This is a genomic window from Pseudomonas sp. CYM-20-01, assembly GCF_023169845.1.
In the GTDB taxonomy this organism is placed as follows: Bacteria; Pseudomonadota; Gammaproteobacteria; order Pseudomonadales; family Pseudomonadaceae; genus Aquipseudomonas; species Aquipseudomonas azotoformans.
The window spans coordinates 860787-1783532 of record NZ_AP025169.1 but is presented as its reverse complement, the minus strand read 5'-3'; the positions used below and the strand labels follow the sequence as shown (position 1 = coordinate 1783532).

The following is a 922746-nucleotide window of genomic DNA, read 5'->3' as shown; positions in this document are numbered from 1 at the left end:
TTCACGGAAGATTGTTACCGATGAGCAGCTAGTGCATCGATTACTGAGGTTTTCTGGCATAATCGCGCCCCCTTACGACCGGGTCAGAAAACCTTCATGATCGATTTATTCAGCGGACTGGATGCTTGGGTTCTCGTGAGCCTGTTGCTCGCCCTGGCCTTTGTCCTCGCCTTCGAGTTCATCAATGGCTTTCATGACACCGCTAACGCGGTGGCCACAGTCATCTATACCAAAGCCATGCCGCCACACCTGGCCGTGTTCTTCTCCGGGGTGTTCAACTTCCTCGGCGTGTTGCTCGGCGGTGTGGGTGTCGCCTACGCCATCGTGCACTTGCTGCCGGTGGAGTTGCTGATCAATGTGAACACCGGCCATGGCCTGGCGATGGTCTTTTCCTTATTGGCAGCGGCGATCACCTGGAACCTGGGCACCTGGTACTTCGGTATCCCGGCCTCCAGCTCCCACACCCTGATCGGTTCGATCCTCGGTGTCGGCCTGGCCAACGCCCTGATCAACGACATTCCCCTGGCTGACGGTGTGAACTGGCAGAAAGCGGTGGATATCGGCGCTTCCCTGGTGTTCTCGCCGATGGCCGGTTTCCTCGTCGCAGCCCTGGTGCTGATCGGCCTGAAGTGGTGGCGTCCGCTGTCCAAGATGCACAAGACCCCGGACCAGCGCCGCAAGCTCGACGACAAGAAACACCCGCCGTTCTGGAACCGCCTGGTGCTGGTGATTTCCGCCATGGCCGTGAGTTTCGTGCACGGCTCCAACGATGGCCAGAAAGGTATCGGCCTGATCATGCTGGTGCTGATCGGTATCGTACCGGCGCAATTCGTGCTCGACCTGGGCAGCACCACCTACCAGATCGAACGGACCCGCGACGCCACCGTGCATTTGAGCCAGTTCTACCAGCGTAACAACGCCACGCTCGGCGAGTTCCTGGCCCTGGGCAAAAGCGTGCAGAACGACCTGCCTGGCAAGTTCCAGTGCAACCCGCAGCAGACCGAGCCGACCATCAACGCGCTGGTCGACACGCTCAAAGGCGTGTCCGACTATCACGCGTTGACGGCTGACCAGCGTATTGAAGTGCGCCGCTATCTGCTCTGCCTGGACGACACCGCGAAAAAGGTCGGCAAGCTGCCAGGCCTGGATGCCCGTGAGAAATCCGACCTCGACAAACTGCGCAAAGACCTGACCGCCACCACCGAATACGCCCCATTCTGGGTCATCCTCGCTGTCGCACTGGCCTTGGGCCTGGGCACCATGGTGGGCTGGAAGCGTGTAGTACTGACCATCGGCGAGAAGATCGGCAAGCAGGGCATGACCTATGCCCAGGGCATGTCGGCACAGATCACCACCGCGACCATGATTGGCTTTGCCAACATCTTCGCGCTGCCGGTGTCGACTACTCACGTGCTGTCGTCGGGCGTGGCCGGCACCATGGTCGCCAACAAAAGCGGCCTGCAGGGCGGCACCGTGAAGACCATCCTGATGGCCTGGGTACTGACCCTGCCAGCAACCGTGGCGCTGTCGGCCGGGTTGTTCTGGTTGGCTTCCAAGGCGCTAGGCAGCTGATAAGCCGCCGGCGATAAAAAAGGTGCGATCCGCGAGGGTCGCACCTTTTTTTATGCCGATCACTATTGCGTTAATTCAGGCGCAAAAAAAAGGGCGACCGAAGTCGCCCAAAATGCCTTGCGTGCTCATGTAACCTGGAAAAACTATGGTTTTTTCCGCTTGTTCGCGTCTTTCCAGATAAAAATTCCAAACCCTACAAAAAACATCACCATGAGGCTTACGGTCAGCACTCCGGCGAACACCACATTATCGATAAACATGACCGGCCTCCTGCACTTGCCCTGTTGCGATAGGGCTAAGTTAATGGAGAAGGCGGATTGGAAAATTGACGGGGATCAATGTCGCCCGCGACGGGGCGTAAAGAAGGGCAATAACTGACCTGCATCAATGGATGCAGGCTGTTTCAACGCTTTTTGGGTTTGTTCTTCGGTTTTTTCTTCACTTTGCCGAGTGGCATTGCCTGTTCAAATGCCTGGCGGACTTCATTCAGGCGTTTGTCATTGAGGTCATGCACGCGCTTGGCGCGCTCGGCATTCAGGTCGATCAGCTTGTCGTCTTCACTCATGGCTTGGCTTACGTCGTGGAGGGAATGGTCCAATAATGCGGCCTCCCCCGCTCAACGGCAAATCAGCGGGCGACAAAAGGCAGGTCATCGCACAAAATCGCTATTTTTCCGAACCAGGAGAGGCACCCAGGTGGCACTGCACAAGGACCTTCCGCCGCTGCTGGCGCTGCGCGCCTTCGAAGCCGTGGCGCGGCACTTGAGTTTTATCAAGGCCGCCAGCGAGTTGTCAGTGACCCAGAGCGCGCTGAGCCATCAGGTGCAAAAGCTTGAGCAGCACCTGGGCAAACCCTTGTTTATCCGACGCACCCGAGCGATCGATCTGACCACCGACGGCCAACAGTACTACGACGAAATCCGCCCAGCCCTCGACGCCATCGCCGCCGCCACCCGTGCCCAACGCGTCACGCCCAGTGCCACCGTGCTGCGCATCGGCTTGCTGGCCTCCTTTGCGACCTTGTGGCTGGCGCCCCGCCTGGCCGGCTTCCTCAATCGCTACCCACATATTCAGGTGGAGCTGTTGCCGGCCATTCAACTGGCGGACGTGGCAGGCGCCGAGGTCGACCTGGCCATCCGTTATGGCAAGGGCGATTGGCCCGATGTGCAGGCCACGCGACTGATGCCGGAAGTCCTCTCGCCGGTGTGCAGCCCGACGTTCAAGGCAGCGCAAGACAGCCCGTTGCTGATGGCCACTTCGCACCGCCCCTTTGAATGGACCGACTGGTCCGAGCACTATCAGGTCGACCTCGGCCAGCACCCCCGCGTGATGCTGCACGACTACAACATTGTGGTCGAAGCCGCCGTGGCCGGCCAGGGCATCGCCATGGGCCGTCATCGCCTGATCGAGCGCAGGCTGCAGGACGGCAGCCTGGTGGAGGCCTTCGATTGGCCGCCCTATCACAGCGACATCGGCTACTGGCTGATCGCACCTCAAGGCACCCCTAGCGAAGCCGCCGCATGTTTCAGCCAGTGGCTGAAGGAAACCTGCACTGACGCGTGAGTTTTTTCGATACGTCGTGTGAGATCTATCCGTTTGTCGCCCTTCAATACAGCCAACATGCTGAAGCCTCCCGACCCAAGAGGATTCATCATGAGCGACTCCCTCCGCCAACGCGTGCAAGCCCTGGGCCTCACGCTGCCCACCCCCAGCCAGCCGATTGCCAATTACATCAACCACGTGGTCAGCCAGAATCACCTGTTCGTCTCCGGGCAAATCCCGCTGGTGGAGGGTAAACCCGCCTATGTGGGCCGGTTGGGCGAGTCCCTCAGCGATGCAGAAGGTGCACAAGCGGCGGAACTCGCTGCGCTGGGCCTGCTGGGGCAGTTGAGCAATGCCCTCGGCGATGACCTGTCGCGCCTGGTGCGTACCGTGCGCCTGGGTGTATTCATCGCCAGCAGCGGCGACTTCACGCAACAGAGCATGGTGGCCAACGGTGCCTCCAACCTGCTGGTCAACGCCCTTGGCGAAAAAGGCCGGCATGTGCGCACCGCCGTCGGCGTGTCCAGCCTGCCGGCCGGTGTGGCCGTGGAGGTTGATGCGATTTTCGAGCTGCACCCATGAGCCCGCTTGAAGTCCAGCACCTGCGGGATGACACGCCTGGCTGCCAGTCCGGCATCGTGCATTTCAACCACGCCGGTGCTTCCCTGCCCAGCCAGGCAACCCTTGATGCAATCATCGAGCAACTGCAACGGGAAGCTCGCGACGGCCCGATGGAAGCCGGCGAACATGGCGCCGTGCTGGTGGAAAGAGCCCGCCGCGCCGCCGCGCAACTGCTCAACGCCCCCACCTCGTCCATCGCATTTGCCAGCAGTGGCTCGACCGCCTGGAGCCTGGCGTTCCAGGCCCTGGGCCCCTGGCAACCCGGCGACCGCATTCTGGTAGGCCGTCACGAATGGGGCGGCAACCTGGCCAGCATGGAACGGGCGGTGCAAGCGGGTGCCCGCGTGGAGGTCATCCCCTGCGATGCAAGCGGCGCAGTCTGCCCGGTGGCGTTGGAGTCAATGCTCGATGCCAAGGTAAAGCTGATCGACCTCACCTGGCTCCCGGCCAACGGCGGCCTGATCAACCCCGCCCAGGCCATCGGTGAATTGGCCAGGCGTCACGCCATCCCCTACTTTATCGACGCCGGCCAGGCCGTCGGCCAGGTGCCGGTAGACGTACAAGCATTGCAGTGCGATGTGCTCAAGTCCGCCGGAAGAAAGCATCTGCGCGGTCCACGCGGGACGGCGCTGTTGTATGTGCGGCCGGATTTCCTCGGGCGCCTGAACCCGGCCCAGCGCGACGTGTTTTCGGCGCCCTGGACGGGCCAGGGTTTCGACCTGCGCAATGACGCACGGCGCTTTGAAACCAGCGAAGCATCCTTCGCCTTGCTGGCCGGGCTGGGCAATGCGCTGCAGGAGATGAATCGGCTGGGCATCGAGCGCGCGTGGGAGAGGGTTTCGCAGACCAGCGCGCGAATCCGCGAAGCGTTGCGTGGGATTGCGGGCATTACCCTGCATGACCTGGGTACTCGCCAATCCGGCCTTATCGCCTTCAACCTGGCCGGCTGGGATGCCTTTGAACTCAAGCGGCGCCTGGGTTTGAAGCGCATCAATATCGGCGCCAACGGCGCGGCCTACACTCCGCTGGATATGCAGGCGCGCGGCCTGGAGAGCGTGGCGCGGATCTCGGTGAGCCCGCTCAACAACGAGCATGATATCGAGTTGCTGATAGCGGCCCTGCGCGAGTTGCGCGACTAAACCTCGACGTCCACCCAAAGGCCCTGGCGCGGCGCATCTTCGATCAGCGGTGCCACGGGCACCGTGTTGTCGGCATTCAACAAATCGCCCGGAATGGCCAGGTGCTGCTCCGGGTCTTCATCGGCTTCACGCCGGCGTCTCTGTTGTTCCTGCTGGCGGCGCTGTTCTTCGCGCAGCAAAAAGGTCGACGTCTCGGCATCGCCCTTTTTCAGGTCGATGGTGCTCTCGTTGGAGCCCGGCTGGACCGGCACCACGGGCGGGATGTCCGGCTTCTGGCGCACCGGATCGAGTTGCGACGTGACCGGCACAACGCTGACGGGCAGCATGGGTGGCAGCATAGTGATTATTCTCCTGATCAACAGGCTGTCGGCGGGTTGCAGGGTGACTTGAGCACAGGCTCGCCAACCTGTGACCCAGTCGACACTCCCAAGTGCCCGCCACCCGTCGATTCGGCTTCCGGCCCCCCATGCAAACGGAGTAGTTTTTGTCAGAGTCCTTGGGCGTGGGGGCTTGTTCCGTTAAGATAGTCGGCTTTTTCACGGCGGGAGTCAGGCAGCATGGCGCAGCAGTATCAACCGGGGCAACGCTGGATTAGTGACAGCGAAGCAGAGCTGGGGTTAGGCACCGTTCTGGCACAGGACGGGCGCTTGTTGACCGTGCTCTATCCGGCCACTGGCGACACTCGTCAGTATGCGCTACGGAATGCGCCCCTCACCCGCGTGAGGTTCTCGCCGGGTGACAGCATCACCCATTTCGAAGGTTGGAAAATGACCGTGCAGGAAGTCGACGACGTCGATGGCCTGCTGGTGTACCACGGCCTCAATGGGCAAAACGAGCAGGTCACCCTGCCAGAAACCCAACTCTCCAACTTCATCCAGTTCCGCTTGGCCAGCGACCGTCTGTTCGCCGGGCAGATCGACCCGCTGGCCTGGTTCTCGCTGCGCTATCACACCCTGGAACACACCAGCCGCCAATTGCAGTCCTCGTTGTGGGGCCTGGGTGGCGTGCGTGCGCAACCTATTGCACACCAACTGCACATCGCCCGAGAAGTCGCCGACCGTATCGCGCCACGGGTCTTGCTGGCCGACGAAGTGGGCCTGGGTAAAACCATCGAAGCCGGCCTGGTGATCCATCGCCAACTGTTGTCGGGCCGCGCCAACCGCGTGTTGATCCTGGTTCCGGAAAACCTGCAGCACCAATGGCTGGTGGAAATGCGCCGTCGCTTCAACCTGCAGGTGGCGCTGTTCGACGAAGAACGTTTTATCGAAAGCGATGCCACCAACCCGTTCGAAGACACCCAGTTGGCCCTGGTGGCCCTAGAGTGGCTGGTGGACGACGAGAAGGCCCAGGACGCGCTGTTTGCCGCCGGTTGGGACCTGCTGGTGGTCGACGAAGCCCACCACCTGGTGTGGCATGAAGACAAGGCCAGCCCGGAATACGCGCTGGTCGAGCAACTGGCCGAAGTGATTCCCGGCGTGCTGCTGCTCACCGCCACCCCCGAACAACTGGGCCAGGACAGCCACTTCGCGCGCCTGCGCCTGCTGGACCCGAACCGTTTCCATGACCTCGCCGCCTTCCGCGCCGAGAGCGAGAACTATCGCCCGGTAGCCGAAGCCGTGCAGGAGCTGCTGGACAAGGGCCGCCTGTCCCCTGCCGCACACAAGACCATCCAGGGTTTCCTCGGCGACGAAGGTGAAGCCCTGCTCACCGCCGTCAACGATGGCGACACCGAAGCCAGTGCACGCTTGGTGCGCGAGCTGCTTGACCGCCACGGCACCGGCCGCGTGCTGTTCCGCAACACCCGCGCTGCGGTGCAAGGCTTCCCCGAGCGCAAGCTGCACGCCTACCCGCTGCCGAATCCGGACGAGTACCTGGAACTGCCGCTGGGCGAACATGCCGAGCTGTACCCGGAAGTCAGCTTCCAGTCGCAGCCGGATGTCGAAGAAGAAAACCGCTGGTGGCGCTTCGACCCACGGGTCGAATGGCTGATCGACCAGCTGAAGATGCTCAAGCGCACCAAGGTCCTGGTGATCTGCGCCCACGCCGAAACCGCCATGGACCTGGAAGACGCCCTGCGCGTGCGCTCCGGCATTCCGGCCACGGTGTTCCACGAGGGTATGAACATCCTCGAGCGTGACCGCGCCGCCGCCTACTTCGCCGATGAAGAGTTCGGCGCCCAGGTATTGATCTGCTCGGAAATCGGCAGTGAAGGCCGCAACTTCCAGTTCTCCCACCACCTGGTACTGTTCGACCTGCCGTCCCACCCCGACCTGCTGGAACAGCGCATCGGCCGTCTGGACCGGATCGGCCAGAAACACGTGATCGAACTGCACGTGCCGTATCTGGAAACCAGCCCGCAAGAGCGCCTGTTCCAGTGGTACCACGAGGCGCTGAACGCGTTCCTCAACACCTGCCCGACCGGCAACGCCTTGCAGCATCAGTTCGGCCCGCGCCTGCTGCCGCTGCTGGAAAACGCCGACGACGGCGAGTGGCAAGCCCTGATCGACGAGGCCCGTGCCGAGCGCGAGCGCCTGGAAGAGGAACTGCACACCGGTCGCGACCGCCTGCTGGAGCTCAATTCCGGCGGCGCGGGTGAAGGCGATGCGTTGGTCGAAGACATCCTTGAGCAAGACGACCAATTTGCCCTGCCGATCTATATGGAAACCCTGTTCGACGCGTTCGGCATCGACAGCGAAGACCATTCGGAAAACGCGCTGATCCTCAAGCCCAGCGAAAAAATGCTCGACGCCAGCTTCCCCCTGGGCGACGACGAAGGCGTGACCATCACCTACGACCGCAACCAGGCGCTGTCCCGTGAAGACATGCAATTCATCACCTGGGAACACCCGATGGTGCAGGGCGGTATGGACCTGGTGCTGTCCGGTTCCATGGGCAACACCGCGGTGGCGCTGATCAAGAACAAGGCGCTCAAGCCGGGCACCGTGTTGCTGGAACTGCTCTACGTCAGCGAAGTGGTTGCCCCGCGCTCCCTGCAACTGGGTCGCTACCTGCCACCGGCCGCCCTGCGCTGCCTGCTGGATGCCAACGGCAATGACCTGTCCGGCCGCGTGTCGTTCGAAACCCTCAACGACCAGCTGGAAAGCGTGCCACGCGCCAGCGCCAACAAGTTCGTGCAGGCCCAGCGCGATCAACTCACGCCACGGATCAACGCCGGTGAAGAGAAGATCACCCCGCGCCACGCCGAGCGTGTGGCCGAGGCCAAGCGTCGCCTGGCGGCGGACACCGACGAAGAACTGGCGCGCCTGACTGCGTTGCAAGCGGTCAACCCAACCGTGCGTGACAGTGAGTTGGTGGCCCTGCGCAATCAGCGCGAGCAAGGCTTGGCCATGCTCGACAAAGCGGCGCTGCGCTTGGAAGCGATCCGGGTGTTGGTGGCGGGTTGATCACTGCCCTGCCCTGTTAAATGAAAAGGCCCGCGCAATGCGGGCCTTTTTTATTGGCCTTGTCTCGTCCTAAATAAGGTTTACACCTTCTGACGTCTTATCGGGAAGGTGCAATGAATACGGGCGCAAAACGCAGTCAACGAGATTACACGCTGACTTTTAAATTGTCGGTTGTCGACCAAGTCGAAAAAGGCGAGTTGAGTTATAAAGAAGCTCAACGGCGTTATGGGATTCAGGGTCGTTCGACGGTGTTGGTGTGGTTACGCAAGCATGGTCGGCAGGACTGGAGCCAAGGCGCCTCCATTCGGACCCAGAGGAGCCGACCGATGGACAAACCTACCTTGCCGTTGACTCCCGAGCAAAGAATCAAAGAGCTCGAGGAACAACTGGCACTGGCCAACCAGAAGGCCAAATTCTTTGAAGACGTGGTCGATGTTCTGAAGAACGATTACGGTGTATCCGTTGTAAAAAAGCGGTCCGGCAAGTCGTTGCGCAAACCCAGACCCTGAGTGTCAGCAGGGCTTGCCAGTTTATGAGGATCAGTCGCCAAGCCTATTACAAGCGTGACCGGGTCCATCGTGCCCGAGCCGATCAAGATCAGAAACTTCTCCAGTTTGTGCAGGAAGTTCGTGTGCGCCAACCGTGCATTGGCACCCGCAAATTGCACTCGATGATGCAAGCGAAGCATGACAAGCCAGAATTGCATGTCGGACGAGATCGTTTGTTTGGGGTTTTACGAGAGCACCGGCAGTTGGTGCGCAGGAGACGGGCCTATCACAAGACGACCGATAGCCATCATCGCTTTCGCTGCCATCCCAATTTGCTAAAGCCTGGCCCGCAACAAGTCGTAGCTACTGGCCCGGAACAGGTCTGGGTGGCGGATATCACCTACCTATCTACAGGGCGCGATGAACCGGCCTACCTAAGTTTGGTGACGGATGCCTTCTCGAGGAAAATAGTTGGTTATCACGTGCATGGCAGTCTACATGCCGATTCGGTAGCCCAAGCCTTACGCATGGCGTTGAAGGCACGTCGAACGGGCCAGAAACTGGTTCATCACTCGGATCGCGGCGTGCAGTACTGCTCAGTGCTCTATCAAAAAATCCATGCCAAGCATGGCATCACATGCTCGATGACTGATGGCTACGATTGCTACCAAAACGCCTTGGCAGAACGGGTCAACGGAATCTTGAAGGCGGAACTCTTGCTTCACCGGCCGACAGACTTGGTTCAAGCGGAGCAAATGGTGCGGGAGGCGATCTTGATCTACAACCAGGAGCGCCCGCACTTGTCCTTAAAATACAAAACGCCCGATGCAGTGCATCGGGCGTTGGGGTGAAACAGGTGTAAACCTATTTCAGGACTAGACACCTTCGAGGCCCCATCGGGGGCAAGCCCCCTCCCACAATTGATCGGTGATCGATATGACAACCCAGTCAAATGTGGGAGGGGGCTTGCCCCCGATGGCGTCACCTCAATATCAAGCGGTCACCGCCGAAGCCGGCACCTCAACCGCCCCCAGCCCATCCTTCATCCGCTTGGCATCGCGCACAAAACTGCGCGATGCCTGGAACAGGAACAGCATGGTCAAAAACAACGCCACCGGAATCAGGTACATGGCGTCGTGCAATCCCACGGCCTTGTAAGCCTCGGTCATCTGCTCTGCCCCCGCCGCGTACATCGCCGAATGGGCAAAGTGGTCGGACAAGCCACCCACCACGATCGGCCCCATGCCACCGCCCAGCAAGTACAGGCCGGCGAAGAACAGCGCCATCGCCGTGGCCCGCAGGCGCGGCTCGACCACGTCCTGGATCGCTGTATACACGCAGGTGTAGAAGTTATAAGCGAACAACCAGCCCACACTGAACAGCGCCACAAACACACCAATCTCGATGCGCCCGGCGTGTAACGCCCACGCGGTGGTCACGGTAGAGATGATCAGGCTGAACGCCGCAAACAATAGGCGGCCATTGGCGACCCGCTGATGGATTTTGTCAGCAATCCAGCCGCCCAGGGTCAGGCCCACCAGGCCGGTCAGGCCGACAATCACACCCGTAGCAACCGCAGCATCCTGCAATGGCATCAGGAAGTAACGCTGCAACATCGGCACCAGGAATGAGTTGCAGGCATAGGTGGCGAAGTTGAAGCACAACCCGGCCAGCACCAGCCACAGGAAGGTCGGTACCGCCAGCACACGGCGGATCGGGCGGTCGACGCGTTCCTGGGATACTTGTACGGTCTCTGCCGCGCCGCGCTTGGGTTCCTTGATATAGAACATGAACACCGCCAGGATCAGCCCCGGCACCGCAGCGATAAAGAACGGCGCACGCCAGCTGTCGAATGCCTTGACCATCCAGCCAATGGTGAAGAACGCCAGCAACAGCCCCAACGGAAGGCCCAGCATGAAGATCCCCATGGCCCGCGCGCGGCGGTGTGCCGGGAACAGGTCGCCAATCAGCGAGTTGGCGGCCGGCGCATAGCTGGCTTCGCCAATGCCGATGCCCATGCGCACCAGTAGAAACGTCCAGAAGCTGCCGACCAGACCATTGACCGCCGTCAGCCCGCTCCAGGCGAACAGGCCCCAACCCATCAGTTTGCTGCGCGAGCCGGTGTCGGCCAGGCGCCCGAGCGGCAGCCCGGCAATGGCGTAGACGATGGTGAAGGCGGTGCCGATGATGCCGAGCTGAAAGTCGCTCAGGTGCCATTCCATGCGGATTGGCTCGATGATGATCGCCGGGATGGTGCGGTCGAAGAAGTTGAACAGGTTGGCGAGGAACAGCAGGAACAGAATGCGCCAGGCATTCGCCGCTTGGGTCGAGTTCTGCATGGGTCCGTCTCTTTTATTGTTATGAGAGCTGCGATGCCCGATGCATCCTGCCCGGTACCTGCAACATAGTCAGGCAGGGCCCGGTTGTCTGTAATGATTCGTAAAGCTGATAGGGCATGATTTCGCCCGGCAACACGGGACTTTCCCCACAAAAATATAAGTGCGCGCCCCCCTTCCCAATGGCCATGGCACGGATAGAATGGCGAGCCTTCCGTAGCATCCCCAACCTACTTTTCTTATCGATGACGCCCATGTCCGAAGCCAGTCCGTGTCTGAATTGCGGTGCCTGCTGTTCACACTTTCGTGTGTCCTTCTTCTGGGGTGAGTGCGCCTCGTCGGGGGGCACGGTGCCCGATGACCTGGTGGTGCAGATCAACCCGACCCGCGTGGCCATGATCGGCACCGACCAGAAACCCGCGCGCTGCTGCAGCCTGGAGGGTGAAGTGGGCGAAGGCACCCGCTGCACGATCTACGAACAGCGCTCCAGCGTGTGCCGTGAGTTCGAGTCCTCGTGGTACGACGGCGTGCACAACGCCGATTGCGATGCAGCCCGCGCCGCCTTTGGCCTGGCACCGCTGGAAGCACCTATCGAATTGGACCTGCCCATCAGCGCTTAGCATCAAACGCTATGGACGGCATGCCAAAATCGTAGCGAAGCAAAGTGCCATTATTCCTTGCGAATTTTCCTACGCTTCTATACTCGACCTCATAGGTCATCGCCTCAGGCAGTGACGTGACTCTATGACGGGACATGCTATGGAATGGCTAGGTCTGCATTTTTTTACCGAGCTTCCAGAGAGCGGGCACTTATTACTCAATTGCAGTCATAACCCCTTTTTGGTGCTGCTCGCCTATCTGGTCGCTTGCGCGGCGGGCTTCGGCACGCTGGATATGGCCGAACGTGTCGGCCATGTCGAGGACCCTACCGCCAGACGCCACTGGCGCTGGCTCGGCGCCGGTTGCCTGGCAGGCGGGATCTGGTCCACTCACTTCATCAGCATGCTGGCGTTCCAGGCCCCCATCGCAATCCACTACGAATTGTTGATGACGTTTGCTTCGCTGCTGATTGCATTGGTCGCCTCGTTGTTCGCCATGCAGACCCTCAGTCATTCCAACCTGCGTTTCCACCAGTACCTGCTGGCGTCGGTGTGGATGGGCATTGGCATCGCCCTGATGCACTACGTCGGTATGTCAGCCATGCGCTCGCAGGCCAAAGTCTATTTCGAGTCTGGACTGTTCATGGCCTCGGTGGGTATCGCTATCGGCGCCAGCCTGGCTGCGCTGTTGCTGTCGAGCTACCTGCGTACCGGCGCCGGTGTGTTCCATCAACTGCTCAAGTATGCCGCCAGCCTGGTACTCGGCGCCGGGATCCTGAGCATGCACTTTACCGGCATGGCGGCCATGCAACTCATCGTTCCCAACGGGGCCGACCTTTCGTTGCCACTGGATAACAACCCCATTCAACTGGGCTTGTCGGTGGCCGTCATCACCCTGCTGGTGATCGGCAGCAGCATCAGCGCCGCCCTGGCCGACAAAAAACTGCAGCACAAGGAACGCGACCTGCGGCGGGTCAACGCCCTGCTCAGCGAACTCGACCAGGCCCGCGCGTCGCTGCAACAGGTGGCCCATTACGACGCCCTCACCAGCCTGCTCAATCGTCGCGGTTTCAATCAGATCTTTGCCGAGAAGCTCGCCGAAAAAACCGCGTCAAACGGCATGATGGCGGTGATCTTCCTCGATATCGACCACTTCAAACGCATCAATGACAGCCTCGGGCATGACGCCGGCGACCAGCTGCTCACCGTGCTGGCCGGGCATATCAAGGGCTCAGTGCGCAGCCATGCGGATGTGGTGGCGCGCTTTGGCGGCGATGAGTTCTGCATCCTGATCAGCATCCACCACCGCGACGAGGCGCGGCACCTGGCCCAGCGCATCATGCAGCAGATGAAAGAACCCATCGAGCTGGCCGGCCGGCGCATGGTGATGACCACCAGTATTGGCATCAGCCTGTTCCCCGATGACGGCCTGACCTGCGAAGAGCTGCTGAAAACTGCCGACCTGGCGCTGTACCAGTCCAAGGACGCCGGGCGTAACAACTTGAACTTCTTCAGCTCCAACCTGAAGACCCGTGCCTTCCTCGAACTGCAATTGGAGGAAGAACTGCGCAGCGCACTGCGCACCCGCAACCAACTGGTGTTGTTCTACCAACCGATCTTTGACATGAAATTGGGCAAGGTCACACGGTTGGAAGCCTTGGTGCGCTGGCAGCATCCCCAGCACGGGTTGCTGGCGCCGGACCGGTTTATCGGCATCGCCGAAAGCAACGGGCTGATTGCCGAACTGGACCACTGGGTACTGCGCCAGGCGTGTCATGACCTGAGCCTGCTGTCTGACCGGGGCTACACCGACCTGACCATGGCGGTGAACTGCTCGGCGCTGAACCTGGCCCGTGACGAGCTGGCGGACGAAATCGAAGACGCCTTGCGCTTCAGCGGGATCGGCGCGAACCGCCTGGAACTGGAAGTCACCGAAAATGCGCTGATGGGCAACATCAGCAGCACCCTGGCGTTGCTGCGGCAAATCCGCGCGCTGGGCGTGTCGCTGGCCATCGATGACTTTGGCACCGGCTACTCCTCCCTCGCCTACCTCAAGCGGCTGCCACTCAACACGTTGAAGATTGATCGCTCGTTTATCCAGGATATTCCCAAGTCCACCGCCGATATCGAGATCGTCCAGGCGATTATCGGCATGGCCCATACCCTGCACTTGGAAGTCGTGACCGAAGGCGTGGAAACCCAGGCCCAGTTCGAGCTGCTGCTCAAGCATGGCTGCGACTTCGTCCAGGGCTACCTGCTGAGCCCGGCCGTGCCGGCCAGTGACATTATGGGCGTGATGCAGGGCATCAGCCTGCGTAACCCGCTGTACCCGCACAGCACGCAGGGCGCCAAGGACAGCAGCGCACCCAAAGAGCATTCCCCAGGCCGCGGCGGCTCCACGTCCATCGTCAGGCCAATTCGCTGACGCCCAATCTTTGGCATTTCGCCATCATTTGCCTAAAGAACCCCGACGAACGGCCGATTCATCAGAGTCCGGCCGTGTTTTCCCTGAAATCATCGGGGTAAAACCCAATCGTCCAGGACAAGGACGCACTGTAAAGTCGCGAACACCCATTCCGTGATGGCCCCTTGATTCTCTTCAGCCATCCGCCCAGGCACATGGCGCACAATGACTTCTAAAAATAACTCTGCCACCGTGGTATCCGACGTGTTGCTCCCAGCTCCTGCGGACACACCCTCAGGTTCAAAGTCATTGAGCACCGCCCGCCCGCTGGCCACCCAGCAATACCTGTACTTCACCGAGACCAATACCGACCGCATCCTCGACAATCTCGACGGCCTGCGCGACATGGTGTTCCCGCGACCGCCCCACCTGGAAGGCGACAGCGATCCGCGCAACGAACAGGAATTCCCCTCGGTGTGCCTGATCGGCCTGGGCCGCTGCGGTTCGAACATCGCGCTGGACGTGGCGGAACTGGTGTACAACGCGCGCAAGTTCTACCTGAACGAATTCAGCAACGAAGACAAGTCACAAGACAAGGGCTACAGCCCGGCCCAGTGGCTGCGCAACAACCTGCGCCTGGGCAGCGGCAAGGCCAGCAAACCGGTGTTCCTGGTGGAGCCGCTGGTGATGCTGGGCGACTTGGACAAGGACATCGCCGGGCGTATCCGCTTCTCGCGCAAAGGCGAGAAAAGCGGCTTCCTGCGCGACTACAGCAAGATGAAAATCATGGACCTGTCGGAGGTCCATGCCGGCGGCGCCGGCAATGCGCCGATCCTCGGCCAGTACCTGGCCAAGATCATCCTGAACAAAGACACCCAGCGCTTTTCCAGCCCCGACTGGAAGATGATCCACTCGTACCTGATCGACTCCTGCGGCATCAAGGCCAACCAGTCGCGCCTGTACTTCTCGATCTTCAGCGCCGGCGGCGGCACAGGTTCAGGCATGGCTTCGGAATTCGGCCTGGCCCAGCAACACTCGTACATGAACAAGACCTTCGACACCAAGCCCGCCGATGAGCACGACAGCAAGAGCGGCCACGCCTTTGTGTTCGAGCCGATCTTCACCAGCGGCATCTGCGTGCTGCCGAACATTTCCGATCACCGCAGCGAAATGTCCGAGGCGCTGCACATCAACGCCGGGCGACTGCTGTGCAAATACCTGTCGGAAGAATGGGATTTTTCGTACAACTTCGCCAATGAAGACAGCAGCGAAGCCAGCGTGAAGGGGCGAATCCGGCCGTGGAACGCGATGATGCTGATCTCCAACGACATCATGCGTTATGCCGAAGAAAGCGATGACGGCAATATCCAGAACATTGACGTCAATGCCATGGAAAAACACGCCAACCAGTACATTTCCCAGCAGATCTTCAACATCCTCACCGCCCAGGCCGTGACCACCGACTACGACCAGAACTATTTCCGGCGCGCCGGCATCGACATCGGCGAAACCATTCGCCTGGATGCCAACGACCTGTTCATGAGCCTGGCCGGCCCGGTGGCGATTGCCTACGCAGAGTCCGTGGTCCCGGAAACCCCGGCGCCGTCAAATGACAAATTCAAGGTGTTCGAGAAAGAGCCGCAGCGCCTGAACATCGACGACCTGTTCTTCCGCTCCATCGACCTGCCGCACTTCAACAAGGTCACCCAGGCCATCGAAGGCATCAGCCTGTTGCCAATCGAATCCAAGCGCTACAAGGCGTCCCTGGAACAGTACAAGAACTCTGGCTACGACGCCGCCGCGCTGCATGACCTGCACTTCTTCAAGAACTGCTCGTCGGTGGTCTCGATTGTGTCGCTGCCCAAGGACTACAAGCTGTCCTACATGGACTTGAACCGGCTCAAGACCCACCTCAACAGCCTGTTCCCCAACACCACGCTCAAGCGCTACGCCCTGGTGATCGGCGCCTCGGCCAACCTGTCGCTGACCACCCTGATCGCCAAGAGCCCGTGCCTGTCGGATGACTTCCTCACGTTGATCGTGGCCTTCATCAAACGCTGCTTTGCGCGCAACCCGTATCGCTTCGATGACACGCTGGACAACTCGATCCTGGACTTCATCATCCACGAGGACTTCGACGAAGACCGTATCGACGAGTTGCTCAACGAGTTCGAGAACCCGGCGAAGATCCTCGACACCAACTGGTACGCGATCAAGCCGATGTATGAGAAGAAGTACCGCGAGTTGATCAACGACAAGGAGAAGTTCGTGTCGATCAATGACATTCGCCTGTCACGGGATTGCGTGAAGAAGGCGATCAAGTACTTGCGTGAGATCTACCGCCACCGGATTGGCAAGACCAAGGTGATCTCGCTGAACAACCACACTGGCAAAACCGCCTGACTGCCTGCAGGAGCCGGATCACCGGCTCCTGCAGGGGGATGCGAACATATCGGGAAACAATTTTACGGCGCTTGTGCCACGGGTATAACTGTTCCCGTGACGTTTACGTCACCCTCACCTGTGACCTTTCTCTACGGCAAGGTGCCATCACGGTGCCGGCGGTTACTCCGCTACACACTTCTGACAGCCTGAATTGCGCACCTTTTTAGTGCACTCATTCTTTACGCCGCCCTTTCCTGGATCAGTATCCAAGGCGAAACCACCACCGCCCACAAACTTGGATCACGCTCAACCAGGTCCAATGCCCGCGTCGCAGACACTTCGCCAAGGCTCCCCGCAGCCAGCCAAGCGGCGACTTTGTCGCGGTTATCCTCGGCCATGCCTTCGGCTGCTTCGATCAAATCCAGACCCGCATCGACCCACAATAGGGCACCCTTGGCAAAGAACGGCTCAAGCTCCTTCCAGGAAATTTCGGCAGTTTCACCGAGCAGCTTGGCATAGAGGGTGCTAGGTTCTTGCGTCATGGGAGTTCACCTGAATAAAAAATCGGCGCAATCATAACGTCGAGCGTCAGGCAGAAAAACCCAGTTGCAAATGCGTCATCGATTGAAAGTGTCAGGAAAGCCAAGGATTGCCCGAAACTCTGGCATCACCCCGCCGCAATTCTGTCTTTTTCTTTCATTTAAGCGACATACCCGGGTTTTGCCCCCAGCAGCCAGCTTTTCAAGCGATCAACCGGCGCTCTACACTGTACCGGTACAGTTGCCAGGGCACTGCCGGGGGGATATCCGAGATATCTGATCCGGTTCTGCAGCTCACAAGGCCGCTAGAACTATAAAAAATACAACAGTAAGAGTGGAGCACTATGAATAAGGCTACTAAGCAGATTTCCAAACTGTTTGCCGCTATGGTCCTGGCTGGGGTTGCCGGCCATTCGTTCGCAGCCGACACCATCAAGATCGGTATCGCAGGTCCTAAAACCGGTCCTGTGACGCAATACGGCGACATGCAATTCATGGGTGCCAAGCAAGCCATCGCCGACATCAACGCCAAGGGCGGCGTCGACGGCAAAATGCTTGAAGCCAAGGAGTACGACGACGCTTGCGATCCTAAACAAGCCGTTGCCGTGGCCAACAAAGTGGTCAACGACGGCGTCAAGTTCGTGGTCGGCCACCTCTGCTCCAGCTCCACTCAGCCAGCCTCCGACATCTATGAAGACGAAGGCGTGATCATGATCACCCCGGCTGCCACCAGCCCGGAAATCACTTCCCGTGGTTACAAACTGGTCTTCCGCACCATCGGCCTGGACAGCGCCCAAGGCCCTGCGGCCGGTAACTACATCGCCGATCACGTGAAGCCAAAAGTCGTTGCAGTCATTCACGACAAACAGCAGTACGGTGAAGGCATCGCCACCGCCGTCAAACAGACTCTCGAGAAGAAAGGCGTGAAAGTTGCCCTCTTCGAAGGCATCAACGCTGGCGACAAAGACTTCGGTTCGCTCATCCAGAAGCTCAAGCAAGCCAACGTCGACTTCGTCTACTACGGCGGCTACCACCCTGAGCTGGGCCTGATCCTGCGCCAAGCCAAGGAAAAAGGCGTGAACGCCAAGTTCATGGGCCCAGAAGGTGTCGGCAACGACTCCATCTCGCAAATCGCCCAGGACGCTTCCGAAGGCCTGCTGGTTACCCTGCCGAAATCGTTCGACACCGATCCAGCCAACAAGGCGATCGTTGAAGAGTTCACCAAGAACAAGCAGGACCCAACCGGTCCGTTCGTGTTCCCGTCCTACTCGGCTGTTGAAGTCATCGCCGGCGGTATCGCTGCCGCGAAGTCCGAAGACACCGCCAAAGTGGCTGCTGCCATCCACGCAGGCACCTTCAAGACCCCAACCGGCGACCTGAGCTTCGACGCCAAGGGCGACCTGAAGGACTTCAAGTTCGTGGTCTACGAATGGCACTTCGGTAAACCAAAAACCGAAGTTTCCCCTCAGTAAGCCAGGCATTACTGGTCCAGCAAGCCCACTGTGAAAGCAGTGGGCTTTGTTTTACGAGGTTTATGGGCCTGACACCCGCGATCCGGGCGCTGGCTCACCTGAAAATCTTAAAACCGTCACCAGCGGTTCGCTGGCAAACGCTTTGTGCAAATGTGCTCACAGAACACAGTGCAGGGCCGGAACATGACTCCACCAGTGAAATGCGTATCGGGTTTTTAGGAGCGCTGTAATGCCTGAGATCTATCATTTTTTCCAAACGCTGGTTAACGGCATGACCGTTGGCAGCACCTATGCCTTGATAGCCATTGGCTACACAATGGTTTACGGCATCATTGGAATGATTAACTTCGCCCATGGCGAGGTGTACATGATTGGCTCCTACGTGGCCTTCATCGCCCTTGCCGGGCTGGCCATGCTGGGTATCCACTCCCTGCCGCTGTTGATGACCGCTGCGTTCCTTGCATCGATCGTCGTGACCAGTGCCTATGGCTACAGTATCGAGCGGGTTGCCTACCGTCCCTTGCGTGGCAGCAACCGTTTGATCCCGCTGATTTCCGCCATCGGCATGTCGATTTTCCTGCAGAACACTGTACTGCTGTCCCAGGACTCCAAGGACAAGTCCATTCCCAACCTGATTCCGGGGAGCTTCTCCTTCGGCCCAGGTGGCGCACAAGAAGTGCTGATTTCTTACATGCAGGTCCTGGTCTTCGTCGTCACCCTGGTGGCGATGCTGGGCCTGACCCTGTTCATCTCCCGCTCCCGTCTGGGGCGCGCCTGTCGGGCCTGCGCCGAAGACATCAAGATGGCCAACCTGTTGGGCATCAACACCAACAACATCATCGCCCTGACCTTCGTGATCGGTGCTGCGCTGGCCGCCGTCGCGGCGGTGCTGCTGAGCATGCAGTACGGCGTGATCAACCCCAACGCCGGTTTCCTGGTAGGCCTCAAGGCTTTCACCGCGGCGGTATTGGGCGGCATCGGCAGTATCCCGGGCGCGATGCTCGGTGGCCTGGTGCTGGGGGTGGCTGAAGCCTTTGGCGCCGATATCTTCGGTGACCAATACAAGGACGTCGTGGCGTTCGGCCTGTTGGTTCTGGTGCTGTTGTTCCGTCCGACCGGCATCCTGGGCCGTCCGGAGGTTGAGAAAGTATGAGCAGATATCTTAAATCGGCGTTTTTCAGCGCCTTGCTGGTATGGGCCGTGGCCTTCCCGGTACTCGGCCTCAAGCTGAGCATTGTCGGCATCAACCTTGAAGTGCATGGCACAGGTCCCGTGACCCTGACCGTCATCGCCCTGTGTTCGGTGCTGATGTTCCTGCGCGTGTTGTTCAGCGATCAGTTCAATGCCTTGCTCAAGAGCAACCGTGGTCCGTTGGTATCGCCCAAGGTCAGCCAATTCCTGACCCTGCCGCGCACCCAGCGCTACATCATCATTGCCCTGATCATCGCCGCGTTGATCTGGCCGTTCTTCGGCTCGCGCGGTGCGGTCGACATCGCCACCCTGATCCTGATCTACGTGTTGCTGGGTCTGGGCCTGAACATCGTGGTGGGCCTGGCCGGCCTGCTCGACCTGGGTTACGTGGGCTTCTATGCCGTGGGTGCCTACACCTATGCGCTGCTCTCGCATTACCTGGGCTGGAGCTTCTGGGTCTGCCTGCCACTGGCTGGCATGGCGGCGGCGACGTTCGGCTTCCTGCTGGGCTTTCCGGTGCTGCGCCTGCGCGGCGACTACCTGGCGATCGTGACCCTGGGCTTCGGTGAAATCATCCGCCTGTTCCTGCGTAACCTCACCGATATCACCGGTGGCCCCAACGGCATCAGCAGCATCCCCAAGCCGACGTTCTTCGGGCTGTCGTTCGACCGTTCCGCCGCTGAAGGCATGCAGACGTTCCACGAGTACTTCGGGATCGACTACAACCCGGTGAGCAAAGTGGTGTTCCTGTACCTGGTGGCGCTGCTGCTGGCATTGGCCGCGCTGTTCGTGATCAACCGCCTGCTGCGCATGCCCATCGGCCGTGCGTGGGAAGCGCTGCGCGAAGATGAGATCGCCTGCCGCGCACTGGGCCTGAACCCGACCATCATCAAGCTCTCCGCCTTTACCCTGGGCGCTGCGTTCGCCGGTTTCGCCGGCAGCTTCTTCGCCGCGCGCCAAGGCCTGGTGACCCCGGAGTCGTTCACCTTTATCGAGTCGGCGATCATCCTCGCCATCGTGGTACTGGGGGGCATGGGCTCGCAACTGGGCGTGATCCTGGCGGCGATCGTGATGATCCTGCTGCCGGAAATGATGCGTGAGTTCAGCGAATACCGCATGTTGATGTTCGGCGCCATGATGGTGCTGATGATGATCTGGCGTCCTCAAGGTTTGCTCCCGATGCAACGCCCACACATGGAGCTGCGCAAATGAGCCGCGAGATCCTGAAAGTCGAAAACTTGAGCATGCGCTTCGGCGGGTTGCTGGCGGTCAACGGCGTGGCCCTGACCGTGAAAGAGAAACAAGTAGTCGCGCTGATCGGCCCCAACGGGGCCGGCAAGACTACGGTGTTCAACTGCCTCACCGGCTTCTACAAGCCGAGCGGTGGCAGCATCCTGCTGGACGGCCAGCCGATCCAGGGCCTGGCCGGTCACGAGATCGCCCGCAAGGGCGTGGTGCGGACCTTCCAGAACGTGCGCTTGTTCAAGGACATGACGGCGGTCGAGAACCTGTTGATCGCCCAGCACCGTCACCTGAACACCAACTTCTTTGCGGGACTGTTCAAGACCCCTTCGTTCCGCAAGAGCGAGCGCGAGGCCATGGAATACGCCGAGTACTGGCTGGACAAGGTCAACCTCACCGAGTTTGCCAACCGCCCTGCTGGCACCCTGGCCTACGGTCAGCAACGTCGCCTGGAAATCGCCCGCTGCATGATGACCCGCCCGCGGATCCTGATGCTCGACGAACCGGCCGCCGGCCTGAACCCCAAGGAAACCGAAGACCTCAAGGCGCTGATCAGCGTGTTGCGTGAAGAAAACAACGCCACGGTGCTGTTGATCGAACACGACATGAAGCTGGTCATGAGCATTTCCGACCACATCGTAGTGATCAACCAGGGCACGCCGCTGGCCGACGGGACACCGGAGCAGATCCGCGACAATCCTGAAGTGATCAAAGCCTATTTGGGGGAAGCGTAAAATGCTGCAATTCGAAAACGTTTCCACTTTCTACGGCAAGATCCAGGCCCTGCACAGCGTCAACGTGGAAGTGCGCCAAGGTGAGATCGTTACGCTGATCGGTGCCAACGGTGCCGGCAAATCGACCCTGCTGATGACCTTGTGCGGGTCGCCCCAGGCCCATAGCGGCAGCATCCGCTACATGGGTGAAGAGCTGGTGGGGCAGCAGTCGTCCCACATCATGCGTAAAAGCATTGCGGTAGTGCCGGAAGGCCGCCGCGTGTTCTCGCGCCTGACGGTCGAAGAAAACCTCGCCATGGGCGGCTTCTTCACCGACAAGGGCGACTACCAGGAGCAGATGGACAAGGTGTTGCACCTGTTCCCTCGGCTCAAGGAACGCTTCAGCCAGCGCGGCGGCACTATGTCCGGCGGCGAGCAGCAAATGCTCGCCATCGGCCGGGCGCTGATGAGCAAGCCCAAGCTGTTGCTGCTGGACGAACCTTCCCTGGGCCTGGCGCCGATCATCATCCAGCAGATCTTCGACATCATCGAACAACTGCGCAAGGACGGTGTGACAGTGTTCCTGGTGGAGCAGAACGCCAACCAGGCCTTGAAGATTGCTGACCGCGCCTATGTGCTGGAAAACGGCCGGGTGGTGATGCAGGGCACGGGCGAGCAGTTGCTGACCGATCCGAAGGTGCGTGAGGCGTACCTCGGCGGCTAGGCGAACCGGCTCTGAAATGTGGGAGGGGCTTGCCCCTCCCATATTTGTTTCGCGTCGCCTGAAATTATTTTTGATCGACTTGTAACGGATTCCACCCTGCCGTCTCTAGTGGTACAAGCAGGCACTCAAGCCCGCCAACTCAACCCACTGCTGGAGATACACCATGACTACCAAACTGTCTGCCGCTACCCTCGTCCTGGCCCTCGGTTCTGCCCTGAGCCTGTCCACTCTGACCACCACCGCCCACGCTGCCGACGACATGCAGAAATGCTTCGGCGTCGCTGAAGCGGGCAAGAACGATTGCGCCGCGGGCGCCGGCACTTCCTGCGCCGGGACCTCGAAAGTCAAAGACCAGGCCAACGCCTGGAAACTGGTCCCTGCCGGCACCTGCCTCAAAACCCCAAGCTCCACCTCGCCGACCGGTTTCGGCCAGGAAGCGGCCTTCACCGCTAAATCCTGATCCCTCGCAAAACCTGAGTACTGATGATGACTCTTTCATCCCTGCAAGCCGTCTCCCAGGCTCAGGCGCCCGGCCTTCCCGGTCGGGCCGGACTGGGGCTCAAGCATGAGCACTTCGTTGAAGTGCTTGAGACCTCACCCGATATCGGTTTTTTTGAAGTGCACGCCGAAAACTACATGGTGGCCGGCGGCCCTTTTCATCATTACCTGGGGTTGATCCGCGCGCAGTACCCGCTGTCCTTGCACGGTGTGGGCTTGTCCATCGGTGGCGAAGCCCCGCCGGACCGTGACCACCTGGCACGGTTGGCGGCACTGATCGAGCGCTACCAACCTCACTCCTTTTCCGAACACCTGGCCTGGTCCAGCCACGGCCCGGTGTTCCTTAACGACCTACTGCCCCTGGCCTACGACCACGCCACCCTGCAACGGGTATGCGAACACGTCGACCAGGTGCAAAGCACACTCAGGCGGCCGATGCTGCTGGAAAACCCGTCGACCTACCTGCAATTCCAGTGCTCCACCCTGGACGAAACCGACTTCATCAGCGAAATCATCCGCCGTACCGGCTGTGGCTTGCTGCTGGACGTGAATAACGTCTACGTGTCGTGCATCAATCATCAACGTGATCCGCAGTCCTACATCGATGCCTTGCCGTTGCACGCGGTGGCAGAGATTCATCTGGCGGGGTTTGCCGAAGACACCGACAGCCTTGGCGACCGCTTGCTGATCGATGACCACGGCGCCCCTGTCGATAACGCCGTGTGGCAACTCTACGAGTCGGTACTGGCGCGCATCGGTCCAGTGGCAACGCTGATCGAGCGGGATAACCACCTGCCCGCGTTCAGCGTGCTGCAAGCCGAGGCCCGGCAAGCTGACAGGTATCTTTCACAGGTGACCCCATGAGCCGGCAAGACGCCTTCACCGCGGCCTTGTTGGCACCGGACCTGCCTTGCCCCGACGGCCTGTTCAGCAGCAATGGCGCCGAGCCAGCCAGCCGCTTCGCGGTGTACCGCAACAATGTGCACAGCTCATTGGTCAACGCGTTGGCTGCGGCTTATCCCGTGACGTTGCAGTTGGTGGGCGATGCGTTTTTCCGCGCGATGGCCGGCCTTTATGCACAGGCGCACCCGCCCACCAGCCCATTGATGAGCGGGTACGGTAGCGCGTTCGCCTGCTTCATCGAGGGGTTCGAACCGGCAGCCAGCGTGCCTTATCTCGCCGACATGGCCCGGCTGGAGCGCTTGCGGGTACAGGCCTACCACGCGGCAGACAGCCAACCCCTGGATCAACAGACCGTATTACAGGCACTGCAAAGTCAAACGGACCTGGGTGGGCTGCGCCTGCAATGGCACCCCTCCCTGGCCACGCTGGACTCAGCCTATGCAGTAGTAGCGCTGTGGGCGGCACACCAGACCGAGGGGAGCCTGGAAAACCTGGATCCCTGGCAGCCACAGAGTGCCCTGGTGTTGCGCCAGGGTCTGGAGGTCAAGGTATTCGCAGTCACCCCTGATGCTGTCGCGTTCATCAACAACCTGGCCCGGGGCGCGACCTTGGAAAACGCCGTGGAGCACGCGCTTGAGGCCGGCGCCGAGTTTGACCTGCACCAATGCCTGGCGCTGCTGATCAGCCACAACGCCATTACTCATTTGCATCCAGAACAAAAGGTATCGCCATGAACACTCGCCCTTCGGGCCTGATCAATCAGGTCATCGCGCTTTTCGAGCAAATTCCCTACAGCCTGATCGCCTTTCTCGCACGCTTTTCGATTGCCGCGGTGTTCTGGAAATCCGGACAAACCAAAGTCGAAGGCTTTGCCATAGACCTGGTCAACGGCACCTTCCAATTCGGTGAACCGCGCCTGGCCGCCTCGACGCTACCGCTGTTTCGCAGCGAATACCATGTGCCGTTGCTATCGCCGGAAGTCGCAGCGCACTTGGCTGCGTTTGCCGAGCACTTTTTCCCGGTGCTGATCCTTGTCGGGTTCGCCACGCGCTTCTCGGCCCTGGCCCTGGTCGGCATGACCCTGACCATTCAATTGTTTGTCTACCCGGACGCCTACCCAACCCATGGCACCTGGCTCGCGTTATTGCTGTTGCTGGTCGCCAAGGGCCCGGGTCGCTTGTCGATCGATCACCTGATCGCTCGCCGCTACCGTTAAAGGCGGTCCAGGGCTTCGCCGCTGCGCTTGAACCAATCCACCAGGTAGTCGGCCAACACCTGGGTGCGACGCGGCAAGCCGCCCTGATACGGATGCACCAGGTACATCGGCATGCTGCGCGTCTGATAATCGCGCAGGAGCCAACGCAGTCGGCCATCTGCCAATTCCGCCGGCAGCACGTAGGACGGCAACCGTGCAATACCCGCCCCCACCAGCGCGGCTTTTTTGAGCAGGTTGTAGTGGTTGGAGGCAAACGTGCCGCTGACTCGTACCCGCAGTAACTCGTGCTGTTGGTGGTACAACCACTCTTCACGGCCGCTGTAGTGGCTGTTGAGCAGGCAAGCATGACTGGCCAGGTCGGCTGGCGTCGCCGGTTCGCCGTGTTGCTCAAGATAAGCCGGGCTGGCGCAGGTCATCTCACGCCAGGCCAGCAACGGCTTGACCACCAGGCGCTCGTTCTCAATGGAGCCGGAGCGCACCCCCAGGTCGAACCCATCTCGCGCCAGGTCTCGATAGTTGTTATTAAGCTCCAGCTCGATCTGCACCTGCGGGTATTGCTTGGAAAACTCCAGCAGCAGCCCATCAAAAAAGGTTTCCCCCAAGGACACCGGCACCGTCATACGCACCGGCCCGGCAAGGTCGTCCTTGAGCCGGGCCAATGCCTGACGGGCGCGATCCACCTGTACCACCAGGGCCTGGGCCTGGGGCAACAAGGCCGCACCGGCTGCGGTCAGGCTGAGCTTGCGCGTGGTGCGGTGCAGCAACACCACAGAGAACCGCGCTTCCAGCTGGCTGATACGCTTGGACAATTGCCCTTTGCTACAGCCCAGTTGCTCGGCGGCGACGGTAAAACTGCCGGCTTCGATCAACACGGCGAAGGCCGCCAAGTCATCCATCTCGCTCATGGATTGTTTCCAAAAGAAAACCAAAGGTTGCCTATTAGTGCGTTTATCCAAGCAAAAAGCCACTCTAGACTGAACCTTCACTTACCCCTAGAGGAACAGCACCATGAAAATCCTATTGATTGGCGCCAGCGGCACCGTCGGCTCGGCGGTCAAGGCGGAACTGGCTCAGCGTCACGAGGTGATCAGCATCGGCCGCAGCAGCGGTGACTTCCAGGTGGATATCAGCGACAGCGCGTCGATCCGCAAGCTGTTCGAGCAGACCGGCAAGTTCGATGCCCTGGTCTGTGCGGCGGGCAGCGTAAACTTCGTGGCATTGGGCGAAATGAGCGAGAGCGATTTCGAGTTGGGCTTGCGTGACAAGCTGATGGGCCAGGTCAATCTGCTGCTGATCGGCCGTGAGTACGCCAACGATGGTGCTTCGTTCACCTTCACCAGCGGCATCCTCAACCGCGACCCGATCCGCACCGGCGCCTCGGCCGCACTGGTCAATGGTGCATTGGATGCGTTCGTCAAAGCCGCTGCCATCGAGCTGCCACGGGGCCTGCGCGTCAACGCCGTCAGCCCGACGGTTCTGGTGGAGGCCATGGGCAGCTACGCGCCGTATTTCCGTGGCTACAAACCGGCTGCTGGAGCCGACGTGGCATTGGCCTACGCCAAAAGTGTGGAGGGATTACAGACCGGTCAGACGTTTATCGTGGGTTGATTCCCGGCCGCTAATGGCGCCCCCAAGGCACCCACTTGATGAACAAGTCTTGAGGGACGCCCATTCGGACGTAAAACCCATCCAGAACACTTCTGACGACAGATGGTGTTGCACTCATCGCAAGGCCGTCGACGTAAATGCTCAATCGTTGGTTGATCGTCAACAACGAGATCGCCTTCAGACGCGCCCTCGCCTGCGGACTCAACTCTACATCGACCCAGACAACGCCCGGGTTGCTCGCCAGGTCTTGCTTGAGGTCAACGGTGATTGCCGCAAAATCGGTGGCGGACGAAAACTCCACCCGCGCCGGCTCGCCAGCCAGCGCAGAACTCGCTACCAGCAAAAAACCACAGAGACACCGTCGAAAGCCCATCGCCTTTCTCCTATCGAAAAAATGACGCTCTCATACATGCCTCGACCCGCCTGTACGAATATTCCTGATCCGACCGCAGGCAGACCTGCGTCAAACTATGTCATGGGCTTGTGATGCAGCGCCGGCCTGCGTAACGTGGCGGCACTTGTCTGGAGACCCGATAATGCGTGCCGCCAATACCCTATTCCTGTTTGCCCTGCTTCCGCTGTTCGCTGCCTGCCAGATGTTCGAGAGTGATCCTGCCAAGCCGTCGCTCGCCGGGCTGACCCGCATGCAGGGTGAACTCACTGCGGTCGGCGGCAAACTGCTGTTCCAGCCGTGCAACGACAAACGCAACTATGTGGTCAATGACACCGGTGGCACCAGCATCCTGCAGGAAGCGGCCTCCCTGGCCGGCCAGCAAGGCGCATTGTTTGCCGACCTGCGCGGCAAGTTCTCCGGGGTTGCCAGCGGCACCGAGGGCAGCGTCGACCTGCAACAACTCTACCGCGTCGAACGCTCCACCTCGGCCTGCGGCGACCCGGACTTCAAGCGCATGATCCTGCGCGCCAACGGCCACAAGCCGACCTGGGTGATGAACGTCACCGCCAAGGGCCTGGTGCTGGATCGCGAAGGCCAGCCGCCACTGGCCGTGCCTTATGTGGAAGAGCAAATCGGTGACGGCCGCTTCAACCTGATGACCGAGGCCAACAATCAGCACGTGGAATTGTGGGTAGCGCCGCAGCGTTGTGTCGACCCGGTCAGTGGCAGTTTGCAGCACATGACCGCCGAGTTGCGCGTCAATGGCCAGGTACAGCGCGGTTGCGCATCGTTCGGCGGCTCGCGCGACGACTGACGCGACGCCATGCTGTTTTAACATGACGGGAAACGGTCATTGGAGCTTATAATCGCCGGTTTGCAAAACAGCCGGCCTCTCTGCCCGCCGCCTACCGGATCCCGTCATGTTACGAATCACCGAACTCAAGCTGCCCATCGACCATCCCGAAGAAGACCTGCGGCCTGCCATCGTGCAGCGCCTGGGCATCGCCAGTGATGACCTGCTCGATTTCACCCTGTTCAAACGCAGCTACGATGCGCGCAAGAAGTCGTCGGAGCTGTGCTTCATCTACACCATCGACTTGAACGTAGAGGGCGAAGCCGCCCTGCTGCTCAAGTTTGCCGATGACCGCAACGTCAACCCGGCGCCGGATGTCAGCTACAAGGTCGTAGGCCATGCACCGCAAGGCCTGACCGAACGCCCGATCGTCGTCGGCTTTGGCCCGTGCGGGATCTTCGCCGGGCTGTTGCTGGCCCAGATGGGCTTCAAGCCGATCATCCTCGAGCGTGGCAAGGAAGTGCGCCAGCGCACCAAGGACACCTGGGGCCTGTGGCGCAAAAGCGTGCTCAACCCCGAGTCCAACGTGCAGTTCGGTGAAGGCGGCGCCGGGACCTTTTCCGACGGCAAGCTGTACAGCCAGATCAAGGACCCGAAATTCCACGGCCGCAAAGTGCTGCACGAGTTCGTCAAGGCCGGTGCGCCGGAAGAAATCCTCTACGTCAGCAAACCGCATATCGGTACGTTCCGCCTGACCGGCGTGGTGGAAAACATGCGCGAGCAGATCATCGCCCTGGGCGGTGAGGTGCGCTTCGAGCAACGAGTGACCGATGTGCTGATCGAAGACGGCCAGTTGAACGGTGTCGTCATCGATGGCGGCGAGCAGATCCTCTCCAAACACGTGATCCTGGCCCTGGGGCACAGTGCCCGCGATACGTTCCGCATGCTCCACTCCCGTGGCGTGTACATGGAAGCCAAACCGTTCTCGGTAGGGTTCCGTATCGAACACCCGCAATCACTGATCGACGCCGCGCGCCTGGGCAAATACGCCGGCCACCCGAAACTCGGTGCCGCCGACTACAAGCTGGTGCACCATGCCAAGAACGGCCGCTCGGTCTACAGCTTCTGCATGTGCCCAGGCGGCACCGTGGTGGCGGCGACTTCCGAGCCGAACCGCGTGGTCACCAACGGCATGAGCCAATACTCGCGCAACGAGCGCAACGCCAACTCCGGCATCGTGGTCGGCATCACCCCAGAGGTGGATTACCCAGGCGGCCCGTTGGCGGGTATCGAGTTGCAGGAACGCCTGGAGTCCCACGCCTATATCCTCGGCGGCAGCAACTACGAAGCCCCGGCACAGTTGGTGGGCGATTTCATCGCCGGCAAGCCTTCCACCGTGATGGGTAGCGTGGAGCCTTCCTACAAACCAGGCGTGTCTCTTGGCGATTTGGCCCTGGCCTTGCCGGACTTCGCCATCGAAGCGATCCGTGAAGCGTTGCCAGCGTTCGAGAAGCAGATCAAGGGCTACTCGTTGCACGACGCGGTGTTGACGGGCATCGAGACGCGCACCTCATCACCGTTGCGGATCACCCGGAACGAATCGATGCAGAGTTTGAACGTGAAAGGACTGTTCCCCGCCGGTGAAGGTGCTGGTTATGCCGGTGGGATTCTGTCGGCGGGCGTGGATGGGATTCGGATTGCCGAGGCGTTGGCTCGGGATATGTTGGGCCTGGAAGCCTGACACATTGCCTTGCCGGCGATGGCGTCTTCAAGATCGCCATCGCCGGCAAGCCGGGCTCCTACAAGGTTAAATGTTTGCGCGCAGGATGCTGTCCGGCAACGGCTCGCCCTGTTCGACACTGGCTGCAACAGCCGCAATCAAACCGTCCAACGCATAGCCCTGCCCCGCCAGCCAGGCCTGGTCGTAATAGGTTGTGGCATACCGCTCATCTCCATCACACAAAATCGCCACGATCGATCCCGACTCTCCTGCCGCCTTCATCTGCTGCGCCGCCACCAGGGCGCCAATCAGGTTAGTCCCGCTGGAACCACCAACCCGTCGTCCCAGCCGTTCAGCCAGGTAATGCATGGCCGCCAACGACAGCGCGTCCGGCACCTTGACCATCGCATCGATGACCTTGGGCAAAAACGACGCCTCGACCCGTGGTCGGCCAATGCCTTCAATCCGCGAACCACAGTCCAGACGCAAGCTGGCATCACCACTCTGGTAGAAATCAAAGAACACCGAACGCTCGGCATCGGCACACAACACGCGGGTGCAATGCTGGCGATAGCGCACATAACGACCGAGGGTGGCGGTGGTGCCGCCGGTGCCAGGGCTGGAGATCAGCCAACTCGGCTCCGGATGCTGCTCGAAACGCATCTGCTGGAAGATCGACTCGGCGATGTTGTTGTTCGCCCGCCAGTCAGTGGCGCGTTCGGCGTAGGTGAACTGGTCCATGAAATGACCACCGCTTTCTCGCGCCAGGCGTTCTGATTCGGCGTAGATCTGCGTCGGATCCTGTACCAGGTGGCTCTTGCCGCCGTAGAAGGCAATCTGTGCGATTTTTTCCTGGGACGTGGTAGCCGGCATTACCGCAATAAACGGCAAACCCAGCAGTCGGGCAAAGTAGGCCTCGGAAATCGCCGTCGAGCCGCTGGACGCTTCGATCACCGGCGCGCCAGGTTTGAGCCAGCCATTACACAATGCGTACAGGAACAACGAGCGGGCCAGCCGATGCTTCAGGCTGCCGGTGGGATGGCTGGACTCGTCCTTGAAGTACAACTCGATGCCTGGCAAGCCTGGTAGCGGCAAGGGAATCAGGTGCGTGTCGGCGCTGCGCTGGAAGTCTGCTTCAATGATACGAATGGCTTCGCGGGCCCAGGGACGGTGGTCGCTCATGGAGAGTTTCTCTGAAGGTGTCAGCCCTGATTTTAGGGGGTTTCCTACAGACCACACAGATACAGTACCGACGCAATCGGACACACAATTGCTAGGCTTAGCCGCAACATCACCCCAGCCAGCCTCTTATAACAAATAAGAATATAACTTTTGTTTTAACAACTAACGGTACGGGTTAGGGTACCCACCTATTGAACCTGGATTGGAGAGCATCCCTTGCCTCTGCGTAGCACTTTCACCCGTTTCTTCCAGCTGGAAGCCGCCAGCGGTCTGTTGTTGATCGCGGCTGCGGCCTTGGCGCTGATCATCAACAATTCACCTTTGTCGCACCTGTACAGCGCGTTTCTCGATGTACCGGTGGTGGCGCAGATCGGCGCGCTGAAAATTGCCAAGCCCGCCCTGCTGTGGATCAACGATGGCCTGATGGCCCTGTTCTTCCTGCTGATCGGCCTGGAGGTCAAGCGCGAGCTGCTCGACGGCCACCTGTCCAAGCCCTCGCAAGTGGTACTGCCCGGCGCAGCCGCCATCGGCGGCATGGTGGTGCCGGCGCTGATCTACTGGGCGATCAACAAGGACTACCCTGCGGCGCTTTCCGGCTGGGCGATTCCCATGGCCACCGACATTGCCTTCGCCCTCGGCGTGCTGGCCCTGCTGGGCAAGCGCGTGCCGGTGTCGCTGAAGCTGTTCCTGATGACCCTGGCGATCATTGACGACCTCGGTGCAATCATCGTGATTGCCGTGTTCTATTCCGCCGATTTGTCCGGTGCCGCCCTGGCGGGTGCGGGCGCCTGCCTGATTGCGTTGATCGCGATGAACCGCCTGGGCGTGATCAAGCTCGGGCCGTACCTGATCGTCGGGCTGATCCTGTGGGTATGCGTGCTCAAGAGCGGCGTACACGCGACGCTGGCCGGTGTGACATTGGCGTTCTGCATCCCGATGCGCACCAAAAACGCCGAGCCCTCGCCGCTGCTCACGCTGGAGCATGCCCTGCACCCGTGGGTGGCTTACGGCATCCTGCCGTTGTTCGCTTTTGCCAACGCTGGCGTGTCCCTGACCGGCGTGAGCCTGGAAAGCTTCACCCACCACGTGCCCATGGGTATCGCCGCGGGCCTGCTGATCGGCAAGACCATCGGTGTGTTCGGCCTTACCTGGCTGGCCATCAAGACTGGCCTGGCCGCCCTGCCCAGCGGGGCGAACTGGGGCCAGGTGTTTGGCGTGGCGATCCTGTGCGGTATCGGCTTTACCATGAGCCTGTTCGTTGGCTCGCTGGCATTCGTACCGGGGGCCAGTGAGTTTGCCGGGGAAGACCGGATGGGGATTTTGACCGGGTCGATATTGGCGGCGTGTATTGGGTATGCGGTGACGGCAATGGCGAGTCGTAAAAAGGCCGCACCTCAGGTTTGAATTTGACAGCCTCGAAAACCAAAAACCCCAACCAGTCACCCGGTTGGGGTTTTGTATTTCTACACCCGACGTTTAGCGAGTAACGCGGCTGGTACCGTCAACGGTCATGATGCGTACGCGGTCGCCGATGCGGAAGATTTCATTTTCCTGCACAGCCTGCACGTAGGCACGCATGCTGCCGTCGTCTTCGCGGACAGTGATTTCCACACCCTGGGTGCGGGTCAGGCCTTCTTCGGTGGCAGAGCCCAGCAGGCCGCCGGCGACGGCGCCGATCACGGCGGTCACGATGCTGCCACGGCCACCGCCGATGGCACTGCCGCCAACACCGCCGATGACTGCACCTGCAGCGCCGCCGATTGGGGTCTTGGTGCCTTCGATTTTCACCGGACGCAGGGATTCGATGGTACCCATGCGCACGGTCTGGACACGACGCGCCTCGTCACGGGAGTACGAGTCGCCGGTCAGACTCGAGGCGCAGCCACCCAGCAGCAAAGACAGGGTGGTAAAGCAGGCAACCAGTAAAACAGACTTACGCATAGCATCAACTCCAAAGGACAGGTGGTCATTAAACGCTGCAGCTTGACGCCTGTCACGGCAAGCACCGCAGAAAATTGCTTTCATTCAGCCTTAGTACAGACTGCCCACACCAGAAAAACAGACGAACGGTAGCGCTGTTCTCTCAACCGGGATCTTCATGGATTACTTCATCATTGTAGTCACAACCCTTGCGGGACTGTATTTCCATGGCTGGTTGTACCTGCGCATCAGACGTTGGATAGACCGTGACCTGGCCCTGTCGCTGGCAGGTAATGACCTGCACAAGTGCACCTTCATGCTGCAACAGCTGGAAAAGGCTCGCAGCTTGAAAATCAAACGGTCCGACTTGCCTCACTGGCTGAAGACCGCGGCGCAGCAGTACACGCCCGACGCCTCTTCAATAGAGACGTCGGGGTGACAGGCATCATTCAAGCGGAGTGACGAAAGGTGCAGCTCAGGGTGCCAGGCGTTCGCGGGTCCAGTCGGCCCCTTGCAGGCGATAGTTCAGGCGGTCATGCAAGCGGCTGGCACGGCCCTGCCAGAACTCGATGCGTTCGGGTAACAGGCGATAGCCACCCCAGTGCTCCGGGCAGTCAGGCTGGGTATCGCTGAAACGCTGCTCGGTAGCCTTGAGCAGGTCCTGCAGCTCTTCCCGGTCACGGATGACCTGGCTTTGCGGAGACGCCCATGCCCCCAGGCGGCTGCCCAAGGGACGAACCTGGTAATAAGCATCCGACTCTTCAGGCGTGACCTTCACCACCCGACCCTCAATGCGCACTTGGCGCTCCAGGGTCGGCCAGAAAAACGTCATGGCTGCAAACGGCCGCGCCGCAAGCTGTTGGCCCTTGGCGCTCTGATAATTGGTGAAGAAGGTAAAGCCCTGCGCATCCAGGCCCTTGAGCAACAGGATGCGGCAGTGCGGGCGACCGTCCTGGTCGGCCGTGGCCAAGGTCATGGCATTGGCCTCCACCGGTGGCTGCTCGGTTTTCACCGCGTCGGCAAACCACTGGTGGAACAAGGCAAACGGCTCGCTCGGGGCCTGGGCCTCGCTCAAGCCATCCCGTGTGTAGTCACGGCGCATATCGGCCAGTGCCTGGGTCATGCAGCTTTATCCTTCTGGTTCAGCGGATCAGTTTTTCGCCTGGTCGTTTGCCGGTGCAGCGGCCTTGGCTTTGGCGGGTGCCGCTTTTTTCGCCGCTGGCTTGGCCGGGGCTTTCTTGGCCGCTGGCTTGGCAGCCGCTTTCTTGGCGGTCGAAGCTTTCTTGGCCGGGGCCTTGGCGGCTGGAGCCGGGGCTGGAACGTCCTGCACCGCAACCATTTCGGCGACAGGCGGGGTTTTACCCGACTGATACTTGCTCAGCAGCGCCAGCATGGTGGTGCGCTGGGTGAACATGATTTCCATGCGACGGTTCAGGGCGCGGCCCTGGCTGCTGTCGTTGGCCGCACGTGGCATCAGGTCGCCCATGCCGCGCAGCATCAGACGGTCTTGCTTCAAGCCGCTGAGGCTGAAGATCGAGGCGATGGACTGTGCACGCTCCTTGGTCAGCGCCTGGCTGGCCGGGGCGGTGCCGGTGGCATCGACGTGGCCCAGTACCAGCACGGCAGTCTTCGGATCGGCTTCAACCGCCTTGGCAACCCGGGTGAACGGACCGAGGGTGACCGGCAGCAGCATGGCCGGGCGTTTCGGGTTGTAGGAACCATCAACCGGGGCAATCACCACAAGGACGTTATCGCGACGCTCGAGTTGCAGGTTGCTGTCCTTGATGGCCGCGCGCAGACGCGGCTCATAGTCGTCCAGCCAGGCTTGGGTGATTTTCGGGTCGGGCATCGGCACGTTGGTCACGTCGACCTTGGCCAATGGTTTGGGTTTGCTTTCGAACGGCCACCACCAATGGGTTTCGGTGTCGGTCTTGGCAACCGCTGGTGCAGGTTCTGCGGCCTTGAGGTCGGCTTTCAGGTCGGCCTTGGCATCGGCAGCCTTTTCGTCGGCGGTCTTGGAAGAGAATGGCCACCAGCTGGAACCGGTGTCAGCCTTGGCGGCTGGAGCCGGGGTTGGCGCAGCAGCCGCAGCGGCTACCGGTGCGGCAGGCTTGGCGCCGGCAGCCGGCTTGGCGTCCGGTTTAGCCTCCGGCTTGGCATCGGCTTGGGTCACTGCGTCCTTGGTCGTGGCCTTATCGGATCCAAATGACCACCAATGCCCGCCCTCGGCATCATTTTGTGGAGTTTGTGCGCAACCGGTAATAGTGAGGCATAGCGCAAGAGCCAAGGACTTGTTCGATAACATGAGATATCCACAAAATGAGAAAAAACCAGGGATCTAAATGATCCGTTAAACAGACGCTTGTAGATGAATAAAGTTACGACTATTCCTACAGCGTCTTCTTATAGTTGCCTTTGTAACAAAAAAACGTGAAACAGCAAGGGGTTTACAGACAACCGGCCAATATTCTGACCAACTTCTGTGCCCGCGGGTCCATAAGTACATAAGGTCCGAGTGTATTAGTCACGAAACCGAACGCTACATCATGTTCAGGATCGGCAAACCCCACCGAACCGCCAGCGCCCGGATGCCCGAACGCACGTGGGCCAAGGCCGAAGGTGGCATTGGCCAACTGCGGCTGATCCAACATGCAGCCGAGGCCGAAACGGGTTTGTGTCAATAATGTTTTATCCGGGCCGATGCTGTGCTCGCGGGTCAATTGTTCGAGCATGTCGGCCTCCAGCAAACTACCGTCCAACAATCCACTATAAAAACCCGCCAGGCTGCGCGCATTGCCGTGACCATTTGCCGCCGGCTGCTGCATACGGCGCCATTCGGGTTTATTAGTGCTGGTCAGAATAGACGGTGGATTGGCAAATGCACGGGTGGTCATGGCCGTCGGTTCGCGCATCATTACTTGCAGTAAACGTTGCGCGGCTTCATCGCCCATATTGCCTTTGCTGCGCGCTATATGGGCCACGCGATAAAACTCTTCGTCCGCCAGGCCCACATGGAAGTCCAAGCCCAATGGCCGTGCGACCCGCGCCACGATGGACTCTCCCGGCCCGCGACCATCGGCACGCCGCAGCAATTCACCGACCAGCCAGCCGTAGGTGATCGCCTCGTAGCCATGGCCCTGGCCCGGCGTCCACCAAGGGGCTTCTGCCGCCAGGGTATCGACCATCAATTGCCAGTCGTACAGGGCTTCGGTGGGTAGCATCTCGCGGATCGCCGGCAACCCGGCCTGGTGGCACAGCAACTGGCGCAGGGTGATGGCTTCTTTCCCAGCGGCGGCGAATTCCGGCCAGTCATTGGCGACCGGCGCATCCAGTTGCAATTTGCCTTCGGCCACCAATTGCAGGGCTGTGACGGCGGTGAAGGTCTTGGTACAGGAGAACAGGTTGACGATGGTGTCGCTGTGCCAGGCCTCGGCGCCGTCCTTGTCGGCGGTGCCGGCCCACAGGTCGACGACCGTTTCGCCGCCGATCTGGATGCAGAGCCCGGCACCACGCTCCTGCGGGTCATCGAACAACGCGGCGAACGCTTCCCGTACCGCTTCGAACTGGAGTTCGTAATGACCCTGGATCTGCACCTGAGCGCCCTCGGAAAACATCGAAAAAAGTGGCCGACATTGTTCCAGCCCTGGTGGGTTTTGTGAACCCGTCAGCGCTCAATCAATGACCATTCCCGGAGTGCCCGCCTGCATGCCCGGCGCCCTGCCCCGGGCCTTTGCCTTCATGCCCGGCCCTGCCACCTTCGCTTTCACGCACGGCGCCTGCCGCTTTGGCCTTTTGCGCCTCCTTGCCCAGTTGGTCGACGGCTGCCAGGTTGCTTTTGCGCACGCTGTCGACAAAACCCTGGAACGGTACGTCGGTAATCCCGACCAGGCCAAAGTGGCCATTCTCACCGTCCAGCAGACGCCCGGTCACCGGCTGGTCCAGGTACTGGAACCAGTGCACGCCGACAATCGACGGCTCGGCCATGGCCTGCTTGAGGAAGTTGGCATACGCCGCGCCGCGATCTTCTTCCCTGGCCAACTGCGTCACGCCGCCCCAGAACGGCCCACGGTCGGCCGAGCCGAAGTTGAATTCGGTGATCAGCACCGGCTTGTCCAACGCCCGCAACGCGGCGAAGTCGTAACCGTCCTGGGGTTTGAGGGTATACATATTGAAACTCAACACATCGCAATATTGCGCACAGGAGGCCACGGCTTCCGGCGTGCTGACCGCATAACGGCCGCCCAGCAGCAGTTGATGGGGCGCATGCCATTTCAACGAGTCGGAAATGGTCTTGAAGTAGGCATCGGCGAAGGTCTTCTGGAAGTATTTGAAGTCCGCCTCGATTTCCGGGTGCTCGGGATTCGGCATCGGCGGTTCGAAGCCCGGGTCCTCCATCAGCTCCCAGCCCTTCAACTCGATGCCCCAGGCTTTCGACAAACCTTCTTCGTTGCGGTACTTGTCGCGCAGTTGCTTGAGGAACGCGCGCTTGGCCGGCACGTCGGTGGTCATGCGCAGCGTGCCGTACGCCAAGGCGTAGCGGGATTTCGGATCATCGCCGGGGCCGGCCCAGGCCAGCTCGTTGTCGGCAAAAAAGCCGATCAACCACGGGTCATCGCGGTGGTCACGGGCGGCAATCGCCACGGCGCGCTCGGTGGCCATGGCGAAGCGCGGGTCGAACGGGTCGGGCATGCCGCCCCACCAGTCAGTGCCGGTGCTGATGCTGGCGTAATCGCCGACGATCGACAGCGGCAAAGTGTAGGGAACCCGGTCAGCGGTGGCCAGACTCTCGTCGCTCCAATTGCCGACGGTGTTGAAACCCCAGGCCTGCAAGCGATCGAGGGTGTGAGTGACCCAGCGTTTCTGGTCGAAGCCATCACCGCCATAGGTGCGCTGCAAGTTGGCGCCGTAAAAGTCATACCAACGCCCGGCACCAAAGCCACGGCCTTCCCCCGCGCCGTTACCGCTGCGGTTGTCGCCGCTGCCGTAGTACTTATCGAACGGTTCGCCGCCCTTGGGCAGCGCGGCGAACATCCACTCACGGCCGGCCACATAGGTCTGGCTGTTGTCCGGGGCCACGGTATTGACGCCCAGGGAGTAGAACGGATGCCCTTCCGGCGTCACCAGGTACCAGCGCCCATCGCGCTTCTCGGTACGGAAAAACCCGCTGGCATCGAATGCCGGGCCTTTGTTCCAGCCGCCGTATTGATCCAAAGCGGATTTATCCCGCGTGGCCAGCCAGCCCTGGAGCTGCTGTTGCTCCTTGGCGGCGGCGGCCTTGAGTTGTTCGTCACTGCTGACCTTTTCCGGCCACCGCGCACGGGTGGATTGACCATAGGCGTCCACCAGCTCGCTGTAGGCCGCCTTCAGCACCGGCTCGCTGTCCTGCACGCCAAAGCGCTCCAGCAGGATGCTTTGGGCGGCATTGGGCTTGAGCATCGACACCGTCACCGACACCACCTGGCTGCGGTCGATTTCGCCTGCACTGCTGGCCAGCAGCACACGCTGGCCGTCCACAGTGATCGGCATCGGTGGGCCGGCCTTCATGCCCTGGCTCAGCGGCGAGTTGGCCTGCAGAGGAACCAGCAAGGTCTGGGCCGGGCCGGCCGGCAGGTCGATGCGGCTGACCAGGGTCTTGCCATCCGCGCTCTGCACCTTGACGTAGAGGGTCAATGCCCAGTCCATCGCACTCTGGATACGCAGGCTCATGGCACCCGACTGGGACCAGTCCCAGGTGCCGGTCTGCGGGCTCAGCACCAGGCTCGGTTCGGCGGCCGGGTTGAATGTGATGCGGCGCAGCACTTCGCCCTCAGGGGTTTGTTCGGCGTTGTATTGCGGCAGGCTGGCGTCCAGGGTCGCCACCTTGACCACATCGGCAGGCCGGACGAAGTTGAACAAAGTCTGTTGCCCAGCGGGCGCGGCCATCAAGGGCGCGGCAAACAGCAGGGCAAAAACGGCGGGCAGCGTGCGAATCATACGAACAAGGTTCTCCCAGACGGCCGATGAATGGCCTGATGAAATACAGTGAGATAGACCACGAAGTGGGCGAAAACGCCCACAGTGGCTTAAGAAATTTCGCGCCTGAACGGCGGCAAGGCATTCAGGATGGCCTTGCCATAACGCTGGGTGACCAAACGGCGGTCGAGCAAGGTGATGGTGCCCCGGTCCTCTTCGGTACGCAGCAAGCGACCGCAAGCCTGGACCAACTTCAAGGAAGCATCCGGCACCGAGATCTCCATGAACGGGTTACCGCCCCGCGCCTCGATCCACTCGGCCAGGGCCGCCTCGACCGGATCGTCCGGCACCGAGAACGGGATCTTGGCGATCACCACGTGTTCGCAGTAGGCACCCGGCAAGTCCACGCCTTCGGCGAAGCTGGCCAGGCCGAACAGCACGCTGGAGTCGCCGCCGTCTACACGCGCCTTGTGTTTGTTCAGGGTCTCCTGCTTGGACAGGTTGCCCTGAATGAACACTTGCTTGCGCCAGTCACGGTCGAGGCCATCGAACACGTCCTGCATCTGTTTGCGTGACGAGAACAGCACCAGCGTTCCGCGCGAACCTTCGACCAACTCCGGCAGGTCACGGATGATGGCGGCGGTGTGCGCCGCTGCGTCCCGTGGGTCGGCCTTGAGGTCCGGCACCCGCAGCACGCCCGCATCGGCGTGATGGAACGGGCTTGGCACCACGGCGGTGACAGCCTTTTTCGGCAGGCCGGCGCGCATGCGGAAGCGGTCGAAGGTGCCCAGGGCGGTCAGCGTGGCGGAGGTCACCAGGCAGCCATAGGCCACGTTCCACAGGTTGCGGCGCAGCATTTCGGCGGCCAGGATCGGGCTGGCGTTGACCTCGATATCGAACAGCGCACCGCTTTCCGACAGGGTCAGCCAGCGCGCCATGGGCGGGTTGTCTTCCGGGTCTTCGACGGTGAAGGCGGTCCACAGCTCCCAGTTGCCCTGGGAACGGGACAGCAGGCTGCCGAACAGCGGGTACCACTCCTCGGCCTGGTTGCTGGCGATGCCGATGTTGACCTCGCCGTCCATGCCTTCCTTGAGCAAATCCGTGAGACGGGTGAACAGGTCAGTCAGGCGTGAAAAGCCCTTCTTCAGCTCGATGCCCATTTCGCGCATATGCTCGGGGATCAGGCCGCCGACAAAACGATGGCGGGGACGCTCACGCCCCTCCACATCCTCACCGGGCTTGAAGTCGGCGACCTGCTCGCAGGCACTGAACATGAATTGCTGCTGGGTCTTGATCTCCCGCGCCAGCTCCGGCACCTGTTCGATCAGCTTGCCCAGGTCGCCCGGCAGCGGGTGCTGGGCCAGCAATTTGGTGAGGTTCTTCGCGGTGGTTTCGAGCCAGTCGGCGGTGGAGCGCAGGCGCGTGTAATGGGCGAAATGGCCGATGGCCTTGTCGGGCAGATGGTGGCCTTCGTCAAACACATAAAGGGTGTCGCGCGGGTCCGGCAACACCGCACCGCCGCCCAGGGCCAGGTCGGCCAGCACCATGTCGTGGTTGGTGACGATCACATCGACCTTGCCCATGCCTTCGCGGGCCTTGTAGAAGGCGCACTGGCCGAAGTTGGGGCAATGACGGTTGGTGCATTGGCTGTGGTCGGTGGTCAGGCGTGCCCAGTCGGAATCTTCGAGGGCGGTGGGCCAGCTGTCGCGGTCACCGTCCCATTTATTGCCGGCCAGTTTCTCAATCATGCTGGTAAACAGCTTCTGGCTGGCCTCATCGACTTCGATCTTGAAGCCTTCTTCTTCGAACAGCTGGGCAGTGGCAGTTTGCGCGTGACCTTCCTGCAACAGCACATCGAGCTTGGACAGGCACATGTAGCGGCCACGCCCCTTGGCCAGGGCGAAGGTGAAGTTCAGGCCGCTGTTGCGCATCAGGTCGGGCAGGTCTTTGTAGACGATCTGCTCCTGCAGGGCGACAGTGGCGGTGGCAATCACCAGGCGCTTGCCGGCGGCCTTGGCGGTCGGGATCGCGGCCAGGCTGTAGGCCACGGTCTTGCCGGTACCGGTACCGGCCTCGACGGCCACGACCGCGGGCTCACCCTCGCGGCGACCTTCGTCGTCGGTGTCGATATCCCCGAGGACCTTGGCCACTTCGGCGATCATCAGGCGTTGGCCGTAGCGCGGTTTCAAGCTCTTGGCTTCGAGAAAACGCGAATAGGCACCCTGGATCGTGGTTTTGAGTTCAGTGCTGATCATGGATAGTCGGGCGCAAAAAACGCTGGATAAATTTTCAGTGGTTCGGATCGGCGGCTATCATACCCCGCTAATGAATCCCGCGCAGAACGGAGTACCACAATGACCGCGTTTAGCCTCGCTTACACCCTGCATGTATTGGCCGCCCTGATATGGGTCGGCGGTATGTTTTTCGCCTGGATGATCCTGCGCCCCGCCGCTGTGGCGGCACTTGAAGGCCCTGCCCGGCTCAAGCTGTGGGTAAATGTGTTTCAACGTTTTTTCGTGTGGGTGTGGATCGCCGTGGCGGTTTTGCCGATCAGCGGCATTGGTCTGCTGCACTTGCGCTTCAACGGGTTTGAGACGGCACCGCGTTATGTGCAGGTGATGATGGGCCTGTATCTGGTGATGACGGCGTTGTTTATCCGCATCCAGGCGCTGAAGTTGCCGGAACTGCGCAAGGCAGTGGCGGCTGAGGATTGGCCGGCGGGCGCAGCAGCGCTGGGGCAGATTCGCCGGTTGGTGGGGATCAACTTGATTGTAGGGTTGGTGGTGGTGGCGATTGCTTCGGCTCGGCCGATGTTCTGAGGCGATAGATATATCGCCATCGGGGGCAAGCCCCCTCCCACAGTTGGAATGCATTCCAATTGTGGGAGGGGGCTTGCCCCCGATGGCGTCAGAGCAAGCAATTCAAAGCCGCTGGATGGTCACAGTCCCCGCAGGCCCTGCCGGCCCCGGCTGCCCTTCCAAGCCTGGACGGCCTTTCTCGCCGCCATCGGCGCGATACACCAGGCAGCCTTTGGACTGGCCGCCCTTGCCAGGCTTGCCCGCCGTACCGGCCAACCCACCGGGACCGCCGTCGACCCAAACCTTGATATGGTCAGCCGGGAAATCCTGCGGCAACTCGACCCGTACCTGCGCGCCCGACGCCCCCGGCAAGCCATCGCCGCCGTTATCACCATTGGCGCCACGACCGGCCGAGCCCCAGGTGCAACCCGGATCCACGCCATTGGCACCGTCCAGCCCGGCATAACCTTGGGCACCGGCGCCGCCACGGGCATCCACCGAGAGTTCTTCTGCCGCCAGGGAATTGATGCGCAGGGTCAGGTCACGCCCGGCCTTGGCTGGTTTTTCGTGGGTGCCGGGAGCGCCGCGGGAGGTGATCTGGCTGCCGTGATCCAACTGCGCATGATGCACCTGCAATTGCAGCGCGGTGTTGCCGGGAACAATGGCGATACGGGCGTCGCGGCCCAGGCGCAACTCATCCACGCTGACCTGGCTGATGTTGGCGGGGATCAGCAAGGTGCCGTAGTCCGCCACCTCCAGGCGCTCCAATTGCAACACGCTGGTGCTGTTGGGCAGGCGCATCAACGAGTTGGGTTCAACACTGACGCTCTGGGCCAGGGCAACGGGGCTGACCAACAGGGCCAACAGAAAAACCTTACGCATCATGGAGCTCCCCTGAATTTTTTCAAAAAATATTTCTAGTTTTTCTTTGGACGCACAGTAACGACTTCCGCAGGCGCTTTGCCAGTGAAGGATCAAAAAAGTTAATAAAGGGGAGGATCGGCAGTATTGCCCCTGTGGGATTCCACAGGGGCAAGGGCCGTCAGCGGTTGATCTGGATTTCCGTACGACGGTTCAAGGCACGGCCTTCAGCGGTTTTGTTGTCGGCTACCGGATGGCTCTCGCCTGCACCGGTCACCGATACAAAGCTGCTGCGCGGCACACCGGACTTGATCAGGTACTCGACCACCGAATGCGCGCGTCTTTCCGAGAGTTTCTGGTTGTAGGCGTCTTTACCGACGCTGTCGGTGTGACCGCTGACCCGTAGTTGAGCGCCTGGGGCTTCCTGTTTCAGGCGGGTAGCGACGGTGTCCAGCTTGGCGGTATCCGCCGCCGTCAACATGGCTGAGTCGAACTGGAAGTGCACGTCACGGATCACAATGGTTTCTTCCTTGACCACCACCACTTCCTCAACCACAGCCGGCGGCGGCGCGGGTGGGCAGCCATTGGCATCCACCTGCACGCCTTTTGGCGTGCCTGGGCATTTGTCACGGCTGTCCGGCACACCGTCGCCGTCCTCGTCACCGTCGCCATGCACCCAGCAATAGGCGCCGGCCATACCGCCGACCAACAACGCGCCGTAGCCCGCATAGGCCGAGCTTTCAGTGGCACCGATCGCCGCACCGGTCACACCGCCAACGGCGGCACAGGTGGGCCAATCGGTTTTTTGCAAACCTGCGCAACCTGTCAATACTCCGGTTAGCAGAACCAAGGGTAGAGCTGTCCGCATGATGCTCATTGAGTTTCTCCTGAGGGGATCGGCGGGGGCCGATGAGTGGAGTAAAGACGGCTCTTTTCATCTGCGCCACTACGCCGCGCCCCCGTATTCATTGAGGATCATCGCCCTCGTAGGACTTTTCGCCACCGCCCGCTCTAGGCCCGCACGCTCAGCCGCGCTAGTCTCTACGGTCCTGATGTGAGGATCTCTGATGACCGCCGGTATTTCTGACCGTACACCCCAGCAGGCCCTGGCCGCCTTGCTCGACTTGCACCAGCCCAAACGCCTGTTGCTGTTGGGCGCCAGCCAGTTCCCGGCGCTGGAAGCTTTTCAAGCAGCACACCCCGGCACCCAGGTTGCTCTTGCCCCACCCGGCCCACTGCCGGCGGAGCTGGCGGCGCAGCGTTTTGACCTGGCGCTGGTGGTGGACTGCCTGGAGCACCTGTCAAAACCGCAAGGCCTGACCCTGCTGGGCGGCATCCGCAACCTCAACGCCAGCCGTATTGCGGTGCTGGTGGACCTTGGGGCCTGCGACTGGAAGGCCACCGACTTCTTCTCCCTGGCCCTGCAGGCCGGCGAGCGTTTCCAGCGCGACGAGCAGGTGCTGACGCTGTTTACCTACGATCTGCTTGACTATAAACAAGTGCCGGACTGGCTCAACGCCCGCTTCTGGGCGAACCCGGAAAACTTCGGAAAGTATTGGTGGTAACCCGATGAGTACATCCATTTGCCCCTGCGGCAGTGGCAACCTGCTGGATGCCTGCTGCGGCCATTATCACGCCGGGCACCCGGCGCCCTGCGCAACCGCGTTGATGCGCTCGCGCTACAGCGCCTACGTACTCGGCCTGGTGGACTATCTGGTTGCCACCACGCTGCCCGCGCAACAGCCCGGCCTGGACCGTGCCGCCATTGCGGCCTGGAGTGCCCAGAGCACCTGGCTCGGCCTTGAAGTAGAAAGCTCCGAGGTGTTCGGCGGCCAGCCGGAACACGCGTTCGTGACCTTCACCGCGCGCTGGCATGACAGCACCGGTGAACATAGCCACCGCGAGCAGTCCTCTTTCGTACAGAATGACGGGCGCTGGTACTTCATCGACCCGACCGTGGAAGTGAAGGCCGGACGCAACGATGCCTGCCTGTGCGGCAGTGGGCAAAAATTCAAGAAGTGTTGTTCCAGCTATCTCTAACCACCACAGGACTCACGCCATGCTCCGAATCTACAGCTTGATGCTGGCGTTAACCCTTGGCCTGACCGGCTGCGCGTCGTGGTTCGAAGACGACGCGCCGCCGCCCCACGTCTCCCTGGTAAAGGTCGAAGTGGTACGGGCCAAGCTGCTGGAGCAGAAATTCAAGCTGTACTTTCGCGTGGACAACCGCGACGACGCCGACCTGACCGTGCGGGGCCTGATCTACAAGGTGACGCTGGATGACTTTGTGCTCACCGAGGGCGAGTCCAACGAATGGCTCACGGTGCCGCCACGCGGCCATGCCTTTTTCAAGGTGTCGGTGCGCACCAACCTCTGGCCGCAGATCCGCGATGTGGTGCAGATGCTGAAAAAACCCGACCGCCCCGTGCCCTATCGCCTCGAAGGCGAGCTGAAAACCGGATTATTCATCGGTTATGACGTGCAGGTGAACCACAATGGCGAGATAATCCCCGGCGATTTTATTCCGGAGCGACATCGATGACTCAGCAACCCCATGTCCATGGTCCTGACTGCAACCACGATCACGATCACCATGATCACGACCACGGCCATGTCCACGGCCCGAACTGCGGCCACGCTCACCAGGAGCCGGTGCGCAATGCCCTGAAGGACGTGGGTCGCAACGATCCTTGCCCGTGCGGCAGCGAGAAGAAATTCAAGAAGTGCCACGGGGCGTAAAGCCACGCTGAAGATTTAAATGTGGGAGGGGGCTTGCCCCCGATAGCGGTATACCAGTCTCCTATTCAGCGCCTGACAGCCAGCAATCGGGGGCAAGTCGAATCGTCGCACCGCCCCTCCCACATTCAGTTGCGTTCCACATTCAGGATTTGCGTTGAAACACCAGTTCCACCTCAAGGCCTCCGCCTTCCCGATTGCGCAATTCCAATCGCCCGCCATGCGCCTTGGCGATGCTGCGGGCAATGCTCAATCCCAAGCCATACCCGCCGGTCTCGGCATTACGCGAACCTTCCACCCGATAGAACGGTTCCATTACTTGCTCCAACTGTTCCTGGGGAATCCCCGGCCCTCGATCGCAGATGACGATCTTCAAGCTGTCCGCCTTGTCCTCGACCCGCACCACCACATCACGGCCATACCGCACGGCGTTCTCCATCAGGTTCTGCACGCAACGTTTAAGGCTGCGGGCATACCCGGGCAATGGCTGCTTCGCCCGGCCCTCAATCACCACCTGTTCGCCAACGTCCTGTAGGTCCGCCTGCAGGCTTTGCAGCAAGGCGTTGATATCGATGTTCTGTCGCGTCTCGTTGATTTCGCCGCTGCTCACAAAATCCAACGTGCTGGAGACCATGTGCTCCATTTCTTCCAGGTCGCTGCGAAAACGCTCTTTGGTGCGAGTGTCCTCAAGCATCTCGGTGCGCAGACGCAGCCGTGTGATCGGTGACCTCAAGTCGTGGGAAATGGCCGCAAGAAATCGCGTGCGCTCGGCAATATTGGCGATCAGCCGCTGCTGCATGGCATTGAACGCCTGGGCGGCGCGGCGCACTTCGGTGGGGCCGTCCACCGACAATGGCGGACGCTGGATGTCCCGGCCCAGCGCTTCGGCCGCCTTGGCCAGCGCATTGAGCGGGCGGATGGCCAGGCGCACCGCCACCAGAGCGATCAGCACCAGCACCAACACCCGCAGCAAATAAATGCGCATGACGTAATCGAACAAAAGGTCCAACGGTGAGGTGCTGGTCCAGCCCTGTTCCTCACTGGCATCCACCTGCAACCAACGACCGTCGGGCAGGCGCAGGTCGATCAAAAATTGCCCCACCACCGGCTTGGAGCCGAGCAGGGTCGACAGCCCGGCGGTCTGCCCATCGCCATCGACCAAAGCCAAGCGCAACAGGATCAGGCTCTGGGCATAACCGGTTTTTTCCGACAGCACCTTCTTGATCAGCCGTTCGGTCGGGCGGTCGCTGTCGTGCAGGGTGCTCGGGGTGTTGCTGGCCTGATCACTGAGGCTCAGGCGGAAGTTCGGCGTGTCGAGCAGTTTGATCAGCACATCTGCCTGCTGCGGATCGCTGTGCACCAGGCGCACCACGTCCGCCAGGCGCGTGGCGATCAACCGCGCGGGAATTTCCAGCACCTGCCCGTGGCGCCGGTCGTACCAGATGCTGCTGGTCAGGGCCTGCGCCGCAAGCATGCCGCTGACCAGGATCAGCACCAACCGCCCGAACAGCGAACGCGGCAGCAGTCTCACGATTGCAGCACCACGTCATCGGCAGTGAGCATGTAGCCCTCGTTGCGCACGGTCTTGATCAACCCTGCCGGCAGTTGCGAGCGCAGGCGGCTGACACACACATCGATGGAGCGGTCGAACGGCGTGCTGTCCTTGTCGAACACGTGGTTGAGCAGAAAATCGCGGCTCAACGGGCGGTTGGGGTGCTGCAACAGCAGGCGCAGCACGCGGTAATCCGAGTTGCCCAGGCTGACCACCACGCCCTCCGGCGACAGCAATTGCCGCGCCCGTGTGTCGAGCTGCCAGCCGGCAAAACGAATGCTCGGCGCTTCATCCAGGCGCGCGCGGTCGGGAAAACTCTGCACCCGGCGCAGCACCACCTTGATCCGTACCAGCAGCTCGCGCGGGTCGAAGGGTTTGGGCAGGTAGTCGTCGGCGCCGATTTCCAGGCCGACGATACGGTCGATCAACGAGCCCTTGGCGGTGAGCATCACCACCGGTGTGTTGGAGTTCACCCGCAGTTCGCGGCACAGGCTCAGGCCGTCTTCGCCGGGCAGCATCAGGTCGAGCACGATCAGATCGATGACATTCAGCGCCAGGCGGCGGCGCATTTCCTTGCCATCGGCGGCGGTGGACACCTGGAAGCCGGCGTCGCTCAGGTAGTCGCAGAGCAGTTGGCGGATTTGCGGGTCGTCATCAACGATCAGCAGGTGGTCTTGCTTGGCCATGGGCAGTCAATCCGAAAAACGATGAAACGCAGCAAATAGCCGAAAGTTCAGCCAGCAGCGCAGGCAAATGTAATGGAATGTTGTAGGAAACCCTAATCACGCATCAGCGATACAAACCCGGGGTATGGCAGGCGGAATCGCTCTTTAGACTACCGAACCTAAATGAGAGTAATTGTAATTTAGACTCGGACGTTACCATGTCATTGCCCCTATCCTTGCCCACGCCTCACCGCCACACGCTGCACACCACCCTGGCCCCGATGTTCGGTTTGCTGGCGGCCGGCGGCGTCGCACCGGTTGCCCTGGCTGACGCCCCAACCGCCACGTCCGGCGATTCGGTGTTGAACCTGCCGGAAATCCAGGTCGACGGCGAAGCCACTTCCACCTTCAAGGTGGACCGCGTCACCTCGGCCAAAATCAGCCAGCCGCTGCTGGACGCACCGCAAAGCGTAACCATCGTGCCGCAACAGGTGCTCAAGGAGCAGAACGCACAGACCTTGCAGGAAGTGTTGCGCAATGTCCCCGGCATTACCTTTATGTCCGGCGAGGGCAACCTGGGCTGGGGCGATCTGTTTTCGATCCGTGGGTTTTCTTCCGAGCAGAGCCTGACCGTCGACGGTGTGCGCGATGCCGGCATGTCCACGCGCACCGACACCTTCAACCTGCAACAGGCCGAAGTGTTCAAGGGCACCGGCTCCATCGAGTCCGGAGTCTCGGCCGTGGGTGGCAGCGTCAACCTGGTCAGCAAGGAAGCGCACCTGGGCGATGCCAACAAAGTCTCGGCCGGGATCGGCACCGATAGCTATCGCCGCCTCACTGCCGACCTGAATAAACAGCTGAATGACACCACTGCCGTGCGTATCAACCTGATGAAGCACTACAACCAGGTGGCCGAGCGCGACGATGTGGACTACGACCGCTGGGGCATCGCTACTTCGTTCGGCTTCGGCCTGGGCACCGACACGCGGTTGTTCATCGACACCTTCTACCAGAAAGACACCAACACCCCGGACGGCGGTGTACCGATCCAGCGCGGTACCAACGGCGACCGCATGCCGGGCGTGAAACGCTCCAACTGGTACGGCGACTCCCGCCTCTATACCCAAGAGAACAAAACCACCTCGCTCACGGCGCGCTTCGAGCATGACTTCGCCTGGAACGACGCCAACCTGCGCAACCAGACGCGCTGGGAACGCAGCGACAACTTCGCCGTGCTCTCGCCGGCGCGCTTCTTCGCCGCCAACGCCAACGGCCAGAAGACCTGCACCGGCACCCGCTGTGCGACCTTGGGTTACACCGGCGTAGGCCCGATCAGCCAAGTGCCCGGCAGTACGGTGAATGCCTACACCGACTACGTGAACAACAGCAACACCGGCTACGGCATCCTGCGCGGCAGCGACTTTGGTTTGTCCAAGCGCTACACCATCCTGGACAACCAGACCGACTTCAATTTCAACCTCACCACCGGCAGCCTGCAGCACGCGGTGGTCAGCGGCCTGGAGTTCTATCACGAGACCTACGGCGGCCTGAAACGCAACGCCGAAGTGCCGGCCGGCAACATGCTGTTTGACATGCACGACCCCAGCCACAGCTTCGCCAGCACCTACGTGACCAAAGGCGAAGGCGACCCGCGCTCGGTGATCGACAACGCCGGTCTCTACCTGGGCGACACCATCACCCTCAACGAGCAGTGGCAAGTGCTCGGCTCGCTGCGCTACGACAACTGGCGTGCCGAAACCCGCCAACGCGGCCAGGCGACGATCAGCAGCACCGATGGTGCGGTCAGCGGTCGGGTCGGCGCGGTGTTCAAGCCGTTGCCCAACGGCAGTATCTACGTGTCTTACAGCGAGGCCGCGCAACCGTCGGCGCTGGGCGCGTCCACCAACAACCAGATCTACGGCGCGGCCAGCACCAGCAATTACAGCCCGGCCAAATCCAAGACCTATGAACTGGGCACCAAGTGGGACATTGCCCACGACAGGCTCAACGTCACGGCGGCGATCTTCCGCACCGAACTGGACAACGCCTGGGAATACCAGGACGGCGAATCCGCCCCGGTACGCGCCCTGCCCGCCAAACGCGTCGACGGCATCGAGCTGGGCCTGCAAGGCAATATCACCCCGCGCTGGACCGCCTACAGCGGTTTCTCGGCCCTCAAGAGCACCCAGACCAAAGGCATCAACAAAGGCGCCGAAGCCAAGAACGTCCCGGACCTGACCGCCAACCTGTGGACCACCTACGCCGTCACCGACGCCCTGAGCCTCAGCTACGGCGAGCAATACGTGGGCCGGCGCCGCTACACCGACAACAAGTACGTCGGCGGTTTGAACAACAACAGCAGCTACGCCAACGGCCCGTCCGGGGTCTACGCGATCTACACCCGCGACCACGAAAAAGCCCCTGGCTACTGGGTGAGCAACCTGGCCGCGCAATACAAGGTGAACAAGGACACCACGGTCAACCTCAACCTCAACAACGTGTTCAACACGTTCTATTACAGCCAGGTCGGCGCGTCCCTCGATGGCTTCCAGCTCTACGGCATTCCGGGCGCCGGGCGCACCCTCACCGCCAGCGTCGACTACGAGTTCTGAACCGTGCTGATCGAGATCCCTGCCTCACAACCCTTTGCGGCGCTGGAGCAATACCTGATGCGCCGCCTTCACCTGGAGTCCCTGCCATGCTGAAACCCCGTAATGTGTTCAAGCTGGGCGTACTGTTCGCCGCGTTGGTTCTTGGCCATGCCGAGACCGCTGCCGCCCATGAAGTCACCGATGTGCTGGGCCGCAAGGTCGAGGTGGCGGACAACGTCAAGCGCGTGGTTCTCGGTGAAGGCCGCTTGATTTCGGCGTTTGCCCTGCTGGACCGCGATGCGCCGTTCCAGCGCATCGTCGGTTGGCAGAACGATTTGAAGCTGCTCGACCAGCACACCTATAACGCCTACGTGGCGAAATTTCCGACGGTCAAAGACATCCCCCTGATCGGCCAGGCGTCGGAACAAAGCGTCAGCGCCGAGGAAATCCTCTCGCTCAAACCCGACCTGGCAGTGTTCAGCATTTCCGGCCACGGCCCGACCGAACACAGCCCGGTCGCCGATGTGCTGGCCAAGGCGGGCATCCCGGTGCTGTTCGTCGACTTTCGCATCAACCCGGTGCAAGGCACCCACACCAGCATGAACGCGCTGGGCCAGGCGCTGGGGCGCGCAGCCCAGGCCAAGGCTTTCCTGGACTTCTATGACCAGCACCTCAAGGTTATCACCGACGCGGTCGCCACCTTGCCGGCCGGCTCGCGTCCGAGCGTGTTCCTCGAACTGCTGGCCGGCGCCTGGCAAGCGCCGGGGCACACCACGGGCAAGAGCGGCATGGGGGAAGTGATCAAGCTGGTGGGCGGGCGCAACATCGCCGCCGATGTGGTGCCGGGGGCACTGGGGGATATCAGCGTGGAGTACGCCTTGAAAGCCGATCCGGATGTGTATGTCGCCACCGGCAACCACAAACCGGGACTGGTCCTGGGTGCCGGCGTGAGCCATGACGAGGCGCGTGAAGCCTTCGACCGCGTATTGGCGCGCCCCGAGTTCGCCAACCTGCGTGCCATCCGCGCAGGCAACGCCCACGGCCTGTGGCATGACTTCTACAACTCGCCGTACAACCTGCTGGCGATTGAATCGTTGGCCAAGTGGGTGCATCCGCAACAGTTCGCCAAGCTGGACCCGCAGGCGACCATGGAGCAGATCAACCAGCAGTTCCTGGGGATGCCGTTGCAGGGTGCCTATTGGGTCGACACGCCTAAATGACCACGCAAACTCTCGACCTCGCCTCAGCCACCCACGGCTATCGCCGCCTGCTCGCGCGGCGTGCCTGGCTATTGGCGCTGCTCGGCACGGCGCTGGTGTGCGCCCTGCTGGTGGACCTGGCCAGCGGCCCGTCCGGCATGGGCCTGCTGGCCTTGCTTGACGGGATTGTGCACCCGTCCCACCTCAGCGCCACCGACCAGGTGATCATCTGGAACGTGCGCCTGCCCTACGCGTTGATGGCGATACTGGTGGGCTGTGCGTTGTCGCTGGCCGGCGCCGAGATGCAGGCGATCTTGAACAACCCACTGGCCAGCCCGTTTACCTTGGGCGTGTCGTCGGCGGCGGCACTGGGGGCATCCCTGGTGATTGTGTTCCCGGTGACGACCCTGTGGGTGTCGGCCAACACGGCGATCTCCCTCTCGGCGTTCATCTTCGCCGCCGCCTCGGTATTTTTGCTGCAAGCCATGTCGCGCCTACGGGGCGCCGGTGTGGAGAGCCTGGTGCTGTTCGGCATCGCCCTGGTGTTCAGTTGCAACGCGGTGGTGGCTTTGTTGCAACTGGTGGCCACCGAAGATGTGCTGCAACAACTGGTGTTCTGGACCCTGGGCAGCGTGACCCGGGCCAACTGGGACAAGCTCGGCATCCTGGCGCTGGTGGTCGCGGTGGTGCTGCCGTTTTCCTTCGCCGCCGCACCGCGCCTGACCTTGCTGCGCATGGGCGAAGACCGCGCGCAAAGCTTCGGCGTGGACGTGAAACGCTTGCGCTTTTTCTCGTTGTTGCGCATCAGCCTGTTGTCGGCCACCGCGGTGGCCTTCGTCGGCACCATCGGCTTTATCGGCCTGGTGGGTCCGCATATCGCGCGGATCCTGGTGGGCGAAGACCAGCGCTTCCTGCTGCCGGCCAGCGCCCTGACCGGCGCGCTGTTGCTGGCGCTGTCGTCGATTGCCAGCAAGCTGATCATGCCGGGTGTGATCGTGCCGGTGGGCATCGTCACCGCGTTGGTGGGCGTGCCGATTTTCGTGGTGCTGGTGTTCAAGCGCGGGAGGCAGTTATGAGCGAAGGGTTAAGCGTACACAACGCCAATGTGAGTTATGGCCGCAGGCAGATCGTGCATGACCTGAGCCTGCCGACCTTGCCCCACGGCAGCCTGACCGCCCTGATCGGCCCCAACGGCGCCGGCAAGTCCACCTTGCTGCGCGCCGTGGCCGGGCTGGAAAAGATGCAAGGCGTCGTAAGCCTGGGTGAACTCGACCTGTCGGCCATGTCCGTGGCCGAGCGCGCCCGGCGCGTGACCTACATGCCGCAGAACCTGCCACCGGGCCTGAGCCTCAGCGTGATGGAAAGTGTAATTGCCGCGCTGCGCGTGGCCAGTGTGGACGGCATTCCATTGTCCAACGACGCCTGCCTGCGCGAAGCCTTTGCAGCGTTGCAACGCATTGGCATCGCGCACCTGGCCGATCAGTGGTTAAGCACGCTGTCGGGCGGTCAACGCCAACTGGTCAGCCTCGCGCAGCTGATTGCACGGCGCCCCCAAGTGATGCTGCTGGACGAACCCACCAGCGCCCTCGACCTCAACTACCAATTGAAAGTCATGGAGTGCGTACGCGACCTGGTGCGCGAACACAACCTGATCGCCGTGGTGGTATTGCACGACATCAACCTTGCCGCACGTTTTGCCGACCATATTGCCGTGCTGCGCCAGGGTCGCTTGTATGCCAGCGGCGCGGCAAACGACGTGCTCAACCCGCTGTTGTTTGCCGAGGTGTATCGCGTGCGGGCGCGCATCGAACGTTGTTCTGAGCAGTCGTTGCAGGTGTTGGTGGATGGCGCTTTCTGATTGGCTTCTAAGGGTATGCATAAATGTTTCATTGAATTTTCGCACGCCCAACATTACCTATACCTACAGGCATCCGCTCAAGCATCACCACTTTTGGAGAGCTTCATGATCGACCTGTATTACTGGACCACCCCCAACGGCCACAAAATATCGTTGTTCCTGGAAGAAGCCGGCCTGCCCTACAAGGTGCACCCGATCAACATTGGCCAGGGCGAACAGTTCAAGCCTGACTTCCTGAAGATCGCTCCCAACAACCGCATCCCGGCCATCGTCGACCAGAACCCGACCGACGGCGGCGCACCGATTTCCCTGTTTGAGTCCGGTGCGATCCTGTTGTACCTCGCGGAAAAAACCGGTCAGTTCATTGCAAACGACCTGCGTGGCCGCCAGGAAGTGCTGCAATGGCTGTTCTGGCAGATGGGCGGCTTGGGCCCGATGGCGGGGCAGAATCATCACTTCAGCCAATTCGCACCGGAGAAAATCCCCTACGCGATCAAACGCTATGTGGATGAAACCGCACGCCTTTACGGGGTGCTCGACCGGCGCCTGGCGGACCGTGCGTTCGTGGCCGGTGAGGACTACAGCATTGCCGACATGGCGATCTACCCGTGGATTGTTTCCCACAAATGGCAGAGCCAGCGCCTGGAAGATTTCCCACACCTGCAGCGCTGGTTCAACAGCATCAAAGAACGGCCGGCGACGGTTCGGGCGTATGAGCTGGTGCAGAAAGTGAACCCGCCCAAGTCTTGATACGCAATTCCTGAAAATAAGGCATGGCTCCCGCTTGCGTCGTTTCGCCGCGCTCACTAACGTAGCGCCTTTACTGACGCTACCCCCCGCAGGAGCTTTGCCATGGCCTCGCCAGCCCTCTCACATTTTCTTCCCCGGTTCGGCGTTGCCGCGGCAATGGCCAGTGCGTTAAGCCTGGCCGGTTGCCAGCTCCAGAGCACCCAGGACACCCTGCCGCCGGTTGCCGGCGTACAGCCGATCAAAGGCCTCGCGCAGAACGTATCGGTACGCCGCAATGCCCAGGGCATGCCGTTGATCGAAAGCAACACCTTCCACGACGCGCTGTTCAGCCTCGGTTATGTGCACGCCAGTGATCGCATCACCCAGATGGTCACCCTGCGCCTGCTGGCCCAGGGCCGGCTGGCGGAAATGTCCGGGCCCGAAGTGCTGGATGTCGACCGCTTCATGCGCGCGGTCAACCTGAAGAAAAGCGCCGGCGAGCTGTACAACGCCTCCAGCCCGCGCCTCAAGCGCTTCTTTGAAGTGTATGCGCGCGGCGTCAACGCCTACCTGTTCCGCTACCGCGACAAGCTGCCGCCGGACCTGGCCCAGACCGGCTACAAGCCCGAGTACTGGAAGCCGGAAGATTCGGCGCTGCTGTTCTGCCTGCTGAATTTCAGCGAATCGGCCAACCTGCATGAAGAGATTTCGTCGCTGGTGCTGGCGCAGAAGGTCGGCGTCGACAAACTCGCCTGGCTCACCCCCAGCGCGCCGGATGAAGCGATCCCACTGGCCGAGGCCGAAAAACTCAAGGGTGTGAACCTGGGTCAGATCACCGGCCTGGCCGGGCTGGACGCGGTCAGCCAGCAACTGAGCAGCCTCAACGCCCTGGCAGTCACCACCTCAAGCAACTGGGCCATCGCCCCGCAGCGCAGCCGCAGCGGTAAAAGCCTGCTGGCAGGCGACCTCGCCGCCCAGCCGCAGGCACCGTCGCCGTGGAGCTACGTACAGATCCGTGCACCGAAATACCAGGCCGCCGGCGCTTCGATTGCCGGCCTGCCGACACTGTTGTCCGGCTTCAACGGCAAAGTCGCGTGGAGCATGAGCACGGTCAAGGGCGACACCCAGGACCTGTTCCTGGAGAAGGTCAAGCGCCAGGGCAGCGCGCTGTACTACGAGAACAACGGCAAATGGCTGCCGGCAGGCGTGCGTAACGAAACCTTCTTCATCAAGGGCCAACGCTCGATCCGCGAGGTGGTGTACGAAACCCGTCATGGCGCCCTGCTCAATAGCAGTCAGGCGTTGACCACCGGTCTGGGCCTGGCCCTGCAAACCGCTGACTTCAAGGACGACAAGAGCCTGGATGCGTTCTTCGACCTGTCCCGCGCACAAACCATCGGCAAAGCCTCGGATGCGACCCGGGAAATCCGCGCCATCGCCCTTAACATGATCTTCGCCGACGCCGGCAGCATTGGCTGGCAAGTCACCGGCCGCTTCCCTAACCGCCGCGAAGGCGAAGGCTTGCTGCCGTCGCCGGGCTGGGACACGCGGTTTGACTGGGATGGCTACGCCGACGCGATGCTGCATCCCTATGACCAGGATCCGGCCCAAGGCTGGATCGGCACCGCCAACCAGCGCACCGCGCCGCGTGGCTATGGCATGCAACTGTCCAACTCCTGGGACGCCCCGGAGCGCAGCGAGCGCCTGGCGCAACTGGCCAATGCCGGCAAGCATGACAGCCGCAGCATGATCGCCATGCAGTACGACCAAACCACCACCTTCGCCGCCAAGCTCAAGAGCATGTTCCAGGCGCCGGGCATGGCCCAGCCGCTGAAACAGGCGATTGACGCACTGCCTGCGGCGGAACAGGCCAAGGCCCGTGAGGCGCTGGGGCGCCTGATGGCGTTCGATGGTCGCCTGGTGTCCACCTCTGCCGATGCGGCGCTCTACGAACTGTTCCTGCAGGAGAGCACCAGACAGATCTTCCTCGACGAGCTGGGGCCGGAAAACAGCGCCAGCTGGAAAGCCTTTGTCAGCAACGCCAGCCTGTCCTATGCCGCCCAGGCCGATCACTTGCTGGGCCGCGAAGACAGCCCGTTCTGGGATGACGTGCGTACGCCGCAGAAAGAAGACAAACCGGCGATCCTCGCCCGCAGCCTGGCCGCCGCGATCAGCGCCGGCGACAGTCAGCTGGGCGCCGACCACAAGGCCTGGCAGTGGGGCAAGCTGCACACCACCACCTGGAAAAACGCCAATGGCCAGGTGATTCGTGGCCCGCTGGCCTCCGGTGGCGACCACAACACCTTGAACCCGGCGCCCTACAGCTGGGGCCAGGACTTCACCACCACCCAGGTGCCGGCGCTGCGCCTGATTGTCGATTTCGGCCAGGTGGAGCCGATGATGGGTCAGGGCGGCATCGGCCAATCCGGCAACCCGGCCAGCCCGAACTATGCCAATGGCATCGACCCGTCGCTCAAGGCGCAATACCTGAGCTTCCCGATGCAACCGCAGAACTTCGAGAAGGTGTACGGGAAGGCCCGGTTGACCCTGACACCCGGTAAATAACCCGGCTTTTCATGAAAAACCTGGATCTAATGTGGGAGGGGGCTTGCCCCCGATAGCGGTGTATCAGCCAGCCAAGGTGCAACTGACCCACCGCAATCGGGGGCAAGTCGAATCGTCGCACCGCCCCTCCCACATTTGGACTGCATGCACTCCGATAGAACTTCTCAGCTCAGCCCCGCCTCATAAGTAACAAGCCCACCTCCCCCGGTCACCCCATGGACCTTGTCATCGCCCGCCCCGAAGGCCTCTACTGCCCCGCCGGAGATTTCTACATCGACCCCTGGCGCCCGGTGGAGCGCTCGGTCATCACCCACGCCCACGGCGACCACGCCCGCACTGGCAACCAGCACTACCTGGCGGCAGCCCCCGGCGAAGGCATCCTGCGCTCCAGGCTGGGCCAGGACATCAACCTGCAAACCCTGGCCTACGGCGAGCCACTGGTGCACCACGGTGTCACCCTGAGCTTTCACCCGGCCGGGCATGTGCTTGGCTCGGCTCAGGTGCGCCTGGAGTACCAGGGCGAGGTCTGGGTCGCGTCCGGCGACTACAAGGTCGAGCCCGATGGCACCTGCGCGCCGTTCGAACCGGTGCGTTGCCACACCTTTATCACCGAATCCACCTTCGGCCTGCCGATCTACCGCTGGCAGCCCCAGGCGCTGATCTTCGCCGGGATCAACGACTGGTGGCAGGCGAACATCGCCGTCGGCAAAGCCAGCGTGTTGTTCTGTTACTCGTTCGGCAAGGCCCAGCGCATCCTGCATGGCATCGACGCCAGCATCGGCCCGATCCTCAGCCATGGCGCGGTCGAACCGTTGAACCGGGTGTACCGCGAGGCCGGCATCCATATCCCTGAAACCCTCTACGCCGGCGACTTCAACAAGACCGACCCGTTGCTACGCCAAGCGCTGATCATCGCCCCGCCCTCCGCTGGCGGTAGCAGTTGGATCAAGCGCTTCGGCGACTATAGCGACGCCTTCGCCAGTGGCTGGATGCGCCTGCGCGGCACCCGCCGCCGGCGCGGGGTGGACCGGGGCTTTGTGCTCTCGGACCACGCCGATTGGCCCGGACTGTTGTGGGCCATCGAGCAGACCGGCGCCGAGCGGGTGATGGTCACCCACGGTTCTGTCGGCGTATTGGTGCGCCATCTGCGGGAAAAAGGCCTGGATGCGCAGGGCTTCACCACCGAATACGGCGATGACGAAGAAGAGGCCGACGCATGAAGGCCTTTGCCGAGCTGTACGCCAATCTCGACGCCACCACCTCCAGCAACGCCAAGCTGGCCGCGTTGCAAGCCTACTTCCGGGGGGCCGCGCCAGAAGATGCCGCCTGGGCCGTGTATTTCCTGTCCGGCGGACGGCCACGGCAATTGGTGCCGACCCGCCTGTTGCGGGACATGGCCACCGCAGCGTCCGGCATCGAGCCGTGGCTGTTCGAGGAAAGCTATCAGTCGGTGGGTGACCTGGCGGAGACCGTTTCCCTGCTGCTACCGGAATCTGCCTACACCTCGGAGGATGGCCTGGCCGTGTGGCTGGAGGAAAAACTCCTGCCGTTGCGCGGCTTGCCTCCCCTGGAATTGGCTGAGCGCCTGCCGGCGTTGTGGGCGCAACTCGATCAACCGAGCCTGATGGTGTGCATCAAGTTGATCACCGGCAGTTTTCGCGTGGGCGTATCCAAGTTGTTGGTCACCCGTGCCCTCGCCGCCATGGCCGACCTCGACAGCAAGCGTGTGGCGCAGCGGTTAGTGGGCTACACCGACCTGTCCAATCGTCCAACCGCTGAGGGCTACCTCAAGCTGATCGCCGCCGAATCGTCCGACGAGCATGCACAACGGGGCGGCCAGCCTTATCCGTTTTTTCTGGCTCATGGCTTGGCGCAACCGGTGGAGCAATTCGAAGTGCTGCTCGGTTCTCCCGCCGACTGGCAGGTGGAATGGAAGTGGGACGGCATCCGCGCACAACTGGTCAAGCGCGATGGGCGCCTGTGGATATGGTCCCGTGGCGAAGAGCTGGTGACCGAGCGTTTTCCCGAACTTCACAGCCTGGTGAGTGGGTTACCGGACGGCACGGTGATCGACGGTGAGATCGTGGTGTGGAAGGACGCGGTGCAACCCTTCGCCCTGTTGCAGCAACGGATTGGCCGCAAGACGTTGAGCAAGAAAGTGCTGGAGGATGCGCCGGTCGCGGTCCTCGCCTACGACCTGCTGGAACATCGGGGCGACGACTGGCGCAACCACACCCAGGCCGAGCGCCGCGCCCAGCTTGAGCAGGTGGTCACCCAGTGCAACCAACCAGTATTGCTCGCCTCACCGTTGCTGACCGCAACCACCTGGGAAGCGCTGGCTGAACAGCGTGAAGCCTCGCGCAGCCTGGGCGTGGAAGGCATGATGCTCAAGGCCCGCGATGGCCTCTACGGCGTGGGCCGTACCAAGGACATGGGCGTGTGGTGGAAGTGGAAGGTCGACCCGTTCAGCGTCGACGCGGTGTTGATCTACGCCCAGCGAGGCCACGGCCGCCGCGCCAGCCTCTACAGCGACTACACCTTTGCGGTGTGGGACGGCCCGGCCGGCAGCGAACGCACGCTGGTGCCGTTTGCCAAGGCCTACTCCGGCCTGACCGACGAAGAAATGCGTAAGGTCGACGCGATTGTGCGCAAGACCACCGTGGAAAAATTCGGCCCGGTGAGCAGTGTGACACCGAGCATGGTGTTCGAGCTGGGATTCGAGGGTATTGCCTTGTCCAAGCGGCACAAGAGCGGAATTGCCGTGCGGTTTCCGCGGATGTTGCGCTGGCGGCAGGACAAGGCGGTGGATGAGGCCGACAGCCTTGCCACCCTGCAAGACCTGCTTACCTGACACCTCCCACATTTAAATTTCTTTATGACCCGAAATGGTGCGCTCATTTTTCAGCGCCCATTTTCGGGCATCTCCTACACTCAGATCTCCCTCATCCCACCTTTTAAAACGCTCATTCGGAACTACATTCGGAACTATGGTGCAGAAATTGCTACTTGTGATCCGTCTGACACCGTTCAGTAACAGTCCTAAACGCGCCACAAGCGCTTATCTTGGTTTCCAGGGATTACATAATGAAAAAAGCATTGCTGACCCTTTCTGCACTGGCTCTGTGCATGGCCGCGGGTGTAGCCACGGCCAAGGAATACAAGGAACTGCGTTTTGGTGTCGATCCGTCCTACGCGCCATTCGAATCCAAGGCCGCCGACGGCAGCCTGGTGGGCTTCGATATCGACTTGGGCAATGCGATCTGCGCCGAGCTGAAAGTAAAGTGCAAGTGGGTAGAAAGTGATTTCGACGGCATGATTCCGGGCCTCAAGGCCAACAAGTTCGACGGCGTGATTTCGTCCATGACCGTGACCCCGGTGCGTGAAAAGGCCATCGACTTCTCCAGCGAACTGTTCTCCGGCCCGACCTCGCTGGTGTTCAAGAAAGGCGCGGGCTACTCGACGCCGGAGTCCCTCAAGGGCAAATCCGTGGGCTACGAGCAGGGCACCATCCAGGAAGCCTACGCCAAGGCCGTGCTGGATAAAGCCGGTGTGACCACCAAGGCCTACGCCAACCAGGACCAGGTGTACGCCGACCTGACCTCCGGCCGTCTCGACGCCTCCGTGCAGGACATGCTGCAAGCCGAACTGGGCTTCCTGAAGTCGCCGGCCGGTGCCGACTACGAAGTGAGCAAGGCCATCGACGATCCATTGCTGCCGTCGAAAACCGCCGTCGGTATCAAAAAAGGTAACACTGAACTGAAGGCGCTTTTGGATAAAGGTATCAAAGCGTTACACGATGATGGCACCTACGCCACCATCCAGAAGAAACACTTTGGCGATCTGAACCTGTACAGCGGCAAATAATGCCTGGAGCGCCCTTCCCCTGGAGGGGCGCTTTTTTATCGCCATAGGTCCTGATTTATGTTCGAAGAACTGTTGCAAACCCTCGGGTTGAGCGCGCTCAGCCTGAAGGGTTTCGGCCCGCTGTTGCTGCAAGGCACCTGGATGACCATCAAGTTGTCGGTGCTGTCCCTGGCCGTCAGCGTGTTGCTGGGCCTGCTCGGCGCCAGCGCCAAACTTTCCAGCCTGCCCTTCCTGCGCATCCCCGCCCAGCTCTACACCACGCTGATTCGCGGTGTGCCCGACCTGGTGCTGATGCTGCTGATTTTCTACAGCCTGCAAACCTGGCTCACCGGCCTGACTGACTTTATGGAATGGGAATACATCGAGATCGACCCGTTCAGCGCTGGGGTGATCACCCTGGGTTTTATCTACGGGGCGTATTTCACCGAGACTTTTCGCGGCGCGATCCTCGCGGTGCCCCGTGGCCAACTGGAAGCCGCTACGGCCTATGGGCTCAAGCGTAGCCAGCGGTTTCGCTACGTGACCTTCCCGCAAATGATGCGCTTTGCCCTGCCGGGCATCGGCAATAACTGGATGGTGATGCTCAAGGCCACGGCCCTGGTGTCGATCATCGGCCTGGCCGACCTGGTCAAGGCCGCTCAGGATGCCGGCAAGAGCACTTATCAGCTGTTTTACTTCCTGGTCATCGCCGCGTTGATCTACCTGTTGATCACCAGCGCGTCCAACTTCGTTTTGCGCCGCCTTGAACGTCGCTACTCCGCCGGCGCCCGGGAGGCCATACGATGATCGAACTCTTGCAGGAATACTGGCGCCCCTTCCTTTATAGCGACGGCCAGCACATCACCGGCCTGGCCATGACGATGTGGCTGCTCAGCGCCGCCCTGGTCATCGGCTTCCTGGTGTCGATCCCGCTGTCCATTGCCCGCGTGTCGCGCAAGCGCCTGGTGCGCTGGCCGGTGCAGTTCTACACCTATCTGTTCCGGGGCACGCCGCTCTATATCCAGTTGCTGATCTGCTACACCGGTATCTACAGCCTCGCCGCCGTACGCGAACAACCGTTGCTGGATGCGTTCTTTCGCGACGCGATGAACTGCACCATCCTGGCCTTCGCCCTCAACACCTGTGCCTACACCACGGAGATTTTCGCCGGGGCGATCCGCAGCATGGCCCACGGCGAAGTCGAGGCGGCCAAGGCCTACGGCTTGAGCGGCTGGAAGCTCTACGCCTACGTGATCATGCCGTCGGCGCTGCGCCGCTCGCTGCCCTACTACAGTAATGAAGTGATCCTGATGCTGCACTCGACCACGGTGGCTTTCACCGCAACGATCCCCGACATCCTCAAAGTGGCGCGGGATGCCAACTCGGCCACCTTCATGACCTTTCAATCATTCGGTATCGCTGCGCTGATCTACCTGACCGTGACCTTTGCCCTGGTCGGTCTGTTTCGTCTGGCGGAGCGCCGTTGGCTGGCCTTTCTCGGGCCGAGCCACTAAGGAGCCTTCATGCGGCATCACGTCCATGAACTGATCGCGCCGGTGCCCGGCACGGCGCGGCAGATTCACAGTTTTCATTTCGGCCCGGAACAGGCCGAAGGCAAGATCTACATCCAGTCGTCGCTGCATGCCGACGAACTGCCCGGCATGCTGGTGGCCTGGCACCTCAAGGTGCAGCTGGCGAAGTTGGCGGCGGCCGGGCGCCTGCGCAGCGAGATCGTGCTGGTGCCCATCGCCAACCCGGTGGGCCTGGAACAGGTGTTGATGGATATCCCGCTGGGCCGCTACGAATTGGAAAGCGGGCAGAACTTCAATCGCCTGTTTGTCGACCTCAGTGACGCGGTGGGCGACCAGGTCGAGGCGTTGCTCGGGGACGATCCGCAGCGCAATGTCGAACTGATCCGCTCCGCTTTGTCGCGCGCCCTCGCCGCGCAAAGCGCCGACACCCAACTGCAGTCCCAGCGCGCGGTCCTGCAACGTCTGGCCTGCGACGCCGATATGGTGCTGGACCTGCATTGCGACTTCGAAGCCGTGGCGCACCTGTACACCACGCCCGAGGCCTGGCCGCAGGTGGAACCGTTGGCGCGGTATATCGGGTCGGAAGCGAATTTGCTCGCGACCGACTCCGGCGGGCAATCCTTCGATGAGTGCTTCACCCTGGTGTGGTGGCAGTTGCAGCAACGCTTCGGCGAGCGCTTCCCGATCCCCATGGGCAGCTTTTCGGTGACCGTCGAGCTGCGCGGCCAAGGTGACGTCAACCATGGCCTGGCGGCGCTCGACTGCCAGGCGATCATCGATTACCTGATTCACTTCGGCGCGATTGCCGGCGACGTCGCACCACTGCCGGACCTGCCCTACCCCGCCACGCCGCTGGCCGGCGTTGAACCGGTGGCGACGCCGGTGGGCGGCCTGCTGGTGTTCCGCGCCCTGCCCGGCGAATACCTGGAAGCCGGGCAACTGATCGCCGAAATCATCGACCCCATTACCGACCGCGTAACGCCCGTGCACTGCCAGAAGGCCGGCCTGCTTTACGCCCGTTCGCTGCGCCGCATGGCCACTGCCGGGATGGTCATCGGCCATGTCGCAGGCACCGAGGCCTATCGCAGCGGCTATCTACTTTCGCCTTGAGGATGCACGCCCCATGTACAAATTGACCGTTGAAGGCCTGCATAAAAGCTATGGCGACAATGAGGTGCTCAAAGGTGTTTCGCTCAAGGCCAGGACCGGCGACGTGATCAGCCTGATCGGCGCCAGCGGCTCGGGCAAAAGCACCTTCTTGCGCTGCATCAACTTCCTCGAAACCCCCAACGACGGCGCCATGACCCTCGATGGCCAGCCGATCCGCATGGTCAGCGACCGCCACGGCATGCGCGTGGCCGATGACGCCGAACTGCAGCGCTTGCGCACGCGCCTGGCCATGGTCTTCCAGCACTTCAACCTGTGGAGCCACATGAGCGTGCTGGAAAACATCACCATGGCCCCGCGCCGGGTGCTGGGTTGCAGCAAGAAGGACGCCGAAGACCGTGCGCGTCGCTACCTCGACAAGGTCGGCCTGCCGGCCCGCGTGGCCGATCAATACCCGGCGTTCCTGTCCGGCGGCCAGCAGCAACGCGTCGCCATCGCCCGCGCCCTGGCGATGGAACCGGAGGTGATGCTGTTCGACGAGCCCACCTCGGCCCTTGACCCGGAGCTGGTGGGCGAAGTGTTGAAGGTGATCCAGGGCCTGGCCGAGGAAGGCCGCACCATGATCATGGTGACCCACGAGATGAGCTTTGCACGCAAGGTGTCGAGCCAGGTGCTGTTCCTGCATCAGGGCCTGGTGGAGGAACAAGGCGCGCCTGAGGACGTGCTGGGCAATCCGAAGAGCGAGCGCTTGCAGCAGTTCCTGAGTGGCAATTTGAAGTAAACCTTTGGGCGCGCTGGAAGGTCTGTGGAATAGACCTTCCAGAGTTGCGCCGCCCCATGGCAAAACCCATCGACTTCGCCAAACAGTGGTTTGCCGCCAAAGGCTGGAAGCCGTTCGCTTTTCAGAAAGAGGTATGGGCGGCAGTCAAGGGCGGTCAGTCGGGATTGCTGCATGCCAGCACCGGCGCCGGCAAGACCTACGCGCTATGGTTCGCGGCGCTCAATCGCTTCGCCATCACTCGCCCGCCCGTGACGGGTAAACGCAAACCGCCCGCTGAACCGCTGACGGTGCTGTGGATCACGCCCATGCGGGCCCTGGCGGCCGATACCGCACGCGCCCTCGAAGCACCGCTGGAAGCCCTGCAGATTCCCTGGAGCGTCGGCCTGCGCACCGGTGACACCAGCAGCAGCGAGCGCGCCCGCCAGACACGGCGCCAGCCCACCGCCCTGGTGACCACCCCGGAAAGCCTGACCCTGATGCTGGCCCGCGCCGACAGCGAAGTGAGCCTGGCACACGTGCGCATGGTGATCGTCGATGAATGGCATGAATTGATCGGCAACAAACGCGGCGTGCAGTTGCAACTGGCGCTGGCGCGGCTGCGGCGCTGGCATCCGGGTTTGATGGTGTGGGGCATTTCAGCGACCCTGGGTAATCAATCCCACGCCTTGGAGGTGTTGGTCCCACAAGGCGACGGGATCAATGTACAGGGGCAAACGGCCAAAGAGCTGAAGGTCGACACCTTGCTGCCGCCGCTTGCCGAGCGCTTTCCCTGGGCCGGGCATATCGGCTTGAAGATGTTGCCCCAGGTGGTGGCCGAGGTCGAAAGCAGCAGCAGTTGCCTGGTGTTTACCAATACCCGGGCGCAGTCGGAAATCTGGTACCAGGCGTTGCTGGACGCCCGGCCCGACTGGGCTGGGGTGATTGCCCTGCATCACGGTTCATTGTCCAGAGAGACCCGCGACTGGGTGGAACGGGCGTTGAAGGACGGCCAACTCAAGGCCGTGGTGTGCACCTCCAGCCTGGACCTGGGGGTGGACTTCCTGCCGGTGGAACGGGTGTTGCAGATTGGCTCGGCCAAAGGTGTTGCACGCCTGATGCAACGCGCCGGGCGCTCGGGGCATGCGCCGGGGCGGCCCTCGCGGGTGACGCTGGTGCCGACCCACAGCCTGGAACTGGTGGAAGCGGCGGCGGCCCAGGATGCAATTGCCCAGCGACGCATCGAAGCGCGGGAATCGCCGCACAAACCGCTGGATGTACTCGTACAACATTTGGTGAGCATGGCGCTGGGCGGCGGGTTCACGCCGGATGCGTTGCTGGCGGAAGTACGCGGGGCCTGGGCGTACCGCGACCTCACGGACGCAGACTGGGCGTGGGCGCTGGGGTTTGTGCGCCATGGCGGTCTGTCGCTGACCGCCTATCCGGACTACCGCCGCGTGGAGCCGGACGAACAGGGCATCTGGCGCGTCCCCGATGCCCGCCTGGCGCGCCGTCATCGCATGAGCGTGGGCACCATCGTCAGTGACGCGAGCATCCACTTGAAGTACTGGAGCAAGGGCGGTGGCGGCAAGAACCTGGGCAGTGTCGAGGAAGGTTTTATCGCGCGGCTCAAGCCCGGCGATGGTTTCCTGTTTGCCGGGCGCCTGCTGGAGCTGGTGCGTGTGGAAAACATGACCGCCTACGTGCGCCGCAGCAGCGCCAAAAAAGCCGCCGTGCCGCGCTGGAATGGCGGGCGCATGCCGCTTTCCAACGAGCTGGCCCAGGCGGTGGTGGAGCGTTTTGATGCGGCGGCGCACGGGCACTTTAAAGGCCCGGAGATGCGCGCGGTGCAACCCCTCTTGCAGACGCAGTTGCGCTGGTCCGGCCTGCCGACGCGCGAGCATCTGCTGGCAGAAGCGCTGAAATCCCGGGAAGGCTGGCACCTGTTTCTCTATCCCTTCGCCGGGCGCCAGGTGCACCTGGGGCTGGCGAGTCTGTTGGCGTGGCGGGTGAGCCAGGGGCAGGCAGTGACCTTTTCGATTGCCGTGAATGACTACGGGCTGGAGTTATTGAGCGCCACGCCTGTGGATTGGCCCGGATTATTGAATGAGGCGCTGCTGAGCCCTGAAAACCTGTTGGAAGACGTGGCGGCCAGCCTGAACGCCGGGGAACTGGCCCTGCGCCGCTTTCGCGAGATAGCACGCATTGCCGGGCTGGTGTTCGCCGGCTATCCCGGCGCACCGAAAAGTACGCGGCAGGTGCAGGCGTCCAGCGGTTTGTTCTTCGAGGTGTTCAAGCAATATGACCCACAGAACCGATTACTGACCCAAGCCGGGGAAGAAGTCCTGCGCGATGAATTGGATATTCGTCGCTTGGAAGCGACGTTGCGTCATCTGTCGGCGCTGAAACTGGACCTGCACCTGATCGAACGGCCGACTCCCCTGGCTTTTCCGCTGCTGGTCGAGCGGATGCGCGAAAGCATGAGTTCGGAAAAACTCTCGGAGCGCATTGCACGAATGGTCAAGGACCTGGAAAAGGTCGCGGATAACGGGAAGCGCTGATGGTCTGTTCGATAACGCTGGAAGGTGAGCAATTGTGGTTGCTGGCAGACAAGGCGATCTACTGGCCTGCGCGCGGGTGCCTGTTGATTGCCGATGCGCACTTTGGCAAGGCCTCGGCGTACCGCAGCCTGGGGCAGCCGGTGCCGCAAGGGACCACCACTGCCAACCTTGAGCGGCTGGACCGGCTGCTCGCTACCCATGGGTGCGCGCAGGTGATCTTTCTTGGCGACTTCCTGCATGGCCCCGGCTCCCACGCCAGCGGCACACTGGGCGCGTTGCGGGCTTGGCGCGAGCGTCATCCCTCGTTGCCCCTGACCCTGGTGCGCGGCAATCACGATAAACGCGCCGGTGACCCACCGCCCGACCTGAAGATTGAAGTGGTGCCGGAACCGCTGCTGATGGGCCCCTTTGCCTTGCAGCACGAACCGGATGCCCACCCCAGCCACCACGTGCTGGCGGGGCATGTGCATCCGGTGTATCGCTTGCGTGGCAAGGGCCGGCAAAGCCTGCGGCTGCCGTGCTTTCAGATCGGGACGCGGGTCAGCTTGTTGCCGGCGTTTGGCGCGTTTACCGGTGGATTTGCGGTGGAGCAGGCCGATGACCACCGACTCTTTGTGGTCGGCGATCAGGAGGTGTGGCCTGTGGGCTAGGTATCAGGCAACGGGTGCGGGTGGTGGCTCGTCCGGCAGGGTCGGCTCACCGGGTTCGGCGGGTTGGGGGTAGTCCGGCTCAGGTTGGCCGGGGATGCCGCCCCCGTATGCGGGGTCGGCCATCAAGGACCAGGCCAGAACGCCAATCTGGTTGGGTTCAAGCCGGGCAAGTTCTGCGCTGATTCGCGGGTCGAGCTTCATAAGGTACTCCTCAAGCGTGGCCCGGCGCGTTTTACACGCGCCGAGGCAGTACACCTAGATAGAGTCACTTTCCGCAGACTAATTCCCTTTGCGTGTAAGACCTTTCGATCAGGCGCGTGGGAGAGTGACGCCGCGCTGGCCCTGGTACTTGCCGGCACGGTCTTTGTAGGACACTTCACAGGCCTCGTCGGACTGCAGGAACAGCATCTGCGCCACACCTTCGTTGGCATAGATCTTCGCCGGCAAGGTGGTGGTGTTGGAGAACTCGAGGGTCACGTGGCCTTCCCACTCCGGCTCAAGCGGCGTCACGTTGACGATGATGCCGCAACGCGCGTAGGTGCTTTTACCCAGGCAGATGGTCAGCACGTCACGCGGGATACGGAAGAACTCCACGGTGCGCGCCAGGGCGAAGGAGTTGGGCGGGATGATGCATACGTCGCTCTTGACGTCGACGAAGCTCTTTTCGTCGAAGTTCTTCGGATCGACGATCGCCGAGTTGATGTTGGTGAACACCTTGAACTCATCGGCGCAGCGCACATCGTAGCCGTAGCTGGAAACGCCGTAGGAAATCACCGGGGCATCGCCTTGGCCACGGATCTGGCGCTCGACGAACGGTTCGATCATGCCGTGTTCTTGCGCCATGCGGCGAATCCACTTGTCCGATTTGATGCTCATGGCGGGTGTCCTGAATAGCGAGGTGGAAAAATTCTGTGGGGCATCTTACCGGGGCCGGCGTTGGGGTTCAAAGGCCACGCGGCTTTTCTTGATGAACGCGCCTGCTGCTATAAGCCACAGCCAGCGGGGCCGGGACCCATATTGCCGTGCAAGGTGACCGCAAATACCACCGCCAGTCACGAAAATGGAGAAACCTTCGGAAATACCATTGGCACGTTCCGGAAAAAGGGTTAAGGTGGCGCCACTGTGCTGCTTGTGTCACTGAGAATCTCTACACGATATGTTGAATTTCGATCCAACCATCTCCAAGAATTTTTCCTGCTCTTTGCACTCAGTCTCGGCCAGGGCTTTTCCTGAGTCGCAGTTAACTTTGTCCAAGGAGATACACCATGTCTAATCGCCAAACTGGTACCGTTAAGTGGTTCAACGATGAAAAAGGCTTCGGCTTCATCACTCCACAATCCGGTGACGACCTGTTCGTTCACTTCAAAGCTATCCAATCCGACGGCTTCAAAAGCCTGAAAGAAGGCCAACAGGTTTCTTTCATCGCTACCCGCGGTCAGAAAGGCATGCAAGCTGAAGAAGTTCAAGTTATCTAACTTGTACTGACTTAGTCGAAAAGACCCCGCCCTTAAAAGCGGGGTTTTTTTATGCCTGGGATTTGGCCCTATCTGCAAATAAGATACGGCATAAACCAATGTGGGAGGGGGCTTGCCCCCGATTGCAGTGTGTCAGTCAATACAGATTTGACTGAACCATCGCTATCGGGGGCAAGCCCCCTCCCACATTCAAGCATTCAAGCCAATTCGTTATTGAAACAACGACTCACTCGACAAGCCATTCTTCTCCAGGATCTCACGCAAGCGCTTGAGCCCTTCTACCTGGATCTGCCGCACCCGCTCACGGGTCAGGCCGATCTCCAGGCCTACGTCTTCCAGGGTGCTGCTCTCATGGCCGCGCAGGCCGAAGCGGCGAATCACCACCTCGCGCTGCTTGTCCGTGAGTTCCGACAGCCACTGGTCAATGCTTTGGGACAGATCATCATCCTGCAACAGCTCGCAAGGATCCGTAGGACGATCATCGGTCAGGGTGTCCAGCAGGGTTTTATCCGAATCCGGACCCAGCGAGACGTCGACCGAAGACACACGCTCGTTAAGGCCCAGCATGCGCTTGACCTCCCCTACCGGTTTTTCCAGCAGGTTGGCGATTTCTTCGGGCGAAGGTTCATGATCGAGTTTTTGGGTAAGCTCACGCGCTGCCCGCAGGTAGACGTTGAGCTCCTTGACCACATGGATCGGCAACCGGATCGTACGGGTCTGATTCATGATCGCCCGTTCGATGGTCTGGCGAATCCACCAGGTGGCATAGGTCGAAAAGCGGAAGCCCCGCTCAGGGTCGAACTTCTCCACCGCCCGGATCAGGCCCAGGTTGCCTTCCTCGATCAAGTCCAACAGGGACAGCCCACGATTGACATAGCGTCGGGCGATTTTCACCACCAGGCGCAGGTTGCTTTCAATCATGCGTTTGCGCCCAGCCGGATCGCCCTTCTGCGACAAGCGCGCAAAATGGACTTCTTCTTCGGGAGTCAACAGAGGGGAAAAGCCGATTTCATTGAGGTACAGCTGGGTCGCATCGAGCGCCCGAGTGTAGTCAATGTACTTGTGTTGCTTTAACGCGGTGGAGTTCTTGGATTTGGTGCGAACTGAAGGTACAGCAGGTCCCTCATTCGACATCGATTCCGTAGCGATACCGGTCTCCATCAGGAGAACCTCATCGTCGATGTCAAACTCCGGCGCTTCTTTACTGAGAGCCATTGTTATAGTCCTTTGGTGAGTTCGACCTCAAGCTCAAGCGGCGCCTTTATCCTTGGCAACGCTGGAGCCTGTTCCTTCTACGTGAGGGAACAGGCTGTGCAACACATCAACGACGGGGTAGGAATTGCAGCGGATCTACAGGCTTCCCTTGACGGCGAATCTCAAAGTGCAGTTTCACCCGGTCTGTACCAGTTGACCCCATTTCGGCAATTGTCTGTCCGACTTTGACCTGCTGCCCCTCCCGAACCAACAGCCTGCGGTTGTGACCGTAAGCACTGACGTAGGTGTCGCTGTGTTTGATGATGACCAGCTCGCCGTAGCCCCGTAAACCACTCCCGGCGTACACCACTGTCCCATCAGACGCAGCTAAAACAGGCTGTCCCAAATCTCCGGCGATATCAATGCCTTTATTCAAACTACCGTTTGAAGAGAATTTTCCAATTAACACTCCGTTTGAGGGCCATCCCCAGCCGGTCGGCGCAGGCCCGGCAGGTGGCAACGGCGCGGGTGCCGGCTTGCTTGCAGGGGTAGGTGCGGCGGTGCCTGCAGGGCGGGTAATGATGGTGGTTTTGCTGGAGGACGACGGCGAAGATCCAGTGTTTGTCACAACTGTCGTAGGCGCAGAACCGGTACGGCCGTCGAAGCGAATCGTCTGACCGGGATGTATCGTGTAGGGCACAGGAATATTGTTACGGGCTGCGAGCGCCTTGTAGTCCCAGCCATAGCGGAAGGCGATCGAGAACATCGTATCGCCCTTGCGCACCACGTATTGCCCGGTGGTCACCGTCGGCTTTTGCGGCACGGCATTATTACGGTCCACCACCCGTGCGCCGCTGCTTGGCGAGCTGGAGCAGCCGACCAGCACGGAACTGAAGACGAGGCCAAGCACCAGTCGATGAAAGCTTGTTTTACTCATACGCTGCGCAAGACCTGTGAGACTCACCCGCCGCTCCCTTTGTGGTGGCTGAACATGAATGCCTGTATCAGGCTTGAAATATGACGCAAGTATAACTGGGCATTGGAGTTTTACCGTCACACGCCGGAAACGAAACATTCATCGCGTTTAATTCCGACTCCCGATCATGTTGACTCGATAGACCCCGCCGTAAGACACATCCCCGCCAACAGAATTCACTGCCCGCGAACAAATGATCAGGCCAGCGGCCCATTGAGCAACGGCACAAAACGCACGGCCCCCAGCACATGCCGGGAAAAGCCTTCATCCTCACGGATAATGAGCATCAATTGTTGCACTTCGCCGGAGCCTACCGGGATCACCAGGCGTCCGCCGGGGGCAAGTTGATCGAGCAACGCTTGCGGAACATCGGTGGCCACGGCGGTCACGATGATGCCGTTGTAAGGCGCCAGCGCCGGCCAGCCTTCCCAGCCGTCCCCCCAGCGGAACACCACGTTGCGCAGGTTCAACTCCACCAGGCGCTCCTTGGCCCGGTCTTGCAGCACCTTGATGCGCTCGACCGAGAACACCCGCTCCACCAGTTGCGCCAGCACGGCAGTCTGGTAGCCGGAGCCGGTGCCGATTTCCAGCACCTTGTCCAACGGCCCCGCCGCCAGCAGCAGCTCGCTCATGCGCGCCACCATGTACGGTTGGGAGATGGTCTGGTTGTGGCCGATGGGCAGCGCCGTATCTTCATAGGCCCGGTGGGCCAGGGCTTCATCGACAAACAGGTGGCGAGGCGTACGCCTGATCACTTCCAGCACCTGGGCGTTGGACAAACCTTCTTCGTACAGGCGCTGGATCAGGCGTTCACGGGTACGCTGGGACGTCATCCCGATGCCCCGGCGCAGCAAGTCGTCTTGTTCACGGCCCATCAGCGCAGCCCCTCCAGCCAGCCATCGAGACCACTGAAGGCATCACTGAAGGTGCGATCAAATTGCAATGGGGTAATCGACACATAGCCTTGCATCACCGCATGAAAGTCCGTGTCTTCACCACCATCTTCAGCATCACCTGCCGCTGCGATCCAATAGCCTTCCTTGCCACGCGGGTCGACCACCTTCAACGGCGCCGCCGCACGGGCGCGATGGCCCAGGCGCGTCAGCTTGATGCCGCGAATATGATCGAGGGGCAGGTTGGGAATATTGACGTTGAGCACCGTACGCGGTGGCAGGTCCAGAGAGCCATGGGCCTCCACCAGCTTGCGCGCGAAATGCGCGGCGGTTGCCAGGTTATCCAGTTGCCGCGAGGCAAACGAAAAGGCGAACCCGGTACGGCCCAGGAAGCGCCCCTCAAGGGCTGCCGCCACGGTCCCGGAATACAGCACATCATCCCCCAGGTTTGCACCGAGGTTGATGCCCGACACCACCAGGTCCGGCGCCTGGTCCAGCAGGCTGTTGATTGCCAGGTGGACACAGTCGGTAGGCGTGCCGTTCACACTGATAAAGCCATTGGCCAAGACTTGCGGGTGCAGCGGACGGTCGAGCGTCAGCGAACTGCTGGCGCCACTCTTGTCCTGGTCAGGGGCAACCACCACGCACTCGGCATAATCCTGCAGCGCAGCATAGAGCGCGGCAAGACCGGGTGCGGTGGCACCGTCATCGTTTGATATCAGAATACGCATGGGTTGTCCGTCTGCCCCACCGGCACCAGATCAACAAGCTCGCGCACCAACACAGTGGCGAAGCATCCGGCCGGCAGGACGAATTCCAATTGCAGAATGTCCAGCGAGGGATAATGCCACGTCAAACCGCCAATGGGCAGTCGAAGAATGCGACGTTCCTGGCTCATGCCGGCATTCACCAGCCAATCACGCAAGTCGGCTTCACCAGCGGCAACCGCCTGTTCCAGCTCGAAGGTTGCACCACTGGCCGGCGAGTCGCCCTCGCCCCACTGCGGCCCGGTCGGGTGCAGGTCCAGAATGGCCAGGCGCGGGTCGCTGCATTCCGCTTCGCCAGCCGGGAAAAAACTGCGGCTGTCGGTAAACGCCAGCAGGTCGCCGACCTGGGCACGTTGCCACGAACCATCGGACACGCGCGCGGCCAGCACTTTGTTGAACAAAAAGCTGCGGGCGGTGGACAGCAACCGCGAACGCACATTGCGCTGCTCCGGCAAGGCTTTGCGGGCGGCCCACTCGCGAGCGTCCACGACATTGCCGCCATTGTGGCCAAAGCGCTGGGCACCGAAATAGTTGGGAATGCCGTGTTGGGCAATCTGTTGCAAGCGCGCATCGATGGCGGCGGTATCACCGGCCAACTGCGTCAGGCGCAAAGTGAACCCATTGGCCGAATGCGCACCGCGCTGCAGCTTGCGCTTGTGGCGGCCGGTCTTGAGAATCTTGAGCGTGTCATTCTCCGCCGCGCTCATGTCCGGGTCGGCCTTGCCCGGCAGTTGCACGCTGAACCATTGGCGGGTCAACGCCTGGCGATCCTTGAGCCCGGCATAGCTGACGGTGCGCAACGGCACCCCGGCCGCCTTGGCGATACGCCGCGCAGCTTCCTCGGTATTGAGGCCGCGTTTTTCCACCCACAACCACAGGTGTTCGCCTTCACCGGTCAGCGGAATGTCCAGCACCTCGTCGACCTGGAAGTCTTCGGCCGTCGCCTTCAGTACCGCGCTGCCCAAGGCCTCGCCATAGGCTCGCGGGCCCAGCAGTTGCAGGTCATTCATGCGCGCAGCAACAAGGCAACGGAGTGCACGGCAATGCCCTCTTCACGGCCGGTGAACCCGAGCTTTTCAGTGGTGGTGGCTTTCACGTTGACTTGATCCAATTCAATTTGCAGGTCGGCGGCAATCAGCGCGCGCATCGACTCGATATGCGGGGCCATCTTCGGCGCCTGGGCCACGATGGTGTTGTCAACGTTGCCGACCTTCCAGCCCTTGGCATGGACCAGGCCAACCACATGGCGCAACAAGACACGGCTGTCCGCGCCCTTGAAAGTCGGGTCGGTGTCTGGAAAGTGCTTGCCGATATCGCCCAATGCCGCTGCGCCAAGCAACGCATCGCTCAAGGCATGCAACACGACGTCGCCGTCGGAATGAGCCAGCAAACCATGGTGGTGTGCAATACGCACGCCGCCCAGGGTGATGAAATCGCCTTCGGCGAAACGGTGCACATCGTAGCCGTGGCCAATACGCATAAAAAAACGCCCCGATTTAATTCAGGGCGTGATTCTACCTACTTTTGCCTCACATTAACCGAGCAAAGCACGGCCATGGTGTCGCAAATGGTCTTCGATGAAGCTGGCGATAAAGAAGTAGCTGTGGTCGTAGCCGGGTTGCAGGCGCAGTTCCAGCGGATGGTTGGCTGCCTTGGCCGCTTGTTGCAGGGCTTCAGGCTTGAGTTGCACGGCGAGGAAATCGTCGCGGTCGCCCTGGTCCACCAGCAGTGGCAGCTTTTCCGAGGCTTCGCCGATCAGTACACAGGTGTCCCACTCGCGCCACTTGGAACGCTCTTCACCCAAGTAGCGGGAGAAGGCTTTCTGGCCCCATGGGCAATCCATCGGGTTGTTGATCGGCGAAAACGCCGACACCGACAGGTAACGTCCAGGGTTACGCAAGGCACACACCAGCGCACCGTGGCCGCCCATGGAGTGGCCGCTGATGCCGCGCTTATCCGACGCCGGGAAATGCCCTTCGATCAACGCCGGCAATTCCTGCACGACGTAGTCATACATCCGATAGTGCTTGGCCCAGGGTTCCTGGGTGGCATTCAAATAGAAGCCGGCGCCGAGACCGAAATCCCACGCGTTGTCCGGGTCGCCCGGCACACCCGGACCACGCGGGCTGGTGTCCGGCGCCACAATGATCAACCCCAGCTCGGCAGCCATGCGCTGGGCGCCGGCCTTCTGCATGAAGTTCTCATCGGTGCAGGTGAGACCCGACAGCCAGTACAACACCGGCAATTTGCCGCCCTGCTCCGCTTGCGGCGGCAGGTAAACGGCGAAGGTCATGTCGCAACCGAGCACATCGGAATGATGCTTGTAGCGTTTATGCCAGCCGCCGAAGCTCTTCTGGCACGACAGGTTTTCCAGACTCATGGCGAACCTCAGAAGTGGATGACGGTACGAATGCTCTTGCCTTCATGCATCAGGTCAAACGCTTTGTTGATGTCTTCCAGGCCCATGGTGTGGGTGATGAAGGTGTCCAGCGGGATCTCGCCGGTCTGGGCCATTTCCACGTAGCTTGGCAGTTCGGAGCGGCCACGTACGCCACCGAAGGCCGAACCGCGCCAGACGCGACCGGTCACCAACTGGAACGGGCGGGTAGCGATTTCCTGGCCGGCACCGGCCACGCCGATGATCACCGACTCGCCCCAGCCCTTGTGGCAGCACTCGAGGGCGGCGCGCATCAGTTGCACGTTGCCGATGCATTCGAAGGAGAAGTCCACGCCGCCGTCGGTGAGGTCGACGATCACGTCCTGGATCGGACGATCGTAGTCTTTCGGGTTGATGCAATCGGTCGCACCCAGCTGCTTGGCGATTTCGAACTTGGCCGGGTTGATGTCGATGGCAATGATGCGACCTGCCTTGGCTTTAACCGCACCAATCACTGCCGACAGGCCGATACCGCCGAGGCCGAAGATCGCTACGGTATCGCCTGGCTTGACCTTGGCGGTGTTGATCACAGCACCGATGCCGGTGGTAACGCCGCAACCGAGCAAGCAGACTTTTTCAAGTGGGGCTTCTTTAGGAATCTTGGCCACGGAAATTTCCGGCAGCACGGTGTACTCGGAGAAGGTCGAGGTGCCCATGTAGTGGAAAATCGGTTGGCCTTTGTAGGAGAAACGCGTGGTGCCGTCCGGCATCAGGCCTTTGCCTTGGGTGGAACGGATGGCCTGGCACAAGTTGGTCTTGCCCGACAGGCAGAACTTGCACTTGCCGCATTCCGGGGTGTACAGCGGGATGACGTGATCGCCCACGGCTACCGACGTCACGCCCTCACCGATCGCCTCAACCACCGCACCGCCTTCATGGCCGAGGATCGACGGGAAGATGCCTTCCGGGTCGGCGCCCGACAGGGTGTAGGCGTCGGTATGGCACACGCCGGACGCGACCACGCGCAACAGCACTTCACCCGCCTTGGGCATGGCGACATCCACTTCGACGATCTCAAGGGGCTTCTTGGCTTCGAAGGCTACGGCGGCGCGGGACTTGATCATCCGGGTTTCTCCATCGGGGTTAAAAACTGAGGCGACGAGTGTAAAACATGGCTGGCTGATGAATAATCCAGGCAAAAGCAAAACTTTATTGCTGCATGGGGATAATCGACATGCTTGAGAACCGCTGGGAAGGTATCGATGAGTTTGTCGCGGTGGCCGAATGCAGCCAGTTCACGGCGGCGGCGGAACGGCTGGGGGTGTCGTCTTCCCATATCAGCCGGCAGGTGGCGCGCCTGGAAGAACGCCTGCAAACCCGGTTGCTGTACCGCAGTACGCGCAAGGTGACCCTGACCGAGGCCGGCCAGACCTTCTTGCAACACTGCCAACGCCTGCAGGACGGGCGTGAGGAAGCGCTGCGTGCGGTGGGCGATCTCACCAGCGAGCCCAAGGGCATGTTGCGCATGACCTGTGCCGTGGCATATGGCGAGCGCTTTATCGTGCCGCTGGTGACACGGTTCATGGGGCTGTATCCGCAGTTGCGTGTGGATATCGAACTGAGCAACCGCCAACTGGACCTGGTGCATGAAGGCCTCGACCTGGCGATCCGCCTGGGGCGCTTGCAGGATTCGCGCATGGTCGCCAGCCGCCTCGCACCTCGACGCATGTACCTGTGTGCGTCGCCGTCCTACCTCGCTCGGTATGGTCGGCCACATAGCTTGTCGGAATTGAGCCGGCATAACTGCCTGATCGGCAGCTCGGATATCTGGCAACTGGCCCAGGACGGGCGGGAGTTTTCCCAGCGCGTGCAGGGAAATTGGCGCTGCAACAGTGGGCAAGCGGTGTTGGATGCGGCGCTACAGGGCGTCGGGTTGTGCCAGTTGCCAGACTATTACGTGCTGGAGCATCTGCACAGTGGCGCGTTGGTATCGTTGCTGGAGGCGCATCAGCCGCCGAATACGGCGGTGTGGGCGTTGTATCCGCAGCAAAGGCATTTGTCGCCGAAGGTCAGGAAATTGGTGGATTTCTTGAAGGAGGGGTTGGCTGAGAGGCCGGAGTACAGCAGTTGACTGTTGGTTGTTTGGAGGGGCCTCATCGGGGACAAGCCCCTCCCACACTTGGAATGCATTTCAATGTGGGAGGGGGCTTGCCCCCGATGGGGTCGACACGGTATCGCGGATTACCTGCGGTTAGCCCACCGCAACCGCAGCCACTCCAAATCTTCCGGCCGGGTCACTTTGATATTGTCCGAGCGCCCTTCGATCAGGCGCGGCGCCTGGCCGGACCATTCCATCGCCGAGGCTTCATCGGTAATCACCGCATCCGCCACCAGGCTGTCGGCCAAGGCACGATGCAAAGCCCCCAAGCGGAACATCTGCGGCGTATAAGCCTGCCAGATCAAGCTGCGATCAACGGTCTCGACCACGCGGCCATGCTTGTCGACGCGCTTGAGAGTGTCGCGGGCCGGCACGGCCAACAGACCACCCACAGGATCGTTCAACAGTTCGCTTAATAACTTGTCGAGATCATCACGACTCAGGTTCGGCCGTGCCGCATCGTGCACCAACACCCAATCGTCATCGCTGGCGCCCAGGGCATTGAGTTGCAGCAGCGCATTGAGCACAGACCCCGAACGCTCGTCGCCGCCATCCGCACGCACGATGCGTGGGTCGTTGGCGCAAGGCAGGTTGGGCCAGTAAGGATCATCGACAGCAAGGCTGACCACCAACCCTTTAAGGTCTGGATGGTCAAGAAAACAGCCAAGACTGTGTTCGAGAATAGTGCGCCCGCCCAGTTGCAGATATTGCTTGGGACGGTCCGCGGCCATACGGGCACCGACGCCCGCGGCAGGAATCACGGCCCAGAAGGCCGGCAAACGGTTACTCATTGGGCCAACTGGTAGAGGGTTTCGCCCTCCTTGACCATGCCCAATTCATGACGAGCCCGTTCTTCCACGGTCTCCGTACCTTTTTTCAGCTCTAGCACTTCGGCATCGAGGACGCGGTTACGCTCCAGCAGGCGTTCGTTTTCGGCGTGCTGGTCGGCAATTTGCTGGGTCAGGTCTTTTACCTGCGCAAAGCTGCCATTACCCACCCATAGGCGGTACTGCAGGCCAGCCAGCAACAAGAGCAAGACGAGGAACAACCAATTGGGACTGCGCATCGAATATCGGGTATCCAGTGAAAAAAGACCGCCATGCAAAACTTTTGCAGCAACTGATAGCACGAAGCCTGGAAAAACCAGGCTTGTGCTTGATAGCCATCAGATTAGCGCCGAAATCCACACTGTCGTGAGTTTTCCGACGCAATCCGCCGACTTTTTACCATGTTTCACCATCAACTAGCGATCAGCCGCGAAACTCGCCGCGACCGTTGTACTTGGCCTTGCCAGCCAGTTGCTCTTCGATACGCAGCAATTGGTTGTACTTGGAAACACGGTCGGAACGGCACAGGGAACCGGTCTTGATCTGGCCGGCCGAGGTGCCCACGGCCAGGTCGGCAATGGTCGAGTCTTCGGTTTCGCCGGAGCGGTGCGAGATCACGGCGGTGTAGCCCGCAGCCTTGGCCATCTGGATGGCTTCCAGGGTTTCGGTCAGGGTGCCGATCTGGTTGAACTTGATCAGGATCGAGTTGGCGATCTTTTTATCGATGCCTTCTTTCAGGATCTTGGTGTTGGTCACGAACAGGTCGTCGCCCACCAGTTGGATCTTCTCGCCGATCTTGTCGGTGAGGATTTTCCAACCGTCCCAGTCGGACTCGTCCAGGCCGTCTTCGATCGAGATGATCGGGTAGCGCTGGGTCAGGCCCTTCAGGTATTCAGCGAAACCTTCGGAGTTGAACACCTGGCCTTCGCCGGACAGGTTGTACTTACCGTCCTCGTAGAACTCGCTGGCCGCGCAGTCCAGGGCGAGGGTAACGTCGGTGCCCAGCTTGTAGCCAGCATTGGCCACGGCTTCGGAGATCACTTTCAGTGCATCTTCGTTGGACGCCAGGTTCGGTGCAAAACCGCCTTCGTCACCCACCGCAGTGCTCAGGCCACGGGCCTTCAGCACAGCCTTGAGGTGATGGAAAATCTCGGTGCCCATGCGCAAGCCTTCGGAGAAGGACTTGGCGCCGACCGGCTGTACCATGAATTCCTGGATGTCGACGTTGTTATCGGCGTGCTCGCCACCGTTGATGATATTCATCATCGGCACCGGCATCGAGTAGACACCCGGGGTGCCGTTCAGGTTGGCAATGTGCGCGTACAGCGGCAGGTCCTGGTCCTGTGCGGCGGCCTTGGCAGCGGCCAGGGACACGGCGAGGATGGCGTTGGCGCCCAGGCTGCCTTTGTTTTCGGTGCCGTCGAGCTTGATCATCGCGTGGTCCAGGGCTTTCTGGTCCAGCGGGTCCTTGCCCAGCAACAGGTCACGGATCGGGCCGTTGATGTTGGCAACAGCTTTCAGTACACCCTTGCCCAGGTAACGGCTCTTGTCGCCATCACGCAGTTCCAGCGCTTCGCGCGAACCGGTAGAAGCACCGGACGGCGCGCAGGCGCTGCCGATGATGCCGTTATCGAGAAGCACGTCGGCTTCGACGGTGGGGTTGCCACGGGAGTCGAGAACTTCACGACCTTTGATGTCGACGATTTTTGCCATTGTTGTAAACACTCCAAAGTTGACGAAAACGACGCAGCTGAAGGGAATCTTTTGACCGACCGCAAGGGTGGAACAACGGGGCAGGCTTGCAGGCGACAAGGCCCAGGCCCGCAGGCCTGAGCGTAAAGCGTGGGAAAGTCTACCGGAGAAACGACGCTTACGCGGTCTCTACCGTCGGAAAACTCTTGACCAGTTCATCCAACTGCTTGAGCTGGGCCAGGAACGGCTCCAGCTTGTCCAGGCGCAGCGCGCACGGGCCGTCGCATTTGGCGTTGTCCGGGTCCGGGTGGGCTTCCAGGAACAGGCCGGCCAGGGACTGGCTGATGCCTGCCTTGGCCAGGTCCAGCACCTGGGCACGGCGCCCGCCCGCGGAATCGGCGCGACCACCGGGCATTTGCAGCGCGTGGGTCACGTCGAAGAACACCGGGTATTCGAACTGTTTCATGATGCCGAAACCAAGCATGTCCACCACGAGGTTGTTGTAGCCGAAGCTCGAACCCCGCTCGCAGAGGATCAACTGGTCGTTACCCGCTTCCACGCACTTGTTCAGGATGTGTTTCATCTCCTGGGGTGCGAGAAACTGGGCTTTCTTGATATTGATCACGGCGCCGGTCTTGGCCATCGCGACGACCAGGTCGGTCTGGCGCGACAGGAAGGCCGGCAACTGGATGATGTCGCACACCTCGGCGACCACGGCAGCCTGTTCAGGCTCGTGGACGTCGGTGATGATCGGCACGCCGAAGGCTTGCTTGATGTCCTGGAAGATCCGCATGCCTTCTTCAAGGCCCGGGCCGCGATAGGAGGTCACGGACGAACGGTTGGCCTTGTCGAAGCTGGCCTTGAACACGTAAGGGATACCCAGTTTCTGGGTGACCTTGACGTACTCTTCACAGACCTGCATCGCCATGTCGCGGCTTTCCAGCACGTTCATGCCGCCGAACAGCACCATGGGCTTGTCGTTGGCAATCTCGATGTCGCCTACGCGAATGATCTTCTGGGCCATCAGGGTTACGCCTTCTTCTGGTGTTGCGTCAGGGCTGCCTTGACGAAACCGCTGAACAACGGGTGACCGTCGCGCGGCGTCGAGGTGAACTCAGGGTGGAACTGGCACGCGACGAACCACGGATGATCCGGTGCCTCGACCACTTCAACCAGCGCGCCATCACCGGAGCGACCGGAGATTTTCAGGCCGGCCTCTTTAATCTGCGGCAGCAGGTTGTTGTTCACTTCGTAGCGGTGACGGTGACGCTCGACGATCACGTCCTTGCCGTAGCAATCGTGAACCAGCGAGCCGGCTTCCAGCAGGCAATCCTGCGCGCCAAGGCGCATGGTGCCGCCCAGGTCGGAGGCTTCGGTACGGGTCTCGACCGCGCCGGTGGCATCTTCCCACTCGGTGATCAGGCCCACGACCGGGTGACCGCTCTTGCTGTCGAACTCGGTGGAGTTGGCGTCTTTCCAGCCCAGCACGTTACGGGCGAACTCGATAACGGCCACTTGCATGCCTAGGCAGATACCCAGGTACGGCACCTTGTTTTCACGGGCGTACTGCACGGCAGTGATCTTGCCTTCCACGCCACGCAGGCCGAAACCGCCTGGCACGAGGATCGCGTCCACACCTTCGAGCAGGGCGGTGCCCTGGTTCTCAATGTCTTCGGAGTCGATGTAGCGCAGGTTGACCTTGGTACGGTTGCTGATACCGGCGTGGCTCATCGCTTCGATCAGCGACTTGTACGCGTCCAGCAATTCCATGTACTTGCCGACCATGGCGATGGTGACTTCGTGCTCAGGGTTGAGCTTGGCGTCGACCACGGCTTCCCACTCGGACAGGTCTGCGCCGTTGCATTGCAGTCCGAAGCGCTCGACCACAAAGTCATCCAGGCCTTGCGAATGCAGGATGCCCGGGATCTTGTAGATGGTGTCGGCGTCTTCCAGCGCGATCACCGCACGTTCTTCAACGTTGGTGAATTGCGCGATCTTGCGACGCGAGGAAATGTCGATCGGGTGATCGGAGCGGCACACCAGCACGTCCGGCTGCAGGCCGATGGAACGCAGTTCCTTGACCGAGTGCTGGGTAGGCTTGGTTTTGGTCTCGCCGGCGGTGGCGATGTACGGGACCAGGGTCAGGTGCATCAGCATCGCGCGCTTGGCGCCGACTTCGAAACGCAGCTGGCGGATGGCTTCGAGGAACGGTTGGGATTCGATGTCACCCACGGTGCCGCCGATCTCGACCATCGCCACGTCGGCATCGCCAGCACCCTTGATGATGCGGCGCTTGATTTCGTCGGTGATGTGCGGGATCACCTGGATGGTTGCACCCAGGTAGTCACCACGGCGCTCCTTGCGCAGCACGTGCTCGTAGACACGGCCGGTGGTGAAGTTGTTGTTCTGGGTCATGGTCGTGCGGATGAACCGCTCGTAGTGGCCCAGGTCCAGGTCAGTCTCGGCGCCGTCGTGGGTGACGAACACTTCACCGTGCTGGAACGGGCTCATGGTGCCCGGGTCAACGTTGATGTAGGGGTCAAGCTTGAGCATGGTGACCTTAAGTCCCCGCGCCTCCAGGATGGCCGCCAATGAAGCGGAGGCAATGCCTTTCCCCAATGAAGAAACAACACCGCCCGTGACGAATATGTAGCGCGTCATGAAAAACCCTAGAAGTCTGCGTTAAAGCGGTCCGAGCCGCCGGGGAAAGCGAAGGAAGGCCGAAGCCCCCGATCACCTGCATTAATCACAGTGCACCTTTCAAAAAAACCGCCGCGTGGTGACAGACCAGCAATGAAACACCGGTACGTTGATCGCTACACATTTTTTGGAATCGCCCAGCAAAGACTGCTTGGTAATCGGCAACTGCTGCGATTCAGTCGAATCCACAGAAGTTGTATCAAGAAGGGAGCGTAGTCTACCGGAAAGGCGCTATCAGCTCAAACCTTGATCGCAGGTCTGTGGCATCCAATGTAATTGCCAGTCATCACTTGCCGACGGCCACAGTCCCGCAAGGCTGGGCGCGCCCAGCAACTGCGGGCCTTGATACAGCAGCGGCAATCTGCCACGGAGGAAGCCCGGCAGGCCACTTTCGTTAAGCAGGCGCTTCAAGTCACGCCGGCCGCGACCGGGTACTTCGATGATTTCGCCGCCCTGGCGGTAGCGGATCTCCAGCGGCCCTTCGGGCACCTTGCCGGTGAACGTCAACTGGCCATTGCCGGGTAACTCTAGTGGGTTTTGCGGATCGGGCCAGCTCAGCGATGCGTCAGAAAATTCCGAGCATGCGATAGGCAGCCACCAGATGCGTTCGCCGCTACGGTGCAACTCGCCGTCGGCCAGGCGCCACAGGGGCTGTGCATCGACCTTGGCATCGCGCAGGGAATGCCAACCTGCCCAGTGGTCGCTGTCGGGCAGGCGCGTCAGCGGCGTCAGCCAATTACGTAGGGCGTTGCGCTGACGGGCATCGGAAAGCTCGCGCAGCGGTGCAAGGGCCAAGGACGGTAGAGGCAGCCAGGGAAAGGGGGACGGTTGGTCGGCGGCCTGCAGGTCCATCTGCGCCAGCTCATCGAGCAGGCCCTGGGCTTCACTCAGGTGTTCGGCGGTGCGCGCCAGGCTTGAGACGGCCTGGGGCCAACGCTCCATCAGTGCAGGAAGCACGCGGTGGCGCAGGTAATTGCGGGAGAACCGCGAATCTGCGTTGGAAGGGTCTTCGATCCATTGGAGCTGATGCGTGTGGGCGTAGGCTTCCAACTCCGCCCTGGAGACATTCAACAGCGGCCGCACCAAGTCGCCACCAGCCAATCGACGCTGCACGGGCATCGCTGCCAGCCCACGCACCCCAGCCCCACGCAGCAGTCGAAACAACAGGGTTTCAGCCTGATCATCGCGGTGCTGGCCCGTCAGCACTACCTGCCCTGCCCCGGCCACCTCGGTAAAAGCCTGGTAACGCGCGTCACGGGCGGCACGCTCAAGACTGGCGCCGGGCCGCACCTGCACACGCATAACGCGCAAAGGCACGCCCAGGCTGTCACAGATCGACTGGCAATGAGCGGGCCACGCGTCGGCGGCAGCCTGCAGGCCATGGTGGACATGGACAGCGCTGAGGGGGGGCAGGGTCTCGGTTTTGGCCAGGTTGGCCAGGAGGTGCAGCAGGACGGTGGAATCAAGGCCGCCGGAGAACGCAATGTGCCAGGCCGGGGCGCTGCGCCAGGGGGCCAGGGTTTGCAAGAGTCTGGCGGGCAGAGCCGGTTTCATAGCAAGTTACCGCCTCTGATCTGTAATACGCCCACCAAGCATACACAAAGCAAATGTGGGAGGGGGCAAGCCCCCTCCCACATTTGGGTATTGCGTGGGTCTTAGAGGCCGTAGCTCATCAGACGCTCGTAACGACGGGCCAGCAGCGCTTCGTTATCCAGCTTCTTGAGCATCGCCAGTTGCGAGCCCAGTTCGGTGCGGATGGTCGCAGCGGCGGCAGCCGGGTCACGGTGGGCGCCGCCCAATGGCTCGGCGATCACTTTATCCACGATACCCAGGCCTTTGAGGCGATCAGCGGTAATGCCCATGGCTTCGGCAGCGTCCGGTGCCTTTTCGGCGGTTTTCCACAGGATCGAGGCGCAACCTTCCGGCGAGATCACCGCGTAGGTCGAGTATTGCAGCATGTTCAACTGGTCACAGACACCAATGGCCAGCGCACCACCGGAGCCACCCTCACCAATGACGGTGGCGATGATCGGGGTTTTCAGGCGGGCCATGACGCGCAGGTTCCAGGCGATAGCCTCGCTCTGGTTGCGCTCTTCGGCGTCGATCCCCGGATAAGCGCCCGGGGTGTCGATGAAGGTCAGGATCGGCATCTTGAAGCGCTCAGCCATTTCCATCAGGCGGCACGCCTTGCGGTAGCCCTCTGGACGCGGCATGCCGAAGTTGCGACGGACTTTCTCGCGCACTTCACGGCCTTTCTGGTGACCGATCACCATCACCGGCTGGTCGTCCAGGCGGGCGATACCGCCGACGATGGCGGCGTCGTCGGAGAAATGGCGGTCGCCATGCAGCTCGTCGAACTCGGTGAAAATGTGCTGAATGTAGTCCAGGGTGTAAGGACGGCGCGGGTGGCGAGCCAGGCGCGCGATCTGCCAGCTGGTCAGCTTGCCGAAGATGTCTTCGGTGAGCGTTTTGCTCTTGTCTTGCAGGCGGGAGATTTCATCGCCGATATTCAGCGAATTGTCATTGCCGACCAGGCGCAGCTCTTCGATCTTGGCTTGCAGGTCAGCGATCGGCTGTTCGAAATCAAGAAAATTCGGGTTCATAAGCGTCCGTCTTGGGTCGACGGCCAGGGCGTGCCTGGCCAGCCGGTTGTCTATTCGCGCCCTACCTTAAGGGAGAGGCGCGTTTAGGTCGAGATTAAATGTTTAGCCGAGGTCAGACATATCTGACCGTCAACGGTATTGGAGGAAGACGTTGTCTCGCCCGAACTGGTCACGCAAAGCTTGAATCAAGCCATCCGCAGGATCAATTCGCCAGGTCTCGCCAAACTGCAACATGGCCTTGGCGTCATTGCCGGTGTACTCCATGGTCACCGGGCATGCACCACGGTGGCGTTTGAGCAGGTCGCCCAACCAGCGTAGCTGATCGCCCTTGAGCGCTTCGGTTTTCACCTTCAAACGCAGGCTTTCGGCCAGATTGGTGCGCGCATCTTCCATGCTCATCACCCGCTTGATCCGCAGGCGCAAGCCACCGGAGAAGTCATCGTTGCTGACCTCCCCCTCCACGACCACCATGGCATCGGTCTGCAACAACGACTGGGCGGAGTGGAACGCGTCGGCAAACAGCGACGCTTCGATACGGCCCGAGCGGTCGTCGAGGGTGATAAAACCCATCTTGTCGCCCTTCTTGTTCTTCATCACCCGCAGGGCGATGATCATGCCGGCAACGGTCTGGGTGTCCCGCGCCGGTTTCAGGTCGATGATGCGCTGACGGGCGAAGCGGCGGATTTCACCTTCGTATTCGTCAATCGGATGGCCGGTCAGGTACAGGCCCAGGGTGTCTTTCTCACCCTTCAGGCGTTCCTTGAGGGTCAGTTCCTTGGCCTTGCGGTGGTTACCGTACACATCTGCATCTTCTTCGACGAACAACCCGCCAAACAAGTCGGCATGGCCGCTGTCATGGGTGCGGGCAGTCTGTTCGGCCGCCTTGATCGCTTCTTCCATGGCGGTGAGCAGCACCGCGCGGTTACGGTCGATGTTCGCCTGATAAGCCTTGGGCTCATCATGGAAATACGGGCCGAGACGGTCGAGCGCGCCGCTGCGGATCAGGCCATCGAGGGTTCGTTTGTTGATGCGCTTGAGGTCAACCCGTGCGCAGAAGTCGAACAAGTCTTTGAACGGACCGTCCTGGCGCGCTTCGGTGATGGCTTCCACCGGCCCCTCGCCGACGCCCTTGATCGCGCCCAGGCCATAAATGATGCGGCCTTCGTCGTTCACCGTGAACTTGAACTCCGAAGCGTTCACGTCCGGCGCATCGAGGCGCAGCTTCATGGTGCGCACTTCCTCGATCAAGGTCACGACCTTGTCGGTGTTGTGCATATCCGCCGAAAGTACCGCCGCCATGAACGGCGCCGGGTAGTGGGCTTTCAGCCAGGCGGTCTGGTACGACACCAGGCCGTAGGCGGCGGAGTGGGATTTGTTGAAGCCGTAACCGGCGAATTTCTCCACCAGGTCGAAGATGTTACCCGCGAGGTCGGCGTCGATATTGTTGGTCGCGCAACCTTCAATGAAACCGCCGCGCTGCTTGGCCATTTCCTCGGGTTTTTTCTTACCCATGGCTCGACGCAGCATGTCCGCGCCACCCAGGGTGTAACCGGCCATCACCTGGGCAATCTGCATCACCTGTTCCTGATACAGGATGATGCCGTAGGTCGGTGCCAATACCGGCTTGAGGCCTTCGTACTGGTAGTCCGAGTGCGGGTAGGCCAGCTCGGCGCGCCCGTGTTTACGGTTGATAAAGTCGTCCACCATGCCCGATTGCAGCGGGCCCGGACGGAACAGGGCCACCAGTGCGATCAAGTCTTCCAGGCAGTCGGGCTTGAGCTTTTTGATCAGCTCTTTCATGCCGCGCGATTCAAGCTGGAACACCGCCGTGGTTTCGGCTTTTTGCAGCAGGGTGTAGGTCGGCTTGTCGTCCAGCGGGATGAAAGCGATGTCCAGAGGTTCTTCGCCCACCTTGGCGCGGTCGCGGTTGATGGTCTTGAGCGCCCAGTCGATGATGGTCAGGGTCCGCAGGCCGAGGAAGTCGAACTTCACCAGGCCGGCCGCCTCCACGTCATCTTTGTCGAACTGGGTGACCAGGCCGTCGCCCTCTTCATCGCAATAGATCGGCGAAAAGTCAGTCAACTTGGTCGGCGCGATGACCACGCCACCCGCGTGCTTACCGACGTTACGCACCACGCCTTCAAGCTTGCGGGCCATCTCCCAGATCTCGGCCGCTTCTTCATCGACCTTGATGAAGTCGCGCAGGATTTCTTCCTGCTCATAGGCCTTTTCCAGGGTCATGCCGACTTCGAACGGGATCATCTTCGACAGGCGATCCGCCAGGCCGTAGGACTTGCCCTGCACCCGAGCCACGTCGCGGATTACCGCTTTCGCCGCCATGGAACCGAAGGTGATGATCTGGCTGACCGCGTTGCGGCCGTATTTCTCGGCCACGTATTCGATCACGCGGTCACGGCCATCCATGCAGAAGTCGACGTCGAAGTCGGGCATGGAAACCCGTTCCGGGTTCAGGAAACGTTCGAACAGCAGGTCATATTCCAACGGATCAAGGTCGGTGATCTTTTGCACATAGGCCACCAGCGAACCGGCACCTGACCCACGGCCCGGACCAACCGGCACGCCGTTGTTCTTGGCCCACTGGATAAAGTCCATCACGATCAGGAAGTAACCGGGGAACCCCATCTGGATGATGATATCCAGCTCGAAATTCAGCCGGTCCACATAGACCTGGCGCTTGGCCTCGTAATCTTCGGTGGTGTCCTTGGGCAGCAGAACGCTAAGGCGCTCTTCCAGCCCGTCGAAGGACACCTTGCGGAAATATTCATCGATGGTCATGCCATCCGGAATCGGGAAGTTGGGCAGGAAGTGCTTGCCCAGCTTCACTTCGATATTGCAGCGCTTGGCGATCTCGACGGAGTTTTCCAGGGCCTCGGGCAGGTCGCTGAACAGCTCGGCCATTTCATCGGCGCTTTTGAGGTACTGCTCTTCGCTGTAGTTTTTCGAACGACGCGGGTCATCCAGGGCCCGGCCTTCACCGATGCACACGCGGGTTTCGTGGGCTTCGAAGTCTTCCTTCTTGATGAAGCGCACATCGTTAGTCGCCACCAGCGGCGCGCCCAGCTTGTCGGCCAGGGCCACGGCGGCGTGCAGGTGCTCTTCATCGTTGGGCCGGTTGGTACGCTGGACTTCCAGGTAGAAACGGTCGGGGAAGACCTGCATCCATTCCTTGGCCAGTACTTCGGCTTCTTGGGGGTTGCCCCCCAGCAGCGCGATACCGATCTCACCCTCTTTGGCGGCCGACAGCATGATCAGGCCTTCGCTGGCCTCGGCGACCCATTCGCGCTCGATGATGATCGAACCATTGCGCTGGCCATCGATGAAACCACGGGAGATCAGTTCGGTAAGGTTGCGATAACCCACGCCGTTCATCGCCAGCAGGCTGATACGGCTCAGGGGGTTATCCGGGTCTTTGTTGGACAGCCACAGGTCAGCGCCGCAGATCGGCTTGATACCGGCGCCCATGGCGTTCTTGTAGAACTTGACCAAGGAACACATGTTGTTCTGATCGGTGACCGCGACCGCAGGCATGTTCATGCCCACCAGGGTTTTGACCAGCGGTTTGATCCGTACCAGGCCGTCGACCAGGGAGTATTCAGTGTGCAGGCGTAGGTGAACGAATGAAGCCGGCATAGTGATCCTGTCTAGAAACGTGGAGACAACAAGGCCCGGATTGTACCGGGCCTTGGCAAAAACATCAGCCTCGCGACTACACCTCGCTGAGACTCTCCCGCGCCTCGTAAGCCTGACGCACCGGGGCGAACGAGCGGCGGTGGATCGGTGTAGGGCCAAGACGTGCCAGGGCTTCCAGATGAACGGGCGTCGGGTAGCCTTTATGACCGCCGATGCCATAGCCCGGGTAGATCAATTCGAAAGCCGCCATTTCACGATCACGACTGACCTTTGCCAGGATGGAGGCCGCCGCAATCGCCGGCACCTTGCTATCACCCTTCACCACCGCCTCCGATGGCATGGCCAGTCTGGGGCAGCGGTTGCCATCGATCATCGCCAGCTTGGGCGTGATGTGCAGGCCCTCCACTGCACGCTGCATGGCGAGCATGGTGGCGTGGAGGATGTTCAATTCATCGATTTCTTCAACTTCGGCCCGGGCGATGTGCCAACTCAGGGCTTTCTCGCAAATCTCGTCGTAGAGCTTTTCGCGCCGCGCTTCGGTGAGTTTTTTCGAGTCGTTGAGGCCGAGGATCGGACGGTTTGGATCGAGGATCACTGCCGCCGTGACCACGGCGCCACACAAGGGCCCGCGCCCGACTTCGTCAACACCGGCCACCAGTTCGTGGGCTTCGGCAACCAGGCTGAAATCCAGGCCCATTTGCGCACTCATATCGCCTCCTGTTTCTGGCCGATCAACGTCAATACAGCGTCTGCCGCCTGGTTCGAGGCATCACGGCGCAGTATGCGATGGATAGCGTCGAAACCACGGGTCTGTTCTTCGCCGCCGTCGATCAAGGGGAGCAGGGTTTGCGCGAGCGCCTCTGGCGTTGCATCGTCCTGCAACAACTCCGGCACCAACAGGCGCTGGGCCAGCAGATTGGGCAGGGAGATGTAAGGACTTTTGACCATGCGCTTGAGAATCCAGAACGTCAGCGGCGCCAGGCGGTAGGCCACCACCATCGGGCGCTTGTACAGCAGGGCCTCCAGCGTGGCCGTCCCCGAGGCGATCAGCACCGCATCACAGGCCGCCAGGGCCAGGTGCGATTGACCATCGAGCAGAGTCAACGGCAGGTTGCGCCCTTCCAGCAATGTCTCGATCTGCGCACGACGTTGCGGGCTGGCGCAGGGCAACACGAAACGTACGCCTGGCTTCAGGGCCTGCAGACGCTCGGCAGCGTCGAAAAACACCGAGGCCAGGCGACCGACTTCGCCGCCACGGCTGCCCGGCATCAACGCAACCAAGGAGCCGTCGGGCAAGCCCAACTCGGCACGCGCGGCCGCGCGATCCGCCTGCAAGGGAATAGTGTCGGCCAGGGTGTGCCCGACAAACCGCACCGGCACGCCCTTTTCTTCATAGAACCGCGCTTCGAACGGCAGCAACGTCAGCATCAGGTCGCAGCCTTCGCGGATCTTGAGCACACGCTTCTGCCGCCACGCCCAGACGGACGGGCTGACATAGTGCACCGTCTTGATGCCGGCCTGGCGCAACTTGAGTTCGATATTGAGGGTGAAGTCCGGCGCGTCGATTCCGATAAAGACGTCAGGCTTTTCTTCGATCAGGGTCTGGATCAGCAACTTGCGGCGGGCCAGCAGCTCGCGCAGGCGACCCAGCACCTCGACCAACCCCATGACCGACAAACGCTCCATGGGGAAGTAGGACGTAAGCCCCTCAGCCTGCATCAGCGGGCCACCAACACCGATGAACTCCACCGCAGGATGCTGGGCTTTGAGGGCCCGCATAAGACCGGCGCCCAGAATGTCGCCGGAAGCTTCCCCGGCCACCAGCGCGATACGCAGATTAGCCATGATCAGCGGGTGATGCCGCGAGTCGACGCCTGGATCGAGTCACGGAACACCGCGACTTCCGGGAACAACGCTGCCGGCTCGGTCAGTTGGGTCAACGCCTGTTCCACCGTGAGCCCCTGGCGGTAAACCACCTTGTAGGCGCGGCGCAGGGCGTGGATGGCTTCTTCGCTGAAACCCCGACGGCGCATGCCTTCGAAGTTCATGCTGCGGGCTTCGGCGGGGTTGCCGAATACCGTGACGAATGCCGGAACATCCTTGCCAATGGCGGTGCCCATGCCGGAGAAGCTATGAGCACCGATATGGCAGTACTGATGAACCAGGGTGAACCCGGACAGGATTGCCCAATCGTCAACATGCACATGGCCGGCCAACGCGGTGTTGTTGACCAGGATGCAGTGGTTGCCGATCACGCTGTCGTGACCGATATGAGCGTAGGCCATGACCAGGTTGTGGTCGCCCAGGGTGGTTTCAGCCCGATCCTGCACGGTACCACGATGAATGGTCACGCCTTCACGGATGATGTTGTGATCACCGATTACCAGGCGGGTCTCTTCACCCTTGTACTTCATGTCCGGGGTGTCTTCGCCTACCGAGGAGAACTGGTAGATGCGATTGTGTTTGCCAATGCGGGTCGGACCTTTGAGGATCACGTGCGGCCCGATGACAGTCCCCTCGCCGATTTCCACACCTGCGCCGATGATCGACCAAGGGCCGACCTCAACGTCGGCGGCCAGAACGGCCGACGGATCGATGATTGCGCGAGGGTCAATCAAACTCATAGTTTGCGTTCCGCACAGATGATCTCGGCAGAGCACACCGGCTTGCCATCCACCGAGGCCTGGCATTCGAACTTCCAGATCTGGCGCTTGCAGCTGATGAACTTGGCTTCCAGGATCAACTGGTCACCCGGAGTAACCGGGTTGCGGAAACGCAACTTGTCGGAGCCCACGAAATAGTAAAGCGTGCCATCGGCAGGCTTGAGGTCGAGCATTTTGAAACCAAGGATACCGGCAGCCTGGGCCATCGCCTCGATGATCAACACACCCGGCATGATCGGATGCGCAGGAAAGTGACCATTGAAGAACGGTTCGTTGATGCTGACATTCTTGTAGGCACGAATGCGCTTTTCCTCGACATTGAGGTCCACTACGCGATCCACCAGCAGGAACGGGTAACGGTGAGGCAGGTATTCGCGAATCTCGTTGATGTCCATCATTTCGGGGGGAAGCCTGTAATAAAGATTGGGGGCGGGCGAACTAAAAGCACGCCCCGCTAGCAAATCAAGGAGGCAGTCTAGCGGCTGTGCACACTTGATATGGAAATGGTATCAGCCTTCTGATGAAGCATTACCGCCAGGGGTCACGTCCCCAACACGCTTTTCCAGCTGTTTGAGACGTCGAGCCATGTCGTCGAGCTGCCTCAACCGTGCTGCACTCTTGCGCCATTCAGCTGCGGGCTGCATGGCGGTACCGGAAGAATAGGCCCCAGGCTCGGTAATAGAGTGGGTGACCATGGTCATGCCGGTGATGAAAACGTTGTCGCAAATATCGATGTGCCCCACCAGCCCGACGCCACCGGCGAGCATGCAATGCTTGCCGATCCGGGTGCTGCCGGAGATGCCCACACAGGCTGCCATGGCGGTGTGATCGCCAATCTGTACGTTGTGGGCGATCTGGATCTGGTTGTCGAGCTTCACGCCGTTGCCGATCACGGTGTCGGCCAGGGCCCCGCGATCGACAGCCGTGTTCACACCAATTTCCACGTCGTCGCCGATCAATACGCCGCCGACCTGGGCAATCTTGTTCCAGATACCCTTGGAATTGGCAAAGCCAAAGCCTTCACCGCCTATCACGGCACCCGACTGGATGACCACACGCTCACCAATACGCACGTCGTGGTACAGGGTTACACGGGGTGCCAGCCAACCGCCTGCGCCGATTTCGCAGCGCGCACCGATAAAGCAATGAGCACCTATGGTCACATCCGCCGCAATGCGCGCACCGCTCTCGATCACCGCAAAGGCACCGATGCTGGCTGCGGCGTCAACCTGGGCATCATCGGCGATCACCGCAGATGGGTGAATACCGCTGGCGGCCTTGGGTTTCGGATCGAACAGGTGCGACACCCGCGCATACGCCAGGTACGGGTCGGCCACCACCAGCGCATCCCCGACAAACCCTTCGGCATCGGCGGCCTTCAGCAAAACGGCTGCGGCTTGGCTGTCGACCAGGTATTTACGGTATTGGGGGTTTGCGAGGAAGCTCAACTGAGCTGGGCCAGCCTCCTGCAAGGTGGCTAGCCCAGTGATTTCCTTCTCCGGGGAGCCACGCAAGGTGGCCCCCAGGAACTCGGCCAACTCGCCGAGCTTGATAGTCGCGGTCATGGCTTACTTCAGCTGGTTCATGCGCTCGATCACCTGACGGGTGATGTCGTATTGAGGCTTGACGTCGATCACAGCGCCACGCTCGAACACCAGGTCAAAGGCACCCTTCTTGATGACCTCTTCCACAGCGCTGTCGAGTTTCGGCTTCAGCTGCTTCAGCATTTCACGGTCAGCTACAGCCTTGGCTTCGTTCAGCTCCTTGGACTGGAACTGGTAGTCACGGGCCTTTTGCTTGAATTCAAGCTCCAGACGCTCGCGCTCGCCTTGCTGCATCTTGTCACCACCGGCTACCAGACGATCCTGGATGCCCTTGGCGCTGCTTTCCAGGGTCTTGAGCTTGGTCAGTTGCGGACCGAATTTTTTCTCGGCATCCACGGCGTATTTCTTGGCCGCATCGGATTCCAGCAGGGCCATCTGATAGTTCAGGACGGCAATTTTCATTTCGGCGAAGGCCGGGGTGGTTACCAGCACGGTTGCCAGCAGCACCAATTGAGTCAACTTACGCACGATGTACTCCTACAGAATCCGTTGTCGTTATCTTGGGTCAGACGCTTAGAACGTCTGGCCGAGGGAGAATTGGAAAATCTGGGTTTCAGCGTTATCCGGTTTCTTGATCGGCATGGCCAGAGCAAAGCTCAATGGGCCAAGCGCAGTCACCCAGGTCACACCCACACCCACGGAGCTTGCCAGGTTACTCAGGCTCACGTCGTTACACTGAGTGTTGGACTTCACGCCGCTCGGGTTACGGATCTGCTCGCATTTGGAGTCGAACACGTTACCCACGTCCCAGAATACCGAAGTACGCAGGGAGCGCTGATCTTTCACGAACGGCAGCGGGAACAGGATTTCCGCACCACCCTGGATCAGGACGTTACCACCGAACGGCAGTGGGTCGTTGTCGGAGTCCGCTACGGTGCCCTGGTTACCGGTTACACCAACACCACGGCTCGGAGTACCACGCGGGCCCAGGGTGCTGTCCTTGAAACCACGTACGGAGTTGAAGCCACCCGCATAGTAGTTCTCGTAGAACGGTAGACCATTGGTGGAACCATAACCATCGCCATAACCCAGCTCAGTGTGCAGGCGCATGGTGTAGTTGTCGCTCAACGGCTGGAACAGCTGGCCGCGGTAGTCGAGCTTGAAGAACGACAGGTCGCTGCCCGGCGTGGTGGTTTCCAGGGTCAGGCTCTGGGAATGACCACGGGTCGCCAGTACACCTTTGTTCAGGGTCGACTCGGACCAGCCGGCGGACGCCTTGAAGTTCAGGAACTTGTCACCTTCACGACGGGTGAAGTCGAAGATTTCGTCCACGGTGTAGACACCGGTCTTGATCTCATCCTGCTGCGCGGTCAAGCCGAACGTCAGACGCGAGGTCTCGCTGATCGGGTAACCCACGTTCACGCCAGCACCAAGGCTGTCGATTGCATAGCTGGCTACGTCAACGTCGAGGTCTTTGTAGTCAGTGGTGCGATAGAAGGCGTTGTAGCCCAGGCTCACACCGTCAGCAGTCCAGTAGGGGTCGGTATAACCGAAGTTATATCGGCTCTGGTATTCGCTTCGGGTCAGGCCGATGGAAACTCGGTTACCAGTACCCAGGAAGTTGTTCTGGGTGATCGAACCGCCGAGGATCAGGCCGGCGCTCTGTGCGAAACCGACGCTGGCGGTGATGGAACCCGATGCTTGTTCTTCCACGGCGTAGTTCACGTCAACCTGGTCATCCACACCCGGTACGGCCGGGGTTTCGACGTTGACTTCCTTGAAGAAGCCGAGGCGCTCAAGACGGGTCTTGGACTGGTCGATCAGGTAAGTCGAGGCCCAGCCGCCTTCCATCTGACGCATTTCACGACGCAGCACTTCGTCCGCAGACTTGGTGTTGCCACGGAAGTTGATACGGTTCACGTAGGCACGCTTGCCTGGATCGACCACGAAGGTGATGTCCACGGTGTGGTCATCATCATGGGGCGTCGGCACACCGTTGACGTTGGCGAAGGTGTAGCCTTCGTTGCCCAGGCGACGGGTGATCAGTTCGGACGTGGTGGTCATCAGCTTGCGCGAGAACACCTGGTCTTTCTGCACCAGCAACAGCGCCTTGACCTGGTCTTCAGGCACTTTCAGGTCGCCGCTCAGCTTGACGTCGCGAACCTTGTACTTCTCGCCTTCGTTGACGTTGACGGTGATGTAGACGTGCTTCTTGTCCGGGGTGATGGACACCTGGGTCGAAGCGATATCCATATTGATATAGCCACGGTCCAGGTAGTAGGAACGCAGACGCTCCAGGTCACCGGACAGTTTTTCACGGGCGTACTTGTCATCGTTCTTGAAGAACGACAGCCAGTTGGTGGTCTTGAGTTCGAACAGGTCGATCAGGTCGTCATCAGAGAACTTGGTATTGCCTACCACGTTGATGTGCTGGATCGCCGCCACAGTGCCTTCGTTGATGTTGACCTTGAGGCCGACACGGTTGCGCGGCTGCGGCACCACTTCCGTTTCCACGGTCGCGGAGTAGCGGCCCTGGGCAACGTACTGGCGTTGCAGCTCGTTACGCACACCTTCGAGGGTGGCGCGTTGGAAGATCTCGCCTTCGGCCAGGCCGGATTGCTTCAGACCCTTCATCAAGTCTTCAGTCGAGATCGCCTTGTTGCCTTCGATCTCGATACTGGCGACGGAAGGTCGCTCGACCACAGTGATGACCAGGACGTTGCCTTCGCGACCCAGTTGGATGTCTTGAAAGAAACCGGTTTTGAACAGCGCACGAGTGGATTCCACCAGGCGACGGTCATCAGCCTGTTCCCCAACGTTCAACGGCAAGGCACCAAAGACGCTACCCGCGGAAACCCGCTGGAGGCCGTTGACGCGAATATCGGAGATGGTGAAGGACTCGGCGTGAACTTCGGCGATCATCAATACGGTGAGAACCGCAGTTAGCAGCAGACGTTTCATGAAGTCCTTTCTTATTCCAACTGGCAATAAACAAACTGCCGCAAAATGCGGCAGATTCGCAATTCAGCGAAGCGTTACAGTCGACCCAGATCGTTGACCAGGGCTAACAACATCACCCCGACCACCAAACTGATACCGATCTGTATCCCCCAACCCTGCACCCGATCCGACAAGGGGCGACCACGCACCCACTCGACCAGATAAAACAACAGATGCCCCCCATCCAATACTGGAATGGGCAGCAAATTCAGAACCCCCAGGCTAATACTCAGATAAGCCAGGAAATTCAGGAAATCCGCGACACCCGACTGGGCAGAAGCGCCCGCCACTTTAGCAATGGTTATCGGTCCACTCAAGTTTTTTACCGAGAGCTCGCCGAACAACATTTTCTTGAGGGATTCGAGCGTCAGTACACTCATGGTCCAGGTGCGTTTCGCACCCTCGCCAATTGCCGCCAACGGCCCGAAACTCACCTCACGTACCATCGATGGCGGCCAATCGACACCTTTGACTCCGGCGCCCAGGTAACCCCCGGCCGCCTTGGCTTCCCCGCGAACCGACAAGGTCACAGGGACGTCGATTTGAGCACCGTCGCGTTCAACTTTCAGCACAATTTTGGTATCAGGGCGTACACGAACCAGATCGACCACCTGTTGCCAGTCACCCAGTGGCTGACCATCGAGAGCCAGCAGGCGATCGCCGGTTTTCAGGCCCGCAGCCTGGGCCGGACCTTTCGGATCCAGCTCGGCAAGCACCGGCGGCAAGGCCGGACGCCATGGACGTATGCCCAGGGATTTGATCGGATCAGGCTCATCAGCGCCCTTGAGCCAGTGGTCGAGAGCCAGCTCACGCGGGCTCTCGGCCGTGGAGTCCTGCTCGCGCACCACTACATTCACGGTGCCGCTTTCACCCAGGCGACGCACCAACTGCAAATTGACTGCACCCCAACCTGTGGTGGGTTCGCCATCAATGGAAACAATTTCTTGTCCAGCAACCAGCCCTGCCTTGGCGGCAATGCTGTCCGCCTCAACTGCACCGATCACCGGCCGCACCTGCTGGCTGCCCAGCATGGCCAATACCCAGAAGAACACCATCGCCAACAGGAAGTTGGCGATCGGACCTGCAGCAACAATGGCGATACGCTGACGAACGGTCTTGCGATTGAAGGATTGATCCAACTGGTCTGCCGGCACCTCGCCTTCACGCTCATCGAGCATCTTGACGTAGCCACCCAATGGGATGGCCGCGATCACGAACTCCGTGCCACGGCGGTCGTGCCAGCGCAACAGCGGCATGCCGAAGCCGACGGAAAAGCGCAATACCTTGACGCCGCAACGACGTGCCACCCAGAAGTGACCGAATTCGTGGAAGGTAACCAGCACACCCAGAGCAACCAGGGTGCCGACAATCATGTAAAGCGCACTCATCTAATTTCTCCGCATTCCAATCCAGTGCCTGAAGGCTCGAACCCGCCCACAGACTAACGCGCGTTGCAGCTCAACCATTGCTCTGCCAGGGCGCGAGCCTTGGTATCGGCTTCGAATACCGCCGCCAGGTCATTCACCGCCACGACAGGCTCAAGCGCCAGGACGTCCTCGATGATACTCGCGATCTGCGGAAAGCGGATGCGCCGTTCGAGAAACGCCGCCACAGCCACTTCGTTGGCCGCATTCAGCATTGCCGGCGCACTGTTACCCGCTTCGGCCGCTTGCCGGGCCAGGCGCAGGCAAGGAAAGCGCTGCTCATCCGGCGCCTCGAAGTCCAGGCGGGCCACTGCAAACAGATCCAGCGGGGCGACACCGGAATCAATCCGCTCCGGCCAGGCCAAGGCATTGGCGATCGGCGTGCGCATATCGGGGTTGCCCAACTGGGCCAGGACCGAACCGTCTACATAGTCGACCAGGGAATGGATCACACTTTGCGGGTGAATCACCACTTCGACCTGATCCGGCCGTGCATCGAACAACCAGCACGCCTCGATCAGCTCCAGGCCCTTGTTCATCATGCTCGCCGAATCCACCGAGATCTTACGCCCCATGGACCAGTTCGGATGAGCGCACGCCTGGTCGGGCGAAACATGCTCAAGCTCGGCCAGAGGAGTTTGCCGGAACGGACCACCGGAGGCGGTCAGCAGGATCCGACGCACGCCAACCTGGCTCAAGCCACGCGCATAGTCGCCGGGCATGCATTGGAAGATCGCGTTGTGCTCGCTGTCGAGCGGCAGCAGCACGGCGCCGCTTTTGCGCACCGCCTGCATGAAGAGCGCGCCAGACATGACCAGCGCTTCTTTGTTGGCCAGCAGGATCTTCTTGCCGGCATCTACAGCGGCGAGGGTTGGACGCAGGCCGGCGGCACCGACGATAGCGGCGACCACGGTATCCACCTCGGCGTCAGCCGAGACCTGACACAACCCCTCCTCGCCCACCAACACTCGAGTCGCCAGCCCAGCAGCCCGCAGATCATCCTGCAAGCCACGCGCCGCTCCTGCCTCAGGCACTACGACGAAGCGCGGTGCGTGGCGCACGCACAAGGCCAACAGCTCGCTCAGGCGGCTAAACCCAGTAAGGGCAAAGACCTGATAGCGATCAGGATGACGCGCAATTACATCCAGGGTGCTCAGCCCAACCGAGCCGGTTGCACCCAGCACGGTCACTTGTTGAAGGCGGCTCACGAAGCAGTCATCCATAGCAGCACTGCGAAGATCGGGATGGCCGCCGTCAGGCTGTCGATACGATCCAATACACCACCGTGACCGGGCAGCAGGTTACTGCTGTCCTTGATACCCGCCTGACGCTTGAACATGCTTTCAGTGAGGTCGCCCACCACCGAAACAAGCACGACAATGGCCGTGGCCAGCAGCGCCAGGAAGATTTCCTTCGCCGCCCAACCGCGCACCACACCGACGACCAGCGCGATCATCAGCGTCAACGCCAAACCACCATAGACACCTTCCCAGCTCTTGCCCGGACTGACCGCCGGCGCCAACTTGCGCTTGCCGAAAGCCCGACCGGAGAAGTAGGCACCAATATCAGCCCCCCACACCAGCACCATGACTGCCAGGATCAACCAGTTACCCATTGGATAACGCTTGATCTCCACCAGCCCTTGCCAAGCCGGCAGCAGGATCAGCAAGCCAATCACCAGCTTGCAGGCAACACTGGTCCATTGACCGCTGGTGCGCGGATAGGTCAGTACCAGGAACGTCGCCAGCGCCCACCACAACACTGCCGCCCCCAACACCCAGGGCGCGAGGTCCGGCAGGATGTACAAGAGAAACGCCAAGGCAGCCACGACAGCGGCATACACCACGCGTGGGAGCTGCGCACTGAACCCCGCCAGGCGCGCCCATTCCCAGGCACCCAGGGTGACAACCAGGCCGATAAACAGCGCAAAGCCGGAGCCGTCGAGCAGGAAAAACCCGCACAGGGCAATCGGCAACAGGATCAGTGCCGTGATGATTCGTTGTTTAAGCATTTAAACCCGGGCTCCAGCTTCGATCTGCTCGCTCGTTTTACCGAAGCGACGCTGACGGGAAGCGAAATCGGCCAGTGCATTACGCATGGCATCGTGTTTGAAGTCCGGCCAGAACAGGTCGGAGAAGTACAGCTCGGTATAGGCCAGCTGCCACAGCAGGAAATTACTGATGCGGTGCTCACCACCGGTGCGGATGCACAGGTCCGGCAACGGCAGGTCACCGGTCACCAGGCAGGTTTGCAACAGTTCAGGCGTGATGTCGTCTGGGCGCAGATGGCCGGCCTGCACTTCACGAGCCAGCCGCTGCGCTGCCTGGGCGATATCCCACTGGCCGCCGTAGTTGGCTGCGATCTGTAGCACAAAACGGTTGGCGCCAGCCGTGATCGCCTCAGCCTCACGCATGGCAGCTTGAAGTTCCGGGTGGAAACGCGAGCGGTCGCCAATGATGCGCAAGCTGATGTTGTTGTCGTTAAGGCGCTTGGCCTCACGACGCAGGGCCTTGAAGAACAGATCCATCAAGGCACTGACTTCTTCGGCGGGCCGCTGCCAGTTCTCACTGGAGAACGCAAACAGGGTCAACACTTCGACCTTGGCCTCGGCACACACCTCGATCACAGCCCTTACCGCATCGACACCCGCTTTATGCCCGGCGACACCCGGCATAAAGCGCTTCTTCGCCCAGCGATTATTCCCATCCATGATGATCGCGACATGGCGCGGCACCACGGAGGGCACAGTCTGCTTGGTCTTTTCCATGAAGGCGTCCTGACCCCTTATACGGCCATCAGGTCCTTTTCTTTTTCTTCCGTGGCCTTGGTGATCTGGGCCTCGGCATCCTTGGTCAACTTGTCGATATCGGCGGTGGCACGACGCTCTTCGTCTTCACTGATTTCCTTGTCCTTGACCAGCTTCTTCAGGTCACCCAAGGCATCGCGACGGATATTACGTACAGCAACACGCGCGTCTTCTGCAGCGCTGCGAGCCTGCTTGGTGAAGCCCTTGCGGGTCTCTTCAGTCAAGGCCGGCATGGAGATCAGCAGCAACTCACCCAGGTTGGTCGGGTTGAGGTTCAAACCGGCGCTCTGGATGGCCTTGTCGACAGCACCCAGCATGTTGCGCTCAAAGGCTACGACTTGCAGGGTGCGCGAGTCTTTAACGGTAATGTTGGCAACGCTGCTGATAGGCGTATCAGAGCCGTAGTAAGGCACCATCACGCTGCCCAGGATGCTCGGGTGCGCCTTGCCGGTACGAATCTGGCCGAATGCATGGCTCAGAGACTCCAGGGATTTCTGCATACGCGCTTGGGCGTCTTTCTTGATTTCGTTGATCATTGTTGGCCTTCCTCGATCAGAGTCCCTTCTGCGCCGCCGTGTACGATATTCAGCAGGGCGCCGGGCTTGTTCATGTTAAATACGCGCAGTGGCATCTTGTGGTCGCGGCACAGGCAAATAGCCGTCAGGTCCATCACGCCCAGCTTGCGATCCAGCACTTCATCGTAGGTCAGATGATCGAACTTCTCGGCATGCGGGTCTTTGAACGGGTCTGCGGTGTACACGCCATCCACCTTGGTCGCCTTGAGCACCACGTCCGCATCGATCTCGATGGCGCGCAGGCAGGCTGCCGAATCGGTGGTAAAGAACGGGTTACCCGTGCCGGCCGCGAAGATCACCACTTCCTTGGAGTTCAGGTGGCGCATGGCTTTGCGGCGATCATAGTGATCGGTCACGCCGACCATGGAAATAGCCGACATCACGATAGCCGAGATATTGGCACGCTCCAGGGCGTCGCGCATGGCCAGGGCGTTCATCACAGTGGCCAGCATGCCCATGTGGTCGCCGGTGACCCGATCCATGCCTGCAGCACTCAGTGCCGCGCCGCGGAACAGGTTGCCACCACCGATCACCAGGCCAACCTGCACGCCGATGCCGACCAACTGGCCGACTTCCAGCGCCATGCGGTCAAGCACCTTGGGATCGATCCCGAACTCTTCCGAGCCCATCAGGGCCTCGCCGCTAAGCTTGAGTAGAATGCGTTTATAGCGAGCCTGATAACCACTGCCCTGCTGAGCCATTGCGAATCTCTCCTGCGGCGTATTTTAAAAATTCTTGGCGAGCCGTTTACGGCTTGCGTTCACTCTAGCTGGACGCTGTCACAGCGCCATCGGAACACGGCTTTGTAAGCCAGTTCCGAAAGGAAGCCAATTAAAATCAGCCTTCCCATTTGAAAAGAGGCTGCGCGCGTGAGCGGGCAGCCTCTTTCGGGCGACAGTTGAAAACTGTCTTATTGCTTGGCGGCAGCCAGCTGGGCAGCAACTTCTTCAGCGAAGTTGTCGACCGGCTTCTCGATGCCTTCACCTACTTTGTAGTAGGTGAAGGAAACGATTTCAGCACCGGCTTTCTTGGCCAGTTCGCCAACCTTGATTTCAGGGTTCTTGACGAACGCCTGCTCAACCAGGCTCGCTTCAGCCAGGAACTTGCTGATACGGCCTTTGATCATGTTTTCAACGATGTTCTCTGGCTTGCCGGCGATCTTGTCGGCGTTCAGGCTCAGGAACACAGCTTTTTCACGCTCGATCGCTTCGGCAGACACTTCCGAAGGCAGCAGGAACTCAGGGTTGCTGGCAGCAACGTGCATAGCGATGTCTTTGGCCAGCTCAACGTCGCCGCCTTTCAGAACAACAGCTACACCGATCTTGTTGCCGTGCAGGTAACCACCAACCACATCACCTTCAACGCGAGTCAGGCGACGGATGTTGACGTTTTCGCCAACCTTGCCAACCAGAACCAGGCGATCAGCTTCTTGGGCTTCGATCAGAGGCTCAACGGTAGTCAGCTTCTCATCGAATGCTTTCTTGACGCTGGCAGCAACGAATGCCTTGAAGTCATCTTGCAGGGCCAGGAAGTCGGTCTGCGAGTTCACTTCCAGCAGAACGGCGGCTTTACCGTCTTCAACCAGAGCGATAGCGCCTTCAGCAGCGACGTTGCCAGCTTTCTTGGCGGCCTTGATGGCGCCGGAGGCACGCATGTCGTCGATGGCTTTTTCGATGTCGCCGCCGGCCTTGGTCAAGGCCTTTTTGCAATCCATCATGCCTTCGCCGGTACGCTCACGCAGTTCTTTAACCAACGCTGCAGTAATCTCTGCCATTTCAAAATCCTCTTGGATAGGTTTTCAACCATTCCACCCGATCAAACGGGCGATCAATTCTTCCCGAATCTCCCTTGTAGGCCGCTGCACGTTACAGATGATGTAGCTGCGCTGCCGACAAATGGTTTTCGAGGTGGCAAAAAGGGGGCCAAGCCCCCTTTTTGCTTACTGAGTCAACGCCAGGGCGCTAATTACTCAGCGGCAGCTACCGGAGCTTCTTCAACGAACTGCTCGGTACCGCCAGCAACGTGGTTGCGACCACGGATCACAGCGTCAGCCATCGAACCCATGTACAGCTGGATAGCGCGGATTGCGTCATCGTTGCCTGGGATGATGTAGTCAACGCCTTCCGGGCTGCTGTTGGTATCGACTACGCCGATAACAGGGATGCCCAGCTTGTTGGCTTCGGTGATCGCGATGCGCTCGTGATCAACGTCGATAACGAACAGTGCGTCAGGCAGACCGCCCATGTCCTTGATACCACCCAGGGAACGATCGAGCTTTTCCAGGTCACGGGAGCGCATCAGCGCTTCTTTCTTGGTCAGCTTGGCGAAAGTACCGTCTTCGGCTTGCACTTCAAGGTCACGCAGACGCTTGATGGAAGCACGGATGGTTTTGAAGTTGGTCAGCATGCCGCCCAACCAGCGGTGATCGACGTACGGCGAACCGCAACGTGCTGCTTCTTCAGCAACGATCTTGCCAGCGGAACGCTTGGTGCCGACGAACAGAATCTTGTTTTTGCCCTGGGCCAGGCGCTCTACGAAAGTCAGCGCTTCGTTGAACATTGGCAGGGTTTTTTCAAGGTTGATGATGTGGATCTTGTTACGCGCGCCGAAAATGTACTTACCCATTTTCGGGTTCCAGTAACGGGTCTGGTGACCGAAGTGCACACCGGCCTTCAGCATATCGCGCATGTTGACTTGGGACATGATAGTTCCTTAATAAGTCGGGTTTGGCCTCCACGTATCCCAATGACCAACCAGCGGCATCAAGGCCTCCGGCACCCAGGTCATCGTGTCGACACGTGTGTGGATTTAAGCTTTGCGGGGTATCCCCGGAAAGCGGCGCATTTTATACCACAGCATCGGCAAAAACGGAACACGCAATCACATTTGCCGTAGCGCGCCTTCGTGTAACCCCTTGAATAGAGCCGACATAGCCCTACCTTATAGACAGAAGCGATCATCAGAGGCTCATGATTTGACGCCATGGTCTGTTAGAATCGCGTTTTCTGTGGCTTGTGCGAATTCTGCAACCTTTTGTCGCACGCCCGTAAACCGTATTGATTTCAGCGCGTCGCGCTAGAGAGAGCCTGTATGACCGTTAGCTTGAAAACCGCCGAAGACATCGCTGGCATGCGCATCGCCGGCAAACTGGCTGCCGACGTGCTGGAAATGATTGCCGAACACGTCAAGCCCGGCGTCACCACCGAGACCCTCAACCAGATCTGCCACGACTATATCGTCAACGTGCAGGGCGCCATCCCTGCGCCGCTGAACTACAAGGGCTTCCCCAAGTCGATCTGCACCTCGGTCAACCACGTGGTCTGCCACGGCATTCCCGGCGACAAGCCGTTGAAGGATGGCGACACCTTGAACATCGATGTCACCGTGATCAAAGACCGCTACTTTGGCGATACCAGCCGTATGTTCCACGTCGGTAACGTACCGGTCTGGGCCGAGCGCCTGTCCCAGGTCACCCAGGAATGCATGTACAAGGCCATCGAGATCGTCAAGCCCGGCTGCCGCCTGGGCGACATCGGCGAAGTGATCCAGAAGCACGCTGAAAAGAACGGCTTCTCGGTGGTACGTGAATTCTGCGGCCACGGTATCGGCACCGTCTTCCACGAAGAGCCGCAGATCCTGCACTACGGCCGTGCCGGCACCGGTATGGAACTGAAGGCAGGCATGACCTTCACCATCGAACCAATGATCAACCAGGGCAAGGCCGACACCAAGGTGCTGGGCGACGGCTGGACCGCCATCACCAAGGACCGCAAGCTCTCGGCCCAGTGGGAACACACCTTGCTGGTCACCGAAACCGGCTACGAGATCTTTACCCTGCGCGCTGACGACACGATCCCACGCGTTTCGGCCTAAAGGTTGCTTTGGTTTTCCCCCACTGTGTTGTGACTGACTGAATAGATAGAAAGGAAAGCCGATCGATGCCCCAGGTGGATCCCGAACTCTTCGACCGTGGCCAGTTCCAGGCCGAACTGGCCCTGAAGGCGAGCCCCATCGCCGCGTTCAAGAAGGCTATCCGCCAGGCCCGCGAGGTACTCGACGCGCGCTTTCGCAGTGGTCGGGACATCCGCCGGCTGATCGAGGACCGGGCCTGGTTTGTCGATAACATTCTGCAAAAGGCCTGGGAACAGTTCAGTTGGAGCGAAGACGCAGACATCGCCCTGGTGGCTGTCGGCGGCTACGGGCGCGGCGAGCTGCATCCCTACTCCGACATCGACCTGCTGATCCTGCTGGACAGCGCCGACCATGAGATCTTTCGCGATTCCATCGAGCGTTTTCTGACGCTGTTGTGGGACATCGGACTGGAAGTCGGCCAAAGCGTGCGCTCGGTGGACGAATGCGCCGAAGAGGCGCGCGCCGACCTCACCGTGATCACCAACCTGATGGAAAGCCGCACCATCGCCGGCCCCGAGCGCCTGCGCCAGCGCATGCTCGAAGTCACCAGCACCGCACACATGTGGCCGAGCAAGGACTTCTTCCTGGCCAAGCGCGCCGAGCAAAAGGCCCGGCACCACAAGTACAACGACACCGAATACAACCTGGAACCCAACGTCAAAGGCTCGCCGGGCGGGCTGCGGGATATCCAGACGATTCTGTGGGTTGCGCGTCGCCAGTACGGCACCCTGAACCTGCGCGCCCTGGCCGGCGAAGGCTTCCTGGTAGAAAGCGAAAACGCCCTGCTGGCTTCATCCCAGGAATTCCTCTGGAAGGTGCGCTACGCCCTGCACATGCTGGCCGGGCGTTCCGAAGACCGCCTGCTGTTCGACCACCAGCGCTCCATCGCCACCCTGCTGGGTTTTGAAGGCGAAGACGCGAAGACCAGCATCGAAAGCTTCATGCAGCAGTATTACCGTGTGGTCATGAGTATTGCCCAGCTCAGCGACCTGATCATCCAGCATTTCGAAGAAGTGATCCTGGCCCCTGAAGACGAAGCGCCGCCACAACCGATCAATGCGCGCTTCCAACTGCACGACGGCTATATCGAGGCGCGCAACGACAACGTGTTCCGTCGCACGCCGTTCGCCATGCTGGAAATCTTCGTGCTGATGGCCCAACAGCCGGAAATCAAAGGCGTGCGCGCCGACACCATTCGCCTCCTGCGGGAAAACCGGCACCTGATCGACGACGACTTCCGCAACGATATCCGCAACACCAGCCTGTTCATCGAGCTGTTCAAGTGCAAGATCGGCATCCACCGCAACCTGCGCCGCATGAACCGTTACGGCATCCTCGGGCGCTACCTGCCGGAGTTCGGTTTTATCGTCGGGCAGATGCAGCACGACTTGTTCCACATCTATACCGTTGACGCCCACACCCTGAACCTGATCAAGCACTTGCGTAAGTTGCAATACACCCAGGTGTCGGAGAAATTCCCGCTGGCCAGCAAGTTAATGGCCAAGCTGCCCAAGCCCGAGCTGATCTACCTGGCCGGCCTGTACCACGACATCGGCAAGGGCCGGCACGGCGACCACTCCGAGGTCGGTGCGGTTGATGCCGAAGCCTTCTGCCAGCGCCACCAGTTGCCACTGTGGGACAGCCGCCTGATCGTCTGGCTGGTGCAGAACCACCTGGTGATGTCGACGACCGCCCAGCGCAAGGACTTGTCCGACCCGCAGGTGATCCACGACTTCGCACAGATCGTCTGTGATGAAACCCGTCTCGACTACCTGTACGTGCTGACCGTCTCGGATATCAACGCGACCAACCCGACGCTGTGGAACTCGTGGCGCGCCAGCCTGCTGCGCCAGCTGTACACCGAGACCAAGCGTGCCCTGCGCCGTGGCCTGGAAAACCCGGTGGACCGCGAAGAGCAGATTCGGCGCACACAGAGCGCAGCCCTGGATATCCTGGTGCGCGGCGGCAACGACCCGGACGATGTCGAGCAACTGTGGTCGCAACTGGGCGACGATTACTTCCTGCGTCACACCGCCGGTGATGTGGCCTGGCATACCGACGCGATCCTGCAGCAACCGGCCGATGGCGGCCCGTTGGTGCTGATCAAGGAAACCACCCAACGCGAATTCGAAGGCGGCACGCAGATCTTCATCTACGCGCCGGACCAGCACGACTTCTTCGCCGTAACCGTGGCCGCCATGGACCAGCTCAACCTGAACATCCATGACGCCCGGGTGATCACCTCCAGCAGCCAGTTCACCCTCGACACCTATATCGTGCTCGACACCGATGGCGACTCGATTGGCGACAACCCGGCGCGCGTGAAGAAGATCCGCGAAGGCCTGACCGAGGCCCTGCGCAACCCTGACGACTACCCGACCATCATCCAGCGCCGGGTACCGCGCCAGCTCAAGCATTTTGCATTTGCGCCCCAGGTCACCATTTCCAACGACGCCCAACGGCCGGTGACGGTACTGGAACTCAGCGCTCCGGATCGCCCAGGCCTGCTGGCACGCATCGGCGGGATCTTCCTGGAGTTCGACCTGTCGCTGCAGAACGCCAAGATTGCGACCCTCGGCGAGCGCGTCGAAGACGTGTTCTTCATCACCGATGCCGACAATCAGCCGCTGTCCGACCCTGAGCTGTGCCTGCGGTTGCAGGAAGCCATCGTCCAGCAACTGAGCGTGACCCAAGAGCCTGGCGTGGAACTGACACGCCTGACCATCTAAAAAACAGGACCCGTGTGGGAGGGGGCTTGCCCCCGATAGCGGTGGATCAGATAAAAATGCGTTGGCTGTCACACTGCAATCGGGGGCAAGCCCCCTCCCACATTTAAATGGCTTCGCCCAGCAGACCGCATGCTTTCAACCGAATTGAACGAGATTTCCATGAACAACGCCCTGAACCAGCTACAGCCCTACCCGTTCGAGAAACTGCGCGCCCTGCTCGGCAGCGTCCCGCCAAACCCGGACAAGCGCCCGATTGCGCTGTCCATCGGCGAACCCAAGCACAAATCCCCGGAATTCGTGGCCAAGGCCCTGGCCGATAATCTCGACCAGATGGCGGTCTACCCGACCACCCTGGGCATCCCGGCGCTGCGTGAGGCCATCGGCGCCTGGTGCGAACGCCGTTTCAACGTACCCAAGGGCTGGCTCGACCCGGCGCGCAATATCCTGCCGGTCAATGGCACCCGTGAAGCGCTGTTCGCCTTCACCCAGACCGTGGTCAACCGTGGCGACGACGCGCTGGTGGTGAGCCCGAACCCGTTCTACCAGATCTACGAAGGCGCCGCGTTCCTGGCCGGGGCCAAGCCGCACTACCTGCCATGCCTGGACGCCAATGGCTTCAACCCGGACTTCGACGCCGTGACCCCGGACATCTGGAAGCGTTGCCAGATCCTGTTCCTGTGCTCCCCCGGCAACCCGACCGGCGCGCTGATCCCGGTCGAAACGCTGAAAAAACTCATCGCCCTGGCCGACGAATATGACTTCGTCATCGCCGCCGACGAGTGCTACAGCGAGCTGTACTTCGACGAACAAACCCCGCCGCCGGGCCTGCTGAGCGCCTGCGTCGAACTGGGGCGTCAGGACTTCAAGCGTTGTGTGGTGTTCCACAGCCTGTCCAAGCGCTCCAACCTTCCGGGCCTGCGCTCAGGCTTTGTGGCCGGCGACGCTGACATCCTCAAGGCGTTCCTGCTGTACCGCACCTACCACGGCTGCGCGATGCCGGTGCAGACCCAGTTGGCAAGCATTGCCGCCTGGCAGGATGAAGCCCACGTGCAAGCCAACCGTGACCTGTACCGCGAGAAGTTCGATGCGGTGCTGGCGATTCTCAAGCCAGTGCTGGATGTGCAGAGCCCGGACGGCGGCTTCTACCTGTGGCCGAATGTGAATGGCGATGATGCCGCGTTCTGCCGCGACTTGTTCGTGGAAGAACATGTAACCGTGGTGCCGGGCTCGTTTCTGTCGCGGGAAGTGGATGGCGTCAATCCAGGCGCCGGACGCGTGCGAATGGCGTTGGTCGCGCCATTGGCGGAATGTGTCGAGGCGGCTGAGCGCGTTCGAGCTTTCATCCTGCGACACAAGTAACTTACCTCAGGCTCGTACTGTGCAATACAGTACGAGCGCTCCAAACGCACCAAGGACTTCTCCGATCGCTTCAATTGACTCTTGCTTCACCTGGGTGAATAAATTAGTACAGCGCCAGTGGAACTTTCCCGTCAACCACGCCACTTACTAAACACCTAATGCATACATATAAATCTCAAAGCCTAAATTAAAAGAACCTGCCCGAGGCCTGACATGTCCATTAACACCCACTACACACAGCCCCCACTACCGAATTATTATCCCTCCCAGCAGGCCAACAGCGACCGTACAACCAGCGCCCCAGTACACAACAGAAATAAACGAGGTAGCGCCTCAACAAAAAAACTCTGGCCACAAAACTCTGTCATCAAAATCGGGCTAGTGGGCATGAGTAAGGACCAAGAAAAACTAGTCAAAGACTCTATCAACAAATGGCAACCCTACGTAAATCTTAAGTTTGAATTCACTGCCAAGCCGGAAGAGGCAACTGTAAGAGTCCAGATGGACTCTACCCTACCTAAGGGCGAAGGTTGGGCTTGGATCGGCACAGATTCAACAAAATACCCCGATAATACAGCCCATGTAACAATCAGCTCAAATGGCAGCAGCGAGGAAATAGAAAGTGCAACACTTCACGAATGGGGACATGTATTAGGATTGGAACATGAACACGAGCGTGCTCATATAATACAAAAGCCTCACCCCGACAAAGAAGGACTAACACTCAATCTCGATGGATCACTCATATCTGGCCCACTCGATGAAAACTCTGTCATGTATTACAAATTTACTTACAACGAGAAAGGCGAAAAAGAATTCGCAGTACAAGAAATTTCAGAGGAGGACAAAAAATTCGTCAGTACCCTCTATCCACCCACGCGTAAATTTCGACCCTTTCTATCCCAAACAAGTGAAACCCTCAAAAAAGAAACTGCTAAATAAAACACCCTCTTAATAGAGACTCACAATATCATCCTGCATCGCCGAAATCATTTCAGCTGGCCCAGATTCGCCTCACTCATATCCAGATCCGCCAACACCTCCCTCAACACGTCATCACCAATCTGGTGATGACGACTCAGGCTGTACAACTCCAGGCGCTGTGCCCGCAGCGCCTTGAGCCGCAGTTTGCGCTCAAGCAGGTCCATCTGCTGCGCCAGCGCCTGGGCCTCGGCCGAGTCGTTGAACACCTCCAATTGATGGCGATATTCCGACATCAGCCGTGCCTTGAGCTCAGTGGCAAGTGCCGCCTGGGCGGCGTCCTGGCTTTCGGGCTCAGCGGGTTCTTCTGCTTCCAGCGCATGGATCGCAGCCACAGCCGTTTTTTTCCAGGCCTCGCGGACCTCTTTGTGACGTTTCTCGTCCGGGCTCTTTTCAATGCCGCGTAACAACAACGGCAAGGCGATACAGGCGGCGATCAGCGACAGGAGGATCACGCCTGCCGCGATGAAGATCAGCAGGTCGCGCTCGGGAAAGTCCCGGCCCGGCGCCAGCAGCAAAGGCACCGACATGACACCGGCCAACGTCACCGCACCGCGCACACCACCGACGGTCAACAACCAGCAGGAACGGGCGGTCGGCACCAGCGTCAGCTCGCTTTTCCCACGAATTCGGCGTAACAGGCCTGACAGCCGCCAGATGCTCTGCACCCAGATAAAACGCAGCACCACCAACACCAGGAAGATCGCGATCACATCCAGGCAGCGATAAAACAGGGTCGGCCATAGCGTTGTCTCGTGGCTGACCACGGCCTTGATGATGTCCGGCAGTTGCAGGCCCAGCAGCAGGAAGATCAGGCCGTTGAAGGCAAACTCCAGCAGCGACCAGACGCTGCGATTGAGCAAGCGCGTACTGGTCTGGCGCGGTAGCAAGTCGAGCCAGCTTTGCATCATGCCCGCGGCGACCGCCGACAAGATGCCCGAGGCGCCCAGGCGCTCCGCCAGCACGTAGGCGGCAAATGGCAGCAACAACATGAACACCACGTGGGTTGCCGGGTCATCCCAGCCACGTGCGATCATCCAGGCGCGCAGTCGGCCGACCAGCCAGCTCAGGGCTACGCCAACAGCCAAGCCACCGACCGCGACCAACACAAAGGTCAGGCTGGCATCCGCAAGGGAAAACACCCCGGTCAACGCCGCCGCCAAGGCAAACTTGAACGTCACCAGGCCCGACGCATCGTTCATCAGGGCCTCGCCCTGCAGCATATGCATCAAGGGCGTAGGCAGACGGTTCTGGGAAATCGCCGACACCGCCACGGCATCCGTCGGCGACAAAACGGCTGCCAAGGCGAAGGCCACCGGCAGCGGGATCGTAGGCAATATCCAGTGAATGAAATAACCAGCACCGACCACCGTGAACAACACCAACCCCACCGCCAACGTCAGGATCGGCCCACGCAACCGCCACAACTCACGCTTGGGCATGCGCCAGCCATCCGAAAACAGCAGCGGCGGCAGGAACAGAAACAGGAACAACTCCGGGTCCAACGCCACATGCAGCCCGAGCGTCGGCCAGGCCAGCAAGGCACCGGCGGCGATCTGCACCAGGGGCAACGGCAGAGGAATGACACGCCCAACCAGACGCGAAACGCTGACCAGCATCAGCAGGATAAGAACGGTGTAGGCGGTTTGCATAAAGCGGGTTTCCCGGACAATCGACTTGCAACGACACACATGAGGCAACAACTGGCCGTTGAAGTGCCATATTACCCGGCTATGTTAACCGCCTATGCTGCCGACCGGCCTTTGCACATAAGTCGCACGCCAGCATGACGAGGGGCACGGTCCCGCTGGTCGTGGCATAATCCGTGACCTTTAATTTCTACTTGGTCCAAAGGGGGGCAATTCCTTGACCGCTTCAAGCAAAACGTTGCACCTTTTCGGCATCAAAGCCTGCGACACCATGAAAAAAGCGCGCACCTGGCTCGATGAGCACGGCGTGGGCTATGAGTTCCACGACTACAAAACGGCCGGTATCGACCGCGAACACTTGACCCAATGGTGCAACGAGCACGGTTGGCAGGTGGTTTTGAACCGTGCGGGCACCACCTTTCGCAAACTCGAAGACGAACGCAAAGCCGATCTCGATCAGTCGAAAGCCATTGAATTGATGCTCGCACAACCTTCGATGATCAAGCGCCCGGTGCTTGATCTCGGTGACAGAACCCTGATTGGCTTCAAGCCAGATAGTTATTCGGCGGCCCTCAAGTAGGCCAGCCCTTTCCATTTTTGTAGAGGTAACAGCATGTCCAATTCCCTGTTCAGCCTGGGCTTCGGCGTCGGCACTCAGAACCGCCAAGGTGCTTGGCTGGAAGTGTTTTACGCGCAACCGCTGCTCAACCCATCGGCTGAAATCGTCGCGGCCATCGCGCCGATCCTCGGTTACACCGAAGGCAACCAGGCCATCACCTTCACCATCAGCCAAGCGCTGCAACTGGCCGATGCCCTCAAGAATGTCGACGCCACCCAAGCCGCGCTGCTCAACCGCCTGGCTGAAAGCCACACCCCGCTGGTTGCCACCCTGCTGGCCGAAGACGCCGCACTGACCTCCACGCCTGAGGCCTACCTCAAGCTGCACCTGTTGTCCCACCGCCTGGTCAAGCCCCACGGCCTGAGCCTGGCCGGTGTGTTCCCGCAGTTGCCGAACGTGGCCTGGACCAGCCAGGGCGCGATCGACATCAACGAACTGGCCGAACGCCAGCTCGAAGCGCGCCTGCGTGGCGAGCTGCTGGAAGTGTTCTCGGTGGACAAGTTCCCGAAAATGACCGACTACGTAGTGCCGAGCGGCGTGCGTATCGCTGATGCCGCGCGTCTGCGCCTGGGTGCTTATGTGGGCGAAGGCACCACCGTGATGCACGAAGGTTTCGTCAACTTCAACGCCGGTACCGAAGGCCCGGGCATGATCGAAGGCCGTGTATCGGCCGGCGTGTTCGTCGGCAAGGGCTCGGACCTGGGTGGCGGCTGCTCCACCATGGGCACCCTGTCGGGTGGCGGCAATATTGTGATCAAGGTCGGCGAAGGCTGCCTGATCGGCGCCAACGCCGGTATCGGTATCCCGTTGGGCGACCGCAACACCGTGGAGTCCGGCCTGTACGTCACCGCCGGCACCAAGGTCGCGCTGCTGGACGAGAAAAACCAACTGGTCAAAGTGGTCAAGGCTCGCGAACTGGCTGGCCAGCCGGACCTGTTGTTCCGTCGCAACTCCGAGACCGGTGCCGTGGAGTGCAAAACCCACAAATCGGCCATCGAACTGAACGAAGCGCTGCACGCTCACAACTAAGCAGCCACTCGATGCCACTAGCGGGCCCCGACCCTGGGGCTCGCTTATACGAGTCTTGAACACCATGCTAGTGCCCTCCCCCTGGCGCGCCGATTTCCCGGCCATCGCCACCCTGCAACGGCAAGACCAGACGTACCTGGACAACGCCGCCACCACACAAAAGCCCCAGGCCCTGTTGGATGCGATCAGCCATTACTACGCCAATGGCGCAGCCAATGTGCACCGTGCCCAGCACTTGCCCGGCGCCCATGCGACCCAGGCGTTCGAAGACAGCCGCAGCAAGGTCGCGCAGTGGTTGAATGCAGGCGACAGTGGGCAGATCGTGTTCACCCACGGCGCGACCTCTGCGCTGAACCTCTTGGCCTACGGCCTTGAGCACTTATTCAATGCGGGCGACGAGATTGTCGTCAGCGCCCTGGAACACCACGCCAACCTGCTGCCCTGGCAGCAACTGGCCAAACGCCGCGCCGCCACGCTGGTGGTGCTGCCGTTGAATGATGACGGCGTGATCGACCTGCAAGCCGCCGCCGCGCTGATCGGCCCGCGCACACGCCTGCTGGCGGTGAGCCAGTTATCCAACGTGCTCGGCGCCTGGCAGCCTCTGGAAGCGCTGATCACTGCGGCCAAGGCCCACGGCGCACTGACCGTGGTCGATGGCGCCCAAGGCATCGTCCACGGCCGCCACGACGTGCAGGCCCTGGGTTGCGACTTCTATGTGTTTTCCAGCCACAAGCTCTATGGCCCGGATGGCGTCGGCGTGCTGTTTGGCCGCAACGCAGCCCTGCACCACTTGCGACACTGGCAGTTTGGCGGCGAGATGGTGCAACAGGCCGACTACCACAGCGCCAGTTTCCGCCCGGCGCCGCTGGGTTTCGAAGCAGGCACCCCGCCGATTGCCAGTGTGATCGGCCTGGGTGCCAGCCTGGATTACCTGAATTCGCTGGACCAACAAGCGGTCGTCGCCCATGAAGCGGCGCTGCATGACTACCTGTTGCGTGGGCTCAAAGCGCGCAATGGCGTGCACATACTGGGCGCGCCGCAGGTGGCGTTGGTCAGCTTCGTTGTCGATGGCGTGCATAACGCTGATCTTGCGCACTTGCTCACCGAGCAAGGCATTGCCGTACGCGCAGGACACCATTGCGCAATGCCGCTGCTCAAGGCAATGGAGTTGTCAGGGGCGATCCGTGTGTCTCTGGCGCTGTACAACGATTCGGATGATCTGGAACGCTTCTTTGAAGCGCTGGACCAGGCGCTGGATATGCTGCGATGAGCCTGCCAATGGAGGCGGTTGCTGCGCTGGAAGCCTTTCAATCCGTCGGCAGTTGGGAACAACGCGCGCGGATGCTGATGCAGTGGGGCGAGCGGCTGCCTGCCCTGGCCGTCGAGGACAAAGTCGACGCCAACCTGGTACAGGGCTGTGAAAGCCTGGTGTGGTTGGTGGGGCGTTTGCAGGACGGCCACTGGCAGTTCGCCGCCAGCAGCGATGCGCGGATGATTCGTGGGTTGGTGGCGCTGCTGCTGACGCGGGTCAATGGGCTTTCTGCTGCCGAGCTGCTGGCCGTGGACTTGCCCGACTGGTTCAATCAATTGGGGCTTTCCCGTCAACTGTCACCGTCGCGCAGCAATGGCCTGAATGCGGTCCTGCAACGCATGCGCGAAATCAGCCATACACAAAGCTAAATGTGGGAGGGGGCTTGCCCCCGATTGCAGGGTGTCAGTCACTGAACAAGTTGGCTGATCCACCGCTATCGGGGGCAAGCCCCCTCCCACATTTGAATTGTGTAGGGTTCCGAGATTTAAGTGGGCTTGACTCGCTCCGACGGCCTGCGCACCCCGGCCACAATCTTGTCCACCGCCTTGGTCGCCGCCACCATGCCGAACGTGGCGGTCACCATCATCACCGCGCCAAACCCACCCGCGCAGTCCAGCTTCACGCCATCCCCGACAAAACTTTTCTGCAAACAAATGCTGCCATCCGGCTTGGGGTAACGCAGTTGCTCGGTGGAAAACACGCACGGCACGCTGTAATGGCGGGTCACGGTACGCGAGAAACCGTAGTCACGGCGCAGGGTCGAGCGCACTTTCGACGCCAACGGGTCGTTGAAGGTGCGGTTCAAGTCGCACACCTGGATCAATGTCGGGTCGATCTGCCCGCCGGCGCCGCCGGTGGTGATGATCTGGATCTTGCGGCGTTTGCACCAGGCGATCAGCGCAGCTTTGGCGTTAACCGCGTCGATGCAGTCGATCACGCAATCGATGTTGGGGGTGATGTATTCGGCCATGGTGTCGCGGGTCACGAAGTCGGCCACCGCATGCACCGTGCAGTCCGGGTTGATGCCGCGCAGGCGCTCGGCCATCACCTCGACCTTGGGTTTGCCTACGGTGCTGTCCAGGGCATGCAGCTGGCGGTTGCTGTTGCTGACGCAGACGTCATCCAGGTCAAACAGCGAAATCTCGCCCACCCCGCAACGGGCCACGGCTTCCGCCGCCCACGAGCCCACACCGCCGACGCCGACGATCGCCACATGGGCCGCTTTCAAGCGTTCCAGGCCTTCAATGCCATACAAGCGGGCGACGCCTGCAAACCGCGGATCTTCTGTACTCATGACCATTACCCCAAAAACCGGCGCGCATTATAGGGCTACGCAGCGACAAGTTCGAAGCCTCAAGCTACAAGTTAAGAACTAAGATGGCCTTTCGCTGACTAATGTCCGGTTTTTCTCTGCTTGCTGTACGGTCAGGGAAGCGCCGGTGTAGGATGCGCGCCGTTCGGCGCAGGCCGACACCTCTTTTCGTTCCACACCTTTTGGAACCCGAAATAGCCATGGCATCGCGTAAATTTGGACTCAACCTGGTGATCGTGCTGGCAATCGCCGCGCTGTTCACCGGCTTCTGGGCGCTGATCAACCGCCCCGTCACCACCCCCAACTGGCCTGAACAGATCTCCGGTTTTTCCTACTCGCCGTTCCAACAAGGCCAGTTCCCACAGAAAGACCAGTACCCAACCGACGACCAGATGCGTCAAGACCTTGCAATCATGAGCAAGCTGACGGACAACATCCGCACCTACTCGGTCGACGGCACCCTGGGGGACATCCCCAAGCTGGCGGAAGAGTTCGGCCTGCGCGTGACGCTGGGGATCTGGATCAGCCCGGACCTGGAACGCAACGAGCGGGAAATCCAGCGCGCCATCGAAATCGCCAACAGCTCGCGCAGTGTGGTGCGGGTAGTGGTGGGTAACGAAGCGCTGTTCCGGGAAGAAATCACCCCTGAGGCGCTGATTGTGCTGCTGGACCGGGTGCGCGCCGCTGTGAAAGTACCGGTGACGACCTCCGAACAGTGGCACATCTGGGAAAAGAACCCGCAACTGGCCAAGCACGTCGACCTGATTGCTGCGCACATCCTGCCATTCTGGGAATACATCCCGATGGACAAGGCCGGCCAATACGTACTCGACCGTGCCCGTGACCTGAAGAAACTGTTCCCGAAAAAGCCGCTGCTGCTGTCGGAAGTGGGCTGGCCGAGTAACGGACGCATGCGCGGGGGTAACGAAACCTCCCCGGCCGACCAGGCGATTTACCTGCGCACGCTGGTGAACAAGCTGAACCGCCAGGGCTACAACTACTTCGTGATCGAGGCCTTCGATCAGCCGTGGAAAGTCAGCGACGAAGGCTCGGCGGGCGCCTACTGGGGCGTGTACAACGCCGCACGCCAGCAGAAATTCAACTTTGAAGGCCCCGTGGTCGCGATCCCGCAGTGGCGCGTGCTGGCCATCGGTTCGGTGGTGCTCGCGCTGTTGTCGCTGACCCTGCTGATGATCGACGGCTCGGCCCTGCGCCAGCGCGGCCGCACCTTCCTGACCTTTATCGCATTCCTGTGCGGTTCGGTGCTGGTGTGGATCGGCTACGACTACAGCCAGCAATACAGCACCTGGTTCAGTGTCACCGTGGGCATTCTCCTGGCCCTCGGTGCCCTGGGCGTGTTTATCGTGTTGCTGACCGAAGCCCATGAACTGGCGGAAGCGGTCTGGACCCACAAGCGCCGGCGCGAATTCCTGCCAGTGGTGGGGGATTCGGACTACCGCCCGAAAGTGTCGATCCATGTGCCGTGCTACAACGAGCCGCCGGAGATGGTCAAACAGACCCTCGACGCCCTGGCCGCCCTTGATTACCCGGACTACGAAGTCCTGATCATCGACAACAACACCAAGGACCCGGCCGTGTGGGAGCCGGTGCGCGATTACTGCGAAACCCTGGGACCGCGCTTCAAGTTCTTCCATGTCGCGCCCCTGGCCGGTTTCAAGGGTGGCGCACTGAACTACCTGATCCCGCACACCGCCAAGGATGCCGAAGTGATCGCGGTGATCGACTCCGATTACTGCGTCTCGCCGAATTGGCTCAAGCACATGGTGCCGCACTTCGCCGACCCGAAAATCGCCGTGGTGCAGTCGCCGCAGGACTACCGCGACCAGAACGAAAGCACCTTCAAGAAGCTCTGCTACGCGGAATACAAAGGCTTCTTCCACATCGGCATGGTCACCCGCAACGACCGTGACGCGATCATCCAGCATGGCACCATGACCATGACCCGTCGCTCGGTGCTCGAAGAACTGGGCTGGGCCGACTGGTGCATCTGCGAAGACGCCGAACTGGGCCTGCGGGTGTTCGAGAAAGGCCTGTCGGCGGCGTATTACCACGACAGCTACGGCAAGGGCTTGATGCCGGATACCTTTATCGACTTCAAGAAACAGCGTTTCCGCTGGGCCTACGGCGCGATCCAGATCATCAAGCGCCACACTGCGAGCCTGTTGCGCGGCAAGGACACCGAGCTGACCCGTGGCCAGCGCTACCACTTCCTGGCGGGCTGGCTGCCGTGGGTGGCGGACGGCATGAACATCTTCTTTACCGTGGGTGCGCTGTTGTGGTCGGCGGCAATGATCATCGTGCCAACGCGGGTCGATCCGCCGCTGCTGATTTTTGCGATCCCGCCGTTGGCGCTGTTCGTGTTCAAGGTGGGCAAGATCATTTTCCTCTACCGGCGTGCGGTGGGCGTGAACTTGAAGGACGCATTCTGCGCGGCCCTGGCCGGTCTGGCGTTGTCCCACACCATCGCCAAGGCGGTGCTGTATGGCTTCTTCACCACCAGCATCCCGTTCTTCCGTACACCGAAAAACGCCGATAACCACGGCTTCTGGGTGGCGATTTCCGAAGCCCGCGAAGAGATGTTCATCATGCTGCTGTTGTGGGGCGCGGCGCTGGGGATCTACCTGGTGCAGGGCCTGCCGAGCAATGACATCCGCTTCTGGGTGGTGATGTTGCTGGTGCAGTCGCTGCCGTATGTGGCGGCGCTGGTCATGGCGTTCCTGTCTTCGCTGCCGAAACCGGCGGCGGCAGCGGAACCCGCACCGGCTGCGTAAAAACTCGCGCAATGCACTAAACGGCGGCCTCTGGCCGCCGTTTTGCTATAAGATAACGGCCGTTTTATGAGTCTTGGCCCAGGCCAATGCTTTGTGTGGGAGGGGGCAAGTCGAATCGTCGCACCGCCCCTCCCACACTGAATCTGCGCCCCTTACGTCCTGCGCCCATCACATGCTTCCGGAGTTCCCCATGACGGCCCATGCCGACCTTTCGCCGACCCTTCAACTTGCCATCGACCTGATCCGTCGCCCCTCGGTGACGCCGATCGACGCCGATTGCCAGAAGCTGATGATGCAGCGCCTGGGCGACGCCGGTTTTGCGCTCGAGCCGATGCGCATCGAAGACGTGGACAACTTCTGGGCCACCCATGGCAAGCACGATGGCCCGGTACTGTGCTTTGCCGGCCACACCGACGTGGTACCGACCGGCCCGGTGCAGGCGTGGCAGAACGACCCGTTCGACGCGTTGATCGATGAACACGGCATGCTTTGCGGCCGTGGTGCGGCAGACATGAAAGGCAGCCTGGCGGCCATGCTGGTGGCGTCGGAGCGTTTTGTCGCCGACTACCCGGACCACAAGGGTTCGGTGGCTTTCCTGATCACCAGCGATGAAGAAGGCCCGGCGCACCACGGCACCAAGGCTGTGATCGAACGCCTGGCTGCACGCAAGGAACGCCTGGACTGGTGCATCGTCGGCGAACCGTCGAGCACCACGTTGGTGGGCGACGTGGTCAAGAACGGCCGTCGCGGCTCCCTCGGCGCCACCCTGACCGTACGCGGCGTGCAAGGCCACGTAGCCTATCCGCACCTGGCGAAAAACCCGATCCACCTGGCAGCACCGGCCCTGGCCGAACTGGCCGCCGAGCATTGGGATGACGGCAACACCTTCTTCCCGCCGACCAGCTTCCAGATCTCCAACCTCAATTCCGGCACCGGCGCGACCAACGTGATCCCCGGTGACCTGACGGCGGTGTTCAACTTCCGTTTCTCCACCGAGTCCACCGTCGAAGGTCTACAGCAGCGCGTAGCACAGATTCTCGACAAGCACGGCCTGGACTGGCACGTGGAGTGGGCGCTGTCGGGCCTGCCGTTCCTCACCGAACCGGGTGCGCTGCTGGATGCGGTATCCGCCAGCATCAAGGCGATCACCGGGCGTGAGACCCAGGCGTCCACCAGCGGCGGCACCTCCGATGGACGGTTCATCGCCACCCTCGGCACCCAAGTGGTTGAGCTGGGCCCGGTCAACGCGACGATCCACCAGGTCAACGAGCGCATCCTCGCCAGCGACCTCGATGTGCTGACCGAAATCTACTACCAGACCCTGATCAAGTTGCTCGCCTGATGCTCGCCTGCCCCCTTTGCAACGCCCCGCTCAACGCGGTGGACAATGGCGTGGCGTGCCCGGCCGGGCATCGTTTCGACCGCGCGCGCCAGGGTTACCTGAACCTGCTGCCGGTGCAGCACAAGAACAGCCGCGACCCGGGCGATAACCTGGCCATGGTGGAAGCGCGCCGCGACTTCCTCAACGCCGGGCACTACGCCCCGGTGGCCAAGCGCCTGGCCGAACTCGCCGCTGAGCGCGCACCGCAGCGCTGGGTCGATATCGGCTGTGGCGAGGGCTACTACACCGCACAGATCGCTGAAGCCCTGCCCCACGCCGACGGCTACGCACTGGATATCTCCAAGGAAGCGGTCAAGCGTGCGTGCAAGCGCAACCCGGCGCTGACCTGGTTGATCGCCAGCATGGCCCGCGTGCCATTGGCGTCAGGTAGCTGCCAATTTCTCGCCAGCGTGTTCAGCCCACTGGACTGGGAAGAGGCCAAGCGCCTGCTCAGCCCCGGTGGCGGCCTGATGAAGGTCGGCCCGACCAGCGGCCACCTGATGGAATTGCGCGAGCGCCTGTACGACGAAGTGCGTGAATACACCGACGACAAACACCTGGCCCTGGTGCCGGACGGCATGAGCCTGGCACACAGCGAAACATTGGAATTCACGCTGAGCCTGGCCGCCCCCCAGGACCGCGCCAACCTGCTGGCGATGACGCCCCATGGCTGGCGTGCAAGCGCCGAGCGCCGGGCACACGTGATCGAGGCGGCCGAGCCGCTGGTGGTCACTGTGTCGATGCGCTACGACTATTTCGTGCTTCAATAACTGACTGTCCAGTATCCGCGAATGGATTTTCGAATCCCGCAACGAGGAACATCCATGCGCCAACCCGATATCGAGATTTACCTGAAGGACGCCGACGTCGACCACAAGGCCATTGCCGCCTGGCTGGGCGCCGCCATTGGCCCGTGCACCGACTGGGTCCAGAAAGGCCAGACCTACAAATGCAAGGCCGGCAACGTGCCGGTCACCTGGCTGCCCAAAGCCGTCGGCAAATGGAACAGCCTGTACCTGGAAAGTGACCAGACGCCGTGGGACGACGACATTGCCTGCGCCCGTGCTGCGTTTGCTGCACTGAACGTGGAAGTGCGTTGTGCACCGGGGACCTGGGTCGAGGAAGAAGGCGAAGAAAGCGCCGATACCTGGATTCGCATCAGCGTGGACGGTGAAGAGCAGATCACCTGGAAAACCGCCTGATCCTGAAAGCATGAGGGAAGGGCTTGTGTGGTGAGCGCGCTTGCTGTGGTGAGCGGGCTTGCCCCGCGTTGGGCTGCGAAGCGGCCCCAATAAGAACGCCGCGTTGTGTCAGGCACTCCTCGGCGTAGGGTTTTAGGGCCGCTTCGCAGCCCAACGCGGGGCAAGCCTGCTCACCACAGTTCAAGCCCGCTCACCACAACAGGGGTTCAGCGCGCGTTAAAGCCCCACCACATCCTCCGCCTGCAACCCCTTCTCGCCGGTCACCACGGCGTATTCCACCTGCTGGCCCTCGGCCAGGGAGCGGTGGCCTTCGCCGCGAATGGCACGGTAATGCACAAACACATCCTTGCCGTCTTCGCGTTGAATGAAGCCATAGCCCTTTGCATCGTTGAACCACTTCACATTGCCGGTTTCGCGCGTTGCCATCCGTTTTGCTCCCACATGCTTTTTATTGTTGAGTCAGTCGCATTGAACTGCCGAGTATATGACAGGCTCAAAAAGCTTCAACTCAAGTTTATTTAGCCGCTTTTTTGCCGATTTTCGGCGAATACGGCACACTACTCGCCCGAGCGCCTGCTCGGTTTTTTCCACTTGAAGCAGCACGCCTATGACCCGCTCCCCGTTCCGCCGTCTAGTGTTTGGCACCTTGCGTCGACTGTTGTACCTCTGGGTTCGCTCGGAGACGATCAACCAGTCGTCCCTAACCCTTAACCTGGACCGCAGCCGGCCGGTGTTCTACGTCCTGCAATCGCCCTCCCTCACCGAATTGGCCGTGGTCGATGCCGAGTGCACCAAGGCCGGCCTGCCGCGCCCGGTGCTGCCGGTTTCGGTCGGCCCGCTGATGGAACCGGCGGCATTCTTCTACCTCACCCCGGAACCGGACTGGCTCGGTCGCCAGGACAAGCGCGGCGCACCGCCCACGCTGACCCGCTTGGTCGATACCCTCAGCGAACACGCCGAAGAGAATGCACAAATCATTCCGGTCAGCGTGTTCTGGGGCCAGTCCCCCGAGAGCGAGTCCAGCCCGTGGAAGCTGTTGTTCGCCGACAGCTGGGCGGTCACCGGGCGTCTACGCCGCCTGTTGAGCATCCTGATCCTGGGTCGCAAAACCCGCGTGCAATTCTCTGCGCCTATCAACCTGCGTGAATTGATCGAGCACAATAAAGGGCACGAACGCACGGTGCGCATGGCCCAGCGCATCCTGCGTGTGCACTTTCGTAACCTGAAGACGGCGGTGATCGGTCCCGATCTGTCCCACCGGCGCAATCTGGTGAAGGGCCTGGTCAACATGCCGCTGGTGCGCCAGGCCATCATTGAGGAGGCCGAACGGGAAAAGATCAGCCCGGAAAAAGCCAAGGCCCAGGCCTTGCGCTACGGCAACGAAATCGCCTCGGACTACACCTACACCGCGATCCGCTTTCTCGAAGTGGTGCTGAGCTGGTTCTGGAACAAGATCTACGACGGCATCAAGGTCAATAACATCGAAGGTGTGCAGAAGGTTGCCCAGGGCTACGAGGTGATCTACGTGCCTTGCCATCGCAGCCATATCGATTACCTGCTGCTGTCCTATTTGCTGTTCAAGAATGGCCTGACCCCACCGCACATCGCCGCCGGGATCAACCTGAACATGCCGGTAATCGGCAGCCTGCTGCGCCGTGGCGGTGCGTTTTTCATGCGCCGCACCTTCAAGGGCAATCCGCTGTACACCTCGGTGTTCAACGAATACCTGCACACCCTGTTCACCAAAGGCTTCCCGGTGGAGTACTTCGTCGAAGGCGGGCGCTCGCGCACCGGGCGCATGTTGCAGCCGAAGACCGGGATGCTGGCGATCACCCTGCGCAGCTTCCTGCGCTCCTCGCGCATGCCGATCGTGTTCGTGCCGGTGTACATCGGCTATGAGCGCGTGCTCGAAGGCCGTACCTATCTAGGCGAACTGCGTGGCGCGAGCAAGAAGAAAGAGTCGATCTTCGATATTTTCAAGGTGGTCGGCGCGCTCAAACAGCGCTTCGGCCAGGTCGCGGTCAACTTTGGCGAGCCGATCAAGCTGGCCGAATTCCTCGACAGCGAGCAACCGGACTGGCGCTCCCAGGAACTGGGGCCGAACTACAAGCCAGCCTGGCTCAACGAAACCACCAACCGCCTCGGCGAACAGGTGGCGCGCCATCTGAACGAAGCCGCCGCCGTGAACCCGGTGAACCTGGTCGCCCTCGCGCTGCTGTCCACCACGCGCCTGGCCCTGGACGAGCAAGCCATGGCGCGCCAGTTGGACCTGTACCTGGCGCTGTTACGCCGTGTGCCCTACTCGCCCCACACCACCCTGCCCGAAGGCGATGGCCTGGCGCTGATCAAGCACGTCAAGGACATGGACCTGCTGTCGGAGCAGAGTGATGCCCTGGGCAAGATTCTGTACCTGGACGAGCAGAATGCCGTCCTGATGACCTACTACCGTAACAACGTGCTGCACATCTTCGCCCTGCCGGCGCTGCTGGCGAGTTTCTTCCAGAGCAGCTCGCGGATGAGCCGCGAGCAGATCCTGCGCTACACCCACGCGCTGTACCCGTACCTGCAATCGGAGCTGTTTATCCGCTGGTCGCTGGAAGAACTCGACAGCGTGATCGACCAGTGGCTGGAAGCCTTTGTCGAACAAGGCCTGCTGCGTTTCGAAAACAACGTGTACCTGCGCCCGGCGCCGAGTTCGCGGCACTTTGTGTTGCTGACGCTGCTGTCCAAGAGCATCGCCCAGACCCTGCAACGCTTCTACATGGCGATTTCGCTGCTGCTCAACAGCGGCCAGAACAGCATCAGCGCCGAAGAGCTGGAAGACCTGTGCACGATCATGGCCCAGCGCCTGTCGATCCTGCATGGCCTCAACGCCCCGGAATTCTTCGACAAGAGCCTTTTCCGACATTTCATCCAGACCTTACTGGAGCAAGATGTGCTGCGCCGCGATGAAGCCGGCAAGCTGAGCTATCACGACCTGCTCGGCGAACTGGCAGAAGGCGCGGCCAAGCGCGTGTTGCCGGCGGAGATTCGCCTGTCGATCCGCCAGGTGGCATTGCATCGTGTGGATGGCGCGGCCGAAATACCCATCGAACCTGAAGAAAACCGCTAGATTTGAAAAGGCGCCGGTTGGATGCCGGCGCCCTTGAAAAGGAGCGACACCATGAAAAAGATCATCCTCCTGGGCCTTACCGCCCTGCTCGGAGCCTGCCAGTCCATGAGCCCCACCCCCAAGGCCAGCCTCGATGGCGAAGTGTTCTACCTGCAACGCATCGCCCTGCCGCCAACCGCGACCTTGAGTGTCAGCCTGCAAGACGTTTCCCTGGCAGATGCACCGGCTGTGACCCTCGCCGAGCAGAAAGGCCCGGTCAAAGGCCAGGTGCCGCTGCCGTTTCACCTGAGCTACGACCCGGCCCAGGTCAAACCCGGCCACAGCTACTCGGTGAGCGCTCGCATCGAAGTGGATGGCAAGCTACTGTTTATCACCACCGAGCGGCACGCTGTGCAGCTCAATGGCCAGGATCCTCAACCACTGCGTCTGCGCGTTGACGCGGTGGCCCACTGAATTCGATAAAAAGGAAGCGTCCATGCTCCGTAACTCCCTTCGCCTGACTGCCCTGTGTGCCGGCCTGCTGCTCGGTGCCAACGCCATGGCCCTGGACCTCAGCAGCCTGTCCCAGGGCGACGCCAGCGGCGGCCTCAAGGACGCCCTGACCCAAGGCGCGCAGATCGCCGTGAAGCAACTGGGTGTACCCGGTGGTTTCAGCAACAACCCGGAAGTGAAGATCGGCCTGCCAGGCAAGCTGGGTAAAGTCGCCGACAAGCTGAAGATGTTCGGCATGGGTGACCAGGTCACGCAGTTGGAAACCAGCATGAACAAGGCTGCTGAAACCGCCGTGACCCAGGCCCAGCCGATTCTGGTCAACGCCGTGAAGAACATGAGCGTGACCGACGCCAAAGGCATCCTCAGCGGCGGCCAGGACTCCGCCACCCAATACCTGAACAAAAGCAGCCGTGAACAGATCCGCGCCAAGTTCCTGCCCATCGTCAAGGCCGCTACCGACAAGGTCGGCGTAGCCCAGCAGTACAATGCCCTGGCCGGCAAGGCTGCGGCTTTCGGTGCGGTGGACGCCAAGAGCGCCAACGTCGAGAACTACGTGACCGAGCAGGCACTGGACGGTTTGTTCAAGATGATTGCCAAGCAGGAAGAAACCATTCGCGAGAACCCGGCGGCGGCGGCTACCAGTTTGGCGAAGAAGGTGTTTGGGGCGCTGTAATACCCGTAATGCCCACGGTTCAAGAAGACGTGGGCATTCGTTAAATTAACGAGAAGTCTTCAACCAGTTTTTTTGTATTTCTGCTTGATCACGCATTGAAAAAACCCATTCACGACCCTGCTTCTTCTTGACGAAGATGTTCAATTCAACAAGACCGTTCAGGACGGCTGACGCCGTGTTGTAGGAACAGCCCAGATTTTCCTTCACATTGACCGCAGTGAACTGCTTCGCGGTGCCACTCTTGGCGACCTGAAATACAGTCTTCTGTTTCTCGTTCAACTCTTTGTATAGCCCTGACTCCCAGAGCCATTGCTCGAACGACTCAGCCTCCTTAACACTTTCTTCGTAAGACGTCTTGAAGCTATCAACCGCCCGCTGGACCACAGAGCACTGGTAGTCAATAAAGTAAGTCAGATCCAGTTCATCTGTCTCGGTATAGAGGTAAGACGTACCGTACTGAACGGCGGCATTCTTAAGCAGAACACTGATGGAGATATACCTGAATGCCGCGTAATCGCTTTTAAACATAAACCAATAAAACAACGCACGCGCCACGCGACCATTGCCATCCCGAAAAGGGTGCTCGTAACCCAGCGCAAAATGCAGAGAAATACCTTTGATCAACGGATGGAGGTAGCGGCTTGTCGTAGCGTCGTCGTGGCACGTGTTGATCCAGTCAGCTAATCGCCCCAATCTTTTGGCGATGCCTTCTGCAGGAGGGGGCGTATGGACCACATTGCTATCACCATCTTGGACAACTACGTCATCATTTAGACGAAAGCTGCCGGGAGAATATTTGTCATCGTCAATGCCTTGAACACCCACCTCATGCATTTCAGCGATCAGTTCGGCACTGAGAGGAGCGTTTCTCTTATCCCAAGCGAAACGCATCATCCGGTAATTACCAATGATCATTTTTTCATCGGGTGTTCTGGGTAGCCGCTCTCTTTTCAACATATCTTTTGCTACGAGCGTCGTGGTTGCTGCCCCTTCCAGCTGACTGCTGCTGATGGCTTCATCTTCAATCAAATCATTGAGCAGATACTTGATGTGAGCGGCCTTCCCAATCTTGCTGCTCATGTACTCAAGTGCTGCAGTTGAGGCGTACCTGTCGACCGTGGATACCACGCGCTGTGCGGTCGGTGTCAGTAAAAACTTGCACCAGGCCTCAGGCGTACCGACGGGCAATATTTGCTGGTACAGACGAGAGCGCTCGTATTTTACGATGCCCCAGCATATCGCCTGATCCAAATGCTTTGGGAAGCGGTGACGTAGTTGATCAAAGTGTAAGTAACGCCCCTGGCTATCGGTTGGCTGAGTCAGCTTCATATAGTCAGAAAGATGCTGAAGATGGGGTTCCTGGCCAATTAAAACGAAAACCCCTTCCGGCACCCTCGGTGGCAACTTGATCATCAAAATCTCAATTTTTCGATTTCTGAGACTTGAGTACAGCAGAAAACTGCAACTATCTCAATAAACATCAAATCTGAGACGCGCGCTCCCTCAATTCACCATCGATTCCGCCAACCGCCCCACCATCAGCGTGGCAAAGCAGCCAATCGCAATAGAGGTCGCACGGTTGATCTTCAATGGCGTGAGCCAGGCCTTTTGAATTCCTTCAAAGCGGCTGCCCAGCATGATCCACCCCGCCCCCACTGGAATCACCACCAGCACCAGCGTGGCCATGAACCCGGCATAGCCGGGTAGCGTGGCAAAGGTGCCGAACGGTGCAATGAATGACACGATCAGCAATCCCTTGGGATTCATCACCGTCAGCCAGAAGAAGTACAGCCCGGAGAAACGGTCGGAACCGGGGTGGATGACACTGTTCTTACGCTGCCAAAGCTTGTAGGAGACATAGAGCAAGTAGCAGGCTGCCGCCAATTGCGTTGCCTTCAGCGCCCATGGCGAGTACGCCGACAGATACAGCAATGCCACGCCCCATACCGAAACTTGCAGCAGGTACGCCAGGCACTCGACAAATGCCAGCCTCCACGAAGCCCGCAAGCCACACAACACACCTGCACGAAATAACAGGGTGTTGGTAGGGCCTGGGGCAAGCAACAACAACATCAGGGCTGAAACGGTGGCCAGCATGATTACGCGACGTCCTTCCTCACTCGGAACCACGCAGCATACAGGGCCGGCAAGAACAGCAGGGTCAACGCAGTCGCCACAATCAACCCGCCCATGATCGCCACGGCCATTGGCCCGAAGAACACACTGCGCGACAGCGGGATCATCGCCAATACCGCCGCGAGGGCGGTCAGCACAATCGGGCGGAAGCGTCGGACGGTGGCTTCGATGATCGCTTGCCACGGTGCCAGCCCCGCCTTGATGTCCTGCTCGATCTGGTCCACCAGGATCACCGAATTACGCATGATCATCCCCGACAGGGCGATGGTCCCGAGCATGGCGACGAAACCGAAGGGCTGGCGGAATACCAGCAGGAACAAGGTCACCCCGATCAAGCCCAGCGGTGCCGTCAGAAACACCATCGCGGTCCGCGAGAAACTGCGCAACTGCAGCATCAACAAGGTCAGCACGACCACGATAAACAGCGGCACCCCGGCTTTCACCGAGTTCTGTCCACGGGCGGAATCCTCCACGGTCCCGCCCACGTCGAGCAGGTAGCCATCCGGCAGTTCGGCACGCACGCCTTCCAGGGTCGGCAGGATCTGCTGGACCAATGTCGCGGGCTGTTCCTTGCCATAGATATCGGCGCGTACGGTCACCGTAGGCAGGCGGTTGCGGTGCCAGATGATGCCTTCTTCGAAGCCATATTCGAGGGTGGCGATCTGCGACAGCGCGACGCTTTTGCCGTTGTCCGTCGGCACAGCCAGGCTCGGCAGCAACGAGAGTTCGGTGCGTTCGTGAACGGTGCCGCGCAGCAGGATTTCGATCAACTCGTTGTCCTCGCGGTATTGGCTGACGCTGGAGCCGGTCAATGAACTCTGCAGGAATTTCGACAGGTTGGCCGTACTCACGCCAAGGGCACGGGCGCGGTCCTGGTCGATATTGAGGTAGACGATCTTGCTCGGTTCTTCCCAATCCAGGTGCACGTTGACCACGTGAGGGTTTTCACGAACCTTGGCCGCCACTCTACGGGCGAGCGCGCGGACCTCTTCGATATGTTCGCCGGTCACACGGAACTGTACCGGGTAACCCACGGGCGGGCCGTTTTCCAGGCGGGTAACCCGTGAACGCAGGTCGGGGAATTGTTCGTTGAGGGTTTCGATCAGCCAGGTGCGCAGGCTTTCGCGCTCTTCGATGGTTTTGGCCAGCACCACGAACTGGGCAAAACTGGCGGCCGGCAGTTGTTGATCCAGCGGCAGGTAGAAACGCGGCGATCCAGTACCGACATAGGCCACGTAGTTGTCGATGCCGGCGTGATCCTTGAGCAGCGTTTCCAACCGTTTGACCTGGTCAGCGGTGTTGCTCAGCGAGGCGCCTTCGGCCAGCTTCAGGTCGACCATCAATTCCAGGCGACCGGAGGCCGGGAAGAACTGCTGTGGCACAAAACGGAACAGGGCGACCGAGCCGATAAACAGCAACAGGGTCAGGACGATCACGGTTTTGCGGCGACGCACGCACCACTCCACCAAACGTCTTACGCGCTGGTAGAAAGGTGTGCCGTAGGGATCAGGACCATCGGTGCCATGTTTGGCTGCGTGAATTTTCGCCAGGTCCGGCAGGAGCTTTTCCCCCAGGTAAGGCACAAACACCACGGCGGCCACCCACGAAGCGAGCAACGCAATGGTCACCACCTGGAAAATCGAACGGGTGTACTCGCCAGTACTCGACTGCGCGGTGGCAATCGGCAGGAAGCCGGCGGCGGTGATCAGCGTACCGGTGAGCATCGGGAACGCGGTGCTGGTCCAGGCAAAGCTGGCGGCCTTGAGCCGGTCATAGCCCTGCTCCATTTTGATCGCCATCATCTCCACGGCGATGATCGCGTCGTCCACCAGCAGGCCCAACGCCAACACCAGTGCGCCCAGGGAAATCTTGTGCAGGCCGATGCCGAGGTAATACATGGTGGCAAACGTCATCGCCAGCACCAGCGGAATCGCCAGGGCCACCACCATGCCAGTGCGCACGCCGAGAGAGAAGAAACTCACCAGCAACACGATGGCCAGCGCCTCGGTCAGTACCTGCACAAATTCGCCGACGCTGGTTTTCACCGCCGCCGGTTGGTCCGACACCTTGCGCAACTCCATACCCGCAGGGAGGTTCTTCTGCAAGCGTGCGAATTCACCTTCCAGGGCTTTGCCCAACACCAGGATGTCACCGCCGTCGCGCATCGCCACGGCCAGGCCAATCGCGTCTGCGCCCATGTAACGCATGCGTGGTGCCGGAGGGTCGTTGAAACCCCGGTGGATGTCGGCCACATCGCCGATGCGGAAGGTGCGGTCACCCACGCGAATCGGGAAATTGCGGATCTCTTCCACGCTCTTGAAGTTGCCCGATACACGCAGTTGCACACGTTCACTCGGGGTTTCGAAGAAGCCCGCAGTGGAGACCGCGTTCTGCTCCTGCAACGCCTGTTGCACCGCCGCCAAAGGCAAGCCGAGGGTGGCCAGCTTGAGGTTGGACAGCTCGATCCAGATCTTTTCGTCCTGCAGGCCGAGCAGCTCGACCTTGCCCACATCCGCGACGCGCTGCAGTTGAATCTGGATGCGGTCGGCGTAGTCCTTGAGCACGGCGTAGTCGAAACCGTCGCCGGTCAGGGCGTAGATATTACCGAAGGTGGTGCCGAATTCGTCATTGAAAAACGGCCCCTGAATGTCCGGCGGCAAGGTCTGGCGGATGTCGCTGATCTTCTTGCGCACCTGGTACCACAGTTCGGGAATCTGCACAGAGTGCATGGAGTCGCGAGCAATGAAGGTGACAGTGGACTCACCTGGGCGAGAAAAAGAGACGATGCGTTCGTACTCGCCGGTCTCCATGAGTTTTTTCTCGATGCGTTCGGTGACCTGCCGCGAGACTTCCTGCGCCGTTGCGCCAGGCCAGTTGGTCTTGATGACCATGGCCTTGAAGGTGAACGGCGGGTCTTCACTTTGCCCCAGCTTGGAGTAGGACAAGGTGCCGACCACTGCCAGCAGGATCATCAGGAACAGTACGATCTGGCGATTGCGCAACGCCCATTCGGAAAGATTGAAACCCATCGGGGACTACTCCTTGGCCGCCAGATTCACCACACGGTTGGAGCGGTCCACCGGGCGCACTTGCTGGCCCTCGTGAAGCACGTGCACACCCGCAGCGATCACCCAATCCGTCGGGGCCAGGCCTTCCAGGACCGGGACGGTTTTTTCACCGAAGGCACCAATGCGCACCGGCGTGCGTTTGAGCGTGTTGTCGGGCTGCACGCGCCACACGTAGGACGCACCGTTCTCCGCACTGAGGGCAGACAGCGGCACTGACAACGGAACATCGCCGTCGACCTGTATGAATACGCGTGCGCTCTGGCCCAGTTCAGCCGGGACCTTGCCGCTGGTGAATGCCACGCGAGCCGCAAACGTGCGCGACTTGGGATCGGCCGCCGGTGACAGCTCGCGAATACGCCCGGTAAAACGCTGATCCGGCTGGCTCCACAGCTCTACCGACACCGGCTGGCCGATCTTGAACCGGCCAAAACCTTGTTCCGGCAGGCTGATCAGCACTTCGCGCTCGCCATCGGTAGCCAGGGTGAACACGGTTTGCCCGGCGGACACCACTTGGCCGACCTCCACCGCACGCTTGGCCACCACTCCGTCCTGGGGCGCACGCAATACGGCATAGCCGGCCTGGTTGCTGGCCACATCGAACTCGGCCTTGATCTGCTTGAGGCGTGCTTCACCGGATCGGTAGAGGTTTTCGGAATTATCGTACTGGGAACGGCTGACCATCTGACGGTCCATCAGGGTCTTGTAGCGGTCGCGCTCGGTCCGCACCAGGCTCAGGTTGGCCTCGGCGGCGGCAACCTGGGCGCGGGTCGCTTCCAGCTGCAGGCGCACGTCCTGAGGGTCCAGCTCCGCCAGCGGCTGGTTGGCCTTGACCCGTTCGCCCTCCTCCACCAAACGCTTGCTGACTTTGCCACCGATGCGAAAAGCCAGGTCCGGTTCATAGCGGGCGCGCACTTCGCCGGGGTAGCTGTCCATCGACTGCGAAGAAGGCTGAGGCTGCACCACCATGGCTGGGCGGATGGTAATCTGGGCCGCTTCTTCATGGCCGCAGGCGGTCAACAGCACGACCAAACTGACAGGCAAAGCAAAGGGCAGGAAGGTGCTGCGCATGCTGTAGGACCTTTCGCAAGTAGAGCTAGGAATAATTATACTGGCGGGTATGGTATTAATACCAAACTCGCCAGTCCAGTATTAAAGGTGAAAATGTCCGACAATCCTCTGAACACCAATAGCCCCGGGCGCCCCAAGGACATGGCAAAACGCCAGGCAATCCTCGAAGCAGCGAAAATCCTGTTTTTGAGCAATGGCTACGCCAGTACCAGCATGGACGCGGTGGCACTGGAAGCTGGCGTGTCGAAACTGACCGTCTATAGCCACTTCAACGATAAAGAGACCTTGTTCACCGCCGCGGTGGTGGCCAAGTGCGAAGAACAACTGCCGGTGATGTACTTCGAGTTGCCCGAGGGCATACCCGTACAAACTGTGCTGTTGAATATCGCGCGGGGGTTCCATCGGCTGATCAACAGTGAAGAGTCGGTCAACCTGCATCGCTTGATGATGACCACCGGCAACCAGGACGTGAAACTCTCGCAGATCTTCTTCGAGGCCGGCCCCATGCGCATGCTGCAAGGTATGGAGCGACTGCTTGGCAAGATCGACCAGAGTGGTGCGCTGAGCATCGACAAACCCTTTACGGCGGCCGAGCATTTCTTCTGCCTGCTCAAGGGCACGGCGAATTTCTGCTTGCTGTATGGCTGCGGCGGGCAACTGAGTGAAGAAGCCGCCGAAGCCCATGTGCAAGAGGTGGTGGGGTTGTTTATGCGGGCCTACAGGCCGTAACCCATTGTCTGTGGCAAGCACGCTCGCCACAGGGCATTTTCAATCTTAGGGTTTGAGCGCTTTCTTCGGATAAATGTCATAGCGACTGGATTTGCCATCCAGCGCATGGCTCGGCTTTGGCCCGTCAATGCACGGTGCCTTGCGCGGGCGCTTGACCACTACGCGGTGGCTAGCCAGGGCCAGGGCGGCAGCCAGCAGCGCCGGCGCATCGGGATCATCCCCCACCAACGGCCGGAACAGGCGCATTTCCTTCTTCACCAGGGCAGTTTTCTCACGGTGCGGGAACATCGGGTCGAGGTAGATCACCTGGGGCGGCTCGCCCTCCCACTGGCGCATCACGTCGATGGAGTTGCCCTTGAGCAGCTTCATGCGCGCCACAATCGGTGCCACTTCAAAATCATCCGCGCCGCGCGCCAGGCCATCTTCGAGCAAGGCGCCGATCAGCGGCTGACGCTCGATCAAGCTCATGTCACAACCCAGGCTGGCCAGCACGAAGGCGTCCTTGCCCAGGCCAGCCGTAGCGTCGAGCACCCGTGGGCGCACGCCTTGGGCGATGCCCACGGCCTTGGCGATCATCTGCCCGCTACCGCCACCATAGAGGCGCCGATGCGCCGCGCCGCCTTCGACAAAATCCACGCGCACCGGCCCTGGCGCGTCAGCCCCGAGCTGTTGCAATTGCAGGCCATGCTCCCCCACTTGCAGGGAAAAGTCCGCATCTGCCTGCTGCAAAGGCAAGCCAAGCCGCTGCGCCCATTGCTCGGCGCGGGCCTGGAAAACCTCGCCCAAGGCCTCGACCTGGATGCGGCTGGTCGCTGGTTGTTCGCTCATCAATCGCTACGCTCAAAAATATTAAGGATCGGCAAACAGCGGCCGATAAAAACAACAGTCAGGTATTTTGCCAGAGCTGAGCGTCGACCGAGAAAAATGTCAGACATTCTTCCCCTAACCATCGGTGTACTGCCGACCCACAACCACTACGGCCTGCGCAATACTCAAGCGCTGGCCGGGGTGAGTCATGTGTGGCAGGACTTCTTCGCCAGGGCCTTGGTCGAGCAGCTTGGCGAGACGCCCGACGCGCTCGCCGTGCAGGCGCCAGCACCGGCGGACCCAGCGGTAGAACCCAGCGCCGGCGCCGACCTGTTGTCGCAGATCCTCACCCAGCGTGAGTGCGATGTGAAAGACACCGAGATTGCTCCACCGGAGCCGCTGTTCCTGCCGATTGCCGAGTTCGAAACCGAGCTGTTGCCACCCGCCGCCACACCGTTCCCGGAAGAAGAAATCGTCGCCCAGCAACGCCAGCAGAATTTCGAAAGCGGCTGGGTCCGCCCCATCGTGTTAACGGCCGGCCAGCCGCTGCCGGAGCCGGGTCCAGCCCCTGAGCCGCGCCCTCTGCACCTGCCCATCGCCGAATTCGAACTGGACCTGCTGCCACCCGCCGCCACGCCGTATCCAACCGAAGAACTGGTCGCGCAACAAAAAGCCCTGGACTTCGACTACTACTGGGCTCGCCCACTGGTCACCCAGAACCTGCGCTTGGCCGCCTGAGCCTCAGCGACACACCCACCAACGCCCCATATCCAGATGGAAATGGTTGCGGTGCGCGGCGTTGTGGTCAGGGCTGAGCACTACATTGAAATCATCACAGGCGCTATCGCGAACCTGACGCAGAAACCGTGCCTTATCGCCCTCCCCAGGCCAGTCCTTGAGCACGCTGATACTGCGCCCATCCGCCAGGCGAAAACCGGCAATGTCCAGCGCGTTGGCTGACGCATGCTGGCTGAGTCGCCCTTCGGCACGGTTATAGATATTGCGACAGGCAAAGCTGCCCAGGTGATCGACCCGCGTCACTGCCTGGCCGAATACCGCCTGGGCCGCCGGTTGCAAGCTGTGCCGCTCAAACAGGGCGAACGCCACCGCCAGTGGGCAACTGGCGAGAAAGCTACTGCTCAGCCCAACCGCAGAACCCTGTACGCGCAAGGTATTGCGCAAGGGGCAAGCGCCATCTGCCGGCGAGTCCGCCTGATGACTGACGCGCAGGCCCGAGGTTTGCAGCACCCGGTCGCACAGTGCCGGGTCACCCTGTAGACGGCCCAGCTTGTAGCGAGTCAAGAAGTTGGGGTTGGCGCGTACGTCCAGCGGTGCCCACGGGTTCCAATCGGCCGGTAGTGGCACCCATCCACGCCAGACACCCACGGCAACGGCACCCGCCAGGATCAGCAGCAGGCCCAGCACTTTGAAAAAACGCACCGCTTAGCCCTTGAAGAATTGGTTGGCCTGGCTGAACGGCATCTTGCGCTCGGTGAAGGTAAACGTGCCCAACTCATACACCTCCTGCGCGGCGCGGTAGAACTCGCCGTAGGCCGCCAACGCCAGCGCCGAGCCGACGCTGATCCGCCGCACGCCCATCTCGCTCAACTGCGCGACACTCAGGTTCAAGCCACCGGACATCAACACATTCACCGGTTTGGGCGCCACCGCCTTGACCACCGCCAGCACTTCCTCGGCACTGCGCAGGGCCGGGGCATACAGTACGTCGGCCCCGGCTTCGGCGTAGGCTTGCAGGCGGCGGATGGTGTCGGGCAAATCCAGGCGGCCATGCAGGAGGTTTTCCGCACGGGCCGTCAGGGTGAAGGGAAATGGCAGACTGCGGGCGGCGGCGACGGCGGCTTCCACGCGCTCGACGGACAGGTCAAAGGGATAGATCGGGTCGGCGGCAATGCCCGTGGCGTCCTCGATGGAGCCGCCGACAATGCCGACTTGCGCAGCACGCAGGATGGTCTGGGCACAGCCTTCAGGTGTGTCGCTGAAGCCGTTTTCCAGGTCGGCAGCCACCGGCAACGCGGTAGCCTTGGCGATCATGCCGGCATTGACCAACGTGTCGTCCAGGGACAACGCGCCTTCCGCATCCGGGCGCCCAAGGCTGAACGCGTAACCCGCACTGGTGGTGGCCAGTGCTTCGAAACCCAGGCTGGCCAGCATCACCGCGGAGCCTACGTCCCACGGGTTAGGCATCACGAACGCACGGTCGCGCTCATGCAAGGCCTTGAAGGTTTCGGCGCGAAGGGTTTGGGCATCCATGTCGGGCTCCTGGCGGAAAAAGGAACCCTAGAGTAACCCCAGTTGCTCCACGGCGGGAGCGCGATCCAACACCTGCAAGGGCGGCAGGCCTGGCAGGCGTGCCATCAGTTGATCGTGGAAACGCAGGGCCAGTTGCGCGGCGAGGCGGTTATCCGAGGTGTGCAGGAACACGTAGGGGGTGCGCCCTTCTTCGACCCAGCCAGCGACTTTTTCCACCCATGGCTTCAGGAACGGATCGTTGGCCTCCAGTTCGGGATGGCCGATAAAGCGCACCTGGGGAAACTGCGTCAGCGCCGCCGGACGGGGTGGCACCTTGGGCTTTTTAGATTGGGCGTGCAGCACGGCGGCCGAGGTGGACGTGCAACTGAACAGCGCGCGCGGATCCAGGCAGATGCGCTCCACGCCGCGGTCACGCAACAAACGGTTAAGCATGCGCTCGGCGTCCCCCTTGGCGAAAAATTCCAGGTGGCGCACTTCCACCGCCATCGGCCGCTCCAGGCCATCGATGAAACCCGCCAACTCCCCCAGGCGCTGCGGGGTGAACGACGCGGGCAGTTGCAACCACAGTGGCGATACCCGCTCACCCAACGGACTCATCAGGCCCACGAAGCTTTCCGCTGCCGGTAGCTGCTCGGTCAGGTTACCGCTGTGGCTGATGTCACCGGGAAATTTGGCCGTGAAGCGGAAGTCGTCGGGCATGATTTCGGCCCAGCGCTGCACGGTGGCGGCTGAGGGGCGGGCATAAAACGTGGTGTTGCCTTCGACGGCGTTGAAGACCTGGGAATAGAGCGCGAGGTAGTCGCTGGAACGGGCATCGGCGGGATACAGGTATTCACGCCAGGCGTTTTCACTCCAGGACGGGCAACCGAGGTAGTAAGGCAGACGCATCAGATGTGGATGTCGAGGCCCAGCACTTCCATATCCCATTCGACAAAGCCGGCGGTGGTCAGGTAGCTGGCCAGGGCGGTAGCGACGCTTTTGCTCATGGAGCGCGGGAAGACCATGTCTTGCTGACGAGCGGGAAGACCGCTGATACGCGCTTGGGCGCTGGCCTGTGCATCGGCTTGGACTTCGATGAAGTCCGGCGAGTCCTCGACGGAGTCGTCCACCGTGACGTTCGCCTTACGCGGCTTGCGCTTGATTGGGTAAGACTGTGAGGAAAAGCCATCAATACGCATGGGCGCGAACTCGCTATCAGTAATGGCATTTTAGTGGCGCAATCCGTAGCGCGCAAATGCTCTGGTGATAACTAGAACACATAATTTGAAAAAGGTTTAAAACCAGGGGCAAATTCTGACGATTGGTGAATTTAGCCCCAAATTGCCATCATTTTTGGCGTCAAATAATCCCGCGCTCTGCCTTGGTCTGCGCCACTTTATCGCGCAGATAGACTGGCGCCGCCTGGTCCGCCGGGATGGCCTCGCCACGCTCGAACGCAAAACGTGCCAATGTCAGCAAGTCCTCGGCGTGAGGCAACATCGTCGCGTCCTGGCCCACCAGCGGCACAGCGATGCGCTCGCCATACCCCCAGCCGGTGCCAGCACCAAACCAATCGCCGCTGGCGTCGGCAGGCAATTGCGATGACTCCGGCGGCTGCACGGCTTCCACACCGACCAGACGCATCTCGCCCGCCGTTTCGCGGTAGCAACCCCAATACACTTCATCCATGCGCGCATCGATAGCGGCCGCCACCTGCCGGACGCCATGTTCACGCAAGGCGCGCTGGGCCAGCACGGCCAGGTTGGACACCGGCAACACCGGACGCTCCAGCGCAAACGCCAGGCCCTGCACCACGCCGATGGCGATACGTACCCCCGTGAATGCACCCGGGCCGCGGCCGAAGGCGATGGCATCGACCGCAGCCAGCGTGGTGCCGGCGTCTTCCAACAGTTGCTTGATCATCGGCAACAGCTTCTGCGCATGCAGGCGCGGGATCACCTCGTAGTGGCTCGTTACCTTGCCATCGTGCAGCAAGGCAACGGAGCAAGCTTCAGTCGCGGTGTCCAGGGCCAGCAGGGTGCTCATCGGTGTAGGTGTCCAAGTCGAAAAAAAGTGCGCCAGTATAAACAACAACGGCCCGCAAGCGGGCCGTTATCCGTGAAGCCGGTCGCGGGATCAGCTCAGTGCTTGCAGCACTTTGGCGGTGATCGCTTCAACCGAGCCGACGCCAGGAATGTGGCTGTACTTCGGCTTGCCCTGGGCGGCGGACAGCTTCTGATAGAAGTCCACCAGCGGCTTGGTCTGGGAGTGGTAGACCGACAGGCGATGACGCACGGTTTCTTCGGTGTCGTCCTTGCGCTGCACCAGGTCTTCACCGGTGACGTCGTCCTTGCCTTCAACCTTCGGCGGGTTGTAGACGGTGTGGTACACGCGGCCCGAGGCTTCGTGGACGCGACGACCGGCAATACGCTGGACGATTTCTTCGTCTTCAACCGCGATTTCGACCACGGCATCCAGCTCGACGCCCGCCTTCACCAGGGCTTCAGCCTGGGGAATGGTGCGCGGGAAGCCGTCGAACAGGAAACCGTTCTTGCAGTCTTCCTGGCTGATGCGTTCCTTGACCAGGTTGATGATCAAGTCATCGGAAACCAGGCCACCGCTGTCCATCACGCTCTTGGCGATCAGGCCCAGCTCGGTGCCGGCCTTGACGGCCGCACGCAGCATGTCGCCGGTGGAGATTTGTGGAATGCCGAATTTTTCAGTGATGAACTTTGCCTGAGTACCTTTACCGGCCCCGGGAGCTCCCAGCAGAATGACGCGCATTGATGTGCTCCTCAATTTTTTATAGAGATGACGCTCGGATTCGCCGCGGCGGGCCAATCGCGTAAAAATAGAATTCGGGCCGCCCAAACGGCCAAAGGCTGATCAAGATACACAGCAGGCCTTAAGCACACAAGCCGCCAAAAGTCGCAGGAACCCGTGCTGCCTATACGTCATAGGTAGGGTGCGCCTGGGTGCAACCTGGCCGCACAATCGGCGGCCGCCCGTTTCAGGGCGGCCGCCGTGGTTTATCTGCAAGCCGTTGAGAACACGCAAAAAACCTTAGCCGGTGTTACGCAAACCGGCGGCAATACCGGCCACGGAGACCAGCAGCGCCTGTTCCAGAGGGCTGTCCTGTGCCGCTTCCTGCTGGCGCGAGCGCGCCAGCAACTCGGCCTGCAACAGGTGCAGCGGGTCGAGGTAGGTATTGCGCAGGCGGATGAACTCCAGGGTGTCCGGGCTATGGGCCAGCAGCTGCGACTGGCCAGTCAGGCCAAGCACCACCTTGCAGGCCTGCGACAATAGGTCGCGCAAATGCGCACCCAGTGGCAACAGGTCCGGCTGCACCAGACGCTCGTCATACAGGCGGGCGATATCGGCATCGGCCTTGGCCAGCACCATTTCCAGCATGTCGATGCGGGTGCGGAAGAACGGCCACTGCTCACGCATCTGCCCCAGCAAGTCGCCTTCGCCACGTTCCAGGGCCTTGCTCAGCGCCGCTTCCCAACCCAGCCAGGCGGGCAGCATGAGGCGGGTCTGGGTCCAGCCGAAGATCCACGGAATCGCACGCAGGCTTTCAATCCCGCCCGCTCGGCGCTTGGCCGGGCGGCTGCCCAACGGCAAGCGGCCCAATTCCTGCTCCGGCGTGGATTGGCGGAAATACTCAACGAACTGCGGATTCTCGCGCACCACGGCGCGATAAGCGCTGACCCCGTCTGCCGCCAATTCGTCCATCAAATGGCGCCAGGCCGGTTCAGGCGGCGGCGGTGGCAACAGGGTCGCCTCCAACACAGCGGCCAGGTAAAGGTTGAGGTTCTGCTCGGCAATATCCGGCAGGCCGAACTTGAAGCGGATCATCTCGCCCTGTTCGGTGGTACGGAAGCGTCCCGCCACCGACCCCGGTGGCTGCGACAGGATCGCCGCGTGGGCCGGGCCGCCGCCACGGCCAACGGTGCCACCACGGCCGTGGAACAACAGCAGTTCCACTTGCTGTTCACGGCAGATATCCACCAGGCGTTCCTGCGCCCGGTACTGCGCCCAGGCAGCGGCGGTGGTGCCGGCGTCCTTGGCCGAGTCCGAGTAGCCGATCATCACTTCCTGCGGGCCTTGCAGCCGCGCGCGGTAACCCGGCAGCAGCAACAGTTGCTCGATCACCGGGCCTGCGTTATCCAGGTCGGCCAGGGTTTCAAACAGCGGCACCACACGCATCGGCCGTTGCACGCCCGACTCTTTAAGCAGCAGTTGCACTGCCAGCACATCCGACGCAGCGCCGGCCATGGAGATGACATACGAGCCCAACGACGCAGCGGGGGCGGCGGCGACTTCCTTGCAGGTGTTAAGCACTTCGGCGGTATCCGCCGACGGTTTGAAATAACCCGGCAGTAACGGTCGACGGTTGGCCAGCTCCTTCATCAGGAAGCTGATGCGCATCTCTTCGTTCCAGTCTTCGTAACGACCCAGACCGAGATAATCGGTGATTTCGGTCATGGCCGCGCAATGGCGGCTGGAATCCTGGCGCACATCCAACCGCACCAGGAACAGGCCGAAAGTCACCGCCCGCCGCAGGCAGTCGAGCAACGGCCCATCAGCGATCACGCCCATGCCGCATTCGTGCAGCGACTGGTAGCACAACTCCAGCGGTTCGAGCAGATCGCGGTTGTTCTGCAACACCTCGGCAGGTGCCGGCGTGCTACTGCTCAACGCCGTATGCGCCCATTGGCGCGTGGCACGCAGGCGTTCACGCAATTGCTTGAGCAAGGCGCGATAGGGTTCGACGCTATCGCCGACCTTGGCCTGCAACGCCGGGCTGGCGCGCTGCATCGACAGCTCGGAGGCCAGGTGATCGATATCGCGCAGGTACAGATCGGCAGCCATCCAGCGCGCCAGCAGCAAGACTTCGCGGGTGACCGGTGCAGTGACATTCGGGTTGCCGTCACGGTCGCCGCCCATCCACGACGCAAAGCGGATCGGCGCCGCCTCCAGCGGCAAGCGCAGGCCGGTGGCAGCGTGCAGGGCCTGGTCGGCCTTGCGCAGGTAATTGGGAATCGCGTGCCACAGCGAATGCTCGATGACCGCAAAGCCCCACTTGGCTTCGTCTACCGGCGTGGGCCGGGTGCGGCGGATTTCTTCGGTGTGCCAGGCCTCGGCGATCAAGCGTTGCAGGCGTTGGCGGATCTGCTCGCGCTCGGCCGTGGTGAGGTCGCGATGATCCTGCAGCGCCAGTTGGGCGGCGATGGCGTCGTACTTCTGGATCAGGGTGCGGCGCGCCACTTCGGTGGGGTGGGCGGTGAGGACCAGCTCAATCTCCAGGCGCCCCAATTGCCGGGCCAGGGATTCGTTGCTGTGGCCTTCGGCTTGCAGCCGCGCCAGCAACTCAGGCAAAACACGGGACTCGAAGGGTGCCGGTTGCGACTCATCGCGTCGATGAATCAGCTGATACTGTTCGGCAATGTTGGCCAGGTTAAGGAACTGGTTGAAAGCACGGGCCACCGGCAGCAGTTCATCTTCCTGCAACTGGTTGAGGCTGGTGCTCAGTTCATCGCCTGCGCCACGGCGGTCGGCCTTGGCGCCCTTGCGGATCTGCTCGATCTTGTCGAGGAAATCGTCGCCATACTGCTCTCGAATGGTGTTGCCCAACAGTTCACCCAGCAGGTGAACATCCTCACGCAAGCGTGCATCGATATCACTCATCAGCCAATCTCCAGCCAGAAATCCGGGACGCGCAGGTTTGCCAGAGTGCCGCCAGCGCTCATTTATGACAAGACTTTAAACCTTGTGAGTTGCAGCTAGTCTCAACACTAAGTCGCCGCGTTTATCCACGCGGACGGCGGGTCACTCATCACCGCCTGCTATCGCGAGCTTTATTGAGGTTGCCATGAAAATCCGAGAACTGGCCCAGCACTGGGAAGAGAATGCCAAGGGTCGCCTGACCAAGACCGAGTACGCCATCCATCTGGATGTGGAAGCTGCGGCACGCCTGGCAGCGATCGCCGAGATGTACCCCAAGCGCAGCACCGAAGAACTGCTCGGCGAACTGATCGGCGCCGCACTGGAAGAGCTGGAAGCCAGCTTTCCATACATCAAGGGGCAGCAGGTGATCGCCACCGATGAAGAGGGCGACCCGCTCTATGAAGATGTCGGCCCTACTCCGCGCTTTCTGACGCTGTCGCGTCGCTATCTGCATGACTTATCAGCGAGTGGCGACAAACCGAAACACTGAAACCCTAGCGCAAACCCCCTGTATTCCGGGCTCTTTAGGAGCCCGGCGTACCGCTGCGCAACGCAGAAGTTCCAAGTTTTTTCGCTGACCAAACAGTCAGATATTTTTTTAGGCAAATCGCCATCTTCTCTGAACTTTTGAAAAAAGCCTCCGGTCACAGCCAGTAAGCCATCACTTGGAACGGCCGTTTTAAAGGGCAATTTGTGCGTGAGTACCAAGCCCCCAGCCGCAGACCAGTGACATGGATTTTGATGTTTTTCAGGAGTTATCCAATGGAGTTGAAGACGATGAAGACCAGCACTGCCAAATCCTCGTTTAACCACCTGCGCGGGCTCAAATTGGCCGCGCTGGCAATCGGCACCAGCTTCGTTCTGGCGGGCTGCGCCGGCAACCCTCCGACCGAGCAGTACGCCGTGACCCAATCTGCGGTGAACAGCGCTGTCAGCGCCGGCGGCACCGAGTACGCAGCGGTAGAAATGAAGTCGGCTCAGGACAAGCTCAAGCAAGCCGAGATTGCCATGCACGACAAGAACTACGACGAAGCCCGTCGCCTGGCCGAACAAGCCGAGTGGGACGCTCGTGTCGCTGAGCGTAAATCCCAGGCCGCTAAGGCCGAACAGGCTGTGAAGGACTCCCAGAAAGCTGTTCAGGAGCTGCGTCAGGAAGGCATGCGCCCGGCTGCTATCCAGCAGAAATAAGCCGCCCCTGATTGCATTGCACCCGATATCGAATTGAAAGGACGACACGACTATGCGTAAACAATTGATGATCCCTGCCCTGCTGGCGATGAGCGTTGCCCTGGCGGCCTGCTCCACCCCGCCTAACGCGAACCTGGAAAACGCACGGACCAACTTCTCGTCCCTGCAGACCAACCCGCAGGCCACCAAGCTCGCGGCGCTGGAAACCAAAGACGCCAGCGATTGGCTGGACAAGGCTGACAAGGCATACCGCGACAAGGAAGATCAGAAGAAGGTCGACCAACTGGCCTACCTGACCAACCAGCGCGTTGAAGTAGCCAAAGACACCATCGTGCTGCGCGAATCCGAAGCCAAGCTGAAAAACGCCGGTGACGAACGCGCCCGCGCCCTGCTCGACGCCCGTGATGCGCAGATCAAGCAACTGCAGGACAGCTTGAACGCCAAGCAGACTGATCGCGGCACCCTGGTGACCTTCGGTGACGTGCTGTTTGCCACCAACAAGTCCGACCTGAAATCCAGCGGCCTGGTGAACATCACCAAGCTGGCGCAGTTCCTGCGCGATAACCCGGACCGTAAGGTGATCGTCGAAGGCTACACCGACAGCACCGGTTCCGATTCGTACAACCAGAGCCTGTCCGAGCGTCGTGCAGCCTCCGTACAACGTGCACTGGCACAACAGGGCGTGGATATCTCGCGCATCGTGACCCAGGGCTATGGCAAGGAATACCCGGTTGCCGATAACGGTAGCGTATCTGGTCGTGCCATGAACCGTCGCGTCGAAGTAACCATCTCCAATGACAACCAGCCGGTCAAGCCACGGTCGTCCGTCGCTAACTGATTGTTTGGATAGAAAAAACCCACCAGAAACGGTGGGTTTTTTTACACTTAGAATTTGATTGGACACTTGTCGCTCTCGAAACCTGCATAGCCTGGTTTCTCTTGGCACTGCTCCCCCTGCTCCTTTTGCGCGGTATCGTCGACGCCTCCACGGAGCGCTTCAACGAGCTCCTGCATCCTGGACATCTCCAACCACCTGTCTATCGCACTTATCTCACCCAACTTGACCATGACACTCCCCTGGCTGGCGGTTCGCAAATCTCACCATGAACGCTGACACGCCAATGAGTGGTCTGTTACGCAAAACGGTTCCAGATATTTCAGGCGCGGTACATCCGGCTTACTGCTGGAGTTGTGGTGTTTCCTGCCCCATGCATCGCACGGCCTGCTTCTTGTTATTCACCAGCACACCGCTCAGGCCTTTCTGCTCAGTGTCGAACATCACCAGTACACCATCCACGCATTGCGCCACTTGGGCGGCTGGCGTCAGGGAGATCTTGTAGTCCTCGCCGGGCACGGTCTTGAGCATGGTGAAGTCGCTGAGCAACAACGCATCTTCCGGCTTGGCGAAGTGCAGGTAGCCGTAGTACCACAGGCAACCGACAGTACCGATGATGGTGCCGATACCGGTGAGGATCAGCGGGATCATGTTGCGTTCTTCGCTCATTGCGGGCTCTCTGATGAGTCAACGTTAGGAATCGGGTAATTCGGGATTTCGCCCAGGCGGCGCAGTCCATTGAAGTGCTGAGGGTCATCCAGGTAACGCAGCATCACGGTTTGCCAGGTCTTGTCGGCAAAGGTCTGCACATGGCCGCCTCGGGTCAGCTGTAACACCCTGGGTGGCGGTGCGGCCTGGTACAGGCGGATCCCGTTGGTCACCGGCACGATCGGGTCATCCAGGCTGTGGAACAGCAGCTTGGGTACACCTGTCAGCTGGGGCATGGCATGGATGGCACTGTCGGCGTCCGGGACCAGCCAGGACAACGGCACCTGAAACGGCCATGTTAACCAGGAGGTGCTCAGGGCGAATTGTCCTACGTCACGATAACTGGCGGGCACGCCGTCCAGCACCAGCGCCTTGAGCCGCGATTGGCGCTCCGGGTGGGCGGCCAGGTAGTGCACCGCCAATGCGCCGCCCAGGCTCTGACCCAGCACTATCAACGGCTGGCCCTGGGTTTCGGGCGCCTTGTCGATCCATTGGAACGCCGCGTCCACATCCTGATAGATCGCCGGTAATGACGGCTTCCCCTCCGACAAGCCATAACCGCGATAGTCCACCAACAGCACTTGGTAGCCCTGCTCGGGCAACCACCAGCTGCCGCCCAGATGCCAGGCCAGGTTGCCGCCGTTGCCATGCAGGTGCAGCACCGTCCCCTTGAGTGGCACGCCGGGTTTGGCCGGTAGCCACCAGGCGTTGAGCTTTACACCGTCGGCAGTGGTGAGGGTGACGTCACGGTATTGAAGATGAGCTTTTTCCGGCGTGAACGGCAGGCCGGGCTCGGGGTAGAACAGCAGGGAACTGCAGCCGTTCAATGTGAGTAGCAGGCACAGAATGCCGAGGATTCTCATCCGTTGAAGCCTCGCGAATAGCACGGTTTAAAGGATATTGGAGTAATCCGCCTCGATCCGATCCAGGCTCAGGTGGTTGAGGAAGTTGGAGAAGCACATCCAGGCCGCCAGCGCGTTCATGTCGCGGAATTGCTCTGGCAGGTACTTGGGCGGCACCACCAGGCCTTCATCGACCAGTTGGCGCAGGGTGCGCATGTCTTCTAGGGTGGTCTTGCCGCAGAACAGCAGCGGCACTTGTTCCAGCTTGCCTTTGCGCACGGCCAGCTGGATGTAGTTGTAGACCATGATAAAGCCTTTGAGGTAGGACAGGTCCTTGGTGAACGGCAGACCGGTCGGCACCGAACCACGGAAAACACGACTGGCGTTGCCGTAGCTTTCAGCCATCTCGAAGCCTTGCTCGCGAAAGAACTCGAACACCTGCAGGAAGTCGGCGCCCTCTTCCACCATATGAATGGCACGGGTGCGGTTGGTCAGCTTGCGCAGGCGACTCGGGTAGGAGGCGAAGGTGATGATCTCCATCAAAATCGCCAGGCCTTCCTGGGTCACGGTGGACGAGGGCGGCCCCTTGGACAGGAAGGTGCAGATCGGCTGGTTCTGGCCATTGAGGGTAGTGCCCACATGCACCAGGCCTTCATGCACTTCCAGGGCGCGCACGTCGCGGTCGTTGAACATCGCGTCGGCGCGGATCTTGATGTAGTCGGCGCCCGCTGCGGCGTCAGCGACAATACCGTCGGACTCGAACACGCGGATGGTCTCTTCGGCCTCGCCAAATACCTTGTTCAGGCGGGTTTGCAGCAGGGCGACGGCATCCTTGGCGGTGAGGGTCTTGGCCTCGTCCTTCAAGTCGCCTCGGCCGTCTATATTGTTCAGATAATCGGACAGCATCAGCCCCAGGTCAGCCAGGGTCGGATCGCCGGCGTGAAACGCATCGGAGGCAGCGCCGTACAATTCTTGGGAGATCAGGCCGAAATCCTCGGTACCACGCGCTTCGAGCATGCGCACCACCATGCGGTACTCCTTGCACATGCGGCGCATGATCTGCCCCACCGGGCTGAACTGGCCGAGGCGACGGGTGATGTCGCGCTCGATGTTCTGGAACTCCAGCTTCACCGCGCTGGAGTCGAACGACAGCGGTCGATTGAGGTAATAGTCACGGCTCACCGCCGGCATTTCCTTGCCCTTGGCCTTGAGGAATCCCTGGCGAATATTCTCGTCCCACTTCACGGCGTCGAGGACGCGAATCGGTGTTTGCGCCAGCACAATGCGATCAGACAAGGTGCGTATCGTCTGCTGGTAATCGTCCACCCGGTGCTTCCTCTTTAAACGTTATTGGCCCGCGCGCTGGTAGCGCACGGCTTCCACGAATACATCGGCATTGGCCGGGTCATCCAGGTACGCAAACACTTGGTCCAAGGGGCTGTCGACCAGCACCCCGGCGCCCTCGACCGTGTCCACGGTGCTGCCGTGCAACGCCTGTTGGTCTATCGCTTGGTGGATCTGCTCAAGGTCGAGGGTGTAGACCACCAATTCGTGCTTTTCGTTGATCTCAAACCCCGCCAGGATGAAATGCCCACCGAGCTTGGCCGGCAGCGGCGCCGACAAATACCAGCGGCTGCCATGGCGCGAAACGGTAAACCGGTATTCGTCACGCTGGCCGGGCTTGGCTGTAGGGTAGCTCACGGCTTTATAGCGGTGTTCACCGACGGCGCTGATATGCAGGTTGAGCGGCTCGCCCCAGGCGTTTTTGCTCGCCCACTGGCCCAGCAGGGCTGGCGGCGCGGCGTCATGGGCCGGCAGCGGGTCCTTGAAGGTCACCAGGCAACCGCTGAGCAGCAGGAACGACAAGGCGATTGCAACCACACGCCAGGCTTTCATTGGACATCCCCCGGTGTCAGACCGAGGCCAACACCAAATGCATATAGCGCTTGAGGATCTCAAGCATCTCTTCACCGGTCAGAGGCTCTGCACTGCCCAGCAGGCCCTGATATTCCATCCGACTGATTATCGCCGTCAACACTTTGGCATCCTGTTGCGGCTCGCGGGAGCCCAATACCTGGAAAAACTGCCCGGTGCCCTGCAACAGAATCTGTTGATGGGAACGCACCAACTCCGCCAGGCGCGGGTTGAGCAAGGCTTCCTGACGAAATGCCTGCTCAGCCATCAAGTGTTCACGGCGGTTGGTCAATTGGCGCAAGACGTAATCAGCGGTCAGCCGTGCAATATCATCGGCCAACTGTGAGCGTGATTCGGGGCTGCCATCCCCATAGGCGACCATTTCGCGCAGCAAGCCTTCGTTACGCACCCACAGCTTGCCCATGAACGCGGCGCTGCGTTCGACGTATTGGGCGAAGGTATCGGTGAGCAGATCATCGATGTCCTTGAAGTAATAGGTGGTAGCCGACAGGGGCACGCCCGCCTCCGCTGCCACCGCTCGATGGCGCACGGCGCGCACGCCGTCACGCACGACGATGCGCATGGCCGCATCGAGAATGTCCTGCCTGCGTTGCTCGCTGCCCCGACGACTGGCCTTGCGGCCCTGGTACTGGACGCTTTCAGCCACGGCAGCGGCAATGCCGGCGGCGCCTTCTTGAGCGGTTACGCGGTTCACGACAGATTTCCTTATTAGGTGACGCAGAGCGTCACGGTATGCGTTACCACGCCGAGCGTGGGAACGATCTCCTGGCGCTGTTTGCTTGACGCTTATTAACGCCACATAAAAAAGCCGCCTTATAAAAGGCGGCTTCGGATTTCGCTACGGTTACGCTTGTGGCCGCATGTGCGGGAACAAGATCACGTCGCGGATCGATGGCGAGTTGGTCAACAGCATCACCAAGCGGTCGATGCCGATCCCTTCACCGGCGGTCGGCGGCATGCCGTACTCCAGGGCGCGGACGAAGTCGGCGTCGTAGTGCATGGCCTCGTCGTCGCCAGCGTCCTTGTCGGCCACCTGGGCCATGAAGCGCTCGGCCTGGTCTTCCGCGTCGTTCAACTCGGAGTAGGCGTTGGCGATTTCACGGCCGCCGATGAACAGCTCGAAACGGTCAGTGACGTTCGGGTTGTCGTCGTTGCGACGGGCCAGCGGCGACACTTCGAACGGGTACTGGGTAATGAAGTGCGGCTGTTCCAGCTTGTGCTCCACCAACTCTTCGAAAATCATCACCTGCAATTTGCCCAGGCCTTCGAAGCCCAGCACCTTGGCGCCGGCTTTCTTGGCGATGGCACGGGCCTTGTCGATGTCGTTCAGGTCGTCGGCAGTCAGCTCAGGGTTGTACTTGAGGATCGAATCGAACACCGACAGGCGCACGAACGGCTCGCCGAAGTGGAACACCTTGTCGCCGTACGGCACGTCGGTGCTGCCCAGGACCAGCTGCGCCAGTTCGCGGAACAGTTCTTCGGTCAGGTCCATGTTGTCTTCGTAGTCGGCGTAGGCCTGGTAGAACTCCAACATGGTGAATTCAGGGTTGTGACGGGTCGAAACGCCTTCGTTACGGAAGTTGCGGTTGATCTCGAAGACTTTTTCGAAGCCGCCAACCACCAGGCGCTTGAGGTACAGCTCGGGCGCGATACGCAGGAACATTTCCATGTCCAGGGCGTTGTGGTGGGTTTCGAACGGCTTGGCAGCGGCACCGCCAGGAATGGTCTGCAGCATCGGCGTTTCGACTTCGAGGAAGTCGCGCTTCATCAGGAAGCTGCGGATGTGTGCGATCACTTGCGAACGCACGCGGAAGGTCTGGCGCACCTCTTCGTTGACGATCAGGTCAACGTAGCGCTGGCGGTAGCGCTGTTCGGTGTCGGTCAGGCCGTGGTGCTTGTCCGGCAGTGGGCGCAGCGACTTGGTCAGCAGGCGTACGCTGGTCATTTCCACGTACAGGTCGCCCTTGCCTGAACGGGCCAGGGTGCCTTCGGCGGCGATGATGTCGCCCATGTCCCAGGTTTTCACCGAGGCCAGGGTTTCTTCCGACAAGGTCTTGCGGTTGACGTAGACCTGGATACGCCCGGTCATGTCCTGGATCACCATGAACGAGCCACGGTTGAGCATGATGCGACCTGCCACCTTGACCGGGATCGCAGCCTCTGCCAGCTCTTCCTTGGTCTTGTCCGCGTACTGCTTCTGCAAGGCATCGCAGTAGTTTTCGCGGCGGAAGTCGTTGGGGAAGGCATTGCCCTTGGCGCGCTCGGCAGCAAGCTTTTCCTTGCGCAGGGCGATCAGGGAGTTTTCTTCCTGTTGCAGGGCTTGCGGGTCGAGTTGTTGGTCGCTCATGTCTTTTGAAATTCCATCACAGATACGTTTTCCCCAGCCTTCGGCTGGGGATCGCGGGCAAGCCCGCTCCTACAAGGTTCTTTAGAGGCCCGATTTCAGGCTGGCTTCCAGGTATTCGTCGATATCGCCGTCGAGCACCTTGTCACAGTCGCTGCGTTCGATGTTAGTGCGCAGATCCTTGATCCGCGACGCATCGAGCACATAAGAGCGGATCTGGTGACCCCAGCCGATATCCGACTTGGTGTCTTCCAGCGCCTGGGAAGCGGCGTTGCGCTTCTGCATTTCCTGCTCATACAACTTGGCCCGCAGCATTTTCATGGCGGTGTCCTTGTTGGCGTGCTGGGAACGTTCGTTCTGGCAGCTGACCACGGTGTTGGTCGGTACGTGGGTAATACGTACGGCCGAGTCGGTGGTGTTTACGTGCTGGCCACCGGCACCGGAGGAGCGGTAGGTGTCGATGCGCAGGTCGGCCGGGTTGATCTCGATTTCCACCTTGTCGTCGATCTCTGGCGAGACGAAAACAGCGGAGAACGAGGTGTGGCGACGGTTGCCGGAGTCGAACGGGCTCTTGCGCACCAGGCGGTGCACGCCGATTTCGGTACGCAGCCAGCCAAAGGCGTACTCACCCTTGATGTGCACGGTCGCGCCCTTGATCCCGGCGACTTCACCGGCGGACAGTTCCATGATCGTCGCTTCGAAACCGCGCTTGTCCGCCCAACGCAGGTACATGCGCAGCAGGATGTTGGCCCAGTCCTGTGCCTCGGTGCCACCGGAACCGGCCTGGATGTCCAGGTAGGCGTTGTTCGGGTCCATTTCATGGCTGAACATGCGGCGGAATTCGAGCTTGGCGAGGTTTTCCTCGAGACGGGCCAGCTCGGCGACGACATCGCCCACTGCGCCTTCGTCGTTTTCTTCGACGGCCATGTCCAGCAGGTCACGGCAATCGGCCAGACCGGTGTTCAGCTCGTCTAAGGTATCGACGATCTGCGCCAGCGCAGCGCGCTCGCGGCCCAGTTCCTGGGCGTATTCAGGTTTGTTCCAGACAGCAGGATCTTCAAGCTCGCGATTGACTTCGGTCAGACGCTCATGCTTTTGATCGTAGTCAAAGATACCCCCGAATAGTTTCGGAGCGCTCGGACAGGTCCTTGATGGTGTTAAGGATCGGGTTGATTTCCATGGCGGGCAGCACTCGTTGGCGAACTTTTGAAAGCCGGCGAGTATAACGGCAAATGGGGGGGAGCGGCAGTCCGCTGGGCGAAAAGGCAGGATTTGTACACAACCCAAGACCCATCAAGATCCCAATGTGGGAGGGGGCTTGCCCCCGATGGCAGCCTGTCAGTCAATGATGTTGTGACTGACCCACAGCTATCGGGGGCAAGCCCCCCTCCCACATTGAATGGGGTAAGACTTCAGGTCACTCGATACCGACCTGATTGCGCCCATTATGCTTGGCCGTATACAACCCCTTGTCCGCCGCCACAATCACCTGCCGACAATCCGTCCCCTGCTGCGGCGTCATCGTGGACAGACCAATGCTAATCGTAAGGCTGGCCCCTTCGGTCGGCGCAATGTGCGGAATCTTCAACGCAGCAACCGCCATGCGCAGCTTCTCAGCCACCAACCGCGCCCCACCCGGCGAGGTATTAGGCAGCACCAGGGCAAACTCCTCACCGCCATAGCGCGCCGGCAAATCCGATGGCCGACTGCTGGCCTCACGGATGGTCGCCGCAACCTTGCGCAACGCCTCGTCACCTTCAACATGCCCAAAACTATCGTTGTAGGTCTTGAAGAAATCCACATCAATCATCAACAACGACAACTGAGTCTGGTCACGCATGGCACGCCGCCATTCCAGCTCCAGGTATTCATCAAAGTGACGACGGTTGGACAACCCGGTCAGGCCATCGGAGTTCATCAGCCGTTGCAGCACCAGGTTGGTGTCCAACAGTTGTTGTTGGCTGACCCGCAACGCACGATAGGCGGCATCCCGTTGCAACAAGGTCATGTACGAGCGCGAGTGATAGCGAATGCGCGCCACCAGCTCGATGTTATCCGGCAGCTTGACCAGGTAATCATTGGCCCCCGCCGAAAACGCCGCACTCTTGATCAGCGGGTCTTCCTTGGTCGAAAGCACGATGATCGGGATGTTCTGCGTGGCCGGGTGGTTGCGGTATTCGCGCACCAGGGTCAGGCCGTCGAGGCCGGGCATAACCAGGTCTTGCAGGATAACGGTCGGCTTGATGCGGATCGCCTGGGCAATCGCCTGGTGCGGATCGGCGCAGAAGTGGAAGTCGATGTTTTCTTCATGGGCCAAGCCACGCCGCACGGCTTCGCCGATCATGGCCTGGTCGTCGACCAGCAACACCATGGCGGCATTTTCGTCGGTCTTGATGTCGTCGATCTGTAAATCATTCATGTGCAGTCACCTGAATTACTACCTGCAAGCCAGCACCGCGAGAGGCCTTGTTCATCTGGCAAAGACCTCCAGCAATCGGGGCGCAATCCTGTCCAGTGGGCGAATTTCAACAGCAGCATCAATCGCCGCCGCCGCTTTGGGCATGCCGTACACCGCCGAGCTGTGCTGATCCTGGGCGATGGTCAAATAACCTTGTTCACGCAGCAATTTGAGGCCCTGGGCCCCGTCGCGCCCCATGCCAGTCAGCAGTACGCCAACGGCATCGCCATTCCAGTGGCTGGCCACGCTTTCGAAAAACACGTCGATCGACGGCCGGTAAATCTCGTTCACCGGCTCTGCGGTATAGGCTAGCGTGCCATTCTTCAGTAAACGAATGTGGTGGTTGGTGCCGGCCAGCAGGACCACGCCGCTTTGCGGCGGCTCGCCTTCACGGGCCAGGCGTACCGGCAGGCCGGAGGCACTGCTCAGCCATTCGGCCATGCCAGCGGCGAACACCTGGTCCACATGCTGCACCAGCACGATGGCGGCGGGAAAGTCCCGGGGCAAGCCCTTGAGCAGGATTTCCAGGGCAGCCGGGCCACCCGCCGAAGACCCGATGGCCACCAGGCTCTGGCGCTTGCCGGTCATGCGCGGCGCGACGGTTTCGGCGCGTACACGGCTGCCACGCTGGCCGATCAGCCAGCCGATATTGAGGATCTTGCGCAGCAGCGGCGCCGCTGCATCCTTGGGGTTGCCCACGCCTAGGGTCGGCGTGTCCACCACGTCCAGGGCGCCATGACCCATGGCTTCGAACACCCGACTGACGTTGGCCTGGCGGTCGACGGTCACGATGACGATGGCGCACGGGGTCTCGGCCATGATCTGGCGGGTAGCCTCCACGCCATCCATCACCGGCATGATCAGGTCCATCAGGATCAGGTCCGGGGTCAGTTCTGCACAGCGTTGCACCGCTTCAAGACCATTGCTGGCCACCCACACCACTTCGTGCGCGGGCTCGAAACTCAAGGCGCGGCGCAAGGCCTCTACCGCCAGGGGCATGTCATTGACGATCGCAATCCTCATGCCCGCGCGCCTCCGATCAGTTCCACTACGGCGTCCAGCAGGGCGTCATCGTGGAAACTGGCTTTGGCTAAATAATAGTCGGCGCCGGCGTCCAGTCCACGACGTCGGTCTTCTTCGCGATCCTTGTACGACACCACCATCACCGGCAACGATTGCAGGCGACTGTCACGGCGCAAGAGTGTGACCAATTCAATACCGTCCATACGAGGCATATCAATATCAGTGATCAACAGGTCAAAGTCTTCGGAGCGCAAGGCGTTCCAGCCGTCCATGCCATCGACCGCCACGGCCACTTCATAACCACGATTCAGCAGCAATTTGCGTTGCAGTTCGCGCACGGTCAGCGAGTCATCCACCACCAGCACCCGCTTGCGCGGTGCCTCGGTGGTTTGCTGGCTGCGCCGGGCAATGCGTTCCAATCGGCCGGTGTTGAGCAACTTGTCCACCGAACGCAGCATATCTTCGACGTCGACGATCAACACCACCGAGCCGTCGTCCAGCAAGGCACCGGCAGAAATATCCTGGACCTTGCCCAGGCGATCATCCAGCGGCAGCACCACCAGCGTACGCTCGCCGATAAAGCGCTCCACGGCAATCCCGTACACCGCATCACGCTCGCGGATCACCACCACTTTCAGGGTGTCCGACTGACTCTGTCCCGCCGGGCGTTGCAACAACTGGCTGGCGGCGACCAGCCCGACATGCCGGCCCTCGTGCCAGAAATGCTGGCGACCCTCCAGTTGCACGATGTCGTCGGGCGCCAGGTCGCACATGCGTTCGATATGGGCCAGCGGGAACGCGTAGGCTTCTTCGCCGACTTCCACCACCAGGCTGCGCACCACCGACAGGGTCAGCGGCACTTCCAGGTGGAAACGGCTGCCCTGCCCCGCCGTCTGCTCCAGCACCACCGCACCGCGCAGTTGGCGAACCATATGCTGCACCGCATCCAGGCCGACGCCGCGCCCGGACACTTCGGTGACCTTGTCGCGCAGGCTGAACCCCGGCAGGAACAGGAATGTCAGCAGCTCTTCTTCACTCAGGCGCAGGGCGGTTTCCAGCGGCGACAGGTGCCGGTCGACGATGGTACCGCGCAGGCGCTCCAGGTCGACGCCATTGCCGTCATCGCTCAATTCCAGCACCAGCAACCCGGCTTGATGGGAGGCACGCAGGCAGATCACGCCTTCTGCCGGCTTGCCCGCCAACAGGCGTTGCTCAGGCATTTCGATGCCGTGGTCGACAGCGTTGCGCAATAAATGAGTGAGCGGTGCTTCAAGCTTTTCCAGCACGTCGCGGTCGACCTGGGTCTTTTCGCCTTCGATCTCCAGGCGCACTTGCTTACCGAGGCTGCGACCGAGGTCGCGCACCATGCGCACTTGCCCGGCCAGCACATCGGCAAATGGGCGCATGCGACAGGCCAGCGCGGTGTCATACAGCACTTGCGCACGCTGGCCGGCCTGCCAGCCGAACTCGTCCAGCTCGGCGGTTTTTTCCGCCAGCAGGGCCTGGGCTTCGCTGAGCAGGCGGCGGGTGTCGGCCAGGGCTTCCTGGGCTTCGAGGGGCAGATGTTGAGTCTTGAGTTGCCCGTCCAGGGTATCCAGCGCGCGCACGCTCTGGCTCTGAATGCGCTTGAGGCGTTGCAGGCTGGCCAGATACGGTTTGAGCCGCTGGGTTTCCACCAGGGATTTGCTCGACAGGTCCAGCAGGCTGTTCAAGCGCTCGGCGGTCACCCGCAGTACGCGCTCGCCGCCTTCGGTCATGCGTTTGTTCTGGCGTGGCGGCTCGGCGACCATCGGCAGCGCAAGCTCGGGTTCGGGCTCCGGCAGCGGCGCTTCGACGATAGGTGCCGGTTCTGGCGCAGGCGCCGCTTTGACAGGCGCCTGGGACGGGTCGAGCAAACGCTCCATCAACGCCACATAGGCTTCGATATCCGCCGGCCCCACATCATTGCCCGGCGTGGCGATGCGCATCAGCAGGTCGGTGCCTTGCAACAGCGCATCAATATGTTCGGGTTGCAAATACAGGCGGCTTTCCTGGGCACTGACCAGGCAATCCTCCATGACGTGGGACACACTGACCCCGGCGTCCACTCCAACAATGCGCGCCGCGCCTTTGAGCGAGTGCGCCGCGCGCATGCACGCTTCGAGCTGGTCGGCCTGGGTCGGGTTGCGTTCCAGGGCCAGCAGGCCCGCGCTCAATACCTGGGTCTGGGCGTCGGCTTCCAGGCTGAACAGTTCCAGCAGCGAGGCATCGCGCATCTGGTCGGGGGTCATGTGAGGCTCCGGGTCACGGCAGACAACAATTGCGCCTCGTCCAGCCAACGCAAGCTGCGGCCTTTCCACTGCAACACGCCTTGGGTGTAGCGCGCACTGGCCTGGGTGCCCGAGACCGAGGCGGCCTTCAAGGTGCGCTCATCGATGGCATGGATGCCATCGACTTCATCCACCGGCACCACCACCGGGCCATCCTGCGCGGCGATGATCAACATGCGCGGCATGATGCGCCCACCGCTGGCGCCGTTACTGGTGGCATCCAGGCCCAGCAGTTCCACCAGCGACAGGCACGCCACCAGCGCACCACGGACATTGGCCACGCCGAGCAAGGCGCGGGAACGTTGGTGCGGCAGCGAGTGAATCGGTTGCAGCGGCGCGACTTCCACCAGGCAGCGGGTGGCGATGCCCAGCCATTCCTCACCGAGGCGGAACATCAGCAGGGAGCGGGTGACCACGTCTTCGCCCAGTTCCACGACGGCATGCGGGCGATGCGCGTCCTGCTGCAAGGCGTAGCGGTCCAGCAAACGTGTGGCCGCTGCCGAGTACACCGAGCAGTTACGGCAGTGAATATGGTCCGCCAGCAGCGGGCAGGACTTGTCGCCGTGGATGCCGATGCGGTTCCAGCAATCGTCGATGGCCTGGGTGTCGGCCAAGGTCAGGTCCAGCCCTGCGGTATCGAGCGCGTCGGTGTTACTCATCGTTTGGACTCACTGTCAGCTCGCTCACTGCGCGCGGCCCGCGCCTGCAAGCGGCGCGCCCCCGCACTGTCGCCCTGGGATTCGAGCAACGCGGCCAGGTGCATCAAAGCCTGCGGGTGCTGGGGTTCCAGGTACAAGGCTTTTCGATAATAACCCTGGGCTTCCAGGGCACTGCCGGCCACGTCGCTGAGCAACCCCAGCCAGTAGAACACCTGGGCGGCCGGCGGATGGTTACTCAAATACTGTTCGCATGCAGCACGGGCGTCAGCGCTTTTGCCTTCGTTGGCCAGGGTGGCGATGCGGCTCAGCAAGTCGCCCGCATCGGTGTGCGGTGCCTTGATCGGCACTACCTGGGCACTGCCACCGCTGAACGGCCTCGGCTTGACCGGGATCGGTGCGGCACTGCGCTGTGGCACCGGTGCAGGCACGGGCACAAACACCGGTTCGGGCTTGACCGGCTCGGCATGCCGACTGAACGCAAACGACTGCGGCACACCAATCGAACGCATGCCATGGCGCCCCAACAGGCTGCCCTCGGCCGGACCGATAAACAGCACGCCGTCCACATGGGTCAGGCCCTTGAGCACGTCGAACACTTGTTTCTGGGTCGGCTGGTCGAAATAGATCAGCAAGTTGCGGCAGAACACGAAATCGTAGCTCGCCTCATTGGCCAGCAGTGTCGGGTCGAGCAGGTTGCCGACTTGCAGGCGCACCTGTTCGCGCACGCGCTCGGCAATGTGATAACCGTCGCTGTGTTCGGTGAAATGGCGGTCACGGAAGGCGATATCGCCGCCGCGAAAGGAGTTTTTGCCATACACCCCACGCCGCGCGCGCTCCACCGACAACGGGCTGACATCCAGGCCCTGCACCTTGAACTGATGCGGCGCCAACCCGGCATCCAGCAAGGCCATGGCGATCGAATAAGGTTCTTCACCGGTGGAGCACGGCAGGCTGAGGATGCGCAGTGCGCGCATCTGCTTGATCTCGGCCAAGCGCGCCTTGGCCAGGCGGGCCAGGGTCACAAAGGATTCTGGATAACGGAAAAACCAGGTTTCCGGGACGATCACTGCTTCGATCAGCGCTTGCTGTTCATCCTCGGAGCTTTGCAGGTGCTGCCAATATTCGCCGGGGGTCTGCGCGTTGGCCGCCTGAGTGCGTTGGCGCACCGCCCGCTCGATAATGGCTTCGCCGACCGAGGCAACGTCCAGGCCGATGCGCTCTTTCAGGAAGGCAAAGAAACGCGGGTCGTGGCTCATAGGCTCAACTCGGGGCAAAACAGCACGGCGCGCACGTCGTCGGTCAGCAGGTCATTCACGCCGATCCATTGCATCAGGCCCAGCGCATCTTCGCGCACCGGCCCCAGGTACGGCGCCTGGCGGTTGTCCAGGCCATAGGGCTGGAACTGCGCCGGGTCGCAGCGCAGGGTGTCGGTGGCCTGTTCGAGGATCAACCCCAGCCAACGCGGCTCGCGCCAGGGCTCGGGCTGGTAATTGACCAGCACCAGCCGTGTGCTGGTACGCGCCTGGGCGGCGGTGCCGAAGGTCAGGGCGCTGAGGTCGATCACCGGCACCAGCGCGCCGCGATGGGCAAAGATGCCCGCCACCCACAGCGGTGCATGGGCAATCGGTTTCAATGGCAGGCGCGGCAATACTTCGGCCACTTCCGTGGCCTTGAGGGCATAACGTTCATTGCCGATGTGGAACACCAGGAACAACGCCTTTTTCGCTGCCGGGACGGCGCCGCGTTTAGCCGCGAGGTCGCTCATCAGACTTTGAAACGCGACACGCCGCTGCGCAGACCGACCGCCACCTGGCTCAGCTCATCGATAGCAAAGCTGGCCTGGCGCAGGGACTCGACGGTCTGGCTGCTGGCATCGCCCAGTTGCACCAGGGCGTGGTTGATCTGCTCGGCACCGGTGGCCTGGGCCTGCATGCCTTCATTGACCATCAACACCCGCGGCGCCAGCGCCTGTACCTGGTGGATGATCTGCGACAGTTGCTCGCCCACTTGCTGCACTTCAAACATGCCACGGCGCACTTCTTCGGAGAACTTGTCCATGCCCATCACACCCGCCGACACTGCCGACTGAATCTCGCGCACCATCTGTTCGATGTCGTAGGTGGCCACGGCGGTCTGGTCGGCGAGGCGGCGCACTTCGGTGGCGACCACGGCAAAACCGCGGCCGTATTCACCGGCCTTCTCGGCTTCGATGGCGGCATTCAGCGACAGCAGGTTGGTCTGGTCGGCAACCTTGACGATGGTCACCACCACCTGGTTGATGTTGCCGGCCTTCTCATTGAGGATCGCCAGCTTGGCGTTGACCAGGTCGGCGGCGCCCATCACCGAGTGCATGGTTTCTTCCATGCGCGCCAGGCCTTGCTGGCCGGAACCGGCGGCAACCGAGGCCTGGTCGGCGGCGGTGGACACTTCGGTCATGGTGCGCACCAGGTCCTTGGAGGTGGCCGCGATCTCGCGGGAGGTGGCGCCGATCTCGGTGGTGGTGGCGGCCGTTTCGGTGGCGGTGGCCTGTTGCTGCTTGGAGGTGGCGGCAATCTCGGTCACCGAGGTGGTCACCTGCACCGACGAGCGCTGGGCCTGGGACACCAGGGCCGTGAGCTCGGTCATCATGTCGTTGAAGCCGGTTTCGACCGCGCCGAACTCGTCCTTGCGCTCCAGGTTCAAGCGTTTGCTCAGGTCGCCGTCGCGCATGGTTTCGAGGATATCGACGATGCGCTGCATCGGCGCCATGATCGCGCGCATCAGCAGCAGGCCGCACAGGCCGGCGGCGAGGATGGCCAGGGCCAGCGACACAAACATGCTGATTTTCGCGGCGGATACTGCATCATCGATCGCGTTGGTCGCACGGTCGGCGACGTTCTTGTTCTCGGTGATGATGTCGTTGAGCTTCATGCGGCCTGCGACCCAGCTGGGCGTCATCTGCGTATCGAACAGCTTGCGCGCCCCAGCCAAATCGTTGTTCTGCAGGCGCTCTACGACGGCAGCCAGCGCCTTGTTGTAAGCCTGGTGCTGGGCTTCGAATTTATCGAACTCGGCCTGGTCGTCGCCGCCACTGATGGTCGCCTGGTAGTTGGCCATCTGCTGCAGGATGCGGCTTTCATAGGACTTGAAGTCGGCCTTGTCGGTATCGGTCAGGCCCTTGTCTTCACGCAGGCCGATCAACTCCAGGGTTTGCAGGTAGCTGTCGACCCACGCGCTGCGGATCATGGAACTGAGGTAGACCCCGGGCACCGCGTCGTCGCGCACCGCGACTTCACTGGTTTCGATCTTCAGCAACCGTGAATAGGAGACCACAACCATTAACAGCATGATGGCGATAATGACCGCAAAACTTGCCAGGATGCGTTGGCGCAAGGTCCAGTTCTTCACAGTAATTCCTCGGAGGGCCATTCAAATGGAGGGGAGTATAGCTGAGCAGAAGGCCTCATTAATCAACGGGTTTTGATGAAGCGTCCACAGAATGCAAATGTGCGAGGGGGCTTGCCCCCCGATGGCGGTGTGCCAGCCAACTGTAAATAGACTGAAACACCACTATCGGGGGGCAAGCCCCCTCGCACATTTTGATCGCTGCACGCCCCGTCTTTACGCGTTCAGCCGCACCTGTTTTTCCAGTTCCAGCTTCAAGCCGGGCTCAAGCTTCAGTTGGCGGGCCAGCTCGTCAAGGTAGGCCTTTTCCATGAAGTTCTCCTCATCCACCAGCATCACGCTGGCGATATACATCTCGGCCGCCATTTCCGGGGTGCCGGCAGCTCGCGCCACGTCGGCCGGGTCCAGGGGTTTGTTGAGTTCGGCGTGCAGCCAGCTTTGCAGCTCGCGATCGTTGTCCAGCTTGGTGAATTCGCCTTCGATCAGCGCACGCTCGCGCTCGTCCACATGGCCATCGGCCTTGGCCGCCGCGACCAGCGCCTTGAGGATGCCCTGGCTGTGTTGCTCGACCTGGGCCGGCGGTAGGCGGTCGATGGTCTGTGGCTCGCCCTGGGGGGCGCTGGCCTGATTGGCCTGCCAGTTGCCGTAGGCCTTGTAGGCGATGACGCCCAAGGCTGCCAAACCGCCGTAGGTCAGCGCCTTGCCGCCGAATTTGCGCGCCTTCTTGTTGCCCAGCAGCAGGCCCATGGCCCCCGCCGCCAAGGCGCCGCCTCCGGCGCCCCCGAGCAGGCTGCCCAGGCCGCCACCGCCGAGCAGACCGCCCAGCGCACCTTTGTCGTCCTGTTTACGCTGGCCGCCAGCCTTGTTTTGCAGCATGTCCTGGCCAGACTTGAGCAACTGATCGAGCAATCCACGGGTATTCATTCGCAGCCTCCAGACACTTGGGTTCATAGGACCAATAGGCCCCCAGCGTAAAACTAAGTGCCAAAAAGCCCTGATCTAGAGTGCTTCCAGATGTAACGCGGTCGCCCTTCGCTTAAATCGATATACACTCGGGTAAATCTATAAAAACACCCCACTGGTAACTCCAGCATGATGACCTTGCGTCAAATCCGGCACTTTATTGCCGTGGCCGAGACCGGCTCGATCTCCGCTGCCGCACAGACGGCGTTTATCTCCCAGTCGACGCTGACCCTGGCGATCCAGCAACTGGAGCAGGAAATCGGCGTCAACCTGTTCAACCGTCACGCCAAGGGCATGACCCTCACCCACCAGGGCCATCAGTTCCTGCGCCAGGCGCACCTGATCCTCGCCACCGTCGACAACGCCAAGCGCAGCCTGCAACAGAGCACCGATCAGGTCGCCGGGCAGTTGATCATCGGCGTGACCAGCCTGGTGGCGGGTTACTACCTCGCGGACTTGCTCACCCGTTTCCAGCGTGCCTATCCCAACGTGGAAATCCGCGTGATGGAGGATGAACGCCCGTACATCGAGCACTTGCTGGTCAGCGGTGAAATCGACGTGGGCGTACTGATCCTCTCCAACCTCGAAGACCGCCACGCCCTGCAGACCGAAGTGCTCACCCACTCCCCTCACCGGCTTTGGCTGCCGGCACAGCATCCGTTGCTGGAGCACGACAGCATCAACCTGGCCGACGTGGCGCGCGAGCCGTTGATCCAGCTGAACGTTGACGAAATGGGCCAAAACGCCCAACGCCTGTGGACCAGCGCGGGGCTGCAACCGCGCGTCACCCTGCGCACCGCCTCCACCGAAGCGGTGCGCAGCCTGGTGGCAGCAGGCCTGGGCGTGTCGATCCAACCGGACATGACCTACCGCCCGTGGTCGCTGGAGGGCGACATTATCGAAGCGCGGCCGATTGCCGACCTCAGCCAGACCCTCGACGTGGGCCTGGCCTGGCGCCGTGGCACGGCGCGTCCGGCGCTGGTGGACCCGTTCCTGACGGTCGCCCGCGAACAGCCGCACCCACGCAAGCCATCTATTTAATCGAATGCTGCATTCAGTATTTAGTATTTGTTGACCTCGCGCCTGGCCTCTACTCTCAGCTAATCCATAAGAGAAGGCCGGGCGCCTTGTAAGAGAACGCCCATGGCCACACAAGAAAAGAGATCGCGAAAAATGTCCGGCGCGCCCACCCCGCTGCTTACTGCGTTGCTGATCGACGGCGAACTGGTCCAGGGCCAGGGTTTTGCCGAGCCGATCCTCAACCCGGCCACGGGTGAAGTGCTCACCCAGATCGCCGAAGCCAGCACCGAGCAGGTGGAAACCGCGATCCTCGCCGCCCACCGCGCCTTTGCCGGCTGGTCGCGCACCACGCCGCAGCAACGCTCGAACATCCTGCTGGGCATTGCCGACGCCATCGAAAGACAAGCCGATTACCTGGCCCGCCTGGAATCGCTGAACTGCGGCAAACCGTTGCACCTGGCGCGTCAGGATGATTTGAGCGCCACCGTCGATGTGTTCCGCTTTTTCGCTGGCGCCGTGCGTTGCCAGACCGGGCAACTCAGCGGTGAATACCTGCCGGGCTACACCAGCATGGTGCGCCGCGATCCGATTGGCGTGGTGGCCTCGATTGCGCCGTGGAACTACCCGCTGATGATGGCCGCGTGGAAAATCGCCCCAGCCCTCGCCGCCGGCAATACGTTGGTGTTCAAGCCGTCGGAACACACGCCGCTGTCGATCCTCGCCCTCGCCCCGGCGCTCAACGAGTTGTTGCCACGCGGTGTGATCAACATTTTGTGTGGCGGCGGTGAAGGCGTTGGCAGCCATCTGGTCAGCCACCCCAAAGTGCGCATGGTCTCGCTGACCGGCGATATCGTCACCGGGCAGAAGATTCTGCAGGCCGCCTCCAAGACCTTGAAACGCACGCACTTGGAACTGGGCGGCAAGGCGCCGGTGATCGTGTGCAACGACGCCGACCTGCAAGCCGTGGTCGAGGGTGTGCGCGCCTACGGTTACTACAACGCCGGCCAGGACTGCACCGCCGCGTGCCGCATCTACGCCCAGGCCGGTATCCACGACAAACTGGTCGCTGAGCTTGGCGCCGCCGTGAGCAGCCTGCGCTTTGCCGGCAAGCGCGACGCCGACAACGAACTCGGCCCGCTGATCAGCACACGCCAGCGCGACCGCGTGGCCAGCTTTGTCGAACGCGCCCTCGGCCAGCCGCATATCGAACGCATCACCGGCGCCGCCGTGCATTCCGGCGCGGGCTTCTATTACCAGCCGACGCTGCTGGCCGGCTGCAAACAGAACGATGAAATCGTGCAGCGCGAAGTGTTTGGCCCGGTCGTCACGGTGACGCGCTTCGACGAACTGGAACAGGCGGTGGACTGGGCCAACGACTCCGAATACGGCCTGGCCTCGTCGGTGTGGACCCAGAACCTGGACAAGGCCATGCAAGTGGCCTCGCGCCTGCAATACGGCTGCACCTGGATCAACAGTCATTTCATGCTGGTCAGCGAAATGCCCCACGGCGGCTTGAAGCGCTCGGGATATGGCAAGGATCTGTCCAGCGATTCGCTGCAGGACTACAGCGTGGTGCGGCACATCATGGCGCGCCACGGCCAGCATCTTTAAAACAACAACTAAGCTCATGCGTTACCGGTTCAAAAACTGCCCCGACCATAATTAAAGAAGAGGGAACCCCCATGTCCGCGCACAAGACCGCACTGCTCAGTGCCCTGACCACCGCGCTGCTGGCCAGCGCCAGCCTCCAGGCCGCCGAACCGCTCAAGGCGGTGGGTGCCGGTGAAGGCCAACTGGATATCGTCGCCTGGCCTGGCTATATCGAACGCGGCGAAAGCGACAAGGCCTACGACTGGGTCAGCGGTTTCGAGAAGGAAACCGGCTGCAAGGTCAACGTGAAAACCGCCGCCACCTCTGACGAAATGGTCAGCCTGATGGCCAAGGGTGGCTATGACCTGGTGACCGCGTCGGGCGATGCCTCGCTGCGGCTGATCGTCGGCAAGCGCGTGCAGCCGATCAATACCGCGCTGATCCCCAACTGGAAGAACATCGACCCCCGCCTGAAAGACGCGCCATGGTACGTGGTTGGCCAGCAAACCTACGGCACGCCGTACCAGTGGGGCCCGAACGTATTGATGTACAACACCAACGTATTCAAGACCGCACCCACCAGCTGGAATGTGCTGTTCGACGCGCAGAACCTGCCGGACGGTAAGCCGAACAAAGGCCGCGTGCAGGCGTACGACGGCCCGATCTACATCGCCGACGCGGCGCTGTACCTCAAGTCGACCAAGCCGGAATTGGCCATCCAGAACCCGTACGAACTGACCGAAACCCAGTACAAGGCCGTGCTCGAATTACTGCGCGCCCAGCAACCGCTGATCCACCGCTACTGGCACGACACCACCGTGCAAATGAGTGACTTCAAAAACGAAGGCGTGGTGGCCTCCAGCGCCTGGCCGTATCAGGTCAACGGCCTGCAGAACGAGAAGCAGCCAATTGCCTCGACCATTCCGAAGGAAGGCGCCACCGGCTGGGCCGACACCACCATGTTGCACGCCGAAGCCAAACACCCGAACTGTGCCTACAAATGGATGGACTGGTCGCTGCAACCGAAGGTCCAGGGTGACGTGGCCGCATGGTTCGGTTCGCTGCCAGCCGTGCCTGCGGCGTGCAAGGAAAGCGAACTGCTCGGCGCCGAAGGCTGCAAGACCAACGGGTTCGATCAGTTCGACAAGATCGCCTTCTGGAAAACCCCGCAGGCGGAAGGCGGCAAGTTCGTGCCGTACAGCCGCTGGACCCAGGATTACATTGCGATCATGGGCGGCCGCTAAGGTCTCCAAGACAACATAGGTCTCCTGTGGGAGGGGGCTTGCCCCCTCCCACATTGACCGCATTCACAGATGTTTTGTTTTTTCAGAAGTCCAGGCCGGGCCGCTGCGACGACCCGCGCCTTTTCGGAGCACCGCACCATGACGCTTGCAGTCCAATTCACCCATGTTTCCCGTCAGTTCGGCGAAGTGAAAGCCGTTGACCGGGTTTCCATCGATATCCAGGACGGCGAGTTCTTTTCCATGCTCGGCCCTTCCGGCTCGGGCAAGACCACTTGCCTGCGCCTGATCGCCGGGTTCGAGCAACCGAGCGCAGGCTCGATCCGTATCCATGGCGAAGAAGCCGCCGGCTTGCCGCCGTACCAGCGCGATGTGAACACCGTGTTCCAGGATTACGCGCTGTTCCCCCATATGAATGTGCGCGACAACGTCGCCTACGGCCTCAAGGTCAAGGGCGTGGGCAAGACCGAGCGCCTCAACCGTGCCGAAGAAGCCCTGGCCATGGTCGCCCTCGGCGGCTACGGCGAGCGCAAGCCGGTGCAGCTCTCCGGTGGCCAACGCCAACGGGTGGCCCTGGCCCGCGCCTTGGTCAACCGCCCGCGTGTGTTGCTGCTGGATGAACCGCTGGGCGCCCTCGACCTCAAGCTGCGCGAGCAGATGCAAAGCGAGCTGAAAAAGCTGCAACGCCAGTTGGGCATCACCTTTATCTTCGTGACCCACGACCAGACCGAAGCGCTGTCGATGTCCGACCGCGTGGCCGTATTCAACAAAGGTCGCATCGAGCAGGTCGACACCCCGCGCAACCTCTACATGAAACCCGCCACCGCGTTCGTCGCCGAGTTCGTCGGCACCTCCAACGTGATTCGCGGCGAGTTGGCCCAGCGCCTCAGCGGCAGCGTGCAGCCGTTTTCGATCCGTCCGGAACACGTGCGGTTTGCCGAGGGCCCGCTGGGCGCCGGCGAAGTGGAAATCAGCGGTTTGCTCCACGATATCCAGTACCAGGGCAGCGCCACCCGCTATGAGCTGAAACTGGAAAACGGCCAGGCGTTGAACATCAGCCAGGCCAACAACCAGTGGCTGGACATCAGCAGCGGCCATCAGGTCGGCCAGTCCATCACCGCCCGTTGGGCGCGCGAAGCCATGACCCCGCTGACCGACAGCGCAGGCGAGGTGTGACATGAGCCTGGCTATTTCCCACCCGCCGATGCGCAGGTTTTCCAACCTGCTGTACCGCAAGCCCAACCTGTACTTGGCCATGCTGCTGATACCGCCGCTGATCTGGTTCGGCGCGATCTACCTGGGTTCGTTGCTGACCCTGCTGTGGCAGGGTTTCTACACCTTCGATGACTTCACCATGGCGGTCACGCCGGACCTGACCCTGGCCAACTTCGCCGCGCTGTTCCAGCCGTCAAACTTCGACATCATCGTGCGCACCTTGAGCATGGCGATCGTGGTGTCGATCGCCAGCGCCATCGTGGCCTTCCCCATCGCCTACTACATGGCACGCTACACCACGGGCAAGACCAAGGCGTTCTTCTACATCGCGGTGATGATGCCGATGTGGGCCAGTTATATCGTCAAGGCTTATGCCTGGACCTTGCTGTTGGCCAAGGGCGGCGTGGCGCAGTGGTTCGTGCAGCACCTGGGCCTGGAGCCGGTGTTGCAGTTCGTGCTGGGCATCCCCGGCGTGGGCGGCAGTACCTTGAGCACCTCGCACCTGGGGCGCTTCATGGTGTTCGTCTACATCTGGCTGCCGTTCATGATCCTGCCGATCCAGGCGTCCCTGGAACGCTTGCCGCCCTCGCTGCTGCAAGCCTCGGCCGACCTCGGCGCCAAACCGCGCCAGACCTTCATGCAGGTGATTTTGCCGCTGTCGGTGCCAGGGATTGCCGCCGGTTCCATCTTCACCTTCTCGCTGACCCTGGGCGATTTCATCGTGCCGCAACTGGTCGGCCCGCCCGGCTACTTCGTCGGCGGTATGGTCTACGCCCAGCAAGGCGCCATCGGCAACATGCCCATGGCTGCAGCGTTCACCCTGGTGCCCATCGTGCTGATCGCGGTTTACCTGTCCATCGTCAAACGCCTGGGGGCCTTCGATGCACTCTGAAAAATCCTCACTAGGCCTGAAGATCGCCGCCTGGGGCGGGTTGGTGTTTCTGCACTTCCCGATCCTGATCATCTTCCTCTACGCCTTCAACACCGAAGAAGCCGCGTTCAGCTTTCCGCCCCAGGGCTTCACCCTGAAGTGGTTCAGCGTGGCGTTTGCGCGGCCGGACGTACTGGAGGCGATCAAGCTGTCGCTGCAGATCGCCGCCATCGCCACGCTGATCGCCATGGTGCTCGGTACACTGGCCTCGGCGGCGCTGTATCGCCGCGAGTTCTTCGGCAAGCAAGGCGTGTCGCTGATGTTGATCCTGCCGATTGCGCTGCCGGGGATCATCACCGGTATCGCACTGTTGGCGACGTTCAAGACGCTGGGCATCGAACCGGGGATGTTCACCATCATCGTCGGCCACGCGACGTTCTGCGTGGTGATCGTCTATAACAACGTCATCGCCCGCTTGCGTCGTACCTCCCACAGCCTGATCGAGGCTTCGATGGACCTGGGCGCCGACGGCTGGCAGACCTTCCGCTACATCATCATGCCCAACCTGGGCTCGGCGCTGCTGGCTGGCGGCATGCTCGCCTTTGCGCTGTCGTTCGACGAAATCATCGTCACCACCTTCACCGCCGGCCACGAACGCACCTTGCCGCTGTGGCTGCTCAACCAACTGAGCCGCCCACGCGACGTGCCGGTGACCAATGTGGTGGCGATGCTGGTGATGCTGGTGACGATGTTCCCGATTCTCGGTGCCTATTACCTGACCCGCGGCGGTGAAAGCGTGGCCGGGAGTGGCGGCAAATAACGATGCTATTGAAGGAACACGGTTCAAATGTGGGAGGGGGCTTGCCCCCGATGGCAGTGGGTCAGTTGTAGAGGGTGTGACTGGAAGATTGCTATCGGGGGCAAGCCCCCTCCCACATTTAGAGCCAGTTTATTCAAGGAAATAACGATAGTTGGTGGAGAGCTGAACCATGCAAACCAAATTACTGATCAACGGCCAACTGGTCGAAGGCGAAGGCCCGGCGCAGGCTGTATTCAACCCGGCGCTCGGTCGCGTACTGGTAGAAATCAAGGAAGCCAGCGAAGCCCAGGTCGACGCCGCCGTACGCGCCGCCGATGCGGCCTTCGAAGGCTGGTCGCAAACCGCACCCAAGGATCGTTCGCTGCTGCTGCTGAAACTGGCGGACGTGATCGAGGCCCACGGCGAAGAACTGGCCAAGCTGGAATCGGACAACTGCGGCAAGCCCTACAGCGCCGCGCTCAACGATGAAATCCCGGCGATTGCCGACGTGTTCCGTTTCTTTGCCGGCGCCAGCCGCTGCATGAGCGGTTCGGCCGGCGGTGAATACCTGCCCGGCCACACCTCGATGATCCGCCGCGACCCGGTGGGCGTGATCGCGTCCATCGCGCCGTGGAACTACCCGCTGATGATGGTCGCCTGGAAAATCGCCCCGGCCCTCGCCGCCGGGAATACCGTGGTGCTCAAGCCGTCGGAGCAAACCCCGCTGACGGCCTTGCGCATGGTCGAACTGGCCGCTGATATTTTCCCGGCCGGTGTGCTCAACCTGGTATTTGGCCGTGGGCCAACCGTGGGCAGCCCACTGGTGACGCACCCTAAAGTGCGCATGGTGTCGCTGACCGGCTCCATCGCCACCGGCGCGAACATCATCTCCAGCACCGCCGACAGCGTGAAGCGCATGCACATGGAGTTGGGCGGCAAGGCGCCGGTGATCATCTTCAACGATGCGGATATCGACGCCGCCGTGGAAGGCATTCGCACCTTCGGCTTCTATAACGCTGGGCAGGATTGCACCGCGGCGTGCCGTATTTATGCACAGGCCGATATCTACGATGCGTTTGTCGAGAAACTCGGCGTGGCGGTCGCCAGTATCAAGTATGGATTGCAGGATGACCCGGCCACCGAGTTGGGACCATTGATCACCGCGCAGCATCGCGACCGTGTCGCCGGGTTTGTCGAGCGGGCCGTGGCACAACCGCATATTCGCCTGGTGACCGGCGGCAAGGCCGTGGAAGGCAATGGCTTCTTCTTTGAACCCACCGTACTGGCCGACGCGCAACAAGACGACGAGATCGTGCGCCGCGAAGTCTTCGGGCCGGTGGTATCAGTGACCAAGTTCAACGATGAAGCTCAGGTGCTGGGCTGGGCCAACGATTCGGACTACGGGCTGGCCTCGTCCGTGTGGACCGCCGATGTAGGACGCGCCCATCGCTTGGCCGCACGTCTGCAGTACGGCTGCACCTGGGTGAACACCCACTTCATGCTGGTCAGCGAAATGCCTCACGGCGGTCAGAAACTGTCCGGCTATGGCAAGGACATGTCCATGTACGGGCTGGAGGACTACACCACCGTGCGGCATGTGATGTTCAAGCACTGACGATTCAACCCGGCATCCTTCCTGGATGCCGGGAACCTATAACAATAATGTTCAGGATCCCCCATGGATATCACCCGCCGCGACTTCCTCAACGGCGTCGCTGTCACCATCGCCGCCGGCATGACCCCACTGCAAATCCTGCAAGCCGCCCCCGACGGTCGTTACTACCCTCCTGCCCTGACCGGCCTGCGCGGCAGCCACGCCGGTTCGTTCGAAGTGGCGCACCAGATGGGCTGGGAAAAGAAGGTGTTCGACACCGACAAGCTGCCGATCACCGAGCACTATGACCTGGTGGTCGTGGGTGGCGGCCTGAGTGGGCTGTCGGCGGCGTGGTTCTACCGCGAGAAGCACCCCAAGGCGAAGATCCTTATCCTGGAAAACCACGACGACTTCGGCGGCCACGCCAAGCGCAATGAATTCCAGGCCGGTGGCCGCATGATCATCGGCTACGGTGGCAGCGAGGCGTTCCAGTCGCCCAACCACCTGTACAGCAAGGAAGTGAACGGGCTGTTGAAAAAGCTCGGCGTGAACATCAAGCGCTTCGAAACCGCCTTCGACCGCCAGTTCTACCCTGGCCTCGGGCTGTCGCGCGGGGTGTTTTTCGACAAGGAAAACTTCGGCGAAGACAAGCTGGTGACCGGCGACCCGACGCCAATGGTCGCCGACGACATCGCCCCCGACCAACTCAACGCACGAGCCCTCCGCGATTTCATCAATGACTTCCCGTTGCCGGCGGCAGACCGTCAGGCCTTGATCGAGTTGCACACCGCGCCCAAAGACTACCTGCCAGGTAAGACCGCCAAAGAAAAGGCCGACTATTTGGCAGCCACCAGCTACCGCGATTTCCTGCTGAAGAACGTAGGCCTGTCGGAAGGCGCAGTGAAGTACTTCCAGAGCCGCACCAATGACTTCATGGCGCTGAGCATTGATGCCGTGGCGTCGGCCGATGCCTACAACGTGGGTTTCCCAGGTTTTGCCGGGATGAATCTGGCGCCGATCAGCGAAGAAGCCGCTGCTGAAATGGAAGAGCCCTACATCTATCACTTCCCGGACGGCAATGCATCGGTGGCGCGCTTGCTGGTACGCAGCCTGATCCCGGGCGTGGCACCAGGGCACACCATGGACGATATCGTGCTGGCGGCGTTCGACTACGCCAAGCTCGACCAGCCCAAGGCCGCCGTACGCCTGCGACTGAACAGCACGGCGGTCAGCGTGCGTAATGTCGGCGACGGCGTGCATATCGGCTACAGCCGTGGAGGACAACTCGCACAAGTGCGTGGCAAACGCTGCATCCTGGCCTGCTACAACATGATGATTCCGTATCTGTTGAAAGATTTGCCGGCACCGCAAGCTCACGCCCTGAGCCAGAACGTGAAGTACCCGCTGGTGTACACCAAGGTGGTGATCCGCAATTGGCAGTCGTTCCAGAAGCTCGGCGTGCACGAGATTTACGCGGCGACCCAGCCCTACAGCCGGATCAAACTGGACTACCCGGTAAGCATGGGCGGCTATGACCACCCGCGCGACCCGACGCAGCCGATCGGCTTGCACATGGTCTACGTGCCCACCAGCCCCAACAGCGGCATGAACGCCCGCGACCAGGCCCGCGCCGGGCGTGGCAAGTTGTATGGCCAGACCTTCGAACAGTTGGAAACGCAGTTGCGTGACCAGCTGCAACGCATGCTTGGCCCGGGTGGTTTCAACCATCAGACCGATATTCTGGCGATCACTGTCAACCGCTGGTCACACGGTTATGCGAGCTTCTCCAACAGCTTGTTCGATGATGCCGATGAAACCGAAGCGTGGATGAAGCTGGCGAAAAAGCCGCTGGGGCATGTGAGCATCGCCAACTCGGACGCGGCGTGGAGTGCGTATGCCCATGCGGCGATTGATGAGGCGTTCAGAGCAGTGGGTGAAGTCGCCTGAAATGCAGCCTAAATGTGGGAGGGGGCTTGCCCCCGATTGAGTTGGACCTGCGCAGTATTCAGTGACTGGCATACCGCTATCGGGGGCAAGCCCCCTCCCACATTTGGATCTTCATATTTCGTAAGTAGTGTTTTGGCCACAGAATTGGAAATGTCTTGTCGCATATGCAATGCCATCGTGCCGCTATCAATCAATTTTCCTACGTCATCGAACCGCTTAAGCTATCCGGCGTCTGTTTAATGTCCGTTGCGTTTGGTCGAAGGCATGTCCGAACCGTAATTTCTGATCCGCTACGCGCCAGGAACGGCGCGGGATTTGCTCACGACAGGTTGTCTCTATGCACCGCAGGAATTTGCTCAAAGCGTCCATGGCCATTGCGGCTTACACCGGTTTGTCGGCCAGCGGCCTGCTCGCCGCCCAGGCCTGGGCCGGGAACCGTGCTGCCGATGGCAAGGCCGTGGCGTTCGACTTCGACACGCTCAAGGCCCAGGCCAAACAACTCGCCGGGACCGCTTACAAGGACACCAAACAGGTGCTGCCGCCCACGCTGGCGACCATGACCCCGCAGAATTTCAACGCCATCGGCTACGACGGCAACCATTCGCTGTGGAAGGAATTGAACGGCCAACTGGACGTGCAGTTCTTCCACGTCGGCATGGGCTTCAAGACGCCGGTGCGCATGCACAGCGTCGACCCCAAGACCCGCGAAGCCCGTGAGGTGCATTTCCGTCCTTCGCTGTTCAACTACGAAAAAACCACGGTCGACACCAAACAGCTGACCGGCGACCTGGGCTTCTCCGGCTTCAAGCTATTCAAGGCACCGGAGCTGGACCGCCATGACGTGCTGTCATTCCTCGGTGCCAGCTACTTCCGTGCGGTGGATTCCACCGGCCAGTACGGCCTTTCCGCCCGTGGCCTGGCCATCGACACCTACGCGAAAAAACGCGAGGAGTTCCCCGACTTCACGCAGTTCTGGTTCGAAACCCCGGACAAGAACGCAACCCGCTTCGTGGTCTACGCCCTGCTCGACTCGCCCAGCGCCACCGGCGCGTACCGCTTTGATATCGACTGCCAGGCCAACCAGGTGGTGATGGCCATCGACGCGCATATCAATGCGCGTACCACCATCGAACAACTGGGCATCGCGCCAATGACCAGCATGTTCAGTTGCGGCACCCACGAGCGCCGCATGTGCGACACCATCCACCCGCAGATCCACGACTCAGACCGCCTGGCCATGTGGCGCGGCAACGGCGAGTGGATCTGCCGCCCGCTGAACAATCCGGCCAAGCTGCAATTCAACGCGTTTGCCGATAAAGACCCGAAAGGCTTCGGCCTGGTGCAGACCGACCATGAGTTCGCCAGTTACCAGGACACCGTGGACTGGTACAGCAAGCGCCCGAGCCTGTGGGTCGAACCGACCACCGCCTGGGGCGAAGGCTCGATCGACCTGCTGGAAATCCCTACCACCGGCGAGACGCTCGATAACATCGTGGCCTTCTGGACTCCGAAAAAACCCGTGGCCGCCGGCGATTCACTCAACTATGGCTACAAGTTGTACTGGAGCGCGCTGCCGCCGGTGAGCACGCCGTTGGCGCAAGTCGATGCAACCCGCTCGGGCATGGGTGGCTTCACCGAAGGCTGGGCACCGGGTGAGCACTACCCGCAAGTCTGGGCGCGCCGCTTTGCCGTGGACTTCAAGGGCGGCGGCCTGGATCGCCTGCCGCCAGGCACCGGCATCGAGCCGGTGGTGACCTGTTCCCATGGCCAGGTGAAGGACTTCAGCGTGCTGGTACTGGATAACATCAAGGGCTACCGCATCCTGTTCGACTGGTACCCGACCAGCGACAGCGTGGAGCCGGTGGAACTGCGCCTGTTCATTCGCACCCAGGACCGCACCTTGAGCGAAACCTGGCTGTACCAGTACTTCCCGCCGGCACCGGACCAGCGCAAGTACACCTGATGCACCGCGTTCCCACGCTTGCGTGGGAACGCCCCCTCCTCGTTTCAGAACCGCGACACACTCTTCATCGCCCCAATCAAATAACGCATCGCCACCTGATCGTTCTCGGTCAGTGCGCGGTACTGCGCCAGCAACTCCTCTTCATCCGAGCTCAACCTTCGCCCGCGCAAAGACACCCTGCGGGTCAGAAAAGACGCTACCGCACCCGCTACACCATAGGACTTGGCCATGGACTGCTTCTCCTGATATCCATCAAATACTCCTGGTGCCCATTACCCTTCTCCCTAAAGCGCAACGTCTGTGTGGGAAAACCGACTGACTTCCTGGGCCAGAAATCAGGCTTACCCTAAGCGTAGAAACGATCTCGCCGAGCGTGCGATTTTTTTAGAGTAATCACTTAAATAATTACATCGGTAACAAATACCTACAGCGTGATCCCACGCTATGAACGCAAAAAAACCCACCGGGTGAGGGTGGGTTTCGGCGGAGCGTGTCAGGGCTCAATCTCTCAAATCTGATTCATGAATGGGCTGGTCACGATGGGTTGCGCGCTGGTACTGCGCCGGCCAGATTGCCTTGCGCCCACCCAGGTCATCATCGGCGTGCAACGGCCAGTACGGGTCGCGCAACAGCTCACGGGCAAGGAAGATGATATCCGCCTGGCACGTGCGCAGGATGTGCTCGGCCTGGGCCGGCTCGGTGATCATGCCCACGGTGCCGGTGGCGATGCCCGACTCCTTGCGCACGCGCTCGGCGAAGCGGGTCTGGTAGCCAGGACCGGTGGGGATCTCGGCGTTGGCGGCGGTGCCACCAGACGAAACGTCGATCAGGTCCACTCCCAGGTCTTTCAGGCGACGTGCCAACTCCACGGTTTCATCCGGGTTCCAGCCGTCTTCCACCCAGTCGGTGGCCGATACCCGCACAAACAGCGGCAGCTCCTGGGGCCAGACCTCACGCACTGCCTTGGTCACTTGCAGCACCAGGCGGATGCGGTTTTCAAACGAGCCACCGTACTGGTCCTGGCGTTGGTTGCTGATCGGAGACAGGAATTGATGCAGTAGATAGCCATGGGCCGCGTGGATTTCCACCACTTCGAAACCGGCGGTCAATGCGCGCTTGGCTGCGGCGACAAAATCGGCAATCACTTGCTGGATCTGCCCTTCGTCCAACTGCTTGGGTTGGGTGTGCTGGGGGTCGAAGGCAATCGGTGACGGTCCCACGGGTACCCAGCCGCCATCCTCGGGCTTGACGCTGCCATGCTTGCCAATCCACGGCCGGTGGGTGCTGGCCTTGCGCCCGGCGTGGGCCAGTTGAATGCCGGCCACTGCGCCCTGGGCCGCAATGAAACGCGTGATGCGTTGCAGCGGTTCGATCTGGGCATCGTTCCACAGGCCAAGGTCCTGGGCGGTGATGCGGCCATCGGCGGTCACGGCGGTGGCTTCGGTGAAAATCAGCCCGGCGCCACCGACGGCACGGCTGCCCAGGTGCACCAGGTGCCAGTCATTGGCCAGGCCGTCGTCGCTTGAGTATTGGCACATCGGTGAAACCGCGATGCGGTTGAGCAGGGTCAATTGACGGAGGGTATAGGGTTCGAGCAGCTGACTCATGGCGCACCTCTTCTGGGTTCTGTGGGCACTATTCAAACGGTGCTTAGAGCCTAGTCGACAACGCTGGATTGCACAGGGTTCAGAAGGAAAAGCGGGAGCCGATTGCCGGCTCCCGTGTGACTGCCGCTTACATTTCGACCTGGGTGCCCAGCTCGATCACGCGGTTGACCGGCAGCTTGAAGAAGCGCAGGTTGCCGTTGGCGTTCTTCAACATGAAGGCGAACAACCCTTCGCGCCAACGGGCCATGCCCTTGATGCGCGAGGCGATCACCGTTTCGCGGCTGAGGAAGTAGGTGGTACGCATCGGGCTGAAATCCAGGTCATCGAGGTGACACAACTTCAGCGCTTCGGGCACGTCCGGCTCATCGGTAAAACCAAAGTGCAGGATAACGCGGAAGAAGCCTTCGCCGTAGGAGTCCACCTCGAAGCGCCGTGCAGCCGGTACGCGGGGAATATCCTCGTAGACCACCGTCAGCAGCACCACTTGCTCATGCAACACCTGGTTATGCAGCAAGTTGTGCAACAGCGCGTGGGGCACGGCGTCCGGGCGCGCGGTGAGGAACACGGCGGTACCCTGCACGCGATGGGGCGGCTGCACGCGGATACTGCCGATAAAGATCGGCAACGGCAGGCCGCCTTCGTCGAGGCGCTCCACCAGCAGTTGTTTGCCGCGCTTCCAGGTGGTCATCAGCACGAACAGCACAATCCCCGCCAGCACCGGGAAAGCGCCGCCCTGGATGATCTTCGGCACGTTGGCGGCAAAATACAGCCCGTCGACCAACAGGCAGCAGACCAGGACCGGCACGGCCAGGATCGGTGGCCATTTCCACAGCAGCAGCATCACCGCCGACACCAGGATAGTGGTCATCAGCATAGTGCCGGTCACCGCCACGCCGTAGGCCGATGCCAGTGCGTTGGAGGATTCGAAGCCGAGCACCAGCAGGATCACACCGACCATCAGCGACCAGTTCACCGCACCGATGTAGATCTGGCCCTGTTCGGCGCTGGAGGTGTGTTGGATATGCATACGCGGGATGTAACCCAGCTGGATCGCCTGGCGCGTCAACGAGAACGCACCGGAAATCACCGCCTGGGACGCGATCACCGTGGCCAGGGTGGACAACACCACCAGCGGGATCAGCGCCCAGCTCGGGGCCAGCAGGTAGAACGGGTTGCGCGCGGCTTCCGGATCACCCAGCAGCATGGCGCCCTGACCGAAATAATTGAGCACCAACGCCGGCAGCACCAGCATGAACCACGCCCGGGCAATAGGTTTGCGCCCGAAGTGGCCCATGTCGGCATACAGCGCTTCGGCGCCGGTCAGTGCCAGCACCACCGCGCCGAGGATGGCTACGCCAATGCCGGGGTGAGCCTCGAAGAAGCGTATGGCCCACATCGGGTTCATGGCACTGAGTACTTCAGGGTGCAGGGTGATGCCATACACTCCCAATCCGCCGAGCACCAGAAACCAGGTCACCATCACCGGCCCGAACAGCTTGCCGATATGATCGGTGCCGTGCTTCTGGATCAGGAACAGCGCCACCAGCACCACCAGGGCGATGGGCACGACCCATTTCTCCAGGCCATCGAACGCCAGTTCCAGGCCCTCCACCGCGGACAATACGGAAATCGCCGGGGTGATCATGCTGTCGCCATAGAACAGCGCCGCGCCACACAGGCCGCACACCACGAGGAAACTGCGCAGCTTCTTGCGCTCCCCCGCCGCCCGCCGTGCCAGAGCCGTAAGGGCCATGATGCCGCCCTCGCCCTGGTTATCGGCGCGCAGCACGAACAGCATGTATTTGATCGAGACCACCCAGATCAGCGACCAGAAGATCAGCGCCAGGATCCCCAGCACGCCATCATGGTTGACCTGAACCCCATAACCGCCGTTGAACACCTCTTTGAGGGTGTACAGCGGGCTGGTCCCGATATCGCCGTAAACCACCCCGACCGCTGCCACCAGCATGCCAATCGGCTTGGCGTTTGACTGCTCGGCACCTGCTGCCTGACTACTCGCGTGACCCATCAACCACTCCTGCCCTTTGACCTGCGGTCTTTTATTAACAACGCGTCTAAGCTGACCCTAGCATGCGCCGTTTTACTTCTCGTAACAGACGTTTTGTTGACCTTAGGGTTTTACCTACGCACAACGGCGCGAAGCATAGCGCAGCACTCGTCGCATTTCGCTGTTCAAGTGATTTGGGTGGGGTTTTGTGCAACCGCTCATAGAGGGCAAGGCACTTTGGAGCCTTTTTGCCTGCATTGATCACATCTACGCTCAACCGTATATTCGGCCCGCCTCCGCAGTGCCGCATCGACGGCGTAATCGAGAGCTCCTTGGCCGGCCCACCTGAGCAATAAATCTTGCCTCTGCTTGTTGGCGCGCCCATTCGATACAGAAACTCAATCATCACCCTGTATCTTTTAAGGTACAGTCCTCATGTACGAAGTGAAACACGTACTCTCAGTCAACGGCGTGGATATATACCAAGCCTGGCTAGACACCGTGCAGGACACACGTTCAAAAGCAAGAATCACCACCAGAGTAGATCGAGCGTCCCTCGGTCACTTTGGCGCTAACGAACCTGTGGGTGAAGGGGTCTTTGAGATGAAGCTAGACTTCAGGCCTGGTTTTCGCGTGTATTACGCAATCCAGGATCGGAAAATTATTTTCCTGTTGGGCGGTGGCTCAAAGGCCAGGCAGCAGAACGACATCGATCAGGCCAAAGCTCTCTGGAAATCTTACAAGGTGCAGCAAAAATGACCATTCGTACGCGCTCTCACGAAGACAGCGTTCTTGAAATGCTCCGCGACGACGAAGCGTTTGCGCTCGAGTATCTATCTGTCGCGCTTGAGGAAATCGATGAAGCGGGTGGTGAGGACGCCTTCCTCGTTGCTATCCGTCGAGTGGCGGAAGCTCGTGGCGGAATGCTCAGTTTGTCGCAGAACACGGGGCTCAATAGAGCCAATCTCTACCGATCCATCGCCGTCGGCGGCGACCCTAAGCTCTCCACCCTCCTGAAAGTACTTCAGGCTTTAGGTGTAGGCATGTCTAAAGTTGTAGCGCACCGTACAGAGCAGGACCTCCGAGCCTAAAGGTAGAGTAAGGACCGCTTGAATGGCCCAAAACAGCACTCGTCGCATTTCCCTGCATAAAGCTGGTCAAGTGCGCTGCCCATCGCTAGAATTGCGCACTTTTTGATCAGAGGCGCACCAAGCGCCCGTCCGCAGCCCTGTCGTGCCCGACGGGCGGCGTCATTCAATACCGAGGTTAGACATGTCCACCACCATCGCAAAAGCCAACCCCAAGGTTGGCTTTGTTTCCCTGGGTTGCCCGAAGGCTCTGGTCGACTCCGAGCGCATCCTCACGCAACTGCGTATGGAAGGCTACGACGTTGTGTCCACCTACCAGGACGCTGACGTGGTGGTGGTCAACACCTGCGGCTTCATCGACTCGGCCAAGGCTGAGTCCCTGGAAGTGATCGGCGAGGCCATCAAGGAAAACGGCAAGGTCATCGTGACCGGCTGCATGGGTGTGGAAGAAGGCAATATCCGCAACGTGCACCCGAGCGTGCTGGCGGTGACCGGCCCGCAGCAGTACGAGCAGGTGGTCAACGCCGTGCACGAGGTGGTGCCACCGCGCCAGGACCACAACCCGCTGATCGACCTGGTGCCGCCGCAAGGCATCAAGCTGACCCCGCGCCACTACGCGTACCTGAAGATTTCCGAAGGCTGCAACCACAGCTGCAGCTTCTGCATCATCCCGTCGATGCGCGGCAAGTTGGTCAGCCGTCCGGTCGGTGACGTACTCGACGAAGCCCAACGCCTGGTCAAGTCCGGCGTCAAAGAGCTGCTGGTGATCTCCCAGGACACCAGCGCCTACGGCGTCGACGTGAAATACCGCACCGGTTTCTGGAACGGCGCACCGGTGAAAACCCGCATGACCGAACTCTGCGAAGCCTTGAGCAGCCTGGGTGTGTGGGTGCGTCTGCACTATGTCTACCCGTACCCGCACGTGGACGAGCTGATCCCGCTGATGGCCGCAGGCAAGATCCTGCCGTACCTGGACATCCCGTTCCAGCACGCCAGCCCGAAAGTGCTCAAGGCCATGAAACGCCCGGCCTTCGAAGACAAGACCCTGGCGCGCATCAAGAATTGGCGCGAGATCTGCCCGGAGCTGATCATCCGCTCGACCTTCATCGTCGGCTTCCCCGGCGAAACCGAAGAAGATTTCCAGTACCTGCTGGACTGGCTGACCGAAGCCCAACTGGACCGCGTCGGCTGCTTCCAGTATTCGCCGGTGGAAGGCGCCCCCGCCAACCTGCTGGACCTGGCCGTGGTGCCAGACGACGTCAAGCAGGACCGTTGGGAGCGTTTCATGGCGCACCAACAGGCCATCAGCTCGGCGCGCCTGCAACTGCGTATCGGCAAGGAGATCGAAGTGCTGATCGACGAAGTCGACGAGCAAGGCGCCGTTGGCCGCTGCTTCTTCGATGCGCCGGAGATCGACGGTAACGTGTTCATCGACGATGCCAGCGGTTTGAAACCAGGCGACAAGGTCTGGTGCACCGTGACCGATGCCGATGAATACGACCTGTGGGCTGAAAAGCGCGACTGATCGGCGTAAAAAATTCAAAAAGCCCTGCTTCTGGACAAGATGCGGGGCTTTTTTAGGTCTATCGTTTTGCCCATCAGCGCCGAACATCGGCAAGGGGCAGCGGGCATGCGTCAGCATTCGGTTATCCACACACCTAAAACCAGCGACTACCCCGAGTTGGCGCGGATCTGGGAGGCCTCGGTACGCGCCACCCATGACTTTCTGCCAGACACTTACATCGAGTTGTTGAAAAACCTGGTGCTGTCCCGCTACCTGGATGCCGTGATGCTGATCTGCACCAAGGACGCCCGCCAATGCATCACTGGGTTTGCCGGGGTAGCGGCCGGCAAGGTCGAGATGCTGTTTATCGACCCACAGCACCGGGGTGGTGGCCTTGGCCGGCAATTGCTGCGGTATGCAATCGAGCACTTGAACGCCGAAGCGCTGGACGTCAACGAACAGAACCACCAGGCGCTGGGCTTCTACTTCAAACAAGGCTTTGAGGTGATCGGACGCACGGAGCATGATGGGCTCGGCCAGCCTTATCCGTTACTGCATATGCGTTTGCGCCAGATACAACAACATACCCGCCAAGGCTAAATGAAATGGAGCCGGGATTAACCGCGCCCACACAGGTACAATAGCCGCCCCCTTTTGTTACGGCCCTTGTCATGACTGACCCCATACGCCTCTCCAAACGCCTTATCGAACTGGTCGGTTGCTCCCGTCGGGAGGCTGAGCTGTTCATCGAAGGCGGCTGGGTCTCGGTGGACGGTGAAGTGATCGACGAACCGCAGTTCAAGGTCACCACCCAGAAAGTCGAACTCGACCCGGAGGCCAAGGCCACCGCGCCCGAACCGGTGACCATCCTGCTGCACGCCCCGGCCGGCGTGGATGCCGAAACGGCCATGGCGTCGATCAGCGCCGAAACACTCTCGGAAGAACATCGCTTCGGCAAGCGCCCGCTCAAGGGGCACTTCCTGCGCCTGACCGCCAGCGCCGACCTGCAAGCCAAGGCCAGCGGCCTGCTGGTGTTCACCCAGGACTGGAAGATCCTGCGCAAGTTGACCGCCGATGCGGCCAAGATCGAGCAGGAATACGTGGTGGAGGTCGAAGGCGATATGGTTGCCCACGGCCTCAACCGCCTGAACCACGGCCTGACCTACAAAGGCAAAGAGCTGCCTGCGGTCAAAGCCAGCTGGCAGAACGAAAACCGCCTGCGTTTTGCGATGAAAAACCCGCAGCCAGGCGTGATCGCGCTGTTCTGTGAAGCGGTTGGCCTCAAAGTCATCGCCATTCGCCGTATACGCATCGGTGGCGTGTCCATCGGCAAAGTGCCGGTCGGCCAGTGGCGTTACCTGAGCGGCAAAGAGAAGTTCTAAGCCGCCGCCCTTTTCCGACACCGCCTGACTGGCGGTGTCCTCAGTTGAATACCAGGATTGCCCACCATGATTCACAACGACGTACTGCGCAGCGTGCGCTACATGCTCGACATCAGCGACAACAAGATGGTCGAGATCATCAAGCTCGGCGGCATGGACGTGACCAAGGACGACCTGCTCACCTACCTCAAGAAGGACGAGGAAGAAGGCTTCGTGTTCTGCCCGGACGACGTCATGGCGCATTTCCTCGATGGCCTGGTGATCTTCAAGCGCGGCAAGGACGAAAGCCGTCCGCCGCAGCCGATCGAAACGCCGGTGACCAACAACATCATCCTCAAGAAACTGCGCGTGGCCTTCGAGCTGAAGGAAGACGACATGCACGCCATCCTCAAGGCCGCCGAGTTCCCGGTGTCCAAGCCGGAGCTGAGCGCGCTGTTTCGCAAGTTCGGCCACACCAACTACCGTCCGTGCGGCGACCAGTTGCTGCGTAATTTCCTCAAGGGCCTGACCCTGCGGGTTCGTGCGTAAGCCATGAGTTACCAGGTCTCACCCGTCGGTTTCGTACGCTCCTGCTTCAAGGAGAAGTTCGCCATCCCGCGCCAACCGCAGTTGGCGCCGGCCGCCCGTGGCGTGCTGGAGCTGGTGGCGCCGTTCGATGGAGGTGAAGCGGTGCAAGGCCTGGAGCAGGTCAGCCATGTGTGGTTGCTGTTCCTGTTTCACCAGGCACTGGAAGACAAGCCGCGCCTGAAAGTGCGCCCGCCGCGCCTGGGCGGCAATACATCCATGGGCGTGTTTGCCACCCGTGCGACCCATCGCCCCAACGGAATCGGCCAGTCAGTAGTCAAGCTGGACAAGGTGGAACCGGGGCGCCTGTGGGTCTCGGGGATAGACTTGCTGGATGGCACGCCTATCCTGGATATCAAGCCGTATGTGCCGTATGCCGACATTGTCGACACAGCCACCAACAGCATCGCCAGCACAGCGCCGCAGCTGATCCCCGTGCAGTGGCTGAAGACTGCGCTGCAACAGGCACAAGAGCATGCTCAGCGCCTTGGCGAGCCGCTGGTTGAACTGATTGATCAGTGCCTGGCGCAGGATCCACGGCCGGCGTATCAGGTGCCGGGGCCGGAGCGGGAATACGGGGCGCAGTTCTGGGATGTGGATGTGCGTTGGCACTATCCAGAGGCGGGGGTGATTTGTGTGTTGGAAGTGCTACCGGCTGGATAAACCGAAAACCCAATGTGGGAGGGGACTTGCCCCCGATAGCGGTGTGTCAGCTACAGATGTATCAACTGACACGCACTCATCGGGGGCAAGCCCCCTCCCACATTTGGATGTTCTGTGTGGCCCAGTCAGCATATTGCCTGACTTTCTTACTTCTCGACGAATGCGCGCTCGATCAGGTAATCACCCGGCTCACGCATACGTGGCGAAACCTTCAGGCCGAAGCTGTTCAGCACTTCGCTGGTTTCATCCAACATGCTTGGGCTGCCGCACAGCATGGCGCGGTCGTCTTCAGGATTGATCGGCGGCAGGCCGATGTCGCTGAACAGCTTGCCGCTGCGCATCAGGTCGGTCAGGCGACCTTCGTTTTCGAACGGCTCGCGGGTCACGGTCGGGTAGTAGATCAGCTTGTCACGCAGGGCCTCGCCGAAAAATTCGTTCTGCGGCAGGTGCTCGGTGATGAATTCACGGTAGGCGACTTCGTTGACGTAACGCACGCCGTGGCACAGGATCACCTTTTCGAAACGCTCGTAGGTTTCCGGGTCCTGGATCACACTCATGAACGGAGCAAGGCCAGTACCGGTGCTGAGCAGGTAAAGGTGTTTGCCCGGCTTCAAATCGTCAAGCACCAGGGTGCCTGTCGGCTTTTTGCTGATGATGATCTCGTCGCCTTCCTTCAAGTGCTGCAATTGGGAAGTCAGCGGGCCATCGGGCACCTTGATGCTGAAGAACTCCAGATGCTCTTCCCAGTTCGGGCTGGCAATGGAGTAAGCGCGCATGAGCGGGCGGCCGTTGGGTTGTTGCAGGCCGATCATCACGAACTGACCGTTCTCGAAGCGCAGGCCCGGATCGCGGGTGCACTTGAAGCTGAACAGAGTGTCGTTCCAGTGATGAACACTGAGGACACGCTCGTGGTTCATGTTGCTCATGTACGGGGGACTCCTGGAAATGGGTCTGCGCCAAATGTAGTTGCGCAATTGCACAGCATTCTAATGGCGGCGACAATATCTGTTAACTGGATTATTAAGATAAGGGTTATCGGTTATATCGATATGCGATTTACTCTCCGTCAACTGCAAGTCTTCGTCGCCGTCGCCCAGCAGGAAAGCGTCTCCCGCGCTGCTGGCCTTCTGGCCTTATCTCAATCCGCCGCCAGCACCTCGATCACCGAGCTGGAGCGTCAATCCAGCTGCCAATTGTTCGACCGCGCGGGCAAACGCCTGAGCCTCAACGCGCTCGGTCATCAACTGTTGCCCCAGGCGGTAGCGCTGCTGGACCAGGCCAAGGAGATCGAAGACCTGCTCAACGGCAAGTCCGGCTTCGGCTCCCTGGCGGTCGGCGCCACACTGACCATCGGCAACTACCTGGCCACCCTGCTGATCGGCAGCTTCATGCAACAGCACCCCGAGAGCCAGGTGAAACTGCATGTGCAGAACACTGCACATATCGTGCACCAGGTTGCGCATTACGAAATTGACCTGGGTCTAATCGAAGGCGACTGCAGCCACCCGGATATCGAGGTGCAGACCTGGGTGGAAGATGAACTGGTGGTGTTTTGCGCGCCGCAGCATCATCTGGCCAAGCGTGGCGTGGCGAGCATGGATGAGTTGACCCACGAGGCCTGGATCCTGCGGGAGCAAGGCTCGGGCACGCGCCTGACCTTCGACCAAGCCATGCGCCATCACCGTAGCGCGCTGAATATCCGCCTGGAGCTGGAACACACCGAGGCGATCAAGCGTGCGGTGGAATCGGGACTGGGGATTGGCTGCATTTCGCGACTGGCGCTGCGCGACGCGTTCCGCCGCGGCAGCCTGGTGCCGGTGGAAACCCCGGACCTGGACCTGGCTCGGCAGTTCTACTTCATCTGGCATAAACAGAAGTACCAGACCTCGGCGATGCGCGAATTCCTCGAACTGTGCCGCGCCTTCACCGCCGGGGTGCAGCGCAGCGACGAGATCGTGTTGCCAAGTATTGCCTGAGGCTTAGATCAGGATCACGGCCCACACCAGGGTGATCATGGTCAGCGCCACGAATTGCGCGGCGCTGCCCATGTCCTTGGCGTTTTTCGACAGCGGGTGGCGGTCGAGGGAGATGCGGTCGATCGCAGCCTCTACCGCTGAGTTGAGCAACTCGACGATCAACGCCAGTAAACATACGGCGATAAGCAACGCGCGCTCGACCCGGCTGACATTCAGAAAGAAGCTCACCGGGATCAGGATCACGTTGAGCAACACCAACTGGCGGAAGGCCGCCTCGCCGGTAAACGCCGCGCGCAGACCATCCAGGGAATATCCCCCAGCATTGAAGATACGTTTGATACCGGTTTGACCCTTGAAAGGCGACATAGATGTAGGCAACTGAACCAAAGAAGTGGGAAAACTAGATCACGCAAAGTCAAAAAAGCGTGAATCGGAAACACGTTAGTGCTGCGAAATTGACTCAAGTTGTTGCAAGAGCAGCGCCGCCTGGGTGCGTGTGCGTACGCCCAGCTTGCGGAAGATCGCCGTCACATGGGCTTTGATCGTCGCTTCCGACACACTCAGCTCATAGGCTATCTGCTTGTTCAACAGGCCTTCGCAGACCATGGTGAGCACCCGGAACTGCTGGGGCGTCAGGCTGGCAAGGCCATCACGGGCAGCCTTGGCTTCGTCGGACACGTTGATTTCTTCAAAAGCCTGCGGCGGCCAGGACACGTCGCCATCCAGCACAGTGCGCACGGCTTTCTGGATATCTTCCATCGCACTGGACTTGGGAATGAAACCACTGGCGCCGAACTCCTTGGAGCGCACCACCACGTCGGCCTCTTCCTGGGCCGAGACCATCACCACGGGGATCTGCGGGTATTGACCGCGCAACAGCACCAGCCCGGAGAAACCGTAGGCGCCCGGCATGTTCAGGTCGAGCAGCACCAGGTCCCAGTCGGATTTTTCGGTGAGGCGGGCTTCCAATTCAGCAATGCTGGCCACTTCAACCAGGCGCACGTCCGGGCCAAGGCCAAGGGTCACGGCCTGATGCAACGCACTGCGAAACAGCGGGTGGTCATCGGCTATCAGGATTTCGTATGTGGCCATTGTTTAAATGATCCTGTTTTTAGGGGGGCCCTGATCGGCGCCCAGCATGCCCAGCGTAGCCTGGAGGGTCAAGCACTACGCCCGTGGGCATTTTAGCGGGTTGCGGGTGCGTGGTGCCATCATGCAAACGTCGTCTGGTTACGCCGTCGGAATATAGGGCGCAAGGCGCGTATGCACAGTGTCCGTCGGATCCAGCGGCATCTGGAACTTGGCGGCCAGGTAATGGGTGCTGAAGACATCCAGGTAGGCGTCCAGGACTTCACTGGCGACTGGATCATCGGCCAGTTCCAGACACAGGGCGGCGACTTCAGCGGTGCAGAAGTGGTCATCACGCTTTGAACGGCGCAGTTTGTAGCGTGACAGCTGTTCCGGCGCCAGGCTGAGCACCGGCAAATGTTCCAGGTAGGGGCTTTTGCGGAACATCTTGCGCGCTTCACTCCAAGTGCCATCCAGCAGGATGAACAGCGGGCGCTTGCCCTCCTCCACCTTGACTTCACTGACGACGCGCTCGGGCACGACGAATTCGCCGGGGAACACGATATAGGGTTGCCACTGCGGATCAGCCAGCAAGGTGAGCAGTTCGGGATCGACTTCGGTGCGCGACCATGCAAACGCCGTGGTGTCGTCGATAACATCTGCAATCAGCCAACCAGTGTTGCTGGGCTTCATCGGCTCAACGTCATGCATCAGCAGGCACATGGCGGAGCGCGCTTCGACCTTGGGTCGCCAGGCGCATAGGCAGTATTCGGGGATGACACGGCAGCCGGGGCAGCGCTCGGCGCGCGAGCCACGATTGAGGAACGGCCGCACGGCACGGGCCAGGCGCTGGGTGCGCAGGCGGGAAACGGCGTGGCTCATCGGCTATGCCGTTGGGACGGGTAAATCGACACGGTGAAAACTCGTGGAAGGCGGAAGTGGCCGCAGTTTACCAGCGATACGCCTGGCTGTAGTGGCAAGGGCTCACCTATAATTGCGCGCCACTGAACGCACAGCGCAGTGGCTGGTCTATGCACCAGTAACCGAATCAGGAGAGTTTCATGCTGCGTTCCATGCTGCGTTTTGTCGCCCCATCCGTCGCCCTCGCGCTGGTATTGCCCGTGTGCGCCCAGGCGGCCTCGCTGCTGGAGGCCCAAATGAACCGGAAGCTGCAAAGCGTCGCGGCCGAAAGTAATAAGGACCTGCCCCGGGAAATCGACGAAAAGACCCTGGAAGTGGCCTACACCGTGGAAGGCATGCAACTGATCGATCACCTGAGCGTCCTGCCTGACCGCGCCGAACAGATGCGCGCCAACCCCAAGGCGGTGTATTTCCAGCTGGGCCAGAGCGTGTGCCTGAACAAGGGCTACCGCGAGCTGATGGCCAAGGGCGCAGTGATGCGCTACGAAATCACCGAGAACAAGACCAACCGTCCTGTGGCCTCGGTGAAGTTCATCGAAGCGGATTGCCCGGCACCGGCTGCGGCAAAAAAGAAAAAGTAACAGCGTGACCTTCGCGCGCTGCCGCCCGGTGGCGCGCACTCCCCCGCTTCAACTTCCTTCCAACAGCTAAACTCCCTGATGAGTGACCAATAAGCGGTTGCCAGCCAAGGGTTTTGCGGCCCATGATCAAGTCATCCCGACCATTCATTCACAGCAGTTTTCATGCTGTTCTGTAACATTTTCAGGGCAAAAGAAGGTTGCCCCCTGCGGCAAGCAACGACACATGCAGTGTCGTAGCCTCCGGCGAACGGCTCGTCGGCCACCCGGGCCCTGCAATAAGGAGAAGTTGAATGCCTTACGAACCGAATGACCGCCTGCTTCGGCACTTTGAAGAAAACGGTGCTGACCTTACGCAGCAGGTCGACGCCCAACTCCAGCTGATCGCTCCCAACAGCCCGAATATTCCCCTGTATCGCGACATGATCCTCACCGTGCTGCGCATGGCCCAGGACGACCGCAATCGCTGGAACGCCAAGATCACCCTGCAAGCCATCCGTGAACTGGACAATGCCTTCCGCGTGCTCGAACAGTTCAAGGGCCGCCGCAAAGTAACGGTATTCGGCTCAGCGCGCACTCCGGTGGAAAGCCCGCTGTACGCCCTGGCCCGCGAAGTCGGCGCTGCACTGGCACGTTCTGATTTGATGGTGATCACCGGCGGTGGCGGCGGCATCATGGCGGCCGCCCACGAAGGCGCGGGCCTGGAACACAGCCTGGGGTTCAATATCACCCTGCCGTTTGAACAGCACGCCAACCCGACCATTGATGGCACCGAGAACCTGCTGTCCTTCCACTTCTTCTTTACCCGCAAGCTGTTCTTCGTCAAGGAAGCCGATGCGCTGGTACTGTGCCCAGGCGGTTTCGGCACCCTGGATGAAGCACTGGAAGTACTGACCCTGATCCAGACAGGCAAGAGCCCATTGGTGCCGGTGGTGTTACTGGACGCGCCAGGCGGCGGGTTCTGGCAAGGCGCCCTGGATTTTATCCGCAACCAGCTTGAAGCCAATCGCTACATCCTGCCTACCGATCTCAAGCTGATACGCCTGGTGTACAGCGCCGAAGAGGCGGTGGAAGAGATCAACCAGTTTTATGCTAACTTCCACTCCACCCGCTGGTTGAAGCGTGAGTTTGTGGTGCGCATGCATCACCCGCTCAGCGATGGGGCATTGGCCCATTTGCAGACTGAATTTTCCAGCCTGCGGTTGAGCGGAGAGTTTCAACAGCTCGCGTACACCGGCGAGGAACATGATGAGCCACGGTTCAGCCATTTGACGCGGCTGGTGTTCAACTTCAATGGTCGCGATCAGGGCCGGCTACGGGAGTTGGTGGATTACATCAACCTGCCGGAGAACTGGGCGCAGGCTCAGGGGAAGGCGCAGCAGCGGGTAGCGCCGGAGCCGGCGTGATTTTTTGAGGGCAAAAAAAAAGACCCACTATTTTCATAGTGGGTCTTTTTGGTGGTGTTTCGGGTGCAGCGGAGGGGAGGGGTTTGGGGCTGCTGCGCAGCCCAACGCGGGGCAAGCCCGCTCACCACAACAAGCCCAGTCACCACAGCAAATCCGTTCGCCATAGAAAGTCTGTTCGCCAATGCGGCCAGCACAGCAAGGTGTTTAGTCGTCCATATCCCGACCGCTCAATAAGCGGCTGATCATCTCCATCGAAAACCCGCGATAGCTCAGGAAACGCCCCTGTTTCGCACGCTCCTTGGCATCAATGGGAAGATGGCCAGAAAACTTGCGTCGCCAGGTGTCTTCCAACTGCGCCTGCCAACTGATGCCGCACTCACGTAATGCAAGGTCGATATCAGCTCGTTGCAGGCCACGCTGGCTCAGTTCTTCACGAATGCGTGCCGGGCCGTAACCAGAACGCGCCCGGTAGGAGACAAAACTTTCAAGGTAACGGGATTCGGAAAGCAGCCCCTCTTCCGTCAAGCGGTCGAGGGCGGTTTCGATCATCTCGGACTCCGCACCGCGCTGACGCAGTTTACGCGTCAGCTCGACTCGACCATGCTCGCGGCGAGCGAGCAGGTCCATTGCGGTGCGCCGAACGGCGACGAGTGTATCCAGTACAACAGTCATCGTTTGCTTCAGATGTCAGTGTCAGCTTCTTCCACTTCTTCAACCGGCTCGCGGTTGGCGGCAGCTTTCACGTCTGGCGCTGCAGTCAGCAACTTGTCGCGAATCTGCTTTTCAAGCGTGGCGGCGATGTCCGGGTTATCCGCCAGGAACTTGGCCGAGTTGGCCTTGCCTTGGCCGATCTTGCTGCCGTTGTAGGCATACCAGGCACCGGATTTCTCGACGAAACCGTGCAGCACGCCCAGGTCGATCATCTCGCCATTCAGGTAGATACCCTTGCCGTAGAGAATCTGGAACTCGGCCTGACGGAAAGGCGGGGCCACTTTGTTCTTCACGACTTTGACGCGGGTTTCGCTACCAACAACCTCGTCACCTTCTTTCACCGCGCCGGTACGGCGGATATCCAGACGGACCGAAGCGTAGAACTTCAGCGCATTACCACCGGTGGTGGTTTCCGGGCTGCCGAACATCACGCCGATCTTCATGCGGATCTGGTTGATGAAGATCACCAGGCAGTTGGCGTTCTTGATGTTACCGGTGATTTTACGCAGCGCCTGGGACATCAGACGGGCTTGCAGGCCCACGTGCATGTCACCCATCTCGCCTTCGATTTCAGCCTTGGGGACCAGGGCTGCCACGGAGTCGACCACGATCACGTCGATGGCGTTGGAGCGCACCAGCATGTCGGTGATTTCCAGGGCCTGCTCACCGGTGTCCGGCTGGGAGACCAGCAGGTCGTCGACGTTGACGCCCAGCTTGCCGGCGTATTCAGGGTCCAGGGCGTGCTCGGCATCGACGAACGCGCAGGTGGCGCCCATTTTCTGCGCCTGGGCAATCACCGACAGGGTCAGGGTGGTTTTACCGGAAGATTCAGGACCGTAGATTTCAACGATACGGCCTTTTGGCAGGCCGCCAATGCCGAGTGCGATGTCCAGACCCAGAGAGCCAGTGGAAATAGCCGGGATCGCCTGACGGTCGTGATCGCCCATACGCATTACGGCACCCTTGCCGAATTGACGTTCGATCTGACCCAGGGCCGCAGCCAAGGCTTTCTTCTTGTTGTCGTCCATTAAAGTCCTCACGTAATCAATAAGGCCTGGTCGGCCAACACCTGTATAAGTAGACAGTATTGTTCCACAAAGATCAGGGATCGCCTACCCCTGATTTTCTATTTCTGCTGCAGCTCGTCGCAACAAGCCCTCTAGCGCGGCCTTTACCGTTTGTCGGCGGACCTCCTCGCGGTTGCCAGTGAAGTGCTCAAGCTCGACCGTGACCTCTTCCCCCACGCCAAACCCCAGCCATACGGTGCCCACCGGTTTATCCGGCGAACCGCCGTCCGGTCCCGCCACGCCGCTGACCGCCACGGCAAACCGCGCCAGGCTTTTTTCCTGGGCGCCACGGACCATTGCCTCGACTACTTCCTGGCTGACCGCCCCGACTTTTGCAAACAAGGCTTCCGGCACGTTCAATTGCCGGGTCTTCTGCCGATTGGAATAGGTGACATAACCCGCCTCGAACCAGGCCGAGCTCCCCGGAATCCGTGTGATGGCCTCCGCGATACCGCCGCCGGTGCACGACTCGGCCGTGGTGACGTGGGCGTTGAGCACCTGCAGGCGGCGACCCAGTTCGGCAGCCAGTTGAGTGATTTCCTTCACGGTCGTCTCCAGTCGTGGGCGGGGGTTCGCCTACCCTACAGGAGACAATCTCACACGCAAGTGACGGACTGTCTCAAGACACTAACGGGCGACGGCGCGCACATACGCCTGGCAGGCACGCAAGGCAATCAGGGCGCTGTCGCCGTCGTCGGTGATGCGGATAATTCGCTGAGCATGCGCTGGGTCAAGTCGGGCTCGCGGGGCTGCATGAACCACGCTGCCGGCGGCGGTGGCGGCCGGCATGGGGCAGCCACTGGAAGCGTCGAGAAGGACTGACAGCCGCACATCAGCAGTGGCAATGCGGTCACGCAAAGCTGCTTGAGTACGTTGGGCATCGCTCAACTCCCGGGCATGTTGTTGGTCGCTGGCGCTGAGCTGTTGCTCAAGGGCCAGCCGTCTGTCTTGTTCGGCCTGCTGTAGATGCAGGGCTTTCTGGGTCTGTGCGGCCGACAAGCGTTCAATCTGTGCCCCGTACCGCCACGCCTGCACCTGCCAGACAACGACCACCAGCACGCATACGCCAATCGCAACTAAGAAACGCATAACACCGCCTTCGCCCGCGCCCACAGCTGCAAACGATCCTCCAGGCCATTGAGCCCGCCGTTGATGCGCCGGGTGATGGTGGTGAACTGGTCCTTGTCAGCGAGTTCATTCAAGCCATTGCTTTGCCAGAACCAGGCAGCGGATTCACAAGCCCATTGCGGTTGCTCCAGTAATTCGGGTTGTCGCAGCAAGCGATCATCGCCGAACAGCGCCTGGCTGCACGCCAGGTAGTTGCGGCGACCGGTGATCTGGATCAGCCCCCGGCCCCGGTACTTCTGGCCGTCGCCGTCCGCTTCAGGGGTGTTGCCCAGGCGTGCGGCCAGGGTGCCGGTGTCGTACTTGCTCAGGTATTGATCGCTGCCCAGTTCGCGCACGTAGCGCAGTTGCCCGGACTCGTGGCCGATTTGGGCGAGGAAGGCGGCGATGCGTTGTGGCGTGTTGATTTGACGGTGGAGCATGGCGCAGTTCAGCGCAGAAATGAAAACTCCCGCCTTGATGCGGGAGCTCGGTAGGATTTTCACGAGTTGTTGCTCAGACAGAACCATGTTGCCTCCACATCAGAAACCTCAAATAAAGCATGAGGGGTGTCAATGGCGCGGTTTATTCTGCGAGGGACAAACCGCTCGCGCTGATCGTGCAGCGATAGCTGTCTTTGCGCTTGCCACTGGCCGTCACGGTATTGATCGACCAGCGCCCCTGCATGAAGCCTGGCCATGACTCATCCAGCAGCAACAAGCCTTCAGCGGCGAATGCGGGGTTTCCAGGGCAAATCACCTCGATCTTCAGCCCTTCACGTCTCACACGGCGCATCTCGCCTTCAGCAGCGGAACGGGCTTCGGCTTCGTTCTGGTAACGCTGCGTAACCTCTTTAAACGGCTCGATACCCACCTGCACCACGTTTTTCTTACCGGCCGCCGCATCCCACCAGGACGCTTTTGCGCCGTCATATTTGGCGCGACTGCCCTCGGACATCTTGGCGCTGATAAAAGCACGCTCACCCGGGCGATTGTCACGCGTCAGCGACAGCCGCACATCCGGCAGGGTCTTGCCCGACAAGGACGTGAGCTGGCCTTTACGGCCCAGCACATAAAACTCATCGACCGGCTTGGCCACGGCATCAAAACGTCTGGCCAAGCGTGTCAGCAACGCCATGTCACTTTCGTTGGTCTGGTCAATGTGCGGAATCTGCTTGCCTTCAAGGTCAGGCGCCACCCGTGGTGAATAACCGTAGCGCGCCGTCAATTGACGGAACAATGCGCCCAGGGTGATCGGCCCGTGACTGGCGGTGCGACGTTGCTTGAACCCGTCCATGTCAAACGGTGCTGCCGTGGCCTCCAATGCCAGGCGCATGGGAAACAGTGACGGTGTGCGCTTGGTGATCTTGAACGTCCCCTTGTCCACCAGGCCGGTTTCCAGATACCCCACGCGCAGACCGATTTTCCCACCCAAGTCGGGCAGGCCATCAAGGCCCTCGATATCGAGGGTTAACTTGAGATGGTCTGAGACAAGACCGGCCGTATCACTATGCTCCCACTCCAACAAGCGTTCGTTGAGCAGCGCGGCATTGGCCCCGTAGATTTCCACCACTGGTGTATATCCAAGTGTCATGGTCGCTCCTTAGTCCCAGGCCGAAACGGGCTGCTTCGCAATGGGCTGCCTGTCCAGTTCCGGCACAATCACACTGACACCTGCCGGCAGTACTGCGCCCTGCTCGGCCAACCCTGGGTTCAACCGCCACAGCACTTCCTCGGCAGCATCGTCACAGCGGCCAAGCTCGCGGTACAGCAACAGGTTCACCGAATCACCAGCAATACTTCGCACCCTACGCATTGACGAACTCCTCCAATACCAGCGACCAATTGATAACCATGGCGGTGCCATCGTCGATCACATTGGATTGTTTTTCGCTCACCGATTTGATCGTCCACAACCCCCAGCTGAGGCCTACGCCATCGACCAGCGGCAATGGCGCACGCAGGGCTTGCAACGTACGCAGCTCATCCAGGCGCGCCATGCCGGTTGCCCGTGCGGCCTTACCGCCGAAGGTCAGCGTTTCAAGCTCTGGGCCGACCTGGCTGGACTTGGGTTTGCCGGCAATAATCGGCAGGCCGACCCATCCACCTGTGCTGGCGCGGTCCAGGGTGTCGTAGGCGAATCCACGAGACAGCCCGAAAATAAACGTGCCCAATGCCATCTGTTGCCGCATCACACCCCTCCAATATCGGTCAGTGCCGAATCACGTCGCGACCCCAGCAGGTCGCTCATCGACAGCGGCGAAAATTGCGCTTCGATCTGTTGCACCACCAACTCCGCCAGCTGTTGATAGCTGGCCTGCTCCGTTGCATTGATGGTGATCTGCGGGGCAAACGTGACTTGACGGTTGTCGGCCTGGGCATTGTCCAGGTGCTTGCTGACGTCGGCGGGCGCGGGCAGGCGGTCGTTTGAACCGAACAGCTTGTCACCGAGCCAACTACCGGCCTCACTGCCAAGCAAACCACCTATCGCACCGCCGACCGCTGTACCGACACCAGGGAAAATCATCGTGCCGATGGCCGCACCGGCAGAGGCCCCGGCCCAGGCGCCACCGGCGGCACTGAGCCCGGAGCCGACGGCTTTGGCATCGCCGTTGCGCACCCCCTCGACCACATCCATGGCGGTGTCGACATACCGCATCGGGCCGAGGCGACGGGCGCCGACCGACTCCAGCCGGGTCATGGTGCCGGCCAACCGCGAAGTCGGGGCATGAGGCAAATTGGGCGACGGCGCAGCGTGCAACGCAGGCGGTATGGGCTGAAACGGTGCGCGTGGGTTACCCGGAAAGTCACCGGGCCTGCCGACTGCGCCACGCTCCAACGCCTCGGTCAACCCGAGAGGTTTGCCTGTTCCGCCGGTAAGTCCTGGATGACTCCCGAAGGCAGCCCCCCCAGGAAAAGCACCCTGCAGCGAGCCTCCTGCCTGAAACCCGAGCCGCGAGCCGGGCAACATCGCCCTACCCAACCGATCGGATGCATCACGCAACCAATTACCGAGCATGCCGCTTTTTTTACCCGAGCCCTTGCCCTGGGCTTTACCGGAAGTGCTTTGTCCACGCTCACGCTCGTAGCCCGGCGGCAGAATAATGCTGGGACGCGGGGAGCCGCTCTGCGACTCGCCAGGGCAGCAACAACCTTTACCCTTGTCCTTTCCTTTATCGTAACCGCCGTCCTTGAACAACTTGCCAACCCCGGGCAACTTGCCCAGTGTCATATCCACCAAATTGCCCGTCACCCGCTCTTTAATCGTCTCGCCCACGCCCGAAAAGAATTCGGAAACCACCGGTGAAACGACCGACGACATCACCGTTTCAGCGGTCTTGAGCGATTCAGCGGCGACCGGTGAATCGCTGGCCCAATTGTTGACGGTGTCCAACACGCCGGTTTTGGCCCGCAGCCATGTGGCTTCTCCCAAGACCGGTACAGGTTCAAGCGTCTTGGTCAACCGCTCCGTGCTTTTGCTCGACTCTTCGCGCAAGCCCGTTATTGATTTTTCCGGGGGGAGTTTCGATCCAAACGCAAAGCTGGCATTCGCCTGCTGAAAAGCCGCGACCGGGTCGAGGCGCTCCATGTTGCGCACCGTCAAGGCTTCGCGGGTCAGGCGCCGATCATCCACCTTGCTCGACTTGAACTCCATGGCGCTGCTCGGCTCAGTCCGCCTGTCAGTTCTGGACGGGTTAACGTCTACGGCTTCAAGCCGCGATACAGAGGCGCGCAGTCCATCCACGCTGCTGCGCAGTAACCCCAGGGACAATGACAGACCACCGAGCTGCACGCTTGCGTTAGTCAGCGCCACGCTCATCGGGTGTATCGGTGCCGCCTCGCCAAGGCGTTCAGGTGCCAAGGCGTCTGAGTTGACAATGGTAGCGTCCTTGCCGACGACCGCTTGGCCATCCTTGGCCGTGGCATACGCCAGCGAATACTTGTCTTGCATCCCGCTTACTCCTGTTTGACGCCAAGGCGAGTGATCGCGATGTCGTAGCGGCGCAATGCTTTTCCGGCGTCCCAGTTGAGGATCTCGATCTCATTGACTGAGTAAATCAGCGGCACCACATCGAGGATCACTTCGATGTCGCGCTCCGAAAGAAGTCCGCCGGTTGATTTAAAAAATCGTCGATACGCTCCTGCAGCTCGGTCCAGTCAGGCACGGTCAGGCCGGCCAGGTCAGGAATCATCAGGCCGGCGCAGTGAGCGGTGATGAACTCGGCGCGTTCTTTGTTGGTGGCGAGTTTTTTCATCACTTTGGTAGCGCGTAGCGCGGGCATTTCCAGGGGCAGCTCGGTCAGGGTTCGCCCGGCTGCATCGAGAGGCAGCAACAGTTGGACGGGCTGGTCGTAGGTTGATTCCGCCTGTTCACCGAGGAAGAACGACGCAGGAAGAGTCGACATCTCGTGTACGTACTGGGAAATGCTCACGTAGTCCGGGCGCTTGAGTTGGTCGAGTTCTTTTTCCGACAGGCCAGTGGCGAGTTTCGCCAGTTCGAAGAACTGGTCGTCCTCGTCATCACCGGCCCGGGCCAGCGCGTCTTTTTGCGCGGCGTAGAACAGCGGTTTGAGTTGCACCTGCTCGATCATCGCGCCGGTGTCGGCGGTGATCGGGGACAGCAGGACATGCAGCGGTGGCATCCAGGCCATGGGACAGCTCCTTGGTAAAGTATGAGGGCGAGCACGCTCGCCCCCGGGGCATTACGGCATCAGCACGGCACGGCGCGCATCACCGAGGATGTCGACGCCGTTGAGCATGAACTTCTGGGTACGTACGTCGATGTCGATGACCGGAATACCGTTTTCCAAGCGGTTGTAAGTGCGGCAGGACAGCTCCAGGGTGGTGAGTGCCTTATCGCCCATTTTCAGCTTCGCTTCCTCCAGGGATTTGAGCTTGCCGCCGACCGTGTGGTAGGTGAAATAGGTCTTGCCGTCCTGATCCTGGCCGGCTTCGCGCACGTTCAGCAGGATGTCGTCACCCAGGCGCACACCCAGGGCCAGCATGATTTCCGGGCCGGCGCCTTGCAGGATCAACTTGGCATTGAGCACCTTGCCGCTCTTGGCCATTTCCTCGGCAATAAAGCGCCCGCCGGACATGGGTTCCATGTCGAACTCGATCTTCGGTGGAGTGAACTCCTCTACCGTCGCGGACAACGGCAGGCCTTGAAGGGTGGCCGCGATGGCCTGTCTGACTCGGTTGGTAAACATTAGAGAACGTCCTCCAGGAACTGCTCGATGATTTCATCGCGGGCATTGAGTTGATAAATCATGTGTTCATTCGGCGCGTAGCGGCCGTAGTCGATGACGATGAACCAGGTGCCATTCTTGTACTTCTCGACACTGTTGAGTTCCGGGTGCAGGTACACGCTGCCGCCGGGGATGGTTTCGTCGGCGACCAGGGTTTGCAGCCAGTCGTTGATGCGCTTGACCTCCTGGTCCATGAAGGACTTGGTGAGGTTCTTGGCCATGGCTTTCTGGCCGGCCTTGACCAGCTTGCGGCTGATCGCATCTTCCAGGCCGACGTAGCTGATGAACTTGCCGGTGATGGAGCGGTTACCCAGCAGCGAGAAGCCGCCCAGGATGGTGCGGGCGTAGTAGCTCACGCCGTAGCGGTTGAGCAGGTCGCCTTCGGTCGAAGTGTCGAGGATGTTGTACTCAACCACGCGGGAAACGTCCTCGGCGAACGTCACCTGATTGCCCGGGCTTTCCCATTGCTTGACCTTGGCCAGCGCCGCGATAGCCAGGGACGATGGCGCGAGGAACACGTTCTTCTTCGCCGCCTTGGAGTACACCGACGGCATGTTATGCACCAGCAGGCAACGGTCGAAGCCCAGGTCGGCACCGCCCAGTTCGCCGCTGTAGGTCACCTGGTCGGCGACGCTGGCGTCCTTGCCATCCAGCACCACACGGGCCTTGATGCGCTTACCGAAGGCGGCGAACTCACCGGCCACGGCCTTGGTGCCGGTGAAGCCTGGGGCGCCGATGATGGTGAGGTCTTCCGGCACGCTGGCCAGGGCAGCCAGGCCCAACTTGCGGCCGGTGACGGGTTCGTTGCCGCCAATCACATTGTTGATCGTGTCAGCCGGGGTGGCGCCCTCCTCCACGATCACCACATAGACCGGCACCTTCACCACTTTGAGGATCTGGTACACGGCGTGGAACAGCGTGCCCGACTCAGTACCGGTAGGGTCCAGCAGCGCCTGGGTGGTGAAGCTGTTGATGCGAAACGGCGCGTTCTTCGGGATCGATGCATGCGCCTTCGGCGCCGTGCCGACGAGGCCGATCACGTTGTCACCAAGGCCACCCATGGCCTCGGGGGATTCGGTGGCATTCACGGTGATGCCGTTGTGCTCGAAGTTCAGAACCTCAGCCATGGTTAGTCAGCCTTCTTGGGGGTGGAATTGAGGACGCTGGTCAGTTCCAGGCGGCCGGCGGTGCGCAGGGCGGATGCTTCGACGTCCAGCAGTTCCAGTTCCTCGCCGACGGTGGACCAATGGCCGGCTCCGGTGGGGAAAGGGATGAGGACGGTGTAGGTTTGGCGATTAGCCATGGTTGGAATTCTCCGGGTGGAAAACGCCAAAGCCCCTGCGGGAGGGGCTTTGGAGGGGCGAAAAAAAACCGCTTTCGCGGTGGGTTATTTCAGGAACGCCGGCAGTACGGGCCATGTCAGTTGCGAGGGGTCACCGGCTTGTTCGGGGATATCACGCAGCGCCTTTCGATAGGCGACTATCTCAACGCGTTGCGCATCGGTGGCTGGATAATCCAGCAATTGAGTGAAGTCGGTGTTGCGCAGCAATTGGTCACGGCGGGCACGAATGGCAGCCCATTCCACTCCGGGCATCGGCGAGGCCAGCGGCGAAACATTGTTTTCAGCATTGGGCATATCAGACATGTAGCCTCCTTAATTAAATACAACAGTGTCGGCCAACGACAACCTGGACTGAAGATCGCCCAGCGCGAATAGACGACCATTACCCACACGCATCGTGTCGATACGAACCGTTGTGTAATAAACCGATGGAAAAAGAATCCGCAAAACAATATTGCCGTTTGCATCCACATAAACAGAGGGGGACATATTGCCAAACGTCGATACGTTATGGAGCGACCGATTGGGCTTATAGCAATAGCCCACCAGCGTCTCATCCACTATTTTCGCGGTACCGTAGCTATAGCCCTTAATATTGAACCAGAACATTTGCGAATCAACGTTAATATTGAGTGGCACCTTGAAATGCATATAAACGTTATTCATGCCACCGAGGTCAGTTGAAGCAAAATCTCCTACCGACAGGGCGCCAATAGAGGCACCGAGACCATCAATACCACCACAGGTGTATACATGCCCCTGAAGAATGTTGCTGCGAATGGTGCCTATCCCGTCGGGTTTTCCCTGAACGTCCTTAAGATTGCGCCACTCATTGAACTGCGCCAATGCGCCGGCCATCGTGGCATTGATACTTCCGATCTTCCCATTGACCGCAGTGGTCAAGTTATTCGCGGCTGTCACCAGCGACGTGATAGTTGTTTCTATACTCACAATCAATCCTCCTTGATTTTTATGCCCTAACGGCCCGACTCCAACTGCATCACACGAAACAACAACTCGGTATTGCGAGTCATATTATCGATGTTCGCCGTTGCAAGGACCGCAATATCCTCACCCAATAAAATATTGAGATTGTCACTCCCCACTACAATCGTCACGCTGTCCGCCGGTAACGGCGATATATCCAGCGTGAACTTTTGCAACACCCGCGCCGCTGCCGCTTTATACGTCAACAACTTCCCTGCCACGGAATACACCGCTAGCAAAGTCCCGCTGGCGAGATAAAAACCGAACTCGCCAATTTCATATTCGGCCTCGCCATCAAACAGCGCGGCCATCCTGAGTTGGCGGTCGCCCAAGTCCTCGTAATCCACAATAGCGACCCGTTGACGCTCGTCACGCAAGGCCACCTCCGTACCATCCGGGTTGTAGCGGCCAGTGCCGGCGCCGATGTGGGTGATTTCGCCTTTCAGGCCCTGGTTCTTTGCCTGAAGCACTTCATCCAAACCTTTGGAGGTGAAGCGCACCAGGCGCGTAATGTCATCTGTCATGGCTGCGCCCTGAGGTCGTAGTCGTTAATGGTGTAGTGCCGGGCCAGCCCGACACTGGTTAGCCGGGCGGCAAGCCCGAGTTCCGGTAGCGCGCCTTCAAGCTGCAACTCGCCATCGCTCACCGGGGTGTGGGCTGCGCTGTTGAAGGAGACGGCACCCTGGAGCTTCACTTCGGGCAGTGCGCCAGGTGGGTTGTCCTCGCCGACGCTCAACCCAGGGTCAGCGGCAGCACAGAGGCGTAAACCCTGGGAGGTTTCATGCACGATGGTGATTGTCGCCAGGTCCCGCTCACTCTGCGCTGCATTGATTCGACGGATCAGTCGGTTATGGTCACCGCTGGACCAGCTTCGCCCGATGATCGCCTGCACATCAAAGGTGTAGGGCACACCCAGTGGCCGCTGCTGATACCAGGCGCTGATGTGGGGGATGAACCCCAGCGATTCCACTGCGTAGCTCAACGCCTTGGGCGTACCCGCCTGACGCTGGATCTGCCATGACAAGGCCACAGTGAGGCGCTTTTCGGTCTCGCTGGCATCTGCGTTCCATTCATTGACGCCTCGGTCGGCAGCCAGATAGGGCAGGAATTCGGCGGGCGTTTGCAGCGCATTCATCAACGCCGGGAACGGCGGTACGACCCGTTCGAGCAATGTCCCAAACCCCAGGTCCAGCGCCTTTTCCAACGGTGAACTGTTGGCCGGTAACAGGCTCGCTTTGGGTTCATCCATCATAGCGTGCGCACCTCCACTTCAACCCCCGTGCAATACGGGGCCTGGAATGCCGTGCTGATGATCGGCTCCAGCGGTTCGAGGATCTGCAGTTGCACCGCGCCAGCGCTGTGGATGGCGTAGTCGATCCAGCTTGGGTCGACGCGGCCTTCCAGGCGATGACAGGAATCGGCGTAGGTTTGCAGCAGTTTTTGTGCAGCGACCTGGGTCAATCCCGAATCCGGGCCGGCGTTGATCTTGGCGATCACGCGGATTTTGTAGCGCTGGATCTGTGCTCCCTGGACGGTAACCAGATCGGTTTCCGGTCTTACATCGGGCCGTGCGAAATGTCGCCGCACGCCGTCAAGCAAATCAGCGGACGCAGTGCCATCACCTTCCCTGGAAAGCACGGTGACCATCACCTCGCCGGGGGCGGTGCGTCGAGCGTTGCCGTCCTTGACCTGCGCCGCATAACCGTCCGGATCAAAGGTGTAGCTGACGCTCACAACGCCCGGCGTGGCGCTTTGCACCTTGACTGACGGCCGCTCGCCCAGGGTGAACACCTCACGCCGGTACTGCATGCGCGAACCCGCCGCCGGGGCGTGGGGCGCCAGGTAGTAACGCAGGCGGGCGTCGTCGTCGCTTTCCAGAATCGGTGGCACCGGCGGGAAAGCAGCCGGGTCGCCGGGGTCGAGGACCTGGCGCTCCAGGCCCATATCGGCCAGGCGTGCATCCAGGTTGCTGCCGGTAGCCCACCACGCCAGCATCTGCTTGATGCGGGCGTTGTACTTGCGCTCGTGGGTTTGCAGGCGCACGCAAAATGCTTCCAGGGCCAGGGTCAGCAGTTCGCTTTCATTGTCGAGGCTGACCTTGAGTTTGGCTGCGCTTTGCGGTGCGCGGGTGGCGACGTAATCGACGACGAAGGCCTTGAACTCGGCCAACAACGGTTCGAACTCATCGACCGCGATGATGGCCGGTTCCGCCAGTTGGTTCTGGCCAGGGATCAACATGCTCATGTCACGACCTCGAAGGATTGCTGGCGGTTTTTCCAGGTACCGGCAAAACGCAACAACAGACCGGCGCCCTGGCGGGTGGCGACGATGACCTGGGGCTGAAAGTCGGCGATGCCGTTCTGGGTGTTATAGAAGGCCTGGGCAGCGTGGCTTTGGGCGAGAATCAGCAGGTCGTCACCGAGGTTCTGCCCGAGCAGTTGCGGGATCAACGAGCCGTACAGCGGGCGTTTCTGGCGAGTACCCACGGGGGTGGTCAGCGCTCGGGTGGCGCGCTGCACGAATTGCAGCCAGTCGTCGACGGCTGCCCCGGTGTTCCTATCGATTCCGATCATGGCAAATCCTTATGCACTGCTGATCACACGGCCCTGGTGGTCCACCACCGGGCCGCTCAAATGAACGCCGGCGGCATCCAGCAACACGCCGCTGGCGCCGAGTTGCAGGGTGATGCCCTGGGCGTCAAGGGTCAGGCTGGCGGCACCTACGTTCACGACAATCTGCTCGCGGGAGCCGCTAACCGTGGTGGGGCCGTTGACCCAATTGAAGGTGTGGCTGGCGTCGTCGTAGTCACTTTGAGTGCCGTCCTGATAGCGACGCCGCGTCAACGAAGCGACGTCGGACACGGGCGGAAAGAGACTGCTGTTGAGGCCGAACAAGGCCACAGACTGCGCGCCCCCTTCCCCGCCGCCGTAATTGAGCAGCAGGCATTGTTCGCCCACCGAGGGGATACGGGTTTCGGTCTGCGCCCCGGCGCTGGGGTTGAAAAACTTGATCGCCGGACTGAGTAAGTCCCCGTGGCTGATCGTGCAGGTATTGCTGGCGGCGTCGACCTCCTGGCACACGCCGATTCGGCAGAAGCTTTCTGCGCGTCGATAGAGATCTTCAAGCTGGGCTTCCATTTCGGCCAGGCGCTCGACGATCGGACCCAGTTGCATGCGTAGCAATGCATCGAACATGGGCTACTCCTGCAACGGGCGGTATTGATCGGGATCGTCGATGTTCGTGACTTCCCAGGTGCAGGCAAACAGCGGCTTGCCCGTAGGATCTTCGAGCAGCGATGGCCCGAGATAGAGGTTTTGGGTGAAGGAAACAGTCCAAGTGTCATAGTCCGTTTCCGCACTGGTGAGCACGGAAGGTGCCGCGACAATCGCAGTGGGCAGGTCGCATTGTTCGGGCGGCAGGCCCCAGCGGTTATCCAGGGCCAGGTCCATCAGTTGGCTGGCCAGGTCGCAGGCATCAAACGGTGCCGAGCCGCCGGCGACCATGACCTTGAGTGAAACCGACAAGGCGTGCGCCTTGCGTCCTGCAAGCGAGCGAATGCCAGGGCCGTTGCGATCCACGCTGATCAAAATGCCCGTTTTATCGCCCGCTCCAGAAAAGTCATGATGATTACCAACCCGAAGCTGTGGGAACGCACTCTTCAGCGCATCCCCAATCGCCACGGGCAGTTGGGAAGGTTTTTCGAGAGGTGTCATCTGCTTGCATCCTTGCAGCGGTTACTGCTGATCCGGGCGAGAGGTCGGGGCCTGGTTGACCCCGATGCGCTTGGCTGCCCAGCGTTCATAAAGGCCGATGGCCACGTCCGCGCCGGCCATGGCGGTGAGGCAACCAATGGCGCCGGCGGTCCAGATCGACATGCCGGCGGCGTAACACAGCATCAAGGCCGAGACCCCGCAGACCATGCACGCCCCGGACCGCAACGCCAGGCGCCGTACCAGCGACCAACCGCGGGCGCCCTCCTTGTCGGCGCGCCACATTTCTCCGGAGACCCCGCCGATCAGGGCCAGTACGATCACCAGCCAGATAGGCATTTCCGCTAACGCTTGCTGCTCGTTTGTCATGTCACGCCTCCTGGCTGAGCACTACCGGCGCGGGGCCGGCTCTTGGGTAAATCCATTTTGTAGGTAGGCATTCCAAAAAGCCCGGTTGCCCGGGCTTTTCAGTAATGCGGTCCATATTCGATCTTTCGGCGCTACTGGCGCGGTACGGATCTTTCCTCGATGTTTTTCCGACCACGATCCCTGTCTGCCGGATAACTGCTTCTGGTGCTTTACGCTGCACACCCGGGTCAGTTGCCAACCCTCTGAACCGTTATGAGGCCGGTTCATCGCTGCCTGTTCTTGAAGCGGTAAAACTAAAGAGCGTCGGCATCCTTGCCGGTGTTGCCTGGCCTCCCTGCCATCGCTCAGATGGCGTCCTTGCCGGTGTTGCGTGCCTTCCTTGTCTTTCCTGGCAGCATCCTTGCCGCCTCCACCAAGCCTTGTTTGGCTGGCTTGGATGAAGAATAAGTATGTATGCATATACAGTCAATGCATAAATGCATTTATTTTTACCGCATAAATGCACACATGCATTTTTAGCCTCGTGGGCCGAGGGTTTGGCGATTTTCTGCAGACGAAAAAAAGCCCGCTCGTTGGCGGGCTTTGTCTTACGCAAGAAGGTTAACGGGCGTACATGCCCCACCAGAACACATGACCCAGGATGCTGATCTGCTCATCCTGGATATCCTGGAAGCTATAGTCCTCATCCGGGTGCTCGTCGCGGTTGAAACTGCGCAGGCGAATCCCGGAAGGCAGGCGATAGAGCTGTTTCACGCGCAATTGGCCGTTGTGATTGATGGCATACAAGTCACCATCGACGATATCGCCAATGCCGCTTTTGCCCGCGTTCACCCCGACCGTCGCACCGTCGCGCAGCACCGGCAACATGCTGTTGCCGCGCACGGTCACGCACTTGGCCTGGTCGAACTGCACACCGTTATGCCGCAGGCTGCGCTTGCCGAACCGCAGGCTGGCCTTCTCGCTTTCCTCGATGACGAATCTTCCTGATCCAGCAGCCAATTCAACCTCGCGCAGAAAAGGGATCGACACCTCGTCATCATTAACGGGCGTGTCGTCGTCCCACAGGCTTATGTCCTTGAGTTCCGAATGCATCGGGTCACGCACGTCATCGCGCAAAGCGCCCATGGCCGCGCGCCCGCGCAGGTAATCGGTGCTGACGCGGAAGTACTCGGCGATACGGGAAATGTGCTTGTCCGACGGATCAACGATCTTGCCGCTGAGGATCCGAGAGAGTGTGGATTGAGGCACGCCAGTACGCCGGTGAAGCTCCGTGGGGGAGATCCGGTCGCGGTCCAGCAGTTCTCTTAATACGATAGAAACGTTGCGTTTTTGCATAACGGGGATAGTGACGGGAGTTTTTTGGCTTGGCAAATGCTAATTTGCATTTTTTGTGCATACTACCACGCACTATGACCACCAAAATCTGCGCCCACGCATCCCGCGCCGAGTACGCCCGGCGTATGAACCGCGTACTCAACTACATCGATGCCCACCTGGACACCCCCTTGGAGGGTGCCCGGTTGGCCGATATCGCCAACTTTTCGCGCTTCCATTTTCATCGGATTTTCGCGGCGTGGATGGGCGAGACCTTGGGCAGCTACGTCCGGCGGCGGCGACTGGAGAAGGCAGCGTTCCGCCTGTCCTGCGGCAGCCATGAAAGCGTGCTTGAAACGGCATTGGCCAGCGGTTTCAATTCGGGCGAAGCATTCGCACGGGCCTTCAAACTCCAGTTTGGCTGCACGCCATCCGAGTGGCGCGCCAACACACCACAGCGGCTGGCAGCGCAGGCGGCTGCCATCGGGCCGCGGCCGGGTCCGCAGGAGAGCAATCCCGATCAGGTCTTCGGCAATGCCCATCAGGCACATGAGCGTACGTTCGACGACGCTGGGTTCTCTTCTCCTTCAGTGAAAGAGCCCACCATGGACGTACGCATTATTGATTTACCCAAGGTACGCGTTGCCTACCAACGCCTGATCGGCCCCTACGGCCCCGCAATCGGCTACTTCTGGCGCGGGACCATGGCGCCGTGGATGCACTCCAACGGCCTCGGCGGTGAACGGTGTTACGGCATAGGGTATGACGATCCTTCGATCACGCCTCCAACTAAGTGCCGCTATGACGCCTGCGTTGAAGTGCCAGCCTCTTTTGTGACCAGCGCCCAAGCAGATATCCAGACCCTGCCGGGCGGCCGCTATGCCGTAGCGAGCTTCAAAGGGAAAACAGACAAAATAGCCGATGCCTGGATGTGGCTGACGCGTGAATGGATGCCCTCCAGCGGTCTGCAATGCGATGACCGGCCATGTTTCGAGACGTTTTTTGCGGCGACCGCAACCGATTCTGACACCGGTGAGTTCATCTGTGACATCTGCATCCCCGTGCGGGCGCTGTAATACAAAGGCATGGCAGATACAGGCGGCGCGCTTATTTGCAGTTGAGTAAATGCGCCGCCCCCTTTTGCGTTTTACCTATCCGTTTGCGACCTGCGAAGCGCCGACCTTGCGTGTTAACCTTGCGCCCATTGCAAAATCGCAGGGCGGAATGCCCCACATTTGCCCCACTCCTTTCAACGAATTTGCCTACGACCCAATGAGTAAAACCACTTCAGACCTGTCCTCCCACACCCCAATGATGCAGCAGTACTGGCGCCTCAAGAACCAGCACCCTGATCAGTTGATGTTCTACCGCATGGGCGACTTCTACGAGATCTTCTACGAAGACGCGAAGAAGGCCGCCAAGCTGCTGGACATCACCCTGACCGCGCGCGGGCAGTCGGCGGGGCAGTCGATTCCGATGTGTGGGATTCCTTACCATTCGTTGGAAGGTTACCTCGTCAAGCTGGTGAAGCTGGGCGAGTCGGTGGTGATCTGTGAGCAGATCGGCGACCCGGCAACCAGCAAGGGGCCGGTAGAACGCCAGGTGGTGCGTATTATTACGCCGGGGACGGTGAGTGATGAGGCGCTGCTGGATGAGCGTCGCGATAACCTGATTGCTGCGGTGTTGGGCGATGAGCGTCTGTTTGGCCTGTCGGTGCTGGATATCACCAGCGGCAACTTCAGCGTGCTGGAGATCAAGGGCTGGGAGAACCTGCTGGCAGAACTGGAGCGCATCAATCCGGTGGAGCTGTTGATCCCGGATGATTGGCCGAAGGATCTGCCGGCAGAAAAACGTCGTGGGGCCAAGCGCCGTGCGCCGTGGGATTTCGAGCGTGATTCGGCGCTGAAAAGTCTGTGCCAGCAGTTCTCGGTGCAGGACCTTAAAGGCTTCGGGTGCGAAACCCTGACCCTGGCCATCGGCGCCGCCGGTTGCCTGCTTGGCTACGCCAAGGAAACCCAGCGCACCGCCCTGCCGCACTTGCGCAGCCTGCGTCATGAGCGTCTGGACGATACCGTGGTGCTCGATGGCGCCAGCCGTCGCAACCTGGAGCTGGATACCAACCTGGCCGGTGGTCGCGATAACACCCTGCAATCGGTGGTCGATCGTTGCCAGACGGCTATGGGCAGCCGCCTGCTGACCCGCTGGTTGAACCGTCCGCTGCGGGACCTGACAGTATTGCAAGCGCGCCAGACTTCCATTACCTGCCTGCTGGACGGCTATCGCTTTGAAAAGCTGCAGCCACAGCTGAAGGAAATCGGCGATATCGAGCGTATCCTGGCGCGGATCGGCCTGCGTAACGCACGGCCCCGCGACCTGGCACGCCTGCGCGATGCCCTTGGCGCCCTGCCGCAACTGCAAGTGGCGATGACCGAGCTGGATACGCCGCACCTGCAACAACTCGCCGTCACAGCCGGGACCTACCCGGAACTGGCGGCCTTGCTGGAAAAAGCGATCATCGACAACCCGCCGGCGATCATCCGTGACGGCGGCGTACTCAAGACCGGTTACGATAGCGAACTGGATGAACTGCAGTCCCTGAGCGAAAACGCCGGGCAGTTCCTGATCGACCTGGAAGCCCGCGAAAAAGCCCGCACCGGCCTGGCCAACCTGAAAGTCGGCTACAACCGTGTGCATGGCTACTTTATTGAGTTGCCCAGCAAGCAGGCCGAATCGGCGCCGATCGACTATCAACGTCGCCAGACCCTCAAAGGTGCCGAACGGTTCATCACCCCGGAGCTCAAAGAATTCGAAGACAAGGCGCTGTCGGCCAAGAGCCGCGCCCTGGCTCGAGAGAAGATGCTCTATGAGAACTTGCTGGAAGACTTGATCAGCCAATTGGCGCCGCTGCAAGACACTGCCGCCGCGCTGGCCGAACTGGATGTGCTGAGTAACCTGGCCGAACGTGCGCTGAACCTTGACCTGAACTGCCCGCGTTTTGTCAGCGAGCCATGCATGCGCATCGTGCAAGGTCGTCACCCGGTTGTAGAACAGGTGCTGACCACGCCGTTCGTTGCCAACGACCTGTCGCTGGACGACGATACCCGCATGTTGGTCATCACCGGTCCGAACATGGGCGGTAAATCCACCTACATGCGGCAGACCGCTTTGATCGTGCTGCTGGCGCATATCGGCAGCTTTGTGCCGGCGGCCAGTTGCGAACTGTCCCTGGTGGACCGCATTTTCACCCGGATCGGCTCCAGCGATGACCTGGCCGGTGGGCGCTCGACCTTTATGGTGGAGATGAGCGAGACCGCCAACATCCTGCACAATGCCACCGAACGCAGCCTGGTGCTGATGGACGAAGTAGGTCGCGGCACCAGCACCTTCGACGGCTTGTCCCTGGCCTGGGCGGCAGCCGAACGCCTGGCGCACCTGCGTGCCTACACGCTGTTTGCCACGCACTATTTCGAGCTGACGGTGTTGCCGGAAAGCGAGCCGCTGGTAGCCAACGTGCACCTGAACGCCACCGAGCACAACGAGCGTATCGTGTTCCTGCACCACGTGCTGCCAGGGCCCGCCAGCCAGAGCTACGGCCTGGCCGTGGCGCAACTGGCGGGGGTTCCGAACGATGTGATCACCCGCGCTCGCGAGCACCTCCGCCGCCTGGAAACCACGGCCCTGCCGCATGAGACGGTGGTCGCCAGCCCAGCCAAAGCCGCCAGCAAACCGGCTGCGCCGCACCAGAGCGACATGTTTGCCAGCCTGCCCCATCCGGTGCTGGATGAATTGGCTAAGCTTGACTTGGATGGCTTGACGCCGCGAAAAGCGCTCGAAATGTTATATGCACTGCAAGTTCGGATATAACGCAGACGCTTGCAAGCTGGTAGACTCTCGCGCGGTTTGGGATGCTGGAGGCTTTTAGCCTGGCCTGCAGACTATCGCTCCCGAACCTCGCGAGCCCTGCCACAAAGGGTTTCGCTGCCGCCGCCTGAGGAGAATATTAGAAATGACCTTCGTCGTTACCGACAACTGCATCAAGTGCAAGTACACCGACTGCGTCGAAGTGTGTCCGGTGGACTGCTTCTACGAAGGCCCGAACTTCCTGGTTATCCACCCGGATGAGTGCATCGATTGCGCCCTGTGTGAACCTGAATGCCCGGCCGTCGCTATTTTCTCCGAGGATGAAGTCCCGGCGGAGATGCAGGAATTCATTCAGTTGAACGTCGAGCTGGCGGAAATCTGGCCAAACATCACTGAACGCAAAGACCCGATGCCGGACGCAGCGGAGTGGGATGGCAAAAAAGGTAAGATTGCAGACCTCGAACGCTGATAGCGTCGCCCCCCTCCAAAAGGCCCCTTGCGGGCCTTTTTGCGTTTCTGGACGACCGGTTTCACTTTCCTGCAGGCAAAAAAAAGGGGCGGTATGACCCGCCCACATTTTTTCCCTAGTCCCTGTATTCCTTTTCATCATCCTGATGAATCGCATCCTGCGACGTTCCTTCAACCATCGTTCCTTGAAGGCTGTGCCAATCCGTGGACACAGGGCTGATCTTAAAGAGTTCCAAAGGAAGTTCAACGGGATCCAACCCATGAACTGACATGCAATCGCCCTGAACACGGAATAATTAATTGTTAAATTTCAATTGGTTAGAAAAAACTCTCGAAGAAAACGGACGTCCATGGAAGGAAAAAACCCCAAACACTTACGAAAAAGTAAGCAAATGCTTACACGACCAGCTGTGCAATTGCGAAACAAACGCACCTTGACCGTCTTCCAGGCATGAAAAAGCCCCGACAACGTCGAGGCTTTTTCCCTTCAAACGCCTCAGTCGTCGCTGACGGTGATGGTCGGCATGGCAGGCGTGGCGGCTTCCTGCAGGACGATCCGCGCACCGACATGACGCGCCAGCTCCTGATAGATCATGGCGATCTGGCTGTCCGGTTCAGCCACAACGGTAGGCTTGCCACCATCCGCCTGCTCGCGGATGAGCATCGACAGCGGCAAGGAGGCCAACAGTTCCACGCCGTACTGAGTGGCCAGCTTCTCGCCGCCGCCTTCGCCGAACAGATGCTCGGCATGGCCACAGTTGGAGCAGATGTGAACCGCCATGTTCTCCACCACACCCAGCACCGGGATGTTGACCTTGCGGAACATTTCCACACCTTTCTTGGCGTCGAGCAAGGCCAGGTCCTGAGGCGTAGTGACAATCACCGAGCCGGCCACCGGGACTTTCTGCGCCAGGGTCAGCTGGATGTCACCGGTGCCTGGCGGCATATCGATCACCAGGTAGTCCAGGTCGCCCCAGGCGGTCTGGGTGACCAGTTGCAGCAAAGCGCCTGAGACCATCGGGCCGCGCCAGACCATGGGCGTGTTGTCATCGGTGAGGAAGGCCATGGACATCACTTCCACGCCCAGGGACTCGATCGGCACGAACCACTTCTGGTCCTTGACCTTCGGCCGTGTGCCTTCGGCGATGCCGAACATCACGCCCTGGCTCGGCCCATAGATATCCGCATCAAGAATCCCCACGCGCGCGCCTTCGCGAGCCAGGGCCAGGGCCAGGTTGGCCGCCGTGGTGGATTTACCCACGCCGCCCTTGCCGGACGCCACAGCCACTACGTTCTTGACGTTGGCCAGGCCAGGGATCTGTGCCTGGGCCTTGTGCGCGGCGATCACGCATCGGATGTCGACCTTGGCCGACCGCACGCCGTCGAGACCTTCAATGGCCATTTGCAGCATCTGTGCCCAACCGCTCTTGAACAGACCGGCTGCATAACCCAGCTCCAATTGGACCGACACCTGGTCGCCCTGGACGTCGATGGCGCGTACACAGCCGGCACTGACCGGGTCCTGGTTCAAATAAGGGTCGGTGTACTGGCGAAGCACGGCTTCCACCGCTGCGCGATTGACGGCGCTCATGGGCTACTCCCGAAAAAGACTGAATGAAACAGGTGGCTATCCTAACCGTTCCAGCGGCCTTACGGCATGCTTTCGCAGGATGGGAAGATTCTGAAACAGCGGCACGGGGTGAAATATATTTCCCGGCGCTTTATAGTGGCCGACCTCCGTTTCATCAAGTAGCCGAGCCCCATGTCCGAGCCACGCAAGATCCTCGTCACCAGCGCCCTGCCCTATGCCAATGGTTCCATCCATCTTGGCCATATGCTTGAGTACATCCAGACCGATATGTGGGTGCGCTTCCAGAAGCATCGCGGCAACCAATGCATTTATGTCTGCGCGGACGACGCCCACGGTTCGGCCATCATGCTGCGCGCCGAAAAGGAAGGCATCACCCCGGAACAACTGATCGCCAATGTGCAGGCTGAACACAGCGCCGACTTTGCCGAGTTCCTGGTGGATTTCGACAATTTCCACTCGACCCACTCCGAAGAAAACCGCGAACTGTCGAGCCAGATCTACCTGCGGCTCAAGGAAGCCGGGCACATCGACCAGCGTTCGGTGACCCAGTATTTCGACCCGGAAAAGAAAATGTTCCTGGCCGACCGTTTCATCAAGGGCACCTGCCCGAAATGCGGCACCGAAGACCAGTACGGCGACAACTGCGAAAAGTGCGGCGCAACCTATGCACCCACTGACCTGAAGGATCCGAAGTCGGCAATCTCCGGCGCCACCCCGGTGCTCAAGGATTCCCAGCACTTCTTCTTCAAGCTTCCGGATTTCCAGCAGATGCTGCAAACCTGGACCCGCAGCGGCACCCTGCAGGATGCCGTGGCCAACAAACTCTCCGAGTGGCTCGACAGCGGCCTGCAGCAATGGGACATCTCCCGCGATGCGCCGTACTTCGGCTTCGAGATCCCGGGCGAGCCGGGCAAATACTTCTATGTATGGCTGGATGCGCCGATCGGTTACATGGCCAGCTTCAAGAACCTCTGCGACCGCACGCCGGAGCTGGACTTCGACGCGTTCTGGAGCAAGGACTCCAGCGCAGAGCTGTACCACTTCATCGGCAAGGACATCGTCAACTTCCACGCCCTGTTCTGGCCGGCGATGCTCGAAGGTTCGGGCTACCGCAAGCCAACCGGCATTGCCGTGCACGGCTACCTGACGGTCAACGGCCAGAAAATGTCCAAGTCCCGTGGCACCTTTATCAAGGCGCGCACCTACCTGGACCACCTGTCACCGGAATACCTGCGCTACTACTACGCGTCCAAGCTGGGCCGTGGCGTCGATGACCTGGACCTGAACCTGGAAGACTTCGTACAGAAGGTCAACTCGGACCTGGTCGGTAAAGTCGTCAACATCGCCAGCCGTTGCGCCGGGTTTATCCACAAGGGCAATGCCGGCGTACTGGTAGCCGAGAACGCTGCGCCGGAACTGACCGCCGCCTTCCTGGCCGCCGCGCCGAGCATTGCCGACGCCTATGAAGCCCGCGACTTCGCCCGTGCCATGCGCGAGATCATGGGCCTTGCCGACCGCGCCAACGCCTGGATCGCCGACAAGGCACCATGGTCGCTGAACAAACAGGAAGGCAAGCAGGCAGAAGTCCAGGCGATCTGCGCAACGGGCGTCAACCTGTTCCGCCAGTTGGTGATCTTCCTCAAACCCGTGCTGCCACTGCTGGCCGCCGACGCCGAGGCGTTCCTCAACGTGGCGCCGCTGACCTGGAATGATCACGCCAGCCTGCTCAGCAATCATCAGTTGAACGAGTTCAAGCCGCTGATGACCCGTATCGACCCGGTGAAAGTCCAGGCCATGACCGACGCTTCGAAAGAAGACCTGGTCGCCAGCCAGACCGACACTGGCGAATCGACGCCGGCTGGTAATGGCGAACTGGCCAAGGATCCGATTTCCGCAGAAATCGACTTCGACGCGTTTGCTGCGGTGGACCTGCGTGTCGCGCTGATCGTCAAGGCCGAAGCCGTGGAGGGTGCCGACAAGTTGCTGCGCCTGACACTGGACCTCGGCGGTGAGCAACGCAACGTGTTCTCCGGGATCAAGAGCGCTTACCCGGACCCATCCAAACTCGATGGCCGCCTGACCATGATGATCGCCAACCTCAAGCCTCGGAAAATGAAGTTCGGCGTGTCTGAAGGCATGGTGATGGCGGCCGGCCCTGGTGGCGAAGAGATCTACCTGCTCAGCCCTGACAGTGGTGCCAAGCCGGGTCAACGTATCAAGTAAGCCACCTTGTAGTGAGCGGGCTTGCTGTGGTGAAGGAGCTTGTTGTGGTGAGCGGGCTTGCCCCGCTCACCACAAGAGAGCCCCAGCCTCCTATTAAACCCGGTTTGCTATGCCCATGATCACAGCATGAACCTCATTCAACGCATCGACGCACTCCTGCCGCAGACCCAATGCGGCAAGTGCGGGCACCCGGGTTGCAAGCCTTACGCCGCGGGTATCGCGCGTGGCGAGGCGATCAACAAGTGCCCGCCCGGCGGAGAGGAAACCATCGCCGGCCTTGCGCTGTTGCTGCAGGTACCGGTGCTGGATCTGGACACCAGTCGCGGGGAAGCGCCCGCCCAGGTTGCCTACATCCGCGAGGCCGAGTGCATCGGCTGCACCAAGTGCATCCAGGCATGCCCAGTGGACGCAATTGTCGGCGCCGCCAAGCTTATGCACACCGTCATCATGGATGAGTGCACCGGCTGCGACCTGTGCGTTGCGCCCTGCCCTGTCGATTGCATTGAGATGCGCCCAGCGACCCGTGTGCTGCCCATGGTGGGCGGACTGGTGATCAATGACCGTCAACACCATGAACGCGGTCTGAAACGCGACAGGGCGCGGCGACGCTTTGAGCAGCGCAATGCACGCCTGCAACGCGAAGAAGCAGATAGACTCGCCGAACGCCAGGCTCGGGCCAAGCGTTCCACGTCGGTTTTGCAGGTGCAGGCCGATGTTGCCGAGGATGCGGCGACCAAAAAAGCCAAAATCGCTGTCGCGATGAGCCGCGCCCAACTGCACAAATCCTTGAAGGCGTTTGGTCATCCACCGACCTTTGAACAGCAGTCGCAGTTGATCATCCTGCAACAGCAGTTCGAAGCGGCGGAACAAGCGCTGGCTGCCTTGGAGGTGGGGATCGTACCGAAAGCAGCGACGTCATTCAGCAACACTGCTGATCTGAAACGGGCCAAAATCCAGCTGGCGATGCGTCGAGCGGAACTGAAGAAAGCCCAGGACCTGAACGTCGAACCGCAGCAACTGGCCGAGGCGCAACTGAAGCTGGACGATGCGCAGCGCCATATGGATGCCCTCAGCAACACCTGACCCGCAAACCTGCGGTGTGTGTTGATACAATCCCGCTGACCGTCTGCAAGGAACCCGCTACCCGATGAACGCCGCAAAACGCCTGGAAATATTTCGCAGGCTTCACGAAGACAATCCGGAACCCAAGACCGAACTGGCCTACACCTCGCCGTTCGAGTTGCTGATTGCGGTGATCCTGTCGGCCCAATCCACCGACGTCGGCGTCAATAAGGCCACGGCCAAGCTGTATCCCGTGGCGAACACACCAGAGGCGATCTATGCCCTGGGTGTGGAAGGACTGTCTGAGTACATCAAGACCATCGGCCTCTATAACAGCAAAGCCAAAAACGTTATCGAGACCTGCCGCCTGCTGGTGGAACTGCATGGTAGTGAAGTGCCACAAACCCGTGAAGCCTTGGAAGCCCTGCCAGGGGTGGGTCGTAAAACTGCCAATGTGGTGCTCAACACCGCGTTCCGGCAACTGACGATGGCGGTGGACACCCATATCTTCCGGGTCAGCAACAGAACCGGCATTGCCCGTGGAAAGAACGTAGTTGAGGTCGAAAAGCAGTTGATGAAGTTTGTACCCAAGCCCTATCTGCTGGATTCTCACCACTGGCTGATCCTTCATGGGCGCTACGTTTGCCAGGCCCGCAGGCCGCGCTGCGGCAGCTGTCGTATCGAAGACCTGTGCGAATACAAGGACAAGACATCCGACGATTGAGGGATCATTGGTTTTCTTGATCAGGCGATTGAAAAAATCTTTTTTACCCGATCATGGATTATCGTTATAAGGAGCGCCAACGGCAGTCTTAGCCCGGAGTGAACCTTATGAGCACTGGCAAAGAACAACTGGAAGTGGAAGACGACCTCGTTGAATCGGATGATGATGTGGCAGAGGCACCCGTCGTTGAGGTAGCCAAGACCAATTTGAGCAAACGCCGCACCATCGACAATCTTCTGGAAGAACGACGCTTGCAAAAACAGCTGGCCGATTACGACTTCGATCTGTGATCGAACGATCGACGGCCGGAAGCCTCCCTTACGGAGGCTTTTTTCTGCCGGTTACCCAGATAATGCGCGCTGCGGTGCCCTCCTCTATACCAAGCCGTTACGCTGGGCCAGTTCGATCAGGTCCACAAGGGAGCGGGCGTTGAGCTTGAGCAGCAAACGTGTCTTGTAGGTGCTGACGGTCTTGTTGCTGAGGAACATACCGTCGGCAATCTCCTTGTTGGTCCGGCCCCGGGCCAACTGCTGCAATACCATCATTTCCCGACCCGACAGACGCTCGACCATATCGGCCTCGCTGGCATTGCCCATGGTGGAGCGTACCGAGTTGAGCGCCTGGTTGGGGAAGTAGCTGTAGCCCGACAGCACCGCCTTGATCGCACTCAGCAACTCGGTCAGGTCCTGTTGCTTGCACACGTAGCCGGCAGCCCCCGCTTGCATGCAACGCATGGAAAAATGGCCAGGGGCCTGGGACGTCAGCACCAGCACCTTGAAGGGCACGGATTGCTTGGTAGAAGACAGCCGGCAAATAACTTCCAGGCCGTCAAGTTTGGGAATCCCAATATCCAGTATGACAATGTCCGGCATATGCTCCCGTGCAAGTTGCAATGCATCGACACCGTTATCGGTCTCGGCAACGACCTCATAACCATGACGCTCCATTAGCATACGCACAGCAAGACGAATGACGGGATGATCATCCACGATCAGCACTTTATTCATGAGAAAGTCCAATTTCGCTGTTCGAATTATTTAGAGCAAGCACAATAGCCTAGTCGTTTCCTGGTTGGCATAGCGTTCCCCCCCGAGCAACAGCAAGCAGAGACCCACCCCACAGCGATAAAGGAATTGCCCTACAAAAAAACGCCAACTCAGATGTATCCAGTTTTATAGATCCTTTCAGACCTTTCCGGGGACTTACATATTTTGAGTGAAATATCCATGGAGTATCAGGGGTTGGGTAAACGTGCCGCACACCACTCTCAGGAAATGCCCCTTGCCTATGTCCTACGCGCAGGAATCCGGGCAAGAAGTGTCCGACTGTTTTAGTTCCATTTAACATATTCTCTTACATCCTTAATTCCTACAGAGTATTCCGTGCTTTATACGTCCGCCTCACTTTCATGAGTGAATCTTCTGTAAGACCAGTTCCTAAGCAGGTGTAAAAAAATCATTCGCCCTACAAACTTTCAACAACAGCACCATCGAAGGCGCATTTGAAAATGCGTCGACTGAAGAACATCAACAAATGTTTAACCATTTATAAACATTGCAACTCCACAAAAAATCCATAGGCAAAAAAAATGGCCCCTGAATAAGGGGCCATTCTTAAAAGCGGCTAAGACTTAGAACAACGAGCGACCTTTGTTGGCCGCAATTCGCATGCGCAGTGCGTTCAACTTGATAAAGCCTGCTGCGTCCGCCTGGTTGTAGGCGCCGCCATCTTCTTCGAAGGTAGCGATGTTGGCGTCGAACAGCGACTCATCGGACTTGCGACCGGTAACGATCACGTTGCCCTTGTACAGCTTCAGGCGCACAACGCCGTTCACGTGCACCTGGGAAGCATCGATCATCTGTTGCAGCATCAGACGCTCAGGGCTCCACCAGTAGCCGGTGTAGATCAGGCTGGCGTACTTGGGCATCAGCTCGTCTTTGAGGTGAGCCACTTCGCGGTCCAGGGTAATGGATTCGATGGCCCGGTGGGCGCGCAGCATGATGGTGCCGCCAGGGGTTTCGTAGCAACCACGGGACTTCATGCCCACGTAGCGGTTCTCGACGATGTCGAGACGGCCGATACCGTGTTCGCCACCGATACGGTTCAAGGTTGCCAGCACAGTGGCCGGGGTCATTTCGACGCCGTCCAGCGCGACAATGTCGCCATTGCGGTAGGTCAGTTCCAAGTATTGCGGCTTGTCTGGAGCGTTCTCCGGGGAGACGGTCCATTTCCACATGTCTTCTTCGTGCTCGGTCCAGGTGTCTTCCAGCACGCCGCCTTCATAGGAGATGTGCAGCAGGTTGGCATCCATCGAGTACGGGGACTTCTTCTTGCCGTGACGCTCGATCGGGATCGCGTGCTTTTCAGCGTAATCCATCAGTTTTTCACGGGACAGCAGGTCCCATTCACGCCAAGGGGCGATCACTTTCACGCCTGGCTTGAGTGCATAGGCACCCAGTTCGAATCGCACCTGGTCGTTGCCCTTGCCGGTAGCACCATGGGAAATGGCGTCGGCGCCGGTTTCGTTGGCGATTTCGATCAGACGCTTGGCGATCAGCGGACGTGCGATGGAGGTACCCAGCAGGTACTCGCCTTCGTAGACGGTGTTGGCGCGAAACATCGGGAAGACGAAATCGCGGACGAACTCTTCGCGCAGGTCGTCAATGTAGATCTCTTTCACGCCCATGGCTTGCGCCTTGGCACGTGCAGGTTCGACCTCTTCGCCCTGACCCAGATCAGCGGTGAAGGTCACCACTTCACAGTTATAAGTATCCTGCAGCCACTTGAGGATCACCGAAGTGTCCAGGCCGCCGGAATACGCGAGAACGACCTTGTTTACGTCGGCCATGCCATCACTCCACGGGGTTGTACGGAAAGGCGTCGATTCTACCGACCAAAACCGTGAATTTACAGGGGCGCGACAGCAAATGAAGATAAAGCGACAGATTATGTCGAACGGGCGACCGATGGTCGCACCTCAGGACGTGTGCGCTGGGTTGCTCGGACCAGCAGCCTGGGGTGCTGGTTTTTCGGGAGCTGCCACGCGCTCAAGCTGGATATTCACACGGCGATTGCGCGCCCGGTTGGCGGCATTGGTGTTGGGCGCCAGGGGGTAGCTTTCGCCATGGAAGCGCAGGGTGATCTGCGATTCCTGGATACCGTTGGCCTTGAAGTAGTCCATCACCGCCAAGCCGCGGCGGCGAGAGACGTCGCGATTGGTCAGGCGGTTGCCGCTGTTGTCCGAATGGCCATTCAACTCGATATGATTGACCGTCGGGTCGGCTTTCATGAACGCAAGAATCACGTCGAGTTTCTTCTTGGCGGCCGCGTCCAACTCGATACCGCCACCAGGGAATCCGACTTCGGTCTGTTTGACCTGATCGTAATTCATCGGCAACAGCTTGGCGGTGCACAGCTGGTAGTCGTTATAAGCTTTGTTGAATTTCACCGGCAACAAGCGGATTTCGGAGTAGCCGCCTTCACGGCCGTAGTGGCGGACCGTCGGGCTACGCCCTTCCAGCAGTCCGGTGAAAAGGCGCCCGGCCTGGGCCTGCGAGCTGTTGAACAACACCTCGCCACTGCCGGCACGCACGGCGCCGAGGTTGATATCGCCTCGGCCTGGCTGCCAAGGGGCAGCGGCGGCCAACAAGGTGGCCGAGCCTGCGCCCAGCGAACCGTTATAGGCTTTCAGACGAAATGTTGCCTGCTCACCCGCCCGGCGCACGAACTCACCCGAGCCGAAGTCTGTGATCGGTTGGGTCAGACGGCACTCGAACTGGTCGCCCTCTACCTTCCACTCAATGTTCTCCAGACGTGTCTGGTACGTGAGGGCCATCGCGGGCAGGCTGGCGAACACACTGAGCAGGGCTAGATAATGCTGGCGCACGGGAGGCTCCACTGGTTTCTACAACACTTCAAAGCGTCATACATCGATAAGGCATACAAAAGGCTATCGGTTGCATCCTGCAAAACTTGATAGCGAGTGCCTGATAGAGTCTTTTCCGGTAGCATTCCCCCCAGATTGACCCGCCTGGAATCCCCAATGTCCGACCGCCTGACCCTGCTGCGTCCCGACGACTGGCATATTCATCTTCGCGATGGTGCTGCGTTACCCCACACCGTGGCCGATGTAGCGCGCACGTTTGGCCGCGCCATCATCATGCCTAACTTGGTACCTCCGGTGCGTAACGCCGAGCAAGCCGATGCCTACCGCCAGCGTATCCTCGCTGCACGGCCGGCCGGCAGCCGCTTCGAACCGCTGATGGTGCTTTACCTCACCGACCGTACCCAGCCCGAAGAAATTCGTGAGGCCAAGGCCAGTGGGTTTGTACACGCCGCCAAGCTGTACCCGGCCGGTGCGACCACCAACTCCGATTCCGGCGTGACCAGTATCGACAAGATCCTGCCGGCCATCGAAGCCATGGCCGACGTCGGCATGCCGCTGCTGATCCACGGTGAAGTCACGCGTGGCGATGTGGACGTGTTCGATCGCGAGAAGATCTTCATCGACGAACACATGCGTCGCGTGGTGGAGCTGTTCCCGACCCTCAAGGTCGTGTTCGAGCACATCACCACTGCCGATGCCGTGCAGTTCGTCACCGAAGCCTCGGCCAACGTTGCTGCGACCATCACCGCGCATCACCTGCTGTACAACCGCAACCACATGCTGGTGGGCGGGATTAGGCCGCACTTCTATTGCTTGCCGATCCTCAAGCGCAACACCCACCAGGTAGCCTTGCTGGATGCGGCGACCAGCGGCAATCCGAAGTTTTTCCTCGGCACCGACTCCGCGCCTCACGCCCAGCACGCCAAAGAAGCCGCGTGCGGTTGTGCCGGCTGCTACACCGCCTATGCCGCCATCGAGCTGTACGCTGAAGCGTTCGAACAGCGCAACGCCCTGGACAAGCTCGAAGGGTTCGCCAGCCTCAATGGCCCGCGTTTCTACGGCCTGCCCGCGAATACCGATCGCATTACCCTGGTTCGTGAAGACTGGACCGCCCCTGCCAGCCTGCCGTTTGGCGAGCTGACTGTCATCCCGCTGCGCGCCGGTGAAACACTGCGCTGGCGCCTGCTGGAGGAAAGCAAGTGAGTGAAGACCATTACGATGACGAACACGAGCACAGCGGTGGCGGATCCCGTCATCCGATGGCCGAGCGGTTCCGCGGCTATCTGCCGGTTGTCATCGACGTAGAAACCGGTGGTTTCAACTGCGCCACCGATGCGCTGCTGGAAATCGCCGCGACGACTATCGGCATGGACGAACAGGGTTTTGTGTTCCCGGAACACACCCACTTCTTCCGCGTCGAGCCGTTCGAAGGCGCCAATATCGAAGCGGCTGCCTTGGAGTTCACCGGGATCAAGCTCGATCACCCATTGCGCATGGCAGTAAGTGAAGAAGCGGCACTGACCGATATCTTCCGTGGCGTGCGCAAGGCATTGAAGGCCAATGGCTGCAAACGCGCGATCCTGGTCGGCCACAACAGCAGCTTTGACCTGGGCTTCCTGAATGCCGCCGTGGCGCGGTTGGACATGAAGCGCAACCCGTTTCACCCGTTCTCCAGCTTTGACACCGCAACCCTCGCCGGGCTGGCGTATGGCCAGACTGTGTTGGCGAAAGCCTGTCAGGCGGCCGGTATCGACTTTGACGGTCGTGAGGCTCACTCGGCCCGCTACGACACCGAGAAGACCGCCGAGCTGTTCTGCGGCATCGTCAACCGCTGGAAGCAGATGGGCGGCTGGGAAGACTTCAACGACTGAAGTGGAATCCCGCGCATAAAAAAACCGGCCTTCTCAGGCCGGTTTTTTTTGCCGCAAACGTGGCTTACAGCTTGCCAGCGTTCTCGGTCAGGTAAGCCGCAACACCTTCCGGCGAAGCGTTCATGCCTTTATCGCCTTTTTTCCAGTTGGCAGGGCAGACTTCGCCGTGCTCTTCGTGGAATTGCAGGGCGTCGACCAGACGGATCAGCTCTTCCATGTTACGACCCAGTGGCAGGTCGTTGATGATCTGGGAGCGAACCACGCCTTTGTCGTCGATCAGGAACGCGCCACGGAAGGCCACGCCGCCTTCGGACTCAACGTCGTAGGCCTTGGCGATGTCGTGCTTCATGTCGGCAGCCATGGTGTATTTGACTTTGCCGATGCCGCCATCATTGATGGCGGTGTTGCGCCAGGCGTTGTGAGTGAAATGGGAGTCGATGGAAACGGCTACCACTTCAACATTACGCGCCTTGAAATCGTCCATGCGGTGGTCCAGAGCGATCAGCTCCGAAGGGCAGACGAAGGTGAAGTCCAGCGGGTAGAAGAACACCAGGCCGTATTTGCCTTTGATGGCTTCAGACAGTTTGAAGCTGTCTACGATTTCGCCATTGCCGAGGACGGCAGGTACGTCGAAATCCGGGGCTTGTTTGCCGACGAGTACGCTCATTGGTTATCTCCTGATGTGAGGGTGACGATTGAAGTAAAAGGACCGGCCCTGAGTCTGCCGTTGATAAGCGACAGCCCCGTGACGCAGTCACGCTTCGTGAAGACCGACCATCATACACTGAAAAAACCGTTCGTCAGTGCGGGCACGGTACCAGCGAATACCCTACGATTCTACTTTGACAATCATTCTCGTTAACATTAAGATCCACCGCACTTAAGCCTTAAACCCGCGACGGTTCTCCCTTATGTATGTGTGCCTCTGTACTGGCGTCACCGACGGACAAATCCGCGAAGCAATCTACGAAGGTTGCTGCAGCTACAAGGAAGTGCGTGAAACCACCGGCGTTGCCAGCCAGTGTGGCAAATGTGCTTGCCTGGCCAAGCAAGTGGTACGGGAAACCCTGACGCAACTGCAGACCGCCCAGGCCGCGCTGCCTTATTCAGCAGAATTTACACACGCCTGATTGGGCGTGTTTTAAAGAACCGGACTTAGTGTCCGGTTTTTTTATGCCCGCAATTCAATTAGTTAGCGTCAAGACGCGGAACACAAACATTCTTATTCCGATTAATTTTCATTTATTATTCAATAACTTAGGTTTGACACTAGAGATTTCGCCGCTCAAACTCCGCCTTATACACAGCTATTACAGGGCAGGACCCCAGTCATGAAAGGCGACATCTCAGTCATCCAGCAACTCAATAAAATCCTTGCCAATGAACTGGTCGCGATCAATCAGTACTTTCTGCATGCACGCATGTATGACGATTGGGGCCTGGAAAAGCTGGGCAAGCGCGAATACAAAGAATCGATCAAAGCCATGAAGGACGCGGACGCGCTGATCAAGCGCATCCTGTTCCTGGAAGGCCTGCCGAACGTGCAGGACCTGGGCAAGCTGAACATCGGCGAGGACACCAAGGAGATGCTTGGCAGTGACCTGGGCTTTGAGCGCAAGAGCCACAGCGACCTCAAGGCCGCTATTGCTCACTGCGAAATCAAGAGCGACTTCGGCAGCCGTGAACTGCTGGAAGACATCCTGGAAGATCAGGAAGAGCACATCGACTGGCTGGAAACCCAACTGGGCCTGATCGACAAGGTCAGCCTGGAAAACTACCTGCAATCGCAGATGGGCGAAGAATAAGCCCGCAGCTCGCAGGAACAAAAAAGCCCCGCTCTCTCTCGAGAGGCGGGGCTTTTTATTGCAGGCGAATCACGCGTCGGTCTTGGCTGCCGCATTTGCCGCTGCTTCTTTGATCAGCGTTTGCAACGAACCATCAGCCGCCATCTCAACGATGATGTCACTGCCGCCGACCAGCTCTCCGGCCACCCACAGTTGTGGGAAGGTCGGCCAGTTGGCGTACTTCGGCAGGTTGGCGCGGATTTCAGGGTTTTGCAGGATATCCACGTAAGCGAACTTCTCGCCGCACGCCATGATGGCCTGGGAAGCCTTCGCGGAGAAACCGCACTGAGGAGCGTTTGGCGCGCCCTTCATGTAAAGCAGAATGGTGTTGTTGGCAATCTGCTCTTTGATCGTTTCGATGATATCCATGGAACACCTCGGCTGGAACTTTGCGACTCACAGGTCGGCACGGTGGCGCATTGTAACGCAAATTTCCAGCGCGGTGCTCAGGCGGCTGCTACCTGCACCGGAACGCCATTGAGTGCGGCATTGCCCGACAGCTCATCCAACTGCCGCTCGTCGGTCAAGTCATTGGCACTCGCCCCCGGCTGTCCGCTGGCAATCGTCATCTGCACGCCGGGGCGGCCATGGCCCCAACCATGCGGCAAGCTGACGACACCGGGCATCATGTCCAGGCTGGCCACGACCTCCACTTCGATCATGCCAATGCGAGAACTCACACGCACGCGCTGACCGTCGTTCAACTGCCGACTGGCCAGGTCATCGGGGTGCATGAGCAATTGATGCCGCGGCTTGCCCTTCACCAGCCGATGGTAATTATGCATCCAGGAATTATTGCTGCGCACGTGGCGGCGGCCGATCAACAGCAGTTCGTCGGCCACCGCCACCGGCTGCGCGGCAAAACGTGCCAGATCGGCAAGAATCACCGCTGGCGCTGCTTGTACCATGCCATTAACGGTTTTCAAGCGCGCGGCGAGATTGGGCTGCAGCGCCCCCAGGTCCACACCATGGGGATGGTCCGCCAGCATGGCCACCGACAACTTGTGGCTGGACGCATCACCGTACACTCCGGCACGCAGGCCGAAGTCGATCATCTGCGCGGGCGGCAGGGTCGGCTTGAGCACCGTGCCTGTTTGCGCGGCAAACGCTTTGGCCAAGCCGACAAAGATTTCCCAGTCATGCAGTGCGCCCGCAGGCTTGGGCAGAATTGCGCGATTGAAGCGGGTGACATTGCGCACCGCAAACATGTTGAAGGTGGTGTCGTAGTGATCATTCTCCAGCGCCGAAGTGGACGGCAGGATCAGGTCGGCATAGCGCGTGGTTTCGTTGATATAGAGGTCGATGCTGACCATGAACTCCAAGCCGTCGAGGGCTTGTTCCAACTGCCGGCCGTTGGGTGTCGACAACACCGGGTTGCCCGCCACCGTCACCAAGGCGCGGATTTGTCCTTCACCTTCGGTGAGCATTTCTTCGGCCAATGCTGACACCGGAAGCTCGCCGCCATACTCCGGGCGCCCGGAAACCCGGCTCTGCCAACGATTGAAATGCCCGCCACCGGTCGATGCCACCAGGTCCACCGCCGGTGTGGTGCACAGCGCACCACCCACGCGGTCCAGGTTGCCGGTCACCAGGTTGATCAGTTGCACCAGCCAATGGCACAGGGTGCCGAACGCCTGGGTCGAGACCCCCATGCGTCCATAACACACCGCTTTATCAGCGGCGGCAAAGTCCCGCGCCAGTTGGCGTATCTGTTCGGCAGGCACCGCACACTGACGGCTCATGGCCTCGGCACTAAACCCGGCGATGGCGCGACGCACATCCTCAAGACCTTCAACCGGCAAATGGCTGTCGCGGGTCAGGTGCTCGGTAAACAAGGTGTTGAGCACCCCGAACAGCAACGCCGCGTCACCGCCCGGGCGCACGAACAGGTGCTGGTCGGCCATCGCCGCCGTCTCGCTGCGCCGTGGGTCGACCACCACCACTTTGCCACCCCGCGCCTGGATCGCCTTGAGGCGCTTCTCCACATCCGGCACGGTCATGATGCTGCCGTTGGACGCCAGTGGGTTGCCGCCCAGGATCAGCATGAAGTCGGTGTGATCAATATCCGGGATTGGCAACAGCAGGCCATGGCCGTACATGAGGTAACTGGTGAGGTGATGCGGCAACTGGTCCACCGAGGTTGCAGAGAACCGATTACGCGTCTTCAACTGGCCCAGGAAGTAATTACTGTGGGTCATCAGCCCGTAGTTGTGCACGCTGGGATTGCCCTGGTACACCGCCACCGCATTCTGCCCGTGCCGCGCCTGAATACCCGCCAGCCGTTCGGCGACAAGGGTAAACGCCTCGTCCCACGCGATCGGCTGCCATTCACTGCCCACCCGCAACATCGGCTGGTGCAGGCGGTCCGGGTCATTCTGGATATCCTGCAGCGCCACGGCCTTGGGGCAGATATGCCCACGGCTGAAACTGTCCTGGGCGTCACCCTTGATCGAGGTGATCGCCAGGCTGCCGTCGTCGGCCTGGGTGGTTTCCAGGGTCAGGCCACAAATGGCTTCACACAGATGGCAGGCACGGTGGTGGAGAGTCTTGGTCATGGCCAGTCTCTTTTATAGGGGCTTTGATCCCACTATGGGCCGGGAGCGGCAGGGGCGCCACCAACGTTCGTCCTGTGAATCGACCAGCATCAGGCCAGGCCATGGGCAAGCGTGAGCAAATGTTTCAAAACCCGGCGTACAGCCTCTGAAACCGACGCAGCCTGGCCTGCGCCCGCCTCCGCACATTGCAAAAGGTCTCGACGCCAGTGTACAAATGGCCCGCTGCTGTCTGGAATTCATCTTCAAAAGCGCTTCGGCGCCCTGCTTGAACACCCTTAAAAACCGTAGCCCTATTGGTAAGACGCGACATTTAATTATAAGATCGCGCCTTCCCCTATTTCGTCGCCCCGTGCGGCTTTCGCCGCAGGTCTCGCCCGTTGTCACAATAAACAAGGCTTTGAGTATCTGCGGTCTGTTGCAAAAAGGTAGTTAATGATGAGCGCAAGGCACTTTCTCTCCCTGATGGATTGCACGCCCGAAGAGCTGGTCAGCGTGATCCGTCGAGGCATTGAGCTTAAAGACCTGCGTAACCGCGGCGTACTGTTCGAGCCTTTGAAAAACCGCGTGCTCGGCATGATCTTCGAGAAGTCGTCGACCCGCACCCGTGTATCGTTCGAAGCCGGCATGATCCAACTGGGTGGCCAGGCAATCTTCCTGTCCTCGCGCGACACCCAGCTGGGTCGTGGCGAGCCGATCGCCGACAGCGCGAAAGTGATGTCGAGCATGCTCGATGCCGTGATGATCCGTACCTTTGCCCATAGCACCGTGACCGAATTTTCCGCCAACTCCCGTGTACCGGTGATCAACGGCCTGTCCGATGACCTGCACCCGTGCCAGTTGCTGGCCGATATGCAAACCTTCCTTGAGCACCGTGGCTCGATCCAGGGCAAGACCGTGGCCTGGATCGGCGACGGCAACAACATGTGCAACAGCTATATAGAAGCGGCCATCCAATTCGACTTCCAATTGCGCGTTGCATGCCCGGAAGGCTACGAGCCTGACGCGCGCTTCCTGGAGCAGGCCGGCGACCGCGTGACCCTGGTACGCGACCCGCATGACGCGGTGATCGGTGCGCACCTGGTAAGCACCGACGTCTGGACCTCCATGGGCCAGGAAGACGAAACCGCCAAGCGCCTGGCCTTGTTCGCCCCGTATCAGGTGACCCGCGCCCTGCTCGACCTGGCCGCGCCTGATGTGTTGTTCATGCACTGCCTGCCGGCCCACCGTGGCGAAGAGATCAGCACCGACCTGCTCGATGACCCACGCTCGGTCGCCTGGGACCAGGCTGAAAACCGCCTGCATGCACAAAAGGCCTTGCTCGAATTCCTCGTCCCACCGTCGTACCACCACGCATGAGCCATCCATTACTGCTGAACCTGCGCAACCTGGCATGCGGCTATCAAGATCAACGGGTGGTACAGAACCTCAACCTGCACCTCAATGCGGGCGACATCGGTTGCCTGCTGGGTTCCTCGGGCTGCGGCAAGACCACCACCCTACGAGCGATTGCCGGGTTCGAGCCGGTGCACGAAGGTGAAATCAGCCTGGCTGGCGAAGTGATCTCCAGTGCCGGGTTCACCTTGGCCCCTGAGAAACGTCGCATCGGCATGGTGTTCCAGGACTACGCGTTGTTTCCTCACCTGAGCGTGGCCGATAACATCGCCTTCGGCATTCGCAAGCACCCGCAAAAAGACCGCGTAGTCGCCGAGTTGCTGGAGCTGGTAAACCTGAAAAACCTGGGCAAGCGCTTCCCCCATGAGCTGTCCGGCGGCCAGCAACAACGCGTCGCCCTCGCCCGTGCCTTGGCGCCAGAACCGGCCTTGCTGTTGCTGGATGAGCCCTTCTCCAACCTGGATGGCGAGTTGCGACGCAAGCTCAGCCACGAGGTGCGTGACATCCTCAAGGCCCGCGGCACCAGCGCAATCCTGGTGACCCATGACCAGGAAGAAGCCTTCGCCGTCAGCGACCAGGTCGGCGTGTTCAAAGAAGGCCGCCTTGAGCAATGGGACACGCCCTACAACCTTTATCACGAGCCGCAGACGCCCTACGTCGCCAGCTTTATCGGCCAGGGCTACTTCATTCGTGGGCAATTGAGTTCGCCGGAATCGGTCAGCACCGAACTGGGTGAGTTGCGCGGCAACCGCGCCTACACCTGGCCTACCGGCGGTGCGGTGGATGTGTTGCTGCGTCCGGATGACATCGTCTACGCGCCGGACAGCGGGTTGAAAGCGCGGATCGTCGGCAAGACCTTCCTCGGTGCATCGACGCTGTACCGCCTGCAGCTGCCGACCGGCGCGCAGCTGGAGTCGATTTTCCCGAGTCATGCCGATCATCAGGTCGGTGCAGATGTGGGCATTCGGGTGGCCGCCGAACACCTGGTGTTGTTCCAGGCGTCCGGCAGCACGGCCGCACACATCCCTCCAGTCGAATCCGGCGTACGACGCTACAGCCCGGTATAAAACCTCGTCATGCCCGGCCAATTTCCGCGAACTTGGCCTGGGTATGCTCAGCCAGCACCGCCGCTGGCAATTCAACCTCCAAGCCCCTCCTCCCCGCACTCACAAAAATCGTCGCAAACGGCTGCGCTGTCACATCAATGAACGTGCGCAAACGCTTCTTCTGCCCCAACGGGCTGATGCCGCCTAACAGGTAACCGGTGGAACGTTGCGCCGCCGCAGGGTCGGCCATTTCGACTTTCTTGACGCCTGCCGCATGCGCCAGGGCTTTCAGATCCAGACTTCCGACGACCGGCACCACCGCCACTAACAATTCGCCTTTCTCGCTGCTGGCCAGCAAGGTCTTGAACACCTGCGCAGGGTCCAGGCCCAATTTTTCCGCGGCCTCCAGCCCATACGAAGCCGCCTTGGGGTCATGTTCGTAACTGTGGATGCGATGTTCGGCGCGAACTTTTTTCAACAAGTCCAATGCGGGCGTCATGGTGTCTCCGAGGCGTGGCAAACAGATGGCCAATTCTAGGCCAAGCCCACGTAAAACGCTCTAGTCCGCCCACTCTTGCCGTACACACGCAATGTGACAAGCGTGATCATTCACCAGACCAATAGTTTGAAAGTGACTGACGGTTCACTTTCGACCTTTGACAGCCGTCATTCTTGTCTATATTTTTTCGTTTCCGAATACTGTAGGAATAGTCCCGCAGCGTTCAAGCAGTAAGCCGCGTCCGGGATGGGGATCCCTGGCACGGTGAAAATCGCGCAACAACCCGTTGAGGTTGTGCGCCAGACAAGAACAACAACTGAGGTTTTCCATGACAACTGCTCTTCAACAGCCTTCACTTTCGAGCCAATGCATGGCCGAATTCCTGGGGACTGCGCTTCTGATCTTCTTCGGTACTGGATGTGTCGCTGCGCTCAAGGTCGCGGGTGCCAGCTTTGGCTTGTGGGAGATCAGTATCATCTGGGGGGTTGGCGTCAGCATGGCGATCTACCTGAGCGCCGGCATTTCCGGAGCCCACCTCAACCCGGCCGTCAGCATCGCGCTGTGCATTTTCGCCGACTTCGACAAGCGCAAACTGCCCTTCTACATTCTCGCCCAGATCGCCGGCGCCTTCTGCTCGGCGGCCTTGGTGTACACGCTCTACAGCAACCTGTTTTTCGATTACGAACAAACCCACCACATGGTGCGCGGCTCCCAGGCCAGCCTGGAACTGGCGTCGGTGTTCTCCACCTACCCCCATGCGCTGCTGAGCACCGCCCAGGCGTTCCTGGTGGAAATGGTCATTACCGCCATCCTGATGGGTGTGATCATGGCCCTCACCGATGACAACAACGGCCTGCCACGCGGCCCGTTGGCCCCCCTGCTGATCGGCCTGCTGATCGCGGTGATCGGCAGCGCAATGGGCCCTTTGACCGGCTTTGCGATGAACCCAGCACGGGATTTCGGGCCCAAGCTGATGACCTTTTTCGCCGGTTGGGGTGAAATGGCTTTCACTGGCGGCCGCGATATTCCTTACTTCCTCGTACCGATTTTCGCGCCGATTGTCGGCGCATGCCTCGGCGCCGCGGCCTATCGCGGGCTGATTGCCCGCCACCTGCCGAGCGCCGCACCTGCTACAGCTGAAGAAACATCTGACACGGCAGTCAACGGCAAGACCCGTATTTCCTGATAGCGCCGGCCTGGACGCACCTGCCCTTCTTGCGCCCCAGGCTGATTACCGACTTTCTTATTTTCCAAGGCATTCGACATGACCGATATTCAGAATAAGAACTACATCATTGCCCTAGACCAAGGCACCACCAGTTCCCGCGCGATCATCTTCGATCGTGACGCCAACGTGGTCTGCACCGCCCAGCGCGAATTCACTCAGCATTACCCACAAGCCGGTTGGGTCGAGCATGACCCGATGGAAATCTTCGCCACCCAGAGTGCGGTGATGGTCGAAGCGCTGGCACAGGCCGGCCTGCACCATGACCAGGTCGCTGCCATCGGCATCACCAACCAGCGTGAAACCACCGTGGTGTGGGACAAAGTCACCGGTCGCCCGATCTACAACGCGATCGTCTGGCAGTGCCGCCGCAGCACCGAGATCTGCCAGCAGCTCAAGCGCGATGGCCACGAGCAATACATCAATGACACCACTGGCCTGGTCACCGACCCGTACTTCTCCGGCACCAAGCTCAAGTGGATCCTCGACAACGTCGAAGGCAGCCGCGAGCGTGCGCGCAACGGCGAACTGCTGTTCGGCACCATCGACAGCTGGCTGATCTGGAAATTTACCGGCGGCAAGACCCACGTCACCGACTACACCAACGCCTCGCGCACCATGCTCTTCAACATCCACACCCTGGAGTGGGATGCGAAGATGCTGGAGATCCTCGACGTCCCGCGCGAAATGCTGCCGCAAGTGAAGTCCTCCTCGGAAATCTACGGCCGTACCAAAAGCGGCATCGCCATCGGCGGTATCGCCGGCGACCAGCAGGCCGCCCTGTTCGGCCAGATGTGCGTCGAAGCCGGCCAGGCCAAGAACACCTACGGCACTGGCTGCTTCCTGCTGATGAACACCGGCGACAAAGCGGTGAAATCCAAGCACGGCATGCTCACCACCATCGCCTGCGGCCCGCGTGGCGAAGTGGCTTACGCCCTGGAAGGCGCCGTGTTCAATGGCGGCTCCACCGTACAGTGGCTGCGAGATGAGCTGAAAATCATCAACGACGCCCACGACACCGAATACTTCGCCGGCAAGGTCAAGGACAGCAACGGCGTGTACCTGGTGCCCGCGTTTACCGGCCTGGGCGCGCCGTACTGGGACCCGTATGCCCGTGGCGCACTGTTCGGCCTGACCCGTGGCGTACGCGTGGATCACATCATTCGTGCCGCCCTGGAGTCGATTGCCTACCAGACCCGCGACGTGCTCGACGCCATGCAGCAGGATTCGGGCGAGCGCCTCAAGGCGTTGCGCGTAGACGGCGGCGCGGTGGCCAACAACTTCCTGATGCAATTCCAGGCCGATATCCTCGGTACCCAGGTCGAGCGCCCACAAATGCGCGAAACCACTGCGTTGGGCGCGGCCTACCTGGCCGGCTTGGCGTGCGGCTTCTGGGGCAGCCTGGACGAGCTGCGCGGCAAGGCGGTGATCGAGCGCGAATTCGAACCGCAACTGGACGAAGCCGCCAAGGAAAAACTCTACGCTGGCTGGCAAAAAGCGGTCAGCCGCACCCGTGACTGGGAGCCGCACGAAGGCGCTGAATAAGCCAAGCGCCGGACCCATATAGGGTTGTAACTGGCAGGGAGCGGATTCCTGCGTCATCATGGGCCACTTTTGTATGGCAGCCCAAAGGACGCCCCATGAATCTGCCTCCCCGCCAACAACAAATCCTCGAACTGGTCCGCGAACGCGGCTACGTCAGTATCGAGGAAATGGCGCAGCTCTTCGTTGTTACCCCGCAAACTATCCGCCGCGATATCAACCAGCTGGCGGACGCCAATCTGCTGCGCCGCTACCACGGCGGCGCGGCCTATGACTCCAGTGTCGAAAACACCGCATACGCCATGCGCGCCGACCAGATGCGCGACGAGAAACAGCGCATCGGCGAAGCCATCGCCGCGCAGATCCCCGATCACGCCTCGTTGTTTATCAATATCGGCACCACCACCGAATCCATCGCCCGCGCGTTGCTCAACCACAACCATCTGAAAATTATCACCAACAACCTCAACGTCGCCACCATGCTCAGTGCCAAGGACGACTTTGATGTGTTGCTCACGGGTGGCAATGTGCGGCGTGACGGAGGTGTGGTGGGCCAGGCTAGTGTCGACTTCATCAACCAGTTCAAGGTCGACTTTGCTCTGGTGGGCATCAGCGGTATCGATGAAGACGGCAGCCTGCTGGACTTTGATTACCAGGAAGTACGGGTTTCCCAGGCGATCATTGCCAACGCCCGCCAGGTGATCCTGGCGGCGGACTCCAGCAAGTTTGGGCGCAATGCCATGATTCGTCTGGGGCCGATCAGCCTGGTGGATTGCCTGGTGACGGATCAACAGCCGGTGCCGGCGTTGGTGCAGTTGCTCAATGACCACAAGGTTCGTCTGGAAGTGGTGTAGCGCCTGCACTGACGCCATCGGGGGCAAGCCCCCTCCCACATTGGAATGCGATCAACCTGTGGGAGGGGGCTCGCCCCCGATCGCTATTTACCTGACCACCCATTTCTCCAGCCAGCACTGGCTCATGTTCACAAATTTTCCTTTCCCGCCGCTTCGATGAGTTTTTTCAATCGAAGTCAGGTGGCTGCGCGCGCGTTTATCAGCTACCATTTTCGCAAATGAACATTAATGTTCGAATTCCAATACGAAAAAGATCGCGAGGCCAGCCGATGAACCCTTCTACCTTGCCTGCTCCACCGCTTGCCGAAGTCTATGACGTTGCCGTTATCGGTGGCGGGATTAATGGCGTCGGCATTGCAGCAGACGCAGCCGGGCGCGGTTTGTCGGTATTCCTTTGCGAAAAGGACGACCTGGCCAGCCACACCTCCTCCGCCAGCAGCAAGCTGATCCACGGCGGCCTGCGCTACCTCGAACATTACGAATTCCGCCTGGTGCGCGAAGCCCTGGCCGAACGTGAGGTGCTGCTGGCCAAGGCCCCGCACATCGTCAAGCAGATGCGCTTCGTGCTGCCGCACCGCCCACACCTGCGTCCGGCGTGGATGATCCGTGCCGGTCTGTTCCTGTACGACCACCTGGGTAAGCGCGAAAAGCTCGCCGGTTCGAAAAGCCTCAAGTTCGGCGCCGACAGCCCACTAAAAAGTGAAATCACCCAAGGCTTCGAATACTCCGACTGCTGGGTCGATGACGCCCGCCTCGTGGTGCTCAACGCCATGGCCGCCCGCGAAAAAGGTGCGCACATCCATACCCAGACCCGTTGCATCAGCGCACACCGCAGCAACGGCATGTGGGACATGAACATGGAACGCGCCGACGGCAGCCTGTTCTCGATCCGCGCCCGCGCCTTGGTGAACGCTGCCGGCCCGTGGGTCGCCAAGTTCATCAAGGACGACCTGAAGCTGGATTCACCCTACGGCATCCGCTTGATCCAGGGCAGCCACCTGATCGTGCCGAAACTGTACGAAGGTGCCCACGCGCACATCCTGCAGAACGAAGACCAGCGCATCGTCTTCACGATTCCGTACCTGAACCACCTGACCATCATCGGCACCACCGACCGCGAATACACCGGCGACCCGGCAAAAGTCGCGATCACCGAAGGTGAAACCGACTACATGCTGAAAGTGGTCAACGCGCACTTCAAGAAACAACTGAGTCGCGATGACATCGTGCATACCTATTCCGGCGTGCGCCCGCTGTGCAACGACGAGTCGGACAACCCGTCGGCTATCACCCGCGACTACACCCTGGCACTGTCCGGTGGCACGGGCGAAGCGCCGATCCTGTCGGTGTTCGGCGGCAAGCTGACCACCTATCGCAAACTCGCTGAGTCGGCGATGGCGCAACTGGCACCGTACTTCACCCAGATGCGCCCAAGCTGGACCGCCACAGCCAGCCTGCCGGGCGGTGAAAACATGACGACGCCAGAAGCCCTGGCCGAAGCGATTCGCAGCAAGTTCGACTGGATACCGAGCGAGATCGCCCGCCGTTGGTCCACCACTTACGGCAGCCGCACCTGGCGACTGCTCGAAGGTGTGCAGTCGCTGGCCGATCTGGGTGACCACCTGGGTGGAGGCCTGTACACCCGCGAAGTCGATTACCTGTGCGCCGAAGAGTGGGCGACCCAACCCCACGACGTGCTGTGGCGCCGTACCAAGCTCGGCTTGTTCACCACCCCGGAAGAACAGGACAACGTGCAACGTTACCTGTCCAAGGTCGAGCAAACCCGCGCAAAGATTGAAGCGGCCTGATCAGGTCGCCTTGAAAAGCCCCTGCACCGAAAGGTCCAGGGGCTTTTTTATGCCAGATAAATCCCACACCCCCTATTCGGTTTTCCGAACGCCATACCGCAGCCTATTCGGATTGCCGGATCACGGCGTGACAAATTCTTCGAAATAAAAATTTAATACCTTTATAAATCAAATAGATAACCTTTTATTCGAGGTATGGCACGACTCATGCTCTACACTCCCTGACGATTGCCTGAGACGCCTCAGGAGCCGTCACGGGCATTCGCTGTACAAGAGAGCCGTTTAGCCGGCTTCATAAAAAAAACAAATGTCGAGGAAGTATTGATGCGCATCGTTCCCCATATCCTGGGCGCAGCTATCGCTGCTGCTCTGATCAGCACTCCAGTTTTCGCCGCCGAACTCACCGGCACACTGAAGAAAATCAACGACTCCGGCACCATCACCCTCGCTCACCGCGACAGCTCCATTCCGTTTTCCTACATCGCGGATGGTTCGGGCAAACCTGTGGGCTACTCCCACGACATTCAGCTGGCTATCGTTGAAGCCCTGAAAAAAGACCTGAACAAGCCCGACCTGAAGGCCAAGTACAACCTGGTGACTTCGCAAACTCGTATTCCGCTGATCCAGAACGGCACCGCGGACCTCGAGTGCGGCTCCACCACCAACAACGCCGAACGCGCCCAGCAAGTTGATTTCACCGTCAACATCTTCGAAATCGGCACCCGCCTGCTGGTCAAGAAAGACAAGGATGGCAAGCCGTCCTACGCTGACTTCGCCGACCTGAAAGGCAAGAACGTCGTGACCACCGCTGGCACCACGTCCGAGCGCATCATCAAGGCGATGAACGCCGACAAGCAGATGGGCATGAACGTCATCTCCGCCAAAGACCACGGCGAATCCTTCCAGATGCTGGAAAGCGGCCGTGCCGTCGCATTCATGATGGACGACGCCCTGCTGGCCGGTGAAGAAGCCAAGGCCAAGAAGCCGGACGACTGGGTCATCACCGGTACTCCACAGTCCTTCGAGGCCTACGCGTGCATGGTTCGCAAAGGCGATCCTGACTTCAAGAAAGCTGTCGATGACGCCATCGTTGCCCTGTACAAATCCGGCGAAATCAACAAGATCTACAGCAAATGGTTCGAGAGCCCGATCCCACCAAAAGGCCTGAACCTGAACTTCCCGATGAGCGACAAGGTGAAGGAGCTGATCGCTAACCCAAGCGACAAACCAGCCCCTGACGTAAAAATCTGATACCTGACTAAGCTTATCTCCTGAGGGAGCCAACCTCCCTCAGGCGTCTGTTACTACCTGCTGGCTTTATTGTGGAACACTCGACCTGGCGGTTTTCGAGCCGATCGCGTGTGCCTGGCGTTCACCGCCGGGCGGGAAAGGATCTTCCCCAAGCGGGTGCTTGTACATCGATCGATTTCGAGGGGAGACCCTAATGAATTACAACTGGGACTGGGGCGTGTTCTTCAAGTCCACTGGCGTGGGCAGCGAGACTTATCTCGACTGGTACATCGCCGGCTTGGGCTGGACCATCGCCATCGCTGTCGTGGCATGGATTATCGCCTTGCTGCTGGGGTCCATTCTGGGCGTCATGCGCACCGTGCCAAACCGCATCGTATCGGGCATCGCGACCTGCTACGTGGAACTGTTTCGTAACGTGCCGCTGCTGGTTCAGCTGTTCATCTGGTACTTCCTGGTACCCGACATGCTGCCGCAGAACCTGCAGGACTGGTACAAACAGGACCTCAACCCGACCACCTCGGCCTACCTGAGCGTTGTCGTGTGCCTGGGCCTGTTCACCGCTGCTCGTGTGTGCGAACAAGTGCGTACCGGCATCCAGGCGCTGCCACGTGGCCAGGAATCCGCTGCACGCGCCATGGGCTTCAAGCTGCCGCAGATCTACTGGAACGTGCTGCTGCCCCAGGCCTACCGGATCATCATTCCGCCGCTTACCTCGGAATTCCTCAACGTCTTCAAGAACTCCTCCGTGGCGTCCTTGATCGGCCTGATGGAACTGCTGGCGCAAACCAAACAGACCGCCGAGTTCTCGGCCAACCTGTTTGAAGCCTTCACCCTGGCTACGCTGATCTACTTCACCCTGAACATGAGCCTGATGTTGCTGATGCGCGTGGTCGAGAAGAAAGTCGCAGTGCCCGGCCTGATCTCCGTGGGGGGTAAATAATGGACTTCGATTTCAGCGGCATCATCCCCGCCATCCCGGGCCTGTGGAACGGCATGGTCATGACCCTGCAGTTGATGGTCATGGGCGTGGTCGGCGGTATCGCGCTGGGTACGGTCCTGGCGCTGATGCGCCTGTCGTCCAGCAAACTGCTGTCGCGCGTTGCCGGCGCTTATGTGAACTACTTCCGCTCGATCCCGCTGCTGCTGGTGATCACCTGGTTCTACCTGGCGGTGCCGTTCGTATTGCGCTGGATCACCGGCGAAGACACCCCGATCGGTGCGTTCACCTCCTGCGTCGTGGCCTTCATGATGTTCGAAGCCGCGTACTTCTGTGAAATCGTGCGGGCCGGCGTGCAGTCGATCCCCAAGGGCCAGATGGCGGCGGCACAGGCCATGGGCATGACCTACGGCCAGACCATGCGCCTGATCATCCTGCCCCAGGCGTTCCGCAAGATGACCCCGTTGCTGCTGCAACAGTCGATCATCCTGTTCCAGGACACCTCGCTGGTCTACACCGTGGGCCTGGTGGACTTCCTCAACTCCGCCCGCTCCAACGGCGACATCATCGGCCGCTCCAATGAGTTCCTGATCTTCGCCGGTGTCGTCTACTTCATCATCAGCTTTTCCGCCTCGCTGCTGGTCAAGCGTCTGCAAAAAAGGTTTGCCGTATGATCTCTATCAAGAACATCAACAAGTGGTATGGCGACTTCCAGGTGCTGACCGATTGCAGCACCGAGGTTAAAAAAGGCGAAGTGATCGTGGTGTGCGGGCCGTCCGGCTCGGGCAAGTCCACCCTGATCAAGTGCGTCAACGCGCTGGAACCGTTCCAGAAGGGCGACATCGTGGTCGACGGCACCTCCATCGCCGACCCTAAGACCAACCTGCCGCAACTGCGCTCGCGCGTCGGCATGGTGTTCCAGCACTTCGAGCTGTTCCCGCACCTGACCATCACCGAAAACCTGACCATCGCGCAGATCAAGGTACTCGGCCGCAGCAAGGAAGAAGCCACCAAGAAAGGCCTGCAACTGCTCGAGCGCGTAGGCCTGTCGGCCCATGCGCACAAGCACCCTGGCCAGCTCTCCGGCGGCCAGCAACAACGTGTGGCGATTGCCCGCGCCCTGGCCATGGACCCGATCGTCATGCTGTTCGACGAACCGACCTCGGCGCTGGACCCGGAAATGGTCAACGAAGTGCTCGACGTGATGGTGCAACTGGCCCACGAAGGCATGACCATGATGTGCGTGACCCACGAAATGGGCTTCGCCCGCAAAGTGGCCGACCGCGTGATCTTCATGGACGCCGGCAAGATCATCGAAGACTGCCCGAAAGAAGAGTTCTTCGGCGACATCAGCGCCCGCTCCGAACGCGCGCAGCACTTCCTTGAGAAAATCCTGCAGCACTAAGCACTACATAGCGCCGACTGTGGAAACCGGGCCAATGTGGCAGGGGGCTTGCCGCCTCCCACATTGGCCCGCACAGGCTGGCAGCTCTGGTTGACCCAAGGCATCTGTGATGAAATGCGACCCCAACCAATTTCGCGCCGCACCGCCATCACTTGCCGTGAAACCACGCCTGATCCGCCAACTGTTCCTGCCGCCCCTGATCATCGCCCTGATGATCGGCCTGGGTTTCATCGGCTTCTGGGTCAGTGAGTACTACGGTATCCGCACCCTCAGCGACACCGGCGAACGCCAGTTGGAGTTGCATGCCCGCACCGTCGAAAGCGAACTGAGCAAGTACACCTACCTGCCCAGCCTGCTGGAGCTGGAGTCCAGCGTTTCCACGCTGCTGGCCGACCCGAACCAGGAAACCCGCAAGACCGTCAACGATTACCTCGAAGGCCTGAACCGACGCAGTCGTAGTCGGGCCATCTACGTGATGGACACCACCGGCCGCGTGCTGGCCACCAGTAACTGGCGCGATGCCGACAGTTACCAGGGTGAAGACCTGTCCTTCCGCGCCTATTTCCAGAACGCCGTGCGGGGCCAGCCGGGTCGTTTCTACGGCATCGGCAGCACCAACGGCGAACCCGGCTACTACCTGGCCCACGGCCTGGAAGAGCATGGCAAGATCATCGGCGTCGCGGTGGTCAAGGTGCGCCTCGAAGCCCTCGAAGAGCGCTGGCAGCGCGCACGCCTCGAAGCGTTCGTGAGCGATGAGAACGGTATCATCATCCTCTCCAGCGACCCGGCCCGCCGCCTCAAGGCCGTGCGCCCGCTGAGCGATGACACCAAGGACCGCCTGGCCCACAGCCTGCAATATTACTGGGCGACACTGAACGAGTTGGAACCCCTGGCCCGCGAGCACCTCAACGAAGGCACCGAAAAACTGACCTTCCCGGCCAACAGCGAAGTGGTCAACGACGCCCACGAAGTCAGCTACCTGGCGCAAACCCGCCCGCTCAATGACACGCCGTGGAATTTCACCCTGCTCACCCCGCTCAACGACCTGCGCCGCGCCGCGATCAACCAGGGCATCCTGGTGGCCGTTGCGTTTGGCCTGGTGGCGTTTTTGCTGATTGCCTGGAACGAGCGACGCAAAGTCATCGCCACCCGCCTCGCGGCACGGGAAGCCTTGCAGGAAGCCAACAGCCAGTTGGAACGACGGATTGCCGAGCGCACCGCCGACCTGCGCGCCAGCAACGAACGGCTCAAGGGCCAGATCCGCGAACGGCGCCAGGCCGAAGAAACCCTGCGCCGTGCCCAGGATGAACTGGTGCAGGCCGGCAAACTGGCGGCCATCGGCCAGATGTCCACCAGCATCGCCCACGAATTGAATCAGCCCCTGGCCGCGCTGCGCACCTTGTCCGGCAATACCGTGCGCTTCCTGGAGCGCGGTGCGCTGGACACCGCCAGCGCCAATCTCAAGACCATCAATGAACTGATCGACCGCATGGGCCGCATCACCGCCAGCCTACGCTCCTTCGCCCGACGCGGAGACGATCAGGGCGAAGCCAGCCTGGCCAAAGCGGTAGACGCCGCGTTCCAGGTGCTCGGCGCACGCCTGGACAGTCTGCCGCTGACGCTGCACCGCGACTTTTCCCACGCCCAACTGCAAATCGACCAGACACGCCTGGAACAGATCCTGGTCAACCTGATCGGCAATGCCCTTGACGCCATGCAAGCCCAACCGGCCCCGCAGTTGTGGCTGGAAGGCAGCAGCAGCGAGGGCAAATACCGCCTGCAAGTGCGCGACAATGGCCACGGCATCGACCCCGAGGCGCGCAAGCATTTGTTCGAACCGTTCTTCACCACCAAGCCCGGCGAGCAAGGCCTGGGCCTGGGCCTGACGCTGTCCGCCAGCCTGGCGGCAGCCACCGGTGGCACCCTCGCCGTGGAACACCCGGCCAGTGGTGGAACGGCCTTTGTCTTGTGCCTGCCGCTGGCGGGCACTCAACAAGCTGAGTCGACATGAATACAGACGCTACAGCCCTTAAAGAAGACCTCACCGTGTTGATCGTCGAGGACGACCCTCACGTGCTGCTCGGCTGCCAGCAAGCCCTGGCCCTGGAAGATATTCCCAGCGTCGGCGTAGGCAGTGCCGAAGAGGCGTTGAAGCGCATCGGCGAAAACTTCGCCGGCATCGTGATCAGCGATATTCGTTTGCCTGGCATCGACGGCCTGGAGCTGCTCACCCGTCTCAAGGCCCTGGATAAAAGCCTGCCAGTGGTGCTGATCACCGGGCACGGCGATATTTCCATGGCGGTCGGCGCGATGCGCAACGGCGCCTATGACTTCATGGAAAAACCCTTCTCCCCCGAACGCCTGGTCGACGTGGCGCGCCGCGCCCTGGAGCAGCGCGGGCTGGCACGGGAAGTCTGGTCGCTGCGTCGGCAATTGGCCGAGCGCGATTCGTTGGAAGGTCGCATCATCGGCCGTTCGCCGGCCATGCAGAACCTGCGCGAGTTGATCGCCAACGTCGCTGATACCTCGGCCAACGTGCTGATCGAAGGCGAGACCGGCACCGGCAAGGAATTGGTCGCGCGTTGCCTGCATGATTTCAGCCGGCGTCACGCCCACCAGTTCGTCGCCCTGAACTGCGGCGGCCTGCCGGAGAACCTCTTCGAAAGCGAGATTTTCGGCCACGAAGCCAACGCCTTCACCGGTGCCGGCAAGCGCCGCATCGGCAAGATCGAGCACGCCCACGAAGGCACGCTGTTCCTCGATGAAGTGGAAAGCATGCCGATCAACCTGCAGATCAAGTTGTTGCGGGTATTGCAGGAACGCACCCTGGAACGCCTGGGGTCGAACCAGAGCGTCGCGGTGGATTGCCGGGTGATCGCCGCCACCAAGTCCGACCTCGACGAACTGAGCCGCGCCAACCAATTCCGCAGCGACCTGTACTACCGCCTCAACGTGGTGACCCTGGAACTGCCGCCCCTGCGCGAGCGACGCGAAGACATCCTGCAACTGTTCGAACACTTCCTGCAGCAGTCATCCCTGCGCTTCGACCGCACCGCGCCGGAGCTGGACAACCAGACCCTGTCCAGCCTGATGAGCCACGACTGGCCGGGCAACGTGCGTGAACTGCGCAACGTCGCCGAACGTTTCGCCCTCGGCCTGCCCGCCTTCAAGAAAAGCGGCGCCAGCAGCGGCGGCCAAGGCCTGGCCTTCACCGAAGCGGTGGAAGCCTTCGAACGCAACCTGCTCAACGATGCACTGCAACGCAGCGGCGGCAACCTGACCCAGGCCAGCCAGGAACTGGGAATGGCCAAGACCACGCTGTTCGACAAGGTCAAGAAATACGGGTTGAGCCACTGATGGACTTACTGTTGAAGGCCGCCCTCGGCGCGGCGGTGGTGCTGATCCTGGCGGCGCTGGCCAAGACCAAAAACTATTACATCGCAGGCCTGGTGCCGCTGTTTCCGACCTTTGCGTTGATCGCGCACTACATCGTCGGCAAGGGGCGCTCGGTGGACGATTTGAAGACCACGATCCTGTTCGGGATGTGGTCGATCATTCCGTACTTCGTGTACCTGGCGACCTTGTATGTGATGGTGGATCGGATGCGGTTGGAGGCGTCACTGGCCGTGGCGGCGGTGGCGTGGTTGATGGCCGCGACGATACTGGTCAGCATCTGGGTCCGCGTTCACACCTGACCCAACACGGTCAAAACTGTGGGAGGGGGCTTGCCCCCGATGGCGGTGTATCAGAGACAGAAAAGCTGTCTGACCCACTGCAATCGGGGGCAAGCCCCCTCCCACATTTGAACCTCGGTGTGTCAGCGGACGATCTTGTCGACCTGAATACCCAGCTTCTTCAGGCGATACCAGAAGCTGCGCTCGGAAATCCCGATCTTCGCCGCTGCCGCCGCCTGCACCCCATTGCTCTCCTGCAACGCCGCCAGGATATAGGCCTTCTCCACCTCCGCCAGCGCCGCATCCAGGTCCTGGGGAATGCCCGGCCCGTCGCTGAGGATGGCGGTCACACCGCCCCCGCTCGGCTTGGACGCAAACAGGTAACCGGGCAGGTCGATATCCTCGATTACCGGTGAGGCCGCTACGATGGTCGCGCGTTCCACGCAGTTCTGCAGTTCACGGATATTACCCGGCCAGTGATACGCCGCCATGGCCTGCAAGGCCTCTGGGCTGAAGCCGGTGATACGTTTGCCGGCGGTGGCGCTCAGGGTCTGGGCAAAGTGGCGGGCCAGCGGCGCGATGTCTTCCACCCGCTCACGCAAGGCCGGCAACGGGATCGGGAACACGTTGAGGCGGTAATACAGGTCTTCGCGAAACTCTTTGTTGGCCACCGCATCCAGCAGATTCTTGTTGGTGGCGGCAATCACCCGCACGTCCACCTTGCGCTCGCGCGGGTCGCCCACCGGCTCGATCACGCGTTCCTGCAATGCGCGCAGGATCTTCGCCTGCAACGCCAACGGCATGTCACCCACTTCGTCGAGAAACAACGTGCCCTTGTCAGCCTGCTGGAAGCGCCCTACTCGGTCAGCCACGGCACCGGTAAACGCGCCTTTGCGATGGCCGAACATTTCGCTTTCCAGCAGCCCTTCCGGGATCGCTGCACAGTTGACCGCCACGAACGGTTGGTCGGCACGGCTGCCGTGTTTGTGGATGGCGCGGGCCACCATTTCCTTGCCGGTGCCGCTTTCGCCGGTGAGCAGGATGGTGGCGCTGCTGTCGCGCACCGAGTCCACCGCTTGCAGCACTTTGCGAAACGCCGGGCTGTCGCCCACCAGGCTGTCGAACTGTGCGTGCTCGTCCAGTTCGGCACGCAGGCGCGCGTTGTCGCGCATGATGTCGCGAAACTGCAGGGCCTTGGCCACGGTGATGTCCAGCTCGTCGATGTCGAACGGCTTGGCGATGTAGTCGTAGGCGCCGTTGCGCATCGACTGCACGGCGTTTTTCACAGTGCTGTAGGCGGTCATCACGATCACCGGTACGTGGGGGTAGCGCACCTTGATCTCGGCCAGCAGCGCCGGCCCGTCCATGCCCGGCATGCGCCAGTCGCTGATCACCAGGTCGATGTCTTCCTGCTCCAGCACCTTGAGCGCGTGCAGGCCGTTGCCGGCGATGAACACCTGCACGCCGTTCTGGCCCAGGGCCGACGCCAGCAGGTCGCAGAGCTTGGGTTCGTCGTCGACTACCAGAATGTTATGCGTCATGACTGTCCTCGTCGTCTTCGCCAATCGCCGGAATGTACAGGCTGAAGGTGGCGCCGGCATCTTTCTCACTGGCGCATTCGATGCTGCCGTCGTGACTTTCCATGATCGAATAGACTTTGGCCAGGCCCAGGCCGGTGCCCGAGGCCTTGGTGGTAACGAACGGGGTGAAGATCCGTTCGATCATGTCCGCCGGGATACCCTGGCCGGTGTCGGCGATGCTGATCACCGTATTGTTGTCCACCGTGCGAATGCCCAGGGTCAGGCGCCCGCCTTCGGGCATGGCGTCGATGGCGTTGAGAATCAGGTTGAGGCAAGCCTGCTTGAGCTGCTTGGCGTCGGCATAGATCGTCGCTCCTGGCGCCTGGTCATCGACATGGGCATCGATCGCGTGGGTGGCGAGTTCCGGCGCGCAAAAGCCGAGGATCTCGTCCACCAGCGCGCGCGCCGGTTGCAGCACGCGCAACGGCGGGTTGGGCTTGGCGAAGTCGAGGAACTCGGTGATCAGGTCGTTGATGCGGCTGACCTCACTGACCACGTACTCCAAATGGCGCTTGTCGGTTTCCGCCAGGTCGGCACGCCGATGCAACAGTTGCGTGGCCGTCTTGATGATGCCCAGCGGGTTGCGGATCTCATGGGCCAGGCCCATGGCGACTTCGCCCAGGGCGTGCAGGCGATCGCGTCGGCGCAACTGGGCCTCAAGGTGATGCAGCTCGCCCAGGCGTTCGGTCATGTGGTTGAAGGTGCTGCTCAACTGCGCCAGCTCATCGCCGCCGCTGACCAGCACACGGTGTTCGTAGTTACCCGAGATCACTGCGTCTACGCCTTGGGACAGGTCGCGCAACGGTTTGGTCAGGCGCCGCGACACCAGCACCCCCGCCGCCAGTGACAATGCAGAACTGAGCAGGAAGATCAACACGAACAAATTACTCTGGTTGACCAACCCGACCAGGCTGGTATGGCGCAACAGGCCGCTGAAAATCACGCCCTGCAAATCCCCCGCATCATTGAAGATCGGCCAGTACAGCCCGCTGTAGTTATTGGTGAACTGCTCGCTGGGCTGGCGGGTACTGCGCATCGCCGTTTCGACGCTCTTGGGGATGCGCGAGGGATGATCCACAAAACGCTGGGTCGAGAAGATCTCGGAGAAACCGTCGGGGTTGGCCAGGTACAGGCGCAGGTCGAGGGAATGCACATCGGCCACGCTGGTGAGGAAACTGCTGTCCAGGTAGGTGGCGACCAGCAGAATGTAGTCGACACCGTCACGGCTGGTCTCGAAGGTCGACACCACCAGGCCGGTACTCACCCCGGCCACCTGCACGGTCTGCAACACCGCATTGTTGGTCAGGTTGATCTGTTTGACGATGTCATCGGCGGCGGTGCTGAATTCGACTTTGTGGTCGCTGGTGCGAATCAGCGCCACCACGTCGATGTCGGTCGCGTCGGCAATGTCGGCGGTCAGCCTGTCGTGCTTGGCGGCTCGCCGGCTTGACGGCGGGCTGGTGTAGCGCAGGAACAGCTTGGCCATGCGCGCGTTGTCGTGAAGGATGTCGCCGATCTCGTCCTTGACGATCTTGGTCGACTCCTGCAGCCAGATGCGCACGTTGCTGTCGAAGATCTGCGACAGCGTGGTCGCGGCCAGCTCGGCCGCGATCATGGTAGGGATCACGCTGACCAACCAGAACGCCAGCACCAGCTTGCGCTGGACGCTCCAGCGCGAAATGGCAAAGGGGCGGGCTTTCTGGCGGGTCTTGGTGATCATCAGGTTTCGCTTATCGCAGCAGCCATGGCAGGGTCGGAACGGTCCGGTCGAATAAACAGTTTTACAAGCTTGAGCAGGCCATTGACCAGCCGGTTGCGGTGGCGGAAAAACACACTGTTGCCCTGGAACTCGCAGCCCAGGCGCAGCTTACTGGCATACCCGGCCTGCCCGCACTCATACAACGCAATATTGTGTTGAATACAGTAGTCGACATTGGTCAGCCAGCTGCGAAAGTACAGGTTGTAGTCGCGGGTGAACGCCACGTCATGCCCGAAAAACTTGTCCACCAGCCGGTGTTCGTCGACCAGGATCAGGTTGAACGCCACCAGTTGCTCGTCCACCCAGTAAAGAACACAGACCGCGCGCTCATCCAGGCGTTCGAGTACGCCGGTGAAGTAACCGGCGGGCAGCCGTTCGAACTGCAACTCGGCGCGCGTGAGCGTGGCTTCGTACAGGCGCATGACCTCCGGTAACACATCGTCGATATTGCGCCGCCACTCCACCCGCGGCCCCGGCGCACGCAGCTTGCGACGCAGGTCCTTGCGCGTGGATTTGCCCAGCGACCCCAGGTAGGCATCCACCGAGCCGTACGGCAGCGGCAACACGCCAGTGGGCAAGCTCGGCATGCTCTGGAAGCCCGCCGCGCGGCAGCTCTGGAGCCAGTGCGGGTCTTTGCTCGGCGCATCCTTGACCGCCACCAGGCCGATGCCAAAGTCATCGGCATCCTGGCGTGCAGCCTCCAGCAAGTGCTTGAGCAACAGCGGACGCTGCGCATCCGGCACGCTGCTGGCGAAACCCACGTCGCAGCGTTCGGCCACGGGCGATCCGAGGGCATACAGCCCCAGTTGCAAAAGCCCCGGCCACAGCCGCTCGACACGCTCGGTCAGGCGCTTGCCGGCGCCCGACACCGTGGTGTCGAGGCGATAATGCGTGATGAACGCGGCAGCTACGGCCACCAGCGTTCCATCTTGATAAACCGCCAGGTAACGCCACTGAAAATCATCAATGGCGGCGTTCTCCACGGCGACGTAATAGTCCCAGTCCTCCAGGGCACCCGGGAAACAATCGTTCCAGGCACTGCGCTGGATAGCCCGGATGGTCGGGAAGGCTTGGGCGGTGATCACATCGTGTCCTTAAGGCTTATGCCCGCTGTCGATAATCTTGAGGGGCCGGGATGGCCTGGGCATGCTGCTCGACGAACTCCGCACTCAACTCGATCACCCGGCGGTATTGCAGGTCGACGGTGATCATGTGGTAGCAGTTGTCCAGCAGGATCTTGGTCACCGGCCCGCCCAGGTGGCGTTCCACATAGTCCGCGTTCCAGCGGCTGGTGATGTCGTCCTCGATGGAGTGCAACACCAGCGCCGGTACGTTGATCTTCGGCATGCGTTTCTTGACCACGGCGTTCATCCGGTGCAGCTCGCGCACGGTGATGCCCTCCATGGTCAGCAAGCCCGCTTCGCTGCTTTCGCCTTCCTTCATCTGCCGCTCGACAATGCCGCGCAGGCGTTCGTTCTTGATGCCGTACGGCGGCTTCTCTTCGAAGCGGCAGATGTGCACGCCGAACGGGATTTTCATCAGCAACGGCGTGAGGAACGCCAGCTTGTTGATGCTCCAGCCGTCGTACTTCAAGGTGGTGGAATACATCAGCAGCCCGGCGACTTGCCCCGGGTGTTCGGCGGCGACATACATCGACATCACCGCGCCCATCGACAAGCCACCGACAAACACCTGCTCGTGACGCTGGCGGACCTGCACGAAGGTCTTGCGCACGCCTTCGTACCAGTCCATCCAGCCCGTGGCCTGCAGGTCGCTGTTGTCACCGCAGTGCCCGGCCAGGGTGGGCACGTACACCGTGCAATTGCCCACCTTGGCCAGGCCCTTGGCGACCTGGCGCAACTCCGTCGGGGTGCCGGTCAGGCCGTGGATCAACAGGATCCCGACCGGACCGTCACCGAGAACGAAACCGGCATCACCTTCACCGAGGTCGATCCCGACGCTGTTCACCGGTTGGTCGCCCGCACCAGCAGTTGCTCCAGCAGCTTCAGGCCCAGCTCGATTTCCGGGTAGCTGATCTCCAGGGACGGTGCCAGGGTGATCACGTTCTTGTAGTAACCGCCCACGTCGAGGATCAGGCCGAGTTTCTGGCCGTCCACCACCATGTCACCCTTCATGCCTTCTTCGACCATGTAGTCCAGGGTCGCCTTGTCCGGGGTGAAACCATCCGGGCCGCAGATTTCGCAGCGCAGGGCCAGGCCCAGGCCGTCGACGTCGCCGATGATCGGGAAACGCTTCTGCAGGTCCTGCAGGCCTTCGAGGAAGAACTTGCCCTTGGCCATGACCATCGCGCCGTAGTCGACTTCGTTGGTCATCTTGAACATTTCCAGGCCCACCGCCGTACCCAATGGGTTGGAGGCGAAGGTGGAGTGGGTCGAACCTGGCGGGAAGATCTTCGGGTTGATCAACTCTTCACGGGCCCAGATGCCGCCCAGGGGGTTGAGGCCGTTGGTCAGCGCCTTGCCGAACACGATCACGTCCGGCTGTACGTCGAAGTGTTCGATCGACCACAGTTTGCCGGTGCGGTAGAAGCCCATCTGGATCTCGTCGGAGACCATCAGGATGCCGTGCTGATCCAGCACGTGCTTCAATTCGCGATAGAAGTTCATCGGCGGGATCACGTAGCCGCCGGTGCCCTGGATCGGCTCGACGTAGAACGCAGCGTATTCGCTGGAGCCGACTTTCGGGTCCCACACGCCGTTGTATTCAGTCTCGAACAGGCGGGCGAATTGCTGCACGCAGTGGCTGCCGTATTCTTCCTTGGTCATGCCTTTAGGGCCACGGAAGTGGTACGGGAACGGGATGAACTGCGCGCGCTCGCCGAAGTGGCCGTAGCGACGACGGTAGCGGTAGCTGGAGGTGATCGACGAAGCACCCAGGGTGCGCCCGTGGTAGCCGCCCTCGAAGGCGAACATCAGGCTCTTGCCGTTGGTGGCGTTACGCACCACTTTCAGGGAGTCTTCGATGGACTGCGAACCGCCGACGTTGAAGTGCACGCGACCGTCGAGGCCGAACTTCTTCTTGGCGTCGACTGCGATCATTTCCGACAGCTCGATCTTGCCCTTGTGCAGGTACTGGCTGGCGATTTGCGGCAGCGTATCAATCTGCTGTTTCAACGCGTTGTTCAGGCGCGGGTTGGCGTAGCCGAAGTTGACCGCCGAGTACCACATTTGCAGGTCGAGGTAGGCCTGGTCTTCGGTGTCCCATACGTAGGAGCCTTCGCAACGGCTGAAAATACGCGGCGGCTCGATGTAGTGAACGGTGTCGCCGTAGGAGCAATACTTGGCTTCTTTGTCCAGAAGGATCTGGTCTTCGGCGGTAGCGATACGGATATCAGACATGGTGGAAGAGTTCCTGGTTGTCAGCAGCAGTAAAGGTGGTGGCGTTGGCGGCGATGCCCTGAGGCAGTCGGGCCAGCAATGCAGGCAGCTCGGCAAAGGTGTCGAAGCGTGCGTGAGGAATGTTGTTGGCTTCGCAGTACTTGGCGAGGCTGCCCTTGGCGAACACGAAGTCGGCGGTGGAGGCCACGCACATGTCGGACTTGCCGTCGCCGATCACCAGCACCCGCTTGTTGCGTGGGGTGGACTTGCACTTGCAGTTGCCGGAAGCGGCGCGGCAGGCGTCGCTGGAATACGGGAAGTCGATGCGCCAGCTGTTCTGGTCGACCTGACGCAAGCGGTTGGCAAGGATCGGCAGCAAGGTCACGTAGTTGCGCGACAGGATGCGGGCGATGCCCTGCTCGATGCCGTCGCTGACCACTTCGATGCTCGCGCCCAGGCCCATGACGTGGTCGACGAAGTCGGGGAAGTCCGGGTCGATCTCGACGCTGTCGAAGTACGCGAGCAATTCGGAAGGTGTGGCCTTGATCAGCGCCAGTTGGCGGCTCAGGCATTCGCGTGAACCGATATGCCCATCCAGCCATTCCTGTTCGATGGTTTCCCATTCGGGGCCGGCGAAGCGTTGGAGGACGTTGTCGATGACATCGGTGGGGGTAATGGTCCCGTCGAAGTCACACACGATATGCCACTGGATCATCGTTGTTTACCTTGGAGGAGCGCGCTGTGTGCGCTTGCACCAGAGGTAGAGCAGGGACTGTGCCAACTGGCCATCACCCAGCAGGGCCGGGGCTTTGGCGCGTATCGAAGGCAAAATGTGTCTTCCAAGCTACAATTTTTGTAGCTTGCTACAAACAAGATGAGTGCTTGCGTGAAGCTGGCCCTTCGCGCGTTCATGCGCACGTAATCAATCAAGGAACCGTGACCATGTACAGGATCACATGCGCTGCATTCGCCGGTTTGCTTGGCCTGTGGAGCTTTTCAAACGCTGCACTGGCCGAAGGCATCACCGGTGAAGTGGGTGCAGGCCTCAGTTACCAGCCCCATGACCCCACCGCCAGCCGCTACGAAGTCCGTCCCGTGCCCTACCTGGATCTGGACTGGGGCAGCGTCAGCCTGAGCACCGATGACGGTTTGACCTGGAGTGCGCTCAACACCAACGGCCTTACCGCCGGCCCCTATATCAATTACCTGTCGGGGCGCACGTCCAATGGCGATCTGCAGGGCCTGCGCAATGTGTCGGACATGGCGGAGGTAGGTGGCTTCGTCCAGTACGCCCCAGCTGATTTCTGGCGGGTCTACGCGCAATTGGGGCAAGCCGTGGGCGGTGGGCATTCGCAGAGTGGCGCCCTCGGCAAACTGGGCGGCGAACTGGGCTACCCGCTGGGTGGCGGGATCATCGGCAGCAGCGGGCTGGTGGCGCATTTTGCCGATGCACGCCAGACCAACACGTTTTTTGGCGTGGATGACAACGAGGCCGCCGCCACCGGTTTTCGTCCCTATAACGCCAGCGGCGGCTTCCAGAACGTGACGCTGACGCAGAGCTTCGAGTTTCCCCTGGCTGCCAAATGGTCGTTGTTGACCAGCGCGAGCTGGGTACATCTGGTGGGTTCGGCAGCGGACAGCAGCATCGTCCGGCAGACCGGCGACGTGAACCAGGGCCAGGTGCAAACAGCGATCAGCTACACGTTCGATTAGGTTGGTCTGGGGTTTGCAATGAAGGCCTGGAATCCATTTTCCCAGGACACTTTTCATGGCTCGCCCCGCTTACCGCCTGCTGCACCACTCGCTCTGGGACCTGGTGCCCATCGCCCTGGGCCTGGCACATTTCGCGTTTGTCGTCTGGCTGGTTGCCGCGTTCCATCACCTGAGCTGGTGGGCCCTGGTGCCGCTGGCGCTGCTCTACGCGGTCAGCCTGTCGTGGAGCATCAACAGCATCTCCCACAACCAGATCCACAACGCCTACTTCACCCATCGCGCCATGAACCGGGCCTTCGACCTGCTGCTGTCGGTGACCATCGGTTTCTCCCAGACGCTCTACCGCGACATCCACAACCGCCACCACCGTGGCAACGCCGACCTGCCGGGGCCGGATGGCAAGACCATCGACCCGCTGTCGATCTACCAGCGTGGTCACGATGGCCAGCCGGAAAACCCGTGGGCCTATACCTTCCTGAGTTTTTTCCGCGACGACCCCAAGCCCTTCTATGACGAGATGAAGCGCAAACGCCCGGCCGATGCGCGCTGGGTCAAGGTCGAGATCGGCGTGACCGTGGCGTTCTACATCGCGCTGGCGTTCTACAACTGGCAGGCGGTGCTGTGGCTGTTGCCGTTCTGGTACCTTGGCCAGTGCCTGTCATCGCTCAATGGCTACTACGAGCATTTCGGCGGCAACCCGGACCTGCCGATCGCCTGGGGCGTGAGTTCCTACAGTGTGTTGTACAACCTGATCTGGATGAACAACGGCTACCACGCCGAGCATCACTACCGGCCGAAGATGCACTGGACCAAAGTGAAGGCGTTTCATCGGGAGATTGCCGGGCAGCAGCGGGAGGCCGGGGTCAAAACACTTCCGGTGTCCCATGGTCTAGGGTTTTTGGTGGCACACCGCAAACCCTAGGCACTCAGTTTTCTTCGCCCTCTGCCAGGAGGGCGATACCACCAATAATCACCGCCACCCCCACCCAGTGCAGCGGGCTGATATGTTCCCCCAGCCCCAGCCACGAACCCAGCAACACCACCACGAACACCAGTGAACTCAGCGGAAACGCCAGGGACAGGCTGCTGCGCCGCAGGATCAGCATCCACACGAAAAACGCGCCGATGTAGCTGGCAATCGCCGCCAGGATCCCAAGGTTGCGCGCCACCTCACCCAGCCACTGCCAGTTGAAATCCATCTGCCCCAACTGGTCGCCAGCCACTTTGGTAAACAACTGGCCGGCGCTTTCCGTGCAGATCAGCAAGGCCCACAGCACCACCGTGCCCAAACGCCCATGCAACCATCCGCTATTCATCGTTTGCGTACTCATGCCTGACTCCCTGCAATCGCCACCAACATCACACCCAAGGTAATCACCAGCGTACCCAGCCAACGGCGCCGGCTGACGGTTTCGCCCAGCACCACCTTGCCCGCCAGCACCACCCCGCAATACGCCAGCGCGGCCGCCGGAAACAGCAGGCTCAACGGCGCGCGCGAGAGGGCTTCGAGCCACACGAAAAACTCGATGGCATAGGCGCCGATCCCCGCCCACAGCAATGGCGCATTGAACACCTGGCCCCAGAACGCATTCAGGCGAAAACCACCGTCCAACTCCGGCAAACGGTCCAGGCCGATCTTGAAACACAGCTGGCCAATCACATCGAGCACGATGGAAAACGCCACCAGCAACACCACGGTCAAGGTCACGGGAACAGCTCCTCAAACAGATCAATCAGGGCTTCATTGGTCGCGGCATTGCGCTGCAGATCCTCAGGACTCCAGCGCTCGGGCGGCGGCTGGTCGGACTTGGCTTCCCAACGCTTGAAGGCATTGCTGAACGCCGGCGTGGCGAACTCGCCGCACACGTCGATGCCGATGATGCGCTTGCGCGCCGCCAACGCGCGCAAGGCTTGCAGCAGGTGAGTCAGGCGCATGCCGCCCTGGTCCCAGTTGGTGGCGGCGTCTTCGCTGGCGAGTACGTCTTTGTCGATGGTGATCCAGATCGCCTCGGTGGGCAGGCTACCGATCATCTGCTCCAGGAATGCCACCCAGTCCAACTCGGCCAGGTTGCGCCAATGCAGGTGGTTTTCCTGCTGCTGGTGGCCGGCACCGTCCCCTACCCGCCCCCAGACTTTGGAGGGCGCATGCTGCCAGGGAAACAACTGCAATTGCCCGCGCTTGAGCGCCCCGAGGTTGCCGCCGCGCAGTTGCGGGTTGTGCAGGTCGTCGCTGCACGGGCCGAGGGTGACGATGCGCTTGATCGCCGGCATCTTCAGCGCGCGGTTGACCCACGAACCACAGTGACGCTTGGGCGCAAAGCGCACCCAGTCGGGGTGGTTGTCGAAGTGGATCAGGCTGATGGGCTCTTTCAAATCAGCCAGGAATGCCGGCGTGAGGTGGTGATAATCGCCGGAGCCGACAAACAGAATTTCCGGCCGTGCGTCGATGGGCCTGGGCCGTTGGGCCAGGCGTTCGGCGAAGCGCTTCCAGGTTTTTTCGGTGGACCACAGGCGCAGCTTGGGGCCCAGGTCCAGCAGGTCGATACGGTGGGCGCGGCCACTGGCCAGGCGCCGGGCAATCGGTGCCTGGCCGGTGAGGCTGTGGTCGAGGTCAAGAATGTTCAAGGCAGTGTCCCTTAAGGCTTTAAAGGGGCAATGCAAGGGACGGGCCAGCACCTGTCTCAAGACCAATGGAGAGCAATGTGGGAGGGGGCTTGCCCCCTCCCACATTTTGACCTGCGTTCGGCGTTATTTTTTGGATTCGCTGATGATCTGCCGGATCGCGCCTACAAAAGCTTCCGCCGGCTGCCCACCGCTCACGGCGTACTGGTCGTTGAACACGATGGTCGGCACCGAAGTCACGCCACGGGAGATCCACAGTTGTTCCTGTTCGCGGACTTCGGCGGCGTACTCGTCGCTGGCCAGAATCTCGGCCGCACGCTGGATATCCAGCCCGACGCTCTCGGCAATGATCGCCAGGGTCGCGTGGTCGGACGGGTCCTGCCCATCGGAGAAGTACGCCTTGAACAGCGCTTCCTTGAGGTTGTACTGCAAGCCTTCCAACCCGGCCCAATGCAACAGGCGGTGCGCGTCGAAGGTATTGTAGATGCGGCTCTGGCCGTCGGTGCGGAACGCAAAGCCCAACCCGGCGCCCATGTCGCGGATGCGTTCGCGGTTGGCCTGGGATTGTTCGGCGGTGGAGCCATATTTCTCGGTGATGTGCTCGACGATGTTTTGCCCTTCGGCGGGCATGTTCGGGTTCAGTTCGAACGGTTGGAAGTGGATCTCGGCTTGCACGTCGGCACCAAGCTGGTCGAGGGCTTCGGTCAGGCCGCGCAGGCCGATAATGCACCAGGGGCAGGACACATCGCTGACGAAATCGATTTTCAGGGGAGTACTCATGGCAGGCAACCTCGCTGGCAGTAATGCGCCGTAAAGGTTGCACGATACACCAATGTCACAACACCTTCGAAGGCTCGCCCAGGTCAATCTGCGCCCAGTGCGCCGCATCTTCGCGATGGGCTTGCAGGTACGGCAACACGGCCGTCAACAGTGGCGCCTTGAACGCCTCCTGGAACCGATGGGCCATGCCGGGAATCAGCTTCAACTGGCTGCCCTGGATATGCGCCGCCAGGTGCACGCCGTGCATCACCGGCAGCAACGGGTCGGCGGTGCCATGCACCACCAGGGTCGGCACGCGCAGTTGGTTGAGCAACGGCACGCGGCTCGGTTCGGCGAGGATCGCCATGATCTGGCGCTTCACCCCCTCGGGGTTGAAGGCGCGGTCGTAGGACAGCGCCGCCTGGTGCAACAGCGCCTGGCGATCATCCTTCACGTTCGGGCTGCCCAGTGCGGCGAGCAAGTCGGCCTGCTGCTCCAGGGCCACTTCACGATTCGGCGCGCTGCGTCGCGACAACAGTTGCACCAGCGCGGCATTCGGTGCGGGCAGGCCTTCGGCGCCGGAGCTGGTCATGATCAGCGTGAGGCTCTCCACCCGTTGCGGCGCCATGGCGGCCAGGTGCTGGGCGATCATCCCGCCCATGCTCGCGCCGAGTACGTGGAATTGCTGGACCTGCAACGCGTCCATCAAACCGATGGCGTCATCGGCCATGTCGGTCAGCGTGTAAGGCGCCGACACCGGCAGGCCGAGCTTGTAGCGCAACACCTCGAAGGTCAGGTTGGCATTGGCCGGGGCCTGGCGCCAAGTGGATAGGCCGACGTCTCGATTGTCATAACGAATCACCCGGAAACCTTGCTGGCACAGGGCGACGACCACCTCGTCGGGCCAGTGGATCAACTGCCCGCCCAAGCCCATCACCAGCAGCAAGGCAGGGTCGGACGCACGGCCGATGCTCTGGTAGGCGATGCTCACCTGAGCCAGGTCGACCGTTTGGGTCGGGACATTGACATCACATCGAGAAGCCGCAAAAGACGGCAGGCCGAACACTAAGGCGGCCAGTAAAAACAACACGCGCATGAAAAACACCGAAACGCAGAACCCCAGTAGAGCGCGAGTCTGATGAAGTTTGTTCAAGCGCGCTGCCACAGTTGCGTGACAGTTTGATGAAGAGTGCTCAACGGTCATGGTCGACACGGCCTGCAACATGAGACAAACTCACGCCATTCCGATTCGTCACAAATTATGTTCATGGAGAACCCGTGCTCGAGATCCGCCACCTCAAGACCCTGCACGCCCTGCGCGAAGCCGACAGCCTGGTGGAAGCCGCCGAACGCCTGCACCTGACGCAGTCGGCGCTGTCCCACCAGTTCAAAGAGCTGGAAGAACGCCTGGGCATGCCGCTGTTCGTGCGCAAGACCAAACCGTTGCGCTTCACCAGCGCCGGCCTGCGCCTGCTGCAACTGGCCGACGCCACCCTGCCGCTGCTGCGCGGCGCCGAACGCGACATCGCGCGCTTGGCCGGTGGCACCGCCGGGCGCTTGCACATGGCGATCGAGTGCCACAGTTGCTTCCAGTGGTTGATGCCGACCATCGACCAGTTCCGCGACGCGTGGCCGGAAGTCGAGCTGGACCTGGCCTCAGGCTTCGCCTTCGCCCCACTGCCGGCCCTGGCCCGTGGCGACCTGGACCTGGTGGTGACCTCCGACCCGCTTGAGTTGCCCGGCATCACCTATGTGCCGCTATTCACCTATGAAGCCATGCTCGCGGTGGCCAACCAACACCCGCTGGCGAACAAGGCGTACATCGTGCCGCAGGACCTGCTGACCGAAACCCTCATCACCTACCCGGTGGAGCGCGACCGCCTGGACATCTTCACCCGCTTCCTGGAGCCAGCGGATGTGGAACCCGCCCAGGTGCGCACCTCGGAACTGACGGTGATGATGATGCAATTGGTGGCCAGCGGCCGTGGCGTGTGCGGCATGCCCCATTGGGCGTTGCACGAGTACAGTTCGCGCGGTTACGTGAAGGCCAAGCGCCTGGGCGAAAAGGGTCTGTTTGCGACCCTGTACGCCGGCATCCGCGCGGACATGCTGGATGCACCGTACATGCGCGACTTCCTGCTGACGGCCAAGGACACCTCGTTCTCCACCCTGGATGGGGTCAGTGCGGTGCGCTGAACGGAGATCACCGGGTTTTCAATTCTCGGTAAAACGGCAGGATCACGTCGCGTGTCAGCGGTGCCAGGTGCAGGCCGCCATCTCCCATCGGATCGATCCAGCGAACTTCTTCGATTTCCGCGGCGGGAGTCACCGGCACGTCGATATGTACCTGGAACAACTCGGCCTGCACGGTAAAGCCTGGTTCGTTGACCGCCGGTGCCGAGAACTGGCCGAGGTACTGCGCGACACAGGGCTCAATGCGCAGGTTCAGTTCTTCGTGAAGCTCACGGGCCAAGGCTTGCGCAGGTAGCTCGCCCGCGTCGATCTTGCCGCCGGGCTGCATGAACGCCTGGGTGCCGCGCTTGCGCACCAGCAGGGTCTGGCCGTCGCTGCCGATCAGGAGGGCAGCGGCGATGCGGATAGTCATGGGCATGGAATAAACACCTGAGGAGAAAAGCCGGCAAGGATTACACGCGCCTGCGCACCAGGCAATTGATCGCTCCCGGTCGCCGCCGCACCGACACACATGCACCGCAACGCCCTTGAGCGCCAACCCTAGACTCCGAACTCAGATTCAGCCGTGCGCCGCACGCGCCCTTCATACGAGTTCACACATGCACAGTTCATTACCCCCCTCCCCTCCCGACAGCGCACCTGTCGACCCCTTGCAACCCGTGACCATGCCGGTGGTGCCAGCGGCCCATCAACCCATCGACCAACAGCAGACGCAGCTCATCCAGGCCCTCGCCAGGCTCAATGCCCAGACCGACGCGCTGCTCCAGGAGCAGCCGAGCCTGGAGACGGTGTATCAGCAGCAATTGGCCGCGGTGTTTCCCGACTTGCCTCGGCCCATCCATCCAGATCGGATTTTCTACAACCGCTACCGCGAAGACGCCGACGGCCAAAAACAACTGCTGGGCAGCGAGTCCCTTGGCTCACTCCTGACCCGATTAAGAAGCCCCGACGCAGACGCCTATCTGGCACAAGAAAGCGGGGCCTTCTACCGGGAAAGCGATACGGTGGAGGAAGACAAACGCCTGTCCCCCGCCAGCCCGACCGCGACACTGGCCGGCGTGCTGGAAATAGCCTTGACGATCAAGCTCAATGAGTTCTGGACATTCCGCGAAAGCGATCAACCCACCACCGAGGCACAGTTGGTCGCCTTGCGTCGCCAGGTACTGGCCCATCAATTGGCCTTGCGCACGGCGGACGGCACCTTATCCGCGCAGGCACGGTCGCTGGCGGACAGCGTCTTGAAATACCCGACGGCGGCGGCACGGGAAACGCTGTTGCCCGCCGGCCAGCGACCCGGCGCCTACAGGCTGGCACTGGAGAATGGCAGCGCCTTCGCCGGCGCGTTCATCCTCAATGCCACGGGCGGCACACCGCCACTGGGGCGAGTGATGCTCTATAGCCCAAGCGAAGGGTTCGAGGAATTTGAGCACTTGGGGCAGTTGAATGAAACCGTGGTGGCACGCGTGCGTGTCGGCGAAGCGGCTGGCCAGAAGCTGGTCGCAAGCCTGTCATTGGCCGATCAGGCCACCGTTGGCAGCCTGCCCATCCTGACCACCAACCCGCCGCTGATCGAGGCGGATGTGATTGCAGACCAGGTCCACTCACTGCGTGTGCGGCAGTACTTCAATACCCAAGCGACCCTGCGCAAGGATCCATTGCCACTGGCCGGCGACCTCGACAGGGCCGCCGACCTGGCGCCCCAACTGGATGTATCCGCGGTCCTGGCGAGCCGCAACCTGCGCCTGGTGGCGCCGCGTGACCCCGACTGGCTGACAGCGGCCAGCCCGGCCGACCGGCAACAGTACCAGCAACTCGAAACCGCCCTGATTGACAGCCATGAAGTGCTCGCCCCCCTGCTGGAGAACATCGCGCCATTTGCCGTGTTTGCCGAACAGGAAACCGGCAAGGTGCTGAAACTGCAAAAACCGGAATATGCCGCTGTCGACCTGGCGCCCTACAAAAGCCTGGTCAGGCTGCGCGTGAGCGCCTCGATGGAGGTCAAGGTCACGGGCTATCGCGATGCGACCTCCGACGTCGTGTATATCAGCGAAGACCCGCAAATCGACATCCCGCAGGTGCTGCCAGAGCGCACGCTGACCTTCGGCACCTGGAACGCAAAAGTCGTGGTGGACCTGCGCACACTCGGCAGTTATGCCCGGCGCAATATCGACCCGTGGTCCGCCCATGAGCTGCACCGGACGATCAGCGCCAGCGCCGACATTGTCGACGCCTCAGGGCAAAAACGCGGCAGGCTCGAGGATGCCGATTTACGTGCACTCGCCCGGCAGGCGGATGTTGGCAAACAGTACGAGGCGTACCTCAGGTCGGCCTTCTTGCCCCATGGCGAGGGACGCGCCTTTGCCAGCGCCTGGCAGCGGGCGAGCGCGGCGGCATTGCGCAAGGATGCGCTGGAGAGCCGATTGAACCCGGCGGTCTACGAATTGTTCAGCTTCAAGACGCCCGGCGGTGGAATGGACTGGATAAAAGCGATCACCGAGTCTCCCGACTCGACCACCCGCCCGCCTGTCGGCCGATCCGATATCGAGGTCAACACACTGGTCATGGGGGGCGGATTGGAAGGTGGCCAGGGCGGCCAGGTCATCAATGGCGTACTGGTCATCCAGCGCAAAGGCACCAAGCCGGGCGGCGTCTGTGTCCTTTACACCCCGCAGGCTCCCGACAACGCGCCTTTCCGGGAACTGGTGCTGGGGCTGGTGGAACTCGACGCACTGAAGGCCAAACCTGAATGGCGCGCCTATTTCACTCAGCGCATGGCCACTGGCGATGCACGGGAACTGGCGCGGATTTTCAGCGATACCCGTAGCGCGCACCGCTATGCCGTGACGCCAATTACCGGTGATCTGCATGCGTACCTGTATTCGGCGCAGCTGGGCTTTCAGCTCGCCCATGCCGACTACCGTTCACGGACCAACGCGGAAATTGCCCTTGAATCAGCCGTGAATGGTTTTCTGTTTTCCGTCGAAGTCGCCGACTTCCTGCTGGGACTGTCGCTGTTCAAGGCTATACGGCGCGTGGCCCATCGCTACATCGTCAGAGGGGTGAACAACGCACAGAAATTGGGCCGAAAAATCCCGGGGCTGATCCGGAAAATCGGTCAAGACAAAACACCCTACATTGACATCGCCAAGCCCTCGATCCGACCGCTGGACCCGGCCTGGGTCGATGTGGCGAGCTACCGACTGCCAAAACAGATCGATGCGCTCTTCGACGTCGACGAATTTGCCCAGGCCAATCAGTACAGGCTGTCGCGCACATTGGGCGCGCCCAGCTTCATTGACGGTCGCAACCAACACGTTATCGCCATGCGGGCTGACGACGGTCGCTACCATCTGTATGCGTCCTACGTGGAAGACGGCGCCCGGTATGTCAAAGACCCTGCGGGGAACAAGGCAGACTTCATGGTGGTTCCGGGAGACGCGAAAAGCTGGAAGCCACGTTTTGAACGAACCACACGGGGCGGCGGGTCTGTGTTGGGTGTGCTGAGAACGCGTACGCCTGAACAGCAAGTGGATGATGACTTGCTCGCCGCATTGCGCATGTTTTCACCCGCCGAGCACGGCGAAGCGCTGCTCAAGGAACTGACTGTCCTTCAGAAACGTCGGCTTTGGGATAACGCACTGCAACAGTTGAATGTCGATGAAAGCACCTTTCGGCGCATCGTCTGGGGGCAGCAGGGGTCAGCACGCCCGCCCCAACTACGCCAGGCATTGTTAACGATTGAATTCGACGCGCACCTTTATGAGCACCTGAATAAAACAACCCACTTTTTATCCGAATACCTGACGCTCTCACCTATCGAACTGGAGAATCTTTTTTTAAAAATAAAAAGACTCATCGGAAAAAATGATGACTTCGCAAAACAAATCAGAGCGTCAATTAGTATTGCTGACCACGAAACCGGCGCTAAGCTCGTGGGGTACGCGTTCACCTACAAACAGTTTAAAAACCTTGATAAATTTGACAAAAAGTACCAACTATCCACGTGGAACAACGACACTATCAAGGCTTTTCTAAGTGAAAAAGGACGAACTGAAATCGTCGAGAATATAGCCGCCAATCACAAAATCACCTTCAATGATGCACTGCAACAATTACTGTCCACTCCCGAAAGTAAACAAGCGCTGGAAGCGTTCAGGATCGAAAAACGTCACGAACTCCTCAACAAACTCGGCGTCGACTCCATTTCCGATGACTTCAAGAAATATGGGGTTCCGTACATTGCATTGTCTTACGGCGAACGCACCGGCACAGCCTCCGGCTTAAAAGTAATCGACAGTGTCACTGTCGCTGAATTTGAAAAAACCATTCCGAAGTTTTCAACCCCCTTGGAACTGACCCCGGCACGCCCACGCACGCACAAAGTTGAAAAGCCATCGGGGCGACCCGACATTTCCCGACCGCCTGCCCCCGTACCACCCATCGAGGCGGCCACCAACATCGTCAAGCTGGACGAACTGGCAGAAACGCAGCTACCCCTGTTACCCACCAATGCCAAAAACAAACTTGAGGAGATCATCCAGGATATCCAGGGCGGCCGTATCAGTCGGAAAAAAATTGGTGCCAATACCTATGTCGACTTACCCCAGCTGGAACCAGGCTCGGGCCGCGGTTCATGGCGCGTAGCGTTTGAGAAAACCGGCAAGGAAGGCGAGAGAGATGTCTATCTGCTCAAAGGCATCTATGACTATCACGCCAGCCGGCGAAGAGTCTGGGGCGTTTAGAAGACGCTACGTCAATAACGGCGCACCATCGGGAACCTTGATAAACACGCTGTACTTGGCCCCTTCCATCGCCTCGAACGCGATCAGCTTGTCCACCAGCGGCAGGTTCAGCACCTTGCCGGCGTTGAGCAGCAGCATGCCGTTGTCGGCGTTGAGGTTGCGGGCCAGGACCATGCCGGCCTCCAGCTCGCGGGTGGTGAACACCTTGACCGTTGGATCGCCCAGCGTCACGTCACTGAGAAACGCCGCGCAGGCCAGCACAAAATCTTCAACCAGCTCCGGATCATAGAGACGCCCGGCGTACTTGCGGATGTACAGCAGCGCTTCATCGCTGTTCATCTGCCGCTCAAGGATCAGGCCCTTTTGCAATTCGATGAAATCCACCGCCAGCTTGAGCAGGCGAGAACCGAAAGGAATCGCCTCGCCCTTGAGATGGTCGGGGAACCCCGTACCGTCCCAGCGTTCCTGGTGATGGCGAATGATCCGCGCCGCATCCTTCATCGGCTCCAGGGTCATCAACAGTGATTCGCTCTGGCCGGGGTAGCCTCGGTAACGTTCGCGGTCGGTGCTGTGCAACTTGTCGGCCGGCTCCACCAGCATGCTATCGCTCCAGCTCAGTTTGCCGATGTTGTACAACGCCGCAGCCATGGTCAGGTCGCGCGTGCTGGCTTCATCCATGGCCTGTGCGGCGCAGTACACGCGGATCAGTTCGATCAGCGCGCGGTTGGTCTGTTTGTCCCTGGGCAGGCGCAGGTTGGCCAACAGCGAAAACACTTCGGTGCCGGTCACGTAGCTGCGCTTGAGTTCTTCGTAGGCCAGGTCGAGCATGTCGGCCGTTTGCTGCAACTCGGCGGTGCGCGACGCGACGCGCTTTTCCAGGGTGGCATTGAGCGCCTTGAGCTGGTCGTTCTGCACCTGGGTCAGCCGTTCAAGCCGCTGATGTTCAAGCGCCTGCTGCAGGATCAGCTTGAGTTCATCGTCATTCCACGGCTTGGCGATATAACGGTGGATCTGCCCTTCGTTGATCGCCTTGATGATGGTCGGCACGTCAGCGTAGCCGGTCAGCAGGATACGACTGGTGGCCGGGTACAGCCGGTGGACTTCGGCCAGTAACTGGGCCCCATCCATGCCGGGCATGCGCGCATCGCTCATGATCAGGTCGATGGGCTGTGCCGCCATGATCTCCAGGGCCTGGGCGCCGCTGCCGGCCAGCACCACATCGAAGGCTTGACTGCGCAACAGCCGGCGCAGGCTATTGAGAATCGACTCTTCATCATCGACCAGCAAAACAGTGGTTTTTTCATCCATGGTGACCGCGCCTTCAAATCAAACAAAATTGAGCTAAATTGAACCCTTGTGCCCGGCCAGCTTCCTTCGCCTGAGGCGCGGGGTTGATTTGACGCCAACTGGCCGTCGATATCAAGGGACCTCGACTATGCTGACAGAACAGGTTGGCGCCCCGCTCCGAAGCTAAATCAGGGAAGGAATCGTTATGCAGTCAATCCTTTTGTGGTCACGGAGCACGCCATGACTGCTGACTCCATAAGGGCCAACCGGCGCATTCTGATCGTCGATGACACGGCCTCGATCCACCAGGACTTCCGCAAGATTCTCTGCGCCGATGCCAATGGCGAGGCTTCATTGGAGAACCTTGAGGAAACGCTGTTCGGCACCGCCCCTAAAGCGCGCCAGACCTTCGAACTGGACTCCGCCTACCAGGGTGAGGAAGCCCTGGACCTGGTCAACCGGGCCCTGACCGCCAACGCGCCCTACGCCATGGCGTTCATCGACATGCGCATGCCGCCGGGCTGGGATGGCCTGCAGACCATCGAACAGCTGTGGAACGTCGACCCCAACCTGCAGATCGCCCTGTGCACGGCTTATTCCGACTACTCCTTTGAAGCCATCGAGGCCCGGTTGAAGTACAACGACCAGTTGCTGATCCTGAAAAAACCCTTCGATCACCTGGAAATCCGCCAGATGGCCAGTGCCCTGACCTGGAAGTGGCAGCTTGCACAGGACATGGCGCTGAAAGTCGTTGGCCTGGAGCGCACCATCGAAGAACGTGTGCAGGAACTGCTCAAGGTTTCCCACTTGCTGCAATACGACGTCCTCACCGGGCTCCCCAACAGCACGCTGCTGGGCGACCGGCTGACGCAGGCGATTGCGTTGGGCCACCGGCATGACACGCAACTGGCGGTGATGTTTATCGGGCTGGACCGCTTCAAGCGCATCAACAATGCCTTGGGCTATCCGGTGGGCGATGAGGTGCTGCAACAGGTCAGCCACAGCCTGGTGGCGGCCGTGCGTGCATCGGATTCGGTGTTTCGCTACGGCGCGGACGAGTTTGTGGTGGTGCTCAACGATGTGCAGCATCCCCTGCAAACCCAGCATATTGCGCAAAAAATACTCACGACCGTGAGCGCCACACGACATGTCGCGGGGCACGACCTGAGCGTCACCGCCAGCCTGGGCATCGCCATCTACCCCGATGACAGCGGCAATGCCGTGGAACTGATCAAACACGCCGAGACAGCCATGCGCACCCGCAAGGAACTGGGCCCGGATGGTTTCAGCTTTTACACCGAAGACATGAACCGGCGCGCCCGACACCAGCAAAACCTGGAAAGCGCGATTCGCCAGGCGCTGGACCGCCAAGAGTTTGTGCTGCACTACCAGCCGAAGCTGGACCTGAAATCCGGCAAGATCGTCGGCGCCGAAGCGCTGATCCGCTGGTTCCAGCCACACTCGGGCTGGGTCAGCCCAGGCGATTTCATCCCCGTGGCCGAAGACAGCGGGTTGATTGTGCGCCTGACCCAATGGGTGCTGCGCCAAGCCTGCGAGCAAGTGCAGGCCTGGCGTGCGATGGGCCTGCCGCCGCTGTGCATCTCGGTGAACATCTCGGCCATCGACTTTCGCCAACGCGACTTTGTCGACAACCTCGTCGCCGTGCTGAAACAAACCGGCGTGCCGCCGCATTTGCTTGAGCTGGAAATCACCGAAAGCGTGCTGATGCAAAATGTCGACGAAACCGTCAAAACCCTGCACACCATCAAGGCCATGGGTGTGCGCCTGGCGCTGGACGACTTCGGCACCGGTTACTCCAGCCTAAGCTACCTGCGACGCTTTCCTATCGACGTGTTGAAGATCGACCAGTCCTTCGTGCGCGGCGTGAACGTAAATAACCAGGACGAGCAACTGATCAGCGCTATCATCGGTATGGGCAAGAGCCTGAAGCTGAGTATCATCGCCGAAGGGGTAGAAACCCTCGATCAACTGAATTTCCTGCGAACCCAGTTGTGTGAAGAGGGCCAAGGCTTTTTATTCAGCAAGGCCGCGCCCGCGAAGGACTTCGCCCAGTTGCTGCAAGTGGGCTGCACAACATTGATGCCCGTCCCATAGCCCTATGCTTGCAAGGAGTGCTCGCTTGAGCGATGTCTCAACTTACCGTCTTGGCCTGATGCTCATCCTGTGCCTGTCGACGCCATTGATGGCGGCACCACTGGATGAGGCACTCAAGCCGCTGCCTGCGGTTGCGGCGCTGGACCCGGCCAAGGTCGAGCTGGGTCGCCAGTTGTTCAACGAACCGCGCCTATCGGTCAACAACACGCTGTCCTGCGCCAGCTGCCATCGACTGGCGTCCGGCGGTGCCGACGACAAGCCGTTTTCCCTCGGATTCGACGGCAAGCCGGTCGCGATCAACACGCCGTCAGTGTTCAACGCCAGCCTTAACTTCAAACAGTTCTGGAATGGTCGGGTAGACACCCTGGAAGCCCAGGTCGAACAGGTGGTGATCAGCCCGGTGGAAATGGGCAGCGACTGGAAAACCGTGGTGCAGAACCTGTCCGCCATGCCGGCCTACCAGCACGCGTTCAGCCAGGCCTACCCCGATGGCGTCACCGCCGCCAATGTGCAAAACGCCCTGGCGACCTATGAACGCACCCTGCTGACGCCCAACTCACGATTCGACCAGTACCTGCTGGGCAACACCGAGATCCTTACGCTCCAGGAAAAGTACGGCTACCAGCGCTTCAAGGACTATGGCTGCATTGCCTGCCACCAGGGGGTCAATATCGGCGGCAACATGTTCCAGAAGTTCGGCGTGATGGGCGATTACTTCAAGGCCCGTGGCAATCCGGTGGAATCGGACCTTGGCCGCTACCTGCTGACCAAGGATGAAGAGGATCGCCATGTGTTCAAGGTGCCCAGCCTGCGCAATGTGGCCGTCACCGCGCCGTATTTCCACGACGCTAGCGCCAAGACCCTGGAGGAAGCAGTTGATGTGATGTTCAAGTATCAACTGGGGCGCAACCCATCCCAGGAAGACAAAGACCTGATCATTCAATTTCTCAAGACCCTGACGGGCGAATGGGCAGGTAAACCGCTATGACCCTGTCCACCCGCCGCACCAGCCAGCTCCTGCTCGGCCTGATCACCGTGCTGCTGGCCTCGACGCTGGTCTTTCTGTACCTCAAGTCAGCCCGTGACCAGACCGCCACCTACACCCAGTCGCGGGACCTGATCCGGCAACTCCAGCAGCTCAATGCGCAATGGGACAGTGAGGTGCTCAAGGCCCGGATTTCGATTACCCACAACTACGACCCCCTGGTCGCTCCCCTGCTGGAAATGACCCGGTTGTGGGCCGACCTGAAAGGCCGCGGCTCCCACCACGAGGCCATCGACCTGCCGCGCTGGCAAGCCGATCAACAAGCCTACGAGGCGGCCATCCAGGAAAAGGCCAGGTTGGTCGACCAGTTCAAATCCCATAACGCAGTGCTGCGTAACTCGCTGGCCTTCCTGCCAACGGCCGAAGACGATATCCAGGCGCAGTTCAATCAGGTTGACGATGAGAGTAAGCAGCAACTGCAAAGCGTGGCCACCGACACCTACGACCTGTTGCTCAGCAGCCTGGAGTTCGCCCAGGTCACCAGTGATGATCGAGCCGCCGACATTCTCGTCGGCCTGGGCAAGCTGGCGGTCAACAAGGAACTGCTGCCCAGTCAGTTCCAGGCGCCGGTCGATATTCTCAGCAATCACATTTCGCTGATCCTGCGCGAGCAGCCATTGGTTAACAACCTGCTCGAACGGATCGCGGCGGTGCCCGTGGCCGAACGCCTGGATGACCTGACCACCCACCTCAACCAGGACCAGCAGACCGCCGACCTGATCGACCATCAATACCATCGCTACTTGCTGATTTTCTCCACCTTGCTGGTGGTGCTGTTGCTCTACCTTGCCGTACGCCTGTTGCGCAGTTTTACAGAGATCAACCGGGTCAACCGCGCCTTGCAGGCGGCCAATGAAACCCTGGAGCAACGGGTGGAGCGGCGCACCCAGCAACTCAAGGATGCCCAGAGTGAACTGATGGACAGCGCCCGCCAGGCCGGCATGGCCGAGATCGCCACCAACGTGCTGCACAACGTCGGCAACGTACTCAACAGCGTGAACATCTCCGCCGATCTGGTCAGCCGCAAATTGCGCAGCAGCAAGGCCCTGGGCCTGGGCAAAGCCATGCAGTTGATCAACGAACGCCAGGCTGACCTGGGCACGTTTCTCACCGAAGATGAAAAAGGCAAATTGCTGCCCGGCTACTTGAATCAGTTGGTGGACGCCATCGCCGTGGAGCAACAGGGCATGACCGATGAGCTGACGCAACTGAGCAAAAGCGTCGACCACATCAAGGACATCGTCGCCACCCAACAATCCTATGCCGGTGTGTCCACGCTGCTGGAGCCGGTCAACATCGGTGCCTTGATGGAAGATGCCTTGCGCATGAACGCAGGTGCCTTGAGCCGCCACCACGTCACGGTGGTCAAGGAGTACGCGCAAGTGCCGGAAATCCTCGGGGATAAACACCGGTTGTTGCTGATCATGGTCAACCTGATCAGCAACGCCAAGTACGCCATGTCCAACCTCACCGACCGACCACGACAAATGACCCTGGTCGTGCAGCCGGGTGCCGATGACACCTTGCAGATCAGCGTGAAAGACGAGGGTGAAGGTATTCCGGCGGAAAACATGACACGGATCTTCACCCACGGCTTCACCACCCGCAAGGACGGCCACGGCTTTGGCTTGCACAGCTGCGCCCTGGCTGCCGTGGAAATGAACGGCCAGCTCAGCGCCCACAGCGATGGGCCAGGCCTGGGTGCGGTGTTTACCTTGACGATTCCTCTCACACTTGTCGGAAACTCCCCATGAACCAACCGCCCAACCGGCGCATTTTGTTGATCGACGACACGCCGTCGATTCATGACGACTTTCGCAAAATCCTGATGCCTGCCGTTGAATCCAACCAGGCGCTGGATGACATGGAGTCGGCCCTGTTCGGCGACACGGCCAAAGCCCAGGCCCAGGTGTTCGAGTTGCATTCGGCATACGGTGGAGAGGAAGGCCTGCAACTACTCGTCACGGCCATGGCGAACAAACAACCCTACGCCCTGGCCTTCGTCGACATGCGCATGCCCCAGGGCTGGGACGGCGCAAAAACCATAGAGGAACTGTGGAAAGTCGCCCCAGACCTGCAGGTGGTGGTGTGTACCGCGTACTCGGACTATTCCTGGGAAGATCTGCTGGAACGCCTGCACGCCCATGATCGCCTGCTGATCCTGAAAAAGCCCTTCGACAATATTGAAGTGCAGCAAATGGCCAACACCCTTGCCAACAAATGGGACATGGCCCGGCGCGCCTCCCTGCAAACCGCACACCTGGAACAGCTGGTGGAACAACGCACCCAAGCGCTACAACTGGAGATCGACGAGCGCAAGCACCTGGAAAGCCAACTGGTGCAGTCGGAAAAGCTCGCATCCCTGGGGCAACTGGCGGCTGGTGTGGCCCATGAAATCAACAACCCGGTGGGTTTCATCTCCTCCAACCTCAGCACCCTGGACGGCTACTTCAAGCAGTTGCAACAGATGCTGGATGCCTACCGACAGGCCGAAGACGCCCTTGTACCCGCAGAGCAGCGCGATCAACTCAAGGCAATGCGTGAAGACATGGAACTGGATTTTCTCAAGGAAGATATTCCGATCCTGATCAGTGAATCCAAGGAAGGTATCGGCCGGGTGATACAGATCGTCAAGGACCTGAAGAACTTCTCGCGGGTGGACAATGACCAGACCTGGCAATTCGCCAACTTGCTGCAGGGCATCGATTCGACGCTGAACATTGTTGCCAGCGAACTCAAATACAAGGCCGATGTGGTCAAGCGCTATGGCCCCTTACCGGAAATCGAGTGCCTGGCGTCTCAGCTCAACCAGGTGGTGATGAACCTGGTAATCAATGCCGCGCAGGCCATGGGACCCGAGCGCGGCACCATTACCATCAGCAATGGTGTGGAAGGCGAGCATGTGTGGCTGGAAGTGGCCGACAACGGCTGTGGGATTGCGCCTGAGACTGTGCAGAAAATCTTCGATCCGTTCTTCACCACCAAGCCGGTGGGTGAAGGCACGGGGTTAGGGTTATCGCTTTCCTACGGCATCGTCAAAAAACACCGAGGCGATATTTCCGTCAGCAGCGAACTGGGCAAAGGTACGACGTTTCGGGTGGTGTTGCCGATCCGGCAGACGGCGGCGTAGGACACGCCGCCGTAATGTGCTCACGCCTCGGCTTTTTTCGGGCTCGAACCAAACGACGCGAAACGCTTGTTGAACCCGGCGATCCGCCCTTCGGCCTGGGTCTTGCGCTGTTGGCCGGTGTAGATCGGGTGCGAGGCGCTGGACACGTCCAACGGGATGTACGGGTAGGTGTTGCCGTCGCTGTGTTTATGGGTGCGGTCGCTGTCGGCCGTGGAGCCGATCAGGAAGAACACATCGGCGGCGGTGTCGTGGAACAGCACGGTGCGGTAGTCAGGATGGATACCAGCTTTCATAAGGCCTCCGGGGCGTCTGAGTGCGAAACTAGCGTTATACAGTAACACAAATAATGCAGCCAAACGAGAACCGATTGCAACAAGCATAGACCTGTCAGAACTCACAGTAGACGTTGTTAGCTGCTAGCCAGACACTCCACGTAAGCCCACTGCCTCGGAACGCACGCATGGAGCGTCGACTGCTGATCCTGCTGCTGTCTTACCTGCCGTTGGTGGCGATGGCACAGGATGATGGGGTCGAGCACCTACTGGCGCAGATGACCCTTGAAGAAAAGGTGGGCCAACTGACGATGTTGCACATAGTGGACACCCCTGACGGGGCCATCATTGATCTGCAAAGCCAGAAACACCTGGCGATGACTGATGTTGGCGCAGTGATAGGCGCCAGCGGTGCAGAAAAAACCCGTCAATTGCAGCGTCTGGTGGTGGAAGGCTCGCGACTGCATATTCCTTTGCTGTTTTCTCTAGACGTCATTCACGGTTTTTGCACGATGTTCCCGGTACCCCTTGCCGAAGCCAGTGCCTGGGAGCCTGATCTCACCCAGCGCACCGCGCATGCCGCCGCAGTGGAGGCGACGGCCAGTGGCGTGCATTGGACGTTCGCGCCGATGATCGATATCACTCGCGACCCACGCTGGGGACGCGTGGTGGAGGGCTCGGGAGAAGACCCGTTTTTGGGCGCGGCTATGACAAGGGCGCGAATAATGGGTTTTCATGGGGACGGGCCGACCAGTACGGCGTTCATGTTGGCCACCGCGAAACATTTCGTGGCGTACGGCGCTGCCGAAGCAGGACGCGACTACAACACCGTAAACCTGTCGCAACGCATGCTGTGGGAAGTCTACCTGCCACCCTTTCAGGCCGCCGTTCAGGCAAGCGTCGATGCCATCATGCCGGCTTTCAACGAACTTGAGGGGCTGCCGATGGTCAGCAACCAGGCACTGCTTGACGGTGTGCTGCGTCGGCGATGGGGGTTTTCGGGAATGATCGTCTCGGACCATGACGCACTGTCTGAATTGATCACCCATGGCGTTGCAGCGACGCCCTTGGACGCGTCACGTCAAGCGATAGAAGCTGGCCTGGATATAGAAATGGCCAACCAGTTTTTCAGGCAGAACCTCCCCTATCTGGTGAGGAGCGGCCAAGTGCCCATGGCGACCGTGGACAACGCCGTACGCCGCGTACTCAAGGCCAAGCAGCGGCTGGGCCTGTTCGATGATCCCTATCGCTACAGTGATGTAACCCGGCAACGCTTGCTGTCTCAAACCCCGCAAGCCCGCGCACTTGCCCGAGAAGCCGCACAAAAGTCCATCGTGCTGCTGAAAAATGCCGATTCATTGCTGCCCTTGTCGAAAGATCTTCAAAAGATTCTGGTCGTCGGCAGCCTCGCAACGGATGTCGCTGCCAGCCTGAAAAACTGTATGGCTGTGGAGCAACCCATTGGGGCGGTCTCAATTCTGCAAGGCATACAGAACGCCGCCTCCCCCGCCAGTCGAGTGATCTATGTGCCCGGCGCTTCACCGTCAAGCCAGGACACCCAGGGTATTGCAGCGGCACAAAACGCTGCCCAAGAGGCCGATGTGATCGTCGCGGTATTGGGTGAAACCTCAGACATGAGCGGCGAAGCCAACAGCCGCGCCAGCCTGGATCTGCCCGGCGCCCAGAATTCCCTCTTGCGGGCTCTCTTGAAAACCGGGAAGCCCGTGGTCGTTATCCTGATGAATGGGCGCCCATTGGCATTGACCGGCACCGTTGAGCGAGCACCGGCGATCATCGAATCCTGGTTTCTGGGTACTGAAGCAGGTAACGCCGTGGCCGATGTACTGTTCGGCGACACAAACCCAAGCGGCAAACTGCCCATGACCTTCCCCCGCAGCGTGGGGCAGGTTCCCATCTACTATGCGCACAAAAACACCGGACGCCCGATTGTAGGCGAGGACGACAGTTGGAGATCGCGTTACATCGATCAACCCTCGACCCCGTTATACCCTTTCGGTTTCGGTCTGAGTTACACCACGTTCAGCTATGGCATGCCTCAATTGAGCAGCACGCGCCTCAGCTCCAGCCAAACCTTGACTGTACGGACCAACGTCACCAATACCGGCTCACGCGCAGGCGATGAAATTGTTCAGTTGTACCTGCGTGACACTGTCGCCAGCGTCACCCGCCCTGTGCGCCAGTTACGCGGCTTTCGCAAAGTGCATTTAAGACCCGGCCAAACGCAGGAGGTGGTTTTCACCCTCGATGCTAATGACTTTGCAGTGCTGGATGCGGATTTTGAGTCAAGGGTGGAAGCCGGCACCTTCACCCTGTTCGTTGGGGGTGATTCAACCACCGACAACCAGGCCCACTTCGAAGTCACTGATAGCCGCAAGCTCTCTATATCAGGCCAGTCCGTCTCATCCAGCAGGTCAAATTGAACATTCCCACAGGTTGTCTAGGGTTTCCTTACAGGCGCAGAATGCCGGACCGACCAAAAGAGTCTGAACCCAAGGAAACCGTATGAGCCTGTCCTTGCTAAGCCGTTACGCCTTCTTTGCCGTGTGCGTCATCTTCACCCTCGCCAGCCTCCCCTTTATCGAACACGAATGGCTGTGGCCCATCACGGTGGTCACCGGCGTGTTGAGCCTGATCGGCCTCTTCGATCTGCTGCAAAGCCCCCACGCCGTGCGCCGCAATTACCCGATCCTGGGCAATATCCGTTACCTGGTGGAAGCCATCCGCCCGGAAATCCGCCAGTACCTGCTCGAATCCGACAGCGATGCCCTGCCCTTCTCCCGCGCCCAGCGCTCGCTGGTCTACTCGCGGGCGAAGAACGAAAGCGCCGACAAACCCTTCGGCACCCTGATCGACGTGTACCAGTCGGGCTTCGAATTCATCGGCCACTCCATGCGCCCGGCACCGCTCAGCGACCCCAGCGCATTTCGCGTGATGGTCGGCGGCCCGCAGTGCACACAGCCGTACTCGGCATCGGTGTTCAATATCTCGGCGATGAGCTTTGGTTCATTGAGCGCCAACGCGATTCGCGCGCTCAACCAGGGCGCCAAGCTTGGCAACTTCGCCCACGACACCGGCGAAGGCAGCATCAGCCCCTACCACCGCGAAAACGGTGGCGACCTGACCTGGGAACTGGGCAGCGGTTATTTCGGCTGTCGCACCAGCGATGGCCGTTTCGACCCGGAGCGCTTCGCCGTACAGGCGCAGAACCCGCAAGTGCGCATGATCGAAATCAAGATGAGCCAAGGCGCCAAACCCGGCCACGGCGGCATCCTGCCCAAGCACAAGGTCACCCAGGAAATCGCCGACACCCGCGGCATCCTGATGGGCGAAGACTGCATCTCGCCGTCGCGTCACAGCGCGTTCTCCACACCGATCGAACTGATGCAGTTCATCGCCCAACTGCGTGAACTGTCCGGCGGCAAACCGGTGGGCTTCAAGTTCTGTCTGGGCCACCCGTGGGAATTCATGGGCATCGCCAAGGCCATGCTCGAAACCGGCATCCTCCCGGACTTTATCGTGGTCGACGGCAAGGAGGGCGGCACCGGCGCCGCGCCGGTGGAGTTCACCGACCACATCGGCGTGCCGCTGCGCGAAGGCCTGCTGTTCGTGCATAACACCCTGGTGGGGCTGAACCTGCGCGACAAGATCAAGCTCGGCGCCAGCGGCAAGATCGTTAGCGCCTTCGATATCGCCAGCGTACTGGCCATCGGCGCCGACTGGGCCAACTCGGCACGCGGCTTCATGTTTGCCATCGGCTGCATTCAGTCGCAAAGCTGCCACACCAACAAATGCCCGACCGGCGTGGCGACTCAAGACCCGCTGCGCCAGCGCGCCCTGGTGGTGCCGGACAAGGCCCAGCGCGTGTTCAACTTCCACCGCAACACCCTCAAGGCCCTGGCGGAAATGCTCGCGGCGGCGGGCCTGGAGCATCCATCGCAACTGTCGGCCAAGCATTTGGTGCGGCGTATGTCGGCGACCGAGATCAAGTTGTTCTCGCAGTTGCATGTGTTCCTCAAGCCTGGCGAACTGCTCACAGGGGAAGTGAACGGAGAGTTTTATTCGCGGATGTGGCAGATGGCGCGGGCGGACAGCTTTGAACCCCACGAAGCCAGCGCCGCGTGACATCAAGATAACGACCTTCACCGCTGAACCGGACCACCGACGGCATCGTTGAAACAAGGAGATTCACATGCCGTTACTAGACTTCGCTGCCATCGCCGGGCAACTGCCGGACAGTTGGAGATCGACGCAGCTGGGCCGGGTGGAAGCGGGTATCGCTCACGCCTTGCTCGGCGGCCGCCATGGCACGCGTGTCATCATTGATGTCTAGAGACATTCAGTAATACCCAACCTTTGCAATTGCTTACAAATACCGCCAACCTGCGCCCGCCCGACGTGCGGCGTACGACAACGCCCACGCTCACCTGTCCTTGTTAAACCTGATATTCAAGAGCCCGTAGCCATGCCTGACGGACGCGACCCACGCATCGATTTTTTTCGGGGCCTGGCGTTGATCTTCATTTTCTGGGATCACGTCCCCCACAACCCTCTCGGCCAGATCACCTTGCGCAACGTCGGTTTCAGCGACGCTGCGGAGGTGTTCGTGTTCCTCGCCGGCTTTGCCGCCGTGCTCGCCTACGGCAAGATCCTGCGGCGCGACGGCTACTGGCTGGCCAGTTTGAAAATCCTGCGACGCACCTGGGTGCTGTACGTGGTGCATATCTTTTTGCTGGCGCTGCTGATGGGCATCGTGTTCTTTGCCAACAGCCATGTGGAAACCCGCGACCTGGTCGAGGAAATGGGCCTGACACACTTCGTCACCCACCCGCAGCAGGCGCTGACCGACGAACTGCTGCTGCGCTTCAAGCCCAACCTGATGGACCCGCTGCCGCTGTATATCGTGCTGTTGGGCGGCCTGCCGCTGGTGCTGCCGATGATGATGCGCAAGGTAGAGGCCGTGGTGGCCGTGTCGCTGGCGATCTACTTGATGGCGCCTTGGATGGGCTGGAACCTGCGCGCGATTTCCGACGGCGTGTGGTACTTCAACCCGGTCACCTGGCAGTTGCTGTTCGTGCTCGGCGGCGCGGCGGCAGTGTACAGCCAGCGGCCGAAAACGGCGCAGGTACGCCCCTTGTCGCGCCAGCCGCTGTTTGTCGCGTGCGCCCTGTATGTGTTGCTGGCAGCGGTGATCACCCTGTCGTGGCGCTGGCCCGAAGTGCACGACGCGTGGATGCCGGCGTGGCTCAGTGACGGGCTGTACCCGATCAGCAAGACCGATTTGTCACCGGTGCGGCTCTTGCATTTCCTCGCCCTGGCCTACGTCACGGCGAAGCTGTTGCCCCACCACGGCTGGACGCAGAACCGTGTTGCCACTGAGGTATGCCGCATGGGCCGCTATTCCCTGGAAGTGTTCTGCCTGGGGGTGGTGCTGGCGCCCTTGGCAGACATGCTCAACGCCTTGGCCAACGATGCAGTGGCCATGCAACTGACCACCGCCGTGGCCGGTGCGCTGTTGATGGTGGGCCTCGCCGTCTGGCTGGACATGCTCAAGCGCCTGGACGCGGTCGCCAAGCCCGCGCTACATAGGTAGCGCCCGGTAAAACCGGCAGGGTGATTCCATTTCCTTCCACTTCAACGGTGAAAGGAAATGGTCCATGCCAACCCATCAACTGCTCAACGGTCTGTCGGGCAACCTGCAATCGAGTGACGCCTGGGGCCAACAACAAGCCCTGGAACAGATCCAGCGCACGCTCACACTTACACTCGACAGCCTCACCCCGGACCAACAGCGCACTTATGTACGGCTGCAACGCGAAGCGCTCCAGGCGCTTACCGCAGTGGAGTCCGAAAACCACAACCTGATCAACACGTTCAAGACCCAGGGGCTGGCCCGATTGCGCGAGCGCATCGGCAATCAGGACCCTCTGCAAGTGTTCCTGCACACCCGCTATCTGGAGGAAGTGCAGGCGCCACTGCCCTGGGAACCGCGCACCAGCACCACCAGTCTCTCGCCGAACCTGCGGCGCTTTCGCCGCGCCTACGACGAATGGAAATATCGCTCGCACGTGTCCAGCCTGTCGTTGTGGGAGGCGGCCTGCCTGAATTTCGACTTCGCCACCAGCACACCGCAGCGCTCGGGGACCACCTTCATCGATGCCGCCTACCTGACGGGCAATGAAAACCCCAGGCTGACCGTCAAAGCCTTTGTCGACATCGCCCGCGACCTGGACCTCGGTGGGCAACTGGATACCACCCTCAGGGCGACCTTGGGCAAGGACGGAAAACTGCAACGGCTGCTGCACGAGAGCACACTCGCAAACCTCAGGTTCGAAGCCTTGGAAGCCTACCGAAACCGTGCCGTCACCGGGCTCACCCGGGAACTCTACGACCGCCTGACCCAAGCCATTGATGGCAGTGGCCCGGCACTGGAATTTGAAACACTCGGGATGAGCACCGGCGTCACGCTGCTGCCGGCGGTGCCGTTCGTGCCGTCCGGCGAGACCATCCCGGTGCCCCTGCTGCTGATTCGCGTGGGCAGCCTCGGGGTGGTGTCTTATTTCCCGTTCCGTCCCGGCGGCGCGATGCACTATCACGCGGACGCCAACGCCGCCAACGCCCACTTCATGCAACAACTCAAGGACGGCCATCGCAGGCACGACCTGGGCTGGTTTTCACGGCAACTGCCGATGACCGAAATGCAGGGGTTCAAACGCCTGGACGCCAGTGAGCAGCGCCCGGAAAACCTGAGTGCCGCCGCGGGCTTCCTGTACGACACCTTCCACCGCCTGTTCCCGGCCAAGCCCCTGGACGGCCTGCGCTTCACGCCAGACCCGAAACACGGGCGCACCGAAAGCCTGGCGCAAGCCCTCACCTACCGTCACATCCAGCACTACCAGGCGAATCTCGCGACGTTGGCAACCCGTCGCTCGACCCGTGACCTGCAAGCGGTCATGGCAGGTGCTGCGGCGATCGCCGACGAAATCCTGCAACTATTGCTGACACCCATGCCCGGCGGCGTCACCGGTTTGAACCGGGTGATGCAGGCGGTGGTATTTGGCAGCCTCACCTACAGCGTCATCATCGGTTTCAACGAAGTTGCCAGAGGCCAGGCCAGTGATTTTGCTGCCGCCATGGCGGATGTAGCGGACCTGGCGATCAACGGCCTGCTGATCTCCACGGCCGGCCGGGTGCACCAGCAGCGCATCCAGGGTTTGTTGCAACGCTTGGGCAATCCGCAGAAGCTGACCCGCAGCGACGGCACCGCTGTCCTCTGGAAACCCGACATCGGTACGTACGCGATCCTTGATCAAAACCTGCTCAACGGGCAGACGCCGAACGCGCAGGGCGTCTACCAGATCAATGGCAGGCAATACGCGTGGTTGAAACATGGCGAACAGCAACGGGTCGTTGAAGTCGACCATGACCCGAAGGCCCTGGGGTTTGTGCTCAAACAGGAAAACGGCAGCAATGCCGCCCCACCAATCGTGTTCAACCCGGCCCTGCAAGCCTGGACCCTGGACCTGAAGAACGCCCACGCCCTGTCGGACATCCAACTGATCGAGCGCATGCTGCCCAATGGTTCAAGCCCGGTGCCCAGGGTGGACATGGACCACATGCTGCGCAGCATCGCGCCCAGCCGCAGCACCCTGGACAGCGTATGGGCCGGAGAACTGGCGCCCATCAACCTGATCGAAGGGGTCAGGCGCTTGCAGGTTGACCGGGTGATCGACCAGTTGATCAGCGACTTCCACCGACGCGGCTACATGCCGCCCCATGCCGATGGCGCCGTGCTGTGCCTGTTGACGCAAGTGCCTGGGTGGCCCAGCGAGGTATCCATCCAGGTGTATGACGCCCAAGGCGCGCTCATCGAAACCTATGCCGCCACGGACACTCCAGCGGCCACAGGCAGCATCACCAAGCTCAAACGCCGCGACGATGGCACCTACATCGCCCTCGACGGCGCCGACACGACGGTCACCTCCCAGGAGCAACTGTTCGAGCTGATCATCGACCAACAGCCTGCAAATTCGCTACTGGGCAGGGAAGGCAGCCCGAACTTGACGCCGGCCCAACGCATTGCGCGTGTGCGGCTGCAAATCAGCGAGTTGGCCCAGGCTCACCGGCTGGCACTGTTCAGCGCCTTGTACCGGTATGCCGGACATGCCCGGCACGAACTGCCCGCCGCGGACACCGCGCGCGCGTTTATCCCGTTGAAGGTCGCCCCACCGCTGGTGCCCATCACGCCCGTGCTGCGCAAACTGCGCGACAGGTTTGCGCCATTGACCCCGGCCAACCTGGCACAGCTGCTGGAAGACGTGCCCTTGAACGCGAGCCAGCAGGCCACGTTCCTGCAAAGTGGTACGTTGCCGCAGTCGGTACGTGACCACTTGGACCACCACCGCGCCGCGCTGCGCATCGATGTGGCCCTCGACAGCCTGTACCACCCGCGCGTGTTCCATGCCGACAACGATCAATGGGCCCGGGAGTTTGCCACCAGCCTGCTGCGCGAAGTCCTGGATCGACAGTTCGTCGTCACCGAGCTTGCCACCAGCAAGGCCACCCCACGCTATGTATCCACGGGCCCCGACGACACCACGGTCGAGCTGCTGCATTACGGCGAGGGCCGCTATGAAGCCTACGACATGCGCAACGGCGGGCCGATCCCGGTGTCGCCGGCCGTCGACAGTTTCTACCTGGCGATCGGCTCGGTGCTGCAACCCCACGAGCGGCTGAAGCTGGGCATGCAATCAGCCTCTGATGCACAGGGGTTGCGAAATACACTCGGCAATCTGATGAGTGCCCAACGCAGCCCGCGCGGCTATGTCAGCCTGCTCGACCTTTCGCTGCGCCAGTACGAATACGATGGGGTACTGCCAACGGGGGCGCAGCCCAACGCCAAGGGTCTCTACGATCTGGACGGGCAACACCTGCTGCCGCTCTACGGCTCGCTGTACCCGATCGAGTTTGACCCCCGCGTGTTGAAGTGGCGACTCAAGCATCCCAGCAAGGTCGGCGTCGATACGCCCCTGCTGGAACACAACGGGCGTGGCGCGTGGCGCCTGTCCAGCGAAAACCCGATGGCCTGGAGCGACCATCGCCTGCTCTATCGCCTGGGCGCCCAGGACTACAACGTCGACGAGCGCACCGCCGCGCGCATCCTCAGAATCACGGGTACGCCTGCTCGCGCGCTGCGCGAGGTGCACAGCACCCACCAGGCACCGCCGCCGTTACTGGAAGACACGTGCAAACGCTTTCGCATCGAGCGCGACATCCTGCACTTTATCCAGGCCATGAGCACCTACTCCGCCACACAGAATGCCCGGCCTTCCCTGCAGTTGCTGCTCGCCAGCCGCCTGCCCAATTGGCCTGGCAGCCACCGCCTGGAGATCGTCGACAGCGAAGGCACGGTGATTCGCCAATACCCCGCCACGCGCAACCCTTCGGCCGAGACCATACGCCTCACCGAGGCCGAAAGCCGCAGCCGCGAACCATTGAAAAAGCTGGTACGCAACGATGCGCTGATCCGCGCACTGCTCAGTGAACTGCCGGCCTCCGAGGAGGAGCGTCTGTTCAAACTGGCGAAGAAAATTGCCGAGCATGCCTACCATGAACGCGCGCAATTGTTCGACAACCTGTATGCCCAAAGCGAGCAAGGCGGCAACGTGCTCGAACAGCGCTTCAAATCGCGTTTTCCACACATGCCCCGCAGTGCGGTCACGGCCATCCTCGAACAGGCCAGCCCACAGGAGCTCAAGCAACTGCAGGATCACAGCCAAGTCGGCCTGCGCCTGGCCGAACAGGCTCGGCTCACCGCCCATGACGTGCGCCTGAACCGCGCCTTCGAGGGCCTCTACCTCAAGACCCTGGCCAACCCCGACAGCGAAAAAATCACCTTGCACCTGCTCAAGGATCTGCCCGGCTGGCCGCCGCAACTGCGCCTGGACATCCACGACGGCAACGCCAACGGTCGCCTGCTGGAAAGCGCGGGCCAGCCTGCTGGCATCGACCGGCGCACACTCGCCCGGTTCAACGGTGGGTTCCACGCCTACGACAAGCAGGGCCGCTTGCTCAATGAGCCTGCCGAGGTCGGCAGCGACTTGCTCAACGCCATCAGCCTGTTGCTGTCAGACGCCGAGTGCAAGGCATTGGGGATCGTCGATGGCGGCGACCTGTCCCCGGTGCAACACACCATCGCCGAACTGGCGCTGAACCAGCGCATCGCCATCAAGGAACTGCTCGGCCTGCCCCATATCCCGTATTGGCTGCAACCGCCGATGCGGGTCGACAGTTCATTCATCGCCTATCCGTTCTCGCTGCGGGGGCTCTGGCCGTTCAGTGGGAATCAACCTGTGGACCTGGTGGGCAAGGTGCGCGAACTCTATCCCAGCTTCAGCCAGTTCCGCGCCCGGGAACTGATTGACGGCCTGGACATGAGCGAGCCGGCGGCGTTGATCGAGTTGCAACGGCGCAAGGCCGAATATCAGTCCCTGCAATTCGAATTGCAGCGCTGGATCGAAACACCCCAGGCCGTCGACGACCCAGCCACCGACCCGGTGGGTTGGAACTACGGTGTACGCCGCCAACTCGCCGACCGCATCCTGCGCGCCTGGCGCCAGGAAAGCCGTGTTGCCTATGACAATGACTCAGGCTTGTTCGACACGCATCAACTGCAACTGCGCCTGAACGGCAACAGCCTGCCCGACCCTGATTTCATCTTGAGTACCCAGGGTTTCGAGCACATTGAATACCTGCGGATCGACGGCGATACCTTCCCGCCGACAGGCAACGCATTCCTCGGCAAATTCATCGGCCTGACCCACTTGAAGATCGACTGCATGCTCAGTGAGCTGCCCACCAGCCTGACCCAGATGACCCAGCTTGAGCACCTGGACTTGCGTGACAACGCGATCGTACTGACAGGCGAGTCGCGTCAGCGATTGGCCAACATGACCCGACTGAACGAACTCCATCTGGATGGCAACCCCCTGGGGCTGACGCCGGATGTCTCGCGCATGAGCCGCCTGCGAGTACTGGCGCTGCGCCAGACCAACATTGAACACTGGCCCATCGGCGCCGAAAGCCGCAGCAGCCTGCGCCACCTGCTATTGCAGGAAAACCGCTTGACCACGATTCCCGACGCCGTATTTTCCGATGTGCGCATGGGGCCGACCAACCGCAACACAGTCCTGCATGACAATCCCTTGAGCGAGACCACCCTGGCGAGGATCCGCGACTATCGCCATCGCACCGGGATTGTCATCGGTGGAACGTTACCGGGCATCTTGCACCAGCAGGCCATGTCGATTGACTTCAGCCGCTGGCTGGCCGGCGTGCCTGTCGAGCAGCACGCTGCACGACAGACCTTGTGGGAGCAGTTGCGCAACAACGAGGGTGCCAGCCCGGATGACACGTTCCGGGTGCTGCGCGACCTGCCCCAGTCGTATGCCTACACCCACAGCCCGGCCAGCCAGCAGGCCCTGACCGAACGGGTCTGGCACCTGCTCGATGCCATGGGGCAATCCACCGAGCTGCGCGAGCGGGTGTTTCTCAACACCTACCTCGACGGCACCTGCGGCGACGGCGCCATCCTGGCTTTTATCAATATGGAGATCGAACACCTCGTCCACCAGGCCCGGTCCCACGCCGGCAGCAACCAGGCCGACCGTGAACTGCTGAAGTTGGCCAGGCAGCTGTTCTACCTGCGCCAGGTGGACCAATTGGCCGAGAGACACATCCAGACTCTGCGCGAAGCAGGGGTGGAACCGGACGATGCGGAAGTGAAGCTGTACTACCGGCTGCGTTTTCGCGCGCAATTCCAACTGCCGATCCGTCGCGAAGAAATGCTGTATGCGGTGGAGGAATGGGTCGATGAACACGACATCGCTGCTGCCCGTCGTACCCTGGAGGCCCTGAGCAACACCCAGGCGGCGCAGAACTCATTATTGATGGAGGAATTCTGGATCGAGTACCTGGCCCGCAGTTACCCGGAGCCCTTCTCGACCATTGAGAACGTGGTCAGTCACCAATTGAACAGCCTGAACCAGGAGATCGCGGACAAGCGCTCGGAGGCCTATCTGGAACGTCGGCAATCCCTGGTGGATCTGGAGATTGCCGAACGCAATCGCCTGGTGCGCCAGTTGACCGAAGCGGCGCAACTGGCACAACAGCAGGTCAATTGAGCATCACGCCGAGCGCGTGGCGCCCTGGGCAGTGTTCAACGGCTGCAACTTGAACACGTAGAACAACACGGTCAGCAACACCAGGAACGCCGGGCCCACATACAGCGCCACGCGGGTATCCGGGAAGTACGCCATCAGGCCCACCACCAGCACCAGGAACGCCAGGGCCAGGTAGGAACTGACCGGGTACAACCACATGCGGTACTTGAGCCCTGCCCGTTCGGCGGGGCTCAGGCCTTTGCGGAATTTGAGCTGGGCCAGCAGGATCATCAGCCAGGTCCAGATCGCGCCGAACGTGGCGATGGAGGTGACCCACACAAAGACTTTTTCCGGCACCAGGTAGTTGAGCAACACGCCCAACAGCAAGGCGAAAATCGACAGCAGCAGCGCCTTGCGCGGCACACCGTTGCTGGAGGTCTGCCCGAACGTGGCCGGCGCCTGGCCATTCTGCGCCAGGCTGTAGAGCATGCGCCCGGTGCTGAAGATGCCGCCGTTGCATGACGACAGCGCCGCGGTGATCACCACGAAGTTGATGATGCCGGCGGCGGTCTTGATGCCCAGGCGTTCAAAGGTCATCACGAACGGGCTGCCCTGGGTGCCGATCTCGTTCCACGGGTATATCGACAGGATCACGAACAGCGCGCCCACGTAGAACAACAGGATGCGCCAGAACACCGAGCCGATGGCGCTGGGAATGGTCTTCTGCGGGTTCTTCGCCTCACCGGCGGTGAGGCCGATCATCTCCACGCCCAGGTAGGCGAACATCACCATCTGCAACGACATCAACACGCCCTGCACGCCATTGGGCATGAAGCCGCCGTGGGCCCACAGGTTGGAAATCCCCAGGGCCACGCCGTCATTGCCGAAGCCGAAGGCGATGATGCCGACGCCGCCGATGACCATGGCAATGATGGTGACGATCTTGATCAGGGCGAACCAGAATTCGAACTCACCGAACGCCTTGACCGCAATCAGGTTGATGGTGCCCATGCTGATCAGTGCAGCCAAGGCCCAGATCCAGCGCGGCGTATCCGGGAACCAGACGCCCATGTACACCGCCACGGCGGTAATTTCCGCGACGCACGTCACCAGCCACAAAAACCAGTAGTTCCAACCGGTGAGAAACCCTGCCAATGGGCCGAGATAGTCTTGGGCATAACGGCTGAACGAACCGGCGACCGGGTTGTGCACGGCCATCTCGCCGAGGGCGCGCATGATCACCAGGATCGCCAGGCCACCGATGATGTACGACAGCATGATCGCCGGGCCGGCCATTTCGATGGCCTTGGCCGAGCCGAGGAACAGGCCGACACCGATACAGGCGCCCAGCGCCATCAGACGGATATGCCGTTCACCGAGTTCGCGTTTGAGCGGGCCGCCTTGAGCGGTCTCGCCATGGGGCAGTGGGTTGCCGACTGGCATAGGGGTACAACCTCATTTTGTTATTGGATTGTCCGTCGAGTCTCCAGGACGCGGGCCGGTAAGCCTGCGTCCTTGCCGAGACCGGGGCCGCCTCATGGACGGGCCCTTCTTGCCAGGCAAGATCAGCGGGGCGTGCAGTATAAAAAGCCAGGAGCAGGGTCTTTCACTATAAAAGCGAGGCAATTTAGTGGAAGTGCCCGCCGGATTGCAATTTAACAGGAGCATCTGACCTGCATTGAGCGACAAAACGTCGCGTCGGGCAGCGTACTACGCAAGTATCAGAGGATTCTTACTCGAAAATCACATTTCCCTCACAAACAGCGCCCAGCGACTACGCTTCAAGCAAGTCCGATCAATCTGCGTGAATGGATCAATCGACTATGGGCGCACTGTGGCAAACCGAATCGACCAAGGCTGCGAAAGTACAAGGCAGTTCGGACACAGCGCCTTTACCCGAAAATAAACCCAGGCCACGCCATGGGCGTCGCCTGTTCGGGTTGATCGTATTGATGGCGTTGATCGCCCTGGGGTTTGCCGCCGCCAGGGAGATGCGCACCGCGCGCTTGCAGGCCCAGGAACTGAGCCGCCTGGCCCGCGACCTGACCTACGAGGTCAAGTCCGGCCCCAGCGATGCAATCGTCTATCCCGGTGCCGGCCCGTTCGATCGGCGCCTGGGCTACAGTGACCTCGACACCTTTTTGCCGCGCTTGCTCAAGCGTGGGTATGTGATCGAGGCCCAGGCGCGTTTTTCCCCGGCATTGATGGATTACAGCGCCAAGGGCCTGTTTGTGCCCTACGCCGAGAAAATCCAGGCCGGGTTGTCGATCACCGATTGCCGCGCCGTGCCGCTGTACCAATACGACTACCCGCAACAGTTGTACTCCAGCTTCACCGCCATCCCGCCACTGATCGTGAACAGCCTGCTGTTCATCGAAAACCGCGACCTGCTCGACCCCGCCCAACCCCAGGCCAACCCCGCCGTGGACTGGCCGCGCTTCGCCAAGGCGGCCTGGTCGCAAGTCGCCAAGCTGCTGCACCTGCCCGGCCAGAGCGCCGGCGGCAGCACTTTGGCCACTCAACTGGAGAAATATCGCCACTCGCCGGATGGGCTGACCCTGTCCGGTGGAGAGAAACTGCGGCAGATGTTTTCCGCCGCCGTGCGCGCTTACCACGACGGGCCCGAGACCTTGCCGGCGCGGCAGGACATTGTGCGTGACTACCTCAACAGCGTGCCGCTGTCGGCGGTGCCGGGGCACGGTGAAGTGCACGGCATGGCCGAGGGGTTGCGGGTGTGGTACGGCGCGGATTTCAACCAGGTCAATCAGGCGTTGGTCGGCCCCGTCAGCGCTCAGCAAGGCCTGGCCCTGCGTGAGGTGTTGTCACTGATCATCGCCCAGCGGCGACCCTCGCATTACCTGGCCAAGGGGCGCGAGGAACTGGCACAACTCACCGACAGCCACTTGCGCCTGCTGGCCCAGAACGGCGTGATCGAGCCGGCGTTGTTGCGGGCGGCGCTCAACGCAAAAGTCTCCTACCGCGACTGGCAGCAACAACCGACGGTACAACCCATCGAGACCAACAAAGGCATCAGCGTCGCCCGTGGCCGTCTCGCCGCCCTGCTCGACCGGACGCTGTACGACCTCGATCGCCTCGACCTTTCGGCTACCAGCACCCTGCAAGCGCAGTTGCAAAGCCAGGTCAGCGATTACCTCCGGCGCCTGGCCGACCCCGAGTATGCCCGCCAGATCGGTCTGCTCGGCGAGCGCCTGCTCACCCCCGCCAGCACCGCCCAGGTGCGCTACAGCTTCACCCTGTTCGAACTGACCCCGGACGGTTCACGAGTGCGGGTACAGACCGACAACACCGACCAACCCTTCGACATCAACGAAGGCAGCAAGCTGGAGCTGGGCTCCACCGCCAAGCTGCGGGTACTCACCACCTACCTGCAAATCATCGCCGAGCTGCACGCCAAGTACGCCGCACAAGCGCCGGCGGCGCTGAAAAAAGTCACGGTCGACGACCAGGACCGCCTGAGTCGCTGGGCCCTCGACTACCTGATCCAGGCCCCGGACAAATCCCTGGCCGTGATGCTCGACGCGGCACTGGATCGCACCTACTCGGCCAGCCCCGGCGAGCGCTTCTTCACCGGCGGCGGCTTGCACAGCTTCCATAACTTTCGCAGCCAGGACAACGGACGCAGCCCGACCCTGCGCGACGCCTTGCGCGAATCGATCAACCTGCCGTTCATTCGGCTGATGCGCGATGTGGTGCGCTATGTCACTTATTCAGGGGAGAACAACAGCGCCGAACTGCTCAAGGACGACAGCGACCCGCGCCGCCAGGAATACCTCGCCGGGTTCGCCGACCGCGAAGGCACCACGTTCTTGCGCAAGTTCTGGAAGAAGTACCAGAAGAAAGACACCCAGGCCCGCCTCGACACCTTCCTCGACAGCCTGCGCCCCACGCCGATCCGCCTGGCCGCCGTGCACCGCTACCTGCTGCCCGCCGCCAGCCAGGAGAGCTTCAACCTGTTTGTGCGCTCACACCTGACCGGCGTGAAAACCAACGAAAAGCTCACCGACGAACGCCTGCAAAAACTCTACAAGGACTACGGCCCCGGCACCTACGATTTGCCCGACCAAGGCTACATCGCCAAGGTGCACCCGCTGGACCTGTGGTTGCTCGGCTACCTGCTCAACCATCCCGAGGCGACGTTCAGCGAGGTGGTCAAGGCCAGCCAATTCGAGCGCCAGGAGGTGTACAGCTGGCTGTTCAAGAGCCGTCACCAGAGTGCGCGCGACAGCCGCATTCGCACCATGCTGGAGATCGAGGCCTTCCTCGACATCCATCAGCGCTGGCAGGCCCTGGGCTACCCCTTTGATCACCTGGTGCCGTCCCTGGCGACCGCCATCGGCAGCTCCGGGGATCGCCCGGCAGCACTGGCCGAGCTGATGGGGATCATCCTCAACGACGGCGTGCGCCCCAAGGTGTTGCGTATCGACAGCCTGCTATTTGCTGCCGGCACCCCGTACGAAACGCACTTGGTCAACGACCCGGCACCCGGCAAGCAGGTGATCCCGGTCGAGGTCGCCAGAGCCCTGCGCGCCGCCTTGTCCCAGGTGGTGGATGCCGGCACCGCCAAACGCGTCGCCGGCAGTTTCAAGCTGGCCGACGGCACGCCGCTGGCCATGGGTGGCAAGACCGGCACCGGCGATAACCGCATCGAAGCCATCGGCGCCGGTGGGCGGATCCTGAGTTCCAAGTCGATCAACCGCACCGCCACGTTTGTGTTCTATCTGGGCGAGCACCATTTCGGCACCTTGACCGCGTTTGTCCCCGGCCAGTCCGCCGAACATTTCACCTTCACTTCGGCCCTGCCGGTGCAGGTACTCAAGGGCATGGCGCCGTTGCTCATGCCTTACTTGCAGCCCGGCAGTCAGACCTTGTGTCTGGCGAGTACAGGCCTCGCGGCCGAATAGCCGTTACATCCCTTAGAGAAACGTTCCACGGATGACCGTTGGTCTGCTGTGCTTGCCCGGCTTATAAGATATATCTTAAGTTGTATCTTAGTAAGACAGGAGAACACAGAAATGAGAGAACATCACCCTCGCCACGAACGCCACGAAGGCTTCGAAAAACACGGCGGCCGCGAACGCGGTGGTCGTGGCCCGCGGGTCTTTGCCCCCGGTGACCTCAAATTGCTGCTGCCGGCGCTCATCGCCGAGCAGCCATGCCATGGCTATGACCTGATCCGCCAGATCGAAAGCCTGTTCGACGGCGCCTACACCCCAAGTCCCGGGGTGATCTACCCCACGCTGACCTTTCTCGAAGAAAGCGAACTGATCAGCGGCGACACCGAAGGCGGAAAAAAACGCTACACAATCACCGACGCCGGTCGTCTCTTCTTAAGTGAGCAGACGGTTGCCCTCGACGGTATTCGCCTGCGCATGGACGTGAGCAAGCGCGCACTGCGCGGCCAGGACCGCCCGCCGGAAATCCACGAGGCGGTGCACAACCTGCGCCATGCCTTGCATTCGCACCACGGGCGCTGGAGCCCGGAAGAAATCGTGCGTGTCGCGGCGCTGCTCAATAGCACCGCCCAAGCCATTGTCGACGGGAAAAACCCATGAATACACAAACCATCCATCGCGTTACCCACGAAATCAAACGTCGCCGCCTGCAAGTACTGCGGGTGGTGGACATCACCCCACGCATGCGCCGCATCACCCTGGGCGGGCCGGAACTGGCCGGGTTTGTCAGCCTGGGCAGTGACGATCACATCAAGCTGCTGTTCCCCCAGAACGCCGCCGAACAGGCCGCCCTGGAAAGCCCGACGTTCGCCATCAAGGGCGACGGGCCGCAACCGGCCATGCGCGACTACACGCCGCGGCGTTTCGACCTGGACATCGGTGAACTGGATATCGACTTCGTACTGCACGGCGACGGCCCTGCGTCGACCTGGGCCGAGCAGGCCAAGGTCGGCCAACACCTGTATATCGGTGGGCCACGGGGCTCGATGATCGTGCCGGATATCTTCGACAGCTACCTGCTGATCGGCGATGAAACAGCCATCCCGGCCATCGCGCGTCGCCTGGAAGAGTTGCCGGCCGGGCGCAGCGTGCTGGCCGTGATCGAGATCGCCAATGCGGGCGAAAAGCAGGCGCTGCAAAGTGCTGCCGAGGTCGAGGTGATCTGGGTGATTCGTGGCCAGGATGACCTGCTCGACACCGTGCGCAAACTGACGCTGCCCAGTGGCTCGCTGTACAGCTTCGTGGCGACCGAAACCAAGCTGTCACGCCAGGTACGCCGCGTGTTGCTGGACACGCACCAGATCAATGAGGCGTTCCTCAAGGCCGTCGGTTACTGGCGCGCCGAAGGCAGCGAAGAAGAGTGAATCAGGGCTGGGGCTTGATGAGCTTGTCCAGCCCCACCACTGCCAGTGCAATCGCGATAAACCCCGCCAGAATGCCCCCCGCGTTCACGAATACCTGTGGATAACCGAGGGTGCCCACATCAATGAACGGGTACTGATACTGCCCGAGCAAATCCCCCCGCAGCAGCACATAGGCGAAGTACACCAGCGGGTAACTCACCCAGCCGCCGATGTGCTTGAGGTGCAGGTTGCCCTTGGGCACACACCGCCACCAGTAGATAAAAAACAGCACGGGCATCACGTCGTGCAGCAACTCGTCGGCGATGAACTGGAAGCCTTCGGGTTGCCACAAATGCCGCAACAACAGGCTGTACGCCAGGCCCACCACCACGATGCTCACGGTGATCCCACTGCTGATGCCAGGCGCGAGGAAAAACCGCTTGGCGGGTGAATCGCGCTTCACCAGCGCATAGCTCAACACCACCACGGCGAGAGTGTTGGTGAGCACGGTGAAGAAACTGAAAAAGTTGACCAGCCCACCCAGCAGGCTGGCGCCGGACGTCCAGCGCGAATAGAAAATCAGGTATTGCTGAATCGCCAACCCCACCCAACCGGCCAGCGCCGCCGCAGCCACAAACCGCTTCATCGGATCAATCCAGCGGGCGTTTGGTACGCATCAGCTTCACGTACAACCCTTCGACTTTTTCCCGCGCCCACGGGGTTTTGCGCAAGAACGTGAGGCTCGACTTGATGCTCGGGTCGCTCTTGAAGCAGCGCACATCAATGCGTTCGGCCAGGCCTGCCCATTCGTAATGTTCCACCAGGGTGGTGAGGACGTGTTGCAGGGTCACGCCGTGTAGAGGGTCGTTGCTTGTCGCGGTCATGCGGGGCCTTTAAAAAGAGATCACACAGCCGCGCACTTTAGCACGATCAAAAAAGTTCCCGTTTCCAGCGAAAAAGAGATGTTATATTGTAACTATAAATCTCCAATCATTTCGCCGTTTTACCAAGGAATGTCCGATGTCCCGCTCTTCTCTGTGGCGCTTGACCCCGCTTGCCGCCGCCCTGCTGATCTGCTCCGAAGCCCATGCCCTGGAGCTGCAACCCCAAGTCATCACCGGCAACCCGCTGGGCAGCGAGCAACTTGCCTCGCCGACCACCGTGCTGGAAGGCGACGACCTGACCCTGCAACAAAAAGGCAGCCTCGGCGAAACCCTGAACAAGCAGCCAGGCGTGTCGTCCTCCTACTTTGGCCCAGGCGCCAGTCGACCGATCATTCGCGGGCAGGATGGCGACCGTATTCGCATCCTGCGCAATGGCGTGGGCGCGCTGGATGCGTCGTCGCTGTCCTACGACCACGCGGTGCCGCTGGACCCGGTCAACGTGGATCGCATTGAAATCGTGCGCGGCCCGGCAGCGCTGTTGTATGGCGGCAGTGCCATAGGTGGCGTGGTCAACACCTTCGACAACCGCATCCCCACCGAAGCCATCGAAGGTATCCACGGTGCCGGTGAATTGCGCTACGGCGGCGCCGACACCACGCGCAGCAGCGCCGGCAAACTGGAAGCCGGCAACGGCACGTTCGCCTTGCACCTGGATGCCAACGCGCGGGAATTCAACGACCTGAAAATCCCCGGACAGGCGCGCAGCCGTCACGCCCCGGCAACCGACGATGCCCCCGGCAAGAATGGCCGCCTGGGCAACAGCGACGGGCGCCAGGACGGCGGTGCCGTGGGCGGTTCCTACACCTGGGACGACGGTTATGCCGGGTTGTCCTACAGCAACTACGACGCCAACTACGGCTCCCCTGCCGAGCAGGATGTGCGTATCCGCATGAAGCAGGATCACTACGCCTTCGCCTCGGAGATCCGCAACCTGCAGGGCCCATTCACCTCGGTGAAACTCGACGCGGGCTACACCGACTACGAGCACCGCGAAATCGAAGGCGGCCAGACCGGTACGATCTTCAAGAACAAGGGTTATGAAGCCCGCGTGGAAGCGCGCCACCAGCCGATCGGCCCGCTCGATGGCGTGGTGGGCGCGCAAGTGACCCGCAACGAGTTCTCGGCCCTCGGCGAAGAAGCCTTCGTGCCGCAGACCGACACCAACGCCGGCGCGCTGTTTATCCTCGAAGAAATGCAGGCCACCGAGCGCCTCAAACTGAGCCTCGGCGGGCGCTTGGAACACACTAGCGTCGACCCGGATGCCAAGGGCAATGCGCGTTTTGCCAATGCCGACAAGTCCAATGACTTCACCGCCGGCAGCGTGTCTTCGGGTGCGGTCTACACCCTCACACCCGTGTGGTCCGTCGCCGCCACCCTGGGCTACACCGAGCGCGCACCGACCTTCTACGAGCTGTATGCCAACGGCGCCCACGTCGCCACCGGCACCTATGAGCTGGGCGATGCCAACCTGAAGAAAGAAAAGGCCGTGTCCAGCGACCTGGCGCTGCGCTTTGACAATGGCACCCACAAGGGCAGCTTCGGGGTGTTCTACAGCCGCTTCTCCAACTACATCGGCTTGCTGGGCACAGGCCGTACGTTGAACGACGAAGGTGAAGCAGACGCAGCAGGCATCCCGGAATACGAGTACTCGGGTGTGCGTGCACGTTTCGCCGGCGTTGAAGCCCAGGATCACTGGAAGCTTGGTGAAAGCGCCTACGGTAAGTTCGCGCTGGAACTGTCGGGCGACTACACCCGTGCGACCAACCTCGACACCGGCGAAGCCCTCCCGCGTATCGCACCGTTGCGCTTGAGCAGCGGCTTGCTATGGGAACTGGACCGCTGGCAGGCGCGTATCGATGTGGAACACGCGGCAGGCCAGGGTCGCGTGCCGGATAACGAAAGCGGCACCGATGGCTATACAACCCTCGGCGCCAGCATGGGTTATCACTTCAATATGGGTGGCAGCCAGTGGCTGGCGTTCGTGAACGGCGAGAACCTCACCAACCAGACCGTGCGCTATGCCAGCTCGATCCTGCGCGATATTGCGCCGGCACCGGGGCGCAGCGTGCAGTTCGGCGTACGCACCACCTTCTAAAAACCCCGCAAAGCCACTCTGTTGGTCTGCTGTGGCGAGCGGGCTTGTTGTGGCGAGCGGGCTTGCCCCGCGTTGGGCTGCGCAGCAGCCCCAAAACCAGTCACTGAGTCTTTCTCAAAGAATGCGGTGAATTGACAGGGGGCTGCTTCGCAGCCCTACGCGGGGCAAGCCCGCTCGCCACAACAAGCCCGCTCGCCACAGGGCAGGGTTTCATGAAGCCAACGTTGCAGCGACTATCTGTCACTGTTACCAAATCTGAAATGATGCATCTTGCGATTTACGCTTTCTCTCGACGCCCTCTCCCTTTATCCTTCCCGCAACAAACTGAAACGTTTCACGCCCTCGGTCGACCTCATCTTGCTGATTATTCCCACCTGCAAAGACAGCGCTGTCTTACCCCGACCTGCGCCTGGGAATAAATCGCCCGCCTGTGGATAACCCCACTTATCCCCAGAAAAACCGAATTAACGCTGAACCAAGCCCGCGCCGAATCGTCATCTACAGTGAAGCACGGGGTTACATAATTCCAACGTCACGGAGAAACACACTATGAGCACTGATGGTGCTTCGAGCCCAAGCCGCCTGCTGCCCAGGTTGCTAGGCGTCTTGCTGCTGATCATGGGCCTGGCCTTGCTGGCCGGGGGTATCAAGCTGACGATGCTCGGCGGGTCGTTGTACTACCTGCTGGCCGGTATCGGCATCACCCTCACCGGCGTCCTGCTGCTGGCCACCCGCCGCGCTGCGCTGGGCCTTTACGCGCTGGTGCTGTTCGCCAGTACCCTGTGGGCCCTGTGGGAAGTCGGCCTGGACTGGTGGCAGTTGGTGCCGCGCCTGGCGCTGCTGTTCGCCCTGGGTATCGTCATGCTGCTCCCGTGGTTTCGCCGTCCGTTGCTGCGTGGCCAGCCTGCCCCGCTGGGCACTGGCGCGCTGAGCGTGGCTGTGGTGCTGGCGGGTGCTACCGCCCTGGCCAGCCAGTTCACCAACCCGGGTGAGATGGTCAAGACCGGCCAACTGGACCGCGATGCGGTGCCAGGCATGGCCAGCGCTGCGCCGTCCCAGGCCGATGGCGACTGGAACTCCTACGGCCGTTCGGCCTACGGTGACCGCTACTCGCCGCTGGCGCAGATCACCCCGGAAAACGCCCACAAGCTGGTGCCGGCGTGGACCTACCGCACCGGTGACATCCCTGGCCCGAATGATCCAGGCGAGACCACCGCGGAAAACACACCGCTGAAAGTCAACGGTATGCTCTACGTGTGCACCCCGCACAGCCAGGTGATTGCCCTCGACCCGGACACCGGCAAGGAAATCTGGCGCTTCGATCCGAAGATCAGCAGCCAGGGTGCCGAGAACTTCAAGGGCTGGGCACACATGACCTGCCGTGGCGTGTCGTATCACGATGACGCCGTGTACGCTTCCGAGCAAAGCCCGACCGGCAGCGCCAGCCCGGCCGCCGCACCGAACGCCTGCCCGAAACGCATCTTCGTGCCAACCGCCGACACCCGTCTGATCGCCCTCAACGCCGACACCGGCAAGATGTGCGAAGACTTCGGTGACAAAGGCCAGGTCGACCTGCGTGCCAACATCGGCAGCTTCGCCCCAGGCGGTTACTACTCCACCTCGCCACCGGCCGTGACCAAGAACCTGGTGGTGATCGGCGGTCACGTGACTGACAACGTCTCCACCGACGAGCCAAGCGGTGTGATCCGCGCGTTCGACGTGCACACCGGCAAGCTGGTGTGGAACTGGGACAGCGGCAACCCGGACGACACCACCCCGTTGGCCGAGGGCAAGACCTACACCCGCAACTCGCCGAACATGTGGTCCATGTTCGCCGTGGATGAAAAACTCGGCATGCTCTACTTGCCGATGGGCAACCAGATGCCCGACCAATACGGCGGCGACCGTACCGAAGACTCGGAAAAATACAGCGCGGGCCTCACCGCCCTGGACATCGACAGCGGCCACGTGAAATGGACCTTCCAGTTCACTCACCATGACCTGTGGGACATGGACGTAGGCGGCCAGCCGTCGCTGATCGACATCAAGACCGAAGCCGGCGTGAAGCAAGCGGTGATGGCGTCGACCAAACAAGGCAGCATCTACGTGCTGGACCGCGCCACCGGCCAACCGGTCGTGCCGATCCACGAAGTGGCCGTGCCGCAAGGCGCCGTCGCCGGCGACCACACCTCGCCAACCCAACCGAAGTCGGACCTGAACTTCATGCCGCCGCCGCTCAAAGAGCGTGACATGTGGGGCGTGACGCCGTTCGACCAACTGCTGTGCCGCATCGATTTCAAATCCATGCGCTACGACGGTGCGTTCACCCCGCCATCGCTGCAAGGTTCGATCGTTTACCCGGGCAACTTCGGCGTGTTCGACTGGGGTGGCATTTCCGTCGACCCGGTGCGCCAGATCGCCTTCGTGAACCCGAGCTACATGGCGTTCAAGTCCAAGCTGATCCCAGCGGCCGACATCGCCAAGCAAGGCCCGCGCGTCAGCGAAACCGAAGGCGTGCAGCCGAACAAAGGCGCGCCGTACGGCGTGATCCTCGAAGCCATGCTGTCGCCAATGGGCCTGCCGTGCCAGGCACCGGCATGGGGTTATGTGGCCGCGGTCGACCTGACCACCCACAAAACCATCTGGATGCACAAGAACGGCACCGTGCGTGACAGCTCGCCGGTGCCAGTCCCACTGACCATGGGCGTGCCCAGCCTGGGCGGCACCTTCACCACTGCCGGTGGCGTGGCGTTCCTCAGCGGCACCCTCGACCAGTACCTGCGCGCCTACGACGTGAAAAACGGCAAGCAACTGTGGGAAGGTCGCCTGCCAGCCGGCGCGCAGACCACCCCGATGACCTACACCGGCAAGGACGGCAAGCAGTACGTGCTGGTCATGGCCGGCGGTCACGGTTCCCTGGGCACCAAGCAGGGTGACTATGTGATGGCGTTCAAACTGCCGGAATAAGCGACACCGGCATGAGGACTGTAAGTGTGGGAGGGGGCTTGCCCCCGATTGCTGAGTGTCAGTCAATGCATTTGTGACTGAACCACCGCTATCGGGGGCAAGCCCCCTCCCACATTTTTATCTGGGTAGTTTTGGGGATCAGTGTTCGATCACATCCCCGCGCATCACGGCCAACCGTGCAATCAAGCGGTTTTGCACCGGTACCGAGATCCCCTCGCTGTCCATCGCCTTGATCAAATCCTCCACCAACGCATTGAAGTCACTGCGGCTCACATTCTGGCCCTTGTGACTCTCGGCCATGCTGTCGCCTGTATAGGTGCACGGCCCGCCCGCCTCCACACAGAACTGTTCGATCAACTTGTTGCGCAGACGCTGGATATCAATGCGCCGAAAGCGTTCGACGATGCGCTCATCCCGGGCGATGTTGAGCAACATGCCCTCCACGATCCGCGTGATGCCGGGCATGGCGCCGAGGTCGCGATAGAGGCTGTCGTCCTTGGGCGGTTGCTGGGCGCAGGCGCTGAGTAGCAGGGCGAAAACCAGTGGTAAACAGCGCATCAGAAACTCCCCTGCACCGACAAATACGTGCCGTTCTGGTGGTCCAGCGTGGCGATTTCGCCAAGCCGTGCATAAGCCAATACGAACGACACATGCTTGTTGGGGAAGTACCCCACGAACACATCCGCCCAATCACTTTCGCCGGCAAACGACAGGTTGTCGGGCTTCTCACGGTACTCCACGCCCACCGCCCAGCGCGGGTTGAGCAGCAATGCCAGCGAGCCTTCCTTGAGCAGGGTGCGAGTGTCGCGGCGATCGCCGCCAAAGCCAAGCAAGCCGGTTTCATTGGCGCGGCTGTAGCGCAGGCTTCCGTTGACCAGCACGTTGTAGCTAAACGCAGCGCCCATGAACAAGCGGCTGGCGGCCAGGTAGCCTTCAACGTCGCTGTCGCGCTTGGCGCCCACCAGGCTGGGGATAGCAAAGTTCGTCTGGTGCTTGTACTCCAGGCCCAGGGAGACCTGCGGCAGCGTGTCGTAGATCACGTCACCGAACAGGCGCACCTTGAGGCCGAGTACGTCCTGGCCCAGGCTGTCGTCGGGCAGATTGAGCTTATGCACCAGGCTGCCGAGGTCGAAGCGCTGGTGGGCGAAAGACGCCTCGACGCGGTTGTCATAGGCAAGCGCCAGCCCGGCCACGTCCAGCCGATAATCCGGCAGGTTGACCGTGGTCGCGAACGCCGTGGCGCCCCACTCGTGTTGTTCGCCATATCCGGCCAAAACCGCCCAGGGTGTGATCCCTCCGCCCGCCACGCCTTCCAGGCTGCTGGCGCCGCCGGTAGCGATCAGGCGGCCGTTATCGGCCAGTGCCGTTTGCAGGGTCAGTGCGCCAAGGCAACCGATCAGGAAAGAAAAACGCACCGTCATGCCACTCAATGAACCAGGGAAGTTTGCGCACTGAGCGGCAAGGCCACCCAGGCTTCGAAGGCGTCGGCACTCAAGGGCCGGCTGATCAGGTACCCCTGGGCCGTGTCGCACTGCCAGCGCTCCAGCAGGCGCAGGCTATGGGCATATTCGACGCCCTCGGCAACCACTTTGAGGCCCAGGTTGTGGCTCATCTCGATGGTGGAGCGCACGATCACTGCGTCTTCACTGGTTTCATCGAGGTTGCGCACAAAGGACTGGTCGATCTTCAATTCTTGCACCGGCAGGCGCTTGAGGTGCGCCAGTGACGAATAGCCGGTGCCGAAGTCATCCACTGACAGGCCGATACCGCAGTCGCGCAGCAGGTTGAGCACCTTGAGGGCTTTTTCCGGCTCGCGCATCACCGCGCTTTCGGTGATTTCGAACAACAGTTGTTCCGCCGGCAGACCATAACGACGCAGCAATGCCGAGACCCGATGGGCCAGCTCATCGCCAAGCAGATCATCCGCCGAGATATTCAGCGACAATTGCAGCGACAGGCCACGCCGGTTCCATTCGCACAACTGGCGAATGCCCTCCTCGATCACCCATTGGGTCAACAACTGGATACTGCCCGAGCGTTCGGCCAGCGGGATGAATTCCCCCGGCGAGACCATGCCGAACTGCGGGTGCTGCCAGCGCAACAGCGCTTCGGCCTGGCGCACATGGCCCTGGCGTATATCCAGCTTGGGCTGATAGTGCAGTAACAGTTGACCCTGGTTGGCCGCGTGGCGCAGGTCGCGGATCAGGGTGATCTGGCGGCGGTGCGCCAGGTCGCGGCCCTGCTCGTAGATCTGCAGGCGGCCGGGCATTTGCGCGGCGTCCTTCATGGCGATGGCCGCGCGCTCCAGCAAGGTGTGCGCGCTTTCGCCATCAGCCGGGTACGCCGCGATACCCAGACGGCAGTCCAGCGCCAGGTCATGGCCGTTGATGCGCTGGGGGCGCAGCAGCAGCTGTTGCAGTTTGTCGGCCATGCCCACCGCCTCGTCGCTGCCCGCACCTTCGAGCAGCAGCAGGAATTCATCGGCGATCAAGTGCGCCAGGGTATCGCCAGGACGCAACGCCGCCTGCAGGCGTTGGCTCACGGTCATCAGCAATTGGTCCACCGCTTCGGGGCCGGCGGTTTCGCTGGCGGCGCGCAGGTTGTCGATGCCCAGGTAGATCAAGGCCATCGGGCGTTGCAGGGCAATCGAACTGCCCAGGCGCTCCATGGCCAGCGTACGGTTCGGCAGGCCAGTAAGACGATCATGCAAGGCATTGTGCGCCAACTGTTGTTCGCGCTCAGCAATGCCGCTTTGCATCGCATTGACCGCCAGGGCCAGGCGCCCCAGTTCATCACTGCGCGCCAGCAGCACCGGGGTCTGATAGTTGCCGCTACCGATGCGCTCGGCCGCCTGCGCCAGGGCCTGCACTGGCCGCGACACCGTGCGCGCCAGCAGCAACGCACCGATCAACGAAGCGATCAGCGCGACCAGGGCAATCCCCAGGATCTTTTCATCCAGCGGCACAAAGGCCTGCATCGCTGCATCCAGCGGGCTTTGCAACAGGGCCAGGACTTTGCCGTTTTCATCACTGGCCAACACCAGGGATTGGCTGAGGAAGCTGTGTTCAAGATGATCGGTGGTGGACACGCCACGGCGCGTCGAGTCGCCCTGCATCAGCGCGCTGATGCTCTGGCGCAGTGCCTGCGGCTGAGTGCTGACCAGCTCGCCGGGGCGGTCATGGTCAATTGCCAGGAACGAGACTTCCAGGTTGCTCAACGAGCGCAACTCATCGGCAAACGCCGCGTCCATGCTGAACCCCATCACCACCCGCGCTATCGGCAGCGGCGCCAGCACCGAGGCTTCGACCAACAGATGCGGCTCGCCCTGCAACGGCACCATCAGCATCGCCTGGCGATTGCGCTTGGCCTCACGCAAGGCCTGGTCGTAGCGAAAGGTCGAGCCCTCGGGGACTTCCGCCAGGGTGCTGGCCAGGACTTTGCCGTCCATGCCCAGCAGGATCATGTCGCTGGCGTTGATGCGCTTGCCGTGGTTGAGCAGCACCGAGCGCAGGGTTGCCGAATCGCCACTAGCGACGGCATCGCGAAAACCGAAGTCAGCCGCCAACAACTGCACGCCATCGGCCAGGCGCCGACCGCGTGTGTCGAGCAAGCGCTCGAATACCCGCGTGCCCACATCCAGCTGAGCCAGAGCCTGGCCGTGGACCGCCGAACGGGTCGCAGCCTTGACGCTGAAATACAGCGCGCCGATCACCACCAGTGACAGCACGATCAGCACGCAGGCGACCCGCGCCTGAAAACTACTGCGCAGTTTCACGGGCGGCTCGATTGAAGGCATCGCCAAAGGCGCTGGGCGGCGGCGGCAAATCCGCCGGTGCGGGTTCCAGACTCAACGTCACACGATGGCTGAGACCAGCAGCAGGAATGTGCAAGGTGCCGCCATCGAGCGGCTGCATATCGGCCAGTTGCGGGTGCCACAAGGTGAGGTGGTAGTCACCGGCCGGCAGCTGTTCCAGGCGCACCCGACCCTGGGCATCGCTGACGCCGAAGCGCGGGTCGTCGGTGACGTAGATATAGCCGAGCATCCAGTCATGGATATTGCAGCCGAGCACCACCACGCCGGGCTTGTCGAACAGCAGCGGGTCAGTGGGCGTACCTTCGTAAAGTCGCAGTTCGAAGCGCTTGGCGGCGGAGAACGAATACACCTGATGACGAATATTGTCGCTGTTGGGGAAGCGCACCTGCGTACCGGTATGCACCGCCAGCACATGGGGCGCGAAGCGCTGACCGCGCTGGTCCATGTCGGCCTTGAGCACGCCTTGCGGCGCCTCGGCTGGGCCTTGCAAGGTTACTACCGCATCGGCAACAGGTTGACCATCGGCCTGCTGGGCCAGCATCTCAAGCGTCGCCGCCGACGCAGGACCGACCATCGCCAGCAACAGCGCAGTACGAAGTAACGAATGAAGTATCCAAGCCATGGTCGATCCGCAAGAAGTGGGCTAAAAGAGCGGCCAGCCTTGGCACGGAAGCGTTGAAGTGCACGTATGATGACGCAGATAAGGCCAATTGCCATCACTTAATCCACAGCAGTGCATGACCGTCGGTCGGCAAAAAAACTATGCATTCGGTCAGACTCTGTAGAGGTTATCGACGCGGTCTTGAAAATCTGTAGTCGACGAGAAAGGCTTTTCTAGATCGGCACCCGCTCGCGCCGCATCCACATCTCGAACGCCATCGCGTTCAGCGGACGGCTGATCAGGTAGCCCTGGGCAGTGTCGCAATTCCACTGCTTGAGCAGCTTGAGGCTGGGGGCGAATTCCACGCCCTCGGCCACCACTTTGAGCCCGAGGTTGTGGCTCATCTCGATGGTGGAGCGCACGATAACGCCGTCGCCGCTGGTGCCGTTGAGGTTGCGTACGAAGGACTGGTCGATCTTCAACTCCTGCACCGGCAAGCGCTGCAATTGCGCGAGGGACGAGTAGCCGGTGCCGAAGTCATCCACCGACAGGCTGATGCCGCAGCCGCGCAGTTGCTCCAGCACGCTGAGGGCCTGTTGCGGGTTGTGCATGATCGCGCTTTCGGTGATCTCGAAGATCAGTTGCTCGGCGTCCACCTGGTACTGCATCAACAGCGCGGTGACGCGAATCGCCAGGTCATCATCGGCCAGGTCGTCCACCGAGATATTCACCGACAGCTGGATCAGCAGGCCGCGTTGCGCCCACTCGGCGATCTGGCGAACCGCTTCTTCGATCACCCACAGCGTCAGGCTGCTCATGCTGCCGGTGCGTTCGGCCAGGGGGATGAATTCGGCGGGAGACACCTGGCCCAGGGTGGGGTGCTGCCAGCGCAACAAGGCTTCGGCCTGGCGCACATGGCCATGCCTGAGGTCGAGTTTGGGCTGGTAGCACAGGAACAACTCGCCTTCGATGGCGGCACGCCGCAGGTCGCGGATCAGGGTGATCTGGCGTTGATGGGCCAGGTCGCGGTCCTGCTGGTAGATCTGCAAATGCCCCGGCAGGCTCGCGGCGTCATGCCGGGCGATGGCGGCGCGGCTGATCAACTCTTCCACTTGCTGGCCGTCGGCGGGGTAAGCGGCGATACCAATGCTTACTTCGTGGCGCAGTTCGTCATTGCCGATGCGCTGCGGCTCGGTGAGCAATGCATAGAGGCGGTCGGCACGAGCCACGGCGCGGTCGACCTCGGTGTTTTCCAGCAACAGCAGGAATTCACTGCCGGCGATGCGTGCTGCGGTATCACTGGCCAACAGGCTCATGGACAGGCAGCGGCTGGCTTCGCGCAGCATTTCCTCGACGCCTTCGGGGCCGAAACCTTCGTTGATCAGCCGGTAATTTTCGATCCCCACGTACAGCAACACCACCGGCCGGCCTGCACTGATCGCACTGCCCAGGCGTTCCATCGCCAGGGCGCGATTGGGCAGGCCGGTGAGCGGATCATGCAACGCGTTGTGCGCCAGTTGCCGCTCACGCACGGCGATGCCGCTTTGCATGGCGTTGAACGCACGGGCCAACAGGCCGAACTCATCATGGCTGCGCACCCGCACCGGCGTGCGGTAGTCACCGGCGCCGATGCGTTCGGCCGCCTGCACCAGCGCATTGAGCGGACGCGACACCCGCCGCGCCAAAAACAACGCGCCGGCCAATGACACCACCAGCACCGCCAGGGCAATCCCGAGGAACTGCCGGTCCAGCGGCGCGAAGGATTCCAGGGCGTGGTCCAGCGGGCTTTGCAACAGCACCCGCACTTCATCGCCGTCGCCCGTATTGGCGAGTGGCAACACCTGGCTGAGCACGCGCTGGCCGTAGAACAAATGGATCTGCGGTTCGGGGTCGACGTGCCCTTCGCGCAACAGGCTGAGGGTGCCGGCCTGGTAGGCGTCCGGCTGCGTGCTGAACAACGGGCCGGGCTGGCCGTCCTGCACGCTGAGGAACGACACCTCCAGGTTGCTCATGGAGCGCAGTTCATTGGCGAACAGCTTGTCCATGGGGAACCCCATGACGATGCGTGCGATCGGCAGCTCGTCGATCACTTCATCCTGCACCAACAGATAAGGCCGTCCATCCAAGGCCACGATCAGCATCTGCAGGCCCGTGCGCCGCGCGTGACGCAGGGCATTGTCGTAGGGGAAAAACTGGCCACGGGTGAGGATCGGCAACGTGCTGACCATGACCTTGCCATCCAGGCCCAGCACAAACACCTCGCTGGAGCGGATACCGGTGCCGTGACGGCGCAGCGCGGCCAGAATCGGCACGGTCTTGCCGTCGGCCACGGCTTGCTTGAACGGCAGGTCGACGGTCAGCCAGTCCAGGCCGTATTGCAGGCGACGCCCGCGCAGATCGAGCAGGCGTTCGAACACCTGGCTGCCGGTTTTCAGCTGGACTTGCGCCTGGTTTTCCATGGCGCGGGCGGTGGCGGTCTTCACAGAGAAATAGGTGGCGGCTACCACCACCAGCAGCAACAACGCGAGCACCCCGGCGATGCGGGTCTGGAACGTGTGGCGCCACCTCATTGCAGTACCCTCTGGCAGCGTTCGCCTCTCTCTGCCATTACGTCCCTTTGTCATGTGCATTCCCTGCGACTGCTGACCTGGCGTCAAAAAAATATCCATTTGGATTGAATATTCGGTTTCAGGAGATTAGCTGGGAGTGGGCTTAAGTGCACCCAATAAAACCCGAGGGTTTTGTGGCGGTTTTTTGGCGACAATGGGTTGGCTAGTGGGTTAGGTTGAGTTGAGTTGAGTTGAGTACATATCCGTTATTTGGGTAACGGCGGATATTGGTTCCGCCCTTACGGCGGCTCACTTTTGATAGAGCGCAAAAGTAAGCAAAACGCTCTTGCCCCAACACTCGGCACCTCGCTTAGGCTCGGTGTGCCCGTAATTCGACAGTGATTTGGGGGGCCGCCGCCACGCGCCATCCATGGCGCGGGGCGGCTAAACCGGCATCCCTGCCGGTTTACCCCCCAAATCCCTGCCGAATTCCGGCCAGCGTGTTTGACGGGGCGCCTAAGATCAAAATCAAAAGCAGATCAAAAGCCAGAGCCAGAGCCAGAGCCAGAGCCAGAGCCAGAGCCAGAGCCAGAGCCAGAGCCAGAGCCAGAGCCAGAGCCAGAGCCAGAGCAAACCACCCTTCAACTGATACATGAAGATCAAACTGTGGGAGGGGGCTTGCCCCCGATGGCAGTGGGTCAGTCACTGATGAGTTGGCTGACACACCGCCATCGGGGGCAAGCCCCCTCCCACACTTTGACCGAGTACCGGCCATTCAATCCGGTCGGCTCTAAGGCCGCCGCGCTCTTGATCTTGATCTGGGGCGCCCCGTCAAACACGCTAGCCGGAGTGAGGGCACACCGAGCCTAGGCGAGGTGCCGAGTGTTGGGGCGAAGCGTTTTTGGTTACTTTTTGCGCTCTTCAAAAAGTGACCCGCTGTAAGAGCGGAACCATAGGTGGCCGTTACCTAAATAACGGATATGTACTCAATCAACCAATCACCCCCCCCGAGCCCGCATAAAATCCCCCCACCGCCGCACCAGATAATTATGCTCATCCATCACCGAGTTCCACACCGCAATATGCCCCATGCGCTGCTCATAAGACCCCCCATCCCGCACTTCCCCCACATCGATCAGCGGCAACCCATCACTGCCCAGCAACTCCTCCCGCGCCGGCAGCCCCGCATACCAGTAATCCCACTCCGCACTGCTCAAATGATCACGACTGCGCGCCGGGTTACCGATGTAGTACCCCTGCCGCGCCATCACCGCCCCAGGCCAGCCGGACAACCACCAGTTCAAATACGCATACGCCGCGTCCAGCACCGCCCCCTTGGCATGCCGCGACAACGACAACCCACCAAACCACGCGCGATAACCTTCGCGCGGCACCGCCAGGCGGTACTTAACCCCCGCGCGATGCAGGCGCATCAAGGTCGGCGACCACAGGCTCTGGATATCGATACTCGGGCTGAGCATCAACTGCGCAGCCTCTTCATCATCGGACCAGAACGCCGCGAAGTGCCCTTCTTTCTGTTTGCGCACGAGGATGTCCGCGAGCACGTCGATCTCCTCGATGCTCATATTGCCGATGTCCCTGAAGCTGGCCAGCCCCGCGCCCTGTACCGCCAGTGCGGCGTCCAGGGCGCCGATGGCGGCGTCGCTTTGCAGCGCGGTGCGCGCACGCCAAGCCGGGTCCAGCAGCCAACCCCAGCTCTCGTTGCCGTGGCAAAAACCCTCAGGCAAGCGCTCGGGGCGGTAGGCGAAACTGTCGGCGTTGTGGGTCAGCGGCAGCATGCTGATGCGCTCGGTGACCGTGCTGCCGAGGCTGCCGTCGTGCTGTACGAACAGCCGCTCACTGGGCACGCTGCCGCTGCCCAGGCGGTCGTCGGCCGATAGGCGCCCGCGCTTGGGCAGGTCGTTGATCTCATGCCACAAGGCGATACGCCGAGTGTCGATGGGTTGGATCGCCTGGGCCGGCCACACAAAGTCGACGTTGTGGAACCACTGGTCGTACAGGTCGTAGCTGTCGGGCTGCATCACCGCGATACGCTGGGCCTGTTCGACGTCGTGCACCTGGTACACCAGGCGAATGCCCAGCTCCTGTTCGGCGCGTACGCGCAGGCATTCGAGCAGGGTAACGGAGGTGCCAAGGACGCGCAGTGTGATCATACGGCGAACCGCCGCGAGAACACGTCGAAGGAGCGCCGCAGCAGCGCAGGGTCGAGGCCACGCAGAATAAACACCAGGCGCGATTGGCGGTCGGTGCCTGGCCACGCCGGCAAATGCACCGGCGCGTGCAGGCAATGCTGCACGCCATGGATGACGATGGGAGCGTTACTGGCGTTCACGTTGAGCAGCCCTTTGACCCGGAGGATTCGTTCGCCGTGGCATCTTAACAGCATCGACAACCACACTCCGAAACCCACCCAGTCCAGCGGCAGGTCGAAGGTCAGGCTGCACACTTGTGCGGCGCCGTGGGTGGCGGTGGTGGTGCGATGCAACTGCCAACGGCTGACTTCAACCGCAGGCTCGGCGCTGCGCAAACCTTCGCCGAGCAACAACTGGTCGCCGCTGTGAATGTCCTGCGTATTGAAGATCGGCGTGCCGGCATTGAGTGCCTGCAAGTGGTTGCGCAACACAGTGCAGTCACCGGCCAGATCAGTCTTGCTCAACAGCAGGCGATCCGCCGCCGCCACCTGCGCCAGCCATTCCGGGTGCAGGCGTTCTTGCAGGGCGGCATGGCTGGCGTCGACCAGGGTGATCACCAGGCCGATATGGAAACGCCCGCGCAGTTGCACATCGTTGTTCAAAGTCGCGAGGATCGGCGCCGGGTCGGCCAGGCCGGTGGTCTCCAGGATCACCCGCTTGAACGCCGGGATTTCACCGCGCTCACGGCGTTGCAACAGACCGAGCAACGCGTCTTTCAACTCGCCACGGATCGAGCAGCACACACAGCCGCTGGGCAGCAGCACAGTGTCCGGCGCCACCTCCTCCACCAGCAGGTGGTCGATGCCGACGTCACCGAACTCGTTGATCAGCAACGCGGTGTCGCCCAGGCTTTCGCCTTGCAGCAAGCGCTTGAGCAAGGTGGTCTTGCCGCTGCCAAGAAAACCAGTGATGACGTTGAGGGCGATGCTCATACGCAGGCCTCCAAATGATCGAGCAAGCGTGGGTCGAGCGGGTCCAACGGGCGGCCGAGCATGGTCTCGGCGGCCCGCCAGAGTTGATCCAGGCCGCTGGCCAGTTCCTGTTTCCCGGTAGCGCCCAACAGCAGATAGGACGCGCCCTGGAAGTCCTCGACCTTGAGCCGGAACACCGCCAGCACCTGGTTGATCGCCGCAATCCGGCGCAGGCGTTCGCGGCGCCGGGGCAGTTCGTCACCCAGGGGATCGCTCCAGTGCAGGTCTTCGCCGAGCAGCCCGCAGAGTCCGCACATGGCTACACCTCACTCATGGCATGACATCGCCGGAGTTCGGGCCCAGGGTCTGGCCAACGAACAGGTTGCCGCCCGGCTCGCTGGCCAGCAGCACCGCGACCGGCGCCACTTCATCCGCCAGGCCGAAACGACCCAGGGGCAGTTCCCTGGCCTTGGCGCGTTTCCAGTCGTCGCTGATGCCGCCGACCAGGGGCGTCTCGATCGGGCCGGGGGCGATGGCGTTGACCAGCACATTGTCCTTGGCCACTTCCAGCGCCAGGGATTTGGTAAAACCGATCACCCCCGCCTTGGCCGCTGCGTAATGGGTCAACTCGGCGCCACCCTTGATGCCCAGTTGCGAAGCCACATTGATGATCCGCCCCCAGCGCTGCGCGAGCATGTGCGGCAACGCGCGCTGGCTGGCGACGAACACGCTGGTGAGGTCGATGCGCAGCATGTCGTTCCACATTTCAAGGGTCAGGTCCACACAACGGGCCTGGGTGAGCATGCCGGCGTTGTTGACCAGGATGTCGATGCCGCCAAAGTGTTCGACGCAGCGGTCGACACTGGCCTGGGCACCTTCGACAGTGCCCACGTCGGCCAGGCATTCGAACACCTCGGCGCCGAGGTTGCGGCAGGTGATCGCGGTTTCGGCGAGGCTGGCCGCGTTGCGGTCAGCCAGCACCAGGCGTGCGCCTTCAGCGGCGTAGGCACGGGCGATGGCCGCACCGATACCGCTGCCGGCGCCGGTGATCACGGCCCGACGGTTAAGAAGTTGAGGCATACACACATCTCCTACAGAAAACACAGTTCCAATGTGGGAGGGGGCTTGCCCCCGATTGCAGAGAGTCAGCTACAGATAAGCTGGCTGACAAACTGTCATCGGGGGCAAGCCCCCTCCCACATTTGGATCGGGTACATCAGTCAGGCCAGCGCACGGTTAAACCACCGTCGATGACGATGCTTTGCCCGGTCAGATAACTCGACGCCTCACTGGTCAAGAACTGCACCAGCGACGCCACTTCATCCGCCCGCCCTACCCGCCCCAGCGGGATCGCCCGCGCCGCTTTCGCCAAGCCTTGCGGCCCCAGCGAATTTTTCGCGTCCAGCGACTGCGGCGTCTCGATCAGCCCCGGAATCACCGCATTGCAACGAATCCCCCGGGCCGCCAACTCCACCGCCAGCGACCGGCACAACCCCGGCACACCAGCCTTGGCCGCCGCGTAATGGCTGTGTTCCTGCCAGCCATACACGCCACCGGCAATCGACGAAATCGCCACCAGCGCGCCGCCTTCGGTCATATGCCGGGTGGCCGCACGGAAGGTGCGCATCACCCCCGTGAGGTCGACATTGAGCATCTCGTCCCACAACGCGTCGGTCATCTCCAGCAACGGTGCGCGGCGCAGCAGGCCGGCGTTGGCCACGGCGTAGTCCAGCCGGCCGAAATGCGCCACCGCCTGTTCGGCCAGGGCGTCCACCGAGGCGGTATTGCCCACGTCCAACGGCAGCATCAGGCATTCGCCGCTGGCTTCTTCCACCAGGCCGACGGTGGCCTGCGGGTCATGGGGATCGGCCGAGTAATACCCGCCAACCACCGCCACACCCACGCGGGCATAGGCCACCGCGAGGGCTTGGCCGATGCCGCTGGCGGCACCGGTAATCAAGGCAACTTTACGGCTCATCGATCACTCCTTACTGAACGGTTTCCGGACGCACATGCCGAGCGGCAAACATCAAGGCGCCGGACAGGAAGCACGGCAGCGCGCCGAACCACAGCGCGGCGGTCTGCCAGTCGCTGCCGGCGGACAACACTTGGGTCGCGCCAAAGCCTGCGACCACCGCACCAATCGGCCCCATGGCGTGGATGATCGCGCCACCGGTCGCACGGATGCTGGTGGGGAAACTCTCGCTGATAAAGAACAGCGCCGCCGAGTACGGCCCGATCAGGAAAAACAGGCCCAGGCTGTACAGCCCGACCACCATCGGCATATTGCTCGGGCCAAACAGCATCCCGGCAAACGCCAGACCGCCGAGCATCCAGCCCAGGCCGATCACATTGCGACGGCCGATCTTGTCGCCCATCCAGCCGTGGCTGAGGTAACCGCAGTAGCCCACCAGGTTCGACAGCACAAGGATGATCAGCGAGTTCTCGAACGAGATGTGGTGCACGCTGACGATCACCGAAGTGCCCAGCACGCTGAACACCTGGATCGCCGCCCAGTTGAGCAACAGCGCGGCACCGATCACCAACGTGGCGCGGCGCGCCGGGCCACGGAAGGCGGCCTTGAGGCCGGCCTTGCTGTGTTCGTCGTAGTCCACGCCGTAGGTCACGGCGACGTTCTGCGCTTCTTTCACCGCACCGCTTTTACGCAGCTCGCTGATGCGCTGGTGGATCTGGAACTGCGGGCTCTCCTTGAGCTTGCGCGCCATGATCGCGATGACGATGGCCGGGATCGCCGCGAAGATAAAGCAGCCCTGCCAGCCGATGATCGGCAACAACAGCGCGGTCAACCCGGCCGCGATCAACGCACCGACCGGCCAGCCGCCTTGCACCAGGCTGTAGATAAAGCCACGGCGTTTGGTCAGGCGCGGGTCTTCCGAGGCGCCGTACAGCTCGCTCAGGTAGGTGGCGTTGACGGTCTCCTCGGCATAGCCCAGGCCGCCCAACGAACGAATCAGAATCAGCGGCGACTTGCCCCACGCGCCGCCAATCGCAGTCAGCGCCGAACACAGCGCGGAGCCGGCCACGGTGAAGATAATGCCTTTGCGTCGGCCCAACTTGTCGACCACCGGGCCAATGGCAAACGCCACCACCGCCGTGCCCACCGCGACCCAGGTCGCGATTTCCGCTTGCTCCACTTCACCCCAGCCAAAGTGCCGGCCAATCTCCGGCAGCAAGGTGCCGAACAGGATGAAGTCATACACCGCAAACACCCAGGCGAAAAACGCGATCCAGGTGGCGAAGCGCACTTCCTGGGACGTCAGTTGCCGGGGTTTCCAGCCAGTCAGGTCAAGCTTGTTGTAGATGGACATGGGTCGCGCCTCAGGGGTGGTTGCAAAGGTTCAGGTACGCGGTTGGCGGCGGATGAAGTCGTCGGCGATTTCGTCGAAGGTGACGAAGCGCACACCGGCATGGCTTTGGATGTGTTCAATCAGGCGTTCCAGCATCAGCAGCACTTGCGGGCGGCCGGAGACATCGGGGTGAATGGTCATGGTGAACACCGCGTGTTCGTGTTCGCGGTAGACCCAGTCGAACTGGTCACGCCACATTTCTTCAAGGTGGCGCGGGTTGACGAAGCCGTGGCTGTTGGGGGCTTTCTTGATGAACATCATCGGCGGCAGGTCGTCGAGGTACCAGTTGGCCGGGATCTCCACCAGGTCGGTTTCTTCGCCGCGCACCAGGGGTTTCATCCAGGTGTCGGGGTGCTGGCTGTAGTCGATCTTGGTCCAGCTGTCACCCTTGCGCACGTAGTAGGGGTGGAAGTCGTTGTGCATCAGGCTGTGGTCGTACTTGATGCCTTTTTTCAGCAGCAGTTCGTTGGTGACCTTGCTGAATTCCCACCACGGCGCGACATAGCCGGTGGGGCGCTTGCCGGTGACCTGGGTGATCAGTTCGATGGATTTATCCAGGACGATTTCTTCCTGCTCGGCCGTCATCGCGATGGGGTTTTCGTGGCTGTAGCCGTGCACCCCGATTTCGTGACCGGCGTCGGCCACGGCCTTCATCTGCTCGGGGAAAGTTTCCATCGAGTGGCCGGGAATGAACCAGGTGGTACGCAGGCCATAGCGCTCGAACAATTTCAGCAGGCGCGGCGCGCCGACTTCACCGGCGAACAGGCCGCGGGAGATATCGTCCGGCGAGTCTTCGCCGCCGTATGAACCGAGCCAGCCGGCGACGGCGTCAACGTCGACGCCAAATGCACAGAGGATGTCTTTAGCCATGGTGTGTCTCCTTAAACGTTAAGTACGGTTTCGACGGACAACGCCGCGCGCAGCAGGCGCGCGTCTTCTCCGGTCGGGGCGCTGAGCAGCAGCCCGGTGGGCAGGCCCTGGGCATCGCGGCCGCTGGGCAGGGTCACGCCGGGCATGTCGAGCAAGCTGCCGGGCATGGTCAGGCGCAGGGTGGCGAGATTGGTTTTGACAAACAGGTCGTCGTCGGCCTCCAGCGCTGCCAGAGCGGGTGCGACATGGGCGACGGTCGGGGTGATCAGGAGTGCACCGTCGAGGTCGTCGATCAGTTGCTGTTGCAGGCGGCGGCGTGCGTCGGTCAGGTGGATAAGCTGACTGGCGGGCAGTGCGCGCGCGGTTTCGAGGCGGCGACGTACGCGAGGGTCGAGTTGCTCGGCGTCGGGGCTGTCGAGCAGCGCTTCATGCAGGGCAAAGGCTTCGAAGGAACCGAGCCAGCCGTGGTGCTTGATCAGGTCCAGGGTGGCCTGGAACGTCGCGCATTCACGCTCTTCAACAAGTGCGCCCCGGGCCTTGAGTTGCTCCACTGCGCGCAGCAGATTGTTGCGCACGGCGGGTTCAGCGTCCTGTTGCGCCAGCACAAAGCGCTGGCCCTTGAGGCTGCGGGCAGTGTGGGTCTGGGTACGGCCATGCAGCAGGTCGTCGATGGCCAGCGCATCGCGCACGCTGCGGGTCAGCGGGCCGAGGCTGTCGAGGCTGTGGGCCAGGGGGAACACCCCGTCGCGACTGTAGCGTCGGCTGCTGCTGCGGTAGCCCACCAGGCCATTGAACGCTGACGGGATGCGGATGGAACCGGCGGTGTCAGTGCCCATGGCGATGGGCACGATCCCGGCCGCGACCGCCACCGCCGAGCCGGACGACGAGCCGCCAGGAATGCGCGGTTGGTCGCCGCCATGGGGATTATGCGGCGTGCCGAAATGCGGGTTCAGGCCCAAGCCGGAATAAGCCAGTTCGCTCAGGTTGGTCTTGCCGATACTGACCATGCCAGCGCGGCACAACAGGCCGACCACAGGCGCATCGAGCAACGCGGCAGGCGCGTTGCGGCGATAGGCAGCGCCTGCGGTGGTGATGCTGCCGGCCACATCGAACAGGTCCTTCCAGGTCAGCGGTACACCATCGAACCCGCTCAATGGCTGGCCGGCGCGCCAACGGGCAGCCGAGGCTTCGGCTTCACGGCGGGCACGCTCGGCGGTCAGGCTGATGAACACGGCCGGGGCCTGGCTGGCCTTATCGAGTGCCTGTTCGAGGGCTTGCACCGGGTCGCTGCGACCGCTGGCGAAATCCTCGGCCATGGAAGTGGCGTCTGACATCGGCTTGATCCTCATAAAACGTACATATTAATAAAATGTACATTTTACAAAGGCAGATTCCGTGCCAGTCTGTATCGTGACGTTTGTGCGCGGTGAGGCATATTTGCCCAGAGCAGCGGGATAGATGCTTTCAGATGGCCGGAAAAATCTTGCCAGGATACGGAAGAGCGCCCTCAACGAAATAATGTATCTTTTCTTAATAAGTACATTTTGGTGCAGAAAAGTAACATCCTCACGTTCCAGGCCCCAAAAAAGTGCCACCGACGTGGCGCAGAGTGACAGGCACGACTTATGAGAGAATCCCCGACCCCAGACTCTTCAGCCCAGAGAATGCAATGAAAGCAGTGTCCGCCTCGGCCTCCCGTTACGCGATGATTCACAAGGTGATGCGTGACGCGATCGTCAACGGCACTGCACGCCACGGCCTGGTCTTGCTGGAAGCACCGCTGGCCGAATTGTTCGGCACCAGTCGCGTGCCCGTGCGCAAGGCCCTGGACCTGTTGCATGAAGAAGGCCTGATCTGTCGCTTCAACGGCCGGGGTTACCTGATCAACCCCGAAGGCCTGGCGATGGAACCGCTGCGCCTGCCCCTGAGCCATGCACACCTGGGGCTCAACGGTGAGGATGAACTGGTGGACACGCGGCCATTGGGCGAACGTATCGTCGAAGAGATCGGTGCGGCGCTGTCCACCTGTATCGCCTTCGGCCATTACCGCCTCGACGAGCAAGCCGCCGCCGACCACTACGGCGTCAGCCGTGCGGTGGTGCGCGAAGCGCTGATGCGCCTGCGCGACCGTGGCCTGGTGGAAAAGGAGCCCTACTCGCAATGGCTGGCGGGGCCTTTGACGGCACGGGAAGTCACCGAAGACTACGAGCTGCGCGCCTGCCTGGAACCCGAAGCGCTGCGCCAGAGCGCGCCCCACCTCGACCGCGAGTTGCTCGAAGCCATGTTGCAGCGCGTGCAGGCCGCTCAGGACAGCCCCCACTGCAGCCTGGAGGCCATCGAACAGATCGAGGAAGACTTGCACCAACGCTGCCTGGCCGGCCTGCAGAACCGCAAGATCGCGGCGTTGATCCGCCAAGGTCAGAGCCCAATGATCATCAGCCGGATTTTCTACCGCTTGCTGGGGATCGGCGCGGATCCAGCCATGCTGGCCGAACATCGGTTGATATTGGAGCTGCTGCTGCATGGTGCGTTTGATGCGGCGGCGCTGAACCTGCGCGAGCATTTGCAGCGGGCCAGGCAACGTATGTTGCAGCGGTTGAAGGTGCTGTCGGTGTTACCGGAGCAGCCGTTGCCGAGTTATCTGCACAAGATCAGCTGAATTCATGCAATTTGTTGCTAACTCCACCCCGCCATTGAAACCACCACTGCCCCGCCCCATCTAAGCACCATACTTCCTTATGCAGGTGCCCCATGAGCGACCAGCAAGATTTCCCCGATTACGACCTCAACGACTACGCCGACCCCGAAAACGCTGAATCCGCCTCGTCCAACACCGGCCTGGCCCTGCCTGGGCAAAACCTGCCGGACAAGGTCTATATCATCCCGATCCACAATCGGCCATTCTTCCCGGCGCAAGTGCTGCCGGTAATCGTCAATGAAGAACCATGGGCCGAAACCCTGGAGCTGGTAAGCAAGTCCGATCACCACTCCCTGGCCCTGTTCTTCATGGACACGCCGCCGGAAGACCCGCGCCACTTCGACACCTCCAGCCTGCCGTTGTACGGCACCCTGGTGAAGGTGCACCACGCCAGCCGCGAGAACGGCAAGCTGCAATTCGTCGCCCAGGGCCTGACCCGCGTGCGCATCAAGACCTGGCTCAAGCATCACCGCCCACCGTATCTGGTGGAAGTCGAATACCCGCACCAGCCCAGCGAGCCGACCGACGAGGTCAAGGCCTATGGCATGGCGCTGATCAATGCGATCAAGGAACTGCTGCCGCTCAACCCGCTGTACAGCGAAGAACTGAAGAACTACCTCAACCGCTTCAGCCCCAACGACCCGTCGCCGCTTACCGACTTCGCCGCCGCGCTGACCTCGGCCACCGGTAACGAGTTGCAGGAAGTGCTGGACTGCGTGCCCATGCTCAAGCGCATGGAAAAAGTGCTGCCGATGCTGCGCAAGGAAGTCGAAGTCGCACGCCTGCAAAAAGAACTCTCCGCCGAGGTGAACCGCAAGATCGGCGAGCACCAGCGTGAGTTCTTCCTCAAGGAACAGCTCAAGGTCATCCAGCAGGAGCTGGGCCTGACCAAGGACGACCGCAGCGCGGACGTCGAACAGTTCGAGCAACGCCTGGAAGGCAAGGTGCTGCCGGCCCAGGCGAAAAAACGCATTGATGAAGAGCTGAACAAGCTGTCGATCCTCGAGACCGGTTCGCCGGAATACGCGGTGACGCGCAACTACATGGACTGGGCCACCTCGGTGCCGTGGGGCGTGTACGGCGAGGACAAACTCGACCTGAAACACGCACGCAAGGTACTGGATAAACACCACGCGGGCCTGGATGACATCAAGAGTCGCATCCTCGAATTCCTCGCGGTGGGCGCCTATAAAGGCGAAGTCGCCGGCTCCATCGTGCTGCTGGTCGGACCGCCGGGCGTGGGCAAGACCAGTGTGGGCAAATCCATCGCCGAGTCCCTGGGCCGGCCGTTCTACCGCTTCAGCGTCGGCGGCATGCGCGACGAGGCCGAGATCAAGGGCCATCGCCGTACCTACATCGGCGCGCTGCCCGGCAAGCTGGTGCAGGCGCTCAAGGACGTGGAGGTGATGAACCCGGTGATCATGCTCGACGAGATCGACAAGATGGGCCAGAGCTTCCAGGGCGACCCGGCGTCGGCGCTGCTGGAAACCCTCGACCCGGAGCAGAACGTCGAATTCCTTGACCACTACCTGGACCTGCGCCTGGACCTGTCCAAAGTGCTGTTCGTGTGCACCGCCAACACCCTGGACTCCATCCCCGGCCCGTTGCTGGACCGTATGGAAGTAATTCGCCTGTCGGGCTATATCACCGAAGAAAAAGTCGCCATCGCCAAGCGTCACCTGTGGCCCAAGCAGCTGGAAAAAGCCGGTGTGGCGAAAACCAGCCTGACCATCAGCGACGGCGCCCTGCGCGCACTCATCGACGGTTATGCTCGCGAAGCCGGGGTGCGCCAGTTGGAGAAACAACTGGGCAAACTGGTGCGCAAGGCGGTGGTCAAGCTGCTGGATGAGCCGGACTCGGTGATCAAGATCGGCAACAAGGACCTGGAAAGCTCCCTGGGCATGCCGGTGTTCCGCAATGAGCAAGTGCTGTCCGGCACCGGCGTGATCACCGGCCTGGCCTGGACCAGCATGGGCGGCGCAACCTTGCCGATCGAGGCCACGCGCATCCATACGCTCAACCGCGGCTTCAAGCTCACCGGGCAATTGGGTGAAGTGATGAAGGAATCCGCCGAAATCGCCTACAGCTACATCAGTTCGAACCTGAAATCTTTTGGCGGCGATCCGAAATTCTTCGATGAAGCCTTCGTGCACTTGCATGTGCCGGAAGGCGCCACGCCCAAAGACGGCCCGAGCGCCGGGGTGACCATGGCCAGTGCGTTGTTGTCGCTGGCGCGTAACCAGCCGCCGAAAAAAGGCGTGGCCATGACCGGCGAACTGACGTTGACCGGGCATGTGCTGCCGATTGGCGGGGTGCGTGAGAAGGTGATCGCGGCCCGGCGCCAGAAGATCCATGAGCTGATCTTGCCGGAGCCGAACCGTGGCAGTTTTGAAGAGTTGCCGGAGTACCTCAAGGAAGGCATGACGGTGCACTTTGCCAAGCGCTTTGCGGATGTGGCGAAGGTGCTCTTCTGACAGCTATCCAGCGCCTGGTATGACGCCATCGCGGGCAAGCCCACTCCCACATTTGAATGTGTTCACAAATCAAAATGTGGGAGGGGGCTTGCCCGCGATGGGGCCAGAACATTCATCACAAAATCCCCTGTTGTCACACCTTGTCTCATCTTCGGTTATGCTCGCCCTTCGTCGTGAATGAACGGAGCCCCCATGACCGCTGCCCGCCTGCTTCTCCCCTTGAGCCTTGCCCTGCTGGCCGCGTGTGCCAGCGCACCGAAGCAAAACATCAGCGTGGACAACCAGAGCACCTGCCCGCTTCAACTTAAAACCGGGCAAAACCTGATCCTCACCCTCCCAAGCAACCCCACCACCGGTTACCGCTGGGCCATCCAGGATTCCGCTGGCGGCGTACTGCGTGCGTTGAGCCCTGAGGTCTACAGCAGCACAGAATCCGGCGTGATCGGCGGCGGCGGCCAATCGACCTGGCGCTTCCAGGCCTTCGCCGCCGGCCAGGGCCGTTTGCGCCTGACCTCCCAGCAACCCTGGGAGCCGGAAGCCGAGCCCGTCGAAACCTTTGACTGCGCCATTACGGTGAACTGATATGCCTTGGCTGATTCTTGCGTTGATGGGCGCCGGCACTTTCATCTACGGCCTGACCACCCATGCCACCTTATTGTGCCTGCTGGTCAAGCCACTGCCGGTGCTGGCGCTGCTGGGCTGGCTGCATGATGCACCGCCCACCGACTATCGACGCTGGATCAGCCTGGGGCTGATTTTCTCCTTGGTGGGCGACGTGTTGCTGGCCTGGCCCGGCGACCTGTTTATCTTTGGCCTGGGTGCGTTCCTGTTTGCGCACCTGGCGTACCTCAAGGCCTATTTCAGCGACTGCCGTCGTCTTGCATGGCTGCCGCTGCTACTGGCGTTGGGCGTGGGCGCGATCCTGCTGAGTATCCTGATTTCCCACGGCCTGGGCGACCTGCTGATTCCGGTGGTGGTGTATGCGCTGGTGATCAGCGCCATGCTCTGGCGTGCACTGGCACGCTTGGGCAGTGAAGTGCCGCAGCGCTCGGCACTGCTGGCGGCGGCGGGCGCGGCGTCGTTTGTGTTTTCCGACACGCTGATCGGGATCAATCGGTTTGTGGTGGCGTTCGAGGCGGCGCCGTATTTGTTGATCGTCACTTATTGGCTGGGACAATGGGGCATCACCGCCTCGGCTTTCCATCAGACAACCCGCGCATCCGAGGGCCAAGTTGGCTAAAATGCCGGCCTTTCCCCAATCGTCGCCGGAACAACCGTGAGCAAAGAACCCGATCGCCTATTCGCCCAGCCCCTGCCCCAGGTGCCGGACTTCGCCTTCAACGAAGACGTGGTGCGGGTGTTCCCGGACATGATCAAGCGCTCGGTGCCGGGTTACCCGACCATCGTCGAGAACCTCGGCGTACTCGCGGCGCAATTTGCCCAACCCAATAGCGTGCTCTATGACCTGGGCTCGTCCCTCGGCGCGGTCACCCAGGCCCTGCGTCGCCATGTGCGCACTGACGGTTGCCGGGTGATCGCGGTGGATAACTCGACGGCGATGGTCGAGCGCTGCCGTGAATACCTCAACGGCCAGGACTCGATGTTCCAGGAGTTGCTGCCGGTCGAGGTGATCGAGGGCGATATCCTCGCACTGCAATTTGCCCCGGCCTCGGTGGTGGCGCTGAATTTCACCCTGCAATTCATTGCCCCCGATGAGCGCCTGGCGTTGCTCTCGCGCATCCGCCAAGCGCTGTTGCCGGGCGGTGCGTTGATCCTGTCGGAGAAGTTGCGTTTCAATGATCCCGAAGAGCACGCGCTGCTCACCGACCTGCATATCGCGTTCAAACGCGCCAACGGCTACAGCGAACTGGAAATCGCCCAGAAGCGCAGCGCCATCGAAAACGTCATGAAGCCCGACAGCCTCGAAGAACACCGCGAACGCCTGCTGGCGGCCGGGTTCTCTAAAGTCGTGCCGTGGTTCCAGTGTCTTAACTTTGCCTCGTTGATTGCCTTGCCATGATTGATCTGTCCCCCCTCGCCCGCCACCTGGTCGGCACTCCCCTGGCCGTGTGGGCCCAGGGCCTGCAAGCGCAACTCGACAGCAAGATGGAAAAGGGTCATGGCGACCTTGCGCGTTGGCAGAGTGCGCTGGATGCGCTGCCCAAGATCCAGCCCAGCGACGTGGATTTGCTCAACGGCCTGACACTCGACACCGACTGCGACGATGACACCCGCGCGCAGATGCACACTGCGTTGATGGGCCTGAGCCCGTGGCGCAAAGGGCCGTTCAACCTGTTCGGCGTGCATGTGGACACCGAGTGGCGCTCGGACTGGAAATGGTCGCGGGTTGCGCCGCACCTGAACCTGAAGGGCAAGCGCATTCTCGATGTCGGCTGCGGCAACGGCTACTACATGTGGCGCATGCTCGGCGCCGGCGCCGACAGCGTGATCGGCGTGGACCCGAATTGGCTGTTTTTCTGCCAGTTCCAGGCGGTGCAGCGTTACCTCTCCGAGCCCAAGGCCTGGCACCTACCGTTCCCGTTCGAAGACCTGCCAGCGAATCTGGAAGGTTTTGATACGGTGTTTTCCATGGGCGTGTTCTATCACCGGCGTTCGCCCATCGAGCATTTGCTGGCGTTGAAAGACACCTTGGTCAAAGGCGGCGAACTGGTCTTGGAAACCTTGGTGGTGGAAGGCGATCAGCAACAAGTGCTGGTGCCGGAAGATCGCTACGCGCAGATGCGTAACGTGTGGTTCCTGCCCTCAGTGCCGGCGCTGATGCTATGGCTGCGCCGTGCAGGCTTCAGCGATGTGCGCTGCGTGGATGTGAGCGTGACCACGGTCGAGGAACAGCGCGGGACGGAGTGGATGAAGTACCAGTCGCTGAGTGACTTCCTCGACCCCGAAGACCACAGCAAGACGATAGAAGGGCTGCCGGCGCCGATGCGGGCGGTGATCGTCGCCAGGAAGTGACGCTGATACCTCACTGATAAAATAGAGTTCCAAATGTGGGAGGGGGCTTGCCCCCGATGGCGGTGTATCAGTCATAAATATGCTTACTGACCCACTGCTATCGGGGGCAAGCCCCCTCCCACATTTTGATCTCCAGCGTCGTTTAGAGAGCAGGTTTGGCCCGGCGCGCCCTGAAGAACTCGCTCAATACCGTCCCGCACTCCTCAGCCAGCACACCACCCTCGAACAACACTCGATGATTCAGAAAGCCCTGGGTAAAAAACTGCCCCTGGCTTTGCACGATCCCCGCCTTGGGCTCCAGCGCGCCATACACCACACGGGCAACCCGTGAATGAACGATCAGGCCCGCGCACATGCTGCACGGTTCCAGGGTCACGTAAAGGGTGCTGCCCACCAGGCGGTAATTGCTGATGGCTTGCGCGGCGGCGCGGATGGCGACCATCTCAGCGTGAGCGCTGGGGTCGTTGCCGCTGATCGGGCAGTTGAAGCCTCGGCCGATGATCTGACCGTCCTGCACCAGCACCGCGCCGACGGGCACTTCACCCAGCGCAGCACCTTGGGCGGCGAGGGCCAGGGCTTCGCGCATAAAGTCCTGGTCGCGGCTGCGGTCGATGATCGCGGTGGGGCGGATCTGGCGCATCACGCCACCTCGATGGCGGCCATCAGGCCGGTTTCCATGTGGTCGATCACGTGGCAGTGGAACATCCAGACGCCTGGGTTATCCGCCACCAACGCCACGCGGGCACGCTCGTTCTTGCCCAGCAGGTAGGTGTCGGTGAAATACGGGATCACCTTGTGGCGGTTCGAGGCGATCACCTTGAAGCTCATGCCGTGCAGGTGGATCGGGTGCTGGTACTGGGTCATGTTCTTCAATTCGAAAATGTAGCTCTTGCCCTTCTCCAGCTTGGCAATCGGACGATCGGCGCAGGTCTTGTCGGTGATGTCCCAGGCCTTGCCGTTGATCTGCCACAGGCTGGGTGGCTTGCCGTTGTCGGTATCGACCGAGACCGAACCCACCCACTCGAAATTGAAGTTGAGTTTCTCGGCATTGGCCAGGTCCGGCTCGCTGATCGGGTTGGCAGGCAACGCAGACGGCCATTCGCTGGGCGCATCGGTGCTGGCGACCGAACGGAAGGTGCCGAGCCGTACCGGGCCGTTGCGGATCGACAGCTCCTCGCCCGCCGGCGGTGCCTTGATCGCCAGGCAGATGCGCATGCCCGGGCCCAGCCAGTATTCCTTGCCCAGTGGGCGTGGCTCGATAGGGTTGCCGTCCAGCGCGTAGATCTGTGCTTCAACGTCTGGAATGTTGATGCGATAGGTCAGGGTGTTGTCGAGGTTGAGCAACCGCACGCGGGTAATCTGACCGGCGGGCAAATCGATCACCGCCTGGGACACGCCGTTGATGGTCGACAAGCGCCCTGCCGTACCGCCCCGAGCGGCCTCACGCGGGATACTGAACGCGACGAAAGCGCCCTCCTCATCCACATGCCAGCTTTTCAGGCTGAGGGTGCGTTCGTGTTTGAAACCTGTGGGTTCGCGCTCTTCGATGATCAACGGGCCGACCAGGCCACGGCCGAGTTCTTCGCTGCTGTTCACGTGGGGGTGGTACCAGTAGCTGCCGGCGTCGGGTACGCGGAATTTGTAGTCGAAGTATTCGCCGGGCAGTACCGGCAATTGTGAGACGTAGGGCACGCCGTCCATTTCCAGCGGCAGGCGAATGCCGTGCCAGTGAATGGTGGTGGCGACCGGCAGGTGGTTGATGAAACGCACCCGCAGCCATTCGCCCTGGCGCACCCGCAACTCGGTACCCGGCGCTGAGGGGCCGAATGCCCAGGCTTGGGTCTTGTGCCCTGGCACCAACTCCACGTCCAACGGCGCGGCGATCAGTTCGTAATCATGCCCAGCCTCGGCTTCGGCGACTTTCCCCAGCCAGTAGCGATAGGCGCCACCGGCACCGACGCCCACTACGGCCAGGCCTGCAAGACCACCCAGGATTTGTCGACGGGAAAAGGATCGGGACACAACAACCTCACGTATCGGCCGCAGGCCCAAGGCCTGCAAAGGGCAGATACGATACACCTGCAACGGCTAAACAGTAAGGGTTCGCATGTGGGAAGGGGCAAGCCGCCTCCCACATTGGATCTTCAGTATTTTTTAGTGCTTGGCGGCGGCCAGGATCAGGGCTTTCATCTCGGCCACCGCGCCCTTGAAACCGACGAACAGCGCATGGGCCACCAGCGCATGGCCGATGTTCAGCTCATTGATGCCCTTGATCGCGGCCACGGCTTCGACGTTGTGGTAATGCAGGCCATGGCCGGCGTTGACGATCAGGCCTTCCTTGAGGCCGCAACTCACACCGTCGATGATGCGTTGCAGTTCGTCAGCCACTTCGGTAGGGGTGGTGGCGTCGGCGTAACGGCCGGTGTGCAGTTCGATTGCCGGGGCACCGACACGGCGCGAGGCTTCGATCTGGCGCTCGTCGGCGTCGATGAACAACGAGACTTCACTGCCGATCTTCGACAGGCGCTCCACGGCGGCCTTGATCCGCGCTTCCTGGCCGGCCACGTCGAGGCCACCTTCGGTGGTCAGTTCCTGACGGGTTTCGGGCACCAGGCAGATGTGCGCCGGGCGGATGCGCTCGGCGAACTGCATCATTTCCTCGGTGACGCCCATTTCGAAGTTCATGCGGGTTTGCAGCACATCCTTGAGCAGCAGCACGTCGCGCTCCTGGATGTGGCGGCGGTCTTCGCGCAGGTGCACGGTGATGCCGTCGGCGCCCGCTTCTTCGGCGTCCAGCGCAGCCTTGACCGGGTCAGGGTAACGGGTGCCCCGGGCCTGGCGCAGGGTAGCGACGTGGTCGATGTTGACGCCAAGAAGAATGCGATTGCTGGTGGTCACGGAAGCGCTCCTGAAAAGGGAAAGAAACGCCGCACAGCATACACGGGGTTGTCAGGGCTTTCGAAACAACTCGCGACTGACCAGCGGGCGCCCGCCCAAATGCACAGCCAGGGCCTGGCGCATCAGGCGTTTGGCGGCGGACAAGGCGCCGGGCGCCGTCCAGTCCGCTTCGCTCATGGCCAGCAGCTCGGTGCCCTGGAACAGGCCGGGTTGCAGCAGATACACACGCTCGAGGCCGGCGTCCACCTGCAGGCGATACATGCCATCGGCGGCGATGGGCTCGCCGTGCAGGTCGTTGGCCAGTTCGAAGCCGTAGCCCAGGTCATCGAGCAGGCGCCATTCGAACGCACGCAGCAGCGGCTCCAAGGGACGACCTTCGGCCAGGGCCAACAGTGTGGCGGCGTAGTGATCGAAGACTGCCGGGTGCGGGTCTTCGGCGGGGAGCAGGCGGATCAGCAGTTCATTGAGGTAGAGGCCGCTGAACAGCGCGTCGCCGTTGAGCCAGGCCGAGGTGCCCACGCTTTCCATGCGGCCGACGTTTTTCAGCTCGCCCTTGCCGCGAAACTCCACGTCCAGGGCCACGAACGGCCGCGCCAGCGTGCCCGCCTTGCCCCGCGCACTGCGCAAGACTGCGCGCAGGCGGCCCTGGGGCGTGAGGAAGTCCACCAAGGCGCTTGTCTCGCGGTAGGCGCGGCTGTGCAGGACGTAGGCGAGTTGGCTGGGGGGTGGGGATTGGGACATGGCTGCTCACTGCTGGAATGCACTTTTGAAAACGACACAAACCTAATGTGGGAGGGGGCTTGCCCCCGATGGCAGTGTGTCAGTCACTTATTTGTCAACTGACCCACCGCCATCGGGGGCAAGCCCCCTCCCACATTTTCAGCCCTGCGGTGCATTCAGGACCTTACAGGTCGCCATAGCCCAGGGAGCGCAGTGCGCGCTCGTCATCGGACCAGCCGCCCTTCACCTTCACCCACAGGTTGAGCATGATCTTGGAATCGAACAGCAATTCCATGTCCTTGCGCGCCTCGGTGCCGATGCGCTTGATGCGCTCGCCCTTGTCGCCAATGATGATTTTCTTCTGGCCGTCACGCTCGACGAGGATCAGCGCATGGATGTGCAAGGTCTTGCCCTGCTGCTTGAACTCTTCGATTTCCACGGTGATCTGGTACGGCAGCTCCGCGCCCATCTGGCGCATGATTTTCTCGCGCACCAGTTCAGCGGCGAGGAAGCGGCTGCTGCGGTCGGTGATCTGGTCTTCCGGGAAGAAGTGTTCGTTCTCCGGCAGGTGCTCGGCGATCACGCGCTCCAGGGCATCGAGGTTGTGGCCGTGCTGGGCCGAGATCGGGATGATCTGGGCGTTCGGCAGTTGTTCCTGCAGCCAGCTCAGGTGCGGCATCAGCTCGGCTTTGTCTTCGATACGGTCGGTCTTGTTCAGCGCGACGATCAACGGACCGGTGACGTACTGCACACGTTCGAGGACCATCTGGTCTTCGTCGGTCCACTTGGTGCGGTCGACCACGAAGATCACCACGTCGACGTCTTTCAACGCCGCCGAAGCGGTCTTGTTCATGTAGCGGTTAAGCGCCTTCTCGCCACCCTTGTGCATGCCCGGGGTATCGACGTACACCGCTTGCACGCTGCCTTCGGTCTTGATGCCCAGCATGTTGTGGCGGGTGGTCTGCGGCTTGCGCGAGGTGATCGCCAGCTTCTGGCCGAGGATGTGGTTGAGCAGCGTGGACTTGCCCACGTTCGGGCGGCCGACGATGGCAACATAGCCACAGCGTGTTGCGGTTGAATCAGTCATGGCCATTCTCCACGCCCAGGGCAATCAGTGCTGCGGCGGCCGCTACCTGTTCGGCAATACGGCGGCTCACACCCTGACCTCGGCTTTTTTCGTTCAGTAAGGTGATTTCACATTCCACGAAGAACACGCGGCAATGGGGCTCACCCTGGATATCCACCACTTCGTAGCGTGGCAGTTCGCACCCGCGGGACTGCAAAAATTCCTGCAGGCGGGTCTTGGGGTCTTTATTGGTGTCGACCAGCGTGAGGCTCTCGATCTCGGAGGTCAGCCAGGCGGTGACGCGTTCCTTGGCGGCTTCCATACCGGCATCGAGGTAGATCGCACCGATCAGCGCTTCAAGGGCATCGGCCAGGATCGACTCGCGACGGAAACCGCCGCTCTTCAACTCGCCGGAACCCAGGCGCAGGTACTCGCCCAGGCCAAAGCCACGGGCCAGCACGGCCAGGGTCTCACCCTTCACCAGGCGCGCACGCAGGCGCGACAGCTGACCTTCACGGGCTTGGGGGAAGCGCTCGAACAGCGCCTCACCGGCGACGAAGTTGAGGATGGCATCACCGAGGAATTCCAGGCGCTCGTTGTTGCGCCCGGCAAAGCTGCGGTGTGTGAGGGCAAGGACCATCAATTCCTGGTCCTTGAAGGTGTAGCCGAGCTGGCGCTCGAGACGTGCTAGAGAAACGGTCACGGTTTATCCATATCTAGTTGGTGGCACCGGCGGCCATCGACGATTGACGCAGTGTTCAAATTCAAATCCTGGTTGGTGCTGCAGGAGGCAGGACCGATTTGTCCCCACCCCAGAAAAGCATTCGGCGCTGTGTTCACAGCGCCGCCTGTATTACTTGATCAGCCCGACCCGCGAGAAGTTCGGCAGGTGGCTGAGTTTGGGTTCCGGCCAGCTCATCCAGACCGCAAAGGCCTTGCCGACGATATTCTGGTCGGGAACCATGCCCAGCAGGTCCTTGGGAATGTTGGGGTCATCCCAGTACCGGCTGTCATTGGAGTTGTCGCGGTTGTCGCCCATCATGAAGTAGTGCCCGGCCGGCACGGTCCACTGGCCGTCAGGCTGTGCACGGTAGCGGCTCATTTCCTTGCGGATCTCGTGCTCTACCGCACCGAGTTTTTCCTGGTACAGCTCGGCGCTGCCCAGGCTGTTCGGCTCGGAACCCAGCAGCTTCTCGGCCACCGACTCACCGTTGATGAACAGGCGCTTGTCACTGGTGTAGCGAATCACGTCGCCCGGCAGGCCTACCACACGCTTGATGTAGTTGACGTTCGGGTCGCTCGGGTAGCGGAACACCATCACATCGCCGCGCTGCGGGTCACCGACTTCGATGACCTTCTTGTCGATCACCGGCAGGCGGATCCCGTAGGAAAATTTGTTCACCAGGATGAAGTCGCCCACGTCCAGGGTAGGTTTCATCGACCCCGACGGGATCTGAAACGGCTCCACCAGGAACGAACGCAGCACCAGCACGATGAACAACACCGGGAAGAACGACTTGCCGTATTCAACCAGCAAAGGCTCTTTGTTCAGCTTCTCGATCACCACGCCATCGGGCTGGCTGACGCTGCCCTGATAGGCCGCGATAGCCGCCCGCCGACGCGGGGCGAAGAACACCAGATCGAGCAACGCCAGGAGACCGCAAACGGCAACGGCGATGACCAGCAACAGCGGGAAATTTAGCGACATAGGACCTAACTATCCAACCTGAGCACCGCAAGGAAGGCTTCTTGTGGAACTTCCACGTTACCTACTTGCTTCATGCGTTTTTTACCGGCCTTTTGCTTCTCAAGCAGCTTGCGCTTACGGCTTACGTCACCGCCGTAGCATTTGGCCAGTACGTTCTTTCTGAGTGCCTTGACGGAGGTTCGTGCAATGATCTGCCCGCCAATGGCGGCCTGGATCGCGACGTCGAACATCTGGCGCGGAATCAGTTCTTTCATCTTCTCGGTCAACTGGCGACCTTTGTAGTGCGCGTTGTCCTTGTGCACGATCAGTGCCAGGGCATCGACCTTGTCGCCGTTGATCAACACATCCAGTTTCACCAGATTAGCCGATTGGTAACGGTCGAAATGGTAATCCAGCGAAGCATAGCCGCGGCTGGTGGATTTGAGACGGTCGAAGAAGTCCAGCACCACCTCGTTCATCGGCATATCGTAGGTCACCTGGACCTGGGTACCGAGGAACAGCATGTCGCGCTGTACGCCACGTTTTTCGATACACAAAGTGATGACGTTGCCCAAGTGCTCCTGCGGAACCAGGATATTGGCCCGCACGATAGGCTCGCGCATGTCTTCGATGGCCGACAGATCCGGGAGCTTGGACGGGTTGTCGACGTAAATCGTTTCACCGGTTTTCAGCAACAACTCGAAAATAACGGTGGGCGCGGTGGTGATCAGGTCCAGGTCGTATTCGCGCTCGAGGCGCTCCTGGATGATTTCCATGTGCAGCATGCCCAGGAACCCGCAACGGAAGCCGAAACCCAGGGCGTCGGAGCTTTCCGGGGTGTACTGCAGCGACGAGTCGTTGAGGGTCAGCTTCTGCAGGGCTTCGCGGAAGTCTTCGAAGTCGTCGGAGCTGACCGGGAACAGACCGGCGTAGACCTGCGGCTGGATGCGCTTGAAGCCCGGCAGCACGTCTACATCCGGCGTGGAGCTCAGGGTCAGGGTGTCCCCCACCGGTGCACCGTGAATGTCCTTGATACCGGCGATGATGAAGCCTACTTCACCGGCTTTCAGATCAACGGTCGCGGTGTGCTTGGGGTTGAATACACCGACGCTGTCCACCAGGTGGATCTTGCCGGTGGATTTGACCAGGATCTTGTCGCCTTTCTTCACACGGCCATGACGCACGCGCACCAGGGAGACAACGCCCAGGTAGTTGTCGAACCAGGAGTCGATGATCAACGCTTGCAGCGGATCTTCGTAGTTGCCGGTCGGCGCGGGGATGGTGTGCACCAGGCGTTCGAGCACTTCGTCGACACCCAGGCCGGTCTTGGCGCTGCAGGTGACGGCGTCGGTGGCGTCGATGCCGATGATCTTCTCGATCTCTTCCTTGACGCGCTCTGGCTCGGCCTGGGGCAGGTCGATCTTGTTCAGCACGGGCATGACTTCCAGGCCCTGCTCGATCGCGGTGTAGCAGTTGGCAACCGACTGCGCTTCCACGCCCTGGCCTGCGTCCACCACCAGCAAGGCACCTTCACAGGCCGCCAGGGAACGGCTGACTTCGTAGGTGAAGTCGACGTGGCCCGGGGTGTCAATGAAGTTCAGTTGGTAGGTGATACCGTCTTTGGCCTTGTAATACAGGGTAACGCTGTGGGCCTTGATGGTGATGCCGCGCTCGCGTTCGAGGTCCATGGAGTCCAGGACCTGGGCTTCCATTTCACGCTCGGCAAGGCCACCGCACATTTGGATGAACCGGTCGGCCAGCGTCGACTTGCCATGGTCAATGTGGGCGATGATGGAGAAATTGCGGATATGACTCAAATCACTCACGGATCAACACTCAAAAAGGCTGCAGGCAGATTGCCCGCTGAAAAATAGCCGGGAATTGTACCTGATGCTCAGGCCAGACGTCATCTTTGCTGACCAGAACAAAAATGCCCCGATCTCTCGACCAGGGCATTTTTTGATCATAAGCGCGGTATCAACCGGCCCGACGCAGTAACCAGAAGCCCGCCAGGGCGCAGATGGCCGTGGGCACCAGCACCGCAAACAGCGGCGAGAAGCCGAACACCAGGCTCGACGGACCCAGCAGGTCCTGGGCGATGCGGAAGGTGAAACCCACCAGCACCCCCGTGAATACGCGCTGGCCCAGGGTCACCGAACGCAGCGGGCCAAAGATGAAGGAAATCGCCATCAGCACCAACGCGGCGGTCACCACCGGTTGCAACACCTTGACCCAGAACGCCAGCCAGTAGCGGCCGTTGTTCAGGCCCTGGTCCTTCAGATAGTGGATATAGCCCCACAACCCGGAGATCGGCAGGCTTTCCGGGATCATCACCACGGTATTGAGCAGTTCCGGCTTGAGGGCGATGTCCCACTCCTCGCTCGGCAAGTTGATCACTTCAGTGCTGGCCTTGGTGCCTTGGCCGACATTACGGAAGTAGGTCGTGGTGACGTCGCTGAGTTGCCATTTTTCGCTACTGTACTGCGCACGTTTGGCGAAGCTGGATTCCAGCAGGTGACGTTCTTTGTCGAACGTGTAGCGGGTCACGCCAATCAACAGGCCACCGGGCTGCACCGCGTTGATATGGATGAACTCATCGCCCTGGCGGTGCCACAGGCCATGCTTGGAGCTTTGCGCGTCGCCCGACCCCTGGGCCAGGGCGCGATTGGCCTGGGCAGTGGTTTCGGCCGGTGGCGCGACATATTCGCCGATCAGCACGCTGCAGGCCATCAGCAGCAGCATGGGCTTCATCACCGCCCAGACGGTACGACCGATGGACACGCCGGCAGCGCGCATGATGGTCAGTTCGCTGTTGCTGGCCAGGCTTCCCAGTCCGATCAGGCAGCCGATCAGCGCGGCCATCGGCATCATGTCGTAGAGGCGACGCGGCGCGGTGAGGGCCACATAGCTCAGCACGTCCCATACTGTGTAGGTGTCGCTGACGTTGCCCACTTCATCGATGAAGGCGAACAACGACGCCAGCCCGAGGATGATGCCCAATACCGCCAGGATGGCGATCAGTACGCTGCTACCAATGTAGCGATCGAGCTTAGCCACGAGCCAACTCCTTCTGGCCGCGACGGCTCATCATTTTCAAACGGATCGGTTCCCAGTAGAGCAGCCCCAGGCCGATCACCAGGAAGATCCCGTGCACCCACCACAGGCCCAGGGTCGGCGACAGCTTGCCCTTCTCCAGGGAGCCGCGGGCGGAAATCAGGATGGTCAGGTAAGCCATGTACAGCAGGATCGCCGGCAACAGCTTGAGGAATCGGCCCTGACGCGGGTTGACGCGCGACAGCGGCACGGCCATCAAGGTCACGATGAACACCAGCAGCGGCAGGGAGAGTCGCCATTGCAGCTCGGCAACGGAGCGCAGTTCCTTGCTGCCCCACAGGTCAGTCGTCGGGATGGCATCACGGTCAGTGACTTCGTCGCTGATGTCCGGGCGAGCCAGCATCACGCCATAGGTGTCGTACTTGATTGCGCGGTAATCGGCCATGCCCGGACTGCCGTCATAGCGGTAGCCATTCTCCAGGATCAGGTAGCGACTGCCATCAGGACGCACTTCCTGGCGCCCCGAATCGGCCACCAGCACGGAAATGCCTCGGTCTTTCTTGTCCTGGCCCAGGCGTTTCTCGGAGATGAACACACCGCCCAGATTGGCGCGGTCGTCGGTCAGGGTTTCGGTGTAGGTCACCCGGGAACCGTCATTGAGCGCCTGGAAGCGACCGGGCTCGAGGGTGTCGAACTCGGTCATCGCATCCTGCTTGTTCAGCACCAACTGGAACTGCAAGGCGCCCTGGGGCGCCAGGCCCAGGCTCAGCCAGGCCACGATCAGCGCGATGCCGGCGGCCGGGATCATGGTCATGCCCAGCAAGCGCTGCTGGCTCATGCCGGTGGCCGAGAGCACGGTCATTTCGCTTTCGAGGTACAAGCGGCCATAGGCCAGCAGGATCCCGAGGAACAGGCCCAACGGCAAGATCAACTGCAAGAAGCCCGGCAGGCGGAAGCCCATGATCAGGAACAGCGAGCCCGGGTCCAGGGCGCCGGAGGCAGCCTGGGCCAGGTATTTGACGAAACGACCACTCATGATGATGACCAGCAGCACCGCACTCACGGCACTCAGGGTCAACAGGACTTCGCGGGACAGATAACGGAAGACAATCAAACCAGACACTCCAGGGTTGTCAGGCTAAGGCGGCCAAACAAGCAAGCATACCGAGACAGCCCGTTTATACAGGGCCGGCTAAAAAGATGGCGCATTATCCTGTGATTGACCGCGCCTGTCACGGAGCTTGCTCGTGCACACGCACAAAGCGTGCACCAAGGGTTGTCAGGCTCCGTCGGCGAGGTTCAAACTGCGGCCTTTGTCGCCGGCGGTTTACACAGCTGCCTGGTATTAAAGCCGGAGTACAGACTCCTGGCTAACCGACCTTTATAAGGGACCCGAAAATGGAACTGGTTGTAAAAAGCGTTAGCCCCGAAACGTTGAAAACCGCCACCCTCGTGGTCGCCATCGGCGAAGGCCGCAAGCTCGGCGTGGCCGCCAAGCAACTCGACGAACTCAGCGGCGGCGCTATCAGCGCAGTGCTCAAGCGCGGCGACCTGGCCGGCAAAGTCGGCCAGAGCCTGCTGCTGCAAAGCCTGCCCAACCTCAAGGCCGACCGCGTATTGCTGGTAGGCGTGGGCAAGGATGCCGAGCTGGGCGACCGCCCGTTCCGCAAGATCATCAGCGGCATCCTCAACACCCTCAAGGGCCTGGGTGGCACTGATGCCGCACTGGCCCTCGATGAAATCGTGGTCAAAGGCCGTGACAGCTACGGCAAGACCCGCCTGCTGGCCGAAAGCCTGGTGGACGGCGGCTATATCTTCGACCAGTTCAAGAGCACCAAGGCCGAACCGCGTGCCCTGAAGAAAATCACCCTGCTGACCATCAAGGCCGCCCAGGCTGAAGTCGAGCGCGCCGTGACCCACGCGACTGCAATCGCCAACGGCATGTCGTTCACCCGTGACCTGGGCAACCTGCCGCCGAACATCTGCCACCCGACGTTCCTCGGCGAACAGGCCAAGGCGCTGGGCAAGGAGTTCAAGGGCCTGAAAGTCGAAGTGCTGGACGAGAAGAAGATCAAGGAACTGGGCATGGGCTCGTTCTATGCCGTGGGCCAAGGCAGCGACCAGCCGCCACGCCTGATCGTGATGCAATACAACGGCGGCAAGAAGTCCGAGAAGCCTTACGCCCTGGTGGGTAAAGGCATCACCTTCGACACCGGCGGCATCAGCCTCAAGCCGGGCCTGGGCATGGACGAGATGAAGTACGACATGGGCGGCGCCGCCAGCGTGTTCGGCACCCTGCGTGCCGTGCTGGAACTCAAGCTGCCGATCAACCTGGTGTGCATCCTGGCCTGTGCCGAGAACATGCCGAGCGGCGGCGCGACCCGTCCGGGTGACATCGTCACCACCCTCAGCGGCCAGACCGTCGAAATCCTCAACACCGACGCCGAAGGCCGCCTGGTGCTGTGCGATGCCCTGACCTACGCCGAGCGCTTCAAGCCACAGGCCGTGATCGACATCGCCACCCTGACCGGCGCATGCATCGTCGCCCTGGGCTCCCACACTTCCGGCCTGCTGGGTAACAGCGACGAGCTGATCGAGCAACTGCTCAGCGCCGGTAAAGCCGCCGACGACCGCGCCTGGCAACTGCCGCTGTTCGATGAGTACCAGGAACAGCTGGACAGCCCGTTCGCCGACATCGCCAACATCGGTGGTCCAAAAGCCGGCACCATCACTGCGGCCTGCTTCCTGTCGCGCTTTGCCAAGAACTTCAACTGGGCGCACCTGGACATCGCCGGCACGGCCTGGACCAGCGGCGGCAAGGACAAGGGCGCCACTGGCCGTCCGGTGCCATTGTTGACCCAGTACCTGCTGGATCGCGCCAAGGCCTGAAACTGAAGATTCCGGGGCGACTCTTACGTCGCCTCGGTCTCAGGAACCGCAATGACCCAAGTCGACTTCTATATATTGCCCAGCGCCGATCCGCTCGCGCGCCTGGACTTTGCCTGCAAACTCACCGAAAAAGCCTGGCGCATGGGCCACCGCATCTACCTGCATTGCAGCGATGCCGCCCAACGCGATGAGCTGGATGCCCGCCTGTGGCGCTTCAAGGGCGAAAGCTTCGTACCCCACGGCCCCGCCGAGTCTGAACCTGAAGGCCTGGTGGTGCTGGGTTTGGGTGACAGTTGCGGCGATCACCATGACCTGCTGGTCAACCTGGACCTGAAAGTACCGCCATTCGCCAAGGCTTTTGCCCGTGTGGCAGAGGTGGTGGTGGAAGATCCGGCTATTCGTCAGGCCGCGCGGGAGAGTTTCCGTTTCTACCGCGAACAGGGCTATCCTCTCCAGGATCACCGGCTACAACGACTTTGAGTAAATGATGGACACGCCAAACCCGCAGAAAAAAGACGACCACCTGCTGGACGACCTGGAGTCGATCCGTCAGTTACTGGGTGATGATGACTTGCAACCGCCGCTGTTGACCGAGACGGTCGATGGCGAGGTACAGATTCCGCTGCTGTTCGACATGGTCGGCGGCAAACCTGTCGCGCCGGAGCCGGTTGTCGAAGCTCCCGCCGTCGAACCTGCCCCCGCTGAAAAAGGGCCCGACGCCCTGCTACTGCACCTGGACAACGAACTGCGCGCCGCCGCACAACTGATCATGCAGGACGTGATCGACGACTTCGCCCCGCATATCGAAACCGAGATCAAGCGCCGGCTGGATGCGCGGATGGAGCGGCTGCTCAGCCAATACCAGTCCTGAGCCTTGCATAAACTTCCTGTGGGAGGGGACAAGCCTCCCACCTTTGATTTGCACAAGTCTTCAACTCGCCCTCAGCTCCCAGCCCCGTTATACTTGCCGGCTTTCCTGAATAAATGCCAACTAGGGTCCCGCCGCGCATGGATAAGACCTACCAGCCGCACGCCATCGAAACTTCCTGGTACAACACCTGGGAATCCGAGAATTATTTCGCCCCGCAAGGCGCGGGCGATTCCTACACCATCATGATTCCGCCACCGAACGTCACTGGCAGCCTGCACATGGGCCATGGCTTCAACAATGCGATCATGGATGCACTGATCCGTTTCCGCCGCATGCAGGGCCGCAACACCCTGTGGCAGCCAGGCACCGACCACGCCGGTATCGCCACCCAGATGCTGGTGGAACGTCAACTCGAAGCCAGCGGCCAGAACCGTCACGACCTGGGCCGCGAGAAATTCCTGGAAAAGATCTGGGAATGGAAGGATCAGTCCGGCGGCAATATCAGCCGTCAGATCCGTCGTCTCGGCTCGTCCGTAGACTGGAGCCGCGAGCGCTTCACCATGGACGACGGCCTGTCGGAATCTGTGAAAGAAGCCTTCGTGCGCCTGCATGAAGACGGCTTGATCTACCGCGGCAAGCGCCTGGTCAACTGGGACACCAAGTTGCACACGGCGATTTCCGACCTTGAAGTGGAAAACCACGACGAGAAAGGCTTCCTGTGGAACCTCAAGTACCCGCTGGCCGACGGCGCCAAGACCGCTGAAGGCAACGACTACCTGATCGTCGCCACCACGCGTCCGGAAACCATGCTCGGCGACGCCGCCGTGGCGGTTAACCCGAACGATGAACGCTACCTGGCGCTGATCGGCAAGTTTGTCGAACTGCCGCTGGTTGGCCGCCGTATCCCGATCATCGCGGACGACTACTGCGACCCTGAATTCGGCACCGGTTGCGTGAAAATCACCCCGGCCCACGATTTCAACGACTACGAAGTCGGCAAGCGCCATAACCTGCCGCTGCTGAATATCTTCGACAAGAACGCCGCCGTTCTGCCGGCCTGCCAAGTGTTCAACCTGGACGGCACACTGAACGAGAGCATCGACGGCAAGATCCCGGCTGAATACGCCGGCCTCGACCGTTTTGAAGCGCGCAAGCAGATCGTTGCTGCCTTCGACGCCGCCGGCCTGTTGGTGAGCGTTGACGACCACGGCCTGAAAGTGCCGAAGGGCGATCGCTCCGGCACTGTGATCGAGCCGTGGCTGACCGACCAGTGGTACGTGTCCACCAAGCCGCTGGCAGAACCGGCGATTGCCGCTGTGGAAGACGGCCGCATCCAGTTCGTGCCCAAGCAGTACGAAAACATGTACTTCTCGTGGATGCGCGATATCCAGGACTGGTGCATCAGCCGTCAACTCTGGTGGGGCCACCGCATCCCGGCCTGGTATGACGAGTCGGGCAAGGTCTATGTAGGCCGTGACGAGGCCGAAGTGCGCGCCAAGCACAACCTGGGCCCCGACGTTGCGCTGCAACAGGACAACGACGTACTGGACACTTGGTTCAGCTCGGGCCTGTGGACCTTCTCCACCCTGGGTTGGCCGCAACAGACCGAATTCCTGAAGAAATTCCACTCCACCGACGTACTGGTCACCGGCTTCGACATCATTTTCTTCTGGGTTGCCCGGATGATCATGCTGACCATGCACCTGGTGAAGAACGAGGACGGCACCCCGCAGGTACCGTTCAAGACCGTGTACGTGCACGGCCTGGTGCGTGACGGCCAGGGCCAGAAGATGTCCAAGTCCAAGGGTAACGTCCTGGACCCACTGGACATCATCGATGGCATCGACCTGGAAACCCTGGTGCAGAAACGCATCTCGGGCCTGATGCAGCCGAAACTGGCGAAGAAGATCGAGAAGCAGACCCGCGACGAGTTCGCCGATGGCATCGCCAGCTACGGCACCGACGCCCTGCGTTTCACCTTCTGCTCGCTGGCGTCTACCGGTCGCGACATCAAGTTCGACATGGGCCGCGTCGAAGGCTATCGCAACTTCTGCAACAAGATCTGGAACGCGGCGCGCTACGTGCTGGATAAAGGCGAAGACTGTGGTCAGAACGGCGAAGCCGTCGAACTGAGCCTGGCCGACCGCTGGATCATCTCGCAACTGCAACGCACCGAAGCCGAAGTGACCCGCCAGCTCGACCAGTTCCGTTTCGACCTGGCCGCACAGGCCCTGTACGAGTTCATCTGGAACCAGTATTGCGACTGGTACCTGGAACTCTCCAAGCCGGTCCTGTGGGACGAGAACGCACCGATCGAACGTCAGCGCGGCACCCGTCGCACCCTGGTGCGCGTACTCGAAGTGGCGTTGCGCCTGGCCCACCCGTTCATGCCGTTCATCACCGAAGAAATCTGGCAGCGCCTGGCGCCACTGGCCGGTATCGAAGGCAAGACCATCATGCTGCAACCTTGGCCGGTGGCCAACGAAGCGCGCATCGATGAAGCGGCCGAAAGCGATATCGAATGGCTCAAGACCCTGATGATGGGTACGCGTAACATCCGTGCCGAGATGAACATCGGGCCGGGCAAGCCATTGGCGGTGTTTGTGAAGAACGCCAGCGCCGAGGATCTGCGTCGTCTCGCCGAGAACGATGCGCTGCTCAAGAAGCTGGCGAAGCTGGAGTCGATCACCGTATTGGCAACCGGCGAAGAAGCACCGCTGTCCGCGACCGCACTGGTTGGCGAGATGGAAGTGCTGGTGCCGATGGCCGGCCTGATCGACAAGGGTGCCGAACTGGCCCGTCTCGACAAGGAAATCGCACGCCTGCAAGGCGAAGTGCAGCGGGTGGGCGGCAAGCTGTCCAACGCGGCGTTCGTCGACAAAGCGCCGGCTGAAGTGATCGAGAAGGAACGCGCCAAGCTGGCCGAGGCCGAACAGGCCCTGGGCAAGCTGGCGGAGCAACATGCGCGGATTTCCAGCCTGTAAGGTGTGAGTCGTGTAGAAAAAGAGACCTTCGGGTCTCTTTTTTTTGTCTGAAACGCCTATACACGCGGCCAATGTGGGAGGGGGCTTGCCCCCGATGGCGGTGTATCAGTCTCATTCCTTTTGACTGTCACACCCCCATCGGGGGCAAGCACCCTCCCACATTTGACCGGGACAGGCTCAGGATGTGTGACAATGCCCACCACTTTGAGCCAACACCAGAATCATCATGACCGCCCCCAGCACGCCAAAACCTCCGCGCAAGAAGCCTAAAACCGCAGCCACGGCCAAGCCCGTTGTGCCGCGCAAAGAGGCCACCCTGCATCCGCGCAACCGCCACACAGGCCGCTACGACTTCCCGGCGCTGATCAAGACCACGCCGGAACTGGCGCAATTCGTGATCATCAACCCGTACGGCAAGGAAAGTATCGACTTCGCCAGCCCGGATGCGGTGCGCGTGTTCAACCGTGCGCTGCTCAAAGCCTTCTACGGCATCCAGCACTGGGACATTCCGGCCGACTACCTGTGCCCACCAGTGCCGGGGCGTGCGGATTACGTACATTTCCTCGCCGACCTGCTGGCCAGCACCAATGAAGGCAAGATCCCGCGCGGTTCGATCGTCAAGGTGCTGGACATCGGCATGGGCGCCAACTGCGTCTACCCGCTGATTGGCTACATGGAATACCGCTGGAACTTCCTCGGCTCCGAGGTCGACCCTATCGCAGTGGCCGCAGCCAAGGCCATCGTGCAGTCCAACGACCTGAGCAAGGTCATCCAGTTGCGCCAGCAAACCAACCCCAAGCAGATCCTGCTAGGCTTGCTGGAGCCGGGTGAGCGCTTCGACCTGACGATGTGCAACCCGCCGTTCCATGCGTCCATGGACGAAGCGACCAAGGGCAGCGAACGCAAATGGCGCGCCCTGGGCAAGGCCGATCCCAAGCGCAAGTTGCCGGTGCTGAACTTTGGTGGCCAATCGGCTGAACTGTGGTGTGAAGGTGGCGAAGCGCGCTTTGTGACGCAACTGATCGCTGAAAGTGCGCATTTTGCCCACAAGGTGTTGTGGTTCAGTTGCCTGGTGTCAAAAGCGTCGAACTTGCCCGCGATCGAGACAGCCCTGAAAAAAGCCGGCGTGCTGGAAAGCCAGGTGGTGGAAATGTCCCAGGGGCAGAAGCAGAGCCGCTTTGTAGCCTGGACCTTCCAGACCAAGAACGAGCAACAGATCTGGCGCCAGCGCTGGGTGCGCTAGACACAAATCGCAGGCAACAAAAAACCGTGCCCGGATCGCTCCGAAGCACGGTTTTTTTTGCTGCGTCTTACTTGTTAACAGCGTCGGTCAGGCCTTTGGCCACAACCAGCTTGATAACTTTCTTGGCAGCGATTTCGATGGCAGCGCCAGTCGAAGGGTTACGGCCAGTACGGGCAGGACGCTCGGTCACTTTCAGTTTGCCAACGCCTGGCAGAGTGATTTCGCCGCCGTTTTCCAGCTGGTCAGCAACAACTTGGCTCAGTTGGTCCAGCAGAGCGCGCACGGTAGTTTTCGGTGCGTCTACTGCTTCAGCCAGGTCAGCGATCAGTTGGTCTTTAGTAATAGCCATTGTGGTGTTCCTTCCCTATCAAATTCATATGGATTGCAGAGTGCAGTGTCAGCCGTCGAGCCCGACCGTCATGGTCTGGCACCCCAGGCTTATAACCACGGAGATCGGGGTTATAGATGCTTGAAACGGGGATTGGTTCGACCTGACAGATGCTGAATGCACGCTTATCGCCGAGACTTGGCGTAAGACGGGGCAAAACTAGCACAGAGACGGGGAAATATCCGCCTCTACCTACCCATTTGGTCAGCTTTATCGCTCTAAACCGTGAAAAAAAGGCATATGCCCCGTCGGAAGCTGCCCAAAACACCCTTCGAAGCACGTCTTGGCCAATGGTGCGGTACACTTGGCGACTTTTCGGGGAGGCCCACCGCTCCCCTCTCAACCAGCCGAGAAGCCTATGCCGATCCGTCATTGCATCGTCCACCTGATCGACAAAAAACCCGACGGCACACCCGCAGTTCTCCATGCCCGCGACTCCGAGCTTGCCGAGTCGGCCGCCATCGAGAACATGCTTGCCGACCTCAACGAGAGCTACAACGCCAAACAAGGCAAGGCCTGGGGTTTCTTCCATGCCGAGTCGGGCGCGCACCCGTTCAGCGGCTGGTTGAAGGAGTATTTCGACGGCGGGCAGGATTTCACCACCTTCAGCCGCACGGCGGTCGAGCACCTGCAGAAGCTGATGGAAGAGTCCAACCTTTCCACCGGCGGGCATGTGCTGTTCGCCCACTACCAACAGGGCATGACCGACTACCTGGCCATCGCCCTGCTGCACCACAGCGAAGGCGTGGCGGTGACCGACGAGCTGGACGTGACCCCGTCCCGTCACCTGGACCTGGGCCAACTGCACCTGGCGGCGCGGATCAACGTGTCCGAGTGGCAGAACAACAAGCAGTCCAAGCAGTACATTTCGTTTATCAAGGGCAAGAACGGCAAGAAGGTGTCGGAATACTTCCGCGACTTCATCGGCTGCCAGGAAGGCGTCGACGGCCCGGGCGAAACCCGCACCTTGCTCAAGGCGTTCAGTGACTTCGTGGAGAGCGAAGACCTGCCGGACGAATCCGCCCGCGAAAAAACCAAGACCCTGGTGGACTACGCCAGCAGCCAGGCCAAGCTCGGCGAACCCATGGGCCTGGAAGAACTCTCGGGGCTGATCGATGAAGATCGGCCAAAGGCGTTCTACGACCATATCCGCAACAAGGACTACGGCCTGTCACCGGAGATTCCGGCGGATAAACGCACCCTCAACCAGTTCCGCCGCTTCACCGGCCGCGCCGAGGGCCTGTCCATCAGCTTTGAAGCACACCTGCTGGGCGACAAGATCGAGTACGACGAAGCCGCCGGCACCTTGATCATCAAGGGCCTGCCGACCCAACTGACCGACCAGCTCAAGCGCCGTAACTGATGCTCGGCGGGGTCTTCAAGAAAGTCCTGCTGGTATTGCTGGTGGTGGTGGTGATCCAGAACTGGGGCAAGATCGAGCGGGTGTTCAACCCATCGCAGGTGGTGCCAGAGCAGACGCGGGCGAAGGCGCGCGTGGCGCTCTACGCCACCGAGTGGTGCGGGTACTGCAAGCAGATCCGCCGTTTCCTGGACCAGAAAGGCATCCCTTACCAGGCGTTCGATATCGAGAAGGACGCCCAGGCGCGCAAGGCGTATGAGGCGTTGGGCGGCGGTGGGATTCCGTTCGTGGACGTGAACGGCACACTGATTCGCGAGTACAGCCCGGAGAAGATCATGGCAGCGCTGAAGTAATCAGCGCACCACGATCATGCGCCCCAGCACGTGGTGCTGTTCAAACCCCAGCACCGCCTGCAACGCATTCAGCACCGCCAGTGGGTCCTTGCTCGGGAAGCTGCCGCTGACGCGTTTGGCGCCCATCTCGTCGTTGAGCAACAGGATGCGACCGGGGTAGTAACGGCCCAGGTCCTTCACCACGTCCGCCAGCGGCGCCTTGTAGTAGTTGAGCCAGCCGTCGCGCCAGGCCAGGCGTGATTCGCTGTCGACCCCATGCATCGGTTCGGCACTGCCATCGGCGTAGGCCACTTGCTGGCCGGCGGTAAGAATCTGCTGTTGCCCCTGCTTTGACGGCGTCACGCCAACCCGCCCGGACAACACCGTTACCTGGGCGCCTGCCGGTTGCAGGCGCACTTCGAACTGAGTACCCAGCACCCGCGCTTCACCGCTGCCCGCCTCCACCACGAACGACTCACCGGTATGGGTCACGCTGAAAAAACCGGCGCCGCGACGCAACTGGATATGCCGCTCACCATGGTTGAAATCCACAGCGATGGCGCTGTCAGCGTCCAGGGTGACCTGGGATTTGTCAGCCAGCGTGACGGTTTTGATTTCCCCGGGCGCCGTCACGTAGTCCGCACCAAAGTCATCGACCCACCGCGACGGCTGCCAACCAGCCCCCATGGACACCATCACCAACAGGCACGCAGCCATGGCCAACGCCCCGGACCAACGCACCACCCGCGAACGCTTCGGGGTGTTCATCGCATTGAGGTAGCCCTGCAAGGCCATTGCCTCTTCATCCGCCAGCCTGCGCGCCGGAACTTCGCTCAACTCCCACAGCACCTGGGCCTGGGCATACGCCTCGACATGCGCAGGATCGGCCCGCAGCCAGCGGCTGAACGTGGCCTGGTCACCGCTGCTCGGCTGGTCATGCAACAGGCTCAGCCAGGCCAGTGCGGCGTGTTCCTGGGCGGGCGTGGGGGTGACGTTCACGGTGCTTTCCCTGGCGTGCGTGGGGATGAGGGGTCGCGAAGGCTGGCTTTACAGGCTTCGAGGGCACGCATCATATGTTTTTCCACGGCACTTTGGGACAGGCCCATGGCCTTGGCGATTTCTGCGTACTTGCGGCCGTGGATGCGGTTGAGCAGGAAAATCTGCCGAGTGCGCTCGGGCAAGCTGCGCAGGGCCGCTTCGACATGGCGCAGATCATTGCCAGCTTCCAGCGCCGCCTGGGGCTCGGAGCCTTGGTTGTCCTGCTGTTCGGGCAGCCAGCCTTCGTTGCTGCGCACTCGCGCGCCTTCGCTGCGCAAGTGATCGATGGCGATATTGCCGGCGCAGCGCAACAGGTAGGTACTGAGTTCTTCGACCTGCACCAGCGGCCGGCGCCAGAAGCGCAGGAACAGGTCCTGCACCAGGTCCGCCGCCGTCGCGCGGCACCCCACGCGGCGACTCACCAGGGCCTCCATCTGCGAACGCTGGGACAGGAACACCTGCAGGAAATGCGCACGCCCACCGGCCGCGTCAGCGTGCTGGCTGTCCTGGGGTTCGGGTGGGGTGCTGATCATCATGGGCGGGCTCAGAGGGTGGCGAAGGCTGCAACGGGGCTGGCGAGCAGGCCGACACCCGCCAGGATCAAGGCCAGCCTTGGCCTATATGGCAACAGCAACACCAGCAGCAATGCGCTGAGCATCAACACGGCGCACCACTCCACCAGGCCCTGGCCCCAACCGGCGATGGCCACGGCGGGCCAGATCGACACGGTCAGCAGCAACCACCCGACCACACGCAACCCCGTACGCCGACGGGACGAGAGTTTGCTGTGCAGCAACTCACCGTGATGACGGTCGGTGGATAAGCACAATGCGGTGAACCCGACGTAGCACATCAGCAGCGCCAGTAGCATTCAGTTCGCCTCCTGCTTGAGCGTCAACCCGCGTGCACGTTCGGCCTTGGGCGCAGGCACGGTGCGGTGCTGCATCTTCCAGGCTGCCCAGCCGAGGAACACGCCGCTGGCCAGGCACGTCAGGTCGAAGCCGGCCATGGCCCAGTCGCCGGTGGCCAATGAAACGCCCAGGTGATGCGAGGTGGTCAACGCGTTGAGCAATGGAATGGCAATAAACAGCAATGCGCCGACGCTCAACTGCTCGACCCAGCCCTGGCGGCCACGCCGCAGGATGGCGTGAAGCAGGCTCAGGCCCCAGGCAATAAAGAAGGTCTGCACTTCCCAGTCGGAACGCTCGGCGAAGCTCACCGGCAGCAGGCGGTTGGCCCAGAAGAACGCCGCGATAGCGATCATCAGCCCGGACATGCTGGCAATGTTGAGCACTTCCACCAATCGCAATTCGAAGGGCATCACGCCGGTCTTGGCGTGCTTGAGCTGACGCTTGCCAAGCCAGATGACCAGCCCGGTGCCGATCATCGCCGTGCCCGCGAGGCCGCAGATAAAGTACAACCAGCGCAGCACCGGGCCGGCGAAATGGCCCATGTGCAGGCCATAGAAACTGCCGCCGATGGCAGCCGGCAGCGACTGCCCGCCACTCACTCGCAACAGTTCGCCGGTGCTGCCATTGAAGGACACAGTACTGCCGAAATCGTGCACCACGCTGTCGGAACCTGCGCGGAACACATTGACCGAGGCGTTCACATCGCTGGGGTTATTCACCGCCACACGCCCCACATGCCCACCCGCCCACTGCGCCCGCGCCTGCTCGTACATCGGCACCAGCGGCAGCAATGTGGCTGGCTGGCCCAATGCAGGGGCGTTGTTGGTATTCGGGAACACCTCGCTGAAAAAGGCGCGGGTGTCGTTGCCGTAGGAAGCCAGGATCGGCGCCGGCATCACCATGCTCATGAAGATCACCAGGCTGCTGTAGGTGATCATCAGATGGAAGGGCAGCACCAGCACACCCACCGCGTTGTGCCCGTCGAGCCAGGAACGCTGGCCTTTGCGGGGGCGGAAGGTGAAGAAGTCCTTGAAGATTTTCTTGTGGGTGATGATGCCGGTGATCAGCGCGATGAACATCACCATCGCGGCGATGGTCGACAGCCAGCGGCCCCACGGGTAAGGCATTTGCAGCTGGAAATGGAAACGATAGAAGAACTCGCCGCCCATGCTTTCACGGGCCTGCACGGCCTGGCCGGTGACGGGGTCGAGGGTTTTCTGGATGAAGTTGCCACGCTTGCCGGGGTCGACTTTGTCCTGCCACATCACCGACAGGCCGGGATCGCGGCTATCCGGCAAGGTAATGAACCAGCGAGCGGCGGTGGGTGCGACCTGCTGCAGATAGGTTTGGGCGACGGTGAGGCTGCGTGCATCGTCCAGGGGACGGGCCTGCACTTCAGGCTGCATCCAATGGCTGATCTCATCCTTGAAATACGACAAGGTGCCTGTCAGGAAAATCGCAAACAGCAGCCAGCCAAAGATCAGCCCGGCCCAGGTGTGCAACCAGGCCATCGCCTGACGGAAACCCTCTTTCATACCCGTGTCATCCACAAGCCCACGCCCGCCAAGGTGGCAAACGCGGCACTTGGCAGCATCACGCCGAACCAGGCACGTGCGGCGCTGCGGCAGGCGAAACACCAGATGACTGCCAGCAGGTAGAACACGAAGGAACTCATCATCCCGGTGATCACCGCATCGGCGCGGGAGGTGGGCAGCCACAGCGCCAGGCAGATACTGGCCAGGGACGCCATCAGGTAACCGCCCACCACGGCAGCCAACACACGCGAGGTCACGGCAAGACGATAAGAGACAGGCAGCGAGGTTTTGCTTTTCATGCGGGAGGCGCCAGGTTCATCAGCGCGCAATATTAATGATAAATATTCTCATAAGCAAAACAGAACGGATGAATCACCTGCGCGGATGGATTGCCGAAGCCCTTCACGGCCCCTACAATGCGAACAATTCTTGTTCTCTAAAGCATGGCGATGCTTGTGGAGTGTCCCCGTTGAGCCCGTCCAACACCGTCGAAGTTTTGTACACCGACCATCACCGCTGGCTCACCGGCTGGTTGCGACGCAAGCTCGGCTGCCCGGAAAGCGCCGCTGACCTGGCCCAGGACACCTTCATGCGCGTGCTCACCGCGCGGGAAACCCCCACGCTGGTCGAGCCCCGTGCGTTTCTCACCACGGTTGCCAAGCGCGTGCTGTTCAACTTCTACCGCCGCCAGGACCTGGAACGCGCCTACCTCGATGCCCTGGCACACATGCCCGAACACGTGGCGCCATCCGAAGAAGAACGCGCAATCATCCTGCAAACCCTGGTCGAGCTGGACCAACTGCTCGATGGCCTGCCCGTGCAGGTCAAGCGCGCCTTCCTGCTGGCCCAGCTGGATGGCCTGACCTACGCGCAAATCGGCGCTGAGTTGGGGATTTCCATCGCCACCGTCAAGCGTCACCTGACCAAAGCGGCCATGCGCTGCTATTTCGCCCTATGACCTTCTCCACTCAAGTCGCCGAACAGGCCGTGCATTGGCTGATGGAAATGCAGCAAGGCGGCCTCAACCCACGCCAGCAGGCCGCTTGGCAACACTGGCTGAACGCCCACAGCGAACACCAGCGCGCCTGGGACCATATGCAACGCGTCAACCAGCGCCTGCGCGGCATGCCCTCGCCGCTGGCCCACGCGGCGTTGAACGCGCCAACCTCCACCAGCCGCCGCCAAGCGCTCAAGTTGCTGTTGATCCTCGGTGCCGGTTCGGCCGCCGCCTGGGGCCTGCGCCAGCAACATATCCTGCCGCCGCTGACCGCCGATTACCGCAGCCCCATCGGCCAGCGGCGCAAGGTGCAATTGGCCGATGGCAGCCAGTTGCAGCTCAATACCGGCAGCGCAGTGGATGTGCACTTCGATGGCCAGCAACGACTGATCCGCCTGCTTGAAGGCGAAATCCTGCTGACCGGTTTCGCCGGCAACACACCGCTTAACGTGTTGACCGGCCAGGGTCTACTTACCAGCCACGCGGCACGCATGAACGTGCGCCAGTTCAACGACCACACCCAGCTGGCGGTATTCGATGGCCGCGTCGAGGTAATGCCCAACACCTACAGCGGCCTGCCGCTGATGGTCGAGGCCGCGCGCCAGGTCAACTTCACCCGCAAAGGCTGGGATACCCCGCGCCCTACCGACGCCAACAGCGGTGCCTGGGCCGACGGCATGCTGGTCGCCTCCCACATGCGCCTGGAAGATTTCCTCGGCGAACTCGGCCGTTATCGTCGTGGCCAGGTCAACTGCGACCCGCAGGTGGCCAACCTGTTGATCTCCGGCAGCTACCCGCTGGACGACAGTGAACGCATTCTGGACCTGCTGGAAGTGAGCCTGCCGGTGAAAGTACGCCGCTTCACGCGGTATTGGGTGACGGTGCAGGCACGCGCCTGAAATTAATTTCAAACACTGTGAGCCGTTTTCCACACCTCGCGTGACAGAGAAGGAAAGCCCCCTTGATCCTTCCTTCTCAGGACCGCTCTTCATGTCCCAGCAACCGACGCTTCTCGCCCGCACCCTGCGCCAACTCCTGCTTGGCGCCAGCCTGAGTCTTACGGTACTGCCACACGCTATGGCAGACGAGGCCAAGCCTTATCACATCGCGCCGACTTCGCTGGAAGCGGCGTTGAATCAATTCGGACGTGAAGCGGGTGTGCTGATCTCCTTCGGCTCGCAAGTCACCGCAGGCATGCAGAGCCGTGGCTTGTCGGGTAACTATGGCGCCGCAGACGGCCTGCAGAAACTGCTGGAAGGCACCGGCCTGCAAGCCCGCGCCGAAGGCGACAATGCCTACAGCCTGCAGCCGGCCAGTGCACCGGCAACTATCGAGTTGGGCACCTCCAGCGTGGTCGGCGACTGGCTCGGCGACGCAGCACAGACCAACGTGTTCGAACACCCCGGCGCCCGTGATGTGATCCGCCGCGAAGAATTCGAACGCCAGGGCGCCACCCAGGCCAAGGACGTGCTCAATCGCATCCCCGGCGTCAACGCCCCGGACAACAACGGCACCGGCAGCCACGACATGGCGCTGAACTTCGGTATTCGCGGCCTCAACCCGCGCCTGGCCTCGCGTTCCACCGTACTGATGGACGGTATCCCGGTGCCGTTTGCGCCGTACGGCCAACCCCAACTGTCGTTCGCGCCGATCAGCATGGGCAACATGGATGCCGTCGACGTGGTGCGTGGCGGCGGCGCCGTGCGCTACGGCCCGCAGAACGTCGGGGGCGTGGTCAACTTCGTGACCCGCGCGATTCCGGATGCGCCTACCGTCAAAGGCGGCCTGCAGACCGAAACCAGCCCCTCCTCCAGCCATGACGGCTTCAAGACCACCGGCAACCTGCTGGCCGGCGGCACGGCCGACAACGGCCTTGGCGGTGCGCTGCTGTACTCCGGCACCCGTGGCGGCGACTGGCGCGAGAACAGCAACACGCGCATCGACGACCTGATCTTCAAGGGCAAATACCAGCTCGACGACGCCAACAGCTTCAACGCCATGGCGCAGTATTACGAAGGCCAGGCCGATATGCCTGGGGGGTTGAACGTTGCGGACTACAAGGCCGATCCGTACCAGTCCACCCGCCCCTACGACAAGTTCTGGGGCCGCCGTACGATGTTCAACGTCGGCTATCGCTATGAACAGGACCGTCGCGAATTCACCGTGAACAGCTTCTTCACCAAGACCTTGCGCAGCGGTTATCTGGACCAAGGCACCTTCCTCTCGCTGTCCCCGCGCGAGTACTGGGTAAGAGGCCTGGAAACCCGTTTCGCCCAAGGCTTTGATTTAGGCCCGACCAGCCACGAAGTGGGCGTCGGTTACCGCTACATCAACGAAGCCGGCCACGAACTGCGCTACCGCACGCCGATTGCCGCCAACCAGCAGATCCCCACCACCAACAGCCGCAACGACCGCGACACCCGTGGCGGCACCGAAGCCAACGCATTTTTCATCGACGACCGGATTGATATCGGCAAGTGGACCATCACCCCGGGCGTGCGCTACGAGATGATCGAGTCCCAGCAAACCAACAACCTCACCCACGTCAAGTACAAAGGCGACTACAACACCGCGCTGCCAGCGCTGAACGTGCTTTACCACCTCACCGACAGCTGGAACCTCTATGCCAACACCGAAGGTTCGTTCGGCAGCGTGCAGTACAGCCAGATGCCCAACCGCGTGACCAGCGGCGAAGTGAAACCGGAAAAAGCCCGTACCTGGGAACTGGGCACCCGCTACGACGACGGCACCTTGCGTGCGGAAATCGGCGCGTTCCTGATCAACTTCGACAACCAGTACGAAAGCAACCAGACCAACGACTCGGTGATTGCCCGTGGCGAAACCCGCCACCAGGGCATCGAGACCAGCGTCAACTACGCGCTCGATGGCTTGAGCCCGGCACTGGCCGGCTTTGATGTGTACGCCACCTACGCTTATGTCGACGCCACCATCCGCGAGGACGGCCCGAACAAAGGCAACCGCGTACCCTTCTCGTCCAAGCACAAAGGCACCCTGGGCGTGGGTTACACCGAAGGTCGCTGGAAGCTCAACCTGGACAGCAGCTACCAGAGCAGCCAGTTCGCCGACAACGCCAACACCCAGGCCGAAAGCGCCGACGGTGCGAATGGGCGCATCCCCGGCTACATGTTGTTCAGCAGCCGCGCCGCGTATGACTTCGGCCCGCAGTTGTCGGATCTGAATGTGGCGGTGGGGGTGAAAAACATCTTCAACAAGCAGTACTACACGCGCTCGTTCGACGATAACAACAAAGGCAAATACGTCGGCGAGCCACGCACGGTGTACGTGCAGACCTCGATCGCGTTCTAACCGCGCGAGAAGCACTCCCTGTGGTGAGCAGATTTGTTGTGGCGAGCGGGCTTGCCACAATGGACACTGCTCATCCCCGACCGTCTGCTTCTAACTGCCCGCCAGGCAACTGGGGGTAGCTGCGACCAAAGCGTCGATGGCGCAACGGGTTTTGGCCGGCATATGCGCGGCGGTCGGCCAGATCACGTGGATCGGCGAGGGTTGCTCACGGTAGGCGGGCAACACCGCTTCCAATTGCCCGCGCAGCACGTAGTGTGCAATCAACCAACTGGGCAACCAGGCCAGGCCGACGCCCGCGATGGCAGCGTCCGCCACGGCCTGGAGGTCATCCAGCACCAACGGCGAAACGACCCGCGAGCGGTGCGGCGTATTGCTGCGGTAGGCAATGCCGCGGTGGCCGGCAAGGTCATCCGTCGATTCAATCCGCCCCACCCGCTGCAAGTACGCCGGTGAAGCGGCCAGCCCCACAGATTGTTCACCCAGGCGCCGTGCACTCAAGCGGTCGGTGTCGGGCAAAGGGCCGATTCGCACAGCGATATCAAAGCCTTCCTGCACCAGGTCGGTCATGCGGTCAGCGAAACACACCTCGATCTCCAGTTCCGGATAGCGGTCCATCAACCCCCACAAAGCGGGCGCCGCATAGTGATGCCCGAAAGCCAGCGGCACGCTGGCGCGCAGTCTGCCGCGTGGCTGCTGCCGGCCGCTTTCCAGCACCGATTCAGCGGCTTCGAGTTCGGCCAGTGCGCGCAGACAATGCTCGTAGTACGCCTGCCCGTCCTCCGTCAGACGCTGGCGGCGAGTGGAGCGCTGCAACAGGCAAGTCCCCAGCCGCGCCTCCAGCCGTGCCAGGCCCTTGCCCACCGCCGAACGCGTCAGGTTCAGGCGTTCGGCAGCCTCCGTGAGGTTGCCGCTCTCGACGATCTGCAGAAACAGTTCAACGCCATCAAAACGCGCAGTGGTCATGATTATATTGTCGCCCATGATTCCCTTATTGCCGGAAAACTTATCACGAATAAAGAAACAGATTCCCCTGAAAATCTAACAATCCCTCAACCTCAGGAGAATCCCATGCCACCCGCCGCCACGTTATCGGCCGCCAACCCACCCCGCTCCGCCAGAAACGGCCTCGCCCTCACCGCCGTATGCCTTGTCGCCCTGATGTTCGGCCTGGAGATCTCCAGCGTGCCGGTGATCCTGCCCACGCTGGAACAGCAACTGGGCACGGGTTTCCAGGATGCCCAATGGATCATGAATGCCTACACCCTGGCCTGCACCAGCGTGTTGATGGCCGCTGGCACCCTGGCCGACCGCTTTGGTCGCAAGCGCATGCTGGTGCTGTGTCTGTGGTTGTTCGGGCTGGCTTCGCTGGCGTGCGGGCTGGCGAACGATGCACCGACGCTGATTGCCGCACGCTTCGTCCAGGGCGTGGGCGCCGGGGCGATGATGATTTGCCAGTTCGCGATTCTGTCGCACCTGTTTCGCGAACCGGCGGCGCGGGCACGGGCGTTCGCGATCTGGGGCGTGATCGCTGGCGTGGGCCTGGGCTTCGGGCCGATGGTGGGCGCATTGATCCTGGCGGTAGCGGACTGGCGCTGGGTGTTCCTGGTGCATGTGCCGCTCACCGTGTTCACCCTGGTGCTGCTGCACGTGAGCGTGCAGGAATCCCGCGACCCGGCCAGCCACCGCCTGGACATCGCCGGTATGCTCACCTTGACGCTGTCAGTGTTCGCGCTGGTCTATTTCATCACCCAGGGCACCGAGAACGGTTTTGGCACACCGATCATGCTCGGTTGGGCTGGGCTGGCGGTGGCCGGGTTGCTGCTGTTCATCGTCGTTGAGCGACGCAGCGCCCACCCGATGTTCGACTTCTCGGTGTTCCGCATCCAGCGCTTCAATGGCGCCTTGATGGGTTCCATCGGCATGAACTTCAGCTTCTGGCCGTTCATGATCTACCTGCCGCTGTATTTCCAGGCGGGCCTGGGCTACGACACGCTGACCAGCGGCGGCGCCCTGCTCGCCTACACCCTGCCCACGCTGCTGGTGCCGCCGCTGGCGGAGCGCCTGGCCCTGCGCTACGGCGCCGAGCGCATCATCCCGTTGGGCCTGGGTTTGATGGGTGCGAGTTTCCTGGCCATGGCCGCCGCCAATCGGGCGGCGCAACCCAGCATCCTGCTGATCCTGGCCAGTTGCATCATTGCCGGCGTGGGCCTGGCACTGACCAACTCCCCCACCACCAACACCACCACGGGCTCGGTGTCGGCGGACCGCGCCGGCATGGCCTCGGGCATCGACCTGAGCGCACGGCTGATTACCCTGGCGCTCAACATCGCGTTGATGGGGTTGGTGCTGTTGCTGGGGATCAGCGCTCAACTGGCCAATGTGCTGCCGGGCGCCACGGCGCTGGATTGGCCGGGCATCAGCCAGAACATCGCGGCGGGTAAGCTCGATGTACCGGGGGTGAGCGTCGCGCAGGCCCAGGCCGCACTGCGTCATGGTGCCGGCTGGGCGATGCTGTTTGCAGGGTTGGGTGCCTGTGGGCTGGCGCTATCGAGCCGGTACTTTTTCCGACGCGGGCAGTAAATGAAAACGGGCCTGCAAATGCAGGCCCGTTCTTAGTGGAGCGTGAGAAAGTTATCAGCCGTTGAACACGGCACGTTCTTTTTCCAGAAACTCCTGCTCTAGCTCATCTTCATTGACTTTGGTGGTCGGCTGGCTTTTCCCGGCAGCGCGCGGCTTGCCTTGCAGTTTGCCAAACAGATGTTCCAACGCATGGTCCAGCTTGGTCGCCGCACCGTCGATCGCCTGTTCCAGGGTATCGGCCTTGTGCAGCACCGACAGCGGCTGATGGCCTTTTGGCCGCGCTTCCAGGCGGCAACTCAAATCGTGGGGACCGGGCTTGTCGCCGTTCTCATCCCGCAGGTAGACCTCCACTCGGGTCAGGTCTTCTTCGTAGCGTTCGAGCGTGCTCTCAATGGTAGTACGTACCCACTCCTCCAGTCGGATGCTGCTTTCAATATGGTTATCGCTATTGACTTGGATTTGCATAGTTCTTCCCTTATTTCAGCTAGCTCGCGAGAGGTCACAACTGCGACACCGGGGTGGTGAAACCATGACCTCTTGATTACACAATTGAGCAGTCCGCAGAACAATTCAACCCCTTTGCAAAGATAAATCCCACATTACAAATTAAGTCTGACTACGAGCAAAAACGCTGTTAGGGTGGGGAGTTAGTTACATCTTCTTACGCACAGCTAACCTCACAATTGCCCCTCTCCCAACGGATGCAATCCGCGAAAGATCTCCGCTTCTTCCACCAGCCAATCATGCACCGCACGCACACCCGGATGGCTCAGCGCACCCGGCGCATACAGCAACACGTAGCGTTTATGGTTAGGCACAGCCAGGCCGAAGGGCACGATCAGGGTGCCGCGCTCCAACTCATCATTAAGCAACGTACGCCGTGCGATGGCCACGCCCATGCCGGCGATGGCGGCCTCAATGGTCAGGTGGTTACGGTTGAAGGTATGGCCACGGCGCACATCGGCGTCGTGGTAGCCGATGGCATTCAGGTAAAACTCCCACTCCGCATACTCATAGCTCCCACGCCAGGCGGTGATGTCATGCAGCAGCGGGAAATGCACCAGGTCGGCCGGACCATGCAACGGTGGGCGACCGCGCAGCAGGCTCGGCGCGCACACCGGGAAAATCTGCTCGTCGAGCAAGGCTGTGGATAACAGGCCGGGGTAACTGCCGTCATTCAAGTCGATGGCCAGGTCGAAGTCGCCCTCGTGCAGGGCGATGCTGCTGTCCTCGGCGACCATGCGCAGCTGAATATCCGGAAAGCGCTGCTGCAGGCGCGGCAGACGCGGGGTCAGCCACTTGCCGAGAAACGACGGGATCGAGCGCAGGCGCAGGGTGCCGCTGATCATGCCCGCGTCCAACCGCTGCAATTCGGTATCGATGCTGCCGTAGGCCTCCCCCACCGTCGCGGCCAGGCGCTGCCCCTCGGCACTGAGCTCCACCCCACGGGCGCGCCGATGAAACAAACGAAACCCCAATCGCTCCTCCAACTGACGAATTTGCTGGCTCACCGCGCCCGGTGTGATGTGCAGTTCTTCGGCGCAACGGGTGAACGACAGGTGCCGCGCTGCACAGGAAAAAACGTGCAGCCAGACATACGTCTGGCCATGAAGGGGCCGGGTCATAGCGTTTAGTCCTGCTAAAGGGTGTCTTAGGATAATTCGTTGGTCAGTGCCGTGCTAGAGGCTCAGTATCGCGCCAATTGCGCTCGTCCTACAAAACATGGCAGCGATTCCTACTCCATTGCTTGTAAGGCTTTAGCATGGCTATCAGTGTATTTGATCTATTCAAGGTGGGCATCGGCCCTTCCAGCTCCCATACCGTCGGCCCCATGCGCGCGGCGGCGACCTTTGCACAGGCCCTGATCGACCAACAACTGCTGAACCACACTCACCGTGTGGAGGTGCGCCTGTATGGCTCGCTGTCCGCCACCGGTGTCGGCCATGCCACCGACCGCGCCTGCGTAATGGGCTTGATGGGCGAGTGGCCAGACACCGTCGATCCCACCTCGATCAATGCCCGTATCCAGCAACTGCGCGAATCCGGCCGCCTATTGCTCGCAGGCCAACAGGAGATTGCCTTCAACTGGCACACCGACCTCCTGCTGCTGGACGAAAGCCTGCCCTACCATCCCAACGCCATGTCCCTGCATGCCTACGGTGAAAACGGCCTGCTGAGCGAGCAGACCTACTACTCGGTGGGCGGTGGTTTCATTATCGAAGCGGCCGAGGCAGCCTCTGGCATTGCGCCGACCAGCGATGTGCAATTGCCCTACGACTTCTCCAGCGCCGTCGAGCTGCTGGCCTTGTGCAACAAGCACGGCCTGCGGGTTTCCGAACTGATGATGGCCAACGAACGCGCATGGCGCAGCGATGCAGATATTCGCAGCGGCCTGCTGCATATCTGGTCGGTGATGCGCGAATGCGTGGAGCAAGGCCTGCGCGATGAAGGCATCCTGCCGGGTGGCCTGGACGTGCCGCGCCGCGCCGCGAAACTGCACCGCAGCCTGTTGGAAATCGGCAAGCCGAATGTCATTACTTCTACCTTGTCGGCCATGGAATGGGTCAACCTGTTCGCCCTCGCCGTCAACGAAGAAAACGCCGCCGGCGGGCGCATGGTCACCGCGCCGACCAACGGCGCCGCCGGGATCATCCCGGCCGTGCTGCATTACTACATGAAGTTCAATGCCGACGCGTCCGACGACGATGTGGTCAATTTCTTCCTGGCTGCCGCCGCCGTCGGCATCCTGTGCAAGAAAAACGCCTCCATCTCCGGCGCCGAAGTCGGCTGCCAGGGCGAAGTCGGCTCGGCCTGCGCCATGGCCGCCGCCGGCTTGGCGGACGTGCTCGGTGCAACTCCCGAGCAGCTGGAAAACGCCGCCGAGATCGGCCTGGAGCACAACCTGGGCCTCACCTGCGACCCGGTCGGCGGCTTGGTGCAAGTGCCATGCATCGAGCGCAACGCCATCGCCGCCGTCAAGGCGATCAACGCCACGCAAATGGCCCTGCGCGGTGACGGCAAACACTTCATTTCCCTCGACCGGGTGATCCGCACCATGCGCGATACCGGCGCCGATATGCATGACAAATACAAAGAAACTTCACGGGGCGGCCTGGCGGTCAGCTGGGTGGAGTGCTGATCGGAGCACTGCTACCTGCCCCAACGTGAGCCCGCGCAAAAATAATAACGAGGCAATAACGATGACCGATGTACGTACACCTGCCGTAGAAAACCCTGCTGTAGAAGCAACCGTGACCACCGGCTGGACCCAACATGACACCACCTGGATGCTCGGCCTCTACGGCACCGCCATCGGCGCCGGCACCCTGTTCCTGCCGATCAATGCCGGCGTCGGCGGTTTTTGGCCACTGATCGTGCTGGCACTGCTGGCCTTCCCGATGACCTTCTTCGCCCACCGTGGGCTGACGCGCTTTGTGCTGTCAGGCAAATCCGGCGACATCACCGAAGTGGTCGAAGAGCACTTCGGCATCGGCGCGGGCAAGCTGATCACCCTGCTGTATTTCTTCGCCATCTTCCCGATCCTGCTGGTGTACAGCGTGGCGCTGACCAACACCCTCGGCAGCTTCATGGAACACCAACTGCACATGACCCCGCCGCCCCGGGCGATCCTGTCGCTGGTGCTGATCCTCGGCCTGATGGCCATCGTGCGTTGCGGCCAGGGCGTGATCGTCAAGGCCATGAGCGTGCTGGTGTACCCGTTCGTCGCGGCGCTGCTGTTGCTGGCAATCAGCCTGATTCCCAACTGGAACGGCGCGTTCTTCGCTTCCGCCAGCGAGGGCATGCCCCTGCCGATATTCTTCAAGACCCTGTGGCTGGCGATCCCGGTGATGGTGTTTTCGTTCAACCATTCACCGATCATCTCCGCCTTCGCCGTCGACCAGAAACGCGTGTACGGCGCCCAGGCCGAGCGTAAAAGCAGCGGCATCCTGGCCACCGCCCACGGCATGATGGTGCTGACCGTGATGTTCTTCTGCTTCAGTTGCGTACTGGCACTGTCGCCGGCCGACCTGGCAGCGGCCAAGGCGCAGAACATCTCGATCCTGTCGTACCTGGCCAACCACTTCCAGACGCCGGTGATCGCCTACGCCGCGCCGCTGATTGCGCTGGTGGCCATCACCAAATCCTTCCTCGGCCATTACATCGGTGCCAGCGAAGGCTTTCAGGGCATGATCGTCAAATCCCTGCGCGGTCGTAACCGTTCGATGTCGTCGAAATGGCTGGAGCGCTGCACCGCGCTGTTCATGGTACTCACCTGCTGGGCCGTGGCCACCTTCAATCCGAGCATCCTGGGCATGATCGAGACCATGGGCGGGCCGATCATCGCGTGCCTGCTGTTCCTGATGCCGATGTATGCAATCCGCCGCGTGCCAGCTCTGCGCCAGTATTCGGGCCAGCTGTCGAACCTGTTTGTGGTGGTGATCGGCTTGATTGCGCTGTCTGCGATCGTTTTCTCGGTACTGCCCTGAAACAGGTCACCCACCTCAAGCACAACCCGAAACAACTGTGGGAGGGGGCTTGCCCCCGATAGCGGTCTTTCAGCCGAGCATTCATTGGCTGACACACTGCTATCGGGGGCAAGCCCCCTCCCACATTGGGATACGAGCGCCGCACGGCACGGCCTTTGCTGTACAGCTGTGGAGGCAAACGGACCTTGTGAAACCTCAGCGACGGAGTGGCCGGTGGTCAGGCAACGCGAACTAATCCCGATACCGGTCGTCAATGACTGCATGTTCTTATCAGGCGGTAACGCACCATGGACAACCCTTTTCAGATCATCACCGACACCTTCACGCCCGAATACCGTGTCAACCTGAGCATCCAACGGTTGGACGGCAGCATCATGCTGACCCTCTCCAACGAACAAGGCGTGGTGGCCAAACGCATGATCAGCGCCGAACAACGCAACGATCCAAAGCGACTCAAGCGCCTGGTGCAAAGCATCCAGTTCGGCATTGCCATCGAGCAGGGCCACAGCGCCTTGGACATCCTCACGGTGATGACGGATGGCGACCACAAAGTGCTCCAGCGGCCGCCTACCCGCACCCTGCCCTTCAGCGTCGGGCTTTAAAGCTCGCCCTTTTCGGTTTCCAGGCTCGCCTCGCCCTTGCGACGCGGGCCTTCGACCTTCACGGAGGGGAACGCCGACGAGGCGTAGCGCACCACCAGGATCGAGAACGCCAGCAGCAGAATCCCACCGCACAGGTAGATGATGCCTACATCCGGCGGGTTGTGGTGGGACACGTTGGAGATCAGCAGACGCGTCAGCGCGGTGATTGCCACGTAGATCAGGAAGCGTACCGGCATGTGGTTGGTCTTGAAGTAAATCCCCACCATCGCGCCCAATTCCAGGTAGATGAACAGCAGCAAGATGTCATCGATCTTGATGTGCCCGTTCTCCAGCATCCCCAGAAACTCCATCACCGCCGCCCAGGCCGTCACCGCACCAATGGCGAACAGCGCCAGGTAGTGGAACGACTCGACGAACAGGTTACCCAGGGACTCGGCCAGCCCGTGTACTTGCTGGCGCAGCCTTTCGGCCCAGTTGATTTTCACGATGATGCTTCCTTAGGTCGACTCGACCGGATAATGCGGGTTGGACGTGACGGTTGTTCTGCATGCAGAAAAAAGGCCAGGGGCGGGTATAAGATGATGGCGGGGTGACATGAGACACGTATAAGGATGAGCAGAGTAGAAACTATGCTCATCCGAAGTACGGATCGGTCAGGGATATCGCTGGCGTGCGTGTAAAACAGAGAGAACCCGAATGTTGTCTGTCACCTTGTAAACGACCAGGTAATTCGGATGTACCACCATCTCGCGCGTACCGAGGATTCTGCCAGGACGGTAAAGATGGGGTCTGCGGGAGAGAGCCAGAACTGAAGCTTCGATTGAGCGCTTTAGCTCAAGAGCTGCTACAGGATTGCGATGATTGAGGTATTCAATAATTTGCCGAAGTTCGACCCGCGCTGCGGGCACCCACTCAATCAGCATCGCCTTTCTTGAGTTTGGACTCGATCAGCGCTTGCATCTCGGCCATCACCTCATCGTGAGGAATGCCGGGGCTGGTGTCTTCAAGAGCAGCTTGTATCTTGGCGCGAAACCAGCGGTCGTAGCTATCGGCCTGCTCTTCGGTATCTGCCTGGGTACCAGAGGAAAAGGAAGTGTCCATAAAAGCCTCCGTTGTCGATGAAGAAGGAGTCTAGTCGCTGGCGTTTTCGCTGTCGTGTTCTGAGCGATCAAGTGAGTAACAGAAAAAATCGAAGCCACCGAGACCATGTTTTGACCGCTCCCGCAACCGCGGGAGCGGTCAGAGGGCGAAGCATCAAACTGGTGCGACTTTCTCTAACGCTCGGTCGACTAACAGACAGCCTATCTCAACCAATTGGTGAATGGCTAACACTAGACTCCGCTGCGGACCGTCAAGGTCGAATGCCAGCGTAGTGGCCATTTCACGGGCGCTGCTTAGAGTTTCGCTGGCGTTGGCCAGTAATGTTTCTGTGTCAGCTTCAGGTGTAACGCGAAATAGCGTCGAATCGATAGACGGAGGGTTGGGAGTGATTTTCTTCATCGGTCTAGTTCCTTAGTAAAGAAACCATCACCGTCTGCCGCCAAGCAGGTTGGGTGACGGATTGCACAAGGTTGGCGGACCGGTAAGGAACGACCCGGCACCCCGAGGGGTCCATGCGCAACCCGCCATGACATAAGAATACAAATGCAAAAAAGCATCTGTATCTCATAGAGGGTTGTTGCGCTTCCTTGTTGGGCCGCCAAGCCCATTCGCTGCCAATGCAGCGCCCGAGGAAGGTAAGCCGCCGGACAATTCCAGCGCAACCCCGGCAAGTTGTCAGAAATTTCCGTTGTAGCAAACCCCCATTTCCCGACTACATTAAAAAACTGCTACCCAAACCCCACGGTTTGGCTTACCCTTTTCGCTGTATATAAATACAGTAGTCGCAAAAGACAACTATCGTGAAGGCATGTGAGGTGGTGAATGGCCGTCGAAGTGGTATACCGCAGCAGCCGAGATCTGGAGCGTTTGTTCATGGATAAAGCCGAAGCTGACCGTCATGACAAGATGCTTGAACTCGCTGAGTTGCTCGCAGAAGTGTTGCAAAAAGCCGTGCCGTCCCTGAGCGAGCAGCAGGTGGAAGAAGCCGGGATCTACATGGCGAAGAACCGCGATGTGTTTGCCAAGGCGTTCAAGAGCCAGCCGGACGCGTTGTCCGAGTTGCTGAACGCAGCGGCGGAATAAAGCCCGAATTGAACAGGCCCTGAATCTTTGGTTCAGGGCCTTTTTAATACCTGGCTATTGGTAAAGCAGGCGCTCGGCGAGTTCGTCGGCCACGCGGGCGGGTGAGCGTTTTTCGGCCTGGGCGTGGGCGAAGATTTCGGTGAGGCGCGTGCCGATGTTGGACAGGTGCGCGGTGATGGACGGCAACTCGGCACCGCTGTGCTTGAGGGCGACGTAGATCAGCCCTCCCGAGTTGATCACGTAGTCCGGTGCGTAGAGGATGCCGCGCGCCTCCAGTTGATCGGCGTTGTCCAGGTGGGTCAGTTGGGCACTGGCAGAACCGGCCACGGCGGCGCAGCGCAGTTGGCCGACGCTCTGGCGGTTGAACACGGCGCCAAGACCGCAGGGCGCAAGGATGTCGCACGGTGTGCTGAGCAAGGCGTCGTTGGCGATGGGGTGCGCCCCCAGTTGCTCCATGGCCAGTTGCACCTTGCCGTGGTCGATGTCACTCACCAGCAGTTCGGCGCCGGCCGCGTGCAGCTGTTCGGCCAGGGCGAAGCCGACGTTGCCCAGGCCCTGGATAGCGACGCGCAAGCCTTCGAGGTTGTCGCTGCCCAGGCGCGCCATGGCGGTGGTGCGGATGCCGGCGAACACGCCCATGGCGGCGTGGGGCGAAGGGTCGCCTGCGGCGGTGGTGCTGGTGACGTAGCGGGTGTGCTGGGCGATGCAGTCCATGTCGGCCACCGAAGTGCCGCTGTCGATGGCCGTGATGTAGCGTCCGTCGAGCTGTTCGATGCAACGGCCGAAGGCTTCAAACAAGGCAGCACGGCTTTCCACATGGGCGGGACGCAGGATCACGGCGGTGCCACCGCCCACCGGCAAACCGGCCAGGGCCGCCTTGTAGCTCATGCCCTGGGCCAGGCGCGCGGCATCCGCCACGGCACTTTCGTCGTCGGGATAGGAGAGGTAGCGACAGCCACCGAGGGCGGGCCCCAGGCGGCTGTTGTGGATGGCAATGACCGCCTTCAGCCCGGTGACCGGGTCGACGCTCAAGTGCAGCGATTCAAGGCGGGTGCTGTGCATGAGAGCAAACATCGTCAAGCTCCCGAGTCACTTCTGGTAGTGGGCCAAGTATAGGCTTGCGGTAGAAAACTGCCGGAATACGCTGGAATAAGCCGTTCGATTTCGTAGGACTTGCGACATAAGCGCGCAGGATATTTCCCAAGCCACTGGACGAAAATTCCCAGCAAGGCTAAAACGGGGGCATCCGCCGGAGAACGCAATGAACCCCCGCAAAGCCTTTTTCGCCTGCCTGGAACGCTCCCCGCCCGCGCTGTTTGAAGCGGCGCTGTGGATTGCTGCCGAGCATGACCCGGCGGTGCAGCCGTCAGTGGTCATGCAAGAACTGACGCTGCTGCAACAACAGTTGAGCATCGGCATGCCCATGCTGCCGGCGGATGAACTCGGTCAACCGCTGCTGCGGCGCCTGAATGACCTGGGCTTTGCCCAGGATGAATTCACTCCGCTGCGCCCCGCGGCAGCCTTGCTGGACAAGGTGTTGCAACGCAAGCGCGGACAACCCCTGGCGATGGGGCTGATCGCCATGGAACTGGCGCGACGGATGGATATTCCCATGGTCGGCGTGAACTTCCCCGGGCATTTCCTGCTGCGCGTACCCGGTGCCGATCACCTGTTGGACCCGTGCGGCGGGCGGCGCCTGTATCCCAATGATTGCCGCGACCTGCTGCAACGCCAGTACGGCCCCAACCTCAAGCTGCAGGCCGACCACCTGCACACCGCCGACCCGCGTTCGATCCTGCAGCGGCTGTCACGTAACCTGCGGCAATTGCACCTGTCCAACGACGCCCCGCTCGAGGCACTGGTCGACGCCGAACGTGTGCTGGAACTGGGCAATGCCAGCGCCGCCGATTACCTGGCACGGGCCAGCCTGTACCAGCGCCTGGACTGCCCCAACGCCGAGCGTTTCGACCTGGAACACGCGCTGATGCTCAGCGAAGACCCGATCCAGCGCCTGCGCCTGACCGAACGCCTGGGGCATTTGCCGCCCAATTCAGTGGTGCACTGAACACACGAATTCCAAGAGATCATTTCTTTCTGTGGTGAGCGGGCTTGTCCCGCGTTGGACTGCGTAGCAGGCCCAATTCAGGGGCCGCTTCGCGACCCAACGCGGGGCAAGCCCGCTCGCCACAACAAGGGCGCTCGCCGTGAAGCCCGCGTCAGTGATTGGCTGGTGTCTTGAAAATGTCGCCGGGCAACGGGCTCTTCGCCGCCCCAACCCCAGGCGAACGCACCTGAATGATCAACAACGCCGCCACCACCGCCGGGATCGCGCAAAAGAAGAAAATCTGCTGCACCGGGATATGCATCGCCAGCAACATACTGCCAAACAACGGCCCCAGGATTGAACCAAACCGCCCCACGCCCAACGCCCAGCCCGTCCCCGTGGCGCGCACATGTGCCGGGTAGAAATTGCTGGCAAAGGCATTGAGGGTCAATTGCCCACCGATGATGCAAAACCCGGCCGCAAACACACAGGCTACCAGGTAACGCGGGTTGTCATGGTTCACACCGAGCAGGATGGTGCACACCGCCGCAGCCGCCAGCACGCCCGACAACAGACGCACTTTGTTTTTCAAACGGTCGGCGAACCAGGCCATGCCGATAGCGCCCAAGGTCCCGGCGAACAGGAACATCGAAGTCACCAGGTTGGCTTCTTTTAATGCCAGCCCACTTTCCAGCAGCAGTGATGGCAACCAACTAATCATGAAATACAGCAGGATCAGGCTGACAAAAAAGGTCGCCCAGATCAGCACAGTCGGGCGCGCGTAGCCGTTGCGAAACAACTCCACCACCGTCAGTTTGCTGCCTTGCTCCTGTTGGTTTTCCGCCTCAGTGGCCAGCGGCGGTTGCCAGCCCGGCAACATCCGCAACGTCACGCTTTGCAGCCGCGCATAAGGCGGTGCGTCTCGTAGCAGACGCGGCAATGATTCCGGCAACAGCCACATCAGAAACGGGAACAGCAGCAGCGGCGTCACGCCACCGGCGAGGAACACCGCCTGCCACCCAAAGCCTTCGATAAACCCCGCCGCCACAAACCCACCCGCCGCCCCGCCGAACGAAAAACCACAAGCCGCCAAGGTCACCATCAAGGTGCGCAGGCGTGGTGGGGAATAGTCCGACATCAAGGCCATCGCACTCGGCATGGCGCCGCCCATGCCAATGCCGCAGATAAAGCGTGCGGCCATCAACGTGGTCAGCGAGTTGGCGAACACCATCAGCACAGTCAGGGTGGCGTAGATCAGCACACAGCCGAGCAGGATACGGCGCACACCGAAACGATCCGCCAGCGGCGTGACCAGCAACGAGCCCAAGGTCAGCCCGAGCAGGTTGGCGCTGAACACTGGGCCGAAGGCAGCCTTCTCCAACCCCCAATCCTGCGCCAGTGCCGGCACCACATAACCCAGGACCTGGGCGTCGTAGCCATCGGTCACCAGCAGCAGCGCCAGTAACAGGAGAATCAACCACTGATAGCGCGACACCGGACGGGCGTCGAGTGCCGCGCGAAAGCTGGCAATCTGATTGTGCATCGCAAGGTACCTATTATTTTTATAAGGGTGTCGCAGTCAAAATGTGGGAGGGGGCTTGCCCCCGAATACGGTGGCACCGTCGACGCATTCATTGCCGATAGACCGCAATCGGGGGCAAGCCCCCTCCCACATTGGGTCCTAAGGCGTGTCAGGTTGATTGGCGGGGTGCGCCTTCACAAACGCCGGATGCTGCGCCGCCAACGCCGCCACCCGCCCGATGCGCGGGTACGCCGCCAATGGCACCTTGAAGCGTTCCGCCGCGTACAACTGGGGAATCAGGAACGTATCGGCCAGCCCCGGCTGCTCGCCGAAGCAAAACCCTGTGCCGCCGATCAACTGCTCCACCGCACCCAACCCCTGGCTGATCCAATGGCCGATCCATTCCAGCAGTTGCGCCTCGTCATGCCCCCACTGGCGCAGCAGATTCTGGGTACTGGAATTGTGCAGCGGATGAATATCGCAGCCGATGATCGACGCCACCGCCCGTTCATGGGCTCGGGTCGGCAGATCGTTGGAGAGCAGCGGTGCCTGTGGATAACGTTCTTCCAGGTATTCGATGATCGCCGGCGATTGAATCAACAGCTCGCCCTCATCGGTGCGCAACGCCGGCACACGGCCCTGCGGGTTGATCGCCAGGTACTCGGGCTGGCGATTGGCACCGCCCGCCGGTACCAGCAGGTTGACCGGCACGGCGGTGAAATCCAGGCCCTTGAGCGCCAGGGCAATGCGCACCCGGTACGACGAAGTGGAACGGTAGTAGGTGTAGAGTTCCATCGCCCTGCCCTCCTAGCGCGCCGCGACCACGGTGCCACGGCATTCGCCGAAGCCGATGGAGGCAAAGCCTTCCCTGCTGCAGCGTGCACGCAGGATGATTTCATCGCCATCTTCGAGGAATTTGCGCACCTCGCCAGACGGCAACTCGACCGCCTTTTTGCCGCCTTCGGTCATTTCCAACAGGCTGCCGAACTGGCCCGCCTGCGGCCCGGACAAGGTGCCCGAACCAAACAGGTCACCGGCCTGCAACTGGCAGCCATTCACACTGTGGTGCGCCACCAACTGCGCAACGGTCCAGTACATATGCAGGCTGTTGCTCAGGGCCAACCGAAATGCCGGCAGCTTCTGTTCGCGCATCGCGGCGGTGGTCAGCAACACTTCCAATTCGATATCCAGGGCACCGGCAGCCTGGTCACGTTTATCCAGCAGGTACGACAACGGTTGCGGATCGCCTTCAGGGCGTGGCGGTTGCGCTTTGCGGAACGGCTCAAGTGCTTCCGCCGTGACCACCCACGGGGAGATCGTGGTGATGAAGCTTTTCGACAGGAACGGCCCCAACGGCTGGTATTCCCAGGCCTGGATATCCCGCGCCGACCAGTCATTGAGCAGGCAGAAACCGGCGATGTGGTCCGCCGCGTCGCCGATGGCGATTGAATCGCCCATCGCATTGCCCTGGCCGATCCAGATACCCAGCTCCAACTCGTAGTCCAGGCGTGCGCACGGGCCGAAGGTCGGCTCGGTCTGGCCGGCCGGCAGGGTCTGGCCCTTGGGACGGCGCACGTCGGTGCCCGAGGTACGAATGGTTGAGGCGCGGCCGTGGTAACCAATCGGCACGTATTTGTAGTTGGGCAGCAGCGGGTTGTCGGGACGGAACAGTTTGCCGACGTTCTGCGCGTGTTCAATGCCGACGTAGAAATCGGTGTAGTCGTTGATCCGTGCCGGTACGTGCATCTGGCAATCGGCGGCGCGGTGCAGTACCTGCGCCTCGCGGGTTTGCAGCTGGCTGCCTTCGGCCAGCAGCTCCAGCAAACGCTCGCGCAGGGCCACGCGCGGGCCACGGCCCAGTTCAAACAAGGCGTTCAGTTGACCACCAGCGGTGGCCTCGACGGCGCGGCGGGCCTCGCCACTGAACTCGTCGATGGCGGCATGCAAATCCAGGATCGAGTCACCAATCGCCACACCGACGCGTGGTGCCGCGCCGTTGATGCTGAACACACCCAGCGGCAGGTTCTGCAGGGGGAAGTCGGTGTGACCGTTGGCGGAGGCCACCCAACTGCGGGTAAGTGTGGGCTGAGTCATGGGTTATCTCCGGTTCGGGTTGAAGGTGGCAGGCAGCGAGGCCCAGCACGCGTCATAGGAAGGTTGCAGTTGCGGGCAGTCCAGGGCGAATTGGGTCGGGCGCAGCACTTGGCTGGTCTCGAACATGAACGCCATGGTGTTATCGATCTTGTGCGGCGCCAGTTCCACATTGATGGCCTTGGTGCAGGTCTCGCCGTCCGGGCCATGGGCGCTCATGCAGCTGTGCAAGGATGCGCCACCCGGCAGGAAGCCTTCGGCCTTGGCGTCGTAGGCGCCCTGGATCAGGCCCATGTATTCGTTCATCAGGTTGCGGTGGAACCATGGCGGGCGGAAGGTGTTCTCGGCCACCATCCAGCGCGGCGGGAAGATCACGAAGTCGAGGTTGGCCAGGCCGTGGGTACTGGTGGGCGAGGTCAATACGGTGAAGATCGACGGGTCCGGGTGATCGAAGCTGACGGTACCAATCGTGTTGAAGCGGCGCAGGTCGTATTTGTACGGCACGTTGTTGCCGTGCCAGGCGACCACGTTGAGCGGGGAATGGTCCAGCTCGCAGGCCCAGAGTTCGCCGAGGAATTTCTGTACCAGCGTTGTAGGTTTCTTCACATCTTCGTAGTGGGCAATCGGCGTCAGGAAATCACGCGGATTGGCCAAGCCGTTGCTGCCGATAGGACCCAGGTCCGGCAAACGCAAGGGTGCACCATGGTTCTCGGCGACGTAACCGCGCGCTTGCGCATCCAGCAGCTCGACGCGGAACTTCAGGCCACGGGGCAACACAACGATTTCCAGTGGCGCCACTTCCAACACGCCAAGCTCGGTGGCGATGCGCAGGCGGCCTTGCTCGGGAACAATCAACAACTCGCCATCGGCGTTGAAGAACACACGCTCCATGGAGCGGTTGGCGCGGTAGTTATAAATGCTGATGCCCGAGGGTTTTTCCGAACCCGAATTGGCCACCATCCTTACCAGCCCATCGATAAAGTCCGTCGCCTCGCTCGGGATATCTAAAGGGTTCCAGCGCAGTCGATTGGGCGTCACCGCCCCCAACGGCCCACCGGCCAACTGCCGCTCCAGCTTGATAAACGCCGGGTGATTGGCCGACGGCTGGATGCGGTACAGCCAGGTACGTCGGGCTTCGCTGCGGGCCATGGTGAACGCGGTGCCGGAGAACAGTTCGGTGTACAGCCCATAGGGCGCTTTTTGCGGGGAGTTCTGGCCGACGGGCAGGGCGCCGGGCAAGGCTTCGCTGGCGAATTCATTGCCGAAGCCCGACAGGTATTCGAGGTTCATGGATCATCCTCTGTACGGAAGTTGTTTTTATCGTAATCCAGTTACGCATAACGTAATTTGATCACTATCGACCGTCAAGCTATAAAGACGCCCATTCATCTCTCGGATTCTCGCCCCTCCATGGAAAAGCCCCGCGACACCGGTAAACAGAAAGTCCGCTCGGCCGAAGTGGGCACCGATATCCTCAAGGCCCTGGCCGAATTGTCCCCGGCAACGTCGCTGTCACGCCTGGCCGAACATGTCCAGATGCCGGCCAGCAAGGTGCACCGGTATCTGCAGGCGCTGATCGCCTCGGGTTTCGCCGAACAGAACACCGCCACCAACCACTATGGCCTGGGCCGCGAAGCGTTACGGGTTGGCCTGGCGGCGCTGGGCAGCATAGACGTACTGAAAGTCGGCGCCATGCCCCTGGCGGAGTTGCGCGATGAACTGAATGAAACCTGCTTTTTGGCAGTGTGGGGCAACCAGGGCGCGACCGTGGTGCAGATCGAACCAGCAGTGCGCGCAGTGACGGTGGTAACGCAACTGGGCTCGGTGCTGCCGCTGCTCAGTTCATCCACTGGGCTGGTGTTCAGCGCCTTCCTGCCGTCGCGGGAAACCGTTGAGCTGCGCGAGCGTGAGATCCAGGCCGGCATCGCCCACGCTCTGGCGGACGACCAGGCCTACGCCACCACCTGTGAACAGATCCGCAGCCGTGGCCTGCATTTTGTGCATGGTTTGCTGATGCCCGGTGTCGATGCGCTGTCGGCGCCGGTGTTCAATGCCATCGGGCAGGTGGCGGCGGTGATGACCGTGGTCGGCCCCACCTCGTTGTTCCACGCCGATGAAGACGGCCCGGCGGCGCAGCGCTTGCTGGCGGCGAGCCGGGCTGTGAGTTGGCGTATGGGTTATCAGTCCTGAGCTAGTCGTGCCATTGCACCAGGGCCAGCGCCACACGGTTTTCCAGGGCGCGGATCGGTGCGGCGGTGCTCAGGTAGTTATTGCTGATCATTGAAAACACCAGGCGCCGGCCCTCGGCGTCGGTGATGTAGCCGCTCAACGACGACACACCGGCCATGGAGCCGGTCTTGGCGTGCAGGTTGTTTTGCGCAGCCGTCCCGCGCAGGCGGTAGCGCAGGCTGCCACCGGTCATGCGGTCGGCGTTGCCGGCAATCGGCAAGGCGTTGTACCAGGCGTCGAACCAGGGCTGTCTGGCCGTCGCCAGCAGCAAATCAGTGAGCCCCTGGGAAGACACCAGGTTGCGCCGCGACAGACCCGAACCATCGACCTGGCTCAGCGTCATCGGGTCCAGGCCCTGGCGCCGCATGAAGTCCGCCACCGCAGCAACCCCCGCCTGTGCCGTGCCTGCGTTGGACGTCTTGCGCCCCATGGCCTTGAGCAAGGCTTCGGACATGTTGTTGTTCGACAGCTTGAGCAGCGGCGTGATCAGTTCCTGCAACGGTGCCGACTGATGTTCGGCCAGCACCTTGGCCGTCGCTGGACTTGCACTGCCTATCACACGACGGCCCAGCACCTGGATACCCTGCTGCGCCAGCGCCTGTTCAAACAGGTTGGCCACCAGTTGCGTCGGCTCCCACACACTCACCCACTGCCGGCTTTGCTTGCCTGGGGCCAGCGCACCGCTGAGTTGCAGCAGGTTGGTGCCGTGCTGGCGGGTAATGCCATAGCTGTTGCCGGGGCCGCTGACGGCGCGGTTGTTCACTTGCACATAGTCGGTTGCCGGGCTCACCACCACGCTGACCGGTTGACCCACCACGGCGGGAGCCTTCGCCGTGACCAGCAGCGTGCCCGCATCAAAATCGGCATTGGGTGACACAGTCAACGCCGAAATCTGCGCGCCGTAGTAGGTGCTTTCGTCGTCCTGGGCCCAATCCACGCCCAAGCGTTCGGCGTCGAAAAAGGTATCGTCGAACACCAGGTCACCCTGGACCTGACGCACGCCCAGGGCTGCAAGCTGTGCCGCCAATGCCTGGTAGTCGGCGAATTGCGTGGTCGGATCGCCCAGGCCCTTGAGGTAGAGGTTGCCGCTGAGACGCTCGCCCTGCTGCGTGCCGTTGCTCAACAGTTGCGTGGAAAAACGATACTGCGGCCCCAACACATCCATCGCGGCTGCGGTGGTGAGCAACTTGAGATTGGATGCGGGAATCAGGCGGGTTCGCGGGTTGTGTTGATAGAGGGTGTTGCCGCTGCGGGCATCACGCACCATCAGGGAAACAGTGGCGCCATGGAGGGCCGGGTCGGCCATCAATTGGTCGATGATGGTTGGGGTGGAGGTCTGGGAAACACTCGCGCAGCCAACCAGCAAAAAGCTCAAGCCCACCAGCAGCCCGCTGGTGGGTATCCATTTTCCAAAGTACATCAGTAGCGTTTTCCTAAAGCTGTCAGTGGCAGCAACGCTAACAGCTCCCTCCCCCTGTGGCGAGCAGGCTCGCCACACAATAGGCGCATCAGAACTCCAGCGTGCTCGACACCGACACCTGCCGCGCATCGCCCATGGACACAAACAACCGGCTGGCCGCCGAGGTGTAGTAGACGCGGTCGAACATGTTCTTCACGTTGAGCTGGAACTTGACCTTCTGCCCATCGATCTTGGTGTCGTACGTGGCAAACGCATCCGCCACGGTATACCCCGGCAGGGTGAAGTCGTTGGCGGCATCGCCTGCTCGCTCGCCGACATACCGCGCGCCGGTGCCTACCCGCAACTGATCGCCACCGAACACATTGCCGAAGTCATAGGCCACCGACAGCGAGCCGGTGTGCTTGGCCACGTTCTGCAGGCGGTTGCCTTCCAGGGTCGGGTCCTTGTCCTTGGTGTCTTGCGCGTCGGTGTAGGCGTAGCTGCCGATCACGCTCCACTTGTCGGTCAGTTGCCCGGTGGCGTCCAGTTCCAGGCCACGGGAGCGCACCTGGCCAGCCAGACTATAGATGGTGCTTCCAGCCACTTCCGATGACACCAGCACATTGCGTTTGTCGATGTTGAACAACGCAGCACTGGCGGTGATACGCCCGGGGATGTCGAGCTTGGCGCCCAGCTCCCAGGACTTGGATTTCTCGGGCGTCAGGTCGCCGGTCAGCGTGCTGCCATCGGCCAAGGCGGCGATGGTGGAGTTGGGTTTGAACGATTCGGTGTAGCTGCCGTAGAACGACAGCTCGTCGGTGTAGCGGTACACCAGCCCCGCACGCGGTACCCAGGCCTGGCCGTTGCCGTTGGTGTTGGCCTTGAACGGGATGCCCTTGCCGGCGTATTGGTCATACATCTGGTAGCGCGCACCGGCGACAAAAATCCATTGGTCGTTGAGGTGAATCGCATCCTGGAAGAACAGCGAGTCGCTGCGCAGCAGGTCGGTCTGGGCGCTGTCGGCGGGGCTGACGGTAGTACCCGCCACTTCGTTGCCATACACCGGGTTGTTGTAGTTGAAGGTGCCACGGGAGTTCTGGCGAATCAGGTCAGCCCGGTAGATCTTGCGGTACTCATCATCCAGGCCAAACACCAGATCGTTCTGCAGGCCGAACACATTGACCTTGCCTTCAAGGCTCGCGGTGGTAAAGCGGTCAGTGGTGATCGCACCCTTGGTGCCGTCCATCCTGCGGGTCAGGGCGCCATTATTACCCACCGCACTGACGCGCACCTGGCTGGCGTCATAGGTTTCGCGGTTCCAGCTGTAGCCGAAGTGGGCTTTCCAGTCGTCGTTCAGGTCGTGGTCGGCTTCGAAGCGGTACAGGTCGGAACGGCCTTCCATGTTGTTGAACGGTTCATCCAAACGACGTGTGGCCGGGATGTCCAGCGGGTGGTTGGATTTGTCGATGGCGGTGCCACGGTCGAAGGGCGTGAGGAATTCGCGGTGCTCGTAGGCGAACAGCAGTTTGGTGCTGTCGCCATACCAGGCCAGCGACGGCGCGATCAGGCTCTCGCGGTGGGTGCCGAAGTTGCGCCAGTAATCCTCATCTTCATGATCGACGATCAGCCGATAGGCCAGGCCGCTGTCGCCAATCGGGCCGGTGGTATCGAGGCTGCCGCCGCTGCCGTTCTTGCCGTCACCGAAGGTGGAGCCGCGTACGGTCAGGGCGGTGGACTGGACCAGTTCCGGCTTTTTACTGACGATGTTCACGACGCCGCCCGGATCCTGGATGCCATACAGCAACGACGCCGGGCCCTTGAGTACTTCGACCCGCTCCGCCGTGGCGTTCAGCGCGCGGCCCTGCACGATGGGCATGCCGTCACGCATGATCGAGCCGTTACGGTTGTCGCCAAAGCCACGCAGCATCACCGCGTCCTGGGTACTGGCGAGGGTGTTGGCCTGGGTAATGCCGCTGATATTGCCCAGGGCGTCGTCCAGGTTGCGCGGGGTCTGATCGCGCAACACCTGGGCCGGCACCACGTTGACGGTCTGCGGGGTTTCCAGCAGCAGGCCATGGGAGCGCATCACCGAGCTGGTGGGCGGTGGTTGGTAGCTGGTGCTGTCCTGGGTCTGGTTGGCACCGCTGATGGTGGTGGCGCCAAGGTTGACCGCGCCTTCGGTAGGCGCCGGCTCAAGGGCCAGGGTGCGGGCGTCGATCTGGCGGAAGGTCAGGCCGGAACTGCCCAGCAGGCGTTGCAGGGCCTGGGTGGCGCTCATCTGGCCGCTGACCGCCGGGGCCTTGATGCCGTAGGGCGCTTCGTCGGTGTAGATCACGCTGATCCCGGTGACCCGGCTGAAATCGCTCAGGGCCTGGGGCAGCGGCTTGGCTGCCAGGGCAAAGTTGAACTGGGCACTTTGCTGCTCCTGCGCCTGCACCACGCTCAGGGGCAGCAACGCCAGCCCCGATACCGCCAATGCCGAGGCTCCCAGCCACTGTTTTACCCAACCGCCCGCCGCTGACTTCATGCTGTGAGAACCCGTGTAGAAAACGCTGTTAATGCGAATAGATCGCAGTTTCAAGCACTACACGGTTGGGCGGTGGATTTACCTCACTTTTATTTGCAAATATTTTTCCCTACTGCGCCTGGATGCGAAAACCGATGCGCGGGAAATGCACATGCACGGTGCCCGCGCGCTCATCGGTGCGGCGCAGGATCAGCTCTTCACGCCCGGCAAACAGCAATTCGCCGGCGACAGGGTCGGTGCCGTAGTCAGTGGCGGAGATGGTCACCTGCTGGCCTGCCTTGAAACCGTTCAAGTCTTCAAACAGTTCTTCGGGCAGCGCAGCCGGTGCCGCATTGCGCGACACGTCCAGGGCTTGCTCGGCGCTCATCTGAGTGGATGTACCGTGGCCGAAGCCCAGCACACGATCCAACCAGGCGGCGACGGCGGGATGGGCGTCTACCAAAGGCGACGTCACTGAAGAGCCTTTGAGGAACCACAAGGGATGGGCCAGGGAAAAGTCGGCAATCGATGGCTCGCCGAACAGGAAATCCCCGGCCTGGTGCTGCAGTTGCTGGTCGATGCGGCTGACAATCGCCGGCCATTGATGCTTGGCTACATCCAATTGCACCCGAGTCGCCGTGCCACCGCTGAACAGCTTGCTGCGATCCGCCACCAGCACCTGCAGCATTTCCGGCGGCACCTTGGCGAACTTGACCGCCAGGGATTCGGGCTGGAACACCAGCGCCACCGCATGGGAAAACACCACCGAATCGGCCCAGGCGGCGAAGCCTTGGGTAACCAGTTCCAGGCCCTGGGGAAACAGTGCCGGCGCGGCTTTTTCCTGCTCCAGGCGCCGGGCGATCAACGCGGTGTCGCAGTAGATATCGGCACCGATTTGCAGCACAGGGGTCTTGCGATAGCCGCCGGTCAGCGCGGTGAGATCCGGCTTGGGCATCACCGGCGAGATATGCACCGAGCGCCAGGACAAGCCCTTGTAGCCCAGCAACAGCCGGGCTTTTTCAGCGAAGGGGGACTGCGGGTAGTGGTGCAGGATCAATTCGGACATGCCAGGCTCCGCTAGAGAAGTGAATCGCTAGCTTAGCCTGCAAACCCTGGCGCGGGCATGATGGGAACCCATCAGTCAAATCAATGAGCCGCTTGCCGCCAGGCACTCCTTGGCGCTCTTCTTCAACTTCTTGATCAAGCGTTCCTGGCGCAGGGCCTCGCCCTTGCTCGCGCATTGCTCGGTGTACACCAGCGCAACGGCCGGGCTGGACAGGAAAAACCGTGCGCCCTTGCCGCTCTGGTGCGAGGCAAACCGGCGCACCGGGTCATTGCTGATGCCGCAATACAGCGCGCCATTGGCGGCGCGCACCAGGTAGACGAACCAGGGTTTGGGGTCAGGCGTATTCACGGATCGATTCGGCAAGGCATAGGAATTGCCAAGCTTATCAACGACTGGCCTGGAATGCCTTCAAGCCTTTACGTGCCTGGGCGCGCACGGCGTTTTTCACCAGCGGCGTCCACCCCAGCAACAAGCCCTTGGTGCCCAAGGCCTGGCGCGACCAGCGCCACAGGTCGAAGCTGTCATGGTGTTCGCAGATCTTGCCGTCGCGAAACACAAAGCGCGCCTGGATATCATTGACCACCGTATTACCGGTGGCGCTGAACAGGTAAGTCGCCACCCAGTGAGCGCCACCGCTACGGTCGTCGCTGCGCACATTGTCGAAGGTCAGGGAGAAATCCTTGGCGCGGGTGGTGAGCATGCGCCACATGTCACCGGCATCCCGGCCGCGCAGTTCGCCGAAGGCTGGGTCGCTGAAGACCACATCGTCGGTGTAGCAGGCCGACATGGCTTCAGCGTCCAGGCGCTGGAACGCGCTGTAGAACTCGGTGATCAAGGCGTTGTGGGCATCACTCATGGGCAGGCTCCGCAGTTATCGGCATAAGGCCAGCACGATAATCCGCGGCGCCCGGAAACACCATGCTCATTCACCCGGTGGATAAGCGAGGGTGGGTCAGAGGTAGAAGATGCTCAGCGTGGCGCTGCCGTCCAAAGGGACTTCCTCGGTAGCGCCCGTAGGCTTCCTGACGCGGGTCTGGATCAATACTTCCATTGCCAGGTTCTGGACCGGTACCGGCAGCGCGTCAACTTCACCGACCGCCCCCACCGAACGCATCCAGCCCACTTGCCAGGTTTGGTCTTCGGGCGCGGGAAACCAGGTTTTGCCATCCACGGACTCAATCGCCGGTGCCGCTGCACCGTCCGCCTGGACGTTTTTCACGAGGAGCTGATACCCGCCCCACCGCCGGCTATTGTAAAGTCCCAGGCCAAATGCGCTATCAGTGTCGTAGCCGTACCAAGCAGTACCGGGGCGATTGTCGGTAGCCATAACCGCCATCAGCGTCGATGCTTCGCAGTTGACACTCAACGCCAGCGTCGCCTCAGGCAGGTAGGCGTCAAAAGGAAGATCACTCATGGAAATCTTGCCATGATCCACCACGCCGCCGCCGGACAAAGCCGGGGTGCAGGCGGAAGGGGTCAAGGCACCCACGACACTCAGGTCAATACTGGAAGCCGCAAACAAGTTCGAGGCGCCCATCAATAGAAAAGCGCTGGTAACAAGGGAAAGTGATTGTTTCATTTATTCAAGTGCTCGCATTCAAGGCAAAACGGAAACGCTTGCCTTGTCGAATAACAAGACACTAGCCTCCGCCTGACCCTGTGTTGGACATAGGTAGTTATGCCGCCGACTTATCACTGCCGGGTACATGAACACACACTAACTCGCCCCACACTACTGCCCCATACAAGTAATACGAATATCCTGATTAACTACATAATAAATCTGAAACTTTCACGCCATGCACAACAACTAAGGCACCATGCCGCTTTGCCGCGCATAGGTGAAAAGATCCACATCGGTGGAAATGCATAGCCGCTGCATGGCCGTGCTCTTCTGTTTGCTGATGGTCGAGATACTGCGGTTGACCCGCGCGGCGATCTGGCTGACGGTCATGCCGCTGGCGAGCATTCTTACCACCTCTCGCTCCTTGCCAGACAATTGTGGCTGGGACGGATGCGCCAGTTGGGTCTGCTCCATCTGCAGGCGCAGGCACTCACTGACAAACGTACGCCCCTCGACCACCGCCCGCAGCGCCAGGGGCAGCTCCCGTGCAGACGCGCTCTTGGCCACGATCGCCCGCGCGCCATGGGCGAATGCCTCGCGCAACGTGACCACGTTGGCGAACATGGTCACCAGGATCACCGGCAACCTCGGGTATTGCCGGTGCAACAAACCCAGCAGTCCGTAGCCATCCGCCTGCTGATCGCCCGGCATGGCAAAGTCGGTCACGATGGCGTCGCAAGCGGTACTGTTCACCAGCGCCAGCAATTCATCCGGACCATTGGCCTCCCCTACGACTTTGCACTTACCACTGGCTTCAATTACCACTTTTTGCCCAATACGGACGATGGGGTGATCGTCAGCAATAATTATGCGAATCATCGTCGTTACCCATGATGGCAATTTGAATACATGCAAAATAGCTCGCTCAGCCCTATGCAACAACCTGAAATAACTGGACGGCTCTTCCTACTCCCCCTAGTTATTGGAGAGCAACATTTAGCCCACACAATAAAAAGAAATTACATACAGATTATTCCTACACTTCATACATGAAAACTCTTACAAATCCCTGGATTCAGAGTTGATGCAAACGCTGCAGGTAACGTTCGACGTCACGATGAAACAGCTCGAGTGCCTGCCGATTCACCTCCACCCCGCTGGCCTGCACGCGGTCAATCAACCTGGCGGCGTGCTGCTCCAATCGCGTTGCCCCCAGGAACGCCACACTGCCCGCCAGGCGGTGCAAGCGCTGCGAGGTCAAGAGGGCATCCCCGCTGACGCGCGCCTGCTCCAGCACTGCCAGGTCGTCCCGGGCCTCGAGCACCAGGCTCGCCAACATCGCCTCTACCACCGTCCAGGAACCAAAGGTCGCGATAAGGCGGGCACGCGAAGGCAGCGCTTCGCGTCGACGCGGCAACGACTGCTTGCGCTGCTCCGCATGCAACGGCCTTGGCGCCAACCATTCGGTGAGTAACTCGCGCAACTGCCTCAGGCTGACCGGTTTGACCAGCCACCCATCCATCCCGCATTCCAGGCAACGGCGAATCTCTTCCCGACCCAGGCGACCGGTCATGGCGATGACGGGAACACACGGTCTGCCCGCAGCCCGTTCGCGTCGGCGTAATTCGCGCGTCATGGCATAACCATCCATGACCGGCATTCGGCAATCGCTGATGACCAGATCAAAGTGACGCGCAGCCAAGGCCTGCAACGCCATGCGCCCGTCGCTGCAGGTTTCGTGGCCGACACCCAGCACCTGGAGCAACGACCCCACCAGCAACCGGTAGGTGGCATGGTCGTCGGCCACCAGGACTCTGGCTTGCTGCCAATGGGATGGCGCGGCAGTCGAGTGCGAGGCCTTGCGTGGATGACGACGTGGATCATTGCCCGGCATAACAACCTCATGCAGAGCGATCAGCTCACCAGGCGTGCACCTGGCGCAGGGAGACGCCTGAGAGGTTGATGACCTGCCGGACGATTTCACTCGAACTTTTCGCGCAACTTCATTCAGACCTGTTCAAAAAACAGACTGTGCGGATTAAGAGAGCGCGAAAAATATCCGAATGAATGTAATAGGGCGATACAACAACTACGACTAAGCAATTTTTCTTACAAGCGCGTCAGCCGTTTCCATCGACGCTGCAGAGGTTCATCCGGCGGCATCACTATCGTAATTGTTGCATTCCGCCACCGTCGGGAACGGGCGTTAAATGCGTCCCGGCTCAACACAACCAGAAGGCGCGTCGTCGCCCATAAAACCAATCCAACCCTCGACGCCAGCGCCTCACCCGAGCCACTCACTGCCCTTCGTGCCAACACTTTGCTCAGGAATATGTTGTTCAAATGAAAGTCCCACATTCCCTGCTTCTCACCACCTTACTGATGGCCGCAGCCACCCCTGCGCTGGCTGCCAGCAGTACCGACCTGAACGTCACGGGTGTGATCACCCCGAACGCCTGCACGCCTACCCTCAGCTCAGGCGGCGTTGTCGACTACGGCAAGATTGCCTTCGCCGACCTCTACGTGGAAAGCGCCACGGTCTTGCCGACCGCCAACCTGCAACTGAGCGTGGAATGCGACGCCGCAACGTTGTTTGCATTTCATGCCTTGGAGAATGGTCAAGGCGGCGGCGATACCTCCTACGGCCTGGGGGTGATCAACCAGAACCGCTCCATCGGTGCTTACCACCTGGGGCTGAACAGCTCCACCGCCGAAGGTCTGCCGATCTCCACCCTGTCCTCACGAGACAACGGTGTCACCTGGATCCAGAGCTCGCCAAACGCATTGTGGATCCGTGGTCGACTCGCCGGTTTCGGCGACGACTCAGGCGGGGCCTGGGCACCGGTTCCGATCCGCAACTTGACCAGCAACCTGCTCATCTACGGCTACATCGCCGCCACCCGCGGCCTGACCCTGACCGAGGAGTATCTACTCAACGGCTCGGCCACCCTGGAAATGCGCTACCTGTAATCCCCTCTTTTCTCTTCACACAAGGACCCGTGCCGATGGACAGAAGAACCCGCGCCACACTTGCCCTCCTGCTGGCCGCCTGCGCCCCCGCAACCTTCGCGGCCAGCAATACCGACCTGAGCGTTACGGGCACCATTACGCCCAGCTCATGCACCCCAAGCCTGTCCAATGACGGTGTCGTCGATCATGGCAAGCTGACCGGCCGGGACCTGGACATCGACCTGCCCACCCGCCTGCAACCGGGCGAGATGCTGCTGCAAGTGCATTGCGAAGGCGCCACCCACTTCACCCTCACCACGGTGGATAACCGCAGCGGCACCTCAGCGATCAACCCGGTGTTCCACGGGCTGGGGATGGTCAACGATGACCAGATGCTGGGCAGTGTCGCGCTCGGGTTGTTCGAGCCGGTGGCCGACACGGCGCCGGTGCAGACCATCATGTCCCGTGACGGCGGTGCAAGCTGGGGACCGTCGTCCTACCTGGGGCACGCGGCATTGACCGCCTTTTCGGCAGCGGGAGCGCCCTATACCCCCATTGCCATCACCGAACTCAGTGCGCGCCTGCGCGCCTTCACCATCATCGCCCCCGCCAGCGGCCTGACCCTGCTCGACGAGTTGCCCATCGATGGGCACGCGACGTTGCAGCTCAAGTACTGGTAACCCTTTTTTCGCCTTCTTTCTTTGGAGACTGACCATGAATGTATCCCTCAACACTCTGCTCGCTGCCACCCTGCTGATCGGCAGCGCCAGCGCCTTCGCCGCCTCCAGCGTCGACCTGACCGTCAAGGGCATGATCACCCCCAGCGCCTGTACACCTGCCCTGTCCAACAGTGGGTCGGTGGACTACGGCAAGATTTCCGCCAGGGACTTGAATGTCGACCAGGTCACCCCGCTTACCGAGCAAACCGTGCAACTGACGGTCACCTGTGACGCGGCCACCCTCATGGCCCTGGACGCCGACGACAACCGACCGGGTTCGAACTACGGTGACGACATCACGGAGTTCGGCCTGGGCCTGATCAACGGCACGCAAAAGCTCGGCGCCATGACCCTCAGCCTGAACACGCCGGTCGCCGATGGCGTGGCGGGCCGGCCGATCACCTCTGTCGACGGCGGTGTCACCTGGGTCGTTGCGCGCAACTTGACGCCCGACAACCTGATCTCGGTGGCCGACACCGCCGTCGACGCGCCCATCCCGGTGCAGGTGCTGACCTCGGACCTGACCGTCAGCCCAAAAATCGCTCCGGCCAGCCAGTTGACGCTGACCAACGAAGTGGCCATCGACGGTTCGGTGACCGTCACGGTGCGCTACCTGTAACCCCACTTTGAAACGCACAGCGGCAGGCCATCGCACCTGCCGTTGCGCTGTATTGAAACGATGAACCAGGCAACCGGTGAACCTCCCCCATGAAGCACACCTCTTCACGCCTTCTTGCCCTGTGTTGCCTGCTGAGTGGCGGCTGCGCTGCACTGGCGGCATCCAGCACCGAACTGAATGTGACCGGGCTGATCACGCCCAGCGCGTGTACACCGACGTTGTCGGCCAACGGCATCGTCGACCACGGCAGGGTGCCGGCACACACGCTCAACCAATTCGAGTTCAGTGTCTTGCCCACCCAAGCCCTGGACTTGGACGTGAGCTGCAACGACTCGGTGCTGTTTGTATTGGTGGGTTTGGACAACCGCGCCGACTCATCCCTGGGCCCGGGCTTTTACTACGGCCTGGGCCACAACGTCCACGTCCCCACCGAGCGACTCGGCACCGTGTCCATTGCCTTTCGCGACGTGATGGGCGACGGCGAGCGCGTGCTAGTGCTGGCCTCCAGCAATCAGGGACAGACCTGGTTCCCGGAAACCAATGCCTACCCGAACAATTACATGGGGTTCGCCCACCCCGGCACGTTGGTGCCGGAACCGCACCGCCAGATCACGGCCACCTTGCAAGTCAACACGTCGATCAATGCGGCCGCCTATTTGACCCTCAAGCAGGAAGTCCCCCTGGACGGTTCCATCGTGCTTGACCTGAGGTATTTGTAGCCATGTCCCCTCTGCCCTTTTCAACCCGAGCCTTCACGGCCATCCGCTACGCCAGTCTCTACCTCGGTGCGCTGGCCCTGACATTCGGCGGCCCCACATGGGTGCTGGCCGACGGTATGGTGCCCGACACGTCGGTGGTCATCGTCAACGAAGCCGACGGCGAAGCGTCGGTGTCAGTGACCAACACCGACTCGCGGCTCGCCCTGCTGCACGTCACCCTGGAAGACATCCCCGAAGACAAGGCCACCCTGTTGTTCGTCACGCCGCCGTTGGCCCGGGTCGAGCCGTCCAAGAGCCAACTGATCCGGTTCATCCTGCAATCGCCCGAGCCGCTGAAGACCCAACGCCTGAAACGAGTGATTTTCGAAGGCATGCCGCAAGGACGCTCGCAAGCCCAGGCCGGGCATGCACGGGTGGGTGTGACGGTGCGCCAGAACCTACCGGTGATCCTGCACCCCAAGGGCCTGGCGCCCAATCGTTCGCCCTGGACCGGCCTGACCTGGCGCCTCGACCAACAGCAGTTGAGCGTGCACAACCCTACGCCTTATGTGGTCCGCCTCGCCCAGGAGCTGCGTTTGCTGCCCGGCAACGGCTCGGCGCTGCTGCCACGCACTTATGTGCTGCCGGGGGAAACCTTGCAGGTTACCGCCAGCGCACCGGGCGCAACCACCGTGCAACTGCAACCGGCCACCGTATACGGCTTTGCCGTGGCGCCCTACGACGCGCCTCTCACCCGCTGATCCCAGGCGCCGGCACACACAGGCCTGCGCCCTGATAACGAAGTGACCTCCCATTGAAGGTCACCACATTGAGTACGACCTTGTGAGCACAGTAACCACTGACCGCGACGGCAACGCCGTGCCCGGTTTTTCATCGCGCCGCTCGCGCTGGCTCCTGGCACTGGCCCTGGGCAGCACGCTGCCCGGCGGCGAAAGCCTGGCCGACGAGACCGCAACCCGGGGCACTTTCGACCCCCAGACCCTGTCCCAACGGGGCATCGACCCCCAACTGGCCCACCTGCTGCTGGAGGCCCCACGCTTCGCCCCCGGACGCCACGCGGTCAACCTGACCGTCAACGGCCAGCGCCGCGAACGCGTGGACGCGGTCTTCGACCAGCAAGGCGCTTTGTGTTTCACCCGCGGGCTGCTGGACGCAGGCAACCTCAACGTGCCCGAGCAAGCCATCGACAGTGCGCAATACGGCGCGTGCTACGGGTTTATCCAAGCCTATCCGCAGACCGTGATCGAGCAGGACCCCGCCGCCCTGACCCTGTCACTGGTGGTGCCGACGGATGCACTGCGCCCCGTCACCCAGGACATTTCCGGCTACCAGACCGGAGGCTTCGCCGGCCTGCTCAACTATGACCTGACCGGGCTGTACAACGAATACGACGACAACAGCCGCTTCGGCTCGGCCAACACCGAGGTCGGTTTCAACGCCGGCGACTGGATTGTGCGCAGCCGCCAGGTGCGCACCTGGCAGGACAACTATTCACGCACCACCCACCTGGATGCCTACGCCCAACGCACCTTCGCCGCCCAACAGGCGGTGCTGCAGGCCGGCCAGATCAGCCTGTACAACCCGGTGCTGGCGGGCACCCAGATCACCGGCGCGCAGGTCCTCACCGAAACCGCCCTGCAGGACCAGAACCAGGGCGCGACCATCAACGGCATCGCCAATAGCCCGGCCCAGGTCGAAGTGCGCCAGAACGGCACGTTGATTCATTCCACGGTGGTGCCGGCCGGGCCGTTCTCCCTGACCGATGTGCGGCGCTTGAACAGTCGCTCGGATGTGGAAGTCACGGTCAAGGAAACCAGCGGCGAAGAACGCCGCTTTACTGTACCGGCAGCGATGCTCGGCCTGGGACTGCCCGCGCCGGGGTACTCGGTGGCAGCGGGTCGCGTGCGCAAGATCGGCAACGACGACGGCGCCGAACCCTGGGTGGTGAGCGCCGGCTGGAGCGGTGCGCTGCACCCGCAAGTCAGTGTGGGGGCAGGTGCACTGATGGCCGAGGACTACCGCTCGGCAGGCCTGAACCTGGGCTGGCTGCCGTGGCAGGACAGCCAGTTGCAAGGCACGCTGCAAGCCGCTCAAGCCACTCGCGTGCAGCGCGAACATGGCATACAGACCGACCTCTCCTGGTCCCAGCGCTTGAGCGAAAGCTGGTCGATCAGCACCGCAGCGTCCTGGCGCTCCCTGGGTTATCGCGACCTTGAAGATTCCACCTACCGTCACCCCACCCGTGAACAACAACGCACGCGCTACCGTGACCAACAGAGCGCCACGGCGTCGTGGTCGCACCCGCAGTTTGGCGCCTTCAGTGCCGGGGTTTCCCGCTCATCGTCCTATGACGGCAACAGCAGCAGCCGGGCGCTGGCGTCGTGGGGCAGCAGTTTCGGCCGGGTATCGGTGTCGGCCAGCGCCGAATGGCAAATGGGCGGTCGCCAGCAGAGTGACAACAGCCTGTACCTGAATATCAGCCTACCGCTGGGCGAGACCCGCCGCGCCCGCGCCTGGGCCCGCAACACCGGCGGCGAGCATCGCCTGGGCCTGGGCGTGAGCGAGCAACTCAACGATCAATTGAGTTACCGGGTGGGCGTTGAACGTGACAGTCGCGACCAGGAAGTGGAATCGTCCCTCGGTGTGTCAGCCCTGCCGTACTACAGCCAGTTGGACTTCAACTACACCCGCTCCAATGCCGACAACGCCAGCTACCAGGGCGGTGCCCGTGGCGGCGTGGTGGTGCATGGCGACGGCGTGACCTTCTCGCCGTACCCGGTGCGCGACACCTTTGCGGTGATGTCCGTGGGCGAAATGGCCGGGATCAAGGTGAACACCCCCAGCGGGCCGGTATGGACCGACTGGCAAGGCCAGGCCGTGGTGCCGCAACTGACCGCCTACGGTCGCAGTGCGGTGGAAGTGCAGACCCGTTCACTGCCACGCAACGCCGATATCAACAACGGCCTGGCGGTGCTGTCGGCCGGGCGCGGTGCCGTCGACAGCGTGCAGTTTGGCGTGGTGGTCACCCGTCGCGCATTGCTCAGCGTGACCAACGACCACGGTGCGCCATTGCCCCGGGGCGCGGTGGTGAGTACCGACAGCGGCGAGTTCGTGACCTTGGTGCAGGAAGGCAGCCAGGTGTTTTTGCCCAACGTGCTTGAGCAAGGTGCGTTGTGGATCAAAGCGGCCGGCAAACCGCGTTGCCGGCTGGACTTCGAGCTGCCGAAGAAAGCCGACCCCGACCTGTATTTCGAAACTGCCCCGGCCCAGTGCCGCGCATCATGAGGAGCTTGCCATGGGCCTGAAACCCCACTTGTTGCCCCTGATCCTGTTGTTGAGTGCCAGCGCCTGGGGGGCGGAAGACTGCCAGCTCAGCCTGAGCGAATCAAAGCTGGATTTCGGCCTGATGAACCGCGCCGCAGCGCAGTTGCCCACGCCTGAACGGCTGCTGGGTGAGCGCCGGTTCAACCTCACGCTGAACTGCCAGCAGCCCACCGACGTGAGTGTGTTCTACCGCGCCATGGGCGCCAGCGCGGAGCGTTTTCGCTTCACCGAACGGGGCAGCTATGGCCTGCGGGTGACCGAGGCGGTGCTGGATGGCCAGGCAGTTGAATTGGGACTGGTTACCGCCGCCGGCCAACCGCCGGTGAGCAGCGCCAGCACCCTCACCTGGCGCCCGGAACACGGGGTCGTACCGTTACGCAACGGCGTGGCGGCCAGCGGTCGCAGCCTGTCATTGCGCCTGGAGGGCCGGGCGTGGGCCAGCGAAGAGGCCCTGCGGGTACGCGACGCCGTGACCTGGGACAGCGCCGGCCTGTTCGATGCGGTCCACACCGGCCAGGCCCGCGAATTGCGCTGGACGACGCGCTTTGCACCGGCCGCCTGCACCCCCAGCCTGTCCAATGGCGGCACCGTGGCGCTGGGCAAACTGTCGGTCAATGACCTGAACCCGCGCCAGGAGACAACACTGGCGCCGCGAAGCCTGGTGCTCAACGTGGCCTGCGACGCACCGAGCTTTTTTGCCCTGCGCATGCACGACAACCGCCAAGGCACCGCCAGCGGCCCCGACGATGACAGCACCTACGGCCTGGGCCGGGACGCGCGACAGCAGAACATCGGCCGTTATCGGTTGAGCTTCAACCCCGCGCATACCACCGCAGACAACCTGCCCCAGGTGTATCGCACCGACTCCACCACCGCCGGCACTTCCTGGAGCAACAGCAGCGCCAACCCCATCGACGTGGGTGCCACACGTTTGCTGGGCTTCACTGCCAGCGCCGGCAGCAGCAACGGCCCGAGCGCGATTCAACACCTGAGCGCCACAGCCAACGTCGAAGCGGTCATCGCCCCCCTCGACACCCTGGACCTGAGCAATGAAGTGCGACTCGACGGCTCGGGCACCCTCGAAATCATCTACCTCTGACCCACTGAAAAAGGAGCTACGCGATGAAGACTCACCTGATCCCCCTGGCCGCCGTGTCCCTGCTCGGTGTCGGCTCGTTGGCCCAGGCTGCCTCCACCGTCGACTTGACGGTGACCGGCCTGATCACCCCCATGGCCTGCACACCCGTGCTGTCCGCCGGCGGGCTGGTCGACTTCGGCAAGATCTCCCAACAGGACCTCAACCAGGCAACCGGCACACGCCTGCCGCTCAAGTACCTGACCCTGACCGTCAACTGCAATTCGGCGGGCCGTTATGCCCTGCGCATGCGCGACAACCGCGACGGCACCGCCCACGTCAACAGCGAGATCTACTACGGGCTGGGCCTGGACAGCAGCGGCAACAAGATCGGTGTGTACTCGGTGAGTTTCGACCCCAAGCAAACCGTGGTCGATGACTTGCCGGTGATCTACGGCACCGAGTCCACCACCGGCGGGGTGGCGTGGCGAACCTCCAATCGCAACCCAATCGATATCGGTTCCCGAAGCCTCTTGGGCTTTACCAATATCGAAGGCAGCACCGCCGGCCCCTCGGCGATCCAGACGCTGACCAGCACGCTGAAACTGGAGGCGGTGATCAACGCCAAGCAGAACCTGGACTTGAGCACCGAGACTCCGATGGACGGTTCCGCCACGCTGGAAGTGGTGTACCTCTGACCGCAACACCCTGACCCGATGACTGCCCTGGGAACACCCTGAAAATGAAAACACTTATCACCGCCCTCACTGCCACCCTGTTGACGGGCTATGGCGCCACCACCCTGGCTGCCAGCAGCGTCGACCTGACCGTGAAAGGGCTGATCACGCCCAGCGCCTGCACGCCAACCTTGAGCGGTGGCGGTGTGGTGGATCACGGCAAGGTGTCGGCACGCGACCTCAATAAAGAGATCCCCACCCAACTGCCTGTCGCCGTTATGCAACTGCAGATCAACTGCGAGGCCGCCACGGTGTTTGCGCTCAAGGGCGTGGATAACCGCCCCGGATCCGGCTGGCTCGACCTACACTGGGGCCTGGGCCTGATCAATGGCGGCGAAAAACTGGGGAATATCTCACTGCGCTTTCTGGGCGCGTCCGCAGACGGAGGGGACCTGACGCCGATCAGGTCAGAGGACGGCGGAAGTTCGTGGCAGACGTTCCCGGGCAGCTTCTATTTGTGGCACCCCGACAGCCTCATAGCCTTCAGCAATGACGTCACGGGCGCCCCCGCGCCGCTGGCAGTCAAGGACCTGACCAGCGATGTACAAATCGACACCGCCATCGCCCCGGCCAACACGCTGACATTGATCGAAGAACAACCTATCGACGGCTCGGTAACGATCGAAGTGAGGTACCTGTAACCCTCAGACCTTCTCGCTGCGCACGCCCACGTACAGCGCGCGCCCCGCACCCAGCCCGGCCACGATGGCACCCAGGCCCAGCACTGCGAAGATCCAGCCCACAGCCGCCCAGCCGCCGGTCCAGTCGTGTACCACGCCGACCGCCAGCGGCCCCATGGACGCCAGGGTGTAGCCAATGCCCTGGGCCATGCTCGACAGGTTGGCGGCCACGTGGGAGTCTCGCGAGCGCAACACGATCAGGGTCAGCGCCAGGCTGAAGGTACCGCCCTGGCCCAGGCCCAGCAGGATCGCCCAGCCCCACAGGCCGTCGAGCGGCGCGTACAGGCAACCGAACAGGCCGCCGAGGGTCAGCAGCATCACCACCACGATGGCCAGCCGTTGATCCTTGCCCCGGGTCGCCAGCCACGGTGCCGCCAGCGAGCTGAGCAACTGCACGATGATCGAACCCGAGAGCGCCAACCCGGCTTGCGTGGCGCTCAGGCCACGGCCGATGAGGATCGACGGCAACCAGCCGAACACGATATAGGCCAAGGACGATTGCAGGCCCATGTACAACGTCACCTGCCAGGCCAGCCGATCACGCAGCAAGCCCTTCACGCGATAGGCCACCTGGTGGGCACCGTGCTTGTGCCCCACTTGTGGCAGCCAGAACAGCGCCGCCACCAATGCCGGCAAGACCCAGAACCCCAGGCCGATGCTCCAGCTGTCACCGAAGGCGTGGCTCAGGGGCACCGACGCGCCGGCTGCCAGTGCCGCTCCCAGGCACAGGGCCATGGTGTAGACACCGGTCATGGTGCCCGCCTGCCGCGGGAAATCACGCTTGACGATCCCCGGCAGCAGCACGCCGATGATGCCGATGCTCGCCCCGGCAATCAGGCTGCCGGCGAACAACCCGGCTTCGCCGAATGAACTGCGCAGGATGATGCCTGCGGCCAGGGTCAGGAGGATGCCCAGCACCACCCGTTCGGCACCGAAACGGCGCGCCAGCAGCGGAGCGGTCGGCGCGAACAGGCCCAGGCACAACACCGGCAACGTGGTCAGCAAACCGGCCCTGGCTGCCGACAGCCCCAGGCTGGCGGAGACGTCGGCAAGCAACGGCGCCATGCTCGACAGTGCCGGGCGCAGGTTCAGTGCCACCAGGACCAGGCCCAGCAGCAACAGCCATGGGCGGCTCACCGGCGGTGGCGTGTGCTGCACCACCTCGTCGTCGGCTTCGGCGTCGATCAACAGTTCTTCGAATTCGGTTTTACGTTGGGCTTCAAGGCTCATTGATCAACTGCCGGCAGAGGGATTTGGCGCGTTCCGGGTTTTGCTGTGCCACGGCGTCGAGCAAGGCGGTATGCAGGTCGAACACCGCTTGGCGACGCGGTGAAATGTTCAGGGTCTGGCGCAACTGGGCGGCAACGATGCGCGAAAAATACTGGTACAGCTCGCTGAGTGCCGGGTTGTGCGCGGCGTCCACGAGGTGTTTGTGGAACACCAGGTCAGCGCTGATATAGGCCTCAAGGTCGCCGTGATACAGCGCGGCGCTGGTATCGAGGGCCTCGCGCAAGGTGATGAGGTCTTGCTCGGTACGGCGCATTGCCGCCAACCCGATGGCTTCCACTTCAAGAATCTGCCGCGTCTCCTGCGCCTGCTCCAGGGTGCAGTGGGACAACGCCCGCATCGCGCCCAGCGGGTCGGTCATCGAACGCAGGTAACTGCCGTCACCCTGGCGGATTTCAATCAAGCCGGAGAACGCCAATACGCGCATGGCCTCGCGCACGGTATTGCGGCTGATGCCCAGCTCGGCGGACAGCTCGGGCTCGGTGGGCAGGCGCTCACCGATGGCCCACCGGCCTTCGGTGATGCGCAGGCGCAACTGCTCCAGGGCCTGGTCGACCAGGGAGCGTTTGATCAGCGGGGCGATGTCTGTCATGGGTTTCGCACTTTCGTCCAATCATAGGATGAATTTTCCTACAGCCTATTCGGACTTGCCTACAAAGGCAACGCACTACGGTTCTTAGGCAGGTAAAGGAGCAGTATTTTCGATTGGTGAAATTACCCTCTGAGGGTAATTATGAACTCAGGTGTCTTATGGAAAAGTACACACCTCATTACGATTTGGCGGTGATAAAGGCGGATGTGAGGCGGTTGGGAAGGAAAGCATTCACCCGGACAGCAGAGGAATGTGGCGAGCGTCTTGGATTTGGCATCGAGGAAATGCAGGACGTTATTTATGAGTTGCGAAACTGGATGCTGTACAAGTCGATGACCACTTATGGAGACCATCGAGTATGGCAGGACGTGTACCACACCCACTCGAAAGGTAGGGAGATTTACATCAAGGGCACTTACCGCACAGACGGTAGACCTCCGGTGATCTCCTTCAAGGAGAAAACCCATGAAAAAGAAAGAGCTGTGCTGCATCTGCGGGGCCCCCGATGCATTGAGTTATTACCAGGGCCGCAGCGAAACAATCAGAGTCAAAGATATGGAGCGTCGGATCGACAATCTTTCAGGCTGGGAGTGTGAGGTGTGTGGTGACGGATTCTGGGACCCAGAAAACGACAGTGCAGACCGCTACGGCAAAGCCAAGGAAGAATTGATCCTTGCCTTCCGACAAATCATCGGCGCCGAGATAAAACGCATCCGACGCAAGCTGCATCTTACGCAAAAAGAGGCCGTCGAACTGCTGTCGGGAGGCGGCCACAACGCGTTCTCACGCTACGAACGCGGCGAACTGCTTGCCCCCAAACCCCTGGTATTACTGATGCGCTTGCTGGATCGTCACCCGCATTTGCTGGCTGACGCAAAAACCCTGGCCGAGGGTGCAGACATGCGCGGCGCGTTCACCTACATCAAACACGATAACGCTGAAACGCTCAAAGCGTCCTAGCCCCAAAAATAAACCCGGCGCCAGGCCGGGTTTATCGTTTCAAGCATCGATCAATGCAAGATCTGGCTCAGGAACAGCTTGGTCCGATCATTCTGCGGGTTGTCGAAGAAGTCATTCGGCGCCGCCTGTTCCACGATCTCCCCCTTGTCCATGAAGATCACGCGGTTGGCCACGGTGCGCGCAAAGCCCATTTCGTGGGTCACGCACAACATGGTCATGCCGTCTTCGGCCAGGCCGATCATGGTGTCCAGGACCTCTTTCACCATCTCCGGGTCGAGTGCCGAAGTCGGCTCGTCGAACAGCATGATTTTAGGCTTCATGCACAGCGCACGGGCAATCGCCACGCGCTGTTGCTGGCCGCCGGACAGTTGCCCCGGAAACTTGTGCGCCTGCTCCGGAATGCGCACGCGCTCCAGGTAGTGCATGGCGATTTCCTCGGCCTTGCGCTTGGGCATCTTGCGCACCCACATTGGCGCCAGCGTGCAGTTTTGCAGGATGGTCAGGTGCGGGAACAGGTTGAAATGCTGGAACACCATGCCGACTTCGCGGCGGATCGCTTCGATCTGCTTGAGGTCGTTGGTCAGCTCCACGCCATCGACCACGATGCGGCCCTGCTGGTGCTCTTCCAGGCGATTGAGGCATCGGATGGTGGTGGACTTGCCCGAACCAGACGGGCCGCACAGCACGATACGCTCGCCCTGCTTGACGTTGAGGTTGATGTCTTTCAACACGTGGAACTGGCCGTACCACTTGTTGACGCCCTGCATCTGGATAATGCCTTCAGGGCTCACAGGCTGTTTGATCGCTTCGCTCATAACAACAACTCCTAACGCTTGTGGCCTGTGTCGAGCTTGTGTTCCAAATGAATGGAATAGCGCGACATACCAAAACAGAAAATCCAGAACACCAGGGCCGCAAACACGTAGCCTTCGGTCGCCATGCCCAACCATTTCGGGTCAGCGGCGGCTTGCTTGACGCTGTTGAGCAGGTCGAACAGGCCGATGATGATCACAAGGCTGGTGTCCTTGAACAGCGCGATGAACGTGTTGACGATGCCAGGAATCACCAGCTTCAGGGCTTGCGGCAGAATCACCAGGCCCATGCTGCGCCAGTAACCCAGGCCCATCGCTGCGGCCGCTTCATACTGACCTTTGGGAATCGCCTGCAAGCCACCGCGCACCACCTCGGCCACGTAGGCCGACTGGAACAGGATCACGCCGATCAACGCCCGCAGCAGCTTGTCGATGCCCATGCCTTCGGGCAGGAACAACGGCAGCATCACCGAGGACATGAACAGCACGGTGATCAACGGCACGCCGCGCCAGAATTCGATGAAGGTCACGCAGACCACCCGAATCGCCGGCATGTTCGAGCGCCGCCCCAACGCCAACATGATGCCCAGCGGCAAGGCACCGGCGATGCCGACGGTGGCGATCACCAGGGTCAGCATCAGCCCGCCCCATTGGCTGGTCGCCACGTTGGTCAGGCCGAAGATGCCGCCATGCAACAGGAAGTAGGCGATGATCGGGTACAGCACCAAAAAGCTCAGGCCGTAGATCGCCTTGCGTTGGAAACGCGAGATGAACAGCGGCGCTACGCCAACGATGGCCAGCCACACGGTCAGGTCCACGCGCCAGCGCAGGTCGCCGGGGTAGTAGCCGTACATGAACTGCCCGAAGCGCTGTTGGATAAACACCCAGCAGGCGCCCTCCTTGGTGCAATCGGCCCGCGTGGTGCCGACCCAGTTGGCATCCAGGATCGCCCAATGCAGGATCGGCGGCACCACCAGGTAGATCAGGTAAAACGCCAACAGGGTCAGCAGGGTGTTGAGCCAGCTGGAAAACAGGTTGGCGCGCATCCATGCCATCGGCCCGAACACTTTGTTCGGCGGCGGCATATCCGGTTTGAATGTATGCGTAGTCATGCTGGTTTCCTCACCGCTCGATCAGCGCAATGCGCTTGTTGTACCAGTTCATCAGCAGGGAAATGCTGATGCTGATCGCCAGGTACACGCTCATGGTGATGGCAATGACTTCGATGGCCTGGCCGGTCTGGTTGAGCACCGTACCGGCAAACAGCGAAACCATTTCCGGGTAACCGATACCGGCGGCCAGGGACGAGTTTTTCGCCAGGTTCAGGTATTGGCTGGTCAGCGGCGGGATGATCACCCGCAGCGCCTGCGGGATGATGACCTTGCGCAGCGTCGGCCCGGGGCGCAGGCCCAGGGAGCGCGCGGCTTCGGTCTGGCCGTGGCTGACGGACTTGATGCCCGACCGCACGATCTCGGCGATAAAAGCCGCGGTGTAGACGGTCAGCGCCAGGGTCAGTGCCAGCAGTTCGGGGATGAGTACCCAGCCGCCGACAAAGTTGAAGCCTTGCAACTTGGGCATTTCCCAGTGCAGTGGTGCACCGAAGATCAAGGCGCACAACGCCGGGATCACGATGAACAGCGCCAGGCCCGCCCAGAACTTGTGGAACGGTACGCCGGTGGCTTCAAAACGCTTGTTGGCCCAACGCGCCATCAGCACGATTGCCACGATGGCGACGACGATGCTGACCACAAACGGCCAGAACCCGTCAGCGGCAATCGCTGCCGGCATGTTCAGGCCACGGCTGCTGACAAAGAAGGTGTCGCCGAAGTTATGGCTGTTACGCGGCCCCGGCATGGTCAGGAACACCGCGAAGTACCAGAACAGGATTTGCAGCAGCGGCGGAATGTTGCGGAACACTTCCACATACACGGTCGCCAGCTTGTTGATCATCCAGTTCGGTGACAGCCGCGCTACACCGATGATGAACCCCAGCAAGGTCGCCAGGATCACGCCGATAAAAGTGACCAGCAAAGTGTTGAGCAAACCGATCACGAAGACTCGGGCATAGCTGTCCGATTCGGTGTAGTCGATCAAATGCTGCGCGATGCCGAAGCCGGCACTGCGTTCAAGAAAGTCGAAACCCGAGGTAATGCCCCGGTGCTGAAGGTTGGTCTGGGTATTGTTGAAGAGGTACCAGCCCAGCGAGACCACCGCCACTATCGTGATGATCTGGAAGAGCCACGCACGCACTTTAGGGTCGCTGAAGCTGAGCTTCTGCTTGGGTGCGCCGATTTGATTTTGCATGAAGTGCCCCGGAAATAATGGAACAGAACATCACCCGGCGGTTGGCCCACCGGGTGACAGAACCATCAGCGATCAGCGCACAGGTGGTGCGTATTGAATGCCGCCGGCGTTCCACAGCGCGTTCAGGCCACGGTCGATTTCCAGCGGGGTGCTCTTGCCCAGGTTGCGCTCGAACACTTCACCGTAGTTACCGACTTGCTTGACGATCTGTACAACCCAGTCTTTCTTCACTTTCAGGTCTTTGCCGTATTCGCCGTCAGCACCGAGCAGACGCGCAACGTCCGGGTTCTTGGTGGACTTGGCTTCAGCTTCGACGTTTTTGGAGGTGATGCCGGCTTCTTCAGCGTTGAGCATGGCGTAGCCAACCCAGCGCACGATGGCCAGCCACTCGTCGTCGCCATTACGCACGACCGGGCCCAGTGGCTCCTTGGAAATGGTTTCCGGCAGCACCACGTAGTCCTTCGGCGAGGCCAGCTTGCTGCGCTGGGCAAACAGCTGGGACTTGTCGGAGGTCAGTACGTCGCAACGCCCGGACTCCAGCGACTTGGCGCTTTCGTCGGAAGTGTCGAAGGTGATCGGGGTGTATTTCAGGCCGTTGCCACGGAAGTAGTCGGAAACGTTCAGCTCGGTGGTGGTACCGGCCTGGATGCAGATGGTTGCACCGTCCAGTTCCTTGGCACTTTTCACGCCCAGCTTGTTGTTTACCAGGAAGCCGATGCCGTCGTAGTAGGTGATGAAGCCCGGGAATTTCAGGCCCATGCCGGCATCGCGGGAGCTGGTCATGGTGGTGTTACGGGACAGAATGTCGACTTCGCCGGATTGAAGCGCGGTGAAACGCTCCTTGGCATTCAACTGGCTGAATTTGACCTTGGTCGCATCGCCGAAAACAGCAGCGGCCACAGCGCGGCAAACGTCAGCATCGATCCCGAGGATCTTGCCGCTGGCATCCGGTACCGAGAAACCCGGCAGGCCGTCACTCACGCCACACTGCACAAAGCCTTTCTTCTGCACGGCGTCCAGCGTGGCACCCGCTTGGGCGAAACCACTGACACCCAATACAGCCGCCGCGGTCACGATGGCCAGGGTGGATTTCAATACCTTCATTCAAACCTCCAGTTTGCTCTTGTTGTGTCGGAGCTCGAACCTCAGCGCACCCTTATGAGGCGATATCGACCCGTGTTGGCTTTTTTTAGGGTCAAGCGGCATGAAGTTGTCGCAGTAATTCCAGTTGCTATCCCATAAGCGGCAGTCACTGATAGTGTTACCGTCCCGGGATAGCGCTGACATCGTTCAACACAAAGCAAGCCCCGTACCAGAGTGATGGCTGAGTCGTTTCAGCCCATGGTCAATAGAAAAAGATTCAACCGTGCGACATCTTCTTAACAGATCAACTCATCGCGCACCGTTCCGTCGCACTTAATCGGAGCGCACGCACATTAATGGAGCAGACATGACCGAACCCTTGATTCTTCAGCCCGCCAAGCCCGCAGACGCCTGCGTTATCTGGTTGCATGGCCTGGGTGCCGATCGCTACGACTTCCTGCCGGTGGCCGAGGCGCTGCAGGAAAGCCTGCTGACCACGCGTTTCGTTTTGCCCCAGGCGCCGACCCGCCCGGTGACGATCAATGGTGGCTACGAGATGCCAAGCTGGTACGACATCAAGGCCATGAGCCCGGCCCGTTCCATCAGCCTGGAAGAGCTGGAAGCGTCGGCAAAAATGGTCACGGACCTGATCGAGACACAGAAGAGAACCGGAATAGACGCTTCGCGGATTTTCCTCGCCGGTTTTTCCCAAGGTGGCGCCGTGGTGTTCCACACCGCCTTCCTGAATTGGGAAGGCCCCTTGGGCGGCGTGATTGCCCTCTCCACCTACGCGCCCACGTTCAGCGACGAGCTGGAATTATCCGCCAGCCAGCAGCGCATTCCCGCACTGTGCCTGCACGGCCAATACGACGATGTGGTGCAGAACGCCATGGGCCGCAGCGCCTACGAGCATCTGAAGAGCCGTGGTGTCACCGTGACATGGCAGGAATACCCAATGGGCCACGAAGTGTTACCCGAGGAGATACGCGACATCGGTGCCTGGTTGACCGCTCGCCTGGGCTGAAAACCAGCGTTTATGTAGCTGTATGACAGACGCACTACGCCGCGCCCGATTCTTGCATTACACTGGCCGGCGTACATTCCTTAACCAATTAATGAGATCACCGTGCTCAAAGCACTCAAGAAGATGTTCGGCAAAAGCGAGGCTGAGCCGCTCGCGCCAGATTCCAGTGCTCCTGCCCCGACAGCCGGCAGCCGCAATGACGGCAGACAGCCCGACCGGACCGCACCTGCCGCCCAGCCGAAGAAGCCGACGGTGACCCCAGCCGAACAGGCCAGGCCAGTCGAGCCCGTTGCCGCACCGGTGGCACCAAAACCGCGCCGTGAACGTGCGCCAAAACCGCCGGTGATTGCGTGGAAACTCGAAGACTTCGTCGTCGAGCCCCAGGAAGGCAAGACCCGTTTCCATGATTTCAAGCTGGCCCCGGAACTGATGCACGCCATCCAGGACCTGGGGTTCCCGTATTGCACGCCGATCCAGGCGCAGGTGCTGGGCTTCACCCTGGCCGGCAAAGACGCCATCGGCCGCGCCCAGACCGGCACCGGCAAGACCGCCGCGTTCCTGATCTCGATCATCACCCAACTGCTGCAGACGCCGCCGCCCAAAGAGCGCTACATGGGTGAACCGCGCGCGCTGATCATCGCCCCGACCCGGGAGCTGGTGGTACAGATCGCCAAGGACGCCGCCGACCTGACCAAGTACACCGGCCTCAACGTCATGACGTTCGTGGGCGGCATGGACTTCGACAAGCAGCTCAAGCACCTCGAAGCTCGTCACTGCGACATCCTGGTGGCCACCCCTGGCCGTCTGCTGGACTTCAACCAGCGCGGCGACGTGCACCTGGACATGGTCGAAGTGATGGTGCTGGACGAAGCCGACCGCATGCTCGACATGGGCTTTATCCCGCAAGTGCGCCAGATCATTCGCCAGACCCCGCCGAAATCCGAGCGTCAGACCCTGCTGTTCTCCGCGACCTTCACCGAAGACGTGATGAACCTCGCCAAGCAGTGGACTACCGACCCGTCCATCGTCGAGATCGAAGCGGAAAACGTCGCCAGCGAAAACGTCGAGCAACACATCTACGCGGTGGCTGGCGCCGACAAGTACAAGCTGCTCTACAACCTGGTCAACGACAACGGCTGGGAGCGCGTGATGGTGTTCGCCAACCGCAAGGACGAGGTGCGCCGCATCGAAGAACGCCTGGTGCGTGATGGTGTGAACGCCGCGCAACTGTCCGGCGACGTGCCACAGCACAAGCGTATCAAGACCCTGGAAGGCTTCCGCGAAGGCAAGATCCGTGTGCTGGTGGCCACCGACGTGGCGGGACGCGGGATTCACATCGACGGCATCAGCCACGTGATCAACTTCACCCTGCCGGAAGTGCCGGATGACTACGTGCACCGCATTGGCCGTACCGGCCGTGCCGGGGCGGCGGGTGTGTCGATCAGCTTTGCCGGGGAAGATGACTCGTATCAGTTGCCGTCGATCGAAGCGCTGCTAGGGCGCAAGATCAGTTGCGAGACGCCGCCGACGCACCTGTTGCGCGCCGTGGAACGCAAGCGTCCGTAAGCTGGAATGCAGTAAAAACTGTGGGAGGGGGCTTGCCCCCGATAGCTATGGCACATCTAACATCTCTGTTGGCTGACCCACTGCAATCGGGGGCAAGCCCCCTCCCACATTTGGTGCTGTGTTTGGCCTAAGACTTCCAGCGATCTGCGGCGGCGTGATCGCTGTGACGCCCTTCCACCCAACGCGGCCCCTCACTGGTGTTCTCCTTCTTCCAGAACGGCGCCCGCGTCTTCAGGTAGTCCATCACAAACGCACAGGCATCAAACGCCGCCTGGCGATGGGCACTGGCTGCCGCCACGAACACAATCGGCTCACCCGGCTCCAGCGCGCCGATGCGGTGCAACACCTCCAGCTTGAGCAACGGCCAGCGCTGTTCAGCCTCGACGGCGATCTTGGCCAGGGCCTTCTCGGTCATGCCGGAGTAGTGTTCAAGGAACATCCCCGACACCTCACGGCCGTCGTTGAAGTCGCGTACATACCCCACGAAACTCACCACCGCGCCCACGCCAACGTTGGCCGCGTGCATGGCATTCACCTCGCTGCCTGGATCAAAGGCCTGGGCCTGTACACGAATGGCCATGCTCAGCCTCCAGTCACAGGGGGGAAGAACGCCACTTCGTCACCCGCCTGCACCGGCTCATCGAGGCCACACAACTCTTCGTTGCGCGCGCACATCAGGCTGGTCTCGTTGAGTACTGCAAACTCCGGGTCACTGGCCAACGCGAGGCGCACAGCATCAACGGTGGCGAACTCGCCCTCCATCTCCAGCGAATCAAAGCCCACAGCTTCTGCGTAACGTGCAAAAAATAATACGTTGATGCTCATGCCTGGTCCGCCTTGAAATGCCCGCTTTTGCCGCCGAGTTTTTCCAGCAGGCGAATGCTTTCGATGGTCATGCCACGGTCCACCGCCTTGCACATGTCGTAGATCGTCAGCGCCGCGATGCTGGCGGCGGTCAGGGCTTCCATCTCCACGCCGGTCTGGCCGGAGAGTTTGCAGCGCGCCACGATATGCACCGAGTCTGCACCGTCGGCGCTCAGTTCGACCTTGACGCCCGTCAACATCAACGGGTGGCAGAGGGGAATCAGGTCACTGGTTTTTTTCGCCGCCTGGATCCCGGCAATGCGGGCCACCGCAAACACGTCGCCCTTGGGGTGGGCGCCGTCGACAATCATTTTCAGGGTCTCGGGCAGCATGCGCACGCGCGCTTCGGCCACGGCCTCACGGAACGTCACGGACTTGTCGGTGACGTCGACCATATGGGCGCGACCTTGGGAATCGAGATGAGTCAGCACAGGGATACTCCTGATCAGGAGCAGCGATTGTAAACCCGTCGGTCAAGATTGCGCACACCTGATTACACCCGTAGCCCGCCGCTGAATCACGAGTAGCCAAATGCCCGATCAGTGCGACGAATACTCCCCATCAGAACAAAGAATTGGCGCCAACAATCCAAGCACCGTAAAACTTGAAAAAAAACGGAATGCCTACTTCATGACCTTACTGTATTTCATCCTGCTCAGTTTATTCGCCGGTTTTGCAGTGCCCTTGCAGGCAGGCACCAACGCGAAACTGGGTAATCTGCTAGGTCATCCTTTATGGGCCACTGCAGTATCCCTATTGGTCAGCCTGGTTGTACTCATTGTTGTCATTATTGCAGTCAAGGCGCCTCGCCCTAATCTTGCCGCCGTGCAAGACGGGCCCTGGTGGATTTGGATGGGCGGTGTTGCCGGCGTTTTTTATATTACCGTAGCGTTATTGATGGCGCCTCGACTGGGCGCCCTCAACTTCATCATGGCGGTATTGATCGGACAACTTATCGTTTCAATTGCGATTGACTATTTCGGCCTGCTGGGTTTCCCCAAACAGTCTCTCAACATTAACAAACTGGTCGGCGTACTTGTCGTCATAGGAGGGTTCCTTATTACCACTCGCACTTGATTCAGACAAAACAGGGTCACCGAAAACAGAAGAACTCTTCATGTTCCCAGTCAGGGATTGACGACAGCTATTAACTTTAAAAAGGTGAGGCAATGACCACTCAAACTGCAACGGCAACTTACGACGCCATCGGCGAACGCTTCGAAGCTTTCACGGACAGCGCCTCGCAGCGCTCGGTGGAAACCGCGACCTTCTTCAGCATGGTCGGTAATCCCAAGGGCAAATCCGTACTGGACCTGGCCTGCGGCTTCGGTTTTTTCGGACGCGAGCTGTATCGCCAAGGTGCCAGCAAAGTGGTTGGCGTGGATATTTCCGCCTCCATGATTGACCTGGCCCGCCAAGAGTCGGCGCGCAACCAGGAGCCGATCGAGTACCACGTCAGCGATATCTGCGATCTGGGCATTCTCGGCAAATTCGACCTGATCACCGCCGCCTGGCTGTTCAACTACGCCGATTCGCCAGAAAAACTCGACAAGATGTTCCAAGTCGTCGCCAAGAACCTCGCCCCCGGCGGACGGGTCGTGGCTTACACGGTAGAGCCAACCTTTCAATTGAAACGTGGCAACTTCACCAAATACGGCGTGCACGTACTCACCGAAGAACCCCACGAAGGCGGCTTCCGTCACCACGCCGAATTCGTCACCACACCGCCCAGCGCCTTCACCTTCCATCGCTGGAGCCGCGAGCGCTATGAGCTGGCAATCATGAAAGCCGGCTTCTCCCGCCTGCAGTGGCAAAAACCGATTATTTCCGAGGCCGAGCGGGCCAAGCACCCCAAGGGCTACTGGGATGACTTCGAACGCAACTGCCTGCAAACCGGACTGATCTGCACCCTCTGAAGGCCGGGTACGTGCGCCTGGGTGTACGTGCCTTTTCTCCCACGCAGTAGGAAAACGAGCGTTATGACTTCCAAGGGTTTCAACCATTGGCCCGTGTTCGACGGCCCCCTGACCGCCGAAATGACAGACCGTTTCTTGATGGGCCTACCTGAGCACTTCCACGAAGCCGTCAACCTCAAGTTGCCGCTGGCAGCCTGGCGCCTGGTGTCGGAAGAGACCAGCGAACAGTTGGCCAACCGCGTCGAAAACCCTGTCTCGCCGTTGGCCTGGCGCTATGCCGCCGCCCAACTGCTGGCACTGACCAACGACCCCAGGCTCGATGTACTCAACCCTACGATGATTCAAATCAGCGCAGGCACCGTCGAGATCGGTTTGGCCGAATCGGCGGTCGACCAGGTGATGCACGACATGCGCGGCCTGGGCCTGGATCGGGACTGGATCGCCAAGGAAGTCCCTCGTCACCGCGTACACCTGCGGCCCTACGCCATCGGTAAATACCCGGTGACCAACCTCGAATACCGAGCCTTTCTCGAAGCCAACACGCAGGCACGGATTCCCGAAAGCTGGGCGTTCGGACAGTACCCTCAAGAACGCGCCAACCATCCGGTCTACGGGGTCACTGCCGAAGACGCCGACGCCTACGCTGCCTGGCTCAGCGAAGCCAGTGGCCGCAGCTTCCGCCTGCCCACTGAGGCGGAATGGGAATACGCCGCCGCCGGCCCGGAAAACCTCGAATATCCCTGGGGGGATACCTTCCTGCCCGAGCGTGCCAACACCGCTGAACTGGGCCTGTTCGACACCACCCCGGTCGGCCTTCTGGTCGAGGGTGCGTCGCCATTTGGCTGCCTGGACATGGCCGGCAATGTCGAAGAATTCGTCGCTGACGACTACGCCCCCTACCCCGGCGGCACCGCCATCACCGACGACCTCGTCACTGTGGTTGGCACCCACCGCATCGCCCGTGGTGGCAGCTTCACGCGGTTTCGCGACCTGACCCGAAATTGCCGGCGTCACGGCAAGTATCCGCGACAGATTTACGTAATGGGCTTTCGCCTCGCACAAACCCTGTAATCCCTCTTCTGTACCAAAACAATAACGCGTTGAACATTCAAGCACGGAAGGAACCGCCATGAACCGCCTAAGCGTACGCAACCATGTTGATATCCCCCTGGACGACCATTCCAACCCTGGAACTTTCTACACGTTCAGTGGGTTGGACACGGCACACGAACATATCGTGATAAAGCTTGGCCCCGCCAATCCCATCAGCCCGTTGGTGCGTATTCACTCCGAATGCCTGACCGGCGATGTATTCAGTTCACAGCGCTGTGACTGCGGCCCGCAATTAAACGAGTCGATCCTGCGCATGCAGGAAGTGGGTGGCTATCTTATCTACCTGCGGCAAGAAGGCCGCGGCATCGGCTTATATGCAAAGTTGGACGCCTACCGCCTGCAAGATTCTGGCATGGACACGTTCGAAGCCAATACTCATCTGAACTTTCCGGAAGATGACCGCGATTTCTCCATGGCCGCAGGCATGTTGAAAGCGCTGAACATCAAACAGTGCCAATTGATCACCAATAACCCGGACAAAGTTCAAGCCCTGGTGGATAACGGCATTGTAGTGGACAACGTTATTCCGACCGGCGTGTTTGTCACCCGACATAACACTCATTACTTGCAAGCGAAAGTCGATAAGAAAAATCACGTGATCAACCTGATGAAACAACCGAAGCGCGCCTGAACACTTTCTTTCGCCCACACTACATTAAGGATGATGACGCATGAGACACTTTGGCCCTATTAGCGGTATCGCAACATTCAACGATACGTACGTTGCAACCGCCGGTTATGACAACCAGGTTATTTTGTGGGATGCAAAAACCAAGACGCCGATCCAGCGTGTGCTCCACGACCACCTGGCCAACCAATGCGCGTTCAACGCCAGCGGCACCCTGCTGGTCAGTGCCAGCAGCGACTACACCGCCCGCGTCTGGGAAATTCCCTCGCTGCGCTTGAAAAGCGTGCTGGTGGGTCACGATGACGACATCGAAATGGCCGCCTTCTCGCCGGATGGCCAGACCATCGCCACCTGCTCGCGGGACCACAGCATCCGCCTGTTCGACCTCAGCGGGCGAACCCTGCGGATCCTCAGCGGTCACGATGCCGACGTGATTTCGGTGTGCTGGGCCGCCGATGGCAAGACCCTGGTGTCCAGCAGCGATGACGGTTCGATCCGCCGTTGGGACGCTGCCAGCGGCGAACAACTGGACCTGATCGACCTGGGCGGCGTCGAAACCGACACGGTGGCCCTGTCCCGTGAGGGCATCATTTTCGCCGGTGACGACGAAGGCAAAATCTCCGTGATCAGCAGCAGCGGCACCTACCTGCAAGCTGCCCATGCCGCGGGCATCAAGCGCATCGTATGGAACGACGCGCAGCGCCTGCTGGTCAGCCTCAGCTACGACCGTTGCGTCATGCTGTGGGAGTTGACGCCCGATAACCAACTGGTAAAAACCGCCCAGACTTCACTGCCAAGCATCATCTGGCCACGCAGCTGTGCATTGCTGGGCAACCATCGCATCGCCTTCGTGACCTTCGGCTCAACCTACGCCACCTGGGATTTCACCACTCAGGAATGGGACGTGGGCGGCATCGAGCCGGCCATCAGTTTGAACGCAGTCACCGTGGTCGGCGACGACATCTACAGCATCGGTGATGCCGGCATCCTGCAGATCAATGGCCAGCCCAGCACCAAGGCCGGCAGCCTGTGCAACTTCCTGCTGCCCTTCGGCGACAGCGTGTTGACCGGCGGCCAGATGGGCACGGTGTTCGACGCCAAGACCGGCGACGTCATCTACCAGCACCGCTCACCGCTCAACTGCGGCACCACCTTTGAAAAAGATGGCCAGTTGCACGCCGCAATCGGTACGTACACTGGCGAAGCCTTGATCTTCAACCTGGAACACCAGCAGCCGCGTTTCCTGCGCGAAGTGCGCATGCACGAGAACGCCATCAAGGGCATCGCCGCCGATGAACAGTACCTGTTCAGCGTATGCGCGACAGCGGCCGCGGCGTTCTTCCGGATCAGCGACTTCGAACTGGAAACCTACCTGGACAAGGCCCACGACCGTATTTCCAACGGCTGCACGCAGATCCAGGGCGGCTTTGCCAGTATCGGTCGCGACCTCAAGCTGCGCCTGTGGCAAGCCGGCAACAGCGAGGTGTATGACACCCCTCATAGCCACTCGATCAAGTGCATTGCCATCTCCAAGGACCGCCAGATGATCGCCACCGGCAGCTACGGCGGCACCGTGGCCGTGTTCGACCTGGCCAAGCGCAAATGGGCAAAGGTGGAGAAGATCACCGCCAGCGGTATTTCATGCCTGACCCATGACGCCGAAGGCAGTGGCTTCCTGGCCAGCGCCTACGACGGGCGTATCTACCCGATCACCGCCCACGCTGTGGCAGGGCAACGCCGCCCATGACCCACTTCAGCGAAATCGACTTTCAACATATGCACCATGCATTGTCGTTGGCCGAGCGCGGCAGTCACTCCACCTGGCCCAATCCACGGGTCGGGTGCGTCATCGCCCACGGTGCACACATCGTGGGCGAAGGCTGGCATCGGCGTGCGGGCGGTCCGCACGCCGAGGTCTTCGCCCTGCGCCAGGCCGGTGCCCTGGCCAAGGGCGCCACGGCCTATGTGACGCTGGAACCCTGCAGCCATGTCGGGCGCACCGGCGCCTGTCACCTGGCGCTGATCGAGGCTGGCGTGGCATGTGTGGTCGTCGCCCACGAAGATCCATTCGAGCAGGTCGACGGTCGTGGGATCGCCGAACTGCGCGACGCCGGGATCGAGGTGCGCGTGGGCTTGCTCAATGCGGCCGCCCGCGAGTTGAACCGTGGCTTCTTGTCCTCGGTCAAGCGTCATCGGCCGTGGGTGCAGTTGAAGATGGGCATGAGCCTGGATGGCCGCACCGCGCTGAACAACGGGCGCTCGCAATGGATCACCGGCGCCAGGGCGCGGGCCGATGTGCAGTATTGGCGAGCGCGCAGTGCGGCGATCCTCACCGGCAGCGGCACGGTGCTGGCCGACAACCCCTCATTGACCGTACGTGAGATGGCGTCTGCCGAAGCCATCGCGCCGCTGCGGGTGATCCTCGACAGCCAGGCGCGGGTGCCCGATACCGCGAAGGTGTTCGACGACCAGGCGCCAAGCCTGCATGTGGTGCACGAGCAACATCTGCCGCCAGGCGCCAACACTGAGCGCTTGCTCGGCCTGCCGGGCAACCAGAGTGGTCTCGATCTGCATGCCTTGATGGTCCATCTGAGCCAGCGCGGTTTGCATGATGTGATGGTCGAAGCCGGGCCGACCCTGGCCGGTAACCTGCTGCGCGCCGGGCTGGTGGATGAGCTGTTGCTGTACGTCGCGCCGCGCCTGCTCGGCGACCTCGCACGGCCGCTGGTGCATTTGCCGGAGCTGGAAAACCTCACCCATTCCCTGGACTTCACCCTGTACGAAGTGACCCAGTTGGGCCAGGACTTGCGGTTACGCCTGCGCCCCGATCAGTCGACCTGCACGGTATGAGCCACCACTTGCTTGACCTGTTCGCGCAACCACGCATGTGCCGGATCGTCACAGAATCGCTGGTGCCAGATCTGCACAAAGGGAAAGCGCGGAATGCTGAACGGTGGCGGCAACTGCACCAGGTCCGGGTTGAGCAACGTGTCTTCCAGCGTGCGGGTGGCGACGGTAAGGATCAGGTCGGTGTTGTGCAACAGGCTCGGCGCCGTACGCCAGTGCGGCACACTGACGGCGATACGACGGCGCAAGCCTTCGGCACGCAACAGGCTGTCTACTTCACCATTGGCACCACCATCCATGGACACCTGGATATGCGGACGATCCAGGTAGCTCTCCAGATCGAGCATGCCGTCCTTGGACAGGGTCCGCCGGTCGAGCAGGCAGGAAAACGTTTCCTCGAACAACACTTCCATCGACACATCGGGCGTCAGGCTGGGGAACACCCCCAGGGCCAGGTCGATCTTGCCCTGCGCCACTTGCTCGAACATCGCATGCCGGCTGCCCTGGGTCACCACCAGCGTGGTGTTCGGCGCCTCGCTGCGCAGTCGCACCAGCAACTTGGGCAGGATAATCGCCGCACCGTAGTCCGACATCGCCAATTGAAAGGTGCGTTGGGAACTGGCCGCGTCGAAGTCGATGGACTTGCCGAACAGTGTTTCGATCTGGCTGAGGATGTCGCGCAACGGCACCTGGATATTCTGCGCCAGGGCGCTGAGCACCACTTCGTTACCCTCGCGGATCAGGATCGGATCGTCGAGCAGCACCCGCAATTTACTCAAGGAATGACTGATGGCCGGCTGGCTCAAATGCAGTCGTGCACCGGTGCGGGTGACGTGTTTTTCAGTCAGCAGTGCATCGAGCACCACCAACAGATTCAAATCGATATTGCGCAGTAGGACCGTGACCATGCTGTGAATTCCATCTCAGGGAGCAACCTTCAACAAGGAGCAAAACCATGCCTCAACTCAAACGAATCATTGAGACCGCGCTGTACGTAGACGACCTCGACCGCGCCAAAGCGTTTTACGCCCAGCACCTGGAGCTTGAGACGATGGTCGAGAGCAACGTACTCGTCGCGTTAAACGTCGGCCAGCAGAATACCCTCTTGCTCTTCAAACGGGGCGCCTCTCTTCAAACCAAATACTTGAGCGGCGGCGAGATCCCGCCCCATGACGCCAACGGGCGCATTCATATCTGCTTTGCCATCGACGCCGACGACCTGCCGACCTGGGAGGCGCGCCTGGACAACGCAGATATTGCCATTGAGGGGCGCACCCACTGGCCCAAGGGTGGATCGAGCATCTATTTCCGCGATCCGGATGAGAACCTCGTCGAACTACTGACGCCGGGCTGCTGGCCCATCTACTGATTGCCATCAAGGAATGAAGCTTATGTCACACGTCAGTCGATCCGGACGTGCCGTCTCACGAACCACCGTGGCGTTGTCGATTGCCGTGGTCATCCTTATTGCATTGGCGTGGGCATTGTGGCGCTGGAGCCATCCGGCTGCCGCTGCCTACGCGCCCGCGCCGATCAAAGTGGCGGTGGCGCCGGTCAGCGACGCACCGTTCACCCGCTATCTGGAAGCCATCGGTGAGCTGGAAGCCGTGCAGCAGATGAGCGTACCGGCTGAAGTCGGCGGGCGTGTGGTGCAGTTGCCAGTGGAATCCGGGCAGCGCGTCGAGCGCGACCAAGTGCTGGTCAGGCTCAACGATGCGCCCCAACGCGGCAACCTGATGCGCCTGCAGGGTGAGTTGGAAAATGCCAAGGTCAAGCTGGAACGCTCGCGCACCCTGGTCAAGGTGAACGCCACGTCTCGCGAAGCCTTCGACAATGCCCAGACCGAATACACCACCGCTCAAGGCGCCCTGCAGGAGCTCAAGGCGCAGATCGACCAATTGACCATTCGTGCACCGTTCGCTGGCACCCTCGGGATTCGCAAGGTTCACCTGGGCCAATTTGTGAACCCCGGCGACAGCCTGATCAACCTGGTCGGCGACAAGGGCCTGTACGTGAACTTCAGCGTGCCGGAGCAAGCCCTGGCACAACTGAAGGTCGGCAATACCCTGGATGTACAACTCGACGCCCTGCCGGGGCAAAGCTTCAGCGCACGCATCAGCAGTATCGACCCGTTCCTCGACCGCTCACGCACCCTGAGTGTCCAGGCGCTACTGCAGGCCCCCACCGACGGCGCCCTGCCGCGCATGTTCGCCAAAGTGCGCCTGCCACAGTCATTGCCCGGCAACACCTTGAGCGTGCCGGAAACCGCCATTACCTATAACGCCTACGGTGAAGACGTATTCGTGGTGCAGCCATCGGCCGATGCCAACACCCCGCCCGTCGCCCGCCGCGTATTGGTCAAGACCAGCGAACGGCGCAATGGTCGCGTGGTGATCGATGCAGGCTTGAATCCGGGTGACCAGGTGGTGATTTCCGGGCAGATCAAGCTCAGTGACGGTGCCGCTATCGAGCCCCTCGAACGTACGGTGTTGAGCGACGCCAACCCGCCCTCGGGGATGACCATGGCCGGAGAAAACCCGTGAAATTCACCGACCTGTTCGTACGTCGCCCGGTACTGGCCCTGGTGGTCAGCCTGCTGATCGTACTGGCCGGGCTCAAGGCCTACCTCGACCTGCCTATGCGTCAATATCCGCTGCTGGAAAGCTCGGTGATCAGCGTGACCACCGACTACCCCGGCGCCCCCGCCGAGCTGATGCAAGGCTTTGTGACCCAACCGATCAACCAGTCCCTGGCCTCGGTGGAAGGCGTGGACTATGTCAGTTCCTCATCGGTGCAGGGCCGCAGCCAGATCACCCTGCGCATGGCACTCAACCAGGACTCGGCCAAGGCGTTGAGCGATGTGATTGCCAAGGTCAACCAGGTCAAATACCGCCTGCCTGAACAGGCCTATGATCCGGTGATCGAACGTTCCGCCGGCGATGCGACAGCGGTGGCGTACGTGGGGTTTTCCAGTGATTCGCTGTCGGCCTCGGCCTTGAGCGATTACCTGAGCCGCGTGGTGCAGCCGTTGTTTTCCACGATCGACGGCGTGGCCAAGGTCGAGACCTTCGGCGGCCAGCGCCTGGCCATGCGCCTGTGGCTCGACCCGCAACGCATGGCAGGCCACGGCATCAGTGCCGCCCAGGTGGAACAGGCGATCCGCAACAACAACTTCCAGGCAGCGCCGGGGCAGATCAAAGGCCACTATGTGATCTCCTCGATTCAGGTCAACACCGACCTGAGCAGCCTCGATGAGTTTCGCAACATGGTCATCCGCAACAACGGCGACCACCTGCTGCGCCTGCGCGATATCGCGACCGTCGAACTGGGTTCGGCGGCCTATGAAACCAGTGCGCTGATGGACGCCAAGCCCGCGGTGCACTTGGGCCTCTATGCGACCCCCAAGGGCAACCCGCTGTTGATCGTCGCCGACATCAAGCGCCTGTTGCCGAACATCGAGAAAACCCTGCCGCCAGGGGTCAAGGTGGCCCTGGCGTTCGAGACCGCGCACTTTATCGAAGCCTCGATTATCGAAGTGATCGAAACGCTGATCGAGGCCATCCTGATCGTGGTGGTGATCATCTACCTGTGCCTGGGCTCGGTGCGCAGCGTAATCATCCCCATCGTCAGCATTCCGTTGTCGATGCTCGGCGCCCTGGGTTTGATGACGTTGTTCGGCTTCAGCATCAACCTGCTGACGTTGCTCGCGATGGTGTTGGCGATCGGCCTGGTGGTGGATGACGCCATTGTGGTGATGGAGAACATCCACCGGCATGTCAAGGAAGGCCGCAGCGCGCTGCAGGCTGCCTTGTTCGGCGCGCGCGAGATCGCTTCGCCGGTGATCGCCATGACCATCACCCTGGCGGCGGTGTACATGCCCATCGGCCTGATGAACGGCCTGACAGGCGCGCTGTTCAAGGAGTTCGCCCTGACCCTGGCCGGCGCCGTGCTGGTCTCCGGGGTAATCGCCCTGACCCTGACCCCGGTCATGTGCGCCAAACTGCTACCTGGCCAGGAGCACGAAGGCACCATGAGCCGCCTGGCCGAGCGCTTCTTCCACCGCCTGGCACGCCTATATCAGCGCGCATTGCTGGGTTCGCTGCGCAAGCGCGGGCTGATCCTGTTGTTCGGCGCCGTGGTGCTGCTCAGCCTGCCCTGGCTGTATGGCAATGCGAGCAAGGAGTTGGCGCCCAACGAAGACCAGGGCAACCTGCTGCTGGCGATCAAGTCACCACAGCACGCCAACCTGGATTATGTAGAGCGCTACGCCTATCAGTTGAGCGGGATTCTCGGCCACTTGCCGGAGACCGTGAGCACCTGGATCATCAACGGCAATGACGGCGTCGCCGCCAGTTTTGCCGGGGTGAACTTCACCGAATGGTCGCAGCGCCAGCGCAGCGCCGCGACGATCCAGGCCGAGCTGCAACAAAGTGTCGACGCCGTGGAAGGCAACTCGATCTTCGTGTTTCAGTTGCCGCCACTGCCCGCCTCCACCGGTGGTTTGCCGGTGCAAATGGTGATGCGCAGTACAGAAGACTACCGTTCGCTGTACCAGGCCATGGAGGCGCTGAAAACCCAGGCGCGGGCCAGCGGGCTGTTTGCGGTGGTCGACAGTGACCTGGCGTTCAATAACCCGGTGACCCAAGTGCGCATCGACCGCAGCAAGGCCAACAGCCTGGGGATTCGCATGCAGGACATCGGCAGTACCCTGGCGGTGTTGATCGGTGAGAACTACACCAACCGGTTCGCCCTGCAAGGCCGCTCCTACGATGTGATCCCCCAGAGCCAGGCCTCGCGGCGCCTCACGCCCCAGGACCTGAATGGCTTCTACGTCGACACCGACACCGGCCAGCAGGTGCCGCTGTCCACCGTGGTGAGCCTGCACAACGTGATCGAGCCGAACAAGCTCAAGCAGTTCAACCAGCAGAACAGCGCGACCTTCCAGGGTATTCCGGCACCCGGCGTCAGCCTCGGCCAGGCAGTGGCTTTCTTGCAGGAACAGAGCCGCCAGTTACCCGCCAGTTTCAGCCATGACTGGCAGGCCGATTCGCGGCAGTTCATCCACGAGGGCAATGCGCTGATGCTGACCTTCCTGTTTGCGCTGATCGTGATCTACATGGTGCTGGCCGCGCAGTATGAAAGCCTGACCGACCCGCTGATCATTCTGATCACGGTGCCGCTGTCGATCTGCGGCGCGTTGATTCCCCTGGCGCTGGGGCTGGCGACCATCAATATCTACACGCAGATCGGCCTCGTCACCCTGATCGGTCTGATCAGCAAGCACGGGATCCTGATGGTCGAGTTCGCCAACGAGCTGCAGGTGCTGTACCGCTGCACGCCGGCCCAGGCGATCATGCGCGCGGCACGCATTCGGCTTCGGCCGATCCTGATGACCACGGCGGCCATGGTGGTGGGCCTGGTGCCGATGCTGTTCTCGTCGGGTGCCGGTGCCAGCAGCCGTTTTGGCTTGGGGCTGGTGATCGTGATCGGCATGCTGGTGGGCACGCTGTTTACCTTGTTTGTCCTGCCGTCGGTGTACACCCTGCTGTCCAGGGCACATAAACCGGCGATCGATTGGGCACAGGTCGAGCAATCGGCCTGAGCACAAAAAACGGGCGCCCCATGGGACGCCCGTTTTGGTAGGTGCTGACGGTTAGAGATGGGATTCGGCGTATTCGGCCAGGATCGAACGTGGAACACCCTGCAGCGCAATGTGCACGCCGTTCGGGAAGTCTTTGAAGCGTTCAGTCAGGTACGTCAGCCCGGAGCTGGTCGCGGACAGGTACGGGGTGTCGATCTGCGCCAGGTTGCCCAGGCACACCACTTTGGAACCGGCGCCGGCACGGGTAATGATGGTTTTCATCTGGTGCGGCGTGAGGTTCTGGCATTCATCGATCAGGATCAGGCTCTGCTGGAAGCTGCGACCTCGGATGTAGTTGAGGGATTTGAACTGCAACGGCACTTTGCTGAGGATGTAGTCGACGCTGCCATGGGTGTTTTCATCATCCATGTGCAAGGCCTCGAGGTTGTCGGTGATCGCCCCCAGCCACGGCTCCATTTTTTCCGCTTCGGTACCGGGCAGGAAACCGATTTCCTGGTCCAGGCCCTGCACGCTGCGGGTGGCGATGATGCGGCGATAGCGTTTGGTCACCATGGTCTGTTCGATGGCGGCAGCCAGGGCGAGGATGGTTTTCCCCGAGCCTGCGGCGCCGGTCAGGTTGACCAGGTGGATGTCAGGATCGAGCAGCGCGTACAGCGCCAGGCTCTGGTAGATATCACGCGGTTTCAGGCCCCAGGCTTCCTGGTGCAACAGGGGTTCCTGATGCAGGTCGAGGATCAGCAGCTTGTCGACCTGGATCTCTTTGATCCAGCCCACGAAGCCCTGTTCGTCGACGATGAACTCATTGATGTGCACGGCCGGCAGGTTGTCGATCAGCTGCACCTGGTGCCAGGTACGGCCATGGTCCTGACGGGTTTCGACCTTGCTGACGCGGTCCCAGAACGAGCCAGTCATCATGTGATAACCACGGGACAGCATCGACACGTCGTCGACCAGTTGGTCGGTGCTGTAGTCCTCGGCCGCGATCCCACACGCTCGGGCCTTGAGGCGCATATTGATGTCTTTGGTCACCAGCACCACGCGCAGTTCCTTGTCGCGGGCGTGCAGGTCGATCAATTGGTTGATGATCTTGTTGTCGTTCAGGTTCTCCGGCAGCAGGCTGTTGGGCTCGCTGCGCTTGCTCATCAGAATCGACAGCAAGCCCTTGGATCCGCTTTTGCCGCGCTGGATCGGCACGCCGACTTCAACATCTTCCGGCGAGGCTTCGCCCAATGTCTTGTCGATCAGGCGGATGGCCTGGCGGCATTCGGCGGCCACGCTGTGGTGTCCGCTTTTGAGTTTGTCGAGCTCCTCAAGCACGATCATCGGGATGGCGACGTGGTGTTCTTCGAAGTTGAGCAGTGCGTTTGGATCGTGGATCAATACGTTGGTATCAAGCACATAAAGGATTGGCTGGTCGGAAGAAGGGTTACGTCCATGATCATCCATACTCGGTCACCTTTGTGGGAGCCAGTCGACGCAATACCTGGGCGGTGCTGCGCCTCGATTCGACCACCGACTGCACCTGAGTGACGTCAAGCGCAGTGCCCACATGAGGAGTCTTGGAAGACGCCACCTGTGTTGCAGGTTTCGGCGATCTGACTTCGTAATACCGCAAAACGTGTGACAGGAAAAAGCACTTTGACGCTTTTTTGAAGTTTATTTTTCAGGATGACGAATAGCACTAGCCGAGTGCCACTTACCCCGCTAAAGTCGGAAGTCCGCCTGCATCGAAATGTCGCACAAAATCACCCCGAAATCGCCCAAAACCCAACAGTTCCGGGCACTTCAGCGAAACGCCTCCCGGCAGTCCTGCCAACCCAGACCACTCTGCGCCGTCGCCTGCAACAGCATGGGCAAAGCGACCCGTGCCTTGTCCTGGGTGTCGTGGAACACAATCACGCCTTTGCGCCACAACAGCATCAAGGTCAGCACCCGTTGCGCCGACTCATCGGCCTTGAGCTTGCCCGGTTCATCCTGGGAATCGATGTCCCACAACGCCACCTGCAAGCCCTGGGCTTGAAAGAACCCCTGGCTGTCCGCGCGGCGCTGGCCATAGGGCGGACGGAACAGCGGCACGTAGTTTTCCGGCATCAGGTTTTGTGCCAGCGAAGCGCTGCGGGTAATCGAGCTCTGCCAGTCCACCCAATGGCTGTGGGAACGGTACTGCCAGCCCTGGGTGCCGACGCACTGGCCCTGGTACAGCGCCTGCACATCGGCAACCGAACTGCGCTCGACACGGGCCTGCAGGCTGCTGCCAAGGGTGAAGAAGGTCGCGCTCATCTTCTGCTTGCGCAAATAGTCGGCGAGCCAGTCGGTATTGCCGCTGACCGGCGCAGGGCCGCCGTCGAACGTCAGCAGGAACAGGCGGTCGTTGAACTCGTCGCCATTGCGCTCATGGTCGCCGAAACGTGCGACTTCGCTGCTGATCTGCGGAAACAGCGCGGCCTTGCGCAGCAATTCATCCAGGTAGCGCTCATGGAAGGTATGGCTCGGAGCGGCCCAGCCTATATAGAAGGAGTCTTCGCTCACCTCGAACTTGCCGGCCTGCTCGCGCAGGTCGTCCATGTTCTCCACCAGATAGCAGAACGAGGCGTCTTCCTCGCAGCTCTGCTGGGCTAAGGTGTAGTTCTCCAGCAGGCGCTGCCAGAGCTGGCGGCGCAGGTCGTCGATGGCGGCCAGGTTGATGATCTTCAGGCCCAGGCGCTGCTTGAGCGCGGTTTCGTCCTGGTTCTCGCTGGCCAGGAGGCTGTGGGCGAACATCAGGATTTCGGCGCGTGACGCCACGTCGAACAGCGCCGGGCTGCCGAGTTTTTCGGGCCAGGAGCCACGGTCCAGGCTGGCCACATCCACGGGCGCCGCCTGGGCATTCAGGCATAGCAGGCATGCCGACAATAAAAGCGCTATTCGCACACAGGGTCTCCCTCTCCAGAGTCACCGGCCATCATAGCGGATCACGCCTATCGCCATCATAGGTGGAGTCAAAACGCCCCAGCCCCTAGAATCGCCTCACGTTTAAAGGAGACGACTTCATGCTGATGGTGATTTCCCCCGCCAAGACCCTCGATTTCGAGACCGCGCCGGCGACCCAGCGCTTTACCCAGCCGCAGTACCTGGACCACTCCCAGGAGCTGATCGAGCAACTGCGCACCCTCAGCCCGGCGCAAATCAGCGAATTGATGCACGTATCCGACAAGATCGGCGGCCTCAATGCCGCCCGCTTCGGCAGCTGGACCCCGGCATTCACTCAGGACAATGCCAAGCAGGCGCTACTGGCCTTCAAGGGCGATGTGTACACCGGCCTGAACGCCGAGACCTTCAGCGATGCCGACTTCAGCTACGCCCAGGACCACCTGCGCATGCTCTCGGGCCTGTATGGCCTGCTGCGCCCCCTGGACCTGATGATGCCGTACCGCCTGGAAATGGGCACCAAGCTGCCCAATGCACGTGGCAAGGACCTGTACGCCTTCTGGGGCACGCGTATCAGTGAGTGGCTCAACCAAGCGCTGGCCGAACAAGGCGACGACGTGCTGCTAAACCTGGCCTCCAACGAATACTTCTCGGCGGTCAAGCGTACGGCCTTGAAGGCGCGGATCATCGACACCGAGTTCAAGGACCTGAAGAACGGCCAGTACAAGATCATCAGCTTCTACGCCAAAAAAGCCCGGGGGATGATGAGCCGCTTTGTGATCGAGGAACGCATCAACGACCCGGCGAAGCTCAAGCAGTTTGATGTGCAGGGCTATCGCTTCAACGCCGAGCAGTCCAAGCCGGATAACCTGGTGTTTTTGCGCGATCACGCACCAGAATAAAGCTCCCGAGAACACTGATGAACAAATGTGGGAGGGGGCTTGCCCCCGATGGCGATGGATCAGCCAGCTTATCTTTAGCTGACCCACCGTCTTCGGGGGCAAGTCCCCTCCCACATTTTTAACCGCATTTTAATTCGCGAATCGTCATTTTTTTGACGTCAAAAAATATCCCGACGCATCTCTAACAATTCTTTCACTCGACATTCGTCGATTTTTTTTGTAGTGGCACCACTTTTTTCAAACACTAGTGGCACAAAACTATCCCAGCGCGCCAACTCCCTATAACTACTGGCTCAAATAGCAAGTGCTATCAATATACTACCAGTGCCATCTTTCCTAATATTTCAAGAAATTTCAGGAAACAGGATGAGCGGCCCGGAACTTCGCCTAAACCCACGGCTCATACCACCGGTAACGAAATTCTCTGTTTCTGTAAGAGATGACTTACATGACGACCCAAGGAAGTAGCAAAGTTGCCTCATCAACTTTGACTCACGGGTCATATCATCAACTGATATGAGTTGAGGGCGGCGATAAGGATCAATTGCTATCCCCTATAGGCCAAGGCAGCGCTTACCCAAATGTGTCAGTGATGACACCCAAGACGTTGATAAATAAAGGCTAAAAGCCTCTATCAGGGTCTTGCGGCACTGGCGTCGGCACCTTTCCCCAGAAAGGCCGGCTGCATTTCAGGGCAAGCCCCAATAACAAGGCCAAGTTGCGCACAACTTGAGTGCAATAGTTAGTCACTCACTAATTAACATGCCTGTACGCGGTAAGTCGGCGTCTATTCGCCCAACTTCCGTGGCATCAGTGACGCTTGCAAACATGAACTCCGGCCAATTATTGGCATGATTAATACGGTCTTGAAGACAAAGAGGTAAATGCGATGCGCATCAGCATATTTGGTTTAGGTTACGTTGGCGCAGTCTGTGCCGGTTGCCTGTCTGCCCGTGGCCACGATGTGGTCGGCGTAGACATCTCCAAGGACAAGATTGACCTGATCAATGCAGGCAAATCGCCCATCGTTGAGCCCGGTCTGGGCGAGTTGTTGAGCCAGGGTATCGAAACCGGCCGGCTGCGTGGCACCACCAACTTCGCCGACGCCATCCGTGATACTGACCTGTCGATGATCTGCGTCGGCACGCCGAGCAAGAAAAACGGCGACCTGGAACTGGACTACATCGAGGCCGTGTGCCGCGAAATCGGTTTTGTCCTGCGTGACAAAACCACCCGCCACACCGTGGTCGTGCGCAGCACCGTACTGCCGGGCACCGTGGCCAACGTGGTGATCCCGATCCTCGAAGACTGCTCCGGCAAAAAAGCCGGCGTCGACTTCGGTGTCGCGGTCAACCCGGAATTCCTGCGTGAATCCACCGCCATCGCCGACTACGACCTGCCACCGATGACCGTCATCGGCGAGTTCGACAAAGCCTCCGGCGATGTCCTGCAGTCGCTGTACGAAGAACTCGACGCACCGATCATCCGCAAGGACATCGCCGTTGCCGAGATGATCAAGTACACCTGCAACGTGTGGCACGCCACCAAAGTGACCTTCGCCAACGAAATCGGCAACATCGCCAAGGCTGTCGGCGTCGACGGTCGCGAAGTGATGGAAGTGGTCTGCCAGGACAAGACCCTCAACCTGTCCCAGTACTACATGCGCCCAGGCTTCGCCTTCGGTGGTTCGTGCCTGCCCAAGGACGTGCGCGCCCTCACCTACCGCGCCAGCTCCCTGGACGTGGAAGCGCCGCTGCTCAACTCGCTGATGCGCAGCAACGAGTCCCAGGTACAGAACGCCTTCGACATCGTCTCCAGCCACGACAAACGCAAAGTCGCCTTGCTGGGCCTGAGCTTCAAGGCCGGCACCGACGACCTGCGCGAAAGCCCGCTGGTCGAACTGGCCGAAATGCTGATCGGCAAGGGGTTCGACCTGAGCATCTACGACAGCAACGTCGAGTACGCCCGTGTCCACGGTGCGAACAAGGACTACATCGAAGGCAAGATCCCGCACGTGTCGTCCCTGCTCAATTCGGACTTCGACGACGTGATCAACAACTCCGACGTGATCATCCTCGGCAACCGTGACGAGAAATTCCGTGCCCTGGCGCAAAACGCACCGCACGGCAAGCAAGTGATCGACCTGGTGGGCTTCATGTCCAAGGCCACCTGTGCCACAGGCCGTACCGAAGGCATTTGCTGGTAACAGCAACGGCAAGTTCCGGGCTGCAAGCGTACTTCCCCAGCGCTTGCAGCCGGGAGCCTTCTTCACCTTCGGATGACGCTTATGTCCAAGTTAAAACACGTACTGCTCCAATCCGCCGGCTGGCTGTTCTTTTTGAGCCTGCTGATGGGACTCGCCCTGCTCTTGCCAGCGAGTACGTTCGACTCCGAGTCGAAGAATTTTATTTTCCTGATTGGCGCCGTCGGCATCTGGCGCTACTCGATGGGTGCTACGCATTTCTTTCGCGGCATGCTGTTCCTGTACGTGGTCTACCCACACCTGCGCCGCAAAGTGCGCAAGCTGGGCAAGGCTGCCGACCCGTCCCATGTGTTCCTGATGGTCACCAGCTTCCGTATCGATGCACTGACCACCGCGCAGGTCTACAGCTCGGTAATCCGTGAAGCCATCGAATGTGGCTTCCCCACCACCGTGGTCTGCTCGCTGGTGGAAATGTCCGATGAGCTGCTGGTCAAGAGCCTGTGGGAACGCATGAACCCACCCGAGCATGTGAAGCTCGACTTCGTGCGCATCGCCGGCACCGGCAAGCGCGACGGCCTGGCCTTCGGTTTCCGCGCCATCTCCCGCCACCTGCCGGATGACCGTGCCGTGGTTGCGGTGATCGATGGCGACACCGTGCTCGCCGAAGGTGTGGTACGCAAGACCGTGCCGTGGTTCCAACTGTTCGGCAATGTCGGCGGCCTGACCACCAACGAGTTCTGCGAAGTGCGCGGCGGCTACATCATGAGCGAGTGGCACAAACTGCGCTTCGCCCAGCGTCACATCAACATGTGCTCCATGGCCCTGTCCAAGCGCGTGCTGACCATGACCGGCCGCATGTCGGTGTTCCGTGCCAGCGTGGTCACCGACCCGGGCTTTATCGCCGACGTGGAAAGCGACTCGCTGCAGCACTGGCGCCTGGGCCGCTTCAAGTTCCTCACCGGCGACGACAAGTCCAGCTGGTTCAGCCTGATGCGCCTGGGCTACGACACCTTCTACGTGCCGGACGCCGCGATCAACACCGTGGAACACCCGCCGGAAAAGAGCTTCATCAAGGCCAGCCGCAAGCTGATGTTCCGCTGGTACGGCAACAACCTGCGCCAGAACTCCCGAGCCCTGGGCCTGGGTGTGCGTCGGCTGGGCCTGTTCACCAGCATCGTGCTGTTCGACCAGCGCGTGTCGATGTGGACGTCCCTGCTCGGCCTGACCGTGGCGATCATCGCCACCTTCAAATACGGCGGCGCCTTCATCCTCGCGTACCTGCTGTGGATCGGCATCACTCGCCTGATTCTCACCCTGCTGCTGTCGTGCTCCGGCCACAAGATCGGCCCCGCGTACCCGGTGATTCTCTATTACAACCAGATCATGGGCGCGCTGGTGAAGATCTACGTGTTCTTCCGCCTCGATCAACAGTCCTGGACCCGCCAGGACACCAAACTGACCCGCGATTTGGCCAGCTTTCAACGTTGGTTCAACACCTGGTCGTCTCGGACCATGACCTTCTCAGCCGGCAGCATCTTCGTTGCCGTGTTGCTGATGATGGTCTGACCCTGCCAAGCCTGAATTAACTAGGAAACCGAACTATGAACAGCCCAGTAAACGCCAACGTTGTCCACGAATCCGAAGCCCAGCGCCAACATGCCCGCGTGAAAATCCCGGCCAAGCTGCGCTTCTTCAACACCGACCGCACCCAGACCGAAGCACGGGTGATCGACCTGTCCGCCGGCGGCCTGGCGTTCACCGCCACCCAGCCGTTGACCGTCGGCGAGGTGCACAAGGGCCGCCTGCAATTTGTCATCGATAACCTCGGCCTGGCCATGGACGTGGAACTGCAGATCCGCTCCTACGACCGCCAGACCGGCCGCACCGGTTGCCAGTTCCAGAACCTCGACGCCCAGGATATTTCCACCCTGCGCCACCTGATCACCTCGCACCTGTCCGGCGACATCGTGACCATGGGCGACGTGCTGGCGACCCTGCAACGCGACAACTTCACCAAGGCACGCAAGGTCAAGGACAGCGGCAGCAACATGAGCGCCGCCGGCCGCCTGCGCGCCGTGGTGTTCAGCGCGGGTATCTTCATCGTCGGCCTGGCGGCTTTCGGTTTCGTTTTCAAGTCGGTGTACGGCATGTACTTCGTCAGCCATGCCCAGGCCGGCCTGGTCAGCGTGCCCGGCATGAACGTAACTATGCCACGCGACGGCACCGTGCAGAGCCTGCTCAAGGGTGATGCAGTCGCCGCCAAAGGCGCGCCACTGGCGACCTTCAGCACCAGCATGCTCGACGTGCTCAAGGGCCACCTGGACGAAGACCAACTGCAACCGGCCAAGGTTGAAGAGCTGTTCGGCAAGCAAATGACCGGCACCCTGACGTCGCCGTGCGATTGCGTGGTGGCGCAGCAACTGGTGGCTGACGGTCAGTACGCCAGCAAGGGCGACGTGATCTTCCAACTGGTCCCACGCGGTAGCCAGGCCAACGTGGAGGCGCGCTTCACCTATCGCCAGTTCGCCGATGTGCGTCCAGGTACGCCGGTGAGCTTCCAGGTGGCCGACGAAGAGCAGATCCGCACCGGCACCATCGTCAGCAGCACCAGCCTGAACAGCGCCGACCTGTCCTCCGACATCCGCGTGCAGATCAAGCCGGACGCACCGCTGGACAGCACCTACGCCGGGCGCCCGGTGGAAGTCACCAGCGACCGTGGCCCATCGCTGAACTGGCTGATCGATAAAGCCATGGCTGCGGGTCTTTAATCATGAGCGCCCTTCGAAACCTGCCGGTGCCCCTGGCGCTGGCCATCGCCCTCGCCGGTTGCGCCGGCCTGCCCGACCAACGCCTGGCCAATGAAGCGCTCAAGCGTGGCGACACCGTCACCGCGCAGCAGAATTACCAGCAACTGGCAGACCTGGGCTACAGCGAGGCCCAGGTGGGCCTGGCCGACATCCAGGTAGGCACCCGCGATCCGGCGCAAATCAAACAGGCCGAAGCCACCTACCGTGCGGCGGCGGATACCTCGCCCCGCGCCCAGGCGCGCCTTGGTCGCCTGCTGGTGGCCAAGCCCGGCAGCACCGAGGCCGAACACCATGAAGCCGAAGGCCTGCTGAAAAAAGCCTTTGCCAATGGCGAAGGCAATACCCTGATCCCGCTGGCGATGCTGTACCTGCAATACCCGCACAGCTTCCCGAATGTGAATGCCCAGCAGCAGATCAGCCAATGGCAGGCCGCCGGTTACCCGGAAGCCGGCCTGGCCCAGGTGCTGCTGTATCGCACCCAGGACACCTACGACCAGCATCTGGATGACGTGGAGCGCATCTGCAAGGCCGCGCTGAACACCACCGACATCTGCTACGTCGAACTGGCCACGGTCTACCAGAAAAAAGCCGAGCCGGAAAAACAGGCCGAGCTGCTCAAGCAGATGGAAGCCGGCTACAGCCGTGGCACCGTCACCGCACAGCGCGTCGACAGTGTGGCGCGCGTGCTGGGTGACGCCACCCTCGGCCAGCCGGACGAAAAAACCGCCCAGGCCCTGCTGGAAAAAATCGCCCCCGGCTACCCGGCTTCGTGGGTCAGCCTGGCGCAACTGCTCTACGACTTCCCGGAACTCGGCGACGTCGACCAGATGATGAAGTACCTGGACAACGGCCGCGCCGCCGACCAGCCGCGCGCCGAACTGTTACTGGGCAAGCTCTACTACGAAGGCAAGTGGGTGCCGGCGGATGCCAAGGCAGCCGAAGCGCATTTCGAAAAAGCCGTGGGCAAGGAAGTGGCCGCCGATTACTACCTCGGCCAGATCTATCGTCGTGGCTACCTGGGCAAGGTCTATCCGCAAAAAGCCCTCGACCACTTGCTGACTGCTGCGCGCAACGGCCAGAACAGCGCCGACTTCGCCATCGCCCAGTTGTTTTCCCAAGGCAAGGGCACCAAGCCCGACCCATTGAACGCCTATGTCTTCAGCCAGCTGGCCAAAGCCCAGGACACCCCGGAAGCCAATGACCTGGCGACCCAGCTCGAAGCGCCCTTGACGCCGGAGCAACGCGCCCAGGGCCAACGCCTGGTGCAACAGGAACTGGCCGCCCGCGGCACCCTGGCCCAGAGCACGTTGCAACTGCACGCCCTGGATGAAGAAGACGACGGCGAGGAATCCCTATGAAGCTCAACCCATTCGTCAAGGCCGGCATCGGCCTGACCTTCGCCCTGCTGTGGTCGTGCCCGACCCTGGCCGCGCTGACCGAAGCCAAGAACTTCGGCCTGGAAGTCAAAGCCACCGCACAGTCCGAAGATGACCGCGACCTCGGCACGCAGAAAGGCGGCGACGTCAACGGCGTCGGCCTCGACCTGCGCCCGTGGATCTACGGTGAAAGCGGCGCGTGGAGCGCCTACGCCATGGGCCAGGCGGTGGTGTCCAGCGACATCATCGAGACCGACCCGCTGCAACAGTCGGCCGATGACGCGAACCAGCAGACCACCAACAACGACCGCAAGGCCAAGAAAAACTACCTGGCCATGCGCGAGTTCTGGGTCGGCTACAGCGGCTTCACGCCCTACCCCGGCGAGATCCTCAAGCTGGGTCGCCAACGCCTGCGCAATGACGACGGCCAATGGCGCGACACCAACATCGAAGCGCTGAACTGGACCTTCGACACCACCCTGCTCAAGGCCAATGTCGGCGTCGCCGAACGTTTCAGCGAGTACCGTACCGACCTCAAGGAGCTGTCGCCCAAGGACAAGGACCGTCAGCACCTCTACGCCGACGCCGCCTACCAGTGGACGCCCGGCCAGTGGATCGGCCTGCGCGGTCACCACACCCATGACAACGGCAAGCTCGACTACCCGGAACCGGGCGTACCCACCGACTCGTTGGACAAGCGCGAAAACGGCGACCTGACCTGGCTCGGTATCGAAGCCAACAGCGACGCCTACAACTGGCGCAATACCAACACCGTCAATTATTGGGCCAGCATCACCGGCATGCAGGGCGACCGCGACACCGTCAACGCGTTGAAAGCCGACGGCAGCCGCCCCGACCAGGCCAAGCGCAGCGATAACGTGAATGGCTGGGCCACTGACCTGGGTATCCGCCTGCGCCTTGACCCGCAGTGGCAAGTCGGCGCGGCCTACTCCCGCGCCAGCGCCGAGTACGAGCAGAACGGCCTGCAAAGCAACCGTTCGAACTGGACCGGCACCCAGTCCCGTGTGCACCGCTTCGGTGAGGCCTTCCGTGGTGAGATGAACAACATGCAGGCCATGAGCCTGTTCGGTTCCTGGCAGCTGCGCGAGGACTACGACGCCAGCCTGGTGTACCACAAGTTCTGGCGTGTCGACGGCAACAAGCCGGTGGGCAGCAACGGTATCGATGCGGTGCAGAACAACACCGACGACGTCACCGGCGCGATCCTGTCCAGTACTTCCCTGCCGCTTGAAGATGGCAAGAAAGACCTGGGTCAGGAAATGGACCTGGTGGTCACCAAATACTTCAAGACCGGCCTGTTGCCGGCGGCGCTCAGCCAGTCGATTGATGAGCCATCGGCGCTGGTGCGTTTCCGTGCCGGCGTATTCAAACCGGGCGATGCCTATGGCAGCGACGTCGACTCGTACATGCATCGCGCGTTTGTCGACGTGATCTGGAAATTCTGATGGGAGCCCGCCCAATGAATGCTCAAAGCCTACTCGTCGCGGCAATGCTGTTGGCCAGTGCCACAGCGTTTGCCGATACGGCGGCCAAGGCGCCGACCATCGCCAAGGAACTGCAGCAGGCCAAGACCTACACCATCTCCAGCCCGCCGACCGCGCCGCTGGAAATGGCCAAGCCGGCCCTGCCGGACCTGTCGGGCTACACCGCCGCGGCAATGGAAAAAAAGATCGTAAGGACCAAGCCAGGCAAAATCAGCATCCGCCGCATGATGCAGGAAGATGCGCTCAAGGATTTCATCGGCGGTGACAACAAGATGGCCGAATGGGTGGTGCGTCAGCACGGTATTCCGCAGGCGATCTTTGTCGACGACGGCTACATGAACCTCAAGGACCTGCTGGGCAAGGTGCCCAAGCAGTACCTGAGCGAGACCTCGCCGGGAGTGATCGTGGCCAAGTTGCCGATCGTGGTCGGGCGCAAGGGCATCCTGGAAATCGACAAGAAGACCCAGGAGCTGCGCCTGTCCCAGGAAGGCGGTTCGTTCCTGATCAACGACGGCCAGCTGTTTGTGCGTGACACTAAGGTTACCGGCTGGAGCGAAAAGGCCAACGGCCCGGCGCTGTTCAAGTCGCCCAAGGAATTCCGCCCGTTCCTGCTGGCATGGGGCGGCACCGAGACCTATATCTCCAACACCAAGATGGCCAGTTTTGGCTACGCCAACAGTAAGTCGTACGGGGTGAGTATTTCCCAGTACACGCCGAATATGGCCAAGGTGCTCAAGCGTCCGGAGCCGACCGGCTGGATCATCGATTCCGAGTTTTCGGACATGTGGTACGGCTTCTACTGCTACGAGACCACCGGCTTTGTGATCAAGGGCAACACCTACAAAGACAACATCGTCTACGGCATTGACCCCCACGACCGTTCCCACGGCCTGATCATCGCGGACAACACCGTCTACGGCACCAAGAAGAAGCACGGCATCATCATTTCCCGTGAAGTGAACGACAGCTTCATCTTCAACAACCGCAGCTACGACAACAAGCTCTCGGGCCTGGTGATCGACCGTAACAGCGTGAACAACCTGATCGCCGACAACGAGATCTACCGCAACCACACCGACGGCATCACCCTCTATGAGAGCGGCGACAATCTGCTGTGGGGCAACAAGGTGATCAGCAATCGTCGCCACGGCATCCGCGTGCGCAACAGCGTGAACATCAAGCTGTATGAGAACACCGCGATGGCCAACGGCCTGACCGGCGTCTACGGCCACATCAAGGATTTGACCGACACCGACCGCGACATCGCCCTCGACCCGTTCGACGCCAAGGTCTCGCTGATCGTGGTCGGCGGTGAACTGGCGGGTAACGGCAGCGGGCCGCTGTCCATCGACTCGCCGTTGAGCATCGAGCTGTACCGCGTGTCGATGCTGGCGCCGACCAAATCCAGCGGCATCAGCTTCTCCGGCGTGCTTGGCGATCGCCAGGAAGAGATTCTCGACCTGCTGGTGCGCCAGCAGAAAGCCGTGCTGATCGACCCTGTCGAACGCCAGACCGAAATGCAGGACTGAGGATGACCCTTATGCACCCACACATGATCAAACTGCTGAGCCTCTCGGGTCTGACCCTCGGCCTGCTCGCGGCCAGCCAGGGCGTACGCGCCGATGAAGTCAAGGCGCCAACCTTCACCGCCGAACCGTGCTGCAGCCTGTGCCCGGCCGCCCATGATGCGCGCAACTACACCACGCGCTATCAGCAGAACTTCACCACCCTGGTGCAAGCCCAGGGCGACTGGTTGTTCCGGACCCAGGAAGACCTGCGCACGGAATTCGACACCACCCCGTCCGGCTACAAGCGCATGCAACAGCTGCACGACGCGTTCAAGGCCAAGGGCGTGGAACTGGTGGTGGTCTACCAGCCGACCCGTGGCCTGGTGAACCGCAACAAACTCAACCCGGAAGAGAAAGCCAAGTTCGACTTCGACAAGGCCCTGGGTAACTACAAGACCATGCTCGGCCGCTTCGCCAAGATGGGCTACGTGGTACCAGACCTGTCGCCGTTGACCAACGAGCAACTGCCGGATGAACTGCCCGCCCACGACTTCTACTTCCGTGGCGACCAGCACTGGACCCCGTACGGCGCCCAGCGCACCGCAAAAATCGTCGGTGCCAAAGTGCGTGCGATGCCCGAGTTCGCGGACATTCCCAAGCGCGAATTCGAAACCAAGCGCTCCGGGCGCATGGGCAAGACCGGCACCCTGCACAACATGGCCGGGCAACTGTGCGGCACCAGCTACGCGATCCAGTACATGGACCAGTTCACCACCGAGCCCAAGGGCGAAGCGGGCGACGGCGACCTGTTCGGCGATTCGGGCAACCCGCAGATCACCCTGGTGGGCACCAGCCACAGCGGCAAGAACTACAACTTTGCCGGCTTCCTGGAACAGGAAATCGGCGCCGACATCCTCAACGTCGCCTTCCCCGGCGGTGGTCTGGAAGGTTCGATGATCCAGTACCTGGGCAGCGATGAATTCCAGAAGAGCCCGCCGAAAATCCTCATCTGGGAGTTCTCGCCGCTGTATCGCCTGGACCAGGAGACCATCTACCGCCAGATGATGGCCCTGCTCGACAACGGCTGCGAAGGCAAGACCGCGCAGATGACCGCGAGCACCACGTTGAAACCCGGCAAGAACGAATTGCTGGTGAACAGTTCGAACAAAGACCTGCGTAATGCCAATCACCAGGTTGATATCCGCTTCGCCGATCCGTCGGTGAAAACCCTGCAAGCCACCCTCTGGTACATGAACGGGCGCCACGAGGACATCAAGATCGAGAAACCCGAAACATCCGATACAGACGGGCGTTTCGCCTTTGAACTGCGTACCGATGAAGACTGGGCCTCGCAGAACCTGCTGGCCGTGGAAGTGCAGGGTCCCGAAGCGGGCGCTGCTGCGCAGAAGGTCGAAGCGAAAATTTGCACACGCAACATATTCCCAAGCGGCGGCCAAAAAACCGCCTCCCTCGGGCAATGAGGTTACCTATGCAGAAGTTACTGATCCCTACGTTACTGGGCCTGGCGATGTTCGCAGGCTCCGTCAACGCCGCCGCACCGCTGCGTCCGCCACAAGGCTATTTCGCACCGATTGAAGCGTTCAAGACCGGCGACTTCAAGGAAAACTGCGACACCATGCCGGCACCGTACACCGGGCCGCTGCAGTTTCGCAGCAAGTACGAAGGCTCGGACAAAGCCCGGTCCACCCTGAACGTGCAGTCGGAAAAAGCCTTCCGTGACAGCACCGCCGACATCACCAAGCTGGAAAAAGACACCAGCAAGCGCGTGATGCAGTTCATGCGTGACGGCCGTCCCGAGCAGCTCGAATGCACTCTGAACTGGCTGGTGTCGTGGGCCAAGGCCGATGCGTTGATGTCCAAGGACTTCAACCACACCGGCAAATCCATGCGCAAATGGGCGCTGGGCAGCATGGCCTCGGCCTATGTGCGCCTGAAGTTCTCCGACTCGCACCCGTTGGCCAATCACCAGCAGGAATCGCAACTGATCGAAGCCTGGTTCAACAAGCTTGCCGATCAAGTGGTCAGCGACTGGGACAACCTGCCGCTGGAAAAAACCAACAACCACTCCTACTGGGCCGCCTGGTCGGTGATGGCAACGTCCGTCGCCACCAACCGTCGCGACCTGTTTGATTGGGCGGTGAAGGAATACAAGGTCGGCGTGAACCAGGTCGACGACCAAGGGTTCCTGCCCAACGAATTGAAGCGTCAGCAACGCGCCCTGTCGTACCACAACTACGCCCTGCCGCCGCTGTCGATGATCGCCAGTTTTGCCCTGGTCAATGGCGTGGACCTGCGCCAGGAAAACAACAGCGCGCTCAAGCGCCTGGGCGACAAAGTGCTCGCCGGGGTCAAGGATCCCGAGGTCTTTGAACAGAAGAACGGCAAGGAACAGGACATGAAGGACTTGAAGCAGGACATGAAATTCGCCTGGCTCGAACCCTTCTGCACCCTCTACACCTGCGCGCCGGACGTGATCGAGCGCAAGCATGGGATGCAACCGTTCAAGACCTTCCGCCTCGGGGGCGACCTGACCAAGGTCTACGACCCGACGCATGAGAAAGGCAACAAGGGTTCCTGACAAAACACGGTAGAAAAATGTGGGAGGGGGCTTGCCCCCGATAGCAGGGTGTCATTCAACACAGATGGCGACTGTTACACCGCCATCGGGGGCAAGCCCCCTCCCACAGTTCGAGTCGGTTTCGTCAGTTGGAATGTTGTACGGCCCGCCCCCGATTTTTCGTGGGGGGGTTTGGGGGGGCTCTGGCCCTTGACTGTTGGTTAAACATGGAGAGATCGGGATGGTTTTCTCGTCCAATGTGTTCCTGTTTCTGTTCTTGCCGATCTTTCTCGGCTTGTACTATTTGAGCGGGCAACGCTATCGCAACCTGCTGCTGCTGATTGCCAGCTACGTGTTCTACGCCTGGTGGCGAGTGGACTTCCTGGCGCTGTTCGCCGCCGTGACGCTGTGGAACTACTGGATCGGCCTCAAGGTCGGTGCCGCCGGCGTACGCACCAAGCCGGCCCAGCGCTGGCTGCTGCTCGGCGTGGCGGTCGACCTGTGCATCCTCGGCTACTTCAAGTACGCCAACTTCGGCGTCGACAGCATCAACGTGATGATGAAGTCGGCGGGCCTTGAGCCGTTCATCCTGACCCACGTGCTGTTGCCGATCGGGATCTCGTTCTACATCTTCGAGTCGATCAGCTACATCATCGACGTGTACCGTGGCGATACCCCGGCGACCCGCAACCTGATCGACTTTGCGGCGTTCGTGGCGATCTTCCCGCACCTGATTGCCGGCCCGGTGCTGCGCTTTCGCGACCTGGCCGACCAGTTCAACAACCGCACCCACACCCTCGACAAATTTTCCGAGGGCTGCACGCGGTTCATGCAGGGTTTCATCAAGAAGGTGTTCATTGCCGACACCCTGGCAGTCGTCGCCGACCACTGCTTCGCCCTGCAGAACCCCACCACCGGTGATGCCTGGCTCGGCGCACTGGCCTACACCGCGCAGCTGTACTTCGACTTCTCCGGCTACAGCGACATGGCTATCGGCCTGGGCTTGATGATGGGTTTCCGCTTCATGGAAAACTTCAAGCAGCCGTATATCAGCCAGTCGATCACCGAGTTCTGGCGGCGCTGGCACATCAGCCTGTCCACCTGGCTGCGTGACTACTTGTACATCACCCTGGGCGGCAACCGTAAAGGCACGCTGACCACCTACCGCAACCTGTTCCTGACCATGCTGCTCGGTGGCCTGTGGCACGGTGCGAACATCACCTACATCGTGTGGGGCGCGTGGCATGGCATGTGGCTGGCGATTGAAAAAGCCATCGGCCTCAACACTTCGCCGCGCAGCTTCAACCCGGTGCGCTGGGCCTTCACCTTCCTGCTGGTGGTGATGGGCTGGGTGATCTTCCGCGCCGAAAACCTGCACGTCGCCGGCCGTATGTACGGTGCGATGTTCAGCTTTGGCGAGTGGTCGCTGTCGGAACTCAACCGCGCCAACCTCACCGGCCTGCAAGTGGCAACCCTGGTGGTGGCCTACGCAACCCTGGCGTTCTTTGGCCTGCGCGACTTCTACACCAACCGCCCTGCCGAGAAAACCAAGCCGGCCGACCCGAGCCTGATCAAGGCCGTGCCGGGCGACAACCCAGGCAGCATCCACCAGCCCGGCTTCACCGTGGGCAAGGATGCCGCCGTGCAACCGGCCTACTGGACCGCTGACTGGCCACGCTACGCCATGCGCGCTGCGGTGCTGCTGCTGTTCGTGGCGTCGATTCTCAAACTGTCGGCGCAGAGTTTCTCGCCGTTCCTTTACTTCCAATTCTGAGGGAGCCGACCATGACCCGTTCATTACGCGTCCTCTATATCGGCCTGTTCCTGGTGGTGTTGCTCGCCCTGGGCGCCTGGTCGCTGCGCAGCTTCTTCGGCTTCAGCACCAATGCCGACGCCACCGTGCTCAACGGTCGCTGGACCAAGGCGGTCGAGACCCACTACGACGACCAGTTCCCGATCAAGCGCCTGGGCACCAACCTGTGGGCGGCGCTGGACTACAAGCTGTTCAATGAAGGCCGCCCTGGTGTGGTGTTGGGCCGCGATCACTGGTTGTACAGCGACGAGGAGTTCAACCCCGCCGTCAACGAAGACCAGAACCTGGAAGGTAACTACGCGCTGGTCGAAGGCGTGCGCCAGAAGCTCAAGGCCCAAGGCATCCAACTGGTGATGGCAATCGTGCCGGCCAAGGTGCGCCTGTATCCGGAACACCTGGGTGAAGTGAAACCGGCCAGCATCCACGCCAACCTTTACCAGGACTTCCACGCCCGTGTCGCCGCCGACAAGATCATCGCCCCGGACCTGCTCGGCCCGCTGCAACAGGCCAAGCTCGGCGGCAAGCAGGTGTTCCTGCGCACCGACACCCACTGGACCCCGGATGGCGCTGAAATCGCTGCCAAGCAACTAGCCAAGACCATTGCCGCCAAAACCCCACTGAGCGGCGAGCCCCAGCGTTTTGTCACCGAGGCCGAGAGCACCACACCGCACAAAGGCGACCTGCGTCTGTTTCTGCCGCTGGACCCGCTGTTCGAAAACCTGATGCCGCCGCAAGAGCCGCTGCAAAAACGTGTCACGCACCTGGCCGAAACCAAAGGCGACGACGCGCTGTTCAGCGACAGCGAAACCCCGGTGGCGCTGGTGGGCACCAGCTACAGCGCCAACCCCAACTGGAATTTCGTCGGTGCCCTCAAGCAAGCCCTGGGCAGCGACGTGGTCAGCTACGCCGAAGACGGCCACGGCCCGATCCTGCCGATGCTCAGCTACCTGAAAAGCGATGACTTCAAGAACAGCCCGCCCCAGGTGCTGATCTGGGAGTTTCCTGAACGTTATCTGCCCGTGAACAACGAAATCGGTGATGCCGACCCCGCGTGGGTTGCGCAGCTTAAACAAGCCGGTTCGCGCCAACAGAACATGGCTTTGAACACTCAAAAATCCGAGACGCCCGACCGGGCGCAAAACTGAAAGAGAGGTAACTCACATGACTTTCACTACAACTCCGCGTCGTCTCGCTAAAACCCTGGCCATTGCAGCCGGTTTGAGCTTCGTATCGATGTCCGCCTTCGCCGGTGGCGACGCCGCCCTGTACGGCCCTACCGCGCCAAAAGGCTCGAGCTTCGTGCGCATCTACAACGCCAGCAACCAGGAAGTCAGCGCTACCGTTGGCGCCACCAACCTGAGCGACGTGGCCCCACTGGCCAGCAGCGACTTCAGCTTCATGCCCGGCGGTGACTACAGCGCCAAGGTCGGCAGCCAGACCGTACCGGTCAAGCTCGCTCCAGACCACTACTACACCCTGGTCAACAGCGGCAGCGGCCAGCCACAGCTGATCGAAGAACCGCCGTTCAAGAACAAGCAGAAGTCCCTGGTGCGCGTGCAGAACCTCAGCGACAAGGCCCTGACCCTGAAAACCGCCGATGGCAAGACCGATGTGGTCAAGTCGGTGGCAGCCAAGGGCCGTGGCGAGCGTGAGATCAACCCGGTGAAGGTGAGCCTGGCGCTGTATGACGGTGACAAGAAAGTCGGCGATGTGAAGCCAGTGGCCCTGGAACGTGGTGAGGCAGCCGTGCTGTACGTCACAGGTTCCGGTTCGAGCTTGTCGCCAGTCTGGGTCAAACGCCCAGTGTCGACCCGCTAAAGCATTTTTCCGGGTTGGTTGAGACCAACCCGGACCGAGACAAAAACAAGAGTGAAACGACAAACCTTCGTAGCTCTGACCCAAATCGATTCAAGGAGAAACCCCCATGATTCCAGTCATCCTTTCCGGTGGTAGCGGCTCACGTCTTTGGCCGCTTTCCCGTAAACAGTTCCCTAAACAATTCCTGGCCCTGACCGGTGAGCACACGCTGTTCCAGCAAACCCTGGAGCGCCTGGTGTTCGAAGGCATGGACACCCCGATCGTGGTCTGCAACAAGGACCACCGTTTTATCGTCAACGAACAACTGGCCGCCCGTAAGTTGGAAAGCCAACGCATCCTGATGGAGCCGTTCGGCCGCAACACCGCGCCGGCCGTGGCCCTCACCGCGATGATGCTGGTCAACGAAGGCCGTGACGAGCTGATGCTGGTGCTGCCCGCCGACCACGTGATCGACGACCAGAAAGCCCTGCAACGCGCCCTGGCCCTGGCCACCGTGGCCGCCGAGCGTGGCGAGATGGTGCTCTTCGGTGTGCCGGCCACCCGCCCGGAAACCGGTTATGGCTACATCAAGTCCACCAACGATTCGCTGCTGCCCGAAGGCGTGAGCCGCGTCGAGCAGTTCGTGGAAAAACCCAATGAAAAACGCGCCATCGAGTTCGTCAAAAGCGGCGGTTACTTCTGGAACAGCGGCATGTTCCTGTTCCGTGCCAGCCGCTTCCTCGAAGAGCTGAAAAAGCACGACCCGGACATCTACGATACCTGCCTGCTGACCCTGGAACGCAGCGAACAGGATGCCGATACCGTGTCCTTCGACGAAGCCACCTTCGCCTGCTGCCCGGACAATTCCATCGACTACGCCGTGATGGAAAAAACCCAGCGCGCCTGCGTGGTGCCACTCAGTGCCGGTTGGAGCGACGTGGGTTGCTGGGCCTCGCTGTGGGCGGTCAACGATAAAGACGTCCACGGCAACGTCAGCAAAGGCGACGTGGTGATACAGGACAGCCGCAACTGCATGATCCACGGCAACGGCAAGCTGGTATCGGTGATCGGCCTGGACAACATCGTGGTGGTGGAAACCAAGGACGCGATGATGATTGCCCACAAGGACAAGGTCCAGGGCGTCAAGCAGATGGTCAGCACCCTCAACGACCAGGGCCGCAGCGAAACCCAGAACCACTGCGAAGTCTATCGTCCGTGGGGCTCCTACGACTCGGTGGACATGGGCGGGCGCTTCCAGGTCAAGCACATCTCGGTCAAGCCGGGCGCATGCCTGTCGCTGCAGATGCACCACCACCGCGCCGAACACTGGATCGTGGTCAGCGGCACCGCCGAAGTGACTTGTGACGAGAACGTGTTCCTGCTCACCGAGAACCAGTCCACCTACATCCCGATCGCCTCGGTGCACCGCCTGCGCAACCCGGGCAAGATCCCGTTGGAGATCATCGAAGTGCAATCGGGCAGCTACCTGGGCGAAGACGATATCGAGCGCTTCGAAGATATCTACGGTCGCTCCACACCGGTAGAACGTGGCGTGTCGGTGAAAACTATCGCGCAGTAAAACAGTCGTACAAGAAGCCCTCGCCCAGCCCATTGCGTCCCCTATCCGCAGTGGGTTGGGTGGGGGCTTTTTGTTTGGGCTTTTGGGGTAACTGCAAGGGCCTCATCGGGGGCAAGCCCCCTCCCACAGTTGAATGTGTTCACAGATCAAGGGTGGGAGGGGGCTTGCCCCCGATGAGGCTCTCACAGTCACCACAGCACTCAAGGTCGCCAATCCCACCTACGCTTAAGTTAGGATGCTCGTTCCCTATTCGAGGTGGTCTCCATGTTCTTCGGCGTTCTCCTGATCATCACCTGGCTGATCCTGCTGCTGCGCTACCCCGCCAAGGCCTTGCCCGTCTCCCTCGCCGCCGCCGTGGGCCTGGGCTTCGTAGCAATCTGGGTGGTATGGCTGGACAACCGCGAAGCCTCGCAACTGGCACGCCTGGAACTGCGCATCAGCTACGCCCCGCAAGAGTGCCCGGCCGACCGCCCGCTCAAGTTGACCCTCAACAACGGCAACGATGTACCGCTGACCGAACTGCGCTGGCGCGTCGCCGCCTATGCACCGGGCGACTCGGTCAACCTGGCCGACAACGTCTACGCCGCCCCCCGCTATCGCGGCCCTGGGGAGTTGCAGGCCGGGGCGACCTGGGAAGACTGCCTGCCCACGCCGCCGTTGCGCCCCGGCTATCGCCCGCAAACCCTGGAATTTCGTGCCGAGCACCTGCAAGGCAGTTTCTCGGACTGACAAAGGACTGACCCATGCCCAACGTACTCATCACCGGCTGTTCCAGTGGTATTGGCCGTGCCCTGGCTGACGCGTTCAAAGCCGCCGGCTACAGCGTGTGGGCCAGCGCCCGCCGCCCGGAAGATGTCGCCGCCCTTGCCGCTGCGGGCTTCAATGCGGTCGAGCTGGACGTCAACGACAGCACCGCCCTGCAACACCTGGCCGAACAGCTAGGCGATCTGGATGTGCTGGTCAACAACGCCGGATATGGCGCCATGGGCCCGTTGCTCGATGGCGGCACCGAGGCCATGCAACGCCAGTTCGAGACCAATGTATTTTCTATCGTCGGTGTGACCCAGGCGCTGTTCCCGACCCTGCGCCGCAGCAAAGGCCTGGTGGTGAACATTGGCAGTGTTTCCGGCGTATTGGTGACGCCGTTTGCAGGTGCCTACTGCGCATCAAAAGCGGCCGTACATGCCTTGAGCGACGCGCTGCGCATGGAACTCGCGCCGTTTGGCGTGCGGGTCATGGAAGTGCAGCCCGGTGCGATCAATACCCGCTTCGCAAAAAACGCCGGCGCCCAGGCCGAACTGTTGATCAACGAGCAATCCCCTTGGTGGCCATTGCGCGACGGCATCCGCGCACGCAGCCAGGCGTCCCAGGACAAGCCGACACCCGCCAATGAGTTTGCCGCGGATGTGCTCAAGGCCGTGCAACAGTCGCAACCGCCGCGCCTGCTGCGTTCGGGTAACGGCAGCCGCGCGTTGCCGCTGCTGGCGGCGTTGTTGCCCAAGGGGTTGTTGGAGAAGGTGTTGAAGAAACGTTTTGGTTTGAATGGGAGTTTGTAAATGATCGACTACAGCGATTTTTTTGAAGAAGTGATCCAGACCCACGTCGAGATCGAGCAATGGTTTGCCGGTGTCGCACCCGAAGGCACCTTGCAGACGTTGCTCGCCCGCTTCTCGCCGGCGTTCAGCATGATCGCCCCCGCTACCGGCGCAAGGGTGAATGCAGCCGGGGTCAATGCACTGTTCACGCGTTTAGGCGGCATGCGCCCTGGGTTGAAGATCACCTTGAGCGAGATGGCCGGGATCGACCGGCATGCCCGTGGGGCAACGGTGACTTACCGCGAGCATCAAGTGGACGCCAGCGGCACGCAGACAGATCGCCGCGCAACCGTGGTGTTCGAGAAGCAGGCCAGTGGTGTGCTTTTGTGGCGCCACCTGCATGAGACGTTGTTGGCGCAAACACCTGGCAACCTGCAATAGCCCCGGCCACCTGTCAGATCTGACAGTAGACGAGGCATTCATTCACCAACAGACTGAGGCCGGTCCTTTCTGACAGCAGATGGAGCGACACGCCAATGAACCTCCCAAGCGCCGCCTCCTCGCAACAACCCGGTAGCCCAGACCCCAATTTCGGTAACAATGGTGTGGCCGCGCTGGAGTGGATACTCAAAAAACATCCCGACTTCATCGTCACCCATCATTTCAAAGGGCTGACGACCACCTTGGACGGCAAGGTCCTGTTCAGCGCCAACCTCTTTCACAATGGCAACTACGTATTCGGGTTGGGTCGCCTGAATGCAGCTGGCAGCCTGGATGACTCATGGGGTAACAATGGCTTGGTGTCAGGCATGTTCTTGCCCCTGACACAGGCCGGAGGCTCAAGGCTGGCAGTTCAGCCCGATGGAAAAATCCTGATGCTGGGTTGGACATGGCGCGATCAAGACACGCCATGGGCAGACTTGGTCATCGCTCGTTTCGACAGCCAAGGCACACTCGACCCTCAGTTTGCCAACGCGGGTGTGTGCATCCTGCTGACCCACCAAAGTGAAGGGCTGACTGAAGACTCGGCAACCGTATACCTGCAACACGACGGGAGCATCCTGGTCAGTGCCAACTACGCACAGCGTGCAGCGCCGACGATGACGAACGGGACGGTGTTCCGCTTGCAGCCAAATGGGCAGCTGGACCCCAGCCTCAACGGCAATGGAAGGCTGGACTTCAAATTGCCCGTCGCCAACGCGGCTACTGCGGTCAACGCCTGTATCAGCCAGGGCAACCGCCATAAAATTGTTATTGTCGGTCATGCCCGTTTTGACCCTGCTACCGATACCGCCTTTGTCGCACGGCTCAACCATGACGGTACACTCGACACTACCTTTGGTCTCCCTCAAACACCTGGCTATCACACCGTTGGCATCAGCGGCGAGCACACGACCTTCAATGCCCTTGTAGAACGCGCAGACAACAGCATCGTGGCTGCGGGCCAGGTTGGAGTGATCGGCGCGGGGACCACGCAGGGCCTCCTGCGGGCCATTACGCCCGACGGCGCGCCACATCTTCCATTCAACAATGGTCAGCTTCTACGGAGTCAATTCGATAACAAACGTGACAATGGCTGGCAGTGCGTGATGTCCACCAACGCCGGGAACATCGTCACCGCTTCTCGGGGTGGTTGGATCTATGTGGCCCGCTTCAAAGCAGATGGCACCCTGGACCTGATCTTCGACAGAAAGGGCTATACCGACATGCAGTCCCCCGTGGTGACGGATCCTGTACTGTTGACCGAGCGAGGCGACCAAAGAATCATTGTGGCGGCAAACACCCTCGGGATCACTCCAGAAGGCGTCGGTGTGATTCGCGGGTTTCTCGGCTAACGGGCCTTATCGACGATCACCGTGCAAGTAATCCCCGCCGCCAACAACACCCCCTGCGGCACCTCATCGATATGAATCCGCACCGGCACCCGCTGGGCCAGGCGTACCCAGTTGAAGGTCGGGTTCACATCGGCAATCAGCTCGCGGCTCTCGGGGTTGTCGCGGTCGTAGATGCCGCGCGAGATGCTTTCTACATGGCCCTTTAACGTCTCGCCGCTCATCAACTGCATATCGGCTTTGTCGCCGACTTTCACCTGGGGCAATTTGGTTTCCTCGAAGAAGCCATAGACCCAGAACGAATTCATATCCACCACGGCCATCTTGGCTTCGCCGATGCGTGCGTAATCGCCTCGGTGCACGTTGAGGTTGGTGACGTAACCGTCCACCGCCGCCAGCACTCGGGTGCGTTTCAGGTTCAGTTCGGCCGCCTCCAGTTGCGCCTGCGCGTGCTGGTAATCGGCCAATGCTGAGTCGGCGATGTTACTGGCGTCGTCGCGGTTTTCCTTCGAAATCACCAGCGCATCCAGGTCCGCCCGGCGATGGGCGTTGACCTTGCGCATTTCCCAGGTGGCTTTGCGCGACGCGACCAGGGATTGCGCCTGCTTGACGGCAATGCGGTAGTGCTCGGGGTCGATCTGCATCAGCAGGTCACCCTTCTTCACCAACTGATTGTCACGCACCGGCACGTCGACCACTTCGCCGGTGACGTCGGCGGCAACGTTGATGATGTCGGCGCGCACACGGCCATCGCGGGTCCATGGAGTTTCCATGTAATGCCCCCACAGCGTGCGGCCAATCCAGATCGCCAGGGCCAGTACCAGCAAGGTCGCGAGCAGGCTGAAAAACTTTTTCATCGGGGCATTCTCAACGGTAGACGGTCAGCGCCAGGGCGCCGAACAGGCAGACGAACAGGCTCAGGCGCAGCAACGCCGGGTGCCAGAAAAAACGGTACAGGTCGAACCCGGCCAGGAAGCGGTCCACACCCCAGGCCAGCCCCGCCGCGATCAGAAACATCAGGGTCATGGTCGGCATGTAGATGCCGTGGAAGGCGATTTCACGGGGCATGCGCAGCTCCTTTAAAGGCAGCGAGTGGCGATTGCGGGTCGAGCAACGAGGTGCGGATAAAGTGCAGGTAGCTTTTCACCCGGCGCAGGGCCGAGGTGTCGAAGTGCGGGGCGAAGGGTTCGTCGGTGGCCTGCACGCGGCTGATCGCATGGTCGACGGCAATCAGGCCACGCTCCAGGTTGCTCGCGCTGGGTTGCAGGAACAGCCGCACCAGCGAGCGGCCCATCACGCGGATCGCCTGGCGCCACGGCTGGGACTCGGCGTACGCCGGGTGCACCGGCAGGATCGCCTGCTCCTTGCGCAACTCGATGATCGCGTGGCCGACTTCCAGCACCACGAACATCCAGCGCAGCAGGTCGCGTTGCACTTGCGGCTGGCCGACGGCGAGGCCGTAGGCCTGGTGCAGCAGGTCGCGGGTGCGGCTTTCGAAGCTCGAAGCCAGGCCCTTGAGCTTGCCGCTGATCGCATACACCACCTGTTCACGCAGGTCCTGCTCCAGGCGGCGCCACAACCAGCGGCTGTTGGGCGGCAGGATGATCGCACCGGCCGCCGCGCACACCAGCATGCCGATGATCATGGCGATGTAGTCGTTGATAAAGGTGTAGGGGTTGTAGATCGTGAGGTTGTCCGGCACCGAGCCGGTACTGAAAAAGATCAACAGGCCCACGCCGACACCCGCGTACTGCGGGCGCGAGGCGAGAAACGCGCCGAAGATGATCACCGGCGCAAGCATCACGCACAGCAGCGGGAAGCCGTCGATCCAGGGGAACACAAAGAACATTTCGACAAAGCCCACCAACGCACCGATCAAGGTGCCGCAGGCCATCTGGAACGCCATGCGTTTGGGGTTTGGCGTGGCGGCGGACAGGCCCACGGTGGCGGCGGCAATCAAAGTCATGGTCGCGCCGCTGGGCCACGCGGTGGCCACCCAATAGCTGCCGAGCACAATCAAGATAAACGACGCGCGAATCCCCGACGCAGCGCAGGCCAGCCAGTTGGTCTTCGGGATAAAGGTTTCGTCCCACTGCTCACGCGCATGGCTGTGATCGGCCAACGACGCGTGGGTTTGCGCATAGTTGTGCAGGTCGTCGACGAAGCGGTAGAGCAGCTCGTAGGCGGTGTGGAAATCCAGTTGCTCGGCTTCGGTGGGGTCGCCTTCCTGGAACGTTGCGCGCAGGCTGCGCACTTTGGTGGGCAAGCCGTCCTTGTAGGCGCTCAGTTGATTGACCAGGCGCGCCGCGTCGGGACTGGTGAGCGCTCGACCCGAGAAACCATCGAGCACTTCAGCCAGGTCCTGCAGGCCGGGTTTGATCGCGGCGACAACGTGGTCGGCGGCATCGGTGCGCAGCCGCTCAAGCAACTGGTGCAAGGCATTGAAGCGCGTGGTGAGGCTCATGAACTCGCTGTTGAGGCGACTGAGCCGACCATTGCGCCGCCGCATGTGCGGGTCTTCAAACACTGTGACGCTGCGCAGCCCTTCCAGGCCCACGGCTTCGGCGATGAAACGTACATTGCTGGCCTCGAACCCTTCACGTTGGCTGCGCCCGCGCAGGCCATCGGTGACGAACAGCGCGAACACGCCAAAGCGCTGGTACAAGGCGTTGCGCATCGCGGCGCTGGAGGTTTGCGGCAGGATCGCGGCGCTGACCAGCGTGGCGCACAGGATCCCCAGGGAGATTTCCAGCACCCGCCACACCGCCGCCATAAAGGCCCCTTCCGGATGCGCCAGGGCCGGCAGGCCGACCATCGCCGCCGTGTAGCCGGCCAGCACAAAACCGTAGGCCCGAAAGTTACGGTTGCGCGTCGCACCGGCGGTGCAAATGCCGACCCAGATCGCCAGCGCGCCGAGGAACAACTCGGTGTTCTGCGCAAACAAGGCGATCAACAGCACCATCACCGCCGACCCTGCCAGGGTGCCGAGGAAGCGATAGAAGCTCTTGGCAAATACCTGGCCGCTTTGCGGTTGCATCACGATAAACACAGTGATCATCGCCGTGCGCGGTTGCGGCAATTCCAGGCGCATGGCCAACCACAGCGTGAGGAACGCGGCGGCCAGCACCTTGAAGATATACACCCAGGTCACGCCGTCGCTGCGTGCCCAGTCGAAAAAACCACGGCGCCACTCAAGGGCATGCAGCCAGCGCAGCGGTGCAGGCAAGGGAGTCATCAAATCCTACTCAGTGATCAAATACGGCCAGTGCCGTCGGGGTCTTGCTCGGGAGGGTCTTGGCGTCTTGCGGTACGTCGCTGCCGGCACCGAGGCCACCGCCCAGGGCGGTGACCAATTCCGCGTGGGCGCTCAGGCGGGCGGCCTGCACCTGTTGCTGCACCTGCTGCTGGCGGAACAGCAACGTCTGCGCATTCAGCACATTGAGGTAGTCAGTGAGGCCGCGCTGGTAGGCGATCATCGCGATGTCGTAGGTTTTCTGCGCCGAGGCCACCGACTGCGCGGCGAAGGACGCTTGCTTGTCCATGGACTCGCGACGGATCAACTGGTCGCTGATGCCCTTGAGCGCGTTGACCAGCGTCTGGTTGTACCTGGCGACCGCGATGTCATAACCGGCGCTGGCTTCACCCAATTGCGCACGCAGGCGCCCTCCGTCGAAGATCGGCAAGGTGATCGCCGGACCGACGTTGTAGTTGAATTTCTTGCCCGCCAGGAACTCCAGCATGCCGCCGCCGGTGGCCATGTAGCCGAGGCTGCCGACCAGGTCCACGTTGGGATAGAACCCGGCGTGGGCCACATCGATGCCACGGGCCTGGGCTGCGACCTGCCAACGGCTGGCGACCACGTCCGGGCGCTGGCCAATCAATTGCGCAGGCAGGCTCGATGGCAACTTCAAGGGCACGGCGAGGGACAGGCTCGGGCGCTGCAACTGCGCACCGTCTCCCGGACCTTTACCCGCCAACGCCGCCAACTGGTTACGGCTCAGGGCGATTTCCTCGTCCAATGCGTCCAGTTGGCGGTGGGTTTCCGGCAACGGGGTTTGGGCTTGGCTCACATCGAAATGGGTGCCGATGCCTGCGTCCAGGCGTTTGTTGGCCAGGTCGAGGATCTGCTGCTGTTGCGCCAGCGTCGCCGCAACGATATCGCGGTTGGCGTACTGCAACGACAGCTGGATATAGGCGCGCACCACGTTGTTCTGCAATTCAAGCTGGGCCTGGCGTGCCTCGGCGGCGCTCATGTGGGCCAGGTCAACGGCACGCTCGGTGGCATTGCTTTCACGGCCCCACAGGTCGAGGGCGTAGCTCAGGCCCAGGGACGCATTATTGTCCCAGGTGTTGGCACCGCTCAGCTCACCTGGCCCGTAGAACTGATCCTTCGGCCAGTTGTGGCGCTTGAGGGTGGTGTCACTATTGATCTGCAACGACTCGGCCGACTCGGCAACCCCGGCCATGGCCCGTGCTTCACGCACCCGCGCGGCGGCCATGGCCATGCTTGGGCTGTGTTGGGTCGCGAGGTCGACCCAGCGGTTCAGTTGGGGATCGCCGAAGGCTTGCCACCAGTGTGCGGTGGGCCAGTGGGCGTCTTGTGCGGCGCTCTGGATGGCGTCGTCGGTGGCCAGGTTATTGGCGTTCAGGGACTGGCCTTGTGGGGCGATTCCTCCGGTTCCGATGCAGCCGCTGATTGCTAACGATAAGGCCCAAACACTGAGAGTCTTCAGCTCTCTGCTGATGCGACGCGGCACGGCAAGCGACTTCCTGAGGTGGTGGTGCGGGGTAGGTGGCGCAATTCTAGGGGGCGATATGAAGGACGATAAGCTGGTATTCCTGTGAATCTTTGTTACCGTTCAGGCGATAATCCGTTGGTAGGGATCACTGGACGGCGTAACTTTCTGTCACAATTTGTTATCTCCCCTGAGAACACTCCATGGACACTTTGCAAAACATGCGCGCCTTCAGTTGCGTGGCCGAGGCCGGCAGCTTCACCGCCGCCGCCGTGCAACTGGATACCACCACTGCCAATGTGTCGCGCGCGGTCTCCAACCTTGAGGCCCATCTGCAAACCCGCTTGCTCAACCGCACCACCCGGCGCATTGCACTGACCGAGGCAGGTAAACGCTACCTGCTGCGCTGTGAACAGATCCTGGCCTATGTCGAAGAAGCCGAAGCCGAGGCCAGTGACGCCCACGCCCGTCCCGCCGGGCAGTTGAAAGTGCACACCATGACCGGCATCGGCCAGCATTTCGTCATCGACGCCATCGCTCGCTATCGCCGTACTCACCCGGACGTGACCTTCGACCTGACCCTGGCCAACCGCGTGCCGGACCTGCTCGACGAAGGCTATGACGTGTCCATCGTGCTGGCCAGCGAACTGCCGGACTCGGGCTTCGTGTCCCAGCGCCTGGGCATCACCTACAGCATCGCCTGTGCCTCGCCGGATTACGTCAAGACCAAAGGTTGCGCACAGCGCCCACAGGATTTGCTTAACCACGCCTGCCTGCGCCTGGTCAGCCCGGTGATTCAGCTGGACAAGTGGACCTTCAACGGCCCCGAAGGCCAGGAAAGCGTGGCGATCAACACCTCGCCGTTCCTGGTGAACTCGGCGGATGCGATGAAAACCGCGATCACCAGCGGCATGGGTGTCGGCCTGCTGCCGGTGTACGCGGCCATCGAGGGCCTGCGCAACGGCACCCTGGTGCGGGTCATGCCCAACTACCGTTCCCAGGAATTGAACCTGTACGCCATCTACCCCTCGCGCCAGTACCTGGATGCGAAAATCAAGACCTGGGTGGAATACCTGCGCGGCTCGTTGCCGGAGATTCTGGCGGCGCATCAGGCGGAACTGGTGGCGTATGAATTGAGTGGCAGCCTCAGCGGTGCTCGCCTGGCGAACTGATCTCTCCCAGGTGATACAGATTAAATGTGGGAGGGGGCTTGCCCCCGATAGCGGTGCGTCAGTCACCAGATGTGTTGGCCGATACACTGCCATCGTGGGCAAGCCCCCTCCCACATTTTTCTCTGCCCACTTTAGGTCTGCCGTCCCCTGACAACAGTGGCAAGGAATGTTAGCGTGCTTGGCATTCCTCCGTAGTCGATGAGCCCGCCTGCAATGAAAAAGACTGTCCTCGCCTTCAGCCGCGTCACCCCGGCAATGATCGAACGCCTGCAACAGGATTTCGAAGTGATCGCGCCCAACCCCAAGCTGGGCGACATCAATGCTCAATTCAATGAAGCCCTGCCCCACGCCCACGGCCTGATCGGCGTTGGCCGCAAGCTGGGCCGCGAGCAGTTGCAGGGCGCAAGCAAGCTGGAGGTGGTGTCCAGCGTGTCGGTGGGCTACGACAACTACGACGTGGCGTACTTCAACGAACGCGGGATCATGCTCACCAACACCCCGGATGTACTCACCGAAAGCACCGCCGACCTGGCCTTCGCCCTGCTGATGAGCAGCGCTCGCCGGGTGGCCGAGCTGGACGCCTGGACCAAGGCCGGCCAGTGGAAAGCCAGCGTCGGCGCGCCGTTGTTCGGTTGCGATGTGCACGGCAAGACCCTGGGCATCGTCGGCATGGGCAATATCGGCGCGGCCGTGGCTCGGCGTGGACGTCTGGGTTTCAACATGCCGATCCTGTACAGCGGCAACAGCCGCAAGCAGGCGCTGGAGCAGGAGCTGGGCGCACAGTTTCGCAGCCTGGACGCGCTACTGGCCGAGGCGGATTTCGTGTGCCTGGTGGTGCCATTGAGTGAGAAGACCCGGCACCTGATCAGCACCCGCGAGCTGGGGCTGATGAAGTCCAGCGCAATCCTGATCAATATTTCCCGCGGCCCGGTGGTAGACGAACCGGCGCTGATCGAAGCCCTGCAAAGCCAGCGTATCCGTGGCGCCGGGCTGGATGTGTATGAACAGGAGCCACTGGCCGAATCGCCACTGTTCCAACTGAACAATGCGGTGACCCTGCCGCACATTGGCTCGGCCACCCATGAAACCCGCGAAGCCATGGCCAACCGCGCCCTGGACAACCTGCGCAGCGCCCTGCTGGGCCAGCGCCCGCAGGACCTGGTAAACCCGCAAGTCTGGAAACACTGACCGAACATTAATGTGGGAGGGGCCCCCTCCCACATCGACTTCCGTCCGGCACGAAATCCGGTTAAAGCCTGGCTCACTCAAGTCGATAACCTTCCATAGATGTTCGTCATCCCTGATCCACAGAAGGTTTTTATGTCCACCACCAAAGCCCGCGCAGACTCACTCTCGCTTCTGCTCTTTACCTTGCGCAGCGGCAAGCTGATGGCGATCAACCTGCTGAAAGTCAGCGAAATCATCCCATGCCCGCCGCTGACCAAGCTGCCGGAGTCCCACCCGCATGTGAAAGGCATCGCCACCCTGCGCGGCAATTCGCTGGCGGTGATCGACCTGAGCCGCGCCCTCGGCGAAATGCCCCTGGCAGACCCGGACGGCGGCTGCCTGATCGTTACCGATGTGAGCCGCTCCAAGCAGGGCCTGCATGTGCAAGCGGTGAGCAAGATCGTGCATTGCCTGACCACCGACATCCGCCCACCGCCCTACGGCTCCGGCGGTAACCGTGCGTTTATCACCGGGGTGACCCAGGTGGAAGGCGGCCTGGTGCAGGTGCTGGATATCGAAAAAGTCATCCACGGCATCGCCCCGGCGCCGATTGAAGCCGCGCCCACCGACCTGACCATGGAAGAAGCCGAAGTGCTGGGCAATGCGCACATCCTGGTGGTGGACGACAGCCAGGTCGCGCTGCAGCAATCGGTACACACCCTGCGCAACCTCGGCCTCACTTGCCACACCGCGCGCAGCGCCAAGGAAGCCATCGATGTGCTGCTGGAGCTGCAAGGCACGGCGGAGCAGATCAATGTGGTGGTGTCGGACATCGAGATGTCGGAAATGGACGGCTACGCCCTCACCCGCACCCTGCGCGAAACCCCTGATTTCCAGCACCTGTATATCTTGCTGCACACCTCCCTGGACAGCGCGATGAACAGCGAAAAAGCCCGGCTGGCCGGCGCCGACGCGGTGCTCACAAAGTTCTCTTCTCCCGAGTTGACCAAGTGCCTGGTGGTGGCCGCTCAAAGCGTGGCGCAAAAAGGCCTGTGAGCGAATACTTCCAACTGCTGCGCCGCGACCTCACCGGCAGCCTGCCCGCCCCGCTGTGGCCGGCGGGTACACAGTTGGATCATTACCGTGACGAGCTTGCACCCGCGATTCATGCGGTGTTGCGCATGACCCAGGACCAGGGCGGCGGCCGCGTCCCCCACCTGGAAACCTGGCAACAACAATTCACCACCGACGCCGAGTTCGACCCCACGCTGTGCCTGGTGGCGAGCAACCACGACGGTATTCTCGCCGTCGCGCAATGCTGGACCAGCGCGTTCATCAAGCACCTCTCCGTTCACCCTTGCGCCCAAGGCCAGGGCTTGGGCCGCGCGTTGTTGCTGCACAGCTTCCATACCTTCAAGCAACGCGGCGAGCCCTATGTGGACCTCAAGGTATTGGAAAGCAACCTGCGCGCTCGGCAGCTGTATGAGAGCGCAGGCATGAGATTTGTCCTACGCGACGTAGTGACAGAGGACTGACAGGCACTGGCGTGTAACTTGCTTCCAGAGAGACAAAACGGTGAACAGAGGTAAAAACCCGTCACCGTTCTTGCGTGCCCTCTGACCTAGCCTGGTGACAGATCTGCCATGAACACTCAATTTTCCTGCGTAGGTTGCGGCAAATGCTGCTCCGATCATCACGTCCCCCTGACCCTCGAAGAAGCCCGCCAGTGGGCGGCCGACGGCGGCAGCGTCATCGTCCTGGTGGAAGGTTTCCTGGGCAATGGCCTGGGCCTGCCCCCACAACAACGCGAACATGCCGAACGCCGTTCGGTGGTCGTGCCCAGCGGCAACACCGAGGCGTTTGTGGCAATCACCTTTGCCGCCTACAACGCCGGCCCCTGCCGGAATCTTGACGAGGACAACCGCTGCCGTATCTATGAGCGCCGCCCGCTGGTGTGCCGCATCTACCCGATGGAGATCAACCCGCATATCCCATTGAACCCCGCCGCCAAGGATTGCCCGCCGGAGTCCTGGGAGCAGGGGCCGGAGCTGATCGTGGGCGGCCAGTTGATGGACCCGGAACTGGCGCAGTTGATCCAGCGCTCACGCCAGGCCGACCGTGATGATGTGCAGACCAAGGAAGCGGTGTGCGCCTTGCTCGGCATTCGCACCACAGCACTCAAGGGGGATGGGTTTACCGCTTACCTGCCGGACATGGGCGCGTTTGCCCAAGCGATCGAGTTGGCGATGGGTCAGCCGTCCGTGGCCAACGAGTGGGTGTTCCATGTCTCGGGGATGGACATCGCCGAGCAAGTGCTGGATGCCGGGGCGCAGATTGCCACCGAGGTGCCGGCCAACTACGCGTTTATCTCGTTGCGCGCGGCCTAGACCAGAACTCACGCGCCAGCTGGCGCAGATCCTCCGCCAGTCCGGCCACGTCGCTTGAACTGAGCCGGCTCTGCTGCCCGGCACTGACGGTGGCCTCGCCGGCATCACGGATGCCGACGATGTTGCGATTGATGTCCTCGCTCACCGTGCTCTGCTCTTCCACGGCGGTTGCAATCTGCTGGCTCATGGCGGTGATTTGCATGACGCGCTGGCTGATGCCATCCAGTGCGGCGGCGGCCTGCTGGGCTTGTTTGACACTGGCTTGGACATGCTCGCCACTGTGGGCCATCGCCTGCACCGCGTCCCGTGCGCCGCCTTGCAGGGTACTGATCATGCGCTGGATTTCGTCGGTCGATTGCTGGGTGCGCTGGGCCAGGCCACGCACTTCATCGGCCACCACCGCAAACCCGCGCCCTTGCTCACCGGCCCGCGCCGCTTCGATAGCCGCGTTCAGGGCCAGCAGGTTGGTCTGCTCGGCAATCGTGCGGATCACTTCCAGCACGCTGCTGATTTCACCGCTGTGGTTTTCCAACTGGTGGATCACCTGCGTGGCCCGCGCCAGCTCCTGGGACAAGCGCAACACCGCATCACGACTTTCATCCACACGCAGGTGGCCTTCACGGGTTTCGCTGCCGGCCTGCTCGGCCGCCCTGGACGCCTGCTGGGCATGGTTGGCCATTTCGGCCACGCTGGCGGCCATCTGGTGAATGGCTGCCGCCACCTGGTCGGTCTGGGTCTGCTGGCCCAGGCTGCTGGCGTGACTGCTGTCAAGGTGCTGCACCAACCGTGCGGCGTGGCCGGAGAGGCGCTGAGAGGCATCACCAATACGCCCGACCACCGCGCCGGCTTGGGCTTCGAGCATGTGCAGGGCGAACTCGATCTGCCCACACTCATCACGGCGCCCGGTGTAGATCGCCTGGCTCAGTGGGTTGTCGGCCACTCGATGCGCCCGCTGTTGCAATTGAGCCAAGGGCCGCAACATCAGCCGCACCCCAGCCGCCCCCACCGCACACCCCGCCACCAACGCCAGTAACTGCCAGACCAGCGCGTAGCCCGTCAGGCTCAAACCCAAGGCCCAGGTCACCGCGCAAGTGGCGATGACCCATGCCGACAATTTCACCCCCATGCCGACGACTGGCCAGGACAGCCGCTTGCCCGCTCGCAAGCGCGCATACATCCGCTCCGCCAATGCGATCCTGTGCGCATCCGGCTTGGTACGCACCGATTGATACTCCACGGTCGCGCCCTCTCGGGTCACCGGTGTGGCATACGCGCTGACCCAATAGTGGTCACCGTTTTTGCAGCGGTTTTTCACCATGCCCATCCACGACCGGCCGCTCTTGAGGGTTTGCCACATATGGGCGAACGCCTCGGCTGGCATGTCCGGATGGCGCAGGACGTTATGCGGCGCACCCAGCAGCTCGTCACGGCTGTAGCCGCTGATGTCGATGAAGTCCTGGTTGGCGTAGGTAATCGCGCTGGTCAGGTCGGTGGTCGAAAGGATGTTGGCGTCGGGGGCAAAGTCCACATTCCGACCGGTGACCGGCAGATTGATCTTCATGGAGAAGCGCGCTCGTGATTGTTAGGGGAGTCGGCAGGGCGTCGACTCTAAGCGCACCGAGGGGGCAAATACTGATCCAGCTCATGTTCTGCGCAATTAATTAGCCATCACGGCACGTCCAGCCGATAAGGCGCGACGATCCGCTGGTACTCGCCATTGTGCTTGAGCTGCTCAAGCGCACGGTTAAGCTCGACACGCAGCGCCGTGTCGGTATTGCGCAGCGCAATCGCAACACCATTGCCCAACAGCTCAGCACAAACGGCGGGGCCCAGGAAGTCGAAGTCCTGGCCGGCAGCCGTGTCGAGCAGGGCCTCGCGAATTTCCACAGTGCCCTGCAGGGTCGCATCGATATCGCCTGCCACCAGGCTGCGGACCAGTTCGTCGTTGAGCCAGAAACTCTTGATAATCACGCCTTTGCGCGCCCATTGCGAACGAACAAAGGCTTCTCGATTACTGCCCAGCAATACGCCCACTCGCTTGCCCTTGAGCGACCTTGGTAGCGGCATCAGGCCCGAGGTTCGACGTGCGACCAGGCGTGTGGTGAAGGGGTAGAGGTTGTCGGTGAAACTGACCCAGCGCCGGCGTAGTGGTGTAGGGGCAATACCCATGATTGCATCGAATTGCCGCGCTTCAAGACGTTCGAAGTCTTCGACCAGCACCTGGTCGACCCAAGTACAGCGCACATTCAACTGCTGGCAAAGGGCGTTGCCCAACTCGATATTCAAGCCGACCAACTGCCCTTGCGGGTTGCGGCTCTGGAAGGGCGGAAATTGCGCGGCAACGGCGAAGCGGATTTCGCGTCGCGGTTGATCAAGGCCTGCAACGGCATCCACCGCCAGCAACAGGGCAAACGCTACACAGAGGTGTATCAGGGCCACAGGAAACGTCCTTTTCCGGAAAGAGCGCCCTCCGCTGCGCCCTGTGGAAAAACCAGGGGGGCAGCGGAAGCTGTGCAAGCTTTCAAGAAACGGTCGCGGGCCTACAAGACGAAATAGCGACTGGCGTTGTAGGCAACATCCCGCAAATATTACAGCGGGTTAATCTTAACGTTTACCCATGGAACGGCGAGTACCCGGTGGCGCCATGCCTGGGGTCTTGGTGTGACCGTTCTTGGCGCCGTTCTTGTACCAGGGCTGGGCGGCATTCTTGGCCCCGGCCAGCTCACCCGGCTTGAAGGGGAATTTGAACGCCGGGATCTCGGCTTTTTCAACGCCTTCGGCGCTGGCCGGATCGACGAGGTCGGCCGCTTCAACAGGGGTTTGTGTCGGGGAAGTCATGGAAGCTCCGGAGCGTGCAAGAAATGACGCGGGGCCGGCTTGCGGGCCACGCTGGCGCGCAGTATACCTGCCCGCCTCGGATCTTTAACCACCACCTGTACGAATGGTCTGCCTTTACTGACAGCGCCGTCAGTTAGCAGTCACCTTGCTGACCGGGTTGGCAGGCTATAAAGGCCTCACACACTTCCAATCCTTTGCCCTGGCGCCTCACCCCATGCACATTCAACGCAAAACCGCCCTGATCGTGGGTGTCCTCGTAGTGTTGGCCGTTGCAGCCTGGGCCTTGACCCGTCCAGCCAAAGCCAAACTGGCGGCGCCCACGGCGATTCCGGTGCGGGTGGTGAGCGTGGCGCAGCAGGATGTTCCGCGTTTTGTCAGCGGGATCGGTTCGGTGCTGTCACTGCACAGTGTGGTGATTCGTCCGCAAGTGGACGGCATCCTCACTAAATTGCTGGTCAAGGAAGGCCAACGGGTCAAGGCCGGCGACCTGCTGGCGACCATCGATGACCGCTCGATCCGCGCCAGCCTCGACCAGGCCAGGGCGCAACTGGGCGAAAGCCAGGCGCAGTTGCAGGTGGCGCTGGTCAACCTCAAGCGCTACAAGGCATTGAGCGTCGACGACGGCGTGTCCAAGCAGACCTATGACCAGCAGCAAGCCCTGGTCAACCAGCTCAAGGCCACCGCCCAGGGCAACCAGGCCGCCATCGATTCGGCGCAAGTGCAACTTTCCTACACCCAGATTCGCTCACCGGTCAGCGGCCGCGTGGGTATTCGCACCGTGGATGAAGGCAACTTCCTGCGCACAGCCGATACCCAGGGCCTGTTTTCCGTGACCCAGATCGACCCGATTGCCGTCGAGTTTTCCCTGCCGCAACAGATGCTGCCCACCCTGCAAGGCCTGATCGCAGCACCCACCCAGGCCAGTGTCGACGCCTACCTGGGCGCCGATACCGACGGCCAGACCGGCGACTTGCTCGGCGAAGGCCACTTGAGCCTGATCGACAACCAGATCAGCTCCACCACCGGCACCCTGCGCGCCAAGGCCGAATTCAACAACGCCTCACAACGCCTGTGGCCGGGGCAACTGGTGACCATCAAGATCCAGACCGCCCTCGACAAAAACGCGCTGGTGGTGCCGCCGACCGTGGTGCAGCGCGGCCTGGATTCGCACTTCGTGTACCGGGTCAACGGTGACAAGGTCGAGGTGGTGCCGGTGCAGGTGACGTACCAGGACAGCGACCTCAACATCATCAAGGGCGTGCAGGCCGGGGATGTGCTGGTCAGTGACGGCCAGTCGCGGCTCAAGGCCGGGGCGCAGGTGGAGGTGCTCAAGGAACCGCCGCAGGTCATCCAGACCGTCGATGCCAAGGTGCGGCCATGAGCCGTTCGCCATCAGCCTGGTGCGTCGACCACCCGGTCGCCACCCTGCTGCTGACCTTCGCCCTGGTGCTGCTTGGGCTGATTGCCTTCCCGCGCCTGGCCATCGCCCCACTGCCGGAAGCGGAGTTTCCGACGATCCAGGTCACCGCCACCCTGCCCGGCGCCAGCCCGGACACCATGGCCTCGTCCGTGGCCACGCCTTTGGAGGTGCAGTTCAGCGCCATTCCCGGCATGACCCAGATGACCTCCAGCAGTGCCTTGGGCTCCAGCCTGCTGACCCTGCAGTTCACCCTGAACAAGAGCATCGACACCGCCGCCCAGGAAGTGCAGGCCGCGATCAACACCGCGTCCGGCAAGCTGCCCAGCGATATGCCGAGCCTGCCGACCTGGAAAAAGGTCAACCCGGCGGACAGCCCGGTACTGATCCTCAGCGTCAGTTCCAACAGCGTGCCCAGCACCGAACTGAGCGACTACGTGGAAACCCTGCTGGCCCGGCAGATCAGCCAGATCGACGGCGTTGGCCAGATCAACATCACCGGCCAGCAACGCCCGGCGATCCGCGTGCAAGCGTCCCCGGACAAACTCGCCGCCATCGGCCTGACCCTCGCCGATATCCGCCTGGCCATCCAGCAATCGAGCCTCAACCTGGCCAAGGGCGCGATCTACGGCCAGAACAGCGTGTCGACCTTGTCGACCAACGACCAGTTGTTCCACCCGGAGGACTACGCGCAATTGATCGTGTCCTACAAGGACGGCGCACCGGTACAACTGCGCGATATCGCCAAGGTCATCAACGGTTCGGAAAACGCCTACGTGCAGGCCTGGTCCGGCGACACGCCCGGGGTCAACCTGGTGATCTCGCGCCAACCCGGCGCGAACATCGTCGAGACCGTCGACCGTATTCAAGCCGAGCTGCCGCGCCTGCAAGCCATGCTGCCGGCGTCGGTGCAGGTCAGCGTGTTGACCGACCGCACCAAGACCATCCGCGCCTCCCTGCACGAAGTGGAAGTGACCCTGCTGATTGCCATCCTGCTGGTGGTGGCGGTGATGGCGCTGTTCTTGCGCCAATTATCGGCGACGATGATTGTGTCCAGTGTGCTCGGCGTGTCGCTGGTCGCCAGTTTTGCGCTGATGTACCTGATGGGCTTCAGCCTGAACAACCTCACGCTGGTGGCAATCGTGATTGCCGTGGGCTTTGTGGTGGACGATGCGATCGTGGTGGTGGAGAACATTCACCGTCATCTGGAGGCGGGCCTCGACAAGCGCGAAGCGGCGATCAAGGGCGCCGGTGAAATCGGCTTTACCGTGGTGTCCATCAGCTTCTCGCTGGTGGCGGCATTCATTCCGCTGCTGTTCATGGGCGGCGTGGTCGGGCGGCTGTTCAAGGAATTCGCGCTGACAGCCACCTCGACCATCCTGATTTCGGTGGTGGTATCGCTAACCCTGGCGCCGACACTCGCAGCGCTGTTCATGCGAGCGCCCACCCATCACGCCCACGACAAACCAGGTTTCAGCGAGCGTCTGTTGGCCGGCTACGCACGCAACCTGCGCCGCGCCCTGGCCCATCAACGCAGTATGGCGGCGATCTTCGTGGTGACCCTGGCCCTGGCCGTGGTCGGCTATGTGTTTATCCCCAAGGGCTTCTTCCCGGTGCAGGACACCGGCTTTGTACTCGGCACCAGCGAAGCGGCGGCCGACGTGTCGTACCCGGACATGGTCGCCAAGCACAAGGCCCTGGCCGAGATCGTCAAGGCCGACCCGGCGGTGCAAGCGTTTTCGCACTCGGTAGGCGTGACCGGCAGCAACCAGACCATCGCCAACGGCCGTTTCTGGATCGCCTTGAAAGACCGGGGTGATCGCGATGTGTCCGCCAGCCAGTTCATCGACCGCATTCGGCCGAAACTCGCCAAGGTGCCGGGCATCGTGCTGTATCTGCGTGCCGGCCAGGACATCAACTTGAGTTCCGGCCCCAGCCGCGCCCAGTACCAGTACGTGCTCAAGAGCAATGACGGCCCGACGCTGAATACCTGGACCCAGCGCCTCACCGAAAAACTGCGCGCCAACCCGGCCTTTCGCGACCTGTCCAACGACCTGCAACTGGGCGGCAGCATCACCCACATCAGCATCGACCGCCAGGCCGCCGCACGCTTCGGCCTGACCGCCACCGATGTGGATCAGGCGCTGTACGATGCTTTCGGCCAACGCCAGATCAACGAGTTCCAGACCGAGATCAACCAGTACCAAGTGGTGCTGGAACTGGACACCCAGCAACGCGGCAAGGCCGAAAGCCTCAACTACTTTTACCTGCGCTCGCCGCTGACCAATGAGATGGTGCCGCTGTCGGCGCTGGCCAAGGTTGACCCGCCCACAGTGGGGCCGCTTTCGATCAGCCACGACGGCATGTTCCCGGCCGCCAACCTGTCATTCAACCTGGCGCCGGGGGTGGCCTTGGGCGATGCAGTGATCATGCTCAACCAGGCCAAGAATGAAATCGGCATGCCGACCACCATCATCGGTAACTTCCAGGGTGCGGCCCAGGCATTCCAGAGTTCGTTGGCCAGCCAGCCGTGGCTGATCCTGGCGGCACTGGTGGCGGTCTACATTATTCTCGGCGTGCTGTACGAGAGTTTCGTGCACCCGTTGACGATCATCTCCACCCTCCCGTCAGCGGGGTTGGGCGCGCTGATCATGCTGTCACTGATGGGGCAGGACTTTTCGATCATGGCCTTGATCGGCCTGGTGCTGTTGATCGGCATCGTGAAGAAGAACGGCATCCTGATGATCGACTTTGCCCTGGAGGCTCAGCGTGTCAGGGGCCTGTCGCCGGAAGATGCGATCTATGAAGCCTGCGTTACACGGTTCCGGCCGATCATCATGACCACCCTCGCCGCCCTGCTCGGCGCGGTGCCGCTGATGCTTGGCGCCGGCCCCGGTGCGGAGATGCGCCAGCCGCTGGGGATCGCGGTGGTCGGCGGCTTGCTGGTGAGCCAGGCGCTGACGCTGTTCACCACGCCGGTCATATACTTGTACCTCGAGAAGTTTTTCCACCGGCCCAAACCAACGCCTGCGCTGGCGAGCACACACTGAGGCCCGGCCCTGGAGCAAAAGACTCATGCGTGTCCTGATTATTGAAGATGAAGAAAAAACCGCGGACTACCTGCATCGCGGTCTGACCGAGCAAGGCTATACGGTCGATGTCGCCCGCGAAGGTGTCGAAGGCCTGCACCTGGCGCTGGAGAACGACTACGCGGTGATCGTGCTCGACGTGATGCTGCCCGGCCTCGACGGCTTCGGCGTGTTGCGTGCGCTGCGTGCGCGCAAGCAGACACCGGTGATCATGTTGACCGCCCGTGAGCGCGTGGAAGACCGTATTCGCGGCCTGCGCGAAGGCGCCGACGATTACCTGGGCAAGCCGTTTTCGTTCCTGGAACTGGTGGCGCGCCTGCAAGCCCTGACCCGCCGCAGTGGCGGGCACGAGCCGGTGCAAGTCACGGTCGCCGACCTGTGGATCGACCTGATCAGCCGCAAGGCCAGCCGCAACGGCCAGCGTCTGGACCTGACTGCGAAGGAGTTCTCGCTGCTCAGCGTATTGGCACGGCGCCAGGGCGAAATCCTCTCCAAGACAGCGATTGCAGAAATGGTCTGGGACATCAATTTCGACAGCGATGCCAATGTGGTGGAAGTCGCGATCAAGCGCCTGCGCGCCAAGCTCGACGGGCCGTTCGACACCAAGCTGCTGCACACTATCCGCGGCATGGGCTATGTGTTGGAGAGTCGCAGTGTCGGCTAACTCGATTGCCTTGCGCCTGAGCAGCATGTTCACCCTGGTGGCGGCACTGATCTTCCTGTTGATTGGCGGCGCGCTCTATCAACAGGTGGACCGCAGCCTTGGCCTGCTGCCGGGCGCCGAACTGGAGGCGCGCTACAGCGTGCTCGAATCGTCGGTGAATCGCTTCGGTACACCGGACCATTGGGTAAAGATACAGGCCAAGCTCAAGTTGCTGAGCGAGGAAGACAAACGCATCCGCTTCTGGGTCGTGAGCAGCGACCCGAACTACGAGTACGGCAACCCAGATGCGCAGATCCGCGCCTTCGCCGAAGGACGCACAGGTAAGCGCGACTTGCGCCTGGCCGGCGACAAACACCCGTTCAAGGTACTGGTGAGCCAGTTCCCGGCCAAGGATCAACGCCCGCCGCTGCGCTTCATGATCGCCATCGACACCGAGAACTTCCGCGCCACCCAGCATCACCTGCTGGTGGCGTTGATCAGCCTGGCTCTGGTAGGCGTGGTGCTGGCATCGTTGCTGGGGTTCTGGGTGGCGCGCATCGGCCTCAAACCGCTGGGCAAACTCTCGGACGAAGCGCAGAAACTCGCGCCGCCGAAGCTCTCCGGGCGCCTGCAGCTGTCGCCGTTGCCCCCCGAGTTGAGCCAGTTCGTCAATTCGTTCAACTCCACCCTCGACCGCGTCGAGCAAGCCTATTCGCGCCTGGAGTCGTTCAACGCCGATGTGGCCCATGAACTGCGCTCGCCGCTGACCAACCTGATCGGCCAGACCCAGGTGGCGCTGACCCGAGGGCGCTCGGCCGAGCATTATTTCGAGGTACTGCAATCGAACCTCGAAGAGCTGGAGCGCCTGCGTTCGATCATCAACGACATGCTGTTCCTCGCCAGCGCCGACCAGGGCAGCAAAGCCACCAAGCTGATCGAAAGCTCCCTGGCCGACGAAGTGGCCACGACCCTGGACTACCTGGACTTCATCCTCGAAGACGCCCAGGTCCAGGTGCAGGTCCACGGTGACGCCCTGGTGCAGATCGAGAAGGCCCACCTGCGCCGCGCGCTGATCAACCTGCTGAGCAATGCGGTGCAGCACACCACGCCCGGACAGGTCATCGCAGTGAACATCGAGGTGCAGGCGCATCAGGTCTCTATCGGTGTGACCAACCCCGGCGATGCGATTGCCAGCGAGCACCTGCCGCGCCTGTTCGAACGCTTCTATCGGGTAGACGCGTCACGCAGCAACAGCGGTGCGAATCACGGGCTGGGGCTGGCGATCGTCAAGGCGATTGCGTTGATGCATGGCGGTGATGTGTTTGTGCGCAGTGACAGCGGTGGGAATACCTTTGGCCTTACCCTGCCGGTCTAGCACCTGACTGTTGCGATTTGGGCAACAGTCATTATCTTGTTACACTCTGTACCGCACCGCTCGCCTGCGTTAATTTGACGCATCGATGAGCGCGACGGCAAAGACAGCTTTCCCGCTTACCCGAATTTCCCTCGACTTATTTCCAGGGCTCTACACTGGGAATCTGTCTTAAAGCCGCTGACCTTCAGCGGCTTTTTTTTGCCGTCAAAAAAGGCCAGGCACCCCCAACGACACTGGCTGTTTCCGATTGACCAAAGGAGCTCCACCGGTGAAGAACTCGCTGACGTTCACCCCGTTATTCCTCGCAGTAGCCGCAACGATTACCTCCCTTGCCCACGCGGCAGACACCACCCCCGCCGACGGTTTCGTCGAAGGCGCCCACCTCAACATCAACACCCGCAACTACTACATGAACCGCGACCGGCGCGACATCCACACCGATGACAGCAAGGAGTGGGGCCAGGGTTTCATCGGCATCTTCGAATCCGGCTACACCCAAGGCACCGTCGGCTTCGGCCTGGATGCCCATGCCATGCTCGGCCTCAAGCTCGACGGCGGTGGCGGCACCGATGGTTCCAGCATCCTTCCGTATGGCGGTGGCAACGGCAAGGCACCCGGCTCGTTCTCCACGGCAGGCGGCACCTTGAAAATGCGCGCATTCGATACCGAGCTGAAGGCCGGCGACCTGTTCCTCAATAACCCGGTGATCGCTGGCGGCGCGACACGCATGCTGCCGCAGACCTTCCGTGGCGTGAGCGTGACCAACCACAGTCTCGACGGCTGGATGTTCGAAGGCGGCCAGGCCAGTTTCACCAAGCTCTACAACCAGAGCGGCCATCGCCGCATCGGCACCAGCTACGGCGCGCTGCCCAACACGGCGGACAGCCAGCACATGAACTGGGCCGGCGTATCGTTCAGCGGCATCGACGGGCTGACCAGCAACCTCTACGCGTCGGAACTCAAGGACGTGTGGAACCAGTACTACTACGACCTGGACTACACCTACGCGCTGAATGACCTGGTCAGCCTCAACCCAGGCCTGCACTACTACCACACCCAGGACACCGGCCAGTCGCTGCTCGGCAGCATCGACAACAACACCTACAGCCTGCATTTCACCGTGGGCGTGGGCAACCACAGCGTCACCGCCACCTACCAGCGGGTCAACGGCAACACGCCGTTCGACTACATCGCCCAAGGTGACAGCGTCTACCTGGACAACTCCCAGCAGTACTCCGACTTCAACGGCCCCAACGAACGCTCGTGGAAGCTCAAGTACGCCTACGACTTTGCCGGCCTCGGCCTGCCCGGCCTGACCTCGGCGGTGTCCTACATCAGCGGCAAGACCGACCTGACCAAGGTCGACCCGCAAAGCCGTGGCTACAGCGCCTGGTACAGAGCCGATGGCAAGGACGCCAAGCACTGGGAACGCGACATCGACGTGAAATACGTGGTGCAGGGCGGCAAGGCCAAGGACCTGGCGGTGCGCCTGCAATGGGCGACCAACCGCGGTGGCAATGGCTACGCGGCGGTGGATCGGGATGTGGACGAGTACCGCGTGATCGTCGACTATCCGATCAACGTGTTCTGAGGGGTGATTTTTTCTTTTTAACCAAGTATTTAATTTTCATCGGGTAGAACTAAACTGCCAGCATCCTCACCGCTGAAGTCTGCCCGATGAGTCCACGCCCTGTTCGTACCTCACCCGCACACCCTGAGTTGTTACTGATCCTGGGCAGCGGGCTCAGCGTCGCCCTGATTGTGATCATTGTCGCGGTGCTGTTGATGCGCGAACACGCCAGCACGCTCGAAGCGGCCAAGCGGTCTACCACCAACATCGCCCAATTGATCAATGCCGACGTGCTGCGTAACGTCGAACTGTATGACATGGCGCTCAACGGTCTGATTGCGGCCACGCAACGCGAAGACCTGTCCCAGGTTGCCGCCAATATCCAGCACCTGGTGCAGTTTGATTTGTCCACGGCGGCGCCTTTCAAAGGCGAGGTCCTGCTGCTGGACACCACCGGTACGGTTATCGCCGACTCCTCCACGCTGCGGCCCACGCCGCGTAATTTTGCCAGCCGCGATTATTTCCAGGTGCATGCCAAGGACGCCAACGCCGGCTTGTTTATCAGTCGGCCGTTCAAGGTCCGTTGCGACTGCGACCAGGTCTGGCGCATGGCATTCAGTCGACGTGTGTCGGGCCCCAAGGGAGAGTTTGCCGGCGTGGCGGTTGCGACCATGCGCCTGGCGTATTTCGATCAGCTCTTCAACACCCTGACCATCGGCAACGGCAGCAGCGTCAACCTGCTGAGCAGGAATGGCATTCTCCTGGCCCAGCAGCCGCTGCTCGAACGCGACATGATCGACAAGGACCTCAGTGACCGGCCCAACTTCAAGCGAATACTGCGTGACGGAAGCGGCAGCTTTCAGGCGATCTCTGCCATCAGTGGCAATGAGCGCCTGTATACCTTTACCAATGTCGGTGAACTGCCTCTGATCGTGGTCGTGGCGCTGTCCAGCGAGGACGTATTCGCGCCCTGGAGTCGCGTGGCACTGCTGACCAGTAGTGCCACAGGAGTGCTCTGTGCCGGTTTGTTGTGGCTGACCTGGATGCTACGCCGGGAACTGCGACGGCGGCGGCGCGCTGAACGGGTACTGTCAGAACTGGCAGCCACCGATGCGTTGACGGGCCTGGCCAACCGCCGCGTGCTGGACGAACGCCTGCGCCTGGAGTGGGACCGCGCCCAACGCTCGACCGAGCCGCTCACGGTGCTGATGATCGATGTGGACCACTTCAAGGCGTTCAACGATCGTCATGGTCATCATGGCGGCGATGAGGCACTACGTAACGTGGCCCAAGTGATCGGTACCAACATCCGCCGCCCGGCCGACTTGGCGGCACGCTATGGCGGTGAAGAGTTTGCGGTGGTGCTGCCGGTGACCGACGCCAAGGGTGCCTCGGTGATCGCCGAGCATATCCGCAGCGGTGTCGAGCACTTGCCGCGAGTGGAGGGTGATGAGCAGCCGATTACGGTGAGTATTGGCATGAGTACGTGGGACAAGCGCAGTCGCCAGTCGCTGGAGGCGTTGCTGCTGAGTGCGGACCAAGCGCTGTATGAGGCCAAGCACAGCGGCAGAAACCGCATTGTCGATTCCGCAACCCTCTAAATAATAAACCCGACCTAATGTGGGAGGGGGCTTGCCCCCGATGGCGGTGCATCAGTGACAAATGCCTGGCCTGACCCGCTGCAATCGGGGGCAAGCCCCCTCCCACCCCTGAACCGAGGCAGAGTCAGAAAAAGTGCGCATAAAAAAAGGCCACCCGAAGGCAGCCTTTCAAAACTAAAGAAAGAGAGTTGTTACTTACACCGCCGCAACGGGACGCATGTAAGAGATCGGTGCGGTGCTGGCATCTTCGAAGGTCACGACTTCCCAAGCGTCTGTCTGCTCAATCAACTTGCGCAGCAGCTGGTTGTTAAGGGCGTGGCCCGACTTGAAGCCTTTGAACTCACCTATCAGGCTATTGCCCAGCAGGTAGAGGTCACCGATTGCATCGAGGATCTTGTGCTTCACGAATTCGTCTTCGTAGCGAAGGCCGTCTTCGTTCAGTACACCATCCGCGTCGACCACAATGGCGTTTTCAACGCTACCGCCGAGTGCGAGGTTGTGCTTGCGCAGGTACTCGATGTCACTCATGAAACCAAAGGTACGGGCGCGGCTGACTTCTTTTACGAACGAAGTACTGGAAAAATCCACGCTTGCACTTTGGGTGCGGTCACGGAATACCGGGTGATCGAAATCGATCTCAAAGCTCACTTTAAAGCCTTCGAACGGGACGAAGGTGGCGCGCTTGTCGCCGTCTTCTACTGTCACTTCCCGCAGAATGCGAATGAACTTCTTAGCTGCGTCCTGTTCTTCCAGGCCGGCAGATTGAATCAAGAATACGAAGGGTCCAGCGCTGCCATCCATGATCGGGACTTCGGACGCGGAGAGCTCGACGTAGGCGTTATCGATGCCCAGGCCAGCCATGGCCGAGAGCAAGTGCTCCACCGTGTCCACTTTGACGTCACCGTTGACCAATGTGGTCGACATGGTGGTTTCGCCAACGTTTTCCGCGCGAGCAGGAATCTGCACCACAGGGTCCAGGTCGGCACGCACAAACACGATGCCGGTGTCGACAGGTGCAGGCTTGAGGGTCAGGTATACCTTCTCCCCGGAGTGCAGACCTACACCTGTGGCACGAATAATATTCTTCAGGGTGCGTTGTTTAATCATGGCTTGGACCGCTTCAGCGCAAATTGCGAACTGGTATCAACAAAGGCTGGCGATAATAGCAGACCAGACCTTTGCTGAACACCAATCACCTTCATAGCCCTGATACATTCCATTAATCGGCCTGACGACGCAGGAATGCCGGGATGTCCAGGTAGTCCAGGTCATCTTGCGGATTCGGGCTACGGGACGCCGCAGCACCGGCCTGAGCCTGGTTGCGCATCACGGTCGGACGGTCCAGATCACGGTAGTTCACCGACGGCAGTTCCTGGCGCGAAGGCGCTGGAGCGGCAGCCGCTTGGCTGGCGTGGCTGGTTTGGCTGTTGTGCAGGGTGTTGTCGATGACCTTCACAGGCTTCTCGATTTTCGCGCCCAGGCCGGTCGCAACCACGGTCACGTGCAGCTCGTCGCGCATGTCCGGATCGATAACGGTACCGACCTTGACCATGGCGTGCTCGGAAGCGAAGGCTTCGATGATGCTACCCACGTCGGAGTACTCACCCAGGGACAGGTCAGGACCGGCGGTGATGTTCACCAGGATGCCGCGTGCGCCTTGCAGGTTCACGTCTTCCAGCAACGGGTTGCGGATGGCCGCTTCAGTGGCTTCACGTGCACGGTTCGGACCGCTGGCGCAGCCAGTGCCCATCATCGCCATGCCCATTTCGCTCATCACGGTACGGACGTCGGCAAAGTCGACGTTGATCATGCCTGGGCGCTTGATGATGTCGGAGATACCGCGAACGGCACCGGCCAGTACATCGTCAGCCTTGGCGAAAGCGGACAGCAGGCTTGCGTCCTTGCCCAGGATGGTCAGCAGCTTCTCGTTGGGGATGGTGATCAACGAGTCGACGCTTTCAGACAGCAGACGGATGCCTTCGTCGGCGATCTGCATGCGCTTGCGACCTTCGAACGGGAACGGACGGGTCACCACAGCGACCGTCAGAATGCCCATTTCCTTGGCCACTTCGGCAATGATCGGCGCAGCACCGGTACCGGTACCGCCGCCCATGCCGGTGGTGATGAACACCATGTTGGTGCCTTGCAGCACTTCAGCGATACGCTCGCGGTCTTCCAGCGCGGCTTGACGGCCGACTTCCGGGTTGGCGCCAGCGCCGAGGCCCTTGGTCACCGCAGTGCCCAATTGCAGGATGGTCCGCGCGCCGATGCTTTTCAGCGCCTGGGCATCAGTGTTGGCGCAAATGAATTCAACGCCTTCAATGTTGCTCTTGACCATATGGTTGACAGCGTTGCCGCCGCCACCGCCGACACCGATCACTTTGATGACCGGGCTTGCGGGGATGTTGTCTACGAGTTCGAACATGTTCCCTCTCCTTTCATTTCTCTAGTTTTTTCGCCTACTGCTTACAACGGTGTTGCGGTGTCGCGGTAAATCGTTAGAAGTTGCCCTTGACCCATGCCTGCAACCGCTCGAACAACGGCGCCTTGGCCTCGTCGTCGCTGCGGTAGCTGTCACGGTTACTCGGGCCCGACAGGGAAATGCCGTCGGTCTGCTTTTGCAGCCCGTACAACAGCAAGCCCACGCCGGTGGAATAAATCGGGTTGCGTACCACGTCGCCCAGCCCCTTCACGCCATGGGGCACGCCCAGGCGGACCGGCATGTGGAAGATCTCCTCGGCCAGCTCGACCGCGCCTTCCATTTTCGAGGTACCACCGGTCAGCACGATGCCGGCCGGGATCAAATCTTCGTAGCCGCTGCGGCGCAGTTCAGCCTGGATCAGGGTGAACAGCTCGTCGTAGCGTGGCTCGACCACTTCGGCCAGGGCCTGGCGCGACAGTTCGCGCGGTGGACGATCGCCCACGCTCGGCACCTTGATGGTCTCGCCGGCACCGGCCAGCTTGGCCAGGGCGCAGGCGTAGCGGATCTTGATTTCTTCGGCGTACTGGGTCGGTGTACGCAACGCCATGGCGATGTCGTTGGTCACCTGGTCACCGGCAATCGGGATCACGGCGGTGTGACGGATCGCACCCTCGGTGAAGATCGCGATGTCGGTGGTGCCGCCGCCGATATCCACCAGGCACACGCCCAGCTCTTTCTCGTCGTCGGTCAGTACCGAGTAGGCCGAGGCCAACTGCTCGAGAATGATGTCGTCGATTTCCAGGCCGCAGCGGCGCACGCATTTTTCAATGTTCTGTGCGGCGTTGACGGCGCAGGTCACCACGTGGACCTTGGCTTCCAGGCGCACGCCCGACATGCCCAGGGGCTCGCGCACGCCTTCCTGGTTGTCGATCACGTAGTCCTGCGGCAGGGTGTGCAGCACGCGCTGGTCAGCCGGGATCGCCACAGCCTGGGCAGCGTCGAGCACGCGCTCGAGGTCGGCCGAGCTGACTTCGCGGTCGCGGATCGCCACGATGCCGTGGGAGTTCAGGCTGCGGATATGGTTACCCGCCACGCCGACGAACGCCGAGTGGATCCGGCAACCGGCCATCAGCTGCGCTTCTTCGATGGCGCGCTGGATCGATTGCACGGTGGACTCGATGTTCACCACCACGCCCTTCTTCAGGCCCCGGGACGGATGCGTGCCAATACCGACGATTTCGATCGTGCCGTCTTCCCCGACCTCGCCCACCAGCGCCACCACCTTGGAGGTGCCGATATCGAGACCGACGATCATTTTGCCGCTTTGCACGTTTGCCATGGGTCCTGCCTCTTCTTAATTCTTCGCGACAGCGGGTTGCGCTGCCGTGGGCGCAGCCGGTTCACGCCAGCCGACGGCAAGGCCGTTGGCGTAACGCAGGTCGACGCTCGCAATGTTCGTAATCTGTTCTTTCAAGGTCTTGTCATAGATGGCAATGAAGCGGCGCATCTTTTCCACCAAGCGGTCGCGTCCCAGCAACAACTGGATGCCCGGGCCGGAACTGCCTGCCCCGGTCGTCAAAAACCAGCTGCCCCGTTCACGCAGTTCCAGGCGTGCAATGGAGAAGCCCAGTGGCCGCAGCATCTGGCTCAAGGCCTGGTACTGCTGCATCACTTGCTGCTGCGCCCGCTGCGGCCCGAAGAGCTGCGGCAGGTGCTCGTAGTTGGCCAGCTCACGCGGGGTGAACGCCTGGCCCTGGTTGTTCAACAGCGCTTCGTCACCCCAACGGGCCACGGGCAGTTGCTCTTCCAGGCGGATCGTCACCTGGTCCGGCCATACGCGGCGGACTTCGGCGTGGGCGATCCACGGCATCTGTTCCAGCTCCGAGCGCATGCCGGCCAGGTCGATGGTAAAGAAGCTCGCCGCCAGGTACGGGCCGATTCGCTGCTGTACCGCTTGCTGGCTGATGTAGCTCAAGTCGCCCTGCACGCTGATCTTGGTGATCGGCCGGTCGGCATACGGCAACAGACGCTGCGCGCCCTCGTAGGTTCCGAAGCCCAAGACCACCAGCAACACCGGCCAGTACAACGCCTTGAGGAAACCAAAGTTGGCTTTCGGCAGGCGCGCCGACATCGGCTCTTTAGCCACCATTCGGCTGGCACCCCGTGGCACCGGCTTGCGGCTCGGTGCTTGTGGGGGCTGATGACGAAGCGATGCGCCTTTCATGTCCTTAGCCTCGTGGCTCAATGCTTGCAGCCAGGATCGCCAGCACCAGTTGCTGGAAGTCCAGGCCCGCAGCGCGAGCGGCCATAGGTACCAGGCTGTGGTCGGTCATGCCCGGTGCAGTGTTGACTTCCAGGAACCAGAAATTCCCTTGGTCATCCTGCATCACGTCTGCCCGCGCCCAACCGGCGATACCCAGCGCCTCACAGGCTTTCGCCGTGAGGTCCATCAATTCCTGTTCCTTGGCTGCGTCGAGGCCGCACGGGATCCGGTACTGGGTATCGGAAGCCAGGTACTTGGCGTCGTAGTCGTAAAAGGTGTGGGGCGTGCCCAATGCGATAGGCGGCAATACCTGGCCACGCAGGGTGGCGATGGTGTACTCGGGACCCTGGATCCACTGTTCCACCAACACTTGCGAATCGTAGGTACTTGCCGCTTTCCATGCGTCGATCAATTCGGCGGCCGAGTTCACTTTGGCCATGCCGATACTGGAGCCTTCATGGGCAGGTTTGACGATCAAAGGCAGGCCCAGTTCCTTGGCTGCAGAAATACAATCGTCTTCGCTGCACAGCACGCTGTGACGCGGGGTCGGAATGCCCAGGCTGTGCCACACCTGCTTGGTGCGCAACTTGTCCATTGCCAGCGCCGAAGCCAGGATGCCGCTGCCGGTATAAGGAATGCCGGCACACTCCAGCAGCCCTTGCATGCTGCCGTCTTCACCGCCACGGCCGTGGAGGATGATGAAAGCGCGGTCGATCTTCTCGGCCTGCAGGCGGGCGAGGAAGTCATCACCCACGTCGATGCCGAACGCGTTCACGCCCGCACTTTGCAGTGCTTCGAGCACGGCGTTGCCGGACTTGAGCGAGACTTCGCGCTCGGCGCTCTTGCCGCCGAACAATACGGCTACGCGACCGAAGTCGGCAGGCGTGATCGTGGAAAACAGGGAGGCGTAGTCAGTGATCATTTCGCCGCTCCCTTTTTTGCCGCAAACAGCGGGCTCGCCAGCAATTTCGGCGCAAGGCCACCAATGTCACCGGCGCCCTGGCACAGCAGGATGTCGCCGGCCCGCAGCAGCGGCTTGACGATTGGCGCCAGGTCCACGCCACGCTCGATGTAGATCGGGTCCAACTGGCCGCGCTGACGGATGCTGTTGCACAGCTTGCGGCTGTCGGCCCCCGGGATAGGCTCCTCACCGGCCGGGTAGACTTCCATCAACAGCAGCACGTTGGCATCGGCCAGTACATTGACGAAATCGTCGTACAGGTCGCGGGTACGGCTGTACCGGTGCGGCTGGTACACCATCACCAGGCGGCGCTCCGGCCAACCACCACGCACGGCCTTGATCACCGCGGCAACTTCAGTCGGGTGGTGCCCGTAGTCGTCCACCAGCATCACGTCGCCGCCCTCTACCGGCAGTTGGCCGTAGACCTGGAAGCGACGGCCCACGCCGGCAAAGCGCGACAGGCCTTCGACGATGGCTTCATCGCTGACGCCCTCGTCGGTAGCGATGCAGATGGTCGCCAAAGAATTGAGTACGTTGTGGTTGCCCGGCATGTTCACCGAGACATCCAACGGTTCACGGTCCGGACGCAGTACGGTGAAGAAGGTTTGCATGCCTTCCTGGCGCACATTGATGGCGCGCACGTCGGCGTCTTCGCTGAAGCCGTAGGTAACGGTCGGACGCTTGACCAGCGGCAGGATTTCGCGCACCACCGGATCGTCCAGGCACACCACCGCCAAACCGTAGAACGGCAGGTTGTGCAGGAATTCGACGAAGGTTTTCTTCAACTTGTTGAAGTCACCGTCGTAGGTCGCCATGTGGTCGGCGTCGATGTTGGTGACCACGGCCACCAGCGGCTGCAGGTGCAGGAAGCTCGCATCGCTTTCATCAGCTTCGGCGATCAGGTAGCGGCTGGTGCCGAGCTGGGCATTGGTGCCAGCTGCATTCAGGCGGCCACCGATGACGAACGTCGGGTCCAGGCCGCCGGCGGCGAACACCGAGGCGATCAGGCTGGTGGTGGTGGTTTTGCCGTGGGTACCGGCGACGGCGATGCCGTGGCGATAGCGCATCAGCTCGGCCAGCATCTCGGCGCGAGGCACCACGGGAATGCGGCGCTCAAGGGCGGTGGCCACTTCCGGATTGGAGGTGTTCACGGCGCTGGACACTACCAGCACATCGGCCTCGGCGGCGTTCTCGGCACGGTGGCCGATAAAGATCTGCGCGCCGAACGACTTAAGGCGGTCGGTGACCGGCGACTCTTTCAAGTCGGAGCCGGACACCTGGTAGCCCAGGTTCAGCAGTACTTCGGCAATGCCACACATGCCCACGCCGCCGATACCGACGAAGTGGATGCGACGGATGCGGCGCATTTCTGGTTGCGGCATGGCTTTCTGATTCTCAACCATGGGCCACCTCCAGGCAGATATCGACCACGGTGCGGGTTGCGTCAGGTTTGGCCAGGCGGCTTGCAGTACTCGCCATGCTGTTGAGTCGTTCCGGTTGCATCAATACCTCGGTCAGGCGTGCGGCCAAGTCGGCGGCGCCAGTCGTTCTTTGCGGCAGCAGGAAGGCAGCGCCCTCCCCGGCCAAATATTCAGCGTTGCGGGTCTGGTGATCGTCGATCGCATGGGGCAGAGGCACCAGCAAGGACGGCAGACCGGCGGCGGCCAGTTCACTGACGGTCAGCGCACCGGAGCGGCAGACCACCAGGTCGGCCCAGCCATAGGCATGGGCCATGTCTTTGATGAAGGGCTGTACGTTCGCCTCCACACCGGCCTCGCGATAGCGCGTGGCGGTGACTTCACCGTGGTTTTTGCCGGCCTGGTGGAAGATCTCTGGACGCAGCTCCACAGGCAGTTGTGCCAGGGCTTCCGGCAGCAGTTTGTTCAAAGGCTCGGAGCCCAGGCTGCCGCCCATGACCAGCAGGTGCGCCTTGCGCCCGGCCAATGCTTCACGGGCGATGCCCATGAACAGTTCGGTACGCACCGGGTTACCGGTGGTGCGCAGCTTGTCCGATGCACCAAAGGTCTTCGGAAAGGCCTCGCACACCCGCGCCGCCAGAGGCACCAGCAGGCGGTTGGCGGTGCCGGCGACGGCATTCTGTTCGTGCACGATCACCGGCACACCGGCGAGCTTGGCGGCGACGCCACCCGGGCCGGTCACATAGCCACCAAAACCGAGCACACACACCGGCTTCAGTTCACGAATGATCTTGCGCGCCTGCCACACCGCCTTGAGCAACACGAACGGCGCCTTGAGCAGGGACAACTTGCCCTTGCCGCGCAGACCGGTGACGTTGATCAGGTGCAGCGGCAAACCGGCGTTCGGCACCAGCTCGTTTTCGATACCGCGCGGCGTACCCAACCAGTGCACGGTGTAGCCACGGTTCTGGAATTCGCGCGCGCAGGCCAGGGCCGGGAACACGTGGCCCCCGGTACCGCCCGCCATGATCAGCACGTTAGCGCCCATGGGTCGGCTCCTCGGCGAAATCGCTCTCGCTGAATTCCATCTCTTCGCTGCCCAAATGGGTTCGACTCTCCCACTCGATGCGCAGCAACAAGCCCAGGCACGCGCAGCAGATCACCAACGAACTGCCGCCGTAACTGAGAAACGGCAAGGTCAGGCCCTTGGTCGGCAACAGGCCGACGTTCACACCGATATTGATCAGGAACTGGCCGATCCACAGGAACGACAAGCCGTACGCCACATAGGCGGCAAAATACTGTTTGGCCTTCTCGGCCCACAGGCCGATGTACATGCCGCGTACACACACGAACACGAACAGCGCGACGGTGCATAGCGAACCCACCACACCGAGCTCTTCGGCCAGTACCGAGAACACGAAGTCGGTGTGCGCTTCCGGCAGATAGAACTGCTTCTGCACACTGTTGCCCAGGCCCACGCCCAGCCACTCGCCGCGACCAAAGGCGATCAGCGCCTGGGTCAACTGGTAGCCGGAACCGAACTGGTCGGCCCAGGGATCGGTAAAGGTGATCAGACGCGCCATCCGGTAGGGTTGTGCCTGCACCAGGACGGTCACTGCCGCCACGGCCAGCACCACCATCAAGGTGAAGCGGAACAGTCCCACGCCGCCAAGGAACAGCATCGCCGCAGCAGCGCCCATCATCACGACGGTGGCACCGAAGTCGGGCTCCATCAGCAGCAGGCCAGCCATGGGCAGCAGCACGATGAACGGCTTGAAGAAACCCATCCAGCTCTCGCGCACTTCTTTCTGGCGGCGTACCAGGTAGCCGGCCAGGTAGATCACCACGAATACCTTGGCGATTTCCGACGGCTGCACGTTGAACGCGCCAAAGCCGATCCAGCGCATCGAACCGTTCACCTCGCGGCCGATGCCGGGCAGGATCACCATGATCAGCAAGCCGAACGCCCCGATCAGCATCAGCCAGCCCAGGCGTTGCCAGGTGGCGATGGGGATCATCATGGTAACGATGCAGGCGCCGAGGCCGATCACCAGGTACACCAGGTGACGGATCATCATGTACAGGGTATTGCCCGACTGCACGGCAGCCACTTCGGACGACGCCGAGGTAATCATCACCAGGCCCAGGCCCAACAAGGCGAGGCAACCGGCGAGCATCGGGAAATCGAGGTCGATACCGCGCCCGGTGATGATCGGCGACGGATACGGCTTGATGATATTCCGGAAATTCATGCCAAGGCCTCCACGGCGCGGGCGAACAGCTGGCCGCGCTCTTCGTAGTTCTTGAACATGTCGAAACTGGCGCAGGCTGGCGACAGCAGCACCGCATCGCCGGGCCGAGCCAGGGCCTTGCAACGGGCGATGGCGTCGTCCAGGGACGTGGCGCGCACTTGCGGTACAGCGTCACCGAGGGCGGCGGCAATCAGATCGGAATCACGGCCCATCAGCACCACGGCGCGGCAATGTTCAGCCACCGGGCCTTTAAGGTCCTTGAAGTCGGCACCCTTGCCGTCGCCACCGGCGATCAGCACCAGCTTGCCGTCGATATCGGCGCCAAGGCCTTCGATGGCTGCCAGGGCTGCACCGACGTTGGTGGCCTTGGAATCGTTGTAATAGCTGACGCCATCAAGGTCGCGCACCCACTGGCAGCGATGTTCAAGACCGCCAAAGCTGCGCAGCGCCGAGAGCATGGCGTCAAACGGCAGGCCGACGGCATGCCCCAGTGCCAAGGCCGCCAGGGCATTGGACTGGTTATGGGCGCCACGAATTTTCAGCTCGCGCACCGGCATCAGGTTCTGGAATTCGAAGGCCAGGTATTTCTCGCCGTTCTCTTCGCGGATGCCGAAGGCTTTGAAATCGGGTTTGCCGAGGCCGAAGGTCCAGCAAGGCAGGCCCTCGCCCATCAGCGGACGGCTCAGGGCATCCTGGCGGTTGACCACGACTTGCCGTGCGCCACGGAAGATCCGGTGCTTGGCCAGGTGATACGCCGGCAGGCCGCTGTAGCGATCCATGTGGTCCTCGCTCACGTTCAACACGGTGGCCACTTCGGCACCGAGGTCGTGGGTGGTTTCCAGTTGGAAGCTCGACAACTCCATGACGTACAGCTCGACGTCATCGCTGAGCAGGTCCAGCGCCGGTGTGCCGAGGTTGCCGCCCACGGCCACGCGTTTGCCGGCCGCAGCCGCCATCTCACCGACCAGGGTGGTCACGGTGCTTTTCGCGTTGGAACCGCTGATGGCCACGATCGGCGCCTTCGCGTTACGCGCAAACAGGTCGATATCGCCGGACAGCTTAACGCCACGCGCAGCGGCGGCTTGCAGGGCCGGAGTCGCCAGGGCCAGGCCGGGGCTCACGTAGAGCTCGTCGGCACGGCACAGAAACTCGACATCCAGCTCGCCACAACGCACTTCCACGTGCGGGTAGTCACGGCGCAGCGTGACCAGCTCCGGTGGATTTTCCCGCGTATCGGCCACGGCAAACGACGTGCCCCGGTTCGCCAGGAAGCGAACCAGGGACATGCCGCTCTTGCCGAGGCCGACAACGATGCGGAAGTGGTCTGAAGCGATCAGGGACACTCGTTTCTACCTCAGTTTCAGGGTGGCAAGGCCAATCAGCACCAGGATCACGGTGATGATCCAGAAGCGGACAATCACGCGTGGCTCGGGCCAGCCTTTGAGTTCAAAGTGGTGGTGAATCGGCGCCATGCGGAACACCCGACGCCCGGTCAATTTGAAGGACGCCACCTGGATGACCACCGACAGGGTTTCCATCACGAACACACCGCCCATGATGAACAGCACGATTTCCTGGCGAACGATCACCGCGATGGTGCCAAGGGCCGCGCCCAGCGCCAGTGCGCCGACATCGCCCATGAACACTTGCGCTGGGTACGTGTTGAACCACAGGAAGCCCAGGCCGGCACCGATCAGCGCGCCGCAGAACACAATCAATTCACCCGCGCCCGGTACGTAAGGGATCAGCAAGTATTCGGCGAACTTCACGTTACCCGACAGGTAGCAGAAGATGCCGAGCGCGCCGCCCACCATCACCGTCGGCATGATCGCCAGGCCGTCGAGGCCGTCGGTGAGGTTGACCGCGTTGCTGGAACCGACGATCACGAAGTAGGTCAGCACCACGAAGCCAATGCCCAGGGGAATGCTGGCGTCCTTGAGCATCGGGATGATCAGGGTCGTTTCCACTGCGCTGGGCGCAGTGGTGTAGAGGAAGATCGCCGCGGCGAGGCCAAACACCGACTGCCAGAAATACTTCCAGCGGCTTGGCAGGCCCTTGGAGTTCTTCTCGATCACTTTGCGGTAGTCATCCACCCAACCGATGGCGCCGAACAGCAACGTCACCAACAACACAGTCCACACGTAGCGGTTGTGCAGGTCGGCCCACAGCAAAGTGCTTACGCCGATGGACGACAGAATCAGCGCACCGCCCATGGTCGGGGTGCCGGACTTGGACAGGTGCGACTGCGGGCCGTCATTACGAACCGATTGACCAATTTGCAGGTTCTGCAGGGTGCGGATCATCCACGGCCCCAGGAACAGCGACAAACACAACGCGGTCAGCACACCCAGAATCCCGCGCAGGGTCAGGTACTGAAAGACCGCGAAGCCTTTGTGGAACTGTTGCAGATACTCAGCCAGCAGCAGCAGCATTAATGTTTCTCCGTACTTGAGCCACACAAGGCCGCGACGACGTTTTCCATCACCGCGCTGCGCGATCCCTTGATCAAAATGGTTGTATGTTTGTCGTGTTCAGCCGCCGTCAGCGCCTGGATCAGCTCGGCCTGGGTCGCGAAATGACGTGCACCAGGGCCGAACGCATTGACGGCATGGGCCATGTTCGGGCCAACGGCGTACAGCGCGTCGACCTTGCCGGTCGCGTAGGCGCCGACTTCACGGTGGGACTGTTCGGCCCAGTCGCCCAGCTCGGCGATATCACCCAGCACCAGTACCTTGCGGCCGTCGAAGCCTTTAAGCAGGTCGATGGCGGCGCAAACCGAGGACTGGTTGGCGTTGTAAGTGTCATCGATCACGCGCATGCCATTGGTTGCCAGCTGCGCCACGGTACGGCCCTTGACCGGCTGCACCGCGCCAAGCCCGGTGGCGATACCGAACAGCGACACGCCCAGGGCGTAGGCGGCAGCGGCGGCGGCCAGGGCATTGGCAACGTTATGGTTGCCCAGCAGGTTCAACTGCACGTGTTCATTGCCTTGCGGGGTGTGCAAGGTAAAGGAAGGGCAACCACGGGCATCCACGGTGATGCTGGATGCGTGGAAATCAGCCGCAGCATTGAGCACGGCAAACGTCAGGACCTTGCGCCCGGCGGCGCGTACACGCCAGGTTTCGAAGGCCTTGTCGTCAAGATTCAGTACAGCAGTGCCCGATGCATCGAGGCCCTCAAGGATTTCACCCTTGGCTTCGACGATCTTTTCCGGGCCACCGAACTCACCGACGTGGGCGGTTCCGGCATTGTTGATGATCGCCACGTGGGGCTTGGTCAGCGCCACGGTGTAGGCGATTTCGCCGATACGCGACGCGCCCAGCTCGATCACCGCCGCGGTGTGTTCCGGGGCCAGTTCGAGCAGGGTCAGCGGTGCGCCAAAATCATTATTCAGGTTGCCACGGGTGGCGAGCACCGGGCCGCGGGTGCGCAATACACCGGCGAGCAGTTCCTTGACCGTGGTCTTGCCGCTGGAGCCCGTGATGGCTGCAACGGGGTTGGTGAACGCGGCACGGTTCAACGCACCCAATTGGCCGAGGGCCAGGCGAGTGTCGGCGACCAGCAGTTGCGGTAGCGTGGAATCCGCGACTTCGCGCTGCACCAAGGCACCCACGGCACCTTTGGCGGCGACTTCATTCAGGTAGTCGTGACCGTCGAAACGTGGGCCAGCCAGGGCAACAAACAGTTGCCCCGGCTTGATGTTGCGGCTGTCGATACTCACGCCGTCGAAGCGGCAATCGCTGGACAGTACACGGGCCGACAGGGCCTGGGTCAGTTCGCTGAATGTCATCGGTTTAAGCATGGGCAACCTCCCAGGCGGTCAAGGCGTGATCGGCCTCGACCAGATCGGAGAAGGCATGGCGCTCGCCGTTGATTTCCTGATAGTCCTCGTGACCTTTACCGGCCAGCACCACCACGTCATCAGCACTGGCGCTGGCGATCAGTTGGGCGATGGCCGCGCCACGACCGGCTACAAACGTAGCCTTGGACACATCTTTGAAGCCGACGCGGATGTCGTCGAAAATCTGGCTCGGGTCTTCGCTGCGTGGGTTGTCGTCGGTGACGAGCACGCCATCGGCCAGGCGCTCGACAATCTCGGCCATCAACGGGCGCTTGCCGCGATCACGATCACCACCACAACCAAACAGGCACAGCAACTTGCCCTTGGCGTGGGGACGCAGGGCCACCAGGACTTTTTCCAGGGCGTCCGGGGTGTGGGCGTAATCGACCACCACCAACGGCTGTTTGCCGCCACCCAGGCGCTGCATGCGACCGACCGGGCCTTCCAGCTTGGGCAGCACACGCAGGATTTCGTCAAGAGCGTAATCCAGGCCGAGCAATGCGCCGACGGCAGCCAGGGTGTTGCTCAGGTTGAAACGACCGAGCAAGGTGCTGCGCAGATGATGTTCGCCCTGAGGCGTCACCAACGTCGCGCGCACGCCTTCGTCATTGAATTGGGCATCGCGGCAATACAGGTACGCGCTGGCGTCTTCCAGGCTGTAGCTGATCAGGCGCGATTCACGGTCTTCGGCGGCCAGTTGGCGACCGAACTCGTCGTCCAGGTTCACTACGCGGCACTTCAAGTCATTCCAGGCAAACAGCTTGGCCTTCTCGGCAGCGTAGGCTTCCATGGTGCCGTGGTAGTCGAGGTGATCGCGGGACAGGTTGGTCATCACCGCCACATCAAATGCCAGCGCAGCAACGCGGCCCTGGTGAAGGCCGTGGGACGACACTTCCATCGCAACCGCCTTTGCGCCGGCCTTTTTCAGGTCGGCCAGGGTCGCCTGCACGGCAATCGGGTTCGGCGTGGTGTGCAGGCCGCTTTGCAGCGCGCCGTAGAAACCGGTGCCCAAGGTACCGACAATGCCGCAGTGCTGGCCCAGCAGGTCAAGGGCCTGCGCGACCAGTTGGGTCACGCTGGTCTTGCCGTTGGTGCCGGTAACGCCGACCAGGTTGACGTGCCGACTTGGCTCGCCATAGAAACGCCCGGCGATGTCCGAGAGCTGTTTGGCCAACCCCTTGACCGGAATCAGCGGAACATCGGTGATCGGCAGCACGGTGGCGCCTTCCACTTCGTAGGCCACGGCAGCCGCGCCGCGTTGCAGGGCGTCGGCGATATGCGCACGGCCATCGAATTTGCCGCCAGGCACCGCCAGGAACAGGTCACCGGCGCGCACATTGCGGCTGTCCAGGCTCAACTCGCGGATCAGCAGATCGCGGCCGGCGTGGGCAAAAATCTTGTTCAGGCTAAGAGACATCAGCCGCGCCCTCCATTGGCTTTTACAGCGGCGGCCGGTGGACCGGCGTTCGCTTGTTGAGTCGGCGGCAGGTTGTCCGGCGTGATGTTCATCAGGCGCAGGGTGCCGGACATCACTTTGCTGAACACCGGCGCCGAGACCAGGCCACCGAAGTAACCGGCTTTGCTCGGCTCATCGATCACCACCACGATGGCGTAGCGTGGGTCGCTCATCGGGCCGAAGCCAGCGAACAGCGAACGGTAGGAGTTTTCGGCGTAGCCCTTGGTGCCCACCGACGTCTTACGCGCAGTACCCGACTTGCCAGCCACGTGATACGCCGGCACCTGGGCACGGAACACACCGCGTGGCGCTTCGATCACTTGTTGCAGCATGCCTTGCATGGTCTTGGCGACGTTTTCCGGGATCACCTGGGTGGCTTTCGGCGCTTCGTCGACATGGATAAGGCTCAGCGGAACCATGCGGCCGTTATTTGCCAATACAGAGAAAGCATGGGCCAGTTGGATCGCCGTCACCGACAGGCCGTAACCATAGGAAAGCGTGGCGGTCTCGGCCTTTTTCCAGTCGCGGTAGTTCGGCAGGTTGCCCACGCGCTCGCCGGGGAAATCCAGGCCGGTGGGTTGGCCCAAACCGATCTTCTGCGCCAGGTGGTAAATGGTTTCGCCGCCGATATCGAAGGCGACCTTACTCATGCCCACGTTACTGGAGTTGATCAGGATACCTGTCAGATCCAGCACCGGGCCTTCGGTACGGGACACGTCACGAATGGTGTATTTGCCCAACTGCAACGTACCCGGATACACCTCGACCTTGTCGCTGGGTTTCCAGCGTCCGGTTTCGAGGGCGGCACTCATGGAGATGGCTTTCATGGTCGAACCCGGCTCGAACACGTCGATCATGGCGCGGTTGCGCATCATCGCCGGCTGAAGGTTGCGACGGTTGTTGGGGTTGTAGGTCGGCTGGTTGACCATGGCGAGGATCTCGCCGGTCTTGACGTCCATGATCACCAGGCTGCCGGCCTTGGCGCCGTTCTCGATGATCGCGTTACGCAGCTCGCGGTTGGCCAGGTATTGCAGGCGCAGGTCAATCGACAACGCCAAGGGCTTACCGGCCTTGGCGTTTTTGGTGACTTGGACATCCTTGATCAGTCTGCCGCGCCGATCCTTGATGACTTGTCGTTTGCCGGGAACCCCGGCGAGCCATTCATCGTAGGCGAGTTCCACACCCTCACGGCCGTGGTCGTCGATGTCGGTAAAGCCGACCATGTGCGCGGTGGTTTCACCAGCCGGGTAGAAACGACGGAATTCCTCGATGCCGTAGACACCGGGGACTTTAAGGTCGAGCACCTGCTGGCCTTGTTCGGGGGTAAGGCCGCGCACCAGGTAGATGAATTCTTTGTTGGCCTGGGCTTCCAGGCGTTCAGCCAAGGCTTTCGGGTCTTGCCCCAGCGCGGCGGCAAGCGCCGGCCAGCGATCCTTGGCGACCTGCAACTCCTTGGCGTTGGCCCACAGGGTGGTGACCGGTGTACTGACAGCCAGCGGCTCGCCGTTACGGTCGGTGATCAGGCCGCGATGCGCAGGAATCGGGATGTGACGCAGGCTACGGGCATCACCCTGGCCGATCAGGAAGTCACGGTCGACCACTTGCAGGTCGATGATCCGCCAGGCGATCGCACCCACCATCAATGCCAGCAAGCCGAGCATCAGGCGGAAGCGCCAGGGGTAGAGTGCGCCTTCAAGTTTCATCATGGCGCCACCATGCGGACTTCGGCCGCGCCCGGGATGTGCATTTTCAACTGTTCAGTCGCCAGCACTTCGATGCGGCTGTGGGCTGTCCAGGTGCTTTGTTCCAGGATCAACCGGCCCCATTCCGCCTGCGCTTTGTCGCGCACACTCAATTCCCCGTACAGGGTATTGAGCAACTGGCGGTTGTAGTGGGCGCTGTAGGACACCGCAATCGCGGATATCAGCACGCCAACAAACAGCAGCAACATAAAGAAGCTGCCGCCCGGGAGGGGCTTGGCGAAAAGCTTGCTCACCGCAACTTCTCCGCGACGCGCATGACGGCGCTACGGGAACGTGGGTTGGCCTTGAGCTCGGCTTCGGAGGCGAACTGCGCTTTGCCATGGATTTTGATTTTCGGCACAAAGGCTTCGAAACGTACCGGCAGATTGCGCGGCAGGTTGTCGGATTCGCCCTTGACCAGGCGACGCATGAACAGTTTGACGATACGGTCTTCCAGGGAGTGGAAGCTGATCACCACCAGGCGACCGCCCACTTCCAGCGCCTCGAGGGCAGCCTCGAGGCCGGCCTCCAGGTCGCCCAATTCGTTATTGACGTGAATACGCAGGCCCTGGAACGCACGGGTCGCCGGGTTCTTGCCCTTTTCCCACGCAGGGTTGGCGACCTTCAGCACTTCGGCCAGGTCGGCAGTGCGCTCGAACGGCTGGATTTCGCGGCGCTCGACCACGGCACGCGCCATGCGGCCGGCGAAGCGTTCTTCACCGTATTCCTTGAACACACGGGCGATTTCTTCCACCGGCGCGGTGGCAATGAACTGTGCGGCGCTGACGCCACGGGTCGGGTCCATGCGCATATCGAGCGGACCGTCGTTCATGAAACTGAAGCCGCGCTCCGGGTCATCGAGTTGCGGCGAGGACACGCCCAGGTCGAGCAAAACCCCGGCCACCTTGCCCGCCATGCCGCGCTCGGCGACTTCGGCACCCAGCTCGGCAAAGCTGCGCTGCACAACGACAAAGCGGCCGTCTTCGGCCGCTAGCGCTTGCCCGGTGGCAATCGCTTGGGGGTCTTTGTCGAACCCGAGGAGTTTGCCGTCGGACCCGAGCTGGCTGAGTATCAACCGGCTATGCCCGCCCCTGCCGAACGTGCCGTCCAGATAGCAGCCATCCGCGCGTACGGCGAGAGCCTCAACGGCTTCGTCAAGCAGTACGGTGATGTGGTTAAAGCCGCTATCAATAGTCACAGGATCAAATCACGCAGTTCATCAGGCATGGCGCCCGGTTGTTGAATAGCAGCCAGGTCAGCTGCAGAAACAGCATCCCAGGCATCTTCGTCCCACAATTGGAACTTGTTCAGTTGGCCAACCAGCATTGCGCGCTTGTCGAGCTTGGCGTATTCGCGCAAGCGCGGCGGCACCAGGAAACGACCGCTGCCATCGAGCTCAAGGTCGACGGCGTTACCAATCAGCAAACGCTGCAGGCGGCGGTTCTCTTCACGCAATGAAGGCAGGGCGCGCAATTTGGTTTCAATCAACTCCCACTCATCGAGCGGGTAAACACACAAACAAGGGTCAACGGCATCGATGGTGATGATCAACTGTCCGGAACTTCGCGAAATGAGCTCGTCACGATACCGGCTCGGCATGGCGAGACGGCCTTTTGCATCGAGACTGATAGCGTTAGCTCCGCGAAACACAGATGCGTTTCTCCAAATTTTAGCGTTTTACGTTCAAAAAACCCACTTTGTGCCACTTTCCGCCACTTGCGCACACTATAGGAATGCGCCCACCACACCGTCAAGGCGCGGATTCAAGGAAAAGCCTTACAGAACGGAGATTTAGGAGCGTAAAGGGAGGAGAAACCAGAGTTCGGCGATGTTTTTGGCCCAACAAGCACAAATAGCTCAAAGAGCTATAGGCTGAACTTAAAGTAATTTATTAAGAGTAAGATTTTTTTGGTATTACGAAGATGCATCTGCCAATGATTCGGCAGGGAGGGATTCTTGCGTTACTACCGGGTTTCTGCTCGAGATTCGGACAGAAGGAAAAAGGTGGAGAGTCGATCTATAAGCCGGGTTCTGTCTTGAACAGTCATTCGTCTACGATGGCCATCACTGGACATCTTTAGCAACCTACCCGGTCCCAGCGCGGGCCACGCCTTGGGACCCTATTTGGTCTTGCTCCAAGTGGGGTTTACCTAGCCACGAACTGTTGCCAGTCGTGCGGTGCGCTCTTACCGCACCTTTTCACCCTTACCGGCACCGAAGTGCTTAGGCGGTTATTTTCTGTGGCACTTTCCGTAGGCTCACGCCTCCCAGGCATTACCTGGCACTTCGCCCTATGGAGCCCGGACTTTCCTCCCCCCCCTAATTTTCATAGAGGGCAGCGACTGTCCAATCGACTCTCCGCCGCGCAGGTTAACGGCACGGCGGACTTAGGACAAGTAATAAAAGTTCAGAATTGCCATCACGTTCAGACGGAATACCGGTTCAACCCCGGAACTATTCGGCTTTCTGTTTATCCAGCGCAGCTTGATACAAGAGGTTCTTGCGCACCCCGGTGATTTCCGCCGCCAGGGCGGCCGCACGCTTGAGGGGCATCTCCTTGAGCAGCAGGCCAAGGATGCGCATGGCTTCGCTGCCCACCGCATCTTCGTCCTCAGGCGCGGTCCAGCCTGCCACCAGCACCACACACTCGCCGCGCTGCTGATTGCTGTCACCTTCGACAAACGCACGCAACTCTTCCAGCGGCAAGCCCTTGAGGGTTTCGAAGGTCTTGGTCAGCTCACGGGCCAGCAGTGCCAGGCGCTCGCCGCCAAACACCAGCTCCATGTCCTGCAGGCATTCGAGGATGCGATGGGGGGCCTCATAGAAGATCAAGGTGCGCGGTTCTTCCTTTAACGCTTGCAGGCGTGCGCGCCGCCCGACGGCCTTGGCCGGCAGGAAACCCTCGAAAATAAAACGATCCGACGGCAGGCCCGCCGCCGACAATGCCGCAATCAGCGCGCACGCGCCCGGAACAGGCACTACATTGATACCAGCGGCCCGTGCCTGGCGCACCAGATGGTAGCCAGGGTCGGAGATCAGTGGCGTGCCCGCGTCGGAGATCAGCGCCACATCGTCGCCGGCCAACAGGCGCACGATAAAACGGCTGCCTTCTTCACGTTCGTTGTGTTCGTGGCAGGCGGCTAATGGCGTGCTGATACCAAAATGCTGCATCAAACGCTGGGAGTGCCGCGTGTCTTCAGCCGCGATCAATTTAACCTCGCGCAACACTTTCAGTGCCCGGGCACTGATGTCGTCCAGGTTGCCAATGGGCGTCGCCACGACAAAAAGCGAGCCTGCAGTGGAATTCAAAGGACCTGGAGCAGTCAAAACGCACACCTCGATGGTTGGCAAAAGCGACATTGTAGCGCGTAGGCGCCTTGAAAATATGCCACCACGGCCGATGCCTTTTCAGCCGTTTGGCGCCAGCTGCAACATTTGCACGACCTAAATCGATGGTTTCACGCCAGTAACATCGCGCCTGGGCCAGTGCTTGGGTACAATTCCACGCTAATTTGATCGGTATCAGGAACACTTACATGATCGCTTGCCTGCGGCTGCTCTCCGCCCTCTGCCTCGCTGCCTTGTTGGCCGCGTGCGCCAGCTCGCCCTCGTCCAGCCTTGGCGACCTTCCACGGACCCCGGACGCCAGTATCGAGCAACTGCTCGAACAGGCCACCACCGCCAAGACGCCAGAAAAGGCCGCGTTGCTGCGCCTGAGTGCGGCAGACATGGCCTACAAGCAGAACAACCCCGGGCGCTCGTCGCAGATTCTTGCGCAAGTGCCCCTGGATGTCCTCAAGCCCGCCGCGCAAGTGTTTGCCAGCACCCTGGCCGCCGAACTGGCCATGGCGCGCAACCAGCCCAAGGCTGCGCTGACCGCCTTGAACCATCCGAGCCTGCAAAGCCTGAAGGAGCTGCCGCCTGAACAGCAGATCCGTACCGGCAGCGTGCACGCCCGCGCTTATGAGGCCGACGGCCAGACCCTGGCTGCCGCCCGGGAGCGTGTCGCCATGGCCCCACTGCTCACGGGTGATGCCGCCAAAAGCAACCACGAAGCCATCTGGGCCCTGATTGCCGCCGTGCCGGCCGAACAGCTGCAAGCCAGCGGCAATCCGGTCCTGGACGGTTGGATCACCCTGGCCCAAGCGGTCAAGGGCGCCGGTACGCTGGAGCAGCAACAGGCTGCCATCGACACCTGGCGCGCACAGAACCCGGGCCACCCGGCTGCCGTGCAACTGCCCACACCACTGACCAAGCTCAAGGAACTGGCCAGCCAGCCCCTGAACAAGATCGCCCTGCTGCTGCCACAGGACGGCCCGCTGGCCTCCGTCGGCAAGGCGCTGCGTGAAGGCTTCATGGCGGCGCACTACCAGGCCGAACAGGCCGGGCAGAAGCCACCGGTCATCGAGTTCTATGACAGCTCGCGCCTGACCTCCCTCGACGACTTCTACGCCAAGGCCCAGGCCGCTGGCGTGCAACTGGTAGTCGGCCCGCTGGAGAAGCCTTTGGTCAAACAGCTCAGTGCCCGCCCGCAATTGCCGATCACCACCCTGGCGTTGAACTACAGCGAGACTGATCGCAGCCCGGCGCAACTGTTCCAGTTCGGCCTGGCCGCTGAAGACGAAGCCCGCGAAGTGTCGCGCCGCGCCCGTGCCGACGGCCTGCATCGCGCGGCTGCCATGGTTCCGCGTGGCGAATGGGGTGAGCGTGTCTACAAAGCCTTCCGCCAGGACTGGGAAGCCAATGGCGGCCAGGTCATGGGGGTTGAGTATGTCGATCAGCCCGTCGCCCTCGCCCAGCAGATTGCCGATCTGTTCCAGCTGCGCAAAAGCGAAGGCCGCGCCAAGAGCCTGCAAAGCACCGTAGGCACCGACGTAGCCGCGCAGCCGTCGCGTCGCCAGGACATCGAGTTCATCTTCCTGGCCGTGCCCCCGCAACTGGCCCAGCAGATCAAGCCGACCTTGAACTTCCAATACGCCGGCGACGTGCCGGTGTACGCCACATCCCACGTGTTCAGTGCCAGCGGCGACAAGAACCAGTACCTGGACATGACCAACGTGATGTTCTGCGAAACGCCTTGGTTGCTCAACACCACCGACCCACTGCGCAACCAGGTGGCTGCACAATGGCCACAAGCCAATGGCAGCCTCGGTCGCCTGTATGCGATGGGCGTCGACGCCTACCGCCTGGCGCCGCGCCTGGGGCAACTCAAGGCACTGCCGGATACCCGTGTTGACGGCCTGTCGGGCAACCTGGGTATCAGCGCCAACCAGCGCGTTGATCGCCAGATGCCATGGGCCAAGTTTGTCGGTGGCGAGATCCAGCGCCTGCCGGACACGCCGCGCTGATGCCCGAGCGGTCCAGCGCACAAAGCGGCAAGGACGCCGAACTGCAAGCCCTGAAGTACTTGCAACTACAAGGTCTGCGCCTATTGGCGCAGAACTGGTTATGTAAACGCGGTGAGCTTGATCTGGTCATGCTTGACGGCGATACAGTAGTATTCGTCGAAGTCCGCTACAGAAAACACGCACAATGGGGTGGCGCGCTCGCCAGTATCGACGGGCGCAAGCGTCAGAAGCTGATACTTGCCGCGCAGTTCTTCCTGCAAAAAGAGCATCGCTGGGCCGACGCCCCCTGCCGTTTCGATGTGGTTGCCATAGAAAGCACACCGTCTGGTCAGGCTGATCTGAACTGGCTCAAAAATGCCTTCGACAGCTGATTCGCCGGACATCTTCACCACACACTTTTGCTCTTTGCTTTGCGGGCTGCACATTCCTGTGCCATACAGCCGCGCTACTTAAGGTCACACAGATGGACATGCAATCCCGAATTCGCCAGCTTTTCCAGGCCAGTATCGACACCAAGCAACAGGCGATGGACGTACTTGCACCGCACATCGAGCAAGCCAGTCAGGTCATGGTCAACGCCCTGCTCAACGAGGGCAAAATGCTTTCGTGCGGCAACGGTGGTTCGGCCGGCGATGCCCAGCATTTCTCTTCCGAGCTGCTCAACCGCTTCGAGCGTGAGCGCCCAAGCTTGCCGGCCATTGCATTGACCACCGATTCGTCGACGATCACCTCGATTGCCAACGACTACAGCTATAACGAAATCTTCTCCAAGCAGATTCGCGCCCTGGGCCAACCAGGTGACGTGCTGCTGGCGATTTCCACCAGCGGCAACTCTGCGAATATTATTCAGGCGATCCAGGCCGCACATGATCGCGAAATGATTGTCGTAGCATTGACCGGGCGCGATGGCGGGGGCATGGCCTCATTGCTGTTGCCTGAAGACGTGGAGATTCGCGTCCCGGCCAATGTCACCGCACGTATCCAGGAAGTCCACCTGCTGGCGATCCACTGCCTGTGCGATCTGATCGACAGCCAACTGTTTGGGAGTGAAGAATGACCGTTAACCGCCTCAGCCTTTTGGCCATCACCCTGTGCCTCGCTATCAGCGGCTGCAGCACGGCCATCACTGCAACACGCGACACCCCTATCCAGGATGACAAGGGCACCCGTACCTTCGGCAGCAAAATCGACGACTCGCTGATCGAAACCAAGGTTGAAGTCAACGTCGCCAAGGCCGCGACCGACCTGGGCAACGGTGCATCGCGCATCGTCGTGACCAGCTTCAACGGCGTTGTTTTGCTCGCCGGCCAGACACCACGCGCCGACCTCAAGGCCCAGGCCGAGCAAGCCGCCGCTGCCGTACAGCGCGTGAAGAAAGTACATAACGAATTGCAGGTGATGGACCCAATCACCCTGCTGGCCATCAGTAATGACGCCCTGCTGACCACCAAGATCAAGGCGCAGATGCTCACCGATAACGCGATCCCCGGTTCGCGCATCAAGGTCGTGACCGACAACGGTATCGTCTACCTGATGGGTCTGCTGACCCAGGCCGAAGCCACGCGTGCAGCCAATCTGGTGCAGGGTGTGTCTGGCGTGCAGAAGATCGTGAAGGTGTTCGAATACATCGACTGATGTAACCGACAGCTACAAAAAAGGGCGCCTTACATAGGCGCCCTTTTTTATTAGCGAATGTTTACTGGTACTGCGAGTACGGGTTGCCCTGGAACTGGTTGTTCTGCTGTGGCGCCTGTTGCTGAGCACCTGGCTGGCCGTACTGCTGGCCCGGGATCGGACCGAGGTTCACTTCCACACGACGGTTCTGGGCGCGGCCGTTGACGTCGGCGTTGCTGGCAATCGGGTTATCCGGGCCGGCACCGCGTGCGCTCAGGTTGGCACCGTTGACGCCCTGGGACGTCAGGTAGTTGGCCACGCTCTGCGCACGACGCTGGGACAGGTCCATGTTCAACTGGCGGCTGCCCGTGCTGTCGGTATAACCAACGATCTGGATCGTGTTCTGGTTGAACTGCTTGAGCGAGTTGGCCAGGTTGTTCAGCGGCTGGTAGAAGCTGCTGGAGATCGCATCCGAGTTGGTGGCGAAAGTGATATTGCCCGGCATGATCAGCTTGATCTGGTCGCCCTGGCGCTGAACTTCAACACCGGTATTGGCCATGCTTTCACGCAGTTTCTTTTCCTGCTGGTCGGCGTAGTAGCCGTAACCGGCTGCGCCGGCACCCGCAACGACCGCACCGATCAGTGCGCCCTTGCCACGGTTGTTATGGTCGATGGCTGCACCCGCCAGCGCACCGGCCAGGGCACCCAGGCCGCCGTACTTGGCGGTCTTGCTCATACCGCCGGATTCATTACTCGCCTGCCCCTGGCTGCTGCCGTCATAAGGGTTAGGGGATGCGCAGCCGGACAACAGGGCTACGACGGTAGCAACAACAAGCAGACGACGCGAAGTGAACATGAAGGGAGCTCCTACTTTTGCATTCTATGGTGCAAAGGACATTGGCAATGGACCTGTGCCGAGTTTGGAACACGACAAACGGCAAAAATTCCGTCGCTACAGCAACCGTAGCAGACGCACGCTGAACCCGACCTGAGTTTTTGCTGCAACGCTTGCCTCTAACCCGGCAATTATTCCGTCACGCCCGTACAAAAGGGTTCTCACGCATTTCATCACCCAATCGGGTATCCGGTCCGTGACCGGTCACCACCGTTGCCCCCTCATCCAGCGTGTACAGCCGCTGCTTGATCGAACGCACGATGGTCGCCTGGTCTCCACCCCACAAATCCGTACGCCCGATACCGCGGCGAAACAGCGTGTCGCCGGCAATCAGCAGCTTGGCATCGGATGTCAATGTAGTGTGAGCAAATGAGCAGAGTGGCGAGCACCCTGCTATACCTACGCAAGCACGGGAGCTCGTACCTTGTTCAAGCAAAGTGAAAATTTAATATGTGTAAAGTCAATTCTTAGGTCAAATGGCCGAGTTTACGATCGAACAGATGTCTTCGATCTTGACGCTATTGGGATAGTCCAAGATGCATGGATAGCAATAGCACTCAAACAAATAAGTTCGCGATCAATTCACGAAAAAGTGACAACCAGCTATACCTATGGAATCCAGCAGGCACTTAGTGAACTCTCTGTCGACATCGACGCAATCGAAATTTTAAACAAAAATGAATACGCACTGACTGCGGCCCTTTTGCATCGTCTCTTTTTAACCCTTGAACGAAGACTATTGAAACGAACAGACAAAAAGGCAGAATCCCGACGAAAAATATCTTTTTCATTTAGAAATCTTGTAATCCACTCTACATTTAACTGCCCAAATGAAATAAGCAGAGAGTCTATAAATTACAAAACGATTCTAGGAGCACTGCGAGCAGATCCACGACCAATACTTAATTCCGAGCAACACGCCAAAGCCCACAGTAATAAAATCCCACTAGGAGCCGTCCCACACAAAAACTACAACGAACTGATTTCCAAGTCCATTGATCTGCTCGCCACCGACCTGCAAAAAATAATAGACGCATGCATTGCCGATCTAAACAACATAGAAATCTTGAGAAAGCTCGTTATTAGCTCAAAAGAATCGACACGAAGCGCATCAACAGAGAAAGTAATCAGGCGATTTATTTACAATTCTTACCCCACTTCTTACGACATTAGGCGCTATGAGATACTATGCCCTAAAAAAAGATTAAACGCTTATTTAAACATAATCAAAGATGACAAATTACTTTATAAAGGCGCGCGTTTATGGGTTGGTTACAAGTTACCCGAATTGCTCAAACAAGCTGGCCTTACCTCCACACCTGGATTTAACACCAGGCATATCTTAGCACTTTCCGTCAGAGCTTGCTTTATCGAGTTGCAAGCCATATTTATACTGCTACTTTGTAGAACAGGCTGGAATAAAGCCTCATTGTTTGCAATGGAAATCAACAACATCATATATGATGAAGAATATGGGCACTACGAAATCCAAGGATACAAGTCAAAAACAGATGACTTTACCCCATCAGTATTCATTGATCGGCATGAAAAACATTATCAAGATGCCATTCGTCGTCTTATATGGAATCGAAACCAACTAATCTTACTTGAATTTATCCCCGCTACCGAACAACGCATATGGTTTTCGTGGACCACTTCGAAAGACATGTACACGGAAAGATCTGTAATGATTCAAATGACACCCGACGCTTTCATTGAAAGGCATAGCCTTTTCAAATTTACACTTGAGCAAATCCGAGAACAAGTTGGGAGCCTCGAGCACTACACCACGAGAAGTACCGAGCATACAAGACGCAAACTCGGACATACAAGCATAGGCACAACCGGACTTTATCTTGACCAATTATTCAGCAGAAATATAAACTCCTCAATTAATCTCGAGTTCCAAAAGAGATTAGAAAAAAAGATCATCTTCAATATGGAAAAAATAAAAACAACCGGCACTTTAAATTTAATGCCTATTGGCGATGGAGCACTATGCTCCGACCCGATCAATCATCCCTTTAAAGGCCTTCAATCTGGAGAGAACATATGCCAAGCCCATCATTGCCATATCGGTGATGGCTGTCCGAACCGTGTAATTGAAATTGATGAGTTTCGGATAACTGAAGTCATACGCACACGAAACTACTATTACCATCACTGGAAGCAGCTCTACTCTGAAAACAATGACCACTTCTCCATGCGGATAGCCCCTCGAATCATATTCAACGAGGCACTATACAATTTCATTAATAGCTCCGCCTATGGTTATATTTTAAGACAGATAGAGGCAACCATTAATCATGATTAATAAAAACCTATCCAGCGCGATACTTCTACAGCTAAAAAAACATCCTTTAGACACTGACATCTCAGTAACACCAGATGCTTTACTTCGAATAACTCAAAGTGAAGCAAGGAAAGATGAAGTTGGCTACAAAGAGATATCTTTGCAGAGATTTGTTCTTCCACCCAACTCGGTCTACCCAAAACCTACAAAATTAGTAGATCATGAAATTCTATTTTTATCGACCATTTATGCAGTTAGCGAATACTCGAGAAACACCCCCTCGTCCAAAAGCAAAGCAAACAGAATTGCATTTATGTTAACAATAACAGTTAAATTTATGGAATATATTTGGCTAAACGACACATTCGACCTTAAAGACCTTTCTCCCCATACATTAAAGAAGCTACCTTGCCATTTAGCAAATGGGGGTTGGCATGAAGCACTGAATATTAGTGAAAGACTTAGCAGTTTTCTTGCGACAGCAAACGACTATGATCATCCTGTTTTCACGTCCACCAACAGCAAAAAATCAGTTAGCAGTGCTGGCTTTCAATTAGCAATCTCTACAAACATAACAGGCAAGGAGACATCTTTATACTTCGACCAAGTACAGAAATTTAAAGCAATGAAAGGCTGGCCATCGGCAGCTAAAAACCAGAAAGAAACATTAACTCTTGGCATGAATTACAGTTCATTACGCCAGACTTTGGAAGCATTAAATTACCTGTATAGGATACCTAACCTCTACCGCTTAGGAATGGTACCTTATCCTGAATATTCCCGCCTAAGTAAAAGGCTGACGGACACACCTGGACGAACAAAGAATATTAACAGTTATGGCGCAGGAAAAATGTTAGAGGAAGCTCTGACCTTATTGTACGAACAGAGTGACGCTATACTTGAGACGATACATTATGCAGGTGCATGCCTATCCAACATTGATGGCCGAAATATAAAAACAAAACTTAACGATATATCTCTACACTCAAAACTCATTAATCCTTCCGTCACAACCGAAAACATCTACAAACCAATAACAATTAAACACCTAAACCATTTAACCAGAGACCTACTTACAGCTTGTTTTCTAATAATAGCTATATTTAACGCAAGAAGAAGAGACGAAATAACACATCGTAAACTCGGTATATCCCTCGGCGCCTGCACTGTCTACAACAAAGAAAACAATATCTTTGAAATGATGTTTTACATAGAAAAAAATCGAAAAGACTATTTGCCATTTTATGTAGGAAACGCAACACAAAAAGCGGCTGAAGCTTTAGAGAAACTACAACTAATCTATCTAAATATAGACTATAAAACTCACTCAATAGGCAAACTGAAAGACACTAATATCACATTGTTTAGACATAAACTTTTTTCTGCCAAGGGATTCTTAGGCAGCTATACAGACTACAATTTTGAAGCCTATAAAACCGGCCAAGCATATCATTTCATTTCTTCACGCTTAAAATTTGAAATACATTCAACGCCACATATGTTCAGAAGGCTTTACTGCACCATTTTCATGAACCAACACGAGTTCCCACATCTTCCCGCACTATCATACCAACTCCAGCATGAGTGCTTGGCAACAACCCAAATTTACATAACTAGTCCGATTACCCAATCCGAAGCAGCCACGCTGAGTAAAATTTATGACTGGCAAATAGAAGAATATATAGACACACACAAACACCACAACAACGACATAGCAAAATATATGGATGAAGCAATAAAAGAAAAATTCTCAGAAATCATATATCGAATAATATCCAACGACAGCGTGACTGGCGGGTACACAAAAATGGTCAGAGTATTATTCAGGCGCTTACAAAAGTCTGTTACTTTTAAAGGTTTGGACGACCGCCAAAAAATTGATACATTTATTGAGAGGCTTTCTTCAAGAGGCCATGCACCATCAACTTTTAAACATGCACAGTGCCTTGCAGGAAATAATAGAATAAAGTCTCGCTCGAAATGCTATGAGCTTTCGGACAACACCCTTCACAAAGAAAACGCAACCCCACAACTATGCAGTAATTGCCCATTCTCATTCACATCAATTGAACATATAAAAGGTTTGGAACAGCACTCACTTGAATTATCCAACCAAATAAAAACCCTATGCTCAAACTCCATAATAGTTAAAAACCTTGAGATAAAATTGCAAAACCTTTATGAGATCATTGAGTATCATCACAAAAAACTAGCAGGAGGCTAAATGAATCGATCACAAATAAATAAGCACGAAGCGCTTAACAATATAATGGAAAAAATATTGATTCTTAGAAAATGGGCAACTCAAACCGAAAGCTTTGCTAAAGATGAATACTACCCTCTAACGATTAGACAGTTCAATAATTGGAATATGTTGCAAAACTCTGAAAAAGTGCGCGAACAGTCCGCCGCTATAAAACGAAACGCTAATGATACTCTAAGACGATACCCTGACTTACGAGAAGAAATTGCAAGCCTAATATCATCGATCACTTTAAACATCAATAAAAAAACATCCAAACCAGAAAAACTTACAGCTCTCAGACAAAACATTCACGACCTAAAAAATTATATAGACACACTAGAAAAATACACAGCGGCACAAAAAGCGCAACTCGTGTTGATGCAGGAAAAACACTCGTCGCAAATTTCCCAATTAAATAACATTATTAATGAACTTAAAAAGCATCGGAGCTAACTCAATGAGCTTAAAACTTAGATGGCAACACACCCCAAAGATCGATATAGCAATACCTTACGACACAGAAATGAAAATTATTGTAAATGAGTTAATGGATTACGCAATTTATTTGCAACGCGAAGAGAGCCTAAGCCATCTATACATTAAAAACGAAATGTTCCATTTATCGCTATTTTACATTCACCTTCGCAAAAGTCGCCTTAAGTTTACGCAAGCTGATACGCAAACCCTTAGGGATTTTCGTGATGATGACTTCAAACGATTGCAACGGTACAGCACGGCAACCCCGAAAAGCTTAAAAGCTGTAGTTAATAATCGATTACGTAGAATCTATCACTTTTATTCCTGGCTTCAATTACATCTTGGGTTAATTAATATAATTGGCCTAAAAAGCGCCCAAATATACTCCTCGCTTCCAAACCATCTCGGCAAATCCACGTATAAATTACGTGACAAAAACATGTTCCCCTTACTTTACCCGCGCATTGGAGCTCTTAGCAAACACACTACAAAATACGAACCTTCCGAGAAAAACTTACGTACCCTTGAGTTAGCATTTCTAAAACATCGCGACATTTACATAGCACATCGAAATGCATTGATGCTAGCGATAGCAAATGCGACAGGCTTTAGGAGAGCTTCTATAAACTCACTGCTATGCAGTCAGTTTAGCGATGGCGAAATCGATGTAACTGATGAAGATTTCTTTGTCGTAACCCCGCCAGAGCAAAAATATAGTAATACTTTAAGCTACAAAATCCCACTGTTACTCGCCTTTCGCATCAACGCTTTTATTAAGACTTATCGCAACAACTTTCTTCAAGATAAAAATATAAAAGAAGCAGTCACTTGCGATAGAATTTTCCTATCCGCGCGAACGGGCGCCCCGTTGAACAATCAATCTGTCTCAGAAATTTTTGCCGCCGCTATCAAATCAATCAATATTCCCAGCGCAAGAGTTGGCATACATGCCTTTCGACGAAAATTTACTAACGATGAAATCGCTAAACAGTCTACAATTCGTGCAGAACTAAAATTAGATACTTCAGATGCATCAATAAAAAGCGCCGTGTCACTTTCCCTCGGACAATCGTCTCCGGGGTCCATCAACTCCTATGTCTCACGTAGACAAACTCACGAGGTTCACAGAAGGCAAAATCAAAAAAACCGTGAATTCGAGCAAGTTGTGCTGGAGAATGAGAGACTGGAAGAAGAAAATGAAACCCTTAGAAATAAATTAAAATCCTTAGTTTCCTTCGAAGACTAGAAGATCTATTTCCGGTTCAAAGACGCTCTTAAAAAATACTATGGACCTACTTCCCCTATAACCCTAATGTTAATTATATAACTACACATCGAGATTCAGATCTCAAGAGCAAAGCTCTCATAACGCTTTATATCTAATACCCAAGGCCAGACGTTCAGAGTATTCTTCATTTCAGCGTACTCTTTCTTCACAACTATCTGCCAGAGAATCTAAAGCTTAGCGGTACTGGCTACTGCTCTGATACCCTCCTCTCGCAGCTTGGCTCCAAAAGGCCACACTGCCTAGCGTTAATTTCAACACTTAAAAATGCCCAGCATTTGAACCGGACCCTTATCCGTCTCCGGGGCACGTGGCTTCTTGCCTCCGCCGCCCCTTATAGCTGCAAGAGCTTGGTTCCCGGTTTTATTAGAGTCGTTGGAAAGGGTCCATCTCCCGTGAAACTCAAGACGCAGGAGGGGTATCATGCAGATTGCGCCCTCCTTTCTGGGGCTTAACCGCATGGGCGTCTCATCGATGGGGGAGGAACTGTGGTAGACGACTCTTTCAATTTTGGCGAAATTTCTGCTCACCTTGATCACCTGATAGACACCGATCCTGACGAGGCATTGAGGCAAGCGAGAGCGCTAAGCCTTGAAGGGCCAAATCGCCTCAACAAGATGCAGCTGCGCGCTGCTACGTTGGTGAATGCTGGAGTGCAGTGCCAACAGCAAGATGCGATCGATGATGGGCTTGCTCTCTACCGTGAACTCCATAGCCAGTACCCCACAGCGAATACCGTCTTCAACCTAGGCACTGCGATAGTCAGCTCAATTGGCTATTCGCCGGATGGGGCCGAGTGGTTGGATCATAAGGAAGGCACTAGGCACGCCCGCTCGGAGGCCAGGGCATGCTTTTGGAGTGTGGCTCAGGATGCCAAAGCAAGCGCGTCCGCGCGGACGCAGAGCTGGACGAATCTCGCTAATCAGTTGGCAGATAGCCAACGCTGGAGCGAGTGTCATGATGCGCGACTTGCTGCCATGGCTCTGGATCGAAAAAATGGCGTTGCTGCTCACGCCGCTGCTAGGTACCTGATTTACTGCTACCAAATGGGCCTCTGTTCGGACCTCGCGATACTAGAGGCTGCTGCATACGCCAAGGTGGCACGGGAAAACCGGGATCGAATCATAGAATACGCGGGGCTGCAGGCAGCGGATGGCATGCTTGGCTTTCTCAATCGTTTCCAAGAGCCTCCGCCAAGGGCGCCGCATAGCGACCCCTTCATTTCCTGGGTTGAGAAGGAGCGGCTAACTCTCGGCCCGACTGTTGAGCTTGTAGATTCCGAAATAAGCAAGCTTGATTGGTTGCGGTTGCCGGGCATTCTGGAGCGAGAGAATGGAAAAGGAACAACGCCTCCACCGATATTTGCGATGTTCAACCAGATGAAAGGTGACTTCATCCTAGCCCGTGATCTTGCCTGGCGTTCTCGCGATGAGGCCGGGTGGCCTACCTCGGGGTGCTTCGATGACACCTTGGATTACGCCGTATATGGCCCAGCTACGTCTGCATTAATACTTGCTCACCGCACAGCTATCGACCTACTGGACAAGGTTGCCGCCGCCGCAAATCACTACTTCGACCTAGGTCTGAAACCACATGAGATCTTTTTCGGGAAGATCTGGCGCCTACGGCCAAACAAGGAGGGCGAAAAACTACTGACATCTAAAGTCGAATCCATAGTTCGAGCAGGCGTGCATGCTCTTTATGGCCTGGTCGAACTGGCCGATGACTATGAGGCCAGGAGCGGCATTCTGCGTCCCCTGAAAGACCTACGTAATGCCGGCACGCATCGCTTTGTGGTCTTGCATGACCTAGGAGATATCACTCAGTGTAGACAGGCTGCCGAAGTCGAACATCATGACTTTGATCGATTTACTGCAAGGGCCATGAGCGCGCTTCGCGTAGCCAGGTCAGCCATTCAGATGCTTGCGTTGGCTGTCAGTGAGCAAGAAGAACTGTTGATGAAGTCGAAGGAGGGGCTCATTGGTACCCTTGAGGTTTTTGATCATGACTGGATTCGAGGGCGGGATGATGATTTCGAGACTGATAATTTTGATGGGATCGATGGAGTTGATCAGCCGCCTGCGTAATTGCATCCAAGTGAACACACGTTTGCATTCGACGTGACCGGTCACTCGCATTCGATCTGACCAGTCGCACGCATGGCTAATGGGCGAAAGCACCCATCCACGACCGGCAGCTAACGGCCGATTGTGTTGAAAAAGTCAGCTTCGAATTCCACGCCAGAAAAGTACGCGCCTGAGATTGAAATCTGAATTTTTGGCAGAAGTTTCAGTACTCGGATTTCACGTAGCAGCGGGCAACAGAGGTGTTTTCATCCATCAATATTCGAGTATTTTGGGAAAACCGACTTTTTCAACACAATCGGCCAAAAGCGGCCATTGCCATTCGACCGGATGGCCAGTTCATGGCCAGAGACATAGTCACTCGCCTGACGCAACTGTAGGATGCTGCCATAAAGGAATGGAGGAAGCTGCATTGGTAACTAATACACCACCGGCGGGAGGTCGGGCCACCCAAGCAGGAATGGACTTTGGCGCTGCAGTTGGTGTGTGGTTTGCCAGTCATCTTGTGGCGGTCGCTCCTGTTGGTCGTCGATTCGGCCTAGGAGTAGGTGCTTTTCCTATCAGGCTCCAATTTGAAACCGGTACCGGTCTCGACGACATCGAGGTGGGTCTGTCTGACGGTAGCGTGATCCTGATTCAGTGCAAGACACGCCCTGCGCTATCAAGCTCTGCCCATTCGGGCCTGGGGTCGACGATCGCACAGTTGGTTCGCTTTGTAGTTTCCAGTGCGACATCCAGGCCCTATGTCGATAGCGCACGAACGTCAGCCGTCTTAGCGGTTGCGACTGACGCGCCGGCTTCGTTGAACGTGTTGGAGGCCGCCTGTCGGATGTTCGACACAGGCGGCACTTGGCCGGAAGTCTACGCCCGAGTAAGTGAGAGCCAGCGGTCCGCGCTCGACATTCTGCGCGCTCATGCGGATGCAGAGTGGTCAGTGCAGCGCGGCGTTGTCGCACCAGACGATGAATTGGCCCGCTTGGCAATGCTGCTGCACATAGTGCGGTTCGATGCCTCCGATACCGGTAGTGATTTGCGTGAATGCACTCGCATTGTGGGAACGCGCTTATTTGGCCGCGAAGAGGCGGGTAGTACACCTGTAGAGAGCCTGAATGGAATTGTCCGCCGGCTTGTGCGCAGTGGCGCGCCGGCAGACAAGGAGGGACTTCTGCGCCTTCTGCGCGCAGCTGGTCATGAAGACTTGCACTCGCCGATGTTCGACGCAGATATCGCGCGATTGACCAATCGAACGCAGACTGAGGTAGCCCGACTGGAGCGGCATTCCCGCTTATCGATAGATGGAGGCGTTGCGATTCCGCGAGGATGCATGCCGGCACTAAAGGCGGCTGCAGAGGATGGAAGCCTTCTGGTCATCGGAGAGCCCGGCGCAGGGAAAACAGGAGTTTTGGTTGCGCTGGCACAGGAGCGGCTGCGTAGTGGGCTGCCGACCGTCTTTCTTTCAGTGGATGACCTGTACGGTGTGACAACGCTCGATGATTTGCGGGCTACGTTCGACCTGGATGCACATGTACTCGACTCCCTGCAGAACTGGCCGGGAAGCCGCCCCGGCCTCTTAATTATTGATGCACTGGACGCTTCGCGGGGCGGCCCATCCGAAAGCCTCTTTGCTAGATTCATTGAGGATGCGTTGCGCACGTTGGGCGAGAGATGGTCAGTGCTCGCTTCAATTCGCACGTTCGACTTGCGAAACGGAAGGCGATTTCGTGAGGCGATGGTTGGGACGCCACCATCGGCGCTCTTCGCGGAGCCGGGCCTGGAGACCGTGAGGCACTTCAAGATTCCACGCCTTGGCGATGATGAGCTTGTTGGACTGACGCAACAGAGTACGCAGCTTGGTGAGCTGTTAGGTAACGCTCCGCCGTCTTTGCGCGAGCTACTCAAGAACGTCTTCAACCTATCGATAGCGAGTGAGTTGATCTCCGGCGGGACGAATGCCGCAAGCATCGTCAGTATTGCTACGCAGTCGGGGTTGCTTGAGCAATACGAGGATCAACGTTTGTCGTCGAGCCGACTTCAAACCGCAGTCGCTGCTTCCGTCAAGTCGATGATCGACCGTCGGCGCCTCACCGTCAGAAAGGTCGATATCGGGCACGAGGCACTCGACGATGTTTTGCGGAGCGGGGTGCTTGTGGCATCGGGTGACCGTGTCCACTTTGCCCATCACGTTATCTTCGACCATGTCGCGGGTCGCTTTTACTTGGACTGGACCGACACACGCAGATTGCAGACGCAGGTCACTGAAGATCCGGCGATCGGCCTCCTACTTGGTCCCTCTTTGAAGTTCGCGATGGAGCGTGTTTGGCGTGATGACGTTCCAGGCCGTTCCAGCACCTGGGCGCTGACCCTAGCGATTACCAGCGCCAACGGCATAGACCCCGTTGTTGCAAGCGTTGCGCTTAGAACTGTGGCGGAACGCGTTGAGTCTCCGGTCGACGTTCAAGGCCTGTGCGATCTGCTACGCGATACTAAAAAGGCGGACGTAATAGGGCCGGCCCTGTCCAGGCTATCGCGTTTTGTCGACATGAGCCTTGCGGAAAAAGGCGCACCGTCCTCCTCGGCAATGTTGTCCTGGGCTGAAGTGGCAGTTCAAGCTGCCCTCGCGGCGCACCGGCTCTATGCCGACGCAGCAAGGTTCTTGTTATTCACGCTCAGTAAACGCGCTGATTTCGCCGATCGATCGTTCGCGCTGAAATTTGGACAAGCGGCTCGCCAACTGCTCTCGCTTGCCTGGCAGTTCGAGCCTCCACTCTCGAACCTTGCTTCGAACGCAATTCGTATGGTGACCAAATCCTTCGATACTGACGTAACGGCATCGAGAGAGCTTTTGTCCCGCATTCTTCAGGAGCCGCACTTCACGGAGCACGCTCACGAAGAGGCGCCATGGTTGGCGGAAGGTGTTAGCACTATTCTCAAGGCCGACCCGGACTTCGCGGTGGAAATCTATGACGTGCTTTTTGAGCGCGTGGCGCCTGCAGAGGGTGACAGTTGGATGGGCGGCAACGTCAGCCGAATAATGCCATTGCGGTCGAACAAGCGGCAGGACTACGAGCACGCTCGATGGCACTTGCAACAGGTTCTCCCGTCATTTCTAGCAACTCATCCGGACAGCGGCACTGTTGCCGTCAACCGAGCATCGCTCGGGTTGGCAGGAGACCGTCGCACTCGTTTGCGATCAATGGAGCCGCGAGAAGTGGCAATTGATGGCGATCGTGTGCTGCTCCTCGTGGAGGACGGCCTTTCCCTGCAACAATGGCGAGACAGCAATGAGCGAAGTGGTGGGCAGCCAGGAAGTGAGATTCTTAGCAGCTATGTGACGTTTCTGTTGGAGTGTACCGATGCCGACTTTGTGAGCTCGATTCGAGCGGTTATCTCAGAGACAGCCGCTGCATCAGTGTGGGCGCGAATTCTTGGCATAGCGGCTGAACGGCCGGGAGTGGCAGATGACTTACTTTGGCCAATCGCTAGCTCTGATGGCCTGCTCGAACTGACTGATGTAGTTAGGGACGCGATTACCTATCTCGCTGCAGCGTTCCCAAGACGGTCGGTATCCGAAAGGAGGAACTTCGAGGCTGCGCTTCTGGCAAACGTCAGATGCGCAGACGAGGATGCACATCGAGTCTGGCAATCACGAGCGGCGCGCTTTCTTTCCGTCGTTGCGGAGGAGTCCCTCGTCAACAGTCCTCTCAGCGAACTGCGGAATGAACTTGAGCAGCAAGGACTGCTAACCGGCAATCGGCCCTATATGACAATGGAGTTCAGTTGGGGCGAGCCGGGAGACATTACTGACAGTTTGCTCAAGGGGGATGGCGTCAACCTGGATGACGGCCCCGACGCTGAGCTGAGGCAAACGGTGCGCCCTCTGGACTCGTTGATGCGTAACGGTGACGGGCTGAAGACGCCGGAGGTAATCGGCGAACTTTGGTCATTAACCGTTGCTGTCATTACCACAATCGATCGACTGACCGCGCCGCCGCCTCATGAGCAGGTTCTTCACTCCAGCTGGGGGTCGATAAGCAATGCAGTAGAGAAGATCGTCCAGTCGGAGCATTACAGCGAAGGTCTGCCGGGTCACCCGTCCCGAACCGCTCTCATAGAAGTCTTGGATCGGATGGCAACCAGTCCCTTCCCTGAGGAACGAAGTCCGAGCGACTCCGGCCTCATGTCATGGGGGAACTGGGACGTGCGCGTATACGTCGCATCGAGCTATATGAGCTTGGCAGCCTCCAGTTACTCCAGCGCAGAGAACTTTCGTGACCGGCTTGTCCGCATGCTTGATGACCCCGCACCGACCGTTCGCCTTCAAGTCGCGCAGTCATTGAACACGCTGTGGGAAGTAGATCGAGATCATATGTGGAGAATGGCAGCAAAGGTTGCTGCGGAGGAGACCGACACTGGAGTGATCGGGTTCTTCATTGGGGGGCCTCTTCTTTGCCTTGCCGATGTAGCACCTGATCGGTGTGAAGAGCTCGTAGACGGTATTCTCGCTAGGCTGCAGCGTTGGCATGAAGAGAAGAGCCGGCCGGGCGACTTCCACGAGGCGATCGCCAGAATGGCAGCCCGTTTATGGATTGTCAGCGGTAAAGATATTGCCCAAGGATGGATACTAGACTGGGTTCGGACACTCGGAGACTCCGACGCTTTTCTGTGGCCATTGGTCTCGTGGCTTCGAGGCGCACTCTTTGCCAGATTTCAGAAGGACGCAACTGACCGCGATCGCGAAATTCAGAACAGGGCCCGAGAAGTATTGCGCGCCGTCGTGGATGCGGCCGGAGACGCATTGGCGGCAGCCAAACCGGCGTTGATGGATGGTTCTACAGCTGAGCCGCAGCGAATGGCGGCAGAGCGGCAATATAAGGTCGGCCTTCGTTTGATGGAGCATAGTTGCAATCAGCTCTATTTCGGTTCTGGAGCATTCAAGAACGGACCCACCGACAGAAACGATGAGGGCCTTGCCGATGAAGGAAAAATGCGCGAGTTCCTCGCCGAATATGAAGACATCCTTGATCGCATAGCCCTATCCGGGAACGCAACTGTCGCCTATCACCTTGTTGAGGTGTATGAGCACCTTGCAAGCGCATCGCCGGAGTTAGTGTTCGAGAAGGTCGCCGCGTTGGTACTCGGACCGGCCGCCAGTGATGGCTATCACTATGAGAGCCTGGCGCTCGATACCGTCGTTCGTTTGGTGCGTCGCTACCTCGCTGACTACCGAGCTGCATTTGAGGATGCGAGCCGCCGCGCTCGCCTCGTGAGTGTCCTTGAACTGTTCTCCAACGCGGGGTGGCCGGAAGCACTTAAGCTGCTCTATGAGCTTCCGGACTTGCTGCGGTGACGTTGCTCGCAGAAACCGGCGCCTTCGCCGAAAAGCTACGCACTGGAATGCAGCAGTTCCGTCGGGAAGAGACGTATCTTCGGACTCAGTATGCAACTGTCGAGAATGCCGCGCGGGAGTCGATGCCTGCCTCCATGCTGGAGCGCCCTACACGGCGCTTCCTCATAGACCACTTCTTGCGAGCGCTTGACTGGAATCCGGACAACCCGGGGCAAGTCATTGAAGAAGCGAGAGCGCATAGCGCAAACAACGATCGTCTGTACTTTGACTACTTGGGTATATCGCCGGCAGATAGGGCTCCGGTACTGATCGTCGAGGCCAAGGGCTTTGATATCCCGAAGCCACGACGTGCGAGAGGTTCTGAGCTTGACGCGAAAGACATGGGGCAACTCATCTGCGAAGCCGTGTACGCACTCAAGGATAAGTCACAAAGGAGCTCTGGGATTATTGCCGAGTGGGCTGAGTATCTCAGAGACTTGCACAGCTATGTCTCCGCTCTGAACGAGTTCGGTAAGAGGACCCTTCGCAGGGTTGTGATTACCGCTGGAAATTGGATCATCGTTTTTGAGGAGCCTATCGACTGCTTCGTCACGCTTGGTCCACCGATCGTGGAACGCGTGCATTGCTTTCCTAACGGTGACGAAATCCTGCTGCGCCATGCTGAGCTATACGAGATGCTGCACCGGCGCCGGCTCGTTGATACGCTTCCGCTCGCTTTGGATGTGGCGGAGGCGCTCGAATTCTTGCCCGCTGACAAGATTGGAGACTGCTACAGAGCGGTCATGGTGGCGACATCGGCGACAACGGGCGCAGAGCGCAAGAAGTACCCAACGCGTTCCGTCTATCCCGCCGTGCTAGTCAAGAGTAGCGATAGATGGTTTGCGATCCTAAACTTGGACCGGTTGGCAGAAGAGCCGAAAGGAAGTGAGCGAATCGAGGATTTCCTCAAAAGTCTGGAACAAGCGGGAAACGACCTTGAGGGCCGACTCAGAGCCAGTCTGGGACTACCCTTTGTACCAAGGTCCTTGGATCAGTTCCCCGGCTTCCCTGAAGCACAAATTCGCCAACGCACGAATCTTGAGGTTCCGGCACTTCCCGGGTCGACTTCTGACCGCGCAGCATCTGGACCAAGCAGGACATTCGTAATCCACTCCGGTGAACCTGGAGCTCCAGCGGAGTTCGTCGTGGTTACCGGTACCTCTTGGTTCTACAAGAGCGATCGTGCCAACACGCCCAGCGTATGCGACTTCCACTACTGGAAGGACGCTCGGAAGGCAGGGGTCGCCAGGGGCGATTTGCAGTTCGGCTGCTCAGTCGCTTCCTTCACGGAGGATGGGCAGGACAGGCACTGCTCCCACGGTGACTTGCGGAGCATTCGTGCTCAGCGTTGTCATGTTCTTCCGCTGGAGACCCATATGTGCTGCCAGTCATGTTCCTTTGTCGGCATCTGTTGGGGTTCCGACCGTGCACGACTTCCGTGCCCTACTGCTTAAAGATATTTGTCTTCTTATACACCTTGCCTGTCTGCAGCTGTCACCGGCCGGTTCTGTGTGAGCCCAGTGTCGGCAATGGGTCGATTTCAGGCAGCTACGACGGGCAGCTTTTGGCCGAACGCGGCCGGCCGTCACCGGCGGCTTCCGACCCAAAGCTCACGGGTGCGACAGGCAAAAATCGGGGTAAGCAGAAGTTCGTATCAAATTCGCTTCTGAATTGAAAACGGTCATTTGATATGGCGACGAAAGCGGAGGGATACGGAAAATGAGTTTGATCTTTAAACGGACCCAGCCATCCCCCGGTTGCCCGGGGGATAGGTCCTCCGACCTCACCCCCCGTCGAAATTTATTGGTGGAGGGCCTGGGAGTTGCTCTTTGAGGCACATTGCCATTACTGTATACAATACACCATACAATTGAGCAGTGGAAGCCATGACAACGCTGATTTCCTGGATTGCTGTCGACAAAAGGCAACCATCCGCAATTTATTTGGCTAGTGATAGCAGATTCACTTGGCCCAATAAAAAGCATTGGAATGTAGGAAAAAAACTTTACGCATCAACTAGATACCCAGAAATTTTTGGTTTTTGTGGTGATGTCCTATTTCCCGCCCAGGTCCTAGACAAGCTGTGCCACAAGATAGATTTCGAGCATGTGGTACCAAGCGGAGTAGTCTTTGAGAACAAGCTCGGAATCGTTAGAAAATTTATCTCGGAGTGCTTCGCGTCCTACCCTCGAGATGCTAGGGAGCACTTTGAAATTCAATACATATCCAGGTCGGGAAACGGAATGAAATCTGTGTTTCACGCAGGCATCATCTCTTGGTCCGGGCAGGAAGATGTTGAAGCCAAAGTGCTTGAGATGCCCGCTGTATCAGGCTTAATTCACAGCTCAGGCACCGGAAAAAAACCACTCTCAAATTGGTACTATCGATGGAAAACATCAGATATCAAAGACACTAGCAGAAGTGTTTTTGGCGCATTCTGCGATTCGCTTTCAAGCGGCGAGGACCCACAGAGCGGCGGATCTCCGCAACTAATGGGATTGTACCGAGTAGGCTCTCCGAGAATAATTGGTGTAGTTTGGAGAGGTGAAAAATACATTTCCGGGTCCCCCCTCCATGTCAGCGAATGTCCCGCAGGTATTGAGTGGCATAATGAGCTGTTTGAACGATGTGATCCAGAAACACTTCAACCTAAAAAGGACGCACAGCGCCAGCCGCGTCCAATCTTCAACAAATGATTCCATTCGTTGGGCGGCTCTCAACCCAAGGTTCAACCTAAACCTACGTTGGTTTCGTGGCAGGCGTTGGATCATGCGCTCGAGCAATAAACATTTAACAGGGTGCTGCTGGACAAGCTCACATCTGCACCCCAAGTTTGTCAAAGAATGCGTAGTTATATTTAAAGGGGGTAACGAGTGGTGGAGTTAAACTGGTTTTTCTGGTCTGCAACAGTATTTTTTATGTTGCTTGAGTTAATGTTTTCATATGCTTACGCAGCAAACCCGCTAATGCCGGGGAAAGGACTAATTACCGACATTGCTGCGGCAGCCTCTATATGGGCATTAAGCGTAATTGTATATTTCACGGCTTCTGCAGTAAAAACTGATTGTTCGAGTTGGGGCCAACTTCCTGGCTTCGATATCAATGGATGCCTGAGCCACGCCGAGAAAGTCTATACGATTGGAGATGTACTGAATTCAACTATAGGGCTTAATCCCATCGTTGCAGCTACTCTTTTTTACCTCTTAACAAAACTAGCTGTATTTGTTTATTCGCGAGTAAGAAACAAGAAGGTGTATATGAAATCACCCCATAAGTAGTGAGCAATAGCTTTTCGATCCTGCCGTCAGCGCGGCGGCATTCTTATATCCGGCCAGTTCTGGGCGCTTTTGCCTTGGCAGCGGAAAGACTTATTACGGTGCAGATTGTCCGCTTCTGGCCGACAAATGCCTTCCGCCAACGGCAGCTTTGGATCGATGACTGTGCCCAAGTGCCATGCAAACGCCTGGTCAGATCTAATGCAAACGACTGGTCAGGTGCGGTGCAATTTCCCATCTGGCGGCCTGGTTCAAAATGAAACCAACGCCAACATTCTGAGAAAGTCCTCGACTGGCGTGCATCGCTTCATCACAGCAGCGAATGCAATTTTGAGTGACATAGGATCTCCCCGAATTGCACCAGTCATCGCAGTGCGAATAAGCCGGGAAGCCCTTTTACATTGATCTAACCGATATCACTTCTACGTATCGATATTTTTTCTTGGCTACTCTGACCGCTTCCTGCTCCGCCAGGAGGGTGCTCAAGGTATCCGCTTCGTGGATCATCTCGTATGTTTTGCCTTCAAATTCATTGCCTACGCAAAGGGTCACCTTCAATCGTGGCGTGAACGCCTTCGCGACCTTCTTTTTCTGGTTCAGGTTTACCAGTTGAGCTGGTGCAATATCGGACTTGGGCGCTTCTACCGGAGTGAAAATGATTTGTTCTGCTGGCGCGGGGGTGCCGAAGAGCGCTCGGCGCATCTCTTCTTCAGTCAATTCTGGGGTCATGCGATTTCTCGTGGATGATGTTTAGCTGGTCTAACTCTACCAGTTGAGCATTACGTTAGATGCACCACCATCTATCCTATCTGTTGATAACCGAACTTATAGCGTTTTTTTCAACACATAAAATGCCCAGCATTTCAACCAGACGTTTACCCACGGTCTCAGCTTCAAATAGTGTACCCATAACAATAACCCCTACGCCATGCTGTTGCTGGAATCCAATATCCTCCAGCTGTCGTACCTCCCCGCCACGAGGAATCACCAGCAAAACAGCATCCGGCTTACGCTCCAGCCAGCGTAAGCTGTCGTGGTACAAATGCGCTGACTCCATCCCTTCCAGCACACCGAAACGACTTGAGCGATACTTGGCGTCTAAAACTATAAAACGCTGCGGGCCTGTTACATCCGATAGGGTGATGGCTATGTCAGGAACTCGACGTCGAGACAGACTCGAAAAGTCGTTGTAAGGCCTTTTGTCGACTGCCGGGCATACAACCTGCAGCCAAATATCAAGCGTGATCCCCTCATGCTTGGCGCGCCACAGCACGCGATCAGTGGTTTTGAAGCGACGGCACTTCCAATCGAAATGAGCCAGCAGCTGCTTGAGCGCGCTCACCAGCATCACGTAGCACCAACGCTCATAGATTTCCCAGGTGGGACTGATCCATAAAGACTCCTCCCCGACCTCTCCATTGATACCGGAGCGCAGGGCATACCAGCCGTAACGATAGGCCCGCGCGTAAGCCGGATGGGCAGAGATCGCATTCAATCCTGCCGCAGACAGACGCCGAGACTTCAGGTGTCTGAATGGCTGGGCACGCTCCAGAAGCTCAAGCTTTCGTTGCAAAGCGGCCAGATACGCAATCCGTCGCTCCAAGCGCGGAGTCAATGGCGACCGAGTTTCACTAACACGGGTCTTGCTCGCCACTGTCGCTAGAGCAGTGCTGACCTTGCGGCACCGCCTGATCACCTCTCCCAGGATTAGCCCCATCGCCTGATTTGCCGGGTTGTCCTGATCCTCGTACGCTTTTGAGACATCGAAATAAACAGCATTGAGGGGCGGCCGCTCTACTGACTGAGGATGCAACAACGCCAACCCTGTTGGGTTACGAAGCGCTCTACGAATCGCGATACCGTCCACATTTTTGAGCCGATGGGCACCGACAGGCTGCCGCTCTCGGCGCAAGGACGTCAATGGTTTGTGGGCCACCTGCTTGAGACCTGCCAGCAGCCGGTCACCATAGCGACGCAAGCGTGCATATTGAAGGTGATGAGTGGTTAGCGCATCGTCACTGCCAATACCACGCTGAGCTTCCTCGGTACCGAACAGCAGGACAGGATCAAACGCCTGGATAGCCTCCAGCATGGCCGAGAATGTCTCCCCTCCCAGCTTGCTGGCGTCAGGCGCGACATCCAAGCGGTAGTGTCCTACATAGTTTTCTTTATCATCAAAGAGCTCCGCGCAGACCTCACCGGCATAGAACCCGGGCGACCAGCGCCATACAGGCGCCCCTGCAACTTGAATGAGCTCCAGTCGTACGTCGTCGACAAATAACGACCAGCCTTTCGTCGCGCTGAAATGGTAGGTCGAGCGCTCGGAAAATCCCGAGGTGATCTCACCCCGCACGACTGCAAATCGTATGCCTTCGGCAGTCGAACACTGAATGATCGGCACGGTCACCGCCAGAATCGCGTTGAGCCGGTGTGCACCAGGTCTTCATGCATATCCCGGACTTTCTGGTGCGAATCGGTCAGTCCCCTGGCTTCCAGGACCTTTTTGAGCGCTGCAAATACTGCCTGAAAGCGCGGGCTGTCTTCACCTCTGAGCTTGGGCAGCAGCTTGGCATAAACGACGTGATCCAGCGCATGTTCAAAACCGATGACCCCGCTGGCCTGGGTTTGCTCCACATAGCCCAGCACGTCGCTCAATGTACGCCAGCCAAAATGCATGCGCGCGGGACGCAGCACCTCCATCAATGCGTTCATCAACGCGCGAATGGTCGAACGCTGCTCATCGCTGAGAACGCTCGCCTCCCAGCCAGGATAACTATCAATATCGATATCCCAGAATTCAATCACGGTGGCTCGATCCAAAACCTTGTCACTCAACCCGTGAGTGGTTTCATCCATGTTCACTGTCCCGATAATCACCAGGTTACCGGGATAGGGAATGCAGGAAGGAACACCATTGATCTCATCGGCCTGACCGTGCAGCTCAATTGCATCTCCCGTCTCCATCGAAGACAGCAATGGTGCGAGGTATTGCTCTGGATGAGACAGGTTCATCTCATCCAGTACCAGCGTATAGGGTCTGCCCGGGTCCGAACTCGCCTGCAGGAGAAAATCCAGAAACCGGGTGCGCACGTATGACTCGGTGTCGAGCGGGTTGACGCAGCCCAGCAGGCTGGAATAGTCGTGCCAGCCCGGTTGGACTGGCACGATCAGCAAGCCTTCTTCAGGGTTGGCTTCGAGCTGCCACAAGCTCAACGCGTAGCCTCGGGCCAACTGCGTTTTACCTGCCCCGCTAAGCCCCGTCAGCACTGCCAGGTGTCGTCTTTTGTGACTCCACAGTCCGGCATCAAGCTGAGCGATCAGCTCTTTTTTGAACGGGAACTCTTTGGAAAAACCATCAATGACCTGATGCAACGCAGGTCTTGCCACTGACGCTGGGGAAACTACCTGAAGGCTCTGCGGTGACAACATTGCATCGGGCACTTCCGCAGCCGGCAGTGCCTGAGGCTCCCAGTCAATTCGCTGAGCCCACTCTTGACCTGTACCCGTGAGGTGCAGTTCTTTGTCGATGACGTGCGCCAACTGCAAGTGTTTGAACCAGTTAATCAAGCTGGTTGGACCAAAGTCTTTGGTCCAACCAGGATTGGCTGTGCGCAGTATCAGGATGGCTTCGCGGAGAGTACGCGGACCTTGAGCCAGTGCACGGAGCAGATAATCGAAACCCAGGATCCGGGTGATCATCAAGTCCAGGACCTCATCGGGATCACCAGACTCCAGAAAAGCCTCTCCCCGAGACGTCAGCACCAAGTCGCTGCCGTTTGCCTTGATGACTCCCCACTCAGCGATCAGTGCATTGAACTGGGTGTTCAACGTAGTCTTTTTTGCCGCCAGATGCAGTGATTGCATATGCTCAATGAAGTCTTCCCGCGTACAGCCCTCCAGCGCAAACTCGATCATTGCCCGAATCGTCTCAGTCCCACCGCCAATGGCGAGCATGCCACGCCTTCTGCGCGCAGCCGGGAGCGGGTTCAGCTTCTCCTTGCCGGTCACAGGGTCTGATACTTCAGTGGGCTCAAGTTCAGGGCTCTGTGCATGATGAACGTACAGCATCCACGGGAGTGCCAATCGTGTCGCGCCCTCCTTTGTCAGATAATCTGGCACCGGCCCCAGGCTTTCTTCAATACGATTCAACACCAGCTTGTGCAACACGGGCCGTGCCTCACCCCGAACAGGAATACCCAGCAAGGCTGCAAGGTCTTTAAGCTTGCGATAGTGCGCGATGGTCGTGAAAGCCCCCGGACATAACAGTGCAAATACCCGGTACATCTTGAGCTTCGGGTTGCGCTTGGTGAGCGGACCGACAGCCTTAAAGACTGCCGTCCTCGCAGCCTGCACCAACGATTCCTTTTCTGCTTCCGTGGGTGCGGCGGCAAAATCGGTCTTGAGCTCCCAGAGCTGCTCAGCTATCGCCGGGTTACTGGCTACCTTGGAAATGTCAATCTGCCCCATCCCGGTAGACGTGACGGCCTCGTTCTCCCAAAGAGAAAGCTGAAATTTTTCAGTCAAAAACTCCTCGCGGGTGACGTCTCGAACGCGCTCCATCCACTCAAGAAACTCAGCAATCCACTGCTGATTTCCAGGCCTCGAAAGTTCCTGATTCACAAGCGCTTGGCAAGCGGCCCTAAGCTGGCTGTCATCCTTCAAATCCAACACTTCGCTACCCTCCGCCGAAAACGCAAATTGCCACTCAAATTTGACATGCTGCGCAGGCTATAGGTATCCAATGACTGCACCCCTGACGATTATTCAATGGATACTACTAGAACAACCCCAACCTAAATAAATGAGTCACACCCTTTTGGCTGTTAAGCCAGAGTGTGTAAAATGTCAGCACGGTATTTTGTATATCTGCGATATACGCGCCATGCTCGCGCTTCCGCTAGCTGATTAAGGTCACTATATTTCGGTAACAGTTAGACAGACTCAAAAGCCAAATGAAGGCAAGCGTCCCGCCCATCCACGTAGGTCAGGCGATACCGAAGCAGCTCTTGACTGAATCAAATTGCAATGCGAAGCAACTAATGATCGAAACGATAATGGCGGCTGTAGCTAGCCATCCCGTAAGCGGTACTTTGTCTCTCCAAAAGCTAAAAGTTTTCTGGTTTGCAATCCAGTCAATTTGATACTGCCAGAAGAATTTGTAGTGAGCGTACCAGTCGCTGAAGAGGATTTGTTTGCTGATAGAAGCATCATAGTATTGCGATTCAAATGCCGCCAAGCGCGCCCGGTAAAGAGAAAAGTCTGCATTCGGCGCGAGCGCTTCAACCTCCCGATACAGGTCTCGCAGACCATTAAAAATCTTGGTTATCTCCACGGCGGACTTTTCATAGTCCGATTTTTTTGAATCGTAAACCGAAATGTAAATACCCATAACCCCCAAAACAGCCAATGCTGCGGAGACGTCTTTGGCTGACAAAGAATCATAAACCAGAGAAAAAATGCCTATGGCAGTGCCAATGAATCCAATCAACCCCGGAATCTTTTCTACGATGTCATAGGTGGCCCAGTGCTTACGCCCCCCAAAACCAACGTTGTAGCCCGTTTCTGCGATGCTTTTGAGTAAAGACACTTGGCTCATATGCTTTCACTAATAGGTACGATTATTTCACTGCGGGCTACGACAACATCATCCTTCAGGATGTAGCACTCAACCAAGTGGTCGCCTTTGAAACTCGTGGACTCCTGAATTGTCTCATGTCCTTGGTCTGCTGTTATGTAGCCCCGGACGCAATCGCGCTTCTCAGCTTCTTGCCCGATATTGAGCACCTTCCATTTCACGGTGTACGGCTTTGGAACGTCGTTTCGAGCGATTTTAAATTTGAGTGTCTTGCGCGCTTGGAGTGGCAACCCAAGTGAAATCAGCTCACTCAGCAACCGTTCCCGAAAGCCTTTCTGCTCAACGTCACAATCGATTATCAAGGGGTAGCGAACATCTACAGGTGCGAGGTCCTCGATAAACTCCTCGGTGTCTTTGAAGGTATAGGCGGAGTTGGCCAACGACTCCATAGCGGTACGTGCGGCGGTGCGTGTTGTTGGGAAATCGCGACCAAAAACTTTCCTCCAACGCTCTCCCTCAGTTTCCTTACCAGCAGCTTCAATGGCCTTCAGGGATAGCTCGTATGCTCGCTTGGCTGGCTTTTGAAATTTCTGTTTTACCTTGACGTGCTGGCGACTACCCAGAGCCGCGTAGCGTTCCTGCTGTGGAAGGTTTGACGCGTAGTCAAAGAAATCCCTCATCATGCAGTCGTAGGAGGCGAAACTTTTATCAGCATAATCGTCTGTCTGCGTGAGGAAATTATGCGCCAACGTATCGATCAGCAGACCCCCAATCCCGATCCCATGTTTGTTCTTCCACGCCCGTAGCATTTTGCAGAGGCGACGCAGGTTTCCATTCTGGTCATCATCGACCTCGCCGGTAGCCTTAATTTCATCTTTGGGTTTGGTGATCCTCCACGATCCGCCGTTGTACGTATCAGGGTATTTGAAGCTGCCGTCGTCTTGCTTGAAAACGGGCTGGACCTCAACGTTGAAGCTCAGAAACTTTACGCAAACCACTAGGCGGTCAACGGTGATCGCGGTCGTGGAGTACCGTTCTTGGATGGCAGTTTTTGTGTCTGAAAGTAGCTTTGACTGTCCGCCTTCCTTGTTGTACTTGTCCCAATCACTGTTGGGCATGATGTACAGCATATCGAGGTCGGAAACGCCTTTGATAGCTGTCCATCGGCCATAGGAGCCTACTTGGAGGTTATTGGCGGTCGAGTCTAACTTACGAAAATATTTATTTAGCGAGCGCGTAATACCGGAGTAGCGATCTTCAATCGTCACGTGGTTGGTGATGCGCAAATTGGAGACAAAATCCTTGAAAATAGTAGCCGTTGACATTGTTATCCCTGCTCGTCAGTTCCCCAATCACGCTCTGTTGGAGTCTCCGCATAGTAGCCGACGGCTATCATCAAGGTCTATCGCGTAACACTCAATTGTGCTCAGATTATGAGCGGCTGAAATCGACAAGTCCCTGCGTGTGAACGGCAAAAAAACGATGACCAAGCGTCCTCCCGTCAAGCGGAGATTGTTTGATGCGCGGGCAAGATAACTTTGAATAGCCACCGGGGAGAGCAGCAGCTATAGGATTTTTCGAGACTTTTCCAGCAGGCGCACAACCATGTCGGCTAAATTCTTGGCGTCGTCGATTCCTCGGTGGTAATGGCCGCTCCAATTTATCCCAAGCGCTTCGACGGCAGCCCTCAATCCTATTGACGGACATGCAAATATTTCACGATAGCTTCGTTCAATATCCAAGTGCTGAACTCCATGCAGTATCGGCGTGCAATTGGCCCTCAGCGCGTCGGCTGCGAGCTGATCAGCGTCGTAATCTCCCCATGATCCCCACAGTGCGTTGGGGTATTTCTGAAGGAATGCAGTGAGCTCGGTCGCTACCACCCGGAATGATTGGGCTGCATCCACATCGACTTGCTTGATTGAGGTCAGATTGGTACAGAAGTCAGTCAGGGTAGGGTGTAGGACTGGGCGGACATAGCGCTGGAACATTTCTACGGTTTCCATTCTTCGCAGATCGATAACGGCTATGCCTATCTCGATGGTTTCCATCTCATCTGGACTGACAATCAGTGCTCGAGGATCTTCCGACTCAATCAGCTCGTCACATGTCGCCTCAAGGTCGATGCACAACATAAAATCAAAGGGCTTTATCGATGTTTCGAACACCCGCAACTCTTGGGCAATGGGAAGATCTTTCATCTAGCCCTCCTGGAACTCGTCCTTTGCTAAAACGTTGGCATAGAGAATGGTGAGTTAAGTCTAGAAGCGCAGGATTGATGAGTGGCAATGAAAAGATGACTCACCTGCCTACCTTATTATTGAGACCTCTCCACGAGCCTTTCGTTTAGCACAGCGCGCTTGGGTTGAAGCGTTTCAAGGTAAACTTCGATCACGGCGATATCGATCCATCGTGCACGAAAACGCTGATAGTAATCGGTAGATTAGAATGCATGCCTAGATCTCAACGTGGATAGTAGGATAGAAATAAGTGTTAAAGGACCTTCTGGACGCCCTAAGCAAGGTTAAGTCTCGCCCCTTGTTGAACGTATTTGCTGCGTTGGCCATTTCGACATTCGCGCCAAGCGGTGGACCGATCAGAGATCCCTTTTCAGGGACCAGTTTTCTGTTACCGGTGCTTGTATTTGGTGCATCAGTTCTGATCATTTCCTGGGTGCATTTTGTCAATTTTCTGAACAGTCGGCTTTCGGATCACGATCTTTTCAGTTGGGGGCCATACCTGGGTGGAACAGCACTGGCGTTCTGTCTATGCGTAAGCTTTTGGTATGTGTCGAACGTCACTGCCCCCATCAACCTTGCATTGCTTGGCAGCGTGGAATTTGTCCGGTTGTTCGCCCTTTATCTGTTTGCAATTGAAACGATCGGCATTAAGCGTTATGGCCACTGAGCTTTGTACGTCGTGCCTCAAGAAGACAGGAGGTGAGAGCCACCAGCGTGTGGTCAAGGCATTCAGCAAATATGGTCCTATTTAATGATTGAGTGCGCTGTAACGGCATCACTGGATATTTTCAGGTCGAATTTTGACCGGCTACCAGGAGCCTGTAAGTTACGGGAATCACTTTTGTCGAAAAGTACAAAATTGACGCCACCTTCATGCTGCACAGAGCGAAAGGAAATCCCGTCGAAGGCCTGCTGCTCATTGTAGCGAATGAGCTCTGCCAGAGCCTGCGTCACTACGTAATGCGTATCGCGAAGCTCTACAGGTCGAGCTATTTCATCATGCAGGTACTGCAGTAAAATTCGATGATCATTACGCTTTTGATAGTCAGGACTGAACAGGCTCAGCGGGGAATACATAAGCTGGTCACTGAGCGCGGTGAAGTCAAAGATCGTGAGTGGTGAAGTAGAGGTAAAATGCCCCACCACCACGGTCGCACCCAAGGACGGTTGGACTTCTTCAATGCAGGTTCCGATTTCCTGCGACATATACAGGAGGGAAACTCCAGCAGCGCTCATCCGGTTGCTTTTTGCATGCTCTGTGGGCGGGGCACCTAACTCATCAGCCGGATTCGTTTTAAAGAATTGGACTTCCGTTTCATCTTTCGCGATCCGAGCACGATAGAAGCTTGTGCCAGAAGGGAGCCTTTTAATGACGGCTGGAGATCCCGGACGCTCAGCACTTTTTGCATTGAGCGCCTCAAAAATCAGGGACCCAAAGAATTCTCGTGCGTTGTCATTGAAGAAGCGACGGCCGTGACGCAGTTCGTCGGCGATCTGATTCCATTCACCCACAACCCACCAACGCTCATGCTCCTCCGAATCGAAAGGGCTGGGTGCAAAACAGTATTCTTGCCCAGGGCAGTAAAATTCATCTTCAGTAGCTCGGGAGTTAACCATCTCCTTCGCAATCACTTCGCATGTAAACGTGTTGTCGCATCGAATAGCAATACTTACAACCTTTGCCAAGGTCAATGCGTACCCTGGGTGAAGGTCATAATCGATGATGAAGTACTTTGGCAAATGCTTGCGTATGAATTTTGCAATACGGCGAGGCGGGAGAGCATTTCTTGTGAGCCGACTACATGCCGTGCAGATTACCTCTGATACCCGCAAGGGCTTGAGCTCTTTTAGCATAGGATCACCAAGGCATTCTTGGCAGATAAACACCGTATCGTCGTCTTCCATTTCCCAAAGTCCCAACTGCGGTCTGCGGTTCATTCGCGAGTGCATATAGTTGTCACTGTTTGATTTCGGATTTGCTTTTCAAGAAGGATATTTCGTCATCGTATGACAAGCCTGAATGAGCGGCCATCAGGACGCGCAGCACTGCGAAATTTCGCTTTACTGTTGTACCTTTGAGCATGGGCTCTGAATGATTACGAGGACGGGATAGCGGTTAGTCAGATGTGACATGCACCGACTAACCTACACCATGAGAGCAGCACAAAAATTCTCACCCAGGGTCAGCAGGCAACTCAAATACATGCTCAGCGCCGAACCACGCGGTGATCTGAGCTAGCGCTGCCTGGCTCAGCAGTTGAGTGAAAAGCAGAGCCAAACGGACCTTGGGACGAGAGCACGCAACGTAGAAGAGATTCCGATTGCTTTCGAATTTTTCACGCCTGTTCGCCGGTGGCCCCGGCTGAAACCACTCGAGCATTTCAGCAAAATTATATTGGTTCCAGCCGCGGCCCAGCACAACGATCACGTTTTCGAATTCCGCTCCCTTTACCCCGTGTTTTGTCGCGAACGGCGTATGCCCATCAATGAATTGGTCTAGCGCTATCAGCTCCGAGTAAGGAACTTCCCTTAGCTTTCGAAGCTGAGTAATCCTGCGTGGCTCGTCCTCACCTGGTTCAACACCGGCGGCCTGTAACCCTTGCTCATTTCGTAGCACCGCATTGGGGAGTGGCATCTGCGGTACGGCTATAATGTGGTCAATCACCTCGCCGATGGTTCCCGTCAACCTCAGTTCGAGGAGCGTATCCATTGCCTCAGTCCAAGCGACTTTGTCGCTGTGCCTTCGAATCGTTGGCCGATCACTTGCCAGGTGCCCAAACATGGCGCCGTATCTACGCTGTTGATATGCGACACATGCTGGCTCAAGCTGATCTGCAAGATACTTGATGTGCGGATCTTCCTTCTTCAGCCACGGATCGTTGAACTGTCCAAAAATTGGAGGGATTGAGGAGTACCCCTGCTCACGAGCAATACCTTTGTGGTTCAAAATCAGAATCTTGGTCTTCTGGGGAGAGAGGTCCCATCCTTCGACGTTTAGCTGAGCTTTCAAGCATTCGAAGTAAGCACGAGCTGCTTCAGGACTGGTGTCGCCAGTCCAATGCCCACCCCCGATTCCTGTGCGCCTTGTTCCAGGCCAGCGATTGGTATGGAACACCCGGGCTTCACCAATCAAGTCCGGATCTCTTACCTCCTGATGCAAACCTGGTCGCATCTGATTCAACACATCGACAATCCGTGATGCTGAGCGAAAATTCGCATTTTTTTCGATCGGCTGGAGTGCCTCATGCTCTACCAGGCCGCAGCCCTCATCGTAAATTTTTTGCCAATGGTCACCAAATAGACCAATCATCGGCCCCTCACCGCGATCTAGAAACCACGATTTCAGTGCTCCGACAAAGTGTTCATCCGTGTCCTGATACTCGTCGACAAACAGGATCGGATATCGGGCGGTCAACACGGCCCTGAACTTCGAAGACGGAAGCGCCTGAACCATCAAGGTCAGGACATCTTCATGCCGAATCGAGACCTCGTCCTCGGATACGCGTGGAACACCCATTTCGTAATGGATGCGCCTATTGCCTACACCACCAACCGTTTCAAGGCGCTCTCGCCAAAAAGATTCAGCACCAAGGAATTCTCTCAGTGATGTTTGAAAATCTCTGAGCAATGACCAGCAGAAACCATGCACAGTCTCGGCTCGAATCGCAGGGTGCGCCTGGAACCGAGAGATGATCTCGTTTTTTGCCACATTGGTGTAAGTGATACACGCGACTTGCTGACGCTCCCGGATCAATGCCTGACCTCTGCGCTCAATCAATAGGCTCAGAGCCTTCTCCAGTGAGTACGTCTTACCAGCTCCAGCACCTGCTTCCAGGCGAAAGCTTTGACCTTCTTCTAAACAGGCGAACATACGTTCCAACGCTTCCCGCCCGGCTCTGTCCGCGGGACTTTCGTGATTGTTAGGCATCGCCTTGCTCCCCTTCAGCGGCCACTGCCTCGCCAGCAGCTTCAACCACTGCGGCCATGGCCCGAGCAGCCATTTGGGCATCGACGACCGGCGCCCCAACTGCGAGCCAACGCAGTCCCTCAGCAATGTATTTAGGTACGCTCCAGTTCGTATCATCGATCGCGTAGTTCAATGCGAAGGCTGACTTTTTCTGATCTGCTGCGTGCTCGTAAGCTAGGGATGCAACATCACCCTGCCCCAGCTCGAATCGATTAAGGTTCGCCAGGATAAATGCGTCCTCAAAGCTTCTGCCTGAGGGCCCTGGCTCAACCCCTTCCGGAACTTGGTAGGCGAGACGCGTTAACCCTCTGGTCTTCTCTGCTGGTGTTTTCGCCAGCAGTTGGGCAGGAGTGACTTCGGCCTCAAACCAGTCTTTGAGGCAGGCATTGCTCGTGTACAGCCCCTCCGCAACAGGACAGGCTTTTCGTTTTCTATCTGCGTTCGGCTTAACGGAATCAATGTCAGTCACGATCAGCGTACGCAGTTCCAAAAAAGTAAGCAGGTCATGGAACCGGTGTGCATACGCGCCGCCAACTTCCATAACCGTCAAATACTGACTTGCCAGCAGAGGCTCACCGACCGCCGCCGCGTCAGTTTTGGCGATCATGGTTGGCAGCAGCAAGCGTTCTGATGTCCCCTCGATCAAGATGGCTTTATCTGCAAAGAATAGGTCGCAGCGGGTGAGCGTCAGGTACTGATATAGAAAATCTCTGTCCGGTGCGGGAGCCCCGCCCATCCCCTGCCTCAGGTCTTTGATCTTGGACTGCCGGATCCCGTTTTCGTCGATCACCGAGAGAAAGTAACGCATGGTTTCGAAGCGCGCTTCGTTGGCCATGTGTGGAGAGTGGGTGGAAATTACAAACTGCACTGGCCAAGGACGGCTGTCATTCAGCTGCTGCTCAAACGCTCCCTTGATCAGATGCAATTGTCGGATGAAGACCTCTTGCATTTGCGGATGCAAATGAGCTTCAGGCTCTTCGATGAAGATGAGGTGTACGGCTGCTGCTGCCGGCGTAGCTTGGAACTCCCTGAAGAATTTCAATAATTGCAGAAGTATGTACACCAGGTTGCGGACGCCGAGTCCATTGTAGCTTTCCGGGAGGGTTAGGCCGTTTACACCCCGGTATCTAACCTGCGTGTGGTCTTTAAGCAGGCGCTCGACATCGAAGGTCGTCACCGTGGTAAGGCCTGGGTCATCTAACCCTGGGTAGCCGAAAAGCTCGAACGTAGGGAGCAGCGAAGTCAGTCCCGCGTTGAAACCGTCATGCAATTCCTTTTGAATTTTCTCCACCGCTCCATGGAGCTGTTCGGCTGTGGTTCGTTTCTCGGGATCTGTGGGGTCAGTCAATGCCGATTGGAACAGCACCTCCACCACCTTCCCAAGAACATCGCGCTCTCGGTGTGTATCGTCATCTAGGCCCCGTTGCGCATTGATGAATCCGCCGCGGATCAACGTAGTGAGTGATTTTAGGTCGAGGTCCTTTCGGTTCGTAGGATCGTTGGGGTCAACCGCTTCCAGACGGGGCTCGTAGGCCGCCACCAAACGTTTCTTGATCAGGCTGAAGAAGCTAGGACGTTGATCCTCCTGCTCAGCGTCGGGGACATTCATTTCCGCGAAAAGCGACTCAAGGCCTGTCGCACGCGGTCCATACGTCAAGACGAGGCGCGCGCAAGAACAATCTGGATCTAGGTCTACTATGCATTCGCTGAGCGGCCCCAAGTCTGGAGCATCTACGTCATAGGAAATGTCCAATGTGACCCTGACAACGGGAAGCATGGCAGCAACGTCGGAGCGAGCTATTCCGCCGTGAAACGCATTGAATGCCGTCCAAAACTCTTCGTGACTCCCCAGGGAGAAATCCTCAAGCCTAAATGAGGGAGTACGGTCCGAAAGGAGCCGGCGGAACACCTCAGCGATGGAGGTTTTGCCGCAGTTGTTGCGTCCTACGATCAGCGTCGTGCCGTCTTCTAGGCCAAGGCCGACGTTCTGAAGCAGTCTGAAATTTTGAATCTCAACGCGCTCGATCTGCATGATGTCCCTACCGTGAAATCGTATGGCCATCACTGTAGATGCTGAATTGGATTAGTCAATGACGGGGCAATTTTCCTCAAAGCACTTGCTGTCCGCGACCGATAGGTTTGGCTCGATAGTGGTCAGACGCGACCGGCCGCTTTCGGGCCAGAGTGTGTAAAAACGCTTCGCCAAAATTAAAGTGTGCGCGTCTACGTTAAATCTGGAATTTATCGGCACGTCGACAGATGTGGACTTCGCGTAGGAGCGTGATTTTCAGTTCGATTTTGAGTACCTGTCGCGCTCAAAAACGCTTTTACACAGCCTCGGCCAAAAGCGGACATTCTGCCTGCAGCGTTTTTCACGGTAGCTGCCCCCATCTGGCTACGGGAGGCGAATTCATATCGAATAATGAACTCGCCACCGGATCTACTCCGTGTATGACGTCTTCTGACTCCAAGAATAGCGGCATTCAATAGCCACATGCGGTCTACGATTGAGCGCGCGAAGCAGGCTGATAGACGTGAGCACGCTTGTGAATATGCTCATCGTTCGCGAAGTACTCGACTTCTATTGCCAGGTTATGGAAGCTGCGCTCTCCCCACATGAGCCATACCAGCGATTTTCCGGATTGTGACAAATAGCTATCAAGAAGGTCACGACGCAGATAGCTGAAGGAACCACTTATCTTCGAATCATACTCGCCGACCTCGCGATACAGGGATGCGATGCCTGAAGGATCATGCAAGTCGAACACGTTGCCAAGATACCTGAGACTCAAAGCCTCGCAGATTAGTTTAGATGGAATAATTGCACCGCCAGCCTGGTTTTCCACACTGTGGTGACTCTCCCAGCTGTACTTCTGAACCGGGATGTCAACCGCAATCCCATTGCTTGAACCTATCTCTGCGGACACCATGTCTTCGTCAGGGCCGCGCCCTTGCTCATCAGCGACAGGCAATCCTGGAATCGATGGGAAAGGCATCTCACCAGCATAGGTGTAGTGGTGCTCTGGCATATTCGGAATGCGGTAATTGCCGGGATACACCAGACCATCGAACAACTTGAGAAGGCGTTCAACTTCTCCGCTGTCCACGAGCACACCTCGGAGAAAGGTAATGAACTGCCGGTAATCGGTGGGAGCTTTTTCTTGGAGGAACCCGTCAAGTACGATCCACGGCCCACTCAGGCCATCAATCTCCGCGATCTCAAGAATACCTTTATAGTCTGGTGCCGGCCCTTTCACTATCCAGTCGCCAGTACTCGTGGGCTGTTCGCTGAACAAGTCTGGGAGCTTCAGATCAATGCTCGTAGCATCGCGTGGGAAGGAAGGATCAATGTCCGCATCTGAGGGGCGAGTGCTGCGCTCCTCAGCAAGGAGGCCCTGTGCGTACCGGACACCCCACATCTCGAAGTAAGCGATCCAGCCGTACTTCTTCCCGTACCTGTCGACCTTGTGCTTGTCACTTCCCATACGAGGGCCGGAGTTCATTTGCAGGTCAACAGATTCGAACTGCTCGGGGTCATAGCCAAGCACCAGCATTCGCGAAACGATCGTTGGCAGCACCAGCTGATACTCTGGGTTGCGGTCGTCGTAGTTCGACCGACCTGGAATCAGTGTCCCAATCGTGTAGTTGCCGAAGTCCATTCCAATCGCCGCGCGCTTCGCACGTTCGATCACCGCCGGGGCGTACTGCGGCATGTTCGCAAACGGACTTGTCAGATGACTAAACGGTGGAAGGAGATGAGTTGCCTCGTCCTCAGACAAGCAAGCCGGATCTACCATCCTTGCGATGGCAATGGTTCCTAGACAGTACTGCTGATAGAGAGCATGCCAAGTAGGATGCGTCGCGCTAGGCGCGAACATCGCTCGATAAATCTCACGAGCGAGTCTAGGAAGTGCCTCACGCATCTCAACAGCATTGATATCCGACCAAGTGGTCAGAGCCGCACCGTAGACCGCGGCGAACATCCGCTCGGGAACGTATGGGTCTGAAACGACAGTTGACTCCACCGCCAGCCGGAAAAACTCTCCCGGCCGCTTTACTGCGAATTCGTACAGGGTCTTGGTGGCCACGTCGCGCAGGCTTCTGGACGTTGACGTCAACGTCCACATAACCCAGCGCGCCCGCCGAATCTCTCGCTCGTCTAGGACACCCGACTTCCATCTGACAGACAGGAATTTGAGGTCGTTTTCAACTTCCTCAGTTTTCTCGCGAACCCACTCCGACCAGACAAGATCACGCTGCGTATTGGGCATGGCCAAGAGCACGCCGTGCGAAAAGTCCATGTCAAAAGGATGCGCTCGCGCTGCCCTGGTGCTCCGAAGTCTCGTGAAAGCAATATGTGCGAACTGTCTCGACTCTTGCATTGCGCGCGCGAACCGTTCTACCGTTTCCCGTCCGATGTGCTTTGGGTCTGATTGCGCCGTCAGTAACAGAGCGTTCATGACGAGGTTCTCGTCCGACAAATCTTGCCAAAGCTGACGCCTGCCAACGCGTTGCGGATACAGGCCAACCAGAGCCCGGAACACGTCAAAGGCGAAAGTATGTGACCCAGGCTCACCGAATTGGAAGTGAGCGCGTCCTTCATCGCTTCGCAGCCACAGCGCCAAGTCCGGCCTTTCAAGCAGGTGGCGTGCCATCATATGACCAGCCATCAGATCGTAAGAAAATGCAATTCTTTGGCCGCCTTCTTCAGAAGTCGTTCGAACGAGGACACCTTCGGATTCCAGCGCGCGAATGATGCTGGCATCCCAGCCCATGTCTCGAACTGCCGTCCGAGTAGCATTGAACTCCAGGCTTCTCGCATTGCCCTCCCAGAGGAGGCTCGCGATCTTCAGCAAAGCATCTTGCACCTCCTCCTGATAGATGCGATGTGCCGTCGGTAAAAGCTCAGCGACTCGTGCGGCAACCTTATTGAAGTGCTCTTCGAATAGGCTTGCAAGAGAACTGGGCAGTGCCTCCACCCCGACCGGGTGCTGGCGACGAGGATTCGCCACCTCGCAGAAGATTCTCAGCGTCAACGGGTGCTGCAAGAACTCGATTGGCAGATCCGCATCGGTGGCGTCGATCTTGTAGTACTCGAAGTACCTGTCGATGGCCGCCTGCGGGTCTTCTTGGAATCCGTTGTGCTCAACTTGAGGAAAGTCCTCCGGCAGGCACATCTGCGCGAACTCATTGCGTAGAGTGACTACCAGTAGAACATACGGAAAGTCCTCCAGAAGCTCTTCTGCTCTGGCGAGTTCATCTCTCCAGTTTCTTGGGTCTTCTGCCTCATTCAGACCGTCGATGACAATTGGGATGCGCTTACCCGCGCGCTGACCCGCCGCATCAACGGCCTCAACCAGCCGGTCAAAGCTCTCCGCTGGCCTGCCAGAAATCTTGAAGGCAGACACAAGATCGTCAAGCCCCTGGCCTGCATGAAGATTCTTGCCCAGCAGCAAGACACCACCGGGGAGGTCTCCGTCTGGCTGCGTCACCTTGACGGCAAGCTCGGATTTTCCTTCACCCGCAGCTGCAAGCACGGCGACGGCTCGGACGCCGATCGACCTCTTCAGACTGAGCAGCGCCGAAGAAACTGCATGGATATCCGCGACGAGATTCGCGGTTAACGGAGCTCCACCTGTACGAGCCCCACGCAACTTCGATAGAAGCCTGTCATAACGCACCGGTTGCGGCGGGTTCGCCGCCAGCATTTGATGTACAGAGTCGAAGTTGCCCTTGCCGAGCGCTGTGTAAAGGTCATCTAGCAGGCCAGCCAATCCGACGGATCGAGCCAAGAGCGAGTCGACTTCGGCCTTGAGTTCGACTTTGAGGTGCCCCGTGAGCGAAGCGATTTCCGTGCAATTCATCTTGAGGGCACTTGAGAGTTTCTCCAGTGAGTCCCACGCCCCCTGGCTGCCCAGATGCCTGTGCACCTTCTGTTCTGCTCTAACGACAACATGAACTTCATTTTGGTATCGGCGCTTGAATGGAGCTGCAGCGAGCCTATGCTGCTCAGCAAGTAGCACAGGCGACAGAACGAGCTCGCCGAAGTAGGCTTCTCGAAGTAGTGCTCCCGGCCCCACTAGGAGGTCTTCGATGTCCGTTGCCGTCAGCAGCTCTAACTTCAACTCGGGGAAGTGGTCTTTCTCAAGTGCGAAGAACCACTCTTGGTCCCCCTTTGTCAGCGTGTGGTGCGTCCAAAGCTTCCAATCGGTCACACCGGGGACATGCTTGCGCGTCTTCTCCATGCCCTCGATGATCTTTTGTTTGCGCGTGGCCCCCAAGTCTTGTCCGTTTGCCAGCTCATACCATTTGCATTGCCAGCCAATCCAGCGCGGCGGCGCTCCCAGATCACAAGACTCCGTCAGCTGAAGATGAAACTCCACGCCAGGCTGGTTTGCGAGTTGCTTGAAGCGACCGTAGCGACCGTAGTGTCGGCGCACCAGAGAGCGGCAAAGCTTCTCGAAGTTTTCGTCCGGAGCTCCAGATAGCTCGCTGAATACATCCCAATTTGCTACAGGCATCGGCGTTTTCCCTGTCAGCTGGCATCGGCAGAATCGGATGGGTAATCGTGCGCAGAAAAGACCTCGACCTTAGCACCAGCCTCAATAAAGAGTTTCACGAAAGCTGATACCTCCGCCTCGTCAGTCGTGACAGTGATTCTATCGCCTTCACGCGAGAGGTGATGATCGGATACCAACTGGCCGAGATCAGCCGGCCCTAAAGTGTTAAGGTTCAGACTGCACAGCAGCGAGAGCATGTTATCTGAAAATCTCTGATTCTCAGGTTTAGCAAAAGGGATCGAGTGGCTGTCGTCTTTAGCAGCCTGAGCGCTAAGCCTGTCAATGTCCTTCTCGACCTTCTCGGCGTCTTGCGCTCGCTTGAATTTGCCGATGAGAACCAGGTTCATCGAATGCTCAGACCCGTATCCGTTCCAAATCTTCATGATTGCGTCTCTCCTGGGACCTCGAGGGTATTTCTGAGTCGCTTAAGCGCTGACAGAACGCCTGGGTCTCCAATCTTCGCGCCGGCGGGCGAGTAAGAACTCGCGCGAAGCATGCCGGACGCATCTATGTGCGCATAGGCCTGAAGGCCTCGTTCGTCGGGGAGTGGGTCGCAGGTAGGCAGTCCTGACGCCCCCGCCTCACTGACCGCAAGTCGAACCTTGCCTCCGTAGCTGGAGACCCAGTCCTGTAGGGCTCGGCCGACCATTTCATCCATGCTTGCGACCGCGGTTGTTGCTTGCTGAGGAAGCAACAGCAATTCGCTAGCTCCAACTTTTTGCGCGAGCTCACTCATCGCGTCAAGCTCTTCAACCGTGCGCTCGTTGACCACAACGTTGAGCCCAAAGGGCGACAAGCTCGCAATCGACTCCATGCCTCTGAGCAGGCTGGAAAACTGCTTCCCGCGCTGTTCTTCATAGGTCCGACCGACCCCGTCGACGCTAATGCGTGCGAAGTGGATCGCGCCCTTGAGGCGCTCGACCAGCTGTGGCGTCAGGCGATGACCGTGAGTCGTGAATGTAACCGCGAGCTGAGTCTCCCCCGAAGCCCGTTTGCATATGTCGACGAAGTCAGGATGCAGCGTGGGCTCGCCGCCGCCAAATCCGACGCCGAGCCCCCCCTCAGCATCCAGTTCTTTCAACCAGCCGAGCACCTGATCAGTATGCAGCGACGCCTTGTGCTTCGGCGCGTAGCAGTACGCGCAGTGAAGGTCGCAGACATTAGTGAGTGCAATGGATACCTGGCGGGGGGACGTTGACCAAACCGCCTCTTCCGGGCGCAGCTCGTCCAGCAGGAGATTCAGACCTGAAATTCGGTCGAAAAGATGCACCCCGTTTGGGCCGATTCTGGATTTCATAAGGCATTATCACCGAAAGCAGTTCTACCTTAAATGGGCTATCTAACGTGTCGATGCGCTCTAGGCAGCTCTTGGTGCAATCGGCTGCTAAGCGCCTTACTATAAGTCAGCGCTACAGCCCATGTTCTGCCGATTCGAGAGCCCAGCTCTCCATGATCACTGATTGATCACAGAGAACTTATATGAGGCCATTTGCACCGTGCGATCAAATGCTTCGGCCGATCCGTGGCCAGGGCATTGCGGAGTAGCAACTACCGCTTTTCTTACCGGTATTCGCCGTCGCGTCGCTAACGCGAGTGGCTACTTTTGGCAGTTTTTTGCCGGTCAAGGCCACCCAGCGTAGTGGTCAAATCCGATTCAAACGACTGGTCAAGTCGAATGTAAATGGGTGGTCAACTGACGGAGCTGAAACCATCAAGCTACCTTTCGGTGAGCAAGTCATCACCTTGAAATGGCCTGCCTCTGATCCTGAAGGTTTTGTCCGTTTCGTCCGCGAGCGGCTCCAGTGATCCGTATCGAAGCCATCTGGCTCGCTACCGAGCCGATGGACATGCGTGCCGGCACCGAAACGGCATTAGCCCGAGTGATTACGAAGCCGAACTGCCCTTACGTTCGTAGACGTCCGCCCAACGCACCTTGCGTAAGTCAGGCGGGCATTCATTGATGCGGTAGCAACTGCACGAACTCACTGGCCCGCGGTGTCGGCAACCGTGTCAGTACATCCTTGAGAGAGGCATACGGACAATGCCCATTCATGTGTGCCGACAAGATCAAACCCATGATTGCCGCAGTTCGTTTACTGTAGTGGGCACCCCTCATCAATGTGGTGCACCGCGTACCTGACGTCGCACCACCAGTTGAATACAAAACGACTCGATTCCGAGGCTACGAATCAGTAAGTCGGTATCTTCCCGTATCTACTTTCGACATGAGTTTCTTCGCACAGAGGCTACCAATTGCGCGTCCAGCAAGCGCCTCGTAGGAGCATTCTAATTCACTAAGTACGAAGATCTCACTCAGCCACTGCACCACCTCGACTTTGGTAGCCACGCTCGCATTACGGCGCATCCGGTACTCAATAACTGCAGTGGCGATGAAAAGATCGGGGAGTTCATCAATCGCATGCAAATACTCATTCTCGCTAGGGAATTGAAAATCCCGAATAAGCGCAGCAGCGTTGAACATCGAACTGCCTCGCGCCGTCGAGCGGTCGGTACCCAAAACCGCTGCTTGCAAAGCTATTTGGGAAATGCTCTCGTCATCTAATGGCGAAGAGACGCAGGTTAAGCATCTATCAAACTTGTCATTTGGCGTCATCGTCTCGCATTCGTTGCAAAGCCGGAGCCAGCCCTCCGTTAGCTCATTACGTACAGGGTCGATGCCGACGATACGGGTACCGGTGGTCAATGAGATCATCCATCCCCATAGCTGAACTCCGCGATTGCTCCACCTGATACCGCCTTCATACACCCATCGCCGCCACTTACTAGCGTAAGCGAACCCTTCGCCGAAGACCTCGTGCCTTCCTACCAACCCTGCGTATCTATGCACTCGGTTTACGATGAAGCGAGGCTCTGCTTCGAGAGCATCCTGTTCGATAATTGGTACGCGATCCATCTTGTCCAAAAGCTTGCGCAAGAAGTCTGACTTCACACCTCGAACCCCCACTAGCAACTCGATCGGCACGATGATGTGTGCTCGCGTCGTGGCCCGCCCAAGCGCACAAGCCAACGTGGTGTCATCCATATCAAACCCCGCGACAACGATGACGACAGGCGCTTCCATACCTCGATAAGCTGAGATCGTGGAGCTTGGAAGATCGATTCCCGCAAGCGACAAGGAATACTGGCCGAGCACGATCACGTCGTGCTTGCTCACACCGTCCTTCACGAGGCTTGCCATCATAAACCGGAGAGTTTTAGAAACGTCTCTGCTGATCTTCCTACCCAAATCCTCACCCGTAACGGGGCGAGGGCAATTCACCTCATGCCGCGGTTGCCGCATTTCGAGCATGGTCTGAGTGATACCACCAGGATTTCGATAGACTGTAGAGAGATAGAAGAACCGCTCGCCGTAGGTTTCCTCCAAAAATTTATAGGTACTGCCCCGCTCAATACCTGGAAGGACTTGTAGCTCATCGGCAAAAACGAATCTTCGAGCCTTAGAGAAGTGCTCACGCAGGGCCAGGTGATCGGCTTCATTTAGCGCCTGTGCTTCATCAACGATTAGGACGTCATATTGTCGATCCACCATCCCATGAAGGGCTTTGTGGTGATCGTCGTAATTCGGCTCACCGACAGCAATTTCCCTTTTGATCGTATTGAGGGATTCACAATAGGAATGGAACGTTTGAACCACGATCGCCCGGCCAAGATGGCTCAATTGGGCGGATACTTTTTGAGTAATCTGTCGATTCTTGAGCAGAAAGATTACTTTCAGGTTGAGCTCCGCAAACTGCTCGGCAAGAGATCGCGCGATAAGTGTCTTGCCGCTTCCTGAGAAACCAGCGATCAATCTACTCCGTGAGCCAACGCATAAGGCCACCTGATTAGCTTGTCTATCATCCAATCTCAGCCACAACTCGCCGTCCGCCACAATCTTGCGGCCCAGAGCTCCATCTCGCACTTCTCGCGGCCAAACAGTTTCAAGAAAATGCTCAATTTCCAGCTTAAAGTTGTCATTGCTCCCGTAATTCAATGCGGACTTCCAGTGCATCATCAATTGCTTGATTCGCAAGGGGATGTCCCGACTATGCTTGTGCAGGATCAAAATGCCATCGCTAAGCGGGCGGTCGAGCGGAACGTAAGCACTGGCGATTTGATTGCTATCGAGATCGAAGTCTGGGAAGTGGACTGCGTAACCGACGGGACACTTCATCTGCCACGACTTGAGCATCTTGTGCAGTACGAAAGTGTTATCCCTGACCTGACTCAGAGGGTCTATTTCGTATCCTTGGCGCTCGTGAACGAATCGAACCCCCGAAGGCCTGTACAGTCCAGACTTTGTTTCGACACAAAGCATGCCCAAATCCGCATGCAAGATCACGAAATCGATCTCACCTGACAAATGATTCCTTGCCTGGGAGACGCTTAGATACTCCTGCAATTCCGGCGAGTAAACTCGCTTGGTTCTACCCCTCAGCCAAGGTAGAGAATGGATTACGGTGAACTCGTCATCCAACGCCGCCAGCGCTTGCAAAAGCGTGTACTCGCCTTCGCTGCGAAACTCTGCCTGATCGAGTGCTGGGAAGAACCTTGCCATGGTTAGAATTCAAGCGCCTCTGAAGGATGAGCCTGCAAGCATACGGCGCTAGAAAGGTCTTAGCCTAGCCAGGGCCTGAAGGACTAGTACTCAAAAATTGTTTCCTCAGGCGATCTCACTGTCGAGGTGAATCGCAGAGCGCACCCAACAACAACCGGTGAAAATCCAGTACTGGTAATGGTTCATACGGTAGGAGCTTGAGTCAGTGAGATTTCAGTAACTGGGTCAATCCTCTGCGGGTGATTACACCTCATGAGAAAAACCAAGCATACGAGGCTGTCCGGGTCTAGTTCGAACCGCAAATATCCGAATATATCCGGCTGACTATAATTTATAGCTACGAGGATATATTAGGTATAAATCAGCTGGATGCGACCATCGAATCACGTGCCCTAGCCCTCTCGGAGTACTAGGCAATCATAACTGTGTGGAGTACGGGCATTAGCCACGCATCTCGACAGCGATGTTGAAGCGCTGTCGAGATATTGTGTTTACCAATTGAGCGCAATCGCGTTAGCTCCATTTCTGCCAATGAACTGGGATGGTTCGCCGACCTTGACTTCTCCCCGTGCATTAAGACGAAAACTCGATGTCATCAACACGCAAGCTTTGATTGCACGGGTGATACCCACGTAGTGCAGATTTAGGCATTGGATTTCATCCTGAAAAATGACCTGACCAAATGTACCCGGCGGATACTGACGCGTCGGGATCACGTGATCGTAGAGATCAGTATGAAAAACCAGGTCGAATTCCAGCCCTTTGGCTTTATGCAACGTCATGATCTGAATAGCGGCATCATCGGGCCTTTGAAACCATCGGAGTTTGTCGGCATCCCCACAAATGACTCCAAGCTCCATTGCACCATCTGCTGATGGCTGATGTCCCAGCAGGCATGTGGCAGCATCCACCACGGCCTGAACCAGGTGGCATTCAAGACAAGACCTACAACTCAGTATTGATCTACGAGCTGCCCGCCGTTCGTGGGTGGCTAGCTTGGGCAAATTCGCTCGATCAATCAACGCCTCGGCAGTCATCTGAGGGTCGTAACGCAGCCGCAGTAAGTTCGAGAAAAGGCTCGCCTCAGCAGCCAGCGTAGCCTCGAAAGGGCTCTCCTCAACGACGCGGTGGGTAAGTTCCAGGGTCTCAGCAATCAAACGTGCAGAGTGCTGATGCCGACACAAAATTGCGACCTTGTCGGCCGAAGCTACTTGATAGTACTGCATGAGGTGGGGAATAGCGGTTTTCAACCAAGCCCCAACCGCTCGCTGGTTACCTTCGACTGTTTTGATGAGCACCCGCATATCGTTCGTCGGAGCGATGGGATGGTTCGGATCAAGCAATCGAAGTGCAAAATCGTTGATGGACGGGTGGCTGCGAAAGTTTGTGGTGATGGCAAAGCGCGCAAAGCCGCTGCCCTGCGCCGTTAGCTCATGCAGGTACCTAGGGTCCTTGTGCGCGAACCCATAAATCGACTGATCGCTATCCCCCACTGCAACAGCCATTAGCCCCAGAGCCTTGAGCTTCAAAAACAAATGATGCTGGAAATGTCCGCTGTCCTGATATTCGTCAATGTAAACCGCGCGATACCGTGCAGTGAGATATTTCTGACAAGCCGGAGACTGTTCGACTATGTAGCGAGCAAGCATGCTCACAGCTTCCAGCGGGACGAACCCCTGCACCAATGCCTCATGCAGAAAAGGCAGGAAATCGGCTGTGTTGGCAAAAGTCGCATCCTGAATCGGAATTGCCGGCAACATTCGCGTCGCCGACTCAGGCAGTTCCCGGAGCTTTGCCGTCTTTAAATTAGTGGCGACAGGCATCAACTGCCGCGCGAACGGAAAGAGGATCTCGCGCAGGCAGAAGTCATCGATCGTGCCGAAAAACGAGCTCTTCACGTCAAAAGCGTTGGCTTTGCACCTGCGCTCCAGCTCATCGCTTGCTTTGTTCGTGAACGAGATGGCGATGATGCCTTGATAGGGACGCAGCTCTGATACAAGGTTGCGAACCTTGCGGGAAAGGACGCTGGTTTTACCACTACCGGGACGTGCCACAACAACCATGTCGCCCACAAACTCAATGGCTTGCTCTTGTTCCGGGCTAGGCTTGAAGATGGTCATCACAAGGCCTGCTCTGCAGCGTTTATGCAATACATCAGTGGCTTCAACAAATGCCCTTGCAATGGTGCGATAAGTCGAGACCCGCAGTACTCAACGAATTCCTGCATACGGATAGCCTTCTTGCCTTGAAGGTATGTAATAGCTTGAGGCAGTGCATAGCCTTTAAAGCCTGCCAGTAAAGCCGGTAGCTCAATGGCGATGTCGTTCTCTAGATCGATTTGCGAGAGAAAGATACCAAAGGGGGCGACAGCGGCACTCACCATTTGCCAATTGCCATCGGCTAAGCAGACCGCGTGATCATATGGCACTGGCCGGTGTAGCTGGGGAGGCAATCCTGCTAAAGAAAGGGCACGGTTGATACCCGCCACATGGCGATGTACCACCTGCGCTCCCTGAGGACCTAGCGAGATATTGGAGATGTCATTGTCGGTCCGCATGGCCCATGGGATTTCCAGAGCGTCCAACACGCGTTTATAAACTTGAAATGCAACGCCATCGACGGACAAAAGCGATACGTTGCGGTGATCAAGATCGATTTGATGAGCTCGTGCCAGTGCGGAATAAAACAGCATTTCGGACGGCCCCTCGACCAGCATTACCGCCGAGGCAAAAAACGCTTCCGCAGGAAGGATACTGATTCGGTAACCAAGTCCTGTCCATGCATTGTCAATGCAGGCAGAGCAACCCTGACTGGCAGCACGGGACGCACCGTTTTCTCGTAGCAGCCTGACGATAGAATCGGGGCGATAGCTGGCGGCGATCTGTGGAGAGTGCGAGGTGACAATAGTCTGGCCGGGAAGCGCACTGATAAGATAGCTCGCCAGCTTGCGCTGCTGATGAGGGTGCAGATGCGCTTCAGGCTCTTCAACGCAATAGATCACTACCTCGCTATTCTGATCGTGCTCAAGCACGCTTTTGGCTTTCCACAAGGCGAGCAAAATCTGGTTGTTACGACCGTCGCCACCTAGCATCACCCGCGAACCGTTGGTGCTTGCCCCCAACTCCAACTGTTCGATGAATTGTTCGATACCGATCGCCCCGGTATCTAGAGACACGTTGTACCCAGCATGATGGTGGGAGAGCGCCTTCAATTCATCGTTTAGATCTTTAGTCGCTTCAGCTACGTAGTGCAGGCTTCTGACCCCATCGTTTACAGACTTCAGTAAGTCATTGAGCGCCTGCAATTTTTTAGTATCGGCCTCTGTCTCTGGCTGGCCGCGGGCGGCCTGAGCGAGGCGCAGCAAATGCCGTTTCTCCGAGCGGATGTATCGCACAAGGTCACGCTGAGAATGGATGTACTTCAGATGCAAGTACTTCAGATAGAACCGACTGGTAATAATCTCTAGTGCATCGGGATCATGGCCGGCAGCGATCTCATAGCGGTAGTCCGGGCTGTAGCCCCGAAACTCAAGGAAAAAACACCCATTGGCACTGACAAGGCCTTTGAGCTGAGAGAGCACGGCATCCTGAGTCACCTCGGAGAAGGCAATTCGGATAGAAAACGAGTCAGCCTGAGTACCGTCTTGAGCGCAGTGGAAGTCATGCGTCGAGGGTTCGATATCGGCGTCCGACAAACTCTTATCCAGCAGAAGCCGCAACGCATGGATCATGTTCGTTTTGCCGACGTCGTTGCTTCCAATCACCAAGCTATTTTTAGCCAGGTTGATGTGAGCGTCAGCAAAGTTTCGGTACCGCTTCAGTTCAACGTAATCAATTTTCATAGGTGTCGGAAAGCTTCCTGCTACCGTTGTTATAGGGCTGTCGACGATTGAATCTGGTTATTTGAGACAGCCACAATCTAGAGCATGTAGTTTGCAAATCATGCTAGCCCGCGACGTATCAAAGAGCCAGCAGTGTGCAGCCGAAAAGACACCTTCCATTTTGGCCATCCCCATTCCTGCAGCCGATCAGTAACCGTCCGGACAACACATGCACGCCGCAAGCTCTTCGACTTGCCGTAAGGGGCCGGCGAACACAACGTCAAAAATCCCAGCATTAAAGGCGATGGTGTCCGCGTATTTTTAAGCGGACGCGATCGCCCTTAATGCTGGAGTTCGGTAGAGACGGTGTCTTGAGTCTGATTGGGAGCGTATAAGGCCAGTGGAAGGAGGGATCATTGGTCATTGCTCAATTGGAATATCGCATCGATGGTTGAAAAAAGGCGGGAGGTTTCACCTATTGGCGGCGAAGCTGAAGGCGCGAGTGGGCTGGCCCAAGCTAGGGCCGAGGAAAAACTTACGTAGTGTCAGAAACTAGTTGACCACTACATTTACCGGCTCTGTGGCATGACTCGGCCGGTGCGGCGTATTATTTCGCCGCCTCCCCGACAACCTGAAGCGGGGAACGACTGTCAAGGATGCCATCGTGACCCCTATTTTTCGCCCTGAATGCCCTGACTATCTTTTTCCATATCTTGCCAATGGCCCGCATGAACTGGGGAAGCGTTGGGAACTCGAAGGGTATGACAGCAGCCGTTCGGACGATGTTACGAGAAAGTTCAGACGCCGATTGGTGGAGGACTTAGTTCAGGTTTTTGGGCCGATCTGCTGTTATTGTGAGAGCTATGCTCATCCTGGAAGTGGCGTGATAGAGCGTCACCGGCCTCGAAGAGGCGTACGCGGAGAGAATCCGTATCTGCACCTTCATTCGGATTGGCGAAACCTTTATTGGGCATGCCCGGTCTGCGATCGGTATAAGGGAAATCGGTTTCCCCAGATGGGCTTGCCGCTGCCCGAGCGCCCCTATTTGGAAACAGTTGAGTTCGAGGAACCCGGGCTATTGGATCCTTGTCGAGACAATCCAGACGAGCATCTAGCATTCGATGAAACGGGTCAGGTGTCTGCACTTAGCGTTCGTGGTGACATCACCATCAAGCTCCTTGATCTAAACCGGCGGCAATTGATCCAGACTCGATTCGAGCAGGTACAGCTACTGCAGAGCACGGGCAGGATACATTCATTCGACGAGCATCCAGCACACAGGGCGGTATGGCGCCAGCTTGGAGAGGCGGGGAGAAATCAAGCCCGTCCCTATGGCTTCCCCGATGAGGTTCCAAGGTCCCAACAGTATTTCGATCGCCACAAGGAAGAGTCGCCTGTAGAGATAATCGACACTGAATCCAAGAAAGGCATGGGGTCTTATCTTGCGAAAGCGCAATACGTGACTCGGTTGGAGATCAAAAATTACGGGCCTATCCATCATCTCGATCTTAATTTGGAAGCCCCAGATGGGTCGAATGCCCCTTGTTACGCCTTACTGGGTGAGAACGGCGTAGGCAAAAGCACGGTGCTCAAAGCGTTAGCTCTTACGCTATCGGGTGAGGCTTACTCGAAAGCGCTCCGCCGCACGAGCAATAGATTGCTGGCGACTGGAGCGCACGAAGGTTCGGTAGTCGTCACCTTGGTAGGTGGAGATCAGGTCTCAATGAGTTTTAGACGCAACAAAAAGATTGAATTCAGCAACGAGCACTCTCGTTCACTCGTCGTGGCGTATGGCGCCACTCGGCTCTTGGCGACTGCGCGCCATAAATCAAAGCCCGGAAAGGATCACGCGAAGATCGACAACTTGTTCGACCCCTTCTTACCAATCAACGATCCTACCGAGTGGCTAAAGCATTTAGGTCGCGATCGTCTGGACGAGGTCAACGACGTACTGCGCAAGCTGATGCCCAAAGATCATCAGGTGCAAGTCATCGTCTCCGCAGATGCGTCTATCAGTCTCAACGTAAGTGGAGTCGAAGGGCGTCAGCTTCGTGAGCTCAGCGACGGATACCAGTGCATGATCGGCATGGCAGTAGATATTATGCAGGTGCTCTCGCAGTCAGAAGCGGCGCTTGATTCATCGGAGGGCATAGTGCTGATCGATGAACTCGGTAACCATTTCCATCCCGCTTGGCGCCTCCAATGCTTGCCAGCGTTAAGAGAAGCCTTCCCTGGAGCTCAGATCATCTACAGCACTCACGACCCCCTCTGCCTTCGTGGTTTAAAGGAAGGGGAGGTTGCGGTGCTTCGCCGAGACAGACTCAATCACATCTACGCGCTGGAAAATCTGCCCAGCGTCGCCAATTTCAGAGTTGATCAACTTCTCACCTCTGAACACTTCGGTCTACGGAGTACAGTCGATCCCGAACTCGACACCAAGATCGAGGCTTACGAAGAGCTTTTAAGCAAACCTGACAGGTCGGACGAGGAAGAACAATTGCTCGCAGATCTGGTTGCTGAGCTGACTGACACACGTTACCTAGGTGGCAGCCGTCGCGAAAGGATGGCCTTGCAGATGCTCGACACAACAGGAGCTCTGGACATACCTGTAGACGCTGCGGTAAATGTCCAACAGTTCACCGATTCGACGGTGTCGAAGCTCAAATTTCTCATGCAACAAGTAACGCCACTGGCTGGCCAGCCAGGGGCAAGCAATGATTAAAGTCGATCGCCCGAGAGATAGCACGCCACCTGACCTGATACTAAAAGGTCGTGATGAGCTGAGGAAACATTTGACGCTCGAACCTAAGAAACGTGTTTTCAAAGAATATTCATCCGAGCCAGTCAGGAAAAAGCTGACTGAGCTCTTTGGTCGCAAATGCATGTTTTGTGAGTCACTGTTAGCAGGAACGCAGTCCGGTGACGTAGAGCATTACAGGCCAAAAGGGAAGGTAGTTGTGTATCCCAAAACGACGGCAGTTGCAGCACACGTCATACCTGGGTATTTCTGGTTGGGAGCGAAATGGCCAAATCTGCTACTGGCATGTTCAGACTGCAATCGACCTAGAACACAGGATGATTTTGATGGCAATGCCCGAGTGATCGGGAAGGCCAATTTTTTTCCTCTTGCTGATGAGACTAAGCGCGCGATTGGGACGTGGCGGGTTCGCCAGGAGGAACCACTACTACTCAATCCCTGCATTGATGATCCCGCTGAACATCTTGTATTTCTGGAGGACGGGCGCGTACAGGCTCGATTGATTGATGGTGTGCCGAGCGCTAAAGGTGAAGCCAGCATCTACTACCTAGGACTGGCTCGCGCAGAGCTGCTTCAAATGCGCGCACGCCATGGTCGGATGGTTCGTGCTGCAATTCGTCACACGATAAGCGCCTTGAAGGAAGGCCGTGATCCTGGCGCCGATTTGGAAGACCTCGAAGCGTTCTTGATGCCTAAGGAACCATACGTCGCGTTCAGTCGCATGCTGATCTACAAGTACATGAGACAACATCTTGCAGCGCTGGGTTTGTCGGTTTGAGTGGAGGGCGGCGGCGCCGCTGATTGGTCGTTGCCGCCACTGACCATTGGCTAGTGCTCTGGGTTAACGAGTTATCGACTCTGACGGAAGAATGTTGTGAAGTGCGTGCGAGACGCTGGATTTAGATCAGCCTTCTGAGGCTCTAGAGACTTGCCCGCGACCCACAAAGCCAGATCGCCGAAAAAGCGCTGCACTAGATCGCCGTTTTGTAAGAGGAGGAGCTAGAAGTTCGCGAACTGGCACCAGGTGACCAGCAGCGAATACGGCGTGAAAAAACAGCGCCAATCATTGACGTACTTCATGCCTGGGGGATCGTTCAGAAGCAACTTGTGCCTGAAGGGTCGCGTACCGGCAAGGCCTGTTCAAGCTATTTTGAAGATGGCTGGCTCACATGGGAGTTGAGTGACGTAAGGCCAGTCGCATACCCTGTATCCGTGCGGGACTGGGTATCAACGAGGTGGATTTCCCATCCCCCAGAAAGACGATGAAGTTGAGCAAGATATGTTGGGCGGACGTTTACAATAATACGGCCTGAAATCGAATTCAGTTGGCGTTCAGCCATGAAAAATCCTGCAAACCTCGTCTTTTGCAGCATCCACCACAGATTCAGGAAAGTCTTTGAGAACTTCCTTGGGGGGCTTGCCGGCTAGCATTGAGTTCGAGGAGCCAAACCAGAAGGCCATTCCCCAGCCATCCTTCTTGCTCTCTAAAATAGCTACGACCTCAGCCAGGTCAGCCAGCGGCCTGTAGCCAGTCAATGGATCCAGTCCGTAGGCGGGGAAGTAATCGATGCCCTCATGGCGCAAGGCAAAAATCCTCCCAGCACGCTTCCATTTGTTGGGTTGCGAACTAGCATTGACTGTCTTGATCTGGGCAAGCTCCGCAACCTCTTGCGCAGTCAGCCAATCACCAGAGTTCAAGATCCGAGTTTTACCCATGGCGAGCATCTTCGCTTCACGCAGTAGGGAGGGCCGGACAGGTTTCTGAGGTATCAGCATGCTTACCAGCCCTGAGATTTTGTCTCGGGCAAGGGCTTCAGTTGAGCATTGAAGGCTTGGGCCATCAGATCAATCCCAACAAGGAATGCTGTAGCTTTCTCGCTAGAGAGGCCATGCAGTTGCACGACCCGTCTTTCGCTCACTCCACCTTTGCTCGTATGAATATTGATAGAAAGGCCACTTAAGCGCTTATAACGCTCGACAATAATTTCTTCAGTTGGAAGCGCCATAGCCACCACTTTGTGTTATCAGGGTTAGGGCTGAATATATAAAGTCCAAGCTAATCCTGCGAGGACCTTCGCGCAATGGCCGTTGGTAAGCTTATCTAAATAAACATTCTCGCGCCTGTCATCATCCAATACGCGGCGGCTTTCCTGCTAAGCTACCGATCGGTTCCAAATCCTGGTTGGTACTCGATACCGCATTGAGGAATCGGCTCGCGCGCCCCGATCGCTCTCCGAATACAAGACGCGCTTCTTGAGCATATTTTCCAGCCATCAGCGGTTTAATGAACTTGCTTTTTTTTCGCTTATTTTTTTGTTTTCGCATGACACAGCCTCACCATTACGATTGCCTAACCATTCGCGCTTATTTTGCCTAGGTCTATCGAGGTATTAGGATAAAGCACGGTATTTACATCGCAAGATAAGCATCTCAGGAAACGTCGTTTTCTTCATCGGGTAGATTCACCGCATTTACCATTGTAGTAATTACAATGGAAAGCCATGCTTGGTGAGCCATTAACTGAGAATCACACGCCCCCTCACCATTGGACGCTCCATACAGGGTTCGCCACTCGAGGACGTCTGTCAGCTCAACCAACGCGTTGTCGGTGAACAGAGCATCTGAAGCGAGACGATAGGCGTAGATATCCAAGGCCTCATCACCGTGACTCCTCGACCTTGCTCTTGCAAAGTCTAAAACTGCTTCCACAGTCCAGCGTTTTGAACCATTCAGCTGCGGCGGAATCGCAAGCTGCACACCGACGATCGCCTGCTCAGCGTAGGGTCGATCCAACTCGTTGAATAGGTCGGCAAGAGCTTGTCCGGAAGAACACTTAACCATCTCCACGGTTTGGTCGGGCTCATTGAGATTCAAGACGGCAACGATGAGCATCGTCGATGGGAGACGACTATCACTCTCGGCAGCCAAACAGTTTGTAGCGAATGAATGCTGGAACATAGATTTCGACCCTAAATGAACACTATAGATTGTAGCCCTATAGTATTCAAAAAGGCTTCATCGTTCCTTTTGAAAGGTCATTCAAAATGGAACTGAAGAACGCCTTCGCCATAGCTTTGCGCAAGACCAGGCTTCAGAGAGCATTGACTCAAGAGGACTTCGGGATCATCAGCAGTAGGACGTACTTAAGTACTTTGGAAAGAGGTCTGCGAAACGTCACCCTTGAAAAAGCTTCAGATCTTGCGAGAAGAATGGGAATGCACCCATTGAGCTTAATCGTCCAGACATTCTTGATAGCCGAACCCGGAACTGACTTTGATTCACTTTTTAAGCGCATCCGCACTGAGATTGATGCAGATCCAAATGTTAGTGCCGCCCCATATGACTCTTGAGCCTTCACGTCTCCTCAAGCGTCTAGAGCTAGCATGGGAGGGATCCAATCCGCTCTGCTCACTTTTCGTTAAAAACGCTTGACTACATTAGGCAAACCAGAAACTCATCGACCCCGGCGTATGTCCCGGCGTGTGCAACGCCACACCACAGCCGCAGGCCAACTCTTCATTATGCTCCAGCCAGCGATCTGGCGAAGGCACCGGGGTATAGGGCACGCGAAACATCTGGCATTGCATTTCCAGGTTGTCCCAAAGGAATTGATCTTCTTTGTGCAAGTGCAAGGTGGCGCCGGTCTTTTCCTTCAACTGGCCGGACGCCAGGAAATGATCGAGATGGGCATGGGTATGGATAATACTGACCACCTTCAGGCCCAGAGCATCGAGCCGCGCCAAGATGAGCTCATGGTTGCCACCCGGGTCGACCACGATGGCCTTTTTGCTGATGGGATCGCCGATGATGGTGCAGTTGCACTGCAAGGGGCCTACGGGGAAGGTTTCGCGAATCAGCATGGAAGCCGTGAGCGTCATGGGTGATCCTCTGAATCTTGGTCAATGCAATTAAACTATAACTTCGCGCGCATTATCGCCAGAATAATTGCACTTTAGAAAACAACATAAATGCTATTATTCTTTCACTTAGTGCCAAAAAGTGCAGGAATAACAGCATGGCTAAAAAGATCGCCCCCTTGCTGCCCCCTACAGAGCGTCTGCTTTCGGACCTCGGCGAGCGGATCAAGCTTGCGCGCCTGCGCCGAAAAATCACCGCCAAGCAAGCAGCTGAGCGCGCCGGCATGTCCCAGATGACACTTCGCGCGCTGGAGCGTGGTTCTTCGGGGAGTACCATGGGCGCTTACCTGGCGATATTGCAGGTGCTGGGCCTCGAAAAAGACCTGAACACCGTGGCAGCGGACGATGAGCTGGGCCGACATCTGCAGGATGCAACACTGCTGACAGGCAAGGCATCAACCCCGCGCCCGAATAAGCCGATGGCGTCAGAGAAAGTTACAAGAAACAACGCCATCGTTCGCAATAAGCCACTACCTTCAAAGCCTATGCCCCCTCCCGACAAGGGCACGATCAGCAGCGATGCACTGGCCGCACTGATCCCACCACGGCAAAGGACAGACACGTAATGACCATGATTGGGGTTTATGCCGACTGGGAAGGTATCGACGGCCCCCGGCGTCTTGGTTGGCTGCACGCAAGAAAAACCCGGATGACCGAAAAGTTCGAGTACGAAAGCGACCCTCTGGCATTGCAAGACCGGGTGCTGAGCGCCGTTCGGATCGATCCAGGCATCGGCCCCTATGCAGGCGCTCAGTTCCCCGTTGAGGGGCGAAACATGTTTGGTGTCTTCAGCGACTCCTGCCCGGATCGCTGGGGGCGATTGTTGATGAAACGACGCCTGGAACGCGACATCCGCGAAGGGCTATACGAGGCGAATACTCGGCTCGGCGAGTCGGACTATCTGCTTGGCGTACACGACCTCTTCCGCGCCGGCGCCCTACGCTACCGGCTGAACGATACCGGCAGTTTTCTCGATGATCAGGACGCCATTGCCGCGCCGCCTTTTGTCGAGCTGCATGCGCTGGAAAGAGCCAGTCGCGAGCTGGAAAACGACTCGGATAATCAGGCCCCAGAAGGCCGGCAATGGCTACGCATGTTGATTGCACCCGGCGGTTCCCTGGGCGGCGCACGTCCGAAAGCCAGCGTCGCCGACCACGATAACCATCTATGGATCGCCAAGTTTCCCTCGACCCGCGACACCTACGATGTGGGCGGCTGGGAGCTGGTCGTCAACGCCCTGGCCAAGGGCTGCGGCCTGAACGTCGCCTCGGCGATCGGCAAGCGCTATGCCAGCGACTTTCATTGCTTCATGGTCAAACGTTTCGACCGGACGACTGCTGGGGGCCGCCTGCACTTTGCATCCGCCATGACGCTCACAGGCCGAGTCGATGGTGACGACGCCAGCTCAGGCGCAAGTTACCTGGAGCTAGCTGAAGTGCTGATGCGCAGCGGCTCGAATACCGACCAGGATCTGCAAGAGCTGTGGACGCGCATCGTTTTCAATATTCTGGTTTCAAACACCGACGACCACTTGCGCAATCATGGCTTTATCCTGGAGCCAGGCAACGGATGGCGCCTTTCGGATGCGTATGACTTGAATCCCACGCCACTGGGAGACGGCCTGAAACTCAATATCACCGAATACGACAATGCGCTGGATCTGGAACTGGCGAGAGAAGTCGCCGGTTTCTTCCGTGTGAACCTTGGGAAGGCGGATGAAATCATCGCTGACTGCATCAACTCAGTCAGCCATTGGAGGACTGTGGCTCAAGCGGTTGGTCTTTCGCAGCGAGAACAAGACTCCATGGCCGCGGCTTTCGCAAAAGCCCAGGCCTAGCCAATCAACCTCAGCTCCTGCGCCCGCGCCACCGCCTGCGTGCGCCGCTCGACGCCCAGCTTGCTGTTGATGTGGCTGGCATGGGTCTTCACCGTATGCAGGGAGATGAACAACCGATTGCTGATCTCCTGGTTGGAACAGCCCTGAGCGATCAGTTGCAGCACGGCCAGCTCCCGTGCGCTCAAGGTTTCTTGAGTCGACACCGCCTCCACCACCAAGGCGGCGGGCAACAGCGCCAGCAGGCTCTCGTTCAAGAGGCCATGGGGGTCTTTGGCGAGTTGCTCGCGCATCCAGTCCGGGTGGTTTTCCAGCAGACGCTGGAAAGGTTGCAACGCGCCACCGACCCCCGCCTCCAGCGCCTGGGCCAGCACCGGACACGCCTTGGCCTCCTGGCCGCTCTCCAGCAGCAACTGCGCCTGCTGGGTCAGCGCCATGAGGGCGATCATCTGTCGCCCACTGAGATGCGCCTGCTGCGCCAGTTCATCAAGCCGTTGCAGCGCTGCAGCCGGTTGGTGGCGCGTGGCATCCAGCGCAGCCTGTTGCAGCCCGATATGCTGTGGCAGGTGCGGGTGGAACTCCGGTGCGGCCGCAGCGTGTTCGCCGTTGTAGGTCTGCCCCAGGCGGGTCAGCCAGGCGTCGGCCAGGTCGGTGCGGCCCTGGGCCAGCCACAGCTCGCATTTGATCAGGGTGATCATCGCCAGGTAGTAGATCGGCGGCACGTCCCAGATATGCATCAGGCGCTCCGCCTCGGCAAGTTCGGCGAAGGCCTTGGCGAAGTCACCCCGGCGCCCTTCGAAACTGGCTATCACGCAATGACCGATCAACACGCTGATATCGCGGCAAGCACGGGCTTCGGCGAGGCCGGCGCGCAAGCGAGCGAGGCCGGCTTCAGGCTGGAGGCGCACCAGCAGCAAGAAACCTTCGTAGAGCGATAACCGCGCACGTACTGCGTACAAGCGTTGCGGCGCCAGGCCATGCAGGCGCTGCAAGCCCTGGCGCACCTCATCCAGGGAACGCAGGATTTCGCCGCGTGCCTGCAACACCCGCGCACGGTCGTAATGGGCCAGGGCCTCGAATAACGGGTTGCCTACCCGCTGCGCCAGCTCAAGGGATTCACGATTCAAACCACGGGCGCGCCAAAGGTCGGCATCGACGATGGCCAGGTTGGAGAGCGTCGACAGGCACATCAAGCGCTGGCCGTAACGCCGTTGCGGCAGGCTTTCCAACGCTTCGCTGCAATAGCGTTGGGTCAACTCACGATCCCCCCTGCCTCGGGCGATGATCCCACTCAGTGCCAGCCACTGCGCCAACATCGATTTTTGCGCGGTGGCCGACGGTGCCGGCAGGAAGCGGCTGAGGTAGCTTGATAACTCTTCCGCCGCGTCCAATTGGCAAGCCAGGCCCAACGCCCAGCTGTACAGCACGATCAAGCGCGGCGTGCTGATCAGCAGGCTATCGGGCAAGTCCATCTTCCAGCGCAGCAACATGCCCACATTCTGCTCGGCCAGCAGTTGTTCTTCGGACAGGTTCTGCACCAGGTTGGCCGCCACATCCAGGTGCCCGGCACGCAACGCCTGCTCCACCGCTTCATCGATCAAGCCCTGGGCATTGAACCAGCGGCACGCACGCAGGTGCAGGCTGGCGGCCGGCAGTACATGGCTACTGGCGCGTCGGGTGCGCAGCAGGTCAGAAAACAGGTGGTGATAACGGTACCAGTGCCCCTGTTCGTCCAGAGGCACCAGAAAGACTTGATGGGCTTGCAGGTAGCGCAGGATTTCGGCGCTGTCGTGAGCTTCACGCAAGGCATCACAGAGTTCGCTGCAAAAACGATCCTGCGGGGCTGTATCGTACAAAAACGCCTGTACTTCGGCCGGCAGACAGTCGATCACTTCTTCAAGCAGATAATCGCGGATCAGCCCTTCCCCGCCGTGCAGATTCTGCGGCAAGCCGCCATCGCTGCCGGCCTCGGAGGCGGCCAGCAACCAGAAGCGCAGGCCGGCGACCCAGCCTTCGCTGCGGCGGATCAGATTGTCGAGCGCTTCACCGCGCAGGGAACTGCTGTGGCGATCCAGCAGGGCCAGTGATTCGTCGTGCGTCAGGCGCAGGTCCTGTTCATTCAACTCCAGCAGGTGGCGCGACAGGCGCAGGCGCGCCAGATGCCAGTCCGGGCGCTGACGACTGGTGACCAGCACCACCAGGCCATCGGGCAGATGATTAAGGAAAAACTGCAGGCAGCGGTCAAGCACCGGCCCCTGGGCCAGGTGATAGTCATCCAGTACCAGCAACAGCGGCGCACGGGTGGACAGGTGCACGGCCAGCTCGTCGAGCAGGCCATCCAGCCATTCCTCAAACGCAAAGGGCTGGTGACGCTGGCGCATTTTCAGCAGGCCCAGGGACTGGGCGCCGAGTTGGGGGAAAAATTGCTGCAGACCGTCGAGCAGGCGCTCGAGGAAACGCCCTGGGTCGTTGTCCCGTGGACTCAGGCCCAGCCACAGGCTGTGCCAATGGCTCGGCAGACTCTGACAGAACTCCACCGCCAACGAACTCTTGCCGAACCCGGCCGGCGCGCTGACCAGCAACAGGCGCCCGTCCAGCCCGGCGCTCAGGCGTTCGCACAGGCGCGCTCGCAGCACGTAGCCGTCAGGCAGGGGGGGTCTGTAGAAGCGACCTTCCAGGGTCGGGATTACCGCACTGGCAGGCCCTTGGATTCGGGACAGATCAGTCATCGCCGGGCTCTTGTAGAAGGCTGTGGTCGGCATTGCAGATGTCCGCAGACTAGCGGTAAAAGCGGCAGGTTTGTAGATCTTTGCTACAAATGACTGAAAAAGAACTGCGACAAAAAATGTGAGAGGGGGCCTGCCCCCTCCCGCATTGAGTTACGCGTGCAGCTTAGCGAACACCATCCTGGCGCAGGGCTGCCGGGGTGAAGTCGCTGGTGGTAGCGGTGAAGCCGAAGTCATACGCCTGCTTCTCTTCGTTCTTCATGCCCAGCGCCAGGTAGCGGCCGGACTGCAGGTCGTAGAGGGTCTCCAGGGCGTACCACGGCACTTGCTTGTCGTAGTAGTTCTCGGCATGGGCCTCCGCTACGCGCCACAGTTGGCCACGACCGTCGTAGTGGTCGATCACTGCCGCTTGCCAGGTGTCTTCATCGATGAAGAAGTCACGCTTGGCGTAGATGTGGCGCTGGCCTTCCTTCAAGGTCGCGACCACATGCCAGACACGGCGCAGCTCGTAGCGAGCCAGGTCCTGGTTGATGTGGCCGGCCTTGATGATGTCGGCGTACTTGAGCTTCGGATCGTCGAGCTTGTAGCTGTTGGAGGCGATGTAGATTTCCTTCTTGCCTTCCAACTTCCAGTCGTAGCGATCCGGTGCGCCGTTGTACATGTCGAGGTTGTCGGATGTACGCAAGCCATCGGCTGCGGTACCCGGCCCGTCATAAGACACTTGCGGGGCCCGGCGCACACGGCGCTGGCCGGCGTTGTAGACCCACGCCGAACGCGGTTCCTTCACCTGGTCCAGGGTTTCGTGCACCAGCAGCACACCACCGGCCAGACGCGCCGGCGCGGTCACTTGCTGCTTGAAGTAGAACAGCACGTTGCCCGGGTTTTTCGGGTCGTAATCCTTCATCTTGTCGCGGAACACGAACTGATCGCGGAAGTACACCAGGCTGTAGGAACCGTTGGTTTGCGGCGTGGCCTGGGTCACCAGGCGAGTCACGCTGCCGCCGCGATAGCGGGTGATGTGGTTCCAGATGACTTCAACGCCGCTTTTCGGGATCGGGAACGGGATAGCGGTCTCGAAGTTCTCCAGACCGTTGCCGCCGGACACCAGGTTGGTGTTAGAGGCGTTCTTCTTGATGGCCGCAAACACATCCGCCGGCACCGTGGCGCCGCGATGGGTCGGGTAGACCGGCATCTTGAAGGTGTCAGGGTAGCGCTTGAACATTGCGTACTGCCCCGGTGCCAGCTTGTCCTTGTACTGCTCGACGTTCGCTGCGGTGATGGTGAATTGCGGTTGCTCACTGGCGTACGGGTTGGCCAGGAATCCACGAGCGTCGACGGCGCCGGCGTTGGTGGGCAGTGGCGACCATTTTGGAATGGTGCCGGCAGCGTTACCGGCCATTTCGGCGCCCATCGGGGTCAGGCTCGTGCCCAGCTTGGCGGCTTCATCCGCCGAGACTGCCGCCATGACGTTACTCGCCAGGATCGACAGCCCAAGCACACCCACGTGCAACAGACTTTTGGTTATTTTCATGTTCTGGTTCTTCCTGAAATGCAGTGTGCTTAGAAGTTGGCGCCGAAGCTCAAAGCGACAAAGTCGCGGTCATCCACCGTGCTGAACTTGCCACCAAAGAAGTTGGTGTAGGCCAGGCTGGCGGTGTAGGTGTTCTGATATTCGGCATCCAGGCCCAGGCTGACTGCCTTGCGACCTTCTTCGAAGTTACCGCCAGGGCCTGGCGAGTAACCTTTGACGTCGTGGGACCACGCCACGTTTGGCTTGAGGTTGACGCCGGCGAACACGTCCGGGTATTCCCAGATGGCGCGGGCGCGGTAGCCCCAGGATGTGGCGGTGGTGTAACCGTCGTTGTTGCAGTTGGTGTTCAGGCTCGCGGCGTTAGGCAAACCACCCCCTTGCGCCGTGGAGTTGTTGAGCGTGTTGCAGAAACCACCTGGCAACGAACCCGGGCCAAAGACCGGGTCACGGCCATAACGTGCCTCGGACTTGCTTTCCAGGCCACCGACGTGAGTCACGCCGATTTCACCGACAGTGGTCAAGCGGCTGGCGCCCATGACCTGATCGAAGAAGTGCGTGAAGGTGGTCTGGAACTGGGTGACTTCCTTGCGACGGTAGCCGTGCAGGTCCTGGCCTGGCGTCCCCTTCAACACAGACGCGTTGTTGAAGGGGGGAAGTGGCGTGACACCGGCAAAAAGAATGTCTGTCGTGCTCAGTTGTACCGGCGCGTTAGGACGATAGCTCAACTCGCCGCTCCATGCGGTCCCTGTGGGGAGGGTGGTGGAGAAACTCAAGCCATAGAGACGAATGTCCTCGGGGTATTCAACGTAGTAGTTGGAGTTACCCGCGACCACCAATGGACGCAGTTGGGCTGGCACACCAGGCGTTGCACCTGTGTATTTCGATTGCGGTGCGCCCTGAGCACTGAAGATCGGCGCACGACTGTGGTAGTTCATGAAGTAAGCGCCGAATTCTGTATCCAGCGGCTCGAAGTTGTAATGGAATGCGACACCGAACTGACCACTGTCGCGCGCATCACGATCTGGGCCACGACGCACCAATACACCTTCGTTATTGACGTCGACGCCATTGGCGGCAAGCCCTGGCAATACTGCGGCAGGCAGGAAGCGACGACTGTTCAACACGCGCAAATTGTCACTGCAGCCGTCGGAAATAACATCAGGCTGAGAGAAGAATGTGCCGCAGTTATCGGTAACGGTCTGGTCCCACTCCAACTGGTAAAACGCCTCGGCCGACAGGTTATCGGTCAGGGTTTGCGACACATAGAACATGTTGACCGGAATCAAGCCTTCCTTGATTTCGGCGCCCGGACGCCGGAATGCCGACACGTCGATCGGGTTGATGGAGTTGATGCCGCCGCCGATGAAGGTACTTTCACCCCAGCTCACCACCTGCTTGCCGAAGCGCACGTTGCCCGGCAAATCGGCAATGTTGTAGTTGTGGTAGATGAAGGCATCAAGGATCTGCCCGCCAGAAGACTTGGCGCCTTCCTTGCGGTTGTTGTCGCTGATGTCCTTGAATGGGCGGCTTTCGTCCTTGAGCTCGAAGTCGTACCAGTACTTGCCGCGCACAAACACGCCGGTATCGCCGTATTTCAGTTCCAGGTCATGGATGCCCTTGAAGATCTTCGAGAACGTCTCCCCGCGCTTGAAGTTCAAGTGGCCGTCATCGGAAGTCTGGGACAGGCCCTTACCGCCGTTGTTGACCCCGATCAGGTCCTGGTTGGGCTTGGCCGTCGACCAGCTCGCACCCACGGAAAGAGACGAGTCAAAACTCCCTTCGATTTCACCGATATTGAAACTGACGCCGAATGCGGGCCCGGCGAGCGTAGAGGCGAGACTGACGGCCAGGGGCAGTCTTGCCCGGCGCCAGAACTGGTTTACTGAGGTCATCGACGCTACTCCATGTGCATTATTGTTATGGCAGTGAGTTTTTTCCTACTGATGCATGTAACGGCCGGAATACAACGATTCCAATGCCGCTCGGCAGCCGAGCCCCCATGGCCCGAAGCGGAACATCCGTGAAAAACTCTGGAAGGGACTATAGCCAGCAGGGGGTAGTGCTTGATCCCTCTAAAGTGTGATTTGCATCACCGACCCGTCTGCCACGACCCTTTCGCCATGTCGACAAAGGCCGACGCGGCAAGGATGGCTGAAAATCGGCAAATCACAAGTGAAGGCGCGAGATAGAGCATTGCCGCGCCACAAGGGCACGGCGAGTCAGCTCACAGGGTAGACAGGAACGTGCTGTTGTTGGCCTGCCATTCGATGATGTCGATACGGATACGTTTTTTGTCGAGTTTTCCTACGCTCGTCTTGGGAATTTCAGTAACAACCGCAATCTGGCTCGGAATCGCCCACTTGCTCAAGTGGCCCAGTTCCACGAACGGCTTGAGGTGTTCCTTGAGCTCGCGAGCGCCTATCACATGGCCATCACGCACTACCAGCAGGGCAAATGGGCGTTCGCCCCACTGCGGGTCGGCAATGCCCACCACCGCTACTTCGCGTACCGCCGGGTGACGGCTGACCAGGTCTTCGAGGGCCAGGGACGAGATCCATTCGCCGCCGGTCTTGATCACATCCTTGATGCGGTCGCGAATGTCGATTACGCCAAACGCATCCAGGGTCGCCACGTCGCCGGTGTGCATCCAACCGCCGGCCCACAGCTCGGCGCCCTTCTGTGGCTCGTTGAAATAACCTTCGCTGAGCCACGGCGCACGCAACACCAGCTCGCCCTGGGACTCGCCATCGGCGGGCAGGAAGTTGCCGTCGCCGTCGATGATCGCAGCTTCCACCAACGGGCCAGGCACGCCGGCCTTGATGCGGTAAGTGGTGCGCTCATCCTCGGTGCCGGCCATCAGTTCTTCGTTGAGGTGGGCGCAGGACACCAGCGGCCCGGTCTCGGACATCCCATACGCCGCAGTCAACTGAATGCCACGGGCCTTGGACGCTTCGTACAGCGAACGGTTAAGCGCACTGCCGCCGATGACGATTTTCCACCCTTCAAAATCCACACCCTGGGCGGCCTTGGCGTTGAGCACCATCTGCAGGATGGTCGGCACGCAGTGGGAGAAGGTGACCTTTTCCTTGCGCCACAGCTCCACCAGGTATTCCGGGTCGTAGCGACCGGGGTAGACCTGTTTCAGCCCGAGCATGGTCGCCACATACGGCAGGCCCCAGGCGTGCACATGGAACATCGGCGTGATCGGCATGTACACATCGTTGGTGCCCAGCAGGCGCACGCTGTCGACGCTGCCCATGATGGTCGCCACGCCCATGGTGTGCAGTACCAGTTGGCGATGGGTGAAGTACACCCCCTTGGGATTGCCGGTGGTGCCGGTGGTGTAGAAAGTGGTGGCGACGGAATTTTCGTCGAAATCCTGGAAGTCGTACTTCGGGCTGGCGGCGGCCAGCAGGCTTTCGTACTCCCCCACCAGGTTGGGCAGCTCGGCGGTCTTGACCTCGCCATCGGTGAGCAGCAAGGTCTTGTCGACGGTGGTGAGGTGCCCGGCAATCGCCTGGTAGAGCCCCACGAACTCACTGTTGACCAGCACGAAGCGGTCCTCGGCGTGGTTCATGGTGTACAGGATCTGTTCCGGCGACAAACGCACGTTGATGGTGTGGATCACCGCGCCGATCATCGGGATGGCGAACATGCATTCCAGGTAACGGTGGCTGTCCCAGTCCATCACGGCCACCGTGTCACCGGCCTTGACCCCGGCCTCGGTCAGCACATTGGCCAGGCGGGCGACGCGCTCGATCAGGGTCGGGTAGGTGTAGCGCAGTTGGTCGCGGTAGATGATTTCCCGGGTCTTTTCATAGCGGGTGCCGGACATCAACAGGCGTTTGATCAACAGCGGGTATTGGTACGCACCTTCGGCGGGCGGGATAACACGGGTCTGCAACATACGAATCCCTTTTCTGACTGCACGGTCTTGGCTTGAAGACCTGCACTTTAGAGACCTTATGTTTCAGCCAAATCAGCCAAAGGAATGATTTGCAGACCCCAGCGAATGCTAGCTTTGCGCCAGCATCCAGCTTATTTCATGCTGGTGAAGGCCAGCTTTACCCCAATCGCAATCAACACCGCGCCCATGGTCCGATCGAACCAATGGCCCATCCGCGCAAACCCGGCACGCACGCGCTGCTGGCTGAACAACATCGCCACCAGGCAGAACCACAGCGCCGTCGCCACCGCCAGGTACACGCCGTAACCGGCCTGGATTGCCAGCGGCGTGTGCGGGTTGATCACCACGGTGAACAACGACAGGAAGAACAACGTGGCCTTGGGGTTCAAGCCGTTGGTCACAAAACCGGCGGTAAACGCACCACGCGGCGTACGTTCGCCTGCTTCGCGATGCAACTCACCTTCAACGGGGGGCTTGGCCGGTTGCGCGCGCAGCGCCTTGAAGCCGATGTACAGCAGGTAGGCCGCTGCCGCCCACTTGAGCGCGTTGAACAGCACGATGGACTGGGACACGATCAAGCCGATGCCGAGCAACGAGTAGCCCACGTGCAGGAAAATCGCCGAGCCCACGCCCAGTGCGGTCCAGGTGCCAGCGCGGCGGCCATGGGTCACGCTTTCACGCACCACCACAGCGAAATCCGGGCCGGGGCTGGCCACCGCCAACAAGTGAATCAGGGCTACGGTCAAGAACTCGGCGGCGTACATACTCACTCCATTAAGTAACGGATTATTTCATCTGATAGGCTCGGCAGATTACGCCTTCGAACCCTGTCGCAAAAGGTACAGTTGATGACGAACAATCGCCGCGCCGTCTTCCTTGATCATCCTTCCCTGGACTTGGGGGACCTTGACCTCAGCGAATTGCGCAACAGCTTCAGCGAGTTGCAGTTGTTTACGGACACCACTGCGCAGAACGTGGTTGAACGTGTGCAAGGCGCGCAAGTGGTGATCAGTAACAAAATCGCCCTCAACACCGAAACCCTGGCGGCCTGCCCGGAGCTCAATCTGATCCTGGTGTCGGCCACTGGCACCAACAACGTCGACCTCGACGCCGCCCGCGCCCACGGCATCACCGTGAGCAACTGCCAGGGCTACGGCACGCCGTCGGTGGCCCAGCACACGATCATGCTGCTGCTCAACCTGGCGACGCGCTTGAAGGATTATCAACGGGACGTCAGCGCCGGCCTGTGGCAGCAGGCCAAGCAGTTCTGCCTGCTGGACCACCCGATTGTCGAGCTGGAAGGCAAGACCCTGGGCCTGCTCGGCCACGGTGAACTGGGCGGCGCGGTGGCGCGCCTGGCCGAAGCCTTTGGCATGCGTGTGCTGCTCGGTGCGATTCCGGGGCGCCCTGCCCGCGCCGACCGCGTGCCATTGGATGAACTGCTGGCGCAGGTCGACGCACTCACCCTGCACTGCCCGCTCAATGAACACACCCGCGACTTTATCGGCGCCCGCGAACTGGCGTTGCTCAAGCCCGGCGCGTTTGTGGTCAACACCGCGCGCGGTGGTTTGATCAACGAACAGGCCCTGGCCGATGCGTTGCGTAGCGGCCACTTGGGTGGCGCGGCTACCGATGTGCTGAGCGTGGAACCGCCGGTGAATGGCAACCCACTGCTGGCCGGCGATATTCCGCGGCTGATCGTCACCCCGCACAACGCCTGGGGCAGTCGCGAAGCGCGGCAGCGCATCGTCGGCCAACTGGCGGAAAACGCCCGGGGCTTTTTCAGCGGCGCCCCGCTGCGCGTCGTCAGTTGATAAACTGCGCCCCTTTTCAAGGAGCAGACCATGGATCCGCGCAGTGAAGTACTGCTTCGCCAGGCCGAACTTTTTCAAGGCAACCTGCTGTTGGTGGGCTTGCCCGCCGACGACCTGCTCGGTCGCCTGCCCAACGCCCACGGCTGGAGCTGGCATGCCGGCGACCAGGCGGCGCTCGATGCACGCTTTGCCGAGCGCAGCCACTTCGGTGTCAATGTGCCCGAGCGGGCGTTCGATGCGGCGGTGATCTTCCTGCCCAAATCCAAGGACCTGACCGACTACCTGCTCAACGCCGTGGCTGCACGCCTGCCCGGCGCCGAGCTGTTCCTGGTCGGCGAGAAAAAGGCCGGTATCGAAAGCGCGGCCAAGCAGATGATCCCCTTTGGCAAGCCGCGCAAGCTCGACAACGCACGGCATTGCCAGCTGTGGCAGGTCACCGTGGCCAATGCGCCGCAAGCGGTCGAACTGGAAAGCCTGGCGCAGGTTTTCGAGGTGCCATTGGCCGAAGGCCCGCTGAAGGTGGTGAGCTTGCCGGGGGTATTCAGCCACGGTCGCCTGGATCGCGGCACCGAGCTGTTGCTGGAGCACCTGGACAAACTGCCGAGCGGGCATCTGCTGGATTTTGGCTGCGGTGCCGGTGTACTGGGGGCTGCGGTCAAACGTCGCTACCCGCATAACAGCGTGACGATGCTGGACGTGGACGCCTTTGCCGCTGCGAGCAGCCGCCTGACCCTGGCTGCCAACGGTCTGGAAGCCGAAGTATTGACCGGTGACGGTATCGACGCGGCGCCGATGGGTTTGAACGCGATTTTGAGCAACCCGCCGTTCCATGTCGGGGTGCATACCGATTATTTCGCCACCGAAAACCTGCTGCGAAAAGCAGCGAAACACCTGGCAAAAGGCGGCGAACTGCGCCTGGTCGCCAACAGTTTCCTGAAGTACCAGCCGCTGATCGAAGAGCACCTGGGCGTGTGTGCAGTAAAGGCTGAAGGCAACGGTTTTCGCATCTACCGCGCCAAGCGCGGCTGACGGGCGTTTGAAAAAGAACGCTTGCCGAATGGGTTTTGCCTAGGCAGAATCCGCTCCGTCCTAGGGGAGTAGTCTCCCACGAGCGCCACGCTCGTCCGGCATACGTCAACATACTTGGTCAGCAGACCATGGCGTATGCGACCCAGGAGTCCGCACAGACGGACCGGGGTTTGACAAGACCTATGACACGCACACCTTACCCGGGGCGGGAAGGCTGTACGTGTCATAGCCGTGTCGACCCGCCCCTGGAAACCTACCTGATGCTGGATTCATTGCTCGTTCCTACCGCAATCGTTGCCTTGGCCGAAATCGGCGACAAGACGCAACTGCTCGCACTCATCCTTGCCGCACGCTTTCGCAAACCCTGGCCGATCATCGCCGGCATCGTTGCCGCGACCCTGGCCAACCATGCAGCCGCCGGTGCCGTGGGAGCCTGGTTCGGAAGTTTCTTCTCGGACGCGGTGTTGCACTGGATTCTTGCGGCAAGCTTCTGCGCCACGGCGCTGTGGACCCTGGTGCCGGACAAACTCGACGATGACGAAGCCAGCACCACGCGCAAATTCGGGCCGTTCCTGACCACGCTGATCGCGTTCTTCCTGGCGGAAATCGGTGACAAGACGCAGATCGCCACGGTGATGCTGGCGGCGCAGTACCCGGAGTTGTGGCTGGTGATTATCGGCACCACTTTGGGCATGCTGATTGCCAACGTGCCGGTGGTATTGGCGGGGAATTTTGCGGCGGAGAAACTGCCGTTGACGTTGATTCGTCGGTTGGCGGCTACGGCGTTTTTCATCCTGGCTATCGTGGCCGTGTACAAAGCCATGCAAAGCAGCGGCTGGATCTAAAGGGGCCCTGTGGGAGGGGGGCTTGCCCCCGATGGCGGAGTGTCAGTAGGCATCTAATGGGCTGACCCAACGCATCGGGGGCAAGCCCCCTCCCACACTTAGATCTTCACAACGTCAGGACTTCTTGGCTTGCTGGTACAACGGCATCACCTTCGGAATCGCCGCCTGCAACGAGGCGATTCGGCTGTCGGAGGCCGGGTGAGTACTCATGAACTCCGGCGGCGCACCTTCCGAGGCCTTGGCCATTTTGTTCCACAGCGTAATGGCAGCGTTCGGGTTGTAGCCGGCACGGGCCGACAGCTCCAGGCCGATCAGGTCGGCTTCGTTTTCATTGCTGCGGCTGTTGGGCAAGGTCATGCCGTAGTTGGCCACGGTATCGGCCAGCGCCAGGCTGTCCTGGCCGAGGCCGAACAACGCACCGGCGCCCTGCTTGGCCATTTCGATCCCGTAGGCCTTGGACATGGCTTCGCGGCCATGTTCGCGCAAGGCGTGGGCGATTTCATGGCCCATCACGGCCGCCAGTTCGTCATCGGTGAGCTTGAGGTTGTCGATCAACGCGCTGTACACGAAGATCTTGCCGCCAGGCCCGCAGTTGGCGTTCATCTCGTCGCTCTTGATCAGGTTCACTTCCCACTTCCACTGTGCCGCATCCGCACGGAACGTCGGCGCCTGGGCGATCAAGCGGTTGGCGATGGCCTGCACGCGCTTGGCGTTGGCGCTGGTCTTGTCCACCAGGCCCTTGCCACTGGCTTCACCCAAGGTCTGCTGGTAGGACTGGGCATACATCTGGTCGACTTCCTGGCTCGACAGCATGCTGAACATGTACTGCTTGCGTTCCACCCCAACGGCACCGCCGCTGGTGGTGTTGACCGACTGACACCCGGCCAGCAGCAGCGCTGCAGCCAACCCGCTTATCACCAATGACTTCTTCATCAACACTCTCCCTGAAAACACGCCCTTAAAACATGGCGCGTATCGTAGGCGCACATTTGTATCGACGCCAGATACACCAGACGTGTAACCGCTGATTTTCCGATACATCTCACACGCCAGCGGCGGCGCCGAGCATTCTGTTTGCGACACATCCCCCGATTTTGCCGGGCGCCCCCCTCATGCCCACCTCGCCCTCGGCCGATACACAAGACAGGCCCTCTCCCCTGCGCCCGGAGTTTTCATGAAATTCAAGTCGATTCAATTTTCTGTCGCGGCACTGGCCGGCGCCATTGTCCTGAGCGTAGTGGCGGTGTTGGTGCTCTACGCCTTGTTTGCCGGCGCACGCACCCAGGAAATGGTGCAGGAGCGTACCCAAGTGCAGTTCGAACAGATTATCGAACAGCGCCTCACCGCCCTGGCGCAAACCCAGGCCACCTTGATCCAGCGCGAACTGGAAGCGCCACTGGTGACCGCCAAGAGCCTGGCCACTGCCAACGCCCTGCTCGGCATGAAAGACGCGAAGGGTGAACCCGCCCTGCAGCTCGGCCGCGAGCAACTGATCAACCTGCTGCACGAAACCGTGGTGCGCAACCCCAAAATCCTCGGTGCCTATATCGGCTGGGAACCCAACGCCATCGATCACAACGACGCGGCCTACGTGAACAGCCCGATTGTCGGCATGGGCGCCGACGGACGTTTCCTGCCGTGGTGGTACCGCAATGCAGATGGCAGCCTGGGCATGGATAAGCTGGCGGACGTGGCCGACCAGAAAATCCTCTCTACGGGCGTGCGCGCCAGCGAGTACTACCTGTGCTCCAAGGAAAGCAAAAAGGCCTGCGCCATCGATCCGGCCCCTTACAAGGTGGGCAACGCGATGGTGATGCTGGCGTCGTTTATCGAGCCGATCATGATCGACGGCACGTTCCAGGGCATCGTCGGTGCCGACCTGTCGGTGAACTTCATCCAGGACATGCTCACCAGCGCCGACCAGAAACTCTACAACGGTGCCGGAGAACTGGCGCTGATCTCCAGCAACGGGCGTTTGGTGGCTTATACCAAGGACGCCAGCAAGCTCGGCGAAAAGGCCAGCGACCTGCTCGATGGCAACGAACTGGCCAACCTGGGCCAACTGAAAATCGGCGAAGTACGCTACGACATCGACAAGGAACATGGGCATATCGAGTTGTTCCTGCCGTTCAACATCGGCCAGACCGATGCACGCTGGACCCTGATGATGCAGCTGCCTTTGAGTGCGGTAATGGCCGACTCGCAGAAACTGCAAAGCGACCTGGAAACCCAGCGCAAGACCGATATTTTCGGCATGACTATCGCCGGCCTGCTGATCGCCGGTATCGGCCTGCTGGTGATCTGGCTGGTGGGCCATGGCATTGCCCGGCCACTCAAGCAAATGGTCGCGATGCTCAATGACATCGCCCAGGGCGAGGGTGACCTGACACGGCGCCTGACCAGTGATCGCGCCGACGAATTGGGCGCGATTGCCAACGGTTTCAACACCTTCCTGATCAAGCTGCAAGGCATGATCACCCAGGTGGTGAGTTCGGTGCAGAAGGTCAGCGACTCTTCGGAGCACACCGCTGATATCGCGATCCGTACCAACCAGGGTGTGCACAAACAGATGGTGGAGATCGACCAGGTCGCCACCGCCGTGCATGAGATGACCGCCACTGCGCAAGACGTTGCACGCAACGCCACCCAAGCCGCACAGGCCGCCAGCCATGCCGACCAAGCGGCGAGCCAGGGCATGCGCATTGTGCGTGACACCTCCACCTCCATCGGCGCGCTCGCCGAGGAAATCGGCAAGGCAGTCGGTGTGGTGCAAACCCTGGCCAAGGACAGCGAAAACATCAACGCCATCCTCACGGCGATTCGCGGGATTGCCGAGCAGACCAACCTGCTGGCACTCAACGCCGCCATCGAGGCGGCGCGAGCCGGCGAACAAGGCCGTGGTTTTGCCGTGGTCGCCGACGAAGTACGCAACCTGGCGCAGAAAACCCAGAAGGCTACTGAAGAAATCCAGACCATGATCCAGCAGCTGCAACAAGGCACGCGGGATGTGGTGCGGGTGATGGAGGACAGTCAGAACCGCACCGATGAAAGCGTGCAACACGCAGCCAAGGCGGCCGAAGCCTTGGAGACCATCACCCAGGCAGTTTCGGTGATCAACGACATGAACACCCAGATCGCCAGTGCCGCCGAGGAACAGAGCGCGGTAGCCGAGGACATCAATCGCAACGTGATCAACATCGGCCAGGTGGCCAATGAGGTGGCGGGCGGCGCGGATGAATCCAGCGCGGCCAGTGCGGACTTGACCAAGTTGGCCGAGCAGCAGCGCCGGCTGATCAATCAGTTCAAGGTCTAAGCCGGGGTCAGGCACTCCGGCCCATTGAGCTTGGGATCATTGACCATGTTGGCCAGGACCCGCTCGCGCAACGCGCTCGGCTCACTGGCCAGCAAGCCTTGCAACACATGCAACGGCGTCTCAGGGTCGAGCCAGGCTGCCTGCCCGGCCTCATCCAGAATCAGTGGCCGACGCTGGGCCTGCGCGGCCTGGGTCACCACGGCCGTGCTCAACCACACCTGTTCCTGCACCGGATAGGCCTCCCAGATCGCGGCAAAAAACAACGTGGAGCCCTCCCCCGGCGTCAGCCAATACGGGCGCTTGCGCTGGGTGCCGCGCCATTCGTAGAACCCATTGGCCGGTAGCAGGCAGCGGCGCTGACGGAATGCTTCGCGGAACATCGGCTGTTCGGCCAGGGTTTCGGCGCGGGCGTGGGCGGGAGTGCGGGAAAGATCAGTCAGCCAGGGCGGGGTGAGGCCCCAGCGAGCGCGGGCCAGGGTGCGCTGGCCGTCGGCGGCGCGCTGGCCGTCGGCGGCGCGCTGGATCAGCACCGAATCATTCGGGGAGATGTTCCACTGGGCCTGCTGATCGGCCGGAAAGCCCGGCAGGGCAGCAAAAGCGGGGGTCCAGCGAAACAAGGCATAACGTCCACACATGGGGCAACACGACTCTTGGGTAAACCGACCGACAGCCTAACAGACCAGCACGTCGGGGAAGCTGTCGGGTTCGTCGCCCGGCAGCGGTTGCGCGCCGATATAGGCGGTAATCAACTCGCGGGCGTCGAGGGCGCGGTCATTGTCCACCTCCAGCCCCAGCAGGCCGAAGATGGGCAACTCGCCGGTGCCACCGAGCAAATGCCGCCCCACCAGGTGCGCCTCGATGCCTTCACTGGCGAGCATCTGTTGCAGCAACTCGCCTTCCATCAGGTTTTCCGGTTCGTAGATTCGTTGCATCAGCGCCCCCGCTATTCGTTTTCACTACGGGTTTCAAGCATCCATTCTTCGCCATGCACCTGCAGATCGAAAATGATCGGTCGGCAGCACACCTGGCAGTCCTCTATATAAACCTGATCGCCCCCGGACAAATCCACCGTTGTCTCGACCTCTTCACCGCAATAAGGACAATCGTACGTCGCGCTTTCCAGCATCGCAGCCTCCAAGGTGACTTGTGCGTATAATCGCCGGTCTATTTACAGGGCTATTTTTGGCCGAGCCCATTACTCGGGCCGCACCCTGGTATTTCCTTTACTTACCCTAGCCGTTTCTAACAAGAGAGCATGATGGGCGAATTCGATACCATCCGACCTTACAATGACAGCGAAGTCCCGGCAGTGCTGGCACGTCTGTTCAGTGACAAGGCCTTTCTGGACATCCTGACCCACTTCCGTTTCCCGCGCTTTGCCGGCGCCCTGGGCTGGCTGCTCAAGCCGATGATCGCCCGCAAACTGCGCCGTGAATTCGCCGGCGTCACCACCGTGGCCACGCTGCAGGACAAAGTCGAGTACTACGTCGACCACACCATTGACCGGGCGACCGACGGCGTGACTTACACCGGGGTCGAGCAGCTCAAGTCCGGCACCGCCTACCTGTTCCTGGCCAACCACCGCGATATCGTGATGGACCCGGCCTTCGTCAACTATGCGGTGTACCACGCCGGCCTGCCGACACCCCGCATCGCCATTGGCGACAACCTGCTGCAAAAGCCGTTTGTCAGCGACCTGATGCGCCTGAACAAGAGTTTCATCGTGCACCGCTCGATCACCGGGCGCAAAGAGAAGATGGCGGCCTATCAATTGCTGTCGGCCTACATCAACCATTCGATCCGCAACGACGGTGCGTCGATCTGGATCGCCCAGGCCGAAGGGCGCGCCAAGGATGGAGATGACCGTACCGAGTCGGCGATCCTCAAGATGTTCCATGTCAGCCGCAAGGACGAGCCGTTTGCCGAGGTGATCCAGTCGCTGAACCTGACGCCGGTGTCCATCAGCTACGAATACGACCCATGTGATTCAGCCAAGGCCCGCGAGCTGTACATCCGTGCTACCACCGGCACCTACGTCAAGGCGCAGGGCGAAGACGATGTGAGCATTGCCCTGGGCATCACCGGCTACAAGGGACGCGTGCACATTAACTTCGCGCCGCCGATTACCGAGCGTTTCGAAGACACCAAGTTGCTGGCCGCAGAAATGGACCGGCAGATTCTGGGGGGCTACCGGTTGTTCCCGGTGCATTACCTGGCCTACGCCCAGTGGAGCGACGCCGACCCACAATTGCAGGTGCCGACGGCGGCCGAAGTATTCCCGGCCGATGAACTGGCCAAGGCGAAGGCGGAGTGGGAGCGGCGTTTGAACGAATGCCCGGCTGAGCACCGGCCGTTCCTGGTGGTGCAATATGCGACGCCGGTGCGTAATCAGTATCGGGTCAAGGCTGGAATACCCCTCTAAACACCGATTCAAAAATGTGGGAGGGGGCTTGCCCCCGATAGCGGTGTATCAGTCAATCAGCTGTCGACTGAAGCTCCGTCATCGGGGGCAAGCCCACCTCCCACATTTGTTTTGTGGTGTTCTTAAAGGCGGGTGCTGAGCCAGGAAATGGCCAGCGCCAACCCCAGGCAGGCGAAACCGACGCGGTAAGCCAGACGATGCGCCCGTTCGGTGCGCACATCCAGAAACAACATCGGCTGATCAATTGCGCGATCTTCGCTCTGCGCGGTCAGGTCAGCCATGGCGCGCTGTTCGCGCAGACGGGTAATGAACAGCAGCGCCGCGCCCGGACAGGCCACGGCCAAAGCAACAACATTGGTCAACAGTGCGGGCAGCGCCATCAAAAACCTCGGCAAAACAGTGTTTTGGTATCGGTTCAGATACAAACCTGAACGATAGTGGCCTCCGGCGCCTGAAATGCTCCCTCCCCCATTGACGGCTAATGTATCCAGTAATTTACAACGTCACCTGAACGTCACCTTAACAAGCCACTCTGTTGCCCTTCGACGCTTTAGGAGCTTGTCATGCTGCATGCACAAAACCAGGATCGGCTGTATCTGATCGCCCAGAGCGATGAGCAGGAAGCGCTGATCGGCGGCCTGGCCTTCAACGTCCAGGACCGCCACTGGCTGGTGTATTGCGCCCTCGGCGGACACCAGCATGCCGACCTGCCGGAGGCCGATCTGTTGACCGGGGTGAGCCTGCTGGATTTCTGTATCGACACGGCCGCATGAAACTGAAGACGAAAAAAAACCGGGCTCAATGATGAGCCCGGTTTTTTTTACAGAATCGGTTATTGCGAGCTGAGCAGCGAACCGATGCTTGGGTCCTTGAACAGACGGGTCAAGGCGTCGCTCAGGACGTCGCTGACCAGCTTGGTGTTGGTTTCCTGGTTCGGCGACATACCGAAACGCTGGTTCAGGGACGCACCGTAGCGGCCGCTGTAGCGACGGGTGCCGGCGGTGACGTCGGACTTGAACGTCGCGCCGATGGACGCTTCGGTCACGTACAGGCCGTCTTTAGGCGACTGGTACTTCAATTCGGCCAGGGTGATCGTCAACTGCGGAGCGCCCGGCGCGTTGGCGCTCGGGGTGAAACCCAACAGGCGCACGGCTGCTTCGGCCTGGGCCTGCAGCTTGGGCAGCACGTCTTGCGCATTCACCGAGACCAGGGCGGTTTCCGGATACAGGCCGCCGCGCGAACCGAGCGTAGGCGACGGACGACCATCCACCACACGCACCGACACTGGCTGACCGTGACCCACGGGGGCCAACTGCGTGGTGATTTTTGGTTCCGGGGTCAGTTGTTGCGGGCTGTTGGCGCAGCCAACCAGGGTCAAACTGGTCACAGTGATCAAACCGAACAACAGGCGTTGCAACATGCTCTTCTCTCCAGAAATCGGGTACCGACAGGCGGGCAGTATAGCGGTGCGCCAGTGCCGGGAACTAGCGCCAGTTACAACCTGAGACCTGCACAGACTGTAGCGGTTCGATGTCACTGATATGTCACGGCTGATACACAGGCCCGTCATGCCCGACAGGCAAGCTTGGCCCCAATCTCAAGAGGTCTGTCGCCATGCAATTTCTCTGGTCACTGTTCACGCGCAAACCGGTCCTTCGCCAGTTCGCCCTGCTCGATGTGCAAGGCCGTTGCCAGGCCTTCAAAGAGTGCTGCCAGCCTCCTGTAGGCGACGGCTGGGTGGAAATCGATGAAATCCGCCTGAGCTGGATGCACCACCCGCTGCCAGCCAGCGCCCGTGTCAGCCCACGTGCAACGCAGCCGTCGCATCACCAACCGTTGGCCGCCTGACCGAACGCCTAATAAAAGTCATAAAACACGCCCATTTCCCTGGCGTTCTTCGCTACAATCTCCCCCCGATTATAAGGACGTCTCCTGATCGGGCCTCGCAGCATCGTTAATGCCTAGGCATTAGCCCCAAGAATCGCCCACAGAGAGCCGCCCACACAGATCGAGTGAAGCTGGCGCGCTTGCTGTTTTCTTTGCAAACCACCCGCCTTTACCGAATCTGCCAGAGCTGCCATTGCGCTCGGCCACTTGAGTTGTTTGCCCGTTTTGCCGCGTGTCGGCTAGGGGCCAGGTGCCAGGCTGGGGCAGCCCTTTTTTGAGGTTCACGTCTTCAAAAGAGCGTGAAAAAACGGGTTTTCACAACTTCACAAGAGTGTGGCGAGCAAATGAATAGTTTGGCGTTTGTACAAGCACCATCAGCGTCTGGAACAGCCCAACCACACAGGACCGAGCACGCCTTAAAAACCGGAGCTTGAGCCTGTCCGCTACGGATTGGTTGCACGAATCGCACGCTTTGACCATAAGTCGAATTGCCACAGGCGCCCATGAATGCGTTCATAGGCAGACTAGCCCGGCAGGAAGCGTGCGCTGAACATGCAAAGAATTGCGAATCGGACATGGCGATCCTGGCCATGGGTAACCTGGGGCAACACGTGAACCGCCCCGTCACTCCTGGCAGCCATGCCGTCAATTTGGTGCTGCAGATTTTGGAGACGCGTTAAATGGCGCATAACGAAGCAGTCGACGTAGTACTGGTAGGGGCCGGCATCATGAGTGCCACCCTGGCCGTACTGCTCAAAGAGCTCGACCCCGGCCTGAAGCTGGAAGTCGTTGAGCTGATGGATTCGGGTGCCGCGGAAAGTTCCAACCCGTGGAACAACGCCGGTACCGGCCACGCCGGGCTGTGTGAGCTGAACTACACGCCGCAGGCCGCCGATGGCTCCATCGACATCAAGAAAGCCGTGCACATCAACACCCAGTTCGAGGTGTCGAAGCAGTTCTGGGCGTACCTGACCAAAAAGGGCACCTTTGGCTCGTCCAAGTCCTTTATCAGCCCGGTGCCGCACCTGAGCTTCGTGCAGGGCGAAAAAGGCGTGTCCTTCCTCAAGAAGCGCTTTGAAAGCCTCAGCCAGCACCATGCGTTTTCGGACATGCACTACACCGAAGACCGCAGTGAGATGGCCGAATGGATGCCGCTGATGATGCCGGGCCGTCCGCTCGACGAAAAAATCGCGGCCACCCGTGTGATGAACGGCACGGACGTGAACTTCGGCGCCCTGACCAACCAACTGCTCAGCCACCTGACCAGCTCGGCAGACGCCCAGGTCAAGTACAGCAAACGCGTCACCGGCCTCAAGCGCAACGGCGCGGGCTGGACCGTGAGCATCAAGGACGTCAACAGCGGCAACAGCCGTGAAGTCGATGCCAAGTTCGTGTTCCTCGGCGCCGGCGGCGCGGCACTGCCGCTGCTGCAAGCCTCGGGTATTGAAGAAAGCAAAGGCTTTGGCGGCTTCCCGGTCAGCGGCCAGTGGCTGCGTTGCGACAACCCGGAAGTGGTCAAACACCACCAGGCCAAGGTCTACAGCCAGGCCGCCGTGGGTTCGCCGCCGATGTCCGTGCCGCATTTGGACACCCGTGTGGTCGATGGCAAGAAATCCCTGCTGTTCGGGCCATACGCCGGCTTCACCACCAAGTTCCTCAAGCACGGCTCGTTCCTCGACCTGCCGCTGTCGGTTCGCGCCGGCAACATCGGCCCGATGCTGGCCGTGGCCCGCGACAACATGGACCTGACCAAGTACCTGGTCAGCGAAGTGATGCAGTCCATGGAACAGCGCCTGGAATCCCTGCGCCGCTTCTACCCTGAGGCGAAAGCCGAAGACTGGCGCCTGGAAGTGGCTGGCCAACGGGTGCAGATCATCAAGAAAGACCCGAAAAAAGGCGGGGTGCTGCAATTCGGCACCGAGCTGGTCGCGGCCAAAGACGGCACGCTCGCGGCGCTGCTGGGCGCGTCCCCGGGTGCTTCGGTGACCGTTTCGATCATGCTGGAACTGATCGAGAAGTGCTTCCCGGAAAAAGCCGCCGGTGAGTGGGCTGCCAAACTGCACGAGATCTTCCCGGCCCGTGAAAAGGTCCTGGAAACGGATGCCGAGTTGTATCGCAAGATCAACGCGCAGAACAACATCAGCCTGGAACTGGTTGAACCTGCCGCCGAGACCGAAAGCTACGCTTGAGGCGCCATGAAAAACGCCCCGCTCTCAACCTGAGAACGGGGCGTTTTTTTGTGGCTTGGATAATCAGCCGCGAGCGTTTTCGATCAGTTCGATGTACTCGTCCGCGTTGCGCTGGTCCTTGATCAGATCGACGAAGGTCTGGCCATGCTCATCCTTGCCGTCGAGGTCCAGGCCGGCTTCCTTGAAGAAGCCCAGGAACCGCTCGAAATCGTCGATACGCAGGCCACGGTAGGCCTTGATCAGTTTGTGCAGGGACGGGGAAGTCGCGTCGACCGGCTCGAAGTCCAGGAACAACTTGATCTGATCGTCGCCGATCTCGTCACCAATCACCTGTTTCTTATCTTTACGCATTACCGACTCCAGCCTGCAGACATTTACACGGGGTTTGAAGTCTACCTGTGCGACGCAGGCTTCGAAAGCGCTGGAGATTCAATGTGGGAGGGGGCTTGCCCCCGATGGCGGAGTGTCAGGCGACATCTAATTGACCGCCCCACCGTAATCAGGAGCAAGCTCCTTCCCACGTTGGCTTTTCAGTGTTCTTGCTATTGGGTACGCACCGCACCAGTATGCAAATCCGCCCAGATATGCCCATTGGCATAACTGAGGAACTGCACATACACCGTGTCATTGCGCAACAGGTCAACAATCACACGGTATTGGGCCACCGGGTAGGACAAGGTCAAAGTCTTGCTCTTGTCATCGTAGGCCGGCTTTTTCAGGCTTTTGCTTTCAGCGTCGAAATTGAGCACCACCTGGGCGATGGTCGCGCCTTTGTTCAGGGACTTGCCCTTCAGGCGAATCATCAACGGCGCAGTCACCGGGATGGGTTGTTGGCTGGACTGGCGCTGGTTGCCCACCACCACCGCGTACTCGGAGACTTGCAGCAATTGCTGCTGGTCCGGCGCTTCAGCGCGCAGAGTCAGGTCGTCCGAAGGCAGGAATTGGCTGTGCATCGGCGCAGGCGCGGCAGCCAGGGGCAAACTGAGGGTCAGCGCCAGGGCGGCGCAGGTGCGTATCAACAGGCTCATGGGCCGCTCCGGCAAGGTGGGCCCAGCACTGTAGCTCAATCGAACTGGGCAAGCATCCAGCGTTGGTACTCGGCCACACCGGCCTCGCCTTCGCGGGGTGCCCAATCGGCCTGTTCGCCCTCGCCCACCGGACGATAAGGCCCGGCCTTGCACTCGAACATCACCGTGTCGGGCTCCAACACCACCAGGCCATGGAAGACACCGGGTGGCAGATCCACACCAGCGCATTCACCGCCGGCCTGCATGACACGCTTGGCAATGACCTCACCGGTTTCGCTGAAGACCAGCAAGCCCAAGCGGCCCTGCAGCACCAGCAAGGTTTCTGCCTTGTCCGCACTCAGGTGCCGATGCGGCGGCACATAGGTGTCAGGTTGCAGGCCCACCGCCAGGCGATGACAAGGCTCTTCCATCTGGTGGAAGTTATGGTGGTGCCGGCCACGGGGGCTGGCGGCCGCTTTCTCGGCCAGTTCGGCAAACAGCGTCTGATCAAGAAAACGGGCCATGACTTACATCCCTTTGACGGCGAAGATCCCATTGGCGTTGCGCCAGTAGCCTTTGTAGTCCATGCCGTAACCGAAGATATAGCGGTCAATGCACGGCAGGCCGACGTAATCGGCTTTCAGGTCCGGGCGAGCCTTGCGGTCGTGATCTTTGTCGATCAGCACGGCGGTGTGCACTTTGCGCGCGCCGGCGTGTTTGCAGAAGTCGATGATCGCACCCAGGGTGTGACCTTCGTCCAGGATGTCATCGATGATCAGCACGTCGCGGTCGATGAACGAGACTTCCGGCTTGGCTTTCCAGAACAGGTCGCCGCCGCTGGTTTCGTTGCGATAGCGGGTGGCGTGCAGGTAGGAGGCTTCCAGCGGGAATTGCAGGTGGGTCAGCAATTTTCCGGCGAAAATCAGGCCACCGTTCATCACGCAGAAGACCACCGGGTTGGTGTCGGCCATTTCGCGGGTGATGTGTGCGCCGACCTTGGCGATCGCTTCTTCGACTTGCGCTTCGGTGTACAGGCAGTCAGCCTCGCGCATGATTTGACGGATATGCTCGAGATCAGCGGACATGGCGCTCTCCAAGGGGGTGCTGTGGCAAGAAAAGCGGGCGAAGGTACGCTTCTCGTGCGCTCCGAGCAAGCCTTAATGGACTAACGTACTAGATGTCTATAGGACAACACCCTCGGATAGATTAATCTAGGCCGGTTTTTTTGCCCGCCGCCGGAGCCTTTCCCATGCCCACTCGCGAGATCCGCCACCCGCTGATCCGACACAAGCTCGGCCTTATGCGCCGCGCCGACATTAGCACGAAGAACTTCCGTGAGCTCGCTCAGGAAGTCGGAGCGTTGCTCACTTACGAAGCGACCAAGGATTTACCCTTGGAGAGCTATGAAATCCCTGGTTGGGCCGGTCCCGTGCAGGTCGAGAAAATCGCCGGTAAGAAAATCACCGTGGTGCCGATCCTGCGCGCCGGTATCGGCATGCTCGAAGGCGTGCTCAGCCTGATCCCGGGCGCCAAGGTCAGCGCCGTAGGCGTGGCCCGCAACGAAGAAACCTTGCAGGCCCACACTTACCTGGAAAAACTCGTCCCGGAAATCAACGAGCGCCTGGCGATGATCATCGACCCGATGCTCGCCACCGGCAGTTCCATGGTTGCCACCATCGACCTGCTGAAAAAAGCTGGCTGCAAGGATATCCGCGCCATGGTGCTGGTGGCTGCACCCGAAGGCATCGCTGCCGTCGAGAAGGCTCACCCGGATGTGCAGATCTACACCGCCTCCATCGACGAGCGCCTCAACGAACACGGCTACATCATCCCAGGCCTGGGCGATGCCGGTGACAAGATCTTTGGCACCAAGCAGAAGGACGCGTGAGCATGCAGGATGAATTCAACGACCCGCTTTGGCGCCAGATCCTGTCTGGCGCACAAATGCTCTTCGTAGCATTTGGCGCGCTGGTGTTGATGCCGCTGATCACAGGTCTTGATCCAAACGTCGCACTGTTCACCGCGGGCCTGGGCACGTTGCTGTTCCAGGTGGTGACAGGGCGGCAGGTGCCGGTATTCCTGGCGTCGAGCTTTGCCTTCATTACCCCGATCATTCTCGCCAAAGGCCAGTTCGGCCTCGCGGCGACCATGGGCGGGGTGATGGCGGCGGGTTTCGTGTACACCTTCCTGGGCCTGGCGGTGAAGATCAAAGGCACCGGGTTTATCGACCGGTTGCTGCCACCCGTGGTGATCGGGCCGGTGATTATCTCCATCGGCCTGGCCATGGCGCCGATTGCCGCGAACATGGCGATGGGTAAAGCCGGTGATGGCGCTGAGCTGATCCATTACCAGACCGCGATGATGATCTCGATGCCGGCGCTGCTGACCACCTTGATCGTGGCGGTGTTCGGCAAGGGCATTTTCCGCCTGGTGCCGATTATCTCCGGCGTGCTAGTGGGTTTTGCCATGTCGTTCTACTTTGGCGTGGTCGACACGGCGAAGATTGCGGCAGCCCCCTGGTTCGCCCTGCCCCACTTCACCGCGCCGGAATTCAACTGGCAGGCGATCCTGTTCATCGTCCCGGTGGCCCTGGCCCCGGCGATCGAACATATCGGCGGTGTAATTGCGGTGGGCAGCGTGACCGGTCGCGACTACTTGAAGAAGCCCGGCCTGCACCGCACCCTGCTGGGTGATGGTATTGCCACCACGGCTGCCGGCCTGTTCGGCGGCCCACCCAACACCACCTACGCCGAAGTGACCGGCGCGGTGATGCTGACCAAGAACTACAACCCGAAGATCATGACCTGGGCAGCGGTGTTTGCCATCAGCCTGGCGTTCATCGGCAAGTTCGGCGCGTTGCTGCAGAGCATTCCGGTGCCGGTGATGGGCGGGATTCTGTGCCTGCTGTTCGGCTCGATTGCCGCGGTGGGGATGAACACCCTGATCCGCCACAAGATCGACCTGGGCGAAGCGCGCAACCTGGTGATTGTGTCGGTGACGTTGGTGTTCGGGATTGGCGGTGTGCTGGTCGGTACCGGCACCGGCCCGGATGACTTCGGCCTCAAGGGTATCGCCCTGTGTGCGGTGGTAGCGATTGGGTTGAACCTGCTGCTGCCGGGCAATGATGGCTGGAAGAACAAGAAGTCTGACGAGCCGTTGATCTAACCCACACCGTAGAACCCAATGTGGGAGGGGGCTTGCCCCCGATAGCAGTGTGTCAGTCAACGCATTAGCTGGCTGATACACCGCAATCGGGGGCAAGCCCCCTCCCACATTTGATTTCAGCGCTTGTTAGAGCTGGCCCAGCCCATCGATCAACGCCTGGTTCTGCTCCGGCGTGCCGATGCTGATCCGCAGGAACTGGGCAATCCGCTCCTGTTTGAAGTGCCGCACGATCACCCCTTGCTCACGCAACTTGGCCGCCAGGCCAGCGGCGTCGTGCCGTGGGTGACGGGCAAAAATGAAGTTGGCGGCTGACGGCAGCACTTCAAAGCCTTTCTCTTCCAGTTGCGCAACCAGCTTGTCGCGACTGTCGATCACCAACCGGCAAGTCTTCTCGAAATACTCACGGTCCTCGAACGCCGCCGCCGCGCCAACAATCGCCAGGCGGTCCAGTGGGTAGGAGTTGAAGCTGTTCTTGACCCGCTCCAGCGCCTCGATCAGGTCCGGGTGGCCCACGGCCAAGCCCACCCGCAAACCGGCCAGTGAGCGCGATTTGGACAGGGTCTGGGTCACCAGCAGGTTCGGGTAGCGATCCACCAGGCTGATCGCGGTTTCACCGCCGAAGTCGATATAGGCTTCATCGACCACCACCACCGAATCCGGGCTGGCCTTGAGAATCTGCTCCACCGCGTCCAGCGCCAGTACGCAACCGGTCGGCGCGTTCGGGTTGGGAAAGATGATCCCGCCGTTGGGCTTGGCGTAGTCCGCCACACGAATCTGGAACTGGTCATCCAGCGGCAGCGGGTCGGATTTGATGCCATAAAGGCCGCAGTACACCGGGTAGAAGCTGTAGCTGATGTCCGGGAACAGCAGCGGCAGGTCGTGCTGGAACAAACCGTGGAAGATGTGCGCCAGCACTTCGTCGGAACCGTTGCCGAGGAACACTTTGCCAGCGTCGATTCCGTAGTACTTGGCCACAGCCTGCTTGAGCAGGTCGCTGTTGGGGTCCGGGTACAAACGTAGATTGTCGTTCAACTCGGCCTGCATCGCCGCCAAGGCTTTGGGCGATGGGCCGTAGGGGTTTTCGTTAGTGTTGAGCTTGACCAGTTTGGTCAGCTTTGGCTGCTCGCCGGGCACGTAAGGCACGAGGTCCTTGACGAAAGGGCTCCAGAATTTGCTCATGTCTCAGTTCCCCTTCTCTTCAAGGATACGGTATTCGGCGCTGCGGGCATGCGCGCTCAGGGATTCACCACGGGCCAGCACCGAGGCAGTCTTGCCCAGCTCGGAAGCGCCCTGCGGCGAGCAGAAAATGATCGACGAGCGCTTCTGGAAGTCATACACCCCCAGCGGCGACGAGAAACGCGCAGTACCGGAAGTCGGCAGCACGTGGTTCGGGCCTGCGCAGTAGTCGCCCAGGGCTTCGCTGGTGTGGCGCCCCATGAAGATCGCACCGGCGTGACGGATCGACGGCAGCCAGGCTTGTGGGTCGGCCACGGACAACTCCAGGTGCTCCGGCGCGATGCGGTTGGCCACCTCGATGGCTTGCTCCATGTCGCGCACCAGGATCAACGCACCACGGCCATTGATCGATTTTTCGATGATTTCGGCGCGCTCCATGGTCGGCAGCAGCTTATTGATACTGGCAGCGACTTTATCGAGGAACTCAGCGTCCGGGCTGACCAGGATCGCCTGGGCGTCTTCGTCGTGCTCGGCCTGGGAGAACAGGTCCATGGCGATCCAGTCCGGGTCGGTCTGGCCGTCGCACACCACGAGGATTTCCGAAGGGCCGGCGATCATGTCGATACCGACCTGGCCGAATACATGGCGCTTGGCAGTGGCGACGTAGATGTTGCCGGGGCCGACCACTTTGTCGACCTTCGGTACGCTTTCAGTGCCATAGGCCAGCGCGGCAACGGCTTGGGCACCACCGATGGTGAACACGCGGTCGACTCCGGCAATACAGGCAGCGGCCAGCACCAGCTCGTTGATTTCACCACGCGGCGTCGGCACCACCATGACCACCTCGGTCACGCCCGCCACTTTGGCCGGAATCGCGTTCATCAGCACGGACGAAGGGTACGAAGCCTTGCCGCCCGGCACGTACAAACCGGCGCGGTCCAGCGGCGTGACCTTCTGCCCCAGCACAGTGCCGTCGGCCTCGGTGTAGCTCCAGGAGTCCTGCTTCTGTTTTTCGTGGTAGCTGCGCACACGCGCGGCCGCCACTTCCAGGGCTTCGCGTTGCGGCGCGGTGATGCGCGTCAGGGCCAGTTCCAGGCGTTCACGGGGCAGGATCAGGTCAGCCATGGACTTGACGTCCAGCCCATCGAACTGACGGGTGAAGTCCACCAGCGCCGCGTCACCGCGCTCACGCACGGCCTTGATGATGTCGAGCACCCGCTGGTTGACCGAATCGTCGGACACGCTTTCCCAGCTCAGCAGATGATCCAGATGATGGGCGAAATCCGGGTCGGCAGCGTTGAGTCGGGCAATTGCAGTGGACGTGGTCATAGCGAGGGCCTCATAGGATTGGCAAAAATGCTCAGGCGCCGAAAGTTAGCAGTCGATCCGCTTGGGCACCTGAGAATTCTGGCTATGAGGCGGATAGACGGGCGCAGCCTTTCAGCTACGCGGGTAAGTCAACCGCGGTGTCGCGACTCCACTGCCTTGCGCAGGGTGTCGATCAACGCCTGGATACGGGCGTGCTGCATCTTCATCGATGCCTTGTTGACGATCAGGCGGGAGCTGATGTCTGCAATGAATTCTTGCGGCTCAAGACCGTTGGCGCGCAGGGTGTTGCCGGTGTCGACCACGTCGATGATCTTGTCAGCCAGGCCGATCAGCGGCGCCAGCTCCATCGAGCCGTAGAGCTTGATGATGTCGACCTGGCGGCCTTGCTCGGCGTAGTAACGCTTGGCGACGTTGACGAACTTGGTCGCAACGCGCAGACGGCCTTTAGGCTCGACATCACCGACACGGCCGGCGGTCATCAACTTGCACAGGGCGATACGCAGGTCCAACGGCTCGTACAGGCCCTGGCCACCGTATTCCATCAGCACGTCTTTACCGGCGACGCCGAGGTCGGCCGCGCCATGTTCAACGTAGGTAGGCACGTCGGTAGCCCGCACGATCAACAGGCGCACGTCGTCCTGGGTCGTGGGGATGATCAGCTTGCGGCTCTTGTCCGGATTCTCGGTCGGCACGATGCCCGCTTCAGCCAGAAGCGGCAACGTGTCGTCAAGGATGCGGCCCTTGGACAGTGCGATGGTCAACATGGGAAACGTCAGTCCTTCATCAGGCTATTGCGGTCCGGTCGCAAACGGCGCCGGACACAGATCGAGGCCATTACAGCCTCGATTTGAAACAAGTTCAGCATGCTGCTTATTCAACGGCAGGCACCTTCTTGTGGTGAGCGGGCTTGCCCCGCGCTGGGTTGCGTAGCGACCCCAAAAAAGGGACTGCTGCGCAGTCCAGCGCGGGGCAAGCCCGCTCACTACAAACGGCAACTAGCCTGGTACGCGGCGGATTTTCGCGCCGAGCATCTGCAGTTTTTCTTCGATGCACTCGTAACCACGGTCTATGTGGTAGATGCGGTCGATCAGGGTGTCGCCTTCGGCGATCAGCGCCGAGATCACCAGGCTGGCCGAAGCCCGCAGGTCGGTGGCCATGACTGGCGCGCCCTTGAGTTTCTCAGTGCCGGTGACGATGGCGGTGTTGCCTTCAACCTGGATCTTCGCGCCCATGCGGTGCAGTTCGTACACGTGCATGAAGCGGTTTTCGAAGATGGTCTCGATCACGGCACCGGTGCCTTCGGCAATCGCGTTCAGGGAGATGAACTGCGCTTGCATGTCGGTCGGGAACGCCGGGTACGGAGCGGTACGCACGTTGACGGCCTTGGGACGCTTGCCGTGCATGTTCAACTCGATCCAGTCTTCACCGGTGGTGATTTCTGCACCGGCTTCGCGCAGTTTTTCCAGGACCGCTTCCAGGATGGTCGGATCGGTGTCCTTGACCTTGACGCGGCCACCGGTGACGGCGGCGGCAACCAGGTAGGTACCGGTCTCGATGCGGTCAGGCATGACCTTGTAGGTGGCGGTGTGCAGACGCTCTACGCCATCGATGGTGATGGTGTCGGTGCCGGCACCGGAAACCTTAGCGCCCATGGCGTTCAGGAAGTTGGCCAGGTCGACCACTTCCGGCTCGCGCGCGGCGTTTTGCAGGACGCTGCGGCCTTTGGCCAGGGCAGCGGCCATCATGATGTTCTCGGTACCGGTCACACTGACGGTATCAAAGAAGAAGTTGGCACCACGCAGGCCGCCTTCCGGCGCCTTGGCCTTGATGTAGCCGCCTTCAACGTCGATAACGGCGCCCATGGCTTCGAGGCCACGGATGTGCAGGTCAACCGGACGCGAGCCGATGGCGCAACCGCCAGGCAGGGCAACTTCGGCTTCGCCGAAACGGGCAACCATCGGGCCGAGCACCAGGATCGACGCACGCATGGTTTTCACCAGTTCGTACGGGGCGATCAGGGTCTTGATGGTGCGCGGGTCGATTTCGACGGCCAGTTTCTCGTCGATCACCGGCTCGATGCCCATGCGACCGAACAGCTCGATCATGGTGGTGATGTCGTGCAGGTGCGGCAGGTTGGCTACGGTAACCGGGCCATCGCACAGCAGGGTCGCTGCCAGGATCGGCAAGGCGGAGTTTTTTGCACCGGAGATGCGAATCTCGCCATCAAGGCGGGCACCGCCGGTAATAATCAATTTATCCATAAGAATCTCGACGCCTTGGGGGCTCAGGTGCGCTCGGCCCAGGCCGCGCGGCTGAAAAATTTCATAGTGACCGCATGGATGCTGCCATCGGTGATCCACGGGTTCAAATGGGCATAGATCTGCTGCTGACGCTTGACCGGGCTGAGTGCCGCCAGTTCATCGCTAATCACGTTCAGCTGGAAGTTGCAGCCTTCGCCTTCAACTTCAACGGTCGTTTCCGGCAGCTTTCCTTCAAGAAAGCTCTTAACTTCTAGGGCCTGCATGCTCAACCTCTATCGGCGCCCAGTGCGCGCGGGTCGCACATCATACAAAAAAGCCCCGCGCCTGCGAACCCCGCATAGCAGGACTCTGACGGGGGGCTTCTTTAATAATGTGTATTAAGGATGCGCCAGCAGCTCGGTCAGGCCGGAAACTTCGGCGATTTCGCGCATGTCTTCGGGCAATGCCCGAATGCTGACCGTTTTTTTTGCCGCTTCGGCGTCACGCATGAAGCACAGCAGCAGCGACAAGCCGACGCTGCTGGACTTGGTCACGGCCGAACAATCCAGCACCAGCGCGGGCGCAGTGCTAGTTTTGATCAGCGCCTGACCCTGCTTGCGCAGCTCAGGCCCGGTGCGGTAATCCAGCACGCCGCTGAGGAACAACTCACCGGCGTCGCCAAGACGAACAGCCGACTCGGTCATTGCGCAGACTTCCCGGCTTCTTTATCGGATGTTTCCTTGGCTTTTGCGACTTCACCGGCCCAACCGTTGATGGTTTTGTCCAGGTCGTTGCCATTACGCTGCATCGCATCAGCGAACTGGTCACGGAACAGCTTGCCGATGTTGATGCCGTTGATGATCACGTTGCGCAGCTTCCACTCACCGTTGACCTTCTCCAGCGTGTACTGCACAGGGTAGACGGCACCGTTGTTACCCTTGACGCTCATGTTGACGCTGGTGCGATCACCCGACTCATCACCGGCAGGCGCAACGGTAATGCCCTGGTTGTTGTACTCGAGCAGCGCGTTACCGTAGAACTGGAACAGGCCTTTCTTGAAGTTTTCCTGGAAGGTCTGCATCTGCGCAGGGGTCGCCTTGCGCGAATACTTGACCGTCATGATGCTGCGGGAAATGCCTTCAGCATCGACCACCGGGCCGACAATGGTGTTGAGCGCGTTGTAAAACTTACTCGGATCTTGCTTGTACTGCTCTTTATTGGCAGTCAGGTCAGCCAGCATTTTGCTGGTCGTGTCCTGCACCAGATCGTGCGCAGAACCTGCCGCGTTAGCCATCAGCGGCAGCGCTGCCAACAGCACCAGCAGGCCACGTCGCAAGGTAGAGATCATGAACAGATTCCTCATTTGGCGTCTTTATTGACCGTATTAAGCAGGAATTTACCGATCAGGTCCTCAAGTACCAGCGACGACTGTGTGTCGTGGATTGTCGAGCCATCCTTGAGCAGGGCTGTTTCCCCACCCACGCTGACACCGATGTATTTCTCGCCCAGCAGACCCGCAGTGAGGATAGATGCAGTTGAGTCAGTCGGCAGATTATCTACCTTCTTGTCCAGCTGCATCGTCACTCGGCCGGTGAAGCTGTCGCGATCCAGATCGATTGCCGTGACCTTGCCGATGGTCACACCGGCCATGGTCACTTTAGCTCTGACAGTCAAACCGGCGATATTGTCGAAGTACGCGTAAAGTTTATAAGTGTCGGCGGTGGGGCTGGCCGACAGGCCGCTGACGCGCAGGGCCAACAAGAGTAAAGCCAGGATGCCAGCCAGCAAGAAAAGGCCGACACCGATTTCCACAGTGCGGTTTTGCATCAGAAATCTCCAAACATCAAGGCGGTCAAAATGAAGTCAAGGCCCAGTACCGCCAGCGAGGCGTACACAACGGTCTTGGTGGTGGCGCGACTGATCCCTTCTGAAGTGGGCTCACAGTCGTAGCCTTGGAATACGGCGATCCAGGTCACCACAAAGGCGAAGACGATGCTCTTTATGATGCCGTTGAGCACGTCACCGCTGAAGGTCACGCTGTTTTGCATGTTGGCCCAGTAGGAGCCGTCGTAGACGCCCAGCCAGTCCACCGCCACCCACGAACCGCCCCAGATCCCGACCACGCTGAAGATCATCGCCAGCAGTGGCAGGGAAATGAAGCCGGCCCACAGGCGCGGGGCAACAATGTACTTGAGCGGGTCCACGCCGATCATTTCCAGACTGGACAGCTGCTCGGTGGACTTCATGTTGCCGATTTCGGCGGTCAACGCGGAACCCGCGCGCCCGGCGAACAGCAAGGCGGTCACCACCGGCCCCAGTTCACGCAACAGCGTCAGGGCGACCATCTGCCCCACTGCCTGCTCCGAACCGTAGCTGGACAGAATATTGAAGCCCTGCAACGCCAGCACCATGCCGATGAACACCCCGGAGACCACGATGATCACCAGGGACATCACGCCCACCGAATGCAGCTGCTTGACCAGCAGGCCGAACCCGCCGCCAATACCGCCGCGGCCGAGCAAGGCGTGGAACAGGAAAATCGTCGAACGACCCAGCACTTCGACGATGTCGATGCCCGAGCGACCGAAAAGGCGAACCTTCTCGATAAGAGATGTCTTGCGCATCAGCGCTTCCCCAGAAGATCTGAGCGGTAATCCGCTGCCGGAAAGTGAAAAGGCACCGGGCCATCAGGATCGCCGGTCATGAATTGGCGAATGCGCGGGTTGTCGGCGTTCATCAGCTCTTCGGGCGTGCCCTGCCCCAGCACCTGACCATCGCCCACTACATAGAGGTAATCGGCAATGCTCGCGGTTTCTGCAAGATCGTGGGAGACCACGATGCTGGTAATGCCCAGTGCATCGTTGAGCAGGCGGATCAGACGCACCAGCACGCCCATGGCGATGGGGTCCTGGCCGACAAAGGGCTCGTCGTACATGAGAATCTGCGGGTCGAGGGCAATGGCACGCGCCAGCGCCACACGGCGCTTCATGCCACCAGACAATTCATCGGGCATCAGGTCGATGGCGCCGCGAAGGCCTACGGCCTGCAGTTTCAGCAACACAATGTCACGAATCATCTCGTCGGACAGCTGGGTATGCACCCGCAGCGGAAAGGCCACGTTCTCGAAAACATCAAGATCGGTGAACAGCGCACCGCTCTGGAACAGCACACCCATGTGCTTGCGTGCATCGAACAGATCGCTGCGCGACAGCGTCGGCAGGTTCTGGCCGTTGACCCACACCTCTCCCGCACTGGGGCGCAATTGCATACCCATCAGGCGCAGCAGCGTGGTCTTGCCGCAACCGGAAGGCCCCATGATGCCCGTGACCTTGCCGCGCGGAATGCGGATATCGACGTTATTGAAGATGCTGCGCGTCCCGCGCTTGAAGGTCAGTCCCTTCAGCTCGACCGCGTAGGCGTTATCGGCACTCATCTAAACTCCTTGGGATGCAGCCTCTCACTCAGACACCACGCTTGCGACAAACGTTTGCAACCGTTGCGCAATAGTTGGCCACGTGGGCTGGGCGGACCGAACTGGCGGCGAACTATATCACTGCTGGTACAAGGCGCCCAAGGCCGGAACAGTGCTTGTTCAGATTGGGGACAGGGAAAAATCGTTGCTGGGGTTGAATCTCAGGAACATTGCGAACAAACCCTGACGAACTTGCGTGAGGGAATTGATCATTACCGCTATAATCGCCGACTTTTCGTCAGGCTATACGATTTCAGACATGAGCCAATCCAGCGACCTTATTCAATCCGCACAACGCACCATCCGCCTCGAGCTTGAAGCCGTAGAAGGCTTGCTGGCCCATATTGACGCGGATTTCGTACGCGCCTGCGAGATGATTCTGGCCAGCAAGGGCCGCGTTGTGGTGGTCGGCATGGGCAAGTCGGGCCACGTCGGCAACAAGATCGCCGCCACCCTGGCCAGTACCGGAACCACCGCGTTTTTCGTGCACCCGGCCGAAGCCAGCCACGGCGACATGGGCATGATCACCAAGGATGACATCATCCTTGCGCTGTCCAACTCCGGCACTACCAACGAAATCGTTACCCTGCTGCCGCTGATCAAACGCCTGGGCATCCAGATGATCAGCATCACCGGCAACCCGGAGTCGACGCTGGCCAAGGCCGCCGAAGTGAACCTGAACGTCCACGTGGACCACGAGGCCTGCCCGCTGAACCTGGCACCGACCTCCTCCACCACGGCCGCGCTGGTCATGGGCGATGCCTTGTCCGTAGCGCTGCTGGAAGCCCGCGGGTTTACCGCTGAGGACTTCGCGTTTTCCCATCCGGGTGGCGCCCTGGGTCGCCGCCTGCTGCTGAAAGTGGAAAACGTCATGCACTCCGGCGAGGAGTTGCCCCATGTCCAGCGCGGCACCTTGCTGAAGGATGCGCTGATGGAAATGACCCGCAAGGGCCTGGGCATGACGGTGATCCTGGAGGCCGATGGCCGCTTGGCCGGGGTCTTCACCGACGGCGACCTGCGCCGCACCCTGGACCGCACGATTGATATCCACACCGCCACCATCGACGCGGTAATGACACCCCACGGCAAGACCGCACGCCCAGAGATGCTGGCAGCCGAAGCCTTGAAGATCATGGAAGACCACAAGATCGGCGCGCTGGTGGTGGTTGATGGCGACGACCGCCCGATTGGCGCCCTGAACATGCACGACTTGCTGCGTGCAGGAGTGATGTAGATGACCAGCGACCTGTTGCAACGCGGCAAAAATATCAAACTCGCGATTTTCGACGTTGACGGCGTGCTGACCGACGGCCGCCTGTACTTCCTCGAAGACGGCAGCGAATTCAAGACATTCAACACGCTGGACGGCCAGGGCATCAAAATGCTGATGGCGGCGGGTGTGCAAACGGCAATTATCAGCGGCCGAAAAACGCCCGTTGTGGAACGTCGCGCACAAAACCTGGGGATTCCTCACCTGTATCAGGGCCGCGAGGATAAACTGGTGGTTCTGGACGAGCTTCTTGGCCAACTCAACCTAAGCTATGAGCAGGTCGCCTACTTGGGTGATGACTTGCCAGACCTGCCGGTGATTCGCCGAGTAGGCCTGGGCATGGCCGTCGCCAATGCGGCGGCGTTTGTTCGCGAACACGCCCACGGCATCACCAGCGCCCGCGGTGGCGAAGGTGCCGCCCGCGAGTTCTGCGAGCTGATCCTGCGTGCCCAGGGCAGCCTTGAAGCGGCACACGCCGCCTACTTATAGAGCGTTTTATGCTGAGCAAAAAGATTCGCAACTTCCTGTTATTCGGGGTCATCGCCGCGCTGTTCCTCGCGGTGGGCTACTGGAATATCAGCCCGGAGCGCTTTCTCGACCAGCCTGCTGCGCAGGTTGACGAAGGCGCTATCGACTATTACGCCATCAATGCCAAAAGTGTGCAGTTCCTGCCTGACGGCAAGGTGCAGTACGAAATGACCTCGGACAAGGTCGAGCATGTGAAGGCCACCGAGGTCACCCTGCTGACCAACCCGGACATGAACATTTACCGCGGTACCGAGTTCCCATGGCACGTCACCAGCAAGCGTGGCGAGGTCAACCCGGACGGTACCGAGGTGGAACTGATCGACTCGGTGCGCATTGCGCGCACTGACGATAAAAGCCGTGAGACGGTGATTACCAGCAGTCGCATGACCGTATTCCCGCAGAAGCAATATGCGCAGACCGAGCAAGACGTTAGAATCGACGGCGCTGGCGGTGTATCGACTGGCAAGGGAATGAAAGCGTATTTGAAAGAAAGCAGGATACACCTGCTATCGAACGTAAGAGGACAGTATGAGGCTCGTTAAAACTCTCCCTATTTTGCTCGGCCTGGGCGCAGCACTGGGAAGCGTGAGCGCCTGGGCTCTGCCGAACGATAGCCAGCAGCCGATCCACATCTCGGCCGATGATGCACAGCTCGATGACAAGCAAGGCGTCGCAACCTACACCGGTGGCGTGATCATCACTCAGGGCTCGATGAAAATCACCGGCAATACCGTGACGCTAACGCGCACCAAAACCGGCGACATCGATGTCGTGACCTCGGTGGGCAACCTGGCTTACTTCGAACAGAAGCAGTCCGCGACAGACACCGGCCCGATGAAGGGCTACGGCAAGACCATCCAGTACCACGCCCAGCAGAACCGCATCGTACTGATTGACCAGGCCAAGGTGCTCAGCCCCGATGGCAACTCCACGGAAGGTGAGAAGATCACCTATGACACCGTGAAACAGATCGCTAATGCCGGTCGTGCCAATGGCAACAAGGTCACCGCGCCTCGTCCACGCATCGACATGGTTATCCAGCCGAAGAAGAAGGCCGAGTAATGGCAACCCTGAAAGCCCAGCATCTGGCCAAGGCCTATAAAAGCCGTCAGGTCGTGCGCGACGTCAGCCTGTCGATCGACAGCGGCCAGATCGTCGGCTTGCTCGGCCCCAACGGCGCCGGCAAGACCACTTGCTTCTACATGATCGTCGGTCTGGTCCAGGCGGATCAGGGCCGTGTCCTGATCGATGACCTGGACGTGAGTCACCAGCCAATGCACGGCCGCGCACGGGCCGGTATCGGCTATCTCCCGCAGGAAGCGTCGATCTTCCGCAAACTGTCGGTGTCGGACAACATCATGGCGATCCTCGAGACCCGCAAGGAACTCGACCGTGACGGCCGTCGCAAGGAGCTGGAAAGCCTGTTGCAGGAGTTCCATATCAACCATATCCGCGACAACCTCGGCATGAGCCTGTCCGGTGGTGAGCGTCGTCGCGTGGAAATCGCCCGCGCACTGGCCACTGCCCCCAAGTTCATCCTGCTGGACGAGCCGTTTGCCGGCGTCGACCCGATTTCGGTCGGCGACATCAAGCAGATCATCCATCACCTCAAGGCCAAGGGCATTGGCGTGCTCATCACCGACCACAACGTCCGTGAGACGCTCGATATCTGCGAAACCGCCTATATCGTCAATGACGGCCAACTGATTGCCGAAGGTGATTCCGCTACCATCCTGGCCAATGAACTGGTCAAGGAAGTGTACCTGGGTCACGAGTTCCGCCTGTAAACACCGTGGTGTCACGGCGTTCGCCAAGGTGCGCGGGAGTCAATGAAAACCTCCGGATTTTTATTGTTACCGCGCTCTAGGCAAAGCACCCGACATCAGGCATATAATTTGCTTATGTTTGGCGCTCACGCGCCCTGTCGTGGATGGCGCATTGCGCCGGCGAATAAGGTGTTAAGCCCCTGCCATGAAACCATCGCTAGTCCTGAGAATGGGCCAGCAGCTGACGATGACACCGCAGCTGCAACAGGCCATCCGCCTGCTCCAATTGTCGACCCTGGACCTGCAACAGGAAATCCAGGAGGCCCTGGAGTCCAATCCGATGCTCGAACGCCAGGAAGAAGGCGACGACTTCGATAATGCAGACCCGCTGGCCGATAACATCGAGCAAAAACCCAATTCCGACGTGCAGGAACCCTCCTACCAGGAAACCGCCCCCACGGTGGACAACCTTGAGGAAGGCGAATGGAACGAACGCATTCCCAACGAGCTTCCGGTCGACACCGCCTGGGAAGATGTCTACCAGACCAGCGCCAGCAGCCTGCCCAGCAATGACGATGACGAGTGGGACTTCACCACCCGCACCTCCGCCGGCGAGAGCCTGCAGAGCCATCTGCTGTGGCAACTGAACCTGGCACCGATGTCGGATACCGATCGCCTGATCGCCGTAACCCTGATCGACTGCATCAACAATCAGGGTTATCTAGACGAGACGCTTGAAGAAATTCTTGAAGCCTTCGACCCCGAACTGGATATCGAACTGGACGAGATCGAAGCCGTCCTGCACCGCATCCAGCAGTTCGAGCCATCCGGTATCGGCGCGCGCACCCTCAGCGAATGCCTGCTGCTGCAACTGCGCCAGTTGCCGGCCAAGACCCCATGGCTCGCCGAGGCCCAGCGCCTGGTCACCGACTACATCGACCTGCTGGGCAGCCGCGACTACAGCCAGTTGATGCGCCGCATGAAGCTCAAGGAAGACGACCTGCGCCAGGTCATCGAGCTGGTACAGAGCCTTAACCCGCGCCCCGGCTCGCAAATCGAGTCCAGCGAAGCCGAATACGTCGTCCCCGACGTGATCGTGCGCAAGGACAACGAGCGGTGGCTGGTGGAGCTGAACCAGGAGTCGGTGCCACGCCTGCGGGTCAACCCGCAATACGCCGGTTTCGTCCGCCGCGCCGACACCAGCGCCGATAACACCTTCATGCGCAACCAGTTGCAGGAAGCCCGCTGGTTCATCAAGAGCCTGCAAAGCCGCAACGAAACCCTGATGAAAGTCGCCACCCAGATCGTCGAGCACCAGCGCGGCTTCCTGGAATACGGCGACGAGGCGATGAAGCCGCTGGTACTGCATGACATCGCCGAAGCGGTGGGCATGCATGAGTCGACCATTTCACGCGTGACCACGCAGAAATTCATGCATACCCCACGGGGTATTTATGAACTGAAATACTTTTTCTCCAGCCACGTCAGCACCTCCGAAGGCGGCGAATGCTCGTCAACGGCGATCCGCGCGATCATCAAAAAACTGGTTGCGGCGGAAAATCAGAAAAAGCCATTGAGTGACAGTAAGATCGCTGGTTTACTGGAGGCACAAGGCATTCAGGTCGCCCGTCGAACCGTCGCCAAGTACCGCGAGTCCCTTGGGATCGCGCCTTCCAGCGAGCGTAAGCGTTTGATGTGACGGGCGGGCCACAGCGTTCCAGTGGCAGGCGCCTTTGCCTGCCGCTTTATGCACTGGCAACGAAGGAGAAGCTGTATGCAAGTCAACATCAGTGGACACCAACTGGAAGTGACCAAGCCCCTGCGTGAGTACACCGAAAGCAAGTTGAACAAGCTTGCAGGGCATTTTGACAAGATCACCAACGTGCAGGTCATCATGGAGGTCGATAAGCTCAAGCAGAAAATCGAGGCCACCCTGCACGTACCGAATGCCAAGCTCGTCGCCAATGCGGAACATGAAGACATGTACGCGGCGATCGACTCGCTCTACGACAAGCTGGACCGCCAACTCATAAAGCATAAGGAAAAGAATCTGCACCTGATGCAAGGTACAGGTCGTTAACTCTCCCCCCATGATCCGACTTGAAACCATCCTGACCCCCGGCCGTTCCCTCGTGAACGTGCCGGGTGGCAGCAAGAAGAAAGCCCTCGAACAAATTGCCAACCTGATCGCACGCGAAGTGCCGGATCTGGAGATGCAAGATGTCTTCGATGCGCTGATTGCCCGTGAAAAACTCGGTTCCACCGGTTTTGGCAACGGCATCGCCATTCCTCACTGCCGCCTCAAAGGCTGCGAAACACCTGTCAGCGCCCTGCTGCACCTGGAAGCCCCCATCGATTTCGACGCCATCGACGGCGCCCCGGTTGATCTGCTGTTCGTTCTGCTGGTCCCGCAAGCCGCCACCGATGCGCACCTGGAACTGCTCCGGCAGATCGCCAGCATGCTCGACCGCAAGGAAGTACGCGACAAACTGCGCAGCGCCAGCAGCAATGAGGCGTTGTACCAGGTTGTCCTGGATGAACAGAACGGGCAGTAACCATGCGCTTGATCATCGTCAGCGGCCGCTCCGGCTCGGGTAAAAGCACCGCCCTCAACGTTCTTGAGGACAACGGTTTCTATTGCATCGACAACCTGCCCGCCGGCCTGCTGCCGGAGTTGGCTGAACGCGCCTTGATCCATACCGAACTGGCCCAACCGCTGGTCGCCGTTTCGATTGATGCCCGTAACCTGCCCAGCCATCTTGAGCGATTCCCGCAATTGCTCGAGGAAGTGCGGGGCAAGCACATTCATTGCGACGTGCTGTACCTGGACGCCGACGAAGAAACCCTGCTCAAACGCTTCTCCGAGACCCGCCGGCGTCACCCCCTAAGCAGCCCCCATCGCTCTCTGGCCGAAGCCATCGAAGACGAAACCAAGCTGCTGGGGCCGATCATTGACCTCGCCGACCTCAAGATAAACACCACCAGCCTCAACCTGTACCAGTTGCGCGATGCTATCAAGCTGCGCCTGCTGAACCAGCCAGAGCCGGGCACCGCGTTTCTAGTGGAGTCGTTTGGGTTCAAGCGCGGCATGCCGGTCGACGCCGACCTGGTGTTCGATGTGCGCTGCCTGCCTAACCCGTACTGGAAACCGGAACTGCGTGACCAGTCCGGGCTGGATCAGCCCGTGGCCGATTACCTGGCAGCGCAACCGGATGTGGAGGAGATGTTCCAGGATATCTCCTCCTACTTGCTCAAATGGCTGCCACGCTTTGCTGCAAGCAACCGTGCCTATGTCACCATTGCCATCGGCTGCACTGGCGGCCATCACCGCTCCGTCTACCTGACCGAGCGCCTGGGCCAGGTGCTGCAACAAACCCTCAAGAACGTCCAGGTCCGCCACCGCGACCTTAGCTGAAAGGAACACCCCCGCGATGCCCGCTCTGGAAATTGAAATCATCAACAAGCTGGGCTTGCACGCCCGCGCCTCGGCCAAGTTCGTGGGCGTAGCAGGGCAGTTCCCCTGCCAGATCCGCGCCGGGCGTACACCGGAATCCATGGTCGACGGCAAGAGCATCATGGCCATGATGATGTTGGCGGCCGGCAAAGGCACCAGGATTCACTTGAAGACGGAAGGCGAGCAGGAAGACGAAGCGATGGCAGCGCTGGTGGCGCTGATCAACAATTACTTCGACGAAGGTGAATAACCCCCTGTAGGAGCGAGCTTGCCTGCTCCTACAGTAGACGTAACCTACCCCAGAGCGGTGTCCATCACCATCATCAAGCAAAAACCGATGCACAGGCCCAGGCTGGCGAGTTTTTCGTGACCATTGCGTCGCGACTCGGGGATGACTTCGTGGGTCACCACCAACAGCATCGCGCCAGCAGCCAGGGCCAACCCCAAAGGCAACAGCACTTCGGCCAGGCTGACCAGCCAGGCGCAGAGCACAGCGAATACGGGCTCCACCAGGCCTGATGCAGCGCCGATCAGGAACGCCTTGACCCGCGACATCCCCGCCCCGGCCAACACCAACGCAATCACCAGGCCTTCGGGTACGTCCTGCAACGCAATGCCCATGGCCAAGCTGTCAGCATCGGGCATGCCGCCACCGGCGGAAACGCCTACCGCCATGCCTTCGGGAATGTTGTGGGCGATGATGGCAAACACAAACAGCCAGATGCGCGGCGGGATCACCGGCTTGTCTGGCGTGCCCATCAGCATTTCCGGGCTGGCACCGGAGACCTTGCGGTCAACCAGGTACAACCCGAATGCGCCCAGCATGATGCCAAAGCTGATCAAGCCGCTGGCACCCCACGGCGAGAGCCCCAGGCTTTCAGCCGCGGCGATGCCCGGGACGATCAGCGAAAACGCCGTTGCCGCCAGCATCACCCCAGCACCAAAGCCCAACAATGTGTCGCTCAGCGCCACCGGCATGCGCCGGATCACCAGTACCGGGACCGCGCCCAGCGCCGTACCCAGCGCGCAAATGGAGCCGCCTTGCAGGGCGCGCAGGATGCGCGGTTCCAGGTTCAGCCAGGCCAGCCCGTGGGCCACCAGCAATGCAGTACCTGCCAATAGCAGCAGCGAGCCAAACGCATAACGAAACATTCGTCCGCTGCTGATCGCCAGTGTTTCAGTGCCCATAGTCGGCCTTAGGTCTTGTTATGAAGGTGAATGTCAGGCCACCGCGGCCTGATAGAGGGCAGCAACTTCCGGCCAGTTAATGACGCTGTAGAAGGCGTTGATGTACTCCGGGCGACGGTTCTGGTACAGCAGGTAATAGGCGTGTTCCCAGACGTCCAGGCCGAGGATCGGGGTATTGCCGTTCATCAACGGACTGTCCTGATTCCCACTGCTTTCAACCACCAGGGTCTTTTGCGGGGTGACGCTCAACCAGGCCCAGCCGCTGCCGAAGCGCGTCAACGCAGCCTTGGTGAAAGCCTCCTTGAAGCTGTCGAAACCACCCAGCTGTTCGTCGATGGCTTTACCCAGCACGCCTTCGGGCTTGCCACCACCTTTGGGCGACATCACCGCCCAGAACAACGAATGGTTGGCGTGGCCGCCGCCTTGATTGATCACCGCTGCGCGCAGTTTTTCCGGCAGTTGCTGCACGCTGGACACCAGTTTCTCGACCGGCCAGCCCGCGAACTCGGTGCCTTCGACCGCTGCGTTGAGGTTATTGATATAGGTCTGGTGGTGCTTGGTGTAGTGAATCTCCATGGTTTGCGCATCGATATGCGGTTCCAGGGCGTCATACGCGTAAGGCAAGGCAGGCAGGGTGTAAGTCATATCAATGGGCTCCGTAGTGGGGCGTGGCGGGCTGCACTGTAGTACTGCCCAGCAAGCGATGAGTGCGAGGGTATTCGCCGTGATCGCTGATGAAATTCAACAGTTCGACGTAGGTTTTGCTGCTCTGGCGCAGCGCCGCCTCCCGCAATTGCGGGCTCAGGCGCGGGTCCTGCATGGTCTGCAAAAGACGCTGGTGGATAGCGCAAAGGTATTCCGCGCTTTCTTCCGGCTGGTTCAGCCGCAGGTGCAGGTCCGCCAGGTTGTGATGGGAAATGACGCAAGCCGCCACTGCTTCGTCGGCATCCGCCCAGCGTTCGAACAGCACTTGGGCCAGGGCCAGGGCTTGCAAGTAAGCCTCGCGAGCGTCAACCAATTCACCCGCCATAAAGCAGCGATTGGCCCGTTCGATCGTGCGTTTCCAGTGCTCCATGGTGAGCCTCCAAAGCAGAGTCGGTGATTACACGCCGCCGGCCGTGAGCTTTTCCGGATCCAGCAGGATTTCCAGTTGGCTGCGCGGCAAGTCGGTGTGCTCAAGGGCGACATCAATCACCGGACGGCCCTGTTGATAGGCCTTCTTGGCAATTTCAGCAGCCTTTTGGTAACCGATGATCGGGTTGAGCGCGGTGACCAGGATCGGGTTGCGCGACAGCGCTTCCTTGAGCTTGGCCTCATTGACCTTGAAGCTGGCAATGGCCTTGTCCGCCAGCAAACGACTGGAGTTGGCCATTAACTCGAGGCTGCTGATCAGGTTATTGGCGATGATCGGCAGCATCACGTTCAGTTCGAAGTTGCCCGACTGGCCGGCGACGGTGATGACCGTGTCGTTGCCGATAACTTGTGCGGCCACCATCGCGGTGGCTTCAGGGATCACCGGGTTGACCTTGCCGGGCATGATCGACGAACCAGGCTGAAGGCCTTCCAGCTCGATTTCCCCCAGGCCGGCGAGTGGGCCGGAGTTCATCCAGCGCAGGTCGTTGGCGATTTTCATCAGCGACACGGCGGTGGCTTTCAACTGCCCGGAGACAGCGACGGCCGTGTCCTGGGAGCCAATCAGCGCGAAGAGGTTCTTGCCCGGGGTGAATTTCACACCGGTCAGGCTGCTCAACTGCTGACTGAAACGCACCGCGAATTCCGGGTGTGCATTGATTCCGGTGCCGACCGCAGTACCGCCCTGGGCCAGGGCTTGCAAACTCGGCAGAAGGTCCTGCAAATGCCCGATATTGGCCTTGAGCTGCTGCGCCCAACCATTGAGCACCTGGCTCATGCGCACCGGCATGGCGTCCATCAGATGCGTGCGGCCGGTCTTGATGAACGGGTGGACTTCCTCGGCTTTCTGCTCGATCACCTGCACCAGATGCAACAGCGCGGGCAATGTTTGCTCATGCAGCACCAGCGCGGCGCTGACGTGGATAGTGGTCGGAATGATGTCGTTGCTGCTTTGGCCGCAATTCACGTGGTCATTGGGGTTGACCGGCTCACCCAGCAAGCGGCTGGCAAGGGTCGCAATCACTTCGTTGGCGTTCATGTTGGAGCTGGTACCGGAGCCAGTCTGGAAGATGTCCACCGGGAAGTGCTGCATGAAGTCGCCTTCCAGCAAGCCCTGGGCGGCATCGACAATCGCCTTGCCCTGGCTTTCGCTGATTTGCTTGAGGTCGACGTTGACCTTGGCCGCCGCAGCTTTGGCCAGGATCAGGGCACGAATGAATTGCGCCGGCATGCGTTGATTGCTGATCGGAAAGTTGTTCACCGCTCGCTGGGTTTGTGCGCCATACAAGGCCTCGGCAGGCACTTGCAGCTCGCCCATGCTGTCGCGTTCGATACGGGTGTTACTCATCGTTAGATCCTTGAACAAGGTCGGAGTGAGAAATAGACGGCAGCAATTCGCAGGTCGCCAATTGCCAGGCAAAGCTCTGCCAGCGCTTGAGGCGGCAGGCACAGTGGGAGAGTTTTTCCTGGCCGCGCAGCGGGCGCCAGGCCTGGTCCAGGCACAGGGAACGCCAATGCCAGGGCAGCGCGATATCGCTGGCGGTGTCGAGCAACAGGCGGAATGAGGTTTCAGCGATCGTCCACGGATGGGTCGCGGTACAACACGCCAGGTATCGCCCCTCGTTGAGGTAGTGTTCGATCAGGCGCGGCTCGTTGGGGTCGAGGCCGCAACGAATCTGGCGACTCATCCAGCGCCAGCTCTCCAGGTAAGGATCCTCATGCAGGACAGAACTCATGATCCACACTCATTCGGTAATGATATTTATTATTAAATGATATTGAGAATCAAAACAAGGGTAGCAGGACAATCCTCCTGAAACGCCACCACAAAAAAAGGCGCGCCATCTATAAAGATGGCGCGCCTTCTTGTTTAAGCGCGTCTGAAGGATCAGCTGCCGGCGACGGTCATCCGCTCGATCAACACCGAACCCGTGCGGATATTGCTACGCAACTCCAAGTCATTTCCGACGGCAACGATCTGCTTGAACATATCGCGCATGTTGCCGGCAATCGTCACCTCTTGAACGGCAAACTGAATCTCGCCGTTTTCCACCCAGAACCCCGCTGCGCCACGGGAGTAGTCGCCCGTCACCATATTCAGGCCATGGCCCATCAACTCGGTCACCAGCAAGCCACGCCCCATGCGCCGCAGCAGCGCCGCCTGGTCCTCATCACCATGGGTAACGAACAAGTTGTGCACGCCACCGGAGTTTGCGGTGCTTGGCAGGCCCAATTTACGACCGGCGTAAGTACCCAATACGTAGGACACCAACTCACCCTTCTCGACAAACGGCTTGGCATAGGTGGCCAGGCCATCACCGTCGAACGCTGAACTGCCCATGGCGCGCATCAGGTGCGGACGCTCGTCGATGGTCAGCCATTCGGGGAACAGCTTCTGGCCGATCGCGCCTTCAAGGAACGACGACTTGCGGTACAGGTTGCCGCCGGAAATCGCCCCCAGGAAACTGCCGAATAAGCCTCCGGCCAACTCCGCCGAAAACAACACCGGCACCTCGCAGGTCGGTACCGGGCGCGCGCCCAGGCGGCTCGCCGCCCGCTGCGCAGCGCGCTGGCCAATACTGACCGGGTCGGCCAGCAAATCGCCCTGGCGGTTCACGTCATACCAGTAATCGCGCTGCATCTGGCCATTCGCTTCGGCGATCATCACGCAGCTAAGGCTATGCCGCGTGGACGCGTAGCCACCGATGAAACCATGGCTGTTGCCATATACGCGGCAGCCCTGATGCGTGCTCAACGTGGTGCCATCCGCGTTCTTGATGCGGGCATCAGCTTCAAACGCGGCGGCTTCGCAGGTCAGCGCCTGCTCGATAGCCTGTTCCGGTGTGATGTCCCAGGCATGGAACAGATCAAAGTCTTTCAAGTCCTTGGCCATCAGCGCCTTGTCGGCCAGGCCCGAGCTTTCATCCTCGGACGTATGCTTGGCAATCGCCAGCGCAGCCGCGACCGTCTCGCGAATCGCTTCCGGACCACTGGCCGAGGTACTGGCCGAACCTTTGCGCTGCCCCACATACAGGGTGATACCAAAGCCCTGGTCGCGATTGAACTCAACAGTTTCCACTTCGCGCTGGCGCACCGACGTCGACAGCCCCTGCTCCAGCGACACCGCCACCTCACAGGCACTGGCCCCCTGGCGCTTGGCCTCGGCAAGGATCTGCTCGACTTGTTCCTGCAGTGCCGGTAACGCTTGCGGACCGACGCTTTGGGCTGCACTCATGGTTTTCTCCACTCAAATTCTGCTTTCGGTTAAGGCCATCGAGCGACCGGGCCGGACAAGCGGCCCCCGACTGGTTATCATGGCGGCGTTTCTTTGCGGACTGCCACCATGGTTGATTCTTACGACGACTCCCTCGATGGGGAGAAAAGCAAAACCCAGGTCAAACGCGAGCTGCATGCGCTGGTTGACCTCGGCGAGCGCCTTACAACGCTCAAAAAAGATTTGATTGCAAAACTGCCTTTGACCGACGAAATGCGTCGAGCCCTGGCCGATGCGCCCAAGCACACCGCGAATATCGCGCGCAAACGGCACATCTCGTTTATCGGCAAGCTGATGCGCGACCAGGACATCGACGCCATTCTGACTTTGCTCGATCAAACCGATGCCTCCACTCGCCAGTACAACGAACGTTTCCATAACCTGGAACGTTGGCGTGACCGCCTGATCTCGGGCGATGACGCGGTGCTGGAGAAATTCGTGCTGGACTACCCGGACGCGGACCGCCAGCAACTGCGCTCCCTGATCCGTCAGGCCCAGCACGAGCTGGCGCATAACAAGGCGCCGGCCACCAGCCGTAAAATCTTCAAGTACATCCGTGAGCTGGACGAGACTCAACGCGGCCTGCGTTGATGCCCTTCCCCGGGTGGCGGCCTTCGCCACCCGAAGCTCCACCGCTTACGACCCCGTGCCACCCACGGTGATCGCATCAATCTTCAGCGTTGGCTGGCCGACACCCACCGGCACCGACTGCCCATCTTTCCCGCATGTGCCCACGCCGCTGTCCAGCGACAGGTCGTTACCGACCATCGACACCTTGCTCATGGCTTCCGGACCGTTACCGATCAAGGTTGCGCCTTTGACCGGCGCAGTGATCTTGCCGTCTTCGATCAGGTACGCCTCGCTGGTGGAGAACACGAACTTGCCGCTGGTGATATCCACCTGGCCGCCACCGAGGTTGGCGCAGTAGATGCCGCGCTTCACCGAGGCGATGATTTCAGCCGGATCGCTTTCGCCACCCAGCATGTAGGTGTTGGTCATGCGTGGCATCGGCAGGTGCGCATAGGATTCACGACGGCCATTACCGGTACGCGCCACGCCCATCAGACGGGCGTTGAGCTTGTCTTGCATGTAGCCCTTGAGCACACCGTTTTCGATCAGGGTGGTGCACTCGGTCGGCGTGCCTTCGTCGTCGACGCTCAGCGAACCACGGCGCCCGGCCAGGGTGCCGTCATCGACGATGGTGCAGAGCTTGGACGCAACCATCTCCCCCATGCGCCCGCTGTAGGCCGAACTGCCCTTGCGGTTGAAGTCACCTTCCAGGCCGTGGCCGACCGCTTCGTGCAGCAGCACGCCGGACCAGCCCGAGCCCAGCACCACCGGCAATGTACCCGCCGGCGCCGGAATGGCTTCCAGGTTGACCAGTGCCTGGCGCAGCGCTTCACGCGCATAACCCATGGCACGGTCGTCGGTGAGGAAATAGCGGTAGTCGGTACGCCCGCCGCCACCATGGCCACCGCGCTCGCGACGGCCGTTCTGCTCGACGATCACACTCACGTTGAAACGCACCAGCGGCCGCACATCCGCCGCCAGGCCGCCGTCGGTGGACGCCACCAGGATGCGCTCCCACACGCCGGCCATGCTTACGGTGACCTGCTGGATACGCGGGTCCAATGCACGGGTCGCGGCATCGACACGCTTGAGCAAGTCGACTTTCTCGGCACGGGTCATCACTTCCAACGGGTTATCCGGCCCGTACAACTGGGTCACGTCCTGCATGCTGAACGCCTGCACCGTGCCGTTCTGCCCGGCGCGGGAAATCGAGCGTGCGGCACGTGCGGCCAGGCCCAAAGCCTCCAGGGTTATCGCGTTGCTGTAGGCAAAACCGGTTTTCTCACCGGATTGCGCCCGCACGCCCACACCCTGGTCGAGGTTGAAACTGCCTTCCTTGACGATGCCGTCTTCCAGTGCCCAGGACTCGGAAATCTGCCCCTGGAAATACAGGTCGGCCGCGTCGATGCCCGGCCCGGCGAGATCGCCCAGCACGGTTTGCAAACTTTCGATGGTCACGCCACCGGGCGCCAGGAGGTGATCACTGACTGAGGACAACAACTCGCTCATAGGTATGGCCTTAAATTCATCGTTCCGAAGCAGGCCGCTGTGCGCCCTGCGAGAAAAAGCGCCGATGGTTGACCACCGGCATGCGCGCCCGTATCGACGCCTGTTCACTGCTATCGCGTTCGGCCAGCAACACCGCTTCGCCTTGATCCTGTTGTGTCAGCACGCGCCCCCAGGGGTCGACAATTGCCCCGTGACCGTAGGTTTCCCGTGGCCCCGGATGCACACCCCCCTGGGCAGCCGCCAGCAGGTAGCACTGGGTCTCGATGGCCCGTGCGCGAATCAGCACGTCCCAGTGCGCGGCGCCGGTCACTGCCGTAAACGCCGACGGCGCTGTAATCAATTCAGCCCCCGCAGCACGCAATTCGCTGTACAGCTCGGGGAAGCGCAGGTCGTAGCACACCGTGAGGCCCAAACGGCCGACCGGCGTGTCCGCCACCACCACGTTACCTCCGAAAGCATAGTCGTCGGATTCGCGATAACGACCACGAGCATCGGCGACATCCACATCGAACAGGTGCAGCTTGTCGTAGCGGGCGACGATTTCGCCCTGATCATCGATCAGCAGCGAGCAGGCGTTGGACTTGGCGTGCGGTTGGCCCTTGGGCGGCAATGGCAAAGTACCAGCCACTATCCATAAGGTGAGGTCGCGAGCGGTCTGTTTCAACCACGGCAGGATCGGGCCTTCGCCCAGCGCTTCGGCACGGCCGATATCGGCAATGTCACGACGGCCCATGGCGGCGAAATTTTCCGGCAACACTGCCAGTTTCGCACCACCGGCCGCGGCTTCTTCCAGCAAGCGACGGGCCTGGGCCAGGTTGGCCAGCACGTCACTCTGGCTGACCATTTGAATTACCGCAAAGGACATGGGCCAACACTCCATAAAGGGCATGGCACCATGCTACTCCACAGCCTCTCAGTTTGGCTTTTCAAATGGCTTGTCGAAGGTGATTTTCGGGTCTTTCCACGGGCCTTCGACCTTGTACTGGACACTGGCGAAGCGTGAAACACGGTCACCGATCAACTTGTCGATCAGGAACAACGCGCCACCAATGGCCGGCGCACCGACGATCAACGCCGCGATCGGCAGGTTGTTGGTCACCGGCAGCGTTACCAGCAGCTTGGCGTCGACACGGTCAGCCACCAGGTCCAGGGTGCCGTTGAGTTCGAGGTTGCTCGACGGCCCCGTCATGGTGATAGGCTCCCGGGTCACGAACACGCCATTGCTGGCGGCCAGCAGGCCTTTGACCCGGTCATAGCTCAAGCCCTTGCCGAGCAGGTCGGAGAAGTCCAGACGCAATCGCCGCCCGATGGAGTTGAAGTTCAGCAGGCCGAATACCCGCAGGGCCTGGGCTCCGCCTTCCACTTCGACGAACTGGCCGTTGCGGAACGCCGCATCCAGGCTGCCGGAGAAACGCTTGGGCCCTACATAAGCCGGAGAACCAGGCCAACGCCCGTCCACATCCAGATGGAAATCCTGGCTGGTGACGGTCGGCGCATACCCCCAGCCCTTGAGCACATCGCCAATATTCTTGCCATCCAGGCGGCCCTTGTACCAGCTGCTGCTGTCTCCCGCCGCGCCCTCCCAGCCACCCGCACCCTTGAGCTGCATACCCTTGAGGCCCAGATCCAGGTTGTTGAAGGCCAGGCCCTTGGCGGTCGGGCGGATTTTCAGCGACCAGGCGCCGATCAGGTCCGGGCCCTGGAACAATTGGTCAATGGCGATATCCAGCGCCGGAATATCCTTGGGGTCGATGTTCGCCAAGGGGTCCGGCGCGTTTTCATCCGCCTGTACCGTCGGGTCCATCGCCGGCAGCCTCACGTACTGCAGGTTGATCGCAATCGGCGCGCCCTTGGCGTCCGGCAGGTTGACCGAGCCCTTGGCCTGCTGGCTGTCGAGCTGCACGCCCCACGCCGCAGGCTTGCGGTCCAGTTGCAAATTGACTTGATCGAACTGCGTGCCGAAACCGGTCAGCTTGCCGATCTTGAAGTCAGCGCCGCTGAGCAATTGCTTGGCACTGCCGCCCGGGTCATTGCCCGCATAACGATCCACCAGTTTCTTCCACGGGTCGATATCCAGCTCCGACAGCACCCCACGAATGCGCAAGCCCTTGGCGCCCGGCAGCACAGCATCGCCATCACCGAGGAACAGCTCGCCGCGCCCGTCATTGAATTTGTCCGGCGGTGCAGCAAAGGTAAAGTTGGCCAGCTCGCCATAATCGAACCAATAGCGGCGCTCGGCGCCCTGCAAGGTCATGCGGAACACACTGTCACGCCCCTGGCTGGCCGGCATGCCGAACGGCGCCGGCAGGTCAACGGCCACGCCCTTGAGGTTGGAACTGACCATCAGTTGGCTGTCGGCGCCATCCAGGGTCACCTGCAACTGGTACGGAATATCGCCGGATACCGGTAACGGCTGGCTGATTTTCAACCAGTCCGTCAGCCGCTTGACCGTAACCTGACCCTTGGCATTCACACGGGTGCTGATATTGCCGGGCTTGCCGTCGGCAACGATCTGCGCGGTGATCGGCCGATCAAACGCCTGGGCGGTGATGTTCTGGCCACTCAGGCCCTTGGCGCTGTCGAAACGGAACTCGCCCTTGAGCTGGGTCAGGTCCAGGGGCGGCTCGGCCAATTGCAGGCGCGCCTTGTCGGTCTTGAAGTCCACCACGATTTTCGGTTCGGCGCCCTTGGCCAACGGAATATCCAGGTCAAGGCCGCCTTGCAGGTCGCCCTCGCCCTTCCAGCCAGAAAAGGTCGACGCAGTGCCGATCGGCGCTTCCTGAAGGATTTTCAGGCCGTCGCCCAAGCCACCGGCAAAACCGCCCGTAAGCAGCAGATGACTGTCCTTGCCCGCAGGTGCATGGGGAATATTGACGTAGATGTCCTTGACCTTGGTATCGAGCAACTGGCCCTTGCTGGCCAGGATGCGCACACCGCTCTCCTCGACAAACACTTCGCCGTTGACCTTGCTCACATGAGGCCAGCCCGGCTGGAACGCCAGCTCGGCATCATGCACCTTGAAGAACAGGCTGATATTGCGTGAAGCCGGCAGCGCATCGTGGTTCAACGAACCCTGATACTGGAAGAAGCCTTGATCCACCGCGCCCTTGAGAATCGCGGTACGCAGCCATTCATCCAGGGCGGGGCTCAACACCGCCGGCAGGTATTTGGGGGTGAAGCGCCCGTCGCCATCGACCATACCGACCCGCAGGTCCATGTAGTCTTCCTGGTTGTGGTCGAAATGCAGACGGATCAGGAAGTCGGCGGCGATCTTGCCCTCCTCGCCCAGCACCTTGATGTAAGGGGCGATCAGGGTGAAGCCTTCTTTGTCCAGCTTCCACGTCAGGCGTGCATTGGCCTGGATGTACTGCCAGGGCTTGGCGAAGATCGGGTCGAGGTGCAGGGAAAAGTCCTTGCTGTCCATGCGCAACTCGCCCTGGCCCAGGTCGCCGCTGATACTGCCGGAAACGTTACGCGCAGCCGGTGCGCCAAAATAGGCATCGAAGCCGATACGCTCGAGGTTGGCGGCGAAGCTGACTTTTTTATCGGTCGTGTCTTGAGGACGGAAATCCACCAGCACATTGCGCAGCAGGCCAGTGGCCTTGAGGTGCTCGACCGTCTTGGCAAAACCTTCCGGCAGCGGCGCCAGCGCATTGAGCAATGGTGTGATAGGCGTCAGGTCCAGGCGGTCGGCCTGGAGCTTCCAGACTTCCAGGTCCTTGTCGGTGGCCAGGGTCTGCTGCAACTGCAGGCGTGATTCCCAGCGGGTCTCGCCCAGATTCATCGCCAGTGAGTCGAACAGCACGCTGAGGCCGGTGTCACTGCGTTGCAGGTAGGCCGTAAGCGCGAGGTTTTCGATATGCACCGGCTTGCGCTCGGCGTAGTGGCCCTTCACCTGTGGCGAGTTGAGGCGCACTACTGCGCTTTGCACAGTGCCTTTGGCCCAGGTCAGCCAGAACTCACCGCCCGCCTTGAACTGCGTGAGCTTCCACTGTTGAGTCAGTTTTGCGGGGATCCACTTGGCCCAATCACTCTGGGGCAGGCTCAGATAAGCCTGGACTTCCCCGTCCTTCCACTGGCTGGCGCGAATGCGGGTGCGCAGGCTCATGGCGAGGGGCTGGCCGTCAGGCAGGGTCAGGCGTGCATCCAGGCGTTGGCGGGTGACGCCGGTGTGCAGGCTCAGGCCGACATACGTCAGGGTCACCGGCGCCTGGTCGAACGGTTGCAGCGTCACTTGGCTGTCGAGCAGCGACACGCGCTTGACCTTCTGCATCTGCGTGAGCAACTGCTCCGGGTCCAGCGGCTGGTCGTCCTGCACCGGCAGGCCTTGCAAGGCCCACTTGCCGTCCTTGTCTTCCTTGACGCTGAGTTGCAGGCCACTGACTTGCAGGTGGGCAATGCGCACTTCGCGGGCCATCAGACTGGCCCAGACATCAGGCACCACTTCGACCTGGTCCAGGCGCAAGGCACTGCTGCCCTCGCCAACCATCACATCATGGGCCAGCAATACCGGCGCAAAGCCGCTCCAGCGGCCTTCGAGGCTGCCGATATGCAAAGGCATGTCCACGGCTGCCTGGGCCTTGGCTTCGACTTCGGCGCGGTACTCGGCCACCAACGGAGTCAATTCACGCCCCAGGCTCACGTACACCGCCGCCAGCACCAGCAACAAGGCACAGAGGCCCAGCCCCCAACGGGTCAAAGCGGCAAAAAAGCGTATCAGACGCTCCATGTCAGGCGACCCTCAAGGCAGTAGTCGAACGGCAGATCAAGGCCTGCCTGTCTCATAAAAGGAAAGCGAATGGGGATCAGAGCAGCACCACGTCGTATTGTTCCTGGGAATACATGGTTTCAACCTGGAAGCGTATCGTGCGCCCGATAAAGCCTTCCAGTTCGGCAACGTTGCCAGACTCTTCGTCCAGCAGCCGGTCGACCACTTTCTGGTTGGCGAGCACTCTATAACCTTCGGCCTGGTAGGCACGCGCCTCGCGCAGGATTTCGCGGAAAATCTCGTAGCAAACCGTTTCCGGGGTCTTCAACTTACCGCGCCCCTGGCAACTGCTGCACGGCTCGCACAGCACTTGCTCAAGGCTTTCGCGGGTGCGTTTGCGGGTCATCTGCACCAGGCCCAACTCGGTAATGCCGATGATGTTGGTCTTGGCGTGATCACGCTCCAGCTGTTTCTCGAGGGTCCGCAGCACCTGGCGCTGGTGCTCTTCGTCTTCCATGTCGATGAAGTCGATGATGATGATGCCACCCAGGTTGCGCAGGCGCAGTTGGCGAGCAATCGCGGTCGCCGCTTCGAGGTTGGTCTTGAAGATGGTTTCTTCGAGGTTGCGATGGCCCACGAACGCGCCGGTGTTGACGTCGATGGTGGTCATGGCTTCCGCCGGGTCCACCACCAGGTAGCCGCCGGACTTGAGCGGCACCTTGCGTTCCAGGGCTTTCTGGATTTCATCTTCGACGCCATACAGGTCGAAGATCGGCCGCTCGCCGGGGTAGTGTTCCAGGCGGTCGGCAATTTCCGGCATCAGTTCGGCAACAAATTGTGTGGTGCGCTGGAAGGTTTCCCGCGAGTCGATGCGAATTTTCTCAATCTTCGGGCTGACCAGGTCGCGCAGTGTGCGCAAGGCAAGGCCCAGGTCTTCATAGATGACGCTGGGCGCACCGATGGTCTTGATCTGGGCACCGATCTGATCCCACAGACGCCGCAGATAGCGGATGTCCATGAGGATTTCATCGGCGCCGGCGCCTTCAGCGGCGGTGCGCAGGATAAACCCGCCTGCTTCCTTGATGCCTTCGGCGGCCACACAGTCGCTGACCACCTTCTTGAGGCGCTCGCGCTCGGCTTCGTCTTCGATCTTCAAGGAAATGCCGACATGCGCGGTCCGCGGCATGTACACCAGGTAACGCGATGGTATCGATAGCTGAGTGGTCAGGCGCGCGCCCTTGGAACCGATGGGGTCCTTGGTGACTTGCACCACCAGGCTCTGCCCTTCATGCACCAGCGCGCTGATGCTTTCCACAGCAGGGCCTTCACGCAGGGAAATTTCCGAAGCATGGATAAATGCCGCACGATCCAGACCGATATCGACGAATGCCGCTTGCATCCCCGGCAATACGCGCACCACCTTGCCTTTGTAGATATTGCCGACGATCCCGCGCTTCTGGGTGCGCTCAACGTGCACTTCTTGCAGAACACCGTTCTCTACCACCGCCACGCGCGATTCCATCGGCGTGATATTGATCAGAATCTCTTCACTCATGGCTGGGTCTCGTTCAGGCGTTTTCACAATAGTGACCAATCGCTTAAGGCTGGGCGCTGGGGAACGGCGATCAGCGCGCGGTAAGATTTTGCCAACAGGGTATGCCGAATTGATGGAGCAGTTGTGCGGTTTCGCACACCGGCAGGCCGACTACCGCCGAATAACTGCCATTGAGCCCGGCCACAAACACCGAGCCCAGGCCTTGGATAGCATAGCCGCCCGCCTTGTCCTGGGGTTCGCCACTGTGCCAGTAGGTTGTAGCCTCCTCGACAGAAATGTCGCGAAAACGTACACGACTACTTACACAAACAATCTCGCAGCGCTGGCCGTCGGTGAGGGCAATGGCGGTGAGTACCTCGTGCTCACGCCCCGCCAGGGCCATCAACATCGCCAAGGCGTCGGCCTGGTCAACGGGCTTACCGAGGATCTGACCATCAACGATCACAGCCGTATCAGCCCCCAGCACACAGGCGCCAGACGTATTTGGGAGCACAGCAAAACCCGCCGCTGCCTTGCCGCGCGCCAGGCGCTCGACGTAGGAAACGGCGGATTCATTTGTAAGAGGGGTTTCATCAATAGCGGCGCTGACCACGGTGAAGGGCACACCGATCTGGGTCAACAGTTCACGCCGCCTCGGAGAGCCCGAGGCCAGGTAAAGCGAATTCATTGCAGACTCTCCCTGTAGGGCTCGATAACCAGGCAGAGCCTCGCAATCCATTCAATTGATTTTATAGCGACGACGCAACCCACGCAGACCAAAGCTGATCCATGGCCACAGCAACGCACTGACCAGGGCCGGCAGCACCAGCGCGAGGGTCGGTTGACGGTTGCCGGTCAACGCGCTGAGCCACAGCTGAACCAACTGCGCCAGGCCGAAGATCACCAGGATCACCAGGCACTGTTGCCACATCGGGAACATGCGCAAACGTTGCTGCAACGACAGCACCAGGAAAGTGATCAACGTCAGGATCAACGCGTTCTGGCCCAGCAAGGTGCCATAGAGCACATCTTCCGCCAGGCCCAGGAACATCGCCGTGACCATGCCGACTTTGTGCGGCAGGTTCAGCGCCCAGAAGGCCAACAGCAGCGCCAGCCAGAGCGGGCGAAGGATTTCCATGAACTGCGGCAGCGGCGAAACGCTGAGCAACAAACCGATGGCAAAGGTCAGCCAGACGATCCAACCGTTACGCGAATGAGTACCGGCCATTATTCTTCCCTCTGCCGCGTGGTGGTCGCAGCGGCCGCTGGAGGCTTGGCTGCAGGCGTGGCGGCCGGTGGCTTGGTCGCCGCCGGTTGGGCCGGGCGAGCGTTGTGGGCGGCCGGCTTGACCGGTGTGGCCACGGGCGCGGCCGGGGTAGCGGCGGGTGCGGGCGGCCCTACGAATGCAGGCTTGGGCACCGTTGCAGGAACGATCGGCGCTGTACCGTTGCGCTTGTCTTCCGCCTCCTGGGCCTGGGCGGCGTCGTTGGCACGCTCTTCCGGGGTGCGGTTATCGCTGAATACCAGCAGCAGATAGCGGCTGCGGTTCAGGGCGGCGGTCGGCACGGCACGTACAATAGCGAACGGCTGGCCGGAATCGTGGATCACTTCCTTGACCGTCGCCACCGGGTAACCCGCCGGGAAACGCTGGCCCAGGCCGGAGCTGACCAACAGGTCGCCTTCCTTGATATCCGCCGTGTCGGCGACGTGGCGCAGTTCCAGGCGTTCCGGGTTGCCGGTGCCGCTGGCAATCGCGCGCAGGCCGTTGCGGTTTACCTGCACCGGGATGCTGTGGGTGGTGTCCGTCAGCAACAACACCCGTGAGGTGTAGGGCATCAGCTCGACCACCTGGCCCATCAGGCCACGGGCGTCGAGCACCGGCTGGCCGAGGACCACACCGTCGCGCTCACCCTTGTTGATGATGATGCGATGGGTGAAGGGGTTGGGGTCCATGCCGATCAACTCGGCCACTTCGACCTTTTCATTGACCAATGCGGAAGAATTGAGCAACTCGCGCAGCCGAACGTTCTGCTCAGTCAGGGCCGCAAGCTTCTGCATGCGCCCCTGCAACAGCAGGTTTTCGGTCTTGAGTTTTTCGTTCTCGGCGACCAGCTCGGTGCGGCTGCCGAACTGGCTGGCCACGCCCTGGAACAGACGTTGCGGCAGATCGGTGATCCAGTAGGTCTGCATCAACACCAGCGACATCTGGCTTCGCACGGGCTTGAGCAGTGCAAAGCGGGCATCGACCACCATCAGCGCGACCGAAAGCACGACCAGCACCAACAGGCGCACGCCCAATGAGGGGCCTTTGGCGAAAAGCGGTTTAATAAGCCGCTCCTCCCAGGCAAATGTTCTCTTTATTCATACGGCATCTAACCGGCCTGGATGCAGATTGAAGAAGATAAACGCCAACAGGCAGCACTGCAAAGTGCTGCCTGCGGGCGAAACATGGGCTCACCAGCAAAGGCTTATTCGCTGGAAAGCAGGTCCATGGTGTGTTTATCCATCATTTCCAGTGCACGACCACCGCCACGGGCAACGCAGGTCAGCGGGTCTTCGGCGACGATCACCGGCAGGCCAGTCTCTTGGGCCAGCAGCTTGTCGAGGTCGCGCAGCAAAGCGCCACCACCGGTCAGCACCAGGCCACGCTCGGCGATGTCGGAAGCCAGTTCCGGCGGCGATTGCTCCAGGGCGCTCTTCACGGCCTGAACGATGGTGGCCAGGGACTCTTGCAGAGCTTCCAGCACTTCATTGGAGTTCAGGGTGAAGGCACGTGGCACGCCTTCGGCCAGGTTGCGACCGCGCACATCGACTTCGCGCACTTCGCCGCCCGGGTAGGCGGTGCCGATTTCCTGCTTGATGCGCTCGGCGGTGGATTCACCGATCAGGCTGCCGTAGTTACGGCGTACATAAGTGATGATCGCTTCGTCGAAGCGGTCGCCGCCGACGCGGACGGATTCGGCATACACCACACCGTTCAGGGAAATCAGGGCGATTTCAGTGGTACCACCACCGATGTCCACCACCATCGAACCGCGCGCTTCTTCAACCGGCAGGCCGGCACCGATCGCAGCCGCCATTGGCTCTTCGATCAGGAACACTTCACGAGCACCGGCACCGAGGGCCGATTCACGGATGGCGCGACGCTCAACCTGGGTGGATTTGCATGGAACACAGATCAGCACACGAGGGCTGGGCTGCAGGAAACTGTTTTCGTGAACCTTGTTGATGAAGTACTGCAGCATCTTCTCGCAGACACTGAAGTCGGCGATCACGCCGTCTTTCATCGGACGAATGGCAGCAATATTGCCTGGTGTACGGCCGAGCATGCGCTTGGCCTCGGTGCCGACGGCAACGACACTTTTCTGATTACCATGGGTCCGAATGGCCACAACCGATGGCTCATTCAGGACGATACCGCGCTCGCGCACGTAAATAAGGGTGTTGGCAGTGCCCAGGTCAATGGAAAGATCGCTGGAAAACATGCCACGCAGTTTCTTGAACATGGGAAAGGGACCCTAGGCAACGCGTGGGTAAAAAAGTGCGGCAAACTCTAACAACGACAGGGATTTTGGGCAAGGCGCCAATGTGCTAAATTGGCCGACTTTCTGTGCACCTAACCCCACAATCGCGGCCGTAAGACCGTAGAAATGCGGTAGTGTTCCGACAATCTAACACACGGACAGCCTCCGTTCTGTTTTCCACTGGAGATTCCCATGACGCTTGAACGCTCCGACGTGGAAAAAATCGCTCATTTGGCCTGCCTGGGCCTCAATGAAGGCGATCTTCCACAGACCACCGCCGCCCTGAACAGCATTCTCGGGCTGGTCGACCAAATGCAAGCCGTGAATACCGACGGCATCGAGCCCCTGGCTCACCCGCTGGAAGCCAGCCAGCGCCTGCGCGCAGACGTCGTGACCGAGAGTAATAATCGCGAGGCCTACCAGTCCATCGCGCCAGCGGTCGAAAACGGCCTGTACCTGGTTCCGAAAGTCATCGACTAAAGGGAAAGAGCCTGCAATGCATCACATGACTCTGGCCGAGATCGCGCGCGGTCTCGCCGACAAAAAGTTTTCTTCCGAAGAGCTGACCAAGACCCTGCTGGCGCGTATCGCCGAGCACGATCCGAAGGTCAACAGCTTCATCAGCCTCACCGAAGAGCTGGCCTTGAGCCAGGCCAAGGCCGCCGACGCACGTCGCGCCAACGGTGAAAATGGCCCGCTGCTGGGCGCGCCTATCGCCCACAAGGACCTGTTCTGCACCCAGGGCATTCGCACCAGCTGCGGCTCGAAGATGCTCGACAACTTTAAAGCCCCCTACGACGCCACCGTGGTGTCCAAGCTGGCCGCAGCCGGGGCCGTGACCCTGGGCAAGACCAACATGGACGAATTCGCCATGGGTTCGGCCAACGAGTCGAGCTACTACGGCGCGGTGAAAAACCCGTGGAACCTGGAGCACGTGCCCGGCGGTTCGTCCGGTGGCTCGGCTGCCGCCGTTGCCGCGCGCTTCCTGCCGGCCGCCACGGCCACCGATACCGGTGGTTCGATCCGCCAGCCTGCCGCGTTCACCAACCTCACCGGCCTGAAGCCGACCTACGGTCGCGTTTCCCGCTGGGGCATGATCGCCTATGCGTCTAGCCTCGATCAGGGCGGCCCCCTGGCCCGCACCGCTGAAGACTGCGCTATTTTGTTACAAGGTATGGCCGGTTTTGATAAACAGGACTCCACCAGCATCGATGAGCCGGTGCCGGACTACAGCGCCAGCCTGAACGCCTCGCTCAAGGGCCTGCGCATCGGCGTGCCGAAGGAATACTTCAGCGCCGGCCTCGACCCGCGTATCGCTGAGCTGGTGCACAACAGCGTCAAGGAGCTGGAAAAGCTCGGCGCCGTGATCAAGGAAATCAGCCTGCCAAACAACCAGCACGCGATCCCTGCGTACTACGTGATCGCGCCGGCAGAGGCCTCTTCGAACCTGTCGCGTTTCGACGGCGTGCGTTTCGGCTATCGCTGCGAAAACCCGAAAGACCTCACCGACCTGTACAAACGCTCCCGTGGCGAAGGCTTCGGCGCCGAAGTGCAGCGCCGCATCATGGTCGGCGCCTACGCCCTGTCGGCCGGTTACTACGACGCGTACTACCTGAAGGCGCAGAAAATCCGCCGCCTGGTGAAAAACGATTTCATGGCCGCCTTTGAACAGGTCGACGTGATTCTCGGCCCAACCACGCCGAACCCGGCCTGGAAACTCGGCGCCAAGAACGGCGACCCGGTGGCTGCGTATCTCGAAGACCTGTACACCATCACCGCCAACCTCGCGGGCCTGCCGGGCTTGTCCATGCCCGCTGGCTTCGTCGATGGCCTGCCGGTCGGCGTGCAATTGCTTGCCCCGTATTTCCAGGAAGGCCGCCTGCTCAATGTGGCGCACCAGTACCAGTTGAACACTGACTGGCACACTCGCACCCCTACCGGCTTCTGAGGAGAACACTATGCAATGGGAAGTCGTGATCGGGCTGGAGATTCATACCCAGCTCGCCACCCAATCGAAGATTTTCTCCGGTAGCGCCACCACGTTCGGCTCCGAGCCCAACACCCAGGCCAGCCTGGTCGACCTGGGCATGCCCGGCGTATTGCCGGTGCTGAACCAGGAAGCGGTGCGCATGGCGGTGATGTTCGGCCTGGCGATTGACGCCGAGATCGGCCAGCACAACGTGTTCGCGCGCAAGAACTACTTCTACCCGGACCTGCCCAAGGGCTACCAGATCAGCCAGATGGAATTGCCGATCGTCGGTAAGGGCCACCTGGACATCCCGCTGGAAGACGGCACCATCAAGCGCGTCGGCGTGACCCGTGCGCACCTGGAAGAAGACGCCGGCAAGAGCCTGCACGAAGAATTCCCGGGCGCGACCGGTATCGACCTGAACCGTGCCGGCACGCCGCTGCTGGAGATCGTCTCCGAGCCGGACATGCGCAGCGCCAAGGAAGCCGTGGCCTACGTCAAGACCATTCACGCGCTGGTGCGCTACCTGGGCATCTGCGACGGCAACATGGCCGAAGGCTCGCTGCGTTGCGACTGCAACGTGTCGATCCGTCCAAAGGGCCAGGCTGAGTTTGGCACTCGCTGCGAGATCAAGAACGTCAACTCGTTCCGCTTCATCGAGAAAGCGATCAACAGCGAAGTGCGTCGCCAGATCGAGCTGATCGAAGACGGCGGCAAGGTCATCCAGCAAACCCGCCTGTACGACCCGAACAAAGACGAAACCCGCGCCATGCGCAGCAAAGAGGAAGCCAACGACTACCGTTACTTCCCCGATCCGGACCTGTTGCCGGTGGTGCTGGAGGACTCGTTCCTCAACGAGATCCGCGCCACCCTGCCGGAACTGCCGCAGCAAAAACGCGAGCGCTTCCAGGAACAGTTCGGCCTGTCGGTCTACGATGCCAGCGTCCTGGCGTCCAGCCGCGAGCAAGCCAACTACTTCGAAAAAGTCGTGAGCATTGCCGGTGACGCCAAGCTGGCGGCCAACTGGGTGATGGTTGAGCTGGGCAGCCTGTTGAACAAGCAGGGCCTGGAAATCGACGAGGCCCCGGTCAGCGCCGAGCAACTGGGCGGCATGCTGCTGCGCATCAAGGACAACACCATCTCCGGCAAAATCGCCAAGACCGTGTTCGAAGCCATGGCCGGCGGCGAAGGCAGTGCCGACGAGATCATCGAGAAGCGCGGCCTCAAGCAAGTCACCGACAGCGGCGCGATCTCGGCTGTGCTGGATGAAATGCTCGCGGCCAACGCCGAGCAGGTCGAACAATACCGTGCGGCAGACGAAGCCAAGCGCGGCAAGATGTTCGGCTTCTTTGTGGGCCAGGCGATGAAAGCCTCCAAAGGCAAGGCCAACCCGCAACAGGTGAACGAACTGCTGAAAAGCAAGCTCGAAGGCTGATAGCGATGAAGGGGCCGAGTCAGGTTTCATGCTCGGCTCGGACCAGTGTGGGAGGGGGCTTGCCCCCGATTGCAGAGTGTCAGCTGACGAATGTCTGGCTGATGCGCCGCTATCGGGGGCAAGCCCCCTCCCACATAAATTCATTCTACCTTTGACATGGGGAAACCTTGAATGAAGCGTCTACTCGGCCTCCTGGCCCTGTTCTCCCTGTTGGCCGGCTGCGCCAGCGGCCTCATCGACCCCAACGGCTACGACGAAACCGGCACCGCTTCCTATTACGGCGCCAAACACCACGGCAACAAAACCGCCAGCGGTGAACCCTTCAACCAGAACGCCATGACCGCTGCCCACCGGCGCCTGCCCTTCGGCACCCAGGTCAAGGTCACCAATCTCGACAACGACAGATCCGTGGTTGTCCGCATCAATGATCGCGGCCCGCATACCCGTGGGCGCTTGATCGATCTTTCACGCAAGGCTGCCGAACAGCTGGGTATGATCAGCAGCGGTACGGCGCGGGTTCGCGTGCAAGCCCTGAGCAATTGAAGACGGAGCCCTGGCCATTTTCGGATTAACCGCCCTCTCGCCCTGGAGCCTGCTGGAATTGGTCAGCGGCCTGGTGCTGCTGATCCTCGGTGCCGAAATCCTGGTGCGCGCCGCCGTGCGCCTGGCCGCGAGCCTCAAAGTGCGGCCACTGATCATCGGCCTGACCATCGTCGCCTTCGGCAGCAGCGCGCCGCAGATGACTGTCAGCCTGCAAGCCACCCTGGCCGGCAATACCGATATCGCCGTGGGCAGCGTGATCGGCAGCAGCATCTTCAACATCCTGGTGACCCTGGGCCTGTCGGCGTTGATTGTTCCGCTGCGGGTCTCACGCCAATTGGTGCGCCTGGACATCCCCGTGATGATCCTGGCCGGGCTGCTGGTGTTCACCCTGGCGGCCAACGAAGAACTCACGCCCAGCGACGGCCTGATGCTGCTCGTTGCCCTGCTCGCTTACCTCGGCGTATTGCACTACCAGACGCGCCACTCCCGCCGCCCGCGCACGCTGGATACGGTGGCCAGCGCGCCCTGGCTGAGCAGCGTGCTGTTGATGCTCGGCGGTTTTCTGGTGCTGGTACTGGCCGGGCATTTGCTGTTGGGCGCGGCGGTGGACGTGGCGAGCGACCTGGGCCTGTCGGAGCGTGTGATCGGCCTGACCCTGATCGGTGTCGGCACCTCGCTGCCCTGCCTGGCCACGTCACTGATCGCCGCCCTGCGCGGCGAACGTGACATTGCCGTGGGCAACGTGATCGGCAGCAACCTGTTCAACCTGCTCGGTGTATTGGGCCTGACCGCCCTGCTCGCGCCATCACCGCTGTCGGTATCACCCAACGCCCTGGATTTCGACCTGCCGGTGATGCTCGGCGTGGTGGTGCTGTGCCTGCCGGTGTTCTACACCGGTTACCGCGTGACCCGCGCCGAAGGCCTGGTGCTGCTGGGCCTGTACCTGGCGTACGGGCTGCATGTGATGGCGTTCACCACGGGCATGCCCCTGGCCAACAAGCTTGAACAACTGATGCTGTATTACGTCCTGCCAGTGCTGGTGGCTTTTCTGTTGTTCAGCACGCTGCGAGCCTGGCGCCGCCAACACAAGAGGGAACCGCAATGACCGATCAGAAGAAGCCCGGGGTGGAAATGCGTCGTCAGGTCATGGGCGATGCGTTCGTCGACCGCGCCCTGGGCAATGCCACCGAGTTCAGCCAGCCACTGCAGGATTTCGTCAACGAACATGCCTGGGGCAGCGTGTGGAACCGCGAAGGATTGCCGCTGAAGACCCGCAGCCTGATCACCCTCGCCGCCCTGACCGCGCTCAAGTGCCCACAGGAACTGAAGGGCCACGTGCGCGGCGCACTGAACAACGGTTGCACCGTGGAGGAAATCCGCGAAGCACTGCTGCATTGCGCGGTGTATGCCGGTGTGCCGGCAGCGATTGATGCGTTCCGTGCCGCCCAGGAAGTGATCGACGCCTACCAGGCCCCGCAGGGTTAGATCCAACCACCCGCCTGCAACACAAAGATCCCGATATTCGTGGTCACCGCCGCCATCAAGGTGGTGATCACGATAATCGCCGCCGCCAGTTCATGGTTGCCCTCGGCCGCCCTGGCCATCACGAAGCTCGCCGCGGCCGTCGGTGCGCCGAAGTACAGGAACAGAATCCCCAACTCCGGCCCGCGAAAGCCCAGCAGCCACGCGCCCAGGGTGGCGATCACCGGTAGCCAGACCATCTTCATCAGGCTCGCGCTCAGCGCCATGTTGCCGCTCTTGCGCAGTGCCGCCAGCGACAAGGTGCCGCCGATGCAGATCAACGCCAGCGGCAAAGTGGTGTCCGCCAGGTACTGCATGGACTTTTCCAGCCAGCCGGGCAGGCCGATCTGGAAATAGGCGAACGGCGCCGCCGCGATCACACTGATGATCAACGGGTTGGCCAGCACGCTCTTGCAGATGCTCCATGGGTCGGACTTGATCACCGGGCTGTACACCGCCAGCACGATGGTCGACAGCGTGTTGTAGAACAGGATCACCAGCGCCGCGAGGATCGCGCCGAGGGAGATGCCGTAGTCGCCGTACATGCTGGCGGCCAGCGCCAGGCCGATTACACCGTTATTACCGCGAAACGCCCCCTGGGTGTAGATGCCCCGGTCTTCGCGCGGGCAACGGAAGATCGCCCAACCCCAGGCCAGGGCAAAGCTGAGCAAGGTGGCAACGGCAAAATAGATCAGCAAGCCCGGCTTGAGCGCCGCGTGCAGGTCGGCATGCAGGATGCCGAGGAACAGCAACGCCGGCATGGTGACGTTGAACACCAGGGACGAGGCCGTGTGGATAAAGTTGTCGTTGATCCAGTGGATGCGCTTGAGCAACACACCCAGGAACAGCATGGCAAACACCGGCGCGGTGATGGTGAGGGTGGAGAGAAAAATTGCCAGCATGCCGGGGAGAACCTTGGTGAGCGTCGTTAGGTGGCTAATGATAAGCCAGTGTAGGCCGCTTCGTCTGGTCTACCGCTATCGGGGGCAAGCCCCCTCCCACCTCTGACGGTGCTCACCGTTCAAAATGTGGGAGGGGGCTTGCCCCCGATGCAGGCGACTCGGTCTCAGGTAATAGGCGCCGGGTTGAACAAGGTGATGTCGTTGTGCAGCTTGTGGTGTTCCGCCCACGTCTGCTTCTTGCCGCTGGCCACATCCAGATAGAAGTGGAACAACTCCCATCCCAGCTCCTCGATGGTCGCACGCCCGGTGGCAATGCGCCCGGCGTCGATATCGATCAGGTCCGGCCAGCGCTGCGCCAGCTCCGTGCGCGTCGACACCTTCACCACCGGCGCCATCGCCAGGCCGTAAGGCGTGCCACGCCCGGTGGTGAACACATGCAGGTTCATCCCCGCCGCCAGTTGCAAGGTGCCACACACAAAGTCACTGGCCGGCGTCGCGCAAAAGATCAGGCCTTTGCTCTTGAAGCGTTCACCCGGGCCAAGCACACCGTTGATCGCACTGCTACCGGACTTGACGATGGAGCCCAGGGACTTCTCGACGATATTCGACAACCCGCCCTTCTTGTTACCCGGCGTGGTGTTGGCACTGCGATCCGCCTCGCCCTTGGCCAGGTAACGGTCGTACCAATCCATTTCCCTGACCAGCTCCTGGGCAACTTCTTTGCTTTCAGCGCGAGACGTCAGCAAGTAGATGGCATCGCGGACTTCGGTCACTTCAGAAAACATCACCGTCGCCCCCGCCCGCAGCAACAAGTCCGAGGCATAGCCCAGCGCCGGGTTGGCGGTGATGCCGGAGAATGCATCACTGCCGCCGCACTGCATGCCCAGGATCAACTCGGACGCCGGCACGGTTTCGCGGCGGCGCTGGTCGAGTTTCTTCAAGCGCGTCTCGGCCAGCTCCATGATCTGCTCGATCATTTCGGTAAAACCGTGGCTGGAGTCCTGCAGGCGATACAGCCAGGGCTCACTCAGGTCGACCGAGCTGTCGTTGTCGTGCATCACCTGCCCGGCCTGCAATTTCTCGCAGCCCAGGCTGATCACCAGGGCTTCACCGCCGAGGTTGGGGTTGCGCGCCAGGTTGCGCACGGTGCGGATCGGGATGTAGGCATCCGTCGCGGTGATCGCCACGCCGCAGCCATAGCTGTGGGTCAGCGCCACCACGTCATCCACATGCGGGTACTTGGGCAGCAATTCATCCTTGATGCGCTTGACCGCATGGTCCAGCACGCCCGTGACGCACTGCACCGTGGTGGTGATCCCAAGGATATTGCGCGTACCCACGGTGCCATCGGCGTTGCGATAACCCTCGAAGGTAAAGCCCTCCAGCGGCGCCTGGGTTTCAGGCACCTCGGTGGACAGCGGCAAGCTGTCCAGTGGTGGCGCGGTGGGCATGCGCAGTTGATCCTCCTGCACCCAGCTGCCGCGTGGAATCGGCGCCAGGGCGTAACCGATGGTCTGGCCGTAACGAATGATCTGGCCACCTTCAGGGATGTCTTCCAGGGTCACCTTGTGGCTCTGGGGGATGAAATCCACGGTCACCAGGCCGTCCGGGAACTCGGTCCCGGCCGGAACGCCCTGGTCATTGACCACGATCACTACGTTGTCGCGCTCGTGCAAACGAATCGAGCGCGGCGAGTCGGCATGTTCAATCAACTGCATTACATCGCCCCTCAGGAATGCGCTTCGGTTAGGTTGGTCAACTCAGGCCCCTTGCTTGGCGGCTCTTTGAGTACTACGCGCTTGATCGGGCCGACGATAACCAGGTAGCTGAACACTGCCACCAGGGCGTTGGCACCCACGAACACCAAGGCCCACTTGAACGAGCCGGTGGTGCTGATGATGTAGCCGATGACGATTGGCGTGGTGATCGACGCCAGGTTACCGAAGGTGTTGAACAAGCCGCCACTGAGGCCGGCGATTTGTTTCGGCGAGGTGTCGGACACCACCGCCCAACCCAGTGCGCCAACGCCCTTGCCGAAGAAGGCCAGGGCCATGAAGCCAACCACCATCCATTCGATATCCACGTAGTTGCAGGCCACGATGCTGCTGGAGATCAGCAGGCCACCGATGATCGGCGCCTTGCGCGCGAAAGTCAGGGAATGGCCCTTGCGCAAGAGGTAGTCGGAAATCACCCCGCCGAGCACGCCACCGATAAACCCGCAGATCGCCGGCAACGAGGCGATGAAACCGGCCTTGAGGATGGTCATGCCACGGTCCTGCACCAGGTACACCGGGAACCAGGTGAGGAAGAAATAGGTGATGCCGTTGATGCAGTACTGGCCCAGGTACACGCCGAGCATCATGCGGTTGGTCAGCAACTGGCGGATGTAATCCCACTTCGGCCCATCGGTTTTCTTACCCTTGCCTTTGTCCTGGTCCATATCGACCATGGCGCCGTTGGCCGCGATGTGGTTGAACTCAGCTTCGTTGATCATCGGGTGCTGGCGCGGGCTGTGGATAACTTTCAGCCAGATCAGCGAGAAAATGATGCCGATCACGCCCATCACGATAAACACATGCTGCCAGCCGAAGCTGTAGACGATCCAACCCATCAGCGGCGCAAACAGCACGGTGGCAAAGTATTGCGCCGAGTTGAAGATCGCCGACGCCGTACCGCGCTCAGCAGTCGGGAACCAGGCGGCCACAATACGAGCGTTGCCGGGGAAGGACGGCGCCTCAGCCAGGCCCACCATGAAACGCAGCATGAACAGCGCAACCACGGCGGTGGAGACCCCAAATTCACCAACATAGCCTTGCAGCACAGTGAACAGGGACCAGGTGAAGATGCTCAAGGCATAGACTTTTTTCGAGCCGAACCGGTCCAGTAGCCAGCCACCGGGAATTTGCCCGGCCACGTAGGCCCAACCGAATGCGGAGAAGATATAACCGAGGGTGACCGCGTCGATGCCGAGGTCTTTTTGCAGGCTGGAGCCCGCGATGGCGATGGTGGCCCGGTCGGCGTAGTTGATCGTGGTCACCAGGAACAGCATGAGCAGGATCAAATAGCGGACGTGGGTCGGCTTGGTCGCTTGCATGTAGAAGTACTCCCACTAATTATTTTTTTTGCGGGTAATGGTTTTCTGTTTTTAATGTGGGAGCCGGCAGGCATCCGGCTCCCACAAAGTGATGCGTGTTACGAACCGATGTAACTGGTCTTCACCACGGTGTAGAACTCTTGCGCATAGCGACCTTGCTCACGCGAACCATAGGATGAGCCCTTACGGCCACCGAAAGGAACGTGGTAATCCACGCCGGCAGTCGGCAGGTTGACCATCACCATTCCGGCCTGGGAGTGGCGCTTGAAGTGGTTGGCGTATTTGAGCGAGGTAGTGGCAATGCCCGCCGACAGCCCGAACTCGGTGTCGTTGGCCATGGCCAGCGCCGCTTCGTAGTCCGCCACGCGTACCACGTTGGCCACCGGGCCGAAGATCTCTTCACGGCTGATACGCATCGCAGCTTCGCTGTCGGCAAACAGCGTCGGTGCCAGGTAGTAGCCTTCGGTGTCGCAGGTCACCAGGCCGCCACCGCTGACCAGCCGCGCACCTTCGCTCTGGCCGATGTCGATGTACTTGAGGTCCTGGTCCAACTGAGCCTGGGAAACCACCGGGCCAATGTCCGTGCCGCTCTTGAGTGCATGGCCGACCTTGATCGACTTCATGCGCTCGGCCATGGCCGCGACGAACTGGTCGTGGATGCCAGCGGTGACGATCAAGCGGCTGGAAGCGGTGCAACGCTGGCCGGTGGAGTAGAACGCGCTCTGTACCGACAGCTCGACGGCCTGCTTGAGGTCGGCGTCGTCGAGGATGATCTGCGGGTTCTTGCCGCCCATTTCCAACTGCACTTTGGCCTGGCGCGAGACGCAGCTGACGGCAATCTGGCGTCCAACACCCACAGAACCGGTGAAACTGATGCCATCGACCTTCGGGCTGTTGACCAGCACATCGCCGACCACACGACCGCTGCCCATCACCAGGTTGAATACACCGGCGGGGAAACCGGCGCGGGAAATGATTTCCGCCAGGGCCCAGGCACAGCCCGGCACCAACTCGGCTGGCTTGATCACCACGCAGTTACCGTAGGCCAGGGCCGGGGCGATCTTCCAGGCGGGGATAGCGATCGGGAAGTTCCACGGCGTGATCAGCCCAACCACACCCAGGGCTTCACGGGTGACTTCAACGTTGACGCCCGGGCGTACCGACGGCACGTAGTCGCCGGACAGACGCAGGCATTCGCCGGCGAAGAACTTGAAGATGTTACCGGCGCGGGTCACTTCGCCGATGGCTTCGGGCAGGGTCTTGCCTTCTTCACGGGCCAGCAGGGTGCCGAGTTCTTCACGGCGAGCGAGGATTTCGCTGCCGACTTTATCCAGGGCGTCATGACGCGCCTGGATGCCGGACGTCGACCAGGCCGGAAATGCAGCACGGGCAGCATCGATGGCAGCGTTGACCTGGGCAACATCAGCCTTGGCATATTCGCCAATGACATCGGACAACTCCGACGGATTGAGGTTGACGCAATAGTCGGCACCGGCCACCCACTGGCCATTGATGTAGTTATCGAAACGTTGGGCTTGGGACACAAATCTTCTCCTGACGCAAAAGGCCGCTGATTGCTCAGCGGCCTTGTAGATAGGTTATTGCGCGCCTTGCTTGTCGATCAGCGCGGCCAGGGCTTCGTATTCTTCCGGCAGCAGGTCGGTCAGCGGCGTGCGCACCGGGCCTGCGTCGTAGCCGGCGATTTTTGCACCTGCCTTGACGATGCTTACCGCGTAACCGGCCTTGCGGTTACGGATATCCAGGTACGGCAGGAAGAAGTCGTCGATGATCCTGGCGACGGTGGCGTGATCGTCCTTGGCAATCGCGTGGTAGAAATCCATCGCGGTTTTCGGGATGAAGTTGAACACCGCCGAGGAGTACACCGGCACGCCCAGGGCCTTGTAGGCAGCGGCGTAAACCTCTGCCGTCGGCAGGCCGCCGAGGTAGCTGAAACGGTCACCCAGGCGACGGCGGATCGACACCATCAATTCGATATCGCCCAGGCCATCCTTGTAGCCGATCAGGTTCGGGCAGCGCTCGGCCAGGCGTTCCAGCAGCGGCGCAGTCAGGCGGCAGACGTTGCGGTTATAGACCACCACGCCGATTTTGACCGACTTGCACACCGCTTCTACGTGGGCGGCAACGCCGTCCTGGCTGGCTTCGGTGAGGTAGTGCGGCAGCAGCAGCAGGCCTTTTGCGCCGAGGCGTTCGGCTTCCTGGGCGTACTCGATGGCCTGGCGGGTCGAACCGCCGACACCGGCGAGGATCGGCACGCTGGTAGCGCAAGTATCAACGGCGGTTTTCACCACCTGGGAATATTCGCTGGCGGCGAGGGAGAAAAACTCACCGGTGCCGCCGGCAGCGAACAAGGCAGTGGCGCCGTAAGGGGCGAGCCATTCCAGGCGCTTGATGTAGCCCGCCTGGTGGAAGTCACCCTGGGCATTGAAATCGGTCACCGGAAAAGACAGCAGACCGTGGGAGAGGATGGACTTCAGTTCTTGTGGATTCATTATTCGAACACCCTGGGCGAAGACTTTCTATCGAAAGGTTGTTGTTGGTTTTGGTGATGTCGTACGTCATCGTACAACTATAAAAAGATTCGTCAACTGCAATTCATCAGACTTCATTCAACGAGGGGTTGAAGAGCACCGTCTTGACGTAGGAAGTTTTTACTCTATGCTCGATAAAACTGTATATACATACAGTAATTAAGGAAGATTCCTACGACATAGCAAGGAGCTAACATGTCAGGTCTTGATCTCGCAGTATCCGAAAAAAAACCACCTGTCCTGCGTTTCGAAGGGGGTGAACACACCGCCATCGGCGACGACACGCTACTGCGCTTCGCCAAGGACGCCCCGGCAATTCCCGCCCGCCAAGTCGAGCTGCACCTGCCCAACGGGCTGGCGTTGACCTATGGCCAGATCATTGCCTTGGGCGGCGACTTCTATGGCATCCCCGGCCAGCCCATCAGTGATGGCGCCTCCCCTGCCGAACGTGTGCAACGCTTTTCCGCTGCTTTCAACACGCTCGCCGCGCTACCCGCCTCGCGGGAAGAAGCGCACAAGATCCTCGCGGTGATGCAAAAGGAGATCAATGCAGTCAAGCAAGCGATCAAGGATGGCAAGCAGGCCCATGAAGCCTACGACGCCTTGGGTGATACGTTGTCTGAGGAATGGAACCGCATCACCGGCGGTGGCAGTGCGGTGTCAGCGCTGATCCCACTGGGCCGCTACCTGAAGCTGGCGGCAGACAATGCCGACCACTTCGGCGAATGGGCGCTGTCCGCGTACCTGGCGGGGCACACAGTGGCGCTGCAACAAGCCGTCGTGGCGCACCAGATCGGTACCGACCAGGCGCTGGAACTGGCCTATGCCATGAACAGCTTTGCTGATCACTTTTTGACCGATCTGTTTTCGGCAGGCCACTTGCGTGTACCGCGCAAACAACTGGCAGCGGTGGTGACACCCGGTGAACTGGGTTCGCTGATCAGCCGCTTCATGCACGATGAAGACAGCAAATTCGGGCTGAAAGTGCGCAATGCCCTGGGCGATCAATGGCACGCGTATGGGGACAAGCGCTACTTCGATGATATCGATGCGGACAACCGGATGCAGGTCAAACGTGCGGTGCAAGCTTCAGCCGATGAGATCTTCGATACGTTTATCAGTGGTGCCGCGCCCTCCCCGGCCAACTTCAAGGCACCGCTGTATGTGCCCGACCTGAATGCGGCACAGAACCCGGCGAACAACTTTTCGCCGCTGTTCAAGATGGAGGGAGACAAGGTGCTGCGCCGCAAGGATGTGAATGACCTGAACGACAAGCGCTGGACGAATGATTGGTGGGGGTGGAGCACTTACCTGCTGCTCAAGGACTACAAGCCAAACACCCCGACAAACTGACAACCGCGCCTACAGGCAGCACTTCTAGATGCGCTGCGCCTCTGCCTCTTCATGGGCATGGCGCAGCCGCTCGCGGCTATTGGTCAGGTGCAAACGCATCGCCGCCCGCGCCGCATCCGAATCCTGGCGGGCAATCGCCTCATAGATCTCTTCGTGCTCACGGCTCAAGCGGCTCATGTAGTGCTGCTGGTCATCATGGGCCAGGCGCGCCGAATTCAGGCGGGTGCGCGGAATGATGCTGGTGCCCAGGTGGGTCATGATGTCGGTGAAGTAGCGGTTGCCGGTGGACAGCGCGATTTCCAGGTGGAAGGCAAAGTCGGAGGCCACCGCATCGCCGGCGTGGGCCGCGCTTTCATTCAGGGCGTCTAACGCCGCACGCATGGCGGCCAGTTGTTCATCGCTGCGGCGCAAGGCGGCCAGGCCGGCGGATTCCACTTCCAGGCTGATCCGCAATTCCAGAATCGCTAGCACGTCACGCAGGGTCACCACGGTAGCCGGGTCGATGCGAAAGCCGCTCGGGCTCGGCGTGTCCAGCACAAAGGTGCCGATACCATGACGGGTTTCCACCTGCCCTGCCGCCTGCAAGCGTGAGATGGCTTCACGCACCACCGTGCGGCTGACGCCATGGGCGTCCATGATCGCCGACTCGGTGGGCAGTTTGTCGCCCCGCTTGAGCTGGCCGTCGCGGATCTGCTCGGACAACACCGTGACCAATTCCTGGGCAAGGCTGCGGCGCTTGCGGGGAAGACGAGGGGCGGTGTTGGCGTTTTCCATGATGAATCATCTTTCTCGGCGAACTTGAGCACGCATCATAGCCCATGGTGGTTGTACGATCACCGTCCGGGCGCGACTTTCATCTACATCCTTCGCGCAAAAAAATGCCCCGACACAGGTCGAGGCTTTTTTTCGGCTAACCCCGAGGGGAACGCCGGTTATTTCACCACTTTTAGGCTCGGCCGGCCGCTGGGGCGCGGTGGCTCGGAGTCTGGTGGCGGCTGATCATCACCCTCTTCGCTTTCGATCGATTCGTCGTCCTCGAAAGGCGACTCCAGATCGAACACCATGCCTTGGCCGTTCTCCCGGGCATAGATGCCGAGGATGGCGCCAATCGGCACGTACAGCGTATGCGGCACACCGCCGAAACGCCCTTCGAAGCTGACCGCTTCATTGTCCATGTGCAGATGGCGTACGGCACTGGGTGATACGTTCAGCACAATCTGCCCGTCGCTGGCAAAACCCTGCGGTACCTGAACCGCAGGAAATTCCGAATTGACCAGCATGTGCGGGGTGCAATCGTTGTCCACAATCCACTCATAGAGCGCGCGGACCAGGTAGGGTCGACTGGAGTTCATCAGCGGCTCCTTAAGCCTTAGCGCATATCGCGTTCGACACCAGACAGACTCGCCTGGAAAGCCTCACGCGCAAACTGGCGCTCCATGTAATCAAGCAGCGGCTTGGCTGGCCGCGGCAGTTCAATACCAAGAATCGGCAAACGCCAGAGTATCGGTAATAGGCAGCAATCCACCAAACTTTGTTCCTCACTGAGGAAAAAAGGCTTATCGGCGAACAGCGGCGAAACGCCGGTCAGGCTCTCGCGCAATTCCTTACGCGCCTGTACACGTGCCGCTTCTTTGCTGCGGGTATCCAGGATCACATCCACCAGCCCGCACCAGTCACGCTGGATCCGATGGATCAGCAGGCGGCTGTTGGCACGCGCCACCGGGTACACCGGCAGCAAGGGTGGATGCGGGTAACGCTCATCCAGGTATTCCATCACGACGGTCGACTCCCACAACGCCAGGTCACGATCGACCAGGGTGGGCAAGCTGCCGTAGGGGTTCACTTCGATCAGTTTGGGTGGATGACGACCTGCTTCCACACTGATGATCTCGGCGCTGACACCCTTCTCTGCGAGCACGATACGTACTCGGTGGGAATAGTGGTCGGCGGGGTCGGAGTAACAGGCCAACCGGTTGGTCACGCCCATGGCGGTCCTCCTCGCTTGTTGAAATTATCGAAAGCTCAAAAACGAGCGCGCCCAGAGAGCATCTCTGTAACGCCTGGTACAACCAGACCGCTACGTATTCAGAGATGCCGCTGGGCGCGCAAGATTAACAGCAATTGCTTACGGTTGGATCAATGCACATCCTTCCAGTATTCGCGTTTGAGCAGATAGGCGAATACGAAGAAGAAGGCCAGGTACAGCAACACATACGTACCGATGCGCTGATGCTGCAGTTTGACCGGGTTGGCCGAGTAGGCCAGGAAGGTCACGAGGTTCTTGACCTTCTCGTCGAACTGCTCGTCTGTCAACGAACCTGGGGTTTCTATCTTCAGTTGATCGCACGCTTCATGAGTCAAAGGCGTGCCAGTCAACGGATCGTATTGCTTCTTGCCGTCTTCAACGACCTGAATCTGCTTGCATCCTACCACTTGCTTGCCTTGCAGGCCGACCAGAACGTTAGGCATGCCGACATTCGGGAACACACGGTTGTTCACGCCATAAGGGCGCGCCGGGTCTTCGTAGAAGGATTTCAGGTAGCCGTAGAGCCAGTCAGTGCCGCGTACACGTGCCACCAGGGTCAGGTCAGGCGGTGCTGCGCCGAACCAGGTCTTGGCGTCGGCGGGCTTCATGCCGATGGTCATGTGGTCGCCGATCTTGGCACCGGTGAACACCAGCTTTTCCAGCATCATTTCATGCGGGATACCGAGGTCATCGGCCACCCGTTCGTAACGCTGGAACTTGGCGCTGTGGCACCCCATGCAGTAGTTGGCGAACGTACGTGCGCCGTCTTGCATGGCTGCCTTGTCAGACACGTCGATATCGACTTTTTCCAGTTCCGGGCCGCCGTGCTCGGCAGCGAAGGACAGTAGCGGCAGGGCCGCAAGCATCAATGCAACGAATAACTTTTTCATCAGCCAGTCACCCTTTCCGGAACCGGTTTGGTCTTCTCAAGCCGGGTGTAGAACGGCATCAGAATGAAGTAGGCGAAGTACAGGAAGGTGCAGACCTGCGACAGCAACGTACGCTCAGGGGTCGGCGCCAGTACGCCCAGTACACCCAGGATCACGAACGCAATGCAGAACACCCACAGCCAGATCTTGCTCAGCCAGCCCTTGTAGCGCATGGACTTGACCGGACTGCGGTCGAGCCAAGGCAACACGAACAGCACCGCGATGGCCGCGCCCATGGCGATTACGCCCATGAGCTTGTCGGGGATCGCCCGCAAGATCGCGTAGAACGGCGTGAAGTACCAGACCGGGGCAATGTGCTCAGGTGTCTTGAAGGCGTTGGCCTGTTCGAAGTTAGGCTTCTCCAGGAAATACCCGCCCATCTCCGGGAAAAAGAACACGATCGAGCAGAACACGAACAGGAACACCACCACGCCGACAATGTCTTTCACGGTGTAGTAAGGGTGGAACGGAATGCCGTCCAGCGGGATGCCGTTTTCGTCCTTGTGCTTCTTGATGTCCACGCCATCCGGGTTGTTGGAACCCACTTCGTGCAGCGCCAGGATGTGCAATACCACCAGGCCCAGGATCACGATCGGCAAGGCTACCACGTGCAGGGCGAAGAAGCGGTTCAGGGTGATGCCCGAGATCAGGTAGTCACCACGGATCCACTGGGTCAGGTCGTTGCCGATCACCGGGATCGCACCGAACAACGAGATGATCACCTGGGCGCCCCAGTACGACATCTGGCCCCACGGCAGCAGGTACCCCATGAAGGCTTCGGCCATCAGCGCCAAGTAGATCAGCATGCCGAACACCCACACCAACTCGCGAGGCTTCTGGTACGAGCCGTAGAGCAGGCCGCGGAACATGTGCAGGTAGACGACGATGAAGAACGCCGACGCGCCGGTAGAGTGCAGCAGGCGCAGGATCGAGCCGTACTCGACGTCACGCATGATGTACTCGACGGACGCAAATGCCTCTTCCGCCGACGGGGTGTAGCTCATCGTCAGCCAGACGCCAGTGACAATCTGGTTGACCAGCACCAGCAATGCCAGGGAGCCGAAGAAGTAGAAGAAGTTGAAGTTTTTTGGCGCGTAATATTTGCTGAGATGGTCTTCCCACATTTTAGTGGCGGGGAAGCGCGCATCCACCCAATCCATGAACTTGCTCATCACGCGTTCTCCTTATCGAGGCCAATGACAATGAGGTCGTCAGTTTCGTAGGTATGCGGAGGCACAGGCAGGTTCAGGGGCGCGGGCTGGGACTTGTAGACACGGCCAGCAAGGTCGTAGTGGGAGCCGTGGCAGGGGCAGAAGTAACCGCCAACCCAATCCTTGCCCAGGTCGACTGGGGCCACTTCCGGGCGGAAGGTAGGCGAGCAACCCAGGTGGGTACAGAGACCGACCAGCAGCAGGATCTCTGGCTTGATCGAACGCACTTCGTTCTTGGCGTAGGCGGGTTGGTCGGAATTCTCGGATTTTGGGTCAGACAACTGGCCTTCGATCTTTTTCAGATTCCCCAGGATTTCCTCGGTACGACGAACAATGAAGACCGGCTGGCCGCGCCACTCAGCAATCATCTGCTGTCCTGGCTCGATCTTGCTGATATTCACCTTCACCGGTGCACCTGCGGCTTTCGCCTTGGCACTGGGAAACCATGACCCCACGAACGGGACCGCAGCCCCCACCGCTCCTGCAGCACCCACCACGGATGTGGCTGCTACCAAGAAGCGACGCCGGCCTGCATTCACGCCGTCATTGCTCATTCAGTCCTCTCCCATCAGCTTTTTGGCCTGTTAAATCAGGCGTCTACTAAGTGTTGAATCTTTACTTATAAAAATTTTGCCGAATGGTAATGAAAAGCCCCACGTATGACAAGGGAATTGCCCTGGGCTCAGCCTCCAGGCCTTGTAGTATAGGGGGTCTACGGATGTGGCAAGTTGTCACGGCGATTTTTCTGCATAAATTGCAGGCAATAAAAAACGCCCAGCTCCGTGAGGAGGCTGGGCGTTTTTGTGGAACGTAAAGCGAATTAACGCTTCGAGTACTGCGGACGCTTACGCGCTTTACGCAGACCGACTTTCTTACGTTCAACTTCACGGGCATCGCGAGTTACGAAGCCAGCTTTGCGCAGAGCGCCACGCAGGGTTTCGTCGTACTGCATCAGAGCGCGAGTGATACCGTGGCGGATTGCGCCAGCTTGACCACTTACACCGCCACCGATAACGGTGACGTAGATGTCGAACTTTTCAACGGTCTCGGTCAGTTCCAGCGGCTGACGAACTACCATGCGGGCAGTTTCGCGGCCGAAGAAGTTGTCCAGGGAGCGGTTGTTGATCGAGATGTTACCAGTGCCCGGACGCAGGAAAACGCGTGCGGTTGCGGTTTTGCGACGGCCAGTGCCGTAATTTTGAGTCGCCGACATAATGAACTATTCCGTTAAAACTTCAGTTCTTGGGGCTGCTGAGCAGCATGAGGGTGTACAGCGCCCGCATAGACTTTCAGCTTGCGAAACATATCGCGACCCAGTGGGCCCTTAGGCAGCATGCCTTTGACCGCGATTTCGATCGGGGCTTCAGGCTTCTTGGCAATCAGGCCTTCGAAGTTGGAAGACTTGATACCGCCTGGGAAACCGGAGTGACGGTAGTACATTTTGTCGCTTGCTTTGTTGCCGGTTACACGAACCTGCTCAGCGTTGATGATCACGATGTAGTCACCGGTGTCAACGTGAGGGGTGTACTCAGGCTTGTGCTTGCCACGCAGACGGCTGGCGACTTCAGTGGCCAGACGACCCAGGGTCTGACCAGCGGCGTCGACGACAAACCAGTCGCGCTGAACTGTTTCCGGTTTTGCAGTAAAAGTTGTCATTCTTTAATAGCCTCAGGGGCCGCCCTGTAAATTAGACGGCGGATCTTACTGAATAGTGCGTACTTTGACAAGTCAAAGGCAGCCGGATACAGACGCTATCGGGGGCTCGGGTCGGCGCGTCCGTTCAACGGCAAGATTCTTCGGCAGGCGGCGCATCACTTCCACTGCAGAAAGAGGTGGGCAATTATGCAGATTGCGAAAAAAAATTCAACCTGCTTTTATGATTGTTTTCCCTGAAGGAGCACCCGATGGATTATCGACAGCTGGGCCGTACGGATCTGAACGTGAGCGCGATAGCCCTGGGCACCATGACGTGGGGCGAGCAGAACAGCGAGGCAGAGGCCTTCGCACAGATCGAGCGGGCCAAGGCCGCGGGGATCAACTTCCTCGACACAGCCGAAATGTACCCGGTGCCGCCCAAGGCCGACACCTACGCCACGACCGAGCGCTACATCGGTAATTACTTCAAAAGCCGTGGCGACCGCGCCGACTGGATCCTCGCCAGCAAGATCGCCGGCCCCGGCAACACCATCGACTACATCCGCGATGGCCACCTGCGCCATAACCGCAAGCACATCGTCGACGCACTGGATGCCAGCCTCAAGCGCCTGCAAACCGACTGGATCGATCTCTACCAGCTGCATTGGCCAGAACGCAGCACCAACTTCTTCGGCCAACTGAGCTACAAGCACAAGGACGAAGACGACCTCACCCCGCTGGAAGAAACCCTCGAGGCGCTGGACGAGCAAGTGAAGGCGGGCAAGATCCGCCACATCGGCCTGTCCAACGAGACCCCGTGGGGCACCATGAAATTCCTGGCCCTGGCCGAAGCCCGTGGCTGGACCCGTGCGGTGTCGATCCAGAACCCCTACAACCTGCTCAACCGCAGCTTTGAAGTGGGCCTGGCGGAAGTCGCGATTCGCGAGCAATGCGGCCTGCTGGCGTACTCCCCCCTGGCGTTCGGCATGCTCAGCGGCAAGTATGAGAATGGCGCCCGCCCAGCGAAGGCACGACTGACGGAATACAGCCGCTTCAGCCGTTACTTCAACCCGCAGTCGGAAGCGGCATGCAGCCGTTACGTTGCACTGGCGCGGGAACATGGGCTGGACCCGGCGCAGATGGCGCTGGCGTTTGTGACACAGCAGCCGTTTGTGACCAGCAATATCATTGGTGCCACGTCGCTGGAGCAACTGGATAGCAACATTGCCAGTGCGTATCTGAAACTGTCGAAAGAGGTATTGGAAGGGATTGAGGCGATTCAGAAGGATCACCCGAACCCAGCGCCTTGATTGATCTTAAGACCGCTATCGGGGGCAAGCCCCCTCCCACATTTTGATCTGTGAATACATTCAAGTGTGGGAGGGGGCTTGCCCCCGATTTGGCCATCAGCAGAACCGCCCAATCAAAGCGCCCGCGCAATGATCTCCTTCATGATCTCATTGGTCCCCGCATAAATCCGCTGCACCCGCGCATCCGCCCAGGCCCGGGCAATCGGGTATTCCCACATGAAGCCGTAGCCGCCGTGCAGTTGCACGCACTCATCGAGCACCTTGCATTGCAGGTCGGTGGCCCAGTACTTGGCCATCGCCGCCGTGGGCACATCCAGCTTGCCCTCCAGGTGCAACGCCATGCACCTGTCGACGAATACTCGGCCGATCTGAATCTCGGTGGCCATCTCCGCCAGCTTGAAGCGCGTGTTCTGAAAGTCCGCGATCGCCTTGCCAAACGCCTTGCGCTCGCGGGTGTATTCCAGGGTCCATTGCAACGCCGCCTCGGCTGACGACAACGCGCCAATCGCCACGGTCAGGCGCTCCTGGGGCAACTCCTGCATCAAGTACGCGAAGCCCATGCCCGCCTGGCCCAGCAGGTTTTCCTTGGGCACCCGCACATCCTGGAAGAACAGCTCCGAGGTGTCCTGGGCCTTCATGCCCACCTTCTCCAGGCGCTTACCCTTGTCGAAGCCTGGCGTGTCGGCTTCCACCAGGAACAGGCTGGTGCCCTTGGCGCCCGCCTTGGGATCGGTCTTGGCGACCACGATCACCAACTCAGCCAGGTAGCCATTGGTGATGAACGTCTTGGAGCCGTTGATCACGTACTCATCGCCATCCAGCACAGCACTGGTCTTGACGCCTTGCAGGTCGGAACCGGCCCCCGGCTCGGTCATGGCAATGGCCGTGACCATCTCGCCGGAGATCAATTTGGGCAGGTATTTGTGCTTCAGCGACTCACTGCCGTAATGCAGGATGTACGGTGCAACAATGTCCGAGTGCAGGGAAAAACCGATGCCGGTCAGGCCCAGCCGGCTGATCTCTTCGATCACCACCGCGCTGTACAGGAAGTCCGCGCCCAGCCCGCCATATTCCTCCGGCAAGTGCGAACACAGCATGCCCGCCTCCCCCGCCTTGCTCCACAAACTGCGGTCGATGTAGCCCTGCTTCTCCCATTGCCCATGGAACGGCGCAGCGTCCTTTTCGAGGAAGGTGCGCACGCTCTCGCGGAAGAGTTCGTGTTCCGGGCTGAACAAGGTTCTGGGAATCATGGGTCACCTGCGTGGATTGTCGGACAAAGACGAGCCCACAGAGACTATGCCGCGAAGGCAGCACGGGACACTGGACACATGCGACAAAAAATAAGACGATCCAGCCGTCTGGTGACCACTTTCCCCTATAAGAATAAATGAAATTATGTCTAACCAAATCTCCACGCCGTTGCGGCGCGTCAGCATTTTGGCCATTGATCGGGTATTCGCTTCAACCCTCATGCAAGCCAAGGATTTCTTCCACCTCGCCAGCCTGCGTTACGGCAAGCAACAAGGATTGGGCCTGACTCCCGCGTTCGAATCGCGCCTGGTCAGCCCCGACGGGCAATCGGTACGCAGCTTCAGTGATGTAATCATGCCGGTGGACGGCGGCCTGGAAGACGCCGACATCATTGTGCTGCCAGCCTTCTGGGATGACTTCGACGCCTTGTGCACACGCTACCCGCAGGTGTTGCCCTGGCTGCGCGATCAGCACGCACGCGGTGCGGTGTTGTGCGGCGAAGCCACCGGGGTGTTCTGGCTGGCTGAAGCCGGCCTGCTCGATGGCAAGGAGGCGACCACCTATTGGCGCTTCTTCAATGCGTTCAGCGAACGCTTCCCCAAGGTCCAACTCAACCAGGACAAGCACCTCACCGACGCCGACAACCTGTATTGCGCCGGCGGCACCACCTCGGCGTGCGACCTCTACATCTACCTGATCGAGCGTTTCTGCGGCGCCAACATCGCCCAGGCCGTGGCCCGCGACATTCTCTATGAAGTACAGCGCAGCTATGCACCGGGACGCATCGGGTTTGGCGGACAAAAGCTGCATCAGGACGTGATCATCCTGCAGATCCAGCACTGGCTCGAAGAACACTTCGCCGACAAATTCCGCTTCGAAGACGTGGCCCGGGAACACGGCATGAGCATCCGCAACTTCATGCGCCGCTTCCAGACTGCCACCGGCGACAAGCCTTTGCATTACCTGCAACGGCTGCGTATCGAAACGGCCAAAGGCCTGCTCTCGGGCAGCCGCAAGAGCATCAAGACCATCAGTTATGAGGTGGGTTACGACGATGCGAGTTTCTTTGCGCGGTTGTTCAGGCAACACACTGAGTTATCGCCGAACCAGTATCGCCAGCAATTCCAGCAGGCAGCCTGAGCCAGAGCGTATACAAGGCAAATGTGGGAGGGGGCTTGCCCCCGATCGCGATGTATCTGTGCCAGATGTGTTGGCTGACACACTGCTATCGGGGGCAAGCCCCCTCCCACCCTTGATTTGTGTTGCTGCTAAGGTTTGTGGCCGCGCGAGAGGAATTCGTGGGACTGCATCTCCAGCAGGCGGCTCAAGGTGCGCTGGAACTCAAAGTTCAAGCGCCCACCGGTGTACAGGTCCTTGAGCTCGACTTCCGCCGAGATGATCAACTTCACGTTACGGTCGTAGAATTCGTCGACCATGTTGATGAAACGGCGCGCGATGTCGTCGGTGGTGACGCTCATCTGTTCCACACCGCTCAAAATCACTGCGTGAAAGATCTTGCCCAGTTCAATGTAGTCGTTCTGGCTACGCGGGCCGTCGCACAGCTGGCGGAACTCGAACCAGGCCACGTCATCACAGGTGCGCAGCGCGATGATTTCGCGGTTCTCGATCATCAGCTTGTCGTTTTCCACCGCCTGGGTGCATTCCGGCGTGAGGGCGCGGAAGCTCTTTTTCAGGCTTTCGTGGGCGGCTTCGTTCAGCGGGAAGTGGAACAGCTCCGCTTGCTCCAGGTGACGCAGGCGGTAGTCGACGCCGCTGTCGACGTTGACGATCTCGGTGTTCTGCTTGATCAGCGCGATGGCCGGCAGGAAACGCGCGCGTTGCAGGCCGTCCTTGTACAGGCCGTCAGGCACGATGTTCGAGGTGGCGACCAGGGTCACACCGTTCTTGAACAGCTCTTCCATCAAGGTGCCAAGGATCATGGCGTCGGTGATGTCGGAGACGAAGAATTCATCGAAGCAGATCACCCGGGCTTCTTCGGAGAACCGCTTGGCGATGATGGTCAGCGGGTTTTTCTCGCCCGGCAGGGTCTTCATCTCTTCATGCACGCGCTTCATGAAGCGGTGGAAGTGCGTCCGGACCTTTTCCTTGAACGGCAGCGCCTCGAAGAAGGTGTCGACCAGATAGGTCTTGCCCCGGCCTACGCCGCCCCAGAAGTACAGGCCCTTGACCGGCGTGTGGTCTTTCTTGCCAAACAGCTTGCTGAACATCCCTGGCTTGTTCTGCGAGGCCGCGATCAGGTCGTCGTACAGGCGCTGCAAATGACGCACCGCGTTTTCCTGGGCCGCGTCATGGAAGAATTCAGGGCGTTTCAGATCAGCTTGATATCGTTCTAGGGGCGTCATAATTTCGTTAGCAAGGCAACAAAAACGGGCCGTCACTGTAACGACGGCCCTGGATAATGGCAATCAACCCTTGGTCGGGTTAATCCTCGAGGGGGGTCAACGCGACGCGCAGAGCAGCGATGGCCGCATCGCGAGACGCTTCGTCGGCGAATTCCGCACTGTCCGCCACCGCCACGCCGTCCAACCATACGCTGAAGCCCAGGGCCTCGGTGCGCAGGTCCAGCGCGTCGCCGCTTTGCAGTTGCTTGGTCACTGCGCCTGCCGCCTTGCCATCGGCAAAGTTGCGCGACAACAGCAGTTGCTCGCCGTCGGCCGCCAGCAGGCGGAAGCGGAAACTGCCGTCGTCTTCACGGAAGCTCACGAAGCGCGCGGCTTTCGCGGCTTTCTTCTTGGCCGCGACCGGCGCTGCCGCCTGGTTGACGAACGAACGCAGGCCGACCGCTTCACGCAGTTCAGCCAGGAACGGAGCGGCCACGGCACGCGCCTTCTTGGCGCCGATCAGCAGCAGGTCTTCCATGTCCGATGGGCGCGACATCAATTGATGGTAGCGCTCACGGGCTTCGCCCAGTTGGCCGTCGAGCAGTTGGAACAGACGGTTTTTCGCCTCGCCCCAACCCAGCCCTTGCAGCAGCTCGGCGCGGAACTCTTCTTCCTGGGCCTTGCTGGCAAACGCCTGGTACAGGGTGAACAGGTGCGAATTGTCCGGGTCCTTGGCTTCGCCCGGGGCGCGGGAGTCGGTAACGATCCGCGAGATGGCGTCCTTCATGTCCTTGGCGCTGGTGAACAACGGGATGGTGTTGTCGTAGCTTTTCGACATCTTGCGGCCATCCAGGCCCGGCAAGGTGGCGACGCTTTCTTCGATCAACGCCTCGGGCATGGTGAAGAATTCTTTACCGTTGCCGAACAGGTGGTTGAAACGCTGGCCGATGTCGCGGGCCATTTCCACGTGCTGGATCTGGTCGCGCCCCACCGGCACCTTGTGCGCATTGAACATCAGGATGTCCGCCGCCATCAGCACCGGGTAGCTGTACAGGCCCATGCTGATGCCCGCATCCGGGTCTTCGCCGGCTTCCACGTTCTTGTCCACCGAGGCCTTGTACGCGTGGGCGCGGTTGAGCAGGCCCTTGGCGGCCACGCAGGTCAGCAGCCAGGTCAGTTCGGGGATTTCCGGGATGTCCGACTGGCGATAGAACGTCACCCGGTTCACATCCAGGCCACCGGCCAGCCAGGTCGCGGCGATTTCCATGCGCGAGCGCTGGATGCGCTGCGGGTCATCGCATTTGATCAGGGCGTGGTAGTCGGCCAGGAAGTAAAAGGAGTCGGCATTGGCGTCCTGGCTGGCGAGGATCGCCGGGCGGATCGCACCGGCGTAGTTGCCCAGGTGCGGCGTGCCGGTGGTGGTGATGCCGGTGAGGATACGGGTACGAGTCGTCATGGGTAATCGCTTATCAGACTGCTATCAATTCGAGAGTCGCGGCAGCACCAGATCCTTCAGATCGGTGAGCTTGCCGTGAAAAAAGTGTCCGCATTCTGCCACTTTCAGCAGCTCATGGGGGCGATTCAAGGCGGCGGACCAGTCGTAGACGGTCTGCGGGTCGACCACTTCGTCGGTTTCCGGCTGGATCAGGGTCAATGGGCAGCCTTGTGGCAACGCATCGGTATCGCGAAGGCGCATCACCGCCGCAGCGACCATGAACAGGTGCGAGAGCTTTTCGCCCTTGGCCTCCAGGCGCCCACCCAGGCTGGCGGCCACGTAGCCACCGAAGGAAAACCCGAGCAAGGTGATCGGCAGGTCGGGGTGTTTTTCCCGCAGCCAGGTGGCAGCCGCTTCGGCATCGTCCACTTCACCGGTGCTCATGTCGTGGGTGCCGGCACTCGCGCCGACGCCACGGTAATTGAAACGCAAGGTGATCAAACCGGCATCGCGGGCGGTGCGTTGCAGGGTCGATACAACTTTATTGAGCATGGTCCCACCCTGCACCGGGTTAGGGTGACAGATCAGTGCCAGGCCACGTGGCTCGGGGTGATCCAGGTACAGGGCTTCCAATTGACCTACCGGGCCATCGATCAAAACGGGGGTTTCACGCATGAGCAAGGAATGAACTCCGTGACCTCTCAAAGGGTCGACTCGTCTAGCTAAAAGTCTGTGCATGGCATCATTGCGAGCTTAATCGCGGTATACAGCGCAGGTTTGAGCCGTTAACGTAAAGCAAAGCCGTTTATAGAGGAAGGACTCGTGGAACACTCGCTCTTAGTTTGGTTGTTGCCGACTCTTGCCCTGGTTGCCGGTGTCGCCATTGGTTTCCTGGTTGCTCGCTTGCTGCCGAATGCCGCGCCTAACCGCACGCAACGTCAGCTGGATGACATCCAGGAACGTTTTGACAGTTATCAGAACGAGGTTGTTACCCACTTCAACAGCACCGCGACCCTGGTCAAGAAGCTCACCCAGAGCTACCAGGAAGTACAGGATCATCTCGCCGATGGCGCCAACCGCCTCGCCCTCGACGACATCACCCGCCAGCGCCTGCTGGCCGCGTTGCATTCCGATGCACCGCAAACCCCACGGGAGCGCCTGACCCCTCCGCGGGAAAACCAGGAGCCACCACGGGACTACGCGCCAAAAACGCCGAACGCCCCCGGCATGCTGGATGAGCATTACGGTTTGAAGAAGTAACCTAATCTTCAAGCACTAAAAAGCCCGGCTGATCGATGATCAGCCGGGCTTTTTGTTGTGGGAGGGGGCTTGCCCCACTCCCACATCGACCTAAAGGACTCAAGCCAGTAGTTGTTCCTGAAGACGCCCCCCCTCGATCCGCACATGCCGCCCATGGAAGCGCTTGAGGCTGCTGCGATGACCGACGCTGACGATGCTCAGCCCCGGCAACTGATCGATCAACGCTTGATACAGCGTTGCCTCATCCTCTTCGTCCATGGCCGACGTCGCTTCGTCCATGTACAGCCATTGCGGTGCAAACAACAAGGCGCGGGCAAACGCCAGGCGTTGCTGTTCGCCCGGCGAGAGCATGCGCTGCCAGTGGTTCGCTTCGTCCAGTCGCCCGATCAGATGGGGCAGGCGGCAGGTTTCCAGGACCTGTGCATAACGTTCCGCCGGGTAGACGCTGTCGTCCTGTGGATAACTCAGCACCGCCTTCAGCGTGCCAATCGGCAAATAGGGTTTCTGCGGCAGGAACAGATAACGCTCGGCCGGCAGGCGGATATTGCCGTGACCGTTAGGCCACAGGTTGCCCATCGCCCGCAGCAACGTCGACTTGCCGCTGCCGGAGCGACCGCTGAGCATCAGGCGCTCGCCCTCGGCAACGGTCAGGTCGGCGCCTTGCAGCAGGTGACGACCGTCGGCCAGGTCCAGGCTCAGGTCCTTGACCTGCAACCCCGCGCCCTGATGCTGCAGGCCAATGCCCATGGTGCGGGTTTCGTTGTCTTGCATGGCTTGGCCGAAACTCAGCAGACGATCACAGGTGGCGCGCCAACTGGCCAACAACGTGTAGGCGTCGACAAACCAACTGAGGCTGCCTTGCACACTGCCAAACGCCTGCGCCACCTGCATCAGCACGCCCAGTTCGATCTTGCCGGCAAAGTAACGCGGGGCCGCGACGACAAAGGGAAAGATGATCGCGATCTGCGAGTAACCGCTGGTAAAGAAATTCAGGCGCTTCTTGAGCTGCATGATGCTCCAGAAGTTGCTCCATACCCGTCCGAAACGCGCGCTTAACTGCTGGCGCTCGTTGGGCTCACCGTTGAACAGCGCGATGCTTTCCGCGTTCTCCCGCACCCGCACCAGGCTGAAACGCAGGTCAGCCTCAAAGCGTTGTTGACGGTTGCTCAAGCCGATCAGTTTTCGACCAATCAAGTGCGTCAACCAGCTACCGATCACCGCATACACCAGGGCGGCCCAGAACATATAGCCGGGAATGGTGATGCCCCATACTTCGATGCTGCCGGACACGCCCCACAGGATCACCGAGAACGACACCAGGCTCACCAGGTTGCTGATAAAGCCCAGCCCCAGGGTCAGGGTGCTGGCGGTAAAGGCATTGAGGTCTTCAGAGATACGCTGGTCGGGGTTATCGGTGTAGCCGCCGTATTCCAGGTGGTAGTAATTCTTGTGGCCCAGCCATTGGGCAAAGTAGCTTTCCGTCAGCCAGCGGCGCCAGCGGATGGTGAGCATCTGTTGCAGATAAGAGGTGAACACGCCGGTCACAATCGCCACCACCGCAATCACGCTGAAGTACATCAGCAGGTGGGTAAAGGCGTCGTAGTCCTTGTGCTCCAACGCGTTGTAGAAATCGCGGTTCCAACTGTTGAACCACACCGACACGGCGACACTGAACAGCGACAGCCCCAGCACCACCAACAGCAGCAGCCAGGCCATGCCCTTCTCTTCACTGCGCCAGTAAGGCGTGATCAACCCCCACACCCGCCGTAAAAATTGCCCACGCACCGCGTCGTTGACCGCGGAATACTCAGCGTTCTGATTCATTGTCCAGGCTCGGTAGGGAAAAAGATGACAGGCTTTCGAACCGATCATAGTTGATCGGTTCGAGGCTCCGTGCGGCCTGAAGCAGATTGTTCAGCTGTTGTTCAGATCAGGCTCAGCGCCGTACCGGACGCTTCTGCAACTTGCGCTGCAAGGTACGGCGGTGCATACCCAGGGCGCGGGCGGTGGCGGAGATGTTGCCTTCGTGCTCAGTCAGCACGCGCTGGATGTGTTCCCACTGCAGACGGTCTACCGACATCGGGTTTTCCGGCACCAGGGTGTCGAGGTCGGCGTGTTCGGACAGCAAGGCTGCCAGCACGTCGTCAGCGTCTGCCGGTTTGCACAGGTAGTTGCAGGCACCACGCTTGATCGCCTCGACGGCGGTGGCGATGCTGGAGTAACCGGTGAGGATCACCACGCGCATTTCCGGGTCGAGTTCCAGCAGCTTGGGCAGCAGCACCAGGCCGGAGTCGCCGTCCATCTTCAGGTCGAGCGCGGCGTAGTCCGGCAGGTCAGCCTGGGCGATGGTGAAGCCTTCCTCGGCCGACCCTGCGGTGCTGACACGGAAACCGCGACGGCTCATGGCGCGCGCCATCACGCGGGTAAAGGTGGCGTCGTCATCTACCAGCAACAGGTGCGGCAGTTCTTCGCCTTCGACTTGGATCTCGTCACTCATCGATATCTCCTCGTGCGACACGGGGCAGGCGCAGCTCGGTGAGCGTGCCACCTTCCTCATGACTATAGAGCTTCACTGAGCCGCCCGCGCGGGTCACGCTGGCCTTGCTCAAAAACAGGCCCAGGCCGAAGCCTTTGCCCTTGGTGGTAAAGAAGGGTTTGCCGATCTGTTCGGCAATGGCCAACGGTACGCCCGCGCCGTGGTCACGAATGCTGATGGTCACGTCTTCCGCATCCCAGTCCAGCTGTACGCCCAGGCCTTCGGGGCAGGCATCGGCGGCATTGTTCAGCAGGTTGAGCAGGGCCTGGGTCAGATCCGGCGGCGGCGCCATGCGCGGCACGGTGCCCTGCCCTAATAGATGAAAACGGTAACTGGCTTCGGGACGCATCAGGTGCCAGCGGTTCAGGGCTTCGTCGAGCCACTGGGTCACATCCTGCATCTCCACCGCCAGGCGGCGATTGGCCTCGGCGGCGCGTACCAGTTGCTGCAAGGTCTGCTTGCACTGCTTGACCTGCTCGCGCAGCACGCCGAGGTCTTCCTGCAACGCCGGGTCGTGATGGTCCTGGGTCATCTCATTGAGCAGCACGCTCATGGTCGCCAACGGCGTACCCAGTTCATGGGCGGCGCCAGCGGCCTGGGTGGCGACAGCCAGCAGTTGCTGATCGCGCAAGCCTTCTTCACGGCGAATGGCGCGCAGCTCTTCCTGGCGGCGCAGTTCTTCGGCCATGCGTGCGGCGAAGAAGGTGATGACGGCGGCGGACAGCGCGAAACTCAACCACATCCCGTAGATCTGCAGGTTTTCCCGGGCGATGGGGAAGGTTTGCAGCGGATAGAAGCGCGCCAGCAACAGGGTGTAGAGGGTCAGGGCGATACCCGACAGCACCACCGAATACCGCCACGGCAAGGTCACGGCAGCGATGGTCAAGGGCACCAGGTAATAAGAAACGAACGGATTGGTGGAACCGCCGGAGAAATACAGCAACACACTATGGATGAACAGGTCGCAAGCCAATTGCAGGGCATATTCCAGCTCGGTCACCGGCCACGTGGTGCGCAACCGGATGGCGGTGAACACACACAGCACAATGGAGAACCCGAGGGTCACGCCCAGCTGCAGCCACGGCAGCGGCAGCAGGTCGAACCAATAGGCGAGCCCGACGGAGCCAGCCTGTGCGGCCAGCACCAGCGTGCGGATGAACGTCAGGCGCCAGAGGTTCTGGCGGGTGGCGGAAGTCAGTTTTACGGCGGCGAGCATGAGCTCTCCCGGTGAGCGCTGCAGGCGGATCGGCAGGAGTATAAACGAAGCCGACCCGCTGGCACGGCACGTGTGGCTCTTTGCCGCAGACCGGGCAAATGACCGTTCGTCGGCAGCGCCACAACTTGTAGGTAATGTGTAAACCCGAAGAACCCGCTGCCACCGTCTACAGTCATACCGAACACGACCACCCCAAGGAGCTTTCATGTCTCGTTTCACTCGCAGTGCCGCTGTTATCACCCTCGGCCTCGCCACCCTGGCCAGCCTTCCGGCCGTGGCCGCCGAAGGGCTGAACTACAACCAGATTTCCCTGCGCGCCGAGGTCAGCCAGGAGGTGGCCCGCGATAAGATGATCGTCACGCTGTATACCGAGTCCCAGAACAGCGACCCGGCCAAGCTCGCCGCCGAAATCACCACCACCATGAACAAGGCGCTGGGCCAGGCCCGCGAAGTCAAAGGCGTAACCCTGCGCCAGGGCAGCCGCAACAGCTACCCGATCTACGACAACAAGAACCAGAAGATCACCGGCTGGCGCGAGCGTGCCGAGCTGCGCCTGGAAAGCGCGGACTTCCCTGCGCTGTCCAAGCTCACCGGTGAACTGCTGAATACCCTGAAAATGGAAAACATGGACTTCGCCATCGCTGACACCACGCGCAAGGCCAGCGAAGATGCGCTGCTCAAGGATGCAGTCGCCGCATTCAAGGCTCGCGCCCAACTGGCCACCGATGCGCTGGGCGGCAAGGGCTACAAGATCGTCAACTTGAACTTCAACACCAATGGCTACCCGATGCCTTACGCCCGTGGCGGGATGATGATGAAAGCCGCGATGGCCGATTCGGCTCCCACGCCCGAAGTGGAAGCCGGCACCAGCCAGGTCAGCATGAGTGCCGATGGCGTGATCGAAGTGCTGCAGTAAAGCACTGAACGGGCAAAAGGGGCTGTAACCATTGAATCAACAGCCATGCTTGCTACCTGATGCTATGGCATCTGGCGCGTCCTGAATGGACGCGCCTTTTTTATGGGGGCAATTATATCTATATAAAGCCGCACTCACCTCGCGTTACAACGCTATCACTTCCCCGTTCCTCCTTATAGTGCGCTGGAAACGCGCCCTACCTCATCGCAGCAACGCACTATCCAAGAGTTTTATTCAAAACATGTATGCCGTAACAACAATGTGAAAAGAACAAAACGTAAGGCCGGAACGTCCCCACTATCATTTGCCACGCATCTATCTGAAACATAGCTGCCAGGGAGGCTCACTTCAAAAGAGCGAGATCAAATGATAAAGACGCCCCTAAGCCCTGCCTCGACATCTGTGCCCGAGTCACCCAGCAACTCGGCAAACCTTGCCACACCGCCTGCTCCCGGCGCTGAGCATGAGCCCCGCCAGAAAAGCGCCAAACGACGCAACCATCACGAAACACTCATTCCGGGCCTGCCATATAACCCAGGGGTGGAAAGGTACATCTGGAAAGCCGCCGAAGGGTTCAAGACTCCAAGCCAGAGTACCGCTGAGATTATCAAGGCCGACTTGAAGAAACGCTGGGACAAGGATATTGATCCGGATAACACGTTTATCGTGACGTTGAACTATGACCCCAAGCAACCAAAACCCAAGAATGGCAAAGTCTTAAATAAAATATCACTGACGCAGGCCGCGCTGCATAACATCCAGAGCGCTAATAAGGAAGACGAGCACCAGACGTCGCCCGAAAAGCTGCGATCAACCCTGCACACCTGGCTAGACCGCCTCGCGCCCGCGCTCCCTTTGCCCGCGGTGGTTGATAAGGTTGTTTCGATCGCACACCCGCAGAAGACCTACGAAGGCATATACGTGGGGGCGCAGCCCGGCCAACCAGAGGTATACGACCGTACAAACCTGCTACCCCAAACACCTGCGGTATTTCGTAGCATCGTATGGAACACCGACTTCAGCAAACCGTATACGCAATTCCTGAATGAGTTCTGGCCCGCGCATGAGCGCAAGTACGAACAAATGAGTAAAGCATCCTTCGTGGGAGGTGCTTTGCGTCAATTTGAAAACGACAGCTTGAGCGATAGTGATACGGACTTGGCCATGCGCGCCGCCGGCCTGCCGCTGAGCACGACCTGGGAGAAGCTCAAACTTGATGATCTTTCGCCCGCTATCATCAAGGATCCCAACATGGAAGTTGGCCTGCTGAGCATCAATGGCTACAAGTCGACAGACCTGCTTTACATCACCGACAAGACAACACGCGTCGATGCCGAAGGTAAACCTTTCAACCGTACGTTGCTGTATATCCCCGGCAACTCCTCGCCGATTCATTCGTTCAACAGCCAGGCCGAGATGAAGAACTGGCTGGCTGAACAGGCGGCTGATCCGGTCAAGCGTGAAGCCCTGTCGATGCACTTTCCGTTACGTGACCAGGCCAATCGCTTTTTCTCTGACGGGGTCAATCAAACGCTGGCCGGGCTCGGCGGCTGGTCGAAAAAAGACGCACCCGATGCCGGCCCTCTGGAACGTCTCAATGAATTTGACCCACAACGGTTCATTACTACCGAACCGCTGTCCGATGACCCATTCACAACCATGACCCGGCGGCAGAAAGAGCGCTCATACGCCGATGCCGAAACCGAAATAACCACCGATGGAGATGTCACCAAAGCCACGATCCTTGAAGTGTTGGAAACCACCACAAAGATCGCCTTGATGATGACCCCGCTGGCTATCGTCATGCCCGAGGTCGCAGTGGGACTGGAGGTATTTTATGCCGCTGCCGGTGCGTTGGAAGCCGGGATAGGCGCGGACCAACTCAAGCATGGCAAGCCAGGTGGCGCGGACCATATTGTGTTTGGCGTATTGAATGCGGTGCCCGTTGTCGCTGGTGAGGCGAGCAAATTAATAAAAGGCGAGCAAGGGGCCGTCACCACGGTCAGCGAGAGCATAGAGGACACCGTCAAAGAGCCAGTGGTGCCAGACACCGACACACCGACAACGCCCATCGTCGAAGAGCCCTCCGTCAATCGACTCAAGCCGACTCAGGCAGCCAATATCAGTCAGCACGCAGTGCCAAACGGCGAGCAACTGATCGAAGGCGCGACCCGCAATTCAAAAGGGATCTATCAAATCAAAACCCCCGATGGCACGGACCAATGGTTTATCCGCTATACCGATGCTACCGGCACGCCTCAGGTGTACGAGATCAAAAGCGATTTCAAACTGAGCAACGATTATGTACAGATCATTGATCGTGCAACACGCAAGCCGGTGATGACCGCTCATTCCACGCTGGACGGCGAATGGGCCCGTGAAATCGGCCCAGGAGGCGCACGCAAGTGGCCATGGCAACGTACGCCATCGCCAGCCCCCAGTGACGAATCAAGCATACCGCCTAAGTTCTCCGATCAGTTCGTGACACTTGACGGCTCAAAAATGCAGGGGACCGAATCGTTTGATAACTACTTTGATTTCGGCAAAAACACGGACTATGTCTTGTCCACGAGCAACTTCGAAGAAAGCGGTGCAATCAAGCACAAACTCAACGTTTCCTGGACGCTGGAAGAACCAAACTTTGAGCTTCTGCCAGAAGAAAAAGCCACGCATTGGGAAGGTGACAACGACTACTCCAAAAACTTTGTGCTCGATATCAATCGCGGAAACTACAACCTGAGAACAACCACGCCCGACGGAATCACTGAACATACCTTACGCAGTACAGGGAGCAATGGTCAGGCAATACAGGCTGAAAAAATCAAACAGTTTGAACAAATCATTCCCGATCCAGAATTGCGCGCCCGTATTTCCGAAGTGGCTCACCAAGGTTCAATGGGACCTGCCATGGAATCTTTTCTCCTGCACCGAACACCCTCTGGCGAATTGAAGGAAGGCGTATTGGCCGAGGGCGTATCGATCTCCAATAATGACTCGACCTATCACATCGACTACGACCCGTCGAAAAACATTACCCGTGTATCGGCCACCGGCGACTATCGCCTCAAACACGTAGAAGAGGGATACCTGGACAACATCAACGTCAAAATCAGACGCACCTTTACCATTCACCACTCCAGCTCAGCGGGCAGCCGCTTTACTATCGACAAAAATGCGCCAACCCACGTGGAAGTATCGGTCAAAACGCCGTAACCATCGATCAACAATGAGGCCGTGACCAGCACCACCAGCCTTCCACCTACCTGAAGATGCTTAACGGCGGTAACCTCGGTAACCGCCGTTTTTCGTTCGGACAGTGATCAACTGCCACTTCAGGGGTCTCCATGGAAAGAATCGCCTTAAAACCGCTCCTCCTCGCCGCAGGCCTGCTCGGCTTCATGCCAATGGCCCAGGCAGCCAGCACCCTGGTCTACTGCTCCGAAGCCAGCCCTGCCGGCTTCGACCCCAGCCAGTACACCAGCGGCACCGATTTCGATGCTTCGGCCGAAACCGTGTTCAACCGCCTCACGCAGTTCAAGCGTGGCGGCACCGAAGTCGAACCTGGCCTGGCGACAAGCTGGGACATCTCCAAAGACGGCCTGACCTACACCTTCCATCTGCGCGATGGCGTCAAGTTCCACACCACCGATTTCTTCACCCCTACCCGCGATTTCAACGCGGATGACGTGCTGTTCACCTTCAATCGCCTGCTGGATGCCGACAGTCCGTTCCGCAAGGCCTACCCCTCCGAGTCGCCGTACTTCACCGACATGGGCTTGAACACCACGATCAAGAGCGTCGAGAAACTTGACGACCACACCGTGCGCTTCAACCTGAACAACGTCGATGCGTCGTTTGTGCAAAACCTGGCCATGAGCTTTGCCTCGGTGCAATCCGCCGAGTACGCCGCGCAACTGCTCAAGCAGGGCAAGGCCGAAGAGATCAACCAGAAACCCGTAGGCACCGGGCCGTTTGTGTTCAAGCGCTACCAGAAGGATTCGCAGATCCGCTACGTGGCCAATAAACAGTACTGGAAGCCCGAGGATGTGAAGCTCGACAACCTGGTGTTCGCCATCACCCCGGATGCCGCGTCGCGCTTGCAGAAGCTCAAGGCCGGCGAATGCCAGGTCAGCGGCTACCCGCGCCCTGCCGATATCGAAGTGATGAAACAGGACCCGAACTTGCGCGTGCTGCAGCAGGCTGGTTTCAACCTGGGCTTCCTGGCCTACAACGTGACCCACCCGCCGCTGGATCAGCTCAAGGTGCGCCAGGCCCTGGACATGGCGATCGACAAGCCGGCGATTATCAAGGCGGTGTACCAGAGTGCCGGACAATTGGCGCAGAACGCGCTGCCTCCAGCGCAGTGGTCTTATGACCCCACCATCAAGGACGCGCCCTACGATCCGACCAAAGCCAAGGCGCTACTAAAAGAAGCAGGGGTTGCACCAGGTACCACCATCAACCTATGGGCAATGACCGTGCAACGCGCCTCCAACCCGAACGCGCGCATGTCGGCGCAAATGATCCAGCAGGATTGGGAAAAGATCGGGATCAAGGCCAACATCGTCAGCTACGAATGGGGCGAGTACATCAAGCGCGCCAAAAACGGCGAGCATGACGCGATGATTTATGGCTGGACCGGCGACAACGGCGACCCGGATAACTGGCTCGGCGTGCTCTACAGTTGTGCTGCGGTGAAGGGCAGCAACTACGCCAAATGGTGTAACCCGGCCTACGACAAATTGGTGCAGCAGGCCAAGGTCAGCAACGACCGCGAACAGCGCATAAAGTGGTATCAACAGGCACAAAAAATCCTTAAGGAACAAGTACCTATAACACCTATTGCAAACTCGACGGTTTTCCAGCCCCTGCGCAAGGAAGTGCGGGACTTCAAGATCAGCCCCTTTGGCCTGACACCGTTCTACGGCGTGAGTCTAGATAAGTAACAGCAACGCCCCAACCGAGTGCGCCAGACGCCTCGGCTGGGCTTTTTTGGTGCGATGAATGCACCGAAAAAACCCTCGAAATATGCGCAAATATGTCGAAACTTTCATAATTGCGACATTCCTGTACGTTCGTACCACTGTTTCACCCTCGCAACGGTTCAGCATCTTGCAATGGGTATGGCGCCTGCATAAGTATCCGCAGGCCGACTCACGAGGTCGCCCTCACCACCAAAAATGACAACAAATCATGAGGCCAACATGCTTAAACACGCAGTCATTCCGTTAATTGTTAGCGCTGGCCTTATGGCCGCAGCTCCTTTCGCCCAAGCGGCGACTAACCTGGTGTTCTGCTCCGAAGGGAGCCCGGCCGGTTTCGACCCAGGCCAGTACACCACCGGAACAGACTTCGATGCCTCGGCCGAAACCATGTTCAACCGCCTGACCCAGTTCGAACGCGGCGGCACCGCTGTGATTCCTGGGCTGGCCACCAGCTGGGACGTGTCCCCGGATGGCTTGACCTACACCTTCCACCTGCGTGATGGCGTCAAGTTCCATACCACCTCGTACTTCAAGCCGACCCGTACCTTCAATGCCGATGACGTGCTGTTCACGTTCAACCGCATGATCAACAAGGACGATCCGTTCCGTAAGGCCTACCCCACCGAGTTCCCGTACTTCACGGACATGGGGATGGACACCAACATCAAGAACATCGAAAAAGTCGATGACCATACTGTCAAGTTCACCCTTGGCACCGTGGACGCCGCCTTCATCCAGAACCTGGCGATGAGCTTCGCTTCGATCCAGTCGGCTGAATACGCCGCCCAACTGTTGAAAGACGGCAAGGCCGCGGACATCAACCAGAAGCCAATCGGCACTGGCCCGTTCGTGTTCAAGAGCTACCAGAAAGACTCGAACATCCGTTACACCGGCAACAAGGACTACTGGAAACCTGAAGACGTGAAGATCGACAACCTGATCTTCGCCATCACCACCGACCCGTCGGTGCGTATCCAGAAGCTGAAGAAAAATGAATGCCAGATCACCTTGTTCCCACGTCCGGCCGACCTCAAGGCGCTGGGCGATGACAAGGACCTGAAACTGCCGCATCAAGCCGGTTTCAACCTGGGCTATATCGCTTACAACGTGATGCCGGTCCTCAAGGGCCAGACCGCCGCCAACCCACTGTCCGACCTGCGCGTACGTGAAGCGCTGGACATGTCGGTGAACAAGCAGCAGATCATCGACTCCGTGTATCAGGGCGCCGGCCAACTGGCCGTCAACGCCATGCCACCAACCCAATGGTCCTACGACACCACCATCAAGGATGCACCGTACGACGTGGCCAAGGCCAAGGACCTGCTCAAGCAGGCCGGCGTCAAAGACGGCACCGAGATCACCCTGTGGGCCATGCCGGTTCAACGTCCGTACAACCCGAACGCCAAACTGATGGCCGAGATGCTGCAGAACGACTGGAAACAGATCGGCCTGAAGGTCAACATTGTCAGCTACGAATGGGGCGAGTACATCAAGCGTTCCAAAGGCGGCGAGAACCAGGCCATGATCATTGGCTGGAGCGGCGACAATGGTGACCCGGACAACTGGCTGAACGTGCTGTTCGGCTGCGACTCGCTGGCCGGCAACAACTTCTCCAAGTGGTGCGACAAGAAATTCGACGGCATCGTCAAAGAAGCCAAGGCAACGTCGGACGTCGCCAAACGCACCGAGCTGTACAAGCAGGCGCAACATATCCTCAAAGATGCAGTCCCGATGACACCTATCGCGCACTCGACGGTGTATCAACCCATGCGCAACACCGTGCAGGACTTCAAGATCAGCCCGTTTGGCTTGAACTCCTTCTACGGCGTGAGCGTAAGCGGCAAGTAAGGATCACTGGCGGCGACGTTGCATAAACGTCGCCGTTATTGCATCCGCCTTGGCCGTAGGACATGGACCACACTCGAAACCGTTGCTTCCTACAGCAATGAACTGCGCAGTGCGACTCCATTGCCTACAAGGTCAGTCCGATTTGGCGCATTTACTGCGAAGTCCGCGACCCATAACGTCGTAGGACAGCAGAGGCTCCCAATTCGGAAAGGCACTTGCTGCGTGTGGGATCAGTGATGTCCCCCTGGCTGAACGCCGGGGTGATTGCTTACTGATGACAACTACAAACAAGGATCGGGATCGTCATGCGCCATACCACCGTTCTATCCGCAATTTTTGGCACCAGCCTGCTGGCGGCGGCCACGATGGGTCACGCCGCCGACAAGCAGAGCCTGGTGTTCTGCTCGGAAGGCAGTCCGGCCGGCTTTGACACCGCGCAGTACACCACCGCCACCGACAACGATGCGGCCGAGCCGCTGTACAACCGCCTGGTTGAGTTTGAAAAGGGCGAGACCGGTGTCGTGCCTGCGCTGGCAACCAAGTGGGATATTTCGCCAGACGGCCTGACCTATACCTTTCATCTGCGTGAAGGGGTGAAATTCCACAGCAACAAGGAATTCAAGCCGACGCGGGACTTCAACGCCGACGACGTGCTGTTCACCTTCAACCGCATGCTTGACCCCGACCATCCGTTTCGCAAGGCCTACCCCACCGAGTTTCCGTACTTCAACGGGATGAGCCTGAACAAGAACATTGCCAAGGTCGCCAAAACCGACGCGCACACCGTGGTGATCACCCTGAACACGGTCGACGCCGCGTTCATCCAGAACATCGCCATGAGCTTCGCTGCGATCCTGTCGGCCGAATACGCCGAGCAACTGCTCAAGGCCGGCAAGCCCAGCGACATCAACCAGAAGCCGATCGGCACTGGCCCCTTCGTGTTCCAACGTTACCAGAAAGATTCGCAGATCCGCTATGTGGCCAACAAACAGTACTGGGACCCGAGCAAGGTCAAGCTCGACCAGCTGATTTTCGCCATCAACACCGACGCCTCGGTGCGCGTGCAAAAGCTCAAGGCCGGCGAATGCCAGGTGACCCTGCATCCGCGTCCGGCTGACGTCGACGCCCTCAAGGCCGACCCGAACCTGCAATTGCTGACCAAGCCGGGGTTCAATCTGGGCTACATCGCCTACAACGTGCGCCACAAGCCGTTCGACCAGCTCGAAGTGCGCCAGGCGCTGGACATGGCGGTGAACAAACCGAGCATCCTGAACGCCGTGTACCAGGGCGCGGGGCAACTGGCGGTCAACGCCATGCCGCCGACGCAATGGTCCTACGACGAGACCATCAAGGACGCCGCCTACAACCCGGAAAAAGCCAAGGAACTGCTCAAGGCCGCCGGCGTGAAGGAAGGCACCGAAATCACCCTGTGGGCGATGCCGGTGCAACGGCCGTACAACCCCAACGCCAAGCTGATGGCCGAGATGCTGCAAAGCGACTGGGCCAAGATCGGCCTCAAGGTCAAGATCGTCAGCTACGAGTGGGGCGAATACATCAAGCGCACCAAGAACGGTGAGCACGATGTGAGCCTGATCGGTTGGACCGGCGACAACGGCGACCCGGACAACTGGCTGGGCACCCTTTACAGCTGCGATGCCATCGGCGGGAACAACTACTCCATGTGGTGTGACCCGGCGTACGACAAGCTGATCAAGCAAGCCAAGGTCGTCACCGACCGCGAACAACGGACTGTTCTGTACAAACAGGCGCAGCAACTGCTCAAGCAGCAGGTGCCGATCACGCCAGTCGCCCACTCGACGGTCAACCAGCCGTTAAGCGCCAAAGTCGAAGGGTTCAAGGTAAGCCCCTTCGGTCGCAACGTGTTCTCGGGCGTCAGTATCACCCCATAAGAAAATAACCGGATTGCGCAGGGCGGCCCCCGCCTTGCTGCAAACGCGCGGCCTTTTGTTGGGATTTTTCCTACGCCAAACGTTTGCAATGGCTTGAACGAGTTACACACCCAATAGCCGGATCACCAAAAAAGACCGGCATTAAAAAGAGAACCAAAGGAGCTTCATCCATGAAACTGAGCAGCAAAGCGCTTCTGGCCCTGGCCATCAGCAGCATCACGGCCACCGCCTACGCTGAAACCCAAAGCCAGGACTTCGTGCCGACCACGTTGGCTGGCACCAGCGCCCAAAGCGAGGCCAAGGGCTTTATCGACGGTCAAAGCCTGGGCGGTACCACGCGTAACTGGTACGCGAACGAAATGAAGTTTCGCAATGACCGCTTCAGCTACCGCAAAGACGGTGTGAAGACGCCGATCTCGCGCCGTATCAACTGGGCCCAGGGCACCATCCTCAACTACACCTCGGGCTTCACCCAAGGCACTGTTGGGGTCAGCACCGAAGTCGCTGCCTACAACTTCATCGCCCTTGATCGCGACCGCAAGGACATCGCTGGCGGCTCCAACCGTACCCTGGCGGATTCCGGCGGCGACGCTGTAGGCCAGTGGAGCAAACTGGGCCTGGCCAACGTCAAGTTCCGTGTCTCCAACACCACCTTGACCGCCGGTCGCCAGAACTTCAGCACCGGTATTGTCGACACCATCGGCAACCGTGCCCTGCCGTCGAGCTTTGAAGGTGTGAGCTTCAACAGCGAAGAGTTCAGCAACCTGTCGTTCCAGGGCGGTATCTTCGATCGCGTTTCGCCGCGTACCGAACAGAGCCTGTCGAAATTCCGTTCCGAATACGGCAATGGCCAGGAAACCGACAAGGTCAAAACCCTGGGCTTCAACTACCAGCCATTCAAGAGCCTGAAAACCAGCGTGTTCGCCGCCAACGTCGAAGACTTCTGGAACCAGTACTACTTCGGCGCTACCCACGAACTGGGTGATGCACAGACCCTGGCTCTGACCACCGGCCTGAACTACTACAAGACCACCGACACCGGCAGCAAGAAGATGGGCAACATCGACAACGACACTTACTCGTTGTCCCTGGGCTTGACCCACCAGGCTCACACCCTGACCTTCTCGTACCAGGAAGTGAACGGTGACGAGTACTTCGACTACCTGCACGAAACCAACGGCATCTACCTGGCCAACTCCCTGACTTCGGACTTCAACAGCCCGAACGAGAAGTCCTTCCAGGTCGCCTACGCCATCAACATGGCCGAATACGGCGTGCCAGGCCTGAAGTTCAACATCTACTCCGCTCGCGGCTGGGGCATCGACGGTACTCACTACAACGGCACCGCCTACGGTGAAGCCGGCGCATCGCGCAGTGACCTGCGCCTGATGGATGGCGAGAAGCACCAGGAATACGGTATCGGTTCGTCCTACGCAATCCAGAGCGGCCCGCTCAAGGCCACTACGATCCGTGGCACCTACGTGACTCACCGCGCCAGCGCCCAACAAGCTGACGGCAACATCAAAGAGTTCCGCCTGGTCACCACCATCCCGTTCAACATTCTTTAATCAGCGCCAAGTAAGCGGCGGGCTCAGGACGAGCCCGCCGTCTACGCTTGTCTGGTCCCATCGATTGCAGAGGGCTCCGAATGAAATTGCTCCCACTACAAGCCGCCATGGCTGCCGCGCTGTTGAGCGTGGCCATCGGCGTTTCGGCCAAACCACTGGTGGTCTGCACCGAAGCCAGCCCGGAAGGTTTCGACCCGGTCCTGTACACCACGGCCGTGACGGCTGACGCCGCTGCTGAAACCATGTTCAACCGTTTGGTGGACTTCAAGCCAGGCACCACTGAAATTGTTCCCGCGCTCGCCAAGAGCTGGGAAATCAGTGACGACGGCCTGACCTATACGTTCCACCTGCGCGATGACGTCAAGTTCCACACCACCGACTATTTCAAACCCACGCGTAACTTGAATGCCGATGACGTGCTCTGGAGCTTCCAGCGCCAGTTGGACCCGAAACACCCTTGGCATAACAAATCCACCACGGGTTTCCCCTATTTCGAAAGCATGGGCTTCAAGGAACTGCTCAAAAGTGTCGAGAAGACTGATGACCACACGGTGGTCTTCACCCTGACGCGCCCTGAAGCACCGTTCCTGGCCGATGTCGCGATGCCGTTTACCGCCATCCACTCCGCTGAATACGCCGACAAACTGCTCGCCGCCGGTAAGACCGATGAGCTCAATAGCAAGCCGATCGGTACCGGCCCGTTCATCTTCATCCGCTACCAGAAAGATGCCCAGGTGCGCTTCAAGGCCAACCCGGAGTACTTCCGTGGCAAGCCGCCGGCCGATCCCTTGATTCTGGCCATTGCGGTCGATAACAACGTGCGCCTGCAGAAGCTCAAGGCCAACGAATGCCAGGTCGCGCTATATCCCAAGCCCGATGACCTGCCCAGCATCAAGAAAGACCCAAACCTGAAGGTCGATGAACTGGCGGCGATGACCACCGCCTACACCGCACTGAACACCACCCACAAGTACATGAGCGACGCGCGGGTGCGTCACGCGATCAACATCGCGTTCGACAAAAAAGGCTACAACGAATCGCTGTACGGCAAAGGCAACGCTGTCGATGCCACCGGCCCGTTTCCCCCCACGCTGCTGGGCTTCAACGACAAGCTGAAAAACCCACCGCGCGACCTCGACAAGGCCCGTGCCCTGCTCAAGGAAGCGGGTGTGCCGGAAGGCACCGAGTTCACCCTGTTCACCCGTAACGGCGGCGGCCCGACCAACCCTAACCCGATGCTCGGCGCCCAGCGCATGCAGGCGGATCTGGCGCAGATTGGCCTGAAGGTGAATATCAAAGTCATGGAATGGGGCGAAATGCTCAAGCGTGCTAAAAACGGTGAGCACGACATGGTATCCGCCGGATGGGCGGGGGATAACGGTGACCCGGATAACTTCCTCACGCCGAACCTGAGTTGCGATGCAGCGAAAAACGGCGAAAACTACGCGCGCTGGTGTAACAAAGAGTTTCAAGACTTGATCGACAAGGCGCGCGCTGTGGCTGAACCCGCACAACGCGCTGCACTCTATGAACAAGCCATGGACGTTTTCGACAAGGACCAACCATGGATCCCCATGGCTTACCCGAAAATGTTCACCGCTATGCGCAAGAACGTCGAGGGTTATACCCAAAGCCCTCTGACGAACAATAACTTCGCCACCACCCAGGTGAAGTAAATAAGAAAAACGCTCGGCGCCGTCGACATTGACGGCGCCGGACCTGCCTAACCGGCTGATTGAGGTACACGACAAGATGTTTAGTTTTATTGCCCGCCGACTGGGGTTATTGATCCCCACGTTCTTCGGCATCACGTTGCTCACGTTTGCGTTGATACGCATGATCCCTGGCGACCCCGTCGAAGTCATGATGGGCGAGCGGCGCGTCGACCCCGAGATGCACGCACAGGCAATGGAACGCCTTGGCCTTAACAAGCCGCTGTATGCGCAATACCTGGATTACGTCGGCAAGCTCGCCCAGGGTGACCTTGGCGAATCGCTGCGGACCCGCACCAGCGTGTGGACCGAGTTCACCGCCCTCTTCCCCGCGACCCTGGAACTGTCCATGGCCGCCCTGTTGTTCGCCGGTATCCTGGGCCTGTTGGCCGGGGTGATCGCGGCATTGAAGCGAGGATCCCTGTTCGACCATGGGGTGATGGGCATCTCCCTGGCGGGATACTCGATGCCGATCTTCTGGTGGGGCCTGATCCTGATCATGTTCTTCTCGGTCAGCCTGGGCTGGACCCCGGTTTCCGGGCGGATCGACCTGCTCTACGACATCGAGCCGCGCACCGGCTTCATGCTCATCGACACGCTGCTGGCTGACGAGCCGGACGCGTTCTTCGACGCCCTGCACCACCTGATCCTGCCGGCCATCGTGCTCGGTACCATTCCGCTGGCCGTGATTGCGCGGATGACCCGTTCGTCGATGCTGGAAGTGCTGCGCGAAGACTACATCCGTACCGCCAAGGCCAAAGGCCTGTCGCCGGCGCGCGTGGTGTTCGTGCACGGCCTGCGTAACGCGCTGATTCCGGTACTGACCGTGGTCGGCCTGCAAGTCGGCACCCTGCTGGCCGGTGCGGTCCTGACCGAAACCATCTTCTCGTGGCCCGGCATCGGCAAATGGCTGATCGAAGCCATTGGCGCGCGGGACTACCCGGTGGTGCAGAACGGCATCCTGCTGATCGCCTGCCTGGTGATCCTGGTGAACTTCGTGGTGGATATCCTCTACGGCTTCGCCAACCCACGCATCCGTCACCAGCGCTGAGATCATGACCATGACCACACCTACTCCAGTGTCAGCAGTCGATCAAAGCCTGCTGTACCCGTCCCCGTACAAAGAATTCTGGCAAGCCTTCTCCAAGAACAAAGGCGCAGTTGCCGGCCTGCTGTTCATGTTGCTGATCGTGTTCTGCGCGATCTTCGCTCCGTGGGTGGCACCGCATAACCCCAGCGAGCAATACCGCGATTTCCTGCTGACCCCACCGGCCTGGCTGGAAGGTGGGCAGATGCAGTTCCTGCTCGGCACCGACGAGCTGGGCCGTGACCTGCTCTCACGCCTGATCCAGGGCTCGCGCCTGTCGTTGCTGATCGGTTTGTCGTCGGTGGTGATGTCGCTGATCCCGGGCATCCTGCTGGGTCTGTTCGCCGGGTTCTTCCCGCGCTTGCTCGGCCCGACCATCATGCGTCTGATGGACATCATGCTGGCCCTGCCGTCGCTGCTGCTGGCTGTCGCCATTGTCGCGATCCTCGGCCCTGGCCTGATCAACACCGTGATCGCCATCGCGATCGTGTCGCTGCCGTCCTACGTGCGTCTGACCCGTGCTGCGGTGATGGGCGAACTGAACCGCGACTACGTGACTGCCGCCCGCCTCGCCGGCGCCGGCCTGCCGCGCCTGATGTTCATTACTGTGCTGCCCAACTGCATGGCACCGCTGATCGTCCAGGCCACCCTGAGTTTCTCTTCGGCGATCCTCGATGCCGCGGCCCTCGGCTTCCTCGGCCTTGGCGTACAACCGCCAACCCCGGAGTGGGGCACCATGCTGGCTTCGGCCCGTGACTACATCGAACGCGCCTGGTGGGTGGTGAGCCTGCCTGGTTTGACCATTTTGCTCAGCGTGCTGGCAATCAACTTGATGGGCGACGGCCTGCGCGATGCGCTGGACCCGAAACTCAAGAACGCCGCCTGAGGAGATTCCCATGTCACTGTTAGAAATCAAGAATCTCAACGTGCGCTTCGGCGACAAGACCGCCGTACCGGTGGTCGATGGCCTCGACATTTCCGTCGACAAAGGCGAAGTCCTGGCCATCGTTGGCGAGTCGGGCTCGGGTAAATCCGTGACCATGATGGCGCTGATGGGCCTCATCGAGCACCCCGGCATCGTCACCGCCGACGCCCTGAACTTCGACGGCAAGGACATGCTCAAGTTGAGCAACCGCCAGCGCCGCCAGATCGTCGGCAAAGACCTGGCGATGGTGTTCCAGGACCCGATGACCGCGCTGAACCCCAGCTACACCGTGGGCTTCCAGATCGAAGAAGTGCTGCGCCTGCACCTGAAAATGTCCGGCAAGCAAGCGCGCAAGCGTGCCATCGAACTGTTGGAAAAGGTTGAAATCCCGGGCGCTGCCAGCCGTATGGATGCCTACCCGCACCAACTGTCCGGCGGTATGAGCCAGCGTGTGGCCATCGCCATGGCGATTGCCGGCGAGCCGAAACTGCTGATCGCGGACGAACCGACCACGGCGTTGGACGTGACCATCCAGGCGCAGATCATGGAACTGCTGCTGGCCCTGCAGAAAGAGCAGAACATGGGCCTGGTGCTGATCACTCACGACCTTGCTGTCGTGGCGGAAACCGCCCAGCGCGTGTGCGTGATGTACGCCGGCCAAGCCGTGGAAGTCGGCCAGGTGCCGCAGTTGTTCGACATTCCGGCGCACCCGTACAGCGAAGCGCTGCTCAAGGCGATCCCCGAGCACAGCCTCGGCGCCACTCGCCTGGCCACGCTGCCGGGTATCGTTCCAGGTCGTTATGACCGCCCGCAGGGTTGCCTGCTGTCACCGCGCTGCCCGTATGTGCAGGACAGCTGCCGCGCCCAGCGTCCCGGCCTTGATCCGAAAACCAACAGCCTTGCGCGCTGCTTCTACCCCTTGAACCAGGAGGTGGCGTAATGGCCGTCGTTCTTACCGCCCGCGACCTGACCCGTCACTACGAAGTGTCCCGCGGCCTGTTCAAGGGCCACGCGCTGGTGCGCGCACTCAATGGCGTGTCCTTTGAATTGGAAGCCGGCAAGACCCTCGCGGTTGTGGGCGAGTCGGGTTGCGGCAAATCCACCCTGGCCCGTGCGCTCACGCTGATTGAAGAGCCGTCTTCGGGCTCCCTGAAAATCGCCGGCCAGGAAGTCGCCGGTGCCGACAAGGCCCAACGCAAGCAATTGCGCAAAGACGTGCAGATGGTGTTCCAGAGCCCGTACGCGTCGTTGAACCCACGCCAGAAGGTCGGTGATCAACTCGGCGAGCCGCTATTGATCAACACCAACCTGTCCGCCGCCGAACGCCGCGAAAAAGTGCAGGCGATGATGAAGCAAGTGGGCCTGCGCCCCGAGCATTATCAGCGCTACCCGCACATGTTCTCTGGTGGTCAGCGCCAGCGCATCGCCCTGGCCCGCGCGATGATGCTGCAACCGAAAGTGCTGGTGGCGGATGAACCGACCTCGGCACTCGACGTGTCGATCCAGGCCCAGGTGCTCAACCTGTTCATGGACCTGCAGCAGGAATTCAACACGGCCTACGTGTTCATCTCCCACAACCTGGCGGTGGTGCAGCATGTCGCCGATGACGTGATGGTGATGTACCTCGGCCGCCCGGTGGAAGTGGGCCCCAAGGAAGACATCTACGCACGCCCGCTGCATCCGTACACCCAGGCGCTGCTGTCGGCCACCCCTACCATCCACCCGGACCCGAACAAGCCGAAGATCAAGATCGTCGGCGAGCTGCCCAACCCACTGAACCCACCGCCGGGCTGCGCGTTCCACAAGCGTTGCCCGTACGCGACGGCGCGGTGCAGCACCGAGGAGCCGCAGTTGCGGCCGCTGGATAACCGCCAGGTGGCTTGCCATTACGCGGAGCAATTTGTGGCGTGACACCGCAACAAAAATGCCCTGGGTGAAGGTGCCCAGGGCATCGCAAAGCGTTCTACCGCCCTTCCCGTCAGGTTGCGCATCAGCCTGGTGGGAGGGGCTTTCTTTTGGGCGATGCCTATGTCTGGCTGTCGCCTTCGGCGTCCGGATCATCACTGTCCGGCTCGTCGGTGGTGGAGTCATCGTCGTCCTCACTGCCACCCTGGCCCTTGTCGCCAGGCTCCGCCTCGGACTTCGCCAGTTGCAGATCCTGGCTGTGCCCCGAAGCCACAACACCGCTCTGCACCGGGTTATTCGCCCAGGCCGACGACATCCCCAACGACAACAGCACCAGCACTTTTATCAACAGCACGACTCGTTGAAAAATACTCATGGTTGATTCCGTCCAGTCAGTAGATCAATCCCGCGCGACAGCCGTCTACGGCCGCCAGTATTCACGCTAGCCCCGATGCCGGGTTTACGCCAGGTCTCAGGTCTCACCGTCGTCGAAGGTAGCACTGTCCTCCCCCTCGTTATAGGGATTTTCCGCATCCTCCTTGGGCGCCGGCTGGGCCTGGGGCTGCCAGCTGCCAGAGTTGACCTCCTGCTGCTTTTTCTTGGTGACAGGGCCCGTGTCCTTCCATTGGGGCGTGCCGGCGCCGGCCAGGGCCAATGAGGCGAACAAGCCCAAAGCCCCCAGCAGCACCAGTTGAATGACGCGTTGAGTTATACGCACGGTGGCCTCCTATTCCGTCGATGGGTGAGTGAAATACTTCAAACGCTAGACGGGATGTGGGTTTCTCGCCAATAGCCCTGATCGATGAAGATCAAAATGTGGGAGGGGCGGTGCGACGATTCGACTTGCCCCCGATGGCGGCGTACCAGCCAGCGGATTTATTGATTGATCCACTGCTATCGGGGGCAAGCCCCCTCCCACATTTTTATTTGTGTTTGGCCAATAAAAAGGGCGAAGCCATCACAGCTTCGCCCTGTTCTTTACCGCTTGGACCTTAATGGTGCTCACGGGTCGCGCGGAATTTCACATCCGGCCAGCGTTCTTCCATCAGCGCCAGGTTCACCCGGGTCGGCGCCAGGTAGGTCAAGTGCCCACCGCCGTCCACCGCGAGGTTTTCCACGGCCTTGTTGGAGAACTCTTCCAACTTCTTCTTATCGCTGCACTCGATCCACCGCGCGGAGTACACGGTGATTGGCTCATACGAGCACTCCACCTTGTATTCCTCTTTCAGGCGGCTGGCGACCACATCGAACTGCAGCACACCGACGGCGCCGAGGATGATGTCGTTGCTGCGCTCGGGGAAGAACACCTGGGTGGCGCCCTCTTCCGCGAGTTGTTGCAGGCCCTGGCGCAGTTGCTTGGATTTGAGCGGGTCGCGCAGGCGTACACGGCGGAACAGTTCCGGGGCGAAGTGCGGGATGCCGGTGAAGCCCAGGGTTTCGCCTTCGGTGAAGGTGTCGCCGATCTGGATGGTGCCATGGTTGTGCAGGCCGATGATGTCGCCGGCAAACGCCTCTTCCAGCTGTTCACGCTCGGAGGAGAAGAACGTCAGGGCGTCGCCGATGCGCACGTCCTTGCCGGTGCGCACGTGGCGCATCTTCATGCCTTTTTCGTATTTGCCGGAGCAGATGCGCATGAAGGCGATACGGTCGCGGTGCTTGGGGTCCATGTTCGCCTGGATCTTGAACACGAAGCCCGAGAACTTCTCTTCCACCGGTTCCACGGTGCGCTCGTTGGCCACCCGTGCCAGTGGGCGCGGCGCCCAGTCGACGACCGCGTCGAGTACGTGGTCGACACCGAAGTTGCCCAGGGCGGTCCCGAAGAACACCGGAGTCAGTTGGCCGTCGAGGAATTCCTGCTGGTTGAACTCGTGGCAGGCGCCCTGCACCAGTTCCAGCTGGTCGACAAAACGGTCGTACTCATCACCCAGGTGGGCGCGGGCTTCGTCGGAGTCGAGCTTCTCGATGATCTTGGTTTCGGTGCGCTCGTGACCGTGGCCGGCGGTGTAGACAATGATGTAGTCGTCAGCCAGGTGGTACACGCCCTTGAAGTCGCGGTAGCAACCGATCGGCCAGGTGATCGGCGCAGCCTTGATCTTCAGGACGGCTTCGATTTCATCCAGCAGCTCGATGGGGTCGCGGATATCGCGATCGAGTTTGTTGATGAAGCTGACGATGGGCGTGTCACGCAGACGGCACACGTCCATCAGCGCGATGGTACGTGGCTCGACACCTTTACCGCCGTCGAGGACCATCAACGCCGAGTCCACCGCGGTCAGGGTGCGGTAGGTGTCTTCAGAGAAGTCTTCGTGGCCCGGGGTGTCGAGCAGGTTGACCATGTGGTCGCGATACGGGAACTGCATGACCGACGTGGTAATCGAGATACCCCGTTGTTTTTCCATTTCCATCCAGTCGGAGGTGGCATGGCGGTCGGATTTGCGGGATTTCACCGTGCCGGCCACTGCGATTGCCTTGCCCATCAGCAAGAGCTTCTCTGTGATGGTGGTTTTACCGGCATCGGGGTGGGAAATAATGGCGAAAGTGCGGCGTTTCGCGACTTCGGCGGCCTGGTGGGTCATGGGAAATCGCCTGGCAGGTGAGTCAAAAAAGGGCGGCGAGTATAGCGCAAACCCCAGGTGCCGGACCACCGTTCACCCGATTAGGGGTGGCTAAATGCTGCCAAGTATGGAACCTTTTAAAAGGTCGAGACGTCCACTCCCCTGCTATCGCACTCGGAACAGGGGCTGATAAATCAGCAAGTTAGCCTGACGAGGCTGCGCTCATGGCTCGGATTTTTACCGCGTTGCCGGTATCGACGAGCTGCATTTCGCGACCACATTCAGAGGCAGCCAGGAATGGCATGTGGCGCGTGTGGCCAGTTTTGCGTGTCCAGCTTCGAGTGCCAGAAGTTCATAGCCAAGGCGCTGTGACGAGTCATAGCCAGCTATGGCGAGGAACAGCAACGCAGGATATGAGCTTCTGGCGCCGAAGATGGGCGCGCAAAACTGGCTACACGCGCCACCTAGCTCGGAAATGTGTTCGCCGACAAAAGAAAAAAGGAGTCCGCCTGTGGCTATTCGCTATGGCAAAGGGCTGATAGGAGGTGCGGTTGTCGTCGCGCTCCTGGCCCTGCTGGTCCACTGGATCGGCATCAACACGATCGAACTGTACCGCGACGATTTGTTGTTTTACCTACAAGCACACCTGATCCTCGTTCTTGTCTCCATGCTGGCCGCCCTCGTTGTGGGCATCCCCGCCGGTATCCTGCTCAGCCGACCGCACATGGTCGGGCGCGCAGAACGCTTCATGCAGATCTTCAACATCGGCAACACCGTCCCGCCCCTGGCCGTACTGGCCATCGCCCTCGGCGTTCTTGGCATCGGCAGCGGCCCGGCCATCTTCGCGCTGTTCCTCGCCTCCCTCCTGCCTATCGTGCGCAACACCTACGAAGGCCTGAAAAACGTCCAGGGCTCCCTGAAAGAAGCCGCCACCGGCATCGGCATGACGCCGCGCCAAGTGCTGTTTCGCGTGGAATTGCCCAACGCCGTGCCAATCATCATTGGCGGTGTGCGTGTGGCCCTGGCGATCAATGTCGGCACCGCGCCGCTGGCGTTCCTGATCGGTGCCAACAGCCTGGGCAGCCTGATCTTCCCCGGCATCGCCCTGAACAATCAGCCGCAATTGCTGCTCGGCGCCGCGTGCACCGCGCTGCTGGCTTTGCTGCTTGACGGTCTGGTGACCCTGGCCAGCCGCCTCTGGCTGGAACGCGGGTTGCGTGCGTCTTAAGGAACCGACATGAAAAAACTGACATTGATAGTGAGCTGCGTCCTGCTCTTTGCAGGCATTGCGCAAGCCGCCGAAAAACCGGTAATCCGCATCGGCGCCCGGGTGTTCACCGAACAGACCCTGCTCGCCGAAATCACTTCCCAGTACCTGCGCACCAAGGGCTATGACACCCGCGTGACCGGCGGATTGGGTAGCAACCTGGCGCGCAGCGCCCAGGAAAGCGGGCAACTGGACCTGATCTGGGAGTACACCGGCGTGTCGCTGGTGGCCTACAACCATGTCGACGAGAAGCTCGACAGCGAACAGTCCTACGCACGGGTGAAAGAACTCGACGCGAAAAAGGGCCTGGTCTGGCTCTCCCCGTCGCGCTTCAGCAACACCTACGCCCTGGCGCTGCCAGAGAAAGTTGCCGCTGAGCATCCCGAGATCAGCACGATCAGCGACCTGACCAAGGCCGTGGCGCAAGACGCCAAGAGCAACCGCCTGGTCGCCCTGGATACAGAGTTCGCCAACCGCTCCGACGGCCTGGCCGGCATGGTCAAGCTGTACGACATGAACCTCACGCGTAAAAACACCCGACAGATGGACGCCGGCCTGGTCTATACCGCGCTGCGTAATGGCCAGGTATTTGCCGGCCTGGTCTACACCACCGACGGCCGCCTGAACGCCTTCAAGCTCAAGCTGCTGGAAGACGACAAGCACTACTTCCCGGACTACACCGCCGCGCCGGTGATCCGCCAGGAATACCTCGACCAGCACCCAACCCTCGCAGCTGAACTCAAACCGTTGGCTGACCTGTTCGACGACGAAACCATGCGCCAGCTGAATGCGCGGGTCGACGTCGACCATGAAAGCCCTTCCGCTGTTGCCGCCGATTTCCTGCGCCAGCATCCCATCAATCAATAAGAGGAGAAGACATGGAATTCCTGAACGCCTTTTCCCATCTTGATTGGGCCCAAGTCCTGCACCTGACCGGGCAGCACATCACCCTGGTCGGTATCGCCGTGATCCTCGCGATCCTGATCGGCGTGCCCCTGGGCATTCTGATGACGCGTTTCCCGACCCTCGCCGGCCCATTGCAGGCCAGCGCCACGGTGTTGCTGACCGTGCCGTCCATCGCGCTGTTCGGCCTGTTGCTGCCGTTCTACTCCAAATTCGGCCAGGGCCTGGGGCCGATGCCGGCGATCACCGCCGTGTTCCTCTACTCCCTGTTGCCGATCATGCGTAACACCTACCTCGCCCTCACTGGCGTGGAGCCGGGCATTCGCGAAGCCGCCAAAGGCATCGGCATGACCTTCGGCCAGCGCCTGCGCATGGTCGAGTTGCCCATCGCCGTGCCGGTGATCCTCGCCGGTGTGCGCACCGCGGTGGTGATGAACATTGGTGTGATGACCATCGCCGCCACCATCGGCGCCGGTGGCCTGGGTGTACTTATTCTGGCTTCCATCAGCCGCAGCGACATGTCGATGCTGATCGTTGGCGCCGTGCTGGTCAGTCTCCTGGCCATCTTCGCCGACCTGCTTCTGCAATGGCTGCAACGCTCGCTGACTCCAAAAGGATTGCTCAAATGATCGAACTTCAAAACCTGTCCAAGACCTTCCAAAGCAACGGCAAGACTGTAACGGCCGTGAACGATGTAAGCCTGACCGTCAACGAAGGTGAGATTTGCGTATTCCTCGGTCCATCGGGTTGCGGCAAAAGCACCACGCTGAAAATGATCAACCGCCTGATCAAGCCTACCTCGGGCAAGATCCTGATCAACGGCGAAGACACCACCGACCTCGACGAAGTGACACTGCGTCGCAACATCGGCTATGTGATCCAGCAGATCGGACTGTTCCCCAACATGACCATCGAGGAAAACATCGTGGTGGTGCCCAAGCTGCTCGGCTGGGACAAGCAGAAATGCCACGACCGCGCCCGCGAGTTGATGAGCATGATCAAGCTGGAGCCCAAGCAGTACCTGCATCGCTATCCGCGTGAGCTGTCGGGTGGCCAGCAACAGCGTATCGGCGTGATCCGCGCACTGGCGGCCGATGCGCCGCTGCTGCTGATGGACGAGCCGTTCGGCGCGGTCGACCCGATCAACCGCGAGATGATCCAGAACGAATTCTTCGAGATGCAGCGCGCGCTGAACAAGACCGTGATCATAGTCAGCCACGACATCGACGAGGCCATCAAGCTGGGTGACAAGATCGCCATCTTCCGCGCCGGCAAGCTGCTGCAGATCGACCACCCGGACACGCTGCTGGCACACCCGGCCGACGAGTTCGTCAGCAACTTCGTGGGCCAGGACAGCACCCTCAAGCGTCTGCTGCTGGTGAAGGCCGAAGACGCGGCGGACAACGCGCCGTCGGTGAGCCCGGAAACGCCGGTGGCCGATGCCCTGGAGCTAATGGACGAAACCGACCGCCGCTATGTGGTCGTCACCTGTGCCGAGAACAAGGCGCTGGGTTATGTACGCCGTCGCGACCTGCACCGTCAGACCGGTACCTGCGGCCAGTACCTGCGCGAGTTCAACGCCACGGCCGCATATGACGAGCACTTGCGCATCCTGCTGTCGCGCATGTACGAGTTCAACCGCTCGTGGCTGCCGGTGATGGATGCGGAGCGGGTATTCCTGGGTGAAGTGACCCAGGAGTCGATTGCCGAGTACTTGAGCTCCGGTAAGTCCCGTGGCGGCAAGACCAGTATCGTCTCGCCGGCTGAAACCGCGTTGGCTTGATCTGACACTGCTCGGTTAAAAATGTGGGAGGGGGCTTGCCCCCGATAGCAGAGTGTCAGTCAGCCTATGTTTGGCTGACACTCCGACATCGGGGGCAAGCCCCCTCCCACATTTGCCCTCTGGTGTGTCAGGGAAATCCCGCCAATTTGCCCTATCCGGGGAACATCATTCCGTCACACCGGTCGGTTACATAAGTAGCTGCACGCGGCTGTGCGACGAGCGCGTGCAAAAACGCGACATTTTTAGTTGATCTATGGCCCCTCACGTCCTAAAGTTCGCGCCGAACGTCCATGCTGGAAACGATCCATCCGGCTCAAGTACTGACGACGAGACAGCAAGGCCAAGGGAAGCGGTTGATCCCATGGCCTTTTTGCTTTCGGCGACATGCCTTGGGAAGTAGGCGAACCAAAGTGGGGATACGGAGGACGTTCAGTTGCACCCATTGATTACTACAGTTTGCCCTTAGGAGTTCCCAGCATGTCGATCAACGTCGAAGATTATTTCGCGCGCGCCACTTTTGACAAAATGAAGGCGTTCGCCGACAAGCAAGAAACCCCGTTCGTGGTGATCGACACCGCGATGATCAGCCAGGCCTACGATGACCTGCGCGCCGGTTTCGAATTCGCCAAGGTCTATTACGCCGTCAAGGCCAACCCGGCCGTCGAGATCATCGACCTGCTCAAAGACAAAGGTTCGAGCTTCGACATCGCCTCGATCTACGAGCTGGACAAGGTACTGGGCCGTGGCGTCAGCCCTGACCGTATCAGCTACGGCAACACCATCAAGAAGTCCAAGGACATCCGCTACTTCTACGAGAAAGGCGTACGCCTGTTCTCCACCGACTCCGAAGCCGACCTGCGCAACATCGCCAAGGCCGCTCCGGGTTCTAAAGTGTATGTACGTATCCTCACCGAAGGCTCGACCACGGCTGACTGGCCGCTGTCGCGCAAATTCGGCTGCCAGACCGACATGGCCATGGACCTGCTGATCCTCGCCCGTGACCTGGGCCTGGTGCCATACGGCATCTCGTTCCACGTGGGCTCGCAGCAGCGCGACATCAGCGTGTGGGACGCGGCGATCGCCAAGGTCAAAGTGATCTTCGAACGCCTGAAAGAAGAAGACGGTATTCACCTGAAGCTGATCAACATGGGCGGCGGCTTCCCGGCCAACTACATCACCCGCACCAACAGCCTGGAAACCTACGCCGAAGAAATCATCCGCTTCCTCAAGGAAGACTTCGGCGACGACCTGCCGGAAATCATCCTGGAGCCGGGCCGTTCGTTGATCGCCAACGCCGGTATCCTGGTCAGTGAAGTGGTATTGGTTGCACGTAAATCCCGTACCGCCGTCGAGCGTTGGGTGTACACGGACGTGGGCAAGTTCTCCGGCCTGATCGAAACCATGGACGAAGCCATCAAGTTCCCGATCTGGACCGAGAAGAAAGGCGAGATGGAAGAAGTGGTCATCGCCGGTCCCACCTGCGACAGCGCCGACATCATGTACGAAAACTACAAGTACGGCCTGCCGCTGAACCTGGCGATTGGTGACCGCTTGTACTGGCTGTCGACCGGTGCGTACACCACCAGCTACAGCGCGGTTGAGTTCAATGGCTTTCCGCCACTGAAATCGTTCTACGTGTAAAACGGCCGCACATAAAAAACCCATGACATGTCATGGGTTTTTTTACACCTCAAGAAAGGCTTACCGCGCGTTGTTGATAGGCACCGGCCATCGCCCGGATCCGCGGATCATTCGCCGCTACCAAGGCCTTGTGCGCCACCCGCAAGAACTTCAGGTTCCCGCCCGCCAACGCCTTGCGCAACCATTCCAGCGCCGCGTCGATCTGACCTCTGTCGGCCAGCACCGCCGCATAGCTGAACTGCCCGCGAAAATCTCCGGCCTCGGCTGAGCGTCGATACCAGTCCACAGCAGCGTGCAGGTCCTGTGGGCAGAACCGGCCATCTTCCAGGTAACGCCCCAGCAGGTTCATCGACTTGGCATGCCCCTGCTCGGCCGCCCGGCGATAACAGGCCAATGCTTGTGGTTGGTCCTCGGCGACACCGCGCCCCGTAGCCAGCAGATTGGCGTAGTTGTACTGCCCCCAATCCAACCCTGCCTCGGCAGCCACCCGGTATTCCCGTGCAGCCGCCGCCTCGTCGACATCACATCCCCAGCCATGCTCGCGGCACCGCCCAGCCATGTTGCGGGCCATCAAATGTCCGCTGTGTGCAGCGATCTGGAACCAGCGCAAGGCCAATGCCTCATCGCGTGCAATGCCGCGCCCTTCCAGCAAGATCTGCCCGAGCAACGCCTGGGCATCGACGACCCCCTCCTTCGCCGCCATCAGGATCGCCTGGGCTGCGCGCACGGGGGAATCGTCGAGCATCGCTTGCAGTTGCTCGGCGTTGAGCACTTCTTCCCGGCGTAATAAAAAGCCCATGTCAGACCTCGACCCAGCGGCGCAGCAGGTTGTGATACGTGCCGGTGAGTTGGATCAGCGCAGGATGGTCAGGCACATCGCGGGTCAGTTGCTGGATCGCACCGTCCATTTCAAACAGCAGGGTGCGCTGGCTGTCTTCGCGCACCAGGCTCTGGGTCCAGAAGAATGAGGCGTAGCGCGCACCACGGGTCACGGCGTTGACTTTGTGCAGGCTGGAGCCGGGGTACAGCACCATGTCGCCAGCCGGTAACTTTACGCGCTGCAGGCCGAAGGTGTCCTGGATCTCCAGTTCGCCGCCGTCGTATTCGTCCGGGTCGCTGAAGAACAGCGTCGATGACAGGTCGGTGCGCACACGCTCGTGGCTGCCCTTGCATTGGCGCACGGCGTTGTCGATATGAAAGTCGAAACTGCCGCCCGCCGTGTAGCAATTGAGCAGCGGTGGAAACACCTTATGCGGTAACGCCGCTGACATAAACAACGGGTTCTGCCACAGCCGTTCAAGCATCGCCGCGCCAATTTCCTTGGCCAGCGGGTGGCCCTCGGGCAATTGCAGGTTGTGCTTGGCCTTGGCGGACTGGTGCCCGGCGGTGATTTTACCGTCGGCCCAATCGGCGTTTTCCAGGGCCTGGCGAATGCGCTGCACCTCCTCACGAGAGAACAGGCCGGGGATGTGCAGCAGCATGGGGCAGTACCTGAAAACGGGGAGGCGCCAATGGTATTGATTCTTATCCACTCTGTAAAACGCTGGGACGAACGAGTTCGTAAAAACCGTAAGCCAAAAGTGTAAAGAATGTAAATTCAGTGCAATTAGCAATGTATCGCAATTGATAGAAAGTCTTGTTCGCCCTATATTCCGCGGCCTCACATCCTTGGGGAAAGGACACGTCATGTCGCGCACCACTACAAAAATACCTGCCGGTTCACCACGCATGCTGGCTTCAGCCATCGGCGTTGCCCTCAGCGCCAGCTCTGTCGCCCATCTGGCACAGGCCGCCGAAGAGACTGAACAAAAAGGCCAGCGCAACAGCATTTCCCTGGGCGCCACCAGCATCACCGGGGAAGCGCAGGACAACACCTCCTACCAGGTCGAAAAAGCCTCGTCGCAGAAATACACCGCACCGTTGGTGGATACCCCGCGCTCGGTCACCGTGGTGCCGCAACAAGTCCTGAAGGACACCGCCGCCACCTCGTTGCAGGATGCCTTGCGCACCGTGCCGGGCATCACCTTTGGTGCGGGCGAAGGCGGCAACCCCCAGGGCGACCGTCCGTTCATCCGTGGTTTTGACGCCCAGGGCGACACCTACCTGGACGGCGTGCGCGACACCGGTGGCCAGAGCCGTGAGATCTTCGACATCGAGTCGATCGAAGTCAGCAAAGGCCCGAACTCTTCGTTCGGCGGTCGTGGTTCGGCCGGTGGCAGCCTCAACCTGGTGAGCAAGACCCCACAAGCGCGGGACTTCACCAACGGCGGATTTACCTACGGCTCCGACCAGACCCGCCGCTACGTGCTCGACGTGAACCGCCAGTTCCTCGACGACAGTGCCGCATTCCGCCTGAACCTGATGAGCCATGAACAGAACGTCGCCGGACGCGACGCGGTCAATTACGACCGTTGGGGTATAGCGCCGTCGCTGACCTTCGGCCTGGGCACCCCGACCCGCGTCAACCTCAGCTACTACCACCTGGAAAGCAACGACCTGCCGGATTCGGGGATTCCCTACGGCTATGGTTCGTCGACCGCCACCGCCCATGTGCATGACAAACCCACCGACGGCGGCGACAGCAACAACTTCTACGGCCTCAAGGATCGCGACTTCCGCAAGACCCGCGCCGATATCAGTACGTTCTCCATCGAGCACGACCTGAACGACACCATGACGCTGAAAAATACCCTGCGCCATGGCAGCACCGGCCAGGACTACATTCTCACCCAGCCGGACGACAGCAAATTCAACGTCAACCGCTATGGCACCGTGTGGCGTCGCGCCAACAGCCGGGTGTCGACCACGACCACCACCACCAACCAGACCGACCTGTTCGGCAGCTTCCAGGCGCTGGGCTTCAAACACAGCTACTCTACCGGCCTGGAGTTCACCGGTGAAGAAACCCGCGTCAGCAGCTACACCATCAGCCCCAACGCCAACCCAGTCTGCACCGTGGCCAAGGGTAGCCTGGGCGGCCAGTGCACCTCCCTGAGCAATCCGAACCCGGATGATGCCTGGACCGGCAGCATCGCCCGCAACTACTACGGCACCGCCACCAAGGCCACCAGCCGTGGCGCTTATGTGTTCGACACCATCGAGCTAGACCCGAAGTGGTTGCTGAACGTCGGCCTGCGCTACGACACCTTCGACACCGTGGCCAACACCGACTCCGCGACCGGCCGCAGCAAAATCAAGGAAGACAGCCAGTTCTTCAACTGGCAAGCCGGCCTGGTCTGGAAGCCGGTGGAAAACGCCAGCATCTATGCTTCCTACGCGACATCGGCGACGCCTGCCGGGGGGCTGGTCGGTGAAGGTTCAGACGGCAACCCTCTGTCTGCCGGCGCCGCCAGCAGCGACTTGCAGCCGGAAGAAACCGTCAACTACGAACTGGGCACCAAGTGGGACCTGTTCCACGACCGCCTGTCCCTGACCGCCGCGGTGTTCCGCACCGAGAAGAAAAACACCCGCATCCTCGTGGACGCGCTCACCTACCAGAACGCTGGCGAATCCCAGGTCGACGGCCTGGAACTGTCCGCCAGCGGCAAGCTCACCGACCAATGGCAGGTGTTCGCCGGCTACAGCTACCTCGACAGCGAACTGGTCAAATCCGGCCTGAACGGGCGTAACGGTGTGGTCAGCGCGGGCTCCAACAAAGGCAACCAAATGCCCAACACGCCGAAGAACACCTTCAGCCTGTGGACCACCTACGACGTCACCTCCAAGCTCACCATCGGCGGCGGCGCGTTCTACGTCGACCAGGTTTATGGCGATGCGGGCAACACCGTTTACGTACCGTCTTACACCCGCTACGACGCCATGGCCAGTTACAAGCTGACCAAGAACGTCGACCTGCAATTGAACGTGCAGAACCTGACGGACAAGCTGTATTACGACAAAGCCTTCTCCACCCACTTCGCCAACCAGGCGGCCGGTCGTACGGCCTTGTTGACCACCAGCTTCCACTTCTAAACAGCAGCACCACGCAGCAAAGAGCCCCACGCATCGGATGCGTGGGGCTTTTGCGTGTAAAACAGAATGTTTCTCGACAAGCCACGGCATAATGCGCGCCGTGCCCTACATATCCGGATAGACGAGGCGGTCAGACGTGTTGAAGAAAACCCTGTTCCAGTTGCACTGGTTCTTCGGCATTACAGCCGGGCTGGTGCTGGCCTTGATGGGGATCAGCGGGGCTGCGGTCTCGTTTCAGGATGAAATACTGCGGGCGCTCAACCCCAGCGTACTGACCGTGGAAAAACGCGAAGCCGGCGTACTGCCGCCCGCCGAGCTGGTGCGCAAGCTGGAGGCCACCGAAGGCCAGACCGTGGCCATGCTGTTCGTGGAAAGTGAGAGCGGCAACGCCGCCCGCGTGTTCTTCACGCCGCCACCCGGCGAGCGCCGTGGCCAGTTGCGCTATTTCGATCCCTACACCGGCGCCTACATGGGCGACGTGGTCGGCCAGGACGTCTTCGGCTTCCTGTTGCAGTTCCACCGCTTCCTGGTGATGGGCGACACCGGGCGCAACATCACCGGCGCGTGCACGCTGATCCTGGTGTTCTTCTGCCTCTCCGGCCTTTACCTGCGCTGGCCGCGCCAGGTGGCGAGCTGGCGGGCCTGGCTGACGCTGGACTGGCGCAAAAAGGGCCGTGCCTTCAACTGGGACCTGCACTCGGTGTTCGGCACCTGGTGCCTGCTGGCTTACCTGCTGTCGGCGTTGACCGGCTTGTATTGGTCCTACGACTGGTACAGCCAGGGCCTGACCAGACTGTTGTCCGACGCCCCGCAAAACGAACGGGTGCGCAAGCGCGGCCCGGCGCCCGAGGGTGCGGCGCCGGTGGCCAACTACGATGCGATCTGGAGCAGCATCTACAGCAACGCCGGCCCAGGTTTGAGCGCCTATAACATCCGCATGCCAGCGGTCGCCGGGCAGCCGGCTACCGTCTATTACCTGCTGAAAAACTCGCCCCATGACCGGGCACTGAACCAGATCAACCTCGACCCGGCCACTGGCGAGATCAAGTCCCACGATCAGTACGCCAGCAAAAGCCTCGGTTCCAGACTGCTGACCAGCGTCTATGCGCTGCACACCGGCAGCTACTTCGGTTTGATCGGGCGGATTGTCCTCACACTCAGCTCGGTGCTGATGCCATTGTTCTTCATCACCGGCTGGCTGCTGTACCTGGACCGCCGGCGCAAAAAACGCCAGGTGCGTGACGCGCGCAACGGCCTCACCGCCAACCACAGCGATGCCCCTGCGTGGCTGATCGGCTTTGCCAGCCAGAGCGGCTTTGCCGAACAGCTTGCCTGGCAAACGGCGGGGCAATTACAGGCGGCCGGCCTGCCGGTGAAGGTGCAGCCCCTGGGCAGCGTCAGCCAGGACGACCTGCGCCAGTCGGAAAACGCGCTGTTTGTAGTCAGCACCTTCGGCGACGGCGAAGCCCCCGACAGTGCCCGTGGTTTCGAGCGCAGCGTGCTCGGCCAGGACCTGTCCCTCAAGGGCCTGAACTACTCGGTGCTGGCCCTGGGTGATCGCCAGTACGAACATTTCTGCGGCTTTGCCCGCCGCCTGCATTTCTGGCTGACAAACCAGGGCGGCAACCCACTGTTTGCGCCCGTGGAAGTCGACAGCGGCGACACCACCGCCCTGCTTCACTGGCAGCAGCAACTCGGCCAACTGACCGGCCATGCCCCCGCATCCGCGTGGCCGACCGCCCAGTATGAAAACTGGACGCTCAGCCAGCGCTCATTGCTCAACCGCGACAGCAGCGGCTCGGACGTCTATCTGCTGGGCCTCACCTCGCCGTCGCCACAAAGCTGGCAAGCCGGCGACCTGGTGGAAGTGCTGCCGCGCAATTGCCCCTGGGCCATCGAACACTTCCTCGAAGGCTTGGGCCTGGCCGGCAGCGACGGCGTGTTGATCGACGGCATGGCGCATACGCTCGACCAGGCTCTGGCCACTCGCCAACTGCCGACCCATCGCGCACACCTGGTCGGCCTGCACGCCCAGGCACTGGTGGACGCGTTGGTGCCGCTGGGCATGCGCGAATACTCCATCGCCTCGATTGCCAGCGATGGCGTGCTGGAACTGATCGTGCGCCAGGAACGCCACCCCGATGGCAGCCTGGGCCTGGGCTCAGGCTGGCTGACCGAATACGCCGCCCTCGGCTCGAACATCAGCCTGCGCCTGCGCCGCAACAGCGCGTTCCACCTGCCGCAGGCGCCGGTACCACTGATCCTGCTGGGCAACGGCACCGGCCTGGCGGGCCTGCGCAGTTTGCTCAAGGCACGTATCGCCGACGGCCAGCAGCGCAACTGGTTGCTGTTTGGCGAGCGCAATATCAAGCATGACTTCCTCTGCCAGGACGAACTGCAAGGCTGGTTGGCCAGCGGCGATCTGGCGTTGCTCGACCTGGCGTTTTCCCGCGATCAGGAGGAGAAGATCTACGTACAGGACCGCCTGCGCGAGTCAGCGGATGTGCTGCGCAAATGGCTGGCCGATGGTGCGGCGATTTATGTGTGCGGGAGTTTGCAGGGGATGGCCACGGGGGTGGATCAGACGCTGGTGGACATCCTCGGCAGTGAGGCCGTGGAGCGGTTGATCGAGCAGGGCCGCTATCGCCGAGATGTGTACTGACCCCCTGAACGAACAACACTCAACCTGTGGGAGGGGGCTTGCCCCCGATAGCGGTGTATCAATAGCTCAGTCAGAGACTGATACGCCCTCATCGGGGGCAAGCCCCCTCCCACAGTTTTCAAAGCGTTCCAATTCAGGTGGGCTGGAGTTTTTGTTCGAACACCGAGACGCCATCCAGGTCCCGTAGCACCACAGTCAACTCCGCCGTCTGCCCATCAATGTTCACCTCCCCAAAAAACTGAAACCCCGCCAGCGGCGAGGTGTTCTGCGCCGGCGGTGCCTTCTCGAACACCACTTCGGGGCCAAAGGTCTTGTCCAGCGGATTAGGCCCGAAACTCCCCGCGTTCAACGGCCCGGCGACAAACTCCCAGAACGGTTCGAAATCCTGGAACGCCGCCCGATCCGGGTGGTAGTGGTGCGCTGCGCAGTAGTGCACATCAGCGGTCAGCCACACGTGGTTGCGCACGTTTTGTGCCCTTAAAAAGCCCAGCAGCTCGGCGATTTCCAATTCGCGGCCTTGCGGCGCACCAGGCTCGTTGTTGGCGATGGCTTCCCAACGCGGTACGCTAGGGCTGACTTCACCGTCGGGTACGCCGAGGCCGATGGGCATGTCGGCAGCGATGACTTTCCACTGCGCCTGGGAGCCCTTGAGTTCACGCTTGAGCCAGTCCAATTGCTCACGCCCGAGGAAGGGTTTTGCGCCGCCGAGGTTGTCATCGTTGGGCCCGCGATAACTGCGCATGTCCAGCACGAATACATCCAGCAGCGGACCATAGCTGAGCTTGCGATAGATCCGCCCGCCGCCGTCCGCCGCCTGCCGGCGCATCGGTGAGTATTCCAGCCAGGCCTGGCGCGCACGGCCGACCAGGGTATTGATGTCCTTGACCCGATAGCGCTCATCCAACTGCTTGCTCGGCGACCAGTTGTTCACCACTTCATGATCGTCCCACTGCCAGATCTGCGGCACCTCGGCGTTGAAGCGGCGCACGTTTTCATCCATCAGGTTGTAGCGGTAATTACCACGATATTCGTCGAGGGTTTCGGCGACTTTGCTCTTGGCCTCAGTGGTGATATTGCGCCAGATGCGCCCGTCTTCGACGGTGAGCTGCGCGGGCACGGGGCCGTCGGCGTAGATGGTGTCGCCGCTGTGGATAAAAAAGTCCGGCAAGCGCAGGCGCATGGCTTCGTAAATGCGCATGCCGCCGATGTCCGGGTTGATGCCGAAGCCTTGGCCGACGGTGTCGCCGCTCCACACAAAACGAATGTCGCGGCGCTGTTGCGGCACGCTACGCAGATGGCCGAACCACGGCTCGCTGGCGATGCCGGTCTGGGCATCCTCGAAGTGCACGCGGTAGAAGATCGCCTGGTCGACGGGCAGCCCGGTGAGCTCGACGCGGGCGGTGAAGTCGCTGCGCTGGTCGGCCAGCGGAGATATAAACCGACGAGGGTTGCTGAACACACTGCGGGTGTCCCACTCCACCACCATCCTGGCCGGGCGGTCGCTGCGGCTCCAGATCATGGCGCGGTCGCCGAGCAGGTCGCCGGACTGCACGCCATCGGTGAGCTGCGGCCGGTCCTTGACCGAAGCGATCACCGCCGGAGCCAGGCCCGGCAACAACAGGCCGGCGCCGACGGCTTGCATCACGCGGCGGCGGCCGAGATCGAAGTGGCTCATGCAAGTGCCCTCTTGAGTATCAAAAGGGCCACTAAAGCACGCCCCGATGAAGCAGAGATGACACCTATACAGCGATTAACGGTGGGAGGGGGCTTGCCCCCGATGGCAGAGTGTCAGCCAGCACATTTATGGCTGACACACCGATATCGGGGGCAAGCCTCCTCCCACATTTTCTGCACCGCGTCAGACCGTCACAGTCAGCTCTTGCGCTTCGGGGCGCTTGAGCAACGCGTAGACCAGGCCGGTCAACAGGCTGCCGGCGACAATTGCCAGCAGGTACAGCAGCGCATGGTTCATCGCATTCGGGATCACCAGCACAAACAGGCCACCATGGGGTGCCGCCAGCACACAGCCGAAGTACATCGACAGGGCACCGGTCAATGCACCGCCGGCGATACTGGACGGGATCACGCGCAACGGGTCTTTCGCGGCAAACGGGATCGCGCCTTCAGAGATGAAGCACAAGCCGAGGATCATCGCCGCCTTGCCCGCTTCGCGCTCGGTCTGGGCAAACTTGCGGCGCGCCAGGAAGGTCGCTATGCCCATGCCGATCGGCGGCACCATGCCGGCCGCCATGGTCGCGGCCATCGGGGCGCCGCTGTGAGCGGCCAGCAAACCCACCGAAAACGCGTAGGCCGCCTTGTTGATCGGTCCACCGAGGTCGACACACATCATGCCGCCCAGCAGGATGCCCAGCAGTACCGCATTGGTCGTGCCCATGGTGCTGAGAAAATCAGTCAGCCCCACCAGCATGCGCGCGACCGGCGGCCCCACCAGGTAGATCATCGCCAGGCCGGTGAACAAGCTCGCCAGCAACGGGATGATCAGGATCGGCTTGAGCGCCTCCAGGCTCTGCGGCAACTTCACCGCACGGGTGATCAACTTGACGCAGTAGCCGGCGAGGAAACCGGCGAAGATGCCGCCGATAAAACCTGCACCCAGGGTGCCGGCCAGCAGGCCGCCAATCATGCCCGGCGCGATGCCCGGACGGTCGGCAATCGAGTAGGCGATGTAGCCCGCCAGCAGCGGCACCATCAACATGAAGGCGCGGTCGCCGACGGTTTTCAGCGCGGCGGCCAGGGTGCCCTCCTGTTCAAAGGCGTGAATGCCGAACACGAACGACAAGGCGATCAACAACCCACCCGCCACCACCATCGGCAACATGAACGACACACCGGTAAGCAGGTGTTTGTACACGCCGGTTTTTTCCGGCTTGGCCACCGCGCCGCTGGCCGCGCTTTCCACCGCACCTTCGGCAAGGGCCTTGTTGAGGGTGGCTTCGGACTGCTTGAGGGCAATGCCGGTGCCGCAACGGTAGATCTTCTTGCCGGCGAAGCGCTCGGTGGCGACTTCGATATCGGCGGCCAGCAACACCACGTCGGCATTGGCGATTGCTTCGGCGCTCAATGGCGTACGGGCACCGACCGAGCCCTGGGTTTCGACCTGCAAGTCATAACCCAGGCGCTTGGCCGTCTGCTGCAACGCTTCGGCGGCCATGAAGGTGTGGGCGACGCCAGTCGGGCAGGCGGTGATCGCGACGATGCGCGGCGCGTTCCTGGCCGGCGCCTCAGCCGCGACATACACCTGCGCCTCTTCGGCGCCACGGCGCAATACGGCGTCGACATCCGCCAACGCCTGGGCCGGCGTGCTCTGGAACACGCGCTTGCCGACAAACCGCTGCATATCCACCGGAGCGCTGCTGACCAGCAACACCCATTCGGCGTCGTCGATGATCGCCTGGGACAATTGGCGCTCCGGGCGCTGCACATCCACCACTTCGACACTGGTGCTCCAGCCCTGGCGCTGCGCGGCGGCGTCCAATAAGCGGGCGCACAGCACACTGGTGACCATGCCGTTCGGGCAGGCAGTAACAATGGCTAACTTCATCACAAACCCTCTTATTGTTCTGTCAGCGTGCGTACGTGGACGCCGCTTTCGAGGCGCGCCAACTGCGCGTCATCGCTGATGCCAAAACCGATCTGCGTCACTGCCATCGCGGCAATCGCCGTGGCGCGGCGCAAGGTCTGTTCCGGGGTATCGCCGCTGAGCAGACCGTGCAGCATGCCGGCCAGCAGCGAGTCGCCGGCGCCGACGGTACTGGCCACCGTCACCTTCGGCGGCGTGGCCTGCAGCGCCGCACCTGAGCGGTACCAGGTGACGCCGGCAGCGCCATCAGAAACCACCACATGTTCCACGCCTTGCCGATGCAGTTGGCTGATTGCATCCGTGACGTTATCCAGGACTTCAGCCAGCTCTTCGGTATTGGGCTTGACCATCCACGGCCCCGCTTTCAAACCGGCGCGCAGCGCTTCGCCGCTGGTGTCCAGGGCGACTTTCAACCCGAGGTTTTTCAGTTGCTGCAACAGCCCCTGGAACCACTGCGGGCTGATGCCACGCGGCAAGCTGCCGGCCACCACCACCGCATCGAATTGCGCACCGATGTCGGCGATGCGCTTGAGCAGCGCGGCTTGCGCCGCGTCACTGACCTGCGGCCCCGGCGCATTGATATCGGTGACCCGGCCGTCCTGTTCGGCAATCTTGATATTGCTGCGGGTTTCGCCCGGCACGCGAATGAACGCGTCACCAAACCCACGGCGGGCGATCAGTGCCTCGAAGGCCTGGGGGTTCGCCTCACCGAGGAAACCACCCACGCTCACCTGATGGCCCAAATCCGCCAGCACCTGCGCCACATTCACGCCCTTGCCTGCGGCATGGGTCAGCAGGGTTTCGCTGCGGTTCACTTCACCCGGTTCCAGGTGCGCCAGGCGCACCGTCAGGTCCAACGCCGGGTTCAGCGTCAGGGTCAGAATCCTTGCCATCTACACGGCCTCCACTAGGGCACGCACTTCGGCGGGCGAGCCCACCGCCAGTGCTTGTTGCGCCAGGCCCTGGGCCTCGCTCAGACTGAATTCACGCACCCGCGCCTTCACTTCCGGAATGCTGCGGGCCGACACGCTCAACTCATCCACACCCAGGCCGATCAGCACCGGCACCGCCAGCGGGTCTGCTGCCAATTCGCCGCACACCCCCACCCATTTGCCATGGGCATGGGCGGCGCGCACGGTGATGTCGATCAGTTGCAGTACCGCCGGGTGCAGGCCATCGGCCTGGGCGGACAAGGTGGGGTGACCGCGGTCGATGGCCAGGGTGTACTGGGTCAGGTCGTTGGTGCCGACGCTGAAAAAGTCCACTTCCTTGGCCAGTACCGGTGCGAGCAAGGCCGCCGACGGCACTTCGATCATGATCCCCAGTTGCAGGTCCGCCACCGGGATTTCCAGGCGCAGGCGCTCGGTCATATCACGGGCGGCACGCCATTCGTCGACGCTGCCGACCATGGGGAACATGATGCGCAGCGGGCGGCTATCGGCGGACCGTAACAGCGCGCGCAATTGTGCTTCCATGATCTGCGGGCGTTGCAGGGTGAGACGGATGCCGCGCACGCCAAGGAAGGGGTTTTCTTCCTCGGCAATCGGCCAATACGGCAACGGTTTGTCGCCGCCCACATCGAGAGTACGCACTACCAGCGGGCGACCGCCAAGACCGTCGAGCACGCGGCGGTATTCGGCTTCCTGGGTGGCTTCGTCCGGCGCTTGCGGGTGGGCCATGAAAATCAGTTCGGTGCGCAGCAGGCCGATGCCTTCGGCGCCCTGCTCCACCGCGCCGGCGACACCGGCGCTTTCGCCGATGTTGGCGAACACTTCCACGGCATGGCCGTCGCGGGTCAGCGCCGGTTCGTGGCGTTGCGCCGAAGCGGCTTGCAGGCGTTGTTCGCGGGTGTCGCGCTCGACCGTGGCGCGTTGCAGGGTGGCGGCGTCGGGGTCGACATGCAGGCGACCGCGCTGGCCATCCAGCAACAGGGGGGTGCCGGAGGCCAGCAGCAATACCGCCGGGCCCGCGCCGACCAGCGCCGGGATACCCAGGGCACGGGCGACGATGGCGCTGTGGGCCGTCGCGCCGCCACGGGCGGTGAGGATGCCAGCGACGCGCGCGGGGTCAAGACGTGCCACGTCCGACGGCCCGACCTCGTCCATTACCAAGATGTAGGGCTGGCTCGGCTCCTGGACGGTTTCGACGCCGCACAGTTGCGCCAATACACGGCGGCCGATGTCACGCAGGTCGGCGGCGCGCTCGGCGAGCAAGGCGTCCTGCAACGACTCCTGCTGCCTGGCGGCCGCCTCGATCACACTCATCCACGCCGCTTCGGCGCTTTCGCCCTGCTTGAGGCGAGTGTCGACTTCGTCGGTGAGTTCCGGGTCGTCGAGCATCTCCTGGTGGGTGATGAAAATCTCGCGGATCGCTTTGGATGGGCTGCGCTCGATCAGGCCCTGGATGTCGCGGCGCACTTCGCCGAGGGTGCTGTGCAGGCGTTGGCGCTCGATCGCGGAGGACTCGCCGCGCAGAGGATAGTCGAACGTTTGCTGGATCTGGATATGTGCCGGGCCGATGGCGATGCCTGGTGCAGCGGCAATGGCCTGGATCTGGCTGCCGCTGGTCGGCGCACTGACAACCGGCTCGATATCCAGGGCGGCGGGTTGGGCGCTGACCGTCGGTAGCGGCTCGACCTCTTCACCGAGGCCTTCCCCCACAGCGGCGAGCAACGCGGGCAGCGCATCGCCGGCAATCGTCGGCTCGGCGACGAACTCCAGCACCTGGCCACGCCGTGCGCCGAGGCTCAGCAGTTTGCTCAGGCTTTTCACCGACACGGCGCCGACCGGGCCATCGACGATGCGTACGCGGATGTCGCCATCAAAACTTTTCGCCAACTGCGCGAGGATCTTCGCCGGGCGCGCGTGCAAACCGTGGGCATTGGCCAGGGTGATGCGAGCGCTGGGCCAGTCCGGGGGCAGTTCGCCACCAAGCACTTCGAGCACCGCGCGGCTGCTGGTGGCGCGGCCCAGTTCCTGGCCGCGACCTTCGATGAGCAAGGCGCACAGGCGCTCCAACAGCGTTTGGTGGGCTTCGCCGAGACTGGCCAGGCAGAACAGGCCATGGAGCGGCTGGCCGAGGTAACGCATGGGTTTGTCCGGGGTGACGAACGCCAGGCCCGGGCGCTTGACGGTCTGTTCGCTGTGCAACCACCACAGGCCATCGCCCAGGGGCAACGCGTCGACCTGCTGCAACACGGCGGCGAAACCATTGCTCACACAATCGGCCTGGCGCAACAGGCGTGCGCCGCGCCAGACCAACTCTTCGAAGTCGTCGGCGGACACACCCAGGCTGATCATCTGCGCATCCAGCGCCAGTTCCTGCGGTGCGCCTTGCAGCAGTTTCAGCAGGACTTCGGCGCTTCCGGCACGGCGCAATGCCTGGCCCAGGTCGGTTTCGCCAAGGGCACGGGTGAGCAGTTGCAACAGGCGCAGGTGTTCGTCGGATTTGGCGGCAATGCCAATGGCCAGGTACACGATCTGGCCGTCGCCCCAGTCCACCCCTTCAGGGAACTGCAGCAGGCGCACGCCGGTAGAGAACACCTGGTCGCGGGTTTCCGGGGTGCCGTGGGGGATGGCAATACCTTGGCCGAGAAAGGTCGAGCCTTGGGCTTCACGGGCCTGCAAGCCACTGAGATAACCCTCGGCGACCAGGCCGTCGGCCACCAGTTTGTCAGCGAGCAGGTGCAAGGCAGCAGATTTATCCACAGCCACCTGGCCCATGGAAATCTGCTCTACAGTGAGCTCAAGCATGCCGTTCTCCTAGTTAGTGCGGTGACCGCACTAGGTATTGTTTTAAACAAACAGTGTAATGGGTGTGCATCAATAGCTGACTGAGCAGTCAGTTGGCAGTAGCTACTCAGTCGCGAACGTCGTAAAAATACGCTGGCTGAAACGTTTAATCTAGAATTTATGGCAGATTACGCGTTAATTGCGCATCCTTGAACAACCACTCGGCACTTGAGCTGAGACATTGGTCGAGTGCTGGAATCGGTTACGATTGGACAAAATGTCGGGGCAAGCTCCAGAAAACAAGGAAATCCCGGTTTGAAACTCAGTGATATCGCCCGCCTGGCCGGTGTGTCCGTGACCACCGCCAGCTACGTCATCAATGGCAAGGCCGAACAGCAGCGCATCAGCAACGCCACCGTCGAACGGGTGCGGGCTGTCGTCGAAGCCCATGGCTTTACCCCCAACCCACAGGCCGCCGGGCTGCGCAGTCGGCACACGCGCACCTTGGGCTTCATCCTGCCCGATCTGGAAAACCCCAGTTACGCACGTATCGCCAAACTCCTGGAGCAAGGCGCACGGGCGCGCGGCTATCAGTTGCTGATCGCCAGCTCCGACGATGATGCCGACAGCGAACGCCAGTTGCTGCAACTGTTCCGCGCGCGACGTTGTGATGCGCTGTTCGTCGCCAGTTGCCTGCCGGCCAGCGATGACAGTTATCGCGAGCTGCAAGCCAAAGGGTTGCCGGTGATTGCCATCGACCGGGTGATGGGTGCGGATCAGTTCTGTTCGGTGGTCAGCGATGACCGCCAGGCCTGCCAGCAGTTGACCAGCAGCCTGCTGCAACCGCTGCCCAAGCAGATTGTGCTGATCGGCGCACGGCCCGAATTGAGCATCAGCCAGGAACGCGCCGCCGGTTTCCGTGAAGCCCTTGCCGGGTTCAGCGGCGAGGTGATCGTCGAACACGCGGAAGCGTTCAGTCGCGACTGCGGCCGACAGCTGATGGAGCAACTTCTACAGCAACTGGGGCATTTGCCTGACGCGCTGGTGACCACGTCCTACGTGCTGCTGCAAGGCGTGTTCGACGCGCTGCATGACTTCCCGCTCAAGACGCGCCCGCTGCGCCTGGGCACCTTTGGTGATACCCAATTGCTGGACTTCCTGCCGCTGCCGGTCAACGCCATGGCCCAGCAGCACCAACTGATCGCCGATACCGCCCTGCGCCTGGCGCTGGCCGCGATCGAAGAAGAACAGTACCAACCTGGGGTGCATGCCATCGGCCGGACGTTCAAGCAGCGTATTCACGAGGCTTGAGCGTGGAGTTGATCGACACCCATACGCACCTGGACTTCCCGGATTTCGACAGCGATCGCCGGGAAGTCCTCGCCCACAGCCGAGCGCTGGGCGTGCGGCGCATGGTGGTGTTGGGGGTGTATCAGCAGAATTGGCAAAGGCTGTGGGACCTGGTGCAAGCGGACGAAGGTTTGTTCGCCGCCTTTGGCCTGCACCCGGTGTACCTCGACGACCATCGCCCCGCTGACCTGACGGCGTTGGGCGATTGGTTGACGCGCCTGCACGGCCACGGGCAACTGTGTGCAGTGGGCGAGATCGGCCTGGATTACTTTCTCGAACAGCTGGACCGCGAACGCCAGCAAAGCCTGTTTGAAGCCCAGCTCAAACTGGCCGTGGAGTTCCAACTGCCGGCGTTGCTGCACGTGCGCCGCAGCCACGCCGCCGTGATCGCCACCCTCAAGCGCATCCGCCTGCCCCGCGGCGGCATCATCCATGCGTTTGCCGGCAGCCACGAAGAGGCTCGGGAGTACATCAAGCTCGGCTTCAAACTGGGGTTGGGCGGCGCCCCCACCTGGCCCCAGGCCTTGCGCATGCACAAGGTGCTGGCGCAACTGCCGCTGGAATCGGTGGTGCTGGAAACCGACTCACCGGATATGGCGCCGGCCATGTTCCCCGGCCAACGCAACAGCCCCGAACACCTGCCGGCCATCTGCACCGCCCTGGCCGAGCGCATGGGCATCAGCGCGCTATCGTTGGCTGAGGCGAGCACACGCAATGCGTGCGAGCTGTTCAATTGGTAAGACTGGCGTGACCACTTGCAGGTCCAACGTGATCCGCTGCCGGTAACGGGCATAGCGCAGCGCCAGGAAATGCACCAGCAGCACCACCAGTGACACGTTGAACTGCCCGATCACCGTGATCAGCCCCACCCATTCCGTGACCAGGGCCACGATCAGCACCATGCAGGTGAACACCGCCATGCTCGGCTGCACCAGCGCCCAATGGCCCAACAGCTTGAACGCCCGCAATTGCCGAGGGCAACTCAATTGCAAGAACTGCCGGCAATACGGGCAATCGAAGGGCTCTTCGATGGCGATGGCATTCAGCTGCCAGGGCTTGAGCTCAAACCTGATATCACAATGGGCGCAATGCCCTTTGATGCCGACTGCAATGGTCATCGTCGTGCTCCCCTGAACGTGAATTTGTCTGAAACAAATTCTCACCCATTCACGCCGCCAGAAAAGACACGCAGGGAAATCAGGACAAGCACTACACCCGTAAGCAATACGCCCTACCTACAATTCCTACACTCGAAACGCGCCGATCAATTGCCTCAACTCAATCACCTGCATCGACAGCTGCCGGCTCGCCGCTTCGGTCTGGTGGGCGCCCTGGGCCGCATGCTCGCCGGCGCGATTGATTTCGACGATGTTCTGGTCAATGTCATGGGCAACGGCGGTCTGTTGCTCCACGGCGGCAGCGATCTGCTGGTTCTGGTCGACGATCATTCCCACGGCACCGAGAATATTTTCCAAGGCCTGCTGGACCTTTTCCGATTGCCCTACCGTGCCATTGGCCATGGCATGGCTGGTACCCATGGCCTTCACGGCGGCGGCCACACCGCTGTGCAGGCGGCTGATCATCTGTTCGATTTCTTCGGTGGAATGCTGAGTACGCCGGGCCAGAGTGCGCACTTCGTCGGCCACCACCGCAAAACCACGCCCCTGTTCACCGGCCCGCGCGGCTTCGATGGCGGCATTGAGTGCCAGCAGGTTGGTTTGCTCGGCAATGCTTTTGATCACCTCCAGGACGCTGCTGATGGACTGGCTGTCGGTAGCCAATTGGTTGATAACCTGCACCGACTGATCGATTTCCGAAGCCAGCCGCGCAATGCTGCCCTGCTGGGATTGCACCAGGCCACGGCCGCTGACAGTTTCGTCATTGACGCTGTGGGCACTGCTGACGGCCGCCGCCGCACTGCGCGCAACTTCCTGGGCGGTGGACGACATCTGGTTCATGGCCGTGGCCACCTGCTCGATCTGACTACGCTGCCCGGACACGGCCTGGTTGCTTTGGGCCGAGACTGTTTCCACCTGGCCGGCCTGGAGCTCGACCTGGCTGACGGTGTGCCCGACGCGCTCGATCAGGTCATGGATCTTCGCCACGGTGCCGTTGAACACCTGGCCCAGGTCGCCCAACTCGTCGCGACTATGTGCAACAAAAGTGACGGTCATGTCGCCGGCTGCCACCTTGTCCATCATCGCGCCCAGGCGTCGCAGCGTGGTGCGGGTGGACGCGTAGAAACCGGCGTACAAATAGAAGATCAACAAAAACACCGCGCTCAGGGCCGAGACCAGTACCACCATGTGCGTGCGGTTTTGCGCCAGGCGTTGCTCCAACTGCTGCCCGAGGAACGCCAGGGTCGCGTCATCCAACTGATAGGTCTGGGCCATCAACTGGCTGACGCTGTCGTAAAAACCCTGCCAGGGTGCGTCGAGGGTCTCGGCCATCACCACCTGCTCCTCAAACAACTCACTGCCATGCTTGAGGCTGGCGTTGCTGGCTTTGGCCAGGTTGTCGAGTGCCGCGTGGGCTGCGGTGCTGGAGCCCAGGGCATCCTGCAACTTCAGGCCATATTCGGCCTGGAGTTTTTCCAGTTGCTGCAAAAGCTCGTCAAACCGCGTGCTGGACGAAGAATTGAGAAAGCCCTGGCCCAGGGAATACGCACCCATCGCCCGGCCTTGGCCCAGGGCCTGGGTGACTTGCGGGGTGACGCTGGTGATCAGCTCGCTGAGTTGGCGCAGGTCGCTCTGGGAGTCGCGGCTCAGCCCGGATTGGCTGGCGATGATCTGGCTGAGCATCTGCGATTTGTTGAGCAACTTGCCGATCAGCGCGCTTTTGCTCAGCAGCGACGTTTCCTGTTGCTGGGTCTTGAAGGCTGCGATCAACTCCTCACGCTTAGCATCAAAAACCGCAATCTGCTCAGGCTCGGTAGCCATGGCGTTGAGACCTTGCAGGCGGTTGAGCACGCTTTGTTCCAGGGCGCTGATCTTGCCTTCAAGATCGCCGGCCTTGCCGGACTGGCCGAGGGTGGCGTTGATCTGCACCTGGTTGTTGAGGGTTTCCAGGTCGCGGCGCAGGGTCAGGCTGCTGCCAAGTAAATCGAGGCTTTGCAGTTCCACGCGGGTGCCTTGGAATTCACGCCACGAGTCACGCACCAGATAAGAGTTGGTCGCCAGCATCGGCAGCAGGAACAACACACTGATCAGGCTGAACTTCATGCCGAAGCTCAGGCGATTCATCAGGGCGACGGCGGGATAGAGCAAGCTCTTCACAGGTGAACTCCCTTTCTTTTATTTTTATTGAGGTGCAGGGCGGCAGTTAGCCAGCATCTGTATAGCTCAATTTGAAAGGGAGTTTTGTAACTTAAGGTTAATGGATGGGGGGGGCTGCTTCGCAGCCCAGCGCGGGGCAAGCCCGCTCGCCACAGGCAAGACTGCTCACTACGGCGAGCCGGCTTCTACAGGGTCAGGGTAGGACGGTCCAGATGGCGAAGCCGGCGTACCACAACACCGCTGCGCGCAGCAGCAGTTCCCAGAGTCGGTCGAGGCTGTTGATGCCATCGGGGCCGACCGCAGGGGGTGGGATTTCGGCGGCGACCAGGCCGACTTTTTCCACCAGCTGGGCGGCGCTGATGTCCCAGCTCAGCAGCTCATGGAGCATCACACGGCTGACGGCAACGAAATTGCCGACCAGCGCAAAGCTGGCCGCCAGCAGGCGAACCGGCAGCCAATCGAACGCGTGGCGCAGTTGCCCGGCCCGCTCGGCCACCAAGGGGTTCTTGCTGTGCTCACTGGCCAGTGCGAGCAGCCGATAAGCCAGAGCGGCAACCGGGCCCAGCAGGAAGTACCAGAAAATCACCGCAAAAAAGCTCTGGTAGGCCTGCCACAACAGATGGCCCTGAACGCGTTCGAGCAATTGCTCGCCACTGTCGGCGCTCAGGCTCAGGTCACGTTCGGCCACATGCTCGGCGGCCTGCAGGTCACCGCGTCGCCAGGCATCGCGGAACGGACCTAGCCCAGCGAGCAGGTCACCACGCCCCAGGCTGTAGATCACCACCAGCAGGTGCACCGGTAGCGCCAGCAGTCCGTACGCCACCGGCTCCAGCACCAGCAGCAACAGCGCCAGCAAGGCCACCGGCAACAACACCAGCAACGTCAGAATCAGCCAGGGCTGCTTGCCCATGCGCGGGCTCGATTCCAGCTTGGCCAGTTCGCGCAACCAACCGCCATCTCGCTGCAACCGCTGGCGCAGGGCCGAAAACTTCTCGATCCATACAGCCAGCACCAACACCAGGAAACTCATCGTGCGTGTTCTCCATCCTGCAGGGCGCTGCGAAAGCGCGTCCAATCAAAAGCGGGGCCGGGGTCGGTCTTGCGTCCCGGAGCGATATCGCTGTGGCCACAAATGCGCTGGGGGGTGATGCTTGGGTAAGCCACCAGCAACTGGCGGGTCAGGTCGATCAGTGCTGCATATTGAGCGTCGGTGAACGGCAGGTCATCCGTGCCCTCCAGCTCTATCCCGACGGAAAAATCATTGCAGGTGTCGCGCCCCTCGAAATACGACACCCCGGCGTGCCAGGCACGGTCGATGCAGGACACAAACTGCGTCACCGCGCCATCACGCTCAATCAGAAAATGCGCAGATACCCGTAGGTCGGCAATCCCTTCAAAGTAGGGATGTTCCGTGACATCCAGGCGGTTCTGGAAAAATTCCTGCACTTTGCCAGTGGCGAACTGCGCCGGTGGCAGGCTGATGTTATGCACCACCAACAGTGAGATTTCGCCGGCGGGGCGCTCGTTGAAGTTGGGCGAAGGGCAATGATGGATGCCCCGGCACCAACCGCTGGTGGGGTCCAACTGCATACAGGTTCCTTGAACAATACAAAGTGTGACCAGTATGCCGCGTTCGACCCTCCGGTTGCGATCACTTGCCGCGATTGAGTTGATGCAGTTTGCCCACCACGGCCGTCAGGGCACGCTCGAACAATGGCCCGTCTTCCAGCGTTTGCAGTGCGCCACACTTGAACGCCATTGCCAATTGACCGGCACTCTTCTCCAATACCTTGAGCCCCGTGCGGCTGATGAACACATAAGTGTTGGCCGGCGCCATGATCGCTGTCAGCTTGCAGCGCAGCGTGCTGGCCTGGCCTTCCTGGAATACTACCCAGTCGCCCACTTTAAGTTGGAGAGCCTTGTACAGGTCAGGGTCGTTACCCGACAGCTCGGTGACCGGGTCGGGTGACGCCGTACTCAGCACAAATGGCTCACGCACCTCGATCAGCTCATCAACACCTTCAGGCGCCTGGATATGCAACGCCTGCAAGCGCACAAAAAATTCGCGGGTGCTGAAGGGGTCGAACGCGGCACTGGTCAAGCCGTCGCGCAAGGCCTTGAGCAAGCCTGGTAGCTGGTCCAGCAAACGCCGCCCGGCCTCGGTGTCCTGCTGCAGGCCGACGCTCCAGATCAGTTCGTCCATGGTGCGCAGCCCCGCTTGCCATTGCACTGACTGCTCGCCGTGCTTGAGGCTCGCCAACAGCAACACTTGGCTCCAGGCCTGTTGCAGGAACTGCACCACAGGACGCGGCAGGACTTTGCCCAACAGCCGTTTATTCAGCACATCGGCCACGCGCTGGCGGGCGGCTTCAGTGCGCACGCGCCCGGCTTCGGCATCCCGGGTGTGTTGTTCGAGCAAGTCGCTGCGCCGCCGCTCGTCGGCGGTAAACGCGCTGAACTCGGCGAGCAACTGGGAAAAGATCGCCGGATCTTCGACATATTCGTTGAGCAAGCGCTGCACCACCTGCTCGATGCGCAGGTAAAGATGGTCGCGCTGGTAGTCATCCAGCGGGCTGCAGCCCATGGCGGCGGCCGAGATTTCATTGAGCAGACCCCGCGCAGGGTGGCCATTGCGACTGAAAACACTCTTGTCCAGCAACGCCACTTTCAGCAGGGGAATCTGCAAGCGGCCGATCAAGGCCTTGAAGGCATCGGGCACGCTACGGTCATTGAGGATGAACTCAAACAGCAGCGCGACCAGATTGATCACGTCTTCGTCCGCGTCCTCCACCACCCGCGACTTACCACTCTTGACGCTGACACGGGTGAGCAACTGTTCAAGCTGGCTGCGCAGGTCGAAATCGTCCTCCGACTCAGGCTCCGGCACGTACTGCTGCAAATGGGAGAGCAGGCGCAGCAGGTCCTGGGTGGAAATAGGCAACGGCTCGGCGCTGGCCTCAAGCGTCGGCGCCACGCTGCCACGCACCGCCGTGAGCAGCGGTTGAAGCGCGGCGAAGGCTTCCTGGCCATTTTCGTCACCGGACCGGTCGGGGACTGGCGAAGTAGCTTCGCGCGGATGCTCAGGTGCCACACGTCCATCGATGCGTCGGGACGGTATGGTCTTGAGTTCAGGCAAGACGCCGGTTGCGACCAGCAATTGATTCGCTTCGCCGTATAGCTGGTCGGCGTCACTGAGCACATATTTTTCAAAGAGCTTGAGCATGACCAGTTTGACGCGGATCTCCACGCCCAGGCTGCGCCCCGCCCGCAGGAAAAACTCACACAGCAGCGCCGGCCCCAGAGGGTTCTCACGATCATCCAGGCGGTTGCCCAGTAAGGCGCTCAAGCGTGCCGTAAGTTGCGCGAGAGCCAGGCCGTCACGGTGGCGCACGCGACCCAGCATGGCTTCAAGCGCCACGGCTTTTTCCAGGTCGTCCCTGGTTGAACCCGGCACCCCGTCGTAGGAGACCACCGGCACCAGTTGCAGCTCGCCCCGCCCTGCCTGGCCCAGACTGGCAAAGGCGTCGAAAAGACGCTCCATGAACACACGCTCGAAATTCTTGCGCTTGAGGCGCAGATCACGCATGGCTTCAAAGAAAATGTGGTGGTCAAGATTGTTGCGCGCCTTGTCGGCCATTTCGAACAGCGTGTCGTCGGCGTTATCGAACAGTTCCTGCAACCCTTGCTGCAACTGTTGCGCCGCTCTGTCGCGAACCTGCAGCAACACCACCGGCAGTCGGGCGAGCGGCGATGGCGTGGCATGCGCCTTCTTGATTGGCACCACCTTTCCGTCATTGTGCATCCTGGCCTCCTGAAACGGCGGTATTTAGCGAGACGTCAAAGCTATGACGCCAATTGCAAGGCGCGAGATTATCTTGCAAACAAGGGGGTTTGCGCTAGCACACTCTGTCATTTGCCGGTAAATGAGCAGGTCGCTGGGTTCAGACGCGCACTGCCCCTATAATCGGGTCACTTTGTCTGTGGAGCCTGTTATGCCGAATCTCCGTCTTGCCGACCTCACCGCCGAAATCGAAGCCAACGTGCGCCGCGCACTGCTGGAAGACATCGGCAGCGGCGACATCACTGCGCAGTTGATCCCGGCCGAACGGCTGGCCACGGCCACCATCATCACCCGCGATGCAGCAGTGATCGCCGGCACCGCCTGGGTGGATGCGGTGTTCCGCCAGCTGGACCCACGGGTCGCCGTGCATTGGCAAGTGGCCGATGGTGAACGTGTCAGCCCCAACCAAGTGCTATTTCACCTTGAAGGCCCGGCGCGCTCGCTGCTCAGCGGCGAACGCTGCGCACTGAATTTCCTGCAACTGCTGTCCGGCGTCGCCACGCGCGCCCAATTTCTGGCGGACTTTGTTTCCAGCACCCAGGTCAAGCTGCTGGATACCCGCAAAACCCTGCCGGGCCTGCGCCTGGCGCAGAAGTACGCAGTGACCTGCGGCGGCTGTCACAACCACCGTATCGGTTTGTATGACGCGTTCCTGATCAAGGAAAACCATATTGCTGCCAGCGGTGGCATTGCCCAGGCGATTGCGGCCGCGCACCGGATTGCTCCCGGCAAGCCGGTGGAAATCGAAGTGGAAAGTCTGGATGAACTGCGCGAAGCCCTGGCCGCTGACGCGGACATCGTCATGCTGGATGAGTTGAGCCTGGAAGACATGCGTGAAGCCGTGCGCCTCAATGGCGGCAAGGCCAAGCTGGAAGCCAGCGGCGGGATCAACGAAAACACCCTGTTGCCGATCGCTGAGACCGGGGTGGACTACATCTCGATTGGTGCGATGACCAAGGATGTGAAGGCGGTGGATTTGTCGATGCGCCTGAGTATCTAAGGAGCTGCAAGTATTAGGCTTCAAGCTGCAAGAGGGACGCGAGACAACTTGCAGCTTGCAGCTTGAGTCTGGCAGCTGCTTCTAAACTACCAGGTCATTCATCTCGCAGTACTCTTCCCATTCGACACCCAGCACTTCGGCCGCCTCTTTGTGCAAGGCCAGTCGTGCCGCTTCGAATTCTTCCGGTGTCGAGGTGTACTTGAGGGTCAGCTCCCAAGGCTGATAGCCCTGGCTCTCGGCTTCGTCCTCGAATGCCCACTGAATCTGGTCGCGCTGATCATCGGCGCTCAGGTCCTTGATCTCTTCTTTAAGCTGCGGCGATTCCTCGAGGTATTTTTCGAGGGCTGCTTGATGCCGAACTTCCTGGGTCATTTCAGTCGTGGTCATGTTGTTCTCTTAGATCGAGGAATGGGGATGCATCTGGGTCATCAAGGTTGCGCAGATACAAAAGAGCAGGCTCAAATGCCGGCTCGTCTGGCCTTCAGAACCATTCTGGGATCATCTGAAAACGGTGTTGCCATGGTGCCTTTTTGCCCGAGACAGGAATCGAACCTGCGACCTTCGCGTTACGAGTGCGCTGCTCTACCGGCTGAGCTACACGGGCGGTGGGCTAAAGCTAGCACTGCATTGGAAGTCCGGCAACTTGCGGCCTTCAGCGCGCAATCACGCCCTGGGCCCAGAAACGGGGTTGCAGCAGGCCGACATGAGTGCCCAGGTACTGCTGCTGGGCTTGCTTGATGTGAGGCACATCGCGAGCTGCGATAAAAACCAGCAGACCGACGGCCAGCACACTCAGCACTTTCCAGGCTGCCCAGGCCAATGGCAACGCGGCGGCCTCCGGGGTTTTCCACACATGCAACGCCATCAGCCAGCCCACCACCAGCGCCAGCCAGACCTGGGAATTGGGCATCACCATCACACCGTCGACCATGGACTGCACCAACGCCCCTACCAAGGCCGCAAACAGGCATAGTCGCAACAGATCAGCGCGAGTGTTCGAGAGCGCTCGTTCGCGCAACACACCGAACGTCGCCCAGCCGCCTCGCCACGCCAGAGCCATCACGCACAAGGCCGATGGCACACCCCATTCACTGGCCCATTGCAGGATGGCCTGGTGCGGGTGAGCGGCGATTTCATTGGCAATATCGGCAAAATGCATCGGCCCGAAGCCCAACCATGGACGCTCGATGAGCATATGCCAAGCCTGCCACCAGATCGGACCACGACCCGACAGGGTGGTGGTGAGGCGGTCACTGGCGCCCTTGGAGACCTCGACTTCCAGGTAATCCGCCCCTAACGCAAACACCAGCCAGTACAGCAGCAGCCCGCCAAACACTGCCGCCAGTTGCCAACCCAGCCATCGTCGCCCCCAGGGGCCAAGTACCGCTAGCACAGCCCCGGCCACACACATGCCAAGCCAGGTACCGCGGGTACCACCGGCGATCGCAATCATCCACCACACGCACAGCAACGCAAACACCGCGCCCTTGAGTGGACGTGAAATAGCAGGAATCAACAAAGGAAGCGCCAACAGCGGCAGGGTGAACGTCTGGAATTGCCCGTAGAAGCGCTTGTTGGAAAAACCGGACAGCAACAGGTCAGGGTCCAGCACACGTTCAGCGTTGATGAACACAAGTGCGCCCGCATACAGGTATTGAATCGACTTGATCAGGCACAGCAGCACCACCACCATGACCAAGGCGCGATCCAAAGGCTCGCCGCCATGACGACGCAGCAAGGCAAATGCCACGGCAATCGACCCGCAACTGACAAACAGCGCCATTTCGGCCAGTGCCCAGAGCGGCTGATGGGCCAACGTGGAAGACACCAGGCCAAGCACGATAATCAGCATCAGGCCCAGGGCGGTTGGCCTGTCCAGCAATTGGCCGACAGGGACGACAGATAACCCATACAGCACCGCACACGCCCCGATGGCAATCTGCATAGCCCGCTGCAGATCATGCCCACTGAAGGGTGCACATATTCCGACTACCAGCAGGCACACCACTGTCACCAGGAAAACACTGCCACGCTGCTGTATGGATAACGCCATCGGCCACCTCAAGTTACCTGTGGTTGGTTTAGCAGCTATGCCCCGTCGGCGCCGCAGCCCTTGGCAACATATTTGGCTTCAGCGGTGGTGCTGCATTTCCAACCGGTGGTGGCGTTGCGCGTCAGGCTGATGGTCTTGCCCAGCACCGGCGCAGGTGCGTCGAGTATTTCGCAACTGATGGTGCCCGCGCCGGTGGTCACATCGCCTGCCACTTCGATCTTGCAATTGGCGGTGGGGCTGGTGCCGCCGATCAATGCCAAGGTCGGCACGGTCCCCTGGTTGAGGGTGTCTTCATACCCGGGCTTCAACGCGGTGATTTCAGCCAGGCCGGCGGTGAACTTGGCCTTGGCCTGGTGGGTGGTGTACATGGGCAGGCCGATGGTGGCCAAAATGCCGATGATTGCCACGACAATCAGCAGCTCGATCAGGGTAAAACCTTTTTGACGTCTCACATTCACTCTCCAGGATAGAACTCATGACAAGGCGCTTCCTGCGCCCCGAGTTGTGCAGCGGCGCCAGTGTACTCATCCGCAGGCGGTCAATCGCGCACAAGACGCACATTCTGACATTTTATCCACCACCGCCCGCCTGCCCGAATCCGTCACCTGACTAAGCTATAAATCTTCAACGACCTCTGTGCGGAACGGTGACATGGACAACGCTTCAACGATCTACGCCTGGGAAGGCATCAACCGCAAAGGGCGCAGGGTGTCCGGGCACAGCGCCGGGCACAACCCAGCCCTGGTCAAGGCTCAGCTGCGCCGGCAAGGCATCAGCCCAGGGCTTGTACGCAAGCATTCTCCAGTTCTAGCGGGCCTCAAGCCATCTATCAAATCGGCGGATATCACCCTGCTCACGCGCCAACTGGCCACCTTGCTGAAGGCCGGGATTCCTCTGCTGCAAGCCTTCGACATCATCGGCGAAGGCTTTGACAACCGCACGCTGCGTGAACTGACAGAGCGGTTGAAACAGTCCATCGCCGCAGGCACCAGCCTTGCCGACACGTTGCGCAAGCATCCACGCTATTTCGATGAGTTGTATTGCAACCTGGTAGCAGCCGGCGAACAGGCCGGTGCTCTTGAAACCTTGCTGGAGCGCGTAGCGATTCATCGGGAAAAGAGCGAGCAGTTAAAGGCCAGGATCAAAAAAGCCATGACCTATCCGATCACCGTGCTGATGGTCGCCAGCCTGGTCACCGGCGTGCTGCTGGTCCACGTAGTACCGCAGTTCCAAAGCCTGTTCGCCGGAGTCGACGGCAAACTGCCCGGCTTCACCTTGCAGGTGATCGCTTTGTCCGAGTTCATGCAGCGAGCCTGGTGGGGCGTGGCACTGGGCCTGCTTGCCGCAGGTTTTGGGTTGCGCCACGCCTACCATGCCTTACCGGCTTTTCGGCTGTGGCTGGATGCCGGTTTGTTGAAAGCGCCCGTGGCAGGCAAACTGCTGAGAAAATCGGCCGTGGCCCGCTACGCCCGCACGCTGTCCACTACCTTCGCCGCCGGTGTTCCGTTGGTGCAGGCGCTGGACTCGGTGGCCGGGGCCGCCGGTTCTGGGCCGTTCAGACAGGCAATCGAGCATATGCGACACGATGTATCCACTGGCATGCAACTGAATCAATCGATGGCCGTCAGCGGTCTGTTTCCCGGCATGGCCATCCAGATGACGGCCATCGGCGAAGAGTCGGGCACGCTTGACCGCATGCTGGAGAAGGTCGCCAACCATTACGAGGCCGATGTGGACACCCTGGTCGATCACCTCACCAGCCTGATGGAGCCTCTGATCATGGTGGTACTGGGGGGCATCGTCGGCGCGCTGGTGATTGCCATGTACCTGCCGGTATTCCAACTGGGAAGCGCATTTTGAGCCTGCTGCTGGGGGAGCATCCCTGGGCGTTTGTGGCGATGGCGGCGGTGCTGGGGCTGATCGTCGGCAGTTTTCTCAACGTGCTGGTGTGGCGCCTGCCGAAAATGCTCGAGCGGGAATGGCGCGCCCAGGCCCATGAAGTGCTGGACTTGCCCGCAGAACCAGCCGGGCCGACCTACAACCTGATGCAGCCCAACTCCTGCTGCCCGCGCTGCAACCATCCCATACGCCCATGGGAAAATATCCCGCTGCTCAGCTACCTGTTTCTGCGCGGCCGCTGCGCGCATTGCCAAGGGGCGATCAGCATCCGCTACCCCCTCACGGAACTGGCATGCGCTTTGATCTCGGCCTGGGTGGCCTGGCATTTCGGCTTTGGCTGGCAGGCGGGAACGGTGATGGTGCTGAGCTGGGGATTGTTGGCGATGAGCCTGATCGACGCCGACCATCAACTGCTGCCGGATGTGCTGGTAATGCCACTGCTGTGGCTGGGACTGATCGTCAACAGTTTCGGCCTGCTGACGACATTGGCCGACGCCCTGTGGGGCGCCGTGATCGGATACATGAGCCTGTGGAGCGTGTTCTGGCTATTCAAGCTGGTCACCGGCAAGGACGGCATGGGCCACGGCGACTTCAAGTTGCTGGCGCTGCTAGGCGCCTGGGGTGGCTGGCAGATCCTGCCGATGACGCTGTTGATGTCGTCACTGGTCGGGGTATTCGCCGGCTTGATCCTGATGCGCCTGCGCAAGTCCCAGGCGTCGGCACCGATGCCATTTGGTCCGTATCTGGCGATTGCCGGCTGGATTGCATTGCTCTGGGGTGGTCAAATAACCGACTTCTATTTGCAGTCTGTCGGTTTCAGATGACCACTCGTGTTGCAACACCCTGGATTCTCGGCCTTACCGGCGGCATCGGCAGCGGCAAAAGCGCGGCGGCCCAGCACTTTATCGACCTGGGTATCGACCTGGTGGACGCCGATCACGCCGCCCGCTGGGTGGTAGAGCCTGGTCGGCCAGCATTGGCGCACATCGCCGAGCATTTCGGTGCCGGCGTGCTGCAGCCAGACGGCCAGTTGGACCGCGCCGCATTGCGCAAGCTGATCTTTGAAGTACCCGAAGAGCGGCGCTGGCTCGAAGCCCTGCTGCACCCGTTGATTGGCGAGGAGATCCGCAGCCACCTGGCGCGCGCGACGTCACCTTACGCGATCCTGGTGTCGCCACTGCTGATCGAGTCCGGCCAGTACAGCATGACCCAGCGCATCCTGGTGATCGATGTGCCGCAATCGCTGCAGATTCAGCGTACCCTGCAGCGCGACGGCATCAACGAACAACAGGTGCAGGCGATCCTCAAGGCCCAATCGAGCCGCGAAGACCGCCTGAAACATGCCGATGACGTACTGGTCAATGACCAGGACCTTGCCTGGCTGCACAGCGAGGTCGAGCGACTGCACCACTTTTACCTTACTTTGCGTGGAGGCCGATCATGAGCCAACCCTTGACCGTCGACTGCCCAACCTGCGGCGCACCCGTGGAATGGAAAGCGACCAACCTCAACCGGCCGTTCTGTTCGGACCGCTGCAAACTCATCGACCTGGGCGCCTGGGCCGCTGAAGAACACAAGATCCCCGTGGCGCCGGATGCCGAAGACGAGCTGTTTTCCGAAGACCTGCCGCCGCGCCATTAAGGGCGCATAAAGGCATATTCCTGCTGGTCGTCGAGGTTTTCTGCGAGGTATTGCAGCTCGTCGGCCAAGTCTTCGAAACTGCGCACGCCTTTGCTCTGTTGCACCACCGCGCTGAGCATGGCGCGCAAAGTCAGTCCTGGGTCAAAACCGATCTCCTGTGCCGCGTCCTGGCTTCTGCGTAACTCCTGCCGTGCCCATTCGTACACACTCATGATCCGCGCTCCCGGAAAAATTTCGCAGAGCATGGGCCTGCTCGTCGACGCGGGATTTGATCCAGGTCAACGCTGCGAATCGTCGTCCTTCCAAGGCGCCGAGAGGTAGCGCGTGCGGTTGAAGGTCTCCAGCCATTCAGGGCAAAACACCACCAGGGCACTGATGACCATGCCGTTGATAAAGGCCTCGGGGAAGATGATCAGCCACAGGTAGCCGACAAAATCCGCCAGCCATTCCGGCATGGCGAAACGCCCGTCGAACCACAACAGCCCCAGCCCAAACAGCAGGCAGAACAGTGCCGACAGGGCTGCCGCGAAAAAACCGGAACAGAAGATATACACAAAGGGATTGCGCGGTTGCGCACGCTCGACCAGCAGCGCGCAGGCTTCAGTGACCAGCACCGGCAGCCCGATAAGCAACAGGCCATTGACGCCCAGGGCAGCGAGGTCCTGGCGCCCCAACAGCATCAAGCCCAATTGGGCGGCAAAACCGCCGACGATTGCCAGGGGCCAGTCCAGTAACAGGGTCACCGCCGTCATGCCGATGAAGTGGTAGGACACGCCGGTATCAAAATCCCGCCGCACCAGCCACAGCATGAACAACGCGAACACGGTGCCGAACAGCAAATGCTGGCGGCGCCGGTCGGCGAACAACTCGACCCACGGCGAACGCAGGATCGCCCACAGTACCACTGGCGCGTACAGGAGCCAGCCGATGCCCATGCTTGTCGGCGCCAACAGGGCGGCACTGATCACGGCGATAATCCCCGGGTCGAATTGAGTCGGATGATCAGTCTACACCGACGTTTCACAGGGGTACTTCCTGCGGTCATCATTTGGGCGCTAAGCTGCTAGCTATGGATGACTCAGATTACTTGCGCCTGCTCACCGTAGCGGCCGAACAAGCCAACGCGTTCCTGTCCAATGCCCGCAAATGGGAGCGTGAGCGTTGGGTCTGCCAGCGTCTGCTGCAAGGCTTGAACGTGCCCTACCGTGCCGAAGAGTTCCACGCCGCCGGGCAAGAGCCGCCGGACGTGCTGTTTCGCGACGCAAGCTTCGAGGTGTTTTTCGTGCTGGACGAGGGCCGTCGCCTGAATGACGAATGGCGCGACGAGTTGCTGCGCCGGCGCAGTGCGTTTTCCCTGAGCCAACTGGTACGACGCGAAGCCAAGCCGCGACGGATCCCGGCCCACGAGTTTCTGCTGCGCCTGGCGCCCACGCTGCGCAAGAAGGCGCACAACTATAAAGAACGCGGGATGGACCTGGGTGAGCTGGATATCGTCGCCTTCACCAGCCTCAAGCGCGAAGTGCTCGACCTCAACAGCCATTTTCCTCCGCCTACCGAATACCTGCGCCAGGGTTGGCGCTCGCTGTCCCTGGTAGGGCCGACCTTTGCACGGGTGCTGTTCGCTCACCCGGACGCACCGGATTTCTTGCGCAACAACCTGGGCCGCAGCATAGTGTTCGACGTGGGTATCAGCCTCTGAGCCCCCGGACTGTAACGTGGCGCCCTTTTGCAACGTCTACCTGACGAGGCCTTTATGACCAGCCGCCTGAACCCCGATGACCAACAGCATGTCGAAGAGTACCTGCAACTCTCCCAGAACCGAGTCGAGCGCAAGCCTTTCCGGCCGTGGCTGCTCCTCGGCGTGGTGCTTGCCGTGGTGATCGGCCTCGGCTTGCTGAGTCGCCTTTTGAGTTACCTGACGCTATGAGCTGCCTGGCGCTCGCGGGGGTAACTGCTCCGATTTCTTTTAGCCTTGCGAGATATCCCCATGACCCATCGTATTATTATCGTCGGCGGCGGCGCCGGCGGCCTGGAGTTGGCTACCCGCCTGGGTAAGACTCTAGGCAAGCGCGGCACTGCCAGCATCACGCTGGTGGACACCAACCTGACCCATATCTGGAAGCCACTGCTGCACGAAGTGGCGGCCGGCTCGTTGAACTCTTCGGAAGACGAACTCAATTATGTCGCCCAGGCCAAATGGAACCACTTCGAGTTCCAACTGGGGCGCATGAGCGGGCTTGATCGTGAACAGAAGAAGATCCAGCTGGCCGCCACCCTCGACGAAGAAGGCCGTGAACTGGTGCCCGCGCGCGTGCTGGGCTATGACAGCCTGGTGATTGCGGTCGGCAGCACCACCAACGACTTCGGCACCGAAGGTGCGGCGCAGCACTGCCTGTTCCTCGACACCCGCAAGCAGGCCGAACGCTTCCACCAGCAGTTGCTCAACCACTACCTGCGCGCCCATGCCGGGCAGACTGACGTGGTGGAAAAAATCAGCGTCGCCATCGTCGGCGCTGGCGCTACCGGGGTCGAGCTGGCCGCCGAGCTGCATAACGCCGCCCACGAGCTGGCGGCCTATGGCCTGGACCGTATCAAGCCGGAAAACATGCACATCACCCTGATCGAAGCCGGCCCACGTGTACTGCCGGCCCTGCCGGAGCGTATCGGCGGGCCTGTGCATAAAACCCTGGAGAAGCTTGGAGTGACGGTACTGACCAACTCGGCGGTCAGCGAAGTGACGGCCGATGCGCTGATCACCAGCAGTGGCCAAGTGATCCCGGCCAGCCTCAAGGTATGGGCCGCCGGCATTCGCGCGCCGGGCTTCCTCAAGGACATCGATGGTCTGGAAACCAACCGCATCAACCAACTGCAGGTATTGCCGACGCTGCAAACCACCCGCGACGAGAACATCTTCGCCTTCGGCGACTGCGCCGCCTGCCCACAACCGGGCACCGACCGCAACGTCCCCCCACGGGCCCAGGCGGCTCACCAGCAGGCCTCGTTGCTGGCCAAGTCGCTGAAGCTGCGTATCGAAGGCAAGGACCTGCCTTCTTACAAATACACCGACTACGGCTCGTTGATCTCGCTGTCGCGGTTCTCGGCGGTGGGTAACTTGATGGGCAACCTCACCGGCAGCGTGATGCTGGAAGGCTGGCTGGCGCGGATGTTCTACGTGTCGCTGTATCGCATGCACCAGATGGCGCTGTATGGGTTCTTCCGTACGGCGATGCTGATGCTGGGCAGCAAGATTGGCCGTGGCACCGAGCCGCGACTCAAACTTCACTGACAACTCGGCCCCTGAGGCCACTCAATAAATGTGGGAGGGGGCTTGCCCCCGATTGCGGTGAAGCAGTCATTGATTTGTCGACTGACACACTGCCATCGGGGGCAAGCCCCCTCCCACATTCGATTTTCACCGGACTTGAGTTTTTCACGCACAAAAAAAATCCCCGTATCTTTCGATACGAGGATTTTTAATATGGTCGGGGTAAGGGGATTCGAACTCCTGACATCCTGCTCCCAAAGCAGGCGCGCTACCGGACTGCGCTATACCCCGGTAAAAAAAAGGCGACCTTTCAGTCGCCTTCTTCGATCAGTGCTTTTGGCCTCTGATCTTAAGATTCGATTCCAGTGTTAACTGGTCTCAAAAATGGTGGGTCGTGTGGGATTCGAACCTACGACCAATTGGTTAAAAGCCAACTGCTCTACCAACTGAGCTAACGACCCAAATATGGTCGGGGTAGGGGGATTCGAACTCCCGACATCCTGCTCCCAAAGCAGGCGCGCTACCGGACTGCGCTATACCCCGATATTGAAATTGGCTCCGTGACCAGGACTCGAACCTGGGACCCAATGATTAACAGTCATTTGCTCTACCGACTGAGCTATCACGGAACTACATATTTCAAAGTACTACGTTACTGCTTACTACCTTCTCTTCGACTTGTTCGTATCGCTACGTTCATGTCTCTGAGGCGCGCTATTCTACAATCTTAAAAACCCCTGTCAACCCTTTAAATTGCTTTTAAGACAATGATTTGCGCTTGTTTCTGATTTCTTCTTGGGGAGAAGAAACCCGTGGGCTGACGTTGCTGCGGGGCGCACTTTACAAGCCTTTGCCTTACAGTTCAACGCCCTATCGAAAAAAAAGGCCCCGCAATGCGGGGCCTTTCATTTTTGCTTTGCCCTTTGGGCTTAGTGGAAGACGATCTCGTCGTTTTCCACGGTCGCCTCGACGCTGGTGCCCGGCATGAAGCTGCCCGACAGGATGAGCTGGGCCAGCGGGTTCTCGATCCAGCGCTGGATCGCACGCTTCAAAGGCCGTGCGCCATACACCGGGTCGTAACCCACCGCGATCAGCTTGTCCAACGCCTCCTGGCTCAGGTCCAGGGACAACTCGCGCTCCGCCAGACGGCCACGCAGGCGACCCAGCTGGATCTCGGTAATGCCTGCGATCTGATCCCGCGCCAACGGCTCGAAGATCACCACTTCGTCGACCCGGTTGATGAATTCCGGGCGGAAGTGCGAAGTCAGTGCATCCATGACAGCCGCACGTTGCGCTTCACGATCACCCACCAGCTCCTGGATCTGCGCCGAGCCCAGGTTGGAGGTCATCACGATCACCGTATTACGGAAATCCACGGTACGCCCGTGACTGTCCGTCAGTCGGCCGTCTTCCAGCACCTGCAACAGGATGTTGAACACATCCGGATGCGCCTTCTCGACCTCATCCAGCAGGATCACCGAGTAGGGCTTACGGCGCACGGCTTCGGTCAGGTAACCGCCCTCCTCGTAGCCCACGTAGCCTGGTGGAGCACCGATCAAGCGAGCCACCGAGTGTTTCTCCATGAATTCGGACATATCGATCCGCACCATGGCCTCTTCGGTATCGAAGAGGAACTCGGCCAGGGCCTTGCACAGCTCGGTCTTACCCACGCCGGTCGGGCCGAGGAACATGAACGAGCCACTCGGACGGTTCGGGTCGGACAACCCAGCCCGCGAACGCCGTACCGCGTTGGACACCGCCACCACGGCCTCTTCCTGGCCGATCACGCGTTGGTGCAACAGGCTTTCCATCTTCAGCAGCTTGTCGCGCTCGCCTTCGAGCATTTTCGACACGGGAATCCCGGTCCACTTCGAGACGACTTCGGCAATTTCTTCCTCGGTCACCTTGCTGCGCAGCAGTTGGTTCTCAGGCTTGCCGTGCTGGTCGACCATCTGCAGGCTGCGCTCCAGATCCGGGATCACCCCGTACTGCAACTCGGCCATGCGGTTCAGGTCACCTTTACGGCGTGCCGCTTCCAGTTCCTGGCGCGACTGCTCGATCTTTTGCTGGATCTGCGCAGAGCCCTGCACTTCGGCTTTTTCCGAGGTCCAGATTTCTTCCAGGTCCGAATACTCGCGTTCCAGGCGGACGATTTCCTCCTGGAGTTTTTCCAGGCGTTTCTTCGCCGCGTCGTCTTCTTCTTTCTTCAGGGCCTGGGACTCAACTTTCAGTTGAATCAGGCGTCGATCCAGGCGATCGAGCACTTCCGGCTTGGAGTCGATCTCCATGCGGATGCGGCTGGCCGCTTCGTCGATCAGGTCAATGGCCTTGTCGGGCAACTGACGGTCGGTGATATAGCGATGGCTCAACTTGGCCGCCGCAATAATCGCACCGTCGGTGATCGCCACCTTGTGGTGGACCTCATAACGCTCTTTCAGGCCGCGCAGGATTGCGATGGTGTCTTCTTCGCTCGGCTCTTCCACCAGTACTTTCTGGAAACGACGCTCAAGGGCCGCGTCCTTTTCTATGTACTGGCGATATTCGTTGAGCGTGGTAGCACCGACGCAGTGCAACTCACCCCGCGCCAGGGCCGGCTTGAGCATGTTGCCGGCATCCATGGAGCCCTCGCCTTTACCGGCGCCGACCATGGTGTGCAGTTCGTCGATAAACAGAATGATCTGCCCTTCCTGCTTCGACAGCTCATTAAGCAGGGATTTCAGGCGCTCCTCGAACTCGCCACGGAACTTGGCACCGGCGATCAAAGACCCCATGTCCAGGGACAGCAGGCGCTTGCCTTTAAGGCCATCCGGCACTTCACCATTGATGATGCGCTGGGCCAAACCTTCGGCAATCGCGGTTTTACCCACGCCGGGCTCACCGATGAGCACCGGGTTGTTCTTGGTGCGACGCTGCAGGACCTGGATGGTGCGACGGATTTCATCGTCACGGCCAATCACCGGATCAAGCTTGCCCTCTTCGGCGCGCTTGGTCAGGTCGACGGTGTATTTATCCAGGGCCTGGCGCGACTCCTCATGGTTGGGGTCGTTCACCGCGTCGCCGCCACGCAGGTTGTTGATGGCGTTTTCCAGGGCTTTCTTGCTCACGCCTTGACCGAGCAACAACTTGCCGAGCTTGCTGTTCTCGTCCATGGCGGCGAGCAGCACCAGCTCACTGGAGATGAACTGGTCGCCCTTCTGCTGGGCCAGACGGTCCGCCTGGTTGAGCAGGCGCGCCAGGTCCTGGGACATATTCACGTCGCCGGTCGGGTTTTGGATTTTCGGCAGCTGGTCGAGCTCTTTGCTCAGTTCCTTGCGCAGGCTGTTGACGTCAAAGCCCACCTGCATCAGCAAGGGCTTGATAGAACCACCTTGCTGTTCCAGGAGCGCCTGCATCAAGTGCGCAGGCTCGATGGCCGGGTGGTCGAGGCCCACCGCCAAGGATTGAGAGTCAGACAATGCCAACTGTAATTTGCTGGTTAAACGATCAATACGCATTAGTCACCTTCCTTTTGAGCAGGCCGGAGCTATAAAACATCCTGAATGAAGAAACCTGCCAGATACCCTTATAGATGGGGTGGATTCTGGAAGATTCAAGCACGCGATGGCGGATATGGACCGGGTTTGACCCAGATCAAGGGAGTCTAGCGTTCAAGCCACACAAGGGAGGCAAAACGTCCGGTGCGGGGGCTGCGCCGGTAGGAAAAGAAGCGCGGGTCGGTCACCGTACAGTACCCGCCACCATAGATAGCATTAACGCCGCGCGCAGCGAGGCGCAGGCGCGCGAGCTTATAGATGTCGGCCATGAACTTGCCTGGGTTGTGGCTCGGCACGAACGCTTCGGCAGTGAGCGGCAACGGCTGCATGAAGGCTTCGCGTACTTCCGGGCCGACTTCGAAGGCTTGTGGGCCAATCGCCGGGCCGAGCCAGACCAGCACGTCTTCAGGTTCGGCGCCGAGGCTTTCGAAAGCCGCTTCCAGCACCCCCGCCGCCAGGCCGCGCCAGCCAGCATGGGCTGCAGCCACGCGGGTGCCAGCGCGGTTGCAGAACAACGCGGGCAGGCAATCGGCGGTCATTGAGGTGCAGGCGATGCCAGGGGTGCTGGTCCAGCTGCCATCAGCTTCGGCAATGCGTGACGGGTCAGCCTCGACCACAGTTACCCCGTGGACTTGGCGCAACCAGGCAGACTGAATATTGAACGCGCCGGTAAGACGGCGGCGGTTTTCGAGGACCGCGTCAAGATTATCCTCAACATGATCGCCCAGGTTGAAGCTGTCGAACGGCGCCAGACTGACGCCGCCCGCTCGAGTGGTGACGCAGGCTTTCACCTGAGCCGGCGCGGGCCAGTCAGGTATCAGCCAGTCACTCATCCGACAAACGCCTCGCGATCCTGCTTGAGCAGCGTCAACAACCAGACCAGATCGTCCGGCAGAGGCGATTCCCAGCTCATCCGCTTACCGCTCGTCGGATGATCCAGTTCCAGGAAGCGTGCATGCAATGCCTGGCGCGGGAAGTTTTTCAGCGATTCAACCATGGTCTGGCTCGCCGCCGGTGGAATGCGGAAGCGACCGCCGTAGGCCGGATCACCGACCAACGGGAAGTTGATGTGTGCCATGTGCACGCGAATCTGGTGAGTACGGCCGGTTTCGAGCTTGACCCGCACGTGGGTGTGGGAGCGGAAACGTTCGAGTACTCGGTAATGGCTGACGGCCTGCTTGCCACCTTCCATCACCGCCATGCGCTGGCGTTGCTGGCCGTGACGACCGATCGGGGCGTTGATCTTGCCGCCGGCTACCACCACACCAATCACGATGCATTCGTAGATCCGGCTGACGCTGCGGCTCTGCAACTGTGTAACCAGTTGCGTCTGCGCCTGAATGGTCTTGGCCACCACCATCAGACCGGTGGTGTCCTTGTCCAGGCGGTGCACGATGCCGCAGCGTGGCACATTGATGATGTCCGGCACATGGTGCAACAAGGCATTGAGCAGGGTGCCATCAGCGTGCCCGGCTGCCGGGTGAACCACCAGGCCTGCGGGTTTGTTGATGACCAGGATGTCGTCGTCTTCGTAGACGATATCCAGCTCGATGTCCTGGGCGACCCATTCTCCCTGGGCTTCCTGCTCGGCAGTCAGCTCAAGAATCGCACCGCCATGGACTATGTCTCGCGGGCGGATAACCGCTCCATCCACAGTCAGGCGGCCGTCTTTGATCCAGGCGGAAAGGCGCGAGCGCGAGTGCTCAGCGAATAATTGTGCGGCGACTTGATCGAGGCGTTGGCCGCCCAATTCGGACGGCACCTCTGCGCGAAGTTCAATTTTATCGGACATGCTCAGACTAGGCGTGGCACAGCCTTTGGTTTCGGCTGCGCGCTTGTGGTTAAATACGGCGTCTTTTGCCCCGAGGCTTTCAACGGGGCGCTCATCATAACAGGACGGCCCCGCCCAAGACAGCGGCCGTCATAGGGACGCAAGCCGCCATGCAAGTGAAACACCTGCTGCTGATCGCCATCCTCGCCATGACTGCTGCTTGCTCGTCAACAAAGGAAGTCGTCGACGAAAACCTGAGCGAAGTCGAGTTGTACCAACTGGCTCAGAAAGACTTGGACAATAATAGCTACACCAGCGCCACAGCGAAGCTGAAGGCCCTGGAGTCGCGCTATCCGTTCGGGCGTTATGCCGACCAGGCCCAGCTCGAGCTGATCTACGCCAACTACAAGAACGCCGAGCCGGAAGCCGCCAAGTCCGCCGCCGAGCGTTTTATCCGCCTGCACCCGCAGCACCCGAACGTCGACTACGCCTACTACATGAAGGGCCTGACCTCGTTCGACCAGGACGTCGGCCTGCTGGCGCGCTTCCTGCCGCTGGACATGACCAAGCGTGACCCGGGCGCTGCCCGCGACTCCTATAACGAGTTCGCCCAGTTGACCAGCCGCTACCCCAACAGCCGGTACGCGCCGGACGCCAAGCAGCGCATGATCTACCTGCGCAACCTGCTGGCGTCCTACGAGATCCACGTGGCCCACTACTACCTGACCCGTCAGGCATACGTGGCCGCAGCCAACCGTGGCCGCTATGTTGTGGAAAACTTCCAGGAAACCCCTTCCGTGGGGGATGGCCTGGCCGTGATGACCGAGGCTTACCAGCGCCTGCACCTGGACGAACTGGCCAGCACCAGCCTGGAAACCCTGAAGCTCAACTACCCGGACCACCCAAGCCTGAAAGACGGCCAGTTCGTGCCTCAGGTGGCCGAAGCGGACAACCGTTCGTGGCTGAGCAAGTACACCTTGGGCCTGATCGAGTCCCGTCCACCGCTGCCGCCGGGCGAAACCCGCGCCAACCAGGACGTCATCAAGCAGTACCAGGACGCCAAGGACGCCATCCCTTCGGACCTCAAGCCGCATGATGAAAACGGCGACGTGATCGAAGAAGAAGCACCGCAGGCCCTAGGCAACAACCAGGACCGCTCGTGGTTCAGCTACATGACCTTCGGTGTATTTGACTGATTGCACCGGCGTCATCAAGAAGGAGCCTTGCGAGGCTCCTTTTTTGTGGGCGGTATTATTGCGCTGTGCGCCTGGCACGTCCTTGGCTAAACTGGCGCATTCCTTGTCGAGAAACTGCCCATCATGCTTCGTCTACTGTTCTGGATTGCCGTCATTGCCGCCGCAGTATGGTTCTGGCGCAAATTCAAAAGCCCAGCCGCCAGGCAGCATCGTGCCAGCGAGCCTGACGCGGCCCTGATGGTGCGCTGCGCCCACTGCGGCGTGCATCTGCCGCAGGATCGCGCCCTGAGCTCTCGCCAGGAGTGGTATTGCACCCAGGCGCACCTGGAGCAAGGGCCAAAATCTATCCAGCGTTGAGCCGACCTTCCGGCGCATACGGCGCCGGGTCGATGATCGGTGCGCGCGCCAGTAGCAAGTCAGCAAACAATTGGCAGGACGCCGGCGCAAGCACCAGGCCGTTGCGGTAATGCCCGCAGTTGAGCCACAGGCCATTGAAGTCCGGCACACGACCGATGTAGGGAATGCCTTCGGGCGAACCAGGGCGCAGACCGGCCCAATGTCCGACCACCTCGGCGTCCGCCAGGGCGGGAATCAACTCCACCGCTGATGCCTTGAGGCTTTCCAGCGCGGTTTCGGTGGGGGTCTTGTCGAAACCTTCATGTTCCAGGGTACTGCCGATCAGGATGTGCCCGTCCCGCCGAGGGATCGCGTAACGCCCCTTGGCTAATACCATGCTCGACAGGAAGTCCGAAGCGCATTTGTACAGAATCATCTGGCCTTTGACCGGCTCGACCGGCAGCGACAGGCCCAACGTGCCGAGCAGCTCACCGCTCCAGGCGCCGGCGGCCAGTACGACCTGATCGCCGTAGATCGACCCATCAGCTGTGTTCACGCCCACGACATTACCCGCATCCAGAACAAAACCAGTCACTTCACACTGTTCATGAATGGTCACGCCGGGCAGCGCCAGCAGCGCCGCCTTGAGCGATTTGACCAGGCGCGGGTTTCGCACATTGGCAACGTTGGCCATGTAGATCGCCTGGGAATAACCGCCGCCCAGCACCGGAACGGCGTCATGGGCGGCCGACACGTCCACTTTGCTCAAGGGACGGCCTTCACGCGCGGCCCAAGAAAGGGCTTCGGCTTCGTCATCCAGATCGAGCCAGTACAAGCCCGTGGTGTGAACCTCCGGATCAACGCCCGTCGCAGCGAACAGACGCTGCGCCAGCTGTGGATAAAAATCCTGGGACCAATGAGCCAGGGCCGTGACCGCCGGGCTGTAGCGCCACGGATACAGGGGCGAAACGATGCCGCCGCCGGCCCAGGAGGATTCCTGTCCCAATCCAGCACGCTCCAGCAACACCACCGCCTGCCCTTGGGTCGCGAGGTTGAACGCCGTCAACAAGCCGATGACTCCGCCACCGACAATCACTACCTGCTGTTGCTCTGCCATCATTTGATCCAGCCGATAAATAGGAACAAGCGCACCCGGCGCCCAATCATCCAGCACCCTCATCATTGCCCCCAGCACAGCTTGCGCGACATCTGCGGCGCAGCGCCCGGGTTGGTCCGCGTGCCCGCGCCGGTCAGGCCGAAATCCCCGCAAGGATCGCCAGCCATCACCGAGTCGGCGACCGGTGTGGCCACCAGTTGGAAGTCCTGAGGGTTCAATGCAGCGGTGATTCTATAGCGATCATTGCCTGCACTGAGGCCGGCTGCATCAATAAAACTGCCGTTTCTCGCATAAAAGCGCTCCAGGTACTGTGCTTGCTCGGTCAACAGCGCAACGATTTCAGCGCGATAGACTTTTTTCAGATGGCCGGTGTAACTGGGGTAAGCAATCCCGGCCAGAACCGCAATGATCACCACGGCGATCAGTAACTCGATCAGGGTAAAACCCTGGCTGTCCATGCCCATTCCACTACTCCTTATTGAAGTTGTCGCCATGCCACTCGCCGAAACCGCGAGCCACCCTCCTCTTCTACCCGCGCATAGGTACTCTCCAGCACCGTGCGCAATTGCCCGTGCAGCCCGACTGCCGTCACTCGATACACCGCAGCCGTGGTTTGTGCCGGTAAATGTGTCAGCCCAACCGCAGGGCCCAGGAACTGAATGCCGTAAACCCCGCCTTTGAGAGCGACCCACTTGATGCCCGAGACAGGGTGGGTTCCGGAGCCCACAACCGAAAACGCTTCAGCGGGCGGCACGCAGGTGGCAATTGACTGACACAACGTCAAGCCTGCGGACGCCCGCCTTACAAGGAGTTCTCCCAATCTCAAGCCACTCTCGGCACTTTGCAGCGACTGATTACGGTGCCAGAAACTACCGGCAATCTTTTGCTGAGTGAGCGCAGCCTGCATCGAGGATAAGCCGATCAGCGATAACAGCAGCAGCAACACCAGGCTGACCAGCAGCACCATGCCCGCCTGTCGCAGACGAAAACGCTCTAAATGCATCATGGCAGCCCTACCCCAGTCGGTTCCGCAGCGCCGCCACGACGCTGTAGGTTTGATCTTTCACCCGGGCGGTAGGGTCTTGCAGCGTCATCACAATGCGCACACTGCGTATCAAGGATTCGTCGGCCGGGCCGGCGTCGTAGCGCACCACTTCCGTTGACGCAGGTTTGGCGGACACGCCGAAACTGATATCGAATGCCTTCACGTTATCCACCAATACCGCCTTGGCGGGTGATGCAGGCGTACTGACTTTCAACTGCCCTGCTTCGAAGGTGTAGGTAACTTGGCGTAACGCAAAACGGATTTGCCCGGGTGCCGATGCCGGGGCGCTTCCCGCGTAGGCGTGGGCGCTGCCTGTGCAATCGGACAATACAGTCCAGTCAGGCGTGCCGCTTCCAACGGCGACCTCCGCGGTCACCAGCGTCAGCGAGGTTGATCCGCCTCCGACACGCCAAGCGACAGGCCGGTCAAAAGCGGGCGGGGCGTTGTCGATAAACGCTGTCGCCAGACAGCCGAACATGCCCGCCTGACGGATATCCTGGAGCAGCTTGCCCAGCACAAACCGCGCATCATCCTGCATCAACAGCGCGGCCTGCTGGCTGGCATGAGTAGCCCTGGACTGAATTGCCACCTGGCTGGCCCAGAGCACCAGTACCAGCCCCATCGCCAACGCTAGCAGCACCTCCACCAGGCTGAAACCTCGAACAAGACACCTCATTGCGCCACTCCCGGTTCATCGCGGATGCGACTGGTCAGGGTGAAGGTTTCCCGGGCACCCGGCCTGCCTGTACCTCGACTGTCATCCCAACTGATTCTGACCGTCACCTCGCCGCCACTGATCGACACCGAGCCTTTGGCGCTCTCCCCGGCAAAACCGAGAATGTTGGCCTCGAAATCATGCAAGTCCAGGTCGCGCGCACTGGCGGCAACATTGCCGGCCAAGGCACGCTCGGCCCGGCCCCACGTGTAGTCGGCAGCAGAATTGGCACGGATCCGGTCGAGCAAGTCGTAGGCAATGAAACTGGCCTGGCTGGTCATCCTGGAACTGTCGGTGTACTTGAGCGCATTGAGTTGGATCACCGCCGCACCCAGCAGGCCAATGGTGAGAATCAACACCGCGACCAGCACTTCGATCAGTGTCGTACCGGCTTGGTAGCGGGATAAGGCGTTGGGCAAACAGGTGTTCGTGCAGGCAAGCATTACCGTCGTCATCCGTGTCGAGGTCCGAAAAAGAGCAGGTAAACCCTGCTGTGCGGCCCAAGACTAGCGCCGGTTTTTCACCTGCGCTGCAACCGGAACAAAGGGAAATACTTTGGACATGAAGGCCATCATCCGCACCACAGACGGGACGCTATAACTAGGACTACACCCAAATCCACGGAGGGATGGCACATGCAACAACGAGGGTTCACCTTGATCGAACTGCTGCTGGGGCTGATCGTGAGCGGCATTCTGGCCAACCTGGCGGTGCCGAGTTTCAAGAGCCTGCTGGAGTCACAGCAGCGACAGAGCGCAGCACAGTCCTTGACGCAAGGCCTGCGTTATGCACGCACCGAAGCCATCGCACGCAACCGGGCGGTGGTCATTCACGCACTGAGGGATGATTGGGGCCTGGGGTGGCGGGTCATCGTGGACATCAGCGGGCGCGGCCCCCTGGACGATGACAACCCGGTGCTGTTGGAGCACCAGGCCAGCAGGCAAGCGCCGATCGTGGGCAATGGGCCGCTCAAGAACCAGGTGCGCTTCAGCGGGCTGGGTGAGCCCATCTTTTCAGGGGGAGGCTTCCGTGCCGGCACCGTGCATGTGTGTGCCGCGGACCAGGCGCAGAGCCTGTATCAGGTAGTGCTGGCACCCAGCGGGCGCATCAGCCTGCGCAGCGAGCGTGCCGAGCAGGCATTGTGCCGGAGTTGATCCGGCACGCCGGTTTTTTACAGCAGCGAGCGAACCCGCAGTTCCTTGGGCATGGAGAACGTGATGTTCTCTTCGCGGCCAGCCAGTTCATCGGCACCGGTGGCGCCCCAGGCGTGCAACTGCTGGATAACACCGCGCACCAGCACTTCCGGGGCCGAAGCACCCGCCGTGATACCAATACGCTCGACGCCATCGAACCAGCTACGCTGCATGTCTTCGGCACCGTCGATCAGGTACGCTGGCGTCGCCATGCGCTCAGCCAACTCACGCAAGCGGTTGGAGTTGGAACTGTTGGGGCTGCCGACTACCAGGACCACATCGCATTCGTCTGCCAGTTGCTTGACCGCGTCCTGGCGGTTCTGGGTGGCGTAGCAGATGTCGTCCTTGCGCGGGCCGCCAATGGCCGGGAAGCGACTGCGCAGCGCGTCGATCACGCGGCTGGTGTCGTCCATGGACAGGGTGGTCTGGGTCACGAATGCCAGGCGCTCGGGATTCTGTACCTGCAGGTTGGCGACGTCTTTTTCGTCTTCCACCAAGTAAATCGCCCCGCCATTGCTGGCGTCGTACTGACCCATGGTGCCTTCGACTTCCGGGTGGCCGGCGTGGCCGATCAGGATGCACTCGCGACCATCACGGCTGTAGCGCGCGACTTCGATGTGCACCTTGGTGACCAGTGGGCAGGTAGCATCGAAGACTTTCAGGCCGCGGCCTGCCGCTTCGGTACGCACCGCCTGGGAAACACCGTGGGCGCTGAAGATGACGATCACATCGTCCGGCACCTGGTCGAGCTCTTCGACAAAGATGGCGCCGCGTGCGCGCAGGTCTTCGACCACGAATTTGTTGTGGACGACTTCATGACGCACGTAAATCGGCGGCCCGAAGACTTCCAGGGCGCGGTTGACGATTTCGATCGCCCGGTCCACACCGGCGCAGAAGCCACGGGGGTTGGCGAGTTTGATTTGCATGCTGTGCCTCGTGTCTTGCAGCTATTTGGGTCTGGTGTGACGCTAACCCAACCGAAAATGAAGATCAAAGGAGGGAGGGGCGGTGCGACGATTCGACTTGCCCCCGATGGCGGTGGGTCAGTAAACAAACCCCTGACTGTTCCACCGCTATCGGGGGCAAGCCCCCTCCCACACAAGCCCACTTCACACATTTAATTGTGTGTTGTTGATCAGAGCGCTTTAACGTCGATGATTTCAACGTCAAAGGTCAAGGTTTTACCGGCCAACGGGTGGTTGAAGTCGATGGTCACTTGCGCGTCATCGAAGGTTTTCACCACACCCGGCAGTTCGGTATTCGCCGCATCGTTGAAGATCACCAGCAGGCCTTCCGACAGGTCCATGTCCTGGAACTGCGAACGCGGGATGATCTGTACGTTTTGCGGGTTGGGCTGGCCAAAGGCGTTTTCCGGCAGGATCTGCAGGGTACGCTTGTCGCCGGCCTTGAAGCCGAACAGGGCCGCTTCGAAACCCGGCAGCAGGTTGCCGTCGCCGACCTTGAAGGTGGCCGGGGCTTTGTCGAACGTGCTGTCGACCGTGTCGCCATTCTCCAGGCGCAGTGCGAAATGCAAAGTGACTTCCGTGTTCTGGCCGATGCGTTGCTCAGCCAATACCTGATCAGTCATTGACGGTCTCTCCGGTTTTCTTGCTTTTGAACATGTCCAACGCCAGCATGATTGCACCGACGGTGATGGCACTGTCGGCAAAGTTGAACGCCGGGAAATACCAGCGGTTCTGCCAATGCACCAGAATGAAGTCGATCACATGGCCCAGGGCAATGCGGTCGTACAGGTTGCCCAGCGCGCCGCCCAACACCAGGGCCAAGGCGATGGCCAGCCAGGTGTCATCGCGACCCAGGCGCTTGAGCCACACTACCAACACTGCGCTGACCACCACGGCAATCAGGGCGAACAGCCAGCGCTGCCAGCCACCGCTGTCAGCCAGGAAGCTGAAGGCGGCGCCGGTGTTGTAGGCCAGGGTCCAGCTGAAGTAATCCGGGATCACCACGATCTGCTGGAACATCTGCAAGGAGCCTTCGAAATGAGCCTTGCTGACCTGGTCGATGACCAGGACCAGCACACTCAGTACGAGCCAGCCCAGACGTCCGAAACGACTGGCGTTAGGCATAGTGGCGAACCTCGCCAGCACCCGAGATGTTGTCGACGCAACGACCGCAGATTTCCGGATGCTCGGGGTTCACGCCAACGTCTTCACGACAGTGCCAGCAACGGGCGCACTTAGGGAAGGCCGACTTGACCACTTTGAGCTTGAGGCCCGGCACTTCGGTGGCAACCGCGTCCGCCGGGGCCTGGGCGAATGGCGCCAGGCTCGCGGTAGAAGTGATCAGCACGAAGCGCAGTTCGTTGCTCAGCTTGGCCAGGTCGGCGGTGAGACCGTCTTCGGCAAACAGGGTGACCTCGGCTTGCAGGTTGCCACCGACGGCCTTGGCCGCACGCTGTACTTCCAGCTCCTTGTTCACCGCAACCTTCACGGCCATCACGCCTTCCCAGTACTCGCGGCCCAGTTCGAAGCCGGCCGGCAGTTCGGTCAGGCCGTCGTACCAGGTGTTGAGCATCACAGATTCGTTGCGCTCGCCCGGCAGGTATTCCCACAGTTCGTCGGCGGTGAACGCCAGGATCGGTGCGATCCAGCGCACCAGCGCTTCGCTGATGTGATACAGCGCGGTCTGCGCCGAACGGCGCGCCTTGCTGTTGGTGCCGGTGGTGTACTGGCGGTCCTTGATGATGTCGAGGTAGAAACCACCCAACTCCTGCACGCAGAAGTTGTGGATCTTCGAATAGACGTTCCAGAAACGGTATTCGCCGTAGTTTTCCTGCAACTCGCGTTGCAGCAACAGGGTACGGTCCACGGCCCAACGGTCCAGCGCGAGCATGTCCTCGGCCGGCAGGAGGTCGGTGGCCGGGTTGAAACCGGTCAGGTTCGACAGCAGGAAGCGCGCGGTATTACGGATACGACGGTAGGCATCGGCGCTGCGAGCCAGGATCTGGTCCGACACGGCGATTTCACCCGAGTAGTCGGTCGACGCGACCCACAGACGCATGATGTCGGCGCCCAGGGTGTCGTTGATCTTTTTCGGCTCGATCACGTTCTTCAGCGACTTGGACATCTTGCGGCCTGTCTCGTCGACGGTGAAGCCGTGGGTCAGCAGTTCGCGGTACGGCGCGTGGTTGTCGATGGCGCAACCGGTCAGCAACGACGAGTGGAACCAGCCACGGTGTTGGTCCGAGCCTTCCAGGTACAGGTCGGCACGCGGGCCGGTTTCGTGACCCATCGGGTGCGAGCCGCGCAGCACGTGCCAGTGCGTAGTGCCCGAGTCGAACCACACGTCGAGGGTGTCGCTGATCTTGTCGTACTGCGGCGCTTCATCGCCCAGCAACTCGGCAGCGTCCAGCTTGAACCAGGCTTCGATGCCTTCCTGTTCGACACGCTGGGCCACTTGTTCCATCAGTTCGACGGTACGTGGGTGCAGCTCGCCGCTTTCCTTGTTCAGGAAGAACGGGATCGGCACGCCCCAGTTACGCTGGCGCGAGATGCACCAGTCAGGGCGGTTTGCGATCATCGAGTGCAGGCGCGCCTGGCCCCAGGCCGGGACGAACTTGGTGTCTTCGATGGCTTTGAGCGAGCGGACACGCAGGGTGTCGCCGCTGGTCGGTTCTTTGTCCATGCCGATGAACCACTGCGCAGTGGCACGATAGATCAGCGGGGTCTTGTGGCGCCAGCAGTGCATGTAGCTGTGCTGGATGGTCGCGGTCTGCATCAGCGCACCGACTTCGCGCAGCTTGTCGATGATCGGCTGGTCGGCCTTGAAGATGAACTGGCCGCCGAAGAACTCCAGCGAAGGCACGTAGACGCCGTTGCTTTGCACCGGGTTGATGATGTCGTCGTTGACCAGGCCGTACTTCTTGCAGATGACGAAGTCGTCCACGCCGTAGGCCGGCGAGCAGTGCACGATGCCGGTACCCGAACCCAGTTCGACGTAGTCAGCCAAGTATACCGGCGACAGACGGTCATAGAACGGGTGGCGGAAATTGATCAGTTCCAGCGCGGAGCCGGTGGTGGTGGCGATCACCGAACCTTGCAGCTCGTAGCGGGCCAGGCAGGCTTCGACCATTTCTTCGGCCAGCACCAGCAGGCGGTCACCGATGTCCACCAGGGCGTAGGTGAATTCCGGGTGCACGTTCAGCGCCTGGTTGGCCGGGATGGTCCACGGCGTGGTGGTCCAGATCACGATGGCAGCCGGCTTGCCCAGGCTTGCCAGGCCGAAGGCCTCGGCCAGCTTGGCGTCGTCGGCGACCGGGAAGGCCACGTCGATGGTCGAGGACTTCTTGTCTTCGTACTCGACTTCCGCTTCGGCCAGGGCCGAACCGCAGTCGAAGCACCAGTTCACGGGCTTGAGGCCCTTGAACACGAAACCGCCCTTGACGATTTCGGCCAAGGCGCGGATTTCACCGGCCTCGTTCTTGAAGTTCATGGTCTTGTACGGGTTGTCCCACTCGCCCAGCACGCCCAGGCGGATGAACTCGGACTTCTGCCCTTCGATCTGCTCGGTGGCGTAGGCACGGCACAGTTCGCGGGTTTTATCCGCGCCCAGGTTCTTGCCGTAGGTCACTTCGACTTTGTGTTCGATCGGCAGGCCGTGGCAGTCCCAACCCGGGACATAAGGCGCGTCGAAGCCCGACAGGGTTTTCGAGCGCAGGATCATGTCCTTGAGAATCTTGTTCAGCGCATGACCGATGTGAATCGTGCCGTTGGCATAAGGAGGGCCGTCGTGCAGGACGAATTTCGGACGATCCTTGCCAATCTCGCGCAACTTTCCGTACAGGCCAATACTGTCCCAGCGCTGCAGGATCTGCGGTTCGCGCTGTGGCAGGCCGGCCTTCATTGGGAAGGCGGTGTCCGGAAGGTTTAACGTGGCTTTATAGTCGGTCATTTAAGGCTCTTCGGTTAGCGATGGGCGCTAGGTGCGGCTAGTGCACGGGCGGCGGCGACATCCGCATTGATCGCCGTTTTCAACGCCTCAAGGGAGGCGAAACGCTGCTCTTCACGCAGCTTCTGGTGGAAAACCACCGTCAAACGCCGGTCATACAGATCACCGGCAAAATCCAGCAGATGTACTTCCAGGTGGGCCTTGCCATCACCTGCAACCGTGGGCCTGACGCCTATGTTGGCGACTCCCGGCCACGATTGGCCGTCGATGTCGACGCTCACCAGGTAAACCCCGGTCAGCGGCACACGACGGCGCTTGAGTTGCACGTTGGCGGTTGGCGTGCCCAATTGGCGCGCCAGCTTCTGGCCGTGCAGGACCCGCCCGGCAATGCGGAACGGGCGACCGAGCAAACGCTCGGCCAAGGCGAAGTCGGCAGCCGCCAGGGCATTACGCACCTGGGTACTGCTCACGCGCAGGCCGTCCAGCTCGACGGTTTGCGCGGCTTCGACGGTAAAACCCTGGCTGACGCCGGCCTGTTGCAGGAAATCGAAATCCCCGACCCGGTCGCAACCGAAGCGGAAGTCGTCACCGACCTCCAGGTGCTGTACGCCCAGGCCATCAACCAGGATGCGGTCGACGAACTCGGCAGCGCTCAGGCTTTGCAAACGCTGGTTGAAAGCCAGGCAGAGGACGCGGTCAACGCCTTCTTCCGCCAGCAGTTGCAACTTGTCACGCAGACGGGCCAGGCGTGCCGGCGCAGTCTCGGGCGTAAAGTATTCCCGTGGCTGCGGCTCGAAAATCACCACGCAGCTGGGCACGCCCAACTCGACCGCACGTTCGCGCAGCCTGGCCAGGATAGCCTGGTGGCCACGGTGAACACCGTCAAAGTTGCCAATAGTGGCGACGCAGCCCCGATGCTCGGGGCGCAGGTTGTGGAGACCTCGAACCAGCTGCATAACGCGCTTCTTGCTCATAAAGTGGTCGATTATAACCACACCCGGCCCCGGACGACAGGCAACTGAACGGGCCAAATGGGTCGAATCGATAAAACAACCGTTTTATCGCGGCAAACTCTCTAACCCAGGGACTTGCGATTGAAATCCCGCAGGCGGAAGCCCTGCAGCAGCAACATCCCGAAGTACACCACCACACCCGCGACGACCAACACGCCAAGACGCATGAAGCGCTCCAGCATATGGCCTTCATCCCACGCCGGCATGAAGTGCATCAACCCCAGCAACACGGCCGACATCGCCCCGACCGCCACCAGCAGCTTGAGGGTGAACAGACCCCAGCCGGCCTGCGGCTGGAACATCTGCTGCTTACGCAACTGGTAAAACAAAAGCCCTGCGTTGATGCACGCGCCCGCACTGATGGCCAAGGCCAGGCCGGCATGGGCCAGCGGGCCGATAAACACCAGGTTGAGCAGTTGTGTGACGATCAGCGTGAAAATTGCGATTTTTACCGGTGTACGGATGTTTTGCTGAGCATAGAAGCCTGGCGCAAGCACCTTGATCACGATGATGCCGAGCAAGCCAACGGAATAGGCGACCAAGGCATGCTGCGTCATCAGTGCGTCGTGGGCATCGAATTGGCCGTATTGAAACAGTGACACAGTCAGCGGCTCAGCCAGGATCCCCAGGGCCAGTGCGCACGGCAACACCAGCACGAAGCACAGGCGTAGGCCCCAATCGAGGATGCGCGAGTATTCCTGGCGGTCCTTGCTGGCGTAGGTGCGCGACAGGGTAGGCAGCAGAATCGTGCCCAGGGCCACGCCGAGCACGCCGGAGGGCAGCTCCATCAGGCGGTCGGCGTAGTACATCCACGACACCGAGCCCGACACCAGCAGCGAAGCGAAAGCCGTGTTGATGATCAGCGAAATCTGGCTGACCGACACGCCGAGGATCGCCGGCAGCATATTGCGCATCACGCGCCATACGCCGGTGTCCTTGAGGTTCAGGCGTGGCAATACGAGCATGCCGATCTTTTTCAGGTGCGGCAGTTGGTAGAGCAGTTGCGCCAGGCCACCGGCCAGTACGGCCCAACCGAGCGCCATCACCGGCGGGTCGAAGTACGGCGTGAGAAACAGCGCGAAGATGATCATGCTGACGTTCAGCAGGGTCGGCACGAAGGCTGGCACCGAGAAGCGGTTCCAGGTATTGAGGATCGCCCCGGCCAGGGATGACAGGGAGATCAGCAATATATAAGGAAAGGTCACTCGCAGCAGATCGGTGGTCAGCGCGAATTTTTCCGGGGTATTGGCAAAACCGGGGGCCGTGGCCCAGATCACCCAGGGGGCGGCGAGCATGCCCAGAATCGTCACCAGCATCAGCACCAGGGTCAGCAGGCCGGACACATAGGCAATAAAGGTACGGGTAGCTTCCTCGCCCTGCTGGGTCTTGTACTCGGCCAGGATCGGCACGAATGCCTGGGAAAACGCACCTTCGGCGAAGATCCGCCGCAGCAGGTTGGGCAATTTAAACGCAATAAAGAAGGCATCCGTGGCCATGCTGGCGCCAAAAATGCGCGCCAGCAGGGTGTCACGCACAAACCCCAGAACCCGGGAGATCATCGTGATAGAGCTGACGGCGGCCAACGATTTGAGCAGATTCATTGAAAGAGTTTGCGCCTTTAGATAAAGAGCAGGCGTACAAAGCGCCCACTTATGCGATACTGCGCGCCTGCAACAGCACAGAGCCAAAGCTCGCGAGTTTACAGGTCAAGCGCCGGAAATAAATCACCCGCCTCTTCAGATCGACCACTCAGCAGTTCGCATCAGCCGCCCTTGACAACCCATCAAGTCATCGGCATGATTCGCGGCCTATTTTGTTTGCTATTTCCTAAAAAGTCTTTCGAGGAGCTCGACGGTGGCCAACACACCTTCCGCCAAAAAACGTGCAAAACAGGCTGAGAAGCGTCGCAGCCACAACGCCAGCCTGCGTTCCATGGTTCGTACCTACATCAAGAATGTAGTTAAAGCCATCGACACCAAAGACGCTGAAAAAGCCCAAGCTGCTTACGTTCTGGCTGTGCCAGTTATCGACCGTATGGCCGATAAAGGCATCATCCACAAGAACAAGGCCGCTCGCCATAAGAGCCGCCTGAATGGCCACATCAAGGCTCTGAGCGTTGCTGCTGCAGCCTAAGTGGTAACAACTGCTACGCAGCCCAGGTTGCGAAACAGTTAAGAAATGCCCCGTACCGAAAGGTCCGGGGCATTTTTGTTGTGGGAGGGGGCTTGCCCCCGATGACGGTGGGTCAGTAAAGAATGTACTGACTGACATACTGCAATCGGGGGCAAGCCCCCTCCCACATTTTTTCAGGCACAAAAAAACGCCCCGAACCAGTCGGGGCGTTTTTGCTACCGATTGATCAAACCACAATCAATGGTGGTGACCGCCTTCACCGTGAACGTGGCCGTGGGCCACTTCTTCCTGGGAAGCGTCGCGGATGGCAACGATCTTCACTTGGAAGTTCAGGCGCTGGCCAGCCAGCGGGTGGTTGCCGTCGACGGTGACGTCGTCGCCGTCCAGGTCACGGATGGTGACGATCTGCATTTGGCCGTCCGGTGCGGAGGCGTGGAACTGCATGCCGACTTCCAGCTCGTCAACGCCTTCGAACATGCTGCGGCTCAGGGTGCTGACCAGTTCGGCCGAGTACTCGCCGTAGGCATCTTCAGGTTCTACGGCAACGGTCAGCTCATCACCGACATTCTTGCCTTCCAGGGCTTTTTCCAAGCCTGGGATGATGTTACCTGCGCCTTGCAGGTAGACCAGCGGCGCGCCGCCGGCTGAGCTGTCGATGACCTCACCAGCGTCGTTGGTCAGGGTATAGTCGATGGAGACAGCCTTGTTAGCGGCGATCGTCATGGGGCGAGACCTTTTGCATAAGAATGAAGAACGGACAAGTCTAAACAAGGATTTGCCCGAAAGCGAACAGAACCCGGACAGACGGGACCGATCAACGGCATCCTTCATCATCGGGTTCCACCAGGACGACGACCAGCACTGGGTCGCCGAGCTGTCCTGCGGCCACACCCAGCACCTGCGCCACCAGCCACCCTGGCAGTCACGCGCCTGGGTGCTGGACCCCGCGCAACGTATTGAAAAATTAGGCCAGCCCTTTGCCTGCGGCTGGTGTGCGCAGGAGCGCGATTAACGATAACCTTGGCGCCTGATTCGCGGTAGACGCTCAGCCATAGAGCGTCACCCAAGCCATGCACCTCCAGAGAATCCGCATGCAGACTTTTTTTATCGCGCCCACCGATTTTGGTGTGGGTCTGACCTCCATCAGCCTTGGGCTGGTGCGTACCCTTGAGCGAGCCGGGCTGAAAGTCGGCTTTTTCAAGCCGATTGCCCAGCCGCACCCCGGCGACACCGGCCCCGAGCGCTCCACCGAGCTGGTGGCGCGCACCCACGGCCTCAAGCCGCCACAGCCTCTGGGCCTGGCCCACGTAGAGCGCATGCTCGGCGACGGCCAACTCGACGAGTTGCTCGAAGAAATCATCACGCTGTACCAGCAAGCCGCGGTGGGCAAGGACGTATTGATCGTCGAAGGCATGGTGCCCACCCGCAGCGCCAGCTATGCGGCGCGGGTCAACCTGCACCTGGCCAAGAGCCTGGATGCGGAAGTGATCCTGGTGTCCGCACCAGAAAACGAAGTGCTCACCGAACTCTCCGGGCGTGTTGAGCTGCAGGCCCAACTGTTCGGCGGCCCGAAAGACCCCAAAGTGCTCGGCGTGATCCTCAACAAGGTGCGCACCGACGAAAGCATGGAAGCCTTCTCGGCACGCCTCAAGGAACATTCGCCGCTGTTGCGCAGCGGTGATTTCCGCTTGCTCGGCTGCATTCCCTATCAACCGGAACTCAACGCGCCGCGTACCCGCGACGTGGCCGACCTGATGGGCGCGCAGATCCTCAACGCCGGCGACTACGAAACCCGGCGCATGACCAAGATCATCATTTGCGCGCGCACCATGCGCAACACCGTGGAGCTGCTCAAGCCCGGCGTGCTGGTGGTGACGCCCGGCGACCGTGACGACATCATCCTCGCCGTCAGCCTGGCCGCGATCAACGGCGTGCCGCTGGCCGGCCTGCTGCTGACCAGCGACACCCTGCCCGACCCGCGCATCATGGAGTTGTGCCGTGGCGCGTTCCAGGCCGGGCTGCCGGTGCTGTCGGTGAGCACCGGTTCCTACGACACCGCCAACCAGCTCAACAGCCTCAACAAGGAAATCCCGATTGATGACCGCGAGCGTGCGGAAATCATCACCGATTTCGTCGCCAGCCACCTCGATGCGCGCTGGCTGCACCAACGTTGCGGCACACCACGGGAAATGCGTCTGTCGCCGGCGGTGTTCCGCTACCAACTGATCCAGCGCGCCCAGGCCGCCAACAAGCGCATCGTGTTGCCCGAAGGCAGCGAGCCGCTGACCGTGCAAGCCGCCGCGATCTGCCAGGCGCGGGGCATTGCGCGCTGCGTGCTGCTGGCCAAGCCGGCGGATGTGGAAGCAGTCGCCCGCGCCCAGGGTATCGAACTGCCTGAAGGCCTGGAGATTCTCGACCCGGACCTGATCCGCCAGCGCTACGTCGAGCCGATGGTGGCGCTGCGCAAGAGCAAAAGCCTCAACGCGCCGATGGCTGAGCAGCAACTGGAAGACACCGTGGTGATCGCCACCATGATGCTCGCCCTCGATGAGGTGGACGGCCTGGTGTCCGGCGTCATTCACTCCACCGCCAACACCATCCGCCCTGCCCTGCAGCTGATTAAAACGGCGCCGGGCTGCACCCTGGTGTCGTCGGTGTTCTTCATGCTGTTCCCCGAGCAGGTGCTGGTGTACGGCGACTGCGTGATGAACCCGCACCCGAGCGCCGCCGAACTGGCAGAGATTGCCCTACAAAGCGCCGACTCGGCAGCCGCGTTCGGCATCACCCCGCGCGTGGCGATGATCAGCTATTCCAGCGGCGATTCGGCCAGCGGCGAAGAAGTGGAGAAAGTCCGCGAAGCCACCCTGCTCGCCCACGAACAGCAAAGCTCGCTGCTGATCGACGGCCCACTGCAATACGACGCCGCCGCCAACGAAAACGTGGCCCGGCAATTGGCCCCCAACAGCCAGGTCGCCGGCAAGGCCACAGTGTTTGTGTTCCCCGACCTGAACACCGGCAACACCACGCACAAGGCCGTGCAGCGCAGTGCCGATTGCGTGAGCCTGGGGCCGATGCTCCAGGGCCTGCGCAAACCGGTCAACGACCTGCCGCGCGGCGCCCAGGTGGACGACATCGTGTACACCATCGCGCTCACTGCGATCCAAGCCGCCAACCGACCTATGGATATCTAAATGCTGGATTTTCTACCTGCCGCCGTGCGCGGGGTGATTGCATCGCTGTTGTTGGCGCTGAACACGATCCTGTTGTGTTCGTTCCTGTTTATCGTGGCGTTGTTCAAGGCCCTGCCGTTTGCCAAGCGTTTCAGCGAATGGCTGATGAACCACACCCATGAGGCATGGGTGACCAACAACAAGGGCTGGATGAACCTGGTGCGACGCACCCGCTGGCACCTCACCGGGCTGGAAGGGCTGGACTACCAGCACTCGTACCTGGTCACCAGCAACCACCAGAGCTGGGTCGACATCATGGTGCTGCAATACGTGCTGAACCGCCGGATTCGCCCACTGAAGTTCTTTCTCAAGCAGGAGCTGATCTGGGTGCCGGTGATTGGCCTGGCGTGGTGGGCGCTGGGCTTTCCGTTCATGAAACGCTACACCAAGGCCTACCTGGAGAAACACCCGGAAAAGAAAGGCAAGGACCTGGAAACCACTCGCAAGACCTGCGCGAAGTTTCGCGACAACCCGGTGGGTATTTTCAACTTTGCCGAGGGCACGCGGTTTACCCCAGGCAAGCATGCGCAGCAAAAGTCCCCCTTCCGTTACCTGCTCAAGCCCAAGGCTGGCGGGATTGCGTTTGTGCTGGATGCCATGGGGGAGCAGTTGAAGTCACTGGTGAACGTGACCATTCACTACCCGGCTGGGCGCCCAGGTTATTGGGATTTGCTGTGCGGGAATGTGCGGGACGTGGTGGTGCAGTTTGAAGAGGTGCAGATCCCGGCCGAATTCATTGGCAAGAATTATGAGCAGGATGGGGAATATCGGTTGGCGTTCCAGGGCTGGATCAACCAGCTCTGGGAACAGAAGGATCAGCTACTGGAGCAGCTGCATAGAGAATTCCCAGGTAAACAATGATCAAGAATGTGGGAGGGGGCTTGCCCCCGATGGCGTTGGGTCAGTAACAGATGTACTGACTGACACTCCGCTATCGGGGGCAAGCCCCCTCCAACATTTGATTGCGACAGGCTTTAGATCGCGCCGCGCTGACGCAACAACTCCAGCACTTGCTTGACGCTTTCTTCCAGTGACAGGGCCTGGGTGTCGATCACCAGGTCGGCATTCAACGGCACGTCGTACGGGAAGGATTCGCCCGGGATGTTATCCCCACCGGCCGCGTATAAGCCTTGCGGATCACGCTCGGCGCACACCAGTGGCGAGGCCTGCACATAGACGGTCAGCAGGCGATCGCCGCCAATCAACGCCTTGGCCTGTTCACGGCCTTCGGCATCCGGCGCAACGAACGCGGCCAGGGTCAGCAGGCCGGCTTCGTTGAACTGACGCGCCACATGCGCGGCACGACGCCAGTTCTCGGTGCGACCGGCACGGTCCTGCGGCAAGCCCTTGTTCAGGTCATGGCGCAGGTTCTGGCCATCCAGCACAAATACCGCACGGCCCATGTCGAACAGCTTGCGCTCGACCGCATAGGCCAGGGTGCTCTTGCCAGCGCCGGACAGGCCGCTGAACAACACGGTGGCCGGTTGCTGGCCGAAGCGCAGTGCACGCTCTTCGGTGGCCACATGGGCCAACTTGCCGTGCTGCGCCGCACTGCCGTGACCGACCGGCGGGGCGATGATCATGCCTGCGGCTACTGTGCCATTGGTCAAACGGTCGATGACGATAAACGCACCGGTGGTGCGGTTGCTGTCGTAACCGTCCAACGCGATGGCGGCGTCGAGGCTGACCTTGACCCGACCGATCTCGTTCAGTTGCAGCGCGCTCGCCGGGCCTTCGGCCAGGGTGTTCACGTCCACACGGTGCACGATGCTGGTGATGGAACCCGGCACGTAGCTGGTGGCGCGCTTGATGTCGTATTTCTTGCCCGGCAGCATCGGCTCTTCGGCCATCCACACCAGCATGGCGTCGAAGGCGTCGGTCACTTGCGGCACGTTGTCGGCATGCACTAGCAGGTCGCCACGGGAGATATCGATCTCGTCTTCCATGGTCAGCGTCACCGCTTGACCAGGGCCGGCGTGCTCCAGCTCACCTTCGAAGGTGACGATGGATTTGACGCGGCTGCTCTTGCCCGACGGCAGCACCACGACTTCGTCGCCCTTGTGCACGATGCCGCTGGCCAGGGTGCCGGCGAAACCACGGAAATTCAGGTTCGGGCGGTTGACGTACTGCACCGGGAAACGCAGGTCGGTGTAATTGCGGTCGTTGGCGATCTCGACGGTTTCGAGGATCTCCATCAGCGACTGGCCGGTGTACCAGGGCGAACGCTCGCTCTTGTTCACCACGTTATCGCCCTTGAGCGCCGACATCGGCACGAAGGCCAGGGTGCTCGGCTTGAAGGCGATACCGTCGGCGAACTTCAGGTAGTCGGCCTTGATCTGCTCGAATACGCTTTGGTCAAAGCCATTGATGTCCATCTTGTTGACGGCCACCACGATGTGTTTGATGCCCAGCAACGAGGCGATGAAGCTGTGGCGACGGGTCTGGGTCTGCACGCCGTAGCGCGCGTCGATCAGGATGATCGCCAGGTCACAGGTGGAGGCACCGGTGGCCATGTTGCGGGTGTACTGCTCATGGCCGGGGGTGTCGGCGATAATGAACTTGCGCTTGGCGGTGGAGAAGTAGCGATAGGCGACATCGATGGTGATGCCTTGCTCCCGCTCGGCCTGCAGGCCGTCGACCAGCAAGGCCAGGTCGATGTCGTCACCGGTGGTGCCGGACTTCTTCGAATCGCGGGTGATGGCTTCCAGGTGATCTTCGTAGATCATCTTGGAGTCGTGCAGCAGGCGCCCGATCAGGGTGCTCTTGCCGTCGTCGACGTTGCCACAGGTCAGGAAGCGCAACATTTCCTTGCGCTCGTGCTGGCCCAGGTAGGCGAGGATGTCCTCGCTGATCAAATCAGATTGATGCGACATGACAGCCCCTTAGAAATAACCTTGACGTTTTTTATCTTCCATCGAGCCTGCGCCATCGTGGTCGATGACACGGCCCTGGCGCTCGGAAGTTCGCGTCAGGAGCATTTCCTGAATGATGTCCGTCAGCGTCTCGGCTTCGGACTCCACCGCGCCCGTCAACGGGTAGCAGCCAAGGGTACGGAAACGTACTTTCTTTTTGACGATTCGGGCTTTGTCTTCGTCGGACAGGTGCTCGAGGATGCGGTCGTCGTCGATCATGATCAACGTACCGTTCTTCTCGATCACTTCACGCTCGGCGGCGAAGTACAGCGGTACGATCGGGATGCCTTCCAGGTAGATGTACTGCCAGATGTCCAGTTCGGTCCAGTTGGACAGCGGGAACACGCGAATCGACTCGCCCTTGTTGACGTTGCCGTTGTAGACATTCCACAGCTCGGGGCGCTGGTTTTTCGGGTCCCAGCGGTGCTTGCTGTCGCGGAACGAGTACACGCGCTCTTTGGCACGGGATTTCTCTTCATCGCGACGGGCGCCGCCAAAGGCTGCGTCGAAACCATGCTTGTCCAGGGCCTGTTTGAGGCCTTCGGTCTTCATGATGTCGGTGTGCTTGGCACTGCCGTGGGTGAACGGGTTGATGTTCTGCGCCACGCCGTCCGGGTTGATGTGGGTGATCAGGTCCAGGCCCAGCTCTTCGACCATCTTGTCGCGGAACGCGTACATCTCCTGGAATTTCCAGCGGGTGTCGACGTGCATCACCGGGAACGGCAGCTTGCCCGGGAAGAAGGCCTTGCGTGCCAGGTGCAGCATCACGGCGGAATCTTTACCGATCGAGTAGAGCATCACCGGGTTGTCGAACTCGGCGGCGACCTCGCGGATGATGTGGATGCTTTCCGCCTCCAGCTGTTTCAGATGCGTCAGTTTGTCGACCATGGTTACTCACGGAAAAACGATCTTATGGACGGCCAGCGGGCCGTGTTCGAGCGGGGCATGCTAGCACAGCACCTGCTTCTATTCAGGCGGCCTACTAGACCGAAACGGTATATGGATATACCACGGAGTTTGGGGTTAATCGCGGTCAAGTGTGGGAGGGGGCTTGCCCCCGATAGCGATGTGTCAGTCACTGCATGAGTAGCTGATCCACCGCCATCGGGGGCAAGCCCCCTCCCACATTTGTTCGGTGGTGTTTGTTAGATTGGGTTGGGACAATCGATGAACAAATGCTCCAACGCGAAGCGCCGCGCCAGGTAATCGCCCAGCGCCTGCACGCCGTAGCGCTCAGTGGCATGGTGACCGGCGGCGATGAAGCTGATGTCGTTTTCGCGGGCGCTGTGGAAGGTCTGCTCGGAGGCTTCGCCGCTGAGGAACAGGTCGACACCGGCCGCAATCGCGTCGTCGATGTAGCCCTGACCACCGCCGGTGCACCAGCCGACGCGGCGGATCATCTCGCTGCCTTCGATCAGCAACGGCTCACGGCCCATGACTTCCTGCACGCGGCGGGCAAAGTCGCGAGGTGACAGCGGTTCGGCGAGCGAGCCGACCAGCCCGACGATTTTGGGATTGCCCGGGTCCAGCGGGCCTTCGACGGTGATGTCGAGTTGACGGGCCAACTGCACGTTGTTGCCGACCTCGGGATGCAGGTCCAGCGGCAGGTGGTAGGCCAGCAGGCTGATGTCGTGCTTGAGCAGCGTCTTCAGGCGGCGCTGCTTCATGCCGGTGATGCACGGGTTTTCGCCTTTCCAGAAGTAACCGTGGTGCACCAGGACCAGATCCGCCTGGGCTTCGACGGCCGCGTCCAACAGGGCCTGGCTGGCGGTCACGCCGCTGACGATGCGCATCACCTGTGGCCGGCCCTCGACCTGCAGGCCATTGGGGCAGTAATCGGCAATTTTTGCGCTGCCGAGGTAGCGGTCCGCTTCCTCGACGAGGGTGGTAAGGGGGACGGCCATAAAAGACTCCTAAATATCCGGTTCGCAGGCGTCACAGCCTCGTATAATGCGCGACATTATGGGCGCTCTCCCGCCCCCTGCAACCTGTCAGGACTTACTTGATGCTCAAGGCGCTGCGTTTTTTTGGATGGCCATTGCTGGCTGGCGTGCTGATCGCGATGCTGATTATTCAGCGTTACCCCGAGCTGGTGGGGCTGCCCAGCCTGGATGTGAACCTGCAACAGGCGCCGCAAAGCAATTCGGTGGTGCAAGGCCCGGTGACCTACGCCGATGCCGTGGTGATCGCCGCCCCTGCCGTGGTCAACCTGTACACCACCAAGGTGATCAACAAACCGGCCCATCCACTGTTTGAAGACCCGCAGTTCCGCCGTTACTTCGGTGACAACGGGCCAAAACAGCGTCGCATGGAGTCCAGCCTGGGCTCCGGGGTGATCATGAGCCCCGAAGGTTACATCCTTACCAACAACCACGTGACCACCGGCGCCGACCAGATTGTGGTGGCCCTGCGTGACGGCCGCGAAACCCTGGCCCGTGTGGTGGGCAGCGACCCGGAAACCGACCTTGCGGTATTGAAGATCGATTTGAAGAGCCTGCCCTCCATCACCCTCGGCCGTTCCGACGGTTTGCGTGTGGGTGACGTGGCGCTGGCCATCGGCAACCCGTTCGGCGTGGGCCAGACCGTGACCATGGGCATTATCAGTGCCACCGGGCGCAACCAACTGGGCCTTAACAGCTACGAAGACTTCATCCAGACCGACGCGGCGATCAACCCGGGTAACTCCGGCGGTGCATTGGTGGACGCCAATGGCAACCTGACGGGCATCAACACGGCGATCTTCTCCAAGTCCGGCGGCTCCCAGGGCATCGGGTTTGCGATCCCGGTGAAGCTGGCGATGGAGGTGATGAAGTCGATCATCGAGCACGGCCAGGTGATTCGCGGCTGGCTGGGGATCGAGGTACAGCCGCTGACCAAGGAGCTGGCCGAGTCATTTGGCTTGACCGGACGCCCTGGCATCGTGGTCGCCGGGATCTTCCGCGATGGCCCGGCGCAGAAAGCCGGCCTGCAACTGGGGGATGTCATCCTCAGCATCAACGGCGAACCGGCCGGTGATGGCCGCAAGTCGATGAACCAGGTGGCGCGGATCAAGCCGACCGAGAAGGTGGCGATCCAGGTGATGCGCAACGGCAAAGAGATCAAGTTGCTGGCGGAAATCGGGCTGCGTCCGCCGCCTGCGCCGGTCAAAGAAGAGGAATAGGTCGCCGCTTGCAGGTGCCCCTTCCCGGGCACCTGTAAACTGATATTTCAAAGCAAGTCATTCTCATTAGGCATGTTATATTATTTCAATATCGCTATTGGAACGCTCTATCATGCCGTCTCGAAGAATCGCCCCCATGGCTGGCCTGGCCTTGGGTTTGCTGCTCGACCCCGCCTTCGCCGAAGAAAACACCCTGGAACTCGACACCATCAGCGTCACCACCGACGCCTATGAGTCCGCCACCGGCCCGGTCAAAGGCTACCGCGCCACCCGCTCCGCCAGCGCGACAAAAACCGACACCGCCATTCGCGACATCCCGCAATCCATCAGCGTAATTCCCGCCACAGTGCTCAAGGACCTGGGCAGTACCCACGTGGAACGCGCCCTGGAATTTGCCGGCGGCGTGTCCAAGCAAAACAACTTCGGCGGCCTGACTCTGTACGAATACAGCGTGCGTGGCTTCACCACGTCCGAGTTCTACCAGGACGGTTTCAGCGCCAACCGTGGCTACCCGAGTACACCGGACGCGGCCAATATCGAGCGCATCGAAGTACTCAAGGGCCCTGCCGCCAGCCTGTATGGACGCGGCGATCCCGGCGGCACCGTGAACATTGTCACCAAGAAGCCCCAGCCAGAAGCCTTCACCACCGTGCAGACCAGCGCCGGCAGTTGGGACCGCTATCGCACCGCCGTGGACGTGAACACTCCGCTGGACGGCGAAGGCAACCTGCTGTCGCGGGTCAACCTGGCGGTGGAAGACAACCACAGCTTCCGCGATCACGTGCAGAGCAAGCGGGTATTCGTCGCGCCTTCGTTCAGTTGGCAACTGGACCCGGACACCAGTCTGCTCGTCGAGAGTGAATTCGTCCGCCACAGCTCTACCTTCGACCGTGGCATCGTCGACGCCCCCGGCGTATCTCGTTCCACCTTCCTCGGCGAACCCAACGACGGCGATATCGACAACCACAACAATCGTCTCCAGGCCACCCTTGAGCATCACCTCAACGATGCCTGGAAACTGCGTCTGGCGAGCCACTACAAACAAGGCAGCCTGTGGGGCGACGCCTCGGAAAACCGTGCACTGAACGCCGACGGTCACAGCATCGACCGCCGCTACCGTGAACGCTCTATGGGCTGGCACGACAGCATTACCCAGCTCGAGCTGCGCGGCCTGTTCGACATCGGCAGTTGGCAGCACGAACTGCTGATCGGCACCGAATACGAGGACTATCGCAAGAAAGAGCGCGTCACGGCGATTGGCGGTAGCCGCTACAGCATCGACATCTACAACCCGGTCTACGGCCAGGCCAAACCCAACGGCCTGCGCTCCGGCACCGACTTCTTCGAACAGACCAATAGCCACGCGCTGAACCTGCAAGACCAGATCGTCTTCACCGACCGCCTGCGCGGCATGGTCGGAGCGCGCTTCGAGCATTTCGAGCAGCGTATCGACGACTTCACCCGCAACCACGCCAAAGCCGAGCAAACCCACAACGCCTTTACCCAGCGCGCCGGCCTGCTCTATCAGCTCACGCCGCAAGTCGGCGTATTCGCCAACGCCTCTACTTCGTTCAAGCCCAATAGCGGGTTGGGCGCCGACAACAAGTCCTTCAAGCCTGAGGAAGGCGTGGGCTATGAAGTGGGGATCAAGAGCGAGCTGTTCGACGAGCGCCTCAGCGCTACGATCGCAGCCTTCCATATAGAAAAGGAAAACGTGCTGAGCCTGGACCCGGCCACCAATCTCAACCGCGCCGTAGGCAAGGCGCGCAGCCAGGGCCTCGACCTGCAACTGTCCGGGCAAGTGACCGACGCCGTACGGGTGATTGGCGCGTTTGCCTACATTGATGCTGAAGTGACCAAGGGCGACAAAGTCATTCCTGCCGGCAGCCGGATACTCGGCGTGGCCAAGCGCAGCGGCAGCCTGTTGGGGGTGTATGAGTTCCAGGATGGCGCGTTGCGCGGTTCAGACATGGGGGCGGCGTTCACCTATGTGGGCGATCGCTCCGGTGAGGCCGGCACGAGTTTCGAATTGCCGGCCTACCACACGGTTGATCTGCTGGCCCATTACAAGGCCACCGACAACGTCACCGTGGGCTTGAACCTCAACAACCTGTTTGATGAGAAGTACTACGAGCGGTCCTACAGCAACTACTGGATCAGCCCAGGCGAACCGCGCAACCTCACGGTCAGCCTGACCCTCAACCTGTAACACAACCAAAATGTGGGAGGGGCAAGTCCCCTCCCACATTTTGATCTTCACTTGGTTTGGTTACAGCGCCGTGGGTGCGCGCTCGCAAAGGGTATTAAGCGCCTTCGCCCACTGCGGATCATCATTCAGGCACGGCACCAGCACCAACTCCTCGCCCCCGGCCTCGCGGAACTGCTCCAGCCCGCGATCGCCGATTTCTTCCAGCGTCTCGATGCAATCGGCGACGAACGCCGGGCACATCACCAGCAGCTTTTTCACGCCTTGTTGGGCCAATGCTTCAAGGCGAGCCTCGGTGTAGGGTTCGATCCACTTGGCGCGGCCCAGGCGCGATTGGAAGGCCACCGACCACTTGTCTTCGGGCAACCCCATGCGCGCGGCAAAGTCACGAGCGACGCTGAAGCACTGCGCGCGATAGCAGGTCTTGAGCACCTCGGCAGACGCATTCTTGCAGCAGTCGGCATCCTTGAAGCAGTGCTGGCCGGTAGGGTCGAGCTTGGTCAGGTGGCGCTCAGGCAAACCGTGGAAACTCAGCAGCAGGTGGTCGTAATGCTGCTCCACGTAGGGCCGCGCGCTGGCGACCAGGGCGTCGAGATATTCGGGCTGGTCGTAGAACGGTTGCAGGATCGAGAATTGCACATCGAGCTTTTTGTCGCGCACCACGCGCTTGGCTTCCTCGATCACCGTGGTCACGGTGCTGTCGGCAAATTGCGGGTACAGCGGCGCCAGGGTGACTTTACGGATGCCCTGGGCGGCGAGGCGGGTCAGCACCGTTTCAATGGACGGCTCACCGTAGCGCATCGCCAACTCCACCGGGCCTTGAGTCCACTGTGAGGTCATCTGCTGTTGCAGGCGGCGGCTGAGCACCACCAGCGGCGAGCCCTCGTCCCACCAGATAGAGGCGTAGGCATGCGCCGACTGCTCGGGGCGCTTGATCAGGATCAGCGACACCAGCAAGCGCCGCACGGGCCACGGCAGGTCGATCACATAAGGGTCCATCAGGAACTGATTGAGGTAGCTGCGCACATCCGCCACCGAAGTGGACGCCGGCGAGCCCAGGTTGACCAATAACAACGCGTGATCCGTCATGCAACATCCTATCTTTAGAGGCGGCTGGACAAGTCATCCAAAGCCGCACGCAACTCAGTGAACTGGAAAGTGAAACCGGCAGCCAGCAAGCGCTCGGGCAGCGCCTTCTGCCCGCCCAGCAACAGGCCGGACAACTCGCCCAGGCCCACCTTCAATGCAAAGGCCGGCATCGGCATGAAAGCCGGGCGGTGCAGCACCTGGCCCAGGGTTTTCGCAAACTCGCGATTGCGCACCGGGTGTGGCGCGCAGGCATTATAGGGACCGCTGGCGTCAGGCTTGTGCAGAAGAAAATCAATCAGGGCGATTTGATCCTTGATATGCACCCACGGCATCCACTGCCGACCACTGCCGATAGGCCCGCCCAGCGCCAGTTTGAACGGCAGCAACAGCCGCGACAAAAAGCCGCCCTGCGCCGCCAGCACCAGGCCGGTACGTACCAGCACTACACGCATCCCCAGGGCTTCGGCGCGCTGGGCGGTTTCTTCCCAGGCGATGCACAACTGGCTGGGGAAATCGTCCTGTACCGGGCCGCTGGCTTCGGTCAATTCGCGCTCGCCGCCATCACCGTACCAGCCCACCGCCGAACCGGAAATCAACACTGCAGGCCTGTGCTCCAAGCCCTCAAGCCATGCCAGCAGGGTCTCGGTGAGGCTGATGCGGCTGCTCCACAGCAACGCCTTGCGCTTGTGGGTCCAGGGGCGGTCGGCAATGGGCGCGCCCGCCAGGTTAATGACCGCGTCAACGGGGCCGATAACCTCTTGCAGGCCAGCAACACCCGACACCTGCTCGCCGCACTGTTTAGCGACCTGGTCCGGATGACGACTCCACACCGTCAGGCGATGGCCCTGGGCAAGCAAGTGCTGGCAGAGTTGACGGCCGATCAGGCCAGTACCGCCGGTCAGCAAAATGTGCATGGGATGTCCCTCATGTAACGTTCGCCGTCCATCACTGGTCTATTTTATAAACAGGGATCAATTTGAACGGGCGTCACGTTGGATTAAGCCTCTGCTTTAACCATAGGTCACGCCGTAAGAACAGGTAAGCCAAAACTTATACCAAAAAACAATATTGTACAGCTATTGGTGTCGGCGTAGTCTGTACCCAACGGTAAAACGAGGCCTCCCATGACTGTTCCCATCGCGATCATCGGCACCGGCATCGCCGGTCTCTCCGCCGCCCGAGCGTTACGAGACGCGGGGCACGTTGTACAACTCTTCGATAAAAGCCGCGGCAGTGGCGGGCGCATGTCCAGCAAGCGCAGCGATGCCGGCTCCCTGGACATGGGCGCGCAATACTTCACCGCCCGCGACCGGCGCTTCGTCAACGAAGTGCAACGCTGGCAAAGCCACGGCTGGGCCGAGCAATGGAAGCCCCAGCTGTACAACTTCAAGTCCGGCCAGCTCACTCCCTCCCCCGATGAACAGATCCGCTGGGTCGGCACGCCGCGCATGAGCGCAATCACCCGCGCCCTGCTCGACGACCTGCCGGTGGAGTTCGGTTGCCGCATCACCGAGGTGTTCCAGGGCAAACACCACTGGAACCTGCTGGACGCGGACGGCGAAAACCATGGCCCCTTCAGCCACGTGATCATCGCCACGCCTGCGCCCCAGGCCACCGCCTTGCTGGCCGCAGCGCCCAAGCTGGCGAGTGCCGCCGCCGGGGTGAAAATGGACCCCACCTGGGCCATCGCCCTGGCCTTCGATAAACCCCTGGATACCCCGATGGAGGGCTGCTTCGTGCAAGACAGCCCCCTCGACTGGCTAGCGCGCAACCGCAGCAAACCTGGGCGCGATACCACCCTCGACACCTGGGTGCTGCACGCCACCAGCGCTTGGAGCAAGGCACACCTGGACCTGCCCAAAGAGGCGGTGATCGAGCACCTGCACGGCGCCTTCGCCGAACTGCTGCACAGCGCCATGCCCGCGCCGTCATTCAGCCTGGCGCACCGCTGGCTCTATGCTCGACCATCCAGCAGCCACGAATTCGGTGTGCTGGCCGATGCCGACCTAGGCCTGTACGTGTGTGGCGACTGGTGCCTGTCGGGCCGTGTGGAAGGTGCCTGGCTCAGCGGCCAGGAAGCCGCACGACGCTTGATCGAGCACCTGCAATGAACCGCATCAATCCCGCCAAATTGCTGCTGTCGAAGTGGACAGCAGCCCACCCTCGCAACAAAGAAAAACACTTTCTGGTCACCGAGCTTTTTCGTGATGAAGAAGGCACGGTGCTCGACATTGAACTGCAGGCCGTGATGACACACCGCAGCGAGCGCCTGCCCTGGCAAACCCTGCAGGATATCAACGCCTGGAAAATCGGCTGGAAATAGCGCACTCGCAAAACTTGTACAAATAATTTGACTTGTACATCATCGAACCTATGATGAGATTTAGTTGTACAGGATTTAAATCTTGTACAGGAATCTCGCTGAGGGTTCGTGTATGTCCAGCACCACCAAACCGAAGATCGCCATCAGCGCCTGCCTGTTGGGCGAGAACGTGCGCTTCAACGGCGGCCATAAACAATCCCTGTTGTGCAGCCAGACCCTCGCCGATTATTTCGACTTCGTGCCACTGTGCCCCGAAGTCGCCATCGGCCTGGGCATTCCACGCGAACCGATCCGTCTGGTGGGAGACCCCTCCCACCCGCAAGCCGTCGGCACCGTGAACCGCGAGTTGAATGTCACCCAGCCGCTGGACGATTACGGCCAGCAGATGGCTGCGGAACATACCGACCTGTGCGGCTACATCTTCATGCAGAAATCGCCGTCGTGCGGCCTGGAGCGGGTCAAGGTCTATCGTGACAATGGCACGCCGGTGGACGGCGGCGGGCGCGGCATCTACGCCCAGGCCTTTTGTGCGCGCCATCCCAACCTGCCGGTGGAAGAAGACGGTCGGCTGAACGACCCGGTGCTGCGGGAAAACTTCCTGACCCGTGTATTCGTCTACGCCAGCTGGCAACGACTGCTGGCCGAAGGCCTGACCCGTCACCGCCTGCTAGCCTTCCATTCGCGCTACAAATACTTGTTGATGGCCCACAGCCCGGCACACTACAAAAGCCTTGGCCACCTGCTGGGCAGCATGACCAAGGAGGCCAACCTCGATGAGTTGGCGGCGGGCTACTTCAGCGACCTGATGACCGGCCTCACTAAGTGCGCCACTCGTGGCACCCACACCAACGTGCTGCAACACATCAGCGGTTATCTCAAGCAGGTCATCAGCGCCGACGACAAGCAGGAAATGCAGACCGTCATCGGCCAGTACCGTCACGGTATCGTGCCGCTGGTGGTGCCACTGACCCTGCTCAAACACCACTTTCGTCAACACCCGGACCGCTACATCGCGCAGCAGGCCTACCTGCAACCGCACCCGGAAAACCTCAGCCTGCGAAATGCGATCTAGACCATGAAAGCTGCCCTGCTAGACGAACCCGGCGACGACATCGCCCAAGCCCTGGAAGATGGCTGGCTGCCGATTCGCGAAGTGGCGCGCCAGACCGGCGTCAACGCCGTAACCCTGCGCGCCTGGGAACGCCGTTACGGCCTGATCGTGCCCCAGCGCACGCCCAAGGGCCATCGGCTGTTCAGTGCCGAGCATGTGCAGCGCATCCACACCATCCTCACCTGGCTCAATCGCGGCGTGCCGGTGAGCCAGGTCAAAGGCCTGATCGACTCGGCCCAGTCCCTTCCTGAGGCGGTGGAAAACGAGTGGCACAGCCTGCGCCAGAACCTGGTGCAAGCCATCAGCGAATTGAGCGAACGCCGGGTCGATGACGCCTTCAACCAGGCCATGGCGCTGTACCCGCCACGCACGTTGTGCGAGCAATTGATGCTGCCGCTGCTGCGAGAGTTGGAACAGCGTTGGCAAGGCCAGTTCGGCGCGCAGATGGAGCGGGTGTTTTTCCTCTCATGGCTGCGCAGCAAATTCGGCGCACGCATTTACCACAACAATCGCCAGTTGCACGGCGCGCCGTTGTTGCTGGTCAATCAGTCCGACCTGCCCCTGGAGCCACACCTGTGGCTCAGCGCCTGGCTCGCCAGCAGTGCCGATTGCCCGGTGGAAGTGTTCGACTGGCCTTTGCCCGCTGGCGAACTGGCCCTGGCGGTGGAGCACCTGCAACCGCGGGCCGTGCTGCTGTATTCGAGCAAAGCGCTGCATGTGTCGGCGCTGGCAAAACTTTTGGGCGGCGTCCGTTGCCCAAAGTTGGTCGTCGGACCAACGGTATGCATCCACCAGGCCGAGCTGGCCGTATTAACCCATGACACCCCTGAATTGTTCGTCGCCGAAGACTTGTTATCGGCCCACCAGCTACTGATCCAGCGTGGACTCGTTTAAATGCATTTGATCTGGCTGCGCACCGACCTGCGCCTACACGACAACACCGCCCTGACCGCCGCGAGCGAGCGGGGCCCGATCGCCGCCGTGTACCTGATCACGCCCGAACAATGGCTGGCCCATGACGATGCACCGTGCAAGGTGGATTTCTGGCTGCGCAACCTGGACGACCTGGGCAAAACCCTCGGCGAACTGAACATTCCCCTGCTGATCCGTACCGCCGCCACCTGGGACCAGGCGCCCGACGTGCTGGGCACGCTATGCCGTGAACTGGCGGTGGAGTCGGTGCACGTCAACGAGGAATACGGGATTCATGAAAGCCGTCGCGATGCGGCCGTGTCCAAGGCATTGGAGTCGGCGGGCATCAGCTTCCACAGCTACCTGGACCAACTGTTTTTCCAACCCGGCAGCGTGCTGACCAAGACCGGCACCTACTTCCAGGTATTCAGCCAATTCCGCAAGGTCTGCTACAGCCGCCTGCACAGCGCACTGCCGCGGATAGTCGCGGCCCCCAAGGCCCAGGCTGCGCTCACGCTCAAAAGCGACCCAGTCCCGAAGACAGTCGACGGTTTCGAGCCGCCCAGCGAGACTCTGCGCGCGCTCTGGCCTGCTGGTGAAGCCGAAGCCCGGCGCCGCCTCGACGCCTTCGCCGACCAACAGATCAGCTACTACAAGGACGACCGCGACTTCCCCGCCAAGCCCGGCACCAGCCAGCTGTCGGCGTACCTCGCCGCCGGCGTGGTATCGCCGCGCCAGTGCCTGCACGCCGCGTTGCAAACCAACGGCGGCGAGTTTGAAAGCGGCGACATGGGCGCCATCACCTGGATCAACGAACTGCTTTGGCGCGAGTTCTACAAGCACATCCTGGTGGGTTACCCACGGGTGTCGCGCCACCGGGCGTTCCGCCCCGAGACCGAAGCCGTCGCCTGGCGCAACGCGCCCAAGGACCTGGCCGCCTGGCAGCAAGCGCGCACCGGCCTGCCGATCATCGACGCGGCCATGCGCCAACTGCTCGAAACCGGCTGGATGCACAACCGCCTGCGCATGGTGGTGGCGATGTTCCTGACCAAGAACCTGCTGATCGACTGGCGCGAGGGCGAGCGTTTCTTCATGCGCCACCTGATCGACGGCGACCTGGCGGCCAATAACGGCGGCTGGCAGTGGAGTTCGTCCACCGGCACCGACTCGGCGCCATACTTCCGGATTTTCAGCCCCTTGAGCCAGTCGGAAAAATTCGACAGCGAAGGCGTGTTCATCAAGCACTGGCTGCCGGAACTGGCCGCGCTGAATAAAAAAGAAGTACACAACCCCGAAGCCGCCGGTGGCTTGTTCGGCGTGGCGGATTACCCGCGTTCGATTGTCGACCTGAAAAAGTCCCGTGAACGCGCCCTGGCCGCCTTCCGCAGCCTGCCCTCGCGACAAGCTGCAGGGGGCGAGTATGAGTGACTTCCTGCGCCGCTTCGCCCAGGCCTTTTCCACGCTGGACAAGCACAACCTGCACTTGCTCGACAGCCTGTACAGCCAGGACATCCGCTTTACCGACCCGCTGCACGAGGTGCAGGGCCTGCCCGCCATGCACCGCTATTTCGCCGAGCTGTACAGCAACGTCAGCCAGCTACGCTTCGACTTCCACGGTTTCGATCAGGTGGCCGAAGGTGAGGGTTACCTGCGCTGGAAAATGAGTTTCTGCCACCCACGCCTGGCCAACGGCAAGGTGATCCGGGTGGAAGGTTGTTCGCACGTGATGTGGCGCGACAAGGTGTACCGCCACCGCGATTATTTCGATGCCGGCGCCATGCTCTACGAACACTTGCCCGTGCTGGGCAACGTCGTGGGCTGGCTGAAAAGGAGAATGGGATGAGCCGTACATTGCCTCGCCGTTATTGGCTGACCGGCGCCAGCAGTGGCATCGGTGCCGCGCTGGCCGTGGAGTTGCTCAACAGCGGCGCCCACGTCGCCTTGAGCTCACGTTCGAAAGGCCCGCTGGAAGCCCTCGCCCAACGCTACCCTGGCCAGGTGTTGGTGGTGGCCGGCGACCTGACCAACAGCCAGACCGTGCGCGAGATCGGTGAGCGCATTGGCGTGGCCTGGGGCGCGCTGGACACGGTCATCCTCAATGCCGGCACCTGTGAGTACGTGGACGCCCGGCAGTTTGACTCATCGATCATTGAGCACGTGGTGCGTACCAACCTGCTGGCCAGCAGTTATTGCATCGAAGCCGCCCTGCCGCTGCTGCGCGCCGGGCACACGCCGCACCTGGTAGGTGTCGCCAGCGCCGTGACCTACCTGCCGATGCCCCGCGCCGAGGCCTATGGCGCGTCCAAGGCCGGCCTGCGCTATCTGTTCGAATCCTTGCGCATCAGCCTGTCGCCGGAAAATATCGACGTCACCGTGATCAGCCCGGGCTTTGTCGACACGCCGCTGACCGAACGCAATGACTTCCCCATGCCCCTCAGTTGGTCGGCGGATAAAGCCGCACGGCATATTTTCGCCAAGCTGGAAAAGCGCCCGTTGGAAATCGCCTTTCCCGCACTGTTCATCGCCACGTTGTGGCCGCTGTCGAAACTGCCGAACCGTGCGCAACTGATCATCGGCAAGCGCATGTTGCGCAGCCCGCCGCCGAAAAAGGACGACCTGTGAAGATCGCCATTATCGGCAGCGGCATCGCCGGGCTGACCAGCGCCTATCTGCTCAGCCGCCGTCACGACATCACCCTGTTCGAAGCGGGCGACCGCGTCGGCGGGCATACCCACACGGTCAACGTCACCGTCGAGGGTAAACGCTACGCGGTCGACACCGGTTTCATCGTGTTCAACGACTGGACCTACCCCAACTTCATCCGCCTGCTGGGGCAGATCGGGGTGGCGTTCAAACCGACCGAGATGAGCTTTTCGGTGTGCGACGAGCACACCCGGTTCGAGTACAACGGCAACAACCTCAACAGCCTGTTTGCCCAGCGTCGCAACATCCTGTCGCCGGGGTTCTGGGGCATGTTGCGCGATATCCTGCGGTTCAATCGCCAGGCGCCGCTGGACCTGCAGGAGCAGCGCATCAGCGCCGAGATGACCCTGGGCGACTATCTCAGCGCCGGTGGTTACGGCGAGCGGTTTGTGCGGCACTACATCGTGCCGATGGGCGCGGCGATCTGGTCGATGTCCCTGGCCGATATGCTGGGGTTCCCGTTGCAGTTCTTTGTGCGCTTTTTCAAGAACCACGGGTTGCTCTCGGTGAACAACCGTCCGCAGTGGTGTGTGATCGAAGGTGGTTCAAGCAACTATATCGAACCCTTGACCCGCAGTTTTCGCGAACAGATCCGCCTCAATTGCCCTGTGCATAAAGTGGCACGCACCGACAACGGTGTGGTTATCCACAGCCCGGCCGGCAGTGAAGGGTTTGATCGCGTGGTGTTCGCCTGCCACAGCGACCAGGCCCTGGCGTTGCTGGCCGACCCGAGCCAGGCCGAACAGGAGATCCTCGGCGCCATGCCCTACGCCGACAATGACGTGGTGCTACACACCGACACGCGCCTGTTGCCCGACCGCAAACTCGCCTGGGCCAGCTGGAATTACCGGCTGACCGGCGATCGCCAGGCACAGGCGGCGGTGACCTATGACATGAACATCCTGCAAGGCATCGACAGCGCCACCACGTTTTGCGTCAGCCTCAACCAGACGCCAATGATCAACCCACTGAAGGTGCTGGCCCGCTACACCTACGCCCACCCGCAATACAGCCTGGCGGCGGTGGCGGCACAAGCGCGTCGCGAGGAAATATCCGGTGTGCGCCAGACGTTTTACTGCGGCGCGTACTGGGCCAACGGCTTTCACGAAGACGGCGTGGTCAGCGCATTGCGCGTGGCCGAAGCCTTTGGGGAAACCCTGTGAACAGCGCCCTGTACAGCGGCTGGATCGCCCATCGGCGGTTTGCGCCCAAAGCCCATGCCTTTCGCTACCGCATCGGCCTGCTGTACCTGGATTTGAGCGAAGAACACCAAGTGCTTGGGCTCTCGCCCCTGGCCGGGCGCAGTCGCCTGGCCCCCTTCGGTTTTCGCCAGCAGGATTACCTGCGTGAATGGACGCGCACCGGCATGAGCTTGAGCGATGCCGTGCGTCAGGAAGTCGGCAAGGCACTGGGGCATACACCCCAGGGCGTTATCTGCCTACTGACCCAGGCCCGTAGTTGGGGCCTGGCTTTTAACCCCGTGAGTTTCTTCTACTGCTTCGAGGCCGACGGACGTCTGGCCGCGATCCTGTGTGAAGTGACCAACACCCCATGGCGCGAACGCTATCACTACGTGCTGCCGGCCCAGGCCCTGGACGCCGATGAGCACCAGCATTTCGCCGTGGCCAAGGCCTTCCATGTGTCGCCGTTTCTACCCCGCGACCTGGAATACCGCATGAGCTTCAGCCCTCCCGCCGCCAGGCTCGGCGTGCACATGGCCGATTGGCAGGGCACGCAGAAAATCTTCGACGCCACGTTGAGCCTGGAGAAAGAAACGCTGGATCGCGCCAGCCTGCATCGCTACCTGTGGCGTTTCCCCTGGATGACCGCCAAGACCTGCCTCGCCATTTACTGGCAGGCTTTGCGCCTGTTGCTCAAACGCACGCCGATTTTTTCCCACCGGGCCGCCGATGGCGCCTCTCGCACCGCAGTCGGGTACACCAAGGATCGCCGCCATGAAATCCCCTAGCTTATCGGTCAAGACTCACCGCCTGAACGTCAACGGCATGACCGCCGCGCTGCTGCGCAAGGCGGTATTGCGCCAACTCAGCCAACTGCGCCATGGCCAGTTGGTGGTGATCGAGGACGGCGAGCGGCAAGTGTTCGGCGCACGGGAAGCGCACTTGCTGGGGGAAATCCAGATCCTGGACTCTGCCGTGTGGGGCCTCGTGGCGGCCAGCGGGTCCATCGGCGCCGGCGAAGCGTTTATCCACGGTTACTGGACCAGCCCGGACCTGACCGCCGTGGTGCGCGTGATGGTCAGCAACCTGGACGTGCTCGATGCAATGGAAGGCGGCCTGGCACGCCTGGCGCGGCCGTTCACCCAGGGCCTGCACTGGCTCAACCGCAACACGCGCAAGGGTTCGCAGAAGAACATCGCCGCCCACTACGACCTGGGCAACGACCTGTTCGAAGAATTCCTCGACCCAACCATGATGTACTCAGCGGCGCAGTTTCTGACGCCCGACGACACCCTCGAACAGGCGCAGTTGAACAAGCTGGAGCGCATCTGCCAGAAGCTTGCCCTCAAGCCCACCGACCACCTGCTGGAAATCGGCACCGGCTGGGGCAGCATGGCGCTGTACGCGGCGCAGCATTACGGCTGCCAGGTCACCACCACGACACTCTCCAAGGAACAGTTCGCCTACACCCAACAGCGCATCGAAGCCCTGGGGTTGCAAGGCCAGGTCACGCTGCTGCTGCAGGACTACCGCGACCTCACCGGCCAATACGACAAGCTGGTGTCCATCGAGATGATCGAGGCGGTGGGCCATCGCTTCCTGCCGACCTACTTCAAACAGTGCGCGCACCTGCTCAAGAACGATGGGCTGATGTTGCTGCAAGCCATCACCATTCGTGAGCAACGCTTTGAACAGGCCAAGCGCAGCGTGGATTTTATCCAGCGCTATATCTTCCCCGGCGGCGCCCTGCCCTGTGTGCAGAACATGCTGCACATCGTCAGCCGCAACACCGACATGAACCTGCTGCACATGGAAGATTTCGGCCTGCACTACGCACGAACCCTACGCCTGTGGCATGAGAATTTTCGTCGCGCCCACGGTCGCCTCGCCGAGCTGGGCTACGACGAATACTTCCTGCGCCTGTGGGAGTTTTACCTGTGCTACTGCGAAGGCGGCTTCATGGAGCGCACCATTGGCACCGCGCAATTGCTGCTGGCCAAGCCATCGGCGATCAACCCGCCGCTGCTCGGGCGCTTCAATGCTTAAGACGCTGGCCAATGCCGTGCTGTTTCAGTGCGGTTGGTTTGCCTGTGTGCTGGGTGGGGACAGCCCGTGGTTAATGGTGGGGCTTGCCGTGCTGGCAGTTCACCTGCTGTGGATAAGTTCGTGGGCTGAAGACGGCAGGTTGATCCTGAGCGTGATGGTTCTGGGCACCCTATTGGACACCGCGTTGCGCATGCTGGGGGTGTTTGAGTTCACGGAACCGGGCACGTTGATTCCCTTCTGGTTGATCCTGCTATGGGCATTGCTGGCGACGACGTTGCGTCATTGCCTGGCCTGGAGTGCCCGTCCCTGGTGGCGTGCCGCCGTGCTGGGTGCGCTGGGCGGCCCGCTGTCTTATTACGCCGGTAGCCAACTGGCAGGGGTGCAGTTTGGTTTCGGCTTCGCGCCCACGATGGTTGCGCTGGCGCTGCTGTGGGCGATGGTGTTTGTGGGTTTGCATCGGCTAGCGCGCTGACGTCCGTCAGCCGTTTCACACGTGCGTCACCCGCTTGCCTTACACTGCACGCCTATGACCAACATCCCCCACACCCAAATCGCCGAACCCGCCGTCACCTGCTCGACGTGCGCGGCCTGCTGTTGCCAGCTGGAAGTCATGCTGATCACCGACACCGGCGTGCCGGAGCGCTATATCGATACCGATGAGTGGGGCGGTGAAGTGATGCTGCGTCTGGACGACGGCTGGTGTGCGGCGCTGGACCGGGACACCATGATGTGCACGATCTACGAGCGACGGCCACTGATTTGTCGGGAGTTCGAGATGGGCGCGCCGGAGTGCCTGGAAGAGCGACAGGGTATCGCTACCGCCTATCGCTGATGCTGAAGATTGTGGCAATCAACTGTGGGAGGGGGCTTGCCCCCTCCCACATATTTTTTCAGTGTCCTGAAGAGTTACAACGGCAAGGTGTAATGCAACGAGTAGCTCTCTACCCCATCGTTATTGCTGCTGATGCCCGCGTTGGAATAATGCGTGGCACGAATGCCCACCTCATGCCCACCCGCGAAGCGCAGGCCGAAACCCAGGCGGTCTTCGAACTGAAAGGCCTGGCCGATGTTGTTGTCTTCCAGCTTGGTGCGGGAAAACACTGCGACCCCGATCCCGGCCTCGATGTAAGGCTTCACCGATTCCCCGGCAAATTCATACACAAACACCGGCGAGAACGACAGGCTGCTGGCGCTGGCCCGCTTGTCCCCATCCCAATAGGTGTAGGCGCCGCTCCAGTAGCCGGTCAACCGGCCGGTATCGCTCTGCCACCAGCTTTTGTCCCAGTCCGATGTCAGCCCCAGCCGATAGGTCATGGTCGAATCGCTGGTGCTCCCCACCCCCAGTTCCAGGCCAGCGGCCTGCGCCGAAACAGAGTGCCCCACTACAGCGGCCGCAATCGCAGCCAAACAGAACAAGCGCTTCATAAGAAACATCCTTTCCGAACGAAGTTATATGATTTTCTACAGGCTATCTCGCTATAGGAAGCTGGCGTGTAGCCAGAAGTTCCAGCTAATAACGCGGGTATTTCACGAAATTTTCACGAGTCGAAGCTTCTCACAACGCCCGGATATTTCCATAGTGTCGGTAGGATATTTCTTAGGTGACACACATCGCCGCTGGTCCAGAACTGTGCCGGTGCTGGATTGCCGACGGCCAATAGGTCGCGCTCACCCAGCAAACGTTTGAGCTGGCGGGCCACGGCAGCGCCGGTGTCGATGAGGATGATGCTGGGGGGCAGCATGTGCGCCAGGAGCGGCTTGAGGAAGGGATAGTGGGTGCAGCCGAGGATGACAGTGTCGCAACCGGCGCTGAGCAGCGGGTCGATATAGCCCTGCAATAACTGGCGCAAGGCCGGGCTGGTCAGGTCACCGCTTTCGATCAGCTCCACCAGGCCCGGGCACGGTTGGGTGATGACCTTCACATCGGTAGCGAAGCGGTCGAGCAGCGCGGCGAACTTGGCGCTTTGCAGCGTGCCGGTGGTGGCAAGCACCCCGACCACGCCACTGCGGGTGGCTGCCGCCGCCGGTTTGACAGCAGGCTCCATCCCCACCAGCGGCCAATCGGGAAAATCCAGACGCAGATCAGCGACGGCGGCAACAGTGGCGGTATTACAAGCAATCACAAAGGCTTTGGCGCCCTGCGCCTGGAAAAATGCCGCCACCTGCCGCGAGCGTTCAAGGATAAACGCCGGGCTTTTCTCGCCGTAGGGGATATGCCCACAATCGGCCACGTACAGCAGTGATTCCTGGGGCAATAGCTGCTGGATTTCGTCCAGCACGGTCAAGCCACCGATACCGGAATCGAACACACCGATTGGCGCGCCCTTAACCATGTGGCGTCCCGCACACGCTGCAACCGGGGTCACGCTTGACGCGCAACTCGCGAAAGCGCGTGGCCAGGGCGTCGATCAGCAACAAGCGGCCTACCAACGGTTCACCGAAACCGGCCAGCAGTTTCAGGGCTTCCAGTGCTTGCAGGCTACCGACCACACCAACCAATGGCCCGACCACGCCGGCTTCGCTGCAGGTGAGTTCTGTGTCGCTGCCGTGCCCATATAGGCAGTGGTAGCACGGGCTCTCGGCGCGACGCGGGTCGAACACCGACAGTTGCCCTTCAAGACGGATCGCCGCGCCGCTGATCAAGGGCTTGCCGGCGGCGACGCAGGCCGCGTTGACGGCTTCGCGGGTGGAGAAGTTGTCGCTGCAATCGAGCACCACATCGACCGCTTCAACCGCCGCAGCCAGGGAGTCGGCATCCAGCGCGGTGCGATGGGCGACCAGTTGAATCTCGGGATTGATCGCCGCCAGGCGACGCAGGGCCGAGTCGACCTTGGTCTGCCCGACGCTGTCAGTGTCATGGATGATCTGGCGTTGCAGGTTGGTCAGGTCGACGGTGTCGAAGTCCGCCAGATGCAACTCGCCGACGCCGGCAGCTGCGAGGTACAACGCGACGGGCGCACCCAGGCCACCGAGGCCGACGATCAAGGCACGGCCGTTTTTCAGGCGCAACTGGCCGTCGATGTCGACATGCTGCAACAGAATCTGCCGGCTATAGCGCAACAGCTCCTGATCGGTCAGCACGGCCGGCGCCCCAGGGTGATGCGCTCATGGCCGCCGAGGTCGATGCGGCTGTGCACCTCTTCAAACCCTTCACTCAACAGCAGGTCGCGCACGGCCGGGGCCTGGTCGTAACCGTGCTCCAGCAACAGCCGGCCACCGGCATTCAGGTGGGCCGGGGCTTCTTTGATGATCAGGCGCAGGTCGTCCAAGCCATCATGGCCGGCCACCAATGCGCTGGCCGGCTCGAAACGCACGTCGCCCGCCACCAGGTGCGGATCGTTGGCGGCAATGTACGGCGGGTTGCTGATGATCAGGTCATAGGTATGGCCGTGCAGCGCGCTGAACCAATGGCTGCTCAGCACCGTGGCGTTATTGAGGTGCAACCGCTGGCGGTTGCGCTCGGCTAGGGCCACGGCTTCCAGCACACGGTCGACGGCGGTGACCTGCCAGGCCGGGCGTTCGCTGGCCAGGGCCAGGGCGATGGCGCCGCTGCCAGTGCCGAGGTCGAGGACCTTGGCCTGCGTGGCGGGCAACAATTCCAGGGCGGTTTCCACCAGCAATTCGGTATCGGGACGCGGGATCAGCGTGTGGGGCGCGACCTCCAGGTCCAGCTTCCAGAAGCCTTGCTGGCCGAGGATATAGGCCACCGGCTCACCGCCGCGACGGCGCTGCAGGTAGCCGGCAAAGGTCAGCGCGTGCTCGCTGCTGACGATTCTCTCGGGCCAGGTGTGCAGGTAGCTGCGCGACTTGCCCAAGGCAGCCGCCAGCAACAATTCGGCATCCAGACGCGCCGTGGGCGAGTCGGGCAGGTCGGCGGCGCGCAGCAGGCTGGCGATAATGGTCATTTATTCACCTATCGCGGCCAGTTGATCGGCCTGGTATTCGGCGAGCAACGGCTCGATCACCGCATCCACTCCACCGGCAAGGATCTCGTCCAGGGAGTAAAGGGTGAGGTTGACCCGGTGGTCGGTGACCCGGCCTTGGGCAAAGTTGTAGGTACGGATGCGCTCGGAGCGGTCGCCCGAGCCCACCAGCAACTTGCGCTCGCTGGCAATCGCGTTGGCGGCGGCGCTGGTCTGCTGGTCATTGAGTTTGGCCGACAGCCAGGACATAGCCCGCGCCCGGTTCTTGTGCTGGGAGCGCTCTTCCTGGCACTCCACCACGATGCCCGACGGCAAGTGCGTGATGCGGATCGCCGAGTCGGTCTTGTTGACGTGCTGACCACCGGCGCCCGAGGAGCGGTAGGTGTCGATGCGCAGGTCGGCCGGGTTGATCTCGATGGCTTCCTGCTCGTCCGGTTCTGGCAACACGGCAACGGTGCACGCCGAAGTGTGGATACGGCCCTGGGACTCGGTCGCGGGGACACGCTGCACGCGGTGCGCGCCGGACTCGAATTTGAGCTTGCCGTAGACGTTGTCGCCCTCGACCCGTGCGATAACTTCTTTATATCCGCCGTGTTCGCCTTCGTTCTCGGACAGGATCTCTACGCGCCAGCCGCGACGTTCGGCATACCGCGAGTACATACGGAACAGGTCGCCGGAGAAGATCGCCGCCTCGTCACCGCCGGTGCCGGCACGGATTTCGAGGAACACGTTGCGCCCGTCATTCGGGTCCTTGGGCAGCAGCATGCGTTGCAGGTCGCCTTCCAGCTCGGCGAGTTTTTCCTTGGCTTCGCGGACTTCTTCCACGGCCATTTCGCGCATGTCCGGGTCGCTGTCCTTGAGCAGTGCCTGGGCACCTTCAAGGTCGGCCTGCACCTTCAGCAGATTCTTGTAAGTGGCCACAACGGGCTCAACTTCGGCGTATTCCTTGGAATAGGCACGGAATTTGGTCTGATCGGAGATGACCTCGCCATCGCCGAGCAAGGCGGTCAGTTCTTCGAAACGGTCCTGGAGCACGTCCAGTTTATTGAGCAGTGACGCTTTCATTGCGGTTTTTTATCCGAAGAGCTATCTGACGCGCCCTCACCGAGGGCAAAGAGTTCCTGGGCCATGGCCAGCGCATCGAGGCGGCCTTCGGCGGTAAGCTTTTTCAGTTGCACACTGGGTGCATGCAGCAATTTGTTGGTGAGGCCACGGGCCAGTTGCATCAGCACCTCCTCGGCGCTGCTGCCGTTGGCCAGCAAGCGCTGGGCCTTGATCAATTCCTCGTCGCGCATGCGTTCGCCTTGCTGACGATACGCCTTGAGCACGTCCACCGCCGCCAGTTCACGCAGGCGCACCATGAAGTCTTCGGCGCCGGTGCTGACCATTTCCTCGGCAGCCTGGGCGGCGCCCTGGCGGCTCTTGAGGTTTTCGGCGACCACTTCGTGCAGATCGTCGACGCTGTAGAGGTAAACGTCGTCCAACTCGCCGACTTCGGGTTCGATATCCCGGGGAACGGCAATATCCACCATGAAGATCGGCTTGTGCTTGCGCAGCTTCAGCGCGCTCTCGACCGCGCCCTTGCCCAGGATCGGCAGTTGGCTGGCGGTGGAGCTGATGACGATATCGCTGCGCACCAGTTCGGCCGGAATGTCCGCCAGCAACACCGCATGGGCGCCGAACTGCTCGGCGAGGATGCTGGCGCGCTCCAATGTGCGGTTGGCGACCACGATACGCTTCACGCCCAGGTCATGCAGATGGCGGGCAACCAGCGTGATGGTCTCGCCAGCGCCGATCAGCAGCGCCTGGCTGCGTTGCAAGTCACTGAAAATCTGTTTGGCCAGGCTTACGGCGGCAAACGCCACGGACACCGGGTTTTCACCGATGGCGGTGTCGGTGCGCACCTGCTTGGCGGAATTGAAGGTGGCCTGGAACAGGCGCCCCAGCAGCGGGCCGACGGTGCCGGCTTCACGCGCCACGGCGTAGGCGGACTTCATCTGGCCCAGAATCTGCGGCTCGCCCAACACCAGCGAATCGAGGCCGGCCGCCACACGCATCATGTGACGAACTGCCGCATCCTCTTCGTGCACATAAGCGCTGGCGCGAAGGTCATCGAGGTCCAAATGATGGTAATCGGCCAGCCAGCGCAGTACGACATCCGCTGAAAGATGCTCCTGCTCTATATAAAGCTCGCTGCGATTGCAGGTCGAAAGGATCGCAGCTTCGCGGCTGTCGGTGAGCCGGCAGAGCTGCTGCAAGGCCTCAACCAACTGCTCAGGCGTAAACGCCACGCGCTCGCGCACGTCTACGGAGGCAGTCTTGTGGTTAATACCGAGTGCGAGGAAGGCCATTCAATATCGCTGATGATGTCGGGAAGCCGACAATTGTCCTACTTCGAAAGATTCAGAACAACCACCGTCGTCTATTGTCCTAATGCCTTGTGTCTATAAAGGCATCAACTGAGACTCGGTTATGTTTGGCCGAAGGCTTGTGTCATGATGATCCGACCGCAGGTTAGTCGTCCTCTTCCTATATGAATAGATCTTCCGCGTTGCTCCTCGCCTTTGTCTTTCTCAGCGGCTGCCAGGCCATGGCCCCCGTGTCGCCGGACGGTACGCCGCCGGTGGAAGACACCACTCCCGCCCCTGAAAAGCCCAAGGTTTATTCCTCGTTCACCGAAGAAACGGTGTACAGCCTGCTGACCGCGGAACTGGCCGGCCAGCGCAATCGCTTCGATATTGCGCTGGATAACTACGTGACCCAGGCCATCAACACCCAGGATCCGGGAATTTCCGAGCGGGCCTTCCGCATCGCCGAGTACCTGGGGGCCGATCAGGCTGCGCTGGACTCCTCGCTGATCTGGGCGAAAAACGCTCCGGACGACCTGGAAGCACAGCGGGCGGCAGCCATTCAGTTGGCACGCGCCGGGCGCTATGACGACTCCATGGTCTATATGGAGAAAGTCCTGCAGGGCAAGGGCGACACCCATTTCGACTTCCTCGCGCTGTCGGCTGCCGACACCGACCAGGACACGCGCAATGGCCTGATGAAGAGTTTCGACCGCCTGCTGCAAAAGCACCCGAAGAACAGCCAGTTGATTTTTGGCAAGGCGTTACTGCTGCAACAGGATGATGAAGCCGATGCGGCCCTGAAGCTGCTGGAGCAGAATCCGCCAGAAGAAGGCGAAATTGCGCCGATCCTGCTGCGCGCACGCCTGTTGCAGAACCTCAATCGCGGCAAGGAAGCGATTCCGCTGCTGGAAAAAAGCCTCAAGAAGTATCCGGACGACAAGCGCCTGCGCCTGACTTACGCACGCATGCTGGTGGAACAGGACCGCATGGAGGACGCCAAAGTGCAGTTCGCCAACCTGGTCCAGCAATACCCGGACGACGATGAATTGCGTTACTCCCTGGCACTGGTGTGCCTGGAAGCCAAGGCCTGGGACGAGGCCAAGGGCTACCTGGAAGAGTTGATCCAGCGTGAAAGCCATGTGGATTCGGCACACCTTAACCTCGGCCGTATCGCCGAAGAGCGCAACGATCCGCAAGCCGCCCTGCTCGAGTACGCCCAGGTCGGCCCCGGCAACGACTACCTGCCTGCCCAATTGCGCCAGGCCGACATCCTGATGAGCAACGGCCGCACCGACGAGGCGGAGAAACGCCTGGCCGCCGCGCGGGATGCCGAGCCGGACTACGCGATCCAGCTCTACCTGATCCAGGCTGAAACCCTGTCGGCCAACAACCAGGGCGAGCGCGCCTGGAAACTGTTGCAACAAGCCTTGCTGCAATTTCCGGACGATTTGAACCTGCTGTACACCCGCGCCATGCAGGCGGAAAAACGCAATGACCTGGCACAGATGGAAAAAGACCTGCGCCTGATCATCAAGCGCGATCCGGACAACGCCATGGCCCTCAACGCCCTGGGCTATACCTTGTCCGACCGCACCACGCGCTACGATGAAGCCAAGGTGCTGATCGAACAAGCCCACAAGCTCAACCCGGAAGACCCGGCCGTGCTCGACAGCCTGGGCTGGGTGAATTACCGCCTGGGCAACCTGGACGAAGCCGAACGCTTGTTGCGCCTGGCACTGGAACGCTTCCCCGACCAGGAAGTCGCCGCCCACCTGGGCGAAGTGCTGTGGGCCAACGGCAAGCAGCGCGAAGCACGCCAAATCTGGGAAAAATTCCTCAAGGAACAACCCGAAAGCCCCATCCTGCGCGGCACCATCAAGCGCCTGACCGGATCCGAGACCCTTTAAGCTTATGTTTTTGCGCCATGTTGTTATTTTCAGCTTCATAGCCCTGCTCGCCGGTTGCGCGGGCATCGGCAGCCGTGAATCCGTTGAAGGCCAGGGCAACCCGGCGCAATGGAAGCAGCACAAGGACCAGCTCAGCAGCATCGATGGCTGGCAGATCGAAGGCAAAGTGGGGGTTCGCGCGCCGAAAGACTCCGGCAGCGGCACCTTGTTCTGGCTGCAACGCCAGGACTACTACGATATTCGCCTGTCTGGCCCGCTGGGCCGTGGCGCCGCACGCCTGACCGGCCGGCCGGGGCAAGTCAGCCTTGAAGTGGCCAACCAGGGCCGCTACGAAGCGGCTTCTCCGGAAGAATTGCTGGAACAACAGATCGGCTGGAAGCTGCCGGTGTCTCACCTGGTGTGGTGGGTACGCGGTTTGCCCGCACCTGACAGCAAGAGTCGCCTGAGCCTCAACGGCGACAGCCGCCTGGCCAGCCTGGAGCAGGATGGTTGGCAGGTCGAGTATTTGAGCTACGTAGAGCAAAGCGGCTATTGGTTGCCAGAGCGCATCAAGCTGCATGGTCCCGACCTTGACGTCACACTGGTGATCAAGGACTGGCAACCACGCAAGCTGGGGCAATAACGTGTCCGTACAAACATTGACCCTGCCCTCCCCGGCCAAGCTCAACCTGATGCTGCACATTCTCGGTCGCCGTGAAGACGGCTATCACGAACTGCAGACGCTGTTTCAATTCCTCGACTACGGCGACGAGCTGACCTTCGCTGTACGCGACGATGGCGTGATCAAGCTGCATACCGAATTCGAAGGCGTGCCTCACGACAGCAACCTGATCGTGAAGGCCGCAAAAAAACTTCAGGAGCAATCCGGTTGCGCGCTCGGCATCGATATCTGGATCGATAAAATCCTGCCCATGGGCGGTGGCATCGGCGGCGGCAGCTCGAATGCCGCGACAACTCTGCTGGGCCTGAATCACTTGTGGCAACTGGGTTGGGACCATGATCGGCTGGCCACACTGGGCCTGACACTGGGCGCCGACGTCCCGGTTTTCGTGCGTGGGCACGCGGCTTTCGCCGAGGGCGTGGGGGAGAAACTCACCCCGGAATACCCCGAAGAGCCGTGGTATGTCGTGCTTGTGCCGCAAGTATCTGTAAGTACAGCAGAAATTTTTTCAGATCCGTTGTTGACACGTAACTCTTCTCCCATTAAAGTGCGCCCCGTTCCCAAGGGAAACAGTCGAAATGACTGCTTACCGGTTGTAGCAAGGCGTTATCCAGAGGTACGTAACGCTTTGAATTTGTTAGGTAAATTTACCGAAGCAAAATTAACCGGAACTGGAAGTTGTGTGTTTGGGGGCTTCCCAAGCAAAGCTGAAGCTGATAAAGTCTCGGCCCTTCTTACAGAGACCCTTACAGGGTTTGTAGCAAAGGGAAGCAACGTTTCGATGTTGCATCGCAAGTTGCAAAGTCTGCTCTAAAGGAACCGAGTGTTAGGCACTCGTTGCAACAGATACAGGGGCGTCGCCAAGCGGTAAGGCAGCAGGTTTTGATCCTGCCATGCGTTGGTTCGAATCCAGCCGCCCCTGCCATTTTCCTATACTCATCCAGGTTACCCTCAGCCTCTAGGTACTGCGCGTGTCCAAGATGATGGTCTTTACGGGGAACGCCAACCCCGATCTGGCTCGACGTGTCGTACGTCAGCTGCATATCCCTCTCGGTGACATCTCTGTCGGTAAATTCTCCGACGGCGAAATTACAGCCGAGATCAATGAAAACGTCCGCGGTAAAGACGTGTTCATTATTCAGCCGACCTGCGCTCCGACCAACGATAACCTGATGGAACTCGTCGTGATGGCTGATGCCTTCCGCCGCTCCTCAGCGACTCGAATCACAGCTGTAATCCCTTACTTTGGTTATGCCCGTCAGGATCGCCGTCCGCGCTCCGCACGTGTGGCCATCAGCGCGAAAGTCGTTGCTGACATGCTGACCGTGGTAGGCATCGACCGTGTTCTCACGGTTGACCTGCACGCTGACCAAATCCAGGGGTTCTTCGATATTCCGGTAGATAACATCTACGGCTCCCCCGTATTGGTGGATGACATCGAAGACCAGCGCTTTGAAAACCTGATGATCGTGTCCCCGGACATTGGTGGCGTCGTGCGTGCACGAGCCGTTGCCAAATCCCTGGGCGTGGACCTCGGGATCATCGACAAACGCCGCGAGAAAGCCAATCACTCTGAAGTGATGCATATCATCGGTGATGTCGAAGGGCGTACCTGTATTCTGGTTGATGACATGGTCGACACCGCCGGCACCCTGTGCCACGCGGCGAAAGCCTTGAAAGAGCACGGTGCCGCTAAAGTCTTCGCCTACTGCACACACCCTGTGCTGTCGGGCCGAGCGATCGAGAACATCGAGAATTCCATGCTGGACGAACTGGTGGTGACCAACACCATCCCGTTGTCCGCTGCTGCTCAAGCCTGTTCGCGTATCCGTCAACTGGATATCGCACCGGTAGTTGCCGAGGCGGTTCGCCGTATCAGCAATGAAGAATCGATCAGCGCGATGTTCCGCTAAGGGTCAAACCTTCGGTACATTCCACTGACGAAAAGCGCCCCGCCCCGACATTCTGTTGGGGCGGGGCTTTTTTGCCCATGTCGAGGCCGGCGCTGGTCGCAAACGCCGCTCGATGATGGCTATTTTGGAGATACAAAATGACTGACTTTACTCTGAACGCCCAAGCGCGTACTGACCTGGGGAAAGGTGCGAGCCGCCGCCTGCGTCACGCCGCCAACATCCCAGCCGTTGTATACGGTGGTAACAAGCCTGCTGAATCCGTGACCATCCTGGCCAAGGAAATCGCCAAGCTGTTCGAAAACGAAGCTGCCTACAGCCACGTTATCGAGCTGAACGTCGACGGCGCCAAGCAGAACGTCATCGTTAAAGCGATGCAGCGTCACCCGTCCAAGCAGTTCATCATGCACGCCGACTTCGTTCGCGTTGTAGCTGGCCAGAAACTGACCGCTATCGTGCCTGTGCACTTTGTTGGTGAAGACGCTCCGGTCAAGAAAGGCGGTGAGATCTCGCACGTACTGAACGAAATCGAAGTGACCTGCCTGCCGAAAGACCTGCCTGAGTTCATCGAAGTCGACCTGTCGGCTCTGGAAATCGGCGCTATCGTTCACCTGTCCGACCTCAAGGCCCCTAAAGGCGTTGAGTTTGTCGCACTGGCTCACGGTGATGACAAAGCAGTTGCCAACGTTCACGCTCCACGCGTTGCTCCAGAAGCTGAAGAAGGCGCTGCAGAGTAATTCACTCTGCATTGCCGGAGCTTGAGGAAACATCGCGGACCGAAACGTAGCGAGAAAGCGGGCGATAACGCGGCGTTTACTCTTGAGTAAATGATGTAGTGTCGTCCACTTTCGCCGCACTCAGGTCTGGCGATGTTATCCACAACTCCAAAGGAAGGGCCCCTGTCGTGACTGCCATTAAACTGATCGTTGGCCTGGGAAATCCAGGCGCCGAATACGAACAGACCCGGCATAACGCGGGGGCCCTTTTTGTTGAGCGCATCGCCCACACCCAAGGTGTGAACCTGGTGGCCGATCGCAAATATTTCGGCCTGACCGGGCGCTTTTCGCACCAGGGTCAGGATGTTCGTCTGCTGATTCCCACCACCTACATGAACCGCAGCGGCCAGGCTGTCGCGGCGCTTGCGGGTTTCTTCCGGATCAAACCCGAGGAAATCCTGGTGGCCCATGACGAACTGGACCTGCCACCCGGTGTTGCCAAGCTCAAGCTGGGCGGCGGGCATGGCGGGCACAACGGCCTGCGCGACATCATCGCGCAGTTGGGTAATCAGAATAATTTCTACCGTCTGCGGCTCGGCATTGGCCACCCAGGCGTTGCCAGTATGGTTTCAAATTTCGTCCTGGGTCGTGCGCCACGCGCCGAACAGGAAAAACTCGATGCCAGCATCGACTTTGCCCTCGGCGTGCTGCCGGATATCTTCGCCGGTGAATGGAACCGCGCGATGAAAAACCTGCACAGCCAGAAGGCCTGACTCTTACCGAGGGGAAACACCATGGGATTCAATTGCGGCATCGTCGGCCTGCCCAACGTCGGCAAATCCACCCTGTTCAACGCCCTGACCAAATCCGGTATTGCGGCGGAGAACTTCCCCTTCTGCACCATCGAGCCCAACAGCGGTATCGTGCCGATGCCGGATCCACGCTTGGACGCCCTGGCGGCCATCGTCAATCCCAAGCGCATCCTGCCGACCACCATGGAGTTCGTCGACATCGCCGGCCTGGTCGCCGGTGCGTCGAAGGGTGAAGGCCTGGGCAACAAGTTCCTGGCCAACATCCGTGAGACCGATGCCATCGCTCACGTGGTCCGCTGCTTTGAAGACGAGAACGTAATCCACGTATCCAACAGCGTCGACCCGAAACGCGACATCGAGATCATCGACCTGGAACTGATCTTCGCCGACCTCGACAGCTGCGAGAAGCAACTGCAGAAAGTCGCACGTAACGCCAAGGGCGGCGACAAGGACGCAGTCGTCCAGAAAGGCCTGCTGGAGCAGTTGATTGCTCACTTCACCGAAGGCAAGCCGGCACGCAGCCTGATGAAGAACATGGGCGCCGATGAGAAGGCCGTGATCAAGGGTTTCCACCTGCTGACCACCAAGCCGGTGATGTACATCGCCAACGTCGCTGAAGACGGTTTCGAGAACAACCCACTGCTGGACGTGGTCAAGGCCATCGCCGACGAAGAAGGCGCCATCGTGGTGCCGGTGTGCAACAAGATCGAAGCGGAAATCGCCGAGCTGGATGACGGTGAAGAAAAAGACATGTTCCTCGAGGCCCTGGGCCTGGAAGAACCTGGCCTGAACCGTGTGATCCGCGCCGGTTATGAAATGCTCAACCTGCAGACCTACTTCACCGCCGGTGTCGAAGAAGTCCGTGCGTGGACCGTCAAGGTCGGTGCTACCGCACCACAGGCTGCTGGGGTGATCCACACGGACTTCGAAAAAGGGTTTATCCGCGCCGAAGTGATTGCCTACAACGACTTCATCCAGTTCAAGGGTGAGGCCGGTGCCAAGGAAGCGGGCAAGTGGCGTTTGGAAGGTAAGGAATACATTGTAAAAGATGGCGATGTGATGCATTTCCGGTTTAACGTGTAATCATCACTCGCCATTTAAGCTACAGATAAAAAAGCTGATGCTCTGCATCGGCTTTTTTTATGCGTGACTGTTTAATGCTCAACAAGTGACTACTCACATCAAAATATTAAATAATTTCAGACTTCTCCTACCCCCCTCGAGCTCAAGTTCAAAATAGTTACTTTATCGCCACAACAAAGAGACACTTCCCCACAAGACTTTCCCCCTTCCCACCTTAAGAAAGGATGAAAACTTCTATACCCTAGGCGTTACTAGTCAGCATCTACATACCGTATTTTTGACAATGGCTTAATAGCGAGCACGGAGCATCATTCAATGTCGGCTGCCTTCAACAAAGAAAATGAAACGGCAACGTCACTCATCGAAGGCCCGGACATTGAACAGACACTTAACAGCACGGCGACCCTCAATATTGACCTGCTGTTACTGGGAGAAACCGGTACCGGCAAGGATACCTTGGCAGAGCGAATTCATCGCTTATCGGGACGCCGAGGCAACTTTGTTGCCGTGAACTGTGCGGCCATCCCGGAAAGCCTTGCGGAAAGCCAATTGTTCGGCGTCAACAGTGGTGCCTATACCGGAGCGATGCAATCCAGGGCAGGCTTCATTGAGGCAGCCCACCTGGGCACGCTCTACCTTGATGAGATCGATAGCATGCCATTGGGCCTGCAAGCCAAACTGCTGCGCGTTCTGGAGTCGCGTGGAGTAGAGCGCCTGGGCTCAACCCGTTTCATCCCTGTGGACATGCGTGTCATCGCGTCTGCCCAAGCTTCTCTCCACCAGATGGTCGAACGGGGCACCTTTAGACGTGATCTTTATTTCCGCCTGAATGTCGTGAACATCCAGCTGCCGCCATTACGCGATCGACGTGAGCACATCATTCCGTTGTTCCTGGAAATGGTCCAGCAGGAAGCCGACCACTTCAAATGCACAGCCCCGCCCCCTTCAGGCGGGTTACTGCAACAACTGCTCAGTCACTCGTGGCGCGGGAATATTCGTGAGCTCCGGTCGACAGCAAAACGCTTTGTGCTGGGCTTGTCACCGCTCTCCCCCCCCGGAGACAGCCAGCGAGAAACCCAAGTAAGCCTTAAAGTTCGCCTGCAACAAATTGAAAAAGCTTTGATAGAGGAGTCGCTGCATCGCCACCGCCATTGTGTAGACACCGCGGCCGTAGAACTAGGCCTTGCAAAGCGCACGCTGTACTACCGAATGAAACAACTGGACATATCACTGGCAAAAACCTATTCATTGGAAAACATATAGAAACATATGCTCTCGAAAATATCCGGAACGTTTCATACACGCTCGCCACACAGTCATAGCTTGGATTAAGTTTATCAGCCTTGCAGACCCGCTGTGTGTCTTGATCCGAGGCGAGTAAATCAAACCCTATAGATGAACTTGGAGTTTATTATGAGTATTTCTAGTATATCTGGTAGCAACAACAACGCAATATTTCAACAGCTCAAAGATATGTTATCGGGCAATGAAGTATCCCCAGGCAGCGATGACCAGATCGCGCGAGCAGCCGCAGTCGCCGAGAAAGGTTTTCAGCAGAGCCTGCAAGCGAAGACCATTACAAACGCGTACTCCGCAGGTAAAGAAGTGCGATAACGCAATAACCTCCCCGGCTCGACTGCCGGGGAGGCCGCTATATAAATTACAACAATCATGGCATCCACAAACATTCAGCATCTGCTTTAGCTCTCCCACCTTGAAGGCCTCACATGCAGATAGAAGAATATGCACTCTTAACGCAACACCACCGCTCCGAAGACTCCCGTGACACGCGAGAACATTCGGCCTTCAACACAGACGCCACTTTTTTCAGCGCTATGCTCGCTCCTTCAACGTCGGCGCGCGCTCCTACAGATTCAGGTACCACACTTACCATACTGGCAGAGCTATCGGAACTGCTTAAAGCCAAAGAAAATCGCATGGCGCGAGCGCTGAAATCATCAAGTAACAGCACAGACATGACTGCATTCAACGAATACCCACGCGAATTATCAGGTGCCGTTATCACCTCACAACTGATGGTAAAAAGCCTTGGCAAGGCAACTCAATGCATCGACAAAATCTGTAACTTGCAATAGTCATCATGAATAACATTCTACCGGCCGCTCTATTTCTCACGGCTATCTTTCTGTTAAGCGGTTGCGGTGACCGCGTAGAACTTCATCGCCAACTCTCTGAGCAAGAAGCCAATGAGGTGGTCGCTGAATTGGCAGACAAACATATTCGCGCCCAAAAAATCCCGGCAAAAGATGGTGTCGTCGTAGCGGTAGAAGCAACCGACATCGGACGTGCAGTACGCACGCTGGAAGCCGCTGGTTTACCCAGGGTGGCTCGAACTTCGCTAGGCGATACATTTCGCAAGGAAGGGGTTATTTCCACACCTCTGGAAGAGCGAGCACGCTATATCTATGCCTTATCTCAGGAGCTTGAAGCGACCTTATCCAAAATTGACGGGGTTATCGTTGCACGTGTGCACGTAGTATTGCCCGAACGCATCGCTCCAGGAGAACCTGTCCAACCGGCATCCGCTTCGGTATTCATCAAGCACGATCCGCGCCTAGACCCCGATAACATCCGCGCGCGCGTTCGCAGAATGGTGGCAAGCAGCATCCCAGGCATGACCACTGCAGTGGACAACCTGCAAAAACTTACCGTGATCTTCGTACCTGCCACTACCTATCAGGAACAGCAACGCCTGGTGTACTTCGGTCCGTTCCTGGTGCCCAGCGAGAATCTCGCCTTTTGGCGAAGCAGCGTTATCGCGTCACTGCTCGGTATGGTGGCAGCGGTAGTCGCCGCACTGGTCCTGCACAATCGACGTAAAAAGCTCCTACAAGGCTCGCCCGTAGCAGGTGAATCAGTCGGTCCGGCTCATGATGCCTAGTCCGTACCCCTCCATCGCTGAACACCTGGCTTGGGCTAAATGGTGGGCATTCCCTTGGAGGCACGCGCACGACGACTGGAAGGGTGATGAGTACAGGGCGGTTGACGCGCTTTATCGAAGCAGGCGATGGACGCCACGCGACTTCATGGGAGTGACAGCCTGCCTGCCTCCCACGCCCCCCTCCACGGTATTGCACCTGGCCCTGGCCTCCGAGGAACAACTGAGCCTGGCACTCACGCTGGTTCAGCGAACCTTCTGCACTGAGCCGGCAATGCCGTTGAGCGATAGCCATCACCTGTGGTGCATGCGTCTATCCAAGGCTCTCCCGCCAGACCTGTTGTTGCCGAGCCTGGACCCGCTGCAACTGCTCCATAGCTGGGTAGAACCCACTACCTGGCAGCGTCTTAGATTGCGTTTTTCCCGTGAGCGCGTGCAGAGGGTAGAGGAAAATAACACCTCATTCGAGCATGTAAACAGTCGGCTGAACACGTTATGGCAAGCCATAGTCTGGCGCATTACAACCTGGGCGGACGACCCCACGCTTCCTGACTCCAATGGTGAGGAGACCAGCGATGTTATGCCGATACACCCTTGAGTTGTTCAAGGACACACCCGGGTTGCGAGGCAATCTGATACCCCGGGAAGAACTTGCGAACTGGGAGCAAGCAGAAGAGCTCTTGAACCGCGCCCATACTAAAGCCGCTGAACTGATACGCCAGGCAGAAAAAAAATGCGAAGCGCTTCTGGAAACCTCATCGCTTGAGATCTGGCAGCGCGCAGACACGCAATTCAAGCGCTGGGAGCGCGACCGCCAAGCAATGCTCGACAACCTGGAACAGTACGCGACGTCCATCACCAATCAGGCAATTCGCTGTGTGCTCGACGAGACGGTAGCTCCCAAAAGGCTTGCAGCCATGCTGAAGCAATTGATGGCCAATCAAGTCCCAGAGATCGAAGCAGCCCTGTTATGTCACCCCAATGATTTTGAGGAAATAAAACAGTGTCTGGCCACTCACAAGCCGATGTTCTGGAAACTTCATGCTGACGGTTCCACTCCTTCTCAGACACTCGTATTGAAAACCGACGAAGGAGACTTTCGTATCAGTTGGCGCTCAATGCTCGATACCTTTTTTATTCACAGCAACGAGTACCGGATAAACATCTAACGCTAGCTACTTTTCCATTTGCCCTCCGCACCGGGAAAAAATCCAGTGTTCACTCACTATCCCGGCAAACAAAAAGGAAATACCCATGGACTTTTTCAGCGATCTACCGCGTCAACTTCTGAACAATAGCAAGCGCGCGCACAACACATTCAAATCAACGTCTCTCGCCACCCAGGCAGACGATGCCGACGCCGATCTGTTCTTTGAACTGGCCGTAAAGAAAATGACAACTCAAATGTCCTATCTGGAACACAATCGAGTTAATCACCTGCTGCTCAAGAATTGTTTTGAGAGTTTTCAATAATATGCAGGCGATAGTCAGTGACTGGTTAAACAGCCGCGATGAACAGACAACCTTCTATGAAGGCGATGACCCAATCGTATTAAAACGCCAGAGTGGGTCTTTATTACTCGCCGCTCAACTGACGTCGACCTGCTCAGATAACACAGCCTTGCAGCGGTGGATGCGCCTGGGCTTCGTCAGCCTGAATCATTTCCAAGGAGCACTTGCCCGAAAAGCGGACAACGGTGCGCTGTGGCTGATTCAAAGCCTGCAAGGCGAACAAAGAGAGGCGTGCGTGCTCGTTTGCCTCGAAGCCCTGCTCAACCAACGCGATACCTGGCGCGCTGCGTGTGCACGCTTTGCTCACCAGCCCCGGAACCTAAGACCCACCTCACTACGTTCACTGTCGTACTAACCAGAGAGCCGACAATGCATAACAAGAACCACAAGCGCACTTTTTTGCGCCTTGCTTCGCCTGACGACTCGCCCAAAAGACCTCATTGGCGAAATCTGGTGCTGCTTTCCTGGTTGCTGATTCCAGCAGGAAACACCTTGGCCGCCATCCCCCCCGAATGGAAAAACACCGCGTACGCCTACGAGGCCGAACACAAACCGCTGCGCGAAGTACTCGAAGACTTCGCTCAGACCTTTGGCACCCAACTGCAAATCGAGGGCCTGCTGGAAGGCAACGTCAACGGTAAGATCCGCGCGAATACCCCCCAGTCTCTGCTGGACAGACTGGGCGTCGAGCATCGTTTTCAATGGTATCTCTACAACAACACCCTATTCGTCAGCACGCTTGACCAACAGGAGTCCGCGCGCCTGGAGGTCTCTTCAGAGACGATAGCGGACCTCAAGCAGGCCCTGACCGATATCGGCCTGCTCGATAGCCGCTTTGGCTGGGGCGAGTTGCCGGAAGACGGTGTGGTACTCGTCTCCGGCCCCAAGCGCTACATAGAACAGATCAAGCAATTCAGCAGCCAGCGTCGCTCTGCAGATGAAAAACAGAGCGTGCTCAGTTACCCGTTGAAGTTTGCCAATGCGGCAGACCGCCAGGTGGATTATCGCGGCGAGAAGCTCAACGTGCCCGGCGTCGCCAGCATTTTACGTGGCCTGCTGGAACCGCGCTCCGCCTCGACGCTTACAGGACTGTCTCAACGCCCAACATCCCAACCGGCCCCCCTCACACCCAATGTGCCACGGTTGGGCAACCCGCTGCTGGGCCAAATGCTCGGTGCACACGCCAACACAGGGCAGGTGGACGCAGGGCCGGCGGTTACCCCGCGCGCGCCGGTATCTGCCGGACGAATCCGTGTCGAAGCCGATGTGCGCAACAACGCCGTGCTGATCTATGACCTGCCCGAACGCCAGGCCATGTACCGCGAGTTGATCACTCAACTCGATGTCGCACGCAAGCTGATAGAAATCGATGCGATCATTCTCGACATCGAGCGTACACAACTGCGTGAATTCGGCGTTAATTGGGGTTTCCAGAACAGCCGCTTCCGGGGTGGCGTCAACATGGCACCCGGGACTTCGTCGCAGCTGTGGATTGAACATCGCGATCGCTTCTACGCCGACATACGCGCGCTGGAAGAAAAGGGACTGGCAACCATGGTCTCAAACCCCTCGGTGCTCACCCTGGAGAACCAACCGGCGGTGATCGACTTCAACCGCACCCAATACATCACCACCAGTGGAGATTTCGCAACCACTTTGCCGGTCACCGTGGGCACCAGCCTTCAAGTCATACCTCGGGTCACCACCGGCCGGGGCGCTCACCGGATCCATTTGGCGGTCGACATCGAAGATGGCAGTTTCGACGAGACCAACCCAACGCCCAACCACCCTGATGTGCGCCGGGGCAAGGTCAGTACCCAGGCAGTCATGGAGGAAAAACGTTCGCTGGTCGTCGGCGGTTTCCATGTCACCGACAACACCGACAAGCACAGCAAGATACCGTTGCTCGGAGATATTCCGCTTTTGGGCAAGGCACTGTTTTCATCGATAGAACGCCATAGCAATCGCCGTGAACGCCTGTTCATCCTCACCCCACGCGTCATCGGGGACCAGGACGACCCGTCGCGCTACTTGCCACAAGCCGACCAAGCCGAATTGCAGGCCGCCCTCGCTCCGTTGGCCAAACGCCTGGCTCCCCATCAGCCGGTCATCAAGCGCAGTGACATCATTTCTACCCTGGCGCATCTGGTCAGCGGGGAAGTGCCCAAGGCGTTCAACGCGGCGCCGATGCCACTGGGACTGAACACCTTATGCAACACCCGTGACCTCCTGGCGCTGAATACCGAACGTAGCCAGTGGTACGCGGGCCCAGAATACAACGTAGCGGTCGTGGTGTTACGCAACCAGTTCAAACGCAACGTACGTATCGACGAAAAGGAGTGCAGTAACTCGCAGACCCTGGCAGTCACCGTGTGGCCGCGCGCCTGGCTCAAGCCAGGTGAGGAAACCGAGGTGTTTATCGCCATGCGCCCAGTAGTGAAGGATGCACACCTCAGCGTGCCCCGTCCCTCCTTGATCACACCTGCTCAAAAGGCCACGCCATGAAATACAGACCGTTACGTATCATCCTGATCAGTGCAGCCTTGCTCGTCAGCGGATGTACTCCTACCTGCAAAGGTGATTCGTGCTCACGCCCACAATCGACCAAAGACAAGATGGTCATCTGGTGGCCCTCATCAATGCGAGTCGAACCCGGCCCCTCCGGCGAGCGCGCGGACTACCAGACGATTTCGCTTGAACGATGAAGCACCAGCCAATGCCCGACGATCAACGCCAGGTATTTCTGAGCAGCCTGGTGAGCGGCACCGATGCTCACCTGTCCCTGGCACCCGGTATCAGCGCTTGCGCACTGCGGGCTGGAAACCGCCAGGGACTGGCACTGAAGATCGCTCGCGAAGCAGTGCAGGCCGGGCAATTGCAGCGGGTGTTAGAACGGCGATTTGAGCAGGCGCTGGCGTTCGATGGTTGTTTTATCTACGTCGACGACCAGGATGCTCTGGTGATTTGGCACGCTCTGCCCGCAGCCCACAGTGCTGTGGACAGGGTCCTCAGCCGTCTGCTGTCGCTGGCCAATCTGCAAGCCTTGGACGCAGGTAGAAACCGCTGATCAACGTTGCTCAAGTTCCGGCAACTCCAGGGTTTCGCGCTTGGCTTCATCATCGAGCTCGCGCAAGGTGCGGTAAATCACTGCAACCGCCTGCAGGGTTTCGCGGGGGATACTGGTACCCAGCTGCCTTGTGTAGAGCGTACGGGCCAGCCACACGCACTGGATTACCGGTACGTCGGCGACCTTGGCGCGATGGATCAGTTTACGGGCTTCGGCATCCATGCCTTTGCTGACCAGCAAGGGCAGCGGCGTTTTACCGGGGCGGTAGTACAAGGCCACAGCAAAGTGCGTCGGGTTGACCACCAGCATATCGGCCTCTTCCAGCTTGGGCAGCTTGACCTTCGGCTCCTCCTGGGCCAATTGTTGCGCCAGTGCGCGCCGCTGGCCCTTTACATGGGGGTCGCCTTCCATGTCTTTGTACTCTTTAACGACCTCCACCTGGGTCATGCGCATGCGTTTGGCAAAAAAGTGCTTCGCCATGATCAGGTCGATGAGCGCCAGCACCAGCAGCATGCCGAGACAGACATGCAGCAGGTGGCGAAACAAAGCGATCAACGCCAGGATATAACTCTGCAGATCACTGGTGGCCAAATTGACTAACGTACCCAATGAGGGCCAGATCACCACATACAGAATCAACGCAATCAGGCAGGCTTTTGCGACACTCATCAACAAGTTCATCAACTGCTGGGCCGAGAACATTTGCTTGATTTGGCTGATCGGGTTGAGGCGATTGAAATCCAGCTTCAGGGTCTCCGGTGCAAACAGCAACCCGAACTGCATCCAACTGCTGATCAGCTTGGCGGCAATCGCCACCCCGGCCATCAACAGGGCGAATGAGAAAAACACCACCATGCCTTCAAACAGTACTTCCTCCAACGCTCGGGCAAAGGGCTGGGTCAGGCGCGACATCGGCAGCAGCATCAATTGTTGGAAGCGTTGCAGGCTGCTCTCGGCAGTGAACAAGGCAATTTCGCTGATGGCCGTAAGCGCCACCAGCTTTGCCACATCCTGGCTTTGGGCGACTTGGCCTTTCTTGCGTTGATCCCGCAGCTTCTTGGCTGACGCCGGGTGCTTTTTTTCGCCGGAGTCACTCATGGGATAGCGACCTTGATCAACAACCTCAGCGATTGTTTAAGGTCACCCAATAGCCCCATACGCCCGACAATCAGGTCCTGCAGCAACGTGAAGTAGAGCAAGATGATGCCGATCCCCGCCAGGCTCTTGACTGGTGGCGCCAGCGTGCTCACTTGTAACTGCTGGCTGTAGACCCCCAGCAGTGCGATGCCGAACTCCAGCAACAGCAACACTGCAATAAACGGCGCGGCGTAGAGCATCATGTGCGTGAACGTCTCCCCCAACAGGTCGATAAACACGCTCATGCCGTTAATGGCCGGCACCGGAAACCACACTGTGGGCGGCCAGATCAAATAACTGTCCCAGATCACTTGGGTCAACGTCCCCAACCCCAGGCTGACCATCAGCAGGAAAATCGCCAGCTGCTTGAACAAATGCCCGATCGGTGTCGCATCCGGCCCCAACGAAGGGTTGAGCTGGCCACCCGCCAAGGCGCCGCGCTGGTTGTCCAGCAGCGCCCCCACCGACTCGAACATCCAGAACGGCATCGAAAGCAGCACGCCCAGTAAAATCCCCAGGCCCACCTCCTTGAGCACCAACACCCCAAGCAGCATCGCCGAGTAGTCCTGGCCGACCAACGCCGCATGAATACCCGGTGCAGGCAGCAAGGCCAGGACCATCACGATGGTATGCCGTGGCATGCCCCGAATATGCTGAAAACAGAAGGCTGCCACCAGGATGCCGCAAGGGTAGATACGCGCCATGCCAATCACCAGGCTGGGCAGATACTCGAGATAAACCAGCACAGGCAGGGCCTCAGTTCAGGGCCGATCGGCCGATCATGTCAAAGGTGAGGTTGATCAGTTGAATCAACTCCACGCCAATCCAGCGGCCGGTCATGATCAACGTGATACCTACCGCCACCAGCTTGATGCCGAAAGGCAGCGTCTGGTCTTGCACCTGCATCAGCGCCTGCACCAGGGACGTCATCACGCCCACGACTACCGCCACGATCAATGGCGGTGCCGACAGCACAACCACCAACAACATGCCTTGCTTGAACAGCACGATGGGTTCCATAAGCCACTCAGAGATAGGAGAGGAACAGACTGTCGAGCAACCGCGACCAACCAGACACCATCACGAACAACAGTAATTTGAGCGGCAGGGAAATGGTCATCGGCGAGACCATTTGCATACCCAGCGCCAACAGCAGATTGGAAACAATCAGGTCGATCACGATGAAGGGGATATAGATCAGGAAACCGATCTCGAACCCTGCCTGCAGTTGCGACAGCACGAATGCCGGAATCAACAGGATCAAGTCTTCGCGCTGCACCTCATGGGCCATCTGCGCCGGCCAAAGGCGTGCGGTGTTGTCCAGCAGATGCGTGAGCACATCCGGGTCGATGTTGCGCAGCATGAAGGCACGCAACGGTTTGATGGCTTCGCTTCCCGTCTGTAGGAGCGTTTGCACATTGCTCAGATCAAGGGGGGAGACTTTGACGCTTTCAGCGATCTGATACCCGACTGGGGCCATGATAAACAGCGTGACGGCCAGCGCGATGCCATTGATGGCCATGCTCGGTGGCACCTGCTGCACACCGATAGCGTTACGTGTGATCATCAGCACAATCACAATCTTCAAGAACGCCGTACACACCACCAGCAACATGGGCATCAACGATAATGCCGCAAGAAACACCGCCAGGACTAAGGGGTCCAACCCCTGAAGTATCATCGGCCAAACATCACGCGGGATAACTGCAATCCCAGGCGTCCATCGACTTCCACCAACTGTCCCTGGCCAATCGGCCGGTCGCCGTAATAGAGGCCTGCCATGCCTGGCGCATAACCGCCAATGCCCAGCACCGCGCCCGGCGCGAGGTTACGCAACTCGCCCAGGGTCAGGTTCAACGTGCCGCAGCGTACGTTCAGCCCCATGCTCAATTCATCGAACGGTTCGTGACCGAATACGTCCATCACTGGCTCGTCGCCCTCATCACCGGCATAGTCGGGGGCTATGAATTCTTCATCCACAGAAGTCTCCTCAATTGAAGTCAGGGTCAGGCACAACGACCCGTTGTTATCATCAATGCAGCCATTCAGTCGCCGTTTGCCAACCTGCAAATGGCCGCTGCCCTGGGCTAGGAAAAAGATCCTCTCAAGCAGCAGCACATCCCCGGTCCGCAGGCTGCGTGCTTGCGCAATCGGCAACTGCAAATGTCCGAGGGTCACGGCAATGGCCAACTGAAACGACGCGGGCATCGGCCTGGCCGTGGCACGCCAGGGGCCGGCATCGCACAACGCCAGAAAGCTCTCGGGCTTCAGCCACACATACCCTTCGACCCGGGTTTTCCCCAGGGCCACACTTAGCCGGCAGCCAAACGCCTTGGGCCGTTCGGTATCCAGCAATCGCACATAGCCCAACAGGGCTTTCACCTGAGGGCTCAGGTGAAACTGGAACAGCGCCCAAAACCAGGAATCCGGATCGTTGCCGGAGGGGGCCAACGTCACCGGGCATTCACCCAGCAGGCTGAGCAGCGGCCCTGCTTCGGCGAGGGCCAGCACGCCACACCCCGTTTCGAAGCACATCGCCTGGCCACCTGCGGGGGCACGTCCAGGTTCGAGCCGCAACTGACCGGCTTGCCCGGCCACTTCAAACGCCAGGCCCAAACCGCGTCCCAGCCGGCGTCGCGCGGCAGCGGTGTCGCCCTTGATAGAAGGCAATGTCAGCAGCGGCACTATCATGCGCTGCCGACATTAGGCAGAAACAGGCTGACCGGTTGCCCCAGCGTCAGCGCAATCCGATCCTCACACTGTCGCCGCACGCCACTGAGCCAGCGCGCCGTCGCCTCCTCTTGCGCGTCCAGATCGATACTCCAGCTGTTCTGTTCGCGATTCACACTGGCATTGATCCGCCCCAGACGCGGCAGGTACAACACGGCCTGAAGCGGCCACTGCGAAGCGGCCTGGAGACGCGGAACCAGTTGTTCGGCAAGCGCCTCGATCATCACGGCACTGCCCGAAGATTTCGCACCCGACAGGGAAGTGCCAGAGCCAGAACCCTTGCCGTCACCGGCCCACAACTGGCTGAACAACCGGGTCAATTCCGCGGGCACAACACCTCGAGTTCCCGGCTCGCGCTCCTCTCGATGTTCACGTACGCGTGGACGCTCAGCGGGTTTATCTGCAACCTGGGTCATGTCGGCTCCTGTACCAATAAAAGGGACAACTCCTGAAGTTTTTCGACCTGCCGCAGGCACTCGGTCACCTGCTTCTGGGCGCTGCCGACACGGGTTTGCTGAGCGTCACGCTGGCCCTGCAAGGCCTCCAACTGCCCTATGTCTCGACGTGTATTGGCAGATAACGAGCGCTCCTGCGCCGCCCAGGATTTGAGAGCCTGCCGAGTCAATACCTGCCCCTGGTGTTGGCTGAGCAACTGAGCACTTTGCACGGCCTCCTCCTGCCGGGTTTGCTCAAGTGCATCCTGGGCCTGCTGGATATGCGCAAGCAGGGCCTGCTGGGCTCGCTTGGCTTCACGCAGGGCGCGCTCGGCGCGGTCTGCCCGGTGACGGCGCAGGCGGCGCAGCGTCTCGACTTCACTGAGCAGCACATCAGAATGGGACATAGGCCGTCAGCTCCTTGAGTTGAGCAAGCGTTGCCGCCATGGGTGTGGGTTCACGCAAGTCCTGGCGCAAGAAACCATCGACAGCCTGGCGACTGTCCACTGCCAGGTCGGTCAAGGCATCGCTCCCAGGCTGATACTCCCCCAGCTTGAGCATCAACTCGATCTGCTGGTAGGCCGACAACAAGCGACGCAGCGCTGTACCCGCCTGGATATCCGCAGGCTCGACAACATTACTCAAGATCCGTGAAAGGCTCGCCAGCACATCCACCGCAGGATAATGGCCACGTTCGGCCAACTTACGGGACAGTACGATATGGCCGTCGAGCAACGAGCGAACTTCATCGGCTACCGGATCGCTCATGGAGTCCTGCTCGATCAGCACCGTATAGATCGCCGTGATTACGCCCTCACGGGTCAGGCCGGCACGCTCGACCAGCCGCGGCAGCAGGCTGTAGACCGATGGCGGCAGGCCGCCGCGGCCGAGGGGTTCGCCGGCAGCCAGGCCGATCTCACGCTGGGCCCTGGCGAAACGTGTCAGGGAGTCGATCAGCAGCAGCACACGCTGCCCCTTGCGCCGGAAGCCTTCTGCCAATGCGGTGGCCGTGAACGCCGCACGTGCACGTTCCATGCTGGAGCGATCGGAGGTGGCACACACCAATACCGCTTTGGAGCGCAGTTGCTCATCGAGTTCATGATCGAGAAATTCGCGCAGTTCGCGACCCCGCTCGCCGATCAGGCCGAACACGATGACGTCGCACTCCACGTTACGGGCAATCTCCGCCAGCAGGGTGGTCTTACCGCACCCCGCGCCAGCGAACAGCCCTACCCGTTGGCCTTCACCAAGCGTCAGCAGGCCATCGATCGAACGCACCCCGGTGGCCAATGCACGGTTGATGCGTGGCCGCTCGGTGGGTAAAGGAGCCTCACACAATACCGCGCTGGTATCCGGCAAGTCGGCTTCGACAAAGGCGCTGGGGCCATCACCGGTGATCGGTCGTCCGAAACCATCCAGCACCTGCCCCAGGAGTGCCTCGCTGACCTGGACCCGATGCGAAACACCCAGGCGCTCCACGCCGGCGCCTACCTGCACGCCTTCAAGGTTGCCCAGGGCACTGAGCACGGCATCCTGCTGATCAAAACCGATGATCTCGGCGAGCATGTAGTCGCCCGGCTTTTTCTCTACCTGGCACAGATCCCCGATACGCGCCTGGGGCAGTCGGCACTGCAACAACATGCCATTGACGCGCTGGATGCGCCCCCGCATCGTCACAGGCGCGAAGGTAGCCAGCGACTGAGCCTGACGCTGCTGCCAGGCCTCGAGGCGTGCCTGCACTTCCACGCTCACCAGCGCACCTCATACTGCTGCACGCCATCGAACACCACTTTGCTGTTGTCGATCAGCACCAGGCGCAAACCCTCCACTTCATCGCCAACAAACAGCCGGCCGCCCTCCTCCAGGACTACATGACCGTTGGGCCCACCCACGATCTGCACAATCTTGAACGGCAAGGTTGCGTCGCGCACGCGCACACGGCTGATCACCGGGACCGCGCTGTCAAATTGCTCGCCGAAACGATTGAGCATGCGTGCGACCAGCTCTACATCATCCTGGGACACATCACCATCGAGGGCGACCTGCCCATTGATCACCTGCAAGTTGACGCGCTGGCTCAACTCGCGCTCATTGAGCATCTTCAACAGCTGCTGACGCACCTCGAACGGTGAAGCCAACTCGTGCTTGCGCACCACAGGCGGCATCAAGGAAGCCTTGGCCTCAGGCTCACCCGTAGACGCCATACCCACCACGATAAAGATGACCGTTATCGCCAGCACCAGGCTGATCAAGCGCTTCTGCTGGGAGTGGGAGATAGTCGACAACTTAAGTGTCCGTGCCGCCTCATTGAACACGGGCGGCGCCGCAGGCGCAGGCGCTTGAGGCCAGGGCTCATCAGCCAGGCTGACACACAGCCGTACGTTTCCCACCGAAAACACACCATTGAGCGCCAGACGCGCGATCTGAGCCAGCACCTGACCGTCAGCCCCGCGTAACAACCCAGCTTCGGCCTGCACCGACCAAACGCCGTCGATGAGCCACAGACATGCATGCCGCTCGGCAATGCCAGGATCACTCAGCACCAGGTCTGCATCGCTGTGGGCACCGATGGTCCACTGCTCCCCAAACAACGGCAACGCAGCACCCTGGTGCAGCCCGTCAAGCACGCGTAACTCGAACATCATCAAGCCCTCACGCCACTGCACCGCGCATCAGCTCATCCTGGCCCAGGTCAAAACGGCCCAACACCTTGACCTTGGAAGTACTGCCCAGCTCAGCGAAAGACAGCACCGGCACATGGTTGAACTCTTCCACCAACAACGTGCGCAAAGGGCTGCGCAAATCTTGCGCAACCAGCATCACGCTCTTGAATTTCGGGCGTGCGCAAAAGGCTTGATTGAGCAGGTTGATCAACGCCGCGCTATGCTCTTCGTCGAGGGCGAAGAACACGCCGGTCTGGGTCTGGCGCAATGCATCACGCAAGATGTTTTCGGTCTGCGGCGACAGCAGCCAGGCCTGCAGGCCGTCGGCTTCGCGGTACTGATGGTAGATCTGTGCCTTGAGCGCAATACGCGCGTAGTCAGCCAGTGCGTCCGGTTCACGCTCATGCTGGCCGTACTCGATCAGTGATTCGACAATCAGCCGTACCGCCCGCAACGGCACACCTTCGCTGGCCAGGCGTTGCAACACCGCCGAAAACCGCGACAGCGGCATGATCCGCTGCAGTTCCTGGACCAATTCCGGTTGGTTGTGCTCCAGCCAACTGAGGATCGACTTGCTCTCCTGGATCCCCAGGAACTGCGGCCCGCTTCGCATCATCGCCTGCTTCATGCGCTCGACGATCAGGCTCGCCGCGGTGAAGCGCTCCAACTGCGGATCATCGAGCAGCGGATCATCCGGCGCCAACCAGAGCCACTCCTGTTCATCGCGCTCCGCCAGCCCCGGTATGGCGTGCGCGGGTTCGACCGTGAGCGCCTTGCGCTCAACCGCAACCAGGCTGACGACCGAGGCCTTGACCATCGGCACTTCGTGCACACAAAAACGCATTTCATCGTCGGCCAGCGTGTCATCGAGTTCCACCTCGAACGGTGGCAATGTCAGGCCAATATTGGCGACCAGCGCATTTCGCGCCTGGCGAATCGCGTGAATAAGATCGGTCACCTCGGGCGTCCCACGCAGCACCGGAGAGAACTGCAGCAGGTACGGCCTTGAAGGATCAAACCCACGCAAGTCCTCACGACCGTTCTCTTCGGGGCGCACCGCCTCTGCGGCTTCAGCAGTGGGTTGTTCCTGCCGTTGGCGCTGGCGCATCAGGAAATACCCCAGGCTACCAGTGACCAGCGCTATCAGGATAAACACCACGGTAGGCATGCCAGGCACCGCCGCAAAGGCCAGCATCCCTACCGAAGCGATCATCCAGCTCTTGGGTTCGCTGGTCATCTGCCGGGCAATTTCGGCGCCCATATTCGTGATGCCCCTGCGCCCATCCGGCGCCACACGGGTGATGATCATGCCGGCGGTGAGAGAAATCAGCAGCGCCGGGATCTGCGCGATCAGGCCGTCGCCGATGGTCAGCACCGAGTACAGGCTGATAGAGTCGGAAGCACTCAAGCCATGCTGGAACATGCCCGTGGCGAAGCCGCCCAACAGGTTGACCACGACGATAATCAAGCCGGCGACAGCATCGCCCTTGACGAACTTCATCGCACCGTCCATGGCCCCGAACAATTGACTCTCGCGGGACAACTGGTCTCGCTTGTCCCTTGCCTGCATGCCGTCAATGAGGCCGGCACGCAAGTCGCTGTCGATGGACATTTGCTTGCCGGGCATGGCATCCAGGCTGAAACGTGCCGCCACCTCGGCCACCCGCTCCGAGCCTTTGGTGATGACCAGAAAGTTGACCAGCGTCAGGATCAGGAAGATGACCATCCCGACCGCCAGGTTGCCGCCGACCACGAAATTGCCAAACGCCTCGACGATATCGCCGGCGTCCTGCTCCAGCAGGATCAGACGTGTGGTTGCAATCGACAACGCCAGACGGAACATGGTGGTCAGCAACAGAATCGAGGGGAACGATGAGAACGCCAATGGCCCTGGTAGGTAAAGCGCCAACACGATCAACAGGCACGAAATACAGATGTTGAGCGCAATCAGAATGTCCACCAGCCAGGTGGGCAGCGGCACGATGAAAATGAACACGATGGCCATCACCACCACTGCGCCCAGCACTTCGGCGCGCTGCGCCGCCTTGAGCAGAAAGCGGTTGATGACCGACAGCATCGTCACGCCCGGGCCTCCAGCTCACGTGGAAAACGTGCATGGCTACGTGCAATCCGGTCCAGCTCCCCGATCACTACCCGGAAGCAATTCAGGGTTTCATTACGTACTGTACTATCGGGCCATAAAGCCAATGGCAATTGCTCGACCACTGGCAAAAGTGCATTGAGGACCAGCAATTGCTTCGCAGTTGAACCACCCTGCAAATCATCTACAAATCTCAGGATTTCCGCAGCGCCAACACCTCCGCCAGTGAACCCCAGAAGTCGTTGCAGCAGGACTACCGCATCATGATCGACAGCCAGTCGTTGGCGCAGTCCTTGACACGCCGCCAACACCCCGCTCAGTTGCCCACAGCTTTGCAGGCCCAGGAGCAAGGTACGCAGGGACGCATTGGGCGATGAAGACACCTTGGCGGCGATATCGTCCGCCAAGGCTCTTTGCATGACCTTGAGTCCTTCTGGAAACCGTTCCACACCGTATACATCCAACAGCGTCTGCAACATCGTCGCCAGGGATTGGTGCGAAACCACACTCTGGTAATAGAGCATTCGCACCGCCAGGCGTTCTTGCAGGTCGGGACACCCCTCCTCAAGTGCAGCCGCAGTATTCAGACCGGCCTGGATCTGTCCTGCGAAACTAACCTCCAGCTTGATGCGTGCATCGCGCGCCAAGTCTGCTTCAGTGCCCCCCTGGGCCTCCAAATTCTTGAGCGCAACACACGTGAGCGTGGGGTCGCCTCCGCAAACCCCAAGCAACTCCCCAACATCACCACGTACTTGCAGTAGCTGCTTGAGCTGCAATTTGGCCATTGCCAAGGTCTTCTTGGCGGGATGACCCAATTGGTTATAAATCTGCCTGAGCATCTGAACTGATGCCAAGGGCAGGATGAGCTGCCGTTGATTCAGCGCCCGGCTGTTGGCGACCACTTCCTCGTTGAACAGCAGAGCCAGGTTATCGGTAACCGGGCCTGTGGTGGCAGCAGGTGTGGAAGTCTGATTGACAGCTGGTTGATCCACATTGTGGATTTTTGGCAGTTCGGAATGGAATTCAATCATGGCCGGACCTGAACAGGAAGAGTGTCTACCTGTGTGGCAAGACCAACCCAAGCGGTTCCATCAGCTAGCGGCCCACTGCACATTTGAAAAAACTTGCATGCGCCTGCAACGCCCTCTGCAAACACTTGCACAAAATCGCACTAATACAAGATTTTTATTTATATAAATCAATAAATTAAGAAATTTTTCCGCTTGGCACAGCCAGTGCAAACGGGGTTCTCGTCGACACCTTTCGACTGTGTCTACTCCAAGGAAAAATCCATGAATATCCCTATTGAAGCTTTAGCGCACCTGGTTGGCAGCTCGCCTCAATTCATGCTTCACCTGACAGATGACCAGCAAAAAAAACTTCGCAGATTCATCCACAAGCGCGTACTCAACCCCGAAGATGCAGACGACCTGCTGCAATTGACGTACCTGGAAGCCTGGCGCAACCGTGAGCGTTTCAGCGGGAATGCCACGCTCAGCACTTGGATGTGCGGTATCGCGCAAAACCTCATACGCAACCACTTCAGGCGGCTGTACGCCAAGCCCGTGCATTGCGAATTCGACGAATCGCTGTGGCATGGACAGGAAGAGAACCATAACTTGGACTGGGAATTTGAAATCAATCGGCGCCTGGAGAAAACCTTGAGCGCCATCGACCACCTGCCGATAGAGATGCGCAAGACGCTGTACGCCTCACTGGAAACCGACGGCAGCTATCAGGACACCGCCGACGCACTGGACATTCCGATCGGCACGGTTCGCTCGCGCCTCTCCCGGGCGCGTGAACAGCTTAAACGCGCCACTCACAACGCGAAGTTCCCTTAATATCAGCCCCCCTCGTTGGGCGGCAGGGATATCTGCCCAACGCGATCAGGCTTTTCTTGCTGTGCAGACGGGTGAATAGCGAACCACTCGTCGCCCGATCCGGTAATTTCGCTTAAACAGTTGAAAGCGTAGATAAAAACTCAAAATAAATACTTGACGCATTGCCGTTCTACGCGAATAATGCGCGCCACTTGGCTACATAGCTCAGTTGGTTAGAGCATAGCATTCATAATGCTGGGGTCCGGGGTTCAAGTCCCTGTGTAGCCACCAAGTACTAAAAACGGCTTACCGAAAGGTAGGCCGTTTTTTTATGCCTGGAGAAAAGTGCCGGGACGATGGATTGCGGTTACGAGCGGTGCACTTGCGCGCAAAAAAAGGCGCCATCTGTATTTTGACGCTCCCTTGACCCACTGTTAGTGTCCAGCCTCCCTTCTATGCACGGAGTGCTCCACGGTGAAACTGGACATCTACCAAGTCGACGCTTTCAGCCAGTTCCCCTTCGGCGGCAACCCGGCGGCGGTCTGCCCGCTTACCGAGTGGCTGAGCGATGAGCAACTGCAAGCCATCGCCGCCGAAAACAACCTCTCTGAAACCGCCTATTTTGTACCTCGCGGTGAACTCTATGAATTGCGCTGGTTTACCCCCGAAGTCGAAGTGGACCTGTGCGGCCATGCCACGCTTGCGGCGGCGTGGGTGTTGATTCACCAACTGACGGACGCGCCAGAGGTATTGCGCTTCGCCACACGCAGCGGCGAACTGCGGGTGACGCGCAATGGTGATGAACTGGCGATGGACTTCCCCGCCAAGCAACCACAACCCTGCGAATCGCCCGATGGCATGTTGAGCGCGCTCGGCATTGAACAGGCCGACGTGTTCAGCACTGATGACTACATCGTACTGCTGGAAGACGAAGCGCAAGTCGCCGCACTGACCCCGGATTTCGCCCGCCTCAAGGGCCTGCCCAAACGCGGCATCGCCGTGACAGCCAAGAGCGCACGGTTTGATTTTGTCTCCCGCTGGTTCGGGCCGAATGTGGGCGTGAATGAGGACCCGGTGACCGGTTCGGCCCACACTTCATTGGCGCCATTCTGGGCTGAGCGCCTGGGCAAGAACCGGTTGACCGCCGAACAGGGCGGCAAGCGCCGTGGCCAACTGCGCTGCGAGCTCAAGGGTGATCGCGTGATCATTTCCGGCCACGCGGTGCTCTACCTGCAAGGCACGATTTACCTGTAAAACGCACTACCCCAAGGACAACAGATCATTCTCAAAATGAACGGAGTTCAGCGCGTGTTTTCGATTTCCCGCCGTCAACTGTCGATGATTGCCGCAGCCCTGACCCTGGCTGCCTGTCATACCCCGATCAACGAACAGCCACCAGCACCGGAGCTGGGTTCCGGCTATCGCACCGACCTCACCACCCAACACGCCGAGCGCCATATGGCCGCGGCCGCCAACCCGCTGGCGGCGGAGGCCGGGCGCGAAATGTTGCGCATGGGTGGTACGGCGATCGATGCGGCAATTGCGATGCAGGCGGTGTTGACGCTGGTGGAACCGCAGTCTTCCGGCATCGGCGGCGGCGCGTTCATCATGCTATGGGACGGGAAAAACGTACACGCCTATGACGGCCGTGAAACCGCGCCGGCCGGGGCCACCGAGCGTTTGTTCCTCAGAGGCGACGGCACGCCGATGGCGTTTCCAGAAGCGCAAATTGGTGGACGCTCAGTCGGTACGCCTGGAGTACTGCGCGCGCTCGAAATGGCGCACAAGAAGACCGGCCGGTTGCAATGGGCCACGCTGTTCGAGCCGGCGATCCGCCTGGCGGAGCAGGGCTTTGCCATGTCTCCGCGCCTGCACAGCCTGATCGCGGCTGACCGTAACATCCCGCAGTCACCGGATATGGCGGCGTATTTCCTGAATGCCGATGGCACACCGAAAGCCACCGGCACCGTGTTGAAAAACCCGGCGCTGGCCAATGTGTTCAAACGCATCGCCAAGGAAGGCCCGGACGCGCTGTACCAAGGGCCGATTGCCGATGAGATCGCACGCAAGGTGCAAGGCCATCGCAACGCGGGCAGCCTGTCCCAGGCAGACCTCAAAGGCTATACGGCCAAGGAGCGCACCCCACTGTGCACCGATTACAAGCAGTGGAAAGTCTGCGGCATGCCACCGCCATCATCGGGCGGGATCGCTATCGCGCAGATCCTGGGCACCTTGCAGGCGCTGCAAGCCCACGACATCGCAGCGATGCCACCGGTAAAAAGCGCCGCGCCTGCCGGCCTTGAACCAACGCCCGACGCCGTGCACCTGCTGGCCGAAGCCGGTCGCCTGGCCTTTGCTGATCGCGGTCTCTACGTCGCTGATGCAGACTTCGTCCCCGTGCCGGTCGCGGGCCTCGTCGCACCGGACTACCTGGCCAGGCGCGCCGCCTTGATCGGCGAGCGCAGCATGGGTATCGCCAAACCGGGCGTACCGGCGGGTATCCAGGTGGCTTATGCGCCGGATCGCTCGCCGCTGCGCATCTCCACCTCACAAGTGGTGGCGGTGGATGACCAGGGTGGTGCCGTGTCGATGACCACCACGGTGGAAGCGGCGTTTGGCTCCCATCTGATGGTCCAGGGTTTCTTGCTCAACAACCAGATGACCGACTTCTCGTTTATCCCCGAGAAGGACGGCCAGCCGGTGGCCAACCGCGTCGAGCCTGGCAAGCGCCCACGTTCGGCCATGGCGCCGACCCTGGTGTTCGACCGCAAGAGCGGCGAGCTGCTGGCCACGCTCGGCTCGCCCGGCGGCTCGCAAATCATCGAGTACGTGAGCAAGTCCCTGGTGGCGATGCTCGACTGGAAACTTGACCCGCAAGCGGCCATCAGCCTGCCGAATTTCGGCAGCCGTAACGGCGCGACCGAGCTGGAAAGCGGCCTGTTCAGCCCTGCACTGAAACAGGCCCTCAAGGACAAGGGCCATGCGCTGAGCGAGATCGATATGACCAGCGGCATCCAGGCCATCGTTCGCACGCGGGATGCCCAGGGCAAGGTGTCGCTCAGCGGCGGCGCCGACCCGCGGCGCGAAGGCGAAGCGGTCGGCGACTGAACACTTCAATCAACGGAGAAAACACGCGTGCATCAGGCCGATAATCTCGGCGCCATTCCTGGCGTCGATCATGGTTTTTGTTCGATCAACGATCCGCTGCGCCCGGCAGAGGTGTTTATCTGCAAGCAGGTGCATAGCGCCTCGGTGATCGAGTGGCAAGCCGACCAGGTACCCAATACCGTTGAGGCGGACGGGGTGTGCACAGGTGAGCATCAGCCCATCGCGGTGATCACCGCTGACTGCCTGCCCCTTCTCATTGCCGCGCAAAACGGCGAAAAGGTCGCTGCGGTGCATGGTGGATGGAAGGGGCTGCAAAGCGGGATCATCGCCAATGCAATCAAGCGTTTTACCGACGAAGGAATTGCAGTCGACCAGTTGCGCGTGGCGATCGGACCGTCGATCAAACCGTGCTGCTATGAGGTGAGCGAGGGCTTTGTTGCGCAGTTCCAGGCTGACCAGGGGCACCTGTGGTCAACCGGGCGGGCGCCGTGGAGCACAGCGCAACCCGCACCGTTATTGCCCCCGCAAATTGCACCGCCCCACGCCAGGCAAGCAGCAAGCGCGTGGTTTGACTTGAGCGGGTATGGCGTGATGTTGCTGCAAGCGGCCGGCATCCGGCGTGAACAAATCGAGGTGAGTGAGGTGTGCACTTACTGCACCTCCCCCACCTTTGCCAGCTACCGCCGCAGGACGCATCACCCGGAGGAAGTAAAGACACTGATTTATTCGTGGATTGCTCGCATCACCGACTGATCTTCAACCCCTTGCGCCCCGCATGCCGCTCCAGCGCCAGCTCGATCAGCCGGCTCACCAGTTCGCTGTAGCTCATGCCCGCCGCCTGCCACAGCTTGGGGTACATGCTGATGCGAGTAAAACCGGGCAGTGAGTTGATTTCGTTGATCAACACCTCGCCATCGTCGGTCAGGAACACATCGACCCGTGCCAGGCCGGAACAGCCCAGCACCTCAAAGGCCTCGATGGCCAACCGACGAATACGCTCGCTGGCTTCATGGCTGATATCGGCCGGCACCACCACCTGGGCGGCCTGGTCGTCGATGTACTTGCTGTCGTAGGAATAGAAACCGCTGCTCACCACAATCTCGCCGCAACCACTGGCGATGGGGTGTTCATTGCCCAGCACGGCGCATTCGATTTCGCGGCCTTTTACCGCCGATTCGACCAGAACTTTTTCATCAAAGCCCAGCGCCAGTTCAACGGCCGCCTGGTACTCGGCTTCGTCGCCGACTTTGCTCACGCCTACCGAGGAACCCTGGTTGGCAGGTTTGACGAACATCGGCAGGCCGAGCTTGTTCACCGCAGCCTCAAACGAAGTACGCGCCGCATTGCTGCGGGTATGGGTGATGAATGGCGTGACGGCAATCCCGGCATCGCGCAGCAGGCGCTTGCTGATGTCCTTGTCCATGCACACCGCCGAGCCGAGCACGTCGGAACCCACAAAAGGCAGGTCGGCCATGCGTAACAGGCCTTGCAGGCAGCCGTCTTCGCCGAGGGTGCCGTGGACAATGGGGAAGATCACATCGACATGTTCCAACAGACCGCCGCCGGAAGTCTCCACCAGCTGCTGGCTGGCCTTGCCGGGCACCACCGCCAGCTCACGGTTGGACTGGTTGAGGGCGATCAAGGCCGGGTTTTCCTGGTTGAGCAGGAAGTTCGAGGTGTCGTTGAGGTGCCAATGGCCGGCCTTGTCGATACCGATCAACACCGGCTCGAAGCGCGAGCGGTCGAGCGCATCGACGATATTGCGCGCCGACTGCAACGACACTTCGTGCTCTGCCGAACGGCCACCAAAAATAATACCTACCCGCACCTTGCCCATGACCCGACCTCACTGTTGAACGTAAGGCTTCTTACCACGGGCCGTCAGCGATTCGCTACCAGATGTGCACCGAACAACACGTAGCAACCGCCGGCAAAGCGGTCGAGCCACTTGCGCGATCGGCTGTAGAGCGTGGCCATGCGTTCGCTGGAAAACACCAGGGCGACGCTGGAATACCAACTGAACGACAAGGTGGCCATGGTGATCACCGCCAGGGTCAGCAACATCGGTGACGGCGAGGGCGGCATGGTTGACGCGAAGATGGTGGCAACAAACAAGGCGGCCTTGGGGTTGGACAAATTACCCAGCAACCCCAGGCGCCACGCGGAAAACAGCGAACGCCGGGCTTCGTCCGGCAGCACGTTCTGGCTCATGCTCGGTGAAGAGCGCTTGAACAGTTTCAACCCGAGGTAGATCAGGTAGCAGCCGCCGATGATCTTGAACGCCAGGTACAGCATCGGTGCCGCCGTAAACAGCGACTTGATGCCCAGGCCACCCGCCAGGCCCCACATGATCGTACCCGTGGCCACTCCGGCTGATGCCACCACACCATGGCGGCGCGAACAACTGGCGGCCAGTTGCGCCGTGTTGAAAAAGTTGGGGCCGGGCGTCACTACCGCAACGGTCCAGAGCAACGCCAATGACAGTAACGGCGCGGCGTACGGCAGGTTGGAGAACAGCATCGGACGGTCCCTCTTGCGATGTTGATAAGCGGCTACTGGTCGTCAGCAGGCGCGGGAATATGCACAAGCAAGTCACCCGGTTGGCAATCCAGGTAGGCGCAGATAGCATCCAGAGTCCCCAGCCTTACGCCCTTGACCTTGCCTTGTTTAAGCAATGACAGGTTCTGTTCGGTAATTCCGATAGCCGCCGCCAGGTCCTTGGATTTGACCTTGCGTCGGGCAAGCATAACGTCCAGCTCAATCACGATGGGCATTTGAATCTCATACAAACGTGCGGTTTTCAGAATCCACTTCATTGGCCTGCCACAGGATACGCGCAATGACCGCGATACAGGCTGCCAGGAACAATGCCACAAAGCTGGGGGCCGTCACACTCAGGCTGATCATTCGCTGGCCGACTGGCTCGTTCATCGTCACCCAGACACTCAGCAGCGGTTCACATAAAAAATCCAGCAAGACCCAAATTGCCACCGCTTTGCCGACCTTGCCCAAATGCAACGCTGCCGAACTGGAGAAATACTCGCCGCGCGCATAGTTCTGAAACAGCTTGCGCAGGTGATTCAAGCCACACGCCAGTGCCATCAGGGGGACGCTGGACAGTACGATGGCGCCCAGAACCTGCCACAAGGGGAACAAGGCCACCCGCTCGACGCGCCCTTGAATCTGACGATCGCTCAGAGCGAAGCCAAACCCGAGTCCATCAGCAGAGGAACTCAATACCGGAAACAGCCAGACAGCAGCATTGAGCACGAGCATGGTGATGATCAACAGGAGTGTGATCGTCGACATACGCTGGCTGAGTTGGGCAAGACGGTGGGTGTTCATAAAATGCCTCTCGAAAGGAATGTCGAGGCAAGATAGCGAAAAAATTATCGTAAAAAAATAATAATTACTCATAAAACAATACAAAAATAATACAGTCGAGCGTTGCCTACTCCACTCGCACAATCGTACAAGACCCCGGCAGACAAGGGATGCAGACTGGGTTAACGTATTTCCCTCTCTTTTTTGTGACCCCTCACCATGGGCAAACCCACCGCCACCCTCGACTGGCTGCACCGCGCGCCCCATGCCAGTGGCCTGGATCGCATCGAGGCATACTTTGCCGGCTTCGCCTTCGACCCGCATCGCCACGACACTTACGCCATCGGGCGTACGTTGACAGGCGTGCAGAGCTTTCACTATCGCGGCGACATGATCCACAGTGTGCCCGGCACCACCATGGTGCTTCACCCCGATGAAACCCACGACGGCCACGCCGGCAGCGAAGAGGGCTTCAAATACCGGATGATTTACGTCGAGCCCTCGCTGATCCAGCAGATCCTCGGCGGCAAGCCGTTGCCGTTTATCGCGGGCGGCCTGTCCACCGATCCCAGGCTGTTCCGCGCCAGTGAGGTGTTGCTGCAGAACCTCGACAACCCCATCGACCCATTGCAGGAACAGGACGCCCTGTTCGACCTGGCCCACGCGCTGAACAACGTCTCGGGCGGGATCATCAGCCGCAAGACCTTCGACTACGTGGCCGCCGAGCGCGCCCGCGAATTTATCCACAGTGCCCTGGGCCGCAGCATCACCCTGGATGAAATGGCCGACCACGCCGGTCGCGATCGCTGGGCCTTGTCGCGGGATTTTCGCCTGCTGTTCGGCACCAGCCCCTATCGCTACCTGACCATGCGCCGCCTGGACCTGGTGCGCAGCCTGCTGGCCCAGGGCCAATCGCTGGTGGACGCGGCAATGATGGCCGGCTTCACCGACCAGAGCCACATGACCCGGCAATTTCGCAGCACCTACGGCATGCCGCCGTCGCGCTGGGTGAAGATGCTCGGGCGCTGACAAGGCTTAGAGCGCGTGCCCATCAATCGGCTGGCCGATGCTGAGAAAATGCCCGCCCGCCACATGGTGCAAGGTGCGCAGTTGATCATGCCCTTCGAAGTGCCAGCGGCCGTCGCTGAATACACGCTCGTCGGCATAGGCCGCGACCACTTCGCCGAGGAACAGGTCGTAGGTCTGCTGATTATGCGGCTCGGGCAACAGACGACATTCCAGCCAGGCCACACAGCCTTCCAGCAGCGGAGCCTGAGTGTATTCGCCATTGAATGTTTGCAGGCCGTAAGCGGCAAACTTGTCGGTGTCGGCACCGGTGACGTTACCGACGGTTTGCACCAGATCGGCCTGCGCCACGCAAGGCACCTGCAGCACAAACGTGCCGGCGCCTTCCAGCAGTTGGCGGGTCCAGGTGGCCTTGTCCAGCACCACCGCCACTTTCGGCGGTTCGAAATCCAGCGGCATGGCCCAGGCCGCTGCCATGATATTGCGCTGGCCGTTGTGGGCAGCGCTCACCAGCACCGTAGGGCCATGGTTGAGCAAGCGGTAGGCCTTGGACAGAGGGACGGGGCGACGGTGGGTAGGGCTCATGGACAGTCGACTCTTCATACCAGAAAGCCCCTACGATACCTGAAGCCCTACGCTCAACTCGACAGTTGGTTGGCGAACTGCCCCACCGCGCTGACCACCTTCTGCGCACCGTCCTGGATTTCCACGATCACCGTGCCCGCTTCGGCAGCCAGCGCCAGGCCTTGTTCGGCCTGCAAACGACCGTCGGTCATCAGGGCAACCGCATCGCGGGCCATGTCCTGGTTCTGACGCACCACGCCGACAATCTCCTCGGTGGCCTTGCTAGTGCGCGAGGCCAACTGCCGTACTTCATCGGCGACCACCGCAAAACCACGGCCCTGTTCACCGGCACGCGCGGCTTCGATGGCGGCGTTGAGCGCCAGCAGGTTGGTCTGTTCGGCAATCCCGCTGATGGTCTTGACGATGGTACCGATCACCTGGGACTGGGCGTTCAGCGCCTCGATGCCGTCACCGGCTTGCTGCATGTGCTTGGCCAGGTCGCGCATCACATCCACCGCCTGGGTCACCACTGTGGTGCCGCGCTGGGCGCTGTTGTCGGTTTGCAGCGAGGTGCTGTAGGCAATGTTCGCCGCTTCCGCGACCGCCTGCTCCTGGTTGACCTGATCGGTGATGACCGTGGCGAACTTGACTACTTTGTACAACCGGTCATTGGCGTCCAGCACCGGGTTATAGGTCGCTTCCAGCCACACCACACGACCATGGCTGTCGACCCGTTTGAAGCGGGCCGCAACGAACTCACCGGCGTTCAAGCGCTTCCAGAAGTCCTGGTACTCGGTGCTGTTGTATTCCTCCGGCTCGCAGAATATCCGGTGATGCTTGCCCTGGATCTGCGCCAGGCTGTAACCCATGCCCCCGAGGAAACGGTCATTGGCGGTCAGCACGTGCCCGCCGAGGTCGAACTCGATCACGGCGGTAGAGCGCACCAGCGCGTTCATGAGGTTTTCATGCTCGCGGGAGGCCTCGATGGTGCGGGTGAGGTCGCTGGAATAGATTGAAAAATGCTTGATGCGCCCATCGGAGCTGCGCACCGGCTGCACAATCGAGCGCAGCCAGGCTTCCTGGCCATTGCCCCGCATCAGGCGCACGGTGCCGGCGAAATGTTCACCGCGCACCAGGGCATTCTTGAAGCGTTGCTGGAACTCATCCCTGCGCACGTGGGCCGGCTCCAGGTCTTCGATCGCGCGCCCCAGCAGTTGGCCATTCTGGTAGGCCAATTCCTGCAGGAAGTTGGCGTTGGCCCACTCCACCCGGCCTTCGGCGTCCAGCGTCAGGCACAGCATTTCACTTTCCAGGCTCTCCTTGACCTGATTCAAGCTGGATAATTCTTCGCGAAGAGCCGACAGCTCCTGCTTCAAACGGGTGTTGAACATGGGGCACCGATGGTCAAATGAGGGAGAGGAATCTGACCTGCATCGGCGCTGCCGGCATTTTCTTAAGCGGGCTTCAGGCCCTGGCCAAACTATTTTTTTGGATCCATCAGCCACCGTTATTTCGGCACACACCCATCACTTGATACTCAAGGGTATTGAGCTTGCCGCTGGAGTCTTCATAGGTCATGCGCGACGGCACCGGGTTGCACGAGCGGATCGGCGGCGTGACATTAACCACCTTGGCAATGTCCAGCTTCATGCCATAGCGATAGGCCTGCACCTCGGGCGCCGGCTTGCCCTTTTTGGCGGCGTAGTCGGCCATGGCTTTTTCATTACGCTCCATCATCAGTGCGAACGTACGATCCCCCCCACCTTCAGCCAACGCACCGAACGACAAGATTGCAGTTAAAACACCCAGCGCGAATTTATAAAGTTTCATGATTAGTTCCTCGACTGAAAAATTCAGTGCCCAGACTAACCAACTGACCCTGACGTCATCTTCACCAGAACATTACTTATTTGTTAGATAAGTGTGAGCTTCCAGAATTGTAATCTTCGCGCCACTTCTTCGTTATCTGTGGTTTGCAACTATCAGCCCGGGCCAAATCAATAAGAACGCCCACTCTCATAAGAAGCTGAAACTGCCAACACCCAGGAGCGAACCATGCGTATCCGTCATTACAGCCTTCCCCTTTCACTGTGCGCCGCTTTCCCGCTGGCTGCCGTGGCCGTGGAGGACCCGCCCGAGGGCTTTATCGAAGGCAGCCGCTTCAATGTGCTGGCGCGTAATTTCTACTTCAACCGCGATGATCGCAAAGGCCAGTCCAGCCCCACCGGCAATGGCTATTCAGAGGCCTGGGCGCAGGGCTTGATCGGCCGCTTCGAATCAGGCTTTACCCAGGGCACCGTGGGCTTTGGCGTGGATGCGTTCGCCATGGTCGGCATAAAGCTGGACTCGGGCACCGGCCGCAGCGGCGGCAAAGGTTCGTTCGGCGTGCTGCCGGTAGACAGCGAAAATCACCCCGAGGACACCTACAGTAAAGTCGGCGGTGCCGCGAAACTGCGCGTGCTGGATACCGTCATCAAGGCCGGCGACGTATTCCCGCTGACGCCGGTCGTGGCCTACGGCGATTCACGCGTGTTGCCGGAAAGCTTTCGTGGCGTGACCGCACAAAACACCAGCCTCGAGGGCCTGACCCTGCAAGGCGGGCGCTTGAGCGGCATGAGCCAGCCGAGCGAAAGTGGCATGGACAAAGGCTTCGCGACCTTCTACGCCGGGCCCGTCGACTCACCCTGGATCGGCTATTTCGGCGGTGATTACACCGTCAACCAACACCTCAGCGTGAGTCTCTACAGCAGCCGCTTGAAAGACGCCTGGGACCAGTACTACCTCGGCAGCGCCGCCAGCTATCCGCTGGCTGAAGAAGTCTCGCTGTTCGGCGACGTCAACTATTACAAGGCGGTGGACGAAGGCCGGAAAAAACTCGGTGAATTCGATAACAACATCTGGAGCGCCAGGCTCGGGGTGAAGGTCGGCGCCCACAGCCTGGCCCTTTCCCACCAGCGCAACAACGGCGATGACGACTTCGACTACCTGCGCCAGTCAGACTCGATCTTCCTCAACAACTCGATCCAGTACAGCGACTTCAACTCACCCAAGGAGCGCTCGTGGATGGTGCGCTACGACCTGGACATGCAGGCATTCGGCATCCCCGGCCTGTCGTTCATGACTCGCTACGGCAAAGGCACCGGCGCCGACTACAGCAACGCCAACGCGGTGTACATGCGTCGCGATGCAGCTGGCACCCCACTGACCGATCAACGCCGCTGGGAGCGGGATATCGAGGCCAAATACGTGGTGCAAAGTGGAAACTTGAAAGACTTATCACTGCGACTGCGCCAGGCAACCGTGCGCTCAAGTGCATTCGAGTCGGACTTGGAAGAAGTTAGGCTGATTATCGAGTATCCAATTGCAGTGCTTTAAGGGAGGCCAATTACATTCACTTGCCGATGCGCTACATCTCTTCACAGGTTGAAGTCTGTCAGAACTGTAATATTCGTCTCACTCTCTTGTTAAGTTGCACTTTCTACACTGCACACCGAACACATCTCATCTCTGCGGCTTTTGTGTAGCTCCTTTGGAACAGAGATGAATTTTTGCGCCCCGCTCGGGGCGTTTTTTTTGTGTGCAGGCGCAGTGACGAATCGTCGCACCTGCCTGACATGGCTTGACCCTAAAGCTACTTCACGGTTCAGAGTTTTCCTACAGCCTCCCCCGCCTCGCCATGAGGCCATGCCCCTTTTCGTTTTCTATGAAGGTAACTCCCCATGCGTATCCTTGTGGTTGAGGACGAGCAAAAAACCGCCGACTACCTGCAGCAAGGCCTGACCGAAAGCGGTTATGTCGTCGACTGCGCCGCCAGCGGCATCGATGGCCTGCACCTGGCCCGGCAGCACAGCTACGAATTGGTGATCCTTGATGTGAACCTGCCCAACACCGACGGTTGGGAAGTGCTGGAGCAACTGCGCCGCGACGGCAACCAGCGCGTGATGATGCTGACCGCGCGCGGCCGGCTGGCCGACAAGATCAAGGGTCTGGACATGGGCGCCGATGATTACCTCGTCAAACCCTTCGAGTTTCCCGAACTGCTCGCCCGCGTGCGCACCTTGCTGCGGCGCAGCGAGCACATCCCGGTGCCGGACGTGCTGCGCGTCTCGGACCTGGAACTGGACCCGCGCCGGCATCGCGCCTACCGCGGCAACCGCCGGATCGACCTGACCACCAAGGAGTTCGCCCTGTTGCACGTGCTGATGCGCCAGAACGGCGAGGTGATGACCCGCACACAGATCATATCGCTGGTGTGGGACATGAACTTCGACTGCGACACCAATGTGGTGGAAGTCTCCATCAGCCGCCTGCGGGCCAAGGTCGATGACCAGAGCGAGGTGAAGTTGATCCACACCATTCGCGGCGTGGGTTACGTGCTGGAGGCGCGACCATGAAGACCAGCAGCCTGTCGATGCGCCTGGGGTTGACCGTCAGCCTGATGGGCGCCGGGTTGGTAGTGCTGCTGGCAACCCTGGCGTACCTGGCCCTGACCCACGAGTTGGACAAGCTCGCACGCAAGGGCCTGGAAAACAAAATGGAGCAACTGGCCCATACCCTCGGCCAGGGCCTCGATGAACACCGCATCACCAACCGCCCCCATTCACTGCTGGACCTGGTGATGGGCCACGACAACATCTACCTGACCATCATCGGCGCACGGCCCGATGCACCGGTACTCCTCAGCGTCGGCGCCAAGCCCCAGCAACCGCTGTTACTCGATGTGCCCACCGGCAAAAACCTGGCCTATCTGAACTGGGTCGATGGCCAGGGCAATCGTATTCTCAGCGCTACGCGCCTGATGCCCCTGCAAGGGGGCGAATACGTGCGCGTGCTGCTGTCGCTGGACCGTTCCGACGATGAAGCGCTGCTCAGTGCCTACCTGCGCTCCACGGTGATCGCCCTGCCGATGCTGCTGATCCTGATCGGCATGGGCGCCTGGTGGCTGGTGCAACGCGGGCTGGCGCCCTTGCAGCAGTTCAGCCGGGTGGCGGCCAAGGTCAGCACCCAGGACCTGACCCATCGCCTGGCCCTGGACAACCTGCCCAAGGAACTCGGCGAACTGGCCCAGGGCATCAATTTCATGCTGCATCGCCTGGACGCCGGGGTGCAGCAGCTGTCGCAGTTCTCCGACGATCTGGCCCACGAACTGCGCGCCCCGCTGACCAACCTGATGGGCAAGGCCCAGGTGACCCTGTCCCGCGAGCGGCCCTCGGCGGAGTACAAGGCCAGCCTGGAATCCTGCACCGAAGAAATGGAGCGTCTGTCGCGGATCGTGTCCGACATGTTGTTCCTGGCCCAGGTCAGTCACCCGGCGGCACGGGCCGAATTTGCCCCGGTGTCGTTGGCCGAGGAAGCGCAACGGGTGATGGAACTGTTCGCCCTCAGCGCCGAAGACAAGCACGTGACCCTGAGCCTGCGCGGTGATGCCTGGGTGACCGGGGACCGCTTGATGATCCAGCGCGCCATTTCAAACCTGCTGTCCAATGCCATTCGCCACACCCCCTGCGACTCCAGCGTGTTGCTGCTGGTAGAAAGCTACGACCAGAACGTGTCGCTGTCGGTCGGCAACCCAGGGCGCGGTATCGAGGCCCATCACTTGCCCCACCTGTTCGAACGTTTCTACCGCGCCGACAGCAGCCGTACCCGCGCCGAAGGCGGCACCGGCCTCGGCCTGGCGATTGTGCAGTCGATCATGCACCTGCATCAGGGGCACGCCGAGGTCAGCAGCCAGCCGGGCCGGTTCACACGGTTCAGCCTGGTGTTTCCTCTTCCTTGCGATGCGCCCACTGATACAGGGCCGGCAGCACCAGCAGGGTCAGCAATGTTGAGGAAATGATCCCGCCGATCACCACCGTCGCCAAGGGCCGCTGCACTTCGGCGCCGGTGCCGGTGGCAAGCGCCATGGGGATAAACCCGAGGGACGCCACCAACGCCGTCATCAACACCGGGCGCAGTCGGGTTAGCGCGCCTTCGTTGATCGCCATCGACAATGAGCGCCCTTCCTCACGCAGGTTGCGGATAAAGGCGATCATCACCAGGCCGTTCAGCACCGCCACGCCGGACAAGGCGATAAAGCCCACGCCCGCCGAGATCGACAGCGGAATATCCCGCAGCCACAGCGCCATGATCCCACCGGTCAAGGCGAACGGAATCCCGGTGAACACCAGCAGGCCGTCCTTCAGATTGTTGAACATCATGAACAACAGGCCGAACACCAGCAGCAACGCCACCGGCACCACGATGCGCAGGCGCTCGGAGGCTTCCTTCAGCTGTTCGAACTGGCCGCCCCAGGTGGTCCAGTAGCCCGCCGGCACTTTCACCTGGGCGATCAGCGCGGCCTCGGCCTCCTCGACAAACGAGCCGATATCCCGCCCCCGCACGTTGGCGCTGACGATCACCAGGCGCTTGCCATTCTCGCGACTGATCTGGTTCGGGCCGAGCACCAGGTCCAGGCTGGCGACCTGGGACAAGGCGATAAAACCCAACTGGCCAGACGCATTACCGGGCACCGGAATCAACAGGCGTGACAGCCCGTCGATATCAGTGCGCAGCGCGTCGGACAAACGCACGACCATGTCAAAACGCCGGTCGCCTTCGTACAACGTACCGGCCTGGCGCCCACCCACGGCGACGGCAATGGTGTCCTGCACATCGCCCACATTCAGGCCAAAGCGCGCAGCCTTGTCGCGGTCGATATTGATGGTCAGCACCGGCAGGCCGGAGGTCTGCTCAACCTTCACTTCCGAAGCACCATCAAGTTTCTTCAGGGCCTCGGCGATTTCTCCGGCGGTGGCGTTGAGTACGTCCATGTCATCGCCGAACACCTTCACCGCCACATCACTGCGCACGCCGGAAATCAGTTCGTTGAAGCGCAGTTGGATCGGCTGCGACAACTCGTACGCACTGCCCGGCACAATCGCACTGGCACGTTGGATATCGGCGATCAGGGTTTCCCGGGACTTCTTGGGATCCGGCCATTGGTCCTTGGGTTTAAGCATCACGTAGCTGTCAGAAATGTTCGGTGGCATCGGATCCGAAGCAATTTCCGCCGTACCGGTACGCGCGAATACGCGCTCGATTTCCGGCACCTGGGCCATCAAGGTTTTTTCCAACTGCTGCTGCATCTGCACCGATTGCGTCAGGCTGGTGCCGGGCACGCGCAAGGCCTGTTGGGCGAAGTCGCCTTCACTGAGGCTGGGGATGAACTCGCTGCCCATGCGGCTGGCGACAACGCCGGAGGCGACGATGGTCAGTACGGCCAGGCTGAACACCAGCGATCGGTGCGCCATCACCCAGTCCAGCACCGGTGCATAGACCCGGCGCGCGCTGCGCATCACGATATTTTCTTCTTCCTTGACCTTGCCGGTGACGAACAACGCAATCGCCGCGGGCACGAAGGTCACCGACAGGATCATCGCGCCCAACAGGGCGATCACCACGGTAAACGCCATCGGGTGGAACATCTTCCCGGCCACCCCGGTGAGGGCGAAGATCGGCAGGTACACCACCATGATGATCAGTTGCCCGAAGATCAGCGCCCGCCGCGCTTCCTTCGCCGCCGCGAACACTTCATGCAGGCGTTCACTGCGGGTCAGCAGGCGACCATGCCGCTGTTGCGCATGGGCCAGGCGGCGGATGGCGTTCTCGACGATCACCACCGCGCCGTCGACGATAATGCCGAAGTCCAGCGCGCCGAGGCTCATCAAGTTGGCGCTGACCTTGTTGGTGAACATCCCGGTAAAAGTGAACAGCATCGCCAGGGGAATCACCATCGCGGTGATCAGCGCAGCGCGGATATTGCCGAGGAACAGGAACAGCACCGTCACCACCAGCAGCGCACCTTCGAAGAGATTCTTCTTCACGGTGGCGATGGCTTTTTCGACCAGGTTGGTGCGGTCGTAGACCGTGACCGCCACTACGCCCTTAGGCAGAGAGCGGTTGATCTCTTCGAGTTTTTTCGCCACGGCCTGGGACACGCTGCGGCTGTTTTCGCCGATCAACATGAACACCGTGCCCAGTACCACTTCACGGCCGTTTTCGGTGGCGGCGCCGGTGCGCAGTTCGCGGCCGATCTCGACCTGGGCCACATTGCGCACGCGAATCGGCGTGCCGTCCGAGCTGGTGATGACAATGTTGGCGATATCATCGATAGATGCCAACTGCCCCGGCGCCCGGATCAGCAGTTGCTCGCCGCTGCGCTCGATGTAGCCGGCGCCGACGTTAGCGTTATTGCGCTCCAGCGCCGTGACCAGGTCATTCAGGGTCAGGTTATAGGCGGCCAGGCGCTTGGGGTCGGGGGCAATCTGGTACTCCTTGGCGAAGCCACCAATGGTGTTGATCTCGGCCACACCCGGCACGTTGCGCAGTTGTGGCTTGATGATCCAGTCCTGGATGACCCGCAGGTCGGTGGGCGTGTAAGGCGTGCCATCGTCTTTGCGTGCGCCGTCCTCAGCCTCGACGGTCCATAGGAAAATTTCACCGAGGCCGGTGGAAATCGGCCCCATGGCCGTTTCGATGCCGCTGGGTAATTGCTCGCGGGCCACTTGCAGGCGCTCGTTGACCAATTGGCGGGCGAAGAACAGGTCGGTGCCGTCCTTGAAGATCACCGTCACTTGGGACAACCCGGAGCGCGACAATGAACGGGTCTGCTGCAACCCGGGCAAACCGGCCATGGCGGTTTCGATGGGAAAGGTGATGCGCTGTTCGGTTTCCAGCGGCGAGTACCCGGCCGCCGCCGAGTTGATCTGCACCTGCACGTTGGTGATGTCGGGCACCGCGTCGATGGGCAATTTCTGGTAGCTGGCGATGCCGACACCGGCCATCAACAGCACCGCCAGCAGCACGATGATGCGCTGCTCGATGGCAAATTGGATAAGGCGCTCAAACATGGGGAATCACTCGCAGGATCAATGGGCGTGCTCGGCCGAGCCTTTGCCCAGTTCGGACTTGAGGATGAAGCTGCCGACCGTGGCCACCTGCGCCCCGGCGTCGAGGCCCTGGCGCACTTCGACGTAGCCGTTTTCGCTGGCGCCGAGCTCCAGGTGGCGGGTGATAAAACCCTCTGCGGTGCGGACGAACACCGAGGGTTTGTCCTCGACGGTCTGGATCGCGGCCTGCGGGACGGTGACCTTGGCCTGGTAGGAATCCGTCGCCAATTGCACGCTGACAAACAGCCCAGGGCGCCAGGCGTCGTCGGGGTTGGGCACACTGATGCGCACGGTGGCCGTGCGGGTCTGTTCACCGAGCAGGTTGCCGACATACGCCACAGTGCCCTGCACTTGGGTGCCCATTTCGCTGGAGCTGACGGTGACCGGTTTGCCGACCCGGACCTTGTTCAAGTCCTTGGGAAACACACCGAAGGTCACCCACACCTGGGACAGGTCCGAGAGGGTGAAAGCGTTGCTGGTCTCGCTGACGACTTCACCGACGCCCAGGTGTTTTTCCACCACGACACCTGCGAACGGGGCGCGCAGTTCGTAGCGATTACCGCCGACCAGCACAGCGCTGCCGCTCAACGCAGTCATCTTTTGGCGAGCGTTGTCGAGGGCAATCTCGGCTTCCTGCAAAGCCTGGCGCGCCAGCAGGTAATCCTGTTCGGCGGAGATCTTGTCCTGCCACAACTGCCGTTCGCGCTGGAAGGTGGTGCGCGCCAACTCAACCCGGCGCTCGCTGGCGGCCAGCTCACTGCGCTGGTCGGAGATCTGCTGGCTGGCAATTACCGCCAATAGCTCGCCCTTCTTCACCGACTGGCCAAGGTTGGCCTGGACGGATTCCACCACGCCCGCCACACGCGGGATGATGTGGGAGGTGCGGTCTTCGTCGAAACGCACTTCGCCCGGCAATGTCAGCAGCGTGCTGATCGTGCGGGGTTGGGCTTGCGCCAGTTGAATACCGGCGGCCTGGATCTGCTGCTCGGTGAGTTCGAGGGCGCCTTCTTCCTCGTCGGCCCTGGCAAGGCCGGACAGCATCAGGCCCAGGGCGACGGCAAGTGCCACGCCGTGTCGGTTATTCATAAAACACTCCAAAGACAATCAAAACCGGGCGAGGTCGCCGTAGATCCGTTCGATACGCACCCAGGCGTCAGTGGCCTGGGCGGTGGCGGTGAGGTACTGGTTGCGCGCAGCGATCAGGGTGCGCTGCGCATCGAGCACGTCGAGGTAGCTGAACTTGCCCATCTCGAAACCACGGGTGGCGCTGTCCACTGCACTTTGCGCGGCGGGCAGGATCTGCTGGTTGAATGCGCGCACTTCGGTATTGGCGGTTTGCCACAGGTCCAGCGCCTGGCGGGTTTCGGTGCGCAGGCGCAGTTCGGTGGCGTTGCGCAGGTCGCGGGCCTGATCGGCACGGCGGGTGGCGGCGAGCACGTTGCCCTGATTGCGGTTGAACAGCGGGATCGGCATCGATACGCCCACCAGGTTCACGCGCTCGCGCACGCTAGCGTCGTACTGGCTGCCGATGGACACATCGAGGTCGGGAATGCGTTGGGCTTTTTCCAGGCCGACGCTGGCTTCGTTTTGCAGGATGTTCAGTTCGGCCAGGCGCAGTTCCGTGGTCTGCTCAAGGCGCGTCAACAACTGCGCAACCGGCGGCAGGGGCGGTGTGGATTGGGGCTGTGTGGCGACGACCTGGAAATCCGCGCCGGCACTGCCAGTACTCGCGGCCAGGCGGCGATAGGCGTCGGTGAGGCCGACCTGTGCGCGGTTCAATTCCAGGCGCATTTCCGATAGCTGTACCTGCGCACGGGTTGCCTCTACCGGCGACGCTTTGCCCGCCGCGACGCGACCATTGGCAACGCCCAGGCCGCGCTCGGCCACAGCCATGGAACGCTGCGCCAGGTCGAGGCGCTCCTGGGCACGCAACGCGCCGTAGTAGTTGTCGATGACGTCAGCGCGCAGTGTGTTGCGGCGCTGTTCCAAGGTCAGGGCGGCGGCGTCCTGGGCACGGCTGGCCACGTCAATGCGCGCACCACGCTTGCCGCCCAGTTCCAGGGTCTGGCTGAGCTTGATGGAGGTGGTGCGAGAGTTGCGACGGGTGTCTTCGGCATCCCAGGAGAGCACCGGGTTGGGGATCAAACCGGCCTGCTGGCGGCCGCCCTGGGTGATGTCGATTTCCCATTGTGCGGCCGCTAGGTCAGGGTTATTGGCGAAGGCGGTTTGCAGGGCTGAATTGAGGGTGAGGGTCTGTGCCTGGGCAGCGCTAGCGACCAGCCACAACGCCCCCGCCCCCAAGAGTTTTCTAACGGAAATTGCCATAACGAGAGTTCCACGCCCAAGAAATACTAGCCGGGGCAATGTAGCGGTCACGACTTATCAGGGCGGTGGAGCAAAGATTACAAATCCGACAGCAATGGCTCTGCGGCGGGCATTTCGGCGGCCTGTCGCTGATCGCACCAAAACGATACATAAGCACTTGGCTATCGCGGTATCAGGTATGCTTTTCGGGCAGGAAACAAAAAGAAACAATTCTCCCAACCTGTTCGATAAGGAGTCCCGCCTTGGAGTTATCGACTGCCGCGTGGATGGTTCACGACACTCGCCTTATGTTTTGTGTACTGCTGGCCATCGCCAGCATCATCGTGCTGATCAGCGCGACCAAGTTGCCGCCATTCCTGTCGATCCTGATCGGCACCTTCATCGCCGGTGTCGGCGCCGGCCTGCCGCCGGAAGAAGTCGCCAAGGCCTTCAGCAAAGGTGCCGGGGCGATCCTCGGTGAGGCCGGGATCATCATTGCCCTGGGCTCGATGCTCGGCGCATTGATGGCCGAATCCGGCGCGGCCGACCGCATTGCCACCACCCTGCTCGGGCTGGGCAAGGGCAAGTCATTGCCGTGGGTGATGGCGCTCGTGGCGATGGTGATCGGCCTGCCGCTGTTCTTCGAAGTGGGCCTGGTGATGATGGTGCCGATCATCTTTGTAATGGCCAAGCGGTCGAACCAGCCGCTGCTGAAAATCGCCATCCCGGCGCTGGCCGGCATGACCACCCTGCACGCCCTGATGCCACCGCATCCGGGGCCGCTGATTGCGGTGGGCGCGTTACACGCCGACCTCGGCCTGACCATGTTGCTGGGCTTCTGCCTGGCGGTGCCAGCGGTGATCCTGGCCGGCCCGATCTACGGCAACTGGCTGTCCAAGCGCCTGCAGGTGGATGAACCGGCGGACATCGGCGCACTGTTCAGCGCACCGCCCAAGGCGCCGCGCCAACCGAGCTTCGGCGTGTCGTTGCTGATCATTCTGTTGCCGGTGATCCTGATGCTGGGCAGCACCTTGGCCAAGGTCGCGCTGCCGGCGGAAAGCACCCTCGGCCTGACCTTGAAGTTTCTCGGCGAACCGCTGATCGCCCTCGGCCTGGCTGTGATCGCCGCCGTAATCTGCCTGGGCTGGGCCGCTGGCATGCCTAGGGCCGACGTGGGCAACACCCTGCGCAAAGCCCTCGCCCCCATCGCCGTCTTGCTGCTCACCATCGGCGCTGGCGGTGGCCTCAAGCAAACCCTGCTGGATGCTGGTGTGAGCCAGACCATCAGCAAGGTCGCCGAAGGCGCGCACATGCCCTACCTGCTACTGGCGTGGCTGATCGCAGTTGCGTTGCGCCAGGCAACGGGTTCGGCGACAGTCGCCACCACCACGACGGCGGGCATTCTCGCGCCGATGATGGCCGGGCTGGCGGTGACGCAAAGCTCGTTGGTCGCGCTGGCAATCGGCGCCGGCTCGGTGTTCTTCTGCCACGTCAACGACGCCGGGTTCTGGATGGTGCGTGAGTACTTTGGCTTGCAGTTGAAGCAGACGATCTGGGTGTGGTCGGTGTTGCAGACGATTGTCTCAGTCGTCGGTCTGGTGGGGACGCTGGTGCTTTGGCACTTCTTGACTTAATCCGACGCAGCCAACGTGTGGCGTTTTCCAAACAACGCCACACTCCCCACCCCCACCGCCCCCATCACCACGCAATACCCCACGCAAATCCACGGGCTGGTCGGCATCAGTGCAATCAACATCAACGGTGTCGTACTCGCCCACAGCGCGTAGGCAATGTTGTAGGTAAAGGAAATCCCCGACACCCGCACCTGCGCCGGAAACAGGCCGACCATTACCGACGGCACCGCGCCGACCACGCCGCAACTGAGGCCCGCCACGGCATACGCCGCGCCCAGCCAGATTCCGCCGTTGATCAGGCTGGCGTACAGCACCGCGATCCCCGCCGGCAGCAACAGGCTGTAGACCAGCACCGCGCGCCAGGCGCCGATGCGGTCCACCAGCAGGCCGGCCAGTACGCAGCCGATATTCAGGAACACGATGCCCAAGGCGCTCAAGGCGAAGGTGTGGCTGGGGCTCATGCCGAAGGTTTTCTGCATCATGGTCGGGGTGATGACCACCAGCACGACGACGGCAGAGGTAAGCACGCAGGTGAGGATCATCGCCGGCAGCAACACCGCGCGATGGTCACGCAGCACGGCACGCAGCGGGAGTTCGGCGGCGGCATGGCGGCGGGCCTGCATTTCGAGGAACACCGGGGTTTCGCTGAGCCAGCGGCGCAGCCACACGCCGATCACGCCGAACACACCGCCGAGCAGGAACGGGAAGCGCCAGGCGTAGTCGAGGATTTCTGCGGGGGTGAAGACCTGCGCCAGCAGCGTGGCGGTGAGGGCGCCGAGCAGGTAGCCGAAGGTCAGGCCGGCTTGCAGGAAGCCCAGGGCGTAGCCGCGATGATGGGGCGGCGCGTGTTCGGCGACGAAGGTCCAGGCGCTGGGCACTTCACCGCCGACCGCCGCACCTTGCAGCACGCGCAGCGCCAGCAGGATCAGCGGGGCGAAGTAACCGATTTGCGCGTAGGTGGGCATGATCCCGATCAGCAGGCAGGGCAACGCCATCATGAGGATGCTTAGGCTGAACACGCGCTTGCGTCCCAGGTGATCGGCGAAGTGCGCCATCAGGATGCCGCCCAGCGGGCGCGCCAGGTAGCCGGTGACAAAGATGCCGAAACTTTGCAGCAGGCGCAGCCACTCGGGCATTTCCGGCGGGAAGAACAGCTGGCTCAAGGTCAGCGCGAAAAACACGAAGATGATGAAGTCGTAGATTTCCAGGGCGCCGCCCAGGGCGGCCAGGCCCAGGGTTTTGTAGTCGGAGCGGGAAAAACGCTGCGCCTGCGTAGGAAAGGTGGCAGTCATGTGGAGGCTCGGTAGACAAACAAAATGGCGTGCAGGTTATGAGCTGAGCCCAATGATGGCAATCGCGGCAGATATATTTGTTTTCCTCATGGATCGATGAAGATAACTGCATTCCCATATCAATGGCCGTAGCGGAACATGCCGGAAAAATCGCCTGCACCCTAATAACTATAAGAGGAAAGACTCATGGCCGATGCTATCGAAGAAAGCCGCTATGCCCGATTTGCCCTGCGTTGTTCCAATTTCGCCGAGCGCTGGTTTCCAGACTCCTGGGTATTCGCCGCCCTCGCGGTGATCATCGTTGCCGTGGCGACCCTGGGTATGGGCGCCGCACCGACCGAGGCCGCCAAGGCCTTTGGTGATGGGTTCTGGAGCCTGATCCCGTTCACCATGCAGATGGCCTTTGTGGTGATCGGCGGTTATGTGGTGGCCAGCTCGCCGCCCGCCGTGAAACTGATCGACCGCCTGGCGCGAATCCCGAAGAACGGGCGCTCGGCGGTGGCCTGGGTGGCGCTGATCTCAATGGTCGCCTCGTTGCTGAACTGGGGCTTATCGCTGGTGTTTGGCGGTTTGCTGGTACGGGCGCTGGCACGGCGCACGGATCTGCGCATGGATTACCGTGCTGCCGGTGCCGCGGCGTATCTGGGGCTCGGTGCCGTGTGGGCGTTGGGGTTGTCGTCCTCGGCGGCTCAGTTGCAGGCCAACCCGGCGAGCCTGCCGCCGTCGATTCTGTCGATCACGGGGGTGATCCCGTTCACCGACACCATCTTCCTGTGGCAATCCGGCGTGCTGTTGCTGGCGTTGATCGTGGTGTCGCTGATTATCGCCTACGCCACCGCACCCGGCCCGAACAGCGCCCGCGATGCCAAGGCCTGTGGAGTCGACCCGGCGTTCAACCTGCCCAAGCTGCAAGCCCCGACCCGCCCGGGCGAGTGGCTGGAACACAGCCCATTGCTGACCATCCTGCTGGCATTGCTGGCGGCCGGTTGGCTGTTCCATGAGTTCTCGACCAAACCGGCGATCAGCGCAATCTCGGGGCTGAACACCTATAACTTCCTGTTCATCATGACCGGCGCCCTGCTGCACTGGCGCCCGCGCAGCTTCCTTGATGCAGTGGCGCGGGCGGTGCCGACCACCACTGGCGTGCTGATCCAGTTCCCGCTGTATGGCTCGATCGCCGCGCTGATGACGGTGGTCAAGGGCGGTGACGGCCAGACCCTGGCGCACCATATCTCGACCTTCTTCACCTCCATCGCGTCCCACGACACCTACGCGCTGCTGATGGGCGTGTATTCGGCGGTGCTGGGCTTCTTCATCCCGTCGGGCGGTGGCAAGTGGATCATCGAAGCGCCGTACGTGATGCAAGTGGCCAATGACCTGCAATACCACCTGGGCTGGGCCGTGCAGATCTACAACGCCGCCGAGGCGCTGCCGAACCTGATCAACCCGTTCTATATGCTGCCGCTACTGGGGGTATTGGGGTTGAAGGCACGGGACTTGATCGGATTCTCGTTCGTGCAGTTGCTGGTGCATACGCCGCTGGTGTTGTTCCTGCTTTGGGCGCTGGGGACGACGTTGAAGTATTTGCCGCCGGTGATGCCCTAAAAGCACCTTCTGATCTAACGCGTGGGGTTGTCCTACTCCAGACAACGGCAACCCCCGGCTTCACCCACCAATACCGTTGATTAACCTGACTCGGACTCCTACTCACCTAGCACCAAGGAAACTCCGATGACGCCCCTATCCAAATCACTGGAAGAGTTGATCACTGATATTTACCAGGACGGCAACGTTTCAGTCACTGAATACAGGACCTTGCGCGACGACGCAGATCGCCGCATGGCCGCTGTGGTCAAGGAGTTCGGCCTGCACAACAACGTGACCGCCTTCCAGAAATCGATCGACGTGGCCATGCAGTTGTTGCAGAGCAGTGTCATCGATGCAAAGAAAGCCAGGCTGACCGACACGGGCGAGGCCATCGTCAAGGACGCGGTGACGGCCCAGGTCGAGTACTTGCGCGCCGGCAGCGAGTTGGCACTGCGTCTGCTGTGATCCTCTGATTCAAATCACTGTCTTCGTTCCGTCACATTGCATTGCTACCGTCCTGCGAAATATCTTGCAACATCTCGCCAAGGACTCCCCCGCAATGAGTGACGAGCACGAAGAGCGCCCTTCCCCCGATTCCGCAGCCCAACCGCCCGTCGACACCAGCCGTCGGCGTTTCCTGGGGGGCGCGGCGGTGCTGGGGGTTGGCGCGACCCTGAGTGCCTGCGGCAATACCAGCGAAGCACCGGGCAAACCGGTGCCGCGGCCGCTGACGCCGCAAGAGTTGGACAAGGCCTTGCGTGAGCAGGTGAAAACCGTGGTGGTGATCTACGCCGAAAACCGCAGTTTCAACAACTTGTTTGCGGACTTCCCGGGTGTTGAGAAACCGCTGTCGGCGCTATCCGCCGCCGACACGCAGCAGCGTGACCGCGATGGCAGCTTGTTGACCTGCCTGCCTCCGACGTGGGGCGGCGTGCTGCAAGTCGGCCCGCAAACGGTGGACGGGGTGACCTACCCCAGCGAAGTGCAATTTCAGGAAAACCTGCCCAACGCACCCTTCGCCCTCAAGGGCCCGAACGCCGAAGACCTGCCCCTGAGCCTGGTCACCCGTGACCTGTGGCACGTGTTCTACCAGAACCAGATGCAGATCAACGGCGGCAAGAATGACAACTTCGTCGCCTGGGCCGACTCCGGCGGCCTGGTGATGGGGCATTACACCCAGAGTCGTTATGCCCTGCGCCTGTGGGATGTGGCCAAGGAGTTTGTGCTCTGCGATAACTTCTTCCAGGGGGCGTTTGGCGGCTCGTTCCTCAATCACCAATACCTGATCAGCGCCACCGCGCCGTTTTACCCGAATGCCGCGCAATCGGTGGCCAAGGCGCAGATCGCCACGCTGCAAAGCGATGACCCGACCGACCCGCGCCTCAAGCCCCTGGACAAGTCCCCCGCCAGCGCGATGACCGGCCCGCCGCAGTTCGGCCCCAGCGCGCTGACCCCGGATGGCTACGGCGTGAACACCCTGGCTCCACCGTACTGGCCGACCTGGATCCGCGACCCGGAAAACCCGGACTACTCCAAGCCTGACCTGCCCAACGTGCTGGTGCCGCAAACCCACGAACACATCGGCGACAAGCTGTCGAAGAAGAACGTCGACTGGGCGTGGTACGCCGGCGCGTGGCAAGCGACGCTGGACCAGTTCAAGGATTCGGGCGGTATTCCGAAAATCCCGAACTTCCAGTATCACCACCAGCCATTCAATTACTTCAAGCAGCAAGGCCCCGAGAACCGCACCGAGCGCGACAAGCGCCTGCGCGATGGCGGTTTGGGGGACGAGTCGAGCACCAACAAGTTCTTTGCCGACGCCCAGGCTGGCAAGCTGCCCGCCGTGACCTTCTACAAACCCCAGGGCAACCTGAACATGCACGCAGGCTATGCCGACGTCGCCTCGGGCGACCGCCATATCGCCCGTGCCTTGAAGGTGCTGCAAGAGAGCCCGCAGTGGAAAAACATGGTGGTGGTGGTGACGGTCGACGAAAACGGCGGTTGGTGGGACCACGTGGCACCGCCCAAGGGCGACCGCTGGGGCCCTGGCACGCGGATTCCGGCGCTGGTGGTGTCGCCGTTCGCCCGCAAAGGCACGGTGGACCATACGGTGTACGACACCGCGTCGATCCTGCGCCTGATCACCCGGGTGTTCCAGCTGGAAACCCTGGACGGTCTCAAGCAGCGCGATGACGCGATGATCGCCCGCGGACAGAAACCCATGGGCGACTTGAGCAACGCGTTGCAGTTCAGCGTGTAGGTTTTCTTATCCAATAGCGACACGCCCGGTGATTTAGCACGCGGTTTTCCTGGTCAGCCGCTACTGTGTTGGGGTGGGCTTTCACCCCGCGCAGACGGGCTTTCGCTGACAAGGAAACAACCATGTTCAAACCAACCAGGCTGTCCTTCACCCTGGCCGCACTGATGGCGAGTGCGGCGGTACAGGCCGACATCGAGGTGCCGCTGGGGAGCACGCAGCGCGTGACTCAGCTGTTCGCATTCCCCAATAACTGCAATGTGATCTGCTTTCGGCCCTGGACGCTGGAACAGACTGCCGAGCATTACTTGAACCAGAGCCTGCAACGGGACGGGTACAGCCGGGCGAAAGTCAGCGTCAAGACCCATGACGGCCAGGTATCGGCGACCTTCAGCGGCGTGCCGGACAGTTATGGCCAACCGCTGACCACCCTGCTCAATACCGCCGACCTGGCCTATCAAGGCGCCAGCAAGCTCAACAGCGATGGTAAATGGGCCTACAACTGGTACCTGTTCCTGCCGCTGGGCATGGCCCTGGAAAATCGCAAAAGCATCGAGCTGCTGCACTTCCCGCCGGACTACTCGCTGACCCAGGCCCAGGACTACCTGGAATCGGCCACCACCGACCGCTGGGCTACCCTGTTGACCGACAATGGCATCCCGGCCACCGAAACGCCGGCTTACCAGACCATCATCGATATCGCGCCCATCGCCGCGCCGTCCAATGCAGGCAAGGACCTGGAAACCGTCTACAGCTACTTCACCGACTACCAGACGCGCATGGTCCGGGAGTTGAGCCTGCCGGCCAAAGGGGCGTTGCCGATGGTGGCGTTCGGCGCACCGGTGCGCAGCTGGATCAAGCAACAATACGGGCAGACGGTAGGCGTGCTGGGCCTGGCGCAGATCAGCCCCGCCGCCGGCCAAACCGTTTCGGTGCTGGGATCGAACCACCCCAGTTACATCTGGTATGCCGCGAGCCCCGACACCTACGACGGCAACGAACAGAAAGCCGACGAGGCCGGCTTGAAGGTCATGGGCCAGGACCTGAGCGCCGCCTGCTGGCAGGCCGGGATGGGCCAGAAACCCGCGAGCGATCCGAATGTCTTGCTCAAGGCCTGCATGAATACCTGGCAAGTCACGCGCAAGGAGCAGACGTGCGAGCTGTTCTACACCTCGGTGCGCAATCTTTCCCCGCAAGACGCGAATGCCAAGTGCGCTACGCCCACCATCAAGACCCAATTGAAACAGCTGCGCAATGCGGCCCCAACCCCGACGGTCAGTGCGCCGGCGCTGTAAATCACACAAAAAACAGCCGATTTCTACTGTCAACATTGACAGTAGAAATCGGCTCCATGTTCAGCGAGTCTTGAGCCGCGCCCATCCGCTGCAAGACTGGTAGTCAGCCACCACCCGCAGGTCGATGCAGCCTAAACCAGGAGAGTTATGAAAACTCAGGCCATGGATAAGGCTAAAACCGCTGCGAGTGACTGCCTTTACCCTTTCAAGTCCAAACTCGGAAAAGGCTACCCAACTCGCAAGCAATTCGAGGTGGTGCACAACATTGCTGGCGTGGGCGTCGGAATCAAGGCGAGCATGGCCTTTGACAGCCGCGTGTGCATCGCCAAGATCTCCGGCTATGCCCTGAGCGAGCGATGCCTGCACACTTTGCAGCTTTCGTCGCGCATCCACCTCTACGACTGCTGGTTCAGCGGCCTGCTGTCGCACTCGTGCAAACCGAACGTGTTTCTCGACTTGCACTACCTGGAGGTCTGGACCTTGCACGAGATCATGGCCGGCACCCTGCTGACCATGGATTACGCCAGCACCGAAGACGTGCTGTTCCAACAGTTTGCCTGCCAATGCGGCGAGTTGAACTGCCGGGGCTGGATTACCGGTCGCGATGAGCCGCTGAACGCCGAGGGGCAGGCGTTCATGGCTCAGTGGCGCGACCGTAAACGATCTTAGGCTTCGCCCAGCGGACGCAGGCGGTACTGCGGTGGCAACTGTTCGAAACCACTGATGGTGGTATTCAAGCTCTTCCAGCGGCCATCCTTGATGCCGTAGATGCAACCGTGGATCGACAGGCTCTGCCCACGGTGCCAGGCGTTCTGCACGATGCTGGTGTGACCGACGTTGGCCACTTGCTGGATCACGTTCAACTCGCAAAGACGGTCGACGCGCTCTTCTTCAGTCGGCAACTGGGCCAGCAGGTCGCGGTTCTCGTAGTAGAGGTCGCGAATCGTGCGCAACCAGCCGTCGATCAGGCCGAACTGGCGGTCCTGCATCGAGGCGCGCACGCCGCCGCAGCCATAGTGGCCGGTGACCAGGATGTGTTTGACCTTGAGCACGTCCACCGCGTACTGAATCACCGACAGGCAATTGAGGTCGGTGTGCAGCACCACGTTGGCGACGTTACGGTGCACGAACAGATCACCCGGCAGCATGCCGACAATCTCGTTGGCCGGGACGCGGGCGTCTGAACAGCCGATCCACAGGTATTCCGGGGTTTGCTGGCGGGCGAGCTTGGCGAAGAATTCGGGATCTTCCTGTTTAATCGCGTCCGCCCAGCGTTCATTGTTATCAAGCAGGTCTTGTAGTTCGTTCATCAGGGAAAGCCTCAGGAATGATGCGCAGTTTTGTGACTGACAACCCCGCGTCCAGGTCACGCTCAGCACGAATCAGCTTGAATCTTTAGCCCTCCGTGCCTGTCCACACACTATAAGCCCCACAGTATGAGGATTGGCCATGACTGAATCACGACGTCCCTACGGCGCTACACAGCCCGAACCGATTGATGATAATGAAGATCGCATGGGCTCGATGCGTGAGCTGGATTTTGAAGAAGACGCGCCCACCACGCATATCGGTGACGAACGGGTGCGGGAGGCCGGGATGACCGGGGCTTCAACCGAAGACCATGAAGCGACGGACGATGACATGAGCCCTGAAACGCTGATCCATGAAGATGGAGCACGGGATGCTCAGGAAGCGGGCGAAAGCGAACCGGCGGACTGGGACCTGAGTATCGTCGATGAGGATGAGATCGGTGGGGGCAATGGCCTGGATGAGGCCGAATTGGCAGATATTGATCCAGTAGACGGTAACCGCTGACAAAACGTGCCCTAAAAGTGGGAGGGGGCTTGCCCACGATAGCGGCATATCAGACTGATAAGGTGCCTGGTACACCGCCATCGGGGGCAAGCCCCCTCCCACAATGGCCTATGTATTTAGTCGACCAGGGTGCAGGCCATGACGACCGCATCTTCGCGGCCACCGACAGCCGGGTAATAGTCCCGGCGACGGCCGATCTCGTTGAAGCCATAGCGCTCATACAGGCGAAACGCGCCGGTATTGCTGTCGCGCACCTCCAGGAAACACTCCCGCGCACTGGCGGCATAGGCGCGGGACATCAGGTGTTCCAGCAGCGCCAGGCCAAGGCCGCGTCCCTGGTTTTCCGGTTTGACGGTGATGTTCAGCAGATGCGCCTCGTCGAGGATGATCTGCACCACGCCGTGCCCCACCTGCTGCTCACCTTCAAACATCAGCCAGATCTGGTATTTGCCCAGCCCATCGAGAAAGATCCCACGGGTCCAGGGGTGGCTGAACGCCGCATATTCGATTTTCAGCACGGCGTCGAGGTCGGCCTCGGTCATCGGGCGGAAGGATAAAGCCTCACTCATCGGTTGTTTTCCAGCGCGCCATCAGCCGGCGCATGGCTTGCCAGACATCAGCCTTACGCTGTGGCTCTTCCATTAATAATTCCAGGCCCGGCAAGGCCCACACCAAGCCCAGGCTTTCGACCTGCAACTCGCGGTACCAGGCTTCGGCATTGGCCTCGCCGGCAAAACGCACGGCAGGCAGGCCGATCAGCCACAGGCACGCGCAAGGCTCGTCTTCCAGACGCGCAGACACAAAACCTTGCACAAAATCCCGTGCGGCCTCGGGGCCTTGATCCATGTTGCCACGCACCAGCAGCGGCCAGCGCACCGGGTCGCCGACGATTTGCGGGCTGTCGGGCAGGCCGGCGGCGCGCAGCATGTCCTTGAGCAGCATGTAGGCGGGGTCGCGGGTCTGGAAACGTTCGCCGGTGGGCAACTCCACCAGCAGCAGGCAGCGCCCGGCACGCAGCAATTGCAGGGCAAAGCGCGGTGGCGGCACCACCGGGGCCTTGACCACCGGGGCCGTCTCTTCGACCACCTTGGCGGCCTTGGTCACCGGCGCGGGGCGCGGCACTTCGATCTTGGCCCGTTCGACCACCGGTCGCGTCTCCGGCGTGGGCTTGACCACAGCCACCGGCGCAGCCGCTTCCTCGCCCGAAGACTCGAACGCCTCATAAGGCTCAAGCGCCTGCAACAGTTCGGGCCGCGACGGCGCGGCAAACGGCAGTTCGGTGCGGGGCAGCCAGTTGACCACCTGCATGGCGGTCAAGTAAGCGCGACGTCGGGACTCGATAAGCACAGCTCGGCCACTTGTGGATAACTAAAGAGCGGGGATTCTACCGCTGTTCGGCAACAATCGCCCACTGCGTACTGACCGGCTGTGGATAAATCCCGCGTCCGATGCAGTACAATCGCGACTTTTAATCGCCAACCAGCTGGCCATTCCGATGATCGAACCCAAGCGCGTCTTGCGCGCCCTCGCCGAACACTGGGCCCTGCTTGAGCCACTGTGCGAACACTTCGACCAGGGCACCCTGAGCCTGAGTGAACTGCGCGCACAACTGGCCGCCCAACAACTGGACAGCACGCCACAGGACATCACCAGCCTGCTGGACGTGTGGATTCGCCTGGACATCCTGGTGCCTGTCGCCAAGAGCCCGAACCGTTTCGAGCTCAACGCACAGATCCACGACTTCCTGGCTTATCTTCGCAAGGAGCACCGGCTTGGACTGTGCCTGGAAATCGAAGCCTACCTGCGCCACCTCGAGCGCCTGGCCGGTTACATCCAGGACGCCTTCGACATCCGCGATGGCCACGACCTGGCCCGTCAACTGCGCCTGCTCGACATGCGCGTGCGCGATGTGCTGAAAAAACTCGCCAACGACGAACAGGCCCTCGCCGCCGTGGCCGACCGCGCCAAGACCAGCGACCGGCAGATCCCGTTGCGCCAGCGTTATGCCGAGGTCCTGGCGACCTGGGACGAATACGTCGAACCGATGATCCAGCTGGTGAACGCCGACGGCGCCTTCGAACAAGGCGTGCGCAAGGTGGAAAATGTGTTGCTGCGCATGCTCACCGAACAGCAGCGCCTCGGCCACCTGGTGGACGACGACATGTTGCTGCGCACCCACGCGCGCATCCTGGAGATGCAGACCAGCGCCCAGTTGACCTTGCGTCATGCCCGCGAACTGCTGCTGCCGCTGCGTGAAGAAGCGCGTCGGCACAACGCCGTGACCCGTGGTGCGGCGCTGGCCTTGTCGGCCATTCGCCGCAAAGGCCTGGACGCAGTGCCGCAAGCGGCGATGCCGATGTTTACCCGGCCGCAGAGCACCTTCCTCGGCAGCGCCAGCCAGGTGGAAGCCTATGTGTATGCCCTGGCGAATTTCGAGCCGAAACCGGCGCGCTTTCCCAAGGCGCACAAGTCCCACAAGGGCGACGCCCAGCGCGCACCGCGCACGGTCAAGGAGATGCTCGAGCGCTGCGAAGACGCGCTGCCGATGCCGGACCTGATGACCTGGCTGCTGGAGCAGGAACCGGACGGCGCCACCGACGAATTGCTGTACTGGTTCTCGCGGCTCTCGCGGGAAAAACGCTTCAAGCGCGAACGCCTGGAACGCCGCGATTACCACACACACGAGCACCAGGTCAGCCTGCGCTCATTCGCCCTGCTCCCGGCCGGATCCGACGCCGCCGAGCACCCTGCGAGTACACCTCATGCATCTTGATCTATCCGAACTGTCCCAGCTGGCGCCGATCTTTCGCGAGCTGTTCAAGGGTTACCACGTCAGCCGCCGCGACCCGGAGCTGTACGCACAGCTGTCGAACTTCCAGGACCAGTACCGCACGCTCTTCAAGGCCCTGGGCTTCGAGCTGGTGTGCGACACGCGGGGCTTTTACTACTTCGTGCCGGACACTGCCGTGGCCGCCGCGCAGGTCAACAAGACCGCCCAGCGCCTGGCGCTGTTCACCTTCATCATCGTCGAGCACCTGGCCGACCAGGGCCGCGACCCGATCGCCGTGCTTGACGGTGGCAGCCTCGGCCGTGATGAGCTGCCATCGTTGCTGGAGAAGTACCGTGACCTGTTTATCCAGGCCGAGGTGCAGACCCAGGAAGAACTCGAAGAAAAAATCATGCGCCGCATGACCCAGCTGGGTTTTGCCAGCGAAGACAACGGCATCTATCGCTTCCTGCCGCCGATGCACCGCTTCCTCGATGTGTGCCTGTCGGTGCAGCAAGACCGCGACCTGGCAGCCAGCGTGCACAGCGTGTTGCCGCTGCCGGCACCGGTGATCATCGACGAAGACAGCGATGAGAAATTGCTGAAAACCGATGACCCACTCGACTTGAGCGACTTCGCCGATGAAAGCGAAGAAGACGCCCTGGCCCGCGCCATTGCCGAAGAACAGGAGACCGATGCATGAGCAAGGAACGCTACGGCATCCGCCGCTTCGCCCTATTGAACACCGCCGGCTACAGCCTGGGCCTGTTCCCGCTGGAAGAGCCGCTGTCCGTGTATGGCGCGAACAACCTGGGTAAATCCGCCTCGATCAACGCCTTGCAGTTCCCGATCCTGGCGCGCATGTCGGACATGAGTTTCGGCAAGTACACCCTGGAACAATCGCGGCGCTTCTACTTCGCCACCGACACCAGCTACATCCTCGTGGAAGTCTCGCTGCCCCACGGCCCCCATGTGATCGGCGTGGTCGGGCGTGGCCCGGGCGGTGGTTTCGGTCACCAGTTCTTCGCCTATGCCGGCAAGCTGGACCTGGCGCACTACCAGAAGAATGACACCTGCCTGCGTCAGAAAGAGCTGTTCACCAACCTCGAGCGCGAAGGCCTGAAAGCCTACGAACTCAAGCCGGATGAACTGCGTCGCTTGCTGGTGGGCGGGCATACGTCGATCCCGCTGGACCTGACGTTGATTCCACTGCGCTCCACCAGTGAGCAGAGCCTGAAGACCTTCCGCGCACTGTTTATCAACCTGCTGCACATGCGTGAAATCACCGCGGCCAAGCTCAAGCAATTGTTCCTCGATGCGTTTGAACACAGCCTGCGTTCGGGTAGCGTGGACTACATCGCGGCGTGCGAAGAAGCCTTCCGCGATGTGCGACGCATGGAGCAGGACTACAACTCCCTGGTTGCAGCTGGCCCGCTGGTTGAAGCGCTGTCCAATGGTGTTCGTCAGCGCGACGTGCTGCGTGGCAAATTGCATCGCCTGTCGCCATTGCTCGACTCGTTGCTGGGCACCTGGTCGGACTACGCCAGTGCGCGCAAGGAAGAACTGACGATTCAGGCCGAGCACTACCGCAACGAGCAGGACGCGCTGCAAAACGACCAACGTGGCGGCACCCAGGAGCTGATGCGCCTGGAGCGGGAAATCAGCGGTATCCAGCGTTGGCTGGGCGAATTGTCGGTGCTCAAGCATCGCTTCGCCCTGGTGGATGACGTGAAGGTGCTGGAGCAGCAACTGCTGGCGGCCAAGGATGCCCACGATGAACTGGCGGGCGCCCTGGCGCAGTCGCGGCAGTTCAGCGCCGAGGATCTGGACGAGCGTTTGCGCGATCTGGAAAAGCGCCTGAAGTCGGTCAAGCAGCAGCTCGATCACGCGGACAACAACAGCTACGCCAAACTGCGGGAGGAATTCTCACAGCAAGACGTCGAGCGTCTGATGCGCCTGTTCAACAGTTCGTTGTTCAGCCTGCCGTTGGGCGAACATGGCATCACGCTGGACGAGGACGGCCAGTGGGTCAAATCCCTGGAGCAGATACTCGACGGCTTCAAGGGTGAGCGCTTTGAAGTACCGGGGCTGTCCATCGACATCTCCCACATCGAACCACCGGCCTTGCAGGCCCTGGCGGATCGCGCGGCGTTGCGCGACCAGAAAGAGCGCCTGGAGAAAGAACTCAAGCAGCTGAAAACCCAACAGGCTGTCGCCTCCGACCGTGCCGCGAGCAAGACGCAGACCGAAGCGCTGTACCAGCAGGTGCTCGATGCGCAAAAGGCCCTTGAAGACTTCCGCCGTGCGCAAACCCTGAGCGCCGAAGAAGGCGAGAAGCTGGAAAACCTGGCGCAGATGGAAGCGGCGCAGGATGAGTTGAAGCGTTCCAGTGATGCGTTCACCGAGCGTGTTCAGCAACTGTCGGCCAAGCTGCAATTGGTCGGCCGCCAGATCGGTGACATGGAAGCCAAGCAACGTACGCTGGACGACGCGTTGCGTCGCCGTCAATTGTTGCCGGCGGACTTGCCGTTCGGCACGCCGTTCATGGACCCGGTCGACGACTCCATGGACAACCTGCTGCCGCTGCTCAATGACTATCAGGACAGCTGGCAAGGTTTGCTGCGCGCCGATGGCCAGATCGAAGCGCTGTACGCCCAGGTTCGCCTCAAGGGCGTGGCCAAGTTCGACAGCGAGGATGATGTCGAGCGTCGCCTGCAATTGCTGATCAACGCTTATGCGCACCGCACGGATGAAGCGCTGACACTCGGCAAAGCCCGCCGTGCGGCGGTCACCGATATCGCACGGACCTTGCGCAATATTCGCAGCGACTACGACAGCCTTGAGCATCAACTGGCGTTGTTCAACCGTGAGATCAACAAACGCCAAGTCTCCAACCTGCAAAGCTTCCGCATCGTGCTGGCGCCGAACAAGGAAGCGCTCAAGCATATCGACCAGATCATCCACAGCGCCGGTCAGTATGAAGAAGGCGAAACCCTGTCGGTGTTCGACCTGAGCCAGAGCGCCGAGCAGGACAACAAGAACGAAGAAGCCAAGGAGTACCTGGCGCGGCTGGTGGCGGCCAACCATAACCAACTGGGCCTCAAGGACTTGTTCGAGCTGGCGTTCGAGATCACCAAAGTGCATGGCCAGCCGGTGATTCACACTGACATCGATGGCGCCGCGTCCAACGGCACCACCATGACCATCAAGGCGCTGACCAACATGTACTTGTTGCTGCACTTGATGGACCGTGACCAGGCCGGGCGTGTGCGTTTGCCGTACTACCTCGACGAAGCGGCGGACATCGATGAGAAGAACCAGGCTGCCCTGTTGGAGACCAGCTTGCAGCTGGGCTTCGTACCGATCCTGGCCAGTGTGAAGCCGCAGGTCTCCGCCCAGGTGGCGATCGACCTGGAAGGCGGCAGCGGGCCGAATGGGATCTACATCGATGAGGCGGACTGGAAGTACATCCGTCGTCATGATGTGGTGAAGGCGACGATGAATGTGCAGGCGGATGAGCCGGAGCTGGATGAAGTCTGACGCCCTGCGCTGAAATGCAAAAAGGCCGCGATCTATGGATCGCGGCCTTTTTTGTGGCGCTTATTTGCCGAGCGGGATTTTAGGTGCCCAGGTCAGCCACTCATCTTCAAACTTGTCGAACAGCGGGAAGGTTTGCTGTGGCCGGGCGGCATTGCCCATGCGCTCGCCATCGGGTGTGGCGAAGGCGATACCGCCGGCGACCAGGGTCTCCAGCGACTCCGTGCGTACGGTTGCGCCCTTGAACAGGCCGAAGTCGAGGCCAAAGCCACTGGTGTTCCAGAACCGGCTGCCGCCACGGACCAGCGGGGCATATTTGGGCTCGATCAGAATGTGGATCAACACGCGGTCGGCGGTTTGGCCCAGCTCGTAGCCAGTGACTTTGCCCACGGTGACTTCGCGGTAGGTGACCGGTACGCCCTCCTTCAACGATCCACGGCGGGCGGCGCTGAGTGTCAGGCTCAGGCCGGCTTCCTGATGGGCGGCTTCAGGGGGCTGGTCCAGCGCGACGAAACTCTTCTGCGGGCCGGCGTTTTTCGTAGCCGGTTGCACTTCGATGTATTGACCGGTGACCAGGGTTTCCAGGTTGGCGGTTTTCATCAGCCCCAGCTCAGGCTTGACCACCCAGAACTGGCTGCCGACGCGGGCGATACGATCCGCTACCTGGGTGATACGCGCACTGAGCAGCACCGACTGCATGTCGGCGCTGAGGTCGACACTTTCGATCTTGCCCACGTCCAGGCCTTTGAAACGTACCGGTGTACCAGGGCGCATGCCGTCCGCGCGGTCGACCTTGATGGTCACCAAGGTACCGTGCTGGTTGGCGGCCTCGCGGTCGGCAAACAGGCGGAAACGCGGGATGCGCTTTTTCAGCGGAACGTTCTGCTCAGGTGTTTCGAAGGCGATGCCTCCGGCCATCAGGCTGGCCAGGGATTCACTCTTCACCTGGATGCCGCCAGTAAGGCCACCGGTCAGGGTGACGCCGCTGGCATTCCAGAAGCGTGTCGAACCGTTGACCAGGTTTTCGTATTCCTTCTCGATGTGGACACCGATCACCAACTGCTTGTTCTTGCGCGAGAACTGGTAGCTCTGCACCGAGCCGACCTTGACCTGCTTGTAGAGGATCGGGCTGCCGACATCCAGGGAGCCGAGGTTGTCGGTGAACAGCACCATGTGCAGGCCAGGGGAACGCAGGTCCAATGGTGGTGCCTTGGCCCGTGCGACGTATTCACGCTGTGGAGGCGTCCCTTTGTCACCTGGGCGAATGGCGATGTAGTTACCTTTGACCAAGGCTTCAAGCCCGGTGATACCCGCCAGGGAAATAGACGGTTTGACCACCCAGAACTGAGTGTCTTGCACCAGGTAATCTTCAGCCAGGGGATCAAGGGTCAGTTCGGCGTTAGCACTGGAAAGGTCTGGGTTGATCTTCAGCGTTTTCAGGCTGCCGACCTGGATACCTTTGTACATCACGGGTGTACGGCCGGCCTGCAGGCCTTCGAAGTCGGAGAGTGTGACCTTGACCTTGATGCCGGCCGCGGCGGCGTCGAAATCTTCGTACAGGCGGAATGGCAGGCTCGGATCCGTAGGCGGACTGTCCTTGCGGTTCTCCGGCGTGGCGAAGGCGATGCCGCCTGCCACGATGCTGGAGAGGGATTCGCTGCGCACTTTCACGCCGGAGAGATTCGCATCGATGCTGATGCCGCTGGCGTTCCAGAAACGTGTGTGTTTACGCACAAGGCTGGCGTAGGTCGGTTCGATATAGACCTTGATCTCGACGGTGCTCTGGTCTTCGGAGAGCAGGTAGCTTTTGACCTGGCCCACTTGGATCTGCTTGTAGAACACCGGGCTGCCACGGTTGAGCGAACCGAGACGGTCAGCCTTGATGGTCAGGTGCAAACCGGGCTTGGCGTCGGACAAGGGCGGCTCTTCGGAGAGCGCCTTGAACTTGCGCGTGGGCTCACCGTCACCAGGGCTGGCGGCGATGTAGTTACCCGACACCAGGGTTTCCAGGCCGGTGATGCCGGCGAGGCTGACACTCGGTTTTACCAGCCAGAAACGGGTATTGGTCTTCAGGTATTGTTCGACGTCCTTGTTCATCTCGATGGTGGCAATCACCCCGCGATTGTTACCCTCGTCATCCAAGGCCAGGGCCTTGACCTTGCCCACCGGCATGCCTTTGTAGACCACTTCGGTCTTGTTGACCTGGATGCCTTCGCCGCTTTCAAAGCGCACCTGGATGTCGATGCCCTGCTGGGAATAGGCGCGCCACCCCAGCCAGCCACCGATGATCAGGGCAATCAGAGGCAACACCCAAATGGCCGACCAGTTGGAGGCTGGGCGGGTTTTAGCTTTAGGCAAATCACTCATGGTCGTCGTCCGACTCCGTGTTATCCCAAATCAGTCGGGGATCAAAAGTTACTGCGGCAAGCATCGTCAAGATCACCACACTGGCGAACGCCGCAGCGCCGAGATTGGCCTCGACACTGGCGAGTCGCCCAAAGTTTACAACCGCCACCAGGATGGCGATCACGAAGATATCCAGCATGGACCAGCGGCCAATGAATTCGATAAAGCGGTACATCACAATGCGTTGTTGCGCGGACAGGGGTTGGTGACGCTGCACCGAGAACAGTAGCAGACCTATGCCGACCAGCTTGAACGTCGGCACCAGGATGCTGGCGATGAACACCACAGCCGCGATAGGGTACATGCCATGCTGCACCAGTTGAATCACCCCGGCCATGATAGTGCTGGGGTCACCCTGTCCAAGCGAATTGATGGTCATGATAGGCAACAGGTTGGCGGGAATGTACAAGATCGCCGCGGTGATCAGCAGCGCCCAGGTACGGGTAAGGCTGTTGGGGCGACGGGCATGGATCAGCGCTCCACAACGGGTGCAGGTTTGCTCGTCGCTATCAGCGTCTTGTATGTTCAACTCGTGGCATTCGGTACAAATCAGAATGCCTGCATCAATCGCCCGCATGATCATCCTCCCCTGATAGCGCTTGCCAGATCTGGTGGGGCGACATCACCACCTCAAGCAACACCTGAACCACCAATAGGCTGATAAAGCAGACCAGCCCCAGGCCTATCGTGATGGAGGCCATGTCGGCGAGTTTTACGATCGCCACCAGTACGCCCATCAAATAGACCTCCAGCATTCCCCAGTCTTTCATGTGATGGTAAATGCGGTACAGCAGCAGCCCATAACTGCGCCCGACATTCCAGCGGATGCTGAGCAGCACTGCCAATTGGCAAAGCAGCTTGAGCAAGGGGATGCCCATGCTGCACAGGAAAACCACAGCGGCGACACCTTGCATGCCGGTGTCAAACAAACCAACGACGCCACTCCACACGGTGTCCTCGGAGGACTGCCCAAGTAGATTGAGCTGCATGATGGGTAGAAAGTTCGCGGGTATATACAGCAACAGTGCAGCCAGCACCAAGGCGAGGCTTCGCTCAACGACATTGTGGCGGTGAGCGTAAAGCTCATAACCGCAACGCGGGCATTGGGCTTTTTCGCCAAGGGCGAGCTCCGGTTTGCGCATCAGCAAGTCGCACTCATGGCATGCCACCAGGTCGTCCAGTGGTAAATCCGATAGCTCGAGGGCATCAGCCGGATCAGGCATAGATAGGGCTCTGGCTCTAAAAATGGTTAGGTGCCTATTCTAGTGCTCTGGTTCAGAAATAACTGTGCAAATTTGTCGGGGGATAAGTAGCGCTTGAGTTTTCGACCGCCCAAAACAAAACCCCTGACTGCGTTAGCAGTCAGGGGTTCTGGAATTTAATCTTGACGATGACCTACTCTCACATGGGGAAACCCCACACTACCATCGGCGATGCATCGTTTCACTACTGAGTTCGGGATGGGATCAGGTGGTTCCAATGCTCTATGGTCGTCAAGAAATTCGGGTACTGAGTCGTGGCCTGGGCCTCGCTTCAGCAAATTGGGTATGTGACAGCTTTCGGTGTTTTGTGAACGTCGAACTTTCGGTTCATTTCGTCTTCACACACCGCAATCTGATGCTCGTTAGAGTAGTCAAATTGCTTGGGTGTTATATGGTCAAGCCTCACGGGCAATTAGTATTGGTTAGCTCAACGCCTCACAGCGCTTACACACCCAACCTATCAACGTCGTAGTCTTCGACGGCCCTTCAGGGAACTCAAGGTTCCAGTGAGATCTCATCTTGAGGCTAGTTTCCCGCTTAGATGCTTTCAGCGGTTATCTATTCCGAACATAGCTACCCGGCAATGCCACTGGCGTGACAACCGGAACACCAGAGGTTCGTCCACTCCGGTCCTCTCGTACTAGGAGCAGCCCCTCTCAAATCTCAAACGTCCACGGCAGATAGGGACCGAACTGTCTCACGACGTTCTAAACCCAGCTCGCGTACCACTTTAAATGGCGAACAGCCATACCCTTGGGACCGGCTTCAGCCCCAGGATGTGATGAGCCGACATCGAGGTGCCAAACACCGCCGTCGATATGAACTCTTGGGCGGTATCAGCCTGTTATCCCCGGAGTACCTTTTATCCGTTGAGCGATGGCCCTTCCATACAGAACCACCGGATCACTAAGACCTACTTTCGTACCTGCTCGACGTGTCTGTCTCGCAGTCAAGCGCGCTTTTGCCTTTATACTCTACGACCGATTTCCGACCGGTCTGAGCGCACCTTCGTACTCCTCCGTTACTCTTTAGGAGGAGACCGCCCCAGTCAAACTACCCACCATACACTGTCCTCGATCCGGATAACGGACCTGAGTTAGAACCTCAAAGTTGCCAGGGTGGTATTTCAAGGATGGCTCCACGCGAACTGGCGTCCACGCTTCAAAGCCTCCCACCTATCCTACACAAGCAAATTCAAAGTCCAGTGCAAAGCTATAGTAAAGGTTCACGGGGTCTTTCCGTCTAGCCGCGGATACACTGCATCTTCACAGCGATTTCAATTTCACTGAGTCTCGGGTGGAGACAGCGCCGCCATCGTTACGCCATTCGTGCAGGTCGGAACTTACCCGACAAGGAATTTCGCTACCTTAGGACCGTTATAGTTACGGCCGCCGTTTACCGGGGCTTCGATCAAGAGCTTCGCGTTAGCTAACCCCATCAATTAACCTTCCGGCACCGGGCAGGCGTCACACCCTATACGTCCACTTTCGTGTTTGCAGAGTGCTGTGTTTTTAATAAACAGTCGCAGCGGCCTGGTATCTTCGACCGGCATGAGCTTACGGAGCAAGTCCTTCACCCTCACCGGCGCACCTTCTCCCGAAGTTACGGTGCCATTTTGCCTAGTTCCTTCACCCGAGTTCTCTCAAGCGCCTTGGTATTCTCTACCCAACCACCTGTGTCGGTTTGGGGTACGGTTCCTGGTTACCTGAAGCTTAGAAGCTTTTCTTGGAAGCATGGCATCAACCACTTCGTTACCTAAAAGGTAACTCGTCATCAGCTCTCGGCCTTAAGATCCCGGATTTACCTAAGATCTCAGCCTACCACCTTAAACTTGGACAACCAACGCCAAGCTGGCCTAGCCTTCTCCGTCCCTCCATCGCAATAACCAGAAGTACAGGAATATTAACCTGTTTTCCATCGACTACGCTTTTCAGCCTCGCCTTAGGGACCGACTAACCCTGCGTCGATTAACGTTGCGCAGGAAACCTTGGTCTTTCGGCGTGGGTGTTTTTCACACCCATTGTCGTTACTCATGTCAGCATTCGCACTTCTGATACCTCCAGCAAGCTTCTCAACTCACCTTCACAGGCTTACAGAACGCTCCTCTACCGCATCACTTACGTGATACCCGTAGCTTCGGTGTATGGTTTGAGCCCCGTTACATCTTCCGCGCAGGCCGACTCGACTAGTGAGCTATTACGCTTTCTTTAAAGGGTGGCTGCTTCTAAGCCAACCTCCTAGCTGTCTAAGCCTTCCCACATCGTTTCCCACTTAACCATAACTTTGGGACCTTAGCTGACGGTCTGGGTTGTTTCCCTTTTCACGACGGACGTTAGCACCCGCCGTGTGTCTCCCATGCTCGGCACTTGTAGGTATTCGGAGTTTGCATCGGTTTGGTAAGTCGGGATGACCCCCTAGCCGAAACAGTGCTCTACCCCCTACAGTGATACATGAGGCGCTACCTAAATAGCTTTCGAGGAGAACCAGCTATCTCCGAGCTTGATTAGCCTTTCACTCCGATCCACAGGTCATCCGCTAACTTTTCAACGGTAGTCGGTTCGGTCCTCCAGTTAGTGTTACCCAACCTTCAACCTGCCCATGGATAGATCGCCCGGTTTCGGGTCTATTCCCAGCGACTAGACGCCCTATTAAGACTCGCTTTCGCTACGCCTCCCCTATTCGGTTAAGCTCGCCACTGAAAATAAGTCGCTGACCCATTATACAAAAGGTACGCAGTCACAGAACAAAGTCTGCTCCCACTGCTTGTACGCATACGGTTTCAGGATCTATTTCACTCCCCTCTCCGGGGTTCTTTTCGCCTTTCCCTCACGGTACTAGTTCACTATCGGTCAGTCAGTAGTATTTAGCCTTGGAGGATGGTCCCCCCATATTCAGACAAAGTTTCTCGTGCTCCGTCCTACTCGATTTCATGACTAAGAGATTTTCGCGTACAGGGCTATCACCCACTATGGCCGCACTTTCCAGAGCGTTCCGCTAATCTCAAAGCCACTTAAGGGCTAGTCCCCGTTCGCTCGCCACTACTAAGGGAATCTCGGTTGATTTCTTTTCCTCAGGGTACTTAGATGTTTCAGTTCCCCTGGTTCGCCTCTTGCACCTATGTATTCAGTACAAGATAACCATCTTATGATGGCTGGGTTCCCCCATTCAGACATCTCCGGATCAAAGTCTGTTTGCCGACTCCCCGAAGCTTTTCGCAGGCTACCACGTCTTTCATCGCCTCTGACTGCCAAGGCATCCACCGTATGCGCTTCTTCACTTGACCATATAACCCCAAGCAATCTGGTTATACTGTGAAGACGACATTCGCCGAAAATTCGAATTTCTCAACTAAGAGAACTCACAAATTTTACCTTAGCCTGATCCGCTACCAGTGAAAGTAACGTTCAGTCTATCTTTCTATCACATACCCAAATTTTTAAAGAACGATCTAATCAAAGACTAGAAATCAACATTCATCACCGTCTTGGTGGAATGCTCATTTCTAAGCTTTCAAAACTTTCAGAAGCAGTAGTGGTGGAGCCAAACGGGATCGAACCGTTGACCTCCTGCGTGCAAGGCAGGCGCTCTCCCAGCTGAGCTATGGCCCCGTATTTCTACAGGCGTTTCCCACACAAAATTGGTGGGTCTGGGCAGATTCGAACTGCCGACCTCACCCTTATCAGGGGTGCGCTCTAACCAACTGAGCTACAGACCCAATTTCGGGCTGCTTCTTATCGTCTTCTTCAATGAATCAAGCAATTCGTGTGGGAACTTATGGAGCAGCTGATGTCGTCGATTAAGGAGGTGATCCAGCCGCAGGTTCCCCTACGGCTACCTTGTTACGACTTCACCCCAGTCATGAATCACACCGTGGTAACCGTCCTCCCGAAGGTTAGACTAGCTACTTCTGGTGCAACCCACTCCCATGGTGTGACGGGCGGTGTGTACAAGGCCCGGGAACGTATTCACCGCGACATTCTGATTCGCGATTACTAGCGATTCCGACTTCACGCAGTCGAGTTGCAGACTGCGATCCGGACTACGATCGGTTTTATGGGATTAGCTCCACCTCGCGGCTTGGCAACCCTCTGTACCGACCATTGTAGCACGTGTGTAGCCCAGGCCGTAAGGGCCATGATGACTTGACGTCATCCCCACCTTCCTCCGGTTTGTCACCGGCAGTCTCCTTAGAGTGCCCACCATTACGTGCTGGTAACTAAGGACAAGGGTTGCGCTCGTTACGGGACTTAACCCAACATCTCACGACACGAGCTGACGACAGCCATGCAGCACCTGTCTCAATGTTCCCGAAGGCACCAATCTATCTCTAGAAAGTTCATTGGATGTCAAGGCCTGGTAAGGTTCTTCGCGTTGCTTCGAATTAAACCACATGCTCCACCGCTTGTGCGGGCCCCCGTCAATTCATTTGAGTTTTAACCTTGCGGCCGTACTCCCCAGGCGGTCAACTTAATGCGTTAGCTGCGCCACTAAAAGCTCAAGGCTTCCAACGGCTAGTTGACATCGTTTACGGCGTGGACTACCAGGGTATCTAATCCTGTTTGCTCCCCACGCTTTCGCACCTCAGTGTCAGTATTAGTCCAGGTGGTCGCCTTCGCCACTGGTGTTCCTTCCTATATCTACGCATTTCACCGCTACACAGGAAATTCCACCACCCTCTACCATACTCTAGTCAGTCAGTTTTGAATGCAGTTCCCAGGTTGAGCCCGGGGATTTCACATCCAACTTAACAAACCACCTACGCGCGCTTTACGCCCAGTAATTCCGATTAACGCTTGCACCCTCTGTATTACCGCGGCTGCTGGCACAGAGTTAGCCGGTGCTTATTCTGTCGGTAACGTCAAAACAATCACGTATTAGGTAACTGCCCTTCCTCCCAACTTAAAGTGCTTTACAATCCGAAGACCTTCTTCACACACGCGGCATGGCTGGATCAGGCTTTCGCCCATTGTCCAATATTCCCCACTGCTGCCTCCCGTAGGAGTCTGGACCGTGTCTCAGTTCCAGTGTGACTGATCATCCTCTCAGACCAGTTACGGATCGTCGCCTTGGTGAGCCATTACCTCACCAACTAGCTAATCCGACCTAGGCTCATCTGATAGCGCAAGGCCCGAAGGTCCCCTGCTTTCTCCCGTAGGACGTATGCGGTATTAGCGTTCGTTTCCGAACGTTATCCCCCACTACCAGGCAGATTCCTAGGCATTACTCACCCGTCCGCCGCTCTCAAGAGAAGCAAGCTTCTCTCTACCGCTCGACTTGCATGTGTTAGGCCTGCCGCCAGCGTTCAATCTGAGCCATGATCAAACTCTTCAGTTCAAACATCTTTGGGTTTTTAAGAAACCCTAAACTTGGCTCAGCAATCGTTGGTTACATCTTTGATTTCTCGCGGAGTAACTTGTGATGCTGATAATCTTGTTGACTATCAGTCTGACTCCACAAGCACCCACACGAATTGCTTGATTCAGTTGTTAAAGAGCGGTTGGTTAAGATCTTTCGTCTCAACCGAGGCGCGCATTCTACAGCAGCCTCATTTGCTGTCAAGTGATTATTTTCAGAAGTTTTCGAAGATTTCTTCAACAACTTCAACCACTTGCGCCTCCGATCTCTCGTTAGCGGGAGGCGAATTCTACAGCGTTACACGCTGCTGTCAACACCTCTTTTTCTCCGCTTTCGACCGAGAGGATCGAAACGTTAATAGAGCCAGACAACACTGCTCTACCAACTCCTTCTGGGCTTCGATGAACTGAAGCAAGTCGCTGTCGAATTCTGCGTAACTCTTTGTTTACCAAGGAGTTTTCCGTTTCGACTGCGCCGGAAGTGGGGCGAATTATAGACTTCCAGAATCTGCCGTCAACACCTTTTTTCATATTTCTGTCACATGGGTCAAAAAAGCCCCAGAAACGCGAAAGCCGGCCCCAAGGGGCCGGCTTTCAGCACTGCTTACAAGCTAGGGAAAGCAAATTGCGAGGCTTCATGGCTGGCCCGTTGCGGCCAGCGCTGGGTAATCGCCTTGCGACGAGTATAGAAACGCACCCCATCCGGCCCGTAGGCATGCAGGTCGCCAAACAGCGAGCGCTTCCAGCCACCAAAGCTGTGATATGCCACCGGCACCGGCAATGGAACGTTCACCCCCACCATACCCACTTCAATCTCGTCACAGAACAGACGCGCCGCTTCACCGTCACGGGTGAAGATACACGTACCGTTACCGTATTCATGATCGTTGATCAGTTGCATGGCCGCTTCCAGGCTATCCACCCTTACAACACATAGCACCGGCCCAAAGATCTCCTCTTTGTAGATACGCATTTCAGGCGTCACATGATCAAACAGACTACCGCCCAGGAAGAAACCTTCTTCATGGCCCGCAACACTCAGCCCACGCCCATCAACCACCAACTTGGCGCCCGCTGAGACACCGTCTTCTATATAGCCACTGACTTTATCCCGCGCCTGACCGGTCACCAGCGGCCCCATATCCAGGCCACAAGAAGTCCCCGCCCCAATCTTCAGCGCCTTGACCTGCGGCACCAGCTTGGCGATCAACGCATCCGCCACCTGGTCGCCCACGCACACCGCCACCGAGATCGCCATGCAACGCTCGCCGCAGGAACCGTATGCCGCCCCCATCAGAGCGCTGACGGCGTTATCCAGATCTGCATCCGGCATCAGCACCGCGTGGTTCTTCGCCCCACCCAATGCCTGTACGCGCTTGCCACGCTTGGTCGCTTCGGAATAGATGTACTCGGCAATCGGCGTCGAACCCACGAAACTCAGCGCTTTCACTTCCGGCGCCTCGATCAGCGCATCCACCGCGCCCTTGTCGCCGTGCACCACGCTGAGCACGCCTTTGGGCAACCCGGCTTCCTGCAGCAGTTGTGCAATCAGCAATGTCGAGCTCGGATCACGCTCCGATGGTTTCAGGATGAAACAGTTACCGCAAACGATCGCCAGCGGGTACATCCACAGCGGCACCATCGCCGGGAAGTTGAACGGTGTAATACCGGCCACCACGCCCAGCGGCTGGAAATCTGACCAGGCATCAATGTTCGGTCCTACGTTACGGCTGTACTCACCCTTCAGAATCTCCGGTGCAGAGCACGCATACTCGACGTTCTCGATACCGCGCTTCAATTCACCGGCGGCATCTTCCAGCGTCTTGCCATGCTCTTCGCTGATCAATTGCGAGATACGCGCTTCGTTCTGTTCCAGCAATTGCTTGAAACGAAACATCACCTGCGCACGCTTGGCTGGCGGAGTATTACGCCAGGCCGGGAACGCTGCCTTGGCGGAGTCGATCGCCTGTTGGATGGTTTCACGGCTGGCCAACGGCACTTGATGAATCACCTGGCCGGTCGACGGGTTGTACACGTCAGCACTACGGCCGGAATCATTGACCAACTCACCGTTGATCAAATGCTGGATAAGGCTCATGCGGGGCTCCTGAAAAAGTTGTTCTATATAGAAGGAGAAATCAGTCGATCTTGTTCAGCACTTCGCCGACCGCATCGAACAGGCGATCCAGGTCCTGCGGCTTGCTATTGAAGGTTGGCCCGAACTGCAGCGTGTCACCGCCAAAGCGCACGTAGAAACCGGCTTTCCACAAGGCCATGCCAGCCTCGAATGGACGCACGATGGCATCACCGTCACGCGGGGCAATCTGGATCGCGCCGGCCAGGCCGTAGTTGCGGATGTCGATCACGTTCTTGCTGCCCTTCAAGCCATGCAGCGCGTTCTCAAAGTGCGGGGCAACCTCAGCGACGCTCTGCACCAGGTTTTCCTTCTGCAACAGGTCCAATGCCGCCAGGCCAGCCGCGCAGGCCACCGGGTGCGCCGAGTAGGTGTAGCCGTGGGGGAATTCCACCGCGTACTCCGGCGTCGCCTGATTCATGAATGTCTGGTAGATCTCGCTGCTGGCAATCACCGCGCCCATCGGGATCGCGCCGTTGGTGACTTGCTTGGCGATGCACATCAGGTCCGGGGTCACGCCGAAGCTGTCGGCACCGAACATCGAGCCGGTACGGCCGAAACCGGTGATCACTTCATCGAACACCAGCAGGATATTGTGCTGATCACAGATCTCACGCAGACGCTTGAGGTAACCCTGTGGCGGCACCAGCACACCCGCGGAGCCGGCCATTGGCTCGACAAATACTGCGGCGATGTTCGACGCATCGTGCAATTCGATCAGCTTGAGCAGTTCGTCTGCCAGCGCAATACCGCCCTGCTCCGGCATGCCACGGGAGAAGGCATTGCTCGCCAGCAAGGTGTGCGGCAAATGGTCAACGTCCATCAAGCCCTGGCCAAACAGCTTACGGTTGCCGTTGACGCCACCCAGGCTGGTACCGGCAATGTTCACACCGTGATAGCCACGGGCGCGGCCAATCATCTTGGTCTTGGTGGCCTGGCCCTTCAGGCGCCAGTACGCACGCACCATCTTCACCGCCGTATCGGCGCACTCGGAGCCAGAGTCGGTGAAGAACACATGGTTCAGGTTGCCTGGGGTCAGGTCGGTGATCTTTTCCGCCAATTGGAAGGACAATGGATGACCGTATTGGAAGCCCGGCGAGTAGTCCAGAGTCCCCAGTTGTTTGGCGACTGCTTCCTGAATCTCCTTGCGCGTATGCCCGGCACCACAGGTCCACAGGCCCGACAACGAGTCATACACCTTGCGGCCTTTGTCATCGGTCAACCAGCTTCCTTCGGCGGCCACGATCAGCCGCGGGTCGCGCTGGAAGTTACGGTTGGCGGTGTACGGCATCCAGTGCGCGTCCAACTTCAATTGGCTGGCCAGGGACGATGGGGCGTTTTCGGGCATGTTCATCAGCAAAACCTCGCAGGGCAAAAGGCAGCGTCGGGATTGAAAAGCGTTGTTGCAGCTAAATTGCCACGACGATAAAGTCGGTGAAATTCAACTCTTCTAACCTTCAGTCAGGCCTTCACTAAACTATGAGCAGCCGTCGACCCGATCCCCTGGCCCAAGTCAGCGACTTCGATATCCGCCTGCTGCGCATCTTTCGCAGCGTGGTGGAGTGCGGCGGCTTTTCAGCGGCGGAAACCGTGCTGGGCATCGGGCGCTCGGCGATCAGCCAGCAAATGAGCGACCTGGAGCAACGCCTTGGATTAAGACTGTGCCAACGCGGCCGCGCCGGTTTTTCCCTGACCGAAGAGGGTCGCGAGGTCTACCAGTCGGCCCTGCAACTGCTAAGTGCCCTGGAAAGCTTTCGCACCGAGGTCAATGGCCTGCACCAGCACTTGCGCGGCGAGCTGATCATCGGCCTTACCGATAATCTGGTCACCCTGCCCCACATGCGCATCACCCACGCACTTGCGCAGCTGAAGGAGCGCGGGCCGGACGTGCAGATCCAGATCCGTATGATCGCCCCCAACGAAGTCGAACAAGGCGTACTCGACGGTCGCCTGCATGTCGGCGTAGTCCCCCAGGCCAGCGCCCTGTCAGGGTTGGAATACCAGCCGCTGTACAGCGAACGCTCACTGCTCTACTGCGCAGTCGGCCACCCCTTGTTCTACGCCGACAACAAGCAACTCGACGATGCACGCATCGATGCCCAGGACGCCATCGCTCCGACCTTCCGCCTGCCCGCCGAGATCCAGGCCCATTACCAGGCGCTCAACTGCACGGCCAGCGCCTCCGACCGCGAAGGCATGGCGTTCCTGATCCTCACCGGCCGCTACATCGGCTACCTGCCCGACCACTACGCGAGCCTGTGGGTACAACAAGGCCGACTGCGTGCGCTGAAACCGGCTACGCGTTTTTACGATTTAAGCCTCGCATCGGTCACGCGCAAAGGCCGGCGCCCCCATTTGGTGCTGGAAAGCTTCCTGGAAAGCCTCGCAGCAACCCGCTAACTCGGCCTCGCAGCTAAAAGCTGAGCAGTTGGACAGCTTTTTGCAACAACCCAGGGACATAGACCTTGAGTTTGCCCGCCATGCCACCAGAAGCGTCCAACAGCAGCGATCTTATCTACGGCCTCAACGACCGCCCGAAACCCGCGCCGGCCTTTCTCGCCGCACTGCAACATGTACTCGCTGCATTTGTCGGCATCATCACTCCACCGCTGATCATCGGCTCCACCCTGGGCCTCACCGCCCATTTGCCTTACCTGATCAGCATGGCGTTGATGGTCTCCGGTGTCGGCACCTTCATTCAGGCGCGCAGGCCATTTGGTATCGGTGCCGGGATGATCTGCCTGCAAGGCACCAGCTTCGCGTTTCTGGGCGCAGTGTTGTCGGCGGGCTTTCTGGTGAAACAACGCGGCGGCAGCCCGGAAGACATCATGGCGATGATCTTCGGCGTGTGCTTTTTCGGCGCCGTGGTACAGATCGTGTTGAGCCGGTTTATCGGGCAACTGCGCCGGGTGATCACGCCCCTGGTGACCGGAATTGTCATCACCCTGATCGGCATCAGCTTGATCAAGGTCGGTATCACTGACCTTGGAGGCGGCTTCAACGCACCCGACTTCGGCGCACCCACCAACCTCGCGCTGGGTCTGTTCGTGGTGCTGACGATCATTCTACTCAACCGTTCGAACACAGCCTGGGTGCGCCTCTCGGCCATCATTATCGGCCTCGCGCTCGGCAGCCTGGCTGCGTGGTTCAGCGGCAAGCTCGTGCCTCAAGCCTTGCCCGACCTGCCGCTGGTCAGCCTGCCGATCCCGTTCCGCTTTGGTTTCAACTTCGAATGGAGCGCCTTCCTGCCGATCGCGCTGATTTATCTGATCAGCAGCATTGAAACCGTCGGCGACCTCACCGCCAACTGCATGATCGCCCGCCAACCTATCAGTGGCCCTTCTTATATAAGCCGACTCAAGGGCGGCGTACTCGGTGATGGCGTGAGCTGCATGATCGCCGCCACCTTCAGCGCCTTCCCCAACACGACCTTCGCGCAGAACAACGGCGTGATCCAACTCACTGGCGTGGCCAGCCGTTACGTTGGCCTGTACATCGGCGTGGTGCTGTTTTGTCTCGGTTTGTTTCCACTGATTGGCGCAGTACTGCAGCAAATCCCCAAGCCGGTATTGGGCGGCGCGACGCTGGTGATGTTCGGCAGTGTCGCCGCTGCGGGCGTACGCATCCTCGCCCAGGCGCCGCTGGACCGGCGCAGCATGCTGATCATCGCCACTTCGTTTGGCGTCGGCCTGGGCATCGCCGCCCAGCCGAACCTGCTGCATCAGATGCCGACGCTCATACAAAACCTGTTTGACTCCGCCATCACCAGCGGCGGGCTGACGGCCATCGTATTGTGCTTACTGCTGCCGGAAAGCAAGGCCCTCAACGCTGCCGCAAACAAAGCGCCGGAAAGCGACAGCCTGGAACCGCTTTGACGGTTTTATTGCATCAGGACTTGTCTGAGGCTTGAGGGTGGGTTATCTGTGCACACGTCGTCTCAATCGATCAGCACGGAAACCTCCATGAGCCTCGAAGTTCCTGCCCACAGCACCCACGCCGGTAAGCCCGCCAGCCGCATTCGGCAAAAGAACGAACAAGCGATTCTGCAGGCAGCTGAAGACGAGTTCGCGCGCCATGGCTACAAAGGCACCAGCATGAACACCATTGCGGCCAGTGCCGGGCTGCCCAAGGCCAACTTGCACTACTACTTCACCAACAAGCTTGGCCTGTATATCGCTGTGCTCAGCAATATCCTCGAACTGTGGGACAGCACCTTCAACACGCTGACCGCCGAGGATGACCCGGCGGTGGCGCTCACCCGTTACATCCGTACCAAGATGGAGTTCTCGCGGCGCCAGCCGCAGGCTTCGCGAATCTTCGCCATGGAGATCATCAGTGGCGGCGAATGCCTCACCGAATATTTCAGCCAGGACTACCGCGCCTGGTTCAGCGGCCGGGCAGCCGTGTTCCAGGCCTGGATCGACGCCGGCAAGATGGACCCGATAGACCCGGTGCACCTGATCTTCCTGCTGTGGGGCAGCACTCAGCACTATGCCGACTTCGCCACCCAGATCTGCCGCGTCACCGGTCGCACCAAGCTGACCAAGCAGGACATGGAAGACGCCGGCACCAACCTGATCCATATCATCCTCAAGGGCTGTGGCATCAAGCCCGTCCATTAAACGAAGCGACTTATGCCTTTCACGCTCACCGGCCTTTGCGAGTTTCGCGAAGAAATACGCAAAAGCCGCTTTATCACCCTCGCCGCACCGATCACCAGCCCGCAAGACGCCCAGGCGTTTTTCGAGCAACACAGCGACTTGAACGCCACGCACAATTGCTGGGCCTGGAAACTGGCCGATCAATACCGCAGCAACGACGATGGCGAACCCGGCGGCACCGCCGGGCGGCCGATCCTGGCGGCCATCGAGGCACAGGGTTTTGATCAGGTGGCGGTGCTGGTGATTCGCTGGTACGGCGGCATCCAGTTGGGCACCGGCGGCCTCGCCCGGGCCTACGGCGGTGGCGCGAATAAGTGCCTGCAAACGGCCGACCGCATCGAACTGATCAGCCGTGTCCCCTTGAGTTGCGCCTGTGGCTTCGCCGAACTGAACCTGGTGAAATTGCGTGTGGCTGAGCTGGGTGGACTGGTGGTCGAAGAAACCTTCACCGCCAACGGCGTCGAGCTGCAACTGGCCTTGGGCGAAGCAGATATCGACACCCTGCAAATTCAACTCGCCGACCTCAGCCGTGGGCGTATCCTGCTACAACGTTGAACTCCGTGAACCGCGACGCTAAAGGAAGCTTTTCATGTCTACGCCAAAAACCGCACTGATCGTCGGCGCCTCCCGCGGCCTGGGCCTTGGCCTGGTCAAGCAACTGCTTCAGGACGGCTGGGACGTGACCGCCACCGTGCGTGACCCGAGCAAGGCCGATGCGCTGAAAGCCGTTGGGCCGGTGCAGATCGAGAAACTCGACATGGACGATCAGCAAGCCGTGATCGCCCTGAGCCAACGCCTCAAGGCCCGCACCTTCGACCTGCTGTTCGTCAATGCCGGCGTCAAGGGCCCCGCCAACCAGGAGCCGGGCCACGCCACCCTGGCCGAAGTCGGCCAACTGTTTTTCACCAATGCCGTAGCGCCAATCAACCTGGCCCAGCGTTTCGTCGGGCAGATCCGCAAGGACACTGGCGTGCTGGCGTTCATGAGTTCGGTGCTGGGCAGCGTGACCATCCCCGACGGCTCGGACCTGGCGCTATACAAAGCCAGCAAGGCGGCACTCAACTCCATGACCAACAGCTTCATCACTCAGTTGGGTGATCACAAGCTGACCGTATTGTCGCTGCATCCGGGCTGGGTGAAGACTGACATGGGCGGCGAAAACGCACACATCGATGTCGACACCAGCGTGCGCGGCCTGGTCGACCAGGTGAACGCCTACACCGGCAAAGGTGGTCATCACTTCATCGACTACAAAGGCGACACCATCGCCTGGTAAGCGGTGCGGGATTGTTATCGACCGATTGCCGTCGATAACGATCCGCGCGTAGACTGCCCCCTCGCCTTCACCGGCGACCCTGGATCAGCAGACAGGGCAACACTGAGCTGGCAAACCTGAACCCATCATTCAGAGGAGCCGGCCAATGCCTGCGACCCGTATCTGGTTAAAAAAACCCCTCGCGATTTTCACCGCCAATGGCCTCGATGCCCGTGGCGGCCTGGTGCTGCAAGACGGTGTGATCACCGAAGTCCTGGCCCAGGGCCAAGAACCCGCGCTGCCCTGCGCGCAGGTGTTCGACGCCCGTGAACATGTGGTCCTGCCCGGGCTGATCAACACCCACCATCATTTCTATCAAACCCTGACCCGCGCCTGGGCGCCGGTGGTCAATCAGCCCTTGTTTCCCTGGTTGAAGACCCTGTACCCGGTCTGGGCACGGCTCACCCCGGAAAAACTCGCACTGGCCAGTAAAGTTGCATTGGCCGAACTGTTGCTATCGGGCTGCACCACGGCGGCAGACCACCACTACCTGTTCCCCGAGGGCCTGGAAAACGCCATCGACGTGCAAGTGCAAAGCGTACGCGAACTGGGCATGCGCGCCATGCTCACCCGTGGTTCCATGAGCCTGGGCGAGGCTGACGGCGGCCTGCCGCCGCAACAGACCGTGCAGCAAGGCCAGGTCATCCTCGAAGACAGCCAGCGCCTGATCCGCGCATACCACGAGCGCGGCGACGGCGCGCAGATCCAGATCGCCCTGGCGCCCTGCTCGCCGTTTTCCGTCACCCCGCAAATCATGGAAGCCAGCGCTGAACTGGCCAATCGCCTGGATGTACGCCTGCACACCCACCTGGCGGAAACCCTCGACGAGGAAGACTTCTGCCTGCAACGTTTCGGCCTGCGCACCGTGGATTACCTGGACAGCGTCGGCTGGCTCGGTCCGCGCACCTGGCTGGCCCATGGCATTCACTTCAACCCGGATGAAATCGCGCGCCTGGGCGCCGCCGGCACCGGCATCTGCCATTGCCCAAGCTCGAACATGCGCCTGGCCTCCGGCATCTGCCCGACCCTGGACCTGCTCGCTGCGGGCGCGCCTATCGGCCTGGGCGTGGACGGCTCAGCCTCCAACGATGCGTCGAACATGATCCTCGAAGCCCGCCAGGCCCTGTACATCCAGCGGCTGCGTTATGGTGCAGAAAAAATCACCCCGGAAGGTGTGCTGGGTTGGGCGACCAAGGGTTCGGCGCAGTTGCTAGGGCGTACGGATATCGGTGAGTTGGCCGTAGGCAAGCAGGCCGATCTGGCGCTGTTCAAGCTGGATGAGCTGCGCTTTTCCGGCAGCCACGATCCGATTTCGGCGTTGCTGTTGTGCGGCGCCGACCGTGCGGACCGGGTAATGATCGGCGGCAAATGGCGCGTGATCGACGGCCAGGTCGAAGGCCTGGACCTCAAGGGCCTGATCGCCGATCACACCCAGGCGGCGCACCAGTTGATCGCTGGCTGATTACAACCCCAGCAGCGACAGCATGATAAAGGTCGCAAACAGCACGAAATGGGTCATCCCTTCGATGGCGTTGGTTTCGCCATCGTTGAGGTTGATCGCGCTGACAATCAGCGTGATAAACACCATCACCGTTTGCACCGGCGTCATTGCCATCTGGAACGGCTGCCCGGTGTAGAGCGCCATCGCCTCCATCACCGGCACCGTCAGGATCACCGTCGACAGCGAAGCACCCAGCGCGATATTCACCACCGATTGCATGCGGTTCGCCAACGCAGCACGTAACGCGGTCAGAATCTCCGGTGCCGCCGAAATAGCCGCGACCACGATCGCCGTGATCACCGGCGGCGCGCCTGTACCTTCCAGGCCCAGGTCCAAAGTCTTGGACATCACCTCGGCCAATGCGCCGATCACAATCACCCCAAACACCAGGGTGCCGATGGAAAACGCCAGGTTGACCGGCGGCGCCTCCTGCTCTTCCGGCAGTTTCTTGCGGCGTTTTTCCGGGTAGCTGTAACTGAAGAAATAACTGTGCGGCCCCACCTGCATGCGCAGGAACAGGGTGTACAACACCACCATCGCGCCGATGGTGAAGGCTGAGTAAATTTTCCAGTCGGCTTCGGGGATAAATTCCGGCACCACCATCGACACACCCATGGCGGTGAGGATCATCACGCTATAGGTGCGTGCCGAATCGTCGTTGTAAGACTGTTCACCATGCTTGATGCCGCCCATCAGCGCGGCCAGGCCGAGAATCCCGTTGATGTCGAGCATTACCGCCGAATAGATGGTGTCGCGCACCAGCGTGGGCGACGGCTCGTTGCTCATCATGATCGCCAGGATCACCACTTCCACCAGCACGGCGGCGAGGGTGAGGATCATGGTGCCGTAGGGGTCACCGACCTTTTCCGCAAGTTGTTCGGCGTGATGGGCCACGCGCATCGACGCCACCACGATAAAGCCGATCAGCGCCACGCCGGCCAACAGCGCCGTGATTTGCCCGCTATTGAGCATCCAGTGCTCCAGCGGGTAGGCGGCGATGGCGGCAATCAGCGCCAGCAGCATGAATTTTTCTTGCTTGAGGGATGTGAGCATTCCGGGCCTTTTAGTACGGCAAATCAGTCATTGATGGGGTACAGACTGCGCCAAGCCGCTAACGTTTCGTTACACCTTAGTTCACAAGGCCCTTGCGCGAATGCAACGAAAACAATCCTGCTGGTCAGGTTTTGCCAATTATTTCAGCCATGGCCTGTAGAATGCCGCCATTGCACCTGATGAGAATTTAGAAAATGTACGATTGGCTCAACGCCCTGCCCAAGGCTGAACTGCACCTGCACCTGGAAGGCTCGCTGGAGCCGGAGCTGCTGTTCGCCCTGGCCGAGCGCAACAAGATTGCGCTGCCATGGAACGACGTCGAAACCCTGCGCAAGGCCTACGCCTTCAACAACCTGCAGGAATTCCTCGACCTGTATTACAAGGGCGCCGACGTGCTGCGCACTTCCCAGGATTTCTACGACCTGACCTGGGCCTACCTGCTGCGCTGCAAAGCGCAGAATGTGATCCACACCGAACCCTTCTTCGACCCGCAAACCCACACCGACCGTGGCATACCCTTCGAAGTCGTGCTCAACGGTATCGCTGCGGCGCTGAAAGATGGCGAGCAGCAACTGGGCATCACCAGCGGCTTGATCCTCAGCTTCCTGCGCCACCTGAGCGAAGCCGAAGCCGAAAAAACCCTCGACCAGGCCCTGCCGTTCCGCGACGCGTTCGTCGCCGTGGGCCTGGACAGCTCGGAGATGGGTCACCCGCCAAGCAAATTCCAGCGTGTGTTCGACCGTGCCCGCCACGAAGGCTTCCTCACCGTCGCCCACGCCGGTGAAGAAGGCCCGCCGGAGTACATCTGGGAAGCCATCGACCTGCTGAAAATCCAGCGTATCGACCATGGCGTACGCGCCATCGAAGACGAGCGCCTGATGCAGCGCATCATCGACGAGCAGATCCCACTGACCGTGTGCCCGCTGTCCAACACCAAGCTGTGCGTGTTCGACGACATGGCCCAGCACAACATCCTCGACATGCTCGAACGTGGTGTGAAGGTGACCGTGAACTCGGATGACCCGGCGTACTTCGGCGGTTATGTCACCGAGAACTTCCACGCGTTGTACACCTCACTGGGCATGACCCAGGACCAGGCCAAACGCCTGGCGCAAAACAGCCTGGATGCGCGACTGGTAAAACCGTAACCCAGTAGGAGCCGGCTTGCTGGCTCCTACATGGTCAGCTCCTTGGTGGCACGGCCAATCGGGTGATTTCCTGTCGCCCGATGGCATGAACCTGCAAGGCCTGGGACTCATTGATCACGCTGATCCAGTTCGACTGCAAAAACAGTTGCAACAACCCCGTCCCCAACGCACCACCCAGGTGCGGCTGCTGCTGGCTCCAGTCAAAGCAGCTGCACACCAGCGGCGATGCCAATGCCTGGGTAAAAATCCCCAGTTTTGCCAAGCGCTTCGCGCCCTTCACCGTGACATCGGTACGCTGTTCGTAGCGCTCGATCCAGCCTGCTTCCAGCAGATGTTGATATAACTGCGCCCCCAACTCGCCACCAAGGTGCCCATGGCACAAACGGGCATGACGTAACGACGGCGGAGCAAGCAGGGTCGGCGGCAAAGCATCCGGCGCGCTGCGCGCTGCGCAGGCCATGGTGGTCCTGGCCAGGGCATCGATGGCGGCACTGACATCCGGCGCCGCCACGCGAAACAGGCGCTTGCCACGCCTGGCTTCCACACGCAGCAAACCGCCTGCGGTCAGTCGCGCCAAATGCGCATGGGCGGAGGTCGCGGACAACCCGGCGAGCGTCGCCAGTTCTACCGGCGACTTGGCTGAACCGTCCATCAAGGCCCACAGCATGGCGGTTCGTTTAGGCTCGGCAAGCAAGCTGGCGATCTGACTGATGCAAGGTGCTGCTTCCATCTTTTCACTCCCTGTTGGCTTATTTTTCTACTGATGCGGGAGCCAAAGTATAGGGGCGCAAACCACCGGTTCCACGGCGTCTGACAGCGTGGATAGGGACAGAACCTGAATGAAATTTCCTGCTGTGATGGAGGGCGTTACATCGCGTTCAATCGCTCCGGCAATTGAGCGGTCAACGTCGCACAGCGAGACACGAGCATTTCCCGCAACAGGTTGATGGGTTTGCTCAGTTGCGCACGATGGGCACACAGTAGATTGAGCGGCGTGCGCTCACCGCGCAACTCCGGCAGGATCAGGCGCAAGCGTCCCGCGAGCACATCGGTGCTGACATCCAGCCAGGATTTGTAGGCAATCCCCACACCCGCCACCGCCCAACGGCGGACCACGTCGGCATCGTCACTGAAGCGGTCGCCGGTCACCGTCAGGCTGACCTCGCGTTTACCGTCGTGAAAGGTCCAGTGGTCATGGACCCGGCTGCCGAGCATATAGAGCAGGCAATTGTGCTGGGCCAACTGCTCCAGGTGCCGAGGCTGACCATGACGTGCGAGGTAGCTGGGGGAGGCGCACAGCACCCGTACGTTATCCGGCGCAACGGGCAGTGCGATAAGGCTCGAATCTTCGGGCTCACCGTAACGCAGGGCAATATCCACCGGCTGGCGAAACAGATCGGCAATCCGATCGCCCAACAGCAGGCGCACGGTGAGTTGCGGGTACTCACGCTGAAATTCATCCAGCCACGGCAGCAACTGGTTACGCCCAAAATCCGACGGAGCCGACAGCTGCAGCACACCGCTGACATGGTCCTGGCCGCTGGCCAATAAACGGCGGCCTTCGTCCAGCGAACTCAGCGCTGCGCGGGCATATTCCAGGAAGCCCTCGCCTTCGGCGGTCAGGCGCAGGCTGCGGGTGGAGCGGGCCAGCAAGCGCGTGCCCAGTTGCTGCTCAATACGCTTGAGCGCGGCGCTGGCCACGGCGGGCGACAAATCCATCACCCGTGCGGCGGCGGACAGGCTCCCCAGGTCCGCCGCCCGTACAAACAATTGCAAATCATCAAAGCGCAGCATGCATTCCCGCTCATTATCAAAATTTCATTGAAACAGCCTGCTGTTTTAGCCGCTTTTATCTGCGCGGGAAATAGCCAATCATCTGTGCATCCCGTTCATCACGTGTCTGGAGTTGAATATGTCCACTGCCTTTAACGTCATTGCCACGCTGATCGCCAAACCCGGCCAACAGGCCACCCTGGAACCCTTGCTGCGCGACCTGCTGGAACCCACGCGCTTGGAAGCCGGTTGCGAACAGTACGACCTGCACCAGGACCTGCAACATCCCGAGACCTTCTACATGCTCGAACGCTGGAGCGACGACGCGGCGCTCGCCGACCACGACCAGAGCGCGCATATCCAGAGCTTTCGCGCCATGGCCGCTGATGTGATCGAACACTTCGAACTCAAGCGCCTGAAATTTCTCGCCTGATTGCCACCCTTTTTTCTGGAGCCCCCATGAAAGCCATTGCCTACTACGCCTCACTGCCGATCAACGATCCAAACGCCTTGCAAGACATCGAGTTGCCAGCCCCCGTTGCCGGCCCGCGTGACCTGCTGGTGGAAGTAAAAGCCATCTCGGTCAACCCGGTGGACACCAAGGTGCGCCAGAACGTCGCCCCGGAAAACGGCGCCGCCAAGGTGCTGGGCTGGGATGTGGCCGGTGTGGTCAAGGCCGTCGGCAGCGACGTGACGCTGTTCAAGGCCGGTGACAAGGTGTTCTACGCGGGATCCCTGGTGCGCCCGGGTGGCAACAGCGAACTGCACACCGTGGATGAGCGCATCGTCGGCCATATGCCGAAAAGCCTGGGCTTTGCCGAAGCCGCCGCGCTGCCGCTGACGGCGATCACCGCCTGGGAGCTGCTGTTCGAACGCCTGCAAGTGCGTGAGGGTAATCAGGATGAAGGCCAGAGCCTGCTGATTGTCGGTGCCGCCGGTGGTGTGGGTTCGATCCTGACCCAACTGGCCAGCCAGCTCACTGCCCTGAAAGTGATCGGCACCGCTTCGCGCCCTGAAACCCAGGCGTGGACCACGGCCCTCGGTGCCGACCTGGTGATCGACCACAGCCAACCGTTGAGCGAAGCGCTGAAAGCCGCCGGCCACCCGCACGTGACCCACGTCGCCAGCCTGACCCAGACCGACCATCACCTGGACCAACTGGTGGAAGCGCTGCAACCCCAGGGCAAGCTGGCGCTGATCGACGATCCCAAGGCGCTGGACGTCAGCAAGCTCAAGCGCAAGAGCCTGTCGTTGCACTGGGAGTTCATGTACACCCGTTCGATGTTCGAGACGCCGGACATGATCGAGCAACACAACCTGCTCAACCGCGTGGCTGAGCTGATCGACGCCGGCACCCTGAAAACCACGGTAGGCGAGCACTTCGGCGTGATCAATGCGGCCAACCTGCGCCGTGCCCATGCGCTGCTGGAAAGCGGCAAGGCCAAGGGCAAGATCGTGCTGGAAGGGTTCTGAAAAAAGGCTGTCAGTGTCGTCCATTATTCATGTGAGTAATGGACGACACCGCTAGTCAGAGAGTTGATCTTTGTCATATGTGTGAGCGTATTCGGGTCTATATTGGCCGCCTTTGCCACGATTCTTTTACGTGAGGAAGTCAGCAATGAAAATCCTGATAAAAGCGTTAGCAAAATCCGCAGGCAATAAATGGCAGGTGCGGCTCGACCAGGACGCCTTCACCTTCCGCACCGAGGCCGAGGCCCGTGCCTTTGCCGACACCCTGCAAGCCCGTATCCAGGCGCCCCACCGTTTTCCCATCAGCCAGCAACGTTCTGCCGCTGGCTGACCCGCTCTTCAGACCTGCGCCTGCAAGGCCCGTTTGCGTTGCAGGCGCTGGGTCGACATCGCAATCGTCACCGCCAATACACCGCACAAGCTGATGACCATGGCCATCGGCATCGCCGTGCCGTCGTGCAACACGCCGACCAACGAAGCGGCGCCGGCGGCCACGCCAAACTGAATGCAGCCGAGCAACGCCGAAGCGCTACCGGCCCGTGCGCCCTGCCCGCTCATGGCGCAGGCCGAGGTATTGGGCAAAATGCAGCCCAGGCTGGCGATGCAGATAAACAGTGGCACCAGCAATGGCCACAGCGCATCGGTGCGCAACGCCGCGATGCCCAGCAACGTCAACGCCGCCAGCAGGTAGACCCACACACTGCGCGACAGCAGAAACGCCGGCCCGCGCTTGGACAGCAGCCGCGCATTCACCTGGGCCACCAGGATAAATCCCGCAGCGTTGGAGCCAAACAGCCAGCCGTAATGCTCGGCTGGCACGCCGTAAAGTTGGATAAACACGAAAGGTGAACCGGCGATGTAGGCAAACATCCCGGCAATCGAGATACCGCCGGTGAGGGCGTAGCCCAAGTAGACCCGGTCCGACAACAAGGCCGCATAGCGACGCAACGAGCCGGACAACGGCTGGCGCGGCTGATGGGCCGGAAAGGTTTCCGGCAGCCCGACGGCGACCGCGATGGCCGCCATCACGCTGAATATCGACAGCGCCAGGAAAATCGACTGCCAGCCCCACAGCCCCACCATCACCCCACCGGCCAACGGTGCGAGGATCGGCGCCAGGCCAGTGACCAGCATCAGTTGGGAAAAGACTTTGGCCGAGCCCACCGCATCGCATTTGTCGCTGACCACGGCGCGGGAAATCACCATGCCCGCGCAGCCGCCCAGGGCTTGCACGAAACGCGCGCCAATCAGCCATTCCAGTGACGGCGCAAAGGCGCAGGCGAAGGAGGCCAAGGTGAACAAGGTGACGCCGCTGAGCAGCGGGCCGCGCCGACCGAAGCGGTCCGCCAGCGGGCCGTAGATCAATTGGCCGATGGCCAGGCCGCCGAAGTACACCGCCAGGGTCAGCTGGATGTGTTTTTCATCGGTGGCGAAGGCCTTGGCCATGGCCGGGAAGCCCGGCAGGTAAAAATCGATCGCCAGCGGCGCGAAGGCGCTCAAGGCACCCAGGATCAGGATTATGCGGAGGTTCATCGGGCACCCAAGTGAGTCGGCAGCCCGATAGTCTAGCCGCGCTTGGGTGCATTGAACACGATAGCTCGCTAACTATTTTTCCGCCTCAGGCAAGCTTGGCGCTATAGCCTTCTTCTGCGATCGCCTCGATCACTTGCTCGGCAGACAGGCGGCTTTCGACGCCCACTTCCTTTGCTGCCAGGTCGACCTTCACGCTGGCCGCCGGGTCCTGGCCCTGCACTGCCTGGGTCACCGCTCGAACGCAATGGCCGCAGGTCATTCCTTCAACGCTGAATACTTGCATGACATGACTCCTTTGATGAGGTTGGACCCAGTCTCGACCTTGCCACGATGGCAAGGTCAAGTTCCGCAAATGTCTGCCGGGCTGGTATTTGGCCGCTTCAAAGGCCAAGCTTCACTCATCGTCGATTTAAACCACGGAGCATTCGCCATGCGCTGGTCGTTTTTTGCCCTTGCCGGCCTGATGAGCCTGTCGGCCGCAGCGCCCCAAGCCCTCGCCGCAGAAGACTATGCGGTGCTGATCATTTCCCGGGAACGCCTGGAAGTGCCGACCAACTGCGAGATCGGTCTGTACCTGAATGACCAGTTGGCGGGCCGGCTGTTCCAGGAGCAGGCCACTTCGTTCAACCTGCCGGCGGGCAACCTGTCCCTGCGCTTGAAGCTGTTGCCGGGCCAGGCCCCGGGTTGCCTACCGGGCCTGCTAGCGCCGCCTGCGCAGAACATCACGCTGAAGGTCGGTGATGTGCGCAAGTTGCGCATTGCCCAAGGGCCGGACGGGATGTATCTGAAACCCGCCGCATTGGAATACTGAGCAAAAAGAATCGTGACGCAGAGCATCACTGGATGCATTCCCACGCCGAGCGTGGGAACGATCGCGCTTGACCTTCCCCACAGGTCAAGGTTGATGCTAGGGGCAACTTCTCCTGGAGGACTGCCCCATGAATGGATCCACCACCTTTGACCTGCCCATCAGTGGCATGACCTGCGCCAGCTGTGCCGGCCGGGTCGAGCGCGCGCTGGGCAAGGTGCCGGGGGTGCAAAGCGTCAGCGTCAACCTGGCCAACGAACGCGCCCATGTTGAAGTGCTCGGCCAGATGGACCCCGGCGTGCTGATCGCTGCCGTCGACAAAGCCGGCTACACCGCCACCCTGCCCCAAAGCGAAACCGCCACCGATGCCGATCAGGCCCGGCGCCTGCTCCGCGAGCGGTGGGCGTTGCTGCTGGCGATCCTACTGGCACTGCCGTTGGTGTTGCCGATGCTGGTGGAGCCCTTTAGCGTGCATTGGATGCTGCCGGCCTGGGCGCAGTTCGCCCTGGCCACGCCGGTGCAATTCATCTTCGGCGCACGCTTTTATATCGCCGCCTGGAAAGCCGTGCGGGCTGGTGCCGGCAATATGGACCTGCTGGTCGCCATCGGCACCAGCGCCGGATACGGCCTGAGTATTTACGAATGGCTCACCGCTCACCCAGGCATGGCGCCGCACCTGTACTTCGAAGCGTCGGCGGTGGTGATCGCCCTGGTGCTGTTGGGTAAATACCTGGAGAGCCGCGCCAAGCGCCAGACCGCCAGCGCCATCCGCGCCCTGGAAGCCCTGCGCCCCGAGCGGGCGATTCGAGTGCTCGACGGCCGTGAAGAAGATGTCGCCATCAACGCGTTGAAACTCAATGACCTGGTGCTGGTAAAACCCGGCGAGCGCTTCCCGGTGGACGGTGAAGTGGTCGAAGGCCAAAGCCACGCCGACGAAGCCTTGATCAGCGGCGAAAGCCTGCCGGTGCCCAAGCAACCTGGCGACAAAGTCACCGGTGGCGCCATCAACGGTGAAGGCCGCCTGCTGGTACGCACCCTGGCCCTCGGCGCCGAAAGCGTGCTGGCGCGGATCATTCGCCTGGTGGAAGACGCCCAGGCCGCCAAGGCACCGATCCAGAAGCTGGTGGACAAAGTCAGCCAGGTGTTTGTCCCGGCCGTGCTGGTACTGGCATTGATCACCCTGGTGGGCTGGTGGTTGTACGGCGCGTCACTGGAGACCGCGATCATCAATGCCGTCGCCGTGCTGGTGATCGCCTGCCCCTGTGCCTTGGGCCTGGCCACACCGACTGCGATCATGGCCGGCACCGGGGTTGCCGCCCGCCACGGCATCCTGATCAAGGACGCCGAAGCCTTGGAGCGCGCCCATGAAGTGAGCGCCGTGGTCTTCGACAAGACCGGCACCCTCACCTCCGGCGCGCCAAAGATCGCTCATCTGGCAGCCGTGGATGGCAATGAAGCGCTCCTGCTGCAACACGCCGGCGCGCTGCAACGCGGCAGTGAACACCCTTTGGCCAAAGCCGTACTGGATGCCTGTAGCGAGCAAGGGTTGGAGGTAGCCGATGTGACGGCCAGCCAATCGCTGACCGGCTGCGGCATCGCTGGCACGCTGAATGGCCAGCAGTTGGCCCTGGGCAATCGCCGCCTGCTTGAAGAAAACGGTTTGAACGCGGGGGGCCTGGCCGACTCGGCCAAAGCCTGGGAGGCCGAAGGTCGCACCTTGTCCTGGCTGATCGCGCAAGGCGCCCAACCGCGAGTGCTGGGGCTGTTCGCTTTTGGCGATACGCTCAAGCCCGGCGCGCTGGAGGCGGTACAGCAACTCAAGGCCCAGCACATCAGCAGTCATTTACTCACTGGCGATAATCGCGGCAGCGCCCGCGTGGTCGCCGAGGCCTTGGGCATAGAGGATGTGCACGCCGAGGTGCTGCCCGCCGACAAAGCCGCTACTGTCGCCGAGCTGAAAAAAACCGGCGTGGTGGCCATGGTCGGCGACGGCATCAACGACGCCCCGGCCCTGGCCGCCGCCGATATCGGCATCGCCATGGGTGGTGGCACCGACGTGGCCATGCACGCGGCCGGTATCACCCTGATGCGCGGCGACCCGCGCCTGGTGCCGGCCGCACTGGAGATCAGCCGCAAGACCTACGCCAAGATCCGTCAGAACCTGTTCTGGGCCTTTGTGTACAACCTGATCGGCATTCCGCTGGCCGCATTCGGCCTGCTCAACCCGGTATTGGCCGGTGCCGCGATGGCCTTGTCGAGTGTCAGCGTGGTCAGCAATGCCTTACTGTTGAAGACTTGGAAACCCAAGGATTTGGAGGATCAACGCCCATGAACATCGGCCAAGCCGCCCGTCAGAGCGGGCTCAGCGCCAAGATGATTCGTTACTACGAATCCATCGGCCTGCTCAAGGCCGCCCACCGTACCGACAGCGGCTATCGCGTGTACGGCGCGGATGACTTGCACACCCTGGCGTTTATCAAACGCTCGCGCGACCTGGGGTTTTCATTGGAGGAAGTCGGCAAGCTGCTGACCCTGTGGCAGGACCGCCAACGGGCCAGCGCCGATGTAAAAGCCTTGGCGCGCCAGCATATCGATGAGTTGAACCAGAAGATCCTGGAGCTGGGGCAGTTGCGCGATACCTTGCAGGACCTGGTGGAGCACTGCCAAGGCGATCACCGGCCGGATTGTCCGATTCTCAAGGAGTTGGCGTCCGGAAGCTGCTGCGCCTGACCGAATTTGCACAAATCCAATGTGGGAGGGGGCTTGCCCCCGATAGCGGTGGATCAGCCGGCTTATCTGTAGCTGACCCACTGCAATCGGGGGCAAGCCCCCTCCCACATTGTGATTTCCAGTTATCTGGAAATCACTGCATCCACGGCGGCGGCGGCGGTTCGTCCGGCACCTTGCTCGGCGGCGCATCGTCCGCCGCGCGAATCGCCTGGCGACGCTCTTCATCCAGCCGCGCCGCTTCGATCTCGCGAATCACACCGCCGACGTCCGCCAGTTCTTCCGGCTCGTCGAACTCGCCGGTCAAGACGCTGGCCGGGTGCAGGGTGCCGGCTTCATACAGCGCCCACATTTCCTTGGCGTACTTGGTCTTCTTCAATTCCGGGGCAAAACGCCCGAAATAGGAAGCCATGTTGCCCACGTCCCGCTCCAGCATGCTGAACGCGTGGTTGTTGCCCGCCGCATCCACCGCCTGGGGCAGGTCGATGATGACCGGGCCGGTTGGCGTGAGCAGTACATTGAACTCGGACAGGTCACCGTGCACCAGGCCGGTACACAGCATCAGCACGATCTGGGAAATCAGGAAGGCGTGGTATTCGCGCGCCTGGTCCGGCTCCAGCACCACGTCGTTCAGACGCGGCGCCGCATCGCCGTACTCGTCGGCCACCAGTTCCATCAGCAGCACGCCTTCAAGGAAGTCGAACGGCTGGGGCACGCGAACGCCCGCACCGGCCAGGCGGAACAACGCCGCTACTTCGGCGTTCTGCCAGGCATCTTCGGTTTCTTTCTTGCCGAACTTGGAGCCCTTGGCCATGGCCCGCGCCTGCCGGCTGTTACGGACCTTACGGCCTTCCTGGTATTCGGACGCTTGACGAAAACTTCGTTTGTTCGCCTCCTTGTAAACCTTGGCGCAACGCAATTCGTTGCCGCAGCGCACCACATAAACAGCTGCTTCTTTACCACTCATGAGTGGGCGCAGCACTTCGTCGACCAGACCGTCTTCGATCAGGGGTTCAATGCGTTTAGGAGTCTTCATCAGCTTTTATTGTGGGTCCTTTATTACCAAATACGCGTATGGCACTCGTTATACGGCAATCAGCTCGCCGGTGGGAGAGGCTACCGACCGTTGATCACTTAAGAATGCATCCAATATGCCAGTTTCAGCGCTCAATGATCGCCGTAACACCCTGACCGCCCGCCGCGCAGATCGAAATCAGCCCACGCCCCTGGCCCGCCGCGTCCAGCAGCTTGGCCAGATTGACGACGATACGCCCACCGGTGGCGGCAAACGGATGACCGGCGGCCAGGGAACTGCCTTTAACGTTCAAGCGGCTACGGTCGATGGAGCCCAAGGGGGCGTCAAGTCCCAGGCGCGTCTTGCAGTAGTCCGCATCTTCCCAGGCCTTGAGCGTGCACAACACTTGGGCAGCGAAGGCTTCGTGGATCTCGTAGTAATCGAAGTCCTGCAGCGTCAGACCATTCCTCGCCAGCAAGCGCGGTACCGCATAAACCGGCGCCATCAGCAGGCCTTCGGCACCGTTGACGAAGTCCACCGCTGCCGCTTCGCCATCGCGCAGGTACGCGAGGATCGGCAAGCCGCGCTCCCTGGCCCACGCTTCACTGCCCAAGAGCACCAGCGATGCGCCATCGGTGAGCGGCGTGGAGTTGCCGGCGGTAAGCGTGCCCTTTGCGCTGCGTTCGAAGGCAGGCTTGAGGGCGGCGAGTTTTTCCAGGGTCAGGTCGGGGCGCAGGTTGTTGTCACGGGTCAGGCCCAGGAACGGCGTGAGCAGATCGTTGTGCCAGCCCTCGGCGTAAGCAGCGGCCATTTTCTGATGGCTTTCCAGGGCCAACTGGTCCTGCTCGGCGCGGGGAATCTGCCAGGTCTGCGCCATCAATTCACAATGTTGCCCCATGGACAAACCGGTACGCGGTTCGCCGTTGCGCGGCAGTTCCGGCTTGAGGTGATGGGGACGAAGTTGTAACAGGACTTTTAATTTATCCGCCATGGACTTGCTGCGGTTGGCTTGCAGCAAAATCTTGCGCAGCCCTTCGTTCACGCCGATCGGCGCGTCGGAGGTGGTGTCGACCCCACCGGCAATCCCGCATTCGATCTGGCCCAGGGCAATCTTGTTGGCCACCAGCAACGCCGCTTCCAGGCCGGTGCCGCAGGCCTGTTGAATGTCATAGGCCGGGGTTTGCGGGGACAGGCGTGAGCCGAGCACACATTCGCGGGTCAGGTTGAAATCCCGCGAATGCTTGAGCACCGCGCCGGCAGCCACTTCGCCCAGGCGCAGGCCGTGCAGGTTGTAGCGTTCGATCAGGCCTTCGAGGGCCGCGGTCAGCATTGCCTGGTTGCTCGCCGTGGCATAAGGGCCATTGGAGCGCGCGAAAGGAATGCGATTACCGCCAATGATCGCTACACGGCGCAATTGAGTCATGGAAAGCTCCCTCTGTCTGTTGTGGGCTGGATTACTGAGCCTAGTCGAACGACTGCTACCCTGGGATGGTCAACCCTTTGAACCCCAGCCTTCGGAGAGCGTTCCATGTCTGACCGTTATATCGACTTCGCCAACTCAAGCCTCGGCCATCGTCTGGTCGCCGCCATTGGCCTGCCGTCGCCGGTACGCCTGGAACGCTGGCAAGCCGGGCGCCTGCGCCCGGTGGAAGGCGCATTGCTGCTGGGCGGCGGTGCACTGGTCAGCAAGGTGCAGGCGTTCGCCAACAAGCTCACCGACGCGATCTACACCTACGGCGCAGAGACGTCGACGTGGATCCCCGGCCACGGCCCCAAGCTCAAGGCCGTAGTGTTCGACGCCAGCGACTTGCAACACACCGATCAGCTCAAGCAATTGCGCGAGTTCTTCCAACCGCTACTGAAAAACCTGGATAACAGTGCGCACCTGGTGATCCTCGGCCGTGCGCCGGAAAACCTCGGCGATCCGTTCGCTGCCAGTGCCCAGCGCGCCCTGGAAGGCTTCAGCCGCTCGCTGGCCAAAGAGCTGCGCAACGGCGGGGTGCTGCAATTGCTGTATGTCGGCGACGGTGCCGAAGACCAGTTGGAAGGCGCCCTGCGTTTCTTCCTCTCGCCGAAAAGCGCCTATATCTCCGGCCAGGTGATCCGCCTGGAGGCCTGCGCCACGCCGGTCGAAGATTGGACACGGCCCCTGGCCGGGCGCAAGGCGCTGGTCACCGGTGCCGCCCGTGGCATTGGCGCATCCATCGCCGAAACCCTCGCCCGCGACGGCGCCGAGGTGATCCTGCTCGACGTGCCCCAGGCCAAGGCCGACCTCGATGCCCTGGCCGCACGCCTGGGTGCACGCACCGTGGCGCTGGATATCTGCGCCGAAGACGCCGCCACCCAATTGATCGAACACCTGCCCGATGGCCTGGATATCCTGGTGCACAACGCGGGTATCACCCGTGACAAAACCCTGGCGAACATGACCCCGGAATACTGGGACGCGGTGCTGGCCGTCAACCTCAATGCGCCGCAGGTACTGACCAAGGCGCTGCTCGACAGCGGCACCCTGCATGACAACGCCCGCGTGGTGCTGCTGGCGTCGATCAGCGGCATCGCCGGCAACCGTGGGCAAACCAACTACGCGGCGAGCAAGGCCGGCTTGATCGGCCTCGCACAGGCCTGGGCGCCGCTGCTCAAGGCGCGCGGCATCAGTATCAATGCCGTGGCGCCGGGGTTTATCGAAACCCAGATGACCGCGCATATCCCGTTCGCCTTGCGCGAGGCCGGGCGACGCATGAGTTCGCTGGGCCAGGGCGGCCTGCCGCAGGATGTCGCCGAAGCGGTGGCCTGGCTGGGCCAACCGGGCTCCGGTGCGATCAGCGGGCAAGCGTTGCGGGTGTGTGGGCAAAGTCTGTTGGGAGCGTGAGCATGCAATGGAAGACGTTAGACACAGCACCGTCTCTGCCGCCGCTGTATTGGCGCGCAGCCCTCAAGCGCAAAATCACCGGCAGTACATTGCCCGAGTTCGGGTTGCGCTGCCGGGTCAGCATCGATCCCCAGCGGGTGACGGCCTATCGCAAGGTCTGCGGCTTTGCCGACGGCCCAATCCTGCCGGCGACGTATCCGCATATCCTGGCGTTCGGCCTGCAGATGCAGTTGCTCACCGATAAACGTTTTCCCTTCCCGCTGCTGGGGCTGATTCACCTGAGTAACCGCATCCGCATTCATCGCCCCTTGGGGGGTGTGAGCGACCTTTTCGTGGCTGTACACGCGCAGAACCTCAAACCCCACCCCAAGGGTGCAACCTTCGATCTGATCACCACGGTTGAAGATTCCCTCGGCCTGCTGTGGGAAGCCGACAGCCGCATGCTGTGCCGGGGCGTGAAGCTGGAAGGCGAGACAGAAGCTATCACCCAACCGTCTCCCGCCCAGGTCAGCGAACTGACCCGCTGGAAAGCCCCCGCCGATATCGGCCGTCGTTATGCGCGAGTCTCCGGTGATTACAACCCGATCCACCTCAGCGCCCTGACCGCCAAGCTGTTCGGCTTCCCCCAGGCCATCGCCCATGGGCTGTGGAACAAGGCGCACACCCTCGCCGCGCTCGGCGAACACTTGCCCGCCGCCAATATCGAGATCGACGTCGAGTTCAGGAAACCCGTGCGCCTGCCCGGTGAAGTGACGTTATTGGCCAGCGCCGCCGGTTCCAGCGGAGCGTTGTGGTTGAAAGGCGCGGGCGATATTGAACATATGGTAGGCAAGTGGCGGCCGATCGCCTGAAACAAACAGGTTAATTGTATATATACACACTAAGTAATAGCGGACTTCATGAAGCCCGCTTTTTTTATTTAACCAATTGATTTATAACATATATACATCTTGATACATCCTTCCCTTATACCCTTGGCATTAGTTGCTTAACCGGTACACCGCTGCTGTATATAAATCGTTAATACCAAGTAGAGCATTGAGAGAACGCACCGCCGGGGCTGCTATAGCCACACGGACAAACGCATCGCTATCCCCAGAAGTAGCGAGCGTTTGAAGACAACCAAGGTTGTACAGGTGCAAGGAACTCAATCATGAAAACTCAAGTCGTGTTTTGGAAAGCAAGTACCGCGCTGGCCCTGGCAGTAGCACTGGCACTCGGCGGCTGCAGCAGCGGTGGTGGCGGGCATCACAGCGGTGGGTCCTCCTCGGGTGCGGGTGCGGGTGCAGGTGGCGGGACAGGCGGCGGCACCGACCCAGGGACCAACCCCGGCACCGATCCTGGCACCAACCCAGGCGGCGGCACGACCCCCTTGGTCACCGCCACCGTGGTCGACACCCTCGGTAATACCGTGACCGACCTCGGCGGCACCGTCAGGAGCCTGGGCACCACCCTTGGCAGCCTGCCCATCGTTGGCGCCACTGCGGGCGGCCTGGTGAATGCCACCGGCAACGCGGTCGGCAGCATCGGCACCGGCCTGTCGGATGGCCTGGGCTCGCTTGGCACGGACAGCAATGCCTTGGGCAAAACCGTCGCCGGCGTGGCCAATGGGGTTTCCGACCTGGGCGATGGCGTGACCGTCACCGGTAGCAACGTCGCCACCCTGCTGGGTAAAGTGCCGGTCGTCAGCGGCGCAGCCCCGGTAGTCGGCAACGTCGTCGGCAAGGTCGGCAATGCCGTGACCATGCTGGGCGACACCCTGAGCACCGCCAGCACCACCGGCCCACTGGGCTCGGTGACCAACACCGTCGGCGCGAGAGTGCTGGTACCGGTGGTATCCCTGGTGGAAAACACCACGGGTAAAGTCGGCACCGCGACCGGTCTTGATAAGCCTGTGGGCGGCCTGCTGCAAAAAGTTGGCGATACCGTCGACGGCCTGGGCGATAACGTCGCCGGCGCAGGTGGCACTGGCAACCCAGTGACGGGTGCGGTGGGCAATGTGCTCAATGGCGTCGGCACCGTGGTGAGCAAGGCTGGCGGTTATGTCGACCCAAATGAAGGCAACAACAGTGGCAACAGCGGCGGCGGTACAGGCGGCAGCATCAACCGGTTGGGTTTGCCTGAACTGATCGGTGGCGTGATTGCCGGTGCCGGTGGCGGCCTGGATGCAGGCAGCAGTAATGGCGTGGTCAGCGCGACCGGCGTCACCGGTGTCAAAGCCGGCACCACCGTGGCCTCCCTGGGTACCCTCCTCGGCGGCAGCGGCGCTCCAAACATGGCGGCAGGCGCCCCCATTGCAGGGCTGACCAGCCAGATCGGCGGCGCACTGAACCCCGTCACCAGCGGCGTGCAAAGCTTGACGCAAAACGTCGGCAACGCCACCGGCCTGGGTGGCCCGGTGAATGGCCTGGTCACTAATGTCGGTGGCGCGGTCAGCAGCCTGGGCGGGCAAATCAGCGCCACCAACGCCAACCCGGTCACCAATGCCCTGGGCGGCACCGTGACCGCAGTGGGTGGCACCGTGGCGTCGATCGGCGGCCTGGTCACCGGCGGCACCAACACCGGTGGCGGCTTGCTCGGCGGCGGTCTCAATGTGGGTGCCGGTGCCTCGGCGGGCGCGGGGGCCGGCGCCAATGCAAACGGTGGTGTTCTCGGCGGGCTGTTGGGTGGCCTGAGCGGCACAAAATAGAATTGCACCTGGCCGATTAGACGGCCTCACCTACAGCGCCTACGCTTGGTTGAGACGAGAGACCCCACTAAGTCTCTCGTCTTTTTTTTGGGTCAATGATCGACCCCTGGAGACACCCGAACCGCGCCCCCAGAGCCCGGCGGGAATCTGCGAAACGCTGCTGCAGTTTTGACCATGGAGTGTCCTATGCGCGCTTTGACGCCGTTGTTATTGCTCACCCTCAGTGCTTACGCCCACGCCGATACCCTTCCCACTTTCCTCAATAGCAACGACACCATCCGCAACCTGCCCGTGCCCAATCTGCCCGTCGACGCCTACCGGCCTACCGGCACGCCCACCCAGGTGCCAACACCGGCGCCCACCGCCGGGCAGCCGCTGATGATGGACACCAAGGTCACCATTCGCAAACTGCAGATCGACGGCGGCACCGTCTACCCGCTCAAGGACGTCGCCCAGGCATTCGCGCCGCTGATCGGCCATGAAACCAACCTGGCGCAATTGATCGAAGCCACCCGCAGCATCACCCGGCGCTACCAGGAAGACGGCTACTTGCTGTCCTACGCCTTCCTGCCGGAACAGCACTTCGAAAACGGCCTGGTACAGGTGGTGCTGGTGGAGGGCTACATCCGCGATTACCAGTTGCAAGGCGACATCGGATCAGTCTCCTCCTATGTCGACAAACTGGCGGGAAAACTCCAGGCCGAACGCCCGCTCACGCGCAAGACCTTCGAACGCTACACCACGCTGATGAGTGCGATCCCAGGCCTGACCGTGCAGGCTCAAGTGCCGCCCCCCAGCACCACCGATGGCGGCACTCATATGCAAGTCACCGCCAGCCGCAAGCCCGTCACCACCAGCATGAGCCTCAACCAGGCCAGCCGTGGCGGCACCCAGGCGCTGCTGACCGGCACCAGCAATTCGTGGACCTCCATGGGCGAGCAACTGAGCATCAGTGGCCTGTTTCCGCCGGGCCAGGATAAAGAGCACTACTACCGCGCGACCTATAGCCAGTTCCTCAATGCCGAAGGCACCCAACTGGCGCTCTCGGGCGAACGCTACCGCGCCGACCCAAGCACCAGCCTGCAACTGGGCGATGGCCTGGAACTCAAGCCGCACCAGGAAATCGACCGTTACTCCTTTGGCCTCAGCCACCCTTTTATCGCCTCGCCCAGCGAATCGCTGAACCTCGGCGCCCGCCTCTACGCCGTCGACCAGACCACCCGGTACAAGCTCAGCGGTTTCCCTCAGCGTTTCGAGCTGGAAACCAACCTGCGCGCCCTGGCCTTCGAGGGCGACTGGCGCAAAGCGGATCCCACGCAGTTGCGCATCATCAGCGGCGGCCTCTACCAAGGCATCAACGGCATGGGTGCCAAGACACGCACCGACTTCGGCGGCCTCAAGCCCGACCTCGACTTCTTCCGCCTGCGCCTGTCTGGCGTGCAGAGCAACAAGCTGTTCGGCAATTGGCAAGGCGTGCTGTCCGGCGCGCTCTACTGGAGCAACGACTACCTGCCGGACAGCGAGCGCGCCACCTTCGGCGGGCAGAGTTTCGGCCGCGGCTACCCCGATGACCAAGGCACGGGCGACAAAGGCTGGGGCGTGGCATACGAGGTCAACTACAGCTACAACCGCGCCGGTGATTGGGTGAGGATCCTGCAACCCTATGTGGTGTTCGACCGCGCCAAGACCTGGTTCAACGACCTGCCGGTCAAGGGCAATGACCTGTCATCGGCGGCGCTGGGCCTGCGCTTTGGCGACGCCAAGTACTACAACATCGCGCTGGAAGCCGCCAAGCCGATGTCGGACGAAGCCCTGGACAGCTTCGATCGTCGACCGCGCTATTCGCTGAGCTTCAGCTACCAGCTCTAATGTGGTGAGCGGGCTTGCTGTGGCGAGCGGGCTTGCCCCGCGTTGGAGTGCGCAGCACTCCCGCTTTTACCAGGCCAGCTCACTACACCGTTTTGGGCAGAGGAAAAAGGTTGTTCAACGTATCGATCAACCGCACCAGGTAGATCGGCTTGCGAAACAGGTCCAGCACCTGCAGGCGCAGCATGTCGCTCACATCATCCATTTCGGCATGACCCGACATCACAATCACTGGCAGGTGGGAGCGTGAGGTGTGTTCGCGCAGGCGCTTGATCAAGGAAATGCCACTTTCCTCGGGCATGCGCAGGTCGGTGATCACCAGGGCAATGTCGGGGTGAAGTGTCAATTCTTGCAGGGCGAACGTGACAGAATTGGCGGTGAAACACACAAACCCTTCGTTTTCGAGGGATTCGGCGAGTTCGATCAAGGCGTCCTCTTCGTCATCCACCAAAAGAATTTGTTGGCGGCAAGGCGAAGAGGCGCTCATAGCTGTACCTGGACAGGAAGAACGTTAATAAGGCGTTTCCACATGGATAAGCAGGCTATCAAGTGGTCATCTTAGTGGCGACGCTGTCGAAGATCGATTTGATCTTAGTTCCAAGCCCAGAACCGGCACCGACGATCACCAATGCAACCATGGCCACAATGATCGCGTACTCAATCCCGGACGCGCCGTCTTTGCGTTGAAAGAAAAGTTGGGTTTGGACATACAGCTTCAACATCATGTCAAGGAACATTGGACTTCTCCCTAAAACGCCACTGAAAGCCGGAAAGGCTCTACCACCAGATGATCGCGGCGTGCCATTAGAGCATTGTCAACAAACCTCGGCCTCACAACTGTAAGAACGGATTAATCACAAAGTATTAGTCGCAAAGTTGACGCCACAACACTGCAATTTAAAAGGCCAACTTTATACGCCAGATAATTTTTTCCAGCGGTAATGGCATTTCGTCCTAGCTGAGCTACCTTCAAATAGCCAAATCGTTAGATGTTCATCACAGCCAGGTTGCGGATTAACCCGTTTGGATTAACAGGGTGTGCAGTGCAACGGGAAAGGGAGAGCCGTCATGAACAGTCGCATCAGCATGGTCCTGGCCGGCTTGTTGCTGATCGGGGCATTGATTGCCGGGTACTGGGGACTTGTGTTGAGCCGCACACCCGAGCCCGTCGCAGCGCCTGCCGCACCTGTCGTTTCCGTTGAAAAAACCCTCGCCGCCGCTGAAGACCAAACCCGCCAGCCGGTAGTTGTCTTGCGGCATGAGGTGCCTGCCTTTACGCCACTGACCGCCGCCGACCTGTCCGTCGAGAAACTGCGCACCGCGCCCGCCGGCAGCCTGACCCAGCTCGACCAGGCCATCGGCCGTATCCCCCTGAGAGCCCTCGGCGCCGGTACCTGGCTCAACGAGGACAGTTTCAACGCCGGTGGCCCCCTCTCGCGCATGATCCGCCCCAACGAGCGCGCGCTGGCCGTGGCCGTGGACGAGGTGGTCGGCGCCGCAGGCCAGTTGAGCCCCGGCGATTACGTGGATGTGCTGCTGTTCCTGCGCCAGGATGCCGGCAACGCCGAACAGTCGGCCCAGATCGTCCTGCCGGCCATGCGTCTGCTCAGCGTCGGCGATCAATTGGGCCTGGCCAACGATGGCCAGCCGGCAGTGCCACCGCCAGCGACCGCCGAAGAACGCGCCCAGGCCCTACAACGCCGCCTCGCCGCACGCACCGTGGTGCTGGCCGTGCCGGAGCCTTTATTAAGCCGCCTGATGCTCGCGGCGCAAGCCGGGACCTTGCGCCTGGCCGTGCGCAGTGCCGAGGAGCAACTGCTCAGCCGCTACTGGGCCGGTGAAGATGACACCGCGCAGAAGCTGGAAAGTGCCAACCGCGACCTTTACCAATTCACTCAACTGGCATTGACCGGCCCGCCCAAAAGCGTCGCGCCGGTTGGCGGTGGGCCTGGCGTGCGCCGTGGCATCGAAGTGATTCGCGGCGCCCAAGCGGCGCCACAAACCCCGTGATCGAACAAGGATGCCTTGAATGAGCCATCGCTACGCACCCATGTTCACGCAGCTGGCCTGCGCCTTGACGCTGTCGAGCCTGCCGATCGGCATGGCTCTGGCAGCGCCGGGTAATTGCAGCGCCCTGGGCCAGTTGCCCGCCGTGGTCGAGGTGGGAGAAGGCCTGCAGCAGGAACTGCAATCACCCGTGGCAATCACGCGCCTGGCCATCGGCGACCCGAAGATCGCCGATGTGCGGGTCAACGGCGACCGTAACTTTCTGCTCACCGGTGTCAGCAGCGGCGCCACCAGCCTGCTGGTATGGACCGCCTGCGCCAGCGCGCCGCGCCAGAGCATGGTGTTCGTCAAGGGCAAGGCCACCTCGGCGCTGACCAGCGTGTCGCTGTCGCCCTCGCAAGACCCGTTGCTGCCCAGCCAGGTGCAGACCGATATCCGCTTCGTGGAAGTCAGTCGCAGCAAGCTCAAGGAAGCCAGCACCAAGCTATTGGGCACGGGTGCAAACTTTTTCCTCGGTAGCCCCAACATCCTGTCCCCCTCGGAAGGCGTGTTCAAACTGCCGGTGAGCACGGACAGCTTCAACGTCGGTTTTGGTGGTGGCCGGGTCAAGGCCATGATCAACGCCCTGGAGCGCAGCGGCTTTGCCTACACCCTGGCACGCCCAAGCCTGGTGGCCATGAGCGGGCAGAGCGCGTCCTTCCTGGCCGGCGGTGAGGTGCCCATCCCGGTGCCCAGCTCCGGCAGCGACACCATTTCTATCGAGTACAAGGAGTTCGGCATCCGCCTGACGCTGACACCCACGGTGATCGACCGCAACCGCATCACCCTCAAGGTGGCGCCGGAAGTCAGCGAGCTCGACTACAGCAACGCGGTGCAGATCCAAGGCATCCAGGTGCCGGCCCTGACCGTACGCCGCACCGACACCAGCGTGTCCCTGGCCGATGGCGAAAGCTTTGTGATCAGCGGCCTGATCAGCACCAACAACCGCTCGACCATCGACAAATTCCCGGGGCTGGGCGATATCCCGATCCTCGGCGCGTTCTTCCGCGACTCCACGATCAGCCGCGAAGAAAAAGAACTGCTGATGATCGTCACGCCGCACCTGGTGCAACCGTTGGCCGCCAACGCCCAACTGCCGTCCTTGCCGGGCGAAAAACTGCGCAGCTACGACCCGAACTGGTACCGGCTGTTTTTCCTGGAAAACGGCAACTTCGATCGTCGCAGTGGACTTTCCCAATGAGCGATAGCCTGAGCCAGACCTTCCTCGCCATCACCCGCAACACCACCGACCTTGAGTGGCTGCAGGGAGCCCTTGCACCGCTTGGCCAAGTGGTGAGCGCCGGCACCGGCAGCCTCGACGAACTGCTGGCACTGGCCGACGTGACCTTCGCCAACCTGGTGTTCATCGGCCTGGACCGCGAAAACCTGGTGGCCCAGAGCGCACTGATCGAAGGTGCCCTGGAAGCCAAGCCGATGCTCGCCGTGGTCGCCCTGGGCGATGGCATGGACAACCAGCTTGTGCTGAATGCCATGCGTGCCGGCGCTCGGGATTTTGTCGCCTACGGCTCACGCTCCAGCGAAGTGGCCGGCCTGGTGCGGCGCCTGAGCAAGCGCCTGCCGACCGTGACATCCAACGCCCAACTGGGTGGCCTGACCGTACTGTTCGGCACCCAGAGCAACGCCGATGGGGCGATGTTGGCCACCCACCTGGCGCTGGTGGTGCAGAAGAGCGGGCAGCAGACCCTGCTGCTCGACCTGGGCCTGCCACGCAGCGACAGCCTGGCGCTGCTGGGCCTGGAGAGCACGTTCAATTTCGGCGATGCGCTGCGGCATCTGCGCCGCCTCGACACCACCATGATCAACAGCGCGTTCACCACCGCCCTGGATGGCCTGCGCATCCTGGCGTACGCCACCGGTGACGAACCGCTCAAACTCACCAGCGCCGCCGAGCTGTACATGTTGCTCAGCGCCTTGCGCCAACACTTCCAGCACATCGTCGTGAACATTACCGGTCAGCCGGACAGCGAAGCCCTGCGCACCTTTGTCGGCCATTGCGACAAACTGCTGTGGTGTACCGATCAGAACGTGCTGGACTGCCGCCGCAACCTGGCAGTGATCAACCGCTGGCGCGAGAAAGGCATGAAGCTCGATCACGCCAAGCTGGTGGTGGACCGCTATATCAAAGCCTGCGCGCCGGACACCGAAGCCCTGGAAAAGAGCTTCGGCCTCGAATGCGTCGCCGTGCTGCCCCTGAGCGCCGAATTGCGCCTGAATGTGAAAAACCAGGGTCAGACCCTGTTCGCCCTGGCGCCACGCGAACCCTTGACCCAGGCCGTACGTGCCTTGGGCGAGCGCCTGGCAAAACGCTCCGAGGGTTTGGCAAAGCCCTCGATGCGCTGGTTTGAACGCTTCCTGGGGTCCGGACGATGAGCGGCGAAAAACTGTTTGGCGGCCCGGCCCGCGCTGCCGGTGGCAACACCGATCACGATGGCCTGAAACTGGTGCTGCATCGCTACATCATCGACGCCATCGAGGAGTCGGGTAAGAACCTGCTCGAAGGCACGCGCCAGTCCCTGGCGCAATTCGTCGTCGACAAAGTTTCCGAGTACATCACGCGCATGCGCCTGGCGATCTCGCGCTATGAAACGGAGCGCCTGGCCGAAGAGATCGTCGACGAACTCACCGGTTTCGGCCCGCTGGAGGTGCTGTTGCGTGACCCTTCGGTGACCGAGATCCTGGTCAACGGGCCCCATCGGGTATTCATCGAGCGTGATGGGCTGCTGCACCAGAGCGACCTGCGCTTCATCGACGACCACCACGTGGAGCGCGTGATGCAACGCATCCTCGCACCGCTGGGCCGGCGCCTGGACGAGTCTTCGCCGATGGTGGATGCACGCCTGCCCGATGGCAGCCGAGTCAATGCGATCATCCCGCCGATTGCCCTGGATGGGCCGTGCCTGTCGATCCGAAAATTCCGCAAGGACATGCTCAAGAGCAGTGACCTGGTCGCCATGCAGACCATCGACCAGAGCATTTTCGAGTTCTTCCAAGAGGCCGTGGGCAAGCGCTGCAATATCCTGATCAGCGGCGGTACCGGCACCGGCAAAACCACGTTGCTGAATATCCTCAGCCAGCTGATCAACCCCCACGAGCGCCTGGTGACCATCGAAGACGTCGCCGAATTGCAACTGGGCCATCCCCACGTGGTACGCCTGGAAACCCGTCCGCCCAACGCCGAGGGCCACGGCGAAGTCAAGTCCAGCGACCTGATCCGCAACGCCCTGCGGATGCGCCCGGACCGCATCATCCTTGGCGAGATCCGTGGTGTCGAAGTGCTCGACGTGATGACGGCGATGAACACCGGCCACGACGGCTCCATGAGCACCGTGCACGCCAACAACGCCCAGGATGCGTTGCTGCGCCTGGAAACCCTGGTGGGCCTGACCGGGCGGGTAATCGCCGAAAAAACCCTGCGCCAGATGATCTGCGCCGCACTGGACGTGATCATCCAACTGACGCGCATGCCCGATGGCCGTCGCTGCGTGAGCGAAGTGGTGGAAGTGGTCGGTGTGCGTGATGACGTGTACGTCACCAATACCCTGTTCCGCCTGGACCGGCGTACCGGCTTTGGCTTCCTGCGCGAAGCCCTCAACCCGGCCGGCGACAAACTGCGCCGCGAATCGGCGTTGCAGTCCTAGGGAGCGCGTGATGACAGGACCGGTGTTGTTGCTTGTCTGCCTGCTGTTGATCGGCCTGTCGTTCTGGCAGTTTCAGCATGGCCTGCGCAAAGCCCAGACAGACCGCGTGTTGGAGCGCCTCGGCGACGGCCAGCCCGACACCCAGGAGCCGAATACCAAGTGGAGCGGCCTTGAGCGCATGTTCCAGCGCGCCGGGCTGGGCAAGCCCACCGACCGCCTGGGCCTGTGGCTGAGCGCCTGGGTGATAGGCGCGCTGTTCGGCTGGCTGCTGGCCGACGGTCTGGGGCTGATCGCGATGGTCGTGGCGCCGCCCCTGGTACTGCGCGTGTACATCAGCTGGCGTTATCAACGGCGCGTGCAGCGCATGGTCGAGCAACTGCCGCAGTTGCTCGACCATAGCGTACGCAGCCTCAAGTCCGGCAGAACCCTGGCGGACGCGGTACTGGGCGGCGTCGAGGGCGTTGAAAACCCACTCAAGGACGCCATGGCCCGCGTGCAGCGCAACGTGCGCATGGGGGTCAGCCTGCCGGACTCGGTGAGCGACTTTGCCGAGTTCTACGAGCAGGACGAATTCCGCCTGTTCGCCCTCGGCCTGAAGGTCAACCACCGCTACGGCGGCAACGCCAGCGAACTGCTGGAAAACCTGATCAAGATGATCCGCGAGCGCGAACAAGGCGCGAGGCAACTCAAGGCCATGACCGGTGAAACGCGCATGACCGCTTATGTGCTGGGCGGGCTGCCCATCCTGATCGTCGGCTACTTCATGATGGTCAACCCGCAATACTTGATGACCATGTGGAACGACGGCACCGGCCGCACCCTGCTCTTCGTGGCATTGGCGATGGACATGGCCGGGACCCTGGCCATGTGGCGCATGCTGAGGAGTGTTTGAGATGGCACTGCTGGCCTTCGCCTTGTTGTTGCTCGCCGCCGCCGTCCTGGTGGGTGGCCAGTTGCTCGAAAACCGGCGGCGCGAGCGCAGGGTCACGGAGCGCTTGCAGGGGCGGATGGGCACTGATGACAAACTCGCCACGCTCATCCGCCAACTGGGCGGCAGCAGCCTGGCACAGCGTTCGGTCAGCCTGGACAACGAGACCCAGACCCTGCTGAACCGCGTGGGTTGGCGCAAGGCCAGCCAGCGTTCGCTGTTCGCCGCCTTCCAGGTCGGTACACCGATTGTGCTGCTGGGTTTCACCTTGCTTGGCCAGCAGATACTGTTCCCACACGCGGACCCCGCATGGATTGCGCCGATGTTTGCCCTGGGCATCGGCTACCTGCTGCCCAAACGTGTGCTCGCCGCTGCGGCCAAGTATCGCCAGCAGACCATCGCCAAGGAAATTTCAACCTTCATTCCACTACTGCGCATCCTGTTCGAATCCGGCATGGCGATTGAACAGTCGCTGCGGGTGGTGGGCAACGAAGCGCAGCGCCTGCTGCCTGCACTGACCCATGAACTGCGCCTGATCCTGGCACGGGTCGATTCCGGGCTGGAGCTGGGCGAGGAACTGGGCAAGACCGCGCGCCTGCTGGAGGTAGATGAGTTCACCGACACCTGCATCATCCTCCAGCAATTGATCCAGCAGGGTGGCGGCGCGATGAAGTCCCTGCTGGCCCTCAAGCAACTGCTCGACGACCGACGCCTGACCCGCTTGCAGGAATACATCTCGAAGATGTCGGCAAAAATGTCGGTGGTGATGATGGTGTTTCTGTTCCCCGCTTTGTTGATCGTGCTCGGCGGCCCGGCCTTTATCGGCATCGCCCGCGCGTTGAGCCACTTTTGAGGAGACCTTGATGAAAGCACTGATTGCCGGCCTGACACTGTTGATGCTCGGCGGCTGCGCCACCAACGGCCAATCACCCTGGGCGGCACTGACCTCACCCGGCAGTTGCGCCAAGCCGAGCGCGGACCAGGAGCTGGCGCTGAACCTGTCCGATGACCTGGCCAACGAAGGCAAGCTGCACGCCAGCCTGGCCAACCTGCAAAACCTGCCCGAGTCACTGCCCCAGGTGCGCCAGCGCAAAGCCCGCACTTATCGCCTGCTCGGGCGCAGCGAAGCCGAGCCGTTGTACCGCAGCCTGCTCGGCACCTGCATGACGGCCGAAGGCGAGCACGGCCTCGGGCAATTGGCGGCCGCCAGGGGCAACAACGGCCTGGCCATGACTCACTTGCAACGGGCTGCGCAGCTGGCACCCACTGACGAAAAGATCCGCAATGACTTGGGCGTGGTGTACCTCAACCAATTAAGGGTGGAAGACGCCCGCTTTGAATTCATGACCGCCATCGAACTCAAGCAAGGCGACCCGCTGGCGGCCGTCAACCTGGTCACGCTGTTGATTTACCAGAATGACTGGGGGCAAGCGGCCAAGGTTGTCAGCCAGTTGGGCCTGAGCCGCGAACAGTTCACCGAGGCCCAGGCCCGCGCGGAGAAACTCAAGGCCTCCGGCGTGGCGACACGCAAAGTCGCAGCGGTCAGCGAAACCCTGCCGGTGACCCTCAAGTAAGGAGAGCAAGATGAAAGCACACTACTTCATCGCACTGGCGCTGCTACCCCTGAGCGCACTGGCCATCGAACCTGGCCCATCGTCCCCCTACCAGGCGGAGACCGAAAACTGGATGGCATTGCAGGTCGATGGGCGCGCAGCTTCCGCCACGCCACAACGGACCACGCCCGCAGAACGAGAGCAGGCCTTGCAGCGTTGGTTGGACAGCAACAAACATCCAATTCCGGAGTTCTTCGAGTCGCAATCCGGCGGGTCGTCCAAGGGTGGGAAGAGTCAGTAACCGTCAGTGCGCCGTCACCCGTTGCCGCAGCGCCGAGGTAGCCGGCGACAGGGCCAGTGCCAGCTGGGTACGGTTATGCATATGGGTGAGGCGAAGCACCTGGGACACGTACAGCTTGACGGTGTTTTCGGTGATCCCCAGTTCACAGGCGATCTGGTAGTTGGTCTGGCCCTTGCCCACCAGGCGCGCAACATCGAGCTGGCGCGGCGACAGCTGGTTGAAGATGGTCGGGATTTCGATCGGCCCGGCATCATCGACGACCGGCTCGCCCTCATCCGCCAAGCCGGCGCCAGGACTGCGCCGCACTTTGTCGAGGTCCTGGTACAAATCGTTGATGGATTCGGAAAGGTATTGCAGCTTCTGGTTCAGGTGCCCCAGGTGCAGCTCCTTTTGCCGCTCCTCCAGCGCCGCTTCCTGGCGTTGCAGGCCTTCGAGCAACTCATCGAGGTTGATCGGCTTCTGGTAGTAATCCGAGATCCCCGCGCGCAGGGCCTTGATCACGTCCTGTTTGTCGGCACGCCCGGTGAGCATGATGGCCTCGAACGCGCGCTGCTTGCCCGCGACCTTCTGCATGGCCTGCACCAGTTCGATGCCATCCATGTCCGGCATATGCAGGTCGCACAGCACTAGGCCGATCTCGAGGTCTTCGCTGAAGCGCTGCAAGGCGTGTCGGCTGGACTCACAGGGGACGCAGCGGTAACCGCTGCCTTCAAGAAATTCGCAGAGCTCTTCCACGATCAACGGCTGATCGTCGACCACGAGCACTTTTACCGCCGAGGTAAGCTTGTTCACGCGCTACTCCATGCCTGGCAAGCCAAAGGGCGCCCCATCCATTTGGACAAAAAAAACATCCGGATACTACATAAACGTAGACGCACTTTCCGACTATGTACATAGCGGCAGAGCGGTTGTTCGACTAATGGATCCAAAGCCAGCACAGCACAAATCCTGTCAAAACAAAGGGGGCAAAGGGCTGTTTGGTTGACACCTGCACATCTGTCCTCCGCCGACGCGCCCTAAGCCTTTGACTCACAAGCACCCAGCACGCCTGAAACAGCGCCGCACCGATCAACGACCACAGCAAATAGTCCAGCGTACTGGCCAGGGCCAGCGCAGCCAGCAGCTTCACATCCCCCGCGCCAAAGCGGCCCAGCGCATAGCCGGGCAAGGTCAGCAGCAAGGCCAGGGCGAAGGCCCAGCCGCCCTCGCTGGCGGGCGCTCCGAGCCAGGTCGTGCCCGTCCACAGCAAGAAGATCAGCGCCAGCAGCGCCGCCCCCAGGGTCAGGCCATTGGCAATTTGCCGCTGACGCATATCCTGCAACGCACAGAGCCCCAGCCAGAGCAGAATCACCACGCCATGGATCACGTAAAAAACATCCCTTTTCGCTGAATGATTCTATGCTGATATCAAGTAGTAGCCGTCAGGGTAGACGCAGTCATGAAAACAGGCCTGCCTGGAAAGCAAAAAGGTGCGGCGGCGATTGAGTTCGCCCTGGTCTTCGCGATCTTTTTTGCCGTGTTCTACGGGTTGATCAGCTATAGCCTGCCGTTGCTGTTGATGCAGTCGTTCAACCAGGCGGCGGCGGAGGCCGTGCGCCAGGCCCTGTCGGTGGACCCGATAGCCGCCGGCACCGCGTACGGGACGCAGGTGACCGACCGCGCCAAAAACACCGTGATCACCCAGTTGAGCTGGATCCCTTCCAGCTTCCAGTTCTCCCCCAGTTACATCAGCAGCACCTACAACGGCACCACTTTGACCGTGGCGATCAACTACCCCACTACCAACCTGTATTCCGTGTTCCCGGCACTGGTGCTGCCGGGGATCGGCACCGTCCCGAACCTGCCGGCCAACCTCTCCGCCAGTTCGAGTCTGCAGTTTTGACGTCGGGGGACAAACTCTTCGGGCGCCTGCTCGGTCGCGCCAGCGCGCCGCCCCTCGACATGCCGGGTGTGCCCCTGCCAGGGCTGCAGGTGCAATTGGATGCTCTAGGCCATGTGCTGAGCATCAGCGGCAGCCTGCGCCCACAGCTTGCGATGCACGCCATCGGCGAGCGCCGGCCACCACTGCATGAACTGCTGTGCGCCAGCAGCGCCTTGACTATCGAAGGCAGCCCCGCCGACTGGCAACACCAGAGCCTGGACCTGGACTTCCAGGCCGCAACCGGCCAGGTGCTGCATACCCGCGGCTGGATCGAACCCGACGGTGATGACTGGAGCCTGCGCCTGCAGGACGTTGGCGATTTGCTCGCCGGCCGGCAACTGGCCCAGCACCGCGAACAGAACCATCAACTCGCCTGCCAGATGAGCGAGCAATTGCGGGTGTGCAGCCTGGCCCGCCTGCCCGAGGTGTTCAACGAGCACCTGCGCAGCCTGGCCCAGCGCTGGCACATCCCCTGCGTTGCCCTGGCCTTGCTCGATGACGAAGACCACGGCTGGCGGATCTACAGCCAGTACGCCGCCCACGACGCCCCCGCCTTGTGGCAGGCCGGCCAACACCTGGGGATCAGCCTGGACAGCGTCAATGGCAACGCACCGTTGAGCCTGGCCCAGGAGCGCAGCGATAACCCGCGCCTGCACAGTATCTTCGGCGATGCCGACGGTTTCCTGGTGCCCTACCGCGACAGTCAGGGCGTCGCCGCCTGGTTGCTCTGTGGCCAGTACAACGGCCAGCAACACACCCGCGAACGCGATTGGCTGAACCTCACCGCCGCCCTCGCCGCGCCGCTGCTGAGCCGGCTGCGCGAGCAGCGCTACCACCAGCAGCTCGACCGTATGGAGGCGTTGCAGGGCCTGCTCGGCACCGGCTGGTGGGAGCTGCTGCCGGCCACCCAGGAAATCCAGCTGGCCCCGCAGTTGCTGCACAGCCTCAGCCTGGAAGACGGTCCTACCCGCCAACCCCTGAGCCAGTGGCTGGAACTGATCCACCCGGCCGATCGCCAGGCCCTCGACAGCCGTCTGCACGACCTGCAGGCCCTGGGCAAACCCTTGCTGACCAGCGTGCGCCTGCAACGCACCGACGCCGAGCACCACCCGCTCTGGTATCGCGTGCAGGGCCAGGTGCTGGGCGTGGGCGACAGCCGCCGCTGGATCGGTTTCATGCTCGACATCAGCGACATCAAGAACCAGCAACTGCAAGCCGCCGCCGCCCATGCGCGCCTGGACAACCTGATCGCCAGCTCACCGGCCGTGATCTATGTGCAGCGCTATGTCGACGGCGCCCTGCATCCGGCCTTTTTCAGCGACAGCCTGCTACCGCTGCTGGGCTGGACCTTGGCCGAGTGCAACCACGAAAGCCTGGCGTCCTTGATCCACCCCGAAGACCGCGAGCTGTACTTCGAGCGCAGCCGCCAATTACTACGTGACGGCAGCGTACGCAGTCGCTACCGCCTGCGCGACAAACAGGGCCACTACCACTGGTTGCTGGACGAAGCCAAGTTGCTGCGCGATGACCTCGGCCTGCCGGTGGAAGCCGTCGGCCTGTGGCTGGATGTCACCGAGGCAACCCTGGCCGCCGAGCAAATCAGGCAGAGCGAAGAACGCTACCGCATCCTGGTCGAAGACTCCCCGGCGATGATCTGCCGCTATCGCCCGGACCTGACCCTGACCTTCGGCAACACACCGCTGGCCAACTACCTGGAATGCCTGCCCGCGCAATTGCCGGGACTGAACCTGGGTCACTGGCTGTCGGACGAACAACGCCAGGCCTTTGTGCAACGCATCGAACAGTTGACCCCGGAATTCCCGGTCAGCACCGCCGAAATCAGCTTGGAATTGCCGGGACGCGAACATGCCTGGTGGGTCTGGTCGGACCGTGGTGTGTTCGATGAACAGGGCACGCTGGTGGAAGTGCAGGCGGTGGGCCGTGACAACACCGAAGTGCGCCGCTCCCAGCAGCAACTGACGCAAAGCGCCAAGATGGCCACCCTGGGCGAAATGGCCACCGGTCTGGCCCATGAAATCAACCAGCCGTTGAACGTGATGCGCATGGCCGTCGTCAATGTGCTCAAGCGCCTGGGCAATGGCGATGCGCAGATCGACTACCTCATCGAAAAACTCCAGCGCATCGATGCCCAGGTGCAGCGCGCCACGCGGGTGGTGGACCATATGCGCGTGTTCGGCCGCCGCTCGGAAATCGAACAACTGCCTTTCGACCCGTCGCAGGCGGTGGACGGCACGCTGTCACTGCTCGGCGAGGGTCTGCGCGGCAAGGGGGTGGAGGTGCGGATCACCCCGGCGGACTTCCAGGTCCAGGTCAAAGGCTATGTCGACCAGCTTGAACAGGTGTTGATCAACCTGATGGTCAATGCCCGTGACGCGCTGTTGAGCAAGCGGGAAAAACACCCTGAATTTCGTCCCTGGATCGCGGTGCATTGCGAGCACGACAGCCGCCATGTACGGATCTGGGTGGAAGACAACGGCGGCGGGATTGACCCACGGCTGCTAGAGCGGATTTTCGAACCGTTCTTCACCACCAAGCCGATTGGCGTGGGCACCGGGCTGGGGTTGTCGGTGAGTTATGGGATTGTGGAAAACATGGGCGGACGCCTGAGCGTCGCCAATGGTGAGCACGGCGCGAAGTTTTGTGTGGAGTTGCCGATCAGCTAGATCACCAGGTAGGCGCGACCCATGTGACAACTGAGGTTGGCGCCGACTTCGGCATTGCCGAGGTTGACACCCAGGGCTGCGAGCAACGTGTTGACGATAGGGTCGAGGATCGGCGCCAGGACGTTCTGGACCAGGCTGACCACCGAGTTGACGATGGTCGCCAGTGCACTGGTGACTGTGCTGTTCGGCGTAGCGGGCGTGCTTCCGGTAGGTGGGACATAGGTCACCTGCAAGCCGCTCAAGGTAGCCCCCAGGCTGTTAACGATATTGGCGGTGCCGGGTGGGCTTTTGTAGATCGTCGCCGCATTGATGTCATTCACCGGCGAAAACAACACCGTATTGGTTTGTGCCCCTACGGTGGACAACGCCCTCAGGTTCAAGCCACCGCCGACGCCGGCGGTACGCGGACCGCACACCAGGGTCAGCAGGCAAAAGCGTTGGCCAAAGTCGATCAGCCGCACCGGCTGCACATTCACAGGCAGGGACGATGAAAACGCCGACACCGGGTCAACGTAGCCGACGCCCAAGGTAGCGAGTGAGGTGGTGGCCTGCACCGTCAACGACTTGGTGGCCGGGGTGGCGCAACTGAAGTCTGTCACGTGGCTCTCTGCACTGGCCGCCTCGATATAGATGGATAAGGTTGTGGTGATATCCACATCAGCCACATTGCACCCGACTATGCACACGACACCGGCCACCACATCGAGCAGGTTCAGGTTCAACAAACCGCCGACCACCTTCGACACGGGCGTCGCCAGCCCGGTCAGTATCGAGGAAACCCCCGAGACCACCTTGATGATGGGCGCATCGATGGTGACCAACGTGCGTACCTGGGCAGTTCGTACAAAAATCTGGTCCGTCGGCGGATTATTCAACAGCCCCGCCTTGGCCTTGGCCGGATTGCCAAACGCAGACAGTTGCGGCGGTTCGATGACTTTGGTCTGGACCGAGACGGTGCCAACCAGAGGAATATTCACCTGCGCTGCCGCACTGACCGCACTTTTGCTACTGGATAGCTGCGCCACGGTCTCCAGCAACTGAAACAACTGCACACTGGTATTCAAGGCCGCAGCCGGCGTCCCGGTGGCGACTTTCAGCAAGTCTCCCACCTTCAGAAGCTGGGTATTCGGGGCGATGGCTTTTAATGTAATCACGTCGTTGATCACCGCCGTGGCGACCGCGCCATTTTTTTGCAGGACCTTCACCGCCGCATCGATCAACTGGCTGGCGGATACGGCGGTGCTGAGCAACGCGTCGTAGTCCCCCGCCTTGACGTTCAATTGGATCGCCAACTGGTCCAGATAACCGAGCAGATTCACGTTCGTCGTCAGCAAGCCATTCCAGCCCGCTGCGGTCAGGGACAGGCTGCCGCCCAACAGGTTGCCGATGACCATGTTCAATAGCGGGGAGTTGCCGGAGTTCACCGAGGCCAGACTGCTGCGAATCGTCAGTTGCGCCACCGGCGGTGCATAGGCGGCCACGGCAGTGGCACTCAGCACCATTTGGGTAGACATCGGCGCGCCGCTGAACATGTTCCACAGCCCACTGGCGACGCTGGTCATCACGCTGCGGGTGGCGACCACGCGGACGGCATCGTTTTTGGTGGCATCGGCCGCAAACACGCGGACATTGCTGGCATTGGTGGTCAGTGTGCCGCAGGTCACGGCCAGGCCACGGCTGTTGTCGCCGGCGACCACGGTGAAGCCGTTGCGTGTGGCGTTCTGCACGGCGTAGTCATTGGCGGTGGTGGTGGGTGTGCACAGGCCGCCACGGCTTGCGGCTTCCAGCGCGGCACTGTCGGCAACGGACTGCAGCTTGCGCTTTTCCAGGTAGAGACGGCCGCTGTCTACCGCCAGCAGCAGGAACACCATGGCCATCGCCAGGGTAGCCGCCGCCATCACGCCAATTGCACCACGCTGCCTGTCACCAAGTCGGGGAGACATCAGGCACTCCTTAGCGCTTACTCTCCGTAGATGGTTTTGAGTGTAGACAAGGGCTGGCCCGTTGCCATAAATCGGTTTTAGGGTTTTAGGGTTTTAGGGCTTTAGGGGGCTGCTTCGCAGCCCAACGCAGGGCAAGCCTGCTCACCACAGCAAGCCTGCTCACCACAGCAAGCCTGCTCACCACAGCAAGCCTGCTCACCACGGCGAGCCTGCGCCTAAAGGGGTTAGTGAGGGGGGTAGCTGGAGAGGACGCGGGTGACGGTGGTGCGGATGGCTTTGTCACGGTCCTGTGGGTTGGGCGAGGTGGCCATCATCTGTTCGTCGCTGCCGCGCCAGACCAGTTTGCCGTCCTTGCCATCGAGCAGATCGATCTGGATGGTCGCCACTTTGTAGGTGATGTTGCGCGTTTCGTTGTACATCGGCGCGCCCCAATAGCCATTCCACGGGCCGCCCCAGGCGCCGCCGTAGTTGGTGGTGACCTGTTGCTGGCGGTCTTCGACGATCAGGTAGGCCTGCACGTTCAGGTCAGCCCTGGTGCCAGGCGCCGCAGGGCGCAGGCCGCGCTGGTCGAGCTGTTCACCCACGGCCTGGCGGATGCGTTGTTCGGTGAGGTCGCTCTTGATGCGCGGGTCATCGGGGCGGTATTGCAGGGCCGGGTCTTTCCAGGCCCAGCTGCGGTAGGCGCCGAAATCCCGGCTGGCGTCAAAATCGTGGTTGACCTGGGCATTCTGGCAACCGCCAAGCAGCACAACAAAAGCGAGCGTAGCGATACGACGAAACATGGTTGTTCTCCAAAGAGCGACCCGCGCTAAAGATGAGAATAGCGGTTAACTGGGAGGGTACGCCGTCATTGCCTTCTGCACCGCCTGGCGCAAGGCATCTCCCCGCTCACTGAGGCTGCCCTGGCTGCCCGTCTCTGCGCTGGCACTCCACACCGGCTGGCCGGTGCGGGCATCGAACAGGTTGACGCGCACCACCACGACCTGCACTTCATAGGTGCGCACGATCGGCACCGAGTTGTACATGCCATAGCCATTGCCATAGCGGTTGTAGCCGCCGTAACCGTAGCCGTAGTCATCCTGGACTTGCTTGAGACGCTTCTCCAGGCGCACGTCGGCGCTGACGAAGAGGTCCGCCGGGCGATTGTCATGCAAGGGGCGCAGGCCGCGCTGGTCAAGGGCGCCGCTGACCGCTTCGGCAATCTGCGCCGAATCCGCCCAGGCCGTGCCCGCTGGAAGCTGGCCGTTGCGCCAGGCCCAATTGCGGTAGGCGTCGTAATCGCGCACCGGCGCCGGGTAGGCACTGGCATCAAAGGTGTGGGCCGCCTGGGGCGGCGCCGGTGGGATCGGCGCCGACGCGGCAACATAAGGATTGGGGCTTGAACAGGCGCCCAACCCCAGGGACAACAGGATCAAACAGAGACGACGCATTTCGACCTCCGCAGACTGGGCCGCTTAAACCGGACGGCAGATCCAGTGCAAATAACGCCCAAGTCCGGCAAAGCTTGGGTGACGACGGTGAGCGAGTTCCATCTCCAAAAGGTCCTGTAAATCCGCACGGGCCTGGAATTCCACCGGCATATAGTCGTGGAACACCCGCACGCCACTTTGGCTTTCGACCTGCCAAAGGCCTTCGAGTTGCGCCGCCAATTCTCGTGGGTCCAACGGTTGTTGCGGCGTGAGGCTCTGCTTTTCGCCGGCCATGTCATTCTTGCGCATTTTGCGGAAATGGCCCTTGAGCAGGTTGCGATAAATCAGCGCATCACGGTTGTAGAACGCCAGGGACAACCACCCACCCGGCGCCGTGAGTTGGTGCAGTACCGGCAGGATTGCATGGGGTTCGGCCAGCCATTCCAGCACCGCGTGGCACAGCACCAGGTCGTAGGGTTCGGTGAGCTGGCCGAGCAGGTCTTGCCAGGGTGCATGGATAAACGTTGCGGTCTGCCCCGCCTCGGCGAAACGTTGGCGGGCGCCTTCGAGCATCGGTTCGGCCGGTTCGGCCAGGGTCACCTGGTGGCCTTGTTCGGCGAGCCACAGCGACATATGGCCCAGGCCCGCACCAATATCCAGCACACGCAGCGGGCGCTTTGGCAGGGCTTCGGTGAGGTCGGCCTGGAGCACTGCCAGGCGGATCGCGCCTTTGGCACCGCCGTAGATTTTCTCGGCGAAGCGCGTGGCCAACTGGTCGAAATGACGGTCACTCATGGGCAAACCGCCGTTCGCTGTCGGCCAGTTTGGCGCGCACCACCTCATTCATATCCAGCCCCAGCTCACTGCACAGCAACAGCAGGTACAACACGATATCGCCGACTTCCTGCCCGGCATGGGCGAGTTTGTCGGCCGGCAGCTGGCGCGACTGGTCTTCGGTCAGCCATTGGAAGATTTCCACCAGTTCGGCCATTTCCACGCTGGCGGCCATGGCCAGGTTTTTCGGGCTGTGGAACGGCTTCCAGTGGTTGGTATCGCGGATGCGGTGCAGGCGTTCGGTGAGGTGTTCGAGGTTCATGCGGCAGGCTCCTGAAGGTGGATAGCTTCGGGGGGAATGGCCTTGAAGGCAAGTGAACCTTCAGACCGCCTTCGGGGGCAAGCCCCCTCCCACCTTTGATAGACCAACACATCCCAGTGTGGGAGGGGGCTTGCCCCCGATAGCGATCTAATCAACGACGCTGAACTCGATGCGCGCCGTCTGCCCGGCTTCGTCGAGGACACTGAGTTGATAACGCCCAAGTTGTTCGAAACTGGCGTTGATAAAGTCCTGGTTGGCGCTGTCGCCCAGGGGCGCGCCGTTAAGGAACCACCAACGCCGGCCACTGCCGCCCAGGGCGGAGATTTTCAGGCGCAGCGCCTGTTGGCTGGCGGCGGGCAGGCGCAGTTGGTCGCCTTCACGCACGCCAACGATGGATAAAGGTGAGGACGCGGCCAGCGCCGGTGGCGGGCAATCAGGGTCGGCCGCGGGAATGCGCGCTTCGCGGCGTTCGGCCCTGGGCAGCCAAGGCTCCAGGGGCGCGGGCCACAGGGCGATACTCCTGGGCTCGGCGCCAGGGCAATGAGCGTCCACCCGCAAGCCCTTGGAATTGACCCACACACTTTCCATCAAGCCCACGCTCAACGGCTGGTCCAACGCCTGCAAAGTGGGTGGCGTGGTGTTGTCCAGCGTCCAGGCAAAGCGCTGGCGGCGGCAGTTGGGATCGCTGCGGCTCATCGGCTGGCCCAGCGGCCAACAGATCGCGGCCACACCGACATTTGCCGGCACCAGCTTGACCGGTGCAGTGATACCGCGCTGGCTGTCGCGGTTAGTCAGCACATCGTGCACCTGCAACATCAACGGTGCGGCGGAGGCCAGGCCGAACTGGCCCGGCACCGGCGTGCCGTCCGGGCGGCCGATCCACACGCCGATCAGGTAACGCGGCCCCACACCGATCGCCCAGGCATCGCGAAAGCCGTAGCTGGTGCCGGTCTTCCAAGCCAGCACAGGGCGCTGCACCAACTCGGCACGCGGGTCGCGGTCGGGTCGCGCCTGACCGCTGAGGATGCGCCGCACAATCCAGGCGGAGCCTGGCGACAGCAACGGCCGCTCTCTGAGGGTGTCGTCCGGTTGCAATCGAAGGGTGGCGCTTTTGCCGTCTCGAGCGAAGGCACTGTAGCCGCTCACCAGGTCTTCAAGACGGCTGCCCGCACCGCCCAGGATCAGCGCCAGGTTCGGCTCGGCCAACGCCGGCAATGCCAAAGGCACGCCGCCGATGCGCATTTCGGCGGCGAAGCGCTTCGGCCCGTAGGCTTCCAGCAACTGCACCGCCGGGAGGTTGAGCGAGCTGGACAGCGCCGTACTCGCCGGCACTGCACCGGTGAAACCCATGGAGAAGTTACCTGGCCGGTAATCGCCATACCGCCGGGGCACATCCTGCAGCAGGGATTCGGAGTGGATCAGCCCCTCATCCAGCGCCATCCCATAAAGGAAGGGCTTCAAGGTGGAGCCCGGCGAACGCAGGGCGCTGATCATGTCCACATGGCCGAAGCGCTTGACGTCGTTGATATCCACCGAGCCGAGGTAGGCCCGCACGGCCATGGTTTCCTCTTCCACCACCAGGATCGCGGCCGAGGTGTGCTCCGGCAAACGCGCGCGCCAGCCCAACAGCAGGTCTTCAAGGCGACGTTGCAGGGTGGCGTCCAGGGTGGTGCGGATCAGCGGCGGGCTGTCCGGGCGGTTCAGGCGCCGTGCGAGCAAGGGCGCCAGGCTCGGTTCCAGGCGCGGGGCAAGCAAGAGCGGTTCTTCCAGGGCCTCATCGACGGCAGCTTGCGGCCACACATGGAATTCGGCGAGGCGGCGCAGCACTTTGTCACGGGCGTCCTGGGCGCGTTGGGGGTGGCGGTCCGGACGCAAGCGGCTGGGCGCCTGGGGCAGCACGGCGAGCAAGGCGGCTTCGGCGTGGGTCAGCTGTGACGGCGACTTGCCCAGGTACGCCCAACTGGCGGCAGCCACGCCCTGCAACGTACCGCCAAACGGGGCGCGATTCAGGTAGAGGTTGAGGATTTCTTCCTTGGACAGGTGCCATTCCAGCTGTGCCGTGCGCCACAACTGGCGCAATTTGCCATGGAAGGTGCGCGAATGCGGATCCAGCAAGCGCGCCACCTGCATCGACAAGGTGCTGCCGCCCGACACCACCCGCGCACCGGTCAGGTTCTGCCACGTCGCCCGCACCAGTGCCAGCGGATTCACGCCGGGGTGCTGGTAGAACCAGCGGTCCTCATAGGTGAGCAGCGCATCCAGGTAATACGGAGATACTTCGCTGGTCTGCACGGGGTAGCGCCACACACCGTTGGCATCGGCAAACCGCCACAACGGCGTGCCATCCTCGGCCAGCACCACCCGCGCCAGGTCATCCTTGGGCAGGGGCAACGGCCAGATGCGATCGGCCAGCCACAGCAGGGCGATCACCAACAAAAGGCTGGCCAGGGTCCAGCGGGCAACTAAACGCAAACTCAAACGGGCAAACCTCTATGCTGGTAGGGAACTAGCCTGTTGCAATAACAACCAAAGGCACAGATACGCCCACCTTCTCATCAGGACACACACATGCAGGTAGAAAGCTTTTTCGAATGGTTGGGCCAGGCGCTCGGTTCGATCATCCGCTTTATCGTCGACGGACTCAGCGGCCTGTTCGGTGCGCTGACCCACGCCGGTGGCAACTTTGTCGAAGGCCTATCCCGCACCTTGGGCATGGACACCTCGATCATCAGCATCCTCACTCTGATTGTCGGCCTGATGCTGCTGTACTCGGCGGTGCGCGCCTTCATGCGGGCGTCGATCATCATGGGCATCATCTGGCTGCTGCTGGGCCTGTGGCTTCTGAGCTGGGTCGTCCACTGACCCCGAAACACCGAAAATCACCTGTGGGAGGGGGCTTGCCCCCTCCCACATTGAGGCCCCGTTTTACATTAACGTCCCTTGATCACCAGATCCGCCGGCGTCTCCCCCACCGCCTGCCAGTTCGGCCGGTACATCGACTCCACCTGCGGCGGCGGCACACGATAAGTCCCGGGCGTCACCGCCCGCGCCAGGTACAGCAGGTGTGTGGTGCCGGAGCCGTCCAGGTTGATCGCCGCCACGTAGCGGTCGTCACGGAACTCCTGGTGCTTGAGCGAGGCGTTCTGCATCGACTCACGCCATTCCTTCACCTGGCTGCTGGCGTTTTCCAAGCTGGCGGCGCTTTGTGCCAGGTTCTGGTTTTCCAGCTCCAGGCCGGCCGGCAGCAAATCCACCACCAGGGCATCCGGCACACGCTGCTTGGCGCTGACCGCCAGATGCACCAGTACCAGCTCCCCGCTGTTGAGGTTGCGCAGGTTCAGCGGCTGGCCGTTCATGCCCAGGTATTCGCGGCGGATGCTCAGGTTGTCGCCACCGGCTGCCGGTGGCACCTGTGGATAACCCGAGATCGTCAGCTGCTGGTACACCGGTGCGTCCCCCTGATTGCTCAAGGTCAGATCGCTGGACAGCAGCTTGCCCTCCAATTCCAGCGTCGAGTGTTGGTTGCTCAATGCCTGCACGCCGCCACTGCCGGTCAGCGACACCTGCCAGTTCGCCTCTGGCTTGGCAAACCCGAGGCGCCCGGCCAGGAACAGCGAGTTGCGCTCCTGGGTCGACAGGTACGGGCTGGCCGCCAACTGATCCGAGAGGATAAACAAGCGCTCCTCACGCTTGCCCTTGGCCAGGTCGTTCTCTTCCAGCAGGGCCAGGATCATTGCCTGGTCCCGCAATGGGCTGCCGTAGTCGGCCAGCCACTCATTGGCGTTACGCTGCGTCGCCAACCCCGCGAGCAAGGCCTGGTCGGCACGCGGCTGGTCGCCCATGTTCTGCAGTGCGATAGCCAGCTGCACCAGCGGCAAGCCGGAGCGTGCATCGCTGCGTCGTTCGAAAATACTGCGCAGCGCCCCCAATGGCGCCTGTTGACTGCGCGCCAGCACCATGCCGGCGTAGGCCTGTACGGCGAAGCGCGTGTGGTCGGTGTTGTCGCTGTAGTCGACGTCGATCAGGTTGCGTTCCTGCACATAACGCAGCAGGCGCTCGCTGGCCTTCTTCAAGGCTTGCGGCGGTACGGCAAAGCCCTGGTCGCGGGCACGCAACAGGAAGTCGGTGACGTAGGCCGTCAGCCAGTATTCTTCTTCGCCATCGGCGCCCCACAGACCGAAGCTGCCGTTGTAGCGCTGCATGCCTAGCAAGCGTTCGATGCCCAGCTCGATCTTGCGTTTACGTTCGCTGTCCGACTCGCCCTTGATCGACAGGCGCTTGAGCAGCGCATCGTCGGCATACAGCGACGGGTACAGGCCGCTCGCGGTCTGCTCCAGGCAACCATAAGGGTAGGCCTTGAGTGCACTGATCTGCGCACCGAGGTTAAGCGGCGGCCGGCTCGACAGGCTCAACAGCGCCTGGCGCCCTGATGAGTCGAACTGATCGAGCGTGCCTGCCGGCAGGCTCCACGGCTGATCCTTGAGCACCGCGCGGTAATGCTTGAGCAGTGCCGGGTACGCCGGGCGTACGCCCAACGTCCATTCACGGGTGAACGGCGGCAGGTTTTCACCCGGCAGGTCCAGCCCGTTCACGGTGACCTTGACCTTGCCCTGCCCCAGACCGCCCCAGGCTTTCACCGGGATGCGCAGGGTGGTGCGCTGGCCTTGTTTCAACTCGACGGTTTGCGCGCCAGCGTTGACCAACTCCAACTGCCCTTCGGCGCTCAGTTGCACATCCAGCTTCTGCGCCTGGCCCGACAGGTTGGACAGGTCCATTGCCAACGTGGTCTGGTCACCACCGGCCAGGAAGCGCGGCGCCGACAGCTCGGCAATCAACGGCGCGGCGATCACCGTCTTGGCTTCGGCCATGCCGTAGCGGTCATCGGTCCAGGCCTGGGCCATCAGGCGCAGTTCGCCGTTGAAGTCAGGGATATTGACGCTGACTTCGCCCTCGCCCTGCTCGTTCAGGGTCACCGGCGCGCTTTGCAGGGCAACGATGGTCACGCTGGTGTCCGGGCGCTTGCCGCCCTTGGCCAGCGCCGCATCACCGCCGAATGCCAGGCTGGCCAAGCGCCCCTGCCCGGCTTCGATCAACTGGCCGTAGATATCGAACTGGTCCACGCCGTAAGCCTTGCGGCCGAACAGGCTGGAGTACGGGTCCGGCGTCGGGTATTCGGTAATGTTCAAGATGCCCACGTCCACCGCTGCCACCAGCACATGCACCTGTTTCGGCACACTGCCATCGGCGTTTTTGGCGGCGACTTTCACCGTCAGCGGCTGTTTGGGGCGCATTTTTTCCGGCGCGGTGAGGGTCACGCCGAGTTTGCGCTGGGTGCGATCCAACGGCAGGTGCAGCAGGCCCACGGCACGTTTGGGCGTGATGTTGGCTTTGCGCTCGCCCGGGCGAATCACCAGGGCACTGACGTACAAATCATGCCGCGACCATTTCGGGTCGAGTTTCACCGCAAAGCTTTTGCCCTCGGCCGGTACATCGATTTCCTGCCACCACAGCGGCCCTTCGGCGGACTCCACCAGCAGGTAGCCTTTACCGGCAGCGGGCGGGGTGACGGTGACATTGGCGGTATCGCCGTCGCCATACGCCGGTTTGTCCAGCGCCAGCTTGACCTGATCGGGGCGCACGGCGCCGCCTTCAGTGTTGTCCTGGGCCTGGTAGCCGGCCCAGAAGCGCAGGCTGCTGACCAGGCCGGTCTGCGGATCTTCCACCTCGACGCGGTACGGGCCCCACTCCACCTGGAAGCTGACCTTGGCCGTGTCGCCGGCCTTGATGTTCAGGGTCTGTTCGTCGAGGTTGAGGAATTTCTCGTTGAAGTGGTAGCTCCAGCCGTCGCTCTCGGAGTAGTTCCAGTAGTAGTCGCGGCGCTCGCGTACCAGGCGCACCTTGAGATTCTGCGCGGCGAGTTTCTGCCCGTCCTGGTTGGCCAGCAGCACTTCGAACTCCGCCGGGCCATCGCCGTTGGTTTCCTTGCCGTCAAACAAGCCGCGCAGGCCCGGCAGTTGCTCGGCCGGCCAGATAGGCTGCACCAGGCGCCGGGTGATCGGTCGCCCGCCCGACTCGTGCAGGCTGGCTTGCACGATCAGTTGCAGCGGCGACTTAGCCTCGGCCCACTTGCTTTCCAGGGTCAACGCTTCCTGGCCCTTGGCGTCGAGCACGCTTTCGTCCAGTTCGAAATCCTGGCTCAGCTCTTCTTCAGTGACGGAGCCGAACTGATAGCCCGGCAGCGACTTGACCGCTTCGCGCAACGGCCGCACATAAATCTGTCCACTGACCCGGTTGCCCGATGCCGGCGCACCATAGAGGTAGCGTCCGGTCACTTGAATCACCGGGTTATCCGCCGGGTTCAATGGGGTATCGCTGCCCTTGAGTTCCAGCGCCAGGCGCTCGGGCAGGAAGTCTTCGACGAGGAATTCATACAGTTGCGGCTTGCCATCGCCCAGGTCGAACACCAGCTGCCAGCGCCCGGTTGGGGCTTCGCCGGCCAATTGCAGTTGATATTGATAGAGGCCGGAGGCGTCGGCATCCCACACGAATTTGCGACTCACCTGTTCATCCGGGCGGCGCACTTCAACACTCACCGGCTGCGGTTTGACGGCATTGCCATCCTTGTCGCGCAGCAGGGCGTTGAGCAGCACGGTTTCGCCGGGGCGATACAGGTCACGCGGACCGAAGACAAAGAACTGCAAGGGGTGGGAAGGCTGACCGCCGATGTCGAACTCGGCCAGGTCCAATGCGGCGCTGTCCAGACGCAGCATGCTGGTCTGCTCGCCCTGCTTGGCCAGCAACACCTGGGCCTTTTTCGGCAACGGCAACTCGGCGTGGCCGCCCTTTTCGGTCTTGCCCTGGCCGACCACACGGCCCTCGGCGTCGAGCACTTCAAGGTCGACGCCGTCCAGTGCCTTGCCGCCTTCCAACGCCTGCGTAAACACATCCAGGCGATTGGCGTAGCGGTGCACCGACAGGCCGATATCACTCAAGGTGAATAGCGTGGCCGGCTGGGAATAGTTATAAGTGCCGGAGGCGCGCATTACCGCCAGGTACACACCCGGCTGCTGCAACTGCTTGAGGCCGGCGATCGGCAGCAACAGGGTTTCGCGGGTGTTGCGCGCCGGGTTCAGGTCGAAGCGACCGCCGTAGACCAGGTCGGCCAGCGGCAGCAGTTCGCGGGATTCATAACTCTGCAGGCTGGTGTTGCGCCCCCACTGCGCGAGGAAGGTCGGCAAGGATTCGGGCTTGATGCGGAAGAATTCGACGTCGATCTTGTCGACGTTCAGCGCGATCACCGGCAACCCTTCGGCCAGGCGCGTCGGCAGCAAGGTGCCACGGCTGGCGAAGCCGACGGTGGCTTGCAGGTCGCGGGTTTCCAGGCGGGCGCCGTACTCGGTGGCGAGCGTGTTGCCGTTGACCGCCTTCAGCCCGGCATCGACGGTGAGCACCAATTTGCGCTGCGGCTCCAGGTGACGCAGGCGCAGTTCCATCAGATTGTCGGAGATTTCCCAGGCGCCATCGACCTTGCCGGACTTGCTGTCCACCAGGTGGAGTTTGTCGGCGAATTTCTGATCGGGGTCCAGCGGAATGGAAAAGCTCACGGACAGGGTGCTGGCCCCATCGAGCTGCACTTCGGACACATCCACCACACTCAACTCACGCCCGGCGTAGCGCTGCTTCAGCGCGGCCACGTCCACCGCCGCCTTGGCCGGCTGGGGTGCACCCGTCGTAGCCGCAGGTGCGGTCGGGGCTGACGGTTTATCGGAGGAATCGCAGGCGCTCAGCAGGGCCAGCGCACAGGCCAGGAACAATCCTTTGTTAAACATGGGGCACTCGTTGTGAGAGGGGTCCGAAGGGTGAACTATATATCAGCCCGCAGGGAGCCGATGTGGTGCTGGTCACATTGACCGACGGAGGGTGCTTTGGTTCTTGATGGGACGCAATGTCGAGCCAAATCCCACAAACACTGGAGATCCAAAGGTGGGAGGGGGCTTGCCCCCGATTGCAGTATGTCAGTGGGTGAATCTGGAGCTGACCCACCGCAATCGGGGGGCAAGCCCCCTCCCACATTGGTTCTGCAGTGAGATAAAGGGCCCGTTACAATGCCGCTCCCCCAAGGAGCCCTCATGCCCACCCTACTCACCGACTGGCGCCACCGCCCCACCCACCGCCGCGTCTGGGCCCTGGCCGCGCCGATGATCCTGTCGAATATCTCGGTGCCCCTTGTGGCCCTGGTCGACAGCATGGTCATCGGCCACCTGCCCCACGCCCATCAACTGGGCGCCGTGGCGGTCGGGGCCAGCCTGTATACCTTCCTGGCCTGGGCCATGGGCTTCCTGCGCATGGGTTCCACCGGTTTTGCCGCACAAGCCGCCGGGCGCAATGATGGGGCCGCGTTGCGACAAATCCTCCTGCAAGGCCTGCTGCTGGCGCTGGGCCTGGCAATGCTATTGGGCACGGTGGGCATACCGCTGAGCCAGCTGGCGCTGGAGTGGATGCAGCCCTCCCCGGAACTGAATCAACTGACCCAGGCGTTTTTCCACACCCGCCTGTTCGGCCTGCCTGCCGCCCTTGCCAGCTATGCACTGGTGGGCTGGTTCCTCGGCACGCAGAACGCCCGTGCGCCGTTGGCGATCCTGCTGACCACCAATCTGGTCAACATCGCCCTGAACCTGTGGTTTGTGCTGGGTCTGGATTGGGGGGTGGTCGGCTCAGCGCGGGCGTCCGTTATCGCCGAATGGACCGGCGCCTTGCTGGGCCTGGCGATGACGCAAAAAGCCCTGCGCGCCTACCCCGGCCATATCGCCTGGGCAGCACTGAAACTATGGGAGAGCTGGCGCCCGTTGCTGGCGGTGAACCGCGACATCTTCATCCGCAGCCTTGCGCTGCAATCGGTGTTTTTCATGATCACGGTGCAAGGCGCACGCCTGGGCGACGCCACCGTGGCGGCTAATGCACTGCTGCTCAACGGCCTGTTGCTGACGGCCCATGCGCTGGACGGCTTGGCCCATGCGGTGGAAGCCTTGTGCGGCCACGCCATCGGCGCCCATGACCGCCAGGCCTTGCGCCGTTCATTAGTGGTCGCTTGCGGTTGGTCGTTGATTGCCAGCGTCGGCTTTGCCCTGTTGTTCACCTTCGCCGGCCATTTGTTTATTGCCATGCAGACCGATATCCCCAGCGTGCGCGAGACCGCCGATATCTACCTGCCCTACCTGGCCGTGTTGCCCTTGATTGCGGTGTGGAGCTACCTGCTGGACGGGCTGTTCATCGGCGCCACCCGTGCACGGGAAATGCGCAATGGCATGTTGCTGACCGTGGTGATCCTGCTGCCATTTGCCTGGGCGTTGCAGGGGTTCGGCAACCACGGGTTGTGGATAAGCTTCCTGCTGTTCATGGCCCTGCGCAGCCTTACTTTGTGGGCGATTGCCTGGCGCTTGAACCGACAGGATCAGTGGCTTGGATAAACACGGTGACCCGATCCAGCACCGGCGCCAACCAACGCAACGGCCTGGACAGGGAGGCCACCAGCGTCTGGTGGTTGGTCCTGGAGAAGTAAAACGCTTCTACCGGCACGCCGGCCGCGCGCAACTTATTAGCCAAGCCGCCAGTATTGCGCGTGGGGTTGACCAGATTGTCGTCCGTTGACGCCATTACCAGGCTCGGCGGCGCATCGGCACTGACGTGGTTGATCGGCTGAGACTCAGGCGGCGAGTCAGGGAAGAAGAACACCGGCCGTACGTCCTTATTTTCAATGGGCAGAAAATCATACGGCCCGGCCAGTCCGATCCAGCCTTTGAAAATGGCAGGCGATAAGCCCACCGCATTCAACCAGCGCGCATCCAGCGCCAACATCGACGCGTTATAGGCGCCGGAGCTGTGGCCCATCACATAGAGCCGCTGCGGGTCAGCGCCGTATTCGGCGATGTGCTGGTGGGTCCAGGCCACCGCTTGAGCGCCATCCTGGAGAAACGCGGGGTAACGCACTTGGGGATAAAGCCGGTAGTCGGCAATCACCACGACAATACCGCGTGACGCCAGGGCTTCGCCGACGAAACCGTAGTCGTCCCTGGAGCCGCTGTTCCAGCTGCCACCGTAGAAAAACACAACGACGGGCGCGTTGGCGATGGCGGGAGCGGGACGGTAGATATCGAGTTTCTGGCGCGGATCAGCGCCGTAGGCGATGGCCGCGGTCTTGGTGAAGGTGCTGGAAGGGGTGAGGGCGTTGAGGACTTTGATGGGGGAGCAGGCGGCCAAGAATGCGGCCACTGCCAGGGTGAACACTTGCGGCCATTTGCTCAACATTGCTCAGCCCTCAGACAATTTCAGGATCAGCACTGCGTCAAATGTGGGAGGGGGCTTGCCCCCGATGGCGGTGGATCAGGCAACTTAAGTGTTGCTGATGTACCGCTATCGGGGGCAAGCCCCCTCCCACATTTTTTACGAGGACAGGTAGGAAGACCGGGTCAAGCCCAGGCGCAACGCATCCAGGAACTGCGTACGCTCACTGGCGCTGATCTTCGCGCTCGCACACTTGTCACGGTAGTGCGTCATCAACTCCTCCGGCGACAAGTGCACGTAGCGCAGCATGTCTTCGATGGTGTCGTGGGTCTCGATACCGGCGCTGTACACCGAACCGTCTTCACGCTGATAGATGTTCACCGAATCGGTATCACCGAACAGGTTGTGCATATCACCGAGAATCTCTTGATAGGCGCCCACCAGGAAGATCCCCAGCAAGTAGTCTTCACCTTCGTTCAAGCCGTGCACCGGCAGGCTGGTCTCGATGCTCTGCTCGTCGACGTACTGCTTGATCTTGCCGTCGGAGTCGCAGGTCAAGTCTTGCAGTACGGCGCGGCGCAGCGGCTCTTCGTCGAGGCGGTGCAGCGGCAGGATCGGCAATACCTGGCCGATGGCCCAGGTGTCCGGCAGGCTCTGGAACACCGAGAAGTTGCAGATGTACTTGTCGGCCAGCTTGTCGTTGAGTTCGTCCAGCACCTGGCGGTGCGAGCGCTGGCGGGCCTTGAGCGAGTTGTGCAGGCGGCGGCATACGGCGAAGTAGCACTGCTCGGCCAGGGCTTTTTCGGCCAGGGTCAGTTTGCCGTCGGCATACTGGGTGGCCACGTCACTCATGTAGTGGGTGGCGCGCCAGTAGGTTTCGGTGACCATCTCGATGTCGGTCGGGCCGAGCAGGTCCACCAGCCACTGCACGGTTTCCGGCAGGGCTTCCTTGTTTTCGATGGTCGGGATTTCGTCGTTGTGTTTCTCGACGTCGGTGACCTGCACCACCAGCATGGCGTGGTGGGCGGTCAGGGAACGGCCGCTTTCGGAAAAGATGTTCGGGTGCGGCAGGCTCTGCGCGTCGCAGAACTCCTTGAGCATGCCCACGACCACGCCGGCGTAGTCATCCATGTCGTAGTTGATCGAACTGGCGTTACGCGAGTGCGTCCCGTCGTAGTCCACGCCCAGGCCGCCACCGACGTCGATGTGGTCCACCGGCAGGCCGAGGTTGCGCAGTTCGCCGTAGTAACGAATGGCTTCCTTGAAACCGTGCTGGTAGTCGGCCAGGTTGGCGATCTGCGAGCCCATGTGGAAGTGCAGCAGGCGGATGCCCTGGTCCAGGCCGGCCGCACGGAAGCGCTCAACCACCGACAGCAGTTGCGCCGCCGACAGACCGAATTTGGATTTCTCGCCACCGGTGTCCGCCCACTTGCTCGACGCCAGCGACGACAAACGCACACGCAGGCCAACCTGTGGCTTGACCTTGAGGCTGGCGGCCTCTTCGATCACCAGCTCAACTTCGGATTCTTTCTCGATCACGATGAACACGTTGTGGCCGAGCTTCTGGCCCATCAGCGCGAGGCGGATGAACTCACGGTCCTTGTAACCGTTGCAGACGATGGTGCCGCCCTTCGGCGCCAGGGCCAATACCGCCAGCAGCTCGGGCTTGGAGCCGGCTTCCAGGCCGATGGACACGTTCTGGGTGGCAATGATGTTTTCGATCACCGCTTCCTGCTGGTTCACCTTGATCGGGTACAGCGCGGTGTACTTGCTCTGGTATTCCAGGCGCTCGATGTTCGAATCGAAAGCACCGGTCAGTTGGCGTACACGGTCTTGCAGGATGTCGGGGAAGCGCACCAGCAGCGGCAACGACAGGCCGCTCTTGCGCAGTTCGTCGACTTGCTCGTACAGGTCGACGGGCGTGCTGTTCGGGCCGTTCGGACGGACTTCTACGCGACCGGCTTCATTGATCGCGAAATACCCGGCCCCCCAATGGCGAATCCCGTAAACACTGCGGCTGTCCGCAACTGTCCATTGGCTGCCATCGTCTTTGCGTGTGCGTCGTACGGACATCGAAGTCCCCTATAAATGAAGGCGAAAGCGCCGCCCCTGGTTGAGGCTGGCGCAGTCTAAAGAATGAAAATGACGATTTGCCTGCGTGCAAGGTAGGACCCCACGCGCAGGACAGAGTTTAGACACAGGTCGGGAAGAGGCTTTCAGCCGCCGGACTTCTTGGCCTTGTACCCGAGTTTGATCAGCTCGGCCAACAGCAACTCGACGTGATCGCCCTGGATCTCGATGACACCGTCTTTCAACGCGCCACCGGTGCCACAACGCTTTTTCAGCGTGGTGGCGAGTTCCTTCAGCGCATCTTCGGCCAGCGGCACACCGGTGATGGTGGTCACCGTCTTGCCGCCACGGCCTTTGCTCTCGCGGCGCACGCGGGCAATACCGTCGCCTTCGGGGATCAGGGTCTGTTTGCAGGTACACGAATCCACGGGCTGACGACAGTCCGGGCAGTGTCGACCTGCGTCGGTGGAAAATACCAGGCCACCAAGGGCGGCGAAGGATGCGGCTTTTTTGGCCACCGGCAATCCTCTTGGGAGGATGAAGACTGATCGATCAGGATGACCGACCGCGAAGCCCCACTCAGGCAGGGGCAGCGCTACCGAACCGCCAAGGCGGTTCGGGTGAAAAGTCGCGCAGTGTAACCACAAAAAGCCGACTTGCTAAGAGCCAAATGGCGCCAATTTATGCAACTTTAGCGACGTAAGGCCAGATAGCGGCGCAAGCCTTCCTGGGCGTCCGGGCAGTAGGGCTTTTGCTCAGCCTCCTGCAGGACGGTGTCGATAGGTAAAAAGCGCGCCTCCATGACCTCTTCCGGCTGCAGGCACAGTGGCCCGTCCCAGATGGCGGAGTAGGATTTGCACCAGAGCCGGCTATCGCCATCTTCGAAATAGAAATGGTCATGTTCGACCAGTTCCACCCCGCCGACGCCCAGTTCTTCTTCCAGCTCGCGAGCCGCCGACACGGCGTAGGATTCGCCCGCAGCCACCATCCCGCCCGCCGCCGTGTCCCAGAAACCGGGGTACATGGCTTTGCTCAGGGTGCGCCGGTGCACACACAGCTCACCGGCCGAATTGAACAGGAAGATAAAGGTGCAACGGCCGATCAACCCGCGCTGGCGCAGATCGGCCCTGACAAGACTGCCGAGCAGAGTGTCCTGCTCATCGACCCAGCAGATCAGTTCGGCATCGGAAGCCGCGCGGTGGGCGGCCTCCTTTTGAGTAGCGTCCATCATCAACCCTGGTTGAGGAGCTGACGCAAGTCGATCACTGCAGCGTTTGCCCGGGAAATATAGTTGGCCATCACCAGCGAATGGTTCGCCAGTACACCGAAGCCACTGCCGTTAAGAATCATAGGACTCCACACCGGTTCCTGCGAGGCTTCCAGCTCACGAATGATCTGGCGCACGCTGACGGTGGCGTTCTTCTTGGCCAGGACGTCGGCAAAGTCCACTTCGATGGCGCGCAACAGGTGGGACAGGGCCCAGGCCTGGCCACGGGCTTCGTAGAACACGTTGTCGATCTGCATCCATGGGGTTTCCACCACTTCTTCATCAACCTGCGGCACTTCACCCGGCGCCAGCGCTTCGGTTTTCAGCGCGGTGTTCAGTTTCACGCGACCCACACTGGCCGACAGGCGCTGAGACAGCGAGCCCAGGCGGGTGGCGACGTCGCCCAGCCAGTTGTTCAGGTTGTCGGCCCGCGCATAGAACAGCGCGCCCTTCTGGTTCGGGTCGGACAGGCGCGCCTCATAGCGGCTCAGGGAATTGATGCCTTCCTGGTATTCCGATTCGCTGGACGGCAGCACCCAGCTCTTGTTGTCGAAGTTGAAGCGCGGCTCGGCCTTGGCCAGATCCGCATCCTCGGCCGATTGCGATTGGGAGCGGGCAAAGTCTTTGCGCAGGGCGCGGGTCAGGTCACGTACCTGCACCAGCACGCCGTATTCCCAGCTCGGCATGTTGTCCATCCACAGGCCAGGCGGGAAGCGGTCGTTGGAAATGTAGCCACCCGGCTTGTTCAGCAAGGTACCGACCACAGTCTTGAGGGTTTCGACGGTGGTAAAGCCCACCACCATCTGCTTGCCGTCTTTTTCGGCGGCAAGCTGTGCATTCTGCTGGACCGGGAACAGCGCCGGCTCTTCGCTCCAGTACCAGCCCAGGGCGCCCGTGACCAACAGGTACAGGCCGAGCACGCTGAGCACGGCGCGGCTCATCAGCAAGGTACGAAAATAGCTGCGGTTGGCCGACTTGGGCTCAGGGGCGGGGCCTTTGGCACTGCCTGCACGGTTTTTCCAGTCCAGCATGGCGATATCCTTTCAATCACTTGAGTTCATGCACTTGAATTGATGGCGTGCGTTCAAACACTCCGACCACAACCCTACCCCATCGTGCCCGCCCGTGCGGGGCTTTTCGCCAAACTGGCGCACAGAGGGTGTTGGACTATAAAGGATGCACGCTTTTTACGCCGAGCGACCAGCGGGTCAGCAACTGAATACTCCGCACGCACAGTTTATTGACGTATGACACTCATCCCATGGGAAAGAGGTGCTAGCATAGAGCCATCAGTCGACCTCAGCATGCACCCTCACTAGTAGTCAGGATATGACCGAGCCAGAAGACCCCAGCCGTGAGCGCCTCAAGCAGCATTTTGCCCAGCGGGTAATTCATCAGGCACGTCAAATTCTTGAGATCTGGCAGCGCCTGCAACGCAGCGAGTGGTCCGGCACCGACCTTTCCGAACTCAGCGAGGCCAATCTGCGCCTGCTGCGCTTTGCCGAGCGTTTCGAACAGCCGGAACACAGCCAGCTCGCGCACCACATCGGCGAGTCTCTCAAGGCCGTGAACGAAAACCGCGGGCGCCTGAGCAGCCAACTGATCACCGAACTCAACCGCCTGATGCAGCGCCTGTCCCGTACCGGCCTGCGCCAGGGCGACCAGCTTGAGCAAACCTTCCTGCCGCCGATGCGCAAGCCGATCTACGTGATGCTGGCCGATCACGACCGTGCCGAGCGCCTGGCCAAGCAGTTGGAGTTCTTTGGCATGAGCGCCCAATCCCTGGACAGCGTGGCGGCGTTTCGTGCGTCGATGGCCGAGCGCCTGCCTTCGGCGATTGTGATGGACGTGGATTTCTGCGGTGCCGGCCTGGGCCTCAAGCTCGCCGCCGAAGCCCAGGAAGGCCTGGAACAGAAGCTGCCGCTGCTGTTCTTCAGCCTGCACGAAACCGACACCCCGACCCGCCTGGCCGCCGTGCGCGCCGGGGGCCAGGAATTCCTCACCGGTACGCTGGAAGCTTCCAGCCTGCTGGAAAAGATCGAAGTACTGACCTGCGTTGCCCAGTACGAACCGTATAAAGTGCTGATCATCGACGATTCGCGGGCCCAGGCACTGCACACCGAGCGCCTGCTCAACAGTGCCGGCATCGTCACTCGCACCTTGATCGAGCCGATCCAGGCCATGGCCGAGCTGGCGGACTTCCAGCCCGACCTGATCATCCTCGACATGTACATGCCCGCCTGTACCGGCACCGAACTGGCCAAGGTCATCCGCCATAACGACCGTTACGTCAGCGTGCCGATCATCTACCTGTCGGCCGAAGACGACCTGGATAAGCAACTGGACGCCATGAGCGAAGGCGGTGACGACTTCCTCACCAAGCCGATCAAGCCGCGCCACCTGATCACCACCGTGCGCAACCGCGCGGCGCGGGCGCGCAACCTCAAGGCGCGGATGGTACGCGACAGCCTGACCGGCCTGTACAACCACACCCACATCCTGCAATTGCTCGAAGACTGCAGCTTCCGCGCGCGCCGCGAGAACAAGCCATTGAGCTTTGCCATGCTCGACATCGACCACTTCAAGCGGGTCAATGACAGCCACGGCCACCCCATGGGCGACCGCGTGATCAAGAGTCTGGCGCTGTTTCTCAAGCAGCGCCTGCGCAAGACCGACTACATCGGGCGCTATGGTGGTGAGGAATTCGCCATCGTGATGCCCGACACCGATCTGGAATCGGCCTGCAGAGTGCTGGATGAAATCCGTGGGCGCTTTGCCGAGATCCACTACCCGGCGCAACCCCAGGATTTGTGGTGCACCTTCAGCGCAGGACTGGTGGAGCTGTGCGACGGCTCCGATAGCCTGATGATGGCCGCCCAGGCCGACGAGGCGCTGTACCGTGCCAAGGACGCTGGGCGCAATCGTGTGCAAGCCGCACGCACATCAAAGCAAAGTGCCATCTTTTCACCGGAATCCACTGATTCCGTCATAACTTTGTAACGGAAACGCAATAACTTCAGGCACTTATCTTTTGCTGTCGGTTGAAACCACGCATGCGCCTGAAGCTGCTGACCAATCTCAATACCCTTCTTCTGGTGGCCGTGTGCCTGGCGCTGGGGGCGACGTTGTGGTGGTCGCAACGGGCGCTGGAGCGGCCCTATTTGCTGATGGAGCGCTACCTGGGCCTGTCGCAGAGTTTCCAGAACGAAGCCGCGCGCAATATCGACGACTACCTGGCCAGCGGCGACGCCCTGCGCTTGAGCAGCGCGGGCCAGAGCCTGGAAAGCCTGGTACAGCATCTGAATGAACTGCCGGCGGACCTGGCGCAGAACCTGCGCCCAAGCCTGGTGGACCTGGATGCGTTCAGCAAGACCGACTTGCTGGCGGCCGGCAAGCTGGCAGGCGACCCGCAAGCCTTGCTGCTGCAAGCCGAACGTGAATTGGGCGCCAACCTGGAGCAACTGAGCCAGTACGCCATCGGCGTGAGTTCTCCCGAAGCCGCCCGCTATCTGCCGCCGTTGCTGGCCGCCTCCCAGCATCTGGGCAAGTTGTCGCTGGCCCGCGACAAACTGGTGAGCAGCGGGCGTGCGGAACTGGCCGACGATGTGGAACGCGAAGTCGGCAACATTCGCAGCCAGGCCGACCTGCTGGAGCAACTGCCGTTGCTGGGCGTGAAGGCCAGCGCCGAGTCCAGCGCCGATGATTTTTCTGCGCTGATGGGCCTGGAGAACAGCGAAAAAACCGAAGCCCAGGACACCGGCGTCGACCTCAAGCGTGAACTCAACAGCCTGCTGACCCGCTACCCCGCCGAACTCAAGCGCACCCGCGACCAGATCCAGCAACGCACCGACCTGGCCGCCAAAACCCACCAGAAAATCAACACCGTGCAACAAGCCATCGCCGGCCTGGAGCCGGTCGTGCGTGCGCAACACGCCAAGATCCAGGGCGAAGTGCGCCTGATGCAAGGGCTGATGATTGGCCTGATCCTGTTGATCGCGCTATTGATCGACACCCTGCAACGCAAGCTGGCGCGAGTGCTGACCAACCTGGCGCCAGCCCTGTCGACTTGGGCCGAAGGTGACTTCAGCCGGCCGATTGCCCTGGGCAAGACCAACCGCGAACTGCACGATATCGAAGCGTCTCTGAACCGCCTGCGCGCCTACCTGGTGGATTTGGTCGGCACCATTCGCGGCAACGCCGAGGAAGTCGCCGGCAGCAGCCGCACCCTCGCCGAACTGAGCAGCGGCCTGCACGACGGCGCCGAACGCCAGGCCGGGGATACCGCGCAGATCCGTGATTCGCTGGGCGAACTGGAAGCGACGATCCAGCAAGTCGCCGGCGACGCCAGCCAGGCTGCCGGTGCCAGTCGCAGCGCCGGCCAGGCGGTGGAGCAAGGCCAGCGCGTGATCGGCCTGAGCCTGACCGGGCTGCATGCCCTGGTGGGCGAAGTGCAGCAAAACGCGCAGATGATCGAAAAACTCGCTGAGGAATCTGCCACCATCGGCGGGGTACTCACGGTGATCCGCTCGATTGCCGACCAGACCAACCTGCTGGCCCTCAACGCCGCCATCGAGGCCGCCCGTGCCGGTGAAGCCGGACGCGGTTTTGCCGTGGTGGCCGACGAGGTGCGCTCGCTGGCCCAACGCACCGCTGGCGCCACCGCCGAAATCCAGACCTTGATCGCCGGGCTGCAAAGCGCCGCCCACCAATCGGTGCAAGGCATGCGCGCCCAGGTCGAACACGCCGAAGCCACCGCCCAGCAAGCCCAGGCAGCGGACGGTGCGCTGGATGAAATCGTCGGCGCGATCCAGACCATCTCCGAGACCGCCGTGCGCATCGCCGATGTGACCGCGCAGCAGAGTGGTGCCGTCAGTGAGATTCGCGACAACAGTGAGCGGATTCATCAGTTGGGTGAGGATAATTTGCTGCGCATTGGTCAGGGCCGACGCCAGGGTGAGCAGTTGTTGGTGCTGGGTGGGCAGCTCAACACTGCCGTTCAAGCCTTCCGCGTCTGACACGATCTCCACAGGATTCGAGACGGTGTTGCCAATGACCGAATCCAGCCCCACAGTCACAATTTTCGCGCTATCCTCGCTAATCGTGCCGCCTACTGCATAGAACTGGACAGTCACAAAGGCTTTGCGGCATAGTCGCCGGGTTCTGCCGTACCCACATCAATAACAAGGAACAGCCGATGGCGACCTTACTGGTTCTTCACGGACCCAACCTGAACCTGCTCGGCACCCGTGAACCGGGCGTCTACGGGGCAGTCACCCTGGAGCAGATCAACCTTGATCTCGAACGCAGGGCGCGTGAAGCCGGCCACCATCTGCTCTACCTGCAAAGCAATGCCGAGTACGAATTGATTGATCGCATCCATGCCGCGCGCGGCGAAGGCGTGGACTTTATCCTGATCAATCCCGCCGCTTTTACGCATACAAGTGTTGCATTACGTGACGCGCTGCTGGCGGTGAGCATCCCATTCATCGAAGTGCATTTGTCGAACGTGCACAAACGCGAAGCTTTCCGCCATCACTCCTACTTCTCCGATGTAGCGGTAGGTGTGATCTGCGGCCTTGGCGCCAGCGGTTACCGACTGGCCCTGGAGGCCGCCCTGGAACAACTTGAACAACCGGCCAAGCGCCCCTGACCGACCCTTGGGAGTTGATGATTCATGGATATCCGTAAAGTTAAGAAACTGATCGAACTGCTGGAAGAGTCCGGTATCGACGAGCTGGAAATCAAGGAAGGCGAAGAGTCCGTACGGATCAGCCGCCACAGCAAGACCCCGGCCCAGCAGTTCTATGCGCCACAGATGCAAGCGCCGGCTCCGGCCGCTGCTGCGCCTGCCGCCGCCCCTGCAGCTGCCGCTGCTCCAGCTGCCCCGGCCGCGCCTGCGCTGAACGGCTTCGTGGTCAAGTCGCCAATGGTCGGTACGTTCTACCGCACCCCGGCACCGACTTCGCCAGCCTTCGTTGAAGTCGGCGCTACCGTGAAAGTGGGCGACACCATCTGCATCGTTGAAGCGATGAAGATGATGAACCACATCACCGCTGAAAAAGCCGGCGTCATCGAATCCATCCTGGTAGAAAACGGTCAGCCGGTTGAGTACGACCAGCCGCTGTTCACCATCGTTTGAACCGCGGAGTGCCTTCGATGTTGAAACCTGCGAAGAAACTGGAAAAAGTCCTGATCGCCAACCGCGGTGAGATCGCCCTGCGAATCCTGCGCGCCTGTAAGGAACAAGGCATCAAGACCGTCGCTGTTTACTCGACGGCCGATACTGAATTGATGCACGTGAAACTGGCGGACGAAAGCATCTGCATCGGCCCGCCAGTGGCTACAAGCTCGTACCTGAAAGTCTCAAGCATCATCGCTGCAGCAGAAGTGACAGGCGCAACCGCCATCCACCCAGGCTACGGTTTCCTCGCGGAAAACGCCGACTTTGTCGACCAGGTGGAAAAATCCGGTTTTACCTTCATTGGCCCGAAAGCCGAGACCATTCGCCTGATGGGCGACAAGGTCTCCGCCAAGGAAGCCATGATCGCTGCCGGCGTGCCAACCGTTCCAGGTTCCGACGGCCCGCTGCCTGAAGACGAGGAAACCGCTCTGCGCATTGGTCGCGAAGTCGGCTACCCGGTGATCATCAAGGCCGCCGGTGGCGGTGGTGGTCGCGGCATGCGCGTGGTGCACAAGGAAGAAGACCTGATCGAAGCCGCCAAGCAGACCCGCTCCGAAGCAGGCGCCTGGTTCAACAACCCGATGGTCTACCTGGAAAAGTACCTGACCAACCCACGTCACGTGGAAGTCCAGGTACTGTCCGACGGACAGGGCCACGCCATTCACCTGGGTGACCGCGATTGCTCGCTGCAACGTCGCCACCAGAAGGTACTGGAAGAAGCCCCGGCACCGGGCCTGGACGAAAAAGCCCGCCAGGAAGTATTGGCGCGCTGCGTCAAGGCGTGCATCGATATCAACTACCGTGGCGCGGGTACTTTCGAGTTCCTGTACGAAAACGGTCGTTTCTACTTCATCGAGATGAACACTCGCGTGCAGGTAGAGCACCCGGTCTCGGAGATGGTCACCGGTATTGATATCGTCAAGGAGATGCTGAGCATCGCCGCGGGCAACGTGCTGTCCTTCACCCAGGACGACGTGAAGATCCACGGCCACTCCCTGGAGTGCCGGATCAACGCCGAAGACCCGAAAACCTTTATCCCGAGCCCAGGCCTGGTCAAGCATTTCCATGCTCCAGGTGGCAACGGCGTTCGCGTCGATTCGCACCTGTACAGCGGCTACAAGGTTCCGTCCAACTACGACTCGTTGATCGGCAAGCTGATCACCTGGGGCGCCACCCGCGATGAGGCCATGGCCCGCATGCGCAACGCCCTGGATGAAATCGTGGTGGATGGCATCAAGACCAATGTCCCGCTGCATCGGGAACTGGTACGTGATGAAGGCTTCTGCGAAGGTGGTGTGAACATTCACTACCTGGAACACAAGCTGGCCAACCAGTAAGTGCTCCAAACAACACAGCCGCCTCCGGGCGGCTTTGTTGTGTCTGGGCCCTGGAATTTCTGGATGTACAGGGTCCAATGTGGGAGGGGGCTTGCCCCCGATGAGGGAGTGTCAGTTGATGCAGCTGTGTCTGATCCATCGCCATCGAGGGCAAGCCCCCTCCCACATTTGATCGGTGTATGTCGTCTTCTTCTGTGCGCTCGCGTAAACTTGCGCCCTTTCGCAGCCCCACCCCGCTGCACACTCATTTTTTCAAAGGTGCCCGCCATGCCTTGGCTGCAAGTCCGTCTCGCCATCAGCCCAGAACAAGCCGAAACCTATGAAGACGCTTTCCTCGAAGTAGGCGCTGTCTCCGTAACATTCATGGACGCCGAAGACCAACCGATCTTCGAGCCCGAACTCAACACCACGCCGCTGTGGTCCCACACCCACCTGCTGGCCCTGTTCGAAGACGGCACCGACGCCAACGCCGTGCTGGCCCATATGGAACTGCTCACCGGCGGCCCGCTGCCAGAGCACCACAGCGAAGTCATCGAAGACCAGGACTGGGAACGCAGCTGGATGGACAACTTCCAGCCGATGCGTTTCGGCCAGCGCCTGTGGATCGTACCGAGCTGGCATGCCGCGCCCGAGCCCGACGCAGTCAACCTGCTGCTGGACCCGGGCCTGGCATTCGGCACCGGCACCCACCCGACCACCGCGCTGTGCCTGGAATGGCTGGACGGCCAGGACCTGACCGACAGCCACGTGCTGGACTTCGGTTGCGGCTCGGGGATCCTGGCGATTGCCGCCCTGCTGCTCGGCGCCAAGGAAGCCGTGGGCACCGACATCGACGTGCAAGCCCTGGAAGCCTCCCGCGACAACGCTGGGCGCAACAACATTCCTGAAGGCAAATTCCCACTCTACCTGCCGGAGCAACTGCCCCAGGTACAGGCCGACGTGCTGGTGGCCAACATCCTCGCCGGGCCGCTGGTGGCGCTGGCGCCGCAACTGTCGAGCCTGGTCAGGCCGGGCGGCCGCCTGGCGCTGTCGGGCATCCTGGCCGAGCAGGGCGAAGACGTCGCCGCCGCCTACGCCAAGGATTTCGAGCTGGATCCGATCGCCAACCGCGATGGCTGGGTACGCATCAGCGGTCGTCGGCGCTAGAATGAGCGCTTGCCTGAATCGGATGGCCGCATGACCGACAGTTTCGTCACCCAGTGCCCGCATTGCCAAGCACGCTTTCGCGTCAGCCACGCTCAATTGAGCGTGGCCCGTGGCGTGGTGCGCTGCGGCTCGTGCCTGCAAGTGTTCAATGCGGCCCGCCAGCTGTTGGAGCAACGCGGCCAGGCGCCGGCGCCGCAGCCCGAGACCACTGCCGAGGCACCGCGCGCCATCAGCCAGAAACAGTGGACCGCCGAAGAGCTGGACCTGGACAACCTGGACCTGGACGAAGAACTGGCCAAGCTGGAACGCCGCGAGATTCAGCACACCCTGCCCCCGGGCGCAGAACGCCGGCATGCGGGCGCCGATCGTCGACAAAAGGACGAGCCTCTCAGCGCCAGCCGCGACAGCGTCAAGGCCGAAGAAGAGAAATGGGCGGCAAGCCTGTTCAGCGAGCCGCCTGAAGAGCGCCTCCACGTCAGCGAAAACGAGCCAGAACCTGCGACCAGGCAGCGCACCGAACCGTCCATGTCGCTCCACACCGACGATCTCGACGATGAGCCACCCCTGCGCTCAACACCAGACGATGACGACATCGACCCACCGTTCACGCCGCTGACCAAAGCGGCCGACCCCGAAGATCGCCTGCCACCCCGCCGCAAGCGCCCACGCGCTGAAACCAGCGCCCATGACGATTTGCTCCAGGACCTGGAAGACGATCCGCTGCACCTCTACGCACACAAACGCCCGACGGGCCTGGGCCGTCGCCTGGTCTGGCTGCTGCTGGTCCTGATCGCCGCCGCCGGCCTCGCAGGCCAATACATCGCCTACCAATTCGACGACCTGGCCCGCCAGGACGCGTATCGCCCGTGGTTCCAGCAACTGTGCCCCACCCTGGGTTGCACAGTGCCGTCGCGGGTCGATATCGCCCATATCAAGAGCAGTAACCTGGTGGTGCGCAGCCACCCCGATTTCGCCGGGGCGCTGGTGGTGGATGCGATCATCTATAACCGTGCAACCTTCTCCCAGCCCTTCCCGCTGCTGGAGCTGCGTTTTGCCGACCTGAACGGCAACCTGATTGCCAGCCGTCGCTTCAAACCCGCCGAATACCTCAGCGGTGAGTTGGCCGGCGTTAGCGAAATGCCATCACAAACCCCGATCCATATCTCCCTGGATATCCTCGATCCGGGCAACAAAGCCGTGAATTACAGCCTGAGCTTCCACTCGCCCGAGTGAATCGGTTCATGCATTGAGGTTTGACGGCAGGTTATTGACTTTCCCCTGCGCAACCAAACCGCTGGCGATAAAGAAATAACTGTTCAGATTTTATCCAATTCAGCCTTTATCCAGTCATCGAGAGCGGGTATCATGCCAACCCTTTTTCGAACTCTAATGATCCGGCCCCACAACAGGGAAGTCCTATGTCGGCGGTACGCATCGGCCCATACACATTGCAGAACGGCTTGATCCTCGCCCCGATGGCGGGCGTCACCGACCAGCCCTTTCGTCAGCTGTGCAAGCGTTTGGGCGCGGGTCTAGTAGTCTCGGAAATGGTCACCAGCGACATGAGCTTGTGGAACACCCGCAAATCGCGGATGCGCATGATCCACGAAGGTGATCCCGAGCCGCGCTCGGTACAGATCGCCGGTGGCGATGCACAGATGCTGGCGGATGCGGCCCGGGCCAACGTGGAGTTGGGGGCGCAGATCATCGACATCAACATGGGCTGCCCGGCCAAGAAGGTCTGCAACAAGGCCGCCGGTTCCGCCCTGTTGAAAGATGAGCAGTTGGTAGCCGAGATCCTGCAGGCCGTTGTCGCCGCAGTGGATGTGCCGGTCACCCTGAAGATTCGTACCGGTTGGGACCGGGACAACAAGAACGGCCTGACAGTGGCGAAGATCGCTGAACAGGCAGGCATTACAGCGCTGGCGGTGCATGGCCGCACCCGCGCCGACCTTTACACCGGTGAAGCCGAGTACGACACCATCGCTGCGATCAAGCAGGCGGTATCGATGCCGGTATTCGCCAATGGCGACATCGACTCCGCCGAGAAGGCCCGGCGCGTGCTGCACGCCACCGGTGCCGATGGCTTGTTGATTGGCCGGGCCGCCCAGGGGCGTCCGTGGATTTTTCGTGAGATCGAGCATTTTCTGCGTACCGGTGAAGTGTTGCCGGCACCGGAGCTAATCGAGGTGGAACGTATTCTGCTAGAGCATCTGGCCGCCCTGCACGCCTTCTATGGAGATGTGATGGGAGTACGCATTGCTCGCAAGCATGTCGGCTGGTATCTCGCAACCCTGCCGGGCGCCAGGGAGTTTCGCGCCCACTTCAATCGTTTGGATGATACGGAAGCACAATGCGCCAACGTTCGTGAGTTCTTCAGCGAGCGTTACAAGAGCCTGGGGACAGGGGACGGAGAGGGGGTGGCCGCATGACGATGATGACCGAGACTTTAGTGAGTGGAACAACACCCGTGAGCGACAACGTCAATTTGAAACAGCACCTCAACACGCCGAGCGAAGAAGGCCAGACCCTTCGCGGGAGTGTCGAGAAGGCGCTGCACAATTATTTCGCCCACCTTGAGGGCGCTTCCGTCACGGACGTGTACAACCTGGTGCTCTCCGAAGTCGAGGCGCCCTTGCTCGAAAGCGTGATGAACTACGTCAAGGGCAACCAGACCAAAGCCAGTGAGCTGCTGGGCCTCAACCGTGGCACCTTGCGCAAAAAGCTCAAGCAATACGATTTGCTGTAAGCATTCAATCAAACCAGAAAGGCGCCCGCGTAAAACCGGTCGCCTTTTTTGCTGACTCCTTTGCTTTTGATGGAAATTGAAATGACCGACCAGACTACCCGCCTGCCGATCCGCCGCGCCTTGATCAGTGTCTCCGACAAGACCGGGATCCTTGAATTTGCCCGGGAGCTGGAAGCTCTGGGCGTGGAAATCCTCTCCACGGGCGGGACCTTCAAACTGCTGCAGGACAACGGCGTGGCCGCAGTGGAAGTGGCGGACTACACCGGCTTCGCAGAAATGATGGACGGTCGGGTCAAGACCCTGCACCCGAAGATCCATGGTGGCATCCTCGGCCGTCGTGGCACCGATGACGCGATCATGGCCGAGCACGGTATCAAGCCGATCGATCTGGTGGCCGTTAACCTCTACCCGTTCGAAGCCACCATCAACAAGCCAGGCTGCGACCTGCCGACCGCCATCGAAAACATCGATATCGGCGGCCCAACCATGGTGCGTTCGGCGGCCAAGAACCACAAAGACGTGGCCATCGTGGTCAACGCCAGTGATTACGCCAACGTATTGGAAAGCCTGAAGGCCGGTGGCCTGACCTACGCCCAGCGTTTCGACCTGATGCTCAAGGCGTTCGAACACACCGCCGCCTACGACGGCATGATCGCCAACTACATGGGCACCGTGAACCAGACCGCTGAAACCCTAAGCACAGAAGGTCGCAGCCAGTTCCCACGCACCTTCAACAGCCAGTTCATCAAGGCCCAGGAGATGCGCTACGGCGAGAACCCGCATCAGAGCGCGGCGTTCTACGTGGAGGCCAAGCCTGCCGAAGTGGGCATCGCCACCGCGACCCAACTGCAAGGCAAAGAGCTGTCCTACAACAACGTAGCCGACACCGACGCCGCGCTGGAATGTGTGAAGAGCTTCGTCAAGCCAGCCTGTGTGATCGTCAAGCACGCCAACCCGTGCGGCGTGGCCGTGAGCCCGGACGCTGAAGGCGGTATCCGCCAGGCGTACGAACTGGCCTACGCTACCGATACCGAATCGGCCTTCGGCGGCATCATTGCCTTCAACCGCGAACTGGATGCCGAGACCGCTAAAGCGATCGTCGAGCGTCAGTTCGTTGAAGTGATCATCGCCCCAAGCGTCAGCGAAGAAGCCCGCGCCATCGTCGCCGCCAAAGCCAACGTGCGCCTGCTGGCCTGCGGCGAGTGGTCGGCTGACCGCGCGGCGGCCTGGGACTACAAGCGCGTCAACGGTGGCTTGCTGGTACAGAGCCGTGACATCGGCATGATCGGCAGCGCCGACCTGAAAGTGGTGACCAAGCGCGCGCCGACCGAGCAAGAGATCAACGACCTGATCTTCGCCTGGAAGGTGGCCAAGTACGTTAAATCCAACGCCATCGTCTACGCCAAGAACCGCCAGACCATCGGTGTCGGCGCTGGCCAGATGAGCCGGGTGAACTCGGCGCGTATCGCCGCGATCAAGGCTGAGCACGCCGGTTTGCAGGTGGTGGGTTCGGTAATGGCTTCCGATGCGTTCTTCCCGTTCCGTGACGGCCTGGACAATGCCGCGAAAGCCGGTGTGACCGCCGTGATCCAACCGGGTGGTTCGATGCGCGATGCCGAAGTGATCGCCGCCGCTGACGAGGCCGGCATTGCCATGGTCTTCACCGGCATGCGCCACTTCCGTCACTGATCCAACATTGCCTGGTGGGCACTGGCTTCTGTAGGAGCTGGCTTGCCTGCGATAGCATCACCTCGGTGCACTTGTTACACCGAGGCGCCCGCATCGCAGGCAAGCCAGCTCCCACAGAAAAGCGCCCACAGTGTTCCCAAGAATTTGCGTCATCCGAGGTTTTTGAAATGAATGTTTTGATCATTGGCAGCGGTGGCCGTGAACACGCCCTGGCCTGGAAAGTTGCCCAGGACCCACGCGTCCAGAAAGTCTTCGTTGCCCCCGGCAACGCCGGCACCGCCATTGAAGCCAAGTGCGAAAACGTTGCTATCGACGTGCTGGCCCTTGAGCAACTGGCCGACTTCGCTGAAAAGAATGTGTCCCTGACTATCGTCGGCCCGGAAGTGCCGCTGGTGGCGGGTGTCGTGGACCTGTTCCGCAGCCGTGGCCTGGATTGCTTCGGCCCTACCGCCGGTGCGGCCCAGTTGGAAGGCTCCAAGGCCTTCACCAAGGATTTCCTGGCCCGCCACAAGATCCCGACTGCCGACTACCAGAACTTCACCGAGATCGAGCCAGCCCTGGCTTACCTGCGTGAAAAAGGTGCGCCAATCGTGATCAAGGCCGATGGCCTGGCTGCTGGTAAAGGCGTGATCGTGGCGATGACCCTGCAGGAAGCCGAAGACGCCGTGCGCGATATGCTCGCCGGCAACGCGTTCGGTGATGCCGGCTCCCGCGTGGTCATCGAGGAGTTCCTCGACGGCGAAGAAGCCAGCTTCATCGTGATGGTCGACGGCAAGAACGTCTTGCCGATGGCCACCAGCCAGGACCACAAGCGCGTCGGCGACGGCGACACCGGCCCGAACACCGGTGGCATGGGCGCCTACTCCCCTGCCCCGGTGGTCACGGCCGACGTGCACCAGCGCGTCATGGACCTGGTGATCTGGCCGACCGTGCGCGGCATGGCCGACGAAGGCAATGTGTACACCGGTTTCCTGTATGCCGGCCTGATGATCGACAAAGCCGGTAACCCCAAAGTCATCGAGTTCAACTGCCGCTTCGGCGACCCGGAAACCCAACCGGTGATGCTGCGTCTGCAATCGAGCCTGGTGCTGTTGGTGGAAGCCGCATTGGCCCAGGCCCTGGACAAGGTTGAAGCGCAGTGGGACCCACGTCCGAGCGTCGGCATTGTGCTGGCGGCCGGTGGTTACCCTGCCGACTACGCCAAGGGCGATGTGATTGAAGGCCTGGACGCGGCTGCTACGCTGGAAGGCAAGGTGTTCCATGCGGGCACCGCGCTCAAGGATGGCCAGGTCGTAACGGCCGGTGGCCGTGTGCTATGCGCCACCGCCATGGGCGCCAGCGTCGACGCCGCGCAGCAACAGGCTTACAAGCTGGCCGCGAAGATCGACTGGAAAGGCTGTTTCTACCGCAAGGACATCGGCTATCGCGCCATTGCGCGGGAGCGTGGCGAGAACCAGTAAGCAGCTATCCGTTCGGCTAGGCAGGGGCCTCTGGCCCTTGCCGTATGCAGGCCTACCCGCGCATAGTTAACCGTGCATCAACCTACGAAGGGATTTCGCCGTGCGCTGGCTCAGGATCGCCATAGGTTTCACTGTCAGTCTGCTGACACTGCTCTGCTTGTTCCCGGCCCAGGCCGCCGCGCAAGGCAGTGGCTGGGCAGTATTGCTTGATGAACAGGCCGACCTGCAGCTGAGCGACATCCGTTCCTCGCGCTACACCAACCAATTCAGCCCCATCGAACTGGACCGCATTACCGCCGCGGAACCGGACGGTGCGTTGTGGGTACGTTTCAAGCTGCAACCCGGCAAGCACGAACAAGTGCTGCGGGTATTCGCCCCGGACCTGTCGCACCTGAGCCTCTACGTGCTGGACGGCGACACCCTGGTGGAACAACAGAGCACCGGCACACGCCAGCCCCAGGCTGAACGACCGTTGCCCAGCAGTGACTTCATGCTGCCGCTGCCCCAGAGCCAGAAGCCCCTCGAGGTTTACCTGCGCCTGGTCTCGGAACACGAACTGCGCCCCTACATCACCCTGGAACCAGCCGTACTCGCCGCCGCCGACCAGACCCAGACGCTGATCTACGGCCTGCTGTTCGGCTGCCTGCTGATGCTGATCCTGCACAACCTGACGCGCTTCGCCTATCACCGCTCGCGCAGCAGCCTGTGGCTGGCGGCGTGCGAAGTGCTGCTGATGCTCAGCCTGGCGCTGCTGCTCAACCTGGTAGGGCCATGGCTGCCGAACTGGCATGCAATCCAGACACCAGGCGCCTACCTGGCGCTGCTGCTCACCGCACCCTGCGGTTTGATGTTTGCCTACCGTTTCTTCATGCCCCTGGGCCCGCACCCGCTGAACAAGCTGTTGATGGCGGACATCCTGTTCATCGTGCTGTGCGGCCTGTTGCTGTTGTTCGTCAACACCCTGCCGCTGAACATCATCACCTACGCCCTGGTGGCCCTCGCCGGCTTGAGCATGCTGTTTGTCTCAGCCTATCACTGGCAGAAAGGCTACCGCCCGGCACGCCTGTTCGTGGCGGCGATGGTGGTGTTCAACATCGGTACGCTGATCATCCTGCCGGCGTTGCTGGGCCTGACGATGGTCTCGCCCCAGGGCCTGATCGTCACGCTGCTGGCGTTTATCTGCCTCAGCGGCCTGCTGATGAGCCTGGCGTTGGGCGAGCGCCAGCGGGCAATTGTCGAGGCGCGTTTCAGCCTCAGCCGCGACCTGGCGGCGAGCAATGCCGAAATCGCGGCCAAGGCCGAGTTCCTGGCCAAGATCAGCCACGAAATCCGCACCCCCATGAACGGTGTGTTGGGCATGACCGAACTGCTGCTGGGTACGCCACTGTCGGTGAAGCAGCGCGACTACGTGCAAACCATCCACAGCGCCGGCAACGAACTGCTCACGCTGATCAATGAAATCCTCGATATCTCCAAGCTCGAATCCGGCCAGATCGAACTGGACGATGTGCAGTTCGACCTCAATGCGCTGATCGAAGACTGCCTGAGTATCTTCCGCGCCAAGGCCGAGCAGCAGAACGTCGAACTGATCAGCTTTATCCAGCCCCAGGTGCCCCGCGTGATCAGCGGCGACCCGACGCGCCTGCGCCAGGCCATGTTGAGTCTGCTGGAAAACGCCCTGCAAAAGACCGACGAAGGCGAAGTGCTGATCGTGGTGGCCCTGGACGACCGCAGCACCAAGCCACGCCTGCGCATTGCCGTGCAAGACAGCGGCCTGCCGATGGAACCCGCCGAGCGCGATGCCCTGCTGCACAGCGAACTGCACAGCAAGAATTTCTTCTCGGCCACCCGTTTGAACGGCCACCTGGGCCTGGTCATCGCCCGCCAGTTGATCCTGTTGATGAATGGCGAGTTCGGCATCAAGAGCGGCAGCCACCAGGGCAGCACCCTGTGGCTGACCCTGCCGCTGGACCCGGAACGCCTGGAACACCCGACCTCCGACCTCGACGGCCCGCTCAAAGGCGCGCGCGTGCTGGTGGTGGACGACAACGACACCTGCCGTAAAGTACTGGTGCAACAATGTTCGGCCTGGGGCCTCAACGTCAGCGCCGTGCCCTCGGGCAAGGAAGCCCTGGCGTTGCTGCGCACCAAGGCGCACCTGCGCGATTACTTCGATGTGGTGCTGCTGGACCAGAACATGCCCGGCATGACCGGCATGCAACTGGCGGCAAAGATCAAGGAAGACCCGAGCCTGAACCACGACATCCTGCTGATCATGCTCACCGGCATCAGCAACGCGCCGAGCAAGATCATCGCGCGCAATTGCGGGATCAAGCGCATCCTCGCCAAACCGGTGGCCGGCTACACGCTCAAGACCACCCTGGCGGATGAACTGACCCAACGCAGCAAAGGCAACGTGCTGCCACGCCCGGTCCTCAGCGCTCCGGCCGCCATCACCGTGCCGACGGATTTCCGCATCCTGGTAGCCGAGGACAACAGCATCTCCACCAAGGTGATTCGCGGCATGCTCGGCAAGCTCAACCTCAGCCCGGACACTGCCAGCAATGGCGAGGAAGCGCTGGAAGCAATGAAGGCCCAGCGTTATGACCTGGTGTTGATGGACTGCGAAATGCCGATCCTCGATGGTTTCTCGGCGACCCAGCAGCTGCGTGCCTGGGAAGTCAGCCACCAGCGCATCCGCACGCCGGTGGTGGCGTTGACGGCGCACATTCTGTCGGAACACAAGGAGCGTGCGCGCCAGGCCGGGATGGATGGGCATATGGCCAAGCCGGTGGAGTTGTCGCAGTTGCGCGAGCTGGTGGAGTTTTGGGTGGCGCAGCGTCAGCAAAGGCCCGAGCACGCCCCGTCTTAACTTGAAACGCTGCCCTCCTGTAGGAACTGGTTTTTGTGGTGAGCGGGCTTGCCCCGCGCTGGGGCGCGAAGCGGCCCTAAAACCAAACGCCGCAGAGTGCCTGACATAACTCGGCGTTCTTATTGGGGCTGCTTCGCAGCCCAGCGCGGGGCAAGCCCGCTCACCACAAAAGCCCCCTCCCACATTTGATCTCTGGCGCCTGATAGACTCTCCACACTTTCCTCCTGCGAGCCGCCCCCATGCTCCACGTGTTATTCAGCGTCTACCTGAAAATGCTGGTGCTCTACAGCCCGTTCTTCGTGCTGTCCTGCTTTATCAGCCTGACCCGTGGCTATTCCAGCAAAGAGCGGCGGCGCCTGGCGTGGAAGGTGGCGTTGGCGACCCTGGTATCGAGCGTGTTGCTGTACCTGTTCGGCCGGGTGATTTTCAGTGTGTTCGGCATCACCGTCGACGCCTTCCGCATCGGCGCCGGCAGTGTGCTGTTCATTTCCGCCCTGGGCATGGCCCAGGGCAAGTCGGCGGTGCAGACCGACAACGTGCAGCAGGATGTGACCATCGTGCCGCTGACCATCCCACTCACCGTCGGCCCCGGCACCATCGGTGCGCTGCTGGTGATGGGCGTGAGCCAACCGCACTGGGATGACAAGCTCACCGCCATCCTCAGCATCGCCCTGGCCAGCCTCACGGTGGGCGTGGTGCTGTACCTGTCCAACCGTATCGAACGCATCCTCGGTGACCAGGGCTTGCAGATTGTCAGCCGGTTGATGGGCCTGTTCGTCTGCGCCCTGGCCGCGCAGATCATCTTCACCGGGGTACGCGGCTACCTGGTGCCTTAGATCCGGTATTTGGCAATCGCCAGTTGTACTTTGTCTCCCGCGCTCTCGCGCATCAGTTGGATCGTCTTTTCGTTGACCACCGAGGTATTCAGCACCAGGCACGTCTGCCCGCTGAAGGCCTCGCACGAGGAACTGTCCCACTCCAGGAAGGGCAGCCCTACCTGTTTGCTCACGCCGTGAGTGCTGTAGGTCACCAGCACCATCGTCAATTCGCCATCGGTTTCGGCACAGGATGCCAGGCCGAAATCACCGCCCTGGTGCACCGAGCTGTTGCGCTTGAACAATTCAAAAGACGCCGGCGCCTGCTTCAACGCCTCCAGTGCATCCGCCGCCAGTTTCGGCATCACGCTAAGCAGCGGCGCGGACAAGGACGTGGAAGCCAACAGCGTGGCAATAAGGTTCAGCGCCGCCAACTGCACGGTCAGCCCCTTGCCCGAACGTGAGACCCGTTCGAAGCTGCTACGCACCGGGAGCCACCCCAGGCTGACCATCACCTTGATGAATTCGTCGTACCAGTCCTCGGTACCGCGGTGCACATTCAACACATCGCTGACGTAGCTGCTGGCCAGCAGATAACTTTTACGCACGTACTCTCGGTTCAGACCCGAAAGGCCTTCGGCAAACGAAATCACACTGTTGTTGACCACCGCCGCATTGAAGTCATCTTCGGTGTCCAGCGGCACAGACGCGTGCTTGCCTGACGTGCCCGGTAATTTGTAGGCGGCAATCAACTTGCGCCTTTTTGTACTGTTGATCCGTCTGTGATGTCGCTCCATTTTGATTCTCCACAAGCACCCCAACGTGGGGCTTGTGTCCACCCTAGTTCACTGGCCGATGGGCTTTCCAGACGATAAAAATCCCTTGGCGCAACCCGTTGAACCACAACGCCCAGCAATAACGCGGCATCACGGGTGAGTTTCCATATTTCGTCGCAAAAAAAAGAAAAAGCGCCGAACAACGCCAGGAAAATCCCTGGGCAATTCGGCGCTTTCAGGCAGACGACAGGCCGTTTTCAGGAGGCGGGTTTTTCACCGTACCAGCGCGGTGTGTAGACCCATTCACCCCCACCGGCACGGGGGAATGTGCAGGTGGTGGACGAGCCGATCAGCACCATGGTGCGCATGTCCACCTGCTCCGGCGTCAGTTGCCCCAACGTAGTGACACGCAGGCTCTGCCCCGGGCGACCGATATCACGGCCCAGCACCACCGGCGTTTGCGGTGTGCGATGCAGGGCGACGATTTCCAGGGCGCGCCCCAGTTGCCAAGGCCGCGAACGCGAGATCGGGTTGTAGAACGCCAGCGCCAGGTCGGCCTGGGACGCCAGGTCCAGGCGCTTTTCGATGATCGACCAGGGCTTGAGGTTATCCGACAGCGACATCACGCAGAAGTCATGGCCCAACGGTGCGCCGGCCTGGGCGGCAGTGGCAAGCGAAGCCGAGACGCCCGGCAGGATCTCCAGGTCGACCTGATGCCAGGTCGGGTCGCTGGATTCGTGCAACGCCTCAATCACGGCGGCAGCCATGGCAAACACACCCGGGTCGCCGGACGACACCACCACCACCGAACGGCCTTGGGCCGCCAGCTCGAAGGCGTGACGGGCACGCTGCATTTCTTCACGGTTATCGGTGCAATGCTGCACTTGATCTTCGCGGAACGGGCCGGCCATGCGCACATAGGTCTCGTAACCCAGCACATCGGTGCAACGCGCCAGTTCAGCCTTCACCGCTGGCACCATCAACTCGGCGGCACCGGGGCCCAGGCCGATCACGGCAAGGCGGCCACGGACACGACCGATCTGCGACAAGTCCAGCGGCTGTTCAGCCACGCTGACCACGATATCGGCGTCCAGGGAAACGCCGGTAAAACGCAGCGGCACCCCCAGTTCCAACGCCGCGTCACGCAACGACGCTTCGGCCATCTGCGTTTCGCTGGCCAGCAGGCACGCCAGGGATTGCACGGCGATACCCGCTTCATGCAATGCCGTGCGCACACGCTCGGCCAATTGCGCGCCGGGCTTGCAGGTCACGCTGACGTTCTTCGGGTAGATCAGCAATTCATTGGCGGTGGGTTGGCGCTCGGCACTGCCGACATGAATCGCCAGGCGCGCCTGTTGATCCTGCGGCAAGTTGGCCTGATCCAGCCACGGCGCTACACCTTCGATGCGCACACTTTCACCGGCCAACAGGTCGGAAACGAACCGCTTGCCCAACTCGAGGTCGGCCAGCTCATAGCCCTGCGGCGGGTTGAGCAGGCAGGTGCCAAACCGCAGTTCGCCACTGGTGGTGATCGCAGCGGCCACGTTCAACGCGGCAGCAATCTCGCGCGCCATGACGTTCACACCGCCAAGGCCACCGAGCAGCGGCACTACGGCGCTGCCGTCTTCCGCCACGGCCAGCACGGCTGGCTCTTCGCCTTTTTCCAGCAGCAGCGGCGCCAGGGTGCGGATCACGATACCGGCGGCGCACAGCGCAATCAGCGGCGTGCCTTGCTGGTACAACTGGCGCAAGGTCGTGCCGAACTCACTGTAAGTCTGGTCAGCACCTCCAACGCGCCCGGCCAGACCGTGGATCCGCGCCTCGGGGTAGAGCTGTTGGATCCGGCGCGCGGTGGCCAGGCTGCCCTGGCCCAGAATGACAATCGCCGGGTTCATCAACCTTGCCACCTTTCGCCCGGCACGATGATCAGTGAGAAGTACGGCGAAGACGCCGGGTCGACCTGATCCAACGGCACAATCTTCTGGTTGGCCATGGTCGCCCGCTCCACGTACAGCGCACGCTCGGCCAGGCCGAGTTCTTCAAGCACCTGGCGCACTTTCGGGAAGTTGCGGCCCAGCTTCATGATCACCGCCGCGTCGGCGTCTGCCAGGCGCCGCTTCAGATCCTCATGGGGCAACACGCCCGAGAGCACCGACAGGCTCTGGTTGCGATACACCAACGGCGCACCCAGCACCGAGGCGCCGCCGAGCATCGAGCACACGCCGGGGATGACTTGCGCTTCGTAGCGTTCGGCGAGGCGGTCATGCAGGTACATGTAGGAGCCGTAGAAGAACGGGTCGCCTTCACAGATCACCGCCACATCACGGCCGGCATCCAGGTGCGCGGCGACATCGACGCTGGCGGCGTCATAGAAATCGCTGATCACCTGCTCATAGGACATCGGCGCCGGCAGCACCTCGGTGGTTACCGGGTACACCAGCGGCATCAGGGTCTGTTGGGGCACCAAGTGATCTTCGATGATGCCGAAGGCATTGCCCTTCTTGCCCTTGGCCACGAAATACGCCACCACCGGCGATTCGCGCAGCAGGCGCAGCGCCTTGAGGGTGATCAATTCCGGGTCGCCGGGGCCTACGCCCAGGCCGATCAAACGTCCGCGTGCCGGCATTATTCTACCTCCGTGGCCAGGGCATTCACCGCGGCGGCGGCCATCGCACTGCCGCCCAGGCGACCCTGCATGATCACGAACGGCACGCCACGGCTGTCGGCCGCCAGCATCGCCTTGGATTCGGCAGCACCGACAAACCCGACCGGGAAACCCAGGATCAAGGCAGGTTTAGGCGCACCGGCATCGAGCATTTCCAGCAGGTAGAACAACGCGGTCGGCGCATTGCCGATCACCACCACACTGCCTTCCAGGTGCGGACGCCACAGCTCCAGCGCGGCGGCGGAACGGGTGTTGCCCAGCTCCCGCGCCAGCGCCGGCACGCTGTCGTCGCGCAGGGTGCAGATCACTGCGTTATTGGCCGGCAGGCGCGCGCGGGTCACGCCCTCGGAGACCATCCGCGCATCACACAGGATCGGCGCGCCAGCGGCCAACGCATCGCGCCCGGCCTTGCCCGCGCCTTCGGAAAACTGCAGGCCGTCGATGGCCTCGACCATGCCGCACGCATGAATCACGCGCACCGCGAGTTTTTCCAGGTCGGCCGGAATGCGCTCCAACTTGGCTTCCGCGCGAATAATGGCGAAGGAGTTGCGATAGATCTCCTGACCGTCGCGGATGTAATCAATCATCGGTGTTGCTCCGTGGACGAGCGCGCAACAGGGCGCCCGCCGCTTCAATGGAAAGGGTGCGCGCGTGCAGCCGGCCGAAACCGGGTTGGGCTGCGTCGCGGAAATAGAGGTCGTAGTGGCCGGGGCTCACCGCCAGCAAGGTGACCGGCGCAACGTGCGCAGCCGCGCAGGAACGGGGGCAGCCGGACAGGTGCACGTCATGGCCGGGCTGCAAGGCAGCCAGTTGCACGGCATCGGCCTTGGTGTCGGCCAGGGCCTTGCCGCACCCGCTGGCGCCGGTGCAGGCGGTCATGCGCGCCAGGGGTTGATCGATGGAGCAAAGGAAGCCCAGTTGCGCCAGGCGCTCGGTCACGGCGTACGGTTTTTCGATGTTGGCCAGCAACACGCCTTGCCAAGGGGTGAAGCGCAGGGTGCCATCACCGTACTCGCTGGCCAGTTGCGCGGCGCCTTTGAGCATCGTCGCATCCAGGCGGCCCAAGGGTGCGATGGCGGCAACATAAAACTGATTCTTTTGATCCTGTGGATAAGTGCCAAGGTGCAGCAAAGCCCCGCTGGGCTGGCGTTTGAAGCCATCAACAGGCAATAGCGGCTGGTTTAAATGACTCAGCACGTTATCCACAGGCAGGTGGCGCATGCGGGTTTGTTCTGGAGTGGCAATGTCCAGAAACGCCTCCAGCACGGCCACCACCAGCGCATGCCCCTGCTCCAGCGGCACGGCGGCCAGTGGCGCATCCAGCCCCGGGCAACCGGCCAGGCCGAACGCGAGGAGCGTCTGGCCATTGCGGATGAAGGCCGACAGCCACAGGTCGTGGTGATGCTCAAGCATCGCCAGGGCTTCACCGCCATCCAGCTGTATGGCGAACTTGGCTGACAGTTCATGGAAACGTGGGTGGTTTTGCAGGGTGGCGAGGATCTCATCGGCCAGCGGGCGGGTGTCGAACAGCATCTGCGGGTCGATCCCGGCGCTGGGGCTGAGCATCAGGTTGCGGACATCGTCGCCGGCGGCATTGCTGGGACCCAGGCCTGCGGCCAGTAGCAGGGCGATCAATGCCTGCTCTTGGGCACCAATCCCGCGAATCTGCAGGTTGGCGCGGTTGGTCGCCTCGATCACCCCGCCCGCATAGGCCTGGGCCGCATCTGCCACCACTTGGGCTTGCTTGCTGGTGATCGAACCACCGGCCAATTTGATCCGGCAAATACCGCCATCCAACGCCTGGACAATACGCAGCAACCCCGGACAGGCCGAGGGGCGCAAGGTATTCACAGCGGGCGTTGGGTTCACGGGGCTACCGGTTGGTGGGTAAAGGCGCGGTATTATGCCTGCTTTGTCCGGCGGCATGAAAAGCCTGCCCGTCGGATGTCGTTCAAGGAATTCATATGTCGCCCTGGCTGACGGTTGTAGGCATCGGAGAAGACGGCTTCAAGGGGCTGGGCAGGAACGCCCGGCATGCCCTGTTGCGCGCCACGCGGATTATAGGTGCTCAGCGCCAGTTGGACCTGCTGCCGGTGTGTATCCGTGGCGAACGCCAGGTGTGGCCGAGCCCGTTTTCGCTGGAGCCGGTGCTGGCGCGGCGCGGGGAGCCAGTGTGTGTGCTGGCGAGTGGCGATCCAATGTTCTATGGCGTGGGGGCGAGTTTGGCGCGGCAGGTGGCGGCGGATGAGCTGCTGATCTTGCCGGCGCCTTCGTCGGTATCGTTGGCGGCAGCGCGGTTGGGCTGGCCGTTGCAGGACGTGGTGACGTTGTCGGTGGTGGCGCGGCCGTTGGCGGCGCTGAATGCGCACCTGGCCAGTGGGGTGCGGTTGTTGGTGTTGAGTAATGACGGGCGCAGCCCGGCGTTGATTGCTTCGCTGCTAAGCGAATCCGGGTTCGGTGCTAGCCGTTTGTCTGTGTTTGAACACTTGGGCGGCGCGGATGAGCAGCGCATCGACGGGTTGGCGCACTCGTGGGAACACACCTCGGTCGCCGATTTGAACCTCGTCGCCATCGACTGCCTGGCCGACGCCCATACTGCTCGCCTGTCGCGTCGTGCAGGTTTGCCGGACTCAGCCTTTAAGCACGACGGCCAACTGACCAAACGCGATGTGCGCGCCATGACCCTTGCCCGTCTTGCGCCGATGCCCGGCGAACTGCTGTGGGATGTGGGTGCGGGCAGCGGCTCCATTGGGATTGAATGGATGCGCACGCATCCCAGTTGTCGCGCGCTGGCGATTGAAGCCGATGAAGGCCGCCAAGGCCTGATCGAACACAACCGCGACGCCCTTGGCGTGCCCGGCCTGCAACTGATTCGCGGCAAGGCCCCCGCTGCATTGCTTGGCCTGGAAGCACCAGACGCCATCTTCATCGGCGGCGGCGTGACCCGCGAAGGCGTGCTCGACACCTGCTGGCAACACCTGCGCCCTGGCGGGCGGTTGGTCGCCAACGCCGTGACCCTGCAAAGCGAAATGACCTTGATGAACTGGCGCGCGCAGTATGGCGGCGAACTGACGCGCATCCATGTCGCTCAGGCGCAGCCGTTGGGGGAGTTTGATACATGGCGCCAAGCGTTGCCGATTACCTTGCTGGAAGTGGTCAAGCCGCTATGAAACGCATCCTGCTGTTGGGCGGCGTGACCGAAGCGCTGGCCATTGCTCGTACATTGGGCCCGGAACATATCTACAGCCTGGCCGGGGTTGGGCGCGTGCCCACCGACCTGACCTGCCAGGTGCGGGTCGGCGGTTATGGTGGGGCTGAGGGGTTGGCGCGGTTTGTACGGAATGAGGGGATTAGTCTGATTCTCGACGCGACCCATCCGTATGCAGCACAAATCAGCCGCAATGCTGCCGAGGCCGCGCAGTTGAGCGGCGTGCCATGTTGGGCCTTGCGCCGCCCGGCGTGGCAGCCGCAGGCGGGGGATGATTGGCGCGAGGTCAGTGATTGGGCTTCGCTGATTGAAGCGCTCAAACCCTTCAAGCGTCCGTTGTTCACGTTGGGGCGAGAGCCGTTGCAGCACCTTGATGAGATCCCGCCAGAGCAGTTCTGGACACTGCGCACGTTGGATGTGTATCCGGGGAACGAGCGCTGTGAAGTGATCGGCGCGCGTGGGCCGTTCTTGATCGAAGATGAGCGTGCGTTGTTCGCACGGCGTGGCATTGATGTGCTGATCAGCAAGAACAGCGGCAGCACCGCGACGGAGCCGAAGCTGGAAGTGGCAAGGGAGCTTGGAGTGCCGGTGTTGGTGTTGAAGCGGCCGGTGTTGGCAGCAGTGGATCGAGAATTCACTACTGTGCCTGCGGTTCTACAGGCAATCACCACTCTCTAAACACCATCGATTCTATGTGGGAGGGGGCTTGCCCCCGATAGCGGTAGATCACTCACACATGTATAGACTGACACACCGTAATCGGGGGCAAGCCCCCTCCCACCTTTAGAACTGCATCATCACGCAGCGTTTTTCGTTTGCCCGACACCATCATGCACACGATCAGCCAGCAGCAGCGCCAGCTCAATCAACTGCGCAACGCCGAGCAATTCCTCTCGTTTCGAGCCTTCCAGGTCAAACGCAAGATCGCAACTCAGCGCATTCGCCGAGGCAAGGGTTTCGCTGAGATTGACCAACAGGTCTTCGGTGCTGAAGCCGTCGGCTACGGTGAATAGCCGGTGGGGGGGATTTGGGGTGGGTTTGATCATTGTGAAGCTCCGGAGAAGTAATAGAGGAGCTGCCACTGATCGCCGCGACGCGATGGGGGTGGCAGCTGTACGCAGGTTCGCGGACCGATTCTCCAGAACACCGGCATACCCGAAGGTATCCCGCGCACAGCCGCCATAGCGCCGCACAGTAGACGATAAAAAAACGCCAACTGAAAGGAGGCAATGACGCTTCGGCGTCTGGAGAAGTCCGGGCCGCGACGCCCGACCGCTGAGTTTGCAGCGGTGTACGGAGACTAGAGATTGAGTGTCCTAGGGACAACCTTAAAGGCCTGTCGGATATTTCTGCTTGCCCCTATTCATTGTCGAACACCGGCCAAATGTGGGAGGGGGCTTGCCCCCGATAGCGTCAGCTCAGTCAACAAATCAGTGGCTGACCCACCGTCATCGGGGGCAAGCCCCCTCCCACATTTGAGCTGTGCAGCTTTGAAGATCGGCATCCACTCGATTACCCGTCTATCCTCAAACCCGTCACTGCGACACCAAACCACACCGCCCCTTTTTACTTATCCCCTACGATCAGGCTAAATACCCGCCTGATCGTTTAACCCTACGGATTGTCCGCCATGGCCCGTCAACGCTTCGCAATTGCCTGGATCGCCTGCCTTGCAGTGCTGTTCAACGCCTTTGCCATGCCGATGGCCAGCGCGATGCAACAGTCCAGCGACCCGGTCCAGCAATTGCTGTGGGGCAGCTTCTGTTCCTCCAATGGCACGAGCCTCAAGACCATCGCCCTGGGCAAGCTGGAGATCCCGGCGCCGCAGCAGGACGATCATTCCACCATGCAGCATTGCTGGTGCTGCTCGGGCTCGGTGCCGTTGGTGGCGTTGCCGGGGCATGTGCCGCAGTTGTATCTCACCCAATTCAATACTTCACAGCGCTTGCCGCCACCCCAGCTGCAAAGCCCCACCCCGCGCCAGCAATGGCCGAGCCTCAACCCCCGCGCCTCTCCAACGGTCTGATCTTCTTCGCAAGTGAACTGCGTTTAGAACCGTTCTGGAGAACTGCCATGCTCAAATCTTCCCTGCTTCTGGCTGCGTTGTTGCTGCCGGTGTTCAGTGCTGCCAATGCCGATGACTACAAGGCTGGCGACCTGCTGGTCAGCGATCCCTGGTCCCAGGAGTTACCGCCGAATGCGCCGACCGTCGCGGCGTACTTTGTGATTCACAACACCGGTGAGACCCCGGACCGCCTGCTCAGCGTCGACACGCCGGTGGCGGACAAGGCCGAGCTGCACGAGCACGTGATGCAGGGCGACCTGATGAAGATGCAGCAGGTGCCCAGCGTCGCCGTACCGGCCAAGGGCGAGCTGACCTTCGCGCCGATGGCGTATCACGTGATGCTGCTGGGCCTCAAGGACCGCAGCTTGCTGGCGGACGGCAAGCAGTTCCCGCTGACGCTCACCTTCGAAAAGGCCGGCAAGGTCGAGGTGGAAGTGTCGGTGCAAAAGGTGCCACCGATGGCGACACACGAGCATAAGCACGCCCAATAGGCTGACACGCGATGGGCGCCCCTCGCGCCAGGTTGTCTCCACACGCCCGCCTGAGAAGCGGCAGTTGGATCAGCCTGTTCGCCATGCTGATGATCTTTATCGGTCCGCTGATTTCCCAAGCGATGCCGATGGATCATCACGCCGGTATGTCGATGGACATGCCGATGGACCACGGCGCCTCCCATCAACCCAAGGCACCTGACGAACACCACGCCCTCTGGTCCAAGTGCGGCTATTGCGACCTGCTCTATAGCTGCCCCGCCCTGCCCGGCGGCATTTCAACCTTCACCCTGAGCAGCCCGCCGCCGGCCAACGCCCTCACCCCCGCCACACGCCTGGGCCATGCCCGGCAGAGCATCTTCCCCGGCGCTCGCAGCCGTGCGCCGCCCATCGTTTCGTAAGCACTTAACACCGTTACTTCACCCCGGCCGACTTTAGACAGACAGCCGCAGGCTGCTGGCCGTGTTGTTTACGATTGATAGATGGAATGTGTCATGTCCAGGTTTCCTGCTGACTCCCGTATGGGATATACCCCTGTGCTCGCTGCCCTGTGCGGCGCGCTGCTTGCCCCTCACGCTCAGGCCGATGACCACGCCGAGCATGAGCTGTCGCCCACCGTGATCACGGCGATCGCCCCCAGCTCGCCGCTGACCGTCATCACCAACCCCAAAGACCCACGCCAGCCGGTGCCCGCCAGCGACGGCGGCGACTACCTCAAGACCATCCCCGGCTTCGCCCTGGTGCGCAACGGCGGCACCAATGGCGACCCGGTGCTGCGCGGCATGTTCGGCTCGCGCCTGAACATCCTCACCAACGGCAGCATGATGCTCGGCGCCTGCCCCGGCCGCATGGACGCCCCCACCTCGTACATCTCGCCCGAGACCTACGACAAGCTCACCGTGATCAAAGGCCCGCAAACCGTGCTCTGGGGCCCGGGCGCGTCGGCCGGCACCATCCTGTTCGAGCGCGAGCCGGAGCAGTTCGGCGAGCTGGGCACACGCCTCAACGCCAGTGTGCTGGCCGGTTCCAACGGGCGCTTCGACAAGGTCATCGATGCCGCCGCCGGCGGGCCGCTGGGCTACGTGCGGGTGATCGGCAACCAGGCCCATGCCGACGACTACAAGGACGGCAACAACGACACCGTCGCCTCGCGCTACGACAAATGGAACGGTGATGTGGCGGTCGGCTTCACCCCCGACGCCGACACCCTGCTGGAGCTCACCGCCGGCCGTGGCGATGGCGAAGCGCGTTACGCCGGGCGCGGCATGGACGGTTCGCAGTTCCTGCGCGAGAGCCTCGGGCTACGCTTTGAAAAGTCCAACATCGGCGAGGTACTGGACAAGGTCGAGGCCCAGGTCTACTACAACTACGCCGACCACGTGATGGACAACTACAGCCTGCGCACACCGTCCGGCACCGGCATGATGGCCGGCCCAATGGCCTCCAACGTCGACCGGCGCACCCTCGGCGCACGGATCAAGGCCACCTGGCGCTGGGCCGATGTGCAACTGATCAGCGGCCTCGACGCGCAGACCAACGAACACCGCCAGCGCAGCAGCATGGGCATCGACACCTACAAGGACTTGCCCCGGGTCAAGGACGCCAACTTCCATAACTACGGCGTGTTCGGCGAACTGACCTGGTACGCCGCCGACCGCGACCGCCTGATCACCGGCGCACGCCTGGACCGCGCCTCGGCCAAGGATTTCCGCCAAACCAGCGGCTCGGGGATGATGTCCCGCCCGAACCCGACCGCCGACGACACCCGCGCCGACACCCTGCCATCGGGCTTCGTGCGGTATGAACACGACCTGGCCGACAGCCCCACCACCGTCTATGCGGGCCTGGGCCATTCGGAACGCTTCCCGGATTACTGGGAGCTGTTTTCGCCCAACACCGGCGCGGTCGGTTCGGTGAATGCCTTCGACGGTGTGAAGCCGGAGAAAACCACCCAGCTCGACTTCGGCGCGCAGTACAAAGCCGACGATCTGGAAGCCTGGGCCTCGGGTTACATCGGCCGGGTACAGGACTTCATCCTGTTCGACTACAGGCCCGGGATGATGGGTACCACCTCCCAGGCTCGCAACGTCGACGCGCGCATCATGGGCGGCGAATTGGGCGCGGCGTACAAGCTGACGCGCAACTGGAAGGCTGACGCCACCCTCGCCTACGCCTGGGGCAAGAACAGCAGCGACGGCAAGGCGCTGCCGCAAATGCCACCGCTGGATGCACGCCTGGGCCTGACCTACAGCGAAGACGACTGGAGCGCCGGGGCGTTGTGGCGTGTGGTGGCGGCGCAACACCGCATCGACCCCAACAAGGGCAACGTGGTCGGCAAGGACTACGACAAGAGCAGCGGTTTTGGCGTGTTCTCGCTGAACGCGGCGTACCGCATCAACAAACACTTCAAGGTCAGCACCGGCGTCGACAACCTGTTCGGCAAGGCCTACGCCGAGCACTTGAACCTGGCCGGCAACGCCGGGTTCGGCTACCCGGCCACCGACCCGCAAGCCATCAAGGAGCCAGGGCGAACGCTCTGGACCAAAGTCGACATGAGCTTCTAAGAGCATCGGAGGCAAGCCCCCTCCCACATTTGAAGGTGTTCACAAAATCAAGTGTGGGAGGGGGCTTGCCCCCGATGACGGCCAACCAGACACAAAAAATTCAAAGCCTTGCGGAGCCCAATGATGAGCACTCAAAAAATATCCTTCTACAACCTGGCCTGGCGCTGGCACTTCTACGCCGGCCTCTTCGTCGCCCCTTTCATGGTGCTGCTGGCCCTGACCGGCATCATCTACCTGTTCAAACCCCAGCTCGACCCGCTGATGTACGGCGACCTGCTCAAGGTGCAAAGCGCCGAGCACGCCCTGAGCGCCGACGAGCAACTGCAACGCGCCCAGGCGGCCTATCCCAAGGCTGCGATCAGCAAATACCTGCCCCCCGCCGACGCCACCAGCAGCGCGCAGTTCGTGATGCATAACAACGCGCGCGAAGTGACGGTCTTTGTCGACCCCTACCGCGGCACGGTCCTCGGCGAACAGGATGCCAAATACAACCTGCAAGCCATCGCCCGCGCCCTGCACGGTGAGCTGATGATTGGCACGGTCGGCGACCGCCTGGTGGAGCTCGCCGCCGGTTGGGGCGTGATGCTGGTGGTGTCGGGCCTGTACCTATGGTGGCCGCGTGGCAAATCATCGGCGGGCGTATTGTGGCCGCGCTTCACTGCCCGTGGCCGGGTGCTCTGGCGTGACCTGCATGCGGTCACCGGCTTCTGGGGCGCCTCGCTGTTGCTGGTGATGCTGCTCAGCGGCATGACCTGGACCGGCTTCTGGGGCAAGCAATACGCCGAGCTGTGGAATCGCTTTCCAGCGGCGATGTGGAACAACGTGCCGCAGTCCGACCAACAGGCGCGCAGCCTCAATACAGCCAGTCAACAGACCGTGCCGTGGGCCATGGAGAACACGCCGATGCCGATGTCCGGCGACCACGCCGAGCACATGAACCACGGCGCCCTGCACGCTGCGCCGGCTGCACCTGCGTTGCGCCTGCAACAAGTGGTCGACCTGGCCAACGCGCGCCATGTCGAGCCCGGCTACAGCATCACCTTTCCCACCACCGCCGAAGGTGTATTCACCATCGCGGTGTTCGCCAACGACCCACGCAACGACGCCACCTTGCATGTGGACCAGTACACCGGCAAAGTCCTCGCCGATGTGCGCTGGGAGCACTACAACCTAGTGGCGCGCGCCACCGAGACCGGGGTGATGCTGCACGAGGGCAAGATGTTCGGCTGGGTCAACCAGCTGATCGTGCTGCTGATCTGCCTGATGATCCTGCTCAGCGCGGTCAGCGGCGTGGTGATCTGGTGGAAGCGTCGGCCGGTGGGCGGGCTGGGTGTTCCGCCGCTGCGCCATGACCTGCCGAAGTGGAAAACCGCGATGGTGATCATGCTCGGGCTGGCGATCGTTTTCCCGCTGGTGGGTGCGTCGTTGATCGTGGTGTGGGTGTTGGATCGCCTGGTGCTGTCGCGGCTGTTCGCACAACGTGAAGCTGCCTCAGGTTCGACATGAAATAGGCGAGATGCCCCACATAGAGGCGTTATGTAGTCTTACGCGGGCTTTCACCCTCGACGTAGGAAGTGTTAACTTATAACACTTACTGCATACCTCAGCTCGCCGCGCCCAGCGGCGAGCACTGCCGCCAAGAAGATTTTCCACCCGATGAACAAGTACCTCGCGTCCGGCCTGTGCCTGCTCGCCCTGCATACCAGCGCCCAGGCCCTGACCCTGCCCGCCAGCCCTGTCACCGCACCTGCCGTGGACGATGATCACGTCGACCTCAAGACCCCGACCACCGCCGGCTCGCGCCTGAATCTCACGGCCCTGCAAACCCCCGGCAGCGTCGAGAGCCAGACCGGTACGCAGATTCGCGAACGCGGCGACGCCAGTGTGCAGGACGCGATTTCCCGCGCCACCGGCATCAGCCGCACCGGCACGCCGGGCGACGGCGGCACCTCGTTGTCGGCCCGGGGTTTTACCGGCCAGGGCTCGGTGATGCAGTTGTATGACGGCAACCGCATGTACATGGGCATGGGCACCTCGACCTTCCCGGTGGACACCTGGTCGGTGGAGCGCGTCGACGTACTGCGCGGCCCGGCCTCGGTGCTGTACGGCGAAGGCGCCACCGGTGCGGTGATCAACACCGTGCCGAAAAAGCCCTTCGACGGCGCGATCGAAAACCACATCCGCCTCGGCTACGGTTCCTACGATCGCCAGCAACAAGCCCTAGACAGCGGCGGCTCGCTGACCGACACCCTGAGCTACCGCCTGAACCTCAATCGCCTGCGCAGCAACGGTTTTATCGACCGTGGCGACTCCAGCAGCGACTTCGTCAGCGGTGCCCTGCGCTGGCAGGCGGCAGACAACCTGAGCTTCACCTTCGCCAGCGACTACGGCGACCAGCGCCCGCAGAACTACTTCGGCACACCACTGATCAATGGCCAGTTGCACAAAGGCCTGCGCGACAAGAACTACAACGTCAGCAACGACACCCAGCACTACAACGACCAGTGGACGCGCCTGACCAGCGAGTGGCAGATCAACGACAACGTCAGCGCCACCAACGAGCTGTATTACCTGAAAAACCAGCGTCGCTGGCAGAACGCCGAGAACTACAACTTCACCGGCGGCCAACTGACCCGCAGCGGCAACTACGGCATCAAGCACAACCAGGAACAGGTCGGCGACCGCCAGACCTTCACCTTCAAGCACAGCCTGTTCGGCCTCGACAGCCAGACCGTGACCGGCGTGGAATACAACCGTATCCGCTTCCGCCTGGCCAGCAACTCGCCGTTTACCGACACCTTTGCCAGCGGCCAACCCATCGACGTGAACCACCCCGCCCCGGGCCAGTTCGCCAGCAACGACCCGTTCAAGCCGCTGTTCGCCACCACCACCAAAACCGTTGCCGGCTTTGCGGAAAACCGCCTGCAACTCACCGACCAACTGTCGCTGATCACCGGCCTGCGCCGCGACTACGCGCACATCGACCGCGAAGAACTGCGCACCGGCAGCCAGTCCGACAAGACCCTTACCGGCAATAACTGGAAGGCCGGCCTGGTCTACGCGATCACGCCCGACACCTCGGTCTACGGCCAGTACGCCACCAGCACCGACGGCGTCGGTGGCCTGATTTCCCTGAGCCAGGGCCAGCAGCAGTTCGACCTGTCCACCGCCAAGCAGACTGAAATCGGCATCAAGCAAGCCTTCTGGGACCAGCGCGGTGAATGGACGTTGGCCGCCTACCACATCGTCAAAAAGAAACTGCTCACCGACGTGCCGGGCAACCCGAGCCTGCAGCAGCAAGTCGGCCAGCAATCCTCCCGTGGCCTGGAAGCCAGCCTCGACCTGCAACTGCCACACGCCTGGCAACTGCAAGCCAACGCGGCCATCGTGCATGCGCAATACGACGACTTCAAACAGGACGTCAACGGCGTGCAAGTCTCCCGCGACGGCAACCGCCCGGTGGACGTGCCGCGCCGCACCGCCAACCTGTGGTTGAGCAAGGCGGTGACCGACAATGTCCGCGCCGGCGCCGGTGTGCGTTATGTGGATGCACGCTATGCCGACATGGCCAACCAGAACGAGTTGCCCAGCTACACCGTGGTCGATGCCACCGTATCGTGGAAAGCCCTGCGCAACACCACCCTGGGCCTGCAGTTGAACAACCTGTTCGACCGCACCTATGCCGTCAGCCAATACAACGACGGCCAGCAGTGGATCCTCGGTGAACCACGCTCGTTCTTTGTCACGGCGGACTACACCTTCTGATGACCGCACTCACCCTCACCGACCTGGCCTGGACCCCGCCGGGGCATGACCACTGCCATCACCGGTTCCAGCTGCGTGACGCCAGCCTGCAGGTCGGTGCGGGAGAGTTCGTCGGCCTGATCGGGCCTAACGGCAGTGGCAAGACCAGCCTGTTGCGCTGCGCCTACCGGTTCAGCAAACCGGCGCAGGGCGACGTGTTGCTCGACCATCAGAACGTGTGGAAACAGAGTTCGAAGTGGTGCGCGCAACGCATCGCCGTGGTGTTGCAGGAGTTCCCGGATGCCTTCGGCCTGCGCGTCGATGAAGTGGTCGCCATGGGCCGTACGCCGCACAAGGGCCTGTTCGACGGCGACACGCTGCACGACCGGCAGTTGATCCAGCAGGTGCTGGCATCCGTCGGCATGCAAGGCTTCGAGGACCACGCCTTCGCCACTCTCTCCGGCGGCGAAAAACAACGTGTGATCCTGGCCCGGGCCCTGGCCCAGCAGCCGCAATTGCTGATCCTCGACGAGCCGACCAATCACCTCGACCCGCGTTACCAACTGGAGCTGTTGCGCTTGGTCAAGCGCCTGCACATCGGTACCCTGGCGAGCATTCACGACCTCAACCTGGCCGCCGCCTTCTGCGATCGCCTGTACGTGATCAACCACGGGCGCATCGTCGCCAACGGCACGCCCCATGAGGTGCTGACCCGCGAACTGCTGCGCGATGTGTTTGGCGTCGAGGCGTTGATCGATACCCACCCGCTGTCCGGCTACCCCCGAATCACCTGGATAACCCAACCATGATCCTGCGTTCGCTGCTTGCCATTACCTTGCTGTTCAATACCGCCGGGGCACTCGCCGCAGCGACCCACTACCCGGTTACCATCAAGAGCTGCAACCGCGACGTGACCTTCCAGGAAGCGCCGAAACACGCGGTGAGCCACGACATCAACATGACCCAGATGATGCTCGCCCTCGGCCTCAAGCCGAGCATGGCCGGTTACAGCGGCGTCACCGGCTGGAAGTCGGTCACCCCGGAAATGGCCGGGCTGCTCGACGGCCTGCCGGAGCTGGCGAGCAAGTACCCTTCGGTGGAAACCCTGCTCAACGCCAACGTGGATTTCTTCTTCGCCGGCTGGGACTACGGCATGCGTGTGGGCGGCGACCTCACACCAAGCACGCTGCAACCCTTGGGCATCAACGTGTATGAGCTGACCGAATCCTGTGCCTTCGTGATGAAGCGCCCGGCTGCGACTCTGGAAGACACCTATAACGACCTGCGCAACCTGGGCAAGATCTTCGATGTGCAGGACCGCGCCAATGCCTTGATCGCGCAGATGCAGGCGCAGGTCGCCGAGGTACAAAAAGACCTGCCCGCCGACAAGCCCCGGGTGTTCCTCTACGACAGCGGTGAAGACCGCGCCATGACCTCCGGCCGCCTGGGCATGCCCCAGGCGCTGATCGACGCGGCGGGCGGGCGCAACATTCTCGATGACATCGAGGCCAGTTGGACCCGCGTCAACTGGGAGACCGTGGTGGAGCGCAACCCGCAGGTGATCGTGATCGTCGACTACAGCGAAGTCACTGCCGAACAGAAAGAGCAATTCCTGCTCGACAACCCGGCGCTGCAAGCGGTGGATGCGATCCGCAACCAGCGCTTTATCGTGATCCCTTACGTGCAGGCCACGCCGGGTATCGACAACGTGCTGGCGGTGGAAACCCTGGCCAAGGGGTTCCACGGCGAATGATCACCCGTCGCTATGGGCTGCTGCTCGCCGCGCTTGGCGCGGTGCTGCTGGTCTCCTGCGTCCTGTCGCTGGGCTTCGGCCCGGCACGGGTGCCGGTGGACGTGGTGTGGCGAATCCTGCTGTACAAGGCGCTCGGCATCGGTGAAGTGAATTGGCCGGCCGGGCAGGAACATATCGTGTGGCTGATCCGCGTGCCGCGCATGCTGCTCGGCGCACTGGTGGGCGCCGGGCTGGCGTTGATCGGCGCAGTGTTGCAGGCGGTCACGCGCAACCCGTTGGCTGATCCGCACCTGCTCGGCGTCACGTCCGGCGCCACCCTGGGCGCGGTAATCGTGGTGCTGCATGTGGGCGAAGTCATCGGCCTGCTGACCCTGCCCATCGCCGCGTTTATCGGAGCATTGGCGAGCATGCTGGTGGTGTTGGCCGTAGCCAGTCGTAACGGCCGGCTGGAAAGCGATCGCCTGTTGCTGTGCGGTGTGGCGGTGTCGTTTGTGATGATGGCGGCGGCCAATCTGCTGCTGTTCATGGGTGACCATCGCGCCGCCTCGGCGGTGATGTTCTGGATGCTCGGCGGCCTCGGCCTGGCGCGCTGGGAGCTGCTGGCGATTCCGGCGTTGACGGTACTGCTGGGGCTGCTGGTGCTGCTGGGCATGGCGCGCCCGTTGAACGCGCTGATGGCCGGCGAGCAGACCGCCGTGACCCTCGGCCTGAACGCCCGCACCGTGCGGCTGAAGGTGTTCCTGGTGGCCTCATTGATGACCGGCGTGCTGGTCTCCATCAGCGGCTCCATCGGCTTTGTCGGGCTGATGGTGCCGCACATTGCCCGACGTCTCGTCGGTGCCGAGCATCGCCGCCTGCTGCCGGTGTGCGCGCTGCTGGGCAGCTTGTTCCTGGTGTGGGTCGACGTGGCCGCACGCACCCTCATCGCCCCCGAAGACCTGCCCATCGGCGTGGCCACGGCGGCGATTGGCGGATTGTTCTTCATCGGTTTGATGCGCCGGCGCTGACCGCCTCAGAGCTCGTCCCTGGACGGTCGCCCGCCGGGGCTGCCGGGCAGCTTCAGGTCCATGCCCAGCGCGCCGCGCAGGGTCCAGAACTCACCACTGTGCAGTACCCGCAACCGGCCGGTGCGCGCCAGTTCGGCCAACACGTGTGAGGGGTCTGGCGCGAACCTCGTGTAGCCGCCTTCGGCGCTCCATTTGCCGGTGGTTGCCAGCAGGTTGTACTCGGCCTGGTCGAAGCGCGGCGCATAACCGAGCAAGGCACCGTCCCGGGCGGTGAGGTAAAACCCGTTGATCGCCAGGCCCTGCTGTTTGAGCGAATGAATGTAGTACGCCAGTTCACGAAAGCTCACGAAGTACTCGCCATACAAGCGCTCGACGCCCATCTGCGGCTGATCCAGCCCGGCATGGAACAGCAGATGCGCCGCCCGCACCTGCAAGCCTGCGGGCCACGGCCCCGTCACAAATAACCGCGCTGCCGTCGCCGAAGGGAAACCATGGTCCGGCAGCTCCAGCACCGGTACATGCTTGCCCATCACCCCGCCGCTCTCCAGCAACGCGCTGATCGCTTGTTGCCCCGTGAAACGCCCGGCGCGAGCGTGGACGAACCCCGCCGCGTCATCTTGATGCGCATGGACCGGCCCCAATGCGCGGTAGTTGTCGCCCGCCGGTTCGACCCCACGAGAGCGTCCCGGCTGCCAGTCTGCGCCGACGATACCGGTCCCCGGCCAATGCTCGCTGGGCACCAGGATCCGCAGCTCGCCGGCCGCCGCCATGCGCCGGATGAAGTCACGTGGGGTGAGCAGCCGCAGGCGCAGCTTCACATCATCGCCATACCCGATAAACCGTGGGTCGCGCACCACGAACCGCAGCAGTGCCCCGTCCGCGCATGACAGGTAAAGAGGCAACGCAGGGCGTTCCTGTGTGGTCGTTACCTGGTACATCGCCTCGATCAGCCGGGACGGCAAAAACAGCCCTTGATAGACGCCGTCGCCTGCCTGTGCGGGCGCGCTCGGCACCACCTCGGACACCTGCGGTGCACACAGGTACAGGCCGCCCAAGGCATAGCGATGAGGGTAACCGGCATCACTGAATACCCGCCGATGCGCCAGGTTGGCGCCGGCGTCAGTGATCGGCAGGGTCGCGATGAAATGCCCGTTGCTGATCGATTCCAGCACATAGCCGAACTGCAATTCGCCACGCGCCCCCGCGAGTTCATGGGCGTAGCGCACAGCGTCATCGGCCTGCACATGCACCGGGCTGCACGCCGGATCGTGGAACGCCTGCACATAGGCACCGTTGGCCGGCGGCACAGGCGCAAAGGGTTGCCAGCCGCGTACCGGGCCTGGGCTGCCCCACAGCGCGCTGCCTCTGACCACGTGCAAGGCGAAGGTCTGGGCAATGCGGTTGACGTACGCGGTGGGCGTCAACTCGCCCTCGCGCAGCATGCGTTCGACCCGGCCGTTGAGCCAGTCATGGTGATTGCGCGGGCGTGTCACCAGGTCGGCGATGGTCACAAGCGGCGCTTTTTCTTCGGGACGCGTGTTCAAACGAAGCAACGTGCCATCGGCGGCCAGCCAGTAGTGATGCATACGCGCCCGCTCGGTCAGGAACACCTGCGCCAGCGCACGGGTGGAAAACATAGAGTCGTACACCTGCGACTGCGCGGGCGACAGAATGAACGGCCATTGCTGCGCCGGCCTCGCGTAGTAACTGGCCACCGGCACCGTGCGCGGCGGATGCTCGCCACGGCTGGCCAATTCATCGGGGAAGATCCACTTCAGGTCGAAGCTGTCATCGGGGACCCGCAAAGGTTCGGTGGCAAAAAACCAACCGTCTTCGCGCCGCAGGACCAGCCCGCCGTAGGGGTGTTCGATGTTCGTCGGCACACGACGACGCACGTACCGCGCGGCATCGTCCATCGACACAAACGCCGGGCTCAGGCGCCGCCGCAGCAACTGCGCGTAGGGCGTCCACAGCCCCGTGACCGTGCCTTCGCGGTCCCAGCAGGGGCTGGCCTGGACGACCTCCAGGCGACCGGAAATCGCAACATTGCGCACAAACTGCAACGGCGTCAGGGTGCCGACATTGAGCTTGGCGCGCACCGTCGCCGCGCTGTCCCCGATGCTGTTGGTTTCGAACAGGCCTTGGGTGGACGGCGACTGATAACGCAGCAGCGCACCGTCCGGCACCGCGATGTACACCGGCGCACCGAGGGGCGACAACAACGCATTGACGCGAGCCTGAAACAGCGCCTCGCTCAAGTCTTCCGGTTCGATGAAAAACCGTTGCAGCCAGCCACGGGTGCCGTTGCCGACCCAGGGTTTGTTGTAGTACAGGCTGTGGCAGTCGAAGCCCTCGGGCAGTGCACCGCCGTACAACCGGGTGAAGGACAGCAGCGCCGACTGGCGGGTTACCGGGACCAACTCGCTGGCGACATATTCTTCGCGCTGGCGATGCTTGAGGACGAACGCAAAATAACGGCTGACATGATCGTCACCGTAGTAATGGGCGGCGTGTCGGTGTCGTTCGCGCGCGGCCGCATCGGCGCTTTCGAAGATCGGCCCGTGGCTGACGGTCGCGGGGCGCTGGAACGTCAGCGCCCGCACCCAAGGGCCCCAGTCCACCTCGACGAAACCGGCTGGGCCCCACAACGCATTGCCGAGCACAATACGCAGCGTTCCCGCTTCGGCCAGGGTCCGTACAACATCGGCAGGCTTGACCTTGCCCTCTTCCAGGCGCTGGTTGATTGCACTGCGCATGCCCGCCGTCTCGCTGGACCATTGCTTGCGCCACGCCAGAGTGGTGGTCGAAGGGGCCAGGGCCAGCAGGCAGTCCTCGGTACCCGACAGGTAGCCGACTTGCCCGGTTGCCAACAGATCGGCAACGTCGTCTGCCAGGAACATCTGCGCATTCAGCTCGGTGTCCTGGCGGGTCCATTTGCGCTCGACCGCCTGGGCCGGGTCGGTCAGCGACAGCGCCGTGCGCGAAGCGTAGCGCCCATGCAAATGGTGGTCGGGATGCAGAATGATCGGCTGTTTCTGCCGGTCCACCGGGTACCCACCGGCGAAGGCAAATGGGCGTGGCCCGGCTGGCAGCGGCTCGGTCACCACGAAGCGACCATCGCCGCGCTTGAGGATCAGCCCGCCGAGCCCCTGCTCGCGGCGCCTGCCGATACGCCGGTGGGCATGGAGCGCCGCGTCGTCGGCGGTGAGAAATGCCGCGCTCAATGCCGGCAAGACAACCTGCGAATAAGGCGTCCACGTGTCGTCCACCGCACCGCTGCGGTCCCACAACGCGCTGGTTTTCTCCACCGTCAACTCACCGGCCCTGGCCACTTGCCGGACAAAATCGCGGGTCAGCAACACGCCCGAGTGCAGTTTGGACTGGAGCTCATCGGCCTCTACCGTGCCGTCGGCGGCCTGGGTGAACAACCGGGATTCGGCGGCTGAGCCGGAGAAGCGATAACGCAAGATCGCTTCATCGCGCACACGGATATACAGTGATGCGCCGAGGGTGGACTGCACACCACGGCTGTACTGGCGAAATTGCGCGATGCGCTGCGCCAACTCCAGGGGGCTGACGAAATGCTTGAACAGCCAGGCTTCCTGATCGGGGTACAGGCCCGGCAAGGGTCGGGAGTGAAAGTAGATGCCGTGCAGGTGGCAACCTGCGGGCAGTAAAGGCAGTTGCCCGCCGACAGAGGCCTCCCGTTCTGGCTCCCCAGCCAGGTAATGCTCATGCCCATCACGCTGCAGGATCAATACGTGCTGCCTGGCGTTTGGCCTGCGCTGGATGCGCGACCACGCATGGGAGAGCGCTTGCTGCTTGTCCATGAACACCGGGCTGCAAGGCAACGCCAGCGCTGGAGCCTTGAAGGGTTTGCGTGGTTGCCAATCAGCGGGCACCGCGCCCACCGAACCGCCCCAGGCGGGAATAGATGCCAGGAAGGTCAAGCGCCCGAGCGACGCCAGCTTCTGGTAATACCCCGCGAGGGTGCCGCTGTGGGCATGGGGCGAATCAAAGCCGCCACGGTTGCGTAGCCAACGGGCGTAGTCCGCGCCGGAGGTGGAATCATCGGGTTCGAACTTAAGCAGTGTGCCATCGGGGCCGGACAGGTAGACGACCTTGAATTGATGGCGGTCCTGGAAAATGATGATGATGTCCGGCTCGGAATAAAACCCCTGGAACGCGGTGACTTCATCTGCCGTCCACGAGGGGTTTTCTCGTTTGACCCAATCGGTCATGTTCGTGTGTGCATGCCAGCCACCGACAATTCGAAAACCTTCAGGGTCCATAAAGTCCTGGCTGACCGGATCGACATCCAGCAGCAGGTTCCAGTTGAACACCGTGGGCCGGTCGGGAATCGGTTCATTGGCCAGATACAGGCCGTCGGACAAGCGTTGCAGCAGCACGCTGGCATGTTCCAGCTGCAACCGTGGGGCCATGCGTTCATGAAGGTAGCGCACCAGATCGTCGGTGCTGATGAACGCCGGGGTCAGCCTGCTCAGTTTGGCGTGGCCCCGTGCAAGTGCAGCGCGTTGCGGGCGCGTGGGTTGGTCGTCCATGTGAACAGCTCCTGGCAGAATCGAAGTGCCCACCATCCTCCCGCGCCCCATTCGCCGGGCGCTAAATAGTTAAGCGGCGCCGCGCACCAAAACAATGCCCGCCCCGCACCACCCAGCTGCTACGGCGCCGTTTCAGTGCGGCCTGCGTAGCCCCCCGCCCGGATACAGCCCTGGACAGCACTCCCGTCAAAGCGGGCACAGCCTTTGCAATCGCCCTTGCATCTGTCCAACAACAACACTTGGGTACACGGAGATCGCACCATGAAGCGTCGCAGCTTGATCAAGGCTTTCACACTGTCGGCATCCATTGCCGCCATGGGCATGAGCTGGACCCTCCAGGCCGCCGAGACCATCAAGGTCGGCATCCTGCACTCGCTGTCCGGGACCATGGCCATTTCCGAAACGTCCCTCAAGGACATGGCGCTGATGACCATCGACGAGATCAACGCCAAGGGCGGCGTGAACGGCAAGATGCTCGAACCGGTGGTGGTCGACCCGGCGTCCAACTGGCCGCTGTTCGCCGAGAAAGGCCGCCAGTTGCTGACCCAGGACAAGGTCGCCGTGGTGTTCGGCTGCTGGACCTCGGTGTCGCGCAAATCGGTGTTGCCGGTGTTCGAAGAACTCAACGGCCTGCTGTTCTACCCGGTGCAATACGAAGGCGAAGAGATGTCGCCGAACGTGTTCTACACCGGTGCGGCGCCCAACCAGCAGGCGATCCCGGCGGTGGAGTACCTGATGAGCGAAGAAGGCGGCGCGGCCAAGCGTTTCTTCCTGCTCGGCACCGACTACGTGTACCCGCGCACCACCAACAAGATCCTGCGCTCGTTCCTGCATTCCAAGGGCGTCGCGGATAAAGACATCGAAGAGGTCTACACGCCGTTCGGGCACAGCGACTACCAGACCATCGTTGCCAACATCAAGAAGTTCTCCGCCGGCGGCAAAACCGCGGTGATCTCCACCGTGAACGGCGACTCCAACGTGCCGTTCTACAAAGAGCTGGCCAACCAGGGCTTGAAGGCTACCGATGTACCGGTGGTGGCGTTCTCCGTGGGCGAAGAAGAATTGCGCGGCATCGACACCAAGCCACTGGTGGGCAACCTCGCGGCCTGGAACTACTTCCAGTCGGTGGAGAACCCGGTGAACAAGAAGTTCGTCGCCGACTGGAAAGCCTACGCCAAGCAACACAACCTGCCGGGCGCGGACAAAGCCGTGACCAACGACCCGATGGAAGCCACCTACGTGGGCATCCACATGTGGGCGCAGGCGGCCGAGAAAGCCAAGTCCACCGATGTCGACAAAGTACGCGAAGCCCTGGCCGGCCAGACCTTCGCCGCGCCGTCGGGCTTCACTCTGACCATGGACAAGACCAACCACCACCTGCACAAGCCGGTGATGATCGGCGAGATCCAGGCCGATGGGCAGTTCTCGGTGGTGTGGCAGACCCAGGAACCGATCCGCGCACAACCGTGGAGCCCGTACATTCCTGGCAATGACAAGAAGCCGGACTATGCGGTGAAAAGTAACTAAGCCCCAAGCGCAGATAAAAATGTGGGAGGGGACTTGCCCCCGATAGCTGAGTGTCAGGCTCTGCATGGGCTGACTGACCCACCGCCATCGGGGGCAAGCCCCCTCCCACATCAAGCTTGTCCGCGCATGATCAGGACATTTTGTTATGCCTACTGCCCTGTACCGTTTCATCCTCACGGCCCTGCTGTTGCTGCCTTTGGCCGCACACGCCAGCGACGCCGAAGACTTCCTGGCCGCCAACCCGACGCAACAAGCCAAGCTGCTCCAGGACTGGGCCGCCCAGCCTGACCCGGCGCGCATCGAGTTGGTGGACGCCCTGCAACAAGGTCAACTCACCGTCAACGGTGAGACCAAAACCGTGCGCCTGAACAACCGCCTGCGCGGTCTGATCGATAACGTGCAGGCCAGCCAGCAACTGCTCGCCGCCGACCCCAAGGTGCGTCTGGCGGCCGCGAAGACCTTGCAGAAAAGCGCACAACCCGCGCAGTTGAAATTCCTCGACCAACAGGTCGCCACCGAAACCAATGAGCAAGTTCACAGCGCCCTCAGCCTGGCCCTGGCCAACCTGCAACTGGTCGACACCGACCCGGCCATTCGCCTGAATGCCGTGCGTTTGCTGGGCAATACCGGCGACCCGCTGGCCCGTACGCGCCTGGAAGCCCTGCTTGCACCGGGCGTCGAAAGCGATGCCGCCGTGCACACCGCCGCCGAAACCAGCCTGGCCCAGGTCAAGCGCAAACTGATGATCGGCGAGCTGCTCGGGCAAGCCTTCAGCGGCATGTCCCTGGGTTCGATCCTGTTGCTCGCGGCCCTGGGCCTGGCGATCACCTTCGGTCTGCTCGGCGTGATCAACATGGCCCACGGCGAGATGCTGATGCTCGGTGCCTACTCCACCTACGTGGTGCAACTGCTGATGCAGCGCTACGTACCGGCGGCCATCGAGTTTTACCCGCTGGTCGCGCTGCCGGTGGCGTTTTTCGTCACCGCCGCCATCGGCATGGCCCTGGAGCGCACGGTGATCCGTCACCTCTACGGCCGCCCCCTGGAAACCCTGCTGGCCACCTGGGGCATCAGCCTGATGCTGATCCAGCTGGTGCGCCTGGTGTTCGGCGCGCAGAACGTCGAGGTGTCCAACCCGGCGTGGCTGTCCGGCGGGATCCAGGTGCTGCCTAACCTGGTGCTGCCGTACAACCGCATCGTGATCATCGCCTTCGCGCTGTGCGTGGTGCTGCTGACCTGGCTGCTGCTGAACAAGACCCGCCTGGGTCTCAACGTGCGCGCCGTGACCCAGAACCGCAACATGGCCGCCTGCTGCGGCGTACCCACCGGGCGCGTGGACATGCTCGCGTTTGGCCTGGGCTCGGGCATTGCAGGCCTGGGCGGCGTCGCCTTGAGCCAGATCGGCAACGTCGGCCCGGACCTGGGCCAGAGCTACATCATCGACTCGTTCCTGGTGGTGGTGCTCGGCGGTGTCGGCCAGTTGGCCGGCAGCGTCACGGCGGCGTTCGGCCTGGGCATCGCCAATAAAATCCTGGAACCGCAGATCGGTGCCGTGCTCGGCAAGATCCTGATCCTCGCGCTGATCATTCTGTTTATCCAGAAACGCCCGCAGGGACTCTTCGCACTGAAAGGACGGGTGATCGACTGATGAACCAGCCATTGATGCTCACGGCCACGCAAAAGGCCGGCCCCAAGCTGACGATTGCCCTCGGCGTGGTGATCCTCGCGGTACTGCTCGCGCTGCCGTTGCTGTCACTGTTGCCGCCGGACAATCTCTTTCACATCTCGGCCTACACCTTGACCCTGGTCGGCAAGATCCTCTGCTACGCCATCGTCGCCCTCGCCCTCGACCTGGTGTGGGGCTACGCGGGCATGCTGTCCCTGGGCCACGGCCTGTTCTTTGCGCTGGGCGGTTATGCCATGGGCATGTACCTGATGCGCCAGGCCTCCGGCGATGAGTTACCGGCGTTCATGACCTTCCTGTCGTGGACCGAACTGCCGTGGTACTGGGTGGGCACTGAGCATTTCCTCTGGGCCTTGTGCCTGGTGGTGCTCGCGCCGGGGTTGCTGGCGCTGGTGTTCGGCTTCTTCGCCTTCCGTTCGCGGATCAAGGGCGTGTATTTCTCGATCATGACCCAGGCCCTGACGTTTGCCGGCATGCTGCTGTTTTTCCGCAACGAGACCGGCTTTGGCGGCAACAACGGCTTCACCAACTTCCGCAGCATCCTCGGGTTTGGCATTACCGAGCCGGGCACGCGGGCGGTGCTGTTTGTCGCCACCGTCGCCTTGCTGGTGGCAAGCCTGTACATCGGCTGGCGCCTGGCGCAGAGCAAGTTCGGCCGGGTACTGACTGCGCTGCGCGACGCCGAGAACCGCCTGATGTTCTGTGGCTACGACCCGCGTGGTTTCAAGCTGTTCGTGTGGGTGTTGAGCGCGGTGTTGTGTGGTTTGGCCGGGGCGTTGTATGTGCCGCAGGTGGGCATTATCAACCCCAGCGAAATGTCGCCGACCAACTCCATCGAAGCCGCCGTGTGGGTGGCCCTGGGCGGGCGCGGCACGCTGATCGGCCCGTTGCTCGGCGCCGGCGTGGTCAACGGCATGAAGAGCTGGTTCACCGTGGCCTTCCCGGAATACTGGCTGTTCTTCCTCGGGGCGCTGTTCATCCTCGTCACCCTGTACCTGCCCAAGGGCGTTATCGGCCTGTTGAAGAAATGAGGAACGTCATGCTGGAACCCATTTTCGATGCGGGCAGCGGCCGCGATGCCATCGGCCTTGGCCAGGCGGCCGGCAAGGGCCTGAACACCCGCCACGGCACCATCCTGACCCTGGAAGACATCAGCGTGAGCTTTGATGGCTTCAAGGCCCTCAACGACCTGAACCTGTACATCGGCGTCGGCGAACTGCGCTGCATCATCGGCCCCAACGGCGCGGGCAAGACCACGCTGATGGACGTGATCACCGGCAAGACCCGCCCCAGCCACGGCACCGCCTGGTTTGGCGAAAACCTCGACCTGACCGGCATGAGCGAAGTGCAGATCGCCCAGGCCGGCATCGGCCGCAAGTTCCAGAAGCCCACGGTGTTCGAAGCCCTCAGCGTGTTCGAAAACCTGGAACTGGCGCAGAAGACCGACAAATCGGTGTGGGCCAGCCTGCGCGCACGCCTGAGTGGCGAACAGAAAGACCGTATCGATGAAGTGCTCGACACCATCCGCCTGACCGCCTCCGCACCGCGCCAGGCCGGGTTGCTGTCCCACGGCCAGAAGCAGTTCCTGGAAATCGGCATGCTGCTGATGCAGGACCCGCAATTGTTGCTGCTGGACGAACCGGTGGCGGGGATGACCGACGCCGAGACCGAGTTCACCGCCGAACTGTTCAAGCGCCTGGCGGGCAAGCATTCGCTGATGGTGGTGGAGCACGACATGGGGTTTGTCGGCTCGATTGCCGACCACGTGACCGTGCTGCACCAGGGCAGCGTGCTGGCCGAAGGGTCGCTGGAGCAGGTGCAGGAAAACGAGCGGGTGATCGAGGTTTACCTCGGTCGCTGACCAGGACACTGGCTTGCTTTATGTGGGATCTAAGGAGGTTTGAGAATGCTGCAAGTCGACAAGCTGCACCAATACTACGGCGGTAGCCACATCCTGCGCGGGCTGTCCTTTGACGTGAAGATCGGCGAAGTCACCTGCCTGCTCGGGCGCAATGGCGTGGGCAAGACCACCTTGCTCAAGTGCCTGATGGGCCTGTTGCCGGCCAAGGAAGGCGCGGTGACCTGGGAAGGCCAGGCCATCACCGCGTTCAAGCCGCACCAGCGGGTGCATGCCGGCATCGCGTACGTGCCCCAGGGCCGAGAAATCTTCGGCCGGCTGACCGTGGAAGAAAACCTGTTGATGGGGCTGTCACGCTTTGGCGCGAAGGAGGCCAAGGAAGTCCCGGCCTTCATCTACGAGTTGTTCCCGGTGTTGCTGCAAATGAAACACCGACGCGGCGGCGACCTGTCCGGCGGCCAGCAGCAACAACTTGCCATCGGCCGGGCCTTGGCCAGCCGCCCGCGCCTGCTGATCCTCGACGAGCCCACCGAAGGCATCCAGCCCTCGGTGATCAAGGAAATCGGCGCGGTGATCCAGAAGCTCGCCGCACGCGGCGACATGGCGATCCTGCTGGTGGAGCAGTTCTACGATTTCGCCGCCGAACTGGCCGACCAGTACCTGGTGATGTCCCGGGGCGAAATCGTGCAGCAGGGCCGTGGCGAGCACATGGAAAGCGAGGGTGTGCGTGGCCTCGTCACGATCTGAGTCGAGTCTGCTGCGCTTTGCGCAACTCCATCAGAAAACGCGATGCGACATGCCCCTTGGGTTGCCAGAAACGGTCGGGCTCCAACACATGCAACCGACCGGAATTGAACAAGACCGTGAGGGCTTCGCTGGTCTTGAGCCGGGGTTTGTCCGATTCGGGGTCGATCCAGCCAGACAGCAGCAGGTCGTGCTCGACGCGCTCGAAACTGGGCGCGTAGACCAACAGGGCGCCATTTCTGGGAGTGAAGTAGTAGCGGGCGCCAGCCACTTTATCCTGCCTTAACATGTCGACCACAAACCTGAACTCCTTCTGCGAGATAAAGTTTTCGGCGATAGCTTGTTCATGTCGGTCAGCCAGCCGCTCCGGATTGGCCTCCCACTTGTGCAGTTGCTGTACGCCCATGACGCGGTAACCCGCAGGGTATTTGGGACGCGGTTGAGTGCGTTCATCCAGGTTCATCACCCAGCCGAACAGGCGTCGATAAGCACTCGTATTCATACGTAGCCCCACGTGGACACTCGGCCCGCTGTCGTCCACCGGCTCACTGGCGAGATAGCTGTTGCCCGCTGCATTTTTCAGGACAGCCCCCATGCTCGCCTTGCCTGGAACAGCCGGTGAGCGGCGCCACATATACCGCGCGGCATCATCCGGATGAGAAAACAGCGGCCCGAGCACCACCCGCGCATCCGGGTCTGCGGCGACCGCAGCTGGCGCACGTTCACGCCAGGACTGTGACACCGGCGCTTGGCCGGCCCAGACCGCCCCCGTCACCAGCACCTCGAGCTGCCCGGCACGAGCGACCTGGCGAATGTAGTCGTGAGGGTTGAAGTTCCCATTCAACGTGCGGATATAGGCCTGCAACTGCGGCTCTTCGTCCCAGTTACTGTCCAGGCGTGAGGCACGGTATTTGAGCAGGGCGCTGTCGGCGCAGGACAGGTACAACGGCAGATAAGGCGCAGCCCCGGCATTTGTTTTCGTACGCACCACCGCCAACGCTGCACGCAACAGACTCGGCGGGATGAAGGCGTGATAGACCGCTGATGCGCGCAACTCTTGCGGCTGACGAGCCGGGGCGCACAGATAGAGCGCCGCAACCGTACAGCCCACCGGCAAACGCCCGCCCAGCAACACCCTGTCGTAGGGGAAACGTCGGTCTTCACCGTCCACCGGTAGGCTGGCCATCCAGTGACCATTGGCCAACTTGAAGATAAAACCGTAGGTCAGCCGGTCTCGCTCTCCGGCGCTTTCATGGGCGTTGCGCGCGGCGTCATCGATATGACTGAACACCGGCCCCAAGGCGCGATCGGCCGTGGCATGGATGAACCGGTCAGGCGCGGTAAAACCACGCGCAGGCAGCCATCCGCTGCCCAGCACCTGAGCATTGCCCCATAGCGCACTGCCTTGCACCACGGTCATCGAGGCGACCTTGAGCAGCCGATTGACGAACGCCACAGGCGTGAGGCTACCGTCGCGCATCTGCTTCTCGAGCGCGTTGCTCAGCGGGTCGTGAGGCGTTTGCTCAGCCGGTGCCAGCGCTTGCCGGAGCGCTTCAAGGTCGTTGGAAAGCGGGCCTTGCTGGGTCGCGTCCGTTGCGCTCTTGCAACTGAAACCGATCACCGAGCCATCCAGCCCGAACAGGTACTCATGGCTCCACAGGTGCTGGCACGTGAGCGCCGTGCCCAGCACATCGGTGGACAACATCGCTCGATAGACCGCCTCGCCGTCCTCGTCCAGCACCAAGCTGGGCAGTACGTCCCGCCGCGAACGGTAGCGCGCCACCAGCGTCATGCCTGGGGCCAACCAGTCCGTACGCACGTCTTCATCCGGCAGGATCCATTTGGGATCGAAGTTCTCTGTCGCGACGGGCAGCGGCTCGGTGGCGACAAACAGGCCGTCGACGCGCTTGAGCAGCAAGCCGCCGTACACCCTGTCGCGGCGATTGCCCAGGCGCTGGTGGGCGTAGCGCAGCGCATCCGCCTGGTGAAAGAACGCCGGGCTCAACGCCCTGCGACTGAAGTCGGCATAAGGCAGCCAGTCGGCGCCCAGCCTGCTGCTCTCCTCGTCCCAGCATTCACTGGGCACCAGCACACCGAGCCAGCTCGTGCCGATGACTTTTCTAACAAATGCCTGGGGTGATAGCTGGCCTCCGCTCAGTTGGGTATGCACGTCTTCAAAGGTGCCGGACGCCTGTTTTTCCGGGTCGAACAACGGCGTCGAGACAGCCGTCTGGTACTCGAGCACGGCGTTGTCCAGGGTTGAAATAAACACGGGTAAGGTCACGCTGCTACCCGTATCACGCCAACGCCGGGCGGACAGGAAGGCGCTGTACAGGTCGGCCGAAGACAGGAAGTGCCGAGCCAGCCAACGCTGCGGATTCTGCAGGTTGTCGGGCATCCACAGGCGCGCGTAATACAACCCGTGCAATTCAAATGCCTGCGGAAAAATGAACGCACCGTCATCGCGGTTACCAAACAGACTCGCCAGGTTGAACAACGGATTGGCGCCATCCGCAGGGACAAGCTGGCTCAGCACGTACTGGTCCTTTTGCGCGTGCTTGAGCAAAAAAGCAAAACCCGTCTGGGCCGCGTAATAGCCCCGGCGCAATCGCTTGTGAGCGTCTGCAACCGCTTCCCTGGCAGTGGAAAACACTGCGCCAAACGCCACCTGCTGCGGTTTTTCAAATGTCGCCGCCGGCGCATAGGCACGCCAGGTTGGCGAGACACTGCCAGGCAATCCCCACAACGGACTGCCGAGCACAATGCGCAAGCCGCTGGCCGACAAGTGCCGCACCCGGGCCTGCGGTTCGCGGGGCGCCGAGGAGGTGTCCGGGTTCAATTCATCCAATTGGGCCTTGGCGCCCGTAAGGTCAAAGGCAATCAGGCCGTCCTCATCGCAGGAGAGGTAGCCGGTGGAGACCCAGTGCCGGTTGCCGATGAGGTTGCGCAGATCGGCATCGCTGAACAGTTGCCAATCGACACTGGCCTCCTCCCGTGACCAGCCGTTGCGCTGCATGCGGGTCTTGTCCAGCCGGGTAACCGACCGGCATGACGCGTATTGCCCGTAGAGCACGTAAGGCTCGGGGACCAGCAACACACCGTTGTGGTCCGCCGGAAACACCGTGCCGATGGCAAACCGCTGTGCCTCCAGACAGGCCACCGGCAGCGTGGCGACAAAACGCTGGTCGGGTGTCTTGAGGATGCAACCGCAGTATTCAGCATAACGATCGGCACCCACCTGTTCATGGGCAAACCGTGCGGCATCATCGGCCTGCAGAAACGGCGCACTGAACTCCGGCATGCGGTAGCGCGCAAAGGGCCGCCAGGTTGGTTCCACGCGGCCCTGGATGTCCCACAGCTTGCCGGCCACCAACACCGACAACTCGCCCGCCGCCGCCACCCGCAGTACATACTCCGTAGGCGTCACGGCTCCGGAGCGCAAACTCGCCTGATGGCCATTATCGTTGACCTCCCCGGTAGGTGTGACGCCATACAACTGGCTCTCCAACCCCGTCCCGCTGAAGCGGTATTGCAATTGCGCGCCGTCCCGCGTGCTCAAGTACAGCGCACGCAGCGCCCGGTTCGACTCTCGGGCCTGGGCGATTGCAGCCGCCAGGTCCTGGGGCGCGACAAAGCTTTCGTACAACCAGTGTTGAAGGGTTTTCATCCCAGTACCGGGCAGCGACTGGTAGCAAATTCCGTGGACCTCATACCCCTCGGGTATCAGCGGATCACCGTTGGCATCCTGGGTAAAAACCGATGACGGTGAAAACATCCGGCTGCCGATGGGCGCAGGCTGCGTCGAGAAGTACGCTTGGGCTCCGGTAGCTTTCAAAATAAACGCGACTTGTCGCAGCTGCGGCTTGAGGCCGAACTGCCCGTGCGCCACTTCAGCGGCCAGTTCCGGGAAAGGTACGATCCAGTTGTACGGCGGTTCGACAGGAGACACGGAGACAAACGACTCAAATGCGTTCCATGTCACAGGCAGCCTGCCACGGGAGTTGCCGAAGACCGCGTTCGTCTCGATGACATGGAACTCACCCAGGCTTGCCATCTTGCTGACGACTTGCAGGGGCGTGCCACGGAAACCATCCATGCGGGGCTTGAAGATACCGGTGTCGATGATCGCTGTCAGCGCCGTATGAAACTCGCGCTCTTGTGGGCTGCCGCTGCTCACATACTTGACCAGTGAACCCGCCGTACCCGAATAGTAAAGGCAAGGAATGGGCTGACCATCCGCCGTCAGGCTGGCGACATAATTCCGATAGGGAATCGTCAGCGTCAACAGCAGACGCTCATCCAGCGAGCGCCTTCCTTCAACGTCCGGATGGGAGGCCAGCATCCGTTTCAGTTCTTCCGGGTTGCTGCCAACGGCAACGAAAAAACCGTAATAGCGATAATCTGCCGGCAACGTCAGGACGTCGAGAACGCTACCTTTCGACATCCCCATACCCACCAGCCGGTTGATATCGGCGATCAGTCCGGTTGCCACGAACTTACCGTCATTGCGCTGCAGGATGTAGCCAAAATGAGAGATATCACGCCGCAATACTTGCTCACAGAGGTAGCGGGCAGCGTCATTGGGCCTGAGAAAATCCGGGCTGAAGTGGGGCCGTAACTCTTCAAACCACGGCTGTATTTTTCCAATGCGTGGCCAAATCACCCCCGCCTTCAAGACCGCCATCTCGCCCATGCTAGCCAACCGGTCAAGGTAACGGAACACCGTGAGCGCGCCGGTCTCGATCTGCCGTTGTGCGATCGCCCCGCCCTTGCCCAGCAACGACGACTCGGCATCCGTGCCCGAGAGCCTGTAACTGTTCAAGCCGCCATCGGGGAGCCGCTGCGACAGGGTCGGCGGGCGCAGGGGGTCAAAGAGAGCGGGAGCGTCCGCCAACACCTCGATCAGGCTCGCCAGGTGCGCGGGTAAAAAAGGTGGCCTGGTTTTATCGACCAGGTGCATCAAGACGCCCTCGATCAGAAAGCCTGGCGGCAGTTGCGTCTGACCGTTGGCGTCACGCGGGAATAGGGTGTGCGGCGGCCCCCATTCATCCAAGGTACCCTCGCCAGGCACATAGACGTATTCATCGCGGCCTGCGGCCTTGAGCAGATACCCCCAGAGTGGCTGGTCAAACGCCTCGTCCGTAAAGGCAATCAGCGCTGACAGTTGTGAGAATGCAAAGACAGCGGAAGAGAACGGTTGCATCCGCTCGCCGCCCTTCAAGGGCGTGTTCTTCACCCACTCCTTGAGCACCCAGTCCTTGCTGACCCGCCCGCGCACACCGCCCCAGGCAGCGTTGGGCACCAGTACCCACAGCGCGCCGGCCTCGGCCACCTCCGGCACATAGTCCGTGAAAAAGTCGATCTCAGGGTGGATGGCGGGGTCCAGCCGGGTCAGAAACGCCTGCAACTTTGCCTGGGTTCGCACGACAAATTTCAACAAAGTGCCATCTGGCCCCGACAGATAATGCGCCGGTACATGGCCGCTCAAGCGAAAAATGACCTGCATGTCGGGGTAAGAAAACAAGCCGCGCAGAATTGAACGCTGCCTGGCCGGGAACATCCTTGAGGGAAAGTCATCATCGGTATCAGGATGGGAGTGGTAAAACCCGGAGCAGGTGTAATCCGCCGGCAAGATCGGCTTGCCATCCTTGATCGGGATCACGCTATCGAGCGCTATTTGCTTGGTCGCACCCTGCTTGGGCACTGTCGCGAAATACTGGCCTGCGTGCTTGAGAATCGCACCGCCGTACTCGCGTTCGCGCTTGCTGCCTATTTGGGTATGGGCCCAATACGCCGCATCATCGGCGCTGATAAAGGGTGGGCTGAGGGCAGGCAGTTGCCCATCTGAGACGGGGTTTTGCCGAACACCATCGGGTTGTGGCATGTCATGGATGTCCATCGTGCAGCACCTTCGGGAAGGGTCGAGGAAGAAACGCCCATCTAACGCTCCCGCCCTCCCTGAAGGGGCCTAACTATATCTGGCCGAGCGCACCACAACAGCGCATTGAATAAATCGCTCAAGACGGCACAGCACCACAACAGTGCACACCTCCATCAGGACCGACCTCTAATCCGTGTTTCACCCCGGCACGTCCTTTGCTACACCTGAGGAAAAGCTGTTCAAAAAAGACCTCAAGCACTCACCATGAACCTGCCCGCACCCACCGCCGTGTTCACCCCCAGCTGGCATGCCGAGCTGGAACTCGGCTACGCGCGTTTCGCTGACACCACGCGCCCGGTGATGCGCCGCCACCTGGGCCCGCTGCGGGTGCAAAAGCATCTGTACGCCGAAGGACCCGAGGTGTGCCAGCACATCATCGTGCACCCGCCCGGCGGAATTGCCGGTGGCGATCGTCTGGACATCCGCGCCCATGTCGCCGAAGGGGCCTGGGCCCAACTGACCAGCCCCGGCGCCGCCAAGTGGTACCGCGCCAAAGGCCCTGCGTTCCAGCAACTCGAATTGAGCGTTGAGGCCGGTGCCACGCTGGAGTGGCTGCCCCAGGAAACCATCGTGTTCAGCGCGGCCCAGGCCGAACTCACCACGCGCATCGACCTGCAGGGCGATGCCCGTCTGTTTTACTGGGACGTGGTTGCCCTGGGTCGACCGGCCAGCGGTGAACGCTTTGCTCTGGGGCATTTTCAATCACAGCTGGATATCCGCCGCGACGGCCAGTTGCTCTGGCATGAACGCCAGCGCATTGTGGGCGCCGACGGCTTGCTGGAGTCGCCCATCGGGCTGGACGGCCAGCCAGTGTTCGCGACGTTGCTGCTCACCGGCGATATCGAACCCGAACTGCTGGAAACCTGCCGCGCCCTGCCCCACGCCGTGCGCGGCGACCTGACCCAATTGCCGGGCTTGCTGGTCGCCCGCTGCCTGGCCAGTGAAGCGCTGCTGGCGCGCGCATGGCTGATCGATTTATGGCGCCTGTTGCGCCCGGCGGTGCTGGGCCGGGAAGCCGTTTCACCACGAATCTGGAGCACCTGAACCATGGACCTGACCCCACGGGAAAAAGACAAACTGCTGATCTTCACCGCAGGCCTGGTGGCCGAACGCCGGCTGGCGCGCGGGGTGAAGCTCAACTACCCGGAAACCATCGCCTATATCTCCGCCGCACTGATGGAAGGCGCCCGTGACGGCCGCACCGTGGCCGACCTGATGCATTACGGCACCACCCTGCTCAGCCGCGAACAGGTGATGGAAGGCATCCCGGAAATGATCCCGGACATCCAGGTGGAAGCCACTTTTCCCGACGGCACCAAACTGGTCACCGTTCACCAACCCATCGCGTGAGGCCTGGTCATGATTCGTGATGCAACCCAAAACGACCTGCCGGCGATCCGCGACATCTACAACGATGCGGTGCTGAACACCACGGCGATCTGGAACGAACAACCGGTGGACCTGGGCAACCGCCAGGCCTGGTTCAGTGCGCGGCATGCCCAGGGTTATCCGATCCTGGTCTCGGTGGAAAACGATGAAGTCACCGGGTATGCATCGTTCGGCGACTGGCGTCCCTTCGAAGGTTTCCGCTACAGCGTCGAGCACTCGGTGTACGTGCGTAACGACCAGCGCGGCAAAGGCCTCGGCCCACGGCTGATGCAAGCGTTGATCGAACGTGCGCGTGAGTGCGGCAAACACGTGATGGTCGCCGCCATCGAAAGCGGCAACCAGGCCTCGGTCCACCTGCATGAGCGCCTGGGCTTCGTCACCACCGGGCAAATGCCGCAGGTGGGTATCAAGTTCGGCCGCTGGCTGGACCTGACCTTCATGCAACTGGCCTTGAACCCGGGCGCCGAACCGCCCAAGGAGTGAGATCGATGAACGCCGCGCAGCTGCGTCGAGTCAATGCTGAAAGTTTTGCCCATTACCGCCTGGGCTTGATCGAGCTGTTGCTGGACGCGGTCAGGCATGGCGCTTCGGTCGGCTTCATGGCGGACTTCGATGAGGCCCAGGCGCGGGCTTATCTGGGCACAGTGCAGGCGAGCATCGAAGACGCCAGCCTGCTGCTGTGGGTGGTGGTGCGCGACGAGCAGGTGATCGCCAGTGTGCAATTGGCGCTGTGCCAGAAAGCCAACGGCCTCAACCGCGCCGAAGTGCAAAAGCTGCTGGTACACAGCAATGCACGGCGCCATGGGTTGGGCCAGCAACTGATGCACACCCTGGAGCTCGCCGCACGCCAGCACAAGCGCGGCCTGCTGTACCTGGACACCGAAGCCGGCTCCCCGGCCGAAGCCTTCTACCAGTCGCTGCGCTACACCAAGATCGGCGAACTGCCCGACTACTGCCAAAGCCCGGACGGGCGCTACAGCCCGACCGCCATCTACTTCAAGACACTGGGGCAACCTGCATGATTCCTGGCGAATACCGGATCCAGCCTGGCGACATCGAACTCAACGTCGGCCGGCGCACCGTCACCCTCAGCGTGGCCAACAGCGGTGACCGACCGATCCAGGTGGGCTCGCATTACCATTTTTTCGAGACCAATGACGCGCTGACATTCGATCGTGCGGCGAGCCGTGGCATGCGCCTGAATATTCCGGCGGGTACGGCGGTGCGGTTCGAGCCGGGGCAGAGTCGCGAGGTCGAGTTGGTGGATTTGAGTGGTGGCAGGCGGGTATTCGGGTTTGCAGGTCGGATCATGGGTGATCTTTAGGGCCTTATCGGGGGCAAGCCCCCTCCCACATTTTGACCGCGTTCACACATCAAGGTGGGAGGGGGCTTGCCCCCGATAGCGATCTCACATTCAACACATATCTTCAGGGCAACCACATGAAAATCAGCCGCCAAGCCTACGCCGACATGTACGGCCCCACCGTCGGTGACAAGGTCCGCCTGGCCGACACCGAGCTGTTCATCGAAGTCGAACAGGACTTCACCGTCTACGGCGAAGAAGTGAAATTCGGTGGCGGCAAGGTCATCCGCGATGGCCAGGGCCAGAGCCAGTTGCTCGCCCATGAAGTGGTCGACACGCTGATCACCAACGCCCTGATCATCGACCACTGGGGCATCGTCAAGGCCGACGTCGGCTTGAAGAACGGCCGCATCCACGCCATCGGCAAGGCCGGCAACCCGGATATCCAGCCCGGCGTGACCATGGCCATTGGCGCCAGCACCGAAGTGATCGCCGGTGAAGGCATGGTCCTCACCGCCGGTGGCATCGACACGCATATTCACTTCATTTGCCCGCAGCAAATCGAAGAGGCGCTGAACAGCGGCGTCACCAGCATGATCGGCGGCGGCACGGGACCGGCCACCGGCACCAACGCCACCACCTGCACCTCAGGCCCGTGGCATCTGGCGCGCATGCTGCAAGCCAGCGATTCGTTCCCGATGAACATCGGCTTCACCGGCAAGGGCAACGCCAGCCTGCCGGAACCCTTGATCGAGCAGGTCAAGGCCGGCGCCATCGGCTTGAAGTTGCACGAAGACTGGGGCACTACCCCCGCCAGTATCGACAACTGCCTGAGCGTGGCCGACGAGTACGACGTGCAGGTGGCGATCCACAGCGACACCCTCAACGAATCCGGCTTCGTCGAGGCCACCCTTGCAGCGTTCAAGGGCCGCACCATTCACACTTACCACACCGAAGGCGCCGGTGGCGGCCATGCGCCGGACATCATCAAGGCCTGTGGTTTTGCCAACGTGCTGCCCAGTTCCACCAACCCAACGCGACCGTTCACCCGCAATACCATCGACGAACACCTGGACATGTTGATGGTCTGCCATCACCTGGACCCGAGCATCGCCGAAGACGTGGCGTTCGCCGAAAGCCGCATCCGCCGTGAAACCATCGCCGCCGAAGACATCCTGCATGACCTGGGTGCGTTCTCCATGATCAGCTCCGACAGCCAGGCCATGGGCCGCGTCGGCGAGGTGATCACGCGCACCTGGCAGACCGCCGACAAGATGAAAAAACAGCGCGGCGCCCTGCCTGGCGATGGTGCGGGCAACGACAACTTCCGCGTCAAACGCTACATCGCCAAATACACCATCAACCCGGCGATCACCCACGGCGTCAGCCATATCGTCGGCTCCATCGAGGTTGGCAAATGGGCCGACCTGGTGCTGTGGCGTCCGGCGTTCTTCGGGGTCAAGCCGACGCTGATCCTCAAGGGCGGGGCAATTGCCGCCAGCCTGATGGGCGACGCCAACGCCTCGATACCGACCCCGCAACCGGTGCACTACCGCCCGATGTTCGCCAGCTTCGGCAGCAGCCTGCACGCCACCAGCCTGACCTTTATCAGCCAGGCCGCGCAGGACGCCGGCGTACCCGAAGCCCTGGGTTTGAAAAAGCAGATCGCCGTGGTCAAGGGCTGTCGCGACGTGCAAAAAACCGACCTGATCCACAACGACTACCTGCCCCACATCGAGGTCGACCCACAGACCTACCAGGTCAAGGCCGACGGCGTGTTGCTGTGGTGCGAACCGGCGGATGTGCTGCCGATGGCGCAGCGCTATTTCCTGTTCTAGGCCACGAGCGGCGCGCCAATGAGCGGCAACCGCGCACGGTCCAGGGCCTGGCCGGTCAGCTTGGCGACCAGGGCATTGTCTTGCGTCGCCAGGTTCGCCATTTCAGCCTCGAACCGTGCCGGGTCCGAGGTGGCGTACCGATCGAAGGCCGCCTCGGCCTCGGCCTGCAGCGCCTGGAACGGCCCGGGATTGGACTGCTTGAGAAAGCCCAGCCAAAACGGCTGCTCACCAATCGACTTGCGCAACAGGTCGCCCTCTTCCAGGGCCAGTACTCGCACGCGTGCCTGCTCGATCATGGCAGGGGTCACATCCGGCTCCTCGAACATCATGCGCGCCGATTGCCAAGGCAAGTCCAGTTTGTCCTCGGAAGCCAACTCGGTGGCGTAAATCAGGTAGATCTCCACCTCGTCGATGTCCCGCATCACGTTGCCTTGCGCATCACGATGCGTGACGCGCAGCCCCTCGGCATCGTACTCGGGGAATTTGCGCCCCTGAGCCACCAGTTCACTGACCCTGCCGCGGGCGATCCGGCCCAACTCGTCCAAGCGCGACTTGCCGCGCGCCAGCTCCAGCAATTGGCGTTCCACCAGGTCCTCGGCCACCAGTTCGTAGGCTTGGGCCACCAGCACTTCAATGCCCATGGCATTGAACAGTTGCGCGCCGGCATCCACACAGGTGGTGGGCGCCGCGGCCATAATGAACAGCTTGTCACGCAGAGCCCGGTGCGCAGCTGCAGACTCGATCATGGTCCACACTTTGCGCGTCAGGTCGGCTTTGGCGGCGTCCTCCTCAAGGGTGTCTGCGGACTCGGACAGTTTGCGCAACTCGCTAAAAAAAGGCTCGGACCCGTGCTCGTGCTCAAGGCTGTCCCACAGGTGCTGCTTGGCGACCCACTGCTCATCGCTCAAGCCCGTGCGCCAATGAATGCTGTCAAGCACACCCCTGGGCGGATAGGGTCGATCAGGCTCCAGCCCTACCGATTGCCGATAGCCCCTGATCACGTCCAGGTTCTGTGCGGAGATGTACCGTGGTTCCGCGTTGATCCGCGTACGCGCCACGGTATTCGCCTGGCTTGACCCCGGTTCGACCTGCGGCACGCTGTCCAGCCGATTGGCACTCAGGTCCAGTACAAAAGAACGTGCACGAGGCTGATCGAACAGGCCAGGCGGCCAAGTGCCGAGCCCGGTATCGCCGAGCAGCAGCATGCTCAAGTCCGGCATGCGGCCGATGTCGGGGGCCAGGTGAAGCGGGTTACTCTCCAGTCCCAGGTAGTTCAGTTGCGTCAGCCCTTTCAGGCGATTGACAGCGTCGATGTCCAGGACGATCTGGTTTTCGGACAAGTCCAACGCAGTCAAACGCAACATCTGCCCGATTGCCTCAGGCAGCACCGTCAGCTCGTTGTTCTCCAGGCCGAGACGACGCAGGCGCTTGAAATGACGCAGGAACGGGGTGGGATCGGTCTCGATGCCGGCGCCCGAGAGTTCAAGGGCCGAGACGTGATCGAAGTTGACGGTCAGCAGGGGCAGTTCTTCCAATTGGTCGAACAGGTCCTCTCCAGACAGGTCAATGACCTGGCCATGGGAATACCCGCTGATATCCAGGTCCTCGCTTCCGGTGCGACGCCATGCTTCGCGCAAGGCCCTGACGATCCTCAGGCGCGCACGCCGCTGGTGCAGGAACGCGCCAGAGCGGCGAGCCTCTGCGGACACTTGCCGGACGTGCTCGCGCAGCCAGTTCTGCAACGCGTTGTCGAAGGTTTTGTATTCCAGCTCCAGGGCCTTGAGCTTCGCGGGCGGCTCCACGCCCAACCCATCGACAAACGCGCTCACCTGTTCGCTGGTCAACGTGGGGTAGAGGCTGCGCACGCGCTCCTCGACGATGCGCCCCCAGGCAGTGTCCTGGCCATGATTGCTCCATCGATACCCCAGCCGTCCGCCGGGCAGGCGCATCGAGGGGCGGTCGGCAAAGCGGTAGCGGCGTTGCTGCATCTTGAGCAATGGCCGCAGTTGATCCCGTGGCAGCGCGCCTTCAACGATTTTTGCCTTCAGTTGTGGACCTTGTTTGATGCTCGGCAAGCCGATGGCCCGACGGTGCGCATCGGTCAGGGCATGTTGCAGGGCCGCATACAGGTCTTCGGTTTCGTGCAGGGTTTCATCACGAATATTGCGCGCCTGATAGCGGCCCTCGCCGACCCGCACCAGCACCTTGCGCTCAGAGGCGTCTTCGGCGCCGAAGCTGGCCCGCAACTCCCCTTCCAGCTCGGCGTCGCGCACCTCCAGGCGCAGGTCGTCCTTCCACCCCGGCAGGGACTGAAGCGTGTTGAGCGCCAGGACCTCGGTATCCTTGTCCGCCAGCGCTTCCAGGTATAGCCCTTCATAGGCGTGGGCCAGGCGCATTTGCTGCTGCGCCTGGCGTGCGGCCTCGGCAATGCGCAACGGCACGCGCTGGTCAGTGTTGAGGGTGCGCAATTCCTGCGGCGTAGCGCCGACCAATAGCTCCTCGGCCATCAGCGCCGGCACGCGTGGAAACTGGCGTGTAATCAATTGGGTGGCGGGCTGCGCAGTGGGCTGCTGCTCGGCGTATAGGCTGCGCATCAACCGGGCGCGCTGGTTCACCGCAAAGTCCTTCAGGCGTTTGCGCAAGGCGCCAATGCGTAGTTCCGGGGTCCTTGGGGTGTAGCCGGGCAGTAACGCGTGGGTTTGTGCTTCGCTCAAAAAGCCGATGACCGCCGCAGGCAACTCCCCCCTCATCAACGCCATGCGGCTGAGACGCAGCGTGTCCCGCGCAATGGCTTTTGAATTACCGTACTTGGCCGACACGCTGCGCGGTTCAATGTCCGAATAGGCTTCCAGCGCCAGATGCTCCGGCCATCCGCTCAACTCAGTGACCAGTAAGGCCGGGAAGCTGCACAGGGCACTGGAGAGCTTGCCCTGGCCGATCCCCTCGGCCACCGCCACCGCATCGTGATAGGCCCGGAACTGGCGCACCGTGTCCAGCAGGATCGCCGGCACGGGCTCGCCCTCGGCATGCACACGACGCAGCCTGTCTTCCTCAACCCCGCTGACCCGACGGATCTGCTCCAGCTCGGCGTCGCTGAAGCCGTCCATCACCGGCCCCAGGCGCCGCATCAGGGTTGCCCCGCGCCAGCGCAACGGCTGTTCCAGTTCATGATTCCAGGCCCCACTGCCATTGGCGGTCAGCCGGGGCTGGTAGACGTCGCTGCGCGTTGGATGCTCCATGTAGTAGCCCTCGGTCTCGGCATCCTGTTGCACGGCATAGCGCTTGCCTTCCAGTTCCAGCACCTGTTTGCCGCCGACCCGATGGAGCCCGCGCCCATCCGCGACCGAGCCTTGTGGCAACCGCAACGTATGTTCATAGGCCGACAGGTCCGGTTTCCACAGCCGCACCTTGCCGCCAGGCAATGGCACGGCTTTGAGCTGTTCGATAAAGGGCGAAAGGGTGAGATGGCTGACGGTCGCACCGACCGCCAGCAGCGCCAGGTTTTCAATGACATCGGTGATATGCGCCCAGCCGGCTTCACGGTCGCCCTGCGCCCAATCGATAGCACCGTCCAGCACTTCGTACAACAACTGCCCGGCCGTCACCAATGACATCGCCACGCCCAGCGGTGGGATCACCATGCCCAGCAGGTTCACGCCAAACAAACCGATATTCAGATAGTGCTCCAGGCGCCGAGACCGTCCGGCTTCGTCGGCATCCGCGGTGCTCACGGCCTGGGCGCGTGCATCGGCGTACAGCCGGGTACGCAGGTTTTCGTATCGATAGGGCCACAGGTCCACTTCTTCCCAGAGCCCTTTGATCGAAACCGCATTGACATCGAATTCAGGTGCGCTGATCGGTACGCGCCCCTGGGGCTGGGAGTCGCCGAAGATCGAGGCAATCCCTGTGATGGCCGGTGGGCTGAAGAGCTCGGTGATGTACTGGCCCCACTCCGAGCGTATCCATTGCAAGGCGAAGGGCTGCGGCGGCGCATCCAGCACCAGCTCGGTGAGCCTGCGAAAGTAGTAGGGCCGGTGCTGGTAGGCAACGAACTGGCTGATGAAGCGCTGGTAGTCCGTGGCCGGTGCGACTTGAGAGCGATCAGCAGCCCTCCCCGGCCCAGCCTTGAGCCGGTCGGTCATGGCGTTGCTGAAGGCGTCGTAGGAGACGTAGCGCTTGATCGGGTGGTCGGGGTCGTCCGGGATATAAACGATCACCCATGTGGAGTAGCGGTATTTGACGCAGGGGTCGATCACCAGGCAATCCTGCAGGCGCAGGTTCATCACGCAGGGCACGCGGTACCACACCTGCTTGTCACCCAGCATGATCTGCGGCTCGCCGGCCAGCACGCGCATCAACAGGGCGTGGTCGCCTTCATCGATATCGCCCTTGAGCAGGGCCAGGCAGGCTGCCGCTTCGAAAGCCGCCTTCTGGTGCTTCAAGTAACGCTCGCGCAGCACGCCTTCGGCGACCGCATCCTGGGGCTGCAGGAAGGACTTGAGGTGGGCCTGGTACTTCGCGCCCAGGTCCAGGCCACGGCACAACTGGGCGAACACCTCGATCTTCAGCGTCGTGGCATGCCGCTCGAATTGTCCCCGGGCATCGGGCGTGGTGATGAACCCGGAAGACGCATTGAAAAACCCGGCCCGGGCTTCCCGCGCCTCGAAGTTGTTCAAGGCCGCCTGCAACAACGAGAATGTCTTGGTCCTGAACCCGCCGGTCGCCACGCCAAAGGCGTCTTCGACCGGATAGTAGAGGCGCAACCAGGTTTGATTGACGTCCAGTTCGAAACCGGCCTGCCTGAGCGCCGCTTCCAGCAGCGGCTGGGCGAAGGCTGTCACCGACTGCAGCTTCGCCAGGGACTTTTCCAACGCGTTGAGCGACGTGCAACGCGCGTCCAGCAACGCCTTGAGTTGGTCTTTGCGCGATTGAGAGGCGGCGGCATACCAATCGGGAATCTGTGCCGGGGTTTGCTTGAGCGCCAGGCGACGCGAGGGCGACGCCTGGCTCAGGCACGGCGCAATCGCCTGTTTGATCAGAGCGTAATGCTGGCCTTGTTCAATGGGTGCAGGTGGGGAGGTTGGCTCGGACATGAGGTGACTACCGTGTGATCTGACAATCGCGCAATCCTAAGTCGCGCCTGCCGGCCGTCGGCCCTACCTATCTACCGCTGCCCGAGCCTGGGCGCATGATGTGCTGTCGACTCCCTCATTCATTGCAGGAGCGACACCATGCCTGAGTCTCCATCCGTCACTGACAGCCGCCATCATGACGTCCTCAAAGACGCCATACCGGCCTGGCTGGCAGACGTGCCTTCGTCATACCGCAGCGCACTCAAACACTCGGATGCCGCGCTGCCCGCCTGGTATCAACAGGCCTCGGCGGCGCAACGCAAGACGCTGGAAGACAGCGTCGTCGCCAGCTTCACCGCGCAAGGCAAGCTGGGCAAGGCGATGTCCACGCTGCAAGACATCGACACCTTTGCCAGGCCCCTGCTGGTCAAGGCGCTGAACGATCGGTTCAAGGTTCAGTTGGATGTGGACAAGACCTTCCTCAGGCTCAGGAAACCCATCACCGTCAGCATCGCGTCCATCACCGCCGGCTGGTTCGAGGCATTGAAACTGCCGCTGCTGCAAGCGGCCCTGCACAACTTCGAAGAGGACGAATGTGAAGCCGACGCCTTTCACCCAACGTCGGGGTTCGTAATCAAGAACGGGGATGACTTTGACGCGGTATCCACCCCGCTGACGGTGGCGCAATTCACCGGGTTGTGTCGCTCGCTGGATATCGGCGCAAAGTACCAGGCCTACCTCAAGGACTTCCTGGAGCCCAAGGACGCACTCGCAGCGACGGTGCTGCGCAAACACTTCGTCGTCGCCCACAGGGCTGCCCTGCGCACCGCCGCCGAACAGGCCCTGCTGAAAAAAGACATCAACGACGCGGACTACCGCATGGTGCTTTCGGTGATCGCCGGCGAAACCCGCCCGACGCTGAACGGCCAACGCGTCTGGTTCCGCGACCTGAGCCTGGCGAAACATCGCCTGACGGGCGTGGTGGTCTTCCTGCTCAGCGGCCAGCTTCACGACACCAGCCAATTGCTGCTGTACATCCCCAACGACCCGCAATCGCCCCTCAAGCGCTATACCCTGGGCCAGCTCAAACCCCTGTTCAAACAACGCTTCACCGCCCGCGACACGCCCCCGGCCGAAGACGGCAACCCCACCGCCTACCAGCGCTTTTTCAGCCAGTTCGTCAATTACGCCGACCGCGCGGATTACTTCAGCCAGTTCACCCAAGACACCTCGGACACCACGTTTTCCCAGGACCTGGCCCCCTTTGCACCGCTGCTCAATCAGATCCGCCAGGGGCTGGACCCGTTTTCCATTTTCAGCAGCGTCAACGAGTTGCCACCGACCACGCCGGTCAAACAAGTGCCCAACGAAGATCCCTATCTGCACCCCGTCATCACGCCGCCGGTGCACACGGGCCTGTTCTGGCGGGACGATTTTGACCTGTGGGACTACCTCTACGAACAACACCGCGCCAAAGTCTATGCCGACGCCCGCAGTCACGCCGTGCCCACCGCGGATGTGGACGCCAGCGTGCGCTCGCGCAAACTGGCGGCGCTGCTCAATATCGGCATGCTGCTGTTGACCGGCGTGTCGATATTCGTGCCGGGGCTGGGCGAAGTCATGATGGCGGTGATGGCCGGCCAGTTGATGTATGAAACCTTCGAGGGTGTGGAGGAATGGGCTGAGGGTGATCGCAAGGCGGCCAAGGCCCACCTCATCGACGTGGCGGAGAACCTGGTGTTTCTGGCGGTGCTGGCCGGTGCAGGCAAGGGCCTCGGCAAGCTGACTGCGGTGCCGGCCGAGCCGGTGGTCGAGCAATTGCAACCGGTGACCTCGGCCGACGGCAAGACCCGTTTGTGGAAACCCGACCTGGAGCCTTATGCATCGCCCGTCAAACTGGCGGCGGATGCCCGGCCCGATGCGCATGGCTTGTACACCCAGGACGGGCAGAGGATTCTGCCGCTGGAAGGCCGGACCTATCGCGTGGCCCAGGACCCGGAAGGCACCGAATACCGCATCCAGCACCCGACCCGTACCGACGCCTATGCACCGAAGCTGACACACAATGGCGAAGGCGCCTGGCACCACGAGGGCGAAACCCCACTGGCCTGGGATGACACCACCTTGCTACGGCGCCTGGGCCTGCCTGCCGAGGCCCTCGATGACGAACAATTGTTCAAGGCCCAAGAAGCCAGCGGGGTGAGCGCCAACGCCTTGCGTGAAGCCCATGCCAACGCCGAAAACGTGCCCCTGCTGCTGGCCGACTCGTTGCAGCGTTTCAGGCTTCATCAGCAGGTCACCACCTTCATCGAACAGCTCAAAAGCGCCGACCCTCAGGTCTACCCCCAGGCGGACCTGGGCACACAACTGGACTTGATGAAGCGGCGCGGCCTGCTGTCCAGCTCCCCGACGCTGCGGGTAATCGACCATGAGGGGCGCATCGTATGGGACGACGAACCCTACCCACCGTCTTCGCGCCGGCGCACGGTGCTGCTTACCGAGCAACAGCTGGCACGCGGCGAAGGATTGCGTGAAGTGCTGAACACGTTGCAAGGCACTGACCCGGAGCTGGTCGACATCCCCGGCTCGCCCCAGGACACGCTTGCAATGCGGGCCGGCAAATTGCGCCGGGAGCTGGGTGATTTTGTCGAACGGTTCAAGGCGGCACAGGTGGAGGAGCGTTATCAAAAGCTGACGGCCAACACCGACCTGGACGTGCAACGCTTGAAAGACACCTACCCCAAACTGCCGACACCGATCGCAGCATATTTGCTCACCCAACTCAGCGCCGAAGACCTGCTCGCCTTGCGTCGCACTGGGCGCCTGCCAGACACGCTCGCCGAAACGGCGCAATGGGTCGAACAAGAAACCCGGGTAGCCCGCGCCTATGAAAACCTGCACCTGAACACCCCGTACGACCTCGACAGCCAGCGCCTGGCCCTGCGCACCCTGGAGACCCTGCCTGGCTGGCGTCGCGGAGCACGCATGGAACTGCGCCAGCACTCCGCCCAAGGTCCGCTGCTCGATGCCATTGGCGAGCTGGACACCACGACAAGCAAAATCCTGGTGCAGCTAGAAAACGGCCAATTCAAAGGGCCTCGCCCTACGGATCTGTACCAGGCCATTCTGGACGCGCTGTCATCGGGTGAACGCCAGGACCTTCGGCTGGCCGACGCCCGACAGTTGCAAGCTGCCATCCAGGCCGCCCCCTTGCCACGCGAGGCACTGCGCGGCGTGTTGCTCGAACACCCGGTGCGCAAGCCGGCCTACGACACCACCATGCGTTTACTGGGCGGCGGTCGCGGTTACGAAAAACTGGTGGCGCCATTTCGCAGCACAGCGCAGCGGGTGCGCAAGCTCTACCCCTCTTTCAGCGATGCGCAAATCGACGCCTTTATCGAATCACTGGGCAGCGACGTGCGTACCAGGCTGAGGCTGCGGGAAGCCGAGTACAGCAAGCTCGAAACTGATCTGGAGGCTTGGGTCAAAGCCAATCCACCGCGCCTGGTGGTGACTGCGTACGACCGGGCTGGCGGCTACGCCCGGGTGATCGCCGAGGACATCAAGCGCTGTTGGCGTCGTGAGTCGGGCAATACGCTGAAAATCATCAGCGGTATGCCAGTGGACCTGCCCGCGCTGACGGCAGACTTCAGCCACGTCGAGAAACTGGAGCTGAACACCAAAATGTGGTCGGGCAATGCCCAGACGTTTCTGAACAACTTCCGCCAGGTCAAGACCCTGAGCCTGGATGGCTGCGAACTCGCAGCGTTACCCGATGGACTCGACGCAATGCCCCAGCTGGCCCAGTTGAGCCTGAAAGCGAACAAAATCATGCTGACCCCACAGAGCGCCGCCCAACTGAGCCGCCTGCACCAGTTGGAAACCCTGGAACTCAGCGGCAACCGCCTGGGCATCACTCCAGACGTCAGCGCCTTGAACCGTTTGAAAACACTGGACCTGTCCTATACCGGGATCGATCAGTGGCCGACCGGCCTGCAGGATAAAACCAGCCTGCAACTGCTCGACCTGCGCAACAACCGCCTGCGCGAAATACCCGAGGCCAATCTCGCCCCACAACCGCAGCAACTGGAAACCATCGCGAGGATCAACGGAGTCACCCGCCTCAAAGGCAACCCATTCCCGCCAGAGTACGCGCAGCGCTTCGACGCCTATTGGAGGCGCCTGAACGAACAGCGTCCGGACCTGATCGGAACCGCCGATGTGTTCGATATGCAAAACCCGCAGCTTGAACGCACCCGGGCGCTGTACCCGAGGCGCAGTATTCTGGAATCCCGGCAATTCATCTGGGCCCTGGGTGACGGCGCCAACACCGAACTCTTGCGCTTGGAGCAAGAGTTCGAGACGCTCAACACACAACTCAATACCTGGGCGGCGGCGGGCGGCAATGCCAACAGCCGCACCGGCGGAGGCTACGTGCGCACGCAACAGCGCTTGCTGAATGTCATCGACCTGGATGACCGCTACCAGGCCAGGGAGAGGGTCCTGAAGTGCTGGCGCAAGGAAACGCCGACACAACACGCCAACGATGGGACAGCCATTGGCCTGGAACTCGACCTCAGCGGCCTCAACCTGCCGAGCCTGCCCGAACTGGACGCCGATTTCAGCCACGTGGGCTCACTCAAACTGAGCAACATGCACCTGAGCACCTGCCCCGAGCAGTTCCTGCTACGCCATAGCGGCGTGCGCTGGCTGGACCTGTCAAACAACCAGTTGCGCGAGTTGCCGATGGCGCTCAATGAGATGAACGGGTTGACCCGCCTGTTCCTGCAGAACAACCAGATCCGATTGACCGCTGAAACCGCGCAAGTGCTGGCCCGGCGAACCACGCTCAGGGCGCTGCTGCTGGGAAACAACCCACTGGGCCTTACACCGGACTTCAGCGTGTTCACCGATATGCGTACGCTGGGCCTGCAAAACTGCGGGCTTGAGACATTCCCCACAGGGTTAGGCGCGCAACCCTTGCTGGACACGGTCGCGCTGAGGGATAACCGCATCACCCAACTGCCCGGCTCGCTCATCAACCCACCCGACGCGCAACTGGCGCAGTCCGTGCAGCTCACTCACAAAATCGAACTCAACAACAACCCGTTGACCGAGCAGACGCGCCAGCAACTAAGGGACTACAGGGCCAGGCTTGAACAGGCAGGCCTGGCCTCGGCCGACCACCCGAACCAACTGGTCATCTCGGCACTCGCCCCGGCGCGCACACCTCTGCCGCCGCGCATTCGGGACCATGTGATGATCGAGCCGACGCAGACTCAACGCTGGACCCAAGACCTGGCCGAGGACCAGGTCGCCGCCCGGCAAACCCAGTGGCGGCAATTGCGCGAACAGCCTGGCAGTGACGGTTTCTTCGCTATGCTCGAAGGCCTGAGTGAACCTCGCGGCGGCCATGCAGACCTGCAACAAAGGGTGTGGAGGGTGATCGACGCCATCACACAAAACTCCGAAGAATCCGCCGCGTTGCGCGAGCAGATGTTCGAATGGGCAGGCCGCGCGACCTGCTGTGATCGCGCCGGGCTGTCGTTCAGCAACGTGGAAGTCATGGCCATGGTGCACAACGCCAAGACCCTGGCTGCCGATGTGAATCAAGGCGCCGCACTGATCAAATTGTCCAGGGGCTTGTTCCGTCTCGACGAGGTGGAAAAAACCGCGCTCAACGATATCGCCAGGCGCACCGAGGCGATCAACAACAACCCAAGGTTGTCGGCGCAGGAGAAAGCCGAGCAGATCGCCATGCTCGAGGAAGTTGAAATCAGGCTCGCCTATCGATTCGGGCTCAAAGACAAAACCAGACTCGATTTGCCGGGACAACCGCAATCGGCGCAGTTCATCGGCCTGGGCCGGGTCAGTGAAGAGGTGTTGAAGGCCACCTGCGACAACATCCTCAAGCTGAACAATTCGCCCGCCGAACTCCAGGCGCTGATCTCCAGGGAATTCTGGCAGGAGTACTTGACCCAGAAGTACCGCGAGCAATTCGAGGCGCAGGGCCAGCCCTTCCATGAGCGCCTGGCAGCGCTGCATGACCAGCATGTCGAAGGCTCGCTGGGCGACGCCGACTACGCGCAGCAGGCCAGGGACTTGCAGGCCCAGCTTGCCATCCAGGAAGCCAACCTGATTGAAACACTGACCCGCACGGAGCTGCGCGCCAACCCGATCACCTGACCACCCGGCGCCAGGGTTGCCCGCCCTGGCGCCAGCCTTCGGTGGTGTTCTCTATCTACCGCTAGCCGCGCCTGCCGAAGTGATCTGCTGTCTGCTCCACTACCCAAGGAGAGACAGCATGACGGCTTCACCCGCTTCAAAAAGCCTGCACACCCCCTTTCTCGAAAACGCCATTCCCGATTGGCTGACCCAGGCCACTGCGCAGCAACGTGAAGCCCTGAAAACGACGCCCGCGACGACGCCCGATTGGTACCAGCACGCCTCGGCAGCACAACGCAAATCGCTGCAAGACGCCATCACCGCAAGCTTCACTGCGCAAGGCAAACTGGACAAGGCCATGTCCGCGATGCAAGACATCGACACCTTTGCCCGGCCCCTGTTGACCCAGGCGTTGAACGATCAGTTCAAGGTGCAGCTGGATGTCGATAAAACCTTTCTGAGGCTCAGAAAATCCATCACCGTCGGCGTTTTCTCGATCACGGCCGGTTGGTTCGAAGCCCTGAAGCTGCCTCTGCTGCAAGCCGCCCTGCACAACTTCGAAGAGGCTGAATGTGAGGCCAACGCCTTTCACCCTTCGTCGGGGTTCGTGGTCAAGACCGGAGATGAATTCGACGCAGTGTCTACATCACTGACCGTGGCGCAATTCACTGGGCTGTGCCGCTCACTGGACATCGGCGCGAAGTACCAGGCCTACCTCAAGGATTACCTGGAGCCCAAAGACGCGGTCACGCAGGCCGTAGTGCGTGACAAATTCATCACCGCCCACAAGGCCTCCCTACGCGTTGCCGCTGAACAGGCCCTGCTGAAAAAAGACATCACCGACGCGGACTACCGCATGGTGCTCGCGGTGGTCGGCGGCGAAACCGAACCGATGCTGAACGGCCAACGCATCTGGTTTCGCGACTTGAGTTTGATGAAGCACCGTCTCACGGGCGTGGTGGTATTTCTGGTCAGCGGAGAGCTCCACAACGCGAGCGAGTTGCTGCTGTACATCCCCGACGATCCGCAATCGCCCCTCAAACGCTACACCTTGCGCCAGCTCAAGCCACTGTTCAAAGAGCGCTTCACCGCCCGCGACACGCCCCCGGCCACCGCCGGCAGCCCCAGCGCCTACCAGCGTTTTTTCAGCCAGTTCGTCGATTACGCCGACCGCGCGGACTACTTCAGCCAATTCACCCAGGACACCTCGGAAACCACGGTTGCCCAGGACCTGGCCCCGTATGCGCCCTTGCTGGACCAGATACGCCAGGGGCTCGACCCGTTTTCCCTGTTCAGCCGGGTCAACACCCTGCCACCGCCCAACCCGATCCAGCAGGTGGCCAACGACGATCCGTACCTGAACCCTGTCGTTATCGCGCCCGTGCACAGCGGTATCTTCTGGATCGATAACTTCGACCTGTGGACCTACCTCTACGAGCAACACCGCGCCAAAGTCTACGCCGACGCCCGCAGCCACGCCGTGCCGACCGCGCAAGTGGATGCCACCGTGCGTTCGCGCAAATTGGCGGCGCTGCTCAATATCGGCATGCTGCTGTTGACCGGGGTGTCGATATTCGTACCGGTGCTGGGTGAAGTCATGATCGCCGTGATGGCCGGCCAGCTCCTGTACGAAACCTTCGAAGGTGTGAAGGAGTGGTCCGAAGGTGATCGCAAAGCGGCCAAGGCTCACCTGATTGATGTAGCGGAGAACCTGGTGTTGCTTGCTGCTCAAGTGGGGGTAGGAAGAGGCCTGGCCAAATTGACGGCGGTACCGGCTGAACCGGTGATCGAGGGGTTGCAGTCAGTCACCTTGCCCAACGGAGAAACCCGCCTGTGGAAGCCCGACCTGAACGCCTATGCAAGCGACGTTGCCCTGGCGCCCGAGGCCAGCCCCGATCCCCAGGGACGTTATGCGGTCAACGGCAAAACCTATATCCGCCAGGACGGTAAGCACTACGAAATAAGCCAAGGTACAACGCCCGGCGAGTGGCGCATTCAGCACCCCAGTGATCCGGATGCCTATCAGCCGCTGCTGCGGCACAACGGGCAAGGGGCCTGGCGCCACACCCTGGAACGCCCACTGGCCTGGGACCGGCTCACGCTGCTACGCCGGTTCGGCCACGCGACCGAGCAATACTCCGACGAGCAACTGTTGAAGATCGCCGAAGTCAGCGGCGTCAGCGATAACACCCTGCGCAAGGTCCACCTGGACAACCAGCCGCCGCCGCCCGAGTTGACGGATGCCATGCGCCTGTTTGAAGCCGACAGGGGCGTCGAAGACGTGATCAGCCAGGTGCAGACCGGCACGGCGGTGGACGAGCGTTATCTGTACATCCTGCCGCTGGTCACTGAGTTGCCCCGCTGGCCGGCGGGTCGGGTGCTGGAGGTCTTTGACGGTCCGAGCCTGCGGGGGAAATCCATTCAGTACGGCGCCGAGCGCTTGTATGCCGGCGTGCGCGCCAGGGCGCCCATCCGTATGAGCCGCGCGGATGTACTGGGCAGCGGGCTGCCGGGGCGTATCCTGGCGGCGCTGGACGAGGACGAGATCACCGGCCTGCTCGGTGGCGAGGCGGCACGGGTGCGCGAGGCCAGGCCGGTGGAGTTCAGAAAACAGATCGCCGACTTTGCGCAGACCCGTCGATCAGCGATTTTCGAAAGTCTCTATGAAGGGCCCAAACCCACTGACCTGCGCATCACACAATTGCAAAAAGCCTGTCCGGGGCTGAGCAAGCCAGCAGCGCAAGACATCCTGGTCCACGCCAGTGCCGAAGCCCTCGAGCGCCTGGAGAGCACCGGCAAAGTGCCGCTGGCCTTGCTCGAAGAAGGCCGCTGGTATGCACGACAAGGGCGCCAGGCCCGCGCCTATGCCGGGCTGCACACGGATCACATCGCGACCACCGACAGCAAGCGCCTGGCCCTGCACGCATTGCAGAAACTGCCGGGCTGGTCGGACGCGGTGCGCCTGGAAATCCGCGATGAACACGTAGGTGGCCGGCTGATCGAGGCCATCGGCAACCAGCACGCGATGCAGCGCAAATTCCTGGTCAAGAAAGGCCCGGTCTACCAGGCGTTCGACGAGCGCGGCGAGGCCCTCAACAGCCTGCCCAGGTATGGCGACAACTTTTACGCGTCGGTGCTGCATGCCCTGCCCGACGAAGCGCGCCAGGCGTTGGGTGTTCCCCATGTGGGCCAGCAGGCCGAGTTGCAGCGCAGCATCATTCGCAGTGCGGTCGAGCACCGTCACCTGGCGCCGCAGTGGCTGGGCCAGCCCCGTGGTGAGGCGACGCGGTTCAAGCCGCCTGCGCGCATCCGCGTGAATCAGGCCGGTTACTACGCCAGTGGCCGTGGCGCCGGCATGGACCCGTCGCTGGTCACGCGCGTGCAAGACCTGTACCCCGACCTGAGCGACGAGCAGGCCAACGGCTTTATCCTCCAGCAACGCCGCGCCGGGCAAACCGACGCGCAGATCTACGGGCTGTTGCAGGCACGCGGGCGTGAATGGGAAACCCTGGAAAACACACTGGCGCAGTGGGTTGCAACGCAGCCGCCCACCTCACTGGAAGCCATGCTGCGCAATACCACAGCCGAAAACCTCAGGGCCAGTTGGCGCAATGCGCCCCTCGCCAGTGACGTGCAGACAGCCGCTAGACTTGAACTCACCACCGACGCCCCGTTGCCACCGTTGACGGCGGATTTTTCCCATGTGCGCGTGTTGGTCACCCACGGCCAACCGCTGGAGCAATTGCCTGGCTTGTTCCCCAGCGTGGAAAGCCTGCATATCTTCGTCACCGGCCCGCGGAGCATCAACCAGCTCGAGACATTGACACACTGGCCAAGACTGACGAGATTGCAGCTCTTTTCACCGCTCTCGGCCGAAAACATCAACACCCTGGGCACGCTCAGCCAGTTGGAAGAGCTGAGCATTGCCAACAACAACGTGTTTGCGCCGACTCACCAACCCAGTCTGGATGTCAGCCGCCTGACGCGGCTACGCCAGTTGGAAATAGTCGGCTCCCGGGTGACCGATTGGCCGGTTGGCGTGCAGGACCTGCCCCAGCTCGAGCGCCTGAACCTGCGCGGCACCGGTATCCAGAGTATTCCGGCCGAATTGCTGGAAGGTCACCAGCGCCTGCTGTCCGGCCTCTCGCTGGACTGGTCGAGAATGTCGCGCGACAGCTTCAGAGCGCTCTATACCCGGCTGAACAACCAACCCGATCACTTGATCGACCTAGAGGAAATGGTGCGGATTTACTGTGTCGGGGAACTGGCACGCCTCACGGAGCCCGCTCGGGACTCGCAGGTGTTGATCAACAGCTTCGCCGAACGCTGGGTCGGTCACCGCGCCCGCTTTGACGCGATTGAGGCGCTGAGCGAACAGTACAGTGAAATCGACCGGCGGCTGAACGAGTGGCTGCGTCCTCCCCACGCGGTGGGACACGCAAACCAACGATGGATGGGCGGTTACTTGCGGGTGCAATGGAGTCGCGGGCTGCTCAACCTCTACGCGGCGGCTGACCCACTGCGCGCGCGGCCAAGCTCATTTCTGGAAGTGGATCTACGCGGTTTCAGCCCCTCAAGCCTGCCCGAATTGCCGGCCAACAGCTTCCCCCACACCCTAGCCTTGCGCCTGATGAACCTGCGTGTGCCCATGGAGCAGGTCAGTCGTTTCGTCCGGGCATTCACCCAGGCACGCACTGTCGAACTGAACTACTGCGAGCTGGCCGCCGCCCCCTCCGAGCTCCAGGACTTCGTCGCACTGGAACATCTCTCGCTGCAAGGCAACCCCCTCACGCGCCTTGAGCTCGATCACATGCCACGACTCAGGACGCTGAACCTGCGAGAAACGAACCTGCAGCAAGTGCCGACCGGTCTCGAGGACTTGGCGCAACTGACCTCGCTGAACCTGCGCAATACCCGCATCACCGTGTTGCCCGAGGCAATCCTGACCAGAGACGAGCTGCTGCTCAGTACCAACGTGGTCGGTACGCCGTTGAGCCAGGTTTCCGAAGGCGCGCTGGCTGTGGCCCGACAGCGGGTTGAAACCGCCCGGGGCCTGCCCGCCGGAGCCCTGGAGCGTTTTGCCTATGAGGAACCACCCACCAACGTATTCCCCGAGGCCGAAAGCGGAGCCTCATTGGCCCGCCACCTGCTCGACCTGCCCACCGCCGACACCGGCCTGCCCCTGCCGCAACGCCTGCAACGTTTGCAGCACGGCATGGATGAGCAGACGTTACAGCAATGGCTGACACGCCTGCGCGCAGGCGGCGCCAGTGACACGCACTTGCACGCTCTGATCGACGTCTGGAATGAGGCCCTGCACACCCTGATACGCCAGCTCAATGGCTGGCTGTACACGCGAGGCTCGCCAGCCACCGACTGGTCCGTGGCCAGTCGCCGCAACCAGGCCGCGCAACGCATCGTCACGTGCTGGCGCCAGGGGCTGGCGTCGGACCCGGCGGGCCAGACCCTGAGTTTCAACGGCTTGCAACTGGACAACCTGCCGGTGGTAACGGCGGACTTTTCCCATGTGCATCACCTGGACCTGAGCGGCCTCCTGTTCGCCGAACAAGGCTCCAACGGTTTCCTCGCAGGCTTTTCCAACCTGCGCACATTGCGCCTGACCGGCAACGAGTTGCAGGGCTTGCCCAGGGCACTCGCAGAATTACCTGAGTTGAGGGAGCTGGATCTGTCATCCAACCGATTCGACGATGAGTTGGCCATCGGCCTGGATGACTGGCCAAACCTGCAACGTCTGGACATGAGCGACAACCTGATGGAGTTTTTCAGTCTCGAGCCTGGCTCGCCCCTCGAGGTGTTGAACCTGAGCGGTAACCGCCTCACCGATTGGCCGGCCGGCACATTGGAAGCCGGTCATCTGCGCACGCTCAACCTGAGCGCCAATGACATCAGTGCAATCCCGACCGAAGCACTGGATGGCAGCCACGATGCCTTGATGGAGGGTACGGATATCTCCGACAACCCCTTGTCGCACGACAGCCTGACGGCGCTTATCGAGTATCTGGACCGCACGGGGCGTGACTCGGCGCTGGGCCTGTCACGCCGGGACATCCAGACAATGCTGGACGATGGGCTCCCGTCATCACCAGAGCCCGATGAAATCTTCCCTGAACAACCCGACGAAGAGCTCCCGGCGCAACCCGCACTACCTGAACAATCGGTGCCTTGGATAGACGACCTGCCCCTTCCTGAACAAGGCAGGCTGCGGGAGATTTGGACACAACTGCAGGCCGAACCGGATCACCAGGCGTTTTTTCACCTGCTCGAACGGTTGCAGGACACCACGGAGTTCGGCGCGGCTCGCGCCGACCTGTCGCAGCGGGTACGCAACGTGCTGGAAGCGGCCGCCGATAACACCGAACTGCGCCAGGCGCTGTTCGCCATGTCCCATACGCACGGCACCTGCGTCGATGGCCGCATCCTGACCTTCAGCGGGCTGGAAGTCAGGGTCTACGAGCACAACGCGTTGCTCAACGTCGATACGGCGCGGCTGGATCTGAGAGGTGCGGCCCTGTTGAACCTGTCCCGGCAGTTGTTCCGGCTGGGCAGAGCCGAAGTCGAGGCCGACAGGGCGCTGGTCCCACACTCGGACGTGGCGGAAGTGCGCTTGTCGTACCGCATCGGACTGGCCAGGGGATGGCCGGACCAGCTGGAGCTGCCTGGGCAACCCCGCCACATGCGGTTCAGCCGGCCAATCACTGGCACTGAACTGGCCGACGCGCGCCGCAACATTCTCGACGCGGAACGCAGTGAGGTGTTTTACGAGGACCTGATCAGCCGGGACTACTGGGTGGACTACCTCAAGCAGCGGTATGCCGACGAGTTCGCCACCCTCAAGCGCAATGCCGACGCACGGCAGAACGCCCTGGAAGATGCACACCAAGACTTTGATGACGCCTACCTCGAGGCCTTGAACCGGCTGGAAATCGAGCAGGCCACCGAACGTAACCTCAAGCTGCTGGAGCTGTCACGCCGGGAGGTGGCCGAGCTGACACCGCACGGCGGCGATCACCAGCAACCCGGCGCCTCCCGCCCGCAGTAACGGGCGCCCAGGCGTTCACGCCCTCAGAAGTTTTCGCGGGGATTGAACGCCGCCTTTTGCGCCAGCTCCTGCCACAGAGCCTTGACCTCATCAATGCTGCCTTTAGGCATTACCGCCTTGAGCTGCACGAACAGGAAGCCGCGCTGCCCGGCCTTGTTCAGCAGGCCATGGCCCTTGGCGCGCATGCGTTGGCCGTTCTGGCTGCCGGCAGGCACCTTGAGGTTGATCTTGCCGGTCAGCGTCGGCACCTGTACTTCAGCACCCAACGCCAACTCCCACGGTGCCAGGGGCAGGTTGATGATCAGGTTTTCGCCATCCACTTCGAATTTTGGATGCGGCGCGAACTTGATGATCAGGTACAGATCGCCATTCGCACCACCGCCAATGCCCGGCGCGCCCTGGGCCTTGAGGCGAATGCGTTCGCCGTCGGTAACGCCGGCGGGGATCTTCACGTTCAGGCTCTTGGTGGTGTTGCTCACATGCCGGCCCGACGCGTCGTACTGCGGCACCTGGAAGGTGACCTGCTTGGACTCGGTGGACAGCGTCTCTTCAAGGAACACCGACAGCTGCATCTCCACGTCCTGGCCTTTGCGCCCGGCAGGCCGGCGCTGGCCGCCACCAAAGGCGTCGCCACGGGAGCCGAAGATCGAGCTGAAGAAGTCCGAGAAGTCCTCGCCACCGCCGCCACCGCCAAAGCCGCCACGGCTCTGCCAGCCCGGCGGGCCCTGGAACGGTTGGCCATGCTGGCCGTATTTGCGCAGCTCGTCGTATTCGGCGCGCTTGTCGGCGCTTTTGAGCGCCTCATAGGCTTCGGACGCGTCCTTGAACTTGGCTTCGGCGTCTTTTTCCTTGCTCACGTCGGGGTGATATTTGCGCGCGAGCTTGCGATAGGCCGCCTTGATTTCCTTGTCGTCGGCGGTCGGCTCTACGCCCAGTATCTTGTAATAGTCTTTGAAATCCATCGGCGGTTCACCATCCTTAATCGAGATCGCACAGCCCGGGGCACAACGTGCGCTGCATTGCACTTGTCGAGTGATGTGGCCTGGGGGTGCGTCAAAGTTTTATCGGCACTTGCCGTATGCAACAGATGTGGGGGCAAATACCCAACTTTCAAGCACGATTTAGCGGATAGTCGGCCTACGCATCCGCCTTCGACTGGCATACACTGCGCGGCCGTTTTTCAACCGGAACCCGATAGACATGAAAAACCCATCCCCAGCCCGTGCCTGCGGCATCGACTTTGGCACGTCCAACTCCACCGTCGGCTGGATCCGCCCCGGCGAGGAGACGCTCATCGCGCTGGAGGACGACAAGATCACGTTGCCGTCGGTGGTGTTCTTCAACTTCGAGGAGCGCCGCCCGGTGTACGGTCGCCTGGCCCTGCACGAATACCTGGAAAACTACGAAGGCCGGCTGATGCGCTCGCTCAAGAGCCTGCTGGGTTCCAAGCTGATCAAGCACGACACCAGCGTGCTCGGCACTGCGATGCCGTTCACCGACCTGCTGGCGCTGTTCATCGGCCAACTCAAGAGCCGCGCCGAAGCCAACGCCGGGCGTGAGTTCGAAGAAGTGGTACTGGGCCGCCCGGTGTTCTTCGTCGATGACGACCCGATGGCCGACCAGGAAGCCGAGAACACCCTGGTCGACGTGGCGCGCAAGATCGGCTTCAAGGACATCTCGTTCCAGTACGAGCCGATTGCGGCGGCGTTCGACTACGAGTCCACCATCGAGAAAGAAGAACTGGTGCTGATCGTCGACATCGGCGGCGGTACGTCCGACTTCTCGCTGGTGCGCCTGTCGCCGGACCGCCGTCACAACGACAACCGCCAGAGCGATATCCTCGCCACCGGCGGCGTGCATATCGGCGGCACCGACTTCGACAAACAGCTCTCGCTGAACGGCATGATGCCGTTGTTCGGCTACGGCAGCCGCATGAAGAGCGGTGCCTACATGCCCACCAGCCACCACATGAACCTGGCCACCTGGCACACCATCAACTCGGTGTACTCGCAAAAGTCCCAGTTGGCGCTCGGCAGCATGCGCTACGACATCGAAGACACCGGCGGCATCGACCGCCTGTTCAAGCTGATCGAACAGCGCGCCGGGCACTGGCTGGCGATGGAAGTGGAAGAAACCAAGATCCAGCTGACCCACGAAGACAGCCGCCATGTGCTGCTGGACCGGGTGGAGCCCGGCTTGAGCGTGGAGTTGAGCCGGACCTTGTTCGAATCCGCCATCGATGGCCTGCTGGAGCGCGTGCGCAACAGCGTCACGCAGTTGCTCAACGATGCCTCGGTGAGCGTGGCCCAGGTGGACACGGTGTTCTTTACCGGCGGTTCCAGCGGGATTCCGGCACTGCGCCACAGCATCTCGGCGATGCTGCCAAATGCGCGGCACGTGGAAGGGAACATCTTTGGCAGTATCGGCAGCGGCTTGGCGATTGAGGCCAGCAAGCGCTACGGCAGCTGAGTTTTATCTGAAACACCGCGGCGCGCCCATCGGGGGCAAGCCCCCTCCCACCTTTGAATGTGTTCACAGATCAAAATGTGGGAGGGGGCTTGCCCCCGATGAGGCCAGTCCGGCCAATACAAGGCTTAAACCATCCCGCCGAGCTTCAGCTCACTCTTCAAATACGCGTAGTAAATCGGCCCTGCGACCACCCCCGGCAAGCCAAACGCAGCCTCAAACACCAGCATCGCCAACAGCAACTCCCACGACTTGGCACTGATCTGCCCGCCCACGATCCGTGCGTTGAGGAAATACTCGACCTTGTGGATCACGATCAGATACCCCAGCGCCGCCACCGCCACCCAGATCGACAGCGACAGCGCGACGATGGTGATCAGGGTGTTGGACATCAGGTTGCCGATCACCGGCAGCAGGCCGAGCAGGAAGGTCAGCACGATCAGGGTCTTGGTCAGCGGCAGGTGGATACCACACAGCGGCAGCACCACGGCGAGGAACACGGCGGTGAAGGCGGTGTTGAGCGCGGCGATCTTGATCTGGGCGAAGACAATGTTGCGAAACGCCTGGACCAGCAAGTGCAGGCGGTCGAACAGCGCGGCGGCCAGGGGTTTGCGTTTGGTCAGGTCGGGCACGCGCTGCAGGGCGATGATCGCGCCGAGCACCATGCCGATCAGCAAGGTGACGAACATGTGGGCAGCATCTTTGCCCACCAGTTGCAGTTCACTCAGGTGCTTGCTCAGCCAGTCGCCGATGGCCACGCGGAACTCGGCGGCGCTGGCGGGCAGGTAGGCGTCCAGGAAAGGCGGCAGCTGGCCGCGTGCGCGGTCGACCACGCCCATGAATTTGTCGAGGGAGGCCCCGGGGTTTTCCGCTTCGTGGAGCAGGAAGCTGATGGCGCCGGCAAAGATCAGCGCCAGCACGCTGACGATCAACGTGCCGAGCAAGGCCACCGCCAGCCAGCGCGCGCGCCGGCCTTCGATCAGCCGTTGCAGTTGGGGGGTGAGCATGTTGACCAGTTCATAGACCAACAGGCCGGCCAGCAGGCTGGGCAGCAGTTTGAGCGGCAGCACCAGCAGCAACCCGCCAAAAATGATGATGTAGCTGGCCAGCAATAGCACGTGACGCTGAGAAAACGTTGGCATACAGCCTCAAAACGAACGGCGTTAAAGGATGGGCAGTCTGCCAGCCTTGAGGGAATCAAGCGAGTGGGTCGGTTGTGAATGCGATCAAGTGTGGGAGCCGGGCTTGCCCGCGATGGCCTCGCCGCGGTGTACCAGACAGACCCAGGCGCCTGTATCGCGGGCAAGCCCGGCTCCCACCGTTGATCTGCGGCGCTCGCGAAAGAGTGATCAGCCTTTGAGGCAGGTGCTCATAAAGGTTTTACGCGCATCCCCGGCCAGCGCCTTGGTCTTCGCCGACGCATTGCAATCCTTCATCTTCTGCTGCTGCGGTGTCAGGGTCTTGGCGTCATTGGCCGCCGGGGCTGACAGGCAGGTCTTCATGAACGCCTTGCGCTCGTCGCCCTTGAGCGTCTTGGTGGTGGCTTCGGCGTTGCAGGTGGTCATTTTGTTTTGCTGGGCGGTGGCGGCAAAGCCTTGGGAACACAGCAGCAAGCCCATCATCAACAGCGGAATTCGCAGCATCTTCATGGAGTTTTCTCCCTGTTACCGCACCGAAGGGCACGGCCTATCCAGCAGTGTAGTCAAAGCCTGTTACATCTTCACCGACTACGAATATGGGCGCGCCGGTAC

The 922746-nt window shown here is 60.6% G+C and carries 809 protein-coding genes, 9 tRNA genes, 3 rRNA genes, 1 other RNA gene, 7 pseudogenes and 1 riboswitch (1 of these 830 cut by a window edge); of the genes and pseudogenes, 403 read left to right on the top strand and 426 right to left on the bottom strand.

All coding sequences use genetic code 11. From position 1 onward, the window contains the following. Positions 1 to 96 precede the first annotated feature (96 nt). Positions 97 to 1572 carry an inorganic phosphate transporter gene (locus tag M2497_RS07900; protein WP_092241266.1) on the top strand — a complete coding sequence of 492 codons (1476 nt, stop codon included), beginning with the start codon at positions 97 to 99 and terminating at the stop codon, positions 1570 to 1572. 143 nt (positions 1573 to 1715) lie between these two features. Here the strand turns inward: M2497_RS07900 and ccoM are convergent, their stop codons facing one another. Beyond that, positions 1716 to 1832, bottom strand: a complete 117-nt coding sequence (gene ccoM / locus M2497_RS30655; RefSeq protein WP_010212341.1) for a cytochrome c oxidase subunit CcoM — start codon at positions 1830 to 1832, stop codon at positions 1716 to 1718. A 143-nt stretch (positions 1833 to 1975) separates the two neighbouring features. Further along, a complete protein-coding gene (locus M2497_RS07895; protein WP_134434970.1) occupies positions 1976 to 2170 on the bottom strand; it encodes a hypothetical protein in 195 nt (64 codons plus the stop codon). 97 nt (positions 2171 to 2267) lie between these two features. Between M2497_RS07895 and M2497_RS07890 the strand changes: the two genes are divergently transcribed. From M2497_RS07890 to M2497_RS07880, 3 genes are all read left to right on the top strand, one after another. Then, a complete protein-coding gene (locus M2497_RS07890; RefSeq protein ID WP_248486728.1) occupies positions 2268 to 3134 on the top strand; it encodes a LysR substrate-binding domain-containing protein in 867 nt (288 codons plus the stop codon). Positions 3135 to 3224: 90 nt separating this feature from the next. Beyond that, the gene (locus M2497_RS07885; RefSeq protein WP_248486723.1) at positions 3225 to 3695 is read left to right on the top strand and encodes a RidA family protein; all 471 of its coding nucleotides are present in this window, start codon (positions 3225 to 3227) and stop codon (positions 3693 to 3695) included. Next, positions 3692 to 4873, top strand: coding sequence for an aminotransferase class V-fold PLP-dependent enzyme (locus M2497_RS07880; RefSeq protein ID WP_248486722.1), 1182 nt, complete (start codon positions 3692 to 3694; stop codon positions 4871 to 4873). The genes M2497_RS07885 and M2497_RS07880 overlap by 4 nt, the downstream gene beginning before the upstream one ends. Here M2497_RS07880 and M2497_RS07875 read toward each other — a convergent pair. Continuing rightward, positions 4870 to 5211, bottom strand: coding sequence for an aspartate-semialdehyde dehydrogenase (locus M2497_RS07875; protein ID WP_092241258.1), 342 nt, complete (start codon positions 5209 to 5211; stop codon positions 4870 to 4872). The genes M2497_RS07880 and M2497_RS07875 overlap by 4 nt on opposite strands. Positions 5212 to 5430: 219 nt before the next feature. Between M2497_RS07875 and rapA the strand changes: the two genes are divergently transcribed. Continuing rightward, positions 5431 to 8277, top strand: a complete 2847-nt coding sequence (rapA, locus tag M2497_RS07870) for an RNA polymerase-associated protein RapA (RefSeq protein WP_248486720.1) — start codon at positions 5431 to 5433, stop codon at positions 8275 to 8277. A gap of 113 nt (positions 8278 to 8390) precedes the next feature. Beyond that, a pseudogene (locus tag M2497_RS07865) lies at positions 8391 to 9644 on the top strand (IS3 family transposase). A 113-nt stretch (positions 9645 to 9757) separates the two neighbouring features. On the opposite strand, the gene M2497_RS07860 reads toward M2497_RS07865, so the two are convergent. Beyond that, positions 9758 to 11104, bottom strand: coding sequence for an MFS transporter (locus tag M2497_RS07860; protein ID WP_071496874.1), 1347 nt, complete (start codon positions 11102 to 11104; stop codon positions 9758 to 9760). 251 nt (positions 11105 to 11355) lie between these two features. On the opposite strand from M2497_RS07860, the gene M2497_RS07855 reads away from it, so the two are divergent. The 3 genes from M2497_RS07855 to M2497_RS07845 all read left to right on the top strand — a co-directional run bounded on the left by M2497_RS07855 (position 11356) and on the right by M2497_RS07845 (position 16507). Then, positions 11356 to 11721, top strand: coding sequence for a YkgJ family cysteine cluster protein (locus M2497_RS07855; protein ID WP_248486718.1), 366 nt, complete (start codon positions 11356 to 11358; stop codon positions 11719 to 11721). A gap of 139 nt (positions 11722 to 11860) precedes the next feature. After that, positions 11861 to 14125, top strand: a complete 2265-nt coding sequence (locus M2497_RS07850) for a bifunctional diguanylate cyclase/phosphodiesterase (RefSeq protein WP_248486716.1) — start codon at positions 11861 to 11863, stop codon at positions 14123 to 14125. A 204-nt stretch (positions 14126 to 14329) separates the two neighbouring features. Beyond that, the gene (locus M2497_RS07845; protein WP_248486714.1) at positions 14330 to 16507 is read left to right on the top strand and encodes a hypothetical protein; all 2178 of its coding nucleotides are present in this window, start codon (positions 14330 to 14332) and stop codon (positions 16505 to 16507) included. A gap of 221 nt (positions 16508 to 16728) precedes the next feature. On the opposite strand, the gene M2497_RS07840 is transcribed toward M2497_RS07845, so the two are convergent. Beyond that, positions 16729 to 17031: a DUF2288 domain-containing protein gene (locus M2497_RS07840; RefSeq protein WP_017530446.1), complete on the bottom strand. Its 303-nt coding sequence runs from the start codon at positions 17029 to 17031 to the stop codon at positions 16729 to 16731. Between the two features lie 341 nt (positions 17032 to 17372). Between M2497_RS07840 and M2497_RS07835 the strand changes: the two genes are divergently transcribed. The 9 genes from M2497_RS07835 to M2497_RS07795 all read left to right on the top strand — a co-directional run bounded on the left by M2497_RS07835 (position 17373) and on the right by M2497_RS07795 (position 24987). After that, a complete protein-coding gene (locus M2497_RS07835) occupies positions 17373 to 18500 on the top strand; it encodes a branched-chain amino acid ABC transporter substrate-binding protein (protein ID WP_248486713.1) in 1128 nt (375 codons plus the stop codon). A 229-nt stretch (positions 18501 to 18729) separates the two neighbouring features. Further along, complete coding sequence (gene livH, locus M2497_RS07830; RefSeq protein ID WP_058425229.1) at positions 18730 to 19653, top strand: high-affinity branched-chain amino acid ABC transporter permease LivH; 924 nt, start codon at positions 18730 to 18732, stop codon at positions 19651 to 19653. Continuing rightward, on the top strand, positions 19650 to 20903 hold the full coding sequence (locus tag M2497_RS07825) for a high-affinity branched-chain amino acid ABC transporter permease LivM (RefSeq protein ID WP_071496882.1): 1254 nt from the start codon (positions 19650 to 19652) through the stop codon (positions 20901 to 20903). The genes livH and M2497_RS07825 overlap by 4 nt, the downstream gene beginning before the upstream one ends. Beyond that, positions 20900 to 21667: a high-affinity branched-chain amino acid ABC transporter ATP-binding protein LivG gene (gene livG, locus M2497_RS07820; protein WP_058425231.1), complete on the top strand. Its 768-nt coding sequence runs from the start codon at positions 20900 to 20902 to the stop codon at positions 21665 to 21667. Before M2497_RS07825 ends, livG begins: the two co-directional genes overlap by 4 nt. Position 21668: 1 nt before the next feature. Continuing rightward, positions 21669 to 22370: an ABC transporter ATP-binding protein gene (locus tag M2497_RS07815; RefSeq protein WP_017844798.1), complete on the top strand. Its 702-nt coding sequence runs from the start codon at positions 21669 to 21671 to the stop codon at positions 22368 to 22370. Positions 22371 to 22533: 163 nt separating this feature from the next. Continuing rightward, the gene (locus tag M2497_RS07810; RefSeq protein WP_248486711.1) at positions 22534 to 22830 is read left to right on the top strand and encodes a DUF2282 domain-containing protein; all 297 of its coding nucleotides are present in this window, start codon (positions 22534 to 22536) and stop codon (positions 22828 to 22830) included. 23 nt (positions 22831 to 22853) lie between these two features. After that, positions 22854 to 23732, top strand: coding sequence for a DUF692 domain-containing protein (locus M2497_RS07805; protein WP_248486710.1), 879 nt, complete (start codon positions 22854 to 22856; stop codon positions 23730 to 23732). Further along, entirely contained in the window at positions 23729 to 24505 is a 777-nt protein-coding gene (locus M2497_RS07800) for a DNA-binding domain-containing protein (protein WP_248486709.1), read from the top strand. The genes M2497_RS07805 and M2497_RS07800 overlap by 4 nt, the downstream gene beginning before the upstream one ends. Further along, positions 24502 to 24987, top strand: coding sequence for a DoxX family protein (locus M2497_RS07795; protein ID WP_248486708.1), 486 nt, complete (start codon positions 24502 to 24504; stop codon positions 24985 to 24987). Before M2497_RS07800 ends, M2497_RS07795 begins: the two co-directional genes overlap by 4 nt. Here the strand turns inward: M2497_RS07795 and M2497_RS07790 are convergent. Next, on the bottom strand, positions 24984 to 25892 hold the full coding sequence (locus M2497_RS07790; protein WP_058425236.1) for a LysR family transcriptional regulator: 909 nt from the start codon (positions 25890 to 25892) through the stop codon (positions 24984 to 24986). The two genes, M2497_RS07795 and M2497_RS07790, sit on opposite strands and share 4 nt — an antisense overlap. Before the next feature lie 103 nt (positions 25893 to 25995). Between M2497_RS07790 and M2497_RS07785 the strand changes: the two genes are divergently transcribed. Further along, on the top strand, positions 25996 to 26595 hold the full coding sequence (locus tag M2497_RS07785; protein ID WP_248486707.1) for a short chain dehydrogenase: 600 nt from the start codon (positions 25996 to 25998) through the stop codon (positions 26593 to 26595). 10 nt (positions 26596 to 26605) lie between these two features. Here M2497_RS07785 and M2497_RS07780 read toward each other — a convergent pair whose 3' ends face one another. Further along, on the bottom strand, positions 26606 to 26968 hold the full coding sequence (locus tag M2497_RS07780; RefSeq protein ID WP_248486706.1) for a hypothetical protein: 363 nt from the start codon (positions 26966 to 26968) through the stop codon (positions 26606 to 26608). Positions 26969 to 27131: 163 nt separating this feature from the next. On the opposite strand from M2497_RS07780, the gene M2497_RS07775 reads away from it, so the two are divergent. Further along, on the top strand, positions 27132 to 27803 hold the full coding sequence (locus tag M2497_RS07775; protein ID WP_248486704.1) for a hypothetical protein: 672 nt from the start codon (positions 27132 to 27134) through the stop codon (positions 27801 to 27803). A 106-nt stretch (positions 27804 to 27909) separates the two neighbouring features. Next, complete coding sequence (locus M2497_RS07770; protein WP_248486702.1) at positions 27910 to 29523, top strand: NAD(P)/FAD-dependent oxidoreductase; 1614 nt, start codon at positions 27910 to 27912, stop codon at positions 29521 to 29523. A 66-nt stretch (positions 29524 to 29589) separates the two neighbouring features. On the opposite strand, the gene M2497_RS07765 is transcribed toward M2497_RS07770, so the two are convergent. Further along, positions 29590 to 30684, bottom strand: a complete 1095-nt coding sequence (locus M2497_RS07765) for a PLP-dependent cysteine synthase family protein (protein WP_248486700.1) — start codon at positions 30682 to 30684, stop codon at positions 29590 to 29592. 216 nt (positions 30685 to 30900) lie between these two features. Here M2497_RS07765 and nhaA point away from each other — a divergent pair, with 216 nt between their 5' ends. Beyond that, positions 30901 to 32088, top strand: a complete 1188-nt coding sequence (gene nhaA / locus M2497_RS07760) for a Na+/H+ antiporter NhaA (protein ID WP_248486699.1) — start codon at positions 30901 to 30903, stop codon at positions 32086 to 32088. 72 nt (positions 32089 to 32160) lie between these two features. Here the strand turns inward: nhaA and M2497_RS07755 are convergent, their stop codons facing one another. After that, positions 32161 to 32625 carry a glycine zipper 2TM domain-containing protein gene (locus M2497_RS07755; protein WP_003189251.1) on the bottom strand — a complete coding sequence of 155 codons (465 nt, stop codon included), beginning with the start codon at positions 32623 to 32625 and terminating at the stop codon, positions 32161 to 32163. 157 nt (positions 32626 to 32782) lie between these two features. On the opposite strand from M2497_RS07755, the gene M2497_RS07750 reads away from it, so the two are divergent. Beyond that, on the top strand, positions 32783 to 33043 hold the full coding sequence (locus tag M2497_RS07750; RefSeq protein ID WP_248486697.1) for a hypothetical protein: 261 nt from the start codon (positions 32783 to 32785) through the stop codon (positions 33041 to 33043). A 36-nt stretch (positions 33044 to 33079) separates the two neighbouring features. Here M2497_RS07750 and pdxH read toward each other — a convergent pair whose 3' ends face one another. The 5 genes from pdxH to dinG form a co-directional block, all read right to left on the bottom strand. Further along, the gene (pdxH, locus tag M2497_RS07745) at positions 33080 to 33727 is read right to left on the bottom strand and encodes a pyridoxamine 5'-phosphate oxidase (RefSeq protein WP_248486695.1); all 648 of its coding nucleotides are present in this window, start codon (positions 33725 to 33727) and stop codon (positions 33080 to 33082) included. Between the two features lie 27 nt (positions 33728 to 33754). After that, positions 33755 to 34909 carry an OmpA family protein gene (locus tag M2497_RS07740; RefSeq protein ID WP_248486693.1) on the bottom strand — a complete coding sequence of 385 codons (1155 nt, stop codon included), beginning with the start codon at positions 34907 to 34909 and terminating at the stop codon, positions 33755 to 33757. Between the two features lie 142 nt (positions 34910 to 35051). After that, positions 35052 to 36197, bottom strand: coding sequence for a serine hydrolase domain-containing protein (locus M2497_RS07735; RefSeq protein ID WP_248488178.1), 1146 nt, complete (start codon positions 36195 to 36197; stop codon positions 35052 to 35054). Positions 36198 to 36279: 82 nt separating this feature from the next. Continuing rightward, positions 36280 to 38577, bottom strand: coding sequence for a beta-galactosidase (locus M2497_RS07730; protein ID WP_248486691.1), 2298 nt, complete (start codon positions 38575 to 38577; stop codon positions 36280 to 36282). An 89-nt stretch (positions 38578 to 38666) separates the two neighbouring features. Continuing rightward, positions 38667 to 40811: an ATP-dependent DNA helicase DinG gene (gene dinG / locus M2497_RS07725; protein WP_028619241.1), complete on the bottom strand. Its 2145-nt coding sequence runs from the start codon at positions 40809 to 40811 to the stop codon at positions 38667 to 38669. Between the two features lie 99 nt (positions 40812 to 40910). Here dinG and M2497_RS07720 point away from each other — a divergent pair, with 99 nt between their 5' ends. Further along, positions 40911 to 41375, top strand: a complete 465-nt coding sequence (locus M2497_RS07720) for a CopD family protein (protein WP_248486689.1) — start codon at positions 40911 to 40913, stop codon at positions 41373 to 41375. Between the two features lie 102 nt (positions 41376 to 41477). Here M2497_RS07720 and M2497_RS07715 read toward each other — a convergent pair whose 3' ends face one another. Together M2497_RS07715 and M2497_RS07710 are read right to left on the bottom strand one after the other, a co-directional pair. Next, a complete protein-coding gene (locus M2497_RS07715) occupies positions 41478 to 42236 on the bottom strand; it encodes a collagen-like protein (RefSeq protein WP_248488177.1) in 759 nt (252 codons plus the stop codon). A 160-nt stretch (positions 42237 to 42396) separates the two neighbouring features. Continuing rightward, complete coding sequence (locus tag M2497_RS07710; RefSeq protein ID WP_248486687.1) at positions 42397 to 43092, bottom strand: OmpA family protein; 696 nt, start codon at positions 43090 to 43092, stop codon at positions 42397 to 42399. 190 nt (positions 43093 to 43282) lie between these two features. Here M2497_RS07710 and M2497_RS07705 point away from each other — a divergent pair, with 190 nt between their 5' ends. The 4 genes from M2497_RS07705 to M2497_RS07690 are packed head-to-tail and all read left to right on the top strand — an operon-like array spanning position 43283 to position 44954. After that, a complete protein-coding gene (locus M2497_RS07705) occupies positions 43283 to 43780 on the top strand; it encodes a DUF6231 family protein (protein ID WP_248486685.1) in 498 nt (165 codons plus the stop codon). A 4-nt stretch (positions 43781 to 43784) separates the two neighbouring features. Continuing rightward, positions 43785 to 44255 (top strand): YchJ family protein, encoded by a 471-nt coding sequence (locus tag M2497_RS07700; RefSeq protein ID WP_071496900.1) that lies wholly within the window; start codon positions 43785 to 43787, stop codon positions 44253 to 44255. Positions 44256 to 44274: 19 nt separating this feature from the next. Then, on the top strand, positions 44275 to 44757 hold the full coding sequence (locus tag M2497_RS07695) for an LEA type 2 family protein (protein WP_058425251.1): 483 nt from the start codon (positions 44275 to 44277) through the stop codon (positions 44755 to 44757). After that, complete coding sequence (locus M2497_RS07690; protein WP_003189235.1) at positions 44754 to 44954, top strand: SEC-C metal-binding domain-containing protein; 201 nt, start codon at positions 44754 to 44756, stop codon at positions 44952 to 44954. Before M2497_RS07695 ends, M2497_RS07690 begins: the two co-directional genes overlap by 4 nt. Positions 44955 to 45096: 142 nt before the next feature. Here M2497_RS07690 and M2497_RS07685 read toward each other — a convergent pair whose 3' ends face one another. Further along, positions 45097 to 46482: an ATP-binding protein gene (locus M2497_RS07685; protein ID WP_248486683.1), complete on the bottom strand. Its 1386-nt coding sequence runs from the start codon at positions 46480 to 46482 to the stop codon at positions 45097 to 45099. Continuing rightward, complete coding sequence (locus M2497_RS07680) at positions 46479 to 47189, bottom strand: response regulator (RefSeq protein WP_248486681.1); 711 nt, start codon at positions 47187 to 47189, stop codon at positions 46479 to 46481. The genes M2497_RS07685 and M2497_RS07680 overlap by 4 nt, the downstream gene beginning before the upstream one ends. A gap of 197 nt (positions 47190 to 47386) precedes the next feature. On the opposite strand from M2497_RS07680, the gene M2497_RS07675 reads away from it, so the two are divergent. The 15 genes from M2497_RS07675 to pdeM all read left to right on the top strand — a co-directional run bounded on the left by M2497_RS07675 (position 47387) and on the right by pdeM (position 66560). Then, positions 47387 to 49780, top strand: coding sequence for a TonB-dependent siderophore receptor (locus M2497_RS07675; protein WP_248486679.1), 2394 nt, complete (start codon positions 47387 to 47389; stop codon positions 49778 to 49780). Between the two features lie 86 nt (positions 49781 to 49866). Continuing rightward, positions 49867 to 50979, top strand: coding sequence for an ABC transporter substrate-binding protein (locus tag M2497_RS07670; protein ID WP_248486677.1), 1113 nt, complete (start codon positions 49867 to 49869; stop codon positions 50977 to 50979). Further along, positions 50976 to 52034: an iron ABC transporter permease gene (locus tag M2497_RS07665; RefSeq protein ID WP_248486675.1), complete on the top strand. Its 1059-nt coding sequence runs from the start codon at positions 50976 to 50978 to the stop codon at positions 52032 to 52034. The genes M2497_RS07670 and M2497_RS07665 overlap by 4 nt, the downstream gene beginning before the upstream one ends. Next, the gene (locus tag M2497_RS07660; RefSeq protein WP_248486673.1) at positions 52031 to 52816 is read left to right on the top strand and encodes an ABC transporter ATP-binding protein; all 786 of its coding nucleotides are present in this window, start codon (positions 52031 to 52033) and stop codon (positions 52814 to 52816) included. Before M2497_RS07665 ends, M2497_RS07660 begins: the two co-directional genes overlap by 4 nt. Before the next feature lie 105 nt (positions 52817 to 52921). Then, a complete protein-coding gene (locus M2497_RS07655; protein ID WP_248486672.1) occupies positions 52922 to 53566 on the top strand; it encodes a glutathione binding-like protein in 645 nt (214 codons plus the stop codon). 102 nt (positions 53567 to 53668) lie between these two features. Beyond that, complete coding sequence (locus tag M2497_RS07650; protein WP_248486670.1) at positions 53669 to 56110, top strand: penicillin acylase family protein; 2442 nt, start codon at positions 53669 to 53671, stop codon at positions 56108 to 56110. Between the two features lie 215 nt (positions 56111 to 56325). Next, a complete protein-coding gene (locus M2497_RS07645) occupies positions 56326 to 57330 on the top strand; it encodes a ligase-associated DNA damage response exonuclease (protein ID WP_248486667.1) in 1005 nt (334 codons plus the stop codon). Then, positions 57327 to 58961, top strand: a complete 1635-nt coding sequence (locus M2497_RS07640) for an ATP-dependent DNA ligase (RefSeq protein ID WP_248486665.1) — start codon at positions 57327 to 57329, stop codon at positions 58959 to 58961. Before M2497_RS07645 ends, M2497_RS07640 begins: the two co-directional genes overlap by 4 nt. Positions 58962 to 59194: 233 nt before the next feature. Continuing rightward, positions 59195 to 59974 (top strand): transporter substrate-binding domain-containing protein, encoded by a 780-nt coding sequence (locus tag M2497_RS07635; RefSeq protein WP_071496912.1) that lies wholly within the window; start codon positions 59195 to 59197, stop codon positions 59972 to 59974. A gap of 57 nt (positions 59975 to 60031) precedes the next feature. Beyond that, entirely contained in the window at positions 60032 to 60760 is a 729-nt protein-coding gene (locus M2497_RS07630) for an ABC transporter permease (RefSeq protein ID WP_248486664.1), read from the top strand. After that, on the top strand, positions 60757 to 61467 hold the full coding sequence (locus M2497_RS07625) for an ABC transporter permease (RefSeq protein ID WP_058425263.1): 711 nt from the start codon (positions 60757 to 60759) through the stop codon (positions 61465 to 61467). Before M2497_RS07630 ends, M2497_RS07625 begins: the two co-directional genes overlap by 4 nt. A 9-nt stretch (positions 61468 to 61476) precedes the next feature. Continuing rightward, positions 61477 to 62595 (top strand): succinylglutamate desuccinylase/aspartoacylase family protein, encoded by a 1119-nt coding sequence (locus M2497_RS07620; RefSeq protein WP_248486662.1) that lies wholly within the window; start codon positions 61477 to 61479, stop codon positions 62593 to 62595. A 13-nt stretch (positions 62596 to 62608) separates the two neighbouring features. Then, the gene (locus M2497_RS07615; RefSeq protein ID WP_071496915.1) at positions 62609 to 63373 is read left to right on the top strand and encodes an ATP-binding cassette domain-containing protein; all 765 of its coding nucleotides are present in this window, start codon (positions 62609 to 62611) and stop codon (positions 63371 to 63373) included. Positions 63374 to 63429: 56 nt separating this feature from the next. Continuing rightward, entirely contained in the window at positions 63430 to 65910 is a 2481-nt protein-coding gene (locus M2497_RS07610) for a ligase-associated DNA damage response DEXH box helicase (RefSeq protein WP_248486660.1), read from the top strand. Continuing rightward, positions 65910 to 66560: a ligase-associated DNA damage response endonuclease PdeM gene (gene pdeM / locus M2497_RS07605; RefSeq protein WP_248486658.1), complete on the top strand. Its 651-nt coding sequence runs from the start codon at positions 65910 to 65912 to the stop codon at positions 66558 to 66560. The genes M2497_RS07610 and pdeM overlap by 1 nt, the downstream gene beginning before the upstream one ends. Before the next feature lie 3 nt (positions 66561 to 66563). Here the strand turns inward: pdeM and M2497_RS07600 are convergent, their stop codons facing one another. Then, positions 66564 to 66761 carry a hypothetical protein gene (locus tag M2497_RS07600; RefSeq protein WP_222541111.1) on the bottom strand — a complete coding sequence of 66 codons (198 nt, stop codon included), beginning with the start codon at positions 66759 to 66761 and terminating at the stop codon, positions 66564 to 66566. A 108-nt stretch (positions 66762 to 66869) separates the two neighbouring features. Continuing rightward, positions 66870 to 67436, bottom strand: a complete 567-nt coding sequence (gene dcd, locus M2497_RS07595) for a dCTP deaminase (protein ID WP_010212421.1) — start codon at positions 67434 to 67436, stop codon at positions 66870 to 66872. A 389-nt stretch (positions 67437 to 67825) separates the two neighbouring features. Here dcd and M2497_RS07590 point away from each other — a divergent pair, with 389 nt between their 5' ends. Next, positions 67826 to 68035, top strand: coding sequence for a cold-shock protein (locus M2497_RS07590; protein ID WP_002554837.1), 210 nt, complete (start codon positions 67826 to 67828; stop codon positions 68033 to 68035). 210 nt (positions 68036 to 68245) lie between these two features. Here the strand turns inward: M2497_RS07590 and rpoS are convergent, their stop codons facing one another. The 8 genes from rpoS to M2497_RS07550 form a co-directional block, all read right to left on the bottom strand. Further along, the gene (rpoS, locus tag M2497_RS07585) at positions 68246 to 69250 is read right to left on the bottom strand and encodes an RNA polymerase sigma factor RpoS (protein WP_025855149.1); all 1005 of its coding nucleotides are present in this window, start codon (positions 69248 to 69250) and stop codon (positions 68246 to 68248) included. Positions 69251 to 69356: 106 nt separating this feature from the next. Beyond that, positions 69357 to 70193 (bottom strand): peptidoglycan DD-metalloendopeptidase family protein, encoded by an 837-nt coding sequence (locus M2497_RS07580; protein WP_248486656.1) that lies wholly within the window; start codon positions 70191 to 70193, stop codon positions 69357 to 69359. Positions 70194 to 70402: 209 nt separating this feature from the next. Continuing rightward, complete coding sequence (locus tag M2497_RS07575; RefSeq protein ID WP_010563544.1) at positions 70403 to 71038, bottom strand: protein-L-isoaspartate(D-aspartate) O-methyltransferase; 636 nt, start codon at positions 71036 to 71038, stop codon at positions 70403 to 70405. Positions 71039 to 71079: 41 nt separating this feature from the next. Continuing rightward, positions 71080 to 71829 (bottom strand): 5'/3'-nucleotidase SurE, encoded by a 750-nt coding sequence (gene surE, locus M2497_RS07570; RefSeq protein WP_248486654.1) that lies wholly within the window; start codon positions 71827 to 71829, stop codon positions 71080 to 71082. Beyond that, on the bottom strand, positions 71817 to 72875 hold the full coding sequence (gene truD, locus M2497_RS07565; protein WP_248486652.1) for a tRNA pseudouridine(13) synthase TruD: 1059 nt from the start codon (positions 72873 to 72875) through the stop codon (positions 71817 to 71819). The genes surE and truD overlap by 13 nt, the downstream gene beginning before the upstream one ends. After that, positions 72872 to 73345, bottom strand: coding sequence for a 2-C-methyl-D-erythritol 2,4-cyclodiphosphate synthase (gene ispF, locus M2497_RS07560; RefSeq protein ID WP_248486650.1), 474 nt, complete (start codon positions 73343 to 73345; stop codon positions 72872 to 72874). The genes truD and ispF overlap by 4 nt, the downstream gene beginning before the upstream one ends. A gap of 54 nt (positions 73346 to 73399) precedes the next feature. Next, positions 73400 to 74245, bottom strand: coding sequence for an S-formylglutathione hydrolase (fghA, locus tag M2497_RS07555; RefSeq protein ID WP_248486648.1), 846 nt, complete (start codon positions 74243 to 74245; stop codon positions 73400 to 73402). 8 nt (positions 74246 to 74253) lie between these two features. After that, positions 74254 to 75366 carry an S-(hydroxymethyl)glutathione dehydrogenase/class III alcohol dehydrogenase gene (locus tag M2497_RS07550; protein ID WP_010212435.1) on the bottom strand — a complete coding sequence of 371 codons (1113 nt, stop codon included), beginning with the start codon at positions 75364 to 75366 and terminating at the stop codon, positions 74254 to 74256. Between the two features lie 110 nt (positions 75367 to 75476). Here M2497_RS07550 and M2497_RS07545 point away from each other — a divergent pair, with 110 nt between their 5' ends. Further along, positions 75477 to 76373 carry a LysR substrate-binding domain-containing protein gene (locus M2497_RS07545; protein WP_058425273.1) on the top strand — a complete coding sequence of 299 codons (897 nt, stop codon included), beginning with the start codon at positions 75477 to 75479 and terminating at the stop codon, positions 76371 to 76373. A 110-nt stretch (positions 76374 to 76483) separates the two neighbouring features. Here M2497_RS07545 and ispD read toward each other — a convergent pair whose 3' ends face one another. The 23 genes from ispD to rpsB all read right to left on the bottom strand — a co-directional run bounded on the left by ispD (position 76484) and on the right by rpsB (position 102588). Further along, the gene (gene ispD / locus M2497_RS07540; RefSeq protein WP_248486646.1) at positions 76484 to 77191 is read right to left on the bottom strand and encodes a 2-C-methyl-D-erythritol 4-phosphate cytidylyltransferase; all 708 of its coding nucleotides are present in this window, start codon (positions 77189 to 77191) and stop codon (positions 76484 to 76486) included. Beyond that, a complete protein-coding gene (gene ftsB, locus M2497_RS07535) occupies positions 77188 to 77466 on the bottom strand; it encodes a cell division protein FtsB (RefSeq protein WP_003172294.1) in 279 nt (92 codons plus the stop codon). Before ftsB ends, ispD begins: the two co-directional genes overlap by 4 nt. Before the next feature lie 184 nt (positions 77467 to 77650). Beyond that, on the bottom strand, positions 77651 to 78940 hold the full coding sequence (eno, locus tag M2497_RS07530) for a phosphopyruvate hydratase (RefSeq protein ID WP_003189193.1): 1290 nt from the start codon (positions 78938 to 78940) through the stop codon (positions 77651 to 77653). 157 nt (positions 78941 to 79097) lie between these two features. Continuing rightward, complete coding sequence (gene kdsA, locus M2497_RS07525; protein WP_010563535.1) at positions 79098 to 79943, bottom strand: 3-deoxy-8-phosphooctulonate synthase; 846 nt, start codon at positions 79941 to 79943, stop codon at positions 79098 to 79100. Between the two features lie 5 nt (positions 79944 to 79948). Beyond that, a complete protein-coding gene (locus M2497_RS07520; RefSeq protein WP_226455865.1) occupies positions 79949 to 81580 on the bottom strand; it encodes a CTP synthase in 1632 nt (543 codons plus the stop codon). 273 nt (positions 81581 to 81853) lie between these two features. Next, positions 81854 to 83173 carry a tRNA lysidine(34) synthetase TilS gene (gene tilS, locus M2497_RS07515; protein ID WP_248486644.1) on the bottom strand — a complete coding sequence of 440 codons (1320 nt, stop codon included), beginning with the start codon at positions 83171 to 83173 and terminating at the stop codon, positions 81854 to 81856. Positions 83174 to 83274: 101 nt separating this feature from the next. Beyond that, entirely contained in the window at positions 83275 to 84222 is a 948-nt protein-coding gene (locus tag M2497_RS07510) for an acetyl-CoA carboxylase carboxyltransferase subunit alpha (protein WP_248486642.1), read from the bottom strand. Positions 84223 to 84351: 129 nt separating this feature from the next. Continuing rightward, positions 84352 to 87873 carry a DNA polymerase III subunit alpha gene (gene dnaE, locus M2497_RS07505; RefSeq protein ID WP_071496928.1) on the bottom strand — a complete coding sequence of 1174 codons (3522 nt, stop codon included), beginning with the start codon at positions 87871 to 87873 and terminating at the stop codon, positions 84352 to 84354. A 76-nt stretch (positions 87874 to 87949) separates the two neighbouring features. Continuing rightward, positions 87950 to 88582 carry a ribonuclease HII gene (rnhB, locus tag M2497_RS07500; protein ID WP_248486640.1) on the bottom strand — a complete coding sequence of 211 codons (633 nt, stop codon included), beginning with the start codon at positions 88580 to 88582 and terminating at the stop codon, positions 87950 to 87952. After that, positions 88579 to 89718 carry a lipid-A-disaccharide synthase gene (gene lpxB / locus M2497_RS07495; protein ID WP_248486638.1) on the bottom strand — a complete coding sequence of 380 codons (1140 nt, stop codon included), beginning with the start codon at positions 89716 to 89718 and terminating at the stop codon, positions 88579 to 88581. Before lpxB ends, rnhB begins: the two co-directional genes overlap by 4 nt. Positions 89719 to 89720: 2 nt before the next feature. Next, positions 89721 to 90497 carry an acyl-ACP--UDP-N-acetylglucosamine O-acyltransferase gene (gene lpxA, locus M2497_RS07490; protein WP_058425281.1) on the bottom strand — a complete coding sequence of 259 codons (777 nt, stop codon included), beginning with the start codon at positions 90495 to 90497 and terminating at the stop codon, positions 89721 to 89723. Next, on the bottom strand, positions 90494 to 90934 hold the full coding sequence (gene fabZ, locus M2497_RS07485) for a 3-hydroxyacyl-ACP dehydratase FabZ (protein ID WP_003172281.1): 441 nt from the start codon (positions 90932 to 90934) through the stop codon (positions 90494 to 90496). Before fabZ ends, lpxA begins: the two co-directional genes overlap by 4 nt. A 111-nt stretch (positions 90935 to 91045) precedes the next feature. Beyond that, positions 91046 to 92101, bottom strand: a complete 1056-nt coding sequence (gene lpxD / locus M2497_RS07480; protein WP_248486636.1) for a UDP-3-O-(3-hydroxymyristoyl)glucosamine N-acyltransferase — start codon at positions 92099 to 92101, stop codon at positions 91046 to 91048. 3 nt (positions 92102 to 92104) lie between these two features. Continuing rightward, complete coding sequence (locus tag M2497_RS07475) at positions 92105 to 92608, bottom strand: OmpH family outer membrane protein (protein WP_003172279.1); 504 nt, start codon at positions 92606 to 92608, stop codon at positions 92105 to 92107. Between the two features lie 45 nt (positions 92609 to 92653). Further along, positions 92654 to 95041, bottom strand: coding sequence for an outer membrane protein assembly factor BamA (bamA, locus tag M2497_RS07470; protein WP_058425283.1), 2388 nt, complete (start codon positions 95039 to 95041; stop codon positions 92654 to 92656). 74 nt (positions 95042 to 95115) lie between these two features. Further along, entirely contained in the window at positions 95116 to 96468 is a 1353-nt protein-coding gene (rseP, locus tag M2497_RS07465) for a sigma E protease regulator RseP (protein ID WP_248486634.1), read from the bottom strand. Positions 96469 to 96521: 53 nt separating this feature from the next. Next, the gene (gene ispC, locus M2497_RS07460; protein ID WP_248486632.1) at positions 96522 to 97712 is read right to left on the bottom strand and encodes a 1-deoxy-D-xylulose-5-phosphate reductoisomerase; all 1191 of its coding nucleotides are present in this window, start codon (positions 97710 to 97712) and stop codon (positions 96522 to 96524) included. After that, positions 97709 to 98515, bottom strand: coding sequence for a phosphatidate cytidylyltransferase (locus M2497_RS07455; RefSeq protein WP_248486630.1), 807 nt, complete (start codon positions 98513 to 98515; stop codon positions 97709 to 97711). Before M2497_RS07455 ends, ispC begins: the two co-directional genes overlap by 4 nt. Continuing rightward, positions 98516 to 99271 carry a polyprenyl diphosphate synthase gene (gene uppS / locus M2497_RS07450; protein WP_016974405.1) on the bottom strand — a complete coding sequence of 252 codons (756 nt, stop codon included), beginning with the start codon at positions 99269 to 99271 and terminating at the stop codon, positions 98516 to 98518. Positions 99272 to 99288: 17 nt separating this feature from the next. Then, positions 99289 to 99846 (bottom strand): ribosome recycling factor, encoded by a 558-nt coding sequence (frr, locus tag M2497_RS07445; protein ID WP_012722596.1) that lies wholly within the window; start codon positions 99844 to 99846, stop codon positions 99289 to 99291. Then, entirely contained in the window at positions 99843 to 100586 is a 744-nt protein-coding gene (gene pyrH, locus M2497_RS07440) for a UMP kinase (protein WP_003189161.1), read from the bottom strand. Before pyrH ends, frr begins: the two co-directional genes overlap by 4 nt. Before the next feature lie 209 nt (positions 100587 to 100795). Next, positions 100796 to 101659, bottom strand: a complete 864-nt coding sequence (gene tsf / locus M2497_RS07435) for a translation elongation factor Ts (RefSeq protein ID WP_058425287.1) — start codon at positions 101657 to 101659, stop codon at positions 100796 to 100798. Positions 101660 to 101850: 191 nt separating this feature from the next. After that, on the bottom strand, positions 101851 to 102588 hold the full coding sequence (gene rpsB, locus M2497_RS07430; RefSeq protein ID WP_003189158.1) for a 30S ribosomal protein S2: 738 nt from the start codon (positions 102586 to 102588) through the stop codon (positions 101851 to 101853). 387 nt (positions 102589 to 102975) lie between these two features. Between rpsB and map the strand changes: the two genes are divergently transcribed. From map to M2497_RS07410, 4 genes are all read left to right on the top strand, one after another. Beyond that, positions 102976 to 103758: a type I methionyl aminopeptidase gene (map, locus tag M2497_RS07425; protein ID WP_016975842.1), complete on the top strand. Its 783-nt coding sequence runs from the start codon at positions 102976 to 102978 to the stop codon at positions 103756 to 103758. A 65-nt stretch (positions 103759 to 103823) separates the two neighbouring features. Next, the gene (locus M2497_RS07420; RefSeq protein WP_248486628.1) at positions 103824 to 106526 is read left to right on the top strand and encodes a [protein-PII] uridylyltransferase; all 2703 of its coding nucleotides are present in this window, start codon (positions 103824 to 103826) and stop codon (positions 106524 to 106526) included. 159 nt (positions 106527 to 106685) lie between these two features. Then, positions 106686 to 107885: a succinyldiaminopimelate transaminase gene (dapC, locus tag M2497_RS07415; protein ID WP_248486626.1), complete on the top strand. Its 1200-nt coding sequence runs from the start codon at positions 106686 to 106688 to the stop codon at positions 107883 to 107885. 213 nt (positions 107886 to 108098) lie between these two features. Then, on the top strand, positions 108099 to 108827 hold the full coding sequence (locus M2497_RS07410) for a hypothetical protein (RefSeq protein ID WP_248486624.1): 729 nt from the start codon (positions 108099 to 108101) through the stop codon (positions 108825 to 108827). Between the two features lie 47 nt (positions 108828 to 108874). Here M2497_RS07410 and M2497_RS07405 read toward each other — a convergent pair whose 3' ends face one another. Beyond that, on the bottom strand, positions 108875 to 110518 hold the full coding sequence (locus tag M2497_RS07405; protein WP_248486622.1) for a Na+/H+ antiporter: 1644 nt from the start codon (positions 110516 to 110518) through the stop codon (positions 108875 to 108877). A 268-nt stretch (positions 110519 to 110786) separates the two neighbouring features. Between M2497_RS07405 and M2497_RS07400 the strand changes: the two genes are divergently transcribed. The 4 genes from M2497_RS07400 to M2497_RS07385 all read left to right on the top strand — a co-directional run bounded on the left by M2497_RS07400 (position 110787) and on the right by M2497_RS07385 (position 113843). Next, positions 110787 to 111095, top strand: coding sequence for an arsenate reductase (locus M2497_RS07400; protein WP_231999482.1), 309 nt, complete (start codon positions 110787 to 110789; stop codon positions 111093 to 111095). Positions 111096 to 111128: 33 nt separating this feature from the next. Further along, entirely contained in the window at positions 111129 to 112163 is a 1035-nt protein-coding gene (gene dapD, locus M2497_RS07395) for a 2,3,4,5-tetrahydropyridine-2,6-dicarboxylate N-succinyltransferase (protein ID WP_071496944.1), read from the top strand. Positions 112164 to 112227: 64 nt separating this feature from the next. Continuing rightward, positions 112228 to 113433, top strand: a complete 1206-nt coding sequence (locus tag M2497_RS07390; RefSeq protein ID WP_248486620.1) for a cysteine desulfurase — start codon at positions 112228 to 112230, stop codon at positions 113431 to 113433. Further along, positions 113430 to 113843: a SufE family protein gene (locus M2497_RS07385; RefSeq protein WP_248486618.1), complete on the top strand. Its 414-nt coding sequence runs from the start codon at positions 113430 to 113432 to the stop codon at positions 113841 to 113843. Before M2497_RS07390 ends, M2497_RS07385 begins: the two co-directional genes overlap by 4 nt. A gap of 116 nt (positions 113844 to 113959) precedes the next feature. Here M2497_RS07385 and tcdA read toward each other — a convergent pair whose 3' ends face one another. Continuing rightward, positions 113960 to 114775: a tRNA cyclic N6-threonylcarbamoyladenosine(37) synthase TcdA gene (tcdA, locus tag M2497_RS07380; RefSeq protein ID WP_248486616.1), complete on the bottom strand. Its 816-nt coding sequence runs from the start codon at positions 114773 to 114775 to the stop codon at positions 113960 to 113962. 212 nt (positions 114776 to 114987) lie between these two features. On the opposite strand from tcdA, the gene M2497_RS07375 reads away from it, so the two are divergent. The 4 genes from M2497_RS07375 to M2497_RS07360 all read left to right on the top strand — a co-directional run bounded on the left by M2497_RS07375 (position 114988) and on the right by M2497_RS07360 (position 120162). After that, positions 114988 to 117579, top strand: a complete 2592-nt coding sequence (locus M2497_RS07375; RefSeq protein ID WP_248486614.1) for a glycosyltransferase — start codon at positions 114988 to 114990, stop codon at positions 117577 to 117579. A 190-nt stretch (positions 117580 to 117769) separates the two neighbouring features. Beyond that, the gene (dapE, locus tag M2497_RS07370; RefSeq protein WP_248486613.1) at positions 117770 to 118921 is read left to right on the top strand and encodes a succinyl-diaminopimelate desuccinylase; all 1152 of its coding nucleotides are present in this window, start codon (positions 117770 to 117772) and stop codon (positions 118919 to 118921) included. Beyond that, positions 118921 to 119730 carry a putative RNA methyltransferase gene (locus M2497_RS07365; protein ID WP_248486611.1) on the top strand — a complete coding sequence of 270 codons (810 nt, stop codon included), beginning with the start codon at positions 118921 to 118923 and terminating at the stop codon, positions 119728 to 119730. Before dapE ends, M2497_RS07365 begins: the two co-directional genes overlap by 1 nt. Before the next feature lie 54 nt (positions 119731 to 119784). After that, positions 119785 to 120162, top strand: coding sequence for a hypothetical protein (locus tag M2497_RS07360; protein WP_248486609.1), 378 nt, complete (start codon positions 119785 to 119787; stop codon positions 120160 to 120162). 216 nt (positions 120163 to 120378) lie between these two features. Here the strand turns inward: M2497_RS07360 and M2497_RS07355 are convergent, their stop codons facing one another. After that, the gene (locus M2497_RS07355; RefSeq protein WP_003219353.1) at positions 120379 to 120588 is read right to left on the bottom strand and encodes a cold-shock protein; all 210 of its coding nucleotides are present in this window, start codon (positions 120586 to 120588) and stop codon (positions 120379 to 120381) included. 181 nt (positions 120589 to 120769) lie between these two features. On the opposite strand from M2497_RS07355, the gene plsB reads away from it, so the two are divergent. Genes plsB through M2497_RS07340 form a run of 3 tightly spaced genes read left to right on the top strand, consistent with a single transcriptional unit; the run spans position 120770 to position 124439 of the window. Further along, positions 120770 to 123274 (top strand): glycerol-3-phosphate 1-O-acyltransferase PlsB, encoded by a 2505-nt coding sequence (gene plsB, locus M2497_RS07350; RefSeq protein ID WP_248486607.1) that lies wholly within the window; start codon positions 120770 to 120772, stop codon positions 123272 to 123274. A gap of 51 nt (positions 123275 to 123325) precedes the next feature. After that, a complete protein-coding gene (locus M2497_RS07345) occupies positions 123326 to 123727 on the top strand; it encodes a YbaY family lipoprotein (protein WP_092241388.1) in 402 nt (133 codons plus the stop codon). A gap of 22 nt (positions 123728 to 123749) precedes the next feature. Continuing rightward, entirely contained in the window at positions 123750 to 124439 is a 690-nt protein-coding gene (locus M2497_RS07340) for a DUF4197 domain-containing protein (protein WP_071496953.1), read from the top strand. A 45-nt stretch (positions 124440 to 124484) separates the two neighbouring features. Here M2497_RS07340 and M2497_RS07335 read toward each other — a convergent pair whose 3' ends face one another. From M2497_RS07335 to M2497_RS07320, 4 genes are all read right to left on the bottom strand, one after another. Then, entirely contained in the window at positions 124485 to 125852 is a 1368-nt protein-coding gene (locus M2497_RS07335) for a Fic family protein (protein ID WP_248486606.1), read from the bottom strand. Positions 125853 to 125942: 90 nt separating this feature from the next. Continuing rightward, positions 125943 to 126536, bottom strand: coding sequence for a threonine transporter RhtB (locus M2497_RS07330; protein WP_071488786.1), 594 nt, complete (start codon positions 126534 to 126536; stop codon positions 125943 to 125945). A 2-nt stretch (positions 126537 to 126538) separates the two neighbouring features. Further along, complete coding sequence (locus M2497_RS07325) at positions 126539 to 129604, bottom strand: efflux RND transporter permease subunit (RefSeq protein WP_248486605.1); 3066 nt, start codon at positions 129602 to 129604, stop codon at positions 126539 to 126541. A 6-nt stretch (positions 129605 to 129610) separates the two neighbouring features. After that, entirely contained in the window at positions 129611 to 130711 is a 1101-nt protein-coding gene (locus M2497_RS07320; protein WP_248486604.1) for an efflux RND transporter periplasmic adaptor subunit, read from the bottom strand. A 93-nt stretch (positions 130712 to 130804) separates the two neighbouring features. Between M2497_RS07320 and M2497_RS07315 the strand changes: the two genes are divergently transcribed. Next, entirely contained in the window at positions 130805 to 131440 is a 636-nt protein-coding gene (locus tag M2497_RS07315) for a TetR/AcrR family transcriptional regulator (protein ID WP_071496961.1), read from the top strand. Positions 131441 to 131485: 45 nt separating this feature from the next. Here M2497_RS07315 and M2497_RS07310 read toward each other — a convergent pair whose 3' ends face one another. Beyond that, positions 131486 to 132268 carry a class I SAM-dependent methyltransferase gene (locus M2497_RS07310; protein ID WP_248486603.1) on the bottom strand — a complete coding sequence of 261 codons (783 nt, stop codon included), beginning with the start codon at positions 132266 to 132268 and terminating at the stop codon, positions 131486 to 131488. 96 nt (positions 132269 to 132364) lie between these two features. On the opposite strand from M2497_RS07310, the gene M2497_RS07305 reads away from it, so the two are divergent. Next, positions 132365 to 132985, top strand: a complete 621-nt coding sequence (locus M2497_RS07305; protein ID WP_248486602.1) for an energy transducer TonB — start codon at positions 132365 to 132367, stop codon at positions 132983 to 132985. A 3-nt stretch (positions 132986 to 132988) separates the two neighbouring features. On the opposite strand, the gene M2497_RS07300 is transcribed toward M2497_RS07305, so the two are convergent. The 7 genes from M2497_RS07300 to ppc all read right to left on the bottom strand — a co-directional run bounded on the left by M2497_RS07300 (position 132989) and on the right by ppc (position 140188). Then, entirely contained in the window at positions 132989 to 133687 is a 699-nt protein-coding gene (locus tag M2497_RS07300; protein ID WP_248486601.1) for an extensin family protein, read from the bottom strand. 3 nt (positions 133688 to 133690) lie between these two features. Continuing rightward, entirely contained in the window at positions 133691 to 134518 is an 828-nt protein-coding gene (locus M2497_RS07295; protein WP_248486600.1) for an isocitrate lyase/phosphoenolpyruvate mutase family protein, read from the bottom strand. Positions 134519 to 134545: 27 nt separating this feature from the next. After that, entirely contained in the window at positions 134546 to 135406 is an 861-nt protein-coding gene (locus tag M2497_RS07290; protein ID WP_248486599.1) for a DUF72 domain-containing protein, read from the bottom strand. Then, positions 135406 to 135696, bottom strand: coding sequence for a hypothetical protein (locus tag M2497_RS07285; protein ID WP_248486598.1), 291 nt, complete (start codon positions 135694 to 135696; stop codon positions 135406 to 135408). The genes M2497_RS07290 and M2497_RS07285 overlap by 1 nt, the downstream gene beginning before the upstream one ends. A gap of 160 nt (positions 135697 to 135856) precedes the next feature. Next, positions 135857 to 136543, bottom strand: coding sequence for a tRNA (adenosine(37)-N6)-threonylcarbamoyltransferase complex dimerization subunit type 1 TsaB (gene tsaB, locus M2497_RS07280; protein ID WP_248486597.1), 687 nt, complete (start codon positions 136541 to 136543; stop codon positions 135857 to 135859). Positions 136544 to 136633: 90 nt separating this feature from the next. After that, a complete protein-coding gene (gene adk / locus M2497_RS07275; protein ID WP_010212617.1) occupies positions 136634 to 137281 on the bottom strand; it encodes an adenylate kinase in 648 nt (215 codons plus the stop codon). Positions 137282 to 137560: 279 nt separating this feature from the next. Next, positions 137561 to 140188 (bottom strand): phosphoenolpyruvate carboxylase, encoded by a 2628-nt coding sequence (gene ppc / locus M2497_RS07270; RefSeq protein ID WP_248486596.1) that lies wholly within the window; start codon positions 140186 to 140188, stop codon positions 137561 to 137563. A gap of 184 nt (positions 140189 to 140372) precedes the next feature. On the opposite strand from ppc, the gene M2497_RS07265 reads away from it, so the two are divergent. From M2497_RS07265 to M2497_RS07255, 3 genes are all read left to right on the top strand, one after another. Continuing rightward, the gene (locus M2497_RS07265; protein ID WP_058425320.1) at positions 140373 to 140717 is read left to right on the top strand and encodes a hypothetical protein; all 345 of its coding nucleotides are present in this window, start codon (positions 140373 to 140375) and stop codon (positions 140715 to 140717) included. 287 nt (positions 140718 to 141004) lie between these two features. Continuing rightward, positions 141005 to 141415, top strand: coding sequence for a DUF4398 domain-containing protein (locus M2497_RS07260; protein ID WP_172832141.1), 411 nt, complete (start codon positions 141005 to 141007; stop codon positions 141413 to 141415). Between the two features lie 52 nt (positions 141416 to 141467). After that, positions 141468 to 142253, top strand: coding sequence for an OmpA family protein (locus tag M2497_RS07255; RefSeq protein ID WP_058425322.1), 786 nt, complete (start codon positions 141468 to 141470; stop codon positions 142251 to 142253). Positions 142254 to 142592: 339 nt separating this feature from the next. Here M2497_RS07255 and M2497_RS07250 read toward each other — a convergent pair whose 3' ends face one another. From M2497_RS07250 to M2497_RS07180, 15 genes are all read right to left on the bottom strand, one after another. After that, the gene (locus M2497_RS07250; RefSeq protein ID WP_003172217.1) at positions 142593 to 142919 is read right to left on the bottom strand and encodes a hypothetical protein; all 327 of its coding nucleotides are present in this window, start codon (positions 142917 to 142919) and stop codon (positions 142593 to 142595) included. Continuing rightward, the gene (locus M2497_RS07245) at positions 142916 to 143821 is read right to left on the bottom strand and encodes an alpha/beta hydrolase (RefSeq protein ID WP_248486595.1); all 906 of its coding nucleotides are present in this window, start codon (positions 143819 to 143821) and stop codon (positions 142916 to 142918) included. The genes M2497_RS07250 and M2497_RS07245 overlap by 4 nt, the downstream gene beginning before the upstream one ends. 27 nt (positions 143822 to 143848) lie before the next feature. Next, positions 143849 to 145126 carry a flavohemoglobin expression-modulating QEGLA motif protein gene (locus M2497_RS07240; protein ID WP_010212629.1) on the bottom strand — a complete coding sequence of 426 codons (1278 nt, stop codon included), beginning with the start codon at positions 145124 to 145126 and terminating at the stop codon, positions 143849 to 143851. Between the two features lie 21 nt (positions 145127 to 145147). Next, positions 145148 to 145696 (bottom strand): hypothetical protein, encoded by a 549-nt coding sequence (locus tag M2497_RS07235; RefSeq protein ID WP_248486593.1) that lies wholly within the window; start codon positions 145694 to 145696, stop codon positions 145148 to 145150. A gap of 16 nt (positions 145697 to 145712) precedes the next feature. After that, entirely contained in the window at positions 145713 to 146429 is a 717-nt protein-coding gene (locus M2497_RS07230; RefSeq protein ID WP_058425326.1) for a TetR family transcriptional regulator, read from the bottom strand. Between the two features lie 150 nt (positions 146430 to 146579). Next, complete coding sequence (gene lysS, locus M2497_RS07225; RefSeq protein ID WP_008431110.1) at positions 146580 to 148082, bottom strand: lysine--tRNA ligase; 1503 nt, start codon at positions 148080 to 148082, stop codon at positions 146580 to 146582. An 81-nt stretch (positions 148083 to 148163) separates the two neighbouring features. After that, positions 148164 to 149259, bottom strand: a protein-coding gene (gene prfB / locus M2497_RS07220) for a peptide chain release factor 2 (RefSeq protein ID WP_100215725.1) whose coding sequence is annotated in 2 segments (ribosomal slippage) — positions 148164 to 149186 and positions 149188 to 149259 — 1095 coding nt in all. Because the reading frame shifts where the segments join, the coding sequence is not laid out codon by codon here. A 237-nt stretch (positions 149260 to 149496) separates the two neighbouring features. Further along, complete coding sequence (locus M2497_RS07215) at positions 149497 to 150498, bottom strand: diguanylate cyclase (RefSeq protein WP_248486592.1); 1002 nt, start codon at positions 150496 to 150498, stop codon at positions 149497 to 149499. A gap of 51 nt (positions 150499 to 150549) precedes the next feature. Then, positions 150550 to 151560 (bottom strand): chemotaxis response regulator protein-glutamate methylesterase, encoded by a 1011-nt coding sequence (locus M2497_RS07210; protein WP_248486590.1) that lies wholly within the window; start codon positions 151558 to 151560, stop codon positions 150550 to 150552. After that, on the bottom strand, positions 151557 to 153830 hold the full coding sequence (locus M2497_RS07205; protein WP_248486588.1) for a hybrid sensor histidine kinase/response regulator: 2274 nt from the start codon (positions 153828 to 153830) through the stop codon (positions 151557 to 151559). The genes M2497_RS07210 and M2497_RS07205 overlap by 4 nt, the downstream gene beginning before the upstream one ends. Further along, on the bottom strand, positions 153827 to 154528 hold the full coding sequence (locus M2497_RS07200) for a chemotaxis protein CheW (protein ID WP_248486586.1): 702 nt from the start codon (positions 154526 to 154528) through the stop codon (positions 153827 to 153829). The genes M2497_RS07205 and M2497_RS07200 overlap by 4 nt, the downstream gene beginning before the upstream one ends. Further along, the gene (locus M2497_RS07195; RefSeq protein WP_248486584.1) at positions 154525 to 155784 is read right to left on the bottom strand and encodes a CheR family methyltransferase; all 1260 of its coding nucleotides are present in this window, start codon (positions 155782 to 155784) and stop codon (positions 154525 to 154527) included. Before M2497_RS07195 ends, M2497_RS07200 begins: the two co-directional genes overlap by 4 nt. Next, positions 155781 to 156293 (bottom strand): chemotaxis protein CheW, encoded by a 513-nt coding sequence (locus tag M2497_RS07190; protein WP_058423740.1) that lies wholly within the window; start codon positions 156291 to 156293, stop codon positions 155781 to 155783. The genes M2497_RS07195 and M2497_RS07190 overlap by 4 nt, the downstream gene beginning before the upstream one ends. Next, entirely contained in the window at positions 156293 to 157915 is a 1623-nt protein-coding gene (locus M2497_RS07185) for a methyl-accepting chemotaxis protein (RefSeq protein ID WP_248486582.1), read from the bottom strand. The genes M2497_RS07190 and M2497_RS07185 overlap by 1 nt, the downstream gene beginning before the upstream one ends. 213 nt (positions 157916 to 158128) lie before the next feature. Continuing rightward, entirely contained in the window at positions 158129 to 158836 is a 708-nt protein-coding gene (locus tag M2497_RS07180; RefSeq protein ID WP_248486580.1) for a tellurite resistance TerB family protein, read from the bottom strand. 168 nt (positions 158837 to 159004) lie between these two features. Between M2497_RS07180 and M2497_RS07175 the strand changes: the two genes are divergently transcribed. From M2497_RS07175 to M2497_RS07135, 9 genes are all read left to right on the top strand, one after another. After that, complete coding sequence (locus tag M2497_RS07175) at positions 159005 to 159916, top strand: LysR family transcriptional regulator (protein ID WP_032891728.1); 912 nt, start codon at positions 159005 to 159007, stop codon at positions 159914 to 159916. Positions 159917 to 160048: 132 nt separating this feature from the next. Then, the gene (locus M2497_RS07170) at positions 160049 to 161506 is read left to right on the top strand and encodes a gamma-aminobutyraldehyde dehydrogenase (protein WP_248486579.1); all 1458 of its coding nucleotides are present in this window, start codon (positions 160049 to 160051) and stop codon (positions 161504 to 161506) included. A gap of 71 nt (positions 161507 to 161577) precedes the next feature. Further along, the gene (gene ydcS, locus M2497_RS07165; protein WP_248486578.1) at positions 161578 to 162729 is read left to right on the top strand and encodes a putative ABC transporter substrate-binding protein YdcS; all 1152 of its coding nucleotides are present in this window, start codon (positions 161578 to 161580) and stop codon (positions 162727 to 162729) included. A gap of 138 nt (positions 162730 to 162867) precedes the next feature. Beyond that, positions 162868 to 163902, top strand: a complete 1035-nt coding sequence (locus tag M2497_RS07160; RefSeq protein ID WP_248486577.1) for an ABC transporter ATP-binding protein — start codon at positions 162868 to 162870, stop codon at positions 163900 to 163902. Between the two features lies 1 nt (position 163903). Further along, positions 163904 to 164833: an ABC transporter permease gene (locus M2497_RS07155; protein WP_248486576.1), complete on the top strand. Its 930-nt coding sequence runs from the start codon at positions 163904 to 163906 to the stop codon at positions 164831 to 164833. After that, positions 164823 to 165632, top strand: a complete 810-nt coding sequence (locus tag M2497_RS07150) for an ABC transporter permease (protein ID WP_025856826.1) — start codon at positions 164823 to 164825, stop codon at positions 165630 to 165632. Before M2497_RS07155 ends, M2497_RS07150 begins: the two co-directional genes overlap by 11 nt. A 169-nt stretch (positions 165633 to 165801) precedes the next feature. Continuing rightward, entirely contained in the window at positions 165802 to 167226 is a 1425-nt protein-coding gene (locus M2497_RS07145; protein ID WP_248486575.1) for a gamma-aminobutyraldehyde dehydrogenase, read from the top strand. A gap of 63 nt (positions 167227 to 167289) precedes the next feature. Continuing rightward, on the top strand, positions 167290 to 169152 hold the full coding sequence (locus M2497_RS07140) for an FAD/NAD(P)-binding protein (protein WP_248486574.1): 1863 nt from the start codon (positions 167290 to 167292) through the stop codon (positions 169150 to 169152). 337 nt (positions 169153 to 169489) lie between these two features. Continuing rightward, positions 169490 to 171115 (top strand): glucan biosynthesis protein D, encoded by a 1626-nt coding sequence (locus M2497_RS07135; protein WP_179030305.1) that lies wholly within the window; start codon positions 169490 to 169492, stop codon positions 171113 to 171115. A gap of 44 nt (positions 171116 to 171159) precedes the next feature. Here M2497_RS07135 and M2497_RS07130 read toward each other — a convergent pair whose 3' ends face one another. The 3 genes from M2497_RS07130 to M2497_RS07120 all read right to left on the bottom strand — a co-directional run bounded on the left by M2497_RS07130 (position 171160) and on the right by M2497_RS07120 (position 174751). After that, entirely contained in the window at positions 171160 to 171345 is a 186-nt protein-coding gene (locus M2497_RS07130; protein ID WP_179030306.1) for a hypothetical protein, read from the bottom strand. Positions 171346 to 171615: 270 nt separating this feature from the next. Beyond that, on the bottom strand, positions 171616 to 172722 hold the full coding sequence (locus M2497_RS07125; RefSeq protein WP_248486573.1) for an NADH:flavin oxidoreductase/NADH oxidase: 1107 nt from the start codon (positions 172720 to 172722) through the stop codon (positions 171616 to 171618). Between the two features lie 127 nt (positions 172723 to 172849). Next, the gene (locus M2497_RS07120; RefSeq protein ID WP_058423752.1) at positions 172850 to 174751 is read right to left on the bottom strand and encodes a potassium transporter Kup; all 1902 of its coding nucleotides are present in this window, start codon (positions 174749 to 174751) and stop codon (positions 172850 to 172852) included. Between the two features lie 414 nt (positions 174752 to 175165). Between M2497_RS07120 and M2497_RS07115 the strand changes: the two genes are divergently transcribed. The 7 genes from M2497_RS07115 (at position 175166) to tsaA (ending at position 179931) form a co-directional block, all read left to right on the top strand. After that, on the top strand, positions 175166 to 175489 hold the full coding sequence (locus M2497_RS07115; protein ID WP_248486571.1) for a type II toxin-antitoxin system RelE/ParE family toxin: 324 nt from the start codon (positions 175166 to 175168) through the stop codon (positions 175487 to 175489). After that, complete coding sequence (locus M2497_RS07110; RefSeq protein WP_248486569.1) at positions 175486 to 175821, top strand: addiction module antidote protein; 336 nt, start codon at positions 175486 to 175488, stop codon at positions 175819 to 175821. Before M2497_RS07115 ends, M2497_RS07110 begins: the two co-directional genes overlap by 4 nt. Positions 175822 to 176014: 193 nt before the next feature. After that, complete coding sequence (rimO, locus tag M2497_RS07105; RefSeq protein ID WP_169855583.1) at positions 176015 to 177343, top strand: 30S ribosomal protein S12 methylthiotransferase RimO; 1329 nt, start codon at positions 176015 to 176017, stop codon at positions 177341 to 177343. Between the two features lie 105 nt (positions 177344 to 177448). Next, positions 177449 to 177922, top strand: coding sequence for a GNAT family N-acetyltransferase (locus M2497_RS07100; RefSeq protein WP_248486567.1), 474 nt, complete (start codon positions 177449 to 177451; stop codon positions 177920 to 177922). Positions 177923 to 177993: 71 nt separating this feature from the next. Continuing rightward, positions 177994 to 178704: an rRNA pseudouridine synthase gene (locus M2497_RS07095; RefSeq protein ID WP_078047152.1), complete on the top strand. Its 711-nt coding sequence runs from the start codon at positions 177994 to 177996 to the stop codon at positions 178702 to 178704. Positions 178705 to 178770: 66 nt separating this feature from the next. Next, positions 178771 to 179232 (top strand): DUF1456 family protein, encoded by a 462-nt coding sequence (locus M2497_RS07090; RefSeq protein ID WP_016977930.1) that lies wholly within the window; start codon positions 178771 to 178773, stop codon positions 179230 to 179232. Between the two features lie 3 nt (positions 179233 to 179235). Continuing rightward, complete coding sequence (tsaA, locus tag M2497_RS07085) at positions 179236 to 179931, top strand: tRNA (N6-threonylcarbamoyladenosine(37)-N6)-methyltransferase TrmO (RefSeq protein WP_248486565.1); 696 nt, start codon at positions 179236 to 179238, stop codon at positions 179929 to 179931. A 146-nt stretch (positions 179932 to 180077) separates the two neighbouring features. Here the strand turns inward: tsaA and fpr are convergent, their stop codons facing one another. Then, positions 180078 to 180857 (bottom strand): ferredoxin-NADP reductase, encoded by a 780-nt coding sequence (gene fpr / locus M2497_RS07080; RefSeq protein WP_003189055.1) that lies wholly within the window; start codon positions 180855 to 180857, stop codon positions 180078 to 180080. Between the two features lie 123 nt (positions 180858 to 180980). Between fpr and M2497_RS07075 the strand changes: the two genes are divergently transcribed. Next, positions 180981 to 181907: a LysR family transcriptional regulator gene (locus M2497_RS07075; RefSeq protein WP_010212678.1), complete on the top strand. Its 927-nt coding sequence runs from the start codon at positions 180981 to 180983 to the stop codon at positions 181905 to 181907. Between the two features lie 3 nt (positions 181908 to 181910). On the opposite strand, the gene M2497_RS07070 is transcribed toward M2497_RS07075, so the two are convergent. From M2497_RS07070 to M2497_RS07060, 3 genes are all read right to left on the bottom strand, one after another. Further along, positions 181911 to 182273, bottom strand: a complete 363-nt coding sequence (locus tag M2497_RS07070; protein WP_058423756.1) for a diacylglycerol kinase — start codon at positions 182271 to 182273, stop codon at positions 181911 to 181913. Positions 182274 to 182348: 75 nt separating this feature from the next. Next, on the bottom strand, positions 182349 to 182999 hold the full coding sequence (gene erdR / locus M2497_RS07065; RefSeq protein WP_003189050.1) for a response regulator transcription factor ErdR: 651 nt from the start codon (positions 182997 to 182999) through the stop codon (positions 182349 to 182351). Positions 183000 to 183137: 138 nt separating this feature from the next. Next, positions 183138 to 183857, bottom strand: a complete 720-nt coding sequence (locus M2497_RS07060) for a tRNA-uridine aminocarboxypropyltransferase (protein WP_248486563.1) — start codon at positions 183855 to 183857, stop codon at positions 183138 to 183140. Positions 183858 to 184036: 179 nt separating this feature from the next. Here M2497_RS07060 and M2497_RS07055 point away from each other — a divergent pair, with 179 nt between their 5' ends. Further along, positions 184037 to 184477: a PA3611 family quorum-sensing-regulated virulence factor gene (locus M2497_RS07055; RefSeq protein ID WP_058423758.1), complete on the top strand. Its 441-nt coding sequence runs from the start codon at positions 184037 to 184039 to the stop codon at positions 184475 to 184477. Positions 184478 to 184767: 290 nt separating this feature from the next. Next, entirely contained in the window at positions 184768 to 185880 is a 1113-nt protein-coding gene (locus M2497_RS07050) for a TIGR00730 family Rossman fold protein (protein WP_248486561.1), read from the top strand. Positions 185881 to 186084: 204 nt separating this feature from the next. On the opposite strand, the gene recX is transcribed toward M2497_RS07050, so the two are convergent. From recX to M2497_RS06935, 24 genes are all read right to left on the bottom strand, one after another. Further along, on the bottom strand, positions 186085 to 186552 hold the full coding sequence (recX, locus tag M2497_RS07045) for a recombination regulator RecX (protein WP_248486559.1): 468 nt from the start codon (positions 186550 to 186552) through the stop codon (positions 186085 to 186087). An 8-nt stretch (positions 186553 to 186560) separates the two neighbouring features. Next, positions 186561 to 187619, bottom strand: a complete 1059-nt coding sequence (gene recA / locus M2497_RS07040; protein WP_003189042.1) for a recombinase RecA — start codon at positions 187617 to 187619, stop codon at positions 186561 to 186563. 84 nt (positions 187620 to 187703) lie between these two features. Continuing rightward, positions 187704 to 188204 carry a nicotinamide-nucleotide amidohydrolase family protein gene (locus M2497_RS07035; protein WP_248486557.1) on the bottom strand — a complete coding sequence of 167 codons (501 nt, stop codon included), beginning with the start codon at positions 188202 to 188204 and terminating at the stop codon, positions 187704 to 187706. Positions 188205 to 188285: 81 nt separating this feature from the next. Further along, entirely contained in the window at positions 188286 to 188747 is a 462-nt protein-coding gene (locus M2497_RS07030) for a lysis system i-spanin subunit Rz (RefSeq protein WP_248486555.1), read from the bottom strand. Beyond that, positions 188735 to 189292 (bottom strand): glycoside hydrolase family 19 protein, encoded by a 558-nt coding sequence (locus tag M2497_RS07025; RefSeq protein WP_248486553.1) that lies wholly within the window; start codon positions 189290 to 189292, stop codon positions 188735 to 188737. The genes M2497_RS07030 and M2497_RS07025 overlap by 13 nt, the downstream gene beginning before the upstream one ends. Positions 189293 to 189347: 55 nt before the next feature. Beyond that, on the bottom strand, positions 189348 to 190355 hold the full coding sequence (locus tag M2497_RS07020; protein ID WP_093119402.1) for a phage tail protein: 1008 nt from the start codon (positions 190353 to 190355) through the stop codon (positions 189348 to 189350). Positions 190356 to 190364: 9 nt separating this feature from the next. After that, positions 190365 to 190577 (bottom strand): tail protein X, encoded by a 213-nt coding sequence (locus M2497_RS07015; protein WP_071488737.1) that lies wholly within the window; start codon positions 190575 to 190577, stop codon positions 190365 to 190367. Beyond that, a complete protein-coding gene (locus tag M2497_RS07010) occupies positions 190570 to 190953 on the bottom strand; it encodes a phage tail protein (RefSeq protein WP_248486551.1) in 384 nt (127 codons plus the stop codon). The genes M2497_RS07015 and M2497_RS07010 overlap by 8 nt, the downstream gene beginning before the upstream one ends. Continuing rightward, a complete protein-coding gene (locus M2497_RS07005) occupies positions 190953 to 192713 on the bottom strand; it encodes a phage tail tape measure protein (protein WP_248486549.1) in 1761 nt (586 codons plus the stop codon). The genes M2497_RS07010 and M2497_RS07005 overlap by 1 nt, the downstream gene beginning before the upstream one ends. Before the next feature lie 5 nt (positions 192714 to 192718). Further along, on the bottom strand, positions 192719 to 192844 hold the full coding sequence (locus M2497_RS30650; protein WP_255337130.1) for a hypothetical protein: 126 nt from the start codon (positions 192842 to 192844) through the stop codon (positions 192719 to 192721). After that, complete coding sequence (locus M2497_RS07000; RefSeq protein ID WP_248486548.1) at positions 192841 to 193413, bottom strand: phage tail assembly protein; 573 nt, start codon at positions 193411 to 193413, stop codon at positions 192841 to 192843. Before M2497_RS07000 ends, M2497_RS30650 begins: the two co-directional genes overlap by 4 nt. Positions 193414 to 193464: 51 nt before the next feature. After that, positions 193465 to 193971 (bottom strand): phage major tail tube protein, encoded by a 507-nt coding sequence (locus tag M2497_RS06995; RefSeq protein ID WP_248486546.1) that lies wholly within the window; start codon positions 193969 to 193971, stop codon positions 193465 to 193467. Continuing rightward, positions 193971 to 195137 carry a phage tail protein gene (locus M2497_RS06990; RefSeq protein WP_248486544.1) on the bottom strand — a complete coding sequence of 389 codons (1167 nt, stop codon included), beginning with the start codon at positions 195135 to 195137 and terminating at the stop codon, positions 193971 to 193973. Before M2497_RS06990 ends, M2497_RS06995 begins: the two co-directional genes overlap by 1 nt. A 2-nt stretch (positions 195138 to 195139) precedes the next feature. Beyond that, complete coding sequence (locus M2497_RS06985) at positions 195140 to 195313, bottom strand: hypothetical protein (RefSeq protein ID WP_248486542.1); 174 nt, start codon at positions 195311 to 195313, stop codon at positions 195140 to 195142. 84 nt (positions 195314 to 195397) lie between these two features. Beyond that, positions 195398 to 195655 carry a tail fiber assembly protein gene (locus M2497_RS06980; RefSeq protein WP_248486540.1) on the bottom strand — a complete coding sequence of 86 codons (258 nt, stop codon included), beginning with the start codon at positions 195653 to 195655 and terminating at the stop codon, positions 195398 to 195400. 9 nt (positions 195656 to 195664) lie between these two features. Beyond that, positions 195665 to 196303, bottom strand: a complete 639-nt coding sequence (locus M2497_RS06975; RefSeq protein WP_248486538.1) for a hypothetical protein — start codon at positions 196301 to 196303, stop codon at positions 195665 to 195667. A gap of 26 nt (positions 196304 to 196329) precedes the next feature. Next, on the bottom strand, positions 196330 to 196863 hold the full coding sequence (locus tag M2497_RS06970; RefSeq protein ID WP_248486536.1) for a hypothetical protein: 534 nt from the start codon (positions 196861 to 196863) through the stop codon (positions 196330 to 196332). Then, on the bottom strand, positions 196860 to 197588 hold the full coding sequence (locus M2497_RS06965) for a phage tail protein I (protein ID WP_248486534.1): 729 nt from the start codon (positions 197586 to 197588) through the stop codon (positions 196860 to 196862). The genes M2497_RS06970 and M2497_RS06965 overlap by 4 nt, the downstream gene beginning before the upstream one ends. After that, positions 197588 to 198583 (bottom strand): baseplate J/gp47 family protein, encoded by a 996-nt coding sequence (locus M2497_RS06960; protein WP_248486532.1) that lies wholly within the window; start codon positions 198581 to 198583, stop codon positions 197588 to 197590. The genes M2497_RS06965 and M2497_RS06960 overlap by 1 nt, the downstream gene beginning before the upstream one ends. After that, on the bottom strand, positions 198580 to 198912 hold the full coding sequence (locus M2497_RS06955; RefSeq protein WP_248486530.1) for a phage baseplate protein: 333 nt from the start codon (positions 198910 to 198912) through the stop codon (positions 198580 to 198582). The genes M2497_RS06960 and M2497_RS06955 overlap by 4 nt, the downstream gene beginning before the upstream one ends. 9 nt (positions 198913 to 198921) lie before the next feature. Continuing rightward, the gene (locus M2497_RS06950) at positions 198922 to 199533 is read right to left on the bottom strand and encodes a phage baseplate assembly protein V (protein ID WP_248486528.1); all 612 of its coding nucleotides are present in this window, start codon (positions 199531 to 199533) and stop codon (positions 198922 to 198924) included. Positions 199534 to 199536: 3 nt separating this feature from the next. Beyond that, positions 199537 to 200052 (bottom strand): hypothetical protein, encoded by a 516-nt coding sequence (locus M2497_RS06945; RefSeq protein WP_248486526.1) that lies wholly within the window; start codon positions 200050 to 200052, stop codon positions 199537 to 199539. Between the two features lie 21 nt (positions 200053 to 200073). Further along, complete coding sequence (locus M2497_RS06940; RefSeq protein WP_058423767.1) at positions 200074 to 200418, bottom strand: phage holin family protein; 345 nt, start codon at positions 200416 to 200418, stop codon at positions 200074 to 200076. Positions 200419 to 201018: 600 nt separating this feature from the next. Next, on the bottom strand, positions 201019 to 201753 hold the full coding sequence (locus M2497_RS06935; protein WP_248486525.1) for an XRE family transcriptional regulator: 735 nt from the start codon (positions 201751 to 201753) through the stop codon (positions 201019 to 201021). 125 nt (positions 201754 to 201878) lie between these two features. On the opposite strand from M2497_RS06935, the gene M2497_RS06930 reads away from it, so the two are divergent. The 3 genes from M2497_RS06930 to fdxA all read left to right on the top strand — a co-directional run bounded on the left by M2497_RS06930 (position 201879) and on the right by fdxA (position 206062). Next, positions 201879 to 202808, top strand: a complete 930-nt coding sequence (locus M2497_RS06930; protein ID WP_248486524.1) for a GyrI-like domain-containing protein — start codon at positions 201879 to 201881, stop codon at positions 202806 to 202808. A gap of 196 nt (positions 202809 to 203004) precedes the next feature. Beyond that, complete coding sequence (mutS, locus tag M2497_RS06925) at positions 203005 to 205596, top strand: DNA mismatch repair protein MutS (RefSeq protein ID WP_248486523.1); 2592 nt, start codon at positions 203005 to 203007, stop codon at positions 205594 to 205596. A gap of 142 nt (positions 205597 to 205738) precedes the next feature. Continuing rightward, positions 205739 to 206062, top strand: coding sequence for a ferredoxin FdxA (gene fdxA, locus M2497_RS06920; protein ID WP_003208688.1), 324 nt, complete (start codon positions 205739 to 205741; stop codon positions 206060 to 206062). Positions 206063 to 206557: 495 nt separating this feature from the next. On the opposite strand, the gene apbC is transcribed toward fdxA, so the two are convergent. After that, positions 206558 to 207652 (bottom strand): iron-sulfur cluster carrier protein ApbC, encoded by a 1095-nt coding sequence (apbC, locus tag M2497_RS06915; RefSeq protein ID WP_058423771.1) that lies wholly within the window; start codon positions 207650 to 207652, stop codon positions 206558 to 206560. A gap of 171 nt (positions 207653 to 207823) precedes the next feature. Here apbC and metG point away from each other — a divergent pair, with 171 nt between their 5' ends. The 4 genes from metG to M2497_RS06895 all read left to right on the top strand — a co-directional run bounded on the left by metG (position 207824) and on the right by M2497_RS06895 (position 211951). Continuing rightward, on the top strand, positions 207824 to 209875 hold the full coding sequence (gene metG / locus M2497_RS06910; RefSeq protein WP_248486522.1) for a methionine--tRNA ligase: 2052 nt from the start codon (positions 207824 to 207826) through the stop codon (positions 209873 to 209875). A gap of 126 nt (positions 209876 to 210001) precedes the next feature. Beyond that, complete coding sequence (gene rsxB / locus M2497_RS06905; protein ID WP_248486521.1) at positions 210002 to 210958, top strand: electron transport complex subunit RsxB; 957 nt, start codon at positions 210002 to 210004, stop codon at positions 210956 to 210958. A 64-nt stretch (positions 210959 to 211022) separates the two neighbouring features. Beyond that, entirely contained in the window at positions 211023 to 211661 is a 639-nt protein-coding gene (nth, locus tag M2497_RS06900) for an endonuclease III (protein WP_058423774.1), read from the top strand. 107 nt (positions 211662 to 211768) lie between these two features. Continuing rightward, positions 211769 to 211951 carry a hypothetical protein gene (locus M2497_RS06895; RefSeq protein ID WP_248486520.1) on the top strand — a complete coding sequence of 61 codons (183 nt, stop codon included), beginning with the start codon at positions 211769 to 211771 and terminating at the stop codon, positions 211949 to 211951. 84 nt (positions 211952 to 212035) lie between these two features. Here the strand turns inward: M2497_RS06895 and M2497_RS06890 are convergent, their stop codons facing one another. From M2497_RS06890 to M2497_RS06880, 3 genes are all read right to left on the bottom strand, one after another. Then, positions 212036 to 212668, bottom strand: a complete 633-nt coding sequence (locus M2497_RS06890) for a response regulator transcription factor (protein ID WP_058423776.1) — start codon at positions 212666 to 212668, stop codon at positions 212036 to 212038. 623 nt (positions 212669 to 213291) lie between these two features. Further along, positions 213292 to 214509: an argininosuccinate synthase gene (locus M2497_RS06885; RefSeq protein WP_010212738.1), complete on the bottom strand. Its 1218-nt coding sequence runs from the start codon at positions 214507 to 214509 to the stop codon at positions 213292 to 213294. Between the two features lie 129 nt (positions 214510 to 214638). Next, positions 214639 to 215547 (bottom strand): OmpA family protein, encoded by a 909-nt coding sequence (locus tag M2497_RS06880; protein ID WP_248486519.1) that lies wholly within the window; start codon positions 215545 to 215547, stop codon positions 214639 to 214641. A gap of 156 nt (positions 215548 to 215703) precedes the next feature. Between M2497_RS06880 and pyrC the strand changes: the two genes are divergently transcribed. Further along, positions 215704 to 216750 carry a dihydroorotase gene (gene pyrC / locus M2497_RS06875; protein WP_058423778.1) on the top strand — a complete coding sequence of 349 codons (1047 nt, stop codon included), beginning with the start codon at positions 215704 to 215706 and terminating at the stop codon, positions 216748 to 216750. Next, on the top strand, positions 216747 to 217418 hold the full coding sequence (gene rnt / locus M2497_RS06870; protein ID WP_010564138.1) for a ribonuclease T: 672 nt from the start codon (positions 216747 to 216749) through the stop codon (positions 217416 to 217418). Before pyrC ends, rnt begins: the two co-directional genes overlap by 4 nt. A gap of 64 nt (positions 217419 to 217482) precedes the next feature. Here the strand turns inward: rnt and M2497_RS06865 are convergent, their stop codons facing one another. Next, complete coding sequence (locus tag M2497_RS06865; RefSeq protein ID WP_003172097.1) at positions 217483 to 218085, bottom strand: peroxiredoxin; 603 nt, start codon at positions 218083 to 218085, stop codon at positions 217483 to 217485. A gap of 244 nt (positions 218086 to 218329) precedes the next feature. On the opposite strand from M2497_RS06865, the gene M2497_RS06860 reads away from it, so the two are divergent. Further along, a complete protein-coding gene (locus M2497_RS06860) occupies positions 218330 to 218548 on the top strand; it encodes a bacterioferritin-associated ferredoxin (protein WP_010564137.1) in 219 nt (72 codons plus the stop codon). Between the two features lie 201 nt (positions 218549 to 218749). Then, the gene (bfr, locus tag M2497_RS06855; RefSeq protein ID WP_248486518.1) at positions 218750 to 219223 is read left to right on the top strand and encodes a bacterioferritin; all 474 of its coding nucleotides are present in this window, start codon (positions 218750 to 218752) and stop codon (positions 219221 to 219223) included. 69 nt (positions 219224 to 219292) lie between these two features. On the opposite strand, the gene grxD is transcribed toward bfr, so the two are convergent. After that, positions 219293 to 219631 (bottom strand): Grx4 family monothiol glutaredoxin, encoded by a 339-nt coding sequence (gene grxD, locus M2497_RS06850; RefSeq protein ID WP_016970749.1) that lies wholly within the window; start codon positions 219629 to 219631, stop codon positions 219293 to 219295. Positions 219632 to 219708: 77 nt separating this feature from the next. Further along, entirely contained in the window at positions 219709 to 221817 is a 2109-nt protein-coding gene (locus M2497_RS06845) for a molybdopterin oxidoreductase family protein (protein WP_248486516.1), read from the bottom strand. Between the two features lie 435 nt (positions 221818 to 222252). Between M2497_RS06845 and argF the strand changes: the two genes are divergently transcribed. Together argF and M2497_RS06835 are read left to right on the top strand one after the other, a co-directional pair. Then, entirely contained in the window at positions 222253 to 223173 is a 921-nt protein-coding gene (gene argF, locus M2497_RS06840; RefSeq protein WP_102591706.1) for an ornithine carbamoyltransferase, read from the top strand. Further along, complete coding sequence (locus M2497_RS06835; RefSeq protein ID WP_248486514.1) at positions 223170 to 224276, top strand: ATP-binding cassette domain-containing protein; 1107 nt, start codon at positions 223170 to 223172, stop codon at positions 224274 to 224276. The genes argF and M2497_RS06835 overlap by 4 nt, the downstream gene beginning before the upstream one ends. Before the next feature lie 7 nt (positions 224277 to 224283). Here M2497_RS06835 and ybaK read toward each other — a convergent pair whose 3' ends face one another. Next, positions 224284 to 224754 (bottom strand): Cys-tRNA(Pro) deacylase, encoded by a 471-nt coding sequence (gene ybaK / locus M2497_RS06830; protein WP_034096128.1) that lies wholly within the window; start codon positions 224752 to 224754, stop codon positions 224284 to 224286. Positions 224755 to 225082: 328 nt separating this feature from the next. On the opposite strand from ybaK, the gene M2497_RS06825 reads away from it, so the two are divergent. From M2497_RS06825 to M2497_RS06775, 11 genes are all read left to right on the top strand, one after another. Next, on the top strand, positions 225083 to 225940 hold the full coding sequence (locus M2497_RS06825; RefSeq protein WP_248486512.1) for an MIP/aquaporin family protein: 858 nt from the start codon (positions 225083 to 225085) through the stop codon (positions 225938 to 225940). A gap of 78 nt (positions 225941 to 226018) precedes the next feature. Continuing rightward, the gene (gene glpK / locus M2497_RS06820) at positions 226019 to 227524 is read left to right on the top strand and encodes a glycerol kinase GlpK (protein WP_248486510.1); all 1506 of its coding nucleotides are present in this window, start codon (positions 226019 to 226021) and stop codon (positions 227522 to 227524) included. 95 nt (positions 227525 to 227619) lie between these two features. Then, positions 227620 to 228375 (top strand): DeoR/GlpR family transcriptional regulator, encoded by a 756-nt coding sequence (locus M2497_RS06815; protein ID WP_034118315.1) that lies wholly within the window; start codon positions 227620 to 227622, stop codon positions 228373 to 228375. A gap of 269 nt (positions 228376 to 228644) precedes the next feature. Beyond that, positions 228645 to 230183, top strand: coding sequence for a glycerol-3-phosphate dehydrogenase (glpD, locus tag M2497_RS06810; RefSeq protein WP_248486508.1), 1539 nt, complete (start codon positions 228645 to 228647; stop codon positions 230181 to 230183). Positions 230184 to 230507: 324 nt separating this feature from the next. Further along, positions 230508 to 231434, top strand: a complete 927-nt coding sequence (locus M2497_RS06805) for a glutamate/aspartate ABC transporter substrate-binding protein (protein WP_058423787.1) — start codon at positions 230508 to 230510, stop codon at positions 231432 to 231434. A gap of 193 nt (positions 231435 to 231627) precedes the next feature. After that, positions 231628 to 232374 (top strand): amino acid ABC transporter permease, encoded by a 747-nt coding sequence (locus M2497_RS06800; protein WP_025856885.1) that lies wholly within the window; start codon positions 231628 to 231630, stop codon positions 232372 to 232374. Next, complete coding sequence (locus tag M2497_RS06795) at positions 232374 to 233045, top strand: ABC transporter permease subunit (protein ID WP_010212763.1); 672 nt, start codon at positions 232374 to 232376, stop codon at positions 233043 to 233045. Before M2497_RS06800 ends, M2497_RS06795 begins: the two co-directional genes overlap by 1 nt. Next, the gene (locus M2497_RS06790; RefSeq protein WP_025856887.1) at positions 233042 to 233776 is read left to right on the top strand and encodes an amino acid ABC transporter ATP-binding protein; all 735 of its coding nucleotides are present in this window, start codon (positions 233042 to 233044) and stop codon (positions 233774 to 233776) included. Before M2497_RS06795 ends, M2497_RS06790 begins: the two co-directional genes overlap by 4 nt. Before the next feature lie 109 nt (positions 233777 to 233885). Next, complete coding sequence (locus tag M2497_RS06785; RefSeq protein WP_248486506.1) at positions 233886 to 235787, top strand: sensor histidine kinase; 1902 nt, start codon at positions 233886 to 233888, stop codon at positions 235785 to 235787. Then, positions 235784 to 237133 (top strand): sigma-54 dependent transcriptional regulator, encoded by a 1350-nt coding sequence (locus M2497_RS06780; protein WP_071492687.1) that lies wholly within the window; start codon positions 235784 to 235786, stop codon positions 237131 to 237133. Before M2497_RS06785 ends, M2497_RS06780 begins: the two co-directional genes overlap by 4 nt. An 8-nt stretch (positions 237134 to 237141) precedes the next feature. Beyond that, positions 237142 to 237471, top strand: coding sequence for a GlpM family protein (locus M2497_RS06775; protein ID WP_248488176.1), 330 nt, complete (start codon positions 237142 to 237144; stop codon positions 237469 to 237471). A gap of 122 nt (positions 237472 to 237593) precedes the next feature. On the opposite strand, the gene M2497_RS06770 is transcribed toward M2497_RS06775, so the two are convergent. From M2497_RS06770 to M2497_RS06745, 6 genes are read right to left on the bottom strand one after another with little or no spacing between them, the layout of a single operon-like run. Further along, a complete protein-coding gene (locus tag M2497_RS06770; RefSeq protein WP_248486504.1) occupies positions 237594 to 238991 on the bottom strand; it encodes a sigma-54 dependent transcriptional regulator in 1398 nt (465 codons plus the stop codon). Beyond that, on the bottom strand, positions 238981 to 240750 hold the full coding sequence (locus M2497_RS06765; protein WP_248486502.1) for a HAMP domain-containing sensor histidine kinase: 1770 nt from the start codon (positions 240748 to 240750) through the stop codon (positions 238981 to 238983). The genes M2497_RS06770 and M2497_RS06765 overlap by 11 nt, the downstream gene beginning before the upstream one ends. Beyond that, complete coding sequence (locus tag M2497_RS06760) at positions 240750 to 241874, bottom strand: GNAT family N-acetyltransferase (protein ID WP_248486500.1); 1125 nt, start codon at positions 241872 to 241874, stop codon at positions 240750 to 240752. Before M2497_RS06760 ends, M2497_RS06765 begins: the two co-directional genes overlap by 1 nt. A 16-nt stretch (positions 241875 to 241890) precedes the next feature. Further along, positions 241891 to 242757, bottom strand: coding sequence for an alpha/beta fold hydrolase (locus M2497_RS06755; RefSeq protein WP_058423794.1), 867 nt, complete (start codon positions 242755 to 242757; stop codon positions 241891 to 241893). Beyond that, positions 242754 to 244148 carry an aminotransferase class III-fold pyridoxal phosphate-dependent enzyme gene (locus M2497_RS06750; protein ID WP_016977483.1) on the bottom strand — a complete coding sequence of 465 codons (1395 nt, stop codon included), beginning with the start codon at positions 244146 to 244148 and terminating at the stop codon, positions 242754 to 242756. The genes M2497_RS06755 and M2497_RS06750 overlap by 4 nt, the downstream gene beginning before the upstream one ends. Then, entirely contained in the window at positions 244141 to 244842 is a 702-nt protein-coding gene (locus tag M2497_RS06745) for an MtnX-like HAD-IB family phosphatase (RefSeq protein ID WP_248486498.1), read from the bottom strand. Before M2497_RS06745 ends, M2497_RS06750 begins: the two co-directional genes overlap by 8 nt. A 227-nt stretch (positions 244843 to 245069) precedes the next feature. Between M2497_RS06745 and M2497_RS06740 the strand changes: the two genes are divergently transcribed. Both M2497_RS06740 and M2497_RS06735 read left to right on the top strand, forming a co-directional pair. Further along, positions 245070 to 245840, top strand: a complete 771-nt coding sequence (locus tag M2497_RS06740; RefSeq protein ID WP_248486496.1) for a MipA/OmpV family protein — start codon at positions 245070 to 245072, stop codon at positions 245838 to 245840. A 55-nt stretch (positions 245841 to 245895) separates the two neighbouring features. Next, positions 245896 to 246762, top strand: coding sequence for a fatty acid desaturase (locus tag M2497_RS06735; RefSeq protein WP_248486494.1), 867 nt, complete (start codon positions 245896 to 245898; stop codon positions 246760 to 246762). 4 nt (positions 246763 to 246766) lie between these two features. Here M2497_RS06735 and M2497_RS06730 read toward each other — a convergent pair whose 3' ends face one another. The 5 genes from M2497_RS06730 to M2497_RS06710 all read right to left on the bottom strand — a co-directional run bounded on the left by M2497_RS06730 (position 246767) and on the right by M2497_RS06710 (position 250317). Further along, positions 246767 to 247171 carry an EamA family transporter gene (locus M2497_RS06730; RefSeq protein WP_248486492.1) on the bottom strand — a complete coding sequence of 135 codons (405 nt, stop codon included), beginning with the start codon at positions 247169 to 247171 and terminating at the stop codon, positions 246767 to 246769. Beyond that, positions 247168 to 247548: a transporter gene (locus tag M2497_RS06725; protein WP_010212789.1), complete on the bottom strand. Its 381-nt coding sequence runs from the start codon at positions 247546 to 247548 to the stop codon at positions 247168 to 247170. Before M2497_RS06725 ends, M2497_RS06730 begins: the two co-directional genes overlap by 4 nt. After that, positions 247545 to 248465, bottom strand: coding sequence for an arginase (locus M2497_RS06720; protein ID WP_248486490.1), 921 nt, complete (start codon positions 248463 to 248465; stop codon positions 247545 to 247547). Before M2497_RS06720 ends, M2497_RS06725 begins: the two co-directional genes overlap by 4 nt. 123 nt (positions 248466 to 248588) lie before the next feature. Next, positions 248589 to 249242, bottom strand: a complete 654-nt coding sequence (locus M2497_RS06715) for a DsbA family oxidoreductase (protein ID WP_248486488.1) — start codon at positions 249240 to 249242, stop codon at positions 248589 to 248591. Between the two features lie 55 nt (positions 249243 to 249297). Then, the gene (locus M2497_RS06710) at positions 249298 to 250317 is read right to left on the bottom strand and encodes an alpha/beta hydrolase (protein ID WP_248486486.1); all 1020 of its coding nucleotides are present in this window, start codon (positions 250315 to 250317) and stop codon (positions 249298 to 249300) included. Between the two features lie 182 nt (positions 250318 to 250499). Between M2497_RS06710 and metR the strand changes: the two genes are divergently transcribed. After that, positions 250500 to 251417 (top strand): transcriptional regulator MetR, encoded by a 918-nt coding sequence (gene metR / locus M2497_RS06705; protein ID WP_058423802.1) that lies wholly within the window; start codon positions 250500 to 250502, stop codon positions 251415 to 251417. Positions 251418 to 251424: 7 nt separating this feature from the next. On the opposite strand, the gene M2497_RS06700 is transcribed toward metR, so the two are convergent. Further along, positions 251425 to 251832, bottom strand: coding sequence for an NUDIX domain-containing protein (locus M2497_RS06700; RefSeq protein WP_248486484.1), 408 nt, complete (start codon positions 251830 to 251832; stop codon positions 251425 to 251427). 181 nt (positions 251833 to 252013) lie between these two features. Here M2497_RS06700 and M2497_RS06695 point away from each other — a divergent pair, with 181 nt between their 5' ends. Continuing rightward, entirely contained in the window at positions 252014 to 256156 is a 4143-nt protein-coding gene (locus M2497_RS06695; RefSeq protein WP_248486482.1) for a DUF6543 domain-containing protein, read from the top strand. Positions 256157 to 256162: 6 nt separating this feature from the next. Here the strand turns inward: M2497_RS06695 and M2497_RS06690 are convergent, their stop codons facing one another. After that, positions 256163 to 257464 carry an HD domain-containing phosphohydrolase gene (locus M2497_RS06690; protein ID WP_248486480.1) on the bottom strand — a complete coding sequence of 434 codons (1302 nt, stop codon included), beginning with the start codon at positions 257462 to 257464 and terminating at the stop codon, positions 256163 to 256165. A gap of 219 nt (positions 257465 to 257683) precedes the next feature. Here M2497_RS06690 and M2497_RS06685 point away from each other — a divergent pair, with 219 nt between their 5' ends. The 4 genes from M2497_RS06685 to M2497_RS06670 are packed head-to-tail and all read left to right on the top strand — an operon-like array spanning position 257684 to position 263733. Beyond that, positions 257684 to 259558: a GGDEF and EAL domain-containing protein gene (locus M2497_RS06685; protein ID WP_248486478.1), complete on the top strand. Its 1875-nt coding sequence runs from the start codon at positions 257684 to 257686 to the stop codon at positions 259556 to 259558. Positions 259559 to 259583: 25 nt separating this feature from the next. After that, positions 259584 to 260546, top strand: a complete 963-nt coding sequence (locus tag M2497_RS06680) for a cytochrome c peroxidase (RefSeq protein WP_248486477.1) — start codon at positions 259584 to 259586, stop codon at positions 260544 to 260546. Beyond that, positions 260543 to 262357 (top strand): DAHL domain-containing protein, encoded by a 1815-nt coding sequence (locus tag M2497_RS06675; RefSeq protein WP_248486475.1) that lies wholly within the window; start codon positions 260543 to 260545, stop codon positions 262355 to 262357. The genes M2497_RS06680 and M2497_RS06675 overlap by 4 nt, the downstream gene beginning before the upstream one ends. Beyond that, entirely contained in the window at positions 262354 to 263733 is a 1380-nt protein-coding gene (locus tag M2497_RS06670) for an ATP-binding protein (protein ID WP_248486473.1), read from the top strand. Before M2497_RS06675 ends, M2497_RS06670 begins: the two co-directional genes overlap by 4 nt. Positions 263734 to 263753: 20 nt before the next feature. On the opposite strand, the gene M2497_RS06665 is transcribed toward M2497_RS06670, so the two are convergent. Further along, on the bottom strand, positions 263754 to 264026 hold the full coding sequence (locus M2497_RS06665) for a type B 50S ribosomal protein L31 (RefSeq protein WP_071488679.1): 273 nt from the start codon (positions 264024 to 264026) through the stop codon (positions 263754 to 263756). Between the two features lie 167 nt (positions 264027 to 264193). On the opposite strand from M2497_RS06665, the gene bglX reads away from it, so the two are divergent. From bglX to M2497_RS06640, 5 genes are all read left to right on the top strand, one after another. Further along, positions 264194 to 266446, top strand: a complete 2253-nt coding sequence (gene bglX / locus M2497_RS06660; RefSeq protein ID WP_248486471.1) for a beta-glucosidase BglX — start codon at positions 264194 to 264196, stop codon at positions 266444 to 266446. Between the two features lie 82 nt (positions 266447 to 266528). Then, positions 266529 to 268148: an FMN-binding glutamate synthase family protein gene (locus tag M2497_RS06655; RefSeq protein ID WP_179029479.1), complete on the top strand. Its 1620-nt coding sequence runs from the start codon at positions 266529 to 266531 to the stop codon at positions 268146 to 268148. 67 nt (positions 268149 to 268215) lie between these two features. Further along, the gene (locus M2497_RS06650) at positions 268216 to 268356 is read left to right on the top strand and encodes a hypothetical protein (protein ID WP_248486469.1); all 141 of its coding nucleotides are present in this window, start codon (positions 268216 to 268218) and stop codon (positions 268354 to 268356) included. A 132-nt stretch (positions 268357 to 268488) separates the two neighbouring features. After that, positions 268489 to 269616, top strand: coding sequence for an OpgC domain-containing protein (locus M2497_RS06645; RefSeq protein WP_248486467.1), 1128 nt, complete (start codon positions 268489 to 268491; stop codon positions 269614 to 269616). A gap of 64 nt (positions 269617 to 269680) precedes the next feature. After that, positions 269681 to 276205, top strand: coding sequence for an NEL-type E3 ubiquitin ligase domain-containing protein (locus tag M2497_RS06640; protein ID WP_248486465.1), 6525 nt, complete (start codon positions 269681 to 269683; stop codon positions 276203 to 276205). Between the two features lie 3 nt (positions 276206 to 276208). Here M2497_RS06640 and M2497_RS06635 read toward each other — a convergent pair whose 3' ends face one another. Then, positions 276209 to 277627, bottom strand: coding sequence for an amino acid permease (locus M2497_RS06635; RefSeq protein ID WP_092241013.1), 1419 nt, complete (start codon positions 277625 to 277627; stop codon positions 276209 to 276211). Positions 277628 to 278007: 380 nt separating this feature from the next. On the opposite strand from M2497_RS06635, the gene M2497_RS06630 reads away from it, so the two are divergent. The 3 genes from M2497_RS06630 to M2497_RS06620 all read left to right on the top strand — a co-directional run bounded on the left by M2497_RS06630 (position 278008) and on the right by M2497_RS06620 (position 282521). Further along, positions 278008 to 281106 (top strand): transglycosylase domain-containing protein, encoded by a 3099-nt coding sequence (locus M2497_RS06630; protein ID WP_248486462.1) that lies wholly within the window; start codon positions 278008 to 278010, stop codon positions 281104 to 281106. A 111-nt stretch (positions 281107 to 281217) separates the two neighbouring features. Next, entirely contained in the window at positions 281218 to 281757 is a 540-nt protein-coding gene (locus M2497_RS06625; protein WP_071492708.1) for a PadR family transcriptional regulator, read from the top strand. Then, positions 281754 to 282521, top strand: a complete 768-nt coding sequence (locus tag M2497_RS06620; protein ID WP_248486460.1) for a siderophore-interacting protein — start codon at positions 281754 to 281756, stop codon at positions 282519 to 282521. The genes M2497_RS06625 and M2497_RS06620 overlap by 4 nt, the downstream gene beginning before the upstream one ends. 1 nt (position 282522) lies before the next feature. Here M2497_RS06620 and M2497_RS06615 read toward each other — a convergent pair whose 3' ends face one another. Both M2497_RS06615 and M2497_RS06610 read right to left on the bottom strand, forming a co-directional pair. Next, on the bottom strand, positions 282523 to 283146 hold the full coding sequence (locus M2497_RS06615; protein WP_248486458.1) for a Pr6Pr family membrane protein: 624 nt from the start codon (positions 283144 to 283146) through the stop codon (positions 282523 to 282525). A 4-nt stretch (positions 283147 to 283150) separates the two neighbouring features. Further along, positions 283151 to 283384 (bottom strand): VF530 family protein, encoded by a 234-nt coding sequence (locus M2497_RS06610; RefSeq protein ID WP_048720273.1) that lies wholly within the window; start codon positions 283382 to 283384, stop codon positions 283151 to 283153. Between the two features lie 136 nt (positions 283385 to 283520). On the opposite strand from M2497_RS06610, the gene M2497_RS06605 reads away from it, so the two are divergent. Continuing rightward, positions 283521 to 285539 (top strand): TonB-dependent receptor, encoded by a 2019-nt coding sequence (locus M2497_RS06605; protein ID WP_248486456.1) that lies wholly within the window; start codon positions 283521 to 283523, stop codon positions 285537 to 285539. Between the two features lie 549 nt (positions 285540 to 286088). Next, positions 286089 to 288506 carry a glucose/quinate/shikimate family membrane-bound PQQ-dependent dehydrogenase gene (locus tag M2497_RS06600; protein ID WP_248486454.1) on the top strand — a complete coding sequence of 806 codons (2418 nt, stop codon included), beginning with the start codon at positions 286089 to 286091 and terminating at the stop codon, positions 288504 to 288506. A 138-nt stretch (positions 288507 to 288644) separates the two neighbouring features. Here M2497_RS06600 and M2497_RS06595 read toward each other — a convergent pair whose 3' ends face one another. The 13 genes from M2497_RS06595 to M2497_RS06535 all read right to left on the bottom strand — a co-directional run bounded on the left by M2497_RS06595 (position 288645) and on the right by M2497_RS06535 (position 304166). Then, positions 288645 to 289064: a group 1 truncated hemoglobin gene (locus M2497_RS06595; RefSeq protein ID WP_248486452.1), complete on the bottom strand. Its 420-nt coding sequence runs from the start codon at positions 289062 to 289064 to the stop codon at positions 288645 to 288647. Next, positions 289064 to 289927 carry a DUF3034 family protein gene (locus tag M2497_RS06590; RefSeq protein ID WP_248486450.1) on the bottom strand — a complete coding sequence of 288 codons (864 nt, stop codon included), beginning with the start codon at positions 289925 to 289927 and terminating at the stop codon, positions 289064 to 289066. The genes M2497_RS06595 and M2497_RS06590 overlap by 1 nt, the downstream gene beginning before the upstream one ends. A gap of 5 nt (positions 289928 to 289932) precedes the next feature. After that, positions 289933 to 292281: an EAL domain-containing protein gene (locus M2497_RS06585; protein ID WP_248486448.1), complete on the bottom strand. Its 2349-nt coding sequence runs from the start codon at positions 292279 to 292281 to the stop codon at positions 289933 to 289935. After that, positions 292265 to 292894: a methylamine utilization protein gene (locus M2497_RS06580; RefSeq protein WP_248488175.1), complete on the bottom strand. Its 630-nt coding sequence runs from the start codon at positions 292892 to 292894 to the stop codon at positions 292265 to 292267. The genes M2497_RS06585 and M2497_RS06580 overlap by 17 nt, the downstream gene beginning before the upstream one ends. 260 nt (positions 292895 to 293154) lie before the next feature. After that, positions 293155 to 295491, bottom strand: a complete 2337-nt coding sequence (locus M2497_RS06575; protein ID WP_248486446.1) for a GGDEF domain-containing phosphodiesterase — start codon at positions 295489 to 295491, stop codon at positions 293155 to 293157. Between the two features lie 977 nt (positions 295492 to 296468). After that, positions 296469 to 297644: an extracellular solute-binding protein gene (locus M2497_RS06570; protein WP_248486443.1), complete on the bottom strand. Its 1176-nt coding sequence runs from the start codon at positions 297642 to 297644 to the stop codon at positions 296469 to 296471. Beyond that, positions 297641 to 298615: a GTP-binding protein gene (locus M2497_RS06565; protein ID WP_248486441.1), complete on the bottom strand. Its 975-nt coding sequence runs from the start codon at positions 298613 to 298615 to the stop codon at positions 297641 to 297643. Before M2497_RS06565 ends, M2497_RS06570 begins: the two co-directional genes overlap by 4 nt. Then, positions 298612 to 298911, bottom strand: coding sequence for a hypothetical protein (locus M2497_RS06560; protein WP_248486439.1), 300 nt, complete (start codon positions 298909 to 298911; stop codon positions 298612 to 298614). The genes M2497_RS06565 and M2497_RS06560 overlap by 4 nt, the downstream gene beginning before the upstream one ends. A gap of 13 nt (positions 298912 to 298924) precedes the next feature. Continuing rightward, a complete protein-coding gene (locus tag M2497_RS06555; protein WP_248486437.1) occupies positions 298925 to 299674 on the bottom strand; it encodes an SDR family NAD(P)-dependent oxidoreductase in 750 nt (249 codons plus the stop codon). A 136-nt stretch (positions 299675 to 299810) separates the two neighbouring features. Then, positions 299811 to 300572 (bottom strand): SDR family NAD(P)-dependent oxidoreductase, encoded by a 762-nt coding sequence (locus M2497_RS06550; RefSeq protein ID WP_248486435.1) that lies wholly within the window; start codon positions 300570 to 300572, stop codon positions 299811 to 299813. Positions 300573 to 300582: 10 nt separating this feature from the next. Continuing rightward, complete coding sequence (locus tag M2497_RS06545; RefSeq protein WP_071494004.1) at positions 300583 to 301923, bottom strand: MFS transporter; 1341 nt, start codon at positions 301921 to 301923, stop codon at positions 300583 to 300585. 30 nt (positions 301924 to 301953) lie between these two features. Then, positions 301954 to 302832, bottom strand: coding sequence for a polysaccharide deacetylase (locus M2497_RS06540; protein ID WP_010212857.1), 879 nt, complete (start codon positions 302830 to 302832; stop codon positions 301954 to 301956). Between the two features lie 11 nt (positions 302833 to 302843). After that, the gene (locus tag M2497_RS06535) at positions 302844 to 304166 is read right to left on the bottom strand and encodes an amidase (protein WP_248486433.1); all 1323 of its coding nucleotides are present in this window, start codon (positions 304164 to 304166) and stop codon (positions 302844 to 302846) included. Positions 304167 to 304501: 335 nt separating this feature from the next. Between M2497_RS06535 and M2497_RS06530 the strand changes: the two genes are divergently transcribed. The 6 genes from M2497_RS06530 (at position 304502) to cmoB (ending at position 310977) form a co-directional block, all read left to right on the top strand. Next, a complete protein-coding gene (locus M2497_RS06530; protein ID WP_248486431.1) occupies positions 304502 to 305491 on the top strand; it encodes a GntR family transcriptional regulator in 990 nt (329 codons plus the stop codon). A gap of 92 nt (positions 305492 to 305583) precedes the next feature. Further along, positions 305584 to 308004, top strand: coding sequence for an endopeptidase La (lon, locus tag M2497_RS06525; RefSeq protein WP_248486429.1), 2421 nt, complete (start codon positions 305584 to 305586; stop codon positions 308002 to 308004). 192 nt (positions 308005 to 308196) lie between these two features. Further along, a complete protein-coding gene (locus M2497_RS06520; RefSeq protein ID WP_248486427.1) occupies positions 308197 to 308586 on the top strand; it encodes a protease inhibitor I42 family protein in 390 nt (129 codons plus the stop codon). A gap of 1 nt (position 308587) precedes the next feature. Then, complete coding sequence (locus M2497_RS06515; protein ID WP_248486425.1) at positions 308588 to 309244, top strand: lysoplasmalogenase; 657 nt, start codon at positions 308588 to 308590, stop codon at positions 309242 to 309244. Positions 309245 to 309280: 36 nt separating this feature from the next. Next, positions 309281 to 310024 (top strand): carboxy-S-adenosyl-L-methionine synthase CmoA, encoded by a 744-nt coding sequence (gene cmoA, locus M2497_RS06510; RefSeq protein WP_248486423.1) that lies wholly within the window; start codon positions 309281 to 309283, stop codon positions 310022 to 310024. Further along, positions 310021 to 310977, top strand: coding sequence for a tRNA 5-methoxyuridine(34)/uridine 5-oxyacetic acid(34) synthase CmoB (cmoB, locus tag M2497_RS06505; protein ID WP_248486421.1), 957 nt, complete (start codon positions 310021 to 310023; stop codon positions 310975 to 310977). Before cmoA ends, cmoB begins: the two co-directional genes overlap by 4 nt. A gap of 142 nt (positions 310978 to 311119) precedes the next feature. Here the strand turns inward: cmoB and tadA are convergent, their stop codons facing one another. The 10 genes from tadA to lptF all read right to left on the bottom strand — a co-directional run bounded on the left by tadA (position 311120) and on the right by lptF (position 321516). Beyond that, on the bottom strand, positions 311120 to 311617 hold the full coding sequence (tadA, locus tag M2497_RS06500; protein WP_248486419.1) for a tRNA adenosine(34) deaminase TadA: 498 nt from the start codon (positions 311615 to 311617) through the stop codon (positions 311120 to 311122). Then, positions 311617 to 312999 carry a multicopper oxidase family protein gene (locus M2497_RS06495; protein WP_248486416.1) on the bottom strand — a complete coding sequence of 461 codons (1383 nt, stop codon included), beginning with the start codon at positions 312997 to 312999 and terminating at the stop codon, positions 311617 to 311619. The genes tadA and M2497_RS06495 overlap by 1 nt, the downstream gene beginning before the upstream one ends. Before the next feature lie 132 nt (positions 313000 to 313131). After that, positions 313132 to 313875: a pyridoxine 5'-phosphate synthase gene (gene pdxJ / locus M2497_RS06490; RefSeq protein ID WP_058425776.1), complete on the bottom strand. Its 744-nt coding sequence runs from the start codon at positions 313873 to 313875 to the stop codon at positions 313132 to 313134. Positions 313876 to 313926: 51 nt separating this feature from the next. Further along, on the bottom strand, positions 313927 to 314616 hold the full coding sequence (gene recO / locus M2497_RS06485) for a DNA repair protein RecO (RefSeq protein WP_058425777.1): 690 nt from the start codon (positions 314614 to 314616) through the stop codon (positions 313927 to 313929). A gap of 163 nt (positions 314617 to 314779) precedes the next feature. After that, positions 314780 to 315682, bottom strand: a complete 903-nt coding sequence (gene era, locus M2497_RS06480; RefSeq protein WP_101266848.1) for a GTPase Era — start codon at positions 315680 to 315682, stop codon at positions 314780 to 314782. After that, a complete protein-coding gene (rnc, locus tag M2497_RS06475; protein WP_012722401.1) occupies positions 315675 to 316364 on the bottom strand; it encodes a ribonuclease III in 690 nt (229 codons plus the stop codon). Before rnc ends, era begins: the two co-directional genes overlap by 8 nt. Positions 316365 to 316514: 150 nt before the next feature. Next, positions 316515 to 317369 (bottom strand): signal peptidase I, encoded by an 855-nt coding sequence (lepB, locus tag M2497_RS06470; RefSeq protein ID WP_248486414.1) that lies wholly within the window; start codon positions 317367 to 317369, stop codon positions 316515 to 316517. 5 nt (positions 317370 to 317374) lie between these two features. Beyond that, positions 317375 to 319174, bottom strand: coding sequence for a translation elongation factor 4 (gene lepA, locus M2497_RS06465; RefSeq protein WP_003188853.1), 1800 nt, complete (start codon positions 319172 to 319174; stop codon positions 317375 to 317377). 151 nt (positions 319175 to 319325) lie between these two features. Then, positions 319326 to 320405, bottom strand: coding sequence for an LPS export ABC transporter permease LptG (lptG, locus tag M2497_RS06460; RefSeq protein ID WP_248486412.1), 1080 nt, complete (start codon positions 320403 to 320405; stop codon positions 319326 to 319328). Beyond that, a complete protein-coding gene (gene lptF / locus M2497_RS06455; RefSeq protein WP_248486410.1) occupies positions 320398 to 321516 on the bottom strand; it encodes an LPS export ABC transporter permease LptF in 1119 nt (372 codons plus the stop codon). The genes lptG and lptF overlap by 8 nt, the downstream gene beginning before the upstream one ends. A gap of 284 nt (positions 321517 to 321800) precedes the next feature. Here lptF and M2497_RS06450 point away from each other — a divergent pair, with 284 nt between their 5' ends. The 5 genes from M2497_RS06450 to rlmF all read left to right on the top strand — a co-directional run bounded on the left by M2497_RS06450 (position 321801) and on the right by rlmF (position 328389). After that, positions 321801 to 323291, top strand: coding sequence for a leucyl aminopeptidase (locus M2497_RS06450; protein WP_248486408.1), 1491 nt, complete (start codon positions 321801 to 321803; stop codon positions 323289 to 323291). 51 nt (positions 323292 to 323342) lie between these two features. After that, a complete protein-coding gene (locus tag M2497_RS06445) occupies positions 323343 to 323771 on the top strand; it encodes a DNA polymerase III subunit chi (protein ID WP_012722396.1) in 429 nt (142 codons plus the stop codon). A gap of 7 nt (positions 323772 to 323778) precedes the next feature. Next, complete coding sequence (locus tag M2497_RS06440) at positions 323779 to 324162, top strand: DNA polymerase III subunit chi (RefSeq protein WP_248486406.1); 384 nt, start codon at positions 323779 to 323781, stop codon at positions 324160 to 324162. A gap of 137 nt (positions 324163 to 324299) precedes the next feature. Beyond that, positions 324300 to 327146 (top strand): valine--tRNA ligase, encoded by a 2847-nt coding sequence (locus M2497_RS06435; protein ID WP_248486404.1) that lies wholly within the window; start codon positions 324300 to 324302, stop codon positions 327144 to 327146. Between the two features lie 226 nt (positions 327147 to 327372). Continuing rightward, positions 327373 to 328389 (top strand): 23S rRNA (adenine(1618)-N(6))-methyltransferase RlmF, encoded by a 1017-nt coding sequence (rlmF, locus tag M2497_RS06430; protein WP_071494019.1) that lies wholly within the window; start codon positions 327373 to 327375, stop codon positions 328387 to 328389. 67 nt (positions 328390 to 328456) lie between these two features. On the opposite strand, the gene M2497_RS06425 is transcribed toward rlmF, so the two are convergent. Continuing rightward, positions 328457 to 328738 (bottom strand): HU family DNA-binding protein, encoded by a 282-nt coding sequence (locus M2497_RS06425; protein WP_003188840.1) that lies wholly within the window; start codon positions 328736 to 328738, stop codon positions 328457 to 328459. Between the two features lie 397 nt (positions 328739 to 329135). Here M2497_RS06425 and yejK point away from each other — a divergent pair, with 397 nt between their 5' ends. Then, positions 329136 to 330140 carry a nucleoid-associated protein YejK gene (gene yejK, locus M2497_RS06420; RefSeq protein ID WP_010212893.1) on the top strand — a complete coding sequence of 335 codons (1005 nt, stop codon included), beginning with the start codon at positions 329136 to 329138 and terminating at the stop codon, positions 330138 to 330140. Further along, positions 330140 to 330490: a glutaredoxin family protein gene (locus M2497_RS06415; RefSeq protein ID WP_248486402.1), complete on the top strand. Its 351-nt coding sequence runs from the start codon at positions 330140 to 330142 to the stop codon at positions 330488 to 330490. Before yejK ends, M2497_RS06415 begins: the two co-directional genes overlap by 1 nt. On the opposite strand, the gene M2497_RS06410 is transcribed toward M2497_RS06415, so the two are convergent. The 5 genes from M2497_RS06410 to M2497_RS06390 are packed head-to-tail and all read right to left on the bottom strand — an operon-like array spanning position 330491 to position 334252. Next, positions 330491 to 331468, bottom strand: coding sequence for a FecR family protein (locus M2497_RS06410; RefSeq protein WP_248486400.1), 978 nt, complete (start codon positions 331466 to 331468; stop codon positions 330491 to 330493). Further along, entirely contained in the window at positions 331465 to 332043 is a 579-nt protein-coding gene (locus tag M2497_RS06405; RefSeq protein WP_248486399.1) for an RNA polymerase sigma factor, read from the bottom strand. Before M2497_RS06405 ends, M2497_RS06410 begins: the two co-directional genes overlap by 4 nt. An 8-nt stretch (positions 332044 to 332051) precedes the next feature. After that, positions 332052 to 332378: a DUF3325 domain-containing protein gene (locus M2497_RS06400; RefSeq protein WP_248486398.1), complete on the bottom strand. Its 327-nt coding sequence runs from the start codon at positions 332376 to 332378 to the stop codon at positions 332052 to 332054. After that, positions 332379 to 333953, bottom strand: coding sequence for a PepSY-associated TM helix domain-containing protein (locus M2497_RS06395; RefSeq protein ID WP_248486397.1), 1575 nt, complete (start codon positions 333951 to 333953; stop codon positions 332379 to 332381). It abuts the gene before it with no gap. Further along, positions 333950 to 334252, bottom strand: coding sequence for a DUF3649 domain-containing protein (locus tag M2497_RS06390; protein ID WP_058425790.1), 303 nt, complete (start codon positions 334250 to 334252; stop codon positions 333950 to 333952). Before M2497_RS06390 ends, M2497_RS06395 begins: the two co-directional genes overlap by 4 nt. A gap of 170 nt (positions 334253 to 334422) precedes the next feature. On the opposite strand from M2497_RS06390, the gene M2497_RS06385 reads away from it, so the two are divergent. From M2497_RS06385 to fecA, 3 genes are all read left to right on the top strand, one after another. Continuing rightward, positions 334423 to 334911, top strand: a complete 489-nt coding sequence (locus tag M2497_RS06385) for a sigma-70 family RNA polymerase sigma factor (protein WP_248486396.1) — start codon at positions 334423 to 334425, stop codon at positions 334909 to 334911. Next, positions 334908 to 335849 (top strand): FecR domain-containing protein, encoded by a 942-nt coding sequence (locus M2497_RS06380; protein ID WP_248486395.1) that lies wholly within the window; start codon positions 334908 to 334910, stop codon positions 335847 to 335849. The genes M2497_RS06385 and M2497_RS06380 overlap by 4 nt, the downstream gene beginning before the upstream one ends. A gap of 91 nt (positions 335850 to 335940) precedes the next feature. Continuing rightward, entirely contained in the window at positions 335941 to 338277 is a 2337-nt protein-coding gene (fecA, locus tag M2497_RS06375; RefSeq protein ID WP_248486394.1) for a TonB-dependent Fe(3+) dicitrate receptor FecA, read from the top strand. Positions 338278 to 338367: 90 nt separating this feature from the next. Here the strand turns inward: fecA and M2497_RS06370 are convergent, their stop codons facing one another. Beyond that, on the bottom strand, positions 338368 to 339240 hold the full coding sequence (locus tag M2497_RS06370) for a LysR family transcriptional regulator (protein WP_248488174.1): 873 nt from the start codon (positions 339238 to 339240) through the stop codon (positions 338368 to 338370). 105 nt (positions 339241 to 339345) lie between these two features. Here M2497_RS06370 and M2497_RS06365 point away from each other — a divergent pair, with 105 nt between their 5' ends. Continuing rightward, positions 339346 to 340857 (top strand): MFS transporter, encoded by a 1512-nt coding sequence (locus tag M2497_RS06365; protein ID WP_248486393.1) that lies wholly within the window; start codon positions 339346 to 339348, stop codon positions 340855 to 340857. Between the two features lie 54 nt (positions 340858 to 340911). Here M2497_RS06365 and M2497_RS06360 read toward each other — a convergent pair whose 3' ends face one another. Both M2497_RS06360 and M2497_RS06355 read right to left on the bottom strand, forming a co-directional pair. Further along, entirely contained in the window at positions 340912 to 341322 is a 411-nt protein-coding gene (locus M2497_RS06360) for an HPF/RaiA family ribosome-associated protein (protein ID WP_071488620.1), read from the bottom strand. A gap of 212 nt (positions 341323 to 341534) precedes the next feature. Further along, entirely contained in the window at positions 341535 to 342482 is a 948-nt protein-coding gene (locus tag M2497_RS06355; RefSeq protein WP_248486391.1) for a LysR substrate-binding domain-containing protein, read from the bottom strand. Positions 342483 to 342619: 137 nt separating this feature from the next. On the opposite strand from M2497_RS06355, the gene M2497_RS06350 reads away from it, so the two are divergent. From M2497_RS06350 to M2497_RS06340, 3 genes are all read left to right on the top strand, one after another. Next, the gene (locus M2497_RS06350; protein ID WP_248486389.1) at positions 342620 to 343996 is read left to right on the top strand and encodes an L-serine ammonia-lyase; all 1377 of its coding nucleotides are present in this window, start codon (positions 342620 to 342622) and stop codon (positions 343994 to 343996) included. A gap of 61 nt (positions 343997 to 344057) precedes the next feature. After that, positions 344058 to 345344: a serine/threonine transporter gene (locus M2497_RS06345; protein ID WP_248486387.1), complete on the top strand. Its 1287-nt coding sequence runs from the start codon at positions 344058 to 344060 to the stop codon at positions 345342 to 345344. A 287-nt stretch (positions 345345 to 345631) separates the two neighbouring features. Next, positions 345632 to 345946: a DUF3509 domain-containing protein gene (locus tag M2497_RS06340; protein ID WP_058427809.1), complete on the top strand. Its 315-nt coding sequence runs from the start codon at positions 345632 to 345634 to the stop codon at positions 345944 to 345946. Here M2497_RS06340 and M2497_RS06335 read toward each other — a convergent pair. From M2497_RS06335 to M2497_RS06320, 4 genes are all read right to left on the bottom strand, one after another. Beyond that, complete coding sequence (locus M2497_RS06335; protein WP_058427808.1) at positions 345943 to 346431, bottom strand: phosphate-starvation-inducible PsiE family protein; 489 nt, start codon at positions 346429 to 346431, stop codon at positions 345943 to 345945. The two genes, M2497_RS06340 and M2497_RS06335, sit on opposite strands and share 4 nt — an antisense overlap. A gap of 168 nt (positions 346432 to 346599) precedes the next feature. Next, positions 346600 to 346869, bottom strand: coding sequence for a type II toxin-antitoxin system RelE/ParE family toxin (locus M2497_RS06330; RefSeq protein ID WP_248486385.1), 270 nt, complete (start codon positions 346867 to 346869; stop codon positions 346600 to 346602). After that, on the bottom strand, positions 346859 to 347047 hold the full coding sequence (locus tag M2497_RS06325; RefSeq protein WP_248486382.1) for an antitoxin: 189 nt from the start codon (positions 347045 to 347047) through the stop codon (positions 346859 to 346861). Before M2497_RS06325 ends, M2497_RS06330 begins: the two co-directional genes overlap by 11 nt. 153 nt (positions 347048 to 347200) lie before the next feature. Continuing rightward, a complete protein-coding gene (locus M2497_RS06320) occupies positions 347201 to 347446 on the bottom strand; it encodes a DUF6124 family protein (RefSeq protein WP_248486380.1) in 246 nt (81 codons plus the stop codon). Between the two features lie 423 nt (positions 347447 to 347869). Between M2497_RS06320 and M2497_RS06315 the strand changes: the two genes are divergently transcribed. Next, positions 347870 to 348130 carry a YebG family protein gene (locus M2497_RS06315; RefSeq protein ID WP_003171979.1) on the top strand — a complete coding sequence of 87 codons (261 nt, stop codon included), beginning with the start codon at positions 347870 to 347872 and terminating at the stop codon, positions 348128 to 348130. 54 nt (positions 348131 to 348184) lie between these two features. Here the strand turns inward: M2497_RS06315 and M2497_RS06310 are convergent, their stop codons facing one another. Beyond that, positions 348185 to 349204, bottom strand: a complete 1020-nt coding sequence (locus M2497_RS06310) for a Glu/Leu/Phe/Val dehydrogenase dimerization domain-containing protein (protein ID WP_248486379.1) — start codon at positions 349202 to 349204, stop codon at positions 348185 to 348187. A 187-nt stretch (positions 349205 to 349391) separates the two neighbouring features. On the opposite strand from M2497_RS06310, the gene M2497_RS06305 reads away from it, so the two are divergent. Next, entirely contained in the window at positions 349392 to 350195 is an 804-nt protein-coding gene (locus M2497_RS06305) for a transglutaminase family protein (RefSeq protein WP_248486377.1), read from the top strand. A gap of 151 nt (positions 350196 to 350346) precedes the next feature. On the opposite strand, the gene M2497_RS06300 is transcribed toward M2497_RS06305, so the two are convergent. From M2497_RS06300 to hmgA, 4 genes are all read right to left on the bottom strand, one after another. Continuing rightward, positions 350347 to 351717, bottom strand: a complete 1371-nt coding sequence (locus tag M2497_RS06300; protein ID WP_248486375.1) for an aromatic acid/H+ symport family MFS transporter — start codon at positions 351715 to 351717, stop codon at positions 350347 to 350349. Between the two features lie 138 nt (positions 351718 to 351855). Then, on the bottom strand, positions 351856 to 352491 hold the full coding sequence (gene maiA / locus M2497_RS06295; RefSeq protein ID WP_248486373.1) for a maleylacetoacetate isomerase: 636 nt from the start codon (positions 352489 to 352491) through the stop codon (positions 351856 to 351858). 12 nt (positions 352492 to 352503) lie between these two features. After that, entirely contained in the window at positions 352504 to 353790 is a 1287-nt protein-coding gene (gene fahA / locus M2497_RS06290) for a fumarylacetoacetase (protein WP_248486371.1), read from the bottom strand. Between the two features lie 3 nt (positions 353791 to 353793). Then, a complete protein-coding gene (hmgA, locus tag M2497_RS06285; protein WP_248486369.1) occupies positions 353794 to 355077 on the bottom strand; it encodes a homogentisate 1,2-dioxygenase in 1284 nt (427 codons plus the stop codon). A gap of 120 nt (positions 355078 to 355197) precedes the next feature. Here hmgA and M2497_RS06280 point away from each other — a divergent pair, with 120 nt between their 5' ends. Further along, a complete protein-coding gene (locus M2497_RS06280) occupies positions 355198 to 355977 on the top strand; it encodes an IclR family transcriptional regulator (RefSeq protein ID WP_248486367.1) in 780 nt (259 codons plus the stop codon). Position 355978: 1 nt separating this feature from the next. Here the strand turns inward: M2497_RS06280 and dacB are convergent, their stop codons facing one another. From dacB to M2497_RS06240, 8 genes are all read right to left on the bottom strand, one after another. Next, entirely contained in the window at positions 355979 to 357436 is a 1458-nt protein-coding gene (gene dacB, locus M2497_RS06275) for a D-alanyl-D-alanine carboxypeptidase/D-alanyl-D-alanine-endopeptidase (RefSeq protein WP_248486365.1), read from the bottom strand. An 88-nt stretch (positions 357437 to 357524) separates the two neighbouring features. After that, the gene (locus M2497_RS06270; protein WP_248486363.1) at positions 357525 to 359942 is read right to left on the bottom strand and encodes a TonB-dependent receptor; all 2418 of its coding nucleotides are present in this window, start codon (positions 359940 to 359942) and stop codon (positions 357525 to 357527) included. 109 nt (positions 359943 to 360051) lie between these two features. Continuing rightward, entirely contained in the window at positions 360052 to 360987 is a 936-nt protein-coding gene (locus M2497_RS06265; RefSeq protein ID WP_248486361.1) for a glutathione S-transferase family protein, read from the bottom strand. A 75-nt stretch (positions 360988 to 361062) separates the two neighbouring features. Further along, positions 361063 to 361335 carry a GIY-YIG nuclease family protein gene (locus tag M2497_RS06260; RefSeq protein WP_248486359.1) on the bottom strand — a complete coding sequence of 91 codons (273 nt, stop codon included), beginning with the start codon at positions 361333 to 361335 and terminating at the stop codon, positions 361063 to 361065. 37 nt (positions 361336 to 361372) lie between these two features. Next, positions 361373 to 361843: a nuclear transport factor 2 family protein gene (locus M2497_RS06255; protein WP_248486357.1), complete on the bottom strand. Its 471-nt coding sequence runs from the start codon at positions 361841 to 361843 to the stop codon at positions 361373 to 361375. Positions 361844 to 361939: 96 nt separating this feature from the next. Next, positions 361940 to 362566 carry a DUF1120 domain-containing protein gene (locus tag M2497_RS06250; protein WP_248486355.1) on the bottom strand — a complete coding sequence of 209 codons (627 nt, stop codon included), beginning with the start codon at positions 362564 to 362566 and terminating at the stop codon, positions 361940 to 361942. A gap of 231 nt (positions 362567 to 362797) precedes the next feature. Further along, positions 362798 to 363430, bottom strand: a complete 633-nt coding sequence (locus tag M2497_RS06245; RefSeq protein WP_248486354.1) for a response regulator transcription factor — start codon at positions 363428 to 363430, stop codon at positions 362798 to 362800. Positions 363431 to 363626: 196 nt separating this feature from the next. Then, a complete protein-coding gene (locus tag M2497_RS06240) occupies positions 363627 to 364445 on the bottom strand; it encodes a response regulator (protein ID WP_248486352.1) in 819 nt (272 codons plus the stop codon). Positions 364446 to 364894: 449 nt separating this feature from the next. On the opposite strand from M2497_RS06240, the gene M2497_RS06235 reads away from it, so the two are divergent. The 9 genes from M2497_RS06235 to M2497_RS06195 all read left to right on the top strand — a co-directional run bounded on the left by M2497_RS06235 (position 364895) and on the right by M2497_RS06195 (position 373334). Beyond that, on the top strand, positions 364895 to 365521 hold the full coding sequence (locus M2497_RS06235; protein WP_248486350.1) for a DUF1120 domain-containing protein: 627 nt from the start codon (positions 364895 to 364897) through the stop codon (positions 365519 to 365521). Between the two features lie 35 nt (positions 365522 to 365556). Further along, complete coding sequence (locus tag M2497_RS06230; protein ID WP_248486348.1) at positions 365557 to 366180, top strand: DUF1120 domain-containing protein; 624 nt, start codon at positions 365557 to 365559, stop codon at positions 366178 to 366180. Positions 366181 to 366214: 34 nt separating this feature from the next. Further along, positions 366215 to 366838 carry a DUF1120 domain-containing protein gene (locus M2497_RS06225; RefSeq protein ID WP_248486346.1) on the top strand — a complete coding sequence of 208 codons (624 nt, stop codon included), beginning with the start codon at positions 366215 to 366217 and terminating at the stop codon, positions 366836 to 366838. A gap of 89 nt (positions 366839 to 366927) precedes the next feature. Beyond that, positions 366928 to 367557: a DUF1120 domain-containing protein gene (locus tag M2497_RS06220; RefSeq protein ID WP_248486343.1), complete on the top strand. Its 630-nt coding sequence runs from the start codon at positions 366928 to 366930 to the stop codon at positions 367555 to 367557. Positions 367558 to 367559: 2 nt separating this feature from the next. After that, positions 367560 to 368297 carry a fimbria/pilus chaperone family protein gene (locus M2497_RS06215; RefSeq protein WP_248486341.1) on the top strand — a complete coding sequence of 246 codons (738 nt, stop codon included), beginning with the start codon at positions 367560 to 367562 and terminating at the stop codon, positions 368295 to 368297. Between the two features lie 82 nt (positions 368298 to 368379). After that, complete coding sequence (locus M2497_RS06210) at positions 368380 to 370842, top strand: fimbria/pilus outer membrane usher protein (protein WP_248486339.1); 2463 nt, start codon at positions 368380 to 368382, stop codon at positions 370840 to 370842. Positions 370843 to 370852: 10 nt separating this feature from the next. Further along, a complete protein-coding gene (locus M2497_RS06205) occupies positions 370853 to 371980 on the top strand; it encodes a DUF1120 domain-containing protein (RefSeq protein WP_248486337.1) in 1128 nt (375 codons plus the stop codon). 23 nt (positions 371981 to 372003) lie between these two features. After that, positions 372004 to 372654, top strand: a complete 651-nt coding sequence (locus tag M2497_RS06200; protein ID WP_248486335.1) for a DUF1120 domain-containing protein — start codon at positions 372004 to 372006, stop codon at positions 372652 to 372654. 44 nt (positions 372655 to 372698) lie between these two features. Further along, the gene (locus M2497_RS06195; RefSeq protein ID WP_248486333.1) at positions 372699 to 373334 is read left to right on the top strand and encodes a DUF1120 domain-containing protein; all 636 of its coding nucleotides are present in this window, start codon (positions 372699 to 372701) and stop codon (positions 373332 to 373334) included. A gap of 3 nt (positions 373335 to 373337) precedes the next feature. Here the strand turns inward: M2497_RS06195 and M2497_RS06190 are convergent, their stop codons facing one another. Both M2497_RS06190 and M2497_RS06185 read right to left on the bottom strand, forming a co-directional pair. Next, positions 373338 to 374603, bottom strand: coding sequence for a CynX/NimT family MFS transporter (locus M2497_RS06190; protein WP_248486330.1), 1266 nt, complete (start codon positions 374601 to 374603; stop codon positions 373338 to 373340). Continuing rightward, positions 374593 to 375252 carry a FadR/GntR family transcriptional regulator gene (locus tag M2497_RS06185; protein WP_248486328.1) on the bottom strand — a complete coding sequence of 220 codons (660 nt, stop codon included), beginning with the start codon at positions 375250 to 375252 and terminating at the stop codon, positions 374593 to 374595. The genes M2497_RS06190 and M2497_RS06185 overlap by 11 nt, the downstream gene beginning before the upstream one ends. Positions 375253 to 375410: 158 nt before the next feature. Between M2497_RS06185 and M2497_RS06180 the strand changes: the two are divergent. Together M2497_RS06180 and M2497_RS06175 are read left to right on the top strand one after the other, a co-directional pair. Then, a pseudogene (locus tag M2497_RS06180) lies at positions 375411 to 375713 on the top strand (type II toxin-antitoxin system MqsR family toxin); the annotation flags it as partial. A 4-nt stretch (positions 375714 to 375717) separates the two neighbouring features. After that, complete coding sequence (locus M2497_RS06175) at positions 375718 to 376212, top strand: type II toxin-antitoxin system MqsA family antitoxin (RefSeq protein WP_248486326.1); 495 nt, start codon at positions 375718 to 375720, stop codon at positions 376210 to 376212. Between the two features lie 50 nt (positions 376213 to 376262). On the opposite strand, the gene M2497_RS06170 is transcribed toward M2497_RS06175, so the two are convergent. The 4 genes from M2497_RS06170 to M2497_RS06155 form a co-directional block, all read right to left on the bottom strand. Further along, positions 376263 to 377027, bottom strand: a complete 765-nt coding sequence (locus M2497_RS06170) for an amino acid ABC transporter ATP-binding protein (RefSeq protein WP_003171943.1) — start codon at positions 377025 to 377027, stop codon at positions 376263 to 376265. Between the two features lie 11 nt (positions 377028 to 377038). Further along, positions 377039 to 378136 (bottom strand): amino acid ABC transporter permease, encoded by a 1098-nt coding sequence (locus M2497_RS06165; protein WP_058422897.1) that lies wholly within the window; start codon positions 378134 to 378136, stop codon positions 377039 to 377041. 10 nt (positions 378137 to 378146) lie between these two features. Then, positions 378147 to 379328 (bottom strand): amino acid ABC transporter permease, encoded by a 1182-nt coding sequence (locus M2497_RS06160; RefSeq protein WP_058422898.1) that lies wholly within the window; start codon positions 379326 to 379328, stop codon positions 378147 to 378149. 72 nt (positions 379329 to 379400) lie between these two features. Beyond that, a complete protein-coding gene (locus tag M2497_RS06155) occupies positions 379401 to 380432 on the bottom strand; it encodes an amino acid ABC transporter substrate-binding protein (RefSeq protein WP_058422899.1) in 1032 nt (343 codons plus the stop codon). A gap of 346 nt (positions 380433 to 380778) precedes the next feature. On the opposite strand from M2497_RS06155, the gene M2497_RS06150 reads away from it, so the two are divergent. Both M2497_RS06150 and rhlB read left to right on the top strand, forming a co-directional pair. Further along, on the top strand, positions 380779 to 381435 hold the full coding sequence (locus tag M2497_RS06150) for an alpha/beta hydrolase (RefSeq protein WP_248486324.1): 657 nt from the start codon (positions 380779 to 380781) through the stop codon (positions 381433 to 381435). Between the two features lie 96 nt (positions 381436 to 381531). Then, positions 381532 to 383001 (top strand): ATP-dependent RNA helicase RhlB, encoded by a 1470-nt coding sequence (gene rhlB / locus M2497_RS06145; RefSeq protein WP_248488173.1) that lies wholly within the window; start codon positions 381532 to 381534, stop codon positions 382999 to 383001. A gap of 127 nt (positions 383002 to 383128) precedes the next feature. Here the strand turns inward: rhlB and moaE are convergent, their stop codons facing one another. Genes moaE through moaC form a run of 3 tightly spaced genes read right to left on the bottom strand, consistent with a single transcriptional unit; the run spans position 383129 to position 384296 of the window. Further along, entirely contained in the window at positions 383129 to 383581 is a 453-nt protein-coding gene (moaE, locus tag M2497_RS06140) for a molybdopterin synthase catalytic subunit MoaE (RefSeq protein ID WP_248486322.1), read from the bottom strand. 2 nt (positions 383582 to 383583) lie between these two features. Then, positions 383584 to 383826 (bottom strand): molybdopterin converting factor subunit 1, encoded by a 243-nt coding sequence (gene moaD, locus M2497_RS06135; protein WP_177050154.1) that lies wholly within the window; start codon positions 383824 to 383826, stop codon positions 383584 to 383586. Continuing rightward, positions 383823 to 384296, bottom strand: coding sequence for a cyclic pyranopterin monophosphate synthase MoaC (gene moaC, locus M2497_RS06130; RefSeq protein ID WP_248486320.1), 474 nt, complete (start codon positions 384294 to 384296; stop codon positions 383823 to 383825). Before moaC ends, moaD begins: the two co-directional genes overlap by 4 nt. Positions 384297 to 384495: 199 nt before the next feature. Here moaC and M2497_RS06125 point away from each other — a divergent pair, with 199 nt between their 5' ends. The 6 genes from M2497_RS06125 (at position 384496) to ribD (ending at position 390372) form a co-directional block, all read left to right on the top strand. Further along, positions 384496 to 384942 (top strand): DMT family transporter, encoded by a 447-nt coding sequence (locus M2497_RS06125; protein WP_071488582.1) that lies wholly within the window; start codon positions 384496 to 384498, stop codon positions 384940 to 384942. Positions 384943 to 385034: 92 nt separating this feature from the next. Beyond that, positions 385035 to 385781: a class I SAM-dependent methyltransferase gene (locus tag M2497_RS06120; RefSeq protein ID WP_071494067.1), complete on the top strand. Its 747-nt coding sequence runs from the start codon at positions 385035 to 385037 to the stop codon at positions 385779 to 385781. A 63-nt stretch (positions 385782 to 385844) separates the two neighbouring features. Further along, positions 385845 to 386852 carry an SUMF1/EgtB/PvdO family nonheme iron enzyme gene (locus M2497_RS06115; RefSeq protein WP_248486318.1) on the top strand — a complete coding sequence of 336 codons (1008 nt, stop codon included), beginning with the start codon at positions 385845 to 385847 and terminating at the stop codon, positions 386850 to 386852. Positions 386853 to 386910: 58 nt separating this feature from the next. After that, on the top strand, positions 386911 to 387525 hold the full coding sequence (ribA, locus tag M2497_RS06110) for a GTP cyclohydrolase II (protein ID WP_071494069.1): 615 nt from the start codon (positions 386911 to 386913) through the stop codon (positions 387523 to 387525). 40 nt (positions 387526 to 387565) lie between these two features. Beyond that, entirely contained in the window at positions 387566 to 389269 is a 1704-nt protein-coding gene (locus tag M2497_RS06105) for a WD40 repeat domain-containing protein (RefSeq protein ID WP_248486316.1), read from the top strand. Further along, a complete protein-coding gene (gene ribD, locus M2497_RS06100; RefSeq protein WP_248486314.1) occupies positions 389266 to 390372 on the top strand; it encodes a bifunctional diaminohydroxyphosphoribosylaminopyrimidine deaminase/5-amino-6-(5-phosphoribosylamino)uracil reductase RibD in 1107 nt (368 codons plus the stop codon). Before M2497_RS06105 ends, ribD begins: the two co-directional genes overlap by 4 nt. On the opposite strand, the gene M2497_RS06095 is transcribed toward ribD, so the two are convergent. After that, positions 390351 to 391277: a LysR family transcriptional regulator gene (locus tag M2497_RS06095; protein ID WP_058422911.1), complete on the bottom strand. Its 927-nt coding sequence runs from the start codon at positions 391275 to 391277 to the stop codon at positions 390351 to 390353. The genes ribD and M2497_RS06095 overlap by 22 nt on opposite strands. Positions 391278 to 391324: 47 nt before the next feature. Here M2497_RS06095 and M2497_RS06090 point away from each other — a divergent pair, with 47 nt between their 5' ends. Genes M2497_RS06090 through M2497_RS06080 form a run of 3 tightly spaced genes read left to right on the top strand, consistent with a single transcriptional unit; the run spans position 391325 to position 395971 of the window. After that, positions 391325 to 391738, top strand: coding sequence for a VOC family protein (locus M2497_RS06090; protein WP_248486313.1), 414 nt, complete (start codon positions 391325 to 391327; stop codon positions 391736 to 391738). 22 nt (positions 391739 to 391760) lie between these two features. After that, complete coding sequence (locus tag M2497_RS06085; RefSeq protein ID WP_248486311.1) at positions 391761 to 392912, top strand: efflux RND transporter periplasmic adaptor subunit; 1152 nt, start codon at positions 391761 to 391763, stop codon at positions 392910 to 392912. Beyond that, positions 392909 to 395971, top strand: coding sequence for a MexW/MexI family multidrug efflux RND transporter permease subunit (locus M2497_RS06080; protein ID WP_248486309.1), 3063 nt, complete (start codon positions 392909 to 392911; stop codon positions 395969 to 395971). The genes M2497_RS06085 and M2497_RS06080 overlap by 4 nt, the downstream gene beginning before the upstream one ends. Before the next feature lie 51 nt (positions 395972 to 396022). On the opposite strand, the gene M2497_RS06075 is transcribed toward M2497_RS06080, so the two are convergent. Both M2497_RS06075 and M2497_RS06070 read right to left on the bottom strand, forming a co-directional pair. Beyond that, positions 396023 to 397417 carry a PhoH family protein gene (locus tag M2497_RS06075; protein ID WP_248486307.1) on the bottom strand — a complete coding sequence of 465 codons (1395 nt, stop codon included), beginning with the start codon at positions 397415 to 397417 and terminating at the stop codon, positions 396023 to 396025. A gap of 339 nt (positions 397418 to 397756) precedes the next feature. Continuing rightward, positions 397757 to 398881 carry a polysaccharide deacetylase family protein gene (locus tag M2497_RS06070; RefSeq protein ID WP_248486305.1) on the bottom strand — a complete coding sequence of 375 codons (1125 nt, stop codon included), beginning with the start codon at positions 398879 to 398881 and terminating at the stop codon, positions 397757 to 397759. A gap of 119 nt (positions 398882 to 399000) precedes the next feature. Between M2497_RS06070 and yaaA the strand changes: the two genes are divergently transcribed. From yaaA to M2497_RS05985, 17 genes are all read left to right on the top strand, one after another. Then, positions 399001 to 399780: a peroxide stress protein YaaA gene (gene yaaA, locus M2497_RS06065; protein ID WP_248486303.1), complete on the top strand. Its 780-nt coding sequence runs from the start codon at positions 399001 to 399003 to the stop codon at positions 399778 to 399780. An 889-nt stretch (positions 399781 to 400669) separates the two neighbouring features. Then, positions 400670 to 401986, top strand: a complete 1317-nt coding sequence (locus M2497_RS06060; protein WP_248486301.1) for a nucleotide sugar dehydrogenase — start codon at positions 400670 to 400672, stop codon at positions 401984 to 401986. 81 nt (positions 401987 to 402067) lie between these two features. Beyond that, the gene (gene alg8, locus M2497_RS06055; protein ID WP_162276396.1) at positions 402068 to 403549 is read left to right on the top strand and encodes a mannuronan synthase; all 1482 of its coding nucleotides are present in this window, start codon (positions 402068 to 402070) and stop codon (positions 403547 to 403549) included. A gap of 35 nt (positions 403550 to 403584) precedes the next feature. Continuing rightward, entirely contained in the window at positions 403585 to 404751 is a 1167-nt protein-coding gene (locus M2497_RS06050) for an alginate biosynthesis protein Alg44 (protein WP_058422919.1), read from the top strand. 2 nt (positions 404752 to 404753) lie between these two features. Beyond that, positions 404754 to 406148, top strand: coding sequence for an alginate biosynthesis TPR repeat lipoprotein AlgK (gene algK, locus M2497_RS06045; protein WP_248486299.1), 1395 nt, complete (start codon positions 404754 to 404756; stop codon positions 406146 to 406148). After that, the gene (locus M2497_RS06040) at positions 406145 to 407632 is read left to right on the top strand and encodes an alginate export family protein (protein ID WP_248486297.1); all 1488 of its coding nucleotides are present in this window, start codon (positions 406145 to 406147) and stop codon (positions 407630 to 407632) included. The genes algK and M2497_RS06040 overlap by 4 nt, the downstream gene beginning before the upstream one ends. Then, positions 407632 to 409200, top strand: coding sequence for a mannuronan 5-epimerase AlgG (gene algG / locus M2497_RS06035; protein WP_248486295.1), 1569 nt, complete (start codon positions 407632 to 407634; stop codon positions 409198 to 409200). The genes M2497_RS06040 and algG overlap by 1 nt, the downstream gene beginning before the upstream one ends. An 11-nt stretch (positions 409201 to 409211) precedes the next feature. Continuing rightward, positions 409212 to 410660: an alginate O-acetyltransferase gene (locus M2497_RS06030; protein WP_248486294.1), complete on the top strand. Its 1449-nt coding sequence runs from the start codon at positions 409212 to 409214 to the stop codon at positions 410658 to 410660. A gap of 8 nt (positions 410661 to 410668) precedes the next feature. Continuing rightward, on the top strand, positions 410669 to 411778 hold the full coding sequence (locus M2497_RS06025; RefSeq protein ID WP_248486293.1) for a mannuronate-specific alginate lyase: 1110 nt from the start codon (positions 410669 to 410671) through the stop codon (positions 411776 to 411778). A 220-nt stretch (positions 411779 to 411998) separates the two neighbouring features. Beyond that, a complete protein-coding gene (locus M2497_RS06020; RefSeq protein ID WP_248486292.1) occupies positions 411999 to 413531 on the top strand; it encodes an MBOAT family protein in 1533 nt (510 codons plus the stop codon). An 11-nt stretch (positions 413532 to 413542) separates the two neighbouring features. Next, entirely contained in the window at positions 413543 to 414715 is a 1173-nt protein-coding gene (locus M2497_RS06015; protein WP_058422925.1) for an alginate O-acetyltransferase, read from the top strand. A gap of 16 nt (positions 414716 to 414731) precedes the next feature. After that, positions 414732 to 415388 carry an alginate O-acetyltransferase AlgF gene (locus M2497_RS06010; protein ID WP_058422926.1) on the top strand — a complete coding sequence of 219 codons (657 nt, stop codon included), beginning with the start codon at positions 414732 to 414734 and terminating at the stop codon, positions 415386 to 415388. Positions 415389 to 415494: 106 nt separating this feature from the next. Further along, positions 415495 to 416946 (top strand): mannose-1-phosphate guanylyltransferase/mannose-6-phosphate isomerase, encoded by a 1452-nt coding sequence (locus M2497_RS06005; RefSeq protein WP_038849944.1) that lies wholly within the window; start codon positions 415495 to 415497, stop codon positions 416944 to 416946. Positions 416947 to 417210: 264 nt separating this feature from the next. Beyond that, positions 417211 to 417675: a multidrug transporter gene (locus tag M2497_RS06000; RefSeq protein ID WP_248486291.1), complete on the top strand. Its 465-nt coding sequence runs from the start codon at positions 417211 to 417213 to the stop codon at positions 417673 to 417675. A 14-nt stretch (positions 417676 to 417689) separates the two neighbouring features. Continuing rightward, positions 417690 to 418502 (top strand): SDR family oxidoreductase, encoded by an 813-nt coding sequence (locus M2497_RS05995; protein WP_248486290.1) that lies wholly within the window; start codon positions 417690 to 417692, stop codon positions 418500 to 418502. Further along, positions 418503 to 418922 (top strand): DUF4440 domain-containing protein, encoded by a 420-nt coding sequence (locus M2497_RS05990; protein WP_248486289.1) that lies wholly within the window; start codon positions 418503 to 418505, stop codon positions 418920 to 418922. A gap of 95 nt (positions 418923 to 419017) precedes the next feature. Further along, complete coding sequence (locus tag M2497_RS05985; RefSeq protein WP_248486288.1) at positions 419018 to 420316, top strand: hypothetical protein; 1299 nt, start codon at positions 419018 to 419020, stop codon at positions 420314 to 420316. On the opposite strand, the gene M2497_RS05980 is transcribed toward M2497_RS05985, so the two are convergent. Genes M2497_RS05980 through M2497_RS05965 form a run of 4 tightly spaced genes read right to left on the bottom strand, consistent with a single transcriptional unit; the run spans position 420313 to position 425070 of the window. After that, positions 420313 to 421170, bottom strand: a complete 858-nt coding sequence (locus tag M2497_RS05980; RefSeq protein ID WP_248486287.1) for an HlyD family secretion protein — start codon at positions 421168 to 421170, stop codon at positions 420313 to 420315. The genes M2497_RS05985 and M2497_RS05980 overlap by 4 nt on opposite strands. 10 nt (positions 421171 to 421180) lie before the next feature. Beyond that, positions 421181 to 421381 (bottom strand): DUF1656 domain-containing protein, encoded by a 201-nt coding sequence (locus M2497_RS05975; protein WP_058422933.1) that lies wholly within the window; start codon positions 421379 to 421381, stop codon positions 421181 to 421183. After that, positions 421371 to 423548, bottom strand: a complete 2178-nt coding sequence (locus M2497_RS05970) for an FUSC family protein (RefSeq protein WP_248486286.1) — start codon at positions 423546 to 423548, stop codon at positions 421371 to 421373. Before M2497_RS05970 ends, M2497_RS05975 begins: the two co-directional genes overlap by 11 nt. Before the next feature lie 10 nt (positions 423549 to 423558). Continuing rightward, positions 423559 to 425070 (bottom strand): efflux transporter outer membrane subunit, encoded by a 1512-nt coding sequence (locus M2497_RS05965; protein ID WP_248486285.1) that lies wholly within the window; start codon positions 425068 to 425070, stop codon positions 423559 to 423561. A 182-nt stretch (positions 425071 to 425252) separates the two neighbouring features. Between M2497_RS05965 and M2497_RS05960 the strand changes: the two genes are divergently transcribed. From M2497_RS05960 to M2497_RS05940, 5 genes are all read left to right on the top strand, one after another. Next, positions 425253 to 426221 carry a LysR family transcriptional regulator gene (locus tag M2497_RS05960; protein WP_122719937.1) on the top strand — a complete coding sequence of 323 codons (969 nt, stop codon included), beginning with the start codon at positions 425253 to 425255 and terminating at the stop codon, positions 426219 to 426221. Between the two features lie 213 nt (positions 426222 to 426434). After that, on the top strand, positions 426435 to 427409 hold the full coding sequence (locus M2497_RS05955) for a D-glycerate dehydrogenase (protein ID WP_248486284.1): 975 nt from the start codon (positions 426435 to 426437) through the stop codon (positions 427407 to 427409). Between the two features lie 132 nt (positions 427410 to 427541). After that, positions 427542 to 428444 carry a chemotaxis protein gene (locus M2497_RS05950; protein WP_248486283.1) on the top strand — a complete coding sequence of 301 codons (903 nt, stop codon included), beginning with the start codon at positions 427542 to 427544 and terminating at the stop codon, positions 428442 to 428444. Beyond that, entirely contained in the window at positions 428441 to 428923 is a 483-nt protein-coding gene (locus tag M2497_RS05945; protein ID WP_248486282.1) for an N-acetyltransferase, read from the top strand. Before M2497_RS05950 ends, M2497_RS05945 begins: the two co-directional genes overlap by 4 nt. Before the next feature lie 108 nt (positions 428924 to 429031). Beyond that, the gene (locus tag M2497_RS05940) at positions 429032 to 429775 is read left to right on the top strand and encodes a YkgJ family cysteine cluster protein (protein ID WP_248486280.1); all 744 of its coding nucleotides are present in this window, start codon (positions 429032 to 429034) and stop codon (positions 429773 to 429775) included. Here M2497_RS05940 and M2497_RS05935 read toward each other — a convergent pair. From M2497_RS05935 to M2497_RS05925, 3 genes are all read right to left on the bottom strand, one after another. Then, complete coding sequence (locus M2497_RS05935) at positions 429753 to 431336, bottom strand: PAS domain-containing methyl-accepting chemotaxis protein (protein ID WP_248486278.1); 1584 nt, start codon at positions 431334 to 431336, stop codon at positions 429753 to 429755. The genes M2497_RS05940 and M2497_RS05935 overlap by 23 nt on opposite strands. A 107-nt stretch (positions 431337 to 431443) precedes the next feature. After that, positions 431444 to 432214 (bottom strand): transporter substrate-binding domain-containing protein, encoded by a 771-nt coding sequence (locus tag M2497_RS05930; RefSeq protein ID WP_248486275.1) that lies wholly within the window; start codon positions 432212 to 432214, stop codon positions 431444 to 431446. A gap of 165 nt (positions 432215 to 432379) precedes the next feature. Further along, complete coding sequence (locus M2497_RS05925; protein ID WP_248486273.1) at positions 432380 to 432613, bottom strand: hypothetical protein; 234 nt, start codon at positions 432611 to 432613, stop codon at positions 432380 to 432382. A gap of 214 nt (positions 432614 to 432827) precedes the next feature. On the opposite strand from M2497_RS05925, the gene M2497_RS05920 reads away from it, so the two are divergent. The 6 genes from M2497_RS05920 to M2497_RS05895 all read left to right on the top strand — a co-directional run bounded on the left by M2497_RS05920 (position 432828) and on the right by M2497_RS05895 (position 442308). Then, complete coding sequence (locus M2497_RS05920) at positions 432828 to 433994, top strand: efflux RND transporter periplasmic adaptor subunit (protein ID WP_248486271.1); 1167 nt, start codon at positions 432828 to 432830, stop codon at positions 433992 to 433994. Then, a complete protein-coding gene (locus M2497_RS05915; RefSeq protein ID WP_248486269.1) occupies positions 433991 to 437080 on the top strand; it encodes a multidrug efflux RND transporter permease subunit in 3090 nt (1029 codons plus the stop codon). The genes M2497_RS05920 and M2497_RS05915 overlap by 4 nt, the downstream gene beginning before the upstream one ends. A gap of 25 nt (positions 437081 to 437105) precedes the next feature. Further along, positions 437106 to 437783: a heavy metal response regulator transcription factor gene (locus M2497_RS05910; RefSeq protein WP_179028607.1), complete on the top strand. Its 678-nt coding sequence runs from the start codon at positions 437106 to 437108 to the stop codon at positions 437781 to 437783. Then, the gene (locus M2497_RS05905; RefSeq protein ID WP_248486267.1) at positions 437773 to 439137 is read left to right on the top strand and encodes a heavy metal sensor histidine kinase; all 1365 of its coding nucleotides are present in this window, start codon (positions 437773 to 437775) and stop codon (positions 439135 to 439137) included. The genes M2497_RS05910 and M2497_RS05905 overlap by 11 nt, the downstream gene beginning before the upstream one ends. 268 nt (positions 439138 to 439405) lie before the next feature. Next, entirely contained in the window at positions 439406 to 440728 is a 1323-nt protein-coding gene (locus M2497_RS05900) for an OprD family porin (protein ID WP_248486265.1), read from the top strand. Positions 440729 to 440814: 86 nt separating this feature from the next. Further along, positions 440815 to 442308: a GGDEF domain-containing protein gene (locus M2497_RS05895; protein WP_248486263.1), complete on the top strand. Its 1494-nt coding sequence runs from the start codon at positions 440815 to 440817 to the stop codon at positions 442306 to 442308. Between the two features lie 195 nt (positions 442309 to 442503). Here the strand turns inward: M2497_RS05895 and lpxC are convergent, their stop codons facing one another. From lpxC to rsmI, 18 genes are all read right to left on the bottom strand, one after another. Beyond that, the gene (lpxC, locus tag M2497_RS05890) at positions 442504 to 443415 is read right to left on the bottom strand and encodes a UDP-3-O-acyl-N-acetylglucosamine deacetylase (RefSeq protein WP_003171886.1); all 912 of its coding nucleotides are present in this window, start codon (positions 443413 to 443415) and stop codon (positions 442504 to 442506) included. Positions 443416 to 443527: 112 nt separating this feature from the next. Continuing rightward, complete coding sequence (ftsZ, locus tag M2497_RS05885; protein ID WP_248486261.1) at positions 443528 to 444733, bottom strand: cell division protein FtsZ; 1206 nt, start codon at positions 444731 to 444733, stop codon at positions 443528 to 443530. Between the two features lie 73 nt (positions 444734 to 444806). Then, positions 444807 to 446069, bottom strand: coding sequence for a cell division protein FtsA (gene ftsA / locus M2497_RS05880; protein WP_025855584.1), 1263 nt, complete (start codon positions 446067 to 446069; stop codon positions 444807 to 444809). A gap of 15 nt (positions 446070 to 446084) precedes the next feature. Next, entirely contained in the window at positions 446085 to 446954 is an 870-nt protein-coding gene (locus M2497_RS05875; RefSeq protein ID WP_058422950.1) for a cell division protein FtsQ/DivIB, read from the bottom strand. Between the two features lie 4 nt (positions 446955 to 446958). Next, on the bottom strand, positions 446959 to 447915 hold the full coding sequence (locus M2497_RS05870) for a D-alanine--D-alanine ligase (RefSeq protein ID WP_071491187.1): 957 nt from the start codon (positions 447913 to 447915) through the stop codon (positions 446959 to 446961). After that, the gene (murC, locus tag M2497_RS05865; protein WP_071491186.1) at positions 447912 to 449357 is read right to left on the bottom strand and encodes a UDP-N-acetylmuramate--L-alanine ligase; all 1446 of its coding nucleotides are present in this window, start codon (positions 449355 to 449357) and stop codon (positions 447912 to 447914) included. Before murC ends, M2497_RS05870 begins: the two co-directional genes overlap by 4 nt. Beyond that, on the bottom strand, positions 449350 to 450420 hold the full coding sequence (gene murG, locus M2497_RS05860; protein WP_248486259.1) for an undecaprenyldiphospho-muramoylpentapeptide beta-N-acetylglucosaminyltransferase: 1071 nt from the start codon (positions 450418 to 450420) through the stop codon (positions 449350 to 449352). Before murG ends, murC begins: the two co-directional genes overlap by 8 nt. Then, positions 450410 to 451627 (bottom strand): putative lipid II flippase FtsW, encoded by a 1218-nt coding sequence (gene ftsW, locus M2497_RS05855; protein WP_083360078.1) that lies wholly within the window; start codon positions 451625 to 451627, stop codon positions 450410 to 450412. Before ftsW ends, murG begins: the two co-directional genes overlap by 11 nt. After that, the gene (gene murD / locus M2497_RS05850) at positions 451624 to 452970 is read right to left on the bottom strand and encodes a UDP-N-acetylmuramoyl-L-alanine--D-glutamate ligase (RefSeq protein WP_248486257.1); all 1347 of its coding nucleotides are present in this window, start codon (positions 452968 to 452970) and stop codon (positions 451624 to 451626) included. Before murD ends, ftsW begins: the two co-directional genes overlap by 4 nt. Positions 452971 to 452976: 6 nt before the next feature. Further along, positions 452977 to 454059: a phospho-N-acetylmuramoyl-pentapeptide-transferase gene (mraY, locus tag M2497_RS05845; protein WP_058422956.1), complete on the bottom strand. Its 1083-nt coding sequence runs from the start codon at positions 454057 to 454059 to the stop codon at positions 452977 to 452979. After that, on the bottom strand, positions 454059 to 455429 hold the full coding sequence (gene murF / locus M2497_RS05840) for a UDP-N-acetylmuramoyl-tripeptide--D-alanyl-D-alanine ligase (RefSeq protein WP_248486255.1): 1371 nt from the start codon (positions 455427 to 455429) through the stop codon (positions 454059 to 454061). Before murF ends, mraY begins: the two co-directional genes overlap by 1 nt. Continuing rightward, positions 455422 to 456885, bottom strand: coding sequence for a UDP-N-acetylmuramoyl-L-alanyl-D-glutamate--2,6-diaminopimelate ligase (locus M2497_RS05835; RefSeq protein WP_248486254.1), 1464 nt, complete (start codon positions 456883 to 456885; stop codon positions 455422 to 455424). The genes murF and M2497_RS05835 overlap by 8 nt, the downstream gene beginning before the upstream one ends. After that, complete coding sequence (locus M2497_RS05830; protein ID WP_165447909.1) at positions 456885 to 458627, bottom strand: penicillin-binding protein 2; 1743 nt, start codon at positions 458625 to 458627, stop codon at positions 456885 to 456887. The genes M2497_RS05835 and M2497_RS05830 overlap by 1 nt, the downstream gene beginning before the upstream one ends. After that, the gene (gene ftsL / locus M2497_RS05825; RefSeq protein ID WP_010213047.1) at positions 458627 to 458920 is read right to left on the bottom strand and encodes a cell division protein FtsL; all 294 of its coding nucleotides are present in this window, start codon (positions 458918 to 458920) and stop codon (positions 458627 to 458629) included. The genes M2497_RS05830 and ftsL overlap by 1 nt, the downstream gene beginning before the upstream one ends. Continuing rightward, positions 458917 to 459858, bottom strand: a complete 942-nt coding sequence (rsmH, locus tag M2497_RS05820) for a 16S rRNA (cytosine(1402)-N(4))-methyltransferase RsmH (RefSeq protein WP_085983643.1) — start codon at positions 459856 to 459858, stop codon at positions 458917 to 458919. The genes ftsL and rsmH overlap by 4 nt, the downstream gene beginning before the upstream one ends. Positions 459859 to 459860: 2 nt before the next feature. Continuing rightward, complete coding sequence (gene mraZ, locus M2497_RS05815; RefSeq protein WP_003171868.1) at positions 459861 to 460316, bottom strand: division/cell wall cluster transcriptional repressor MraZ; 456 nt, start codon at positions 460314 to 460316, stop codon at positions 459861 to 459863. 354 nt (positions 460317 to 460670) lie between these two features. After that, an RNA gene (gene rnpB, locus M2497_RS05810) (RNase P RNA component class A) lies at positions 460671 to 461024 on the bottom strand. A gap of 96 nt (positions 461025 to 461120) precedes the next feature. Then, the gene (rsmI, locus tag M2497_RS05805) at positions 461121 to 462026 is read right to left on the bottom strand and encodes a 16S rRNA (cytidine(1402)-2'-O)-methyltransferase (protein WP_248486252.1); all 906 of its coding nucleotides are present in this window, start codon (positions 462024 to 462026) and stop codon (positions 461121 to 461123) included. 176 nt (positions 462027 to 462202) lie between these two features. On the opposite strand from rsmI, the gene M2497_RS05800 reads away from it, so the two are divergent. The 4 genes from M2497_RS05800 to M2497_RS05785 all read left to right on the top strand — a co-directional run bounded on the left by M2497_RS05800 (position 462203) and on the right by M2497_RS05785 (position 465649). After that, the gene (locus M2497_RS05800) at positions 462203 to 464014 is read left to right on the top strand and encodes a penicillin-binding protein activator (RefSeq protein WP_248486250.1); all 1812 of its coding nucleotides are present in this window, start codon (positions 462203 to 462205) and stop codon (positions 464012 to 464014) included. After that, on the top strand, positions 464014 to 464385 hold the full coding sequence (locus M2497_RS05795) for a YraN family protein (RefSeq protein WP_248486248.1): 372 nt from the start codon (positions 464014 to 464016) through the stop codon (positions 464383 to 464385). Before M2497_RS05800 ends, M2497_RS05795 begins: the two co-directional genes overlap by 1 nt. A gap of 92 nt (positions 464386 to 464477) precedes the next feature. Beyond that, positions 464478 to 465071, top strand: a complete 594-nt coding sequence (locus tag M2497_RS05790; RefSeq protein WP_007904374.1) for a phosphoheptose isomerase — start codon at positions 464478 to 464480, stop codon at positions 465069 to 465071. Next, positions 465068 to 465649, top strand: coding sequence for a BON domain-containing protein (locus tag M2497_RS05785; protein ID WP_016974948.1), 582 nt, complete (start codon positions 465068 to 465070; stop codon positions 465647 to 465649). Before M2497_RS05790 ends, M2497_RS05785 begins: the two co-directional genes overlap by 4 nt. A gap of 61 nt (positions 465650 to 465710) precedes the next feature. On the opposite strand, the gene M2497_RS05780 is transcribed toward M2497_RS05785, so the two are convergent. Together M2497_RS05780 and M2497_RS05775 are read right to left on the bottom strand one after the other, a co-directional pair. Then, entirely contained in the window at positions 465711 to 466484 is a 774-nt protein-coding gene (locus tag M2497_RS05780) for an OmpA family lipoprotein (protein WP_012722283.1), read from the bottom strand. Between the two features lie 178 nt (positions 466485 to 466662). Then, positions 466663 to 466866, bottom strand: a pseudogene (locus M2497_RS05775) (MBL fold metallo-hydrolase); the annotation flags it as partial. An 81-nt stretch (positions 466867 to 466947) separates the two neighbouring features. Here M2497_RS05775 and M2497_RS05770 point away from each other — a divergent pair. From M2497_RS05770 to M2497_RS05730, 9 genes are all read left to right on the top strand, one after another. Continuing rightward, positions 466948 to 468837: a hypothetical protein gene (locus M2497_RS05770; protein ID WP_248486246.1), complete on the top strand. Its 1890-nt coding sequence runs from the start codon at positions 466948 to 466950 to the stop codon at positions 468835 to 468837. Continuing rightward, positions 468830 to 471040 carry a hypothetical protein gene (locus tag M2497_RS05765; protein ID WP_200645810.1) on the top strand — a complete coding sequence of 737 codons (2211 nt, stop codon included), beginning with the start codon at positions 468830 to 468832 and terminating at the stop codon, positions 471038 to 471040. Before M2497_RS05770 ends, M2497_RS05765 begins: the two co-directional genes overlap by 8 nt. Further along, on the top strand, positions 471041 to 471514 hold the full coding sequence (locus M2497_RS05760) for a hypothetical protein (protein ID WP_149873203.1): 474 nt from the start codon (positions 471041 to 471043) through the stop codon (positions 471512 to 471514). A gap of 4 nt (positions 471515 to 471518) precedes the next feature. Continuing rightward, a complete protein-coding gene (locus M2497_RS05755; RefSeq protein ID WP_200601232.1) occupies positions 471519 to 472784 on the top strand; it encodes a hypothetical protein in 1266 nt (421 codons plus the stop codon). A gap of 527 nt (positions 472785 to 473311) precedes the next feature. Further along, the gene (locus M2497_RS05750) at positions 473312 to 474910 is read left to right on the top strand and encodes an LA2681 family HEPN domain-containing protein (protein ID WP_248486244.1); all 1599 of its coding nucleotides are present in this window, start codon (positions 473312 to 473314) and stop codon (positions 474908 to 474910) included. A 175-nt stretch (positions 474911 to 475085) separates the two neighbouring features. Further along, a complete protein-coding gene (locus tag M2497_RS05745) occupies positions 475086 to 480254 on the top strand; it encodes an ATP-binding protein (protein WP_248486242.1) in 5169 nt (1722 codons plus the stop codon). Continuing rightward, positions 480251 to 481747 (top strand): hypothetical protein, encoded by a 1497-nt coding sequence (locus tag M2497_RS05740; RefSeq protein ID WP_248486240.1) that lies wholly within the window; start codon positions 480251 to 480253, stop codon positions 481745 to 481747. Before M2497_RS05745 ends, M2497_RS05740 begins: the two co-directional genes overlap by 4 nt. A 432-nt stretch (positions 481748 to 482179) precedes the next feature. Then, on the top strand, positions 482180 to 482989 hold the full coding sequence (locus M2497_RS05735) for a hypothetical protein (protein ID WP_248486239.1): 810 nt from the start codon (positions 482180 to 482182) through the stop codon (positions 482987 to 482989). 177 nt (positions 482990 to 483166) lie between these two features. Next, entirely contained in the window at positions 483167 to 483571 is a 405-nt protein-coding gene (locus M2497_RS05730) for a hypothetical protein (RefSeq protein ID WP_248486238.1), read from the top strand. Between the two features lie 393 nt (positions 483572 to 483964). Here M2497_RS05730 and M2497_RS05725 read toward each other — a convergent pair whose 3' ends face one another. From M2497_RS05725 to M2497_RS05700, 6 genes are all read right to left on the bottom strand, one after another. Then, a complete protein-coding gene (locus M2497_RS05725) occupies positions 483965 to 484297 on the bottom strand; it encodes a hypothetical protein (protein WP_078046931.1) in 333 nt (110 codons plus the stop codon). 76 nt (positions 484298 to 484373) lie between these two features. Next, a complete protein-coding gene (locus tag M2497_RS05720) occupies positions 484374 to 485975 on the bottom strand; it encodes a nuclease domain-containing protein (RefSeq protein ID WP_200601229.1) in 1602 nt (533 codons plus the stop codon). Further along, entirely contained in the window at positions 485972 to 488239 is a 2268-nt protein-coding gene (locus M2497_RS05715) for a hypothetical protein (RefSeq protein ID WP_248486237.1), read from the bottom strand. Before M2497_RS05715 ends, M2497_RS05720 begins: the two co-directional genes overlap by 4 nt. Positions 488240 to 488552: 313 nt before the next feature. Further along, on the bottom strand, positions 488553 to 489164 hold the full coding sequence (locus M2497_RS05710; protein ID WP_046484619.1) for an SLATT domain-containing protein: 612 nt from the start codon (positions 489162 to 489164) through the stop codon (positions 488553 to 488555). After that, entirely contained in the window at positions 489161 to 490468 is a 1308-nt protein-coding gene (locus tag M2497_RS05705; protein ID WP_200601225.1) for a nucleotidyltransferase, read from the bottom strand. The genes M2497_RS05710 and M2497_RS05705 overlap by 4 nt, the downstream gene beginning before the upstream one ends. Before the next feature lie 240 nt (positions 490469 to 490708). Beyond that, positions 490709 to 491344: a 3'-5' exonuclease gene (locus M2497_RS05700; protein ID WP_200645809.1), complete on the bottom strand. Its 636-nt coding sequence runs from the start codon at positions 491342 to 491344 to the stop codon at positions 490709 to 490711. A gap of 289 nt (positions 491345 to 491633) precedes the next feature. On the opposite strand from M2497_RS05700, the gene M2497_RS05695 reads away from it, so the two are divergent. Next, positions 491634 to 492050: a hypothetical protein gene (locus tag M2497_RS05695; RefSeq protein ID WP_200601126.1), complete on the top strand. Its 417-nt coding sequence runs from the start codon at positions 491634 to 491636 to the stop codon at positions 492048 to 492050. Positions 492051 to 492127: 77 nt separating this feature from the next. On the opposite strand, the gene M2497_RS05690 is transcribed toward M2497_RS05695, so the two are convergent. From M2497_RS05690 to M2497_RS05645, 10 genes and pseudogenes are all read right to left on the bottom strand, one after another. Then, positions 492128 to 493288, bottom strand: a complete 1161-nt coding sequence (locus tag M2497_RS05690; RefSeq protein ID WP_200601124.1) for an RES family NAD+ phosphorylase — start codon at positions 493286 to 493288, stop codon at positions 492128 to 492130. Positions 493289 to 493556: 268 nt separating this feature from the next. Then, complete coding sequence (locus tag M2497_RS05685) at positions 493557 to 495311, bottom strand: UvrD-helicase domain-containing protein (protein ID WP_200601122.1); 1755 nt, start codon at positions 495309 to 495311, stop codon at positions 493557 to 493559. Continuing rightward, positions 495304 to 497382, bottom strand: coding sequence for an ATP-dependent endonuclease (locus tag M2497_RS05680; RefSeq protein ID WP_234451963.1), 2079 nt, complete (start codon positions 497380 to 497382; stop codon positions 495304 to 495306). Before M2497_RS05680 ends, M2497_RS05685 begins: the two co-directional genes overlap by 8 nt. A 469-nt stretch (positions 497383 to 497851) precedes the next feature. Further along, positions 497852 to 501871 carry a hypothetical protein gene (locus M2497_RS05675; RefSeq protein ID WP_200601120.1) on the bottom strand — a complete coding sequence of 1340 codons (4020 nt, stop codon included), beginning with the start codon at positions 501869 to 501871 and terminating at the stop codon, positions 497852 to 497854. A 14-nt stretch (positions 501872 to 501885) separates the two neighbouring features. After that, positions 501886 to 502293 carry a DUF6375 family protein gene (locus M2497_RS05670; protein ID WP_200601119.1) on the bottom strand — a complete coding sequence of 136 codons (408 nt, stop codon included), beginning with the start codon at positions 502291 to 502293 and terminating at the stop codon, positions 501886 to 501888. Beyond that, positions 502290 to 503207: a radical SAM protein gene (locus M2497_RS05665; RefSeq protein ID WP_200601118.1), complete on the bottom strand. Its 918-nt coding sequence runs from the start codon at positions 503205 to 503207 to the stop codon at positions 502290 to 502292. Before M2497_RS05665 ends, M2497_RS05670 begins: the two co-directional genes overlap by 4 nt. A 657-nt stretch (positions 503208 to 503864) precedes the next feature. Continuing rightward, positions 503865 to 504020: pseudogene (locus tag M2497_RS05660) on the bottom strand (transposase domain-containing protein); the annotation flags it as partial. 72 nt (positions 504021 to 504092) lie between these two features. Then, positions 504093 to 506468 (bottom strand): AAA family ATPase, encoded by a 2376-nt coding sequence (locus tag M2497_RS05655; protein ID WP_248486236.1) that lies wholly within the window; start codon positions 506466 to 506468, stop codon positions 504093 to 504095. Between the two features lie 491 nt (positions 506469 to 506959). Beyond that, positions 506960 to 508588 (bottom strand): ATP-dependent helicase, encoded by a 1629-nt coding sequence (locus M2497_RS05650; protein WP_200601115.1) that lies wholly within the window; start codon positions 508586 to 508588, stop codon positions 506960 to 506962. Next, positions 508588 to 510309, bottom strand: coding sequence for an AAA family ATPase (locus M2497_RS05645; protein ID WP_248486235.1), 1722 nt, complete (start codon positions 510307 to 510309; stop codon positions 508588 to 508590). Before M2497_RS05645 ends, M2497_RS05650 begins: the two co-directional genes overlap by 1 nt. Before the next feature lie 994 nt (positions 510310 to 511303). On the opposite strand from M2497_RS05645, the gene M2497_RS05640 reads away from it, so the two are divergent. The 3 genes and pseudogenes from M2497_RS05640 to M2497_RS05630 all read left to right on the top strand — a co-directional run. Beyond that, positions 511304 to 513010, top strand: coding sequence for an AAA family ATPase (locus M2497_RS05640; protein ID WP_078046922.1), 1707 nt, complete (start codon positions 511304 to 511306; stop codon positions 513008 to 513010). Continuing rightward, positions 513003 to 513824, top strand: coding sequence for a hypothetical protein (locus M2497_RS05635; protein ID WP_248486234.1), 822 nt, complete (start codon positions 513003 to 513005; stop codon positions 513822 to 513824). The genes M2497_RS05640 and M2497_RS05635 overlap by 8 nt, the downstream gene beginning before the upstream one ends. A gap of 164 nt (positions 513825 to 513988) precedes the next feature. Next, positions 513989 to 514168, top strand: a pseudogene (locus tag M2497_RS05630) (IS66 family transposase); the annotation flags it as partial. A 210-nt stretch (positions 514169 to 514378) separates the two neighbouring features. Here M2497_RS05630 and M2497_RS05625 read toward each other — a convergent pair. The 4 genes from M2497_RS05625 to M2497_RS05610 all read right to left on the bottom strand — a co-directional run bounded on the left by M2497_RS05625 (position 514379) and on the right by M2497_RS05610 (position 516004). Then, positions 514379 to 514822 carry a hypothetical protein gene (locus M2497_RS05625; RefSeq protein WP_119735346.1) on the bottom strand — a complete coding sequence of 148 codons (444 nt, stop codon included), beginning with the start codon at positions 514820 to 514822 and terminating at the stop codon, positions 514379 to 514381. A 2-nt stretch (positions 514823 to 514824) separates the two neighbouring features. Next, positions 514825 to 515052 (bottom strand): hypothetical protein, encoded by a 228-nt coding sequence (locus tag M2497_RS05620; protein ID WP_177413649.1) that lies wholly within the window; start codon positions 515050 to 515052, stop codon positions 514825 to 514827. Between the two features lie 121 nt (positions 515053 to 515173). Continuing rightward, positions 515174 to 515371: a hypothetical protein gene (locus tag M2497_RS05615; protein ID WP_078046919.1), complete on the bottom strand. Its 198-nt coding sequence runs from the start codon at positions 515369 to 515371 to the stop codon at positions 515174 to 515176. Positions 515372 to 515476: 105 nt separating this feature from the next. Next, positions 515477 to 516004 (bottom strand): hypothetical protein, encoded by a 528-nt coding sequence (locus tag M2497_RS05610; protein ID WP_234451996.1) that lies wholly within the window; start codon positions 516002 to 516004, stop codon positions 515477 to 515479. 86 nt (positions 516005 to 516090) lie between these two features. Between M2497_RS05610 and M2497_RS05605 the strand changes: the two genes are divergently transcribed. Next, positions 516091 to 516396, top strand: a complete 306-nt coding sequence (locus M2497_RS05605; RefSeq protein WP_078046917.1) for a helix-turn-helix transcriptional regulator — start codon at positions 516091 to 516093, stop codon at positions 516394 to 516396. A 6-nt stretch (positions 516397 to 516402) separates the two neighbouring features. Here M2497_RS05605 and M2497_RS05600 read toward each other — a convergent pair. Next, positions 516403 to 516924 (bottom strand): annotated as a pseudogene (locus tag M2497_RS05600) (MBL fold metallo-hydrolase); the annotation flags it as partial. Positions 516925 to 517061: 137 nt separating this feature from the next. Between M2497_RS05600 and M2497_RS05595 the strand changes: the two are divergent. Continuing rightward, positions 517062 to 517529, top strand: coding sequence for a helix-turn-helix transcriptional regulator (locus M2497_RS05595; RefSeq protein WP_248486233.1), 468 nt, complete (start codon positions 517062 to 517064; stop codon positions 517527 to 517529). After that, positions 517529 to 518800 (top strand): HipA domain-containing protein, encoded by a 1272-nt coding sequence (locus M2497_RS05590; RefSeq protein ID WP_248486230.1) that lies wholly within the window; start codon positions 517529 to 517531, stop codon positions 518798 to 518800. The genes M2497_RS05595 and M2497_RS05590 overlap by 1 nt, the downstream gene beginning before the upstream one ends. Here the strand turns inward: M2497_RS05590 and M2497_RS05585 are convergent. The 5 genes from M2497_RS05585 to M2497_RS05565 form a co-directional block, all read right to left on the bottom strand. Continuing rightward, positions 518797 to 521526 carry a LuxR C-terminal-related transcriptional regulator gene (locus M2497_RS05585; RefSeq protein ID WP_248488172.1) on the bottom strand — a complete coding sequence of 910 codons (2730 nt, stop codon included), beginning with the start codon at positions 521524 to 521526 and terminating at the stop codon, positions 518797 to 518799. The two genes, M2497_RS05590 and M2497_RS05585, sit on opposite strands and share 4 nt — an antisense overlap. A 163-nt stretch (positions 521527 to 521689) precedes the next feature. Then, positions 521690 to 523054, bottom strand: a complete 1365-nt coding sequence (locus tag M2497_RS05580) for a DUF1329 domain-containing protein (protein ID WP_248486228.1) — start codon at positions 523052 to 523054, stop codon at positions 521690 to 521692. Positions 523055 to 523083: 29 nt separating this feature from the next. Further along, positions 523084 to 524946 carry a DUF1302 domain-containing protein gene (locus tag M2497_RS05575; protein ID WP_248486226.1) on the bottom strand — a complete coding sequence of 621 codons (1863 nt, stop codon included), beginning with the start codon at positions 524944 to 524946 and terminating at the stop codon, positions 523084 to 523086. A gap of 332 nt (positions 524947 to 525278) precedes the next feature. Continuing rightward, positions 525279 to 526961 carry a fatty acid--CoA ligase gene (locus tag M2497_RS05570; RefSeq protein WP_248486224.1) on the bottom strand — a complete coding sequence of 561 codons (1683 nt, stop codon included), beginning with the start codon at positions 526959 to 526961 and terminating at the stop codon, positions 525279 to 525281. A gap of 131 nt (positions 526962 to 527092) precedes the next feature. Next, positions 527093 to 527725 carry a LysE family transporter gene (locus tag M2497_RS05565; protein WP_058422966.1) on the bottom strand — a complete coding sequence of 211 codons (633 nt, stop codon included), beginning with the start codon at positions 527723 to 527725 and terminating at the stop codon, positions 527093 to 527095. Between the two features lie 84 nt (positions 527726 to 527809). Between M2497_RS05565 and M2497_RS05560 the strand changes: the two genes are divergently transcribed. The 3 genes from M2497_RS05560 (at position 527810) to M2497_RS05550 (ending at position 530649) form a co-directional block, all read left to right on the top strand. After that, complete coding sequence (locus M2497_RS05560; RefSeq protein ID WP_248486222.1) at positions 527810 to 528775, top strand: 2-hydroxyacid dehydrogenase; 966 nt, start codon at positions 527810 to 527812, stop codon at positions 528773 to 528775. A gap of 30 nt (positions 528776 to 528805) precedes the next feature. Continuing rightward, complete coding sequence (locus tag M2497_RS05555) at positions 528806 to 529804, top strand: class I SAM-dependent methyltransferase (protein ID WP_248486220.1); 999 nt, start codon at positions 528806 to 528808, stop codon at positions 529802 to 529804. Positions 529805 to 529855: 51 nt separating this feature from the next. After that, a riboswitch (yybP-ykoY riboswitch) is annotated at positions 529856 to 529975 on the top strand. Positions 529976 to 530064: 89 nt separating this feature from the next. After that, positions 530065 to 530649, top strand: coding sequence for a TMEM165/GDT1 family protein (locus M2497_RS05550; protein ID WP_004372026.1), 585 nt, complete (start codon positions 530065 to 530067; stop codon positions 530647 to 530649). Positions 530650 to 530763: 114 nt separating this feature from the next. On the opposite strand, the gene M2497_RS05545 is transcribed toward M2497_RS05550, so the two are convergent. Further along, positions 530764 to 531582: a M48 family metallopeptidase gene (locus tag M2497_RS05545; RefSeq protein ID WP_248486218.1), complete on the bottom strand. Its 819-nt coding sequence runs from the start codon at positions 531580 to 531582 to the stop codon at positions 530764 to 530766. Positions 531583 to 531823: 241 nt separating this feature from the next. On the opposite strand from M2497_RS05545, the gene M2497_RS05540 reads away from it, so the two are divergent. After that, positions 531824 to 533962, top strand: a complete 2139-nt coding sequence (locus tag M2497_RS05540; protein WP_248486216.1) for a methyl-accepting chemotaxis protein — start codon at positions 531824 to 531826, stop codon at positions 533960 to 533962. On the opposite strand, the gene M2497_RS05535 is transcribed toward M2497_RS05540, so the two are convergent. Genes M2497_RS05535 through M2497_RS05525 form a run of 3 tightly spaced genes read right to left on the bottom strand, consistent with a single transcriptional unit; the run spans position 533959 to position 535088 of the window. Continuing rightward, entirely contained in the window at positions 533959 to 534597 is a 639-nt protein-coding gene (locus tag M2497_RS05535) for an SOS response-associated peptidase (RefSeq protein WP_248486214.1), read from the bottom strand. The two genes, M2497_RS05540 and M2497_RS05535, sit on opposite strands and share 4 nt — an antisense overlap. A 36-nt stretch (positions 534598 to 534633) precedes the next feature. Next, positions 534634 to 534894 carry a DUF2007 domain-containing protein gene (locus M2497_RS05530; RefSeq protein WP_034095939.1) on the bottom strand — a complete coding sequence of 87 codons (261 nt, stop codon included), beginning with the start codon at positions 534892 to 534894 and terminating at the stop codon, positions 534634 to 534636. 11 nt (positions 534895 to 534905) lie between these two features. Further along, positions 534906 to 535088 carry a CPXCG motif-containing cysteine-rich protein gene (locus M2497_RS05525; protein ID WP_248486212.1) on the bottom strand — a complete coding sequence of 61 codons (183 nt, stop codon included), beginning with the start codon at positions 535086 to 535088 and terminating at the stop codon, positions 534906 to 534908. 132 nt (positions 535089 to 535220) lie between these two features. Here M2497_RS05525 and M2497_RS05520 point away from each other — a divergent pair, with 132 nt between their 5' ends. Then, positions 535221 to 536384 carry a 1-acyl-sn-glycerol-3-phosphate acyltransferase gene (locus M2497_RS05520; RefSeq protein ID WP_179030189.1) on the top strand — a complete coding sequence of 388 codons (1164 nt, stop codon included), beginning with the start codon at positions 535221 to 535223 and terminating at the stop codon, positions 536382 to 536384. A gap of 122 nt (positions 536385 to 536506) precedes the next feature. On the opposite strand, the gene M2497_RS05515 is transcribed toward M2497_RS05520, so the two are convergent. Further along, positions 536507 to 536764 carry a hypothetical protein gene (locus M2497_RS05515; RefSeq protein ID WP_058422974.1) on the bottom strand — a complete coding sequence of 86 codons (258 nt, stop codon included), beginning with the start codon at positions 536762 to 536764 and terminating at the stop codon, positions 536507 to 536509. Positions 536765 to 536947: 183 nt separating this feature from the next. Here M2497_RS05515 and M2497_RS05510 point away from each other — a divergent pair, with 183 nt between their 5' ends. Next, positions 536948 to 537157: a hypothetical protein gene (locus M2497_RS05510; RefSeq protein ID WP_058422975.1), complete on the top strand. Its 210-nt coding sequence runs from the start codon at positions 536948 to 536950 to the stop codon at positions 537155 to 537157. A 59-nt stretch (positions 537158 to 537216) separates the two neighbouring features. Here M2497_RS05510 and M2497_RS05505 read toward each other — a convergent pair whose 3' ends face one another. Further along, positions 537217 to 537804 (bottom strand): YajG family lipoprotein, encoded by a 588-nt coding sequence (locus M2497_RS05505; protein ID WP_179030190.1) that lies wholly within the window; start codon positions 537802 to 537804, stop codon positions 537217 to 537219. 194 nt (positions 537805 to 537998) lie between these two features. Between M2497_RS05505 and M2497_RS05500 the strand changes: the two genes are divergently transcribed. Then, positions 537999 to 538232, top strand: a complete 234-nt coding sequence (locus tag M2497_RS05500) for a hypothetical protein (RefSeq protein ID WP_248486210.1) — start codon at positions 537999 to 538001, stop codon at positions 538230 to 538232. A 719-nt stretch (positions 538233 to 538951) separates the two neighbouring features. Beyond that, the gene (mqo, locus tag M2497_RS05495) at positions 538952 to 540460 is read left to right on the top strand and encodes a malate dehydrogenase (quinone) (RefSeq protein ID WP_058422978.1); all 1509 of its coding nucleotides are present in this window, start codon (positions 538952 to 538954) and stop codon (positions 540458 to 540460) included. Positions 540461 to 540523: 63 nt separating this feature from the next. On the opposite strand, the gene M2497_RS05490 is transcribed toward mqo, so the two are convergent. The 4 genes from M2497_RS05490 to M2497_RS05475 form a co-directional block, all read right to left on the bottom strand. Further along, complete coding sequence (locus M2497_RS05490) at positions 540524 to 540811, bottom strand: PA4642 family protein (RefSeq protein WP_016976601.1); 288 nt, start codon at positions 540809 to 540811, stop codon at positions 540524 to 540526. Between the two features lie 191 nt (positions 540812 to 541002). Then, positions 541003 to 541488 carry a hypothetical protein gene (locus tag M2497_RS05485; protein ID WP_248486208.1) on the bottom strand — a complete coding sequence of 162 codons (486 nt, stop codon included), beginning with the start codon at positions 541486 to 541488 and terminating at the stop codon, positions 541003 to 541005. A gap of 35 nt (positions 541489 to 541523) precedes the next feature. Beyond that, positions 541524 to 541991 carry a WbuC family cupin fold metalloprotein gene (locus tag M2497_RS05480; protein ID WP_248486206.1) on the bottom strand — a complete coding sequence of 156 codons (468 nt, stop codon included), beginning with the start codon at positions 541989 to 541991 and terminating at the stop codon, positions 541524 to 541526. Positions 541992 to 541994: 3 nt separating this feature from the next. Beyond that, complete coding sequence (locus tag M2497_RS05475; RefSeq protein ID WP_025856323.1) at positions 541995 to 542552, bottom strand: hypoxanthine-guanine phosphoribosyltransferase; 558 nt, start codon at positions 542550 to 542552, stop codon at positions 541995 to 541997. A 164-nt stretch (positions 542553 to 542716) separates the two neighbouring features. Between M2497_RS05475 and upp the strand changes: the two genes are divergently transcribed. Together upp and M2497_RS05465 are read left to right on the top strand one after the other, a co-directional pair. Beyond that, positions 542717 to 543355 (top strand): uracil phosphoribosyltransferase, encoded by a 639-nt coding sequence (gene upp, locus M2497_RS05470; protein WP_024073483.1) that lies wholly within the window; start codon positions 542717 to 542719, stop codon positions 543353 to 543355. A gap of 2 nt (positions 543356 to 543357) precedes the next feature. Further along, positions 543358 to 544632, top strand: coding sequence for a uracil-xanthine permease family protein (locus tag M2497_RS05465; RefSeq protein WP_058422983.1), 1275 nt, complete (start codon positions 543358 to 543360; stop codon positions 544630 to 544632). A gap of 126 nt (positions 544633 to 544758) precedes the next feature. On the opposite strand, the gene hisC is transcribed toward M2497_RS05465, so the two are convergent. From hisC to M2497_RS05415, 10 genes are all read right to left on the bottom strand, one after another. Next, positions 544759 to 545811, bottom strand: coding sequence for a histidinol-phosphate transaminase (gene hisC / locus M2497_RS05460; protein WP_248486204.1), 1053 nt, complete (start codon positions 545809 to 545811; stop codon positions 544759 to 544761). 3 nt (positions 545812 to 545814) lie between these two features. Further along, a complete protein-coding gene (gene hisD / locus M2497_RS05455; protein ID WP_025856319.1) occupies positions 545815 to 547137 on the bottom strand; it encodes a histidinol dehydrogenase in 1323 nt (440 codons plus the stop codon). Positions 547138 to 547265: 128 nt separating this feature from the next. Then, on the bottom strand, positions 547266 to 547901 hold the full coding sequence (gene hisG, locus M2497_RS05450) for an ATP phosphoribosyltransferase (protein WP_010213102.1): 636 nt from the start codon (positions 547899 to 547901) through the stop codon (positions 547266 to 547268). A 231-nt stretch (positions 547902 to 548132) separates the two neighbouring features. After that, complete coding sequence (gene murA / locus M2497_RS05445) at positions 548133 to 549398, bottom strand: UDP-N-acetylglucosamine 1-carboxyvinyltransferase (protein ID WP_010213103.1); 1266 nt, start codon at positions 549396 to 549398, stop codon at positions 548133 to 548135. A gap of 23 nt (positions 549399 to 549421) precedes the next feature. Then, positions 549422 to 549661 carry a BolA family protein gene (locus M2497_RS05440; protein WP_003188597.1) on the bottom strand — a complete coding sequence of 80 codons (240 nt, stop codon included), beginning with the start codon at positions 549659 to 549661 and terminating at the stop codon, positions 549422 to 549424. Positions 549662 to 549775: 114 nt separating this feature from the next. Then, positions 549776 to 550081 (bottom strand): STAS domain-containing protein, encoded by a 306-nt coding sequence (locus tag M2497_RS05435; RefSeq protein WP_248486202.1) that lies wholly within the window; start codon positions 550079 to 550081, stop codon positions 549776 to 549778. Further along, a complete protein-coding gene (locus M2497_RS05430; protein WP_058422987.1) occupies positions 550078 to 550725 on the bottom strand; it encodes an ABC transporter substrate-binding protein in 648 nt (215 codons plus the stop codon). The genes M2497_RS05435 and M2497_RS05430 overlap by 4 nt, the downstream gene beginning before the upstream one ends. 11 nt (positions 550726 to 550736) lie before the next feature. Continuing rightward, entirely contained in the window at positions 550737 to 551204 is a 468-nt protein-coding gene (gene mlaD, locus M2497_RS05425) for an outer membrane lipid asymmetry maintenance protein MlaD (protein ID WP_003171814.1), read from the bottom strand. Continuing rightward, positions 551204 to 552001 (bottom strand): lipid asymmetry maintenance ABC transporter permease subunit MlaE, encoded by a 798-nt coding sequence (gene mlaE / locus M2497_RS05420; protein ID WP_028618862.1) that lies wholly within the window; start codon positions 551999 to 552001, stop codon positions 551204 to 551206. The genes mlaD and mlaE overlap by 1 nt, the downstream gene beginning before the upstream one ends. Beyond that, complete coding sequence (locus M2497_RS05415) at positions 552001 to 552810, bottom strand: ATP-binding cassette domain-containing protein (protein ID WP_003171811.1); 810 nt, start codon at positions 552808 to 552810, stop codon at positions 552001 to 552003. The genes mlaE and M2497_RS05415 overlap by 1 nt, the downstream gene beginning before the upstream one ends. A gap of 298 nt (positions 552811 to 553108) precedes the next feature. On the opposite strand from M2497_RS05415, the gene M2497_RS05410 reads away from it, so the two are divergent. The 10 genes from M2497_RS05410 (at position 553109) to M2497_RS05365 (ending at position 560117) form a co-directional block, all read left to right on the top strand. Further along, complete coding sequence (locus M2497_RS05410; RefSeq protein ID WP_058422988.1) at positions 553109 to 554083, top strand: KpsF/GutQ family sugar-phosphate isomerase; 975 nt, start codon at positions 553109 to 553111, stop codon at positions 554081 to 554083. After that, positions 554084 to 554608 (top strand): HAD family hydrolase, encoded by a 525-nt coding sequence (locus M2497_RS05405; RefSeq protein WP_058414321.1) that lies wholly within the window; start codon positions 554084 to 554086, stop codon positions 554606 to 554608. An 8-nt stretch (positions 554609 to 554616) separates the two neighbouring features. Beyond that, positions 554617 to 555189, top strand: a complete 573-nt coding sequence (gene lptC, locus M2497_RS05400; protein WP_248486200.1) for an LPS export ABC transporter periplasmic protein LptC — start codon at positions 554617 to 554619, stop codon at positions 555187 to 555189. Then, the gene (lptA, locus tag M2497_RS05395; RefSeq protein WP_032893554.1) at positions 555176 to 555709 is read left to right on the top strand and encodes a lipopolysaccharide transport periplasmic protein LptA; all 534 of its coding nucleotides are present in this window, start codon (positions 555176 to 555178) and stop codon (positions 555707 to 555709) included. The genes lptC and lptA overlap by 14 nt, the downstream gene beginning before the upstream one ends. Continuing rightward, positions 555709 to 556434, top strand: a complete 726-nt coding sequence (gene lptB, locus M2497_RS05390) for an LPS export ABC transporter ATP-binding protein (RefSeq protein ID WP_016974288.1) — start codon at positions 555709 to 555711, stop codon at positions 556432 to 556434. Before lptA ends, lptB begins: the two co-directional genes overlap by 1 nt. 184 nt (positions 556435 to 556618) lie before the next feature. Next, positions 556619 to 558112, top strand: coding sequence for an RNA polymerase factor sigma-54 (locus M2497_RS05385; protein WP_248486198.1), 1494 nt, complete (start codon positions 556619 to 556621; stop codon positions 558110 to 558112). Between the two features lie 75 nt (positions 558113 to 558187). Continuing rightward, the gene (raiA, locus tag M2497_RS05380; protein WP_003171804.1) at positions 558188 to 558493 is read left to right on the top strand and encodes a ribosome-associated translation inhibitor RaiA; all 306 of its coding nucleotides are present in this window, start codon (positions 558188 to 558190) and stop codon (positions 558491 to 558493) included. A 10-nt stretch (positions 558494 to 558503) separates the two neighbouring features. Continuing rightward, positions 558504 to 558968 (top strand): PTS IIA-like nitrogen regulatory protein PtsN, encoded by a 465-nt coding sequence (gene ptsN / locus M2497_RS05375; RefSeq protein WP_061435337.1) that lies wholly within the window; start codon positions 558504 to 558506, stop codon positions 558966 to 558968. Positions 558969 to 558970: 2 nt separating this feature from the next. After that, positions 558971 to 559828, top strand: coding sequence for an RNase adapter RapZ (rapZ, locus tag M2497_RS05370; RefSeq protein ID WP_248486196.1), 858 nt, complete (start codon positions 558971 to 558973; stop codon positions 559826 to 559828). A gap of 16 nt (positions 559829 to 559844) precedes the next feature. Next, positions 559845 to 560117 carry an HPr family phosphocarrier protein gene (locus M2497_RS05365; protein ID WP_058422993.1) on the top strand — a complete coding sequence of 91 codons (273 nt, stop codon included), beginning with the start codon at positions 559845 to 559847 and terminating at the stop codon, positions 560115 to 560117. A gap of 44 nt (positions 560118 to 560161) precedes the next feature. On the opposite strand, the gene M2497_RS05360 is transcribed toward M2497_RS05365, so the two are convergent. The 6 genes from M2497_RS05360 to pmbA all read right to left on the bottom strand — a co-directional run bounded on the left by M2497_RS05360 (position 560162) and on the right by pmbA (position 565421). Further along, positions 560162 to 561055, bottom strand: coding sequence for a ZIP family metal transporter (locus M2497_RS05360; RefSeq protein ID WP_248486194.1), 894 nt, complete (start codon positions 561053 to 561055; stop codon positions 560162 to 560164). A gap of 33 nt (positions 561056 to 561088) precedes the next feature. Continuing rightward, positions 561089 to 561700, bottom strand: a complete 612-nt coding sequence (locus M2497_RS05355; RefSeq protein WP_248486192.1) for a superoxide dismutase — start codon at positions 561698 to 561700, stop codon at positions 561089 to 561091. 1 nt (position 561701) lies between these two features. Continuing rightward, positions 561702 to 562130, bottom strand: coding sequence for a hypothetical protein (locus M2497_RS05350; protein ID WP_248486190.1), 429 nt, complete (start codon positions 562128 to 562130; stop codon positions 561702 to 561704). A 27-nt stretch (positions 562131 to 562157) separates the two neighbouring features. Continuing rightward, positions 562158 to 563534: a class II fumarate hydratase gene (locus M2497_RS05345; RefSeq protein ID WP_248486187.1), complete on the bottom strand. Its 1377-nt coding sequence runs from the start codon at positions 563532 to 563534 to the stop codon at positions 562158 to 562160. Further along, positions 563527 to 563922 (bottom strand): FagA protein, encoded by a 396-nt coding sequence (locus M2497_RS05340; protein ID WP_248486185.1) that lies wholly within the window; start codon positions 563920 to 563922, stop codon positions 563527 to 563529. The genes M2497_RS05345 and M2497_RS05340 overlap by 8 nt, the downstream gene beginning before the upstream one ends. A gap of 152 nt (positions 563923 to 564074) precedes the next feature. Then, positions 564075 to 565421, bottom strand: coding sequence for a metalloprotease PmbA (gene pmbA / locus M2497_RS05335; RefSeq protein WP_248486183.1), 1347 nt, complete (start codon positions 565419 to 565421; stop codon positions 564075 to 564077). Between the two features lie 108 nt (positions 565422 to 565529). Between pmbA and yjgA the strand changes: the two genes are divergently transcribed. Next, positions 565530 to 566051 carry a ribosome biogenesis factor YjgA gene (gene yjgA / locus M2497_RS05330; protein ID WP_248486181.1) on the top strand — a complete coding sequence of 174 codons (522 nt, stop codon included), beginning with the start codon at positions 565530 to 565532 and terminating at the stop codon, positions 566049 to 566051. Between the two features lie 45 nt (positions 566052 to 566096). Here the strand turns inward: yjgA and tldD are convergent, their stop codons facing one another. From tldD to mreB, 8 genes are all read right to left on the bottom strand, one after another. Beyond that, the gene (tldD, locus tag M2497_RS05325; protein ID WP_248486179.1) at positions 566097 to 567539 is read right to left on the bottom strand and encodes a metalloprotease TldD; all 1443 of its coding nucleotides are present in this window, start codon (positions 567537 to 567539) and stop codon (positions 566097 to 566099) included. A gap of 16 nt (positions 567540 to 567555) precedes the next feature. Beyond that, entirely contained in the window at positions 567556 to 568404 is an 849-nt protein-coding gene (locus M2497_RS05320) for a carbon-nitrogen hydrolase family protein (protein WP_248486177.1), read from the bottom strand. Positions 568405 to 568452: 48 nt separating this feature from the next. Further along, positions 568453 to 572268, bottom strand: coding sequence for a YhdP family protein (locus M2497_RS05315; RefSeq protein WP_248486175.1), 3816 nt, complete (start codon positions 572266 to 572268; stop codon positions 568453 to 568455). Positions 572269 to 572344: 76 nt separating this feature from the next. Then, the gene (rng, locus tag M2497_RS05310) at positions 572345 to 573802 is read right to left on the bottom strand and encodes a ribonuclease G (protein ID WP_010213134.1); all 1458 of its coding nucleotides are present in this window, start codon (positions 573800 to 573802) and stop codon (positions 572345 to 572347) included. A gap of 70 nt (positions 573803 to 573872) precedes the next feature. Further along, positions 573873 to 574469, bottom strand: a complete 597-nt coding sequence (locus M2497_RS05305; RefSeq protein ID WP_058423005.1) for a Maf family protein — start codon at positions 574467 to 574469, stop codon at positions 573873 to 573875. A 51-nt stretch (positions 574470 to 574520) separates the two neighbouring features. Continuing rightward, positions 574521 to 575009 carry a rod shape-determining protein MreD gene (mreD, locus tag M2497_RS05300; RefSeq protein WP_058423006.1) on the bottom strand — a complete coding sequence of 163 codons (489 nt, stop codon included), beginning with the start codon at positions 575007 to 575009 and terminating at the stop codon, positions 574521 to 574523. After that, positions 575009 to 576109, bottom strand: coding sequence for a rod shape-determining protein MreC (gene mreC / locus M2497_RS05295; protein WP_282579053.1), 1101 nt, complete (start codon positions 576107 to 576109; stop codon positions 575009 to 575011). Before mreC ends, mreD begins: the two co-directional genes overlap by 1 nt. A gap of 140 nt (positions 576110 to 576249) precedes the next feature. After that, positions 576250 to 577287, bottom strand: a complete 1038-nt coding sequence (mreB, locus tag M2497_RS05290) for a rod shape-determining protein MreB (RefSeq protein WP_002555108.1) — start codon at positions 577285 to 577287, stop codon at positions 576250 to 576252. A gap of 210 nt (positions 577288 to 577497) precedes the next feature. Here mreB and gatC point away from each other — a divergent pair, with 210 nt between their 5' ends. The 6 genes from gatC to M2497_RS05260 all read left to right on the top strand — a co-directional run bounded on the left by gatC (position 577498) and on the right by M2497_RS05260 (position 582737). Next, on the top strand, positions 577498 to 577785 hold the full coding sequence (gene gatC / locus M2497_RS05285) for an Asp-tRNA(Asn)/Glu-tRNA(Gln) amidotransferase subunit GatC (protein ID WP_071494149.1): 288 nt from the start codon (positions 577498 to 577500) through the stop codon (positions 577783 to 577785). A gap of 16 nt (positions 577786 to 577801) precedes the next feature. Continuing rightward, on the top strand, positions 577802 to 579253 hold the full coding sequence (gatA, locus tag M2497_RS05280) for an Asp-tRNA(Asn)/Glu-tRNA(Gln) amidotransferase subunit GatA (RefSeq protein ID WP_248486171.1): 1452 nt from the start codon (positions 577802 to 577804) through the stop codon (positions 579251 to 579253). Between the two features lie 10 nt (positions 579254 to 579263). After that, the gene (gene gatB / locus M2497_RS05275) at positions 579264 to 580709 is read left to right on the top strand and encodes an Asp-tRNA(Asn)/Glu-tRNA(Gln) amidotransferase subunit GatB (protein ID WP_248486169.1); all 1446 of its coding nucleotides are present in this window, start codon (positions 579264 to 579266) and stop codon (positions 580707 to 580709) included. Positions 580710 to 580880: 171 nt separating this feature from the next. Further along, positions 580881 to 581252, top strand: coding sequence for a septal ring lytic transglycosylase RlpA family protein (locus M2497_RS05270; RefSeq protein ID WP_248486167.1), 372 nt, complete (start codon positions 580881 to 580883; stop codon positions 581250 to 581252). Positions 581253 to 581310: 58 nt separating this feature from the next. Further along, on the top strand, positions 581311 to 582357 hold the full coding sequence (locus M2497_RS05265; RefSeq protein ID WP_248486165.1) for a calcium/sodium antiporter: 1047 nt from the start codon (positions 581311 to 581313) through the stop codon (positions 582355 to 582357). Beyond that, the gene (locus M2497_RS05260; protein ID WP_248486163.1) at positions 582354 to 582737 is read left to right on the top strand and encodes a carboxymuconolactone decarboxylase family protein; all 384 of its coding nucleotides are present in this window, start codon (positions 582354 to 582356) and stop codon (positions 582735 to 582737) included. Before M2497_RS05265 ends, M2497_RS05260 begins: the two co-directional genes overlap by 4 nt. Here the strand turns inward: M2497_RS05260 and M2497_RS05255 are convergent. From M2497_RS05255 to kdgD, 5 genes are all read right to left on the bottom strand, one after another. Next, a complete protein-coding gene (locus M2497_RS05255) occupies positions 582734 to 583675 on the bottom strand; it encodes an AEC family transporter (RefSeq protein ID WP_248486160.1) in 942 nt (313 codons plus the stop codon). The genes M2497_RS05260 and M2497_RS05255 overlap by 4 nt on opposite strands. A gap of 164 nt (positions 583676 to 583839) precedes the next feature. Then, a complete protein-coding gene (gene garD, locus M2497_RS05250) occupies positions 583840 to 585393 on the bottom strand; it encodes a galactarate dehydratase (RefSeq protein ID WP_248486158.1) in 1554 nt (517 codons plus the stop codon). 11 nt (positions 585394 to 585404) lie between these two features. After that, the gene (locus tag M2497_RS05245) at positions 585405 to 586769 is read right to left on the bottom strand and encodes an MFS transporter (protein ID WP_248486156.1); all 1365 of its coding nucleotides are present in this window, start codon (positions 586767 to 586769) and stop codon (positions 585405 to 585407) included. 98 nt (positions 586770 to 586867) lie between these two features. Continuing rightward, positions 586868 to 588313 (bottom strand): aldehyde dehydrogenase family protein, encoded by a 1446-nt coding sequence (locus M2497_RS05240; RefSeq protein ID WP_049710003.1) that lies wholly within the window; start codon positions 588311 to 588313, stop codon positions 586868 to 586870. A gap of 54 nt (positions 588314 to 588367) precedes the next feature. After that, complete coding sequence (gene kdgD / locus M2497_RS05235) at positions 588368 to 589279, bottom strand: 5-dehydro-4-deoxyglucarate dehydratase (RefSeq protein WP_092240718.1); 912 nt, start codon at positions 589277 to 589279, stop codon at positions 588368 to 588370. Between the two features lie 234 nt (positions 589280 to 589513). Here kdgD and M2497_RS05230 point away from each other — a divergent pair, with 234 nt between their 5' ends. Next, on the top strand, positions 589514 to 590671 hold the full coding sequence (locus M2497_RS05230; protein ID WP_248486154.1) for a phospholipase: 1158 nt from the start codon (positions 589514 to 589516) through the stop codon (positions 590669 to 590671). 24 nt (positions 590672 to 590695) lie between these two features. On the opposite strand, the gene M2497_RS05225 is transcribed toward M2497_RS05230, so the two are convergent. From M2497_RS05225 to rplM, 8 genes are all read right to left on the bottom strand, one after another. Beyond that, a complete protein-coding gene (locus M2497_RS05225; RefSeq protein WP_248486152.1) occupies positions 590696 to 591445 on the bottom strand; it encodes a FadR/GntR family transcriptional regulator in 750 nt (249 codons plus the stop codon). 158 nt (positions 591446 to 591603) lie between these two features. Then, a complete protein-coding gene (locus M2497_RS05220) occupies positions 591604 to 592023 on the bottom strand; it encodes a ClpXP protease specificity-enhancing factor (protein WP_248486150.1) in 420 nt (139 codons plus the stop codon). 17 nt (positions 592024 to 592040) lie between these two features. After that, the gene (locus M2497_RS05215; protein ID WP_024073431.1) at positions 592041 to 592658 is read right to left on the bottom strand and encodes a glutathione S-transferase N-terminal domain-containing protein; all 618 of its coding nucleotides are present in this window, start codon (positions 592656 to 592658) and stop codon (positions 592041 to 592043) included. A 149-nt stretch (positions 592659 to 592807) separates the two neighbouring features. Further along, the gene (locus tag M2497_RS05210; RefSeq protein ID WP_034102164.1) at positions 592808 to 593587 is read right to left on the bottom strand and encodes a cytochrome c1; all 780 of its coding nucleotides are present in this window, start codon (positions 593585 to 593587) and stop codon (positions 592808 to 592810) included. Then, a complete protein-coding gene (locus tag M2497_RS05205) occupies positions 593587 to 594798 on the bottom strand; it encodes a cytochrome bc complex cytochrome b subunit (RefSeq protein WP_003171746.1) in 1212 nt (403 codons plus the stop codon). The genes M2497_RS05210 and M2497_RS05205 overlap by 1 nt, the downstream gene beginning before the upstream one ends. Further along, on the bottom strand, positions 594798 to 595391 hold the full coding sequence (gene petA, locus M2497_RS05200) for a ubiquinol-cytochrome c reductase iron-sulfur subunit (protein ID WP_034102161.1): 594 nt from the start codon (positions 595389 to 595391) through the stop codon (positions 594798 to 594800). Before petA ends, M2497_RS05205 begins: the two co-directional genes overlap by 1 nt. Before the next feature lie 266 nt (positions 595392 to 595657). Beyond that, a complete protein-coding gene (gene rpsI / locus M2497_RS05195) occupies positions 595658 to 596050 on the bottom strand; it encodes a 30S ribosomal protein S9 (RefSeq protein WP_002555064.1) in 393 nt (130 codons plus the stop codon). 14 nt (positions 596051 to 596064) lie between these two features. Beyond that, positions 596065 to 596493 (bottom strand): 50S ribosomal protein L13, encoded by a 429-nt coding sequence (rplM, locus tag M2497_RS05190; protein WP_003188508.1) that lies wholly within the window; start codon positions 596491 to 596493, stop codon positions 596065 to 596067. A gap of 248 nt (positions 596494 to 596741) precedes the next feature. Between rplM and M2497_RS05185 the strand changes: the two genes are divergently transcribed. Then, positions 596742 to 597782 (top strand): NADP(H)-dependent aldo-keto reductase, encoded by a 1041-nt coding sequence (locus tag M2497_RS05185; protein WP_248486148.1) that lies wholly within the window; start codon positions 596742 to 596744, stop codon positions 597780 to 597782. A gap of 113 nt (positions 597783 to 597895) precedes the next feature. Here the strand turns inward: M2497_RS05185 and M2497_RS05180 are convergent, their stop codons facing one another. Beyond that, positions 597896 to 599032: an acyl-CoA dehydrogenase family protein gene (locus M2497_RS05180; protein ID WP_248486146.1), complete on the bottom strand. Its 1137-nt coding sequence runs from the start codon at positions 599030 to 599032 to the stop codon at positions 597896 to 597898. Between the two features lie 220 nt (positions 599033 to 599252). Here M2497_RS05180 and M2497_RS05175 point away from each other — a divergent pair, with 220 nt between their 5' ends. Continuing rightward, the gene (locus M2497_RS05175) at positions 599253 to 600173 is read left to right on the top strand and encodes a GlxA family transcriptional regulator (RefSeq protein ID WP_177409527.1); all 921 of its coding nucleotides are present in this window, start codon (positions 599253 to 599255) and stop codon (positions 600171 to 600173) included. A gap of 128 nt (positions 600174 to 600301) precedes the next feature. Here M2497_RS05175 and zapE read toward each other — a convergent pair whose 3' ends face one another. The 3 genes from zapE to M2497_RS05160 all read right to left on the bottom strand — a co-directional run bounded on the left by zapE (position 600302) and on the right by M2497_RS05160 (position 603485). Continuing rightward, entirely contained in the window at positions 600302 to 601396 is a 1095-nt protein-coding gene (zapE, locus tag M2497_RS05170; protein WP_034102154.1) for a cell division protein ZapE, read from the bottom strand. A gap of 79 nt (positions 601397 to 601475) precedes the next feature. Continuing rightward, positions 601476 to 602831, bottom strand: a complete 1356-nt coding sequence (locus M2497_RS05165; protein WP_078046866.1) for a tryptophan--tRNA ligase — start codon at positions 602829 to 602831, stop codon at positions 601476 to 601478. Between the two features lie 24 nt (positions 602832 to 602855). Then, positions 602856 to 603485 (bottom strand): alpha/beta fold hydrolase, encoded by a 630-nt coding sequence (locus tag M2497_RS05160; RefSeq protein WP_038850899.1) that lies wholly within the window; start codon positions 603483 to 603485, stop codon positions 602856 to 602858. 147 nt (positions 603486 to 603632) lie between these two features. Between M2497_RS05160 and M2497_RS05155 the strand changes: the two genes are divergently transcribed. Next, positions 603633 to 604070, top strand: a complete 438-nt coding sequence (locus tag M2497_RS05155; RefSeq protein WP_003171734.1) for a DUF1043 family protein — start codon at positions 603633 to 603635, stop codon at positions 604068 to 604070. A gap of 99 nt (positions 604071 to 604169) precedes the next feature. Here M2497_RS05155 and M2497_RS05150 read toward each other — a convergent pair whose 3' ends face one another. The 3 genes from M2497_RS05150 to M2497_RS05140 form a co-directional block, all read right to left on the bottom strand. Next, positions 604170 to 605894, bottom strand: coding sequence for an ABC transporter ATP-binding protein/permease (locus tag M2497_RS05150; protein WP_248486144.1), 1725 nt, complete (start codon positions 605892 to 605894; stop codon positions 604170 to 604172). Positions 605895 to 606006: 112 nt separating this feature from the next. Beyond that, positions 606007 to 606567: a response regulator transcription factor gene (locus M2497_RS05145; RefSeq protein WP_010213178.1), complete on the bottom strand. Its 561-nt coding sequence runs from the start codon at positions 606565 to 606567 to the stop codon at positions 606007 to 606009. After that, entirely contained in the window at positions 606560 to 607822 is a 1263-nt protein-coding gene (locus M2497_RS05140; protein WP_058423028.1) for an ATP-binding protein, read from the bottom strand. Before M2497_RS05140 ends, M2497_RS05145 begins: the two co-directional genes overlap by 8 nt. 205 nt (positions 607823 to 608027) lie before the next feature. Between M2497_RS05140 and M2497_RS05135 the strand changes: the two genes are divergently transcribed. The 11 genes from M2497_RS05135 (at position 608028) to M2497_RS05085 (ending at position 624684) form a co-directional block, all read left to right on the top strand. Further along, the gene (locus tag M2497_RS05135; RefSeq protein ID WP_248486142.1) at positions 608028 to 608738 is read left to right on the top strand and encodes an SIMPL domain-containing protein; all 711 of its coding nucleotides are present in this window, start codon (positions 608028 to 608030) and stop codon (positions 608736 to 608738) included. A gap of 366 nt (positions 608739 to 609104) precedes the next feature. Beyond that, on the top strand, positions 609105 to 611951 hold the full coding sequence (locus M2497_RS05130) for a DUF6543 domain-containing protein (protein ID WP_248486140.1): 2847 nt from the start codon (positions 609105 to 609107) through the stop codon (positions 611949 to 611951). Positions 611952 to 612082: 131 nt separating this feature from the next. Beyond that, a complete protein-coding gene (locus M2497_RS05125) occupies positions 612083 to 613684 on the top strand; it encodes an ABC transporter substrate-binding protein (RefSeq protein WP_248486138.1) in 1602 nt (533 codons plus the stop codon). A 258-nt stretch (positions 613685 to 613942) separates the two neighbouring features. Further along, the gene (locus M2497_RS05120; RefSeq protein ID WP_248486136.1) at positions 613943 to 615571 is read left to right on the top strand and encodes an ABC transporter substrate-binding protein; all 1629 of its coding nucleotides are present in this window, start codon (positions 613943 to 613945) and stop codon (positions 615569 to 615571) included. A 305-nt stretch (positions 615572 to 615876) separates the two neighbouring features. After that, a complete protein-coding gene (locus M2497_RS05115) occupies positions 615877 to 617481 on the top strand; it encodes an ABC transporter substrate-binding protein (RefSeq protein WP_248486134.1) in 1605 nt (534 codons plus the stop codon). A gap of 170 nt (positions 617482 to 617651) precedes the next feature. Next, entirely contained in the window at positions 617652 to 619049 is a 1398-nt protein-coding gene (locus M2497_RS05110; protein WP_248486132.1) for an OprD family outer membrane porin, read from the top strand. An 80-nt stretch (positions 619050 to 619129) separates the two neighbouring features. Beyond that, positions 619130 to 620725, top strand: a complete 1596-nt coding sequence (locus tag M2497_RS05105) for an ABC transporter substrate-binding protein (protein WP_093119891.1) — start codon at positions 619130 to 619132, stop codon at positions 620723 to 620725. 76 nt (positions 620726 to 620801) lie between these two features. Then, complete coding sequence (locus tag M2497_RS05100; protein WP_017739471.1) at positions 620802 to 621812, top strand: ABC transporter permease subunit; 1011 nt, start codon at positions 620802 to 620804, stop codon at positions 621810 to 621812. A 10-nt stretch (positions 621813 to 621822) separates the two neighbouring features. Then, positions 621823 to 622734 (top strand): ABC transporter permease subunit, encoded by a 912-nt coding sequence (locus tag M2497_RS05095; protein WP_010213191.1) that lies wholly within the window; start codon positions 621823 to 621825, stop codon positions 622732 to 622734. A 10-nt stretch (positions 622735 to 622744) separates the two neighbouring features. Then, positions 622745 to 623713 (top strand): ABC transporter ATP-binding protein, encoded by a 969-nt coding sequence (locus M2497_RS05090; RefSeq protein ID WP_028618822.1) that lies wholly within the window; start codon positions 622745 to 622747, stop codon positions 623711 to 623713. Further along, entirely contained in the window at positions 623713 to 624684 is a 972-nt protein-coding gene (locus tag M2497_RS05085) for a peptide ABC transporter ATP-binding protein (RefSeq protein WP_248486130.1), read from the top strand. The genes M2497_RS05090 and M2497_RS05085 overlap by 1 nt, the downstream gene beginning before the upstream one ends. A 115-nt stretch (positions 624685 to 624799) precedes the next feature. On the opposite strand, the gene M2497_RS05080 is transcribed toward M2497_RS05085, so the two are convergent. From M2497_RS05080 to M2497_RS05070, 3 genes are all read right to left on the bottom strand, one after another. Beyond that, positions 624800 to 625054 (bottom strand): hypothetical protein, encoded by a 255-nt coding sequence (locus M2497_RS05080; RefSeq protein WP_248486128.1) that lies wholly within the window; start codon positions 625052 to 625054, stop codon positions 624800 to 624802. A 96-nt stretch (positions 625055 to 625150) separates the two neighbouring features. Further along, positions 625151 to 625396: a hypothetical protein gene (locus tag M2497_RS05075; RefSeq protein ID WP_071491105.1), complete on the bottom strand. Its 246-nt coding sequence runs from the start codon at positions 625394 to 625396 to the stop codon at positions 625151 to 625153. Between the two features lie 274 nt (positions 625397 to 625670). Beyond that, positions 625671 to 627254: a peptide chain release factor 3 gene (locus M2497_RS05070; RefSeq protein ID WP_071494175.1), complete on the bottom strand. Its 1584-nt coding sequence runs from the start codon at positions 627252 to 627254 to the stop codon at positions 625671 to 625673. Positions 627255 to 627744: 490 nt separating this feature from the next. Between M2497_RS05070 and M2497_RS05065 the strand changes: the two genes are divergently transcribed. From M2497_RS05065 to M2497_RS05045, 5 genes are all read left to right on the top strand, one after another. Beyond that, positions 627745 to 628461 (top strand): ABC transporter permease, encoded by a 717-nt coding sequence (locus M2497_RS05065; RefSeq protein ID WP_033903365.1) that lies wholly within the window; start codon positions 627745 to 627747, stop codon positions 628459 to 628461. 9 nt (positions 628462 to 628470) lie between these two features. After that, positions 628471 to 629367, top strand: coding sequence for a glycine betaine ABC transporter substrate-binding protein (locus M2497_RS05060; protein WP_248486126.1), 897 nt, complete (start codon positions 628471 to 628473; stop codon positions 629365 to 629367). An 11-nt stretch (positions 629368 to 629378) separates the two neighbouring features. Further along, complete coding sequence (locus M2497_RS05055; RefSeq protein ID WP_058423040.1) at positions 629379 to 630032, top strand: ABC transporter permease; 654 nt, start codon at positions 629379 to 629381, stop codon at positions 630030 to 630032. Then, on the top strand, positions 630029 to 631186 hold the full coding sequence (locus M2497_RS05050) for an ABC transporter ATP-binding protein (RefSeq protein ID WP_248486124.1): 1158 nt from the start codon (positions 630029 to 630031) through the stop codon (positions 631184 to 631186). The genes M2497_RS05055 and M2497_RS05050 overlap by 4 nt, the downstream gene beginning before the upstream one ends. A 477-nt stretch (positions 631187 to 631663) precedes the next feature. Continuing rightward, positions 631664 to 632827 (top strand): type III PLP-dependent enzyme, encoded by a 1164-nt coding sequence (locus M2497_RS05045; RefSeq protein ID WP_025856258.1) that lies wholly within the window; start codon positions 631664 to 631666, stop codon positions 632825 to 632827. 49 nt (positions 632828 to 632876) lie between these two features. Here the strand turns inward: M2497_RS05045 and M2497_RS05040 are convergent, their stop codons facing one another. Then, positions 632877 to 633626, bottom strand: coding sequence for a tetratricopeptide repeat protein (locus M2497_RS05040; protein ID WP_248486122.1), 750 nt, complete (start codon positions 633624 to 633626; stop codon positions 632877 to 632879). A 1-nt stretch (position 633627) separates the two neighbouring features. Next, entirely contained in the window at positions 633628 to 634308 is a 681-nt protein-coding gene (locus M2497_RS05035) for a Fe2+-dependent dioxygenase (RefSeq protein ID WP_248486120.1), read from the bottom strand. A gap of 205 nt (positions 634309 to 634513) precedes the next feature. Here M2497_RS05035 and M2497_RS05030 point away from each other — a divergent pair, with 205 nt between their 5' ends. Continuing rightward, positions 634514 to 636799 (top strand): TonB-dependent siderophore receptor, encoded by a 2286-nt coding sequence (locus M2497_RS05030; protein WP_248486118.1) that lies wholly within the window; start codon positions 634514 to 634516, stop codon positions 636797 to 636799. 136 nt (positions 636800 to 636935) lie between these two features. Further along, a complete protein-coding gene (locus M2497_RS05025) occupies positions 636936 to 639461 on the top strand; it encodes a sulfite reductase flavoprotein subunit alpha (RefSeq protein WP_248486116.1) in 2526 nt (841 codons plus the stop codon). A gap of 133 nt (positions 639462 to 639594) precedes the next feature. Here the strand turns inward: M2497_RS05025 and M2497_RS05020 are convergent, their stop codons facing one another. The 4 genes from M2497_RS05020 to ptsP all read right to left on the bottom strand — a co-directional run bounded on the left by M2497_RS05020 (position 639595) and on the right by ptsP (position 646814). Next, positions 639595 to 641136, bottom strand: coding sequence for an alkaline phosphatase D family protein (locus M2497_RS05020; RefSeq protein WP_248486114.1), 1542 nt, complete (start codon positions 641134 to 641136; stop codon positions 639595 to 639597). A 183-nt stretch (positions 641137 to 641319) separates the two neighbouring features. Beyond that, the gene (locus M2497_RS05015; RefSeq protein WP_248486112.1) at positions 641320 to 643023 is read right to left on the bottom strand and encodes a PTS fructose-like transporter subunit IIB; all 1704 of its coding nucleotides are present in this window, start codon (positions 643021 to 643023) and stop codon (positions 641320 to 641322) included. Positions 643024 to 643034: 11 nt separating this feature from the next. Continuing rightward, a complete protein-coding gene (gene pfkB / locus M2497_RS05010) occupies positions 643035 to 643955 on the bottom strand; it encodes a 1-phosphofructokinase (RefSeq protein WP_248486110.1) in 921 nt (306 codons plus the stop codon). Further along, entirely contained in the window at positions 643956 to 646814 is a 2859-nt protein-coding gene (gene ptsP / locus M2497_RS05005; RefSeq protein WP_248486108.1) for a phosphoenolpyruvate--protein phosphotransferase, read from the bottom strand. 294 nt (positions 646815 to 647108) lie between these two features. Here ptsP and cra point away from each other — a divergent pair, with 294 nt between their 5' ends. Beyond that, positions 647109 to 648104, top strand: a complete 996-nt coding sequence (gene cra, locus M2497_RS05000) for a catabolite repressor/activator (RefSeq protein WP_248486106.1) — start codon at positions 647109 to 647111, stop codon at positions 648102 to 648104. A 2-nt stretch (positions 648105 to 648106) separates the two neighbouring features. Beyond that, positions 648107 to 648883: a TatD family hydrolase gene (locus M2497_RS04995; protein WP_248486104.1), complete on the top strand. Its 777-nt coding sequence runs from the start codon at positions 648107 to 648109 to the stop codon at positions 648881 to 648883. Here the strand turns inward: M2497_RS04995 and M2497_RS04990 are convergent. The 5 genes from M2497_RS04990 to M2497_RS04970 form a co-directional block, all read right to left on the bottom strand. Continuing rightward, on the bottom strand, positions 648830 to 649261 hold the full coding sequence (locus M2497_RS04990) for a hypothetical protein (RefSeq protein ID WP_248486102.1): 432 nt from the start codon (positions 649259 to 649261) through the stop codon (positions 648830 to 648832). The genes M2497_RS04995 and M2497_RS04990 overlap by 54 nt on opposite strands. A 126-nt stretch (positions 649262 to 649387) precedes the next feature. Further along, complete coding sequence (locus M2497_RS04985) at positions 649388 to 651418, bottom strand: methyl-accepting chemotaxis protein (RefSeq protein ID WP_248486101.1); 2031 nt, start codon at positions 651416 to 651418, stop codon at positions 649388 to 649390. A 193-nt stretch (positions 651419 to 651611) separates the two neighbouring features. After that, the gene (ampE, locus tag M2497_RS04980) at positions 651612 to 652448 is read right to left on the bottom strand and encodes a regulatory signaling modulator protein AmpE (protein ID WP_248486099.1); all 837 of its coding nucleotides are present in this window, start codon (positions 652446 to 652448) and stop codon (positions 651612 to 651614) included. Then, positions 652445 to 653008, bottom strand: coding sequence for a 1,6-anhydro-N-acetylmuramyl-L-alanine amidase AmpD (ampD, locus tag M2497_RS04975; protein ID WP_248486097.1), 564 nt, complete (start codon positions 653006 to 653008; stop codon positions 652445 to 652447). Before ampD ends, ampE begins: the two co-directional genes overlap by 4 nt. A 61-nt stretch (positions 653009 to 653069) precedes the next feature. Continuing rightward, positions 653070 to 655220: a DUF1631 domain-containing protein gene (locus M2497_RS04970; RefSeq protein ID WP_248486095.1), complete on the bottom strand. Its 2151-nt coding sequence runs from the start codon at positions 655218 to 655220 to the stop codon at positions 653070 to 653072. 190 nt (positions 655221 to 655410) lie between these two features. On the opposite strand from M2497_RS04970, the gene nadC reads away from it, so the two are divergent. Next, the gene (nadC, locus tag M2497_RS04965) at positions 655411 to 656259 is read left to right on the top strand and encodes a carboxylating nicotinate-nucleotide diphosphorylase (RefSeq protein ID WP_248486093.1); all 849 of its coding nucleotides are present in this window, start codon (positions 655411 to 655413) and stop codon (positions 656257 to 656259) included. An 81-nt stretch (positions 656260 to 656340) separates the two neighbouring features. On the opposite strand, the gene M2497_RS04960 is transcribed toward nadC, so the two are convergent. From M2497_RS04960 to M2497_RS04945, 4 genes are all read right to left on the bottom strand, one after another. Then, complete coding sequence (locus M2497_RS04960; protein WP_033903347.1) at positions 656341 to 656646, bottom strand: DUF6388 family protein; 306 nt, start codon at positions 656644 to 656646, stop codon at positions 656341 to 656343. 144 nt (positions 656647 to 656790) lie between these two features. Further along, positions 656791 to 656863: transfer RNA gene (locus tag M2497_RS04955), tRNA-Thr, on the bottom strand. A gap of 48 nt (positions 656864 to 656911) precedes the next feature. Then, positions 656912 to 658312 carry an O-antigen ligase family protein gene (locus M2497_RS04950; RefSeq protein WP_248486091.1) on the bottom strand — a complete coding sequence of 467 codons (1401 nt, stop codon included), beginning with the start codon at positions 658310 to 658312 and terminating at the stop codon, positions 656912 to 656914. A gap of 35 nt (positions 658313 to 658347) precedes the next feature. Then, entirely contained in the window at positions 658348 to 658770 is a 423-nt protein-coding gene (locus M2497_RS04945) for a pilin (RefSeq protein ID WP_282579045.1), read from the bottom strand. Positions 658771 to 658963: 193 nt separating this feature from the next. On the opposite strand from M2497_RS04945, the gene M2497_RS04940 reads away from it, so the two are divergent. Genes M2497_RS04940 through yacG form a run of 4 tightly spaced genes read left to right on the top strand, consistent with a single transcriptional unit; the run spans position 658964 to position 661852 of the window. Continuing rightward, positions 658964 to 660172 (top strand): type II secretion system F family protein, encoded by a 1209-nt coding sequence (locus M2497_RS04940; RefSeq protein ID WP_248486087.1) that lies wholly within the window; start codon positions 658964 to 658966, stop codon positions 660170 to 660172. Continuing rightward, positions 660169 to 661035, top strand: coding sequence for an A24 family peptidase (locus M2497_RS04935; protein WP_248486085.1), 867 nt, complete (start codon positions 660169 to 660171; stop codon positions 661033 to 661035). The genes M2497_RS04940 and M2497_RS04935 overlap by 4 nt, the downstream gene beginning before the upstream one ends. Beyond that, the gene (gene coaE, locus M2497_RS04930; protein ID WP_248486083.1) at positions 661032 to 661655 is read left to right on the top strand and encodes a dephospho-CoA kinase; all 624 of its coding nucleotides are present in this window, start codon (positions 661032 to 661034) and stop codon (positions 661653 to 661655) included. The genes M2497_RS04935 and coaE overlap by 4 nt, the downstream gene beginning before the upstream one ends. Then, positions 661652 to 661852: a DNA gyrase inhibitor YacG gene (gene yacG / locus M2497_RS04925; RefSeq protein WP_003188437.1), complete on the top strand. Its 201-nt coding sequence runs from the start codon at positions 661652 to 661654 to the stop codon at positions 661850 to 661852. The genes coaE and yacG overlap by 4 nt, the downstream gene beginning before the upstream one ends. On the opposite strand, the gene M2497_RS04920 is transcribed toward yacG, so the two are convergent. Both M2497_RS04920 and M2497_RS04915 read right to left on the bottom strand, forming a co-directional pair. Next, a complete protein-coding gene (locus tag M2497_RS04920) occupies positions 661849 to 662064 on the bottom strand; it encodes a hypothetical protein (protein ID WP_003171680.1) in 216 nt (71 codons plus the stop codon). The genes yacG and M2497_RS04920 overlap by 4 nt on opposite strands. A 66-nt stretch (positions 662065 to 662130) precedes the next feature. Beyond that, complete coding sequence (locus M2497_RS04915; RefSeq protein WP_248486082.1) at positions 662131 to 662820, bottom strand: energy-coupling factor ABC transporter permease; 690 nt, start codon at positions 662818 to 662820, stop codon at positions 662131 to 662133. A gap of 101 nt (positions 662821 to 662921) precedes the next feature. Here M2497_RS04915 and M2497_RS04910 point away from each other — a divergent pair, with 101 nt between their 5' ends. The 3 genes from M2497_RS04910 to M2497_RS04900 are packed head-to-tail and all read left to right on the top strand — an operon-like array spanning position 662922 to position 665138. Next, a complete protein-coding gene (locus M2497_RS04910) occupies positions 662922 to 663551 on the top strand; it encodes a DUF1780 domain-containing protein (protein ID WP_010213242.1) in 630 nt (209 codons plus the stop codon). A 54-nt stretch (positions 663552 to 663605) separates the two neighbouring features. After that, on the top strand, positions 663606 to 663779 hold the full coding sequence (locus M2497_RS04905; RefSeq protein ID WP_046034083.1) for a DUF3094 family protein: 174 nt from the start codon (positions 663606 to 663608) through the stop codon (positions 663777 to 663779). Between the two features lie 60 nt (positions 663780 to 663839). Continuing rightward, a complete protein-coding gene (locus tag M2497_RS04900) occupies positions 663840 to 665138 on the top strand; it encodes an NAD(P)/FAD-dependent oxidoreductase (RefSeq protein ID WP_248486080.1) in 1299 nt (432 codons plus the stop codon). A 193-nt stretch (positions 665139 to 665331) separates the two neighbouring features. Here M2497_RS04900 and M2497_RS04895 read toward each other — a convergent pair. From M2497_RS04895 to rluD, 7 genes are all read right to left on the bottom strand, one after another. Beyond that, positions 665332 to 665408: transfer RNA gene (locus M2497_RS04895), tRNA-Pro, on the bottom strand. A 94-nt stretch (positions 665409 to 665502) separates the two neighbouring features. Then, a tRNA-Lys gene (locus M2497_RS04890) sits at positions 665503 to 665578 on the bottom strand. 5 nt (positions 665579 to 665583) lie between these two features. After that, a tRNA-Pro gene (locus M2497_RS04885) sits at positions 665584 to 665660 on the bottom strand. 10 nt (positions 665661 to 665670) lie between these two features. Then, positions 665671 to 665746 (bottom strand) — tRNA-Asn (locus M2497_RS04880). A gap of 300 nt (positions 665747 to 666046) precedes the next feature. Continuing rightward, on the bottom strand, positions 666047 to 668611 hold the full coding sequence (gene clpB / locus M2497_RS04875) for an ATP-dependent chaperone ClpB (protein ID WP_058423066.1): 2565 nt from the start codon (positions 668609 to 668611) through the stop codon (positions 666047 to 666049). A gap of 146 nt (positions 668612 to 668757) precedes the next feature. Further along, positions 668758 to 669483 (bottom strand): peptidoglycan editing factor PgeF, encoded by a 726-nt coding sequence (gene pgeF / locus M2497_RS04870; protein ID WP_248486078.1) that lies wholly within the window; start codon positions 669481 to 669483, stop codon positions 668758 to 668760. Continuing rightward, on the bottom strand, positions 669480 to 670442 hold the full coding sequence (gene rluD / locus M2497_RS04865) for a 23S rRNA pseudouridine(1911/1915/1917) synthase RluD (RefSeq protein WP_058423068.1): 963 nt from the start codon (positions 670440 to 670442) through the stop codon (positions 669480 to 669482). Before rluD ends, pgeF (M2497_RS04870) begins: the two co-directional genes overlap by 4 nt. 149 nt (positions 670443 to 670591) lie before the next feature. Here rluD and M2497_RS04860 point away from each other — a divergent pair, with 149 nt between their 5' ends. Both M2497_RS04860 and M2497_RS04855 read left to right on the top strand, forming a co-directional pair. Beyond that, positions 670592 to 671617 (top strand): outer membrane protein assembly factor BamD, encoded by a 1026-nt coding sequence (locus tag M2497_RS04860; RefSeq protein ID WP_248486076.1) that lies wholly within the window; start codon positions 670592 to 670594, stop codon positions 671615 to 671617. Between the two features lie 123 nt (positions 671618 to 671740). Further along, entirely contained in the window at positions 671741 to 671974 is a 234-nt protein-coding gene (locus M2497_RS04855; protein ID WP_071494201.1) for a PP0621 family protein, read from the top strand. Here the strand turns inward: M2497_RS04855 and thiO are convergent. From thiO to pilV, 5 genes are all read right to left on the bottom strand, one after another. Continuing rightward, positions 671961 to 673070: a glycine oxidase ThiO gene (gene thiO, locus M2497_RS04850; protein ID WP_248486074.1), complete on the bottom strand. Its 1110-nt coding sequence runs from the start codon at positions 673068 to 673070 to the stop codon at positions 671961 to 671963. The genes M2497_RS04855 and thiO overlap by 14 nt on opposite strands. Before the next feature lie 62 nt (positions 673071 to 673132). Beyond that, complete coding sequence (locus M2497_RS04845; RefSeq protein WP_248486072.1) at positions 673133 to 673534, bottom strand: type IV pilin protein; 402 nt, start codon at positions 673532 to 673534, stop codon at positions 673133 to 673135. Between the two features lie 11 nt (positions 673535 to 673545). Further along, positions 673546 to 674076 (bottom strand): PilX N-terminal domain-containing pilus assembly protein, encoded by a 531-nt coding sequence (locus M2497_RS04840; protein ID WP_248486069.1) that lies wholly within the window; start codon positions 674074 to 674076, stop codon positions 673546 to 673548. Positions 674077 to 674083: 7 nt separating this feature from the next. Further along, on the bottom strand, positions 674084 to 674791 hold the full coding sequence (locus M2497_RS04835; protein WP_248486067.1) for a prepilin-type N-terminal cleavage/methylation domain-containing protein: 708 nt from the start codon (positions 674789 to 674791) through the stop codon (positions 674084 to 674086). Continuing rightward, complete coding sequence (gene pilV, locus M2497_RS04830) at positions 674788 to 675273, bottom strand: type IV pilus modification protein PilV (protein ID WP_248486065.1); 486 nt, start codon at positions 675271 to 675273, stop codon at positions 674788 to 674790. The genes M2497_RS04835 and pilV overlap by 4 nt, the downstream gene beginning before the upstream one ends. Positions 675274 to 675465: 192 nt before the next feature. Between pilV and M2497_RS04825 the strand changes: the two are divergent. Next, a pseudogene (locus M2497_RS04825) lies at positions 675466 to 676048 on the top strand (GspH/FimT family pseudopilin). Here M2497_RS04825 and ispH read toward each other — a convergent pair. The 6 genes from ispH to murJ form a co-directional block, all read right to left on the bottom strand. Next, a complete protein-coding gene (ispH, locus tag M2497_RS04820) occupies positions 676002 to 676949 on the bottom strand; it encodes a 4-hydroxy-3-methylbut-2-enyl diphosphate reductase (protein WP_012722142.1) in 948 nt (315 codons plus the stop codon). The pseudogene M2497_RS04825 and the gene ispH overlap by 47 nt on opposite strands. Positions 676950 to 677158: 209 nt before the next feature. Further along, entirely contained in the window at positions 677159 to 677596 is a 438-nt protein-coding gene (gene fkpB / locus M2497_RS04815; protein WP_010213263.1) for an FKBP-type peptidyl-prolyl cis-trans isomerase, read from the bottom strand. A 7-nt stretch (positions 677597 to 677603) separates the two neighbouring features. After that, the gene (lspA, locus tag M2497_RS04810; protein WP_071494207.1) at positions 677604 to 678113 is read right to left on the bottom strand and encodes a signal peptidase II; all 510 of its coding nucleotides are present in this window, start codon (positions 678111 to 678113) and stop codon (positions 677604 to 677606) included. Next, positions 678106 to 680937, bottom strand: coding sequence for an isoleucine--tRNA ligase (ileS, locus tag M2497_RS04805; protein WP_248486062.1), 2832 nt, complete (start codon positions 680935 to 680937; stop codon positions 678106 to 678108). The genes lspA and ileS overlap by 8 nt, the downstream gene beginning before the upstream one ends. 14 nt (positions 680938 to 680951) lie before the next feature. Further along, complete coding sequence (gene ribF / locus M2497_RS04800) at positions 680952 to 681890, bottom strand: bifunctional riboflavin kinase/FAD synthetase (RefSeq protein ID WP_071494209.1); 939 nt, start codon at positions 681888 to 681890, stop codon at positions 680952 to 680954. A gap of 119 nt (positions 681891 to 682009) precedes the next feature. Next, positions 682010 to 683548, bottom strand: a complete 1539-nt coding sequence (murJ, locus tag M2497_RS04795; RefSeq protein ID WP_248486060.1) for a murein biosynthesis integral membrane protein MurJ — start codon at positions 683546 to 683548, stop codon at positions 682010 to 682012. 253 nt (positions 683549 to 683801) lie between these two features. On the opposite strand from murJ, the gene rpsT reads away from it, so the two are divergent. Further along, a complete protein-coding gene (gene rpsT / locus M2497_RS04790) occupies positions 683802 to 684080 on the top strand; it encodes a 30S ribosomal protein S20 (protein ID WP_016976313.1) in 279 nt (92 codons plus the stop codon). 237 nt (positions 684081 to 684317) lie between these two features. On the opposite strand, the gene M2497_RS04785 is transcribed toward rpsT, so the two are convergent. Then, positions 684318 to 684803, bottom strand: coding sequence for a peptidylprolyl isomerase (locus tag M2497_RS04785; protein WP_003188398.1), 486 nt, complete (start codon positions 684801 to 684803; stop codon positions 684318 to 684320). Between M2497_RS04785 and M2497_RS04780 the strand changes: the two genes are divergently transcribed. The 3 genes from M2497_RS04780 (at position 684802) to M2497_RS04770 (ending at position 688171) form a co-directional block, all read left to right on the top strand. Next, entirely contained in the window at positions 684802 to 685092 is a 291-nt protein-coding gene (locus M2497_RS04780; protein ID WP_348984776.1) for a DUF3565 domain-containing protein, read from the top strand. The two genes, M2497_RS04785 and M2497_RS04780, sit on opposite strands and share 2 nt — an antisense overlap. 79 nt (positions 685093 to 685171) lie before the next feature. Continuing rightward, positions 685172 to 687271 carry a phosphate acetyltransferase gene (gene pta / locus M2497_RS04775; protein ID WP_025856577.1) on the top strand — a complete coding sequence of 700 codons (2100 nt, stop codon included), beginning with the start codon at positions 685172 to 685174 and terminating at the stop codon, positions 687269 to 687271. After that, on the top strand, positions 687272 to 688171 hold the full coding sequence (locus tag M2497_RS04770) for an acyltransferase (RefSeq protein WP_248486056.1): 900 nt from the start codon (positions 687272 to 687274) through the stop codon (positions 688169 to 688171). A gap of 113 nt (positions 688172 to 688284) precedes the next feature. Here the strand turns inward: M2497_RS04770 and cysN are convergent, their stop codons facing one another. The 3 genes from cysN to M2497_RS04755 all read right to left on the bottom strand — a co-directional run bounded on the left by cysN (position 688285) and on the right by M2497_RS04755 (position 692126). After that, entirely contained in the window at positions 688285 to 690183 is a 1899-nt protein-coding gene (cysN, locus tag M2497_RS04765; protein WP_248486054.1) for a sulfate adenylyltransferase subunit CysN, read from the bottom strand. A 9-nt stretch (positions 690184 to 690192) separates the two neighbouring features. Continuing rightward, on the bottom strand, positions 690193 to 691110 hold the full coding sequence (cysD, locus tag M2497_RS04760; protein ID WP_161904890.1) for a sulfate adenylyltransferase subunit CysD: 918 nt from the start codon (positions 691108 to 691110) through the stop codon (positions 690193 to 690195). A gap of 257 nt (positions 691111 to 691367) precedes the next feature. Beyond that, positions 691368 to 692126, bottom strand: coding sequence for a Nif3-like dinuclear metal center hexameric protein (locus tag M2497_RS04755; protein WP_248486052.1), 759 nt, complete (start codon positions 692124 to 692126; stop codon positions 691368 to 691370). Between the two features lie 101 nt (positions 692127 to 692227). Between M2497_RS04755 and algW the strand changes: the two genes are divergently transcribed. Both algW and M2497_RS04745 read left to right on the top strand, forming a co-directional pair. Next, the gene (algW, locus tag M2497_RS04750; protein WP_248486050.1) at positions 692228 to 693382 is read left to right on the top strand and encodes a Do family serine endopeptidase AlgW; all 1155 of its coding nucleotides are present in this window, start codon (positions 692228 to 692230) and stop codon (positions 693380 to 693382) included. 112 nt (positions 693383 to 693494) lie between these two features. Then, positions 693495 to 695591 carry a TonB-dependent siderophore receptor gene (locus M2497_RS04745; RefSeq protein ID WP_282579044.1) on the top strand — a complete coding sequence of 699 codons (2097 nt, stop codon included), beginning with the start codon at positions 693495 to 693497 and terminating at the stop codon, positions 695589 to 695591. 60 nt (positions 695592 to 695651) lie between these two features. Here the strand turns inward: M2497_RS04745 and hemH are convergent, their stop codons facing one another. Then, the gene (hemH, locus tag M2497_RS04740) at positions 695652 to 696677 is read right to left on the bottom strand and encodes a ferrochelatase (protein ID WP_248486049.1); all 1026 of its coding nucleotides are present in this window, start codon (positions 696675 to 696677) and stop codon (positions 695652 to 695654) included. Positions 696678 to 696691: 14 nt separating this feature from the next. Then, on the bottom strand, positions 696692 to 697591 hold the full coding sequence (locus tag M2497_RS04735) for a TIGR01777 family oxidoreductase (RefSeq protein ID WP_248486047.1): 900 nt from the start codon (positions 697589 to 697591) through the stop codon (positions 696692 to 696694). Between the two features lie 210 nt (positions 697592 to 697801). On the opposite strand from M2497_RS04735, the gene M2497_RS04730 reads away from it, so the two are divergent. The 12 genes from M2497_RS04730 (at position 697802) to M2497_RS04675 (ending at position 707785) form a co-directional block, all read left to right on the top strand. Beyond that, positions 697802 to 698788, top strand: a complete 987-nt coding sequence (locus tag M2497_RS04730; RefSeq protein ID WP_248486045.1) for an FAD-dependent oxidoreductase — start codon at positions 697802 to 697804, stop codon at positions 698786 to 698788. Then, complete coding sequence (locus M2497_RS04725; RefSeq protein ID WP_248486043.1) at positions 698785 to 699000, top strand: TIGR02450 family Trp-rich protein; 216 nt, start codon at positions 698785 to 698787, stop codon at positions 698998 to 699000. The genes M2497_RS04730 and M2497_RS04725 overlap by 4 nt, the downstream gene beginning before the upstream one ends. A 112-nt stretch (positions 699001 to 699112) precedes the next feature. Further along, a complete protein-coding gene (locus M2497_RS04720) occupies positions 699113 to 700072 on the top strand; it encodes a DUF523 and DUF1722 domain-containing protein (protein ID WP_248486041.1) in 960 nt (319 codons plus the stop codon). 3 nt (positions 700073 to 700075) lie between these two features. Continuing rightward, complete coding sequence (locus M2497_RS04715; RefSeq protein ID WP_248486039.1) at positions 700076 to 701005, top strand: MerR family transcriptional regulator; 930 nt, start codon at positions 700076 to 700078, stop codon at positions 701003 to 701005. Continuing rightward, a complete protein-coding gene (phrB, locus tag M2497_RS04710) occupies positions 701006 to 702451 on the top strand; it encodes a deoxyribodipyrimidine photo-lyase (RefSeq protein ID WP_248486037.1) in 1446 nt (481 codons plus the stop codon). Further along, positions 702444 to 702866 (top strand): nuclear transport factor 2 family protein, encoded by a 423-nt coding sequence (locus M2497_RS04705; RefSeq protein WP_248486035.1) that lies wholly within the window; start codon positions 702444 to 702446, stop codon positions 702864 to 702866. The genes phrB and M2497_RS04705 overlap by 8 nt, the downstream gene beginning before the upstream one ends. After that, entirely contained in the window at positions 702863 to 703645 is a 783-nt protein-coding gene (locus M2497_RS04700) for an SDR family NAD(P)-dependent oxidoreductase (protein ID WP_248486033.1), read from the top strand. Before M2497_RS04705 ends, M2497_RS04700 begins: the two co-directional genes overlap by 4 nt. After that, the gene (locus M2497_RS04695) at positions 703642 to 704889 is read left to right on the top strand and encodes an FAD-dependent oxidoreductase (RefSeq protein ID WP_248486031.1); all 1248 of its coding nucleotides are present in this window, start codon (positions 703642 to 703644) and stop codon (positions 704887 to 704889) included. Before M2497_RS04700 ends, M2497_RS04695 begins: the two co-directional genes overlap by 4 nt. Then, the gene (locus M2497_RS04690) at positions 704886 to 705695 is read left to right on the top strand and encodes a DUF1365 domain-containing protein (RefSeq protein ID WP_248486029.1); all 810 of its coding nucleotides are present in this window, start codon (positions 704886 to 704888) and stop codon (positions 705693 to 705695) included. The genes M2497_RS04695 and M2497_RS04690 overlap by 4 nt, the downstream gene beginning before the upstream one ends. Next, complete coding sequence (locus M2497_RS04685) at positions 705682 to 706953, top strand: cyclopropane-fatty-acyl-phospholipid synthase family protein (protein WP_248486027.1); 1272 nt, start codon at positions 705682 to 705684, stop codon at positions 706951 to 706953. The genes M2497_RS04690 and M2497_RS04685 overlap by 14 nt, the downstream gene beginning before the upstream one ends. Further along, positions 706946 to 707425: a DUF2878 domain-containing protein gene (locus M2497_RS04680; RefSeq protein WP_248486025.1), complete on the top strand. Its 480-nt coding sequence runs from the start codon at positions 706946 to 706948 to the stop codon at positions 707423 to 707425. The genes M2497_RS04685 and M2497_RS04680 overlap by 8 nt, the downstream gene beginning before the upstream one ends. A 54-nt stretch (positions 707426 to 707479) precedes the next feature. Next, positions 707480 to 707785 carry a YkgJ family cysteine cluster protein gene (locus M2497_RS04675; RefSeq protein ID WP_105524328.1) on the top strand — a complete coding sequence of 102 codons (306 nt, stop codon included), beginning with the start codon at positions 707480 to 707482 and terminating at the stop codon, positions 707783 to 707785. Positions 707786 to 707859: 74 nt separating this feature from the next. Here the strand turns inward: M2497_RS04675 and M2497_RS04670 are convergent, their stop codons facing one another. The 6 genes from M2497_RS04670 to hemA all read right to left on the bottom strand — a co-directional run bounded on the left by M2497_RS04670 (position 707860) and on the right by hemA (position 713227). Then, positions 707860 to 708378: an acyloxyacyl hydrolase gene (locus M2497_RS04670; protein WP_058423103.1), complete on the bottom strand. Its 519-nt coding sequence runs from the start codon at positions 708376 to 708378 to the stop codon at positions 707860 to 707862. Positions 708379 to 708491: 113 nt separating this feature from the next. After that, positions 708492 to 709286 carry a glutamate racemase gene (gene murI, locus M2497_RS04665; RefSeq protein ID WP_248486023.1) on the bottom strand — a complete coding sequence of 265 codons (795 nt, stop codon included), beginning with the start codon at positions 709284 to 709286 and terminating at the stop codon, positions 708492 to 708494. Then, positions 709279 to 710034 carry a molybdopterin-synthase adenylyltransferase MoeB gene (locus M2497_RS04660; protein WP_248486021.1) on the bottom strand — a complete coding sequence of 252 codons (756 nt, stop codon included), beginning with the start codon at positions 710032 to 710034 and terminating at the stop codon, positions 709279 to 709281. The genes murI and M2497_RS04660 overlap by 8 nt, the downstream gene beginning before the upstream one ends. Then, positions 710028 to 710858 carry a peptide chain release factor N(5)-glutamine methyltransferase gene (prmC, locus tag M2497_RS04655; RefSeq protein WP_248486019.1) on the bottom strand — a complete coding sequence of 277 codons (831 nt, stop codon included), beginning with the start codon at positions 710856 to 710858 and terminating at the stop codon, positions 710028 to 710030. The genes M2497_RS04660 and prmC overlap by 7 nt, the downstream gene beginning before the upstream one ends. After that, on the bottom strand, positions 710859 to 711941 hold the full coding sequence (gene prfA, locus M2497_RS04650) for a peptide chain release factor 1 (RefSeq protein WP_071494232.1): 1083 nt from the start codon (positions 711939 to 711941) through the stop codon (positions 710859 to 710861). It lies immediately after the preceding gene. Beyond that, a complete protein-coding gene (gene hemA / locus M2497_RS04645) occupies positions 711938 to 713227 on the bottom strand; it encodes a glutamyl-tRNA reductase (protein WP_248486017.1) in 1290 nt (429 codons plus the stop codon). Before hemA ends, prfA begins: the two co-directional genes overlap by 4 nt. A gap of 182 nt (positions 713228 to 713409) precedes the next feature. Between hemA and M2497_RS04640 the strand changes: the two genes are divergently transcribed. From M2497_RS04640 to M2497_RS04550, 18 genes are all read left to right on the top strand, one after another. Next, a complete protein-coding gene (locus M2497_RS04640) occupies positions 713410 to 715134 on the top strand; it encodes a tetratricopeptide repeat protein (protein WP_282579043.1) in 1725 nt (574 codons plus the stop codon). 4 nt (positions 715135 to 715138) lie between these two features. Next, positions 715139 to 715756, top strand: coding sequence for a lipoprotein insertase outer membrane protein LolB (lolB, locus tag M2497_RS04630; protein WP_248486015.1), 618 nt, complete (start codon positions 715139 to 715141; stop codon positions 715754 to 715756). A gap of 1 nt (position 715757) precedes the next feature. After that, entirely contained in the window at positions 715758 to 716609 is an 852-nt protein-coding gene (ispE, locus tag M2497_RS04625; protein WP_248486013.1) for a 4-(cytidine 5'-diphospho)-2-C-methyl-D-erythritol kinase, read from the top strand. A 36-nt stretch (positions 716610 to 716645) separates the two neighbouring features. After that, positions 716646 to 716720: transfer RNA gene (locus M2497_RS04620), tRNA-Gln, on the top strand. Between the two features lie 46 nt (positions 716721 to 716766). Beyond that, positions 716767 to 717708 carry a ribose-phosphate pyrophosphokinase gene (locus M2497_RS04615; protein WP_003208392.1) on the top strand — a complete coding sequence of 314 codons (942 nt, stop codon included), beginning with the start codon at positions 716767 to 716769 and terminating at the stop codon, positions 717706 to 717708. 137 nt (positions 717709 to 717845) lie between these two features. After that, entirely contained in the window at positions 717846 to 718442 is a 597-nt protein-coding gene (locus M2497_RS04610; RefSeq protein ID WP_033896953.1) for a 50S ribosomal protein L25/general stress protein Ctc, read from the top strand. A gap of 167 nt (positions 718443 to 718609) precedes the next feature. Continuing rightward, complete coding sequence (pth, locus tag M2497_RS04605; protein WP_248486011.1) at positions 718610 to 719194, top strand: aminoacyl-tRNA hydrolase; 585 nt, start codon at positions 718610 to 718612, stop codon at positions 719192 to 719194. A 21-nt stretch (positions 719195 to 719215) separates the two neighbouring features. Then, positions 719216 to 720316 carry a redox-regulated ATPase YchF gene (gene ychF / locus M2497_RS04600; RefSeq protein ID WP_003171595.1) on the top strand — a complete coding sequence of 367 codons (1101 nt, stop codon included), beginning with the start codon at positions 719216 to 719218 and terminating at the stop codon, positions 720314 to 720316. 315 nt (positions 720317 to 720631) lie between these two features. Further along, positions 720632 to 721579 carry a sigma 54-interacting transcriptional regulator gene (locus M2497_RS04595; protein ID WP_248486009.1) on the top strand — a complete coding sequence of 316 codons (948 nt, stop codon included), beginning with the start codon at positions 720632 to 720634 and terminating at the stop codon, positions 721577 to 721579. Positions 721580 to 721729: 150 nt separating this feature from the next. Continuing rightward, positions 721730 to 721930 (top strand): hypothetical protein, encoded by a 201-nt coding sequence (locus M2497_RS04590; protein WP_248486007.1) that lies wholly within the window; start codon positions 721730 to 721732, stop codon positions 721928 to 721930. A 113-nt stretch (positions 721931 to 722043) separates the two neighbouring features. Beyond that, the gene (locus M2497_RS04585; RefSeq protein ID WP_248486005.1) at positions 722044 to 722412 is read left to right on the top strand and encodes an EscI/YscI/HrpB family type III secretion system inner rod protein; all 369 of its coding nucleotides are present in this window, start codon (positions 722044 to 722046) and stop codon (positions 722410 to 722412) included. 5 nt (positions 722413 to 722417) lie between these two features. Then, positions 722418 to 723218: a type III secretion inner membrane ring lipoprotein SctJ gene (gene sctJ / locus M2497_RS04580; RefSeq protein WP_248486003.1), complete on the top strand. Its 801-nt coding sequence runs from the start codon at positions 722418 to 722420 to the stop codon at positions 723216 to 723218. 572 nt (positions 723219 to 723790) lie between these two features. Further along, the gene (gene sctL / locus M2497_RS04575) at positions 723791 to 724384 is read left to right on the top strand and encodes a type III secretion system stator protein SctL (RefSeq protein ID WP_248486002.1); all 594 of its coding nucleotides are present in this window, start codon (positions 723791 to 723793) and stop codon (positions 724382 to 724384) included. Positions 724385 to 724469: 85 nt separating this feature from the next. Further along, entirely contained in the window at positions 724470 to 724688 is a 219-nt protein-coding gene (locus M2497_RS04570; RefSeq protein ID WP_248486001.1) for a hypothetical protein, read from the top strand. Continuing rightward, positions 724672 to 725082 (top strand): type III secretion protein, encoded by a 411-nt coding sequence (locus tag M2497_RS04565; protein ID WP_348984768.1) that lies wholly within the window; start codon positions 724672 to 724674, stop codon positions 725080 to 725082. Before M2497_RS04570 ends, M2497_RS04565 begins: the two co-directional genes overlap by 17 nt. 14 nt (positions 725083 to 725096) lie before the next feature. Continuing rightward, positions 725097 to 727232: a type III secretion system outer membrane ring subunit SctC gene (gene sctC, locus M2497_RS04560; RefSeq protein ID WP_248486000.1), complete on the top strand. Its 2136-nt coding sequence runs from the start codon at positions 725097 to 725099 to the stop codon at positions 727230 to 727232. After that, positions 727229 to 727432: an HrpT family type III secretion system protein gene (hrpT, locus tag M2497_RS04555; protein ID WP_248485999.1), complete on the top strand. Its 204-nt coding sequence runs from the start codon at positions 727229 to 727231 to the stop codon at positions 727430 to 727432. The genes sctC and hrpT overlap by 4 nt, the downstream gene beginning before the upstream one ends. A gap of 11 nt (positions 727433 to 727443) precedes the next feature. After that, positions 727444 to 727794 carry a transcriptional regulator gene (locus tag M2497_RS04550; RefSeq protein WP_248485998.1) on the top strand — a complete coding sequence of 117 codons (351 nt, stop codon included), beginning with the start codon at positions 727444 to 727446 and terminating at the stop codon, positions 727792 to 727794. Here the strand turns inward: M2497_RS04550 and sctU are convergent, their stop codons facing one another. The 11 genes from sctU to M2497_RS04495 are packed head-to-tail and all read right to left on the bottom strand — an operon-like array spanning position 727795 to position 737890. Then, positions 727795 to 728892, bottom strand: a complete 1098-nt coding sequence (gene sctU, locus M2497_RS04545; protein ID WP_248485997.1) for a type III secretion system export apparatus subunit SctU — start codon at positions 728890 to 728892, stop codon at positions 727795 to 727797. It lies immediately after the preceding gene. Beyond that, positions 728889 to 729677: a type III secretion system export apparatus subunit SctT gene (sctT, locus tag M2497_RS04540; RefSeq protein WP_248485996.1), complete on the bottom strand. Its 789-nt coding sequence runs from the start codon at positions 729675 to 729677 to the stop codon at positions 728889 to 728891. The genes sctU and sctT overlap by 4 nt, the downstream gene beginning before the upstream one ends. A gap of 10 nt (positions 729678 to 729687) precedes the next feature. After that, positions 729688 to 729951, bottom strand: coding sequence for a type III secretion system export apparatus subunit SctS (gene sctS, locus M2497_RS04535; RefSeq protein ID WP_065888055.1), 264 nt, complete (start codon positions 729949 to 729951; stop codon positions 729688 to 729690). A gap of 7 nt (positions 729952 to 729958) precedes the next feature. Next, entirely contained in the window at positions 729959 to 730612 is a 654-nt protein-coding gene (sctR, locus tag M2497_RS04530) for a type III secretion system export apparatus subunit SctR (RefSeq protein WP_248485995.1), read from the bottom strand. Next, on the bottom strand, positions 730609 to 731622 hold the full coding sequence (locus M2497_RS04525) for a FliM/FliN family flagellar motor switch protein (protein WP_248485994.1): 1014 nt from the start codon (positions 731620 to 731622) through the stop codon (positions 730609 to 730611). Before M2497_RS04525 ends, sctR begins: the two co-directional genes overlap by 4 nt. Continuing rightward, a complete protein-coding gene (locus M2497_RS04520) occupies positions 731619 to 732077 on the bottom strand; it encodes a type III secretion system HrpP C-terminal domain-containing protein (protein WP_248485993.1) in 459 nt (152 codons plus the stop codon). Before M2497_RS04520 ends, M2497_RS04525 begins: the two co-directional genes overlap by 4 nt. Beyond that, positions 732074 to 732502 carry a YscO family type III secretion system apparatus protein gene (locus M2497_RS04515; protein WP_248485992.1) on the bottom strand — a complete coding sequence of 143 codons (429 nt, stop codon included), beginning with the start codon at positions 732500 to 732502 and terminating at the stop codon, positions 732074 to 732076. The genes M2497_RS04520 and M2497_RS04515 overlap by 4 nt, the downstream gene beginning before the upstream one ends. Beyond that, positions 732489 to 733847 (bottom strand): FliI/YscN family ATPase, encoded by a 1359-nt coding sequence (locus M2497_RS04510; RefSeq protein WP_248485991.1) that lies wholly within the window; start codon positions 733845 to 733847, stop codon positions 732489 to 732491. Before M2497_RS04510 ends, M2497_RS04515 begins: the two co-directional genes overlap by 14 nt. After that, the gene (locus M2497_RS04505) at positions 733844 to 734737 is read right to left on the bottom strand and encodes an FHA domain-containing protein (RefSeq protein ID WP_248485990.1); all 894 of its coding nucleotides are present in this window, start codon (positions 734735 to 734737) and stop codon (positions 733844 to 733846) included. The genes M2497_RS04510 and M2497_RS04505 overlap by 4 nt, the downstream gene beginning before the upstream one ends. 10 nt (positions 734738 to 734747) lie before the next feature. Next, a complete protein-coding gene (gene sctV / locus M2497_RS04500) occupies positions 734748 to 736841 on the bottom strand; it encodes a type III secretion system export apparatus subunit SctV (RefSeq protein WP_248485989.1) in 2094 nt (697 codons plus the stop codon). Further along, complete coding sequence (locus M2497_RS04495) at positions 736838 to 737890, bottom strand: HrpJ domain-containing protein (RefSeq protein WP_248485988.1); 1053 nt, start codon at positions 737888 to 737890, stop codon at positions 736838 to 736840. Before M2497_RS04495 ends, sctV begins: the two co-directional genes overlap by 4 nt. 261 nt (positions 737891 to 738151) lie before the next feature. Between M2497_RS04495 and M2497_RS04490 the strand changes: the two genes are divergently transcribed. The 5 genes from M2497_RS04490 to pgeF (M2497_RS04470) all read left to right on the top strand — a co-directional run bounded on the left by M2497_RS04490 (position 738152) and on the right by pgeF (M2497_RS04470) (position 742543). Further along, positions 738152 to 738703 carry an RNA polymerase sigma factor gene (locus tag M2497_RS04490; protein ID WP_248485987.1) on the top strand — a complete coding sequence of 184 codons (552 nt, stop codon included), beginning with the start codon at positions 738152 to 738154 and terminating at the stop codon, positions 738701 to 738703. 193 nt (positions 738704 to 738896) lie between these two features. Continuing rightward, positions 738897 to 738973, top strand: a tRNA-Met gene (locus tag M2497_RS04485). Positions 738974 to 739156: 183 nt separating this feature from the next. Continuing rightward, on the top strand, positions 739157 to 739936 hold the full coding sequence (locus tag M2497_RS04480; RefSeq protein WP_248485986.1) for a PhzF family phenazine biosynthesis protein: 780 nt from the start codon (positions 739157 to 739159) through the stop codon (positions 739934 to 739936). Positions 739937 to 739972: 36 nt separating this feature from the next. Continuing rightward, entirely contained in the window at positions 739973 to 741790 is a 1818-nt protein-coding gene (gene ggt / locus M2497_RS04475) for a gamma-glutamyltransferase (protein WP_248485985.1), read from the top strand. 27 nt (positions 741791 to 741817) lie between these two features. Then, the gene (gene pgeF, locus M2497_RS04470; protein ID WP_248485984.1) at positions 741818 to 742543 is read left to right on the top strand and encodes a peptidoglycan editing factor PgeF; all 726 of its coding nucleotides are present in this window, start codon (positions 741818 to 741820) and stop codon (positions 742541 to 742543) included. Here the strand turns inward: pgeF (M2497_RS04470) and ddlA are convergent. Genes ddlA through M2497_RS04450 form a run of 4 tightly spaced genes read right to left on the bottom strand, consistent with a single transcriptional unit; the run spans position 742533 to position 745135 of the window. Then, on the bottom strand, positions 742533 to 743627 hold the full coding sequence (gene ddlA, locus M2497_RS04465) for a D-alanine--D-alanine ligase (protein WP_248485983.1): 1095 nt from the start codon (positions 743625 to 743627) through the stop codon (positions 742533 to 742535). The genes pgeF (M2497_RS04470) and ddlA overlap by 11 nt on opposite strands. 44 nt (positions 743628 to 743671) lie before the next feature. Beyond that, positions 743672 to 744310, bottom strand: a complete 639-nt coding sequence (locus tag M2497_RS04460; protein ID WP_248485982.1) for a LysE family transporter — start codon at positions 744308 to 744310, stop codon at positions 743672 to 743674. A 32-nt stretch (positions 744311 to 744342) separates the two neighbouring features. Continuing rightward, complete coding sequence (locus tag M2497_RS04455) at positions 744343 to 744564, bottom strand: helix-turn-helix transcriptional regulator (protein WP_248485981.1); 222 nt, start codon at positions 744562 to 744564, stop codon at positions 744343 to 744345. A 7-nt stretch (positions 744565 to 744571) separates the two neighbouring features. Continuing rightward, on the bottom strand, positions 744572 to 745135 hold the full coding sequence (locus tag M2497_RS04450) for a DUF2975 domain-containing protein (RefSeq protein WP_248485980.1): 564 nt from the start codon (positions 745133 to 745135) through the stop codon (positions 744572 to 744574). Positions 745136 to 745333: 198 nt separating this feature from the next. Here M2497_RS04450 and M2497_RS04445 point away from each other — a divergent pair, with 198 nt between their 5' ends. Further along, on the top strand, positions 745334 to 746143 hold the full coding sequence (locus M2497_RS04445) for an AraC family transcriptional regulator (RefSeq protein ID WP_248485979.1): 810 nt from the start codon (positions 745334 to 745336) through the stop codon (positions 746141 to 746143). 6 nt (positions 746144 to 746149) lie between these two features. On the opposite strand, the gene M2497_RS04440 is transcribed toward M2497_RS04445, so the two are convergent. The 3 genes from M2497_RS04440 to M2497_RS04430 form a co-directional block, all read right to left on the bottom strand. Next, the gene (locus M2497_RS04440) at positions 746150 to 746725 is read right to left on the bottom strand and encodes a flavin reductase family protein (protein WP_248485978.1); all 576 of its coding nucleotides are present in this window, start codon (positions 746723 to 746725) and stop codon (positions 746150 to 746152) included. A 53-nt stretch (positions 746726 to 746778) separates the two neighbouring features. Next, on the bottom strand, positions 746779 to 748095 hold the full coding sequence (locus M2497_RS04435; protein WP_248485977.1) for a PAS domain-containing methyl-accepting chemotaxis protein: 1317 nt from the start codon (positions 748093 to 748095) through the stop codon (positions 746779 to 746781). A 106-nt stretch (positions 748096 to 748201) separates the two neighbouring features. Beyond that, complete coding sequence (locus M2497_RS04430) at positions 748202 to 748534, bottom strand: DUF2790 domain-containing protein (protein ID WP_248485976.1); 333 nt, start codon at positions 748532 to 748534, stop codon at positions 748202 to 748204. A 225-nt stretch (positions 748535 to 748759) separates the two neighbouring features. On the opposite strand from M2497_RS04430, the gene M2497_RS04425 reads away from it, so the two are divergent. From M2497_RS04425 to M2497_RS04415, 3 genes are all read left to right on the top strand, one after another. Continuing rightward, positions 748760 to 750079 carry an OprD family porin gene (locus M2497_RS04425; protein WP_248485975.1) on the top strand — a complete coding sequence of 440 codons (1320 nt, stop codon included), beginning with the start codon at positions 748760 to 748762 and terminating at the stop codon, positions 750077 to 750079. Between the two features lie 344 nt (positions 750080 to 750423). Beyond that, complete coding sequence (locus M2497_RS04420) at positions 750424 to 751098, top strand: heavy metal response regulator transcription factor (protein WP_248485972.1); 675 nt, start codon at positions 750424 to 750426, stop codon at positions 751096 to 751098. After that, positions 751095 to 752540 carry a heavy metal sensor histidine kinase gene (locus M2497_RS04415; protein ID WP_248485971.1) on the top strand — a complete coding sequence of 482 codons (1446 nt, stop codon included), beginning with the start codon at positions 751095 to 751097 and terminating at the stop codon, positions 752538 to 752540. The genes M2497_RS04420 and M2497_RS04415 overlap by 4 nt, the downstream gene beginning before the upstream one ends. Here the strand turns inward: M2497_RS04415 and M2497_RS04410 are convergent. Genes M2497_RS04410 through M2497_RS04400 form a run of 3 tightly spaced genes read right to left on the bottom strand, consistent with a single transcriptional unit; the run spans position 752455 to position 757956 of the window. Beyond that, the gene (locus tag M2497_RS04410) at positions 752455 to 755592 is read right to left on the bottom strand and encodes a CusA/CzcA family heavy metal efflux RND transporter (RefSeq protein WP_248485970.1); all 3138 of its coding nucleotides are present in this window, start codon (positions 755590 to 755592) and stop codon (positions 752455 to 752457) included. The genes M2497_RS04415 and M2497_RS04410 overlap by 86 nt on opposite strands. 18 nt (positions 755593 to 755610) lie before the next feature. Beyond that, positions 755611 to 756717 (bottom strand): efflux RND transporter periplasmic adaptor subunit, encoded by a 1107-nt coding sequence (locus tag M2497_RS04405; protein WP_248485969.1) that lies wholly within the window; start codon positions 756715 to 756717, stop codon positions 755611 to 755613. Positions 756718 to 756735: 18 nt separating this feature from the next. Further along, on the bottom strand, positions 756736 to 757956 hold the full coding sequence (locus M2497_RS04400) for a TolC family protein (RefSeq protein ID WP_248485968.1): 1221 nt from the start codon (positions 757954 to 757956) through the stop codon (positions 756736 to 756738). Between the two features lie 242 nt (positions 757957 to 758198). On the opposite strand from M2497_RS04400, the gene M2497_RS04395 reads away from it, so the two are divergent. Further along, complete coding sequence (locus M2497_RS04395; RefSeq protein ID WP_093512578.1) at positions 758199 to 759569, top strand: gluconate:H+ symporter; 1371 nt, start codon at positions 758199 to 758201, stop codon at positions 759567 to 759569. On the opposite strand, the gene M2497_RS04390 is transcribed toward M2497_RS04395, so the two are convergent. Then, positions 759566 to 760861, bottom strand: a complete 1296-nt coding sequence (locus tag M2497_RS04390; protein ID WP_248485967.1) for an MFS transporter — start codon at positions 760859 to 760861, stop codon at positions 759566 to 759568. The genes M2497_RS04395 and M2497_RS04390 overlap by 4 nt on opposite strands. Before the next feature lie 186 nt (positions 760862 to 761047). Here M2497_RS04390 and M2497_RS04385 point away from each other — a divergent pair, with 186 nt between their 5' ends. The 5 genes from M2497_RS04385 to M2497_RS04365 all read left to right on the top strand — a co-directional run bounded on the left by M2497_RS04385 (position 761048) and on the right by M2497_RS04365 (position 766669). Continuing rightward, on the top strand, positions 761048 to 762466 hold the full coding sequence (locus M2497_RS04385) for a TIGR00366 family protein (protein WP_058423151.1): 1419 nt from the start codon (positions 761048 to 761050) through the stop codon (positions 762464 to 762466). 126 nt (positions 762467 to 762592) lie between these two features. Continuing rightward, positions 762593 to 762913 (top strand): hypothetical protein, encoded by a 321-nt coding sequence (locus M2497_RS04380; protein WP_248485966.1) that lies wholly within the window; start codon positions 762593 to 762595, stop codon positions 762911 to 762913. Between the two features lie 94 nt (positions 762914 to 763007). Then, positions 763008 to 764708: an acid phosphatase gene (gene acpA / locus M2497_RS04375; RefSeq protein WP_248485965.1), complete on the top strand. Its 1701-nt coding sequence runs from the start codon at positions 763008 to 763010 to the stop codon at positions 764706 to 764708. A gap of 122 nt (positions 764709 to 764830) precedes the next feature. After that, positions 764831 to 766000 carry a hypothetical protein gene (locus M2497_RS04370; protein WP_248485964.1) on the top strand — a complete coding sequence of 390 codons (1170 nt, stop codon included), beginning with the start codon at positions 764831 to 764833 and terminating at the stop codon, positions 765998 to 766000. A gap of 147 nt (positions 766001 to 766147) precedes the next feature. Then, positions 766148 to 766669, top strand: a complete 522-nt coding sequence (locus tag M2497_RS04365; protein ID WP_248485963.1) for an SET domain-containing protein-lysine N-methyltransferase — start codon at positions 766148 to 766150, stop codon at positions 766667 to 766669. Here M2497_RS04365 and can read toward each other — a convergent pair. Further along, on the bottom strand, positions 766666 to 767310 hold the full coding sequence (gene can, locus M2497_RS04360; RefSeq protein WP_010213394.1) for a carbonate dehydratase: 645 nt from the start codon (positions 767308 to 767310) through the stop codon (positions 766666 to 766668). The genes M2497_RS04365 and can overlap by 4 nt on opposite strands. Positions 767311 to 767449: 139 nt before the next feature. Here can and M2497_RS04355 point away from each other — a divergent pair, with 139 nt between their 5' ends. Further along, on the top strand, positions 767450 to 767815 hold the full coding sequence (locus tag M2497_RS04355) for a serine kinase/phosphatase (RefSeq protein WP_248485962.1): 366 nt from the start codon (positions 767450 to 767452) through the stop codon (positions 767813 to 767815). 116 nt (positions 767816 to 767931) lie between these two features. On the opposite strand, the gene rimI is transcribed toward M2497_RS04355, so the two are convergent. Both rimI and M2497_RS04345 read right to left on the bottom strand, forming a co-directional pair. Then, positions 767932 to 768384 (bottom strand): ribosomal protein S18-alanine N-acetyltransferase, encoded by a 453-nt coding sequence (gene rimI, locus M2497_RS04350; protein WP_005784514.1) that lies wholly within the window; start codon positions 768382 to 768384, stop codon positions 767932 to 767934. Continuing rightward, positions 768377 to 769123, bottom strand: a complete 747-nt coding sequence (locus tag M2497_RS04345) for an energy transducer TonB (RefSeq protein ID WP_248488168.1) — start codon at positions 769121 to 769123, stop codon at positions 768377 to 768379. Before M2497_RS04345 ends, rimI begins: the two co-directional genes overlap by 8 nt. Before the next feature lie 187 nt (positions 769124 to 769310). Between M2497_RS04345 and mksB the strand changes: the two genes are divergently transcribed. The 3 genes from mksB to mksF are packed head-to-tail and all read left to right on the top strand — an operon-like array spanning position 769311 to position 774122. Next, complete coding sequence (mksB, locus tag M2497_RS04340; RefSeq protein WP_071494283.1) at positions 769311 to 770588, top strand: Mks condensin complex protein MksB; 1278 nt, start codon at positions 769311 to 769313, stop codon at positions 770586 to 770588. After that, the gene (gene mksE, locus M2497_RS04335) at positions 770578 to 771285 is read left to right on the top strand and encodes an Mks condensin complex protein MksE (protein ID WP_016974932.1); all 708 of its coding nucleotides are present in this window, start codon (positions 770578 to 770580) and stop codon (positions 771283 to 771285) included. Before mksB ends, mksE begins: the two co-directional genes overlap by 11 nt. After that, positions 771282 to 774122, top strand: coding sequence for an Mks condensin complex protein MksF (gene mksF, locus M2497_RS04330; protein WP_028618682.1), 2841 nt, complete (start codon positions 771282 to 771284; stop codon positions 774120 to 774122). Before mksE ends, mksF begins: the two co-directional genes overlap by 4 nt. A gap of 60 nt (positions 774123 to 774182) precedes the next feature. On the opposite strand, the gene M2497_RS04325 is transcribed toward mksF, so the two are convergent. The 10 genes from M2497_RS04325 to M2497_RS04280 all read right to left on the bottom strand — a co-directional run bounded on the left by M2497_RS04325 (position 774183) and on the right by M2497_RS04280 (position 786629). Then, a complete protein-coding gene (locus M2497_RS04325; RefSeq protein ID WP_248485961.1) occupies positions 774183 to 776486 on the bottom strand; it encodes an MlaD family protein in 2304 nt (767 codons plus the stop codon). Continuing rightward, positions 776479 to 777102: a paraquat-inducible protein A gene (locus M2497_RS04320; RefSeq protein WP_248485960.1), complete on the bottom strand. Its 624-nt coding sequence runs from the start codon at positions 777100 to 777102 to the stop codon at positions 776479 to 776481. The genes M2497_RS04325 and M2497_RS04320 overlap by 8 nt, the downstream gene beginning before the upstream one ends. Beyond that, entirely contained in the window at positions 777089 to 777748 is a 660-nt protein-coding gene (locus tag M2497_RS04315) for a paraquat-inducible protein A (protein ID WP_248485959.1), read from the bottom strand. The genes M2497_RS04320 and M2497_RS04315 overlap by 14 nt, the downstream gene beginning before the upstream one ends. Positions 777749 to 777907: 159 nt before the next feature. Beyond that, positions 777908 to 778023 (bottom strand): 5S ribosomal RNA (rrf, locus tag M2497_RS04310). 155 nt (positions 778024 to 778178) lie between these two features. Next, positions 778179 to 781070: ribosomal RNA gene (locus M2497_RS04305) — 23S ribosomal RNA — on the bottom strand. Positions 781071 to 781319: 249 nt separating this feature from the next. Then, positions 781320 to 781395 (bottom strand) — tRNA-Ala (locus M2497_RS04300). A gap of 30 nt (positions 781396 to 781425) precedes the next feature. Next, positions 781426 to 781502: transfer RNA gene (locus M2497_RS04295), tRNA-Ile, on the bottom strand. A gap of 82 nt (positions 781503 to 781584) precedes the next feature. Then, positions 781585 to 783121: ribosomal RNA gene (locus tag M2497_RS04290) — 16S ribosomal RNA — on the bottom strand. The 16S, 23S and 5S rRNA genes sit together here with 2 tRNA genes alongside, the layout of an rRNA operon. A gap of 624 nt (positions 783122 to 783745) precedes the next feature. Then, on the bottom strand, positions 783746 to 785239 hold the full coding sequence (locus M2497_RS04285; RefSeq protein WP_106577755.1) for a CoA-acylating methylmalonate-semialdehyde dehydrogenase: 1494 nt from the start codon (positions 785237 to 785239) through the stop codon (positions 783746 to 783748). Positions 785240 to 785279: 40 nt separating this feature from the next. Next, entirely contained in the window at positions 785280 to 786629 is a 1350-nt protein-coding gene (locus M2497_RS04280; RefSeq protein WP_065900385.1) for an aspartate aminotransferase family protein, read from the bottom strand. A 125-nt stretch (positions 786630 to 786754) separates the two neighbouring features. Here M2497_RS04280 and M2497_RS04275 point away from each other — a divergent pair, with 125 nt between their 5' ends. The 6 genes from M2497_RS04275 to M2497_RS04250 all read left to right on the top strand — a co-directional run bounded on the left by M2497_RS04275 (position 786755) and on the right by M2497_RS04250 (position 792713). Continuing rightward, positions 786755 to 787675: a LysR family transcriptional regulator gene (locus tag M2497_RS04275; RefSeq protein ID WP_038845836.1), complete on the top strand. Its 921-nt coding sequence runs from the start codon at positions 786755 to 786757 to the stop codon at positions 787673 to 787675. A gap of 80 nt (positions 787676 to 787755) precedes the next feature. Next, a complete protein-coding gene (locus M2497_RS04270) occupies positions 787756 to 789150 on the top strand; it encodes a nucleobase:cation symporter-2 family protein (protein ID WP_248488167.1) in 1395 nt (464 codons plus the stop codon). 87 nt (positions 789151 to 789237) lie between these two features. Continuing rightward, positions 789238 to 789897, top strand: coding sequence for a TetR/AcrR family transcriptional regulator (locus M2497_RS04265; protein WP_092250056.1), 660 nt, complete (start codon positions 789238 to 789240; stop codon positions 789895 to 789897). A 12-nt stretch (positions 789898 to 789909) separates the two neighbouring features. After that, complete coding sequence (locus M2497_RS04260; RefSeq protein ID WP_248485958.1) at positions 789910 to 790491, top strand: YigZ family protein; 582 nt, start codon at positions 789910 to 789912, stop codon at positions 790489 to 790491. 34 nt (positions 790492 to 790525) lie between these two features. After that, positions 790526 to 791212, top strand: a complete 687-nt coding sequence (locus tag M2497_RS04255; RefSeq protein WP_248485957.1) for an SDR family oxidoreductase — start codon at positions 790526 to 790528, stop codon at positions 791210 to 791212. Between the two features lie 145 nt (positions 791213 to 791357). Further along, positions 791358 to 792713 (top strand): 8-oxoguanine deaminase, encoded by a 1356-nt coding sequence (locus M2497_RS04250; RefSeq protein ID WP_248485956.1) that lies wholly within the window; start codon positions 791358 to 791360, stop codon positions 792711 to 792713. Here the strand turns inward: M2497_RS04250 and M2497_RS04245 are convergent, their stop codons facing one another. Continuing rightward, positions 792714 to 793805 carry a calcium:proton antiporter gene (locus M2497_RS04245; protein WP_058423626.1) on the bottom strand — a complete coding sequence of 364 codons (1092 nt, stop codon included), beginning with the start codon at positions 793803 to 793805 and terminating at the stop codon, positions 792714 to 792716. It lies immediately after the preceding gene. Between the two features lie 194 nt (positions 793806 to 793999). On the opposite strand from M2497_RS04245, the gene M2497_RS04240 reads away from it, so the two are divergent. Next, positions 794000 to 794953 carry an adenosine deaminase gene (locus tag M2497_RS04240; protein ID WP_027607950.1) on the top strand — a complete coding sequence of 318 codons (954 nt, stop codon included), beginning with the start codon at positions 794000 to 794002 and terminating at the stop codon, positions 794951 to 794953. A gap of 34 nt (positions 794954 to 794987) precedes the next feature. Here the strand turns inward: M2497_RS04240 and M2497_RS04235 are convergent, their stop codons facing one another. After that, a complete protein-coding gene (locus M2497_RS04235) occupies positions 794988 to 795683 on the bottom strand; it encodes a helix-turn-helix transcriptional regulator (protein WP_248485955.1) in 696 nt (231 codons plus the stop codon). 137 nt (positions 795684 to 795820) lie between these two features. Continuing rightward, complete coding sequence (locus M2497_RS04230) at positions 795821 to 796747, bottom strand: LysR family transcriptional regulator (RefSeq protein ID WP_248485954.1); 927 nt, start codon at positions 796745 to 796747, stop codon at positions 795821 to 795823. Between the two features lie 118 nt (positions 796748 to 796865). Here M2497_RS04230 and M2497_RS04225 point away from each other — a divergent pair, with 118 nt between their 5' ends. The 3 genes from M2497_RS04225 to M2497_RS04215 all read left to right on the top strand — a co-directional run bounded on the left by M2497_RS04225 (position 796866) and on the right by M2497_RS04215 (position 798527). Next, positions 796866 to 797159: a putative quinol monooxygenase gene (locus M2497_RS04225; RefSeq protein WP_248485953.1), complete on the top strand. Its 294-nt coding sequence runs from the start codon at positions 796866 to 796868 to the stop codon at positions 797157 to 797159. Positions 797160 to 797185: 26 nt separating this feature from the next. After that, complete coding sequence (locus M2497_RS04220) at positions 797186 to 798199, top strand: zinc-binding alcohol dehydrogenase family protein (RefSeq protein ID WP_248485952.1); 1014 nt, start codon at positions 797186 to 797188, stop codon at positions 798197 to 798199. Between the two features lie 145 nt (positions 798200 to 798344). Next, positions 798345 to 798527, top strand: coding sequence for a hypothetical protein (locus M2497_RS04215; protein WP_071491563.1), 183 nt, complete (start codon positions 798345 to 798347; stop codon positions 798525 to 798527). An 8-nt stretch (positions 798528 to 798535) separates the two neighbouring features. Here the strand turns inward: M2497_RS04215 and M2497_RS04210 are convergent, their stop codons facing one another. Both M2497_RS04210 and M2497_RS04205 read right to left on the bottom strand, forming a co-directional pair. Next, positions 798536 to 799729, bottom strand: a complete 1194-nt coding sequence (locus M2497_RS04210; RefSeq protein WP_248485951.1) for a Bcr/CflA family multidrug efflux MFS transporter — start codon at positions 799727 to 799729, stop codon at positions 798536 to 798538. A gap of 85 nt (positions 799730 to 799814) precedes the next feature. Next, complete coding sequence (locus M2497_RS04205) at positions 799815 to 800012, bottom strand: cation transporter (protein ID WP_248485950.1); 198 nt, start codon at positions 800010 to 800012, stop codon at positions 799815 to 799817. 147 nt (positions 800013 to 800159) lie between these two features. Between M2497_RS04205 and M2497_RS04200 the strand changes: the two genes are divergently transcribed. From M2497_RS04200 to cueR, 3 genes are all read left to right on the top strand, one after another. Continuing rightward, positions 800160 to 800540 (top strand): hypothetical protein, encoded by a 381-nt coding sequence (locus M2497_RS04200; RefSeq protein WP_058423618.1) that lies wholly within the window; start codon positions 800160 to 800162, stop codon positions 800538 to 800540. Between the two features lie 127 nt (positions 800541 to 800667). Further along, positions 800668 to 802869 (top strand): heavy metal translocating P-type ATPase, encoded by a 2202-nt coding sequence (locus M2497_RS04195; RefSeq protein ID WP_248485949.1) that lies wholly within the window; start codon positions 800668 to 800670, stop codon positions 802867 to 802869. Continuing rightward, positions 802866 to 803267, top strand: a complete 402-nt coding sequence (cueR, locus tag M2497_RS04190; RefSeq protein WP_058423616.1) for a Cu(I)-responsive transcriptional regulator — start codon at positions 802866 to 802868, stop codon at positions 803265 to 803267. Before M2497_RS04195 ends, cueR begins: the two co-directional genes overlap by 4 nt. 133 nt (positions 803268 to 803400) lie before the next feature. Here the strand turns inward: cueR and M2497_RS04185 are convergent, their stop codons facing one another. Both M2497_RS04185 and M2497_RS04180 read right to left on the bottom strand, forming a co-directional pair. Then, the gene (locus M2497_RS04185; RefSeq protein WP_014716761.1) at positions 803401 to 804300 is read right to left on the bottom strand and encodes a PA4780 family RIO1-like protein kinase; all 900 of its coding nucleotides are present in this window, start codon (positions 804298 to 804300) and stop codon (positions 803401 to 803403) included. 124 nt (positions 804301 to 804424) lie between these two features. Continuing rightward, the gene (locus M2497_RS04180) at positions 804425 to 805702 is read right to left on the bottom strand and encodes an acetyl-CoA C-acetyltransferase (protein WP_248485948.1); all 1278 of its coding nucleotides are present in this window, start codon (positions 805700 to 805702) and stop codon (positions 804425 to 804427) included. 105 nt (positions 805703 to 805807) lie between these two features. Between M2497_RS04180 and M2497_RS04175 the strand changes: the two genes are divergently transcribed. The 4 genes from M2497_RS04175 to M2497_RS04160 all read left to right on the top strand — a co-directional run bounded on the left by M2497_RS04175 (position 805808) and on the right by M2497_RS04160 (position 811709). Next, a complete protein-coding gene (locus M2497_RS04175; RefSeq protein ID WP_248485947.1) occupies positions 805808 to 807151 on the top strand; it encodes a 3-oxoacyl-ACP reductase in 1344 nt (447 codons plus the stop codon). A gap of 2 nt (positions 807152 to 807153) precedes the next feature. Then, positions 807154 to 808002: a MaoC/PaaZ C-terminal domain-containing protein gene (locus M2497_RS04170; protein ID WP_248485946.1), complete on the top strand. Its 849-nt coding sequence runs from the start codon at positions 807154 to 807156 to the stop codon at positions 808000 to 808002. A gap of 302 nt (positions 808003 to 808304) precedes the next feature. Then, the gene (locus M2497_RS04165; protein WP_248485945.1) at positions 808305 to 809840 is read left to right on the top strand and encodes a collagen-like triple helix repeat-containing protein; all 1536 of its coding nucleotides are present in this window, start codon (positions 808305 to 808307) and stop codon (positions 809838 to 809840) included. 186 nt (positions 809841 to 810026) lie between these two features. Next, positions 810027 to 811709 (top strand): POTRA domain-containing protein, encoded by a 1683-nt coding sequence (locus M2497_RS04160; protein WP_248485944.1) that lies wholly within the window; start codon positions 810027 to 810029, stop codon positions 811707 to 811709. Positions 811710 to 811791: 82 nt separating this feature from the next. Here M2497_RS04160 and M2497_RS04155 read toward each other — a convergent pair whose 3' ends face one another. After that, positions 811792 to 812193 carry a response regulator gene (locus M2497_RS04155; protein WP_058423610.1) on the bottom strand — a complete coding sequence of 134 codons (402 nt, stop codon included), beginning with the start codon at positions 812191 to 812193 and terminating at the stop codon, positions 811792 to 811794. Positions 812194 to 812251: 58 nt separating this feature from the next. Next, positions 812252 to 812443 (bottom strand): Flp family type IVb pilin, encoded by a 192-nt coding sequence (locus tag M2497_RS04150; protein ID WP_058423609.1) that lies wholly within the window; start codon positions 812441 to 812443, stop codon positions 812252 to 812254. A gap of 331 nt (positions 812444 to 812774) precedes the next feature. On the opposite strand from M2497_RS04150, the gene cpaB reads away from it, so the two are divergent. From cpaB to M2497_RS04110, 8 genes are read left to right on the top strand one after another with little or no spacing between them, the layout of a single operon-like run. After that, positions 812775 to 813716: a Flp pilus assembly protein CpaB gene (gene cpaB, locus M2497_RS04145; protein WP_248485943.1), complete on the top strand. Its 942-nt coding sequence runs from the start codon at positions 812775 to 812777 to the stop codon at positions 813714 to 813716. Positions 813717 to 813735: 19 nt separating this feature from the next. Next, a complete protein-coding gene (locus tag M2497_RS04140; protein WP_248485942.1) occupies positions 813736 to 814953 on the top strand; it encodes a type II and III secretion system protein family protein in 1218 nt (405 codons plus the stop codon). Further along, complete coding sequence (locus tag M2497_RS04135; RefSeq protein WP_058423606.1) at positions 814950 to 816143, top strand: pilus assembly protein; 1194 nt, start codon at positions 814950 to 814952, stop codon at positions 816141 to 816143. Before M2497_RS04140 ends, M2497_RS04135 begins: the two co-directional genes overlap by 4 nt. After that, positions 816140 to 817411: a CpaF family protein gene (locus tag M2497_RS04130; RefSeq protein ID WP_248485941.1), complete on the top strand. Its 1272-nt coding sequence runs from the start codon at positions 816140 to 816142 to the stop codon at positions 817409 to 817411. Before M2497_RS04135 ends, M2497_RS04130 begins: the two co-directional genes overlap by 4 nt. A 10-nt stretch (positions 817412 to 817421) precedes the next feature. Next, the gene (locus M2497_RS04125) at positions 817422 to 818303 is read left to right on the top strand and encodes a type II secretion system F family protein (RefSeq protein WP_248485940.1); all 882 of its coding nucleotides are present in this window, start codon (positions 817422 to 817424) and stop codon (positions 818301 to 818303) included. 1 nt (position 818304) lies between these two features. After that, positions 818305 to 819192, top strand: coding sequence for a type II secretion system F family protein (locus M2497_RS04120; RefSeq protein WP_248485939.1), 888 nt, complete (start codon positions 818305 to 818307; stop codon positions 819190 to 819192). A 10-nt stretch (positions 819193 to 819202) separates the two neighbouring features. Then, positions 819203 to 819913 carry a hypothetical protein gene (locus M2497_RS04115; RefSeq protein WP_248485938.1) on the top strand — a complete coding sequence of 237 codons (711 nt, stop codon included), beginning with the start codon at positions 819203 to 819205 and terminating at the stop codon, positions 819911 to 819913. A gap of 10 nt (positions 819914 to 819923) precedes the next feature. Further along, on the top strand, positions 819924 to 820193 hold the full coding sequence (locus tag M2497_RS04110; protein ID WP_248485937.1) for a DUF3613 domain-containing protein: 270 nt from the start codon (positions 819924 to 819926) through the stop codon (positions 820191 to 820193). Between the two features lie 3 nt (positions 820194 to 820196). Here M2497_RS04110 and M2497_RS04105 read toward each other — a convergent pair whose 3' ends face one another. Continuing rightward, positions 820197 to 820985, bottom strand: a complete 789-nt coding sequence (locus M2497_RS04105) for a response regulator transcription factor (protein WP_248485936.1) — start codon at positions 820983 to 820985, stop codon at positions 820197 to 820199. Between the two features lie 124 nt (positions 820986 to 821109). After that, on the bottom strand, positions 821110 to 821559 hold the full coding sequence (locus M2497_RS04100) for a prepilin peptidase (protein ID WP_248485935.1): 450 nt from the start codon (positions 821557 to 821559) through the stop codon (positions 821110 to 821112). A gap of 72 nt (positions 821560 to 821631) precedes the next feature. Between M2497_RS04100 and M2497_RS04095 the strand changes: the two genes are divergently transcribed. After that, positions 821632 to 822075 (top strand): TadE/TadG family type IV pilus assembly protein, encoded by a 444-nt coding sequence (locus tag M2497_RS04095; protein ID WP_248485934.1) that lies wholly within the window; start codon positions 821632 to 821634, stop codon positions 822073 to 822075. Continuing rightward, the gene (locus M2497_RS04090; protein WP_248485933.1) at positions 822072 to 824798 is read left to right on the top strand and encodes a PAS domain-containing sensor histidine kinase; all 2727 of its coding nucleotides are present in this window, start codon (positions 822072 to 822074) and stop codon (positions 824796 to 824798) included. Before M2497_RS04095 ends, M2497_RS04090 begins: the two co-directional genes overlap by 4 nt. On the opposite strand, the gene M2497_RS04085 is transcribed toward M2497_RS04090, so the two are convergent. From M2497_RS04085 to pbpC, 6 genes are all read right to left on the bottom strand, one after another. After that, the gene (locus M2497_RS04085; protein WP_248485932.1) at positions 824795 to 826741 is read right to left on the bottom strand and encodes a pilus assembly protein TadG-related protein; all 1947 of its coding nucleotides are present in this window, start codon (positions 826739 to 826741) and stop codon (positions 824795 to 824797) included. The genes M2497_RS04090 and M2497_RS04085 overlap by 4 nt on opposite strands. A gap of 224 nt (positions 826742 to 826965) precedes the next feature. Next, complete coding sequence (locus M2497_RS04080) at positions 826966 to 827523, bottom strand: DUF4136 domain-containing protein (RefSeq protein ID WP_248485931.1); 558 nt, start codon at positions 827521 to 827523, stop codon at positions 826966 to 826968. Between the two features lie 45 nt (positions 827524 to 827568). Beyond that, positions 827569 to 828171: a DUF4136 domain-containing protein gene (locus M2497_RS04075; protein WP_248485930.1), complete on the bottom strand. Its 603-nt coding sequence runs from the start codon at positions 828169 to 828171 to the stop codon at positions 827569 to 827571. Between the two features lie 24 nt (positions 828172 to 828195). Continuing rightward, positions 828196 to 828945, bottom strand: coding sequence for a methyltransferase domain-containing protein (locus M2497_RS04070; RefSeq protein ID WP_248485929.1), 750 nt, complete (start codon positions 828943 to 828945; stop codon positions 828196 to 828198). Next, a complete protein-coding gene (locus tag M2497_RS04065; protein WP_248485928.1) occupies positions 828938 to 829246 on the bottom strand; it encodes a MazG-like family protein in 309 nt (102 codons plus the stop codon). The genes M2497_RS04070 and M2497_RS04065 overlap by 8 nt, the downstream gene beginning before the upstream one ends. Before the next feature lie 147 nt (positions 829247 to 829393). Then, a complete protein-coding gene (gene pbpC / locus M2497_RS04060; RefSeq protein WP_248485927.1) occupies positions 829394 to 831724 on the bottom strand; it encodes a peptidoglycan glycosyltransferase PbpC in 2331 nt (776 codons plus the stop codon). Positions 831725 to 831814: 90 nt separating this feature from the next. On the opposite strand from pbpC, the gene M2497_RS04055 reads away from it, so the two are divergent. Further along, positions 831815 to 832108 (top strand): hypothetical protein, encoded by a 294-nt coding sequence (locus M2497_RS04055; RefSeq protein ID WP_248485926.1) that lies wholly within the window; start codon positions 831815 to 831817, stop codon positions 832106 to 832108. 68 nt (positions 832109 to 832176) lie between these two features. Here the strand turns inward: M2497_RS04055 and M2497_RS04050 are convergent, their stop codons facing one another. After that, on the bottom strand, positions 832177 to 837075 hold the full coding sequence (locus M2497_RS04050; protein WP_248485925.1) for an alpha-2-macroglobulin: 4899 nt from the start codon (positions 837073 to 837075) through the stop codon (positions 832177 to 832179). A 300-nt stretch (positions 837076 to 837375) separates the two neighbouring features. Here M2497_RS04050 and M2497_RS04045 point away from each other — a divergent pair, with 300 nt between their 5' ends. Further along, positions 837376 to 838713 carry an MATE family efflux transporter gene (locus M2497_RS04045; protein ID WP_248485924.1) on the top strand — a complete coding sequence of 446 codons (1338 nt, stop codon included), beginning with the start codon at positions 837376 to 837378 and terminating at the stop codon, positions 838711 to 838713. On the opposite strand, the gene M2497_RS04040 is transcribed toward M2497_RS04045, so the two are convergent. From M2497_RS04040 to M2497_RS04020, 5 genes are all read right to left on the bottom strand, one after another. After that, complete coding sequence (locus tag M2497_RS04040; RefSeq protein ID WP_248485923.1) at positions 838658 to 839551, bottom strand: alpha/beta hydrolase; 894 nt, start codon at positions 839549 to 839551, stop codon at positions 838658 to 838660. The genes M2497_RS04045 and M2497_RS04040 overlap by 56 nt on opposite strands. 135 nt (positions 839552 to 839686) lie before the next feature. Continuing rightward, positions 839687 to 841600, bottom strand: a complete 1914-nt coding sequence (speA, locus tag M2497_RS04035) for an arginine decarboxylase (RefSeq protein ID WP_071491593.1) — start codon at positions 841598 to 841600, stop codon at positions 839687 to 839689. 143 nt (positions 841601 to 841743) lie between these two features. Next, complete coding sequence (locus tag M2497_RS04030; protein ID WP_005784408.1) at positions 841744 to 842115, bottom strand: translation initiation factor Sui1; 372 nt, start codon at positions 842113 to 842115, stop codon at positions 841744 to 841746. A gap of 173 nt (positions 842116 to 842288) precedes the next feature. Continuing rightward, positions 842289 to 842825 carry an NUDIX hydrolase gene (locus tag M2497_RS04025; RefSeq protein ID WP_248485922.1) on the bottom strand — a complete coding sequence of 179 codons (537 nt, stop codon included), beginning with the start codon at positions 842823 to 842825 and terminating at the stop codon, positions 842289 to 842291. Between the two features lie 2 nt (positions 842826 to 842827). Continuing rightward, positions 842828 to 843895 (bottom strand): DUF2333 family protein, encoded by a 1068-nt coding sequence (locus M2497_RS04020; RefSeq protein WP_248485921.1) that lies wholly within the window; start codon positions 843893 to 843895, stop codon positions 842828 to 842830. A gap of 298 nt (positions 843896 to 844193) precedes the next feature. Between M2497_RS04020 and M2497_RS04015 the strand changes: the two genes are divergently transcribed. From M2497_RS04015 to M2497_RS03955, 13 genes are all read left to right on the top strand, one after another. Beyond that, complete coding sequence (locus M2497_RS04015; protein ID WP_248485920.1) at positions 844194 to 845864, top strand: PleD family two-component system response regulator; 1671 nt, start codon at positions 844194 to 844196, stop codon at positions 845862 to 845864. A 53-nt stretch (positions 845865 to 845917) separates the two neighbouring features. Then, the gene (locus tag M2497_RS04010) at positions 845918 to 847879 is read left to right on the top strand and encodes a methyl-accepting chemotaxis protein (protein WP_248485919.1); all 1962 of its coding nucleotides are present in this window, start codon (positions 845918 to 845920) and stop codon (positions 847877 to 847879) included. Positions 847880 to 848058: 179 nt separating this feature from the next. Continuing rightward, positions 848059 to 848514, top strand: coding sequence for a type II 3-dehydroquinate dehydratase (gene aroQ / locus M2497_RS04005; RefSeq protein WP_017136743.1), 456 nt, complete (start codon positions 848059 to 848061; stop codon positions 848512 to 848514). Positions 848515 to 848538: 24 nt separating this feature from the next. Continuing rightward, positions 848539 to 849003 carry an acetyl-CoA carboxylase biotin carboxyl carrier protein gene (gene accB / locus M2497_RS04000; protein WP_010213489.1) on the top strand — a complete coding sequence of 155 codons (465 nt, stop codon included), beginning with the start codon at positions 848539 to 848541 and terminating at the stop codon, positions 849001 to 849003. Between the two features lie 17 nt (positions 849004 to 849020). After that, on the top strand, positions 849021 to 850382 hold the full coding sequence (gene accC, locus M2497_RS03995; protein WP_058423580.1) for an acetyl-CoA carboxylase biotin carboxylase subunit: 1362 nt from the start codon (positions 849021 to 849023) through the stop codon (positions 850380 to 850382). A 267-nt stretch (positions 850383 to 850649) separates the two neighbouring features. Then, a complete protein-coding gene (gene prmA, locus M2497_RS03990; protein WP_248485918.1) occupies positions 850650 to 851528 on the top strand; it encodes a 50S ribosomal protein L11 methyltransferase in 879 nt (292 codons plus the stop codon). Between the two features lie 30 nt (positions 851529 to 851558). Then, positions 851559 to 852761 carry a DUF3426 domain-containing protein gene (locus tag M2497_RS03985; RefSeq protein WP_248485917.1) on the top strand — a complete coding sequence of 401 codons (1203 nt, stop codon included), beginning with the start codon at positions 851559 to 851561 and terminating at the stop codon, positions 852759 to 852761. Positions 852762 to 852946: 185 nt separating this feature from the next. Then, on the top strand, positions 852947 to 853960 hold the full coding sequence (gene dusB / locus M2497_RS03980) for a tRNA dihydrouridine synthase DusB (RefSeq protein ID WP_016976994.1): 1014 nt from the start codon (positions 852947 to 852949) through the stop codon (positions 853958 to 853960). Next, positions 853957 to 854277: a DNA-binding transcriptional regulator Fis gene (gene fis / locus M2497_RS03975; RefSeq protein WP_002555375.1), complete on the top strand. Its 321-nt coding sequence runs from the start codon at positions 853957 to 853959 to the stop codon at positions 854275 to 854277. The genes dusB and fis overlap by 4 nt, the downstream gene beginning before the upstream one ends. Positions 854278 to 854358: 81 nt before the next feature. Continuing rightward, positions 854359 to 855966, top strand: coding sequence for a bifunctional phosphoribosylaminoimidazolecarboxamide formyltransferase/IMP cyclohydrolase (gene purH, locus M2497_RS03970; protein ID WP_248485916.1), 1608 nt, complete (start codon positions 854359 to 854361; stop codon positions 855964 to 855966). Positions 855967 to 856133: 167 nt separating this feature from the next. Then, complete coding sequence (gene purD, locus M2497_RS03965) at positions 856134 to 857426, top strand: phosphoribosylamine--glycine ligase (protein ID WP_071493000.1); 1293 nt, start codon at positions 856134 to 856136, stop codon at positions 857424 to 857426. Positions 857427 to 857526: 100 nt separating this feature from the next. Beyond that, positions 857527 to 860298: a hybrid sensor histidine kinase/response regulator gene (locus M2497_RS03960; protein WP_248485915.1), complete on the top strand. Its 2772-nt coding sequence runs from the start codon at positions 857527 to 857529 to the stop codon at positions 860296 to 860298. Positions 860299 to 860537: 239 nt separating this feature from the next. After that, a complete protein-coding gene (locus M2497_RS03955; protein ID WP_003171467.1) occupies positions 860538 to 861134 on the top strand; it encodes a MarC family protein in 597 nt (198 codons plus the stop codon). On the opposite strand, the gene M2497_RS03950 is transcribed toward M2497_RS03955, so the two are convergent. The 5 genes from M2497_RS03950 to cobG all read right to left on the bottom strand — a co-directional run bounded on the left by M2497_RS03950 (position 861131) and on the right by cobG (position 866480). Beyond that, entirely contained in the window at positions 861131 to 861910 is a 780-nt protein-coding gene (locus M2497_RS03950) for a hypothetical protein (RefSeq protein ID WP_248485914.1), read from the bottom strand. The two genes, M2497_RS03955 and M2497_RS03950, sit on opposite strands and share 4 nt — an antisense overlap. 236 nt (positions 861911 to 862146) lie before the next feature. Further along, on the bottom strand, positions 862147 to 863784 hold the full coding sequence (gene cobJ / locus M2497_RS03945; RefSeq protein WP_248485913.1) for a precorrin-3B C(17)-methyltransferase: 1638 nt from the start codon (positions 863782 to 863784) through the stop codon (positions 862147 to 862149). Beyond that, positions 863784 to 864515, bottom strand: a complete 732-nt coding sequence (locus tag M2497_RS03940) for a precorrin-2 C(20)-methyltransferase (RefSeq protein ID WP_058423571.1) — start codon at positions 864513 to 864515, stop codon at positions 863784 to 863786. Before M2497_RS03940 ends, cobJ begins: the two co-directional genes overlap by 1 nt. Beyond that, entirely contained in the window at positions 864515 to 865141 is a 627-nt protein-coding gene (locus M2497_RS03935) for a precorrin-8X methylmutase (RefSeq protein ID WP_248485912.1), read from the bottom strand. The genes M2497_RS03940 and M2497_RS03935 overlap by 1 nt, the downstream gene beginning before the upstream one ends. Further along, positions 865134 to 866480 carry a precorrin-3B synthase gene (gene cobG / locus M2497_RS03930; protein ID WP_248485911.1) on the bottom strand — a complete coding sequence of 449 codons (1347 nt, stop codon included), beginning with the start codon at positions 866478 to 866480 and terminating at the stop codon, positions 865134 to 865136. Before cobG ends, M2497_RS03935 begins: the two co-directional genes overlap by 8 nt. Before the next feature lie 38 nt (positions 866481 to 866518). Here cobG and cbiE point away from each other — a divergent pair, with 38 nt between their 5' ends. Together cbiE and M2497_RS03920 are read left to right on the top strand one after the other, a co-directional pair. Continuing rightward, complete coding sequence (gene cbiE, locus M2497_RS03925) at positions 866519 to 867724, top strand: precorrin-6y C5,15-methyltransferase (decarboxylating) subunit CbiE (protein ID WP_248485910.1); 1206 nt, start codon at positions 866519 to 866521, stop codon at positions 867722 to 867724. Then, a complete protein-coding gene (locus tag M2497_RS03920) occupies positions 867721 to 868440 on the top strand; it encodes a cobalt-precorrin-6A reductase (protein WP_248485909.1) in 720 nt (239 codons plus the stop codon). Before cbiE ends, M2497_RS03920 begins: the two co-directional genes overlap by 4 nt. Before the next feature lie 119 nt (positions 868441 to 868559). On the opposite strand, the gene M2497_RS03915 is transcribed toward M2497_RS03920, so the two are convergent. Continuing rightward, positions 868560 to 868808: a DUF6124 family protein gene (locus M2497_RS03915; RefSeq protein ID WP_064053944.1), complete on the bottom strand. Its 249-nt coding sequence runs from the start codon at positions 868806 to 868808 to the stop codon at positions 868560 to 868562. 584 nt (positions 868809 to 869392) lie between these two features. On the opposite strand from M2497_RS03915, the gene M2497_RS03910 reads away from it, so the two are divergent. The 9 genes from M2497_RS03910 (at position 869393) to M2497_RS03870 (ending at position 879386) form a co-directional block, all read left to right on the top strand. After that, positions 869393 to 869788, top strand: coding sequence for a DUF2946 domain-containing protein (locus tag M2497_RS03910; protein WP_248485908.1), 396 nt, complete (start codon positions 869393 to 869395; stop codon positions 869786 to 869788). A 47-nt stretch (positions 869789 to 869835) separates the two neighbouring features. After that, a complete protein-coding gene (locus M2497_RS03905; RefSeq protein WP_248485907.1) occupies positions 869836 to 870318 on the top strand; it encodes a copper chaperone PCu(A)C in 483 nt (160 codons plus the stop codon). A gap of 11 nt (positions 870319 to 870329) precedes the next feature. Further along, positions 870330 to 870719, top strand: a complete 390-nt coding sequence (locus tag M2497_RS03900; RefSeq protein ID WP_248485906.1) for a DUF2946 domain-containing protein — start codon at positions 870330 to 870332, stop codon at positions 870717 to 870719. Between the two features lie 93 nt (positions 870720 to 870812). Continuing rightward, positions 870813 to 872882, top strand: a complete 2070-nt coding sequence (locus tag M2497_RS03895; RefSeq protein WP_248485905.1) for a TonB-dependent copper receptor — start codon at positions 870813 to 870815, stop codon at positions 872880 to 872882. Between the two features lie 123 nt (positions 872883 to 873005). Then, on the top strand, positions 873006 to 874388 hold the full coding sequence (locus M2497_RS03890) for a PepSY domain-containing protein (RefSeq protein ID WP_248485904.1): 1383 nt from the start codon (positions 873006 to 873008) through the stop codon (positions 874386 to 874388). A gap of 150 nt (positions 874389 to 874538) precedes the next feature. Continuing rightward, positions 874539 to 876647 (top strand): TonB-dependent receptor, encoded by a 2109-nt coding sequence (locus M2497_RS03885; RefSeq protein WP_248485903.1) that lies wholly within the window; start codon positions 874539 to 874541, stop codon positions 876645 to 876647. Beyond that, positions 876647 to 877435, top strand: a complete 789-nt coding sequence (locus M2497_RS03880; RefSeq protein WP_248485902.1) for an ABC transporter ATP-binding protein — start codon at positions 876647 to 876649, stop codon at positions 877433 to 877435. Before M2497_RS03885 ends, M2497_RS03880 begins: the two co-directional genes overlap by 1 nt. Further along, positions 877432 to 878379, top strand: a complete 948-nt coding sequence (locus M2497_RS03875) for an ABC transporter substrate-binding protein (protein ID WP_248485901.1) — start codon at positions 877432 to 877434, stop codon at positions 878377 to 878379. The genes M2497_RS03880 and M2497_RS03875 overlap by 4 nt, the downstream gene beginning before the upstream one ends. Then, complete coding sequence (locus tag M2497_RS03870; protein ID WP_248485900.1) at positions 878376 to 879386, top strand: iron ABC transporter permease; 1011 nt, start codon at positions 878376 to 878378, stop codon at positions 879384 to 879386. The genes M2497_RS03875 and M2497_RS03870 overlap by 4 nt, the downstream gene beginning before the upstream one ends. Positions 879387 to 879391: 5 nt before the next feature. Here the strand turns inward: M2497_RS03870 and M2497_RS03865 are convergent, their stop codons facing one another. Further along, positions 879392 to 883948, bottom strand: a complete 4557-nt coding sequence (locus M2497_RS03865; RefSeq protein WP_248485899.1) for a hypothetical protein — start codon at positions 883946 to 883948, stop codon at positions 879392 to 879394. 261 nt (positions 883949 to 884209) lie between these two features. On the opposite strand from M2497_RS03865, the gene urtA reads away from it, so the two are divergent. The 5 genes from urtA to urtE all read left to right on the top strand — a co-directional run bounded on the left by urtA (position 884210) and on the right by urtE (position 889764). Then, positions 884210 to 885475: an urea ABC transporter substrate-binding protein gene (urtA, locus tag M2497_RS03860; RefSeq protein ID WP_248485898.1), complete on the top strand. Its 1266-nt coding sequence runs from the start codon at positions 884210 to 884212 to the stop codon at positions 885473 to 885475. A 145-nt stretch (positions 885476 to 885620) separates the two neighbouring features. Continuing rightward, positions 885621 to 887123, top strand: coding sequence for an urea ABC transporter permease subunit UrtB (urtB, locus tag M2497_RS03855; protein WP_248485897.1), 1503 nt, complete (start codon positions 885621 to 885623; stop codon positions 887121 to 887123). Further along, positions 887123 to 888190 carry an urea ABC transporter permease subunit UrtC gene (gene urtC, locus M2497_RS03850; RefSeq protein ID WP_248485896.1) on the top strand — a complete coding sequence of 356 codons (1068 nt, stop codon included), beginning with the start codon at positions 887123 to 887125 and terminating at the stop codon, positions 888188 to 888190. The genes urtB and urtC overlap by 1 nt, the downstream gene beginning before the upstream one ends. Then, the gene (gene urtD, locus M2497_RS03845; protein WP_248485895.1) at positions 888187 to 889020 is read left to right on the top strand and encodes an urea ABC transporter ATP-binding protein UrtD; all 834 of its coding nucleotides are present in this window, start codon (positions 888187 to 888189) and stop codon (positions 889018 to 889020) included. Before urtC ends, urtD begins: the two co-directional genes overlap by 4 nt. Before the next feature lie 45 nt (positions 889021 to 889065). Continuing rightward, entirely contained in the window at positions 889066 to 889764 is a 699-nt protein-coding gene (gene urtE / locus M2497_RS03840) for an urea ABC transporter ATP-binding subunit UrtE (protein ID WP_058423552.1), read from the top strand. Here the strand turns inward: urtE and M2497_RS03835 are convergent. Beyond that, entirely contained in the window at positions 889754 to 895660 is a 5907-nt protein-coding gene (locus M2497_RS03835) for a DUF4329 domain-containing protein (RefSeq protein WP_248485894.1), read from the bottom strand. The two genes, urtE and M2497_RS03835, sit on opposite strands and share 11 nt — an antisense overlap. A 246-nt stretch (positions 895661 to 895906) precedes the next feature. Here M2497_RS03835 and M2497_RS03830 point away from each other — a divergent pair, with 246 nt between their 5' ends. The 6 genes from M2497_RS03830 to ureC all read left to right on the top strand — a co-directional run bounded on the left by M2497_RS03830 (position 895907) and on the right by ureC (position 900232). Continuing rightward, positions 895907 to 896746 (top strand): urease accessory protein UreD, encoded by an 840-nt coding sequence (locus M2497_RS03830; RefSeq protein ID WP_248485893.1) that lies wholly within the window; start codon positions 895907 to 895909, stop codon positions 896744 to 896746. A gap of 3 nt (positions 896747 to 896749) precedes the next feature. Next, the gene (ureA, locus tag M2497_RS03825) at positions 896750 to 897052 is read left to right on the top strand and encodes an urease subunit gamma (RefSeq protein WP_003171437.1); all 303 of its coding nucleotides are present in this window, start codon (positions 896750 to 896752) and stop codon (positions 897050 to 897052) included. 9 nt (positions 897053 to 897061) lie between these two features. Beyond that, entirely contained in the window at positions 897062 to 897574 is a 513-nt protein-coding gene (locus M2497_RS03820; RefSeq protein WP_179028622.1) for a GNAT family N-acetyltransferase, read from the top strand. Positions 897575 to 897579: 5 nt separating this feature from the next. Continuing rightward, a complete protein-coding gene (locus M2497_RS03815; protein WP_248485892.1) occupies positions 897580 to 898113 on the top strand; it encodes a GNAT family N-acetyltransferase in 534 nt (177 codons plus the stop codon). Further along, positions 898110 to 898415 carry an urease subunit beta gene (locus tag M2497_RS03810; protein WP_058423547.1) on the top strand — a complete coding sequence of 102 codons (306 nt, stop codon included), beginning with the start codon at positions 898110 to 898112 and terminating at the stop codon, positions 898413 to 898415. Before M2497_RS03815 ends, M2497_RS03810 begins: the two co-directional genes overlap by 4 nt. Positions 898416 to 898531: 116 nt before the next feature. Then, a complete protein-coding gene (ureC, locus tag M2497_RS03805) occupies positions 898532 to 900232 on the top strand; it encodes an urease subunit alpha (RefSeq protein ID WP_248485891.1) in 1701 nt (566 codons plus the stop codon). Here ureC and M2497_RS03800 read toward each other — a convergent pair. Next, positions 900229 to 905325: a DUF6543 domain-containing protein gene (locus M2497_RS03800; protein WP_248485890.1), complete on the bottom strand. Its 5097-nt coding sequence runs from the start codon at positions 905323 to 905325 to the stop codon at positions 900229 to 900231. The two genes, ureC and M2497_RS03800, sit on opposite strands and share 4 nt — an antisense overlap. Before the next feature lie 138 nt (positions 905326 to 905463). Here M2497_RS03800 and M2497_RS03795 point away from each other — a divergent pair, with 138 nt between their 5' ends. Continuing rightward, on the top strand, positions 905464 to 911490 hold the full coding sequence (locus M2497_RS03795) for a DUF6543 domain-containing protein (protein ID WP_248485889.1): 6027 nt from the start codon (positions 905464 to 905466) through the stop codon (positions 911488 to 911490). Between the two features lie 118 nt (positions 911491 to 911608). After that, the gene (locus tag M2497_RS03790; RefSeq protein ID WP_248485888.1) at positions 911609 to 918529 is read left to right on the top strand and encodes a DUF6543 domain-containing protein; all 6921 of its coding nucleotides are present in this window, start codon (positions 911609 to 911611) and stop codon (positions 918527 to 918529) included. A gap of 23 nt (positions 918530 to 918552) precedes the next feature. Here the strand turns inward: M2497_RS03790 and M2497_RS03785 are convergent, their stop codons facing one another. Then, a complete protein-coding gene (locus M2497_RS03785) occupies positions 918553 to 919491 on the bottom strand; it encodes a DnaJ C-terminal domain-containing protein (RefSeq protein ID WP_248485887.1) in 939 nt (312 codons plus the stop codon). 238 nt (positions 919492 to 919729) lie between these two features. On the opposite strand from M2497_RS03785, the gene M2497_RS03780 reads away from it, so the two are divergent. Continuing rightward, positions 919730 to 920998 (top strand): Hsp70 family protein, encoded by a 1269-nt coding sequence (locus M2497_RS03780; RefSeq protein ID WP_071492968.1) that lies wholly within the window; start codon positions 919730 to 919732, stop codon positions 920996 to 920998. Between the two features lie 125 nt (positions 920999 to 921123). Here M2497_RS03780 and M2497_RS03775 read toward each other — a convergent pair whose 3' ends face one another. The 3 genes from M2497_RS03775 to M2497_RS03765 form a co-directional block, all read right to left on the bottom strand. Then, positions 921124 to 922137 carry an AI-2E family transporter gene (locus tag M2497_RS03775; RefSeq protein ID WP_027607720.1) on the bottom strand — a complete coding sequence of 338 codons (1014 nt, stop codon included), beginning with the start codon at positions 922135 to 922137 and terminating at the stop codon, positions 921124 to 921126. Positions 922138 to 922344: 207 nt separating this feature from the next. After that, a complete protein-coding gene (locus M2497_RS03770) occupies positions 922345 to 922644 on the bottom strand; it encodes a PsiF family protein (protein WP_003171425.1) in 300 nt (99 codons plus the stop codon). Positions 922645 to 922715: 71 nt separating this feature from the next. After that, positions 922716 to 922746, bottom strand: partial view of a helix-turn-helix transcriptional regulator gene (locus M2497_RS03765; protein ID WP_058423540.1) — the 3' end only. It continues 758 nt past the right edge of the window; 31 of the gene's 789 nt are visible here — the last part of the coding sequence; its start codon lies off the right edge, out of view; its stop codon occupies positions 922716 to 922718.

Coding starts and splice junctions, on each gene's coding strand:
- M2497_RS07900 (WP_092241266.1), top strand. CDS start 97: ATGATCGATTTATTCAGCGGACTGGATGCTTGGGTTCTCGTGAGCCTG.
- ccoM (WP_010212341.1), bottom strand. CDS start 1,832: ATGTTTATCGATAATGTGGTGTTCGCCGGAGTGCTGACCGTAAGCCTC.
- M2497_RS07885 (WP_248486723.1), top strand. CDS start 3,225: ATGAGCGACTCCCTCCGCCAACGCGTGCAAGCCCTGGGCCTCACGCTG.
- M2497_RS07880 (WP_248486722.1), top strand. CDS start 3,692: ATGAGCCCGCTTGAAGTCCAGCACCTGCGGGATGACACGCCTGGCTGC.
- M2497_RS07875 (WP_092241258.1), bottom strand. CDS start 5,211: ATGCTGCCACCCATGCTGCCCGTCAGCGTTGTGCCGGTCACGTCGCAA.
- rapA (WP_248486720.1), top strand. CDS start 5,431: ATGGCGCAGCAGTATCAACCGGGGCAACGCTGGATTAGTGACAGCGAA.
- M2497_RS07860 (WP_071496874.1), bottom strand. CDS start 11,104: ATGCAGAACTCGACCCAAGCGGCGAATGCCTGGCGCATTCTGTTCCTG.
- M2497_RS07855 (WP_248486718.1), top strand. CDS start 11,356: ATGTCCGAAGCCAGTCCGTGTCTGAATTGCGGTGCCTGCTGTTCACAC.
- M2497_RS07850 (WP_248486716.1), top strand. CDS start 11,861: ATGGAATGGCTAGGTCTGCATTTTTTTACCGAGCTTCCAGAGAGCGGG.
- M2497_RS07845 (WP_248486714.1), top strand. CDS start 14,330: ATGACTTCTAAAAATAACTCTGCCACCGTGGTATCCGACGTGTTGCTC.
- M2497_RS07840 (WP_017530446.1), bottom strand. CDS start 17,031: ATGACGCAAGAACCTAGCACCCTCTATGCCAAGCTGCTCGGTGAAACT.
- M2497_RS07835 (WP_248486713.1), top strand. CDS start 17,373: ATGAATAAGGCTACTAAGCAGATTTCCAAACTGTTTGCCGCTATGGTC.
- livH (WP_058425229.1), top strand. CDS start 18,730: ATGCCTGAGATCTATCATTTTTTCCAAACGCTGGTTAACGGCATGACC.
- M2497_RS07825 (WP_071496882.1), top strand. CDS start 19,650: ATGAGCAGATATCTTAAATCGGCGTTTTTCAGCGCCTTGCTGGTATGG.
- livG (WP_058425231.1), top strand. CDS start 20,900: ATGAGCCGCGAGATCCTGAAAGTCGAAAACTTGAGCATGCGCTTCGGC.
- M2497_RS07815 (WP_017844798.1), top strand. CDS start 21,669: ATGCTGCAATTCGAAAACGTTTCCACTTTCTACGGCAAGATCCAGGCC.
- M2497_RS07810 (WP_248486711.1), top strand. CDS start 22,534: ATGACTACCAAACTGTCTGCCGCTACCCTCGTCCTGGCCCTCGGTTCT.
- M2497_RS07805 (WP_248486710.1), top strand. CDS start 22,854: ATGATGACTCTTTCATCCCTGCAAGCCGTCTCCCAGGCTCAGGCGCCC.
- M2497_RS07800 (WP_248486709.1), top strand. CDS start 23,729: ATGAGCCGGCAAGACGCCTTCACCGCGGCCTTGTTGGCACCGGACCTG.
- M2497_RS07795 (WP_248486708.1), top strand. CDS start 24,502: ATGAACACTCGCCCTTCGGGCCTGATCAATCAGGTCATCGCGCTTTTC.
- M2497_RS07790 (WP_058425236.1), bottom strand. CDS start 25,892: ATGAGCGAGATGGATGACTTGGCGGCCTTCGCCGTGTTGATCGAAGCC.
- M2497_RS07785 (WP_248486707.1), top strand. CDS start 25,996: ATGAAAATCCTATTGATTGGCGCCAGCGGCACCGTCGGCTCGGCGGTC.
- M2497_RS07780 (WP_248486706.1), bottom strand. CDS start 26,968: ATGGGCTTTCGACGGTGTCTCTGTGGTTTTTTGCTGGTAGCGAGTTCT.
- M2497_RS07775 (WP_248486704.1), top strand. CDS start 27,132: ATGCGTGCCGCCAATACCCTATTCCTGTTTGCCCTGCTTCCGCTGTTC.
- M2497_RS07770 (WP_248486702.1), top strand. CDS start 27,910: ATGTTACGAATCACCGAACTCAAGCTGCCCATCGACCATCCCGAAGAA.
- M2497_RS07765 (WP_248486700.1), bottom strand. CDS start 30,684: ATGAGCGACCACCGTCCCTGGGCCCGCGAAGCCATTCGTATCATTGAA.
- M2497_RS07755 (WP_003189251.1), bottom strand. CDS start 32,625: ATGCGTAAGTCTGTTTTACTGGTTGCCTGCTTTACCACCCTGTCTTTG.
- M2497_RS07750 (WP_248486697.1), top strand. CDS start 32,783: ATGGATTACTTCATCATTGTAGTCACAACCCTTGCGGGACTGTATTTC.
- pdxH (WP_248486695.1), bottom strand. CDS start 33,727: ATGACCCAGGCACTGGCCGATATGCGCCGTGACTACACACGGGATGGC.
- M2497_RS07740 (WP_248486693.1), bottom strand. CDS start 34,909: ATGTTATCGAACAAGTCCTTGGCTCTTGCGCTATGCCTCACTATTACC.
- M2497_RS07730 (WP_248486691.1), bottom strand. CDS start 38,577: ATGATTCGCACGCTGCCCGCCGTTTTTGCCCTGCTGTTTGCCGCGCCC.
- dinG (WP_028619241.1), bottom strand. CDS start 40,811: ATGATCAGCACTGAACTCAAAACCACGATCCAGGGTGCCTATTCGCGT.
- M2497_RS07720 (WP_248486689.1), top strand. CDS start 40,911: ATGACCGCGTTTAGCCTCGCTTACACCCTGCATGTATTGGCCGCCCTG.
- M2497_RS07715 (WP_248488177.1), bottom strand. CDS start 42,236: ATGCGTAAGGTTTTTCTGTTGGCCCTGTTGGTCAGCCCCGTTGCCCTG.
- M2497_RS07710 (WP_248486687.1), bottom strand. CDS start 43,092: ATGAGCATCATGCGGACAGCTCTACCCTTGGTTCTGCTAACCGGAGTA.
- M2497_RS07705 (WP_248486685.1), top strand. CDS start 43,283: ATGACCGCCGGTATTTCTGACCGTACACCCCAGCAGGCCCTGGCCGCC.
- M2497_RS07700 (WP_071496900.1), top strand. CDS start 43,785: ATGAGTACATCCATTTGCCCCTGCGGCAGTGGCAACCTGCTGGATGCC.
- M2497_RS07695 (WP_058425251.1), top strand. CDS start 44,275: ATGCTCCGAATCTACAGCTTGATGCTGGCGTTAACCCTTGGCCTGACC.
- M2497_RS07690 (WP_003189235.1), top strand. CDS start 44,754: ATGACTCAGCAACCCCATGTCCATGGTCCTGACTGCAACCACGATCAC.
- M2497_RS07680 (WP_248486681.1), bottom strand. CDS start 47,189: ATGGCCAAGCAAGACCACCTGCTGATCGTTGATGACGACCCGCAAATC.
- M2497_RS07675 (WP_248486679.1), top strand. CDS start 47,387: ATGTCATTGCCCCTATCCTTGCCCACGCCTCACCGCCACACGCTGCAC.
- M2497_RS07670 (WP_248486677.1), top strand. CDS start 49,867: ATGCTGAAACCCCGTAATGTGTTCAAGCTGGGCGTACTGTTCGCCGCG.
- M2497_RS07665 (WP_248486675.1), top strand. CDS start 50,976: ATGACCACGCAAACTCTCGACCTCGCCTCAGCCACCCACGGCTATCGC.
- M2497_RS07660 (WP_248486673.1), top strand. CDS start 52,031: ATGAGCGAAGGGTTAAGCGTACACAACGCCAATGTGAGTTATGGCCGC.
- M2497_RS07655 (WP_248486672.1), top strand. CDS start 52,922: ATGATCGACCTGTATTACTGGACCACCCCCAACGGCCACAAAATATCG.
- M2497_RS07650 (WP_248486670.1), top strand. CDS start 53,669: ATGGCCTCGCCAGCCCTCTCACATTTTCTTCCCCGGTTCGGCGTTGCC.
- M2497_RS07645 (WP_248486667.1), top strand. CDS start 56,326: ATGGACCTTGTCATCGCCCGCCCCGAAGGCCTCTACTGCCCCGCCGGA.
- M2497_RS07640 (WP_248486665.1), top strand. CDS start 57,327: ATGAAGGCCTTTGCCGAGCTGTACGCCAATCTCGACGCCACCACCTCC.
- M2497_RS07635 (WP_071496912.1), top strand. CDS start 59,195: ATGAAAAAAGCATTGCTGACCCTTTCTGCACTGGCTCTGTGCATGGCC.
- M2497_RS07630 (WP_248486664.1), top strand. CDS start 60,032: ATGTTCGAAGAACTGTTGCAAACCCTCGGGTTGAGCGCGCTCAGCCTG.
- M2497_RS07625 (WP_058425263.1), top strand. CDS start 60,757: ATGATCGAACTCTTGCAGGAATACTGGCGCCCCTTCCTTTATAGCGAC.
- M2497_RS07620 (WP_248486662.1), top strand. CDS start 61,477: ATGCGGCATCACGTCCATGAACTGATCGCGCCGGTGCCCGGCACGGCG.
- M2497_RS07615 (WP_071496915.1), top strand. CDS start 62,609: ATGTACAAATTGACCGTTGAAGGCCTGCATAAAAGCTATGGCGACAAT.
- M2497_RS07610 (WP_248486660.1), top strand. CDS start 63,430: ATGGCAAAACCCATCGACTTCGCCAAACAGTGGTTTGCCGCCAAAGGC.
- pdeM (WP_248486658.1), top strand. CDS start 65,910: ATGGTCTGTTCGATAACGCTGGAAGGTGAGCAATTGTGGTTGCTGGCA.
- M2497_RS07600 (WP_222541111.1), bottom strand. CDS start 66,761: ATGAAGCTCGACCCGCGAATCAGCGCAGAACTTGCCCGGCTTGAACCC.
- dcd (WP_010212421.1), bottom strand. CDS start 67,436: ATGAGCATCAAATCGGACAAGTGGATTCGCCGCATGGCGCAAGAACAC.
- M2497_RS07590 (WP_002554837.1), top strand. CDS start 67,826: ATGTCTAATCGCCAAACTGGTACCGTTAAGTGGTTCAACGATGAAAAA.
- rpoS (WP_025855149.1), bottom strand. CDS start 69,250: ATGGCTCTCAGTAAAGAAGCGCCGGAGTTTGACATCGACGATGAGGTT.
- M2497_RS07575 (WP_010563544.1), bottom strand. CDS start 71,038: ATGACGTCCCAGCGTACCCGTGAACGCCTGATCCAGCGCCTGTACGAA.
- surE (WP_248486654.1), bottom strand. CDS start 71,829: ATGCGTATTCTGATATCAAACGATGACGGTGCCACCGCACCCGGTCTT.
- truD (WP_248486652.1), bottom strand. CDS start 72,875: ATGAATGACCTGCAACTGCTGGGCCCGCGAGCCTATGGCGAGGCCTTG.
- ispF (WP_248486650.1), bottom strand. CDS start 73,345: ATGCGTATTGGCCACGGCTACGATGTGCACCGTTTCGCCGAAGGCGAT.
- fghA (WP_248486648.1), bottom strand. CDS start 74,245: ATGAGTCTGGAAAACCTGTCGTGCCAGAAGAGCTTCGGCGGCTGGCAT.
- M2497_RS07550 (WP_010212435.1), bottom strand. CDS start 75,366: ATGATCAAGTCCCGCGCCGCCGTAGCCTTCGAAGCCAAGAAGCCCCTT.
- M2497_RS07545 (WP_058425273.1), top strand. CDS start 75,477: ATGCTTGAGAACCGCTGGGAAGGTATCGATGAGTTTGTCGCGGTGGCC.
- ispD (WP_248486646.1), bottom strand. CDS start 77,191: ATGAGTAACCGTTTGCCGGCCTTCTGGGCCGTGATTCCTGCCGCGGGC.
- ftsB (WP_003172294.1), bottom strand. CDS start 77,466: ATGCGCAGTCCCAATTGGTTGTTCCTCGTCTTGCTCTTGTTGCTGGCT.
- eno (WP_003189193.1), bottom strand. CDS start 78,940: ATGGCAAAAATCGTCGACATCAAAGGTCGTGAAGTTCTCGACTCCCGT.
- kdsA (WP_010563535.1), bottom strand. CDS start 79,943: ATGGCCCAGAAGATCATTCGCGTAGGCGACATCGAGATTGCCAACGAC.
- M2497_RS07520 (WP_226455865.1), bottom strand. CDS start 81,580: ATGACGCGCTACATATTCGTCACGGGCGGTGTTGTTTCTTCATTGGGG.
- tilS (WP_248486644.1), bottom strand. CDS start 83,173: ATGAAACCGGCTCTGCCCGCCAGACTCTTGCAAACCCTGGCCCCCTGG.
- M2497_RS07510 (WP_248486642.1), bottom strand. CDS start 84,222: ATGAACCCGAATTTTCTTGATTTCGAACAGCCGATCGCTGACCTGCAA.
- dnaE (WP_071496928.1), bottom strand. CDS start 87,873: ATGCCGGCTTCATTCGTTCACCTACGCCTGCACACTGAATACTCCCTG.
- rnhB (WP_248486640.1), bottom strand. CDS start 88,582: ATGAGTGCGCAAATGGGCCTGGATTTCAGCCTGGTTGCCGAAGCCCAC.
- lpxB (WP_248486638.1), bottom strand. CDS start 89,718: ATGGCTAATCTGCGTATCGCGCTGGTGGCCGGGGAAGCTTCCGGCGAC.
- lpxA (WP_058425281.1), bottom strand. CDS start 90,497: ATGAGTTTGATTGACCCTCGCGCAATCATCGATCCGTCGGCCGTTCTG.
- fabZ (WP_003172281.1), bottom strand. CDS start 90,934: ATGATGGACATCAACGAGATTCGCGAATACCTGCCTCACCGTTACCCG.
- lpxD (WP_248486636.1), bottom strand. CDS start 92,101: ATGACCGCGACTATCAAGCTCGGCGAGTTGGCCGAGTTCCTGGGGGCC.
- bamA (WP_058425283.1), bottom strand. CDS start 95,041: ATGAAACGTCTGCTGCTAACTGCGGTTCTCACCGTATTGATGATCGCC.
- rseP (WP_248486634.1), bottom strand. CDS start 96,468: ATGAGTGCGCTTTACATGATTGTCGGCACCCTGGTTGCTCTGGGTGTG.
- M2497_RS07455 (WP_248486630.1), bottom strand. CDS start 98,515: ATGCTTAAACAACGAATCATCACGGCACTGATCCTGTTGCCGATTGCC.
- uppS (WP_016974405.1), bottom strand. CDS start 99,271: ATGGAAAAGACCAAGCAGACTGTGCCCTCCGTGGTGCCGCGCCATGTC.
- frr (WP_012722596.1), bottom strand. CDS start 99,846: ATGATCAACGAAATCAAGAAAGACGCCCAAGCGCGTATGCAGAAATCC.
- pyrH (WP_003189161.1), bottom strand. CDS start 100,586: ATGGCTCAGCAGGGCAGTGGTTATCAGGCTCGCTATAAACGCATTCTA.
- tsf (WP_058425287.1), bottom strand. CDS start 101,659: ATGGCAGAGATTACTGCAGCGTTGGTTAAAGAACTGCGTGAGCGTACC.
- rpsB (WP_003189158.1), bottom strand. CDS start 102,588: ATGTCCCAAGTCAACATGCGCGATATGCTGAAGGCCGGTGTGCACTTC.
- map (WP_016975842.1), top strand. CDS start 102,976: ATGACCGTTAGCTTGAAAACCGCCGAAGACATCGCTGGCATGCGCATC.
- M2497_RS07420 (WP_248486628.1), top strand. CDS start 103,824: ATGCCCCAGGTGGATCCCGAACTCTTCGACCGTGGCCAGTTCCAGGCC.
- dapC (WP_248486626.1), top strand. CDS start 106,686: ATGAACAACGCCCTGAACCAGCTACAGCCCTACCCGTTCGAGAAACTG.
- M2497_RS07410 (WP_248486624.1), top strand. CDS start 108,099: ATGTCCATTAACACCCACTACACACAGCCCCCACTACCGAATTATTAT.
- M2497_RS07405 (WP_248486622.1), bottom strand. CDS start 110,518: ATGCAAACCGCCTACACCGTTCTTATCCTGCTGATGCTGGTCAGCGTT.
- M2497_RS07400 (WP_231999482.1), top strand. CDS start 110,787: ATGAAAAAAGCGCGCACCTGGCTCGATGAGCACGGCGTGGGCTATGAG.
- dapD (WP_071496944.1), top strand. CDS start 111,129: ATGTCCAATTCCCTGTTCAGCCTGGGCTTCGGCGTCGGCACTCAGAAC.
- M2497_RS07390 (WP_248486620.1), top strand. CDS start 112,228: ATGCTAGTGCCCTCCCCCTGGCGCGCCGATTTCCCGGCCATCGCCACC.
- M2497_RS07385 (WP_248486618.1), top strand. CDS start 113,430: ATGAGCCTGCCAATGGAGGCGGTTGCTGCGCTGGAAGCCTTTCAATCC.
- tcdA (WP_248486616.1), bottom strand. CDS start 114,775: ATGGTCATGAGTACAGAAGATCCGCGGTTTGCAGGCGTCGCCCGCTTG.
- M2497_RS07375 (WP_248486614.1), top strand. CDS start 114,988: ATGGCATCGCGTAAATTTGGACTCAACCTGGTGATCGTGCTGGCAATC.
- dapE (WP_248486613.1), top strand. CDS start 117,770: ATGACGGCCCATGCCGACCTTTCGCCGACCCTTCAACTTGCCATCGAC.
- M2497_RS07365 (WP_248486611.1), top strand. CDS start 118,921: ATGCTCGCCTGCCCCCTTTGCAACGCCCCGCTCAACGCGGTGGACAAT.
- M2497_RS07360 (WP_248486609.1), top strand. CDS start 119,785: ATGCGCCAACCCGATATCGAGATTTACCTGAAGGACGCCGACGTCGAC.
- M2497_RS07355 (WP_003219353.1), bottom strand. CDS start 120,588: ATGGCAACGCGCGAAACCGGCAATGTGAAGTGGTTCAACGATGCAAAG.
- plsB (WP_248486607.1), top strand. CDS start 120,770: ATGACCCGCTCCCCGTTCCGCCGTCTAGTGTTTGGCACCTTGCGTCGA.
- M2497_RS07345 (WP_092241388.1), top strand. CDS start 123,326: ATGAAAAAGATCATCCTCCTGGGCCTTACCGCCCTGCTCGGAGCCTGC.
- M2497_RS07340 (WP_071496953.1), top strand. CDS start 123,750: ATGCTCCGTAACTCCCTTCGCCTGACTGCCCTGTGTGCCGGCCTGCTG.
- M2497_RS07335 (WP_248486606.1), bottom strand. CDS start 125,852: ATGATCAAGTTGCCACCGAGGGTGCCGGAAGGGGTTTTCGTTTTAATT.
- M2497_RS07330 (WP_071488786.1), bottom strand. CDS start 126,536: ATGCTGGCCACCGTTTCAGCCCTGATGTTGTTGTTGCTTGCCCCAGGC.
- M2497_RS07325 (WP_248486605.1), bottom strand. CDS start 129,604: ATGGGTTTCAATCTTTCCGAATGGGCGTTGCGCAATCGCCAGATCGTA.
- M2497_RS07320 (WP_248486604.1), bottom strand. CDS start 130,711: ATGCGCAGCACCTTCCTGCCCTTTGCTTTGCCTGTCAGTTTGGTCGTG.
- M2497_RS07315 (WP_071496961.1), top strand. CDS start 130,805: ATGTCCGACAATCCTCTGAACACCAATAGCCCCGGGCGCCCCAAGGAC.
- M2497_RS07310 (WP_248486603.1), bottom strand. CDS start 132,268: ATGAGCGAACAACCAGCGACCAGCCGCATCCAGGTCGAGGCCTTGGGC.
- M2497_RS07305 (WP_248486602.1), top strand. CDS start 132,365: ATGTCAGACATTCTTCCCCTAACCATCGGTGTACTGCCGACCCACAAC.
- M2497_RS07295 (WP_248486600.1), bottom strand. CDS start 134,518: ATGGATGCCCAAACCCTTCGCGCCGAAACCTTCAAGGCCTTGCATGAG.
- M2497_RS07290 (WP_248486599.1), bottom strand. CDS start 135,406: ATGCGTCTGCCTTACTACCTCGGTTGCCCGTCCTGGAGTGAAAACGCC.
- M2497_RS07285 (WP_248486598.1), bottom strand. CDS start 135,696: ATGCGTATTGATGGCTTTTCCTCACAGTCTTACCCAATCAAGCGCAAG.
- tsaB (WP_248486597.1), bottom strand. CDS start 136,543: ATGAGCACCCTGCTGGCCCTGGACACCGCGACTGAAGCTTGCTCCGTT.
- adk (WP_010212617.1), bottom strand. CDS start 137,281: ATGCGCGTCATTCTGCTGGGAGCTCCCGGGGCCGGTAAAGGTACTCAG.
- ppc (WP_248486596.1), bottom strand. CDS start 140,188: ATGAGTGATATCGATGCACGCTTGCGTGAGGATGTTCACCTGCTGGGT.
- M2497_RS07265 (WP_058425320.1), top strand. CDS start 140,373: ATGAAAATCCGAGAACTGGCCCAGCACTGGGAAGAGAATGCCAAGGGT.
- M2497_RS07260 (WP_172832141.1), top strand. CDS start 141,005: ATGAAGACCAGCACTGCCAAATCCTCGTTTAACCACCTGCGCGGGCTC.
- M2497_RS07255 (WP_058425322.1), top strand. CDS start 141,468: ATGCGTAAACAATTGATGATCCCTGCCCTGCTGGCGATGAGCGTTGCC.
- M2497_RS07250 (WP_003172217.1), bottom strand. CDS start 142,919: ATGAGCGAAGAACGCAACATGATCCCGCTGATCCTCACCGGTATCGGC.
- M2497_RS07245 (WP_248486595.1), bottom strand. CDS start 143,821: ATGAGAATCCTCGGCATTCTGTGCCTGCTACTCACATTGAACGGCTGC.
- M2497_RS07235 (WP_248486593.1), bottom strand. CDS start 145,696: ATGAAAGCCTGGCGTGTGGTTGCAATCGCCTTGTCGTTCCTGCTGCTC.
- lysS (WP_008431110.1), bottom strand. CDS start 148,082: ATGAGCGACCAACAACTCGACCCGCAAGCCCTGCAACAGGAAGAAAAC.
- M2497_RS07215 (WP_248486592.1), bottom strand. CDS start 150,498: ATGAATGATTTACAGATCGACGACATCAAGACCGACGAAAATGCCGCC.
- M2497_RS07210 (WP_248486590.1), bottom strand. CDS start 151,560: ATGAGGATTGCGATCGTCAATGACATGCCCCTGGCGGTAGAGGCCTTG.
- M2497_RS07205 (WP_248486588.1), bottom strand. CDS start 153,830: ATGACCCCCGACCAGATGCGCGATGCCTCGCTGCTGGAACTGTTCAGC.
- M2497_RS07200 (WP_248486586.1), bottom strand. CDS start 154,528: ATGAGTAACACCGACGCGCTCGATACCGCAGGGCTGGACCTGACCTTG.
- M2497_RS07195 (WP_248486584.1), bottom strand. CDS start 155,784: ATGAGCCACGACCCGCGTTTCTTTGCCTTCCTGAAAGAGCGCATCGGC.
- M2497_RS07190 (WP_058423740.1), bottom strand. CDS start 156,293: ATGAGCGACCTCGCGGCTAAACGCGGCGCCGTCCCGGCAGCGAAAAAG.
- M2497_RS07180 (WP_248486580.1), bottom strand. CDS start 158,836: ATGAATACCCGTGGATTGCTCGATCAGTTGCTCAAGTCTGGCCAGGAC.
- M2497_RS07175 (WP_032891728.1), top strand. CDS start 159,005: ATGATGACCTTGCGTCAAATCCGGCACTTTATTGCCGTGGCCGAGACC.
- M2497_RS07170 (WP_248486579.1), top strand. CDS start 160,049: ATGTCCGGCGCGCCCACCCCGCTGCTTACTGCGTTGCTGATCGACGGC.
- ydcS (WP_248486578.1), top strand. CDS start 161,578: ATGTCCGCGCACAAGACCGCACTGCTCAGTGCCCTGACCACCGCGCTG.
- M2497_RS07160 (WP_248486577.1), top strand. CDS start 162,868: ATGACGCTTGCAGTCCAATTCACCCATGTTTCCCGTCAGTTCGGCGAA.
- M2497_RS07155 (WP_248486576.1), top strand. CDS start 163,904: ATGAGCCTGGCTATTTCCCACCCGCCGATGCGCAGGTTTTCCAACCTG.
- M2497_RS07150 (WP_025856826.1), top strand. CDS start 164,823: ATGCACTCTGAAAAATCCTCACTAGGCCTGAAGATCGCCGCCTGGGGC.
- M2497_RS07145 (WP_248486575.1), top strand. CDS start 165,802: ATGCAAACCAAATTACTGATCAACGGCCAACTGGTCGAAGGCGAAGGC.
- M2497_RS07140 (WP_248486574.1), top strand. CDS start 167,290: ATGGATATCACCCGCCGCGACTTCCTCAACGGCGTCGCTGTCACCATC.
- M2497_RS07135 (WP_179030305.1), top strand. CDS start 169,490: ATGCACCGCAGGAATTTGCTCAAAGCGTCCATGGCCATTGCGGCTTAC.
- M2497_RS07130 (WP_179030306.1), bottom strand. CDS start 171,345: ATGGCCAAGTCCTATGGTGTAGCGGGTGCGGTAGCGTCTTTTCTGACC.
- M2497_RS07125 (WP_248486573.1), bottom strand. CDS start 172,722: ATGAGTCAGCTGCTCGAACCCTATACCCTCCGTCAATTGACCCTGCTC.
- M2497_RS07120 (WP_058423752.1), bottom strand. CDS start 174,751: ATGGGTCACGCGAGTAGTCAGGCAGCAGGTGCCGAGCAGTCAAACGCC.
- M2497_RS07115 (WP_248486571.1), top strand. CDS start 175,166: ATGTACGAAGTGAAACACGTACTCTCAGTCAACGGCGTGGATATATAC.
- M2497_RS07110 (WP_248486569.1), top strand. CDS start 175,486: ATGACCATTCGTACGCGCTCTCACGAAGACAGCGTTCTTGAAATGCTC.
- M2497_RS07100 (WP_248486567.1), top strand. CDS start 177,449: ATGCGTCAGCATTCGGTTATCCACACACCTAAAACCAGCGACTACCCC.
- M2497_RS07095 (WP_078047152.1), top strand. CDS start 177,994: ATGACTGACCCCATACGCCTCTCCAAACGCCTTATCGAACTGGTCGGT.
- M2497_RS07090 (WP_016977930.1), top strand. CDS start 178,771: ATGATTCACAACGACGTACTGCGCAGCGTGCGCTACATGCTCGACATC.
- tsaA (WP_248486565.1), top strand. CDS start 179,236: ATGAGTTACCAGGTCTCACCCGTCGGTTTCGTACGCTCCTGCTTCAAG.
- fpr (WP_003189055.1), bottom strand. CDS start 180,857: ATGAGCAACATGAACCACGAGCGTGTCCTCAGTGTTCATCACTGGAAC.
- M2497_RS07075 (WP_010212678.1), top strand. CDS start 180,981: ATGCGATTTACTCTCCGTCAACTGCAAGTCTTCGTCGCCGTCGCCCAG.
- M2497_RS07070 (WP_058423756.1), bottom strand. CDS start 182,273: ATGTCGCCTTTCAAGGGTCAAACCGGTATCAAACGTATCTTCAATGCT.
- erdR (WP_003189050.1), bottom strand. CDS start 182,999: ATGGCCACATACGAAATCCTGATAGCCGATGACCACCCGCTGTTTCGC.
- M2497_RS07060 (WP_248486563.1), bottom strand. CDS start 183,857: ATGAGCCACGCCGTTTCCCGCCTGCGCACCCAGCGCCTGGCCCGTGCC.
- M2497_RS07055 (WP_058423758.1), top strand. CDS start 184,037: ATGCTGCGTTCCATGCTGCGTTTTGTCGCCCCATCCGTCGCCCTCGCG.
- M2497_RS07050 (WP_248486561.1), top strand. CDS start 184,768: ATGCCTTACGAACCGAATGACCGCCTGCTTCGGCACTTTGAAGAAAAC.
- recX (WP_248486559.1), bottom strand. CDS start 186,552: ATGACTGTTGTACTGGATACACTCGTCGCCGTTCGGCGCACCGCAATG.
- recA (WP_003189042.1), bottom strand. CDS start 187,619: ATGGACGACAACAAGAAGAAAGCCTTGGCTGCGGCCCTGGGTCAGATC.
- M2497_RS07030 (WP_248486555.1), bottom strand. CDS start 188,747: ATGCGTTTCTTAGTTGCGATTGGCGTATGCGTGCTGGTGGTCGTTGTC.
- M2497_RS07025 (WP_248486553.1), bottom strand. CDS start 189,292: ATGGTTCTGTCTGAGCAACAACTCGTGAAAATCCTACCGAGCTCCCGC.
- M2497_RS07020 (WP_093119402.1), bottom strand. CDS start 190,355: ATGACACTTGGATATACACCAGTGGTGGAAATCTACGGGGCCAATGCC.
- M2497_RS07015 (WP_071488737.1), bottom strand. CDS start 190,577: ATGCGTAGGGTGCGAAGTATTGCTGGTGATTCGGTGAACCTGTTGCTG.
- M2497_RS07010 (WP_248486551.1), bottom strand. CDS start 190,953: ATGCGGCAACAGATGGCATTGGGCACGTTTATTTTCGGGCTGTCTCGT.
- M2497_RS07005 (WP_248486549.1), bottom strand. CDS start 192,713: ATGCAAGACAAGTATTCGCTGGCGTATGCCACGGCCAAGGATGGCCAA.
- M2497_RS07000 (WP_248486548.1), bottom strand. CDS start 193,413: ATGGCCTGGATGCCACCGCTGCATGTCCTGCTGTCCCCGATCACCGCC.
- M2497_RS06995 (WP_248486546.1), bottom strand. CDS start 193,971: ATGTTTACCAACCGAGTCAGACAGGCCATCGCGGCCACCCTTCAAGGC.
- M2497_RS06990 (WP_248486544.1), bottom strand. CDS start 195,137: ATGGCTGAGGTTCTGAACTTCGAGCACAACGGCATCACCGTGAATGCC.
- M2497_RS06985 (WP_248486542.1), bottom strand. CDS start 195,313: ATGGCTAATCGCCAAACCTACACCGTCCTCATCCCTTTCCCCACCGGA.
- M2497_RS06980 (WP_248486540.1), bottom strand. CDS start 195,655: ATGTCTGATATGCCCAATGCTGAAAACAATGTTTCGCCGCTGGCCTCG.
- M2497_RS06970 (WP_248486536.1), bottom strand. CDS start 196,863: ATGACAGATGACATTACGCGCCTGGTGCGCTTCACCTCCAAAGGTTTG.
- M2497_RS06965 (WP_248486534.1), bottom strand. CDS start 197,588: ATGGATGAACCCAAAGCGAGCCTGTTACCGGCCAACAGTTCACCGTTG.
- M2497_RS06960 (WP_248486532.1), bottom strand. CDS start 198,583: ATGAGCATGTTGATCCCTGGCCAGAACCAACTGGCGGAACCGGCCATC.
- M2497_RS06955 (WP_248486530.1), bottom strand. CDS start 198,912: ATGATCGGAATCGATAGGAACACCGGGGCAGCCGTCGACGACTGGCTG.
- M2497_RS06950 (WP_248486528.1), bottom strand. CDS start 199,533: ATGTTCGATGCATTGCTACGCATGCAACTGGGTCCGATCGTCGAGCGC.
- M2497_RS06945 (WP_248486526.1), bottom strand. CDS start 200,052: ATGACACCTCTCGAAAAACCTTCCCAACTGCCCGTGGCGATTGGGGAT.
- M2497_RS06940 (WP_058423767.1), bottom strand. CDS start 200,418: ATGACAAACGAGCAGCAAGCGTTAGCGGAAATGCCTATCTGGCTGGTG.
- M2497_RS06935 (WP_248486525.1), bottom strand. CDS start 201,753: ATGCAAAAACGCAACGTTTCTATCGTATTAAGAGAACTGCTGGACCGC.
- M2497_RS06930 (WP_248486524.1), top strand. CDS start 201,879: ATGAACCGCGTACTCAACTACATCGATGCCCACCTGGACACCCCCTTG.
- mutS (WP_248486523.1), top strand. CDS start 203,005: ATGAGTAAAACCACTTCAGACCTGTCCTCCCACACCCCAATGATGCAG.
- fdxA (WP_003208688.1), top strand. CDS start 205,739: ATGACCTTCGTCGTTACCGACAACTGCATCAAGTGCAAGTACACCGAC.
- apbC (WP_058423771.1), bottom strand. CDS start 207,652: ATGAGCGCCGTCAATCGCGCAGCGGTGGAAGCCGTGCTTCGCCAGTAC.
- metG (WP_248486522.1), top strand. CDS start 207,824: ATGTCCGAGCCACGCAAGATCCTCGTCACCAGCGCCCTGCCCTATGCC.
- rsxB (WP_248486521.1), top strand. CDS start 210,002: ATGAACCTCATTCAACGCATCGACGCACTCCTGCCGCAGACCCAATGC.
- nth (WP_058423774.1), top strand. CDS start 211,023: ATGAACGCCGCAAAACGCCTGGAAATATTTCGCAGGCTTCACGAAGAC.
- M2497_RS06895 (WP_248486520.1), top strand. CDS start 211,769: ATGAGCACTGGCAAAGAACAACTGGAAGTGGAAGACGACCTCGTTGAA.
- M2497_RS06890 (WP_058423776.1), bottom strand. CDS start 212,668: ATGAATAAAGTGCTGATCGTGGATGATCATCCCGTCATTCGTCTTGCT.
- M2497_RS06885 (WP_010212738.1), bottom strand. CDS start 214,509: ATGGCCGACGTAAACAAGGTCGTTCTCGCGTATTCCGGCGGCCTGGAC.
- pyrC (WP_058423778.1), top strand. CDS start 215,704: ATGTCCGACCGCCTGACCCTGCTGCGTCCCGACGACTGGCATATTCAT.
- M2497_RS06865 (WP_003172097.1), bottom strand. CDS start 218,085: ATGAGCGTACTCGTCGGCAAACAAGCCCCGGATTTCGACGTACCTGCC.
- M2497_RS06860 (WP_010564137.1), top strand. CDS start 218,330: ATGTATGTGTGCCTCTGTACTGGCGTCACCGACGGACAAATCCGCGAA.
- bfr (WP_248486518.1), top strand. CDS start 218,750: ATGAAAGGCGACATCTCAGTCATCCAGCAACTCAATAAAATCCTTGCC.
- grxD (WP_016970749.1), bottom strand. CDS start 219,631: ATGGATATCATCGAAACGATCAAAGAGCAGATTGCCAACAACACCATT.
- M2497_RS06845 (WP_248486516.1), bottom strand. CDS start 221,817: ATGACCAAGACTCTCCACCACCGTGCCTGCCATCTGTGTGAAGCCATT.
- argF (WP_102591706.1), top strand. CDS start 222,253: ATGAGCGCAAGGCACTTTCTCTCCCTGATGGATTGCACGCCCGAAGAG.
- M2497_RS06835 (WP_248486514.1), top strand. CDS start 223,170: ATGAGCCATCCATTACTGCTGAACCTGCGCAACCTGGCATGCGGCTAT.
- ybaK (WP_034096128.1), bottom strand. CDS start 224,754: ATGACGCCCGCATTGGACTTGTTGAAAAAAGTTCGCGCCGAACATCGC.
- M2497_RS06825 (WP_248486512.1), top strand. CDS start 225,083: ATGACAACTGCTCTTCAACAGCCTTCACTTTCGAGCCAATGCATGGCC.
- glpK (WP_248486510.1), top strand. CDS start 226,019: ATGACCGATATTCAGAATAAGAACTACATCATTGCCCTAGACCAAGGC.
- M2497_RS06815 (WP_034118315.1), top strand. CDS start 227,620: ATGAATCTGCCTCCCCGCCAACAACAAATCCTCGAACTGGTCCGCGAA.
- glpD (WP_248486508.1), top strand. CDS start 228,645: ATGAACCCTTCTACCTTGCCTGCTCCACCGCTTGCCGAAGTCTATGAC.
- M2497_RS06805 (WP_058423787.1), top strand. CDS start 230,508: ATGCGCATCGTTCCCCATATCCTGGGCGCAGCTATCGCTGCTGCTCTG.
- M2497_RS06800 (WP_025856885.1), top strand. CDS start 231,628: ATGAATTACAACTGGGACTGGGGCGTGTTCTTCAAGTCCACTGGCGTG.
- M2497_RS06795 (WP_010212763.1), top strand. CDS start 232,374: ATGGACTTCGATTTCAGCGGCATCATCCCCGCCATCCCGGGCCTGTGG.
- M2497_RS06790 (WP_025856887.1), top strand. CDS start 233,042: ATGATCTCTATCAAGAACATCAACAAGTGGTATGGCGACTTCCAGGTG.
- M2497_RS06785 (WP_248486506.1), top strand. CDS start 233,886: ATGAAATGCGACCCCAACCAATTTCGCGCCGCACCGCCATCACTTGCC.
- M2497_RS06780 (WP_071492687.1), top strand. CDS start 235,784: ATGAATACAGACGCTACAGCCCTTAAAGAAGACCTCACCGTGTTGATC.
- M2497_RS06770 (WP_248486504.1), bottom strand. CDS start 238,991: ATGACGCATAACATTCTGGTAGTCGACGACGAACCCAAGCTCTGCGAC.
- M2497_RS06765 (WP_248486502.1), bottom strand. CDS start 240,750: ATGATCACCAAGACCCGCCAGAAAGCCCGCCCCTTTGCCATTTCGCGC.
- M2497_RS06750 (WP_016977483.1), bottom strand. CDS start 244,148: ATGTCTGATATCCGTATCGCTACCGCCGAAGACCAGATCCTTCTGGAC.
- M2497_RS06745 (WP_248486498.1), bottom strand. CDS start 244,842: ATGATCCAGTGGCATATCGTGTGTGACTTCGACGGGACCATTACCCCC.
- M2497_RS06740 (WP_248486496.1), top strand. CDS start 245,070: ATGTACAGGATCACATGCGCTGCATTCGCCGGTTTGCTTGGCCTGTGG.
- M2497_RS06735 (WP_248486494.1), top strand. CDS start 245,896: ATGGCTCGCCCCGCTTACCGCCTGCTGCACCACTCGCTCTGGGACCTG.
- M2497_RS06730 (WP_248486492.1), bottom strand. CDS start 247,171: ATGAGTACGCAAACGATGAATAGCGGATGGTTGCATGGGCGTTTGGGC.
- M2497_RS06715 (WP_248486488.1), bottom strand. CDS start 249,242: ATGAGTACTCCCCTGAAAATCGATTTCGTCAGCGATGTGTCCTGCCCC.
- M2497_RS06710 (WP_248486486.1), bottom strand. CDS start 250,317: ATGCGCGTGTTGTTTTTACTGGCCGCCTTAGTGTTCGGCCTGCCGTCT.
- M2497_RS06700 (WP_248486484.1), bottom strand. CDS start 251,832: ATGCCCATGACTATCCGCATCGCCGCTGCCCTCCTGATCGGCAGCGAC.
- M2497_RS06695 (WP_248486482.1), top strand. CDS start 252,014: ATGCACAGTTCATTACCCCCCTCCCCTCCCGACAGCGCACCTGTCGAC.
- M2497_RS06690 (WP_248486480.1), bottom strand. CDS start 257,464: ATGGATGAAAAAACCACTGTTTTGCTGGTCGATGATGAAGAGTCGATT.
- M2497_RS06685 (WP_248486478.1), top strand. CDS start 257,684: ATGACTGCTGACTCCATAAGGGCCAACCGGCGCATTCTGATCGTCGAT.
- M2497_RS06675 (WP_248486475.1), top strand. CDS start 260,543: ATGACCCTGTCCACCCGCCGCACCAGCCAGCTCCTGCTCGGCCTGATC.
- M2497_RS06670 (WP_248486473.1), top strand. CDS start 262,354: ATGAACCAACCGCCCAACCGGCGCATTTTGTTGATCGACGACACGCCG.
- M2497_RS06665 (WP_071488679.1), bottom strand. CDS start 264,026: ATGAAAGCTGGTATCCATCCTGACTACCGCACCGTGCTGTTCCACGAC.
- bglX (WP_248486471.1), top strand. CDS start 264,194: ATGGAGCGTCGACTGCTGATCCTGCTGCTGTCTTACCTGCCGTTGGTG.
- M2497_RS06655 (WP_179029479.1), top strand. CDS start 266,529: ATGAGCCTGTCCTTGCTAAGCCGTTACGCCTTCTTTGCCGTGTGCGTC.
- M2497_RS06650 (WP_248486469.1), top strand. CDS start 268,216: ATGCCGTTACTAGACTTCGCTGCCATCGCCGGGCAACTGCCGGACAGT.
- M2497_RS06645 (WP_248486467.1), top strand. CDS start 268,489: ATGCCTGACGGACGCGACCCACGCATCGATTTTTTTCGGGGCCTGGCG.
- M2497_RS06640 (WP_248486465.1), top strand. CDS start 269,681: ATGCCAACCCATCAACTGCTCAACGGTCTGTCGGGCAACCTGCAATCG.
- M2497_RS06635 (WP_092241013.1), bottom strand. CDS start 277,627: ATGCCAGTCGGCAACCCACTGCCCCATGGCGAGACCGCTCAAGGCGGC.
- M2497_RS06630 (WP_248486462.1), top strand. CDS start 278,008: ATGGGCGCACTGTGGCAAACCGAATCGACCAAGGCTGCGAAAGTACAA.
- M2497_RS06625 (WP_071492708.1), top strand. CDS start 281,218: ATGAGAGAACATCACCCTCGCCACGAACGCCACGAAGGCTTCGAAAAA.
- M2497_RS06620 (WP_248486460.1), top strand. CDS start 281,754: ATGAATACACAAACCATCCATCGCGTTACCCACGAAATCAAACGTCGC.
- M2497_RS06615 (WP_248486458.1), bottom strand. CDS start 283,146: ATGAAGCGGTTTGTGGCTGCGGCGGCGCTGGCCGGTTGGGTGGGGTTG.
- M2497_RS06610 (WP_048720273.1), bottom strand. CDS start 283,384: ATGACCGCGACAAGCAACGACCCTCTACACGGCGTGACCCTGCAACAC.
- M2497_RS06605 (WP_248486456.1), top strand. CDS start 283,521: ATGTCCCGCTCTTCTCTGTGGCGCTTGACCCCGCTTGCCGCCGCCCTG.
- M2497_RS06600 (WP_248486454.1), top strand. CDS start 286,089: ATGAGCACTGATGGTGCTTCGAGCCCAAGCCGCCTGCTGCCCAGGTTG.
- M2497_RS06595 (WP_248486452.1), bottom strand. CDS start 289,064: ATGCGCTGTTTACCACTGGTTTTCGCCCTGCTACTCAGCGCCTGCGCC.
- M2497_RS06590 (WP_248486450.1), bottom strand. CDS start 289,927: ATGACGGTGCGTTTTTCTTTCCTGATCGGTTGCCTTGGCGCACTGACC.
- M2497_RS06580 (WP_248488175.1), bottom strand. CDS start 292,894: ATGGTCGGTCCTGCGTCGGCGGCGACGCTTGAGATGCTGGCCCAGCAG.
- M2497_RS06575 (WP_248486446.1), bottom strand. CDS start 295,491: ATGAGGTGGCGCCACACGTTCCAGACCCGCATCGCCGGGGTGCTCGCG.
- M2497_RS06570 (WP_248486443.1), bottom strand. CDS start 297,644: ATGATCACACTGCGCGTCCTTGGCACCTCCGTTACCCTGCTCGAATGC.
- M2497_RS06565 (WP_248486441.1), bottom strand. CDS start 298,615: ATGAGCATCGCCCTCAACGTCATCACTGGTTTTCTTGGCAGCGGCAAG.
- M2497_RS06560 (WP_248486439.1), bottom strand. CDS start 298,911: ATGTGCGGACTCTGCGGGCTGCTCGGCGAAGACCTGCACTGGAGCGAT.
- M2497_RS06555 (WP_248486437.1), bottom strand. CDS start 299,674: ATGCCTCAACTTCTTAACCGTCGGGCCGTGATCACCGGCGCCGGCAGC.
- M2497_RS06550 (WP_248486435.1), bottom strand. CDS start 300,572: ATGAGCCGTAAAGTTGCCTTGATTACCGGTGCCGCCAGCGGCATCGGC.
- M2497_RS06545 (WP_071494004.1), bottom strand. CDS start 301,923: ATGTCCATCTACAACAAGCTTGACCTGACTGGCTGGAAACCCCGGCAA.
- M2497_RS06540 (WP_010212857.1), bottom strand. CDS start 302,832: ATGGCTAAAGACATCCTCTGTGCATTTGGCGTCGACGTTGACGCCGTC.
- M2497_RS06535 (WP_248486433.1), bottom strand. CDS start 304,166: ATGTCAGACGCCACTTCCATGGCCGAGGATTTCGCCAGCGGTCGCAGC.
- M2497_RS06530 (WP_248486431.1), top strand. CDS start 304,502: ATGAAAGCAGTGTCCGCCTCGGCCTCCCGTTACGCGATGATTCACAAG.
- lon (WP_248486429.1), top strand. CDS start 305,584: ATGAGCGACCAGCAAGATTTCCCCGATTACGACCTCAACGACTACGCC.
- M2497_RS06520 (WP_248486427.1), top strand. CDS start 308,197: ATGACCGCTGCCCGCCTGCTTCTCCCCTTGAGCCTTGCCCTGCTGGCC.
- M2497_RS06515 (WP_248486425.1), top strand. CDS start 308,588: ATGCCTTGGCTGATTCTTGCGTTGATGGGCGCCGGCACTTTCATCTAC.
- cmoB (WP_248486421.1), top strand. CDS start 310,021: ATGATTGATCTGTCCCCCCTCGCCCGCCACCTGGTCGGCACTCCCCTG.
- tadA (WP_248486419.1), bottom strand. CDS start 311,617: ATGCGCCAGATCCGCCCCACCGCGATCATCGACCGCAGCCGCGACCAG.
- recO (WP_058425777.1), bottom strand. CDS start 314,616: ATGTCCCAATCCCCACCCCCCAGCCAACTCGCCTACGTCCTGCACAGC.
- era (WP_101266848.1), bottom strand. CDS start 315,682: ATGACTGATTCAACCGCAACACGCTGTGGCTATGTTGCCATCGTCGGC.
- lepB (WP_248486414.1), bottom strand. CDS start 317,369: ATGTCGCTAAATTTCCCGCTGTTGCTGGTCATCGCCGTTGCCGTTTGC.
- M2497_RS06450 (WP_248486408.1), top strand. CDS start 321,801: ATGGAACTGGTTGTAAAAAGCGTTAGCCCCGAAACGTTGAAAACCGCC.
- M2497_RS06445 (WP_012722396.1), top strand. CDS start 323,343: ATGACCCAAGTCGACTTCTATATATTGCCCAGCGCCGATCCGCTCGCG.
- M2497_RS06440 (WP_248486406.1), top strand. CDS start 323,779: ATGGACACGCCAAACCCGCAGAAAAAAGACGACCACCTGCTGGACGAC.
- M2497_RS06435 (WP_248486404.1), top strand. CDS start 324,300: ATGGATAAGACCTACCAGCCGCACGCCATCGAAACTTCCTGGTACAAC.
- rlmF (WP_071494019.1), top strand. CDS start 327,373: ATGACCGCCCCCAGCACGCCAAAACCTCCGCGCAAGAAGCCTAAAACC.
- M2497_RS06425 (WP_003188840.1), bottom strand. CDS start 328,738: ATGGCTATTACTAAAGACCAACTGATCGCTGACCTGGCTGAAGCAGTA.
- yejK (WP_010212893.1), top strand. CDS start 329,136: ATGCCGATCCGTCATTGCATCGTCCACCTGATCGACAAAAAACCCGAC.
- M2497_RS06415 (WP_248486402.1), top strand. CDS start 330,140: ATGCTCGGCGGGGTCTTCAAGAAAGTCCTGCTGGTATTGCTGGTGGTG.
- M2497_RS06405 (WP_248486399.1), bottom strand. CDS start 332,043: ATGATGATCAGCACCCCACCCGAACCCCAGGACAGCCAGCACGCTGAC.
- M2497_RS06400 (WP_248486398.1), bottom strand. CDS start 332,378: ATGCTACTGGCGCTGCTGATGTGCTACGTCGGGTTCACCGCATTGTGC.
- M2497_RS06395 (WP_248486397.1), bottom strand. CDS start 333,953: ATGAAAGAGGGTTTCCGTCAGGCGATGGCCTGGTTGCACACCTGGGCC.
- M2497_RS06390 (WP_058425790.1), bottom strand. CDS start 334,252: ATGAAAAGCAAAACCTCGCTGCCTGTCTCTTATCGTCTTGCCGTGACC.
- M2497_RS06380 (WP_248486395.1), top strand. CDS start 334,908: ATGACCTTCTCCACTCAAGTCGCCGAACAGGCCGTGCATTGGCTGATG.
- fecA (WP_248486394.1), top strand. CDS start 335,941: ATGTCCCAGCAACCGACGCTTCTCGCCCGCACCCTGCGCCAACTCCTG.
- M2497_RS06370 (WP_248488174.1), bottom strand. CDS start 339,240: ATGACCACTGCGCGTTTTGATGGCGTTGAACTGTTTCTGCAGATCGTC.
- M2497_RS06365 (WP_248486393.1), top strand. CDS start 339,346: ATGCCACCCGCCGCCACGTTATCGGCCGCCAACCCACCCCGCTCCGCC.
- M2497_RS06360 (WP_071488620.1), bottom strand. CDS start 341,322: ATGCAAATCCAAGTCAATAGCGATAACCATATTGAAAGCAGCATCCGA.
- M2497_RS06355 (WP_248486391.1), bottom strand. CDS start 342,482: ATGACCCGGCCCCTTCATGGCCAGACGTATGTCTGGCTGCACGTTTTT.
- M2497_RS06350 (WP_248486389.1), top strand. CDS start 342,620: ATGGCTATCAGTGTATTTGATCTATTCAAGGTGGGCATCGGCCCTTCC.
- M2497_RS06345 (WP_248486387.1), top strand. CDS start 344,058: ATGACCGATGTACGTACACCTGCCGTAGAAAACCCTGCTGTAGAAGCA.
- M2497_RS06340 (WP_058427809.1), top strand. CDS start 345,632: ATGGACAACCCTTTTCAGATCATCACCGACACCTTCACGCCCGAATAC.
- M2497_RS06330 (WP_248486385.1), bottom strand. CDS start 346,869: ATGCTGATTGAGTGGGTGCCCGCAGCGCGGGTCGAACTTCGGCAAATT.
- M2497_RS06325 (WP_248486382.1), bottom strand. CDS start 347,047: ATGGACACTTCCTTTTCCTCTGGTACCCAGGCAGATACCGAAGAGCAG.
- M2497_RS06320 (WP_248486380.1), bottom strand. CDS start 347,446: ATGAAGAAAATCACTCCCAACCCTCCGTCTATCGATTCGACGCTATTT.
- M2497_RS06315 (WP_003171979.1), top strand. CDS start 347,870: ATGGCCGTCGAAGTGGTATACCGCAGCAGCCGAGATCTGGAGCGTTTG.
- M2497_RS06310 (WP_248486379.1), bottom strand. CDS start 349,204: ATGTTTGCTCTCATGCACAGCACCCGCCTTGAATCGCTGCACTTGAGC.
- M2497_RS06305 (WP_248486377.1), top strand. CDS start 349,392: ATGAACCCCCGCAAAGCCTTTTTCGCCTGCCTGGAACGCTCCCCGCCC.
- M2497_RS06300 (WP_248486375.1), bottom strand. CDS start 351,717: ATGCACAATCAGATTGCCAGCTTTCGCGCGGCACTCGACGCCCGTCCG.
- maiA (WP_248486373.1), bottom strand. CDS start 352,491: ATGGAACTCTACACCTACTACCGTTCCACTTCGTCGTACCGGGTGCGC.
- fahA (WP_248486371.1), bottom strand. CDS start 353,790: ATGACTCAGCCCACACTTACCCGCAGTTGGGTGGCCTCCGCCAACGGT.
- hmgA (WP_248486369.1), bottom strand. CDS start 355,077: ATGAACCTCGAATACCTGTCGGGCTTCGGCAATGAATTCGCCAGCGAA.
- M2497_RS06280 (WP_248486367.1), top strand. CDS start 355,198: ATGGAAAAGCCCCGCGACACCGGTAAACAGAAAGTCCGCTCGGCCGAA.
- dacB (WP_248486365.1), bottom strand. CDS start 357,436: ATGTACTTTGGAAAATGGATACCCACCAGCGGGCTGCTGGTGGGCTTG.
- M2497_RS06270 (WP_248486363.1), bottom strand. CDS start 359,942: ATGAAGTCAGCGGCGGGCGGTTGGGTAAAACAGTGGCTGGGAGCCTCG.
- M2497_RS06265 (WP_248486361.1), bottom strand. CDS start 360,987: ATGTCCGAATTGATCCTGCACCACTACCCGCAGTCCCCCTTCGCTGAA.
- M2497_RS06255 (WP_248486357.1), bottom strand. CDS start 361,843: ATGAGTGATGCCCACAACGCCTTGATCACCGAGTTCTACAGCGCGTTC.
- M2497_RS06250 (WP_248486355.1), bottom strand. CDS start 362,566: ATGAAACAATCACTTTCCCTTGTTACCAGCGCTTTTCTATTGATGGGC.
- M2497_RS06245 (WP_248486354.1), bottom strand. CDS start 363,430: ATGATTCGCATAATTATTGCTGACGATCACCCCATCGTCCGTATTGGG.
- M2497_RS06240 (WP_248486352.1), bottom strand. CDS start 364,445: ATGCCGGGCAATGATCCACGTCGTCATCCACGCAAGGCCTCGCACTCG.
- M2497_RS06235 (WP_248486350.1), top strand. CDS start 364,895: ATGAAAGTCCCACATTCCCTGCTTCTCACCACCTTACTGATGGCCGCA.
- M2497_RS06230 (WP_248486348.1), top strand. CDS start 365,557: ATGGACAGAAGAACCCGCGCCACACTTGCCCTCCTGCTGGCCGCCTGC.
- M2497_RS06225 (WP_248486346.1), top strand. CDS start 366,215: ATGAATGTATCCCTCAACACTCTGCTCGCTGCCACCCTGCTGATCGGC.
- M2497_RS06220 (WP_248486343.1), top strand. CDS start 366,928: ATGAAGCACACCTCTTCACGCCTTCTTGCCCTGTGTTGCCTGCTGAGT.
- M2497_RS06215 (WP_248486341.1), top strand. CDS start 367,560: ATGTCCCCTCTGCCCTTTTCAACCCGAGCCTTCACGGCCATCCGCTAC.
- M2497_RS06205 (WP_248486337.1), top strand. CDS start 370,853: ATGGGCCTGAAACCCCACTTGTTGCCCCTGATCCTGTTGTTGAGTGCC.
- M2497_RS06200 (WP_248486335.1), top strand. CDS start 372,004: ATGAAGACTCACCTGATCCCCCTGGCCGCCGTGTCCCTGCTCGGTGTC.
- M2497_RS06195 (WP_248486333.1), top strand. CDS start 372,699: ATGAAAACACTTATCACCGCCCTCACTGCCACCCTGTTGACGGGCTAT.
- M2497_RS06190 (WP_248486330.1), bottom strand. CDS start 374,603: ATGAGCCTTGAAGCCCAACGTAAAACCGAATTCGAAGAACTGTTGATC.
- M2497_RS06185 (WP_248486328.1), bottom strand. CDS start 375,252: ATGACAGACATCGCCCCGCTGATCAAACGCTCCCTGGTCGACCAGGCC.
- M2497_RS06175 (WP_248486326.1), top strand. CDS start 375,718: ATGAAAAAGAAAGAGCTGTGCTGCATCTGCGGGGCCCCCGATGCATTG.
- M2497_RS06170 (WP_003171943.1), bottom strand. CDS start 377,027: ATGAGCGAAGCGATCAAACAGCCTGTGAGCCCTGAAGGCATTATCCAG.
- M2497_RS06165 (WP_058422897.1), bottom strand. CDS start 378,136: ATGACTACGCATACATTCAAACCGGATATGCCGCCGCCGAACAAAGTG.
- M2497_RS06160 (WP_058422898.1), bottom strand. CDS start 379,328: ATGCAAAATCAAATCGGCGCACCCAAGCAGAAGCTCAGCTTCAGCGAC.
- M2497_RS06155 (WP_058422899.1), bottom strand. CDS start 380,432: ATGAAGGTATTGAAATCCACCCTGGCCATCGTGACCGCGGCGGCTGTA.
- M2497_RS06150 (WP_248486324.1), top strand. CDS start 380,779: ATGACCGAACCCTTGATTCTTCAGCCCGCCAAGCCCGCAGACGCCTGC.
- moaE (WP_248486322.1), bottom strand. CDS start 383,581: ATGGCCATTCGTGTACAGGCCCAGGCCTTTGATCCAGGCAGCGAGGTG.
- moaD (WP_177050154.1), bottom strand. CDS start 383,826: ATGAGCATCAACGTATTATTTTTTGCACGTTACGCAGAAGCTGTGGGC.
- M2497_RS06125 (WP_071488582.1), top strand. CDS start 384,496: ATGACCTTACTGTATTTCATCCTGCTCAGTTTATTCGCCGGTTTTGCA.
- M2497_RS06120 (WP_071494067.1), top strand. CDS start 385,035: ATGACCACTCAAACTGCAACGGCAACTTACGACGCCATCGGCGAACGC.
- M2497_RS06115 (WP_248486318.1), top strand. CDS start 385,845: ATGACTTCCAAGGGTTTCAACCATTGGCCCGTGTTCGACGGCCCCCTG.
- ribA (WP_071494069.1), top strand. CDS start 386,911: ATGAACCGCCTAAGCGTACGCAACCATGTTGATATCCCCCTGGACGAC.
- M2497_RS06105 (WP_248486316.1), top strand. CDS start 387,566: ATGAGACACTTTGGCCCTATTAGCGGTATCGCAACATTCAACGATACG.
- ribD (WP_248486314.1), top strand. CDS start 389,266: ATGACCCACTTCAGCGAAATCGACTTTCAACATATGCACCATGCATTG.
- M2497_RS06095 (WP_058422911.1), bottom strand. CDS start 391,277: ATGGTCACGGTCCTACTGCGCAATATCGATTTGAATCTGTTGGTGGTG.
- M2497_RS06090 (WP_248486313.1), top strand. CDS start 391,325: ATGCCTCAACTCAAACGAATCATTGAGACCGCGCTGTACGTAGACGAC.
- M2497_RS06085 (WP_248486311.1), top strand. CDS start 391,761: ATGTCACACGTCAGTCGATCCGGACGTGCCGTCTCACGAACCACCGTG.
- M2497_RS06075 (WP_248486307.1), bottom strand. CDS start 397,417: ATGGATGATCATGGACGTAACCCTTCTTCCGACCAGCCAATCCTTTAT.
- yaaA (WP_248486303.1), top strand. CDS start 399,001: ATGCTGATGGTGATTTCCCCCGCCAAGACCCTCGATTTCGAGACCGCG.
- M2497_RS06060 (WP_248486301.1), top strand. CDS start 400,670: ATGCGCATCAGCATATTTGGTTTAGGTTACGTTGGCGCAGTCTGTGCC.
- alg8 (WP_162276396.1), top strand. CDS start 402,068: ATGTCCAAGTTAAAACACGTACTGCTCCAATCCGCCGGCTGGCTGTTC.
- M2497_RS06050 (WP_058422919.1), top strand. CDS start 403,585: ATGAACAGCCCAGTAAACGCCAACGTTGTCCACGAATCCGAAGCCCAG.
- algK (WP_248486299.1), top strand. CDS start 404,754: ATGAGCGCCCTTCGAAACCTGCCGGTGCCCCTGGCGCTGGCCATCGCC.
- M2497_RS06040 (WP_248486297.1), top strand. CDS start 406,145: ATGAAGCTCAACCCATTCGTCAAGGCCGGCATCGGCCTGACCTTCGCC.
- algG (WP_248486295.1), top strand. CDS start 407,632: ATGGGAGCCCGCCCAATGAATGCTCAAAGCCTACTCGTCGCGGCAATG.
- M2497_RS06030 (WP_248486294.1), top strand. CDS start 409,212: ATGCACCCACACATGATCAAACTGCTGAGCCTCTCGGGTCTGACCCTC.
- M2497_RS06025 (WP_248486293.1), top strand. CDS start 410,669: ATGCAGAAGTTACTGATCCCTACGTTACTGGGCCTGGCGATGTTCGCA.
- M2497_RS06020 (WP_248486292.1), top strand. CDS start 411,999: ATGGTTTTCTCGTCCAATGTGTTCCTGTTTCTGTTCTTGCCGATCTTT.
- M2497_RS06015 (WP_058422925.1), top strand. CDS start 413,543: ATGACCCGTTCATTACGCGTCCTCTATATCGGCCTGTTCCTGGTGGTG.
- M2497_RS06010 (WP_058422926.1), top strand. CDS start 414,732: ATGACTTTCACTACAACTCCGCGTCGTCTCGCTAAAACCCTGGCCATT.
- M2497_RS06005 (WP_038849944.1), top strand. CDS start 415,495: ATGATTCCAGTCATCCTTTCCGGTGGTAGCGGCTCACGTCTTTGGCCG.
- M2497_RS06000 (WP_248486291.1), top strand. CDS start 417,211: ATGTTCTTCGGCGTTCTCCTGATCATCACCTGGCTGATCCTGCTGCTG.
- M2497_RS05995 (WP_248486290.1), top strand. CDS start 417,690: ATGCCCAACGTACTCATCACCGGCTGTTCCAGTGGTATTGGCCGTGCC.
- M2497_RS05990 (WP_248486289.1), top strand. CDS start 418,503: ATGATCGACTACAGCGATTTTTTTGAAGAAGTGATCCAGACCCACGTC.
- M2497_RS05985 (WP_248486288.1), top strand. CDS start 419,018: ATGAACCTCCCAAGCGCCGCCTCCTCGCAACAACCCGGTAGCCCAGAC.
- M2497_RS05980 (WP_248486287.1), bottom strand. CDS start 421,170: ATGAAAAAGTTTTTCAGCCTGCTCGCGACCTTGCTGGTACTGGCCCTG.
- M2497_RS05975 (WP_058422933.1), bottom strand. CDS start 421,381: ATGCCCCGTGAAATCGCCTTCCACGGCATCTACATGCCGACCATGACC.
- M2497_RS05970 (WP_248486286.1), bottom strand. CDS start 423,548: ATGACTCCCTTGCCTGCACCGCTGCGCTGGCTGCATGCCCTTGAGTGG.
- M2497_RS05960 (WP_122719937.1), top strand. CDS start 425,253: ATGGACACTTTGCAAAACATGCGCGCCTTCAGTTGCGTGGCCGAGGCC.
- M2497_RS05955 (WP_248486284.1), top strand. CDS start 426,435: ATGAAAAAGACTGTCCTCGCCTTCAGCCGCGTCACCCCGGCAATGATC.
- M2497_RS05950 (WP_248486283.1), top strand. CDS start 427,542: ATGTCCACCACCAAAGCCCGCGCAGACTCACTCTCGCTTCTGCTCTTT.
- M2497_RS05940 (WP_248486280.1), top strand. CDS start 429,032: ATGAACACTCAATTTTCCTGCGTAGGTTGCGGCAAATGCTGCTCCGAT.
- M2497_RS05935 (WP_248486278.1), bottom strand. CDS start 431,336: ATGAAGATCAATCTGCCGGTCACCGGTCGGAATGTGGACTTTGCCCCC.
- M2497_RS05925 (WP_248486273.1), bottom strand. CDS start 432,613: ATGACTTCCCCGACACAAACCCCTGTTGAAGCGGCCGACCTCGTCGAT.
- M2497_RS05920 (WP_248486271.1), top strand. CDS start 432,828: ATGCACATTCAACGCAAAACCGCCCTGATCGTGGGTGTCCTCGTAGTG.
- M2497_RS05915 (WP_248486269.1), top strand. CDS start 433,991: ATGAGCCGTTCGCCATCAGCCTGGTGCGTCGACCACCCGGTCGCCACC.
- M2497_RS05910 (WP_179028607.1), top strand. CDS start 437,106: ATGCGTGTCCTGATTATTGAAGATGAAGAAAAAACCGCGGACTACCTG.
- M2497_RS05895 (WP_248486263.1), top strand. CDS start 440,815: ATGAGTCCACGCCCTGTTCGTACCTCACCCGCACACCCTGAGTTGTTA.
- lpxC (WP_003171886.1), bottom strand. CDS start 443,415: ATGATTAAACAACGCACCCTGAAGAATATTATTCGTGCCACAGGTGTA.
- ftsZ (WP_248486261.1), bottom strand. CDS start 444,733: ATGTTCGAACTCGTAGACAACATCCCCGCAAGCCCGGTCATCAAAGTG.
- ftsA (WP_025855584.1), bottom strand. CDS start 446,069: ATGGCAAACGTGCAAAGCGGCAAAATGATCGTCGGTCTCGATATCGGC.
- M2497_RS05875 (WP_058422950.1), bottom strand. CDS start 446,954: ATGAAAGGCGCATCGCTTCGTCATCAGCCCCCACAAGCACCGAGCCGC.
- M2497_RS05870 (WP_071491187.1), bottom strand. CDS start 447,915: ATGATCACTGACTACGCCTCCCTGTTTTCCACGATCACGCCTGCCGAC.
- murC (WP_071491186.1), bottom strand. CDS start 449,357: ATGGTTGAGAATCAGAAAGCCATGCCGCAACCAGAAATGCGCCGCATC.
- murG (WP_248486259.1), bottom strand. CDS start 450,420: ATGGGCGCTAACGTGCTGATCATGGCGGGCGGTACCGGGGGCCACGTG.
- ftsW (WP_083360078.1), bottom strand. CDS start 451,627: ATGAATTTCCGGAATATCATCAAGCCGTATCCGTCGCCGATCATCACC.
- mraY (WP_058422956.1), bottom strand. CDS start 454,059: ATGCTGCTGCTGCTGGCTGAGTATCTGCAACAGTTCCACAAAGGCTTC.
- murF (WP_248486255.1), bottom strand. CDS start 455,429: ATGCTTAAACCGATGACATTCAGCGAACTGACCCAGGCCCTGTCGGCC.
- M2497_RS05835 (WP_248486254.1), bottom strand. CDS start 456,885: ATGTCTCTTAGCCTGAACAAGATTTTTGCCCACGCCGGCCGCGATCTG.
- M2497_RS05830 (WP_165447909.1), bottom strand. CDS start 458,627: ATGAAACTTGAAGGCGCACTCTACCCCTGGCGCTTCCGCCTGATGCTC.
- rsmI (WP_248486252.1), bottom strand. CDS start 462,026: ATGTCGCTTTTGCCAACCATCGAGGTGTGCGTTTTGACTGCTCCAGGT.
- M2497_RS05800 (WP_248486250.1), top strand. CDS start 462,203: ATGATCGCTTGCCTGCGGCTGCTCTCCGCCCTCTGCCTCGCTGCCTTG.
- M2497_RS05795 (WP_248486248.1), top strand. CDS start 464,014: ATGCCCGAGCGGTCCAGCGCACAAAGCGGCAAGGACGCCGAACTGCAA.
- M2497_RS05790 (WP_007904374.1), top strand. CDS start 464,478: ATGGACATGCAATCCCGAATTCGCCAGCTTTTCCAGGCCAGTATCGAC.
- M2497_RS05785 (WP_016974948.1), top strand. CDS start 465,068: ATGACCGTTAACCGCCTCAGCCTTTTGGCCATCACCCTGTGCCTCGCT.
- M2497_RS05780 (WP_012722283.1), bottom strand. CDS start 466,484: ATGTTCACTTCGCGTCGTCTGCTTGTTGTTGCTACCGTCGTAGCCCTG.
- M2497_RS05765 (WP_200645810.1), top strand. CDS start 468,830: ATGATTAATAAAAACCTATCCAGCGCGATACTTCTACAGCTAAAAAAA.
- M2497_RS05760 (WP_149873203.1), top strand. CDS start 471,041: ATGAATCGATCACAAATAAATAAGCACGAAGCGCTTAACAATATAATG.
- M2497_RS05755 (WP_200601232.1), top strand. CDS start 471,519: ATGAGCTTAAAACTTAGATGGCAACACACCCCAAAGATCGATATAGCA.
- M2497_RS05735 (WP_248486239.1), top strand. CDS start 482,180: ATGACAACGCTGATTTCCTGGATTGCTGTCGACAAAAGGCAACCATCC.
- M2497_RS05725 (WP_078046931.1), bottom strand. CDS start 484,297: ATGACCCCAGAATTGACTGAAGAAGAGATGCGCCGAGCGCTCTTCGGC.
- M2497_RS05710 (WP_046484619.1), bottom strand. CDS start 489,164: ATGAGCCAAGTGTCTTTACTCAAAAGCATCGCAGAAACGGGCTACAAC.
- M2497_RS05705 (WP_200601225.1), bottom strand. CDS start 490,468: ATGTCAACGGCTACTATTTTCAAGGATTTTGTCTCCAATTTGCGCATC.
- M2497_RS05700 (WP_200645809.1), bottom strand. CDS start 491,344: ATGAAAGATCTTCCCATTGCCCAAGAGTTGCGGGTGTTCGAAACATCG.
- M2497_RS05690 (WP_200601124.1), bottom strand. CDS start 493,288: ATGGAAGACGACGATACGGTGTTTATCTGCCAAGAATGCCTTGGTGAT.
- M2497_RS05685 (WP_200601122.1), bottom strand. CDS start 495,311: ATGCCTAACAATCACGAAAGTCCCGCGGACAGAGCCGGGCGGGAAGCG.
- M2497_RS05680 (WP_234451963.1), bottom strand. CDS start 497,382: ATGCAGATCGAGCGCGTTGAGATTCAAAATTTCAGACTGCTTCAGAAC.
- M2497_RS05675 (WP_200601120.1), bottom strand. CDS start 501,871: ATGCCTGTAGCAAATTGGGATGTATTCAGCGAGCTATCTGGAGCTCCG.
- M2497_RS05670 (WP_200601119.1), bottom strand. CDS start 502,293: ATGAAGATTTGGAACGGATACGGGTCTGAGCATTCGATGAACCTGGTT.
- M2497_RS05665 (WP_200601118.1), bottom strand. CDS start 503,207: ATGAAATCCAGAATCGGCCCAAACGGGGTGCATCTTTTCGACCGAATT.
- M2497_RS05655 (WP_248486236.1), bottom strand. CDS start 506,468: ATGGCAAGGTTCTTCCCAGCACTCGATCAGGCAGAGTTTCGCAGCGAA.
- M2497_RS05650 (WP_200601115.1), bottom strand. CDS start 508,588: ATGACCATCTTCAAGCCTAGCCCGGAACAAGAGCAAGCCATTGAGTTT.
- M2497_RS05645 (WP_248486235.1), bottom strand. CDS start 510,309: ATGAAAATTGATTACGTTGAACTGAAGCGGTACCGAAACTTTGCTGAC.
- M2497_RS05640 (WP_078046922.1), top strand. CDS start 511,304: ATGGGCTTGCCGCTGCCCGAGCGCCCCTATTTGGAAACAGTTGAGTTC.
- M2497_RS05635 (WP_248486234.1), top strand. CDS start 513,003: ATGATTAAAGTCGATCGCCCGAGAGATAGCACGCCACCTGACCTGATA.
- M2497_RS05625 (WP_119735346.1), bottom strand. CDS start 514,822: ATGCTGATACCTCAGAAACCTGTCCGGCCCTCCCTACTGCGTGAAGCG.
- M2497_RS05620 (WP_177413649.1), bottom strand. CDS start 515,052: ATGGCGCTTCCAACTGAAGAAATTATTGTCGAGCGTTATAAGCGCTTA.
- M2497_RS05615 (WP_078046919.1), bottom strand. CDS start 515,371: ATGCGAAAACAAAAAAATAAGCGAAAAAAAAGCAAGTTCATTAAACCG.
- M2497_RS05610 (WP_234451996.1), bottom strand. CDS start 516,004: ATGTTCCAGCATTCATTCGCTACAAACTGTTTGGCTGCCGAGAGTGAT.
- M2497_RS05605 (WP_078046917.1), top strand. CDS start 516,091: ATGGAACTGAAGAACGCCTTCGCCATAGCTTTGCGCAAGACCAGGCTT.
- M2497_RS05595 (WP_248486233.1), top strand. CDS start 517,062: ATGGCTAAAAAGATCGCCCCCTTGCTGCCCCCTACAGAGCGTCTGCTT.
- M2497_RS05590 (WP_248486230.1), top strand. CDS start 517,529: ATGACCATGATTGGGGTTTATGCCGACTGGGAAGGTATCGACGGCCCC.
- M2497_RS05585 (WP_248488172.1), bottom strand. CDS start 521,526: ATGACTGATCTGTCCCGAATCCAAGGGCCTGCCAGTGCGGTAATCCCG.
- M2497_RS05580 (WP_248486228.1), bottom strand. CDS start 523,054: ATGAAAATAACCAAAAGTCTGTTGCACGTGGGTGTGCTTGGGCTGTCG.
- M2497_RS05575 (WP_248486226.1), bottom strand. CDS start 524,946: ATGACCTCAGTAAACCAGTTCTGGCGCCGGGCAAGACTGCCCCTGGCC.
- M2497_RS05570 (WP_248486224.1), bottom strand. CDS start 526,961: ATGTTGCAGACCCGTGTTATCCCGCCCGCCGAAGGTGCGTACCAATAC.
- M2497_RS05565 (WP_058422966.1), bottom strand. CDS start 527,725: ATGTACGCCGCCGAGTTCTTGACCGTAGCCCTGATTCACTTGTTGGCG.
- M2497_RS05560 (WP_248486222.1), top strand. CDS start 527,810: ATGACGAACAATCGCCGCGCCGTCTTCCTTGATCATCCTTCCCTGGAC.
- M2497_RS05555 (WP_248486220.1), top strand. CDS start 528,806: ATGGATCCGCGCAGTGAAGTACTGCTTCGCCAGGCCGAACTTTTTCAA.
- M2497_RS05550 (WP_004372026.1), top strand. CDS start 530,065: ATGCTGGATTCATTGCTCGTTCCTACCGCAATCGTTGCCTTGGCCGAA.
- M2497_RS05545 (WP_248486218.1), bottom strand. CDS start 531,582: ATGAAGAAGTCATTGGTGATAAGCGGGTTGGCTGCAGCGCTGCTGCTG.
- M2497_RS05540 (WP_248486216.1), top strand. CDS start 531,824: ATGAAATTCAAGTCGATTCAATTTTCTGTCGCGGCACTGGCCGGCGCC.
- M2497_RS05535 (WP_248486214.1), bottom strand. CDS start 534,597: ATGTGTGGACGTTATGCCTTGTTTCGCTGGACCCCCGCTTTTGCTGCC.
- M2497_RS05530 (WP_034095939.1), bottom strand. CDS start 534,894: ATGCAACGAATCTACGAACCGGAAAACCTGATGGAAGGCGAGTTGCTG.
- M2497_RS05525 (WP_248486212.1), bottom strand. CDS start 535,088: ATGCTGGAAAGCGCGACGTACGATTGTCCTTATTGCGGTGAAGAGGTC.
- M2497_RS05520 (WP_179030189.1), top strand. CDS start 535,221: ATGGGCGAATTCGATACCATCCGACCTTACAATGACAGCGAAGTCCCG.
- M2497_RS05515 (WP_058422974.1), bottom strand. CDS start 536,764: ATGGCGCTGCCCGCACTGTTGACCAATGTTGTTGCTTTGGCCGTGGCC.
- M2497_RS05510 (WP_058422975.1), top strand. CDS start 536,948: ATGCTGCATGCACAAAACCAGGATCGGCTGTATCTGATCGCCCAGAGC.
- M2497_RS05505 (WP_179030190.1), bottom strand. CDS start 537,804: ATGTTGCAACGCCTGTTGTTCGGTTTGATCACTGTGACCAGTTTGACC.
- M2497_RS05500 (WP_248486210.1), top strand. CDS start 537,999: ATGCAATTTCTCTGGTCACTGTTCACGCGCAAACCGGTCCTTCGCCAG.
- mqo (WP_058422978.1), top strand. CDS start 538,952: ATGGCGCATAACGAAGCAGTCGACGTAGTACTGGTAGGGGCCGGCATC.
- M2497_RS05490 (WP_016976601.1), bottom strand. CDS start 540,811: ATGCGTAAAGATAAGAAACAGGTGATTGGTGACGAGATCGGCGACGAT.
- M2497_RS05485 (WP_248486208.1), bottom strand. CDS start 541,488: ATGAGCCTGTTGATACGCACCTGCGCCGCCCTGGCGCTGACCCTCAGT.
- M2497_RS05480 (WP_248486206.1), bottom strand. CDS start 541,991: ATGGCCCGTTTTCTTGATCAGACGCTGTTTGCCGAACTGGCCGAGAAA.
- M2497_RS05475 (WP_025856323.1), bottom strand. CDS start 542,552: ATGTCCGCTGATCTCGAGCATATCCGTCAAATCATGCGCGAGGCTGAC.
- upp (WP_024073483.1), top strand. CDS start 542,717: ATGCCCACTCGCGAGATCCGCCACCCGCTGATCCGACACAAGCTCGGC.
- M2497_RS05465 (WP_058422983.1), top strand. CDS start 543,358: ATGCAGGATGAATTCAACGACCCGCTTTGGCGCCAGATCCTGTCTGGC.
- hisC (WP_248486204.1), bottom strand. CDS start 545,811: ATGAGCAAATTCTGGAGCCCTTTCGTCAAGGACCTCGTGCCTTACGTG.
- hisD (WP_025856319.1), bottom strand. CDS start 547,137: ATGACCACGTCCACTGCAATTGCCCGACTCAACGCTGCCGACCCGGAT.
- hisG (WP_010213102.1), bottom strand. CDS start 547,901: ATGTTGACCATCGCACTGTCCAAGGGCCGCATCCTTGACGACACGTTG.
- murA (WP_010213103.1), bottom strand. CDS start 549,398: ATGGATAAATTGATTATTACCGGCGGTGCCCGCCTTGATGGCGAGATT.
- M2497_RS05440 (WP_003188597.1), bottom strand. CDS start 549,661: ATGCAGGCCCTAGAAGTTAAGAGCTTTCTTGAAGGAAAGCTGCCGGAA.
- M2497_RS05435 (WP_248486202.1), bottom strand. CDS start 550,081: ATGACCGAGTCGGCTGTTCGTCTTGGCGACGCCGGTGAGTTGTTCCTC.
- M2497_RS05430 (WP_058422987.1), bottom strand. CDS start 550,725: ATGATCTCTACCTTGCGACGTGGCCTGCTGGTGCTGTTGGCAGCGCTG.
- mlaD (WP_003171814.1), bottom strand. CDS start 551,204: ATGCAAAACCGCACTGTGGAAATCGGTGTCGGCCTTTTCTTGCTGGCT.
- mlaE (WP_028618862.1), bottom strand. CDS start 552,001: ATGCGCAAGACATCTCTTATCGAGAAGGTTCGCCTTTTCGGTCGCTCG.
- M2497_RS05415 (WP_003171811.1), bottom strand. CDS start 552,810: ATGAGTGCCGATAACGCCTACGCGGTCGAGCTGAAGGGACTGACCTTC.
- M2497_RS05410 (WP_058422988.1), top strand. CDS start 553,109: ATGAGCCAATCCAGCGACCTTATTCAATCCGCACAACGCACCATCCGC.
- M2497_RS05405 (WP_058414321.1), top strand. CDS start 554,084: ATGACCAGCGACCTGTTGCAACGCGGCAAAAATATCAAACTCGCGATT.
- lptC (WP_248486200.1), top strand. CDS start 554,617: ATGCTGAGCAAAAAGATTCGCAACTTCCTGTTATTCGGGGTCATCGCC.
- lptA (WP_032893554.1), top strand. CDS start 555,176: ATGAGGCTCGTTAAAACTCTCCCTATTTTGCTCGGCCTGGGCGCAGCA.
- lptB (WP_016974288.1), top strand. CDS start 555,709: ATGGCAACCCTGAAAGCCCAGCATCTGGCCAAGGCCTATAAAAGCCGT.
- M2497_RS05385 (WP_248486198.1), top strand. CDS start 556,619: ATGAAACCATCGCTAGTCCTGAGAATGGGCCAGCAGCTGACGATGACA.
- raiA (WP_003171804.1), top strand. CDS start 558,188: ATGCAAGTCAACATCAGTGGACACCAACTGGAAGTGACCAAGCCCCTG.
- ptsN (WP_061435337.1), top strand. CDS start 558,504: ATGATCCGACTTGAAACCATCCTGACCCCCGGCCGTTCCCTCGTGAAC.
- rapZ (WP_248486196.1), top strand. CDS start 558,971: ATGCGCTTGATCATCGTCAGCGGCCGCTCCGGCTCGGGTAAAAGCACC.
- M2497_RS05365 (WP_058422993.1), top strand. CDS start 559,845: ATGCCCGCTCTGGAAATTGAAATCATCAACAAGCTGGGCTTGCACGCC.
- M2497_RS05360 (WP_248486194.1), bottom strand. CDS start 561,055: ATGGGCACTGAAACACTGGCGATCAGCAGCGGACGAATGTTTCGTTAT.
- M2497_RS05355 (WP_248486192.1), bottom strand. CDS start 561,700: ATGACTTACACCCTGCCTGCCTTGCCTTACGCGTATGACGCCCTGGAA.
- M2497_RS05350 (WP_248486190.1), bottom strand. CDS start 562,130: ATGGAGCACTGGAAACGCACGATCGAACGGGCCAATCGCTGCTTTATG.
- M2497_RS05345 (WP_248486187.1), bottom strand. CDS start 563,534: ATGAGTAACACCCGTATCGAACGCGACAGCATGGGCGAGCTGCAAGTG.
- M2497_RS05340 (WP_248486185.1), bottom strand. CDS start 563,922: ATGAGTTCTGTCCTGCATGAGGATCCTTACCTGGAGAGCTGGCGCTGG.
- pmbA (WP_248486183.1), bottom strand. CDS start 565,421: ATGAGTGCAGCCCAAAGCGTCGGTCCGCAAGCGTTACCGGCACTGCAG.
- yjgA (WP_248486181.1), top strand. CDS start 565,530: ATGGTTGATTCTTACGACGACTCCCTCGATGGGGAGAAAAGCAAAACC.
- tldD (WP_248486179.1), bottom strand. CDS start 567,539: ATGAGCGAGTTGTTGTCCTCAGTCAGTGATCACCTCCTGGCGCCCGGT.
- M2497_RS05320 (WP_248486177.1), bottom strand. CDS start 568,404: ATGTCCTTTGCGGTAATTCAAATGGTCAGCCAGAGTGACGTGCTGGCC.
- M2497_RS05315 (WP_248486175.1), bottom strand. CDS start 572,268: ATGGAGCGTCTGATACGCTTTTTTGCCGCTTTGACCCGTTGGGGGCTG.
- rng (WP_010213134.1), bottom strand. CDS start 573,802: ATGAGTGAAGAGATTCTGATCAATATCACGCCGATGGAATCGCGCGTG.
- M2497_RS05305 (WP_058423005.1), bottom strand. CDS start 574,469: ATGAATTCGCTTTACCTGGCCTCGGGCTCTCCGAGGCGGCGTGAACTG.
- mreD (WP_058423006.1), bottom strand. CDS start 575,009: ATGGCCGGTACTCATTCGCGTAACGGTTGGATCGTCTGGCTGACCTTT.
- mreB (WP_002555108.1), bottom strand. CDS start 577,287: ATGTTCAAGAAACTGCGTGGCATGTTTTCCAGCGATCTTTCCATTGAC.
- gatC (WP_071494149.1), top strand. CDS start 577,498: ATGACGCTTGAACGCTCCGACGTGGAAAAAATCGCTCATTTGGCCTGC.
- gatA (WP_248486171.1), top strand. CDS start 577,802: ATGCATCACATGACTCTGGCCGAGATCGCGCGCGGTCTCGCCGACAAA.
- gatB (WP_248486169.1), top strand. CDS start 579,264: ATGCAATGGGAAGTCGTGATCGGGCTGGAGATTCATACCCAGCTCGCC.
- M2497_RS05270 (WP_248486167.1), top strand. CDS start 580,881: ATGAAGCGTCTACTCGGCCTCCTGGCCCTGTTCTCCCTGTTGGCCGGC.
- M2497_RS05260 (WP_248486163.1), top strand. CDS start 582,354: ATGACCGATCAGAAGAAGCCCGGGGTGGAAATGCGTCGTCAGGTCATG.
- M2497_RS05255 (WP_248486160.1), bottom strand. CDS start 583,675: ATGCTGGCAATTTTTCTCTCCACCCTCACCATCACCGCGCCGGTGTTT.
- garD (WP_248486158.1), bottom strand. CDS start 585,393: ATGCAGTTGATTGAACATGCCGACTCGCCGCGCTCGATTCGTTTGCAC.
- M2497_RS05245 (WP_248486156.1), bottom strand. CDS start 586,769: ATGCAAGCGACCAAGCCGACCCACGTCCGCTATTTGATCCTGCTCATG.
- kdgD (WP_092240718.1), bottom strand. CDS start 589,279: ATGAATCCACAAGAACTGAAGTCCATCCTCTCCCACGGTCTGCTGTCT.
- M2497_RS05230 (WP_248486154.1), top strand. CDS start 589,514: ATGTCAGGTCTTGATCTCGCAGTATCCGAAAAAAAACCACCTGTCCTG.
- M2497_RS05225 (WP_248486152.1), bottom strand. CDS start 591,445: ATGGAAAACGCCAACACCGCCCCTCGTCTTCCCCGCAAGCGCCGCAGC.
- M2497_RS05220 (WP_248486150.1), bottom strand. CDS start 592,023: ATGAACTCCAGTCGACCCTACCTGGTCCGCGCGCTCTATGAGTGGATT.
- M2497_RS05215 (WP_024073431.1), bottom strand. CDS start 592,658: ATGGGCGTGACCAACCGGTTGGCCTGTTACTCCGACCCCGCCGACCAC.
- M2497_RS05210 (WP_034102164.1), bottom strand. CDS start 593,587: ATGAAAAAGTTATTCGTTGCATTGATGCTTGCGGCCCTGCCGCTACTG.
- M2497_RS05205 (WP_003171746.1), bottom strand. CDS start 594,798: ATGAGCAAGTTCATGGATTGGGTGGATGCGCGCTTCCCCGCCACTAAA.
- petA (WP_034102161.1), bottom strand. CDS start 595,391: ATGAGCAATGACGGCGTGAATGCAGGCCGGCGTCGCTTCTTGGTAGCA.
- rpsI (WP_002555064.1), bottom strand. CDS start 596,050: ATGTCGGCGACTCAAAATTACGGCACTGGCCGTCGCAAAACCGCAACC.
- rplM (WP_003188508.1), bottom strand. CDS start 596,493: ATGACAACTTTTACTGCAAAACCGGAAACAGTTCAGCGCGACTGGTTT.
- M2497_RS05185 (WP_248486148.1), top strand. CDS start 596,742: ATGGATTATCGACAGCTGGGCCGTACGGATCTGAACGTGAGCGCGATA.
- M2497_RS05180 (WP_248486146.1), bottom strand. CDS start 599,032: ATGATTCCCAGAACCTTGTTCAGCCCGGAACACGAACTCTTCCGCGAG.
- M2497_RS05175 (WP_177409527.1), top strand. CDS start 599,253: ATGCAAGCCAAGGATTTCTTCCACCTCGCCAGCCTGCGTTACGGCAAG.
- zapE (WP_034102154.1), bottom strand. CDS start 601,396: ATGACGCCCCTAGAACGATATCAAGCTGATCTGAAACGCCCTGAATTC.
- M2497_RS05165 (WP_078046866.1), bottom strand. CDS start 602,831: ATGACGACTCGTACCCGTATCCTCACCGGCATCACCACCACCGGCACG.
- M2497_RS05160 (WP_038850899.1), bottom strand. CDS start 603,485: ATGCGTGAAACCCCCGTTTTGATCGATGGCCCGGTAGGTCAATTGGAA.
- M2497_RS05150 (WP_248486144.1), bottom strand. CDS start 605,894: ATGAATCAGAACGCTGAGTATTCCGCGGTCAACGACGCGGTGCGTGGG.
- M2497_RS05145 (WP_010213178.1), bottom strand. CDS start 606,567: ATGAGTGACGAGATCCAAGTCGAAGGCGAAGAACTGCCGCACCTGTTG.
- M2497_RS05140 (WP_058423028.1), bottom strand. CDS start 607,822: ATGCTCGCCGCCGTAAAACTGACTTCCGCCACCCGCCAGAACCTCTGG.
- M2497_RS05135 (WP_248486142.1), top strand. CDS start 608,028: ATGTCTCGTTTCACTCGCAGTGCCGCTGTTATCACCCTCGGCCTCGCC.
- M2497_RS05130 (WP_248486140.1), top strand. CDS start 609,105: ATGATAAAGACGCCCCTAAGCCCTGCCTCGACATCTGTGCCCGAGTCA.
- M2497_RS05125 (WP_248486138.1), top strand. CDS start 612,083: ATGGAAAGAATCGCCTTAAAACCGCTCCTCCTCGCCGCAGGCCTGCTC.
- M2497_RS05120 (WP_248486136.1), top strand. CDS start 613,943: ATGCTTAAACACGCAGTCATTCCGTTAATTGTTAGCGCTGGCCTTATG.
- M2497_RS05115 (WP_248486134.1), top strand. CDS start 615,877: ATGCGCCATACCACCGTTCTATCCGCAATTTTTGGCACCAGCCTGCTG.
- M2497_RS05110 (WP_248486132.1), top strand. CDS start 617,652: ATGAAACTGAGCAGCAAAGCGCTTCTGGCCCTGGCCATCAGCAGCATC.
- M2497_RS05105 (WP_093119891.1), top strand. CDS start 619,130: ATGAAATTGCTCCCACTACAAGCCGCCATGGCTGCCGCGCTGTTGAGC.
- M2497_RS05100 (WP_017739471.1), top strand. CDS start 620,802: ATGTTTAGTTTTATTGCCCGCCGACTGGGGTTATTGATCCCCACGTTC.
- M2497_RS05095 (WP_010213191.1), top strand. CDS start 621,823: ATGACCACACCTACTCCAGTGTCAGCAGTCGATCAAAGCCTGCTGTAC.
- M2497_RS05090 (WP_028618822.1), top strand. CDS start 622,745: ATGTCACTGTTAGAAATCAAGAATCTCAACGTGCGCTTCGGCGACAAG.
- M2497_RS05085 (WP_248486130.1), top strand. CDS start 623,713: ATGGCCGTCGTTCTTACCGCCCGCGACCTGACCCGTCACTACGAAGTG.
- M2497_RS05080 (WP_248486128.1), bottom strand. CDS start 625,054: ATGAGTATTTTTCAACGAGTCGTGCTGTTGATAAAAGTGCTGGTGCTG.
- M2497_RS05070 (WP_071494175.1), bottom strand. CDS start 627,254: ATGACCCACCAGGCCGCCGAAGTCGCGAAACGCCGCACTTTCGCCATT.
- M2497_RS05060 (WP_248486126.1), top strand. CDS start 628,471: ATGAAAAAACTGACATTGATAGTGAGCTGCGTCCTGCTCTTTGCAGGC.
- M2497_RS05055 (WP_058423040.1), top strand. CDS start 629,379: ATGGAATTCCTGAACGCCTTTTCCCATCTTGATTGGGCCCAAGTCCTG.
- M2497_RS05050 (WP_248486124.1), top strand. CDS start 630,029: ATGATCGAACTTCAAAACCTGTCCAAGACCTTCCAAAGCAACGGCAAG.
- M2497_RS05045 (WP_025856258.1), top strand. CDS start 631,664: ATGTCGATCAACGTCGAAGATTATTTCGCGCGCGCCACTTTTGACAAA.
- M2497_RS05040 (WP_248486122.1), bottom strand. CDS start 633,626: ATGGGCTTTTTATTACGCCGGGAAGAAGTGCTCAACGCCGAGCAACTG.
- M2497_RS05035 (WP_248486120.1), bottom strand. CDS start 634,308: ATGCTGCTGCACATCCCCGGCCTGTTCTCTCGTGAGGAGGTGCAGCGC.
- M2497_RS05030 (WP_248486118.1), top strand. CDS start 634,514: ATGTCGCGCACCACTACAAAAATACCTGCCGGTTCACCACGCATGCTG.
- M2497_RS05020 (WP_248486114.1), bottom strand. CDS start 641,136: ATGAGCCACTTCGATCTCGGCCGCCGCCGCGTGATGCAAGCCGTCGGC.
- M2497_RS05015 (WP_248486112.1), bottom strand. CDS start 643,023: ATGAAGTTAGCCATTGTTACTGCCTGCCCGAACGGCATGGTCACCAGT.
- pfkB (WP_248486110.1), bottom strand. CDS start 643,955: ATGGCAAGGATTCTGACCCTGACGCTGAACCCGGCGTTGGACCTGACG.
- ptsP (WP_248486108.1), bottom strand. CDS start 646,814: ATGCTTGAGCTCACTGTAGAGCAGATTTCCATGGGCCAGGTGGCTGTG.
- M2497_RS04990 (WP_248486102.1), bottom strand. CDS start 649,261: ATGACCATTGCAGTCGGCATCAAAGGGCATTGCGCCCATTGTGATATC.
- ampE (WP_248486099.1), bottom strand. CDS start 652,448: ATGAGTTTCCTGGTGTTGGTGCTGGCTGTATGGATCGAGAAGTTTTCG.
- ampD (WP_248486097.1), bottom strand. CDS start 653,008: ATGCAGTTGGACCCCACCAGCGGTTGGTGCCGGGGCATCCATCATTGC.
- M2497_RS04970 (WP_248486095.1), bottom strand. CDS start 655,220: ATGCACAATGACGGAAAGGTGGTGCCAATCAAGAAGGCGCATGCCACG.
- nadC (WP_248486093.1), top strand. CDS start 655,411: ATGCCGAATCTCCGTCTTGCCGACCTCACCGCCGAAATCGAAGCCAAC.
- M2497_RS04960 (WP_033903347.1), bottom strand. CDS start 656,646: ATGACCACGACTGAAATGACCCAGGAAGTTCGGCATCAAGCAGCCCTC.
- M2497_RS04950 (WP_248486091.1), bottom strand. CDS start 658,312: ATGGCGTTATCCATACAGCAGCGTGGCAGTGTTTTCCTGGTGACAGTG.
- M2497_RS04940 (WP_248486087.1), top strand. CDS start 658,964: ATGGACAACGCTTCAACGATCTACGCCTGGGAAGGCATCAACCGCAAA.
- coaE (WP_248486083.1), top strand. CDS start 661,032: ATGACCACTCGTGTTGCAACACCCTGGATTCTCGGCCTTACCGGCGGC.
- yacG (WP_003188437.1), top strand. CDS start 661,652: ATGAGCCAACCCTTGACCGTCGACTGCCCAACCTGCGGCGCACCCGTG.
- M2497_RS04920 (WP_003171680.1), bottom strand. CDS start 662,064: ATGAGTGTGTACGAATGGGCACGGCAGGAGTTACGCAGAAGCCAGGAC.
- M2497_RS04910 (WP_010213242.1), top strand. CDS start 662,922: ATGGATGACTCAGATTACTTGCGCCTGCTCACCGTAGCGGCCGAACAA.
- M2497_RS04905 (WP_046034083.1), top strand. CDS start 663,606: ATGACCAGCCGCCTGAACCCCGATGACCAACAGCATGTCGAAGAGTAC.
- M2497_RS04900 (WP_248486080.1), top strand. CDS start 663,840: ATGACCCATCGTATTATTATCGTCGGCGGCGGCGCCGGCGGCCTGGAG.
- clpB (WP_058423066.1), bottom strand. CDS start 668,611: ATGCGTATTGATCGTTTAACCAGCAAATTACAGTTGGCATTGTCTGAC.
- pgeF (WP_248486078.1), bottom strand. CDS start 669,483: ATGAGTGACTGGCTGATACCTGACTGGCCCGCGCCGGCTCAGGTGAAA.
- rluD (WP_058423068.1), bottom strand. CDS start 670,442: ATGTCCGATAAAATTGAACTTCGCGCAGAGGTGCCGTCCGAATTGGGC.
- M2497_RS04860 (WP_248486076.1), top strand. CDS start 670,592: ATGCAAGTGAAACACCTGCTGCTGATCGCCATCCTCGCCATGACTGCT.
- M2497_RS04855 (WP_071494201.1), top strand. CDS start 671,741: ATGCTTCGTCTACTGTTCTGGATTGCCGTCATTGCCGCCGCAGTATGG.
- thiO (WP_248486074.1), bottom strand. CDS start 673,070: ATGGCAGAGCAACAGCAGGTAGTGATTGTCGGTGGCGGAGTCATCGGC.
- M2497_RS04845 (WP_248486072.1), bottom strand. CDS start 673,534: ATGGGCATGGACAGCCAGGGTTTTACCCTGATCGAGTTACTGATCGCC.
- M2497_RS04840 (WP_248486069.1), bottom strand. CDS start 674,076: ATGATGCATTTAGAGCGTTTTCGTCTGCGACAGGCGGGCATGGTGCTG.
- M2497_RS04835 (WP_248486067.1), bottom strand. CDS start 674,791: ATGAGGTGTCTTGTTCGAGGTTTCAGCCTGGTGGAGGTGCTGCTAGCG.
- pilV (WP_248486065.1), bottom strand. CDS start 675,273: ATGCTTGCCTGCACGAACACCTGTTTGCCCAACGCCTTATCCCGCTAC.
- ispH (WP_012722142.1), bottom strand. CDS start 676,949: ATGCAAATCAAACTCGCCAACCCCCGTGGCTTCTGCGCCGGTGTGGAC.
- lspA (WP_071494207.1), bottom strand. CDS start 678,113: ATGCCTAACGCCAGTCGTTTCGGACGTCTGGGCTGGCTCGTACTGAGT.
- ileS (WP_248486062.1), bottom strand. CDS start 680,937: ATGACCGACTATAAAGCCACGTTAAACCTTCCGGACACCGCCTTCCCA.
- ribF (WP_071494209.1), bottom strand. CDS start 681,890: ATGCAGCTGGTTCGAGGTCTCCACAACCTGCGCCCCGAGCATCGGGGC.
- murJ (WP_248486060.1), bottom strand. CDS start 683,548: ATGAATCTGCTCAAATCGTTGGCCGCCGTCAGCTCTATCACGATGATC.
- M2497_RS04780 (WP_348984776.1), top strand. CDS start 684,802: ATGGGGCGAGACCTTTTGCATAAGAATGAAGAACGGACAAGTCTAAAC.
- M2497_RS04785 (WP_003188398.1), bottom strand. CDS start 684,803: ATGACGATCGCCGCTAACAAGGCTGTCTCCATCGACTATACCCTGACC.
- pta (WP_025856577.1), top strand. CDS start 685,172: ATGCAGACTTTTTTTATCGCGCCCACCGATTTTGGTGTGGGTCTGACC.
- M2497_RS04770 (WP_248486056.1), top strand. CDS start 687,272: ATGCTGGATTTTCTACCTGCCGCCGTGCGCGGGGTGATTGCATCGCTG.
- cysN (WP_248486054.1), bottom strand. CDS start 690,183: ATGTCGCATCAATCTGATTTGATCAGCGAGGACATCCTCGCCTACCTG.
- cysD (WP_161904890.1), bottom strand. CDS start 691,110: ATGGTCGACAAACTGACGCATCTGAAACAGCTGGAGGCGGAAAGCATC.
- M2497_RS04755 (WP_248486052.1), bottom strand. CDS start 692,126: ATGGCCGTCCCCCTTACCACCCTCGTCGAGGAAGCGGACCGCTACCTC.
- algW (WP_248486050.1), top strand. CDS start 692,228: ATGCTCAAGGCGCTGCGTTTTTTTGGATGGCCATTGCTGGCTGGCGTG.
- M2497_RS04745 (WP_282579044.1), top strand. CDS start 693,495: ATGCCGTCTCGAAGAATCGCCCCCATGGCTGGCCTGGCCTTGGGTTTG.
- hemH (WP_248486049.1), bottom strand. CDS start 696,677: ATGACGGATCACGCGTTGTTATTGGTCAACCTGGGCTCGCCGGCGTCC.
- M2497_RS04735 (WP_248486047.1), bottom strand. CDS start 697,591: ATGCACATTTTGCTGACCGGCGGTACTGGCCTGATCGGCCGTCAACTC.
- M2497_RS04730 (WP_248486045.1), top strand. CDS start 697,802: ATGACTGTTCCCATCGCGATCATCGGCACCGGCATCGCCGGTCTCTCC.
- M2497_RS04725 (WP_248486043.1), top strand. CDS start 698,785: ATGAACCGCATCAATCCCGCCAAATTGCTGCTGTCGAAGTGGACAGCA.
- M2497_RS04720 (WP_248486041.1), top strand. CDS start 699,113: ATGTCCAGCACCACCAAACCGAAGATCGCCATCAGCGCCTGCCTGTTG.
- M2497_RS04715 (WP_248486039.1), top strand. CDS start 700,076: ATGAAAGCTGCCCTGCTAGACGAACCCGGCGACGACATCGCCCAAGCC.
- phrB (WP_248486037.1), top strand. CDS start 701,006: ATGCATTTGATCTGGCTGCGCACCGACCTGCGCCTACACGACAACACC.
- M2497_RS04705 (WP_248486035.1), top strand. CDS start 702,444: ATGAGTGACTTCCTGCGCCGCTTCGCCCAGGCCTTTTCCACGCTGGAC.
- M2497_RS04700 (WP_248486033.1), top strand. CDS start 702,863: ATGAGCCGTACATTGCCTCGCCGTTATTGGCTGACCGGCGCCAGCAGT.
- M2497_RS04685 (WP_248486027.1), top strand. CDS start 705,682: ATGAAATCCCCTAGCTTATCGGTCAAGACTCACCGCCTGAACGTCAAC.
- M2497_RS04680 (WP_248486025.1), top strand. CDS start 706,946: ATGCTTAAGACGCTGGCCAATGCCGTGCTGTTTCAGTGCGGTTGGTTT.
- M2497_RS04675 (WP_105524328.1), top strand. CDS start 707,480: ATGACCAACATCCCCCACACCCAAATCGCCGAACCCGCCGTCACCTGC.
- M2497_RS04670 (WP_058423103.1), bottom strand. CDS start 708,378: ATGAAGCGCTTGTTCTGTTTGGCTGCGATTGCGGCCGCTGTAGTGGGG.
- murI (WP_248486023.1), bottom strand. CDS start 709,286: ATGGTTAAGGGCGCGCCAATCGGTGTGTTCGATTCCGGTATCGGTGGC.
- prmC (WP_248486019.1), bottom strand. CDS start 710,858: ATGACCATTATCGCCAGCCTGCTGCGCGCCGCCGACCTGCCCGACTCG.
- prfA (WP_071494232.1), bottom strand. CDS start 711,941: ATGAAAGCGTCACTGCTCAATAAACTGGACGTGCTCCAGGACCGTTTC.
- hemA (WP_248486017.1), bottom strand. CDS start 713,227: ATGGCCTTCCTCGCACTCGGTATTAACCACAAGACTGCCTCCGTAGAC.
- M2497_RS04640 (WP_282579043.1), top strand. CDS start 713,410: ATGAATAGATCTTCCGCGTTGCTCCTCGCCTTTGTCTTTCTCAGCGGC.
- lolB (WP_248486015.1), top strand. CDS start 715,139: ATGTTTTTGCGCCATGTTGTTATTTTCAGCTTCATAGCCCTGCTCGCC.
- M2497_RS04610 (WP_033896953.1), top strand. CDS start 717,846: ATGACTGACTTTACTCTGAACGCCCAAGCGCGTACTGACCTGGGGAAA.
- ychF (WP_003171595.1), top strand. CDS start 719,216: ATGGGATTCAATTGCGGCATCGTCGGCCTGCCCAACGTCGGCAAATCC.
- M2497_RS04595 (WP_248486009.1), top strand. CDS start 720,632: ATGTCGGCTGCCTTCAACAAAGAAAATGAAACGGCAACGTCACTCATC.
- M2497_RS04590 (WP_248486007.1), top strand. CDS start 721,730: ATGAGTATTTCTAGTATATCTGGTAGCAACAACAACGCAATATTTCAA.
- M2497_RS04585 (WP_248486005.1), top strand. CDS start 722,044: ATGCAGATAGAAGAATATGCACTCTTAACGCAACACCACCGCTCCGAA.
- sctJ (WP_248486003.1), top strand. CDS start 722,418: ATGAATAACATTCTACCGGCCGCTCTATTTCTCACGGCTATCTTTCTG.
- sctL (WP_248486002.1), top strand. CDS start 723,791: ATGTTATGCCGATACACCCTTGAGTTGTTCAAGGACACACCCGGGTTG.
- M2497_RS04570 (WP_248486001.1), top strand. CDS start 724,470: ATGGACTTTTTCAGCGATCTACCGCGTCAACTTCTGAACAATAGCAAG.
- sctC (WP_248486000.1), top strand. CDS start 725,097: ATGCATAACAAGAACCACAAGCGCACTTTTTTGCGCCTTGCTTCGCCT.
- hrpT (WP_248485999.1), top strand. CDS start 727,229: ATGAAATACAGACCGTTACGTATCATCCTGATCAGTGCAGCCTTGCTC.
- M2497_RS04550 (WP_248485998.1), top strand. CDS start 727,444: ATGCCCGACGATCAACGCCAGGTATTTCTGAGCAGCCTGGTGAGCGGC.
- sctU (WP_248485997.1), bottom strand. CDS start 728,892: ATGAGTGACTCCGGCGAAAAAAAGCACCCGGCGTCAGCCAAGAAGCTG.
- sctS (WP_065888055.1), bottom strand. CDS start 729,951: ATGGAACCCATCGTGCTGTTCAAGCAAGGCATGTTGTTGGTGGTTGTG.
- sctR (WP_248485995.1), bottom strand. CDS start 730,612: ATGATACTTCAGGGGTTGGACCCCTTAGTCCTGGCGGTGTTTCTTGCG.
- M2497_RS04525 (WP_248485994.1), bottom strand. CDS start 731,622: ATGATAGTGCCGCTGCTGACATTGCCTTCTATCAAGGGCGACACCGCT.
- M2497_RS04520 (WP_248485993.1), bottom strand. CDS start 732,077: ATGACCCAGGTTGCAGATAAACCCGCTGAGCGTCCACGCGTACGTGAA.
- M2497_RS04515 (WP_248485992.1), bottom strand. CDS start 732,502: ATGTCCCATTCTGATGTGCTGCTCAGTGAAGTCGAGACGCTGCGCCGC.
- M2497_RS04505 (WP_248485990.1), bottom strand. CDS start 734,737: ATGTTCGAGTTACGCGTGCTTGACGGGCTGCACCAGGGTGCTGCGTTG.
- M2497_RS04495 (WP_248485988.1), bottom strand. CDS start 737,890: ATGATTGAATTCCATTCCGAACTGCCAAAAATCCACAATGTGGATCAA.
- M2497_RS04490 (WP_248485987.1), top strand. CDS start 738,152: ATGAATATCCCTATTGAAGCTTTAGCGCACCTGGTTGGCAGCTCGCCT.
- ggt (WP_248485985.1), top strand. CDS start 739,973: ATGAACGGAGTTCAGCGCGTGTTTTCGATTTCCCGCCGTCAACTGTCG.
- ddlA (WP_248485983.1), bottom strand. CDS start 743,627: ATGGGCAAGGTGCGGGTAGGTATTATTTTTGGTGGCCGTTCGGCAGAG.
- M2497_RS04460 (WP_248485982.1), bottom strand. CDS start 744,310: ATGCTGTTCTCCAACCTGCCGTACGCCGCGCCGTTACTGTCATTGGCG.
- M2497_RS04455 (WP_248485981.1), bottom strand. CDS start 744,564: ATGCCCATCGTGATTGAGCTGGACGTTATGCTTGCCCGACGCAAGGTC.
- M2497_RS04450 (WP_248485980.1), bottom strand. CDS start 745,135: ATGAACACCCACCGTCTTGCCCAACTCAGCCAGCGTATGTCGACGATC.
- M2497_RS04445 (WP_248485979.1), top strand. CDS start 745,334: ATGGGCAAACCCACCGCCACCCTCGACTGGCTGCACCGCGCGCCCCAT.
- M2497_RS04440 (WP_248485978.1), bottom strand. CDS start 746,725: ATGAGCCCTACCCACCGTCGCCCCGTCCCTCTGTCCAAGGCCTACCGC.
- M2497_RS04435 (WP_248485977.1), bottom strand. CDS start 748,095: ATGTTCAACACCCGTTTGAAGCAGGAGCTGTCGGCTCTTCGCGAAGAA.
- M2497_RS04430 (WP_248485976.1), bottom strand. CDS start 748,534: ATGAAACTTTATAAATTCGCGCTGGGTGTTTTAACTGCAATCTTGTCG.
- M2497_RS04425 (WP_248485975.1), top strand. CDS start 748,760: ATGCGTATCCGTCATTACAGCCTTCCCCTTTCACTGTGCGCCGCTTTC.
- M2497_RS04420 (WP_248485972.1), top strand. CDS start 750,424: ATGCGTATCCTTGTGGTTGAGGACGAGCAAAAAACCGCCGACTACCTG.
- M2497_RS04415 (WP_248485971.1), top strand. CDS start 751,095: ATGAAGACCAGCAGCCTGTCGATGCGCCTGGGGTTGACCGTCAGCCTG.
- M2497_RS04410 (WP_248485970.1), bottom strand. CDS start 755,592: ATGTTTGAGCGCCTTATCCAATTTGCCATCGAGCAGCGCATCATCGTG.
- M2497_RS04405 (WP_248485969.1), bottom strand. CDS start 756,717: ATGAATAACCGACACGGCGTGGCACTTGCCGTCGCCCTGGGCCTGATG.
- M2497_RS04400 (WP_248485968.1), bottom strand. CDS start 757,956: ATGGCAATTTCCGTTAGAAAACTCTTGGGGGCGGGGGCGTTGTGGCTG.
- M2497_RS04390 (WP_248485967.1), bottom strand. CDS start 760,861: ATGACTGCCACCTTTCCTACGCAGGCGCAGCGTTTTTCCCGCTCCGAC.
- M2497_RS04385 (WP_058423151.1), top strand. CDS start 761,048: ATGGCCGATGCTATCGAAGAAAGCCGCTATGCCCGATTTGCCCTGCGT.
- M2497_RS04380 (WP_248485966.1), top strand. CDS start 762,593: ATGACGCCCCTATCCAAATCACTGGAAGAGTTGATCACTGATATTTAC.
- acpA (WP_248485965.1), top strand. CDS start 763,008: ATGAGTGACGAGCACGAAGAGCGCCCTTCCCCCGATTCCGCAGCCCAA.
- M2497_RS04370 (WP_248485964.1), top strand. CDS start 764,831: ATGTTCAAACCAACCAGGCTGTCCTTCACCCTGGCCGCACTGATGGCG.
- M2497_RS04365 (WP_248485963.1), top strand. CDS start 766,148: ATGAAAACTCAGGCCATGGATAAGGCTAAAACCGCTGCGAGTGACTGC.
- can (WP_010213394.1), bottom strand. CDS start 767,310: ATGAACGAACTACAAGACCTGCTTGATAACAATGAACGCTGGGCGGAC.
- M2497_RS04355 (WP_248485962.1), top strand. CDS start 767,450: ATGACTGAATCACGACGTCCCTACGGCGCTACACAGCCCGAACCGATT.
- rimI (WP_005784514.1), bottom strand. CDS start 768,384: ATGAGTGAGGCTTTATCCTTCCGCCCGATGACCGAGGCCGACCTCGAC.
- M2497_RS04345 (WP_248488168.1), bottom strand. CDS start 769,123: ATGCAGGTGGTCAACTGGCTGCCCCGCACCGAACTGCCGTTTGCCGCG.
- mksB (WP_071494283.1), top strand. CDS start 769,311: ATGATCGAACCCAAGCGCGTCTTGCGCGCCCTCGCCGAACACTGGGCC.
- mksE (WP_016974932.1), top strand. CDS start 770,578: ATGCATCTTGATCTATCCGAACTGTCCCAGCTGGCGCCGATCTTTCGC.
- mksF (WP_028618682.1), top strand. CDS start 771,282: ATGAGCAAGGAACGCTACGGCATCCGCCGCTTCGCCCTATTGAACACC.
- M2497_RS04325 (WP_248485961.1), bottom strand. CDS start 776,486: ATGAGTGATTTGCCTAAAGCTAAAACCCGCCCAGCCTCCAACTGGTCG.
- M2497_RS04320 (WP_248485960.1), bottom strand. CDS start 777,102: ATGCGGGCGATTGATGCAGGCATTCTGATTTGTACCGAATGCCACGAG.
- M2497_RS04315 (WP_248485959.1), bottom strand. CDS start 777,748: ATGCCTGATCCGGCTGATGCCCTCGAGCTATCGGATTTACCACTGGAC.
- M2497_RS04285 (WP_106577755.1), bottom strand. CDS start 785,239: ATGAGCCTTATCCAGCATTTGATCAACGGTGAGTTGGTCAATGATTCC.
- M2497_RS04280 (WP_065900385.1), bottom strand. CDS start 786,629: ATGAACATGCCCGAAAACGCCCCATCGTCCCTGGCCAGCCAATTGAAG.
- M2497_RS04275 (WP_038845836.1), top strand. CDS start 786,755: ATGAGCAGCCGTCGACCCGATCCCCTGGCCCAAGTCAGCGACTTCGAT.
- M2497_RS04270 (WP_248488167.1), top strand. CDS start 787,756: ATGCCACCAGAAGCGTCCAACAGCAGCGATCTTATCTACGGCCTCAAC.
- M2497_RS04265 (WP_092250056.1), top strand. CDS start 789,238: ATGAGCCTCGAAGTTCCTGCCCACAGCACCCACGCCGGTAAGCCCGCC.
- M2497_RS04260 (WP_248485958.1), top strand. CDS start 789,910: ATGCCTTTCACGCTCACCGGCCTTTGCGAGTTTCGCGAAGAAATACGC.
- M2497_RS04255 (WP_248485957.1), top strand. CDS start 790,526: ATGTCTACGCCAAAAACCGCACTGATCGTCGGCGCCTCCCGCGGCCTG.
- M2497_RS04250 (WP_248485956.1), top strand. CDS start 791,358: ATGCCTGCGACCCGTATCTGGTTAAAAAAACCCCTCGCGATTTTCACC.
- M2497_RS04245 (WP_058423626.1), bottom strand. CDS start 793,805: ATGCTCACATCCCTCAAGCAAGAAAAATTCATGCTGCTGGCGCTGATT.
- M2497_RS04240 (WP_027607950.1), top strand. CDS start 794,000: ATGTACGATTGGCTCAACGCCCTGCCCAAGGCTGAACTGCACCTGCAC.
- M2497_RS04235 (WP_248485955.1), bottom strand. CDS start 795,683: ATGGAAGCAGCACCTTGCATCAGTCAGATCGCCAGCTTGCTTGCCGAG.
- M2497_RS04230 (WP_248485954.1), bottom strand. CDS start 796,747: ATGCTGCGCTTTGATGATTTGCAATTGTTTGTACGGGCGGCGGACCTG.
- M2497_RS04225 (WP_248485953.1), top strand. CDS start 796,866: ATGTCCACTGCCTTTAACGTCATTGCCACGCTGATCGCCAAACCCGGC.
- M2497_RS04220 (WP_248485952.1), top strand. CDS start 797,186: ATGAAAGCCATTGCCTACTACGCCTCACTGCCGATCAACGATCCAAAC.
- M2497_RS04215 (WP_071491563.1), top strand. CDS start 798,345: ATGAAAATCCTGATAAAAGCGTTAGCAAAATCCGCAGGCAATAAATGG.
- M2497_RS04210 (WP_248485951.1), bottom strand. CDS start 799,729: ATGAACCTCCGCATAATCCTGATCCTGGGTGCCTTGAGCGCCTTCGCG.
- M2497_RS04205 (WP_248485950.1), bottom strand. CDS start 800,012: ATGCAAGTATTCAGCGTTGAAGGAATGACCTGCGGCCATTGCGTTCGA.
- M2497_RS04200 (WP_058423618.1), top strand. CDS start 800,160: ATGCGCTGGTCGTTTTTTGCCCTTGCCGGCCTGATGAGCCTGTCGGCC.
- M2497_RS04195 (WP_248485949.1), top strand. CDS start 800,668: ATGAATGGATCCACCACCTTTGACCTGCCCATCAGTGGCATGACCTGC.
- cueR (WP_058423616.1), top strand. CDS start 802,866: ATGAACATCGGCCAAGCCGCCCGTCAGAGCGGGCTCAGCGCCAAGATG.
- M2497_RS04185 (WP_014716761.1), bottom strand. CDS start 804,300: ATGAAGACTCCTAAACGCATTGAACCCCTGATCGAAGACGGTCTGGTC.
- M2497_RS04180 (WP_248485948.1), bottom strand. CDS start 805,702: ATGACTCAATTGCGCCGTGTAGCGATCATTGGCGGTAATCGCATTCCT.
- M2497_RS04175 (WP_248485947.1), top strand. CDS start 805,808: ATGTCTGACCGTTATATCGACTTCGCCAACTCAAGCCTCGGCCATCGT.
- M2497_RS04170 (WP_248485946.1), top strand. CDS start 807,154: ATGCAATGGAAGACGTTAGACACAGCACCGTCTCTGCCGCCGCTGTAT.
- M2497_RS04165 (WP_248485945.1), top strand. CDS start 808,305: ATGAAAACTCAAGTCGTGTTTTGGAAAGCAAGTACCGCGCTGGCCCTG.
- M2497_RS04160 (WP_248485944.1), top strand. CDS start 810,027: ATGCGCGCTTTGACGCCGTTGTTATTGCTCACCCTCAGTGCTTACGCC.
- M2497_RS04155 (WP_058423610.1), bottom strand. CDS start 812,193: ATGAGCGCCTCTTCGCCTTGCCGCCAACAAATTCTTTTGGTGGATGAC.
- M2497_RS04150 (WP_058423609.1), bottom strand. CDS start 812,443: ATGTTCCTTGACATGATGTTGAAGCTGTATGTCCAAACCCAACTTTTC.
- cpaB (WP_248485943.1), top strand. CDS start 812,775: ATGAACAGTCGCATCAGCATGGTCCTGGCCGGCTTGTTGCTGATCGGG.
- M2497_RS04140 (WP_248485942.1), top strand. CDS start 813,736: ATGAGCCATCGCTACGCACCCATGTTCACGCAGCTGGCCTGCGCCTTG.
- M2497_RS04135 (WP_058423606.1), top strand. CDS start 814,950: ATGAGCGATAGCCTGAGCCAGACCTTCCTCGCCATCACCCGCAACACC.
- M2497_RS04130 (WP_248485941.1), top strand. CDS start 816,140: ATGAGCGGCGAAAAACTGTTTGGCGGCCCGGCCCGCGCTGCCGGTGGC.
- M2497_RS04125 (WP_248485940.1), top strand. CDS start 817,422: ATGACAGGACCGGTGTTGTTGCTTGTCTGCCTGCTGTTGATCGGCCTG.
- M2497_RS04120 (WP_248485939.1), top strand. CDS start 818,305: ATGGCACTGCTGGCCTTCGCCTTGTTGTTGCTCGCCGCCGCCGTCCTG.
- M2497_RS04115 (WP_248485938.1), top strand. CDS start 819,203: ATGAAAGCACTGATTGCCGGCCTGACACTGTTGATGCTCGGCGGCTGC.
- M2497_RS04110 (WP_248485937.1), top strand. CDS start 819,924: ATGAAAGCACACTACTTCATCGCACTGGCGCTGCTACCCCTGAGCGCA.
- M2497_RS04095 (WP_248485934.1), top strand. CDS start 821,632: ATGAAAACAGGCCTGCCTGGAAAGCAAAAAGGTGCGGCGGCGATTGAG.
- M2497_RS04085 (WP_248485932.1), bottom strand. CDS start 826,741: ATGTCTCCCCGACTTGGTGACAGGCAGCGTGGTGCAATTGGCGTGATG.
- M2497_RS04080 (WP_248485931.1), bottom strand. CDS start 827,523: ATGTTTCGTCGTATCGCTACGCTCGCTTTTGTTGTGCTGCTTGGCGGT.
- M2497_RS04075 (WP_248485930.1), bottom strand. CDS start 828,171: ATGCGTCGTCTCTGTTTGATCCTGTTGTCCCTGGGGTTGGGCGCCTGT.
- M2497_RS04070 (WP_248485929.1), bottom strand. CDS start 828,945: ATGAGTGACCGTCATTTCGACCAGTTGGCCACGCGCTTCGCCGAGAAA.
- M2497_RS04065 (WP_248485928.1), bottom strand. CDS start 829,246: ATGAACCTCGAACACCTCACCGAACGCCTGCACCGCATCCGCGATACC.
- M2497_RS04055 (WP_248485926.1), top strand. CDS start 831,815: ATGCAGGTAGAAAGCTTTTTCGAATGGTTGGGCCAGGCGCTCGGTTCG.
- M2497_RS04050 (WP_248485925.1), bottom strand. CDS start 837,075: ATGTTTAACAAAGGATTGTTCCTGGCCTGTGCGCTGGCCCTGCTGAGC.
- M2497_RS04045 (WP_248485924.1), top strand. CDS start 837,376: ATGCCCACCCTACTCACCGACTGGCGCCACCGCCCCACCCACCGCCGC.
- M2497_RS04040 (WP_248485923.1), bottom strand. CDS start 839,551: ATGTTGAGCAAATGGCCGCAAGTGTTCACCCTGGCAGTGGCCGCATTC.
- speA (WP_071491593.1), bottom strand. CDS start 841,600: ATGTCCGTACGACGCACACGCAAAGACGATGGCAGCCAATGGACAGTT.
- M2497_RS04025 (WP_248485922.1), bottom strand. CDS start 842,825: ATGGACGCTACTCAAAAGGAGGCCGCCCACCGCGCGGCTTCCGATGCC.
- M2497_RS04020 (WP_248485921.1), bottom strand. CDS start 843,895: ATGCTGGACTGGAAAAACCGTGCAGGCAGTGCCAAAGGCCCCGCCCCT.
- M2497_RS04015 (WP_248485920.1), top strand. CDS start 844,194: ATGACCGAGCCAGAAGACCCCAGCCGTGAGCGCCTCAAGCAGCATTTT.
- M2497_RS04010 (WP_248485919.1), top strand. CDS start 845,918: ATGCGCCTGAAGCTGCTGACCAATCTCAATACCCTTCTTCTGGTGGCC.
- aroQ (WP_017136743.1), top strand. CDS start 848,059: ATGGCGACCTTACTGGTTCTTCACGGACCCAACCTGAACCTGCTCGGC.
- accB (WP_010213489.1), top strand. CDS start 848,539: ATGGATATCCGTAAAGTTAAGAAACTGATCGAACTGCTGGAAGAGTCC.
- accC (WP_058423580.1), top strand. CDS start 849,021: ATGTTGAAACCTGCGAAGAAACTGGAAAAAGTCCTGATCGCCAACCGC.
- prmA (WP_248485918.1), top strand. CDS start 850,650: ATGCCTTGGCTGCAAGTCCGTCTCGCCATCAGCCCAGAACAAGCCGAA.
- M2497_RS03985 (WP_248485917.1), top strand. CDS start 851,559: ATGACCGACAGTTTCGTCACCCAGTGCCCGCATTGCCAAGCACGCTTT.
- dusB (WP_016976994.1), top strand. CDS start 852,947: ATGTCGGCGGTACGCATCGGCCCATACACATTGCAGAACGGCTTGATC.
- fis (WP_002555375.1), top strand. CDS start 853,957: ATGACGATGATGACCGAGACTTTAGTGAGTGGAACAACACCCGTGAGC.
- purH (WP_248485916.1), top strand. CDS start 854,359: ATGACCGACCAGACTACCCGCCTGCCGATCCGCCGCGCCTTGATCAGT.
- purD (WP_071493000.1), top strand. CDS start 856,134: ATGAATGTTTTGATCATTGGCAGCGGTGGCCGTGAACACGCCCTGGCC.
- M2497_RS03955 (WP_003171467.1), top strand. CDS start 860,538: ATGCTCCACGTGTTATTCAGCGTCTACCTGAAAATGCTGGTGCTCTAC.
- M2497_RS03950 (WP_248485914.1), bottom strand. CDS start 861,910: ATGGAGCGACATCACAGACGGATCAACAGTACAAAAAGGCGCAAGTTG.
- cobJ (WP_248485913.1), bottom strand. CDS start 863,784: ATGAACCCGGCGATTGTCATTCTGGGCCAGGGCAGCCTGGCCACCGCG.
- M2497_RS03940 (WP_058423571.1), bottom strand. CDS start 864,515: ATGCCGGCACGCGGACGTTTGATCGGCCTGGGCGTAGGCCCCGGCGAC.
- M2497_RS03935 (WP_248485912.1), bottom strand. CDS start 865,141: ATGATTGATTACATCCGCGACGGTCAGGAGATCTATCGCAACTCCTTC.
- cobG (WP_248485911.1), bottom strand. CDS start 866,480: ATGCCGCCGGACAAAGCAGGCATAATACCGCGCCTTTACCCACCAACC.
- cbiE (WP_248485910.1), top strand. CDS start 866,519: ATGTCGCCCTGGCTGACGGTTGTAGGCATCGGAGAAGACGGCTTCAAG.
- M2497_RS03920 (WP_248485909.1), top strand. CDS start 867,721: ATGAAACGCATCCTGCTGTTGGGCGGCGTGACCGAAGCGCTGGCCATT.
- M2497_RS03915 (WP_064053944.1), bottom strand. CDS start 868,808: ATGATCAAACCCACCCCAAATCCCCCCCACCGGCTATTCACCGTAGCC.
- M2497_RS03910 (WP_248485908.1), top strand. CDS start 869,393: ATGGCCCGTCAACGCTTCGCAATTGCCTGGATCGCCTGCCTTGCAGTG.
- M2497_RS03905 (WP_248485907.1), top strand. CDS start 869,836: ATGCTCAAATCTTCCCTGCTTCTGGCTGCGTTGTTGCTGCCGGTGTTC.
- M2497_RS03900 (WP_248485906.1), top strand. CDS start 870,330: ATGGGCGCCCCTCGCGCCAGGTTGTCTCCACACGCCCGCCTGAGAAGC.
- M2497_RS03895 (WP_248485905.1), top strand. CDS start 870,813: ATGTCCAGGTTTCCTGCTGACTCCCGTATGGGATATACCCCTGTGCTC.
- M2497_RS03890 (WP_248485904.1), top strand. CDS start 873,006: ATGAGCACTCAAAAAATATCCTTCTACAACCTGGCCTGGCGCTGGCAC.
- M2497_RS03885 (WP_248485903.1), top strand. CDS start 874,539: ATGAACAAGTACCTCGCGTCCGGCCTGTGCCTGCTCGCCCTGCATACC.
- M2497_RS03880 (WP_248485902.1), top strand. CDS start 876,647: ATGACCGCACTCACCCTCACCGACCTGGCCTGGACCCCGCCGGGGCAT.
- M2497_RS03875 (WP_248485901.1), top strand. CDS start 877,432: ATGATCCTGCGTTCGCTGCTTGCCATTACCTTGCTGTTCAATACCGCC.
- M2497_RS03870 (WP_248485900.1), top strand. CDS start 878,376: ATGATCACCCGTCGCTATGGGCTGCTGCTCGCCGCGCTTGGCGCGGTG.
- M2497_RS03865 (WP_248485899.1), bottom strand. CDS start 883,948: ATGGACGACCAACCCACGCGCCCGCAACGCGCTGCACTTGCACGGGGC.
- urtA (WP_248485898.1), top strand. CDS start 884,210: ATGAAGCGTCGCAGCTTGATCAAGGCTTTCACACTGTCGGCATCCATT.
- urtB (WP_248485897.1), top strand. CDS start 885,621: ATGCCTACTGCCCTGTACCGTTTCATCCTCACGGCCCTGCTGTTGCTG.
- urtC (WP_248485896.1), top strand. CDS start 887,123: ATGAACCAGCCATTGATGCTCACGGCCACGCAAAAGGCCGGCCCCAAG.
- urtD (WP_248485895.1), top strand. CDS start 888,187: ATGAGGAACGTCATGCTGGAACCCATTTTCGATGCGGGCAGCGGCCGC.
- urtE (WP_058423552.1), top strand. CDS start 889,066: ATGCTGCAAGTCGACAAGCTGCACCAATACTACGGCGGTAGCCACATC.
- M2497_RS03835 (WP_248485894.1), bottom strand. CDS start 895,660: ATGGACATCCATGACATGCCACAACCCGATGGTGTTCGGCAAAACCCC.
- M2497_RS03830 (WP_248485893.1), top strand. CDS start 895,907: ATGAACCTGCCCGCACCCACCGCCGTGTTCACCCCCAGCTGGCATGCC.
- ureA (WP_003171437.1), top strand. CDS start 896,750: ATGGACCTGACCCCACGGGAAAAAGACAAACTGCTGATCTTCACCGCA.
- M2497_RS03820 (WP_179028622.1), top strand. CDS start 897,062: ATGATTCGTGATGCAACCCAAAACGACCTGCCGGCGATCCGCGACATC.
- M2497_RS03815 (WP_248485892.1), top strand. CDS start 897,580: ATGAACGCCGCGCAGCTGCGTCGAGTCAATGCTGAAAGTTTTGCCCAT.
- M2497_RS03810 (WP_058423547.1), top strand. CDS start 898,110: ATGATTCCTGGCGAATACCGGATCCAGCCTGGCGACATCGAACTCAAC.
- ureC (WP_248485891.1), top strand. CDS start 898,532: ATGAAAATCAGCCGCCAAGCCTACGCCGACATGTACGGCCCCACCGTC.
- M2497_RS03800 (WP_248485890.1), bottom strand. CDS start 905,325: ATGTCCGAGCCAACCTCCCCACCTGCACCCATTGAACAAGGCCAGCAT.
- M2497_RS03795 (WP_248485889.1), top strand. CDS start 905,464: ATGCCTGAGTCTCCATCCGTCACTGACAGCCGCCATCATGACGTCCTC.
- M2497_RS03790 (WP_248485888.1), top strand. CDS start 911,609: ATGACGGCTTCACCCGCTTCAAAAAGCCTGCACACCCCCTTTCTCGAA.
- M2497_RS03785 (WP_248485887.1), bottom strand. CDS start 919,491: ATGGATTTCAAAGACTATTACAAGATACTGGGCGTAGAGCCGACCGCC.
- M2497_RS03780 (WP_071492968.1), top strand. CDS start 919,730: ATGAAAAACCCATCCCCAGCCCGTGCCTGCGGCATCGACTTTGGCACG.
- M2497_RS03775 (WP_027607720.1), bottom strand. CDS start 922,137: ATGCCAACGTTTTCTCAGCGTCACGTGCTATTGCTGGCCAGCTACATC.
- M2497_RS03770 (WP_003171425.1), bottom strand. CDS start 922,644: ATGAAGATGCTGCGAATTCCGCTGTTGATGATGGGCTTGCTGCTGTGT.